The 922,746-nt window shown below is 68.5% G+C and carries 865 protein-coding genes, 4 tRNA genes, 7 pseudogenes and 2 riboswitches; of the genes and pseudogenes, 508 read left to right on the forward strand and 368 right to left on the reverse strand.

Translation table 11 applies throughout. The features are described 5' to 3' along the window. The first annotated feature begins 27 nt into the window (after positions 1-27). The 3 genes from GIY23_RS08130 to GIY23_RS08140 are packed head-to-tail and all read left to right on the forward strand — an operon-like array spanning position 28 to position 5,553. Positions 28-2,064, forward strand: coding sequence for an APC family permease (locus GIY23_RS08130; RefSeq protein WP_154076090.1), 2,037 nt, complete (start codon positions 28-30; stop codon positions 2,062-2,064). Then, a complete protein-coding gene (locus GIY23_RS08135) occupies positions 2,061-3,335 on the forward strand; it encodes a class I SAM-dependent RNA methyltransferase (protein WP_228717612.1) in 1,275 nt (424 codons plus the stop codon). Before GIY23_RS08130 ends, GIY23_RS08135 begins: the two co-directional genes overlap by 4 nt. A 46-nt stretch (positions 3,336-3,381) precedes the next feature. Beyond that, positions 3,382-5,553, forward strand: a complete 2,172-nt coding sequence (locus GIY23_RS08140) for a hypothetical protein (RefSeq protein WP_187352065.1) — start codon at positions 3,382-3,384, stop codon at positions 5,551-5,553. A gap of 92 nt (positions 5,554-5,645) precedes the next feature. Here the strand turns inward: GIY23_RS08140 and GIY23_RS08145 are convergent, their stop codons facing one another. The 3 genes and pseudogenes from GIY23_RS08145 to GIY23_RS08155 form a co-directional block, all read right to left on the reverse strand. Continuing rightward, positions 5,646-6,791, reverse strand: coding sequence for a WXG100 family type VII secretion target (locus GIY23_RS08145; protein WP_154076092.1), 1,146 nt, complete (start codon positions 6,789-6,791; stop codon positions 5,646-5,648). Positions 6,792-6,800: 9 nt separating this feature from the next. Next, the gene (locus GIY23_RS08150) at positions 6,801-7,103 is read right to left on the reverse strand and encodes a WXG100 family type VII secretion target (protein WP_228717706.1); all 303 of its coding nucleotides are present in this window, start codon (positions 7,101-7,103) and stop codon (positions 6,801-6,803) included. A gap of 5 nt (positions 7,104-7,108) precedes the next feature. Further along, positions 7,109-7,507 (reverse strand): annotated as a pseudogene (locus GIY23_RS08155) (YbaB/EbfC family nucleoid-associated protein); the annotation flags it as partial. A gap of 365 nt (positions 7,508-7,872) precedes the next feature. Here GIY23_RS08155 and dxs point away from each other — a divergent pair. Genes dxs through GIY23_RS08170 form a run of 3 tightly spaced genes read left to right on the forward strand, consistent with a single transcriptional unit; the run spans position 7,873 to position 11,717 of the window. Continuing rightward, positions 7,873-9,810, forward strand: coding sequence for a 1-deoxy-D-xylulose-5-phosphate synthase (gene dxs / locus GIY23_RS08160; RefSeq protein WP_154076095.1), 1,938 nt, complete (start codon positions 7,873-7,875; stop codon positions 9,808-9,810). 59 nt (positions 9,811-9,869) lie between these two features. Beyond that, positions 9,870-10,556, forward strand: coding sequence for a response regulator transcription factor (locus GIY23_RS08165; RefSeq protein ID WP_154076096.1), 687 nt, complete (start codon positions 9,870-9,872; stop codon positions 10,554-10,556). Positions 10,557-10,559: 3 nt separating this feature from the next. Beyond that, positions 10,560-11,717, forward strand: a complete 1,158-nt coding sequence (locus tag GIY23_RS08170; protein WP_228717613.1) for a sensor histidine kinase — start codon at positions 10,560-10,562, stop codon at positions 11,715-11,717. Positions 11,718-12,214: 497 nt separating this feature from the next. Here GIY23_RS08170 and GIY23_RS08175 read toward each other — a convergent pair whose 3' ends face one another. From GIY23_RS08175 to GIY23_RS08200, 6 genes are all read right to left on the reverse strand, one after another. Then, positions 12,215-12,796, reverse strand: coding sequence for a Uma2 family endonuclease (locus GIY23_RS08175; RefSeq protein WP_154076097.1), 582 nt, complete (start codon positions 12,794-12,796; stop codon positions 12,215-12,217). A gap of 182 nt (positions 12,797-12,978) precedes the next feature. Beyond that, positions 12,979-15,066, reverse strand: a complete 2,088-nt coding sequence (locus GIY23_RS08180) for a 3-hydroxyacyl-CoA dehydrogenase NAD-binding domain-containing protein (RefSeq protein WP_154076098.1) — start codon at positions 15,064-15,066, stop codon at positions 12,979-12,981. Continuing rightward, entirely contained in the window at positions 15,063-16,256 is a 1,194-nt protein-coding gene (locus GIY23_RS08185) for a thiolase family protein (protein WP_154078704.1), read from the reverse strand. Before GIY23_RS08185 ends, GIY23_RS08180 begins: the two co-directional genes overlap by 4 nt. 393 nt (positions 16,257-16,649) lie before the next feature. Then, positions 16,650-17,894, reverse strand: a complete 1,245-nt coding sequence (locus tag GIY23_RS08190; RefSeq protein ID WP_154076099.1) for an HRDC domain-containing protein — start codon at positions 17,892-17,894, stop codon at positions 16,650-16,652. Between the two features lie 124 nt (positions 17,895-18,018). Continuing rightward, positions 18,019-18,735, reverse strand: coding sequence for a response regulator (locus tag GIY23_RS08195; RefSeq protein WP_154076100.1), 717 nt, complete (start codon positions 18,733-18,735; stop codon positions 18,019-18,021). A gap of 350 nt (positions 18,736-19,085) precedes the next feature. Then, a complete protein-coding gene (locus GIY23_RS08200) occupies positions 19,086-19,664 on the reverse strand; it encodes a DUF3000 domain-containing protein (protein WP_154076101.1) in 579 nt (192 codons plus the stop codon). 127 nt (positions 19,665-19,791) lie between these two features. On the opposite strand from GIY23_RS08200, the gene hemE reads away from it, so the two are divergent. From hemE to GIY23_RS08230, 5 genes are all read left to right on the forward strand, one after another. Further along, complete coding sequence (hemE, locus tag GIY23_RS08210; RefSeq protein ID WP_154076102.1) at positions 19,792-20,880, forward strand: uroporphyrinogen decarboxylase; 1,089 nt, start codon at positions 19,792-19,794, stop codon at positions 20,878-20,880. A 5-nt stretch (positions 20,881-20,885) separates the two neighbouring features. Continuing rightward, positions 20,886-22,319 (forward strand): protoporphyrinogen oxidase, encoded by a 1,434-nt coding sequence (hemG, locus tag GIY23_RS08215; protein WP_154076103.1) that lies wholly within the window; start codon positions 20,886-20,888, stop codon positions 22,317-22,319. Positions 22,320-22,323: 4 nt separating this feature from the next. Then, complete coding sequence (gene hemQ / locus GIY23_RS08220; RefSeq protein ID WP_154076104.1) at positions 22,324-23,019, forward strand: hydrogen peroxide-dependent heme synthase; 696 nt, start codon at positions 22,324-22,326, stop codon at positions 23,017-23,019. A 154-nt stretch (positions 23,020-23,173) separates the two neighbouring features. After that, the gene (locus GIY23_RS23205) at positions 23,174-23,305 is read left to right on the forward strand and encodes a hypothetical protein (RefSeq protein ID WP_267313239.1); all 132 of its coding nucleotides are present in this window, start codon (positions 23,174-23,176) and stop codon (positions 23,303-23,305) included. Further along, positions 23,298-23,603 (forward strand): PIN domain-containing protein, encoded by a 306-nt coding sequence (locus tag GIY23_RS08230; RefSeq protein WP_154076106.1) that lies wholly within the window; start codon positions 23,298-23,300, stop codon positions 23,601-23,603. The genes GIY23_RS23205 and GIY23_RS08230 overlap by 8 nt, the downstream gene beginning before the upstream one ends. Before the next feature lie 152 nt (positions 23,604-23,755). Here GIY23_RS08230 and msrB read toward each other — a convergent pair whose 3' ends face one another. Together msrB and GIY23_RS08240 are read right to left on the reverse strand one after the other, a co-directional pair. Beyond that, the gene (gene msrB, locus GIY23_RS08235; protein ID WP_154076107.1) at positions 23,756-24,178 is read right to left on the reverse strand and encodes a peptide-methionine (R)-S-oxide reductase MsrB; all 423 of its coding nucleotides are present in this window, start codon (positions 24,176-24,178) and stop codon (positions 23,756-23,758) included. Between the two features lie 80 nt (positions 24,179-24,258). Then, positions 24,259-24,570: a hypothetical protein gene (locus GIY23_RS08240; protein ID WP_154076108.1), complete on the reverse strand. Its 312-nt coding sequence runs from the start codon at positions 24,568-24,570 to the stop codon at positions 24,259-24,261. 61 nt (positions 24,571-24,631) lie between these two features. On the opposite strand from GIY23_RS08240, the gene GIY23_RS08245 reads away from it, so the two are divergent. Continuing rightward, on the forward strand, positions 24,632-25,636 hold the full coding sequence (locus GIY23_RS08245; protein WP_154076109.1) for a DNA polymerase domain-containing protein: 1,005 nt from the start codon (positions 24,632-24,634) through the stop codon (positions 25,634-25,636). A 193-nt stretch (positions 25,637-25,829) separates the two neighbouring features. Here the strand turns inward: GIY23_RS08245 and GIY23_RS08250 are convergent, their stop codons facing one another. Then, on the reverse strand, positions 25,830-26,051 hold the full coding sequence (locus GIY23_RS08250; RefSeq protein WP_154076110.1) for a hypothetical protein: 222 nt from the start codon (positions 26,049-26,051) through the stop codon (positions 25,830-25,832). Continuing rightward, entirely contained in the window at positions 26,048-27,610 is a 1,563-nt protein-coding gene (locus tag GIY23_RS08255) for an alpha/beta hydrolase (RefSeq protein WP_187352067.1), read from the reverse strand. Before GIY23_RS08255 ends, GIY23_RS08250 begins: the two co-directional genes overlap by 4 nt. Positions 27,611-27,939: 329 nt before the next feature. On the opposite strand from GIY23_RS08255, the gene GIY23_RS08260 reads away from it, so the two are divergent. Beyond that, complete coding sequence (locus GIY23_RS08260; protein ID WP_154076112.1) at positions 27,940-28,560, forward strand: hypothetical protein; 621 nt, start codon at positions 27,940-27,942, stop codon at positions 28,558-28,560. After that, positions 28,557-29,111: a hypothetical protein gene (locus tag GIY23_RS08265; protein WP_154076113.1), complete on the forward strand. Its 555-nt coding sequence runs from the start codon at positions 28,557-28,559 to the stop codon at positions 29,109-29,111. Before GIY23_RS08260 ends, GIY23_RS08265 begins: the two co-directional genes overlap by 4 nt. Before the next feature lie 109 nt (positions 29,112-29,220). Here GIY23_RS08265 and GIY23_RS08270 read toward each other — a convergent pair whose 3' ends face one another. Next, positions 29,221-29,718 carry a histone deacetylase gene (locus GIY23_RS08270; protein ID WP_222850265.1) on the reverse strand — a complete coding sequence of 166 codons (498 nt, stop codon included), beginning with the start codon at positions 29,716-29,718 and terminating at the stop codon, positions 29,221-29,223. A gap of 475 nt (positions 29,719-30,193) precedes the next feature. On the opposite strand from GIY23_RS08270, the gene GIY23_RS08275 reads away from it, so the two are divergent. Both GIY23_RS08275 and GIY23_RS08280 read left to right on the forward strand, forming a co-directional pair. Then, entirely contained in the window at positions 30,194-31,090 is an 897-nt protein-coding gene (locus GIY23_RS08275) for an EamA family transporter (protein ID WP_228717614.1), read from the forward strand. 165 nt (positions 31,091-31,255) lie between these two features. Continuing rightward, positions 31,256-32,827 (forward strand): long-chain-fatty-acid--CoA ligase, encoded by a 1,572-nt coding sequence (locus GIY23_RS08280; RefSeq protein WP_154076115.1) that lies wholly within the window; start codon positions 31,256-31,258, stop codon positions 32,825-32,827. A gap of 169 nt (positions 32,828-32,996) precedes the next feature. Here the strand turns inward: GIY23_RS08280 and GIY23_RS08285 are convergent, their stop codons facing one another. The 12 genes from GIY23_RS08285 to GIY23_RS08340 form a co-directional block, all read right to left on the reverse strand. After that, a complete protein-coding gene (locus GIY23_RS08285; RefSeq protein ID WP_154076116.1) occupies positions 32,997-33,884 on the reverse strand; it encodes a 2-dehydropantoate 2-reductase in 888 nt (295 codons plus the stop codon). 22 nt (positions 33,885-33,906) lie between these two features. Next, positions 33,907-35,016, reverse strand: coding sequence for an ATP-dependent DNA ligase (locus GIY23_RS08290; RefSeq protein ID WP_154078707.1), 1,110 nt, complete (start codon positions 35,014-35,016; stop codon positions 33,907-33,909). Positions 35,017-35,099: 83 nt separating this feature from the next. Then, positions 35,100-35,735 (reverse strand): Asp23/Gls24 family envelope stress response protein, encoded by a 636-nt coding sequence (locus tag GIY23_RS08295; protein WP_154076117.1) that lies wholly within the window; start codon positions 35,733-35,735, stop codon positions 35,100-35,102. After that, complete coding sequence (locus GIY23_RS08300) at positions 35,732-36,268, reverse strand: DUF6286 domain-containing protein (RefSeq protein ID WP_154076118.1); 537 nt, start codon at positions 36,266-36,268, stop codon at positions 35,732-35,734. The genes GIY23_RS08295 and GIY23_RS08300 overlap by 4 nt, the downstream gene beginning before the upstream one ends. A 5-nt stretch (positions 36,269-36,273) precedes the next feature. Further along, on the reverse strand, positions 36,274-36,636 hold the full coding sequence (locus GIY23_RS08305; protein ID WP_154076119.1) for an Asp23/Gls24 family envelope stress response protein: 363 nt from the start codon (positions 36,634-36,636) through the stop codon (positions 36,274-36,276). Further along, complete coding sequence (locus tag GIY23_RS08310) at positions 36,633-36,812, reverse strand: hypothetical protein (protein WP_154076120.1); 180 nt, start codon at positions 36,810-36,812, stop codon at positions 36,633-36,635. Before GIY23_RS08310 ends, GIY23_RS08305 begins: the two co-directional genes overlap by 4 nt. A 49-nt stretch (positions 36,813-36,861) precedes the next feature. Beyond that, positions 36,862-37,137 carry a hypothetical protein gene (locus GIY23_RS08315; protein WP_154076121.1) on the reverse strand — a complete coding sequence of 92 codons (276 nt, stop codon included), beginning with the start codon at positions 37,135-37,137 and terminating at the stop codon, positions 36,862-36,864. Next, positions 37,134-37,457 (reverse strand): hypothetical protein, encoded by a 324-nt coding sequence (locus GIY23_RS08320; RefSeq protein ID WP_154076122.1) that lies wholly within the window; start codon positions 37,455-37,457, stop codon positions 37,134-37,136. Before GIY23_RS08320 ends, GIY23_RS08315 begins: the two co-directional genes overlap by 4 nt. A gap of 75 nt (positions 37,458-37,532) precedes the next feature. Then, the gene (locus tag GIY23_RS08325) at positions 37,533-38,024 is read right to left on the reverse strand and encodes an Asp23/Gls24 family envelope stress response protein (protein ID WP_154076123.1); all 492 of its coding nucleotides are present in this window, start codon (positions 38,022-38,024) and stop codon (positions 37,533-37,535) included. Positions 38,025-38,220: 196 nt separating this feature from the next. Further along, positions 38,221-38,784 carry an anti-sigma factor family protein gene (locus tag GIY23_RS08330; protein WP_154076124.1) on the reverse strand — a complete coding sequence of 188 codons (564 nt, stop codon included), beginning with the start codon at positions 38,782-38,784 and terminating at the stop codon, positions 38,221-38,223. After that, complete coding sequence (locus GIY23_RS08335; RefSeq protein ID WP_154076125.1) at positions 38,781-39,341, reverse strand: RNA polymerase sigma factor; 561 nt, start codon at positions 39,339-39,341, stop codon at positions 38,781-38,783. Before GIY23_RS08335 ends, GIY23_RS08330 begins: the two co-directional genes overlap by 4 nt. Beyond that, positions 39,338-40,099, reverse strand: a complete 762-nt coding sequence (locus tag GIY23_RS08340) for a pyrimidine reductase family protein (protein ID WP_154076126.1) — start codon at positions 40,097-40,099, stop codon at positions 39,338-39,340. The genes GIY23_RS08335 and GIY23_RS08340 overlap by 4 nt, the downstream gene beginning before the upstream one ends. Before the next feature lie 26 nt (positions 40,100-40,125). Between GIY23_RS08340 and zapE the strand changes: the two genes are divergently transcribed. Continuing rightward, positions 40,126-41,163, forward strand: a complete 1,038-nt coding sequence (gene zapE / locus GIY23_RS08345; RefSeq protein WP_154076127.1) for a cell division protein ZapE — start codon at positions 40,126-40,128, stop codon at positions 41,161-41,163. A 69-nt stretch (positions 41,164-41,232) separates the two neighbouring features. On the opposite strand, the gene rocD is transcribed toward zapE, so the two are convergent. Then, entirely contained in the window at positions 41,233-42,465 is a 1,233-nt protein-coding gene (rocD, locus tag GIY23_RS08350) for an ornithine--oxo-acid transaminase (protein WP_154076128.1), read from the reverse strand. Positions 42,466-42,614: 149 nt separating this feature from the next. Here rocD and GIY23_RS08355 point away from each other — a divergent pair, with 149 nt between their 5' ends. Further along, on the forward strand, positions 42,615-43,646 hold the full coding sequence (locus tag GIY23_RS08355; RefSeq protein ID WP_228717615.1) for a lactonase family protein: 1,032 nt from the start codon (positions 42,615-42,617) through the stop codon (positions 43,644-43,646). A gap of 113 nt (positions 43,647-43,759) precedes the next feature. On the opposite strand, the gene GIY23_RS08360 is transcribed toward GIY23_RS08355, so the two are convergent. Further along, the gene (locus tag GIY23_RS08360) at positions 43,760-45,409 is read right to left on the reverse strand and encodes a serine/threonine-protein kinase (RefSeq protein ID WP_154076130.1); all 1,650 of its coding nucleotides are present in this window, start codon (positions 45,407-45,409) and stop codon (positions 43,760-43,762) included. Between the two features lie 139 nt (positions 45,410-45,548). Between GIY23_RS08360 and GIY23_RS08365 the strand changes: the two genes are divergently transcribed. Beyond that, the gene (locus GIY23_RS08365; protein WP_154076131.1) at positions 45,549-45,851 is read left to right on the forward strand and encodes a hypothetical protein; all 303 of its coding nucleotides are present in this window, start codon (positions 45,549-45,551) and stop codon (positions 45,849-45,851) included. Here the strand turns inward: GIY23_RS08365 and GIY23_RS08370 are convergent. The 4 genes from GIY23_RS08370 to GIY23_RS08385 are packed head-to-tail and all read right to left on the reverse strand — an operon-like array spanning position 45,848 to position 48,328. Next, positions 45,848-46,477 carry a hypothetical protein gene (locus GIY23_RS08370; protein WP_154076132.1) on the reverse strand — a complete coding sequence of 210 codons (630 nt, stop codon included), beginning with the start codon at positions 46,475-46,477 and terminating at the stop codon, positions 45,848-45,850. The genes GIY23_RS08365 and GIY23_RS08370 overlap by 4 nt on opposite strands. Continuing rightward, positions 46,474-47,682, reverse strand: coding sequence for a hypothetical protein (locus tag GIY23_RS08375; RefSeq protein ID WP_154076133.1), 1,209 nt, complete (start codon positions 47,680-47,682; stop codon positions 46,474-46,476). The genes GIY23_RS08370 and GIY23_RS08375 overlap by 4 nt, the downstream gene beginning before the upstream one ends. Continuing rightward, on the reverse strand, positions 47,682-47,990 hold the full coding sequence (locus GIY23_RS08380; protein WP_154076134.1) for a hypothetical protein: 309 nt from the start codon (positions 47,988-47,990) through the stop codon (positions 47,682-47,684). Before GIY23_RS08380 ends, GIY23_RS08375 begins: the two co-directional genes overlap by 1 nt. Beyond that, positions 47,987-48,328: an SAV_915 family protein gene (locus GIY23_RS08385; RefSeq protein ID WP_154076135.1), complete on the reverse strand. Its 342-nt coding sequence runs from the start codon at positions 48,326-48,328 to the stop codon at positions 47,987-47,989. The genes GIY23_RS08380 and GIY23_RS08385 overlap by 4 nt, the downstream gene beginning before the upstream one ends. Positions 48,329-48,654: 326 nt before the next feature. Between GIY23_RS08385 and GIY23_RS08390 the strand changes: the two genes are divergently transcribed. From GIY23_RS08390 to GIY23_RS08400, 3 genes are read left to right on the forward strand one after another with little or no spacing between them, the layout of a single operon-like run. Next, entirely contained in the window at positions 48,655-50,184 is a 1,530-nt protein-coding gene (locus GIY23_RS08390) for a sugar ABC transporter ATP-binding protein (protein WP_228717616.1), read from the forward strand. After that, positions 50,177-51,208, forward strand: a complete 1,032-nt coding sequence (locus GIY23_RS08395) for an ABC transporter permease (RefSeq protein WP_154076136.1) — start codon at positions 50,177-50,179, stop codon at positions 51,206-51,208. Before GIY23_RS08390 ends, GIY23_RS08395 begins: the two co-directional genes overlap by 8 nt. Before the next feature lie 39 nt (positions 51,209-51,247). Further along, positions 51,248-52,276, forward strand: coding sequence for a substrate-binding domain-containing protein (locus tag GIY23_RS08400; RefSeq protein WP_154076137.1), 1,029 nt, complete (start codon positions 51,248-51,250; stop codon positions 52,274-52,276). 88 nt (positions 52,277-52,364) lie between these two features. On the opposite strand, the gene GIY23_RS08405 is transcribed toward GIY23_RS08400, so the two are convergent. Next, the gene (locus GIY23_RS08405; protein ID WP_154076138.1) at positions 52,365-52,820 is read right to left on the reverse strand and encodes a peroxiredoxin; all 456 of its coding nucleotides are present in this window, start codon (positions 52,818-52,820) and stop codon (positions 52,365-52,367) included. Positions 52,821-53,089: 269 nt separating this feature from the next. On the opposite strand from GIY23_RS08405, the gene GIY23_RS08410 reads away from it, so the two are divergent. The 6 genes from GIY23_RS08410 to GIY23_RS08435 all read left to right on the forward strand — a co-directional run bounded on the left by GIY23_RS08410 (position 53,090) and on the right by GIY23_RS08435 (position 57,869). Continuing rightward, on the forward strand, positions 53,090-53,419 hold the full coding sequence (locus tag GIY23_RS08410) for an STAS domain-containing protein (RefSeq protein ID WP_154076139.1): 330 nt from the start codon (positions 53,090-53,092) through the stop codon (positions 53,417-53,419). A 43-nt stretch (positions 53,420-53,462) separates the two neighbouring features. Next, complete coding sequence (locus GIY23_RS08415; protein ID WP_154076140.1) at positions 53,463-54,035, forward strand: type 1 glutamine amidotransferase domain-containing protein; 573 nt, start codon at positions 53,463-53,465, stop codon at positions 54,033-54,035. Between the two features lie 191 nt (positions 54,036-54,226). Continuing rightward, positions 54,227-54,760 carry a hypothetical protein gene (locus tag GIY23_RS08420; protein WP_187352068.1) on the forward strand — a complete coding sequence of 178 codons (534 nt, stop codon included), beginning with the start codon at positions 54,227-54,229 and terminating at the stop codon, positions 54,758-54,760. 13 nt (positions 54,761-54,773) lie between these two features. Further along, complete coding sequence (locus tag GIY23_RS08425; protein WP_228717617.1) at positions 54,774-55,403, forward strand: dienelactone hydrolase family protein; 630 nt, start codon at positions 54,774-54,776, stop codon at positions 55,401-55,403. 72 nt (positions 55,404-55,475) lie between these two features. Next, complete coding sequence (locus GIY23_RS08430) at positions 55,476-56,756, forward strand: alpha/beta fold hydrolase (RefSeq protein WP_154076141.1); 1,281 nt, start codon at positions 55,476-55,478, stop codon at positions 56,754-56,756. 252 nt (positions 56,757-57,008) lie between these two features. Then, positions 57,009-57,869, forward strand: a complete 861-nt coding sequence (locus GIY23_RS08435) for a 3-hydroxybutyryl-CoA dehydrogenase (RefSeq protein WP_154076142.1) — start codon at positions 57,009-57,011, stop codon at positions 57,867-57,869. Positions 57,870-58,107: 238 nt separating this feature from the next. Here GIY23_RS08435 and GIY23_RS08440 read toward each other — a convergent pair whose 3' ends face one another. Next, positions 58,108-58,848: a GntR family transcriptional regulator gene (locus GIY23_RS08440; RefSeq protein WP_154076143.1), complete on the reverse strand. Its 741-nt coding sequence runs from the start codon at positions 58,846-58,848 to the stop codon at positions 58,108-58,110. Between the two features lie 129 nt (positions 58,849-58,977). Between GIY23_RS08440 and GIY23_RS08445 the strand changes: the two genes are divergently transcribed. Both GIY23_RS08445 and GIY23_RS08450 read left to right on the forward strand, forming a co-directional pair. Further along, entirely contained in the window at positions 58,978-60,159 is a 1,182-nt protein-coding gene (locus GIY23_RS08445) for a CaiB/BaiF CoA transferase family protein (protein ID WP_154076144.1), read from the forward strand. A gap of 62 nt (positions 60,160-60,221) precedes the next feature. Continuing rightward, a complete protein-coding gene (locus GIY23_RS08450; protein WP_154076145.1) occupies positions 60,222-61,415 on the forward strand; it encodes an acyl-CoA dehydrogenase family protein in 1,194 nt (397 codons plus the stop codon). A gap of 122 nt (positions 61,416-61,537) precedes the next feature. Here GIY23_RS08450 and GIY23_RS08455 read toward each other — a convergent pair whose 3' ends face one another. Then, positions 61,538-63,046 carry an amidase gene (locus GIY23_RS08455; protein ID WP_228717618.1) on the reverse strand — a complete coding sequence of 503 codons (1,509 nt, stop codon included), beginning with the start codon at positions 63,044-63,046 and terminating at the stop codon, positions 61,538-61,540. A gap of 362 nt (positions 63,047-63,408) precedes the next feature. Here GIY23_RS08455 and GIY23_RS08460 point away from each other — a divergent pair, with 362 nt between their 5' ends. The 7 genes from GIY23_RS08460 to GIY23_RS08490 all read left to right on the forward strand — a co-directional run bounded on the left by GIY23_RS08460 (position 63,409) and on the right by GIY23_RS08490 (position 72,491). Further along, positions 63,409-64,494: an S-(hydroxymethyl)mycothiol dehydrogenase gene (locus tag GIY23_RS08460; protein ID WP_154076146.1), complete on the forward strand. Its 1,086-nt coding sequence runs from the start codon at positions 63,409-63,411 to the stop codon at positions 64,492-64,494. Beyond that, positions 64,494-65,117 carry an MBL fold metallo-hydrolase gene (locus GIY23_RS08465; RefSeq protein WP_154076147.1) on the forward strand — a complete coding sequence of 208 codons (624 nt, stop codon included), beginning with the start codon at positions 64,494-64,496 and terminating at the stop codon, positions 65,115-65,117. The genes GIY23_RS08460 and GIY23_RS08465 overlap by 1 nt, the downstream gene beginning before the upstream one ends. Before the next feature lie 479 nt (positions 65,118-65,596). Then, positions 65,597-66,847, forward strand: a complete 1,251-nt coding sequence (locus tag GIY23_RS08470) for a sensor histidine kinase (RefSeq protein WP_228717619.1) — start codon at positions 65,597-65,599, stop codon at positions 66,845-66,847. Positions 66,848-66,897: 50 nt separating this feature from the next. Further along, the gene (locus GIY23_RS08475; protein ID WP_154076149.1) at positions 66,898-67,578 is read left to right on the forward strand and encodes a response regulator; all 681 of its coding nucleotides are present in this window, start codon (positions 66,898-66,900) and stop codon (positions 67,576-67,578) included. Positions 67,579-67,866: 288 nt separating this feature from the next. Continuing rightward, entirely contained in the window at positions 67,867-68,934 is a 1,068-nt protein-coding gene (locus GIY23_RS08480) for a Gfo/Idh/MocA family oxidoreductase (RefSeq protein WP_154076150.1), read from the forward strand. A gap of 81 nt (positions 68,935-69,015) precedes the next feature. Then, on the forward strand, positions 69,016-71,409 hold the full coding sequence (locus tag GIY23_RS08485) for a phosphoketolase family protein (protein WP_154076151.1): 2,394 nt from the start codon (positions 69,016-69,018) through the stop codon (positions 71,407-71,409). Continuing rightward, positions 71,406-72,491 (forward strand): acetate/propionate family kinase, encoded by a 1,086-nt coding sequence (locus GIY23_RS08490; protein WP_154078711.1) that lies wholly within the window; start codon positions 71,406-71,408, stop codon positions 72,489-72,491. The genes GIY23_RS08485 and GIY23_RS08490 overlap by 4 nt, the downstream gene beginning before the upstream one ends. Before the next feature lie 12 nt (positions 72,492-72,503). Here the strand turns inward: GIY23_RS08490 and GIY23_RS08495 are convergent, their stop codons facing one another. The 5 genes from GIY23_RS08495 to GIY23_RS08515 form a co-directional block, all read right to left on the reverse strand. Beyond that, positions 72,504-73,328 carry an SDR family oxidoreductase gene (locus GIY23_RS08495; RefSeq protein WP_154076152.1) on the reverse strand — a complete coding sequence of 275 codons (825 nt, stop codon included), beginning with the start codon at positions 73,326-73,328 and terminating at the stop codon, positions 72,504-72,506. Positions 73,329-73,641: 313 nt separating this feature from the next. Continuing rightward, positions 73,642-74,358 (reverse strand): (2Fe-2S)-binding protein, encoded by a 717-nt coding sequence (locus GIY23_RS08500; RefSeq protein ID WP_154076153.1) that lies wholly within the window; start codon positions 74,356-74,358, stop codon positions 73,642-73,644. 67 nt (positions 74,359-74,425) lie between these two features. Beyond that, a complete protein-coding gene (locus tag GIY23_RS08505) occupies positions 74,426-76,708 on the reverse strand; it encodes a glycoside hydrolase family 2 protein (protein WP_154076154.1) in 2,283 nt (760 codons plus the stop codon). Positions 76,709-76,866: 158 nt separating this feature from the next. Continuing rightward, on the reverse strand, positions 76,867-77,376 hold the full coding sequence (locus tag GIY23_RS08510) for a hypothetical protein (RefSeq protein WP_154076155.1): 510 nt from the start codon (positions 77,374-77,376) through the stop codon (positions 76,867-76,869). Positions 77,377-78,186: 810 nt separating this feature from the next. Next, positions 78,187-78,951, reverse strand: a complete 765-nt coding sequence (locus tag GIY23_RS08515) for a cupin domain-containing protein (protein ID WP_228717620.1) — start codon at positions 78,949-78,951, stop codon at positions 78,187-78,189. Between the two features lie 55 nt (positions 78,952-79,006). Between GIY23_RS08515 and GIY23_RS08520 the strand changes: the two genes are divergently transcribed. After that, on the forward strand, positions 79,007-79,975 hold the full coding sequence (locus tag GIY23_RS08520) for a D-2-hydroxyacid dehydrogenase family protein (protein ID WP_222850338.1): 969 nt from the start codon (positions 79,007-79,009) through the stop codon (positions 79,973-79,975). Positions 79,976-80,017: 42 nt separating this feature from the next. Here GIY23_RS08520 and GIY23_RS08525 read toward each other — a convergent pair whose 3' ends face one another. Continuing rightward, positions 80,018-81,064, reverse strand: coding sequence for an LLM class F420-dependent oxidoreductase (locus GIY23_RS08525; RefSeq protein ID WP_154076158.1), 1,047 nt, complete (start codon positions 81,062-81,064; stop codon positions 80,018-80,020). Between the two features lie 276 nt (positions 81,065-81,340). Between GIY23_RS08525 and GIY23_RS08530 the strand changes: the two genes are divergently transcribed. The 3 genes from GIY23_RS08530 (at position 81,341) to GIY23_RS08540 (ending at position 83,931) form a co-directional block, all read left to right on the forward strand. Further along, positions 81,341-82,315: a Ppx/GppA phosphatase family protein gene (locus GIY23_RS08530; protein WP_154076159.1), complete on the forward strand. Its 975-nt coding sequence runs from the start codon at positions 81,341-81,343 to the stop codon at positions 82,313-82,315. Positions 82,316-82,435: 120 nt separating this feature from the next. Further along, a complete protein-coding gene (locus GIY23_RS08535) occupies positions 82,436-83,368 on the forward strand; it encodes an aldo/keto reductase (protein ID WP_222850339.1) in 933 nt (310 codons plus the stop codon). 170 nt (positions 83,369-83,538) lie between these two features. Beyond that, positions 83,539-83,931, forward strand: coding sequence for a phage holin family protein (locus tag GIY23_RS08540; protein ID WP_323847485.1), 393 nt, complete (start codon positions 83,539-83,541; stop codon positions 83,929-83,931). 71 nt (positions 83,932-84,002) lie between these two features. Here the strand turns inward: GIY23_RS08540 and GIY23_RS08545 are convergent, their stop codons facing one another. Next, positions 84,003-84,500, reverse strand: a complete 498-nt coding sequence (locus GIY23_RS08545; RefSeq protein WP_154076162.1) for a DUF1772 domain-containing protein — start codon at positions 84,498-84,500, stop codon at positions 84,003-84,005. A 65-nt stretch (positions 84,501-84,565) separates the two neighbouring features. Here GIY23_RS08545 and GIY23_RS08550 point away from each other — a divergent pair, with 65 nt between their 5' ends. Further along, positions 84,566-85,573: a 1-aminocyclopropane-1-carboxylate deaminase gene (locus tag GIY23_RS08550; protein ID WP_154076163.1), complete on the forward strand. Its 1,008-nt coding sequence runs from the start codon at positions 84,566-84,568 to the stop codon at positions 85,571-85,573. Between the two features lie 41 nt (positions 85,574-85,614). Here GIY23_RS08550 and GIY23_RS08555 read toward each other — a convergent pair whose 3' ends face one another. Then, on the reverse strand, positions 85,615-86,658 hold the full coding sequence (locus GIY23_RS08555) for an Lrp/AsnC family transcriptional regulator (protein ID WP_154076164.1): 1,044 nt from the start codon (positions 86,656-86,658) through the stop codon (positions 85,615-85,617). Between the two features lie 109 nt (positions 86,659-86,767). Between GIY23_RS08555 and GIY23_RS08560 the strand changes: the two genes are divergently transcribed. Both GIY23_RS08560 and GIY23_RS08565 read left to right on the forward strand, forming a co-directional pair. Next, positions 86,768-88,285: an AbgT family transporter gene (locus tag GIY23_RS08560; RefSeq protein WP_154076165.1), complete on the forward strand. Its 1,518-nt coding sequence runs from the start codon at positions 86,768-86,770 to the stop codon at positions 88,283-88,285. A 65-nt stretch (positions 88,286-88,350) separates the two neighbouring features. After that, a complete protein-coding gene (locus GIY23_RS08565; RefSeq protein WP_154076166.1) occupies positions 88,351-89,598 on the forward strand; it encodes a M20/M25/M40 family metallo-hydrolase in 1,248 nt (415 codons plus the stop codon). 153 nt (positions 89,599-89,751) lie between these two features. Here the strand turns inward: GIY23_RS08565 and GIY23_RS08570 are convergent, their stop codons facing one another. Beyond that, positions 89,752-90,990, reverse strand: coding sequence for an MFS transporter (locus tag GIY23_RS08570; RefSeq protein WP_154076167.1), 1,239 nt, complete (start codon positions 90,988-90,990; stop codon positions 89,752-89,754). Between the two features lie 149 nt (positions 90,991-91,139). On the opposite strand from GIY23_RS08570, the gene GIY23_RS08575 reads away from it, so the two are divergent. Together GIY23_RS08575 and GIY23_RS08580 are read left to right on the forward strand one after the other, a co-directional pair. After that, the gene (locus tag GIY23_RS08575; protein ID WP_154076168.1) at positions 91,140-91,712 is read left to right on the forward strand and encodes a TetR/AcrR family transcriptional regulator; all 573 of its coding nucleotides are present in this window, start codon (positions 91,140-91,142) and stop codon (positions 91,710-91,712) included. A 456-nt stretch (positions 91,713-92,168) separates the two neighbouring features. Then, positions 92,169-92,708, forward strand: a complete 540-nt coding sequence (locus tag GIY23_RS08580) for a pyridoxamine 5'-phosphate oxidase family protein (RefSeq protein WP_154076169.1) — start codon at positions 92,169-92,171, stop codon at positions 92,706-92,708. 421 nt (positions 92,709-93,129) lie between these two features. Here GIY23_RS08580 and GIY23_RS08590 read toward each other — a convergent pair. Beyond that, positions 93,130-93,201, reverse strand: a tRNA-Val gene (locus GIY23_RS08590). Positions 93,202-93,247: 46 nt separating this feature from the next. Beyond that, complete coding sequence (locus GIY23_RS08595) at positions 93,248-93,739, reverse strand: TIGR02611 family protein (protein WP_323847503.1); 492 nt, start codon at positions 93,737-93,739, stop codon at positions 93,248-93,250. 717 nt (positions 93,740-94,456) lie between these two features. Here GIY23_RS08595 and GIY23_RS08600 point away from each other — a divergent pair. The 4 genes from GIY23_RS08600 to GIY23_RS08615 all read left to right on the forward strand — a co-directional run bounded on the left by GIY23_RS08600 (position 94,457) and on the right by GIY23_RS08615 (position 95,330). Then, positions 94,457-94,882: an SsgA family sporulation/cell division regulator gene (locus GIY23_RS08600; protein ID WP_154076171.1), complete on the forward strand. Its 426-nt coding sequence runs from the start codon at positions 94,457-94,459 to the stop codon at positions 94,880-94,882. A gap of 157 nt (positions 94,883-95,039) precedes the next feature. After that, a tRNA-Gly gene (locus GIY23_RS08605) sits at positions 95,040-95,112 on the forward strand. 70 nt (positions 95,113-95,182) lie between these two features. Then, positions 95,183-95,254, forward strand: a tRNA-Cys gene (locus GIY23_RS08610). A gap of 1 nt (position 95,255) precedes the next feature. Beyond that, positions 95,256-95,330, forward strand: a tRNA-Val gene (locus tag GIY23_RS08615). Positions 95,331-95,506: 176 nt separating this feature from the next. Here the strand turns inward: GIY23_RS08615 and GIY23_RS08620 are convergent. From GIY23_RS08620 to GIY23_RS22985, 4 genes are all read right to left on the reverse strand, one after another. Then, complete coding sequence (locus tag GIY23_RS08620; protein WP_154076172.1) at positions 95,507-96,583, reverse strand: tyrosine-type recombinase/integrase; 1,077 nt, start codon at positions 96,581-96,583, stop codon at positions 95,507-95,509. A gap of 148 nt (positions 96,584-96,731) precedes the next feature. Further along, positions 96,732-96,989: a helix-turn-helix domain-containing protein gene (locus tag GIY23_RS08625; RefSeq protein ID WP_154076173.1), complete on the reverse strand. Its 258-nt coding sequence runs from the start codon at positions 96,987-96,989 to the stop codon at positions 96,732-96,734. Positions 96,990-97,055: 66 nt separating this feature from the next. After that, positions 97,056-97,940 carry a TRM11 family SAM-dependent methyltransferase gene (locus tag GIY23_RS08630; protein WP_154076174.1) on the reverse strand — a complete coding sequence of 295 codons (885 nt, stop codon included), beginning with the start codon at positions 97,938-97,940 and terminating at the stop codon, positions 97,056-97,058. A 44-nt stretch (positions 97,941-97,984) separates the two neighbouring features. Further along, a complete protein-coding gene (locus GIY23_RS22985) occupies positions 97,985-98,896 on the reverse strand; it encodes a hypothetical protein (protein WP_228717621.1) in 912 nt (303 codons plus the stop codon). Positions 98,897-99,401: 505 nt separating this feature from the next. On the opposite strand from GIY23_RS22985, the gene GIY23_RS08640 reads away from it, so the two are divergent. Both GIY23_RS08640 and GIY23_RS08645 read left to right on the forward strand, forming a co-directional pair. Beyond that, on the forward strand, positions 99,402-100,283 hold the full coding sequence (locus GIY23_RS08640) for a hypothetical protein (RefSeq protein WP_154076175.1): 882 nt from the start codon (positions 99,402-99,404) through the stop codon (positions 100,281-100,283). A 186-nt stretch (positions 100,284-100,469) separates the two neighbouring features. Further along, positions 100,470-100,748 (forward strand): pilin, encoded by a 279-nt coding sequence (locus GIY23_RS08645; RefSeq protein WP_323847486.1) that lies wholly within the window; start codon positions 100,470-100,472, stop codon positions 100,746-100,748. 779 nt (positions 100,749-101,527) lie between these two features. On the opposite strand, the gene GIY23_RS08650 is transcribed toward GIY23_RS08645, so the two are convergent. Beyond that, the gene (locus GIY23_RS08650; RefSeq protein ID WP_456061933.1) at positions 101,528-102,511 is read right to left on the reverse strand and encodes a GlxA family transcriptional regulator; all 984 of its coding nucleotides are present in this window, start codon (positions 102,509-102,511) and stop codon (positions 101,528-101,530) included. Between the two features lie 65 nt (positions 102,512-102,576). Between GIY23_RS08650 and GIY23_RS08655 the strand changes: the two genes are divergently transcribed. Together GIY23_RS08655 and GIY23_RS08660 are read left to right on the forward strand one after the other, a co-directional pair. Then, positions 102,577-102,888 carry a putative quinol monooxygenase gene (locus GIY23_RS08655; protein WP_154076176.1) on the forward strand — a complete coding sequence of 104 codons (312 nt, stop codon included), beginning with the start codon at positions 102,577-102,579 and terminating at the stop codon, positions 102,886-102,888. A gap of 828 nt (positions 102,889-103,716) precedes the next feature. Next, positions 103,717-105,041, forward strand: a pseudogene (locus GIY23_RS08660) (ISL3-like element ISPfr2 family transposase). Positions 105,042-105,146: 105 nt separating this feature from the next. On the opposite strand, the pseudogene GIY23_RS08665 reads toward GIY23_RS08660, so the two are convergent. Further along, positions 105,147-105,614, reverse strand: a pseudogene (locus tag GIY23_RS08665) (IS3 family transposase); the annotation flags it as partial. Between the two features lie 46 nt (positions 105,615-105,660). Between GIY23_RS08665 and GIY23_RS08670 the strand changes: the two are divergent. Together GIY23_RS08670 and GIY23_RS08675 are read left to right on the forward strand one after the other, a co-directional pair. Next, a protein-coding gene (locus GIY23_RS08670; protein WP_154075584.1) for an IS3 family transposase occupies positions 105,661-106,829 on the forward strand; the annotation gives its coding sequence in 2 pieces (ribosomal slippage) (positions 105,661-105,922 and positions 105,922-106,829; 1,170 coding nt in all). Between the two features lie 46 nt (positions 106,830-106,875). Next, positions 106,876-108,495, forward strand: coding sequence for a Na+/H+ antiporter NhaA (locus GIY23_RS08675; RefSeq protein WP_222850267.1), 1,620 nt, complete (start codon positions 106,876-106,878; stop codon positions 108,493-108,495). Positions 108,496-108,552: 57 nt separating this feature from the next. Here the strand turns inward: GIY23_RS08675 and GIY23_RS08680 are convergent, their stop codons facing one another. The 3 genes from GIY23_RS08680 to GIY23_RS08690 form a co-directional block, all read right to left on the reverse strand. Next, the gene (locus GIY23_RS08680) at positions 108,553-109,008 is read right to left on the reverse strand and encodes a DUF4186 domain-containing protein (protein ID WP_154076178.1); all 456 of its coding nucleotides are present in this window, start codon (positions 109,006-109,008) and stop codon (positions 108,553-108,555) included. Continuing rightward, the gene (locus tag GIY23_RS08685; RefSeq protein ID WP_222850268.1) at positions 109,005-110,018 is read right to left on the reverse strand and encodes a helix-turn-helix domain-containing protein; all 1,014 of its coding nucleotides are present in this window, start codon (positions 110,016-110,018) and stop codon (positions 109,005-109,007) included. The genes GIY23_RS08680 and GIY23_RS08685 overlap by 4 nt, the downstream gene beginning before the upstream one ends. Before the next feature lie 196 nt (positions 110,019-110,214). Further along, the gene (locus GIY23_RS08690; RefSeq protein ID WP_228717622.1) at positions 110,215-111,462 is read right to left on the reverse strand and encodes an alcohol dehydrogenase catalytic domain-containing protein; all 1,248 of its coding nucleotides are present in this window, start codon (positions 111,460-111,462) and stop codon (positions 110,215-110,217) included. A 167-nt stretch (positions 111,463-111,629) separates the two neighbouring features. On the opposite strand from GIY23_RS08690, the gene GIY23_RS08695 reads away from it, so the two are divergent. The 3 genes from GIY23_RS08695 to GIY23_RS08700 all read left to right on the forward strand — a co-directional run bounded on the left by GIY23_RS08695 (position 111,630) and on the right by GIY23_RS08700 (position 116,476). Next, complete coding sequence (locus tag GIY23_RS08695; RefSeq protein WP_222850269.1) at positions 111,630-113,705, forward strand: excinuclease ABC subunit UvrA; 2,076 nt, start codon at positions 111,630-111,632, stop codon at positions 113,703-113,705. Next, entirely contained in the window at positions 113,702-114,310 is a 609-nt protein-coding gene (locus GIY23_RS22800) for a hypothetical protein (protein ID WP_222850270.1), read from the forward strand. The genes GIY23_RS08695 and GIY23_RS22800 overlap by 4 nt, the downstream gene beginning before the upstream one ends. A gap of 1,131 nt (positions 114,311-115,441) precedes the next feature. Then, positions 115,442-116,476, forward strand: a complete 1,035-nt coding sequence (locus GIY23_RS08700; protein ID WP_154076179.1) for an alpha/beta hydrolase — start codon at positions 115,442-115,444, stop codon at positions 116,474-116,476. Between the two features lie 536 nt (positions 116,477-117,012). Here the strand turns inward: GIY23_RS08700 and GIY23_RS08705 are convergent. After that, a complete protein-coding gene (locus GIY23_RS08705) occupies positions 117,013-118,128 on the reverse strand; it encodes a diaminopropionate ammonia-lyase (RefSeq protein ID WP_154076180.1) in 1,116 nt (371 codons plus the stop codon). A 9-nt stretch (positions 118,129-118,137) separates the two neighbouring features. On the opposite strand from GIY23_RS08705, the gene GIY23_RS08710 reads away from it, so the two are divergent. The 3 genes from GIY23_RS08710 (at position 118,138) to crcB (GIY23_RS08720) (ending at position 119,494) form a co-directional block, all read left to right on the forward strand. Then, positions 118,138-118,362 carry a hypothetical protein gene (locus GIY23_RS08710; RefSeq protein ID WP_154076181.1) on the forward strand — a complete coding sequence of 75 codons (225 nt, stop codon included), beginning with the start codon at positions 118,138-118,140 and terminating at the stop codon, positions 118,360-118,362. 290 nt (positions 118,363-118,652) lie between these two features. After that, positions 118,653-119,132: a fluoride efflux transporter CrcB gene (gene crcB / locus GIY23_RS08715; RefSeq protein WP_323847487.1), complete on the forward strand. Its 480-nt coding sequence runs from the start codon at positions 118,653-118,655 to the stop codon at positions 119,130-119,132. Further along, positions 119,129-119,494 (forward strand): fluoride efflux transporter CrcB, encoded by a 366-nt coding sequence (crcB, locus tag GIY23_RS08720; RefSeq protein ID WP_154076182.1) that lies wholly within the window; start codon positions 119,129-119,131, stop codon positions 119,492-119,494. The genes crcB (GIY23_RS08715) and crcB (GIY23_RS08720) overlap by 4 nt, the downstream gene beginning before the upstream one ends. A 132-nt stretch (positions 119,495-119,626) precedes the next feature. Here the strand turns inward: crcB (GIY23_RS08720) and GIY23_RS08725 are convergent, their stop codons facing one another. The 4 genes from GIY23_RS08725 to GIY23_RS08740 form a co-directional block, all read right to left on the reverse strand. Then, positions 119,627-119,965 (reverse strand): hypothetical protein, encoded by a 339-nt coding sequence (locus GIY23_RS08725; RefSeq protein WP_154076183.1) that lies wholly within the window; start codon positions 119,963-119,965, stop codon positions 119,627-119,629. A gap of 35 nt (positions 119,966-120,000) precedes the next feature. Beyond that, the gene (locus GIY23_RS08730; protein ID WP_154076184.1) at positions 120,001-120,216 is read right to left on the reverse strand and encodes a hypothetical protein; all 216 of its coding nucleotides are present in this window, start codon (positions 120,214-120,216) and stop codon (positions 120,001-120,003) included. 196 nt (positions 120,217-120,412) lie between these two features. Beyond that, the gene (locus GIY23_RS08735) at positions 120,413-122,362 is read right to left on the reverse strand and encodes a YhgE/Pip domain-containing protein (RefSeq protein ID WP_154076185.1); all 1,950 of its coding nucleotides are present in this window, start codon (positions 122,360-122,362) and stop codon (positions 120,413-120,415) included. A gap of 18 nt (positions 122,363-122,380) precedes the next feature. Then, positions 122,381-125,104, reverse strand: a complete 2,724-nt coding sequence (locus tag GIY23_RS08740; protein ID WP_154076186.1) for an MMPL family transporter — start codon at positions 125,102-125,104, stop codon at positions 122,381-122,383. 186 nt (positions 125,105-125,290) lie between these two features. On the opposite strand from GIY23_RS08740, the gene GIY23_RS08745 reads away from it, so the two are divergent. The 3 genes from GIY23_RS08745 to GIY23_RS08755 all read left to right on the forward strand — a co-directional run bounded on the left by GIY23_RS08745 (position 125,291) and on the right by GIY23_RS08755 (position 127,232). Further along, positions 125,291-126,013 carry a TetR/AcrR family transcriptional regulator gene (locus GIY23_RS08745; protein ID WP_228717623.1) on the forward strand — a complete coding sequence of 241 codons (723 nt, stop codon included), beginning with the start codon at positions 125,291-125,293 and terminating at the stop codon, positions 126,011-126,013. Positions 126,014-126,111: 98 nt separating this feature from the next. Further along, complete coding sequence (locus GIY23_RS08750; protein WP_154076188.1) at positions 126,112-126,831, forward strand: DUF4383 domain-containing protein; 720 nt, start codon at positions 126,112-126,114, stop codon at positions 126,829-126,831. Positions 126,832-126,908: 77 nt separating this feature from the next. Then, a complete protein-coding gene (locus GIY23_RS08755; RefSeq protein ID WP_154076189.1) occupies positions 126,909-127,232 on the forward strand; it encodes a DUF2795 domain-containing protein in 324 nt (107 codons plus the stop codon). Between the two features lie 37 nt (positions 127,233-127,269). Here the strand turns inward: GIY23_RS08755 and GIY23_RS08760 are convergent, their stop codons facing one another. After that, a complete protein-coding gene (locus tag GIY23_RS08760; protein ID WP_222850271.1) occupies positions 127,270-127,725 on the reverse strand; it encodes a PaaI family thioesterase in 456 nt (151 codons plus the stop codon). A 254-nt stretch (positions 127,726-127,979) separates the two neighbouring features. After that, complete coding sequence (locus GIY23_RS08765) at positions 127,980-128,744, reverse strand: IclR family transcriptional regulator (RefSeq protein WP_154076191.1); 765 nt, start codon at positions 128,742-128,744, stop codon at positions 127,980-127,982. A 208-nt stretch (positions 128,745-128,952) separates the two neighbouring features. Here GIY23_RS08765 and GIY23_RS08770 point away from each other — a divergent pair, with 208 nt between their 5' ends. Further along, positions 128,953-130,050 (forward strand): LLM class flavin-dependent oxidoreductase, encoded by a 1,098-nt coding sequence (locus tag GIY23_RS08770; protein ID WP_154076192.1) that lies wholly within the window; start codon positions 128,953-128,955, stop codon positions 130,048-130,050. After that, the gene (locus GIY23_RS08775; protein ID WP_154076193.1) at positions 130,047-130,649 is read left to right on the forward strand and encodes an FMN reductase; all 603 of its coding nucleotides are present in this window, start codon (positions 130,047-130,049) and stop codon (positions 130,647-130,649) included. The genes GIY23_RS08770 and GIY23_RS08775 overlap by 4 nt, the downstream gene beginning before the upstream one ends. A gap of 6 nt (positions 130,650-130,655) precedes the next feature. On the opposite strand, the gene GIY23_RS08780 is transcribed toward GIY23_RS08775, so the two are convergent. Then, positions 130,656-131,333 carry an adenosylcobinamide amidohydrolase gene (locus tag GIY23_RS08780; RefSeq protein WP_154076194.1) on the reverse strand — a complete coding sequence of 226 codons (678 nt, stop codon included), beginning with the start codon at positions 131,331-131,333 and terminating at the stop codon, positions 130,656-130,658. A 142-nt stretch (positions 131,334-131,475) separates the two neighbouring features. Between GIY23_RS08780 and GIY23_RS08785 the strand changes: the two genes are divergently transcribed. Beyond that, the gene (locus GIY23_RS08785; protein WP_154076195.1) at positions 131,476-133,083 is read left to right on the forward strand and encodes an acyl-CoA synthetase; all 1,608 of its coding nucleotides are present in this window, start codon (positions 131,476-131,478) and stop codon (positions 133,081-133,083) included. Between the two features lie 18 nt (positions 133,084-133,101). Here GIY23_RS08785 and GIY23_RS08790 read toward each other — a convergent pair whose 3' ends face one another. Both GIY23_RS08790 and GIY23_RS08795 read right to left on the reverse strand, forming a co-directional pair. Continuing rightward, a complete protein-coding gene (locus GIY23_RS08790; protein ID WP_154076196.1) occupies positions 133,102-134,376 on the reverse strand; it encodes a saccharopine dehydrogenase family protein in 1,275 nt (424 codons plus the stop codon). 347 nt (positions 134,377-134,723) lie between these two features. Beyond that, complete coding sequence (locus GIY23_RS08795; protein WP_154076197.1) at positions 134,724-135,473, reverse strand: SDR family oxidoreductase; 750 nt, start codon at positions 135,471-135,473, stop codon at positions 134,724-134,726. A 145-nt stretch (positions 135,474-135,618) separates the two neighbouring features. On the opposite strand from GIY23_RS08795, the gene GIY23_RS08800 reads away from it, so the two are divergent. Together GIY23_RS08800 and GIY23_RS08805 are read left to right on the forward strand one after the other, a co-directional pair. Continuing rightward, positions 135,619-138,882: an arabinosyltransferase domain-containing protein gene (locus GIY23_RS08800; RefSeq protein ID WP_323847488.1), complete on the forward strand. Its 3,264-nt coding sequence runs from the start codon at positions 135,619-135,621 to the stop codon at positions 138,880-138,882. Positions 138,883-139,029: 147 nt separating this feature from the next. Then, positions 139,030-140,064, forward strand: coding sequence for a baeRF2 domain-containing protein (locus GIY23_RS08805; RefSeq protein ID WP_154076198.1), 1,035 nt, complete (start codon positions 139,030-139,032; stop codon positions 140,062-140,064). 1 nt (position 140,065) lies between these two features. Here GIY23_RS08805 and GIY23_RS08810 read toward each other — a convergent pair whose 3' ends face one another. The 3 genes from GIY23_RS08810 to GIY23_RS08820 all read right to left on the reverse strand — a co-directional run bounded on the left by GIY23_RS08810 (position 140,066) and on the right by GIY23_RS08820 (position 142,056). Then, on the reverse strand, positions 140,066-140,971 hold the full coding sequence (locus tag GIY23_RS08810) for a LysR family transcriptional regulator (RefSeq protein WP_228717624.1): 906 nt from the start codon (positions 140,969-140,971) through the stop codon (positions 140,066-140,068). 225 nt (positions 140,972-141,196) lie between these two features. Further along, positions 141,197-141,568, reverse strand: coding sequence for a hypothetical protein (locus GIY23_RS08815; protein ID WP_154076199.1), 372 nt, complete (start codon positions 141,566-141,568; stop codon positions 141,197-141,199). Next, positions 141,565-142,056, reverse strand: a complete 492-nt coding sequence (locus tag GIY23_RS08820; RefSeq protein ID WP_187352069.1) for an MmpS family transport accessory protein — start codon at positions 142,054-142,056, stop codon at positions 141,565-141,567. The genes GIY23_RS08815 and GIY23_RS08820 overlap by 4 nt, the downstream gene beginning before the upstream one ends. A gap of 305 nt (positions 142,057-142,361) precedes the next feature. Between GIY23_RS08820 and GIY23_RS08825 the strand changes: the two genes are divergently transcribed. Beyond that, on the forward strand, positions 142,362-142,862 hold the full coding sequence (locus tag GIY23_RS08825; protein ID WP_154076201.1) for a nuclear transport factor 2 family protein: 501 nt from the start codon (positions 142,362-142,364) through the stop codon (positions 142,860-142,862). A gap of 219 nt (positions 142,863-143,081) precedes the next feature. Here the strand turns inward: GIY23_RS08825 and GIY23_RS08830 are convergent, their stop codons facing one another. The 4 genes from GIY23_RS08830 to pruA form a co-directional block, all read right to left on the reverse strand. Continuing rightward, complete coding sequence (locus tag GIY23_RS08830) at positions 143,082-143,924, reverse strand: aldo/keto reductase (protein ID WP_323847489.1); 843 nt, start codon at positions 143,922-143,924, stop codon at positions 143,082-143,084. A gap of 156 nt (positions 143,925-144,080) precedes the next feature. Next, a complete protein-coding gene (locus GIY23_RS08835) occupies positions 144,081-144,836 on the reverse strand; it encodes a phytanoyl-CoA dioxygenase family protein (RefSeq protein ID WP_154076202.1) in 756 nt (251 codons plus the stop codon). 134 nt (positions 144,837-144,970) lie between these two features. Next, on the reverse strand, positions 144,971-145,900 hold the full coding sequence (locus tag GIY23_RS08840; protein ID WP_154076203.1) for a proline dehydrogenase family protein: 930 nt from the start codon (positions 145,898-145,900) through the stop codon (positions 144,971-144,973). Between the two features lie 89 nt (positions 145,901-145,989). Further along, positions 145,990-147,618 carry an L-glutamate gamma-semialdehyde dehydrogenase gene (pruA, locus tag GIY23_RS08845; RefSeq protein WP_154076204.1) on the reverse strand — a complete coding sequence of 543 codons (1,629 nt, stop codon included), beginning with the start codon at positions 147,616-147,618 and terminating at the stop codon, positions 145,990-145,992. A 125-nt stretch (positions 147,619-147,743) separates the two neighbouring features. Between pruA and GIY23_RS08850 the strand changes: the two genes are divergently transcribed. Then, positions 147,744-149,426 carry a helix-turn-helix domain-containing protein gene (locus tag GIY23_RS08850; protein ID WP_154076205.1) on the forward strand — a complete coding sequence of 561 codons (1,683 nt, stop codon included), beginning with the start codon at positions 147,744-147,746 and terminating at the stop codon, positions 149,424-149,426. Positions 149,427-149,516: 90 nt separating this feature from the next. Here the strand turns inward: GIY23_RS08850 and GIY23_RS08855 are convergent, their stop codons facing one another. Further along, positions 149,517-150,713: a S8 family peptidase gene (locus tag GIY23_RS08855; protein ID WP_154076206.1), complete on the reverse strand. Its 1,197-nt coding sequence runs from the start codon at positions 150,711-150,713 to the stop codon at positions 149,517-149,519. Positions 150,714-151,041: 328 nt separating this feature from the next. Here GIY23_RS08855 and GIY23_RS08860 point away from each other — a divergent pair, with 328 nt between their 5' ends. The 5 genes from GIY23_RS08860 to GIY23_RS08880 all read left to right on the forward strand — a co-directional run bounded on the left by GIY23_RS08860 (position 151,042) and on the right by GIY23_RS08880 (position 156,213). Further along, positions 151,042-151,494: a universal stress protein gene (locus GIY23_RS08860; protein WP_154076207.1), complete on the forward strand. Its 453-nt coding sequence runs from the start codon at positions 151,042-151,044 to the stop codon at positions 151,492-151,494. Further along, on the forward strand, positions 151,475-152,461 hold the full coding sequence (locus GIY23_RS08865; RefSeq protein ID WP_228717625.1) for an adenylate/guanylate cyclase domain-containing protein: 987 nt from the start codon (positions 151,475-151,477) through the stop codon (positions 152,459-152,461). The genes GIY23_RS08860 and GIY23_RS08865 overlap by 20 nt, the downstream gene beginning before the upstream one ends. A gap of 100 nt (positions 152,462-152,561) precedes the next feature. Continuing rightward, positions 152,562-153,944 (forward strand): FAD-binding oxidoreductase, encoded by a 1,383-nt coding sequence (locus tag GIY23_RS08870; protein WP_154076209.1) that lies wholly within the window; start codon positions 152,562-152,564, stop codon positions 153,942-153,944. Positions 153,945-153,968: 24 nt separating this feature from the next. After that, complete coding sequence (locus GIY23_RS08875) at positions 153,969-155,198, forward strand: class I SAM-dependent methyltransferase (protein ID WP_154076210.1); 1,230 nt, start codon at positions 153,969-153,971, stop codon at positions 155,196-155,198. Between the two features lie 166 nt (positions 155,199-155,364). Next, positions 155,365-156,213, forward strand: coding sequence for a putative RNA methyltransferase (locus tag GIY23_RS08880; RefSeq protein ID WP_154076211.1), 849 nt, complete (start codon positions 155,365-155,367; stop codon positions 156,211-156,213). 120 nt (positions 156,214-156,333) lie between these two features. On the opposite strand, the gene GIY23_RS08885 is transcribed toward GIY23_RS08880, so the two are convergent. Next, complete coding sequence (locus GIY23_RS08885) at positions 156,334-157,683, reverse strand: FAD-dependent oxidoreductase (protein ID WP_154076212.1); 1,350 nt, start codon at positions 157,681-157,683, stop codon at positions 156,334-156,336. A gap of 244 nt (positions 157,684-157,927) precedes the next feature. Here GIY23_RS08885 and GIY23_RS08890 point away from each other — a divergent pair, with 244 nt between their 5' ends. The 4 genes from GIY23_RS08890 to GIY23_RS08905 all read left to right on the forward strand — a co-directional run bounded on the left by GIY23_RS08890 (position 157,928) and on the right by GIY23_RS08905 (position 163,670). After that, on the forward strand, positions 157,928-158,767 hold the full coding sequence (locus GIY23_RS08890) for an SAM-dependent methyltransferase (RefSeq protein WP_228717626.1): 840 nt from the start codon (positions 157,928-157,930) through the stop codon (positions 158,765-158,767). Then, the gene (locus tag GIY23_RS08895; RefSeq protein WP_228717627.1) at positions 158,764-160,905 is read left to right on the forward strand and encodes a putative bifunctional diguanylate cyclase/phosphodiesterase; all 2,142 of its coding nucleotides are present in this window, start codon (positions 158,764-158,766) and stop codon (positions 160,903-160,905) included. The genes GIY23_RS08890 and GIY23_RS08895 overlap by 4 nt, the downstream gene beginning before the upstream one ends. A 156-nt stretch (positions 160,906-161,061) precedes the next feature. After that, positions 161,062-163,086, forward strand: coding sequence for a threonine--tRNA ligase (gene thrS / locus GIY23_RS08900; RefSeq protein WP_154078723.1), 2,025 nt, complete (start codon positions 161,062-161,064; stop codon positions 163,084-163,086). After that, complete coding sequence (locus GIY23_RS08905; protein ID WP_323847490.1) at positions 163,083-163,670, forward strand: HIT family protein; 588 nt, start codon at positions 163,083-163,085, stop codon at positions 163,668-163,670. The genes thrS (GIY23_RS08900) and GIY23_RS08905 overlap by 4 nt, the downstream gene beginning before the upstream one ends. 230 nt (positions 163,671-163,900) lie before the next feature. On the opposite strand, the gene GIY23_RS08910 is transcribed toward GIY23_RS08905, so the two are convergent. Beyond that, the gene (locus GIY23_RS08910; protein WP_154076213.1) at positions 163,901-164,440 is read right to left on the reverse strand and encodes a YceI family protein; all 540 of its coding nucleotides are present in this window, start codon (positions 164,438-164,440) and stop codon (positions 163,901-163,903) included. A gap of 258 nt (positions 164,441-164,698) precedes the next feature. Here GIY23_RS08910 and pgsA point away from each other — a divergent pair, with 258 nt between their 5' ends. Continuing rightward, positions 164,699-165,304 carry a phosphatidylinositol phosphate synthase gene (gene pgsA / locus GIY23_RS08915; RefSeq protein WP_154076214.1) on the forward strand — a complete coding sequence of 202 codons (606 nt, stop codon included), beginning with the start codon at positions 164,699-164,701 and terminating at the stop codon, positions 165,302-165,304. 220 nt (positions 165,305-165,524) lie between these two features. Here the strand turns inward: pgsA and GIY23_RS08920 are convergent, their stop codons facing one another. Continuing rightward, positions 165,525-167,636, reverse strand: a complete 2,112-nt coding sequence (locus GIY23_RS08920; protein WP_154076215.1) for an elongation factor G-like protein EF-G2 — start codon at positions 167,634-167,636, stop codon at positions 165,525-165,527. Positions 167,637-167,914: 278 nt separating this feature from the next. Here GIY23_RS08920 and pdxS point away from each other — a divergent pair, with 278 nt between their 5' ends. Together pdxS and GIY23_RS08930 are read left to right on the forward strand one after the other, a co-directional pair. Beyond that, the gene (gene pdxS / locus GIY23_RS08925) at positions 167,915-168,817 is read left to right on the forward strand and encodes a pyridoxal 5'-phosphate synthase lyase subunit PdxS (protein ID WP_154076216.1); all 903 of its coding nucleotides are present in this window, start codon (positions 167,915-167,917) and stop codon (positions 168,815-168,817) included. Between the two features lie 111 nt (positions 168,818-168,928). Then, positions 168,929-169,321, forward strand: a complete 393-nt coding sequence (locus GIY23_RS08930; RefSeq protein ID WP_154076217.1) for a VOC family protein — start codon at positions 168,929-168,931, stop codon at positions 169,319-169,321. 58 nt (positions 169,322-169,379) lie between these two features. Here the strand turns inward: GIY23_RS08930 and GIY23_RS08935 are convergent, their stop codons facing one another. Beyond that, on the reverse strand, positions 169,380-169,937 hold the full coding sequence (locus tag GIY23_RS08935; RefSeq protein WP_154076218.1) for a helix-turn-helix domain-containing protein: 558 nt from the start codon (positions 169,935-169,937) through the stop codon (positions 169,380-169,382). A 71-nt stretch (positions 169,938-170,008) separates the two neighbouring features. Here GIY23_RS08935 and GIY23_RS08940 point away from each other — a divergent pair, with 71 nt between their 5' ends. From GIY23_RS08940 to GIY23_RS09005, 14 genes are all read left to right on the forward strand, one after another. After that, complete coding sequence (locus tag GIY23_RS08940; RefSeq protein ID WP_154076219.1) at positions 170,009-170,743, forward strand: AzlC family ABC transporter permease; 735 nt, start codon at positions 170,009-170,011, stop codon at positions 170,741-170,743. Next, positions 170,740-171,048, forward strand: a complete 309-nt coding sequence (locus GIY23_RS08945) for an AzlD domain-containing protein (protein ID WP_154076220.1) — start codon at positions 170,740-170,742, stop codon at positions 171,046-171,048. The genes GIY23_RS08940 and GIY23_RS08945 overlap by 4 nt, the downstream gene beginning before the upstream one ends. A gap of 49 nt (positions 171,049-171,097) precedes the next feature. Next, entirely contained in the window at positions 171,098-171,757 is a 660-nt protein-coding gene (gene pdxT, locus GIY23_RS08950; protein ID WP_154076221.1) for a pyridoxal 5'-phosphate synthase glutaminase subunit PdxT, read from the forward strand. Positions 171,758-171,862: 105 nt separating this feature from the next. Next, positions 171,863-172,612 carry a YebC/PmpR family DNA-binding transcriptional regulator gene (locus GIY23_RS08955; RefSeq protein WP_154076222.1) on the forward strand — a complete coding sequence of 250 codons (750 nt, stop codon included), beginning with the start codon at positions 171,863-171,865 and terminating at the stop codon, positions 172,610-172,612. A 351-nt stretch (positions 172,613-172,963) separates the two neighbouring features. Further along, entirely contained in the window at positions 172,964-173,467 is a 504-nt protein-coding gene (locus GIY23_RS08960; RefSeq protein WP_154078725.1) for a DUF4262 domain-containing protein, read from the forward strand. Between the two features lie 112 nt (positions 173,468-173,579). Beyond that, positions 173,580-174,182, forward strand: coding sequence for a crossover junction endodeoxyribonuclease RuvC (ruvC, locus tag GIY23_RS08965; protein ID WP_154076223.1), 603 nt, complete (start codon positions 173,580-173,582; stop codon positions 174,180-174,182). Next, complete coding sequence (gene ruvA / locus GIY23_RS08970; RefSeq protein ID WP_154076224.1) at positions 174,179-174,778, forward strand: Holliday junction branch migration protein RuvA; 600 nt, start codon at positions 174,179-174,181, stop codon at positions 174,776-174,778. The genes ruvC and ruvA overlap by 4 nt, the downstream gene beginning before the upstream one ends. After that, positions 174,775-175,875, forward strand: a complete 1,101-nt coding sequence (gene ruvB, locus GIY23_RS08975; RefSeq protein ID WP_154076225.1) for a Holliday junction branch migration DNA helicase RuvB — start codon at positions 174,775-174,777, stop codon at positions 175,873-175,875. The genes ruvA and ruvB overlap by 4 nt, the downstream gene beginning before the upstream one ends. Before the next feature lie 129 nt (positions 175,876-176,004). After that, positions 176,005-176,394 (forward strand): preprotein translocase subunit YajC, encoded by a 390-nt coding sequence (gene yajC / locus GIY23_RS08980; RefSeq protein WP_154076226.1) that lies wholly within the window; start codon positions 176,005-176,007, stop codon positions 176,392-176,394. A 373-nt stretch (positions 176,395-176,767) separates the two neighbouring features. Next, entirely contained in the window at positions 176,768-178,438 is a 1,671-nt protein-coding gene (secD, locus tag GIY23_RS08985) for a protein translocase subunit SecD (RefSeq protein ID WP_154076227.1), read from the forward strand. Position 178,439: 1 nt separating this feature from the next. Continuing rightward, the gene (gene secF / locus GIY23_RS08990; protein ID WP_154076228.1) at positions 178,440-179,669 is read left to right on the forward strand and encodes a protein translocase subunit SecF; all 1,230 of its coding nucleotides are present in this window, start codon (positions 178,440-178,442) and stop codon (positions 179,667-179,669) included. After that, positions 179,666-180,214: an adenine phosphoribosyltransferase gene (locus GIY23_RS08995; RefSeq protein WP_154076229.1), complete on the forward strand. Its 549-nt coding sequence runs from the start codon at positions 179,666-179,668 to the stop codon at positions 180,212-180,214. The genes secF and GIY23_RS08995 overlap by 4 nt, the downstream gene beginning before the upstream one ends. Before the next feature lie 334 nt (positions 180,215-180,548). Then, a complete protein-coding gene (locus GIY23_RS09000; protein ID WP_154076230.1) occupies positions 180,549-180,833 on the forward strand; it encodes a hypothetical protein in 285 nt (94 codons plus the stop codon). Between the two features lie 220 nt (positions 180,834-181,053). Beyond that, entirely contained in the window at positions 181,054-183,369 is a 2,316-nt protein-coding gene (locus GIY23_RS09005; RefSeq protein WP_154076231.1) for a RelA/SpoT family protein, read from the forward strand. Between the two features lie 213 nt (positions 183,370-183,582). On the opposite strand, the gene GIY23_RS09010 is transcribed toward GIY23_RS09005, so the two are convergent. Beyond that, positions 183,583-184,437 carry a peptidylprolyl isomerase gene (locus GIY23_RS09010; protein ID WP_154076232.1) on the reverse strand — a complete coding sequence of 285 codons (855 nt, stop codon included), beginning with the start codon at positions 184,435-184,437 and terminating at the stop codon, positions 183,583-183,585. 154 nt (positions 184,438-184,591) lie between these two features. Between GIY23_RS09010 and GIY23_RS09015 the strand changes: the two genes are divergently transcribed. From GIY23_RS09015 to GIY23_RS09025, 3 genes are read left to right on the forward strand one after another with little or no spacing between them, the layout of a single operon-like run. After that, positions 184,592-185,278: an MBL fold metallo-hydrolase gene (locus GIY23_RS09015; RefSeq protein ID WP_154076233.1), complete on the forward strand. Its 687-nt coding sequence runs from the start codon at positions 184,592-184,594 to the stop codon at positions 185,276-185,278. Positions 185,279-185,303: 25 nt separating this feature from the next. Continuing rightward, on the forward strand, positions 185,304-186,569 hold the full coding sequence (hisS, locus tag GIY23_RS09020) for a histidine--tRNA ligase (protein WP_154076234.1): 1,266 nt from the start codon (positions 185,304-185,306) through the stop codon (positions 186,567-186,569). Beyond that, complete coding sequence (locus GIY23_RS09025) at positions 186,566-187,243, forward strand: hypothetical protein (protein ID WP_154076235.1); 678 nt, start codon at positions 186,566-186,568, stop codon at positions 187,241-187,243. Before hisS ends, GIY23_RS09025 begins: the two co-directional genes overlap by 4 nt. A gap of 25 nt (positions 187,244-187,268) precedes the next feature. Here GIY23_RS09025 and GIY23_RS09030 read toward each other — a convergent pair whose 3' ends face one another. From GIY23_RS09030 to GIY23_RS09040, 3 genes are all read right to left on the reverse strand, one after another. After that, entirely contained in the window at positions 187,269-187,832 is a 564-nt protein-coding gene (locus GIY23_RS09030) for a TetR/AcrR family transcriptional regulator (RefSeq protein ID WP_154076236.1), read from the reverse strand. Continuing rightward, on the reverse strand, positions 187,832-188,155 hold the full coding sequence (locus GIY23_RS09035; protein ID WP_154076237.1) for a DMT family transporter: 324 nt from the start codon (positions 188,153-188,155) through the stop codon (positions 187,832-187,834). Before GIY23_RS09035 ends, GIY23_RS09030 begins: the two co-directional genes overlap by 1 nt. Positions 188,156-188,223: 68 nt before the next feature. Further along, on the reverse strand, positions 188,224-189,645 hold the full coding sequence (locus GIY23_RS09040) for a YibE/F family protein (protein ID WP_228717628.1): 1,422 nt from the start codon (positions 189,643-189,645) through the stop codon (positions 188,224-188,226). 216 nt (positions 189,646-189,861) lie between these two features. Here GIY23_RS09040 and GIY23_RS09045 point away from each other — a divergent pair, with 216 nt between their 5' ends. Then, a complete protein-coding gene (locus tag GIY23_RS09045) occupies positions 189,862-190,995 on the forward strand; it encodes an Rv2578c family radical SAM protein (protein WP_154076238.1) in 1,134 nt (377 codons plus the stop codon). A gap of 11 nt (positions 190,996-191,006) precedes the next feature. Here GIY23_RS09045 and GIY23_RS09050 read toward each other — a convergent pair whose 3' ends face one another. The 4 genes from GIY23_RS09050 to GIY23_RS09065 form a co-directional block, all read right to left on the reverse strand. Then, positions 191,007-191,594: a GNAT family N-acetyltransferase gene (locus GIY23_RS09050; protein ID WP_154076239.1), complete on the reverse strand. Its 588-nt coding sequence runs from the start codon at positions 191,592-191,594 to the stop codon at positions 191,007-191,009. 36 nt (positions 191,595-191,630) lie between these two features. Continuing rightward, positions 191,631-193,076: an APC family permease gene (locus GIY23_RS09055; protein ID WP_222850272.1), complete on the reverse strand. Its 1,446-nt coding sequence runs from the start codon at positions 193,074-193,076 to the stop codon at positions 191,631-191,633. Positions 193,077-193,155: 79 nt separating this feature from the next. Next, entirely contained in the window at positions 193,156-193,797 is a 642-nt protein-coding gene (locus GIY23_RS09060; protein ID WP_187352070.1) for a GOLPH3/VPS74 family protein, read from the reverse strand. Between the two features lie 402 nt (positions 193,798-194,199). Continuing rightward, positions 194,200-195,279 (reverse strand): hypothetical protein, encoded by a 1,080-nt coding sequence (locus tag GIY23_RS09065; RefSeq protein ID WP_228717629.1) that lies wholly within the window; start codon positions 195,277-195,279, stop codon positions 194,200-194,202. Positions 195,280-195,718: 439 nt separating this feature from the next. On the opposite strand from GIY23_RS09065, the gene aspS reads away from it, so the two are divergent. The 13 genes from aspS to GIY23_RS09130 all read left to right on the forward strand — a co-directional run bounded on the left by aspS (position 195,719) and on the right by GIY23_RS09130 (position 211,032). Next, positions 195,719-197,509, forward strand: coding sequence for an aspartate--tRNA ligase (aspS, locus tag GIY23_RS09070; RefSeq protein WP_154076241.1), 1,791 nt, complete (start codon positions 195,719-195,721; stop codon positions 197,507-197,509). A 212-nt stretch (positions 197,510-197,721) separates the two neighbouring features. Further along, complete coding sequence (locus GIY23_RS09075) at positions 197,722-198,927, forward strand: hypothetical protein (protein ID WP_154076242.1); 1,206 nt, start codon at positions 197,722-197,724, stop codon at positions 198,925-198,927. 494 nt (positions 198,928-199,421) lie between these two features. After that, positions 199,422-199,793, forward strand: coding sequence for a hypothetical protein (locus GIY23_RS09080; RefSeq protein WP_154076243.1), 372 nt, complete (start codon positions 199,422-199,424; stop codon positions 199,791-199,793). A 90-nt stretch (positions 199,794-199,883) separates the two neighbouring features. After that, on the forward strand, positions 199,884-200,483 hold the full coding sequence (locus GIY23_RS09085; protein ID WP_154076244.1) for a carbonic anhydrase: 600 nt from the start codon (positions 199,884-199,886) through the stop codon (positions 200,481-200,483). A gap of 328 nt (positions 200,484-200,811) precedes the next feature. Next, positions 200,812-202,329 (forward strand): SulP family inorganic anion transporter, encoded by a 1,518-nt coding sequence (locus GIY23_RS09090; RefSeq protein ID WP_154076245.1) that lies wholly within the window; start codon positions 200,812-200,814, stop codon positions 202,327-202,329. Between the two features lie 46 nt (positions 202,330-202,375). Continuing rightward, complete coding sequence (locus tag GIY23_RS09095) at positions 202,376-203,743, forward strand: replication-associated recombination protein A (RefSeq protein WP_222850273.1); 1,368 nt, start codon at positions 202,376-202,378, stop codon at positions 203,741-203,743. 39 nt (positions 203,744-203,782) lie between these two features. Then, positions 203,783-204,742 (forward strand): 2-hydroxyacid dehydrogenase, encoded by a 960-nt coding sequence (locus GIY23_RS09100; protein ID WP_154076246.1) that lies wholly within the window; start codon positions 203,783-203,785, stop codon positions 204,740-204,742. Between the two features lie 211 nt (positions 204,743-204,953). After that, positions 204,954-205,361: a DUF948 domain-containing protein gene (locus GIY23_RS09105; RefSeq protein WP_154076247.1), complete on the forward strand. Its 408-nt coding sequence runs from the start codon at positions 204,954-204,956 to the stop codon at positions 205,359-205,361. Continuing rightward, on the forward strand, positions 205,358-205,696 hold the full coding sequence (locus GIY23_RS09110) for a hypothetical protein (RefSeq protein ID WP_154076248.1): 339 nt from the start codon (positions 205,358-205,360) through the stop codon (positions 205,694-205,696). The genes GIY23_RS09105 and GIY23_RS09110 overlap by 4 nt, the downstream gene beginning before the upstream one ends. 108 nt (positions 205,697-205,804) lie before the next feature. Then, the gene (alaS, locus tag GIY23_RS09115; RefSeq protein ID WP_154076249.1) at positions 205,805-208,477 is read left to right on the forward strand and encodes an alanine--tRNA ligase; all 2,673 of its coding nucleotides are present in this window, start codon (positions 205,805-205,807) and stop codon (positions 208,475-208,477) included. Positions 208,478-208,479: 2 nt separating this feature from the next. Further along, complete coding sequence (ruvX, locus tag GIY23_RS09120; RefSeq protein WP_154076250.1) at positions 208,480-208,974, forward strand: Holliday junction resolvase RuvX; 495 nt, start codon at positions 208,480-208,482, stop codon at positions 208,972-208,974. After that, complete coding sequence (gene mltG, locus GIY23_RS09125) at positions 208,971-210,191, forward strand: endolytic transglycosylase MltG (RefSeq protein ID WP_154076251.1); 1,221 nt, start codon at positions 208,971-208,973, stop codon at positions 210,189-210,191. Before ruvX ends, mltG begins: the two co-directional genes overlap by 4 nt. Then, positions 210,178-211,032, forward strand: coding sequence for a shikimate dehydrogenase (locus GIY23_RS09130; protein WP_154076252.1), 855 nt, complete (start codon positions 210,178-210,180; stop codon positions 211,030-211,032). Before mltG ends, GIY23_RS09130 begins: the two co-directional genes overlap by 14 nt. 13 nt (positions 211,033-211,045) lie before the next feature. Here the strand turns inward: GIY23_RS09130 and GIY23_RS09135 are convergent, their stop codons facing one another. Next, on the reverse strand, positions 211,046-211,315 hold the full coding sequence (locus tag GIY23_RS09135) for an HPr family phosphocarrier protein (RefSeq protein WP_154076253.1): 270 nt from the start codon (positions 211,313-211,315) through the stop codon (positions 211,046-211,048). A 59-nt stretch (positions 211,316-211,374) separates the two neighbouring features. Further along, complete coding sequence (locus tag GIY23_RS09140) at positions 211,375-212,685, reverse strand: PTS transporter subunit EIIC (RefSeq protein WP_154076254.1); 1,311 nt, start codon at positions 212,683-212,685, stop codon at positions 211,375-211,377. 256 nt (positions 212,686-212,941) lie between these two features. Here GIY23_RS09140 and GIY23_RS09145 point away from each other — a divergent pair, with 256 nt between their 5' ends. The 10 genes from GIY23_RS09145 to nusB all read left to right on the forward strand — a co-directional run bounded on the left by GIY23_RS09145 (position 212,942) and on the right by nusB (position 220,359). Next, positions 212,942-213,178, forward strand: coding sequence for a glucose PTS transporter subunit EIIB (locus tag GIY23_RS09145; RefSeq protein WP_154076255.1), 237 nt, complete (start codon positions 212,942-212,944; stop codon positions 213,176-213,178). Beyond that, a complete protein-coding gene (locus tag GIY23_RS09150) occupies positions 213,175-213,627 on the forward strand; it encodes a PTS sugar transporter subunit IIA (RefSeq protein WP_154076256.1) in 453 nt (150 codons plus the stop codon). The genes GIY23_RS09145 and GIY23_RS09150 overlap by 4 nt, the downstream gene beginning before the upstream one ends. A 209-nt stretch (positions 213,628-213,836) precedes the next feature. Continuing rightward, on the forward strand, positions 213,837-214,472 hold the full coding sequence (locus GIY23_RS09155) for a prepilin peptidase (RefSeq protein WP_154076257.1): 636 nt from the start codon (positions 213,837-213,839) through the stop codon (positions 214,470-214,472). 51 nt (positions 214,473-214,523) lie between these two features. Then, positions 214,524-215,732: a chorismate synthase gene (gene aroC / locus GIY23_RS09160; protein ID WP_154076258.1), complete on the forward strand. Its 1,209-nt coding sequence runs from the start codon at positions 214,524-214,526 to the stop codon at positions 215,730-215,732. Further along, positions 215,729-216,265: a shikimate kinase gene (locus GIY23_RS09165; RefSeq protein WP_154076259.1), complete on the forward strand. Its 537-nt coding sequence runs from the start codon at positions 215,729-215,731 to the stop codon at positions 216,263-216,265. The genes aroC and GIY23_RS09165 overlap by 4 nt, the downstream gene beginning before the upstream one ends. Positions 216,266-216,316: 51 nt before the next feature. Continuing rightward, entirely contained in the window at positions 216,317-217,432 is a 1,116-nt protein-coding gene (aroB, locus tag GIY23_RS09170) for a 3-dehydroquinate synthase (RefSeq protein ID WP_154076260.1), read from the forward strand. Further along, positions 217,429-217,854: a type II 3-dehydroquinate dehydratase gene (gene aroQ, locus GIY23_RS09175; protein ID WP_154076261.1), complete on the forward strand. Its 426-nt coding sequence runs from the start codon at positions 217,429-217,431 to the stop codon at positions 217,852-217,854. The genes aroB and aroQ overlap by 4 nt, the downstream gene beginning before the upstream one ends. A 240-nt stretch (positions 217,855-218,094) precedes the next feature. Next, on the forward strand, positions 218,095-219,204 hold the full coding sequence (locus GIY23_RS09180; RefSeq protein WP_154076262.1) for a M24 family metallopeptidase: 1,110 nt from the start codon (positions 218,095-218,097) through the stop codon (positions 219,202-219,204). 73 nt (positions 219,205-219,277) lie between these two features. Further along, positions 219,278-219,841, forward strand: coding sequence for an elongation factor P (gene efp / locus GIY23_RS09185; protein WP_154076263.1), 564 nt, complete (start codon positions 219,278-219,280; stop codon positions 219,839-219,841). A 59-nt stretch (positions 219,842-219,900) separates the two neighbouring features. Further along, on the forward strand, positions 219,901-220,359 hold the full coding sequence (nusB, locus tag GIY23_RS09190) for a transcription antitermination factor NusB (protein WP_154078729.1): 459 nt from the start codon (positions 219,901-219,903) through the stop codon (positions 220,357-220,359). A 125-nt stretch (positions 220,360-220,484) separates the two neighbouring features. On the opposite strand, the gene GIY23_RS09195 is transcribed toward nusB, so the two are convergent. Together GIY23_RS09195 and bldD are read right to left on the reverse strand one after the other, a co-directional pair. Continuing rightward, positions 220,485-222,107 (reverse strand): substrate-binding and VWA domain-containing protein, encoded by a 1,623-nt coding sequence (locus tag GIY23_RS09195; protein WP_154076264.1) that lies wholly within the window; start codon positions 222,105-222,107, stop codon positions 220,485-220,487. A 218-nt stretch (positions 222,108-222,325) separates the two neighbouring features. Then, positions 222,326-222,814, reverse strand: coding sequence for a transcriptional regulator BldD (bldD, locus tag GIY23_RS09200; protein ID WP_154076265.1), 489 nt, complete (start codon positions 222,812-222,814; stop codon positions 222,326-222,328). Positions 222,815-223,073: 259 nt separating this feature from the next. Here bldD and pyrR point away from each other — a divergent pair, with 259 nt between their 5' ends. The 21 genes from pyrR (at position 223,074) to metK (GIY23_RS09305) (ending at position 244,851) form a co-directional block, all read left to right on the forward strand. Next, entirely contained in the window at positions 223,074-223,661 is a 588-nt protein-coding gene (gene pyrR, locus GIY23_RS09205; RefSeq protein ID WP_154076266.1) for a bifunctional pyr operon transcriptional regulator/uracil phosphoribosyltransferase PyrR, read from the forward strand. Then, positions 223,661-224,590 (forward strand): aspartate carbamoyltransferase catalytic subunit, encoded by a 930-nt coding sequence (locus tag GIY23_RS09210; RefSeq protein WP_154076267.1) that lies wholly within the window; start codon positions 223,661-223,663, stop codon positions 224,588-224,590. Before pyrR ends, GIY23_RS09210 begins: the two co-directional genes overlap by 1 nt. A 135-nt stretch (positions 224,591-224,725) precedes the next feature. Next, a complete protein-coding gene (locus GIY23_RS09215) occupies positions 224,726-226,030 on the forward strand; it encodes a dihydroorotase (protein WP_154076268.1) in 1,305 nt (434 codons plus the stop codon). Beyond that, entirely contained in the window at positions 226,031-226,615 is a 585-nt protein-coding gene (locus GIY23_RS09220) for a PH-like domain-containing protein (protein ID WP_187352072.1), read from the forward strand. Beyond that, positions 226,612-227,733 (forward strand): glutamine-hydrolyzing carbamoyl-phosphate synthase small subunit, encoded by a 1,122-nt coding sequence (gene carA, locus GIY23_RS09225; protein WP_154076269.1) that lies wholly within the window; start codon positions 226,612-226,614, stop codon positions 227,731-227,733. Before GIY23_RS09220 ends, carA begins: the two co-directional genes overlap by 4 nt. Continuing rightward, positions 227,733-231,077, forward strand: a complete 3,345-nt coding sequence (carB, locus tag GIY23_RS09230) for a carbamoyl-phosphate synthase large subunit (RefSeq protein ID WP_154076270.1) — start codon at positions 227,733-227,735, stop codon at positions 231,075-231,077. Before carA ends, carB begins: the two co-directional genes overlap by 1 nt. Beyond that, positions 231,078-231,923: an orotidine-5'-phosphate decarboxylase gene (pyrF, locus tag GIY23_RS09235; protein WP_154076271.1), complete on the forward strand. Its 846-nt coding sequence runs from the start codon at positions 231,078-231,080 to the stop codon at positions 231,921-231,923. A gap of 298 nt (positions 231,924-232,221) precedes the next feature. Beyond that, on the forward strand, positions 232,222-232,944 hold the full coding sequence (locus GIY23_RS09240) for a hypothetical protein (protein WP_154076272.1): 723 nt from the start codon (positions 232,222-232,224) through the stop codon (positions 232,942-232,944). Between the two features lie 303 nt (positions 232,945-233,247). After that, entirely contained in the window at positions 233,248-233,847 is a 600-nt protein-coding gene (locus tag GIY23_RS09245) for an SseB family protein (protein WP_154076273.1), read from the forward strand. Then, a complete protein-coding gene (locus GIY23_RS09250; protein WP_154076274.1) occupies positions 233,837-234,322 on the forward strand; it encodes a hypothetical protein in 486 nt (161 codons plus the stop codon). The genes GIY23_RS09245 and GIY23_RS09250 overlap by 11 nt, the downstream gene beginning before the upstream one ends. Then, on the forward strand, positions 234,322-236,406 hold the full coding sequence (locus GIY23_RS09255) for a putative T7SS-secreted protein (protein ID WP_154076275.1): 2,085 nt from the start codon (positions 234,322-234,324) through the stop codon (positions 236,404-236,406). The genes GIY23_RS09250 and GIY23_RS09255 overlap by 1 nt, the downstream gene beginning before the upstream one ends. Positions 236,407-236,411: 5 nt before the next feature. Next, complete coding sequence (locus tag GIY23_RS09260; RefSeq protein ID WP_154076276.1) at positions 236,412-236,663, forward strand: hypothetical protein; 252 nt, start codon at positions 236,412-236,414, stop codon at positions 236,661-236,663. A 602-nt stretch (positions 236,664-237,265) separates the two neighbouring features. Continuing rightward, positions 237,266-237,802, forward strand: coding sequence for a hypothetical protein (locus GIY23_RS09265; protein ID WP_154076277.1), 537 nt, complete (start codon positions 237,266-237,268; stop codon positions 237,800-237,802). Continuing rightward, positions 237,768-238,340, forward strand: a complete 573-nt coding sequence (locus GIY23_RS09270; RefSeq protein ID WP_154076278.1) for a DUF3558 family protein — start codon at positions 237,768-237,770, stop codon at positions 238,338-238,340. Before GIY23_RS09265 ends, GIY23_RS09270 begins: the two co-directional genes overlap by 35 nt. After that, positions 238,340-239,734 (forward strand): PPE domain-containing protein, encoded by a 1,395-nt coding sequence (locus tag GIY23_RS23210; protein WP_154076279.1) that lies wholly within the window; start codon positions 238,340-238,342, stop codon positions 239,732-239,734. The genes GIY23_RS09270 and GIY23_RS23210 overlap by 1 nt, the downstream gene beginning before the upstream one ends. Positions 239,735-239,808: 74 nt before the next feature. Further along, positions 239,809-240,579 carry an ESX secretion-associated protein EspG gene (locus GIY23_RS09280; protein WP_154076280.1) on the forward strand — a complete coding sequence of 257 codons (771 nt, stop codon included), beginning with the start codon at positions 239,809-239,811 and terminating at the stop codon, positions 240,577-240,579. 372 nt (positions 240,580-240,951) lie between these two features. Continuing rightward, the gene (mihF, locus tag GIY23_RS09285) at positions 240,952-241,269 is read left to right on the forward strand and encodes an integration host factor, actinobacterial type (protein WP_154078730.1); all 318 of its coding nucleotides are present in this window, start codon (positions 240,952-240,954) and stop codon (positions 241,267-241,269) included. Further along, positions 241,266-241,868 carry a guanylate kinase gene (gmk, locus tag GIY23_RS09290; RefSeq protein ID WP_154076281.1) on the forward strand — a complete coding sequence of 201 codons (603 nt, stop codon included), beginning with the start codon at positions 241,266-241,268 and terminating at the stop codon, positions 241,866-241,868. Before mihF ends, gmk begins: the two co-directional genes overlap by 4 nt. Positions 241,869-242,016: 148 nt before the next feature. Further along, on the forward strand, positions 242,017-242,307 hold the full coding sequence (gene rpoZ, locus GIY23_RS09295) for a DNA-directed RNA polymerase subunit omega (protein ID WP_154076282.1): 291 nt from the start codon (positions 242,017-242,019) through the stop codon (positions 242,305-242,307). Then, the gene (gene coaBC / locus GIY23_RS09300) at positions 242,304-243,572 is read left to right on the forward strand and encodes a bifunctional phosphopantothenoylcysteine decarboxylase/phosphopantothenate--cysteine ligase CoaBC (protein WP_228717630.1); all 1,269 of its coding nucleotides are present in this window, start codon (positions 242,304-242,306) and stop codon (positions 243,570-243,572) included. Before rpoZ ends, coaBC begins: the two co-directional genes overlap by 4 nt. A gap of 100 nt (positions 243,573-243,672) precedes the next feature. After that, complete coding sequence (gene metK, locus GIY23_RS09305; protein ID WP_154078732.1) at positions 243,673-244,851, forward strand: methionine adenosyltransferase; 1,179 nt, start codon at positions 243,673-243,675, stop codon at positions 244,849-244,851. Positions 244,852-245,126: 275 nt separating this feature from the next. On the opposite strand, the gene GIY23_RS09310 is transcribed toward metK (GIY23_RS09305), so the two are convergent. Continuing rightward, on the reverse strand, positions 245,127-245,588 hold the full coding sequence (locus tag GIY23_RS09310; protein WP_154076283.1) for a tRNA (cytidine(34)-2'-O)-methyltransferase: 462 nt from the start codon (positions 245,586-245,588) through the stop codon (positions 245,127-245,129). A gap of 76 nt (positions 245,589-245,664) precedes the next feature. On the opposite strand from GIY23_RS09310, the gene GIY23_RS09315 reads away from it, so the two are divergent. The 14 genes from GIY23_RS09315 (at position 245,665) to GIY23_RS09380 (ending at position 260,345) form a co-directional block, all read left to right on the forward strand. Beyond that, complete coding sequence (locus GIY23_RS09315) at positions 245,665-247,680, forward strand: primosomal protein N' (protein ID WP_154076284.1); 2,016 nt, start codon at positions 245,665-245,667, stop codon at positions 247,678-247,680. A gap of 275 nt (positions 247,681-247,955) precedes the next feature. After that, entirely contained in the window at positions 247,956-249,752 is a 1,797-nt protein-coding gene (ggt, locus tag GIY23_RS09320; RefSeq protein WP_407646843.1) for a gamma-glutamyltransferase, read from the forward strand. Positions 249,753-249,889: 137 nt separating this feature from the next. Continuing rightward, complete coding sequence (gene def, locus GIY23_RS09325) at positions 249,890-250,435, forward strand: peptide deformylase (RefSeq protein WP_154076286.1); 546 nt, start codon at positions 249,890-249,892, stop codon at positions 250,433-250,435. After that, the gene (gene fmt, locus GIY23_RS09330; RefSeq protein WP_154076287.1) at positions 250,435-251,364 is read left to right on the forward strand and encodes a methionyl-tRNA formyltransferase; all 930 of its coding nucleotides are present in this window, start codon (positions 250,435-250,437) and stop codon (positions 251,362-251,364) included. Before def ends, fmt begins: the two co-directional genes overlap by 1 nt. Further along, entirely contained in the window at positions 251,361-252,782 is a 1,422-nt protein-coding gene (locus GIY23_RS09335) for an RsmB/NOP family class I SAM-dependent RNA methyltransferase (protein WP_154076288.1), read from the forward strand. Before fmt ends, GIY23_RS09335 begins: the two co-directional genes overlap by 4 nt. A 3-nt stretch (positions 252,783-252,785) precedes the next feature. After that, positions 252,786-253,247 (forward strand): nucleoside deaminase, encoded by a 462-nt coding sequence (locus GIY23_RS09340; RefSeq protein WP_154076289.1) that lies wholly within the window; start codon positions 252,786-252,788, stop codon positions 253,245-253,247. A gap of 253 nt (positions 253,248-253,500) precedes the next feature. Continuing rightward, entirely contained in the window at positions 253,501-253,956 is a 456-nt protein-coding gene (locus GIY23_RS09345; RefSeq protein ID WP_228717631.1) for an OsmC family protein, read from the forward strand. A 172-nt stretch (positions 253,957-254,128) separates the two neighbouring features. Continuing rightward, on the forward strand, positions 254,129-255,526 hold the full coding sequence (locus tag GIY23_RS09350; protein ID WP_154076290.1) for an amino acid permease: 1,398 nt from the start codon (positions 254,129-254,131) through the stop codon (positions 255,524-255,526). A 73-nt stretch (positions 255,527-255,599) separates the two neighbouring features. Next, the gene (rpe, locus tag GIY23_RS09355) at positions 255,600-256,280 is read left to right on the forward strand and encodes a ribulose-phosphate 3-epimerase (RefSeq protein ID WP_154076291.1); all 681 of its coding nucleotides are present in this window, start codon (positions 255,600-255,602) and stop codon (positions 256,278-256,280) included. Between the two features lie 64 nt (positions 256,281-256,344). Next, on the forward strand, positions 256,345-257,361 hold the full coding sequence (gene ribD / locus GIY23_RS09360; RefSeq protein WP_154078734.1) for a bifunctional diaminohydroxyphosphoribosylaminopyrimidine deaminase/5-amino-6-(5-phosphoribosylamino)uracil reductase RibD: 1,017 nt from the start codon (positions 256,345-256,347) through the stop codon (positions 257,359-257,361). Between the two features lie 34 nt (positions 257,362-257,395). Further along, positions 257,396-258,079, forward strand: a complete 684-nt coding sequence (locus GIY23_RS09365; RefSeq protein WP_154076292.1) for a riboflavin synthase — start codon at positions 257,396-257,398, stop codon at positions 258,077-258,079. A gap of 60 nt (positions 258,080-258,139) precedes the next feature. Continuing rightward, positions 258,140-259,408, forward strand: a complete 1,269-nt coding sequence (locus GIY23_RS09370) for a bifunctional 3,4-dihydroxy-2-butanone-4-phosphate synthase/GTP cyclohydrolase II (protein WP_228717632.1) — start codon at positions 258,140-258,142, stop codon at positions 259,406-259,408. Beyond that, positions 259,405-259,902, forward strand: a complete 498-nt coding sequence (ribH, locus tag GIY23_RS09375) for a 6,7-dimethyl-8-ribityllumazine synthase (protein WP_154076294.1) — start codon at positions 259,405-259,407, stop codon at positions 259,900-259,902. The genes GIY23_RS09370 and ribH overlap by 4 nt, the downstream gene beginning before the upstream one ends. After that, entirely contained in the window at positions 259,899-260,345 is a 447-nt protein-coding gene (locus tag GIY23_RS09380) for a PH domain-containing protein (RefSeq protein ID WP_228717633.1), read from the forward strand. Before ribH ends, GIY23_RS09380 begins: the two co-directional genes overlap by 4 nt. Before the next feature lie 361 nt (positions 260,346-260,706). Here GIY23_RS09380 and GIY23_RS09385 read toward each other — a convergent pair whose 3' ends face one another. After that, a complete protein-coding gene (locus tag GIY23_RS09385; RefSeq protein ID WP_154076295.1) occupies positions 260,707-261,708 on the reverse strand; it encodes a PHP domain-containing protein in 1,002 nt (333 codons plus the stop codon). A 72-nt stretch (positions 261,709-261,780) separates the two neighbouring features. Between GIY23_RS09385 and GIY23_RS09390 the strand changes: the two genes are divergently transcribed. The 34 genes from GIY23_RS09390 (at position 261,781) to hypB (ending at position 295,344) form a co-directional block, all read left to right on the forward strand. Continuing rightward, a complete protein-coding gene (locus GIY23_RS09390; protein WP_228717634.1) occupies positions 261,781-262,839 on the forward strand; it encodes a beta/alpha barrel domain-containing protein in 1,059 nt (352 codons plus the stop codon). 96 nt (positions 262,840-262,935) lie between these two features. Beyond that, positions 262,936-264,015 (forward strand): glycoside hydrolase family 172 protein, encoded by a 1,080-nt coding sequence (locus GIY23_RS09395; RefSeq protein ID WP_154076296.1) that lies wholly within the window; start codon positions 262,936-262,938, stop codon positions 264,013-264,015. Positions 264,016-264,119: 104 nt separating this feature from the next. After that, the gene (locus GIY23_RS09400) at positions 264,120-265,286 is read left to right on the forward strand and encodes a polymorphic toxin type 44 domain-containing protein (RefSeq protein WP_154076297.1); all 1,167 of its coding nucleotides are present in this window, start codon (positions 264,120-264,122) and stop codon (positions 265,284-265,286) included. 21 nt (positions 265,287-265,307) lie between these two features. Beyond that, the gene (locus tag GIY23_RS09405; RefSeq protein WP_187352076.1) at positions 265,308-265,859 is read left to right on the forward strand and encodes a hypothetical protein; all 552 of its coding nucleotides are present in this window, start codon (positions 265,308-265,310) and stop codon (positions 265,857-265,859) included. Positions 265,860-266,411: 552 nt separating this feature from the next. Then, entirely contained in the window at positions 266,412-267,698 is a 1,287-nt protein-coding gene (locus GIY23_RS09410) for a PucR family transcriptional regulator (RefSeq protein ID WP_187352077.1), read from the forward strand. Positions 267,699-267,844: 146 nt separating this feature from the next. Next, a complete protein-coding gene (locus tag GIY23_RS09415) occupies positions 267,845-269,428 on the forward strand; it encodes an FAD-binding oxidoreductase (RefSeq protein ID WP_187352078.1) in 1,584 nt (527 codons plus the stop codon). Beyond that, a complete protein-coding gene (locus tag GIY23_RS09420) occupies positions 269,425-270,954 on the forward strand; it encodes a carotenoid oxygenase family protein (protein ID WP_228717635.1) in 1,530 nt (509 codons plus the stop codon). The genes GIY23_RS09415 and GIY23_RS09420 overlap by 4 nt, the downstream gene beginning before the upstream one ends. Before the next feature lie 31 nt (positions 270,955-270,985). After that, entirely contained in the window at positions 270,986-272,458 is a 1,473-nt protein-coding gene (locus tag GIY23_RS09425) for an aldehyde dehydrogenase family protein (RefSeq protein ID WP_154076301.1), read from the forward strand. 318 nt (positions 272,459-272,776) lie between these two features. Further along, positions 272,777-274,858 (forward strand): excinuclease ABC subunit UvrC, encoded by a 2,082-nt coding sequence (gene uvrC / locus GIY23_RS09430; RefSeq protein WP_154076302.1) that lies wholly within the window; start codon positions 272,777-272,779, stop codon positions 274,856-274,858. Then, on the forward strand, positions 274,855-275,733 hold the full coding sequence (gene rapZ, locus GIY23_RS09435; protein WP_154076303.1) for an RNase adapter RapZ: 879 nt from the start codon (positions 274,855-274,857) through the stop codon (positions 275,731-275,733). The genes uvrC and rapZ overlap by 4 nt, the downstream gene beginning before the upstream one ends. Before the next feature lie 20 nt (positions 275,734-275,753). After that, entirely contained in the window at positions 275,754-276,710 is a 957-nt protein-coding gene (locus GIY23_RS09440; protein WP_154076304.1) for a gluconeogenesis factor YvcK family protein, read from the forward strand. After that, on the forward strand, positions 276,701-277,687 hold the full coding sequence (gene whiA / locus GIY23_RS09445) for a DNA-binding protein WhiA (protein ID WP_154078738.1): 987 nt from the start codon (positions 276,701-276,703) through the stop codon (positions 277,685-277,687). Before GIY23_RS09440 ends, whiA begins: the two co-directional genes overlap by 10 nt. 661 nt (positions 277,688-278,348) lie before the next feature. Then, positions 278,349-279,359, forward strand: a complete 1,011-nt coding sequence (gene gap / locus GIY23_RS09450) for a type I glyceraldehyde-3-phosphate dehydrogenase (RefSeq protein ID WP_154076305.1) — start codon at positions 278,349-278,351, stop codon at positions 279,357-279,359. A gap of 255 nt (positions 279,360-279,614) precedes the next feature. Beyond that, the gene (locus tag GIY23_RS09455) at positions 279,615-280,817 is read left to right on the forward strand and encodes a phosphoglycerate kinase (protein WP_228717636.1); all 1,203 of its coding nucleotides are present in this window, start codon (positions 279,615-279,617) and stop codon (positions 280,815-280,817) included. Beyond that, on the forward strand, positions 280,817-281,602 hold the full coding sequence (gene tpiA / locus GIY23_RS09460; RefSeq protein WP_154076307.1) for a triose-phosphate isomerase: 786 nt from the start codon (positions 280,817-280,819) through the stop codon (positions 281,600-281,602). The genes GIY23_RS09455 and tpiA overlap by 1 nt, the downstream gene beginning before the upstream one ends. Positions 281,603-281,722: 120 nt before the next feature. Beyond that, entirely contained in the window at positions 281,723-281,956 is a 234-nt protein-coding gene (secG, locus tag GIY23_RS09465; RefSeq protein ID WP_154076308.1) for a preprotein translocase subunit SecG, read from the forward strand. Between the two features lie 48 nt (positions 281,957-282,004). Continuing rightward, positions 282,005-282,346 (forward strand): RNA polymerase-binding protein RbpA, encoded by a 342-nt coding sequence (locus GIY23_RS09470; RefSeq protein WP_154076309.1) that lies wholly within the window; start codon positions 282,005-282,007, stop codon positions 282,344-282,346. A 189-nt stretch (positions 282,347-282,535) separates the two neighbouring features. Then, positions 282,536-283,171, forward strand: a complete 636-nt coding sequence (locus GIY23_RS09475) for a D-sedoheptulose-7-phosphate isomerase (protein WP_154076310.1) — start codon at positions 282,536-282,538, stop codon at positions 283,169-283,171. A 59-nt stretch (positions 283,172-283,230) separates the two neighbouring features. Beyond that, complete coding sequence (locus tag GIY23_RS09480; RefSeq protein ID WP_154076311.1) at positions 283,231-283,470, forward strand: HypC/HybG/HupF family hydrogenase formation chaperone; 240 nt, start codon at positions 283,231-283,233, stop codon at positions 283,468-283,470. A 6-nt stretch (positions 283,471-283,476) separates the two neighbouring features. Continuing rightward, on the forward strand, positions 283,477-284,199 hold the full coding sequence (locus GIY23_RS09485) for a D-sedoheptulose-7-phosphate isomerase (protein WP_154076312.1): 723 nt from the start codon (positions 283,477-283,479) through the stop codon (positions 284,197-284,199). Positions 284,200-284,226: 27 nt separating this feature from the next. After that, positions 284,227-285,294 carry an NADH-quinone oxidoreductase subunit B family protein gene (locus GIY23_RS09490; RefSeq protein ID WP_154078739.1) on the forward strand — a complete coding sequence of 356 codons (1,068 nt, stop codon included), beginning with the start codon at positions 284,227-284,229 and terminating at the stop codon, positions 285,292-285,294. Between the two features lie 42 nt (positions 285,295-285,336). After that, complete coding sequence (locus GIY23_RS09495; RefSeq protein WP_154076313.1) at positions 285,337-287,121, forward strand: nickel-dependent hydrogenase large subunit; 1,785 nt, start codon at positions 285,337-285,339, stop codon at positions 287,119-287,121. A gap of 12 nt (positions 287,122-287,133) precedes the next feature. Then, entirely contained in the window at positions 287,134-288,042 is a 909-nt protein-coding gene (locus GIY23_RS09500) for a NifU family protein (protein ID WP_154076314.1), read from the forward strand. 71 nt (positions 288,043-288,113) lie between these two features. Next, entirely contained in the window at positions 288,114-288,665 is a 552-nt protein-coding gene (locus GIY23_RS09505; protein WP_154078740.1) for a DUF5947 family protein, read from the forward strand. After that, the gene (locus GIY23_RS09510; RefSeq protein ID WP_154076315.1) at positions 288,658-289,299 is read left to right on the forward strand and encodes a DUF6084 family protein; all 642 of its coding nucleotides are present in this window, start codon (positions 288,658-288,660) and stop codon (positions 289,297-289,299) included. The genes GIY23_RS09505 and GIY23_RS09510 overlap by 8 nt, the downstream gene beginning before the upstream one ends. Continuing rightward, positions 289,296-290,771 (forward strand): hypothetical protein, encoded by a 1,476-nt coding sequence (locus GIY23_RS09515; protein ID WP_154076316.1) that lies wholly within the window; start codon positions 289,296-289,298, stop codon positions 290,769-290,771. The genes GIY23_RS09510 and GIY23_RS09515 overlap by 4 nt, the downstream gene beginning before the upstream one ends. Continuing rightward, positions 290,768-291,268, forward strand: coding sequence for a hydrogenase maturation protease (locus tag GIY23_RS09520; RefSeq protein WP_154076317.1), 501 nt, complete (start codon positions 290,768-290,770; stop codon positions 291,266-291,268). The genes GIY23_RS09515 and GIY23_RS09520 overlap by 4 nt, the downstream gene beginning before the upstream one ends. 1 nt (position 291,269) lies before the next feature. Next, on the forward strand, positions 291,270-291,377 hold the full coding sequence (locus tag GIY23_RS23385; protein ID WP_407646845.1) for a DUF6893 family small protein: 108 nt from the start codon (positions 291,270-291,272) through the stop codon (positions 291,375-291,377). Between the two features lie 38 nt (positions 291,378-291,415). Next, a complete protein-coding gene (locus GIY23_RS09525; RefSeq protein ID WP_154076318.1) occupies positions 291,416-291,688 on the forward strand; it encodes a HypC/HybG/HupF family hydrogenase formation chaperone in 273 nt (90 codons plus the stop codon). A 116-nt stretch (positions 291,689-291,804) separates the two neighbouring features. Then, on the forward strand, positions 291,805-292,932 hold the full coding sequence (hypD, locus tag GIY23_RS09530; RefSeq protein ID WP_154076319.1) for a hydrogenase formation protein HypD: 1,128 nt from the start codon (positions 291,805-291,807) through the stop codon (positions 292,930-292,932). Next, positions 292,929-294,062 (forward strand): hydrogenase expression/formation protein HypE, encoded by a 1,134-nt coding sequence (hypE, locus tag GIY23_RS09535; protein ID WP_154076320.1) that lies wholly within the window; start codon positions 292,929-292,931, stop codon positions 294,060-294,062. The genes hypD and hypE overlap by 4 nt, the downstream gene beginning before the upstream one ends. Positions 294,063-294,086: 24 nt before the next feature. Continuing rightward, a complete protein-coding gene (locus GIY23_RS09540; RefSeq protein WP_154076321.1) occupies positions 294,087-294,422 on the forward strand; it encodes a hydrogenase maturation nickel metallochaperone HypA/HybF in 336 nt (111 codons plus the stop codon). Continuing rightward, complete coding sequence (locus GIY23_RS22995; protein WP_228717637.1) at positions 294,419-294,601, forward strand: hypothetical protein; 183 nt, start codon at positions 294,419-294,421, stop codon at positions 294,599-294,601. The genes GIY23_RS09540 and GIY23_RS22995 overlap by 4 nt, the downstream gene beginning before the upstream one ends. Before the next feature lie 53 nt (positions 294,602-294,654). Beyond that, positions 294,655-295,344: a hydrogenase nickel incorporation protein HypB gene (gene hypB, locus GIY23_RS09545; protein ID WP_228717638.1), complete on the forward strand. Its 690-nt coding sequence runs from the start codon at positions 294,655-294,657 to the stop codon at positions 295,342-295,344. Here the strand turns inward: hypB and hypF are convergent. After that, a complete protein-coding gene (hypF, locus tag GIY23_RS09550; RefSeq protein ID WP_154076323.1) occupies positions 295,330-297,639 on the reverse strand; it encodes a carbamoyltransferase HypF in 2,310 nt (769 codons plus the stop codon). The genes hypB and hypF overlap by 15 nt on opposite strands. Before the next feature lie 89 nt (positions 297,640-297,728). On the opposite strand from hypF, the gene rraA reads away from it, so the two are divergent. After that, complete coding sequence (gene rraA, locus GIY23_RS09555; RefSeq protein WP_154076324.1) at positions 297,729-298,217, forward strand: ribonuclease E activity regulator RraA; 489 nt, start codon at positions 297,729-297,731, stop codon at positions 298,215-298,217. A gap of 257 nt (positions 298,218-298,474) precedes the next feature. Here rraA and pgl read toward each other — a convergent pair whose 3' ends face one another. From pgl to GIY23_RS09590, 7 genes are all read right to left on the reverse strand, one after another. After that, positions 298,475-299,227, reverse strand: a complete 753-nt coding sequence (gene pgl / locus GIY23_RS09560; protein WP_154076325.1) for a 6-phosphogluconolactonase — start codon at positions 299,225-299,227, stop codon at positions 298,475-298,477. Beyond that, positions 299,224-300,249 (reverse strand): glucose-6-phosphate dehydrogenase assembly protein OpcA, encoded by a 1,026-nt coding sequence (gene opcA / locus GIY23_RS09565; protein WP_154076326.1) that lies wholly within the window; start codon positions 300,247-300,249, stop codon positions 299,224-299,226. Before opcA ends, pgl begins: the two co-directional genes overlap by 4 nt. Next, a complete protein-coding gene (gene zwf / locus GIY23_RS09570) occupies positions 300,246-301,808 on the reverse strand; it encodes a glucose-6-phosphate dehydrogenase (protein WP_154076327.1) in 1,563 nt (520 codons plus the stop codon). Before zwf ends, opcA begins: the two co-directional genes overlap by 4 nt. Continuing rightward, positions 301,805-303,448 (reverse strand): glucose-6-phosphate isomerase, encoded by a 1,644-nt coding sequence (locus tag GIY23_RS09575; RefSeq protein WP_154076328.1) that lies wholly within the window; start codon positions 303,446-303,448, stop codon positions 301,805-301,807. Before GIY23_RS09575 ends, zwf begins: the two co-directional genes overlap by 4 nt. Before the next feature lie 89 nt (positions 303,449-303,537). Further along, positions 303,538-304,638, reverse strand: a complete 1,101-nt coding sequence (gene tal, locus GIY23_RS09580; RefSeq protein WP_154076329.1) for a transaldolase — start codon at positions 304,636-304,638, stop codon at positions 303,538-303,540. Between the two features lie 14 nt (positions 304,639-304,652). Then, the gene (gene tkt / locus GIY23_RS09585) at positions 304,653-306,752 is read right to left on the reverse strand and encodes a transketolase (RefSeq protein ID WP_222850274.1); all 2,100 of its coding nucleotides are present in this window, start codon (positions 306,750-306,752) and stop codon (positions 304,653-304,655) included. Between the two features lie 448 nt (positions 306,753-307,200). Continuing rightward, the gene (locus GIY23_RS09590; RefSeq protein ID WP_154076330.1) at positions 307,201-308,169 is read right to left on the reverse strand and encodes a quinone oxidoreductase family protein; all 969 of its coding nucleotides are present in this window, start codon (positions 308,167-308,169) and stop codon (positions 307,201-307,203) included. A gap of 176 nt (positions 308,170-308,345) precedes the next feature. Between GIY23_RS09590 and GIY23_RS09595 the strand changes: the two genes are divergently transcribed. Next, positions 308,346-308,657, forward strand: a complete 312-nt coding sequence (locus tag GIY23_RS09595; protein WP_154076331.1) for a hypothetical protein — start codon at positions 308,346-308,348, stop codon at positions 308,655-308,657. 114 nt (positions 308,658-308,771) lie between these two features. Continuing rightward, on the forward strand, positions 308,772-309,266 hold the full coding sequence (locus GIY23_RS09600) for a GbsR/MarR family transcriptional regulator (protein WP_154076332.1): 495 nt from the start codon (positions 308,772-308,774) through the stop codon (positions 309,264-309,266). Between the two features lie 7 nt (positions 309,267-309,273). Here GIY23_RS09600 and GIY23_RS09605 read toward each other — a convergent pair whose 3' ends face one another. The 5 genes from GIY23_RS09605 to mptB all read right to left on the reverse strand — a co-directional run bounded on the left by GIY23_RS09605 (position 309,274) and on the right by mptB (position 315,272). After that, on the reverse strand, positions 309,274-310,242 hold the full coding sequence (locus GIY23_RS09605; protein ID WP_154076333.1) for a COX15/CtaA family protein: 969 nt from the start codon (positions 310,240-310,242) through the stop codon (positions 309,274-309,276). 143 nt (positions 310,243-310,385) lie between these two features. Beyond that, positions 310,386-311,249: an SCO6745 family protein gene (locus GIY23_RS09610; RefSeq protein WP_154076334.1), complete on the reverse strand. Its 864-nt coding sequence runs from the start codon at positions 311,247-311,249 to the stop codon at positions 310,386-310,388. A 325-nt stretch (positions 311,250-311,574) separates the two neighbouring features. After that, positions 311,575-312,402 (reverse strand): ABC transporter permease, encoded by an 828-nt coding sequence (locus tag GIY23_RS09615; protein WP_407646846.1) that lies wholly within the window; start codon positions 312,400-312,402, stop codon positions 311,575-311,577. 132 nt (positions 312,403-312,534) lie between these two features. Next, a complete protein-coding gene (locus GIY23_RS09620) occupies positions 312,535-313,446 on the reverse strand; it encodes an ABC transporter ATP-binding protein (RefSeq protein WP_222850343.1) in 912 nt (303 codons plus the stop codon). 125 nt (positions 313,447-313,571) lie between these two features. After that, positions 313,572-315,272 carry a polyprenol phosphomannose-dependent alpha 1,6 mannosyltransferase MptB gene (mptB, locus tag GIY23_RS09625; protein WP_323847491.1) on the reverse strand — a complete coding sequence of 567 codons (1,701 nt, stop codon included), beginning with the start codon at positions 315,270-315,272 and terminating at the stop codon, positions 313,572-313,574. Between the two features lie 84 nt (positions 315,273-315,356). On the opposite strand from mptB, the gene GIY23_RS09630 reads away from it, so the two are divergent. The 7 genes from GIY23_RS09630 to GIY23_RS09660 all read left to right on the forward strand — a co-directional run bounded on the left by GIY23_RS09630 (position 315,357) and on the right by GIY23_RS09660 (position 321,904). Continuing rightward, positions 315,357-316,208: a helix-turn-helix transcriptional regulator gene (locus GIY23_RS09630; RefSeq protein WP_154076336.1), complete on the forward strand. Its 852-nt coding sequence runs from the start codon at positions 315,357-315,359 to the stop codon at positions 316,206-316,208. Further along, positions 316,205-317,659, forward strand: coding sequence for a Fe-S cluster assembly protein SufB (sufB, locus tag GIY23_RS09635; protein WP_154076337.1), 1,455 nt, complete (start codon positions 316,205-316,207; stop codon positions 317,657-317,659). The genes GIY23_RS09630 and sufB overlap by 4 nt, the downstream gene beginning before the upstream one ends. Position 317,660: 1 nt before the next feature. Beyond that, a complete protein-coding gene (sufD, locus tag GIY23_RS09640; protein WP_154076338.1) occupies positions 317,661-318,851 on the forward strand; it encodes a Fe-S cluster assembly protein SufD in 1,191 nt (396 codons plus the stop codon). A gap of 80 nt (positions 318,852-318,931) precedes the next feature. Beyond that, the gene (gene sufC, locus GIY23_RS09645; protein WP_154076339.1) at positions 318,932-319,705 is read left to right on the forward strand and encodes a Fe-S cluster assembly ATPase SufC; all 774 of its coding nucleotides are present in this window, start codon (positions 318,932-318,934) and stop codon (positions 319,703-319,705) included. Next, positions 319,702-321,012, forward strand: coding sequence for a cysteine desulfurase (locus tag GIY23_RS09650; protein WP_154076340.1), 1,311 nt, complete (start codon positions 319,702-319,704; stop codon positions 321,010-321,012). Before sufC ends, GIY23_RS09650 begins: the two co-directional genes overlap by 4 nt. A gap of 11 nt (positions 321,013-321,023) precedes the next feature. Next, entirely contained in the window at positions 321,024-321,485 is a 462-nt protein-coding gene (gene sufU, locus GIY23_RS09655) for a Fe-S cluster assembly sulfur transfer protein SufU (RefSeq protein ID WP_154076341.1), read from the forward strand. Next, positions 321,482-321,904 (forward strand): metal-sulfur cluster assembly factor, encoded by a 423-nt coding sequence (locus GIY23_RS09660; RefSeq protein WP_154076342.1) that lies wholly within the window; start codon positions 321,482-321,484, stop codon positions 321,902-321,904. The genes sufU and GIY23_RS09660 overlap by 4 nt, the downstream gene beginning before the upstream one ends. A 108-nt stretch (positions 321,905-322,012) precedes the next feature. Here the strand turns inward: GIY23_RS09660 and GIY23_RS09665 are convergent, their stop codons facing one another. The 3 genes from GIY23_RS09665 to GIY23_RS09675 all read right to left on the reverse strand — a co-directional run bounded on the left by GIY23_RS09665 (position 322,013) and on the right by GIY23_RS09675 (position 325,951). Continuing rightward, positions 322,013-322,549 (reverse strand): DUF1697 domain-containing protein, encoded by a 537-nt coding sequence (locus tag GIY23_RS09665; RefSeq protein ID WP_187352080.1) that lies wholly within the window; start codon positions 322,547-322,549, stop codon positions 322,013-322,015. 92 nt (positions 322,550-322,641) lie between these two features. Beyond that, positions 322,642-324,447 carry a GGDEF domain-containing protein gene (locus tag GIY23_RS09670; protein WP_154076344.1) on the reverse strand — a complete coding sequence of 602 codons (1,806 nt, stop codon included), beginning with the start codon at positions 324,445-324,447 and terminating at the stop codon, positions 322,642-322,644. 301 nt (positions 324,448-324,748) lie between these two features. Beyond that, positions 324,749-325,951 (reverse strand): lycopene cyclase family protein, encoded by a 1,203-nt coding sequence (locus tag GIY23_RS09675; RefSeq protein ID WP_154076345.1) that lies wholly within the window; start codon positions 325,949-325,951, stop codon positions 324,749-324,751. A 123-nt stretch (positions 325,952-326,074) separates the two neighbouring features. Between GIY23_RS09675 and GIY23_RS09680 the strand changes: the two genes are divergently transcribed. From GIY23_RS09680 to GIY23_RS09710, 7 genes are all read left to right on the forward strand, one after another. Further along, on the forward strand, positions 326,075-327,658 hold the full coding sequence (locus tag GIY23_RS09680; protein WP_154076346.1) for a deoxyguanosinetriphosphate triphosphohydrolase family protein: 1,584 nt from the start codon (positions 326,075-326,077) through the stop codon (positions 327,656-327,658). Beyond that, a complete protein-coding gene (locus tag GIY23_RS09685) occupies positions 327,655-328,323 on the forward strand; it encodes an acVLRF1 family peptidyl-tRNA hydrolase (protein WP_154076347.1) in 669 nt (222 codons plus the stop codon). Before GIY23_RS09680 ends, GIY23_RS09685 begins: the two co-directional genes overlap by 4 nt. 457 nt (positions 328,324-328,780) lie before the next feature. Continuing rightward, positions 328,781-330,409, forward strand: coding sequence for an ABC-F family ATP-binding cassette domain-containing protein (locus GIY23_RS09690; protein WP_154076348.1), 1,629 nt, complete (start codon positions 328,781-328,783; stop codon positions 330,407-330,409). Between the two features lie 204 nt (positions 330,410-330,613). Beyond that, positions 330,614-330,823, forward strand: a complete 210-nt coding sequence (locus GIY23_RS09695) for a helix-turn-helix domain-containing protein (RefSeq protein WP_009942935.1) — start codon at positions 330,614-330,616, stop codon at positions 330,821-330,823. Positions 330,824-331,041: 218 nt separating this feature from the next. Then, positions 331,042-331,845: an enoyl-CoA hydratase/isomerase family protein gene (locus GIY23_RS09700; protein ID WP_154076349.1), complete on the forward strand. Its 804-nt coding sequence runs from the start codon at positions 331,042-331,044 to the stop codon at positions 331,843-331,845. Between the two features lie 309 nt (positions 331,846-332,154). Further along, positions 332,155-332,772 carry a TetR/AcrR family transcriptional regulator gene (locus tag GIY23_RS09705; RefSeq protein ID WP_154076350.1) on the forward strand — a complete coding sequence of 206 codons (618 nt, stop codon included), beginning with the start codon at positions 332,155-332,157 and terminating at the stop codon, positions 332,770-332,772. Positions 332,773-332,935: 163 nt separating this feature from the next. Beyond that, positions 332,936-333,652 carry an Imm1 family immunity protein gene (locus tag GIY23_RS09710; RefSeq protein WP_154076351.1) on the forward strand — a complete coding sequence of 239 codons (717 nt, stop codon included), beginning with the start codon at positions 332,936-332,938 and terminating at the stop codon, positions 333,650-333,652. Here the strand turns inward: GIY23_RS09710 and GIY23_RS09715 are convergent. Beyond that, positions 333,643-334,470 (reverse strand): M55 family metallopeptidase, encoded by an 828-nt coding sequence (locus tag GIY23_RS09715; protein WP_154076352.1) that lies wholly within the window; start codon positions 334,468-334,470, stop codon positions 333,643-333,645. The genes GIY23_RS09710 and GIY23_RS09715 overlap by 10 nt on opposite strands. Before the next feature lie 206 nt (positions 334,471-334,676). On the opposite strand from GIY23_RS09715, the gene GIY23_RS09720 reads away from it, so the two are divergent. The 4 genes from GIY23_RS09720 to GIY23_RS09735 are packed head-to-tail and all read left to right on the forward strand — an operon-like array spanning position 334,677 to position 340,051. Then, positions 334,677-336,479, forward strand: coding sequence for an ABC transporter substrate-binding protein (locus tag GIY23_RS09720; RefSeq protein ID WP_228717639.1), 1,803 nt, complete (start codon positions 334,677-334,679; stop codon positions 336,477-336,479). Between the two features lie 16 nt (positions 336,480-336,495). Continuing rightward, positions 336,496-337,533 carry an ABC transporter permease gene (locus GIY23_RS09725; RefSeq protein WP_154078744.1) on the forward strand — a complete coding sequence of 346 codons (1,038 nt, stop codon included), beginning with the start codon at positions 336,496-336,498 and terminating at the stop codon, positions 337,531-337,533. Next, the gene (locus GIY23_RS09730; RefSeq protein ID WP_154076354.1) at positions 337,530-338,447 is read left to right on the forward strand and encodes an ABC transporter permease; all 918 of its coding nucleotides are present in this window, start codon (positions 337,530-337,532) and stop codon (positions 338,445-338,447) included. Before GIY23_RS09725 ends, GIY23_RS09730 begins: the two co-directional genes overlap by 4 nt. Beyond that, positions 338,444-340,051 (forward strand): dipeptide ABC transporter ATP-binding protein, encoded by a 1,608-nt coding sequence (locus GIY23_RS09735; RefSeq protein ID WP_154076355.1) that lies wholly within the window; start codon positions 338,444-338,446, stop codon positions 340,049-340,051. Before GIY23_RS09730 ends, GIY23_RS09735 begins: the two co-directional genes overlap by 4 nt. Before the next feature lie 257 nt (positions 340,052-340,308). Here the strand turns inward: GIY23_RS09735 and GIY23_RS09740 are convergent, their stop codons facing one another. The 3 genes from GIY23_RS09740 to GIY23_RS09750 are packed head-to-tail and all read right to left on the reverse strand — an operon-like array spanning position 340,309 to position 343,825. Beyond that, positions 340,309-340,935 carry a nucleoside/nucleotide kinase family protein gene (locus tag GIY23_RS09740; protein WP_154076356.1) on the reverse strand — a complete coding sequence of 209 codons (627 nt, stop codon included), beginning with the start codon at positions 340,933-340,935 and terminating at the stop codon, positions 340,309-340,311. Between the two features lie 5 nt (positions 340,936-340,940). Then, positions 340,941-341,873, reverse strand: coding sequence for a S66 peptidase family protein (locus GIY23_RS09745; protein WP_154076357.1), 933 nt, complete (start codon positions 341,871-341,873; stop codon positions 340,941-340,943). Beyond that, positions 341,870-343,825 (reverse strand): S9 family peptidase, encoded by a 1,956-nt coding sequence (locus GIY23_RS09750; protein ID WP_154076358.1) that lies wholly within the window; start codon positions 343,823-343,825, stop codon positions 341,870-341,872. The genes GIY23_RS09745 and GIY23_RS09750 overlap by 4 nt, the downstream gene beginning before the upstream one ends. Positions 343,826-344,015: 190 nt before the next feature. On the opposite strand from GIY23_RS09750, the gene GIY23_RS09755 reads away from it, so the two are divergent. Genes GIY23_RS09755 through GIY23_RS09765 form a run of 3 tightly spaced genes read left to right on the forward strand, consistent with a single transcriptional unit; the run spans position 344,016 to position 346,323 of the window. Continuing rightward, positions 344,016-344,582 carry a DUF3090 domain-containing protein gene (locus tag GIY23_RS09755; RefSeq protein WP_154076359.1) on the forward strand — a complete coding sequence of 189 codons (567 nt, stop codon included), beginning with the start codon at positions 344,016-344,018 and terminating at the stop codon, positions 344,580-344,582. Positions 344,583-344,587: 5 nt separating this feature from the next. Beyond that, the gene (locus GIY23_RS09760) at positions 344,588-345,382 is read left to right on the forward strand and encodes an SCO1664 family protein (RefSeq protein WP_228717640.1); all 795 of its coding nucleotides are present in this window, start codon (positions 344,588-344,590) and stop codon (positions 345,380-345,382) included. Further along, entirely contained in the window at positions 345,382-346,323 is a 942-nt protein-coding gene (locus tag GIY23_RS09765) for an MBL fold metallo-hydrolase (protein ID WP_154076361.1), read from the forward strand. Before GIY23_RS09760 ends, GIY23_RS09765 begins: the two co-directional genes overlap by 1 nt. Before the next feature lie 91 nt (positions 346,324-346,414). On the opposite strand, the gene GIY23_RS09770 is transcribed toward GIY23_RS09765, so the two are convergent. Then, positions 346,415-347,650 (reverse strand): serine hydrolase domain-containing protein, encoded by a 1,236-nt coding sequence (locus tag GIY23_RS09770; protein ID WP_154076362.1) that lies wholly within the window; start codon positions 347,648-347,650, stop codon positions 346,415-346,417. A gap of 190 nt (positions 347,651-347,840) precedes the next feature. On the opposite strand from GIY23_RS09770, the gene GIY23_RS09775 reads away from it, so the two are divergent. From GIY23_RS09775 to GIY23_RS09815, 9 genes are all read left to right on the forward strand, one after another. Then, entirely contained in the window at positions 347,841-349,244 is a 1,404-nt protein-coding gene (locus GIY23_RS09775; RefSeq protein ID WP_154076363.1) for an ATP-binding protein, read from the forward strand. Between the two features lie 30 nt (positions 349,245-349,274). Next, positions 349,275-351,242 (forward strand): vWA domain-containing protein, encoded by a 1,968-nt coding sequence (locus GIY23_RS09780; RefSeq protein WP_154078745.1) that lies wholly within the window; start codon positions 349,275-349,277, stop codon positions 351,240-351,242. A gap of 301 nt (positions 351,243-351,543) precedes the next feature. Then, a complete protein-coding gene (mshC, locus tag GIY23_RS09785; RefSeq protein ID WP_154076364.1) occupies positions 351,544-352,782 on the forward strand; it encodes a cysteine--1-D-myo-inosityl 2-amino-2-deoxy-alpha-D-glucopyranoside ligase in 1,239 nt (412 codons plus the stop codon). A 29-nt stretch (positions 352,783-352,811) separates the two neighbouring features. Beyond that, the gene (locus tag GIY23_RS09790) at positions 352,812-353,018 is read left to right on the forward strand and encodes a hypothetical protein (protein ID WP_154076365.1); all 207 of its coding nucleotides are present in this window, start codon (positions 352,812-352,814) and stop codon (positions 353,016-353,018) included. A gap of 269 nt (positions 353,019-353,287) precedes the next feature. Then, positions 353,288-354,544 (forward strand): sensor histidine kinase, encoded by a 1,257-nt coding sequence (locus tag GIY23_RS09795; RefSeq protein WP_154076366.1) that lies wholly within the window; start codon positions 353,288-353,290, stop codon positions 354,542-354,544. Beyond that, complete coding sequence (locus tag GIY23_RS09800) at positions 354,541-354,984, forward strand: roadblock/LC7 domain-containing protein (protein WP_154076367.1); 444 nt, start codon at positions 354,541-354,543, stop codon at positions 354,982-354,984. Before GIY23_RS09795 ends, GIY23_RS09800 begins: the two co-directional genes overlap by 4 nt. 17 nt (positions 354,985-355,001) lie before the next feature. Beyond that, positions 355,002-355,361, forward strand: a complete 360-nt coding sequence (locus GIY23_RS09805) for a DUF742 domain-containing protein (RefSeq protein ID WP_154076368.1) — start codon at positions 355,002-355,004, stop codon at positions 355,359-355,361. Continuing rightward, the gene (locus tag GIY23_RS09810; RefSeq protein WP_187352082.1) at positions 355,336-355,932 is read left to right on the forward strand and encodes a GTP-binding protein; all 597 of its coding nucleotides are present in this window, start codon (positions 355,336-355,338) and stop codon (positions 355,930-355,932) included. The genes GIY23_RS09805 and GIY23_RS09810 overlap by 26 nt, the downstream gene beginning before the upstream one ends. A 66-nt stretch (positions 355,933-355,998) precedes the next feature. Then, the gene (locus tag GIY23_RS09815) at positions 355,999-357,228 is read left to right on the forward strand and encodes a styrene monooxygenase/indole monooxygenase family protein (RefSeq protein WP_154076369.1); all 1,230 of its coding nucleotides are present in this window, start codon (positions 355,999-356,001) and stop codon (positions 357,226-357,228) included. Between the two features lie 221 nt (positions 357,229-357,449). Here GIY23_RS09815 and GIY23_RS09820 read toward each other — a convergent pair whose 3' ends face one another. Further along, positions 357,450-358,355, reverse strand: coding sequence for a PAC2 family protein (locus GIY23_RS09820; protein ID WP_407646849.1), 906 nt, complete (start codon positions 358,353-358,355; stop codon positions 357,450-357,452). 281 nt (positions 358,356-358,636) lie between these two features. Between GIY23_RS09820 and GIY23_RS09825 the strand changes: the two genes are divergently transcribed. From GIY23_RS09825 to GIY23_RS09845, 5 genes are all read left to right on the forward strand, one after another. Next, a complete protein-coding gene (locus GIY23_RS09825; RefSeq protein WP_267313240.1) occupies positions 358,637-359,320 on the forward strand; it encodes an HAD family hydrolase in 684 nt (227 codons plus the stop codon). Then, entirely contained in the window at positions 359,317-360,306 is a 990-nt protein-coding gene (locus GIY23_RS09830) for a homoserine dehydrogenase (RefSeq protein ID WP_187352212.1), read from the forward strand. The genes GIY23_RS09825 and GIY23_RS09830 overlap by 4 nt, the downstream gene beginning before the upstream one ends. A 104-nt stretch (positions 360,307-360,410) precedes the next feature. Further along, positions 360,411-360,674: a phosphoribosyl-ATP diphosphatase gene (locus tag GIY23_RS09835; RefSeq protein WP_154076371.1), complete on the forward strand. Its 264-nt coding sequence runs from the start codon at positions 360,411-360,413 to the stop codon at positions 360,672-360,674. Between the two features lie 45 nt (positions 360,675-360,719). Next, positions 360,720-361,565 carry an ATP phosphoribosyltransferase gene (gene hisG, locus GIY23_RS09840; RefSeq protein WP_154076372.1) on the forward strand — a complete coding sequence of 282 codons (846 nt, stop codon included), beginning with the start codon at positions 360,720-360,722 and terminating at the stop codon, positions 361,563-361,565. A gap of 202 nt (positions 361,566-361,767) precedes the next feature. Further along, on the forward strand, positions 361,768-362,610 hold the full coding sequence (locus tag GIY23_RS09845; RefSeq protein WP_154076373.1) for a VOC family protein: 843 nt from the start codon (positions 361,768-361,770) through the stop codon (positions 362,608-362,610). Between the two features lie 172 nt (positions 362,611-362,782). Here the strand turns inward: GIY23_RS09845 and GIY23_RS09850 are convergent, their stop codons facing one another. The 3 genes from GIY23_RS09850 to GIY23_RS09860 all read right to left on the reverse strand — a co-directional run bounded on the left by GIY23_RS09850 (position 362,783) and on the right by GIY23_RS09860 (position 364,575). Then, the gene (locus tag GIY23_RS09850; protein ID WP_154076374.1) at positions 362,783-363,292 is read right to left on the reverse strand and encodes a DinB family protein; all 510 of its coding nucleotides are present in this window, start codon (positions 363,290-363,292) and stop codon (positions 362,783-362,785) included. 173 nt (positions 363,293-363,465) lie between these two features. After that, positions 363,466-363,627, reverse strand: a complete 162-nt coding sequence (locus tag GIY23_RS09855) for a hypothetical protein (RefSeq protein ID WP_154076375.1) — start codon at positions 363,625-363,627, stop codon at positions 363,466-363,468. 24 nt (positions 363,628-363,651) lie between these two features. Then, on the reverse strand, positions 363,652-364,575 hold the full coding sequence (locus tag GIY23_RS09860; RefSeq protein WP_154076376.1) for a RecB family exonuclease: 924 nt from the start codon (positions 364,573-364,575) through the stop codon (positions 363,652-363,654). 122 nt (positions 364,576-364,697) lie between these two features. On the opposite strand from GIY23_RS09860, the gene GIY23_RS09865 reads away from it, so the two are divergent. Next, positions 364,698-365,837: a site-2 protease family protein gene (locus GIY23_RS09865; RefSeq protein ID WP_154076377.1), complete on the forward strand. Its 1,140-nt coding sequence runs from the start codon at positions 364,698-364,700 to the stop codon at positions 365,835-365,837. Positions 365,838-365,918: 81 nt separating this feature from the next. Beyond that, positions 365,919-366,746, forward strand: coding sequence for a tRNA (adenine-N1)-methyltransferase (locus tag GIY23_RS09870; RefSeq protein WP_154076378.1), 828 nt, complete (start codon positions 365,919-365,921; stop codon positions 366,744-366,746). Positions 366,747-366,800: 54 nt separating this feature from the next. On the opposite strand, the gene GIY23_RS09875 is transcribed toward GIY23_RS09870, so the two are convergent. The 3 genes from GIY23_RS09875 to GIY23_RS09885 all read right to left on the reverse strand — a co-directional run bounded on the left by GIY23_RS09875 (position 366,801) and on the right by GIY23_RS09885 (position 369,164). Further along, the gene (locus tag GIY23_RS09875) at positions 366,801-367,595 is read right to left on the reverse strand and encodes a hypothetical protein (protein ID WP_154076379.1); all 795 of its coding nucleotides are present in this window, start codon (positions 367,593-367,595) and stop codon (positions 366,801-366,803) included. Between the two features lie 67 nt (positions 367,596-367,662). Next, positions 367,663-368,448: a hypothetical protein gene (locus tag GIY23_RS09880; protein ID WP_154076380.1), complete on the reverse strand. Its 786-nt coding sequence runs from the start codon at positions 368,446-368,448 to the stop codon at positions 367,663-367,665. 77 nt (positions 368,449-368,525) lie between these two features. Then, on the reverse strand, positions 368,526-369,164 hold the full coding sequence (locus tag GIY23_RS09885; RefSeq protein ID WP_154076381.1) for an Rv0361 family membrane protein: 639 nt from the start codon (positions 369,162-369,164) through the stop codon (positions 368,526-368,528). A gap of 547 nt (positions 369,165-369,711) precedes the next feature. Between GIY23_RS09885 and arc the strand changes: the two genes are divergently transcribed. Then, entirely contained in the window at positions 369,712-371,505 is a 1,794-nt protein-coding gene (gene arc, locus GIY23_RS09890) for a proteasome ATPase (protein ID WP_154076382.1), read from the forward strand. A gap of 287 nt (positions 371,506-371,792) precedes the next feature. After that, a complete protein-coding gene (locus tag GIY23_RS09895) occupies positions 371,793-372,752 on the forward strand; it encodes an aldo/keto reductase (protein ID WP_154076383.1) in 960 nt (319 codons plus the stop codon). Positions 372,753-372,961: 209 nt separating this feature from the next. Here the strand turns inward: GIY23_RS09895 and GIY23_RS09900 are convergent, their stop codons facing one another. Beyond that, positions 372,962-373,480, reverse strand: a complete 519-nt coding sequence (locus tag GIY23_RS09900) for an NUDIX domain-containing protein (protein WP_154076384.1) — start codon at positions 373,478-373,480, stop codon at positions 372,962-372,964. 111 nt (positions 373,481-373,591) lie between these two features. Here GIY23_RS09900 and dop point away from each other — a divergent pair, with 111 nt between their 5' ends. The 4 genes from dop to prcA all read left to right on the forward strand — a co-directional run bounded on the left by dop (position 373,592) and on the right by prcA (position 377,436). Next, entirely contained in the window at positions 373,592-375,094 is a 1,503-nt protein-coding gene (gene dop, locus GIY23_RS09905) for a depupylase/deamidase Dop (RefSeq protein ID WP_154076385.1), read from the forward strand. Positions 375,095-375,291: 197 nt separating this feature from the next. Beyond that, positions 375,292-375,486, forward strand: coding sequence for a ubiquitin-like protein Pup (locus tag GIY23_RS09910; protein ID WP_154076386.1), 195 nt, complete (start codon positions 375,292-375,294; stop codon positions 375,484-375,486). Between the two features lie 269 nt (positions 375,487-375,755). Further along, positions 375,756-376,598, forward strand: a complete 843-nt coding sequence (prcB, locus tag GIY23_RS09915; protein ID WP_154076387.1) for a proteasome subunit beta — start codon at positions 375,756-375,758, stop codon at positions 376,596-376,598. Between the two features lie 79 nt (positions 376,599-376,677). Beyond that, on the forward strand, positions 376,678-377,436 hold the full coding sequence (prcA, locus tag GIY23_RS09920) for a proteasome subunit alpha (RefSeq protein ID WP_154076388.1): 759 nt from the start codon (positions 376,678-376,680) through the stop codon (positions 377,434-377,436). Between the two features lie 9 nt (positions 377,437-377,445). Here prcA and GIY23_RS09925 read toward each other — a convergent pair whose 3' ends face one another. After that, complete coding sequence (locus tag GIY23_RS09925) at positions 377,446-378,960, reverse strand: bifunctional phosphatase PAP2/diacylglycerol kinase family protein (protein ID WP_228717641.1); 1,515 nt, start codon at positions 378,958-378,960, stop codon at positions 377,446-377,448. A gap of 68 nt (positions 378,961-379,028) precedes the next feature. On the opposite strand from GIY23_RS09925, the gene pafA reads away from it, so the two are divergent. Then, positions 379,029-380,387, forward strand: coding sequence for a Pup--protein ligase (gene pafA, locus GIY23_RS09930; protein ID WP_154076390.1), 1,359 nt, complete (start codon positions 379,029-379,031; stop codon positions 380,385-380,387). Between the two features lie 92 nt (positions 380,388-380,479). Here pafA and GIY23_RS09935 read toward each other — a convergent pair whose 3' ends face one another. Further along, on the reverse strand, positions 380,480-381,178 hold the full coding sequence (locus GIY23_RS09935; protein WP_154076391.1) for an SDR family oxidoreductase: 699 nt from the start codon (positions 381,176-381,178) through the stop codon (positions 380,480-380,482). A 174-nt stretch (positions 381,179-381,352) separates the two neighbouring features. Here GIY23_RS09935 and GIY23_RS09940 point away from each other — a divergent pair, with 174 nt between their 5' ends. From GIY23_RS09940 to GIY23_RS09980, 9 genes are all read left to right on the forward strand, one after another. Next, entirely contained in the window at positions 381,353-382,828 is a 1,476-nt protein-coding gene (locus GIY23_RS09940; protein WP_154078749.1) for an amidase, read from the forward strand. Positions 382,829-383,119: 291 nt separating this feature from the next. Beyond that, on the forward strand, positions 383,120-384,106 hold the full coding sequence (locus GIY23_RS09945) for a helix-turn-helix transcriptional regulator (protein ID WP_154076392.1): 987 nt from the start codon (positions 383,120-383,122) through the stop codon (positions 384,104-384,106). Further along, positions 384,103-385,074, forward strand: coding sequence for a helix-turn-helix transcriptional regulator (locus GIY23_RS09950; RefSeq protein ID WP_154076393.1), 972 nt, complete (start codon positions 384,103-384,105; stop codon positions 385,072-385,074). Before GIY23_RS09945 ends, GIY23_RS09950 begins: the two co-directional genes overlap by 4 nt. An 18-nt stretch (positions 385,075-385,092) precedes the next feature. Next, entirely contained in the window at positions 385,093-385,335 is a 243-nt protein-coding gene (locus tag GIY23_RS09955; protein WP_228717642.1) for a bacteriophage holin, read from the forward strand. An 83-nt stretch (positions 385,336-385,418) separates the two neighbouring features. Then, positions 385,419-385,691 (forward strand): Sec-independent protein translocase subunit TatA, encoded by a 273-nt coding sequence (tatA, locus tag GIY23_RS09960; protein ID WP_154076394.1) that lies wholly within the window; start codon positions 385,419-385,421, stop codon positions 385,689-385,691. Positions 385,692-385,711: 20 nt separating this feature from the next. Continuing rightward, positions 385,712-386,695: a twin-arginine translocase subunit TatC gene (tatC, locus tag GIY23_RS09965; protein WP_154078751.1), complete on the forward strand. Its 984-nt coding sequence runs from the start codon at positions 385,712-385,714 to the stop codon at positions 386,693-386,695. Positions 386,696-386,891: 196 nt separating this feature from the next. Continuing rightward, positions 386,892-389,711 (forward strand): DEAD/DEAH box helicase, encoded by a 2,820-nt coding sequence (locus GIY23_RS09970; RefSeq protein ID WP_228717643.1) that lies wholly within the window; start codon positions 386,892-386,894, stop codon positions 389,709-389,711. 78 nt (positions 389,712-389,789) lie between these two features. Beyond that, positions 389,790-390,341: a DUF4333 domain-containing protein gene (locus tag GIY23_RS09975; RefSeq protein ID WP_187352083.1), complete on the forward strand. Its 552-nt coding sequence runs from the start codon at positions 389,790-389,792 to the stop codon at positions 390,339-390,341. A 213-nt stretch (positions 390,342-390,554) separates the two neighbouring features. Further along, on the forward strand, positions 390,555-391,751 hold the full coding sequence (locus tag GIY23_RS09980) for a GNAT family N-acetyltransferase (RefSeq protein ID WP_154076396.1): 1,197 nt from the start codon (positions 390,555-390,557) through the stop codon (positions 391,749-391,751). A 96-nt stretch (positions 391,752-391,847) separates the two neighbouring features. On the opposite strand, the gene GIY23_RS09985 is transcribed toward GIY23_RS09980, so the two are convergent. Beyond that, positions 391,848-392,798 carry an alpha/beta fold hydrolase gene (locus GIY23_RS09985; RefSeq protein ID WP_187352084.1) on the reverse strand — a complete coding sequence of 317 codons (951 nt, stop codon included), beginning with the start codon at positions 392,796-392,798 and terminating at the stop codon, positions 391,848-391,850. Positions 392,799-392,940: 142 nt separating this feature from the next. Between GIY23_RS09985 and GIY23_RS09990 the strand changes: the two genes are divergently transcribed. Beyond that, on the forward strand, positions 392,941-393,396 hold the full coding sequence (locus GIY23_RS09990; protein ID WP_154076398.1) for a helix-turn-helix domain-containing protein: 456 nt from the start codon (positions 392,941-392,943) through the stop codon (positions 393,394-393,396). Continuing rightward, positions 393,389-393,772: a DUF4180 domain-containing protein gene (locus GIY23_RS09995; protein WP_154076399.1), complete on the forward strand. Its 384-nt coding sequence runs from the start codon at positions 393,389-393,391 to the stop codon at positions 393,770-393,772. Before GIY23_RS09990 ends, GIY23_RS09995 begins: the two co-directional genes overlap by 8 nt. A gap of 53 nt (positions 393,773-393,825) precedes the next feature. Here GIY23_RS09995 and GIY23_RS10000 read toward each other — a convergent pair whose 3' ends face one another. Then, positions 393,826-394,782: a 5'-3' exonuclease gene (locus tag GIY23_RS10000; RefSeq protein WP_154078753.1), complete on the reverse strand. Its 957-nt coding sequence runs from the start codon at positions 394,780-394,782 to the stop codon at positions 393,826-393,828. Positions 394,783-394,849: 67 nt separating this feature from the next. After that, the gene (gene ptsP / locus GIY23_RS10005; RefSeq protein WP_154076400.1) at positions 394,850-396,502 is read right to left on the reverse strand and encodes a phosphoenolpyruvate--protein phosphotransferase; all 1,653 of its coding nucleotides are present in this window, start codon (positions 396,500-396,502) and stop codon (positions 394,850-394,852) included. Between the two features lie 167 nt (positions 396,503-396,669). On the opposite strand from ptsP, the gene GIY23_RS10010 reads away from it, so the two are divergent. From GIY23_RS10010 to GIY23_RS10045, 8 genes are all read left to right on the forward strand, one after another. Further along, positions 396,670-397,431: a DeoR/GlpR family DNA-binding transcription regulator gene (locus GIY23_RS10010; RefSeq protein WP_154076401.1), complete on the forward strand. Its 762-nt coding sequence runs from the start codon at positions 396,670-396,672 to the stop codon at positions 397,429-397,431. Continuing rightward, positions 397,428-398,372 (forward strand): 1-phosphofructokinase, encoded by a 945-nt coding sequence (gene pfkB / locus GIY23_RS10015; RefSeq protein WP_154076402.1) that lies wholly within the window; start codon positions 397,428-397,430, stop codon positions 398,370-398,372. The genes GIY23_RS10010 and pfkB overlap by 4 nt, the downstream gene beginning before the upstream one ends. Then, positions 398,369-398,821: a PTS sugar transporter subunit IIA gene (locus tag GIY23_RS10020; RefSeq protein WP_154076403.1), complete on the forward strand. Its 453-nt coding sequence runs from the start codon at positions 398,369-398,371 to the stop codon at positions 398,819-398,821. The genes pfkB and GIY23_RS10020 overlap by 4 nt, the downstream gene beginning before the upstream one ends. Continuing rightward, a complete protein-coding gene (locus tag GIY23_RS10025) occupies positions 398,818-400,299 on the forward strand; it encodes a PTS fructose transporter subunit IIC (RefSeq protein ID WP_154076404.1) in 1,482 nt (493 codons plus the stop codon). The genes GIY23_RS10020 and GIY23_RS10025 overlap by 4 nt, the downstream gene beginning before the upstream one ends. A gap of 80 nt (positions 400,300-400,379) precedes the next feature. After that, a complete protein-coding gene (locus GIY23_RS10030; protein ID WP_154076405.1) occupies positions 400,380-400,670 on the forward strand; it encodes an HPr family phosphocarrier protein in 291 nt (96 codons plus the stop codon). 24 nt (positions 400,671-400,694) lie between these two features. Continuing rightward, positions 400,695-402,266: a glycoside hydrolase family 32 protein gene (locus tag GIY23_RS10035; protein WP_154076406.1), complete on the forward strand. Its 1,572-nt coding sequence runs from the start codon at positions 400,695-400,697 to the stop codon at positions 402,264-402,266. A gap of 98 nt (positions 402,267-402,364) precedes the next feature. After that, positions 402,365-403,510: a M24 family metallopeptidase gene (locus GIY23_RS10040; protein WP_154076407.1), complete on the forward strand. Its 1,146-nt coding sequence runs from the start codon at positions 402,365-402,367 to the stop codon at positions 403,508-403,510. 17 nt (positions 403,511-403,527) lie between these two features. Continuing rightward, positions 403,528-403,968, forward strand: coding sequence for an Lrp/AsnC family transcriptional regulator (locus GIY23_RS10045; protein WP_407646870.1), 441 nt, complete (start codon positions 403,528-403,530; stop codon positions 403,966-403,968). 134 nt (positions 403,969-404,102) lie between these two features. Here the strand turns inward: GIY23_RS10045 and GIY23_RS10050 are convergent, their stop codons facing one another. Further along, the gene (locus GIY23_RS10050; RefSeq protein WP_154078754.1) at positions 404,103-405,197 is read right to left on the reverse strand and encodes an SGNH/GDSL hydrolase family protein; all 1,095 of its coding nucleotides are present in this window, start codon (positions 405,195-405,197) and stop codon (positions 404,103-404,105) included. A 245-nt stretch (positions 405,198-405,442) separates the two neighbouring features. On the opposite strand from GIY23_RS10050, the gene GIY23_RS10055 reads away from it, so the two are divergent. The 4 genes from GIY23_RS10055 (at position 405,443) to GIY23_RS10070 (ending at position 410,311) form a co-directional block, all read left to right on the forward strand. Continuing rightward, on the forward strand, positions 405,443-406,009 hold the full coding sequence (locus tag GIY23_RS10055; RefSeq protein WP_154076409.1) for an FxsA family protein: 567 nt from the start codon (positions 405,443-405,445) through the stop codon (positions 406,007-406,009). Positions 406,010-406,155: 146 nt separating this feature from the next. After that, positions 406,156-407,772: an amidohydrolase gene (locus GIY23_RS10060; protein ID WP_154076410.1), complete on the forward strand. Its 1,617-nt coding sequence runs from the start codon at positions 406,156-406,158 to the stop codon at positions 407,770-407,772. 151 nt (positions 407,773-407,923) lie between these two features. Next, entirely contained in the window at positions 407,924-409,489 is a 1,566-nt protein-coding gene (gene lnt, locus GIY23_RS10065; protein ID WP_228717644.1) for an apolipoprotein N-acyltransferase, read from the forward strand. A 45-nt stretch (positions 409,490-409,534) separates the two neighbouring features. Continuing rightward, on the forward strand, positions 409,535-410,311 hold the full coding sequence (locus GIY23_RS10070) for a polyprenol monophosphomannose synthase (protein ID WP_154076411.1): 777 nt from the start codon (positions 409,535-409,537) through the stop codon (positions 410,309-410,311). Positions 410,312-410,425: 114 nt separating this feature from the next. On the opposite strand, the gene GIY23_RS10075 is transcribed toward GIY23_RS10070, so the two are convergent. From GIY23_RS10075 to GIY23_RS10085, 3 genes are all read right to left on the reverse strand, one after another. Beyond that, complete coding sequence (locus tag GIY23_RS10075) at positions 410,426-410,767, reverse strand: RNA polymerase-binding protein RbpA (protein WP_154076412.1); 342 nt, start codon at positions 410,765-410,767, stop codon at positions 410,426-410,428. Between the two features lie 455 nt (positions 410,768-411,222). Beyond that, positions 411,223-412,626 carry an MFS transporter gene (locus GIY23_RS10080; RefSeq protein WP_154076413.1) on the reverse strand — a complete coding sequence of 468 codons (1,404 nt, stop codon included), beginning with the start codon at positions 412,624-412,626 and terminating at the stop codon, positions 411,223-411,225. 442 nt (positions 412,627-413,068) lie between these two features. Beyond that, positions 413,069-413,845: a glycerophosphodiester phosphodiesterase gene (locus tag GIY23_RS10085; protein WP_154076414.1), complete on the reverse strand. Its 777-nt coding sequence runs from the start codon at positions 413,843-413,845 to the stop codon at positions 413,069-413,071. 100 nt (positions 413,846-413,945) lie between these two features. Here GIY23_RS10085 and GIY23_RS10090 point away from each other — a divergent pair, with 100 nt between their 5' ends. Both GIY23_RS10090 and GIY23_RS10095 read left to right on the forward strand, forming a co-directional pair. After that, complete coding sequence (locus GIY23_RS10090) at positions 413,946-414,308, forward strand: hypothetical protein (RefSeq protein ID WP_407646871.1); 363 nt, start codon at positions 413,946-413,948, stop codon at positions 414,306-414,308. 129 nt (positions 414,309-414,437) lie between these two features. Then, a complete protein-coding gene (locus tag GIY23_RS10095) occupies positions 414,438-415,085 on the forward strand; it encodes a VOC family protein (protein WP_154076415.1) in 648 nt (215 codons plus the stop codon). Positions 415,086-415,207: 122 nt separating this feature from the next. Here GIY23_RS10095 and GIY23_RS10100 read toward each other — a convergent pair whose 3' ends face one another. Both GIY23_RS10100 and GIY23_RS10105 read right to left on the reverse strand, forming a co-directional pair. Further along, the gene (locus GIY23_RS10100) at positions 415,208-416,443 is read right to left on the reverse strand and encodes an MFS transporter (protein WP_187352085.1); all 1,236 of its coding nucleotides are present in this window, start codon (positions 416,441-416,443) and stop codon (positions 415,208-415,210) included. Beyond that, positions 416,440-417,045: an ArsR/SmtB family transcription factor gene (locus tag GIY23_RS10105; RefSeq protein WP_154076417.1), complete on the reverse strand. Its 606-nt coding sequence runs from the start codon at positions 417,043-417,045 to the stop codon at positions 416,440-416,442. The genes GIY23_RS10100 and GIY23_RS10105 overlap by 4 nt, the downstream gene beginning before the upstream one ends. A 191-nt stretch (positions 417,046-417,236) precedes the next feature. On the opposite strand from GIY23_RS10105, the gene GIY23_RS10110 reads away from it, so the two are divergent. Then, entirely contained in the window at positions 417,237-417,476 is a 240-nt protein-coding gene (locus GIY23_RS10110; protein ID WP_154076418.1) for a hypothetical protein, read from the forward strand. A 10-nt stretch (positions 417,477-417,486) separates the two neighbouring features. Here the strand turns inward: GIY23_RS10110 and GIY23_RS10115 are convergent, their stop codons facing one another. Beyond that, positions 417,487-418,320 carry an alpha/beta fold hydrolase gene (locus GIY23_RS10115; protein ID WP_154076419.1) on the reverse strand — a complete coding sequence of 278 codons (834 nt, stop codon included), beginning with the start codon at positions 418,318-418,320 and terminating at the stop codon, positions 417,487-417,489. 486 nt (positions 418,321-418,806) lie between these two features. Here GIY23_RS10115 and GIY23_RS10120 point away from each other — a divergent pair, with 486 nt between their 5' ends. From GIY23_RS10120 to GIY23_RS10150, 7 genes are all read left to right on the forward strand, one after another. Next, on the forward strand, positions 418,807-420,510 hold the full coding sequence (locus GIY23_RS10120) for an AMP-binding protein (RefSeq protein ID WP_154076420.1): 1,704 nt from the start codon (positions 418,807-418,809) through the stop codon (positions 420,508-420,510). 894 nt (positions 420,511-421,404) lie between these two features. After that, positions 421,405-423,111: a glycine/sarcosine N-methyltransferase gene (locus GIY23_RS10125; RefSeq protein ID WP_154076421.1), complete on the forward strand. Its 1,707-nt coding sequence runs from the start codon at positions 421,405-421,407 to the stop codon at positions 423,109-423,111. 102 nt (positions 423,112-423,213) lie between these two features. Beyond that, positions 423,214-424,416 carry a methionine adenosyltransferase gene (gene metK, locus GIY23_RS10130; protein ID WP_154076422.1) on the forward strand — a complete coding sequence of 401 codons (1,203 nt, stop codon included), beginning with the start codon at positions 423,214-423,216 and terminating at the stop codon, positions 424,414-424,416. Between the two features lie 155 nt (positions 424,417-424,571). Then, positions 424,572-425,546: a carbohydrate kinase family protein gene (locus GIY23_RS10135; RefSeq protein WP_154076423.1), complete on the forward strand. Its 975-nt coding sequence runs from the start codon at positions 424,572-424,574 to the stop codon at positions 425,544-425,546. A gap of 20 nt (positions 425,547-425,566) precedes the next feature. Further along, positions 425,567-429,172, forward strand: coding sequence for a methionine synthase (metH, locus tag GIY23_RS10140; RefSeq protein WP_154076424.1), 3,606 nt, complete (start codon positions 425,567-425,569; stop codon positions 429,170-429,172). Between the two features lie 64 nt (positions 429,173-429,236). Further along, positions 429,237-430,697 (forward strand): adenosylhomocysteinase, encoded by a 1,461-nt coding sequence (gene ahcY, locus GIY23_RS10145; RefSeq protein ID WP_154076425.1) that lies wholly within the window; start codon positions 429,237-429,239, stop codon positions 430,695-430,697. Between the two features lie 223 nt (positions 430,698-430,920). Continuing rightward, complete coding sequence (locus GIY23_RS10150; RefSeq protein WP_154076426.1) at positions 430,921-431,808, forward strand: mycobacterial-type methylenetetrahydrofolate reductase; 888 nt, start codon at positions 430,921-430,923, stop codon at positions 431,806-431,808. Between the two features lie 91 nt (positions 431,809-431,899). Here the strand turns inward: GIY23_RS10150 and GIY23_RS10155 are convergent, their stop codons facing one another. Together GIY23_RS10155 and GIY23_RS10160 are read right to left on the reverse strand one after the other, a co-directional pair. Continuing rightward, positions 431,900-432,517, reverse strand: coding sequence for a sortase domain-containing protein (locus GIY23_RS10155; RefSeq protein ID WP_154076427.1), 618 nt, complete (start codon positions 432,515-432,517; stop codon positions 431,900-431,902). A 56-nt stretch (positions 432,518-432,573) separates the two neighbouring features. Next, positions 432,574-433,290 (reverse strand): CHRD domain-containing protein, encoded by a 717-nt coding sequence (locus GIY23_RS10160; RefSeq protein ID WP_187352086.1) that lies wholly within the window; start codon positions 433,288-433,290, stop codon positions 432,574-432,576. 229 nt (positions 433,291-433,519) lie between these two features. Between GIY23_RS10160 and GIY23_RS10165 the strand changes: the two genes are divergently transcribed. The 4 genes from GIY23_RS10165 to GIY23_RS10180 all read left to right on the forward strand — a co-directional run bounded on the left by GIY23_RS10165 (position 433,520) and on the right by GIY23_RS10180 (position 436,824). Continuing rightward, positions 433,520-434,083: a sigma-70 family RNA polymerase sigma factor gene (locus GIY23_RS10165; protein WP_154076428.1), complete on the forward strand. Its 564-nt coding sequence runs from the start codon at positions 433,520-433,522 to the stop codon at positions 434,081-434,083. Further along, positions 434,080-434,736, forward strand: a complete 657-nt coding sequence (locus tag GIY23_RS10170; RefSeq protein ID WP_222850276.1) for an anti-sigma factor — start codon at positions 434,080-434,082, stop codon at positions 434,734-434,736. Before GIY23_RS10165 ends, GIY23_RS10170 begins: the two co-directional genes overlap by 4 nt. Positions 434,737-434,825: 89 nt before the next feature. Further along, positions 434,826-436,217: an FAD-binding oxidoreductase gene (locus GIY23_RS10175; protein WP_154076429.1), complete on the forward strand. Its 1,392-nt coding sequence runs from the start codon at positions 434,826-434,828 to the stop codon at positions 436,215-436,217. Positions 436,218-436,386: 169 nt separating this feature from the next. Continuing rightward, positions 436,387-436,824 carry a PPOX class F420-dependent oxidoreductase gene (locus GIY23_RS10180; protein ID WP_154076430.1) on the forward strand — a complete coding sequence of 146 codons (438 nt, stop codon included), beginning with the start codon at positions 436,387-436,389 and terminating at the stop codon, positions 436,822-436,824. A 217-nt stretch (positions 436,825-437,041) separates the two neighbouring features. On the opposite strand, the gene GIY23_RS10185 is transcribed toward GIY23_RS10180, so the two are convergent. From GIY23_RS10185 to GIY23_RS10205, 5 genes are read right to left on the reverse strand one after another with little or no spacing between them, the layout of a single operon-like run. Further along, complete coding sequence (locus GIY23_RS10185; RefSeq protein WP_228717645.1) at positions 437,042-439,255, reverse strand: thiamine pyrophosphate-dependent enzyme; 2,214 nt, start codon at positions 439,253-439,255, stop codon at positions 437,042-437,044. Further along, a complete protein-coding gene (locus GIY23_RS10190) occupies positions 439,252-440,199 on the reverse strand; it encodes a LysR family transcriptional regulator (RefSeq protein ID WP_154076431.1) in 948 nt (315 codons plus the stop codon). Before GIY23_RS10190 ends, GIY23_RS10185 begins: the two co-directional genes overlap by 4 nt. Before the next feature lie 7 nt (positions 440,200-440,206). Next, complete coding sequence (locus GIY23_RS10195; protein WP_222850277.1) at positions 440,207-441,409, reverse strand: Glu/Leu/Phe/Val family dehydrogenase; 1,203 nt, start codon at positions 441,407-441,409, stop codon at positions 440,207-440,209. Between the two features lie 40 nt (positions 441,410-441,449). Beyond that, on the reverse strand, positions 441,450-442,604 hold the full coding sequence (locus GIY23_RS10200; protein ID WP_154076433.1) for an NAD(P)/FAD-dependent oxidoreductase: 1,155 nt from the start codon (positions 442,602-442,604) through the stop codon (positions 441,450-441,452). A 3-nt stretch (positions 442,605-442,607) separates the two neighbouring features. Next, positions 442,608-444,179: an aldehyde dehydrogenase family protein gene (locus tag GIY23_RS10205; RefSeq protein ID WP_154076434.1), complete on the reverse strand. Its 1,572-nt coding sequence runs from the start codon at positions 444,177-444,179 to the stop codon at positions 442,608-442,610. A 248-nt stretch (positions 444,180-444,427) separates the two neighbouring features. Between GIY23_RS10205 and GIY23_RS10210 the strand changes: the two genes are divergently transcribed. Beyond that, positions 444,428-445,240, forward strand: coding sequence for a serine hydrolase (locus GIY23_RS10210; RefSeq protein WP_154076435.1), 813 nt, complete (start codon positions 444,428-444,430; stop codon positions 445,238-445,240). 231 nt (positions 445,241-445,471) lie between these two features. Here GIY23_RS10210 and GIY23_RS10215 read toward each other — a convergent pair whose 3' ends face one another. Together GIY23_RS10215 and GIY23_RS10220 are read right to left on the reverse strand one after the other, a co-directional pair. Continuing rightward, positions 445,472-447,106, reverse strand: coding sequence for an amidohydrolase (locus tag GIY23_RS10215; RefSeq protein ID WP_187352088.1), 1,635 nt, complete (start codon positions 447,104-447,106; stop codon positions 445,472-445,474). Between the two features lie 64 nt (positions 447,107-447,170). Beyond that, complete coding sequence (locus GIY23_RS10220) at positions 447,171-447,698, reverse strand: hypothetical protein (RefSeq protein WP_154076437.1); 528 nt, start codon at positions 447,696-447,698, stop codon at positions 447,171-447,173. A gap of 566 nt (positions 447,699-448,264) precedes the next feature. On the opposite strand from GIY23_RS10220, the gene GIY23_RS10225 reads away from it, so the two are divergent. The 3 genes from GIY23_RS10225 (at position 448,265) to GIY23_RS10235 (ending at position 451,076) form a co-directional block, all read left to right on the forward strand. Next, positions 448,265-449,431 carry a Glu/Leu/Phe/Val family dehydrogenase gene (locus GIY23_RS10225; RefSeq protein WP_187352152.1) on the forward strand — a complete coding sequence of 389 codons (1,167 nt, stop codon included), beginning with the start codon at positions 448,265-448,267 and terminating at the stop codon, positions 449,429-449,431. Positions 449,432-449,755: 324 nt separating this feature from the next. Continuing rightward, entirely contained in the window at positions 449,756-449,959 is a 204-nt protein-coding gene (locus GIY23_RS10230; RefSeq protein WP_154076439.1) for a cold-shock protein, read from the forward strand. A 139-nt stretch (positions 449,960-450,098) separates the two neighbouring features. Beyond that, entirely contained in the window at positions 450,099-451,076 is a 978-nt protein-coding gene (locus GIY23_RS10235) for an NAD-dependent epimerase/dehydratase family protein (RefSeq protein ID WP_222850278.1), read from the forward strand. A gap of 501 nt (positions 451,077-451,577) precedes the next feature. Here the strand turns inward: GIY23_RS10235 and GIY23_RS10240 are convergent. Continuing rightward, a complete protein-coding gene (locus GIY23_RS10240) occupies positions 451,578-452,066 on the reverse strand; it encodes a hypothetical protein (RefSeq protein WP_154076440.1) in 489 nt (162 codons plus the stop codon). 287 nt (positions 452,067-452,353) lie between these two features. Further along, positions 452,354-454,228: a propionyl-CoA synthetase gene (locus GIY23_RS10245; protein ID WP_154076441.1), complete on the reverse strand. Its 1,875-nt coding sequence runs from the start codon at positions 454,226-454,228 to the stop codon at positions 452,354-452,356. A gap of 432 nt (positions 454,229-454,660) precedes the next feature. On the opposite strand from GIY23_RS10245, the gene GIY23_RS10250 reads away from it, so the two are divergent. The 8 genes from GIY23_RS10250 (at position 454,661) to GIY23_RS10285 (ending at position 462,398) form a co-directional block, all read left to right on the forward strand. Then, positions 454,661-454,900 (forward strand): hypothetical protein, encoded by a 240-nt coding sequence (locus GIY23_RS10250; RefSeq protein ID WP_407646872.1) that lies wholly within the window; start codon positions 454,661-454,663, stop codon positions 454,898-454,900. Positions 454,901-455,053: 153 nt separating this feature from the next. Then, positions 455,054-455,737 carry a CDP-alcohol phosphatidyltransferase family protein gene (locus GIY23_RS10255; protein ID WP_154078761.1) on the forward strand — a complete coding sequence of 228 codons (684 nt, stop codon included), beginning with the start codon at positions 455,054-455,056 and terminating at the stop codon, positions 455,735-455,737. A gap of 149 nt (positions 455,738-455,886) precedes the next feature. Beyond that, positions 455,887-456,270, forward strand: a complete 384-nt coding sequence (gene gcvH / locus GIY23_RS10260) for a glycine cleavage system protein GcvH (protein ID WP_154076443.1) — start codon at positions 455,887-455,889, stop codon at positions 456,268-456,270. Positions 456,271-456,398: 128 nt separating this feature from the next. Then, entirely contained in the window at positions 456,399-456,863 is a 465-nt protein-coding gene (gene garA / locus GIY23_RS10265) for a glycogen accumulation regulator GarA (RefSeq protein WP_154076444.1), read from the forward strand. A 329-nt stretch (positions 456,864-457,192) separates the two neighbouring features. Next, on the forward strand, positions 457,193-457,669 hold the full coding sequence (locus GIY23_RS10270) for a bifunctional nuclease family protein (protein ID WP_154076445.1): 477 nt from the start codon (positions 457,193-457,195) through the stop codon (positions 457,667-457,669). Between the two features lie 594 nt (positions 457,670-458,263). Then, the gene (locus GIY23_RS10275; protein WP_154076446.1) at positions 458,264-458,830 is read left to right on the forward strand and encodes a MerR family transcriptional regulator; all 567 of its coding nucleotides are present in this window, start codon (positions 458,264-458,266) and stop codon (positions 458,828-458,830) included. A gap of 27 nt (positions 458,831-458,857) precedes the next feature. After that, positions 458,858-458,953: riboswitch (glycine riboswitch) on the forward strand. 172 nt (positions 458,954-459,125) lie between these two features. Then, the gene (gene gcvP / locus GIY23_RS10280) at positions 459,126-462,017 is read left to right on the forward strand and encodes an aminomethyl-transferring glycine dehydrogenase (protein WP_154076447.1); all 2,892 of its coding nucleotides are present in this window, start codon (positions 459,126-459,128) and stop codon (positions 462,015-462,017) included. A gap of 96 nt (positions 462,018-462,113) precedes the next feature. Then, positions 462,114-462,398 carry a HesB/YadR/YfhF-family protein gene (locus GIY23_RS10285; RefSeq protein WP_154076448.1) on the forward strand — a complete coding sequence of 95 codons (285 nt, stop codon included), beginning with the start codon at positions 462,114-462,116 and terminating at the stop codon, positions 462,396-462,398. Positions 462,399-463,046: 648 nt separating this feature from the next. Here the strand turns inward: GIY23_RS10285 and GIY23_RS10290 are convergent. The 4 genes from GIY23_RS10290 to GIY23_RS10305 all read right to left on the reverse strand — a co-directional run bounded on the left by GIY23_RS10290 (position 463,047) and on the right by GIY23_RS10305 (position 467,191). Then, a complete protein-coding gene (locus GIY23_RS10290) occupies positions 463,047-463,922 on the reverse strand; it encodes a 3-methyladenine DNA glycosylase (protein WP_187352089.1) in 876 nt (291 codons plus the stop codon). A gap of 51 nt (positions 463,923-463,973) precedes the next feature. Beyond that, positions 463,974-465,014, reverse strand: a complete 1,041-nt coding sequence (locus GIY23_RS10295; protein ID WP_154076449.1) for a hemolysin family protein — start codon at positions 465,012-465,014, stop codon at positions 463,974-463,976. Continuing rightward, complete coding sequence (locus GIY23_RS10300) at positions 465,011-466,372, reverse strand: hemolysin family protein (RefSeq protein ID WP_154076450.1); 1,362 nt, start codon at positions 466,370-466,372, stop codon at positions 465,011-465,013. Before GIY23_RS10300 ends, GIY23_RS10295 begins: the two co-directional genes overlap by 4 nt. 255 nt (positions 466,373-466,627) lie before the next feature. Beyond that, the gene (locus GIY23_RS10305) at positions 466,628-467,191 is read right to left on the reverse strand and encodes a TIGR03086 family metal-binding protein (protein ID WP_154076451.1); all 564 of its coding nucleotides are present in this window, start codon (positions 467,189-467,191) and stop codon (positions 466,628-466,630) included. Between the two features lie 250 nt (positions 467,192-467,441). On the opposite strand from GIY23_RS10305, the gene GIY23_RS10310 reads away from it, so the two are divergent. Next, complete coding sequence (locus tag GIY23_RS10310) at positions 467,442-468,926, forward strand: peptide MFS transporter (protein WP_154076452.1); 1,485 nt, start codon at positions 467,442-467,444, stop codon at positions 468,924-468,926. A 59-nt stretch (positions 468,927-468,985) separates the two neighbouring features. Here the strand turns inward: GIY23_RS10310 and GIY23_RS10315 are convergent, their stop codons facing one another. Further along, entirely contained in the window at positions 468,986-469,555 is a 570-nt protein-coding gene (locus tag GIY23_RS10315; protein ID WP_154076453.1) for a TetR/AcrR family transcriptional regulator, read from the reverse strand. A 182-nt stretch (positions 469,556-469,737) separates the two neighbouring features. Here GIY23_RS10315 and egtA point away from each other — a divergent pair, with 182 nt between their 5' ends. The 6 genes from egtA (at position 469,738) to GIY23_RS10345 (ending at position 475,394) form a co-directional block, all read left to right on the forward strand. Then, the gene (gene egtA / locus GIY23_RS10320; RefSeq protein WP_154076454.1) at positions 469,738-470,976 is read left to right on the forward strand and encodes an ergothioneine biosynthesis glutamate--cysteine ligase EgtA; all 1,239 of its coding nucleotides are present in this window, start codon (positions 469,738-469,740) and stop codon (positions 470,974-470,976) included. Continuing rightward, on the forward strand, positions 470,973-472,319 hold the full coding sequence (egtB, locus tag GIY23_RS10325) for an ergothioneine biosynthesis protein EgtB (RefSeq protein ID WP_154076455.1): 1,347 nt from the start codon (positions 470,973-470,975) through the stop codon (positions 472,317-472,319). Before egtA ends, egtB begins: the two co-directional genes overlap by 4 nt. After that, the gene (egtC, locus tag GIY23_RS10330; RefSeq protein ID WP_228717646.1) at positions 472,316-473,065 is read left to right on the forward strand and encodes an ergothioneine biosynthesis protein EgtC; all 750 of its coding nucleotides are present in this window, start codon (positions 472,316-472,318) and stop codon (positions 473,063-473,065) included. The genes egtB and egtC overlap by 4 nt, the downstream gene beginning before the upstream one ends. A gap of 50 nt (positions 473,066-473,115) precedes the next feature. Beyond that, positions 473,116-474,087 carry an L-histidine N(alpha)-methyltransferase gene (egtD, locus tag GIY23_RS10335; protein WP_154076456.1) on the forward strand — a complete coding sequence of 324 codons (972 nt, stop codon included), beginning with the start codon at positions 473,116-473,118 and terminating at the stop codon, positions 474,085-474,087. Positions 474,088-474,201: 114 nt separating this feature from the next. Next, the gene (locus tag GIY23_RS10340) at positions 474,202-474,792 is read left to right on the forward strand and encodes a hypothetical protein (RefSeq protein ID WP_154076457.1); all 591 of its coding nucleotides are present in this window, start codon (positions 474,202-474,204) and stop codon (positions 474,790-474,792) included. Between the two features lie 131 nt (positions 474,793-474,923). Beyond that, positions 474,924-475,394 carry a nitroreductase family deazaflavin-dependent oxidoreductase gene (locus GIY23_RS10345; protein ID WP_154076458.1) on the forward strand — a complete coding sequence of 157 codons (471 nt, stop codon included), beginning with the start codon at positions 474,924-474,926 and terminating at the stop codon, positions 475,392-475,394. Between the two features lie 4 nt (positions 475,395-475,398). On the opposite strand, the gene GIY23_RS10350 is transcribed toward GIY23_RS10345, so the two are convergent. Further along, positions 475,399-475,887, reverse strand: coding sequence for a GNAT family N-acetyltransferase (locus tag GIY23_RS10350; RefSeq protein ID WP_154076459.1), 489 nt, complete (start codon positions 475,885-475,887; stop codon positions 475,399-475,401). A gap of 235 nt (positions 475,888-476,122) precedes the next feature. On the opposite strand from GIY23_RS10350, the gene GIY23_RS10355 reads away from it, so the two are divergent. After that, the gene (locus GIY23_RS10355; protein ID WP_154076460.1) at positions 476,123-476,761 is read left to right on the forward strand and encodes a DJ-1/PfpI family protein; all 639 of its coding nucleotides are present in this window, start codon (positions 476,123-476,125) and stop codon (positions 476,759-476,761) included. Further along, positions 476,758-477,435, forward strand: coding sequence for a haloacid dehalogenase type II (locus GIY23_RS10360; RefSeq protein WP_154076461.1), 678 nt, complete (start codon positions 476,758-476,760; stop codon positions 477,433-477,435). Before GIY23_RS10355 ends, GIY23_RS10360 begins: the two co-directional genes overlap by 4 nt. A gap of 9 nt (positions 477,436-477,444) precedes the next feature. On the opposite strand, the gene GIY23_RS10365 is transcribed toward GIY23_RS10360, so the two are convergent. The 7 genes from GIY23_RS10365 to GIY23_RS10395 all read right to left on the reverse strand — a co-directional run bounded on the left by GIY23_RS10365 (position 477,445) and on the right by GIY23_RS10395 (position 486,781). Beyond that, positions 477,445-478,164, reverse strand: coding sequence for a sirohydrochlorin chelatase (locus GIY23_RS10365; protein ID WP_154076462.1), 720 nt, complete (start codon positions 478,162-478,164; stop codon positions 477,445-477,447). Beyond that, positions 478,161-478,484, reverse strand: a complete 324-nt coding sequence (gene nirD / locus GIY23_RS10370; protein WP_154076463.1) for a nitrite reductase small subunit NirD — start codon at positions 478,482-478,484, stop codon at positions 478,161-478,163. The genes GIY23_RS10365 and nirD overlap by 4 nt, the downstream gene beginning before the upstream one ends. Further along, positions 478,481-480,994 carry a nitrite reductase large subunit NirB gene (gene nirB, locus GIY23_RS10375; RefSeq protein WP_154076464.1) on the reverse strand — a complete coding sequence of 838 codons (2,514 nt, stop codon included), beginning with the start codon at positions 480,992-480,994 and terminating at the stop codon, positions 478,481-478,483. Before nirB ends, nirD begins: the two co-directional genes overlap by 4 nt. Next, complete coding sequence (locus GIY23_RS10380; RefSeq protein ID WP_154076465.1) at positions 480,991-482,430, reverse strand: FAD-dependent oxidoreductase; 1,440 nt, start codon at positions 482,428-482,430, stop codon at positions 480,991-480,993. The genes nirB and GIY23_RS10380 overlap by 4 nt, the downstream gene beginning before the upstream one ends. Beyond that, complete coding sequence (locus GIY23_RS10385; protein ID WP_222850352.1) at positions 482,427-484,565, reverse strand: molybdopterin oxidoreductase family protein; 2,139 nt, start codon at positions 484,563-484,565, stop codon at positions 482,427-482,429. Before GIY23_RS10385 ends, GIY23_RS10380 begins: the two co-directional genes overlap by 4 nt. 1 nt (position 484,566) lies before the next feature. Beyond that, positions 484,567-485,919 (reverse strand): MFS transporter, encoded by a 1,353-nt coding sequence (locus tag GIY23_RS10390; RefSeq protein WP_154076467.1) that lies wholly within the window; start codon positions 485,917-485,919, stop codon positions 484,567-484,569. A gap of 139 nt (positions 485,920-486,058) precedes the next feature. Beyond that, positions 486,059-486,781, reverse strand: coding sequence for a sulfite exporter TauE/SafE family protein (locus GIY23_RS10395; protein ID WP_187352090.1), 723 nt, complete (start codon positions 486,779-486,781; stop codon positions 486,059-486,061). A 110-nt stretch (positions 486,782-486,891) separates the two neighbouring features. Beyond that, positions 486,892-486,957: riboswitch (guanidine-III (ykkC-III) riboswitch) on the forward strand. A 32-nt stretch (positions 486,958-486,989) separates the two neighbouring features. On the opposite strand from GIY23_RS10395, the gene GIY23_RS10400 reads away from it, so the two are divergent. Continuing rightward, positions 486,990-487,304 carry a DMT family transporter gene (locus GIY23_RS10400; protein WP_154076468.1) on the forward strand — a complete coding sequence of 105 codons (315 nt, stop codon included), beginning with the start codon at positions 486,990-486,992 and terminating at the stop codon, positions 487,302-487,304. 54 nt (positions 487,305-487,358) lie between these two features. On the opposite strand, the gene acnA is transcribed toward GIY23_RS10400, so the two are convergent. Next, positions 487,359-490,163 (reverse strand): aconitate hydratase AcnA, encoded by a 2,805-nt coding sequence (gene acnA / locus GIY23_RS10405; protein WP_154076469.1) that lies wholly within the window; start codon positions 490,161-490,163, stop codon positions 487,359-487,361. Positions 490,164-490,500: 337 nt separating this feature from the next. Here acnA and GIY23_RS10410 point away from each other — a divergent pair, with 337 nt between their 5' ends. Continuing rightward, entirely contained in the window at positions 490,501-491,433 is a 933-nt protein-coding gene (locus tag GIY23_RS10410) for an EamA family transporter (protein ID WP_154076470.1), read from the forward strand. A gap of 298 nt (positions 491,434-491,731) precedes the next feature. Here the strand turns inward: GIY23_RS10410 and GIY23_RS10415 are convergent, their stop codons facing one another. After that, entirely contained in the window at positions 491,732-496,060 is a 4,329-nt protein-coding gene (locus GIY23_RS10415; RefSeq protein WP_154076471.1) for a cation-translocating P-type ATPase, read from the reverse strand. A gap of 59 nt (positions 496,061-496,119) precedes the next feature. Then, the gene (locus tag GIY23_RS23000) at positions 496,120-496,629 is read right to left on the reverse strand and encodes a hypothetical protein (RefSeq protein WP_228717647.1); all 510 of its coding nucleotides are present in this window, start codon (positions 496,627-496,629) and stop codon (positions 496,120-496,122) included. A gap of 239 nt (positions 496,630-496,868) precedes the next feature. Here GIY23_RS23000 and GIY23_RS10425 point away from each other — a divergent pair, with 239 nt between their 5' ends. From GIY23_RS10425 to GIY23_RS10470, 10 genes are all read left to right on the forward strand, one after another. Further along, the gene (locus GIY23_RS10425) at positions 496,869-497,705 is read left to right on the forward strand and encodes an SIR2 family NAD-dependent protein deacylase (RefSeq protein ID WP_154076472.1); all 837 of its coding nucleotides are present in this window, start codon (positions 496,869-496,871) and stop codon (positions 497,703-497,705) included. Positions 497,706-498,131: 426 nt separating this feature from the next. Further along, a complete protein-coding gene (locus GIY23_RS10430) occupies positions 498,132-499,457 on the forward strand; it encodes an NlpC/P60 family protein (RefSeq protein WP_187352091.1) in 1,326 nt (441 codons plus the stop codon). 48 nt (positions 499,458-499,505) lie between these two features. Continuing rightward, complete coding sequence (gene mobA / locus GIY23_RS10435) at positions 499,506-500,075, forward strand: molybdenum cofactor guanylyltransferase (RefSeq protein ID WP_187352092.1); 570 nt, start codon at positions 499,506-499,508, stop codon at positions 500,073-500,075. 13 nt (positions 500,076-500,088) lie between these two features. After that, positions 500,089-500,370 carry a hypothetical protein gene (locus GIY23_RS10440; protein WP_154076474.1) on the forward strand — a complete coding sequence of 94 codons (282 nt, stop codon included), beginning with the start codon at positions 500,089-500,091 and terminating at the stop codon, positions 500,368-500,370. Between the two features lie 17 nt (positions 500,371-500,387). After that, on the forward strand, positions 500,388-500,540 hold the full coding sequence (locus GIY23_RS10445) for a hypothetical protein (RefSeq protein ID WP_154076475.1): 153 nt from the start codon (positions 500,388-500,390) through the stop codon (positions 500,538-500,540). A 92-nt stretch (positions 500,541-500,632) separates the two neighbouring features. Then, on the forward strand, positions 500,633-501,187 hold the full coding sequence (locus GIY23_RS10450; protein ID WP_154076476.1) for a hypothetical protein: 555 nt from the start codon (positions 500,633-500,635) through the stop codon (positions 501,185-501,187). Positions 501,188-501,496: 309 nt separating this feature from the next. Beyond that, complete coding sequence (locus GIY23_RS10455; RefSeq protein WP_154076477.1) at positions 501,497-502,627, forward strand: AAA family ATPase; 1,131 nt, start codon at positions 501,497-501,499, stop codon at positions 502,625-502,627. A gap of 14 nt (positions 502,628-502,641) precedes the next feature. Continuing rightward, positions 502,642-503,595: a DUF58 domain-containing protein gene (locus GIY23_RS10460; protein ID WP_154076478.1), complete on the forward strand. Its 954-nt coding sequence runs from the start codon at positions 502,642-502,644 to the stop codon at positions 503,593-503,595. 4 nt (positions 503,596-503,599) lie between these two features. Then, the gene (locus GIY23_RS10465) at positions 503,600-504,580 is read left to right on the forward strand and encodes a VWA domain-containing protein (RefSeq protein ID WP_154076479.1); all 981 of its coding nucleotides are present in this window, start codon (positions 503,600-503,602) and stop codon (positions 504,578-504,580) included. Positions 504,581-504,670: 90 nt separating this feature from the next. Continuing rightward, on the forward strand, positions 504,671-505,252 hold the full coding sequence (locus GIY23_RS10470; protein WP_154076480.1) for a class I SAM-dependent methyltransferase: 582 nt from the start codon (positions 504,671-504,673) through the stop codon (positions 505,250-505,252). Positions 505,253-505,337: 85 nt separating this feature from the next. Here GIY23_RS10470 and GIY23_RS10475 read toward each other — a convergent pair whose 3' ends face one another. Beyond that, a complete protein-coding gene (locus tag GIY23_RS10475; RefSeq protein ID WP_154076481.1) occupies positions 505,338-508,220 on the reverse strand; it encodes an FAD-binding and (Fe-S)-binding domain-containing protein in 2,883 nt (960 codons plus the stop codon). 225 nt (positions 508,221-508,445) lie between these two features. On the opposite strand from GIY23_RS10475, the gene fabG reads away from it, so the two are divergent. The 3 genes from fabG to GIY23_RS10490 all read left to right on the forward strand — a co-directional run bounded on the left by fabG (position 508,446) and on the right by GIY23_RS10490 (position 511,049). Continuing rightward, positions 508,446-509,150, forward strand: a complete 705-nt coding sequence (gene fabG / locus GIY23_RS10480; protein WP_154076482.1) for a 3-oxoacyl-ACP reductase FabG — start codon at positions 508,446-508,448, stop codon at positions 509,148-509,150. A 44-nt stretch (positions 509,151-509,194) separates the two neighbouring features. Further along, positions 509,195-509,962: an enoyl-ACP reductase FabI gene (gene fabI, locus GIY23_RS10485; RefSeq protein ID WP_154076483.1), complete on the forward strand. Its 768-nt coding sequence runs from the start codon at positions 509,195-509,197 to the stop codon at positions 509,960-509,962. A 67-nt stretch (positions 509,963-510,029) separates the two neighbouring features. Beyond that, positions 510,030-511,049 (forward strand): ferrochelatase, encoded by a 1,020-nt coding sequence (locus GIY23_RS10490; protein ID WP_407646851.1) that lies wholly within the window; start codon positions 510,030-510,032, stop codon positions 511,047-511,049. 22 nt (positions 511,050-511,071) lie between these two features. Here GIY23_RS10490 and GIY23_RS10495 read toward each other — a convergent pair whose 3' ends face one another. After that, entirely contained in the window at positions 511,072-511,851 is a 780-nt protein-coding gene (locus GIY23_RS10495) for a hypothetical protein (RefSeq protein ID WP_187352154.1), read from the reverse strand. 125 nt (positions 511,852-511,976) lie between these two features. Between GIY23_RS10495 and GIY23_RS10500 the strand changes: the two genes are divergently transcribed. The 5 genes from GIY23_RS10500 (at position 511,977) to GIY23_RS10520 (ending at position 516,061) form a co-directional block, all read left to right on the forward strand. After that, positions 511,977-512,783: a DUF3097 domain-containing protein gene (locus tag GIY23_RS10500; protein WP_456061935.1), complete on the forward strand. Its 807-nt coding sequence runs from the start codon at positions 511,977-511,979 to the stop codon at positions 512,781-512,783. A 495-nt stretch (positions 512,784-513,278) separates the two neighbouring features. Beyond that, positions 513,279-513,677, forward strand: a complete 399-nt coding sequence (locus tag GIY23_RS10505) for an AfsR/SARP family transcriptional regulator (protein WP_154076486.1) — start codon at positions 513,279-513,281, stop codon at positions 513,675-513,677. A gap of 157 nt (positions 513,678-513,834) precedes the next feature. Continuing rightward, positions 513,835-514,263 carry an NfeD family protein gene (locus tag GIY23_RS10510; protein WP_154076487.1) on the forward strand — a complete coding sequence of 143 codons (429 nt, stop codon included), beginning with the start codon at positions 513,835-513,837 and terminating at the stop codon, positions 514,261-514,263. Positions 514,264-514,292: 29 nt separating this feature from the next. Next, entirely contained in the window at positions 514,293-515,507 is a 1,215-nt protein-coding gene (locus tag GIY23_RS10515) for an SPFH domain-containing protein (protein WP_407646873.1), read from the forward strand. A 227-nt stretch (positions 515,508-515,734) separates the two neighbouring features. Beyond that, entirely contained in the window at positions 515,735-516,061 is a 327-nt protein-coding gene (locus tag GIY23_RS10520) for a hypothetical protein (protein ID WP_154076489.1), read from the forward strand. 50 nt (positions 516,062-516,111) lie between these two features. Here GIY23_RS10520 and GIY23_RS10525 read toward each other — a convergent pair whose 3' ends face one another. From GIY23_RS10525 to GIY23_RS10545, 5 genes and pseudogenes are all read right to left on the reverse strand, one after another. Beyond that, positions 516,112-516,543 carry a type II toxin-antitoxin system VapC family toxin gene (locus GIY23_RS10525; protein ID WP_154076490.1) on the reverse strand — a complete coding sequence of 144 codons (432 nt, stop codon included), beginning with the start codon at positions 516,541-516,543 and terminating at the stop codon, positions 516,112-516,114. Further along, entirely contained in the window at positions 516,540-516,767 is a 228-nt protein-coding gene (locus GIY23_RS10530) for a FitA-like ribbon-helix-helix domain-containing protein (protein WP_154076491.1), read from the reverse strand. The genes GIY23_RS10525 and GIY23_RS10530 overlap by 4 nt, the downstream gene beginning before the upstream one ends. Positions 516,768-517,060: 293 nt before the next feature. Further along, positions 517,061-517,703 (reverse strand): annotated as a pseudogene (locus tag GIY23_RS10535) (SDR family oxidoreductase). A gap of 44 nt (positions 517,704-517,747) precedes the next feature. Continuing rightward, on the reverse strand, positions 517,748-518,539 hold the full coding sequence (locus tag GIY23_RS10540; protein ID WP_154076492.1) for an SDR family NAD(P)-dependent oxidoreductase: 792 nt from the start codon (positions 518,537-518,539) through the stop codon (positions 517,748-517,750). A 388-nt stretch (positions 518,540-518,927) separates the two neighbouring features. Beyond that, positions 518,928-519,605 (reverse strand): GntR family transcriptional regulator, encoded by a 678-nt coding sequence (locus GIY23_RS10545; RefSeq protein ID WP_154076493.1) that lies wholly within the window; start codon positions 519,603-519,605, stop codon positions 518,928-518,930. A gap of 60 nt (positions 519,606-519,665) precedes the next feature. Here GIY23_RS10545 and GIY23_RS10550 point away from each other — a divergent pair, with 60 nt between their 5' ends. From GIY23_RS10550 to GIY23_RS10560, 3 genes are all read left to right on the forward strand, one after another. Continuing rightward, a complete protein-coding gene (locus GIY23_RS10550) occupies positions 519,666-520,928 on the forward strand; it encodes an MFS transporter (RefSeq protein WP_154076494.1) in 1,263 nt (420 codons plus the stop codon). Positions 520,929-521,151: 223 nt separating this feature from the next. Beyond that, entirely contained in the window at positions 521,152-522,588 is a 1,437-nt protein-coding gene (locus GIY23_RS10555; RefSeq protein ID WP_228717649.1) for an aldehyde dehydrogenase family protein, read from the forward strand. Positions 522,589-522,757: 169 nt separating this feature from the next. Continuing rightward, positions 522,758-523,738, forward strand: coding sequence for a formylglycine-generating enzyme family protein (locus GIY23_RS10560; protein WP_228717650.1), 981 nt, complete (start codon positions 522,758-522,760; stop codon positions 523,736-523,738). A gap of 122 nt (positions 523,739-523,860) precedes the next feature. On the opposite strand, the gene GIY23_RS10565 is transcribed toward GIY23_RS10560, so the two are convergent. From GIY23_RS10565 to GIY23_RS10575, 3 genes are all read right to left on the reverse strand, one after another. Beyond that, positions 523,861-524,094 carry a hypothetical protein gene (locus GIY23_RS10565; protein ID WP_154076496.1) on the reverse strand — a complete coding sequence of 78 codons (234 nt, stop codon included), beginning with the start codon at positions 524,092-524,094 and terminating at the stop codon, positions 523,861-523,863. Between the two features lie 257 nt (positions 524,095-524,351). Continuing rightward, complete coding sequence (locus GIY23_RS10570; RefSeq protein WP_154076497.1) at positions 524,352-525,782, reverse strand: amidase; 1,431 nt, start codon at positions 525,780-525,782, stop codon at positions 524,352-524,354. Beyond that, entirely contained in the window at positions 525,782-526,768 is a 987-nt protein-coding gene (locus tag GIY23_RS10575; protein WP_154076498.1) for a D-2-hydroxyacid dehydrogenase, read from the reverse strand. The genes GIY23_RS10570 and GIY23_RS10575 overlap by 1 nt, the downstream gene beginning before the upstream one ends. A 204-nt stretch (positions 526,769-526,972) precedes the next feature. Between GIY23_RS10575 and GIY23_RS10580 the strand changes: the two genes are divergently transcribed. The 5 genes from GIY23_RS10580 (at position 526,973) to GIY23_RS10600 (ending at position 530,768) form a co-directional block, all read left to right on the forward strand. After that, positions 526,973-527,467 carry a DUF3830 family protein gene (locus GIY23_RS10580; RefSeq protein WP_154076499.1) on the forward strand — a complete coding sequence of 165 codons (495 nt, stop codon included), beginning with the start codon at positions 526,973-526,975 and terminating at the stop codon, positions 527,465-527,467. Between the two features lie 12 nt (positions 527,468-527,479). After that, positions 527,480-528,238 carry a maleate cis-trans isomerase family protein gene (locus GIY23_RS10585; protein ID WP_154076500.1) on the forward strand — a complete coding sequence of 253 codons (759 nt, stop codon included), beginning with the start codon at positions 527,480-527,482 and terminating at the stop codon, positions 528,236-528,238. Positions 528,239-528,407: 169 nt separating this feature from the next. After that, positions 528,408-529,193, forward strand: a complete 786-nt coding sequence (locus GIY23_RS10590) for a maleate cis-trans isomerase family protein (protein WP_154076501.1) — start codon at positions 528,408-528,410, stop codon at positions 529,191-529,193. Beyond that, positions 529,190-529,879: a GntR family transcriptional regulator gene (locus GIY23_RS10595; RefSeq protein ID WP_154076502.1), complete on the forward strand. Its 690-nt coding sequence runs from the start codon at positions 529,190-529,192 to the stop codon at positions 529,877-529,879. Before GIY23_RS10590 ends, GIY23_RS10595 begins: the two co-directional genes overlap by 4 nt. 145 nt (positions 529,880-530,024) lie before the next feature. Next, complete coding sequence (locus GIY23_RS10600) at positions 530,025-530,768, forward strand: Clp protease N-terminal domain-containing protein (RefSeq protein WP_228717651.1); 744 nt, start codon at positions 530,025-530,027, stop codon at positions 530,766-530,768. A gap of 45 nt (positions 530,769-530,813) precedes the next feature. Here GIY23_RS10600 and GIY23_RS10605 read toward each other — a convergent pair whose 3' ends face one another. Further along, complete coding sequence (locus tag GIY23_RS10605) at positions 530,814-532,292, reverse strand: NAD-dependent succinate-semialdehyde dehydrogenase (RefSeq protein WP_407646853.1); 1,479 nt, start codon at positions 532,290-532,292, stop codon at positions 530,814-530,816. 207 nt (positions 532,293-532,499) lie between these two features. Between GIY23_RS10605 and GIY23_RS10610 the strand changes: the two genes are divergently transcribed. Both GIY23_RS10610 and GIY23_RS10615 read left to right on the forward strand, forming a co-directional pair. Next, the gene (locus GIY23_RS10610; RefSeq protein ID WP_154076503.1) at positions 532,500-533,750 is read left to right on the forward strand and encodes an aspartate aminotransferase family protein; all 1,251 of its coding nucleotides are present in this window, start codon (positions 532,500-532,502) and stop codon (positions 533,748-533,750) included. 239 nt (positions 533,751-533,989) lie between these two features. Continuing rightward, the gene (locus tag GIY23_RS10615) at positions 533,990-535,135 is read left to right on the forward strand and encodes an LCP family protein (protein WP_154076504.1); all 1,146 of its coding nucleotides are present in this window, start codon (positions 533,990-533,992) and stop codon (positions 535,133-535,135) included. Between the two features lie 380 nt (positions 535,136-535,515). Here GIY23_RS10615 and GIY23_RS10620 read toward each other — a convergent pair whose 3' ends face one another. Then, complete coding sequence (locus GIY23_RS10620; protein WP_228717652.1) at positions 535,516-536,364, reverse strand: lysozyme; 849 nt, start codon at positions 536,362-536,364, stop codon at positions 535,516-535,518. Positions 536,365-536,757: 393 nt separating this feature from the next. Here GIY23_RS10620 and GIY23_RS10625 point away from each other — a divergent pair, with 393 nt between their 5' ends. The 3 genes from GIY23_RS10625 (at position 536,758) to GIY23_RS10635 (ending at position 539,664) form a co-directional block, all read left to right on the forward strand. Further along, positions 536,758-538,407 carry an ABC-ATPase domain-containing protein gene (locus GIY23_RS10625; RefSeq protein ID WP_228717719.1) on the forward strand — a complete coding sequence of 550 codons (1,650 nt, stop codon included), beginning with the start codon at positions 536,758-536,760 and terminating at the stop codon, positions 538,405-538,407. 83 nt (positions 538,408-538,490) lie between these two features. Next, the gene (locus GIY23_RS10630; RefSeq protein ID WP_154076507.1) at positions 538,491-539,144 is read left to right on the forward strand and encodes a phosphoribosyltransferase; all 654 of its coding nucleotides are present in this window, start codon (positions 538,491-538,493) and stop codon (positions 539,142-539,144) included. A 112-nt stretch (positions 539,145-539,256) separates the two neighbouring features. Then, a complete protein-coding gene (locus GIY23_RS10635; protein WP_154076508.1) occupies positions 539,257-539,664 on the forward strand; it encodes a hypothetical protein in 408 nt (135 codons plus the stop codon). A 49-nt stretch (positions 539,665-539,713) separates the two neighbouring features. On the opposite strand, the gene GIY23_RS10640 is transcribed toward GIY23_RS10635, so the two are convergent. After that, the gene (locus tag GIY23_RS10640) at positions 539,714-539,899 is read right to left on the reverse strand and encodes a hypothetical protein (protein WP_154076509.1); all 186 of its coding nucleotides are present in this window, start codon (positions 539,897-539,899) and stop codon (positions 539,714-539,716) included. A 140-nt stretch (positions 539,900-540,039) separates the two neighbouring features. On the opposite strand from GIY23_RS10640, the gene GIY23_RS10645 reads away from it, so the two are divergent. The 7 genes from GIY23_RS10645 to GIY23_RS10675 all read left to right on the forward strand — a co-directional run bounded on the left by GIY23_RS10645 (position 540,040) and on the right by GIY23_RS10675 (position 548,852). Further along, positions 540,040-542,439 carry an ATP-dependent Clp protease ATP-binding subunit gene (locus tag GIY23_RS10645; RefSeq protein ID WP_154076510.1) on the forward strand — a complete coding sequence of 800 codons (2,400 nt, stop codon included), beginning with the start codon at positions 540,040-540,042 and terminating at the stop codon, positions 542,437-542,439. A gap of 1 nt (position 542,440) precedes the next feature. After that, positions 542,441-543,274, forward strand: a complete 834-nt coding sequence (locus GIY23_RS10650) for an SAM hydrolase/SAM-dependent halogenase family protein (RefSeq protein ID WP_154076511.1) — start codon at positions 542,441-542,443, stop codon at positions 543,272-543,274. Positions 543,275-543,501: 227 nt separating this feature from the next. Continuing rightward, entirely contained in the window at positions 543,502-543,912 is a 411-nt protein-coding gene (locus tag GIY23_RS10655; protein ID WP_154076512.1) for a hypothetical protein, read from the forward strand. A gap of 93 nt (positions 543,913-544,005) precedes the next feature. After that, the gene (locus GIY23_RS10660) at positions 544,006-545,280 is read left to right on the forward strand and encodes a GAF domain-containing protein (protein ID WP_228717653.1); all 1,275 of its coding nucleotides are present in this window, start codon (positions 544,006-544,008) and stop codon (positions 545,278-545,280) included. Between the two features lie 70 nt (positions 545,281-545,350). Further along, positions 545,351-547,300 (forward strand): aconitate hydratase, encoded by a 1,950-nt coding sequence (locus tag GIY23_RS10665; RefSeq protein ID WP_154076513.1) that lies wholly within the window; start codon positions 545,351-545,353, stop codon positions 547,298-547,300. A gap of 113 nt (positions 547,301-547,413) precedes the next feature. Beyond that, on the forward strand, positions 547,414-547,878 hold the full coding sequence (locus GIY23_RS10670; RefSeq protein ID WP_154076514.1) for an STAS domain-containing protein: 465 nt from the start codon (positions 547,414-547,416) through the stop codon (positions 547,876-547,878). 341 nt (positions 547,879-548,219) lie between these two features. Next, positions 548,220-548,852 carry a TetR/AcrR family transcriptional regulator gene (locus GIY23_RS10675; RefSeq protein WP_154076515.1) on the forward strand — a complete coding sequence of 211 codons (633 nt, stop codon included), beginning with the start codon at positions 548,220-548,222 and terminating at the stop codon, positions 548,850-548,852. A gap of 23 nt (positions 548,853-548,875) precedes the next feature. Here GIY23_RS10675 and GIY23_RS10680 read toward each other — a convergent pair whose 3' ends face one another. Further along, positions 548,876-549,136, reverse strand: a complete 261-nt coding sequence (locus GIY23_RS10680; protein WP_154076516.1) for a Prokaryotic metallothionein — start codon at positions 549,134-549,136, stop codon at positions 548,876-548,878. An 89-nt stretch (positions 549,137-549,225) separates the two neighbouring features. Here GIY23_RS10680 and GIY23_RS10685 point away from each other — a divergent pair, with 89 nt between their 5' ends. Further along, entirely contained in the window at positions 549,226-552,246 is a 3,021-nt protein-coding gene (locus GIY23_RS10685) for an alpha-mannosidase (protein ID WP_154076517.1), read from the forward strand. Between the two features lie 4 nt (positions 552,247-552,250). Here the strand turns inward: GIY23_RS10685 and GIY23_RS10690 are convergent, their stop codons facing one another. Next, complete coding sequence (locus GIY23_RS10690; RefSeq protein ID WP_154076518.1) at positions 552,251-553,357, reverse strand: peptidoglycan recognition protein family protein; 1,107 nt, start codon at positions 553,355-553,357, stop codon at positions 552,251-552,253. A gap of 173 nt (positions 553,358-553,530) precedes the next feature. On the opposite strand from GIY23_RS10690, the gene GIY23_RS10695 reads away from it, so the two are divergent. Continuing rightward, positions 553,531-553,905 (forward strand): DUF6221 family protein, encoded by a 375-nt coding sequence (locus GIY23_RS10695; protein ID WP_228717654.1) that lies wholly within the window; start codon positions 553,531-553,533, stop codon positions 553,903-553,905. A gap of 222 nt (positions 553,906-554,127) precedes the next feature. On the opposite strand, the gene GIY23_RS10700 is transcribed toward GIY23_RS10695, so the two are convergent. Genes GIY23_RS10700 through GIY23_RS10710 form a run of 3 tightly spaced genes read right to left on the reverse strand, consistent with a single transcriptional unit; the run spans position 554,128 to position 556,864 of the window. Next, positions 554,128-555,006 carry a 5-oxoprolinase subunit C family protein gene (locus GIY23_RS10700; protein WP_154076519.1) on the reverse strand — a complete coding sequence of 293 codons (879 nt, stop codon included), beginning with the start codon at positions 555,004-555,006 and terminating at the stop codon, positions 554,128-554,130. Then, on the reverse strand, positions 555,003-555,617 hold the full coding sequence (locus GIY23_RS10705) for a 5-oxoprolinase subunit B family protein (protein WP_154076520.1): 615 nt from the start codon (positions 555,615-555,617) through the stop codon (positions 555,003-555,005). The genes GIY23_RS10700 and GIY23_RS10705 overlap by 4 nt, the downstream gene beginning before the upstream one ends. Before the next feature lie 38 nt (positions 555,618-555,655). Then, positions 555,656-556,864 carry an NRAMP family divalent metal transporter gene (locus tag GIY23_RS10710; protein ID WP_154076521.1) on the reverse strand — a complete coding sequence of 403 codons (1,209 nt, stop codon included), beginning with the start codon at positions 556,862-556,864 and terminating at the stop codon, positions 555,656-555,658. Positions 556,865-556,996: 132 nt separating this feature from the next. On the opposite strand from GIY23_RS10710, the gene GIY23_RS10715 reads away from it, so the two are divergent. Continuing rightward, entirely contained in the window at positions 556,997-557,695 is a 699-nt protein-coding gene (locus GIY23_RS10715) for a GntR family transcriptional regulator (RefSeq protein ID WP_154076522.1), read from the forward strand. Here GIY23_RS10715 and GIY23_RS10720 read toward each other — a convergent pair. The 5 genes from GIY23_RS10720 to GIY23_RS10740 form a co-directional block, all read right to left on the reverse strand. Then, positions 557,677-558,906, reverse strand: coding sequence for an MFS transporter (locus GIY23_RS10720; protein WP_154076523.1), 1,230 nt, complete (start codon positions 558,904-558,906; stop codon positions 557,677-557,679). The genes GIY23_RS10715 and GIY23_RS10720 overlap by 19 nt on opposite strands. 969 nt (positions 558,907-559,875) lie before the next feature. Next, positions 559,876-560,910, reverse strand: coding sequence for an NAD(P)-dependent alcohol dehydrogenase (locus GIY23_RS10725; RefSeq protein WP_154076524.1), 1,035 nt, complete (start codon positions 560,908-560,910; stop codon positions 559,876-559,878). A 3-nt stretch (positions 560,911-560,913) separates the two neighbouring features. Beyond that, positions 560,914-561,627: an iron-sulfur cluster assembly protein gene (locus GIY23_RS10730; RefSeq protein ID WP_154076525.1), complete on the reverse strand. Its 714-nt coding sequence runs from the start codon at positions 561,625-561,627 to the stop codon at positions 560,914-560,916. Then, complete coding sequence (locus tag GIY23_RS10735; protein ID WP_154076526.1) at positions 561,624-562,664, reverse strand: amidohydrolase family protein; 1,041 nt, start codon at positions 562,662-562,664, stop codon at positions 561,624-561,626. Before GIY23_RS10735 ends, GIY23_RS10730 begins: the two co-directional genes overlap by 4 nt. Before the next feature lie 244 nt (positions 562,665-562,908). Further along, positions 562,909-563,670, reverse strand: coding sequence for a putative protein N(5)-glutamine methyltransferase (locus GIY23_RS10740; protein ID WP_154076527.1), 762 nt, complete (start codon positions 563,668-563,670; stop codon positions 562,909-562,911). A gap of 97 nt (positions 563,671-563,767) precedes the next feature. On the opposite strand from GIY23_RS10740, the gene GIY23_RS10745 reads away from it, so the two are divergent. Further along, positions 563,768-564,256, forward strand: a complete 489-nt coding sequence (locus GIY23_RS10745) for a GNAT family N-acetyltransferase (protein WP_228717655.1) — start codon at positions 563,768-563,770, stop codon at positions 564,254-564,256. 19 nt (positions 564,257-564,275) lie between these two features. Continuing rightward, positions 564,276-564,950 carry an O-methyltransferase gene (locus GIY23_RS10750; protein ID WP_154076528.1) on the forward strand — a complete coding sequence of 225 codons (675 nt, stop codon included), beginning with the start codon at positions 564,276-564,278 and terminating at the stop codon, positions 564,948-564,950. Positions 564,951-564,982: 32 nt separating this feature from the next. Here the strand turns inward: GIY23_RS10750 and GIY23_RS10755 are convergent, their stop codons facing one another. After that, positions 564,983-565,690 carry a 3-keto-5-aminohexanoate cleavage protein gene (locus tag GIY23_RS10755; RefSeq protein WP_154076529.1) on the reverse strand — a complete coding sequence of 236 codons (708 nt, stop codon included), beginning with the start codon at positions 565,688-565,690 and terminating at the stop codon, positions 564,983-564,985. A 200-nt stretch (positions 565,691-565,890) separates the two neighbouring features. On the opposite strand from GIY23_RS10755, the gene GIY23_RS10760 reads away from it, so the two are divergent. Continuing rightward, the gene (locus GIY23_RS10760) at positions 565,891-566,481 is read left to right on the forward strand and encodes a hypothetical protein (RefSeq protein ID WP_187352094.1); all 591 of its coding nucleotides are present in this window, start codon (positions 565,891-565,893) and stop codon (positions 566,479-566,481) included. Here GIY23_RS10760 and GIY23_RS10765 read toward each other — a convergent pair. The 5 genes from GIY23_RS10765 to GIY23_RS10785 all read right to left on the reverse strand — a co-directional run bounded on the left by GIY23_RS10765 (position 566,457) and on the right by GIY23_RS10785 (position 570,942). Next, on the reverse strand, positions 566,457-567,674 hold the full coding sequence (locus tag GIY23_RS10765) for an NAD(P)H-binding protein (protein WP_154076530.1): 1,218 nt from the start codon (positions 567,672-567,674) through the stop codon (positions 566,457-566,459). The genes GIY23_RS10760 and GIY23_RS10765 overlap by 25 nt on opposite strands. Next, positions 567,671-568,141, reverse strand: a complete 471-nt coding sequence (locus tag GIY23_RS23390) for a nitroreductase/quinone reductase family protein (RefSeq protein WP_154076531.1) — start codon at positions 568,139-568,141, stop codon at positions 567,671-567,673. The genes GIY23_RS10765 and GIY23_RS23390 overlap by 4 nt, the downstream gene beginning before the upstream one ends. A 209-nt stretch (positions 568,142-568,350) precedes the next feature. Further along, entirely contained in the window at positions 568,351-569,037 is a 687-nt protein-coding gene (locus GIY23_RS10775) for a methyltransferase (protein WP_154076532.1), read from the reverse strand. Between the two features lie 76 nt (positions 569,038-569,113). Next, complete coding sequence (locus GIY23_RS10780) at positions 569,114-569,746, reverse strand: response regulator (protein ID WP_154076533.1); 633 nt, start codon at positions 569,744-569,746, stop codon at positions 569,114-569,116. Next, positions 569,743-570,942, reverse strand: coding sequence for a sensor histidine kinase (locus GIY23_RS10785; RefSeq protein WP_222850281.1), 1,200 nt, complete (start codon positions 570,940-570,942; stop codon positions 569,743-569,745). The genes GIY23_RS10780 and GIY23_RS10785 overlap by 4 nt, the downstream gene beginning before the upstream one ends. Before the next feature lie 253 nt (positions 570,943-571,195). On the opposite strand from GIY23_RS10785, the gene GIY23_RS10790 reads away from it, so the two are divergent. The 4 genes from GIY23_RS10790 (at position 571,196) to GIY23_RS10805 (ending at position 576,159) form a co-directional block, all read left to right on the forward strand. Then, positions 571,196-572,281: an ABC transporter permease gene (locus tag GIY23_RS10790; RefSeq protein WP_154076535.1), complete on the forward strand. Its 1,086-nt coding sequence runs from the start codon at positions 571,196-571,198 to the stop codon at positions 572,279-572,281. After that, on the forward strand, positions 572,278-572,967 hold the full coding sequence (locus tag GIY23_RS10795) for an ABC transporter ATP-binding protein (RefSeq protein WP_154076536.1): 690 nt from the start codon (positions 572,278-572,280) through the stop codon (positions 572,965-572,967). Before GIY23_RS10790 ends, GIY23_RS10795 begins: the two co-directional genes overlap by 4 nt. 315 nt (positions 572,968-573,282) lie before the next feature. Next, a complete protein-coding gene (locus GIY23_RS10800) occupies positions 573,283-574,902 on the forward strand; it encodes an ABC-F family ATP-binding cassette domain-containing protein (protein WP_154076537.1) in 1,620 nt (539 codons plus the stop codon). A gap of 12 nt (positions 574,903-574,914) precedes the next feature. Beyond that, positions 574,915-576,159, forward strand: coding sequence for an erythromycin esterase family protein (locus GIY23_RS10805; RefSeq protein ID WP_154076538.1), 1,245 nt, complete (start codon positions 574,915-574,917; stop codon positions 576,157-576,159). On the opposite strand, the gene GIY23_RS10810 is transcribed toward GIY23_RS10805, so the two are convergent. After that, positions 576,146-576,658, reverse strand: coding sequence for a methylated-DNA--[protein]-cysteine S-methyltransferase (locus GIY23_RS10810; protein ID WP_154076539.1), 513 nt, complete (start codon positions 576,656-576,658; stop codon positions 576,146-576,148). The two genes, GIY23_RS10805 and GIY23_RS10810, sit on opposite strands and share 14 nt — an antisense overlap. Positions 576,659-576,852: 194 nt before the next feature. Between GIY23_RS10810 and GIY23_RS10815 the strand changes: the two genes are divergently transcribed. Together GIY23_RS10815 and GIY23_RS10820 are read left to right on the forward strand one after the other, a co-directional pair. Then, positions 576,853-577,839 carry a malate dehydrogenase gene (locus GIY23_RS10815; protein WP_154076540.1) on the forward strand — a complete coding sequence of 329 codons (987 nt, stop codon included), beginning with the start codon at positions 576,853-576,855 and terminating at the stop codon, positions 577,837-577,839. Between the two features lie 185 nt (positions 577,840-578,024). Then, positions 578,025-578,612: a GrpB family protein gene (locus GIY23_RS10820; protein ID WP_154076541.1), complete on the forward strand. Its 588-nt coding sequence runs from the start codon at positions 578,025-578,027 to the stop codon at positions 578,610-578,612. Positions 578,613-578,619: 7 nt separating this feature from the next. On the opposite strand, the gene GIY23_RS10825 is transcribed toward GIY23_RS10820, so the two are convergent. The 4 genes from GIY23_RS10825 to GIY23_RS10840 form a co-directional block, all read right to left on the reverse strand. Continuing rightward, the gene (locus GIY23_RS10825) at positions 578,620-579,078 is read right to left on the reverse strand and encodes a GNAT family N-acetyltransferase (RefSeq protein ID WP_154076542.1); all 459 of its coding nucleotides are present in this window, start codon (positions 579,076-579,078) and stop codon (positions 578,620-578,622) included. 49 nt (positions 579,079-579,127) lie between these two features. Then, complete coding sequence (locus GIY23_RS10830) at positions 579,128-579,409, reverse strand: hypothetical protein (protein ID WP_154076543.1); 282 nt, start codon at positions 579,407-579,409, stop codon at positions 579,128-579,130. A 130-nt stretch (positions 579,410-579,539) separates the two neighbouring features. After that, a complete protein-coding gene (locus GIY23_RS10835) occupies positions 579,540-580,694 on the reverse strand; it encodes a coiled-coil domain-containing protein (protein ID WP_154076544.1) in 1,155 nt (384 codons plus the stop codon). Positions 580,695-580,728: 34 nt separating this feature from the next. Then, entirely contained in the window at positions 580,729-581,718 is a 990-nt protein-coding gene (locus GIY23_RS10840; RefSeq protein ID WP_228717657.1) for a tyrosine-type recombinase/integrase, read from the reverse strand. A gap of 162 nt (positions 581,719-581,880) precedes the next feature. Between GIY23_RS10840 and pip the strand changes: the two genes are divergently transcribed. Then, positions 581,881-582,825 (forward strand): prolyl aminopeptidase, encoded by a 945-nt coding sequence (gene pip / locus GIY23_RS10845; RefSeq protein ID WP_154076546.1) that lies wholly within the window; start codon positions 581,881-581,883, stop codon positions 582,823-582,825. 45 nt (positions 582,826-582,870) lie between these two features. Here the strand turns inward: pip and GIY23_RS10850 are convergent, their stop codons facing one another. Together GIY23_RS10850 and GIY23_RS10855 are read right to left on the reverse strand one after the other, a co-directional pair. After that, on the reverse strand, positions 582,871-585,162 hold the full coding sequence (locus tag GIY23_RS10850) for a M28 family peptidase (RefSeq protein WP_154076547.1): 2,292 nt from the start codon (positions 585,160-585,162) through the stop codon (positions 582,871-582,873). Between the two features lie 404 nt (positions 585,163-585,566). Beyond that, entirely contained in the window at positions 585,567-585,824 is a 258-nt protein-coding gene (locus GIY23_RS10855; protein WP_187352095.1) for a VOC family protein, read from the reverse strand. Between the two features lie 94 nt (positions 585,825-585,918). On the opposite strand from GIY23_RS10855, the gene GIY23_RS10860 reads away from it, so the two are divergent. Then, positions 585,919-588,993: a Tn3 family transposase gene (locus GIY23_RS10860; RefSeq protein WP_154076548.1), complete on the forward strand. Its 3,075-nt coding sequence runs from the start codon at positions 585,919-585,921 to the stop codon at positions 588,991-588,993. 40 nt (positions 588,994-589,033) lie between these two features. On the opposite strand, the gene GIY23_RS10865 is transcribed toward GIY23_RS10860, so the two are convergent. Further along, a complete protein-coding gene (locus GIY23_RS10865) occupies positions 589,034-589,495 on the reverse strand; it encodes a MerR family DNA-binding protein (RefSeq protein WP_154076549.1) in 462 nt (153 codons plus the stop codon). Between the two features lie 88 nt (positions 589,496-589,583). Between GIY23_RS10865 and GIY23_RS22635 the strand changes: the two genes are divergently transcribed. Continuing rightward, positions 589,584-589,730 (forward strand): hypothetical protein, encoded by a 147-nt coding sequence (locus GIY23_RS22635; RefSeq protein WP_187352096.1) that lies wholly within the window; start codon positions 589,584-589,586, stop codon positions 589,728-589,730. Positions 589,731-589,817: 87 nt separating this feature from the next. Here the strand turns inward: GIY23_RS22635 and GIY23_RS10870 are convergent, their stop codons facing one another. The 3 genes from GIY23_RS10870 to GIY23_RS10880 form a co-directional block, all read right to left on the reverse strand. Beyond that, a complete protein-coding gene (locus GIY23_RS10870; RefSeq protein ID WP_267313253.1) occupies positions 589,818-590,168 on the reverse strand; it encodes an arsenate reductase/protein-tyrosine-phosphatase family protein in 351 nt (116 codons plus the stop codon). Between the two features lie 89 nt (positions 590,169-590,257). Next, complete coding sequence (gene arsB / locus GIY23_RS10875) at positions 590,258-591,367, reverse strand: ACR3 family arsenite efflux transporter (RefSeq protein WP_154076551.1); 1,110 nt, start codon at positions 591,365-591,367, stop codon at positions 590,258-590,260. Beyond that, the gene (locus tag GIY23_RS10880) at positions 591,364-591,732 is read right to left on the reverse strand and encodes an ArsR/SmtB family transcription factor (RefSeq protein WP_154076552.1); all 369 of its coding nucleotides are present in this window, start codon (positions 591,730-591,732) and stop codon (positions 591,364-591,366) included. Before GIY23_RS10880 ends, arsB (GIY23_RS10875) begins: the two co-directional genes overlap by 4 nt. A gap of 112 nt (positions 591,733-591,844) precedes the next feature. On the opposite strand from GIY23_RS10880, the gene arsM reads away from it, so the two are divergent. From arsM to GIY23_RS10895, 3 genes are all read left to right on the forward strand, one after another. Beyond that, positions 591,845-592,600, forward strand: coding sequence for an arsenite methyltransferase (gene arsM, locus GIY23_RS10885; RefSeq protein ID WP_154076553.1), 756 nt, complete (start codon positions 591,845-591,847; stop codon positions 592,598-592,600). 68 nt (positions 592,601-592,668) lie between these two features. After that, entirely contained in the window at positions 592,669-592,929 is a 261-nt protein-coding gene (locus GIY23_RS10890) for an alkylmercury lyase (protein WP_154076554.1), read from the forward strand. A gap of 131 nt (positions 592,930-593,060) precedes the next feature. Next, complete coding sequence (locus GIY23_RS10895; protein ID WP_075850066.1) at positions 593,061-593,642, forward strand: recombinase family protein; 582 nt, start codon at positions 593,061-593,063, stop codon at positions 593,640-593,642. Between the two features lie 28 nt (positions 593,643-593,670). Here GIY23_RS10895 and GIY23_RS10900 read toward each other — a convergent pair whose 3' ends face one another. Then, positions 593,671-593,832 carry a hypothetical protein gene (locus GIY23_RS10900; RefSeq protein WP_154076555.1) on the reverse strand — a complete coding sequence of 54 codons (162 nt, stop codon included), beginning with the start codon at positions 593,830-593,832 and terminating at the stop codon, positions 593,671-593,673. A 133-nt stretch (positions 593,833-593,965) separates the two neighbouring features. Here GIY23_RS10900 and GIY23_RS23395 point away from each other — a divergent pair, with 133 nt between their 5' ends. Beyond that, the gene (locus GIY23_RS23395) at positions 593,966-594,151 is read left to right on the forward strand and encodes a leucine zipper domain-containing protein (RefSeq protein WP_369822278.1); all 186 of its coding nucleotides are present in this window, start codon (positions 593,966-593,968) and stop codon (positions 594,149-594,151) included. Here GIY23_RS23395 and GIY23_RS10910 read toward each other — a convergent pair. The 6 genes from GIY23_RS10910 to GIY23_RS10935 form a co-directional block, all read right to left on the reverse strand. Further along, positions 594,126-595,787, reverse strand: coding sequence for a multicopper oxidase family protein (locus GIY23_RS10910; RefSeq protein ID WP_154076556.1), 1,662 nt, complete (start codon positions 595,785-595,787; stop codon positions 594,126-594,128). The two genes, GIY23_RS23395 and GIY23_RS10910, sit on opposite strands and share 26 nt — an antisense overlap. A gap of 120 nt (positions 595,788-595,907) precedes the next feature. Further along, the gene (gene lnt, locus GIY23_RS10915) at positions 595,908-597,467 is read right to left on the reverse strand and encodes an apolipoprotein N-acyltransferase (RefSeq protein ID WP_075850065.1); all 1,560 of its coding nucleotides are present in this window, start codon (positions 597,465-597,467) and stop codon (positions 595,908-595,910) included. Between the two features lie 61 nt (positions 597,468-597,528). Beyond that, complete coding sequence (gene lspA, locus GIY23_RS10920) at positions 597,529-598,041, reverse strand: signal peptidase II (protein ID WP_228717522.1); 513 nt, start codon at positions 598,039-598,041, stop codon at positions 597,529-597,531. Next, positions 598,038-600,002, reverse strand: coding sequence for a heavy metal translocating P-type ATPase (locus GIY23_RS10925; RefSeq protein WP_154075341.1), 1,965 nt, complete (start codon positions 600,000-600,002; stop codon positions 598,038-598,040). The genes lspA and GIY23_RS10925 overlap by 4 nt, the downstream gene beginning before the upstream one ends. Continuing rightward, positions 599,999-600,397 carry an ArsR/SmtB family transcription factor gene (locus tag GIY23_RS10930; protein WP_075850064.1) on the reverse strand — a complete coding sequence of 133 codons (399 nt, stop codon included), beginning with the start codon at positions 600,395-600,397 and terminating at the stop codon, positions 599,999-600,001. The genes GIY23_RS10925 and GIY23_RS10930 overlap by 4 nt, the downstream gene beginning before the upstream one ends. A 179-nt stretch (positions 600,398-600,576) precedes the next feature. Beyond that, on the reverse strand, positions 600,577-601,164 hold the full coding sequence (locus tag GIY23_RS10935) for a recombinase family protein (RefSeq protein ID WP_075850063.1): 588 nt from the start codon (positions 601,162-601,164) through the stop codon (positions 600,577-600,579). 290 nt (positions 601,165-601,454) lie between these two features. On the opposite strand from GIY23_RS10935, the gene GIY23_RS10940 reads away from it, so the two are divergent. From GIY23_RS10940 to GIY23_RS10950, 3 genes are all read left to right on the forward strand, one after another. Beyond that, complete coding sequence (locus GIY23_RS10940) at positions 601,455-602,210, forward strand: GAF and ANTAR domain-containing protein (protein WP_154075340.1); 756 nt, start codon at positions 601,455-601,457, stop codon at positions 602,208-602,210. Between the two features lie 104 nt (positions 602,211-602,314). Then, on the forward strand, positions 602,315-603,064 hold the full coding sequence (locus GIY23_RS10945) for a GAF and ANTAR domain-containing protein (protein ID WP_154075339.1): 750 nt from the start codon (positions 602,315-602,317) through the stop codon (positions 603,062-603,064). 33 nt (positions 603,065-603,097) lie between these two features. After that, positions 603,098-603,862, forward strand: coding sequence for a GAF and ANTAR domain-containing protein (locus GIY23_RS10950; RefSeq protein ID WP_154075338.1), 765 nt, complete (start codon positions 603,098-603,100; stop codon positions 603,860-603,862). A 433-nt stretch (positions 603,863-604,295) separates the two neighbouring features. Here the strand turns inward: GIY23_RS10950 and GIY23_RS10955 are convergent, their stop codons facing one another. Both GIY23_RS10955 and GIY23_RS10960 read right to left on the reverse strand, forming a co-directional pair. Further along, positions 604,296-604,568: a hypothetical protein gene (locus GIY23_RS10955; protein ID WP_154076557.1), complete on the reverse strand. Its 273-nt coding sequence runs from the start codon at positions 604,566-604,568 to the stop codon at positions 604,296-604,298. A gap of 85 nt (positions 604,569-604,653) precedes the next feature. Beyond that, complete coding sequence (locus tag GIY23_RS10960; protein ID WP_154076558.1) at positions 604,654-604,956, reverse strand: hypothetical protein; 303 nt, start codon at positions 604,954-604,956, stop codon at positions 604,654-604,656. Positions 604,957-605,220: 264 nt separating this feature from the next. Between GIY23_RS10960 and GIY23_RS10965 the strand changes: the two genes are divergently transcribed. The 4 genes from GIY23_RS10965 (at position 605,221) to GIY23_RS22640 (ending at position 606,952) form a co-directional block, all read left to right on the forward strand. Then, positions 605,221-605,622 (forward strand): hypothetical protein, encoded by a 402-nt coding sequence (locus GIY23_RS10965; RefSeq protein ID WP_154076559.1) that lies wholly within the window; start codon positions 605,221-605,223, stop codon positions 605,620-605,622. 225 nt (positions 605,623-605,847) lie between these two features. After that, complete coding sequence (locus tag GIY23_RS10970; RefSeq protein WP_154075332.1) at positions 605,848-606,051, forward strand: cold-shock protein; 204 nt, start codon at positions 605,848-605,850, stop codon at positions 606,049-606,051. A gap of 347 nt (positions 606,052-606,398) precedes the next feature. Next, the gene (locus GIY23_RS10975; protein ID WP_154075333.1) at positions 606,399-606,776 is read left to right on the forward strand and encodes an STAS domain-containing protein; all 378 of its coding nucleotides are present in this window, start codon (positions 606,399-606,401) and stop codon (positions 606,774-606,776) included. After that, positions 606,776-606,952: a hypothetical protein gene (locus GIY23_RS22640; RefSeq protein ID WP_187352008.1), complete on the forward strand. Its 177-nt coding sequence runs from the start codon at positions 606,776-606,778 to the stop codon at positions 606,950-606,952. The genes GIY23_RS10975 and GIY23_RS22640 overlap by 1 nt, the downstream gene beginning before the upstream one ends. Before the next feature lie 181 nt (positions 606,953-607,133). Here GIY23_RS22640 and GIY23_RS23290 read toward each other — a convergent pair whose 3' ends face one another. Beyond that, positions 607,134-607,244 carry a VOC family protein gene (locus tag GIY23_RS23290; protein WP_323847493.1) on the reverse strand — a complete coding sequence of 37 codons (111 nt, stop codon included), beginning with the start codon at positions 607,242-607,244 and terminating at the stop codon, positions 607,134-607,136. 604 nt (positions 607,245-607,848) lie between these two features. Further along, the gene (locus tag GIY23_RS10985) at positions 607,849-608,493 is read right to left on the reverse strand and encodes a TetR/AcrR family transcriptional regulator (RefSeq protein WP_154076560.1); all 645 of its coding nucleotides are present in this window, start codon (positions 608,491-608,493) and stop codon (positions 607,849-607,851) included. 118 nt (positions 608,494-608,611) lie between these two features. Between GIY23_RS10985 and GIY23_RS10990 the strand changes: the two genes are divergently transcribed. Continuing rightward, positions 608,612-609,457: an SDR family oxidoreductase gene (locus tag GIY23_RS10990; RefSeq protein WP_222850282.1), complete on the forward strand. Its 846-nt coding sequence runs from the start codon at positions 608,612-608,614 to the stop codon at positions 609,455-609,457. Further along, complete coding sequence (locus GIY23_RS10995; RefSeq protein ID WP_154076562.1) at positions 609,454-610,563, forward strand: MBL fold metallo-hydrolase; 1,110 nt, start codon at positions 609,454-609,456, stop codon at positions 610,561-610,563. The genes GIY23_RS10990 and GIY23_RS10995 overlap by 4 nt, the downstream gene beginning before the upstream one ends. A 72-nt stretch (positions 610,564-610,635) precedes the next feature. Here the strand turns inward: GIY23_RS10995 and GIY23_RS11000 are convergent, their stop codons facing one another. Together GIY23_RS11000 and GIY23_RS11005 are read right to left on the reverse strand one after the other, a co-directional pair. Then, positions 610,636-611,034, reverse strand: coding sequence for a type II toxin-antitoxin system VapC family toxin (locus GIY23_RS11000; RefSeq protein WP_154076563.1), 399 nt, complete (start codon positions 611,032-611,034; stop codon positions 610,636-610,638). Continuing rightward, a complete protein-coding gene (locus GIY23_RS11005; protein WP_154076564.1) occupies positions 611,031-611,228 on the reverse strand; it encodes a type II toxin-antitoxin system VapB family antitoxin in 198 nt (65 codons plus the stop codon). Before GIY23_RS11005 ends, GIY23_RS11000 begins: the two co-directional genes overlap by 4 nt. 375 nt (positions 611,229-611,603) lie before the next feature. Here GIY23_RS11005 and GIY23_RS23215 point away from each other — a divergent pair, with 375 nt between their 5' ends. Beyond that, positions 611,604-612,071, forward strand: a complete 468-nt coding sequence (locus GIY23_RS23215; protein WP_267313241.1) for a pyridoxal-phosphate dependent enzyme — start codon at positions 611,604-611,606, stop codon at positions 612,069-612,071. After that, complete coding sequence (locus GIY23_RS23220) at positions 612,068-612,421, forward strand: pyridoxal-phosphate dependent enzyme (protein WP_267313242.1); 354 nt, start codon at positions 612,068-612,070, stop codon at positions 612,419-612,421. Before GIY23_RS23215 ends, GIY23_RS23220 begins: the two co-directional genes overlap by 4 nt. 36 nt (positions 612,422-612,457) lie before the next feature. Here the strand turns inward: GIY23_RS23220 and GIY23_RS11015 are convergent, their stop codons facing one another. From GIY23_RS11015 to GIY23_RS11025, 3 genes are all read right to left on the reverse strand, one after another. Next, entirely contained in the window at positions 612,458-612,673 is a 216-nt protein-coding gene (locus GIY23_RS11015; protein ID WP_267313243.1) for a Tn3 family transposase, read from the reverse strand. A gap of 264 nt (positions 612,674-612,937) precedes the next feature. Continuing rightward, positions 612,938-614,119: a macrolide family glycosyltransferase gene (locus GIY23_RS11020; RefSeq protein WP_154076565.1), complete on the reverse strand. Its 1,182-nt coding sequence runs from the start codon at positions 614,117-614,119 to the stop codon at positions 612,938-612,940. A gap of 110 nt (positions 614,120-614,229) precedes the next feature. After that, positions 614,230-615,858, reverse strand: a complete 1,629-nt coding sequence (locus GIY23_RS11025) for an MFS transporter (protein WP_228717658.1) — start codon at positions 615,856-615,858, stop codon at positions 614,230-614,232. Between the two features lie 230 nt (positions 615,859-616,088). Here GIY23_RS11025 and GIY23_RS11030 point away from each other — a divergent pair, with 230 nt between their 5' ends. The 3 genes from GIY23_RS11030 (at position 616,089) to GIY23_RS11040 (ending at position 617,760) form a co-directional block, all read left to right on the forward strand. Beyond that, the gene (locus tag GIY23_RS11030; protein WP_228717659.1) at positions 616,089-616,652 is read left to right on the forward strand and encodes a TetR/AcrR family transcriptional regulator; all 564 of its coding nucleotides are present in this window, start codon (positions 616,089-616,091) and stop codon (positions 616,650-616,652) included. A gap of 125 nt (positions 616,653-616,777) precedes the next feature. Further along, on the forward strand, positions 616,778-617,122 hold the full coding sequence (locus GIY23_RS11035; protein ID WP_154076567.1) for an ArsR/SmtB family transcription factor: 345 nt from the start codon (positions 616,778-616,780) through the stop codon (positions 617,120-617,122). After that, positions 617,119-617,760, forward strand: coding sequence for an SRPBCC family protein (locus GIY23_RS11040; protein WP_154076568.1), 642 nt, complete (start codon positions 617,119-617,121; stop codon positions 617,758-617,760). The genes GIY23_RS11035 and GIY23_RS11040 overlap by 4 nt, the downstream gene beginning before the upstream one ends. A gap of 378 nt (positions 617,761-618,138) precedes the next feature. Here the strand turns inward: GIY23_RS11040 and GIY23_RS11045 are convergent, their stop codons facing one another. Continuing rightward, entirely contained in the window at positions 618,139-618,981 is an 843-nt protein-coding gene (locus tag GIY23_RS11045) for a DUF899 domain-containing protein (protein ID WP_154076569.1), read from the reverse strand. 88 nt (positions 618,982-619,069) lie between these two features. Here GIY23_RS11045 and GIY23_RS11050 point away from each other — a divergent pair, with 88 nt between their 5' ends. Beyond that, positions 619,070-619,582, forward strand: coding sequence for a winged helix-turn-helix transcriptional regulator (locus GIY23_RS11050; protein ID WP_154076570.1), 513 nt, complete (start codon positions 619,070-619,072; stop codon positions 619,580-619,582). Positions 619,583-619,820: 238 nt separating this feature from the next. Here the strand turns inward: GIY23_RS11050 and GIY23_RS11055 are convergent, their stop codons facing one another. Next, positions 619,821-620,111: an EthD family reductase gene (locus GIY23_RS11055; protein ID WP_154076571.1), complete on the reverse strand. Its 291-nt coding sequence runs from the start codon at positions 620,109-620,111 to the stop codon at positions 619,821-619,823. Positions 620,112-620,794: 683 nt separating this feature from the next. Here GIY23_RS11055 and GIY23_RS11060 point away from each other — a divergent pair. From GIY23_RS11060 to thrS (GIY23_RS11070), 3 genes are all read left to right on the forward strand, one after another. Beyond that, positions 620,795-621,661: an NmrA family NAD(P)-binding protein gene (locus tag GIY23_RS11060; protein ID WP_154076572.1), complete on the forward strand. Its 867-nt coding sequence runs from the start codon at positions 620,795-620,797 to the stop codon at positions 621,659-621,661. A 130-nt stretch (positions 621,662-621,791) separates the two neighbouring features. Further along, positions 621,792-623,123: a YjiH family protein gene (locus GIY23_RS11065; protein WP_222850283.1), complete on the forward strand. Its 1,332-nt coding sequence runs from the start codon at positions 621,792-621,794 to the stop codon at positions 623,121-623,123. Between the two features lie 206 nt (positions 623,124-623,329). Then, positions 623,330-624,547, forward strand: a complete 1,218-nt coding sequence (gene thrS, locus GIY23_RS11070) for a threonine--tRNA ligase (protein WP_154076573.1) — start codon at positions 623,330-623,332, stop codon at positions 624,545-624,547. Between the two features lie 100 nt (positions 624,548-624,647). Here the strand turns inward: thrS (GIY23_RS11070) and GIY23_RS11075 are convergent, their stop codons facing one another. Together GIY23_RS11075 and GIY23_RS11080 are read right to left on the reverse strand one after the other, a co-directional pair. Then, on the reverse strand, positions 624,648-625,070 hold the full coding sequence (locus GIY23_RS11075) for an AAA family ATPase (protein WP_222850284.1): 423 nt from the start codon (positions 625,068-625,070) through the stop codon (positions 624,648-624,650). A 329-nt stretch (positions 625,071-625,399) separates the two neighbouring features. After that, a complete protein-coding gene (locus GIY23_RS11080) occupies positions 625,400-626,242 on the reverse strand; it encodes a PhzF family phenazine biosynthesis protein (protein ID WP_154076574.1) in 843 nt (280 codons plus the stop codon). Positions 626,243-626,415: 173 nt separating this feature from the next. On the opposite strand from GIY23_RS11080, the gene GIY23_RS23295 reads away from it, so the two are divergent. Together GIY23_RS23295 and GIY23_RS23300 are read left to right on the forward strand one after the other, a co-directional pair. Continuing rightward, a complete protein-coding gene (locus tag GIY23_RS23295; RefSeq protein ID WP_323847494.1) occupies positions 626,416-626,844 on the forward strand; it encodes a M20/M25/M40 family metallo-hydrolase in 429 nt (142 codons plus the stop codon). A 60-nt stretch (positions 626,845-626,904) separates the two neighbouring features. Further along, positions 626,905-627,657, forward strand: coding sequence for a peptidase dimerization domain-containing protein (locus tag GIY23_RS23300; RefSeq protein ID WP_323847495.1), 753 nt, complete (start codon positions 626,905-626,907; stop codon positions 627,655-627,657). 31 nt (positions 627,658-627,688) lie between these two features. Here the strand turns inward: GIY23_RS23300 and GIY23_RS11090 are convergent, their stop codons facing one another. Then, positions 627,689-628,561, reverse strand: coding sequence for an alpha/beta fold hydrolase (locus GIY23_RS11090; protein ID WP_187352097.1), 873 nt, complete (start codon positions 628,559-628,561; stop codon positions 627,689-627,691). A 142-nt stretch (positions 628,562-628,703) separates the two neighbouring features. On the opposite strand from GIY23_RS11090, the gene GIY23_RS11095 reads away from it, so the two are divergent. Then, positions 628,704-629,108: a nuclear transport factor 2 family protein gene (locus tag GIY23_RS11095; protein ID WP_187352098.1), complete on the forward strand. Its 405-nt coding sequence runs from the start codon at positions 628,704-628,706 to the stop codon at positions 629,106-629,108. Between the two features lie 81 nt (positions 629,109-629,189). Here GIY23_RS11095 and GIY23_RS11100 read toward each other — a convergent pair whose 3' ends face one another. Next, entirely contained in the window at positions 629,190-630,005 is an 816-nt protein-coding gene (locus GIY23_RS11100) for a TetR/AcrR family transcriptional regulator (RefSeq protein WP_154076577.1), read from the reverse strand. Between the two features lie 119 nt (positions 630,006-630,124). Between GIY23_RS11100 and GIY23_RS11105 the strand changes: the two genes are divergently transcribed. The 3 genes and pseudogenes from GIY23_RS11105 to GIY23_RS23400 form a co-directional block, all read left to right on the forward strand. Then, positions 630,125-632,899, forward strand: a complete 2,775-nt coding sequence (locus GIY23_RS11105) for a DEAD/DEAH box helicase (RefSeq protein ID WP_154076578.1) — start codon at positions 630,125-630,127, stop codon at positions 632,897-632,899. Beyond that, positions 632,896-634,071 carry an SWIM zinc finger family protein gene (locus GIY23_RS11110; protein ID WP_154076579.1) on the forward strand — a complete coding sequence of 392 codons (1,176 nt, stop codon included), beginning with the start codon at positions 632,896-632,898 and terminating at the stop codon, positions 634,069-634,071. The genes GIY23_RS11105 and GIY23_RS11110 overlap by 4 nt, the downstream gene beginning before the upstream one ends. 48 nt (positions 634,072-634,119) lie before the next feature. Further along, positions 634,120-634,365, forward strand: a pseudogene (locus tag GIY23_RS23400) (oxygenase MpaB family protein); the annotation flags it as partial. On the opposite strand, the gene GIY23_RS11120 reads toward GIY23_RS23400, so the two are convergent. The 3 genes from GIY23_RS11120 to GIY23_RS11130 all read right to left on the reverse strand — a co-directional run bounded on the left by GIY23_RS11120 (position 634,328) and on the right by GIY23_RS11130 (position 637,512). After that, a complete protein-coding gene (locus tag GIY23_RS11120; RefSeq protein WP_228717660.1) occupies positions 634,328-635,275 on the reverse strand; it encodes a tyrosine-type recombinase/integrase in 948 nt (315 codons plus the stop codon). The pseudogene GIY23_RS23400 and the gene GIY23_RS11120 sit on opposite strands and share 38 nt — an antisense overlap. A 227-nt stretch (positions 635,276-635,502) precedes the next feature. Continuing rightward, complete coding sequence (locus tag GIY23_RS11125) at positions 635,503-636,693, reverse strand: MFS transporter (protein ID WP_154076580.1); 1,191 nt, start codon at positions 636,691-636,693, stop codon at positions 635,503-635,505. A gap of 36 nt (positions 636,694-636,729) precedes the next feature. Further along, the gene (locus GIY23_RS11130; protein WP_154076581.1) at positions 636,730-637,512 is read right to left on the reverse strand and encodes an inositol monophosphatase family protein; all 783 of its coding nucleotides are present in this window, start codon (positions 637,510-637,512) and stop codon (positions 636,730-636,732) included. Positions 637,513-637,782: 270 nt separating this feature from the next. On the opposite strand from GIY23_RS11130, the gene GIY23_RS11135 reads away from it, so the two are divergent. The 10 genes from GIY23_RS11135 to GIY23_RS11175 all read left to right on the forward strand — a co-directional run bounded on the left by GIY23_RS11135 (position 637,783) and on the right by GIY23_RS11175 (position 645,419). Then, positions 637,783-639,057: an aminotransferase class III-fold pyridoxal phosphate-dependent enzyme gene (locus GIY23_RS11135; protein WP_187352099.1), complete on the forward strand. Its 1,275-nt coding sequence runs from the start codon at positions 637,783-637,785 to the stop codon at positions 639,055-639,057. Beyond that, the gene (locus GIY23_RS11140) at positions 639,054-640,067 is read left to right on the forward strand and encodes a Gfo/Idh/MocA family protein (RefSeq protein ID WP_228717661.1); all 1,014 of its coding nucleotides are present in this window, start codon (positions 639,054-639,056) and stop codon (positions 640,065-640,067) included. Before GIY23_RS11135 ends, GIY23_RS11140 begins: the two co-directional genes overlap by 4 nt. A 20-nt stretch (positions 640,068-640,087) precedes the next feature. Then, positions 640,088-640,585, forward strand: coding sequence for an NUDIX domain-containing protein (locus GIY23_RS11145; protein ID WP_154076584.1), 498 nt, complete (start codon positions 640,088-640,090; stop codon positions 640,583-640,585). 31 nt (positions 640,586-640,616) lie between these two features. After that, positions 640,617-641,402, forward strand: coding sequence for a TylF/MycF/NovP-related O-methyltransferase (locus tag GIY23_RS11150; protein WP_154076585.1), 786 nt, complete (start codon positions 640,617-640,619; stop codon positions 641,400-641,402). A 53-nt stretch (positions 641,403-641,455) separates the two neighbouring features. Next, positions 641,456-641,794 carry a hypothetical protein gene (locus tag GIY23_RS11155; protein WP_154076586.1) on the forward strand — a complete coding sequence of 113 codons (339 nt, stop codon included), beginning with the start codon at positions 641,456-641,458 and terminating at the stop codon, positions 641,792-641,794. Positions 641,795-641,805: 11 nt separating this feature from the next. Further along, positions 641,806-642,558, forward strand: a complete 753-nt coding sequence (locus GIY23_RS11160; RefSeq protein WP_154076587.1) for a phosphoribosylaminoimidazolesuccinocarboxamide synthase — start codon at positions 641,806-641,808, stop codon at positions 642,556-642,558. Between the two features lie 26 nt (positions 642,559-642,584). After that, complete coding sequence (locus tag GIY23_RS11165) at positions 642,585-643,265, forward strand: SDR family oxidoreductase (protein ID WP_187352100.1); 681 nt, start codon at positions 642,585-642,587, stop codon at positions 643,263-643,265. Beyond that, a complete protein-coding gene (locus tag GIY23_RS11170; protein WP_154076589.1) occupies positions 643,262-644,122 on the forward strand; it encodes a Cof-type HAD-IIB family hydrolase in 861 nt (286 codons plus the stop codon). Before GIY23_RS11165 ends, GIY23_RS11170 begins: the two co-directional genes overlap by 4 nt. An 84-nt stretch (positions 644,123-644,206) precedes the next feature. Then, complete coding sequence (locus tag GIY23_RS22645; RefSeq protein ID WP_187352101.1) at positions 644,207-644,626, forward strand: hypothetical protein; 420 nt, start codon at positions 644,207-644,209, stop codon at positions 644,624-644,626. Positions 644,627-644,642: 16 nt separating this feature from the next. After that, positions 644,643-645,419, forward strand: a complete 777-nt coding sequence (locus tag GIY23_RS11175) for an MFS transporter (RefSeq protein WP_187352102.1) — start codon at positions 644,643-644,645, stop codon at positions 645,417-645,419. Here GIY23_RS11175 and GIY23_RS23405 read toward each other — a convergent pair. Both GIY23_RS23405 and add read right to left on the reverse strand, forming a co-directional pair. After that, positions 645,343-645,762 (reverse strand): amidohydrolase family protein, encoded by a 420-nt coding sequence (locus GIY23_RS23405; RefSeq protein WP_222850286.1) that lies wholly within the window; start codon positions 645,760-645,762, stop codon positions 645,343-645,345. The two genes, GIY23_RS11175 and GIY23_RS23405, sit on opposite strands and share 77 nt — an antisense overlap. Before the next feature lie 87 nt (positions 645,763-645,849). Next, entirely contained in the window at positions 645,850-646,908 is a 1,059-nt protein-coding gene (add, locus tag GIY23_RS11185) for an adenosine deaminase (RefSeq protein ID WP_154076591.1), read from the reverse strand. A 420-nt stretch (positions 646,909-647,328) separates the two neighbouring features. Here add and GIY23_RS11190 point away from each other — a divergent pair, with 420 nt between their 5' ends. From GIY23_RS11190 to GIY23_RS11200, 3 genes are all read left to right on the forward strand, one after another. Beyond that, positions 647,329-647,790 (forward strand): hypothetical protein, encoded by a 462-nt coding sequence (locus tag GIY23_RS11190; RefSeq protein WP_154076592.1) that lies wholly within the window; start codon positions 647,329-647,331, stop codon positions 647,788-647,790. Between the two features lie 53 nt (positions 647,791-647,843). Further along, the gene (locus GIY23_RS11195) at positions 647,844-648,335 is read left to right on the forward strand and encodes a GNAT family N-acetyltransferase (protein WP_154076593.1); all 492 of its coding nucleotides are present in this window, start codon (positions 647,844-647,846) and stop codon (positions 648,333-648,335) included. Positions 648,336-648,538: 203 nt separating this feature from the next. Next, on the forward strand, positions 648,539-648,886 hold the full coding sequence (locus tag GIY23_RS11200) for a hypothetical protein (protein ID WP_222850287.1): 348 nt from the start codon (positions 648,539-648,541) through the stop codon (positions 648,884-648,886). A gap of 95 nt (positions 648,887-648,981) precedes the next feature. Here the strand turns inward: GIY23_RS11200 and GIY23_RS11205 are convergent, their stop codons facing one another. Then, on the reverse strand, positions 648,982-649,908 hold the full coding sequence (locus GIY23_RS11205) for an AEC family transporter (protein WP_154076595.1): 927 nt from the start codon (positions 649,906-649,908) through the stop codon (positions 648,982-648,984). Positions 649,909-650,002: 94 nt separating this feature from the next. Continuing rightward, a complete protein-coding gene (gene map / locus GIY23_RS11210; protein WP_154076596.1) occupies positions 650,003-650,770 on the reverse strand; it encodes a type I methionyl aminopeptidase in 768 nt (255 codons plus the stop codon). Positions 650,771-650,804: 34 nt separating this feature from the next. Between map and GIY23_RS11215 the strand changes: the two genes are divergently transcribed. From GIY23_RS11215 to GIY23_RS11225, 3 genes are all read left to right on the forward strand, one after another. Continuing rightward, positions 650,805-651,047 (forward strand): helix-turn-helix domain-containing protein, encoded by a 243-nt coding sequence (locus GIY23_RS11215; protein ID WP_154076597.1) that lies wholly within the window; start codon positions 650,805-650,807, stop codon positions 651,045-651,047. A 166-nt stretch (positions 651,048-651,213) separates the two neighbouring features. Next, positions 651,214-651,510 (forward strand): hypothetical protein, encoded by a 297-nt coding sequence (locus GIY23_RS11220; protein ID WP_154076598.1) that lies wholly within the window; start codon positions 651,214-651,216, stop codon positions 651,508-651,510. Then, positions 651,495-652,271 (forward strand): hypothetical protein, encoded by a 777-nt coding sequence (locus tag GIY23_RS11225; protein WP_154076599.1) that lies wholly within the window; start codon positions 651,495-651,497, stop codon positions 652,269-652,271. The genes GIY23_RS11220 and GIY23_RS11225 overlap by 16 nt, the downstream gene beginning before the upstream one ends. A gap of 82 nt (positions 652,272-652,353) precedes the next feature. On the opposite strand, the gene GIY23_RS11230 is transcribed toward GIY23_RS11225, so the two are convergent. From GIY23_RS11230 to GIY23_RS11240, 3 genes are all read right to left on the reverse strand, one after another. Further along, positions 652,354-652,833: a DUF6314 family protein gene (locus tag GIY23_RS11230; protein ID WP_228717662.1), complete on the reverse strand. Its 480-nt coding sequence runs from the start codon at positions 652,831-652,833 to the stop codon at positions 652,354-652,356. Continuing rightward, complete coding sequence (locus tag GIY23_RS11235; protein ID WP_154076600.1) at positions 652,826-653,536, reverse strand: histidine phosphatase family protein; 711 nt, start codon at positions 653,534-653,536, stop codon at positions 652,826-652,828. The genes GIY23_RS11230 and GIY23_RS11235 overlap by 8 nt, the downstream gene beginning before the upstream one ends. A 316-nt stretch (positions 653,537-653,852) precedes the next feature. Beyond that, positions 653,853-654,683: an undecaprenyl-diphosphate phosphatase gene (locus tag GIY23_RS11240; protein ID WP_154076601.1), complete on the reverse strand. Its 831-nt coding sequence runs from the start codon at positions 654,681-654,683 to the stop codon at positions 653,853-653,855. 276 nt (positions 654,684-654,959) lie between these two features. On the opposite strand from GIY23_RS11240, the gene GIY23_RS11245 reads away from it, so the two are divergent. From GIY23_RS11245 to GIY23_RS11255, 3 genes are all read left to right on the forward strand, one after another. Continuing rightward, complete coding sequence (locus tag GIY23_RS11245) at positions 654,960-655,946, forward strand: YncE family protein (protein ID WP_154076602.1); 987 nt, start codon at positions 654,960-654,962, stop codon at positions 655,944-655,946. Between the two features lie 5 nt (positions 655,947-655,951). After that, positions 655,952-656,161, forward strand: coding sequence for a DUF5703 family protein (locus GIY23_RS11250; RefSeq protein ID WP_187352156.1), 210 nt, complete (start codon positions 655,952-655,954; stop codon positions 656,159-656,161). 123 nt (positions 656,162-656,284) lie between these two features. Continuing rightward, positions 656,285-657,862 (forward strand): N-acyl-D-amino-acid deacylase family protein, encoded by a 1,578-nt coding sequence (locus GIY23_RS11255; protein ID WP_154076604.1) that lies wholly within the window; start codon positions 656,285-656,287, stop codon positions 657,860-657,862. Positions 657,863-657,994: 132 nt separating this feature from the next. Here GIY23_RS11255 and GIY23_RS11260 read toward each other — a convergent pair whose 3' ends face one another. Continuing rightward, positions 657,995-658,180, reverse strand: a complete 186-nt coding sequence (locus GIY23_RS11260; RefSeq protein WP_154076605.1) for a hypothetical protein — start codon at positions 658,178-658,180, stop codon at positions 657,995-657,997. An 89-nt stretch (positions 658,181-658,269) separates the two neighbouring features. Here GIY23_RS11260 and GIY23_RS11265 point away from each other — a divergent pair, with 89 nt between their 5' ends. The 3 genes from GIY23_RS11265 to GIY23_RS11275 all read left to right on the forward strand — a co-directional run bounded on the left by GIY23_RS11265 (position 658,270) and on the right by GIY23_RS11275 (position 662,661). Further along, entirely contained in the window at positions 658,270-661,194 is a 2,925-nt protein-coding gene (locus tag GIY23_RS11265) for a Tn3 family transposase (RefSeq protein WP_154076606.1), read from the forward strand. Between the two features lie 330 nt (positions 661,195-661,524). Then, positions 661,525-661,764, forward strand: coding sequence for a GNAT family N-acetyltransferase (locus tag GIY23_RS23010; RefSeq protein WP_267313244.1), 240 nt, complete (start codon positions 661,525-661,527; stop codon positions 661,762-661,764). 270 nt (positions 661,765-662,034) lie between these two features. Beyond that, the gene (locus tag GIY23_RS11275) at positions 662,035-662,661 is read left to right on the forward strand and encodes an ATP-dependent Clp protease proteolytic subunit (protein ID WP_154076607.1); all 627 of its coding nucleotides are present in this window, start codon (positions 662,035-662,037) and stop codon (positions 662,659-662,661) included. 87 nt (positions 662,662-662,748) lie between these two features. Here the strand turns inward: GIY23_RS11275 and GIY23_RS11280 are convergent, their stop codons facing one another. Next, positions 662,749-663,234, reverse strand: a complete 486-nt coding sequence (locus GIY23_RS11280) for a hypothetical protein (protein ID WP_154076608.1) — start codon at positions 663,232-663,234, stop codon at positions 662,749-662,751. 293 nt (positions 663,235-663,527) lie between these two features. Between GIY23_RS11280 and GIY23_RS11285 the strand changes: the two genes are divergently transcribed. After that, positions 663,528-664,166 carry an ASCH domain-containing protein gene (locus GIY23_RS11285; protein WP_228717663.1) on the forward strand — a complete coding sequence of 213 codons (639 nt, stop codon included), beginning with the start codon at positions 663,528-663,530 and terminating at the stop codon, positions 664,164-664,166. Positions 664,167-664,224: 58 nt separating this feature from the next. Here GIY23_RS11285 and GIY23_RS11290 read toward each other — a convergent pair whose 3' ends face one another. After that, on the reverse strand, positions 664,225-664,758 hold the full coding sequence (locus tag GIY23_RS11290) for a GNAT family N-acetyltransferase (RefSeq protein ID WP_187352103.1): 534 nt from the start codon (positions 664,756-664,758) through the stop codon (positions 664,225-664,227). A gap of 54 nt (positions 664,759-664,812) precedes the next feature. On the opposite strand from GIY23_RS11290, the gene GIY23_RS11295 reads away from it, so the two are divergent. From GIY23_RS11295 to GIY23_RS11315, 5 genes are all read left to right on the forward strand, one after another. Beyond that, positions 664,813-665,472, forward strand: coding sequence for a TetR/AcrR family transcriptional regulator (locus GIY23_RS11295; protein ID WP_154076611.1), 660 nt, complete (start codon positions 664,813-664,815; stop codon positions 665,470-665,472). 285 nt (positions 665,473-665,757) lie between these two features. Next, the gene (locus tag GIY23_RS11300) at positions 665,758-666,792 is read left to right on the forward strand and encodes a thymidylate synthase (RefSeq protein ID WP_154076612.1); all 1,035 of its coding nucleotides are present in this window, start codon (positions 665,758-665,760) and stop codon (positions 666,790-666,792) included. Further along, positions 666,789-667,523, forward strand: coding sequence for a class I SAM-dependent methyltransferase (locus GIY23_RS11305; RefSeq protein WP_187352104.1), 735 nt, complete (start codon positions 666,789-666,791; stop codon positions 667,521-667,523). The genes GIY23_RS11300 and GIY23_RS11305 overlap by 4 nt, the downstream gene beginning before the upstream one ends. Beyond that, complete coding sequence (locus GIY23_RS11310) at positions 667,520-668,080, forward strand: nucleoside 2-deoxyribosyltransferase (protein WP_222850288.1); 561 nt, start codon at positions 667,520-667,522, stop codon at positions 668,078-668,080. The genes GIY23_RS11305 and GIY23_RS11310 overlap by 4 nt, the downstream gene beginning before the upstream one ends. A gap of 108 nt (positions 668,081-668,188) precedes the next feature. Further along, positions 668,189-669,427, forward strand: a complete 1,239-nt coding sequence (locus GIY23_RS11315) for an HAD-IIA family hydrolase (protein WP_154076614.1) — start codon at positions 668,189-668,191, stop codon at positions 669,425-669,427. 73 nt (positions 669,428-669,500) lie between these two features. On the opposite strand, the gene GIY23_RS11320 is transcribed toward GIY23_RS11315, so the two are convergent. After that, complete coding sequence (locus GIY23_RS11320) at positions 669,501-670,076, reverse strand: diguanylate cyclase/phosphodiesterase (RefSeq protein ID WP_154076615.1); 576 nt, start codon at positions 670,074-670,076, stop codon at positions 669,501-669,503. 385 nt (positions 670,077-670,461) lie between these two features. Between GIY23_RS11320 and GIY23_RS11325 the strand changes: the two genes are divergently transcribed. The 8 genes from GIY23_RS11325 (at position 670,462) to ssuE (ending at position 678,855) form a co-directional block, all read left to right on the forward strand. Further along, positions 670,462-671,046, forward strand: coding sequence for a recombinase family protein (locus GIY23_RS11325; RefSeq protein ID WP_154076616.1), 585 nt, complete (start codon positions 670,462-670,464; stop codon positions 671,044-671,046). 613 nt (positions 671,047-671,659) lie between these two features. Then, complete coding sequence (locus tag GIY23_RS11330; RefSeq protein WP_154078782.1) at positions 671,660-672,583, forward strand: TauD/TfdA dioxygenase family protein; 924 nt, start codon at positions 671,660-671,662, stop codon at positions 672,581-672,583. A 397-nt stretch (positions 672,584-672,980) separates the two neighbouring features. Continuing rightward, positions 672,981-673,853 (forward strand): ABC transporter substrate-binding protein, encoded by an 873-nt coding sequence (locus GIY23_RS11335; RefSeq protein WP_323847498.1) that lies wholly within the window; start codon positions 672,981-672,983, stop codon positions 673,851-673,853. Between the two features lie 21 nt (positions 673,854-673,874). Then, a complete protein-coding gene (locus GIY23_RS11340; protein ID WP_154076617.1) occupies positions 673,875-674,729 on the forward strand; it encodes an ABC transporter ATP-binding protein in 855 nt (284 codons plus the stop codon). After that, positions 674,722-675,534: an ABC transporter permease gene (locus GIY23_RS11345; protein WP_154076618.1), complete on the forward strand. Its 813-nt coding sequence runs from the start codon at positions 674,722-674,724 to the stop codon at positions 675,532-675,534. Before GIY23_RS11340 ends, GIY23_RS11345 begins: the two co-directional genes overlap by 8 nt. Before the next feature lie 173 nt (positions 675,535-675,707). Beyond that, positions 675,708-677,033, forward strand: a complete 1,326-nt coding sequence (locus tag GIY23_RS11350) for an LLM class flavin-dependent oxidoreductase (protein ID WP_222850356.1) — start codon at positions 675,708-675,710, stop codon at positions 677,031-677,033. Between the two features lie 33 nt (positions 677,034-677,066). After that, positions 677,067-678,095: a 3,4-dihydroxy-2-butanone-4-phosphate synthase gene (locus GIY23_RS11355; RefSeq protein ID WP_154076620.1), complete on the forward strand. Its 1,029-nt coding sequence runs from the start codon at positions 677,067-677,069 to the stop codon at positions 678,093-678,095. Positions 678,096-678,306: 211 nt separating this feature from the next. Continuing rightward, a complete protein-coding gene (ssuE, locus tag GIY23_RS11360) occupies positions 678,307-678,855 on the forward strand; it encodes an NADPH-dependent FMN reductase (RefSeq protein ID WP_154076621.1) in 549 nt (182 codons plus the stop codon). Between the two features lies 1 nt (position 678,856). On the opposite strand, the gene GIY23_RS11365 is transcribed toward ssuE, so the two are convergent. Together GIY23_RS11365 and GIY23_RS11370 are read right to left on the reverse strand one after the other, a co-directional pair. After that, positions 678,857-680,314 (reverse strand): selenium-binding protein SBP56-related protein, encoded by a 1,458-nt coding sequence (locus tag GIY23_RS11365; RefSeq protein WP_154076622.1) that lies wholly within the window; start codon positions 680,312-680,314, stop codon positions 678,857-678,859. Between the two features lie 53 nt (positions 680,315-680,367). After that, positions 680,368-681,285, reverse strand: a complete 918-nt coding sequence (locus GIY23_RS11370) for a sulfite exporter TauE/SafE family protein (protein WP_154076623.1) — start codon at positions 681,283-681,285, stop codon at positions 680,368-680,370. Between the two features lie 62 nt (positions 681,286-681,347). On the opposite strand from GIY23_RS11370, the gene GIY23_RS11375 reads away from it, so the two are divergent. After that, complete coding sequence (locus GIY23_RS11375) at positions 681,348-681,854, forward strand: RrF2 family transcriptional regulator (RefSeq protein WP_222850289.1); 507 nt, start codon at positions 681,348-681,350, stop codon at positions 681,852-681,854. Between the two features lie 132 nt (positions 681,855-681,986). Here GIY23_RS11375 and GIY23_RS23410 read toward each other — a convergent pair whose 3' ends face one another. The 3 genes from GIY23_RS23410 to GIY23_RS11390 form a co-directional block, all read right to left on the reverse strand. Beyond that, a complete protein-coding gene (locus GIY23_RS23410; RefSeq protein ID WP_187352105.1) occupies positions 681,987-682,232 on the reverse strand; it encodes a transposase family protein in 246 nt (81 codons plus the stop codon). 361 nt (positions 682,233-682,593) lie between these two features. Continuing rightward, positions 682,594-683,928 (reverse strand): DUF4158 domain-containing protein, encoded by a 1,335-nt coding sequence (locus tag GIY23_RS11385; protein ID WP_228717664.1) that lies wholly within the window; start codon positions 683,926-683,928, stop codon positions 682,594-682,596. A 16-nt stretch (positions 683,929-683,944) separates the two neighbouring features. Continuing rightward, on the reverse strand, positions 683,945-684,334 hold the full coding sequence (locus GIY23_RS11390; RefSeq protein WP_154076624.1) for a DnaJ family domain-containing protein: 390 nt from the start codon (positions 684,332-684,334) through the stop codon (positions 683,945-683,947). A 52-nt stretch (positions 684,335-684,386) separates the two neighbouring features. Here GIY23_RS11390 and GIY23_RS11395 point away from each other — a divergent pair, with 52 nt between their 5' ends. Both GIY23_RS11395 and GIY23_RS11400 read left to right on the forward strand, forming a co-directional pair. After that, positions 684,387-684,917 carry an AAA family ATPase gene (locus GIY23_RS11395; protein ID WP_154076625.1) on the forward strand — a complete coding sequence of 177 codons (531 nt, stop codon included), beginning with the start codon at positions 684,387-684,389 and terminating at the stop codon, positions 684,915-684,917. Positions 684,918-685,132: 215 nt separating this feature from the next. Continuing rightward, on the forward strand, positions 685,133-685,345 hold the full coding sequence (locus tag GIY23_RS11400) for a hypothetical protein (RefSeq protein ID WP_154076626.1): 213 nt from the start codon (positions 685,133-685,135) through the stop codon (positions 685,343-685,345). 70 nt (positions 685,346-685,415) lie between these two features. On the opposite strand, the gene GIY23_RS11405 is transcribed toward GIY23_RS11400, so the two are convergent. Next, positions 685,416-686,150 (reverse strand): TetR family transcriptional regulator, encoded by a 735-nt coding sequence (locus tag GIY23_RS11405; protein ID WP_154076627.1) that lies wholly within the window; start codon positions 686,148-686,150, stop codon positions 685,416-685,418. Positions 686,151-686,304: 154 nt separating this feature from the next. On the opposite strand from GIY23_RS11405, the gene GIY23_RS11410 reads away from it, so the two are divergent. After that, a complete protein-coding gene (locus tag GIY23_RS11410) occupies positions 686,305-687,462 on the forward strand; it encodes an acyl-CoA dehydrogenase (protein WP_154076628.1) in 1,158 nt (385 codons plus the stop codon). Positions 687,463-687,469: 7 nt separating this feature from the next. Here the strand turns inward: GIY23_RS11410 and GIY23_RS11415 are convergent, their stop codons facing one another. After that, positions 687,470-687,697 carry a hypothetical protein gene (locus GIY23_RS11415; protein ID WP_154076629.1) on the reverse strand — a complete coding sequence of 76 codons (228 nt, stop codon included), beginning with the start codon at positions 687,695-687,697 and terminating at the stop codon, positions 687,470-687,472. A 109-nt stretch (positions 687,698-687,806) separates the two neighbouring features. Between GIY23_RS11415 and GIY23_RS11420 the strand changes: the two genes are divergently transcribed. Then, positions 687,807-688,157 (forward strand): metalloregulator ArsR/SmtB family transcription factor, encoded by a 351-nt coding sequence (locus tag GIY23_RS11420; protein ID WP_154076630.1) that lies wholly within the window; start codon positions 687,807-687,809, stop codon positions 688,155-688,157. 17 nt (positions 688,158-688,174) lie between these two features. Here GIY23_RS11420 and GIY23_RS11425 read toward each other — a convergent pair whose 3' ends face one another. From GIY23_RS11425 to GIY23_RS11435, 3 genes are all read right to left on the reverse strand, one after another. Beyond that, positions 688,175-688,636, reverse strand: a complete 462-nt coding sequence (locus tag GIY23_RS11425; RefSeq protein ID WP_228717665.1) for a YkvA family protein — start codon at positions 688,634-688,636, stop codon at positions 688,175-688,177. Between the two features lie 68 nt (positions 688,637-688,704). Beyond that, positions 688,705-689,247, reverse strand: coding sequence for a DinB family protein (locus GIY23_RS11430; protein ID WP_154076632.1), 543 nt, complete (start codon positions 689,245-689,247; stop codon positions 688,705-688,707). Between the two features lie 87 nt (positions 689,248-689,334). Beyond that, positions 689,335-689,748: a hypothetical protein gene (locus GIY23_RS11435; protein WP_154076633.1), complete on the reverse strand. Its 414-nt coding sequence runs from the start codon at positions 689,746-689,748 to the stop codon at positions 689,335-689,337. Positions 689,749-689,963: 215 nt separating this feature from the next. On the opposite strand from GIY23_RS11435, the gene murJ reads away from it, so the two are divergent. Beyond that, complete coding sequence (gene murJ / locus GIY23_RS11440; RefSeq protein WP_154076634.1) at positions 689,964-691,598, forward strand: murein biosynthesis integral membrane protein MurJ; 1,635 nt, start codon at positions 689,964-689,966, stop codon at positions 691,596-691,598. Between the two features lie 80 nt (positions 691,599-691,678). Here murJ and GIY23_RS11445 read toward each other — a convergent pair whose 3' ends face one another. The 12 genes from GIY23_RS11445 to GIY23_RS11500 all read right to left on the reverse strand — a co-directional run bounded on the left by GIY23_RS11445 (position 691,679) and on the right by GIY23_RS11500 (position 704,954). Beyond that, positions 691,679-692,398 (reverse strand): type 1 glutamine amidotransferase, encoded by a 720-nt coding sequence (locus tag GIY23_RS11445; protein WP_154076635.1) that lies wholly within the window; start codon positions 692,396-692,398, stop codon positions 691,679-691,681. After that, positions 692,395-693,711: a MurT ligase domain-containing protein gene (locus GIY23_RS11450; protein WP_154076636.1), complete on the reverse strand. Its 1,317-nt coding sequence runs from the start codon at positions 693,709-693,711 to the stop codon at positions 692,395-692,397. The genes GIY23_RS11445 and GIY23_RS11450 overlap by 4 nt, the downstream gene beginning before the upstream one ends. 68 nt (positions 693,712-693,779) lie before the next feature. Beyond that, positions 693,780-693,950, reverse strand: a complete 171-nt coding sequence (locus GIY23_RS11455; RefSeq protein WP_187352106.1) for a hypothetical protein — start codon at positions 693,948-693,950, stop codon at positions 693,780-693,782. A gap of 630 nt (positions 693,951-694,580) precedes the next feature. Beyond that, positions 694,581-695,228, reverse strand: coding sequence for a LysM peptidoglycan-binding domain-containing protein (locus GIY23_RS11460; RefSeq protein ID WP_154076638.1), 648 nt, complete (start codon positions 695,226-695,228; stop codon positions 694,581-694,583). Between the two features lie 340 nt (positions 695,229-695,568). Continuing rightward, entirely contained in the window at positions 695,569-696,459 is an 891-nt protein-coding gene (locus tag GIY23_RS11465) for a siderophore-interacting protein (protein WP_154076639.1), read from the reverse strand. A 208-nt stretch (positions 696,460-696,667) separates the two neighbouring features. Beyond that, positions 696,668-697,531, reverse strand: a complete 864-nt coding sequence (locus tag GIY23_RS11470) for a dimethylarginine dimethylaminohydrolase family protein (RefSeq protein ID WP_154076640.1) — start codon at positions 697,529-697,531, stop codon at positions 696,668-696,670. 89 nt (positions 697,532-697,620) lie between these two features. Beyond that, positions 697,621-698,715, reverse strand: a complete 1,095-nt coding sequence (locus GIY23_RS11475) for an ABC transporter ATP-binding protein (RefSeq protein ID WP_154076641.1) — start codon at positions 698,713-698,715, stop codon at positions 697,621-697,623. 44 nt (positions 698,716-698,759) lie between these two features. After that, positions 698,760-700,421, reverse strand: coding sequence for a glycoside hydrolase family 13 protein (locus GIY23_RS11480; protein ID WP_154076642.1), 1,662 nt, complete (start codon positions 700,419-700,421; stop codon positions 698,760-698,762). Between the two features lie 58 nt (positions 700,422-700,479). After that, positions 700,480-701,367: a carbohydrate ABC transporter permease gene (locus tag GIY23_RS11485; protein ID WP_154076643.1), complete on the reverse strand. Its 888-nt coding sequence runs from the start codon at positions 701,365-701,367 to the stop codon at positions 700,480-700,482. Then, complete coding sequence (locus GIY23_RS11490; protein WP_154076644.1) at positions 701,364-702,392, reverse strand: carbohydrate ABC transporter permease; 1,029 nt, start codon at positions 702,390-702,392, stop codon at positions 701,364-701,366. Before GIY23_RS11490 ends, GIY23_RS11485 begins: the two co-directional genes overlap by 4 nt. Positions 702,393-702,441: 49 nt before the next feature. Continuing rightward, the gene (locus GIY23_RS11495) at positions 702,442-703,710 is read right to left on the reverse strand and encodes an ABC transporter substrate-binding protein (RefSeq protein ID WP_154076645.1); all 1,269 of its coding nucleotides are present in this window, start codon (positions 703,708-703,710) and stop codon (positions 702,442-702,444) included. A gap of 131 nt (positions 703,711-703,841) precedes the next feature. Beyond that, positions 703,842-704,954, reverse strand: a complete 1,113-nt coding sequence (locus GIY23_RS11500; RefSeq protein ID WP_154076646.1) for a LacI family DNA-binding transcriptional regulator — start codon at positions 704,952-704,954, stop codon at positions 703,842-703,844. Positions 704,955-705,212: 258 nt separating this feature from the next. Here GIY23_RS11500 and ku point away from each other — a divergent pair, with 258 nt between their 5' ends. From ku to GIY23_RS11515, 3 genes are all read left to right on the forward strand, one after another. Further along, the gene (ku, locus tag GIY23_RS11505; protein WP_154076647.1) at positions 705,213-706,199 is read left to right on the forward strand and encodes a non-homologous end joining protein Ku; all 987 of its coding nucleotides are present in this window, start codon (positions 705,213-705,215) and stop codon (positions 706,197-706,199) included. A gap of 1 nt (position 706,200) precedes the next feature. Next, positions 706,201-707,112 carry a non-homologous end-joining DNA ligase gene (gene ligD / locus GIY23_RS11510; protein WP_154076648.1) on the forward strand — a complete coding sequence of 304 codons (912 nt, stop codon included), beginning with the start codon at positions 706,201-706,203 and terminating at the stop codon, positions 707,110-707,112. Between the two features lie 107 nt (positions 707,113-707,219). Continuing rightward, on the forward strand, positions 707,220-709,778 hold the full coding sequence (locus GIY23_RS11515) for an ATP-dependent Clp protease ATP-binding subunit (protein ID WP_154076649.1): 2,559 nt from the start codon (positions 707,220-707,222) through the stop codon (positions 709,776-709,778). Between the two features lie 154 nt (positions 709,779-709,932). On the opposite strand, the gene GIY23_RS11520 is transcribed toward GIY23_RS11515, so the two are convergent. The 8 genes from GIY23_RS11520 to paaZ all read right to left on the reverse strand — a co-directional run bounded on the left by GIY23_RS11520 (position 709,933) and on the right by paaZ (position 719,401). After that, on the reverse strand, positions 709,933-711,963 hold the full coding sequence (locus GIY23_RS11520; protein ID WP_154076650.1) for a hypothetical protein: 2,031 nt from the start codon (positions 711,961-711,963) through the stop codon (positions 709,933-709,935). 35 nt (positions 711,964-711,998) lie between these two features. Next, positions 711,999-713,240: an ATP-grasp domain-containing protein gene (locus GIY23_RS11525; RefSeq protein WP_154076651.1), complete on the reverse strand. Its 1,242-nt coding sequence runs from the start codon at positions 713,238-713,240 to the stop codon at positions 711,999-712,001. Between the two features lie 314 nt (positions 713,241-713,554). Further along, on the reverse strand, positions 713,555-714,643 hold the full coding sequence (paaE, locus tag GIY23_RS11530) for a 1,2-phenylacetyl-CoA epoxidase subunit PaaE (RefSeq protein WP_154076652.1): 1,089 nt from the start codon (positions 714,641-714,643) through the stop codon (positions 713,555-713,557). Position 714,644: 1 nt separating this feature from the next. Further along, the gene (paaD, locus tag GIY23_RS11535) at positions 714,645-715,157 is read right to left on the reverse strand and encodes a 1,2-phenylacetyl-CoA epoxidase subunit PaaD (protein WP_154076653.1); all 513 of its coding nucleotides are present in this window, start codon (positions 715,155-715,157) and stop codon (positions 714,645-714,647) included. Between the two features lie 5 nt (positions 715,158-715,162). Continuing rightward, on the reverse strand, positions 715,163-716,053 hold the full coding sequence (paaC, locus tag GIY23_RS11540; protein ID WP_154076654.1) for a 1,2-phenylacetyl-CoA epoxidase subunit PaaC: 891 nt from the start codon (positions 716,051-716,053) through the stop codon (positions 715,163-715,165). Positions 716,054-716,061: 8 nt separating this feature from the next. Further along, positions 716,062-716,379, reverse strand: coding sequence for a 1,2-phenylacetyl-CoA epoxidase subunit PaaB (paaB, locus tag GIY23_RS11545; protein ID WP_154076655.1), 318 nt, complete (start codon positions 716,377-716,379; stop codon positions 716,062-716,064). Then, the gene (paaA, locus tag GIY23_RS11550; RefSeq protein ID WP_154076656.1) at positions 716,376-717,350 is read right to left on the reverse strand and encodes a 1,2-phenylacetyl-CoA epoxidase subunit PaaA; all 975 of its coding nucleotides are present in this window, start codon (positions 717,348-717,350) and stop codon (positions 716,376-716,378) included. Before paaA ends, paaB begins: the two co-directional genes overlap by 4 nt. Beyond that, entirely contained in the window at positions 717,347-719,401 is a 2,055-nt protein-coding gene (gene paaZ, locus GIY23_RS11555; RefSeq protein WP_154076657.1) for a phenylacetic acid degradation bifunctional protein PaaZ, read from the reverse strand. The genes paaA and paaZ overlap by 4 nt, the downstream gene beginning before the upstream one ends. Before the next feature lie 282 nt (positions 719,402-719,683). Here paaZ and GIY23_RS11560 point away from each other — a divergent pair, with 282 nt between their 5' ends. From GIY23_RS11560 to GIY23_RS11585, 6 genes are all read left to right on the forward strand, one after another. Then, positions 719,684-720,442, forward strand: coding sequence for a hypothetical protein (locus GIY23_RS11560; RefSeq protein WP_154076658.1), 759 nt, complete (start codon positions 719,684-719,686; stop codon positions 720,440-720,442). 136 nt (positions 720,443-720,578) lie between these two features. Further along, complete coding sequence (locus tag GIY23_RS11565; RefSeq protein WP_154076659.1) at positions 720,579-722,153, forward strand: molybdopterin-dependent oxidoreductase; 1,575 nt, start codon at positions 720,579-720,581, stop codon at positions 722,151-722,153. 332 nt (positions 722,154-722,485) lie between these two features. Next, complete coding sequence (locus tag GIY23_RS11570) at positions 722,486-723,187, forward strand: fasciclin domain-containing protein (protein WP_154076660.1); 702 nt, start codon at positions 722,486-722,488, stop codon at positions 723,185-723,187. Positions 723,188-723,472: 285 nt separating this feature from the next. Next, positions 723,473-724,426: a phytoene/squalene synthase family protein gene (locus tag GIY23_RS11575; RefSeq protein ID WP_154076661.1), complete on the forward strand. Its 954-nt coding sequence runs from the start codon at positions 723,473-723,475 to the stop codon at positions 724,424-724,426. A gap of 69 nt (positions 724,427-724,495) precedes the next feature. After that, positions 724,496-725,212, forward strand: a complete 717-nt coding sequence (locus GIY23_RS11580; protein WP_154076662.1) for a class I SAM-dependent methyltransferase — start codon at positions 724,496-724,498, stop codon at positions 725,210-725,212. A gap of 70 nt (positions 725,213-725,282) precedes the next feature. After that, positions 725,283-726,851: an FAD-dependent oxidoreductase gene (locus tag GIY23_RS11585; protein WP_154076663.1), complete on the forward strand. Its 1,569-nt coding sequence runs from the start codon at positions 725,283-725,285 to the stop codon at positions 726,849-726,851. On the opposite strand, the gene GIY23_RS11590 is transcribed toward GIY23_RS11585, so the two are convergent. From GIY23_RS11590 to GIY23_RS11605, 4 genes are all read right to left on the reverse strand, one after another. Beyond that, positions 726,815-727,825, reverse strand: coding sequence for a DUF5914 domain-containing protein (locus GIY23_RS11590; protein ID WP_154076664.1), 1,011 nt, complete (start codon positions 727,823-727,825; stop codon positions 726,815-726,817). The two genes, GIY23_RS11585 and GIY23_RS11590, sit on opposite strands and share 37 nt — an antisense overlap. Positions 727,826-727,932: 107 nt before the next feature. Then, a complete protein-coding gene (locus tag GIY23_RS11595) occupies positions 727,933-728,265 on the reverse strand; it encodes a hypothetical protein (protein ID WP_154076665.1) in 333 nt (110 codons plus the stop codon). A 143-nt stretch (positions 728,266-728,408) separates the two neighbouring features. After that, complete coding sequence (locus GIY23_RS11600) at positions 728,409-728,651, reverse strand: ketohydroxyglutarate aldolase (protein WP_154076666.1); 243 nt, start codon at positions 728,649-728,651, stop codon at positions 728,409-728,411. Further along, positions 728,648-729,817: a S8 family peptidase gene (locus GIY23_RS11605; RefSeq protein WP_154076667.1), complete on the reverse strand. Its 1,170-nt coding sequence runs from the start codon at positions 729,815-729,817 to the stop codon at positions 728,648-728,650. Before GIY23_RS11605 ends, GIY23_RS11600 begins: the two co-directional genes overlap by 4 nt. A gap of 186 nt (positions 729,818-730,003) precedes the next feature. Here GIY23_RS11605 and GIY23_RS11610 point away from each other — a divergent pair, with 186 nt between their 5' ends. Further along, positions 730,004-730,435 carry a universal stress protein gene (locus tag GIY23_RS11610; RefSeq protein ID WP_154076668.1) on the forward strand — a complete coding sequence of 144 codons (432 nt, stop codon included), beginning with the start codon at positions 730,004-730,006 and terminating at the stop codon, positions 730,433-730,435. Here the strand turns inward: GIY23_RS11610 and GIY23_RS11615 are convergent. Genes GIY23_RS11615 through GIY23_RS11625 form a run of 3 tightly spaced genes read right to left on the reverse strand, consistent with a single transcriptional unit; the run spans position 730,419 to position 735,703 of the window. Beyond that, a complete protein-coding gene (locus GIY23_RS11615; protein ID WP_154076669.1) occupies positions 730,419-732,827 on the reverse strand; it encodes a bifunctional salicylyl-CoA 5-hydroxylase/oxidoreductase in 2,409 nt (802 codons plus the stop codon). The two genes, GIY23_RS11610 and GIY23_RS11615, sit on opposite strands and share 17 nt — an antisense overlap. 45 nt (positions 732,828-732,872) lie before the next feature. Next, on the reverse strand, positions 732,873-734,480 hold the full coding sequence (locus GIY23_RS11620) for an AMP-binding protein (RefSeq protein WP_154076670.1): 1,608 nt from the start codon (positions 734,478-734,480) through the stop codon (positions 732,873-732,875). 35 nt (positions 734,481-734,515) lie between these two features. Further along, positions 734,516-735,703, reverse strand: a complete 1,188-nt coding sequence (locus GIY23_RS11625; RefSeq protein WP_154076671.1) for an acyl-CoA dehydrogenase family protein — start codon at positions 735,701-735,703, stop codon at positions 734,516-734,518. 140 nt (positions 735,704-735,843) lie between these two features. Here GIY23_RS11625 and GIY23_RS11630 point away from each other — a divergent pair, with 140 nt between their 5' ends. Next, positions 735,844-736,710, forward strand: a complete 867-nt coding sequence (locus GIY23_RS11630; protein WP_187351850.1) for a PaaX family transcriptional regulator — start codon at positions 735,844-735,846, stop codon at positions 736,708-736,710. 9 nt (positions 736,711-736,719) lie between these two features. Here GIY23_RS11630 and GIY23_RS11635 read toward each other — a convergent pair whose 3' ends face one another. From GIY23_RS11635 to GIY23_RS23225, 7 genes are all read right to left on the reverse strand, one after another. Beyond that, positions 736,720-737,136, reverse strand: coding sequence for a RidA family protein (locus GIY23_RS11635; protein WP_228717235.1), 417 nt, complete (start codon positions 737,134-737,136; stop codon positions 736,720-736,722). 2 nt (positions 737,137-737,138) lie between these two features. Then, entirely contained in the window at positions 737,139-737,966 is an 828-nt protein-coding gene (locus GIY23_RS11640) for an enoyl-CoA hydratase family protein (RefSeq protein WP_154076672.1), read from the reverse strand. 287 nt (positions 737,967-738,253) lie between these two features. Further along, entirely contained in the window at positions 738,254-739,771 is a 1,518-nt protein-coding gene (locus GIY23_RS11645; protein WP_154076673.1) for an arylsulfotransferase family protein, read from the reverse strand. A gap of 32 nt (positions 739,772-739,803) precedes the next feature. Continuing rightward, complete coding sequence (locus GIY23_RS11650) at positions 739,804-740,472, reverse strand: sulfotransferase family protein (RefSeq protein WP_154076674.1); 669 nt, start codon at positions 740,470-740,472, stop codon at positions 739,804-739,806. Between the two features lie 48 nt (positions 740,473-740,520). Next, positions 740,521-741,294, reverse strand: a complete 774-nt coding sequence (locus tag GIY23_RS11655) for a 3'(2'),5'-bisphosphate nucleotidase CysQ (RefSeq protein WP_154076675.1) — start codon at positions 741,292-741,294, stop codon at positions 740,521-740,523. Positions 741,295-741,395: 101 nt separating this feature from the next. Next, the gene (cysC, locus tag GIY23_RS11660; RefSeq protein ID WP_228717236.1) at positions 741,396-742,877 is read right to left on the reverse strand and encodes an adenylyl-sulfate kinase; all 1,482 of its coding nucleotides are present in this window, start codon (positions 742,875-742,877) and stop codon (positions 741,396-741,398) included. Positions 742,878-742,972: 95 nt separating this feature from the next. Beyond that, the gene (locus GIY23_RS23225; RefSeq protein WP_267313221.1) at positions 742,973-743,107 is read right to left on the reverse strand and encodes a hypothetical protein; all 135 of its coding nucleotides are present in this window, start codon (positions 743,105-743,107) and stop codon (positions 742,973-742,975) included. Positions 743,108-743,507: 400 nt separating this feature from the next. On the opposite strand from GIY23_RS23225, the gene GIY23_RS11665 reads away from it, so the two are divergent. Together GIY23_RS11665 and GIY23_RS11670 are read left to right on the forward strand one after the other, a co-directional pair. Next, positions 743,508-744,419: a DUF3048 domain-containing protein gene (locus GIY23_RS11665; protein ID WP_154076677.1), complete on the forward strand. Its 912-nt coding sequence runs from the start codon at positions 743,508-743,510 to the stop codon at positions 744,417-744,419. A gap of 239 nt (positions 744,420-744,658) precedes the next feature. Further along, positions 744,659-745,174 carry a VOC family protein gene (locus GIY23_RS11670; protein ID WP_154076678.1) on the forward strand — a complete coding sequence of 172 codons (516 nt, stop codon included), beginning with the start codon at positions 744,659-744,661 and terminating at the stop codon, positions 745,172-745,174. A 119-nt stretch (positions 745,175-745,293) separates the two neighbouring features. Here GIY23_RS11670 and GIY23_RS11675 read toward each other — a convergent pair whose 3' ends face one another. Both GIY23_RS11675 and GIY23_RS11680 read right to left on the reverse strand, forming a co-directional pair. Then, complete coding sequence (locus GIY23_RS11675; RefSeq protein ID WP_154076679.1) at positions 745,294-746,298, reverse strand: hypothetical protein; 1,005 nt, start codon at positions 746,296-746,298, stop codon at positions 745,294-745,296. A gap of 377 nt (positions 746,299-746,675) precedes the next feature. Continuing rightward, a complete protein-coding gene (locus GIY23_RS11680; RefSeq protein WP_154076680.1) occupies positions 746,676-748,070 on the reverse strand; it encodes a glutamine synthetase family protein in 1,395 nt (464 codons plus the stop codon). 93 nt (positions 748,071-748,163) lie between these two features. Here GIY23_RS11680 and GIY23_RS11685 point away from each other — a divergent pair, with 93 nt between their 5' ends. The 3 genes from GIY23_RS11685 (at position 748,164) to GIY23_RS11695 (ending at position 751,929) form a co-directional block, all read left to right on the forward strand. Further along, positions 748,164-749,285, forward strand: a complete 1,122-nt coding sequence (locus GIY23_RS11685; protein WP_154076681.1) for an amidohydrolase family protein — start codon at positions 748,164-748,166, stop codon at positions 749,283-749,285. Between the two features lie 307 nt (positions 749,286-749,592). Further along, positions 749,593-751,491 (forward strand): ABC transporter ATP-binding protein, encoded by a 1,899-nt coding sequence (locus tag GIY23_RS11690; protein ID WP_154076682.1) that lies wholly within the window; start codon positions 749,593-749,595, stop codon positions 751,489-751,491. 135 nt (positions 751,492-751,626) lie between these two features. Continuing rightward, positions 751,627-751,929, forward strand: coding sequence for a putative quinol monooxygenase (locus GIY23_RS11695; RefSeq protein ID WP_154076683.1), 303 nt, complete (start codon positions 751,627-751,629; stop codon positions 751,927-751,929). A gap of 128 nt (positions 751,930-752,057) precedes the next feature. Here GIY23_RS11695 and GIY23_RS11700 read toward each other — a convergent pair whose 3' ends face one another. Genes GIY23_RS11700 through pdhA form a run of 3 tightly spaced genes read right to left on the reverse strand, consistent with a single transcriptional unit; the run spans position 752,058 to position 755,532 of the window. After that, positions 752,058-753,383, reverse strand: a complete 1,326-nt coding sequence (locus GIY23_RS11700; RefSeq protein ID WP_228717237.1) for a dihydrolipoamide acetyltransferase family protein — start codon at positions 753,381-753,383, stop codon at positions 752,058-752,060. Beyond that, a complete protein-coding gene (locus GIY23_RS11705) occupies positions 753,380-754,411 on the reverse strand; it encodes an alpha-ketoacid dehydrogenase subunit beta (RefSeq protein WP_154076684.1) in 1,032 nt (343 codons plus the stop codon). Before GIY23_RS11705 ends, GIY23_RS11700 begins: the two co-directional genes overlap by 4 nt. Next, on the reverse strand, positions 754,411-755,532 hold the full coding sequence (gene pdhA / locus GIY23_RS11710; protein ID WP_154076685.1) for a pyruvate dehydrogenase (acetyl-transferring) E1 component subunit alpha: 1,122 nt from the start codon (positions 755,530-755,532) through the stop codon (positions 754,411-754,413). The genes GIY23_RS11705 and pdhA overlap by 1 nt, the downstream gene beginning before the upstream one ends. Before the next feature lie 103 nt (positions 755,533-755,635). Between pdhA and GIY23_RS11715 the strand changes: the two genes are divergently transcribed. Further along, positions 755,636-756,145 (forward strand): Lrp/AsnC family transcriptional regulator, encoded by a 510-nt coding sequence (locus GIY23_RS11715; protein WP_154076686.1) that lies wholly within the window; start codon positions 755,636-755,638, stop codon positions 756,143-756,145. Between the two features lie 727 nt (positions 756,146-756,872). On the opposite strand, the gene GIY23_RS11720 is transcribed toward GIY23_RS11715, so the two are convergent. Continuing rightward, the gene (locus GIY23_RS11720; RefSeq protein ID WP_154076687.1) at positions 756,873-757,061 is read right to left on the reverse strand and encodes a hypothetical protein; all 189 of its coding nucleotides are present in this window, start codon (positions 757,059-757,061) and stop codon (positions 756,873-756,875) included. 164 nt (positions 757,062-757,225) lie between these two features. Between GIY23_RS11720 and GIY23_RS11725 the strand changes: the two genes are divergently transcribed. Together GIY23_RS11725 and GIY23_RS11730 are read left to right on the forward strand one after the other, a co-directional pair. Next, entirely contained in the window at positions 757,226-758,479 is a 1,254-nt protein-coding gene (locus GIY23_RS11725; RefSeq protein WP_154076688.1) for a DUF1015 domain-containing protein, read from the forward strand. A gap of 229 nt (positions 758,480-758,708) precedes the next feature. Continuing rightward, positions 758,709-759,989: a phenylacetate--CoA ligase family protein gene (locus tag GIY23_RS11730; protein ID WP_154076689.1), complete on the forward strand. Its 1,281-nt coding sequence runs from the start codon at positions 758,709-758,711 to the stop codon at positions 759,987-759,989. 260 nt (positions 759,990-760,249) lie between these two features. On the opposite strand, the gene GIY23_RS11735 is transcribed toward GIY23_RS11730, so the two are convergent. The 3 genes from GIY23_RS11735 to GIY23_RS11745 are packed head-to-tail and all read right to left on the reverse strand — an operon-like array spanning position 760,250 to position 765,080. Beyond that, entirely contained in the window at positions 760,250-762,769 is a 2,520-nt protein-coding gene (locus GIY23_RS11735; protein WP_222850136.1) for an acyl-CoA reductase, read from the reverse strand. Continuing rightward, entirely contained in the window at positions 762,766-763,938 is a 1,173-nt protein-coding gene (locus GIY23_RS11740; RefSeq protein WP_154076690.1) for a LuxE/PaaK family acyltransferase, read from the reverse strand. The genes GIY23_RS11735 and GIY23_RS11740 overlap by 4 nt, the downstream gene beginning before the upstream one ends. Continuing rightward, positions 763,935-765,080, reverse strand: coding sequence for a GNAT family N-acetyltransferase (locus tag GIY23_RS11745; RefSeq protein WP_154076691.1), 1,146 nt, complete (start codon positions 765,078-765,080; stop codon positions 763,935-763,937). The genes GIY23_RS11740 and GIY23_RS11745 overlap by 4 nt, the downstream gene beginning before the upstream one ends. A 410-nt stretch (positions 765,081-765,490) precedes the next feature. On the opposite strand from GIY23_RS11745, the gene GIY23_RS11750 reads away from it, so the two are divergent. Continuing rightward, positions 765,491-767,008, forward strand: coding sequence for a GGDEF domain-containing protein (locus tag GIY23_RS11750; RefSeq protein WP_228717238.1), 1,518 nt, complete (start codon positions 765,491-765,493; stop codon positions 767,006-767,008). A 137-nt stretch (positions 767,009-767,145) separates the two neighbouring features. Here the strand turns inward: GIY23_RS11750 and GIY23_RS11755 are convergent, their stop codons facing one another. Next, positions 767,146-767,511: a DUF488 domain-containing protein gene (locus GIY23_RS11755; protein WP_187351851.1), complete on the reverse strand. Its 366-nt coding sequence runs from the start codon at positions 767,509-767,511 to the stop codon at positions 767,146-767,148. A gap of 120 nt (positions 767,512-767,631) precedes the next feature. On the opposite strand from GIY23_RS11755, the gene GIY23_RS11760 reads away from it, so the two are divergent. Continuing rightward, positions 767,632-770,892, forward strand: coding sequence for an arabinosyltransferase domain-containing protein (locus GIY23_RS11760; RefSeq protein ID WP_228717239.1), 3,261 nt, complete (start codon positions 767,632-767,634; stop codon positions 770,890-770,892). Between the two features lie 211 nt (positions 770,893-771,103). On the opposite strand, the gene GIY23_RS11765 is transcribed toward GIY23_RS11760, so the two are convergent. After that, positions 771,104-772,087: a GlxA family transcriptional regulator gene (locus GIY23_RS11765; protein ID WP_154076695.1), complete on the reverse strand. Its 984-nt coding sequence runs from the start codon at positions 772,085-772,087 to the stop codon at positions 771,104-771,106. 108 nt (positions 772,088-772,195) lie between these two features. Here GIY23_RS11765 and GIY23_RS11770 point away from each other — a divergent pair, with 108 nt between their 5' ends. Together GIY23_RS11770 and GIY23_RS11775 are read left to right on the forward strand one after the other, a co-directional pair. Further along, complete coding sequence (locus GIY23_RS11770) at positions 772,196-772,333, forward strand: hypothetical protein (protein WP_154076696.1); 138 nt, start codon at positions 772,196-772,198, stop codon at positions 772,331-772,333. A gap of 181 nt (positions 772,334-772,514) precedes the next feature. Beyond that, the gene (locus GIY23_RS11775) at positions 772,515-773,741 is read left to right on the forward strand and encodes an FAD-binding protein (protein ID WP_154076697.1); all 1,227 of its coding nucleotides are present in this window, start codon (positions 772,515-772,517) and stop codon (positions 773,739-773,741) included. 21 nt (positions 773,742-773,762) lie between these two features. Here GIY23_RS11775 and GIY23_RS11780 read toward each other — a convergent pair whose 3' ends face one another. From GIY23_RS11780 to GIY23_RS11795, 4 genes are read right to left on the reverse strand one after another with little or no spacing between them, the layout of a single operon-like run. Then, entirely contained in the window at positions 773,763-775,535 is a 1,773-nt protein-coding gene (locus GIY23_RS11780) for an IucA/IucC family protein (protein ID WP_154076698.1), read from the reverse strand. A 32-nt stretch (positions 775,536-775,567) separates the two neighbouring features. After that, positions 775,568-776,887, reverse strand: a complete 1,320-nt coding sequence (locus GIY23_RS11785; protein ID WP_154076699.1) for a lysine N(6)-hydroxylase/L-ornithine N(5)-oxygenase family protein — start codon at positions 776,885-776,887, stop codon at positions 775,568-775,570. Beyond that, complete coding sequence (locus GIY23_RS11790; RefSeq protein ID WP_154076700.1) at positions 776,884-778,581, reverse strand: IucA/IucC family protein; 1,698 nt, start codon at positions 778,579-778,581, stop codon at positions 776,884-776,886. The genes GIY23_RS11785 and GIY23_RS11790 overlap by 4 nt, the downstream gene beginning before the upstream one ends. Then, positions 778,578-780,038: a pyridoxal phosphate-dependent decarboxylase family protein gene (locus tag GIY23_RS11795; protein WP_228717240.1), complete on the reverse strand. Its 1,461-nt coding sequence runs from the start codon at positions 780,036-780,038 to the stop codon at positions 778,578-778,580. The genes GIY23_RS11790 and GIY23_RS11795 overlap by 4 nt, the downstream gene beginning before the upstream one ends. 318 nt (positions 780,039-780,356) lie before the next feature. Here GIY23_RS11795 and GIY23_RS11800 point away from each other — a divergent pair, with 318 nt between their 5' ends. Then, positions 780,357-780,839, forward strand: coding sequence for an Lrp/AsnC family transcriptional regulator (locus GIY23_RS11800; RefSeq protein WP_154076701.1), 483 nt, complete (start codon positions 780,357-780,359; stop codon positions 780,837-780,839). A gap of 36 nt (positions 780,840-780,875) precedes the next feature. Here GIY23_RS11800 and helR read toward each other — a convergent pair whose 3' ends face one another. The 9 genes from helR to GIY23_RS11845 form a co-directional block, all read right to left on the reverse strand. Then, positions 780,876-783,092, reverse strand: coding sequence for an RNA polymerase recycling motor ATPase HelR (gene helR, locus GIY23_RS11805; protein WP_187351852.1), 2,217 nt, complete (start codon positions 783,090-783,092; stop codon positions 780,876-780,878). 137 nt (positions 783,093-783,229) lie between these two features. After that, positions 783,230-784,255: a pyridoxal-phosphate dependent enzyme gene (locus tag GIY23_RS11810; protein ID WP_154076702.1), complete on the reverse strand. Its 1,026-nt coding sequence runs from the start codon at positions 784,253-784,255 to the stop codon at positions 783,230-783,232. Then, the gene (locus GIY23_RS11815; RefSeq protein WP_154076703.1) at positions 784,236-785,222 is read right to left on the reverse strand and encodes a GHMP family kinase ATP-binding protein; all 987 of its coding nucleotides are present in this window, start codon (positions 785,220-785,222) and stop codon (positions 784,236-784,238) included. Before GIY23_RS11815 ends, GIY23_RS11810 begins: the two co-directional genes overlap by 20 nt. A gap of 68 nt (positions 785,223-785,290) precedes the next feature. Beyond that, positions 785,291-786,553 carry an MFS transporter gene (locus GIY23_RS11820; protein ID WP_154076704.1) on the reverse strand — a complete coding sequence of 421 codons (1,263 nt, stop codon included), beginning with the start codon at positions 786,551-786,553 and terminating at the stop codon, positions 785,291-785,293. Then, positions 786,550-787,362, reverse strand: a complete 813-nt coding sequence (locus GIY23_RS11825) for a Rossmann-like domain-containing protein (RefSeq protein ID WP_228717241.1) — start codon at positions 787,360-787,362, stop codon at positions 786,550-786,552. Before GIY23_RS11825 ends, GIY23_RS11820 begins: the two co-directional genes overlap by 4 nt. 105 nt (positions 787,363-787,467) lie before the next feature. Then, positions 787,468-788,469, reverse strand: coding sequence for an ABC transporter substrate-binding protein (locus GIY23_RS11830; protein WP_154076706.1), 1,002 nt, complete (start codon positions 788,467-788,469; stop codon positions 787,468-787,470). Then, entirely contained in the window at positions 788,466-789,260 is a 795-nt protein-coding gene (locus GIY23_RS11835; RefSeq protein ID WP_154076707.1) for an ABC transporter ATP-binding protein, read from the reverse strand. Before GIY23_RS11835 ends, GIY23_RS11830 begins: the two co-directional genes overlap by 4 nt. Then, positions 789,260-790,270 (reverse strand): FecCD family ABC transporter permease, encoded by a 1,011-nt coding sequence (locus GIY23_RS11840; RefSeq protein WP_154078792.1) that lies wholly within the window; start codon positions 790,268-790,270, stop codon positions 789,260-789,262. The genes GIY23_RS11835 and GIY23_RS11840 overlap by 1 nt, the downstream gene beginning before the upstream one ends. Positions 790,271-790,699: 429 nt before the next feature. Next, on the reverse strand, positions 790,700-792,253 hold the full coding sequence (locus GIY23_RS11845) for a PucR family transcriptional regulator (protein ID WP_187351853.1): 1,554 nt from the start codon (positions 792,251-792,253) through the stop codon (positions 790,700-790,702). A 149-nt stretch (positions 792,254-792,402) separates the two neighbouring features. Here GIY23_RS11845 and GIY23_RS11850 point away from each other — a divergent pair, with 149 nt between their 5' ends. The 7 genes from GIY23_RS11850 (at position 792,403) to GIY23_RS11880 (ending at position 801,115) form a co-directional block, all read left to right on the forward strand. Beyond that, a complete protein-coding gene (locus tag GIY23_RS11850; protein WP_154076709.1) occupies positions 792,403-793,284 on the forward strand; it encodes an FAD binding domain-containing protein in 882 nt (293 codons plus the stop codon). Continuing rightward, a complete protein-coding gene (locus tag GIY23_RS11855) occupies positions 793,275-793,754 on the forward strand; it encodes a (2Fe-2S)-binding protein (protein WP_154076710.1) in 480 nt (159 codons plus the stop codon). Before GIY23_RS11850 ends, GIY23_RS11855 begins: the two co-directional genes overlap by 10 nt. After that, positions 793,751-795,145, forward strand: a complete 1,395-nt coding sequence (locus GIY23_RS11860) for an 8-oxoguanine deaminase (protein ID WP_154076711.1) — start codon at positions 793,751-793,753, stop codon at positions 795,143-795,145. Before GIY23_RS11855 ends, GIY23_RS11860 begins: the two co-directional genes overlap by 4 nt. Next, positions 795,142-797,472: a xanthine dehydrogenase subunit D gene (pucD, locus tag GIY23_RS11865; RefSeq protein ID WP_154076712.1), complete on the forward strand. Its 2,331-nt coding sequence runs from the start codon at positions 795,142-795,144 to the stop codon at positions 797,470-797,472. The genes GIY23_RS11860 and pucD overlap by 4 nt, the downstream gene beginning before the upstream one ends. 82 nt (positions 797,473-797,554) lie before the next feature. Next, positions 797,555-798,007 (forward strand): nucleoside deaminase, encoded by a 453-nt coding sequence (locus GIY23_RS11870; protein WP_228717725.1) that lies wholly within the window; start codon positions 797,555-797,557, stop codon positions 798,005-798,007. A gap of 458 nt (positions 798,008-798,465) precedes the next feature. Continuing rightward, positions 798,466-799,929 (forward strand): NCS2 family permease, encoded by a 1,464-nt coding sequence (locus tag GIY23_RS11875; RefSeq protein WP_154076714.1) that lies wholly within the window; start codon positions 798,466-798,468, stop codon positions 799,927-799,929. Positions 799,930-799,960: 31 nt separating this feature from the next. Beyond that, complete coding sequence (locus tag GIY23_RS11880) at positions 799,961-801,115, forward strand: XdhC family protein (protein ID WP_154076715.1); 1,155 nt, start codon at positions 799,961-799,963, stop codon at positions 801,113-801,115. A 188-nt stretch (positions 801,116-801,303) separates the two neighbouring features. On the opposite strand, the gene GIY23_RS11885 is transcribed toward GIY23_RS11880, so the two are convergent. The 6 genes from GIY23_RS11885 to GIY23_RS11910 all read right to left on the reverse strand — a co-directional run bounded on the left by GIY23_RS11885 (position 801,304) and on the right by GIY23_RS11910 (position 808,311). Then, positions 801,304-801,684: an allophanate hydrolase-related protein gene (locus GIY23_RS11885; RefSeq protein WP_154076716.1), complete on the reverse strand. Its 381-nt coding sequence runs from the start codon at positions 801,682-801,684 to the stop codon at positions 801,304-801,306. Positions 801,685-801,785: 101 nt separating this feature from the next. Beyond that, complete coding sequence (allB, locus tag GIY23_RS11890; protein ID WP_154078793.1) at positions 801,786-803,132, reverse strand: allantoinase AllB; 1,347 nt, start codon at positions 803,130-803,132, stop codon at positions 801,786-801,788. A gap of 70 nt (positions 803,133-803,202) precedes the next feature. Next, positions 803,203-804,366, reverse strand: coding sequence for a glycerate kinase (locus GIY23_RS11895; RefSeq protein ID WP_154076717.1), 1,164 nt, complete (start codon positions 804,364-804,366; stop codon positions 803,203-803,205). A 52-nt stretch (positions 804,367-804,418) separates the two neighbouring features. Then, positions 804,419-806,119, reverse strand: coding sequence for a glyoxylate carboligase (gene gcl, locus GIY23_RS11900; RefSeq protein ID WP_154076718.1), 1,701 nt, complete (start codon positions 806,117-806,119; stop codon positions 804,419-804,421). Positions 806,120-806,388: 269 nt separating this feature from the next. Further along, entirely contained in the window at positions 806,389-807,267 is an 879-nt protein-coding gene (locus GIY23_RS11905) for a 2-hydroxy-3-oxopropionate reductase (protein WP_154076719.1), read from the reverse strand. 237 nt (positions 807,268-807,504) lie between these two features. Further along, positions 807,505-808,311, reverse strand: a complete 807-nt coding sequence (locus GIY23_RS11910; RefSeq protein WP_154076720.1) for a hydroxypyruvate isomerase family protein — start codon at positions 808,309-808,311, stop codon at positions 807,505-807,507. A 189-nt stretch (positions 808,312-808,500) separates the two neighbouring features. Between GIY23_RS11910 and GIY23_RS11915 the strand changes: the two genes are divergently transcribed. From GIY23_RS11915 to GIY23_RS11945, 7 genes are all read left to right on the forward strand, one after another. Continuing rightward, positions 808,501-808,761, forward strand: coding sequence for a hypothetical protein (locus tag GIY23_RS11915; RefSeq protein WP_154076721.1), 261 nt, complete (start codon positions 808,501-808,503; stop codon positions 808,759-808,761). 7 nt (positions 808,762-808,768) lie between these two features. Then, positions 808,769-809,137: a helix-turn-helix domain-containing protein gene (locus GIY23_RS11920; protein ID WP_154076722.1), complete on the forward strand. Its 369-nt coding sequence runs from the start codon at positions 808,769-808,771 to the stop codon at positions 809,135-809,137. A 222-nt stretch (positions 809,138-809,359) separates the two neighbouring features. Beyond that, positions 809,360-809,887: a 2-oxo-4-hydroxy-4-carboxy-5-ureidoimidazoline decarboxylase gene (gene uraD, locus GIY23_RS11925; RefSeq protein ID WP_154076723.1), complete on the forward strand. Its 528-nt coding sequence runs from the start codon at positions 809,360-809,362 to the stop codon at positions 809,885-809,887. Beyond that, positions 809,884-810,222 carry a hydroxyisourate hydrolase gene (gene uraH / locus GIY23_RS11930; RefSeq protein WP_154076724.1) on the forward strand — a complete coding sequence of 113 codons (339 nt, stop codon included), beginning with the start codon at positions 809,884-809,886 and terminating at the stop codon, positions 810,220-810,222. The genes uraD and uraH overlap by 4 nt, the downstream gene beginning before the upstream one ends. Before the next feature lie 7 nt (positions 810,223-810,229). Further along, positions 810,230-811,120 carry a factor-independent urate hydroxylase gene (pucL, locus tag GIY23_RS11935; RefSeq protein ID WP_154076725.1) on the forward strand — a complete coding sequence of 297 codons (891 nt, stop codon included), beginning with the start codon at positions 810,230-810,232 and terminating at the stop codon, positions 811,118-811,120. A 166-nt stretch (positions 811,121-811,286) separates the two neighbouring features. After that, complete coding sequence (locus tag GIY23_RS11940) at positions 811,287-812,723, forward strand: nucleobase:cation symporter-2 family protein (RefSeq protein ID WP_154076726.1); 1,437 nt, start codon at positions 811,287-811,289, stop codon at positions 812,721-812,723. A gap of 146 nt (positions 812,724-812,869) precedes the next feature. Continuing rightward, positions 812,870-813,691: a bifunctional allantoicase/(S)-ureidoglycine aminohydrolase gene (locus GIY23_RS11945; protein ID WP_154076727.1), complete on the forward strand. Its 822-nt coding sequence runs from the start codon at positions 812,870-812,872 to the stop codon at positions 813,689-813,691. Positions 813,692-813,730: 39 nt separating this feature from the next. Here the strand turns inward: GIY23_RS11945 and GIY23_RS11950 are convergent, their stop codons facing one another. Then, positions 813,731-814,003, reverse strand: a complete 273-nt coding sequence (locus tag GIY23_RS11950) for a DUF6343 family protein (RefSeq protein WP_228717242.1) — start codon at positions 814,001-814,003, stop codon at positions 813,731-813,733. 413 nt (positions 814,004-814,416) lie between these two features. Here GIY23_RS11950 and GIY23_RS11955 point away from each other — a divergent pair, with 413 nt between their 5' ends. The 3 genes from GIY23_RS11955 (at position 814,417) to GIY23_RS11965 (ending at position 818,120) form a co-directional block, all read left to right on the forward strand. Then, positions 814,417-814,851 carry a CBS domain-containing protein gene (locus tag GIY23_RS11955; protein WP_154076729.1) on the forward strand — a complete coding sequence of 145 codons (435 nt, stop codon included), beginning with the start codon at positions 814,417-814,419 and terminating at the stop codon, positions 814,849-814,851. Between the two features lie 277 nt (positions 814,852-815,128). Beyond that, positions 815,129-816,649, forward strand: a complete 1,521-nt coding sequence (locus tag GIY23_RS11960; RefSeq protein ID WP_154076730.1) for an acyl-CoA synthetase — start codon at positions 815,129-815,131, stop codon at positions 816,647-816,649. A gap of 160 nt (positions 816,650-816,809) precedes the next feature. Beyond that, a complete protein-coding gene (locus GIY23_RS11965) occupies positions 816,810-818,120 on the forward strand; it encodes an MFS transporter (protein WP_154076731.1) in 1,311 nt (436 codons plus the stop codon). A 50-nt stretch (positions 818,121-818,170) separates the two neighbouring features. Here GIY23_RS11965 and GIY23_RS11970 read toward each other — a convergent pair whose 3' ends face one another. Then, positions 818,171-818,632: a MarR family winged helix-turn-helix transcriptional regulator gene (locus tag GIY23_RS11970; protein ID WP_154076732.1), complete on the reverse strand. Its 462-nt coding sequence runs from the start codon at positions 818,630-818,632 to the stop codon at positions 818,171-818,173. Positions 818,633-818,748: 116 nt separating this feature from the next. Here GIY23_RS11970 and GIY23_RS11975 point away from each other — a divergent pair, with 116 nt between their 5' ends. Genes GIY23_RS11975 through GIY23_RS11985 form a run of 3 tightly spaced genes read left to right on the forward strand, consistent with a single transcriptional unit; the run spans position 818,749 to position 821,053 of the window. After that, positions 818,749-819,660: an SDR family NAD(P)-dependent oxidoreductase gene (locus GIY23_RS11975; RefSeq protein WP_154076733.1), complete on the forward strand. Its 912-nt coding sequence runs from the start codon at positions 818,749-818,751 to the stop codon at positions 819,658-819,660. Then, positions 819,657-820,544, forward strand: coding sequence for a 4-hydroxyphenyl-beta-ketoacyl-CoA hydrolase (gene couO / locus GIY23_RS11980; protein ID WP_154076734.1), 888 nt, complete (start codon positions 819,657-819,659; stop codon positions 820,542-820,544). Before GIY23_RS11975 ends, couO begins: the two co-directional genes overlap by 4 nt. A gap of 29 nt (positions 820,545-820,573) precedes the next feature. After that, entirely contained in the window at positions 820,574-821,053 is a 480-nt protein-coding gene (locus tag GIY23_RS11985) for a MaoC family dehydratase (RefSeq protein WP_154076735.1), read from the forward strand. 44 nt (positions 821,054-821,097) lie between these two features. On the opposite strand, the gene GIY23_RS11990 is transcribed toward GIY23_RS11985, so the two are convergent. After that, complete coding sequence (locus tag GIY23_RS11990; RefSeq protein WP_154076736.1) at positions 821,098-822,243, reverse strand: ROK family transcriptional regulator; 1,146 nt, start codon at positions 822,241-822,243, stop codon at positions 821,098-821,100. Positions 822,244-822,333: 90 nt separating this feature from the next. Here GIY23_RS11990 and GIY23_RS11995 point away from each other — a divergent pair, with 90 nt between their 5' ends. Next, positions 822,334-823,629 (forward strand): DUF1479 domain-containing protein, encoded by a 1,296-nt coding sequence (locus GIY23_RS11995; protein ID WP_154076737.1) that lies wholly within the window; start codon positions 822,334-822,336, stop codon positions 823,627-823,629. A gap of 91 nt (positions 823,630-823,720) precedes the next feature. On the opposite strand, the gene GIY23_RS12000 is transcribed toward GIY23_RS11995, so the two are convergent. Further along, entirely contained in the window at positions 823,721-824,245 is a 525-nt protein-coding gene (locus GIY23_RS12000) for an SRPBCC family protein (RefSeq protein WP_187351854.1), read from the reverse strand. A gap of 261 nt (positions 824,246-824,506) precedes the next feature. After that, positions 824,507-825,667: a beta-ketoacyl synthase N-terminal-like domain-containing protein gene (locus GIY23_RS12005; protein WP_154076739.1), complete on the reverse strand. Its 1,161-nt coding sequence runs from the start codon at positions 825,665-825,667 to the stop codon at positions 824,507-824,509. 242 nt (positions 825,668-825,909) lie between these two features. Between GIY23_RS12005 and GIY23_RS12010 the strand changes: the two genes are divergently transcribed. Further along, positions 825,910-828,612: a sensor domain-containing protein gene (locus GIY23_RS12010; RefSeq protein WP_228717243.1), complete on the forward strand. Its 2,703-nt coding sequence runs from the start codon at positions 825,910-825,912 to the stop codon at positions 828,610-828,612. Positions 828,613-828,693: 81 nt separating this feature from the next. Here GIY23_RS12010 and GIY23_RS12015 read toward each other — a convergent pair whose 3' ends face one another. Further along, complete coding sequence (locus GIY23_RS12015; protein WP_154076741.1) at positions 828,694-829,680, reverse strand: DUF4185 domain-containing protein; 987 nt, start codon at positions 829,678-829,680, stop codon at positions 828,694-828,696. A gap of 130 nt (positions 829,681-829,810) precedes the next feature. Further along, a complete protein-coding gene (locus GIY23_RS12020) occupies positions 829,811-830,587 on the reverse strand; it encodes a thioesterase family protein (protein WP_154076742.1) in 777 nt (258 codons plus the stop codon). Positions 830,588-830,758: 171 nt separating this feature from the next. On the opposite strand from GIY23_RS12020, the gene GIY23_RS12025 reads away from it, so the two are divergent. Continuing rightward, a complete protein-coding gene (locus GIY23_RS12025; RefSeq protein WP_228717244.1) occupies positions 830,759-831,283 on the forward strand; it encodes a helix-turn-helix domain-containing protein in 525 nt (174 codons plus the stop codon). Positions 831,284-831,447: 164 nt separating this feature from the next. Here the strand turns inward: GIY23_RS12025 and GIY23_RS12030 are convergent, their stop codons facing one another. Genes GIY23_RS12030 through GIY23_RS12040 form a run of 3 tightly spaced genes read right to left on the reverse strand, consistent with a single transcriptional unit; the run spans position 831,448 to position 833,674 of the window. Continuing rightward, on the reverse strand, positions 831,448-832,536 hold the full coding sequence (locus GIY23_RS12030; RefSeq protein WP_154076743.1) for an SRPBCC family protein: 1,089 nt from the start codon (positions 832,534-832,536) through the stop codon (positions 831,448-831,450). Positions 832,537-832,562: 26 nt separating this feature from the next. Then, positions 832,563-832,805, reverse strand: coding sequence for a hypothetical protein (locus GIY23_RS12035; protein ID WP_154076744.1), 243 nt, complete (start codon positions 832,803-832,805; stop codon positions 832,563-832,565). Next, positions 832,802-833,674, reverse strand: a complete 873-nt coding sequence (locus GIY23_RS12040) for a hypothetical protein (protein WP_154076745.1) — start codon at positions 833,672-833,674, stop codon at positions 832,802-832,804. Before GIY23_RS12040 ends, GIY23_RS12035 begins: the two co-directional genes overlap by 4 nt. A 274-nt stretch (positions 833,675-833,948) precedes the next feature. On the opposite strand from GIY23_RS12040, the gene GIY23_RS12045 reads away from it, so the two are divergent. Then, positions 833,949-835,943: an FAD-dependent monooxygenase gene (locus tag GIY23_RS12045; RefSeq protein ID WP_154076746.1), complete on the forward strand. Its 1,995-nt coding sequence runs from the start codon at positions 833,949-833,951 to the stop codon at positions 835,941-835,943. On the opposite strand, the gene GIY23_RS12050 is transcribed toward GIY23_RS12045, so the two are convergent. Continuing rightward, on the reverse strand, positions 835,921-836,826 hold the full coding sequence (locus tag GIY23_RS12050) for a GGDEF domain-containing protein (RefSeq protein ID WP_228717245.1): 906 nt from the start codon (positions 836,824-836,826) through the stop codon (positions 835,921-835,923). The genes GIY23_RS12045 and GIY23_RS12050 overlap by 23 nt on opposite strands. A 32-nt stretch (positions 836,827-836,858) precedes the next feature. After that, complete coding sequence (locus tag GIY23_RS23015; protein ID WP_228717246.1) at positions 836,859-837,104, reverse strand: PAS domain S-box protein; 246 nt, start codon at positions 837,102-837,104, stop codon at positions 836,859-836,861. 126 nt (positions 837,105-837,230) lie between these two features. Between GIY23_RS23015 and GIY23_RS12055 the strand changes: the two genes are divergently transcribed. Both GIY23_RS12055 and GIY23_RS12060 read left to right on the forward strand, forming a co-directional pair. Further along, positions 837,231-838,397, forward strand: a complete 1,167-nt coding sequence (locus GIY23_RS12055) for an MFS transporter (RefSeq protein ID WP_154076747.1) — start codon at positions 837,231-837,233, stop codon at positions 838,395-838,397. 130 nt (positions 838,398-838,527) lie between these two features. Beyond that, positions 838,528-839,628 carry a pyridoxal-phosphate-dependent aminotransferase family protein gene (locus GIY23_RS12060; RefSeq protein ID WP_154076748.1) on the forward strand — a complete coding sequence of 367 codons (1,101 nt, stop codon included), beginning with the start codon at positions 838,528-838,530 and terminating at the stop codon, positions 839,626-839,628. 131 nt (positions 839,629-839,759) lie between these two features. On the opposite strand, the gene GIY23_RS12065 is transcribed toward GIY23_RS12060, so the two are convergent. Beyond that, a complete protein-coding gene (locus GIY23_RS12065; protein WP_154076749.1) occupies positions 839,760-840,680 on the reverse strand; it encodes a cation diffusion facilitator family transporter in 921 nt (306 codons plus the stop codon). A 167-nt stretch (positions 840,681-840,847) separates the two neighbouring features. Next, positions 840,848-842,566 (reverse strand): carbon starvation CstA family protein, encoded by a 1,719-nt coding sequence (locus GIY23_RS12070; RefSeq protein WP_154076750.1) that lies wholly within the window; start codon positions 842,564-842,566, stop codon positions 840,848-840,850. Between the two features lie 135 nt (positions 842,567-842,701). Between GIY23_RS12070 and GIY23_RS12075 the strand changes: the two genes are divergently transcribed. Continuing rightward, positions 842,702-843,535, forward strand: a complete 834-nt coding sequence (locus tag GIY23_RS12075) for a hypothetical protein (protein WP_187351855.1) — start codon at positions 842,702-842,704, stop codon at positions 843,533-843,535. A 118-nt stretch (positions 843,536-843,653) separates the two neighbouring features. Beyond that, entirely contained in the window at positions 843,654-844,904 is a 1,251-nt protein-coding gene (fmdA, locus tag GIY23_RS12080; protein ID WP_154076751.1) for a formamidase, read from the forward strand. A gap of 113 nt (positions 844,905-845,017) precedes the next feature. On the opposite strand, the gene GIY23_RS12085 is transcribed toward fmdA, so the two are convergent. The 3 genes from GIY23_RS12085 to GIY23_RS12095 all read right to left on the reverse strand — a co-directional run bounded on the left by GIY23_RS12085 (position 845,018) and on the right by GIY23_RS12095 (position 847,770). After that, on the reverse strand, positions 845,018-845,869 hold the full coding sequence (locus GIY23_RS12085; RefSeq protein ID WP_187351856.1) for a sugar phosphate isomerase/epimerase family protein: 852 nt from the start codon (positions 845,867-845,869) through the stop codon (positions 845,018-845,020). Between the two features lie 63 nt (positions 845,870-845,932). Then, positions 845,933-846,946 (reverse strand): Gfo/Idh/MocA family protein, encoded by a 1,014-nt coding sequence (locus GIY23_RS12090; RefSeq protein ID WP_228717247.1) that lies wholly within the window; start codon positions 846,944-846,946, stop codon positions 845,933-845,935. Next, positions 846,943-847,770, reverse strand: coding sequence for a sugar phosphate isomerase/epimerase family protein (locus GIY23_RS12095; protein ID WP_154076753.1), 828 nt, complete (start codon positions 847,768-847,770; stop codon positions 846,943-846,945). Before GIY23_RS12095 ends, GIY23_RS12090 begins: the two co-directional genes overlap by 4 nt. 230 nt (positions 847,771-848,000) lie before the next feature. Here GIY23_RS12095 and GIY23_RS12100 point away from each other — a divergent pair, with 230 nt between their 5' ends. Next, on the forward strand, positions 848,001-849,182 hold the full coding sequence (locus GIY23_RS12100; RefSeq protein ID WP_154076754.1) for a Gfo/Idh/MocA family protein: 1,182 nt from the start codon (positions 848,001-848,003) through the stop codon (positions 849,180-849,182). A gap of 290 nt (positions 849,183-849,472) precedes the next feature. Further along, positions 849,473-850,825 (forward strand): MFS transporter, encoded by a 1,353-nt coding sequence (locus GIY23_RS12105; RefSeq protein ID WP_187351857.1) that lies wholly within the window; start codon positions 849,473-849,475, stop codon positions 850,823-850,825. A 130-nt stretch (positions 850,826-850,955) separates the two neighbouring features. Here the strand turns inward: GIY23_RS12105 and GIY23_RS12110 are convergent, their stop codons facing one another. From GIY23_RS12110 to GIY23_RS12140, 7 genes are all read right to left on the reverse strand, one after another. Beyond that, a complete protein-coding gene (locus GIY23_RS12110) occupies positions 850,956-851,843 on the reverse strand; it encodes a cytochrome c biogenesis CcdA family protein (protein ID WP_154076756.1) in 888 nt (295 codons plus the stop codon). Next, on the reverse strand, positions 851,840-852,547 hold the full coding sequence (locus GIY23_RS12115) for a DsbA family protein (RefSeq protein ID WP_228717248.1): 708 nt from the start codon (positions 852,545-852,547) through the stop codon (positions 851,840-851,842). The genes GIY23_RS12110 and GIY23_RS12115 overlap by 4 nt, the downstream gene beginning before the upstream one ends. A gap of 178 nt (positions 852,548-852,725) precedes the next feature. Beyond that, complete coding sequence (locus GIY23_RS12120) at positions 852,726-853,664, reverse strand: M56 family metallopeptidase (RefSeq protein WP_154076757.1); 939 nt, start codon at positions 853,662-853,664, stop codon at positions 852,726-852,728. After that, on the reverse strand, positions 853,661-854,023 hold the full coding sequence (locus GIY23_RS12125; protein WP_154076758.1) for a BlaI/MecI/CopY family transcriptional regulator: 363 nt from the start codon (positions 854,021-854,023) through the stop codon (positions 853,661-853,663). The genes GIY23_RS12120 and GIY23_RS12125 overlap by 4 nt, the downstream gene beginning before the upstream one ends. Before the next feature lie 164 nt (positions 854,024-854,187). Continuing rightward, a complete protein-coding gene (locus GIY23_RS12130) occupies positions 854,188-854,685 on the reverse strand; it encodes a hypothetical protein (RefSeq protein ID WP_222850137.1) in 498 nt (165 codons plus the stop codon). A 115-nt stretch (positions 854,686-854,800) separates the two neighbouring features. Further along, complete coding sequence (locus GIY23_RS12135) at positions 854,801-855,703, reverse strand: beta family protein (protein ID WP_154076759.1); 903 nt, start codon at positions 855,701-855,703, stop codon at positions 854,801-854,803. Between the two features lie 691 nt (positions 855,704-856,394). Continuing rightward, on the reverse strand, positions 856,395-856,577 hold the full coding sequence (locus GIY23_RS12140; protein WP_154076760.1) for a hypothetical protein: 183 nt from the start codon (positions 856,575-856,577) through the stop codon (positions 856,395-856,397). A 164-nt stretch (positions 856,578-856,741) separates the two neighbouring features. Here GIY23_RS12140 and GIY23_RS12145 point away from each other — a divergent pair, with 164 nt between their 5' ends. Together GIY23_RS12145 and GIY23_RS12150 are read left to right on the forward strand one after the other, a co-directional pair. Beyond that, on the forward strand, positions 856,742-857,431 hold the full coding sequence (locus GIY23_RS12145) for a hypothetical protein (RefSeq protein WP_154076761.1): 690 nt from the start codon (positions 856,742-856,744) through the stop codon (positions 857,429-857,431). Positions 857,432-857,633: 202 nt separating this feature from the next. Continuing rightward, on the forward strand, positions 857,634-857,810 hold the full coding sequence (locus GIY23_RS12150) for a hypothetical protein (RefSeq protein ID WP_154076762.1): 177 nt from the start codon (positions 857,634-857,636) through the stop codon (positions 857,808-857,810). Positions 857,811-858,083: 273 nt separating this feature from the next. Here GIY23_RS12150 and GIY23_RS12155 read toward each other — a convergent pair whose 3' ends face one another. The 4 genes from GIY23_RS12155 to GIY23_RS12175 all read right to left on the reverse strand — a co-directional run bounded on the left by GIY23_RS12155 (position 858,084) and on the right by GIY23_RS12175 (position 861,698). Then, a complete protein-coding gene (locus tag GIY23_RS12155) occupies positions 858,084-858,500 on the reverse strand; it encodes a (R)-mandelonitrile lyase (RefSeq protein WP_154076763.1) in 417 nt (138 codons plus the stop codon). Between the two features lie 83 nt (positions 858,501-858,583). Next, a complete protein-coding gene (locus GIY23_RS12160) occupies positions 858,584-859,555 on the reverse strand; it encodes an aldo/keto reductase (RefSeq protein WP_154076764.1) in 972 nt (323 codons plus the stop codon). Between the two features lie 257 nt (positions 859,556-859,812). Further along, positions 859,813-860,802 carry an aldo/keto reductase gene (locus tag GIY23_RS12170; RefSeq protein WP_154076765.1) on the reverse strand — a complete coding sequence of 330 codons (990 nt, stop codon included), beginning with the start codon at positions 860,800-860,802 and terminating at the stop codon, positions 859,813-859,815. Positions 860,803-860,813: 11 nt separating this feature from the next. After that, positions 860,814-861,698, reverse strand: a complete 885-nt coding sequence (locus GIY23_RS12175; RefSeq protein ID WP_154076766.1) for an aldo/keto reductase — start codon at positions 861,696-861,698, stop codon at positions 860,814-860,816. Positions 861,699-861,883: 185 nt separating this feature from the next. On the opposite strand from GIY23_RS12175, the pseudogene GIY23_RS12180 reads away from it, so the two are divergent. From GIY23_RS12180 to GIY23_RS12200, 5 genes and pseudogenes are all read left to right on the forward strand, one after another. Next, positions 861,884-862,779, forward strand: a pseudogene (locus tag GIY23_RS12180) (helix-turn-helix transcriptional regulator). A 184-nt stretch (positions 862,780-862,963) separates the two neighbouring features. Continuing rightward, complete coding sequence (locus GIY23_RS12185) at positions 862,964-863,155, forward strand: hypothetical protein (RefSeq protein WP_154076767.1); 192 nt, start codon at positions 862,964-862,966, stop codon at positions 863,153-863,155. 436 nt (positions 863,156-863,591) lie between these two features. Continuing rightward, on the forward strand, positions 863,592-863,825 hold the full coding sequence (locus GIY23_RS23420) for a type II toxin-antitoxin system Phd/YefM family antitoxin (RefSeq protein ID WP_407646874.1): 234 nt from the start codon (positions 863,592-863,594) through the stop codon (positions 863,823-863,825). Beyond that, a complete protein-coding gene (locus tag GIY23_RS12195) occupies positions 863,809-864,246 on the forward strand; it encodes a PIN domain-containing protein (protein WP_154076769.1) in 438 nt (145 codons plus the stop codon). Before GIY23_RS23420 ends, GIY23_RS12195 begins: the two co-directional genes overlap by 17 nt. Before the next feature lie 288 nt (positions 864,247-864,534). Beyond that, complete coding sequence (locus GIY23_RS12200; RefSeq protein WP_154076770.1) at positions 864,535-865,650, forward strand: hypothetical protein; 1,116 nt, start codon at positions 864,535-864,537, stop codon at positions 865,648-865,650. A 131-nt stretch (positions 865,651-865,781) separates the two neighbouring features. Here GIY23_RS12200 and brnA read toward each other — a convergent pair whose 3' ends face one another. The 7 genes from brnA to GIY23_RS12240 all read right to left on the reverse strand — a co-directional run bounded on the left by brnA (position 865,782) and on the right by GIY23_RS12240 (position 873,620). Further along, positions 865,782-866,015, reverse strand: a complete 234-nt coding sequence (gene brnA, locus GIY23_RS12205; protein WP_154076771.1) for a type II toxin-antitoxin system BrnA family antitoxin — start codon at positions 866,013-866,015, stop codon at positions 865,782-865,784. A 566-nt stretch (positions 866,016-866,581) separates the two neighbouring features. Further along, positions 866,582-868,210, reverse strand: coding sequence for a BCCT family transporter (locus GIY23_RS12215; RefSeq protein WP_154076772.1), 1,629 nt, complete (start codon positions 868,208-868,210; stop codon positions 866,582-866,584). Beyond that, positions 868,207-868,608, reverse strand: a complete 402-nt coding sequence (locus GIY23_RS12220; RefSeq protein ID WP_187351858.1) for a RidA family protein — start codon at positions 868,606-868,608, stop codon at positions 868,207-868,209. Before GIY23_RS12220 ends, GIY23_RS12215 begins: the two co-directional genes overlap by 4 nt. Before the next feature lie 2 nt (positions 868,609-868,610). After that, complete coding sequence (locus GIY23_RS12225; RefSeq protein ID WP_154076774.1) at positions 868,611-869,387, reverse strand: hypothetical protein; 777 nt, start codon at positions 869,385-869,387, stop codon at positions 868,611-868,613. Then, positions 869,384-870,376 carry a membrane dipeptidase gene (locus GIY23_RS12230; protein ID WP_154076775.1) on the reverse strand — a complete coding sequence of 331 codons (993 nt, stop codon included), beginning with the start codon at positions 870,374-870,376 and terminating at the stop codon, positions 869,384-869,386. Before GIY23_RS12230 ends, GIY23_RS12225 begins: the two co-directional genes overlap by 4 nt. Beyond that, complete coding sequence (locus GIY23_RS12235) at positions 870,373-872,139, reverse strand: hypothetical protein (protein ID WP_154076776.1); 1,767 nt, start codon at positions 872,137-872,139, stop codon at positions 870,373-870,375. Before GIY23_RS12235 ends, GIY23_RS12230 begins: the two co-directional genes overlap by 4 nt. After that, a complete protein-coding gene (locus tag GIY23_RS12240; RefSeq protein ID WP_154076777.1) occupies positions 872,136-873,620 on the reverse strand; it encodes an aldehyde dehydrogenase family protein in 1,485 nt (494 codons plus the stop codon). Before GIY23_RS12240 ends, GIY23_RS12235 begins: the two co-directional genes overlap by 4 nt. Positions 873,621-873,745: 125 nt before the next feature. Here GIY23_RS12240 and GIY23_RS12245 point away from each other — a divergent pair, with 125 nt between their 5' ends. Then, positions 873,746-874,672, forward strand: coding sequence for a LysR family transcriptional regulator (locus GIY23_RS12245; RefSeq protein ID WP_228717249.1), 927 nt, complete (start codon positions 873,746-873,748; stop codon positions 874,670-874,672). 95 nt (positions 874,673-874,767) lie between these two features. On the opposite strand, the gene GIY23_RS12250 is transcribed toward GIY23_RS12245, so the two are convergent. After that, entirely contained in the window at positions 874,768-875,022 is a 255-nt protein-coding gene (locus GIY23_RS12250) for an amidohydrolase family protein (RefSeq protein WP_154076778.1), read from the reverse strand. A 111-nt stretch (positions 875,023-875,133) separates the two neighbouring features. On the opposite strand from GIY23_RS12250, the gene GIY23_RS12255 reads away from it, so the two are divergent. After that, entirely contained in the window at positions 875,134-875,706 is a 573-nt protein-coding gene (locus GIY23_RS12255; RefSeq protein WP_228717727.1) for an alkaline phosphatase D family protein, read from the forward strand. A 62-nt stretch (positions 875,707-875,768) separates the two neighbouring features. On the opposite strand, the gene GIY23_RS12260 is transcribed toward GIY23_RS12255, so the two are convergent. The 4 genes from GIY23_RS12260 to GIY23_RS12275 all read right to left on the reverse strand — a co-directional run bounded on the left by GIY23_RS12260 (position 875,769) and on the right by GIY23_RS12275 (position 879,061). Then, a complete protein-coding gene (locus tag GIY23_RS12260; protein WP_154076780.1) occupies positions 875,769-875,912 on the reverse strand; it encodes a hypothetical protein in 144 nt (47 codons plus the stop codon). Positions 875,913-876,246: 334 nt separating this feature from the next. Then, complete coding sequence (locus tag GIY23_RS12265) at positions 876,247-877,218, reverse strand: ribokinase (RefSeq protein WP_154076781.1); 972 nt, start codon at positions 877,216-877,218, stop codon at positions 876,247-876,249. A 32-nt stretch (positions 877,219-877,250) separates the two neighbouring features. Then, a complete protein-coding gene (locus GIY23_RS12270; RefSeq protein ID WP_154076782.1) occupies positions 877,251-878,234 on the reverse strand; it encodes a nucleoside hydrolase in 984 nt (327 codons plus the stop codon). Positions 878,235-878,281: 47 nt separating this feature from the next. Then, positions 878,282-879,061: a GntR family transcriptional regulator gene (locus GIY23_RS12275; protein ID WP_228717250.1), complete on the reverse strand. Its 780-nt coding sequence runs from the start codon at positions 879,059-879,061 to the stop codon at positions 878,282-878,284. Between the two features lie 245 nt (positions 879,062-879,306). Between GIY23_RS12275 and GIY23_RS12280 the strand changes: the two genes are divergently transcribed. Together GIY23_RS12280 and GIY23_RS12285 are read left to right on the forward strand one after the other, a co-directional pair. After that, complete coding sequence (locus GIY23_RS12280) at positions 879,307-880,716, forward strand: MFS transporter (RefSeq protein ID WP_154076783.1); 1,410 nt, start codon at positions 879,307-879,309, stop codon at positions 880,714-880,716. 12 nt (positions 880,717-880,728) lie between these two features. Next, positions 880,729-881,862, forward strand: coding sequence for an adenosine deaminase (locus GIY23_RS12285; protein WP_154076784.1), 1,134 nt, complete (start codon positions 880,729-880,731; stop codon positions 881,860-881,862). A gap of 313 nt (positions 881,863-882,175) precedes the next feature. Here GIY23_RS12285 and GIY23_RS12290 read toward each other — a convergent pair. Then, positions 882,176-882,652, reverse strand: a pseudogene (locus tag GIY23_RS12290) (transposase); the annotation flags it as partial. A 9-nt stretch (positions 882,653-882,661) separates the two neighbouring features. Between GIY23_RS12290 and GIY23_RS12295 the strand changes: the two are divergent. Then, positions 882,662-882,994 (forward strand): hypothetical protein, encoded by a 333-nt coding sequence (locus GIY23_RS12295; protein WP_154076785.1) that lies wholly within the window; start codon positions 882,662-882,664, stop codon positions 882,992-882,994. Between the two features lie 362 nt (positions 882,995-883,356). Here the strand turns inward: GIY23_RS12295 and GIY23_RS12300 are convergent. Together GIY23_RS12300 and GIY23_RS12305 are read right to left on the reverse strand one after the other, a co-directional pair. After that, positions 883,357-884,171, reverse strand: a protein-coding gene (locus GIY23_RS12300; RefSeq protein ID WP_154076786.1) for an IS5 family transposase whose coding sequence is annotated in 2 segments (ribosomal slippage) — positions 883,357-883,823 and positions 883,823-884,171 — 816 coding nt in all. Because the reading frame shifts where the segments join, the coding sequence is not laid out codon by codon here. Between the two features lie 568 nt (positions 884,172-884,739). Continuing rightward, a complete protein-coding gene (locus GIY23_RS12305; RefSeq protein ID WP_154076787.1) occupies positions 884,740-885,204 on the reverse strand; it encodes an ArsI/CadI family heavy metal resistance metalloenzyme in 465 nt (154 codons plus the stop codon). A gap of 156 nt (positions 885,205-885,360) precedes the next feature. Here GIY23_RS12305 and arsD point away from each other — a divergent pair, with 156 nt between their 5' ends. The 6 genes from arsD to GIY23_RS12330 all read left to right on the forward strand — a co-directional run bounded on the left by arsD (position 885,361) and on the right by GIY23_RS12330 (position 889,868). Beyond that, complete coding sequence (gene arsD / locus GIY23_RS12310; RefSeq protein WP_154076788.1) at positions 885,361-885,741, forward strand: arsenite efflux transporter metallochaperone ArsD; 381 nt, start codon at positions 885,361-885,363, stop codon at positions 885,739-885,741. Positions 885,742-885,743: 2 nt separating this feature from the next. Continuing rightward, positions 885,744-886,154, forward strand: a complete 411-nt coding sequence (locus tag GIY23_RS23305) for an ArsA-related P-loop ATPase (RefSeq protein ID WP_323844891.1) — start codon at positions 885,744-885,746, stop codon at positions 886,152-886,154. Then, positions 886,115-887,539 carry an ArsA-related P-loop ATPase gene (locus GIY23_RS12315; RefSeq protein WP_323844893.1) on the forward strand — a complete coding sequence of 475 codons (1,425 nt, stop codon included), beginning with the start codon at positions 886,115-886,117 and terminating at the stop codon, positions 887,537-887,539. Before GIY23_RS23305 ends, GIY23_RS12315 begins: the two co-directional genes overlap by 40 nt. A 72-nt stretch (positions 887,540-887,611) precedes the next feature. After that, on the forward strand, positions 887,612-887,974 hold the full coding sequence (locus GIY23_RS12320; RefSeq protein ID WP_154076789.1) for an ArsR/SmtB family transcription factor: 363 nt from the start codon (positions 887,612-887,614) through the stop codon (positions 887,972-887,974). 151 nt (positions 887,975-888,125) lie between these two features. Beyond that, entirely contained in the window at positions 888,126-889,229 is a 1,104-nt protein-coding gene (gene arsB, locus GIY23_RS12325) for an ACR3 family arsenite efflux transporter (protein WP_228717251.1), read from the forward strand. A 96-nt stretch (positions 889,230-889,325) separates the two neighbouring features. Further along, entirely contained in the window at positions 889,326-889,868 is a 543-nt protein-coding gene (locus GIY23_RS12330; protein WP_228717252.1) for an arsenate reductase ArsC, read from the forward strand. A 217-nt stretch (positions 889,869-890,085) separates the two neighbouring features. Here GIY23_RS12330 and GIY23_RS12335 read toward each other — a convergent pair whose 3' ends face one another. Then, positions 890,086-890,268, reverse strand: coding sequence for a hypothetical protein (locus GIY23_RS12335; RefSeq protein WP_154076791.1), 183 nt, complete (start codon positions 890,266-890,268; stop codon positions 890,086-890,088). Between the two features lie 1,445 nt (positions 890,269-891,713). Here GIY23_RS12335 and sbnA (GIY23_RS12340) point away from each other — a divergent pair. The 5 genes from sbnA (GIY23_RS12340) to GIY23_RS12360 all read left to right on the forward strand — a co-directional run bounded on the left by sbnA (GIY23_RS12340) (position 891,714) and on the right by GIY23_RS12360 (position 898,565). Further along, positions 891,714-892,700, forward strand: coding sequence for a 2,3-diaminopropionate biosynthesis protein SbnA (gene sbnA / locus GIY23_RS12340; RefSeq protein WP_154076792.1), 987 nt, complete (start codon positions 891,714-891,716; stop codon positions 892,698-892,700). Continuing rightward, a complete protein-coding gene (locus GIY23_RS12345; protein ID WP_154076793.1) occupies positions 892,697-895,231 on the forward strand; it encodes an MFS transporter in 2,535 nt (844 codons plus the stop codon). Before sbnA (GIY23_RS12340) ends, GIY23_RS12345 begins: the two co-directional genes overlap by 4 nt. Before the next feature lie 440 nt (positions 895,232-895,671). Further along, the gene (locus GIY23_RS12350) at positions 895,672-896,964 is read left to right on the forward strand and encodes an aminotransferase class V-fold PLP-dependent enzyme (RefSeq protein WP_222850138.1); all 1,293 of its coding nucleotides are present in this window, start codon (positions 895,672-895,674) and stop codon (positions 896,962-896,964) included. 61 nt (positions 896,965-897,025) lie between these two features. Continuing rightward, entirely contained in the window at positions 897,026-897,388 is a 363-nt protein-coding gene (locus tag GIY23_RS12355; protein WP_154076795.1) for a hypothetical protein, read from the forward strand. Between the two features lie 100 nt (positions 897,389-897,488). Next, on the forward strand, positions 897,489-898,565 hold the full coding sequence (locus tag GIY23_RS12360) for a flavin-containing monooxygenase (RefSeq protein ID WP_154076796.1): 1,077 nt from the start codon (positions 897,489-897,491) through the stop codon (positions 898,563-898,565). Between the two features lie 311 nt (positions 898,566-898,876). Here GIY23_RS12360 and GIY23_RS12365 read toward each other — a convergent pair whose 3' ends face one another. The 9 genes from GIY23_RS12365 to GIY23_RS12405 all read right to left on the reverse strand — a co-directional run bounded on the left by GIY23_RS12365 (position 898,877) and on the right by GIY23_RS12405 (position 908,610). Further along, positions 898,877-899,587: a M23 family metallopeptidase gene (locus GIY23_RS12365; RefSeq protein ID WP_228717728.1), complete on the reverse strand. Its 711-nt coding sequence runs from the start codon at positions 899,585-899,587 to the stop codon at positions 898,877-898,879. Positions 899,588-900,445: 858 nt separating this feature from the next. Continuing rightward, positions 900,446-901,870, reverse strand: coding sequence for an NADH-quinone oxidoreductase subunit N (locus GIY23_RS12370; RefSeq protein ID WP_154076797.1), 1,425 nt, complete (start codon positions 901,868-901,870; stop codon positions 900,446-900,448). Continuing rightward, the gene (locus GIY23_RS12375; protein WP_154076798.1) at positions 901,867-903,372 is read right to left on the reverse strand and encodes a complex I subunit 4 family protein; all 1,506 of its coding nucleotides are present in this window, start codon (positions 903,370-903,372) and stop codon (positions 901,867-901,869) included. The genes GIY23_RS12370 and GIY23_RS12375 overlap by 4 nt, the downstream gene beginning before the upstream one ends. A gap of 3 nt (positions 903,373-903,375) precedes the next feature. Next, the gene (locus GIY23_RS12380) at positions 903,376-905,247 is read right to left on the reverse strand and encodes an NADH-quinone oxidoreductase subunit 5 family protein (RefSeq protein ID WP_154076799.1); all 1,872 of its coding nucleotides are present in this window, start codon (positions 905,245-905,247) and stop codon (positions 903,376-903,378) included. A 3-nt stretch (positions 905,248-905,250) separates the two neighbouring features. After that, positions 905,251-905,556 (reverse strand): NADH-quinone oxidoreductase subunit NuoK, encoded by a 306-nt coding sequence (nuoK, locus tag GIY23_RS12385; protein WP_154076800.1) that lies wholly within the window; start codon positions 905,554-905,556, stop codon positions 905,251-905,253. Further along, positions 905,553-906,116, reverse strand: a complete 564-nt coding sequence (locus GIY23_RS12390; RefSeq protein ID WP_154076801.1) for an NADH-quinone oxidoreductase subunit J — start codon at positions 906,114-906,116, stop codon at positions 905,553-905,555. The genes nuoK and GIY23_RS12390 overlap by 4 nt, the downstream gene beginning before the upstream one ends. Before the next feature lie 10 nt (positions 906,117-906,126). Further along, the gene (locus tag GIY23_RS12395; RefSeq protein WP_154076802.1) at positions 906,127-907,050 is read right to left on the reverse strand and encodes a complex I subunit 1 family protein; all 924 of its coding nucleotides are present in this window, start codon (positions 907,048-907,050) and stop codon (positions 906,127-906,129) included. After that, positions 907,043-907,816 carry a hypothetical protein gene (locus GIY23_RS23020; protein ID WP_228717253.1) on the reverse strand — a complete coding sequence of 258 codons (774 nt, stop codon included), beginning with the start codon at positions 907,814-907,816 and terminating at the stop codon, positions 907,043-907,045. Before GIY23_RS23020 ends, GIY23_RS12395 begins: the two co-directional genes overlap by 8 nt. A 443-nt stretch (positions 907,817-908,259) precedes the next feature. After that, positions 908,260-908,610, reverse strand: coding sequence for an NADH-quinone oxidoreductase subunit A (locus tag GIY23_RS12405; RefSeq protein WP_154076804.1), 351 nt, complete (start codon positions 908,608-908,610; stop codon positions 908,260-908,262). Positions 908,611-909,025: 415 nt separating this feature from the next. Here GIY23_RS12405 and GIY23_RS12410 point away from each other — a divergent pair, with 415 nt between their 5' ends. The 3 genes from GIY23_RS12410 (at position 909,026) to GIY23_RS12420 (ending at position 912,068) form a co-directional block, all read left to right on the forward strand. Further along, entirely contained in the window at positions 909,026-909,307 is a 282-nt protein-coding gene (locus GIY23_RS12410) for a metal-sensitive transcriptional regulator (protein ID WP_154076805.1), read from the forward strand. Positions 909,308-909,349: 42 nt separating this feature from the next. Beyond that, positions 909,350-909,559, forward strand: a complete 210-nt coding sequence (locus tag GIY23_RS12415; RefSeq protein ID WP_154076806.1) for a heavy-metal-associated domain-containing protein — start codon at positions 909,350-909,352, stop codon at positions 909,557-909,559. Between the two features lie 181 nt (positions 909,560-909,740). Beyond that, a complete protein-coding gene (locus GIY23_RS12420; protein WP_154076807.1) occupies positions 909,741-912,068 on the forward strand; it encodes a heavy metal translocating P-type ATPase in 2,328 nt (775 codons plus the stop codon). Between the two features lie 344 nt (positions 912,069-912,412). Here the strand turns inward: GIY23_RS12420 and GIY23_RS12425 are convergent, their stop codons facing one another. From GIY23_RS12425 to sbnA (GIY23_RS12450), 6 genes are all read right to left on the reverse strand, one after another. Further along, positions 912,413-912,883: a DUF305 domain-containing protein gene (locus tag GIY23_RS12425; RefSeq protein ID WP_323844909.1), complete on the reverse strand. Its 471-nt coding sequence runs from the start codon at positions 912,881-912,883 to the stop codon at positions 912,413-912,415. A 247-nt stretch (positions 912,884-913,130) separates the two neighbouring features. Then, positions 913,131-913,562 carry a hypothetical protein gene (locus tag GIY23_RS12430; protein ID WP_154076809.1) on the reverse strand — a complete coding sequence of 144 codons (432 nt, stop codon included), beginning with the start codon at positions 913,560-913,562 and terminating at the stop codon, positions 913,131-913,133. Positions 913,563-913,648: 86 nt separating this feature from the next. Beyond that, positions 913,649-914,554 carry an IS3 family transposase gene (locus GIY23_RS12435; RefSeq protein WP_222850139.1) on the reverse strand — a complete coding sequence of 302 codons (906 nt, stop codon included), beginning with the start codon at positions 914,552-914,554 and terminating at the stop codon, positions 913,649-913,651. Between the two features lie 2 nt (positions 914,555-914,556). Next, the gene (locus GIY23_RS12440; RefSeq protein WP_154076811.1) at positions 914,557-914,874 is read right to left on the reverse strand and encodes a transposase; all 318 of its coding nucleotides are present in this window, start codon (positions 914,872-914,874) and stop codon (positions 914,557-914,559) included. Positions 914,875-915,195: 321 nt separating this feature from the next. After that, on the reverse strand, positions 915,196-916,512 hold the full coding sequence (locus GIY23_RS12445) for an MFS transporter (RefSeq protein ID WP_154076812.1): 1,317 nt from the start codon (positions 916,510-916,512) through the stop codon (positions 915,196-915,198). After that, positions 916,509-917,492, reverse strand: coding sequence for a 2,3-diaminopropionate biosynthesis protein SbnA (gene sbnA / locus GIY23_RS12450; protein ID WP_154078803.1), 984 nt, complete (start codon positions 917,490-917,492; stop codon positions 916,509-916,511). Before sbnA (GIY23_RS12450) ends, GIY23_RS12445 begins: the two co-directional genes overlap by 4 nt. Positions 917,493-918,966: 1,474 nt before the next feature. On the opposite strand from sbnA (GIY23_RS12450), the gene GIY23_RS12455 reads away from it, so the two are divergent. From GIY23_RS12455 to GIY23_RS12470, 4 genes are all read left to right on the forward strand, one after another. After that, positions 918,967-920,007 carry a C40 family peptidase gene (locus GIY23_RS12455; protein WP_154076813.1) on the forward strand — a complete coding sequence of 347 codons (1,041 nt, stop codon included), beginning with the start codon at positions 918,967-918,969 and terminating at the stop codon, positions 920,005-920,007. A gap of 397 nt (positions 920,008-920,404) precedes the next feature. Continuing rightward, a complete protein-coding gene (locus tag GIY23_RS12460; RefSeq protein WP_154076814.1) occupies positions 920,405-921,322 on the forward strand; it encodes a F510_1955 family glycosylhydrolase in 918 nt (305 codons plus the stop codon). A gap of 76 nt (positions 921,323-921,398) precedes the next feature. Next, a complete protein-coding gene (locus tag GIY23_RS12465; protein WP_154076815.1) occupies positions 921,399-921,758 on the forward strand; it encodes a BlaI/MecI/CopY family transcriptional regulator in 360 nt (119 codons plus the stop codon). Then, on the forward strand, positions 921,755-922,711 hold the full coding sequence (locus tag GIY23_RS12470; protein ID WP_154076816.1) for a M56 family metallopeptidase: 957 nt from the start codon (positions 921,755-921,757) through the stop codon (positions 922,709-922,711). Before GIY23_RS12465 ends, GIY23_RS12470 begins: the two co-directional genes overlap by 4 nt. The last annotated feature ends 35 nt before the right edge of the window (positions 922,712-922,746 follow it).

Consider the following 922,746-nt stretch of genomic DNA (forward strand, 5'->3'; position numbering starts at 1 on the left):
CGGGTCCGTCCGGCTTAGGCTCCCCCCGTGTCGAAGCTCGCGACCGCAACGAAGCGCCTGCTCGTCGGGCGGCCGTTCCGCAGCGACCGATTGGCGCAGACACTGCTGCCCAAGCGGATCGCACTACCGGTGTTCGCCTCGGACCCGATGTCGTCGGTGGCGTACGCGCCGGAGCAGATCCTGCTGGCCCTCTCGATGGCCGGGGTCTCGGCCTACGCACTGAACCCGTGGGTCGGGCTCGTCGTGGCCTTGGTGATGGTGACGGTCATCGCCTCCTACAGGCAGAACGTGCAGGCCTACCCGTCCGGCGGCGGCGACTACGAGGTCACGACCGTCAACCACGGCCGCCGGTGGGGGTTGTTGGTCGCGAGCGCCCTGCTGGTCGACTACGTGTTGACCGTGGCGGTGTCGATCTCGTCGGCGGCGGCGAACATCGGGTCGCTCGTCCCGTTCGTCGCCGACCACGACGTGCTGTTCGCGGTCGGGGCGATCGCGCTGCTGACCGCGCTGAACTTGCGCGGCATCCGGGAATCGGGCGCACTCATCGCGATCCCGACCTACGCGTTCCTCGTCGGCATTCTGGGCATGATCGCGTTCGGGCTGGTGCGAGGCATCGTTCTCGATCAGCCGATGCGGGCGGAGAGTGCCGGGTTCGAGCTGGTCGAGCAACCGGGGGCCTTCGTCGGGGTGGGGTTCGCGTTCCTCGTGCTTCGTGCGTTCTCCTCGGGCAGCGCGGCCCTGACCGGCGTCGAGGCGATCAGTAACGGGGTGCCCGCGTTCCGGAAGCCGAAGTCTCGCAACGCGGCGACGACGTTGCTGCTCATGGGTGTGATCGCGGTCGCGATGTTTCTCGGCTTGCTCGTCCTCGCGGGGATGACCGGCGTGGTGATGGCCGAGGATCCGGCGCGGCAGCTCGTCGGGGTACCGGAGGGGTATCAGCAGAAGACTCTTGTCGCCCAGCTCGCCGGCGCCGTGTTCGCAGGCTTCGGCCCAGCGGTGATCTACGTCGTCGCGTTCACCGGCGTCGTGCTGATTTTCGCGGCGAACACGGCCTTCAGCGGATTTCCAGTGCTGGGTTCGATCCTGGCCCAGGACCGGTTCCTGCCTCGGCAGCTGCACACTCGCGGTGATCGGCTCGCCTTCTCCAACGGCATCGTGTTCCTGGCCGTGTTCGCGATCGTGCTCGTGGTCGCGTTCTCCGCGAACGTGACAGCCCTGATCCAGCTGTACCTGGTGGGTGTGTTCCTGTCCTTCGTGCTGAGCCAGAGCGGCATGCTGCGGCACTGGAACCGGTTGTTGCGAACCGAGACGGACGAGAACCAGCGGCGCAGGATGCGGCGCGCCCAGCTGACCAACGCGCTGGGGCTGACGATGACGTCGATCGTGTTGGTCATCGTGCTGGTGACCAAGTTCGTGCACGGTGCGTGGATCACGCTCGCGGCGATGGGCGTGATCTACGCGCTGATGACCGGGATCCGCAGGCATTACGATCACGTGGCCGAGGAGCTGGCGCAGACCGACCAGGCGGCGGTACTGCCGTCCCGGAACTACGCGATCGTGCTGGTCTCCCAGGTGCATCTGCCCACCTTGCGTGCGCTGGCCTACGCGCGGGCGACCCGGCCGGACACGTTGGAAGCGATCACGGTCGACGTCGACGAGCAAGGCACCCGGCAACTGCAAGAGGCATGGGACGCGGAGTCGTTGCCGGTGCCGTTGACGGTGCTGGACTCGCCGTACCGGGAGGTGACGCGACCATTGCTGGAGTACGTCAAGCGGGTTCGTCGCGAGAGCCCCCGGGACGTCGTGACGGTGTTCATTCCGGAGTACGTCGTCGGCCGCTGGTGGGAGCAGCTCCTGCACAATCAGAGTGCGCTGCGGATCAAGAGTCGGCTGTTGTTCCAGCCGGGTGTGATGGTGACCAGTGTTCCGTGGCAGCTGGTTTCCTCGAAGAAGGTGAGCAAGCGGCCCGTGGCACCGGTGCACGGGGCGCTGCGGCGAGGCCTCGGCGCGAACGGCGACGCGGGGCGGGCGCGAAACGGCGACAAGGAGAGCGAGGGCGGGTGACCCAGGAACGGGATCACGCCGGGCAGGCGGACAAGCTGGACTGGACGGGACGTCGGCTGGAGGTCGAGGTCGGTCCGGTGGCGCATGGCGGGCACTGCGTGGCGCGATACGAGGGGCGGGTCGTCTTCGTCCGGCACGCGCTGCCGGGTGAGGTCGTCTTCGCCGAGGTCACGGAGGATCCCGGTCGGGGGTTCTGCCGGGCCGACGCGGTCGAGGTGAAGTCGGCGGCGCCGGGACGGGTGCGGCCGCCGTGCCCGTTGGCGGCTCCGGAACTCGGCACCGCTCGCTGCGGAGGATGCGACTGGCAGCACGCGGACGAAACCACGCAGCGTGAGTTGAAAGGCGCTGTGGTCACCGAACAGTTGCAGCGCATCGCCGGTCTGAATCACCCGGTCACTGTGCAGGCGTTGCCGGGTGGTCCGTTGCGCTGGCGCGGCAGGGTGCGGCTCGCGGTGGGGCGCGACGGCCGCGTCGGTTTCCGGGCGCATCGCAGCCATCGGGTCGTCCCGGTGCAGGACTGCCCGATCACGGTTGAGGGGACACTCGACGCGGTGGTCGATCGCCGTTGGACGGCGACCTCCGAAGTGGAGGTCACCCGCGACGCCGACGAGCAGGTGCACGTCACCGCGCATCGCCGCGACCGGGATCGGCGGGGCGGTCGTGCGCCGCGCTCGAAACCGGTGCCGCACCGCATCGCCGGGGCCGACACGGCGCACGAGACGGCGGCCGGTCGAGCGTGGCGCGTGGCACCACACGGCTTCTGGCAGGTTCATCGGCACGCGGGCGATGTGTTCTCCGCCGTCGTGAACCGGATGGCGGCCGCACCCGAGGGTGGTGTCGCCTGGGACCTCTACGGCGGTGTCGGCTTGTTCGCGGCGGGGCTGGCCGAGCAGGTCGGTTCGGCTGGTTCGGTCCTGCTCGTCGAGTCTTCGCGACGGGCCGTGAAGGACGCGCAGGCCAACCTGGCGGACCTGCCGCAGGTCGAGTTCCGCGCGCAAACCGTGGAATCGGCACTGAGCACGCCGGGTGCACGACCGGACGTCGTGGTTCTCGATCCGCCGCGAAAGGGCGCAGGCCGTGAGGTGGTCGAAGCGATCGGAGTGCACCGACCGCAGCGGATCGTGCACGTCGCCTGCGACCCGGCCGCGCTCGCCCGCGATGTAGCCCTGTTCGCCGAACAGGGCTATCGGCTCGCGGATCTCGAAGCCTTCGACGCGTTCCCGATGACGCACCACGTGGAGTGCATTGCCCTCCTGGAACGGGACGAATGATCACCCTGATTGAATGTCCGGGCCGTCACGTCCAAGGAGGATCGTCGTGTGGCTTGGCGTGACTTCCGGGCGCGTCCCCGAGGCTTCGATTGCCGTGGTGTCCGCACGCTGGCGACGAGCGAAGTTCTGGTTGGGGACGTGTGTCGCGCTCCACCTAGCGCTGGCCGCCTTCGCGGTGGGCGCCACCGTGTGGCGCTACCGGCAGGGTGTCGAAGGGCTGCCGGACTTCGGGAGTAAGGCTTTGGGCGCGGGGGTCTACGAACTGGCCTTTCCCGCTGTACTCGCGGTTCTGTCGCTGGTGGTGGGAGTGTGGTTGGTTCGCAAGCCCCAGCTGACCCGGTCGCCGGACTCGTGGATTGCGATCCCACTAGCCACCGGCGTACTCATGGCAGCCGGAGTGGGCGGCGCGATGGTTCATGTGATGTCCGAGTCGGCCGGGAACGTCAACTTCGTCCTGATCCCGGGGGTGATCGCGTTCGCGATGTTGCCGGTATACCTGGCATTTCGTGCCCTGCTGCGCCCCCTCGTCGCTGAGCTCGGCGACAGCACGGTGCCCGTGATACTTCAGGTGCGTGCCGCATCGAAGAAGTGGTGGTATCAGGATTCGATCCGAGTCGATACCGAGTCTGTGCGGCTGGCCGTGCGCTCCGGCGACGGAAGACCCACCTGGGGCGAGTCGACGAAGGAAACTCCCCTACGCGATGTGGCCGCGGTGGGGGCTCGCTCCGCGACCGGGGACGAACCCCCGTGGGCTTGGCTGTCGGACGGTCGCGGCTTGTCCGTTCCGCCGGGTGAAGCTCTCGTCGTGGTCACCGCGACGGACGAACAGCTCGTGCCGGTGCACGATGCCGAGGTGCTCGCGGAGCTACTTCGGAGGCGAGTTCGGTTGGTGACGGGACGCATGCCGTCCACACTCGACACGGACGGCGCAGCGAGCCCGAACCCGGGTCCGGCGACGGAACCTGCTGAACCTGCGGACAGCGGTACCGAAAAGGCGGCGGGACACGTTCCGGAGGTGTTGCCCGCTCCACCGAGGACCGGGCAGCGAGTGACGGCGACGTCCAGCGGAACAGTGCCCCCGGCCGGGCCGGGCATGGTGTTTCGGGGTGTACTTTCAACGCTGCTCGGCGGGTTCGGCGTCATCGTTGCTCCGGTGGTGGGCGTACTGTTGACCCGTAGTCGTGCGGTCGTCGACCCAGAGGCCCCGTGGCTTTCTGAATGGGTGGCGGGATTTGGTGCGCTATGGCTCACGATCGGGTTCTTGCTCTGGGTGGTGAGCATTCGCGTTCCCCGTCGTTGGCCGTGGATCGGCCTTATCTCCTCGGTTCCGGTGGCGCTCGCGGCATGGTTCAGTGAGGACGGACTGGTGAACGACGCCGGAACCGTGATCGTTGTCGTGGCCTTGGTGGCGACGGTTTTGGCTCGCCTTGTGTGGACGCGTCGTCTGGGAACGGACCTGGCCGCGAGCGCGAGTGAGGTGCCGGTTCGGTTGAACGGACAGGGCATCGGACGGCTACTGATTCAGCGGGATCGGATCGTGTTCGATCGGAGGAAGACCGGCGCGGGCGGTCACGTGCGTCATGCACTCGCGCTCGCTGATCTGACCTTGGCGCAACCCGGCGAGACGGCTGGCGCAGAGGTACCAACGTGGCCGTTGCCAGGAGGCTCGATGCTTCGGTTACGACGGGGGCCAGCCCTTCGGCTGGTTGCCGGGTCTCAGCAGTGGATCGTACCCGTCCTGCAGCCCGACTTGATCGCCGAGATCGTGCGCGGACGTGCCGCCCGTGCGCGTCCGCTCGGGTATCGGGCGCCGACCGTCGAGGAATGGCACCGGTTGCGCCGATGGTCGGTGAGTGCGACCACGGCAGCGCGCGGTCGCGGGCTCGGTACGGCCCAGGCCATCGGAAATCGGCTATTGCTGATCGCGATGTTCCCGGCAGTGTTCGGGACGATGCTGCTCACTGTCGTCTTCGGCCGTGGACTGACTGGCATTGGCACGGAACTGTTCGTGATCATCGTTGCTTTGCTGCTCGCGGTTGCCTTGGTGGTGATCTGGTATCGGCGCCGCTCCGCGCTGATACTGGCCGAAGACAACCAGCTACCGCCAGGAAGTCCCTCGTGGGGAGACCCACGTCCCGATCGTGCACCCATACCGGCCTGGAGACCGTGGTCGGCGCCGACCGCAAGCAGCGAAGCGCGGGTCCTTACAGCGAAGTGAGCCTCAGCCAAGGGAGCCCGTTCGGACAAGTGCCCATGGGACGTGACCGGATCGCGCCAGTAGCGGTATCACCGATGGCGGTATCACCGATGTCAGTAGCTGGAGCCGTCGGGCAGATCGAGTTCCGACTGCTCGTCAACCGTTGCTTGGTCCGTCGTGTCGTGGCTGCCTGCTTCGACGTTCACCGAGTTCGGGCTGCCTCCGTCAGGTAGCCAGCCGATATTTCCCGAGTTGGGGCCACTGCTGTACGGAGAATCCACGTTCGCTCCGACGACGGCGCCCTCCTCGGTCTGGTATCTCCAGCCCTGAGTGTTGCCTCCCGAGACGTAGTCCGGTCCAGCACCGTCGTGATTCCACGTCTGGTCCAGGCCGGCATGACGCTCCTGCATCCCACCAAGGGCGCCACCTACAGCTCCCGTGACCGCACCGCTCGTGACGCTCTCGTCTGTGATCTCGCCGCCTTGGAGCTTGCTGTTGATCACGTTGCCCAGCGAGCCGGACAGCGCACCTTTTCCTGCTCCGTACGCGGCGGCCTCGGTGAAGCTGTTCGTTCCTTTCGGCAGCGCCGCTCCGCCGAGTCCGTCGACGACTCCGCTGGCGAGCCCAGCCGCTGCTCCCGATTTCGCCGCGGACCAAGTCTTGCCACCGTCCCATTCGGTCAGGGCACGATTGCCTTCCATGACCTGTGCGCCTTGGATCAGCGTGTCGACTCCGACATTGATGCCGACGTTCACAAGCACGTTCTGCGCAATCTTCGTCAACAGCTGCTGGAAGATCGTGCGCACGGTGACTTGCGTTGCGGCCTGGGCGATCGGGATCCCGGCGGTGCTCGCGCCGAACGTGGCGGCGGCGGAGGCGACCATGGCCGCGATCTGGGCCGCGAGAATGACCAGTGCTGCGATGATGCTGAGCTTGGTGTATTCGACCTCGAGGGCGGCGCTGTCACAGCCCTCGCCGAGTCCTTCGCACAGCTTCCGGAGTTGTTCGAGCGGCGAGGAATCGCCAGAGGTCAGGTCCTGACCGAACTTCGTGAAGGCGTCCGCCGTCTGCCCCTGCATGCAACCCAACGCGGCCTGGACAGCGGCGTCGGTGTCGTCCAGCACGGATTCGATATCAGATGCGGCAGTGGTCCATGCTTCGGCCATGCGGCGAAGCGCGTCCTCATCGCCCTCGGGCCAGTCGGTGCCGACGACGATCGGCACGAGCCACTGAACGGCCCCCGGAATCTCAATGGTCACGGCACTGCCTCACTTCAGCTGTCCGAGGTCCGCGGCCGAACCCTGGTCGTTGGAGTCCCAGGTCTGCGCTGTCGCGTCGAGTTCGCCGCGCACCTGCCCGAGCGTCTCGCTCACTGCCGAAAATCCCTGCTCGGCTTGTTCTGACGCGGGCTGGTAATCCTGGGCGAACGCGTGGCCCGCCTCGTCGCTGCCCCAGCAGTCACCTTCGGCTTGAAGAACGCCGTTGAGCTTGTCGAAGGCCGTGCGGATCGCGTCGGCGGCCGCATCGAACTGGGGTGACTTGCCGCGCAGCTTCTCCGGATCGACGTCCATGCCGGTCACTGACGGCCACCTCGAAGGCCGGAGAACGCGTCATCCTCGTCGTCCCAGTCGTCGCCTGTGTGGCGCGTGGGTGTGGCCGTGGAGGAGTCGGGAGTCGCCGGTGCCTCGGGGATGAGGGACTTCAGCGACGGCGCTTCGGGGAAGAGGTCCGGCAGGTCTGGGGTGTCCTGCTGTACGTCGGCCATCGCCTGGTCGGCCTCACCGCGAGCCACCCGGGCGGCGGCCTGAATGGTGAGAACGAGGGTTCGTGTCAGCTTCTCCGGCGTGCTGCGCTGGAACGCCTGCGGCGACATTTCGATGTCGGTGACAATGCCCATCGCGTTGACATGCACTGTGAGCAGGCCGTCCTCCGAGGTGGCGGACCCGGTGGCGGCGAAGGCTTCCTGCTGCGCGTCCTGGAGCTGCTGGGTCCCGTGTCAGGTTGTCCATCAACGACGTGACCTGTTCACGCATGGCGGCGTTGCGTGCCTCGAGTTCGGCGCGACGCCCCGTCGGGTCGTTCATCGGTGCCTGCCTGGGTGTCGGGTGCACGTCCGTGCGAGATCGTCGAGCAGACAGTAGCTGATCGTCTTCGGCTCGGGGCGGGAGTCACGGCAACGAGTTCGGCCGTCGCGGAGTGTGATGTGTGACAGGTGACGGTCGGCGCGGCGGCACCAGCCCCGGATGGCATCGGCCGGTCTCCGTAGACTGGTGCGTTGAAGTGGCGCGGTGGAACGAAGACGAGTGGGTGCCGGGGTCGGCACCGAAACGAGGTGGAGCGGTGACGCTGCTGGAGTCCGTGAGCGGTCCGGCCGACGTGAAGCGCTTGGAACACGCTGACCTGGTGCAATTGTCCTCCGAGATCAGGCAGTTCCTGATCGAGAAGGTCTCCCGCACGGGTGGTCACCTGGGCCCGAACCTCGGGGCCGTTGAGCTCACACTGGCGCTGCACAGGGTGTTCGACTCGCCACGGGACGCGGTGGTCTTCGACACCGGCCATCAGAGCTACGTGCACAAAATGATCACCGGCAGGCAGGACGGGTTCGACAAACTGCGCAAAAAGGACGGGCTGTCCGGCTATCCGTCCCGCGCCGAGAGCGAACACGACCTCGTCGAGAACAGCCACGCCTCTACCTCGCTGTCCTACGCCGACGGTCTCGCCAAGTCCTTCCAGGTCCGAGGACTGCCCCAGCACGCGGTCGCCGTGGTCGGCGACGGCGCACTCACCGGCGGCATGTGCTGGGAGGCGCTGAACAACATCGCCGCCGACCAGCAGCGTCCGCTGGTCATCGTCGTCAACGACAACGGTCGCTCGTACGCGCCGACGATCGGCGGGTTCGCCGAGCATCTCGCGGCACTGCGCCTGCTGCCCGGCTACGAACGCGCCCTGCGTAGCGGTCGCGACACCGTCCGCAGGCTGCCCGTGGTGGGACGCCCCCTCTACACCGGTCTGCACGCGGCCAAGCGCGGCCTCAAGGACGCCCTCGCGCCCCAGGTGATGTTCTCCGACCTGGGCATCAAGTACCTCGGCCCGGTCGACGGCCACGACCTGCGAGCGATGGAGCAGGCGCTGGCGATGGCGAAGTCGTTCGGCGGGCCCGTGATCGTGCACGCGGTGACCCGAAAAGGCAACGGCTTCGCACCGGCGGAGAACCACGAGGCCGACCAGATGCACCAGGTCAAGGTCATCGACCCGGAGACCGGCCTGCCGACGAAGCCGTTGCCGCGCAGCTGGACCGACGTGTTCTCCGAAGAACTCGTCAAGATCGGGTCCGAGCGCGAGGACGTGGTGGCCATCACCGCCGCGATGCTCGGGCCGACCGGGCTGGACAAGTTCGCCGAGGCGCACCCCGAGCGCTGCTACGACGTCGGCATCGCCGAACAGCACGGCATGACCTCGGCTGCCGGCCTCGCGATGGGCGGACTGCACCCGGTTTTCGCCGTGTACTCGACGTTCCTCAACCGGGCCTTCGACCAACTGCTCATGGACGTCGCCCTGCACAAGCAGCCGGTGACCGTGACCCTCGACCGGTCCGGCGTGACCGGTGACGACGGTGCGAGCCACAACGGCATGTGGGACTTCTCGATCCTCGGCATGATCCCCGGTATCCGGGTCGCCGCACCCCGCGACGCCGTGACGCTGCGGGAGGAACTCCGCGAGGCGGTCGCCGTGGACGACGGTCCGACCGTGGTGCGGTTCTCGAAGGGCTCGGTCGTGGACGAGGTGCCGGCCGTGCAACGCCGAGGCACCGTCGACGTTCTTCGTCGCCCCGGTGCGGGGGAGGGGCACGACGTGCTGCTTGTCGCGGTCGGCGCGTTCGCCGAGCTCGGCCTCGCCGCGGCTGAGCGGCTCGCCGCCCAGGGCATCGGCGTCACCGTGGTCGACCCTCGGTGGGTCACACCGGTGCCGGAGGAGGTCGTCGAGCTCACCGCGGAGCACTCGCTGGTCGTGAGTCTGGAGGACAGCGGCAGGCACGGCGGCTTCGGCTCGGCCCTGTCCGCCGCGTTGCGCGACGCGGACGTCGACGTGCCGTTGCGCGACCTCGCGGTGCCGAACCGGTTCCTCGACCACGCCTCCCGTGAACAGGTGCTCGCCGACCTGGGCCTGACCGATCAGGACATCGCCCGCCGTGTCACCGAGTGGGTCGCCAACCGGCTCGGCGACGCCCCCGACGAGGCTCCGGCCCGAGAGGAACCGAGGGCGGCGGGCGAGGCCTGACCTGCGATTCGGCGTGCCCGATGGCGTGTGAGCACGATCGTTGTGGCACGGTGGACGGCGTGCGGATCCTGGTGGTGGAGGACGAGCGACCGCTGGCCGATGCGGTTGCCCGCGGGTTGCGCCGAGAGGGCATGGCCGTCGACGTCGCCTACGACGGGGACAGCGGGCACGAGAAGGCCGCGATCACCCGCTACGACGTGATCGTCCTGGACAGGGACCTGCCCGGTGTGTCCGGCGACGAACTCTGCCGCGGGATCGTGGAGTCCGGCGAGCTGACCCGAGTGATCATGTTGACCGCCAGCGGAGCGGTGGAAGACCGGGTGGAGGGCCTGTCCCTCGGCGCCGACGACTACCTCGCCAAACCGTTCGCCTTTCCGGAGCTCGTGGCGCGGGTGCGGGCATTGGCGCGGCGCTCGACCCCGGCTCTACCACCGATGCTGACCGCCGAGGACCTGCATCTCGACCCTGCCCGCCGGGAGGTGCACCGCGCTGGTGACGAGGTCGAGCTCACCCGCAAGGAGTTCGGCGTGCTTGAGGTGTTGCTCGCGGCGGGCGGCGCCGTGGTGAGCTCGGAAGAACTGCTCGAACGCGTCTGGGACGAGAACGCGGACCCGTTTACCACGACGGTGCGGGTGACGGTGATGACGTTGCGCAAGAAACTCGGGGAACCCGTCGTGATCGAAACCGTCGTCGGTTCCGGATACCGCGTGCCGTCGGCAGGGCGCGCCGAAGCCCGCGGAGCCTGAGTCGTGGCGCGGTCGTGGCGGGCGTTCGAGCACGGCCACGTCCGGCGTGGGCCCGGGCTGCGGCTGCGCATCACGCTGCTTGCGACCGGCCTGGTCGCGTTGGTCGGTGCGACGCTGCTGTGGCTGGGCTGGATGCTCGTCGGCAATGTCGTCGCCGCGGTTCCGCGCCTGCCGGAGGGCAGCGTGGTGCGTGTCGAAGGCCAGGACGTTCCGGCTACCGGTGTCAGTGCCGCGCTGCGGGACAACGCACGGGAACAGGTCCTCACGATCGGCGTTCCGGCGTTCGTGGCGGTGGTGCTCGCGGCAGCGGTGCTGGCGTGGACGGTGACCGGGCGGGTGCTGCGCCCGTTGAAGGACGTCACCGACTCGGCCCGGCGCCTCTCGGCGGAATCGCTGGACGCACGGATCCGGTTGAGCGGCCCCCGCGACGAGGTCGCAGACCTCGCGGACACGTTCGACGCGATGCTGGACCGCCTGCAGGCGACGTTCGACTCACAGCGCCGGTTCGTGGCGAACGCCAGCCACGAGTTACGGACTCCACTGGCGGTCATCCGCACCGAACTCGACGTGACCACCTCGGACCCTGGAGCGGACTCGGCGGAGTTTCGCCGCATGGCCGGGGTGGTGCGTGAGGCGGCGAGCCGCTCGGAACGCCTCGTCGGCGCCTTGCTGCTGCTCGCCCGCACGGAGGGTGTCGAGCTCGCGGTGTGGGAACCGGTGGATCTCACCGAGCTCGTGCGGCGCTCGTGGCGGCCGTTGAGCGAGGAGGTGCAGCGACGGGAACTGCATGTCGACGGCTACGGTGAGCCCGCGTACGCAGTGGGGGATCCGGCGCTGCTGGAGCGGGTCGTCGGCAACCTGCTCGAGAACGCGGTGCGGCACAACGTCGACGGCGGGTGGGTCGAGGCGACGACGCGGCATGGTCCTCAGTGGACGAGCCTGTGCGTGCGGTCGTCCGGCACGGAGATCACCCTCGACCAGGTCGAGTCCCTCTTCGAGCCGTTCCACCGGGCAGGCGTGGCCCGGACCGCCCGAGCGGGTACCGGGCTCGGGTTGTCCATCGTGCGGGCCGCCGTGGCAGCACACGGGGGCCGTGTCCGCGCCGAGCCGGTCGGTGCCGGCGGGCTCTCGGTCACCGTCGACCTCCCGCGCGCGCAGTAGAGCCCCGCAACCCCACGACCTCATTTGGCCCCTCACGTCCCGGCCGGGTGGCAAATTCGCGCGAATTTGCCACCCGGCCGTCCACAGGGGAGGGAGTTGTCCCCACTGGGTTGGGGGATGTGCGGTGCGGTGGGCGTGCGGCGAGTTCGAGTGTGGCAAGTGCCGGGAGTTCCTCAGAGGGCGTCTGGCGCTGGCATGTGTGCCCGTAGGGCACGCCTCACAGGCGATCAGCCGCGGCACGGCGGCGGTACGGGAGCACCGACCCTGTTCCCAGATGCTCTCTCAGAGGGGCATTTTGGATCTTGGATGGGTGGTCCGGTACCGCCGCCCCAGTTCGCGCCTCGCGGCGTTGGGGACCTCTTGAGTACCAGGCCGTAAGCGGCGAGAACCCCTGCCTTGCGCGGCACGAACTGGAACGCCGGAGCCCCTCACCCTTCCGAGGCTGGTCACGTGTGACCGTGCCCTACGGGCACAAAAGCCAGTCCCAAAATGACCTCTCAGGGGCGAAGGGAGGCGAGGTCGATGTCGAGCGGGGCCGGGCACGCGGTGATCCGCACGACGCCCTCTCGGGCGTCCGCGCTGGACTCGACGTGGTAGCCGTCGTCGCCCAGCCGGTACGCGATGAGCTCGACCGGCCCATGCTCGTCCTGCTCGATGCTCCAGAAAAACTCGATACCGCCGTCGGCGTACGCGTCGTGCTTGGCGCGCCGTTCGCTGAAGGTGTTACCCGGTGACCAGATCTCACCGGCCAACAGCACATCCTCGGGCCGGAACGAGGTGGCGTCCGGCGGGCGGTTGAGGACCGCGAAGTCCGGAATGAGGGCGTGGCGGCCGCGTGTGCTGAGAGCGACGCCGATCCCTCCCAACACGTACAGATCGGACCGGCCTGAGGTCTCCATCGACTCCGTCAACGTTCGGATCAGCTTGGTGCTCGCCCACTGGTGTGGGCCGCCGGGCGGTGGTGACACGAGCCAGTGCCCTCCGAGCAGCTCCAGGCGCGTGCCGTCGCCCCGCTCGGGCAGCGCGTGCCAGTCGGCGACCGTGAACGGGCCCAGCTCGTCGTTAAGCAGAGCAGTCACCACGTACCGCCTCTCTGTGATCACTCGAAGTCTGCCGGAAACGGGACAGTCGCAACCGGGATTCAGCCCGATCGCTCTACCCACGATAGAGCGAAGCGGGGTTGGTGCGCACACGACGCACCAACCCCGCTTCGCGGTCGGCCCGGCCGCCCCGCCACGGTGTCGGCCGGGCACGGCTCGGGTCAGGCGGGAACCGAGGCGGCCCCCACCGGCAGGAAGCGCGTGCCGTTGACCCGCTCGGAGACACCCGCACGGTCCAGGTACGGGGTGATGCCGCCGAGCCAGAACGGCCAGCCGGCCCCGAGGATCATGCACAGGTCGAGATCCTGCGCCTCGGCGACCACGCCCTCGTCGAGCATGATCCGCGCCTCTTGGGCGAGTGCCTCCAGCGCGCGGTCCCGGACCTGCTCCTCGGTCGACGGTGAGTCGCCCGGCTGCCACAGGGCGTCGACCTCGGGATCGATCTTGCCGTCGGCGTCCCACACGGCCGTCTTGCCCGCGTCGACGAACCGCTGCAGGTTCTCGCTGAGCCCGTAGCGCTCGGGGTAGGCGGCGTGCATCGTCTCGTTGACGTGCTGGGCGACCGCCGGTCCGACGAGCTGCAACAACACCAGCGGGCTCATCGGCAGGCCCAGCGGCGTCAGTGCTCTGTCGGCCACGTCGAACGGCGTGCCCTCGTCGATCGCCGCGATGATCTCGCCCATGAACCGGGTCAGCAGCCGGTTCACCACGAACGCCGGGGCGTCCTTGACCAGCACGCAGGACTTCTTGAGCTTCTTGCCGACGCCGAAGGCGGTCGCCAGGGCCGCGTCGTCGGTGGCGCCACCGCGCACGATCTCCAACAGCGGCAACACGGCGACCGGGTTGAAGAAGTGGAACCCGACGACCCGCTCCGGGTGCCGCAGCTGCGAAGCCATCTCGGTGATCGACAGCGACGAGGTGTTCGTGGCCAGGATCGTCTCCGCGGCCACGTGCTGCTCGAGCTCGGCGAAGACCTTCTGCTTGACCGTCATCTCCTCGAACACGGCTTCGATGACGAAGTCCGCGTCCGCGAACGCGGCCTTGTCCAGCGAACCCGACACCAGCGCCTTGAGCCGGTTCGTCGCGTCCGGAGACAACCGGCCCTTCAGGGCCAGCTTGTCGATCTCGCCGTGGATGTACTCGACACCCTTGTCGATGCGGTCCTGGTCGATGTCGGTGATGACGACCGGGACCTCGAGCCTGCGCACGAACAGCAGCGCGAGCTGACCGGCCATGAGGCCCGCTCCGACCACGCCGACCTTCTTGACGTCGCGGGCCAGCGACTTGTCCGGTGCTCCCGCCGGACGCTTGGCGCGCTTCTGAGTGAGGTCGAACGAGTACAGGCCCGCCCGCAGCTCGTCGGTCATGATCGCGTCCGCCAGCGACTCGGTCTCGGCGGCGTAGCCGGCGTCGAGGTCGTTGTTGCGGGCCATGTCGATGAGCTCGACCGTGCGGGTGACCGCAGGAGAGGCGCCCTGGGTCTTGGAGGAGACCAGTTCCCGAGCACGGGCCACCGCGTCGTCCCAGCCCTGACCCCGGTCGATCTCCGGGCGCGGCACCTGCTGGCTGCCGCCGACGACGCGGGTCGCCCACCGTACCGACTCCTCGAGGAAGTCCGGCGACTCGAGCAGCACGTCGAAGACCCCGAGTTCGGTGGCCTTCGCCGGGTTGAGCATCTTGTTCTGGTTCAGCGCGTTCTCGACGATCACCGTCACCGCGGCGTCCGGGCCGATGAGGTTCGGCAGCAGCTGGGTGCCGCCCCACCCCGGGAACAACCCCAGGAAGCACTCGGGGAAGGCGATCGCGGCCGCGCCGGTGGACACCGTCCGGTAGTGGCAGGACAGCGCCAACTCCAGGCCACCGCCCATCGCCGCTCCGTTGACGAACGCGAACGTGGGGATCGTCGACTCGGTGAGCCGCCGGAACACGTCGTGGCCGGCCTGGGCGATCTCGTGCGCCTGGGCCCGCTCGGTGATCTGGCCGATGCCCGAGAGGTCGGCCCCGACGGCGAACACGAACGGCTTGCCGGTGACGGCGATCGCCGCAGGCTCGGCCGCGAAGGCCTGGTCCAGGGCGGCGTTCAGGCTGGCCAGACCACCCGGGCCGAACGTCGAGGGTCGGGTGTGGTCGTGGCCGTTGTCGAGTGTGATCAGCGCGAGCGTGCCCGTCAGGCCGGGGACGTCGATCAGGCGCGTGAACGCCTGGGTGACGACCTCGTCGGGGAACTGCGCGATGTCCTGGGTACTCACTTCGCGTCCCCTCCGTTCCCGGTGAAGTGCGGGTTCTCCCAGATCACGGTGCCGCCCATGCCGAAGCCGACGCACATCGTCGTGATGCCGTACCGCACGTCGGGGCGCTCGGCGAAGTGTCGCGAGAGCTGGGTCATGAGGCGGACACCGGACGACGCCAGCGGGTGGCCGCAGGCGATCGCACCGCCCCACGGGTTCACCCGCGGGTCGTCGTCGGCGATGCCGAAGTGTTCCAGGAAGGCCAGCACCTGCACCGCGAACGCCTCGTTGATCTCGAACAGACCGATGTCGTCGATGCTCAGGCCCGCGCGCTCCAGCGCCCGCTCGGTGGACGGAACCGGTCCGACACCCATCACCTCGGGCTCGACGCCGGCGAACGCGTAGCCGACGAGCCGCATCCCGACCGGCAGGCCCAGCTCGGCCGCGGTGTCCGCGTCGGCGATGAGGCAGCCGGTGGCTCCGTCGTTGAGACCCGCGGCGTTGCCCGGCGTCACGCGACCGTGTGGGCGGAACGGCGTCTTCAGGCCCGCGAGGTCGTCGGCGGTGGTACCCGGGCGCGGCGGCTCGTCCGCGGTCGCCAGGCCCCACCCCTGCTCGGCGGAACGGGTGGACACCGGGACGAGGTCCGGGCTGATCTTGCCCGCGGTGGCCGCGTCGTCGTAGCGCTGCTGGCTCAGCGCCGCGTAGGCGTCGGTGCGGTCCTTGGTCAGCGAGGGATAGCGGTCGTGCACGTTCTCCGCGGTGGAGCCCATGACGAGCGCGGAGGAGTCGACGATCTTGTCGGAGACGAAGCGCGGGTTCGGGTCGGCGCCCTCGCCCATCGGGTGGTTGCCCATGTGCTCGACGCCGCCTGCGATGGCGATGTCGTAGGCACCGAAGGCGATGCCGCTGGCCACCGTCGTCACCGCCGTCATCGCGCCCGCGCACATGCGGTCGATGGCGAAGCCGGGGACGGATTTCGGGAGCCCGGCCAGCAGCGCGGCGCTGCGGCCGATCGTCATGCCCTGGTCGCCGGTCTGGGTGGTGGCGGCCAGCGCGACCTCGTCGAGCCGCTCCGGCGGCAGGTCGGGGTTGCGGCGCAGCAGTTCGCGGATGACGTTGACGGCCATGTCGTCGGCGCGGGTCTCGGCGTACTGGCCCTTCGGACCGGCCTTGCCGAACGGCGTGCGGACGCCGTCGACGAAGACCACGTCCCGGACAGCCCGCGCGCTGGTGCCCGATCGGGCGCTCGTGTCGGCTGCTGCCGACGCGGGTGCGGCCACGGCGTGCTCCTCACTGAGTTGTGGACGACGGCCGGGTCTCGCTACCGGCCGGTAACCGCAACCTTAGCGGATATTACCGGTCGGTAACCACGGGGCTCACCGTGTCGAGTGCCTCACAACCACCCGCTCGATGAATGAGAGGTCGCGCGGGTTGGCCCCCGTCACCCCGTACGCATCACGACCATCGGCGGGTTCTCAGCGCCCTCCTCGCGAGGAGGGCGATTTCGTTGCGTAGGTGGCTACTCGAGAAAGCGATCCCGCAGCGAGGAGGGCGCTGAGAATCCGCTACCCGACCCACCCGGGAAACTTTCTGAGGAGTTCTTACGGGGCCTCGGCGTGCAGAGCCTTGCTGAGGGCGGGAGCGGTGAGCCCGATCTGCCACTCCCGGGCGCCCCGTTCGCGCAGGGCACGCTCGACGCCGGGTACGTCGATCTCCACCGGAGGCTCCCAGCACAGTCGGCGGAGGAGATCGGGGAGCAGGATGTTCTCGGTTGGAACCGCGTGCTGCTCGGCGATGTCGGCGAGCGCGCCGCGGGCAGCGGACAGTCGCGCCGCCGCTGCAGGATCGCGGTCCCCCCACCGGTTCGCCGGAGGCGGGCCCTCGTGCGTCGTTCCCACGTCGGGTAGTTCGTCGTTCGGGAGCCGGCGTGCGTCCTTGAGGGCCTTGGTCCACAGGCTCGCCCGGCGGCGTTGCTGCTTTCCGCCGAAGACCGGCAGCGCGGTGAGTTCGGCATCCGTCTTCGGGTCCGACTGCGCGGCCTGGACGATCGCCGAATCCGGCAGGACCCGCCCGGGCGCGGTGTCGCGTTCCCTGGCGAGCTCGTCACGGGCCTCCCACAAGGCGCGGACGGACGCGAGCTGACGTGGCTTGCGGATGCGGTGGATTCCCGATGTGCGCCGCCACGGCTCGGTGCGCGCCCGCGGGGGCGGTGCCAGGCGCACCGCCTCGAACTCTTCCTCGGCCCAGGCCAGCTTGCCCTGTTCGATCAGTTCCTCGCGCATCGCGTCCCGCAGGTCGACCAGCAGCTCGACGTCCAGTGCCGCGTAGACCAGCCAGGACTCCGGCAACGGGCGCCGGGACCAGTCGGCGGCGCTGTGCCCCTTCTCGAGGCGGTAGCCGAGCATGCGCTCGACCAGTGCGCCGAGCGACACGCGGTCGAATCCGGCGAGACGGCCCGCGAGTTCGGTGTCGAACAGTCGCTGTGGAATCAGGTCGAGCTCGGCCAGACACGGCAGGTCCTGCGAGGCGGCGTGCAGCACCCACTCGGTGTCCGCGACCGCCGTGACCAGCGGATCGAGCTGTCCGGCCAGGGCGATCGGATCGATGAGTGCCGTGCTCGTGCCGGTGCGACGCACCTGCACCAGGTAGGCGCGCTGCGAGTACCGATAGCCGGAGGCCCGCTCGGTGTCGACCGCGACAGGGCCGTTGCCTGCGGCCAGTTCCGCGGCGGCCTCCCGGAGCGCTTCCGGCGTGTCGACCACGGCCGGCACGCCATCGGGCGGCTCGGTCAACAGCACCGGTTCGGGATGATCGGGCCCGGCGGCCTCGGAGAATGCGGCGTCCACGGGTACCAGACCTTACGTGGTCGGATCGGTCCGTGGTGCCGACCGGCCGAGCTCGGCGAGCCGATCACGTGGACGTCGAGGCGGGTCCGGCGGGGCACGCACCCCGCCGGACCGCCTCAACGGATTACCGGATGACGCCCGCGCGCATGGCCAACGCGACCATCTGCGCCCGGTCTCCCGTACCCAGCTTTCGGCCGATCCGGGACAAGTGGCTCTTGACCGTGAGTGCGGAGAGGCTCAGTGCCTCACCGATCTCCTTGTTGGATCGACCATCGGCGACGAGTTGCAGTACTTCGACCTCGCGTCCGGACAGTTCGCGGGGCGTGTTGTCCGTCCCAGGGACCCTGGTTCCTGCGGCGAGGACCGGGGCCACGCTGGGATCGGCATACACGCCGCCGTCGAGTACGCGGCGCACGCCGTCGGTGACGACCATCGGCGAGGCCGACTTCAGCAGGTAGGCCTGGGCGCCTGCCTGGAAGGCGGCCCGTACCGCGTACGGGTCGTCGGACGACGCGAGCACCACCACTCGCGGCCAGCCCTGGGAACGGAGTTCCGTCACCAGGTCGATGCCGGTCCCGTCGGGGAGTCCGAGATCGAGAATGGCGAGGTCGCACGGACCGGTGGCCAGAGCGCGTGCTCTGGCCTCGGCCATGGATGCGGCCTCGTGCACCGTGCCGGCGCCCATCTGCAACATCCGGGCGGCGATGGCCTCCCGGAGCAACGGATGGTCGTCGACCACGAGCACCGTGAACAGCTCTTCCCGCGGATGCGGGACCATGTTGGCCGGCAAGGTGCCGGCTGGCGTGGTTCGAGCGGCCTGACCTAAGCCGACGGCAGCCACGTCACTACCTCCCTGGAGTCGGTCGTGCCCCCCGACCGGCACCGGGACTTTCGGCCAATCAGCCGCGCCACTGATCGACCGAAAGTGGTGTCGTCGGAAGGAGCGTAACCGCCCGAGCGGGTCAGTGGGACGATCAATCGGGTATCTGTTCCAAATGAGTTGTGATGAATCCTGGTCGAGATCACTCGAACGGGTGGCAATTGGCGTGGCCTGTAACGCAGGAGCGCACCGTGAACGACACACACCGTCACGATCTTCGATTCGCGTTGAAGTCTCGCGTTCGCGTGGGTGCCTGAGACGTGAGACAGCGCCTCCGGCGTCGCTCTGACGCTCGCGTCCCGGCATGACGGTCAGTCGCGTCGAGCGCTCTCGGCGGTCCGCTGCGGGATGATCGACACGCCCTCGGGTGGAAGCCCGGCCGCGCTGACGATCAGGTCGTGGAAGGCCGATGCGTGTGGCTCGAGTCCGTCGTCCAGCGGGGTCCACGAGCCACGCAGCTCCAGATCGTGGCTGCGCGGCGGTCCGCTGATCGCGCCGAACCGCGCCGACGACGTCAAGGTCACCGTCCCGCCCAGCGCCGTGTACGTCGCCTCTCGGTCCTCCAGGGCGTCGGTGAGCCACGACCAGCCCACGGGGGGCAGCAGCGGGTCGGCGGCCAGTTCCGGATCCAACTCGGCGCGCAGATAGACGACGAGGCGCAACGTCGACTGCCAGGTCTCTTCGCCGTCCGGGTCGTGCAGCAACACCAACCGCGCCGTGACCAGTTCTCCCGAGGGGCCTTCCGCCTCGGCGGCCTGGGCGAACGAGAAGGGGGCCAACCGCTTCGGTGCCTTGACCTCCGAGAGGTCGATCTCGGCACGCACGTCTGCAGACCTCAACGTGGCCACGGCCTGTTGGAACACCACGGGAGTTGCCGCCATGTCGGTCACGCCGTGACTGTAGGTCGCTGCCGGCGGGCAGTCCCGCAGGCACGCCGGGCTCCCTGTCGTATCGGCCCGTGGGGCTGATCGAGGTCGGCACCGGCGCCCACGGGCAGCGTGGGACGATGGCTCTGAGATGACGAAACCCGCACCGGTCTCGCCTCGTCGGGACCTCACCGATGCCCCTCTGCTCGTGGCCGCCCGCGGTGGCGTCCCGGAGCACACGCCCGTCTGGTTCATGCGTCAGGCGGGGCGGTCTCTTCCCGAGTACCGGGCGGCGCGGGAGGGCGTGCCGATGCTGCAGGCGTGCCTGACTCCGGAGCTCGTCTGCGAGGTCACCGCCCAACCGGTTCGCAGGCACGGGGTCGACGCGGCGATCCTGTTCAGCGACATCGTGCTCCCGCTGTACGCGGCCGGCGTCGGCCTGGACATCGTCGCGGGAACCGGTCCGGTCGTGGAGGACCCGGTGCGGTCGGCCGCCGAGGTCGCCGCGCTGCCCGAGCTGACACCGGAGCACGTCGCGAACGTCGGCGAGGCGATCCGGCTGCTGCTCACCGAACTCGGGAGCACTCCGCTGATCGGCTTCGCAGGCGCCCCGTTCACGCTCGCCTCGTATCTTGTGGAAGGCGGTCCGAGCCGCAATCACGAGCGGACCAAGGCGCTCATGCACGCCGAGCCGGAGACCTGGCACGCGCTGCTGGACAAGCTCGCAGGCACGGCGGTGACCTTCCTGCGGACGCAGATCGAGTCCGGAGTGGACGCGGTGCAGCTGTTCGACTCCTGGGCAGGTGCGTTGTCGTTGCGGGAGTACCGTGAATTCGTCGAGCCACACACGCGACGGATCTTCTCCGAGATCGCGCAGTCCGGCGGGCACGTGCCGAAGATCCACTTCGGGGTCGGCACCGGTGAGCTGCTCGGTGCGATGCGGACGACGGGAGCCGACGTGGTCGGCGTCGACTGGCGGGTGCCCCTCGACGTCGCCGCCGATCGGCTCGCGGCGGCAGCCCCGCACGCGCCTGCTCCGGTGGTCCAGGGCAACCTCGACCCGGCGGTGCTGTTCGCCGGTGAGGAAGCGGTGAGTCGTGAGGTGCGCCGGATCCTGGCTGAGGGCCGGGCGGCCGGAGGGCACCTGTTCAACCTCGGCCACGGAGTGCTGCCGACGACCGACCCCGGTGTGCTGACCCGCGTCGTCGAACTCGTGCACGCGGAGACCGCACGCCGGTGAGCCCGGTGCCACGCACGGTCGCCGTCGTCGGTGGGGGGCTTGCCGGTCTGAGCGCGGCCCATCGTCTCCGCAGGACGCTCGGTGCCGAGGCTCGGATCGTGCTGATCGAACAGACCGCTCAGCTCGGCGGCAAGGGACGGACTGTCGAGCTCGCGGGTGCTCCCTACGACATCGGGGCGGAGGCCTTCCTCGCACGCAGGCCGGAGGTGCTGAGGCTGGCTGACGAGCTCGGCATCGCCGACGAGGTGGTGGCTCCGAGCGGGGCTTCGGCGACGATCCGCGCGGGCGGCAGGACGTCGCCGCTGCCGGGCGGCACGTTCATGGGGGTTCCGTCGTCGGCGGAGTCAGTGGCACCGGTGCTCTCCGAGCAGGGGCTTGCGACGGTCCGTGCCGAGCAGGATCTGCCGCCAGTTCCGTGGTCGGCGGCCGACGTGTCGCTCGGACTGCTGCTGCGGGAGCGTATGGGCGACGAAGTCGTCGACCGCCTCGTCGACCCGCTGCTCGGCGGTGTCTACGCGGGAAGTGCCGACGGGCTGGGCCTGCGTGCGGTGGCGCCCGCGCTGGCTTCGGCGCTCGACGCCGGTGCGGGATCGGTTACCGAGGCCGCCCGCGCGAGCGTTTCGCCCGCGCAAGGGCAAGGGCCGAAGGCTCCGGTGTTCGGCGCGTTCCGGGGCGGGTACCGACGCCTGGCCGACGAGCTCGTGCGACAGGCGCGCCCGGAGGTCCGATGTGGCTGCCCGGTGCGCTCGCTGGTTCGGCGCGAGCTGGGGTGGCGGCTGGAGATCGGCTCGGCTCCGGCGCCCGACACACTCGAGACCGACGCCGTTGTGCTCGCGGTGCCGCCACCGTCGGCGCGCAAGCTGTTGACCGGGGTGGCCCCGGTCGCGGCCGAGGCGTTCGCGGAAGTCGACCTCGCCTCGATGGTGGTCCTGGGGCTCGCGTTGCCGCCGGAGACGACCTTGCCGGACTCGTCCGGGGTGCTGATCGCCCGTGGTGAGACGCGGGCCGACGGGACGCGTCTCACCGCCAAGGCGTTCACCTTCTCGAGCCGGAAGTGGCCGCACCTTCGCGGCGCCGGGGGAGAGGTCCTCGTTCGCGGTTCGGTGGGGCGCGCAGGCGAGGAGTCGGTGCTGCGCCTCGGCGACTCCGAACTGCTCGACGCCGTGATCGGTGATCTCGCCGACCTCACCGGAGTCCGTGCTCGGCCGGTCGAGACGGTCGTCGCGCGCTGGGGCGGTGGTCTGCCCCAGTACGGCGTCGGTCACGGGGAGAAGGTCGCCGAGATCGAACGCTGCGTGTCCGGGATCCCCGGTCTCGCCGTTGCCGGTGCGGCCCTGCACGGAGTCGGCGTGCCTGCGTGTCTCGCGACGGGTGAAGCCGCTGCGGCGGACATCACGGGGTACCTGCTGGGGTCCGGCCGCGACGCGGTGGGACCATGAGTCCATGGCGCGCTTGAACTACGCGGAACTGAACGACACCGTCCGCTACACCATGTGGTCGGTCTTCCGGATCGAGCAGGGTTCGCTGCCGGAGGACCGGGACAAGGCAGGCCAGGCGACCCAGGAGTTCCTGGAAGGACTGGAGGAATCCGGCGTCGAAGTCCGTGGTGTCTACGACGTGTCCGGGCTGCGCGCCGACGCCGACTACATGATCTGGTGGCTCGCCGAGGACATCGAGGCCGTGCAAGCGGCCTACACGGACTTCCGCCGCGCGACGCCGCTGGGGCAGAGCTCGGAGCCGGTGTGGAGCAACGTGGCCGTGCACCGTCCCGCCGAGTTCAACAAGAGCCACGTCCCGGCGTTCATGGCGGGCGAGGACCCCAAGCGCTACGTCTGCGTGTACCCGTTCGTGCGCTCGTACGAGTGGTACCTGCTGCCGGACGACGAGCGCCGCACGATGCTCGCCGACCACGGCAAGGCGGCCCGCGACTACCCGGACGTGCGCGCGAACACCGTTCCCGCCTTCGGACTCGGCGACTACGAGTGGGTGCTGGCTTTCGAGGCTGACGAGCTGCACCGGATCGTGGACCTGATGTGGAAGATGCGCTACACCGAGGCGCGGCTGCACGTGCGCGAGGAAGTTCCCTTCTACACCGGCCGCAGCGTGGACGTGGCCGACCTGGTCGCCCGCCTGCCCTGACGAGCGCCGTCGCGCCAAAATGGCGCATCTGCGCTAGCCATGGCATCCATGGCGACGATCCAGATCCGCGACATTCCGGAAGAGGACTACGAGAAGCTGCGGCGAGACGCGCGCTCACGGCCAGTCGCTCCAGTCGTACATGCGGGATGTCGCCATGTCGCGTGCGGCGTTCGTTGACAAGCCCGAGATCACGGCGGCGATGCGCGAGGTTGCTCGCAGCAATACAGGCACGGGTGTGACCATCGAGAACATTCTTGCGGCCAAGAACGAGGGTGTCCGTGACTGATCTGCTCGTGCTGGACGCCTCAGCGGCCGTGTACGCGTGCACCGACGTCTCCGAATGCGCGGACGAGCTGATGGATCGGTTGTCCCACGTTGAGTGCCACGCGCCGCATCTCGTGGATGCGGAAGTCGGCCACACCATGCGCAACCAGGTCATCCGGACGAGTGGACACCTGGTCGACCATCGATACCCGCACACTGCTCCGCTGGCGGAGGCGGCTTGGGCGTTGCGTGGTGTGCTCACATTCTCTGACGCACTGTGTAGGTCGCCTTGGCCGCACGGCTCGACGTTCCGCTGCTGACCGTGGACGCACGGCTCGCGCGTGCACCCGCGCTGCGGTGTGCCGTCGAGCTGGTCGCGTGACCCTTCGAGGGGCGCGGATCGATCTGCGTAGGCGGAGGGGAAACCGTCGGCGCAGTGGGCCCGACCGCACCCCTCGACCCACGCGAGCACTTACTCGGCCGGGATCAGACGCAGAGCGATCGAGTTGATGCAGTAGCGCTGGTCGGTCGGCGTGTCGTAACCCTCGCCCTCGAAGACGTGCCCGAGATGGCTGTGGCAGGTCGCGCACAGCACCTCGACGCGCACCATGCCGAGACTGCGGTCCTCACGCAGCAGGACCGCGTCGCTGTCCTTCGGGTCGAAGAACGACGGCCAGCCGCAGTGCGACTCGAACTTCTCGTCGCTGCGGAACAGCTCCGTCCCGCACGCCCGGCACTCGTACACGCCGGTGGTCTTGGTCTCGGTGTATTCACCGGTGTAGGCCGGTTCGGTTGCTCCGTTACGCAGCACCGAGTACTCATACGGATCGAGGTGCTGCTTCCATTCCTGGTCGGACTTCACGACCTTGGGGGTGGCGCCGACGATGGGTTCCATGCCACCAGCGTAGTCGTTGCCCGGGCAGGCAGCCGCACCCCGAGATCGACGAACCGCTGCGCCCGCGAGGAAGTGCTGCCTCACCCGAAGAAGGTGTCGAGCATGAAACCCACCGCTGAAACCACGGTGTAGGCGACACCGAAGAGCATGAGCCCGACAACGAGCACGGTGACGAGCCTGCGGTGTCCCTGCGTGCGATTGGCGCTTTGTGCGAAGTTCTCGACACCCTTGAGCATGCCTTCGACGGTGGCCTGCGAGTTCGGGTTCTCGATGCGGTCGAGGTGCTCGGCGAACGCCTGCGCCTGGGGGTCGTTCGGGTCGAGCCCGACGAGGTCGTCCGCGAAGCGCCCCGTGGGGCCGCCGGTGTCCTCGTGCTCGCCGGGGGAGCGCATGCGTTCACGGTAGCGCGAGCGGCAAGGCGCCGATGTCGGTGGCTGCTCGTAGGCTCACGGCGTGGTCGAATCGTGGGAGTTCGAGGTCGAGGGTCCGGGCGGAGTACGGCAACTGAGCCTGTCGAACCCGGAAAAGGTGTACTTCCCGGAACGAGGATTCACCAAGCGGCAGCTCGTGGAGTACTACCTGACGGTCGCCGAGCCACTGCTGGGTGCGGTGGGCGACCGCCCCACGACGCTGAAGCGCTATCCCGGCGGCGTGACGAGTGAGCCCTTCTACGCCAAGCGTGTTCCCAAGGGGGCACCCGAATGGGTGGGCACGGCCCGGGTGGCGTTCCCGTCCGGCCGGACGGCGTGGCAGGTCTGCCCGGGCGAGCCCGCTGTGCTGGCGTGGGCGGCCGGCCTGGGCACGCTCGACTTCCATCCCTGGCCGGTGCGCTCGGGCGACACCGATCACCCCGACGAGGTGCGCGTCGATCTGGATCCGCAGCCGGGCACCGATTTCACCGACGCCGTGCGGGTCGCGGGCGTGTTGCGGGAGGTCCTGGACGAGGCGGGCCTGGCCGGTTTCCCGAAGACCTCAGGTGGGCGCGGTGTGCACGTGCTGGTGCGGATCGCGCCGCGCTGGGACTTCATCCAGGTGCGCCGGGCAGTGATCGCGCTCGCACGAGAGGTGCAGCGCCGGATCCCGGAGCTGGCCACGGTGGAGTGGTGGAAGGTCGACCGGGGCGAGCGGGTGTTCCTCGACTTCAACCAGGCGGCCCGGGACCGGACGGTGGCCTCGGCGTGGTCGGTGCGGGGCACCCCGCGGGCGACGGTCTCCACCCCGGTGACCTGGGAGCAGCTCGGTGAGGTCGACCCGGACGACTTCGACCTGGCGACGGCGCCGCAGTGGCTCGCCGAGCACGGCGACGCGCACGCGACGTTGGACGACGTGGAACATTCCCTCGACGTGCTGCTCGACTGGTACGCCAGGGACGAGAGCGAGCGGGGGCTGGGGGAGATGCCGTACCCGCCCGACTACCCGAAGATGCCCGGCGAGCCCACCCGCTCTCGAAAGGCGTGAATCCCACCGAAGAGGGCATCTGGGAACTTGGGTGGGTGGTCCAGGACCGGCGCCCTGTCGAGGCTGATCACGTGTGACCGCGCCCTACGGGCACAAGTGCCAGTTTCCAGACGCCACCGAAGCCAACACGATCACGCATTGCGATGAATGCATGCATCCGGTTCCTTCGGCCGGGGCAGGCACGCTCGCTCGCTCAGCGGTTCCTCGAACGCGGCGGCTGCAGCACCATCGGCGTGGAAGTCCACATGATCCGGGAGGGCGCCATGGACCACAGCCACGAAACGACGGCACCGGCGGCTAGCGGCTGCAACTGCTGCTCGAACTGCTCGGGGCCCGGTTGCGGTTGCTGCGGTAGCTGTAGCTGACCGGAGGACGAGGTCGGCGGGGAGCAGTGCTCTTCGCCGACCTCACTCATGCGGGGCAGGCGGTACCTTCCGGTGGAACCTCGCCGTTGACGAAGAACCTGCTGATCGCGGAAGTCACGCACTCGGAGCGACCGACACCGCCGTGTCCGGCACCGAGCCAGTTCAACACGACCCCGGACGGCAGCTGCTCTGCCATGTGTCTGCTGCTCAACGCCGGCACGAGTGGATCGTGTGCGGTCGAGACCACCGGGATCGGCGGGAGTCCGGGGGCGCGCGGCGACGGCAAGGGTTGTTGCGGCACCGGCCATTGCCCGCACCACAGGAGGTACTGCGCGGACACGCCTCCGAACAAGGGGAACTTCTCCACCCAGTCTGCCGCGATGTCCGCAGTGCGTTCCGGCGGGATGCGCAGCGTCGTGTCGTTGCACGTCGTGATGAGTTCCGCGTCGATGCGAGGGGGGAAGGTGCCGCTCCCACGGGACAGCGGTGCCACGATCCGCGCCATCGGCGCACCGTCGCCGCGGTCGGCGGCCGCGAGCGCATTCGCGAGTTCCGGCCACCGGTCACGGTCGGAGAGGCCCAGCTTCATACCGCGCACCAGCGCGCCTGCGGTGACCTGAGCTTCCGGCGTCTCCAGCGGCGCGGTCCGGGTGCGCTCCACGAGATCGAGCACAGTCCTGCGGGGGTCGGGTCCGAGTGGGCAGTCGGGACGTGCCGCGCAGTCCGTGCTGAACGCGTCGAAGCTGTTCTCAGCGGCCTGCGCCTGTGCCTCGCCGCGACCACGCGCGTCGAGTTGGGGATCTGGCGCGCCGTCGAGCACCATCCGTCCCACGGTCGCGGGGTAGCGCTCCGAGTACGTGGTCAGCACCCGCGACCCCTCACCCCGGCCGAGCGCGTGCAACTTCGGTACCTGCAGCTCCCGGCGAAGTTCTTCGAGGTCGGCTGCGGTGCGCCAGGTGTCGTAGGCGGGGAGCCGGTCGTCGAGGTCGAGCAGGCACTCCTGACTGGACGAGCGCACCGACTCGAGCAGCCGGTCGAGGCTCGCCCGGTCTGTCGCCTTCGGGTCGAAACCGACGAGTGCCGACCGGTCGGCACTCGGCACGCAGTCCGCCGGATCGGACTGCCCGGTGCCGCGCCGGTCCATCCCGATGATCCGGTAGGTGGCGAGCATCTCCGGGGACATGCGGGTAGCGAGCTCGGCGGCGAACAGGGTCCCCGGCTGCCCACCCGCGTCGTTGACCACCACGAGTGGAACGCTGCCGGTTCCGGCGCTGAGCAGAGACAGTTGCGCCGTGCCCTGGGTCGGAAAGCCCGGCGGATCCAGGTCGGTGAGCAGCTGGGCACACTGCACCCGCAGCGCCGGATCCAGCGGGCTGCCCAGCGCCTCTTGCGTCGCCCCCGCACAGTCCTGCCACGCGAGCCTGTCCGATCCGGGCGGACCGAGTTCGGGCACCGGAGCGGGTTTCGGCGGCTGCGGCGCGGGGGCCACCTGTTGCTCCCCGTCGCGGTAGGCCACCGGAGGGCGTTGCGACGGTCCCGCCGAACACGCCGTGAGCACGATGAGCAGCGGCAGCAGGAGCACCCCGACGCGGGAACGCAAGCGCGGCACGGGTACTCCTCCGACTACGCCGACAGATGACGCGGGCCAGCATCGCATGATCTCCGTGAGACCACGGTGAGGGCTGGGCCCGCCCCGAACCGGTCGTGGCCCACCCGCGCACCGGCATGGCGAGCCCTGATGCCGACGCACTGCCGTACACGAGTTGACGCGTACTGCCTATGACGTGGCCCACAGCAACGGGCAGCGGGCTGGCCGCTGCCGCCGCGGCGAGTAGAAGTCGAGTGCGGATGGGCCGTCCTCGACGAATGCGAAGCACGGCTGGGCGAGCACGGCGCCCGCTACAAGCACGCTAGTGCCCCTGCGACGATGATCTAGTGATGCGGACTGCCAGCAGCACCGATACCCCGGATCCGCCGCCTGCATTCCGGGCTGCCGTTTCGCTGATCGTGCTGCTCGCCGGTGGCAGCGTGCTCGGGGCGCTGTATGGCACCGACGACCTCATGGCCCAGTTGCTCGCCGCGCTGCTGCTTCTGCCGTTCATGCTCTTCTACCTGGTCGGCAGTAGCCACCTCACATCGCAAAGCTGGACGGTGACCGTCCACTTCCTGGCGACCCTGGCGATTCCCTTCGCCGTCGTCGGTGTGCCCTCGTGGTGGCTGCTGCTCGCGGGCGACCGCCTGCCCGGCTGTCTGGTGCAATTTGTGATCGAAACCCAGGGCAACCGCGGTCTGAGCTACGACCACGAGGTCCTCTGCGAGGCCGAGAGGATGGACTACACCTCACGCGGCGATCCGATCGCCCAGGGCGGAGACCGGCTGGACATGCTGACCGACCCCACCGGGATCCTTGCGCCCGTGCCCAGCCCTGTCGTGCCGACGGGGTTCGGGTGGATCACGCTAGCTGTCGTGGCCGCCGCCCTGGCCGTGGCGGTCGTCGAAGTCGTGAGACAACACCGAACGGCGCCCTCCGGTACAGACAAGGAGGAGTACGCCCGATGACACGACCTCCCCAGCACGCCCGCTATGCGGTCCCGATGTCGCGACCGGCACGTCTGGCTGACCTGGTTCTTCGCGGATTGTGCGGAGCGGGCTTGCTCGCGGCTACCGTGGGTGTCGCGTTCGCTCCCATGCTGCTGGTCCCCGACGACGTGGTCAGCGATGATCTGAGTTCGGGGATGAGCTGTGCAGCGGGGGCGGCGGGGCTCGCACTGCTGCTGACCGTGCTACAGCGGTTTCCCAACGTGCCCGGGACAGCGCTGGTCGGGGTCGTGGCCGGAAAGCTGATCGCACTGATGATCCTGCTCGCGCCGGTCGGCATCCTCGGCGCGCTGGGCGGCGAAGAGGGAGCAATGTGGGGCATGCTCCTGGGATTTCTCGCTCTCGGTGGGCTGTTGGTGTACCACCTCCGGTCCCCACGGGCAGGCAACCGGCACGCCGCTGGTCACTCCGGCGGGGTCGCCGCAGGCTCGGGAGTCGTCGGCATCGCCGCAGGCGCAGACGCCGCGTGCGATGTCGGAGACTTCGGCGCAGGCGACGGCGGAGGCTGCTAGGCGCACACGACGCGTACGGCCGACCCGGATTCCACGAGCGACGCTCGCACCCGTTACCGCCCACTTGAGTCCTACCTTCCGTTGATCTCAATCGCACTCGTGCGGACGTTCAGGGGGCGCTGCGATCGTCGATGCATGCAGCGAGGATGGCCTCGGCGTTCCAGGTTCCGATGCCGGGACGGGACGCGAGGTAGTCCGCGGTCGCCTCCGGACTCCAGCCGTGGGCTTCCTGCAGACCGCCGACGAGCATGGCGAGGTAGGGCGCTGATGGAGGGACGGGATCGACGTCTCGGTGGCCGTGGTCGGCGGTGAAGGTCAGTTGGGGGTAGCCGTCCACGTCGCCGACGTACAGCAGCGTTTCGTAGCGTCCCGGTCCCATCGCTGCACGTCCGGTGCGGAGTACCTCGTCCAGGTCGAGGTCTTCTCCCGGCTCGCGGTACATCTCTTGCGCGGCGATGTCGGCGAATTGTTGCGGGGTGACCAGCCACGCTCGCGCGGCGGCCGTACCGGGAAGGTCCGGATCGAACAGGGCACGTCCGCCGTTCCAGACGGGGGAGTGCGTTGCGAAGTAGATGCCGCCTGTCAGCAGGGTTCCGCGCGAACGCACGGGTGGTGTGGTGTTTCGGCAACCCGGATAGGTGCGGGTTGCCCCAGCGGGACAGCCGCCTGCGATGTAGCAGCGGAGCCTTTCGGTGTGCATGTTGGAGCCGTAGCTGACGTACCAGAGGTGCGACATCGTGTTCCAGATGCTTCCGGGGGCAGAACCGTGATCACGGTAGCTTCGATCAGCGTCTGCCGACGAGACACAAGCCGCTCGTCAGTCGTCGTCTTCGTCGAGGTGCAGAGGCAGGGGCAGTTCTCCGCCATCAAGCGCGACCAGCCGCGCTTGATACGTCCCGGCAGCGGCAGGCAGCGTGCGCAGTCCACCGGGGTACTTACCGCGGCGGCGTGGGAAAGACGGTGGCGCGGCCGGGTAGCGTCCGTCGTGGCCGTACGGCGCTGACCGTCGACGTAGGGGGCGAAAGTGCTGTCGGTCGACGGACGAAGCGTGACTCGCGGACGAGCGGAGAGGACGGGCGGACGTGGCGTACACGGAGGGTGCCGGGCGGAGTGCGGCGATCGCCTCTCGGGCGCTCGGGGCCGTGCCGCCGCCGTTGCTCGTCGGCCTCGGCATGATCAGCCTCCAGGTCGGCGCCGCCTTCGCCAAGCAGCTGTTCGCGACCGCCGGCGCCTCCGGCGTGGTGCTGCTGCGGTTGTTCTTCGCGGCGCTGATCCTGGTGATCATCTGGCGGCCGACGTGGCGGATGGATCGCCACACCTTCGCCGTCGTCGCGGGTTACGGCGTGGTGCTGGCCGGCATGAACATCTGCATCTACCAGTCGTTCGCCCGCATCCCGCTGGGTATCGCCGTCACGATCGAGTTCCTCGGGCCGCTCGCGGTGGCGGTCTTCGGCTCGCGTCGCAAACTCGACCTCGTCTGGGCCGTGCTGGCCGCCCTCGGCGTCCTGCTGCTCTCCCGGGTGGAGGGCGGGCTCGACCCGGTCGGTGTGCTGTTCGCGCTCGCTGCGGCGGTGCTGTGGGCGAGCTACATCATCATGGGCGCCAAACTCGGCAGCCACACCACCGGCGGCGCCGGACTCGCGATGGGCATGGTGTTCGGCACGGCGGTGGCGCTGCCGTTCGGTCTGATCGAGACCGGAACCACCCTGCTGACGCCGGGCATCCTTGCGGTCGGTGTGCTCGTAGCGCTGATGTCGTCGGTGGTTCCGTATTCGCTGGAGCTGGAGGCGCTCCGTTCGATCCCGCCCCGCGTGTTCGGGGTGCTGATGAGTCTCGAACCGGCCGTCGCGGCCCTCGCCGGTCTCCTCGTTCTCGGCGAGTTGCTCGGCTGGACGCAATGGCTGGCGGTGGCGTGCGTCGTGGTCGCGTCCGTAGGCGCCACCCGAACCAGTCCGACCCGTGACACGGGAGCGAATTGAGCGGCACGAGCCGACCGGTCCGTCGGCCTGCTGAGTGGTCGCGCGGCTTGAGGGCGGCGTTCTACGCACCCTGCCTCGGCGCTCCGCCGACACAGAGCAACCCGCGCCTTCTCTCCGGGTTGTAACCTCGGATCTGAACTGTTGCCTGAGTCACAGGAGGCCGGGATGCATGTCGCGCTGTCACCGTTGGAGTTCGCCCGGCGCACACGACGGCTGTACCCGGACCGCGAGGCTGTCGTCGACGGCGAGTTCCGGGCGGACTACGAACAGTTCTTCCACCGCTGTGATCAGTGGTCCGCGGTGCTGCAGGAGCTGGGCGTCCGCAAGGGTGACCGGGTCGCCTACGTGGCCCCCAACACTCACGCCCAGCTCGAATCCTTCTATGCCGTACCGCAGATCGGAGCGGTGCTGGTCCCGATCAACTACCGGCTCTCTGCGGACGACATCGCCTACATCGTCGAGCACTCGGGAGCGCGCGTGCTGTGCGTGCACGCCGACCAGCTCGACACCGTCGACTCGGTCCGCGATCAGCTCACCGGCGTCGAGCGCTTCGTCGCACTCGAAGGTGCTCGGGACCGCTGGGAGGACTACGAGACGATGCTCGCCGCTTCGTCGGGTGAGTACGCAGCTCCCGAGATCGACGAGACCGACCTGCTGACGATCAACTACACCAGCGGCACGACGGCGCGCCCCAAAGGCGTGATGATCACGCATCGCAACGCCTACCTGAACAGCATCGGAACGTTGCTGCACGCGCCCATCGAGATCGGCCAGCGCTACCTGTGGACACTGCCGATGTTCCACGCGAACGGATGGACCTACACCTGGACGGTCACCGCGGCGGCGGCCACTCACGTCTGTGTGCGACAGGTCGACCCCGCTCTCGTCTTCGACCTGATCCGCACCGAGAGTGTGTCCTGGCTCTCGGCAGCGCCCACGGTCCTGATCGCGCTCGCCTCCGCCTCGCCCGAGGTCCGTGGCGAGGTCCGTCCCGGCGTGCGGGTCACGACCGCGGGAGCGGCGCCGGCAGCCGCCACGATCGAACGTCTCGAGGGCGAGTTCGGTTGGGACATCCTGCACGTCTACGGCCTCACCGAAACCGCACCGTTCATCACGGTGTGCGAACCGAGGCCGGAACACGCGTCCCTGCCGGAGAGCGAGCGGGCGACGGTCAAGGCTCGCCAAGGCGTGGAGCTCATCAGTTCCGGCGAGCTCAAGACGGTCGACGACAACGGCGGCGAGGTCCCCTGGGACGGGCAGACACTCGGTGAGCTCGTGGTCCGCGGCAACGTCGTGATGGAGGGCTACTACCGCGATCCGGAGGCGACGCAACAGGCGATCGGCGACGGCTGGTTCCACACCGGCGACGCCGCCGTGACGCATCCGGACGGATACGTGGAGATCCGCGACCGCATCAAGGACGTCATCATCAGCGGCGGCGAGAACATCTCCTCGATCGAGGTCGAAGGCGCGTTACTGCGGCACCCCGCGGTGCGGGAGTCCGCCGTGGTCGGGCTGCCGCACGAGAAGTGGGGTGAGACCCCGCACGCCTTCGTGGTGTGCGACGAAGGTGCCAGCGTGACCGAGGACGAGCTCATCGCCTTCGCCCGCGACCAGCTCACGCACTTCAAGGCGCCCCGGGGCGTCAGCTTCGTCGACGAACTCCCCAAGACCGCGACCGGGAAGTTGCAGAAGTACGTGCTGCGGAAAACCTCGTCCGCGGTCGCGCCGCAATAGCGATCGTCCGCCGCGCGGGGGAGCTAGCCGGGGTTGTCACCTCGTGGCCGGCGAGGACAGCGTCGACGCGGTGGAGGTGGCTACTTGATGTCGGCGATCCCGCAGTCGGCCGCGAGGTGAGGTTCCGCCGCGGAACAACCAACGCAGATCACCCCGCGCGACCGCTCAGCTACGGGCGCAACGCGCGCATGAGTGCGAGCAGGGTGCGGTTGTGCGGCGCCGGTATGCCGTGGTGCTCGGCCGCGGCGACCATCGGCGCGATGATGTGTTCGTGTTCGGTCGGCCTGCCAGCGAGACGGTCGTAGAGCATGGAGGTTCCCGCGTCGCGCGGGAACTGTTCCACACACGCGGCGAGCACCGATTCGGCCTCGTCGTCGTCGAGCTCCGCACCGTCCGCGCGACCGGCGGCGACCGCCTCGGTCAGCACGGCCAGTGCCAACTCGCGGATGCTGTCCTCGTCGAAGACCTCGAGCCGGCGGGAGGTCAACGCGGTGATCGGATTCGCGGCGAGGTTCGTCAGCAACTTCCGCCATGCGTCGGTGCGGAAGTTCTCGGTGAGCCGGACCGTCGGCCCGTCCGGTCCGAACAGGTCGGAGAACGCCGTGCCGTGCTCCGCCGCCGGGACGATCATGCTCGTGGGCGTGTGCTGCACGACATGGCCGGGGGAGACCCGCTCCGCCCCGACGTAGATCAACGCGGGCACCACGGGGCCGCGCAGGTCGAACGCCGCCACCGACTCGTCGTGCTCGATCCCGTTCTGTACCACGACGATCGGCGCCCGGCCGTTGTCCAGCGCCCGCAGCCACCTGGCGGCGCCCGGAACGTCCTGCACCTTCGTCGTCAGCAGGATCCAGTCGACCTCGCCGATCTCCCTCGGGTCGGTGGCGACCCGGACCGCGGGCTCGTCGGTGCCGCCGGGCCGGTCGATGACGAAGTGATCGAACGGAGTCCGGACGCACAGGGTCACTGCGTGCCCGGCGTCGTGCGCGGCGGCGGTGAGCACCCCGCCGATCGCACCGGCACCGATGACGGCGATGCGTGTCTGTCGTGAAGTCACGACAGGAGATTACGTCGCCGGTTCAGCCGGCCGGTACGGCCCTGACCTCGCCGCGCAGAACGGAGTCGAGGTCGTACCGTGCGGGTTCGGCGAGCTGGTCGTATCGGCACGATTCAGGCTCACGGTCCGGTCGTTCCCGCACGAACTGGGTGGTGTGCCGGAATCGGGACGGTGCACCACCTTCGGTGTGGTCATAGCTGACTTCCACGACACGTTCGGGTCGCAGCGGCACCCACGGCTGCTCGCTGCTGTTCCAGCGGTTCACCGAGCCCGGCAGCCTGCGGCCGTCCTCGGCGCCGGCGCCGAGCCACGGGTGCTCGCCGTCGGTGCGCAGCGGCGCGAACTCCTCGGCGAGTTCGCGCCGACGTGCTGCCGGAAACGCCCCGACGACACCGACGTGATGCAGCCTGCCCTCGTCGTCGTGCAGCCCCAGCAGCAGCGATCCGACGGCCGTACCCGGCTCGGTCTTGGCATGCCACCGCAACCCGGCGACGACGCAGTCCGCTGTGCGAGAGTGTTTGATCTTGAGCATGGTGCGCTTGCCCGGCTCGTACGGACGGTCGCCGTGCTTGCCGATGACGCCGTCCAGCCCGGCACCCTCGAACACGCGGAACCATTCGCGAGCCACGTCCGGGTCGTCGGTCACCGGTGTCGTGTGTAAGCCGAGGTCCGCGCTCAAGTCGAGACCGGCGAGCACCGCACGCCGAGCCGCGAACGGTTCCGCACACAGATCACGGTCGTCGACAGCGAGCAGGTCGAAGGCGATGAAGCGTGCCGGGGTCTTCTCGGCGAGCATCTCCACCCGGCTCTTTGCGGGGTGGATCCGTTCGCCGAGCGCGTCCCAGTCGAGCCGGTCACCGTCCGGGTCGCTGCTGGTCACCACGAGCTCCCCGTCCAACACCAGCGGCCGGTCCAGCGTGCGGACGTGTGCGACGACCTCGGGGAAGTACCGGTCGAGCGGTTTGCCGGTGCGGGACTGCAACGTCACCGGCTCGTCGGCCTGCGGGTCCAGGAACACCAGGCAGCGGTAGCCGTCCCATTTCGGCTCGAACAGCAGGCCGGGCGTGTCCGGGACGCCGTCGACGGGTCCGGCCAACATCGGTTTCACCGGTGGGTGCACCGCGAGCGCCACGGCGACCTCCTCGCGCAGGAAAGGACAGCAACGCTGTGAGTCTGCCACCGCGCAGTCCCGGGAGCAGTGCTCTCGCGTGCGTGTCAGCGCACCCGTCTGCCGGGCGCGCGGTCGAGCTCGAGGCGGATCGCCGTCGGCAGTACCTCCGTGCCCAGTGCTTCCCGTGCGCGACCGAGCACCTTGTCGTCGAGTTCTTCCCACACCTGCCGCACGTTCGTGCCTTCCTGCAGCGACAGCACGAGCCGCAGGTTCGGGCGTTGCGCCGTGCCCGCCATCCGCACCCGCGCACGGGTTACGCCGCTGACCGACTCCGCGTCGGTGCGAATCGCGTCGGTCAGCGCCGAACCCGACACGGTGAGGCCGCCGGTGGACAGCGTGCCGGGCTCCAAGCGCATGTCCGGACGGGCCTCCGGCCGCAGCGCGCGGCTGATCCACCACAGCCCCAGCGCGACCAGTAACACCCCTGCCGCGATGCCGACGAGCACGGTGATGCCGGGTGCGGCTCGGACCGCGTCGACGACCATCGGGTCGAGTACCGACCTGTCGGCGCGGAAGTCCCCGAGCCACCCGGCACCGACGATCAGCGCGAGCCCGCCTGTGAGCAGCGCGACCACGCCTGCCAGCACGGCCAGCCCCCGTTCGAACCGCAACGAGCGGCCGACCGCGGTCGAACTCGGACGTGGCTGCCTGTGCGAGGTCACCGTCGCCTCCCGAGTCATCGGTTCTGCTTCATCGGAGCCGCCGAGACCGACACCGACGGGCGGCTACGCAGCGGCAGTTCTCCGACGGCCTCCTCGGTGGTGGTCATGAGGCGGTCACGGAGGTCGCCGAGCGAGGAGTACTCCCCGGTGGCTTTCACCCGCACCCGCGAACGACTCGCCGTGACCGAGGCACTCGCGACTCCGTCCTGGCCGCGGACCTGATGCCCGACGAGCCGTGCCAGCGAGCGAGGGTCGGTCGTGACGGTGACCTCCGGGGCCGGGTCGTGCAGCCGGATGTCCTTGCGCCCGGCACGTGCGGCGACGAACAGCAGCACCAGCCCGAGCACGGCCAGGACTCCGGCGGCGATCATGACTCGCGGATCCGACCACGCCAGGCCGGCCAGCGGTGCTCGCCAGCCGCGCCACGGCACGGCGAGTCCAGCACTGGCGGGACGGAACCATGCCCACACCGCCTCGACGGCCAGCAACACGCCCAGCACGGTCGCCGCGAGGCCGAGCAGTGCCGCGAACAGTCGAACCAGCAGCCGCATCGCACTCACTCCACTCGTGCCGGCGCGTCGTCGGACACCAAGGCCGAGACGGTCACGTCCACGGACCGCACCGTGCAGCCCGCCAGCCGTTCCAGATCGGACTCGACCCGGTGCCGGACGGTGCGCACCGTCTCCCGCACCGGACTCGGATACCGCAGTGCCAGGTCCAGCGAGACGCGCAGTTCCGCGTCCGGACCGGACAGCCGTGCGTGGGAGCCGTGCTCGCCGAGGCCGACGCCGGCGATCCGTCTGCGCACCGGTCTGCTGTCCGGTACCCGGTCGGCGGCGTGTTCGGCGATCTTGCGCAGCACCGAGCGGTCGATGTCCAGCCGCCCGCGCTCCTCCGGCGCCGTCGCCTGCTCGCTCACCGGTCCCGTCCCCGGCCGAGGATGTCGCCGATCTCCATCTCGCCGTCGAGGATGCGCCCGACCAGCAGCCCGACCGCGCCCACCGCCAGTGCGATGAGGAAACCGACGAAACCTCCGACCGCCGCGGCGGTACCGAGGATCAGCCCGGCGAGAAGGCCGGTCTGCGTTGCGTTCATGGGAAGTCCCTCCTGGATGAGACCGACCACCGCGACGGCGCCCGGGTGTTCACCGAACGCGGGGTGGTTGCTTGCGCCGGGCGAGCCGCTCCCGGACGTCATGGACGAGTCCGCGCACACCGCTCGGTCGGTCGACGAACACCACCGGACCGTCGTAGCGGTCCACAGTAGACCAACGGGCCGGGTTCGCCCCCTCGCGCCAGCGGGCGAGTCCGGTAGCGAACGCCTGCGGATCCCCTCCTACGTCCGGATGATGCGCCCGGACGTAGGCACGGAACGCGGCCCGCTCGGTGGGAGCGAGCCGCCCCGTCGGACCCGTGGTCACGGTGGGCCCGCGCCGGGTTCGAGATCGCTGACGTGGACCGCGTCCGCGACGGCGATGTTCACCGGCACGTCGCCGGCGACCGCTACGACGCGCGCCCGCACCTCGTCGATCACTTCGGGTAGCGGCCGGTCGAGTCTGACCACGACGGCGACGTCGACCGGTTCACCCGGATCGTTCGCCCGGATCCCCTCGACCCGGCGCCCCGGCAGATAGGTCGCCACGAACGAGCGACCGTCGAGCCGCACCACGGACGGGTGCGCCTCGACCTCCCGCGCGAGACGGTCGGCGAGGCTGAACGAGTTCTCCGGGCTGTGCGCCATGCGTGCCCTTTCGTGGCGGCGTCGATGCGTGAGCCTTTTCGGTTGTCATAGCCACCACAAAGACTCACGCCTCTGTTACTCAACCCGCGACGACGCCTCGGACTCGCTGCTCTCGTCGTCGTCGGATGGCAGATGGATGTCGTTGACGGCGATGTTCACCTCGATGACCTCCAGACCGGTCATCCGCTCTACCGCCGTGATCACGTTGCGGCGCACCGCCCGGGCGAGGTCCACGATGGACGCGCCGTACTCGACGACGATGTCGAGGTCGACCGCGGTCTGCTTCTCGCCGACCTCCACCTGCACCCCGGAAGTCGACGAGGTGCCGCTGCCGCCCGGGATTCGCTCCCGCAGCGCGCCGAACGCGCGGGAGACACCCCCGCCCATCGAGTGCACCCCGGAGATCTCCCGAGCCGCGATCCCGGCGATCTTCTGCACCACCGAGGCCGCGATGCTCGTGCGCCCCTGTGAGGTCTCGTCCGAGAGCCGGTCGGGTGAGCCGCCGGTACGCGACTCCGGGACCGACGTCCCGGTCTGCGTCGACTGTGTCTCGTTCGCCTGGGCCATGATCGGCCCTCCCTTCACCTGACCGGCACCTGCCGGTTCTCCACTTGCCGGTTCTGTCGCCGACCGCTTGTCGCCGTAGCCTGCTCGGCCGCTGTGCTGTCCCGCGCTTTCGCCGGTACGACCGCGTCGGCCTCACAGATCAGATGCAGCATGGGAGCCGATCTTCCGGCCCGCCACAAAAGGTCACCCGATCGGATTACCCAGGCGGCGGGGTCACGTCGACGACCGCGACGTCGACGGGGGGAGCCAGCGGCCCGAGCGCGCGCCGCATCTCGCCTTCGACCTCGACCCGGACACTGTCCGCGACCTCGTGCGCGGGCAACGAGTAGCGCACCGCCAGCTCGATCCTCATCCCGTCCGGCCCTCCGTGGCACCGACGGAGATGCACTCCCGATCGGCTCGCCGCCGCGTCCCCGCCTGCCTGCCGCGCCAACGTCAGGGTGGCCCGTGAACTCACCGTCACCGTGCCACCCTCCTGCGGCAACGAGGCCGGCTGATGCCCGTCGACCGAGCGCATCCCGCGCACCGTTTCCATCGCCCGCTCCACCAGGCCGGTCGGCAGCTCCACCGGAGTCCGGGCGGCGGCTCGGACCGGCTGCCACGACCGCTGCATGGACTCCAACCGCCGCGAGCAGTACGGACAGTCCCGCACGTGCTCGGCGAGCTCGCGCGGCCCTTGGCCGTCGAGGTGAGCCAGCAGCATCGACTCCGTGCGTCCGCAGGGCAACGTGCGGTCGACGCCGATGCCGGAACCGCTCATCGCCCCTCCTCCAGCTTCGTGAGCAGAGCCATCCGCGCCCGGTGCAGACGCGACCGCAACGCGGCGACGTTCACGTTTAGCACGGCGGCGACCTCTTCGTAACTCAATCCTTCCAATTCGCGGAGGACCAGCGGCGCCCGTTGCGACGGTTCCAGCGACGCGATCGCGCGATGCACCCTTCGCACCTCTTCCGACCGCACCGCCTGCCGCTCGGGAGTGTCACCGCGCGGGTCGGAAAGCCATCGGCCGACCGTGTCGTCCGCGGTGTCCAGCGGCGTCGTGGGTCTGCGACGCCGCACCTGGGCCAGCGCGGAATTGGTGACGATGCGGTACAGCCAGGTGGACACCGCGGACTCGTTGCGGAAGGTGTCCAACGAACGCCACGCCGAGACCCAGGCGTCCTGCACCGCGTCCTCGGCCTCCACCGGATCTCCGAGGATTCGCAGTGCGACCCGGTACATCCGTTTCGTGTGATGACGGACGAGCACATCGAACGAGCATCCGTCGCCGCGACGGGCAGCGGCGACGAGTGCGTCGTCGGTGTCGCCGTCGGTCACTCCGGAAGTCTCCCGTACCTCAGCAGCAGCAGCGACTCCTCGGCACGCACCGCGGAGAGCAGCCGCATGCGCCGGGCCGCCGCGGCCACCGGGCCCGCGGCGATGCGTCCGGCGCCACTGCCTGCCAACTGCGGGGAGACCGTCAGACACAACTCGTCGACGAGGTCCTCCGCGACCAGGGCGCCGAACAACGTCGGCCCGCCTTCACAGCCCACGCGGCGCAAGCCCCGGCGGTCGAGTGCGGTGAGCGCGGCACGGAGATCGATCTCTCCGTCACCGGCGACGATGACGTCGGCCCCGAGGTCGGAGAGCGCGCGGGTGCGCTGTCCAGGCGCGGCATCGCACGTCACCACGATCGGCGGCACCACCGTGTCGGTGAGCAGCGGCGATTCCGCGTCGAGTGCGCACGTGCGGGTCACCACGGCGATCGGCGGCACCTTCGAGAGTCCGAACCGTGCGCGGCGCCGACTCCTGGCCTCGGTGTCGCGGATACCGGGATAGCCCTCGGCGACGGCCGTGCCGAGACCGACCAGGACGACGTCGGAGAGATCCCGGATGAGGGTGAGTACGCGTTGGTCGGCAGGGCTGGACAGCCCCCGCGAACTCCCGTTCACCGCGACCGCCCCGTCCAGGCTGGTCACGAAGTTCACCCGCAACCAGGTCCGGTCGAGTTCGGCCGGGTAGTCGTAGAGCGACTCGAGTTCCTCGTCCGCCGGGTGTGCGCCATCTAACGGCCAGAGCCTGTCCACGAAGACCATCTGACCATGCCTTATACAGTGCGGGCATGACGACCCCGCGCTTGGCCGATCACCGTCCCGAGCTCAGCCCGGGCGACCTGGTCGAGGCGATGACGCCGCCCCCGAGGTTCGACTCCGTGCGGTTCGAGACCTACGTCCCGAACCCGGAGGAACCCAGCCAGGCCGAGGCCGTCGACTCCTGCCGAGCCTTCGCCGAACGCGTGAACGCCGCCGCCGCAGGTTCGGGCTCACGTTGGTGGTCGCTGTTCGGCGGGAAACGCAAGACGGCGGTAGGCGACGAGAAGCTCGGTCTGTACCTCGACGGCGGTTTCGGTGTGGGCAAGACGCACCTGCTCGCCTCGATCTGGCATGCGGTGCGCGGTCCGAAGTCCTACGGCACGTTCGTGGAGCTGACGAATCTGGTCGGTGCGCTCGGGTTCGCCGAGACGGTCGACAGGCTCAGCACGCAGACACTGCTCGCGATCGACGAGTTCGAGCTCGACGACCCGGGCGACACGATGTTGGTGACCCAGCTGATCGCGAAACTCACCGACGCGGGCGTGCACGTGGCGGCGACGTCGAACACGCTGCCGGACAAGCTGGGGGAGGGGCGGTTCGCCGCCGTGGACTTCCTCCGCGAGATCCACGCCATGTCCGCTCGGTTCGGCGTGGTGCGCGTCGACGGACCGGACTACCGGCACCGTGGGCTGCCTGACCCGCCGGAGCCGATGAGCGAGGCCGACCTCCTCGCCGCCGCCGAGGAGACGCCCGGCGCGACGCTGGACGAGCTCGACGACCTGTGCGACTTCCTCGCCGGGATGCACCCGTCGCGCTACGGGGCACTCGTGGACGACGTGCGAGCGGTGCACGTGCGCAACGTCGGCCCGGTCTCCGGTCAGGACGTGGCGCTGCGACTGGTCGCGCTGGTCGACCGCCTCTACGACCGCGCGGTGCCGGTACGGGTCTCGGGCGAGCGGTTGTCGACGTTGTTTCCCGAGGACATGCTCCAGGGCGGGTACCGCAAGAAGTACCTCCGCGCTCTGTCTCGTCTCACTGCCCTCTCCCGCGACCTCGCCAAGTCGTAACCCGCCGCCGACGAGGCGAACGGCACTCTCGCCTCGTGTGGTGGGGCGAGAGTGCCGTTCGCTCGGTGCTCAGCGGCGGACGACCTCGGCGATGGCGTCGATGCCCCGGTCCAGCTCCGCACGGGAGATCACCAACGGCGGCGCGACACGCAACGTCGTGTCGTGAGTCTCCTTGCACAGCACGCCGCGCGCGGCGAGGGCCTTGCTCGCTTCCTTGCCGCTCGGCCCGCCTTCGGCGATCTGGACGCCGGCCCAGAGTCCCCGCCCGCGCACTTCGTGGACGCCGTGCCCGACGAGCTCGCCGAGGCGCCCGTGCAGGTGTTCGCCGAGTTGCCGCGAGCGTTCCTGGAACTCTCCGGTGGCGAGTAGCTTGATCACGGCACGGCCGACCGCGCAGGACAGCGGGTTACCGCCGAAGGTCGACCCGTGCTCGCCCGGCTTGAGCACCCCGAGTACCTCCTGGCGGCCGACCACCGCCGAGACCGGCATGATGCCGCCGCCGAGCGCCTTACCCAGCGTGTACAGGTCGGCGCGGATACCGTCGTGCTCGCTGGCGAGCAGTTCGCCGGTGCGGGCCAGCCCGGACTGGATCTCGTCGCAGATCAGCAGGACGTTGTTCTCGTCGCAGAGCCGCCGCAACTCACGCAGGTACCCCTTCGGGGGCACGACCACGCCGGCCTCACCCTGGATCGGCTCGACCAGCACGGCGGCGGTGTTCGGCGTGATCGCGGACTCCACGGCACTCGCGTCTCCGTACTCGGCGACGTGGAAGCCGGGAGTGAACGGGCCGAAGTCGGCGCGGGCGGTCTCGTCGGTGGAGAAGGACACGATCGTGGTGGTACGGCCGTGGAAGTTGGAGCCCGCGACGACGACCTCCGCGCGGTCCATCGGCACACCCTTGACCTGGTAGGCCCACTTGCGGGCCACCTTGACGGCGGACTCGACCGCCTCGGCCCCGGAGTTCATCGGCAGCGCCGTGTCGGTCCCGGTGAGTTCGGTGAGTTCCTTGCAGAACAGGCCGAACTGGTCGTGATGAAAGGCGCGGCTGGTCAGCGTGACCCGCTGCAGTTGCGCGGTCGTGGCGGCGATCAGGTCCGGGTGGCCGTGACCGAAGTTCAGTGCGGAGTACCCCGCGAGGAAGTCGAGGTAGTGGCGACCGTCGACGTCGGTCATCCAGGCACCCGAGGCTTCGGAGATCACGACGGGCAGCGGGGAGTAGTTGTGCGCGCTGTACTGCTCGTCGAGCGCGAGGAGCTGCGAAGCGTCGTAGGTCTGGTCGGTCGAGGTCGCGGCGGGAATCATGGCCATAGGCTATGTCGCGCGAGCGTTCGACTTCAGCCGGAACACGTTGCTTCTTTCGACAGTTTGTTGCGTGATTCGATGGGATGACGTTGGTATCTTGTGTACCAGGCGTGGATCGCGCGCGATCCGAGCGAAAGCAAGGAGACGGCGTGACCGCGAACACCTATCTCGGTACCTATACCAGCGCCGATTCGGCGGCCACGGGGATCGTCGCCGCCGAGATCGACGACTCCGGCCGACTCCGGCCGACAGGACGTCTCGCTCCGGCGACCGACCCGTCGTTCTTGGCCCTGGCCCCCGATCGGGCGACCGTCTACGCCGTGCGGGAGCAGCGGCAGGGCCGCGTCGTGGCGTTCCGGGTGCGGCCGGACGGGACGCTGACCGAGCTGAACTCGCAGCCCACGCAGGGTTCGGACCCGTGTCATCTCGCCGTGCACCCGAATGGACGGTTCCTGTTCGCCGCGAACTACGCGTCGGGGGACGTGGTGGTGTATCCCCTCGGCGAAGGCGGTGCCGTCCGGGAACCGTGTCATCAGGCTCACCACAGCGGCAGCGGACCGAACGCGCAGCGGCAGGCGGGGCCGCACGTCCATCAGGTGGTCGTCGACCCCAGCGGCGGACGGCTGCTCGCGGTGGATCTCGGCACCGACACGGTCTCGGTCTACGACATCGACCGCGACAGTGGTCACCTCGCGCTGCGCTCCGAGCTCGCCACTCATGCAGGCGCGGGACCGAGACACCTCGCCTTCCTGCCGTCCGGAACCAGGTTTCTGCTGATCAACGAGCTCGACTCGACGGTAACGGAGTGCGGATGGGATCCGGCGACTGCCACCGCGACGGCCTACCGGACTGTGTCGATCGTTCCCGAGTCGTTCACCGGCACGACGCTGGCGGCCGAGATCGTGGTCTCCCCGGACGGCAGGTACGCGTTCGCGTCGAACCGTGGGCACGACAGTCTCGCGGTACTCGACCTCCAGGAAGGGGTTGCTGTGCGCGAGATCGTGCCGGCTGGGGTCCGCGGTCCTCGGCACATGAGCCTCGCCCGTGGCGGGAGCGTTCTGGTGGTGGCGGGGGAAACGAGCCACACGGTGCAGTCGTTCGCGGTGGAGGCGGGGGCGTTGCGGGCCATCGGCGAGCCGGTCCCCACGCCGAGCCCCGTCTGCGTCCTGCCGGTGGAATGAGACGCCGGTCCAGGGTTGTCGCTGCGTACGTGTGCACTCGAGGCGGCCCGAACATCGCGGGGGCGAACTGGGGGCGGCGGTACTGGACTGCCTACCCAAGTTCCACGATGCCCTCAGAGCATCCTGGAGTCGTAGGCGCGCGGCGCGTACTGGTGCAAGGCCGTATGCATCCGGCGCGATTCTTGGCGTCGTTTCAGCACACCGCCGGTGATGCCGACGGGGAAAACGCGCACCCCGCCGTGGTAGCGACGAACCCAGTGCCACCACGAAGACGAGAGCTTCGGCGCGCCCTGCGTCGTCCATACCGCGACGCTCTGGCTCTTGCCGCGACCGACGACGCCCACGCGGTTCACGTGATGCCAGGGGATTTCCCTGGCGAGTCCGGGACGGCTGATCCGGATCCCGTCTCCGTTGATCTTGATGCGGAGTGCGGGAGTGAGCATTCTGGCCACCGACAGCGCCGCGCTCGTACCGAACAGCACACCCGCGACGCCCAGCAGCATGAGCGGCTGCCCGGACACGGCTCCGTCACGGGCGAACGCGAACACCGCGACCAGCATGAACAGCGCGAACAGTGCCCCCACCGCGTACCGCATCCGTCCCTTGGTGCGAAAGACCGGACCGGGGACGTCGGCGCGCACCCGGTCGGTCCGTTGCTGCGAGGTGTCGCGAGGGCGAGCGGGGGCGAGCGGCTCGCGCCGTTCGACCGCGCTCCAGTCCGGGCGGGTGACCTGATCGTCGGGGCCTGGGGGAGCCTGCACTGGCGCGGCCGCCGCGGCCACGCTCGAGGTGTACTGGGCAGTGCCCTGCTTCGCCGGACCCTGCTGCACCGGACCTTGTTGCACGGTCCCGACTCCGACGGCGTCCGGCTCGTCGTCGGCCGCCGCTGCCTGCTGCAGCTGCATCGTGTGCTCGGTGATGACGGCTGTGATGTCCGGCGGTAGCCAGTTGTCGCCCTGCGGGGACGGCTCGCCGATCTCGTCCAGGATCCGCGTGGGCGTGGGGCGCTGTTCCGGTTCCTTCGTCAGGCAGGCGGCGAGGATCGGGCGCAGGCCGTCAGGAACATGGGTGAGGTCGGCTTCGCTGTGCACGACCCGGTAGAGCATCGCCGCCGTGTGGTCGTCGCCGAACGGTCCGGCGCCGGTGGCGGCGAACACGAGGACCGCGCCGAGGGAGAACACGTCGCTGGGTGGGCCGACGCCCTCGCCGACGGTCTGTTCGGGGGAGAAGAAGCCGGGCGTGCCGAAGAACATCCCGGTCGCCGTCATCGCACTGGAGGTCAACGCGCGTGAGATCCCGAAGTCGATCACGCGCGGCCCGTCCGGGCCCAGCAGGACGTTGGCCGGCTTGAGGTCGCGGTGCACGAGCTCGGCCTTGTGCACCGCGGTGAGGGCTTCGGCGAGCCCGGCGGCCAGGCTCAGGACCGTCTGCTCCGGCAACGGCCCGTGGTCGGCAACCGCCTGGTGCAACGTGGGACCCGGCACGTACTCGGTCGCCAGCCACGGTTGGTCGGCCTCGGTGTCCGCGTCGACGACCGCGGCCGTCCAGAAACCACCGACCGAGCGCGCCATCGCGACCTCGCGCCGGAACCGCTCGCGGAATTCCTGATCCTCGGCGAGGTCCGGGCGTACCTGTTTGACCGCCACCGCACGGCCACCTCGTGAGCGCGCCAGGTAGACGCCGCCCATGGAGCCCTTGCCCAGGCGCGCGAGCAACCGGTAGTGCCCGACGGTCGCCGGCTCGCCGGCCAACAGCGGTCGCACGATTCTCCCCTCGTTTTACTCGGTGGGTGCAGGGCCTCTGACATTACCCTTCCATTCGAGATCGGAAGTGCTCGAAGTGCCCGCTGACCTGCACCAACGCAGTGGTTCTACTCACGAGTTGACTACTGTCCAGGTCGCGATGGTAGCCCGCCTGGCCGAGCTGTACGCGCAACGCGAAGAGATCGAGGCCGAGATGTCCGACCTCAAGTCCGAGTTGCGCGGGCCCGGGACCTGCTCCCGTCGCAGGAGTTCCGCCGTTGCCAGGCGCCGGCCGGACGGAACGTCGTCGTGCTGGCCAGGGATGGTCGTGATGCGCGTCGACGGTGCTGACGGACGGTTCCGGGATCTGATCGTCAACGCACAGACCGACGCCAGCGCCGATGAGATCATCCGTGCCGCTCGGTTCCAGGCCCGCGCCGCACGCAAGGGTGCCTACCGTTAGTCCCACTTTCGCAGGTGTGGTGGGATGTTCAGGCTCAGATACTCCTTGGCCATCCGGTTCACGTCCGCGCCGTTCTCGTACGTGGAGTGCAGGAGCCCCAAGTAAACGAGGTCCCAGAGTTCGCGGTTGAGTTGCAGCTCGTGAATTGGCACGTATTCGAGCCTGCCTCCGTGCGCGTCTTCCAGTATGAGCTGGTGCGCGACACCCCCCACGGTGACGTGGATCTTGGTCAGCTCGTACGTGCGGAGGGAGCTGTTGCCGTAGGCGAGCCAGTCGGCACCGGCCGCGATGCGTAGGTTTCGCTCCCTGGCAAGGAAGAACACCGGCAGCGGCAGGAAGAACAACCACAGCCACCAGGTGCCCATCCACGCCAGTCCCCCGTCCTTGAGGGTGAACACCCCGGCGACGACCACGACCGACAAGGCGATGAACGTCCACAGGCGACCGTGCGACGGGTGGAACCACTCCAACACCGGACCCGCAGCCGGTGGCGGCTGGGGCACCTTCGTTGCGCCGTTCCTGCTCTTGTCCTCGGACCGCCGCCAACCATTCTCCAGCGGTGCCCTCGGCGGCCGCGGTTGCCCCGTCTGTGGGTCCGGTTTCAACGGGAGGCCGGGAGTGGTCATCGGGTCATCTTCGGGTTGATCTCTTCGAGCTTCTCGCCGATCTGTACGGCCTTGTCGAAGGCATCGGGTCCCCATTCCTCGATCGCGAAGCCGACACCGACACCGACCGCTGCGGCACCGATCACGGCCCCGGTGACCGGGGTGCCCATCGCGAGCAACCACGAGGACGTGGCGGACCCGGCGAGATAGCTCCCGGCACCGCTGGCCACGGCGGTGGCCGGGTCCTTGCCCTGGCCGAGATCATAGCCCACACCGGAGGCCGTGATCGTGAGGCCGACGACGGGGAGTTTGCTCCCCACGCGGGTGGCTCCGCGGACGAAGCCGGTCGAGCTGCCAGCCGATGGTTTCGCCAGACTGGCTTGGAGAAACTCTTTGGTCCGCGGCGAGAGTTTGTCGACCCACCCGGCCACGCGGGAACCGAGAGCCTGACGGTTGGCCTCCCGCAACTCCTGGGTGCGCTCGATGTGAATCATGGCGGCCTTGGTCTGCCCGGCCAGCGACATCGACGGATTGTGCATCATTCGTTCGGTGATCTCGATGGACCCGGAAGCGGCCAGTTTCGTGGCCTTGGCACGGAGTTTCGCCGTTGCTCCCGCGTGGGCACCCGCGAGTCCGGTGAGGACGTCGGTGGCGTTGAACGGCGACTTCTCCACGAGACCACCGAGAAAGCGGTTCAGTGTGGCCACGGCGCCGTGTTCGGTCTTGCGCGCGGCTTGGACCAACGTGGAGCACCCGGCGTACGCCTCCGCCTGCTTGGCGAATGCTTCCACCGCGCGGGTTCCCTCTGCGTGGGCCTGCGTCTGCTCCGGTGTGGCCGGTTGGTCGCTCGGCAGCGGTGCCGGTGTCGGTGGCTCGGGTCCCGGCTCCATGATGAGGAAACCGCGGAGGTCTAAGCCTTCCTTGACCGCCAGCTCGCGGGCCTGCTCCATCCGCTTGGTGACCGTGTCGATCTGGTCAGCGTGCTCGCGCAACACGTTCGCGAAGTCGGTGAAGGCATTCGAGGTGTCCTCAATGCCCGGTTTCGTCTTGTGCGACATCTCGCGGAAGGAGTCCCCGGCGTGCGAGGGCCAGGCACCCTCGGACTCGCCACGGGTGCCGGTGACCACCCCGATGGCACCGTCGACCGCGGTTCCCGCACCGGCCATCCATTCCGCAGCCGTGCGCATCGTGGAAGGTTGCTTGTCCACCTCGGTATCAAGCGGCATCAGTTCTCCCCCGTGATCTCGCCGAGGCGGGACAGGTCTTTGATCGTCCCGGCGTCGGTGTCGTCGTAGACATCGCGTCCGTGCGCGACCGCGTCCCCCATGCCGTTCAGGATCTCGACGATCTCCGCGGCGGAGATCGTCAGCATGGCCATCGCACCGGCAATCGCTTCCGTCGACTCCCCAGCGACGGGTGCCGGTGGTGGTGCGGTCATGCTATCCAAGTCCTGTGCTCCGTTGCGGAGACGACTGGCGATACCGCTGAGTGCGTCCAGGTCTGCGTGGGTGCCGGTGAAGTCGCCGAGGCTCACCGCGAGACCTCCCCGCGCAGCTCGTCCGGCAGCGGCGGGTCCCAGAGCACGTCGTCGGCGCTGCTCTGCTGCTGCACCTCGGGGACCCTGTCCTGTGGCGTCGCGATCCACGGTTGCTGACCGCCGAGGGTGCCCACGAGCGCGTCCAGGCTGGTGAAGGCCGGGAGGACAGTGCGGCCGTCCGGGAGCCGTACGAGCTGGACCGTGATCTCGCTGTCTCCCTCGATGACCCGCTCGGTTGGCAGGTACACGGTGATGGGTTCCTGTCCGTGCTGCTCGGCGAGCCAGTCGGCCCCGATCACGGACGGAGCGGCCTCCGGGTGGTCTAGGTCACGCAACGTCTCTTCCCCTGGTCGTGGTGTGTGGGGGAAGCCTATCGAGCCGCCATGCGCGGGGTGAGCGGGTTTCGACTCATCACCTGATCGGCCTAGTGGATCATGAACTGGCTGAGATGATTCTGATCATGATCCACATTTGCGGGGCGCGTGCGGGCGGTTGTCCCCATCGTTCGGATCCGTCGGCAGCGGGCTTTCGTCCGGAGTGACGCCGAGTAATCGGTTACTCGGTTTCGTGGCAACCACTTCCGGTCGGTGGGTGTCGTCGGTATGATCCGGCCCACCCCGAGCCCGGGTCACTGGTCAGTGCCGATCGAGGAGGCGTTGCCGTGCCGTCGAGTGACCGATCCGAGCAGCCCGGTGCCGTGGCTGCCCTCGAGCTGCGCGGCGTCAGCAAACGATTTCCCGGTGTCGCGGCCGTCACCGAGGTCGACCTGGACGTTCTGCCGGGCGAAGTGCACGTTTTCGCAGGTGAGAACGGTGCGGGCAAGTCGACGCTGATGAAGCTCGTCGCCCAGGTCGAAGAGCCCAGCTCGGGCCGGGTGACGTTGCACGGCGAGCCGGTCACCTTCCAGGGCCCGGGAGCCGCGCGCAGACTCGGCATCTCGATGGTGCACCAGGAGTTCGCGCTGGCCCCGGACCTGTCGGTCGCGCAGAACCTGTTCATCGGGCACGAGCCGGGCCGGTACGGCTGGATCGCCCGTGGCGACGAACGCAAGGAGGCAGCGGCCCTGCTCCGGCGGGTCGGGCTCGACGTCGATCCACAACGGCGGGTCGCGCAACTGTCCACCGCCGAGCAGCAGCGCGTCGAGCTCGCCAAAGCGCTCGCCGTGGACTCCACCGTGCTGATCCTCGACGAGCCGACCGCCACGCTCACCGAACGCGAGGCCGAGGACCTGTTCGGCATCGTCAGGGAACTCACCGCCCAGGGCATCGCCGTGCTCTACATCTCGCACCGGCTCGACGAGATCTTCGAGATCGGGGATCGGGTCACCGTAATGCGAGACGGGGTCGTGGTCGACACGCAGCCGGTGTCCGAACTGGACGAATCACGCCTCGTGCAGCTCATGGTCGGCAGGGACGTGCAGAACCTGTATCCCCGCACGCACAGCGACGAGCCGGGCGAGATCCGGCTGCGGGTGGACAACCTCACCCGGACGGGTGCCGTGCACGACGTGTCGTTCGAGGTGCGCGCCGGTGAGATCGTCGGTATGGCCGGGCTGGTGGGCGCGGGTCGCACCGAACTCGCTCGCACGGTGTTCGGCGCCGAGCCGCCGGACTCCGGCACGGTCTCGCTGGACGGCCGGGTGCTCAAGATCCGCACGCCCGCCGACGCGATCGCCGCCGGGATCGGTTACCTCACGGAGAGCCGCAAGACCGACGGGCTCGCCATGCACCTCGGCGTGGACAAGAACGTCACGTTGGCGAACTTGCCGATGCGAGCAGGGTTCATCGATCTCGGTGCGGAGCGGCGGACGGCCGAGAAATCCCGCGAGGGCCTCGACATCCGGGGTGTGCCGTGGGTCGGGCGTCCCGTTCGGACGCTCTCCGGCGGCAACCAGCAGAAGGTCGTGCTGGCGCGCTGGTTGGAGACCGGCGCGGACGTGCTGCTGTTCGACGAACCCGGCCGGGGCATGGACGTCGGCGCGAAGTCCGAGATGTTCCAGGCGATGGACTCGTTGGCGGCAGAGGGCAAGGCGATCGTGTTCATCTCCAGTTATCTGCCGGAGCTGCTGAACATGTGCGACCGGATCCTCGTCATGCGTGCCGGGGGGATCGTGGGCGAGGTCGCGCGCACGGAATTCACCGAGGAGCGCGTGGTGGCGCTCGCGACCGGAGCGAAGGGCAATCATGAGTGAGCAGACCAAGGCGCCGCAGAGTTCCCAGAGCCCACCGCCGTCCGGGAAGCCGGGCTTGCTCGGCGCCCTGAGCGACCGGGCGTCGGGTGCGGTCTCCCAGCTGGCCGCGGCGGGGGCGTTGATCGTCGCGTTCGTCGTGCTCTCGATCGTGGCGCCGTCGTTCCTGACCGCCGACAACCTGTTCAACCTCGGGTCCCAGACCTCGGTGAACGCGGTGATGGCGGTCGGCGTGACGCTGGTGATCATCACCGGTGGCATCGACCTGTCCGTCGGCTCGGTGGCCGCACTGTCCGGTGTGCTCGGTGTGATCACGATGGCCTCGTTCGGGTTCAACCCGGTGCTGGGCATCCTCGCCGGAGTCGCGGTCGGGGCTGCGGCAGGACTGGTCAACGGCTTGCTCGTCTCGGTCGTGGGACTGCCGCCGTTCATCGCCACGCTGGGCATGCTCAGCGTGGGGCGCGGACTCGTGCTCATCGCCACCGGTGCCGTCGCCGTCTTCGGCGCTCCGGACTCGTTCCGGCTGCTCGGTCAAGGCGTGATCGGAGTACTTCCGATCCCGATCCTCGTCATCATCCTGGTCGCGGTCGCAGGCCACCTCGTACTCACTCGTACCCGACTCGGGCGGTACGCCTACGTGATGGGCTCGAACTCCGAAGCCGCGCGGCTCTCCGGTGTTCCGGTGCGCAAGTACACGACGGCGGTCTACGTGCTCTCCGGCGCCTTGGCCGGGCTCGGCGGCATGATCGCGGCATCGCGGATCGACTCCGGCCAGCCGAACTTCGGCGAGGGGCTCGAACTCGACGTCATCGCCGCCGTCGTCATCGGCGGGGCGAGCCTGTTCGGCGGTCGCGGCACGATTCTCGGCTCGCTGATCGGAGCGTTCCTCGTGGCGGTCATCCGCAACGGGGCGGTCCAGCTCGACATCAGCATCTTCTATCAGAACGTCCTCATCGGAGTGATCATCTGGCTGGCGGTCTGGTGGGACCGCTACCAGCGACGCAAGCTCAGCGGCGAGGTGGATTAGCCGCGGGAATCGGTCCGGGTTTCGGTGTCAGGAGTGCACATGCGGAAAACACAGGCAAGGTCCGGTGTCCGAGCGCTGACGGCGGTCGGTCTCGTGGTGGTGGCTGCCTCCGCCTCGGCGTGCAGCGTCGGCGTTCGGGAGTCCACTGGTGGCGGAGGTGCCGACGACGGGCAGATCCGCATCGACGTCGTTCCCAAGGCGATCGGGTTCGACTTCTGGGAACAGGTCCGGCTCGGGGCGGAGTGCGCCGGGTCTCAACGGGACAACGTCGAGATCAGCTGGGACGGCGTGAACGACGAGAGCGACGTCAGCGGGCAGCAGAGCCTGTTGCAGGACAAGCTCGCCCAAGGAAGCAACGACGCCCTCGTCTACGCCGCGACCGACGCGAAAGCGCTGAGCGCGGTCACCGACACGGCGCTCGGCCAGGGCACGACGGTGGTCAACATGGACTCGGGCACTGAGCCGCAACCGCCAGAGGTTCCGGTCTACGCGACGAACAACGTCGCGGCCGCCGAACAAGGGACGGACCTGCTCGCCGAGCAGCTCGGCGGTCAGGGCAAGGTGGCGTTGATCGAGTTCCAACCGGGGACGAGTACCAACGAGACGCGCGCCGAAGGGTTCGAGAAGAGCATGGCGCGGCACCCGGGCCTGAACCTGGTGGCGCGTCAGTCCAGCAACAGCGACTACAACACGGCCTTGCAGGTCACGCAGGACATTCTCACCGCCAACCCGGACCTGAACGGGATCTACGCGGCCAACGAACCGAGCGTGCTGGGTGCGGCCGCCGCGGTCCGGCAGGCGGGCAAGGCGGGGCAGATCAAGATCGTCGGGTGGGACACCTCGGACGAGCAGATCCAGGCGCTGCGTGAAGGGGTGATCTCGGGTCTGATCGCGCAGAACCCGTTCAAGATGGGCTTCACCTCGGTGCAGGCGGCTGTCGCGAAGGTCTCAGGCCAGCAGCCACCTGGCGAGACCGACACCGGGTCGAAGGTGATCACTCAGCAGAACATCGACTCACCCGAGGCGCAGCGGTTGCTCAATCCCAGTTGCGAGAACCCTCCCGAATGATGCGGTGAACGGCACTCTCGCCTCGTCACGCGAGGCGAGAGTGCCGTTCGCTCCTCCGACACGCCGGACGCGTCCGGAGTCGGGTCTGTCAGGAGACTGTGGTGCGCAGCGTCTCGAGCGCCTTGTCGGCGTGGATCGACATGCGGAACTCGCTGCGGATGACGTCGATGATCCGACGGTCGGTGCCGATGACGAAGGTGTGCCGCTTCACGGGTAGCGGGCCGAAACGACGCGCGACTCCGAACTGACGGGCGACCGCCGCGTGCGGGTCCGACAGGAGCGGGAATCCGAACGAGTGCGCCTCGTCGAACTCGCGTTGCTTGGTGACCGCGTCGGTGCTGATACCGACCGGTCGTGCCCCGACCTCCGCGAGCTCCCCGGTGAGGTCCCGGAAATGGCAGCTTTCGGCGGTGCAGCCGCCGGTCATGGCCGCAGGGTAGAAGAACAACACGATCGGTCCGTCCGCCAGGAGCGCACTCAGGCTGCGGTCGGTGCCGGTCTGATCGGTCAGAGTGAAGTCGTCGACGAGGTCGCCGGGGCGCATCGAAGGTCCTCCGAGTCGGGAGCGGGTGGTCCGGCCAACCTACCGACGGCCTGGCCGAGCTAGCGAGGTATTCGGAGCGAGGCACCGGGTGGTCGGGTCCGTGGCGCGCCGACTGCGCTCTCCGACCATCTCATTCGGGTGACGGTGCGACAGCTAGGAGGACCCTCCGCAGCATTGTCAGCTGCACGCGGTCGAGAACACGGCCGCCCGGTTGCACATCTCTGCCGTGATCGGCCCGTGGGCATCCGCCAGAAGTGTAGGAGTGGGCTGTGCGCACTTCTCCCTTGCGATCCCGAGGGTCGGCGGGTGATCTCGATTTCTCCACTGTGGAGTTGTTCAGCGCGCGGTGTGAGCGTGAGTTCGATTCCGACCTGGTCGTCGTCGAGCTGCGCACCGCGCACTTCGTCGCGCTGTGTGGCGCGCTCACGCTGGAAAACCTCGGGCGCCGGGCGCAAGCACACGGTAGTCGGTTCCGAATCGCGCTGGGTGGGGGAGTGACGTTCCGCGCCCTCGAGGTGGCGGGAACGACCGAGCGCTGCGTGTGTGTCACCCCGCGCCGAGCAGGCGCACCGCGTTTGAGAGCAGGCGTCGTCGGGTAGCACGAGGGTCGGAATCAGTCTTCACAGAGAAAGTGAGGTAGCCATGAGTGGCGACCTGACTGGCCGCAAGGTGGCGTTCCTGGTGGCCGCGGAAGGGATCGAGCAGGTCGAGCTGACCGAGCCATGGAAGGCCGTCACCGACGCAGGCGCGACTCCCGAACTCGTGTCGGTGCAGTCCGGGCAGGTTCAAGCATTCCATCACCTGGACAAGGCGGATCGCTTCGACGTCGATCGCGTGGTCGACGACGTGTCCGTGGACGACTACGACGGCTTGGTGCTTCCTGGCGGCGTGGCGAATCCCGATGCGCTCCGGCAGAACGCCACGGCCGTTCGCCTCGTCCACGACTTCTTTGGCCACCAGCGTCCGGTCGCGGCGATCTGCCACGCACCGTGGACGCTGGTCGAGGCCGACGTCGTCCGTGGCCGCACGCTCACCTCGTACCCGAGTTTGGCCACCGACCTGCGCAACGCGGGGGCCACCTGGGTTGACAAGGAGGTGGTCGTCGACTCCGGGCTCGTCACCAGCCGGAACCCGAACGACCTTCCCGCGTTCAACCGCAAGATGGTCGAGGAGATCGGCGAAGGGGCGCATCGGGCACAGGCCCGCAGCGCATGACGATCATCGTCCGGGGGCGGTGCGGCAATCGCACCGCCCCCGGAGCTGTTGGAGGGCCTGGCCTTTGGTGCCCGTAGGGCACGCCTCGCACGTGCGCTCTGACGGCAGGTAGCGACGTCTCCCGACGCCCGCGCGATTCGGCACAGGGTGCGGCGGGTACTCGGCAGGGCACGACGTGAGGAGGTGTGAGCATGTCGGATCCGTTCGAGGGTCGGACCCCGTCTGCGGACGAGGTGCCGCCGACGGAGGAGGACCCCGGGGACGCTGCGGGCCTGCAGTCCGCGGAGGACCTCGATGAGGACGAACTCGGTGTCGACCCGCTGGAGGAGGGGGTCGAACCGCCCGAGAACTGGTCGGTCGTGACACGTGATCGCCGGACGCCGTCCGAGGACCACGCGGGTGAGACGCTCGACGAGCGGCTCGCCGAGGAGCGCTCGGGCGGCGCCGACGACGTGGACAAGCCGCTAGCCGAAACGCGGATGTTCGAGCTGGACGAATCCGTCGATGAGCGTGCCGCCGCTGAGGTCACCGACGGTGGCGTGGACGAACCACCGGCGGGAGACCTCGACGCCGGAACGACCGAGTCCGGCGCGGTGTTGCGCGGCGGTGCGGAGGAACCCACTGGATACGCCTCGTCCACACGGGACGGCGTCGAGGTGGACGACAAGGCGGACACCGAAGGTCCCGAAGAGATCGCGGAACGGGTCGAAGACAGTGGGTGGTGAGCCTCGCGCGGAGGTGTCACTGCCTGCCGTCGGCGCCGATGTGGACGGTGAACTACTGGGGACGTGGTACCACGGCGAGGGCAGCATGGTCGTGTTCGCGCACGGTAGTGGGTCGTCGCGTCGGAGCACACGCAATGTCGCGGTCGCCGAGCATCTTCACCGCGCGGGATTCGCGACGTTGCTCGTCGACCTGTTGACCGTCGAGGAACAACGGGCCGACGACGAGACGAGGCAGTGGCGGTTCGACATCGAACTGCTCACACGCCGCGTGGTCGGTGCGTTGGACTGGCTCGGGGACCGCGAGTCGGCGGTGACGCGGGGACTGCTGGGTGCGAGCACCGGCGCTGCCGCCGCGCTGGGGGCGGCCGTGCGCAGGCCGGACGACGTCGGAGCAGTGGTGTCCCGGGGTGGGCGGCCGGACCTGAGTCCGGACGCTCTCGCCAGTGTGCGCGCTCCGACGGTGTTCATCGTCGGCGGCGCGGACGAGGAGGTACTCGCGCTGAATCAGCAGGCGGACCGTGCGCTCACCGTCGAGCACGAGCTCGCGATCGTGCCGGGTGCCACGCACCTGTTCGAGGAGCCGGGAGCGCTCGAGCAGGTGACGGACATCGCGACCGCCTGGTTCCGCTCGCATCTGCGCTGACCGCCTCGGTGACGCCGCGAGCGTGATATCAAGTGGTCACGTCCACTGCGAACACGGGAAGGCTCTCCCGCGATGATCACCGCCACGCAGCGACCGCCCGGCTTCGTTCTTCGTGACCACGTGTTCCGGGTTCCGTTGCGACACCACGACCCCGACTCACCGGAGATCGAGATCTTCGCGCGCGAAGTGGTCGCGCCCGGCACAGAAGGACTGGACCTGCCGTGGTTGGTCTACCTGCAAGGCGGGCCGGGTGGCAAGTCGCCGCGCATGCCGTTCCCGGCGTGGGTGCGGCAGGCGACGCAGGAGTTCCGGGTGCTGCTGCTCGACCAGCGGGGCACCGGGCGCAGCACTCCCGCGACGCGACAGACGCTGGCGACTCTCGACTCGGAGCACGAGCAGGCCGAGTATCTCGCGGAGTTCCGCGCCGACGCCATCGTGCGGGACGCGGAATTGATCCGCCGGGAACTCATGGGTGACCGCCCGTGGACGGTGCTCGGGCAGAGCTTCGGCGGATTCTGTGCGCTGACCTACCTGTCGTTCGCCCCCGAGGGGCTGCGCGAGGTGCTGATCACCGGGGGCGTTCCGCCGCTGTCCGAGGGTCCGGACGAAGTCTACCGAGCGTGTTACCCAGAGGTCCTGGCGCACAACGACGCGTACTACGCCCGCTACCCGGAGGATGTGGACACGGCACGCCGTGTCCGCGATCATCTCGCCGATCAGTGGGTGCTGCTGCCGACGGGCGCGGTGCTCACCCCCGAGTGTTTCCAGACGCTGGGGGACATGCTCGGACAGGCAAGCCGATTCGACGGGTTGCACGCGTTGCTCGAAGAAGCGTTCGTCGACGGACGACGCGGCCCGGAGCTGTCGGACACGTTCCTGCGTGGTGTGGACGGGGCGCTCTCGTTCGCGGGAAGCCCGCTCTACGCGGTGCTGCACGAGTCGATCTACTGCCAGCACGAGGCGTCGCAGTGGTCCGCCCACCGAGTGCGCTCGGAGTTCCCACAGTTCGACGGGTCCGGGCAACTCGTGGTGTTCACCGGCGAGATGATCTATCCCTGGATGTTCGAGCAGGACCCGGCGCTGGGCCCGTTGCGCGGGGCGGCGGAACTGCTGGCGAAGAAGGCCGACTGGCCGGCGCTCTACGACCTCGACCGGCTGGAGCGCAACGACGTCCCGGTGGCAGCGGCGGTCTTTCACGACGACATGTTCGTCAACCGGACGTTGAGCCTGCGTTCGGCCGAGCGGGTACGTGGCATGCGGACCTGGGTGACGAACGAGTTCGCCCACGACGGTCTGCGGGCGGACGCCGCTGTGCTGGAACGTGTTCTGGGTATGGCGCGAGGGCAGCTCTGAGACGCTGCCTTTGAGCGCATTTGGAACTCCCGGTGCCACGTTTCGAAACGACGGTGCTGGCGACGTCGGTCACGGACGGTTGATCGCGGGGCGGTCGGTCCCGCGAGGATGTGCCAGCGACAACGTCGCCGACGCCGTCCTCGACAGGGCACGGGGGCGTAGGCCACTGCGGCGTTGTGCTACCGGGCAGTAACCTCTGGGATGGCGCGGAGCGCGTCGGCCAGGCGGTTCGCCGAACGGAAAGGATCGGGTGTGACGGACATTCAACGTGTGGGTGTGATCGGTGGTGGCCTCATGGGCGCCGGGATCGCCGAGGTGAACGCGCGGGCCGGGCTCGACGTGATCGTCTCGGAGGTCTCCGACGACGCAGCGGACGCCGCGCGCGATCGGATCCACGGCTCGCTGGACCGTGGCGCGAAGAAGGGCAAACTCTCGGAGGACGACCGGGACGCGGCGAAGGCACACCTGCGGTTCACCACCGCGCTCGACGACCTCGCCGATCGTGACCTGGTCGTGGAGGCTGTCGCCGAGAACGCGGAGCTCAAGGCGAGCATCTTCGGTGAGCTCGACCGGGTGGTGCAGAGCCGCCAGGCGATCCTCGCGTCCAACACCTCGTCCATCCCCATCGCCAAGCTCGCCGCGGCCACCGACCGGCCGCAGCAGGTGCTCGGTGTCCACTTCTTCAATCCCGTCCCGGTGATGAAGCTCGTCGAGCTGGTGCCGTCCCTGGTCACCTCCGAGGAGACGGTCACACGGGCGCGGACCTTCGCGGCCGAGAAGCTCGGCAAGGAGACGATCCGGGCCCAGGATCGTGCCGGGTTCGTGGTCAACGCGCTTCTCGTGCCGTACCTGCTCTCCGGTGTCCGGATGTACGAGTCGGGCTTCGCCTCCGCCGAGGACATCGATCAGGGCATGGTGCTCGGGTGCGCGCATCCGATGGGGCCGCTGACGCTGGCCGACCTGGTCGGCCTGGACACGCTGAAGTCGATCGCCGACTCGATGTACGACGAGTACAAGGAGCCGCTGTACGCGGCACCGCCGTTGCTGCAGCGGATGGTCGACGCGGGCCTCATGGGCAAGAAGTCGGGTCACGGGTTCTACGACTACCGCTGAGGCCTCGGGGGTGCGGGCGCGCCCGCACCCCCACTCAGGGGCATGTGGGGACTTGGGTAGGTGGTCCGGTGCCGCCGCCCCATTCGCGCCTGCGTTGGGTCCTCTTGAGTACCAGGTGTCAGGGGTGGCTCCTCGGGAAATCGATCCCGGGGAGAGGTTGTCGCTGGGGGGCCGCTACGGAGCCATTAAGCTGGCTCAATCCGCGCACCCTCAGGGCAAACCTTCGGCAGGGAGTTCATCAGTCCACGTGGCCGACGGGGTCGTCCGGACGCGAGTGGGGCAGCAACCCGTCCCCGTCGAGTTCGAAGGTGACGTCTGCGACACCACCGTCGGTCGGATCGGCGATCGTGTCGCGTAGGGCGTCGACCGCGTGCTGACGATGTTCACCGAGCAGTGTCACGAGCCGGTCCGCGTCGGCATCGGCAGCGGCCTGCACGATCGCCTGGTGCTCGCGCTGCACGCGACCCCGGTTGACGTCCGAGTTGTAGTACACCGCACGGTAGGCGTCCGTGGCGTCCCAGAGTGTCCGCACGATGCGGACGAGCCGCGGCATCCGCGCGGGTTCGAGCAACGCGAAGTGGAACCGGCGGTTCGCCGCGATCATTCCGACGAGATCCCCGTTCCCCGCCGCCTCGTCGACGTCGGCGCAGGCGTCGGTGACCCGCGCCAGGTCGTGTTCGGTGAACCGCCGCGCCGCGATCCGGGCTCCCTCGGACTCCAGAATCTCCCGCAGGCGATACACCTCCAGTAGGTCGCCGAGGCGCAACTCGGCGACCGAATAGCCGCGGTGTGGTTGGTAGACGACCTGGCCCTCCGCCTCCAACGTCTTCAGCGCTTCGCGTAGCGGAACGCGACTGACCCCGAGCCGCGTGGCGATGGCCTCCTGCCGAATCGGCTGCCGGGGCGAGAGCTCGCCCGCCACGATCGCTCTGCGCAGCTCACCGAGCACGAATTCCTGCGTCGTCGGTGGTCGCCCCATCGTGTCCACTCCCCGTATCCGTGTTCCCGGTATCGGCGTGTCGGCCGGTTGACCCGCTGCCGCACAACTGTATATTGGATCCAATCTGATTCCAAGGAGTCGTTACCGGGACGCGGGAAGGTCGAGCCGATGCAGGAGACACGGGCCGGACAGAACCGTGCGCTGGAGGGTGTGGTCGTCGCGGACTTCAGCCGGGTTCTTGCCGGGCCTTACGCGACGATGCTGTTGGCCGACATGGGTGCGACCGTGGTGAAGGTGGAGCGCCCGGGATCGGGTGACGACACGCGGGCCTGGGGGCCACCGTGGACGGACATCGGTTCGTCCTACTTCGAGTCGCTGAACCGTTCCAAACGCAGCACCACCCTCGATCTCGGCGATCCCGACGACCAGCAGGCGGCACGGGAGCTCGTGCGCCGGGCCGACGTGATGGTGGAGAACTTCCGCGCGGGGTCCTTGGAACAGTTCCGGCTCGACCACGAGAGCGCGCTGGCGCTGAACCCGGGACTCGTCTATGCCTCGATCTCCGGGTTCGGCAGCGGCGCGGGAGCCGATCTCCCCGGGTACGACTTCGTGGTGCAGGCCGTGGGCGGGCTCATGAGCATCACCGGGGACGCCGACGGGCCGCCGACCAAGGCGGGTGTCGCACTGGTGGACGTACTCACCGGCAAGGACGCGGCAGTGGGCATCATGGCGGCGTTGCGGGAGCGTGACACGACAGGGCGGGGCCAACACGTCGAGGTGAACCTGCTCTCCAGCCTGCTCGGCTCGCTGGTCAACCAGGCCGGCGGCTACCTGGCGACCGGAACGTCGCCTGGCAGGATGGGCAACCGCCACCCGAGCATCGCCCCATACGAGACGCTGCAGTGCGAGGACGCCCCGCTCGCCGTGGCGATCGGTAACGACACGCAGTTCCGCGCGTTCGCCGAGGTTCTCGGCCTGCACGGTGTTCCCGACGATGCCCGTTTCGCCGCCAATGCCGATCGGGTGGCGCACCGGGACGAGCTGGTGGCCACGCTCGAAGGCGCGTTGAGCACACGATTCGCGCGCGACTGGCAACAGCGGTTGAGTGCCGCAGGAATCGCATGCGGTCCCGTCAACGATGTCGCGGGCGCCGTCGACTATGCCGAGTCCCTGGGGCTGCGCCCGGTCGATCGTCCCGTCGGGGGTGCGCCGCAGATGCGCACCCCGATCGAGTTCTCCGTGTCGGGCACCGCCGAGCCGGTCGCACCGCCGCGCCTGGGTGAACACACCAAGGAAGTCCTGGACTGGCTGAAGCAGCCCGACGCACCGCCGCTGCCGCCGGTGACGTGACACCCGAACCCGTTTCGACATCAACTGGATCCGCACGATCCCGTGCCGTGGAGGAGAGTCCGATGAGTTCGCAGTCCACCCGCCCGACGTTCGACCCGCACGATCCGCTCGGCATCGACGATCTGCTCAGCCCCGAGCAGGTCGCGATGCGCGAGAGCGTGCGCGCACTGTGTCGCGACCACGTCACCCCGTACGTGGGGGAATGGTTCGAGAAGGGCGAGATGCCCACCGTCCGCGAGTTGGCGCGCGAGCTCGGCAAGCTCGGTGTGCTCGGGATGCACCTCGACGGCTACGGCTGCGCGGGAATGTCCGCGGTGGACTACGGCGTGGCCTGCGAAGAGCTGGAAGCGTGCGACTCGGGACTGCGTTCGCTGGTCTCGGTGCAGGGATCGCTGGCGATGTTCGCCCTCTGGCGGTGGGGTTCGGAAGAGCAGAAGCAGCAGTGGCTGCCGCACATGGCCGCCGGTGAGGCGATCGGCTGCTTCGGTCTCACCGAACCCGATCAGGGCTCGGATCCCTCGTCGATGCGCACACACGCCCGCCGGGACGGGGACGACTGGGTCCTCAACGGCCGGAAGATGTGGATCACGAACGGCACGGTCGCCTCGGTGGCGATCGTGTGGGCCCAGACCGAGGACGGCGTGCGCGGTTTCGTCGTCCCGACGGACACGCCCGGCTTCTCCGCCCCGGAGATCAAGCAGAAGCTGTCGTTGCGCGCCTCGGTGACCTCCGAGCTCGTGCTCGACGACGTCCGGTTGCCAGCGGATGCTGTGTTTCCTGAGGTGACGGGCCTGAAGGGGCCGTTGAGCTGCCTGAACGAAGCGCGATACGGCATCGTGTGGGGGTCGAACGGCGCCGCGCGCAGCTGCCTCGAGTCCGCGCTGTCCTACACGAAGGAGCGTGAGCAGTTCGGCAAACCGATCGCAGGTTTCCAGCTCACCCAGTCCAAAATCGCCGACATGGCCGTCCGTGTCCACAACGGACGGTTGCTGGCGCTGCACTTGGGCAACCGCAAGGACGCAGGAACGCTCCTACCGCAGCAGGTCAGCTTCGGCAAGCTCGACAACGTCCGAGGTGCCCTCGAGGTCGCGCGGACCGCACGGACGATGCTCGGAGCGAACGGGATCTCCCTCGAGTACCCGGTGATCCGGCACATGACGAACCTCGAGTCGGTGCTCACCTACGAAGGCACCAGCGAGATGCACGCGCTCACCATCGGTCAGGCCATGACCGGTATCCCGGCCTTCCGCGGCTGAGCTTTCGCTGCTCGACCACCGAACAACACCTTCTGCAAGGAGTTCTCACAACTGCGCCGTGGGGCAGTGGACGGTTCACCGCTGCCCCACGGCGCGCCTCCGCACGCACCGTGTCCGTCGCCTCAGCGCAGGAGTGGCGGCAGGATGCGGTGGACCCAGTCGGTGGCCGTCTCGTAGGCGTGCCCGAGTCGGAGCAGGCCGAGTTCGTCGCGATGCCTGCCGATCAGCTGCACGCCCATCGGCAAACCAGCTGCCGTGAACCCGGCGGGCAGGTTCAGAACGGGGTTTCCGGACAGCGCCCACGGCGCCGTGGTCTCCATCCAACGGTGATACGTGTCCATCTCGCGGCCGGCGATCTCGGACGGCCATCGCTGCTCGGTGGGAAACGGGAACACCTGCGCGCTCGGCGCGAGCAGGTAGTCGTACCGCTCGAACAGCTCGCACACGGTGGCGTGCCACCGGTCCCGTCCTTCCCTGGCGCGCGCGATGTCCCGCACGCTCATCGCGCGGTAACGGTCCACTTCCCACCGGGCTTCCGGTTTCAGCCGTGCGTACACATCCGGGTCGTCGTGGACCGCGTGCAGTTTTTCTCCGACCATCCAGTGCCGCCACAGCAGGAACGTCTCCCACGCGTCGGTGAGCCCGCCGGGAATCCGGGCCTTCTCGACGGTGCAGCCGACGTCGTCGAACGCCGGGAACGTGCTCCGACACTGATCGAGCACGCCCTCTTCGACGGCGAGGTGCCCATCGAGATCACCGAGCCAACCGATACGCGTTCCGGCGTGGTCGATATCCAGCGACTCGGTGAAGCACGACGGGTCCTGATCCATGCTCAAGGGGCTACGTGGGTGGGGGCCTGCCATCGTGGACAGCAGCATCGCGACGTCTCGCACGGTCCGTCCCATCGGCCCCGCCACTCCCGGATCGGCGACGAAGCCGTTGGGTGGAACCCTGCCGAAACCGGGCCGAAGACCGAGGACGTTGCAGTAGGCGGCGGGATTGCGCAGCGAACCCATGAAATCGCTCCCGTCCGCCACCGGCACGAGCCGCATCGCCAGTGCGGCGGCCGCGCCGCCGCTGCTCCCACCCGCGGTTCTCGTCCGGTCGTACGGGTTCCGGGTCGCCCCAAAAACCGAGTTGAACGTGTGCGACCCGAGTCCGAACTCGGGGACGTTGGTCTTGCCGATCACGATCGCCCCGGCGGTTCGCATCCGGGCCACGGCAGGCGAGTCGGCTTCCGCGACCTGACCGACGAACAGGGGCGAGCCGTGGCTGGTCGGCAGCCCCCGGGCATCGGTGAGGTCCTTCACCGCGAGCGGGAAGCCGTGCATCCAGCCCACCGGCTCGCCCCGTTCGAGTGCCCGGTCGTGGGATCTCGCCTTGTGCAGGAGCAGGTCCGGGTCCACCAGGGACACCAGCGCCCCCACCAGCGGGTTGAACCGTTCGATGTGTTCGAGGTGCGCACGCATGAGTTCTACGCAACTGATCTCGCGTCGCCGGATCATCCAGGACGCCTCGACGGCGTCGAGTAACACCGGCTCGGGGGTCACCCGCGATGCCATCCCTGCACCCGCGGCGAGAACCGACGGCAGCGCTGACTCGTCGATCTCGGTCGATTCGGCGGGAGGCACCTGCTTCTCCTCGTCCGGTCCCGGCGACGGTGGACCCGTCGGTCCGTCGTCACTCGTTGATCAGGTTCGTGGCGGCCACTCTGCTGTCGACCCGCTCCGGCGTCAATGTCCGTCCTTCGGCCCGGGGCTCCAACTCGACCGAGGGAATCGGACAGGACGGGCAATCGTCCCTCGGATCCGTGCCGAAGTCAGAGATGCGGGGCCCTCGCCGCCATGGGCGGGTTCACCGGCGGCAGGGCCCCGCGCCCGCCGCCGCGTCCTCACGAGCTCGGGTGATCGAGCGATGTGTTCACCTTGATCCTCACGTAGCCTGACCATGCGTTCGCGCGCATGCGTGTCGAGACTCGGAACAGGAGGTGCTCATGGCGAGCGACGTACGTGCTGTGGTGTCCACCGGGAAGGGAGCCCCGGTCGAGGTCGCCACGATCCGCGTCCCCGATCCCGGGCCCGGCGAGGTCGTCGTGCGGGTCCAGGCGTGCGGGGTGTGCCACACCGACCTGCACTATCGCGAAGGCGGCATCAGCGACGACTACCCGTTCCTGCTCGGGCACGAGGCCGCAGGCGTGGTCGAGAGTGTCGGTGACGGCGTGACCCACGTCGAGGCCGGAGATTTCGTGGTGCTGAACTGGCGGGCGGTCTGCGGGCAGTGTCGGGCCTGCAAGCGCGGTCGTCCGCAGTACTGTTTCGACACCCACAACGCCGCGCAGCCGATGACGTTGACCGACGGAACACCGCTGGAGCCCGCGCTGGGGATCGGTGCCTTCGCCGAGAAGACGCTCGTGCACTCCGTCCAGTGCACGAAGGTCGACCCGCAAGCGCGCCCGGCCGTCGTCGGTCTCCTCGGCTGTGGCGTCATGGCCGGCATCGGCGCGGCCGTGAACACCGGCGGCGTCGGCCCTGGCGACACGATCGCCGTGATCGGCTGCGGTGGTGTCGGCAACGGGTCGATCGCCGGCGCGGCGATGGCCGGTGCCCGACGGATCATCGCCGTCGACAAGGACCCGAAGAAGCTCGACTGGGCGCAGCAGTTCGGCGCCACCCACACCGTCGACGCGTCGGCACGCGACACCGTCGAGGCGGTCCGGGAGTTGACCGACGGGTTCGGTGCGGACATCGTCGTCGACGCGGTCGGAGTGCCGGAGACCTATCAGCAGGCGTTCTACGCGCGCGACCTCGCGGGCACGCTCGTGTTGGTCGGCGTGCCGACACCCGAGATGCGCCTGGAGCTTCCGCTGCTCGACGTCTTCGGCCGTGGTGGTGCCCTGAAGTCGAGTTGGTACGGCGACTGCTTGCCGGAGCGGGACTTCCCGATGCTCACCGAGTTGTACCGGCAGGGGCGGCTGCCGCTGGAGAAGTTCGTCTCGGAGGAGATCACGTTGGACCAGGTGGAGCAGGCGTTCGATCGCATGCACCGGGGCGAGGTCCTGCGCTCGGTGGTGATGCTGTGATGGCCGAACGCGAGGGGATCCGTGTCGACCACACCACGACGTCCGGAACGTTCTCGCTGGACGGCCAGGTGCACGAGGTCGACAACAACGTGTGGGTCGTCGGTGACGATCACGACTGCGTGGTGGTCGACGCGCCGCACGACGTGGCCGAGATCCGCCGTCTGGTGGGCCGGCGACGGGTCGTGGCGATCTTGGCCACCCATGCTCACGACGACCATGTGCGCGTGGCGCCGGAACTCGCCGCCGCGGTCGGTGCGCCGGTGTTGGTGCATCCGGATGACACGGTCCTCTGGGAGATGACGCATCCCGGGGTCGAACCGGACGGCGCGCTCGCGGACGGTCAAATCGTGGAGGTCGCCGGGATCGCCCTGCACGTCCTGCACACGCCCGGTCACGCTCCGGGTGCGGTGTGTTTCCACGCGCCGGAACTCGGCGTGGTGTTCACCGGGGACACCCTGTTCGCGGGCGGCCCGGGAGCGACCGGCCGCTCCTATTCCGACCACGACGTGATCGTCGACTCGATCCGGCGGCGACTGCTCACGCTGCCTTCGGAGACGGTGGTGCACACCGGGCACGGCGAGAGCACCACGATCGGAGAGGCGTTGCCGCTGTTCGAGCACTGACACCGAATGAGAGGGTGCACGGGTTGAGCTGCGTGGTTGGTTGCGTGGCGAAACTTCACCTCGCGGCTGGCTACTGGAGCGTCGACATCAGGTAGCGCTTCTCCATCACGTCGACGCCGTCCTCGCGAGGAGTGCGCTGGGACGCCGCCGATGTTCATGTTGCGTCCGTGGTGACCGAACCGCCGACGCAGATCAGTTTGCGCACTGTCGCAGCCGGCGTGTCCGTTGACGGCTAGTGCGGTACGACTTTCGTCGGATGCGGCCTCCGAACGGGCGATCTAGCGTTCGGCGGTGACCGGGCCGACGGTGCCCGGTTCGACGTCGTTCCACGCGCAGAACGAAGGTCGACGTTCCAGTGCGGCGGAGGCCGTCCTCGTTGTCACGAGGCGGCCTCCCTCGCATGCCCGCTAGGGGAATCGATGTCAGACCGTGTCGTCCGGCACGCGTTCGCCGGCGCTGCGACCCGCATACTGCATGCCGTGTCGAAGCCGAACGTCTCGCGCGCCTTCCTCATCGACCTCGGCATCGTGGTCGGCATGGCGTCAACGCATGCGTTGTCGCTGTCGTTCACGCCGCCGCCGTGGGGGCCGTGGGGATGGCCGCTGATGATGAGCGTGCCCGCGCTGTGCACCCTGCTGGTCCGACGTCAGCTGCCCTGGGTCGGTCTCGTCGTTCTGCTCGCGACGACGATCGCGTTGATCTATCCCGATATCGACATCGGCCCGCTGAACCTGGCCATCCTGGTGTCGGTCTATTCGGTGACCTCGGTGAGAGGTCCCGTCGGCAGCATCGCGGCCGGCATCGTCGCGATGACGTACCCGGTGGCGCGGCTGTTGTTCTTCGAGTGGCCGTTCGGCGAGGGCGTGCTGATGATCATCGGCGCGTTGGTGAACCTGATCCTCGTGATCGGGTGGGGCTGGTCGATCCGCGAGGGCAAACAGCGGTCGGCGCAGCTGGAGCAGACGGTCGCGTTGCTGGACGAGGCGCGGGATCAGCTCGCCGCCGACGCCGCGGCGATCGAACGGGCGCGGATCGCACGGGAGTTCCACGACATCGTCTCGCACAACCTCGCCGTGGTCGTGCTTCGCGCGGGTGTCGCGCGGGCACTGGTCGACCGTGAGCCGGAACACGCGCGCGAGACGCTCGTCGAGCTCGAGCGCAGTTCACGGTCGGCACTCGGCGAGATGCGCAACCTGCTCGGAGCGTTGCGCGAGGGCAGGGACGAGGTCTCGGAGGCGGAGCCGGCACCGGAGGCCGAGGACGAGCTCCGGCGTCGCCCGGCACCGACGTTGGAACGGCTGGACGCGCTGGTCGACTCGGTGCGGGGCTCGGGGATGGAGTGGAAGGTCGAGCGGCGCGGACAGGTCCGTGAGCTCGGCCAGGGCGTCGAGATGACGGCCTACCGCATCGTGCAGGAGGCCGTGACGAACGTGCTCAAACACGCCGGCTTCGGCAGGGCGCGGGTGGTACTCGACTACGGCGACTCGACGCTGGGGGTCGAGATCACGAATACGCTCTCGGGTCCGGAGATCGAGCCGCTCGCGCCGCGGCGGGGGCAGGGAGTGCCTGTTTCGGCCGCTGCGCAGGCATATCCGTCTTCCGGGCACGGGTTGATCGGGCTGCGAGAGCGGGTGGCGGTCCTGGGCGGCACGCTCACCGCACACCCGGTTCCGAACGGATTTCATCTTGCGGCCGTGCTACCGTGCCCGGAATATTCGGACTCGGCCTGATCCGGAAGTACCGACTTCCGGGAGCTGGCCCCGATCGAGGAGGGCCGGTAGTGGACGCTCCGGTCACGACCGTGCTCATCGCAGACGACCAGGCGATGATCCGTGCGGGCTTGGTGGCGCTGTTATCCGCGGAACCGAACGTGCGGGTGCTGGCCGAAGCGGAGGACGGCCGGTCCGCGCTGGCGGCTGTGCAGCGACGACGGCCTGACGTCGTGCTGATGGACGTGCGAATGCCGGGGATGGACGGCATTACCGCCGCACAGGAGATCCTCGCCGCCACCGAAGGGCGGACGGCGGTGATCATGCTGACCGTCTACGACCTCGACGAGTACGTGTACTCGGCGTTGCGGGCCGGGGCGAGCGGCTTCCTGCTCAAGGACGCGCCGCCGGAGGAGCTCGTCAAGGCGGTGCACACGGTCGCCTCCGGGGAGGCGCTGCTCGCACCGAGCGTGACCAAGCGACTGCTCCAACGGTTCGCCTCGCTCGGGGTGCGTGACGCGGCGAGTGAACTCAACGAACTCACCGGCCGCGAGCGGGACGTGTTGCTGGAGGTCGCGCGCGGCGGCTCGAACGCCGAGATCGCCAAGAACCTCGGACTGGCGGAACTGACCGTGAAATCGCACCTCTACCACGTGATGCAAAAGCTGCACCTGAGTTCCCGGACCCAGCTGGTGATCACGGCGTACGAGACGGGGCTGGTGAGTCCGGGGCAGACGCAGATCCCCGGGTGAACCACGCCGGCGAGCCGGGCAATCAGTCCGAAGTAGGACGAGGTACTCGACCTTTGGCGGTCCTTCGACCGTGGTCATCCGCCTTACTCTCGGTATCGATCCTCCGGGGACGGCGTTCACCGACGTCTCGCGGGGGCGGCGGTGGTCCGCCTCGACCCCCCGACCGAGGTGGGCCACCGTCTCCAAGGGTGGCGGCGTGCGTAGGCAGCGGGAAAGCGTCGGCGTGCCGTTCCTGACCCGCCCCGCGGGCTCGGCGTGCGTCGGGAGATGCTTGGTCATAATGGCGGAATGACTTCCTCTGCCGCCGAACCGATCCGCGTCGGCCTCCTCGGCTACGGCGTGGCGGGAGCCGTGTTCCACGCGCCGCTGCTCGCAGCCGATCCCCGATTCCGTCTCGACGCGGTGGTGACGGCGAGTCCCAAACGCCAGCAGCAGGTTCGTGTCGAGCACCCGGACACCCGAGTGCTCGACACGCCCGAGCAACTGTGGGCGAGTGCGGGGGAGCTGGACCTCGCGGTCGTCGCGACGCCGAACCGCAGCCACGTCGAGCTGACCTCCGCGGCGCTCGACGTCGGACTCGGCGTCGTCGTGGACAAACCGTTCACCCCCACAGCGGCCGAAGGGCGAAACCTGATCGAACGAGCCCGATCGGCGGGCCGGTTGCTGACCGTGTTCCAGAATCGCCGATGGGACAACGACTTCCGGACACTGCGTGCCCTGCTCGAGCGGGACGCGCTGGGCGCGGTCCGCAGGTTCGAGTCGCGTTTCGAACGATGGGTGCCGACGGCGAAACCCGGCTGGCGGGAACGAGGAGGCCCGGACGAGGCGGGTGGGGTACTCAACGATCTCGGCAGCCACCTCGTCGACCAGGCGTTGACCCTGTTCGGCCCGGTCGCGTCCGTCTACGCCGAAAGCGATCGTCGGCGGTCGGGTGTCGAGGTCGACGACGACACGTTCGTCGCCCTCACACACGTGAACGGCGTTCGCAGTCACTTGTGGACCAGCAAGGTCGCGCCCCGGTTCGGACCGAGGATGCGGGTGCTCGGCGATCGTGCGGCCTTCACCAAGCACGGCCTCGATCCGCAGGAAGCGGCACTCCGCGCGGGCGGCCGTCCGGGTGACCTCGGGTGGGGCGAGGAACCCGGCGAGCTGTGGGGAACACTCGGCGCGGGCGACGAGGTCGAGACGATCGCCTCCGACCCCGGCTGCTACGAGGTGTTCTACGCCGAGCTCGCCGATGCGGTGCGTGCCGGGACACCACCACCGGTGGACCCGGAGGAGTCGGTCGCGGGCCTCGTCGTGTTGGAAGCGGCACGGCGCTCGGCCGAATCCGGTGAGGTCCAGCACCTGCGCTGAGTGCCGTCGCGGTCCTTTCGAGTTGCGAACCCGGCGGCACGCTCCAATCTGGAAGGTGTGCCGCGGAGGAGGGACACGCAGATGACCATGCAGACGTGGCCGACCGGTACCGGCGTCGCGGCGCACCTGACCTCCGACGAGGTGGACCGGCTACACCGTTGGTGGACGGCGGCGAACTATCTGTCGCTCGGGCAGATCTATCTGTTGGACAACCCGTTGTTGCGGGAACCGCTGCGTCCGGAACACATCAAGCCCCGACTGCTCGGTCACTGGGGCACCACGCCCGGTCTCACCTTTGTCTACGCGCATCTCAACCGGGCGATCGTCGAGCGCGATCTGGCCATGATGTTGGTGATCGGTCCCGGCCACGGTGGTCCGGCTCCGGTGGCGGCCGCGTGGCTGGAGGGCACCTTCAGCGAGGTGTACCCGGACGTCGCGCAGGACTACGAGGGGTTGCGCCGGCTGGTCGCTCAGTTCTCCTTCCCCGGCGGGATGCCCAGCCATGCCGCACCGGAGACGCCGGGGTCCATTCACGAGGGTGGCGAACTGGGGTACTCGTTGTCACACGCGTTCGGTGCGGCGCTGGACAATCCGCACCTCGTCGTCCCGTGCGTGGTCGGCGACGGAGAGGCCGAGACGGGACCGTCGGCGGCGAGCTGGCAGTCGACCGCGTTCCTCAACCCGGTCACCGACGGCGCCGTGTTGCCGATCCTGCATCTCAACGGATACAAGATCGCGAGTCCGGCGGTGTGGGCACGGATGCCCGAGGAGGAACTCCTCGCCTTGTTGCGGGGCCACGGCTACGAGCCGTACGTCGTGGCGGGGTCGGACCCGACCGTGATGCACCACCTTTTCGCGGCGACTCTGGACCGTTGTCTCGACGAGATCGCAGGGGTGCAGCGGCGCGCGCGCGAGTCGGGGCGTCCGGATCGGCCACGGTGGCCGATGATCGTGTTACGCAGCCCGAAGGGCTGGACGGCACCTGCGGAGCTCGACGGTGCGCAGTTGGAGGGCAGTACGCGCTCACACCAGGTTCCGATCTCGGATCCCCGCTCGAATCCGGACCACCTCCGGCTGCTGGAGGAGTGGATGCGCGCCTACGATCCGGCGTCGCTGTTCGACGACTCCGGTTCTCCGCGTGCGGTCGTTCGCCGGCACAGTCCGTCCGGGCCGCGCCGGATGAGTGCGAGCCCGCACGCCAACGGCGGCACCTTGCTGCGGCCGTTGCGGTTGCCCGACTTCCGGGACTACGCGGTCGAGGTGGACCCGCCCGGTGCCACGTGGGCAGCGGCGACCCGGAAGCTCGGCGAGTTGCTGCGGGACGTGCTGCGCCTCAACGAGCCGCACCGCAACTTCCGGTTGTTCTCCCCGGACGAGAACAACTCGAACCGGCTGGAGGCGGTGCTGGAGGCGACGCAGCGTACCTGGGTCGGGCCGGTCCACGGCGACGGCGAACGGCTCGACCCGGAGGGACGGCTCATGGAGGTCCTCTCCGAGCACACGTGCCAGGGTTGGCTGGAGGGCTACCTCTTGACCGGGCGTCACGGGATGTTCTCCTGCTACGAGGCGTTCGCGCACATCGTGGACTCGATGGTCAACCAGCACGCGAAGTGGCTGAAGACCAGCGGCGAGCTGGCGTGGCGACGCCCGATCGCCTCGTTGAACTATCTGCTCACCTCGCACGTGTGGCGCCAGGACCACAACGGGTTCACCCACCAGGACCCCGGCTTCATCGACCACGTGATGAACAAGAAGGCCGAACTGGTCCGCGTCTACCTTCCGCCGGACGCGAACACGCTCCTGGTCGTCGCCGACCACTGTTTGCGTAGCCGGAACTCCATCAACGTCGTGGTGGCGGGGAAGAACTCGGAACCGCAGTACCTGGGGATCGACGACGCCCTCGTGCACTGCACCAAGGGTGTCGGAATCTGGGAGTGGGCGAGCAACGACGTGGACCGCGAGCCGGACGTGGTGCTGGCCTGCGCGGGAGACGTACCGACGATGGAGACGCTGGCCGCCGTGTCGATGGTGCGCCGCGAGGTTCCGGAGCTGGCGCTGCGCGTGGTCAACGTCGTCGATCTCATGCGGTTGCAGCACGAGCGCGAGAATCCTCAGGGTCTGGCCGATGTGGACTTCGACGCGGTGTTCACCCGAGACCGCCCGGTGATCTTCGCATATCACGGTTATCCCTGGTTGATCCACCGCTTGGTGTACAAGAGACACAACCACGATCAGTTCCACGTGCACGGCTACCGCGAGGAGGGAACGACCACGACACCGTTCGACATGTGTGTGCTGAACAGGATCGACCGCTTCCACCTGGCGATCGACGTGCTGGACAGGGCGGGCGAGCCGGCCGCGCGGGCCGCGCGCGTGCGGGAGAAGTGGCGGAACAAGCTGATCGAGCACCATCACTACGTACGCAGGCACGGCGAGGACATGCCTGAGGCGCGGGAGTGGGAGTGGTCGGGATGATGCGGGTGCTCACGGTCAACGCAGGCTCGTCGAGTCTGAAGATCCGGGTCCTCGAAGGCAACCGGCTGCTCGGTACGCACGACGTCGACCGCTGGGACGGACAACCCGAGCCGATCCACGACGCGTTGGCGACGTACGCGGTGGACGCTGTGGGCCATCGGGTGGTGCACGGTGGCGGCGACGTGACCGAGGCGACCGTGGTCGATGACGAGGTGCTGCGCTACCTCGACTCGCTCGCCCCACTCGCCCCGCTGCATCAGCAGCGCGCCTTGGACGGGGTTCGCGCCGGTCTGCAGGCTTCGCCCGCCGGAACGAGGTCCGTCGTGTGCGTGGACACCTCCTTCCACCACACATTGCCTCCGGCCGCCAGGACTTACGCGCTACCGCGCGAATGGAACCGTGAATGGGGTCTGCGAAGGTTCGGCTTCCACGGTCTGTCGCACTCCTACGCGGTCCGGACGGCTGCCGAGATCGTCGGGGTCGATCTCGTCAGGTCGCGTGTCCTGTCCTGCCACCTGGGCGCGGGCGCGTCGATGGCGGCGGTTCGCGACGGTCGCTGCGTGGACACCACGATGGGGATGACGCCCGACGAAGGGTTGGTCATGCAGACCCGCTCGGGTTCGGTCGATCCGGGTCTCGTCGGGTGGTTGCTCACCGAACAGGGACTCACCGCCAAAGAGGTTTTCGACGCATTGCGGCACCGTTCCGGGGTGGCAGGGCTGTCCGGATCGTCCGGTGATCTCCGCGAACTGCTGCACGCGCGGGATCAGGGCGACCAGGAGGCGGCGCTGGCCTTCGACGTCTACCGGCATTCGTTGACTCGCCACGCGGGCGGCCTGGTCGCGACGATGGGTGGGTTGGATCTGCTCGTGTTCACGGGTGGGATCGGGGAGCACCAGGCGGCGGTGCGGGCCGCGTTGTGCCGGGACCTGGAGTTCCTCGGCGTGGCGTTGGACTCGGAGCGCAATGGAAGTTCGGGTGATGCGGACCTCAGCAGGCAAGGTGCCCGGGTCCGGACCGTCGTCGTGGAATCCCGGGAGGATCTGGAGATCGCGCGCCAGACCACCGAGCTGCTCACCTGAGCCGCTTCACGGTCAGCCTCGCGGCCGCCAGCGCCCGAATCCGCCTTCGGTGTTGAGTACCTGCCCGGTGATCCACCGTGCTTCGTCGGTGACGAGCCACGAGATGAGGCGTGCCGGGTCGTCGGGCTGGCCGAAGCGGCCGAAAGGAAACATGGGCGCGGTCTGGTGCCACATCTCCTCGGTGAGGTATCCGGTGTCGACAGGACCGGGATTGACGGTGTTGAGCCGGATCCCGCTGTCGGCGATCTCGTCGGCGAGGGTCGTCGTGATGCCGCCGAGCGCCGCCTTGGCCGCCGCATAGCACACTTCTCCGGGCATGGGTCCGAGACCTTGCCCCGAGGTCATGAACACCACCGCGCCACCGGCTCGACCGTCGTGTCGTGCGACGAAGGCCTGTGTCAGCAGGATGCTGGATCGCGTGTTCACGGCGAAGTGCCGGTCGAGTCCGGCGGCGGTCAGATCACCGAGGGTGCCGTCCTCGCCGCTGAGCGCGTGATTGCACACGAGGATGTCGATGTGCCCGAGAGTCGCGACTGCGTTGTCGAGAACCCGGTGCGGCGCATCGGGTTCGGTCAGGTCCGCGTGCAGATCGGCGAGAACGGCGTCGTCGATGAGATGGGATCGGACGGAGGACAGCACGGCATCCAGGTCGTCGACACCCCAGTCCTGATCGTGATCGTGCGGTGCGTAGTGGTGCACGAAGACGTGGGCTCCGAGCGCGGCCAACCTGCATGCGATGGCGTGGCCGATGCCGGCCCTGCGGCTCACGCCCGTGATCAAGGCGCCCCGCCCCCGCAACGGCAGCGGACCCCGCGACAGGTCGCCAGTTTCGTCCATATCGGGATCGTGGCAGTGCAGACGGAGGCGCTCAACCGAGTTTCCCAGGAGTTCAAGGGTCCCCCTGGGTTAGCCTCTCAGAGTGCATTTTGGAACTGGCTTGTGTGCCCGTAGGGCACGGTCATGCGTGTCCAGTCTCGGCAGGGTGAGGGGCTCCGGCGTTCGGAGTTCGTGCCTCGCAAGGCAGGGGTTCTCGCCGCGTACGGCTGGTACTCAAGAGGACCCAACGCCGCGGGCGCGAACTGGGGCGGCGGTACCGGACCACCCACCCAGGTTCCACAACGGCCCTCTCAGACTCAGTCCGCGCGTCCTTTTACTCCGATCGGCGTGAATGGGAGTTCCAGAGCACGCATTCGTCGCAGTAGCCACCGTCTGCGCGACGCCACCACTGGCAACACGTGCGCCGTCGCGCCCACGGTCCGGGCGGTTCGCGGTCGAGGTCGAGGAGTTTCACCAGCCCGGTGGCTTCGCGGAGTTCCGTCGCCGAATGCACCGCATCTCCGGGTAGTCCCGCACGCTGCAGCCGCCACAGCACGGTGCCGAGCAGACCGACTGGGTTTCCCCAGTATTCGTGGCTCGACGCCGGTGGACCACCCAGTGCGTGCAGCGACTCGGCGAGTGGGGTGAAGAAGGCGCGCATCTCCTTCCACCAGCGGTCCGCATCGGGGTCGACGGCGACCTCGGTGGTGGTGAGCGCGCGCAACCGCCCGTGTTCGTCGATCTGGGCGTCGAGTGTGGACAACGCCGGAACCCGTGCGGCGAAGTGGTACTCGGGGACACTGGCGCAACACGCGAGCCAGCCCGCGCGGAACGCCACGAGCACCAGGCCGGCTCGTCGATGCCGGAACCCACCGCGCTCCTGCCATTCCTCGACACAGCGTGGCAACCACGGTCCTGCCGTGTCGCAAAATTCCGTCCACGGCACGGTGGTCAGCGTCTCCGGCGGAGCCAGAGACGGCCGGGGCAGGAGCCGGTCGCACTCGCGTAGACGCCCGCGCAGCACTGCGTCCGAACAGGTGGGCGCGCGCATGGGTCTCCTCGGGTTGGGGGGGGGGCGCGACGACCCTATCCGCTCGCCGCCGATCGCGGTGTCGTCGTCAGGCCGAGGGGTCGACAGACAGCGAGGCCGTCGCCGTGCCGAGCGTCGGGTGTTGGCCGGTCAGCGTCACGATGCCGCTCTGCCGGAGGCGGCTCCGGATCCACACCGCACCCGCGCCTCCGGTCGCCTCCAACGGGAACGGGTTGTCGCCGACCAGCTCGGCAGGCCCGTCGAGATCGAGAGTGACGTCGCCGGTGACGTAGGGCCGCAGGGTTCCGTGCTCGTCGACGGCACGCAGCTCCGCGCGCGTCGCGTCCGCTCCGTCCGCGACGAGCGCCGGATCGTCGACGACGAGCGAGAGCCGGTCACGGCCGCGATCAGAGGACAGGTGCCGGGTGAGCACGAGCGTGTCCCCGAGGTAGCCGTCGATGCGCAGCCTGGGAGCGTCGGAACCGTCGATGGTGGACAGATCCGTCAGGAACGGCGGGTACGGCAGACGTGGGAACTCGTCGCGCGCCGGCCACAGCGTCGCGAACGGACTCCCGTCGACGGCCAGTTCGAGGCGGTCCAGGTTCGACCAGATCGCCGCGCGCCGCAACGCCGTCGCCGGGCTCGTCGGATCGAAGTCCCACGAGAACGAAGGCTCGATGACGACGCGTTCCTCCGGCGAGACCTGTGCGCGGTACACCGCGGCGCCGGGTTTCGGGATCCGGAACAGATCGAGGACTCCCGGCCACTTGATGCCGTCCGCGACGTTTCCGTGTCCCGACGGGTAGTCGAACCCGGCCCACGGGAGCACGCCGGTGTAGCGAGGGTCGGACAGCCCGAGGTCGTGCACTCGGGCGTGTGCGAACGCCTGCCCCTGCTGTACGTCCTGGGGATCGGTGCGGCGGTAGAACATCGCCGGCCCGGAGAGCGTGCCGACCGCTTCGCTCACGAGGTAGGGCCGATCGTCGCGGGGAGGGGCCAGTTCGGGCCTTGTGCGGCCGTCGGTGTCGCGGCTCGCCGAGTAGTCGTTGTAGCCGAACACGTCGTGCTGAAATCGCTCGGTCGCGTGGTCGGTGCCGAGGACAGCCCCGGTGGTCTGGCGCGAATCGTCCAGCGATTGCACCAGGTCCTGGGTGGCCGCGTAGAACTCGGGATGGTCGGCTGTCTCGTTGAGGCGTGCCGCCCAGACAATGACCGACGGGTGGTGTCGCGCACGCACGACCATGTCCCCGACATCGCGGTAGGCGCGGCGCAACCATTCGTCGTCGCCGAGGTACTGCCAGCTCGGCGGCTCGTCCCAGACGAGCAACCCGAGTTCGTCGCAGGCGTCGAGGAATGCCTCGTGCTGCGGGTAGTGCGAACAGCGGACCATGGTGCAGTTCAGTTCGCGCCGCAGAATCTCCGCGTCCCGTCGCTGCACCCGCGCAGGCATGGCGCCACCGGCGAAGGGATAAAGCTGGTGGCGATTGAGGCCGAAGAGCTGGAGACGTTCGCCGTTGAGGTAGAAGCCGTCCCGGCGGAACTCCGCGTCGCGGAAGCCGATGCGCCTACTGCGCCGGTCGAGGACGTGTCCGTCCCGCCGCAGTTCGACGTCGACGGTGTAGAGCTTCGGTGACCGAGTGCTCCACAGCGCGATGTCGTCCAGATCGCGTACGACGACGGTGACGATGTCCTCGTCGCATGCAGCCGAGGCCTCGGCGAGCACCCGGTCGTCGTCACGCACGGCCACACCGACCGTGACCCCGTCGCCTGCGGACTCGACCTCGCATCGCACTTCGAGTCGCCGCCGGTGGCCGAGGACGTCCCGGGCAACGGGATGGACATCGGCGAGGTGGTGCTCCGGTACAGCGACCAGGTGGACTTGCCGGTAGAGGCCCGCGGGTTGCCAGAAGTCGACCGCGCTGCTCGGCCGGTCCAAGCCGTGATTCGGTGGGACTTCGGGGAGGAACGCACCGTCGAGCTCCACGTCGAGCACGTGCGGTCCGGGGGCCTCGTCCAGAATCGAGGTGATCTCGCGACACCACGGCAGATACCCGCCGAGATGCGGTTCGAGCAGGTGCCCGTCGAGGTGCACGGTGGCTGCGGTGAGCGTCCCGTCGAACAGCAAGAACCATCGGTGCGTGCTCGCCGGGTCCACGCGGAACCGATGGCGGTACAGCCACCGCCGTTCCCAGCTCGCCGGATCCCACCGGCGCCACGAGAGCGGGACCACCGTGTGCGGAGGCACCACGGTCGACAGGGACTCGTCCGGAACCGAGGCCGGTTCCTGTCCGCTCGGCAACGGTCCGAACGACCACTCCTTGAGCGTGCGGCGCGCACGCCCGACGACGCGCGCGACGTCCGAAGCGGACATCCGTTCTCCCGAATCATCCGTGCCGATGGACGATGACCGAGGACGATTCGAGCACACCAGGCGCCCTCACCCTGCCGAGGCTGGTCACGTACGACCGTGCCCTACGGGCACATGCCAGTTCCCAACTGCGCTCTCACGGCCGTTGCCCGGATCCCGGGTCAGAACGAGCGGGTGGGACCGGTGTCGTCGATGATCCCGGTGCTCGCCTCGTCCGTTGCCTGCCCGCTGACCTGCCGGGTCGGGCCGGTGTTGTGCTCGCCGGGCTCGGCGGCGCGCGTCTGCGCGTCCGGGTCGACGGCCTCCATGTCCGGATTCGTGCCGGACGCTGCGCCTGCCGTGGGCCAGACCGCGGTGTGCTGGGGTGCGGACTGCGCCGGGGCGGCGCGCGGCTGCTCGACCCGCCGTGGCTGAGACGACTGCGGGGCCGGACGTGCGGGAGTCCGCGGGCTGGACCGTTCCTGCATGCGCCTGCGGTCGGTGGCGTCCTTGTTGTTGATGTAGAGGTTCTGCACCAGCAGCAGGACCAGACCGAAGACCAGCGCGGCCGCGCACAGCCCGAGCGCGGCCAGGTCACCGTCACGCCAGTAGAACGTGCCAGCCACCCCGATCGCGGCACCGAGCACGATCGCACCCAGGTGAAAAAGCAGGTGCGAGCCGAACTCCTTCACGATCCACTCCCTCCGTCGGTGCCGTGCACCTCTTCGGAACACGGGGCGCGTGGTGCGCGGGTTGTCCGGAGCGATCACCAGCCATGAACTCTCTGGTGACGATCTCCGCCGTTCGACCGGCAGGCACGCTGCCTCGATGGTAGCCGGGCGCGAGAGGAAGCCGTGTCACCGGACGTGTCGGGCGCGCGGTGTGAGGGGCGACACTGCGTAGTCCCCCCGATCGTGCCAGCAACGCCCCGCTGGCCTGCAGGGACCGCGGGGCGACACTACCGTGGTGCAAGCAGATCGGTGGACGCCCGAGAAGGTGATCGACGCGTCCCGACCAAACTTCCGGTGATCGACGAACGGGCCGTGCGGGGACGGTCCGTTGGACGGGGGTGGAGCCGGTGAACACCTTGGTCGTGTTCGCGGTCGCCGCGCCGGCGGCTTTCGGAGTGATCATGGGATCGCTCGTGGCGATGGCGTGGGTCGAGAAACGAATGATCGGAACCGTGCCGCTCGCGCGGCGCGCTCGAGCCGCGACGGCACACCGGGCACGACCACGTCTCGTGCGAATTCCTGCCACGGCGCGCCCGAGCGCACCACCTCCGCTGATCCGGGGATCCGGTGCGCTGCGAGGCAGGCCGCGTGCGGTGATGTCCGTGGCGGTCGGGTTGTTCGCGCTGGCCGTTCTTTCGGTCAGGCACGGACACGGCCCGGAGCCGATGCGCCGCGCCGCATCCGGACCCAGTCGCCGCGAGAAGGCGCGGTGGGAGGCTGCCCGCAACGGCATCCCGGCTCCTCGCGCCCACACCCACCCGCCTCGCACACTCAGGCCACGCGGAAGTCCGCGAAGTCGAACCCGGGTGACACCACGCAGCTGACCAGCGCTTCGACGCTCGCGCTCGCCCGCTGCCAGGTTCCGGCCGGCACGGTGAGCTGGATGTCGGCATCCGGGCCGAGCACCACGGTCTCGGGTGTGCCCGGCTGGTCGCCGGTGCCGCCGAGGGTCAGCTCCACCTCGCCCGCGTGCCAGAACCACAGCTCCTCGGACGCCACGGTATGCCAGCGCGAGACCTCACCGGCGTCGAGCGCGTAGTGGATGGCCGTGGCGGCCGGCCGCTGGGCGCCGTCCGACCGCTCGACGGTCGCGGAGCTCGCCCAGAACCGCCGGTACCAGCCGCCCTCCGGGTGCGGCAGCAGATCGAGCTCCTCGGCGCGGCCGCGGCGCGGCAGCAGCTCGAGATACCGGCCGTCAGGTGACCGACGGGCGTGATGGACCTCGATGATCGCCGAACGGTCGATTGCTGCGTACAGGTGCGGGAACAGCACGTCGGACGACACCCCGGCAGGCGGCGCGGGCGCGGCTGCCTCCCAACGCAGGTCCGCAGGCAGCGCGGCGCAGTCCAGCTCCAGCGCGACCATCGGTTCCGCCGAGTCCCGATACAGGGCGTCGGCGACGGCCAACGCCGTGGCCGCGTCCGGGGAGCAGTGCACGAACCCTTCGGTGCTCAGGCTCTCCGGAGCGATCGGCGCGGTCGGGTCGTCCCGGTAGGCGGACAGGGGCAGCAGATGCAGCACACTGGATCTCGTCACCACAGCAGTGTGTCCCGCGTCCCGGCGGGACCGTCACGGAGGTCGCGAGATGACAGTGCGTATCGCGGTGCTGGACGACTACCAGTCCGTCGCTCGCCGGTACGGCGACTGGGCACGCCTGCCGGTCGAGACCGAGGTCACCGTCTTCACCGACACGGTGACCGACCACGACGAGCTCGTCCGCCGGCTCGAACCGTTCGACGTCGTGGCCGCGATGCGGGAGCGGACCCCGTTCCCGCGTCGGCTGCTGGAGGCACTGCCGAACCTGCGCCTGCTCGTCACGACGGGTGAGCGCAACAAGGCGATCGATCTCGACGCGGCCACCGACTGCGGCGTCGTCGTGTCCGGAACCGGCAACGGCGAGGTTCCCGGCCGGCCCTGGGGACCCACGGCGGAGCTGGCGTGGGGTCTGATCCTCGCCGTGACCCGCAACATCCCTGCCGAGGACCGGAACGTGCGGGAGGGCGCTTGGCAACGGACCGTGGGTATCGAGCTCGCTCGCCGCACGCTCGGCGTGATCGGACTGGGACGGCTCGGCGGTCAGGTCGCGGGGGTCGGTCTGGCGTTCGGGATGAACGTCATCGCCTGGAGCGAGAACCTCACCGACGAGCGCGCGGCCGAGGCCGGGGTACGGCGGGTCGACAAGGACGAGCTGCTGCGCAGCGCCGACGTGGTCACCATCCACCAACTGCTCAGCAAGCGCACACGCGGACTCATCGGTGCCGGCGAACTCGATCTGATGAAGCCGACCGCGTACCTGGTCAACACCTCACGCGGGCCGATCGTCGACGAGGCGGCCTTGCAGGCCGTGTTGCGCGAGGGACGGATCGCCGGGGCCGGGATCGACGTGTACGGCGAGGAGCCGCTGCCCGCCGACGACCCGTGGCGCACGACGCCGCGCACGGTGCTCACGCCGCACATCGGCTACGTCACCGAGGGCACCTACGAGGCGTTCTTCGCCGACACGGTCGAGGACATCGCCGCTTTCCTCGACGGCCAGCCGGTGCGCGTGTTGAACGCGTGAGCCTTTTTGGTGGTTATGGCAACCAAAAAGGCTCACGCGCACTCAGAGGTCGTCGACGAGGCCGCGCATCGTCTCGATGAGCCGGGTCCGCTCGGCCGTGTCGTCGCCGAGCGGAGTCACGTTGAGCGTGCTCACGCCGGATTCCTTCAGCGCGGCGAGCCGTTCCTTGACGTGGCTCTCCGGGCCGATCAGCGTCGTCTTGACCAGCAGGTCCTCGGGAACCGCCGCGGCCGCTTCCTGCTTCTTGCCGTCGAGGTACAGGTCCTGGATCTTCTCGGCCGCCTCGCCGTAGCCGTAGCGGGTGGCGAGCTTGGTGTAGAAGTTCTGCCCTTTCGCGCCCATGCCACCGATGTAGAGGGCGAGTACATCGCGCATCATCTCGCGCTTGTGCGCCACGTCCTCGCCGATGGCCAGCGGTGCCTGGGCGACGACGTCGAGCGCGGGCAGGGAGGGGTCGCGTTTGGCCTTGCCCTCGGCGAGGGGCTCACCCCAGAGCTCGCCGGCCTTCTCCGGAACGTAGAAGATCGGCTCCCAGCCCTCGGCGAGCTCGGCGGTCATCGCCACGTTCTTCGGGCCGATCGAGGCGATGATGATCGGGATGCGTTCCCGGACCGGGTGGTTGATCAGCTTCAACGGTTTGCCCAGCCCGGTTCCCTGCTCTTCGGGCAACGGGATCGTGTAGTGCTTGCCGTCGTGGGCGAGTCGCTCGCGGCGCCACACCTTGCGGCAGATCTCGACGAGCTCACGGGTGCGGCCGATGGGCGCCTCGTACGGGACCCCGTGGAACCCTTCGATGACCTGCGGGCCGGAGGCGCCGATACCGAGCGTGAACCGGCCGTCCGAGACGAAGTCCATCCCGGCTGCGGTCATCGCGGTCAGGCTCGGGGTCCGCGTGTAGATCTGCAGGATGCCGGAGGCGATCTGCAGCCGTTCGGTGCGTGCGGCGATGAAGCCCATCTGGCTGACCGCGTCGTAGGAGTAGGCCTCGGGAACGAAGACCATGTCGAGCCCGGCCTTCTCGTAGGCGACGAGCTCGTCGACGGTCTCCTTGAAGCCACCGCTGTAGCCGAGCGGTATTCCGATGCGCATGGCGGTCCTCCCTCGTTCGGTCCGGTGCGGCGGATGTCACTCGGCATGTTACTGCCGCGTAGACCGTTCGCCCATGACCTCCACTGAAAGGCCTGTGAACAGCGGCAATGCTGCCGTTGTGCAAGCGGTGACGGTGGGTGAGACCGGCGTGGGGACCGTGGGCGACGAGGCCGAAGAGTGTGGAAGTTCCCGGATACGGGTAAACAGGACAGGGGTTCCGCAGCGGAACCGGATGATCACGGCGCGTTCACGCGCCCCGACCGTGGGGATCACTGGATGAGACTCGGGCTGCTCGACGTCGGCTCCTCGGCCGCTCGGCTGGACCTCGTGGACCTGAACGCGGGTCGGCCACGCGCGAACTGGAGCCACAAGGCCCGAACCCGCCTCGCCGAGCACACCGATCCGGACGGGGCCGTCAGTGCCGACGGCATTGAACGAACCGGGCTCGCGGTCGAGGAGTGCGTCAAGGCGGCGGGCACTGATCTGCCGCGCTTCGTCGTCGCCTACGGCACCTCGGCGGTGCGGGACGCGGCGAACAGTGCCGAGATCCGGCGCCGCATCAGCGACGCCGCCGGGGTGCAGACCGGGGTGTTCAGCCCGCGTTCGGAGGCGGCGTTGTCCTACCATGCCGCACGCCGCTGGGCGGGCCCATCCGAGGGACGTTTGACCACTGTGGACATCGGTGGCGGCACGGCCGACGTGGCGACCGGCAAGCAGGAATACCCGCGCAAGGTTCTGACGGTGCCGTTCGGTGCGGCCACTCTCTCCAGGGAACACGTTGTCAGTGATCCGCCGCGCGAGGAGGAGTTCCGGGCGCTCGTGGACGCGGTCGCGTCGACGGTGCCGGACGCGTTCGCGTCCGTGGCTGGCAGCGACCTCGGACGCCCGCTCGCCCTGTCCACTGTGTTTCGACAGCTCGCCGTACTCACCGAGTCCGGACACCGCAAACGGATTCGGCGTCCGGAGCGGCTGCACCGGCACAAGGTGGCGGCGTGGATCCCGCACCTGGCCGCGCTCGATCACGAGCAGCGCGTCGCGTTGCCGGGGATCTCGCGCACTCGGTCGTATCGTGCTCTTGCGGGTTCGGTCCTCGCCGAGGCCATGCTGCGCGTCCTCGATCTCGACACGGTGGAGATCTGTCCGTGGGGGTTGCGCGAGGGTCTGGTGCTCCGGTTCCTCGAAGCCTACGAGCAGGAGAGCAAACGGCCCCGCCGAGCGGTGCGTGCCGCCGCCGACCACATCCTTTCCTGACAGTCCGGCCGGCGCCCGTCGGTACCCGACACGACAACGCAAGGTCGAGGAAGGAGCACCCCCGTGCAGACTCGAGAACTCGGTCAGAATCTTCTCGTCAGCGCCCAGGGACTCGGGTGCATGGGAATGAACTTCGCCTACGGCGGTCAGGACGACTCGGAGTCCGTCGCGACGGTGCAGCGCGCCCTCGACCTCGGCATCACGTTCTTCGACACCGCCGACATGTACGGCCCGTGGAGCAACGAACAACTTCTCGGCCGGGCGCTGATCGGGCGCCGGGACGAGGTCGTGCTCGCCACCAAGTTCGGCAACGAGGTCGACGACAACGGTCAGCTCACCGGGCACGTCAACGGCCGTCCCGACTACCTCCGGCATGCGGTCGACGCCTCGTTGGGGCGCCTCGGCATCGACCATATCGACCTGTATTACCAGCACCGCGTCGACCCCGACGTGCCGGTCGGGGAGACGTTCGGGGCGCTGGCCGAACTCGTGCAGCAGGGCAAAGTCGGCTTTCTCGGGATCTCCGAGGCCGCTCCGGAGACGATTCGAGCAGCCCACGCCGCGCACCCGCTCACGGCGGTGCAGACGGAGTACTCGCTGTTCAGTCGTGACCCCGAGGACAACGACGTGCTGGCGACGGTCCGCGAACTCGGCATCGGGTTCGTCGCCTACAGCCCGCTCGGGCGTGGATTCCTCTCCGGGGAGATCCGCAGCCGCGAGGACCTGCCGGAGGACGACTGGCGCCGGAACAGCCCCCGGTTCCAGGACGAGAACTTCGATCGCAACCTGGCCGTCGTCGACGAGGTGCGCGCCATCGCCCAGCGCAAGGGCGTGACCGCCTCCCAGTTGGCGCTCGCCTGGGTTCTCGCGCAGGGCGAGGACATCGTCCCGATTCCCGGCACGAAACGGCGCACGTACCTGGAGGACAACGTGGCGGCCTCCGAGTTGTCGTTGACCGCCGACGAACTCTCCGCGATCGACGCGGTCGCGCCGCGGGGTGTGGCGGCCGGTGAGCGCTACCCGGCGGAGGCGATGAGCCAGATCCATCGCTGAGGTGGGTATCTGGGAACTGGAGACGCGCCGGAGCGTCTAACGGTGCTGCGGCTGGTCACGTGAGACGTGCCCTACGGGCACAGATGCCGGTTCCCACCTGCCTTCTGAGTTCGGCGGCCGGGTAGCGTCGTGGTCTCCGACGCCGACGAAAGGGCGCCACCGTGGGCCTCGTGTTGCACATCGCCATCACGGCCCTGGCCGTGTGGATCACCACCGCGTTGCCGGGCATCGACCTCGGCGGGGACGACACCGGAACCAAGATCGTGACGCTGCTGGCCGTGGCCGTGGTGTTCGGCGTGGTGAACGCGGTGCTCAAGCCGGTGGCGAAGACGCTGGGCTGCCTGTTCTACGTGCTCACGCTCGGGTTGTTCGGGCTGGTGGTCAACGCGCTGCTGTTCTGGCTCACCGGGTATCTCGCTCAGCAGCTCGACCTGCCGTTCTCGGTCGGCGGATTCTGGCCGGCGTTCTGGGGCGCGATCGTCGTGACGATCGCGAGCAGTGTGCTGCACGGCGCGACCCGGCGGCTGCGCGAGCCGCGCGAGCAGGAGTACTACCGCTACTGAAGCGCACACGGCCGTGTCGTGCCGCAGTGCGGGGCGGCCGCGGTGCGCGCCACGGCGCCTCGATCGACTCGTCACCTCGGGGGCAGCGACGACCACGGGTCCTGCCGGTGGATGACCGCGTGTGCCGCGAGCACCGCACCGGTGAGTGCGATGTTGCGGACATGGTTCAGAGCGTGCCAGCGCCGCAGGATCGCCTTCCGCTCACCGGGGGAGGGGACCGGCCGATCCCCGAGCAGCAGCGGCAGGTTCACGGTGCGCACCAGGTGGGCGGTCAGCGCCGTCGCGGTGGCCGAACACACCAGCGTCGTGAGGAGCGCGGGCCGGTCGGCCGGTTCGCGCCAGCCGAGCACCACAGCGGCGACGGTCGCGGGAGTGGTGAACGGAACCGCCGGCAGGTGCCTTCGGGCGGGACTGCCGGCCCCAAGCGGCCCGCGAGGACGTTGCTCCGGCGGGAGCGCCGCCAGCCGGTCGGGCAGCCGGGTGATCGCCTCGTAGAGATCGCCTACCAGCCCGTGCAGGTGCCCGGCCTGCGTCAAGCGAAGCATCCGGCGAACGCGTGATCGTGTCATCGTTTCACGGTGCATCAACTCGGTCGCGGCAACAACGCAAGCCTCCGCTGTTCGAAGGAGTAACTGTGTCCTTGGACGACTTCGAGCGTTACCCACTGTTGTTCGGGCCCAGTCCGGTCCATCCGCTGGACGATCTCGGTAACCATCTCGGCGGCGCCCGGATCTGGGCGAAGCGGGAAGACTGCAACAGCGCGCTGGCGTTCGGCGGGAACAAGACTCGCAAGCTCGAGTACTTGATCCCCGACGCGCTACGCCAGGGCGCGGACACTCTCGTCAGCATCGGAGGGGTGCAGTCGAATCACACTCGGCAGGTGGCCGCCGTCGCGGCCAAAGCGGGGTTGAAGGCCGTTCTCGTGCAGGAGAGTTGGGTCGATTGGCCGGACGCGGTCAACGACAAGGTCGGAAACATTTTGTTGTCCCGCATCATGGGCGCAGACGTGCGAATGGTCCGCGCGAACTTCGGGATCGGGTTCAAGGACAGCTGGCAGCGGACTCTCGACGAGGTGCGTGCGGACGGTGCTGTCCCGTACGCGATCCCGGCGGGAGCCTCGGATCATCCGCTCGGCGGTCTCGGGTTCGCCAACTGGGCCGACGAGGTCGAGCAACAGGAACGTGAGCTGGGTACCTTCTTCGACACGATCGTCGTGTGCAGCGTGACCGGCAGTACGCAGGCAGGCATGATCGCCGGCTTCGCCGGGCAGAGCCGGCCTCGGCGGGTGATCGGCATCGACGCGTCGGCCAAGGTCGGCGACACCCGCGCGCAGGTGGCCACGATCGCGCGCCGCACCGCCGAACTCATCGGACAGGGCCGAGATCTCGCCGACGACGAGATCAGTGTCCGGGAAGGCTGGGCAGGGCAATCCTACGGAGTACCCGTGAAGTCCACTGTGGATGCTATCCGGCTGGTCGCGAGCGTCGAGGGGATGATTCTCGATCCGGTTTACGAGGGCAAGTCCATGGCGGCACTGATCGACCTCGTCCGCAGCGGTGAGATTGCCGAGGACTCGAACGTCCTGTTCGCCCATCTCGGTGGCCAGCCCGCCCTCAACGCCTACAGCGCTGCGTTCGAGTAGTTCGGCGGTCGGTCTGTGGTGCGCAGTCGGCGGCGGTGCGGTCACCGGCCGGGGCCCGCTTGTGCCCACGGGTCGATCGGAACCGACTCGCGAGCCCTGCCGGTGTCGTCGACGATCCAGCCCTGGATCTTCGCTTTGCGCATCGCCACCTCACGCTCTCGCACCCGCAACTGCGGAGCCGCTTCGACCAGGCGTCGTTCGAGATCAAGTGCGTCCTCCACTCGGCCCAGCCATGCCCCGATCACGACGTTGTCCACGCCGGTCGTGGTCAGCAGCAGGCGGACCTGGGACAACGCGGCGATCCTCGGCAACGACTCGGACAGGACCGCGGCGTCGAGCGATCCGGACAGCCACAGGGTGACCGGGCAACCGACCGCTTCCTGCGTCACGTCGCACCGGATCGCCAGCAGCCCCGCACGACTCAGATCGAGAAGGCGGCGCTGCACCGTCGTCCGTGGCCAGCCGGTCGACCGGGCCAGCTCGGCCGCGCTCGCTCGCCCGTCCCGGCCGAGCGCATGCAGCAGCGGGCGTACTCGCTCCGGCGGAAGGTGAATCGGGCGAGACGTCCCCGTGGCGACGTGCAGCTCCTTCTGCTGAGCCGGGGTCAGGCCGTCCAGCCGCCACGTCCGCGCGTCCTGATGCGTGCCGGTCACCATGCGGACGTCGGTGTCGAGCACGCCCTGCAACGAAGCGATCTCGCGCGACCACGTGTCCAAATGAGACCGGTCCGTCACGATCACATGAGCCAACACGGAACCGCGTCCGGCCAGCCGGTAGACGGACTTCGTCCTCGGATCCCGCGCGAGCAGGCTGAGGACCTCGTCCACAGCCTCCTCTGCGACGTCTGCGCGCAGCAACGCGCCTGCCATCCCGAACCAGAGCTTCGGACTCCCGGAGCCCGTCACCCACGCCCACCCCTGCGATCGCAGCCGATTCCACCGCCGGGCGAGCGTCGTCCCGCTGTACTGCAACGCGGCCCCGAGGTCGGTCCACGACGCGCGGGGCGCGATCTGCAGCGCGTGTATCACCGCCCTGTCGAGCTCGTCGAGCACCGAGGTGGCGGATCCGGTCGGCGTGGTGGGCATTTTCCTCACCGAGGTACGGGTATCTGGGCGAAGATGACGAATTTCGGCGTCCGGGAAGCGCAATGGTGAGGCTGTCACGGTTCGCAACAGCTGAACAAGGGAGCGCGACGTGAGCGAGGCCAAGGAGAGGACCACCGACTCGCCCGGCTGGGTCACCACCGTCCTCGGTGGGATCGAACGCGTCGGAAACCGCTTACCGCACCCCGTGCTGTTGTTCTTGATCCTCTCGGTGGTGCTGGCGGTGGCGAGCCTCGTCATGGCAGCGATGGGGCTGTCGGCGACGTTGCCGGGGGACGACGAGTCGGTCGACGTCCGTAGTTTGATCAGCGCGGAGGGCATGCGGTTCGCGCTGACCGACGCGGTCGAGAACTTCGTGACCTTTCCCCCGTTGGGCACGATCGTGGCCGTGATGCTGGGCATCGCCGTCGCCGACCGCAGCGGTCTGCTCCCCACACTGCTCCGCGTGACCGTGCTCAAGGCACCTCGTTCGATGGTGACGTTGGCGCTCATGTTGGCCGGCGTCAGCGGCAGCATCGCTTCCGACGCCGCCTACATCGTCCTCATTCCCCTCGGCGCGATGGTGTTCCACAGCCTCGGCCGCAACCCGCTCGTCGGCGCGGTAGCCGCCTACGTCGCGGTGGGAGCCGGCTACGACGCGAGCATCTTCGTGACCGCCACCGACGCTCTGTTGCCGGGGATCACCACGGACGCCGCCGCCATCATCGACCCGTCCGTCGAGGTCAACGCCCTGTCCAATTACTGGTTCTCGGCCGTGTCGGCGATCGTGGTCGCCGTGGTCGGTGCCGTGGTCGTCGACAAGGTCGTCACGCCCAGGGCAGGCACCTACGAAGGACCTCCCGGCGAGGAACTGGAGAAGATCAGCGGCGACCAGATCCGGGGTCTGAAGGCGGCGGGGTGGACGACCCTCGTGTTCCTCGTCGTCTGCGCGATCGCGTGGCTTCCGCCCGGCTCACCGTGGCGTGACGCCGACACCGGTGAACTGGTTCCCTCACCGTTCATCGAAGGCATCGCGGTGGTGCTGCTCGTCGGGTTCACCGCTGCCGGGTACGCCTACGGCCGCGTGACCGGCTCCATCCGCCGTGCCGCCGACGTACCCGGGTTGATGCGCGGAGGGATGGAGGACATCGGCAACATCCTCGTGCTGTTCTTCGTCATCGCCCAGTTCCTCGCGTACTTCAAGTGGACCGGTATCGGGCAGTGGATCGCCGTGCACGGCGCGGAAGTGTTGGAGCGGCTGAACGCGCCGACGCCGATTCTCCTGCTGCTGTCGGTTTTCCTGGTGTTCGGGCTCGGGTTGGTCATCACCAGTGGCTCGGCGCAGTGGACCTTGCTTGCTCCGGTGCTCGTCCCGATGCTGATGCTCGTCGGCATCGACCCGGAGTCGACGCAGGCGGCGTTCCGTATCGGGGACTCGACTGCCAACGTGTTGACGCCGATGAGCCCCTACTTCGCCGTCGCGCTCGGTTTCCTCCAGCGCTATCGCAAGGACGCGGGCATCGGGACGTTGATGTCCATGACGTTGCCGATCGCCTTGTCGATGTTGGCCGTGTGGACCGTCCTGTTCTTGCTGTGGATCGTGTTGGGCATCCCGCTCGGTGTGGGGTAGTCCGCCGGTCCGTTCTGTTGTCACCCCGCTCGAGGCACCGACCGGTGCGACGCAAGGAGTGTGAGATGAGTAGTGTGGATCAGCCGCGCCCGGTGGTGTGCGCGGGTACACCCGCGCACACCGGCACGCTCGTGCGGCAACGCCTCGCCGCGCAGTCGGACGTTCTCAACGCGGACCTCGAACGTCTGGTGACGACGGAAACCCCCAGTACCGATCCGGGATCGCTCGGGCGAGGGGCCGACGTGCTCGCGCGGTGGGTTCGGCAACGGTGGCCGGGCGTGGAGGTCGAACAGGTCGTCGGCGACGCGACGGTGGCCGGTTCGCCGGAAGCCGCCACCGTGGTCCGAGCGGAGATTCCCGGGTCGTTGCCCGGGACCGTGGTGCTACTGGGACATCACGACACGGTTTTCGATACGGGAACGATCGAGCAGCGGCCTTTCTCCATCGCGGAACAGACGTGGGAGGGGCGAACACGACGTGTTGCGCACGGCCCGGGTGTCTTCGACATGAAAGCCGGCATCGTTCTCGGTGTGCACGCGATCGCTGCGTTGGACGCACAGGGAATTCCCCGTCCCACCGTGCGTTTGTTGATCAACGCGGACGAGGAGGTAGGCAGTCTCGGCTCCCGCGGTGTGCTGGTGAAGCAATCCGAACACGCGCTGGGCGCCTTGGTCCTCGAACCCGGGGGCTGCACCGGAACGCTCAAGTACGCGCGTAAAGGAGTCGGTCTGTGGGACGTGAACGCAACAGGAATCGCGTCGCATGCCGGACTCGATCCGGAACGCGGGGCCAGTGCGATCCACGCGCTTGCGGATCTGGCGTGTCACGCCGTGAGTCTGGCCGACCCTGCGGTGGGCACGACGGTGAACGTGGGCACCTTCTCCGGCGGTGGCCGTGCCAACGTCGTCGCGCCCGCAGCGCGCCTGGAACTCGATGTCCGGGCTCGAACCGTGCGCGAAGCCGAGCGGGTGGAGGGCGGCCTCCTCTCGTGGTCGCCTGCGGACCCGCGTGTGCGCGTGACGTTCGACGGTGGCTGGAACCGCCCGCCGTGGCAAGCCACCGACGCCACGCACGCGCTCATCCGGGTCGCCGAGCAGGCGGTCGCCGGGTGGGGCTTGTCGCTGGATCTCCGTGAGGTCGGCGGTGCCAGCGACGGAAACGTCCTCGCGGATGCGGGAATCACCGTCCTGGACGGAATGGGAGCGAGTGGCGACGGTGCGCACGCGGCACACGAGTACGCGGTCCTCGACGACATGCCGGAGCGAGCGGGGCTGCTCGCGGCCGTGGTCGCACACTGGCCGTGCGCTGGCTAGGGTGCGGGGACTGCGGTCGAAGGGCGTTGCTGGCCGAGCCGTGCTTTCGGCATGGATTTGTCGTTGGACATCAACGAACGCCGAAGCCGTGCGATCGGTGACTCCGCCGCGGAGTACGGACGTGTAGCGGAGCGGACCTCGTTGATGCCGCGGTCACGACGGCTCGTCACTGGCGGCCGGGGTGGTGTTGGGGACGCGCGAGCCGAGGGCCTGCATGGCGCGCGCGCCCATCACCGGGCCCGGCACGAGAAGCAGGAAGGCGTATTGCCATCCGACCGCGTTCGCCAGCAGCGGGACGAGTTGAATGCTGATCACTGTCAGCGCGAACCCGATGGCGGTCTGGGCGGTCAGCGCGGTCCCGACGTAGTGGGGGTCTGCGGTCTCGCTCAGCGACGTGGAGAACACGCCGGAGTCGGCGATCACCGAGGCTCCCCACACGGCGCAGAACAGCACGAGCAGCGCCGGTCCGGCGTGGAACGCCAAAGGAGAGAGCAGGCAGCATGTTCCGCTGACGGCCAGCGCGATCACGGCTGCTCGCGAGCGGCCGAATCGGTCGGCGCCCCATCCTCCGAGTAGGCATCCGGCGACCCCGAACAAGCCCATCGTGGCGAACACGACGAGTCCGACGGAGCCCGGCAGTTCCTGTGCGGTAGGGCTGGCCAGCAGGAAGATCGGGAGCCAGGTCCACAGGGCGTAGAGCTCCCACATATGGCCGAAGTAGCCGAGGTTCGTCAGCAGGGGACCGCGCTGGGTGAACATCGTGAGTGCGTAGCGGGGGTGAGGTGTGCCCGTCCCGCGCGCGAGGTGCGGGCCGGGGCGCACGAAGACAAGGGCGATCAGGGCGCCGAGCCCGCCCAGCGCGGAGGCGACGAGCAGGACAGTGGGCCAGGGGAGGTCGCCGAAGCCGTTGATCAGTTGAGGCAGGATGGACCCCAACGTCAGCGCCCCGATCAGTACTCCGAGCGCGAGGCCCCGACCCGTGCTGGGCGCCCAGGAAGCCATCAGCTTCATCCCGACCGGGTACACACCGGCCAGGCACACCCCGGTCAGGAACCGTAGTGGGAGCGCGGTGGCCATCCCGTCGGCGAACAGGGCCAGAACGACGGTGCACACGGCCGCCGATGCCGCACTCATCGCCAGCAGCACTTGGGCGGTGATCCGGTCGGCCAGGTTCAGCGCCGTGGACCCGACGGCGCCGACGACGAAACCCAGCTGGGTCGCGCCGGTCAGCCACACCGCGCCCGACGTACTGATCCCCCAGCTCTGGCGCAGGCTCGGAACGACGGCCGAAACCGAGAACCACACGGCGAGACCCAGCACCTGGACGAGGGCGATCGCGGCCCGCTGGCGGCGCGCCGTCGTCTGCCCACGTTCGACGTTCGTGTCGTCCATGCCGTCCCTTGTGGAAGTGGTCTCGATCGGATCGTGGGCTACCGTAGACAGATTGGTCTGCCCATACAAGTCCGTATACTCTCGCGTCGGGCTCTGCGGTCTTGAGCCGTGACACCCGTGACGGAGAGCCTCGAGCGGGAGGGGAGCGCATGGAGCGTCGAGTACGGCCCAACAAGCGAGACTTGATCGTCGACGAGGCGTCGAGGCTGTTCTACGAGCGCGGCACCGGACTCGGAGTGGACACCCTCGTCGACGAGATCGGCGTCGCGAAGATGACGCTCTACAAGCACTTTCCCACCAAGGACGAACTCATCGTCGCCTGCTTGCGCCACATCGACACCCGCTACCGCGCCAGGCTGCGCGGGGGACTCGCCGACGACGGCTCCGCGACCGACAAGGTGCTGGGGATCTTCGACTCGCTCCGGGAATGGTTCGCCACGCCGAGTTTTCGAGGGTGCGCGTTCGTCAACGCCACTGTGGAGCTCGCCGACCCGCAGCATCCCGCCCATGCGGCGATCCTGGAGTACAAGACCGACACTCGTGCGTGGATCGCCGAGTTGCTGACCGAGTGCGGCCTCGTCGCCCCGCAGTTCGTTGCACGGCAGATCGTCCAGCTCATGGAAGGCGCCATCACCACCGCGTTGCTCGAGCAGGATCCTGCTGCCGCCGCCGTCGCGCGAGCCTCAGCGGCCCAGATCCTGGCCGCCAACGGCGGGACGTGATCCCGGAGACGTACGCAGACGCAGACGGTAGGGGAGCGGTTTCGGCCCCGGTTCCCTGACCAAGTGCTGACGCCGACCACGGTAGAAACAGGAAAAGGCCAGGTCGGAGATGTCCTGACGGAATCTGCGGCCTGGCCGCTTTCGCGTGGGCGATACTGGGATCGAACCAGTGACCTCTTCGATGTGTAGGCGGCGACGCACGACCGGTCTGTGTCCTCTGGTGATGTCGAGTGCCCGCTGACCTGGCGTCCGTGCCGGGGCGTTGTGCGGTGTGGCGGCCGGTCCCTGCCCGTCCGCTCCGGATTCGCTCCGGCTCTTCAGCTCGCGGGAGGCCCGCGGTCCGGCCAATTCCCTTCGGCCTCCGAGACCGGCGCCACCTCCTACCGGCTCGCCCACGCGCGGTCGGCGACTGCACACTGAGCTGACGCTGTCGGTGGGAACTGATTGCCTAGCCGAATGTTCGAAACTCCCGACGAGCTCGACAGCCTCCAAGCCCTGCTCGACACGTCTTGGGCTGGCTCCAGCAGCCACCTCAAGTCGATCATCCGGCCGGGTGAAAGCACCTTGGGCGCCGAGCAGGTCGTCCGAGTCTGCCAAGGCATGTGCACTCTGGCCATCGCCACGGTCACCCGGCGCGGTGAGCCACGCATCAGCGGCGCCGACGGGCACCTCCTGCACGGCCGTTGGATCGTCGGCACCCACCGCCAGGCCGCTAAAGCCCGTCATCTCGCGGCGCGGCCCGGCATCAGCGCGACTTTCATGCGGGGCGAGCAGCTCGGCATCTTCACCCACGGACACGCCGTTCCGCTGAACCCCGAGGGAACGAACAGCGACCCGACTTGGCTGACCGTCCGCGACTACCTCGTCGACCACTACGACGACGACGGCCACAACCCGTTCTGGGAGGAAAACGTGTGGTATCGCATCGACCCCAGCTGGATGGTCGCCTACAGCGTCGACCCCGTCGGCCTGCTCGACCAACAACCATCGGTCTGATGCGAGTCCACTTCCCGCGGTCGTCCCGTGGGTAACCCCTTGACAGACACCAGCGATCGAGACCCCTGAGGACCGAGGCGGCGGCCGTGCACCACGTCGCACGCCACCAGGCCGGCGGCTTGCGCTTCTACGACCTGCGCCACGTGGCTCATCGACGACGGCGTGCCGCCCAACATGGTTCAGCGAGTGATGGGACATGAGCGGTCAGCCACGACACTGGATCTCTACACCCGACGCACCGATGACGGCGAACGCATCCTGCGTGCACTCGATGACGCGGCGGGAGATGAGGGTGGGGGAGCGGGGGACGCCGTCGGTTCGATGACCCGATGCTGCATATTTGCTGCATCTGAAACTCGGGGGCATGAAAAAGCCAGGTCGGAGATGTCCTTGCGGATCTCTGACCTGGCCTTGTGGTGTGTGGGCGATACTGGGATCGAACCAGTGACCTCTTCGGTGTGAACGAAGCGCTCTCCCCCTGAGCTAATCGCCCGTGAGTCCCCGTTCCCGGCGACACGATGAACACTACCGCACGATGGTCAGCTATCGAACAGGGGGGAACTCAACCAGTCCCACTCGACGCCGACCCAGCTTCCGGCCATGGCGAACAGGCCGAGCAGCCAGAGCGTGGTGAGTACGACGGCGCAGGTGAGCCCCATGGTGGCGAGCTTGACCGCGACGTTTTGTCTGCCGAGCCACCGGGTCCAGGCGTGGTAGTAGCGCTTGGCCCGGGTGTTGAGGTTGTGCGCCCAGGAGAACTCGGTCGCGAGGATGCCGAGCCCGGCGAACACGACGAGCCACCCCGGCCCCGGATACGGGACCATGAGAAGACCGGCGAGAAGCACGATGGTGCCGAGCGTGCCGAGCGCGATGCGGTAGCTGGTGTTGAGCGTCGAGTTGACCCGGATCCTCTCGCGCCGTTCGTGCAGGCGTCCGCGCAGAGTTGACCACCGGCTGTGCGGCTCGGTGTCCGACTGCTCGGATCGCTCGCTGGTGTGTGTGGGCCCGGGCCCGGCTGCGTTGCTCAGGATCCACCTGCCTTGGGCTGGTCGCGTCGTCCGCGATCATCGCTGCACGCTCGCCGGGGTCTGACGAACGAGTGTCTGCCGCCAGGATACGGGCCACTCTCGGTTGTTCGTGCCTGCCGGACGAGGCGGCACCTACACCACCTCGAGTGTGACGTGAGTCATCTCGTGTGACGGAGGCTGCGGAGCGTCGTACCGAGTTCACGATCTTCGATCCTCGTCACAGTGTGATGAACACCCCGTGAACGGAAGGAATCGTGCGGGGGCCCGCGATGGACGTCTGTTTCGGTTGGTCCGTTTCGGGGAACGCTGGTGGCGAGTCTCTCATGCACCCGCGTCTGTGGGGCTCGGACGGCGGATTCGTCGCCTATTCTGGGTCGGCGTCCCGAGGCGAGTTCCGGACTCCTCGCGAAAAGGGTGGGAGCGGCGTCGGGGCGGATGCGGCGATGCCGTCCCGCGTTCGGCGACGGCGTCGTTGGCGGACTCGTCGACGGGTGAGTCCGAGCCGCGAGGTTTCGCTCGGTAGCGACCTGGTTGCCGGGCGTTTCCGGTGATCAGGTGGAAACTGAACACGCTGTGCAGCGCGCTGGTAGCCCTGTGAAGTAGTTCTGCCCCGTACGGGTGATGTATCCGCGAGTTGCGAGCGTTTTCGGTCCTGTAACCGTCACAACTGGGGTGCTCGGCCGATATACGGACCGGGAGGGAGCACGAGAGGCGAGGACTATGCGTAACGATCATGTGGCACTTCGTTCGACGGCGGTCTTCGATCTGCTGGCGCCGCAGACGCCTGCGGTGCCGGTGCAGGTGGAGCTGCGCTACGACACCCGCGACCCCTACGCGGTCGTGGCCGCCTTCCGCACCGGCCGGGCCGGCTGGGTCGAATGGGTGTTCGCGCGCGACCTGCTGGCCGACGGGCTGATCGCGCACGCGGGCGAGGGCGACGTCAGCATCCGGCCTGCGGTCGACGACCCCGAGGTCGTCGTGATCGAGCTGAGCTCGCCGTCCGGCCACGCGGTCTTCGAGGCCTCGGCGCAGGAGCTGGCCGACTTCCTCGACCGCACCTACGACGTCGTCGTGCCGGGCAACGAGAACCTGTGGGTCGACGTCGACGAGGCTCTGACGCGCCTGCTGCCGCACGACCTGTCCTGATCCCGTTCGGTCGGCGGTCGAAGGATGCGCCGGTCACCGTGACGGAGCCGGGGCCTGAGGCCCCGGTTCGAAAGTGATCAGGGACGTGGGCTAGAGTTCCTCTTGCAGCGCGGCACACGGACGGATTCCCTCCCGGTCACCGTGAGTCGGCATGCATGCGGATGTAGCGCAGCTGGTAGCGCATCACCTTGCCAAGGTGAGGGTCGCGGGTTCGAGTCCCGTCATCCGCTCTGGGACGCCATCAGGTTCGTACGCTGTCCACCCGGTGGTCACCCAGTTCCGGTGTGCCAGCCGGAATCCGGCGGAGTGGCCGAGTGGCTTAGGCAAGGGCCTGCAAAGCCCTGTACGCGGGTTCGATTCCCGCCTCCGCCTCGCGCGATTAGCTCAGTGGGAGAGCGCTACCTTGACACGGTAGAGGTCACTGGTTCAATCCCAGTATCGCGCACCAGTACTTTACGCAGGTCAGAGCCCCTGCCGGTGATCTTCATCGGTGGGGGTTTTCGTGTGTTTGGGAGGGGACTGGGAGGCGTTGATCATGGCTTACCGGATTGGGGCGAAATGTGGTCACGCTGCCGGTCATCAGCGGGGGTCGCGGCAACCGGGGTCATTTGTGATATACGCCACTTATTTTCTAGGGCTGTGATCATGGTGTCGATCATCAGCTGGGGTGACGTGGGTGTAGATGCCGCGAACGCCGCTCATTTCGTGACCGAGACGATCGTGCTGGAGCACTTCGTGGATGCGGTCTTCGGAGAGCCAGCTCTTCTGGGTGTGGCGTAGTCCGTGGAAGTCCAACCCGGGCTGGAGGGGCCGCCACCCCCGGGAGGCTTGACCGGCGACGGCTGGGCGCCAGATTCGACGGTTGAAGTTCGATCGGCGGAGAAGGCCGTCTCGTGCGCCGGTGAAGACGTGGTCGTGGAACTGTGTGGTGGCGTGTTCGCGGAGCAGTTCGGCCAGAAACGGTGGCAGGTGGACCGTGCGGGCGCTGGCGGGGGTCTTGGGTGGTCCGAGTTCGAGGTGGCCTGCGGTCTCGTGGAGTGCTCCGACGTTCGGGTCTACGACGATGGCGGCGTGTGGGGAGCGGTCGAGGTGGACGTTGCGCCATTGCAGTCCGGCTAGCTCGCCCCAGCGCAGGCCGGTGTACGCGGCAACGATGATCATCGTCCGGTAGGGGCCGCAGCGGTCGGCGATGGGCAGCAAGCGCGTCGGCGTGACGATCTCCCTGCGGTCAGATGGGGCGAGCTTGAGGCCGAGGCGACGGCAGGGGTTCTTGGTGATGAGGTCTTCCTCGGCGGCTTCGGCGAGGATCGTGGAGAAGAGCGAGATGATTCCGGCGACGGTCGCCTCTTTCAGGTCTCGGCGAAGCTTTTTGGACCACGTTTTTACCGTGATGCGCTTGATTGGCCCGATTTCGGTGGTGCCGAAGCGTGGTTCGATGTGGTTACGAATATAGGAGTCATACTTCGACCACGTGTTGCTGCTCACCTCGTGTGCCTCGCGCCAGATTTCGATCCATTCGTTGAGAGTGGTCTGTGCTTTTCGTGGGTCGGTGAAGGTGCCACGCTTGGATTCGTAATTGATGTCGTCGGCGCGGCTTCGCGCATCGGTGGGGTTGGTGTAGCCGCTGTCGGTTCCGATGGTTCCGTCTGGGCGCTGGTAGCGGACGCGCCAGCCCGCGCCGTGTTGTTCGATCCAGGCCATTGGTATTCCTCCAACATGTGTGGGGTCCGCCCGGTCGATCCGGGCGGACCCCATTGACGCTCTATATCGGCTAGAGCGGAACCGGTATGTTGTCATTGGCCGAAGAAACTTCGACCAATGCCGAATTGTTCGGTGATCCGGTTCTGATTTATCTCCGCTGGCGGCTCGGGAACGATATGCGGGCAAGCTGGACTATGTCGCGCAGATCCTTCTCGGAGAAACGCAAATGCTTCCCGAGGAGAGTGCACGGAATCGCGCGGGCCCCCGCTTTGCGGCGGAGCCAGGACTCTTTGACCGCTAGCTTTTCGGCGGCTTCAGTAGGGGTATAGATTTCAGGTAAAGCTGTGTCGTCGACTGAATCAGGTTCTAGCCTGTTGTGGTCGAATCGGGTGTTCTTGCTTGCCATGATGGGCCTCGCGATGCTTGCCGATAGTACTAGAGTGGGGTCCGAGTGCGCATTTCATGACGCAATTCAGTCTTGATTCGGCGTTCGGAAAATAATGACGTCTTCGTGGGCGATGAGGTGTAGCGGGAGTCCGGTGTCGCGTTGTTTGCGGATGAAGTCGCGTTGGAAGAAGCTGCCGCGGGCGATGAGTTCGGTGTCGGTGGCTCGCGCGAGGAGTGCGACGCAGCGTTCGGTGGGGATGAGTCCGGCTTGTTGTCCGCAGGTGAGGATTTGGGTGGGCAGGTCGATGAGTTCGGAGTGTTCTCGCCAGGGCCGCAGGGTGATGGCGATGTGTCCGCCGGGTTTCAGGAATGCGCGTAGGGCGGTGAGGATGCGGGTGAATCCGGCGAGGAGTCGGTGGTGGCCGATGTTGGCGAGGTTGCCGCGGTCGAGGGTATTGCCGTAGCGGTGGTGGAACTTCTGGACGGTCTTGTTCGGTTTGGTGATGACTTGGCCGTGGACGGAGGGGCCGTAGGGCGGGCTGGTGACGGCGAGTGCGGCTTGGCCGGCGTACTCGACCGGCAGCAACGTCCGGAGTTGGCGGGCGTCTCCGGAGTAGACCTCGCCGAGGTGGGGGACGCCGTCGTCGGCGGCGAGGGCAACGTTGTCGCGGGCGACTTGGACCCAGTGGGGTTCGTATTCGACTCCGAGGGCTCGGCGTCCGGCGTGGAGGGCTTCGACGAGGGTGGTGCCGATGCCGCACATCGGGTCGATCACGAGGTCGCCGGGTTGGGTGTAGTGGGCGATGGCGTGGGCGGCCACGGCCGGGAGCATCTTCGCGGGGTGGCTGGTCGATTCAGGGGTGTAGCGGTGTTGGCGTTGGGAGGCGGGCGCGGACTGGGCCGTGGCCCACACCGACACCCCCGAGGATGAAGTGCTGCAGGTGGTGTCGGGGTGCTGGGGTTCGGGCATGGCGGGGGCCTTCCTGTCGTCGGGCTCGGCGCGTGGGTGCGGGGTCACGGGTGTGTGCCGTTCGCGTGGTCGGTGGGTTGGGCGAACACGAGCAGGTCGCAGTGGATCCGCCGGTGCGGTGCCACCCACCTGGCCCGGGGTGCTGTGGCGGTGTCGGTCGAGGTGGGTTCCGGCGGGGTGAGGGGGTGGCGGTGCAGGGGTGTGTGGAGGACGACGAGGTGCTGGAGGTAGAGCAGGTCGGCGTTCTGCCCGGCCGCCACAATCGAGCCGGTCGGGTCGACCAGCACCCCGTCGTGTTGGTGACTGTGGGTGAGTACGGCGAGGGTGTCGCCGGTGCGGAGGCGGCGTGCTGCGTGCAGGGCGACGAGATCGGTCACCGCGTCCCCGGAAGCCCGGGGATCGAGGCTCGTGATGATCAGCTCAAGATCCGCATCGGACTCGTCGGTAGCCAGGTCGCGCCCCGCATCCGCGTGGTCTGGGGTGAGGGCGGTGTGGTGGGCGTCGGGGGTGATGAGCCCGTCCCAGAACGGCCGCGACACCGCTCCCGCCGAAGCCGGGCCGGGGTTGGGGGCTGGGTCGAAGATGGCGACGCGGCCGGTTCGGTCGATCGCGGCCAGGGCGTCGTCGGCCTGCTCGTCGAGTTCGGGGGTGTGCTCGGCGGCGTTCGTGCGGGGCCAGGGCAGCAGGCCGACTCGGGCGCCGGGTTCGGTGAACGCGGTGGTGATCTGCCGGATGAGCGCGGGTGGCCAGGCCAGTGCCGGGTCGATGGGGGCGGTGGGTGCCCACACCGAGCTGGGGATCGCTGCGGCGGCCTTGCCGCGGGGGCTGTGTTCCCGGCGTCGCCGGGTGGCGGCGGGCCGGGCGTGGTGCGGGCGGGTGCGGTCCGGGGCGCCGGGGTACGGGCGGGGGTCGGAACCGCGCGGAGGCCGGTTGCCGGGGGTGTGGGGTCGAGGCATCGCAGGAGCCCTTTCTCGGGTCGGGTGATTGCCTGGGTTGCTGTGGCACCCCTGAACTCCGAAGAAACGCCCCCGATGGAACACGGTCACGCCGACTTTTTGGTTTTTCTTCCGATGCCCCGCTTTGAGTGAGGACGGCCCGGATGCGTTGTGTCCTCCGGATGCCGGTGTCCGGGGGTTGGGCATGGGCAGGTTTCCAAGATTCTTCACGAGAACTTGGAAAAATCTTGGTGAGCCGCTCGTGCGCGAGCGTGCGAGATTCGGTAAGGCGCCCGCGCGGAACCAGTAATGTCACTAACAACGCAGCGCATGCCGAGTACCGACGATCACCGGTGATCCAGCGCGTCAGAGGGCTGAGGGAGCGCGGTGTGATCTTGATACCTGGTGCGGTACTTGATCGGTACTAGTTCGGTAGGAGGCCGGTACTAGTTTAGTGAGAGTTCGGTACCACCTCATGTGGCCTTCTTGCGGGGCACCGCTCGTCCCATTCCCGCAGGAGGCCGCGATGAACGGCGACCACGTTGATCCCAGTTCGGATTACTTCGAGACAGGCGCGCTCGATACCGCCCGCAGCGCATTCGGTTTCCTGGTGTCCGGGCCGTATCCGCTGTGCCTGGATGGCCGAATGTTTCCGGGGTTGCCGTCCCGGTGGTTGCGGCTGGATGAGGTACGGGAGGCGGTGCTGCACCGCCGCTGTCCGCAGCAGGTGCGTGATCGGGTGTGGGCGCACTTGGTGGTGCGGTCGCGGGCCGAGGGCGGGGCGTGGACGGTGGCGTGCGCCGGAGTCGCATTGCCCGCGCTGACCACGATCGCCGCGCGCTTGTCGGCCCGCTTCGCCGCCGACCCCGCGGATCTGCATTCGGCGGTGCTGGCCGGGTTCCTCGCTGAGCTCGCGGAGATCGACCTGGACGCGCCGCGGATCATGAACCGCCTTCGCTGGGCCGCGTTCCGCGCCGGGCACGCGGCTCTGCGCGACGCCCTCGACACCCCGACGCCCGCCACCGGACGCCCCGCCCTCACCACTGGCCTGGCGGGTGCCGTCGAGGTGCAGAAGGGTCATCCGGACCTGGTACTGGCCCGCGCGGTCGCCGACGGTGCCCTCACTCCCGACGAGGCAGACTTGATCGCGGCCACCCGGCTCGACGGTCGCCCGTTGACCGAGCTGGCCGCCGAGCGTGCCCGTTCGTATCCGGCACTCAAACAGCAACGCCGCCGCGCCGAACACCGCCTCGCCGCTCACCTCAACCAGCCCCGTGACTACACCGCTCCCTGCATCGCCGAAACCGCCCAGCGGTCACACACGGTGACTTCGATTGAGGGTGGTTCGCCTTCGCTGACGCCATGCCCGCAGCCGCTGTGCGGACCGGCGTCGGGAGCCCAGGGATGACCCCGCCTCCCCGTTCTCGCCGCACGTCCTGCTTCCACCCCGCTCGCCATCGGAGGTGCCCTCATGCCCAACACCACCTCGCTGCACCCCTCGCCCCGACGCCGTCGAGTCCGCTGTCGCCCTGCTCGCCTGGATGCCCGGAGGGGGCTGTTCCTGGTTGTCCTGGTGCTCTGCGGGGTGCTGGCGGTGTCATGTCCGGCTCAGGCGGAGACCACGCACGTGGTCGCGCTGGTGGGTTCGCTGGAGGAGGTGCTGAACAACATCCGGGCGTGGGTCATGGGCATTCTCGCGCTGGTCGCGACGGTGTTCCTCACGATCGGCGGGGTCCGGTACCTGTTGGCCAACGGTGATCCCGGTGAGGTGGAGAAGGCCAAGAGCGCCTTCCGCAACGCCGCCTTCGGGTACCTGCTGGCCGCGTTGGCGCCGGTGGTTGTGGACATCCTGCGCGGCCTGGTCGGAGCCTGATGATGCGCGCTCCGACACCCTGCGCCGCCCGCCTGGCCCTCGTACTGCTGCTGATCGCACTCGGCTTCGTTGGCGGCCCCGTCGCCTCAGCGCAACCGCCCGTTCCCACGCCTGCCCAGGCGCCTGCGGATCCACCGGTACCGCTGCCACCGCGTCCCGATGCGTGTGGGCCGGGCACGGCGCTGCCGGTGTGCGAATTCCCGGCGCCACCGAGCAGGCCACCCCCGCCCCCGGAACCGACCACTCCAGAGCCGGTCGAGGCCGACCAGGAGTGCGGTTTCACCAACATTCCCGGTTGCGTTTCCGGTGCGATCGAAGCGTTTTTCAAGGATTTGGTCACCCCGGGGCTGAATGAGCTGCTGGGATTGTTGGCGGACTCGTTGCTGGCTCTTCCCAGATGAGGGTGTAGGTCGGCCGGGCGCGTCGGTCCGCAGATAGACGTCGAGGTCTCCCGACGATGGAGGTTCCTACGCCATCCATCCGAAAGACCTCGACGTGTCCGACGCTACCCCGCCGGCCGGGTTCGGCCGCCCTGACCTGACCGCCTTCGCGGCTCATCCCAATCGACCCTGATCGGGTCTGCTGATCCCCTCGACGAGAACGCAGCGACATCACAGCCACCCAACCCCGACCGTCCGGGAAGCCGGGGCACGTCACATGGCCTGTGCTGCGGGCGTGTCGAGTGGGTCGTCCAGGGGCGACGCAGGAGCGTCGACGCGACGTGCTGAGAGGTGGTTCCAACCGAGCGCTAGGACACCGGCTACAGGCATGGCGATAGGTCAGGAACGGCGTCGCTCCCTGCGCAGGAGGGAGCGCAGAGTCTCGGCGTTCGCGTAGCCGACCCGTCGCGCGATCTCGGCGGAGGTGAGGTCCGTGGTTGCTGAGAGGTGCCGAGCTCGTTCGATGCGAAGCCGTTGGACGAAGCCGAGCGGAGTGAGGTTGAGCGCCGCACGGACTCGTCGTTCGAGGGTGCGCCGGCTGGTGCCGAGCGACTGCGCGGCGAAGGCGACGTTGAACGGTTCGTCCAGGCGGGCGCGCACGAAGCGTTCGAACTCGACGACGATCGGGTCCTCGTGCCGGAGATGTTCGTAGGCGACGAAGGCCGCCTGCGACGGGCGCTCGTCGATGATGAGGAGCTTGGCGACATGTTGGGCCAGGTCGGGGCTGATCGATCGCACGAGTGAGAGCGCGAGGTCGATGTGGGCGAAGGCGGCGCCGGCGGTGACGAGGTTCCCGTCGACCACGACCATGGTGTCGAGATCGAGGGCGACGGTCGGATAGCGCTTCAGGAACTCCGGCCCCAGGAACCAGCTGGTCGTCGCCCGCCGATGATGCATCCGTCCGGTCTCGGCGACGGCGAACACGCCGGTGCACGCCGCGGCGATCCGGGTGGTCGCGTCGTCGAGGCGCCCGAGTGAGGCGATGACCGAACGAGCATCTCGGCTCTGGAGGGCGTCGTGGGTCGCGGCGGCCGTGAGGGTTCCAAGCGCAGGGACGACGACCACGTCGAACTCTCCGGACTCCGACAGCGGGTGGTCCACCGACAGGGTCATCGATGCCGTCGTGGTCACTCGCCGTTTCGGTCCGAGGATGGCGAGTTCGATCGGGTCGATCCGCGGGTCGACATCGCCGCGGGCTCCGTCGGCCACCCGCACGATGTCGATGACCGACGCGACCGCCGAACCGAAGCAGCCGTCGATCGCGATCAGTCCGATACGCATGGCGCGAACAATAGCAATACAGCCGTATACGCCACTCCCCACCGGCCCTCGCTCGTCATACGCTGAACTCGCCCCACGAAGAACCCCGACTTCAAGGAGAACCCCTCATGTCCACACCCGCATCACTTCCGTATGCCTTCGTCGCCAAGATCGTCGCGGCTGATGGACAGCACGACGCGCTCGCCGATCTGCTCGCCGGCGCTGTCGCACTCGCCAACGAAGAAGTAGGAACGATTGTCTGGTTCGCGGCTAGGACCCACGCCGACACCTTCTGGATCTTCGATGCATTCCCCGACGAGGCCGCTCGCGACGCCCACGCCAACGGCGCCATCGTCGCAGCCCTGATGGCCAACCAGCACCTCCTCGGCGCAGCACCCGAGATCCTGCCGGCCGACGTCCTCGCGTCCAAGCTCCCGTAGTCCGCCAACGCACGAGACGATCGCGCCCCGCCGAGCCGTCGGACCCGACCGCCTCGACACCCGCACCACGTTGACGATCCCCGACGGGCCGATCACGAGGAGGCCAGGCAACACCAGGCGCAAGCCTGGAGCGGCACTGTTTCACCGGTGGTCATCGAGAGAGCCAGCGCGGTTCCATGGCAGCGCAACTGTGTCAACTTGCCCTCCGTCCCGCGAGGCGCCGTGGGCGGGTCGTGGTTGCGATCCGTTGCCGTGACGGGAGACGCGTTGCGCGTCGCAGCGATGACGGGTCGTTGGCGTTCCGGGGCGTTGCGTTCGTGCGCGCCGCGCGTGCGGCATGGAGCATCTCGCTGCGCACACAACGATCGCTGCGCCGACGCACCGTTGACACCTCGCACGTCCAGGTCGCGACACAACGCCACGCTGCGTTGCCGAGCGGAGCGAGGCATATCGGCACACGGACAGGATGCCGGCCGCGAGCGCTCAGCCGGCGAGGGGTCCGTCGCAGAGGAGAGCGACGTCGGTGTCGGGCAGAGCCGTGAGGCCAGCGCATCGCGCGACCACCAGAACCGAACCGCCCCTGCCCTGCGTTTGCGCAGGTCAGGGGCTGTTCGCCGGAGCCGCCTGTCGGAATCGAACCGACGACCTAATCACGTCGGCTTTGCGTCTATCGCTTGATGCGCCCACTGGGCGAACGAGCCGCTGACCTGCGCAAACGGGCTCTTCCCAGATGAGGGTGTAGGTCGGCCGGGCGCGTCGGTCCGCAGATAGACGTCGAGGTCTCCCGACGATGGAGGTTCCTACGCCATCCATCCGAAAGACCTCGACGTGTCCGACGCTACCCCGCCGGCCGGCTTCGGCCGCCCTGACCTGACCGCCTTCGCTCGACTCGACGGCCTCGGTCTGAGCGTGACCGGGCAACGACTTGAACCGGATCGTGCGGTCCTCGCGTGCCGCGTGGTGGAACCAGATCAGTGGTGCCGACGGTGCGGCAGCGAAGGCGCTGCTCGTGACACCGTGATCCGGCGGTTGGCCCACGAGCCGCTGGGCTGGCGACCGACCGTGCTGGAAGTTGTAGTGCGCCGCTACCGCTGTGCCGACTGCGGACACGTGTGGCGCCAAGACACCAGCGCCGCGGCGGAGCCACGCGCGAAGCTCTCGCGCACCGGGTTGCGGTGGGCGCTGGAAGGGATCGTGGTCGCACACCTCACCGTCGCCCGTGTCGCCGAGGGACTCGGGGTCGCGTGGGACACCGCCAACAACGCGGTCCTGGCCGAAGGCAATCGGCTGCTGATCAACGACCCCACGCGGTTCGAGGGCGTGAAGGTCATTGGCGTCGATGAGCACGTCTGGCGCCACACCAGGCGTGGCGACAAGTACGTCACCGTGATCATCGACCTCACCCCGGTCCGCGATGGCGCCGGCCCAGCAAGGCTGCTGGACATGGTCGAGGGCCGGTCGAAGGCGGCGTTCAAGACCTGGCTCGCCGACCGCGACGACGCCTTCCGTGACGCGGTCGAGGTGGTCGCGATGGACGGCTTCACCGGGTTCAAGACCGCCGCTGCGGAGGAGATCCCGGACGCGGTCACGGTGATGGATCCCTTCCACGTCGTGCGCCTGGCCGGTGACGCCCTCGACAGGTGCCGGCGCCGGGTCCAACTCGCGATCCACGGGCACCGTGGGTTCAGGGACGACCCGCTCTACAAGTCGCGGCGCACGCTGCACACCGGCGCGGACCTGCTCACCGACAAGCAGAGCGACAGGCTACGCGCGCTGTTCGTTGATGACGCTCACGTCGAGGTCGAGGCGACCTGGGGTGTCTACCAGCGCATGATCGCCGCCTATCGCCACGAGGACCGGCAACGTGGCCGCGAGCTCATGGAGAAGCTGATCACCGACCTCAGCGCCGGCGTCCCCAAGGTGCTCACCGAGCTCACCACCCTGGGGCGGACCTGAAGAAGCGAGCCGCCGACGTGCTCGCCTACTTCGAACGACCCGGCACCAGCAACGGGCCGACCGAGGCGCTCAACGGACGGCTCGAACACCTGCGCGGCTCCGCACTCGGGTTCCGCAACCTGACCAACTACATCGCCCGAAGCCTGCTCGAGACCGGCGGCTTCAGACCCCAACTCCTACACCCCCGATTGGGATGAGCCACGTTGATGGGCCTGGACGCGCTTCACAGGGTGTTGTACTTGCCGGCTTTTACGCCATCGGGGGCTGCCCAGGGTTTGGTTGACACTCGGGGTTGAGTGTTTTCAGGCCGCGTGTGCGGCGGTATAGATGGTCTCAAACTCGACTGGGGTGAGTTTGCCGAGACGGCGTTGTCGCCGCCGGCGGTGGTATTTGGTCTCGATCCAGGACACGATCGCCAGCCGAAGTTCCTCTCTGGTTTGCCAGCGTTTTGTGTCGAGAATGTTCTTTTGCAGCAAGGAAAAGAAGGATTCCATGGCCGCGTTGTCGCCGCAGGCGCCGACCCGGCCCATGGATCCGGTCAGCCCGTTTCGGCGCAGCAGACGCCGGTAGCTCGTCGACCGGAACTGGCTGCCTCTGTCCGAGTGCACGATCACGCCCTCCGGATTGCGCAGGGCGATGGCGTTGCGCAAGGCCGCCACAGCCAGCGACGAGCGCATCCGCGGGCTGATCGAGTAACCGACGATACGGTTAAAGTAGCAGTCCTTGACCGCGCACAGATACAGCTTGCCCTCGGCCGTGGCATGTGAGGTGTATCAAGGATCTTGGACAGGGCCTCTCGACTGAGAGGATGCGTCCGTGCCGGAGAAGCGTCGGAAGTTCAGCCCGCAGTTCAAGGCCGAGGCGGTGCAGCTGGTAGTGAGCACCGGTCGGCCGGTGGTTGAGGTGGCCCGGGAGTTGCAGATCAACGAGGGGACCTTGGGCAACTGGGTCAACACCTGGCGGCGGGAGAACCCGGAACCCGAGCCCGAGATGAGTCCCGTGGAGCGTGCGCGGTTGAGCGAGTTGGAAGCCGAAGTGCAGCGGCTGCGGATGGAAAACGAGTTCCTGAAAAAAGCAGCGGCCTTCTTCGCCCGGACGCAGGACTGAGTCAGCGCTGCGCGCTGATCGAGGCGGAGAAGGCCAACTACAGCATTTCCTGGATGTGTCGCATGCTTGGCGTGGCTCGGTCGTCGTTCTACGCCTGGCGCCACCGCGCCGAGACCCCGACGACCGCCCGGCGGCGGGAGCTTGCCGGACACGTGCGCCGCGTGTTCGACCAGTCCCGCCGGACGTACGGGTGCCGCCGGGTCGCCGCCCAGCTGGCCCGGGACGGCATCGAGGCCAGCGTGGGCCTGGTCGCGGACCTGATGCGCGAGCAGGGTTTGGCCGCGGTGCAACCCCGCGCGTACAAGACCACCACCGTGCCCGGTGAGCAGCCGGTGACCAGCCCGGATCTCCTCGGGCGGGACTTCACCGCCGGCACGCCCGGAACGCGGCTGGTCGGCGACATCACCTACCTGCCCACCAGCGAGGGGTGGCTGTATCTGGCCACGGTCATCGACCTGGCCACCCGCATGGTCGTCGGCTGGGCCATGGCCGCCCACATGCGCACCAGCCTGGTCATCGACGCGCTGGCCATGGCCCGCACCCACGGGCACCTCACCGCCGGGGCGGTGTTCCACTCCGACCGCGGAGCCCAGTACACCTCGAAGGAGTTTTCCCGCTACTGCAAGAAAATCCGCGTCACCACCAGCCTCGGTGGCACCGGAGTCTGCTGGGACAACGCCGCCGCCGAATCGTTCTTCGCGAGCCTGAAAAACGAGTGCTACCACCTGCACCGACACACCACCCGCGCCCGCGCACGATTCGCCGTAGCCGACTACATCGAAGTCTTCTACAACCGCCAACGACTACACAGCAGCCTCGGCTACCGCACCCCCACCGAGGCCCTACACGACCACCACCCGGCCGCAGCAGCGGCCTGACCACAACAAACCAGAGGAACTGTCCAAGATCATTGACACAGCCCACGTGTTCTTCTTCGTCGTTGGGCTCGAGGTGCGTCAGGAGTTCGCCCACGGGGCGCTGAGGGACACCAGCCGTGCCCGTCTCGCCGTGATCGCCGGGGTCGCGAGTGTGGCTCTCCCCGCGCTGGTGTACGTCCTCGTCGTCGGTGCGGCCGGTGCCGAGGGCATCGAAGGCTGGGGAGCTGTGGTCGGCACCGACACCGCGTTCATGCTGGGCGCGCTCGCGATCGTCGGCCCTCGCCTGTCCGGTCAGCTGCGCGTCTTCCTCCTTACCCTGACGGTGGTCGACGACTTCCTCGCGGTGTCGATCATCGGCATCTTCTACAGCGAGGAGATCCGCATCGTCCCGCTGCTGGTCGCCCTCGCGTGCCTTCTCGCGCTGTGGCTGCTCGGACGCTCCCGCCAATGGAGCGCGGCTCCGTACGTGCTGATTGTCCTCGGGCTATGGCTGGCCACGCTCTCCTCAGGCGTCCACGCATCGCTCGCGGGGATGATCGCTGGCCTCCTCATCCCCGCGTACCCGACGCGGCGGCACAAGGTGGTCGCCGCCCGGCAGCTGTTCCGCGACTTCTGGCAATCGCCGAGCGCGTCTTCGGCCCGTGCCGTCGGCCGGGGGCTGTCTCGGGGCGTCTCGGTCAATGAGCGCCTGCACGAGTACCTCCGGCTGCCCACCGCGCTGCTGGCTGTGCCGATCTTCGCCCTGGCCAACGCAGGGGTGGACCTGCGGGGCGGGCTGCTCGTCGACTCGCTCGGCTCGCCGGTCACGTGGGGCGTCGTCGCGGGGCTCGTGCTCGGCAAGCTCTTGGGGATCGGGCTCGCGACGCTTTTGGCCGTCCGACTGGGTGCGGGGCGCCTGCCGGAAGGCGTCGGGATGGGCAGCGTGTTCGGGGGCGCGGCGCTGTCGGGCATTGGTTTCACCGTGTCACTGCTGATCATCGGGCTCGCCTTCGGCACCACCTCCGACCTCGGCCGTCAGGCGACTCTCGGCGTGTTCGTTGCTATGGTGCTCGCTTGCGTGCTGGGGTGGGCGATCTTCAAGGTCGCCGCCCGCAGGTGGGGCGAGGAGACCGCGGATCTGCCGATGACGCTGGAGCCGCCGGTGGATCCGGAGGTCGACCACATCCGCGGCCCGGAGGACGCCCAGCTCACGCTCGTGGAGTTCGTGGACTTCGAGTGCCCGTTCTGCGCGCACGCCACCGGCTCTTGGGAGGATCTGCACGAGCGCTTCGGCGACGACCTGCGCTACGTGGTGCGCCATCTTCCGCATCACCCGCACGGGCCGATCGCCGCCAGGGCGGCCGAGGCGGCGGCGAATCAAGGCATGTTCTGGCCGTGGCTCGACTTCGTGTTCACCCGCCAGCACGCCCTGGAGCGCGACAACCTCGTCGACTACGCCGTCGAGCTCGGCCTCGACGTCGAGACATTCACCGAGGACCTCGACAGCGCGGAGGTCGCCAAGCGAGTCGAGCGAGACGCCGCGAGCGCGGCGGACAGCGGCGCGCACGCCACTCCGACCTTCTTCGTGGAGGGCTGCCGCCTGCTGGGCAGCTACGACGCGCGCACCCTGACGGCGATGCTGGAGTCCAGCCGCCGTGGCACCCGCACCCAGGAGATCCCGGCCTGAGCGCCGGACGAGAGGGGACGACCTGCGCACCGCAGGTGGTCCCCTCACCGAAGGCTCTCAGAACAGGGTCGGAGGCGGTGGCGGGGCACGAGTCGAGCCCGCCTGACTCTCGAGCTCGATCCACCTGCAGATGACGTGGACGACGTATTCCCGCTCACGCTCGCTGAGCTCGTGCCCCCGGATGATCTCGTGGTTGATCTGCAAGCACTTCCTGCAGCAGGTCGCGGTGGCGTGCTGGGCGCGGAAGACGGGGTGTCCGCCCCAGGGGGTCTGTCTGCCGTCCTTCTGCGGGTGCGCCGGGGCGAGCCGCGCGTCGATGAGCTCCTTCGCGTGCCGAGCGATGGTCTCCGGTCCGCGCGACGCGGCATAGGCGAGCTCGGGAGGGCGCAGGTGGAACTTCGCGCGGAAGGGGATCCGGGCGATGCGCGCCAGCCGAGCGTCCAGCCGGTCCTGGTCAATGGCCGTGCCGACATGCTCCGAAGCGTCGCCGGGATCGTGCGCACCCTCGGTCATGAGCCAGGTTCCGAGGCGGCCTGGGCCGGCGTCCCTTCCAAAGCGGCGATCTCCCGGTACTCGCCTGGGGTCATCCCGGCCGTCGTGCGGAAGGCCCGGTAGAACTGCACGGGGCCGGAGAAGCCCAGCTCGAGCGCGATCGAGGAGATCGGCTTGTCCGGCTGCGCGCGGAGCATCACCCGCGCTCGCTCGAGTCGCAGCGAGCGCAGCTGGCCCATGACGGACTCCCCAGTCCCCTCGAAGAGGCGGAACAGGGTGCGCCGGGAGAGGTGTAGGCCGACGGCGATGCCCTGGGAGTCCAGATCGGGGTCGGCCAGGTGCGCGCGCATGTAGGCCAGCACCTGGCTGCGCCGTGCCGCATCGGGTGCGTCGGCGTGGGGGCGCGGAGGCGAGAGGAGGCCGATGAGCGATGCCCCCAGCGCGGGTGCCTGGGGCTCGAGGCGGTGCGCGCCGTGGGGGTCGCTGGCCTGGGTCCGCGCGAGGTTCACGAAGAATGCCGCCACTGAGCCCATCGCCCCGTCGCAGTCGAATGTCTTCGCGAGCAGGTAGTCGCTGCGGCTGACTCCGGCACGCGCGAATGCTTCGTCTGCGGGGAGCTCGAGGACGGCCTGCTCGTAGTACTCCTTGGTGCGCAGCGTGAAGGGGGTTGCGCTGTCGTAGATCACCAGAGAGCCGGGGGTTGCGAGCGCCGCGCGTCCGGCCTGCTCGACGAGCAGGTTCCCGCGGAGCTGGAACAGGAAGTACAGGTATTCCTGGTCATCGTGGCTCTGCGCGATGTCGCTCCTCGAGCGCTTGACCTCCTCGGCTCGAGCCCGTTTGGTGGATAGGCGGAAGTCGGTGTATTGCCCCAGACCGATCTCGCCGCCGAATCCGGTGTCGACGGGGTCGGTCCTGACCGAGACGTACGCCTCTCGCCGGGCCTGACGCCAGTAGTCGATCTCGTCGCCCCGTGGGGCACGCCCCGTCGAGAAGGACGTCAGGCGCGGCAGCGAGGTGGTCTCCTGTCCCATGATTACGCCCCTGCTTGCTGGTCTGCGCCGTGGCTCGCGCCCGCCCACCGCGTCCATCGCCAGCGTACGACGTGGGGCCCAATCCAGCTCGGCCGCCAGCACGTCTGTGAGGGGACCCGGGGGGCGCAGAGGTCCGGCCCGCGACGCCGCTCAGGCGGCGGTCGCGGGCCGGAGTATCGGTGTGAAGGGCCTGGGATCAGGCGGGAACGAGGCTGTGGGGGTCGATGATGAATTTGTCCGAGACGCCCGTGTCGAAGGTCGCGTAGGCGTCGGGGGTCTCGTCGAGGCTGATGATCTTGGTGTTGAGCATGTCGCTGAGGTAGGGCATGCGGTCCCACAGGATGGCCATCATCAGCTCGCGGTTGTAGTGCATGATCGGGGCCTGTCCGGCGGAGATCCTCGGCGACTTGATCCACGCCTTGCCGAAGTCGATCGGGAAGGTGCCCTCCTGCTCGGCCTTCGACTTCGCCAGCGGGTCAGGGCCGTAGACGCCGATGACTCCAGTGGCTCCGCCCGGGCGCGTGGCATCGATCACCTGGTTGAGGGCGTAGGCCGGGTTCATGTCCTCGGCTTCCCGGCCGATCCCGTGGGCTTCCAGGCCGACGTAGTCGACTGCGCAGTCGACCATGGGCTCGCCGAGGATGGCCTCGATCTGGTCGGTCAGCGGCACGTCCTGGCTGAGGTCGATGGTCTCGCAGCCGTTGTTCTTCATCAGGTCCAGACGGTCCTGGTAGTAGTCGCCGACAATGATGCAGGAGGCCCCCAGCAGGCGGGCCGCCGCTGCCCCGCAGCGACCGACCGGGCCCGCGCCGGCGATGTACACGGTCGATCCCGGCTTGGCCCCGGCCTCCATGAGCCCGTGGAACGCGGTGGGCAGGATGTCCGAAAGCAGCGCGAGGTCACGGATCTTCTCCATGGCCTGGTCCCGATCGGGGAAGCGCAGCAGCTGGAAGTCGGCGTAGGGGACAAACAGGTACTCGGCCTGGCCCCCGGTCCAGTCGCCCAGGTTGAACCCGTAGGCACCACAGGCTACCGCCGGGTTGACGTTCTCATTCTCGCAAATCTCGGTGTGGCGGGCTTTGCAGTTGCGGCATCGTCCGCAGGCGACGTTGAACGGAACCGAAACGAGGTCGCCGACCTTCACGCGCTCCACGTCCGTTCCGACTTCGATGACCTCGCCGGTCATTTCGTGTCCCATCACCATGCCCTGCGGCACTGGGAAGGACCCGCGGTAGATGTGCAGATCGCTGCCGCAGATGTTGGTGGCGACGATCCTGAGGATGACCCCGTGCGGGGCGCTCTTGCCGTTCGGCATCTCGAGCTTCGGGAAGGCGAGGGACTCGACGCGCATGTCCCTCGCGTTCTCGAACACGACGGCGCGGTTGTTGTCTGCCATGACGATCTCCTCTGGAGCGGATGGAAATCCCAGTCGCCCGAGCGCCATCCCGGCTGCTGGTGGCGTTGCGACCTCGGCTGTCTCTCAAGGTAGGCACGCAGGCATCTGCGTCTCTATTGCAATGCGTGCCACTACGGTCGCATGGCGTGCCGCCTCTCGCCCCGCCACGTCCATGACCGAGTGCTCTGCCGCCCCGTGCGATTAGCCTCAACACCATGTCCGAAGCAGCAGTCCCAGTGCCCTCCGGGATTCCGATCGTGCAGCCCGACGTGCGGGTGAGCGGCGCTCGCGAGCACAACCTGAAGGACGTGGACCTGACGGTGCCCCGCGACGCGACGGTGGTGTTCACCGGCGTGTCTGGGTCGGGTAAGTCCTCGCTGGCGTTCGGCACCCTGTACGCCGAGTCGCAGCGGCGCTACCTCGAGTCCGTCGCACCCTACGCCCGCCGGCTGATCGACCAGGCCGGCGTCCCTGACGTCGACTCGATCACGGGCATGCCGCCGGCCGTGGCCCTGCAGCAGCAGCGGGGAGGGCGCACCGCCCGGTCCTCGGTGGGCAGCATCACCACGCTCTCGTCCCTTGTGCGCATGCTCTACTCGCGCGCTGGCGATTACCCGGACGACCAGCCGATGCTCTACGCCGAGGATTTCTCGGCCAACACCGTCCAGGGCGCGTGTCAGCGGTGCCACGGAATCGGGCAGGTGTACGAGGTCACCGAGCAGAAGATGGTGCCGGACCCCTCCCTCACCATCCGCGAACGGGCGATCGCCTCGTGGCCGACGGCCTGGCACGGTCACCAGCTGCGCGACGTCCTCGTCGCGCTCGGATACGACGTCGACGTCCCCTGGCGGAAACTGCGCAAGAAAGACCGCGACTGGATCCTCTACACCGAGGAGACCCCCGTCGTCCCCGTCCATTCGACACTCACGCTCTCCGAGGCTCGCGCTGCGATCGAGGCGGGAGAGGAGTACAGCTACCAGGGCACGTTCGTGGGTGCGCGGCGCTACGTGCTCGACACCTTCGCCAACACCAAGAGCGCCTCGATGAAACGCCGCGTGGCCCAGTTCCTCGACGTGGCGCGCTGCCCGTCATGCCACGGCAAACGGCTGAAGCCCGAAGCCCTGACCGTGACCTTCGAGGGGCTCGACATCGCCGAGTTCTCGCAGTTGCCGATGCGGGAGCTGCTCTCACTGCTGGACGGGGTAGTCGCGGATACCGCCTCCGGCAATACGGGGACGGGCACTTCCGGCGAAGTCCTGGACGCGGCCTCGCGGCGCGAGGCCGTCGAGCAGAGAGTGGCGGCCGGCGGTTCCGCGCACTCGGCCGCCCCCGATGTGCGCCGCACTCCGAACCAGTCGGCGGAGAAGCGGGCCGCGGCGGCGCGGGTGGGCGCTGAGCTTATCGACCGCCTGCGCCCGATCATCGACCTCGGCCTGGGCTACCTGTCCCTGCATCGGACCACACCCACTCTCTCCGGTGGCGAGCTTCAACGCCTGCGGCTGGCCACGCAGCTGACCTCGGAGCTGTTCGGTGTCGTCTACGTGCTCGACGAGCCTTCGGCGGGCCTGCACCCGCAGGACGTGACCGCATTGCTCGGGATCCTCGACGGACTCAAGGGCCGTGGAAACAGCCTTTTCGTGGTCGAGCACTCGGTGGAAGTGATGCGCCACGCCGACTGGCTGGTCGACATCGGGCCGGATGCGGGCGAGCGCGGCGGCCGCATCGTCTACAGCGGGCCGACCCAAGGCCTCGCCCAGGTCGAAGAATCCGTGACGCGGGGCTACCTCTTCGGCGGGAGCGGACTGCCTCCGCACGTCCCTCGTGACCCTGTCGGTTGGCTCGAGATGAAGGGTGTCACCCGCAACAACCTGCAGGACGTGTCCGTGTCGATCCCCATGGGCGTGCTCTCCGCCGTGACGGGTGTGTCCGGATCGGGCAAGTCCAGCCTGGTCAGCCAGGCGCTGCCCGCGCTGCTCAGCCAGTGCTTGGGGCGCACCGTGCCCGTCGACGAGGCTCCCGAGGACGACGAGCTGCTACTGGCGGATTCCCCCAACCGGCTCGAGGGCACCCTGACGGGAGACCTGACCGGCGTGCGCCGCGTCGTCAGCATTGACAGCCCATTGGCCGCACGCCGCGCTCGAACGTGGCCACCTACACAGGCCTGTTCGACCGTGTGCGCAGCCGCTTCGCGCAGACTCCCGAGGCGCGTGCCCGCGGCTACAAGCCCGGCCGGTTCTCCTTCAACGTCACTGGCGGCCGCTGCCCGACCTGCGAGGGTGAGGGGTCGGTGATGGTCGAGTTGCTCTTCTTGCCGTCGGTCTACACCGAGTGCCCGGACTGCCAAGGCACCCGCTACAAGGACAGCACACTGCACATCACCTGGCGCGACAAGAACATCGCCGAGATCCTCGCGATGAGCGTCGAGGAAGCTCAGGCGTTCTTTGCCGGCGAGGAGGAGATCATGCGGTCCCTTACGGCCCTGATCGACGTCGGGCTGGGCTACCTGCGGCTCGGGCAGCCCGCCACCGAGCTCTCCGGCGGGGAGGCGCAGCGCGTCAAGCTCGCCAGTGAGCTGCAGCGCGCCCAGCGCGGCGACACCCTCTACGTGCTCGACGAGCCGACCTCGGGCCTGCATTGCGCCGACGCTGACCGCCTGGTCACGCATCTGCAGATCCTCGTAGCGGCGGGCAACACCGTTGTGATGGTAGAGCTGGACATGCGCGCCGTCGCCGCGGCCGACCACGTCATCGACCTCGGGCCAGGCGCGGGGGAGGACGGCGGCACCGTCGTCGCCTCTGGCAACCCGCAGGAGGTCGCCAAGGCAGGCGTTGGGGCGTCGGCGAAAGACCTCGGCCTTGCGCTGAAGGAGTCTGCGGCACTGGAGCGCTCCGCCTGACGGACCGCGCCATGCGCTCGAGCTGGGAAGGGATACTACGCGGCTCGTACCGTCGGGAGCGAGAGCTAAGGGCAAGCCGCGTACAAGGTGCGGCAAGGTGACCATCCTCCACGTTGGCCAAGATCGAATGGCGATTTCCTGGCGACGGGAACGCGCGGTAACGCGTCGCGTCTCATCGGAACGAGGAGGAACAAGGGCCGCTGACCTGCGGTGGGATGTGAAACCCCTGGTTACCAGGGGAAACTCACTACTCTCTTTTTGGCAATCGACGCCGCGGGTGCCTTGGCGCAGGTGGAGGGTGGCGGGATCGTCCTCGTCGCAAGACGCCTGCGGTGAACTGGAGTATCGGCACGCGGTGCTCTACGACGCGGCCCGTGACGGGTTCTGGCGGGCATGGCCCCGAACGGGTGCGCGCCCAAGGTCGGGGGAGGCGGGCCCTGGCCTCGCGTTTGCGGCTGAAGGTGCCCGCGGAGCGGGCGCGGCCGCCCAGGTCCCAGTAGTAGGCGGTGTAGCGAGCGTGGCCTTGCCGGTTGACGCGCTGCTTGCAGTAGCCCATAGCTTCTCCTCGGAGTCCGTGTTTGAGGACTCTCACTCCATCGGCTTCCAGCGTGCGGTGCAGAACCACGCAGCTCAGATTCCCGTCGCCGAGGCCGCAGGTTGATCAGTTGACGGCGCTGGGGGTCTCGTTCAGGGGATGTTCGGTGTTGCGTTCCCAGTTCTGGGGTGTTGACCCCAGGACTGCCCAGACTTCGGTTGACAAAGTGAAGCCTGGGTCAAGGTGTCATCCAACCCCTGGGCAGCCCCACCCGAGGTAGAGAACCCATCGGAATCGCACGTCACACCCGGGGTGTTCTGGGCGCGGCGTGTGGTCGGGTTACCCGAACCCGGCGCGGCGTTCGCTTGTGAGGCGTCGAGAACTCGCGATTTTCTCGCGAAATCATCGGCTGCACCCACGATCTGAAGGTAGTCATCGCGGCCAGCGGCTACCCGGGTACGGCGCGCCCCGAGACGGGCCCGGCGGGTATTTGAAAGCAAGAGGAAAGCCGCCGCGTGCATGGTCATCGGGGGAATGGCGCGAGCGGGCCGTCGCGGACTCATTCGCGTTTTGAACCGGTGAAAGGGAGCGTGACGATGAGAAACCGGCACCGCAAGAGGCTGGCAATCGCGACAGCGGCCGTACTGGCACTATCCACCAACGGCACTTCGTCCGCTGTGCAGGCTTCTGGCACGGACTCCGCAACCAACCCGGGCATCACGGCCGAGCAGCCGAGGATGCTGCTCGTACATGGTTACGGCAGCGCTAAGGACGGCAAAGACTGCAACAACAGCACCTGGGCCGATGCCCTGACGTACTACCAGTCCGCGGGCGGCCGGTCCCGCGAATCGATGGTGACGATCGGCTACTACAAGGGCAATACCGGCCAAGTGGGCGGGCAGAACAAGTGCGACTTCGTGATCGGGAACAAGAACGCGGACAACAGCACTTCGATCCGGGACATAGCCAGGGATCTCGCCAACTACATCCACGACAACTACAGCCCGGGTAATCCCGTCGACATCGTGGCGCATTCGATGGGAGGGCTGATCACGCGTGTCGCGGTGCTCGGCACTTACGAGCACTGGGAGGGGTTTCCGGAGAGCGTGTTCGTACAGGACATCGTGACACTCGGCACGCCGCACCAGGGCGTGCGAGGTGGGTGCCCGGAAGACAGTTGGGCCTCGGACGGTGATCCGTGCAGGCAGTGGAACCAAATGGTGCCCAGCGACGCCGGCGGCTCGGGGTTCATCGACAAGCTGCACGAGTCCGAGCCCGGTGCTGGTGACCGCGGCCTTGACGACGCGTGGGCATCTGGCATCGACTGGAGCTTGGTCGGCTCGGAGGAGGATCCCACGGTGTCCTACCGCTCGGCGATCGATCAGGGCTACTTCGCCAACCAGAAGTACGGCTACGACGAAGACCGCAACAACAACGGGAGCCAGGACTGCTGGTCACCGGAGGAAGTGGACCACCAAACGATCCGAGAGCTCGCCGGATCCGGAGGCTTCTGCCTGCGCTACTGGCACGACGGTAGCGACGGAGGTCCCTACACCACCGACAACGGGTGGTCTCCGCTGAAAACGGCCTTTAAGGCCGCTACCCACGATGGAGACGACTTGCCGAGATGACCTCACAGAAGGGGGGATGCCGCCGGTGGGCTCCCCCTTGGGTGTGGACACCCTGATTCTGGGTCCTGTGGGTCCTGTGGGTCCTGTGGGTCCTGTGGAGGAAGTGTCCTTGGTGGCACGGAAGTCGAAGTTTCGCGAGGAGTTCAAGCGGGACGCGGTGGCGATTCGGAGAACCTTGAGTCGATGGGCTCGTTGATCACTGAGGAGTAGGAACTGGGGGCCGAGCTTGCCGGACGGGCTGCGCGCGAGTTGTGCGCCCTGAAGCGATCTCCATTGTCGTGGGAGCAGAAATCTGGGAGGATTTTGGGAGGATAGATGTGCGTCGAACTGCACTCAACCGGATATGAGCGGTCGCAACAGCGTTGTTTCCACCTGCGGATTCTCGATTTTCGCAGGTCGGGCGGCTGCGGCTGTCTACCTTGACACGGTAGAGGTCGCTGGTTCAATCCCAGCATCGCGCACCAGTTGTCAGTGCACAGACCCCTGCAAGTGATTCTCACCGGCAGGGGTCTTGCTGCGGCGGGCGGCGCGCCGAATCATGCGTCCCGGTGTCCTTCGGTGCTGAGCAGCGCGACGGTCGACGTGTTGTCCAGTCCCAGCGTCGCACGGATCTGTTCCGCCTCATCGCTGAAGAGTGTGCGTACTGCTGCGAGCGCGGCTGCTCCGCACGGACCCGACGACACTCCGAGGCCGGCCAAATCTGTGACCGCAGCACGGGATTCACCGTCGGTGACCGTCATAGCGGCGTCCAGACCGTGGCGCAGGTACGGCCATGCGAGTGTCGACGGTGTTCCACAGTTCAGCCCGGCCATGATCGTGGCGCCGGTGCCGACGCTGGTGATCTCGGAGCGGGACAGGCTGTGCTGCACGCAGGCCGCGGTGTCCGGTTCTACGCCGATCAGCGCCGTCGGGATGCCGGTTCGGTTCTGACTTCGGTAGTGAGTGACGGCGGCTTGCGCCAGTGAACCGACGCCGACGGGCACGGCCAGTGCGTTCGGCCCGGTTTCGTCGACGGAGGCCAACTGAACGTCGATCTCCGCGAACAGCGTGGAGTAGCCGTCGACGATCCACTGTGGTGTCGTCTCGTAGCCGGGCCAGGACGTGTCTTGCACCAGCACCGCATCCGGTCTCGCGGCGTCCGCGGCAGCGTGCCGAACGGTTTCGTCGTAGTCCGCTTCCAGAACGGTGACGGAGGCACCTTCGTCGCGAATGGCATGTACGGCGGGCGCGTCCACGACTGCGGGGACGAAGATCTTCGCAGGAAGGCCGATCAACCGAGCCATTCTGGCGAGCGCGCGACCGTGGTTGCCGTCTGTCGCGGTGACCAACTCGAAGGAGCCCTCGGAGGCAACGCGGTGACGGAGTGCGTCGATGGTCGGAGGCGTGACCGCCCCACCCGTCCGTTCGGATACGACGCGGTAGATCGCGTAAAAGACGCCCAGCGCCTTGAACGCGGGGAGTCCCAGCCGCGTCGACTTGTCCTTGACGAACAGCCGTCGCACGCCGAGCTGATCGGCGACTCCGGGAAGCTCAACCAACGGCGTGGGGGACGAATCCGGCAGCCGTGCGTGAAAGGTCAGGACGTCTCCCGGTGGGGGAGGGCAACCCCAGAATCTGGCCGAGGAATTGACGTACGCACCGGCGGGCTGCATGACTCCACCGTGGCATCCGTTCGCCCGTTGAACGACGCGGGCATCGTCACCTGCCGGCCCGAGATCGCGACGTTCACCGATGAAGAAGGCGTTCGCTTCCGGACCGAGATGCTCGGCAGCGCCGTCACGGCCGGACGGCTCGCCAGCCGTACGAGTACTCGCCCCCGAGTGCCTTGCGCGCACGGCATCGACGTTCTCCCCAGCACCGTCCGCAGGCTGTCCGGCGAGCGCTGAGTCCGAACGGACTTCGTGCCAGCGGGTGCTGGTGTGCGTGTTCCGGAGGGCGGCAGTGGCGTTGCGAGCGCTCGACCGAACCAGGAGCAGCAACTCACGGTCCTGCGAAAGTGTCGTGCGCGTCGACGACGCCGGTGACGGGCGGGGCCACCGCGGTGGCGGCGGCCCGACCGCTACGCTGGAATCGCGGTGGAGGGGCTCGCCGTCCCGACAGGGGAGAACCGCGGCATCGATGCCGCCAACGGTCCCTACTTGGCCATGGTCGTAGCGGGCTCAAGTAGGAGGTATCGGTGATCAGGACGAGCCGCTCGGCGGGCGCGGTCGACCGCAGCGCCGCAGTCCGGCGACGCGTGGGCACCGGGACCGACGGTGCGGTCGTGATCGTCGTCGCCCTCGGTGGCGGTCTCGGCGCACTGGCGCGTTACGGGCTGTGGCACGTGCTGCCCCCACCTCCCGGCCACTTCCCGTTGGCCACGTTCACGGCCAACGTGCTCGGCTGTGTGCTCATCGGTGTGCTCATGGTCCTGATCACCGAAGTGTGGTCGGCGCACCGGCTGGTGCGTCCGTTCCTGGGGGTCGGAATCCTCGGCGGTTTCACCACGTTCTCGACCTACGCCGTCGAGTTCCACGAACTGCTGCGCTCCGGACTCGTGCTCGGCGCCGTCGGCTATCTGACGGTGACGCTGCTGTGCGCACTGGTCGCCGTGATCCTGGGTGTGTGGGGGACCCGCCTGGGTGCGAACCTCGTTCGGAAGAGCGAAGCGTCGTGACCGCGGTGCTGGTCTTTCTCGGCGCCGGGGCGGGCGCCGCGTTGCGGTATCTGACCGACCGGGTCGTACAGAGACGCCACTGCGGAGTTTTCCCCTGGGGCACACTCGCGGTCAACGTCGTCGGTTCCGCGCTCCTCGGAACCATTCTCGGTGCCGGGCACCTCATTCCGCCCGCCGTGACGGCGCTCGCGGGCATCGGGTTCTCCGGCGCCCTGACCACCTACAGCACGTTCAGCTACGAAACGTTCCGCCTGATCGAGGATCGCGCGTACTCCCTGGCTGTCCGGAACATCTTCGGGAGCGTGCTCGGTACCTGCGTAGCCGCCCTCGTCGCCTACACCGCGACGAGTGCCGTGGTGTAGGCGACGAGGGCACCGTGGCGCGTGAGTGGTCACGCGGCCTGTAGGTGGCTACTTGACATCGACCCGCCCGCAGCCGACCGCGAGGTGCGGTCCGCCACTCAAACCACCAGCCCAGATCAATCCGTGCACCCTCTACTGATGTTCCATGCCTTTGCCGGTGCTGCTGCGAGTGCCTTGCGGAGTCGGGCGTCCCGATTCTCGCGGGCCCTGCGGAGCGACGGGCGAGCTGCCGCGCTGGTGGTCGGGCGTGTCGACGGGTTCCTTTTCGGGCCCGGGTGAGGGCGTCGCGCCCTCATCGAGCTCGCTGCGGCGCTGCTGAAGGAGTTCGAGCACCGGAGTCCGGTTGGCGTGCGCGTGTTCGTGCTCGACGAGCTGGTCCAGTTCGTCGGTGGTCAGCGCCCGGATCCGATGCTGGAGCGCGCCCACCGGCAGCTCGTCGTAACCCGGTAGCGGAAGCGGCTGTTCGGTCATGACGAATCACGTCCCTTCGTACGCGGGGTGAGTGATCAGGCCTCCACCACAGGCGCGAGCCACCCGTCGTCGGCGGTGCTCCACGCCGCGCTCCGCGACCAGCCCGCCGCCCGCAGTTCGTCGTCGGCGGACGAGGAATCGGCGCCTGCGGGCAGCACGAGTTCGGTGATGGTCGCGCCTCGGTCGTCTCGCACGACGATCACCGGCTGCGCCCCTGCGGAGGCGTTCTGGATGTGCGCTGTGTTGGTCATCGCCTTCCCGTTCTCCAGCCGGTCTCGAGCCGGCTTGGTTCTTCGTCTGTGGGACGCGCTCCTAAGTGAGCACGCCCGGTGCTGCCGATGACGGTTACCCGCCCACGTGAGTGCCCAAACGTCACGGAGTGCACCGCGTCGACCGTCGGCGCGGTGCACTCCGGTGTGGGACGTAGTGTCTATTGTGGAGGGAAGATCAGGTGGTGGCGCCGCCGAATGCTCGAGGCGAGGACAGCTGGGTGGCATTGACGGTGCGGGCGCGTTCGACGACCAGACAGGTCACGACCAGTCCGCCGACGAGCCAGGCCAGCAACGCGGTGATCCCGCCGCCCGCCGGCGCGGTGTCCGCGAGCACGGCGCCGAAACCGTTCAGGGCCGGGCCGATGGGAAGCACCGACGTCAGTTGCCCGAGCAACGGTGGCACGGCGGTGATGAACCCGGTGGCGACGGCCATGAGCGCGACGAGCATCGACACGAACCTTCCCGCTCCACCGAACGCCGCGAGTGCCTGGTTGACCGCGGTGAACGCCACCGCGGTCACCACGGAGAGTCCCGCGACGCCGAACCACTGACCGATCGGCAGGTTCTGCGAGACGCCGAGCACGGCGCTGACCACGACACCCTGGGCGACGGCGACGGCAGTGGGCAACCCGAACTGGCGCAGCACCAACCTGGGCGTCGAGCGGGTCGATTCGAGCGTCCGCTCCGGCATCGCCCGCAACACCAGGAACGTCGCCAGCGCGCCGATCCACAGGGCGAGCGCCGCGTACAACGGCGGACCGGCCGAGCCGAACCCGAAGCCACGGCCCTCGCTGTCGGTGTTGATCGGGTCCGCGACCGCCTGGGACAGCGTGTCGCGTTCCTGTTCGCCGTACCGCGGTAGTTCCTCGACGGCGCGGTTCAATCCGTTGGAGAGCTCACCCGATCCGTTGCCGAGCTGATCGGCCCCACCGGCGAGTTCGCGGACGCCTCCTGCTAGCTGGTCGGCACCGTCGGCGAGCTCGTCGGCTCCACCCGTTGTCTGCGACAGGCCGTCGGAGAGTTGAGAAGCGCCGGAATCGAGCTGATCGGCCCCGTCGGCCAGCTGGTCGATACCCGACGTCAGTGCGGGCAGGCCGCCTCCGGATTCCGCCGTGCGTCCGGCGAGCGCGTCGAGCCCGGTGGAGATTCCGTCGCTGGCCTGCTGCACCTGCCCCGCACCCTCACTCAGCGCTTGGGACTTCGCGGCCTGGACGGCGATCTTGTTGCACATCGGCAGTGTGCCCGGTGGGCATTCCCTGGACATTTCGGCCAGTTCCTGCGACATGATCTGCAACTCGCTGTTGAGCTGCTGCACGCCTTCGGATTCCTGTGTGGACACGTCGGCCAATTGCCCGGCCTGGTCCGGAAGTTGTGCAGTCTGCTGCTGCAACTGCGTCAATCCGTCGGAGAGTCCGCCGGCGCCCTGCGTCAGTTGGGAGGCGCCCTCGTCGAGCTGTCCGAGGCCGTCGGCCAGGGTGCGGGATCCACCGGCGAGCTCGTCGGCTCCGTCGGCGAGCCTGCCCGTCCCGTCGGCCAGCTCCCGGGCCCCGTCGGCCAGCGACGTGGCGCCGTCGGAGGCCTGCCCGAGTTGGTCGCCGAGCGTGTTGAAGCCGACGTAGAGGTTGTCCAAGTAGGTGGTGGTGAGGTCGTTGCCGAGCAGCGCGGTGGCGGTGGAGGTGACCTCGCGGCTCACGGCCTCGTCGGCCGGTTTGCTGCGCTCACCGGTGGCGACGTCGATCGTGGCCTGCTGGGCCTGGGCGGGATCACCCGAGAACGAGGTCGCCGCCGCGGAGAAGTTCTCCGGAATGGTCACTACGGCCGCGTAGCTGCCGTCCTCGAGGCCTTGGGAAGCGGTTTCCGGTGTGGCGTACTCCCAGTCGTAGTTCCCGTCGATCTCGTCCCCGACGAGCTTCGCCGACAGTTGCCGGCCCAGGGGAGTGAGCTGGCCCTGCACCTCGACGGGCTCGTCGTTGTTGACGATCGCGGCCTTGACTCCGGCCAGCCGCTCGTCCGGCTGGCCCAACGACCAGCTGAGCACCCCCGCGACGGCCAGCGGAACCAGCAGCAGGCCGACCAGGGACAGGGCGATCCGCGTCCGGGATCGGTCGTGGAGCAACGAGCGCACAGCGATGACCTCTGCTTTCTAGCGGATCGCGCCGGTGAGGAAACGGGGGAGGGTGGGCCGCTCGTCGTGCAGTTCGGCGAACGTCACCGGGTCGGCGGGGGGCAGGACGTCGCGCACGTCGACTGCTCCTGTGGTGCCTGCGACCACCGGCGTCGGCGTGGCGGTGAGCGCCTGTCGGATCCGGCCGCGTTCGCCGCGATCGGCGATCCGGTCGGTTCCGTCGAGCACCAGCAGGCGGGGTTGTTCGGTCAACGCTTGCCGTACCGCCGCCGCGCCGTGCTCGCTCGCATCGACGTAGGCGACGCGCGAGCGCACTTCGGCACTGCGCGAGGGAAGCACGTGGCCGAGCACTTTCAGCTTGCCTGCGTCCGGTTTCAGGCGACCGGACACGGTCAGCAACAGCGCCGTGACCGCCGCGGGATCACCGCCGCGCACCACGTGGTTGCCTTGCTCGGGAAGCCGGAATCCGACGTCCTGGTACAGGAACCGACCGGACGACGGTTCGGCGAGCCGGAGCCCCTCGCAGGCGACCGTCTCGCGCGAACCGGGCTGCGGCCAGTCGCGCAGTTCGAGCTCGTCGCGCAGGTTCTCGCCTTCGACGTCGAAGGACGGCAGGATCCGGTCCAGCCACCGCGGCATCCACCACGCTCGGTCGCCGAGCAGCGTGAGCACTGCCGGGACCAGCGTCATGCGCACGATGAACGCGTCGACGAACACTCCGACGGCGAGCCCGAGTGCGATGGGTTTCAGGTTGGCGTCGCCTTCCGGTACGAACGCGACGAACACCGCGAACATGATGACCGCGGCCGCCGTCACGACCCGCGCCGACGAGACGAAACCGGTCGTGATCGCGCCGCGCGCGTCGCCGGTGTGTACGAACTCTTCGCGCATCCGCGACACGAGGAACACCTCGTAATCCATCGCGAGGCCGAACAGCACGCCCATCAGCACGATCGGCATGAAACTGATGATCGGGCCCGTGCTGGCGACGCTGAACACGTCGGCCAGCCAGCCGTCCTGGAACACCAGCGTGATGACGCCCATCGAGGCACCGATGCTGAGCAGGTACCCGAGCGTGGCCTTGATCGGGACCGCGATCGACCGGAACACCATCGTCAGCAGCACCAGCGACAGGCCCACGACCACGATCCCGAACGGCAGCAGCGAGGAGCCGAGCTTCTGCGACACGTCGATGCCCACTGCGGTCTGTCCGGTGACCGACACGTCGATGCCGTACGTGTCCTGGAAGTAGCCGTTCAGCGACCGGATCTCGGTGACGAGGTCGTTGGTCTCCTGCGAGTCCGGGGCACCTTCGGGAATCACCTGCACAATCCCGGTGTCGGCGGACGGATTCGGCGTGGCCAGCGGAACTTCGGCCACCCCGGGCAGGCGCTCGATCTCGCCTCGGAGGTCGTTCATCAGCCCGAGCGGGTCGGTGCTGGTGGTGATGTCGCCGGTGACGATCAGCGGGCCGTTGAACCCTTCCTCGAAGTGTTCGGAAACCAAGTCGTAGGTCACCCTGGCCGGCTTGTCCTCCGGCAGTGCTCCCGCGTCGGGCAGGGCCAGCCGCAGGCCGGCGGCAGGCAACGCCATCAGTCCGAGCGCGCCGACAACGGCCACCACGGTCACGACGGGGAATCGGGTCACCCCGCGCACCCATCCGGAGAAGAACCGGGTGCCGAAGGGTTGCTTCGCCGGACGGGATCGTTCGGCTCGCTGACGTGGGCGCAGCCGCCCGCCGGCGAATCCGAGCAGAGCCGGTATCAGTGTCAGCGACACCAGCACCGCGACGCCGACCGCTCCGGCGCCGGCCACGCCCATCGTCGTCAGGAACGGGATTCCGGAGACGCCGAGCCCGACCAGCGCGATCATCACCGTCAGCCCCGCGAAGATGACCGCGGACCCTGCTGTGGCGACCGAACGAGCGGCGGCTTCTCGCGGCTCCGTTCCGTCCGCGAGTTCCTGCTGGTGGCGGGAGACGATGAACAGTGCGTAGTCGATGCCCACGGCCAGACCGAGCATCAGCGACAGCAGCGGCGTGGTCGCGTTGATCGTGCCGAACGCGGTGGCGACCAGGATCAGCAACGTGGACACGGCGACGCCGATGAGCGCGTTGAGCAGCGGCATCCCGGCGGCGAGGAACGAGCCAAGGGTGATCAGCAGCACCACCATGGCCACGATCAGGCCCAGCACCTCGGTGATGCTCACGCCGGGGAACTCCTGCGCGTACAGCGGTCCGCCGTGCGAGGCCTGGGCTCCGGCGGGCAACCGCTCCTGCAGATCGGTGCTGATGCCCGCGATCCGGTCCTTGGTCGCGTCGCTGATCGAGGTGACCTCGCCGTCGAGCTGGAGCGCGATCAGACCTGCCTGGCCGTCGTCGCTGATCGACCCGCCGATGTCCGTGGCGTACGGCGAGACGACCTGTGAGGTCTCCTCCAACGTGTCGAGCTCGGCGACGGTGTCCTCGACCTCCTGCTGTATCGCGGGGTCGCGCACGTCGCCGCCGTCCGGGGCGACCACCACGATCTGCCCGGAGGCTCCGGCGGTTTCCGGGAACGTGACGGACAGGCGGTCGAGCGCCTCCTGCGACTCGGTGCCGGGGATGCTCACCGAGTTGTCCATGCCCTGGTGGAACATTCCGGCGGCACCGCCGACCACGGCGAGCAGGAGCAGCCACGCCACGAGCACGGTCTTGCGGGCGTCGAACGCCCTGCGGCCGAGTGTGTAGAGGAAAGAGGACACGCCAGTCTCCTTCTCGCCGGTAGCACCGGAGAGGTCGAGATCGTTGGATCACCGCGGACGAGCCGCGTGGATACGGAACTGTATTCGATACAGGACTGTATCCGATGCAGTATCGTATCCGATACGATGAGGTCTCGGACGGCAGGTGTGAGCCGGCTGACGATCAGCGGAGAGGACGATCTCGGCGTGAGCAACGACAGCAGCGCCACGACGACGGGCGCCCCGGCGCGGGAGACCGCACGCCGGGCCAAGACACGCGAACGGCTCCTCGACGCCGCGTACCGGCAGTTCTGTGCGCACGGGATCCACGGCACCTCGATCGAGGCGATCACCGACGACGCCGACTTCACCCGCGGGGCTTTCTACTCCAACTTCGCCAGCAAGGAGGAGCTGTTCCTGGCGCTGACCGAACGCGAACACCACGCTCGGCTGGAAGGGCTGCGCAGCCAGTTCACCGACGTGACCGCGCTACTCGGGCAGACGGGAGGCAAACCGGCACCGGAGACGATCGAGAACGCGATCGCGGACATCCTCGCCTCGCAGCCGAAGGGCAGGCAGTGGTGCGTGCTCGACGCCGAGTTCCGGCTGCTGGCGATGCGCGACCCACAGGTGGCCGGCCGTTACCTGCAGGCGTCGCAGGATTTTCGGCGACGGCTCGCCGAGCTGGTCGACACCGCGTTCGCGACGGTCGGACTGCGGTTCGTCATCGACTCGTTGCGACTGACCGGGGTGCTCGTCGACCAGTTCGAGTCCGCCATGCAGGAAGCCATCCTCTCCGGTGCCGAAGACGCCGAACAGGCTGCCCGCGACAACGTGATGCGACTCCTGCCGCAACTGGTGCACAGCTTGACCGAGGTCAGCGACGAGGCTGAACCGTCGGCTTCGCGTGAGGCCGACGCCCGGCAGTAGCCCTGGGGCGGCCTCCGATCTGCGGCTAATCCGCGTCCGGTGGTGAGAATCCAGTCGCCACCGGGTACCTCCCTCGTAGGGCTCGGAGGGAGGACGAGATGGCTTCGACCAAGGCCCGGCAGCCGTGGACGTTCGTCGTGCACCGGGTGGCGGCGGCGGTGCTCGGCCTCGGACTGTGGGTGTTCGCGGCACTCGGCTTCGTGAACGGACTTCCGTTCTTCTCCACGAGCGGCACGGCGGTGCTCGGGATGTCGGTGAACAGTGCGTTGTCCACGATCTCGGTGCTTGCGGGGCTGGTGCTGCTGTGCTCGGCGTGGTGGGGCGACCCGCTTGCCTCCACGACCATGATTGTGCTCGGAGTGCTGTTCGTCCTGTCCGGGCTGGTGCATCTGGCTCTGATCGACACTCAGTGGAACGTTCTGGCATTCGAGTTGTCGAACGTGTTCTTCAGCCTCGTGGCCGGTCTCGTCCTGGTGGTGCTGGGTTTCTACGGGCGGGTCTCCGGTGGGTTGCCGCCGGACAACCCGTATCGGCGTGCCCACCCGTTGCGCCGCACGCGACCCACGCCCGAAGAGCAGGAAGCGGCGTCCGAGGTCGACGAACGGGAACAACAGTTCCTCGAGGCCGAGATGGCGATGGGCGAGGGACATCCCACATCGCGACAGGAAGAACTGGTTCGAGGCGAGCTGCGCGAGCGGCAACGGCGCGAGCGTGCCCGAGCGTGGAGCAATGCGCTGCGGGACGACCTCGGATCCGCGCCGGGGCCGGGCCATTCTTCCCGGTCGTCACGTCAGGAGGGCACGTCGGCTCAGAGCTGAGACTGCTGCGCCAGGTTTGACGTCTGTCGGTTGCGGGAACACCGCAGCACACGACGACGTACCGAGAAGGGAGACCCATGAGCACCGACGCAGCCACGGTGCGCGCGAGCCTGTCGCAACTCGACTTCCCTGCCAGCAAGGAGGCGTTGGTCGAGTACGCCGAGAACAACGGCGCCGACAGCGAGACCGTGCGCGCGTTGCGCGCGCTTCCGCTCGGCGACTACGAGAGCATCGGCGACGTGACCACCGCGGTGCCCAAGGACCGCTCGGTCACGGAGGGTCAGTCCGATTCGGACAAGGCTAAGCAGGCCAGGAACGCCCGGGACAACGTCGCCGAACACGAGGTCGAAGTGTCCGAGAACCCGATCGTCGAGGAACTCGGCGAGAACCGCGGCAGCTGAGCGGGCGTCGGTCGCGACTCTGCGAGCAGAGAGTGGTTCAGTCCTCGGGCTGGATGATCAGGCAGGTGGTCGTCGCGTGTGCGATGAGCTTGCCCCGATCGTCCAGGACCCGCCCCTCGGCAGTGGCGGTACGACGACCGCCGTGAACGACCGTGCCTTCGGCGGTGAGGGTACGGCCGTCGGGCGGCGCGGCGCGCACGTAGTTCACCTTCAGCTCCAAGGTCGTGTAGGTGACTCCGGCGGGAAGAGTGGTGTGCACAGCGCAGCTCATCGCCGAATCGAGCAGGGTCGCCGCGATGCCGCCGTGGACGACACCGAGCGGGTTGGTGAAGTCCGCGCGGGTATCGAGCGAGATGACGAGCTTGCCGTGCTCGACCTCGTCGAACCGCATACCGAGCAGTGCACCGATGTTCGGCATGTCGGTCGGCTTCTCCGACTGCACCCAGCGCATGAGTTCCAAGCCGGACATGGCAGTGAAGTCTTCTGTGAACACGTCTTCTCCGTCGTCGGCGGATGAGCCCCTCATGTCCGGAACCCACTCGATACTACTCGACAGTAACTTGCAGGGTCCCGCCCTACGTCCGCCGCCCTCAACAACATCCCACCCCGATCGCCCTCATGTCTCGCCGCCTCCCGCGCCGCCGGGTGGCAAATTCGCGCGAATTTGCCACCTCGCTGTCCACAGGAGGAGAGGTTGTCCACAGGTTCGGGAGGGTGTGGGTGCGGTCGTGAGCACGATCGGGTGACTCAGGGCAAGGTCAGGGTTTGCACATCGGCTTCCGCTCGGGTGACCGCAGTTCGCATCTCACGCACCATGCCGGGGATCAAGTCCGTGCGGAACCGTGCCGACGGCGCTGCGATGGACAACGCGCCGAGAGCCTGACCGGTCCCGCCGTGCACGCACATGCCGAGTGCCGACACGCCGTCTTCGGTCTTCTCCTGGTTGAGCGCGTAGCCCGATTCGCGTATCGATTTCAGCTCGCGCAGCAGCGTCTTCCACTCCCGATCGGGCAGTGCCCGGTCCGAGTCCTCCGCCCGGTACAGCTGCTCCAGCTGGGAACGGTCCAGTTCCGCGAGCAGCGCCTTGCCGCCGGAGGACCGGTGCGCGGGCAGGATCGTGCCACGCCTGTCACCGACGTGCAGGACCTGCGTCGACTCGACCGTGGCGATGAACCGCGTCTGCGTGCCGACGCGCAGCATCAGGTTCACGGTCTCCTGCACGCGTTCGCACAGCGCGTCCATGTGCGGATACAGCAGCGTGCGCAGCTGTTGGTTGGGCTGCTCCGGTGCCTGTCCGGCCAGGGCTGGACCGGGGGCGTAGCTGCGTCGGTCATCCTGGATCGCGAAGTCCCGGTACACCAGCATCGACAACAGACGGTGTGCGGTGGAGCGGGCGATGCCGAGCTCCTCGGCGGCCTCACTGACCCGCACGGTGCCCTGGTCGCGAAGCATCAGCAGCAACAGGAGCGCGTTGTCGACGGAAGTCAACGCGTACGAGGGACGCTTCTTCATACAGGAACTCTATTCTGTTCTCGCGAACAACCGCAGGACGATCGACTCTCGGCTCGCGCGCCCGAATGGGGCGAACGGCACTGTCGCCTCGTCTGGTGGGGCGAACGTGCCGTTCGCCGCTCACTCGTCGGTGGGGCGGCGTCGGGAATAGCGTCCGGGTGGCCGATGTTCTCAAGCTAGTTGAATCGTGAACTAAACGGAGGGTGTCATGCAGTTCGGCGTCTTCACCATCGGTGACGTCACCCCGGACCCCACGACCGGCCGAGCGCCGACCGAGCACGAACGGATCCAGGCGATGGTTGCCATCGCGCGCAAGGCTGAGGAAGTCGGACTGGACGTCTTCGCCACCGGTGAGCATCACAACCCTCCGTTCGTGCCGTCCTCGCCGACCACCATGCTGGGGTTCGTCGCAGCGCAGACCGAACGTCTCATCATGTCCACCGCGACGACGCTGATCACCACGAACGACCCGGTCAAGATCGCCGAGGACTTCGCGATGTTGCAGCACCTCGCGCAAGGGCGCGCCGACGTGATGATGGGCCGGGGCAACACCGCCCCGGTGTATCCGTGGTTCGGCCAGGACATTCGCCAGGGGATCCCGCTGGCCGTGGAGAACTACGCACTGCTGCACCGGCTGTGGCGTGAGGACGTCGTCGACTGGGAAGGCAAGTTCCGTACGCCGCTGCGCGGGTTCACCTCGACGCCCCGCCCGCTGGACGGCGTGCCGCCGTTCGTCTGGCACGGCTCCATCCGCAGCCCGGAGATCGCGGAGCAGGCCGCGTACTACGGCGACGGCTTCTTCCACAACAACATCTTCTGGCCCAAGGAACACACCCAGCGCATGGTGCAGCTCTACCGGCAGCGCTTCGAGCACTACGGGCACGGAACCGCCGACCAGGCGATCGTGGGCCTCGGCGGCCAGGTGTTCATGCGACGCAACTCGCAGGACGCCGTGCGCGAGTTCCGGCCGTACTTCAACGACGCCCCGGTGTACGGCGGCGGGCCGTCGCTGGAGCAGTTCATGGCCGAGACGCCGCTGACCGTCGGCTCGCCGCAGCAGGTCGTCGACCGGACGCTGTCGTTCCGTGAGTACGTCGGCGACTACCAGCGCCAGTTGTTCCTGCTCGACCACGCGGGGCTGCCGTTGAAGTCGGTGCTCGAACAGCTCGACCTGCTCGGCGAGGAAGTCGTCCCGGTGCTGCGCAAGGAGTTCGCCGCCCGCAAGCCCGAGCACGTGCCGGACGCCCCCACGCACGCGTCGATGCTCGCCGCCCGGCAGCGGAACTCGGAGGTGACCTCGTCGTGACCCGCATCCTGGCGATCTCCGCCGGCTTGTCCGCCCCGTCGAGCAGCCGGTTGCTCGTCGATCGCCTCACCGCGGCCGCGCGCGAGGAGTTCGACAGCGGGGAACCGACGGTCACCACCGTCGAACTGCGCGACCACGCCCACGAGATCACCGACCATCTGCTCACCGGATTCCCCGGTCAGCGGCTGCGCGGTGTGCTCGACGAGGTCGCAGCCGCGGACGGTCTGATCCTGGTGACGCCGACGTTCATGGCTTCCTACAACGGCCTGTTCAAGTCGTTCATGGACGTCGTCGAACCCGAGTCGCTGGACGGGAAACCCGTGCTGATCGGCGCCACCGGCGGAACCGAACGACACTCGCTGGTGCTCGATCACGCGCTGCGTCCGTTGCTGGCGTACCTGCGTGCGACCGTGGTCCCCACGGGCGTCTACGCGGCGAACAGCGACTGGGGCAACGACACCGATCTCGATCGGCGGACGCAGCGAGCAGCGAGCGAGTTCGCCCGGCTGATCGAGTCTCGTCCCGCCCCTCGGCGGTCCGACCCGTTCGCCGAGCCAGTGCCCTTCGATCAGCTCCTGGAGGACGTCTCGCCTCGGTGAGGTCGGTCAGGTTCCTCTCGGGGCCGTGCCGAGCTGTCCGTCCACAGTGGCCGCCGTCTCGCCGCGGATTCCGGCGGCCACCGCGCCGTGCACGGCCCGGGCGAGCGGGGCGCCGATTCGCGACCGGGGGCCACCATAGGGCTCGGCGGGCCCGTCGGTCGGGCACAGCACGACTGTGGCGTCCGTGGGAGTCCCAGTCCCCGGGACCGCGGACTCGGCCAGTGCCTGAGCTTTGGCCTCGGCCACGGTGGCGACGGCGTTCACGAGTGCGGACTCGCTCAGGCGTACCGGCAACCACACCACGGCGTTGATCGTTCCCGTGCCCACGGCGAGTACGTCGTCGCCGGAGGCCGCCCACGTCGCGTGCGCTCCGATCCCCGTGGTGACCGAAGCCGTGACGCCGCAGTCGGTCACCGTGGCCCCGTTGCGTACGTCGACGGCCGTGAGCAGACCCGTGCCCGAGCCGGACAATCCGCACACAGCAGCGAGGTCGTCCACGTGCCCGGCAGGATCGTCACGGGAGTAGCCGTTGACGACCGTCGCGTTGAGCACCCAGTGGCGGAGTCCCAGGCCGCCGCCCCGGACACCGGACGAGATCGCCAACCACGGCAGGGGGCAACGCCACACGAGTAGCGGGAACTCGTCCACCACCCGAAGCTGCGGCGCCGGGCATGCGAGGCTCACCCGGCCACCCGGCCGGACGCGTCGTCGCTGTGCATGAGTGCCCCTTCCCGTACTGTGTCGCGCCCGGGAAGCCGTCCCGGCTTGTCCGAGCTTGCGGGGTTCGTCATGATCCCACTCTGAGCGGGGACGAGAGGAGCATGCGATGCCCGAGCCATCCGACCGTACCGTTGCCGACGCCGTTGCTCGGGCTCGCGGGCATTCCGTGGGTGACCTGCTGCACCGCACCGCGCGTCGCGACCCGCACAAGCTCGCGGTCGTCGACGGCGACCTGCGTGTCACGTACGCCGAGTTCGACGTGGCGGTGAACCGGGCCGCGCACGCGCTCGCCGAGCGAGGCGTCGCCAAGGGCGACCGGCTCGCGTTGCTCAGCCACAACTGCTGGCAGTTCGCCGTGACCGCGTACGCCACCGCGAAGCTCGGAGTCCTGCTGGTGCCGATCAACTTCATGCTCAACGCCGAGGAGATCGCCTACATCCTCGAACACTCCGGTGCGTCCGGGATCCTCGCCGAGGACTCGCTCGCCGACGTCGCCGAGCACGCGCTGGCGTCGGCCGGCATCGAGGGCGGTGTGCGAGGCTCGATCCCGCTCTCCGGTGGGCGGCCGCGCGACGGATGGGACGACGTCGACGACTGGTGGCGCTCGGGCCCGGAGCACGCGCCGGACGTCGCCGTCACCGACGACGACCCGCTGCGGCTCATGTACACCTCGGGGACCGAGTCACGCCCGAAGGGCGTGATGCTCTCCAGCCGTTCGCTGATCACCCAGTACATGAGCTGCGCGCTCGACGGCGAGATGCGCTCGAGCGACGTCGAGGTGCACTCGCTGCCGATGTATCACTGCGCGCAGCTCGACTGCTTCTTCTCCGTCGACGTCTACCTCGGCGCGACCAGCATCATCCTCCCGGGGCCGGACCCGGCGACACTGTTGGCCACGATCGAGCGGGAACGCGCGACGAAGCTGTTCTGCCCGCCGACGGTGTGGATCGGCCTGCTGCGGCATCCGGACTTCGCCTCGACGGACCTCTCCAGCCTGCGCACCGGCTATTACGGCGCCTCGCCGATGCCGGTCGAGGTGTTGCGCGAGCTGCGGGAGCGATTGCCCGACGTGCGCCTGTGGAACTTCTACGGCCAGACCGAGATGTCTCCGCTGGCGACGATCCTGCAACCGCACGAGCAGCTCGAACGCGCGGGCAGCGCGGGCCGCGCGGCGATCAACGTCGAGACCCGGCTCGTGGACGACGACGACCGGCCGGTGCCGCCCGGAGAGATCGGCGAGATCGTGCACCGCAGCCCGCACGCCACGCTCGGCTACTACCGGGACGAGGACAAGACCGCCGAGTCGTTCCGCAACGGCTGGTTCCACTCCGGCGACCTCGGAATCATGACCGAGGACGGCTATCTGTCGGTCGTGGACCGCAAGAAGGACATGATCAAAAGCGGTGGCGAGAACGTCGCAGGCCGCGAGGTCGAGGAAGCGCTGTATCTGCTCGACGGAGTCGCCGAGGCCGCGGTGTTCGGCCTCAACCACCCGTACTGGGTGGAGGCGGTGTGCGCGGTGGTGGTGCCGAAGGAGGGCGCCGTCCTGACCGAGCAGGACGTGCACACCCATGCGAAGTCCGCGCTGGCGGGTTTCAAGTGCCCCAAGTACGTGGTCTTCGCCGACGCACTGCCGAAGAACCCGAGCGGCAAGATCCTCAAGCGCGAACTCCGCAGGCGACACGCCTCCCTGGTCGAGACGGACCCGGCCTGATCGAGACTGGCCACGACGTCAGGCCCGCCGCGTCGAGATCTCCATCCCGGCGTCGCGCAGCCGAGTCGCGAGTGCGTCGCCGAGCGCGGTCGCGGGCGTGAGGACCCCGCCGCCGGAGTCCGGAAGCGCATCGCGGTCGACGACCAGCGTCAACGCCGACTCGGCGAGCATGAGCGCCGTCGCCTGGTAACCCGGGTCGCCCTTCGCCTTGACGCGTGCCTGGTATCGACCGCCGGTGCTCGTGCGGGTGAACACGTCGAGCGTGAAGTGGCCCTTCTCGCGTGTCTCCGCCTTCGGGCCTTGACCGGGCTTCGGCAGGACTTTGTCGAGCACGTACCTCGTCGGGGGCAGGCTCAGTCCGGCCATCAACGCGGTGACGCCGACGGTGACTCCACCGGCGACCACCGCCGACAGCGCGGAGCTACCGACGTTCATGACCTCGCGATAGCGGAACCGGCGGCCGTAGGCGTGGTCGCGCAGCGCATTGCTCCGCCGCACCACGCGGGTGTTGTAGGAGGCCATGAAGAACGGAGCCTTCCAACCCCGCAGGCTCGAATGGATGGCGTCGCCGCGCACCACGGCCAGGTCCGACTGCTTGCCGAAGTCCGGTTCGCGTGAGCGGTCCGGGCTCAGGGAGTAGGGGCTCGTGACGATGCGGCGCAGTCGCTTGTCCGCCTTCATCACGTCGATCTGCGTGCGGACCGTGTCGATCGTCCCGCCGCTGAGTCCGCCCCGCAGTGACGTCACGACCAGAGTCGTGTCGGTCAGCTCGCCCGCGTCGTCCGCCCTGGCCCGCTCGTGGAGGGAGTGGACACCGAGGTCGGACGGGATCGAGTCGAACCCGCACGAGTGCACGATCCGCGCGCCGGTCGAGCGTGCCAGCTCGTGGTTGACGTCCGCGCTGTCCCGGACGAACAGCACCTCACCGGTGAGGTCGACGTAGTCGGTGCCTGCCCGCGCGCAGGCCCGCACCAGGGACTTGCCGTACTTCTCGTACGGGCCGACCGTCGTGATCACGACGTCGGCCGACTCGGCGACGGTCGTCAGCGCGGCGGTGTCGTCGGCGTCGGCGAGCAGGATCGGCCACTGCTGAGCGCGCTCGCCGAGACGGGTGCGCACCGCTTCGAGCTTGCTGCGTGAACGCCCGGCCAACGCGATACGCACGCCTTCCGGTGCGGCGTTGGCCAGGTACTCGGCGACCAGCACGCCGACGAACCCGCTCGCCCCGTACAGGACGACGTCGACCTCCCGGGTGCCCCGCGCTCGGGACTCGCCGGTGTCCTCGCTGCTCATCGTGTGGGTCCCTTCTGCCTGCGGCGACCGGCACGGACACGCCGTGTGTCCGAGTGATCAAGGACCAGGCTACTGCCTCGGCTCCCGACTGAGCGCAGCCGCCGATCACAATGGAGCGAACGGCACGTTCGCCTCACGTAACGGTGCGAACGGCACTTTCGCCTCACGTAACGGTGCGAACGGCACGTTCGCCTCACGTAACGGTGCGAACGGCACTTTCGCCTCACGTAACGGTGTGAACGGCACTTTCGCCTCGCGAGACGGGGTGAGGGTGCCGTTCGCACCGACGTCGCTCCGGTGCGAACGGCACTTTCGCCCCGCGAGACGGGGTGAGGGTGCCGTTCGCCTCAGGTGATCTTGCGGAGAAGTGCGAGGGGGAGCACCTTCAGGACCGCCCCGATCGGCACCCACGGCCACGGCGGCACGTATGCCTTCACCTTGCGCTTCTCGATCGCGGAGACCATCGCCCGCACGCCCGTGCGGGTGTCGACCATGAACGGCGGCTTGGACGCGACCTGGTCGTTCATCTCCGAGGCGATGTATCCGGGGTACACCACCGAGACGTCGACGCCCGGCACCCGCTCGGAGCGAATCCCCTCGGCGAGCGCCGCGATTCCGGCCTTGCTCGCCGCGTAGGTCGTCATCGCCTTCCGCATGCCGCGCAGCGCCGACATCGACGAGATCATCACGAGGTGACCGCCGCCGCGGTCGCGGAACAGCTCCAAGGCCGCTTCGGTCTGCGCAAGCGCTCCGACGAAGTTCGTCATCGCCGTGGCCCGGTTCGCGTCGTGGCGCCCCGTACCGAGGGCGGCGCCCTTGCCGAGCCCCGCGTTGACGATCACCCGGTCCACGGTGCCGAGCTCGTCGGCGAACTCGCGGAAGACGGAGAAGACGGCCTTCTCGTCGGTCACGTCGAGAGCCTTCAGCTCCACTCGCCGATCCGGGTGTGTCCTCGTGATCTCCGTCCGCAGCGCCTCGAGCTTGTCGACCCTGCGGGCGCACAGGCCCAGGTCGTAGCCGAGGTCGGCGAACTGGCGAGCCATCTCCGCCCCGAGACCCGCGCTCGCGCCGGTGATCACGATGGTTGACGTGGCCATGGGGGTCCTTCCCGTCGGTCTTCCGGCATACACGACCAGGTGTGGCGGTCGAAGACAACCGACGCCCGTTCGCGGCGCGTCCGTCCGAGCGGCGTGCGGGTGTGCGCCGACCTTCGCTGATCACGGGTCATTTAGGATTCAGCTCGTGGGAACGGGGGAGAACTCCGGGCAGCAAGGGGCTGCACAGGATGACCGGGCGAGAACTCGACGCCTGACGACGCTGAAACTGCTCGCCGTCGTGGCGGGGGTGCTCGGCACGCTGTTGGCGCTGATCGTGCCGTTCCTGCCGGTGAACCACGACATCACCACGCTGAAGTGGCCCACCGCGCAGGGAACCCAAGCGGTGTCGGCGCCGCTGGTGAACTACACGCCGCTGAGCCTCGACGCCGAAGTCCCGTGCGCCACCGCCCGCGACCTCGACGCCCGTACGCCCGGCTCGGCAGTGTTGGTGAGCACGAATCCTCCGGACTCGAAGTACGGGACGCTGACCGGCCTGACGCTCCAGGTCGAGGACGGGCGGGCCACGCTCGTCGTGCGCGGTCAGCAACTGGGCAGCGCCGTCGTCGGCGGCGGCGAGTGCGCCATCAGCTTGCACGCCGACGGGGCGCGCACCACGGCGTCCCTGGGGGACCAGACGATCGCCGACGTCGAGTCCGACATCCGGCCACAGCTGACCGGCATCTTCTCCGACATCGATGCCACCACCGACGACGTGCGCGGCCTGTCGTTCGCGGCCGAGGTGGACGATCGATACCAGAGCTACGCGACCCCGGTGAAGCTCGCCGCGATCGGCCTCGTCGTGCTGGCGCTGGCGGGCTCTCTGGTGGCGTTGCGCCGAGTCGACACCTTGGTGGCGAGACGACCTCGCAAGTTCGCTCCGACGGGGTGGTGGCGGCTGACGAGCCGCGACGTGGCGGTGCTCGGCGCACTGGTCGTGTGGTGGCTGATCGGTGCCATGACCGCCGACGACGGCTACTTCCTCACCATGGCGCGGGTACGCGACGACCTCGGCTACGTCAGCGACTTCTACCGGTGGTTCGCCGTCGCGGTCGCCCCGATGGGCTGGTTCGTCGACGTGTACTCGTGGTGGGTCCAGGTGTCGACGGCGACACCGTGGGTGCGCCTGCCCGCGCTGGCGATGGGGGCGGGCAGCTGGCTGCTCATCAGCCGCGAGGTGTTGCCGCGGCTGGGTCCGCAGGTGCGGCGCAGCAGCGCCGCCGGCTGGGCGGCGGGCGCGGTGTTCCTCGCCTTCTGGCTGCCGTACAACAACGGTCTGCGACCGGAGCCGATCGTGGTGCTGCTGGCCTTGCTGGCGTGGTGCGCCGTCGAGCGCAGCGTCGCCGCGCAGCGCCTCGCACCGGCCGCGGTCGGACTCGTCGTCGCAGCATTGTCGATCGCGGCGAATCCGCACGGCGCCGTCGCGGTGTTGCCGTTCTTGGCCGCGATCAAACCACTGTCCCGGCTCGTGGCGAAACGCGCCCGCGAGTTCGGGTGGCTCCCGGTGCTCGCTCCGATCGCGGCGCACGGGTTCGCGATCCTCGCCCTGTCGTTCTCCGACCAGACGTGGCAGTCGGTGCGGGACGCGACGGCCTCGCGCCGTGAGATCGGCCCGAACCGGAGCTGGTTCGAGGAGCTCCACCGCTACACGATGCTGTTCAGCCAGATTCCGGACGGCTCGTTGACGCGCCGGTTCCCGGTGCTGCTCGTGGTGTTGTGCCTGGCGATGTGCCTGGCGGTCTTGCTGCGCCGAGGGAAGATCCAGGGCGCGGCTCTCGGGCCGAGCCGACGGCTGCTGGCGGTCACGGTGCTGTACTTCGTGGTGCTGGCGCTCACCCCGACCAAGCACACCCACCACTTCGGGGTTTTCGCGGCCGTCGGTGGTGCGTTGGCTGCGCTCACGGCGCTGGCGACGAGCAGCACGGTGCTGCGGTCCGCACGGAACCGCGCGGTCTTCTTCGCAGGACTGATGCTGGTGCTCGCGTTCGCGATGACCGGCACGAACGCGTGGTGGTACGTCTCGGGCTGGGGCGTTCCGTGGTTCGACACGCAGCCGACCCTGTTCGGCTATTCCGTCAGCACGCTGCTGCTCGGTGTGGCGGCGATCGCACTGGTCATCGGGTTCGTCGAGCACCTGCGGCTCGACGAGCACAATCCGAAGGTCCTCGACAAGGACGCGATGGAGGAACGCAGTCGCGCACTGCGCCGGGGCACCGTGCCGCTGTCGCTGGTGTGCGCACTGCTCATGGTCGGCGAACTCGCGACGTTCGCCAAGGTCATCCAGGAGCAGAAGGACAGCTACAGCCTCGGGATGGACAACATCCGGCAGTTGTTCGGCGACAGCTGCGGATTGTCGGACTACGTCTGGGTCGAGGGCGACCCGCGTGGCAACGTGCTGTCGCTCTCGCCGAACCAGCCGACGAAGGCCGCGCCCGGCTTCGAGGTGCCGGAGAGCGCGAAGGAAGAGACCCCCGACGAATACCTGCGGCCGGGGCGGCAAGGGTTCGTCCGCAACGGTGGGCTGCCGCCCGGCGACGGGTCGAGCCCTGGCGAGCAGGATTGGACCCCGCCGCACCAGTACGGCGGTGGCGACGCGCCGACGTGGGGCAGTTACGGCGTGCCGGAACCGGGCCGGGTCGAGCTGCGCACCCAGTGGTTCGACCTGCCCGAGTCGGCGCAACAGGGCGAGATGCCGGTCGTGCTCAGCGTCGCGGGATGGGAGCGAGCACCGAACTCGGTGTTCATGGAGTTCGGGCGCCAGACCCCGCAGGGATTCGAGATGACCCGCCGTCACCCCGTCGTCCATGGCTTCCCGCCTGCCTGGCGCGAGCAGCCGTTCCGGGTCGGCGGTGGGCCGGGCAGCGCGACGAAGGTGCGCGTGGTCGCCCGGGACCGGGGACTCGGCCCGCACGCCTGGATGGCGGTGAGCGCCCCTCGCGTCCCCGAGCTGGCGAAGATGAGCGAGGTCGTCGGCGACTCGCCGACGTTCGTCGAGTGGCCCGCGGCGTTGGTGCACCCGTGCGCCCGGATGACCAGTAACCGCAACGGAATCGCGCAGATGCCGAGGTTCCGGATCGCGGGCGGCGGCGAGGTACGCGAGGTCGGGCAGGCATGGTCCTCCCCGGACGCGGGCGGTCCGTTCGGCTGGCTCAGTGTGGCGACGAGCATGCAGGAACTGCCCACCTACCTGGAGGGCGACATCGGCCGCGACTGGGGCTCGTTGTACCGGGTGGACCCGTACGAGCCGGATGCGCTGCCCGCAGAGGCGGCGATGGAGGTGCGCACCGAGACGCACTGGGGAACATGGTCGCCGGGTCCGCTGCCGGAGCCGCTCCTGCTGCCCGGTGACGTGCCGAACTCGGACGATCGCACCGACATTCCCCTCAACGACGACTCCGACTCCGACAGCTGAACAGCGCCGCACGGCCCGGACGTCGGTGCCTTGTCGGAGTGTCCTCATCGGACTCTCGACGGGATCGTCGAACGGCAGGTTTGAGTCGCCTCCTGTCTGGGTACGGCCCCGGTTGAGAAGACCGCGACGAGACGACGGGAGGACACGATGGAGTTGTCCGTACTGAAGCCGGTCCAGCAGCACGAGGGCCCGTTCGCCACGGTCTACCTGGAAGGCCGGTCGCCCAGTGAGGACGCACCGAGCCAGCTGCGGTTGCGCTGGAAGGCGTTGCGGGAGCAGCTCGAAGCCGAGGACGCGCGGTCGGAGGCGGTCGAAGCGCTCGAATCGACACTACTGAGTGCTGAGTCGGGCGAGGGACAGGCGAACGGTCGCGTGGTAGTGGCCACGCCGGAGGGTGTCGTTCTCGACGAGCCCTGGGACGCCGCACTCGGTGCGGGGGACACGGCGTACTGGACCGTGCTTCCCGAACTCGGCGCGTATCTGCGTGAGGCCACCGCCGCGGTGCGCATGGTCGTGGTGGTCGCGGACCAGAATGGTGCGCAGGTGCGCACGGAGGTCGTGGCCGAGCAACACGAACCGCGGACCGTCGGTGAGTCCGCGGTCGAGGGCTCGTCCCTGGAGGGCCCGCACAAGCCCCGTGGCCAGGCGCTCTCGCACAGCCGGATCCAGCGTCGTGCCGACGAGGCGTTGCGACGCAACGCGAAGGACATCGCCGAGCACGTGCAGACGACCGCGTCGAAGGTCCGGCCCGACGTGGTGGTGCTCGCAGGCGAAGTCCAGGCACGGACCGCGGTGAAGGACGAGCTTCCGTCCGAGATCCACGACACGGCGGTGGAGACCGATCGCGGCGCGGGTGAGGACCAGAACTCCGAGGAGGCACTGACCGACGAGCTGCTGCGCATCGCAGGCGAGGTCGCACAGACCCGAATGCAGGAGCGTACCGGCAAGTTCCACGAGGCCACCGCGCACGGCACCGGCGCGCAGGGCGGCGATGCGGTGGCGAAGGCCGCCGAGATGGGTGCCGTGGGGACGCTGTTGTTCGAGCCCGGGCGTTCGGCGTCCCGGGAAGCCTTTCTGATCAAGACCTGCGCCGACATCAACAGTACGTTCCACCTGGTCGAGCCCGGGACGAACCTGCAGGACGGTGTCGGTGCCGTGCTGCGCTTCCCGGTGAACGCCTGACTCAGGCGAACTCCTCGACGGCCGTGTGAAGGTCGTCGAGGAGTTCGGTGATCACGGGCTCGCTCGCTCGGGAGTCACGCACCGCCAACGAGAGGCAGAGGCTCGGTTCCGGGCGCTGCACCGGGCGCACGGCCACCCCGTCGCCGCCGGCGATGCGCAGGGCGAGACGCGAGGCCAGCCGCACGCCGAAACCCGAGGCGACGAAACCCTGCGCGGTCAGGAAGTCGTCGGTGCGGACGGCGACGTTCGGTTCGAATCCCGCTGCCGAGCACGCGTCGAAGACCGCTTGTTCACACGCGTCCGGAACGGCGTGCGCTTGCATGGACACCCACGGCTCCTCGGCGAGCTGGGCGAGATCCAGGAGTTCGTGCTCGGCGAGCGCGTGGTCTGCGGGCAGCACCGCACGAAACGGGTCGTCGAGCAGCGGGAACAGGTGCAGCCCGGTGGGAGCCGGGTCGTTCGGGGCTGCGGCGAGGACGGCAAGGTCGGCCTCGCCGTCCTGTACTTCGCGTGCCGGTGCGGCACTGAGGCACGGTTCGATCCGCATCGACGGCCTGCGGGCGCGGTAGGCGGTGAGGGCGCGGGGGATGAGTGCGTCACCACCGCTGGCGCACCAGCGAATGCGGAGCCTGCCGGACGCGCCGGTGCGCAACGCCGCGAGTTCGGCCGTGGTGTCGGCGAGGATCTTCGCAATCGAACCGGCTTGTTCGGCGACCAGAACGCCCGCCTCGGTGGCGCGAACCCCCCGTCCGGCCTTCTCCAGCAGCGGTACGCCGGCTTCCCGTTCGAGCACCGCGAGCTGCTGACTGATCGCCGAGGGGGTGTAGCCGAGGTTGGTGGCGGCGGTGGTGACTGAACCACTGGTCACCACCGCTCGCAGGATCTGCATTCGTCGCGTGTCCAGCACGGACCAAACCGTACAGGAACGCTACATCCTGGCGTAGGTATCGTCACTTGTCCTACGTCGTGCGTCCCGGCAGCGTGGAGTCGTCAGCCACGGAACGGGCGGAGGTAGCGATGAGCGAAGGCACGATGCATGCGGAACGTGACGAGGCGGCACAGACGTGTGAGGCGCCCTCAGTCCCGTCCGAGTCACCTCGGAAAGCGCCGACACGCCGGTGGTCGTCATGGTTCAGCGAGGTCGGCCGTTGGCGCGCCGATCTTCTCCGTTGAGATCATGGTGGGGCTGGATGTTCACGGCGGACGACGCTTCGGGTTCGAGGGCGTCGAGGATCTGGTAGGCCGTGCGTCGGGACAGTCCGGAGTGCTCGATCAACACCGAACGGTTGATCGCAACGCCGTCGATCCGCAGCGCGCCGGCTGCGCGGAGGGCAGCCTTGAGCTCCTCGAGAATCGATGCGGCGGCCCGTTTGGCGGCGGCCCGTTGTTCACGCAACTCGTCGAGCCGGGCGAGTGCTTCGGATTCGGAGTCGAACACGGGGAATCCCTTCTTGGTGCGCGAGCCCGCGCCGGGCGACGGCGCGGGCTCGCGCACTGTCCTCATTCGAGCGTGCTGTGGCAGGACACGGTGGCGAACTCGCCGCCGGAGGAGTGGTTCTCGCTGATCACTTCGCCGTCGACCAGGATGGTGCAGCCGAGTGGTCCGGTGCCGCCCTGGTAGCTGCGGGTCGCGGAGACCGAGACGGGAGCGAAGAACGTGTCCTCCATGGTGATCTCGGTCGACCAGGGCAGGGACTCGGTCGACTGGGAGTGCGACATGTTGGAGTCGGTGGTGAAGGTGATCATGCCCTCGCCGCCGCCGGTAATCTCGTACCGGACGACGTGGCCGCCCGACGAGCTGGCGGCGACCGCCTCGGGGGCCGATCCGTTCCCTGCGGACGCGGAGGTCGAGCCACCGGCTCCGGCCGCGGCGGCGACGACGATCACAGCGAGCAGGCCGAGAGCGGGGATGACCACGAAGTTGCGGAACCGGTGCGTCTTTTCGATCTTGACGCGCTGCCCGGTGGTCGGGTCCGTGTAGTAGGAAGCCATGATCAGAGCCTTTCGAGAAGGCCCCGCGCCGCGCCGGTGCAGGTCTGGTCTGGGGCGTGCCATCGGCGGATCTCGCCGCTGTTTAGAAGTAAACAGGCAGGACACGTCGTTGTCTATCGGTAGACAGTGCGTGCAGCGTCACAGCTCGGGTCGGTAACGACGGGCCCGTCGCCGACGACACGAACGTCCGCTTTGCCCCCGCGGTGGTGCGCACGGTCGACACCGAGCGGTGCGTTGGTCGCGAGCGCCCCTACGCGGCGGTGACATGTCGTTGCCTCGCGCCGCACGGTCCGTACTGTCGAAGGATGCGACTGTCGTCCTCACTAGCCGTGGTCGCGGGAGGTGCGCTCGCCCTCGGGGCGCGCGCTGCGCTCCCGCATCTGATCGCGAGGAAGGTGCGATCGGACCTGGACAAGCTCAACGCGGGGGACCACCGACCGATGCTGGCAGCCTACGCCGACGACGCGATCCTGCGGTTTCCCGTCGGCGACCACCGGTGGTCCGGGGAACACCGCGGAAAGACGGCGATCGAGCGCTTCTTGCGGGAGTTTACGGCGGCCGGGCTGTTCGGCGAGATCACCGAGCTGCACGCGTCCGGCCCACCGTGGCGGATGACGTTGCTCGCCCGTTTCGACGACCATGCCCTCGGGCCGCGGGGCCAACGTCTCTACGACAACCGCGCGGTGCTCCTCGGGCGTCTCCGTTGGGGAAAGATCGTGGAGCACGAGGACTTCTTCGCCGACACCGGTCCTCTCGAGACCCTCGAGCGACGGCTCCGCGAACTGGATCGGCATCCGGTGACGTGACGTCCGTCAGAGGGCAGTGTGGAACTTGGGTGGGTGGTCCGGTACCGCCGCCAGTTCGTGCCTCGCGGCGTTGGGGTCCTCTTGAGTATCCGGGTGTACGCGGCGAGACCCCTTGCCTTGCCGGGCACGAACTCCGAACGCCGGAGCTCCTCGCCTTGCCGACGCTGATCGCGTATGTCCGTGCCCTACAGGCACAAACGCCAGTTCCCAATTGCACCCTCAGCGAATGTCGAGGGGGCGGGCCTCGGTCGGGGCGGGAAACGCTTCGTCGATGCGGTCGAAGTCCTGCTGGGACAGTTCCACGTCCCACGCCGCGGCATTGTCCCTGAGGTGATCCGCACTGCGCGCACTCGGGATGGCGCAGACGTTGTCGTGCCGCAGCAGCCAAGCCAGTGCGACGCACTGGATACCGACGCCGTGCCGTTCGGCGACCTCCTGCAGCACCGCCGAGTCGGGGATGCGTCCCTGCTCGATCGGCGAGTACGCCATGACCGGCAGACCTTGGCGGGCGCACCAGGGAAGCAGGTCGTACTCGATGCCGCGCCGGGTGAGGTTGTAGAGAACCTGGTTCGTCGCGACGCCCCGGCCATCGGGGGTGTCGCGGAGGTCGGTGAGGTCCGCCACGTCGAAGTTGCTCACGCCCCAGTGGCGGATGTCGCCGGCGTCGATGAGGTGGCCGAACGCCTCCACCGTGTCGACAAGCGGATACGAGCCTGGCCAGTGCAACAGGAACAGGTCGATGTGGTCGGTGCGCAGTCGCCGCAGACTGCGACGACAGGCGTCGATGGTGCCCTGCCTGCTGGCGTTGTGGGGGAGCACCTTGGTCACCACGAACGCCTCGTCCCGACGCGTCGACAATGCCTCGCCCACGAGCTCCTCGGAGGCGCCGTCGCCGTACATCTCGGCGGTGTCCACCAGTGTCATACCCAGGTCGAGCGCCGTGTTCACGGCGCGGACCTCCTCGTCGCGGCGGTCGGACTTCTCGCCCCACCCCCACGTGCCGAGCCCGAGTGCGGGCATCCTCGTCCCCGTGGGGAGGGAAACGGTGCGGTCGTCGGCCACGTACAACCTCCGTTGCAAGGCAAAACTGGACGGTAGTGGGATACCCGCTCGCGGGCGCCTTCAATCCGATGCCCGCGATCGTCGCATTCGGCACGCGTGCGGCTTCCGAGGCGTGAGCCTTTTTAGTGGTCATAGCAACCAAAAAGACTCACGCCTCTACAGGGCGTCGACGATCGGCCTGGTGACCGGGCTGGGGTGGTCGGCGTTCAGGTCGAGCGGCTCCGCTGCGTGCAGCGGAGGTTGCGCCATGAAACGGGGCACCGTCCCGTGGTGTGGTTGCGCGGCGTGCACCAGGAACGGGTGGCAGAGGTACACGTCGCCGAGCGAGCCGGTCGCGAGTGCCTCCGGGCGGTGTTCGGTGGCGGGTACGGCCTCCGAACACAGCGACATCCACTCGCGGCCGTCCTCACCGCCGGGTTCCAGAAACCGAGGCACGTCGTGGTGTGATCCGATTCGGACCCGGGTCGGAGCCTCGTCCGGGCCCACCTCGGAGAACAGGAACAGCACGAGCAACGCCCGATTCCGGGAGCGCAGGTTCAGCCGGTTCTCGCCCTGCGGCCCGGCGAAACTCGCCTCCACGTGCCAGCCGGCGTCGCCAGGGTCGTCCGGGCTCGGGAAGCGGACCGGAAACGTGCCCAGGCCGTCCATCGGAATCCAACGTCCCGCACCGACGAGTTGGTCGTACGCCTCGTGCAGAACGGGTGCTCGCGCGGCCTCGCGGAACGGCGCTGTGGAGTAGCCACCGAGCCGGACCACCGGCTGGGTCCACGTGGTGCGGTCGTCCGGATCGCAGCCGGTGGCTTCCCATAGCTCCGAGCGGCAGCGCTCGCCGACGTCGTCCGGGAAGGCGCCTTCGACCTTGACGAAACCCTCTGTGACGAAACGCTCGATCTCGTCCACGCTGAGCGCCATACGCCGTCCTTTCGTTCTCTGCGTAGGGTGCCGCAGTGATTCTCCGACGGGTGTCCACCCGTTTTCCGGGTAACAGCAGCGGATTCACAAGCCCGCACTGCGTGACGTGCAAGGTGCGTGTTCGGGACCGCCGGTCAGCCTCGGGTGAGCAGTGCGCGCGCGAAGAAGGCGAGATTGGCGGGGCGCTCGGCGAGGCGCCGCATGAAGTAGCCGTACCACTCGTCGCCGTACGGAAGGTACACCCGCATCCGGTTACCCTCGGAGACCAGCCGCTCCTGGGCGTCTGGGCGGATGCCGAAGAGCATCTGGTACTCGAAGTTCTCCGGTGTGCGTCCGGCGTTCGAGGCGAGTTCTCCGGCGACCTGCACCATTCGCGGGTCGTGCGTGGCGACCATCGGGTATCCGTCGCCCCGCATGAGGACCTTGAGGCATCGCACGTACGAACGGTCGACCTCGGAGGTGTCCTGGAACGCGACCGACTCCGGCTCCGCGTACGCGCCCTTGCACAGCCGAACCCGCGAGCCGGCGGTCGCCAGGTCACGGCAATCGCCCTCGGTGCGGCGCAGGTACGCCTGCACCACCGCACCGACCCACGGGTAGTCGACCCGCAGGTTCGACACGATGTCCAAAGTGGAATCCGTGGCGCTGTGGTCCTCCATGTCGATCGTGACGGTCGTTCCCGCCGCCGACGCTGCTTCGCAGATCTGGCGCGCATTGTCGAGCGCGATCTTGTCGCCGTCCGTCGAGAGGGTGTGGCCGATGGCCGAGAGCTTGACCGAGACCTCGGCGCGGTCGGCCAGCCCAGCTTCGTCCAATCCGGACAGTACTTCCCGGTAAGCCCGTGTCGTGGTCACCGCCTGGCCACGGTCGAGGGTGTCTTCCCCGAGATGGTCCAGCGTGATGTGCAGGCCCTGCTCGTGCAGGTTCCGAGTCGCTTCCAGCGCGTCCTGTGTGGTCACGCCCGCGACGAACCGGTTCACCACGGAGCGGGTGAGGGGATTGCCCTCCACGAGTCGCCGCATCGAGGTCGACCGGGCGGCGGCGAGCAACGGCAAGCGGAGCATGGAGCTCTCCTTGTAGAGGGTGTGCGGGCTGGTCTTCGTCGACGGTGCTACGAGCGGACCCGGAGCGTCCGATGTGGACGCTCCGGGTGTCAACCCATGTGGGGGTAGGTGTGCCGGGTGGGGGCGACGAAGGTTTCCTTGATCGCCCGCGGGCTGGTCCAGCGCACGATGTTGAACAGCGAGCCGGCCTTGTCGTTGGTGCCCGACGCGCGGCTGCCGCCGAAGGGCTGGCGGGAGACGATCGAGCCGGTCGGCTTGTCGTTGACGTAGAAGTTCCCGGCCGCGTGCCGCAACTTCTGGTGCGCCAGGTCGATCGCGGAGCGGTCGGCGGCGAAGACCGCACCGGTCAGCGCGTACGGGCTCGACGAGTCGACGACGTCGAGGATCTCCGAGTATTTGTCGTCGTCGTAGACGTGCACGGCGATGATCGGACCGAAGTACTCGGTGGTGAAGACCTCGTCGGTCGGGTCGCTGCCCACGAGCACCGTCGGCTCCACGAAATAGCCCACGGAGTCGTCGTAGCCGCCGCCGACGAGGACCTCCAGCGAGGTCTCGTGCTTGGCGCGCTCGAGTGCCTTCTTGTGCTTGGCGAACGCGCGGGAGTCGATGACCGCACCACCGAAGTAGGAGAAGTCGGTGACGTCGCCGAAGGTGATGCTGCGGGCCAGATCGGCCAGCTCCTCGCGGAACCCGGACTCCCAGATCGAGCGGGGCACGTAGGCACGCGAGGCCGCGGAGCACTTCTGGCCCTGGTATTCGAACGCACCACGCACGAACGCGGTCGGCAGTGCGCGCGCGTCCGCCGACGGGTGCACGACGATGAAGTCCTTGCCGCCGGACTCACCGACGATCCGCGGGTACGAGGTGTAGGTGTCGATGTTCTCGCCGACGGTCCGCCAGAGCTTCTTGAACGTCGCCGTGGAGCCGGTGAAGTGCAGCCCCGCCAGGCCCGGGTCGCGCAGCGCGACGTCGCTGACGGCCTGGCCGTCGCCGGTGACCATGTTGATCACGCCGGGCGGCATGCCCGCGGCCTCGAACATCCGCATCGTGTAGTGCGCCGCGAGCTGCTGCGACGGCGTCGGCTTCCAGACCACGGTGTTGCCCATCAACGCGGGCGCTGTGGGCAGGTTTCCCGCGATGGCGGTGAAGTTGAACGGCGTGATCGCGGTGACGAAGCCATCCAGCGGGCGGTACTCCATGCGATTCCACTCGCCGGCCACCGAGTTCGGCTGTTCGGCCATGATCTGCCGCGCGTAGGAGACGTTGAAGCGCAGGAAGTCGATGAACTCGCAGGCCGCGTCGATCTCGGCCTGCTGCACCGACTTCGACTGGCCCAGGATCGTGGCGCCGTTGATCGTGTCCCGCCATGGGCCGGCCAGCAGGTCGGCCGCACGCAGGATCACCGCCGCGCGCTCGTCGAACGGCGTGTTCGCCCACTGTTCGGCGGCGTCCTTGGCCGCCTGCACCGCGTCGGACACGTCTTGATGCGTGGCCTGTGCCGAGGTCCCCAGGACGTGCGCGTGCTTGTGCGGCTGGACGACGTCGAACGAATCGCCGCCGGCCATCCGCTCCTTGCCTGCGATCGTCGACGTCAACTCCGTGCGATCCGACTCGAGCTCGGCGATGCGCTTCTGCAGCGTCTCCCGCTCGGTGGAGCCTGGTACGTAGCCCTTGACCGGTTCGTTGTACGGGACCGGAACCGATGTGACGGCGTCCATGGGACTGATCGCCTCCCTCAGCGATGACCCGGCCGGTGGGGCGCGGGCGGTGTGCAACGGCGTACCTCGCAGAGTAAGAGCTGGTCACCCCCTGTGCGTTGTTCGATCGGATAGTGTGATCCCTGATGCATGGTGCGAACGAACAACGGTCCGGGTCCGCGTTCGAGGCGGATCCGGATGCGGTTCGCGGTCCGGACGTCCCACTGAGCCAGCTCCTCGTGGCCGTCGGTGAACCTCTGGTCGACGTGCTCGCGGCCCCGCGCGGTTTCGACGTCGCCGTGCGGGATGTCGTCATTGTCGACCCGGACGAGAGCCAGGGCACGCGCGCGGGCGACGTGGTCCTCGTGATCGGCGCTCGAGGGCGTGCGGCGGTGCCGCTGGTGCGCGCAGCGGCGGACAGTGGCGCGAGTGTCGTCGCCGTCAAGGTCGACAACGGCACAGCAGGCGGCGCCAGGGACACCGCGCTACTGCGCGATACCGCCCGCGACCACGGCATCGCGCTGCTCGGCGTCGGCCCGGACGTGCGGTGGGAGCGGCTCGAAGCGTTCGCCCGCGCGGCCGTCGGTAACGCACTCGCCACGGCCGGCGCCGACGACTCCGACGCGCCAGGGGATCTGTTCTCGCTCGCGCAGACCGTCGCGGCCATGACCGACGGAATCGTCACCATCGAGGACACGGCGGCCCGGGTGCTGGCGTACTCGCGCACCGACGACGAGGTCGACGAACTCCGCCGACTGTCGATTCTCGGACGCCGGGGCCCGGAGTCGTACCTGGAGAAGCTGCGCGAATGGGGTGTCTACGAACGACTCCGTGCCGGCGACGACGTCGTCGAAGTGGACGAGCGTCCCGAACTCGGCATACGGCGTCGGATGGCGGTCGGCATTCACGTCGGCGACCAGCCGCTCGGGGTCATCTGGGTGCAGGAGGGACGTTCTCCGCTGTCGGAACGTGGCGAACGTGCCCTGCTCGGGGCGGCCCGGGTGGCCGCGCTGCAGCTCATCCGACAGCGAACGGAGACCGGCGGCGTCCCGCGCTTCCGGGAGAACCTGCTCACCGGGCTGCTCGACGGCCGGGTGGACGCGGCGTCGGTGGCCGGGGACATCGGCGCGCACGCCGCACGGTCGTGTGCGGTGGTCGCGTTCACGCTGCGCCCCGGCGGCCCGGGCGAGCCGGACCGCTCGGAGATCGAGCTGTTGCGTTCGGAGATGACCGGGCTGATCTCGGTACACGCGGCGGCCTATCGGCGCAGTGCGCTCGTGACGACGATCGGCTCCCGCGTCTACGTGCTGTTGCCGGACCTGCCCGCGCGCGCGGCCGGATCGCCGGTGGTCGGGTGGACGCGCGAGATGGTCGACGCTGCGGGCCAGCATCTGCGCTCACGGGTGAAGGCGGGCGTCGGCTCACCGGTTCGGACGTTGGAGGACGCGGCGGACTCGCGCACCGAAGCGGACCGCATCCTCGACGTGCTCGACGACGAGACGACGGTGGCGACCATCGACGATGTGCGGTCCCAGGTGCTCGTCGGGGAGGTCCTCGGGCTGCTGCGGTCGCACGAGCGGATCCGGGATCCGCGGGTGCGTGCTCTCGTCGCACACGACCACGAGCACGGCACCGATCTCGGTGTCTCCCTGCTGGCGTTCCTGGAGGCGTTCGGCGACGTCCGGCAGGCGAGCGAGCGGCTGAACGTGCACCCGAACACCGTGCGACACCGCGTTCGCCGAGCCGGTGAGATCGGCGACCTGGACCTCACGGACCCCACCGAACGCCTCAGCCTCCACCTCCAACTCCGCCTCATCCTGCACCGCTGAGGTGGCAAATTCGCGCGAATTTGCCTTCACTAAGGCGAACGGTGCAGGTAGAGGGGGTGGTACACGAAAGGATGTTCTCTGGATGTGGGATCAGTGGGCCATGGCGTGGGCGTTGAGGAAGAGGTCGGGACTGCCCGGCTTCGCGTCCTGAACCGTGTCCTCGGTGGCGCGCTCGACGAGCGCGGCCTCCACCTCGGCCTGCTCGGCCTCCGGGTGCTCGGCCAGGTACAGGGCGACGGCGCCCGTCACGTGCGGGGCGGCCATCGAGGTGCCCTGCATCGTCGTGACCCCGTCGTCAGCCTCGTGCCCGGCGGAGTCGATTCGCACGCCGGGCGCGAACAGGTCGAGACACGGGCCCCAGTTGGAGAACTCGGCGCGACGGTCGTGCTCGTCGGTGGCGCCCACGGTGATCGCTTCCGGCAAGTGCGCCGGTCCGGACTCGCAGGCGTCGATATCGGCGTTGCCCGCCGCGACGACGAATGCCACGCCGGAGTCGATCACGCCCCGTACCGCCTTGTCGGCGACGTGCTTGGTGTCGGTGTAGATGCTGAAGTTCACCACCGCGGGTCGCTCCGAGGCCTCGGCTGCCACCCAGTCCAGCCCGGCGATGATCACCGAGTCGGGTGCGGCGTTGTCACAACCCAGCACCCGCACGGAGTGCAGCGCGGCGCCCTTCGCGACACCGAACGTCGTGCCCGCCGAGGTCCCGGCGGTGTGGGTCCCGTGCCCGTGACAGTCCACGCCGTCCTGTCCGTCGGCGACGAAGTCCGGTCCCATCACGATGCGGTCGGCGAAATCCCGATGGCTGGGGCGAATTCCGCTGTCGAGGTTGTAGATCGCGACGTCCTCGGCGGTGTTCTCGTACGTGTAGCGCGCGTCGAGGGGGAGATCCTCTTGGTCGACGCGGTCGAGGCCCCAGGACGGCGGGTTCTCCTGCACGCCGGTTCCGCGAGCGACCCCGTCCTGCGACACCGCGGCGACAGTCGGGTCCGCGGCGAGGCGTGCGGCAGCGTGCTCCGTCAGATCACGAACCGAGAAGCCACGCAGCGCCGACTCGTAGGTGAAGCCGACCTCGCCGCCGTAACGGGCGGCCAGATCTGCGGCAGCGGTCGCCACCGAGGGAACGGGGTCGTCGGCGAGCCGCACGATGTAGTTGCCCGGGATCGCCTCGGAGGCTTGTTCCACCGGAGCGGTCGTGGGCGACGTGGCGGCAGTGGTGAGCGTGATCGTGGCCGTCGCGGCGGCAACGGCCAGCACGCGGCGCACGGCATCTCCGCCGAGCTTCATGGGATGTCTCCCTCATCGGTGCCGGACAACCCGGCAGGTGTTCGTGAGGTTCGAAGCTAATCGGCGAGATCGGACGAATCGAGAGGACGGGACGCCGCACGCGGACGTTCCCATCTGCGAGTCTCTCGTTCCCGGTCGGTTCACACCGCGCGGTCGTCGCGGGTCACGCAGGGTGCACAGGTCCCAGGCTGGGCACGAACACGGCTCGATCCGTGACGAGCGGACGTCCCCGTCGTTAATGTTCACATCTCGCGGTTTCACCACGAGCGATGCCGGTGCAGCGATCTGGCATCGTGGTCGCCGCCCGATGTGGAGAGAGTGAGAGTCGATGTCGAGCTACCGCACCGTCGTCGTCGGAACCGACGGCTCGCCGCCGTCGTTCCGCGCCGTCGTCCGTGCCGCCGAGGTCGCGCGGGACGCTTCCGCACGGCTGCTCGTGGTCTGCGCGTACTACCCCAGTAACGACCGAGAGGTCCAGCAGGCCCAGGACCAGCTCGGGGACGAGGCGTTCCAGGTGATCGGCTCGGCTCCCGCGGAGCAGACGCTGCGCGAAGCGGCCGAGAAGGCCAGAGCCGTCGGCGCCACGGACATCGACACGACCTCGGTCGTCGGTGCGCCGATCAACGCGCTGACCGAGGCCGCCGAATCCGACCAGGCCGACCTGCTCGTGATCGGCAGTCGCGGGCTGAACACCATCAAGGGACGCATTCTCGGCTCGGTGCCCTCCGAAGTGTCCCGCCGCGCCGACTGCGATGTGCTCGTTGTCCGAACGGACCGATGACTCCGGGCGGACCCGGGCCGATCCCGGCGGGGTCCACCGAGTCCTGCTCGGTGACGCCCCGCGTTACACGAAGGCAGAGGTCGCCCGTGTTGCCGAAGTCGAGCTGAGCCGGGCCGAACAGCTGTGGCAGGCGATGGGGTTCGCCCATGTCGCCGACGACGAGGTGGCGTTCACCGACGCCGACGTGGACGCGCTACGGATGCTCGTACAGCTCGTCTCGGCGGAGGTCATCACCCCGGAGATGGAGACCGCGGTAGCGCGGTCGCTGGCGCGCACGATGGCGCGACTCGCGGACTGGCAGCTCGACATCTTCCGGTCGGTACTCGGCGAGACGTTCGCCACGGACCGGCAGACCACCGCCGAGTTCGCCGAAGCCGTCGTGCCGGTGATGGGCAGGCTGCAGGAGTACGTGTGGCGGCGTCACCTGGCCGCTGCCGCGTCCCGTGAGCTCACCCGAAACGATCCGCGCACGCAGGTGCACACCCAGGTGGTGGGGTTCGCCGACCTGGTCGGCTACACGCGGCTCATCCGGGACTTCAGCGAGATCGAACTCGGCAGGCTCATCGACGAGTTCGAGGACCTCGCCACCCGAGTCGTCGCGCAGAACCACGGGCAGATCGTCAAAACAGTGGGTGACGAGGTTTTGTTCGTCGCGCCCTCGGAGGCGGCGGCGGCCGAGATCGGTCTTCGGCTCCACGAGATGATCGCGGCGGCCACTGACGTGCCGCCGCTGCGGATCGGGATGGCGATGGGGCCGGTGCTGGGCCGTTTCGGTGACGTGTACGGCTCCACGGTCAACATCGCCAGCCGGCTGACGTCGCTGGCGAAACCGGCGACGGTGCTGGTCGACGCGGAGTTGGCGGCTCCGTTGCGGGAGGACGCCCGGTACGACCTGACTCCGATCGGCGCGACGAAGGTGCGGGGGTTCCGCGGTCTACGGGCGTGGGTGCTGCGGCGCTGCGAGTGACGCACGAACGAGGACCCTGCCCTCCGCGGGTGATCGAAAGAACACGACTTGCCCGACCGGACGACGTGCTCTCGCCACGAACCGGTTCTAGGGTCGAGACATGGGAATCGACCCGGCTGCGCTCGCAGGCGGTCGGCACACCGCCGAGGTGCGAGCCGTGCAGCAGCAGTATCGCCAGCTTCCGGCCACGGCCCCGGTCCGGCTGGCGAAGCCCACGTCGAATCTCTTCCGGTTCGGTCGCCCGGAACACGGCGCGGGGCTCGACGTCAGCGGATTCACCGGCGTTCTCGACGTGGACACCGGGTCCGGGCGTGCGCAGGTCGGCGGCATGGCGACGTACGAGACGGTGGTCGACACGCTGCTGCGTCACGGCCGCATGCCGTGGGTTGTTCCACAGCTCAAGACGATCACGCTCGGCGGTGCGGTCGCCGGTCTCGGCATCGAGTCCACGTCCTTCCGCAATGGACTCCCACACGAATCCGTGCGGGAGATGGAGATTCTCTCCGGCGACGGGTCGGTCGTGGTCGCCACAGAGGACAACGAGCACGCGGAGTTGTTCCGCGGCTTCCCGAATTCCTACGGCACGCTCGGTTACACGCTGCGGCTGGAGATCGAAACCGAACCGGTGCGGCCGTTCGTGCGGTTGCGGCACGTGCGGTTCTCGTCCGCCGAGGAGTGTGCCGCCGCGATCGCCGAGATCAGCGCTCGTGGCGAGTTCGAGGGCGCGACGGCGGATTTCCTGGACGGAACCGTCTTCGGGCCGGACGAGCTGTACCTGACCGTCGGGACGATGGTGGACGAGGCACCGACGACCAGCGATTACGTCGGTCGGCGGATCTACTACCGCTCGATCCAGGAGCTGGAGGTCGATCACCTCCGCATTCGCGACTACCTGTGGCGCTGGGACACCGACTGGTTCTGGTGCTCGCGTGCGTTGGGTGTGCAGCACCCGATGGTGCGGCCGCTGTGGCCCCGCCGGTACCGGCGTTCGGACGTCTACCGCAGGGTGGTGGCCTGGGACCGTCGGTTCGGCCTCACCGACCGCCTCGCGTCCTGGCGCGGACAGCCGCGCCAGGAACCCGTTGTGCAGGACGTCGAGGTGCCCGTCGATCGGGTCGCCGAATTCCTCGACTTCTTCCATCGCGAGATCGGGATCAGTCCCGTCTGGCTGTGCCCGGTGCGGTTGCGGGATCCGGCGGGGTGGCCGCTGTACCCGATGGATCCGGAGACGCTGTACGTCAACGTCGGCTTCTGGTCCAGCGCGCCGTTGCGCGCGGGGCAGGAATTCGGCCACTACAACCGGCTCATCGAACAACGGGTGTCCGAACTGGACGGCCACAAGTCGCTGTACTCGACGTCGTACTACGACGAGGACGAGTTCTGGCGGCTCTACAACAAGCCCGTGCAGGACGCGCTCAAGCAGCGCTACGACCCGGACAGGAGGCTGCCCGGCCTGTACGAGAAGTGCGTACAGCAGGGATGACGAATCGCGAGAGAGGTGCGGCTCATGGGGATCGCAGAGGTGTTCCCGCGGATTCTGGGTGAGGACGTCGACGTCGAGTTCACCGCCTACGACGGCAGCACGGCCGGGCGGCGCGGCTCCGATGTCCGGTTCGAGATCCGGTCACCGTTGGCGATGTCACATCTCGCGGCGGCCCCGGGAGAACTCGGTCTGGTGCGCGCGTACGTGACCGGCGCAGTGGAAGTGCACGGTGACATGCACACCGCCCTGTCCCGGTTCCCCGCGATCGCCCTGCACGACGTGCCCGTCAAGGCGCGCTGGCAGGTGGCCGCGCGCCTCGCCGCCTACCGGGCGTGGTGGCCGGTGACGCCTCCGGTGCACGAATACCGTCCGCACGGCTGGCGGCACTCGAAGAGCCGCGACAGCCACGCGGTCTCGTACCACTACGACGTGTCGAACCGCTTCTACGAGTGGGTGCTCGGACCGTCGATGGCCTACACCTGCGCGGTCTATCCGGAGGCGAGTTCGTCGCTGGAGGAAGCGCAGTACACCAAGCACGACCTGGTGGCCCGCAAACTCGGTCTGGGCAGCGGGATGCGGCTGCTCGACGTCGGCTGCGGCTGGGGCGGCATGGTGATGCACGCCGCGGAGCGCTACGGGGCGCGGGCTCTGGGAGTGACCTTGTCACGGCAACAGGCGCGGTGGGCGCAGAAGGCGATCGCCGAACGTGGCCTGGCCGACCTGGCCGAGGTGCGGTATCTCGACTACCGCGACGTCGAGGAGAGCGGGTTCGACGCGATCAGTTCGATCGGTCTCACCGAGCACATCGGACGCGCACACCTGCCGGAGTACTTCGGGTTCTTGCACGACCGGCTGCGTCCGGGCGGGCGGGTGCTCAACCACTGCATCACCCGGCCGGACGGGCTGCACGACGCCAAGGCGGGCAAGTTCATCAGCCGGTACGTGTTCCCGGACGGTGAGTTGCACGGGCCGGGCACGCTCGTGTCCGCCATGCACGACCACGGTCTCGAAGTGCGTCACGAGGAGAACCTGCGGGAGCACTACGGGATGACGTTGCGGGACTGGTGCGCGAACCTGGAGCACCACTGGGCCGACGCCGTCCGCGAGGTCGGTCTGGAACGGGCGCGGATCTGGCGGCTCTACATGGCCGCGTCGCGCCTCGGGTTCGAGCACAACGCGATCCAGTTGCACCAGGTGCTCGGCGTGCGCCCGGACGGCACGAACTCGGCGATGCCGCTGCGACCGACGTGGTGACGGTCGGAGTGTCGCGCGAACAGTAGACGGCGCGGGTCGAGGGTTTCGGTCAGGAACACGGCGCCGACCGTGGTGGCCGCTCACGCGGACCGGTCTCCGCCACGGAACCACCCACGCAGGTCAACCCGCGCACCCTCGTAGACTTTCCGGGTCGAGGGAGGATGCGGTGCTGCAAAGCGTGGTGGACGTGCTCGCGTGTCCACACTGCGGGCAGGGGCTCGCCGCGGCGGAGGGGTCACTGCGGTGCCCGGTGGGACATACCTTCGATCTCGCCAAGCAGGGGTACGTGAGCCTGTTGGCCGGTGCGGGCACCGGCATCGACGGGGACGACGCGGCGATGGTCGCCGCGCGTCACGAGGTGCTCGAGGCGGGCCACTACACGCCTGTCGGCGAACACGTGGCCCGCGAAGCGGCCCGGGTGACCCCGGCAGGCGGGGCGGTGCTCGATGTCGGCGCGGGTACCGGCTACTACCTCCGTGAGGCGTTGGCGGGGTGTCCGGACTCGCCGGGTGTGGCGCTCGACGTGTCCAAGTACGCGTGCCGTCGCGCGGCGAAGGCGGATCCGAGGATCGGTGCGGTGCTTGCGGACGCCTGGCGGGCGTTGCCGTTGCTCGACGGTTCGGTGTCGACCGTGCTCAACGTGTTCGCGCCGCGCCATGCGGCGGAAATGGCGCGGGTGCTGCGTCCGGGCGGGCACCTCGTGGTGGTGACGCCCGAGCCGAGACATCTCGTGTCGCTCGTCGACAGGCTCGGTCTGATCACTGTGGACGAGCGCAAACGGCAGCGACTCGACGAGCAGCTCGGCGACCGGTTCGAGCCGGTGACTTCGAGTGAGGTGACGTTCGGGCTCTCGTTGTCCTTGGGTGAGGCGGAGGCCGTCGCCGCGATGGGGCCGAGTGCTCGTCACGTCGCCGCCGCGGAACTGCGTGACCGCCTCGCCGAACTCCCCGAACCCGTCGAGACGACAGCCGCCGTCACGGCCACGACCTACCGTCTCCGCACCAGCATCGACTGAGGCGAACGGCACTTTCGCCTCGTCTCGTGGGGCGAACGTGCCGTTCGCCCCGTGTGCCCGTTGAGGTGAACGGCACTTTCGCCTCGTGTGGTGGGGTGAAAGTGCCGTTCACCTCCGGGCTCAGGACTCGCGGGAGATGCGGACCATGTCCTCGCGGGGGACCACCTTGACCCGTTCCCGACCCTGGGTTTCGCCGAGTGCCCGCTCGTGCGCGTCGAGGCGGTTCCAGCCGTCCCAGGTGGTGTATTCGACCCCGCGCTCGTCGAGTAGCTGCAGCACGCTCTCGCGGTCCGGTGCCTGCGCGGGGCGATCCGCGTCGACGTCGGCGAGCAGGTTGGTGATCGTCTCGAGCGCGTCGCCCTTGGTGTGACCGATGAGCCCCACCGGGCCACGTTTGATCCACCCGGTGGTGTACACGCCGGTCATGTGCTCGCCGTCGAGGTCGAGCACCCGGCCACCTTCGTGGGGCACCGTGCCGGTGCCGTGGTCGAACGGGATGTCGGGCAAGGGCGAACTGAGGTAGCCCACGGCGCGGTAGACGGACTGCACCGGGACCGTCTCGAACTCGCCGGTTCCCCGGACGTCGCCGTCGCCGGTGAGTTCCATGACCTCGGTGGTCAACCCGTCGACGCCGTCCTCGCCGTGGATCTGCACCGGCTTACGAAGGAAGTGGAAGTGCAGCCGTCGCGGCGTGTCGTGCTTCGGGTCCCGCAGCGCCCAGTCCTGCAGAGTTTTCACGATCGTCTTGACCTGGTTGGAGCCGCGGATCGCTTCCTCGCTGCCCTCGTCGAGCTCGAAACCCTCCGGGTGCACGATCAGTTCCACACCGGGCTGATGGTCGAGTTCACGCAGTTCCAGAGGCGTGAACTTCGACTGTGCCGGGCCGCGCCGCGCGAACAGATGCACGTCGGTGACGGTCGAGGACTTCAGCCCCTGGTGCACGTTGTCGGGGATCTCGGTGCTGAGCAGGTCGTCGGCCTGCTTGGCCAGGATGCGGGCGACGTCGAGCGCGACGTTGCCCGCGCCGATGACGGCCACCTGCTCGGACTCCAGCGGCCAGTCGCGCGGCGCTTCGGGGTGACCGTCGTACCAGTGCACGAAGTCCGCGGCGCCGTGGCTGCGTTCCAGGTCGACGCCCGGCACGTCCATCGCGCGGTCCTTGGTCGCGCCGGTGGAGAACACCACGGCGTCGTAGTGCTGGCGCAGGTCCTCGAGCTTGAGGTCGACGCCGTAGTCGACGTGCCCGAGGAACCGGATCTCCGGCTTGTCCATCACCCGGTGCAGTGCGTTGACGATGCCCTTGATGCGCGGATGGTCGGGAGCGACTCCGTAGCGGACAAGGCCATAGGGCGCGGGCATCCGGTCGAAGAGATCGATGTCGACCGCGGTCTCGGACTTGGTCAGGATGTCGGCCGCGTAGACGCCGGCCGGGCCTGCGCCGACAACGGCGACGCGCAACGGGCGGGTCACTGCATGTCCTCCTGGGCGTGGAAACAATCTCCTTTCAGCTTAGGCAGCCCTAACCCCCGGTCCCGGCATGCGGACAGTGAGGTTGTTCATACCCCGCAACCGTGGATACCCGTGTTGATCACCACGGAGTGATCGACAGCCACGGGTGGACGACACCGTCGGTAGATGACTGAATGCGCTCGGTCACGCTAAGGTCTGCGGCGATCAAGCGGCGCAGTCGTGACGCGGTCAGCGGACGCGCCGCATGCGCATCGCGACGAGCGAAGGGGCGAAGATGGTGGAACAGCCGAACTGGCTACCGAAGGGTGTCGACCTGGAGAAGCCGAGCGCGGCTCGCTGCTACGACTACTACCTCGGTGGCGCGCACAATTTCGCCGTGGATCGCGAGTTCGCCCGGCAGGTGCAACAGATCGCGCCGAACGTGGGTGAGCTGGCCCAGAACAACCGCGCGTTCCTGCGCAGGGCGGTGCGCTACTGCGTCGACAACGGCATCGATCAGTTCCTCGACCTCGGCTCCGGCATCCCGACGGTGGGTAACGTCCACGAGATCGCGCAGCGGGTCAACCCGAGCGCGAAGGTCGTCTACGTCGACAACGAGCCGGTCGCGGTCGCGCACAGCCAGACCATGCTCGCCGACAACCCGAACGCCGCGATGGTGCACGCGGACATGCTCGACGTGGACACGGTGTTCGCCGCGCCGCAGACGCGCGAGTTGCTCGACCTGACGAAACCCGTCGCGGTCATGATGGTCGCGGTCATGCATTTCGTCGGCGACGACAAGCAGCCGCAGGAGGTCGTGCGGCGCTACACCGAGCGGCTCGCGCCCGGCAGTTACCTCGGGTTCTCGCACGTCACCGGCGACCACTACCGGGACGAACTCGAGTCGGCGGTGTCGCTGTACGCGAACAGCACCAATCCGCTGACGTTGCGCTCGCGTGGCGAGGTCGAAGGCTTGTTGTCGGATCTCGACCTGATCGATCCGGGCGTGGTCTACGTGCCCCTGTGGCAACCGGAATCTCCCGAGGACGTGTGGGAGGACCCGAGCCGGTCCTGGATCTACGCCGCGGTGGGTCGTCTGCCGTGACCGGCGGGACGTTCGAGCGGCCTCGCCGGGAGGTCGCCGAAGCCTGGACGCGGGAGATCTTCGCGACGAGTTTCGTGCCGATGTCCCGCGTCGAGGTCGTCGACCTGTTGGACGCCGCGCTGGGCCGTCTCGTCGACGCGGTGGTCCTGCCGGTGTCCGCTCGCCGCGCAGGCGAGCAGCTCGGTAGCGATCTGGTGGGGTGGCATTTCCGCACTCCGGCCGCCCTGGAACGCAGCGTTCGGCTGCTCTCGGCGCGCCTGCCGGAGCTGATCGGCGAGTCGCCCGGCCGGGACAGCCGGATCGCGGACGTGCTCGCCACGGTGGCGGGCGGTTTCGCCACGGCCGTCCACGAGTCGACGTTGCACCAGCAGGACGTCATTCAGCAGGCGGTCCTGCGTGCCCGGGACGAGGCGGAACGGGAGCTCGGCGCCAGCGAGGCGCGGTTCCGTGCCGTGTTCAGCGACTCCGCACTGGGCATCGCCATCGGCGCGTTGGACGGCACCATCGAGGACGCCAACGACGCGATGGTGCGCATCTTTCGGACCACGCTCGACGACCTCGTGGGCCGGACCGTGTTCGACCTGCTGGACCCGGAGTGGGCGGCGGCGATCCGTCCGGCGTGCGCGGATCTTGCGCACGGCACGATCGACCGCCTCGGCGAAGTCACCCGCACCACGACCGAGGACGGCTCACACGTCTGGACCCAGCTCTCGGCGTCGCTGGTGCGCCGGTCGAGCGGACCGGACGAGGCCGACGGCCGCCGGGGCTCGGACTACGTGGTGATGCTCTGGGAGGACATCACCGAACGCCACATGCTCCAGGAGCAGCTGCGCAGGCAGGCGACTCACGACCCGCTCACCGGACTGGCCAACCGGACGCTGCTGACGCTGCGGTTGCAGGACGCGCTCACCGGCACTCACGACGAGCGCCGGGTCGGGCTCTGCTACTTCGACCTCGACGGTTTCAAGGCGATCAACGACAGCCTCGGGCACCCCATCGGCGACGACCTGCTGCGCGCGACTGCCCAACGGCTCCAGGCCACCGCCGCCGAGGTCGGCGCGCTCGCGGCGAGGATGGGCGGTGACGAGTTCGTGGTGCTCGTGCCGGACAGTGCCGGGCCGCCTGCGGTGCTCGAATTGGTCGAGACTCTGCTGCGGGAGGTGCTGAGCCCGGTACGCCTCGGCGGGCACGAACTCACCGTCTCGGCGAGCGTTGGCGTCGTCGAACGTCCCGTCGCCCGTACCGACGCAGGCGAGCTTCTCCGCGACGCCGACATCACGCTGTACCGCGCCAAGGGTGAGGGCAAGGCGCAGTGGGTGCTGTTCGAATCCGACGTCGACGAGGCTTCCCGTCGACGGTTCCGGCTGTCGGCGACGATGCCAGCGGCTCTCGACGACGACGAGTTCTACGTCGAGTACCGGCAGGCACGCCACCACCCGGGTGGCGAACTCGTGGCCGTCGAGGCGGACGTGCGCTGGGACCATCCGGAGCTCGGGGAACTGTGCTCGACGGAGTTCCTGCCGTTGGCACAGGAGACCGGACTCGTCGTCCGCCTCGGAAATTGGGCGCTGCGGCAGATCTGCACGCACGCCTTCGGGTGGCAGCAGCGGCTCGGGGACGAGGCGCCGACGGTGGCCGTCACGCTCTCGGAGCGACACTTCCGCGACCCGGGCCTGGTCGGTGGGCTGCGGTCCGTGCTCGCCGACACCGGACTCCGGCCGGACAAACTGTGCGTGGTGGTGCCGGAGTCGGTGCTCTTCGACGAGGACGACGACCCGGTCGACACGGTCGAGATCCTGCAGGGGCTCGGCATCACGCTCGTCGTCGACGGTTTTGGTGGCGACCTGCGCCGCTTGCCCCGGTTGCGGGAGCTGCGGATGAACGCGGTGAAGATTTCCGGGCCGTACGTGGCCGGCTATGCGGCCGAGCACGGGCCCGACCCGCTCGACGAACACGTCGTGCGCAGCCTCGTGCGCGCCGCAGAACTGCTCGGATTCTCGGTCGTGGCCGACGGCGTCGATGACGAGGCGCAGGCCGCTCGGCTGGCCTCGGACGGTGTGCGGATCGTGCAGGGCGAGGCCGCCGGGTCGCGCGTGTCCGCGATGGAGATCGAACTCGCCGTCGCTGCCGCGTGCTGAGAACACGTGCGGCCTGCGGTGGCCTGCGGGAAACGGGCTGCGGCGAGCCGATAGCATCGTGGCGCACACCCCGTGACGACCCGTGCCGGTGCCACCGGCACCACCTGAGGAGTGACCGTGTCCGTTCTGCCGCCCGAAGCCCAGCACGCCACCAGGCTGAAGGTTCCGGCGGGCACGACGGCCGGCGACGTCGTGCGTCAGGCGGAACTGCCCTCCCAGGGCGAGGACGCGATCGTGGTCGTGCGCGACGCCGACGGCGAGCTGCGCGATCTGGCCTGGGCCCCGGAGTCCGACACCGAGGTCGAGGCGGTCGCCGCAGGCACCGAAGCCGGGCGCAGCGTCATCCGGCACTCGGCGGCGCACTTGCTCGCCCAAGCAGTGCAGGACCTGTTCTCCGACGCCAAGCTCGGCATCGGCCCCCCGGTCAAGGACGGCTTCTACTACGACTTCGACGTCGAGCGCCCGTTCACCCCGGAGGATCTGCAGGCGCTGGAGAAGCGCATGAAGCAGCTCGCCAAATCCGGGCAGAAGTTCTCCCGCCGCACGCTGGACTCCATCGAGGCCGCCCGCGAAGAACTGGCAGACGAGCCCTACAAGCTGGAGCTGGTGGACCTCAAGTCGGACTCCGAGGAGGTCGACACGAGCGAGGTCATGGAGGTCGGCGCCGGCGACCTGACCGTCTACGACAACGTCGACCGGCACGGCGAGGTCGTGTGGGGGGACCTCTGCCGGGGACCGCACGTGCCGCACACCCGGTTCATCCCGGCGTTCAAGCTCACCCGCGTGGCCGCCGCCTACTGGCGGGGGGACCAGAACAACCAGCAGTTGCAGCGGGTCTACGGCACCGCGTGGGAGTCGAAGGACAAACTCGACGAGCACCTGGAGTGGCTCGCCGAGGCCGAACGTCGTGATCACCGCAGGCTCGGCGCCGAGCTGGACCTGTTCTCCTTCCCCGAGGAGGTCGGCTCCGGCCTGCCGGTGTTCCACCCCAAGGGCGGCATCATCCGCCGCGAGATGGAGGACTACTCGCGGCGCAGGCACGAGGAGGCGGGCTACGAGTTCGTCAACTCCCCGCACATCACCAAGTCCGCGCTGTTCGAGACCTCGGGTCACCTGAGCTGGTACAAGGACGGCATGTTCCCGGCGATGCACCTGGACGAGGAGCGCAACGCCGACGGGGAGATCACCAAACCGGGGCAGGACTACTACCTCAAGCCGATGAACTGCCCGTTCCACAACCTGATCTACCGTTCGCGCGGGAGGTCCTACCGGGAGCTGCCGCTGCGCTTGTTCGAGTTCGGTTCGGTGTACCGCTACGAGAAGTCCGGTGTGGTGCACGGGTTGACTCGGGTGCGGGGCATGACCCAGGACGACGCGCACATCTACTGCATGCCCGCGCAACTGCAGGACGAACTGAAATCGTTGCTGGAGTTCGTGCTGGACCTGCTGCGCGACTACGGCCTCGAAGACTTCTACCTCGAGCTCTCGACCCGCAACGACGAGAAGTACGTCGGCGACGACGAGAGCTGGCGGATTGCCACCGAGGCGCTGCGCGAGGCGGCCGAGTCCTCGGGGCTGGAACTGGTGCCGGACCCGGGCGGGGCGGCGTTCTACGGCCCGAAGGTCTCGGTGCAGGCCAAGGACGCCCTCGGGCGCAGCTGGCAGATGTCGACCATCCAGGTCGACTACCACCTGCCGGAGCTCTTCGACCTGGAGTTCACCGCCCCGGACGGCAGCAAGCAGCGGCCGATCAAGATCCACCGCGCGCTGTTCGGGTCGATCGAGCGGTTCTTCGGGGTCCTCACCGAGCACTACGCGGGCGCGTTCCCCGCGTGGCTCGCGCCGGTGCAGGTGGTCGGAATCCCGATCGCAGACGAGCACGTGCCGCACCTGCAGCAGGTGCAGAAAACCCTGCGCGGCAACGGCATTCGGATGGACGTCGACGTCAGCGACGACCGGATGCAGAAGAAGATCCGCAACCACACCACGCAGAAGGTCCCGTTCCTGCTGCTGGCGGGCGGTAAGGACGTGGAGGCCGGTGCGGTCTCGTTCCGCTTCCGCGACGGTACCCAGATCAACGGTGTCCCGGTCGAGAGTGCGGTGGGGGCGTTGCAGCGCTGGATCGGGCGGCGAGAGAACGCCTCGCCGACGGAGGAGAACGTACAGGCGGAACTCGCGTGACCTCGGAACCGCACACCGACCCGGCGCCCGTGCCGGAGCCGGAACTGACCGAGCAGGAAGGCGTCGGGGTCTCCGACGCCTTGCAACGGCTGTGGACGCCGCACCGGATGGCCTACATCCTCGGCGAGAACAAGCCGGACAGCGACAGCAGCGACGGGTGCCCGTTCTGCCGTGTTCTGGACTCCGAACAGGCCGACGAGGACACGCTCGTCGTGGCCCGTGGCGAGCTGGTCTTCGCGATCCTCAATCTGTATCCGTACAACCCTGGCCACCTGATGGTGCTGCCGTATCGGCATGTCGCCGACTACACGGAGCTCACGCCGGAGGAGACCGTCGCGGTCGCGGAGTTCACCCAGCAAGCGATGCGGGTGATCCGATCGGTCTCGGCGCCGCACGGTTTCAACATCGGCCTCAACCAGGGGCCGGTCGCGGGGGCAGGCATCGCCGCGCATCTGCACCAGCACATCGTGCCGCGCTGGGGCGGGGATTCGAACTTCATGCCGGTGATCGGCCACACGAAGGTGCTGCCGCAGCTGCTGGGGGACACCCGCTCCATGCTGGCCGAAGCCTGGACACGGACTTAGTAGAACTCCTGACAGGAGTCTTGCTTGGTGGGTCGGGTGGCGGAACCTCAGCGCCGTCCTCGCTGCGGGATCGATTTCTTGAGTAGCGACCTACGCGGCGAGAATCGCTGTCCTCGCGAGGACGGCGCTGAGAACCCGCGGGTGGTCGGGCTGCGTACGTGGTGTCCGCTGAGCGGCTCCGCCACGGACCCACCCACGCAAACCAACCCGCGCGATCCCCTACGTGTTGTTCAGCCGCGCAGGTGGGCTTCGATCTCCAGGACGAGCTTGACCTTCTCGCCCAGCATCGCGCCACCGTCCGGGCCGACGCCGAACTCGGTGCGGTCGAGGGTGGTCGTGGCGGACAGGCCGAGCATCGAGCCGCCGTTGCCGTTGTCGGCGATGCCGCCGAACTCGACGTCGAGCGAGACGGGGCGGGTCACGCCGTGCAGCGTCAGTTCCCCGTCGAGCACGTAGTCCTCGCCGCTGGGGCGCACCGCGGTGGAGCGGAACGTGGCGGTGGGGTGGGTGGCGACGTCGAGGAAGTCGGCCTGGCGCACGTGCTCGTCGCGGTCGCCGTTGCCGGTGTTGACCGACGCGGTGTCGATGGTGGCGGTCACCGAGGACTCGAGCGGGTCCGCGGCGGTGACGATCTCGCCCTGCAGACGGTCGAACCGCCCGCGCGAGCGCCCGACCCCGAGGTGACGCAGGGTGAACTCGAGGTGGGAGTGGACCGCGTCGATGTCCCAGGTGCCGGCGACATAGCCGGGGATCTCGGTGGCGGTGGTCAAGTCTACCTCCTGAACAGAACTCAGTTGACGATTCAACAACAGTGAGTGTGTCAGTCCGCATTCCCGGTACCGAGTGGGCCCCACCACTGATCGGGTCCGACAACGAGGTGGTCGGGTTGATCTGCGTGGTTGGATGGCGGGACTCACTTCACGGCCGGTCCGCGTAGGGCGCGGTGTGCCTGACCGCAGCCTCGATCCAGGCGCACTCTAAGCTGCAAGCACTGATGTGTCCGGGGCAGGAAGTGGACGGCCGAAGCGATGCTCAACTTCTTCACACGGGCTTCGGTGTCCCGGCTGGTCGATCCGATCGGCCACTGGCTCGTGCGTCGCGGGCTCTCGCCGAACGTGGTGACGGTGATCGGCACCGTCGCCACCGCCGCTGCCGCGCTGTGGTTCTACCCCCGGGGTGAGCTGTTCGTCGGCACGGTCGTGGTGACCGTGTTCCTGTTCTTCGACCTGCTCGACGGGGCGATGGCTCGCACCCTCAACCGCGCGACCAGCTTCGGTGCCGTGCTCGACGCCAGCTGCGACCGCATCGCCGACGCGGTGCTGTTCGGCTCGCTGGTGTGGTGGGCCCTGGTCGTGGACGACAATGAGTCGCGCGGGCTCGGGCTGCTCGTCTGCCTCGGCGGCGCGCAGGTGATCTCGTATGTGAAGGCCCGCGCGGAGGCCAACGGGCTGACCGCCGACGGCGGAGTGGCCGAGCGGGCGGAACGGTTCGTGGTGATCCTCGTCGCCGTCGGTCTGCACGGACTCGGCGTGCCCTACGTGCTCGACGCCGCGATCTGGCTGCTGGTGCTGCTGATCGTGCTCACCGTGGTGCAGCGGCTCGTGCGCGTGCACTCCCCAAGGGCCCGCACGTGACAGGGCATCTTGAAACCGGCGCAAGTGGTCCGGTACCACCCCGCCGGGTTCGTGCCTTGCGGCGTTGGGGCCTTCTTGAGTACCCGGTGTACGCGGCGAGAACCCCTTCCTTCAGTGGCACGGACTCCGAACGCCGGAGCCACTCACCTTGCCGCGGCTGGGCGCGTGTGAGGCGTGACCTACGAGCACGCATGTCAGTTCCCGAATGCCCTCTGAGCAGTCACGTCGGGGCCGGTTCGTAACTGCTGAAGTTGCGGGTGAAGGTCGCGCTGCCGGAGCTCAGCGACCGTACGTTGACCGAGTAGCGGACGAGTTCACTCGCGGGAACGTGCGCACGGACCACGGTCCAGCCCGTGTCCTCCGGCTCGGTGCCCACGACCTTGCCGCGCCTGCTGGAGAGGTCGCCGAGGATCGCGCCGAGGTGCTCGTCGGGCAGGCGCACCGCGACCTCGTCCACCGGTTCCAACGTGGTCAGTCCCGCCTGCTCGGCGGCGGCCTTCAGCGCCAGCGAACCGGCCGTCTGGAAAGCGGAGTCGGAGGAGTCGACGCTGTGCGCCTTGCCGTCCACGAGCGTCACGCGCAGGTCCACCAACGGCTGTCCCTCGGCGAGGCCCTTCTCGGCCTGGGCCCGGACGCCTTTCTCCACGCTGGGGATGAACTGGCGTGGGACCGCGCCGCCGACGACCTTGTCCAGGAACTCGAAGCCCGAGCCGCGCGGCAACGGCTCGACCTCGATGTCGCAGACGGCGTACTGGCCATGACCGCCGGACTGTTTGACGTGCTTGCCGTGGCCGTTGGCCGCTTGGGCGAAGGTCTGGCGGAAAGCCACCCGGATCGGCTCGGTCTCGATCTCGGCGCCGCCCTCGCGCAGGCGTTGTAGTGCCACGTCGGCGTGCGCCTCGCCCATGCACCACAGCACGAGCTGATGGGTCTCGGTGTCGCGGTCGAGCCGCAGCGTCGGGTCGGCGGCGATGAGCCGGTTGAGGTTGCGTGCCATGGCGTCCTCGTCGCTGCGGTTGCGCGCGACGACGGCGATCGGCAACAGCGGTTCCGGCATCGGCCACGGCGTGAGCAACAGCGGGTCCGACGGATCGGAGACGGTGTCCCCGGTCTCTGCCGAGCCGATCTTCGTCAGGGCGCACAGGTCGCCGGCCACACAGTGAGCCACGGCGCGCAAGGAAGCCCCGAGCGGGGAGTAGACGTGCGCGACCTTCTCGTCCTCGTCGTGGTCGGGATGACCGCGCTCGGCCATGCCGTGCCCGGAGACGTGGACGGAGCGTTCCGGCAGCAGCGTCCCGGAGAACACCCGCGCCAGTGAGACACGCCCCACGTACGAGTCCGCCGAGGTGTGCACGATCTCGGCGGCGAGCGGTCCGTCCGGATCCGGCGTGAGGCGCCGGGGCGAGCGTCCCTGCGGGTCGGTGAACTCGGCGATGGTGTGTTCCTTCGGGGACGGGAATCCGCGGGTGATGCCGTCGAGCAGCTCGGCGAGACCGACGCCGGACTCGGCACACACCGGCAGGACCGGATGCAATTCGCCTCGTGCGACCGCGGTCTCCAGGTCGGCGACGAGTGTGTCCTCGTCGATGTCCTCACCCGCGAGATAGCGATCCATCAGCGCCTCGTCCTCGCTCTCCGAGATGATCGCTTCGAGGAGCTCGCCCCGCTGCGGGCCGACGGCGGCCCGGGTCGCCTCGTCCGCGCGATCCACCACCGCCGTCGACCCGGTCGAGTAGTCGTAGATGTTCTCGGTGAGCACTCCGACGAGCCCGAGCAGTGTCCCGTCGGATGCGCGGTGCGGGAGATACAGCGGTACGACACCCGCCCCGAACGCTTCCTGACAGGCGGTCGTCGCGGCGTCGACGTCTGCCCGCGCGGCATCCAGCCGGGCGATCACCACCGCGCGCGGCATCCCGACGGTCGCGCATTCCTGCCACAGCGCGCGGGTCGCGGCGTCCACACCGTCCTGCGCTGCCACCACGAACAGCGCGGCGTCGGCGGCACGCAGTCCCGCCCGAACCTCACCGACGAAATCCGCGTACCCGGGAGTGTCGATCAGGTTGACCTTGCATTCGCCGTGCTCGACGGGAGCCACCGCCAGCCCGACCGAACGCTGCTGCTCGACCGAGGCGGCTTCGTGATCGCACACCGTGGTGCCGTCGGGGACCGAACCGGCCCTCGGTACTGTCCCGGTGAGCGCGAGCAGTGCCTCGATCAACGCGGTCTTGCCGGACGACGACGGCCCGACCAGCACGACGTTGCGCAGGGACGCGGGATCGGTCGGCGACGGTGCGGAAGCCGCCGGTGTCGTGCCGTTCTGCTTGTGTCCCATCACTGCTCCCTGACTCGCCACCGCTACACCGATCCTGTGTCCCCGATCACACACCCGGTCGGGGAGCCGTGCAAGGTCGACCAGCGGGAACCAACCGGAGGACGGTCCGCCGCGCCGGTGAAGTGGACTGGCCAGAAAGGCCACTAGTGGACCGGTCGAGAAGGCCGGTTCCCGCCTAGTGTCGAGGGCGATCCCGGATGCGTCGCGGGCAGCGACGCGTGTCCACCTCTGCCGCAGCCTGTAGGGGCGTGCGGCCACACCGAAACGGAAGGTCGAACGTGACCAGCACGGACTCCGCCCACACCACCGGAACCGACGGCGTCAAGCGCGGGATGGCCGAGATGCTCAAGGGCGGCGTGATCATGGACGTCGTCACCCCCGAGCAGGCCAAGATCGCCGAGGAGGCCGGCGCGGTCGCGGTGATGGCGCTGGAGCGGGTTCCCGCCGACATCCGCGTGCAGGGCGGCGTCGCCCGCATGTCCGACCCCGACATGATCGAGGGCATCGTCGACGCCGTGTCCATCCCCGTGATGGCCAAGGCGCGCATCGGACACTTCACCGAGGCCCAGGTGCTCCAGTCGCTCGGTGTCGACTACATCGACGAGTCCGAGGTGCTCACTCCGGCCGACGAGGCGCACCACATCGACAAGTGGGCGTTCACTGTCCCGTTCGTCTGCGGTGCCACCAACCTCGGCGAGGCGCTCCGTCGGATCTCCGAGGGTGCGGCGATGATCCGCTCCAAGGGCGAAGCGGGTACCGGCAACGTCGTCGAGGCCACCCGGCACATGCGTGACATCCGCGCCGAGATGCGCAAGCTCGCCACGCTCGACGACTCGGAACTGTTCGTCGCCGCCAAGGAACTGCGCGCTCCGGTCGAGGTGGTGCGGGAAGTCGCCCGTACCGGCAAGTTGCCCGTCGTGCTCTTCACCGCCGGTGGCATCGCCACTCCGGCAGATGCGGCGATGATGCGCGGACTCGGCGCCGAGGGTGTGTTCGTCGGCTCCGGCATCTTCAAGTCCGGCGACCCGCAGAAGCGCGCGGAAGCGATCGTGAAGGCCACCACGTTCTACGACGACCCGGATGTGATCGCGAAGGTCTCCCGCGGGCTCGGCGAGGCCATGGTGGGACGTCACGTCGAGGACCTGCCCGCCGATCAGCGCTACGCCCAGCGCGGTTGGTGATTCCGCTTCCCAGTCTGACCGTCCCGGACGCCCGACCCTGAGGTGCGAACGGCACTCTCGCCCCGTCTCATGAGGCGAGGGTGCCGTTCGCACCGTTGAGGGGAGGATCCGATGAGCCATCAGCCGAGCGTGGTGGCGGTTCTTCGCTACCAGGACGCGAAGCAGGCTTTGGAGTTCCTGCACGACGCCTTCGGGTTCCAGCAGACGATGGTCGTGCCGGGGGAGGGGAACACGATCGCGCACGCCGAGATGAGCTTCGGCAACGGGAAGGTCATGCTCGCTTCGGATTCATCGGAACCGGGTACGGGCGGCGCGGCGAACACCTATTCCGGGGTCTACGCCACGGTGACCGACCCCGACGAGCACTGTGCTCGCGCACGCACGGCGGGTGCGGAGATCACCATGGAGCCGACCGACATGGACTACGGGTCGCGTGAGTACGCGGCCCGCGATCTCGAGGGCCACCACTGGTACTTCGGTACCTATCAACCGTCGGTCTCGTAATCGCTGAGCTGAGAAGCCGTCTGTGGTGGTGGTCCTTACCGGCGTTGGAGCTTGCCGCTCAGACGTGTTCCATGACCAGGACGGCCTTCGTGTCGGCAGCGAGCGCTTCGTAGAGGTGCGGCCCGTCGGCGGCGAAGGACGCGTAGTCGCCCACGTCGAGGTCGAGCGGTGTCTCGGCCGGACCGACGCGCATGGCACCGGCGGTCACCACGACGTGTTCGATCGTGCCCGGCAGATGCCCGTCGGCGTGTCGGGCTTGGCCGGGATCCACGGTGAGCAGATGCAGGTCCCGGCGTGCCCCCGGTGGGCATGCGGAGAGCATCGCGGCGGCGAACGGTGAGGTCTCGGAGCGCACGAGGGGCGCGTGTCCGGCTCGGATGACTGTGAGCCGTGGTTGGGGCGGGTCGACGAGACGACTGAACGGGACGCCCAACGCGACCCCGAGTGCCCAGAGTGTCTCCACGCTCGGGTTGCCTGCCCCGGACTCCAGTTGCGACAACGTCGACTTCGCGACGCCGGCGCGTTTGGCGAGTTCGGTGAGGGAGAGCCCCGCGCGGGCGCGTTCGCGCCGGAGCGAGGCTGCGATGGTCTCCAACGGAGGTGATGCGTCGCTCATACCCACTGTTCGATCTGCCGTCGTTTTGTTCGTCTTGACGAACAAGTGTCCCAGTGGGCAGTATAACGAACATGGGTTCGGCAGGGCGAACGGACGCGAGGGCGCAACGGACGTCCGACGCGCAGTGGCGGGCGGCGTTGCACCGCAACGTGTTCTGGTTGTGCAGCGCGCTCGCCATCGTCGGAGCCTCCCTCGGCGCGATCGCGGTCACCCAGGGAGTCCCGATCTGGCTGGTCACGCTCATGGGGGTCGTCGTGTTCGCCGGCGGCTCGGAGTTCATGGCGATCGGGCTCATGACCGCTGGTGCCGCCCCCGCGACCGCCGTACTCGGCGGACTCATGCTCAACGCCCGGCATCTGCCCTTCGGGTTCGCCGTCGGTGAGGCCACCGGCTCGCGCTGGTGGTCGCGGATGATCGGCGCCCACCTGATGATCGACGAGGCGGTGGCTTTCGCGCTGGCCGAACAGGAGCCGCAGCGCCGTCGACGCGCGTACTGGACGTCCGGGGCGGCGCTGTTCTGCACGTGGGCGCCCTCGATCTTCGTCGGTGGCCTGCTCGGTCAGTGGGTGGGCGACCCCGAGGTGCTGGGGTTGGATGCCGCGTTGCCCGCCGCGCTGTTCGCGCTGATCACGCCGTCACTGCGCGACAACCCGACGCTGCGGGCGGTGGCGCTCGGCGCCGTGCTCGCCGTGGCCACCACGCCGGTGCTGCCGGAGGGCCTACCGATTCTCGTCGCGGTGCTCGCCGTCGCCCTAGCGTTGCCGCTGCCGTGGGAGCGCGACCGAAACGGAGGTGTCCCCGCGTGACAGTGCAGGTCGTCTTGCTGCTCGGGCTCGGAACCTACGCACTGCGTCTGCTCGGGCCGCTGCTCAAAGGGCGTATCCGGTTCTCGGACGAGGCCGAGCGGCTCATGTCGGTCGCGGCGATGGTGCTGCTCGGAGCGTTCGTGGCCACCAGCGCGGTGATCGAGGACGGAGGGTTCGCTGGCGTCGCCAGGTTCGCCGGAGTCGCCGTCGGCGGGCTCCTCGCCTGGTTCCGGGCTCCGTTCGTCGTCGTGGTCGTGGCAGCGGCGGGAATCACGGCAGCGGTGCGCGCGTTGGGCGTGGCGTGACCGGCCGGGACGCGCCCAGTCGTCCCGCCGGACCCGTGCCTTTGGGAGAATCGAGGTCGTGTCCAACGCTCAACCGGTGATCGGTGTCCTCGCCCTGCAGGGCGGTGTGGCCGAGCACCTCTCGGCACTCGAACGCAGCGGCGCGCACGCGCGGCCGGTCCGCAGGCCTGAGGAACTCGACGCCGTGCACGGCCTCGTGCTGCCCGGCGGGGAGTCGACGGCGATGACGCGGCTGCTCACGACGTTCGAGATGGCCGAGCCGCTCCGCTGCCGACTGCGGTCCGGGATGCCGGTGTACGGGTCCTGCGCGGGGATGGTGCTGCTGGCGACGAGCGTGCTGGACGACGACGGCTCCGCCTCGCCCGCGGTGAGCCCGTTCGGCGCGCTCGACGTGGTGGTGCGGCGCAATGCCTTCGGCAGGCAGACCGAGTCGTTCGAGGACGACCTCGACGTCGCCGGTATCGACGGCGGACCGGTGCATGCGGTCTTCATCCGCGCGCCATGGGTGGACAAGGTCGGCGCGGACGTGGAGGTCCTCGCGAGGTCCCGGCCGCCGACCGCGGCGGAGGTCACAGCGAGCGAGGACGGTCTCGGTAGGATCGTCGCGGTCCGGCAGGGGCCGGTGCTGGCGACCTCCTTCCACCCGGAACTGGTCCAGGGCGACGAGCGCGTCCATCGCCATTTCGTGGAGACGGTCCGCGCGGGGTGAGCGATCTGCCACCGGCGGGAAGCCGGTGCGGACACGAACCGGCGCGACGGACGAAGACGGACGGCGCCGCCGCGACGCGGCGCGATCGGACAAGACGGAGGAAAGATGAGCGGCCACTCCAAGTGGGCGACCACCAAGCACAAAAAGGCCGCCGTGGACGCCAAGCGTGGGAAGCTTTTCGCAAAGCTGGTCAAGAACATCGAGGTCGCGGCCCGAACCGGAGGGGGAGAGCCGGAGGCCAATCCCACGCTGTTCGACGCGATGCAGAAGGCACGCAAGAACTCCGTACCGCAGGACAACATCGAGCGGGCGCGTAAGCGGGGTGCCGGCGAGGAAGCCGGCGGCGCCGAGTGGCAGACGATCATGTACGAGGGGTATGGGCCGAGCGGCGTGGCCGTGCTCATCGAGTGCCTGACCGACAACCGCAACCGCGCGGCGGGCGACGTTCGGACGGCGATGACCCGCAACGGCGGCTCGATGGCCGATGCGGGGTCGGTGTCGTACCTGTTCTCGCGCCGGGGCGTGGTCCTGTTGCCCAAGGCGGGACTGTCCGAGGACGACGTGCTCGCCGCGGTCCTGGAGGCCGGGGCCGACGAGGTCAACGACCTCGGCGAGAGTTACGAGATCCTTTCCGAGCCGAGCGATGTGGTCGACGTCCGCAAGGCGTTGCAGGCCGAGGGCATCGAGTACGACTCGGCGGAGATGAACTTCCTGCCGTCGGTGCAGGTCCCGGTCGACGCCGAGGCCGCACGGAAGCTGTTCAAGATCGTCGACGCGCTCGAGGACTGCGACGACGTGCAGAACGTGTATTTCAACGCCGACATCTCGGACGACGTCATGGCCGAGGTCGGGTGACACACTCAGAGTGCATTGGGAACTGGCTTGTGTGCCCGTAGGGCACGGTCATACGTGATCAGCCGCAGCGCGAACTGGGGCGGCGGTACCGGACCACCCACCCAAGTTCCAAAACGCCCTCTCAGTGATCCGGTGCGAGCGGCACTTTCGCCTCACGGGACGAGGCGAGAGTGCCGTTCGCACCGAACAGCGGGTGAGGTGAACGGACCGTTCGCCCCACCGGACGAGGCGAGAGTGCCGCTCGCCTGTTCGAGACACGGTCGGTTGAACCCGCAGTCGGACACCGTCGGGTGAACCGATGTGCGCGGGCCGCTCGGGCGGCTCGCGGAGTCCTGTGCCGAAGGGATCGCGATGGCCTCGATCGACGAGGACGAGCGGCTGCGCCGCTGGATGATCAACACCGCGGACGAGCACGGTGCCGCCGTGATGCACGTGCGAGCCGGAGACCAGGAGGCGGCGTACGCGTTCACGGTCGGCGCCTGGCGGCGGTTCGGCAAGCCCGAGGCGGTGGTGATCGGCCTGCCGCGCGAGGTCGCGCACGCGGTGCTCAACACCTACGTGCGTCGCGCGTCGTCGGGGGAACGGTTCAAGCCGGGCGGGACCTACGACGGATTCCTGCAGGGCTGCCCGATGACGGTGGAACGGATCGCCAAGCAGCACTACGCGCAGTTCCTGGGCAGCGCGTTCCTGGTCTACCGCGACGACGACTTCCCGGCGGTGCAGTTGATCGCCGCGACGCCGCAGGGCGCGTTCCCGTGGCACGAGGACGCGCCGCGCGGGTTCGCCGAGTACCAGCCTGTGCTCACGGTCAGCGGGGTTCCGGAAAGCTGGACGCCGGGCGCGAACGGTCCCTGACCGGTTCCGCCGACGGTGCGCGTGTCGGGGTTCCGGCGACGGGGTGATCACCCGGTACAGTTCGAACGGATGTTCACCCGAGTCCTTCGGGCTCAGAAGCGGGGAGTGCGGCGTGCGTGTGCTGGGAGTCGACCCCGGGCTGACCCGGTGCGGGATCGGCGTGGTCGACGGTGAGCGTGGTCGTCGCGCCCGCTGTGTCGAGGTCGGTGTCGTCCGGACCCCGGCCGAGACGGAATTGCCACGGCGCCTGCAGGTGGTGGGCGAGGAGGTCGAGCGCTGGCTCGACCGGCATCGTCCGGAGGTCGTGGCCGTCGAGCGGGTGTTCAGTCAGCACAACGTCAGCACGGTGATGGGCACCGCGCAGGTCTCGGGCGTGGTGGCGTTGCTCGCTGCGCAGCGTGACGTGCCGGTCGCGTTCCACACGCCGAGCGAGGTCAAGGCGGCGATCAGTGGCTCGGGGCGCGCCGACAAGAAGCAGGTGGCGGCCATGGTCACGAAGATCCTCGGCTTGGACACGCCGCCGAAACCGGCGGACGCGGCCGACGCGCTCGCGCTCGCGGTCTGCCACGTGTGGCGTGGTCCGATGCTCGCGCGGATCGCCGAGGCTCAGACGCGAGCGGAGGCGCTGGCGAAGAACCATCGGAACCGGCTGCAGGAGGCGTCGCGGGCAGCGCGCCGGTCGGGCGAGAAGCCGTCGAAAGGACACAGGCGATGATCTCCTCCGTGCGGGGACCGGTGTTGTCGGTGGGCTTGGACCACGCGGTCGTCGAGGTCGGCGGCGTGGGGCTCGCCGTGTACGCGACGCCGGCGACGTTGGCCTCGTTGCGGCGCGGTGAGCAGGCCGCGCTGTCGACGGCGCTGGTCGTCCGGGAAGACTCCCTCACGCTGTACGGCTTCGCCGACGCGGAGGCGTGCGAGCTGTTCGGCCTGTTGCAGACGGTGTCCGGAGTGGGACCGCGGCTCGCGTTGGCGACGCTGGCGGTGCTCGACCCGGACCAGCTCTGCGGCGCGATCGGGGACGGCAACATCACCACTCTCACGCAGGTGCCCGGTGTGGGGAAGAAGAGCGCCGAACGTCTCGTGCTCGAACTGCGGGACAAGGTCGCCGCGTTCGCCGGGCCTTCGGCGACCCTTCAGCAGTCCGCGGGCGACGGCCGGGTGCGCACGGAGGTTGCCGAAGCGCTCGTGGGTCTCGGTTTCACCGCGAAACAGGCCGAGCAGAGCGTCGAGAAGGTGCTCGCCGCCAACGGTGCCGAGGCCGACACCTCCGCCGTGCTGCGCAAGGCGCTCGCGGTGCTGGGGCCGAAATGAGCGAGCCCGAGGAGCTGGACCCGACGTGGTCGGTGCACTCGTCGAACGGGCAGGTCGAACCGAACCGGGATCTCTCGGCGCGGGAGGCGTCGGCGGAGCACGACGTCGAGCGCAGCCTGCGCCCGCGCGAGCTCGAGGAGTTCGTCGGGCAACCGCGCGTACGCGAGCAGCTGCAACTCGTGCTGCGGGGCGCGCTCAACCGCGGCGACCAGCCGGACCACGTGTTGTTCTCGGGGCCGCCGGGACTGGGCAAGACGAGCCTCGCGATGATCATCGCCGCCGAGCTCGGCGCCGCGATCCGGGTCACGTCGGGCCCGGCGTTGGAACGGCCGGGGGACCTCGCAGCGATGCTGTCGAACCTCACCGAGGGCGACGTGCTGTTCATCGACGAGATCCATCGCATCGCCAGGCCGGCCGAGGAGATGCTCTATCTGGCGATGGAGGACTTCCGGGTCGACGTGGTCGTCGGCAAGGGGCCGGGAGCGACCAGCATCCCGTTGGAGATCGCACCGTTCACACTGGTCGGTGCGACGACGCGGTCGGGGGCGTTGACCGGACCGCTGCGCGACCGGTTCGGTTTCACCGCGCACATGGAGTTCTACTCGCCCTCCGAGCTGGAGCTGGTGCTGCGCCGCTCGTCGGAGATTCTGGGTGTGGATCTCCGCGAGGACGGCGCGCGCGAGATCGCCCGCCGTTCGCGGGGGACCCCTCGGATCGCCAACCGGCTGCTGCGCCGGGTCCGAGATTTCGCCGAGGTACGGGCCGACGGAGCGGTGACGGTCGAGGTCGCGCGAGCGGCGCTGGAGGTCTACGACGTGGACGAGTACGGGCTGGACCGGCTGGACCGTGCGGTGCTCGCGGCGCTGGTGAAGTCCTTCCACGGCGGACCTGTCGGAATCTCCACCCTGGCCGTGGCCGTCGGTGAGGAGTCGACGACCGTCGAGGAAGTGTGCGAGCCGTATCTGGTGCGCGCAGGCATGATCGCCCGGACGCCGCGTGGCCGGGTGGCGACGGCTGCCGCGTGGCAGCACGTGGGGGTGACTCCGCCGCCGCACGCTCCCGGCGAACAATTGCCCGGTTTGTTCGATGCGGAGTGACCCGGAGTAGGGTGCGCGCCACCGCCGGTGGGACTGGCACACTGGTACCGGACATCCGAACAATCCGGGCGCGCGGTTCGAGGACCGTGCCCACGAGGCCGTCCCCCGGCGCCCGCCGAACGGAGCACGATGGAATCCCTAATTTTCCCGCTGTTGATCGCGCTGCTCGCCGTGCCGCTGTTCCTGCAGGCACGCAAGCAGAAGAGGGCGATGCAGGAACAGCAGAAGCTGCAGAACTCGCTGGCCACCGGCGACCGGGTCATGACGACCTCGGGTCTGTTCGGCACCATCGTCGGCACCACCGACGACAGCATCGAGCTGGAGATCGCTCCGAACCTGGTGACCACCTGGGTGCGGGCCGCGATCCGCGAGAAGGTCGAGACCGAATCCGCCGACTCCGTGGCCGCTGACTCCGAGGTCGACGTTGCCTCGGACGGCGAGCTGACCCCGGCGACCGAGGTCAAGTCCGACGAGTCGCAGGGTGAGGTCGCGACCCCGATCGAGCAGCAGAAGAACTGACACTTTCGCGGGTGGTGTGAGCGCGGTCGGCCGGACATGCTTCGGCCGATCCCGCCGCTCCGGTGCGTAGAGGGTGTGCGGGTTGGTGTGCGTGGGTGGTTCGGTCGCGGAACCTCGCCTGGCGGCTGGCTGTGGAATCGTCGACATCAGGCAGCACGCCTGCTGTCCTCAGGGACTGTCGGCGCGATGTGCCTGACCACAGCATCAATCCGCGCGGCCCTGTAGCGCCGTCGGCCACCGTGGCCACCCGTGCGGCAGGATCGCACACCGTGCCTGCCACACTGGTGGGTGCACAGTCGCCGTGACCGTCGTGCACGGGCCGTGATCGCCCGTTGCTGACTCCGGCACGAACCTGGTACAGGAACGGACGATCGTGGCATCTCCTGACGGGCACATCAGCCCAAGGCGCTATCTCTCGATCTTCGCGTTGATCGTGGCCGCACTGTATTCACTGGTGTTCTTCACCGGTGACGGAAGCCTGGCCCCGAAGCTCGGAATCGACCTGCAGGGCGGTACGCGGGTCACGCTGACCGCGCGCACCACGGACGGTCAGCCGCCCAGCAACGAGCAGCTCACCCAGGCCCGCAACATCATCGAGACCCGTGTCAACGGAATGGGCGTGCAGGGCTCGGAAGTCACGCAGGACGGCTCGAACCTGGTCATCACCGTCCCCGGCGAGGGCGGCGAGGAGGCCAAGCAGCTCGGGCAGACCGCGCAGCTGAACTTCCGCAAGGTCGTGCCGAACATGACCATGCCCGCGAACCCGGGCGCCCAGCCGGGGCAAGCACCCGGCCCGGGACAGCAGCAGCCACCTGCGCCGGGCCAGCCCGCGCCCAGCGGTCAGGGGCCCGCAGGCACCGCGCCGCAGGACGCCCGCACCCAGCAGGACGACTCCGGCGACCAGTCCCGCGAGGACGCCCAGCGCCAGCAAGCCATCGCCCAGGCCAAGCAGACCCGCCAGAGCACGGATCCGGCCACGCAGATGCAGGCGCTGACGCAGCTCGACTGCAACGCCGAGGACCCGTTGCGCGGCAACGACGACCCGAGTCTCCCGCTGGTCACCTGTGGTCAGGACAAACAGGAGAAGTTCGTCCTCGAACCGGTGTTCCTCGAGGGCAGAGAGATCGCGAACGCCTCGGCCCAGCCGCCGAACCAGCAGAGCGGACAGTCGGGCTGGTCGGTGAACCTCGAGTTCAAGAGCGGCGGCGCGAGCACCTGGGCCGACTTCACCTCGGCAAACGTGAATCAGCGGGCCGCGTTCGTGCTCGACTCCCAGGTGGTGTCGGCGCCGAACATCAACGAGCCGCTGCTCGGCGGCAACGCCAACATCACCGGACAGTTCAACCAGCAAAGCGCGACGCAGCTCGCGGACGTGCTCAAGTACGGCTCGTTGCCGCTGGCCTTCGACCAGTCCGAGGCCGAGACGGTCTCGGCGTCGCTGGGACTGGCCTCGATGGAGGCGGGACTCATCGCAGGCGGTATCGGTCTGCTGCTGGTGGCCGTCTACTGCCTGTTCTACTACCGGATGCTGGGGATCCTGACGATCCTGTCGCTGATCCTTTCCGGCGCCATCGTCTACGGCGTGCTGATCCTGCTGGGCAGATGGATCGGCTTCACTCTCGACCTCGCGGGGATCGCAGGCTTCATCATCGCCATCGGGATCACCGCGGACTCGTTCATCATCTTCTTCGAGAGACTCAAGGACGAGATACGCGAGGGCCGCACGTTCCGTTCCTCCGTGCCACGCGCGTGGGTGCGGTCGCGCCGCACGATCCTGTCCGCGGACGCGGTGAGCTTCCTGGCCGCCGCCGTGCTGTACGTGCTCGCGGTCGGGCAGGTGAAGGGCTTCGCGTTCACCCTCGGGATGTCCACCGTGCTCGACCTCATCGTCGTGTTCCTGGTGACGCACCCGTTGGTGGTCTTGGCCTCGAAGAACAAGTTCCTGTCGAAACCGTCGGTGACGGGGTTGGGTGCGGTGCAGCGCATGGGTGCCGAGCAACGGGCGGCGCGCAAGCGTTCCGCTTCGACCGCGAAGGAGGCGTGAGATGACGACTCCGGAGACACCCGGCGCCACGGAACCCACGAGCGTGTGGCAGCGGCTGCACACCGGCACCGGCGCGTTCGACATCGTCGGCAACCGCAAACGGTTCTACGCCATGTTCGCGCTGCTCATCGCGGTGTGTGCCGGAACGATGGGGATCAAGGGCTTCAACTTCGGTATCGACTTCGTGGGCGGTACCAAGATTCAGATGCCCGCGGTCGGAGCCCAGGGGCCGATCACCACTGACCAGGTGGAGGATGCCTACCAGGACGCCCTTGGCCGGGGTCCCGAGACGGTGCAGCTCGTGGGTGCGGGCGACAGCGAGACGATCCAGATTCGGACGGAGTCGCTGAACACCCAGGACGTCAACGTCCTCAAGGAAGGCCTGTTCGACTCGCTGCAACCGGTCGGCGCCAACGGGCAGCCGACGCCCCAGGCCATCAGCGACAGTGCGGTGAGCGGCACGTGGGGCGGTGAGATCACCCAGCAGGCGGTGCTCGCGCTCGTCGTGTTCCTCGTGCTCGTGACCGTGTTCCTGGCCTTCTACTTCGAGAGATGGATGGCGGTCGCCGCGCTGGTGGCGTTGCTGCACGACATCGTGGTGACGATGGGCGTGTACGCGATCCTGGGCTTCGAGGTCACCCCGGCCACGGTGATCGGTCTGCTCACGATTCTCGGCTTCTCGCTGTACGACACCGTCGTCGTCTTCGACAAGGTCAAGGAGAACACCCGTGGCATCCTCGGACTGACGCGCAGGACGTACTCGGAAGCGGCGAACCTCGCCGTCAACCAGACGTTGATGCGGTCGATCAACACGTCGATCGTGGCACTGCTGCCGGTGCTGGGGCTGCTGGTGGTCGGCTCCGGGCTGCTCGGCGTCGGCGTGCTGCGGGACCTGGCTCTGGTGCAGCTGACGGGCATGCTCGCCGGTGTGGTCTCGTCCGTGCTGCTGGCGACGCCGCTGCTGGTGGACTTCAAGATGCGCGATCCCAAGTACCGCGCGCAGGAGGCGAAGGTGCAGCAGCGCCGTCGGCGTCGCGCGGCCCAGGAGGCGGGCGAGGAGCTGCCGGAGGAAGAGGAAATCTCGGTACGCGACGCCTCCAAGGACACCGTGTCCGCGCGTCGCGAGCGTGAGATGGCCGCGGCGTCGAGCCCCGCCGCCCGGACCGGCAAGGGGCCCGAGTCCCGCCCGCAGGGCAAGTCCGGCAGGCCGACCGGCAAGAAGCGCCGGTGACCGGGGCGGTCCGTGTCTCGGACTCCGGCACGGCCGGCCTCCGAGACGTGGCGGGGCTCGTCCGCGACGTTCCCGACTTCCCCCAGCCGGGCGTCCTGTTCCGGGACATCGGGCCGGTGCTCGCCGATCCGGAGGGCTTCGCCGCCGTCGTCGGCGCGCTGGCCGGTGCAGCCGAGTTCGACGTGGTGGCCGGTGTCGAGGCGCGGGGCTTCCTGCTCGGCGCGGCCGTCGCCCACGCTCGGGGTGTCGGCGTCGTCGGCCTGCGCAAGCCGGGCAAACTGCCGGTCGTGGCCGATCGGGTCGACTACGACCTGGAGTACGGCTCGGCGTCTCTGGAGTTGCCCGGCGGCGTCCTTCGCTCGGGTCAGCGGGTCCTCGTGGTGGACGACGTGCTGGCCACCGGTGGCACGCTCGCGGCTGCCTGCGAGCTCGTGACCAGGTCGGAAGCCAGCGTCGCTGAAGCGGCGGTGGTGTTGGAGATCGCGGCTCTGCCCGGCCGGGACGCCGTGCGCGAGTGGCCGTTGCGGTCGCTGCTCGTCGGCTAGTTGGACCGGCGGCCTAGTCCGGCGTAGCACCCGCTCGCCGCCAGGGTGGGATCGTCTTTGCGCCAGCGACGTGCCAGCACGATCCCGGGCTCGACGAGGGGGGGTCTGCGGATGGTGCCGGTGCGCGCTCTCGTGGACGTTGCCCCAGTGGGGATCCCGGAGTCAGATCGAGGAACTGGTCGATGCCGAGCGTGCCCAGGAAGGTGACCACACGGGAGACTCCCTTCGCTCAGGCAGTTTCTCGTCAGAAGGTCATGGTCGGCAGAGGAACATCGGAACGGCAGACAGCGCTGAGGCTGTCGATGCGGGTCAGCGCTCCCGGTATACTGGATCTGTGCGATGTCTCGAATGCGAACGGGACACGTCCCACGTCACCGACGGGCTGTGTCCCACCTGCGCGCTGCGGTCCGAACGTGGGGTCAACGAGCTCGTGGGAGACACGCCGGTCGAGTACTGCGAATTCAATGGCAAGGCCATGAAGATTTCCGGGCTGCCCGCGCACACTCACCTCGCTGACACGACGACCGAACACGCGGATTCGGCCGTACCCGGCTCCGTGCTCAACGCCCCGGACATCGACCGTGAGACCACGCTGCGCAATGCAGGCGGTGGCGCCTAGATGAACACGGAGCGCGCCGTTCGGGCCCGAGCGCGTGAGCGAGGGACCGGTGATCGGCCCGACCGAACGGCGAGGGGGCGTTCCTCGGTACGGACGGACCGTTCGTCGTGGCCGACGCGATCCCGGCACGGAGTGCCTCGGCAGTAGCGGTATCCTCGATACACGGGTCCTTGAGGACCGGACCTGGGACGAGTGACCATCGCGGCGCCCGGGAGCGTGTGTGAGCCAAGACCTCGAGCCGACCGCGTCGGCCGTCGGGCCGACCTCGCCGCGACCTGCGTCGAAGACGCGGCGGGTGCGGGCCCGGTTGGCGCGGCGGATCACAGCGCAACGGCCGGGGACCCTCAAGCAGGTGCTCGAGCCGCTGGCCGCGGTGCATCGTGACCTGCATCCGCAGGCCGACCTCGGACTGCTGCAGCGCGCCTACGACGTCGCCGAACACCAGCACAGCGAGCAGCGGCGCAAGTCCGGCGACCCGTACATCACCCATCCGCTCGCGGTGGCGACGATCCTCGGCGAGCTGGGAATGGACACGACCACGCTGGTCGCCGCGCTGCTGCACGACACGGTGGAGGACACGGCCTACTCGGTCGACGACCTGGCAGCGGACTTCGGCGACGAGGTCGCGCACTTGGTCGACGGGGTCACCAAGCTGGACAAGGTCAAGCTGGGGGCGGCGGCCGAGGCCGAGACCATCCGCAAGATGGTGATCGCGATGGCCCGCGACCCGCGGGTGCTGGTGATCAAGCTCGCGGATCGGCTGCACAACATGCGCACGATGCGGTTCCTGCCGCCGGAGAAGCAGGCCCGCAAGGCGCGCGAGACACTGGAGGTGCTGGCCCCGCTCGCGCACCGCCTCGGGATGGCGACCGTGAAGTGGGAGCTGGAGGACCTCGCGTTCGCGATCCTGCAGCCGAAGAAGTACGACGAGATCGTGCGCCTCGTCGCGAACCGCGCCCCGTCGCGGGACACCTACCTCAACAAGGTGGTCGAGGAGCTCTCCACGCATCTGAAGCCTGCCCGGTTGTCGGCGACGGTCGAGGGGCGTCCGAAGCACTACTACTCGATCCACCAGAAGATGATCGTCCGGGGTCGCGACTTCGACGACATCCACGACCTGGTGGGTGTGCGGATCCTCGTCGACGAGGTGCGGGACTGCTACGCGGCGATGGGCGTGGTGCACGCGCTGTGGCAGCCGATGCCCGGCCGGTTCAAGGACTACATCGCCCAGCCCCGGTTCGGCGTGTACCAGTCGTTGCACACCACGGTGATCGGCCCGGAGGGCAAACCGCTCGAGGTGCAGATCCGCACCCAGGAGATGCACCGTACGGCCGAGTACGGCATCGCGGCGCACTGGCGCTACAAGGAGACCAAGGGCCGCAACGGGCAGCAGGCCGGCGGCAAACAGGCCGTCGAGGTCGACGAGATGGCGTGGATGCGCCAACTGCTCGATTGGCAGCGAGAGGCCGCCGACCCCGGTGAGTTCCTCGAGTCCTTGCGCTACGACCTCCAGACTCGCGAGATCTTCGTGTTCACCCCGAAGGGCGACGTCATTACCTTGCCCTCCGGGTCGACGCCGGTGGATTTCGCCTACACAGTGCACACCGAGGTCGGCCACCGCTGCATCGGCGCGCGCGTCAACGGTCGGCTCGTCGCGCTCGAACGCAAGCTGGAGAACGGCGAGGTCATCGAGATCTTCACCTCGAAGGCCGAGGGCTCCGGGCCGAGCCGGGACTGGTTGTCGTTCGTTGCCTCGCCGCGGGCGAAGACGAAGATCAAGCAGTGGTTCGCCAAGGAACGGCGGGAGGAGGCGATCGACTCCGGCAAGGACGCGATCGCCAGGGAGATACGCCGCCTCGGGCTGCCGCTGCAACGCCTGGTCTCCGCCGAATCGATCGGCGCGGTCGCCAAGGAGTTGCACTACGTCGACATCACCGCCCTGTACGCGGCGGTGGGGGAGCGGCAGCTTTCCGCGCACCATCTCGTGCAGCGGCTCGTCGCACTGATCGGCGGTGAGGACCAGGCCGAGGACGAGATCGCCGAACGGTCGACGCCGTCGACGATCCAGCGCCGCAGCACCGGAGACTCCGGCGTCGTGGTCAAGGACGTCAGCGACGTGTGGACGAAGCTCGCGAAGTGCTGCACCCCGGTGCCGGGCGACGAGATCCTCGGGTTCGTCACCCGGGGCGGTGGGGTCAGTGTGCATCGCACCGACTGCACGAACGCCGACGACCTGCGCAAGGAACCGGAGCGGTTGGTCGAGGTGGAGTGGGCGCCGACGTCGTCGTCGCTGTTCCTGGTGGCGATCCAGGTCGAGGCGCTGGACCGGCACCGGCTGCTCTCCGACGTCACGAAGATCCTCGCCGACGAGCGGGTGAACATCCTCTCGGCGTCGGTGACCACGTCGAACGACCGGGTCGCGGTGAGTCGCTTCTCGTTCGAGATGGGCGACCCCAAGCATCTCGGGCACGTGCTCAAGGCGGTCCGCAACATCGAGGGCGTCTACGACGTCTACCGCATCACCTCGGCTACGTGAGGTCGGCGCACTGTGCGTGCGGTGCGGGTGGCGGAACCTCCGGGCGCCGTCTCGCTGCGGGCGCGCCTTCTTGGGTAGCGACCTACGCGGCGAAGGCACTGCCCTCGCGAGCCGACGCTCGGAGAACCCGCGGCGGTGCCGGTGGCGTACGTGGCGGAAGGCGCCTTGCGGCCCTTGCCCATGCCTGCACCCCGGCACCGCCGAGTGGATCGGTCAGGCTTGGACCTGGACGTCGTTGAAGGTGACGTCGAGGTTCGGCTTGCCGCCGCCGGGGCTGGGTTCGAAAGAGCCGTCGTGACCGGCCTTCGCGATCTCGTCGATGACCTTGAGGCCGTCGGCTGAGATCGTCCCGAACACCGTGTAGTCCGGGGGCAGCGGCGCCTCACCGAAGACCATGAAGAACTGGCTGCCGTTGGTGTCCGGCCCCGAGTTCGCCATCGCGAGGTAGCCCCGCCCGTACTGCAGCTCGGGGAACGTCTCGTCCGCGAACGAGTATCCGGGACCACCGCTGCCCTGTCCGGTCGGGTCGCCGCACTGCAGCATCTGCAAGCCTTCGGTCCCGATCCGGTGGCAGCTGGTGGCGTCGTAGAAGTCCTGCTGGGCGAGCGAGACGAAGCTGTTCACCGCGCACGGCGCCAGCGGGCGATCCAGCGTCAACGGGATGTCGCCCTGGCTGGACTTGATCGTCGCCTCGACGGTGCCCTTCGAGGACGTGTCGCCGCCTTCGGGCGGCTGCACCGGCTTCGACGCTTGTCCGTTCGCCGGGTACTCGCACTGCACCGGGTCGGGTAGCGGCTGCGGACGCTGCGGCGCTGGTGCGGGCTCAGTGGGAATGTTGACAGGCTGTGCCTGCTCGCCCTGTTGCCCCTGCTGGCCGCCCGGAGCCGCGGCGGGGTCCTCACCGCTGGTGCTACTGAAGTACGCGAAGCCCACGACGACCGCGACGACGACGGCGACCGTCGTTCCGATCGCGATCATCCGTTGCCGTTTGGCCTTCTGTTCGCGCGTGGCGATCTGGCGTTCGAGCTTGCGCTTGGCGGCCGCACGGCGCTGTTCGTTGCTGGGCACCCTGCTCCCTCCCGGTCCGTTGTGACCTGACGTCGGCACGCAGTTTATGCGGTGGCGGGTTCGGCGAAACCGCCCGAGGTGGGCCAGCTAGCCTGGGGAGGTCGCGTCGTGCGTGGCGCGGTGTCCTCCGTCGGTCGAACGAAAGGTGGCGCGCGTGCTTGTCGTCGGGTTCCCGGTCGGCGCGTTCCAGGCGAACTGCTACGTCCTCGCTCCGGGGCGAGGGCAGCATTGTGTCGTCGTCGACCCAGGTCAGGACGCCCTCGACGGGATCGCGGAGCAGCTGTCCGAACACGAGCTGACCCCGGCAGGCGTGCTGCTCACCCACGGACACTTCGACCACGTGTACTCGGCGGAACAGGTCTGCCGCGAGCACGGTGTCCCGGCGTGGATCCATCCAGACGACCGGTACATGCTCACCGACCCGGCTGCCGGAATCGGCCCGATGGGGCAGCAACTGCTCGGCGACCTGTCGGCCTGGCCCGCGCCGCCGGAGGTCCGGGAGATCGCCGACGGCGACGTCATCGAGGCGGCGGGCCTGCGATTCGACGTCACGCACAGCCCCGGCCACACCGGCGGATCGGTGCTCTTCGGTGCCGGTACCGACGAGGGCGGTCGCCTCGTGCTCGCGGGCGACACGCTGTTCGCCGGTGCCATCGGACGGACCGACATGCCCGGCGGCGACCACGGGCAGATGCTGCGCACCCTGGCCGAGCGCGTGCTGCCGATGGACGACGAGGTCGTCGTCCTGCCGGGCCACGGACCCACCACGACGATCGGGCGCGAACGCGCGGAGAACCCGTTCCTGCAGGGGCTGGCGACCCCGGACGGCTCCGCTTCGTGACCCAGGAGAACCGGAACAACCACGGATGACCACTTTCACCGCCCCCAAGGGCATTCCCGAATACTTCCCGCCGAACTCGGCGGCGTTCCTCGCCGTGCGGGACGCGCTCACCGACGCCGCGCGCCGGGCGGGCTACGGCTACGTCGAGCTACCGCTGTTCGAGGACACCACGCTGTTCGCGCGCGGCGTCGGCGAGTCGACCGACGTCGTCAGCAAGGAGATGTACACCTTCGCCGACCGTGGTGGTCGCTCGGTGACCCTGCGCCCCGAGGGCACCGCCGGCGTCATTCGTTCGGTCATCGAGAACGGACTGGACCGCGGCCAGTTGCCGGTCAAGCTCTACTACCACGGCGCGTTCTTCCGCTACGAACGTCCGCAGGCGGGCCGATACCGGCAGTTGCAGCAGGTCGGGGTCGAGGCGATCGGCGTGGACGATCCGGCGTTGGACGCCGAGGTCATCGCGATCGCAGACGAGGGATACCGGCGGCTCGGGCTCACCGGGCACCGTGTGGACCTCTCGTCCCTCGGCGACGACACGTGCCGCCCGCAGTATCGCGAGCGGCTGCTGGCGTTCCTGCGGTCGCTGTCGCTCGACGAGGACACACGTGAGCGCGCGGAGATCAACCCGATGCGTGTGCTCGACGACAAGCGTCCCGAGGTGCGCGAGCTCGTCGCCGACGCGCCGTTGATGGTCGACCACCTCACCGACTCGGCTCGCGAGCACTACGAGTCGGTCAAGCAGCACCTCCGTGACCTCGGAGTCGCGTTCAACGAGAACCCGCGACTGGTGCGAGGCCTGGATTACTACACGAAGACGACGTTCGAGTTCGTTCACGACGAACTGGGGTCCCAGTCCGGCATCGGAGGTGGCGGGCGCTACGACGGCTTGATGGCCGAACTGGGCGGGCAGGAGCTCTCCGGTGTCGGGTTCGGACTCGGCGTGGACCGCACCTTGCTGGCCTGCCGGGCGGAGGGACTCGACGTCGGCAGCGCGGCGCGGTGCGATCTCTACGGGGTCCCGCTCGGCGACGCGGCCAAGCGCCGGCTCGTCCGCGAGGCGGGAGCGTTGCGCGCGGCCGGCGTCCGGGTCGACCTCGCCTACGGCGGAAAGGGTCTCAAGGGCGCCATGAAGGCGGCCGATAGATCGGGGGCACGGTTCGCTCTCGTCCTCGGTGAGCGTGACCTCGAAGCGGGGGAGGCGCAGCTCAAGGACCTCAGTACGGGTGAGCAGCGTTCGATGCCATTGGACGGACTGGTCGACGAGGTGCTCAGCGCGGTGGCGAAGGCATGACCGACCCCGAGCCGTCGCCGTCGGCTTCACCCGGTGAGCCCGCGCCGGAACCGGAGACGGTTCCGCTCGACCTGCTCGACCGCAGCATGATCCGGAAGCGAGCACGCAACGTCGGCGTCGTGGCGATCGTGCTCGGATGTGCGTTCGGCGGACTCGTCGGGCTCGTCGCCGGGCCGACGGGGTTTTTCGTCGGTGCCGCCGTCGTGGCAGTGCCGGTGTTGCTGCTCGCGTGGAGCGAGGCCCGCAAGACCTACTGGCTGCGTGGCGGGCGGCTCGGGGTCCGGGCGTTCGGAACCCGGGTGGTCGACCTCGCCGACGCCGAGCGATTGGACGTGCTGGTCACCGACGTACGGGGAGCACGGACCGTGAGCCTGCTGGCCAGCGGGCCGCCGAAGGGCAAGACCCTCAACATCGCACTCGCGACCTACGCGGGTACGGGCGGGCGTGAACAGGGCGTCTACTCGCTGCGGCGGCTCGCCGACGCGCTCGCGGCAACAGGACATTCGCACGCGCTGGTGCTCTCCGAACTGCTCGTCGCCCAGCTGCGTTCCGAGGCCCGGGGCGACGCGGCACCGGAGCGGCCGTTGTATCGGCTCGCGTCGGCGGCGCCGCAGGGGCGGATGGCGCAGCGAGTGCCCGCCCAGGCGGTGTCCCGCTTCGTCGCATCCCTGTAGACGAGATCCGGCTCTGGAGGCGAGCTCAGCGGAGCAGGCTCGCCAGGGTTTCCCGCACCTGCTCGGGGGCGGTGGAATGTTGGCCGCAGAGACAGCGTAGGAACAGGCCGTCGACGGCGGCGGTAACACCGGCACGGGCTGTCGGCTCGGGCACGTAGCGCGCCATCAGCGCGTCGAGGGCCGCGGTCCACCGATCGAGTTCGGTGCGCAGCCGGTGGTTCCGCGCGGCGAGAAGGAACAGTTCGTACTCGGCGTGCAAACGCGCTCGGTTCTCACAGGCGTCACCGGAGATCTCCGCGGCGAGCAGCTCCAGCGCGCGGGATTCGCTCTCGGCACCGATCTGTTCGAGCCGTTCGATGTAGCGGTCGTTGCACGCGGTGAGCGTGGCGAGCAGCAGCGACTCGACCGTGGCGAAGTAGTACAGCACCGCACTGGGAGGCAGACCCGCCTCGCGGGCGACCGCGCGTTGGGTGACACCGGCTGCCCCGCTGTGCCCAAGCACCCGAATGGTCGCCTCGAGCAGCAGCCTGCGTCGGTGCTCGCCTTTGCGGCGGCGCCCGTCGGCCTCGGCGTCCACCGAGCGGTTCATCAGTGCTCGGCTCCCATCTCCAGTGCCATCACGCCGGCGATGACCAAGGCGATTCCGACGATCTGTATCCAGGTCATGCTCTCGCCCAGGAAGACGGCGCCGATCACCGCCAGCAGGGCGATGCCGAGCGCTGCCCACACGCCGTAGGCCACGCCGAGGCTCATTCCGCGCACGAGTGCGAGCGAGAGCAGGTAGAACGCGGCTCCGTAGCCGACGAGCACGATCGCGGACGGCACCAGCCGGGTGAAGCCCTCGGAGAACTTGAGCGCCGTCGTGGCGCTGACCTCGCACACGATCGCCAGGGTCAGAAAGATCCACGGCATGCGGCTACCTCCGAACAGCGAAAGAACCTGAGCGATTGCTCCAGATTCTACCGACGTCTCCTCGACCGTCAGTCGCGGTCCCGGCGAGGGGTGGTCGGTCGCCAGTGGGTGGCGGTCGTTGCGCTCGCCGACGCCGCTCGCGCGACCCGATCCGCCGGACCTGCGGAGGCGGCGTCCGACTCCCGCACCGCGACGAGCGCGGCGATCAGCGTCGTGATCGGCACGGCGGCGACGAGGCCGATGCTGCCGACGAGCGTGCGTACCACCTCCTGCGCGACCGACTGGGACGTGACGATCTCGGTGAAAGTGCGCCCGGACAGCGTGTAGGCCAACAGCAGCGGCAGCGCGGCGCCCGCGTAGGCGAGGACCAGGGTGTTCACTGCGGAAGCGACGTGATCGCGGCCGATGCGCACGCCCGCGGCGTAGAGCTCCCGCCACGACATCGACGGATTCGCGCGCCGCAGCTCCCACACCGCGCTGGTCTGCGTCACCGTGACGTCGTCGAGCACCCCGAGAGCGCCGATGACGATGCCGGCCAGCAGCAGTCCCCGAGGGTCGATGGAGGCGCCGAGCGCACCGATGAGCCCCGCGGTGTTCTCGTCGAGTCCGGTCAGCTGCGTCGTCGCGGAGAACAGGGCGCTGAGGCCGCCGATGAGACCGAGGCTCACCAGCGTGCCCAGCACGGCGGTGGAGGTGCGTGCCGAGAATCCGTGGGTCAGGTACAGGACCGCGAACATGATCACGCCGGAGCCGACGACCGCCACCGTGAGCGGATCGCGTCCCGCGAGAATGGCGGGAAGAATGAACCCGACGAGCACGATCAAGCTCAGTCCGAGCGCGATCAGCGACGACAGGCCCTTCCAGCGACCGAGCACGAGCACGGCCGCCGCGAAGACGAGTGCGACCACCAACAACGAACCGCTGCGCTGGAAGTCGACCAGCTGGAAGCTCGACTCGGCCCCGGGGTCGGTGCCGGAGTAGGCGAGGACCACCTCGTCACCGGCCGCGAAAGCGGGCGTTCCGGGTTCGCGCGGAACGGTCTGCTGGATCGTTTCCCCGGATGCCGGCCCGTCCTGCATCAGAACGTCGACGATGAGGCAGCCCGCCTCGCCGGGAGCCGGTGTGGTTCCGCCTTCCGTGCAAGATCCGACAGTGCTCGCGACGATCTCACCGTTGACCGGGTACTGGCCGAAGCCGAGGTCGGCGCCGGTGCGTTGGTCGTGGCCGAACGGGTAGAGCACGAGAACACCGATGATCGCGGCGGCGGCGAACGGGACGAGTGCCAGGGCGAGCAGGTGTTTCACCGGCCGAGAAGCCGGTGGCGTCGGCCCGTGCCCGTGCCCGTGCCCGCTGCTGCGCTGTCGCGAAGGCCCTGCTTCCGCAGGAGTGTTGCGGTGGATGTTCTGGTCGCCCAGTGCGGAGTTGCGCCCGGCACGACGGCCGCGTTCGTGCGAAGTGGGGGAGCGGCGCTCGAGATCGTCATCAGCCACCCCGGCATCGTATGGCGGTACCACGGTGGGCTCAGCGAGTAGTCGAAAACGCCGCCCGACGTCGAGCTACCCGGGATGAGGCGAGCGGCACTTTCACCTCGCGAGACGAGGCGAAAGTGCCGCTCGCCTCAGTGGGGAGGTGGAGTGGTTTCGCACGATCGAGGGGCGAGGTGGCGATCGGTCGACAGCGGTTCGAAACTGTGTTCGAATGTACCCATGCGATGGGAACAGCAGCGCGTGGACTTCGGGCAGTCGGTCGAGTCCCAGGACGCCGTCCGGGCGGAGACGGCGGCTCTCGACCTCGACCTCGGTGCACTCCCGGAACGACGCGGTGTCCCCGACGGTGGCGGTCGGGCGGGGCTGCGGCTGCCGGACCCTGTCCCCATCGAGTCCGGAACGGACGACGCGTTCGCGATCGAGATCCGCGCGAAGAGCATCATCAACCGCGTACCGAGTGCCTCGCAGGTCCCGTTCCGGTGGACGATCAACCCCTACCGGGGGTGTGGGCACGCCTGCCGATACTGCTTCGCGCGGAACACCCACACCTACCTCGACCTGGACTCCGGCCGCGACTTCGACAGCAAGATCGTCGTCAAGGTCAACGCCGCCGAGTTGGCCCGTCGCGAACTCGCTGACCCGAAGTGGCGCAGGGAACCGATCGCGATGGGGACCAACACCGATCCGTACCAGCGCGCCGACGGCGTGTATCGCTTGATGCCGGGGATTCTCGCTGCGCTGCGGGACCACGCGAACCCGTTCTCGGTGCTCACCAAGGGAACCCTCATCCTGCGGGATCTGGACCTGTATCGGCAGGCGGCTCAGGTCACCGACGTCTCGGTAGCGGTGTCGATCGGATCGCTCGACGAACAGCTGTGGCGCGTGGTGGAGCCGGGCACGCCGTCACCGCGACGACGGCTCGACGTGATCCGCAGGTTCGGGGAGATCGGAATCGGCTGCTCGGTTCTGATGGCACCGATCCTGCCCGGCCTCAGCGACTCCGACGAGCAGATCGACGAGACCGTCCACGGCCTGATGGACGCGGGCGCGACGAACGTGACCCCACTGGTGCTGCACCTGCGTTCCGGGGCTCGCGAGTGGTACCACCACTGGTTGCAGGACGAGCGTCCCGATCTTCTCCCGCTCTACGAACGCTTGTACCGCAGGGGTGCGTACCCGCCGAAGTCCTATCAGGACGATGTCGTGCATCGGGTTCGAGAGGCGCAACGCCGGTACGGTGGCCGTACGGTCGACGATCGGGAACAACCGGCTCGAGCCCACCGCGGAGCGCGGCCGCGGGCGGCGGTGCCATCGGCCGGCGGGGGCGCTGCACGGCAACTGAGCTTGCTGTGACGTCCGTCGGGTCAGGCAGGTGGCTTCATCATCGGCCACATCGACGGCCCGTCCGGAAGGTCGATCGTCGCGCCGGTGAGGGTGTAGCCCATGCGTTCGTAGAGAGCGCGATTGCGCGGCGCCGAGGCTTCGAGGTACCCGGGAACACCTTGCTCGTCGAGCGTCGCGTGATGATGCAGCAGCAGGTCCGTGCCGTGGCCCCGGCTCTGTACACCCGGTTCGACTGCGAGGAAGGCCAAGTGATGTACCCGATCCTCAGGATGCGCGGCGTGCATCCTGCTGTCGAGGGCTTCGAAGCGTGGATAGTACTCGCCGGTGATCGCGGCCATGCGTTCCTCGTACTCCGCGGGGCCCTCGTCGTCAGGCAACAACCACAGCGCGACGCCGTGTCCGTCGGCGGTCGCTTCCACCTGGCCGCGTTGCAGCGCGTGGTCTACGAAGACCCGGAAATACTCGTGGAACAGCCGGTCTCGGTCCACGTCGTCGGTCATGGTGGCGCCGAGCCAGCCGGTCACCGGGTTGTCCTGGAACGCCCGACGCACGACGCCGGTCACGTGTTCCGAGTCGGACGGGGTGCAACGAACGATCGTGCTGCTCATGGTGCGGTACTCCAAGGCATGGTCGGTGCGTGGGGGTCAGTCCCGGACAGGGCCGAGTTCGGCGAGGGCGCCGCGGCCGATGAGGGTGTACGCGTCGGGACTGCGGCGCCGCATACGCAGCCCCCACAGGACACCGACGGCCAACGCGACGACGTACAGGGCCGGAATCGCCCAGGTCACCGGAGTGCCAGGCGGAACGCCCAGCAGAACGTCCATGTTGGACAGGGCGAGGCCTACGCCGGTGCAGAGCAGCAGCGACGAGAGGACGGCCGCGATCATCGTCGGTATCGAGGCCCCGGCTGTTCGTCGTCGGGCGAAGAACACGACGACGCTGATGCTGGTGCCCGCGAGCAGCGTGAGCACCCCGAGGCCCCCGCCGGTGCCGAGGGTGAAGAACAGGTGCACCATCGGGTCGAGTCCCGTCGCGGCGAACAGCACCAGCACGACCAGCCCGATCGAGGACTGCACCACCGAACCCACCTTGGGCGAGCCGGACCGGCGGGAGGTCAGTCCCAGCACGGACGGCAGGACCTGTTCGCGGCCGAGGGCGAAGCTGTACCGGGCGACCGTGTTGTGGAACGAGAGCAGGCCGGCGAAGATGCTGGTGAGCAACAGAATGCGTGCGATGTCCCCCGCCGGCCCGCCGAGTTGGGCGGCGACGGCGTTGAACAGCAACTCGGGGCCCTGCTCCTGGGAGGCCGCGACGATTCCGTCCGGACCGAAGTTCACCGTCAGCGCCCAGGACGACAGTGCGTACAGCGCGGCGATCACGAGCAGCGCGGTGAAGGTCGCGAGCGGAACGGTGCGGCGCGGGTCGCGCGCTTCCTCGGCGTAGACCGTCGGTGCTTCGAAACCGACGAACGCCGTGGCGGTGACGACGATGGGTGCGCCGATCGCCAGCGTGGCGAGGTTCGACGGGGCGAGCGTTTCGAAGGAGACCGAACCGGACGCCGGGTTGGCGATCATGACGATGTCGGCCACCAGAATGATCGCGCACTCCGCGGCCAGCAGGAGGGTGAGCACCCGTCCGTTGATGTCGATGCGCAGCACCCCGAGCGCCGCGACGGCGGCCCAGGACACGAGCGCGAGTATCCACCAAGACACGGTGACGCCGAGGCGTGCGGCGATGAGCTCGCTGCCGATCACACCGAGTGCGCCGTAGAGGCCGACCTGCAGTCCGTTGTAGGCGATGAGTGCGATGAACGCGGCGCCGACGCCGACGGGTCGACCGAGGCCGTGCGTGACGTACGAGTAGAGGGCACCCGCATTGGTGACGTGTCGGGACATCGCGGTGTAGCCGACGGCGAAGAGCATCAGCACCGCACCGATCAGCAGGAACACCACCGGGATTCCGACGAACCCGGTGACCGCCCAGGCGGTACTCGTGAGTGCAGCCACGACCATCAACGGTGCGGCAGCCGCGCCGACGAAGCTGATCATCGTCGTACTGCCGACACGGCGCTCGGCCAGAGTGCGGCTCACGGCGCTTCGCTCGCCCGTCAGGGTCGGAGCGGACGGAAACTCGGACACGGTCACCAGCCACTTCGTGCGATCAGCATTGTCATCGGCGTTCGGACAGCACCGCGGCGCTCAGTGCGGCGCGGGTGTGCCTCAGCAACGATCGGATCATAGGGGGTAAACGATCAGTCACGGTAGGTATCGCGAGCCGGGCGGAGCGGCTGTCCTCGGCGCCCAGCACGTGTCCGAGGAGCCCGGTCGCGTCGGACAGGCAGCACAGCACCGAGTCGGTCACGCTCCACGGGCGACCGCCCATGACGAGCAGGCGCAGCGTGCTCTCCGGTTTACCCGCTGCGTTGAGGTCGGTCGGTGGCCACTTGGTGCTGCGTCGCAGCCGGGATCGGTGTTCGTGGACGAGTCCCTGGCCTTCCAAGTAGCGGCCGACGTCGTCGCGCGCGGTCCGGGACAGATACGACAGCCAGGTACCCAGTGGGAGCGGCGCGGGCTCGGTGAGCATCAGAGTGAAGACCTGGTCGGCGAGCGTGTTCGGCGGCGGAAGCGAACCGATCGGCACTACGAGGTCGTCGTCGAGCCGCACGTACTCGGCGATGGTCAGTTCCGCCAGGAGCGCCGACCCGATGCCGAGTCCGCATCGGGTCGCGGGCAGCAGGGCCTTGCCGGAATGATCGTCCTGGGAGAGCCAGAACAGATCGACAGCGAGGTTCCACGGTTCGGTCGCCGACACGCCGTCCTGCCTCACGTGTGCACGAGCGTGATCCGGAACGGATCACGGAACGTGGCGGAGCCCGCGCTGTCGGTGCCGATCATGGCCGCGAGCATAATGATTCGCTCGAGCGCTGTGTGGACACCCACCGATAAGCGTCGTCGACTCGTGTTCACCCGGGAAGCCACCGGTGAGCCGGACATCCCATGTTCCGAAGACCGTTCGAACTCACCGTGGAACGTCAACGACGATACGGCACGCAGGCGGGAAGAATCCCCTCGTTGGGAATCGGTGCGAGTCATGGATTCGGATGTGCTGTCGAATCTGTTCGTTCCTGATGAATTGTGTTCAGCGGCTGCCGATAAGGTGGTTCGGGTTCGTCCGGTCGTCGATGCTCAGGTTGCCGGAGTCGGGAAAGGGCGGTCAGCGAGCCGCCAGAGAGCTTGTCACCGCCGAAGCCGTCGTCAGCGGATCGTTGGCCGGGCAGTGTTGCGTCGCCGGCTCCGAGGGCGTCCACCGGACACCGAAAACACCCAACCCGAAGTCCAGTTTCACCGTGTGGGTGCGGCCGTGACGATCCAGTGCCAGCGACGTCGGTGTCTCCACCGCACGGCCGGACGGGTCGGTCACGAAGCTCTCGCACGACTCCGGGGGGTGCGCCGGATCGAACTGCATCTCCAGTACGTACTGCCGAACCGGCAACCGGAAAAGCCTGCAGTAGGTGTGTTCCTCGTGCTGCGGTCCCGCGGGTGGCTCGACCACCTCGTATTCCAGCATGATCGTCTCGCCCCGTTCGAGAGCGTGGTCGAAGAGCAGTTCGGCGACGACCAGATCCCGGGTGTGGTCGGTGAGGACCTGACCGAGGTGGCAGGAACGCACCGGCCGGATCACCGTCGGCGTGTCGTTCGAGGAGGCACCGTCGAAGACCATCACCCACCGGTCGGCGCCGTTGCATTCGGCCCGGACCAACTGGCGGACTCGGGCTTTGCGCTGCTCACCGGCCGCGTCGACGTGCACCACGTCGTGCTGGCTCAGTCGCGTGAGCTTGCCGTCGGGGCTGGTGTCGACCCGGTTGAGCAGTTCGACCGTGGAGCCGTCCGGGGACCACAGGGTGCTCAGCGGCGGAGCCTGGTTGGCAGCCTGGCGGGTGCGGCCACGGGGACGTGGCGGGCCGAGCAGTGCCGACAGCGCCCCGTCCGGCAGGCCGAGGACGTTTTCGAGCTGGTGCAGCGCCAGCAACGAGTCGGGGCGCTCGGGGCGGCGCCGCCCCGATTGCCAGTAGCTCAAGGCAGTGATGCTGACCGGTGTTCCGCGGGCGCGCAGGCGGTGTTGAATGCGTTCGAGGCTCAGGCGGCTCGCGCGGATGGCGGTCCGCAGTGCAGATTCGAACGGGCCGGTTCGCAGGAGTTCGGTCAGTTCCGGCGGAAGCGGGCGCTGCGTTTCCGTGCGGAGAGCATGGGGTGCCGTGGGCATCGAACGGGTCACGGTGTCCGGACCGGTCATGGTTACTCCTCGTGTCCTCAGCTTCCCGGATGACGCTAAGGAGGACCGTGGTCGTCGGCAACGACAGAAAGTCGGGAACCGATCTCACACTTATGGGTGTAGTGGTGTGGCTCGGGGTGACAGAAGTGGGGAATGGCCTGCTCCGTGGGCACGGGAGTCCTTCGGAATGGCCTTCTCCGTCCCCCGGTTTCCGGGCGCAGCTGACGACGATCCCGGGGTGAAGTCTGCCGTGCGTGAGCGCCGACCTGCTCGCCCGGTGCAGGATCCTCGCCCGTGCGAGCCGGCAGCGCCTGTTCCCGAAACCTGCTGGACGGGCGGACCGACCCGTTGGCTAGCCTGGTAGCCCGCGTGCGGACGGGGTTCCGTGCGTCGACGCCGGGAATTGCGCTGCCGACCGCGCCGGTGTCGGAACCGTTCCGGACGAAGGAGATCAGCACCCGTGATGCGCACGCACGAGGCCGGTTCGCTGCGAACCGGCCACGCCGGCCAGTCCGTGACCCTCACCGGCTGGGTCGCGCGTCGCCGTGATCACGGTGGAGTGATCTTCATCGACCTCCGCGACGCCTCCGGGGTCGCCCAGGTCGTGTTCCGCGAGGGCGAGATGGCCGACCGCGCGCACCGGCTGCGTGCCGAGTTCTGCGTCCGCGTCGTCGGCGAGGTCGTGCACCGCCCGGAGGGCAACGAGAACGCCGAGATCGGCACCGGCGACATCGAGGTCACCGCAACCGAGCTGGAGGTGCTCTCGGAGTCCGCGGCGCTGCCGTTCCCACTGGACGAGCACGTGGAAGCCGGCGAGGAGGTCCGCCTGCGCCACCGCTACCTCGACCTGCGCCGCAGCGGTCCGGCGAAAGCGGTGCGGCTGCGCAGCGAAGCGAACCGTATCGCCAGGAACGTGCTCGCCGACCGAGAGTTCGTCGAGGTCGAGACGCCTACGATGACGCGGTCCACCCCGGAGGGCGCACGGGACTTCCTCGTCCCGGCGCGGTTGCAGCCCGGCAACTGGTACGCGCTGCCGCAGTCCCCGCAGCTGTTCAAGCAGCTGCTGATGGTCGGTGGAATCGAGCGCTACTACCAGATCGCCCGGTGTTATCGGGACGAGGACTTCCGCGCCGACCGGCAGCCGGAGTTCACCCAGCTCGACATCGAGATGAGCTTCGTCGAGCAGGACGATGTCATCGAGGTCGGCGAACAGGTCGTGCGTGCCCTCTGGCGGGAGTTGGCCGATCACGACATCGCGGGCCCGATCCCGCGCATCACGTATCACGAGGCGATGGCCCGATACGGCACGGACAAGCCGGACCTGCGGTTCGGCGTCGAGCTCACCGAGTTGACGGACTACTTCAAGGACACGCCGTTCCGTGTGTTCCAGGCGCCCTACGTCGGTACGGTCGTGATGCCGGGAGGTGCCGACCAGCCCCGCAGGCAGTTGGATGCCTGGCAGGACTGGGCCAAGCAGCGCGGCGCGAAGGGCCTGGCGTACGTACTCGTCGGCGAGGACGGCACGTTCGGTGGTCCGGTCGCGAAGAACCTTTCGGATGCGGAGAAAGACGGCCTGCTGCAGGCCACCGGGGCATCGCCGGGTGACTGCGTGTTCTTCGGAGCGGGTGATCGTGCGTCGGCGCGGGCACTGCTCGGTGCGGCGCGACTGGAGATCGGACAGCGGTGCGCTCTCGTCGACCACGACGCGTGGTCATTCGTGTGGGTGGTGGACGCGCCCATGTTCGAGAACGTGGCCGACACCGACGACGTCGCGATGGGCCACAGCCGCTGGACCGCCGTGCACCACCCGTTCACCGCACCCAATGCGGAGTGGGCCGACAAGTTCGACAGCGACCCGGAGAACGCGCTGGCCTGGGCTTACGACCTGGTCTGCAACGGCAATGAGGTCGGCGGCGGGTCGATCCGTATTCACCGCTCCGACGTGCAGGAACGCGTGTTCGGCGTGTTGGGCATCACCGAGCAGGAGGCACAGGAGAAGTTCGGCTTCCTGCTCGAGGCGTTCCAGTACGGCGCACCCCCGCACGGTGGCATCGCCTTCGGCTGGGACCGGCTGTGCATGCTGTTGGCCGGGGCCGACTCGCTGCGCGACGTCATCGCGTTCCCGAAGAGCGGCGGCGGCTTCGACCCGTTGACCGGAGCGCCCGCGCCGATCACGACGCAGCAGCGCAAGGAGGCCGGAGTGGATACGCCGGCCAAGCGCGAGAAGCCCGAGGCTGGCGCGTCGAACTGACGGCGCCCTGGCTCCAACGGCACGTCGGCGGGTACCGGCGCACGGGTGAAATGACACAGGACGTGCAACCCCGCCACGGGGACGACGCGTCAGGGACAGGGGCAGGCACGATCGCGACGAGTCGTGGTCGCCGTCCTCCTGCGTGAATGCGCCGGGTCTTGACCGGTCAGGTCGCAGGGAGATCAGCGAGTTCCAGGTAGGCTCGGGAGACGATGAGCGTGGAGATCACCACCGGCCCGCCGGAGGTCCGTGTTCCCGCGAGTTCGGAGGTGTCCGACACCCTCCGCACCGCGGAAGCCGTGCTGAGCAAGCGCGCCGGTGCCTCGGTCCGGCTCGCCGATGCCGAGGACCTCGGCGGCAGCGAGAGGTCGGTCGTGATGCGGGTGCGCGTCGCGGAGACCCCGTTCGAGCTGCCGCGGACACTGGTCGTGAAGCACTACGGTGAGCACCCGGAGTGGGAGCGTTCGGATCCGTTCGCGCACGAGGCGGCGAGCTGCCAGCTGGCCACCGCGTTGCCGCCGGAGATCCGGGTGGGCCCGGAGCTGATCGCCCACGACGTGCAGGAACGCTTACTCGTGCTGGAGGATCTCGGCAAGGGCTCCACGCTCGCCGACGTGCTCTTCGCCGATGACCCGCGGGCCGCCGAGCGTGCGCTGCTGGGTTGGGCGCGTTCGCTGGGGCGGATGCACACGTCGCAAGCCGGGCGCGAGGCGGATTTCGAGGCGCTGATGCGCAGGCTCGGGGCGTCGTCGTGGCAGGATCCGGTCGCCGACGACATCCGGCGGGCCCTGGACGAACTGCCTGCGTTGTTCGACCAGCTGCTGTCGGTGCCGACCTCGGATCCGGTGCGGCAGCGCATGCACGGGGCCGCAGAGCTGCTCGGGTCGACCCGGTACCGCTCGTTCAGCCCGTCCGACATCTGCCCGGACAACAGTCTGGTGACCGGAAACGGTGTTCGGTTCCTCGACTTCGAGTGGGGGTGCGTGCGCGACATCGTGCTGGATGCGGCGTACCTGCAGTTCCCGTTCCCGTCCTCGTGGTGTTCCTACGCGATGCCGGAGAACCTCGGCGAGTCGCTGTTGGCGACCTGGCGCTCGGAGGTCGTGGAGGTGTGGCCGGATCTCGACGACGACGCGGTGCTGCTGCCGCGCCTGTTCGACGCGCACCTGCTGTGGGTGTGGGTGTCGACGTGGTGGTTCCTGCCGCGCACGGGTGAACTCGATTCACCGATCGACGTGCACATGCCCTCGCCGCGCCGGAGCACGGCACTCGTGGACCGCTGGCGACGCGTCCGGGAGGACGCCCAAGCCGCGGGAGCACCGGAGATCGCCGAGTACGCGGACCTGATCGTGGACGCGTTGGTGGACCGGTTCGGCTCCGGGGCGTTGGAGTTGTTGCCCTACCCGGCCTTTCGCTGAGCGAGGCGAACGACGGCGCGATCCGCCCGATCGAGGTGACCTCGACGGTGTCCCTCGCACGCGCCCAACCGAGCTGCGCGGCGCCTCCGTTGCTCGAGCGCGGCGCTCACCGGCTACGCCGCGCGCCCGTCACCCTGGATACGCCTTTCGGGCCGATGCGGTCGTTTTTCTTCCGTTCCACCCGATGGAATCCCTGTCGTGGACGGGCGGAAATTGCGTTGGGTGAGGAAATCCCTTCTCGCTCGATCGCTGTCGAGTGATGTGGTAACGCGGTCGGGTGTTTGCCGTGGTTGATGTGATCTTTGTTACCCGGCCGATCATGGTGAACGATTTCGGTGAATTGGCTATCCTGAGTTCACGAGCGCGTAACCCGCCGCTGCTAACGTTTCCACGTGATGGCGTCGAAGACGGTGATCCGCCGTCGGAGTCGTCGCAAACCCAGCGAGTTGTTCAGCTTTCGGAGGCCCCCGGTGCGCGGTGGAGGTCGATCGGCGATGCGTGTGGCGGCGAGCATCCTGCTCGTCGCCGTGTTCGCCGTGGTGTCTCCGTGGACGGTCTCGGCAAGCGTCGACTCGGGTATGTCCGGGGCCCGTCCGTGGGTCCATGAGACCCGGACGGAACCCGAACACCGGGAGCAGGACAAGCTCCGCGAGTCCGTGTCCGTCAACAGAACGGCTCGTGGCGAGAACCCCTCGAAGTTGCCGCTGCCGGGCGGCATCTCGGGATCGCACCCGGTCGATCTGTCCTTCGAGGACGAGGACGCGCGCATCCCGTCCGTGCTGTGCTCGTCGCGCCACCTGAGACCTCCTGCCGAGTCGCGCCACGCCAGACACGCCCCCGCCGCGCTGCAGGTCTTCCGACGCTGATCGTCGCCCGCGCTCAGCGTCGAGCGCATCCGGTACGGGGAAGTCTCGTACCGAGTGGCCCGTGACCTGCCACCTCCAGTGAGGCGAGCGATGAATTTTCAGCATTTGGTGCATCAAGCGCGGCGGCATTCCGGAGTTGTTCCGCGGGAACGCCGTCTCCAGTGGGCAGCGGGACAAGAACCCGAAGCCCTGTTCATCACCTGTTCCGATTCGCGGGTGATTCCCTCGGCCATCGCCGGTGCCGAACCCGGAAAGCTGTTCGAGTTGCGGACCGCAGGCAACATGGTTCCCGAATACCGTCCGGATTCGGCCTCGAGCGAGATGGCGACGATCGAGTACGCCGTCCTTCAGCTCGGTGTCCCCGAGATCGTCGTATGCGGACATTCGCATTGTGGCGCGGTGACCGCGTTGACCGCACGGGGTAGTGGGCTCGATCGGCTGCCTGCGATGCGCAACTGGCTCGGCGTTCCGGACAACGGCGAGGTCCGCACCGTGACCGATCCGGCGGTCCGTTCCGAGAGCCAGCAGCACGTGCGAGACCAGCTCGACGTGCTGGAGGGCTACCCGTTCGTCCGGGAGCGCGTGGCCGACGGACGCCTGCGTCTGCACGGCTGGTTCTTCGAGATCGACACCGGCAACGTGCTGCGGTGCCCGGACGAACGCACCGGAGCCGACTTCCTGCCGTTGTAAGCGGGTGCGCGTAGTGATCTGCGGCGGTGGTTCCGTGGCGGAACCTCGGCTCGCGGCCGGCTGCGGGATCGTCGACCTCGGGTGGCGCCTCTCCATCATGTCGATGCTGTCCTCGCCGGCCAACGAGGTGAGAATCCGCCGGTCTGCGTAGGAAGTGGAAACACTGTCGGCGCACCGTGCCTGATCACAGCCTCACTCCGCGCGGTCCATCAAGCTGTCCCGCCGCCGTCAGAGGCGGCCTCGTTCCAACACGACCGGCGTCCGTGTCGCGACAGCGGCATGGGCGATCCGGTGATCCCATGCTGCCCGAACTCCCTGGAGCTTCGTGATGACCTCAACTGACACGACCCGAGCGATCAGCGGCCGATCGCGAGGCGGAGTACCGAAATGGCCGCGCGAGTACCGGGGCGCCGATTTCGCCGCCTCGCTCGTGGTGTTCCTCGTCGCACTGCCGTTGTGCGTGGGCGTTGCCGTGGCCTCCGGCGTGCCCGCCGAGCTGGGCATCGTGACCGGCATCGTCGGCGGCATCGTCGTCGGCCTGCTGCCCGGAAGCACGATGCAGGTCAGCGGCCCTGCCGCGGGCCTGACGGTGCTCGTCGCCTCCGCCGTGGCCGACCACGGCCTGCAGATGCTCGGTGTGATCGTCCTCGGAGCCGGTGCGATCCAGCTGCTGTTGGGCCTGGGTGGGCTCGGCACATGGTTCCGGGCGATCTCCCCGGCGGTCGTGCAGGGCATGCTCGCCGGAATCGGGGCCGTGCTCATCCTCGGCCAGATCTACGTGGTGGCCGGTCTGGAGCAACCGGCCGAGACGAGTGCGAAGTTCGGCGGGCTCGGTGAGCTGGTGACCACCGCGTTCACCACGCCGCAGGGGCTCAGTGGTATCGGCGTCGCGGTGCTTGCCCTGCTCGTGGCTACCGGGTGGAAGAAGCTGCCGAAGCCGGTGAGCACGGTGCCGGGGCCGCTGGCCGCGGTCGTGGTGGCCGCAGGCGCCGCCGTGGCGCTCGATCTGCCGCTGGCGCGGATCGAGGTGGGGTCGCTGCTCTCGGCGATGACGCTGCCCACTGCCGAGACCGTCGGGGGAGCGTTCACTCCCGCCGTGCTGGGCGTGATGGTGACGTTCGCGCTCATCGCCTCCGCGGAGAGCCTGTTCAGCGCGGCGGCCGTCGACCGGATGCACGATGGGCCGAAGACCCAGTTCAACAAGGAACTCGTCGCGCAGGGCGCCGGGAACACGATCTGCGGTGTGCTCGGCGCGCTGCCCATGACTGCGGTGATCGTGCGGAGCTCGACGAACGTCAACGCCGGTGCGCGCACCAAGGCCTCCCGGATCATGCACGGCGTGTGGTTGCTGTTGTTCGTGGTCGCCATGCCCGGCCTGCTCGGGTTCATCCCGGTCGCGGTACTGGCCGCGTTGCTGCTGCAGGCGGGATGGAAGCTGTTCGAACTGCCGCAGATGGTCGCGCTGCTGCGCGAACAGCGGGCGGAGGGCGCCATCGTGTTGCTGACGGCGGGCATGATCGTGGCGACGGACCTGCTGCTGGGCACTCTCGTCGGACTGGCTGCCGCGGTGGTCAAGACCGCTTTCGAGGTCTCCCGGCTCTCGGTCGACCACGAGCACGACGACGACCACGTGCGGGTCCGCCTGGACGGCACGGCGACGTTCCTGCGCCTGCCCCGCCTGCTGGAGCAGCTCGATCGGGTTCCGATGGTGCGCAGCGTGCACGTCGACCTGAGCGCGTTGCGGCACCTCGACCGCGCGTGCCATCAGGCCGTCGAGACATGGGCGGCGCAGCGGCGAAAGAACGACTGCACCGTCGAGGTGGCCATGCCTGCGGGCGTGCGCTGATCGGGCGTGCACCGCGCCGTCGGCGGTGCCGGGTAGCGTCGATGCCGTGAGTGACGGCTTGTTCGAGGACGGTCTCTTCGGCGCCGAGGTCGACGACCGCGCGGGTGAGCGGATCGCCGAACACGCTCCGCTGGCGGTGCGGATGCGTCCCCGCTCGCTCGACGAGGTCGTCGGCCAACAGCACCTGCTCGGTTCGGGTGCGCCGTTGCGGCGTCTCGTCGAGGGAGCGGCACCGGCTTCGGTGCTGCTCCACGGCCCGCCCGGAACCGGCAAGACCACGTTGGCGAACCTGGTCTCGCAGGCCACCGGACGTCGTTTCGTGGCGTTGTCCGCGCTGTCCTCCGGGGTCAAGGAGGTCCGGGCGGTCATCGAGGAGGCGCGTAAACGACTCGGGCGCAGCGCCGAGGCGACCGTGCTGTTCATCGACGAGGTGCACCGGTTCTCGAAGACCCAGCAGGACGCCCTGCTTGGCGCGGTGGAAGACCGCACGGTGCTGCTGGTGGCGGCGACGACCGAGAACCCTTCGTTCTCGGTCGTCTCGCCGCTGCTGTCCCGGTCTCTCGTGCTGCAGTTGCACAGCCTGACCGACGAGGACGTGCGGGGACTCGTGCGGCGTGCCGTGGAGGAGGAGCGAGGACTCGGCGCAGCGTTCCGCCTGGACGAGGACGCCGAAGCGCACCTCGTGGCGCTCGCGGGCGGCGACGCCCGGCGCGCGCTGACGGCGCTGGAAGCCGCCGCGGAGTCCGTGGAGTCGACCGGTGCCGAGGTGATCGACCTCGGCACCGTCGAGGCCACCGTCGACAAGGCCGCGGTGCGCTACGACCGCGACGGCGACCAGCATTACGACGTGGTGAGTGCGTTCATCAAGTCGATCCGGGGTTCGGACGTCGACGCGGCACTGCACTATCTGGCCCGGATGGTCGAGGCGGGAGAGGATCCGCGGTTCATCGCCCGCAGGCTCGTGGTGCATGCCAGCGAGGACGTCGGGATGGCGGATCCGACGGCGTTGCAGGCGGCGGTCTCGGCCGCGCACGCGGTGCAGTTCATCGGCATGCCCGAAGGCAGGCTCGCACTGGCCCAGGCCACGATCCATCTCGCCACCGCGCCGAAGTCGAACGCCGTCATCGCCGCCATCGACGCCGCGATGGGCGACGTCCGCGAGGGCAAGGCCGGCATCGTTCCCCCGCATCTGCGCGACGGTCACTACGCGGGCGCGAAGAAGCTCGGCAACGCAGTGGGGTATCAGTATCCGCACGGGCGGTCGGAGGGTGTGCTCGAACAGCAGTACCCACCGGACGAACTCGTCGACACCGACTATTACGAACCGACCTCCCGGGGCGGCGAACGGCCGTTGGCCGATCGGGTGCCGAAACTGCGGGACATCGTCCGGGGGCGCGAACAGCGTCACGGGTAGCCTCGCCTCGTCGTGATCCGCTGCTCGTCAGGAGGTTGTGTGCCCCGCATCGTGGTGACCCGATCCATTCCCGAACCCGCGCTCGAACTCTTGCGCACCGCGGGTGAGGTGGACGAGTTCGGGGCGGAACGCGCGATGACGCCGGACGAACTGCGCGAGGCTGTCCGTGGGGCCGACGCGGTGGTCACGGCGATTCCCGACCGCATCGACGATGCCGTCGCCGAGGCTGCGGGTCCGCAGTTGCGGGTCGTGTCGACGATCGCGGTCGGCTACGACAACCTCGACGTCCCGGCGCTGGCCGCGCGTGGTGTGGAGGTGACGAACACGCCGGGTGTGCTGGTCGAGGCGACCGCCGACATCACGTGGGGTCTGCTGCTGTCGGTGACGCGCAGGCTCGGCGAGGGCGAGCGGCTGCTGCGCGCGCGCCAGCCCTGGGCATTCAGCTTGTCGTTCATGCTGGGGACCGGCCTGCAGGACAAGACACTCGGGATCGTTGGTCTCGGCCACATCGGGCAGGCCGTGGCGCGGCGGGGTCGCGCGTTCGGCATGGAGATCGCTTATTCCGGCCGGCGCCGGGTCGACGACGACGTGGAGTCCGAACTCGACGCGCGGTTCATGGAACTGCCGGAGCTGCTCGAGTACGCCGACGTCGTCTCGCTGCACTGCCCGTTGACACCCGAGACCCGGCACCTCATCGACGACGCCGCCCTGCGGCGGATGCGCTCGACCGCGATCCTGGTCAACACCAGCCGGGGGCCCGTTGTCGACGAGGACGCGCTGGCGAACGCACTGGGACGGGACGAGATCGCGGGTGCCGCGCTCGACGTCTTCGAGGACGAGCCGCGCGTGCACCCGGGGCTGCTGGACCGCGACGACGTGGCACTGGCTCCGCACCTCGGGTCGGCAACGGTCGAAACCCGCACGGAGATGGCGATGTTGGCTGCTCGTAACGTGGTGGGAGTGCTCGGCGGTGATGGGCCGGTGACCCCGATTCGGTGAGGCCGGTTCGGCCGGGTCGCTCGTCGCCGCAAGGTGTCGCACATGGATCTCGGCGGTAGGCCGGAACCCCTGGTGCGGGCGGTTCCCGGCGCGCCGGGCAGGTGGGCACGCTGTGCGTGCGACCACGGGGTAACCTGGCCGCGATCATTCCGCCGGAGGCGCTTCGGGCGTTGTCGGCGGCCGCCGCAAGATCCTGTGACCGGGAGGACACGTGACGCCCACGCAGATCGCCGCGCTGATCGCAGCAGGCGCCTTCGTGCTGCTGGTCGTGCTGCTGGCGATTCCGCTGGTCAAACTCGGGCGCACGCTCGACGAGACGACCACGGCGATCCGCAAGGCGCACGAGAATTCCGATCCGCTGTTCACCGGCGCCAACTCGACGCTGACGCACGTGAACACCCAGCTGGAGCGGGTGGACGGCATCACAGCCAACGCCAAGTCGGTCAGCGGGAACGTCTCGGCGATGTCGTCGCTGTTCACCGCTACACTGGGGGGCCCGTTGGTGAAGACGGCCGCCTTCTCCTACGGAGTGAGCAAGGCGTTGCGCGCACGGCGCAAACGCAAGGACGAGCCCGCAGGCAGGCACTCCCGCCGCAAGGGCAAGGGAGGTCTTCAGTGAGGCGTCTGTTCTGGTTCGGTGCCGGAGCCGCCGCTGGGATCGCCGCCTACCGCAAGGTCAACGAGACCACGCGGAAGGCGACGCCGAGCGGCATGGCCGAGCACCTCGGTGGCGCGGTGCGGGAACTGGCAGGCGCCGTCGGCTCCTTCGGTGCCGAGGTCCGTGCCGGAATGACCGAACGCGAGCGTGAACTGCACGAGGTGGTCGAGCGCACCACCGAGCCGACTCGGCAGCAGAGCCGCACGGTCGAGGCGACCGGGTGGAGTGCCGACCGCAACGCGGCGAACACGGGCGCCGGCGCGCCAGCGCGGCGAGCTCGCGGGGCGGGGCGCTGAGACCACCCGGCAGAACACCGGGCCCGACCCGGCCGGTGAGCTCACCCGCCGTTCCGCCCCGCCGTCGCCGCGACCGCACGACCGCACCTCGCTAAGGACATCACGACCGTGCAGACCCACGACATCAACCACCGATTCCTCGAACACTTCCGCGGCGCCGGCCATACGGTCGTGCCCAGCGCGTCGTTGATCCTCGACGACCCGACGCTGCTGTTCGTCAACGCGGGCATGGTGCAGTTCAAGCCGTACTTCCTCGGCGACGCCCCGGCTCCGTACCCGCGCGCGACGAGCATCCAGAAGTGCGTGCGCACCGGTGACATCGACGAGGTCGGCAAGACCACCCGCCACAACACGTTCTTCCAGATGGCGGGCAACTTCTCGTTCGGGGACTACTTCAAGGACGGCGCCATCGAGCTCGCCTGGGACTTGCTGACCAAGTCGCAGGCCGACGGCGGCTACGGGCTCGACCCGGCGCGGTTGTGGGCGACGGTCTACGAGCACGACGCCGAGGCGGCGGATCTGTGGAAGCGACTCACCGACATCCCGGCCGAGCGCATCCAGACCCGCGACGGCGAGGACAACTACTGGGACATGGGTGTGCCGGGCCCGGGCGGACCCTGCTCGGAGATCTACTACGACCGGGGCCCCGAGTACGGCCGCGACGGCGGCCCGATCGCGGACGAGGACCGCTACATCGAGATCTGGAATCTCGTGTTCATGCAGGACGTACGCGGCGAGCTGAGCCCGAAGAAGGGCCACGCGCCGATCGGGGAGCTGCCGACCAAGAACATCGACACCGGCCTGGGGATCGAGCGGCTCGCCTGCATCCTTCAAGGTGTGGAGAACGTCTACGAAACCGACCTCGTCCGTCCGGTGATCCAGAAGGCCGAGGAGCTCTCCGGCCGTAGCTACGGTGCCGACGAGACCGACGACGTGCGGTTCCGCGTCATCGCCGACCATGCCCGGTCCGGTCTGATGCTCATCGGCGACGGTGTCACCCCCGGCAACGACGGTCGCGGCTACGTGCTGCGGCGGCTGCTGCGGCGCATCGTGCGCTCGACGCGACTGCTCGGCGTGCAGGAGCCCGTGCTCGGCGAGTTCGCCGCGGTGGTGCGCGACGCGATGTCGCCGGGGTATCCGGAGCTGGCGGCCGAGTTCGACCGGATCGACTCGGTGATGCGCAACGAGGAAGAGGCGTTCCGCTCCACGCTGACCACCGGGTCGAAGATCTTCGACGTCGCGGTCACCGACACCAAGAAGTCCGGTGACACGCAGCTGCCGGGGTCCAAGGCGTTCCAGCTGCACGACACCTACGGGTTCCCGATCGACCTCACGCTGGAGATGGCCGCCGAGCAGGGTCTCTCGGTCGACGAGCAGGGCTTCCGCGAGCTCATGTCCGAGCAACGCGAACGTGCGAAGGAGGACGCACGGGCCCGCAAGTCCGGGCACGGTGACCTCTCGACGTACCGCAACTTCCTCGACGAGCACGGCACGACGGAGTTCTTGGGGTACACCGATCTGCAGGCCGAGAGCCGGGTGCTGGGCGTGCTCGTCGACGGCCGGTCGGTGTCGTCGGCGGGTGCGGGCAGCGAGGTCGAGTTGATTCTCGACCGCACCCCGTTCTACGCGGAAGGCGGCGGTCAGGTCGCCGACACCGGTGTGCTTGTCGGCCCGAGCGTGCGCGTCGAGGTGCACGACGTGCAGCGGGCGGTGCCGGGGCTGTTCGTGCACAGTGCCACGGTCGTCGCTGGTGAGCTCGGCGTGGACACCACGCTGGAGTCCGAAGTGGACCGGAACCGGCGGCATGCGATCGAGCGGTCGCACTCGGCGACGCATCTGGTGCACGCCGCGGTCAGGGGTGCCTACGGCAAGCGTGCCGCCCAGGCCGGTTCGTTGAACTCGCCCGGCCGGATGCGGTTCGACTTCACCGCGCCGAGCGCGATCTCCGCCGACGTCCTCGGTGGCGTCGAGGAAGAGGTCAACGCCTACCTGCAGAACGACGTCGAGGTCCAGTCGTACGACACGACGATGGACCGGGCGATGGAACTCGGCGCGGTCGCGCTGTTCGGGGAGAAGTACGGCGACCAGGTGCGAGTCGTGGACATGGGTGACTACTCCCGCGAGCTCTGCGGCGGCACGCACGTGAGCCGGATCGGGCAGCTCGGTGTCGTCAAGCTCGTCACCGACTCGTCGGTGGGCTCCGGGGTGCACCGCGTCGAAGCACTGGTCGGCATGGACGCCATGCGCCACATCAGCAAGGAGAGCCTGCTGGTCAACCAGCTCGCCGAACAGTTCAAGGTCCCCTCCGACCAGCTGCCCGAGCGGATCGCGGGCGTGGTGTCGAAGCTGCGCAGCGCCGAGAAGGAACTGGCTCAGCTGCGGGTCGCGCAGGTCCTGCAGTCGGCGGGAACGCTGGCCGACAAGGCCGTCGACGTGCGCGGTGTGTCCCTGGTCGCCGAGCAGGTACCGGACGGTGTCGACGGTGGCTCGTTGCGCGCGCTGGCCGGTGAGATCCGCGGACGGCTCGGTTCGCGCCCCGCCGTGGTCGCGTTGTTCTCCGTCGACTCCGAGGGCGGCAAGGTCGGCTTCCTGGTGGGCGTGAACGACGCGGCCCAGGACAAGGGCCTCGCCGCAGGCAAGCTGGTGCCTGCCTTCGCCGGCGAGGTCGACGGTCGCGGCGGCGGTAAGGCCGACACCGCCCAGGGCGGCGGTGCCAACCCGGCCGGGGTCACCGCCGCGGTCAACGCGCTACGTGCCGAGCTCGACCGGGTGGTGTCCTGAGCGTGTCGGACGAGCAGTCCGGGACCGGTGCCGAGTCCGTGCCGGATCCGGGCCCGGGCCGCAGGCTCGGTGTCGACGTCGGCGCGGTGCGGGTCGGCATCGCGATGAGCGATCCCGCTCCGATGCTCGCGACACCGCTCGTTACCCTCCAGCGTGACGAGGACGGCAAACAGGACCTGGTCCGCCTCGCCGAGCTCGTCTCCGAGCACGACGTCGTGGAGGTCGTGGTCGGACTGCCCAAGACCTTGGCCGGTCAGGACGGCACGGCGGCCGACCTCGCACGGGCGTACGCCGACGCGGTGGCCGAGCGCATCGCACCGGTTCCGGTGCGATTGCACGACGAGCGGCTCACGACGGTGACCGCGAGCCGGATGCTCAGCCAGCGTGGCGTGCGGGGTAAGCGCCAGCGTGCCGTCGTCGATCAGGCCGCCGCCGTGGAGATCCTGCAGGCGTGGCTGGAGGCCCGGGCGCGGACCGTACGAGAGGATCTTTCGTGAGCGACGATCTCGGCTTGTTTTCCGACGACGCGGGGGAGCGACCGTACGGTCGACGCAGTGCCCGGCACGACCGTCAACGGGTCCGTCGCCGCAGGCGGCGTCGCTGGGTGACCGCACTCGCGGGGTTGTTCGTGCTCGTCCTCGTCGGTGGCGGTGTCGTCTACGGCGCGAGCCAGTTGCTCAAGATCGGGTCCTTCGAGGACTACGAGGGTGCCGGCGAGGGCAGCGTTGTCATCGAAGTGAAGTCCGGCGACACCACCAGCGCCATCGGCAGCACGATGCGCCAGCAAGACGTCGTTGCCAGCACTAAGGCGTTCACACAGGCCGCGGAGCAGAGCAAGGACATCGCGAGCGTGCAGCCCGGCTTCTACCTGATGAAGTCGCGGATGTCCGGCGCCGCGGCCGTCGAGCGCATCCTTGACCCCTCGGCGAAGGTCGGCGCATTGGAGATCCGGGGCGGAATGCGCCTTGAGGACCAGGCAGCGCCGAACGGTGAACGCACGCCGGGGATCCTGTCGCTGCTCGCGGAGGCGAGCTGCGCGGAGATCGACGGCCAGGAACAGTGCGTGAGCTCCGAGGAGCTGCACCGGGTCGCCGAGACGGCCGATCTCGCCGCGCTCGGTGTTCCCGAGTGGGCGATCGGGCCCGCCTCCCAGGCGGAGCCGAAGCGCCGGCTCGAAGGGCTGCTCATGCCCGGTCTCTACGACGTGAAGCCGGGGGAGAACGCCGAGGAACTGCTGCGGTCGGTGGTGGAGTCCTCGGCGGCCCAACTCGAGGTCGCGGGGCTGCCCCAGGCTGCGGAGGGCACCGGGTTCACGCCGTACGAGGTGCTCACTATCGCGTCGTTGGCCCAGAGCGAAGGCATCGCCAAGGACTTCGAAAAGGTGACTCGGGTCGTCTACAACCGGGTCAACGAGGCGCAGATGCCGCTGCAGTTCGATTCCACGATCAACTACCCGCTGGACAAGCCGACGCTGCTGACCAACCGGGAGGACCGCGAACGGCCGGGTCCCTACAACTCGTATCAGAACCAGGGGCTGCCGCCGACGCCGATCTCGTCGGCGAGCAAGGAGGCGGTCACAGCCGCCGAGAAGCCTGCCGAGGGCTCGTGGGTGTACTTCGTGAAGTGCTACCAGGACGGGACGTCCTGCTTCTCGGACACGATGGAGCAGCACCAGGCCGCGATTCGTGAAGCGCGGGAACGTGGCGCTTTCTGACGTTCGCCGCGCCGCCGTTCTCGGCTCGCCGGTGGCGCATTCGCTCTCGCCGGTCCTGCACGGTGCCGCCTACCGCGCGCTCGGCCTCACGGGCTGGAGCTACGAGCGCGTCGAGTGCGACGCGGAGGCATTGCCCGGCTTCGTGGAGTCCTTGGACGAGGCGTGGGTGGGCTTGTCGGTGACGATGCCCGGTAAACGGGCCGCGTCCGCCTTCGCCGCCGAACGCACCGACCGTGCCGCGATCCTGGGCGCCGCGAACACGTTGGTGCGGTCGGGGTCCGGCTGGCGCGCAGACTGCACCGACGTCGACGGTGTCGTGGGTGCGCTGCGCGCGGCGGGCGGGGTGTCGTCACTCCGGTCGGCTGTGCTGCTCGGCGGGGGAGGTACGGCCGCGGCGGCACTCGCCGGGCTCGTCGATCTCGGTGCGCGGCAGGTCCGGCTGGTCGTGCGGGAACCCGCGCGCGCCACCGAGGTGAAATCGGCCGCCGAAGCGCTCGGCGTCGCGTTGCAGGTGGAGCGGTTCGACGAGGTGGATCTTCCGGTGGCAGTCGCCGACTCGGACGTCGTCGTCTCGACGCTGCCTGCCGGGGCCGTCGACGCCGACGCGGAGACACTCGCGGCCGCGCCGTGTGTGCTGGACGTCGTCTACCACCCGTGGCCGACGCCTCTCGCGGAGGCGGTGCGTGCCGAAGGTGCAGCGTTGGCGACGGGACTGGACATGCTGCTGCACCAGTCCTTCGGCCAGGTCGAGCAGTTCACCGGAGCGCCGGCTCCGCGCGAAGCGATGCGCGACGCACTCCGCGAGGCGACCCACGACCTCCTGCCCCTGCCGTTGACCTGACACGCCCGCGTGGTCAGGAGGCGTCGAGGTCCCGGGAGATCATCTCGGCGAGACTGTCGAGCGCGTCGTCGGCTCCCTCGCCGTCGGCGGAAATGACGACCTCGTCGCCGTGCGAGGCGCCGAGTGTCATGAGTCCGAGGATGCTGCCCGCGTCGACGGGGTCCCGGTCGTCCTTGCGGATCATGATGCTCACCGGCTGTGCCGCGGCCGCCTTGGCGACCAGTGCCGCGGGCCGAGCGTGCAGACCGACCTGGCTGGCGACGGTGACGTGTCGTTCGGGCATGGTGTGGTGTCCGTTCGTGCGAGCCGTCCGAGTGCTCGGAGTCGGCGGGTTCTCGGGAGTCAAGGATGCTCGGAGTCCTGCTTACCGGACGGCCCGCTGTCACCACCCGAGGGGGGCGAGTCACCGGACGACGTGGACTGGCTCGATCCGGTGGTCGCCGCTGGTTGGTCCGAGACTCCCTCGACGAGATCCGGGTCCTCGTCGCCGCGACCCGGCGTCGGCAGGTTCCACCACGTGATGATGACGCGGAAGAGCACGTAGTAGACCACCGCGTAACCGAGACCGATCGGGATCAGCCAGATCGAGTTCGTCGAGATGCCGAAGTTGAGCACGTAGTCGATCGCGCCTGCCGAGAACCCGAATCCCGCGTGGATGTCCAGCGCGTTCGTCAGTGCCATCGACGTGCCGGTCAGCAGCGCGTGCACGATCAGCAGCGGCCACGCGACGAAGATGAACGCGAACTCGAGCGGCTCGGTGATTCCGGTCAGGAACGAGGTGAGCGCGACCGAGAGCATCACGCCGCCGACGACCTTGCGCTGGTCTGGGCGGGCGCAATGGGTGATGGCCAGCGCGGCGGCGGGCAGCGCGAACATGAAGATCGGGAAGAAGCCGGTCTGGAAGGTGCCTGCGGTCGGGTCGCCCTCGAAGAACCGGTTGATGTCGCCCTGCACGCCGTTGTAGTCGCCGAACAGGAACCACACGATGGAGTTCGGGATGTGGTGCAGGCCGAACGGCAGGAGGAACCGGTTGACGACACCGTAGAGGCCACCGCCGACGACCGCGTTCGCGGTGACGATGTCGGTGAAGGACGTCAGTCCGGCGTCGAACAGCGGGAACAGGACACCGAGCACCGCGCCGATGACGAGCATGCTCACTGCGGTGACGATGGGCACGAAGCGCCTGCCGCCGAAGAATCCGAGGTACTGAGGCAGCTTGATCCGGTGATAGCGCTGCCACAACCACGCCGCCACGAGACCGGCGATGATGCCTCCCAGCACGCCGTAGGGCGACTGGTTGTACGACGTGCCTTCCTCGGTCCCGTCGATGGTTTGCAGCACGGACACGAGGACGAGGTAGCCGACCGCGGCGGACAACGCGGTGGTGCCGTCCGCTCGCTTGGCGAAGCCGATGGCCACACCGATGGCGAACAGCAGCGGAAGGTTGTCGAACAGCGCACCGCCGCCCGCACCGATCACGCCCGCGATGGTTTCGAAGCCGGGAATGGCACCGAGAAGGTCGTCCTCGCCGAGGCGTTGTAGCAGCGCGGCCGCGGGCAGCACGGCGATGGGCAGCATGAGGCTGCGGCCCAGCCGTTGCAGGAGCGCCAAGCCCTTGCCGCCGCCGGTCTCCTTGGTGGCGCTGGCACTCATGGGTACCTCCTGTGCGTGGACCGGTCGGCTCGCGGAGCCGGGGTTGGTGTCCATCCTGGTGATCCGGGTCGGCCGCGCAACAGCGCTGCTCCGATTGGTACCGTCCGGTCTGGACCAATCGCTGGGGAACGATCCGCCGCGAGCGGATCAGGTGTCAAGCCGGTGCGGTTTTCGTTGCCGATTCGACATCGGTGGCACACGATCGCAGGAGAGACTCGCGTCGGCCGGGATGCGGGCCAAGAGGAAGGACACACCTGTGGCTGACGACAAGGCCGCGGCGATCGTCGCCGCACTCGGCGGCGGCGACAACGTCGTGGAGATCGAGCCGTGCATCACGCGCCTGCGATGTGAGGTCGAGGACGGCGCGAAGGTCGACGAGCCTGCGTTGAAATCCGCAGGAGCGCACGGCGTGATGCGCTCCGGCACGATCGTGCAGGTCGTGGTCGGGCCGGAGGCGGACAACATCGCGGCCGACATCGAGGACCTGCTGTGAGCGTGGAGGTCGGCAGCCCGGTTCCCGGGATGGTCACACCGATGTCGGAGGTTCCGGACCCGGTGTTCGCCGAGTCGATGGTCGGCCCCGGTGTCGCCGTGACGCCGGATCTCGGTCGCCAGGACGCGGTCGCGCCGGTGTCGGGCACGGTGGTGACGTTGCACCCGCATGCGTTCGTGGTGGCCACAGAGTCCGGTGCGGGGGTGCTCGTGCACCTCGGGATCGACACGGTCAAGCTCCAGGGCGAGGGATTCTCGCTGCACGTCGCGAAAGGCGACCAGGTCGAACAGGGGCAGCCGCTGATCACGTGGGACCCGGAGGAAGTGCAGGGGCACGGCTACTCCGCCGTGTGCCCGGTCGTCGCGCTCGACACGGACGCCACGAGCCTGGATGACGTCCTCGATGACGGCACCGTCCGCGTCACCGACGTCCTGTTCCGCGTCGTCTGACTCGCCCCACGGCGCCCCGTCTGCGAAGTGTCGACGCGCGCCGGGGCGAGGCGTGAGCCTTTTTAGTTGCTATAGCCACCAAAAAGGCTCACGCCGCCCAGGGCGCGATTGCCGAACCTGGCCGTGATCGCCGGGCTTTCGATCCGACACGCGGTGGTTCGGAGGGTGGTTGCGCCCTCCGGCCGCTCGGGCCGCCGAGGCTGGAGCGCATGACTGCTCTGGTGTTGAGTTCGGTGGTGTCGGCCGTCGTCGGCGGTTCGGTCGGGCGGCTCGGCCGACGGTTGTTGGCGTGGTTGCGGCGTGGTGTCGCGGCCCCGGCCGGATGGTGTGAGTTCGGTGCGGCGCTGGTCGGTGTCGCGGTCGCGGTGCGGACGGCGGGTGGCCTGCCGTGGTGGTGGGTGCCGGTACCGCTGGCGTTCGGATGGTGGGCGATCCTTCTCGCGGTGTGCGACTGGCGTAGCCGTCGCCTCCCCGACGCGTTGACGCTGCCCGCGTACCCGGTCGTGGCCTTCGCGCTCGCGGTGGCCCTAGAGCATCCGCCGACGACCGGGACGGCGGCGAGTTCGCTGGCGGGTGCCGTCCTGTTCGCGGGATCGTACGCGCTGGTCCGCTGGTGGTCGCCGCACGGACTCGGCGCCGGCGACGTGAAGCTCGCCGGAGTCGTCGGCGCCGTGGTCGGCGCGGTCGCGGTGCCTGCCGTGCTCGTGGTGATGGCGTCGGCGGCGATCCTGACGGTGGTGGCGTCTGCCAGGACGGCGGGACCGGTCGCGCACGGCCCCGCGATCCTGGTCCCGGCGTGGCTGTGCACGCTGCTCGGTCCTGCGACGCAGCTCACCCCCTGGTGACTGGGTACCCGGACGCCGTGCGGTCGCGGCGATCGTGGCACGATTCCAGGTGTGCTGCGCTGGATGACCGCTGGAGAATCGCACGGCCCCGCCCTGGTGGCGGTGCTGGAGGGCATGGTGGCCGGGGTGGAGGTCACGACCTCGCAGATCGCCGCGGAGTTGGAGCGTCGCAAACTCGGCTTCGGGCGCAGTCCCCGGATGAACTTCGAGGCCGACGAGCTGGAGATCATCGGAGGGGTCCGGCACGGTCTGACGCAGGGCGGCCCGATCGCGGTCCGCATCGCCAACACCGAGTGGCCCAAGTGGGAGCAGGTGATGGCCGCCGACCCGGTGGAGGCGGACGTGCTGTCCTCGCTGTCTCGCAACGAGCCGCTCACGCGCCCCCGCCCGGGGCACGCGGACCTGCCCGGCATGCAGAAGTACGGCTTCGACGAGTCCCGGCCGGTGCTCGAGCGTGCGAGCGCCCGCGAGACCGCTTCGCGGGTGGCGCTGGGAACGGTGGCGCGACAGTTCCTCCGGCAGTTGCTCGGAGTCGAGATCGTCAGCCATGTCGTCGCGCTCGGCGGGGTCGAAGCCGGCGGGGACACCCTGCCGCAGCCCTCCGATCTCGCCGCGATCGACGAGAATCCGGTTCGTGCCTTCGGCGAGGCGACCACGGAGCGGATGAAGGCCGAGGTCGAGTCCGCGAAGAAGGACGGCGACACGCTCGGTGGTGTCGTGGAGGTGATCGCCTACGGCCTGCCGCCGGGAGTCGGCTCGCACGTCCACTGGGACCGCAAGCTCGACGCCCGGTTGTCCGGGGCGTTGATGAGCATCCAAGCGATCAAGGGTGTGGAGATCGGCGACGGGTTCGCCAACGCGCACCGGCGGGGCAGCCGGGCACACGACGAGATTCACCCGGCCGACGGCGTGAACTGGGTGAGCCGGTCCAGCAACCGCGCGGGCGGACTGGAGGGCGGCATCACCAACGGGGAACCGCTCGTCGTGCGCGCCGCGAAGAAACCGATCTCGAGCCTGCCGCGAGCACTGGCCACAGTGGATGTCGCCACGGGCGAGCCGGCGCAGGCGATGCACCAGCGTTCGGACGTGACCGCGGTGCCGCGGGCGGCGGTGGTGGCCGAGACGATGGTCGCGTTGGTGCTCGCGGAAGCGGTACTGGAGAAGTTCGGTGGCGATTCGCTGCCGGAGACCCGCCGCAACGTGGAGGGCTACCTGGAGACGCTGCGCGAACGTGCCGAGAAGCGGGCGGTGCACGAATGACGCCGCGTGCGGTGGTGATCGGCCCGCCGGGGGCGGGGAAGACGACGGTCGGTGAGCTGCTCGCGGAGGCTTGGCAGCTGCCGTTGCGGGACACCGACGTCGACGTGGAGCGCACGGCGGGGCGCAGCATCGCGGACCTGTTCACCACCGATGGCGAGCCCGTTTTCCGTGCTATGGAGGAGGAAGCGGTCGCGGCGGCGGTCGCCGAGCACGCGGGCGTGGTCGCGCTCGGCGGGGGAGCCGTGCTCTCCGAACGGACCCGGAGCGTGCTGCGCGAGGTTCCGGTGGTGTTCCTCTCGGTCGGGCTCGCGGAGGGTGCGCGACGCACCGGGTTGTCGACGGCCCGCCCGTTGCTGGCGGGGGTCAATCCGAGGGCCACGTTCAAAGCGCTGCTCGACGCCCGGTTGCCGCTGTACCGCGAGGTGGCGACGGTGGAGGTCGACACCGATCACCGCTCGCCCACGGAGGTCGTCGAGGCGGTGCGTGCCGCGCTGACCGGTTGGGGCGCCACGACCGGCAGTGATCATGATTAGTGCGGGGGTGCCCGTGTCCGGGGCTCTCGAGTGTCGTTCGAAGGGAGCGCGATGACGGAGCCGGTGCGGATCCGGGTCGAGACGGATCAGCCGTACGACGTCGTGGTCGGCCGGGGGCTGCTCGGCGAGCTCGTGGAGTTCCTGCGCGGCTCGTCGTCGGTGGCGCTGGTGCACCAGCCGACGCTGACCACGACCGTCGAGACGGTGCGCGACGAACTGCAAGCCGCCGGGGTGGACGCGCATCGGGTCGAGATCCCGGACGCTGAGGACGGCAAGACCCTCCAGGTGGCCGGGTTCTGCTGGGAGGTGCTCGGCCGGATCGGCATGGATCGCGACGGCGTGGTCGTGTCGTTCGGCGGAGGCGCGGTGACCGACATCGCCGGGTTCGTCGCCGCGACGTGGATGCGCGGGGTGCGGGTCGCGCACGTGCCGACGACGTTGTTGTCGATGGTCGACGCCGCGATCGGCGGCAAGACGGGGATCAACACCGACGCGGGCAAGAACCTCGTCGGCGCCTTCCACGAGCCGGCGACGGTGATCGTCGATCTCGCGCTGCTGGAGGGGCTGCCGGAGAACGAGCTGATCGCGGGCATGGCCGAGGTCGTCAAGGGCGGCTTCATCGGCGATCCGGAGATCCTGAACCTCATCGAGGCGGACCCGCACGCCGCGATCGACCCGACCGGTGAGGTGCTCACGGAGTTGGTCCGGCGCAAGATCCAGGTGAAGGCGGACGTGGTCTCGTCGGATCTGCGGGAGTCGCATCTGCGTGAGGTGCTCAACTACGGGCACACGCTGGCGCACGCCATCGAGCGCCGGGAGCGGTACCGCTGGCGGCACGGGGCGGCGGTGAGCGTCGGCCTGGTCTTCGCCGCCGAACTCGGCAGGCTCGCCGGGCGCCTGGACGACGAGACGGCCGACCGCCACAAGCGCGTGCTGGACCTGCTGCACCTGCCGACGACCTACGACCCGTCGGCGTTCGCGCAGCTGGTGGAGACGATGAAGGGCGACAAGAAGAGCCGTTCCGGGGTTCTTCGGTTCGTCGTGCTCGACGGCCTCGCGAAGCCGGGCCGTCTGGAGGGTCCGGACCCGTCGTTGCTGGCCGCCGCGTATTCGGCGGTGACGGGCGAGGAGGGCTCGGCCCGGTCCGGCACGGAGGTGCTGCTGTGAGCGTCCTGGTCCTCAACGGCCCGAACCTGGGCCGTCTCGGCACCCGGGAACCGAGCATCTACGGGCACACCACCTACGCCGACCTCCTCGAGCTGTGCGAGAAGACCGGCAGGGAGTGCGGGGTCGAGGTCGAGGTGCGCCAGACCGACCACGAGGGGGAGATGGTCGGCTGGCTGCACGAGGCGGCGGATCGCGGGTGTCGTGTGGTGCTCAACGCCGCGGCGTGGACGCACTACTCGGTCGCCGTCCGGGACGCGGCGTCGCAGCTGGAGCAGCCGTGGCTCGAGGTGCACCTGTCGAACGTGCACCGGCGGGAGGAGTTCCGGCACCGCAGCCTGCTCTCGGACGTGGCGACGGGCGTGGTCGCCGGTCTGGGAGTGCGCGGGTACGTACTCGCGCTGCGGTGGCTCGCCGAGGCGTGACCGGTGTGTCGCGCAGGCTCATGCTCCACTGTGGACTCGATGAGCAGCGGCGCGCACGGATGCCCATGCAGACGCGGTGCGTGGTCCAGCCGTCGATGAGTGGCCGCGCGGAGCGAGGCTGTGGTCAGGCACGGTGCGCCGAGGGTTTTCCGCCGGTCTGCGCAGAGTCCGTCGCTCCGGCAGGGGCGGGCACCGCTGATCGCGGACGTGACGGCAGGGACAGCGGTTAGGCTGCACCGCATGTCTGAATCCCACGGCCGCCGTCGGCACGCCCTCCGCGCACACCTCCGCGAGCGGGAACTCGACGCCATGTTGATCACCGATCTGCTCAACATCCGCTACCTCACCGGCTTCACCGGCTCGAACGCCGCCCTGGTGGTGCACGCCGGGGACGAGCCCGGTGCCGAACGTCGCACCGTGTTCTGCACCGACGGCCGCTATACCGAGCAGGCCGCTGGCCAGGTGCCGGATCTGGAGACCGTGGTGGAACGCTCCAGTGCACCGGCGCTCGCGGAGCGGCTCGGCGCCGACGCCGCCGCCCACCGCCGTACCGGATTCGAGAGTCACCACGTGACCGTCGACGGCCACGAGGCGCTCACCAGTGCGGCGGGCGAAGCCGAACTTGTGCGTGCCCCGCAGCTGGTGGAGACGCTGCGATTGGTGAAGGACGCCGACGAGCTCGCCGCACTCCACCGCGCCTGTGACGTCGGTGACCGGGCGCTGGCCGACCTCGTCGCCGCGGGGGGACTGCGCGCCGGGAGAACCGAGCGCGAGGTCGCACGGGATCTCGAATCGCGCATGCAGGACTACGGCGCCAGCGGTCCTTCGTTCGACACGATCATCGCTTCCGGTGCGAATTCAGCAGTGCCGCACCACCGGCCGGACGACACGGTGCTCGCCGAGGGTGACTTCGTGAAGATGGACTTCGGCGCACACCTGGACGGATACAACTCGGACATGACCCGCACCGTCGTGCTCGGTGCGCCCGCCGCCTGGCAGCGGGAGATCTACGATCTCGTCCTGGCCGCCCAGCGGGCCGGGTGCGAGGCGGTGCGTTCGGGCGCCGACGTCCGCGAGGTCGACTCGGTGGCGCGCAAGGTGATCGAGGACGCGGGACACGGCGAGCACTTCGTGCACGGCCTCGGGCACGGGATCGGGCTCGAGGTGCACGAGGCACCGTCGTTGTCCCAGCGGGGGGACGGTACTCTGGACGCCGGGATGGCGGTCACCGTCGAGCCCGGCGTTTACCTGCCGGGGCACGGCGGGGTCCGTATCGAGGACACGCTCGTCGTGCGTAGCGGCGCTGCGGAGCCCCTCACCATGACGACGAAGGAACTCGTTTCCGTCTGACGCCCCGCCTGCCTGCGGGAGCGCGGCGTGTCACGTGTTCGACGGCAAGCTGGCAACAGGAGAGACCTCAACCGTGGCGACCACGAACGACCTCAAGAACGGACTGGTGCTCAACCTCGACGGACAGTTGTGGTCCGTCGTGAACTTCCAGCACGTCAAGCCGGGCAAGGGCGCGGCCTTCGTGCGCACCACGCTGAAGAACGTGCTCTCCGGCAAGGTGGTCGACAAGACGTTCAACGCGGGCCTGAAGGTGGAGACCGCCAACGTCGACCGCCGCGAGATGACCTACCTCTACAACGACGGCACCGACTACGTGTTCATGGACCAGGACACCTACGACCAGGTCGGCGTGCCTGCCGATGTGGTTGGCGGGATGGCCGACTTCATGCTGGAGAACTCCAACGTGGTCGTCGCCCGGCACGACGACACCCCGCTGTACGTGGAACTGCCCACGTCGGTGGAGCTGGTCATCGAGCACACCGACCCGGGTGTGCAGGGCGACCGGTCCACCGGTGGCACCAAGCCCGCCTCGCTGGAGACCGGGGCCGAGGTCCAGGTCCCGCTGTTCCTCAACACCGGCGACAAGGTCAAGATCGACCCCCGCGACCGCCGCTACCTGGGGCGCGTCAACAAGTGACCTCACCGGTCGCGGGCGTGGCTCGCGGCGTGGAGGATCAGCCGGAAAGCGAGAGTGAGTTGGGCGGACGGAGCAAGGCCCGCAGGCGCGCGGTCGACGTTCTCTACGAGGCGGACGTGCGCGACCTGGACGCCGTCACACTGTTGACGGAGCGCGTCGGTTCGCCCGAGGTGGCACCGGTCAGCGACTACACGGTGTCCCTCGTCGAGGGGGTGCAGGCGAACCGGTCCCGGATCGACGAGTTGATCGTCGAACACGCCGAGGGCTGGGCGTTGCACCGGATGCCGCCGGTCGACCGTGCGGTGCTGCGGCTCGGGCTCTACGAGCTGTTGTGGAGCGACGACGTGCCGCCGGCCGTGGCCATCGACGAGGCCGTGGAGTTGGCGAAGGCGCTGTCGACGGACGACTCGCCGCGATTCGTCAACGGGGTGCTCGGCCGGATGGCCGGGATCAAGGACCGCCTGCGTCAGGCCGTCCGGACCCCCGAGCAGGGCGCGGACTCCTCGACTGCCGACTGAGCGCGCTCGTCCTGCGGGGCGCAGAAGTTGTCTGTGGGTCTTGTCCCGATGCCCGTCAGGGCATGGTCTCGCGTGCTCGGCCCGTGCAGGGTGAGCGACCACCACCGCAAAGCAAACACAGCTTCTCAGAGGATCTTGCTGAGCGCGGCGTAGAACACCTCGGAGATCTTCGTCGGGTCCGGGGTGGTGAACGACTCGCCGCCGGTGGTCTCGGAGATGACGCGCAGTTCCGACGGGTCGATGTCCGGGCCCACCCCGATGCCGATCACGGCGACCGGCTTGTCCGGGTCCTGGATCGCCCGGATCTCGTCGGACAACTCCTGCAGTGTCAGTGAGTTCGGGTCGTCGTTGGCGCCGTCGGTGAGCACGACGACGAGGTTGGCTTTGCCGGGGTCCCAGGTCCGCAGCTGGCTGCGGTAGGCGGCGAGCACGGAGTCGTACAGTCCGGTGCCGCCGCCGGGTTTCGGTTCGACGTCCTGTAGCGCCCCGACGGAGCCCTTCGCGAAGTGGTCGGCGACCGCGCGCATCGGCAGTAGCTCACGGTGGTCCCGGTCGCCGTCGAGCCGGGTGGAGAACGTCCAGACCCCGAGTTCGGTGGTCGGCTGGAACAGCCCCATCCCTTGCGTCGCGGCTTGCAGGGTGAGGTCCATGCGGGTCTTGTCGGTGCCCGGGACGTCGGCGTCCATCGAGCCGGAGACGTCGAGCAGCACCTGCACGCGGGAGCTGCGGTTGGCCCCCGCCCACGCCGTGAGCACCTCCTCGACGTTCGCTCGGTCCGGCAGCGGTTGGACCGGGCGCGGCTCGGGCCGGATGCCGCCGACGTCCGGCTGCGCGGCGATCAGTCGGCCGTCGGCGGAACGCAGTCCGGCTTCCCCGAAGAACCGGTCGGCTTCCGGTCCGGTCAGTGCCTGCTGGAACCGCTGCGCGGCGTCCCTGACCTCGTCATCGGCGTCGGGCAGGACGACCATCGGGTAGTCGAGGTTCGGCACCGGCACGTCCGGGTATGAGGCGAGGAAGGTCTCCGTGCCGGGCCGGGAGTTGTGGCGCACCACGGCGCCTTCGGTCGCCGGAAACGCGGCCAGTCCCTCACCGGCGCCGGAACGCTGGAACGCGTCCCCGGCGCCCGGAGTGGGATTGAGGGCGACTTTGCGCACCGAGGCGACGAACTGCGCCGGCGGGTTCTCCGTGTCCCGACTCAGCGACTCGAGGCCGAGCAGGGCGGCGGTGCCGATGGCGTTGCCGCTCGGGTCCGGGATGCCGAGCGGTGTCGCCGCCGGGTCGGCGTTGGCGATGTCCTCCCAGCTGGGCACGGTCTCCGGGGCGAGTTCACCGGCAGCCTGCTTGGAGACCGCCCACACGACCGGCGAGGTCGCCAACGAGCGGCCCTGCTCGGACACGTCCGCGCCCCGGTCCCGGGCCTGGCGCAGCCACAGCGTCGAGTCGGGAACCCACACGTCCGGTGTCGAGGATCGTGCGGAGCTCAGCGCGTCCGTGGTCTCCGCGGGGTCGACCGCCGAGACGGTGACCTCGTAGCAGTCCGACCCACTGTCGTCGGCGAGTTCGTCGGCGGCGTCGACCAAGGCGGGAGCGATGTCCGGCGCGGCGGCGACCTGGATCTGCGTGGGTGTGGAGCACGCGAGCGCGACGTTGTAGACGGTGATGCCGCCCGCAGCGACGAGCATCCCGACGAGCACCATGCTCAGCAGAATCCACGGCGAGCCGTAACGCGGGGAATGGTGCCGGCCCATCGGCGTTGACCTCCGTCGTCAGCGCGATCGACCGGGACGCGCGTCGGTTCACGACCGGCGCGCCGATACCCGAGCTGCGGGGGTCGTCGGCAGGCCGCTGCCGTGCGCCTACTCTACGTCGCCGGCGCACAGCTGCGGAAGCCCATTCTTCACACGTAGGTGTGACGGCCCCGCATCCGCTCGGTAGCGGGTGCGGGGCCGGGGAACAGCGGTTCCGGTCAGTCCTCCCGTGCGGGACGGGCCTCCGGGGGCAGCACCCCCCAGTCGATGAGCTGCTCGGTGAGCTCACCCGGGGTCATGTCGTAGATGATGGCGAGCGATCGCAGGTCCTCGGTGCGGATGGAGAGCACCTTGCCGTTGTAGTCGCCACGCTGGCTCTGGATGGTCGCCGCGTAGCGCGCGAGCGGTCCGACCTTCTCGGCGGGCAGCTGTTGGAGCCGTTCGAGGTTGATCACGACCTTCGTGGCGGGCTCCGCGCCGGAGGGGATGCGGCCCTCCGGGAGGAGTTCGGCCACCGGAACCCCGTAGAAGTCGGCGAGTTCGGCCAGCTTCTGCACGGTCACCGCGCGGTCGCCACGTTCATAGGACCCGACGACCACTGCCTTCCACCGACCGCCAGACTTCTGCTCGACGCCGTGCAGCGAGAGTCCCTGCTGCTGGCGGATAGCGCGGAGCTTGCCGCCCAGCGCCTTGGCGTAGTCGCCCATGTGGCGTTTCTCCGTTTCATTCGCCCCGTCGGCCCAGCGCGACCGGCGGGGAGGAAAGCTCAGATCGATACGGAGAGTAATGTTCGCTCGTGAGCGTCACCAGGTCAAGTTGGTCTTGGGTGCTCCGTGGGGCGAGTCCCGCCACACCACCCGGTCGATTGACCCGGGACCGCTGATAGCGTAGCCGACAGCTCGACCACCGTCGGGCTCTCGACGTCCTTTAAGGACCCGTCCGGTGAGGCGGGGAAGGAGGTCCACCGTGGCGTCACGCCGACCGGCGGACGCGGCGGACCCGGCCGGGCAGCGGGAGCTGCTCGCGGCCGGCGACGTCGCGCGCACGATCGCGAGAATCGCGCACCAGGTCATCGAGAAGACCGCCCTCGACAACGGCGGCGACGTCGTGCTCCTCGGCATTCCCCGGCGCGGTGCCCCGCTGGCGCATCGGCTCGGCGCGCGAATCGAGGACTTCAGCGGTGTGAGCGTGCCCACGGGGGCGTTGGACATCACGTTGTACCGCGACGACCTGCGCCAGCGCCCGAACCTGCCGTTGGAGCCGAGCGAGGTGCCCGCTCGGGGAGTGGACGACGCGCTGGTCGTGCTCGTCGACGACGTCCTGTACTCCGGCCGTACCGTGCGGGCCGCGCTCGACGCGCTGCGGGACCTGGGGCGCCCGCGCGCCGTTCAGCTGGCCGTTCTGGTCGATCGTGGCCACCGTGAGCTGCCACTGCGCGCCGACTACGTCGGCAAGAACGTGCCGACCTCCCGTTCCGAGGACGTCGCGGTGCTGCTGGAGGAGACCGACGGCGTGGACGGCGTGCTGCTGCGGCGTCCGGAAGGAGTCGAGTGATGCGCCACCTGCTCTCCACCGAGGCATTGGACGCCGACACGGCCACGGCCGTGCTCGACACCGCGGACACCCTCAAGTCGACCCTGTTGGGGCGTGAGGTGCGCAAGTTGCCCACGTTGCGCGGACGCACGGTCATCACCCTGTTCTACGAGAACTCGACGCGGACGCGGGTGTCGTTCGAAATCGCGGGCAAGTGGATGAGCGCGGACGTGATCAATGTGTCGGCGAGCAGTTCTTCGGTGAACAAGGGCGAGTCACTGCGTGACACCGCGCTGACCCTGTCGTCGGCCGGAGCGGACTGCGTGATCATGCGCCACCCGGCATCCGGGGCCTCGCACCGGCTGGCGCACTGGTTCGACGGCGCCGGAACGCGGGTCGTCAACGCCGGTGACGGGATGCACGAGCACCCGACGCAGGCGCTGCTGGACGCGGCGACGCTGCGGGACCGGCTCGGCGGCCTCGAGGGACGGCGGATCGGCATCGTCGGCGACGTGCTGCACAGCCGCGTCGCGCGCTCGAACGTGCACCTGCTGAGCACGCTCGGGGCAGAAGTCGTGCTCGTGGCGCCACCGACGCTGGTGCCCGCGGGCGTCGCGGACTGGGGCGCCCAGGTGCACCACGAGCTCGACCCGGTGCTGCCGACGCTGGACGCGGTGATGCTGCTGCGGGTGCAGGCCGAGCGGATGCACGGCGGGTTCTTTCCGTCACAGCGGGAGTATTCGATCTCGTACGGCCTCAACGACAAGCGGCTCGCCGCCCTGCCGGAGCACGCGGTGGTGCTGCACCCGGGCCCGATGCTGCGCGGGATGGAGATCGCGCACGCGGTCGCCGACTCGCCCCAGTCGGCCATCACCGAGCAGGTCAACAACGGCGTGCACGTCCGGATGGCCGTCCTCTACCACTTGTTGGCGGGGGAGGAGTCCGCGTGATGTCGGAGGTCCTGGTCGGCTTGCCGGGGTGGTCCGGTTGCATGGGTGGTGGAAGCGGCTCGCGCCGCTTGCCTGACGGCATGACGCCGTGCTGCGGCGCTCAGCTTGGTGGTCGTGTGGAACGGAGGCGGTGTGATGACTGAGCGGGTGCTGCTGAAAGAGGTCCGGCCTTACGGCGAGGGTGAGCCGGTGGACGTGCTCGTCGAGGACGGCATGATCGCCCGGGTTGGGGCGAGCATCGACGTCGACGCCGACGAGATCGTGCACGCCGACGGCGCGATCGCACTACCGGGCTTCGTCGATCTGCACACGCACCTGCGCGAACCGGGGCGCGAGGACGCGGAGACGATCGAGTCCGGCTCGGTCGCCGCGGCACTCGGCGGGTTCACGTCGGTGTTCGCGATGGCCAACACCGACCCCGTCGCCGACAACGCGGTGGTCGTCGAGCACGTGTGGCGGCGCGGCCGCGAGGTGGGGCTGGTCGACGTGCACCCGGTCGGCGCGGTGACTGTGGGCCTGAAGGGCGAGAAGCTCGCCGAGATGGGCACGATGGCGAAGTCCTCGGCGGGTGTGCGGGTGTTCTCCGACGACGGCCTCTGCGTGCACGATCCGCTGCTGATGCGGCGAGCCCTGGAGTACACCGGGGCGCTCGGAGGTGTCCTGGCCCAGCACGCCGAGGACCCGCGGCTGACGGTGGACGCGCAGGCTCACGAGGGGCCGAACGCGGCCCGGCTCGGCCTGACCGGCTGGCCCGCTCCCGCCGAGGAGTCGATCGTCGCCCGCGACTGCCTGCTCGCCGGACACACCGGCGGCTCGCTGCACGTGTGCCACGTCTCGACGCGGGGAACCGCGGACATCCTGCGCTGGTGGAAGTCCGGCGAGGATCGGGGCGGCACGGTCTCGGCCGAGGTCACGCCGCACCACCTGCTGCTCACCGACGAGCTGCTGGAGACCTACGACCCGGTGAACAAGGTCAATCCGCCGCTGCGCACCGACGCGGACGCGCAGGCGCTGCGGCAGGCGCTGGCCGACGGAACCGTCGACTGCGTGGCCACCGACCATGCCCCGCACGCGGCGCAGGACAAGTGCTGCGAGTGGTCGGCGGCACGTCCGGGAATGCTCGGTCTGCAGACCGCACTCGGCGTGGTGGCGAGCACAATGGTGGTGCCGGGGCTGCTCGACTGGCGTGGGGTGGCCCGGGTGATGAGCGAGAACCCGGCCCGGATCGCGAACCTGGGCGACCAGGGACGTCCGATCGCGGAGGGCGAGCCGGCGAACCTGGTTCTCGTCGACCCGGAGCACCGCTGGACGGTGCGGGGCGAGGAGCTGGCGAGCATCGCGGCGAACACTCCGTTCGAGGGGATGGAGTTGCCCGGTCGGGTGCTCACGACGATGTTGCGCGGCAGGATCACCGCGCACGAGGGCAAGGCGAGGCAGTAGATGGAACGCGCATTGTGGGTGCTGGCGCTGGTACTGCTGGCGGCGCTGGTGTTCTTCGGGATGTATCGGGGTTGGCGCAATCGCGCGCGGCGGCAGCAGGACGTCCCGGAGTTCCCGACGGCCCCGGGGGCGATGGTCGAGGACCTGCTCACTCCGGTGACCGGGCTCTACGTCGGCACGACACGTTCCGGCGACTGGCAGGACCGGATCGTTGTCGGCGACATCGGCCATCGCGCGAACGCGACCGCGCACGCGAGCGCGGACGGTGTGCTCCTGGACCGCGACGGAGCGAGTTCCGTGTGGATTCCGAAACAGTCCATCGTGGACGCCCGCGTGGATCACAAGCTGGCGAACAAGGTCGTTCCCGGCGCGGGACTACTGGTGGTGACCTGGCAGCTCGGGGCGCACACGCTCGACACCGGCTTCCGCAGCGACGACACCCCGAACCAGCGCGAGTGGGCGAACACGATCGCCGGACTCGCGCACCGAGAGGACGACGGTCACGACGGTGACCGCACCGAGAACGGCTCCACTGCGGTGTCGCAGAGCGAGTCCGCGAGCGCACGGCAGGAGGGCGAGGAATGAGCGCACACGTACCGGCGGCACTGGTGTTGGAAGACGGCCGGGTGTTCCGTGGCGAGTCGTACGGCCGGGTGGGCCGCACGCTCGGCGAGGTCGTGTTCTCGACCGGGATGACCGGCTACCAGGAGACGTTGACCGACCCCTCGTACCACAAGCAGATCGTTGTGCAGACCGCCCCGCAGATCGGCAACACCGGCTGGAACGACGAGGACGACGAGTCCGGGCAGATCTGGGTCGCGGGTTACGCGGTCCGCGATCCCGCGCGGGTGCCGTCGAACTGGCGCTCGCGCCGCTCGTTGCAGGACGAGCTGCGAGAGCAGGGAATCGTGGGGATCTCCGGCATCGACACCCGAACCGTGACACGCCACATCCGGGAACAGGGCGCGATGCGGGCCGGGATCTTCTCCGGCGAGGCGGTCGGCTCGGACGGGGACCTGGTCGCCGAGGTCCGGGCGAGTGCCGAGATGACCGGATCGGACCTGGCCGGGGACGTGACGACGAAACAGCCGTACGTGGTTCCCGCTCTGGGGGAGAAGAAGTTCACGGTGGCGGCGCTGGATCTGGGCATCAAGTCCAACACGCCGCGGATGATGTCCGAGCGGGGTATGGAGGTCCACGTCCTCCCGCTGACGTCCACTGTGGAGGATCTGCTCGCCGTGCGGCCGGACGGGGTGTTCCTGTCCAACGGTCCCGGCGACCCGGCGACCCAGGACCACGGCGTGGAACTGTGCCGGGAGATCCTGCAGCGGAAGATGCCGCTGTTCGGGATCTGCTTCGGCAACCAGTTGCTCGGGCGCGCGCTCGGTCGCGGCACGTTCAAGATGCGCTACGGGCACCGCGGCATCAACATCCCGGTGATCGACGTGGCGACCGGCAAGGTCGCGATCACCGCGCAGAACCACGGGTTCGCCGTGCAGGGCGAGCCGGGGGAGCGGTTCGACACCGACTTCGGCACGGCACAGATCAGCCACTACTGCCCGAACGACGACACCGTGGAGGGCGTGCGGCTGCTCGACGGTCCCGCGTTCAGCGTCCAGTACCACCCGGAGGCGGCGGCCGGTCCGCACGACGCCGCGCCGCTGTTCGACACGTTCGCAGACCTGATGAGCGAGGCCCGCTGATGCCCAAGCGCACTGACATCGAGCACGTCCTGGTGATCGGGTCGGGTCCGATCGTGATCGGGCAGGCGTGCGAGTTCGACTACTCCGGCACGCAAGCGTGCCGGGTGCTGCGGGAGGAGGGCATCCGGGTCAGCCTGGTGAACTCCAACCCCGCGACGATCATGACGGATCCAGAGTTCGCGGACGCGACCTACGTGGAGCCGATCACGCCGGAGTTCGTGGAGAAGGTCATCGCCGCCGAGCGGCCGGACGCCCTGCTGGCGACCCTGGGCGGTCAGACGGCGTTGAACACGGCGATGGCGCTGGACGAGGCGGGCGTGCTCGCGCGCTACGGCGTGGAACTGATCGGCGCGGACATCGAGGCGATTCAGCGCGGTGAGGACCGGCAGCGGTTCAAAGACATCGTGCGCTCCATCGGCGGCGAAGTGCCGGAGAGCGCGGTGTGCAAGTCGATGGAGGAGGTGCGTTCCTTCGTCGACAAGCACAGTCTGCCGGTGGTGATCCGTCCGAGTTTCACCATGGGCGGTTTGGGTTCGGGCATGGCGCACACCCAGGAAGACCTGGAGCGCATGGCCTCGCTGGGGTTGACGGAGTCCCCGGTGCACGAGGTGCTCATCGAGGAGAGCGTCCTCGGCTGGAAGGAATACGAACTGGAGCTGATGCGCGACCACGCCGACAACGTGGTGGTGATCTGTTCCATCGAGAACGTCGACCCGATGGGCGTGCACACCGGTGACTCGGTGACGGTAGCGCCCGCGATGACCTTGACCGACCGCGAGTACCAGAACATGCGCAACGTCGGCATCGACGTGCTGCGCGAGGTCGGCGTCGACACCGGCGGCTGCAACATCCAGTTCGCGATCCACCCCGAGACGGGGCGCATGGTCGTGATCGAGATGAACCCGCGGGTGTCGCGCTCGTCGGCGCTGGCCTCGAAGGCGACCGGTTTCCCGATCGCCAAGATCGCCGCGAAGCTCGCGGTCGGCTACCGGCTGGACGAGATCCGCAACGACATCACCGGTGAGACGCCGGCGAGTTTCGAGCCGACCCTGGACTACGTGGTGGTCAAGGTGCCTCGGTTCGCGTTCGAGAAGTTCCCGGGTGCGGACCCGGCGTTGACGACGACGATGAAGAGCGTCGGCGAGGCGATGTCGTTGGGCCGCAACTTCACCGAGGCGCTCAACAAGGCGCTGCGCTCGATGGAGACTCCGCGGGTGGGCTTCTGGACGAAGCCTGACCCGGAGAAAGCCACGCTCGAGTCCACTCTGGACGACCTGCGCACCGCGCACGACGGCAGGCTTTACACGATCGAGCGTGCACTGCGGTGGGGCGCGTCGATCGCGGACGTGCACGCGGCGTGCGCCGTCGATCCGTGGTTCCTGGACCAGATCGCGTCGCTGGTCGAGCTGCGCGAGGAGCTGGTGGACGCGGCCGTGCTCGACGCGGAATTGTTGCGTCGCGCGAAGCGGGCCGGTCTGTCGGACCGCCAGATCGCCGCGCTGCGGTCGGAGCTGGCAGGCGAGGACGGGGTGCGGTCGTTGCGGCACCGGCTGAACGTGCGGCCGGTGTTCAAGACGGTCGACACCTGTGCGGCGGAGTTCGAGGCGAAGACCCCGTACCACTACTCGGCCTACGAGCTCGATCCGGCGGCGGAGTCGGAGGTCACCGAGCAGCACGAGAAGCCGAAGGTGATCATTCTCGGTTCGGGCCCGAACCGGATCGGGCAGGGCATCGAGTTCGACTATTCGTGCGTGCACGCGGCGATGGCCTTGCGCAACGCCCCGGACAACGACGGTCGCGGCTACGAGACCGTGATGGTGAACTGCAACCCGGAGACGGTCTCCACGGACTACGACACCTCGGACCGGTTGTACTTCGAGCCGTTGACGTTCGAGGACGTACTGGAGGTCGTGCACTCCGAGCGGGCCTCCGGCACCGTCGCGGGTGTGATCGTGCAGCTCGGCGGGCAGACGCCGCTGGGCCTCGCGCAGCGGCTCTCCGAGGCGGGCGTGCCGATCGTGGGAACCGCACCCGAGGCGATCCATCTGGCAGAGGAGCGCGGCGCGTTCGGTGACGTGCTCACGAACGCCGGTCTGCCGGCGCCGAAGTACGGGACGGCGACGTCGTTCGAGGGTGCCAAACGGATCGCCGACGAGATCGGCTACCCGGTGCTGGTGCGTCCGTCCTATGTGCTCGGTGGGCGCGGGATGGAGATCGTCTACGACGAGGCGTCGCTGGAGAACTACATCGCCCGCGCCACCGAGGTGACGCCGGAACACCCGGTGCTGGTGGACAACTTCCTCGACGACGCGATCGAGATCGACGTCGACGCCCTGTGCGACGGCACCGACGTGTACCTGGGTGGCGTGATGGAACACATCGAGGAGGCCGGGATCCACTCCGGCGACTCGGCGTGCGCGCTGCCGCCGATCACGTTGGCACCGCAGGACATCGAGAAGGTGCGGCGCTCGACCGAGAGGATCGCGCGCGGCATCGGCGTGCACGGCCTGCTCAACGTGCAGTACGCACTCAAGGACGACGTGCTCTACGTCCTGGAAGCGAACCCGCGTGCCAGCCGCACGGTGCCGTTCGTGTCGAAGGCCACGGCCGCGTCGTTGGCGAAGGGGGCGTCGCGGGTGATGCTCGGCGCGAAGATCGCCGACCTGCGCGCGGAGGGCATCCTGCCGCCCACCGGTGACGGTGCGGATCTGCCGATCGATGCCCCGGTGGCGGTCAAGGAGGCGGTGCTGCCGTTCCACCGCTTCCGGACACCCGAGGGGCACGGCGTGGACTCGCTGCTCGGCCCGGAGATGAAGTCGACCGGCGAGGTCATGGGTATCGACACCTCGTTCGGCACCGCGTTCGCGAAGTCGCAAACCGGTTCGTACGGTTCGCTGCCGACCTCCGGACGGGTGTTCGTCTCGGTGGCGAACCGGGACAAGCGGTCGATGGTGTTCCCGGTGAAGCGACTTGCGGACCTGGGCTTCGAGATCCTCGCTACGGCAGGCACGGCGGGTGTGCTGGCACGAAACGGGATCCCGTGCACGGTGGTCGCCAAGCACACCGACCCGGAGTCGGAGGACGCCCGAGACGTCATCGACCTCATCCGGGCCGACGAGGTCGACATGGTGATCAACACCCCGTACGGCAATCCGGCTCCCCGGGTCGACGGCTACGAAATTCGCACTGCGGCCGTGTCGCGCGACATCCCGTGCATCACGACGGTGCAAGGTGCAGCTGCGGCAGTGCAGGGCATCGAAGCGGCGATCCGCGGCAACATCGGGGTCCGTCCGTTGCAGGCGTTGCAGGCCGCGCTGCGCACGAACCTCGATCAAGGAGCCTGAATGACGACGACCCGCCCCAACTTCGGCCAGCGCCTCGCCGACGCGGTCGCCGCGCGGGGAGCGCTCTGCGTGGGCATCGACCCGCATCCGGCTCTGATTCAGGCGTGGGGGCTCGACGAGTCGCCCGGGTCGTTGGAACGCTTCGCGATGACGGCGGTGGAGGCGTTGGCCGGGGAGGTCGCCGTCCTCAAACCGCAGTCGGCGTTCTTCGAGCTCTACGGCGCGGCCGGCATCGCCGTGTTGGAGCGGGTCATCGTCGAGGCTCGTGCGGCGGGTGCGCTCGTCATTCTCGACGCCAAGCGCGGCGACATCGGCTCCACGATGACCGCGTACGCGAACGCGTACCTGGCGGACACTTCGCCGTTGGCGGCGGACGCGCTGACGGTCTCTCCGTACCTCGGGTACGGCTCGCTCGCCCCGGCGATCGGCATCGCCGAGCAGACCGGCCGCGGCGTGTTCGTACTCGCACGGACGTCGAACCCGGAGGGCCAAGAGCTCCAGAAGTCTCGCGACGCGGTCTCCCGCCCGGTCGCACAGTCCATCGTGGACGCCGCTTCGGACACGAACGCGGGGGCGGAACCCATGGGTTACGTCGGGGTGGTCGCGGGCGCGACAATGAAGCCGGGTGAGCTTGACTTGTCCAAGCTCAACGGTCCGATCCTCGCGCCTGGTATCGGCGCACAGGGGGCGATGGTGCAGAGCCTGCGCGGCGTCTTCGGCCCGGCGCTGCCGAACGTCCTGCCTGCGACGGCCCGCGAGGTCCTCGGCAGCGGCCCCGGCATCGACGACCTCCGCTCCGCCGCCCGCCGCACCCGAGACGACCTCGCCACCGCCCTCGCGGTGTGAGGGGCGGAGGGTTCGCTGGATCTAACCGTCGCCGCTTTGGTGAGGTCGGAGTGTGTCGCGACGTCGGTGCAGAACGCTCAAATTCGAGCAAACTCGCCGTGCCGGCAGATCCCGCCCAGTACGATGCTCTCCGCCGTAATGTTGAGCGTTGGGGGATCCCGTGTCCGATCGGTCAGGGTGGAATGAGTCAGGCTCGCCGGGCAGGCCGCCAGAAGCAGGACATAGATGGGAGTGGGGAGCGCAGGCACGTCCGCTGTCGAGGAAACGGAAGAAGTGGCCGTTCATCGTCGTTCCGCTGGTGGGGCTGGCCGGGATTTTCTGCGTTCTCATGCTCGTTGGGATAGTCCGCGTCCTGATCGAGGACGACCAGCAGACGGCGCAGCCGACTCCGGCACCGATCCACACCACCAGTGACGAGCCACCACCCCCTGCGCCGCCGGGTGCACCCGTGCCGTGCGACCCCGACCGCCTGCAACAGATGCGGTGCTTTCCAGCGGATTACGATCCTGACTCGGTCATGGACAGCGTCGGCGCCGATGGATGGGAGTGCCTGCGGGAAGGTGAACGCGGTGACAACGGTTCCACCGTGCTCAAACCGCGACAGTGCGAAGCGAAAGACAACGTCAACCAGAACCACACGATTCGCGCGTCGATCAACTACGATACGTTCCTCTTCCAGCCGAGCGGCAAACTCCAATCGTTCACCCTCTACGCCAGCACCGCAGCTTCGGCAGGTAAGGGTGAGCAGACCACGGAGCAGGACGCGACCGACGCGGTGTTCATGGTTTTCGACATCACCGCAGAACACATCTGGCAGGGCAAGCCCGACAAACTACGGGAAGGAATCGAGGCCTCTGAGCGCCTCAAACCCCGGTGCGCGACCGCGCAGGGGAGGTCGATCACTGGGGTCACCGATACGACCCCATCCGGTTACGAGATCACTTGCAGCAGCCCCGGTCCGACGATCAAGTCCGGGGATACAGTGGTCTACGGTCAGAGGATCGAGATCGCCCCAGCGTGAACCGTGACAGCCGAAAGACCGCTGCGAACCGCAAAGGTGTGGCGCCCCGGGGCGTCCGGAGCTCATCGGTGTGCGAGCTCAGCGAGGGAATCGGCTCGGTGGTGGGCGTAGTCAACGTCCATCTCGAACCGCTTGCGCGGCGTCTTCGGCCTGGCGTCGGCGCACCCGCGACGACCTCGTGACCGCCCTCGTGGCGTGAGGGGACGGACGCGTGATAATGATCATGCCTAGTGTGATCGTGTGCGAATCGGTGCCAGCGTCAGTCATGGTTCCCTTGGGTGATGGCATCGCAAGGAAGGAACCGTGTTGCAGCGCCCCATCGCGACGGACGGCAGCATGGCTGAGCGGCCGCGCTTCGTCCGCTTCGAAGGCACGTTGAACTCGCTCGATTCGGCGTCCGTACCGGACGTGCCGACTACCCTGGGTTTACCGTCCGCATGGGACGAAGAGGCGCTCGACGAACACCCATCTCCTGAGTTGATTGCGGCGGTGCGTGAGGTACTGGGGGGCCACGACGTGATGGACCGCGTGATGAACTTGCTACAGAAGGCGCCGCTGTGGTTGGAAACCGAGGTGGCTTCCGGCGGCGGGGACCGTGTCGTGCGCACTCTGCGCGCTGAGGGTTTGCGCTGGCTACCGTTGTTCTCTTCCCGAACGTTGCTGGCTCGATTCGCTCAAGCCAGTGGACGTGGAAGCGCTGAGATCACCTACGGGTCGTTGACGGGTGCGGAGGTGCTCGACGAGCTGTTGCCGCAGCTGCCGCGCGGCACCGGGATCGTGCTCGATCCGGTCTCCGATCACGTGCTGGCCCTGCCGTCGAAGCTCGAGCCGGAACCGGGCCCGGACGTCAGCGCGAACTCCGACCGCCTCGCGCGCCCGGGGGCTGATCAGCGTGGGGCATGAGGCGTTCGGGGTGGATCTGGCCGCCCTGCAGCAGGCCGAGCAGGGTGTGCGTGATGCCGTCGCCGAGATCGGCGAAGAGGGCATGGGCATGAGAAAGCGCGTGTGGGAAGGCTCGATGTCGGTCGGGCACGACGGCCTGGCCGAGGCGCTGGGGGATTTCGGAGCCCGCTGGGAGTGGGGTGTGCGTTACCTCGTCGACGACGGTGTGGACACCGCCGACGCGCTCTCGGACACGCGTGCCTGGTATCAGAAGGTCGACGACGAGGCGATTGGTCTGCTCAAGGACGGGTTGCAGCTCTCGTTCGGTGACCCGACGGGTGAGATGGGGCAGTGGAGCGAGAAGTCGTGGTCGGAGATTCGCGACGCAACCACTCCGGACTACAGCGTGGAATCGTTCGTGGAGATGACCGAGCAGTCGGGTCAGCGCGTGGAACAGGTCACCGGTTGGGACGTGCCCTCGGTCGGTGATCGTTGATGGTCACCAACGATTCCTCGCTCGGCGAGGACTGGAACAACCTCGTCGAGTGGGGTCAGGACACACTCACCGATGCCGGCCAAGCCGTGGGCCTGATCGACGAGGACCTGGTGCCGGGTGATCCGGCCGCCACGGGCGAGCTGGCCGAGTTCCTGACCACGCTCGGGTCGGCGTTCGAGCGCGCCGCGCAGGGCTTCAAGAAGGTCGATACGGGTGGCTGGCACGGTCAGGCCGCCGACGCCGCTCACGACTATCTGAACGTGGCCGTGCCCAAGTGGTTCACCGCGGCCGACGCGTATGCGGATGCGGGCAAGGCCGTGGCCGATTACCAGAAGGTGCTGGCCGAGGCGAAGCCAAAGGCCCAGCGCGCCAAGGAGGATCTGGAACGGGCGGAGGCGGCCAGCGAGGCCGCCCGGGAGGCGCACGACGCCAAGGTCGAGGGCTATAACACCGCGGTCGCCTCGGCGAATGCCGGCGGACCACCCCCGGGCGCGGCCCCCGGATCGTTCACGGATCCCGCCGCCGGTGATCGAGCAGCGGCTCAGCAGACGATCGCCGATGCGCAAGCGGCGGCCGAAGATGCGGGTGAGCGGGCGGCGGCGGTCGTGCGCGCGGCCGCCGAACAGGCCCCACCCGAGCCCGGGCTGTTGACCCGGCTCAAAGAGAACCTCGTCGATGGCACCCAGAACCTCGCTCGGGGGGTGGGCTCGTTCTACGCCGGTGTCGGCGAATCGGTGCTCGGTATGGGGATGATGCTGCGGCAGAACCCGCTCGATCCCTACTATCTCCTGCACCCGGCGGAGTATGGCGAGGCGCAGACGACGATGGCGATGGGCTTGGTCAGCGCGGTTCAGGATCCTTACGCGGCGGCCAAGACCGTGGTCAACGTGGACGGGTGGCGCAACGACCCGGCGCGGGCAGCCGGGGCCATGGTGCCGGACGCGCTGCTGTCGCTGGCCGGTGGCGCCGGTGCGGCCTCCCGCCTCGGGCGGGGGGCGCACCAGCTCGCTGATGCGGCCAGTGATCTCGGCACCGCGGGTCGCCGTATGGACGATCTCCCGCCCCCATCCCGCACCGGCCCCGACGCACACACCCCGGCCCAGCAGCCGCAGCCGCCGTCGCCGTCGAATCCGCCTCCGGCACCGTGGGAAACCGGCGGGACCAAGCACTGGCAACCGACACCCCTGCACCACACACCCGACAACGGCATGGGCGCCGACCGCGGCCTCCCGGACGCCGGTGCGAACTCAGACCGCCTCGCACCCCCGGTCGAGCGCACCCCGGACCCGGGCCCGAGCCCCGATCACGGCGCAAACTCGGACCGGATCGCCCCGCAATCCGAACCACCGTCGTCGCCGAATGCGGGGGAGTCGAAGTATCCGGAGCACTCGCCCACGACCGCGCTCGACGAGCCCGCACAGCAGGGACTGGGTGACCGTGGCCCGGACGGTAACCCGGCTGCGGGCGAGCGTTCCGAGGTCTCGGCGGAGGATCGGCAGAGTTTCCGGGACCGGGTGGAGAACCGGATGCAAACACCGTGGGAAGAAAACGTGGCACGGGTGCGTGAGGAACATCCGGAGCTGGCGCACCTGGACGATGAGAAGGCCGTCTCGCTGCGCCGCTACGTCGGCGTGGACGCCAACACGCTGAACCACACGCTGCGCGAGGGGGACGCGTTCGACCAGAACTACATGAACCCCGAGGTCAACCTGCTGCGCGGCGCCCTCGACGACATGCCCCGCGTCAACACCGCCGACACCCCGGAAGCGTATCGGGACATGGCCGTCAGCGACGACGCTCTCGGACAGATATTGGAGCGCTACCGCCCCGGCGAGACCATCGAGGAACCCGGTTTCACCAGCGCCAGCAAGGAGCCGCCACCGGACTACTTCACCGAGCACGGCGCGGACAAACCCAACAAGGTCCGATTCACCATCGAAGACCCGCAGCACGCTCGAGACCTCGAATCACTGAACCCCACCGAACGTGAAGTGCTCTTCCAGAACGGCAACCGCTTCCAGGTCGAACAACTCAAGCAAGTCGGCGACGAGATCCACATCCACATGCGAGACAAAGGACAGTGACCAGCATGACTCCAGAAGAGCGGCAAGCACTGATCGACCAGTACATGACCAAGCCGGAAGACGTGAGTCCAGAAGTATGGGCCAGGGGGGAGGAATCGCAGCGTCGTATGAGGGAAAAGCGCGAGCGGGGCGAGGTGCTGACCTCGTGGAGCAAGGACAACACGCCGATCGGGCTCAACGACAACTTCGAGCCCTTCCCCCTCACTCGAAAGACACGCGACGACAACCCCCGAGATGCCGGAGAGCAGGAGCAGTAGAACGCCGTCCGCCGAAGGTCCGCTTGGCAGCACCCGCAGGGGACCTTCGGCCCGATCGTGAGCACGGTCTGTGTGCCGAATCGCCTGAAGATCGACAGGGTGGCGCATCCGCGCGCACTTCAAGCAGTTGCGTGACGAGGGACGACACATGACGAGGTGGGGAGCGGTGCGTCGTCTCCCACCACCGGGATGGCTCGCAACGACCAGGCGGCCCGAATCGGGCGCAATCCTCTGAATAGGACGAGCCGGTGGTCGGCGCGACCCGGAGTCCCTCGAGCGGTCTGCCCCGACGAGGTCACAAGCGTTCGTTGCGCTGAAATCGCAGTTCAGGGCTGGTGAGGGCGCTCTCGCTTGCCGCTCAGCGGTGGGAACTTCGGTCAGGATCTCGTTGCGCGGTAGGGGGACCGATGTGCGTTGGCGCGCGTCGTAGGGATACCGGTAGCCAGTCGGCGATGCGGTGTGGTGCAACTTACAGCGTGCCTGGCGGGTGGAAATTTGCGTGAACGTGCCCTGGGCCGGGTGGGGTGTGCGGTACGGTATCGCGCGGTTGATCGACTGAGCGTGCGCGCCAGGCGCGAAGGGACGAGCGAGGGGAGCCGTTGGTGGCTGAGCAGGGGGATCAGGAGCAGTCCTACGAGGTGGACTACTCCTCTGAGATGGCGGCGATGCAGGACGCTCAGCAGCAGTTGGCTTCCGGCCAGGCGATGAGCGCTACACCGCTGGCGAGTGTGGCGGCGCCCCTCGTGCAGTCCTCGGCAATGCAGAGCATGGCCGACGCCAAGGGCCGCATGGAGGCGAAGGCGCAGCTGGCTGAGGCAGTTGGTGCCGGAAACACGATGATGGTCGACCCGGATCAGGTCGACAAACTGGCAGGGTTCTTTGACAGCAAGGCACAGGAACTTCGTGATCGTCGGATGCAGGTCCGACTACTTGCCGATGTTCAGCCGCCTGGAACCGACCCGGTCAGCAGCGGCGCGGCTCGCGTTTATAGCAAGGTCGGCGAAGGTGACGAGCAAGCGTATTTGGATAACTACAGCAAGCTGATTCAGGTTTTTGAGGATGCTTCTGAAAACCTGAAATCGACCGCGCAACAGACGCGTTCCGATGAACAAGGAGCGAAGGACAGGTTCCGTGCGTAAAGCAATCGTTGCAGCTTCTCTCCTGCTGGTGGCAGGATGCTCCGGCGGCGCGACCACTGAGCCGCCCCCGTCGCCGCCACCCACCACGAATGAAGCTCCCGTCCGGTCCGCGCCTGCGAAATCGATCGAGGTGCCAGATCGGTGCTCAGTGGTGACGGAACCACAGTGGCGCCAATTGGGCGCGACGGACTCGCCGCGTGAACGGGAAGTCGGTGAGGGTGAGGGAATCGTAGGATGCGATTACAGTCGTCTCAACGAGACGGACGATTGGCAGGTTTTCGTGTCGGCAGTGCCCAAGCCATTGCCTGAGTTAGCTGAGCGAACCAGCTTGAGGGAGCCGCTCGACTTTTCGGGGTACCCGGCGATGAAGCGCAGTAGCGGCGACGTTGATTGCATTATCGCGTTCGACGTCGCCGATGGCGGCACGCTGTTGGTGCAGTCGCAGGTGTTGGAAGGGTCTGCGGATCCATGTCAGCTGACCTCGGGATTCGCCGAGGCGGCGTTGAGTAATCTTCCCGACGCTCCTGGGGGGCAGTGATGGGCAACGGTAGGTCGTTGGAGCCGAGCAACTTCGAGGGTGCGTCGCTCGAGCAGATGCGCGGCTGGGTTCAGTCCGGCGCTGGCGCCGAGAGTATGAACACTGCCTCCGAAGACTGGGCGAAAGAACACAAGTTCCTGATGGATCTCGCCCAGGAAGTGAAGGCCGAACTCGACGGGGCGAAGGTGTCGTTCCAGTCGCAGTCGGGTGAGGCGATGCAGAACGCGATGTCGCCGGTGGTGCTCTGGACGGAGGTTGCCGCCGAGAGCGCCAACGTGCAGTCGACGCAGATGAACGCGCAGGGCGAAGCGTTCAAGACCGTGGAAAGCTCTATCCCCGCCAAGTCGGAGGAGCAGGAGGTCCCGGACGACAACTTCTTCGAAGAAGGCTTCGACAGCATGTTCAACGGGGGGACTGACGCGGAGAAGGCCAACGCTGCGAACGAGAAGCTCCGGCAGGAGGGCGTCCGCGCCTTCGACGCGTACGGGTCCGCGTCCAGCGGCAATGTCGAGGGAAGCGCGACCTTCACCCCGCCGCCGGAGCAGGGGATGAACACCGCGATTAACCAGGGGTCGCACACCTCGGTCGGGCAGATGCAGACCGCGTCCGCCATGGGGGCTTCGGCGCCGGCTGCGTCGGGCAGTTCTTGGGCCGCTGGTGGCTCGTCCGGCGGCGGTTCGGTCGCTCCGATGGGCGGCGGTGCTGGCGGCGTCGGTGGTTCCGCCGGTGCTGGCGGAACCGGCGGTGTGACGCCCGGGCAGACGAACCCGAACTACGTGGGTACGGCACCGGGCGGCGGAGGACAGAGCGGTCCCGGCGCCAACGGTCCTGGGGGCTCCGGCTCGGGCCCTGGTCGCGGCGGTGGCGCCGGCGTTCTTCCCGGCGCTCCCGGCACCGGCGGTGGCAGCGGAGGCCGTGGCGGTAGCGGCGCCGGTGGTCGCGGCGGCGTCGGATCCGGGGGCCGGAGCGGTTCCGGCACCGGTGCGGGCCCTCGCGGCGGTGCCGGCTCTGGGAGCGGCACCGGAACCGGCGCTGGACGCGGCGGCTCGGGTGCCCTTGGCTCCGGCGGTCGCGGCGGCGTCGGCGGTTTCGGCTCCGGTGGCGGTACCGGCTCCGGTGGCGGACTCGGTGCGGGCGGTCAGTCCGGCGTCGGGCGCGGTGGCATGTCCGGCGTCGGAGGTAGCTCCGGCGTGGCCGGGCAGGGCGGTGCGACCGCTGCCGGTGGGCGTGGCGGTACGGTGGGTGCCATGGGCGGCGCCGGTGCGCGCGGTGCCCAGGGCGAGGAAGACGACGAGCACTACACGCCCGAGTTCCTCAAGGGCGACTACGGTTTCTTCGACGAAGACCTGCCGAAGGTCGCCCCGCCCGTGTTCGGCGATTGGGAGAACAAGTAAGGGACAGGCTCGACGTCGACGGCACCGGGAGAACCCCGGTGCCGCCCGACGTGCCGACAGGGGAAGGCCCACCTGTGAACATCGAACTGTCCGGCCAGGCGTTCCACGAGCTGTGGGAACACCTCGGGCTGGGCGTCAAACCGCTCGCGCTCAACGTGCTGCCCGACGGCATCCTCGAATCCGAGCGTCGCGAAGCCGAACACCACGCCGTCGACGAACTCCGCCGGTACGGCTACGGCGACCGGGACGGTGAAGACGACCTGCTCGGCGCGCTCCAACCGCTGCGGCGCTACGAACGGTCCTACGACATCGTCTACCGGTTCCGGGACGGCGACGAGCTACCCCGGCATACCGGAATCGTTGCCAACCAGGGAAATCAGGCAACCCTCGCCGTCTACACCGGACAGACTGTGCGAATCACCACGGTGGCGAACGAGGACATGTCCCGAGCGATCCTCAACGTCGTCCCGGAGATGAAACCGGGGCCCGGCAACGGTGTGTCCGTGCGTAGCGCGGTCCTCAAGGAAGCAGGAGCCGAAGCCGGATCCTCCCCCCGGGCCCTCGTGGACGCGCTCGCGCGCCGAGGTGTGCGCCGAGAGGAAGCGAACGCTCTCTCCGAGATGGTCGGCTCCAAGCGACTCCAGTACGCCCAGTTCGGCGCGGCCACCATGGACGGCCTCGGCAAGCGCACCCGCATGCCCATGGTGACCAACTGCTACTCCAACGCCGCCGGCTGGTTCCTCATGGAGGAGAACCCGCGCGGCGCCGAACCGTGGACGACGTTCGCGCCCATGGACAAGCAGCGCATGCGTCTCCGCGTGGAGGACCTGTTCAAGGGGCGCTGAGCCGCACGCTCCCCGGCACTGCACGCAGCGGGCGTGAGCCTTTGTGGTTGCTATAGCCACCAAAAAGGCTCACGCGACGCCGCTGTGAGCGTCCTGACCTGCGGTGACCCCTTCGGCGTCCCTCAACCGCCCGGAAATCGGACAGATCGGAAGAGTTTGTCCCAGGTTAGTGCACTTCAGCGCCGTTATTGGTAGACCTTGCAGCGGCCCGGTGCGCGTGCACGCCTCGTACGAACACCAACCGGACGGGCCAGTCGGCGCGACCCGGAACGAGACCGGTTCACAAAAGTCGGACCCGCGTGACAGGCGGTTCGAACGGCTCGGTACCGTCGCCGCACCGATCAAGCGAAACCCCACATCACGGAGGACATGGTGGCCCTTCCCCAGCTGACCGAGGAGCAGCGGGCAGCAGCTTTGGAAAAGGCGGCTGCCGCCCGTCGCGCCCGAGCTGAGCTCAAGGAGCGCCTCAAGCGCGGTGGAACCAGCCTCGCCGAGGTTCTGGACGACGCCGACAAGGACGAGGTCCTGGGCAAGATGAAGGTCTCCGCCCTGCTCGAGGCCCTTCCCGGCGTTGGCAAGGTGCGCGCTCAGCAGATCATGGAGCGCTTGGAGATCGCCAACAGCCGCAGGCTGCGCGGTCTGGGCGAGCGGCAGCGCAAGGCGCTGCTCGCCGAGTTCAGCGGCGAGTGATCGACGCGCGAACCGGCACCGAGCCGGGGACCGTCCGCGAGGGCGAGCCCCGGCTCACCGTCGTTTCCGGGCCCTCCGGGGTCGGGAAGTCCAGCGTGATCACCGAACTGCGCAAGCAGGCCCCGGAGATCTACTTCAGCGTGTCGGCCACGACCCGTGCCCCCCGGGCCGGTGAGGTCGAGGGCGAGCAGTACCACTTCGTCGACGACGCCGAGTTCCGGCGCATGGTCGACGAGGGCGAGATGCTCGAACACGCGCAGTACGCGGGCAACTACTACGGCACGCCGCGCGGCCCCGTGCAGCGTGCGCTCGCCGCCGGTCGGCCAGCGGTGCTGGAGATCGAACTCCAGGGTGCGCGGCAGGTGCGCCGCGCGATGCCGGAAGCGCAGCTGGTGATGTTGCTGCCGCCGAGTTGGGAAATGCTCGTGGACCGGCTCACCGGCCGCGGAACCGAACCCGACGACGTCGTGCAGCGCCGACTCGAGGTCGCCCGGAACGAACTCGCTGCCGAACCCGAGTTCGACACGGCCGTTGTCAACTCCGATGTGCAGGTCGCGGCGAGCGAGTTGGTACGCTTGATTGCTGGGTGTCGGTCCTGACGCCGTCCGCATCGATGACCGGTGCCGCACTCCACGCGGTCGACGGACAGGGCCGCCCGAAGACGACCGCCGCGATCGGCCCCCGAGCCGACCGGCCAGGGGTGAGTCCGGCCCCACCCGACGCACGAGAAGCACAGGAGCCACCCACGTGAGTACTCCCACCGCGCTGGCCGCGCTGAACAGCGCCCCCGCGAGCAGCACCGAGGGCATCACCAACCCGCCGATCGACGACCTGCTCGAACAGGTCAGCTCGAAGTACGCGCTGGTGATCTACTCGGCCAAGCGCGCCCGCCAGATCAACGACTACTACGCCCAGCTCGGCGAGGGCCTGCTGGAGTACGTAGGCCCGCTCGTCGAGCCCGGCCCGCGGGAGAAGCCGCTGTCGATCGCGCTGCGCGAGATCCACTCCGGCGTGCTCGAGCACACCGAGGGCGAGTGACCCGGAACCCGGACGAGGACCACCCGACGAGCAAGCCTCGGGTGGTCCTCGGTGTCAGTGGCGGCATCGCGGCCTTCAAGGCGTGTGAGGTGCTGCGGCGGCTGACCGAGTCCGGCCACGACGTGCGGGTCGTGCCCACCGAGTCCGCGCTGGAGTTCGTCGGCGCCGCCACGTTCGAGGCGCTGTCCGGGCATCCGGTGCGCACCGGTGTCTTCACCGACGTCGAGGAGGTTCCGCACGTCCGGCTCGGGCAGGAGGCGGACCTCGTCGTCGTCGCTCCCGCCACTGCCGACCTCATGGCCCGCGCCGCGCACGGCATGGCCGACGACCTGCTCGCCTCGACGCTGCTGACGGCCCGGTGCCCGGTGCTGCTGGTGCCCGCGATGCACACCGAGATGTGGGAGCACCCGGCCACCCGGGCCAACGTCTCCCGGCTCCGGGAGCACGGCGTGGTCGTCGCCGAACCCGCGCGCGGCCGCCTCACCGGCGCCGACAGCGGCAAGGGCCGTATGCCGGAGCCCGCCGAGATCGTCGACCTGTCCCGGCTGCTGCTGGCGGAGGGGGCGGCGTTGCCGCACGATCTGTCCGGCAAGCGAGTGGTGGTCACCGCTGGCGGCACGCGCGAACCGCTGGACCCGGTGCGCTACCTCGGAAACCGCTCGTCCGGGCGACAGGGCTACGCGTTGGCCCGTGTCGCCGCCCACCGGGGAGCCGAGGTCACGCTCGTGGCCGCGCACTCCGCCGACCTCGTCGAACCGGCCGGGGTCCGGATGGTGCACGTGGGCACTGCGGACCAGCTGCGGGACGCCGTGCTCGAAGCATCCGACGGGGCGAATGTGCTGGTCATGGCCGCTGCGGTCGCCGATTTCCGGCCAGTGAGCCACGTCGATCACAAGATCAAGAAGACCGACCGGGACCCGGACGCGCTCGAACTCACGCGCAATCCCGACATCCTCGCCGACGTCATCGAGCAGCGCCGCGCAGGCAAGCTGGACACCGACGTCGTCGTCGGCTTCGCCGCCGAGACCGGCGACCCGGACACCACCGTCCTCGAACACGGTCGCGCCAAGCTCGAGCGCAAAGGCTGCGACCTGCTCGTGGTGAACACCGTCGGTGACGGACGCGCGTTCGAGGTCGAGGACAACGACGGCTGGCTGCTGGCCGCCGACGGCGCCGAACTGCCCATCCCGCACGGGTCCAAGTCCCGGCTCGCGGCCAGGGTGTGGGACGCTGTCGCCGCGCGACTCGGCGGCAACGTAGGCTGAACGCGCAGGTCACTGCCCGAGTGCGGCGATGAGCGGCGTCGTCGCATCTCCCGGAGAGGACGTGGACCCAGTGAGCCAACAGGAACGCGGCGAGCGCAGACTGTTCACCAGTGAGTCGGTGACCGAGGGTCATCCCGACAAGATCTGCGACGCGATCAGCGACTCCGTGCTCGACGCCTTGCTCGCGGAGGACCCGCGGAGCCGTGTCGCCGTCGAGACGCTCGTGACGACCGGCCAGGTCCACGTCGCCGGTGAGGTCACCACCTCCGCCTACGCCGACATTCCCACGATCGTGCGGGAGAAGATCCTGCAGATCGGGTACGACTCCTCGGCGAAGGGCTTCGACGGCAACTCGTGCGGCGTCAACATCGCCATCGATGCACAGTCGCCGGACATCGCGCAAGGCGTCGACACCGGTTACGAGAGCCGCGTCGAAGGCGTGGACGACGAGATCGCCAAGCAGGGTGCCGGCGACCAAGGCTTGATGTTCGGCTACGCGTGCGACGACACCGACGAGCTCATGCCGCTGCCGATCGCGCTCGCGCACCGGCTGTCGCGGCGGCTGGCGACCGTCCGCAAGAACGAGGTGGTGCCGTACCTGCGACCGGACGGCAAGACTCAGGTCACCATCGAGTACGCGGGAGACCAAGCGGTGCGGCTGGACACCGTGGTCGTCTCCAGCCAGCACTCCGACGACGTCGACCTGGCGACGCTCGACACGGACATTCGCGAGAAGGTCGTCGGCCCGGAGGTCGACGTGCTCGGTATCGACGCCGCCGAACTGCGACTGCTGGTCAACCCCACCGGCCGGTTCGTGGTGGGCGGGCCGATGGGCGACGCGGGGCTGACCGGCAGGAAGATCATCGTCGACACCTACGGCGGCATGGCCCGGCACGGCGGCGGGGCGTTCTCGGGCAAGGACCCGTCGAAGGTCGACCGCTCGGCGGCCTACGCGGCGCGGTGGATCGCCAAGAACGTGGTCGCCGCGGGGCTCGCCTCCCGGATCGAGGTGCAGGTCGCCTATGCGATCGGCGCCGCTGCTCCGGTCGGGCTGTTCGTGGAGACCTTCGGGACCGAGAACGTCGACCCGGCGAAGATCCAGAAGGCGATCAACGAGGTGTTCGACCTGCGTCCCGCCGCGATCATCCGCGACCTGGACCTGCTGCGGCCCATCTACGCGCCGACGGCGGCCTACGGCCACTTCGGACGGTCCGATGTGGACCTTCCGTGGGAGCGCACCAACCGCGCCGACGCCCTCACCTCCGCCGCCAACCTCTGAGAACTCCTTTCAGAAGGTTTTGCTCGGTGGGTTGGGTGGCGGAACTTCAGTGCCCTCCTCGCCGCGCGATCGGTCTCTTGAGTAGCCACCTACGCGGCGGAACCGCTGTCCTCGCGAGGAGGGCGCTGAGAACCCGCCGGTGGTCGGGTCGCGTATGTGGTGATCGCTCAGCGGCTCCGCCACTGACACGACATTCCGCAGGGACCTATCAGAGGCGAACGGCACTTTCGCCTCGTGTGGTGGGGCGAACGTGCCGTTCGCCTCTGGGTGGGAGTTCAGGGGGTGGCGAAGCCTTGTTGGCGCCAGGCCTCGAAAGTGGCGATGGCCGCGCTGTTCGCGACGTTCATGGATCGCGGCCCCGGCACCATCGGGATGCGGACCTGAGTACTCACCTGCCCTGCGTCGAGCACGTCGGCCGGGAGCCCCACGGATTCCGGCCCGAACAGCAACACGTCGCCCGGGTGATAGTCGACGGTGTCGTAGCGTCGTTCGGCGGAGACGGTGAACGCGATCACCCGCTCGGGTCGAATCGCCTCCCACGCCGCGTGCAGGTTCGGATGCACCCGCAGCACCGCGAGATCGTGGTAGTCGAGCCCGGCGCGGCGAAGTTTCGCGTCCTCGAGGTCGAACCCCAACGGTTCGACGAGGTGCAGCGTGGCCCCCGCGCACGCCACCATCCGGACGGCATTGCCGGTGTTGCCGGGAATCTCCGGGTGGTAGAAGACGATGTGGAACACGCGCTCCTCCTGCTCTGCTCGCTCGGCGATGCTACCGACCGGCTCGCGCGGGGAACGTTCTGGTAGAGAAGGGGTCATGGCGAGCGGAACAGGCGCGAAGGCGGCACCGAAAGTCGCTGCCGCGTCGCTGCCGATCGCTCGGGTCGCGGTGGACGTCTCACCACCGCACCTGGACCGGCCGTTCGATTACCTGGTGCCCGAGCGTCTCGCCGAGCAGGCCGTGCCGGGCGTGCGGGTGCGGGTGCGGTTCAACGGCAAACTCACGGACGGGTTCCTGCTGGAACGCAGAGCCGAGTCGGACTTCACCGGGAGACTGGCCTGGCTCGAGCGGGTGGTCTCTTCGGAGCCGGTGCTCTGTCCGGAGCTGCTCGACCTGTCCCGTTCGGTCGCGGCGCGGTACGGCGGGACACTGAGCGACGTGCTGCGGCTGGTCATCCCACCGAGACACGCGCGTGCGGAGAAGCGTGCCACCGCCGCGAGCGCTGAACCACCGACGCGACCCCCGAGCAAGGCATGGGCGCGGTACCGGCACGGCGGGGCGCTGCTCGACGCCGTCCACGAAGAACGAGTCGCGCGGGCCGTGTGGCAGGCGCTGCCCGGAGAGCAGTGGCCGCATCGGCTCGCGGAAGCCGCTGCCGCCGCCGCGTCCGCGGGGCGCGGCGCACTGTTGGTCGTGCCCGATCACCGTGACGTTCAGCGCGTGCAGAGTGCCTGTGCGGAGGTGATGGGCGAAGAGCACGTCGTGGCGCTGTCGGCGGATCTCGGCCCGGAGGAGCGCTACCGGCGTTGGCTCGCGGTGTTCCGGGGAACCGTGCGCGTCGTCGTGGGCACTCGGGCCGCGATGTTCGCTCCGGTGCGCGATCTCGGGCTGGTCGCCGTGTGGGACGACGGCGACGAGCTGCACTCCTACCCGGTGGCGCCGTACCCGCACGCGCGTGACGTGCTCACCCACCGCGCGCACGCGACGGGCGCTTCGCTGCTGGTGGGCGGGTTCGTCCGAACCGCAGAGGCGGCACTGCTCGTCGAGTCCGGCTGGGCGCAGGAGGTCGTCGCTGCGCGGGAGACGGTGCGTGCCGCCGCGCCACGGGTGACAGCGATCGGTGAGGACGACGTCCAGCTGGCCCGGGACCCGGCCGCGCGTGCGGCCCGGTTGCCGTCGGTGGCGTTCGAGGCGGCCAGGGCGGCGCTCGGTGCGGGCGCACCGGTGCTCGTGCAGGTGCCGCGTCGCGGCTACGTCCCCGCGTTGGCCTGCGGCGACTGTCGGGAGCGGGCACGGTGCCGACGTTGCTCGGGGCCGCTCGCCCTTCCCGGAGCAACGAGCGAGGGTGGCGCACAACCGGCGGCCTGTCGGTGGTGTGGCGCTGCCGAAGCGGGCTTCCGTTGCCCCTCGTGCGGGTCACGCAGGCTCCGTGCGATCACGATCGGTGCCGCGCGGACCGCCGAGGAACTCGGGCGCTCGTTCCGTCAGGTACCCGTGCGCACCTCCGGCGGCGGGGACGTGCTCGCGTCCGTGCCGAGTGGCCCGTCCCTGGTCGTCTCCACTCCGGGTGCCGAGCCGACCGTCGACGGCGGATACGGCGCGGCGCTGCTGCTCGACGGTCGCACGCTGTTGGCGCGGCCGGAGCTCCGCGCCGCCGAGGAGGCACTGCGGTTGTGGTTCGCGGCAGCGTCGATGGTGCGCCCTGCTCAGGACGGTGGACGGGTCGTCGTCATGGCCGACTCGTCGCTGCAACCGGTGCAGGCGCTGGTCCGGTGGGATCCGGCCTGGTTCGGGGCGATGGAGCTCGCCGGTCGCGAGGAGCTCGGCTTTCCCCCGGCCAAGCGGGTCGCCGCGGTCGACGGTGCGCCGGATGCCGTGGACGGGTTTCTCGACGTGCTGCGACTGCCGGAGACTGGGGAGGTGCTGGGGCCCGTGCCGCTCGGCGAGGGGGACGACGAGGACGGCTCCGAGCGGGAACGGGCGTTGATCCGTTCCGACCGAGTCGAGGGCCGGGCGCTGGCTGCCGCGTTGCACGAGGCGGCAGCCGTGCGCGGCACCCGCAAGGAGACGGAGCGGGTGCGTGTCCGGGTGGATCCGCTCGACATGGTCTGAGCCGAGGGGGCATTCGGGAACTGGGCACGGTGAGGCTCCGGCGTTCGGAGTTCGTGTCCGGCAAGGCCGGGGGTTCTCGCCACGTACTCAAGAGGGGCCCAACGCCGCGAGGCGCGAACTGGGGGCGGCGGTACCGGACCACCTACCCAATTTCCACAGTGCCTTCTGACTCGTCGGGTCCGCGTTCACCCCGCACGTGTTGTCCCGAGAAGCCGATCAGGGCACGCTGTGCGGTATGCGCGAGCGGCACACGCTCGCAGAAGGTGGGGTGTGTCGTGGGCAAGCGGATCCGGTTCGCTGTCGCAGTGTTCGCGCCGATCGCGCTCATCGCGTCGACGGCACACGCGGCCGGCGCGGAGTCACCGCCGCCGAAAAAGGTGCCCGAGGCGATAGGTCTGGGCGGCGCCGTCTCCAGTGTGGACCTCGATGCGACGAACGCGGGGATCGAGGTGCTGCGACGCGGCGGGAACGCCACCGACGCGGCCGTCGCGGTCGCCGCCGCGCTGGGCGTCACGGAACCGTACTCCGGAGGCATCGGCGGCGGAGGCTACTTCGTCCACTACGACGCCCAGACCGGAGAAGTGTCCACACTCGACGGCCGCGAGACGGCACCGGCCTCCGCCGACCGGAGCCTGTTCCTCGACAACGGTGCGGAGATTCCGTTCGACGAAGCGGTCACCAGCGGGCTCAGCGTCGGCACGCCCGGGCTCCCGCGAACCTTCGAACAAGCACTCGACCGTTGGGGCACGCGCGAGCTCGACACCGTCCTCGAACCCGCGGTGGAGCTCGCCCGCGAGGGTTTCCGGGTGGACGAGCACTTCCGCGAGCAGACCGCGCAGAACGAGGAGCGGTTCGCCGCGTTCCCCGCGACTCGTGAGTTGTTTCTCCCCGGCGGGCAGCCGCCGGAGGTGGGATCGACGCTGCGCAACCCGGACCTCGCCGAGACCTACGAGACGCTCGGCGACAACGGCGTGGACGCGTTCTACCAGGACGAGATCGCCCGCGACGTGGTGGAGACGGTGCAGAACCCGCCCGTGGAACCGGAGTCGGACCTGCGAGTGCGGTCCGGGGACCTGCGCACCGAGGACCTCGAGAGCTACGAGGCGATCGAGCGGGAACCCACGCATGTGCGCTACCGCGGTCTCGACGTGTACGGGATGGCGCCGTCGAGCTCGGGTGGCACGACCGTCGGGCAGGCGCTGAACATGCTCGAGAACACCGATCTCTCGCAGGTGGACTCGGCCGAGTACCTGCACCGGTTCCTGGAGGCGAGCAAGGTCGGCTTCGCCGACCGCAACCGGTGGGTCGGCGACCCGGAGCAGGTCGACGTGCCCACCGAGGGGCTGCTGAGCCAGGAGTTCGCCGACTCACGGGAATGCCTGATCAAGCCGGACGCCACCCTGCCGACACCGGTCGCAGCGGGTGATCCGCGCGCTCCCGGCGGCGAGTGCGAGCCCGAAACTTCCGACGCGCGCACTCCACGAGAGGGTCCGCACACCACCCATCTCAACGTCGCCGACGCGACCGGGGACGTGGTGTCCTTCACGATCACCATCGAGCAGACCGGCGGCAGCGGCATGGTGGTGCCCGGCCGAGGGTTTCTGCTGAACAACGAGCTGACAGACTTCTCGTTCACCCCGACCACCCCGGGTGAGCCGGACCCGAACCTGCCGGGGCCGAGCAAGCGCCCGCGCAGCTCCATGAGTCCGACGCTCGTGCTCGACGGTGGCGAGCCGATGCTGTCGGTCGGTACGCCGGGTGGATCGACGATCATCACGACCGTGCTGCAGGTCCTCACCGCACGTCTGGACCGGGGCCTGCCGCTCGTGGACGCGATCGCCGAACCCCGAGCCTCGCAACGGAACACCGCGCAGACCCGGGCCGAGCCGGAGTTCACCGCACGACCGGAAACGGTTCGGTTGCAGGAACTCGGCCACGTCTTCGACACCGGCGACGGTGAGATCGGCAACGCCTCCGGCCTGGAGCGGCTCCCGGACGGGCGGTGGGTCGCCGCGGCCGAAACCACTCGCGGCGGGGGTGGCTCCGCGGCGGTGGTGATCCCGGCGGGGTGAGCCGACGCAGCGTGAGCCTTTTTGGTGCCTATGACCACCAAAAAGACTCACGCGGGCTTTGGGGCACTCCCGCCGTCGACACCGCTGCGCCCCCACTAGACTGGCCGCCGCACCACCGTCGCCACAGGGGAGAACGCGTGACCGTCCAGCCGATCAGACTGTTCGGCGATCCCGTGCTGCGGACACCCGCCACCGAGGTCGTCGACTTCGACAAGGAGCTGCGCACCCTGGTCTCCGACCTGTGGGACACCATGGAGCAGCAGGGCGGTGCCGGACTCGCCGCGCCGCAGCTCGGCGTGGGACTGCGCGTGTTCACGTATCACTGCGACGGTGTCGGCGGACACGTGGTGAACCCGACGTGGACGGTGATCGGCGACGAGACGCAGTACGGGCAGGAAGGCTGCCTGTCAATTCCGGGTGTCTCCCGAGACTGCACGCGTCACCGCAACGTCGTCGCGCGAGGCTGGAACATGCACGGTGAGCCGATCGAGATCGAAGGCAGCGACCTGCTCGCCCGCTGCATCCAGCACGAGACCGACCACCTCGACGGGGTGCTGTTCCTGGACCGGCTCGACGAACAGACCCGCAAGGACGCGATGCGGGAGATCCGCGGCGCCTCGTGGTTCGAGGGGGCCGCACCGGTGATCAAGCAGAACCCGCATCCGCTGTTCGGGGCGCGCTGATGCGGCTGGTCTTCGCAGGCACGCCCGAAGCGGCGGTGCCCACACTTCGAGCGTTGATCGATTCCGCCGACCACGAGGTCGTGGCGGTCGTGACCCGGCCGGACGCGCCGTCGGGTCGGGGCAGGACGGTGCATCGCTCGCCGGTGGCCGCGCTAGCCGACGAGCACGGCATCGAGGTGCTCACCCCACAACGCGCCACGGATGCGGACTTCGTGGAGCGTCTGAAGGAGCTGGAACCGGAGTGCTGCCCGGTGGTGGCATACGGCGCGCTGCTCACCCAGGACGTGCTCGACATCCCCGGGTACGGGTGGATCAACCTGCACTTCTCGCTACTGCCCGCGTGGCGGGGCGCCGCGCCGGTGCAGGCGGCGATCCAGCATGGCGACGAGATCACCGGAGCGAGCACGTTCCGGATCGTGCGTGAGCTCGACGCCGGACCGGTCTTCGGTGTCGTGACCGACGAGATTCGCGGCACCGACACCGCGGGTGAATTGTTGGAGCGGTTGGCCGTCTCCGGGGCCGAGCTGATGCTCGCCACGCTCGACGGCGTGCAGCACGGCACCGTGCACGCGGAACCGCAGCCTACGGACGGGGTGAGTTACGCGCCGAAGGTGTCCGTCGACGACGCCAAGGTCGATTTCGCGGTGTCCGCGCAGGCGGTCGACCGGCTGGTCCGAGCGACGACTCCCGATCCCGGAGCGTGGTCCTGGTTCCGGGAGGAACGGGTCAAGCTCGGCCCGGTCACGCCGGTCGTGGAGGCGGACCCGCTGGATCCGGGCGAGGTGCGTGTCGAGAAGCGCCGGGTGCTCGTCGGGACGGCCACCGTGCCGGTGCGGCTCGGTGACGTGCAGGCTCAGGGCAAGAAGCGGATGGCGGCGACCGACTGGGCGCGCGGCACCCGGATCGAGGCGGGGGAGCGAGTGCGATGAACGAGAGGCGAACGCGCAAGCCGTCGGGTGGCGGAAACCGACGCCCGCCACAAAAACGCAAGGGCCCGCAGCGTCCGCCCGCCGAGGACCCCGCGCGGATGGCGGCGTGGGACGTCCTGCGCGCTGTTCGGGAACGGGACGCCTACGCGAACCTGGCCTTGCCGTCACTGCTGTCGCAGCGGCGGATCACGGGACGAGACGCGGCGCTGGCGACCGAGCTCACCTACGGCACCTGCCGTGCGCGCGGACTGCTCGACGCGATCATCGGCGAGTGCAGCGATCGTGCTCTCTCCGACGTGGACCCCGACCTGCTCGACGTGTTGCGGCTCGGGGCGTATCAGATTCTGCGCACCCGAATTCCCCCGCACGCCTCTGTCGCCTCCACAGTAGACCTGGTGCGCGGAGAGGGCGGATCGCATCTCGCGGGCTTCGCGAACGCCGTGCTGCGACGGATCAGTGAACGCGACGAGCAGCAGTGGATCGAGAAGGTGGCGCCGCCCGTCGAGGACGACCCCGTGGGACATCTCGCGCTGCGTCACGCGCACCCGCGTTGGATCGCGCAGGCGTTCGCGGACGCACTCGGGTCCACTGGGGACGAACTCGCCGACGCGCTGGCCGCCGACGACGCGCGGCCGGACGTGCACCTTCTCGCACGACCGGGCGAGATCAGCGCGGACGAACTCGCCGCGATCACCGGCGGTGAGCCCGCGCCGTACTCGCCGTACGGGGTGCGTCTCGATCCCGGTACCGGGGATCCCGGCGAGCTCGAACCGGTGCGCGAGGGTTTCGCCGTCGTGCAGGACGAGGGCAGCCAACTCGCCGCGCTCGCCGTGACCCGGCCCCAGGTGGAGGGCTCGGATCTTCGATGGCTCGACCTGTGCGCCGGTCCCGGCGGCAAGGCGAACCTGCTCGGCGCACTGCTCACTGTGGACGGCGGCACGCTCGACGCCGTCGAACAGGCGCCGCACCGGGCCGATCTTGTGCGCCGTGCCACAGAGGGTCTGTCGGTTCGAGTGCGCGTCGACGACGGCAGGGAGCCCGACCTGGAGCCGGGATACGACCGCGTGCTCGTCGACGCTCCGTGCACCGGGCTCGGTGCGCTGCGCAGGCGCCCCGAAGCGCGCTGGCGGCGCCAGCCGTCCGATCTCGCCGAGCTCGGCCGTCTGCAACGCACCCTCCTGCTCTCGGCGGTGGAACTCACCCGCCCGGGCGGTGTCGTCGGGTATGTCGTGTGCTCGCCGCACGTGTCCGAGACCGAGGGCGTGGTCGCCGACGTCGTGCGCCGCACCGGGGTCCGGCAACTGGACGCGCGAGAGGCGTTCCCGGACGTTCCCGACCTCGGCGCCGGTCCCTCGGTGCAGCTGTGGCCGCACCGGCACGGCACCGACGCCATGTTCTGCGCGCTGTTCCGGGTGTAGTCGATGACCGCCCAGGAACGGAGCAGCATGCGCGACTGGCTCGCCGTCGCGTTGGAGCAGGCGCGGATCGGGCTCGCCGAAGGGGGAGTGCCGATCGGTGCCGCCCTCGTCGATGCAGACGGGACGATCCTCGGCAGGGGCCGAAACCGCCGGGTACAGGACGACGACCCGACCGGGCACGGCGAGACGGCGGCGTTCCGCGACGCCGGGCGGAAGCGCTCGTACGCGGGAACGACGATGGTGACGACGCTGTCACCGTGCTGGTACTGCAGCGGCCTCGTGCGGCAGTTCGGCATCGGGAGGCTCGTCGTCGGCGAAGCCAGGAACTTCTCCGGTGGGCACGAGTGGCTCGCCGAGCACGGGGTCGAGGTCACCGTGCTCGACGACCCCGAGTGCGTCGCCGTGATGCAGGAGTTCATCGCCACCCACCCGCATCTCTGGAACGAGGACATCGGCCGCGCCTGACCCCTTACCCCCCCCAGGGGTACGGCAAATTCGCGCGAATTTGCCACCTCGCTGTCCACAGGAGGGTGGAGTTGTCCCTACCTGACTGGGGTAGGGGCTCAGGGGTCGTTCGTGGGTGGGATCTCGATGATGGGCATCGGGTCACGAGGAACAATGGGGGCGTTCTGGAGGTTGAGGTCGGCGTGTCGGTGGGTCCGGCGCGAGTCCGTTGTGGAGTTCCCGGCCTGGTGGCCGGGTGTCGGGAGGAGGTCGCATGTCGTCCAGGTCGGAGCAGGACGCGCCCCGCACGGAGCAGGTGCCGGGCACGCCGGTTCAGGTCCGGCGCACCGGAGAGCACACGTTCGTCGCGACCAACGGTCGCGGCGGTGAGGTCACGATCGGGCGCGACGGGGTGGTCGACGGATTCACGCCTGGCGAACTGTTGCTCGCTGCGATCGCCGGATGCTCGGCCGTGACGGTCGAGAGCCTCGTGACGCGGCGACTCGGGGACGACGCCGAGATCACGTTCCACGCCGACCGCACCAAGGAGCCCGACGACCCGAACACCTTCTCCGCGGTGCAGGTCGCGGGCGAGATGGATCTGTCGTCGTTGGACGAGCAGGAGCGGTCCAAGCTCGCCGAGGCGGCGCACCGCGCCATCGAACGCGCCTGCACGGTGAGCCGCAGCGTGGAGCGGGGCACACCGATCAGCCTCGACCTGCCCGAGTAACGCTCGGCCTCGCCGTGCCGCTGCCATTAGGGTGACCGGTTCGTGCGTGTTGTCCGACTCCGCGCATCGGTTCGAGCACGCGTGAGCCCGGCCCGCTACCCAAGATCGAGCCTCCCTGCGCATAATGCCCTGCGCCGGTGTGCGCCGGCGCAGGACAACGGGAGGTCGACGGGTGGACCGGGCGGAGGCGACGACGAGTCAGCAGGAGGGCGGTCTGCGCCGCGACCTGAGCGGCAGGCAGGTCGGGATGATCGCCATCGGCGGCGCGATCGGCACCGGCCTGTTCCTCGGCTCCGGCCTGGCGATCAACATGGCGGGCCCGGCGGTGATCATCGCCTACGTCCTGGCCGCGTTCGCCGCACTCGGCCTCGCCTACGCGATGTGCGAAATGATCGTGGTGCATCCCGAGGCCGGTGGGTTCGGTGCCGTCGCGCACCGCTACCTCGGCAGCTTCGCCGGGTTCGTGCAGCGGTGGATCTACTGGTTCGCCCAGGTCGTCAACATCGGTAGCGAGGTCGTGGCAGCGGGGCTGTACATGCAGTTCTGGTACCCGCAGCTGCCGTTGTGGATCCCGGTGGTCGGGTTCTCGGTGATCATGCTCGCGGTCAACGCCGCGGCCGTGAAGTTCTTCGGTGAGTTCGAGTACTGGTTCGCGATGATCAAGGTCGTCACGATCATCGTGTTCATCGCGCTGGGCTTCACCTACATCTTCTTCGGCCTCCCCGGCCAGGAGGCGACCGGTTTCGGTGCGTTGACCGAATACGACGGCTTCCTGCCGAACGGGGTCGGCGCAGTGTGGCTGGCCATGACCGTCGTGACGTTTTCCTACCTGGGCACGGAGGCGATCGCGCTGACCGCGTCCGAGTCACGCGATCCACGCCGGGACGTGCCGCGCGCCGCGCGGGGCTTGGTGCTGCGGCTGGGCCTGTTCTACGTCCTGGGGATGCTCGCGGTCGTCTCGATCGTTCCGTGGAACCAGGTCTCGACCGAAGAGGACGTGATGCAGAGCCCCTTCGTGCGGCTCTTCGACACCGTCGGCATTCCCGCGGCGGCGGGCGTGATGAACTTCGTGATCCTCTCGGCGGCGCTCTCGGCGATGAACACGAACCTCTACATCACGTCCCGGATGACGTACTCGCTGGCCAAGGACGGATTCGCGCCGCGATGGTTCACCGTGCTCAGCGCGAACGGCACCCCGAGGCGGGCGTTGCTGATCTCGGCGCTCGGACTCGGGCTCGCGGCGGCGGTCGCCGTCGGGTCGCCGGACACGGCGTTCCCGATGCTGCTCGGCATCGCGCTGTTCGGCGCGCTGGTGACCTGGCTGATCATTCTCGCGAGCCATCTGGCGTTCCGTAGGACCCGCACCGCGCAAGGCTTGCCGGACTCGCCCGTCCGGCTTCCCGGCGCTCCCGTCACCACGGTGCTCGCGATGCTGTTCGTGGCGGCAGTGCTGCTGACGACGCCGTTCACCGAGCAGTTCAGCGTCGCGTGGCAGGCCGGCGTGCCGTTCCTGCTGCTCGTGTGCCTGGCGTACGTGCTGGTGATGCGCAGCCGGAGCCGTCGAAGCTGACCGTGTCGCCGCGGGCGGCGTCTGTGCCGCCCGCAGTGCGAGTGACGGGGCGCACGGATTTACACTCCGGACTGTGTCGAACCACCCGCTCATCGCGCCCTCGCTGCTCTCCGCCGACTTCGCCCGGCTCTCCGACGAGATGTCGGCCGTCAGCGACTCCGACTGGCTGCACGTCGACGTCATGGACGCGCATTTCGTGCCGAACCTGACGCTGGGGCTGCCGGTGGTGCAGTCGCTGCTCAAGGCCACCGACATCCCGATCGACTGCCATCTGATGATCGAGAACCCGGATCACTGGGCGATCGGGTACGCCGAGGCGGGCGCCTACAACGTCACCAGCCACGTGGAGGCCGCCGAGGACCCGGTGGCGCTGGCGAAGAACCTCCGCGCGGCCGGAGCGAAGGCGGGCCTGTCGGTGAAGCCGGGCACGCCGTTGCAGCCGTACCTGGACGTGCTCAAGCATTACGACACGTTGCTCGTGATGTCCGTCGAGCCCGGCTTCGGTGGGCAGAGCTTCATCACGGACGTGCTCAGCAAGGTTCGCGAGGCACGCAAGCTCGTCGAGACCGGACACCTCAACCTGGTCGTGGAGATCGACGGCGGGATCAACGCCGACACCATCGAGCAGGCAGCCGAGGCGGGCGTGGACTGCTTCGTCGCCGGCTCCGCTGTGTACGGGGCAGAGGACCCGAACAAGGCGGTCGAGGCGCTGCGCGCGCAGGCCGGGCGCGCCTCGGCCCACCTCGGCGTCTGATCGCGACGGGCCGGTGGTGAGCGCGAGCGGGGACGCGGCGACGCGGTCGCCGTGGGAGTCCGCGATGCGCGCCGCCCTGGCCGCCGCCGACGGTGTTCGCGGTCTCACGAGTCCGAACCCGCCGGTGGGCTGCGTGATCCTCGACGTGGAGGGGCGCACCGTCGCCGTGGGCGCCACGGAGCCGCCGGGAGGCCCGCACGCGGAGGTAGTGGCGCTGGCCGAAGCCGGTCCGGCGGCTCGTGGTGGCACCGCCGTCGTGACGCTCGAACCGTGCGGGCACGCCGGGCGGACCGGGCCGTGCGCGCAGGCGCTCCTGGACGCGGGAATCGCCCGGGTGGTGCACGCCGTGACCGACCCGAACCCGCGCGCCGCCGGTGGCTCGGAAACGCTGCGTGCCGGTGGGGTCGAGGTGCACGCCGGCTTGCTGGCCGACGAAGTCGCTTCGGGTTCGTTGCGCGCCTGGATGCACTTCGTCCGCACCGGACGGCCGCACGTCACCTGGAAGTACGCGGCCACTGTGGACGGCCGCTCCGCAGCGGTGGACGGGACCAGCAAGTGGATCAGCTCGGAGACCTCCCGGGCCGAGGTGCACCGCGTGCGCGCCGCGATGGACGCGATGATCGTCGGCACCGGCACGGTGCTCTCCGACGACCCGCAACTGACCGCGCGGACCCCCGACGGCGCACTCGCCGACCGGCAACCGCTGCGCGTGGTCGTGGGGGACACGTCGGTGCCTGCCCACGCACGAGTGCTCGACGACTCGGCGGACACGCTGCTGCTGGCACACGCCCCGCCGGAGGGGGTGCTCACCGACCTCGCTGCTCGCGGTGTCGTGGACGTCTTGCTGGAGGGTGGTCCGAGCCTGGCGGGCGCTTTCGTCGCGGCCGGGTGCGTCGATCGCGTCCTCGGCTACATCGCGCCCGCACTGCTGGGCACGGGCACGGCGGCGTTGGGTGACGCCGGGGTGGGAAGTATCTCGCAAGCGTGGTGGTTACGGATCGAGGAGACCACCATGAGCGGACCCGACGTGCGGATCAGCGCCGTCCCGGTCCGGGCCGACGACCCCTCCGCCGTGCGCTAGCGCACGGCGGGTCACGAGAACCTGGAGGCAGCACGTGTTCACCGGCATCGTCGAGGAACTCGGCACCGTCGCCGCGGTGGAGCCGCGTGACGACGGTGCCCGGCTGGTCGTCGACGGCACGCTGGTCACCTCGGACGCCCAGCACGGCGACTCGATCTCCGTGAACGGCGTCTGCCTGACCGTCGTCGATGTCGGCGACGGTCGCTTCGGGGTCGACGTGGTGGGCGAGACGCTGCGCCGGTCGACGCTCGGCGGGCTCACTGCCGGGGACCGGGTGAACCTGGAGCGCGCGATGAGCCTCGGGGACCGGCTCGGCGGTCACATCGTGCAAGGACACGTCGACGGCACGGCCGTCGTCCGGGGCGAGCGGGACGGCTTGACCGGCTTCGAGTTGCCCCCGCACCTGGCGCACTACCTGGTCGAGAAGGGCTCCGTCACCGTGGACGGGGTGTCGCTGACCGTCGCCGAACTCGCCGCCGACCGGTTCGGTGTCGCACTCGTGCCCACCACGCTGGAGCTCACGACGCTGGGGCGCCGGAGGCCGGGTGATCGGGTCAACATCGAGGTAGACGTGCTGGCCAAACATCTGGAACGGCTCGCCTCGGCCCAGCTGGGGCACCTGGGGGACTCCGGGCGGGGCCGAACGGGGGAGAATGGGACCACGGCGGGTTCGTCGCCGGACGAGCCTGCCCGCCGGGGCCACGCCGCGGACGGGTAGCCGACAGGTGGGCAGACACGGAGTGGACAGGCAGAGGTGGATCCGGAGGACACGGTCACGGTGAGCACGAACAAGTTCGACGACATCGAGCGCGCGCTGGCGGACATCGCCGCGGGGCGCCCGGTGGTCGTCGTCGACGACGAGGACCGCGAGAACGAGGGCGACCTCATTTTCGCGGCGGAGAAGGCGACCCCGGAGCTGGTGGCGTTCATGGTCCGCTACACCTCGGGGTACCTGTGCGTCGCGCTGAACGGGGAGGACTGTGACCGCCTCGACCTGCCGCCGATGTATCACTCCAATCAGGACCGCCGCGGCACCGCGTACACCGTGACCGTCGACGCCGCCAGCGGCATCGGGACCGGCATCTCCGCCTCCGACCGGGCCCGCACGTTCCAGGTCCTGGCCGATGCACGCTCCACCGCCTCCGACCTGAACCGGCCTGGCCACGTGGTGCCGCTACGGGCGCGGGAAGGCGGCGTGTTGCGCCGCCCGGGGCACACGGAGGCCTCGGTCGACCTGGCCAGACTGGCCGGGTTACGCGCGGCGGGCGCGCTCTGCGAGATCGTCAGCCAGAAGAGCGAGGGCGACATGGCCCAGCGCGACGAGCTGGAGGTCTTCGCCGACGAGCACGAGCTCGCGTTGATCACCATCGCGGACCTGATCTCGTACCGGCGGCGGTTCGAGAAGCAGGTGGAGCGGGTCGCCGAGGCCCGGATCCCCACCGCGCACGGCACGTTCACCACGGTCGGCTACGACAGCCTGCTCGACGGCATCGAACACATCGCCCTCGTCTACGGCGAGATCGGCGACGGCGAGGACATTCTCGTGCGGGTGCATTCGGAATGTCTCACCGGCGACGTGCTCGGCTCGCTGCGGTGCGACTGCGGACCGCAGCTGGAGGCCGCGATGCAGAAGGTCGCGGAGGCCGGGCGGGGCATCGTGCTCTACATGCGCGGTCACGAGGGCCGCGGCATCGGGCTCATGCACAAGCTGCAGGCCTACCAGTTGCAGGACGACGGCGCGGACACCGTCGACGCGAACGTCGCACTCGGGATGCCGGTGGACGGCCGGGACTACGGCCAGGGCGCGCAGATCCTCGTGGACCTGGGTGTGAAGTCGATGCGCCTGCTCACCAACAACCCCGCCAAGCGGGTCGGCCTCGAGGGCTACGGACTGCAGGTCGCCGGCCGGGAACCGTTGCCGATCCGGCCCAACCCGGAGAATCTGCACTACCTGCAGACCAAGCGGGACCGGATGGGACACGAGCTCTCCTACCTCGACGACGGCGAGGACTCCTCGATCACGGGCGACCCGGGGGTGACGGCGTGAGCGGCGAGGGCCGTCCGCGGGTGTCGGTTCCGGACGCGAGCGGGCTGCGGCTGGGCGTCGCCGCGATCCGCTGGCACGCCACGTTGACCGACCAGATGCTCCAGCGGGCGCTCACGGCCGCGAGCGACGCCGGGATCGGGGAGCCGACGGTCGTGCGGGTGCCGGGCTCGGTGGAGCTGCCGGTGGTCTGTCAACAACTGGCTCACCAGCACGACGCGGTCGTCGCACTCGGTGTCGTCATCAGGGGCGGCACCCCGCACTTCGAGTACGTGTGCGATGCGGTTACGGCCGGGCTGACGCGGGTGGCGCTGGACGAGTCGACCCCGGTGGGCAACGGGGTTCTGACCTGCGACACCGAGCAGCAGGCGCTGGATCGCGGCGGTTTCGCGGACTCTATCGAGGACAAGGGGTACGAAGCCGCCGCCGCGGCATTGGAGACGGCGCTGGTCCTGCGCGGCCTGCGCGGTACCGAGAACGGACGGGGATTCCTGTGAGTTCGGAGAGCACGTCGGTCGAGGCACGGCCGCAGAAGATCCGCCGCATCGCCATCCCGGCCGCGATCGTGCTGGTGATCGTGTTCACGTTCGTCGCGGTGCAGCTGAAGAACACGCCGACGGGCGCGTACTTCCGGGTCTCGGACCAGGTCGCGATGGTGGGGCTCGGGATCCTGCTCGCGCTCGGCGTGCTGCGGTTCACGTTCCCGCGGTTGTACGCCGACGCCGACAAGGTGGAGGTCCGCAACATCATCGGGACGACCCGGTACGAGTGGGACACGATCCAGGGTTTCAGCTTCCCGGACGGTGCGCCGTGGGCGCGGCTCGAACTGCCCGACGACGAGTACGCGCCGGTGATGGCGATCCAGGCCAACGACGGCGACTACGCCATCAAGGCGATGCGCGACCTGCGCGCTCTGCAGCGTTCCGTCGAAGCGGACTGATCCAACCGCAGAAGCCCACTCGACGTGTCTTGTCCGGGTCACCTTTCGTAACGGTGTTATGCAACATCGTTGCGGAGTGATGTCATGCCAAGGGAGTTGGCCCCGGCGACGAGGACGGTGGCAGGGGTCGTGCTGCTCACCGTCGTCACGATCACGGTCAGTGGAACGTCCCCACTGAAGATCGCGTCAGGCACCGTGCCCCTGACCGAATTCCAGAAGTCTGTCGCGCGCGTAGGTGGTGGGAGACCTCCGCGTCCTCTCGCCGCACGCGACCATCCTTCACTTCTTGGATGGTGCGAACGGCACTTTCGCCTCGTCTGGTGGGGCGAGAGTGCCGTTCGCCTCGCTGGTCGGGTGCGGATTAGCGGGCGGTCCAGGCCAGGAGGTCCTCGGCGGGCGAGGTGTTGACGATCGCGGCCGGGTCGAGCCGCGCGAGCTCGGCCCGCTCGCAGCCGTACGAGAGCCAGTCCAGCTGACCCGGCGCGTGGGCGTCGCTGTCGATGGCGAACCGGCAGTCGAGCCCGGCGGCCAGGTCGAGCAGCTCGCGCGGCGGGTCGAGCCGGTCCGGGCGCGAGTTGATCTCCACGGCGACATCGCGATCCCGGCACGCGGTGAACACCTTCTCGGCGTCGAACGACGACGGCGGCCGTTGCCTGCCTGTGACTCGCCGGCCGGTGCAGTGGCCGAGCACGTCGACATGCGGGTGGGACACGGCCGCGACCATCCGCGCCGTCATCTCCGTGGAGTCCATGGACAGTTTCGAGTGCACGCTGGCGACCACGAGGTCGAGCTCGGCCAGGAGATCGTCGTCCTGATCCAGGGTGCCGTCGTCGAGGATGTCGACCTCGATGCCGGTGAGGATGCGGAACGGCGCGAACTCCGCGTTCATCCGCTTCACGACGTCCAGTTGCCGTCGCAGGCGCGCAGCGTCGAGGCCGTTGGCGACGGTGAGCCGGGGGGAGTGGTCGGTGAGCACCATCCATTCGTGGCCGAGTTCGCGTGCGGTCTCGGCCATCTCCCGGATGGGGCTGCCGCCGTCGGACCAGTCCGAGTGGGTGTGGCAGTCGCCGCGCAGCGCCGAACGCAGCCGCCTGCCACCCGCTTCCGGCGCGAAGGTGCGTTCTTCGAGCGTGCGCAGGTATTTCGGTTCGCCGGTACTCGCCTCGGTGATGACCTCGGCGGTGCGTTTCCCGATGCCCGGCAGGTCGGTGAGCATTCCGTTGCGGGTGAGATCGGCCAGCTCGTCGGCGCCGAGCGAGTCGACGACCTCGGCGGCGCGCCGGAACGCCTGCACTCGATAGGTCGCCTCGTCGTCGCGTTCGAGCAGGAACGCGACGCGACGCAACGCCTGCAGAGGGTCCACGACTCGTGTCTACACCCTGTGCCGCTCGTGACGCAGGACGCGGGCGAGGCGCGGGCCGGTCGATAAGGGACAATGAAAGCGCAGATCGCGGCGAAGCAGGAGGACATCGTGAGCGTGGCCCAGGAGCGCAACCTTCGACTCGTCCGGGACGAACCTCGCCCCGGCCAGGTACGGCTCGGCGACATCACCCTGCGCAACCGGCTCGTCACCTCGTCGAGCCTGCTCGGCTACGGGGTGGCGAACGCGAAGGTCGCCGCGTACGGGATGAGCCCGATCTCGCAGTTCGTGCCGTTGGAGCGCTTCGGCGCCGTCACCACCCGCACCCTCACCGTCGAGCCTCGGGAAGGGCACTTCACCACCCGCGACCAGTGGGCGCTGCACGAGTTGCCCGGCCTGCTCAAGCGTTACGGGCGGGTCCTGCGACAGGTCGAAGGCGGGTGGCTCAACGCTTTCGGCTGGTGCAACGTCGGCATCGAGGCGTACCTGCGCGATTACTACCCGAGGACGCGGGAGCAGAACCGGATCATCTCGGTCGGTGGGTTCTCGGCCGAGGAGTTCGTGACGCTCGTGGACACGATCAACGCAGCGGTTCCTGCGGGCGAGATCGCGGCCGTCGAGTTCAACGTCTCCTGCCACAACGTCAACTTCGATTTCAACGCGATCATCGAGTCGGTGCTGAGCGAGGCGGTACCGCGCAGCAACCACCCGGTGATCCTCAAACTTTCGCCGGACTACGACTACCTCGCCCACGCTCGGTTGGCGGCGCGGCACGGCGTGTCGGCGCTGACCGCGATCAACACGGTGAAGGCGCTGCGGCTCGACCCGCAGACGGGGACGCCGCTGCTGCAGAACGGCTTCGGTGGCCTGTCCGGACGAGCGATCAAGCCGATCGGACTGCGGGTGGTCTCCGAGCTGCGTGACGCCGGGGTGCGGTTGCCGATCATCGCCACCGGGGGGATCCGCAGCTTCGACGACTGCCGTGAGTACTTCTGGGCGGGTGCGGACGCGGTGAGCCTCGGCAGCGCGAGCTGGTTCGCCAGTTACCCGGGTTATGCGCTCTCGCCGATTCACGCAGCGCGCATCCGTTCCGTGCTGCGGCGGATCGAGAGGTACCAGCCGCCGGCCCGCTGAGGCCCCCGTCCGATCGGATGACTTCCCTCGACAGCGGCTCCGGAAAGGATCTTGACTCGCGGGAGGGGCAACCGATCAGAGTGAAGGGGAGCCACGATGGCCGGGTACGGATCGTTCGGGAGCAGTCTCCGAGACTTGCCGAGATTGCGCAGCGTACGGCGCGGCCGGGCATCCAGCTGGGATCGGACCGGCGGCAACACCGACAACGTCCGGCTGTTGCCGGGCCAGACCCGCGAGCTCGCGAACATTCAAGGGCCCGGCGCGATCACCCACATCTGGTGCACGGTGGCGACGGAGAACGGGCCGCACCGCCCGGAAGTCGAGGGCGACTACCTGCGCCGGCTCGTGCTCAAGATCACGTGGGACGACGCGGCGCACCCGAGCGTGCTGGTGCCGCTCGGCGACTTCTTCGGCATGGGGCACGGGCGTACCGGCAACTTCTCCTCGGCGCCGCTGCAGATGAGCCCGCAGGACGGCAAGGGCTTCAACTGCTGGTTCGCGATGCCGTTCGGCGCGCGGGCGAAGATCGAGCTGATCAGCGAGATGTCGATCAAGCCGATCGTCTTCTACTACTACGTCGACTACGAGACCTACGCCGAGGCCGATCCCGAGCTCGGCTACTTCCACGCCCAGTGGCGGCGGGAGAACCCGACCGACGGCGCGGAGCAGGGCGAGCAGAGCAACGACGAGTACCTCTTCGGCGGCACCAACACCGACGACGCGGGCAACTACGTGATCCTCGAGGCGCAGGGGCGTGGGCACTACGTCGGCTCAGTGTTCAACGTGCACAACCTGCGGCACACCACGGACTGGAACTGGTACGGCGAAGGCGACGACATGATCGTCATCGACGGTGAGCCCTGGCCGCCGAGACTGCACGGCACCGGGACCGAGGACTACTTCAACACGGCGTGGTGTCCCAGCGAGGAGTACCACGCGCCGTACCACGGACTCACCATGCCGGGCGGCCCCAACTGGAGCGGTCAGATCTCGTACTACCGATTCCACGTGGAGGACCCGGTCGTCTTCGACCGCTCGATCACGGTGTCGATCGAGCACGGCCACGCGAACAAGCTCAACAACGACGTGTCCTCGGTGGCGTACTGGTATCAGACCCTGCCCTCGGCACCCTTCGAGCTGGCTCCGGTCGAGGAACGACTGCCGCGGCCGCTGTAAGGCGACGAGAGGACGTTGGCCTGCTGCGTGTGCGCGTCGAGGACGCCGCTGAATGAACCAACTTCCGCTTCCCGGCTGCGCTCATCGAGTGAACAATCGAGATTGTGCTGCGGATCAACTCGTGTGTTCGGCATCGTTTCGGACGTCAGCACCGATTCAAGGAGTCGAGAATGGCGAAGTCAATTCCGGAAGGGCCGGAAGCGGGTTCCGTCACTGGGGGTCCCGACCCTGAAGTGGCTCGTGTCGTATACGCTGTCGGAGAGGATATGGACGTCTCTGACAAGGTGCTGCTGGCTGCGTTCGAGGCAGCGCTCGTCGAGTCGGGGATGCGGAACCTCGATTACGGCGATCGTGATTCCGTCGGCGTATTCCAGCAGCGTCCGAGCCAGGGCTGGGGATCCGCGAGCGATTGCATGAAGGTGCCCTACGCATCGCGTCAGTTCTGCACGCGGGCGCAGGAGGCCGAGAAGGACGATCCGAAACTGTCCGCGGGCGAACTGGCACAGGTTGTCCAGCGGTCGGCGTACCCGGATCGTTACGGCAAGGTTGAAGACCGAGCGCGCGCACTCGTCGAGTATGCGAAGAAGACTTGTGCGACGGAGGCAACGCGCGCCCGCGACGACCGTGCACCGGATTGGGCGGAGCGCAGCGAGGGGCGGTTCACGCAGACTCTCGAGTACATGTACGACGAACTGAGAACGAACCAGAACGCGCCGCTGACATGGGCGATCTGGATGCTCAACAAGCCGTGGGCGCCGGATGTGGATCCTGCTGACATCGCGGCGCGGCTGTTCGACGGCGCGACATGGACGAAATGGTTGGAACTGTTGGACGACGCGGCCGATCGGCCGAGTGCGTTCGTGTTGTTCGGGGTCATGGTTGCGCCAGGCATGCCGTGGGACCACAAGCCGAAGATTCAGCGCATGTTCGATCTGAACTCCAACAATTCCGACGAGTTGTACTTCAAGATCCCGGACGATTCGGCCGGGCGCGAGGTTTTCTACGACATCTGGTCCAACATGCACTACGGCTACGTCGGACGAGCGGCTGGTTTCGATGAGGGACCGCTTCATGCGGCTCCGCAATTGCCTGGTACCGGCGAACACGACCCGGGCGACGTGATCACGATGCAAGCCGGAATGGACCTGTGGGACGAACACGGTGACGAGATGACGGTCGGCCAGTTCAGCGCCAAGGTGTACGCCACGATCGACGAACTGGACGCTGCCACTCCGAACCTCGACCAGGTCCGGAAATGGACGAAGCCCTAGATGTTTCGGCGAAAGACTTGGTTGGTCGTCACTGTGGGGGCGGTCGTGCTGCTGTGTGGTGCGGCCGTCCTCTGGTGGCTTCCGTTGGCGGGACAGCAGCGTGCGGAACGGCCTGTAGCGGAACTGATGAAGCCGGGCAACCCCGCGCTGCCCGGACCATGGTCACGGTCGGACACGGCGGCAGATTCGAGCGACTCCGAGGGCACACGTTCGTGGGTGGGGCCGGATCGCGCCGAGATCGACCAGACGATCCGGCGGTACGCCTCGCCGGTGTGGTCTTCGTGGGCGTTCTCTCGTGCCGACCCGGTCAGTGAGCACGGCGAGTATTTCGATGCGATCGTCGAACGTCGCCCGCCGCGCCCGTTGACTTCTGCCGAGCAGGAACGGTTCTTCTGTGGCCAGATCCACGGACGCCCGGGGGCGTGCGACAACTGGTGGGTGCAGTTGCGCTATGGGCAGTATGTCGTGAATATCCAGTCCATCGATGTCCCGTCCTCCGATGCCGGCGAGATCCCACCGTGGTTGGCGGAGTTCGTCCGTGAAGCCGATCGATCCATGGCCGAAGGCGGTTGACCGGCGCGTGCTCGGGAGCCTCGGATCGAGGGGTCTCCACACGTCAACGTCCCGTAGCGCCACGGGCGTAGCCGGTGCCGACGGTGATCCGGCACAAAGAGCAGTGCAGGAACGACTGCCTTGACCGCTGCAGAGCGGGACTGCTCGGAAACGTAGAGCGGTGGCCGAATCCTGCTCGTCAGGCCGAGGCGCGGAGCTCGTGTTCGACAGCGCGGCGGATCCACGACGACAGGGAGCCGTCGTCGTCTGCGGCTGCGCGGCGGGCGTCATCAAGCCGGTCTGGCGGCAGCCGCACCGGCACCGGTCCGACTGGGCACGCTTGCGTCGTCGCGCAGGGCCCTGCGGTTGCTGGTTCTCCGGATGGGCGTAGAACTCGTATTCCTGCGCGGGAGTCATGTGCTCGGTCATCGACCCCTCCGGTATCGAACCGACTACACACGACTACCCCTGGAGGGTGATCGCCTGCTCAGGTGCGGGTCGAGGGCGCCGCTGACTGAACCGGCTCCCCTCCTGGTGCGATCATCGAGGCTCGGGAGAGGAAGGTGGGCGCCGATGCGAGCCTGGATGGCCCTGCTGCGGCCTGCTACGGAGATCAGCGCCGTGAACAGTGGTCCTGCGAGTTCAGCAGCCACGGTCGCCGAAGCTGCGAGGATTCTGGGTGAGGACGCGGCGGCGTGGGCGGTAGAGACCGCCGCGACGATCACCGAAGAGGTGAAGACCGCCGCGCAGGAGGATGCGGACCTGGCGTTGACCGGGCTTGAGCGGCGGGCCTGCGAGGCGTGTCTGCTCACCGTGCTGGGTTCCCTGCGATCCGACGCGGAAGCGATGACCAGGGCGCCGCAGGAAGCTGTCGAGCAGGTGCGGCTGGCGGTGCGGCAGGGTACCGCGATCGACACTGTGCTGCGTGTGGTGTGGATGTGTCACACGGCGGTTCAGGACCGTTTGCTGACGGTGATCAGCGAAGCGGTGCCGCCGGGGGAGCTGGTGAACGAGGTCCGCGTGCTCAGCCGCCAGCTGCTCGCCTTTGTCGACCTGTTGGTGCGCGAGCTCTCGGCGGCCTATGAGGCCGAACGCGCCGTGTGGCAGAACCGGATCACCGCGGCCAGGAGGCAGGTCGTGGACGAGATCCTGCGCACCTCCCGTGCTTCGGACGGAGCCGAATCGGTGCTGGGGATTCGCTTGACGGGACAGCATCTCGCGGGCGTGTTGTGGACCGACGACGCGGTCTCCGACGGCGGAAAGAATACTCCCGTAGCACGGTATGTGAGCCAGGTAGCGTCGCGGGTCGGCGCGGCCGGGACGCTGGTGCTCGAGCTGCCGGACGGTTCGACCGGTGTCGTCTGGTCGTTGCCGGGCACCCGGATGGAAGGGCTGGTCGAAGCGGTACGAGTGATCGAGCGCCCCCGAGCCACGTCTCTGGCGCTGGGGCCGGTGGGCACGGGCGTGGCGGGATTTCGGCACACCGTGCTCGGTGCACGCCAGGCGGCGTCCGTCGGTCGGCGACAGGGGACCGTGGGGGCGTGGGCACACGACGACGTGGCACTGCTCGCGCTTCTGCTCGCCGATCCGGATGCTGCCGGGCGGTACGTGCTTGCCGTACTCGGTGACTTGACCGGTGCCGACGTCAAGTCGGCCGCTATCCGGGAGACCTTGGCCGCCTACCTTCGGCACGGTCGCAGCCGGACGGCGGCCGCGCAGGAACTCTCGCTGGCCGCGAACACGGTCGCCTACCGCGTTCGTCAGGCGGAGCAACTCCTCGGCCGCCCGGCCACGGAACGGGCGACCGACACCGTGATCGCGCTGTTGCTGACCCACGAGTTCACGGCCCTGCTGGAGTAACGGCCACTTCGGCACCTGCTGATTTGCGTCACGGCACCAAACGATCAGCGCGTTTCTATCGTCGACGAGCGAGAGTGGTGGGCACTCCGCAGTCGACCATGAGGGCACGGGGCACGACGCGGTGCCCACCGGCGCTGGAGCAGGTGATGACCGCAGAAGCACGAGTCGACCTACCCACGGCGAGCCTCGATGAGGCCTACGCGCGTGTGGTCCACGCACTCGGAGAGCAAGCCGTGTTGACGGATTCGGACTCGGTGCGCGAGTTCCACGACCCTTACGAGGGGGCGTCGGCCACGGAGTTCCAGCCGTCGTTCGTCGTACAGCCGGCCGGGGTCGAGGAGATTCGGCAGACCCTTCGGATCGCCGCCGAGTGCGAGGTCCCGGTGTGGACCTCGTCGACCGGCCGCAACTACGGCTACGGCGGGTCCGCACCGGTGGTCAACGGGTCCATCGTGCTCAATCTGCGTCGCATGAACCGGATTCTGGAGATCGACGAACAGGGAGCTTTCGCACTCGTCGAACCCGGAGTGCGGTTCTTCGATCTGTACTCGGAGCTGAAGCAACGTGGGCTGAGGCTGTGGATGTCGGTTCCGGATCTCGGTTGGGGCAGCATCGTCGGCAACACGCTCGAGCACGGTTACGGCTACACCGTGTACGGGGATCACGCCTCGGCCGTCTGCGGCATGGAGGTCGTTCTCGCCTCCGGCGAGATCGTGCGCACCGGACTGGGGGCGATGGACGACAGCCCCCTCTGGCAGCGGCACCCACGCGGGTTCGGTCCCGCACTCGACGGCATGTTCATGCAGTCGAACTTCGGCGTCGTGACCAAGATGGGTATCTGGTTGATGCCGGAACCCGAGACGTGCACGACGGGATCGGTCATCTGCCACCGCGACGAGGACATCGCGGACCTCGTCGACGCGCTGTCGCCGCTCGTTCTCGACGGCACCATCCAAGGACATCCACTCATCACCAGCTCACCGGAACCCGACGGGGGCCGAGCCACACCGGATCAGGACACCGACGGCCTGACCACACAGCAGAAGCTCTCGGCCACCCTGCCTCCGGGACGCTGGGACGCCCGCGTCGCCTTCTACGGGCGCGAGAACGTCGTGCGGGCGCAAGAGGAGGCGCTGCGCGAAGCCGTCGCGCACCTGCCGGAGGTGACCGTCGACCTGCGCAGCTACCCCGGCGACGTCGCCGCCGACGACGTCCACCCGTTGGATCTCGTGCCGGCCGGTATCCCGAACATGTACCTGCTGGAGCTGATGCAGAAACACTTCGGGGACCGCGTCGGCCACCTGGACTTCTCACCGGTCATCCCGTTCACCGGCGAGGCGGCCGCGAGGCACGAACGCATGGTGCAGCACATTCTCGCCGAGGAAGGCCTGGTCGGTGCCTTCGGTTGGATAGCCAACCCACGCAGTCTGGTGGGCGCGTGCATGGTGTTCTTCGACATCGACGACGAGCACGAGAGACGCGCCGCGCACCGGGCGGTGTACCGGATGTGCGATCGGGCAGCCGAATGGGGCTGGAGCGAGTACCGGGCGCATCCCGCGCTGGTGGACAAGGTCACCGCCAACTTCAGCTTCGGCGACCACGCCCTGTCCCGCGTGTACACCACCCTCAAGGACGCGCTCGACCCGGCCGGTGTCCTCTCTCCCGGGAACCACGGGATCTGGCCGTCCTCGCCCGCTCAGCACCAGGACTCGCGAAAGGGAACAGCATGAGCACGCCGACCCGGCGCGTCACGCCCACCGCTCCGATGTCGATCTCCACGGAACCCCGGACCGTGAGCGCGGACCAGAACTGGCCGACCGACAACAAGTTCCTCAACGGCCCGTTCGCGCCGTGGACTGAGGAAAGCGAAGGCTATGACCTGGAAGTCCACGGAGAAATTCCCGGGGACCTCGCAGGCGCGTTGTTCCGCATCTCCTCCAACCCCCGGTTCCAGCCGCGCAACACGGATCGCTATCACTGGTGGGAAGGCGACGGAATGGTCGCCGGAATCTACCTGCGCGACGGCAAGGCGTCGTTTCGCACCACCTGGGTGGCGACCGACTCGATGAAGGTCGAAGTCGACCAGGGTGAAGCCGTCTACAGCGGATTCGTCAACGGAGGCACCCCCGGACGCCTGCCTCAGGGAGCACCGCCGAGCAAGAACGTGGCCAACACCAACGTCGGCATCTTCGACGACCACCTGCTCGTGTACTACGAAGGCGGCCTTCCCCACGCGATGCACCCGCAGACGCTGGAAACCTACGGTACGTACGACTTCCACGGCGGGATCGACGTACTGTGCACCGCCCACTACAAAGTCGATCCGGATAGCGGGGACCTGCTTTTCTTCGCTGCGACCGGCCCGGTGGTCACGTGGTACCGCGCCGACGTCAAGACCGGCCGGATCATCGACTCGCACAGCGTCGACATCGGTGTGCCAGCGCTGCTGCACGACTTCGTCGTCAGCGACAACTACGCGATCTTCCTCGTCTCGCCCAGCCAGTTCCGTCCGGACCGCATCAAGGAGGGGCGGCCCGGCGTGGTCTGGGACGAGGACAGCCTGCCGCACGGCACCCAGATCGTCATGATGGACCGCCGCACCCACGAGGTGAGCGCCTACGAGGCCGGTGACGTCTTCGCCCCGACGCACTTCTACAACGCCTATGAAACCGGCGACGAGGTCGTCATCGACGTGCACCGGATCTCCCGTCTGGGCAACCCGGCCGAAGGGGGGAACACTCCGGCCAGTTCCCACGAATGGTTCCCGCCCGCCTACTCCTGGCAATGGCGGGTCGACACCCGCACCGGCGCAGTCGCCAACCGGATGATCTGTGGCGTCGCCGGAGAGTTCCCGAAGATCAACGACGAGTACGTCGGCAAGCCCTACCGGTACGGCTACTTCGCCGCCACCCGTGACCTGGCCACCGACACGATGACCGACGGCATGGCTCGCCACGACTTCGCCACCGACTCCACCGTGGTCGTCAACGGCCCGGGCCCGCTCACCAGCCCCAGTGAACCGGTGTTCGTCGCCCGTGAGAACGCACGCACCGAGGACGACGGATACCTTCTCGCGCTGTGGTGGAATCGCGAGACCGGACTCAGCGAACTGCTCATCCACGACGCCGCCGACCTGGTGACCGAACCGCTGGCCCGGGTGAAACTGCCCGTACGGGTGCCGTTCGGATTCCACGGAAGCTGGGCCGACCACAGTGTGTTGGACCAGAGTATCGCCACACTCGCAGCATCCGAGTGATCGACACCCTTCACAGCGACAGGAGACTTCCATGAACGCCTCCCTCAGCACCGATGCCGTTCGTCCGAAGTGGAGCGGCAAGGTCTTCGACGGCTCGTGGGTCGACGGCGCCGGTGGCACCGTCCCGGTCACGGCACCGGCGACCGGGAAGCAGATCGCGACGGTCGGGTACGCCTCGAGCGGCGACGTCGATCATGCCGTCGACGTCGCCGGAAAATCCCAACGTGCCTGGGCCGCCCTGACCTACGATCAGCGTGCCGCGGTGTTCCGCAGGGCAGCCGGCCTGCTCGCCGACGACCCCGGCCGCCTCGTGAACTGGCTGGTGCCGGAATCGGGCTCCGGGCAGGGCAAGGCGCAGTTCGAGGCCGGTCTGGTGGTCAGCGAACTCGAGGAGGCCGCTGCGCTGGCGTCGGAACCCTACGGGGAGCTGCTGCGCAGCACGAAGCCCCGGATGTCGTTCGCCCGCCGGATCCCGCACGGAGTGGTCGGCGTGATCTCGCCGTTCAACTTTCCGGCCATCCTTTCGACCCGGTCGGTGGCACCGGCACTGGCCGCGGGCAACGCGGTGGTGCTCAAGCCGGATCCCCGCACCCCGATCTCCGGCGGGTTGGCGCTGGCCGAACTGCTGGCCGAAGCGGGCCTGCCCGAAGGGCTGCTGCACGTGCTCCCCGGAGGGGCGGACGCCGGTGCGGCGCTGGTGGAACACCCCCGCGTTCCGTGCCTGTCCTTCACCGGATCCACGGCCGCAGGCCGCTCGATCGCCGCGGCGGCCGCGCCGCTGCTCAAGAAGGTGCACCTCGAACTCGGCGGCAACAACGCCCTGCTCGTGCTGCCCGACGCCGACCTCGACGACGCCGCGTCCGCAGGGGCGTGGGGCTCGTTCCTGCATCAGGGCCAGATCTGCATGACGGCAGGTCGCCACCTGGTACACACCTCGATGGCCGAGGCCTACGTGGCGAAGCTCGCCGCGAAGGCCGACGCCATCGCGGTCGGCGATCCCACCGATGCCGCCAACGCCCTGGGGCCGGTCATCGACGAACAACAGCGCGACAGGATCCACGATCTCGTCACCCGCACGGTCGAGCAGGGGGCGAGTCTGGCCGCAGGTGGCACCTACGACGGGCTGTTCTACCGGCCCACCGTGCTCGCCGACCTGGCCTACGATGCTCCTGCGTTCCAGGAGGAAGTCTTCGGCCCCGTCGCGCCCGTGATCACCTACGAGACCGTGGACGAGGCTCTCGAGATCATCAACTCCAGTGAGTACGGCCTGTCGGTGTCCATCCTCACCGAGGACACGTACCGCGCGATCGAACTCAGCGAGCAGATCGAGTCCGGAGCCGTGCACATCAACGACCAGACCGTCGACGACGAGAGCGTCGCTCCTTTCGGTGGGCTCAAAGCCTCGGGAACCGGTGGGCGCTTCGGCGGCAAGGCGAATCTCGACACCTTCAGCGACGTGCAGTGGGTGACCGCCCAGTCGCGCATTCAGCGGTACCCGTTCTGAGCTGAGAAGCTGTGTGTGATCCGCGGTTGTGGTCGCTGACCGGCGTCCCAGCTTGCCGCTCGCGGCGTTGGGATCGCCTCGAATACCAGCACGTACGCAGCGGCGACCCCGGCCTTGCGAGCGAAACCTCCGAACACCGGAGCCGGTCATCATGCTCGGGCTGAGCACGCGAGACCATGCCCTGACGGGCATCGGAACAAGATCACAGACCGGCACTGATCCGTGCTGATCGGGAGAGGCCGATCGCGATCGGGCCGTGGCCGAAGGCGGTTGACCGGCGCTGGTCGGGAGTGTCGGAGGCGGACGTAGGGTGGGGACGTGGCCGATCCGTCCGCCTACCGACCAGCACCGGGGACCGTCCCGGACGCCCCAGGCGTGTATCGCTTCATCGACGACGGCGGTCGTGTCATCTACGTCGGCAAGGCCAAGAGTCTGCGCAGCAGGCTCGCGTCGTACTTCGCCGACCTCTCCGGGTTGCACCCGCGCACCCGGCAGATGGTGACGTCGGCCGGCGCCGTGCGCTGGACCGTCGTCCGAACCGAGGTCGAGGCCCTGCAACTCGAGTACTCCTGGATCAAGGAGTACGACCCGCGTTTCAACGTCCGGTATCGCGACGACAAGTCGTACCCGGTGCTCGCCGTGACGCTGCACGAGGAGTTCCCGCGCTTGCACGTCTACCGAGGGCCGCGACGCAAGGGCGTGCGCTACTTCGGCCCGTACGCGCACGCGTGGGCGATCCGGGACACCCTCGACACGTTGCTGCGCGTGTTCCCCGCCCGCACGTGTTCGCACGGGGTGTTCAAGCGGCACTCGCAGATCGGCCGGCCGTGCCTGCTCGGCTACATCGGCAAGTGTTCCGCACCGTGCGTCGGCCGGGTCGACGCCGACGAGCACCGGGCGATCGTCGACGACTTCTGCGACTTCCTTGCGGGCAAGACCGACAGCCTCATGCGCAAGCTCGACCGCGAGATGCGCCAAGCCTCCGAGGGGCTCGAGTTCGAGCGGGCGGCGCGACTGCGCGACGACCTCGAAGCGTTGCGCCGCGCGATGGAACGTCAGGCCGTGGTGCTCGGCGACGGCACCGACGCGGACGTGGTCGCCTTCGCCGAGGACGACCTGGCCGCCGCCGTGCAGGTCTTCCACGTGCGCGGGGGACGGGTCCGCGGTCAGCGCGGCTGGGTGATCGACAAGGTCGAGGAGGTCGACACCGCACAGTTGACCGCCCAGTTCCTCTCACAGTTCTACGGTGAGCAGGCGGCGCTGGCCGAGCAAGCCGACTCGGGCGGCAGCCCCGTTCCACGCGAGGTCCTCGTGCCGCAGCTGCCCGAGGGCTCCGAGACGATCACCACGTGGCTCGGTGAGCTCCGCGGGTCGAAGGTGCAGCTGCGCGTCCCGCAACGCGGCGACAAGCGGACCCTGATGGACACCGTCGAGCGCAACGCGAAGGAAGCGTTCCAGCAGTACAAGCTGCGCCGCGCGGGCGACCTGACGGCACGCTCGGCGGCGCTGCAGGAACTGCAGGAGGCGCTCGCCCTCGACAGCGCCCCGTTGCGCGTCGAGTGCATCGACGTCAGCCACGTGCAGGGCACCGACGTGGTCGCCTCGCTCGTCGTCTTCGAGGACGGCGTTGCGCGCAAGTCCGAGTACCGGCGGTTCGCGGTGCGGCAAGGCGCCGATGGTGGCGACGTCGCGTCCATCGCGGAGGTCGTGCGGCGCCGGTTCGCCCGCTATCTCAAGGAAACCGAGTCCGCCACGCCTCTGGGCACGCAGCCGGACGCGACCGTCGCGACGGGGCAGGATCGTGCCGATGCCCAGCGCCCCGAGGCCGGGAACGCGGACGGTGAGCAGCCACCCGGCATCGACCCCGAGACCGGCAGGCCGCGCAAGTTCGCCTATCCGCCGAACCTGCTCGTCGTCGACGGCGGCGGACCGCAGGCCAACGCCGCCGCCGACACGCTCTCGGAACTCGGGATCACCGACGTCGCCGTGGTCGGGCTGGCCAAGCGGCTCGAAGAGGTGTGGCTGCCCGCCGAACCGGACCCGGTGATCCTCGGGCGCACCAGCGAAGCGCTCTACCTGCTGCAACGAGTCCGGGACGAAGCACACCGATTCGCCGTCGCCTACCACCGGCAGAAACGGTCGAAGTCCATGACGAACTCCACATTGGACTCGGTTCCCGGGCTCGGGTCCACGCGCAAGACCGCGCTGCTCAAGCACTTCGGCTCGTTGCGCAAGCTGCGCCGCGCGAGTATCGAGGAGATCATCGAGGTGCCCGGGGTGGGACGCCATACCGCCGAAGCGGTGCGCGCCGCCCTGGCATCGGGGGGCGGGAGCGCGAGCGTTCCCGCCCAGCCGCCCGCCGACGGCGAGGCGCAGGACGACGAAGGGGACGGGCAGTGAGTCAAGAACAGTCGGGCATCGAGGTCTCCGTGGTCAGCGGCCTGTCCGGCGCGGGTCGCAGCACGGCCGCGAAATGCCTCGAGGACCTCGGATGGTTCGTCGTGGACAACCTGCCGCCCGAGCTGATCTCCACCATGGTCGAACTCGGCGCGCGCTCCAGCGGCGCGATCACCAGGGTCGCGGTCGTCATGGATGTGCGCAGCCGCGCGTTCACCGAGGACCTCGGCTCGGTGATCAAGGACCTCGACGCTCGCGGCTACAAGCCGAAGGTGCTGTTCCTCGAGGCGACCGACGACGTGCTCATTCGACGGTTCGAGCAGGTCCGGCGCGGTCACCCGTTGCAGGGCGAGGGCCGCCTGGCCGACGGCATCGCCGCCGAACGTTCGCTGCTGTCCCGGCTGCGGGCCGAGGCCGACCTGGTCGTCGACACCACCGGGCTGTCCGTGCACCAGCTGCGGTCGAAGATCGAGGACGCGTTCGGCACCGAAGCCACCACCCGCACCCGCGTCACCGTGCTCTCCTTCGGCTACAAGTACGGGCTGCCGATGGACGCCGATCTGGTCATGGACTGCCGGTTCCTGCCGAACCCGTTCTGGATCCCCGAGCTCCGCGAGTTCAACGGACTCGACGACGAGGTCAGCAACTACGTGCTCGGTCAGGAGGGAGCCGAGGAGTTCCTGCAGAACTACCAGCAGCTGCTGCGCCTCGTCGGCGCCGGATACCACCGCGAGGGCAAGCGGTACCTGACGTTGGCGCTGGGCTGCACCGGCGGCAAGCACCGCAGCGTCGCGCTGGTCACGGAGCTGGCGAAGCGGCTCGCCGAGGAGGAAGGGATGACCACGCAGACCGTGCACCGCGACTTGGGGCGCGAGTGACGGCCGGGGCAGGCCCGCGTGTGGTCGCTCTCGGCGGCGGCCATGGGCTCCAGGCGACGCTGTCGGCCCTGCGCCGGGTGACCGACGACGTGACGGCCGTGGTCACGGTCGCCGACGACGGCGGCTCGTCGGGCAGGCTCCGGCGCGAACTCGGGATGCTGCCGCCCGGCGACCTGCGCAAGGCGCTCGCGGCGCTCGCGGGTGCCGACGACGACGGACGGATGTGGGCCGAGCTGGTCGAGCACCGCTTCGGCGGGGCGGGTGCGCTCGCCGGGCATGCCGTCGGCAACCTGCTGCTAGCGGGTCTGCTCGATGTGCTGGGGGATCCCGTAGCGGTGCTCGACCGGGTCAGTGCGCTGATGGGTGTCCGCGGGCGGGTGCTGCCGATGTGCACCGAACCGTTGGACATGGAGGCCGAGGTCGTCGGGATCGACCGGGATCCCGACGCGAGGAGCACGATCAGGGGCCAGGTCGCCATCGCAAGTACACCCGGTCGTGTGAAAAGAATCCATCTGTACGCGACGAACGGCGAGCGGAAGAAGCCCACCGCGTGCCCGGAGGCGGTCCGGGCCGTGCACGAGGCGGACGCGGTCGTACTCGGGCCCGGATCGTGGTTCACCAGCGTGTTGCCGCACGTGCTCGTGCCTGAGCTGCACGACGCGCTGCTCGCCACCGGCGCTCGGCGCGTGGTCGTGCTCAACCTCGTCCCGCAACCCGGCGAGACCGCGGGGTTCTCGCCCGAGCAGCACCTCGACGTACTCTCGCAGCACGCGCCCGGACTGCGGGTGGAGTCGGTGCTCGCCGACACCGATTCGGTGCCGACACCGGACCGGCTCCACGCCGCGGCCGAGGAGATGGGCGCGCGGGCACTGCTCGACCGGATCGCGCTCCACGAGCAACCCGGCAGGCACGACCCGGCAGCACTGGCCGCGAGCCTGATGGCCGCATGCGAGAGGAGGACGGACCGGTGGCGATGACCTCGGCGGTCAAGGACGAGTTGAGCAGGTTGTCGGTGACCAAGACCTGCTGCCGGCGATCCGAGGTGTCCTCGTTGCTGCGGTTCGCCGGTGGGCTCCACATCGTGGCCGGACGCGTGGTGGTCGAGGCCGAACTCGACAGTGGATCCACCGCCCGCCGCTTGCGCAAGGAGATCCACGACCTGTTCGGGCACCAGTCGGACGTGCACGTGATCACCTCCGGCGGCCTGCGCAAGGGAACGCGCTACGTGGTGCGGGTCGTCCGGGACGGCGAGGGTCTCGCACGGCAGACCGGGCTGCTCGACCAGCGCGGACGCCCCGTGCGTGGGTTGCCCGCCCACGTCGTCTCCGGCGGTTCCTGCGACTCCGAGTCCGCGTGGCGCGGCGCGTTCCTGGCTCACGGGTCGCTGACCGAACCGGGCCGCTCCTCATCGATGGAGGTCACCTGCCCCGGTCCCGAAGCGGCGCTCGCGCTGGTGGGAGCCGCACGCAGGCTCGGGGTGCAGGCGAAGTCGCGTGAGGTTCGCGGCGCCGACCGAGTCGTGATCCGGGATGGCGACGCGATCGGCGCGCTGCTGACCAAGCTCGGAGCCCACACCAGCGTGCTCTCCTGGGAAGAGCGCCGGATGCGCCGAGAGGTGCGGGCCACCGCCAACCGTCTCGCGAACTTCGACGACGCCAACCTGCGGCGCTCCGCCCGCGCCGCCGTCGCCTCCGCCGCACGGGTGGGCCGTGCGCTGGACCTGCTCGGCCCGACGGCACCCGAGCACCTGCTCGTCGCGGGCAGGCTGCGGCTCGAACACCGGCAGGCCTCGCTCGAAGAACTCGGTCAGCTCGCCGACCCGCCCATGACCAAGGACGCGGTCGCCGGGCGGATCCGGCGGTTGCTGGCCATGGCCGACAAGCGCGCCCGCGAACTCGATCTGCCGGACACCGAGGCGGCCGTGACCGACGAGATGCTCGAAGCCGAAAGCTAAGCGCATTTGGGCGCTTGGGTGGGTGGTCCGGTACCGCCGCCCCAGTTCGTGCCTCGCGGTGTTGGGGTCCTCTTGAGTACCACTCGTACGCGGCGAGAATCCCTGCCTTGCGAGGCACGAACTCCGAACGTCGGAGCCCCTCACCCTGCCGAGGCTGAGCACGTATGAGGCGTGCCCTACGGGCACACAAGCCAGTTCCAAAATGCCCGCTAAGAGGGTGTGCGGGGCGGTCTGCGTCGTGGTCCCGTGGCGGAACGTCAGCGCCCTCCTCGCTGCGGGATCGATTTCTCGAGTAGCGACCCGTGGCGCAATCGCTGTCCTCGCGAGGAGGGCGCTGAGAAGCATCCGCTGGTGGTCCGGCTGCGTAGACGGCGGGAGAGAGATGCCACGATGCCGAACCGGTGCAGAGATGCCGATCACGGACAGCGCGGTTGGCAAGGAGTCGGATCGGGGTGCGCAAGGCCTCCCCACCTGCGTCGGGAGTACCGCGCGAGTCCGGGGGAGCGCACCATCGGTCGGGCACGTCTCGCCATCCGGAAATGCGCAGGCACGGCAGGCGCCCACCCGAGTGAAGCGTGCCGCACGGCGATAGGGTTGAGGCGTTCCATCAACCGCTCACCCGCCGCCGGGTCGGCAGGGTCAGTCACGAGGAGAGATCGGCGTGACCGTTCGCGTAGGGATCAACGGCTTCGGCCGGATCGGCCGTAACTTCTGGCGGGCCGCGGTCGCCAGTGGCCACGACATCGAGATCGTGGCGGCCAACGACCTCGGCGACGTCGCCACGATGGCGCACCTGCTCAAGTACGACAGCGTCCTCGGCCGTGTCGACCACGAGGTGCAGGTCACCGACGACGGTATCCGGGTCGGCGACAAGACCGTCAAGATCCTCGCCGAGAAGGACCCGGGCAAGCTGCCGTGGTCGGACCTCGGAGTCGACGTCGTCGTGGAGTCGACCGGTTTCTTCACCAACGCCTCGGACGCACGCAAGCACGTCGACGAGGGCGGCGCGAAGAAGGTCATCGTCTCCGCGCCTGCCAAGGGTGAAGACCTCACGGTGGTGCTCGGCGTCAACGACGATCAGCTCGACGGCTCGCAGACCGTCATCTCGAACGCGTCGTGCACCACCAACTGCCTGGCCCCGGTCGCCAAGGTCCTCAACGACAACTTCGGCATCGAGCGTGGCTTGATGACGACGGTGCACGCCTACACCGCCGACCAGAACCTGCAGGACGGGCCGCACAAGGACCTGCGTCGCGCCCGCGCCGCGGCGCTCAACGTCGTGCCGACCGGTACCGGCGCGGCCAAGGCCATCGGCCTCGTGCTCCCCGAGCTCAACGGCAAGCTCGACGGCTACGCGCTGCGGGTGCCGGTGCCGACCGGCTCGACCACCGACCTCACCGTCACCGTCGGCCGCAACACCTCGGTGGAGGAGGTCAACGAGGCGTTCAAGGCCGCCGCGGGCGACGCGAAGCTCAAGGGCATCCTGCGTTACAGCGACGAGCCGATCGTGTCCACCGACATCGTCACCGACCCCGCCTCGGCGATCTACGACGCGCCGCTGACCAAGGTCATCGACAACCAGGTCAAGGTCGTCGCCTGGTACGACAACGAGTGGGGTTACTCCAACCGCCTCGTCGACCTCACTGCCTTGGTCGGTTCGAAGCTTTCCTGAGCTTCCGGCTTCTGGCGGCGGTGCCGGTAGCGCAACCTCCGGCGCCGCCTCGCTCCGGGAGGCCCGACATCATGTATCGCTCATACACCACGTCGGGCCGGCCCTCGCGAGGCGGCGCCGGAGAACCCGCGACGGTGCCGGTTGCCATGGTGCTCGAAAGCGGCTGCGCCGCTTGCCTGACGAGACTCGAGTGGCTCTCGTCGTGAATCGGAGTCGAAGAATCCGCTCGTGAGGCGGGGGTTGCTAGGAGTGAGCTTGAAGAATTTGGATGACCTGCTCGGTGAGGGGGTGCGCGGCCGGCGGGTGCTGGTGCGCGCCGACCTGAACGTGCCGCTCGACGGCGACACCATCACCGACGACGGACGGGTGCAGGCCTCGCTGCCCACGCTGCGCAAGCTCTCCGCAGCGGGCGCGCAGGTCGTCGTCACCGCGCACCTCGGCCGCCCGAAGGGCGAGCCGACCCCCGAGTTCTCGCTGGCGCCGGTCGCGCGCAGGCTCGGTGAGCTGCTCGATCGTGACGTCCCGATGGCCACCGACGTGGTCGGCGACTCAGCAGGCGCGGTCGTGGCCGGTCTCGGAGACGGCGACGTCGCCCTGCTGGAGAACGTGCGCTTCGACCCGCGCGAGACCAGCAAGGACGCAGCCGAGCGAGACGCACTGGCCGCCGAGCTGGCCGAGATCGTCGGAGACGCCGCCGCGTTCGTCTCGGACGGCTTCGGTGTGGTCCACCGCAAGCAGGCGTCGGTGTACGAGATCGCCCGCAAGCTACCCGGATACGCCGGTGGTCTGGTGCTCTCCGAGGTCGAGGTGCTGCGCACGCTCACCGGGGACCCGCAGCGTCCGTACGTCGTCGTGCTCGGCGGATCCAAAGTCTCGGACAAGTTCGGTGTCATCGAGGCACTGTTGCCGAAGGTCGACAAGCTCGTCATCGGCGGCGGCATGGCGTACACGTTCCTCGCCGCCCAGGGGTACTCCGTCGGTTCGTCGCTGCTGCAGAACGATCAGCTCGACGCGACCAGGGAACTGCTCGACAAGCACGGCGACACCCTGGTGCTGCCGGTGGACGTCGTCGTCGCGGACAAGTTCGCCGCCGACGCCCGGCGCGACGTCGTCGACGCCGACGCGATTCCCGAGGGCTGGATGGGCTTGGACATCGGCCCGCGCAGCGTCGAGGAGTTCAGCTCGATCCTCGCCGGAGCGCGCACCGTGTTCTGGAACGGCCCCGCCGGTGTCTTCGAGTTCGACGCGTTCGCGGCAGGTACCCGCGGCGTCGCGCAGGCCATCATCGACTCGGGCGCGTTCAGCGTCGTCGGTGGCGGAGACTCCGCGGCCGCCGTCCGGACCCTCGGCCTGCCCGAGGACGAGTTCTCGCACATCTCCACCGGAGGTGGCGCGTCGCTGGAATTCCTGGAGGGCAAGGACCTGCCCGGCGTGGCAGTACTGGAAGGGACCGACTGATGGCCAGGACACCGCTCATCGCGGGCAACTGGAAGATGAACCTCAACCACCTCGAGGCCATCGCCCTGGTGCAGAAGGTCGCCTTCGCCCTGCCCGAGAAGTACTTCTCGAAGGTCGAGGTGGCGGTCGTCCCGCCGTTCACCGACCTCCGCAGCGTGCAGACCCTCGTCGACGGGGACAAGCTGCTGCTCAAGTACGGGGCGCAGGACGTCTCCGAACACGAGTCGGGCGCCTACACCGGTGACGTGTCCGCGCCGATGCTGGCCAAACTCGGCTGCAGCTTCGTCGTCGTCGGCCACTCCGAACGCCGTGACCTCCACGCTGAGACCGACGAACTGGTCAACAAGAAGGTCAAGGCGGTGCTCAAGCACGGCATGACGCCGATCCTGTGCGTCGGCGAGCAGCTCGCCGTGCGGGAAGCGGGCGAGCACGTCGCGCACTGCACCTCGCAGGTGATCGACGGACTCAAGGGCCTGAAGGCCGAGCAGGCACGCGAGGTCGTCATCGCCTACGAGCCCGTGTGGGCCATCGGCACCGGCAAGGTCGCGACCTCCGACGACGCCCAAGAAGTGTGCGCCGCCGTGCGGGCTGCGCTCACCGAGAAGTACGGCTCCGACGTCGCCGAGGTCGTCCGCGTGCTCTACGGCGGCTCGGTGAAGTCCAGCAACATCGGCGAACTCATCGCGCAGAAGGACGTCGACGGCGCGCTCGTCGGCGGGGCGAGCCTCAACGGTGACGAGTTCACCAAGCTCAGCGCGATGGCTGCCGGGGGCCCACTGCCCTGACCGGTACCGGGCCGCCCTGCCGGTCGAACCGGCCGTCGCCGCGTTCGTGCGGACGGCGGTCTCACGACGAGTGGGCGGCCCGGTACGCTGTGCCTGTACCGCTGTGCGAACGAGGACCTGATGACTCTTTTCCTGCAGATCATGTTGATCGTGACGAGTGTGACGCTCGTCCTGCTGGTGCTGCTGCACAAGGCGAAAGGCGGCGGACTGACTTCGCTGTTCGGCGGCGGGATGCAGTCCAACCTCGCCGGTTCCAGCGTCGCGGAGAAGAACCTCGACCGGATGACCGTCTTCGTCATCGCGTTGTGGGTCATCTGCATCGTGGGCGTCGGATTGCTGATCAAGCTCGGTTGACCGGGCCTGCCGGAACGGTCGCCGGGGTCGGGACGTGGTGGAGGCGCAATGACGGGTGGGAACACGATCCGCGGGATGCGGATCGGTGGCGGGCCGACGGGCGAAGCGGAGCGCGGTGAGTCCGCACCGCGCAAACGGGTGGACTTCTGGTGCGCCCACGGGCACCACACCCGGCCGTCGCTGGCCGTCGACGCCGAGGTTCCGGACCGGTGGGACTGCCCTCGATGCGGGCTGCCCGCGGGGCCGGATGCGGACAATCCGCCGGAGCCCCGGCGCAACGAGCCGTACAAGAGTCACCTCGCGTACGTGCAGGAACGCCGCAGCGACGCCGAGGGGGTCGCGATCCTGGACGAGGCGTTGGCCAAGTTGAGAGAACGCAGGGGGCGCTGACGCGCGCGACTCACCTGATCAGGGGCGAACGGATCACTCCGTTCGCCCCTTGTTGCGTCCGGTGGAGATGAAGGTCATTCACTGTGGGTGGCGGTGTGATCACTGACGGGTGAAGGTCAAGTTGTGTGACGTGGATCGCACGACTTAGCTTTGTGGGCAACGCTCCCGCCACGTGAGGAAGTGGCCGCGATGATGTGGTCTTCCGCAAGCGCAGCTGCCGACGCTGTCGACGAGGTGTTCGGCCGGCGGGTCGAACCGGTCGAGCGTCTGCTGGATTGTTCCGACGACGTCGCCCGCGCCTGTCATGCGATGGCGCGGCGGTTCCACCGCGGCGGCAAGCTCATCGTCTTCGGCAACGGGGGGCCGAGCACGGACGCTCAACACGTCGCCGTCGAGTTCGTGCATCCGGTCATCGTCGGCAAGCGGGCGCTGCCCGCGCTGTCGCTGACCGCGGACGTCGCCACGGTCACCGGTGTCGCCAACGGCGAAGGCTGGGACGAGATCTTCGCCCACCAGGTGCGGCACCTGGCCGATCCGGTCGACATCGCGCTGGGGATCTCCACCGACGGACACTGCCTCAACGTGCGACGCGGTCTGGAAGCCGGCCGCGAACGCGGGTTGCTCACGATCGGATTGCTCGGCGGGGACGGAGGCACGATCGCGGTCTCCGGCCTCGATCACGTGCTGGTCGCGCGGTCCGACGACCCTCGGGTCGTCAAGGAAGTACACGTGACGATGTACCACATCCTCTGGGAGCTGGTGCACGTCTTCTTCGAACAACCCGGCGCGCTCCGGCCGCCGGAAGTTCCCAGCCAGACGCGATGACGGAAGGGGTCGCGTCCGTCGTCGCGTGCGGGTGATCCGCAACGAACACAGGAGTCGCGATGAGTGCACAGCCCTTGCCGGACCCGGTGGTGGCGGAAGCTGCTTGCACCGGGGACCACTGCGTCACGTGCTCGGACGAAGCGGTCGAGGTGACGATCGTGCGGGTACTAGCCGATCGGATGGCCGTGGTCGACACCGAGGCAGGCGAAGAAGAGATCAGTATCGCGCTCGTGCCCGCGCGGGCGGGTGACACGGTGCTCGTGCACGCGAGCGAAGCCATCGCGGTCGTTCGGAGGTGACCAGCCATGTCGGCCGAGCCCGTCGGAGGCGACGTGAACAGCATGTCGCTGTACCCTTTCCTGACTTCGTCCGAAGTGGATGTGGACGCGGTGCTGCGACAGGTGATGCGCTCCACTGAGGACAAAGCACGCGAGATCATCGCGTTGCGCGGGGAAGTGCTGGAACGAGACCGGTCGGAATTGATCGCGTGTTCGGCGTCGATGGCCGAGCGGTTCCGGCAAGGCGGCCGGTTGCTGACGTTCGGAAATGGGGGCAGCTCCACGGACGCTCAGGACATGGCCAGCATGTTCCTGCACCCGGGTCCGGACTCCACGGCGTTGCCCGCGTTCGGTCTCACCAGCGACATCGCCGTGGTCACGGCATTGTCCAACGACGTCGGGTTCGACGTCGTTTTCGCGCGTCAGATCGGCGCGTTCGGTCGCCGCGACGACATCGCGGCGGGACTGTCCACCAGCGGGAACTCGGCGAACCTGCTGAGCGCGTTCGACGAGGCGAAGCGGCGTGGTCTGCTGACGATCGGTATCGCAGGCGACCGGGGCGGGAAGATGGCCGAATCCGAATCCATCGACCACCTGTTCGTGGTGCCCTCATCCTCGGTGCACCGCATTCAGGAAGCCCAGACGACCTTGTACCACGCGTTGTGGGAGCTGACGGTGCTCGCGCTCGCGTCGAACGCGGATACCGAGAACGGATCGGCAGCGAGGAGTTTCCAGGAGGAGTTGGGGTGAGCAGTCGTGAGTCCAGCTACGAGGCACGTGCAGAGCGTTCCCGACGAGGAGTCCGAGCAACAGTCACCGCCGGGTCCGGTCCACATTCTCTGGATCAACGCGGGACTGAGTTGCGACGGTGACTCGGTCGCGTTGACCGCCGCCACGCAGCCGAGCATCGAAGAAATCGCGCTCGGTGCGTTGCCCGGCCTGCCCGAGGTTCAGGTGCACTGGCCGCTGATCGACTTCGAGTGCGGTCCGGAGCAGGGCGCGGACACGTTCATCGAGTGGTTCCACAAAGCTGATCGGGGCGAGCTGGAGCCGTTCGTGCTCGTCGTGGAGGGGTCCATCCCGAACGAGTCGATCAAGCAGGAAGGTTATTTCGCCGCGTTCGGCAACAACCCGGACACCGGTCAGCCGATGACGACCAGTGAGTGGCTCGACCGGTTGACGCCGAAGGCGCTGGGAGTGCTGGCGGTGGGAACCTGCGCCACCTACGGCGGGATCCACGCTATGGAGGGCAACCCGACCGGGGCAATGGGGGTTCCGGACTACCTGGGCTGGAACTGGACATCGAAGGCCGGTCTCCCGATCGTGTGTGTGCCCGGCTGCCCGATCCACCCGGACAACCTCTCCGAGACCATCCTGTACCTGCTCTACCAGGTCGCCGGGCAAGCTCCGATGATCCCGCTCGACGACCAACTCCGTCCACAGTGGTTGTTCGGCGCGACCGTCCACGAAGGATGCGACCGCGCCGGTTACTACGAGCAGGGCCAGTTCACCGATCACTACGGAGCCCCGGAGTGTCTGGTGAAGATCGGGTGCTGGGGTCCGGTGGTGCAGTGCAACGTGCCCAAGCGCGGTTGGATCAACGGCATCGGCGGGTGCCCGAACGTCGGAGGTATCTGCATCGGATGCACGATGCCCGGATTCCCGGACAAGTTCATGCCGTTCATGGACGAGCCGCCGGGGGCGCGGGTGTCGACCGCGGCGAGTGGTGTGTACGGCATGGCGATCCGGCGGTTGCGCGAGATCACTCGCAAGACCGCGGACAAGGAACCGTCCTGGCGGGGAAGGACCCGCGAACTACACACCGGGTACCGGCCCCCCTGGTGACCGCGTCGAGGGCCACGAGCATCCGAGACGGAAGGCAATGACATGACCAGCACCCAAGGGCGCAAGGGCAAGTCCGACCAGGACCTCATGGAGATGTCGTGGGACCCGATCACCCGTATCGTGGGCAGCCTCGGGATCTACACGAAGATCGACTGGTCGGCGAAGAAGGTCGTGGAGGCGTACTCGACCTCGTCGATCTTCCGCGGATACAGCATCTTCATGAAGGGAAAAGACCCCCGCGACGCGCACTTCATCACCAGCCGCATCTGCGGGATCTGCGGCGACAACCACGCGACGTGCTCGGTGTACGCGCAGAACATGGCCTACGGTGTCCGGCCGCCGCACCTCGGTGAGTGGATCATGAACCTGGGTGAGGCCGCGGAGTTCATGTTCGACCACAACATCTTCCAGGAGAACCTGGTCGGGGTGGACTACTGCGAGAAGATGGTTCGGGAGACCAACCCGGGTGTGCTGGAGTTGGCGGAGCGCACCGCAGCCTCGAACGCGGCGGAGCACGGTTATCGCACGATCGCCGACATCATGCGCTCGCTGAACCCGATGGAGGGCGAGTTCTACCGCGAGGCACTGCAGATCTCTCGCATGACGCGCGAGATGTTCTGCCTCATGGAGGGCCGTCACGTTCACCCGTCCACTTTGTACCCGGGCGGGGTCGGCACCGTCGCCACCGTGCAGTTGTTCACCGACTATCTGACCCGGCTCATGCGGTACGTGGAGTTCATGAAGCGCTGCGTTCCGATGCACGACGACCTGTTCGATTTCATCTACGAGGCACTGCCGGGCTACGAGGAGGTCGGCAGGCGACGAACCCTGTTGGCGTGCTGGGGCTGTCACATGGACCCTGATCACCCCGGATTCAACTATCGGGAGATGACCGACTGGGGTCGGAAGATGTTCGTGACCCCGGGAGTGATCGTCGACGGCAAGCTCGTCACCAACGATCTGGTCGACATCAACTTGGGTATCCGGATCCTGCTGGGCAGCTCGTACTACGAGGACTGGGAAGACCAAGAGATGTTCGTCGAGCGCGACCCGCTGGGCAACCCGGTGGATCGGCGTCACCCGTGGAACCAGCACACGATTCCACGGCCGAGCAAACGCGATTTCGACGACAAGTACTCGTGGGTGATGTCGCCGCGCTGGTTCGACGGCAACGAGCACCTCGCGTTGGACACCGGGGGCGGCCCGATCGCTCGCTTGTGGTCGACGGCGCTTTCCGGTCTGGTCGACGCCGGGTACGTGAAGGCGACGGGCCACAGCGTCCAGATCCACTTGCCGAAGTCGGCGACGAAGCCGGAGAAGACCTTCGAGTGGAAGATTCCCCAGTGGAGTAACGCGCTGGAGCGCAACCGCGCGCGAACCTATTACCAGGCTTACAGTGCGGCACTGGCACTGCATTTCGTGGAACGTGCCCTCGCGGAGGTGCGGGCCGGTCACACCAAGACCTGGGAGCCGTTCGAGGTGCCCGAGGACGGCATCGGCTGCGGCTTCACCGAGGCTGTGCGCGGAGTGCTTTCGCACCACATGGTGATTCGCGACGGCAAGATCGCCAACTATCACCCGTACCCACCGACACCGTGGAACGGCAGCGTGCGGGACAACTTCGGCACACCCGGACCGTACGAGGACGCGGTGCAGAACACACCGATCTTCGAGGAGAACACCAGGGAGAACTTCAAGGGGATCGACATCATGCGTGCGGTGCGCAGTTTCGACCCGTGCCTGCCGTGTGGTGTGCACATGTACACCGGCGACGGCAACGTGCTCGAGAAGGTGCATTCGCCGCACGCGTTCAACGGCACCACCTGACGGGCGGCGGCGATGACGCAGGCGAAGGACGGCGCGGACGCGCGGGAGGTCGCGGGCCGCATCGACGAGCTGCTCGGGCAGTTCGAGCGCTCGGGTGATCCGGCGGCGACCGAGCGGGCCGAGGAACTCGTGCGGACACTCGTGGAGTTCTACGGGGCGGGACTCGGCAGGATGGTGTGCATTCTGCAGGAGGAGGAAAATGTCGGCGGCGAGCTGTACCGGGAGCTCGCCGCTGACCCGCTCGTCGGTGCGCTGCTGACGTTGCACGACCTGCATCCGGAATCGGTCGGGGAGCGGGTCGCCGCGGCGCTGGACACGGTGCGCCCGTACCTCGGATCGCATTCGGGCGACGTCGAACTGTTCGGGGTGGGTGACGACGGTGTCGCCCATCTCCGGTTGACCGGCAGCTGCGACGGTTGCCCGTCGTCGTTGGTGACGGTGAAGCTGGCGATCGAGAACGCGATCCGGGAGGCCGCGCCCGAGGTCACCGAGATCGAGGTCGAGGGCGTCACCGGTCCCGGTACGTCCCCCGCAGGACCCGGTGGCAGGCCGTTGCTGCCCCTCGTGCCGGAACAGAGCTCGGGGCCAGCGGCAGAGCCCGAGTGGCGTGATCTCGACTGCGTCGACCGCCTCGCGCCGGGTGTGCTGCTGGCGACGGAGGTCGCGGGACGTCCGGTCACTCTGTGCACTGTAGACGATCAGCATTACGCCTACGCCGATCGATGCCCACGGTGTACGGGGCCGATCTCCGCGGGAACGCTCGACGGCGCCTCACTTCGTTGCGGGACGTGTGGTGAGCACTACGACGTACGCCTCGCCGGTCGCGGGCTCGACAACGTCTCTCTGCATCTGGAACCGCTTCCGCTGCTGGTCGACGACAGCACGGTGCGGGTGGCCGTGCCGATGGGGGTGACGGGGTGACGTCGGGTCTTCGTCGTTTCGTCCACCGGCCTGAGCCGCAAGCCCGGGAACAGGCCGGGCCGCGGTGCGAGATGTGTGCGGAGCCATTGTGGTCCGCCCACTCCCACGTGGCCAACGTCGAGTCCCGTTCGATCCTGTGCACGTGCCGACCCTGCTATTTGCTGTTCACCCACCCAGGGTCCGGCGGCGGCAAACACCGGGCCGTCCCGGAGCGGATCCGCTACGCCTCGGAGTTCTCCGCGGGCGAGCGGATATGGGAAGCCACCCAGATCCCGGTGGGCACCGCGTTCCTGTTCCACAGCACGGTGTCCGGTCCGGCTGCCTTCTACCCGAGTCCGGCAGGAGCCACCGAGTCCCTGCTGCCGGTGAGCGTGTGGGAGGACGCGATCGCGGGCTCGCCCCTCGGTGTGCTCGAGGACGACGTCGAAGCGCTGCTCGTCACCCGCCACAGTGGACGTTTCGAGTGCTTCGCCGTCCCCATCACCACGTGCTACGAGCTGGTCGGTCAAGTGCGGCTGCACTGGCGTGGGTTCGACGGCGGCAGCGAAGTGTGGGAGCGGATCGAGTCGTTCTTCGCCGATCTCCGCGACCGTGGCGAGCGGGTGGGGGACGACGATGGCTGACTTCGAGTTCACCTGCCTGGACGTGCACCCGGAGCGGTACGGAGCCGGCCCGACACTCGTATTCCGGCTACGCATCGACGAGCGGAGTGCTCAGCCGATCCACTCGATCGCGCTGCGCTGCCAGATCCGCATCGAACCGCAGCGCCGGGGCTACGACGAGCAGGAGGAGGAACTGCTCAGCTCGTTGTTCGGCAGCCGGAACCGGTGGGGCCAGACGCTGCACCCGATGCAGTTCGCCTACGTCTCGGTGATGGTGCCGAGCTTCACCGGCAGTACCGAGGTCGAGCTTCCGGTTCCGTGCACCTACGACATGGAGGTCGCCTCCGGGAAGTACTTCCACTCGCTCGAGTCGGGCGTCGTGCCGATGGTGCTGTTGTTCAGCGGCACGGTCTTCGGCAAGGGAGAACGGGGTTTCTGGGTCGAACAGGTGCCGTGGCACAAGCAGGCGAACCACGACATGCCGATCTCGGTGTGGCGCGACCTGATGGACCTGTACTTCCCGCAGGCGACCTGGGTGCGGTTCCACCACGACACCGTCGACGCCCTGATCCGGTACAAGGCGCGGCACGCGATCCCGACCTGGGACGAAGCCGTCGGCTCGCTGCTCGACAAGGCGGGGGAGGGGCAGCGATGACGTCCGCACCCGACGAGCCGGTCACCTTCGACGACGCGCGCGAGATCGCAGACGCGGTGCTCTACGAGGGATACCTGCTGTACCCGTACCGCGCCTCTGCGGCGAAAAACCAGGTCCGGTGGCAGTTCGGGGTGCTCGCACCGCCCGTGTTCGCCTCGGAGGAGGCGGGGGAATTCGCGACGGCGCGGACCGAGTGCGTCATGGACGCCCGGCCGGGCGCGACGGTGCGGATCCGGTTGCGGTTCCTGCACGTTCAGCAGCGACGCGTTGAAGACGAGTCCGGACGGTCGGTGGACTCCGTGACGGTCGAGGGTCGGGAGATCCGCCCGTGGACCGAAGCGGTCGAGGTCGAACACGACGTGACGGTCCCGCTCGACGAAGCTGCCGGCTCGGAACGCGGGTTCGACGTGGAGATTCCCGGAGTCGTGGATGTGGAGCCGGTGCAGGACGTCACCGCCACGACGGTCGGCAGGATCGTCCGCGATCGCCAGCCGGTGAGTGCGTGCCTCGTCGTCGGGGCCGAACCGCTGCGGAACCCGTTCGGCGGGTACCGGCTGCGGGTGGAGATCCGGAACACGACGAGCTGGCGGGAACCGGATCCGAATCGGGACGAGGCGCTGCGCCGGTCGTTGGTGGCCGCGCATCTGGTGCTCGGGGTGGGCCCGGGTCGGTTCGTCTCGTCGACGGATCCACCGGAGTGGGCGAAACCCTTCGTCGACGAGTGCGTCAACGAACGTACGTGGCCGGTGTTGATCGGCTCGGACGAACGCAGCGAGGTGATGCTCTCCGCGCCGATCATCCTCTACGACGACCCGGCCATCGCCCCGGAGAGTGCCCAGCCGTTGTTCGACGGGACGGAGATCGACGAGATCCTGACGTTGCGCACGCTCGCACTGACCGACGAGGAAAAGCGCGAAGCACGAATGACCGACGATCGCGCGAGGGAGCTGCTCGACGCCGTCGAGGACATGCCGGGCGCGGTGCTCGAACGGTTGCACGGGACGATGCGCTACTTCCGGGACGCCACCGCCTCCCGGCCGGATTCGGGCGCGACGGACGAGGGCGCCCCCATCGCGGCTCCGGGGATGGAACCGGACGTTCCGCGACCGACGGCGCCGTGGTGGGACCCCGGTGTGGACGCCTCGGTGGATCCCGACACCGATTCCGTGCACATCGCAGGCGAAGACGTCGCCAAGGGCAGCAGCGTCACGCTCACGCCGGGGATCCGCACGACCGACGCACAGGACATGTTCCTGTGGGGCAGGAAAGCCACAGTGCAGGCGGTTTTCCTGGACGTCGACGACGAGACGTATCTGGCGGTCACGCTCGACGACGACCCGGTCTCGGACATGCAGGGCAGGCACGGACGGTTCCTGTACTTCCGTCCGGACGAGGTGCGGCCGGTGAACGAGACCGGCTCCGCTGCGTACGACACCAGTGACCCGGCAGGCACGACGGGAGCCGCGCCGTGACACCGCGCATTCTTGTGGCCGGTGTCGGCAACATCTTCCTCGGCGACGACGCGTTCGGCGTCGAGGCGGTGCGCGCGTTGTCGTCCGAGGAGCTTCCCGAGCGGGTCCGCGTCGCCGACTACGGCACCAGCGGAATGCATCTGGCTTTCGACCTGCTCGACGGCTTCGAGGCACTCATCCTCGTCGACGCGACACCGCGCGGGGAGGAACCGGGCACGGTGAGCCTGCTCGACCTCGGCGACGGCACGGGAGTGACCGGGTCGGTTCCCGCTGCTCTCGACGCCCACGGCATGCAGCCGGACGCGGTCCTGCGGCTGCTCGGCGAGCTCGGCGGACGGGTCGAGAAGGTGTTCGTGGTCGGGTGCGAACCGTCCGATGTGGAGCATCGCACAGGGTTGAGCGACCCGGTGCGGGAGGCGATACCGGAAGCGTTGCGTGTGGTCCGCACGCTCGTTCGGGAACTGGCCGTGACCACCGCCACCACCGAGGAGGTGTGAGATGTTCCGCCGATTTCTGATGCTGTCCGCGACCGTTGCGCTGGTCGTGTTCATGGTGCGCATGGTCGGACCCGATGTCCGGCGCTACATCAAGATCAGCCGGATGTGACCCGGCCGAGCACTCCGACGACGAGAGGTGGTGAGCAGATGTGCCTCGGAATTCCCGGTGAGGTCATCGAGGTACTCGACGACAAGCCGGACCTGGCCAAGGTGGACGTCAGCGGAGTTCGCCGCAACATCAACATCGGTCTGCTCGGTGAGGACCGGCCGGTCCCCGGCGAGTGGATCCTCATCCACGTCGGGTTCGCACTGTCCAAGATCGACGAGCAGGAGGCGCAGGACGCGCTCGCCTTCCTGGAAGGGATCGGGCAGGCTTACGCCGACGAGATCGAAGCACTCAAGGAATCCCGAATCGAGTAGCGCGGGTCGGCCGCACGTGCGCGGGAACGCCGCACGCGCGACGGTGTCGTATCACCATCGCCCGGCACGGTCGGTCGACATCCGTTCCACTCGTCACCACGCGAAGGGGGAGCATCGTGCGTTTCGTCGACGAGTTCCGCGACGCCGAGAAGGCGCGGGCGCTGTCCGCGAAGATCGCCGACCTGTGCGAGCCGGGACGCGAGTACAAGTTCATGGAGGTCTGCGGCGGACACACGCACACGATCTACAAGCACGGATTGGAGGACTACCTGCCCGAGAACATCACGCTCGTGCACGGACCGGGCTGCCCGGTGTGCGTGATCCCGATGGGCAGGGTGGACGACTCGATCCACATCGCCAGGCAGCCGGACGTGCTCATGACGTCGTTCGGGGACATGATGCGTGTTCCCGGCAGCGGAGGGTCGTTCTTCGACTCCAACGCCGAGGGCACCAACATCCGCATGGTGTACTCCCCGCTGGACTCACTGAAGATCGCACGCCAGAACCCGGACCAGCAGGTCGTGTTCATGGCGATCGGATTCGAGACGACGGCGCCGTCCACGGCGATGACGCTGCTGCGTGCCGAGGCCGAAGGTCTGGAGAACTTCTCGGTCTTCTGCAACCACGTCACGATCATCCCCGCGATCAAGGCGATCCTCGACTCGCCGGACCTGCGCCTCGACGGGTTCCTCGGGCCCGGCCACGTGTCCACTGTGATCGGATGCCGTCCGTACGAGTTCATCGCACGCGACTACGAGAAACCGATCGTCGTGTCCGGCTTCGAACCGCTGGACATCCTGCAGTCGATCTACATGCTCATGGTCCAGTTGCGGGAGGAACGCTGTGAGGTCGAGAACCAGTACGGGCGCGTCGTGCCGTGGAACGGCAATCTCACCGCCCTGAAGGTGATCGGCGAGACGATGCGCCTGCGCCCCTACTTCGAATGGCGCGGTCTCGGGTTCATCTCGCACTCGGCGACCGAGTTGACCGACCGCTTCGCGAAGTTCGACGCCGAGCGCCGCTTCGAGCTGCCGGGCGTGCGCGTCGCCGACCCCAAGGCGTGCCAGTGCGGTGAAGTCCTCAAGGGCGTGCTGAAACCGTGGGAGTGCAAGGTCTTCGGCACCGCGTGCACGCCGGAGACACCGATCGGCACATGCATGGTCTCGCCCGAGGGTGCGTGCGCCGCGTACTACAACTTCGGCCGGTTCAGCCGGGAACGCGTGAAGGAGGCGAGCCGGGCATGAGGGTCGATCACGACCACGACGAGGCACCGGCGGGCACCGCCCGCCCGGGCAGCGAGTACGTCGACCGCGAGCAGCAGGTGCTCGACCGCATCGAGAAGGCCCGTAAACGCAAACCGAAGATCAAGGAGGAACGGATCACCTCCTCGCACGGGGCGGGCGGCAAGGCCACCCAGACGCTGGTGGAGGCGCTGTTCCTCGACCGGTTCCGGAATCCGCTGCTGGAGAAGTTGGAGGACGGTGCGGAACTGTCGGTCGGACAGTCGAGGCTGGCGTTCACGACGGACTCGTTCGTGGTCTCGCCGCTGTTCTTCCCCGGTGGAGACATCGGGGATCTCGCCGTCAACGGCACCGTCAACGACCTCGCCGTCTCCGGTGCGACGCCGCTGTACCTCTCGGCCGGGTTCATCATCGAGGAAGGGTTTCCGGTGGCCGACCTCACGCGGATCGTCGAGTCGATGTCCGCGGCCGCGGAGACCGCGGGTGTGCAGATCGTCACCGGCGACACCAAGGTCGTGCAGAAGGGGAAGGCCGACGGGTGTTATGTGAACACGGCGGGTGTCGGACTGCGGGAAACCGACCACCAGCTCGGCATCGACACCGCTCGTCCGGGCGATGCGATTCTGGTGTCCGGACCGATCGGTGACCACGGCGTGACGGTGATGCTGGAGCGCGGCGAACTCGACATCGACTCGGACGTCGAGTCCGACACGGCCGCCGTGCACGGGCTCGTGCGTGACGTGCTCGCGGGTTCGACCGGCGTGCGTGCGATGCGGGACGCCACCCGGGGCGGCGTGGCGACGATCCTCAACGAGGTTGCCCGGGCAGCGGGGGTGTCCGTCGTGGTCGACGAGGAGACGGTGCCGGTGCGCCACGAGGTGCGCGGTGCCTCGGAGTTGCTCGGCATCGACCCGCTGTACGTGGCGTGTGAGGGGCGGATCGTCGTGGTGGTCGACGGCGCCGAGTCCGAGGCGACGCTGGCCACGATGCGTGCCCACCCGCTCGGTTCCGAGTCGGCGATCATCGGCCGGATAGGGGAGGATCCACCCGGGCTGGTGCTGCTGAACACGACGTTCGGCGGTACCAGGATCGTGGACCTGCTCGTCGGTGACCCGCTCCCGCGGATCTGTTGACGCAGGCCGGAGTCGGGGGAGGTGATGGCCGTTCACGAACTGGGCATCACACAGAGTGTCGTCGAGACGGTACTGGAGACCGTCGAGTCGCCCCGCATCACGGGCCTGCAGCTGGAGATCGGGCGGATCTCGGGACTGGTTCCCGACTCGGTCCGGTTCTGCTTCGATCTCGTTGCCGAGGGCACGGCACTGGAGGGCGCCCGCCTCGAGATCATCGAGCCGCCGGGGCGGGTTCGCTGCCGCACGTGCGACGCGGAGTTCGACGTGGTCGAAATGGTCGCGCTCTGCGAGTGCGGCAGCGTCGATCTCGACGTCGTGTCGGGCAGGCAGCTGCGGATCAGATCAGTGGAGGTGCAATGACATGTGCGCAACGTGCGGATGCTCGGGCAACGGGGTACGGATCACCGGCCCCGCTGCGCACGGACACGACGATCACGAGCCCCACGGGCACGGCCACGAGCACGGTCATGGGCACGGCCACGAACACGGACATGGACAGAGCCACGGGCACGGTCGTCGTGACCACCACGGCGGAGTAGGTCACGTCCCGCGACAGGGTGGGGCACCGCAGCCGGAGAACACTCCGCAGTCCGTGCGCAAACCGACGGCCCGCAGCCGCACCATCGCGCTCGAACAGCAGGTTCTCGCCAAGAACGACCGTCTCGCCGAACGCAACCGCAGGTGGATGGCCGATCGCGGCATCGTCGCCCTCAATCTCATGAGTTCCCCCGGTTCCGGGAAGACGACGCTGCTCGAACGTACCCTGCGCGAACTCGGCAAGGACAGCCCGATGGGCGTGCTGGAGGGTGACCAGGAGACGCTGCTCGACGCCGACCGCATCCGGGCCACGGGGGTGCCCGTGGTGCAGGTCAACACCGGGTCGGGCTGCCACCTCGACGCCGAGATGATGGCGCGCGGCCTGCATTCCTTGCAGCCCGAACCCGGAGCCGTCGTGGTGATCGAGAACGTCGGCAACCTGGTGTGTCCGGCACTGTTCGACCTGGGCGAGCAGGCCCGCGTCGTGGTCGCCTCGGTGACCGAAGGCGAGGACAAGCCGCTGAAGTACCCGAACATGTTCCGCACCGCAGACCTGGTGTTGCTGAACAAGGTGGATCTGTTGCCGCATCTGGACTTCGACGTGGAGGCGTTCGTCGCGCACTGTCGCTCGGTGGCGGTCGACGCGGACGTGCTGGGCGTCTCCGCGCGCACCGGCGAGAACCTGGCGGCCTGGTACGAGTGGGTGCGCCGGTGTTCGGCCGTGTCGCTGTCAGTGCCTCGGTGATCTCTGTTCGCGATCCAGTGCGCCTGCGACGGCCGCCTGGCCGAGGCTGATCCCTCCGTCGTTGGGGGGAACTCGCGAGTGCGTCAACACGCGCAGGCCGTGTTCCGTCAGTGCGGACGAGGTCCGTTCGGCGAGCAGCATGTTCTGGAACACACCGCCGGAGAGGGCGACCGTCGAGACTCCGGTCTCGTCCCGCAGCCGCAGGCACATGCGCGTCACGGCGGCGACGAGGCCATTGTGGAATCGGGCGGCCGCCACCGGCGTGGAGGCGCCCCGTGCCGCGTCCGCGCACACGGCTCGCACCAGCGCGGGGCCGTCGAGCTGCGGCGGTCGTCCGTCCAGGATCGGCACGTCGTAAGCCCCCGGCTCGACGCGATCGGCGAGCTGTTCGAGTTCGATGGCCGCCTGGCCTTCGAAGGTCACCCGGTCCCGAACGTCGAGGGCCGCGGCGACGGCGTCGAACAGCCGGCCCGCGCTCGAAGTCCACTGTGTGTCACCGGACTCGGCGAGTCTCGCCACCGCACGCCAGCGCTCGTTGCGCCGGAACAGGCCGAGGTCCGGCAGCTGCCCGCCGCCGACGAGATACGCGACGGCCATCCGCCAGGGTTGCCGAATCGCGGTCGGGCCGCCAGGCAGCGGCACCGGACGCAGGTGTGCCAGCCTGTGGAACCCGGTGAGCCCGGCGAGCAGGAACTCGCCGCCCCACAGCTGCGCGTCACAGCCGAACCCGAGCCCGTCGAAGGCGACACCCAGCACCGGGCCGGCGTCGCCGTTGTCGGCCAGGCACGAGGCGATGTGGGCGTGGTGGTGCTGGACACCGACCAGTTCGACGTCGTCGAGTTCCCACGCGTACTTGGTCGACAGGTATTCCGGGTGCAGGTCGTGGGCGACGACCACGGGATCCGTGTCGAAAAGCCTGCGGTAGTGCTCGACGCCGGTCGTGAACGACGTCAGTGTTTCGAAGTTCTCCAGGTCGCCGATGTGGTGCGAGACGAACACGTGCTTGTGTTTGGCGACGGCGAAGGTGTTCTTCAACTCCGCGCCGCACGCCAGAACCGGGCGCGGGAACTCCCACGGCACCGTCACGGGTTCCGGGGCATAGCCGCGGGACCGGCGCAGCAGCAGCGGGCCGCCGCGCGAGACCCGGACCACCGAGTCGTCGGTGCGCACGTGGATCGGGCGATCGTGGCCGAGGAACGCGTCGGCGATCCCGGCGAGCCGCCGTGCGGCGTCGTCGTCCTCGTGGGCGATCGGCTCGTCGGAGAGGTTGCCGCTGGTGAGCACGATGGGACCGTCGTAGGAGGCGACCAGCAGATGGTGCAGCGGGGTGTAGGGCAGCATGAGGCCGAGCTGCCGGTTCCCCGGGGCGACCGCCTCGGCCACCGGGGCGCCGTCGAGCCGGTCCATGAGCACGATCGGTCGGCGCCGCGACCGCAGTAACTCGGCCTCGACGTCACCGACCCGGCACAGCCGAGCGGCAGCGTCCACATCGGAGACCATGACAGCGAACGGCTTGTCCTCACGGTGTTTGCGCTTGCGCAAGGTCGCCGCCGCGTCGTGGTGTCCGGCGGCGACCGCGAGATGGAACCCGCCGAGGCCTTTCACGGCTACGACCTCGCCGCGGTCCAACGCCGCCGCAGCAGCGGTGAGTGGGTCGCCGGCAACGTCCCGGCCGGAAGCGGTGGTGAATCGCAGCCGTGGTCCGCACCGTGGGCAACACACCGGCTGCGCGTGGAACCGGCGGTCGGTCGGCTCGTCGTACTCGGCGCGACACTCGGCGCACATCGGGAACCCGGCCATCGTCGTCAGTGGCCGGTCGTAGGGGACGTCTCGGACGATGGTGAAGCGAGGGCCGCAGTTCGTGCAGTTCACGAACGCGTAGCCGAAGCGGCGGTCCGCAGGGTCCCGCATCTCGCGCAGGCAGTCCGCACAGGTCGCGCTGTCGGCGGAAACCAGCGTGTCGCGGACCCCGCCGCCGGTGCTCTCGGAGATCGTGAACGACGTGGTGCCCTGCGGAGTCAGTGGTTCGGTTCGGACCTGCTCGACCACGGCGAGCGGAGGTGCCTCGTCACGCAGGCCGGTGAGGAAGCGGTCGACCATCTCGAGTGAGGCTTCGACCTCGATGAAAACGCCGTGGACGTCGTTGCCGACGTGTCCGGTGAGGCCCAGTCGGGTCGCGAGGGAGTGCACGAACGGGCGAAAGCCCACTCCCTGCACGACTCCTTCGACGCGCACGAGGTACCGCACCGACGTGACCACCCGCACAGTGTCCTGCCCGCCCTGGAACTCGGCCATCCGAGGTGACCTCGGTCGCGACCGGTCGGCAGCAGAGGTTACCGAACGGTAGGGTGAGCCGATCCCGCGTGAGAGGTTCAGGAGGATCCATGCCGCTGGCCACCGCCGACATCGCCGACCAGGAGGGCGCCGAGACCCGCAGCTGCGACGTCCAGTTCCGCCAGTACGGCGGCACGCGTGCCTTCGGCGGGCGCATCCGGACCGTCACCTGCTTCCAGGACAACGCGCTGCTGAAGAAGACCCTCTCCGAGCCCGGCGACGGCCAGGTGCTCGTGATCGACGGTTCCGGCTCCGTGCACACCGCACTCGTGGGAGACCTCATCGCCGAGCTCGGACGCTCGAACGGCTGGACCGGCGTGGTGGTGCACGGCGCCATCCGCGACTCGGCGGTGATCGGCGAGATGGACTTCGGGGTGAAGGCACTCGGCACCAACCCGCGGAAGAGTTCCAAGACCGGTGACGGCACGGTGGACGAGATCGTCGAACTCGGTGGCGTTCGGTTCGTCCCGGGGGAGTACCTCGTCGCCGACGACGACGGCATCGTCGTCCTCGACCCGACCCGACTCCCTGCCGAATAGCGCTTTACACGAGGCGAACGGCACTCTCGCCTCGCGAGACGGGGCGAACGTGCCGTTCGCACCAGAATGGGTCCGGCGTGAACGGCACTTTCGCCTCGTGTGGTGGGGTGAAGGTGCCGTTCGCCTCGGTGGGGTGGTGGTTCGAGGCGAACGGCACTCTCGCCTCACAAGACGGGGCGAACGTGCCGTTCGCACCGGAGTGGGGTGGAGCGAACGGCACTTTCGCCTCGTGTGGCGGGGCGAGAGTGCCGTTCGCCTCAGTGGAGGCGGGCGGCGGCGGCGCTGTCGAGGAGCCAGAGGGTGCGCGTGCGCCCGGTGGCACCCGCGACCGGGACCTCGACCGGGTCGGCGCCGGAGAGTGCCGCGGCGACCGGCTCCGCCTTCTTCTCCCCCGTGGTGAGCAACCACACCTCGGAGCCCGTGCGCAGCGCCGGCAGCGTCAGCGACACACGGGTGGGCGGCGGCTTGGGGCAGTCCCGAACGCCGACGACGCTGCGTTCGGACTCCCGCACCGCCGGGGTCTCCGGGAACAGCGACGCGGTGTGCCCTTCCTCGCCGACGCCGAGCATGACCACGTCGAACGTCGGCACCGGAAAGTCGGTGACGGACTCCGAGCGCTGCGCCAGCAACTCCGCGTAGTGCGCCGCCGCCCGATCCACGTCGTCCCCGAGCACGCCGTCCGAGGCGGGCATGGGGTGCACCCGTCCCGGGTCGACGGGGACGTGGTCGAGCAGCGCCTTTCGAGCCTGGGTCTCGTTGCGCTCCGGGTCGCCGGAGGGCAGGAACCGCTCGTCACCCCAGTACACCTCGAGCGCGTCCCACCGCACCGCGTCCCGCGCAGGCGAGCGGTAGACGTGTTCCAGCACCGCCGTTCCAGTACGACCGCCCGTCAACACCACCGAGGCGGCGCCTCGGGCGGCCTGCGCGTCGACGATCCGGGTGAGCAGGCGAGCGGCGGCCGCGGCGGCGAGCAGATCGTCCCCGTCGTGCACGACGACCTCGGCGCTCATGCCTGCTCCTCCCGGGTCGCGGCCGAATCGGTATCGGACTGCTTTGCGGCGGCCTCCTGTTGCCCGGTGGCAGCCTGTGTCGCGGAGGCGGCCTGTGTCGCGGACTCGTGCACGACGCCGGGCAGACCCTCCAGGGTGAACTGGTATATCTCGTCCGGGTCGAGCCGACGCAACTCCTCGGTCAGGCAGTCCCGCACCTCGCGGCGCTGTAGCGCGACCCGCCGTTCCGGCTGGCCGGGCTGGGTCAGGGTCCCGACCTTGCCGTCGGGGCGCACGAGCTCCACGGCGCCCGACGGCCGTTCCAGCACCGCCGAGTACATGCCGTCGATCCGGGGCTGATCCACCCGGCGCACGGGGATCTCGAGGTAGGTCGACAGCCACGCGGCCAACAGGTCGGTCGACGGCGAGTCGGCCGCACCCGAGACCGCGGCGGCCGTGACGCGCTCGTACGGCGGCAGGTCGAGCGCGGCCGCGAGCACCGCGCGCCACGACGTCAGGCGAGTCCACGCCAGGTCGGTGTCGCCCTCCACGTAGCTGCGTACCCGGGTCTGCAGCGTGGCGATCGGATCGTCCTCGGCCGCCGAGTCGGTGATGCGCCGGTGCGCCAACGCCCCGATCGGGTCTTTCGCGGGGACCTCAGGGGCGTCGGTGGGCCACCAGACGACGATGGGTGCGTCCGGCAGCAGCAGCGGCACCACCGCGCCGGCGCCCTCGTCGACCAGCTCGCCGTAGAGGCGCAGCACGATGACCTCGGAGGCTCCAGCGTCGCCGCCTACGCGGATCTGCGCGTCCAGTCGCGGGGCGGCCTCTCGCGCACCCTTGGCGACCACGATCACCCGGGCCGGGTGCTCCCGGCTCGCCAGGTTCGCCGCCTCGATCGCCTCTTCGGTGCCGGTCACCTCGTCGGTGACGATGACCAGCGTGAGCACCCGGCCGAGCGCAACGGCACCACCGGACTCGCGCAGGTCCACCAGCTTCTTGTTGACCTTCGAGGTCGTGGTGGACGGAAGGTCGATGATCACGGGCGCCTCCAGACGCGTCCGGTCCGGGCCAGCATCGTCTCCGCCGAGTCGGGCCCCCATGTTCCCGCCTTGTAACTTTCCGGCCGTCCGTGCGCGGCCCAGTGCTCCAGCACGGGATCGAGGATCTTCCAGGACTGCTCCACCTCGTCGTTGACGGGGAACAGCGAGGGCTCGCCGAGCAGCACGTCGAGGATCAGCCGTTCGTAGGCCTCCGGCGAGGACTCGGTGAAGGCGTGGCCGTAACCGAAGTCCATCGTGACGTCCCGGACCTCCATCGACGTGCCCGGCACCTTGGAGCCGAACCGCATCGTCACGCCCTCGTCCGGCTGCACCCGGATCACCAGCGCGTTCTGGCCCAGTTCCTCGGTCATCGTGTCGTCGAACGGCAGGTGCGGAGCCCGCTTGAACACCACGGCGATCTCGGTGACCCGGCGTCCGAGTCGTTTGCCGGTGCGCAGGTAGAACGGCACGCCCGCCCAGCGACGGCTCTCCACCTCGAGGGTGATCGCCGCGAAGGTCTCGGTCGTGGAGTCGTCGGCGAACCCGCCTTCCTCCTGCAGGCCGGGCACCAGCGAGCCGCCCTGCCAGCCGCCTTCGTACTGGCCGCGCGCCGTCGTCTCGTCGAACGGTCCGACCGGCTTCGTCGCCTCCAGTACCTTGAGCTTCTCGGCGCGCAGATCACGCGGCGAGAACGAGACCGGCTCCTCCATCGCCGTCAGCGCCATCAGCTGCAGCAGGTGGTTCTGGATGACGTCGCGCGCCGCGCCGATGCCGTCGTAATAACCAGCGCGCCCGCCGAGACCGATGTCCTCGGCCATCGTGATCTGCACGTGGTCGACGTAGTGGGCGTTCCAGACCGGGTCGAAGAGCTGGTTGGCGAACCGCAGCGCCAGGATGTTCTGCACGGTCTCCTTGCCGAGATAGTGGTCGATGCGAAACACCGACTCCTCGGGGAAGACGTCGTTGACGATGTCGTTGAGTTCCTGCGCACTGGACAGGTCGTGTCCGAACGGCTTCTCGATCACCACCCGGCGCCAGGCGTCGTCCTTCTGGTCGGTGAGTCCGCACCGCGCGAGCTGCTGAAGCACCGTGGGGAACGCCGACGGTGGCACCGACAGGTAGAAGGCGTGGTTGCCGCCGGTACCGCGTTCGGTGTCCAGCTCCTTGATCGTCTCGGCGAGCTGGTCGAACGCCTCCGGGTCGTCGAAGGAACCGGGCACGAAGCGGATGCCCTCGGCGAGCCGGTCCCACACGGTCTGGTGGAACGGGGTACGTGCGTTCTCCTTGACCGCGTCGTAGACGACCTGCATGAAGTCCTGGTTGGCCCAGTCGCGCCGGGCGAAGCCCGTCAGCGCGAAGCCGGGCGGCAGCAGACCCCGGTTCGCCAGGTCGTAGATCGCGGGCATGAGCTTCTTGCGGGACAGGTCACCGGTCACGCCGAAGATCGTGAGACCGGAGGGTCCGGCGATCCGGGGTAGCCGCTTGTCCCTGGGATCACGCAGTGGGTTCGTCCACTGTGGGCTCGTCTGCCGGTTCGCGCCGTGTGCTTGCGCACTCACGCCGAGTCCTCCCGTGCCTCGTGGTGGCCGAGCCGCTGCACGGCCTGGACCAGTTCGACCAGGCCTGCGGCCCGGTCCGTCAGGTGCAGCCGCAGCACCGGCCGGTGTTGCTGGGCGAGGACCTGACCGTCACCGAGGGCCTGGGCCCGTTGCAGTTCGCCGAGCGAGTACGGGCGCTCCGGCACGTCGAGGTCGGTCTCGGACGCGCCGGTGATCTGCAAGTACACGCCGTTGTGGTGACCACCCTTGTGGTACTGCCCGGTCGAGTGCAGGAACCGGGGCCCCCACCCGAACGTCGTCTGCGCGCCGGTGCGGCGCGCCAGCTCCGGCCGCAGAACGGCCGCGGAGGCGTCGTCGAGCCGGTCCAGATAGGCCTGCACCGACAGATAGCCGTGGTCCGGCATCGCGGCGACGAACGCCCGCAACACCTCGGAGATCGTGCCTGCACCGGGCGAAAGCCAGGCGCCCTGGGCGTGCACTTCGACGGAACCGTCGACGAGGGTCGGGCTCGCCACCGGCCCGCCTGCCCCGCCGTCGAGGAGCGTGCGCGCGGCCTTCTTCGCGGCTTCCACGTCGGGCTGGTCGAACGGGTTGATCCCGAGCACGCGGCCGAGTAGCGCGGTGGCGTGCTCCCAGAGCAGGAACAGACCGCCGAGGCCGCCGGACGTGGCGATCTGCGCCGAGCCGTGCGGGGGTCCGACGGCGACGGTCGTCGCGTCGTCACCGCGGTCGGTGAAGCCGGGGGAGTCGGCGCTCTCGACGACGACCGACAGCACACCGGTGCCGTTCTTGCCGGTGGACTCGGCGATCAGCTGCTCGACCCAGTCGCCGAAGCCGGAGATGCCGGAGCCGGTGTCGGCGAAGACGGCCTTCTCCGCGCCGTGGGTGTGAGCCGCGGCCAGTGCGGCGGCCAACCGCACCGCCGGGTTCTCCGGCGAGTCCACCCGCACCTGCTCGTGTGCGGCGGCGGCGTCGTCGAGCAGGCTCGCGATGTCGGCCCCCGCCAGCCCGGCCGGGACCAGGCCGAACGCCGTCAGCGCCGAGTAGCGTCCGCCGACGTGCGGATCCGCGGTGAAGACCTTGCGGTATCCGGCTTCCTCCGCGGTCCTCTGCAGTGGTGACCCAGGGTCAGTGACCACTACCATCCGCGTTGCCGGATCGATTCCGTCTTGTGCGAAAGCGCGTTCGAAGATCCTGCGATGGCTGTCGGTCTCGACCGTCGAACCCGACTTCGACGACACCACCAGCACCGTGCGGCTGAGCTCGCCCTCGAGCGCGTCGGCCACCTGACCGGGGTCGGTGGTGTCGAGGACCGTCAACGCCACCCCGTCGGTCGCGGTGATGACTTCCGGCGCCAGCGACGAGCCGCCCATGCCCGTGAGCACGATCCGGTCGAGTCCCTCCGCGTGCAGCTCCGCGCGCAGTGCGTCGATCTCGGCAGGCAGCGACCGCGACGTCTCGTGCAGCGTCGTCCACGCCAGGCGGATCGACGCCTCGCTCTCCGCGTCCGGACCCCACAACGTCGGGTCCGCGGCGGCGAGCTTGCCGGGGACGCCCTCGGCCACCAGCGATTCGACCTGGCCCCCGGCGTCGGCGGCCAGTGCCTCGTCGCAGATCTCGACTGAAGTCCCGTTCGCCATGCAACTCCTTCAGTTCGGTGATCGACGGTTCCGGCGGGGACACGGCAGCGCTGCCGTGTCCCCGCCGGAGACCGGTGGGCTCGCGGCCCTTACTTCGCCTGCTGCAACTGCTCGGAGACGGTCTCCAGCAGCTCGTCCCAGGACTTCTCGAACTTCTCCACGCCCTCGCGCTCGAGGACCGCGAACACGTCGTCGAGGTCGATCCCGACGGCCGAGAGCGCGTCGAAGACCTTCTGCGACTCGGCGGCCGTTCCGGTCACCGTGTCACCCACGATCTCGGCGTGGTCGGCGGTGGCCTCCAACGTCGCCTCCGGCATGGTGTTCACCGTGTTCGGGGCGACGAGTTCGTCGACGTAGCGGGTGTCCGAGTACGCGGGGTCCTTCACCCCGGTGGAGGCCCACAGCGGACGCTGCGGCTTCGCGCCGTCGGCCTGCAGGGCCGCCCACCGCTCGGAGGAGAACACCCGCTCGTAGGCGGCATAGGCCAGCCGGGCGTTGGCGATCGCCGCCTTGCCCTTGAGGTCCTGACCGCCGTCGACGGTGTCCAGCCGCTTGTCGATCTCGGCGTCCACACGGGAGACGAAGAACGACGCGACCGAGGCGATACCGGCGAGTGGGTGCCCGTTGGCCTTGGCCCGCTCGAGACCGGCGAGGTAGGCGTCCATGACCTCCCGGTAGCGCTCCACGGAGAAGATGAGCGTCACGTTCACGCTCACGCCCTCCGCTAGCGCACGGGTGATCGCGGGCAGGCCCTCGACGGTGGCCGGGATTTTGACCATCAGGTTCGGCCGGTCCACCGCCTTCCACAGCTCCAGGGCCTCGGCGACGGTGCGCTCGGTGTCGTGCGCCAGCCGCGGGTCGACCTCCAGCGAGACCCGGCCGTCGTGCCCGGACTCGTAGACGTTGCGGAACACGTCGGCCGCGTCCCGTACGTCCGCGGTCGTGATCTCCCGGACCGTGTCGTCCACGCTCGCGCCCCGGGCCGCCAGGGTGCGGATCTGATCGTTGTAGTCGGCGGCGTTGGACAGCGCCTTCGCGAAGATCGTCGGATTCGAGGTGACTCCCACGACGGCCTTCTGCTCGATCAGCTCGGCGAGGTTGCCGGAGGTGATCCGATCGCGGGAGAGGTCGTCGAGCCAGATGGAGACGCCCGCCTCGCTCAGCGCCTTGAGGTTGGTGTTGGTCGTCACTGCATTCCCTCCGCTCACGCGTCGCTGCGTGCGTTGGACAGGCTGCGCCGGGCGGCGTCGACCACGGCGTCCGTGGTGATGCCGAACTTCTCGAACAGCGTCTTGTAGTCGGCCGACGCGCCGAAGTGCTCGAGCGAGACCGACTCCCCGGCGTCCCCGACGAACCGGTGCCAGCTCATCGCCACACCGGCCTCGACCGAGACCCGTGCCTTCACCGCCGGTGGCAACACCTGCTCGCGGTAGCTCTTGTCCTGCTGGTCGAACCACTCGACACAGGGCATCGAGACCACACGAGTGGCAACGCCCGAGTCCTCGAGGATCTTCCTGGCCTCCACGGCCAGCTGCACCTCGGACCCGGTCGCGATGAGCAGCAGCTCCGGGGTGTCCTTCGAGGCTTCCGCGAGCACGTATCCGCCCTTGGCGACGCCGTCGGCGTCGGTGCCCTCCAGCGTCGGCACACCCTGGCGGGTCAGCGCCAGCCCGGACGGGCCGGAGGTGTCCTCCAGCACGGCGCGCCACGCGTGCGCTGTCTCGTTGGCGTCGGCCGGGCGGACGACGTTGAGACCCGGGATCGCACGGAGCGAGCTGAGCTGCTCGATCGGCTGGTGCGTGGGGCCGTCCTCGCCGAGCCCGATCGAGTCGTGCGTCCACACGTAGACGACCGGGGCGTTCATCAGCGCCGCGAGCCGCACCGCGGGGCGCATGTAGTCGCTGAAGATGAGGAACGTCCCACCGTACGGGCGGGTTCCGCCGTGCAGCGCGATGCCGTTGAGGATCGAGCCCATCGCGTGCTCACGCACACCGAAGTGCAGGGTCCGGCCGTAGGGCTGGGCCGGGAACATCTCGGTGGAGATCTCGGTGGGGCCGAACGAGTCGACGCCCTTCATCGAGGTGTTGTTGCTCTCGGCGAGGTCGGCCGAACCGCCCCAGAGTTCCGGCAGCACGTCGGCCAGGGCGGCGAGTACCTCACCGGAGGCCTTCCGGGTGGCGACGCCCTTGGCGTCCGGCTCGAACGTCGGCAGCTTCTCCGCCCAGCCTGCGGGCAGCTCCCGCGTGCGCATGCGCTTCAACAGCGCGTTGCGCTCCGGGTTCGCCGCCGCCCACGCGTCGAAGGAGACCTGCCACTCGTTCCGGGAAGCCTGACCCCGGTCCAGCACCTTGCGGGCGTGGGTGAGCACGTCGTCGGAGATCGCGAAGTGCTGCTCCGGGTCGAAGCCGAGCTCCTTTTTGATCTCGGCGACCTCGTCGCCGCCCAGCGCGGCACCGTGGGCCTTGCCGGTGTTCATCTTCGTCGGCGCCGGGTAGCCGATGACGGTGCGCAGCACGATCATCGTCGGACGTTCGGTCTCCGCCCGCGCGGCCTCGAACGCGTCCATGATGCCGACGACGTCCTCGCCGCCGTGGACGGTCACCACGTGCCAGCCGTAGGCTTCGTAACGCTTCGCAGTGTCCTCGGACAGCGCGATGTTCGTGTCGTCCTCGATCGAGATCTCGTTGGCGTCGTAGACGACCGTGAGGTTGCCCAGTCGCTGGGTACCTGCCAACGACGACGCCTCGGAGGTCACGCCCTCCTCGATGTCACCGTCGGAGGCGATCACGTAGACCTGGTGATCGAAGGGGCTCTGCCCCTGCGTGGCCTCCGGGTCGAGCAGTCCGCGCTCGCGGCGTGCGGCCATCGCCATGCCGACCGCGTTCGCGAGCCCCTGACCGAGCGGGCCGGTGGTGGTCTCGACGCCGGGCGTGTGCCAGTACTCCGGATGCCCTGGCGTCCGCGACTCCCAGGTGCGCAGCGACTTGATGTCGTCGAGTTCCAGCCCGTAACCGGACAGGAACAGCTGCAGGTACAGGGTCAGGCTCGAGTGCCCGGCCGACAGTACGAACCGGTCGCGACCGATCCAGGAGGCGTCGGTCGGGTCATGCCGCATCACGCGCTGGAACAGCGCGTACGCGGCCGGGGCCAGGCTCATGGCGGTGCCTGGGTGACCGCTCCCGCACTTCTCGACCGCATCGGCGGCCAGCACCCGGACGGTGTCCACAGCGCGCTGGTCGAGTTCGGTCCAATCTGCGGGGAGTCGCTTGGTTGTCAAGCGGTCAAGATCGTCGGTGACGGACACGGACGCAGCTCCAGTTTCCTTCACGCGGTGGATGCGGTCTGGACCGATCCCATCCGCTGTTATCCCTCGTCCGAGATCCAGCCTAGTCGTGTCCGACTCGTGCTCGCTCACCCGTCCGGACCGGCCACTCGACCGAGGGTCGCGGCCGGGATACGCCTACGCTTCGTCGCTACCCCGCTCGGCTGCCCGCCCCTGTGGCCGCGTCCGCTCGCGACGTCCTGACCTGCGGACTCAGAGCGCATTGTGGAGCTTGGTCGGGTGGTCCGTGACCGGCGTCCCAGTTCGCGCCTCGCGGTGCTGGGGTCCTGTTGAGTGCCGACGTGTACGCGGCGAGAACCCCTGCCTCGCGAGGCACGAACTCCGAACGCCGGAGCCCCTCACGGGCTGATCACGTGTGACCGTGCCCTACGGGCACAAGGCCAGGTCCCCAATGCTCTCTCACGTCCTGTCAGGGCAGCAGGAGCAGGCTTCCTGTCGTGCGGCGGGCCTCGAGGTCCTCGTGGGCGCGTGCGGCCTCGGCGAGCGGGTAGGTACCGCCCACACGAATGCGCAGGACCCCGCTCGCGATCGCGGAGAACAGGTCGCCGGAACGCCAGTCCAGTTCCTCCCGCGAGAGCAGATGGTGCGCCAGCGTCGGCCGGGTGAGAAAGACCGAGCCCGCCGAGTTCAGCCGTTGCGGGTCCAGTGGCGGCACCGGGCCGCTGGCCGCGCCGTACAACGCGAGGGTTCCGCGCGGACGCAAGGAAGCCAGGCTCGCGTCGAAGGTGTCCTTGCCGACACCGTCGTAGACCACGTCCACGCCGCGCCCGTCGGTGAGGTCGCGGACCTGGTCGGCGACGTCGTCGCGGTCGTAGCGGATGATCTCGTCGGCGCCCGCCTCGGTGGCGAGCTTCGCTTTCTCGTCGGTGGAGACGGTCCCGACGACGATGCCGCCTTTGGCCTTGATCCACTGGGTCAGCAACAGCCCCATGCCGCCTGCGGCGGCGTGCACCAACGCGGTGTTGCCGGTGGCGACCGGGAACGTGGAATTCACCAGGTAGTGCGCGGTCATGCCTTGCAGCATCGACGCGGCCGCGGTCTGGTCGTCGATGCCACCGGGAAGCCGGACGAGCTTGTCCGCGGGCACCAGCGCCTGTTCGGCGTAGCTGCCGGGCACCATCGACCAGCCCACGCGGTCACCGACCGCGACCCCGTCGACGCCGTCGCCGACGGCCACGACCGTCCCCGCGCCTTCCGAACCCGGCGTGAACGGTGTCGGCATCTCGTAGAGCCCACTGCGCTGGTAGGTGTCGATGAAGTTCACCCCGCTGGCGGCGACGCGGACGAGGACCTCGCCGCCGCTGGGGGACGGGTCGTCGAGCTCGACGCTGTGGAGGGCCTCGGGGCCGCCCGGTTGCCGCACCTGGATCGCGCGCATGCGCAGGCACCTTCCTGTCCGGATCGTGATCGTTCCCGCGAGCCTCCCGCCGCGCGCGGGCCTGTCGCAACATCGTCTCGCCCCGTGGCCGTTCGCGCCCTTCCGGGCCCGGCTGGGGTGGAGGTGTGTGCCACGTTGCGGCGCGAGCGTGGGGCGACTGTGTCTAGGATCTCGGCGTGGCTGACGAGAAGACTGACCAGCAGACAGCAGCGCCGGCGAAGGCCGTGGCGCGCGCGAAGGCGTTCGTCGACGAGCACGGCGGCGAGGGCCGCGCCGTGGTGCAGAACCTCGGCCGGACGGGCGCTCGCATCGTGCTGATCGGCGCCGACGGCGCGTTCGGCGACGTGGTCGTCGCGGACGTGGCGACCGGTGAGTCCGTGATCGAGGCGGTCGAGAACCTGACCGCGTCGGAATGGGACGCCCAGACCACCGCGGCGTTGACCATCGGGCCCGCCCACCGCAAGAAGATGGCAGGCATGAACGGCTGACGAGCGGCCACGGCCGCGACACGCGCGGCGCCGCCTGTTGGCCCCGCACTTCGTTGTCGTCTACCTTTTCAGCATCGCCCGAAGTTGATCACTCCGGAGAGCTGAGGAGGCACGGTGGCCGACTACGCGCCCCGCACCGACCGTCCCGCGATGTCGGAATGGATCGAACAGATGGCGGCGCACTTCGAAGCCAGCGAAGGCATGCCGCTCATCGCGGGCCGGATCCTGTCGTTCCTGCTGATCTGCGATCCGCCGGAACGGACCGCCGCCGAGCTCTCGCACGCGTTGGCCGCCAGCACCGGCTCGGTCAGTACCAACGTACGGCTGCTGCTGCGGCTCGGGGTGATCTCCAGGACCACCCGCCAGGGCCGGGAGGCCGCGCTCTACCGGGTCGAGGAAGACCACTGGTCGCAGTTCGTGCGCCAACGCATGGAGCGGGTCACCGAACTCGAACAGCTCACCGCCGAGGGCCTGCGCATGTTCAGCGGGCAAGGCGAACGGGCGCGACGGCTGCGCACGGTGCACGAGTTCTACGCCTGGCTCAGCGAGCAGATGCCCGAACTGTGGCGGCGGTGGGAACGCGAGGGCGCCACCCGGTTGCGGTTCTGAGGCGCGTTCAGGCGCCGACCGGTTCCTTCTCCGCGTCGCCAGTGATGGTCGGCACCGGTCCACGGTAGCGGGATTCGCCCCACAGCAGCGCGGTCAGCGCGATCACGACCGTCGCGCCGAACACGTGCAACACCACCATCGCCTCAGGAACGCCGAGCAGGTACTGAACCGAACCGAGCGCGCCCTGCGCGAGCACGACGACGCAGGTCGTCCCGTAGACGCGCAACAGTGACTTCGTCGGACGGGTGTAGCGCAGCCACACCCCGAACACGGCGAGAAGGCACACGTACGCCATCACCAACAGCGCGTGCACCTGTGTGAGCAGCGGCACGGCGACCCCGAGGCGCGGGGTGTCGGCGTCACCGGCGTGCGGACCTGCGGCCGTGACGAGGGTGCCTGCGAGCAGCATCGCGAAGGTCGTCGCGGTCACGGCGACCAGCAGACGCCGCATCGGCACCGTCACCAGCAGCGCCGGTTCCCGGTCGCCTTCGCCTGCGGCGTGGAACAAGTGCGCGGCCACCCAGATCAGCACCGCCGACGCCATGAAGTGCAGCGAGACACTCCACCAGCTCAGGTCCACCAGCACGGTGATCCCGCCGAGCACGGCCTGCACCAGCACGCCAACGGGCATGACCAGTGCCAGGCGCACGAGGCGGCGCCGGTACGGACGAGTCCGCCACGCCGCCAGCAGACAGGCCAGTGCCACGAAGCCGACCAAGCCGGTGAGCAGCCGGTTGCCGAATTCGATGACCTGGTGCAGGGTCGCGACCTCCGCGTGCGAGACCGGCACCATGCTGCCGGGGAAGCACTGCGGCCAGGTCGGGCATCCGAGCCCGGAGCCGGTCACCCGCACCGTCGCACCGGTCACCGCGATGAGCAGCTGGGTCACCAGCACCGCGAGCGCCAGCCCGCGCAGCAGACGCGTGGGCGGGTGCGACAGGAACGAAAGGCGGGACAGCGCGGACGAACTCGACACGCCTTCATGCTATGTCCAGCGGTGTCCGATCCCGCGCCCGGGCTCGGCAGGGCAGTGCCGAAGAGTTTCCCCCACGGACGCGACCGGACCGCCCGCTGAGGTTCCGCCGGCCGCCCCGCCGAGCAGGACCTTCAGTGAGGCGCTCAACCCGAGGTCTTGCGGGCGAAGAGCTTTTGGGGGAGCCCGCCGTTCTTGAGCACCTGGTGGCTGAGTTCGGCACCGTGCCGGGTGAGCCGCTCGATCTTCTCGGCGCCGATCCGCATCCACGGGGCCATCGACTGTGAGTCCGTCGCCGTCTCGACGTCCTCGCGCAGCTTGGTGCCCTCTTCGGTGATCGTGCCCTGCTCGTCCAGCAGGCCCTGCTCGCGCAGTTCGTGCTGGGTGGCCGTCCACTGCTCGTCCGACCATGCCCTGGTCGCCTTGGCGGCGGACTCGGTGAACGCCTTGCCGGTCGACACGTGCAGCACCAGAGCCTGGAGCCCGGACAAGCCTGCGGTGTGCAGGGCGGCGACGTGTGCGTCCCCGCGGAACTCGCGGAGCAGCGTGACGCCGTGCCAGAGCCGCAGGTGCGGTGCTTGCGGCCACTCCAGGTCGGCGTGCCCGGCGTAGAGCGGTTTGCCGTCCGGTGTGCAGGCCTCGGCGGCCTCCTTGGCGACCGCGGCGGACTCGGCGACCTCGGTGGAGTCCGCGATCTCGTCGCCGAGCAGGCGGCGGAGCGCGCGGTCCACGGCCCGGTAGCGCGCGGCGATGACGTCGTCGGGGGAGCTGAGGGTCCAGGCGTGGGGAATGACGGTCGCGACGGCAGCCGGATTGAAGTTGAAGAACGTCGCGGCGACCACGCCCCCCGGAACCGGCCCCATCGCCGCGGCGCGTCCCGCGCAGTAGGCCATCAACCCTTTCTCGAGACCGAGGGCGGTGAACTCCTCCTCGGACTCCGGCGCGAAGTAGATCATGGCGTGCAGCGGGTCCAGCGAGGCTTGGGACAGGCGGGCGATCTCAGTGGTCATGAACGCACCCTATCGATCGCACAAGGGGGTGCGCGGGGTTGAGCTGCGTGGGTGGTCGGGTGGCGGAACCTCAGCGCCCTCCTCGCTGCGGGAACGGTTTCTCGAGTAGCCCACCTACGCAGCGAAACCGCTGTCCTCGCGAGGAGGGCGCTGAGAACCCGCGGGTGGTCCGGCTGCGTCCGTGGTGATTGCTCAGCGGCTCCGCCGCTGCCACGACACGACGACCTCGTTTCCCGTCGCATTCGCACACCGGCGAGCCGCGAGCTGAGGTTCCACGGCACCACACACGCAGATCAAACTGCGCGACCAGTGGGGTCGGCGCTGCTCAGGTCAGTCGAGTCGTGCGCAGGGCCAACGCTCCGGCCGCGCACCCCCAAGCGGCCAGCACCGCGACCGGCACCCAGCCTGGCCCCGCTCCGAGACGCAGCGTCCCTTCCAGCGCCTCGGCCAGCGCACCCGAGGGCAGCAGCCGCGCGATCTGCTCGAGCGGCCCGGGCAGCTCGGACGCGGGCAGTGCCAGTCCGCCCGCCAGCAGCAGGACGAACCAGATCGCGTTCGCGAGCGCGAGCACGATCTCGGCCCGCAGGGCACCCCCCACCAGAACACCGGCAGCGCCGAATGCCAGCGTACCGAGCACGAGCACCGGCGCAGCCGTGAGCACGTCCACCGGTTGCGGCGACCAGCCGAGGGCGAGCGCCGTGAGGCCGAGCACCACGACCTGCAGGACGACGACGAGCAGGGTCGCCAGCACCCGGCCCGAGATCAGCGTCCACGTCGGCAACGCGGTCGCCAACAGGCGTTTGAGCACCCCGTACCGGCGGTCGAATCCGAGGGCGATCGCCTGTCCGGTGAAGGCCGTTGACATCACCCCGAGCGCCAGTACGCGCGGCATCACCGAGTCCACCCGGGGCTCGGGAACGTCGCCGATCGGTAGCGTGCTCAGGCCGACGAGCAGCGCCAGCGGGATGATCAGCGTGAGAAGTGCCTGCTCGCCGTGCCGGAGAATGAGCAGGGCCTCGACCTTGGTGTGCGCGGCGAGCATTCGCAGCGGGCGGCCACGGCCGGGGGCCGGCGAGAACGTGCCCGCCGGAAATCCGTCGTTGCCGCCGTTCTCGGTCGACAGCGCGGCGTCGCTGGTGGGGCCGGTGCTCACCTCGGCACCGCCGACGGCACGGCGCCGCTCGCTCGTGGACGGCGGAAGAACGGTGCGGAAACGGCGGATCGGCGCATGAGGTCTCCAGTGTCCCACCGCGACCGTGCGCGCCGGGAGCCAGGTGCGCACCCGTCAGGAGCGGAGCCGGCGTCCGGTCAGTTCGAGAAAGACGTCCTCGAGGCTGCGCCGGGAGACCCGCAACTCCTGGGCGAGTACGCCGTGGCGTGCGCACCACGCGGTGACCGTCGAGACGACCTGCGGGTCGATGTCACCGCGCACCACGTACTCACCGGGACGGAGCTCGGTGGATTCGCAGCCTTCGGGCAGTGCGGTGACCAGCAGTTCGAGATCCAGCGCTGGGTCGGCGCGGAACCGCAGCTCGTTGTTCGCGCCGTTCGACGCCGTCAGTTCCGCGGGCGTCCCGTTCGCCACCGCCCTGCCGTGATCGACGATGACGACATGATCGGCGAGCGACTCGGCCTCGTCCATGAGGTGCGTGGTGAGCACGACTGCCACCCCGTCCCGGCGCAGCGCCGACACGAGGTCCCACACCAGCCGCCGAGCCTGCGGGTCCATACCGGCGGTCGGCTCGTCGAGGAACACCAGCTCGGGCCTGCCGACGAGTGCGCACGCCAAGGACAGGCGCTGTTGCTGGCCGCCGGAGAGCCGCTTGTACGGGGTGCGCCCCACCGCACCCAGCCCGAGGACCTCCAGCAGCCACGCAGGATCCAACGGATCGGCTGTGCACGTGGCGACCAGCCGGAGCATTTCCTCGGCGTGCACCCCCGGGTACGCACCGCCGCCCTGCGGCATCACCCCGATGCGGGGGCGCAGCCTCGCGGCGTCGGTGGTCGGATCGAGCCCGAGTACCCGGACCTCGCCGGCGTCGGGGCGCAGGAATCCCTCGCAGACCTCCACGGTGGTCGTCTTGCCCGCTCCGTTCGGTCCCAGCAGGGCGAGTACCGAGCCGTGGGGCATCGCGAGGTCGAGACCGGAGACCGCCACGGTGCTGCCGTAGCGCTTCACCAGCCCACGCACGCTCAGCGCGACGTCCTCGGCAGTCACCGTGGACACTCCGCGCGGCCGTCGCGGGTGTGGTGTGGCGCAGGCATCGTGCCGACGAACTCCTAGACTCCCGGATGCTCCGGCGAACGCCGGGCGTTCTCAGCCTAGGACGTGAGCGCGCTCGCCCCGCTCCGGGGCGGCCACAGCGACGGCACCTTGCCGCGCACCAACAGCAGGGTCAGCGCGAACGCGATGAGCGCGGCGGTGACGGAGAGCGGGAGCACGAACGCACGGAGCTCGAAGCCCGCCCCGGTCGGTTGCACCGACAGCGCGAGTACGGCACTGATCGCCACCGCGCCGAGCCGGAACCGGGTGTCGTGCACCGACAGCGCCAGCGGCACCAGCGCCCACAGCAGGTACCAGGGGTGCAGGACCGGGCCGAAGAGGGCGAGCGCGCCGAGCGTGATGCCCAGGCCGCGCATCGGGTCGATTCGGCCGTGGAAGGACGTCCACAGCAGGCGTAGGCAGATCCCGCCGATGAGGGCATAGCCGATCACCTTGGTGATGTTCAGCAACTGCTCGGTGTGGTTGCCCAGCCCGAACAGCATCCCGATCCCGCCGCCCGCGCCGGCGAGTCCGGTCAGCGGCGCCACCCACGTCTTGAGGCGGTTGGGCACGTCGAAAGTCTCCACCCAGCCGAGTCCCCATCCGCTGGTGACGGTGATGATCGTCATTCCCGCGAGGAAGACCGCGGTCAGGATCGCCGCGACCGTGAACAGGTCGCGATAGCGAGCGCCCCACAAGCGCGCCACGTAGATCCCGAAGAATCCGAGCGCGATGAACCCGGGCGGTTTGATCGCGCCTCCGATCACGAGCAGGGTCCCCGCCCCTATCAGCCCCCAGACGTTCGGGTAGCGCAGCCCGAGTTCGATGCCTGCCAGCATCACACCGACCAGCAGCGCTTCGTTGTGCATGCCGCTGACCACGTGGAAGAACACGAGCGGGTTCGCGGCACTGAGCCACAGCGCCGCGACGGGGTGCACTCCGCATCGCTCGGCGAGTCGGGGGATGGCCCAGATTGCGAGCCCGAGCCCGATGATCATGACGACCCGCCACAGCAGCACACCGAAGACGATGTTGTCCCCGACGATCGTGGCGATGCCGCGGCCGAACATCAGGAACAGCGGACCGTACGGGGCGGGTGTGTCCCGCCAGATGTTCGGGACGTTGCCAGTGAACGGATTGTCGACGCCGAGCGCGAAGGCGGGACCGAGCACGTAGGGGTCCAGGCCCCGCGCGGCGACCTCGCTCTGGGCGAGGTAGGCGTACATGTCGCGGCTGAACAGGGGAGGGGCGATCGCGAACGGGATCGCCCACATGATCACGGTGCGGTCGAGCTGAGAGCGCGAGACCATCCTCGCCCTGCCCGGCCAGGACAGGGAGCCGAGCCACAGCCAGGCGATGACGATCATGAGCATGCCGAGCCAGGCGCAGGCCATCGCCACGGTCGGGATGCGGGCGGGCAAGCCGATCAGGCGGATGCCGGACAGCGGATTGTCGACCGGCGCGGCGCCCGCCCCGATGGCGCCGACACCGAGCATCAGCGCGCCGGTGGTCCCGAACCGGCGCACCACGTCGAGCTGGCGGCGTTCTCGGTGATCGAGTGGGCCGGGCTCGGGCGCGGTTCCCGCCGTGTCGTCGATGCGGCCGGCCGGTCCCGCTTCCCCGTGTCGGGTGACGGCTGTCGCCGCGCTCGACCCCTCGGACTCCTGCCGTGCGCCGTCGCGTCGTTCCTTGCCGGTCCCCTGGATCGGGGGCTGCGCTGTGCGTTCCCCGTCGCCGACCGTGTCACCACCTGCCGCCACCCCGGTCAGCGTAATCGGGTGACTCAGGTCTCCTCCGGGGCCCGCACCTAGGCGCTGTCGGACCAAATAGGTAACATCAGTGTTGTGAAAAACGTCGGGACGTCGACACCGGCCGGGGCGGCCACCGAGGGTGCCCCGGTCAGTGACCCTGCGCTGCAGCAGGGTTCCGCCCCCGCGCCGGTACCGGGCGGTGGCGGTGACGGACGTACCCGGCGGGCGGTGGCACGGTTGCTCCTGGAGCAGGGACCGATCACCGCGGCGGCGGTCGCCGACGAACTCGGAGTGAGTCCCACCGCGGTGCGCAGGCACCTGGACGCGCTGGTGTCCGAAGGTGAGGCCTGCACTCGGGAGGCGTCGACGCGGGCCCGTCGCGGACGTGGCCGACCCGCCAAGCTGTTCCTGCTCACCGAGGCGGGCCGGGCGCGGTTCGGGCACGCCTACGACGACCTCGCGGTCGCCGCACTGCGCTACCTCGCCGAGAACGCGGGCGAGGACGCCGTCCGTTCGTTCGCCGAGCGGCGGATGACCGCCCTCGTCGAGCACCACAAGGAGGCACTGGAGGCGGCCACCACGACCGTCGACCGTGCCGAGGTGCTCGCGCAGGCCCTCTCGCGGGAGGGCTACGCTGCCTCGACGAGGACGGTCGGCAGTGGCGAGCAGCTCTGCCAGCACCACTGCCCGGTGGCACACGTCGCTGCGGACTTCCCGCAGCTGTGTGAGGCCGAGACGGCGGCGTTCGCCGAAGTTCTCGGCACCCACGTGCAGCGGCTGGCCACGATCGCCAACGGTGACGCGGCCTGCACCACGCACGTGCCTCTCGCCCGGTCCGAAGGACCGGCGGGCAACCGTTCGACACACCACCAGAACTCTGGAGGTCCGGACCCGACGGACCGACAGGAGACCGCCCCGATTCCTGATGGAGGGGAGCCCGTATGACTGCCGCTGCCGAGCAGCGACCCACCACGGCGCCCGACGGCCAGCTGACCCAGGAAGAAACCCTGGCGTCACTGGGCAACTACGAGTACGGCTGGGCCGACCCGGACGTCGCCGGTGCGAGCGCTCGCCGAGGCCTCAACGAGGACGTTGTCCGGGAGATCTCGGAGAAGAAGGGCGAGCCCGAGTGGATGCTCGAACAGCGTCTGAAGGCGCTGCGGTTGTTCGAGCGCAAGCCGATGCCCAACTGGGGTGCCGACCTGTCGGGGATCGACTTCGACAACATCAAGTACTTCGTCCGTTCCACCGAGGAGCAGGCCCAGACCTGGGACGACCTGCCGGAGGACATCAAGAACACCTACGACAAGCTGGGCATCCCGGAGGCGGAGAAGCAGCGCCTCGTCGCGGGCGTGGCCGCCCAGTACGAGTCGGAGGTCGTCTACCACCAGATCCGTGAGGACCTCGAGGAGCAGGGTGTCCAGTTCCTGGACACCGACACGGCCCTGCGGGAGCACCCGGAGATCTTCAAGGAGTACTTCGGGTCGGTCATTCCGGCCGGGGACAACAAGTTCTCCGCGCTGAACACCTCGGTCTGGTCGGGCGGGTCGTTCATCTACGTCCCCAAGGGCGTGCACGTCGACATCCCGCTGCAGGCCTACTTCCGCATCAACACCGAGAACATGGGCCAGTTCGAGCGCACGCTCATCGTCGTCGACGAGGGTGCCTACGTGCACTACGTCGAGGGCTGCACGGCTCCGATCTACTCCAGCGACTCGCTGCACTCGGCGGTCGTGGAGATCGTGGTCAAGAAGAACGCGCGCTGCCGCTACACGACGATCCAGAACTGGTCGAACAACGTCTACAACCTGGTCACCAAACGCGCCAAGGCCGAAGAGGGCGCCACCATGGAGTGGGTCGACGGCAACCTCGGCTCCAAGGTGACCATGAAGTACCCGTCGGTGTTCCTCATGGGCGAGCACGCCAAGGGCGAGGTGCTCTCGGTGGCCTTCGCCGGTGAGGGCCAGCACCAGGACGCCGGCGCGAAGATGGAGCACATGGCTCCCCACACCTCCTCGACGATCACGTCGAAGTCGATCGCCCGGGGTGGTGGCCGCACGTCCTACCGCGGTCTGGTCAAGGTCGCCAAGCGCGCCAACCACTCGTCCTCCTCGGTCGTGTGCGACGCGTTGCTGGTCGACAACGTGAGCCGTTCGGACACATACCCGTACGTCGACATTCGTGTGGACGACGTGTCCATGGGTCACGAGGCCACCGTGTCCAAGGTCAGCGAGGACCAGCTGTTCTACCTGATGCAGCGTGGTCTGACCGAGGAAGAGGCCATGTCGATGGTCGTCCGCGGGTTCGTCGAGCCCATCGCGCGCGAACTCCCGATGGAGTACGCGCTGGAACTGAATCGCCTGATCGAGCTGCAGATGGAAGGGTCCGTTGGCTGAGATGACGGAGTCGACACTCGAAACGTCCGGCCAGCACGGCCTCGACGAGCACTCCCACGGGGGGACCGCGGTCCCGCAGTCCTCCCGTGGGCAGCGCTTCACCTCCTACGACGTGGACGCCTTCGAGGTGCCCGGCGGCCGGGAGGAGGACTGGCGTTTCACGCCGATGAAGCGCCTGCACGATCTGCACACCGGCGACGCCTCGGCGACCGGTTCGATCACGGTCGAGGTCGACGCGGGTACGGAGACCACGGTCGAGACCGTGGGGCGCGACGACGCGCGACTCGGCGACGGTGGCGTGCCGTCCGACCGCATCGGCGCGCAGGCGTGGAGTTCGTTCACCGAGGCCACGGTCGTCACGGTCGGCAAGGACACCCGGCCGGAGAACCCGATCAGCGTCACGGTGCACGGCCCGGGTGAGGGCCAGCTCGCCTACGGCCACCTGCAGATCCGTGCGGAGATGTTCGCCGAGGCGACGGTCGTCGTGGACTACCGCGGTACCGGCGTGCTGGCCGACAACATCGAGCTCGTCGCCGAGGACAACGCGCGGCTGTCGGTGGTGTCCGTGCACGACTGGCAGGACAGCGCCACCCAGGTCTCCGCCGAGCACTGCTCGGTCGGCAGGGACGCGGTGTTCCGCCACCTGGCGGTCACCCTCGGCGGTGACCTGGTGCGGGTGAACACGACGCTGAACTACCGGGACAAGGGCGGTGACGCCGAACTGCTCGGCGTGTACTTCGCCGACTCCGGCCAGCACCTCGAGCACCGGATGCTCGCCGACCACTCGCAGCCGAACTGCCGCAGCAACGTGACCTACAAGGGCGCGCTGCAGGGAGCCTCGGCGCACACGGTGTGGATCGGTGACGTGCTGATTCGCGCCGCGGCCGAGGGCACCGAGACCTTCGAGCTGAACCGGAACCTGGTGCTGACCGAGGGCGCGCGCGCCGACTCGGTGCCGAACCTCGAGATCGAGACCGGCGAGATCGCCGGCGCCGGTCACGCCAGCGCCACCGGCCGGTTCGACGACGAGCAGCTGTTCTACCTGCAGGCGCGGGGAATCCCGGAGGACCAGGCCCGGCGTCTGGTCGTACGCGGCTTCTTCGGCGAGATCCTGCAGAAGATCACCGTGCCCGAGGTGCGGGAGCGCCTCGAGAACGCGATCGAAGAGGAACTGAACGCGATCGGCGCCTGAGCGCCTGCATCCCGCCGCCGGCCCATGGCCGCAAGGCGGCACCCGAGCTTTCACCGAACACCAGGAGAACGAGACAGACGATGGCCACCCTGGAGATCAAGGACCTGCACGTTTCGGTCCTCACCGACGACGCCCCGAAGGAGATTCTCAAGGGCGTCAACCTGACCGTGCGCTCCGGCGAGACGCACGCGATCATGGGCCCGAACGGGTCCGGCAAGTCCACGCTCGCCTACGCGATCGCCGGACACCCCAAGTACCAGGTCACCTCGGGCTCGGTGCAGCTCGACGGTGAGGAAGTGCTGGAGATGAGCGTGGACGAGCGTGCCCGCGCGGGCCTGTTCCTCGCCATGCAGTACCCGGTCGAGGTGCCGGGCGTGTCCATGTCGAACTTCCTGCGCAGCGCGGCCACCTCGGTCCGGGGCGAGGCTCCGCAGGTGCGGCACTGGGTCAAGGAAGTCAAGCAGGCCATGTCGAACCTCGACATCGAGCCGGGCTTCGCCGAGCGCAGCGTGAACGAGGGCTTCTCCGGTGGTGAGAAGAAGCGGCACGAGATCCTGCAACTCGATTTGCTCAAGCCGCGGTTCGCGATCCTCGACGAGACCGACTCCGGCCTCGACGTCGACGCGCTGCGGGTGGTCTCCGACGGCGTGAACCGCTACACCGAGCCTGGCGACAAGGGCGTCCTGCTCATCACGCACTACACCCGGGTGCTCAACCACATCCGCCCGGACCACGTGCACGTCTTCGCCGACGGCCGTGTGGTCGAGTCCGGCGGCCCGGAGCTGGCCGACGAGCTCGAGTCCTCCGGCTACGTGCGCTTCACCGGTAAGAAGGAGGCGGCCGCCCAGTCATGACCGTTCAGCCTCCCGGTGCCCCCGAGCAGGTGGGCACGCTCGCCACGCCGCTGGACACCGCGGCGATCCGTGCGGACTTCCCGATCCTGGGCCGCACGGTGCGCGAGAACCGGCCGTTGGTGTACCTGGACTCGGGCGCGACTTCGCAGCGTCCCCGCCAGGTGCTCGACGCCGAGCGCGCGTTCCTGGAGACGTCCAACGCGGCGGTGCACCGCGGCGCGCACCAGCTCGCCGAGGAGGCCACGGACGCGTTCGAGCATGCTCGTGCCACGATCGCCCGGTTCGTCGGTGTCGGCGTGGACGAGGTGGTCTTCACCAAGAACGCCACCGAGGGCGTCAACCTGGTGGCGTACGCGATGAGCAACGCAGGCACGGCGGGCCCGGAGGCGGAACGGTTCCGGCTGGGTCCGGGTGACGAGGTCGTGGTGACCGAGATGGAACACCACGCGAACCTGGTGCCGTGGCAGCAGTTGTGCGAGCGAACCGGCGCCACGCTGCGCTGGTTCGGCGTGACCGCGGACGGCAGGCTCGATCTCTCGGACGTGGACTCGGTCATCACGGAGAACGCGAAGCTCGTCGCGTTCGTCCACCAGTCCAACGTGCTCGGCACGGTGAACCCGACCGAGCCGCTGGTGCGCCGCGCGCAACAGGTGGGGGCGCTCACCGTGCTCGACGCGTGCCAGTCGGTGCCGCACACTCCGGTGGACTTCCGCGAGCTGGACGTGGACTTCGCGGTGTTCTCCGGGCACAAGATGCTCGGCCCGTCCGGGATCGGCGTACTCTATGGCCGCACCGAGCTGCTGAAGGCCATGCCGCCGTTCCTCACCGGCGGGTCGATGATCGAGATGGTGCACATCGACCGTTCGACGTTCGCGGCGCCGCCGCAGCGGTTCGAGGCGGGTGTGCCCATGACGTCGCAGGCGGTCGGGCTCGGCGCGGCGGTCGACTACCTGTCCTCGCTCGGCATGGAGCGCGTCGCCGCCCACGAGCACCAGCTTGCCGAACGTGCGCTGCGGGAACTCTCCGAGATCGACGGAGTGCGGATCATCGGTCCGGAGAGTTCGGAATCCCGCGGGGCGACGGTGTCGTTCGTGCTGGACGGGGTGCATCCGCACGATGCGGGCCAGGTCCTCGACAGCCACGGCGTCGAGGTCCGCGTGGGGCACCACTGCGCGTGGCCGCTGCATCGGACGGTGGGTGTGCCCGCGACCATCCGGGCGAGCTTCTATCTGTACAACGAACCGGAGGAAGTCACGGTGCTCGCGGACGCGGTGCGTGACGCTCAGCGGTTCTTCGGCGTGGCCTGAGAGGAGGGGCGATGCAGCTCGAGCAGATGTATCAGGAAATCATCCTCGATCACTACCGCAATCCGCACCTGCGCGGGCTGCGGGACCCGTTCGACGCGGAGTCGTTCCAGGTCAACCCGACCTGCGGGGACGAGGTCACGCTTCGGGTCCGGCTGGAGGGCTCCGGCATGGACGCCGTGGTGCAGGATGTCTCCTACGACGGGCAGGGCTGCTCGATCAGCCAGGCGGCGACGTCGGTGCTCACCGATCTCGTCGTCGGCCGGTCCGTCAAGGAGGCGCTGACGACGCAGGCCGCGTTCACCGAGCTGATGCACGGCCGCGGCCAGGTCGAACCCGACGAGGATGTCTTGGACGACGGCATCGCCTTTGCCGGGGTCGCGAAGTACCCGATGCGGGTGAAGTGTGCTCTGCTGGGGTGGATGGCTTTCAAGGACGCCCTGTCCCGAGTTGTCGACGAGGTGGAAACTTCATGAGCAGTCAGGACCAGACTCAGGTGGCGGAGCAGGACGAGTCCGAGGACGTGCAGCGGGGCGCCGCCGGCATGCCCGAGGTCGCGCCGAGCGCCGAGACCGCGTCCGTGGAGGACGTGGAGGAAGCGATGCGGGACGTCGTCGACCCCGAGCTGGGGATCAATGTCGTGGACCTCGGCTTGGTGTACGGCGTGCACGTGGAGCAGGACAACACGGCGACGATCGACATGACGTTGACGTCGGCGGCCTGCCCACTCACCGACGTGATCGAGGAGCAGGCGCGCAGCGCCCTGTGCGGCGGCCCCGGTGGCGGGCTCGTCGGCGACATGCGCATCAACTGGGTGTGGATGCCGCCGTGGGGCCCGGAGAAGATCACCGACGACGGTCGCGAGCAACTACGCGCTCTCGGCTTCACCGTCTGAGAACTCCTTCAGTAGGTTTTGCGCGGTGGTCCGTGGCGGAACTGCGTACGTCGTGAGTGTCAGCGGCTTCGCCGCTGACACTCACGACGACAGCTCATCCTGCGGGGCTCAGTCCGCGGTGAGGGCGTGGAGCTTGTGGACGGTGCGCCAGTTGCGTGCCGTGGCCACGACTCCGAGGCGGGCGAGGAACGACGTTCCGAGCTTCGTCCGGGCGGAACCGTTCGGATAATGCAGGTACATCTCCCGCCCCACGACGGCGAAACGTGCTGATTCGCCCGATGGCACGTTCAACGCGTCCACGACGTCGGGTGCTGGCTCCTTCCCGAGAAACGCCACGTGGAGTTTCGCCGGGTCGTGCTCGTCGTACATGAACGGGTTGGCGCGCAGCACCGCTTCGAGGTCCGAGTGGCTGCGGACGATGACGGCCGAGGTGACTCCGAGGTCTCGTTCGATCCGCGCCTGCGACTCCCGCGCGATCTCGTCGAGGTCAGCACGATCCGAGCGGAACACCACGTTGCCGCTGCGAATGTAGGTGCTGACCTCCTGGTGCCCGAGCGCGGTGAACACGGTACGCAGCTCGGCCATGTCGACCTTGTTCGCCGGACCGAGATTGATCCCGCGCAGCAGCGCGACACAACACGACACGCCCCGAGTCTCGCACGGCCCCCGACAGAACGAGGCGAACGGCACTTTCGCCTCGTGTGGTGGGGCGAGAGTGCCGTTCGCCCCAAGGTCGTTCAGCTTGCGCGGACGCTGCTCGAGCCCGGCGGATGTGGGGAGGGGGCGTCGGGGTGACCCGGGTCAGGGTCCTGCGTGGGAAAACCCGGCGGTGGCACCCGCCCGTGTTGCCCCTCGCCGCGCAGCACGTCGACCTTGTCGGAACCGGGCCGGGACATGACCCAGCTGGCGCCGTCGATCTCCTTGGCCTGCGTCTTCAGCGGCGCCAGCAGCCGGGACGCCTCGTCGTAGGTCGTGACGGCGCTCTGCGTGCACACCAGCGTCGCCAGCGACAGCGTGACGTCGACGTCCTGCACCTGGCGTGCGGGGTCGAGCAGCATCTCCGACAGCGGCACCAGGTCGTCGAGGTCGGAGACGATGAGAAAGTCGTCCCCGCCGACGTGCCCGACCTGGACCGAGGCCAGCGCGGTCGCGGCGTCGGTGAGGCTGCGGCCGATGGTCTTGATGAGGTCGTCCCCCGCAGAGAAGCCCACGGTGTCGTTGATGTACTTGAAGCCGTCGACGTCGAGCCAGCTCACCGAGAACACGTCGCCGGCGGCGACGCGCCGGGCCACGTCCCTGGCGACGCTGTCGCTGCCGGGCAGGCGGGTGAGTGGGTTGAGCGCGGCGGCCTCTTCGACCTTGAGTTCGGCCATGCCGCGAATGAGATGCCCCGCGCGGACTGAGCCGAGACACCGCCCGGACTCGTCGACCACGACCGCGTCGTCGTACATCCGGTACTGGTCGGAACCGGTGACCAGCGTGAGCGCTTCCATCGCGGTGGTGGCTGTGGTGACCACGCGCGGCTCGTCCGCCAGCCGGGACGCCTGCCGCTTCGCGTGCAGCGCGTGCCCGTACGGTCCGGTGACGGCGAGCAGGAAACGGTTCCGGTCGATGGTCCACTGCGGACGGTTCTGCTCGTCGACGAGGACGACGCCGCTGATCTCGGAGTGGTCGGCCAGCACTTCGCGCACCTTGTCGGCCGTGGTGTCGGCGGGAAGCATCGTGGTGGGCGAGAGGAATTCGGTGACACGGGGGCCCGCAGCCGTGGTGGGCGCGACCCGCCCGCCCGGGTCGGTGACCTCGGCCGCGACTCCCGGCACCGTGATCGTCGTCGGTGGCCGGCGCGCGGCAGGGGCGAACAGGTTTCCCTGCACCAGTCGCACGCCGTTGCGGCGCAACGCGGACAGTTGCCGCTCGCTCTCGACGCCCTCGGCGACCAGGCTGCTGTCGGTGGCGTCGCAGAGGTGGCGGACGGACTCGACGATCGCGGCACGTCCGGTGTCGTCGGGCAGGGCCTGCACGACGCTACGGTCGAGTTTGACCATGCTCGGCTGCAGGTCGGGGAGGAACGTGAGCGGGACGTCCCCGTCGCCGACCCCGTCGAGTGCGACGTGGAAGCCCTGGTCACGCAGTTGGGCCACGTTCGCGGCGAGGTGCTTCGGGTCCAGCCGCGCGAACGGCGGAGCCACCTCCAGGGTGACCTCGTGTTCCCGTCTGCCTGCTGCGGCGAGTGCCTCTCTGAGTTCGTCGATGCGGTGCAAGTCGTGCACGGCGGTGCCGCCGAAGAGGTTGAGGTGCAGGGGGAGCAGGGTTTCGTGCTCGGCAGCGGTCCGCACTGCGGAGACCGCCAACTGGACGTCGAGTTCGGCGAGGCGGCGGCGTCGTGCGGCCTCGCGGAAGAGATCCTGGATTCCGGTACCGGTGGGACGAGCGAGCGCTTCGACCGCCACGATGGCACCGGTCTTGACGTTGATCAGTGGCTGGAACGCGAACCGAACACCGTCCACCAGTGCAAGCACAGAATCGATCTTGCTCGCACTCATGCCTGCCCCTCGACCTTGTTCACCACTTGTTCACCGACATCTCGTCTTCCCCTCGTGCGCACGGCGCGGGCACGCCACCGAGCGTCGTGCGCACGAGGTCTCGCCATCGTCCAAACTAGCGCGGTCGCGTGAGGGCTCAGCCCTGTTCCACGCACAAGGTGTGGTCACTGACACAGCCCTCCGGGGTGACGCCGTCACCCCGGGTAGCGCGGCACGGCGAAGTACGGTCGATTCGACGACAGTGCGTACAACCGGACATTTCGGGGCGATTCGTTCGCACTGCCGCATGTCGTTCGACCGATCACAGGCCGCCCAGGCCATGATGCGCTTCCGAACGGCGCGGCGCCACGACTCCGGTGATCAACTGGCTGCGCAGGGTCCACGAGGCGTCGCGGAACATCGAGGCCATCGCCGTCACGGTGCTCGACGGATCCGGGACGGGGCTGAGGAACGCGCGCCGGTGCCGTTCGTCGAGCCCGAAGAACTGCTCGAAGAACTCCGGAACTTCGTCCGGCGGCAACGCGAGCAGCGCACGCAGCGCGCGTCGGCGCATCTCGTGCGTCGCCAGCGACGACGGGGGCCAGAGGATCGACCACGCGGCTCGGGCGGCGGCCGAGGGACCCGCGGGCAGTCCGGCCGCGATCGCACCTGCGATCCATGGTGCGAGACGCAACGACGCGGCCACGCTGAACCCGCTGGCCGGATGGATCAAACCGGCGGTCGCGCCGAACGGGATCACGCGGGACGGTTTCGGCAACGGGTCGTCCACCGGAAACCGGACCCGTTCCTCGAACGCGTCGTCCGGGACCTCGACACCGGCTTCCTGGAGTCTGCCGTGCAGTCGCCGACGGAGTTGTGCCAGTGGCAGCGCCGGTCGCCGAGCGAGCGAGGTCTCCTCGAGCAAGACCTGTCCCGGGGACACCGGAACGCCGTAGAGGAACGTCGGCCACCCACCCCGAGTGTCGGGGGCTTGGCGCCAGTTCATGAACACCGCGGTGCCGCGAGGGCGCAACGGTTCCGCGTCGACGTCGCGCACGATCACCCCGACCGCGGTCTGGTGTGCGGGAGTGCGCGCCGGTCGACCACCGGAGAGCGCCCGCGTCGGGCCGGACGCGTCCACGATCGCCGCGGTGGCCAGTCGGCGACCGTCGGTGAGCACCACCGTCGAGCCGGTGTCGGCGTGTTCGGCGGTGGCGACCTTGCCGATGACCTCCTCGACGTCGGGGCGCCACAGGTGCTGCCAGAGCGCGGTGTTGTCGAGTACGGCGTACGGGCGGTGCCATGCGTGCTCGGTGGTGCCGATCGCGACCACGCGGTCCGCGCGGGTGGCGACGGTGTGCCGCGCGGGCTCGGGGGGCAGCTCGTCGTGCCAGGCCGCGTAGGTGTTCGCCCACACTCGCCGGGGGGCGGGCGCGACCAGCACGACGTGCAGACCCGCGTCCGCGCAGGCGGCCGAGACCGCGCGCCCCGCGGGACCGGATCCGACGACCACCACATCCGCCACACGAACATTCGATCACGCCGACCCGCACCTGTGCCGCCGGACGCTCCGTGGTCCTCCCGCGGTAACGCTCGCCACCCGTGCCATTCGTTCGAACACGGCACGGACTGCCGATAGCGTGGGGCCATGTCCACCGTCGATCACCGGTCCGCCGCGACCGATCACCTGGATGCACGCAGCGCTCGCCGGTCGGGACGCACCCGCCATCCGTCCGACCTGGCCGCGAGCCCGTTCCGTGCCGACCGGGACCGGATCTCCAGCTCGGCGTTCTTCTCGCGGCTCGGCGGGGTGACCCAGGTCGTGAGCCCGAGCGGCTCCGGGTTGATGCTGCACAACCGGCTCACCCACAGCCTCAAGGTCGCTCAGGCGGCGCGGGCGATCGCGGAGTCGCTCGCCGCCAGGACCGGCCGGTCCGACCTGGTCGACGAACTCGGCGGGTGCGATCTCGACGTGGTGGAGGCGGCGGGACTCGCCCACGACCTCGGTCACCCTCCGTTCGGTCACCAGGGCGAGACGGTGCTCGACCGGCTCGCGCGGGAGCGGTTCGGGCTCGTCGACGGCTTCGAGGGCAACGCCCAGTCGTTCCGCATCGTGAGCAGCATCGACGTGCACGGTGCCGACGGCGACGGGCTCGACCTGACGGCCGCGGTGCGCGCGGCACTGCTGAAGTATCCGTGGACGCGCTGGTCGCGGCCCGACCCCCACCCGCGTCACCTACCGGTGCCGCCGCGCGGGGCCTCCGAGCCGGAAGGTGCCCCGCGCACCGGCTCGGCGAAGTTCTCCGCCTACGTCACCGAGATCGACGACATGCAGGACTGCCGTGCTCCGTTCGCCGACCGGCTGCAACCGTGGCAGCAGACGGTGGAGGCGTCGGTGATGGACACCGCCGACGACATCGCCTACGCCATCCACGACCTCGAAGACTTTCACCGGGTCGGGATCCTGCAGCACACGACGGTCTCGTACGAGCTCACCGAGTGGCTCGGACACGCGGTCCGGCTGGCCGGTCTCTCCGACGACCAGCTGGCGGCCGAGTCCTCACGTCCCGGCCGCGACCTGGAACGCCTGCGCAGGCGGTTGCACACCAAGGACGGGTGGATCGCCGACGACGATGCGTTCGTCAACGCCGTCAAGAGGGTGCTCTCGGACCTTGTCGGCAAGCTGCTGGAGATGCCGTTCGACCGGTCGAAACAGGCCGAGCAGGCAGTCGCCGCGTTCTCCGGCGAATGGACGCAGCGACTCGCGGGGGGCGTACGACTGATCGAGCATCCCGGCACCCGGACGGGGCACGTCGGGCTGGCGACCGAGCAGTGGCACGAGGTCCAGGTCCTCAAGTTCGTGCATCGCCGGTTCGTGCTGCAGCGGCCGGATCTGGCCCTGCACCAGCGCGGGCAGGACCGGTTGTTGAGCAAGCTGGTGGAGGCGCTGGACTCGTGGCTCATCGACCGCTCGGAGGCCGCGCGGTTGCCGTACCGGCTGCGCGACCTCTTCGACCACGCGCGCCTGGAGTTCCGCGGCCTCGTCCGCGACGCGCCCGAGTTGCTCGTCGTGCCGGGGGAGTCCACGGACGGCGAGACCGTCGAGCGATTGGCTCGCGGCCGGGCGGTGCTGGATTTCGTCGCGTCCTTGACCGACAACCAGGCCGCCTCCCTGCTGGAGGCACTGTCCGGTCGGACCACGCAGCTGTGGTCCGACACGTTCGTATTGTGAGCCGGGGACGACAACTGCCCGGTGGGGGCCGGGGGGTGGAGGTCGGCGCCGACCGGCTGCAGGGCTGGTTCGACCGCTTCGCCGGGCGGCACGGTGGAGTGGCGAGCACGGTGCTCGGCCCACGGCGCGTCGAGGTCCGGGCCGCCGACGATGCCGTGGCGGCGGTGCAGGTGCCGTTCGAGGAACTCGGCGAACCGCACGAGCAGCGGGAGGGACTCGACGTCGAGCCCCTGGTGCGGCACGTGCGGCGGTCGCGGCGGATCGGGCTCGTTCTCGTTCGCCTCGGCGCGCACAGCGTCGGCGTGTGTCGCGACGGCGTGGTCGAGCGGTCGTCGACCGACCGGCATCTCGTGCACGGGCGGAACAAGGCGGGCGGTCAGTCTCAGCAGCGGTTCGCCCGACGGCGCGAGGGACAGGCCCGGCGATCGTTGGAGTCCGCGGCGGCCGATGTGGCGCGGGTGCTGCTGCCGGAGAGGGCGACGCTGGACGCAATGGTGCTCGGCGGGGACCGCAAGGCACTGGACGAGCTGCGAGCGGATCCGCGTCTGGCCGAGTTGCTCGGCCGCGCCGAGCCCCGCGTGCTGGACCTGCCGGAGCCGCGCAAGTCCGTGCTCGACGAGGCGGCGCGCAGGACTCTGGCGGTCGAGGTGGAGATTTTCGACTGAGAGGGCAGTGTGGAACTGGGGGAGGTCGTCCGGTCCCGCCGCCCCAGTTCGCGCCGCACGGCACGAACTCCGAATGCCGGAGCGTCTCAGCTTGCCGCGGCAGAGCACGTGTGAGGCGTGCCCTACGGGGCGCACATGCCAGTCCCCGAATGCCCTCTGAGCAGGGTGGCCTGGGGTCTCGGGTGGGTGAGCCGTCCGAGGCGGGAGCGCTCACAGCCGACGCACCCACAATCGGGGTGCGTCCGTCGGTACACTGGCACTCGTGGTCGAGAACTCCCCCGTGCCGCAGGCGCGCGACGACACCGCACGGCCCGTGCGGCGGCTCGTGCTGGTCGCGGCAGGTGCGGTCACCGCGTCGGTGACCCGCGTGCGCGTGGCATAGCCGCCCCGACGGCGCGTCCTCGGACGCTGCGCCTGTGACCTCGAACCCGCTCGACCCGATCTCCGGAGTCTTTTCGTGATTTCTGCTACCGGCCTTCAGCTGCGCGCCGGATCCCGCATTCTGCTCTCCGACACGACCCTGCGCGTCCAGCCCGGCGACCGGATCGGCCTCGTCGGCCGCAACGGCGCCGGCAAGACCACCAGCCTCAAGGTCCTGGCCGGCGAGGACGAACCGTACGCGGGAGAGATCACCCGCAGTGGCGACACCGGGTACCTGCCGCAGGACCCCCGCGAAGGCGACCTCTCGGTCAGCGCGAAGGACCGGGTGCTCTCCGCCCGCGGTCTGGACAAGACCCTGCGCGACATGGAGAAGGCGCAGGCCGAGATGGCCGAACTGGTCGACGACAAGCAGCGGGACAAGGCGATCAACCGCTACGGCAAGCTCGAGGAGCGCTTCGCCGCCCGCGGCGGGTACGCCGCCGAGAGCGAGGCGGCGCGGATCTGCGGCAACCTCGGGCTCGAGGATCGGATCCTGCACCAGCCGTTGCAGACGCTCTCCGGCGGGCAACGCCGTCGTGTCGAACTGGCGCGCATTCTCTTCGCCGCCTCCGAAGCCGGTCCCGGTGGTCATTCCTCGACGACGCTGCTGCTCGACGAGCCCACCAACCACCTCGACGCCGACTCGATCGCCTGGCTGCGGGAGTTCCTCCGCGCCCACGACGGGGGCCTCGTGGTCATCAGCCACGACGTGGAACTGCTCGCCGCCGTGGTGAACAAGGTGTGGTTCCTCGACGCGGTGCGCGGTGAGGCGGACGTCTACAACATGGACTGGGACCGCTACCAGGAGGCGCGGGCCCTCGACGAGAAGCGCCGGAAGCGGGAACGCGCCAACGCCGAGAAGAAGTCCTCGGCGTTGATGGCGCAGGCCGACAAGATGCGGGCCAAGGCCACCAAGGCGGTCGCGGCGCAGAACATGGCCAAGCGGGCACAGAAGATGATGGCCGAGCTGGAACCGGAGCAGGCCGCCGACAAGGTCGCCCGGATCAAGTTCCCCGAACCGGCCTCGTGCGGGCGGACGCCGATGACCGCCCAGGGCCTGTCGAAGTCGTACGGGTCGCTGGAGATCTTCACCGGTGTCGATCTGGCGATCGACCGCGGGTCCAAGGTCGTCGTGCTCGGGCTCAACGGTGCGGGCAAGACCACCCTGCTGCGCTTGCTCGGCGACAGGGAGCCCGCCGACGCCGGTGCGGTCGTCGCCGGTCACGGGCTCCGCGTCGGCTACTACGCGCAGGAGCACGAGACGCTCGACCACGATGCGACCGTGTGGCAGAACGTGCGTGGTGCCGCGCCCGACACGCCGGAGCAGGAGCTGCGGACCCTGCTCGGGACGTTCCTGTTCAGTGGCGAGCAGCTCGAGCAGCCGGCGGGCACGCTCTCCGGCGGCGAGAAGACCCGGCTCGCGTTGGCCGGTCTGGTCTCCAGCCGTGCCAACGTGCTGTTGCTCGACGAGCCGACGAACAACCTCGATCCGGCGAGCCGTGAGCAGGTCCTCGACGCGCTGCGCAGTTTCAGCGGGGCGGTCGTGCTGGTGACACACGACCCGGGCGCGGTCGAGGCATTGGAACCGGAACGAGTGATCCTGCTGCCGGACGGAACCGAGGACCACTGGTCGGACGAGTACTCCGAACTCGTCCAGTTGGCCTGATCGTCCAGGCACGCGCCACGCCGTTTTCCTCCCCCGGCGCAACACCACGTTACGGCATTCGGAGCACAACTCTGGCGCTGACGGCCCAACGACCTGCGATCTTTTTTTCATGATCGCCTGGCGTTCCCGGCTTTCCTGTTCGATCATTGCGGGCGACAGGGGTCGCGAGCGGCCCGACCTGTTCGGAGGGAAGGCGGGGACACTGTGGCTGACCTGAAGAAAGGTGCGCGAATTACCGGAAGCGCACGGGACAAGCTTGCCAGTGACCTGAAGAAGAAATACGAGAAAGGTGCCAGCATTCGCGCCCTGGCGGAGGCGACAGGCCGTTCGTACGGTTTCGTCCACCGCGTTCTCAGCGAGTCGGGTGTGCAGTTGCGGGGCCGTGGGGGCGCGACCCGCACGAAGAAGAAGTGAGCGGGAGTCGTTCGATTCGAACGACAACCGCGCGTGCCCGTTCGAACACGGAGTGCCGCCCGTTCCGCGGGTGAGGTGTTCGTTCGTAACAGGGGGGCGGCCGTCGTCTCGCGGATCGTGAGGGCGCTCGAATCCGCCGTGATCGACGGCCACACCTCTGCACGATCGACCGGGTACCGTGTGCCCGGTCCGGTCACCAAGAACAACGGAGGCGCGCGGTGGCGCAGTCGATAGTGGACGCCGACCTGCTCGACCGCGGAGGTGTCGTCCTGGACGTGGACGGGGCCCGCGCCACCGTCACCCTCGATCGTCCGGACAAGCTCAACGTGCAGACGCCGCACACGTGGCGTGCGCTGCGTGAGATCGGCGCGAACCTGCCGAGTGAGGTCCGGGTCGTCGTCGTGCGTGGTCGCGGGCGGTCGTTCTCGGCGGGCCTGGATCGCACCCTGTTCGGGTTCGACGAGGTCGACGGCGTCCGCGGGGTGCTGGCGCTCTCCCGAGAGACGACCGAGCGCGCCGACGCGGAGATCTCGTCGTTCCAACAGGGATTCCACTGGCTCCGCGACCCCGATCGGGTGACGATCGCCGCGGTGCAGGGACACGCGATCGGCGGCGGGTTCCAGCTGGCGTTGGCGTGTGATCTGCGGATCCTCACGACCGACGCGACACTGCGGATGGCCGAGACGAGCTTGGGCATCGTGCCGGACCTCGGCGGGACGTTGCCGCTGGTGCGCACCGTGGGATACGCGCGGGCCGTGGAAATCTGTGTGACGGGCCGCGATGTCCCGGCACAGGAGGCCGCCTCGATGGGACTCGCGAACCTGGTGGTCCCGCCGGAGGAGCTCGACGCGGCGGTGGACCGCACGGTGGCGGCCGTGACGCGCGCGCCCGAGGCTGCCGTCCGCGAAACCCTCGCGTTGCTGGCGCAGGCCGACGAGGCCGTCGACCCCGAACAGCAACTCGCCGCCGAGCGTGCCGCGCAACTGCGCAGGATCACCGCGCTCGCTCACGGCGACGGCTGAGAACTCCTGTTGCTCGGTGGGTCGGGTGGCGGAACCTCAGCGTCCTCCTCGCTGCGGGATCGATTTCTCGAGTAGCCACCTACGCAACGAGAATCGCTGTCCTCGCGAGGACGACGCTGAGAGCCCGCCGGTGGTCGGTCTGCGTACGTGGTGAGCGCTGAGCGTCTTGGGCGCCGGCGTGACACGACGACAGCTCGCGGCTTTGGGGTGAAGGGGCGGGGCTGCGGCGCACCCCGTCCACCACGCCTGTGGTGTCCCCTCTAGGGTGTCCCGGGAAGATCAACACCGACGGGACTCAGCAGGATGGACATGCCCAACCGAGGGAACCGCCGTGAGCTGCTCGCCGATGCCGCGATCGAGGTCCTGGCCCGAGAGGGCGGTCGCGGCCTGACGCATCGTGCGGTCGACCGCGAGGCCGAGGTCCCGCAAGGCACCACGAAGAACTACTGGCCCAACCGGGAGTCCGTGTTCGTGGCCGTGGCGCACCGGGTCTCGCAGCAGCACGTCGAGGCGATGGATCTCGTGCGCGAACACGCCCCCGAAGGGCTGGCCGTGGAGCACGTCGCGTCCTGGTACGCCGCGATGTTGCGTCGTACCGGTTCGGCAGGCCGGGCGCACTTCCTTGCCTTGTTCGAACTGCACCTCGAAGGCGTGCGGCGGCCGGAGATCCGCGACGCGCTCGGGGAGATGGTCCTCGCCAACACCGCCTCCGCCCGATACCTGCACGACGCGGTCGGCGTCGAGTTGTCCCACCGGGGGGCCGGCCTGCTCGACGCGGGGATGCTCGGGGCCGCCATGTCGATGTTGAGCCTGCCCGAGTCCGTGCTCGACGAGATCGGTTTCGACGACCCCGACGCGGTGAGTGCCGCCCTGCTCGATGCGGCCACCGGGACTGCCGCCGGATCGGCGGCGCGCTGCGCGGGGTGAACCGCACCCCACCGCAGCGAGATGATCACGGACGGTAGTCTGGCACGGTCGTCCCGCCGGGATCCGGGGTGTTCATCGGATGTCGCGGCGTCGGTCGTAAGGTTCCGGATGCCTGCGGCGGGTCGGCCGCGGGGAGTGCGAACGCCAGGAGGTCCGGCAGCGAATGCCCGAGCCGTCACGGCACGACGAGTCCGGCACGGTCGAGACGCGTGCGGAGATCTTCGCGCGGCTCGCCGACGTCCCGCTGGACGAGGTCGACAAGGTCATCGGGCGCACCGAGGACGCCTATGCCGACCTCAACGGCGTGCGCGGGCACGACTACTGGGGCGATCTCGTGCTGCGGCAGGGCGCGGCTGTCCGTGCGCTGCGGGAGGCTCGCGAGGCACTGGCGGCGCTGCAGGCCGAGGCGGTCGGCGCCCGCAACGCCGAGCTGGGCGTCCTCGTCGCCACGGGCGTGCTCGACGGGCAGCGGCGCTACGCCCACGACGACACCTCGAAAGCCGAGCTGGTCGACTGGTTGTTGTCCGCGGAGGGCGGCCGGGCGAGCGTCCTCCACGTGTGGGACCGGCCGCACGTGGACGACGAGTCGGCGGGTCCGTACCTACAGATCCGCGCGGTCGTGGACGCCGAGACCCGGTGCGGCGCGCTCGTGTTCACCGAGGAGGGCGACGACGGCGAGCTCACCTCGTGGCACACGCACGCCCCGCTGCCGCTGCCGAGCAGCCCCGAGCTGCGTTTCGACGCGGGCAGTGCCTTGATCTTCCCCGGGAACGCGGTCGTGTCCTGGGAAGCCGTGCGGAGCGGTCTGGCGGAGTTCGCCCGCACCGGTGCCTGCCCCGAGAGCGTGTCGTGGCAGGCGGCCCGCTGGAGTCAGCCGTAGACGTCCTGCATGGCCCGCCCGGCGATCGTCGTCACGATCTTGAACGCCTTCATGGCCTCGGTCATGTCGGGTGCGTCGTAGCCGACGCGACGGAGGTCGAGCTGCTCCACGGTGGGGATCACCGCGGCGGCGGCGGCGAGGTGCGCGGCGGCGAACTCGACCTCGACGCGGTGTGCTCCGGCGGTGCCTTCGGTGCGTCCGCACAGCGCGGTCGCGAGCGCTGATTCGTCCCGGATCGCCGTGGCGGTGCGCTGCGGTGGCAGGCACACGGCGGCGTAGCGGCTCACGCATTCCTTGACCGCGACCGTGTGTGCCGACGGCGCGTACTCGCGGGCGTCCGCGCACGTACGGTCGTCGCCGGTGACCAGCACCACCGGGACACCGTGCTCGGCGGCCAGTGCGGCGTTGAGCCGTCCTTCGCTCGCCCGGACGCCGTCGAGCCAGACGCCCGTCATGGAGGTCTCCATGTACGTGTGCGACAGCACGCCTTCGGTGCCCGCGCCGGTGTGGTAGCCGAGGAACACCACACCGTCCACACCGGAGTCGACGCCCTGCATCATCGACAGCGGCTTGTGCCTGCCGGTGAGCATCCGCGCCCGCGGGTCGAGGTCCTCCAGCACGAGGTTGCGCTGCGAGGAGTGGGCCTCGTTGACGAGCACGTCGGTGGCACCGGATTCGTGGAGACCGTCGATGCAGGCGTTGACGTCGCCGGTGAACAGCTTCCGGAACCGTTGAAAGGGTTCGGTACCGGGAACGACGTCGTCGGTGTGGGTGACGCCGGTGGCGCCTTCCATGTCCGCTGAGATCAGAATCCGCACGCTCGACAGGCTACGGTCCGTGTCCTGCCCCGCACAGGTGATCGACATCGGCGCGGTATCACGGTTCAATAGCGACTCGCTCGCATGCGGGCGGAGACCGCCGTGAAGTGTTGACTGAGTGGGTGTCCTGGTGGTTGATTTTTCGCACCTGCGATGAAGGGGTGGTTCGCGTGGGTGGACGGTCGCTTCGACGGCGGAGCGCGGTGGTGGGTGCGGTGCTCGTGGCACTGCTGGTGCCCGGACTCGCGTTCGCGGCGAGCCCTGTCTCGCAGCAGCAGAACGGGGACGCACCGCCGCCCGTGGAGGGCGCGACGATGCGAGTCGGATTGCAGCAGCAGATCGACTCGCTGAACCCGTTTCTCGGCTACACGCTCGCCTCCACCGACATTTTCCGCTCGATCTACCCGACGTTGACGACCTACGCGGCCGACGACTTCTCCGTCGAGCCCGAGCTCGCCGAGAGTTGGGAGTCGTCACCGGACCGTCTGACGTGGACCTTCCGGATCCGCGACGGCGCCACGTGGTCCGACGGCGAGCCGATCACCGCCCAGGACGCGGCGTTCACCTACAACCTCATGATGACCGACTCCGCGGCGTCCTCCGCGAACGGCACGTTCGTGGAGAACTTCGAGTCGGTCGAGGCTCCCGACGATGGCACGCTGGTGATCCGCACCAAGACGCCGCAGTCGACGATGCTGGCCATCGACGCGCCGATCGTGCCGGAGCACGTGTGGTCCGGCGTCGACGACATCGCGAACTTCACCAACGACGAGATGCCCGTCGTCAGCGGCGGACCGTTCACGCTCACCGAGTACGAGCCCGAGCAGTACGTGACGCTGGAAGCCAACGAGCAGTACTGGCGCGGGCCCCCGAAGATCGACGAGCTGCAGTTCGTCCAGTTCAAGAACAGCGACGCGGCGGTGCAGGCGCTGCGCAAGGGCGAGATCGACGTGGTGCAGAAGCTCACGCCCGCACAGTTCGACGCTCTCGCCGACGAGGAGAACATCGAGCAGGTCCGCGGTCAGGGGCGCCGGTTCTACGAGATCATCCTCAACCCGGGCGCCACCAACAGCGAGAACCAGCCGATCGGCAGCGGGCATCCGGCGTTGACGGACGTGCGGGTGCGCCAGGCGATCGACCACGCGATCGACCGCGAGGCGATCGTCGAGCGCGTGCTCGGCGGCTACGGGGAGCAGGGTGGCGGCTATCTGCCGCCGATCTTCGCCGACTACCACTGGTCGCCGCCGCCGGAGCAGCGACGCGGCTTCGACATCGGGGAGGCCAACCGCATCCTCGACGAAGCCGGGTACCAGCGTGGTGAGGGCGGAATCCGGCGGACCCCGCAGGGCGAGCCGTTGAACTTCGACTTCGTCCTGCACGGCGACGAGTCCAGCGACACTCAGGTGGGGGAGTTCGTCAAGCAGTGGCTGCGCGACATCGGCATCGCCGTGGAGCTGCAGCCGGTCTCCGACAGTCAGCTGGGGGACCGCACCACCGCGGGCGACTTCGACATGGTGATCAGCGGCTGGTCGGCCAACCCGGACCCGGACTACGTGCTCAAGCTGCAGACCTGCGGTGCGCGACCCAGCCCGGACGGCGGCGGCCTTCCGGACACGTTCCTGTGCGACCGGCAGTACGACGAGCTCTACGACCGGCAACTGGCCGAGTTCGACCCTGCGGCACGGCAGGATCTCGTCAAGCAGGCCCAGCAACGGTTCTACGAGCAGGCGACCGGACTGGTGCTGTACTACCAGAACTCGCTGGAGGCCTACCGTTCCGACCGGTTCAGCGGATTCACGACACAGCCTGCGGACAACGGTGTGGTGACCGCGCAGCAGGGATTCTGGGGCTACTACGGCGCCGTTCCCACCGAGGCGGCGGCCACCACCGGATCCGGGCAGGGGTACGGCACCGTGGCGATGGCGCTCGGTGGCGCGGTCGTGGTCCTCGGCGCCGTCGGAGGTGTCGTGCTGCTACGGCGCAGGGCGACCGCGGACACCCGGGAGTGAGCACGTGTCCGAGCTGGTGACTGGGCCCGCCGAGACCCCCGAGGCAGCAGAGTCCGAGGAGCGCGAACCGTCCCGATGGGGCCGGTTCCTCGCCGGAAAGCTCGGCGGCGCGGCGGTGAGCCTGGTGCTCGTGGCGATCCTCGGGTTCTTCCTGTTCCGGGTGCTGCCCGGTGACCCGGCGCGGGCCATGACCCAGGGGGCACCGGTCAGCGGCGAGCAGCTCGCCGAGCTGCGGTCGCGGCTCGGGCTCGACCAGCCACTGTGGAAACAGTTCGTCGACTACATGGTGGGGCTCGTCGGCGGCGACCTCGGCACCTCCTACACCTACAGCAGGCCGGTCACCGAGCTGATCGGTGAACGGCTGGGGCCGACGGTGCTGCTGGTCGGCACCGCCACCGGACTGGCCGTCCTGCTCGGGTTGTGGATGGGCACCCGCGCGGCATGGCGGCACGGTTCGGCCTTCGACAAGTCGGCCACGTCGGTCGCGTTGACGTTGTGGTCGGTGCCGACGTTCTGGCTCGGCCTGATCCTGCTCATGGTCTTCGGCGTGGGTGCCGGGCCGATCCCCGGGCTGTTCCCGGTGGGCGGCATGACCTCGTCGAGCCCGCCGGACGGGCTGCTGCCGCAGATCCTCGACGTCGCCCATCACCTGGTGCTGCCGTCGCTGACGATGGTCGCGGTGATCTACGCGCAGTACCTCATGGTGATGCGCTCGTCGCTGCTGGAGGAGATGGGCGCCGAGTACCTCACCACGGCCCGCGCGAAGGGACTCCGAGAGGACCTGGTCCGGCGCCGACACGCGGTGCCGAACGCGTTGCTGCCGACGGTGACGCTGATCTTCCTGCATCTGGGACTCGTGGCGGCCGGGGCGATCACCGTCGAGACGGTGTTCTCGTGGCCCGGCTTGGGTCTGCTGCTGTTCGAGGCTCTGCGGGTGCCGGATCTGCCGGTGGTGCAGGGCGTCTTCCTGGTGATGTCGGCGAGCGTGATCGTGATGAACCTGCTCGCCGACCTGGTGTACCGGTTCCTCGACCCTCGGGTGCGTGAGTCATGACAGAGGTGGCCGGACCGAAAGCACTCGCGCGGGCGCGGAGGAGAGCGGCCGCGGGCGAGGCCTGGCGGCTCTATCGCCGGGATCGCGGTGGTCTCGTCGGGCTGGTGCTGTTGGTCTCGATCGCGGGCCTGGCATTGCTGGCGCCGGTACTGACCGACGCGGGAGGCCTGGACGTCACGCAGGCGGGCGGCGGAGCACTGGAGCCCCCGAGCGGAGCGTACTGGCTCGGCACGGACGAGTCCGGGCGCTCGGTGTTGTTGCTGACCTGGTGGGGTGCACGGGTCTCACTCGTGGTGGGGCTCGCGGCGACCCTGTTGTCCGTGGTGATCGGCACGGTCGTCGGTGTACTGGCGGCGCACTTCGGTGGCTGGTTCTCGACGATCCTCATGCGGTGCACCGACTTCTTCCTCGTGTTGCCGTCGCTGGTACTGGCCATCGCGCTGTCCACGGTGCTGCAACGCGGGCTGTTGACGATCGTGCTGGCGATCGGGGTGACCGCGTGGCCGACGACGGCGCGGCTGGTGCGGGCGCAGACGCTGACGGTGCAGACCCGCCCCTACATCGAGCGCGCGGAAGCGTTGGGGGCCGGGCACGCGCACGTGATCGGCAAGCACGTGATGCCGGCGGTGCTGCCGCTGGTGTTCGCGAACACCACGCTGGCGGTGGCCAGCGCGATCATCGCCGAGTCCACCCTGTCGTTCCTCGGCCTCGGTGACCCCGGCCTGGTCTCGTGGGGATCGATGCTCAAGTCCGCGATGGACACGGGAGCGGTGACCAACGGGGCGTGGTGGTACCTGCTGCCGCCCGGCCTGGGCATCGTCGCCGTGGTGCTGAGCTTCACCCTGTGTGGCAGGGCGTTGGAGGTCGTGTTCAACCCCCGGTTGCGCGGACCCGATTCGAGGAGGGGCGCGTGAGTCCGATCCTGGAGTTCCGGGGCGCGTCGGTGGCGTACGGGTTCGGCCCGGACCGCACGGAGGCGGTGCGGGACGTCTCGCTGGCGGTGGAGTCCGGAGACACGCTCGGCCTCGCCGGCGAGTCCGGTTGCGGGAAGACGACCCTGGCGATGTCGGTGCTGCGCCTGCTGCCGCGGTCCGCGCAGGTCACCGGCGAGGTGCTGCTCGACGGCCGGGACGTGAGCACCCTGTCGTTCGGCGAGTTGCGCGCGGCGCGGTGGGCGAGCGCCTCGGTCGTGTTCCAAGGCGCGATGCACGCGTTGAACCCGGTGCAGACGATCGGCGCGCAGATCGCCGAACCTCTCAAGCTGCACGCCGGCAAGTCGGCTCCCTCGGCGACGGCGTTGCGGCGGCGGGTGGAGGAACTGCTCGCACAGGTGGAGTTGCCGACCGCACGGGCCGATGCCTATCCGCACGAACTCTCGGGCGGGCAGAAACAGCGCGTGATGATCGCGATGGCGCTGGCCTGCGACCCCCGCCTGATCATCGCCGACGAGCCGACGACCGCGCTGGACGTGGTGGTGCAGGCGCAGATCCTGGCGTTGCTCGGCCGGTTGGTCTCCGAACGCGGGATCGCGCTGGTGATGATCAGCCACGACCTGTCGGTGCTGGCGGCGGCCTGCGAACGGATCGTCGTGATGTACGAGGGCAACCTCGTGGAGGAAGGGCCGTCGAAGCAGGTCATGGCGCAGCCACACCACGCGCACACGCGGGCGCTGGCGGAGGCTTTCCCGGTCGTGGGGGACCGATCGTTCCGGTACGCCGAGCCGCATACGCCTGTCGGTGAGCCGTTGCTGTCGGCCCACGAACTGGCGGTGACGTTCTCCGACCGTTCCGGCAGGCAGGTCCGAGCGGTACGAGGCGTCGATCTCGAGGTGGGCCGGGACGAGATCGTGGCGCTGGTCGGCCAGTCGGGTTCGGGGAAGACGACGTTGGCCAGGAGCCTGCTCGGGCTGCAGAAGCCGACGAGCGGCGTGGCGCGATTCGGCGGCGTGGCGTTGCCGACCTCCCGCGCCGAGTTGCGTGCGTACCGGCGGAAGGTCCAACTGATCTTGCAGGACCCGACCGGGGCGCTCAATCCGCGGCACTCGGTGTACGAGGCTGTGGCCGAGGGTCTGCGGATTCACGGTGTCGCCGACGACGAGCGAGGGCGGGTACTGGCGGCGTTGGAGGCGGCCGAGCTGCGTCCGGCGGAGAAGTTCGTCGCGCGGTTGCCGCACGAACTCTCCGGTGGGCAGCGGCAGCGCGTCGTGATCGCCGGTGCGTTGGTGCTGGAGCCGGAGGTGCTCGTCGCCGACGAACCCGTCGCGTCCCTGGACGCCACCGTGCGGGGCGAGATCCTGGCTCTGCTGTTGCGCCTGCGGGTGCAGCGTGGACTCTCGACGCTCGTGATCACCCACGATCTCGGGCTGGCGTGGAACATCGCCGACCGGGTCGCCGTGATGTACCGCGGCGAACTCGTGGAGGTCGGCACGGTCGAACAGGTCCTGCTCGACCCGCGGCACGACTACACCAAGACCCTCTTGTCGTCGGTCCCCTCCCTGGACCGCCGCGCTACTTCCTGAAACTCCTGACAGTAGGTGTTGCTCGGTGCGTACCCGCGGGTGGTCGGGCGGCGTGCGTGGTTGCGGCTCAGCGGCTCCGCCGCTGACAAGACACGACAGCTCGTGAGAGGGCGCTGATTGACGGTTGCGGTCAGGCACACCGTGTCGCCGGTATTCCCGCCGACGCTGACCGGCCACTCGCAGGTTCTTACCAGCCAGCCGCGAGGTGAGGTTCCGCTACGAACCACCCACGAAACCAACCCCGGACACCCATTGCGTCACAGTGCGTCGACGATGGCGGGGTGGCCCGGCCGGTCGGTGCGGACTGTGTGGTCGGCGAGCGCCTCGGGGCGGACTTCCTCGGTGTAGCGGGAGAAGGCGGGCAGCGTCCAGTGCAGGTCTTCCGGAACGCGACGGGCGAGTGCGCCGCCCGGCAGCCACAGGTGGACGGTGAGGTCGAAGTCGAGTCCGGATCCGAGCATCAACGGGCCGTCCACGAGCGCGACTCCTCCGCGCTGCAACCGCACGCGTTCGAGTCTCGGTGATCTGTCCAGTGTGGAATCCCACAGCGCAGGAACCACCGAACCGGAGCCGCCGGAAGTCAACGGACGTAACACCTCGCGTGTCAGTCCGTTGTGGTCGAACCACGTCGTGTAATACGACTCGGGATCGTGGTGGCCGAACTCGAGCCGCACCGACGCCGCCCGGACGTAGTCGTCCATGCGCACGCGGACCGTGTCCCGACCCCGCACTCGCAGGGCTTCGGCCAGCGCGTCGGCGGTCGCGACGGTCCCGGAACCCGGAGCCCCGTCCACAGCCACCCGGGCCCACGGGGCCTGAACGGCTTCCACCGCGTCGGCGAGTTCCTCGGTCAAGGCCGCCGGTGTCGTCGGTCGTACCCGCATCGGCCTCAGCGCAACGCAGCCTGCGGCAGGCTGAGCCGCTGCGCGTCGGTGTCCAGTTCCGCGAGCACCCCGAGCGGCACGGTGCGCTGCGCCTCGCAATGCCCGAAGCCCAACTCCCACAGCATGGGCACGCCGAGCCCGGCGAGCCGATCGTGCAGCACGTTCCACACCTCGTCGACCGTTCCGCATTCCTTCCACGAGCCGAGCACGATCCCGGTCGCACCGTCGAACCAGCCCGCCCGCAGCAACTGTGTCAGGTAGCCGTCGAGCCGGTACGGCTTCTCGGTGACGTCCTCCAGCAACGCGATCCCGCGCGACGGTGGGCGCAGTGCGTCGGGAGATCCGAGCGTGGCCGCCGCGATGCTGAGGTTGCCGCCGTAGGTGATGCCGCGCGCCCGCCCGCGGACCATCGCCTGCGCCGACCGCCGGGTCAGGATCGCGGCCGACTCCGGCTCGAACAGGGTGCGGTGCAGGTGCGCACGAGCCGATGCGTCGTGCACGAACGCGGTGGTGCCCACCATCGGGCCGAAGATCGTGGCGAGTCCGAGGTGCCTGGCGAACGCCTCGTGCAGGGCCGTGATGTCGCTGGAACCGACGAACACCTTCGGCGACGCGGCGGCCATCGCCGTCCAGTCGAGGTGCTCGAGCATCCGCGTGCTGCCGTAACCGCCCCTGCCGCAGAACACCGCCGAGACCTCGGGGTCGCACCACGCGTCCTGGAGGTCGCGCGCGCGGTCGGCGTCGGGTCCGGCGAGGTAGTCGAGCCGGGCGTGCCGTTGCCGGGTGTGCTTACCGAGGCGCACGTCCAGGCCCCACTCCCGCAAGAGCTCCACGCCGGAGTCGAGCAGGTCGTCGGGTGGCGGGCCTGCCGGGCACACCACGGCCACGGTGTCGCCCGGCCGAAGGCGGAGGGGGCGGGTGCGCTGCGCGGCGGTCACGATCGGAGTTCCAGGCCCGGTGTGTCCGGCGGGTCGAACCCGAGGATCCGGCCGTAGAACGCCAACTCGGTCTCGAGCGCGCGGGTGATCGTCTCCGCACGGCGGAACCCGTGCTGCTCACCCTCGAACGCGACGTAGGCGTGCCGGGTGCCGGAACCCGCAAGCGCGGCGACGAAGCGTTCCACCTGGGCGGGGGGACAGATCTCGTCCTCCAGCCCTTGGAGGAACAGCACCGGACCGGCGATGTCCTCGACGTGGTTGAGCGGGGAGCGGTCGCGGTAGCGTTGCGCCGTCTCCGGGTAGGGGCCGACGAGACTGTGCAGGTAGTGGGACTCGAAGTCGTGCGTCTCACCGCCCTCGCCGGTCCAGCCCGCGAGATCGAGGATCGGGAACATCGACGTGCCGCAGCGGTAGGTCGTCACGCCGGTCAGCGAGGCGGCGGTGGTCCAGCCGCCCGCGCTGCCACCGCGGATCGCGAGCCGTCGCGGGTCGGCGACGCCTTCGGCGCCGAGAGCCTCGGCGACGGCGGCACAGTCGCCGACGTCGACCACTCCCCAGTTCTCCACGAGCCGTTCGCGGTAGCGGCGACCGTAGCCGGTGGACCCGCCGTAGTTGACGTCGACGACCCCGATGCCCCGAGACGTGAAGAAGGCGATCCCGAGCTGCAGGACCGGCGAGGACACTCCCGTGGGTCCTCCGTGCACGTGCACCAGGTACGGCGGGAACTCGCCGTCGGGGGCGGTGAAATCGGGGTTGGTCGGCGGGTAGACGAACGCCGGAACCCGCTCGCCCTCGGGCGTGGGAAAGGTACGTGTCTCCGGGACCGGCAGGTACTCGACGTCGGGCAACCCTGCCGAACGCTGAGTCAGCGCGGTGGTGGCACCGGTGGCGAAGCCGACTTCGAGGACGGTCGCCGGGGCGTGCGGCCCGGCCGCGATACCGAAGAAGCGGTCTCCGGAGACGGCGAGCCGGGGTGTCCACACCGGCCACCCCGTGTCGAGGTCCTGGAACGCACCGGTCGTCTCGTTGAGGATCGCGGGCTTGCCGGAGCGCAGCACGAGCAGGCGCCGGGCACCGAGCGGGGCGAACCACGTCGAGCCGAGCACCCACAGCGGACCGCCGATCTCCTCCTCGATCTCGATCACGGGCTCGCGGCTGCCGTCGAGACCGATGCGGTGCGGGTTCCACCAGCCGTTCGGATCGGTCAGCGCGTACAGCTCGCCGTCCGGGGACCATTCGACCTGGCAGACGGATTCGCGAGGACCGCCCGCCAGGACCCGGTGCTCGCCGGCCGATCCGTCGGCGGAGAGCTCGGCGACGCACAGTTCGGTGCCGTCCCAGGGCATCGCCGGGTGGTTCCAGCCGATCCACGCCAGCCGGGTGCCGTCGGGGGAGGGTTTCGGGGCGGTGAGGAAATGGTGACTGCTCGCGAGGATCCGCACCGCAGTCGGGGCGTCGCTCGCGGCGCCGGACAACGGCACCGCGACGAGATCGCGCCGGACGTCGGTGGGGCGATCGCCCGTCACGGTCTCGCGGACGCACCACACCGTGTCATCGCTGCCGAGGACGAGCTCGCTGTAGCGATGCCCTTGCGGTCGGTCGGGTTCCGGACTCACCGGCGTGGGCGGCGCATCGCGGTCCGGATCGAACACGTAGAGGCGCTGATCGTCCCAGTGTGTGAAGACCACCCGGCCGTCAGGGACGAGCGCGAACGGCTTGCCCCCGTACTCGTGGACCCGGTTGCGCACGTTCCAGGGCGCGGGCAGAACCTCGTGCGCTCCGTCCGGGGTGTGGCGTACGAGAGTGACGCGTCCGCCTTCGGAGGGGCGGGTCTCGGTCCACCAGCATGTGCCGTCGCGGACGTCGATCCACTGCGGGCTCGCTCCGGCCCTCGCCACGTCCGCGGCCTCGATCGGCGAGGTCCAGGTTCCGTATGCTGCGATCTTCACCACGTCGCCGAGCCTATCCGCCGAGGACGACCCGCAGCGACCGTGATGTTCGCGGTCGGCGAACACGGCGTCGGTCCAGGGCACCCGGGCGCGCTGACCACTGCGCACGCCGCCGACCGGGGCGTGCGGGGCCTCGCGGAAACCGGGGGAGCCTGCGTCGTGCCTCCGTGGGTGGCTTAGTGTCGGCAGTGTCATGGCTCGCGTCATCCACGTCTTCCGTCAGCCCGACCGCTTCATCGCCGGAACGGTCGGGGAACCCGGTGAGCGCACCTTCTACCTCCAGGCCAGCGAGGACGTGCGCACGGTCAGCGTTCAGCTGGAGAAACAGCAGGTCTCGGTGCTCGCCGAGCGGATCGGCGCGCTGCTGGACGAGGTGCAGCGCCGGTTCGACGCCGAGTTGCCCGAGGAGGCCACCGAGGATCTCGTCGACACCGAACCGCTGACGGTGCCGGTCGACGAGGAGTTTCGCGTGGGCACCATGGGTCTGGGATGGGACGCCGAGACGGAAGCCGTGGTCATCGAGCTCCTCGCGGTCACCGAGGAGGAGATCGACGAGTCGGTGGTCCTCGACGACACCGACGAGGGCCCGGACGCCGTCCGGGTGTTCCTCTCTCCCCAGCGCGCGCGGGCGTTCGCCGAGCGTGCCGACCGGGTGATCAACGCCGGCCGCAAGCCATGTCCGTTGTGTGCGGAGCCGCTCGACCCGGAGGGGCACATCTGTCCCCGGCAGAACGGGTACCGGCGCACGGACGAGGAGTAGGTCGCGTGCTGCCCGGCGACGAGGACGCCGTGGAGTTCCTGCGGCACGGCTCGCTGGAGGTCCAGGGGCGCCTGGTGGAGGCCTCGAACGCGACCCTGCTCTGCGACATCCGGCACGACGGGGTCGAGGCGGAGTGCGTGTACAAGCCGGTGCGGGGGGAGCGGCCGCTGTGGGACTTCCCGGACGGCACCCTCGCGGGCCGCGAGGTCGCGAGTTTCCTGCTCGCGGAGGCGATGGGCTGGCACGTCGTGCCGCCGACCGTGTTGCGGGACGGCCCGTTCGGTCCGGGCATGGTCCAGCTGTGGGTGGACACCGAGGAGGGCTCCGAACTGGTCGACCTGGTGCCGCCGTCGTCGGTTCCGGAGGGGTGGTGTCCGGTGCTGCGTGCTCAAGACCATCGCGGTGAGTCCGTGGTGCTCGCCCACGCCGACCACGCCGACCTGCGCAAGCTCGCCGTTCTCGACGTCGTGATCAACAACGCCGACCGCAAGGGCGGGCACATCCTGCACACACCGCGCGGTGAGGTGCTCGGAGTGGACCACGGCGTGAGTCTGAACTGCGAGGACAAGCTGCGGACGGTGCTGTGGGGCTGGATCGGGCGCTCGCTCGACGCCGAGGAGACCGACCGGCTCGGGGCGCTGCGGGCGGCGCTCGAAGGCTCGGTGGCCGCGGAGCTGGCCGAGCACATCTCCGCGAAGGAGGTCGGAGCGGTCGCCTCTCGGGTCGAGCGGTTGCTCGGCGACGGTGCCCTGCCCGCGCCGTCCGCGGAGTGGCCTGCGATTCCCTGGCCCGCCTTCTGATGACCACGGCATCGCCCCCGCGTTCGTACGCGGACCGGTTGTCGGCTCCGCTGCCGGGTTTCGGCGACCTGATGCGTCTGATGTGGACGGGTGGGTTCCGGGCGAACGTCGCCGACGTGCACCGGATCCCGGTTGTCCGCAGCGGGCTCCCGGACGCGGAGCCGAACACGACCGCGCTCACCTGGGTGGGCCATGCGAGCTACGTGATCCGGCTCGGCGGCGCGACGATGCTCACCGATCCCGTGTGGTCCCACCGGATCCCGGGTGTGCCGCGCAGGCTCACGCCGCCCGGCGTCGGCTTCGACGAGCTGCCCACTGTGGACGGTGTGCTCGTCAGCCACAACCACTACGACCACCTGGACGCGCCGACGATCCGCCGGATGCCGCGCGGGACGCCGATGTTGGTGCCCGCCGGTCTCGGACGCTGGTTCCGGCGTCGCGGGTTCACGGACGTCCGCGAACTCGACTGGTGGGACTCCACCGAGGTCGCCGGGCACCGTGTCGACTTCGTGCCGTCGCATCATTGGAGCCGACGCAGCGCATGGGACGCGTGCCGGAGCCTGTGGGGCGGCTGGGTGATCACCGGCGAGAGCGGGGTCCGGGTCTACCACGCGGGCGACAGCGGCTACGGCGACCGATTCGCCGAGATCGGCGAGCGGTTTCCCGGCATCGACGTGGCCATGCTGCCGATCGGAGCGTACGCGCCGCGCTGGTTCATGCGTTCCGTGCACGTCGATCCGCCCGAGGCGGTGCGCGCGATGCGCGACGTCGGTGCCCGGCGGCTCGCGACGATGCACTGGGGCACCTTCGCGCTGAGCCGTGAACCGGTGCTGGAACCACTGGACTGGGTTCGCCAGGCGTGGCAAGAGGCCGGGCTGCCGCGACGGGACCTGTGGGACCTCGCCGTCGGCGAGACTCGCACCCTCTCCGACGGCGACTGAGGCCGGTTCTTCCCCGGCGGGAGACTCAGAGTGCATGTGGGCGGTACCGGAGCACCGACCCGAGTTCCACACATGTCCTCTCAGTCTCAGCTCAGATCAACGCCTGATAGACGAGGGCGCGCAGGCGAGGACGAATCGGCAGCGGGTGTGCCGGGATGAGCTGCGTCATGAACACCACGGACAGGTCCTCGGCCGGGTCGACCCAGAACGCCGTGCTCGCCAGACCACCCCACGACAGCTCTCCGGGCGTGGAGACGACCTTCGCGTCGGCGGGGTCCTCGACGACGGCGAACCCGAGCCCGAAGCCCTTACCCGCCTGGGCGTCCTCGGAGAACGAGCCGAGCCCGATCCGGTCGATGTGTTCGTGGCCGGGAAGATGGTTGCGCGTCATGTAGCGGAACGTGCGGCTGCCCAGCAGGCGCACGCCGTCGAGCGTGCCTTCGCCTTGCAGCATCCGCAGAAAGCGAAGGTAGTCGTGCGCGGTGGACACCAGTCCACCACCACCGGAAGGAGCCGTGGGCGGCACGAGCGCCCCGCGCGCGAGCTTGCTCGGTGCGAACGTCCCGTCCAGGCCGGCGGCGTAGAGCGAGGCCAACCGGTCCTGGTGTTCGGGCGGGACGTGGAAGCCGGTGTCGTGCATCCCGAGCGGATCCAGGATGCGGTTGCGGAAGAACTCGTCCAGCGACTGACCGGAGACCACTTCGATGACCCGCCCCAGCACGTCGGTGGCGATCCCGTAGCTGAACGCCGTGCCCGGCTCGGCGATCAGCGGCAGTCTCGCCCACTGTGCGCACGACTCGGCCAGGGTGGCGCCGTGCGGGGTCGGCATCTCGAAGCCGTGCGCCCGGTAGAGCTCGTCCACCGGGTGCAGGCGGTTGAATCCGTAGGTCAGTCCGGCGGTGTGGGTGAGCAAATGCCAGATCCGCATCGGTTCCGATGCCGGCCGGGTCTGAGGGATCCGCGCCGAGCCCCCGACGAAGACCTCCGGCTTCGCGAATTCGGGGAGGTAGTCCGACACCGGATCCGTGAGTTCGAGCTGGCCCTCTTCGTAGAGCATCATCGCCGCGACGGAGGTGATCGGTTTCGTCATCGAGTAGATACGGAAGAGGGTGTCGTTCTCCACCGGATCGGACGCCTCGACGTTGCGCATGCCGTAGGTCGACAAGTGCGCGACCTTGCCGTGCCGCGCGACGAGCACGAGCCATCCGGGCAGCGTGCCGTCGTCGACGAAGCGAGCGAGGCCTTTGTCGAGCCGCGCGAGACGGTCCGAGTCGAGTCCGACCGACTCCGGGTCCACCTGGCCGATTCCGCTGTGCGCCGTGCTCATCCGTGTCCTCCTCGTCGCGGTCCGCCCTGACTTCATACCGTCGCGCCCCACGCCGAGGCCAGCACGTGAGCCTTTTTGGTGGCTATGGGCACCAAAAAGGCTCACGCGCTCTTTCTACTGGACGGATCGCGCCGGTGCCGCGCACGGTTCCGGACGGCGAGCACCCGAACGCGGCGGTAGCGTCGGGCGAGTGACGGCTCATCCAGCGCCACCGCCGGGACTTCCCACGACGGCAGGCGAATTGCGATCGCACGGATACCCACCGCGCAGCGTCAGGACCGAAGTCCGGCAGAACCTGCTGACCGCACTACGGTGCGGGGGCGAGTTGTGGGACGGCATGGTCGGGTTCGACCGCACGGTGCTGCCGCAGCTGGAACGGGCTCTGCTCGCCGGGCACGACGTCGTCCTGCTCGGCGAGCGCGGCCAGGGCAAGACCCGGCTGTTGCGGAGTCTGACCGAGCTGCTCGACGAATGGACGCCGGTGATCGAGGGCGCCGAACTCGACGAGCATCCGCTGCAACCGATCACCCCCGTCTCGCTGCGGCGCGCGCGAGAACTCGGGGACGATCTCCCGGTGCAGTGGCGGCACCGCGAGGATCGTTACGTCGAGAAGCTCGCGACACCGGACACCGCGGTCGGCGACCTCATCGGCGACGTCGACCCGGTGAAGGTGGCCGAGGGTCGCTCGCTCGGCGACCCGGAGACCATCCATTTCGGACTGGTTCCGCGAGCGCACCGGGGGATCGTCACCCTCAACGAACTGCCCGACCTCGCCGAGCGCATCCAGGTCGCGTTGCTCAACGTCATGGAGGAACGCGACATCCAGGTGCGCGGGTACAGTCTGCGGCTGCCGCTGGACGTGTTGCTGGTCGCCACGGCCAACCCCGAGGACTACACGAACCGGGGCCGGATCATCACCCCGCTCAAGGACCGGTTCGGCGCGGAGATCCGCACCCACTATCCGACGGACCTCGATGACGAGATCGCGCTGGTGCGCCAGGAAGCCGAGCTGGAAGCCGAGGTGGGCGACCACCTGGTCGAGGTCCTCGCCCGCTTCGTCGCGCACCTCCGCGAATCCTCGTCCGTCGACCAGCGTTCCGGCGTCTCGGCCCGGTTCGCCATAGCGGCCGCGGAAACGGTGTCGGCCGCCGCAATCCACCGTGCGGCGATCACCGGCGAGGACCCGGCGGTGGCGCGGCCGATCGACCTCGACGCCGTCGCCCCGGTGCTGCGCGGCAAGCTGGAGTTCGAGGCAGGGGAGGAGGGGCGCGAGGACGAGGTCCTCGGCTACCTGCTGCGACGCTCGATCGCCGACACCGCGCGGCATCACCTCGCCGGACTGGACTTGCAGTCCCTCGCCGACGTCGTCGCCGAAGGCCACCCCGTCGCGACCGGCGAAGGAATTCCGGCGCCCGAGGTACTGGGCGCGCTGCCGGAGGTACCTGTGCTGCACGAGGTGGCGGAGCGGCTCGACGTCCGCCCCGACGACCCGCCGGGCCACATCGCCTCCGCCGTCGAACTGGCCTTGGAATCGCTGTACCTGACGAGGAAACTGGGCAAGGACGTCGACCAGGAACGGTCCGTCTACGGCTGACGTCGACCCCGGTCGGGGAGGGGGCCTGTGGTGAACCCTGGATCACGTCGCTACCGGTACGGCGCGTGGCACGGCGGAGCCGACCCGCTGGCTCCGCCGGTGGATCTGCGCGCCGCCGTCGACGAGATCGGCCGCGAAGTGATGGAAGGGGCCTCGCCCCGATCGGCTCTCGACGAGGTGCTGCGCACCGGCACCGGCGACACGACCGGGCTCGACGAGCTGACCCGACGCCTGTGGCAGCGTCGCAGTGAGTTGCAACGCCGGCATCGGCTCGACGGCACGCTGCAGCAGGTGCGGGAGTTGCTCGACCGTGCGGTGGAACAGGAACGCGTGGCGCTCGCGGCCGAGGACGGCGACGACGCCCGGTTCCGCGAGCTGCAGATGGACGCACTCCCGACGGACACCGCCGGTGCCGTGGACGAACTCGGGAACTACGACTGGCACTCGCCCGAGGCCCGCCGGACGTTCGAGGAGATCCAGCGGCTGATGGGGTCGCAACTCGTGCAGCAGCGCTTCGAGGGCATGAAGGACGCGCTGCGCGAGGCCACGCCGGAGGATGCCGAGCAGGTTCGCAGGATGCTCGACGACCTCAACGACCTGCTGGCCGCCCACGCGCGCGGTGACGAGGACGTCACGGAGCGGTTCGAGAACTTCATGGCCGAACACGGCGAGTTCTTTCCCGAGAACCCGCGCGACGTCGACGAGCTGATCGACGTGCTCGCGGCGCGTTCCGCTGCCGCACAACGGGTTCTCAACTCGATGTCCGACGAGCAGCGTGGCGAGCTCGCCTCGTTGTCGCAGCAGGCTTTCGGGGATCCACGGATCTCGGAGGCCATGCAGCGGATGGACGAGCAACTCCGGGGGCTTCGTCCGGGGGAGGATTGGTCCGGGCGCGGCCGGTTCCGTGGCGAGCAGCCGATGGGACTGGCCGAGGCGACCGGGGCGATGCGGGAACTCGGGGAGATGGACCGGCTCGCCGAACAGCTCGCCCAGGGGTATCCCGGTGCACACCTGGAGGACATCGACCTGGAGGCGCTGGAGCGGCAACTCGGCGAGCGAGCCGTGACCGACGCACGCCGATTGCGGGAGTTGGAGGAGCAACTCCGGCGTCAGGGGATGATCGAACGCACGCCGGACGGGTCGCTGCGGCTGAGTCCCCGCGCGTTGCGCAGGCTCGGGGAGACGGCGCTGCGTTCGGCGCTGGGGCGCAGCTCACGGCTCGGTGAACGAGCGACCGACCGCGCCGGGGCCGCAGGGGAGCGAACCGGCAGCACCCGGCCGTGGAACTTCGGGGACAGCGAACCGTGGGAGGCCACGAGCACCGTTCGCAACGCGATCCTGCGTCGGGCGGGAGAGCATGCGGCGGGGCTGCCGTCCTCGACGCTCGAGCTGGAGGACCTCGAAGTCGCCGAGACCGAGCACCGTTCCCGGGCTGCGGTGGCGTTGTGTGTGGACACCTCGTGGTCGATGGTGCAGGACGGCCGGTGGGTGCCGATGAAGCGCACCGCGCTCGCGCTGCACCACCTCATCAGTACCCGGTACCGTTCGGATTCGCTGCAACTCGTCACCTTCGGCCGCTACGCCTCCACAGTGGAGCTCGGGGATCTCGCGGCACTCGAAGGAACCTGGGAGCAGGGCACCAATCTGCACCATGCCTTGCTGCTCGCCGGCAGGCACCTGCGTCGCGAGTCCGACGCGCAGCCGGTCGTGCTGGTGGTCACCGACGGCGAACCGACGGCGCATCTGGATCCGGAGGGCACGGCCGCCTTTCACTATCCACCGAGCCAGCGCACTCTACGCGTCACCCTGTCCGAAGTGGACGCGTTGGCTGGGTTGGGGACGGCGTTGAGCGTGTTCATGCTCGGCGACGACGAGCGTCTCGCCGCGTTCGTCGACATCCTCGCCCGGCGCGGCGGGGGACGGGTGATCGCTCCCAGCGCGGACGGACTCGACACCGCCGTCGTCAGCGACTACCTGAGGTCCCGGCATTCCCGGTGACGCCTACGCTTTTCGGTAACGGAAACTCGACATTCCGATGCCGAGGCGGGAAACACCAGGAGAATCGTCGGGTTTCGCTTCGTCGGTCGTGCGATTGAAGAATTGACGGAGTCTCGGTTCCGGTCGGCTGAACAGCGACGAACGGAGTTCTCCTGCGATTCCGGATCTCGCGCGAAATTGTCGCCTCGACCGTGTGCGCGAGCGTTCGGATTCTCACGGCGGCGGACCGGAGGCTTCGGAGGCGGTGTCGCTGTCCTCACCTCGCGGCGCCGCCGGTCCGGGGACGTCTAAAGTCGGGTGCATGCAGCCCTGGTTGTCCACCCCGGTTCCGAAGGTGCCCGGCACAGCACACCCGCTCCGCATGCTCGACACCGCGACCGGCGAGACCCGCCCGACCGCGAGCGCGCAGCAGGCTCGGATGTACGTGTGCGGCATCACCCCGTACGACGCGACCCACCTCGGTCATGCCGCCACCTACGTGGCGTTCGACCTGGTGTACCGGATCTGGCTGGACAACGGCCACGACGTCGAATATGTGCAGAACGTCACCGACATCGACGATCCGCTGCTGGAGCGGGCGGAACGCGACGGTGAGGACTGGCAGGTCCTCGCCGAACGCGAGGTCGCGCTCTTCCGGGACGACATGCAGGCGTTGCGAGTCTTGCCGCCGACGTACTTCGTGGGTGCCGTCGAGGCGATGGATGCCATCTCGGCGGCCGTGGTGCGGCTCTTGGAGTCGGGAGCGGCTTACCGGCTCGACGACGAGTACCCGGACGTCTACTTCCGGCACGACGCCACCGGCCGGTTCGGCTACGAGTCGAACTACGACGCCGAGACGATGCACGCCTTTTTCGCCGAGCGTGGTGGCGATCCGGAGCGGCAGGGCAAGGAACACCCGCTCGACGCGCTGCTGTGGCGCAGCGCTCGGGAGGGCGAGCCCTCGTGGGAGTCGCCGCTGGGCAGGGGCAGGCCAGGATGGCACCTCGAGTGCTCGGTCATCGCGCTCGACCGGCTCGGTAGCGGGTTCGACCTCCAGGGCGGCGGCTCGGATCTGATCTTCCCGCACCACGAGTTCAGTGCGGCGCACGGTGAGGCGCTGACCGGTGAGTACCCCTTCGCCCGGAACTACGTGCACGCGGGCATGATCGGCCTCGACGGCGAGAAGATGTCGAAGTCGAAGGGCAACCTGGTCATCGTCTCGCAACTGCGGGCGGACCGGGTCGACCCGATGGCGGTGCGGCTCGGGCTGCTGGACGGGCACTACCGCACCGACCGGTCCTGGACGGCCGACGTGCTCACCACCGGTGCGGCTCGCTTGGCGCGCTGGAGCGAAGCGGTCGCCCTCGACTCCGGCCCGGACCCCGCCGACACGCTCGCTCGGATCCGGGAGCGCCTCTCCGACGACCTCGACTCGGCGGGCGCGTTGCGCGCGGTGGACGACTGGGTCGAGCGGGCATTGCGCGGCGAGGGCGACGACTGGGAAGCGCCGAGCGCGGTCCGGGCCGCCGTGGACGCGTTGCTGGGGGTCTCGCTCAAATAGCCGAGGCCCTCTTTCCTTACTCGCGTCGAGTGTTCGCAGGCCGAACTGACTCGGACTCGGAGTCGGGTTCGGGCGAGTTCGCGCGGGGCAGTGCCGAAATGGCCGGGGTGTTCTTCGTCCTGCGGAACGCGCCCTCGATGATCGTGATCCTGCGCACTGGCGACCGTGCGTTGACGCCGGGACACCCGATCGGAGGGGTCGTACCCACGGTGCTACGCTTCGTGTTGATCAACTAGATCAGCGCAGGTGCGGCAACGCCATGAGGTGATCCTTCGGCCGAGTGAGCCGTCGTCCGGTCACTGTCTGCTCAATGCTTTTCGGGCGTTCCGTCCGAGCACGGAGGAACGGGTTCGCGGGTACCGCTGAATGGGCATTCGGTACGCAGTGTCGAATGTGTCGTTTCCGCTCCTGCGTCTCATGGACTTTCCCCGGGTGGTCTGGTTTGATCCCGGGCCATGACTCCGCACGAACCCCGAAACAACGTGCGCGCGAATGCTGAGGTGACATGGTGACGCGTGTCCGGGAGATGCTCGAACGCTCCCGCAGATCCCTGCTGGAAGGACCCGCACGACAACGGTGGGAAGGCCCCGCCAGACAGCTGTTCGAACGGTCCCGCGCCACGGTCGCTCAGCTGGTCGGTACGTCCGCGACCGCACCGACGCCGTCCCAGGACGTGCTCTCCGGTGTCTGTTCCAGTGTGTCGCTGCGTGACCTCAACCTCGTCGACTCGCTGCTGGAGCAGCTGGAGTCGATGGAAGCAAACGAGGACGACCCCGACGCCCTCGCCCAGCTCTACAAACTGGACCACCTCGCCACCCGGCTGCGCCGCAACGCCGAAAACCTCCGTGTGCTCGCCGGCCGGGAAGCGGGCGGTGGCGCCGGCGAGACCTCCACCCTCGTCGACGTGATCCGCGCAGGCATGTCGTCCATCGAGCACTACTCCCGTGTGCAGCTCGGGCGTACCGCCACACTCGGCGTGGTCGGTTTCGCCGCCGACGACGTGAGCCGGATGCTCTCGGAGCTGCTGGACAACGCCACCACGCACTCGCCGCCGACATCGCAGGTCACCGTCAGCGCACATCTGACCGAGCAGGGCAGCGTGATGGTGCGCATCGAGGATTCCGGGATCGGGCTGCCCGCCGCGCGCCTGTCCGCGCTCAACGAGCGGCTCGCCAGCGCGCCGGTGCTCGACCGCAACGCGGTGCAACACATGGGCCTGGCCGTGGTGCGCAGGCTCGCCCACCGTCACGGTGTCCGGGTGTGGCTCGCGCGCAGAGCTCCGCACGGCACCACCGCCTCCGTCCTGCTGCCACCGGCACTGGTCCACGACGCACCTGCCGTGAACCGGCCCCGCCGCGGCGAACCGGAGGCCGCCGAGAAGTCCTCCGCCGCGAGCGCCGAGACCCCACTGCCGCGCCGTGAGCGCACACCCGCGAGCACCAACGGTTCCGGTCACATCGTGGAAGGGGGGCCGAACCGCAAGGGCACGGTGTTCATCGACCCCAGCACGCTGCAAGACGGTGAGCAGCCGCCGGCGACCACGCCGAACGGACTACCCCGCCGTGTTCCGCGCAGCCTCAAGGAATCCGCACCCGCCTGGCCGCCCGCCACGCCCGAGACGGCCGAGCGCACCGAGGAACAGGTCCACGAAGGACACGAGCAGCTCCTCGACGACCTGGACGCGTTCGCCGAGGGCGAGCAAGCTGCCCAGCAGCAATCCGGAGCCGACGACCACCCCACGTCCGAAGGGCATCAACAGTGACGGCCGCCCGAGACATCGAAGGTCCGCAGAATTTCGACTGGCTCGTCGACGACTTCGTCGGACGGGTCCACGGCGTCACCCACGCCTTGATCCTCTCCGCCGACGGCCTGCCGCTGGCGGGGTCGTCGACGGTGAGCACCGACGAGGGCGAGCAGCTCGCCGCGATCTCCAGCGGCGTGCTCAGCCTCGCCCACAACGGTGCGGCGATGTTCGAGAAGGGCACCTGTGAGCAGATCATCATCCGCCTGACCGAGGGCTACTTCCTGTTCATGGGCATCGGCACCGGTGCCGGTCTGGCGGTGCTCACTTCGTCGGAAGCCCAGATGCGGGTGGTCGCCTACGAGATGACGCAGTTCGTGGAGAACGTCGGTCACGCCTTGACGCCCGAGGTCCGTGCCGATCTCCGACGGGTCGTCACCGCGCAACGGCCCCGTGACTAACCGGTGAAGGAACCCCTATGGCTGCACAGATCGAGACCAGGAGCCTCCGGGTCCGCCCGTACGCAATCACGGGCGGGCGCACCCGGGCGCGGTACCAGCTCCTGGTGGAGACGATGATCTCGGTGCCGCGGTACGACCCGGAGTTCAGCGCGACGCTGCTGCCCGAGTCGCACGCACTGTACGAGCACGCCCGCAGGCCGGTGTCGCTGGCCGAGCTCTCGGCGCTGCTGAACATCCCGCTCGGTGTGATCCGTGTCCTCGTCAGCGACCTCGCCGGGGACGAACGCATCTTCGTTCACCCGACCGGGCACTCGTACAGATACGACAACACCATCCTCGAGAGGATTCTCGATGGGCTCAACAAGCTCTCCGCGTGAGGCCGCCGAGCTGATGCTCTCGGCCAAGATCGTCGTCGCGGGAGGGTTCGGCGTCGGCAAGACCACGTTCGTCTCCTCGGTGTCGGAAATCCCGCCGCTGAACACCGAAGCGTGGATGACCGAGGCCGGCGAAGGTATCGACCATCCCGCCCCCGACGGACAGAAGACGACGACCACGGTCGCGATGGACTTCGGCCGGGTCGAACTGCATTCGGACCTGATGCTGTACCTGTTCGGCACGCCCGGACAGTCGCGGTTCTGGTTCCTGTGGGACGACCTCGCCCGCGGTGCGCTCGGGGCGGTGATCCTCGTCGACACCCGGCGCATCCAGGAGTCCTTCGCGGCGATCAACTACTTCGAGCGGGACTCCGACCTGCCCTTCGTGGTGGCGTTGAACCTGTTCGAGGGCGAGCTGACCCACGACCTCGACGAGGTGCGTGAGGCGTTGGCACTGAGTCCCGACGTCCCACTGACGACCTGCGACGCGCGCGACACGATATCCACTGTGGACACTTTGAGGTCGTTGGTGACACACACGATGCGGCTGAGCGTGAGTCAGAGCGCGGTGTGAGACGGCAGGCGGGCACGCCCGCCTCCGCGAGACAATCGTCCAGCACGAAGAAAGGTGGTAGCGAAGATGAGGAAGGTCCTCATCGTCGGTGCGGGGCAGGCCGGGCTGCAACTGGCGTTGACGCTGCGGGAGCACTCCTACGACGTGACCGTCATGTCCGCGCGCACACCCGAGGAGATCCGCAACGGCCGGGTCACCTCGACGCAGTGCATGTTCCACACGGCACTGCAGTACGAGCGCGACTACGGACTCAACCTCTGGGAAGCGGAAACGCCGAAGGTGGAGGGACTCGGACTGTCGATCGCGGCGCCCGACAACTCACGGGCGTTGGACTGGATGGGTCCGCTCGACCGCTACGCGCAGTCGGTCGACCAACGCGTCAAGATGGCCGCGTGGCTCGAACTGCTCGAGGACAAGGGCGGCAAGGTCATCTATCACGGGGTGACCACCTCCGACGTGGACTCGCTGACCAAGCACTACGACCTCGTGCTCATCGCCGCGGGCAAGGGCGAACTGGTGCAGTTGTTCGACCGTGACCCCGAGCGGTCCCCGTACACCAGCAAGCAGCGTGCGCTCGCCGTGTCCTATGTGCACGGTGCCCCGCGGCGTCCCGAACACCCGGACACCTACGCGGTGCGGTTCAACGTCCAGCCCGGTGTCGGCGAGCTGTTCGTCATTCCCGGCTACACTTTCAGCGGCCCCTGTGAGATTCCGTTCTTCGAAGCCATCCCGGGCGGGCCGCTCGACGCGTTCTCCGACCAGCCGCCTGCAGCCGAGCACTGGTCGCGGATGCTCGGGCTCATGCGGGAACACTTCCCCTGGGAGTACGAGCGTTTCCAGCACGCCGAGGTCACCGACGGGCAGGCCACGCTCGCCGGCGGCTACACCCCGGTGGTGCGTCAACCGGTCGGGAACCTGCCATCCGGCGGCGCCGTGCTCGGTATGGCCGACGTGGTCGTCGCCAACGACCCGATCACCGGCCAGGGCTCGAACAACGCGTCCAAGTGCGCCGCGTTCTACGCACAGAGCATCCGGGAGCGGGGAGACCGGCCGTTCGACCGCGAGTGGATGCGGGAGACCTTCGAGCGGTACTGGGAAGACGCCCGCCACGTCACCGACTGGACCAACGCGATGCTCCAGCCGCCGCCCGAGCACGTCATGAACCTCTTCGGCGCCGCCCAGACGAACGAGACCATCCGGCGGCGCTTCGTCAACGGGTTCGACGACCCGTCGGACTTCAAGAAGTGGTTCCTGCCGCCAGACCTGGCCGAGGAATACCTGGCGTCGGTCTCCTGAGTCCAGACCCGCCTCCCTCGGAGGCGGCCACTCAGGAGACCGAGCGAGGGCAGGCGGAGCTGCGTCTGACGGACGCTGCGGCCTGCGTGCGGAGCGGTGGGCTGAGGGGGCTGGGCGCGAAACGTAGCGTGAGTCTTTTTGGTGGCTATAGCCACTAAAAAGGCTCACGCTGCCGCGGGCGTGCTCGGCGCTGGTTCGGACGTCGGCCGGGGCCGGGGGAGTCAGCCGGGGCCGGGGCCGAGGGGGCCGCGGCCTCCGGGGCCCCGGCGGCGCAGGTACCGCTCGAACTCCGCGGCGATGGCGTCGCCGCTGGTCTCGGTGAGGCGTACTTCGGCGTCACCGCGTTCCTCGAGCGCACGGACGTAGTTTCGGACGTCCTCGTCCTCCTCCGCCATCTCGCTGACGGTGCCTTCCCACTCCTCCGACTGCTCCGGGAGATTGCCGAGAGGCACCTCCATGTCGAGTGCCTCCTCGACGCGGTGCAGCAGCGCGAGCGTCGCCTTCGGCGAGGGCGGCTGGGACACGTAGTGCGGAACGGCCGCCCAGAACGAGATCGCCGGAATCCCGGCTTGCACACACGAGTCCTGCAGGATGCCGACGATGCCGGTGGGCCCTTCGTACCGGGAGCGTTCGAGGCCGTAGCGGGCGGCGGCTTCCGCGTCGTAGGCGGTCCCGGTGACTGGGACCGGGCGCGTGTGCGGAGCGTCGGCGAGCAGTGCGCCGAGAGTGACCACCGTGGTGGCGCCGACGCTTTCGATGTGGCCGAGCAGTTCGGTGCAGAACGCACGCCAGCGCATGTTCGGTTCGATGCCGTGCACGAGGACGACGTCGTGCTCCGAGCCGGGCGGGCGGCACACCGACAGGCGGGTGGTGGGCCAGGTGACCTCGCGCGTGATGCCGTCGGTGAGGCGTACCGTCGGCCGGGAGACCTGGAAGTCGTAGTACGGATCCGGATCGAGTTCGGCGAGCGGTGTCGCGTCCCAGGTGAGCTGCAGGTGTTCGATCGCAGTGCTCGCCGCGTCGCCGGCGTCGTTCCACCCTTCGAAGGCGCAGATCACCATCGGGTCGGTGAGGTCGGGCGGGCCCGGTGACGGCTGGTCCGTGGGGCGTGTGTCGCGGTCGGTCACCGCGCAAGCCTACGACGTGTGGCCAGGCGTTGTGGAACAGTCCCTCGCTCTGTGTCGAGCACGCGCGACGACCAGGATCCGCCAGCCAGCACGAGCCGGACAAAAGTGAGCAATCGGGCGTGGCCGTGGTGGTCCTGTGATCCGTGTGGGCGAACGCTCGGGTGGGGCGGGTCACGGCGGAGGGAGGCCGGAGCCCGCGCCTCGTAGGCTGGGTGCGTACACGGCCCGGGCGGTTCCAGCGACCGCCAAGACCGGCGTTGATCGAGACTGAGAGGTGAAGCGTGGCGGAGCCGAGCGAGCTGCCTGCGGCGGTGTTGTTCGACATGGACGGCACGCTCATCGACTCCGAGAAGCTGTGGACGATCTCCATGGACGACTACGCGGCCTTTCGTGGCGGCGCGCTCTCGGAGGCGACTCGCGCGTCCATGGTCGGGTCGAACATGAACCGCAGCATGCACCTGCTGCTCACCGACCTCGGCCTGGCGACCGGCGCCGATGAGGTCGCCGACGCCGCCGACTGGGTCGCCGGGCGCACCGCTGAGCTGTTCGCGAGCGGTCTGACCTGGCGCCCCGGCGCACAGGAACTGCTGCACGCGGTGCGCGCGGCGGGTGTTCCGACGGCTCTCGTGACCTCGACGATCCGGTCCTTGGGTGAGATCGCGCTGGACACCATGGGGCGAGAGAACTTCGACGTCACCGTGTGCGGCGACGAGGTCGACGGGCGGAACAAGCCGGACCCGGAGCCGTACGCGAAGGGCGCGCGGCTGCTCGGGGTCGATCCGGCGCGGACGGTGGCCGTGGAGGACTCGCCGTCGGGGCTCGCATCGGCGGAAGGCGCCGGATGCCTCGTGCTCGCCGTGCCGTGCGAGGTGCCGCTGGAGCCGGGGCGTCGGCGCGTGCTGCGGGCCTCGCTCGAAGGTGTGGACGTCGACGAGCTGGTCGCGTTGTCGGCTGCGCTCGCGTGATCGACGTTCCGGTCGTGCTGGCCGGTGCCGGACCGGTGGGTCGTGCCTACCTGGACCTGGTGGCGGCTCGCTCGCGACGGTGGCGCGCACGCTACGGCGTGAACGTGCGCGTGAGTGCGGTGCGAGGACGGCGCGGCCAAGCGGTTCCCGAGGGCGGCTCGCTGCCTCACGGGTCGTGGTCTCCGCTGACGGACTTGGCCGCGGTCCTGCGTGAGCATCGGGCGCGGGTTTTCGTGCAGGCGGTGCCGTCGAGTGCCGAAGCGCTCCCGCGCGCGGCCGCGGAGCTCCACACCGCGCTCGAGCAAGGGGTGCACGTCGCCACCGCCACCAAGACGCCGTTGCTCACGGCGTGGCACGACCTCGACCGCGCAGCCACCGATGCCGGGTGCGCCGTACGGATCTCCGGGGCGACCGGTGCGGCGCTCCCCGCCGGCGACCTCGCGCGGTCGGTGCTGCGCGGATTCGACGTCGAAGCGGTCGAGGGCTGTCCGAACGGCACCGCGACGTTCGTTCTCGATCGACTCGCCGACGGGATCGAGCTGCCGGAGGCGATCGCCGCGGCGCAACGCTTGGGGATCGCCGAGGCCGACCCGACGGCCGATCTCTCCGGTGACGATGCCGCCACCAAGCTCCGATTGCTCGCGGGCCTGCTGTGGGCAGCGGACGTGCCGTCGATGCGGGTCAGCGCCTCGCCGATCACCGAAGCGACGGCCGAGGAGGCCCGTTCGGCCGCAGCGCGGGGGCGGCGCCTGCGTCACGTGGCCGTCGCCGATTCACCCGAGTCCGTGCGGGTGGACCTGCGCGCCGAGGCTGCCACGAGCCCGCTGGGAGGTCTCGAAGGGCCCGACAAGGCCGTGACCTTCCACTGCGGCGACGCCGGTGCGATCACCGTCCGCGGAGGGCGGTCGAGTCCGCACGGCGCGGCGCTGGCACTGGCCAAGGACACGCTGGCCACCGCCCTCGACCCGGCCGTCGGGCTGCGTTGAGCCACCTGGCCGTGCGCGTACGTGCGGATGCCGGGGGTGATGTGGCGCGCACCTGGGTGGTCCGCTGTCGAGCCGCGCCCGGCGGGATGCAAGGATCGGGGCCCGTGAAGACCTTCGACGAGCTCTACGACGAGCTGCTCGACCGCGCCCGCACCCGTCCCGAGGGCTCGTCGACGGTGGCCGCCCTCGACGCGGGGATCCACGCGCAAGGCAAGAAGATCATCGAGGAAGCGGGCGAGGTGTGGCTGGCCGCCGAGCACGAGTCCGACGACGAGCTGTCCGAAGAGATCTCGCAGCTGCTCTACCGACTGCAGGTGGTCATGGTCGCGCGCGGACTCACGCCGCAGGACGTGTACCGGTACCTGTGACACCCGAGGCGGCCGAGCGGATGCGAACCGAGGGAGACTGAGCCGATGTTGCGTGTAGCGGTGCCCAACAAGGGGACGCTGGCCGACCCCTCGTCCGAGATGCTCGCCGAGGCCGGGTACCGGCAGCGGCACGAACGCCGCGACCTCACGGTCCTCGACGCCGTCAACGACGTCGAGTTCTTCTTCCTGCGCCCGAAGGACATCTCGATCTACGTCGGCTCCGGCGAGCTCGATCTCGGCATCACCGGCCGCGACCTGGTGATGGACTCGAACGCGCCGGTCGCCGAGCGGCTGTCGCTGGGCTTCGGCGGGTCCACGTTCCGTTACGCCGCGCCGACCGGCCGGGACTGGACGGTGCCGGACCTCGCGGGCAAGCGCATCGCGACCTCGTACCCCAACCTGGTGCGCAACGATCTCGCGCGCTACGAGGTCGAGGCCGAGGTGATCCGCCTCGACGGCGCGGTGGAGATCTCCATCCAGCTCGGCGTCGCCGACGCCATCGCCGACGTCGTCGGCTCCGGAAGGACGCTGCGTCAGCACGACCTGGTCGCGTTCGGCGACCCGATCTGCCGGTCCGAGTGCGTCGTGATCGAACGGAAGGGCTCGGACGAGGAGCAGGCAAAGGACCAGCTCGTCGCCCGCATGCAGGGTGTGGTGTTCGCCCAGCAGTACGTCATGCTCGACTACAACTGCCCGCGCGAACTGCTCGACGCGGCGATGAAGATGACGCCCGGCCTGGAATCGCCCACGATGGCGCCGTTGGCCGACGAGCGGTGGGTCGCGGTGCGGGCGATGGTCTCTCGCAAGCACGCGCCTGCGATCATGGACAGGCTCGCGGCGTTCGGCGCGAAGGCGATCCTCTCGTCCGACATCCGCTCCTGCCGCCTCTGAACCCGCTGCGGCGGTGCCGCTCCGAGACCGCTGCGGCGGTGTCCGTGCGGTGAAACGGTTCGGGAGAGCGAGCCGATTGTGATATGCGTGGATGATCCGCCGTCGGAGAGCGCTCGGCACGGCCTACCGATCAGGGGAGTACCGACCATCGGCCCCCATCATCGGAGCACTCTCCGATTTCGCCGAGAGGGTGGGGAACGGTATGGGTGTCGTGAAACCCGGCGTAGCACCGCCGCGGTGGGAGCTGTACGCGGGAATGCCGTGCTGGATCGAGCTGATCAGTCCCGAGCCGCAGCGGGCCGCCGAGTTCTACGCCGGGCTGTTCGGGTGGACCTTCGCCGAGCACACCGCACCGGATGCCGGTGAGCATCTGATCGCGCACCGCCAGGGCTTCGCGGTCGCGAGCATCCGCAGTTGCCCGCCGGGTAAAGCCGCCCGGTGGCGCCTGTTCCTCGCGACAGGCGACCTCGCCGAGACAGTCGCGCGCGCCGAGGCGCACGGCGCCACCACCACCGTGCCGCCGGTGGCCGTCAGCGGCGTCGGCACCAAGACCGTGCTCATGTCACCGGCCGACGCCGAGTTCGGGCTGCTGGAGCCCGAGCCGAGCTGGGAGTTCGACGTGGGTCTTCCTGGCACGCTGATGTGGCCGGAACTCGTGGCGATCAAGGCGCAGACCGCCGACGTGTTCTTCCACGACCTCTTCGACTACGAGGCCGAGGAGTTCGGCAGCCAGCAGGGCTATTCGGTGTGGTTCCTCGGCGAAGAGTCCGTGATGGCGCGGGTGAGCATGGTGCGCGAGCACATCGGGCCGGAGACCCGGCCGCACTGGTTGATCTACCTGGGAGCCGACCCGGAGGTCGGGGTGGACGAGCTGGTGCGGCGCGCGGTCGGGCTGGACGGCCGGGTGCGGGTCGTGCCGTACGACTCGAGCCTCGGGCGGGTGGCCGTGTTGCGTGATCCCACCGGAGCGCGGTTCGCGCTCGTCGACCACACCCAGGCGGGTGAGGCCGGCACTGCCGCGAACTACGACCCGTACGAGGACTGACAGGACGTCCCCAGTTCGGGCCTCGCAACTTTGGGTTGAGTACACGCGTACGCACCGAGAACCCCGCCCCTGCGAGGCACGAACTCCGAACGCAGGAGCGTCTCACCGTGCCGCGGCTGATCACGTGTGCGGCGTGCCCGACGGGCACACATGCCGGATCCCGGACACCCCCTCACACGCCGCAGGTCCCGTCGACCGATTCGCGCAGCAGGTCCGCGTGGCCGTTGTGTCGCGCGTACTCCTCGACCATGTGCAGCAGGATCCACCGCAGCGAGACCGGATTGCCCCGCTTCTCCCGCCTGCCGAGCTCGTCGAGCGTCGTGGCGCTCGCGGCGACCCGGCGCGCGTGGGCGCACTCGTCCTGCCACGTGAGGAAGACCTGCTCCACCGGCGTGCTGTCGAGATCGTCGATGTCGTCGTCCGGCCGCTGGTCGGAAACGTAGATCCCGGGCACGTCCTCACCGGCGAAGACGTGGCGGAACCAGTCCCGCTCGACCTCGGCCATGTGCCGCACGAGCCCCAGCAAAGACAGGCGCGACGGTGCCACCGCCCGTTCCTTGAGCTGCTCCTCGCTCAGCCCGGCGCACTTCTTCGCGAGTGTGGAGCGGTGGAACTCCAGCCACGACAACAACATCGGGATCTCGTTGGCGCTCATCGGTGGTTCGACACGCGTGGTGGTCATGCGTGGAGTCTGCCTGCGGAAACAAGGGAAGGCGAGTGGTTTCGCCGACCAGTCGCACTACGCGTCCGGATGATCGACACCCGGTGACGACGCCGGGTCGCCGAGAAGGCACGCGCGGAGGCGCACGAGACGAGAGGAGGCGGGCCGAGTTGCCGTGTGCCAGCCGAGCACGGTCACACGACGTAGGTCGACGTCGGAACGCGGTGCTCGTCGAATCGTCCGGAGGACTTGCTGTCCGGTGTGGACGCCTCGGCCCGGTGTCGGAGGGCGTTCGGGAACCGGATTCGGGCCCGTAGAGCATGCCGCAGCACGGTGGAACGCCGGTACCGGACCATCTACCCACGTTCCACGATGCTCTCTCAGTCCGCGCGATCGAGTGCCGTTTCCACACCGGGGTCCGGCTCGGGCCACCCCGGGTAGGGCGGGGGAGTGCCGCCGAACTCGGGGCACCGTTGCTGGTGGTCGCACCACTGGCACAACTTGCCGGGACTCGCGCGGAAATCGCCGGTGTTTCCGGCACGCTGAATCGCCTGCCAGATCGCCTCCAATGTGCGCTCGAACCGCCGCAGCTCCGCTTCGTCCGGTGTGTACGCGAGGGACTGCCCGTCGCGTAGGTACATCAGCAGCAGCTGCCGGGGAATCTCACCTCGTGTCCGCCACAGCACCAGGGCGTAGAACTTCATCTGGAACAGGGCCTTGGCCTCGCCGACCTCACGCGGCGCCGCGCCGGTCTTGTAGTCGACGAGCCGCACCTCACCGGTGGGTGCGACGTCCACGCGGTCGATGAACCCACGCAGCAGAACTCCGGACTCGAGCTCGGTCTCCACCCGCAGCTCGCACGACTCCGGTTCGAGTCGCTGCGGGTCCTCCAGCGCGAAATACGAGTCGAGCAGACCCGAAGCCGACTCCAGCCACGAGTCGAGCTGGGGATCGTCCGCGCCGTCGAAGAGCTCGCCCAGTTCGGGTTGCTCGGCGACCAGGCCCCGCCACGTCGGGGCGAGAAGCTCGTGCGCGCGCTCCCGTACCCGCTCGGCCGCGGGCAGCGCGAACAGCTGTTCCAGCACGGAATGCACGACGGTCCCCCGCACCTGGGCCTTCGAAGGAGCCTCCGGAATCCGGTCGACGGCGCGGAAGCGGTACAGCAGCGGGCACTGCTTGAAATCGCTCGCGCGGGACGGTGACAGCGCGGGTCGGCGGCTGGTGCTCGTCGTCGCGGTACCGGTCGTCGCGGTGCTCGGGCCGGGCTGGCCGGGGGTGCGGGTAGAGGGGGGCGTGTCCGCCATGGACACGACCCTAGGACACGGCCCCGACAGCGATCAGCACCCCGACCGGACCGCATGTCGCGAGATCACGATCCGGGCATGGGCCAACGGTGCTCACACGAGCAGGGTTCTACCCTGCCCGCATGGCCACCACGGCGCGGCACGGCCGCGGACTGTTCCGGGACGGCGGGCTCCTGCTCGGGCGGGTCGCCGGTGTTCCCGTGCTGCTGTCCGTCTCGTGGTGGATCGGCGCGGTGCTCATCGTGTTGCTGTACACGCCACTGGTGTCCCGGCTCGTCCCCGAGATCGACCTTTGGACCAGCGCGTTCGTCGCCGCGGTGTTCACCGTCCTGCTCGCGGCCTCCGTCCTCCTGCACGAACTCGGTCACTGCGTGACGGCACTGCGGCTCGGGCTACCTGTGCAGCGGGTACGCCTGTACCTGCTGGGCGGCCTGACCGAGATCACGCGCACGCCACCGCGACCCCGGCAGGAGGGACTCATCGCGGGCGCGGGCCCGGCGGTGTCGTTGGCGCTGGCCGCGCTGTTCGGGCTGTGCTGGCTGCTCGTCACCCCGGGCGGAGTGGTTTGGCTGCTGGTCGCGCAGACGTGCGTCGCCAACCTCGCGGTGGGGGTGTTCAACCTGCTGCCCGGGTTGCCGCTCGACGGCGGACGGATGTTGCGTGCGGCGACTTGGGCGACCACCGGCAAGCGCACGAGCGGCACGACGGCGGGCGTGATCGGCGCGGCGGCGGTCGCGGTCGCGCTCATCGTGTGGGCCCTGTCCGGGATGATCAACGACGCCCAGGACCAATGGCTACGCCTGGGCGTGTGTGTGCTCATGGCGTGGTTCGTCGTGGCAGGCGCGGGCGCCGAGCACGCCGCCGAACAACGAACCCGCTGGCCCGACGACCTCGAACTGAGCGAGCTGATCCGCCCGGTGCTGCAACTGCCCGCGGAGAGCCCGGTCGCGGACGCGCTGCTCGCCGCGGCGGGTCGGGGAGTGGTGCTGGTGCGCGCCGACGGCATCGCGGTCGGCCTGCTCGACCAGCACGCCGCGGAACGGCTCGCCACGCGCGCACCCCACGAACCCGCCGAGCGGGCCGCCGAGCCCGTCGGCCCGGAGACGATCGTGCTCGACACCGACCCCGCCGATTCCGTGCTCGAGCGAGTCCAGACGGTGTTGGCGTGGCAGTTCCTCGTCGTGGACGCCGAAGGCAGGCCGAGCGGGGTGCTGCGCCGCGAGGACGTCCGGCGTGCGCTCTCCGGCGGAGACCGCGACTGACCGGGTTTTCCACGCCTCTGCGACGATGGGCCGTCGCCGGAGCCACCGGCCGCTCGTCCACTTCCCGGAGGTAGCACGCACGTGAGCACCGTCAGCGGTGAGTTCCAGCCCGGCGACCGGGTGCAGTTGACCGACCCGAAAGGACGGCGCTACACCCTCGTGCTCAAGGAAGGCGGCGAGTACCACACGCATCGGGGCGCCCTGCTGCACGACGCACTCATCGGCCAACCCGAAGGCTCGCTCGTCACGTCCGGAGGGGGGACTCCGTACCTCGCGTTGCGGCCGTTGCTCGCGGACTACGTGCTGTCCATGCCGCGCGGCGCGCAGGTGATCTATCCGAAGGACGCGGCGCAGATCCTGATGTGGGGCGACATCCGTCCCGGTGCGCGGGTACTCGAGGCGGGCGCGGGATCGGGCGCGTTGAGTTGTTCGCTGCTGCGCGCCGTGGGCCCGGAAGGCAGTGTGGTGTCCTACGAGGTCCGGGAGGATCACGCCGAGCACGCCGAGCGCAACGTGGAGCGCTTCTTCGGCGAACGTCCGGACAACTGGGAACTGCGGGTCGCCGACATCGCCGAGCACGAGGGCAAGGTCGACCGAATCGTCCTCGACATGCTCTCGCCGTGGGACGCGCTCGACACCGTCGCGAACACCCTCGTGCCCGGCGGCGTGCTCGTCAGCTACGTCGCCACCACCACCCAGCTGTCCCGGGTCACCGAGGCACTTCGGGAGCAGCAGTGCTGGACCGAACCGCAGGCGTGGGAGTCGATGGTGCGGCCATGGCACGTGGTCGGTCTCGCTGTCCGGCCCGAGCACCGGATGGTCGCGCACACCGCGTTCCTCCTGGTCACGCGCAGACTGGCGGACGGAGTGACGCCGCCGCGCCAGCAGCGCCGCCCCAGCCGCGGCTGATCTCGGCACCCACCACCGGACGGTCCGGCGGTGGGCCCGAAGACCGCGTACGGATCAGAAGCCGTACGTCTCGCAGTACTTCCACTCGCCGTCCTCGAGCGTGAACGGCACGTCCCGCTCGGGGTTGGACAGCTGCTCCATCTGCTCGGCGACCTCGGGCGGCATGTTCTCGGCCACCTCCGGGTCGAGCTGGCTCTGCATGCCGGGGATCCTCGTCTCGACGGTGACCATGGCCTCGGTCTCCGAGATCTGGGTCGAGCCCTTGACGACGAACTCGACCTCCGGAAGTCCCTCGGGGTTCGGCGGTGGGGGCGGCATCGGTACGTCGCCGGTGATCTCCGGGGCCGGCATGTTCTTGAGGTCACTGCACATCATGTTCAGGAGGTCGCCGCTTCCGTTGTTGAGCGCGGCGTAGTACTCGTTGGCGGCCTCCTCCGGGGTGTTGGACGGCGTGTTCGTCCCGGAGTCGTCGGTGCCACCGGGCTCGCTCGCCTCCGTGGTCTCGGCGCCGGAAGCGGTGGAGTCCTCTTCGCCGCCGCTGAAGGCGGTGCCGACCGCGAGCAGCAGGACGAGGAGCATGACACCGCCCGCGGCGAGACCGACGATCAAGCCCGTCTTGTTCTTCTGCGGCGGTGGCGCGCCGGGGCCGCCGAAACCGGGCCGGCCGTACCCCTGCTGGTGTCCGTAGCCGGGCTGCTGCCCGTAACCCGGGTGCTGTGGCTGACCAGGATGCTGGCCGTAACCCTGCTGCGGATAGCCGCCGGACTGGGGGTAGCCGCCCTGCGGTTGCCCGTACGGGCCCTGCTGGCCGTAGCCGCCCTGGCCGGGCTGCTGCGGTGGGTAGTTCATCGGTGCTGCTCCTCGTGGATTCTGTTGTCTTCTCGACGGCATGGCCAGGGCCCCGACGGGGGCCGGATCACGGACCGAGCGATGCGGGGTTCGGGTGGGTGCAGACCTTCCAGTCCCCGTCCTCGGTGTTGAGATAGAGCTCGAGCGTGTCGTCCGGCGGTTCGTCGGGCGTGGTGACGCGTAGCGGCACGAAAGCCTGGTCGCCGTCTCGGCGGACCTCGCGGATCGTGAACTCCGCATTCGCCATCTGCCGCTTCTGGGCTTCGGGGAGGCTCTCCCTGGCCGCCTTCTGCACCTTCGGATCGAGCTGGGGACGCATCCGGTCCAGCTCGCGTTCGCACACGATCGGGGCAAACTCCTGCTCGCTGACGAAGCGGCCGTCGCGCACCTGCTGGGTGAGCAGCGCGAGATAGTCCTCGGCGACGGGTTTCGGCCCGCCGGAGAACAGGAAGTAACCGCCGAGCACGAGGCCGCCGAGCAGAACGACACCGCCGGCCGCGAGGCCGACGACGAGCCCGGTCTTTTTCTTCTTCGGTGGGCCGTCGTAGGGCCCTGGCTGGCCGAAGCCCTGCTGCGGTTGCCCGTAGCCGGGCTGGGGCGGCGCGCCGTACCCCTGCGGGCCGTAACCCGGTTGCTGCCCATAGGCCGGGTGGCCGTATCCCTGGTTGCCATGGCCTGGGTAGCCCTGCGGTGGTCCGGAGCCGGGCTGCGGACCGCTCGGCGGGTAATGGCCACCGGGCTGCTGCGGTGGTTGCTGGCCGTGACCGCCCTGACCGGGGCCGTACTGACCCGGCTGCCCGGGACCCTGCCCCGGGTACGGCGGCCCGTGACCGGGCGGCGGTGGGTACGTCATGCTGTTCACCTCGGAATCGGTGTCGTGGCGTGGTGCGCTTGCTGGTGGGGGGCGGGCGTCGGATTGGGCTTGCCGGATCACTCGAGAAGGCGGCAGAGCTTCCAGCTCCCGTTCTCTGCGACGAAACCGATGGTCTGGTCGACGGGATAGGACGTGCCGTCGAGCTCGAAGGTTCCCGAAACCCGTGCGGTCGCGACCCGCCCGTCGCCCTCGGTTCCGGCGACCCGGAGGTCGAAGCGGCCACGCGCGAGCTCCCGGAGCTGACCCTGCAACGTCGGCCGCTCGGCCGTGCACAGCAGGGACTCGACCGAGGCGGTCTCGTCCGCGTTCAGGTGGTGAGCCACCGTCCTGGCGACCGGCTGTGGGTCGCCAGGCCCCCGGTTGAGCGCGTACCAGACGCCTGCGCCGAGCGCGCCGAGCACGAGCAGCAACACGCCCACCGCGAGGACCCGGCCTGTTCTCCTGACCGGGCCGGGTGGTTCCCGCAGGTAGTCCTCGGGCGCCTGATCGGGGCCGTTTCGGCCGGTCACGCCCGACCACCCCGGCGCCACCGGGAACTGCGGCCCGGATTCCGGCGGCGCGCTGCGTTCGTTGTCGTCGAGTCCGCTCGCCTGGTTGCCGTACCACGCGGGCTGCTGTTGCGGAGCCTTCGCCGGTGCCCCAGTGACCGGGCGGTCCCCACCTTCCCGCTCGGGTCGTGACGGCGGGTCGGTCATGGCGTCCTCCCTCGGCACACCGCGTGGTGATGATCGTGATCGTGCTCGGCGCGCCTAGTAGACCAGAGCCGACACGCGCGGGTGGGCGAAGTGGATATTTTGGGTCTCCGGCCCATGCCGTCACTGCGCGTACGCGGTCCCGGTCCCGGAAGAAAAGGCGGCGCCGGAGGCGTTGCTCAGGAGGGACACCCGAGCAGGTTGTTCCAAATGATGGGAGAAGTTCCGGAGTCCGTGACGTGCGCCACCCGGTTGCCGGAGTGGTCCGCTTCATTGCCGCCGCGTGGCCGAGATCTGGCTGTGCGTGACGACGAGGTGCCGGTCAGCGGGGTCGGTGCCCTGAAGGTGACCGTATGCGCAAGAACCGAACGGGCGACACGATCCCGACCTTGCGTACACGGCCGCGGCGCGCTCGGGGCGGCGAACTCCGCGTCATTGATGGGGAATCGCCGCGAGGTGTGGCAGTCTGGGCCGTCCGGTGGGCAATCGCCGCCGAATGTCGGTGATCGCCGGTACCGTCGAGGTACGAGTACGGGAGGAGGGTGCCGACATGCAGCACGATCGTCCCAGCAGCCGGCCCGAGGAGGGCGGCGAGCAGCAGACTGGGCGCAGCGCCGAGCACAACAGCCAGATTCGTCTCCTGGAGGACGAGGTGGCCTCGCTGCGACAGAAGCTCAACGAGTCCCCCCAACAGGCCCGAGTGCTGGAAGACCGTCTGGCCGAGGCATCCGAAAGAGTGAGCCAGCTCACCGAACGGAACGCCAAACTCACCGAGACTTTGAAGGAAGCGCGGGGCCAGCTGACCGCGCTGCGTGAAGAGGTGGACCGTCTCGCCCAGCCCCCGAGCGGGTACGGCGTGTTCCTCGCCCGGTTCGAGGACGGCACGGTGGACGTGTTCACCTCCGGACGCCGGATGCGGGTGGCGGTCTCGCCCAACGTCGAGACCGAGCAGTTGCAGCTGGGGCAGTCGGTCCGGCTCAACGAGGCGCTCACCGTGGTCGAGGCCGGCTCGTTCGAGGCGACCGGGGAAGTCTGCACCTTCCGTGAGCTGCTGCCTGCCACCGAGGTGGGGCACGGGCCGCGTGCGCTGGTGCTCGGCCACACCGACGAGGAACGGGTCGTGTGGTTGACCGACCACCTGGTTGACGGCGGACTCAAGTCCGGCGACTCAGTGCTGGTGGACAGCAAGGCGGGCTACGCCTACGACGTCGTGCCGAAGGCCGAGGTCGAGGACCTCACGCTGGAAGAGGTGCCGGACGTCGGCTACCTCGACATCGGTGGTCTGGGCGGTCAGATCGAGGAGATCCGCGACGCAGTCGAGCTGCCGTTCCTGCACTCGGAGCTGTACGTGCAGTATCAGCTGCGCCCGCCGAAGGGCGTGCTGCTCTACGGCCCGCCGGGGTGCGGTAAGACGCTCATCGCGAAAGCGGTGGCGAACTCCCTGGCCAAGAAGGTCGCCGCGGCCCGAGGGGACGACGACGGCCAGGCCAAGTCGTACTTCCTCAACATCAAGGGCCCGGAGCTGCTCAACAAGTTCGTCGGTGAGACCGAGCGACACATCCGCATGATCTTCCAGCGGGCGCGGGAGAAGGCCTCCGAGGGCACGCCGGTGATCGTGTTCTTCGACGAGATGGATTCCATCTTCCGGACCCGGGGCAGCGGGGTCTCCTCCGACGTGGAGACCACGATCGTGCCGCAGCTGCTCAGTGAGATCGACGGCGTCGAGGGACTCGAGAACGTCATCGTCATCGGTGCTTCCAACCGTGAGGACATGATCGACCCGGCGATCCTGCGCCCCGGCAGGCTCGACGTGAAGATCAAGATCGAGCGCCCGGACGCCGAGTCGGCGAAGGACATCTTCTCCAAGTACCTGACCAAGCAACTGCCGATTCACGAGGAGGATCTGCGGGAGTTCGGCGGCGACCAGGAAGCCTGCGTCGACGCGATGATCCAGACCACTGTGGAGCGGATGTACTCGGAGACCGACGACAACCGATTCCTGGAGGTCACCTACGCCAACGGGGACAAGGACGTCCTGTACTTCAAGGACTTCAACTCCGGCGCGATGATCCAGAACATCGTGGACCGGGCGAAGAAGTCGGCGATCAAGGCGGCCTTGGACACCGGCCAGGGCGGACTGCGGGTCCAGCACCTGCAGGACGCGATCATCGACGAGTTCTCCGAGAACGAGGATCTGCCCAACACCACCAACCCGGACGACTGGGCGAGGATCTCCGGCAAGAAGGGCGAACGGATCGTCTACATCCGCACCCTGGTCAGCGGCAAGAACCAGGAATCGGGCCGGGCGATCGACACAGCCACCAACACCGGCCAGTACCTCTGAGAGCGCATCGGGGAACTTGGGGAGGTGGTCCGGTACCGCCGCCCCAGTTCGCGCCTCGCGGCCTCGTCGCTGCGGGATCGATTTCTCGAGTAGCGACCTACGCAGCGAGATCGCTGTCCTGGCGAGGAGGGCACTGGGATCCCGCGGGTGATCGGGCTGCGTCGGTGGTGAAACACCCGTCGGCGCACGAGAGGCGACGTACGCCGCCCGGCGTGCGGTCCTGCGAGGCCGCCACGCCGGGCGGCGTTCGGCTGTCGGATGCCGGTCGGGCCGGATAGGTTCGGCGCATGACAGCGCACCGCGTCGAGCGTCCCGCCATCGAACGGATCGGCGTCGGGCTGGCCGCGCTGGGCAGGCCCGCCTATCTCAACGTCGGAGCCCCGGCATTGTCGCCGCAACACCGCACGGTGGACGCGATGCGGGATCTCACGGCCGTCGTGCTCGATTCCGCGTACGCCAACGGGGTGCGATGGGTGGATGCGGCCCGTTCGTACGGCAGTGCCGAGGAGTTCCTCTCCAGCTGGCTCCACCGGCGCGGTCACGGCGACGTCACGGTCTCCAGCAAGTGGGGCTACGCGTACGTGGCCGAGTGGCGGCAGGAGACCGAGGTCCACGAGGTCAAGGAACACTCGGTGGAGCGGCTGCACACGCAGTGGGACGAGACGCGAGCGCTGCTCGGCGACCGTGTGTCGTTGTACCAGGTGCACTCGCTGACCACCGACAGCCCGCTGTTCGAGGACCTCGCCCTGCAGCACCGTCTCGCGAACCTGCGTGACGAGGGCGTGCGGGTCGGCTTCTCGACCTCCGGTGCACGACAGGCCGACACGGTGGAGCGGGCCTGGGATCTGGAGGTCGGTGGCGCGCAGCTGTTCAGCGCCGTCCAGTCGACATGGAACGCGTTGGAGCCGTCCGTGGGCAACGCGCTCGCCGAGGTTCACCACGGGGGCTGGACCGTGTTGGTCAAGGAGTCCTTGGCCAACGGTCGCCTGGCAGTGGATCCGCCGCAGCTGGTCAGCGCCCTGGCGGAGTCCTACGGCGTGGGCTCGGACGCGGTCGCTCTCGCCTACGTGCTCGACCAGCCGTGGGTCGACGTGGTCCTCGTGGGCCCGTCCAGCGTGAGCCAACTCGAGTCGAACCTGACGTCGACGACGGTGCGGTTGTCGGCCACCGATCGGGACGTGCTGGCGGCCGTGGCGACCGATCCGGCGACGTACTGGGGCACGCGGGCATCCCTTCCGTGGGACTGAGAACACCTGTCAGGCGGTGTTGCTCGGTGGCTCGGATGGCGGAACCTCAGCGTTCTCTTCGCTGCGGGATCGGTCTCGAGCAGCCACCTACGCGACGAGTCCGGCTCCGGGGCGGCGGTACCGGACCACCCACCCCAGTTCCACAATGCGCTCTGCGTGCGCTGAGACCTACGTGGGTGCTCGATGAGCGGACCCGCTGACGACGCTCCTCAGTCGCCCAGCCGGCGGGAGAACCATTCCTCGATGAACTGGCGGCCGTCCGGAACGAACGAGAAGCCGGGGTCGCCCAGCTTGGCCCGGAGTTCGTCCAGCGGCATCCAGCCACCGTCGGCTACTTCATCCGGTTGATGGACGATCGAGCCGCTCCAGCGAGTCTCGTAGACGAACGCGTGGAACCGCACTGTCGCCAGCTCGTGGACAGTACGGAACCGCCACCGCACAGCGCTGCCCGTGACGCCGAGTTCCTCGGCCAGTTCCCGGCGTGCGGCGGCGTCGGGATCCTCGCCCGCCGCGACGACACCACCGGCCCAGCAGTCGTACATCCCCGGGTACACCTCTTTGGAGTCGGTTCTGCGGTGCACGTACACCGAACGGCCGTCTTGGGAGCGGACGAGTACGGCCGTGGCCGCGTGCCAGAGCCCTTCTCGGCGCATCCGCGCGCGGGAGGCGGCGCCGACCACGGCTCCCGCCGCGTCGTAGACCGCGATCTGCTCGTCCCGCACGCTCATCGTCCGATCGTGTCAGCTCGGCGTTCGCGACCGTCGCGCGGCACGGCGGTCGCCGTGTCGTTCCCGCGCTGTGATCCCCCGTGCCGGTGCACAACCCGTACGCTGCGGGGTATGCGGCGGATCATGGGAACCGAGGTCGAGTACGGCATCGTGGTGCCGGGTGACGCGACGGCGAACCCGGTGCTGACCTCCACACACATCGTCCTGGCGTACGCGGCGGCCGCGGACATACCGCGCTCCAAGCGGGCACGCTGGGACTACGAGGTCGAGTCGCCGCTGCGGGACGCCCGCGGATTCGACCTCGGCGCCACGGTCGCGCAGAACGACGGCGGGGACAACGACGACCTCGGCGCGGCGAACGTCATCCTCACCAACGGGGCTCGCCTCTACGTCGACCACGCGCACCCCGAGTACTCCGCGCCGGAAGTCACCAACCCTCGTGATGCGGTCGTGTGGGACAAGGCGGGCGAACGGGTCATGGAGGAGGCAGCTTTCCGTGCCGCCAGCGTGCCCGGCACGCCGTCGATGCAGCTCTACAAGAACAACGTCGACGGCAAGGGCGCCAGCTACGGAACCCACGAGAACTACCTCATGGCCCGCAAGACGCCGTTCACGGCCGCCATCGCGGGTCTCACGCCGTTCTTCGTCTCGCGCCAGGTGACGTGCGGCTCCGGGCGGGTCGGACTCGGACAGGCCGGTGAGAAGCCGGGATTCCAGCTTTCCCAGCGTTCCGACTATATCGAGGTCGAGGTCGGTCTGGAGACCACGCTCAAACGCGGCATCATCAACACGCGGGACGAACCGCACGCCGACGCCGACAAGTACCGCAGACTCCACGTCATCATCGGCGACGCGAATCTCGCGGAGACCTCCACGTTCCTCAAGGTCGGCAGCACCGCACTGGTGCTCGACATGATCGAAGCGGGAGTGCGTTTCGACGACCTCAAGCTCGCCGACGCCGTGCAGGCCGTACACCTCATCAGTCACGATCCGTATCTGAACCAGAAGGTCGAGCTCGCGGACGGACGCAAGTTCACCGGCCTGGACCTGCAACGGGCCTATCACGAGCGCGCGGCCCGGCATCTGGACGGCGGCGAGGACGGGTCCCCGGCAGCACGCGAGGTGCTCGACACCTGGGGCGAGGTGCTCGATCTGCTCGCCGACGACCCGATGAACTGCGCGGACCGCCTGGATTGGCCCGCGAAGTGGAAGTTGCTGGAGAGCTACCGCACGCGCGACAACCTGGGCTGGGCATCGCCCCGGCTGCACATGATCGACCTGCAGTACTCCGACGTTCGCCTCGGTAAAGGTCTGTACAACCGGCTGGTCGCGCGCGGGTCGATGAAGCGTCTCGTCAGCGAGGACGACGTGCGCGCCGCGGTGGACCACCCACCGGAGGACACGCGCGCGTACTTCCGCGGGCGCTGCCTGGAGCAGTATCCGGCGTCGGTGGCGGCCGCATCGTGGGATTCGGTCATCTTCGACCTGGGTCGCGACTCGTTGGTGCGCATCCCCACCCTCGAACCGCTGCGCGGAACGCGTGCCCACGTGGGAGAACTCCTCGACGCCGCGGCCAGTGCCGAGGAACTCGTCGATTCCCTGACCAGAGGGTGAGACGAGCTGCGCGAGGTCACGATCGTCGGTTGCGGAGCGTGTCCACAACGGCCTGGTCAAGATCCGCGTGACGCCCGCTCGGCTGTGGGCGAAGGGCCTGCGCGCTAGGTAGTGTTCACAGCAGGAGACCGGAAGGTCACGGGGAATCCCGGGGCCGCCGGACCGGCTCTCCGCGAGGGCAACCACCGGGAGGCGAGATGTCCCAGGACAAGGTGCAGCGGCAAGGTGGCGGCGACGACGGCGACGAAGACACTGCCGTCGAGACCGGCGGTCAGGAACGTCGCGAGAATCTCGGCGAGGACGTCGACGCCATCCTGGACGAGATCGACGACGTCCTGGAGGAGAACGCCGAGGATTTCGTGCGCGCCTACGTACAGAAGGGTGGCCAGTGAGTCGTGCCGTGCCCACGGCGGGGTTCGTCGTCGACGCGCCTGCGGCACGGTGCCTCGTCGACGTGCCTCCGGCACGGTGATCCGTTAACGTGCCCCGGGCACGGTGATCATCCGGCCCCGCGCGAGACGGCACCTGTCGTGGCGCGCCGGGGTCGCACGGTCCCCGAAATCCGGACGGTCCGGGTCTATCCCCGTGTCGGCCCGGGCCCTGCCGGGTCGGTGCCGTCCCGTCCAGTCCCCGTCACTTCGAGCAGGAGACGATGTCGCCGATGGACTCCAGCACGGCCGGCTTCCCCGGTCAGGCCCTGCCCCCCGCTTACCTCACCCCGGGATCGTCGTCGTTCACCGACTTCCTCCGCAGCGCGGCTCCCGAACTGATGCCCGGGCACCGTGGCGTCCCGGAGGGGCTCGAAGCCCCGCACGGCACCACGATCGTCGCGCTGACGTTCCGGGGTGGCGTGCTGCTGGCAGGCGACCGCAGGGCGACCATGGGCAACCTCATCGCGCAGCGGGACATGGAAAAGCTCTACGTCACCGACGACTACTCCGCCGTCGGGATCGCGGGCACCGCCGGTATCGCCCTCGAAATGGTGCGGCTGTACGCCATCGAGTTGGAGCACTACGAGAAACTCGAGGGCGTGCCGCTGTCCCTGGACGGCAAGACGAACAAGCTCGCCACGATGCTGCGCGGCAACCTCCAGGGTGCGATCGCGGGTCTCGCGGTGCTGCCGTTGTTCGCGGGTTTCGACGTCGACGCCGACAACCCGGAACGGGCGGGCCGCATCGTCTCCTACGACATCACCGGTGGGCGCTACAACGAGGTCGGCGGCTACGATGCGGTCGGCTCCGGCTCGCTGTTCGCCAAGTCCGCGCTGAAGAAGCGTCACGACGCGGACGCTGACGTGGACTCGGCGGTCCGCAACGCCGTCGAGGCGCTCTACGACGCCGCCGACGACGACACGGCCACCGGCGGTCCGGACATGTCGCGGCGGATCTACCCCTCGGTGATCACGATCACCGGCTCCGAAGGGGCGGTGCGGTTGACCGAGGAGCAGACGTCGGAGGTCGCCCGCGAGGTCGTCGACGGCCGCCAGGAGAATCCGGGCGGCTGAGCCGCCGGACCGCAGCACACGCCAAGCCACCAGTGCCGCCGCCCGAGGGCGACCCGATTCGAGCCAGGAGTGCACAGCCGTGACGATGCCGTTCTACACCTCGCCCGAGCAGTTGATGCGGGAGCGCTCCGAGCTGGCCCGCAAGGGCATCGCTCGGGGACGCAGCGTGGTGGTGCTCAAACACGCGGGCGGTGTGCTGTTCGTGGCGGAGAACCCGTCGACGACGCTGCACAAGGTCTCGGAGATCTACGACCGCATCGGATTCGCCGCGGTAGGGCGCTACAGCGAGTTCGAGAACCTCCGGATGGCCGGCATCCGGATGGCCGACGTGCGCGGTTACTCCTACGACCGGCGCGACGTGACGGGCCGAGCGCTGGCCAACGCCTACGCGCAAACGCTCGGCGCGATCTTCACCGAGCAGGTCAAACCGTTCGAGGTCGAGATCTGCGTGGCCGAGGTCGGGTCCAGTTCGGAGTCGGACCAGCTGTACCGGCTGACCTACGACGGGTCCATCGTGGACGAACCGCAGTTCGTCGTGATGGGCGGCCAGGCCGAGGTCATCACCGGCAACCTCAAGGAGTCCTATTCGGACGGTATGTCGCTCGAGGACGCCGTCCGGGTCGCGACGAACGCGTTGCAGGCCGGTGGCGAGAACAACCGTGAGATCGAAGTGGGGCAGCTGGAAGTCGCGGTGCTCGATCGGGTGCGTCCGCACCGGACGTTCCGCCGCATCACCGGTGCGGCGTTGCGCGCGCTGCTTCCGGCCTCGGCCGCCGATGCCGACTCGGCCGAGGCCGAGTCACCTGCGGAAGGGGACGGCGCCGACCCGGGGTCGTAGACCGACGGGTCACCCCGCGCGCCGGGAGAGTTCGGCGGCCGTCGAGCCGGCAGGACGGTAGAGGTGTAGTGCCTTGTCGTGGGCAGCGAAGGTGAAGCGGTTGCCGCCAGGGCGGATTTCTCCGTCCGTGGCGATCGCGACGGGAGCCCCGTGCACGTGCACGTCCAACCTCGGCCGGTCGGCCTGCACGTACGTACGACTGCGGTGCAGCGCCCCGGTGGCGGCGGCGAGCACGAACCGGACGCGTGAGAACGACACGTCGGCCCTCGCGTAGCGCACGTCGAGCAGGCCGTTGTCCAGTCGTGGCCGCCGGGTGGGCGCGAAACCCTTCGGCCGGTACGAGCCGTTACCGACGAACAGCAACCACACCTTGACGCGCTCGCCGTCGAGGTCGATCTCCAGCGGCCGCGATGCGTAGAGCACACGGGCGAGCGCGGCGGCGGCCGCCGGCCACTTGCCCCACCGTTTCTGCCACTTCTCGCGGAACCGCACCATGTCCGGGTAGCCCCCCAGGCTCGCCGTGTTGAGGAAACACCGGGCGGGGTCGCCGTCGACGGTGACCCCGCTGAGGTCGACCGCGACGACGGTGCCGCGACGGGCTCCTTCGACAGTGGTCGCCGGATTGTCGACGCCCACGTCCTTGGCGAAGTGGTTGAGGGTCCCGGACGCGAGCACGGCCAGCGGCAGACCGCGCCGGGTGGCCAGCGAAGCGATCGCGGCGACGCTGCCGTCACCGCCTGCGACCCCGAGTGCGGTGACCGGCCGCGGGTGGCGGTCGACGGCGGATTCCAGCTGCGGGACGAGGTCGAAGCCGGGTTCCGGCACGACCACTTCCGCCGCCGGCCAGTGGCGCCGTACCCACGCGGGGACGTCCGGATCCGCGTTACCCGATTCCGGGTTCACCAGCACGACCATGCCCTCGCCGCGCACGAGCGACTGCGTGGACGTCGACACCGGTGCCGCTGCGGGCTCCTCCTGGGGCAGGGGCCACCAGCGGGTGGTCGCATAGGCCATGCCCGCTCCGATGGCCGCGCCGCAGACGACGTCGCTGGGCCAGTGCACGCCGGTGTGCACGCGCGAGTAGGCGACGCCTGCGGCCAGTGGCGCGACCGCGAGCCCCGCGGCCGGTGACTCCATGGCGGTGGCCGCCGCGAACGCGGCCGCTGACGCTGCGTGTCCGGACGGGAACGACGAGGATCTCGGATGCGCGGAAAGCCTGCGGTGCTCGGGCACCAGTTCGGCGGCGGGTCGTCGACGTGGGAACAGTGACTTCGCCAGCAGGTTCGTCGTCGCACTGGCGCCCGCGATGGCAGCGAGCCCACGGCACGCGCCACGCCGGGTGGGACCTTTCCTGCTCGCCAGGACAGCGGCGGCCGCCAGCCACAGCGCGCTGCGGTTGGCCGCGGTACTCGCGCCTTTCAGAGCCGGATCGGCGGCGCTGGCAGGCAGCTGGGCGCTGCACCTGGCCAGGTCCCTGTCGGCCTCGTCGACCTGCTTCGCGGCCGTTCGCAACCACTCCAACACCTGCGGCACGGTACCGGTAAACCTTCGGCGTACCGCGCGATCCCGCCGATGGCGCTTACTGTGGAGGGATGCAGCGGAGGATCTTCGGCATTGAGACCGAGTTCGGGGTCACGTGCACCTTCCACGGGCAGCGTCGACTGTCCCCGGACGAGGTCGCCCGGTACCTGTTCCGACGGGTCGTGTCGTGGGGGCGTTCCTCGAACGTCTTCCTGCGCAACGGAGCCCGTCTCTACCTCGACGTGGGCTCGCACCCCGAGTACGCGACGGCCGAATGTGACGACCTGACCCAATTGGTGACCCACGACAAGGCAGGCGAGCGGATCCTCGAGGACCTGCTCATCGACGCCGAGCGTCGTCTCTCGGACGAGGGCATCGGCGGGGACATCTTCCTGTTCAAGAACAACACGGACTCGGCGGGCAACTCCTACGGCTGCCACGAGAACTACCTGGTGGGCCGGTCGGGCGAGTTCTCCCGCATCGCGGACGTGCTGCTGCCGTTCCTGGTGACCCGCCAGCTGATCTGCGGGGCGGGCAAGGTGCTGCAGACCCCGCGCGGTGCCGTGTACTGCCTGTCGCAGCGCGCCGAGCACATCTGGGAGGGTGTCTCGAGCGCGACGACGCGCTCCCGGCCGATCATCAACACCCGCGACGAACCGCACGCGGACGCCGAGCGCTACCGCAGGCTGCACGTCATCGTCGGCGACTCGAACATGTCCGAGGTGACGACGCTGCTCAAGGTGGGCACGGCGAACCTGGTGCTGGAGATGGTCGAGCAGGGCGTGCAGTTCCGGGACTTCACGCTGGACAATCCGATCCGGGCGATCCGCGAGATCAGCCACGACATCACCGGCAGGCGTACAGTGCGACTCGCCGGTGGGCGTGAGGCGTCGGCTCTGGACATCCAGCGTGAGTACTACAGCCGCGCGGTCGACCACGTCGCCAAGCGGGGGTCGGATCCGATGACCGACCGGCTGCTGGACCTGTGGGGCCGTGCCCTGGACGCGGTGGAGACCGGTGACCACTCGCTGGTGGACCGCGAGGTGGACTGGGCGATCAAGAAGCGACTGTTGGAGCGCTACCAGTCCAAGCACGGCTTCGACCTGTCGAATCCTCGGGTCGCCCAGCTCGATCTCGCCTATCACGACATCCGTCGGGGACGGGGCCTCTTCGACATGTTGCAACGCAAGGACCTGGTGGATCGGGCGTGCGAGGACGGCGAGATCGAGGCCGCCAAGGACACGCCGCCGCAGAGCACCAGGGCCAAGCTGCGGGGGGACTTCATCGCCGCCGCGCAGGGAGCCAACCGGGACTTCACGGTCGACTGGGTTCATCTCAAGCTCAACGACCAGGCGCAGCGCACAGTGCTGTGCAAGGACCCGTTTCGGGCTGTCGACGAGCGGGTGGAGCGGCTGATCAACTCGCTGTGATCGGGTGTGAGAGCGTGCGTGGTTGATGTGCGTGGGTGGTTCCGTGGCGGAACCGCACCTCGCGCAGCCCTCGACCCGCCTGCCCACTCCGCTCAGCGCAGCGGGTGTTGCCCGGTGGGGCGGACGACGATCTCGTTGACGTCGACCCGCGCGGGTTGCGACACCGCGTACAGGACGGCTTCGGCGACGTCGGACGCCTCCAGCTGAGGCCGGGAGCGTTGCTCGTCGGTGATCATGTCGGTGTCCACCAGCCCGGGTTGGACGATGCTCACGCGGACGCCGGTGTCGACGCACTCCGCCCGGATGTTCTGGGCGAGCGCGGTGACGGCGTGCTTGGTCGCCGAGTAGAGGTTGCCGACGCGGATCCCCCGTCCGGCGACCGACCCGGTGAACAGCAGGTGCCCGCGAGTGCGGACGAGCGCGGGTAGGGCCGCGCGGGCGGTGATGGCCGCGCCGTAGACGTTGGTGAGGACCATGTCGCGCCACTGTTCCGGCGGCGCTTCGTCGTCGCCGAGGAACGAGGTGTGGGTGACGACGCCTGCGTTGGCGAACACGGCGTCGATCCCGCCGAGTTCGGTCTCCGCGCGTTCGAGCGCGGCGGTGAGCTGCTCCCAGTCGGTGACGTCGCAGGGCACCGTGAGCGTGTCCGGGCCGAGTTCGGCGGCGAGCGCCGACAGCGGCTCGGCTGAGCGGGCGAGCAGTACCGGTCGCCATCCGGCAGCGGCGGCGGCGCGTGCGGTGGCCGCACCGATGCCGTGCGAGGCGCCGGTGATCAACATCGTCTTGGTCATCTCGCCACTGTCGCAGCGACCGTCCGAGCGACAGGGCCGCAACGGTAAACACGATAACGTCAGTGACGAGTGAAACAATGCGTCACCGTTTCGGAATTGCGTCGGCAGCGGCGAACCGATGAGATCAGCAGGGAGCCGAGGCCGACGGCCTCTTCACGGCGAGAGGGAGTGGCAGTGCACTACGGGGAGTACCGCAAGCACGACGGCGTGGCGCTCGCCGAGCTCGTCCGGCAGGGCGAGGCCTCGCCGGGCGAGTTGGTCGAAGCCGCGATCAGTCGCGCCGCGGCGGTCAACGGCAGGATCAACGCGATCACGGCGACCGTCCACGACCACGCCCGCGATCGCGCGCAGCAGTCCCTGGCCGGCCCGCTCGCCGGCGTCCCGTTCCTGCTCAAGGATCTGAATCAGGAGTGGGCCACACTGCCGCCCTCCGGCGGCTCCCGGTCCGGGGCAGGCCGCCGTTCGCACACCACTTCGGTGGTGACGCAGCGATGGCTGGAGGCAGGTCTCGTCGTCTTCGGCCGGACGAACAGCCCCGAGTTCGGGGCCAAACCCATCACCGAACCGGCCGCTTTCGGGTCGAGTCGCAACCCCTGGGACCCCACGCGCACTCCCGGCGGCTCGTCCGGCGGAGCGGCCGCGGCGGTGGCCGCCGGGATCGTCCCGGTCGCCGCGGCCAGCGACGGCGGTGGGTCGATCCGCATCCCGGCCGCCAACTGCGGCCTGTTCGGACTCAAGGTCGGCCGGGGACTCACGCCTGCGGGCCCGGAGCGCGGCGAATCCTGGCACGGCGCGGCAGTCGACGGGGTCGTCTCGCGTTCGGTACGGGACACCGCGGTGGCGCTCGACGCGATCATGGGCGCCGACCCGGCGGGTCCGTACGTGTGCGCTCCGCCGGAACGGCCGCTGGCCCACGAGGTCGAGCGTGAACCGGGACGGCTGCGGATCGGATTCACCGCCGAGTCCGCCCTCGGCGCCCCGCACCCGTCCGCCGTCGAGGCCATGCACGACGCGGTCGAACTGCTCAGAGCACAGGGGCACGACGTGGAGCCGGTGCCTTCGCCTGTGGACCTCGCACAGCTCGCACAGGACTTCCTGCAGGGCTGGTCGGTGAAGCTCGCCGCCTCGATCGACGAGATGGTCGCGGCCACCGGAGCCACCCAGGAACGCTTCGAACTCGACACCCGGCTGTTGGCGGCGGTGGGGCGCAGCATCAGCGGTCCCGAGTACCTCGCCACGATCGAACGGTGGCACCGATTCACACGCGCGCTCGCCGCCTTCCACGACCGTTATGACCTGCTCCTGACGCCGTCGCTGGCGAGCCCGCCGCTGAAGATCGGTGAGCTGGAGACACCCCCCGCGCTGCGCAGGGCGGGGCAGGTCGCGTTGGCCCTGCGTGCGGGCGGGCTGCTGCGACGGTCCGGCGTGACCGACCGGGTCGCGCGGGAGAACCTCCGGCACGTCCCGTACACGCAGCTGGCGAATCTGACCGGCCGGCCCGCGATGTCGGTACCGCTGTACTGGACTCCCGACGGTCTTCCGCTGGGTGTGCAGCTCGTCGGCCCGCTCGCGGGCGAAGGCCTGCTCGTGCGGCTCGCCGCGCAGCTCGAACGGGCGCGTCCGTGGGCGGATCGCGAACCGCCGCTGTGACGGGGCGTGTGGGAACTGGCGTTTGTGCCCGTAGGGCACGGCCTGACGTGCTCAGCCTGAGCAGGGTGAGACGCTCCGGCGTTCGGAGGTCGTGCCTTGCAAGGCGGGGTTCTCGCCGCGTACTTCGTGGTGCTCAAGAGGACCCCGACGCGGCGAGGCGCGAACTGGGGCGGCGGTACTCGACCACTGACCCAATGCGCTCTGAGTCCTCGGGTGCCGGTGTCGAGTCCGATTCGCGCAACGTCGCGCGTCCGGGCACAACATGCCGCGTCGGCGAGCTAGAGTGCCGTCGTGGCCACTGCACGTGCTGAACGCCTGGTGAACCTGGTGTTGTGTCTGTTGTCCACTCGCCAGTACCTCACGGCGGAACGGATTCGGGGAATCGTCCCCGGTTATGCCGACGCACCCAGCGACGAGGCGTTTTTCCGGACGTTCGAACGGGACAAGTCGGAACTGCGCGATCTCGGGGTGCCGCTGGAGACCGGACGCAACTCCGCGTTCGATTCCGCCGACGGCTACCGCATCGCGCGCCGCGACTACGAGCTCGGCGACATCGATCTGGAACCGGACGAAGCGGCGGCGGTCGCACTCGCGGTGCGCCTGTGGGACTCGCCGGAGTTCACCGGGGCGGCCCGAGGTGCCCTGCTGAAACTGCGTGCGGCAGGCGTCGAGGTCGACGGCGGCGCGAGCCCGGTGGTCGAGCCCAAGGTGCGCACCACCGAACCGTCGTTCCCGCAACTGCTGACGGCTGTACAGTCCGGCCGGGCGGCGACCTTCGACTACCGGCGCCCCAGCGACGCCTCCGGTGCACGGCGCACGATCGAGCCCTGGGGCGTCGTGTCCTGGCGTGGCCGTTGGTACGTCGTCGGGTACGACCGGGACCGGGGGGCCGCGCGGTGCTTCCGGTTGTCGCGGATCGTCGGGGACGCCACGCCCATCGGCCCGTCCGGGGCGGTGCACCGCCCCGACGGAGTGGATCTGCTCGGCCTCGTCGTCGGCGACGCACAGGAGCCACCCGCCAGCACGCCGACCCGGCTGTGGGTGGCCGCAGGGTGTGCACAGGGGCTGCGGCGCAAGTCCGAAGTGATCGCGGAGTCGACCGTCGACGGCGTGCCGGGCGACGTGGTGCGGCTCGACCTGTCCTTCCCGGAGTCGGCGGCGTCCTGGATCGCCGGATACGGCCCGGACGTGGTCGTACTCGAGCCGGACACGCTGCGTAAGGCCGTCACCGAGGTGCATCTGGGTGTGCTCGACCCGGATCGGGAGGCCGCGCGATGAGCAGTGCCACCGAACGGCTGCCGCGGCTGTTGGCCCTGGTCCCGTACCTGCTGAGCCGTCCGGGCGTGCCCGTCGCGGACGTGGCCGCCGACTTCGGCGTGACCGAGCAGCAGCTGCGCAAGGATCTCGAACTGCTGTGGATGTGCGGGCTCCCGGGCTACGGTCCCGGCGATCTCATCGATCTGTCCTTCGACAGCGACGCGGTCACCGTCACCTACGACGCCGGGATGCGGCGCCCGCTGCGCCTCACCGCGTCGGAGGCGACGTCGCTGCTGGTGGCGTTGCGCGCGCTGGCGGACACGCCCGGCATCACCGACACCGACGCGGTCCAGCGCGCGCTGGCGAAGGTCGAGGACGCGGTCGGGCAGGCGCAGCCCACCGGCGTCGTCGTCGGTCTCGCCGGGCGTGAGGGGGCGGTGCGGCCGGGAGTGCGCGAGACGGTGCAGCAGGCGCTGAGTCGAGGACGGGCGGTGTGGATGCGCTACTACACGGCCTCGCGGGACCGGGTCGGCGACCGCACGGTCGACCCGATGCGCCTCGTCCTCGTGGAGGGACGCAGTTACCTCGAAGGGTGGTGCCGGTCGGCGGAGAGCGTCCGGCTGTTCCGGCTCGACCGCATCGACGAGATCGACCTGCTCGACGAGCCCGCGTCCGCTCCGGAACAGGCCGAGCCGCGGGATCTCGCGGCGGGGCTGTTCACCCCGTTGCCGGACCAGCCGGTCGCGGTGCTCGACCTCGAGCCCGACGCCCGCTGGATCGCCGAGTACTACCCCGTGGACGAGCTCGCCGAACTCGACGACGGGCGGGCGCGGATCCGGATGCGATACACGGACCGGTCCTGGATGGTGCGCCTGGTGGTCGGCCAGGGCGGGCGGGCGAGCGTGCACGAGCCGCAGGATCTGGCCGACGACGTGCGCCGACACGCCGAAGCCGCAGTGTCACGGGCACGTCACGCGTCCGCTACCTGAACACGCTACGGTGATCGCGTGCCTGAACTGTTGACCCCGGGAGTGCTCGTCGCAGCACTCGTGGTTGTCGGTGTCCTGCTGCTGGCGGTGCTCGCGGTGCTCACGCTGCGCAACCTGCGGCGCTTCTCGCGCGTGCGAGCGGCGGTGACCGAAGACGTCCAGGACCGGATGGGGCATCTCAAGGCTCGGAGCGCGGCGCTGAAGGTCGGGCTGGCACGGCGGCGTCACGGTGCTGTCGAGTGGCCCGGCTCTGTCGAGTGACGACGGTGCCCGCGTAGCATGGCTTGTGCGTATGACCGGGAACACGGTCCGGTCATCGCCGTACGACGGAAGGGACCGGACTGATGGGCATTCCTGGCGGTTGGGAACTCGTCCTCATCCTCGCTGTGCTCGTGCTCCTGTTCGGAGCGACGAAGCTGCCGCAGATGGCGCGTTCGCTGGGCCAGTCGGCACGGGTGTTCAAGGCCGAAACCCGCGGGATGAAGGACGACGAAGAGGCTGCGAAGCGCACGAAGGACACGCAGTCCGAGCCGCAGCAGCTCCCTTCGGGTGAGGCGCCCCAAGCCGAGACCGCGAAGCCGGTCGAGGACACGCAGCGCAACGACACCCAGAACTGAGCAGGAACGGAGACTCCGTGGTGGAAACTCCACTGCGCCGCTTCAACCCGTTCCGTGGTGATCGCCGTCGGTGGGGCCGCAGGCACAATCCCGACGGCACGATGACACTGATCGACCACCTCTACGAGCTGCGCTACCGGCTCGGCGTGGCGCTGCTGTGGATCATGCTCGGTGCGGTGTTCGGGTTCTGGTGGTTCGCGAACACCGCCTTCGGCGCGCCGACGCTGGGTGACGTGATCACCGGACCGTATTGCGGGCTGCCGGAATCGATGCGCTTCAGCCCGAACGACGGTGAGTGCCAGCTGCTGCAAACCAAACCGTTCGAGGTCTTCATGATCCGGCTCAAGGTCGGTGTCGCGGTCGGTGCGGTGCTGTTCTCGCCGGTGTGGCTGTATCAGCTCTGGTCGTTCATCACGCCCGGACTGCACACGAACGAGCGCAGGTTCGCCGGAACTTTTGTCGCGTTCGCAAGTGTGCTGTTCGTGGCGGGCGCCGTGCTCGCCTACTTCGTGGTGCCCGAGGGCCTGCAGTTCATGGTCGGATTCGGCGGTGAGGCGTTCTTCACCGCGCTGACCGGTGGCGAGTACATCAACTTCGTGCTGCTGATGCTCATCATCTTCGGGGTGAGTTTCGAGCTGCCGCTGATCCTGGTGATGCTCAACCGGGCCGGGGTCGTCAGCTACGCGAAACTGGTGAACTGGTGGCGGGGCATCCTGTTCGGCCTGTTCGTCTTCGCGGCGGTCGCCACGCCCGGCCAGGACCCGATCTCGATGCTGGCGCTGGCGGCTGCGCTGGCCGTGCTGTTCTCCGTGGCGATGCTGATCTGCCGCGCGCAGGATCGTCGCCGCGCGCGGAAACTCGGTGAGCAGGGCTTGACCGGTGCCGGGCTGGACGAGGCCTCGGATCTCGACACGGACCCGTCCTCGTTGGACGTGCAGCCCACCGGGACGTCCTCGTCGTCGGGGAACGGTTCGGCTCCGAAGGGAACCGACGACGTCACCTGAGGTTTCGTCCGATTCAGAGCTCTTGCCGCCACGAGTGACGGGCCCGCTCGCTGCGTTCTGACGCGCCTACAGCGACGGAGAATCGCAGTTCGGCATGGGTGTGGCGAGCAGTTCGGGCTGTGCCTCGGCCCGCTGTGACCACGCGCTGTGCGTGGCGTGGGCGACGGCTGTCCGGGTGATGTGAAAACCTGGTGTCGTGGCCGTCAGTCCTACCAACCCCGACCAGTCCGCCGGCCCCGACGGCGTGGCGCCGTCCCCGGCCGAGTCGTACTCCGCGCACCGTCGACGCACCGCGCATCCCCGGCTCGCGGAGTTCGTCGGGACGATGACGTTCGCCCTCGACCCGTTCCAACGCACCGCGTGCCAGGCACTGGAGTCCGGACACGGCGTGCTGGTGTGCGCGCCGACGGGTGCGGGCAAGACGGTCGTCGGCGAGTTCGCGGTCCATCTGGCGCTGGCCGAGGGCCGCAAGTGTTTCTACACGACGCCGATCAAGGCGCTGTCCAACCAGAAGTACGCCGACCTGTGCGAGCGGCACGGTTCGGACGCGGTCGGCCTGCTCACCGGGGACACCTCGATCAACGGGGACGCGCAGGTGGTAGTGATGACCACCGAGGTGCTGCGCAATATGCTCTACGCGGGGTCGTCGACGATCGACCAACTCGGCTACGTCGTCATGGACGAGGTCCACTATCTCGCCGACCGTTTCCGCGGCGCGGTGTGGGAGGAAGTGATCCTGCACCTGCCGGAGTACGTCCAGGTGGCGAGCCTGTCGGCGACGGTGAGCAACGCCGAGGAGTTCGGCGAATGGCTCGTCGCGGTGCGTGGCGACACCACCGTGGTCGTCGACGAGCACCGTCCGGTGCCGTTGTGGCAGCACATGCTCGTCGGTACGCGAATGTTCGACCTCTTCGGCGGGGAGACGAAAGACCGCGAGCTGCGGATCGACCCGCATCTGCTCCGGCACACCCAGGAGCTGCAGCGCAGGCATGTGCCGGGCGGTCGCCGTGGTGGGCCGCCGGGGCGTCGCAGGAACGGGCCGCCGGGGAGCCGCGATCGCGGACCGCGGGGGCCGAAGTTCGTCCCCCCGTCGCGCGTGGACGTACTCCACCAGCTGGACGCGGCGGGCCTGCTTCCCGCGATCGCGTTCATCTTCAGCCGCGCCGGATGCGACGCCGCCGTGAAGCAGTGTGTGCGGGCGGGGCTGCGGCTGACCACCGACGATGAACTCGACGAGATCCGCGACGTCATCGACGAGCGCACCCGTTCGCTGCCCGAGTCGGACCTCGAAGTGCTCGGGTTCTGGGAGTGGCGCGAGGCGTTGGAGCGCGGTGTCGCCGCGCACCACGCGGGTCTGCTGCCCGCGTTCAAGGAAACCGTCGAGGAACTGTTCGTCCGTGGCCTGGTCAAGGCCGTGTTCGCGACCGAGACGCTGGCGCTGGGTATCAACATGCCCGCGCGCACCGTGGTTCTCGAACGGCTGGTGAAGTTCAACGGCGAGGCGCACGTGGACCTCACGCCGGGCGAATACACCCAGCTGACCGGCCGCGCAGGCAGGCGCGGCATCGACGTCGAGGGCCACGCCGTCGTGCTCTGGCAGCCGGGAGTGGATCCGAAACAGGTCGCCGGTCTCGCCTCGACCCGGACGTACCCACTGCGGTCGTCGTTCCGGCCGGGTTACAACATGGCGGTGAACCTGGTTCAGCGCGTCGGCACGACGGAGGCGCGGGAACTGCTGGAACAGTCCTTCGCCCAGTTCCAGGCCGACCGTTCGGTGGTGGGGGTCTCGCGCCGGGTCGACCGCAACACCGAAGCGCTGGAGGGCTATGCCGAGTCGATGCAGTGTCACCTCGGCGATTTCGCCGAGTATTTCGACCTGCGCCGACGCATCTCCGAGCGCGAGAAACAGCTCTCGCGACAGAATCGTGCCTCGCGGCGAGCGGAGGCCGCGAAGTCGCTGGAGAGGCTGCGCAAGGGCGACGTCATCGTGATCTCCTCGGGCCGGCGCGCGGGACTGGCCCTCGTCGTCGACCCGGGCGTGGAGGCGATGGGGGAGCCGCGACCGCTGGTGGTGACCGAGGACCGCTGGTCGGGCCGGTTGTCGGTGGCGGACTTCTCCTCACCCGTCGAGGCGCTGGGTCGGGTGAAGCTGCCCAAGCACGTCGACACCCGTTCGCCGAAGTCCCGGCGCGACCTCGCCTCGACGTTGCGCGACACGGGAATCACCGCGCCGAACGGGCGGGACCGGAAGCGCTCGGACGCCGCGGACGACGCCGAACTCGCCGCACTGCGGCGTGCGATGAAGGCGCACCCGTGCCACGGCTGTGATGATCGCGAGGCGCACGCCCGCTGGGCGGAGCGGCACGAGCGGCTGCGTTCGGACACGGAACAGTTGCGCCGCAAGGTCTCCGCAACGACGCACTCGTTGGCGCGTTCGTTCGACCGGATCACAGCGCTGCTCGCGGAGCGGGACTACCTCTCCGGCGACGAACAGCAGCCGCTGACCGAGAACGGCAGGCGCCTGACCCGGCTGTACAGCGAGTCGGACCTGCTGGTCGCGGAGTGCTTGCGTGCCGAGGTGTGGCGGGGTCTCGGTGCGCCGGAGCTGGCGGCGGTCGTCTCGGCGCTCGTGTTCGAGTCCCGGAAGGAGGGTGCCCCGCCTGCGGTTCCGTCGGGAGCGGTGACCGACGCGTTGCAGAAGACGTGGTCGCTGTGGGGTGAACTCGAGGACGACGAGCGGCGGCACAAGCTCGAACGCACCCGCGAACCGGACCCCGGTTTCGCGTGGCCGGTGTTCCGCTGGGCGCGAGGCGAGACCCTGGAGCGGGTGCTCACGGCCGGGGAGTCGGCGGGCGTCGAGCTCTCGGCCGGTGACTTCGTGCGGTGGTGCCGCCAGGTGATCGACCTGCTCGACCAGGTCCGCGTCGTGGTCGGTAAGAACGACCCCGTGGGGGCCTCGGCGGAAAAGGCGGTTCAGGCGATTCGTCGGGGAGTCGTGGCCGCCGGGGCCGTGTGATCCGGACGCGGACACCGGTGACCGTCGGGTGTGGTTGGATCGTGTGCCGTCGGTGACCATGGTGCCCGGAGGAAGCAGTTGAGCAACCCGTACGGCCCGCAGTGGCCACAGCAGTCTCCGGGTGGACCGAAGCGGGGCGGGTATCCCTCGGGGCAGCCCGGCGCACCCGCGCAGCAAGGCTGGGGACACGCCGGGCTCACCCGACCCGTACCCGCCAACCGGCCACCCGGACCGTCGTACGGTCCACCGCAGGTCGGCCAGCCCTGGCCCGGTCACGACACCGAGACCGGTTTCACGGTTCCGCCGCCGCAGAAACGCTCGCCCTGGCCGTGGATCCTGTGCGTCGCCGGGGCACTCGTCGTCGTGGTGCTCCTCGTGACGGGATTCGTGGCGCCTGGGTTCTTCGTGCGGACGACGTTCGACGCCCAGGCGGTGCAGCAAGGCGTTCGACAGACTTTCGAAGGCGCGTACGGGATCTCGGGCGTGGAGTCGGTGACCTGCCCGTCCGGACAGCGTGTCGAGCCGGGGGCGACGTTCGACTGTGAGGCCACGGTCGCGGGCAGCACGCTGACCGTGACGATCACCGTCAAGGATCGCGACGGAACCTACGAAGTAGGCCATCCACGCTGATATGAATTCCTCGCAGAAGGTTTTGCTTGGTGGGTCGGGTGGCGGAACCTCTCCCGCCCTCCTCGTTGCGGGATCGATTTCTTGAGTAGCGGCCCACCTTCTGTGGTCGCGCGCGTGGAGGGCTGCGGTGCGGCACACCACGAGTTCACCAACGCACCCCCAGCGTCCTTAAATCCGGTCGACCTCTCTGCCGACGGCGGGCAGGATCGAGGCGTGGGTGTCGATGTGAGGGCGTTGGATCCGGCGGAGTACCGGGCGGCGCAAGACGTGTTCATGGCCGCGTTGATGCGGCCGCCGACGACGGACGAGCAGTGGCGGGTTCGTGAGGGCACGATCCGGCAAGGTGACGTGCTCGGCGGGTTCCACGACGGGACGTTGGCCGGGACGACGAGGTTGTTCGGGTCCACGCTGCGTGTGCCGGGAGGCGCGGCGGTGCCCGCGGGGGCCGTCACGGCCGTCGGCGTGCGTGCGGACAAGACTCGACGCGGGGTTCTGACGGCGTTGATGCGCGCCCAGCTCACCGACGCCAAGAACCGTGGTCACGTCGTGGCGATGTTGCACGCCTCCGAGGCGGCGATCTACGGCCGTTTCGGGTACGGGGCCGCGACCAGAGCACGCCAGGTCCGGTTGACGATCGCGTCGGTCAAGTGGCGCGACGACATGCCGCGCGGCGGTGCTGTGCGGCTGGTTGATCGCGCAGACGCGGAGAAGCTGCTCCCGGAGCTCTACCGCAGGATCGGGACGGCCCGCCCCGGGATGATGGAGCGCTCGGACGGCTGGTGGCGGGTCGGGTTCTCACGCCACGAGCAACGGTCGCTCTACGGCTACGCCGTGCATTCCGACGAGCACGGCGACGACGACGGTTACGCCCTTTACCACGCCGTGCCGTTGGGGGGCGACGACATCAAGCTGCAGGTGCACGACCTGGTCGCGGCCACGTCGACGGCCGCTGCCGAGCTGTGGCGGTTCCTGACCGGGATCGACCTCGCCACCGAGATCGAAGCCGCGCGGCCGGTGGACGAGCCGTTGGAGTGGTGGTTGCAGGACGCACGCCAGTGCCGGACGGTCGACGTCTTCGACGATCTGTGGGTGCGTCTCGTCGACGTTCCGGCCGCGCTGCACGCGCGGACGTTCGGTGGCTCGACACCGGTGGTGATCGAGGTGCGGGACAGGATTCTGCCGCAGAACGACGGGGTCTATCGGATCGGCAGCGACGGGGCGGAACGCTCCGAGCGCAGCCCGCAGCTGGTGATGGACGTCGAGTCCTTGGGAGCCCTGTACTTGGGTGACGTGTCGGTGTCCACTGTGGCCGCGGCCAACCGCGTCGAGGTTCGCGACCCGGCTGCCCTCGAGGATGCGGATGCCGTGTTCACCACGCCGCGCCAACCGTGGTGTGGCACGCACTTCTGAGTGGGCGTGGGGGAATTGGCAGTGGTGCCCGTGGGCCGGTCAAGGACCACTGACCCAAGTTCCACAATGCGCTCCGAATGCGTCACGTCTGGCCGCTCAACCGAGGAACCGGCGCAGCACCTCGGCGAAGGCGTCCGGATTTTGTTCCGGTGCGTAGTGCCCGGCGTCCGGAATCGCTTCGGCCCGAACCGACGTGCCTGCCCGCTGCAGACTGGTCGCTACGCTCTCCGGCATTCCGGATGCACCGTCGACGGCCAGCCCCGGCATCGGCACCCTTGCGGCACGTCGGTTCGCCGCCGCGTCCGCAGGCAACGTCCGGTAGAGCCGCAGCGCGGCGGCCGTGCGCTCGGGTTGCGAGTAGACGCGCACGTAGTCCTCGAATGCCGGGGACGACAACACTTCCGGCGTGGCGATGAACCGCGTGAGGAACCCACGCGGATCGGAGGTGATCGCCCGCTGTGCCTGTTCGGGCCGCGTCATGAACCAGCGCAGATGCGGGAGCCCGTTCTGGCCGGGTGGCGGGTCGATCAGTGTCTGCAAGCCGTACCCGGGTAAGAGCGCGCCTGCGACGGCCAGGTGGGACGTCTCCTGCGGGAAGGTGCGCGCATAGGCGTAGGCGACCATGCCGCCCATGTCGTGCCCGGTCATGGCCACCGGGCCGAGGTTCAGCTGCCGGACGAGACCGTGGACGGTGCGCGCGAGGCTGGTCTTGTCCATGCCCCGCTGTCCAGTTCCTGCGGTACTGGACGAACAGCCCATCGCCGGTAGGTCCACGGCGAGAACCCGGTGTTCGGCGCGCAAGGCGGCCATCACACCGCGCCATGCCTGCCATGTCTCGGGGAAGCCGTGCAGCAGCACGACCGGCGGGCCCTCTCCGCCGACGACGTAGTGCAACCGGTCTTCGCCCACCTGCGCGTGGGCGTGTTCGAAACCGTCCGGTGCCACACCGCAGCCCGGTTCCTCCTCGGCGGGTGGGGCGGCGCACGCTGCGACCGCCAGCAGGATCACGAGGATCGCTGCCGGCACGGGCAGACGTCGAGGAACCACGCCTCCAGGGTCCACTCGATGCGGGCGCGGTGCTCGCGCGCGACTCGATCAATCGAGGTCACCGAGGGAGAGCACGAGAGTGGCTCTAAAATTCCGTAAATGGAGTTCGTACGGAAGAATACGGACTGATACGGTAATACACATGCGCGACGACATGCTCTCCGTCGAGGATGTTGCCGGCCGACTGGGGCTGCACGTGCGGACGGTGCGCACCTACGTGCGGGACGGGCGACTGAAGGCCGTCCGCATCGGCAAGCAGTATCGAATCGCGGAGTCGGATCTCGACGCGTTCCTCGGGAAAACCGGCGACGCGAGCGCCGAGCACTCCGCGACCCGTCGGCGTCACGTCGACGTCTCCAGTGTCGTGGACGTCGACGGCGTCGACGCCCACGACGCAGGGCGGTTGAGCAGATTGCTCGCCAGTGCGATCGCCCATCGGCGGGACGGGGACGAGCCGTTGCGGCTGGAGACCGTGTACGACGAGCACCGCTCGCGGCTCAAGATCGTCATCGTCGGTGGAGCGGACACGACCAGGGAGGTGCTCGGTCTGATCAGTGCGATGATCGACAGCACGGGACAGGAGAAGCAGGATGCTTGAGACGCTTCACGGTGTGGCCGTTTACCACTGCTCGCCCGAAGGCGAGGCGCTGGCGACCGAACGCGACGCGACCGACGTGCTCGGCGAGGTGTACCTGGACAATCCCGACCTGCTCGCGATCCCGGCCGCGCGATTGACGGGCGATTTCTTCCGGCTGGAGAGCGGGGTCGCCGGGGCGCTCACGCAGAAGTTCGTGCAGTACGGCCTGCGGGTGGCTGTTCTCGGCGACGTCTCCGCGCACCTTGAGGCGAGTGAGGCGTTCGCGGCCTACGTCCGGGAGTGCAACCGGGGACGGCAGGTGTGGTTCCTCGCCGACCGTGCCGAACTCGTCCGCAAGCTCGGCGACACCACCGGCACCGCGCGCCCGACCGGCTGACGCCAGCGGCGGGGAGAACTGGCGCAGACCGGCCACGAAACCACCAACGCAGATCACTCCGCGCACCCTCTCGTGACCGTGACGGTCGTCAACGCGGTCACCAGACGGTCGATGGTGCCCCCGAGCCCCCACTCGTCCTGGAGCCGGTGCACCCGGTCCAGGTCAGGGGAGTGGGGAACGCTGTCGCCGTCGCGGTCGAGGACGACGGGCGCGTCGCGGACGACTTCGACCACCGACGGCGCCACGGCCAGGTAGTCCTGTGCGGACAGCAGGTTCGCGCGCGCTTTCGGTGCGATGTGGCGCGTGTCGAGCCGCGCGGCTTCCCGAAGTGCGGGCAGTGAGCCGAACTGCGTGATGAGCTTCGCGGCTGTCTTCTCCCCGATGCCGGCCACGCCGGGCAAACCGTCCGACGGGTCGCCACGCAGGATGGCCATCTCGGCATAGGCAGCGCCCGCGCGACTCGCGTCGAGGGCGTACTTCTCGGCGAGCTCGACGGTGCCGAAGTCCTGCATCTTGGCGATGCCCGCGCCGACGTAGAGCACGCGTGTCGTCGTCGGCTCGTCGCGAACCAGCTGGAAGAGGTCGCGATCGCCGGTCACGACCTCGACAGGATCACGTCGCTCCCGGTCGGCGAGCGTGCCGATCACGTCGTCGGCCTCGAACCCCTCCGCCTCGGCCGTGGTGACGCCGAGCGCGTCGAGTAAGTCGAGCACGATCGGAATCTGGGGGCTGAGCGTGTCCGGGACCTCTTCGGCGTCCGGATCGCCTTCGGGGTTCTCCTCGGCGACCCGGTGCGCCTTGTACGAGGGAAGGGCGTCGACCCGGAACTGCGGGCGCCAGTCGTTGTCCAGGCACGCCACGATGCGGCTCGGACGTCGGTCGGTGACGAGCTTCGCGAGCATGTCGCAGAAACCCCGCACCGCGTTCACCGGCGTCCCGTCCGGCGCCGTCAGAGAGTCGGGCAGGGCGAAGTACGAGCGGAACCACAGTCCGGCGGAGTCGATCAGCATCACAGGTCCGGTCACGGCTGTACAGCCTGTCATGTCGCACCGACATCCGCGCGGACGTGGCCGTTCGTCAGCCGAGTGCTGCCCGCGCGGCCTCACGCGCCTGCTCGGCGCCGGGCGTCGAGATCGCACTCCGCGCCGCGTGTTCCCATTCGTGCCGGGCGTGCTGGGTGATCCGGCTACCCACGGCCGGGATCGCCGAGGCCGCCATGGACACGCTCGTGACGCCGAGCCCGACCAGGACACCCGCCAGCACGGGATCGGCCGCGGCCTCCCCGCAGACGCCCACCGGCTTGCCCGTGTCGCGCCCGGCTTTGCCGAGCATCTCGACGAGCCGGAGCAGCGCGGGCTGCCACGGGTCGTTGAGAGTGGCGAGGGCGCCGAGCATGCGGTCGGCGGCGAAGGTGTACTGCGCAAGATCGTTGGTGCCGACGCTGACGAAGTCGACAGCGTCGAGGATCTCTCGCGCGTGCAACGCGGCGGCAGGGACCTCGATCATCACTCCGGCGCGGTTCAGCCCGGCGGCGCGCGCCCGTTCGGCGAACGACGCGGCTTCGTCCGGTGTGGCGACCATGGGTGCCATCACCGAGACCTGCGCGCCGGTGTCGGACGCGGCCGCGGCGATGGCGTCGAGTTGCCTGCCCAGCAGGTGCGGGTGCTCGCCGGCCACCCGCAGGCCCCGGACGCCGAGCGCGGGGTTCGGTTCAAATCCGGCGTGCAGGAACGGCATCGGCTTGTCGGCGCCCGCGTCGAGCGTCCGCACCACGACGGGCAGCGCCGTTAGCGGACCCAGAACCGCCGCGTACGCGGCACGTTGCGCTTCGACCGTCGGTTCGTGGGCCGTGTCGAGGAAGCAGAACTCGGTCCGGAACAATCCCACACCGCCTGCACCTGCCGCGACGGCCGACGTCGCGTCGCCCGGGGAGCCGACGTTCGCCAGGACACCGACCGAGTGCCCGTCGGCCGTCCTGCCGACGCAGTCCCACTCCGCTGGGCGCTCGCGCACGGCCACGACGGTTGGCAGTGGTTCCGCGGAGGTGACGACCTCGCCGCTGTCGCCGTCCACCTCGACGGCCTGCGGGTCGGCGGCGAGCACGCCACGCGCGGCCACGATGGCGGGGATCCCGAGCGATCGCGCGAGAATCGCGGTGTGGCTGGTCGGCCCACCGTCCTCGGTGACCAGGGCGAGCACGAGCGCCGGGTCGAGGTCGGCGGTATCGGCAGGCGCGAGATCCCTGGCGATGAGAACACTCGGTTCCCGCAACACCGGCACACCGGGAACCGGTTGTCCGGTCAGCTCCGCGACGATCCGGTCGCGCACGTCCTCCACGTCTTTCACGCGCTCGGCGAGGTATCCGCCGGTCGCGCGCAGAGTCTCGCTGAAGCCGCTGGCCGCCTCGTGCACCGCGCTTTCGGCCGAGAGGGACTGCCAGTGCACGAGTTCTTCGGCCTGAGCCAGCAACGCCGGATCGGCCGCCATCGCCGCCGTCGTCTCCAGCACGGCACGGGACTCGCCGGTGACCGATTCTGCCCGGTTCAGCAAGGCGCCGGACACCGCTTCGGCGGCTGGCCCGATCCGCGCGGCTTCCACCGCCGCGTCGGCGGGCGAGGTGGTCACCGACGGTGTCGCTGGTACCTCGACTGCGCGCGCGACGGGCCCCGAGGCCCGTCCCGAACTGACCCCGACGCCGTGCAGAACGGTCGTGGCCTGGGCCTGAGACATGTGAACTCCTCACTCGTGGATGCACTGGCCGCACGGGACCTCCCGCGTCGGCGGTGGCGGGGCAGAGGTCGTCGTCCGGCGTTTCCCGCGTCGTCACTCGCTCTTGACAATATGGCAACGAAGAGCAGAATCAGGCAATACCAAACACGAACCGGAGGCAAACAGGCATGTACGGCGCCGAACGTCAACAACTCCTCGCGCAGCAGGCGCGACGGGACGGCCGTGTCGACGTCATGGCCGCGTCGGTCGAGTTCGAGGTCGCGCCCGAGACGATCCGCCGCGACCTCGGCGTCCTCGAACGGCAGGGAGTTCTCCGGCGCGTCTACGGGGGAGCGATCCCCGTGGAGCGGCTCGATTTCGAACCGGGCGTGCCGCAGCGGGACCAGATCCACGCCGAGGCCAAGGAACGCATCGCGAAGGCGGCACTGGATCTGTTGCCCACGCACGGCACCGTGCTGCTCGACGCGGGGACGACCACGAGCAGGTTCGCGAGCCTGCTGCCGACCGACCGGGAGTACACCGTCGTCACCAACTCGTTGCCGGCCGCGAGCATGCTCGCTCCGCGCGGCAACGTCACGGTTCACCTGCTCGGAGGGCGAGTCCGGGCGACGACACTCGCGGCGGTCGAGTCCTGGGCGCTCGACGTCCTCGACGGGCTCACTGTCGACATCGGATTCTTCGGCGCCAACGGCTATTCCGGCGAACGAGGATGCACCACCCCGGACGCCGCGGAAGCGGCGGTCAAGCGTGCGATGGTCCGGGCCTGCCGCCAGCGGGTGGTGCTCGCCGACCACAGCAAGTACGGCGACGACCAGTTCAGCCGCTTCGCCGCACTGTCCGAACTCGACGCACTCGTCACCGACGACGGCCTCGACCCGCAAGTGGCGGAGCTGCTCGGTGGCGGCGACATGGAACTGGTCCTCGCGTGATCCTCACCGTGACCCCGAACCCGAGCCTGGACCGCACCATCTTGGTCGACGGGCTCGTCCCGGGTGCCGTGCACCGGACACGGCGCGCCCGCGTCGATCCGGGAGGCAAAGGCGTCAACGTGGCGCGGGCGGTGACCGCCGCCGGGGGTCGGACACTCGCCCTGCTCCCGGCGGGTGGCGCGGACGGCGAACGCCTCGCGGAGCTGCTCGCGGCGGAATCCGTGCCCGCCACGGAGGTCGAGACCGCGCAGCCGACCCGCAGCAACCTCGCGGTCGTCGAGGCAGACGGCACGACCAGCAAGTTCAACGATCCGGGCCCGGAACTGACGGCCACCGAACTCGCCGCCCTGAGCAGCAGGGTCACCGAACTCGCCACCGCGTCGGACTGGGTCGTGCTCTGCGGGAGCCTGCCGAGCGGATGCCCGGACGGCCTGCACGCCGACCTCGTCCTCGCGGCGCGCGAGGGCGGTGCGCGGGTGGCGGTCGACGCATCGGGGGCACCACTCGCGGCGGCATGCCGGAACACGCCCGACGTGGTGAAGCCGAACCTGGCCGAACTGGGCGAATGGGCTGGCCGGCGCCTCGACAGCCTCGGCGATGTCCGTGACGCGGGTCAGGACCTGCGGTCCGCTGGGCCGCGATCGGTGCTGGTGAGTCTCGGCGAGCACGGTGCCCTGCTGCTCGACGACGCCGGTGCCTGGCACGCCACCAGTGACGTCGACACCGTGCGCAGCACGGTCGGCGCAGGGGACGCGATGCTCGCCGGATTCCTACTCGGCGGCGGCACCGGATTGGCGGCGTTGCGTACGGCCGTCGCGTACGGGGCGGCGGCGGTGGGTCTGCCGGGCAGCCGGATGCCCTGGCCCGAACATCTGCGCACCGAGACCGTGCGCCTCAACGAACTGGACGAATCACTGAACCTGACGGGAGTCGCGGCATGAGCAGCGCACTGATCACCGCCGAACTGGTCGACCTCGACCTCGCCGCCGACGACAAGGACGCCGCCGTGCGTTCACTGGCCGAGCGGGTCGCCGGGGCCGGCCGGGTCACCGACCTGGAGCAGTTCCTGACGGACGTGGCGGCGCGTGAGGAGCAGATGGCCACCGGCCTCGAGGGCGGTATCGGCATCCCGCACTGCCGCTCGGCGGCGGTCACCGAGCCGACCCTGGCCTTCGGTCGCAGCCGTACGGGAGTCGACTTCGGCGCCGAGGACGGTCCGGCGAAGCTGATCTTCCTCATCGCGGCACCCGAAGGCGGTGGCAGTGAGCACATGACCGTGCTCGCGGCACTCGCTCGCCGACTGGTCCGCGCCGACTTCAAGCAGACGTTGCTCGACGCCACCAGTTCGGCCGCCGTCGCCGACTACGTACACGAGGAGGTCGCGCCATGAAGTTCGTTGCCGTGACCGCGTGCCCCACCGGCATCGCGCACACCTACATGGCCGCCGAGGCTCTGGAGCAGGCGGCGAAGGACGCCGGGGACGAGATCTCCGTCGAAACCCAAGGTTCCGCGGGGTCGAACGCGCTGTCGGCCGCCGAGATCGCCGCCGCCGACGCGGTCGTCTTCGCCGCCGACGTCGGTGTCAGCGGGCGAGAACGGTTCGCGGGCAAACCGGTCGTCGACGCCACGGTGAAACAAGCCATCAACGACGCGGCAGGACTCGTCGAACAGGCTCGGGGCAAGGCAGGAACCGAACCGTCCACATCCGACGACGCTGATGAGCCTGCGCACGAATCGGGGCCCGAACTGGCCACGAAAGTCGCCGCGGGCACGGGAGCAGGTACCCGGTTGCGTCAATGGCTGATGACCGGCGTCAGCTACGTGATCCCGTTCGTGGCCGCGGGTGGCCTGCTCATCGCGCTGAGCTTCGCGCTCGGCGGTTTCCAGGTCACCGAGGCGCCGGACGTCACCGAACAGTTCGACCCGATGACCGTGGCGAGCTGGGCGGCACTGGCCAACCAGATCGGCTCCGCGGCCTTCGAGTTCCTGGTCCCGGTGCTCGCGGGATTCATCGCCTTCGCGATGGCCGACCGTCCCGCCATCGCGCCCGGCTTCGTCGGCGGCGCGGCTGCGGTCACCGTCGGTGCCGGGTTCCTCGGCGGTCTCGTCGCGGGCCTGCTCGCCGGTGCGGTCGTCGCGGCGCTGCGCCGGATCAAGGTGCCGCGCGCGGTGGCCGGGATCATGCCGGTGGTGGTGCTGCCGCTGGTCGGTTCGCTGGTCACGGGCGCACTGATGCTGGTCGCGATCGGCAAACCGATCGCGGTCGCGATGGACGGCCTCACCAACTGGCTCAACGGGCTCACCGGGGCGCACGCCGCGCTGCTCGGGCTCGTCCTCGGCGCGATGATCGCCTTCGACGTGGGTGGTCCGGTGAACAAGGTCGCCTACACCTTCGCCGTGGGTGGGCTCACGACCGGGAGCGACACCGCACTCGAGATCATGGCCGCGGTGATGGCCGCAGGAATGGTGCCGCCGCTGGCGCTCGCACTGGCCGCGACCGTGCGGCGTTCGTTGTTCAGCGCCGCGGAACGGGACAGTTCCCGGACCGCGTGGCTGCTCGGCGCCTCGTTCATCACCGAGGGCGCGATCCCGTTCGCGGCCGTCGATCCACTGCGCGTGATTCCGTCCATTGTGGCGGGTTCCGCGGTGACCGGTGCGCTGTCGATGACCTTCGGCGCGACGCTGCGCGCCCCGCACGGTGGACTGTTCGTGCTGCCGCTGGTCGGTCAGCCACTGCTCTACGGACTGGCGATTCTCGTCGGAGTGGCGGTGAGCGCGGTCGCAGTGGTGGCCGCGAAACACGCCACCCGCAGAGACTCCACAGTGGATGAGAAACGAGAAGCGCCCGCTGCTGCGGTCGCTGCCTGAAGACAGGGAAAAGAACTCGCCGCAGAACCCAACGCAGATCAACCCGCGCACCTGTGAGAACGGACCCCGAAGGAGGAGTCGTGGAACATCGTCGCGCCGTCATCGCCTCGACGGTCGGCTTGCACGCCCGCCCCGCGGCGGTGCTCGCCAGGACTGCCGGGAATCAGCCGGTGGCCGTGCACATCGCGAAGGTCGCCGACGGCGCCGCGGGGGACCCGGTGGACGCCTCCAGCGTGCTGGGCCTCATGGCACTCGGCGTCCGGCACGGCGAAGTCGTGGAGTTGTCCGCCGACGGCACCGAGGCCGCTGCCGTGCTGGACACGCTCGTCGAGCTGCTCGAAGAGAACCTGGACCAGCCTCAACCCGCCTGAACGCGACACCGGGAAGGAAGTTCGATGACCGACTCCGTTGCGGACCACACCGAGCACCGACTCCACGGACGACGCCGATTCCTGGCGGGAGCGGCCACCCTGGCGGGCGCGGGCCTGTTCCTGCCGACCGCTCTGGCGAGCACGACGCCGACTCGCGCGGCCCGCGCCGCCGCAGGCACGCCGCAGTGGCGGCCCACTGTGCACTTCACGCCCGCCGAGAACTGGATGAACGACCCCAACGGTCTGGTGTTCCACGAGGGCGAATACCACCTGTTCTTCCAGCACAATCCGTACAGCACCGAGCACGCGAACCTCAGCTGGGGACACGCGGTGAGCACCGACCTCGTGCGGTGGGACGAGCTCGACGTCGCCCTCGAGCCGGACGAGCTCGGCGAGATCTACTCCGGCAGTGCCGTCGTGGACCACCGAAACACCAGTGGATTCTTCGACGGGGTCGAACCCGGGCTGGTCGCGTTCTACACCAGCGCGGGCGAGACCCAGCAGCAGAGCATCGCCTACAGCCGGGATCGGGGCCGGACGTGGACGAAGTTCGACGGCAACCCCGTCATTGCGAACCCGGGCATCGAGGACTTCCGCGACCCCAAGGTGATCTGGGACGAACCGAGCGGACAGTGGGTGCTGTTGCTCGCCGTCGACGACCACATCGCCTTCTACCGCTCACCGAACCTCCGCGACTGGGACCTGGTCAGCGAGTTCGGTGCGGGCCGGGGTGCGCACGGCGGGGTGTGGGAATGCCCGGACCTGTTCGAACTTCCGGTGGCGGGTACGGAGGAAAGCCGGTGGGTGCTCATCGTGAGCATCAACCCGGGCGGTCCGGCCGGGGGCTCGGCGACCCAGTACTTCCTCGGCGACTTCGATGGCACGACGTTCGTCCCGCACGACGAGCCGGACACGGTGCTGTGGGCGGAACTGGGCGCAGACTTCTACGCGGCGCAGTCGTGGTCGGACATTCCCGCATCGGACGGCCGCAGGCTCTGGATCGGGTGGCTGAGCAACTGGGACTACACCAAGCAAGTGCCCACCGAACCGTGGCGCGGGGCGATGACCGTGCCGCGCGAGGTCGGACTGGTCGACACCGACGAAGGCCCGCGGCTCACGCAGCGGCCGGTCCAGGAACTGGAGTCGGCGCGTGGTCCGGTGCGACGTTGGAGCGGAACGGTCTCCGACGAGGGCTCGGTTGTCGAGTACTCGGGCGCCGCGCTCGACGTGGTCGCCGACTTCACTGTGGACAGTGCCGCGATGTTCGGGATCGACGTGTTCGTCGGTGAGCGTTCGCGGACGCGCGTCGGCTACGACGTGCGAGCCGGTGAGTTGTTCGTCGACCGGACCGGGGCGGGTTCCGCCGATCCCGGTTCCGGCTACCGCGCCCGGCACGCGGCACCACTGGACACCGAGGACGGCGTGCTGCGGCTCCGGTTGCTGATCGACCGCTCCACGGTCGAAGTCTTCGCAGCCGACGGGCGGGTCGTCCTCACGGATCTCGTGTTGCGCGACGGCGGCGACATCCTGCGCCCGTTCGCCGAGGACGGCCGGGTGCAGCTGAACTCGCTCGAGGTGTACCCGATAGAAGCGTGAGGCCTCGAAAGAAGCGTGAGCCTTTTTGGTGGTCATGAGCACCAAAAAGGCTCACGCCCACTCGTGGCGTACGTCGCCGGGCGGATTAGGCTGGGCCCATGGCCACCAACGTCATGCAGAACCAGGACCCAGCCGTACTGTCCGACCGGCTCGGACGACTCGCCGACCTCGCCGCCGATCGTGGCGTGGACGCGACACTGCTCACGCCCGGTGCGGACACCCGCTACCTGCTCGGGGCCGGCGGTGACTCGTTCGAACGGCTGAGCTGCTTGGTCGTGCCCTCCGACCGGTCCGCGGCGCCCACCTTCGTGGTGCCGAAGCTGGAACAACCCGCCTACGAGGCGGTCCCCGCGCAGGCGATCGGTCTGGAGTTCCTCACCTGGGTCGACGGTCAGGACCCGTACACCATGGTGGCCGACCTGTTGCGGCGCGGCGGGCGGACCGCACAGGTGGCGGTGGCCGACACGATGCCGATGCGGCACGCACTTCCGCTGCGCGAACGGCACCAAGCCCCACAGGTGCTCGCGAGCACCGTCACTCGCGAGCTGCGGATGCGCAAGGACGCCGCCGAGATCCAAGCACTGCGCGAGGTCGGGGCGGCCATCGACCGGGTGCACGCCCGCGTCCCCGAGTTCCTCAAAGCCGGACGCACCGAGGCCGAGGTCGGTGCCGACATCAACGCGGCCATGCTCGAAGAGGGGCACACCGAGGCGGCGTTCATCATCGTCGGCTCCGGCCCGAACGGTGCGAGCCCGCACCACTCCGTCTCCGAGCGGGTGATCCGCGACGGCGACGTAGTCGTGATCGACATCGGCGGCCCGAGCGCGCTCGGCTACAACTCGGACTGCACCCGCACCTACGCCGTCGGCGACCCCGGCAGGGACGTGCTGGACACCTATGCGTGGCTCCAAGCGGCGCAGAACGCGGCCGTGCGGGCGGTGCGGCCCGGCGTGACCGCCGAGAGCATCGACCGCGCCGCGCGGACGCCGCTCGCCGCAGCCGGGCTCGGTGAGTTCTTCATCCACCGCACGGGCCACGGCATCGGGATCGACGTGCACGAGGAGCCGTGGATCGTGGAGGGCAGCGACACCGTGCTCGAACCCGGCATGGCCTTCAGCGTCGAACCCGGTATCTACCAGACGGGCAAGTGGGGAGCGCGGATCGAGGACATCGTCGTGGTCACCGACGAGGGCGTGGAGAGCCTGAACAACCAGCCGCACTCGCTGACGGTGTTGCCCGCGTGAGCGCCGCACCGAACGAGCTGGAGAGCACCGACCGGGCGATCCTGCGTGAACTGGCACACGACGGCCGCTGCAGCTTCACCGATCTCGCCGAACGGGTCGGCTTGAGCGTCTCGGCGGTGCACCAGCGGGTCCGCAGGCTCGAACAGCGCGGGGCCCTGCGCGGGTATGCCGCCACAGTGGACAGTGACCAGATCGGGCTGCCGCTGACCGCGTTCATCTCGCTGACGCCGATCGACCCGGCCGCGCCGGACGACTACCCGCAGCGGCTCGAACACCTCCCGCAGATCGAGTCGTGCTACTCGGTCGCCGGGGACGAGTCCTACATCCTGCAGGTACGGGTGGAGTCACCGCTGGGCCTGGAGGAACTGCTTCGCCAGATTCGGGAGGCCGCGAAGGTCTCCACCCGCACGACGGTGGTGCTCTCGACACCGTTCGAGAAGCGCCCCCCGGAGATCTAGCGCCTGTCCTTGATCTTGTTCTGATGCCGTCACGGCTTCGATTGCGTGCTCGGCCCATGCGCGGTGAGGGCTTCGGCGTTTCAGGTTGTCGCTCGCAAGGCCGGGTCGTGCCGGTACTCGAGGCGGAACACGCCTCAGGGGTTCGGCGGGCGGATGTCGGCGAGCTCCTCGGGGATCGGCTGAAGATCGCCCTCGGCGTCGGGAAGGCACACCGCCGTCTGCTCGCGGCCGGCGAGGAACTCGCCGAGGCAGCGGCCGAACTGGGCGTGTCCCGTCGCGTTGGCGTGGAACGACTCCTGCATCGCGTGCGGGGCGCGGTCCTCGTACTTCAGCGCCTCCCAGTCCACGGTGAGTCGGTTGAACCACTCGTCGGTCGGCTGGCCAGGAGGAACCTTGCCGTCCGTGCAGGCCTCGTGGCCGGTCCCGGCCCGCGACAGGTCCAGGAACCGCGCGTCGACCTGTGCCGCCGCGGAGCGCAGGCCTTCCGACAGGCGCGGCACCGCCGTCTCCCGCACCCACCGCATGTCGTCGGTCTGGTACGGGCAGCCGGAGAGGTTCTGCGATTCCGGCGGGACGTCCGGGCCGACCGGCGAGGCGTAGGACTGCACCGTGAGCGTGTAGTCCTCCGGTGCGTAACGCGCCTGGGACATGACGGTGCGGACGTCGCGCAATGCGTCGACGACCTTGGGCGTCATCCGGTCCACCCGCTCGTCCCACTCGTCGCGCAGCTGGTCGGCGCAGCCTTGCGGCGCTCGCTCGGCCCAGGCGCTGATGCAGCGGTTCATGGTCGCGGCGAAGTTGGGGTCGTCGTTGGCGCCGACCTGCACGACAATGTCGGTGACGCGATAGCGATCGGCGACCGAGGCCAGTTGTTCCGCCTGGGAGCCTTCCGGGTGCGCGGGGTCTCCCCCCAGACCCACCAGCGGCGCCTTCACCCCCGAGCACGCCAGGTTGATCCGCTCGACCTCCGGCGGCAGCGGCAGCTGATGCACGGGGGCAGCGGGGGAGCGGTGGCACCAGTTGCCGCCCTCGCCGTTGGTGCCGGGTTCGTAGTCCCCGCCGCCTTCTCCGGCCAGCGTGCTGTCGCCCATGGTCACCACCGCGGCGGGAACCGGCGTGGGTGGCCGGGGCTCGTCGGTGGCCTGCTCGCCGTCGCTGACCACGATCGCCAGCACGACCGCGCATGCGGCGAGCATGACCAGGAGGATCTTGGCGCCGTGGGCTCGCATCACCTCCGCAGTGTATGAGGGAGCGCGCCCGATCAGCCGCCCGTCGGCCCGTGGTGACCTTCACAGCCCGACACGGCCCGGGCCTGACCTGCTGCGTCGAGCGTGGCCGCGGCGTATTCGCGGCGCCCGATCGGGGGAGGTGTGCACTCGATTCTCCGGTGCGGGAGCATTTCGGGCGATTCACGCGTTGGACGGGGTGAGCCGTCGTCCGTCCCGTGGCGCGGCAACCGGAGGTGTGAGACCCAGTGCCCGTACTCGTGCTGCTGTTGCTCGGTGTGGCCCTCGAGATCACCGTGCTGGTGCTCGTCGGCCAAGCCGTGGGTGTCCTGGGCACGCTCGGCCTGCTGCTGGGCGCAGGCCTGCTCGGCGTGTGGCTGCTGCGCCGTGAGGGGCGACGGACCCTGCGGGAGTTCAGCGAAGCGACCCGGCAGCGGCGGCCCCCGACGCGGGAGCTCTCCGACAGCGTGCTCGTCGCCGCCGGTGGCGTCCTCATCCTGTTGCCCGGTTTCGTCAGCGACGTCGCGGGCCTGCTCGTCCTGTTCCCACCGCTGCGAGCGGTGGTCCGCCGCCGGATGCAGCGTTCCGCCGAGCGGAGAGCGCGGCATTTCGAGGCACAGGTGCGCGCCGCGCAGGCTGCTCAGGCCGCCGGTCGCGACCCGCGCCGTGCCGCCGACGACGTCGTCGACGGTGAGGTCCTCGACGCCGAGGTGGTCGCAGAGGAGGACGAACCGGACACCGATCCCGAGGCTCCGCGCGAGATCAGCGGTGAGATCATCGACCGCGGTGCGGGTTCGCGTCGCACGGAGTGGTGAGTGTCGGTAGAGCCGGTTCGAGCGGATCGAGGCTGCGGGTAGGCTGCTCCGGACGATCGAGCCCGGGAGGAGCCGATCACCCCACCGTGCGTCGTTCGTCAGGCGCACGAGAAGCCGGAATCCGCTGAACACGGGACGAAAGACCGATGTCCGACACGACTTTGCTGCTGGGCGGCAGGATCCACACGCCGGCCGGAGCCGGTGCCACTGCGATGGCGGTCACCGGCGGGGTCGTGGCCTGGGTGGGTGACGACCGCGTCGGTCGGGCTCTGCACCCCGACGCGAACGTGGTCGACCTCGGCGGGGCATGGGTCGCGCCGGCGTTCGTCGACGCCCACGTGCATGCGACCGCGACCGGGTTGCTGCTCAACGGGCTCGACCTCACCGGCTGCGCCTCGCTGACCGAGTTCCTGCACGCCTTGCGCGATCACGTCGCCGAGAATCCGGGCATGCTGGTCTGGGGCCACGGCTGGGACGAGACCTGGTGGCCGGAACGGCGGCCGCCGACACGCGAGGAGATCGACCGGGCGTGCGCGGGTGCTCAGGTGTATCTGTCGCGGATCGACGTGCACTCCGCGCTGGTCTCCACCGCCCTGGTCGAGCGGACACCGTTGGCCCGCGGCGCCGAGGGCTGGGACGCCGACGGGCCGTTGACGCGCGTCGCGCACCACCACGTGCGCCGCGCCGCACGGGACTCGTTGAGCACCCAGCAGCGGCGGTCCGCCCAGCTGGCGTTCCTGCAGCACGCCGCGTCACAGGGGATCGCCGCGGTGCACGAGTGCGCGGGGCCGGACATCTCCGGCTCCGACGACCTCGCCGCGTTGCTGGACCTCGCCGCCGGTGGCGGTGTGCCCGACGTCGTCGGCTACTGGGGTGAGCTCGGCGCCCTGCGCACCGCGAAGGAACTCGGGGTCCGGGGCCTGGCAGGCGATCTGTTCGTCGACGGTGCGCTCGGCTCCCGCACCGCCGCGTTGCACGAGCCCTACACCGACGACCCGATGACCTCCGGAGCTCTCTACCTCGACGCCGAGGCGGTGGCCGAGCATCTCGTCGAGTGCACCCGCAACGGCTTGCAGGCCGGGTTCCACGTGATCGGGGACGCGGGCGTCGCGGAGGTCCTCGCCGGGTTCCGGTCCGCGGCCGAGACACTCGGCGTCCCGGCGCTCGCGGCGGCGAAACACCGTCTGGAACACCTGGAGATGGTCGACGCCGAGCAGGCCGCCGAGTTCGGCCGCTACGGCGTCGCCGCCTCGGTGCAGCCGTTGTTCGACGCCGCCTGGGGCGGTCCGTCCGCGATGTACGCGCAGCGGCTGGGCCTCGAGCGCGGCACGGCGCTGAACCCGTTCTCGGCGTTGGCCGCCGAGGGTGTGCTGCTCGCGTTCGGCTCGGACGCGCCGGTCACCTCCGTCGACCCGTGGAGCAGTGTCCGGGCCGCGGTCCACCATCGAACCGAGGGTTTCGGAGTCTCACCGCGTGCCGCGTTCACCGCGCACACTCGAGGTGGCTGGCGTGCGGCAGGGGTCGACGACGGCTCCACCGGCACGCTCGTCCCGGGCGCGCCCGCGACGTACGCGGTGTGGGAAACCGGGGAACTCGTCACCGGTACGCCCGACGCCCGGGTACAACGGTGGTCGACCGATCCGCGCTCCGGCGTGCCGGGACTGCCGAACCTCAGCGACGAGTCGGTGCCTCCTCGATGCGTGCGTACCGTGTTGCGCGGCGAGACGTTGTACCGGGCGGACAGCGGCGACGACTCCCTCTGAACCGCTGACACCGCCGATCGGCCCGGAGGGCACCCGGGCGCGTGGGCGGGCATCCATCGTCCACTCCGAGCCCGATGCATGCTCGAGGTGGACGGACACACCGTTGCGGACGGCTACGTCCGGGACCGGACGCGGCAAGTAGGTTGGACCTGTGGCAGCCCCCACCGTGAAGGAGCAGCACACCGACTCGCGGACACGGCGGGTGGCGGTGCGTGCCGTGCGTTCGTGGTGGCGGATACCCGTCGCCGTCCTTGCCGGTTCCGCGATCTTCGTGGCCTCACCGCCACGGAACCTGTGGTGGCTGGTTCCTTTCGCGGTCGCCGCGCTGGCCCTCGTGGTGCGGGGGCGGCGTGCCGGCGCCGGGTTCGGTCACGGACTTCTGTTCGGCTTCGCCGCGATGCTGCCGATGCTCGGATGGCTGCAGGACTTTCTTTCCGACCAGTTCGGCCCGTGGCCGTGGCTGGGCGTCGCTCTGGTCCAGGCGGCGTTCTTCGGTCTCGCAGGCGCCGGGATGGCCCGGGTGAGCGTGCTGCGCGGCGCGCCGGTGTGGATGGCGGCAGTGTTCCTCGTCGCGGAGATGCTGCGCAGTGCGATCCCCTTCGGTGGCTTTCCCTGGGGCAGGCTCGCGTTCACCCAGCCCGAGGGGGCGATGACGCCGTGGGCAGCCGTCGGCGGCGCCGGACTGGTGACGTTCCTCGTCGCGGTGGTGGGCACGGCGATCGGTGAGTTCGTCGCCCGGATTGCCGGAGGCCGGCGCCGACTCGCAGCACCGGCGGTGCTCGCGATCGCACCGGTGGCGCTCGGGCTCGCGATGTGGCCGCTGGTCGGCACGGAGGCTCAGGAGGGGACGGCGAAGGTCGCGGTGGTTCAGGGCAACGCGCCCGACGTGGGCCTCGATCTGCTCTACGAGGACGACGTGTTGCGGGACAACCACATGCGCGCGTTGCGTGACCTGGCTGATGACGTCCGTGCGGGCCAGGTGCAGCGTCCCGACGTCGTCGTGCTGCCGGAACAGGTCGGGTCGTGGGGCCCGCAGCGAAGCGACCCGGAACTCGCCGCGGCGACGGCGGACCTGGGCGTGCCGGTCGTGGTGGGTGGGCTCGGCCGCGACGCCGACGGAGAGATCCGCAACCGGATTCTCGCGTGGGAACCGGAGCGCGGGCCGACCCAGGACTACGTCAAGCGGCATCTCGTCCCGTTCGCCGAGGCGATCCCGCTGCGTCCGCTGGCCAGCATGGTCACGCCGTTCGTCGACCGGTTCCCGCAGGACATGGTCGCCGGCGACCGGCCGGGTGTGTTCGACGTGGGCGGAGCGAAGATCGGGCTCGGGCTGTGTTTCGACGTCGCCTACGACGACGTGTTCCTCGGTGCGGCCCGGGAGGGCGCCACGATGTTCGCCGTGCCGACCAACAACGCCTGGTACGGCCGCTCGGAGATGAGCTACCAGCACTTGGCGATGTCGCAGTTCCGGGCCGTGGAGCACGGCAGGGCGGTGGTGGTCGCGGCGACCAGCGGCGTGAGCGCGATCATCGACCCGGACGGCACCCTGCGGCAGCAGACGCGGCAGTTCACCCCGGACGTGCTCGTCGCCGACGTCCCGCTGCGGTCCTCGACCACACCAGCCACGGTGGTCGGCAGCGTTCCCGCGTACGTGCTGGCCACGATCGGAGTCGCCGCACTGCTGTGGACCTTCCGCCGCCGCACCGCGGCGAACTGAGCCCCGAGCAGACGGCCGGTCGTGGGATCGGCGAGGAGGAACCTGATGAGCGACGGTCCCGGACCGATCGACCACGACCGTGTGCTCGTGGTGATCCCGACCTATCAGGAGCGGGAGAACCTGGGCCTGGTCGTGCGGCGGGTGCGGGCCGCGGCCGCGGGAGTGCACGTCCTCGTCGTCGACGACGGGAGCCCGGACGGCACCGGCGAGGTGGCCGAAGAGCTCGCCTCCTCTGACGCCCATGTGCACGTCCTGCATCGCACCGACAAGGCCGGACTCGGTGCCGCTTACGTCGCCGGCTTCGACTGGGCGCGGGACCGTGACTACGAGGTCGTCGTGGAAATGGACGCCGACGGGTCACACCCTCCCGAAGACTTGCCCCGGATGCTGGCGATGCTCGGCTCGCACGGGGCGGGTGCCGACGTCGTGCTCGGGTCGCGGTACGTGCCCGGCGGACGAGTGGTGAACTGGCCGCGACGGCGGGAGTTCCTCTCCCGCGGCGGCAACGTGTACTGCCGCCTGGCGCTCGGGGTCGGCGTCCGCGACATCACGTCCGGCTATCGCGCCTACCGGCGCACCGTGTTGGACACCGTGCGGCTGGACACCGTCGCCTCGCAGGGCTACTGCTTCCAGGTCGACCTCGCCTACCGCTCCATCGAGGCGGGGTTCGTGGTGGTCGAGGTGCCGATCACCTTCACCGAGCGTGAGTTCGGCGACTCGAAGATGAGCGGTTCGATCGTGCGCGAAGCGCTGGTCCGGGTGACGAAATGGGGGCTGCGCCGACGGTGGCGGCAAGCGAGGACGGCGCTGCGCGGCGGCTGAGGGCACGCCTCACACGTGGTCAGCCGCGCACGCTCCGGCAGATGCCGTCGGAAACACGCGCGACGCCCGGGACTCGCAGTGCGGATCCCGGGCGTCGGGGTGCTGGGGAGGCCCTCAGGCGCGGCCGCGCCGGACCTTGAGGTCTTCCAAACGCTCGTTGAGCAGTTCCTCGAGCTCCGGAATGCTGCGGCGTTCCAGCAGCATGTCCCAGTGCGTTCGCGGCGGCTTCGCCTTCTTCTGCTCCGGTTCGGCACCGTCGATGATCTTCGACTCGGAGCCGTGCAGCCGGCACTCCCACGTGGGCGGAACTTCCGCGTCGTCGGAGAACGGGACCTCGAACTCGTGATCCTTCGGGCAGGCGTAACGCACCGTCCGGCGCGGGGCGAGGTCGTGGTTGCGGTCGGTCTCGTAGCTCACAGCTCCGAGCCGACTGCCACGCAGAACCCGATCGGCCATGACGGTTCCTTTCACTTCGGCCCGGAGTGCGCCCCCCGGGCGGTTGTGCTCACCGAGTGCAACGACGGCCGGGCCGTGCGCTGTTCCCGATGCAGGGCAATCTGGTTGCCGTCGGTGACGTCTTTCACTCGTCAACGAAGGACCCTCCCCAGAGATGCAGTCGCTTCGCATTCGTGACGCGTTAGCAGCCCCATCATCTCCAGGTGCGTTCGAACGGGTGATAGTGCCAGATCGTTCGTCACGGACGCGACGGCACGTCCCGACTCACTGTGCAGGTGCGACCCGGATCACGCTGAGCTGGGCCCGTTCCCACCTCAAACTGGTAACTGATCGTAGTCAGATCGTTTTCGGAGGTGACACACGCTGTGTACTGGCATATGCCGATCATGCCCGCCGCACCGGGATGACCGCACACCGGACGGAGCAATCCGGCGTCCTCGAGCCCGGCCGTCGGCTCACAGCACCTTCGGCGGAGTGTTGCCCACCGCCTCGATCGCCCGCTTCGCCGGGACGAACGCCATGAGCACCAACCCGACGAGGAAGAAGATCACCAGCGAGATGATCGCCAGCCGGAACGAGCCCGTCGCCTGCCCCACACCGGCGAACAACAACGGTCCCAACCACGAGGTCGAGCGCTCGCCGACCTCGTAAAGCGAGAAGTACTGCGCTTCCTTGCCCGCCGGGACCATCTGGCTGAACAGCGAGCGGGACAGTGCGTTCGTCCCGCCCAGAACCAGGCCGATCCCCACCGCGAGTCCGTAGAACTGCAGCTCCTGCCCGGCCTGGACGAAGTAGGCCGCGGTGAGCACGCCCACCCAGACCGTCAGGCTGACCATGATCGCTTTCTTCGCGCCGATGTGGCGGGCGAGCACGCCGTGCAGGATGCCCCCGACGAACGCGATGAACTGGACGATCAGGATCGTGACGATCAACGCTTCCTGTGGCAGTCCGAGTTCGAGGCTGCCGTACTGGGCCGAGACGTTGGCGACCGTGGCGATCCCGTCGGTGTAGATCATGTAGGTCAGCAGGAATCCCAGCGTCAGCGGGAACATCCGGGCCTCGCGGATCGTGGTCAGCAACTGGCGGAACCCTGCCGAGATCGGCGACCCCGTCGCCTCGACCGCCTGCGACGGACGCGTGCGCAGTCCCGCGAGCGGCAGCACGGTGAACACCGCCCACCACAGGCCCGAGGTGAAGAACACGAGCCGGACCGCGCCGTCGGCGTCGAGCCCCACCGACTCGTGGCCGAGGTAGATCACCAGGTGCAACGCCAGTGCGCATCCGCCGCCGAGGTAGCCGAACGCCCAACCACGCGCCGAGACCGCGTCGCGCTCGTCGGCGTCGGCGATGTCGGGCAGGAACGAGTAGTAGACGACGACCGACGCTCCGAAACACACGTTCGCCGCGATGAAGAACACGACGCCCAGTTGCCAGTTCGTCCCACCCATGAGGCTCAGCAGCGCGACGGAGGTGGCCCCGCCGAAGGCGAACACGCCGAGCCACGTTCTCTTGTTCCGCGCCCGGTCGGCGAAGGAACCCACGATCGGGAGAACGACGACCTGGATGACGGTGGCGAACGAGAGCAGGTAGCCCCACAGCGCACCGGCCGGGAACTGCAGCCCCAGCAGCGAGATGTCGCAGCTGACCAACGCGTTACCGGCGGGGCACGGCTCGGCACCGTTGCGGGCGGTGTCGGCCTCGGCGGCACGGGTGGCGACCGTGGTCAGGTACAGCGACAGGAACACGGTCGTCACCGACGTGGGAAAGACCGAGTTGGCCCAGTCGTACCAGCACCACCCCCGCTGTTCGCGGCGCCGGTCGGCGGCGTCCGGTGCGGCTTCGTGGTCGGTCACGCTCATCGGTCCCCGTTCTCGAGTGGTGCTCGTCCGTTCACGGTGGTCGGACTGTACTGACAGCACGGCGTCTGCGAGCCGCAGCGTCCCCGGCCAGCCGCGGAGTCCCTGAGAGCGCATTGGGGAACTTGGGGAGGTGGTCCGGTACCGCCGCCCCAGTTCGCGCCTCGCGGCGTTGGGGTCCTCTTGAGTACCGCACGTACGCGGCGAGAACCCCTGCCTTGCGAGGCACGAACTCCGAACGCCGGAGCTCCTCACCCTGCCGAGGCTGATCACGCATGACCGTGCCCTACGGGCACACAAGCCAGTTCCCAAATGCCCTCTGAATCGCGGCTCTACCGACAGGCGCTGCCGTACTGCCAGTCCGCAGCGTCGTGGGCGCGAGGCGTCAGCGCAATGAGTAGTTGTGCCCATCTCTGTGACCGGAGCGTGTCCCGCAGCCGGGAGTTCAGCGTCGCGTGTGCGGGCCGCGAGAGCGCAGGACGTCGGCGAGCAGATCGGGTCGGTCGGTGACGAGGCCGTCGACTCCCAGGTCGAGGAGTCTGCGCATCCGGTTCGGTTCGTCGATCGTCCAGACATGGACCTCCAGGCCCCACTGATGCGCGGTTCGCAGGAACCGTTCGTCGACCACCCGCAGCCGCCCGTAGTACTCCGGAACCTGTGCCATCCGCCCGTGGACGAACCGGCGGAGCAGGCCGCGGACCGTGCGGGAAGCCAGCCACAGCAGAAACGCCGAGCGCATGCTCATCGACGTCAGCAGGCGCGCGCCGCTCGCGCGTCGCAACGCGCGAAGCCGCTTCTCACTGAACGACGCGAGGCAGACTCGGTCCCAGGCGTCGAGCTCGGAGAGCAACCGCACGGTCGGCCGCACCGCGGCGTCGGCTTTGACGTCGATGTTGAAGAAGGTGTCCGGAAGCGCACGCAGCACTCCCTCGAGCGAGCACACGGGTTCTCGCCCGTCGACACGAGCCCGGCGCACCTGTTCCCACGGGAGATCGCGGATGAGGCCGGTGGCGTCCGTGGTGCGATCGAGTTCGTCGTCGTGTTGCACGACGACGACGCCGTCGGCGGTCGCGTGCACGTCGGTCTCGACGTAGCGATAGCCCTCGGTGACCGCGCGGCGGAACGCGCTCAAGGAGTTCTCCATGCCGTCGAGGTCGTCGAGGTGCCAGCCCCGGTGGGCCAGAGCACGCGGAAGGGGTTCGTCAAGGAAGGGATGGTGCACGTCTCCACTGTGCCGATCCGGGACAGCCTCGGCACCGCGACCCACTCGTAGGCACGTGCCCGGCGTGGCACTCGGCACCGTCGTCGCCTCGGCGGCTACCGTGATCGACGTGGACACGCTGCACGATCCCGTACCGACAACCCGTGCGAAGACGCGGCACTGCGTGTGGTGCGGCCGCCGGCTGGCTGCCGCCGGGCAGGGCCGCCCTCGAACGTACTGCGCGCAGTCGTGCAGGCAGCGTGCTTACGAACGGCGCTCGGCGGTGCAGCGCGGCGGGTTGCCCGACGACGCCGTGGTGCTCTCCGCCACCGAGCTCGCCGATCTCCGGGACCGGTTGTTCCAGCTGCGGTGCGCCGCCGAGGACGTGGTGACCGCGGCGGGCGACGGAGCCGACCCGGACGAGATGCATCGGATGGCAACGGTGGTTCTCGGTGTGGCCGACGATCTCGACCGGCTCCGCTGACGAGTGCGGCGCACGGGCGCCGTGGTGCGGCCGAACGGAGCATTGTCGAGGACTTCCGTTGCCACGAGGATGAAGCACCACTGGCCGCCATCGCCCGTGGCGGACGCTCAACGACGACCGAGGAACCGAGTGCCGTCCCATCCCCCGGTGCGTGGCCTGCGCTGCGCCGAGCTGACCACGTCCGAGTTCGACAGTGCCGTTCGGTTCCACGAGCGACTTTTCGGGTGGACGGTGTTACAGACCGAGTCGGGTGTGGACTGCTGGGTGGGCGAGCGCCGTAGTGCACGGATCCGCTCGGCGAAGTCGGGCGAGGCACGAGGGTGGCGCCTGGTGTTCGCGGGCGCGGACCAGGATGTCACGCTCGCCGGACCCGACGACACCACCGCGTGGATGGCGCGTGGCCGCGCACAGCACGGCCCGTGGGCGCCGGCACCGCGCGACGGTGAGCCGTGCTGGCTCGACCTCGCGGCGGACGAGGTCGAGCGGGCGGATTCGTTCTGGACGGAGACGCTGAACTGGCGGGTCGAGAACGACACGTACACGGTGGCTGGGCGCGCGGTGGCGGGCCGGGCGCCCAGCGGTACGACGGTGGACGCGGGATGGGTGTGCTACGTCGGTGTCCGCGACCTTGACGCGACCGTCGGTCGGGTGGAGGAGCTCGGCGGTCGCGTCCTCGACAAGCTCGAGCATCCCGTCCTCGGGTCTGCGGTGGTGTTCGCCGACCCCTCGGGCGCGGTGCTGGGGCTCACCGCCACGACCAAGTCCTGGGGAAGCTGACGCGCGAACCGTCGTCAGGGGGCCTTGCAGAAGGTCTTGCTGGGTGGTCGGGTTGTGTCCGTGGTTGCCGCTCAGCGGCTCCGCCGCCGACGAGACACGACGACAGCTCATTCTGCAAAGCCCTATGCGCGGGACCCGGCTTGGTCGAGAATCTTCGTCCCCTCTGGACGGTCCATCTCCTTCCAAGCTGGGAAGACCAAGGGGCACAACGACATCACGGCCGACAGTGCGGTGAACACGGCGATGCTCGGCATCAGTCCGATGTAGTCACTGAGCACTCCGGCGGCGAAGACGCCGACCGGCATGCCGAGCATCGCTGCCGCCGCGATGGCGCCGAACACCCGAGCGCGATACGCAGGTGGAGTTCGTTCCGCCTTCACCGCACCGAGGGTCGGGTTCAGTGGCCCGAAGGCGAGCATCGTGAGTCCGCTGACGATCACCAACACCGTGAGGCCCGGCTCGAGCAGGAAGATCCCGGACCGGGGACCCAGTACGATCAGGTAGCAGACGACCACCACCGGCCAGCGTCGCCGGCTCACCCCGAGCCACGCGAACAGCAGTGAACCGGTGATGATGCCGACACCGGACGCCGCGAAGATCAGTCCTACGTGGACCGACGAGTTCAGTATCTCTTGGCCGTAGGTGGGAACCAGCACGCTGAAAAGCCCGCTGTTGAGGCCGTTGGTCACCGCGATCATGCACAGGATCGTGAACAGTAGACGATCGTGGCGCAGGAATCGGAAGCCCTCGGCCAGACTGTGCAGGTAACCCTCGTGGCGCTGTTCGAGAGTCGCCGCTTCGGCGACGGTGAAGCGCAGAATGAGGCCGGCAAGTATCAGGCACAGGGCGTTGATGGCGAGTGCGGCCGGGGCGCCGACCGCTGCGATGACGACACCCGCGACCGGCGCCCCCAGTGTCCTCGCGCCCTGGCTTGGAGCGTCGTAGGCTGTGGTCACTCGTTCCAAGGCGACGCCGGTCCGTTGCGCGATGTCCGGCAGCAGGACCTGCCGCGCCGCGTCACCGGGAGACCGGGAGAGCCCGAGAAGCAATCCGATGGTGCTCAGTAGCCACAGCGGCAGCCGATCCATGTGGTGCAGGACAGGGATCAAAACGACCATCGCGGCGGCGGCGAAATCGAACAACAGCGCCGCATGCCGGGGCCGCAGCCGATCGATCCACGGTCCGCCCGAGGCCGACCCCAGCAACAGCCCCGTGGCTTCGGCCGCGACGACGAGTCCGGTGTCCACACCCTGACCGGTCGACTCCAGCACGAACCACGGGATCGCCAGCATGGTCATTCCGGTGCCGAGGCTGGAGATCGTCGTGGACAGGACGACTCCGGCCAGCGGCGCCTTCATCGCGGATCCGCTTCGTCGTCGGGGCGACGCCGAACCGGGAACGCGTGCCATTGGGTGGAGACCTCGACGTCGCCTGCACGTGGTTCCCGCCAGTATTCGTCGACCAACGCTTCGATCCGCCTGTTGAGTTCCGAGAGCTCGGACGCCGACAAGGACAGCCGGTAGTCCGACAGCTCCGCCGCCTCGCGCCACTCCTGGGGCCACTCGTGCATCGTTGCCAGATAGGTACTCGCCATGTCGTGGTGGATCGTGTTGATCGAATGCAGGTAGGTCGACAGCGAGCCTGCGAGATCGGGGTCGTCGCTCATGTCGGCGAGGGAACTCTGGTCGAGCTCGGTGCGGTCCTGCGCGGCCTGCCACCAGCGCTCGCGACGATTGCCGCGGCTGGTGTCCTCGGCGACCAGTCCGGCGTCGGCGAGTTGCCGCAGATGCCAGCTCGTGTTCGCCGAGTTCTCGCCGAGTCGCGCTCCCAATGCTGTGGCTGTCGCGGGTCCGTCGAGCCGGAGCGCACCGAGCAAGCGCACGCGGAGCGGATGCGCGAGCGCGCGCAGCCGCTTGGCGTCCAGGGTGACTTTGTCGACTGCCCGTCCGTACTCGGTCATGCGGAGAAACTACGACCGCAAAGAATCATTTGCAAATACTTGTTTGCGGTCTGGTCGCGCTCTGCGACCACGCCGATGACGCTGAGCGCACGTGCATCGCCCGATGGATTGAAAAACGCTCATGTGGGCGCAACATCGGGCGGAAGGATGCCGAAGGCACAGGGACCGGTTTCAGCTGGGAGGAGGCAGCCGTGACGGTGATACCGGAGAAGTCGACGAACGAGCGCGTCCACGCGGGCACTCCCGCAGTCTGGCGCGATCTGGAGCACGGGCTGGAGATCCTCGGCTCCCTGCAACGCGGGCTCGCTCGGGAGGACCTGTCCACGCACGCTCGGGCGTCGCTGGTCCTGATGGATCTCGAGGTGCAGCGGCTGCGGGCACTGGTGGACGAACAGCGGCCGCAACCCCCGCAGCCTCGTTCGCAGAACTGACGGCGCGCGCCTACGGGTGGGCGATCAGGTGTTCGAGGACGAGCTTGCTCACCACCTCGGGTGCCTCGTCGCTCATCCAGTGCGAGACGTCCTCGATCATCTCGAAGCGGTACGGGCCGGTGACGTACTGCTCGCAGTCCAGCGCGGCCGTCGAGCCGACCGCCACGTCCTCCGTGCTCCACACGTAGAGCGTGGGGACCTCGACCGGATCGACGGCGCCGGAGTACTTCATCGCGCGATACCAGTTCAACGCCGCCGTCAGCGCGCCCGGCTCGCTGAGCCGCGCGACGTAGTCGTCGACGTGGGGCGCGGACACCTTGCCCTGATAGATCGCCCTCAACTTCGCGGCGTCGTCGGCGAGCAGCGTCTTCTCCGCCGAGGACGACCGGAAGACCTGCATGTAGGCGGAGCGTTGGGCCTGATCCTCGTCCTCGGCGACCGCACGGGCGAATCCGGTCGGGTGTGGCACGGACAGCGCGGTCAGCGTGCGCAGCCGGTCCGGGTGCGCGGCCGCGACGGCCCACGCGACCACCGCTCCCCAGTCGTGGCCGACGAGGTCGAAGCGGTGCCAGCCGAGCTGATCGGCGATCGCGATCACGTCCGCGACGAGCAGCTCGAGCCGGTACTCCGACACCTGCTCGGGCCGGACGCCGGGGGAGTAGCCACGCTGGTCGACGGCGATCGCGCGGCACTGTGCGCCGGCGAGCGTGTCCAGCTGCGACGTCCACTGGATCGCTGCCTCCGGGAAGCCGTGCAGAAGCATGACCGCGCGCCCGTCCTCGGGGCCGGCGGCCAACGCGTCGAAGCGGCCCGCGTCGGTCACGATGTCGATGTAGTCAGCCACGCCGCCACCTTACGATCCCCGCACGGCGTCGCGCACCCACTCCGATCAGTAGGGCGAACGGGCCGTTCACCCCGTCTCGTGAGGTGAACGGCCCGTTCACCCCGTCTCGTGAGGTGAACGGCCCGTTCACCCCGTCTCGTGAGGTGAACGGCCCGTTCGCCTCACCGCCCACGTGCCGCGACTCTGTCCACAGTGGGCGAATGGGCCGCGGGTGGACAGTCCAACGGGGTCGGAGCACCCGCGCCCGGGAGTGGTGTTGGCCAGTAAGCCCACGGGTGAGGCACCAACCGAGGGCGCGGAACCGGACGAGCTGGGCCGAACGGGTGACGGGTGGTGCGCCGAACGGCTGGGTGCGCTGTGCTGCGCGGAGATCGTCGGCGCTATTACAGTGCCGCCATCGTCGAGCCTCGCCACGTCGTCGTACGTCACGACATCGGCGGGTCCGGCTCACCGTCGTCCGAGGAACTCATCGCTGGAGGTCGTGTCATGACAGGGACCCAGGATCCCGCGGCCGAATTTCGCGCCGCACGAGACTTTCTGCTGCAGCATCGCGAGGACTACCTGAAGGCGCGCGACGGGTTCCGCTGGCCGGCGCCGTCGGAGTTCAACTGGGCGTTGGATTGGTTCGACGGCATCGGCGAGCGGCACGACCGCACGGCGTTGTGGCTGGTGCACGAGGACGGTGCCGAACAGAAGGTGACGTTCTCGGAGATGACCCGCCGCTCCAACCAGGTGGCGAACCGGCTGCGGGGCCACGGCGTCCGGCGCGGCGATCGGCTCATCCTCATGCTCGGCAATCAGGTCGAGTTGTGGGAGACGATTCTGGCCACGATGAAGCTCGGTGCGGTGATCATCCCGGCGACGCCGATGCTCGGAGCCGCCGACCTGCGCGACCGGGTCGATCGCGGCCAGGCACGGCACGTGGTGACGACCTCCGGCGACACCGGAAAGTTCGAGGACGTCCCCGGTGACTACACGCGCATCGCCGTCGGCGATCCCGTTGCCGGTTGGCACTCGTACGGGGATTCGGCCTCGGAATCGGAGGAGTTCGCTCCGGACGGCGTGACGCGAGCCGACGACACACTCCTGCTGTACTTCACCTCGGGCACCACCGCGCAACCGAAACTCGTCGAACACACCCACGTTTCCTACCCGATCGGACATCTGTCCACAATGTATTGGATCGGGCTCGAGCCTGGCGACGTGCACCTGAACATCTCGTCGCCGGGGTGGGCGAAACACGCGTGGAGCAATGTCTTCGCGCCCTGGAACGCCGAGGCGACGGTGTTCCTCTACACCTACAGCCGCTTCGACCCCTCCGCGTTGCTGGAACAGATGCAGCGCTGCGGGGTGACCAGTTTCTGCGCGCCGCCGACGGTGTGGCGGATGCTCATTCAAGGTGATCTCGCCGCACTGCGGACGCCACCGCGCAAGGTCGTCGGCGCGGGGGAGCCGTTGAACCCGGAGATCATCGAACAGGTGCGACGCGCGTGGTCGGTCACCATCCGGGACGGTTTCGGGCAGACCGAGACCAGCGTGCTGGTGGCCAACACGCCGGGCCAGGAGGTCGTGCCTGGCTCGATGGGACGACCGTTGCCCGGGTTCGACGTCGAGCTCGTCGATCCGCTCAGCGGCGAGATCGCCTCCGAGGGCGAGATCTGCCTGCGCCTGGATCCACGACCGGTCGGGCTGATGACCGGCTACGCCGACGACGCCGAACGCAACGCCGAGGTCATGCGGGACGGCTTCTACCACACCGGCGACGTCGGTTCGCGGGACGACACCGGGGCCATCACGTACGTGGGACGCACCGACGACGTCTTCAAGGCCTCGGACTACCGGATCTCGCCGTTCGAGTTGGAGAGTGCGCTGCTTGAGCATCCGGCGGTCGCGGAGGCGGCGGTCGTACCGTCGCCGGACCCGATCCGGCTGGCGGTTCCGAAGGCCTATGTCGTGCTGGCCGCCGGCCACGAGCCGGGGCGGGTCACCGCGGGGGAGATCCTCGGCTTCGCGCGGGAGCATCTCGCGCCGTACAAGCGGATCCGCAGACTGGAGTTCGCGGAGCTGCCGAAAACGATCTCCGGCAAAATCCGGCGCGTCGAGTTGCGCGGCCGGGAGCAGCAGGCCCGCGACGACGGCGGGTCGCCCGACGAGTACCGGGACGACGATTTCCCGGAATTGCGGGCCTAGATCGACGCGAGAGTCGGACACGAGGATTGTCGACAATGGGACGCGTTCGGAAGGCGAACGACATCACATCTGCTCGGGACCACGATGACCCGCGGTGACCATTCGCCACCCCGGGTGGTCACCGATGATCGTTTCGCGACGCGGACGAAGATCACATGATGCGAATTCACGAGATCGTTGTAGCGACCTCGTTCGTGAGCCGGAATCAGTGATCGTCGTTCCGGTCGTACCGCGCCTCGAGGAATGATCGACTGCGCAGAGAAGTCCCGTGACCTGGAACGAAGAGCCTCGTGTCGAACGTCGGTGGCGGGCGAATGTGCGAGATCACACCGCCGTCCAAGAAGCCTCTGACGATTCGGCTGAGGCGAAAAAGAGAATAACAATTCCGCCTCGAGCGGGTCCGGCGAATTGTGCGGCACCCTGCTCGCGGTTGTCTTCGTTGCAGTTGTCGTGGTACGGGGCCGAGCAAGTCGCACCCTACACCACCGCGAGCGACAATGCGAATGCCGGATCGTGACACGGCCGCTGAATTGGTAGGATTTTCCCAGGTGGGAGCGGATATTTTCACCCTGGGTAACGGATTAAATCGCGCATCCATCCCATTCGTATGATGGATATCACACGTTCATACGCTTGATTTGGGGCTCTTTTCGCCTAGATTGGTTACTCGACGCACGGATTTCGCGTCGCAACTGATCGGTAAAGGCGCCGATCGTGTGCGATGACTGGCGTCCAGGGAGCGGCTTGAGCACGATCTCGGCCGCCCGCGCCGGTCGCCGGTAGTTGCCCTGTGAGTGGCGACCCGGCACGACCGTGAGGCTGGTTCGCGACGGGCGGATACGCGTGCCCGAGCGAGCCGTGGCGCACGATGAACGCGAGTGGTGGGAGCGAAGAATGGCCAAGAGCGTGGATGATCTTGCCCGCAACGACGCAGCGGATGCGGGCGACGGAGGGGCCGAGGCGGTGAACCTGCAGGAGCAGGTGTTCGGTGAGAACCCCTTGGAGGTCCGCGACACTGACCATTACACGCATGAGTACGTGGGCGGTTTCGTCGACAAGTGGGACGACCTGATCGACTGGAAGAAGCGCTACGAGAGTGAGGGCACCTTCTTCGTCGACCAGCTCAGGGCCCGGGGCGTCAAGAACGTCCTCGACGCCGCTACCGGCACCGGGTTCCACTCGGTGCGACTGCTCGAGGAAGGTTTCGAGACGGTCAGCGCCGACGGCAGCGCCCAGATGCTGGCCAAGGCGTTCAGCAACGGTCTGGCCTACGGCGGGCACATTCTGCGCGTGGTCAACGCCGACTGGCGCTGGCTGAACCGGGACGTGCACGGCGAGTACGACGCCATCATCTGCCTCGGGAACTCGTTCACGCACCTGTTCTCCGAGCGCGATCGGCGCAAGACGCTGGCCGAGTTCTACGCGATGCTCAAGCACGACGGCGTGTTGATCATCGACCAGCGCAACTATGACTCCATTTTGGACAGTGGCTTCTCCAGCAAGCACACGTACTACTACGCCGGTGACGACGTGCAGGCCGAGCCGGACCACGTCGACGAGGGCCTGGCCCGGTTCAAGTACACGTTCCCGGACAAGTCCGAGTTCTACTTGAACATGTACCCGCTGCGGAAGAACTACATGCGGCGGCTCATGCGTGAGGTCGGCTTCCAGCGGATCGACACCTACGGTGACTTCCAGGAGACCTACGCCGACGACGAGCCGGACTTCTTCATCCACGTCGCGGAGAAGAACTACCGGACCGAGGACCAGCTCTCGGACGTGTACTCGAACGCGGTGCACACCGCGCGGGACTACTACAACTCCGAGGACGCGGACAACTTCTACTACCGCGTCTGGGGTGGCAACGACATCCACGTCGGGCTCTACCAGACCCCGGACGAGGACATCGACGCCGCGTCGCGCCGCACCGTCGAGCGTATGGCGGCGAAGGCCGAGATCACTCCGGAGACCCGCATTCTCGACATCGGCGCCGGCTACGGCGGTGCCGCGCGGTACCTGGCCCGCACCTACGGATGCAAGGTGGCCTGCCTGAACCTCAGCGAGGTCGAGAACGCTCGCAACGTCGAGTTCAACCGCCAGGAGGGTCTCGACGGGCTCATCGAGGTCAAGGACGGGTCGTTCGAGGACATCCCGTACCAGGACAACGCCTTCGACCTGGTCTGGTCGCAGGACGCGATCCTGCACAGCGGCGACCGCGAGCGCGTCCTCGAAGAGGTCGTGCGCGTGCTCACCCCGCGCGGGCTGTTCGTGTTCACGGACCCGATGGCCGCCGACACGGCCGAGAAGCGCGACCTCGGGCCGATCCTGGACCGGTTGCACCTGGACTCGCTCGGTTCGCCGGCCTTCTACCGCAGGCACCTCAACCGCCTGGGACTGCAGACGATCGACTTCGACGACCTCAGCGACTACCTGCCGGTCCACTACGGCCGCGTGCTGGAGGTACTGCAGTCGCGGGAGAACGAGCTCTCCGAGTTCATCGGTGAGGAATACCGCACCCGGATGAAGACCGGATTGCGCAACTGGGTGACCGCAGGCGACGGCGGGAACCTCGCGTGGGGCATCTTCACGGCCCGTACCTGACGCCGTCGGCCGGCAGGTGGCGGCCCCACCTGCCGGCTGCCCACGCCATCAACGAAGAATCACGACGAAGCCACCGAAGAGCAGTAGAGGTGAGGAGCCGCAGTGAGTGAGATCAACCGTAGGTTGTTCACGAGTGAGTCGGTGACCGAGGGTCACCCGGACAAGATGGCCGACGCGATCAGTGACTCCATTCTGGATGCGCTGCTGGCGCAGGACCCCCGGTCCCGCGTCGCCGCGGAGACCATGATCACCACCGGTCAGGTGCACATCGCCGGTGAGATCACGACCGAAGCGTACGTCGACTTCCAGCAGCTCGTCCGCGACAAGGTCCTGGAGATCGGCTACGACTCCTCGGACAAGGGTTTCGACGGCAACTCCTGCGGTGTCAACGTCGCCATCGACGCCCAGTCCCCGGACATCGGCCAGGGCGTCGACACCGCGCACGAGAACCGCGTCGAGGGCGTCATCGACGAGATCGCCAAGCAGGGTGCGGGCGACCAGGGTCTGATGTTCGGTTACGCCTGCGACGACACCGACGAGCTCATGCCGCTGCCGATCGCGCTCGCGCACCGCATGTCGCGTCGCCTGACCCGGGTCCGCAAGGACGGCACGCTGCCGTACCTGCGCGCCGACGGCAAGACCCAGGTGACCATCGAGTACGCGGGTGACCAGCCGGTCCGTCTGGACACCGCGGTGCTGTCGACGCAGCACGCCGAGGACGTCGACCTCGACAAGACGCTGTCCAAGGACATCCGCGAGAAGGTCATCAACCCGGAGGTCGAGCGGGTCGGCCTCGACACCACGGACCTACGGACGCTGGTCAACCCGACCGGTCGGTTCGTCGTCGGTGGCCCGATGGGTGACTGCGGCCTGACCGGCCGGAAGATCATCGTCGACACCTACGGCGGCATGGCCCGTCACGGCGGCGGCGCCTTCTCCGGTAAGGACCCGTCGAAGGTGGACCGCTCGGCGGCCTACGCCGCGCGCTGGATCGCCAAGAACGCGGTGGCGGCCGGTCTGGCCAGCCGCATCGAGGTGCAGGTCGCCTACGCGATCGGCAAGGCCGCCCCGGTCGGGCTGTTCGTGGAGACCTTCGGCACCGAGAACGTCGACCCGGTCAAGATCCAGGCCGCCGTCAACGAGGTCTTCGACCTCCGTCCGGCCGCGATCATCCGCGACCTGGACCTGCTGCGGCCGATCTACGCGCCGACCGCGGCCTACGGCCACTTCGGTCGCAGCGACGTCGACCTGCCGTGGGAGCGCACCGACCGGGTGGAGGCCCTGAAGAGCGCAGCAGGGCTCTGACAACTCGAAAAACCGTGCATTCGCGCGCATGCTGCGGGGCGTGGAGTTCTCCGCGTCCCGCAGCATGACGGGCGCACCCGGACACGACCGTCCCAGCTAACCGCCGGCCGGTGGCAGGCATCACCCGACATCGGCCCTGGTGAAGGAGTTTCGCAGTGCAGATCGCGGTGACCGGCTCGATCGCCACCGACCACCTCATGTCCTACTCCGGCAAGATCGCCGAGCAGCTGATCGCCGACCAGCTCGAGCAGGTGTCCCTGTCGTTCCTCGTCGACGGACTCCAGGTCCGCCGGGGCGGTATCGCCGCCAACATCACCTTCGGCCTCGGCAAACTGGGGGTCAGCTCGCTGCTGGTGGACGCGGTCGGCGAGGACTTCGCCGAGTACCGCGCGTGGCTGGAGCGTCACGGCGTGGACACGACCCACGTGCACACCTCGTCCACCGCGCACACCGCGCGTTTCACCTGCACCACCGACCAGGACCAGAACCAGATCGCCTCGTTCTACCCGGGCGCCATGTCGGAGGCCCGTGAGATCGAGATCAAGCCGATCGCCGACAAGGTCGGTGGCGTCGACCTTGTGACGATCTCGGCCGGTGACCCCGAGGCGATGCTGCGTCACACCCAGGAGTGCCGCGACCGCGGTTACCCCTTCCTGGCCGACCCGAGCCAGCAGCTGGCCCTCATGGACGGCGAGCAGATCCGTAAGCTGGTGGACGGTGCCAAGTACCTGTTCACCAACGAGTACGAGCACAGCCTGCTCCTGCAGAAGACCGGCTGGTCCGACGACGAGGTGCTGGGCAAGGTCGGCATGTGGGTCACCACCCTGGGCGATCAAGGCGTGCGCATCGAGTCCAAGACGGCCGAGACGATCGAGGTTTCCGCGGTCAAGCCGAAGCAGATCGGCGACCCGACCGGTGCGGGCGACGCGGTGCGCGCGGGCTTTCTGGCCGGACAGGCCAAGGGCTTGGACCTGGAGCGGTCGATCCAGCTCGGCTGCGCCTTGGCGACCACGTCGCTGGAAACCGACGGCCCGCAGGAGTACGACGTCGAGAAGGGCTCCTTCGTGGCTCGATTCGCAGAGGCATACGGCGACACGGCTGCGGCCGACGTCGACTCGGTGCTTCGCTGAAAGCGGGAGAAAGCAACGTCATGACTGAACAAGCGACATCGGGCCGGCAGGCCAACGACCCGAGCGGCTTCCTGTCGGCCATCGCCGAACGCGTGCTCGTCGGGGACGGCGGCATGGGTACGGCGTTGCAGGAGTACGACCTCTCGGTCGAGGAGGACTTCCAGAACCTCGAGGGCTGTAACGAGATCCTCAACGATACGCGCCCGGACGTGGTGCGCTCGATCTACACGGGGTTCCTGGCCAACGGCTCCGACGCCATCGAGTCGAACACCTTCGGTTGCAACCTGCCCAACCTCGGTGATTACGGTATCGAGGACCGCATCCGTGAGCTCGCGGAGACGGGTGTCCGGCTGGCCAAGGAGTGCTGTGCCGAGTACTCGACGCCGGACAAGCCCCGCTTCGTGCTCGGATCGATGGGCCCGGGCACCAAGCTGCCCACACTGGGTCACGCGCCCTACGCGGACCTTCGGGACGCGTACCACAAGCAGGTCCTGGGCATGCTCGACGGCGGCGTCGACGTGGTGCTGGTCGAGACCTCGCAGGACCTGCTGCAGACCAAGGCGTCGATCGTCGCGGCGAAGCGCGCCATGGCCGAGCACGGCAGGCACGTGCCGATCATCGCCCACGTCACCGTCGAGCAGACCGGCACGATGCTGGTCGGCTCGGAGATCGGGGCGGCCCTGACGGCGCTGGAGCCGCTGGGCATCGACATGATCGGCATGAACTGCGCGACCGGGCCCGCCGAGATGAGCGAGCACCTGCGCGTGCTCGCCGAGCACGCGACCGTGCCGATCTCGGTGATGCCCAACGCCGGCCTGCCCGAACTGGGCGACAACGGAGCGGTCTACCCGCTGCAGCCGCACGAGCTGGCCGAGGCGCTGGTCGGATTCGCCAACAACTTCGGTGCCCGCCTGGTCGGCGGTTGCTGTGGTGTGACCGGCGAGCACGTGCGCCAGGTCGCCGAAGCCGTCGACGGCCTCAACCCGGCGCAGCGCACGCCCAACGTGGTGCCGTCGATCTCGTCGGTGTACCAGGCGATCCCGTTCAAGCAGGACGCCTCGATCCTCAACGTCGGTGAGCGCACCAACGCCAACGGGTCCAAGGCGTTCCGCGAGGCGATGCTCGAGGAGCGCTACGAGGACTGCGTCGAGATCGCCAAGACGCAGACCCGCGAGGGCGCGCACATGCTCGACCTGTGCGTGGACTACGTCGGCCGGGACGGCACCTACGACATGCGGGAGCTTGCCTCGCGGCTCGCGACCGCCTCCACGCTGCCGGTCATGGTCGACTCCACCGAGGCCGAGGTGATCGAGGTCGGGCTGGAGCACCTCGGTGGCCGGTGCGCGATCAACTCGATCAACTACGAGGACGGCACCGAAGAGGGCGGACGGTACGACCGGGTCATGACGATGGCCGTCGAGCACGGTGCCGCCGTGGTGTGCACCTGCATCGACGAGGAGGGCCAGGCCAGGACCGCGGAGTGGAAGCTGCGCGTGGCCGAGCGCCTCATCGAAGACCTCACCCAGAACTGGGGCCTCGACGAGTCCGCGGTCATCATCGACACCCTGGTCTTCCCGATCACCACCGGTCAGGAAGAGGTCCGCCAGGACGGCATCGAGACGATCAACGCCATCCGCGAGCTCAAGAAGCGTCACCCGCGGGTGCAGACCACGCTGGGTCTGTCGAACGTGTCGTTCGGGCTCAACCCGGCGGCCCGCCAGGTGCTCAACTCGGTGTTCCTCAACGAGTGCCGTGAGGCCGGGCTGGACAGTGCCATCGTGCACGCGTCCAAGATCCTGCCCATGAACAAGATCGACGAGGAGGCCCGCCAGGTCGCGCTCGACCTCGTCTACGACCGGCGCCGCGCCGCCACCGACGACGAGCGGGCCTACGACCCGCTGCAGACGCTCATGGCGCTCTTCGAGGGTCAGAGCGCGCAGTCCACCGGAGCCTCCAAGGCCGAGGAACTGGCGGCGATGCCGCTGTTCGAGCGTCTGCAGCAACGCATCATCGACGGCGAGATGAACGGCCTGGGAGCCGACCTCGACGAGGCGATGCAGGAGAAGAAGCCGCTGCAGATCGTCAACGAGGATCTGCTCGGCGGCATGAAGGTCGTCGGTGACCTGTTCGGCTCCGGGCAGATGCAGCTGCCGTTCGTGCTGCAGTCCGCGGAGTGCATGAAGACCGCGGTGGCCCACCTCGAGCCGCACATGGACAAGGACGACTCGGGCGGCAAGGGCAAGCTGCTGCTGGCCACGGTCAAGGGCGATGTCCACGACATCGGCAAGAACCTGGTCGACATCATCGTGTCCAACAACGGCTACGACGTGGTCAACATCGGCATCAAGCAGTCGATCAACACGATCCTGGACGAGGCCGAGAAGAACGAGGTCGACGCGATCGGCATGTCCGGCCTGCTGGTCAAGTCCACGGTGATCATGAAGGACAACCTGGAGGAGATGAACTCCAGGAAGCTCGCCGAGAAGTACCCGGTGATGCTCGGTGGTGCGGCGCTGACCCGGACCTACGTGGAGAACCAGCTCGAGGAGACCTTCGACGGTGACGTCCGCTACGCCAAGGACGCGTTCGAGGGGCTGACCCTCATGGACCGCATCATGTCCTCCAAGCGGGGCGACAACCCCGAGGAGGACGAGAAGGAAGCGGCCAAGAAGGCCGAGCGGAAGGCTCGCCACGAGCGGTCCCAGCGCATCGCCGAGAAACGCAAGGCCGAGCAGGGTGAGCTTCCGAGCCTCGACGACACGACCAAGTCGGACGTCGACCCGAATCCGGGTGTCCCGACACCTCCGTTCTGGGGCTCGAAGGTCGTCAAGGGCGTCCCGGTCAACGACTACCTGTCGCTGCTGGACGAGCGGGCCACCTTCTTCGGGCAGTGGGGTCTGCGCGGCTCGAAGAAGGGTCAGGGCCCGTCGTACGAGGAGCTGGTCGAGTCCGACGGGCGCCCGCGGCTGCGGGCCTGGATGGACGAGCTCGCCACCAAGGGCATCCTGCAGCACGCGGCGGTGGTCTACGGCTACTTCCCGTGCGTGTCCGAGGGCAACGACCTCGTCGTGCTCGACAAGGAGGAGCCGGACGCCCAGGAGCGGCACCGCTTCCACTTCCCTCGGCAGCAGCGGGAGCGCCGTCTGTGCCTGGCGGACTTCTACCGGTCCCGGGAGCGGGCCGAGGAGCTCGGCCAGGTCGACGTCCTGCCGATCCAGTTGGTCACGATGGGTACGCCGATCGCGGACTACGCCAACGAGCTGTTCGCGAAGAACTCCTACCGGGACTACCTGGAGATCCACGGTCTGGGTGTGCAGCTGACCGAGGCCCTGGCGGAGTACTGGCACCGCAGGGTCCGCCAGGAGCTGCTGTGGTCGCCGGGCAAGTCGGTGTCCGAGGAGGACCCCGAAGAGGTCGAGCAGTTCTTCAAGCTCGGCTACCGCGGCGCCCGGTACTCGTTCGGGTACGGCGCGTGCCCCGAGATCGAGGACCGGGAGAAGCTCGTGGACCTGCTCGACAGCGAGCGCATCGGCGTGGTGCTCTCGGAGGGATACCAGCTGCATCCGGAGCAGTCCACGGACGCGATCGTCAGCCACCACCCGGAAGCCAAGTACTTCAACGTGTGACGCGGGCCTTCTCAGGCCGCGAGTGTCAACAGTGCCCTGGAAAGGGAAACGAAGAAAGGAAACCATGAGCCCGAAGCTCGAGAAGGTCAACGGTATCGAGTTCGCCATCGCGGACCCGAAGCTGGCCGACAGCGGCCGTCACCAGATCCGCCTGGCGGAGCACGAGATGCCGGGCCTGATGGCTACTCGCAAGGAGTACTCCGCGAGCAAGCCGCTCAAGGGTGCTCGCATCGCGGGTTCGCTGCACATGACCGTGCAGACCGCGGTGCTCATCGAGACCCTGGTGGAGCTCGGCGCCGAGGTTCGCTGGGTGTCCTGCAACATCTTCTCCACCCAGGACGAGGCCGCCGCGGCGGTCGTCGTCGGGAACGGCACCCCGGACAAGCCGGAAGGCACCCCGGTGTTCGCCTGGAAGGGCGAGACGCTGGAAGAGTACTGGTGGTGCACCGACCAGCTCTGGCAGAACTTCGCCGGCGACCAGGGTCCGAACATGATCCTGGACGACGGCGGCGACGCGACCATGCTGGTCCAGAAGGGTGTCGAGTTCGAGAAGGCCGGCGCTGTTCCGCAGCCGACCGACGAGGACCCGGAGGAGTTCAAGGTCGTCCTGGCGACCCTGCGCAAGAGCCTCGAGGCCGACAAGCAGCGGTTCACCAAGACGGCCAAGGAGATCAAGGGCGTCACCGAGGAGACCACGACCGGCGTGCACAAGCTCGTCGAGCTGGTCAAGTCCGGCGACCTGCTGTTCCCGGCGATCAACGTCAACGACTCGGTCACCAAGTCGAAGTTCGACAACAAGTACGGCTGCCGCCACTCGCTGGTCGACGGCATCAACCGTGGCACCGACGTGCTCATCGGTGGCAAGACGGCCGTGATCTGCGGCTTCGGCGACGTCGGTAAGGGTTCGGCGGAGTCGCTGCGCGGCCAGGGTGCCCGCGTCATCGTCACCGAGATCGACCCGATCTGCGCGCTGCAGGCGGCGATGGAGGGCTACGAGGTCAAGACGATGGAGGACGTCGTCGAGACCGCGGACATCTTCATCACGACCACCGGCAACTTCAACATCATCACCGCCGAGCACATGTCGCAGATGAAGCACAACGCCATCGTCGGCAACGTCGGTCACTTCGACAACGAGATCGACATGGCGAACCTGGAGAAGACTCCCGGCATCAAGAAGGTCGAGATCAAGCCCCAGGTGCACGAGTTCACCTTCCAGGACGGGCACGCGATCATCGTGCTCTCCGAGGGTCGTCTGCTGAACCTGGGCAACGCCACCGGGCACCCGAGCTTCGTGATGTCGAACTCGTTCACCAACCAGACGCTCGCGCAGATCGAGCTCTGGACCAAGCCGGGCGAGTACGCCAAGGACGTCTACGTGCTGCCGAAGCACCTCGACGAGAAGGTCGCGCGGCTGCACCTCGACGCTCTCGGTGTGAAGCTCACCAAGCTCACCAAGGATCAGGCCGAGTACATCGGTGTCGACGTCGAGGGCCCGTACAAGCCCGAGCACTACCGCTACTGATCGGATGATCGGTCGCCGGCACCGCCCTGGTGTTCCTGCCACCGTCCACACCGGACGGTGGCAGGGCGCCGCGGAGGGCGGTGGCGGCACCGTCATCGGATTGTTCGTAGCTCGTTCGGTCGCTGCCGCCGAAGCAGCATCGCACCCGCGGTGCTGCCTAGGCGGGGCACATCGCACCCGCGGTGCGACGGCCGACGTCGACGGAGGGAAACCTGAGGCCGACATGCAGACCATCGCACTCGAACTGGTTCCGCCGAACCTCGAAGGCGGCGAGGAAACCGCGCTGGCTGAAGCCCGCAAGGTCGTGGACAACGGCCGCGCCACCGGATTCGGTGAGCACCTGCGGCACGTGATGATTCCCGGGATCATCGCCGAGGACGAGGATCGTCCGGTAGCGATGAAGCCGAAGATGGACGTCATCGACTTCTGGAAGACCGTGCGCCCGGAGTTGGCAGGCGTCAAGGGCCTGTGCACCCAGGTGACGGCTTTCCACGAGAAGGAACAGCTCACCGAACGGCTCCGTGAGCTGCGGGACTCCGGCATGGACGGGGTGACGTTCGTCGGTGTGCCGCGCACGATGGCCGACGGCGAAGGACCGGGAATGGCGCCGACGGACGCGCTGACCCAGTTCCAGGACGTGGTCGACAACCGCGGCTCGATCCTCATCCCGACCCGGGAGGGCGAGCAGGGCCGGTTCAACTTCAAGTGTGATCGCGGCGCCACGTTCGGCATGACCCAATTGCTGTACTCGGACGCGATCGTCGGGTTCCTGCGGCAGTTCGCGACGGAGACCGAGCACCGGCCGGAGGTCCTGCTCTCGTTCGGGTTCGTTCCGGGTATGGAGTCCGGCAAGAAGCTCATCGACTGGCTGATCCAGGACCCGGGTAATCCCGCGGTGGAGGCCGAGCAGCGGTGGGTGGCCGAGATCGCGCAGCTCTCGTTCGCCGAGCGCAAGCAGAAGCTCGTCGACCTCTACAAGCGGGTCGTCGACGGTGCGGGCGAGCTCGGGTTCCCGTTGAGCATCCACCTGGAGGCCCCGTACGGGAATTCCAAGCCCGCGTTCGAGACGTTCGTGGAGATGCTCGACCACTGGGCACCGCAGGGCGACTAGTCGCCTCTTCCTGACATCAACGGCCCCGCCCACCGGAGCACGGTGGGCGGGGCCGTTGTGTGTCTCCGGATCCGCGTTGGCTCCCGGGTCGTCAGGTTCCCGGGGCCTCGGGTCGCAGCGAGGCGAAGACGATGACGTTGTCGCGATAGCTCTGCTCCCGGTCGTCGAACGCGCCGCCACACGTGATCAGACGAAGTTCGCGGTCCGGGGTGGGGAGCCAGACGGCTTCGGTGGGAAACGAGTCCTTGGGGTGCTGTTCGACCTTTCGTACGACGAACTCGAGGGTCTGTCCCGCGGCCGAGTCGACAAAGATCTCGTCGCCGGGGGAGAGCTCGTCCAGTCGGTAGAACACGTCGGGCCCGGAACGCGAGTCGACGTGGCCGAGGATCGCGGCGGGGCCACTCGCACCCGGAGTGACTCCGTCCTCGAACCAGCTCATCTCGCCGAACTCGGGAACCTCCAGCGTGTTGTCGTCGGTGAGGCCGGTGCGGGCCAGGCCTCCGGTGAGGTCGAGCGCGGGAATCGTCAGCGCGACCGGGGCCGACGTCTCGGCTTCGGAGACGACGGCGGGAGGGCGCTCGACCGTGGCGGGTTCAGCCCGGTGCGTGCCGGAAGTCGGTGAGGTGCATGCACCGAGCGTCATGACGGCCACGGCCGCGACGATGGTGTTGATCCGACGCTGCATCGGGGCTTTCCGGGGGGTAGTCACCGGCCGGGTGCTACCGCGCGTGGCGGGCCTCCCGGCCGGTGGTCCGGGCGAGGTGATTATCGGTCCGACTGCGTCGTGCGGTTGCGCGCGACGACGATCAGACCCGCTCCGAGGGCGGTGGCGGCCAACGCTCCGAGGGGAAGCAATGCTCCCGGCTCGTCCTGGGCGGTGGCACCGCCACCGGTCTCTGCTCCACCCATCGGGACCATGCTCAGCTGTCCCCGTACCGCCCCGTCGGTGAACTGCGAGGTGTGGGTGTCGGCGAAGAACTGCTCCGGTGCGGCCTCGAGCTGCGCGAGGCTGAACCCTTCGCCGGTGTCGGTCACGTCGTCGTCACCGGTGAGACCGGTCGTGAACGGCCCTTGCATGCATCCTTCGCTGCGCAGGGTCCCGTCGCCGGCGTCCTCCGGGTCGGGGAAGACCAGCCGTGGTGGTCCCGAGGTCCCCGCGGCCGCCTCGTGGATGTGCGTGGCGGTTCGTGCGGGGCTGTCGTACGGCGGAGTCACGCCGTTGAGGACGATGTCGTAGCAGATGATCTCGTCGTCGCTGTTGATTCGGAAGGTGAAGGTTCCCGACGCTCCCGGCTCTCCGGGAGACGGTTGGTCGTCCGAGTTCACGACCATGTCCGGCGTGGCCATCGTGGTGAGCATGCTGGTGAACTCGGCGGGTTCCGGGACCTCGTCGTCGGCGTGCGCCAGCCCTGCGGGCAGCACCGCCAGCAGGGCTGCCGAGATCCCTGCCACCCCGGTTCGAGCCAGTGCGATCTTGCGCATGTGCGTCTCCGTTCCTCCGTGACCGCCCGCAGGGTCGTCCCCGCGTGCGACCGTCCGACCTCGGATGTTGATATGTACGAGTTGTCGGAACTATCCGTTCACCGGCGTTCGCGCCCGAACCGGGTGAACCCTGTGGTTGCCGTCCGTGGTCGAACGCCGAGGCACGCAGTCGTGGTTGAACGCAGCGCGCCGTCGCGGCGTACACAGCTGTCGAAGGGGAGGTGGATGGATGCGCCGTTCGCGACAGAGCCGGAGGAACGACTGGCCGGGCGAGTTCGATCTCCGGTCCGAACACGGCGTCCGCGCGGCCTACGCCATGCACGGCCCCGAGCTGTACCGCTTCGCCCTGCGGCAGCTCGGCGACGAAGGACGGGCGCGCGACGTCGTCCAGGAAGTGTTCCTGCGGGCGTGGCGCGCGGCGGAGTCGTTCGACGCCGAAGTCGGCAGCCTGCGCGTCTGGCTGTTCGCGATCGCCAGGAACGCGGTGGTCGACGAGGTGCGCCGGGTACGCGCCCGGCCGGTGCGGCTGGTCGACGACCGGGCGCTCGCCACGCTCGCCCACGGCGACCTCGCGCACGACGAGTCGGTGATGACGTCGTGGCTCGTCGAGGAGGCGATGCGGCGCATCACTCCGGAACACCGCGCCGCGCTCGTGGAGACGTATCTTCGTGGCCGTCCGTATCCCGAGGTCGCGCACGAGCAGGAAATCCCGGTCGGCACTCTCCGGAGCAGAGTGTTCTACGGCTTGAAGGCCCTTCGGCTGGCGATGGACGAGATGGGGGTGGAACCGTGAGCGACGAGCACCGCACCGTGGTCGAGATGCTCGGGGCGTTCGCGCTCGACCAGCTCGACGACCACGAACGCACTCGTGTCCTCGCACACCTGGACTCGTGCACCCGTTGCCGCGCGGAACTGGACGACATCGCACCGCTGGCGCAACCGTTGCGGCAGGTCGACCCTCACACGCTGACGAGTACACCGGCTCCGCCGCCTGGACTCGACGACAGCATCGTGCACGAGATCCGGTCTCAGCAGGCTCGTACTGGACAGGTACGTCCACGCTGGGTCGTGCCGGTCGTCGCAGCGGCGCTGACAGCGATCGTCGCCCTGCCCCTCGGTTATCTGGCGGCACCGAGCCCCCCGGACCAGCCCGTGGAGCCGGTGGTGGTGGCGATCGAGGACCGCGACGTGGAGGCCGGCGCCGAAGTCATTCCGCACACCTGGGGAATGGAGATCACTCTCGCCGCGAGCGGCTTCGAGGCCGACGAGACGTACCGGGTCGTGGTCACCTCCGACGACGGTCGCCGGGTGAGCGCGGGCGAGTTCATCGGAACCGGCGACCAGGAGATGACGTGCAATCTCAACTCGTCGGTCCTGCGGGAGGACGCGGCGGGATTCGAGGTGCGCTCCGAGGCCGGTGAGCTCGTGTTGACGTCGTCGCTGTGAGTCCGTGCGCGGACGTGGTGTGGTCGAAGCTCCCACGGATACCGTGGGGGCCGTTCCACGGCAGTGCCGTCATCGCGACAGGAGGCGACATGGTTCACGGCGTGGTGGAGGCGCTGCGCGCGGTGCTCGACGAGTCCCGGCTGGTGACCGACCCGGACTCGATCGGCCGCTACGCCCACGACGAGGCCGAATGGGCCCCGTTCGGTACGCCGGCGGCCGTGGTTCGCCCGGCGAGCACCGCCGACGTGGCCACTGTGGTCGCGACGTGCGCCGAGCACGGTGTCCCCGTGGTGCCGCGTGGGGCAGGCACCGGCCTGTCCGGCGGTGCCAACGCACTCGAGGGATGCGTGTTGCTCTCGTTCGAGGCCATGGACCGGATCCTGGAGATCGACCCCCGCGAGCAGCTCGCCGTCGTGCAACCGGGCGTCGTCAACGACGACCTCCGCGCAGCGTGCCGCGAACAGGGCGCCTGGTACCCGCCCGACCCGGCGAGCGCGCCGTGGTCGACACTCGGCGGCAACGTCGCCACCAACGCGGGCGGGCTCTGCTGCGTGAAGTACGGCGTCACGCGGGACTACGTGCTCGGCATCGAAGCTGTCGTCGGCGACGGCGAGGTCGTGCGGCTCGGCAGGCGCACCGCCAAGGGCGTCGCGGGCTACGACCTGTGCGGCTTGTTCGTCGGTTCCGAAGGCACGCTCGGGATCATCACCGAGATCACCGTCCGGCTCCTGCCCGGTGTACGGGCTCCGGAACGGACGGTCGTGGGCTACTTCGACTCGCTGGTCGCGGCGGGGGAGGCCGTGGCGGCTGTGACGGCCGCCGGGGTCGTGCCCTCGGCGCTGGAACTGCTCGACCGCAGCTGTCTCGAAGCCGTCGACGCGTGGAAGAACATGGGCCTGAGCGCGGAAGCAGACGTGCTTCTGCTCGGCCGTTCGGACACGCCGGGCGCGGCGGGGGAGGACGAGGTCGACACGCTGGTGCGCTGTTTCGACGAGGCAGGCGCGACGTGGAGCGCGCGGTCGACCGACGAACACGAGGCCGACGCGCTCTTTGCGGCACGTCGACTGGCCTATCCGGCGTTCGAACGACTAGGCCCGTTGCTGACCGAGGACATCTGCGTTCCTCGGGCGTCGGTGCCGGACATGCTGCAACGAATCGAGAAGGCCGCGAAGGCGCACGACACCCGCATCGCGAACATCGCTCACGCCGGCGACGGCAACCTGCACCCGTTGATCATCGTCCCGGCGGGTGACGACGAGGCTCGGACTCGAGCGAAGCAGGCGTTCGAGGAGATCATCGAGGACGCGCTCGCGCTCGGCGGGACCGTCACCGGCGAGCACGGCGTGGGGTTGCTCAAGCGTCGCGGTGTGCACGCCGAACTCGGGCCGACGGTGATCGGGATGCACCACTCGGTGAAGAACGCACTCGACCCTGCCGGGATCTTCAACCCCGGCAAGGTATTCGGCGACCCGGACGCCTGACAGGGGCATTGTGGTAGTGAGGTAGGTGGGCCGGTACCGGAGCCCCTCGCCGTGCCCCGGCTGGCCACGCGTGGTGTGACTGCGAATTGGGCTCGCGTGATTGACGGAACCGCCGCCGGGGAACCCGTCGGGCAGCAGGGAGCACACGGGTGAGAGCGGGAGTGCAGTCATGGCGGCGAACACGTCGAACGGGCCGGAACTGATGACGATGACCGAGGAGCTGGCGGCCGGGCCGAACTTCGCCGCCGTGTCCACGGTGTTCCCGAGCGGAAAGATCCAGACGCAGATGATCTGGGTCGGGATGCTCGACGGGACGATGGTGCTCAACACCGAGACGCATCGGGCCAAGACACGCAACGTCGGTCAGGACGAGCGGATCACCGTACTCGTCCGCGACGAGGCAGACCCGTACCGATACGCGGAGGTCCGCGGGCGCGTCACCGAGACCACGACGGGGGCTCGGGCACGCAGTCATCTCGACCAGCTCGCCCAGAAGTACACCGGCCACGACTACCCGGAGGAGAACATCAAGTCCGAACGCGTCATCCTCTGGATCGAACCCGAACGGCAGACCCTGGTCGACCAGAAACGCGGCGTCGGTGAGTAAGAACTCCTCATGAATCAGAAGGTTGTGATCGGCGGGTCGGGTGGCGGGTTCTCAGCGCCCTCCTCGCTGCGGGATCGGTTTACTGAGTCGGCCTACGCGGCGAAAACCGCTGTCCGCGCGAGGAGGGCGCTGAGAACCCGCCGGTGGTGCGTACGTGGTGACCGCTCCAGCATGAGAGGGGCAGTCCGCACACCGGGAAGTATCCGCGTCCGCGGGGTCAGCGCTTGGTGAGGTTGAGTGCCGCCTTCTCGATGGTGGCTTCGTCCAGCAGGACGTGATTGGCCGCCTCGCCGAGGGGGATGAACGAGTCCTCGCTGCACACCCGCCCGAGGTCGCCGCGAAACCCGTTGTCCACCAAGGTCGTGACGACCGCCTCCGAGATGCCGCCGGAGCGGCGGGTCTCGTCGACCACGAGCACCCGGCCGGTGGCATTCGCCGAGTGCAGCAGATCCGAAACCGGAAGCGGCGCGAGCCACCGCAGATCCAGCACCCGGACACCCACACCGCGTTCCCGTAGTCGTGCCGCCACGCGCAGGCTCATCGGGAGTCCGTTGCCGAAGGTCACCATCGTCAGGTCCTCGCCGTCGCCGTGTTCGCGCGCGCTGCCGATGGGCACGTGACCGGCGTCGAATCCGGGGTACGGCGCGAGCCATTCGTTGTCGCCCGTCTCGTGCAGATCCCGCGTGTGGTAGAGCGCGATCGGTTCGAGGAACACGCACACGCGGCCGTCCTCGTGCGCCGCGGCCACGCAGGTCCGCAGCATCTGCGCCGCGTCGTCCGGACGCGAGGGCGCGGCCAGCACCACACCCGGCAGATCGCGCAGCGCGGCCACGCTGTTGTCGTTGTGGAAGTGCCCGCCGAAGCCCTTCTGGTACCCGAGACCGGCGATCCGGACCACCATCGGATTGTGGTACTGCCCGTCGGAGAAGAAGCTCAGCGTGCTCGCCTCGCCCCGGAGCTGGTCCGAGGCGTTGTGCAGGTACGCCAGATACTGGATCTCCGGGATCGGCACGAGCCCGGCGAGGCCGGAGCCGAGCGCCGTGCCGAGGATGCTCTGCTCGTCGAGCAGCGTGTCGAACACGCGCGTCGCACCGAATCGCTTGCGCAGCCCACGTGTCACCCCGTACACGCCGCCCTTACGTGCGACGTCCTCACCGAAGACCGTCACCCGCTCGTCGCGGACGAGCTCGTCAGCGAGTGACCGGTTGATCGCTTGCGCGAGGGTCAACGGCCCTTCGTCTTCCGGAAGTTTTCCGAGACCGGCACGTCGGTGTTCGGGATCGACGTGGACCGCGCGGCGCCGGACCTGTTCGGGCCGGGTGGGCGCGATCGCCTCCATCACGGCCGCGCTGCCTGCCAGTTTGGGGCGCCCCACGACCTCGTCGGCGAGCGCCGCGACCTCCGTGCGCTTCTCTTCGTAGCGGCGGAGTACTTCTTCCGGCGTGAGCGTGCGGTGTTCCACGAGGGAGCGAGCGGTGGCCAGCAGGGGGTCGTGTTCGTAGTCGGCGAGAATCTCGTTGCGTGCCCGGTATCCCGACTCCACGTCGGATCCCGCGTGTCCCATGAGACGGACAGTGCGCAGGTGCAGGAATGCGGGCTTGCGGTGTCGCCGCACCCAGGCGGCCGCCTCGCGCGAGACGGCAAGGCAATGCTCCGGATCGTGACCGTCCACAGTGAAGTACCGCAGTCCGCGACGCTGCGCGTACGTCGTCTCGATCCAGCCGTGCGGGGTGCGGACACTGATCCCGATCCCGTTGTCCTCACACACGAACAACAGCGGCATCGCAACGCCCTGATGTGCGGTGTGCAGCGCGGAGTTGATCGCGCCGGTGGCCGTGGAGTGGTTCGCCGAAGCGTCCCCGAAACTGCACACCACGACCGCGTCGGGTCCCCAGCTATGGCACCCTCCGAGCTTGTCCGCCCGGGACAATGCGAAGGAGAGTCCGACCGCTCGGGGCAGGTGGGAGGCGATGGTGGAGGTCTGCGGGATGATCCCGAGATCGGGGTGGCCGAACACCTTGTGCCTGCCCGCCGAGATCGGTTCGTCTGCCGAAGCGACGATGCCGAGCAGGACGTCACGCAGGGCGTCGTGCCCGGGTACTTGGTTGGCGCGCGCGAGGTAGAAGCCCCCGGACCGGTAGTGCAACAGGGCCGGGTCGGTGGGGCGTAGTGCGGCCGCGACGGCGGCGTTCGACTCGTGCCCCGACGAGCCGATGCTGTAAAAACCTTCCCGGCGGGCGCCGAGCTTCCTCGCCACGAGGTCGAGGTGCCTGCTGCCCAGCTGCGCGTCGAAGAGGTCGAGCAGGTCGACGCCGGACGCGGGGCTGCCGGTGACCACCTTCGCGCCGGGATCGACGGGCTCGCGGTGATGCAGTGCGGCGACGGCGTCGAGGAAGTGGGCGTCGATCGGTTCGTGTTCAGGCATGGTCATGGTGTCGCGGTCTCCGCTCGTCGATCGCGGTCGGTGGCCTGCCAACCCTCGGCGAACTTCGCGCACGAGCGCGCGAGCTGGTCGAGGGCGATCGGCAGCAGCGGGTTGGTGTTCTGTTTGCGGTAGAGCGTTTTCACGCGTCGGTGAGGTTGCCTGCCGAGGATCGGCTTGGTGCGCACGCCGTCGTCGGCGAGGGCGAGGCCGGGCAGGGCGGCCACCCCCAAGCCGCGCGAAACCAGGTCACGGACGACCGAGTAGTCGTTGCTGCGGAACACGATCCGGGGAACGAAATCCGCGGCGGCGGCGAGCCGGACCAGCGACCGAGCACCCGCGGTGTCGCGACGGGTACAGATCCACGGATCGCCGGCGAGCTCACTCAGGTCGATTTCGTCCCGAGCGGCGAGCCGGTGCCCCTCCGGCAAGGCGATCCACAGCGGCTCGGCCATGAGTTCGTCGACGCACAACTCGAGTGGCCACTGCCGCGGGTCGAGGTCGTACTCGAAGACCACCGCCGCGTCGACGTGGCCGTCGACGACGCCGCTGATGACCTCGTCGGGCTCGCCTTCGTCGAGTTGGACCTCGGCGTTCGGGCGTTGCGCCACCACCGCCGCCAACGCCTCCGGCAGGATCCGCGCGTTCGCGGTGGCAAAACTGGCCAACCGGAGGCTTCCCTCGTCGCCGGCGACCATCGCCTGCACTTCCCGGTGCAGAGCGTCGAGCGCGCCGAGGGCGTCCCGGCTGCGTTCGGCCAGTCGTATCGCCAAGCCCGTGCTGCGCGCCGAACGCGCCGTGCGTTCGAACAGCGGCGCACCGATGGCGCGTTCCAACAGCATCATCTGTTGGGACACGGCCGAGGCCGTGTAGCCGAGAGCACGGCCCGCCTCGGCGAACGACCCGGTGCGCACGCACTCCTGCAGGGTGCGGAGGTGGATCGGGTTCAGCACGGCGACATCACCGGTCCGGTCTCACCGGCTCGGGGTACCGAGCGGCGGCGGAAGCGGGAGCCCGCAGGCGCCCGCGCAACCCCATCGCGGTGCGCACCCGCTCGCGCGCGAGGGACAGCGCAGCCTCGTGTGGCAGCACCCCGTCGGTACGCGACCGCTCGAGTACCAGGGTGGTGTTGGATCGGGACTTCTCCGTGACGGTGTCGAGAATCGTGGCCGCCTCCGGACGGAAAGCCGAGTACCGGGCGTCCATGGCGAAGCCCGCGGCGATCACGCCACCCGCGTTGGCGATGAAGTCGGGTACCACCACGACGTCCCTGCCGGCCAGGATTTCCCGTGCCGACGGAGTCGTCGGAAGGTTCGCGCCCTCCACGACGACGGGCGCCTTGATGTGTCGAGCCGTCCGGTCGTCGATGACGTCCTGGCTCGCCGCGGGGACGAGGACGTCGCAGTCGACGAGCAGCTCGGATCCCGGACTCAGCTGGTGCGACGCCGGCGCGGTCGCGACGCAGGCGTCCCCGAGCTCGGACCGGGCTTCGAGCCAGCCCGGGACGTCGAGTCCGTCGGGGTCGTGTACCGAGCCGTCCATCGTGGACAACGCCACGACGTGGGCCCCGCGCGCGTGCAGACGACGTGCGGCGGCGCTGCCCACCGCCCCGAAACCCTGGAAGGCGATACGAGCCCCCTGCACGCCGCGCCCCCGGTGCGCCAGTGCGGCCTCGACACTCTCGGCCACCCCGTGACCGGTCACTCCGAGCTGGTCGTAGGGCACGCCGCCCAGTTCCTCGGGCACCCCGACGGCGGTGCCCCTGTCGCCCAGCTCGTCCTGGATGATCGCCGCGTCCCGTTCCGACATGCCCATGTCGAGTCCGGCGACATAGCTGGCGGGGATCTGATCGGCGAGTTTCCGCGCGAACGCGCGGACGATGCGCTCCTTGTCCGGAGAGCTCGGGTCCGCGTTGATACCCGCCTTCGCTCCACCGTGGAACAGGTCCACGGCCGCCCACTTCCAGGTCATCACCCGGGCCAAGCGGGCGATCTCGGTGACGGTCACCGACGGGCTCATGCGAGTGCCGCCCTTCCCGGTGCCGCGGGCGGTGTTGTCGATGACGAGCACACCGCGCATGCCGGTCCGGGAGTCCGCCACGCACACGATCTTCTCGGGGCCGAACTCGTCGATGTCCTGCAACAGATCCGTCACCGCAACCATCCTTGTCCCTCGATGCGTCCCGTTCGCGGACGCCTAGTGCTCAGATGCAGTTGTGCTCGGGGCGCACGGCCGCGTGCGCGAATCGGTCGGCGTGCAACGCCGAGACGTCCACCACGGGCTCCCGTTCGAGCACCAGGTCGCGCAGCACTTCGCCGACCGCCGGTCCCTGGAGGAAGCCGTGCCCGGAGAAGCCCGTCGCGTACAGGAAGCGCCCGGGGCGGTCGGACTCGCCGACCAGTGCGTTGCGGTCCGGCGTGACCTCGTACAGGCCGGCCCAGCCGTGACCCACGCCGAGGTCCGCCAGCCGGGGCGCCCGCCGCGCGATGGCGTCCGTGAGCCGGCCCAACCACCGATCGTCGGTGTCGGTGCGGAAACCGAACTCCTCGTCGGGGTCGGACATGCCGATCAGCAGGCCCTGGCCTTCCGTGTGGAAGTAGAAGCTCGAGTCGAAATCGATCGTGAACGGCAGTGTCCGCGGCAGATCGGGGACCGCTTCGGACACCAGGATCTGGCGGCGCAACGGCCGCACGTCGAGTTCCACGCCGACCAGGGAGCCGATCGCCGCCGACCACGCCCCGGCGGCACAGACCACGATCGACGTGGCGACGTCACCGTGGTCGGTCCGCACCGCGGTGATCTCCGCGCCACTGGTGGTGATCCCGGTGACCGCGCAGTGCCGCCGGACCACGCCACCGTGTCGCCGCGTCGCCTGCGCGTACCCCTGCACCACCGCCTCCGGCGTGCAGTGTCCGTCCGCCGGGGAGAACGCGGCCCCGACCAGACCGTCCGGCACGACGTACGGCGAGAGCGCACACGCCTCGTCGACCGTGAGGATGCGGCTGGGCACCCCCATGGAGTTCTGCAGCTCGACGTTGCGCTCGAAGACCGCGAGATCGTCGCCGTTCGACAGCAGGAACAAGTAGCCGTGCTGCTTGAGGTCGATCTCGGCGCCGGGGCGCGAACCGAAGTTCTCGAAGGCACGGAGACTGCGCTGCCCGAGTGCGATGTTCACTGAGTCCGAGAACTGCGCCCGCACCCCGCCCGCTGCCCGGCAGGTGCTGCCCGCACCGAGTTCGTCGCGTTCGAGCAGCAGAACGTCGACGCCGGCCTCGGCGAGGTGAAAGGCCGTGCTGGTCCCGATCACCCCGCCGCCGACGACGACGACCTCCGCGTGCTCGGGAAGCGCGGAGGTCATCGCTCACTCACCGCCCAGCTCCGGCGGCAACCGGTAGTCCATGTCCGGTTCGACGGTGGCGACGTCCATCTGTGCCTTCTGCAACTGCCCGGAGAAGTCCCAGTTCAGCGACTGCCACCGGGTGAACTGGTCGAGCACCCAGATTCCGGACTGACGGCTGCCGTTGCCGGACTTGCCGTTGCCGCCGAACGGCAGGTGCGCCTCCGCTCCGGACGTCGAGTTGTTCACGCTGAGCATGCCCGCGCCGATTCCCTCCCGGAACCGGAACGCGTTGGCCGGGTCGGTCGTGTAGATCGCGGCCGACAAGCCGTACCCGGGCTTGTCGGCGATCTCGATCGCCTCATCGAGGTTCTCGAACGTGGTGACCCCGACGATCGGCCCGAAGGTCTCCTGCATGAACAGTTCGTCGTCCGGGCGTACCCCGTCCACCAGCACCGGGTGGTAGAACAGGCCGGCCTCGGGATCGCCGTCGAAACCCGCACGCGGCGTCGAGCCGGTGATGCGACCGGTGGTCTCGGAGCCGAGCACGGTGTGATGCGGCTGGATCCAGCCGAGGATCTTCTCGAAGTTGTCGGCGAACTTCTGGTCCAGCAGCGGGCCGAACAGTGCGCCCCCGGTGGGGTCGCCGACCGTGGCCCCGCGCAGGGCGGTGTCGAGCCTGCGGACGAACTCGTCGTGGATGTCACGGTGCACGACGAGGTTGCCGAGCGAGGTGCAGCGCTGCCCGGCCGTGCCCCACCCGGAGAACAGCGCACCTTCGACGGCGAGATCCAGGTCGGCGTCGTCGCAGACGATCATGGGGTTCTTGCCGCCGAGCTCCAGGCACGGGCTCTGCGTGTAGCGTCCGGTGAGTTCGCCGACCTTCGAACCGACGGCGCTGGACCCGGTGAACCCGACCTTGTTGACGTTGCCGTCATGCAACGCGCCCTCGAGGCCCTCGTAGGTCGACTCGCCGTCCGCGTAGACGACGTTGAGCACACCGCGCGGCACGCCCGCGCGCCAGAACATCTCGGCGAACGCACGCGCGGAGGCCGCCGCGTACTCGGCGGGTTTCCAGACCACGGAGTTCCCGCACAGCAACGCGGGGACGAGGTACCAGGAGGGCACCGCCACCGGGAAGTTGCCCGCGGTGATCACCGTGGCGACGCCGACCGGCATCCGGAACGTGAACAGCTGCTTGTCCGGCATCTCCGACGGCACCGTCTGGCCGTAGAGACGTCGTCCCTCGCCGAGGAAGTAGTCGCACGTGTCGATGATCTCCTGGACCTCACCGAGGGCTTCCGCGTAGGGCTTGCCGATCTCACGGGTGACCAGGCGGGACAGTGATTCTTTGTTGGCCTCCACGATCCGGCCCAGAGAGGCGACGACCCGGCCGCGCACCGGCGCCGGGACCTTGGCCCACTCACGCTGGGCAGCGCGTGCGTCCTTGGCGGCGGCACGCAGTGCGTCCGGGCCGCCGAGCTGCACACGAGCCACCACGTCGTCCAGTCGCGCCGGATTGCGCGACAGGTACTCCTGACCGGACTCGAAGGTCCCGCCGCCCGAACCGATCACGGAGTTGATCGTCGACTCCACCGACACGCACCTGCTTTCGTCTGCCGCGCCGGGCGTTCGCCCGGCTGCTCCGCCTGCGTCGCACCCGCGCCGGGGTCGTCCGGCCGGTGACCGCCTCCGTCGAGCACGAGAGACTCTTGCGCTCGATGTCGTCACCGTAAACGTTCATGTGGCCCGAAGCCGAGGTTCGACAGAGTGACGTCTGCTCGCTCTGAGCGAAAGCCACGCTGATGCCGAGCCGTCGGAGAACACTGTGATTGGGTGGCGGGATGCGTTCGTTCGCTGAGCGACTCCGAGCTCGGCTTCCGGGTGACTGTCCTGGCCGGCTCGGATTCGCCGCCTGGCACCTCGACGAGAACGAGCCGGTGCTGATCGGGCAGACCCGGCAGGTGGACGCCGCGAGCACGATCAAAGTCCTGGTGATGATCACGGCGCTGCGAGCCGTGCAGGACGGCACGATGCGATGGGACTCCTGCTTGCCACTGCCGGAACCCGGCGATCGGGTCGGAGGGACCGGCGTGCTGCGCGAACTGCACGGCCTCCGGAGCATGGAGCTGACCGACCTGATCACGCTCATGATCGTGATCAGCGACAATGTCGCCACCAACACGGTGATCGACGCGGTCGGCTGCGATGCCGTCACCGACACGGCCGTGTCGCTGGGATGCCCGGACACGCAGCTACAGCGCCACCTCAACGACATGAGGGCGCAGGCGGCGGGCCTGGACAACGTAACCACCGCGGTGGATCAAGCGAGGATTCTGGCGGCACTCGCGTCCGGGCACGCGCTCGACCCAGGCACCACGAGACATGCGTTGGGCGTGTTGGCGCGCCAGCAAGTGCGGGACCGGCTCCCCGCCCGGCTGCCGTGGGATGCGCGCTGTTGGAACAAGACCGGTGAGGAGTCCTGCTTGCGCCACGACGTCGGACTCATCGGCACCGGCGACCGTCCCGAAGCGGTGGTCGCCGTCCTGATCGACGACCTCACCGACTCCCGTTCCCTCGGAATTCGCGGCGGTCCCGCCGTCGACTACATCGCCCGCTGCGGCGAAGCCGTTCACTCCGCCTTGTGGTCGACATGACACGCGAGCGCGTCGAACTCAGCGTGCGTTCGGGAACTGGCTTTTGCGTCCGTAGGGCACGCCTCACCGTGCCCAGCCGGGGCACGGTAGAGGCTCCGGCGTTCGGAGTTCGTGCCTCACAAGTAAAGGGCTCTCCCCGCGTACTTCTGGTACTCAAGAGGACCCCAACGCAACGAGGCGCGAACCGGTGCGGCGGTACCCGACCACCTAACCAAGATCCGAAATGCCCCCTCAGCGGCGGTTCTCCCGGGAGTGGACGAGGCGGCCTTCGACGAAGGTGTGATCGACCCGCGCGCGGGCGATCTCGTCGACCGGTATCCGGAAGATGTCCCGGTCGAGCACCGCGAGGTCGGCGTCCTTGCCGAGTTCCAGCGAGCCGGTCCGATGGTCGACGTGGTTGACCCAGGCGCTGCCGATCGTCGCTGCGGCGACCGCGTCCGTCAGGGGCAGCGACTCGGCGGGCAGCAGTGGGTCGGTCTCACCCGGTTCGGTGCGCGTCGCGGCGATCTGCAGCGCGAGGAGCGGATCCGCCTCCGAGACGGGCCAGTCGCTGCCCACCGCGAGCACGGTGCCCGCCTGACGGAGGGAACCGAACGGGTACTGCCACTCGGACCGGCGGTCGCCGAGGTACGGCAGCGTCAACTCGGTCATCGCCGCGTCCCGCACGGCCCATCGAGGTTGGATGGTCGCGGCCACCCCGAGGTCGCGGAACCGCTCGACGTCGTCCGGGTCGACGACCTGCACGTGTGCGATCTGGTGGCGCAGGTCGGACCGTCCGTTGGTCCGGCGGGCGTGCGCGCACGCGTCGAGCGCGTCCCGGACCGCGCGGTCGCCGACGGCGTGGAAGTGCACCTGGAACCCGTCCGCGTCCAGCAGCCGCACGACGTCAGCCACAGTGGACGAATCCAGGTGGGACAGCCCCGATGTCCGGGAGCCGAGGTAGGGAAGCCTCATCGCCGCGGTGAGGTTCTCGCACACCCCGTCCAGCATGATCTTGACGGTTTCCGCGCGCATGCGTGCGCGGCCGCGTGTCTTCTCCCGCCGCGCGCGCAGGTCGGCCAGCTGGGCGTCGTCGCCGTCTCGTCGCCACCACAGCGCGCCCCGGACCTTGCCGGTGAGCAGCCCGGCCTCGTCGAGTTCCAGATAAGTGGGCAGCGGGTCGTCGTAGCCCGCGTACGGTCCGATGATCGCGTCGTGCCATGACGTGACGCCGCACGAGTGCAGGTGCCGCTGACCCTCGAGCAGCCCCGCACGGCGGTCGGCGGCGCCGGCGCGGGGGAGGACCGGTGTCACCAGTTCCGTCGCGCCTTCGTGCAGCACCCCTGCCGGTGAGCCGTCGGAGGCGCGTTCGATCCATCCGTCCGGCGGATCCGGGGTCTGCCGGTCGAGTCCCGCGATGCGCAGCGCCGCGCTGTTCACCCACGCCGCGTGATGATCCCGGCTGAGTAGGTAGGCGGGCCGCTCGTCGGTGACCGCGTCGAGCGTCTCCCGGGTCGGTGTGCCACCCGGGAAGTGCGCGGACTCCCACCCGCCGCCGAGGAGCCATCCGGTGCCGCGTTCGGCGGCGTGCTCGATCCGCCGCAAGCACCCCGGCGCGCTGTCCGTGGCCGAAAGGTCGCAGCGCAACCGTTCCAGGCCGCCGTAGAGAGGATGGACGTGCGCGTCGTGGAACCCGGGCAGGAGCAGCCGTCCGTCGAGATCGACGATCTCGGTGAGCGGACCGATGGTGTCCTCGACGGCGGCGGAGCCGAGCGCCACGATGCGTCCGTTCCGGACCGCACAGGCGTCCGTCGTGGAGCGCACGGCGTCCATTGTGGCCACTGGGCCGCCCACGAAGACCTTCTCGGCCCGGTCTCCCTCGTCCATCGGTGACCTCATCCGCCCCGGCTCCCGTTCGCGCGCCGACACCGACCGTATGCCCGCTCCGGGATCAGTACCGCTCGCGCTCCAGCGCCCGTTCGCCTGAGTTGTCCCGGCCCGTCTGGGCCTGGTGCGGTGCGGGGCCGTTGTGCGACGGGTCCGTCGGGGGTGCGAGCCAGGCGGGCGTGTTCTGCACCGCGCGCGGGAACCGGCGCAGCTCGTCGTGGTACTGATCCGGAGTCGGCGGGTGGGTCCACGCGGGTTCGAGCTCGCCGTTGAAGTCGACGCTGTAGCTTCCCGGCCGTCGCAGGCGGTAGGCGGCGCTGACCCAGGTGCCCCGTTCCGGGCGATACATCCCGTCGCGCAGGCGAGTGAACAGTGCCTCCGAGTCCGGGGGAGCGGCCAGTGGAACGGTGACACCGTTCGCGGTGATCAACAGGGCGGCGCTTTCGACATGGGTGCCGAGTGCGCGGTACTCGAGCAGGGCCTCGTTCCAGCGGGGCGGCAGCGATCCGGCGAGGCTGCGGCCGATCTGCTGGATCAACCGTTGTTGCTCGGTCTCCTCGAGCGCCGCCCGCGGGGGCTCCGGTGCGGTCATGGCTGCATCCTCGCAGGTTCAGACCCGACGGTCGGTGGGTTTCGGCAGAAAGATCGCCGACAGGCGAGTGATCGTCGACAAGCCGTCCGGCGCGCGCCGTGCAGCGACACCCCAAAGGGCAATGAAAAGCCATGTGACCTGCGGAAACATAAATCTGTCACGGTTGGGTCGCCTGATTGTTGACAATAAATCACGACGCGTCTTACCTTCGAGTCATCGCCAGCCGACCGGGAGGTGACCATGCGTCGAGTGACCGTGCAAGGCCCTCAACGTCAGGTCCGCTGGCTGTCTTCTTCTTCTCTCTGGCTGCGACATTCGTGACACACATCGGGGTATGCCCCGATGTGTACCGCTGAGCAGCGTGCGGCCGATTCAGCCAGTTTCGCCCGAGAACGCCTGACTCACTTCCTTCGATCTCGGTCCAGTCCCGCTCGCCCACTGCCTCGTGGCGGTGGCGAGCCCTCTTCTCTTCAGAACACGGTGGGTGCAGCCGCTGCTGCGCCCACCGGACGCTCCGCACCCGGAAGGAGGTACGGCCGGTGGCATTCGTGGACGGCGACCCGCTGATGAGGGTGACGTGGAACGACCCGGTGACGGGTCGACGTGGATACCTGGTCGTGCACAGCCTTGTGTCCGGTCTCGCCACGGGCGGGACACGGATGCGGGCCGGCTGCACGTTGGCCGAGGTCGAGGACCTGGCACGCGGTATGGCACGCAAGACCGCCGTGTTCGACCTCCCCGTGGGTGGTGCGAAGGGCGGTATCGACTGCGACCCGAAGTCGCCGGAGGCGCACGGCGTCCTGCGGCGGTTCGTCGAGGCGATGCGTCCCTGGATCGACGCGCACTGGGTCACAGCCGAGGATCTCGGGGTGCCGCAGCAGCTCATCGACGAGGTCTTCGAGGAGACCGGGCTCGAGCAGTCGTACCACGCGGCGATTCGCCGGGCTCCGGACGTCGAGCACACGCTGCGCCGGGTGCGGGCCGGGCTCAACGCCCCGGTGCCGGGCGGTCTGCTGCTGGGGGACGTGGTCGGTGGCTACGGCGTCGCGCAGTCCTGCCTCGGTGTCGTGCACGCCCGGGCGTGGGAACCGGCGCAGACGACGGTCGCCGTGCAGGGCGTCGGCACCATGGGCGGCGGCGCCGCCTGGTACCTGCACCAGGCGGGACTCAAGATCGTGACCGTGGCGGACGCCGTCGGCGCGGTGCACCACCCGGACGGCCTCGACGTTCCGGCGTTGCTGGATTCCCGGGACCGCTACGGGGAGATCGACCGCACTCTGCTGCCCGACGACGTCGTACAACTGCCGCGGGACGCGGTCCTCACGACCGAGGTCGACGTCCTCATCCCGGCAGCGGTGTCGTACGCGATCACGCCGGACCGGGTCGGCGACATCAACGCCGGCGTCGTCATCGAGGCGGCGAACACCCCGGTGACTGAGGAGGCCGAGCACCTGTTGGCGGCCAAGGGGATTCCGGTGATCCCGGACTTCGTCGCCAACGCGGGTGCCGTGGCGTGGGCGTGGTGGTTGTTACTCGGCCGCGTCGACGCCGATCCCGTGTTGTCGTTCAGCGTCCTGCGCGAGGAGATGCTCGCGAAGATCCCGCCGCTGATGGCTGCATGGGACGCGGACGGGACCACGCCCCGAGTGGCCGCGCTGAACCTGGCGGACCGGCAGACCGAACGTGCTCGTGCCGCCGAGGCCGAAGGGCGGGTGCTGGCGAGCATTCCGTGACGTCCTGGAGGCGGAGGTGCCGTCGTGGAGGGTGCGTCGACCGTTCGTCGGTCGGCGCACCTGGCGTGTCGGCGACACCCGGTGAACAGGCACGGGAGAGACCACGACTTCGGGTGATTGTCATGTGACAACCCCGTGACGGGGTGCTAGCGTAGCCGCAGTTGCAGTTTTGGTTCCCCAAGAAGTACTTGAGAGTGCCTGCGAGCCCGTATGTGACGCAGGCACTTTGCTGTGCCGAGGCCATTCGCGGCCAGGGCGATCATCTCCGCGACGTGGGGTTGGCGAAGTGTCGACCCCGAGCCATGAGAAGTAGGAGACAGAAGAATGGCTACCGGTACCGTCAAGTGGTTCAACGCTGAAAAGGGTTTCGGGTTCATCACCCCGGACGGGGGCGGCGCTGACGTGTTCGCCCACTACTCGGCGATTGACGCCACTGGGTTCCGCACGCTGGACGAGAACCAGCGCGTGGAGTTCGAGATCGCTCAGGGCCCGAAGGGCCCGCAGGCCGCGCAGATCCGCTCGATCTGATTCAGCCTGAGACAACAGAACGCCCACACCGGATCTTCGGTGTGGGCGTTCTGCTGTTCGGGGAGAGCGCGGCGGAGGGACAGTAGCTCACTCCCCGTGATTCACCCGAAACGACCACAATCGCCGCGGGTAGGCTTCCGTGGCTGTTGTTGTCCATCGTTGCTGCGAGGTTCGGGTGCCGCTGCGGGTTTTCGTCGCCGGTGCGACCGGCGTGGTCGGAAGGCACCTTCTGCCGGAGTTGCGCAGAGCCGGTCACCACGTGACTGCGCTCGCCCGGCGGGAGGACACCGCCGCAGGCCTGCGCGGTGTCGACGGGGTCGTGGTGGCGGACATGATGGATCCGGGCGCCCTGCGCCGTGTCGTCACCGAAGCGGCCCCCGACGTGGTCGTGCACCAGGCTTCCGCATTCAGTGACACGGACGCCAACGCCGGTATGCAGCGCACCGCCCGGCTCCGGGAGACCGGCAGCCGCCACCTCGTCGAGGCGGCGATCGAAGCAGGTGCCCGGCGCGTCGTCGTGCAGAGCATGGCCGACGCCTACGTCCCGAACGGTCACGACGTCCTCGACGAGGAAGCGCCACTGTGGACGGAGGCACCGGGCTACTGGGGTGAACTCGTGCGATCCGTCGCCGCGATGGAGGAAACGGTCCTCACGCACGCGGAGATCGACGGGGTCGCCCTGCGGTACGGCGCGCTCTACGGTCCGGGTACCGAGTACGCCTCGGACGGCTCGATGCATCGGCGCGTGTGCGGCAGCGCGCTGCCGCTCGTCGAGGACGGCATCGGCTTGATGTCGTTCACCCACGTCGACGACGCGGCAGGCGCGGTGCTCGAGGTCCTGGACGGTGTCGAACCGGGCGCCTACAACGTCGTCGACAACGAACCGGCCGAATCGTCGGAATGGTTGCCGACCTACGCACGGATGGGTGGTGGTCCGGCGCCGCTGACGTTGACACCGGAGCAGGCGCGGGCGCAGCTCGACTGGCTCACCGTGCACCAGCTGACTGAGCAGCGCGGAGCGACCAACTTCCGGTTCCGGGAGACCGCAGGCTGGCGCCCGGTCTGGCCGAGCTGGCGCGAGGGATTCGCCGCGTTGTTCGACCTCTGGCCGGGCTGAGTCTGAGAACTCCCGTCAGAAGGTCTCGTTCGGTGGGCCGGGTAGCCGTCGGGAACGCGGGCGTGGCCGTGCATCTCGATTTCACAGGTGGCGGCGTGGCGTTGAGCCAGCAGTCGCTCCTCATGCTCGGCCCGCCTGGGGGCCGTGATGACGCTGCTCCCAGGCCGACTTGTCCACGAGGTACACGGGGTCAGCGCCACGCCCCGTCGAGGTTGGCATCGGAGAGGTCGAAGTCGACGGCGCGGAAGGCAGCAAGGGACTCACGGGTCTGTCGTTCTTCGACAATGTGACGTAGCGCGGCGTCGATCGTTTCGCTCGGGCTCTCGGTGCCCAGCTCAGCGGCGGCCAGGTCCTGATGCTACCGCGGTGCCTCATGTGGCTACATCGCTCCGGCGTAGTGGCGGGCAGGTAAGAGGCGACATGCGACCGCCGGGATGCCTCTCCCGGGTTGGCAAGCCACTGCGGACTTGCCTCACGTGTAGCGGGACGAACCACTGATGCTCAGCCGAGGAACGGTACGTGCCGGACGAGTTCCGGTGCACCCGCGACGATGAGGAAGTGCGCGGTTCGGCCGACGAAGCTCACCGCGAGCCAGCTCAGGAAACGTAATCCCGCCGCGCCCGCGACGAAGCACATCAGCGTGAACGGCGGCAGGCCCGTGACCGCACCGCAGAACAGCACGGCCAGCCCCCACCAGGGGCGCTGCTCGGTCGCGGTGTGGATGCGTTCCATCCAGGTCGCGATCCGACTTCCTGCTGGGGCCCGGACGCGCTTACCGAGGCGTGAGCCGAGGGTGAAACTGCCCTGACCGGCGAAGAAGAACAGCGACTTCGTCGCGAGCTGGCCGACGGTGGCGGCGAGCGCGAGCGCCCACCACGACGCTGTCTCCACGGTGGCGACCACGCCGATGAGGTACAGCTCGATGTTGACCACGGGAAACACGCTGCCGAGGGCCGCCGTTCCCAGGGTGGCGAGCAGCCAGCCGATCATCCAGACCCGCCCGGTGTGCGGCGCTGCACGGGGGGGTGGGTTGTGGTCATCGGGTGCTCACTCGAGAAGAGGGGTCGGCGCTCACCGGCGGCGCTGTCCGAGCACCGAGGCGACCGCCGAGCCTACCGGTGCGGCTCGCGCGTCTTCGGTCACCGTCGCGTCGCGCGCACCCGGAGAAACGGCACTCCCGTCGCTCGCCGCCGACGCCAGCCAGTTGCCAGCGAGTTCGCGGCTAGCGAGGACGGTGCCGAGGTGCTGTCGAGCGCTATCCGGCGCCCACGGTCGGCTCAGGCGCGCAGGGTGGCGCGCAGCGTGTCCAGGATGTCCGGATCCTCGATCGTCGAGGGCACGACGGTGTCACCGCTGTCGGCGATTTCGCGCATCGACTTGCGCAGGATCTTGCCCGAACGCGTCTTCGGCAGCCCCGCGACGACGTCCACCCGGTTCAGCGCGGCGACCGGGCCGATCTGGTCGCGGACCGCGGCCACGAGTTCGTCCTGCAGTACGTCCGGGTCGGTGTCGACCCCGGACTTGAGGACGACGAATCCGCGCGGAACCTGTCCCTTCAGTTCGTCGTGGACACCGATCACCGCACACTCCGCGACCGCAGGGTGCCCGGCCAGTACCGCCTCCATCGAGCCCGTGGACAACCGGTGCCCGGCGACGTTGATCACGTCGTCGGTGCGACCCATGACGAACAGGTAGCCATCCTCGTCGAGGTGGCCGCTGTCCCCGGTGCGGTAATAGCCGGGATACCGCGACAGGTACGACTCGCGGAACCGCTCGTCGTCACCCCACAACGTCGTCAGGTTCCCCGGCGGCAGCGGCAGTTTCAGGCAGATGGCGCCCTCGTGGCCCGCCGCGACCGGGTGTCCTGACTGGTCGAGGACCTCCACCTGGTACCCGGGGGCGGGCACGGTCGGGGAGCCGGGTTTCACCGGCATCGGCTCCAGGCCTCGCAGGTTCGCGCAGATCGGCCACCCTGTCTCGGTCTGCCACCAGTGGTCGATCACCGGGATCCGCAGCGTGTCGACCGCCCACTGGTAGGTCTCCGGGTCCAGTCGCTCGCCCGCCAGGAACAGCGTCTGCAGGCTCGACACGTCGTGGTCGGCGAGTTTGGTGGCGTCCGGGTCCACACGCTTGATCGCGCGGAACGCCGTCGGCGCCGTGAACAGCGACTTGACTCCGTGATCGGCCGCCACGCGCCAGAACGCGCCCGCGTCCGGAGTGCCGACCGGTTTGCCCTCGTACATCACGGTCGTGGCTCCGGCCAGCAACGGCGCGTAGACGATGTAGGAGTGCCCGACCACCCATCCGACGTCGGAGGCGGTCCAGAACACGTCGCCGGGGCCGATGTCGTAGATGTTGCCGATCGACCAGCGCAAGGCCACCGCGTGTCCGCCGTTGTCGCGGACCACGCCTTTGGGCTTGCCGGTGGTACCGGAGGTGTAGAGCACGTACAGCGGGTGGGTGGCCGCCACCGGCACGCACTCCGCCGCTTTCGCGGTCTCCATGGCGGTGGCCCAGTCGACGTCACCGGGCCCGAGTTCGGCGACCGCTTGATCGCGCTGCAGCACGATCACCCCTTGCGGCTGGTGGGTCGACAGCCGCAGCGCCTCGTCGACGATCGGCTTGTACTCGACGACCCGGTTCGGTTCGAGCCCGCAGGAGGCGGCGACCACCGCGACCGGCTCGGCGTCGTCGATGCGTGCGGCGAGCTCCTTGGGTGCGAACCCGCCGAAGACGACGGAGTGGATCGCGCCGATCCGCGCGCACCCGAGCATCGCCACCACCGCCTCGGGCACCATCGGCATGTAGATCACGACGCGGTCGCCGGTCGAGACGCCCTGGTCCCGCAGCACTCCGGCGAACCGTGCGACTCGATCCTGCAGCTGCCGGTACGTCCAGCGTTGCACCGACCCGGTCATCGCCGAGTCCCAGATCAGGGCCTCCTGCTCGCCGCGTCCGTCCCGGACGTGTCGGTCGACGGCGTTGAAGCACGTGTTCAGCATTCCGTCCGGGAACCAGCGGTAGAACGGTGCGTCCGAGTCGTCCAGGGCGCGGGTGGGCGTTCGATCCCAGTCGAGCGCTTCCGCCGCGGCGAGCCAGAAGCCTTCGCGGTCGTCGATGCTGCGCCGATACTGCTCGGCGTACGTGCTCATCGGCGTTCGCCCTTTCCGTAGCGGTGTCGAACCTCGGCCCACCCTGGCCCATTCCGATCTTCGGCGCCAGAGTTGTGCGGGCTGAGAACGAAGACTTTTCTCGGTCCTGCCGAGAATGCGTCGATGCGGACTCGAACGGATCTCGGCGGTTCGATTTTGGTGCGACGCGACGGGTGGCACTCGGGTCCGTTGCCGCGGGGTCTGTGAGGGCGTTGACGTGGCATTCTGCGACGAGCGGTCGAGATCGTTCGGTCCGGCGGATCGGTCCCGGGCTGGTTTTCGAGTAATCCGGCGCGCGATCTTCGCCTTCCGGCGACGCACTGTCTCGGAAACAAGACAATGTCGATGAGCTGTTCCACAATCATCGCAGTGGGTTAACGCTGTGGGTGGACGTGCCGACAAGCGGGAACGGGAGGTGCATCCACGATGACGATCGGAACGAGCGCGAGTACGAGCGGTCCGGCGGCGGAGGAGCGTGCCGACGGGGAGTGCGACGAACGCGAGCCGTTGCCGACCGCGCCGAGCAGCGTGGTCTGGAGCGGCGGACACGCCTACGTACTCGAAGGAGTAGGCGGCCGCTCGATGTGGGCGGGTGTCGACGACCGGGGCCGCCCGCGTTTCCTCACCGACGCCGACTTGCGTCGCCGAGGCTGGAGCCACACCCGCGCCTGAGGGCTCCCGGTGTGGCCCGCGTGGTCGACGCCACGCGGGCGCCCTGCAGCCGTTCACCAGCGCGTTGACGACCGTGTGGCAGGCTGAGAGCGGCGGGTGCCGACGCAGTGCCCGCGTGAGCAGCGGGCCGGTGTCGGCGAGCAGGGGAGGATCGTGGTGCAGGACGCGGAAGGCGCCACGACGGGTTCCCGATCCGGGGCGGAACCGCCGAAACCCGACGCACCGGGACTCGACGGGATCAAGCAAGCCGCCGCAGGGGTGTGGAGCGACCCGTGGTGGACGGTCCCGAACCTGCTGAGCGTCATCCGGCTCGCGGGTGTTCCCCTGTTCTTGTGGTTGCTGCTCGGGCCTCAGAACGACTTGCTCGCATTGCTGGTCCTCGTCGTCAGCGGGGTCACCGACTGGCTCGACGGCAAGCTCGCCCGCTGGCTGGACCAGTACAGTCGCGTCGGCGAGCTGCTCGATCCCGCCGCCGACCGGCTCTACATCATCGCCACTCTCGTCGCGTTCGTCCTGCGGGACGTCGTGCCCTGGTGGGTGGCCGCCGTGCTCATCGGGCGGGACGTGGTCCTCACCCTGTGCCTGCCCGTCCTCCGGTTCCACGGCTACGAGCCGCCGGAGGTGCACTACCTCGGCAAAGCCGCCACCTTCTGCCTCATGTACGCGTTTCCACTGCTGCTGCTCGTCGAGGCCGACTTCGTCGGTGACGAAGTGGTACGCCCCATCGCCTACGCGCTGACCTGCTGGGGCGGCGTGCTCTACGTGTGGGCGGGGTTGCTCTACCTGGTTCAGGTCGCCGCGGCCGTCCGCGTCTCACGTCGAGGAGTCCCCGGCTGAGGTGGTCCGCGATCGGGTGCCTTGCGGCGGTCCGGAGACGGAAATACCCTCGCTGCGTCCGCGCGCGATCAGTTCGTGCGCAGACGCAGGAAGAACCAGGACACACCGGCCAGAGGCCGAGTGCGTCCCGACGAGGAAGGCGGAGCCGCGTGGCCCCGGAAGGCATCAGGTACACCGAGGAGCACGAGTGGGTTCTGCCCACCGGTGACGGAAAGGCGCGGATCGGCATCACCGACTACGCGCAGCAGCAGCTGGGTGACGTGGTCTACGTTCAGCTCCCCGACGTCGGTGACAGTCTCGACTCGAAGGCGACGATGGGTGAGGTCGAGTCGACCAAGAGCGTCTCGGACCTCTACGCTCCGATCGCCGGCGAGATCACCGCCGTCAACGAGCAGCTCGACGATCAGCCCGAGCTGGTGAACTCGGACCCCTACGGCGACGGCTGGATGGTGGTCCTCACTCTCGCGGACGCCTCCGCGTTGGACGAGCTCCTCGACGAGGACGGTTACCAGAACCTGATCGACCAGGGTTGATCGTCGATCTCGGCGGCGGGTGAAAACGATGTTGGGAACCGCGCGTCGAAGCCGGTGACCGGCACGGTACGTTGGGTGTATTCGCCCACGATTCATCAGCCATTCCCATCCGCAGGAGGAGAGCTCAGGTGAGCACGAACGACGGGCCCGGCGGCACCCCGCCGGAGAAGTCTCCGGAGACCACCTCGGTCTTCAGGCCCTTCCTCTCGGAGCCCGAGACCGAGAGCGCTCCGCCAGCGGAGGGGGCTGGCGCTTCCGGTGTCGACTCGCTCCCAGCCGGCTCGGCCCTGCTGGTGGTCAAGCGCGGTCCGAACGCGGGTTCGCGGTTCCTGCTGGACCGCGAGGTGACCAGCTCGGGTCGTCACCCGGACAGTGACATCTTCCTCGACGACGTCACCGTTTCGCGCAGGCACGCGGAATTCCGTCGTGAGGGCAACGACTTCGTCGTGGTGGACGTCGGCAGCCTCAACGGCACGTACGTCAACCGCGAGCCGGTGGACACCTCGGTGCTCGCCAACGGTGACGAGGTGCAGATCGGCAAGTTCCGGCTGGTGTTCCTCACCGGACCCCTGGAAGGTGGCCAGGGCCGCTGAGGCAGACGATCCGGCAACGGGGCGGCATCGTACGGTGCCGCCCCGTTGTCCATTCGTCGGTGGCCGGTTTGCCCTGTGTGGCCGCCGAAATCCCCGGCTGCGGTGCCGTCGGTGAACCCGCGTTGACGCGGGATGGGCCGGTGTATCGTGCTGGGTACTGCTCGAACGTGGAGTGGCGCGCGTTTCGGTCTGTGACGGGCGGGAACGGTGCGAGAGAACGGGTCCGATGGTGGGCGTGTCCGCGGCGTCGCGGGTAGCGTCGACGTCGTCGGTGCGCGACCCTCGACGAGGAAGTCACGCTTCGGCGCGCTGGAGGAGGCGATGTGACGATGAGCAGCGAGATGCGCGTCGTCGGCGTGCGAGTGGAACTACCAGCCAACCAGCCGATCCTGCTGCTGCGCGAGAACGAGGGTGAGCGGTACCTGCCGATCTGGATCGGATCGGTGGAGGCGACCGCCATCGCCCTCGAACAGCAGGGTGTGCGGCCTGCGCGGCCGTTGACCCACGACCTGCTCAAGGACGTCGTCGGCGCTCTCGGACGCGACCTGGAACAGGTGCGCATCACCGACCTGCAGGAAGGCACTTTCTTCGCCGAACTCGTCTTCGACGGCGACGTACGGGTCTCCGCCCGTCCGAGCGACTCGGTGGCGCTGGCGCTGCGGGTCGGGGTGCCGATTCACGCCGACGAGTCGGTGCTCGACGAGGCGGGCCTGATCATCCCGGACGAGCAGGAGGACGAGGTCGAGAAGTTCCGCGAGTTCCTCGACTCGGTCTCCCCGGAGGATTTCCGCGGCGCGGACACCTGACCTGTGCACACACGCACACACGCGCGGTCCCCGGTGCCTTCGAGGCGCCGGGGACCGCTGCATTCGGGCGGGGGCACTCGGACGGCTCTTGAGAGGGCTTCTGGGGACTTGGGTGGGTGGACCGATACCGCCGCCAGCCACGAGGTGAGAACCCGCAGGTGGCCGGCCTGCGTAGACGGGCGGGACTCGTCGGCGGCACCGTGGCTGACCATAGCCTCGAGCCGCCCACCGCCAAGTAAGGGCGTCTGGAAACTGGCATTTGTGCCCGTAGGGCACGCCTCACAAGTGACCAGCCGCGGCAAAGTGGGACGCTCCCGCGTCTTCGATGTCGGCGATCCCGCAGCCGGCCGCGAGCTGAGGTTCCGCCACGGAACCACCTACGCAGATCACTCCGCGCACCCTCTTGCCGCGCTTCGAGCGGTGCAGGGCCCGCACGTGCCCGCGCGTCGCGTTGACCGGTGGTGACGGCAGGCCTACCGTCGAGCTATCGCGAATCTCGCTGGTGTGATTCTTCGTCGGCGGATCTCGTGGACCCGGGGACGCCCGTCCCGGGCCCAGCGTCGCCGGCGTGGTGCCGGTCGAGGGGAGGCAGGCGTGGTCGAGCGAGCGCCCGGCGAGCAGGCCGGCGTGGAACAGGGAACGTTGTTCCCCGACGCGTCGCTGCCGGACGAACTGGTCGGGTATCGGGGTCCCGCAGCCTGTCAGATCGCGGGAATCACCTATCGGCAGCTGGACTACTGGGCGCGGACGAAGCTGGTGAAGCCGACGATCCGGGTCGCCTCCGGCTCGGGGTCGCAGCGGCTGTACTCGTTCAAGGACATCCTGGTCCTCAAGGTCGTCAAGCGGCTGCTGGACACGGGTGTCTCATTGCACAACATCCGGGTGGCGGTCGACCACCTGCGCAACCGCGGGGTCGAGGACCTCGCGCGCATCACCCTGTTCAGCGACGGCACGACTGTCTACGAATGCACCTCCGCCGAGGAGGTCGTGGACCTTCTCCAGGGTGGTCAGGGCGTCTTCGGGATCGCCGTGAGTGGGGCGATGCGGGAGATCAGCGGCACGATCCACGAGTTCCCCGCCGAGCGTGCGGAAGGCGCCGAAGAGGTACCGGCGGTCGACGACGAGCTGTCCCGTCGCCGTCGGGATCGCCAAACCGGCTGATCCATCGGGTATCATTCGCGGCATCGCAGACCCCGTGCGGGAGAGTCCGTGCCCTCGTGGTGCGGCGCCGAAGGAGCAACTCTCCCCGTCAACCTCTCAGGCCAGCTGGACCGCGCGGGCGAGATACCTCTGGAAAGAGGGTCACCACGGGAGTGGTGGCCCCGCCGACGGTGCAAGCCCGGTGTCGGCCGGGTGAAGCTCTCAGGCGTTCGCGTCGCGGACACGGACAGAGGGGGAGACGGCGACCCGGGTGGTCGCCGTGGTCCTCATGCGCCGTGATCTTGGAGGTAGGGCGATGACCGACGTGAATCATGACCATGTCCCGCTGGCCGCGCTGGAGCACGGCACGCCGTTCGCCGACCGGCATGTCGGTCCGGCGCCTGCGGAGCTCGCTCGGATGCTCGACGTCATCGGTGTCGGGTCGTTGGAGGAGCTGGGCGAGCAGGCGTTCCCGAAGGGGATCCGTGAGCAGGACCTGCGGATGGCGCTGCCGGACCCGGCCACCGAGTCGGAGGCTCTGGACGAGCTGCGCGCGCTTGCCGAGCAGTGCACCACCAACGTCGAGATGATCGGTCTGGGTTACCACGGCACGGTCACGCCGCCGGTGATCCGCCGCAACGTCGTGGAAAGCCCCGCCTGGTACACGGCCTACACCCCGTACCAGCCGGAGATTTCGCAGGGCAGGCTGGAAGCGCTGCTGAACTTCCAGACGCTGGTGGCGGACCTCACCGGGGTCGAGGTCTCGAACTCGTCGATGCTGGACGAGTCGACCGCCGCTGCCGAGGGCATGACGCTGGTGCGCCGCGCGGGCAAGGCAAAGTCACCGCGGTTCGTGGTGGACGCCGACGTCCTGCCGCAGACCCTGTCGGTGGTGCAGACGCGTGCGGAACCGTTGGGCATCGAGATCGTCGTGGCGGACCTCAGCGACGGCGTCGACGGCTTGCCGGACGGTGAGTTCTTCGGGGCGTTGCTGTCGTACCCGAACGCCTCGGGCGCGGTGCGGGACCTCGAACCGGTCATCGCGGCGGTGCACGAGCGCGGGGCGAAGGCGGTCGTGGCGGCCGACCTGCTGTCGCTGACGCTGCTGCGGGCTCCCGGTGAAATGGGCGCCGACGTGGTCGTCGGCAACACCCAGCGGTTCGGTGTTCCGATGGGCTTCGGTGGTCCGCACGCGGGCTACATGGCCGTCGCGAAGGGTTTCGAGCGGCAGTTGCCCGGCCGTCTGGTGGGCGTGAGCGTCGACGCCGACGGCGAGCAGGCCTATCGGCTCGCGCTGCAGACCCGTGAGCAGCACATCCGCCGGGAGAAGGCCACGAGCAACATCTGCACCGCGCAGGTGCTGCTGGCGGTCGTCGCCTCGATGTACGCCGTCTACCACGGCCCCGAGGGCCTCAAGGCGATCGCGACGCGCACGCACCGGATGGCCACGGTGCTGGCCGAGGGGCTGCGCCGCGGCGGTGTCGAGGTCGTGCACGACGAGTTCTTCGACACCGTGCTGGCGAACGTTCCCGGCCGGGCCGACGAGGTCGTCCGCGCTGCCCGTGAACGGGGTGTGAACCTGCGCCGCGCCGACGCCGACCACGTCGGCGTGAGCTGCGACGAGACGACGACCCGGGCGCACCTCGCGCTCGTGTGGGGCGCGTTCGGTGTCGAGGCCGACGCGGACGCTGTGGATGGCTCGGTCGACGAGGCCCTGCCTGCGGCCCTGCTGCGGGAGTCCGAGTACCTGACCCACCCGGTGTTCCACCAGCACCGCTCGGAGACGTCGTTGCTGCGCTACCTGCGCAAGCTCTCGGACACCGACGTGGCGTTGGATCGCAGCATGATCCCGCTGGGCTCGTGCACGATGAAGCTCAACGCGACGGCGGAGATGGAACCGATCACCTGGCCGTCGTTCGCCAACCTGCACCCGTTCGCGCCCGCCGAGGACGCGAAGGGCCTGCTGCAGGTCGTCTCCGACCTGGAGTCCTGGCTCGCGGAGATCACCGGGTACGACGCGGTGAGCCTGCAGCCGAACGCGGGCAGCCAGGGTGAGTTCGCCGGTCTGCTGGCGATCCGCGCCTACCACCACAGCCGTGGTGAAGCGGCTCGTGACATCTGCGTCATCCCGTCGAGCGCGCACGGAACGAACGCGGCGAGCGCGGTGATGGCCGGGTTGCGCGTGGTCGTGGTGCGGTGCGACGACGACGGCAACATCGAGATGGACCACTTGCGGGAGGTGCTCGACGCCCACCGCGACGACCTCGCCGCGATCATGGTCACGTACCCGTCCACGCACGGCGTCTACGAGGACACCGTGCAGGACGTGTGCGCGATGGTGCACGAGGCAGGCGGGCAGGTCTACGTCGACGGTGCGAACCTCAACGCGCTCATCGGCCTGGCCCGGATGGGCAAGTTCGGCTCGGATGTCTCGCATCTGAACCTGCACAAGACGTTCTGCATCCCGCACGGCGGCGGCGGTCCCGGCGTCGGCCCGATCGGTGTGCGCGAGCACCTGGCGCCGTTCCTGCCGAACCACCCGTTGCAGCCCGCGGCGGGGCCGGAGACGGGAGTCGGCCCGATCAGTGCGGCGCCGTGGGGCAGCGCGTCGATCCTGCCGATCTCGTGGGCGTACGTGCGCATGATGGGCCCGGAGGGGTTGCGGCGGGCGACGCTGACCGCGGTCGCGGCGGCGAACTACGTGGCCAAGCGGCTCGACGCGCACTTCCCGGTGCTCTACACCGGCGAAGGCGGCTACGTCGCCCACGAGTGCATCCTCGACCTGCGCCAGATCACCAAGGACAGCGGCGTCACGGTGGACGACGTGGCCAAGCGGCTCGCCGACTACGGTCTGCACGCGCCCACGATGTCGTTCCCGGTGGCGGGCACCCTGATGGTGGAACCGACGGAGAGCGAGAACCTCGCCGAACTCGACCGGTTCTGCGAGGCGATGATCGCGATCCGCGCCGAGATCGACAAGGTCACCGCAGGTCAGTGGCCCGTCGACGACAACCCGCTCTGCGACTCGCCGTTCACGACGGCATCGCTGGCTGGGGAGTGGAACCACGCGTACAGCCGGGAGGAGGCCGCGTACCCGCTGGGTCGGTCGATGCCGAAGATCTGGCCCGCGGTGCGTCGCATCGACGGCGCGAAGGGTGACCGCAACCTCGTCTGCTCGTGCCCTCCGCTGGAGGCCTACCAGGCCTGACGTGCGTGCCGACCGGTACGCCCCGGCCGATGCCGGGGTGTACCGAATGCACTACGGTGGGCGACTCCATGTGACCGAACCCGGGAGGAGCACAACATGCTCACCATCAGTGAGAGCGCGGCGGAGGTCATCAAGGTGGTGCTCGCCGGAGGTGAGTCCGGGGAAGACTCGGGCTTGCGCATCGCGGCGACCAGTGTGAACGGCTCGGAAACGGAGCTGCAGGCGTCCGTGGCGCCTGCTCCGGAGGGCGACGACCAGGTCGTCGAGTCGTCCGGGGCGCGGGTGTTCCTGGACCAGCAGGCCGCCTCGGTGCTCGACGACAAGACGCTGGATGCCGAGCGGGACGACAACGGCGAGTTGGGTCTCGCAGTGCGCGAGTGACGCCGTCAGGGGCCGTTGCGCCCCGTCAGGCCGTAAGCGAGGCCCCCCTGGTGCGGTTCGAGCCGCCCAGGGGCCTCGTCGCGTCTCGGGCCGCAGTTCCCGCTCGGTGCGCCTGCCGGGTACCCAGGCGTCTTAGCGTAGATCCATGGGTGGAGGCGAGTGGTTCGCCTGGACAGCCTCGACGAGCGGACTGTCGTCATCCGAGTGGTGGCCCCTCGGAGCGCGTATCGACCTCGGCCGACGAGACGTGGAGCTGCTGGCGCTGCCCGGACTCCGTCGGGTTGCTCGACCGCGGACGAGGTTCCGTGTTGGTCGGGGACATGCTCTACCACGCACCGAGCGTGACCGACGGTCTGATCCTGGCCGGGGCGATCCCGTCGGCCAGCGTGCCCGACTATGTGCGCAGCGCGCTGCGGCTCCGCTCGATCCGCGACGGCGAGCGCATCCTGTCCGGTCACTTCAGACCCGAGGTCGGTCCGAGGAGGGTCGACGAACTCGTCGGTGCTCTGGAGGGAGCCCTCGACTCACGCTGGGCAAGGCACGATAACCGGCGCGCACCCCTGTTCGCGCCTTACCGGGTGTGGCGAGACGACCCTGATCGCAGGCAAACGAGCACGACGCCGAGCCGAACACGGGGCCGAGCCGTGATCACTCCGCGCGAGCGGGTTCGCAGTTCAGGAGTGTCCGGCACACTTCCGAGAGCCGCTTCCGCAGGACTGCGGACTCGTCGGCGAACTCCCGCTGCGCCCGGACGTAGTCGGCTCGCCCCTCGGATGTCTCGATCGCCACCGGCGCATAGCCGAGCGCGGTCAGGTCGTACGGGCTGGCGCGCATGTCCAGTTCCCGGACGCGCGCGGCGAGGTCGAAACAGTCCGCGACCAACTCCGCGGGCACGTACGGGTCGAGCTTGTAACTCCACTTGAACAGATCCATGTTCGCGTGCAGGCAGCCTGGCTGTTCCATGCGGACCTGGTCGGTGCGGGCGGGCTGGTGGTGGTTCAGCGGCCGTGCGTCCTCGGTGAAGAACCGGAACGCGTCGTGGTGGGTGCAGCGAACCGGCATCGATTCCACGACCTCGTCGGTGCCGTCGTGCCCGAGGCGCAGCGGCCACCCCGCGTGGCGCACGTCGTCCGGCCCGGTGCGATACAGCATCGCCCACTCGTGCAGGCCGAAACAGCCCAACTTCGCCGTCCGGGACGCGGTGGCCTCCAACAGCGTGAGCACGAACTCTGCGGTGTCCCGGCGCTTCGCGGGCGGCTCGTCCGAGACGACACCGTCCGGGCACCGGGTGAAGCCTGTTCGCCGCAGGAACTCGTCACCGTTCTCCAACGCGACACCGGGACCGGGTTGCCACCGTTCGAGCTTGGCGGGTTTGAACGAGTAGTAGGTGAACAGGAAGTCCATCACCGGGTGCTTCTCGCCGCGCTGCCGCCGTTGCCGGTGCGGGAGGGTCCATTCCCGGACCCGCGCCAGATGCGCGGCCTCGCGCGCACGCCACTCGCTCTCGGTCAGCACGGAAACCACACGTCAAGGGTAGTAGCGGTCCCGCGACGACTGGGCCGGGACCGCTACTGCTCAGGTCACGTGGGTGCCGTCGCGGACGGTGCCGACGTACTCCTCGACGAGGTCCTCCAGGGCGACCACGCCGAGCGAGGTGCCTGCCGTGTCCACGGCCATCGCGAGGTGACTGCGCGAGCGCTGCAACGAGGTCAACGCCTCGTCCAGACGGGAGTCCGCGCGCAGCGTCGGCAGCCGTCGCACCCGTGTGGGCGGAACCGGGCTCGACGGCTCGTCTCCCGCCTGGTCGAGAACGTCCTTCACATGCAGGTAGCCGAGGATCCGGCCGTCGTCGGCAAGCACCGGGAACCGGGAGAAGCCGGTCGAGGAGACGGCGTGTTCCACGTCCTCCAGAGTCGGAGCCGCGGGCAGCGTCTTCAGGTCGTCCAGGCGCACCAGGACGTCGGCGACGGTGGTCCCCACCGAGGACAGCGTCTGCGCGAGCCTGCGGTGTTCGGACTGCTCCAGCAAGCCCTCCCGCCGGGACTCGACGAGTAGCTCGGCGAGCTCCGAGGACGAGTAAGCCGTTTCCAGCTCGTCCTTCGGCTGCACCTTGAGCAGCCGCAGCACGGCGTTGGCCATCGCGTTGAACAGGGCGATGACCGGGCGGGCGAGCTTGACGAAGCCCACCAGCGCCGGAACCAGCCACAGCGCGAGCCGTTCCGGCTCGGCGATGGCGAGGTTCTTGGGCACCATCTCGCCGACGAGCACGTGCAGCAGCACCACGAGTGCCAGCGCGATGGCGAACGCGACCGCGTGCAGCACCGCGTCCGGGATCGGCAGGAACCCGACGGCGCGTTCGAGCTGGTGGGCGACGGCGGGCTCACCGAGGCGGCCGAGCCCCAGGGAACACAACGTGATCCCGAGCTGTGCGCTCGCCAGCATCAGCGAACCGTGCTCGGTCGCTCTGATCACGACGCGGGCACGGCCCACGCCCTGTTCGAGCAGGGCCTCCAGCCGATCCCGGCGGGACGAGAGCAGCGAGAACTCGGCACCGACGAAGAACGCGTTCAACGCCAACAGCAGTACTGCCAGCGCGATGGCCATACTGTCGCTCATCGGCTCGCCTCCGTGCTGCCGCCGGTGGTGATCTCCTGCTGCGCGGGGGGATCGTCCGCGGTGAGCCGGAGCTCGGCGATGCGGTGCCGGTCCATCCGATTCACCGTGAGACTCCACCCGTCGTGGTCGACATGGTCGCCCGGAGTGGGGATGCGGCCGAGTGAACTGAGCACGAAGCCGGCCACGGTTTCGTAGTCCCCGTCCGGGATCTCGAACCCGGTGGCCTCTTCGAGCTCGTCGGCGCGCAGCAGGCCGGACACGACCCAGCGCTGCCGTCCCAGGGGACGCACCGCGGCCGTCTCGCGGCGATCGTGCTCGTCGCGGACATCACCGATGATCTCCTCGACGACGTCCTCCAACGTGACGATTCCCGCCGTTCCGCCGTACTCGTCGACCACGAGCGCCAGTTGCAGGCCCGAGCCGCGCAACCGGTTGAGCAGCGCGTCGCCGTCGAGTGTTTCCGGCACCGTCGGGACCGGGCGCACGAGCGACCCGACGCGGGTGCCTTCACGTTGGTCGACCGGAACACCGAACGCCTGTTTGACGTGGATGACGCCGTGGACGTTGTCGAGGTCGTCGTCGTGCACCGGGAATCGGGAGAACCCGGTGCGGCGGGCGATGTCGAGCAGGTCGAGCACCGAGGCGTCCGTCTCGAGCGATTCGACCCGTACCCGCGGCGTCATGAGCTCGTCGGCACTGCGGTCACCGAACCGCAGCGACTTGTCCATGAGCGTGGCGGTGGCCTCGTCGAGCGTTCCGTGCTCGGCGCTGGATCGCACGATCGAGCCCAGTTCGTCGGGGGAGCGGGCGGACCGCAGTTCCTCCTGCGGCTCGACCCCGAGCCTGCGCACGGCCCAGTTGGCACTGTTGTTGGTGACGTTGATCAACCACCGGAACACGTGCGAGAACCCCGAGTGGTAGCCCGAGACCGCACGTGCGGTCGGTAGCGGCCGTGCGATGGCGAGGTTCTTCGGCACCATCTCGCCGAAGACCATCGACAAGGTCGTGGCGAGCAGGATCGCGATGGTCAGCGACAGTGCCGCCGCGACACCGTCACCGATCCCCGCCGCGAGAAAGAGCGGGCGCACCAGGTCACCGATGAGCGGTTCGGCCACGTAGCCGGTGACCAGGGTGGTGAGCGTGATCGCCACCTGCGCGCCGGAGAGCTGGAACGACAGTGTGCGGTGTGCGCGCTGGACAGCCTTCGCCCGCCGGTCGCCGACCTCGGCGACGTGGGCGTCGATGGTGCTGCGTTCCAGCGAGGTCAGGGAGAACTCGGCCGCCACCGCGAGACCGGTTCCCAGCGTGAGGACGGCGACGAACACCAGACCGAGCACGGACAGCAGGACTTCCGTCATCGGCGATCCCCGACCCCTCGGCCGAGTCGCCCGGCGGGGCTGGGGAATGAAATGCCGGGTCTTCGACCCGGCTCGGTACTGCCGTCAGGGGAGGGTGCCGGAGGCACTGACGTTCTCAACTCCTCGAGAAAGGGGTGTACGCGGTTCCCACGAGTATATCGCTCGTCTCGTTCGTCTCCTGCCGGGTGGCGCATCCGAATTGCCCGACCGGCCCGTGAGCGCGGTCACGTGGACCGTGCAGAGTGTGTCGCGCGGTCAGCGCTGCCTGCCGAGCAGGGAGAGCAGTCGCGTCTGGAGATCCGCCTGGTCGCTGACCGAAACGGGATCCGCGAAGATTCCTATTCCTTGCATGGCCGGGATCTGCGGAGCGAATACCTGGTGCACCACCTCGACGAGATCGGGGTCGAGCGTGTCGTCCGCGCCGATGCCCCGCGCGAGGTCCCAGGCGTGCACGGTGAGGTCCATCGTCATCTGCCAGCCGTAGTCTTCGGCGGGGATGACCCCGCCGGTCACGAACACTTCGCCCGTGGTCGCGCCCTGCTTCAGCCACGCCGTTCGGGCGGCCCCGGCGGCGGCGTCCCAGCTCAGCACGGGGTCGTCGCCGAGCTGGTCGCCGTCGAAACGGTCGCCGACGTCCTCCAGCCGCGCTCCGGCGAGCAGCTCCGGCGTCCACAACTGCTCGTTGACGAGATGGTTGACGAGGTCGTGCACCGACCACTCGGTGCACGGGGTGGAAGCGCTCCACTGGTCGTCGGCCACGGCACGCACCCGCGCGTCGAACTCGGCCATCGCGCGATGGTGGGCCTGCAACAGATCCATTATCCGATTCCTCCGATAACACGGTATGTATCCGACAGCGTGCGTCGCGTGCTTGTCTTCTTACCGGAATCACCAGATGTGTCGCATTCGCAGTAGCCCGGCAACGTTCTTTGCCGAGGTGTGACCTGTTTTTCCCGCCAGGGGGTGGTCCATGACACTCCGATGAGGAGTACGGTGCCGCACGTTGCTCCGCGCCCGGTGCGGGAGCAGGACGTTTGCGGCACTGCCGCTTCCATCACAACGAGAGGACGTGATCGTGGCTACCGGCGCGGTTGCGGATGCACCACAGCGGGGCTTCTTCGGGCACCCTCGCGGACTGTCCACGCTGTTCTTCACCGAAATGTGGGAGCGATTCTCCTACTACGGCATGCGGGCCATCCTGCTGCTGTACTTGTACTACGCCGTGACCGAAGGCGGTCTCGGGATCGAGGAGTCGAGCGCGGCTTCGCTGGTCGGGGCCTACGGCGCTTCGGTGTACCTGACCAGTGTCGCGGGCGGATGGCTGGCCGACCGGATCCTGGGCGCCCGGCAGTCCGTGTTCTACGGCGGCTTGCTGATCATGTTCGGGCACATCTGCATGGCGCTGCCCGGCGGCGTGCCGACGACGATCGTCGGCATCGCCCTGATCGTCGTGGGGTCGGGCTTCCTCAAGCCCAACATCTCCAAGATGGTCGGTGACCTGTACACCGAACAGGACGACAGGCGGGACGCAGGCTTCACGATCTTCTACATGGGGATCAACATCGGCGCGTTCGTCGGCCAGATCATCACCGGCTACCTGCAGGTAGAGATGGGCTTCCACTGGGGCTTCGGCGCGGCCGCCGTCGGTATGGCTCTGGGACTCACGCAATACGTCCTCGGGGGGCGAAACCTCGGACAGGCCGGATTGAAGCCGCAGAATCCGTTGCCCGCTGACGCCAAGGGCTCCGTGATCGCCAGGGTCGTGGGCATCACCGCCGCGATCCTGGTTGTGCTGGGAGGTTCGTTCGGACTCGGCCTGATCGGCATCGACGGTCTTGTGAACATGATCACGGCGATCGCCATCATCATGCCGATCGTCTACTTCACCGTGATGCTCAGAAGCACGCAGATCACGAATGTCGAACGTGACCGGCTGATCGCCTACATTCCGCTGTTTCTCGCCACCGCACTCTTCTTCCTGCTCTTCGAGCAGCAGGCTACGTCGTTGGTGCTGGTGGCCGATCAGCAGACCGACACCACCGTGCTGGGTTACGAGTTTCCGGTGGCCTGGTTCCAGTCCCTCAACCCGCTGGCCATCATCATTATGGCCCCGATGTTCGCGGCACTGTGGTTGAAGCTGGGCGCACGTCAGCCCAGCACGCCCATGAAGTTCGTCGGCGGTCTCGTTCTGATCGCCGCCAGCTTCTTCTGGATCGTGCTGTCCGGATTCCTCCAGAACAGCGAGGGACAGCATTTCGCGCTCATGATCGCCATGGTTTTCGTGATCATGACGGCCGGCGAGTTGATGCTTTCGCCCGTCGGATTGTCCGCGACGACGAAGCTGGCTCCCAAGGCCTTCGCCTCGCAGACGCTGGGCTTGTACTTCCTCGCTCCGGCGCTGGGGCAGGCCCTGGGCGCGCAGATCGTGAAGCTGTACACGGCCGAGCAAGAGGGCTTGTACTTCGGGCTGATCGCCTTGGCCACGTTGGCCTTCGCCGGCTTGCTCGCGATCGGAGTCAAGAGGATCAATCCCTACATGCACGGCGTGAACTGACACGTCGGCGGGCGTGAGCCTTTTTGGTTGCTATAGCCACCAAAAAGGCTCACGCCGCTTCAGCGGCGGACGCTTTCCTCGACGAGGTCGAGTACCGGGCCGAGGTCGTCGGCGGGCAGGCCCATCGCCAGGTGCGAGACGAGGCCTTCGAGGACCAGTTCGAGGTAGGCGGCGAGCACGTCGATGTCGACGTCGTCGCGGAGGTTTCCCGAATCGCGCTGCCATTTCAGCCGCGCCTTGGTCGCCGCCGTGAGGTGTTCCGAGCGCTGGGCCCAGCGCTCCCGGAAGTCACGATCGGTGCGGAGCCGCCGGGAGACCTCGAGTCGAGTACCCAGCCACTCGACCCCGGTGCTCGGCCCTTCGTGATGCAACAGATCCCGCATCACTTGGACGAGACCCTGATCGGCGACCACGTCCGCCATCCGCGCCGCGTCGTCCTCGGCCAGCGCGAGGAACAACGATTCCTTGTCCTTGAAATGATGGAAGATCGCGCCCCGAGAGAGTCCGGTGGCCTCTTCCAGCCTGCGGACCGTGGCGCCCTCGTAGCCGTGCCGGGCGAAGCAGCTCCGCGCGCCGGCGAGTATCTGACGCCGCCGCGTATCGAGGTGGTCCTGGCTGACCCGAGGCATCCGTTGATCGTCCCAGGTCGACCTATCCCGGTGCAATCCGTACGTACGTATTGTTGTCGGTCATGTCGTCGACGGGGTTGCGGACGTTCGAGTGGATCCGTCCGCGCCGCTGCGACGAAGGGTGCGGTTGTCATGGCACGCCGGTAGCGTCGGAACCCGACCTGCGACGAGAGGCAGTTCCGATGACGAAGGTTCTCGACGCAAGCGCTGCCGACGTTCCGGCTTCCCGACTGCGGACCCGCGCGGAAGCGGAAGCTTACGTGGAGTCGGTGTGCTTCAAACACGGCCCTCCCCGGTTACTCGGGATCGAGCTCGAATGGACCGTCCACCACCGTGACGACCCGCGCAGGCCCCTCGATTCCGAGACATTGCTCGACGCACTCGGCCCGCACGCACCCCGCTCCCTGGCCCCGCACAGCCCGCAGCAGGCGCTTCCGCGCGGTTCGGCACTCACTCTCGAACCCGGCGGCCAGGTCGAGGTCTCGAGTCTTCCCGCCGATTCGATGCGGACACTGTTCGACGCCGCCTCGGCGGATGCCCGTTATGTCGCGAATCTGCTCGCGGGCCACGGTTTGATCCTGGGGGAGCAGGGCACCGACCCCTGGCGCGAACCACGCCGGATCCTCGACGTTCCGCGGTACGCGGCGATGGAATGCGCCTTCGACCGGATCGGCCTCGACGGCAGGCTGATGATGTGCAGTACGGCAGGCGTGCAGGTGTGCCTGGACATGGGCGAGCCGCACCGTGTCGCGGCGCGTTGGGCCGCGTTGCACGCGCTCGGACCGGTCATGATGGCCACCTTCGCGAACTCTCCGTCCCTGTTCGGCGCCGCCACCGGCTGGTCGTCGACACGGACGCGCGCGCTCATGCGCACCGACCCGCCGCGCATGCGTCCCGGTCCGATCACCGCCGATCCCGCGGCGAGCTGGGCGCGCCGCGTGCTGGACACGAGTCTGGTCTGCGTGCGACGCGAGCAGGGGGATTGGACCGCGCCGAACGGGCTCACGTTCGCGGAATGGATCGAGGGCGGTGAGCCGAGGCCACCGACGCGGGACGATCTCGACTATCACCTCACCACGATGTTTCCCCCGGTGCGCCCGCGCGGCTACTTCGAGGTCCGGTATCTCGACAGCCAGATCGGGGACACCTGGCGCCTTCCGGCCGCCGCGCTCATCGCCCTGTTCCGCGATGAGTCCACAGTGGATGAACTCCTGGAGCGGACGTCGCCGGTCGTGGGGCGATGGATGCATGCCGCGCGCCACGGCTTGAACGACGCTGTGCTCGCGCGAGCAGCGCGCGCCGTTTTCGACCTCGCGTGCCGGAATCTGGAGCACACGGACGCTCCGGACGGCATCGCTGCGGAACTCGACACGACCGTCGAGCGCACACTCGCCGAGCAGCAGAAGGGGGTCGGGGCATGACCGCCGAAACCGCTCATCCGTGGGCCGTGCAAGGGGACGACGCCTTGCGTGCGCACGTCGCCGAGGAACTGAGCCGAACCAGGCAGCGCAGTGCGCAGCTCACCGACGCGGTCGACGACGAGGATCTGGAACGTCAACATTCGCCGTTGATGTCGCCGTTGGTCTGGGACCTCGCGCACATCGGCAGCCAGGAAGAGCTCTGGCTGGTGCGTGACGTCGGTGGGCGGGAGGCGGTGCGCCCGGACATCGACGACCTTTACGACGCGTTCCAGCATCCGCGCTCGGACCGTCCACAGCTGCCGTTGCTCGGGCCGACCGAGGCGCGTGAGTACGTCGGAACGGTTCGTACCAAGGTGTTCGACCTGCTCGACGGGGTTCCGTTGCAGGGACGGAGGCTGGTCGACAACGCCTTCGCCTTCGGCATGATCGTGCAGCACGAGCAACAACACGACGAGACGATGCTCGCCACCCACCAGCTTCGACGCGGCGAGCCCGCCCTGCACGCCGAACCGCCACCGCCTGCGGACGATCGCGCGTTGCCCGCGGAGATCGTCGTGCCCGCCGGTCCGTTCACCATGGGCACCTCGACGGAACCGTGGGCCCTGGACAACGAACGACCCGCCCACGACGTGCGCGTCGAGGCGTTCGCCCTCGACACCACGCCGGTCACCAACGGCCAGTTCCAGCGGTTCATCGACGCCGGGGGATACCGGCAGCAACAGTGGTGGAGCCCGGACGGCTGGGCGTTCGTGCAGCGCGCCGAGTTGGAGGCGCCGCGGTTCTGGTTCCGCGACGGAGACCGGTGGATGCGGCGGCGTTTCGGCCACGTGGAGCCGGTTCCGGCAAACGAGCCGGTCATGCACGTCAGCTACCACGAAGCCGCCGCCTTCTCGGCATGGGCGGGCAAACGCCTGCCGACCGAGCGGGAATGGGAGAAGGCGGCGCGGTTCGACCCGTCCAGCGGGCGATCGCGCCGGTACCCGTGGGGCGACGACGATCCCGGCCCGGACCACGCGAACCTGGGGCAACGCCACCTGCGACCCGCACCTGCGGGTGCTTATCCGCACGGCGAGGCGCCGTGCGGCGCTCGTCAGCTCATCGGTGACGTCTGGGAGTGGACCTCGTCGGACTTCCGCCCGTACCCGGGCTTCACCGCGTTTCCGTACCGGGAGTACTCGGAGGTCTTCTTCGGACCGGACCATCAGGTGTTGCGCGGCGGCTCGTTCGGCACCGACCGTGCGGCGTGCCGGGGCACCTTCCGCAACTGGGACTACCCGATCCGGCGGCAGATCTTCACCGGGTTCCGCTGCGCGCGGAGCCTCTCCCGCGACGAGATCGGGTGATCGGCGTGTGTCGACACCTGGGCTACCTCGGCCCGCCCGTCGCCCTGGACGAGTTGTTGCTGCGTCCGGAACACGCGCTGCTCGAACAGACCTGGGCTCCGAACGACATGCGGGGCAGCGGCACGGTCAACGTCGACGGTTTCGGCGCGGGCTGGTACGCGTCGGACTCCACGGTCCCGGAACGGTACCGTCGTTCCGTTCCGATGTGGACGGACACGAATTTCGCCGAACTCGCGGCGCGGACGACCAGCGGTGCGGTCGTGGCTGCCGTGCGGTCGGCGACCGCAGGCATGCCGGTCACCGAGCCCGCGTGCGCGCCGTTCACCGACGGCCGGGTGCTGTTCAGTCACAACGGCTCCGTCAGCGGATGGCCGGATTCGCTGGCGCCGCTGGCCGCCGGACTCGACGCCGTCGACCTGATGACCGTGGACGCGCCGGTGGATTCCGCCGTGGTCTGGGCGCTGGTGCAGCAACGTCTGTCCAAAGGTGACTCCCCGGAGAACGTACTGGGCGGACTGGTCACCGAGATCGCCACACTCGCGCCGGACTCGCGGCTGAACTTCTTGTTCTCCGACGGCGACACCGTGGTCGCCACGACATGGACGCACGCGCTGTCCGTGCGCCGCACACCCGGCAAGGTCACCGTCGCGTCCGAACCCTTCGGTGCTCCCGACGAGTGGGAACCCGTTCCTGACCGTCACCTCGTCGTCGCCACGCTCGACGACGTGCGCGTCCAGGCACTCTGATACCCCGGCGCACCGAGATCCGGGACGCCGACATCACAGGTAGGAGCTTCATGAACAAGCCCGAACTGCTCGTGCACTTCACCGACCAGGACGCCGCCCGCGCGCTGCGCGCCGACGCGCGCGCAGGACTCACCGACACCCCGAAGTGGCTCTCCCCGAAGTGGCTCTACGACGCGGTGGGCAGCGAACTGTTCGAACGGATCACCGCGCTGCCTGAGTACTACCAGACCCGCGCCGAGCAGCAGATCCTGCAGCAGCATGCACTCGGGATCGCCGAACTCAGCGACGCGGGCTCCCTGGTGGAGCTCGGATCGGGGTCCTCGGAGAAGACCCGGCTCCTGCTCGACGCGCTGCGCAAGAACGAGACGCTGCGCCAGTTCCTGCCACTGGACGTCTCCGAGTCGGCGCTGGGAGCGGCATGCGAGGCGATCGCGGTCGACTATCCCGAACTCGACGTGCGCGGGATCGTCGGGGACTTCACCACCGGGATGACCGGTGTTCCCGCCGAGCACCGACGCCTCGTCGCCTTCCTCGGCGGCACCATCGGCAACCTGCTCCCCAACGAGCGCGCGGAGTTCCTGACTTCCGTCCGCGGGGCGCTGACGACGGGGGAGTGCCTGCTCGTGGGGACGGACCTCGTCAAGTCCCAGGATCGCCTCGTCCGTGCCTACGACGATGCGGCCGGGGTGACCGCGGAGTTCAACCGCAACGTCCTCGCGGTGCTCAACCGTGAGCTCGACGCCGATTTCCCCGTGGAGAACTTCACGCACCGGGCCGTGTGGAACGCCGAACAGGAATGGATCGAGATGCGGCTGCGCGCCGAGGCCGCGGTGTCGGTTCGGGTTCGGGAGCTCGGTCTCACGGTCGAGTTCGCCGAGGGCGAGGAACTCCGTACCGAGGTGTCCGCGAAGTTCCGGCGCGACCGGGTTCGTGACGAGCTGTCCGTCGCGGGCTTCGAACTCCGCCGATGGTGGACCGACGAAGCGGGCGAGTTCGCACTGTCGCTGGCGCAGGCACGCTGAACGACGTTTCCCTCGGGGGTCACGGTCCGTGAGCGGTAACGGGAAACGTGGTCAACGCGGTGGCCAGATGTAGCGTCCGCGACCGGCGTGGGCGACTGGCCATCGGGGAACGCCATGTGGACCGTACGTCTCTTCCTCACCGCCGGGCTCGCACTGGTGTTGAGTGCTTGTGCTGCCGGTGTGGACACGCCACCCGCACCGCCGCCGCAACCTCCGGCGACGATCACGGCCAGCCAGCCGGGCCCGCCGACGACCGCACCGGCGGACTGCGATCTCGCCGAGGCCGACATGGACGACGTGACCAAGTCCCGGTGCGGGATTTCGCTGGAGCCCCACGGCCCCAGCGTGGTCACGCCGACCGCGGCTCTGGGGCCGTACGAGAACTGCAGGTGGGATCCCAGCATCGGCTGGTTCTGCCGCTATTCGATCGAGGGCGGATACTTCGACGTGCCGGACGACGATCCCGGACTCGGTACGTGTGCGGGCCGGACATATGACGAATGCACCGAGAAAACGCTGGGCCCCACCTCGGGTTCGACGCTCACCCCGCCCGCCGAGGACTCGACGACGGCTACCCCGGAGTCCACGACGGAGACCCTGGACAGCACGACGGACACGCAGGAAAGCACGACCGAGACACAGGAGAGCACGAGCGAGCAGGACGTCACGACGGACTCGGACGAGGCGCCGACCGACGGGCCCTGAAAGGGCATCTCGGAACTTGGGTAAGTGGTCAAGTTCCGCCGCCCCAGTGCCCTCTGAGTCAGGGAGTGCTGAGCAGAGCGAGTCCTCCGACTCGGCATCGGCGGTCCCGGTGTCTCGGGCAGGATGGGGCCATGGAAGCGGTGCGAAACGTCGCGAGGTCACTCGGCAAGCACGAATGGTTCGCCTGGGTCGGTCGTCAGGCGGTGCCCGTGGATCTCGCAATGCAACGGCGCACCCGGGGCCGGGTGAGTTTCCTGCGAGTGCTCGGTCTGCCGTATCTCCTGCTCACCGCGACAGGCCGCAAGAGCGGTGAGCCTCGTTCCGTACCGCTGCTGTACGCGCCCCACGGCGCCGCGCTGATCGTGGTCGGGTCGAATTGGGGGCAGCGTCACCATCCCGCGTGGTCGGCGAACCTGCTGGCGAACCCGGACGCCACCGTCACCGAACGCGGCGTACGCAAGCAGGTGCGGGCACGCCTCGTGACGGGTGCGGAGCGCGACGAGGTGTGGCGCCACTGCCTCGATACCTGGCCGGCCTACGACACCTACGCCCGACGAGCCTCGGACCGGGAGTTGCGCGTGTTCGCGCTGGAACCGCGGTAGGTGATCAGAGGAAGCGGTGCATGATGTGCAGCCCCACGAACCCGTACTCCGGGTGCTGGAACCCCTGCGGCACGGTGCCGATGATGTCGAACCCGAGGGACTTCCACAGTGCGACGGCCCGCGTGTTCGACTCGACCACCGCGTTGAACTGCATCGCCAGGTAGCCGTCTGTGCGCGCGCGGTCCAGCACGTGCTCGCCCAGCGCCCGGCCGAGACCCTTGCGCCCGGAAGCAGGATCGACCATGAAACTCGCGGTCGACACGTGGGCGGAACCGCCGCCGTGATTGGGCCCCATCTTCGCGGTACCGAGCACCGTGCCGTCGTCGTCCACGGCGACGACGGTCGTGGCCGGGGGTGCGCCGAACCAGATCGCGCGCAGCGCATCGGAGTCGAGGTCGCGCGGGTAGGCATAGGTTTCACCCGCCGCGACGATGCCCCGCATGAACTCCCACATGTCCGGCCAGTCGTCGACGGTCGCGTCACGGATCAGCATGCTCCGAGCATTCCGGAATCGGAGCGCGCACGCCACCGTCCTCGTCGCGCGTCACAGCGGGCCGGGGCGGTACGTGGCGACGAGGACCGACCAGCCCGTCCGGCCATGTTCGCCCTGTGGCGGAGTGGTCGGGTTCTGGATGTCGTGGTCGCCTTGTCTACGCCCGAGTTTCGGGCGACTGTCGGTGCACCGTGCGACAGTGGCTCGGCCAATGAGAACGCGGGACGGGGGAGCGATGTCGAAGGAGACGGTGCACCTCGCGGTGTACGACACGCTGGCCGACTGGGAGTACGGGCACGCGGCCGCTCACATCAACGACCCGCGGTTTCAACGCGAGCCGGGGCGCTACAAGATCGTGACGGTGGCGCCGACGCTGAATCCGGTGACCACGGCAGCGGGTGTCCGGATGGTGCCGGATCTGGCGGTGACGGAACTGCGTCCCCGCGACAGTGCCCTGTTCCTGCTACCAGGAGCGACTGCGTGGGACGCCGGTGAGCTCGGGGAGTTCGCGGACAAGGCCGGGGAGTTCCTCGACCACGGTGTTCCGGTCGCCGCGATCTGCGGCGCGACGATGGGCCTGGCTCGGGCCGGGCTCCTCGACGACCGGGCGCACACCAGCAGCGCCGCCGGTTACCTGGCCTGGTCGGGGTACGCAGGAGCGAGTCGGTACCTGGACGAGGCTGTCGTCGACGATGGCCTGCTCATCACTGCCGGACCGCAGTCCCCTGTCGATTTCGCGACGGCGATCTTTCGCCGCCTGGACCTCTACGAGCAGGATTTCCTCGACGCCTGGTACGGCTTCCACCAGCATCAGGATGCAGGCCTGTTCGAAACGATGATGACCCGAGCGACGCAGGAGGAATCGTCCGCATGACGACGCGGAGCGGGCCCGAATGGGTCCTGTTCGACATGAACGGAACCTTGCTGGACCCGTCCACGCTCAGCGCACACCTCCCGAGTCCGCTCGACACCGAGTCGGCGGCGTTGGGTCTGCTGGACGAGTCGATCGGGCAATCGATGGTGGACACCCTCGTCGGCCGTCCCAGACGGTTCGGTGAGTACCTCGCCGCGGCGACCGCGCGGCGGTTGCGGCTGGCCGGAATGGACGCAACTCAGGAGCTGGTGGACGAAACCGTGGCCGCGGTCCGGCAGATGCCCGCGTTCGACGAGGTGCCCGCTGCGCTCGACCGGCTGCGGGACGCCGGCCTGCGGCTGGGGGTGATCACCAACAGCGCCACCGCGGTCGCCGAGGACGCGTTGTTGTACGCCGGCATTCGGGACCGCTTCGAGGGTGTGGTCGGCAGCGACGTGCCGGGGGTGTTCAAGCCCGACCCGCGCGTCTACCGGGTCGGCGTGGAACGTCTGGGCGCGAGACCGGAACAGGCGTTCTTCGTCGCGGCGCACGGCTGGGACACCCACGGCGCCCGCGCCGTCGGGTTGCGCACCGCGTGGGTGAGTCGCAAGGAGCGGATCCTGCTCGACTCGTACGCGGACCCGGAGGTGTCCGGGTACGACGTCGACGAGGTCGCACAAGCGATCCTCGAGTGAGCGTGGGGCTCACATGGGCCCGCACGTGGTACGTCGTTCACTGTGAGGGGGACGCGTCGCCGTAGCTGTGAGGTAGCGACGGACGATGAGATCGATCACCGCGGGGTGGTCACCGAGTGGCTCGGCGACGACTCGGACGGGAAGGTCGCGTAGCCGCTGATGGAACAGGCCGGGAGCCAACAGGTACGGCGCGATGGCGACTCCGCCGGGGTTTCCTCCGGCGCCGGCGGCGGCGCTGAGGCGATCACGGGTGCGGGGCTCAGTCGTGACGTAGGTCGGGTTCAGCGCCCGACCGAGAAGGGAGCCGAGGTGCTCTGCCGCGGTCCGAACATCCGCGAGCGCCTGCGCGTCGGACGACCCGGCAGCGGAGAACACGACCGACTCACCAGGTCCCGAGCCCGCTTCGCTGAGCCGGTCCCGCATCGCGACCCCGAGTTCCGGGGCGGGGCCGAGAGCGTCGGCCACGACCACGCGCTCGTGTGAGAACAGTTGGCTGGGGAGATCAGTGCGAACGTGGTAGCCACGGGCGAGAAGGGCGGGTACCACGACCGCGTACCCGCCGACCCGGTCGACGACGTCCCCGATCGTCGGCTCCACCACGTCGACGTATCCCAGGTGCACCTCCGCTTCCACACTCCGGGCAACCCGGTGGGTGAGCCGTTCAAGAAGCCGTAGCCCTTGGCGATCTCGGGTTCCGTGGGCTGCGAGCACGAGCGCGCGTTGCCTCATCGCAGGGCCACCTCGATCAGATTCTCGCGCCGCCGAACGTCGTAGGTGGGCAGGGCGGCGTCCGGGTCGTCCAGGCACGAGCCGGTGCGTAGTGAGAACACTTGTTTAAGCATCGGTGAGGCCACCGTCGGCTCCCCGGCACGGTCGCCGACGATCCCACGAGCGATCACTCCGGCACCGGAGAAAGGGTCGACGTCGCCGACGGCGAACAGCTCGTCGTCGGCGGTGCGGAAGACCGCGACCGGTTGACCGTCGACAAGCGCCGACACACCGTTGGCGGGTACGAGGAACGTGTAGGAACACACCGGGTGCCAGGTCATGCGGATACCTCCGTGCTGCGGACTGTCGGGGTGGGCAAGCTGACCGGGGCCGGTCGGATCTGGCCGCGTTCTTCGGTGAATCCGATCGTCGGGTCGGGTGAGTCGGGCGCGTTGACGAACGAGACGAAGCGGGCCAGCTTGTCCGGGTCGTCGAGGACTGCCGCCCATTCGTCGGTGTACGCCTCGACATGTCGAGCCATGGACGTTTCCAGCTCCCCGGCGATCCCGAGCGCGTCGTCCACGACGACTGCGCGGAGGTGGTCGAGACCCCCGTCGAGGTCCTCGAGCCAGGCGGCGGTGCGCTGCAGCCGGTCCGCTGTACGTACGTAGAACATGAGGAACCGGTCCAACGTCCGGATGAGTCCGTCGTCGTCGAGATCCGCGACGAGCAGCTGGGCGTGCCGAGGGGAGAATCCACCGTTGCCGCCGACGTAGAGGTTCCAGCCCGATTCGGTCGCGATGACCCCGAAGTCCTTCGACCTGGCTTCGGCGCATTCGCGGGCGCAGCCGGAGACGCCGCCTTTGAGCTTGTGCGGTGAGCGTAGGCCCCGGTAGCGGAGCTCGAGCCGGATCGCCATGCTCACCGAATCCTGCACTCCGTATCGGCACCAGTCGGTTCCCACACAGGACTTGACGGTGCGCAGGGCCTTACCGTAGGCATGCCCTGATTCGAAGCCCGCGTCCACGAGTCGCTGCCATATCCGGGGGAGTTGCTCCACGCGAGCTCCGAAAAGGTCGATGCGTTGACCACCGGTGATCTTCGTGTAGAGAGCGAACTCGCGGGCGACCTCACCCAGCACGATGAGCTTGTCGGGCGTGATCTCTCCGCCAGGAACACGGGGCACCACCGAGTAGGTGCCGTTGCGTTGCATGTTGGCGAGGAAGCGGTCGTTGGTGTCCTGGAGCCCGGCGTGTTCGCCCTCCAACACGTGTCCCCGGTTCAGGCCGGCGAGGATCGACGCGACGGCGGGCTTGCACAGGTCGCAGCCCGCACCCCGGCCGTAGCGGGCGATGAGTTCGGAGAAGGTGTCGATACCGGTGCCACGGACGATCTCGAAGAGTTCCGGCCGCGAGTGGTCGAAGTGTTCACACAGCGCGTTCGAGGTTTCCACGCCGCACTCGGTGAGCAGGGTCTTGAGCATCGGCACGCACGATCCGCACGAGGTCCCGGCCCGGGTGCAGTTCTTTACTCCGGCGATGTCGTCGGCTCCGCCGGCTCGCACGGCATCGGTGATGTTCTGTTTCGACACGTTGTTGCAGGAACAGATCACGGTGTCCGACGGCAGCGCTGCCGAATCGAACTCCGCTCCGGCCGGGAGCAGCAGCTGCTCCGGCGGAGCAGGCAGTTCCCGGTCGACGAGCGGACGGAGTGTCGCGTAGGCGGTGGCGTCGCCGACGAGCACTCCGCCTCGCAGAGTCCGCGCGTCGTCGCTGACCACCAGTTTGGCGTAGGTACCCGCAGCGTTGTTGGCGTAGACGACCTCCAGTGCGCCGTCGGCGGTGGCGTGGGCATCGCCGAAGCTCGCGACGTCGACGCCGAGCAGTTTGAGTTTCGTCGACATGTCAGCGCCCGGGAACGGCGTGGGGTCGAGATCGAGTAGCTGTCCGGCCACGACCTCGGCCATCGCGTACCCGGGGGCCACGAGCCCGTACGAGGTGCCGCGCACGGCGGCACACTCACCGATGGCGAAGACACGCTCGTCACCGGTTCGGCACCAGTCGTCGACGAGGATCCCACCCCGTTCTCCGGTTTCGAAGCCCGCCGCGCGAGCGAGGTCGTCGCGAGGCCGGATCCCTGCCGAGAACACCACCATGTCGGCGGAAATGCGAACTCCGTCGGTGAGTACGACCTCGTTCGCCAGCCCGTCGCAACCCCCGATCCGTTGCACTCCGGCGCCACAGTGGACGTCGACGTCGAGCCCGCGCACCAGACCGTCGAGTACCTGGCCGCCACCATCGTCGACCTGCAACGGCATCAGTCGAGGTGCCATCTCGACCACGTGGGGACTCATTCCCAGAAGTCGCAGAGCATTCGCGGCTTCGAGACCGAGCAGCCCACCGCCGACGACGACGCCCTCACCCTCGGTCGCCGCCGCTCGGATCGCGTCCAGGTCGTCCACTGTCCGGTACACGAAGCAGTTGCCGAGGTCGTGTCCCGGCACCGGCGGGACGAACGGAGACGAACCGGTCGCGAGTACGAGAGCGTCGTAGGGGACGGACCGACCGTCGGACAACGTGACGTGCCGGCCGACTCGGTCGATCTCGGTCGCCTCGCAGCCGAGAAGAAGGTCGATGTGCGGGTCGGTGAACAGCTCGGGGGAGACGAGCGTCAGGTCTTCTGCAGTAGACCCATCCATGTAGGACGACAGCGCGACGCGATCGTAGGCGGGAAGACGTTCCTCGCCGATGACGACGATCTTCCAGGAACCGGACTCGTCTTTGGCGCGGAGTTCCTCGATCAGCCGGTGGCCGACCATTCCGTGACCGATGACGACAACGGTGCGGGTCATGCTGCACCTTCCTCTCCTGTGTTCTGTTCCGGGAAAGCACCGTCGGCGACCCACGCACGGCACAGCGCACGGATGTCGTCGGCGCAGCCGCCGCATCCTGTGGTGGCACGTGTCGCCTCGGCCAATGTCGCGACGTCACGGGAACCCGCCTGCCATGCGTCGGCGAGTGCGCGTTTGGAGACGGTGTTGCAGCGGCAGACGACGCTGTCCTGTGCGAGATCCGCAGGCTCGGTTCTCGCCGGTCCACCGGTGCCGAGGACCAGCCCCAGCCGGTCCCACGGCACGGTCCTGCGTTCGTCGTGCAGCCGGGAGATCGTGGCGATCGCGTCGGGAAAGCCGATGAGCACGGCGCCGTCGACGCGTTCGTCGCGCAGCGTGAGAGTCGCGTATCTGCCCCGTGCCGGATCGGACATCGTGACCCGCTCGATGTCGGGATCGGCGCACGGGGTGGCCGCGCCGATCGAGACGAGGTCGATCCCACGCGCTTTGAGCCTGGTCACGGTGCTGGCGGGTACGTAGCGAGCGGTCGCGTCCGCCCCGGTGAGGACGCGGGCCAGCACGTCGGCCTGGTCCCAGGCGGGCGCGATGAGACCGGGGACCTGTCCACCGTGCTCGACGCAGTCACCGATCGCGTGCACGTGCGGGTCGTCCGTGCGCATATGATCGTCGACGACGACACCGCGGTTCACGGCGAGTCCCGCCTGGTCGGCGAGTTCGGTGGCGGGGGTGACACCCGTGCACAGCACGAGCGCCTCCGTGTCGAGACACTCACCGTCGTCGAGACGGACCGAGCCTTCGGTGTAGTTCGTGACGCCGCGTCCGAGACGGAGATCGATGCCGATGGCCCGGAGATGGTCGGCGAGCAGTCGGCCCCCTGCAACATCGAGTTGGCGATCCATCGGGTGAGTGCCGGGATGCACGAGCGTGACGGCGTTGCCGTCGGCCGCGAGGCCGTACGCCGCTTCGACACCGAGCACTCCGCCACCGAGGACGACCGCGTGCCCGCCACCGGTCAGTTGATGGGACAGCCGATCGCAGTCGTGCAGGGTGCGCAGCGCCGTGACTCCTCGCGGCAGGTGTCCGTACTCGTCGGCAAGGCCGGGAACCGGAGGAACACGAGTGGTGGCGCCGGTAGCGAGCACCAGGTCGTCGTAGCTGTGCACCACTCCGTCGTCACCCCGCACGAGGCGTCGTTGGCGGTCGATCTCGGTGACGGTGACGCCGAGTCGGATCCGGACGTCACGAGGGGCGTCGGGCAGGGTGACCGCGTCGGCATCGAGAGTGCGATCGAGCACGGAGGACAACAGGACCCGGTTGTAGGCCGGGAGTGTCTCCGCACCGAGAACGGTGATCTGGCCGCGATGTCCGTGGTGGCGTAGCCGCTCGACGAGCCGGTGCGAGGCCGGACCGTTGCCGACAACGAGGACGTGACTCATCCGTACACCTCCGTCTGACCGGTGGAGTCCACAGGGGACGAGCCTGCTGTTGTGGATTTCGGGCCGGCCAACGCGGACAGCGCGTCCAGTCGCACGGCGGCGACCTTGAATTCGGGCATGCGGCTTCGGGGATCCAGTGCCGCGGGTGTGATGAGGTTCGCGCTCCCGTCGGCGGGAAAATGGAACGGTAGGAAGACGGTGTCGGTTCGCATCGAGGGTTCGACCCGGACCCGTGCGATCGTGCTCCCGCGGGCCGAGGTCACCCGAGCGAGCTGTCCGTCACGGACTCCCGCACGTTCGGCCGTGTCCGGGTGCACCTCGACGAACGGCTCCGGGTTCGCCGCATGGAGGTCGGGAACCCGCCGGGTCTGCGCACCGGACTGATACTGGGTGAGCACGCGGCCGGTCGTCGCCCACAACGGAAGGTGGTGGGTCGCGGCGTCGTGCGGGGGACGGTGTTCCACAGGCACGAAACGTGCTCGCCCGTCGGTGTGCGCGAACCAGTCGAGGAACAGACGCGGAGTGCCGGGATGATGCCCCCGGCTGATCCTGGGGCACGGCCAGTGCAGCGCCTCTCCGGAGTCCAGCCGCGTATAGCTGATTCCCGAGTAGTCGGCGATCCCGCCCCGGGAGGCGCTGCGCAACTCTTCGAAGACCTCTCGAGCACCGGTAGGAAAGCGATGCCCCGGCTGGCCGAGCCGGGTGGCGAGTCCGTGCAGCACCTCGAGATCCGAGCGCGCGTGCGAAGGGGGGACCCGTAGCCGCCGGCGTCGCAGGACGCGTCCTTCGAGGTTCGTCACGGTGCCCTCTTCTTCGGCCCACTGCGTCACCGGCAGCACCACGTCGGCCAACTGTGCCGTCTCGGACGGCACGAAGTCGGCCACTACGAGTAGATCCAGTGCCCGCAAGCGTTCAACGACGTGCTGGGAGTCCGGTGCGGACACCACCGGGTTCGAGCCGAACACAAGCAGGGCGCGGGGACCGTCCTCTTGGCCGAGCGATGCGAACAGTTCCGCTGCACTGCGCCCCGGGCCGGGCAGGGAGGCCACGTCGACGCCCCACTGATCGGCGATGTGTTGGCGTGCCGCCGGATCGGTGATGGAACGGTAGCCCGGAAGCTGGTCGGCCTTCTGACCGTGCTCTCGTCCGCCTTGACCGTTGCCCTGGCCGGTGAGACACCCGTACCCGCTGCCGTCGATGCCCGGAAGTCCCAAGGCCAAGGCGAGGTTGATGAATCCGGACACGGTGTCCGTGCCCTTGCTGTGCTGCTCCACGCCTCGCCCGGTCAGGATGTAGGCGCGTTCGCCCTCGGCGAGCATTCGCACCGCGGCGCGGAGGTCTGCGACCGGGACACCCGTCTCGCGCTCGACGCGTTCCGGCCACCAGGTCATCGCGCGCTTCCAGGCCTCGTCGAATCCGGACGTGCGGGATCGGACGTAGCCGGTGTCGCAGAATCCGTCGACGACGGCGATGTGCAGCAGTCCGAGGACCAGAGCGAGATCCGTGCCGGGCGCCGGTTGCAGGTGAAGCGCGGCGCGCTGCGCGGTGGCCGAGACCCTGGGATCGAGCACGATCAGCGACGGTCGCGTCAGGTGCTGCATGAGGGGTGGCATCGTTTCGGCCACGTTCGCGCCTGCGAGCATCACGACGTCGGCGCGGCCGAGGTCGGTCACCGGGAACGGGAGTCCTCGATCGAGTCCGAACGCCGCCGACCCCGCCGCGGCGGCGGAGGACATGCAGAAACGTCCGTTGTAGTCGATCTGACGGGTGCCCAGAGCGACTCGCGCGAACTTCCCGAGCAGGTAGGCCTTTTCGTTCGTCAGGCCGCCGCCGCCGAACACGGCGGCGGCGTCGGCGCCGTGTTCCCGTTGCGCGGCACGAAGTCCGATCGCCACGACATTGAGGGCCGCGTCCCACGAGCACGCCCGCAACTCGCCGTCGTTCCCGCGCACGAGCGGGTGTTTGAGGCGGTCCGGCGTGTCGAGCAGCGTCGGGGCGGTCCAGCCCTTCTGACACAAACCGCCTTGATTGACAGGGAAGTCCGACGGCCGGACGACTACTCCGGTGCGCTCACGCGTCAGGATCGTCCCGCATTGCAACGCGCAGTAGGGGCAATGCGTGGTGACGGTGCGGATGTCAGGCACGGGTGGGCTCTCCTCTCACCGCGGCGGGTTCGGCTTGTGCGTACAGCAACCACGTCACCGCGAGACACACGGCGTAGTAGACGAGGAACGACAGGAACGCGGCGTCACCTGTGCCCGTTTCGCGGTAGGACACGAGGAAGGCGAGGTTGATGACCACACCACCGAGCCCACCGACGGCGCCCGCGATTCCGACAACGGATCCGGTGAGCTTCTTGGCTCCAGGAAGTGAGCCGGTGTCGGCGCCGTCGTTGTGGGCCTGGTTGTGGAACACCGCCGGAATCAGCTTGTAGACCGAACCGTTTCCGATACCGGTCAGCACGAACAGGACCGTGAAGGCGACGAGAAACGTCGGCAACGACTTGAGGGTGGATGCCGCGAGCAAGGCACCGGTCCCGCCCGCCATCCCGACGAACGTCCACAACGTCACGCTCGCGCCGCCCCAGCGGTCCGCGAGCCATCCGCCGACGGGACGGGACAGCGAGCCCAGCAGTGGACCGAGGAAGGTGACGCCGGCGGCGTCGAGCGGGCTCGCGTCGAACTGGTTCCGCAGCACCAGACCGAACGCGACGCTGAAGCCGATGAACGACCCGAAGGTGCCGAGGTAGAGCATCGACAGCGTCCACGTGTGGGGCTCCCGGACCGCGGCACGCAGGGTTCCGGCGGAGGTACGCACCGCGTCGATATTGTCCATCCAGCAGGCGGCCCCGACAGCTGCGAGGACGATCAGGGGGAGGTACGTGCCTGCGACGACTGCGGGGTTCGTGCGGCCGATCGTGGCGATCACCAGCAGGCCGACGACATGCACGACCGCGACGCCCAGATTGCCGCCGCCAGCGTTGAGTCCGAGAGCCCAGCCTTGGTGGCGTTGCGGGAAAAACTCGGCGATGTTCGTCGTCGACGAGGCGAAGTTTCCGCCGCCGAGCCCGGTCAACCCCGCGATGAGCAGGAACACCCACAGTGGCGTCTCCGGCTGCTGCACGCAGTACCAGGCCAGAGATGCGGGCACGAGCAGCACCGCCGTGCTGAGGACGGTCCAGTTCCGTCCGCCGAACCGGGTCACAGCCCAGCTGTATGGCAACCTCAGCACTGATCCGACCAGCGTGGGCGTGGCGACGAGAACGAACTTCTCGCCGACGGTGAAGTCGAAACCGATCTCCGGTGAGAGGAACAGCACGAGCACCGACCAGATGCTCCACACGGAGAATCCGACGTGTTCGGCGACGACGGACATCGCCAGGTTCCGTCGGGCGGTCCTGTTGCCTTGTTGCTGCCAGAACTCTTTGTTCTCCGGATCCCACCCCTCGATCCAGCCGCGTCGGGCTGCGGGACTAGCGGTCGTCGTCAACGCGAGGTCCTCTCGTCGGTGTCGGTTCCGACGCTAGGTATCGCGCGTTTCCGGCCGAGGTGTCGTGTGTTTCCGGTGTGAAACGAACACAGCGGGCACGTTTCGGGCGGATGTAGTGAGAGTGACCCCGACCACCGGTTCAGGCCATCATGCCTCGCAGCACGAGCACCAGCGCGCTCCCGGCGGAGACCACGAGCACGGCGGGCCGCATCCTTGCACCGTCGACGAACCGACGCAGCGGCGAGGACACCGCGAAGCCGAGGGCGGTGAACGGGAGCAGTCCCACCCCCGCCAAGACTCCCGAGAGGGTGACCTGACCGCCGACGAACAGGAACAGCAAGGAGACGATGGTCCCGAGCACGCTGACCGCCGCCAACGTCGCTCGCAATCGCGGTCCGCCCGCGTACTGGTAGAGCAGCGCCACCGGCGGCCCGCCGATGGAGGATGCGGTTCCGGCAACACCGCTGGCGACACCGGCGGTGACGAGCGAACCGGTCGTGGGGCGTGGCTGCCACGAGGTCATGGACAACGCGACGAAGCAGAACACCAGCACTCCGATCGCAATGCCGAACTCCCGCGCGGGCAGCAGGGCGACCATCGCGACTCCGATCAGGGAGCCCGGGATCCGTCCAGCGCTGAGGTAGCCGACGCCACGCCAGTGGACGTGCTCGTGCTCGCGCGCCCAGGTGAGTGTTCCCAGCACGGCGAGCGGGATCAGCAGCGGGACAGGCACGTAGCTGGGATCCACGAGGGTGACCAGCGGAGCGGCGACAAGGTTCATCCCCATTCCGATGCTGCCCTGCACGACGGAACCGAGGAAGATCGCCGCAGCCGCGATCGCGAACACCACCAGCGGTGACACCCAGGCTCCTCCGACTCGTCCCGACCCCACGAGACTATCGCGTGAGTCTTTTTGGTGGTCCCAGCCACCAAAAAGGCTCACGCGCTGCGCACCGTGCTAGCGTCGGCTCAGTCACGACGCGCGGTTGTGTTCTCCGGACGAGGGTGCCGTACCCGGTCACGTCAAGACGGCACTGCACCGAAATTCTCGTCGTCCGTGGAGGTCTACCGTGGCGTGGATCGTGCTCGTCATCTCCGGAGTGTTCGAGGCCGTGTGGGCGGCCGCGCTCTCCCGATCGGAAGGACTCACCCGGCTGGTCCCGAGCCTGGTGTTCGTCGTCACCCTCGCCGTGAGTATGGGCGGGCTCGGCTACGCACTGCGCACCCTGCCGCTGGGTACCGGCTACGCCGTATGGGTCGGCATCGGCACCGTCGGCGCCGCCCTCTACGGCATGGCCGTGCAGGGCGACCCTGTCACGGCGGCGCGGGTGAGCTGCCTGGTCCTGATCGTGGCCGGAGTCATCGGCCTCAAGGTGCTGCACTGACAGAGGCGTGAGCCTTTTTGGTGGCTATGACCACCAAAAAGGCTCACGCGCTCGTTACGACCGGACCATGGTGCGCAGCACGTACTGCAGGATGCCGCCGTTGCGGTAGTAGTCCGCCTCACCGGGAGTGTCGATGCGCACGGTCGCGTCGAATTCCACCGTGGACCCGTCGGATTTGGTGGCGGTGACCTTCACGGTGCTCGGGGTTTCGCCGTTGTTCAGCGCGGTGATCCCGGCGATGTCGAAGGTCTCGGTCCCGTCGAGACCCAGCGACTGCGCGGATTCACCGTCCGGGAACTGCAGCGGAATGACGCCCATGCCGATGAGGTTCGAGCGGTGGATCCGCTCGAACGACTCGGTGATGACGGCCTGGACGCCGAGCAGGCGGGTGCCCTTGGCCGCCCAGTCGCGGGAAGAACCGGAGCCGTACTCCTTGCCACCGAGGACCACCAGCGGGGTGTTCTGCGCGGCGTAGTTCTGCGCGGCGTCGTAGATCGTCGTCTGCGGACCGCCGTCCTGCGTGAAGTCGCGGGTGTAGCCGCCCTGCACGTCGTCCAGCAGGAGGTTGCGCAGCCGGATGTTGGCGAAGGTGCCCCGGATCATCACCTCGTGGTTGCCGCGTCGGGAACCGTAGGAGTTGAAGTCCTTGCGCTCGACACCGTGCTCGCTGAGGTACTTGCCCGCAGGCGAGTCGGCCTTGATCGCACCGGCAGGAGAGATGTGGTCGGTGGTCACCGAGTCGCCGAGCAGCGCCAGCACCCGCGCGCCGGAGACGTCCTGGACCGGAGCCGGGTCCATGCCCATGCCCTCGAAGTACGGGGGCTTGCGCACGTAGGTGGACTGCTGGTCCCACTCGAAGGTCTCGCCCTCCGGGGTGGGCAGCGCCCGCCAGCGCTCGTCGCCCTTGAACACGTCGGCGTAGTCCGTGGTGAACATCTCCTGCGTGATCGCGGAGTCCATCGTGGACTGCACTTCCTGCGGCGACGGCCAGATGTCGCGCAGGAACACCGGCTTGCCCTCGGTGTCGTGGCCCAACGGGTCGGCTTCGAAGTCGAAGTCCATCGTCCCGGCCAGCGCGTAGGCGATCACCAGCGGCGGCGAGGCGAGGTAGTTCATCTTCACGTCGGGGTTGATCCGGCCCTCGAAGTTGCGGTTACCGGACAGCACCGACGTGACGGCCAGGTCGTTCTTCTGCACCGCCGCGGAAATCTCCTCCGGCAGCGGCCCGGAGTTGCCGATGCAGGTGGTGCAGCCGTAGCCGACGAGGTGGTAACCGAGCTTCTCCAGGTACGGCCACAGGCCGGCCTTCTCGTAGTAGTCGGTGACGACCTGCGAGCCGGGTGCCATGGAGGTCTTGACCCAGGGCTTGCGGGAGAGGCCCTTGTCGACGGCGTTGCGGGCCAGCAGCGCGGCACCGAGCATCACCGAAGGGTTCGAGGTGTTGGTGCACGAGGTGATCGAGGCGATCACGACCGCACCGTGGTCGAGCTCGAAGTCGCCGTACTCGTCGGTGTGGACCGTGATCGGGTTGCTCGACCGGCCCGAGGCGCCGTCGGCGGCCGAGACCAGACGCGGCTTCTCCTCGTGGTGGGTCACCGACACCGGGTCGCTGGCCGGGAACGACTCCTCGCCCGCCTCGTCGAGTGCGGCGTCGTCCGGGCTCTGGACCTCGACGTAGTCGGTGAGGGACTTGCGGAACGACGGCTTGGCGTCCGAGACCTCGATGCGGTCCTGCGGGCGCTTGGGTCCGGCGATCGACGGCACGACCGTCGACAGATCCAACTCGAGGTACTCGGAGTACTCCGGCTCGGCGCTGGGGTCGTGCCAGAGGCCCTGCTCCTTGGCGTAGGCCTCGACGAGGTCGACCTGCTCCTGCGGACGGCCGGTGAGCTTCAGGTAGCGCAGCGTCTCCTCGTCGATCGGGAAGATCGCGGCGGTGGAGCCGAACTCGGGGCTCATGTTGCCGATCGTGGCGCGGTTGGCCAGCGGCACCGAGGCCACACCGGAGCCGTAGAACTCGACGAACTTGCCGACCGCGCCGTGCTTGCGCAGCATCTCGGTGATCGTGAGCACCACGTCGGTCGCGGTCGCACCGGGCGGGATCTCGCCGGTGAGTTTGAAGCCGACGACCTTCGGGATGAGCATCGAGACCGGCTGGCCGAGCATCGCCGCCTCGGCTTCGATGCCGCCGACGCCCCAGCCGAGCACGCCGAGGCCGTTGACCATCGTGGTGTGCGAGTCGGTGCCCACGCAGGTGTCCGGGTAGGCCTGGCCGTTGCGGGACATGATCGAACGCGCCAGGTGCTCGATGTTGACCTGGTGGACGATGCCGGTGCCGGGCGGGACGACCTTGAACTCGTCGAAGGCGTCCTGACCCCAGCGAAGGAACTGGTAGCGCTCCTTGTTGCGCCCGTACTCGAACTCGACGTTGCGCTCGAAGGCGTCCGGTTTGCCGAACACGTCGATGACGACCGAGTGGTCGATGACCAGCTCCGCCGGGGCGAGCGGGTTGACCTTGGAGGTCTCGCCGCCGAGGTCCTTGACGGCCTCACGCATGGTGGCGAGGTCGACCACGCAGGGCACACCGGTGAAGTCCTGCATGATCACGCGGGCGGGCGTGAACTGGATCTCGGTGTCCGGCTCCGCGTTCGGGTCCCAACCGGCGAGCGCGCGCACGTGGTCGGCGGTGATGTTCGCACCGTCCTCGGTGCGCAGCAGGTTCTCCAGCAGGATCTTGAGGCTGTACGGCAGGCGCTGCGCCCCGTCGACCGCGTTGAGCCGGAACACCTCGTAGGAGGCGTCACCGACCTTCAGCGTTCCACGGGCGCCGAAGCTGTCCTTGCTCGCTGGTGCAGTCACGTTAGCTCCATCTCGCGACTCGGGTGGGCGCACACGTTCGGGTATGGCCGGGAGTCTCGCGCACGTCAGCTGAGCGTGCGCGTGAACCCGGCTTCACGGTTAACAGTACGTGCGTTCTGTATTCCGCGTCGAGGCGGGTGCGGAAAGATCCGCCCGAACGTGCACGTCTGAAGAACTTTCGCGCTTCTTTCCTCGGAAACGTCGGTTCACCACGGAGCGAACGGCACTTTCGCCTCGTCCTGTGGGGCGAAAGTGCCGTTCGCCCCACTGCGGCGGGCGCTCCCGCCCGGTGGGAAAAGACATCGGGTGCGGGAGGAGTGCGTGATGGGATGTGCGCGTGAGTTTGTCGCTTCACCATCCCCGAACCACCGGCCTGCTGTTCGCCATCGCCTCCGCGATCTGCTTCGGCGGCTCCGGCCCCGCCGCGAAACCACTGATCACCGCCGGGCTCAGTCCGGTGCAGGTGGCATGGCTGCGCTTGGCCGGGGGCGCGTTGATCATGCTCCCGTTCGCGCTGCGTCATCTTGACCTCGTGCGCCGCGAGCCGAGACTGCTGCTGGGGTACGGGCTGTTCGCCATCGCGGGCGTCCAGGTCTTCTACTTCGCAGCGATCGCCACCGTTCCGGTCGGAGTCGCCCTGCTGATCGAGTTCCTCGGGCCGGTGCTCGTGCTCGGCTGGATCCGCTTCGTGCAGCGCCGTCCGGTGAGCCGTTCCGCCGCGATCGGCGTGGTGCTGGCCGTCGTCGGTCTCGCGTTCGTGGTGGAGATCTGGGCCGGGCTGGGCTTCGATCCGGTCGGGTTGCTGCTCGCGCTCGGCGCCGCCGGGTGCCAAGCCGCCTACTTCCTGCTTTCCGACCGGGGATCACAGGTCGAACCGCAGGCGCTGGCCGCCTTCGGGCTCCTGCTGGGTGCCGTGGTGGTCACGTTCATCGCCTGGCCGTGGCGGATGGACTGGTCGATCCTCGCCGGATCCGTCGAGTTCGCCGGAACACCACTTCCGGCGATCCTGGCTCTCGGATGGGTCGTGGTGGTCAGCACCGTGCTCGCCTACCTGACCGGCATCGTCGCGGTCCGGCGGCTCTCGCCGCCGGTCGCAGGGGGAGTGGCGTTCCTGGAGCCGGTCGTAGCGACCGTGCTCGCGTGGCTGCTGCTGTCCGAAGAGCTCGGTCCGTTGCAGCTGCTCGGTGGCGCCGTCGTGCTGGCCGGCGCCTACATCGCCCAGCGCGCGGCGCCGAGCAACGTGCGCGACCACGAACTCGTCGGTATCTGAGGACCATTCACGAGTGCCCGTGACGCATGCGACGCGCCACGGGCACTCCGGCGAACCCGAATTGCTCGGGTGGGCTTCAGGCGACCCGCACGCGGGCGAAGGCCGACTTCGCCAGTTGCACGATCGCGGCCTCGAGGAGGGCCACGGCCAGGCCGGTGAGGATCGACGTCACAACGGTGGGCATGATCTCGCGCTTTCTGCCGTTCGTGCGTTCGGACGGTCCGACTATGACGGTCCCGGATGAGTGCCGAGTGGGATGCACGTGACACGCGAGTGAACCGGCCGAGAACATCGCTGGTCAGGGCTCGATTGCCGGGGCGAAACGCTGCCAGAGCAGCATCGCCACGGCGGCCAGTACCGCGGTGGCCACCGCGATCGCCCACTGGTGCGGCAGCAGCGGGCGGCTGCCGAAAAAGTGGCTCAGACCCGGCACCTGCACCACCGTACCCAGGATGCACAGCGACCCGAGCCCGGCTGCCAGGACGAGTGGTGTCCGCCCGCGCACCGCCAGCGTCTGGGTCATCTGCGCTGCCACCAGAGCCACCAGGCCGGTGGTCCGTGCCTGCCCAACCGTCGCGATCGGTCTCGCGGCCACCCACGCGACGCCCGCCGCGGCGGAAGTCACCGCCGCGCGCGCGTAAACGTCCCGGGTCAGCGACCTGCCCAGTGATACGTCGGGGCCCTCGGAAAGCAGCTTCTCCGGCGTGGCGTCCGGAGGGGGGCGGACCGCGATCGCGATCGCGGGCAGCACGTCGGTGAGCATGTTGACCAGCAGGAGTTGGCGGGTGTTGAGCGCGGCGCCCGCACCGAACAACCCCGCACCGACCGAGTATCCGATCTCGCCGAGGTTGCCACCGAGCAGAACCGACAACGCATCGTGAACCGACATCCACATGCCGCGGCCCTCGACGATGCCGTCGGTGAGGGTTTCGATCGTGTCGTCGGCGACCACGAGGTCGGCTGCTTCGCGGGCCGCCGAGGTCGCACGCGAGCCGAAGGCGATGCCCACATGCGCGAGACCGATCGCGGGGACGTCGTTGGCGCCGTCGCCGGTCATCGCCACGGTCCTGTCGCCGGCGCGCAGCCGCGTGACGATTCGCGCCTTCTGCGCGGGACTGACCCTGGCGAAAACCGCGATCTTGCCCAGTTCGCCGTCGAGCTGGTCGTCGTCGAGGTCGTCGAGCTCGCCGCCGACCATGACCCGCTTGCCGCGGAGCATGTCCAGCTCGGAGGCGATCGCCTCCGCGGTGCTCGGATGATCACCCGTGATCATCACGACGTCGACGCCGGAACGCTGCAGTCGACCGACGGCATCCGCGGCCGTGGGATGCACCGGGTCGGCGAGCCCGAGCAGGCCGATGAAGTCGAGATCGTCGACGTCGTCCTCCTCGAGTTCGGCACGGTCGCTGGCGCTGCGTTCGGCCACCGCCAACACGCGGTAGCCCAGCAGCGCCAGTCGCTCGATCTCGGCTTCCACCGCGGCTCTGCCGTGCGCGTCGAACGCTGTCACACCGTTCTCGTCCCGCCACCCGGTGCACCGGTCCAACAGCACCTCGGGTGCCCCTTTGACATTCAGGTGCTGGTCACTGCGGGCAGCGTGGAAACCTCGGGACGGTTCGAACGGCAGCTCCGCGTGCAGCTCGCTGCCGTTCGCCCCGAGACCCAGTTCTTCGGCTCCGTCGAGGACCGCGCGGTCGGTCAGGTGCGGCACCGGCTCGCCGTTGGGGCGCGGGCTGGCCCGGGCCGCGGTGGTCACGACCCGCCGGTGCCAGTCGTGGAGGCCGTCGAGGCGGCGGCTCGATCGGCCGTCGGAAACCTCGTGCAGCGTGATCCTGCCCTGAGTGAGAGTGCCGGTCTTGTCGAAGCACAGCGCGTCCACCCGACCGAGAGCCTCGATCGTGGACGGGCTGCGCACCAGGACACCGCGTCGGGAGAGTCTCCGAGCTGCCGCGAGTTCGGCCAGCGTCGCCACGAACGGCAGTCCTTCCGGGACCGCCGCCACGGCAAGACCCACCGCTCGGCCGATCGTCTCGCCCACCGGGTTGCGCCGCAGCAGGTCCACTCCGAACAGGACAGTGCCCGCGCCCACGGAGATCGGCAAGAGCTGCTTGGTCAGCTCGCTCATCCGAGCCTCGACACCGCCGTTGCCGCCCGAGGAGGATTGCGCTTCCTGCGTGGTCCGGCCGAGTTCGGTGCTCGCTCCGGTGGCCACCACGACGGCGGTCGCCGTCCCGGAAGCCACCGCGGTGCCCTGATAGAGCATGCTGGTGCGATCCCCCGGCGTCGAAGCAGTCGTCGCGTCCACCGACTTCGACACGAGCCGCGACTCGCCGGTCAGGCTCGACTCGTCCAACTCGAGTCGATCCGCCGCCAGCACCCGGCAGTCGGCGGGAACGCCGTCACCGGCCTGGAACTCCACGATGTCGCCGGGCACGAGCTGGTCGGCGGGCACGGTGGAGACCTCGTCGTTCCGGCGCAGGCGCACCGGCAACTGGCCCGCGTCGAGCAGGTGAGCCAGTTCGCGGTCGGTGGCGATGCGTTGGACGCCGTCGACGGTCGCGCTGACCGCCAGCACCCCGGTGATGAGCACGGCGTCGAGTGCCGAGCCGAGAGCCGCGGAGACGGCAGCCCCCGCCGCGAGCACCGGCGTCATCGGGTTGATCAAGCCTTCGACGGTGGCGCTGACGATTCCGGTGCGCGGGGCGTTCTCGTTCCTCGGCGTCGTCCGATCGGCCGAAGCGGAGGCACTGAGTCCGCGCTCGGAGGTGCTGAGCACGTTCAGCACAGTCTCCGGCGGCATCGCGTGCCAGGGGGTGCGTTGCTGGGGCACTGGTGGCGGTTGCCTGCTGGTTTGCATGCCGATCCACGTACCCGCGCCGAGCGCACCCAGCGTGGCGCACTGGACGGGGACGGAGGCACGGGCGGGGGCGCCCGCCGACGGCCCGAACGCCGCGAAGAGTGCGGCAACCGATGATCCGGCCGTCGACAGCCCGGCGGCCTGCCTGCTAGCGCTCCGTGCACCCTGCACGGACGAGAGCAGCAGATGCGTGCTCGCCCCGTCGGGGCACACCACGTCGGCTGACCATGGCGGGGTGGCCCGCTGCACTCCGATGCCGACGTCGGATGCGGTCAGCGCGGCGGCCGACCTCGTGGACACCACCGCGACGGTACGACCCTCGGCCTGCAAATCCCGGACGGAACTGGCCAAATGCGTGCCACCGGCGACCAGCCTCTCGACCCGCAGTCGTCGGTCGAGCTTGCTGGACACGCCCCCGACGACCACCTCCGCCGACGAGCGGGCGGCTTCCACCCACGCTTCGGCGAGCGGGTCGAGCTCGGCCGCCACGGTGACGAGCGCGATCGGTGTCGACTCGAAGCCGAGCACGGCGACGTCGGCGCCTCGTGCCCGCTGCTGGTGCGCCAGGTCCCGGACGTCCTCTGGCAGGGGGTAATCCGACAGCGGGCCGGTCGTCCACCCGTCACGCTCGTGCCGTCGGGTCGGGTGCAGCGGATCGACCAGCGCCGTGGCGCGGTCGAACAGCTCGGACTCGTCGGCGGAAGTGTTGATCAACGTGACCGAGTCGATGGAGCGCCCACCGGTGACCAGCACGTCGGAGTCGATCACCACGGTGTCGACTCGATCCAGCCTGCGCAGCGCCTCGGGGTCGAGGACCAGTGCGTCCCGATTGGACAGCGTGACCGACATCTGTGCGCTGAACGCTTCTCGCCCGGCCTTCGCGGGACGAGGGATGCCCGCGAGCAGCGCGGCGAGCGCGCGCTGTGGGTCCCGGGTGCTGGCCAGCACCGCCGCGTACCCGGCCAACGCCGCACCGCCCGCGAAGTTGGAGACCCGTTCGACCGGTCCGTCCGCAAGCACTGTTGGCCGAGGCTCGGTCGAGACCGGTTCGGACCGATGATGTCCGGGAGCCGCGGTCGCGTCCCACCGTTGCCACGCCTGATGCCGGGCGATCGCTTCGCGGGATGCGGACCACCGACCACAGGCGTCGACGAAGACTCCGAGCGGACTTCCGGCGAGGCTTTGCGTCGCGGCGCCGCCCAGGGTGAGGGCTGTGTCGGTGACGGTCGGCCCGAGCCTGTCGCGACATTGCGTGCGTAGCCAGGGCACCGAGTCCACGAGGGAGGTCACGGCCGGGACGAGCGGCGAGACCCCGGGCACGGGCAGGACAGCGCCGATCGAGGCGTATCCGAGCCCGACAAGGCTGGTCCCCAGTGCGCCGACCTCGCGCAGCAGAGTGTCGGCGTTGGCCGGGTGCGCCGCACTGCCCGGGGCGGGCCCGTGCTGGTCAAGCCCGTACTCGGCCTCGACCTCCGCGACGATCCCGGCAAGCTGATCCACGTCGACCAGCTGCGAATCGTGATCGACGACGACACGGCCGAGGACGGCGTTGACTTCGGCGGCGTGCACGCCGGCGCGGTCGTTCAACCGATTCTCGACGGCTCGTGCGATGTCCGTTCCGGACTCCTGCGTGCCCCGGAGTTCCAGGTGGACCCGTTCCTCGCTCCGGTACATCCGCCGCTGTGACGGGGAGGCGAGGAGGGTGTCGACCGCGTGCGCGACGGGGGCTGCCATGTCCGAGGCACGTGACAGCAGCCAGCCGAGCGGCATCGATGCTCCTTTCGTACCCCGGATGCACAGCGCGTCCGCGACGCCCGGCTTGTGTCGCGCTACTCCTGGTTCGCGTCGGATCGCTGGTGGGAGACCAGCTCGGTGGCGACGCCGATGGCCACGGCGACGGGCCATTCGATGACGCTGAACACCGTGCCCGCGGCGAGTGCGCCGTAGAACACCGCGCGGTCCCGCGCCGGCAGCTGGGCGCGGACCGTGTCCATGGCGCTGTTGACGTCCTCGCGGCTCGGCATCATGTCCTGGACGTCGGGCAGGCTTGGCAGCCGCAGGTCGGTCCGGTGGAACTCCGCGGTGACGTACGGCAGCGTGATCGTGGGGCCGGTCGGTTTCGCCTGCGCCGTGGTTCCGCTGCCGGTCGGTGAACCCGTGTTCGCCTGTGACGTCGTGGTTCGGCTGCTGGTCGACGAGCGCTGCTGCGCGGCGGAGGTGGATCTGCTCGTGCTACTCGCCGTGGACGTGCTCTTGCCGGCGCTCGATCCGGAGTTCTTCCGGCCGGTCTGTCCGGAACTTCGTTGGGTGCTGGGACGCGCCCGCGTTTTCGTGGCCATGACTGCTCCTCTCCTGGGAGTCGCAAGACTTTTCAGAGTACTCCGGTGCGCCGAGTTCACAATTCGCTCGTGACCCGATCCGGGCACGTTGGTGATTTCCCGTGGCCTGAAGGAGTGTTGAGTTCTCTCGCTTTCGTCCCTGGGCGGGGTGATCTTCAGCTTTTGGGCGGGAGCAGCCGTGCACGTCGGCATCGGGCGCGTCTCGCGAGGACGAATTGCGACATGGGAGGGTGACAGCCGTGGCAGAACAGCCCGTCGGCGAGCAACCGCACGATCAGTGGGCGCGTGCGCGTGAGGTTTTCGCGTCCGCGCGGCGCGTCACCGCTCTGACCGGTGCCGGCGTCTCCACTGCCTCCGGCATTCCGGACTTTCGGGGCCCACAAGGAATGTGGACACGGAATCCCGAGTCACAGCGCCTCACCGACATCTCGGCCTACGTCGCCGACCCGGAGGTGCGCACGCTCGCGTGGCAGCGGCGACTGACGCACCCGGCCTGGGACGCGGTGCCCGGCTCGGCGCATCGAGCGCTGGCCGATCTCGACCACGCCGGGCGCCTCGGCGCGCTGATCACGCAGAACATCGACGAGCTGCACCAGCAGTCCGGTGTCGACGCGTCCCGGATCATCGAACTGCACGGCACGTTGTTCGCGACGATCTGCCTGGACTGTGGTGCTACCGGAAGCATGCACGCCTCCCTGGCGCGGGTCCGCGACGGCGAGGGCGATCCACCGTGCCGGGCGTGCGGGGGAATCCTCAAGTCCCGCACCGTCTCGTTCGGCGAATCCCTCGACCCGGCAGTACTGCGGGCGGCCCAGCGGGCTGCGTTGAACTGCGACGTCTTCCTCGCGGCGGGCACGTCGTTGACCGTCGCACCCGCCGCCGGGCTCGCCGAACTGTCCGTGCGGGCGGGCGCTCGCCTGATCATCTGCAACGCGGAACCGACGCCGTACGACGCCCTCGCCACCGCCGTGCTCGGCGGTGCGCTCGAGGACGTGTTGCCCGCGCTCGTCGCGGAGCCGTTCGATCCTGCCGACGCGCCACTGCGCACGTACGGCGACCCCGGCACCTGGGCCTGATCCGACTGGGCCTGATGTGACCCGCTCGCCTGCGAGGGCATTGTGGAACTGCCGTGGGTGCTCCGGTACCGCCGCCGCAGTTCCTGCCTCGCGGGGTTGGGGTGAGCGGGTGGTCGGTCTGCGTTAGGCAGAGGAGAGGCTGTCGGCGCACCTTGCCTCACAACAGTCTTCAATCCGCACCCTCTTACCCGGCCGAGTGACCTTTCCTGTTCACCCGTGTGACGCATGCGTCGGCGTGTTGCGCACGGTGCCGCCGGGACACGAGTGGCACGGTGGCCGATCATCGGTGACACTTCTTCCGGGTTGTTCTTGATCCGGACGTTGTCCCATGGCATCCGCGGTCCCACGGCGTCCGCGCAGACGTAACCGCAGGAGGTGGCGGTCGTGCTCCGACCCAGGTGTCCCCGGGCCGGCGAAGGTGCGGCAGTGAGGTCCGTGACCTCCCTGATCGTCGCCACGGTTCTCGCGCTCGTGCTCCCCGGCACGAGCGCGAGCGCGCCGCCGGCACCTCCGAACCCGAGCGACGAGGAGATCCAGTCCGGCCGCGCGGAATCGCAGAGCGCGGCGGGTCGGGTCGGAACGCTGGCCACCCACCTCGCCGAGGCGGAGGGGCAGCTGGTCAACCTCAACGCCCGGGTCGAAGTGAAAATGGAGGACGCCAACAAGGCACGGGTCGACCTGCAACGAGCACAGGACGATCATGCCGAGGCTCTCCAGATCGCCGAGTCGGCCGCCGCCGAGTCTCGCGCCGCCGCAGACCGCATCGAGGATCAACGACAGCGGCTCGACCAGTTCGCGGCAGGCAGCTACCGGCAGGGCAGCGCTCTGGGCTCCGCTTCCGCCTTCGTCGGGGCGGACAGCCCGAAGGAGGTTCTCGACCGAGCGGAGATGCTCGACGCGGTCAGTGCCTCGCAGGGTGAGGTCCTCGACGGCCTGCACCGAGCCAGGACGCACCAGGCCAACAAGGATTCGGTGGCGCGCGAGGCTCTCCAGGAGGCGGCGGCCAAGCGGTCCGCGGCAGACGACGCCCGCGCGACGGCCGAAGAGGCCGAGAACGCGGCCGTAGCGGCCCAGTCCGATCAGGTCGCCGAGAACGCTCGCCTCGAAAGCGAAAAGGACCGGCTGAACCGGGAGCTTCAGCAGGCGCGGTCGAACGTCGCGGGCCTGGAAGCGCAACGCGGCCGCTACGAGGACTGGCTGGCGGCCAAGGAACGAGAGGAACAAGCGGCGGCAGCGGCCGCCGCTGCGGCCGCAGAGGAGCAGAGCAGTGACTCGTCCGGCGACTCCGGCTCGTCCTCCGGCTCGACGGGTGAGGTCGGCGCCCCGGCAGGGGACTCCGTGGAGGTCGCGGTCGACCGAGCGTTGTCGCAGCTCGGCGTCACCTACGCATGGGGTGGCGGCAACGCGAACGGCCCGACCAAGGGGATCCGCGACGGAGGAGTCGCCGACTCCTACGGCGACTACCAGAAGGTCGGATTCGACTGTTCGGGCTTGATGATCTACGCCTTCGCCGGAGTCGGGGTCGAGTTGGCGCACTACAGCGGCTACCAATACGACTCAGGGACGAAGGTGCCGCTCTCACAGATGCAGCGTGGCGACATGCTGTTCTGGGAGGACGGCGGGCGCACGCACCACGTGGCGATGTACCTGGGCGACGGGCAGATGGTCGAAGCGCCGTACTCGGGCTCGCAGGTGCGGGTGACGTCGGTGCGTTACAGCGGCATCGCACCGTACGCGGTGCGCTTGCTCTGACGTGCGGCCGGCGCGGCGATCTCGAACCCGTGATGTGAGGATCGCGCCGTGGCATGGAACGGCGACCTGGCGGCGGTGGTGCTCGCAGGAGGCGCGGCGACTCGGCTCGGCGGCGTCGACAAGGCACGTGTGGAGGTGCACGGCCGGACGCTGTTGCAGCACACGCTCGCGGCCGTCGGTGAGGCGTCTCCGCTCGTCGTCGTGGGCCCGCCGCGCGAGACCGACCGCCCGGTGCGGTGGACACTCGAGAGCCCGGCGGGCGGGGGGCCGCTGGCCGCGATCGACGCGGGCCTGCGCGCCATGCCGGAGTGTCGCGGGCCGGTGGCTGTGGTCGCCGTCGACCATCCGTGCGTGACGGACGAGACGGTGTGCCGGTTGCTGACGGCGCTGCGTGCCGAGCCGGGCGCGACCGGCGCCGTGCTCGACGACGGCCGAATGCAGTGGTTGCTCGGCGTGTGGCAAAGCGAAACCTTGCGCGCCGTGATGCCGGAGCAGGTCAGTGGGCGATCGGTGCGCGCGGTGCTGTCGGAGCTGAGGCCGACGCGGGTTCCCGCGAAGGGCGCTGAAGCATCCGATGTGGACACACCCGGCGACGCACGGAGCTTCGACGCACGCTGACTGCGATTCGATCATGACTGCCGACAACAAGGCTTCCGGGCATGGCTGGTGGGAGACCGGTGACCCGGTTCTTCTCGGCAAGATGGCCACGGTGGTGGTGGAGCTGCAGTACCGGACACCGCAGGGGTGGAAGACCGTCGCGGTCGGGCCGTCGCGCAGCGGTGTCCGGTCGAATCAGACCGAGAAGCGCGCCAATGCCCGCCATGGGTGCTCGGCGGTCGCGCCCTTGGGAACTGGCGCAACGTTGTCGACGTCGACATCGAAGGTGAGATCGACTCACCAAACAAGGCTGTAAAGGAACAACTCGATCTCATGCCACCCCTCACTGGTCTGGCTGCCAACCCCGCGTTCATCGCCGGGGTTGGCGGCCGTCTGTCGATGCATCCCTCCATCGCGGCTCTGTGGGGGCGCGGCGAGTTCGAAATGGACATGTACTCGCTGTTGTTCCAGCGGGTGTCGCGCTGAGCTTCACCGACTTCTCCGTTCCCAGCCTCCCCGAGCTGCCCGTCCATTGGGACCAGCACGAAGCGCGCGGTGATTGGGAACAGGATGGCGCGGTGCGGGAGTTGGCCTGGCTGCTGGCCGGGCTGCCGCGGCCGGGTTCGCGGATTCCCGTCTGGCAGGCGATGACGTGCCTGAACGACGCGCTGCACCGGCTCGGTCACCTCGACGTGACCTACACGCAGGCGCTGCTTCCGCTGGGCGTCGACGTCGCGGCGAACAACCACTTCACGGCCACGCACCAGTGGTTCAAACTCACCCAACACGACGCGCCGCAGGAGATCAGCGTCTCGGCGCACTTCTCCGCCAGTGCTGTACGACCCGATCCCACCGCGTTCGCCGAGATCCTGGCGCAGAAGTCCCTGGGTGTGATCGAGGCCGCTGGTGCCGACGAGGCTCCTGCCGAAGCACCCGATCCCGGAGCGTTCGCCGGGGTCCTGCTCGCCGACGACGAGCTCGGCGCCCTGCACCTGCGCTGCACGGCGCCGGAGTGGTCGCTGGATCTTGCCGCCTACACGACCGACCTTGTCGCGGACGCCGCGCTGGCCTTCGCCCTTCGCGTCCCGGTGTCGGTCTCCGTCCTACACGCCGGAACCATCACTGGACACTGACGGACAGGAGCACTGGTCGCTCGCCCGTCAGGTTCGACTGTTCAACCATGTTCATCTATAACCATCGCTTCAGTGAAGGGTGAAATTAGCTCACCGTGTCGCCCTCCTGCATGCCGTCAGCACTCCCGAGAACCGCAATCAAGGACCAGTCGCTTCACAGCGCTCATACCGGGGATGGGTTTAGCTCGGCGTGGTCCGGTGCCCCCGGAGTGGGCGAACGCGATCACGTGTCAGGATCAGGGTGATCCGCAGCGCTCGCCGCCCCGGCCGCGACCGGACCGTGCGAGCCGGTTCGACAGGAGGATGCACGTGACCGAACCCGGGCAGGGCGAGAGCGGGAACGGCAGCGCGACCGGCGCTGAGCAACCGATCGCGCCCGCGCGCGACGCTCAGCTGCTGGAACGCACCGTCTTCGAGGTCAAGCGGGTGATCGTCGGCCAGGACAGGCTGGTCGAACGGATGTTGACGGGTCTGCTGGCCAAGGGCCACATCCTGCTCGAAGGCGTCCCCGGCGTGGCGAAGACGCTGGCCGTGGAGACCTTCTCCACGGTGGTCGGCGGCTCGTTCTCCCGTCTGCAGTTCACCCCCGACCTGGTTCCGGCCGACCTGCTCGGCACCCGGATCTACCGCCAGGGCACGGAGACCTTCGACGTCGAACTCGGCCCGGTGCTGGCGAACTTCGTGCTCGCCGACGAGATCAACCGTGCCCCGGCGAAGGTGCAGTCCGCGCTGCTGGAGGTCATGGCCGAACGGCACGTCTCCATCGGCGGCGAGAGCTTTCCGATGCCGGACCCGTTCCTGGTGCTCGCCACGCAGAACCCGATCGAGAACGAGGGCGTGTACCCGCTGCCCGAGGCGCAACGCGACCGGTTCCTGTTCAAGCTGCAGGTCGACTACCCGACGGCGGAGGAAGAGCGCGAGATCGTCTACCGGATGGGGGTGGACGCGCCGGAACCGCAGGCGGTACTCACGCCGGGGGATCTGACGCGTCTGCAGGGCGTGGCGTCGAACATCTTCGTCCATCACGCACTGGTCGACTACGTGGTGCGCCTGGTGCTGGCCACTCGGTCCCCGAACGAACACGGTCTCTCCGACGTGGCCGGCTGGGTCTCCTACGGGGCTTCGCCGCGTGCGTCGCTGGGCGTCGTCGCGGCCGCGCGGGCGTTGGCGCTCGTGCGCGGGCGGGACTACGTGCTGCCTCAGGACGTGGTGGACGTGGTGCCGGACGTGCTGCGGCATCGGCTGGTGCTGTCCTACGACGCGTTGGCCGACGGCGTACCTGTGGATCACATCGTGAACCGGGTACTGCAGACGGTGCCGCTGCCGCAGGTGTCCGCCCGGCCGCAGGGCGGCGCGCAGCAGCCTCCGCAGGGCCCGCCGCCTCCGCAGGGGCCGCCGGTCCAGTACGGTCAGGCGCCGCTCGGTAACCCGCAGCAGTGACGGCGGGAGCTGCAGTGTCGACCGCGTCCGAGCACTACGGGGACCGACGGCCGTCGTGGGCGCCGCCCGCGTTGGACGAGGGCCGTCTGAGCGTCGCGCTGCGCACGCTGGAGTTGTCGGTGCGGGGACGCCTCGACGGGTTGTTGCAGGGTAACCATCTCGGCCTGGTTCCGGGACCCGGCTCGGAGCCCGGTGAGGCGCGGATCTACCAGCCCGGCGACGACGTGCGGCGCATGGACTGGGCGGTGACCGCGCGGACGACGGAGCCGCACATCCGGCAGACGATCGCCGATCGCGAGCTGGAGACGTGGGTGGCGATGGATCTCTCGCCCAGCCTCGACTTCGGTAGCGGTGCGTGCGACAAGCGTGAACTGGCGGTCGCGGCTCTCGCCGCCGTCACGCACTTGACCAGTGGCGGTGGCAACCGCATCGGAGCGGTGGTGAGCACCGGCGAAGGGCTGCGTCGCTTGCCCGCACGCGGTGGTTTGGCGCATTCGCGAGCGCTGCTGCGGCAGGTTGCGCAGATACCTCGTGCCCCGGAGGGAACCCGGGGCGATCTCGCGGAACTTCTCGAGTCGCTGCGACGTCCACCGCGAAGGCGTGGGCTCGCGGTCGTGATCTCCGACTTCCTCGGGGACATCGACTGGCAACGGGTCCTGCGCGGACTCGGGGCGCGCCATTCACTACTGGCGATCGAACTGGTCGACCCGCGCGACGTGGAGTTGCCTGCGGTCGGCACGGTGTTGTTGTCCGACCCGGAGACAGGTAAGCAGCGCGAGGTGCAGACGACTCCGGTGCTGCGTAAGGAGTTCGCGGCCGCTGCTGCCGCGCACCGTGACGACGTGGCCGCGACGTTGCGGCGGGCGGGATGCGCGCAGCTGACGTTGCGGACGGATTCGGACTGGATCGCCGACGTGGTGCGCTTCGTGGTGGCGCGCAAACGCGGTTGGTCCGGGGGAACGGCGTGATGCGATGAGTCTGGGCGGGTTCACCTCACCGTGGTGGTTCCTGTTGCTGCTGGTGCTGGCTGCACTGGTGGTGGGGTATCTGTGGGCGCAGCGGGTGCGTCGCCGGGACACGCTGCGGTTCAGCAACCTGCAGGTGCTGGAGCGCGTCACGCCGAAACGACAGGGTTGGATGCGGCACGGGCCGATCGCACTGCTCGGTGTCGCGTTGGTGCTGCTGACGGTCGGCCTCGCAGGACCGACCTCGGAGCAGAAGATCCCACGCAACCGGGCGACGGTGATGCTGACGATCGACGTGTCGTTGTCGATGATGGCCAAGGACGTGGACCCGAACCGGTTGGACGCTGCGAAGCTGGCGGCGAAGGAGTTCGCCGACAAGTTGACACCCGGGATCAACCTGGGGCTGGTGTCGTTCGCCGGTACGGCGACGGTGATGGTGATGCCGACGACGGATCGCGGCGCGGTCAAGCAAGCGATCAACGGGCTGACACTGTCGGAGGCGACGGCGACCGGGGACGGCATCAACGCGTCGATGCAGGCGATCGACTCGTTCGGGAAGATGATCGGTGGTGCGGAGGGCCCGCCGCCGTCGCGCATCGTGCTCATGGCCGACGGCGGTCAGACGATCCCACGCGAGCCGGACGCGCCGCGGGGCGCGTTCACCAAGGCCAAGGAAGCCAAGAACGCGAACGTGCCGATCTCGACGATTTCGTTCGGCACCGAGCACGGCACCATCGACATCGAGGGCGAGCCGCAGGAGGTCGAGGTCGACGACGCGGCGATGGAGGAGATCGCGCAACTCTCCGGCGGCGAGTTCCACAAGGCGGCCAGCACCGAGCAGCTGCGCTCGGTCTACAACACGTTGGGCGAACAGATCGGGTACGAGATCAAGCGCACGGATGCGAGCAAACCGTGGCTGGCGCTCGGTACGCTCGCCGTGATCGTCGCGGTCGGCGCGGCGCTCGTCGTGGGGCAGCGTCTGCCGTAGTGCGGGCTGTGACCCCGGTCGGCGTGCGGATCTGCCGTGCTGGACGAATTCGAGCGGCCGGATGACGGTCGGCGCGTGCGAGGGGAGTCGATGGGCACGGTGACGGGCTTCGTTCGTGAGTTCGTGAAGTCGCCGACGACGACGGCGGCGGTGGGGCCGAGTTCGCGTCAACTGGCGCGCCGCATGGTCGAACCGGTTCCGATCGCCGGTGATCCCGTGATCGTGGAGCTGGGCCCGGGGACAGGTGCGTTCACCCGGGAGATTCAGCGGCGCCTGCACGGTCGGGGGCGACATCTGGCGGTGGAACTCAACGAGCGGTGGGCGCGCGAGCTGGGGGAGCGGTTCCCGGCGGTGGAATCGGTGTGCGCGGACGCGCATGTGCTGCCCGGCCTGCTCGCCGATCGTGACGTGCGGGCGGACGTGGTGGTGAGCGGGCTCCCGTGGGCCGCGCACGTGGAGCGGGACGGCCGCTCGCTGGTCGAGGTGATCGCCGAGTCGATGGCGCCGGACGGTGCTTTCACCCAGTTCGCCTACACGTGGACGCGGTGGGCGGCGCCGGCCCGCAGGCTACGGACTCAGGTGGACGAAGCGTTCGCAGAGGTCGAGGTGAGTCCGACCGTGTGGCGAAACGTGCCTCCCGCAGTCGCGTACGTAGCGCGCCGGCCGCGATGATCGCGGCACATGGATGAGGCGAACGGCACTTTCGCCTCGTGTGACGGGGCGAAAGTGCCGTTCGCTCGGTAATCGACGGGCTCGCTCAGCGTCGGCGGAGGGCGCGGGCGACGAGGGTGGCGAGATGGACGGGCGCGGAGCCGGATTCGGCCTGCCGGATCTGGGTGCGGCAGCTGAAACCGTCCGCGACCACTTCGGTGCCGTCGTCGCGTGAGCGCACGGCGGGGAGCAGTGCCTGTTCGGCGCAGGCCATCGACACGTCGTAGTGGTCGCGTTCGAAACCGAAGTTGCCCGCGAGACCACAGCATCCGGAGTCGAGTACGGTCGCGTCCACTCCGGCCGCGTCCAACGTGGAGCGGTCGGCTTCGAAGCCGAGTTCGGCGTACTGATGACAGTGCATCTGCACGATCGCCTTGCTGTCGGAATCGTTGCGCTGCCAGTGCTGCTTGCTCGGTTCCACCTGTTCGGCGAACGTGCGTGTGGCGCGCGCGAGGGCCTGCACGTTCGGGTCGTTCGGTGCGAGTTCGAGCGCGTCGTTGCGCAGGAACGCGGTGCAGCTCGGTTCGAGACCGACGACCGGCGCGCCGTCGTCGACCTGACGGCGCAACAGCTTCGCCGTCCGCTGGATCACCCGGCGTGCGATGCCGAGCTGCCCGGTCGACATCCACGTGAGACCGCAGCACACCTGCCCGGGCGGCAGCTCCACGTCGTGGCCGAGCCCTTCCAGTGCCTCGACGGCGTCCTGCCCGACGGTGGGATCGAAGTGATTCGTGAATGTGTCGGGAAACAGCACCACTCGCGAACCCGAACGCGGCCTGCGCGCACGATTCTTCCACCACGAGCGCAAGCTGCGCGGAGCCAGCTCGGGGATCGCTCGCTGTTCCGCGATTCCGCCGAGCTTCTTCACCACCGTCGACAAAGGACCGGACAGGGTGCGGTTCGCCAGCCCCGGCACGAGCTGGCCCGCTTTGAGGGACAGGGGGAGAAAGCCCATCGAGTAGTGCGAGGCAGGACGCAGCTTGCGCTTGTAGTGCCGGTGCAGGAACTCCGCCTTGTAGGCGGCCATGTCCACGCCCACCGGGCAGTCGGTCTTACAACCCTTGCACGACAGGCACAGGTCGAGCGATTCCTCGACCTCCTTCGAGCGCCAGCCGTCCGGGATCACCTTGCCTGCGAGCATCTCGAAGAGCAGATGTGCCCGCCCCCGCGTGGAGTGCTTCTCGTCCTTCGTCGCGCGGTAGCTCGGGCACATCACGCCGCCGGTGGTGTTCAAACACTTGCCGACGCCGACGCAACGGCGCGTGGCGGGTGCGAGGTCGCCGTCGTCGTCGTGGAGCGCGAGGCTCGCGCGGGTCGGCAACGTCGGCGGCGCCACCAGCAGACGGAGATCCTCGTCGAGTGGGCGGGGCCGGGCGATCAGGCCCGGGTTGAGCAGCCCGTCGGGGTCGAAGGCGTCCTTGAACCGTTCGAATCCGCGCAGGATCTCCGGGGGATACATGCGGCTCAACAACTCCGACCGCGCCTGCCCGTCGCCGTGCTCGCCGGAGACCGAACCGCCGTGCGAGACGACCAGATCGGCCGCTCGCTCGAGGAACTCCCGGTAGCGCGCCGCGCCCCAGCCGGACAGCAGGTCGAAGTCGACGCGGACGTGAATGCAGCCGTCACCGTAGTGCCCGTAGGTCACACCGCGCCGGCCGAACCGTTCGAGCAGGCCGTCGAACTCCCGCAGGTAGGCACCGAGTCGTTCCGGCGGCACGGCAGCGTCCTCCCAGCCGGACCAGCGCTCGGAGCCGTCGGCCATCCGCGTGGAGTAGCCCGACCCTTCTTCCCGGATCTTCCACAACGCCTTGATCGCGGTCGGGTCGGTGTGCACCACGGACTCGGCCTTGTCGCCCATCGCGGCCACGATCCGTTTCGCGGCGGCGTCGGCCTCACCCGCTTCGTGGCCGCCGACTTCGACCAGCAGCCAGCTTCGGCCCGGCGGGAGCAGCCGCAGGGCAGGCGACTCCGGGTTGCGTTGGGTGACGACCTCGACCAGTTCCGGGCTGAGTCCTTCGATGGCGAGCGCGTCGAGCCCACGCAGGCGCGTCACCTCGTCGGCAGCGGCGTAGGTGTCGGCGAACCCGAGCACGATCAGCGCCCGCGCCGCCGGTGCCTGCGCGAGGTCGACGGTCGCGCCGAGCACCGTCGCGCACCCGCCTTCAGTGCCGACGAGCGCCCGCGCGAGATGGAAGCCGTTCTCCGGCAGCAGCTGGTCCAGGTTGTAGCCGGACACGCGACGGGTCAGGTCCGGGAACCCGCGACGCACGTCGTCGCCCACGTCGGAGGCGAGGTCCCGCAGCTGCCTGTACAAGGCCCCGACGCGATCCTGCCGTGAGCACAGCGCCGCCAGTTCTTCGGGCGGAGTTTTCCCGACCTCCATGCGGGTGCCGTCGGAGAGCAGGACGTCGAGCGAGCGCACGTTGTCGACGGTTTTGCCCCACGCGACCGAATGCGTGCCGCACGAGTTGTTCCCGATCATTCCGCCGAGGGTGCAGCGACTGTGTGTCGACGGGTCCGGCCCGAACAGCAGGCCGTGCGGGGCGGCCGCGGCTTGCAACGAGTCGAGCACCACTCCGGGCTGCACGCGGGCTGTCCGGGCCTCGGGGTCGATGTCGAGGATCTGGTTGAGGTGCCGGGAGAAATCGAGCACCAGCCCCTGACCGATGGCGTTGCCCGCGATGCTGGTGCCCGCGCCGCGCCCGGTCACCGGCAGCCCGTGCTCACGAGCGACGGCCACGGTCGCGACCACGTCCTGTTCGCTGCGGGGGAACACCACACCTGTCGGCACCTGCCGGTAGTTCGACGCGTCCGTGGCGTAGAGCGCGCGAGTCCCGGGGTCGAACCGCGCTCGCCCCGCGATCGAGGCCCGCAGCTGCGCGGCCACGGCCTCCGAAAGCGACGACGGTGCGGGGGAGGTGGCGGTCATCTGGGCTCCTGCCAGCGCGTCGGGACCGGATCACGGGTCCGGCCAGTGTCGGCACCCGCGAGTCTGACGTCCACCGCGCGCGGAGTGACGCGCGACACGGCAGGCGGGACAAGATCGGATCGGATGCGGGAGTACCCGGCGGTAGCCGATACTCTCCGGCGCGTCGGGGTGCCGAGACCCCGGCGACGAACGATCGAGCCGCGTGCAGCGGAGAGGAGAGCGACTGTGGGACGGTCCGTGCTGGTGACCGGAGGCAACCGGGGAATCGGATTGGCGATCGCCAGGGCCTTCCGGGACGCCGGGGACGACGTGGCGGTCACGCACCGGGGTTCCGGCGCACCCGAGGACATGCTGGGGGTGCAGTGTGACGTCACCGATGCCGACCAGGTCGAAGCCGCGTTCAACGAGGTCGAGTCCCAGCACGGCAAGGTGGAGGTGCTCGTGGCGAACGCGGGCATCAACGACGACGGGTTGCTGCTGCGGATGGGGGAGGAGCAGTTCGGCCGGGTCGTCGACGCCAACCTCACCGGTTCCTACCGGGTCGCCAAGCGCGCCGCGAGCAGCATGCTGCGGCTGCGCAAGGGACGCATGATCTTCATCTCCTCCGTGGTCGGTCTCTCCGGGGGCGCCGGTCAGGCCAATTACGCCGCCAGCAAGGCCGGGCTGGTCGGACTCGCCCGTTCCGTCGCGCGTGAGCTGGGTTCACGCAGCATCACGGCGAACGTGATCGCCCCCGGATTCGTGACCACGGACATGACCGACGCGCTCACCGAGGACCGAAAGAAGGAGATCCTCGGCCAGATCCCGCTGGCGCGGTTCGCCGCTACCGAGGAGGTCGCGGGCACCACTCGGTGGCTGGCCTCGGAAGAGGCCGGATACATCACCGGCGCGGTCATCCCCGTCGATGGCGGCCTCGGCATGGGCCACTGAGCCCCATCATCAATCCCGACACTCGACCACCGCGGAGGAAGCACGTGACCGGCCTGCTCGACGGAAAGAAGATCCTGATCACCGGCGTCATCACCGACGCCTCCATCGCGTTCCACGCGGCCCGCGCCGCCCAGGAACAGGGCGCCGAGGTCGTGCTCACCGGCTACGGACGGATGCGCCTGGTGGAGCGCATCGCAGGACGGCTGCCCAAGCCCGCGCCGGTCATCGAACTCGACGTCACCAACGACGAGCACCTCGACGGGCTCGCCGAGAAGGTGCGCGAGCACGTCGACGGTCTCGACGGGGTGCTGCACTCCATCGGTTTCGCCCCGGCCTCGTGTCTCGGCGGTGACTTCCTGGAAGCGCCGTGGGAGGACGTCTCCAGTGCGATGCAGATCTCGGCGTACTCGTTGAAGTCGCTGAGCACGGCCTGCCTGCCGCTGATGGGCCCGGGCGGTTCGATCGTCGGGATGGACTTCGACGCGCGCGTCGCATGGCCCGCCTACGACTGGATGGGCGTCGCGAAGGCGGCGCTGGAATCCACGTCCCGCTACCTCGCGCGCGAACTCGGGCCGAAGGGCATTCGGGTGAACCTCGTCTCCGCCGGGCCCGTCCGCACCATGGCCGCGAAGTCGATTCCCGGCTTCCAGGGCCTGGAGGACACCTGGAGCGAGCGGGCCCCGCTGGGGTGGGACGTCGAGGACCCGGAGCCGGTCGCGCAGTCGATCTGCGGGATGCTCTCCGACTGGTTCCCGAAGACCACAGGATCGATGATCATGGTCGACGGCGGGTTCCACGCACTCGGAGCCTGAGCGTGGGGGTGGCCGCGGTCGACCCCCGCTCACGCGGCCACCCGCTCGCACGGCGAGAATGGCCCGCGTGAGCGAGTCCGAGTTCGACGCGGTGCTGTTGTTGTCTTTCGGCGGGCCGGAGGGCCACGACGACGTCCGGCCGTTCCTTGAGAACGTCACCCGAGGCAGGGGAGTGCCGCCGGAACGGCTCGACGAGGTCGCCGAGCACTACCACCACTTCGGTGGTGTCTCGCCGATCAACCGGCTCAACCGGGACCTCATCGCCGCGCTGGAGGCCGAACTCGCCGAGCAGAGCCGTGACCTTCCCGTGTACTTCGGCAACCGCAACTGGCACCCGCTGCTCGAGGACACCGTCGCGCGGATGGCCGACGAGGGGGTGCGGCGGGCGCTGGTGTTCCCGACGTCGGCGTGGGGCGGCTACTCCGGCTGTCGCCAGTACCACGAGGACATCGCCCGCGCTCGCGAGGCGGTCGGCGACCGCGCACCGGAACTGATCAAGCTCCGGCAGTTCTTCGACCACCCCCTGTTCGTCGACGCCAACGCCGACGCCGTGTGCCGCGCCCGGGACGAGCTCGACGGCGACGCCCGAGTCGTGTTCACCGCGCACTCGATCCCGATGCGTGCCGACGAACGTCCCGGCCCGGACGGCGACCCGCACTGGTACTCGCGCCAGGTTCACGAGGCCGCACGGCTGGTCGCCGAGGCCGCCGGTGTTCGCGACTACGACGTGACGTGGCAGTCCCGATCCGGGCCGCCGCACGTGCCGTGGCTCGAACCGGACGTCTGTGATCACCTCGAGGCGCTGCACGCCGACGGCGTGAACGCGGTGATCGTCAGCCCGCTCGGATTCGTCTCCGACCACTTGGAGGTCGTCTGGGACCTCGACAACGAAGCCGCGGACAAGGCCACCGAACTCGGCATGAGCCTCGCCCGCGCGGCGACCGCGGGCACTGACCCCCGGTTCGTCACGATGATCATCGAGCTGGTCTCCGAACACCTCGACGGGTGGCAACGTCGCAAGGAGTCGCCGCTGGTCGCCGCGGGCTGCACGGTGAACGGTCGGCTCTGCGCCGTGCCGTGCTGCTGACCACGAGGCCGGGGACCGACGGTCAGGACTGCTGAGCCTGGTCCGCCAGGATCCGCACCATCTCGGCGACCGCCGAGCGGCGCGCGAGCCGCACCGAGTCGAACAGCGGTTTGAGCGCGTCCACGCGGGCGCGGGTCGCGGAGGCGGACAGGGCGCCGCCGGGTGCGTCGTCGGTGGCGACCCACAAGATCGCCTCCACCTCCGAAGCCCGTTGGAGCACGCGCAACGACCGCTGCGGCACCGTCTCCGGCCACGACGAGGCGGGTCGGTTGGAGACCGTCTCGGCGATTTCGGCCCGTACCCCGGGCCGGTGCTTGGCGATGTCGAGGTCGATCAGCGTACTCGCGGCCTCCCGCATCGCCGAGGACATGCCGTGCTCGGCCTCACCGATCGGCAGGTGCTCGGCAGGCGGCATCTCGCCGAGCTCGAAGACCGTCCACCGCACCACTCCGTCGGCGACGGTGTGCGGGACGAGTCCGAGCCCGGCGCTGCGCAGGACGACCGCCTCGCCGTGGCGCAGGGCGGCCCGTCCGAAGTCGCCCGCGCCGCCGGTCCCGCGCACGTCACCGGCGACGGGCAGGATCAGCTCGCCGTCCCAGACACCTGCCTTGCGCAGCGCGGGAAGCAGTAGCGCGAGGCCGACCGGGGTGTCCTGCGGGCCCGGCCCGGGCAGGTCGAGGCGAGCGGCCAGGTCGTCGTCGGCGGCGCGCACGTCGTGGGCCTCGGCCCACGCGCCGAGCGCGTCGAGGAAATCGTCGGAGGCCGCAGCTCCGTTGAGCCACGCAGCGGCCCACACGACCATCGTTGCACTGGGGCATGGCACGGTTCCCGAGGTTACGTGCCCGCGTCCGACCAGTGCGGTCCGGGTCGCACGCGGGCGGCGTGGCGACCGCGTGCGACACGATCGGACGACTACCGTGCCGTCTCGTGCGTTCAATGGGTTATGGCAACGACATTCTCTCCGGCAAGCGCCGTCGCCCGGTGCCGGAACTGGCCGCAGAAGCGGGCCTGGTCGTCGAGGACGCGGAAGGCGGGTTCTGCGGCGCCGTCCTGCGGTGTGAGAAGGACGCGGTGGTGCTGGAAGACCGGCACGGAGCGCAACGACTGTTCCCGCTACGGCCTGCCGGATTCCTGCACGAGGGCACACTGGTGACGTTGGTCCGGCCCCGCGTCACCGCACCGAAGGCGAGCCGTTCGGCATCGGGCTCCACGAAAGTGGACGGCCTGCGCGCGCGCACGGCGCGCGCGAGTCGACTCTGGGTGGAGGGACTGCACGACGCGGAGTTCGTCGAGCGGATCTGGGGCCACGACCTGCGGGTCGAAGGCGTCGTGGTCGAGCCGCTGCACGGCGTCGACGACCTGCCGGGGTTGCTCGAGGAGTTCGGTCCCGGGCCGCAACGTCGGGTCGGAGTGCTCGTCGACCATCTCGTCGAGGGCAGCAAGGAGTCGCGGCTCGTCACGGGTATCGACGACCCCGACGTCCTCGTCACCGGGCACCCCTACGTCGACATCTGGCAGGCCGTGAAACCCACGGTGCTCGGCATCGACTCGTGGCCGCGGATCCCGCGCGGCACCGACTGGAAGACCGGCGTGTGCGCCGAGCTCGGGTGGGGTGAACCGGCGGCCGGCTGGCGGCACGTGCTGTCGCGGGTGAGTAGTTTCCGCGACGTCGAGACACCGTTGATCTCTGCGGTGGAGCAGTTGATCGACTTCGTGACCACCGAGCCCGACTGATCATCGAGGACTCGCGGGGACCCGGGAAGTAGGGCGATGAATCACGAGTGTCCCGCCGGATTCGCGAATCGTTCACCTCGGCGCGGGAACCTCACTCGGGTTCGCAACGTCAGCACCGTTGTGCGGGCACGGCGACCCGCTCGATCGACGGAGGTGACCCGTAATGAGCACTGCGGAGGGTTCAGCCGACTTAGCGGGCCCCCGGTTCCGTCTGCTCGGCCCGACCGAGCTCCACGGCGACTGGGGGCCGGTCGAACTCGGTGCGCCGCAACAGCGCTGCGTGCTCGTGGTGCTGATGCTGGAGGCCGGTCGGGTCGTGGCGGTCGACCGGCTCATCGACGCCGTGTGGCCGGTCCACCCGCCGGCCAGCGGCGCGCAAGGCGATCCAGGTCTACGTCTCCCAGCTGCGGCGTGCGTTGGGCGAGGTGTCTGGGGCGGAGTTGGTGACGAGACGACCCGGTTACACGCTCGTTGTCGACCGGAACGACGTCCGACGTGCACCGGTTTCGTCAACTCGTCGAGCGGTCCCGGATGGAGGAGCCGGCGACGGCGGGGGAGTCGTTGGCCCGAGCTCTCGAGCTGTGGCAGGGGCCCGCTGTGGCCGACTTCGTCGACGAGGGCCTGCGGGAGCTGCTCGCCGCCGGTCTGGAAGAGGAACGACTCGCGGCCGTGGAAGCACGGTTCCGTTGCGATCTTCGCTCGGGGCGCGCGGAGGTCGCCGTCCCGGGACTGACCGAGCACGTCGCGGCGCATCCGTTGCGGGAACGCGGTTATCGGTTGCTGATGGGCGCCCTCCGGGACTGTGGACGCAGGGCCGAGGCGTTGGCCGTGTTCCAGAACGCGCGCCAGACGCTCGCGGAGGCGCTGGGGACCGACCCGGGCCCGGAGCTATGAAAACTGCACGCGGCGCTGTTACGAGACGAGCAGAGCTCGCAAAGCGGTCCGACGTCGAGTCCGCGCCTGCAGGAACGAGCATGAACGCAGGTCACACCTTGATCACGCGATGTGCTGACGCTCACCTCACTGGCGATGACCTGGCACAATGGACGTCATGTTGCCCGCGTTGCTCTGGTTGATCGCAGGGTTGCTCCTCGTCGTGGGAGAGGCCCTGTCCGGAGATTTCGTGCTGGTGATGCTGGGGGCCGCGGCGCTGGGGGCCGCGGGCGCGTCGGCGCTGGGCGTCCCGCTGGGGCTGGATGCGGTGGTCTTCGCCGCGCTGTCGTTCGGCCTGTTGATGCTCGCCCGCCCCGCCCTGAAGCGACGGATGTCGATCCGGGAGCTTCGGACGAACACGGAGGCGCTCATCGGTAAGCACGTCCTCGTCGAGTCCACGGTGGACGCCCACGGCGGGCGGGTCAGCATCGACGGTGACGTGTGGTCGGCGAAGGCGTTCGACGAGACGCAAGTGATGGAAGCCGGTTCGACGGTGACGGTGATGGACATCTCCGGGGCCACGGCCGTCGTGTGGGCCGAACCGTAGGAGGTGGGTAAGTGCCGGTCGAATTGATCGTGCTGGTGGTGGTCGCGATTCTGGTGATCACCATCGTGGCGAAATCGGTCCTGGTGATTCCGCAGGCGACGGCTGCGGTGGTCGAGCGGCTCGGGAGGTTCCGCACCACCGCCGAGCCCGGGCTGAACTTCCTGGTGCCGTTCCTGGACAAGGTGCGCGCCAAGATCGACCTGAGGGAACAGGTCGTCTCGTTCCCGCCGCAACCGGTGATCACCCAGGACAACCTGACGGTGTCCATCGACACGGTGGTGTATTTCCAGGTGACGGACTCCCGTTCGGCGGTCTACGAGATCTCGAACTACATCGTCGGTGTGGAGCAGTTGACCACCACGACGCTGCGCAACGTCGTCGGTGGCATGAGCCTCGAGGAGACGCTGACTTCGCGGGACCAGATCAACACCTCGCTGCGCGGAGAACTGGACAAGGCGACCGGCAAGTGGGGCTTGCGGGTCTCCCGGGTCGAGCTCAAGGCGATCGACCCGCCGCCGTCCATTCAGGACTCCATGGAGAAGCAGATGCGCGCGGACCGTGAGAAGCGTGCGATGATCCTCAACGCCGAAGGTGAACGCGAGTCGGCGATCAAGACGGCCGAAGGCCAGAAGCAGTCGCAGATCCTCGCCGCGGAGGGCGCCAAGCAGGCCGCGATCCTCGGCGCCGAGGGTGATCGGCAGTCGAGCATTCTGCGCTCGCAGGGTGAGCGGGCGAGCCGCTACCTGCAGGCGCAGGGTCAGGCCAAGGCGATCGAGAAGGTCTTCGCCGCCGTCAAGCAGGGCAAGCCGACGCCGGAGCTGCTGGCCTACCAGTACCTGCAGACCCTGCCGCAGATGGCGCAGGGGGACGCGAACAAGGTCTGGGTGGTGCCGAGCGACTTCAACAAGTCCCTCGAGGGCTTCGCGAAGATGCTCGGTGCACCGGGCGACGACGGCGTGTTCCGGTACGAGCCGCCGAAGGAGGAGCCGCCGGACACCCGGCCGGAGGAGGACGAGGACTCGATCTCGTCGTGGTTCGACACCTCCACCAACCCGGAGGTGGCCGAGGCGGTGCGCGCGGCGGAAGCCGTCGCACGCAAGGAGGTCCCGAGCGCGATGAACCCCTCCCCGCAGATGTCGGAGCCGCTGGGTGGTGGCACGCCGAACGCGCCGCAGGCCTCGCCGCTGCCTCCGCAGCCGGAGCCCGGTCAGTTGGGCTCGGGGGAGCAGTCCGAACAGGAGTGATCCAACGCGGACGTGTCGCCCCCAGGCGCAGAGCGGCAGCGTGAGCCTTTTTGGTGCCTATAGCCCCCAAAAAGGCTCACGCCTGCGGAGCTTGTCGATGTCCAGCGACCACCGCAGAGACCTCGCGCCCCCGGGGGCGCCGTCTGCTAGCTAGAGTGGACCGACCTACCTGATCCGCAGGGGAGTCACCGCGCTTGCGCGCGGCCCAGCGAAGGAGGTCGAGGTCCATGATCACTTCCAGCCGCAACGATACGGCCGCGCCCGAGGTGCTGTGGGACATGCTCGACGGCCTCATGCCGCGCGGCCTGCTCGGAAATGGTGACCCGGACGTCCACGTCATCGACGGCCGCTGGACGATGTTTCTGGGTGGCTTCTCGACCAGTTTCCGCGACCGCCTCTACCGCGCCACGCTTGCCGACGGGGCGGAACTGAGTAGCGGACGCTGGTCGCTGTTGAGACGCGCATGTAGCCGATCTCCATGCGTCGAGAACTATCCGATCATCGGGTTTGCCGACGTTATTTCCCGACGCGAGTTGTCGACACGATCGACCTGAGGAAACGCCTGTGCCCCGAAGGTGTCGGCAGACGATCCCGTTAAGGACGCTCACGACCTTGTACGCGCGGCCTGATTCCATGGGTTGTGGCAGTGAACGCCGAGGGGTTCGAAGTGTTTGGTGTTTCTCGTCGCGACGGCCATTTCTGTCGCCTGCGCAATGGCGGCGATGAGGGCGTCGTCCAACGGTGCGTGCTCGGGAACCCGAAAGGTGGCAAGGATCCGCGCGGCCGGCAGGTCGAACGGCAGTACGCGGTCGGCGAAGGTCGGCAAGACGCGCTCTTCGAGCCATCGGCGCAGGACCTCGCCTTGTGCCGCGTCGACTCGTTCCTTGGCAACGACACCGCGTTCGATCTCTGCGATCGTCGTGACAGTGACGAACTGGTCAGTTGCCGGAATCGACGCCGCCCAGACCTCGACCGATGGATTCCGTCCGCGGACTCGCAGTGAGGAGACCACGTTGGTGTCGAGGACGTACCTCACAGTTCAGAACTCCGGGCGGTCAGGCCAAGCCGCTGGGGCTCGAACTCGATGTCGGCGCCTTCGTCCATGCTCAACAGGTCGACGATCGTGGCGGGCTCGCGCTCGAGGGCGTCGGCGAGAATCTGGCGCGCCTCCGCCTCGACGGATCGGTGGTGGTACTCGGCTCGCGCACGCAGCGCTGCCTTGGTCCCCGCGGGCAGGCTGCGGATCAGGATCTGTTCCACTACGACCACCTCCGATATCAACCTCACGATATCATTTCGTACAGTCATCGCAACAGGGCCTCACCCCCGCCCCGATAGCCGATCGCGCTACGTATGCTCCCTTGGTCCGACAAGTCCACCCGCTTCCTCCCAGGACATGCCCGGTTGATCGCGCGAACTACATCAACAGATGAGCCGGGTTCCGGGTCAGGCGACTCGGCTGGTCCGGTTGACCCCCGAACTCATGAGAGCTCGGGACTTGTCCTTTGCCCCGGCAGCTAACGACCGCTAGTTTCGCAGGCTCGACTCCGGGGTCAGCGGTGTTGCTCGGTTGGTAGGAGCAGTAGCTCGTTGATCGCGGAGTGGCTCGGCCTGGTGACCATGTAGAGGACGGCGTCGGCGACGTCGTCGGCAGCCAGCACACCGTGGTCGCTGTCCGGAATGGTGGGGCTGGGCGGGTTGGTTCGTTCGGTGAGTTCGCTGCGCACCAGGCCGGGCTCGACGAGGCCGACGCGCACGTGCCGGGAGGCGAACTCTTGCCGCAGCGCTTCGCTGAACGCGCCGACGGCGTGTTTGGTCGCGGCGTAGACGTTCGACTCCGGCGTGGTGATGTTGCGTCCGCCCACGGAACTCACGATGACGACATCGGCGATGCCGCGACGATCGGCTGCCGTCGTCAGGCGCGGCAACGCGACGTGTGTCGCAGCCGGCACACCGGACGTTGACGTCGACGACCTCGTCGACGGCGCGACGCACCGCATCGCGATCGCTGACGTCGGCGCCGTGCACACTCTCGGCGGGCCCGTGATCATCGGCGAGTTCCGTGAGCTTCCTGTGCCGTCGAGCCAACAACGCGACGGCCGCTCCCTCTCCGGCGAGGGCTCGTGCGGTGGCCGCGCCGATGCCACTCGACGCACCGGTCACAACGGCGACCAACCCCTTCGAACGTCCGGGCACGGCAACACCTCTGATTCTCGCCGGGGTGCGCGGGCTCTTGCTGATCAGCGACGTGGCTTGGCCTTCCGGGCGTGGTGGGCGGCCTTGAGTGGTTCGGGCAGGAGGCGGTTGACCAGGGCGGTGCGTTTCGTCGTCCGATCTCCCGCCACCACCTCGGCCTTTCCCGTCAGCAGGGCGTCGAACCCTTGCCGAGCGATTTCGGCCTTGTCGTTCTTGCCTTCGTTCGGGCCGAACGCGGTGTCGTTCATCCCTGCCCGCGCGTGGAAGTCGCTGTTCGTCGCACCCGGCATGAGCGTGGTCACGGTGACACCAGTGCCGCGCAGCTCCTCGCGGAGGCTCAGGGCGAACATGCGGGTGAACGCCCGCGAGGGGCCGTACACGGTTTCGTACGGTGTCGGCAGCGTCGCTGAGATCGACGACGTGATCAGGATGCGCCCGCGCCCCCGGTGCGCCATGGCATCGGCGAGATACTTGGTCAGTCGCACGACGGAGCTGATGTTGATTTCGATCAGCTGTAGCTGCTCATCGAGATCGTTGTCCAGGAAGGCGCCACCGAGCCCGATGCCCGCGTTGAGGGCGCCAGCCTCCACCGGTTTTGCGTGGTCGTGTACTGCTTTCCACAGCGTCTCCGTTCCCTCAGCGGTGCTCAGGTCGGCTTGCACCGTGGTGACGTTGGCGCCGACGCTGCTGAAGTCTGCTTCGACCGCGTGGATGGTGGTGCTACGTCCGGTTGCGAGCAGGTCGAATCCGCCGCGCGCGAACGCCAGCGCCAGTTCGTAACCGATGCCGTTGGATGCTCCCGTGACGAGCGCGAGTGGCCTGTTTCTGCTGCTCATGCGCGAATCCTGCCGGGCGAGGCGGTAATGGTGCGGGCACACCGGACAACCGTGCCGTCAGCCGGACAGGGTGCGCCGGTGTGGTGAACGGTTCTGCGGATGCCGCACCTTCCGGACTACCCGCGCCACTGCATCTTCTACACCGCTCGTGGCCTGGGGATGTCGTGGTGACCAGGCGTGAGCCCTTTTGGTGCCTATGGCAACTAAAAAGGCTCACGCCCGCCGGGCACTCCGCAAGCAGTGAGCTCGTGCCGAGCGACGGAACGTGGTCGTGTGTTAAAAAGTATCCATAGTTTCAGTGTGGGTCGAAATTAACGATCGCGACTCACTCTCATCTCTTCACCTCGCCCAGAAAGCAGCACAGACGCACGGCGCTGCGTGAGCGCCGTCAGTCCCGAGGTTGCAGATAGGTGCCGGGGGCGATGTCGAGGTCGCGAACGGTGTCGAGGAGGTGTTGTCGCAGGCGGGTGCGGGCCAGGTCGATGTCGCCGTCTCGGAGCGCTTCGGCGACCTGCGAGTGCTGATGGGTGATGCGCGGTCGCCGCAGGTGGGTACGCGCGGTGGCGGTGATGCGCATCTGACGGTCGCGCAAGGCGTTGTAGAGGTCGGTGACGACCGGGTTGCCGGAGGCGGCGACGAGCTGGGCGTGAAAGTCCCGGTCGGCGTTGTGCATCTGCGCGTCGGTGAGATCGGAGGGGTCGCAGGCCGGGTGTTCGGCGAGGTCCTTGCCGACGGCGGTGATGGAGTCCACGCCGTCGAGAGCGAGCTTGTCGAGGGCGAAGGTCTCCAGTGCGAGCCGGGCCTCCATGAGGGACCGGGCTTCGGTGGGCGTGACGGGGACGACGAGTGCTCCCCGCTTGGGGTAGAGCTGCAGGAATCCTTCCCCCTGCAGGCGCAGGAACGCCTCTCGCACGGGCGTGCGGGACATGCTCAGCGCGGTCGCGATCTCACCCTCGGACAGCAGGTGGCCGTCCGGATAGGTGCCCTCGAGCAGGCTCGTCTTGACGTGCTCGTAGGCACGGTCGGCTGCGGGGGTCTCGGGAGTGGGTGATGTTGCGCTCGACACGTGACCATCGTATCCGGCACTGCTTGTATCTAAGCTGTATGCAAGCTGAGGAGGTGTCGAGTGTCGACGAGCGTGTCCGTGCAGCGCCCGTCCCCGCCGGTCGAGCCGAACAAGAGGTCGAGTCGCCGTGCGTGGTGGGTCTGGGGTGTGGGCGTCTCCGCCTACGTGGCCGCGTTGTTCCACCGCGCGAGCCTCGGAGTCGCCGCTCCGGACGCGGCGCAGCGTTTCGACGTGGGGCCGGGCGTGTTGGCGCTGTTCTCGGTTGTCCAGCTCGGCGTGTATGTCTTGCTGCAGGTGCCCAGCGGGGTCGTCGCCGACCGGTGGGGGCCGCGGCGGGTGATCGCTGCGGGGGCGGTGGCACTGGCCGTGGGGTCGGCGGTGTTCGCGATCAGTGGTTCGCTGCTCGGCGGCATCACCGGGCGGCTGCTCATCGGGGTCGGCGACGCCTTCATGTTCATCAACGTATTGCGGCTGGCCGCTCAGTGGTTCCCACCGGAGCGATACGGCAAGGTCGCGGCGTTGACCGGGCTCGCGGGTGGGGCCGGGCAGCTGGTGGCGACGATGCCGTTGACCACGGCGCTGCACTCGTGGGGCTGGGTGGCCACGTTCCTGTCCGCTGCCCTGGTGACCGGTGTGATCACGGTCCTGGTGTGGGGTGCCGTGCGCGACCGGCCGGCCGGAGCTCCGGTGGAGACCGGGCCTGACGAGTCGGTGAACGGGATGCTGTGGGAGGTGGTGCGCCGCAGGGGGACCGGACACTCCTTCTGGGTGCACGCGGTGTTCATGTCGCAGTTCGTCGTGGTGACGACGCTATGGGGCGCTCCATGGTTGACCGAGGCCCAGGGGTTCGATGCCGACGGTGCCGGGGCGCTGCTCATGGTGTGCGTGGCGGCGTTCGTGGTGAGTGCGTGGTGCTGCGGCCAGTGGGTCGCGGGGCGCCCGCGGCGGCGTGAGCTGTTCTCCGCCGGCCTGGGAGCGGTCGTGCTCGGCGCGTGGGTGTCGCTGGTGGCCTGGCCAGGGGTGTTGCCGACGACGGTGTTGGTGACGCTGCTCGTCGTGATCGGGGCCGGCGGCGGTGCGGCGATGTTGGCGTTCGACGGTGCCCGCCTCGCCAACCCGGTGCATCGGTCGGGCACGGCGTCCGGTGTCGTCAACATGGGCGGCTTCGTCGGCGCCGTGCTGATGCAGGTGGGTGTCGGTGCGGTGTTGCAGGTGACGGCGGAGTTGCCCGCCGTCGAGGCGTATCGGTGGGGCTTCTTGCCGGTCGTGGTCCTGCTGGCGGTCAGTGTCGGCGTGCAGTGGCGGTTGCGGACGCGCTGGTGATCGTGCGACCGGTGGCTTCCTCGCCCGGATAGGGTCGCGCGGGTGTGAGAGTGCTTTTGGAACTGGCATGTGTGTCCGTAGGACACGCCTCATACGTGACCAGCCGTGGCACGGTGAGGGGCTCCGGCGAAACTGGGGCGGCGGCCCCGGACCGTTCACCCAAGTTCCAAAATGCCCTCTGAGCCAACGCGTGACCCCGGGATTCCGGGCTTGGAGGTGTGGCGTGACCACGGCGCTTCAGCTGGAGAACGTCGTCGGCGGTGTCCGGACGGGCACCTTGGCCGGGGAGGTGTTGCCGCTCGTCGACCCGAGTACCGGGGAGGAGTTCGGTACGTCGCCGGTGACACGGTGGATGGACGTCGATGCCGCGATGCACGTGGCGGCGGGTGCGTGCGAGTCGTGGGCGTCGACGACGCCGCAGGATCGGCAGCGTGCACTGTTGGCCTTGGCCGAGGCGATGGAGTCGCGCGCCGAGGATTTGGTCTCCGCCGAGTGTCGGGTGACCGGCAAGCAGCGTTCGCATGTGGCCGAGGTCGAGTTGCCGCTGGCGGTGGACGCGGTGCGCTTCTACGCCTCTGCCGCGCGCCTGCTGGAGGGCGGTGCGGCCGGTGAGTACGTGGCGGGCAGTACGTCGTTCGCGCGGCGGGAGCCGATCGGGGTGGTCGCGCAGGTGACGTCGTGGACGCATCCGTTGCTGTTGGCGGCCTCGAAGATCGCGCCTGCGGTGGCGGCGGGCAACACGGTGGTGATCAAGCCAGCGGAGACGACACCGTTGTCGACGTTGTTGCTGGTGGAGCTGGCCGCGGAGCATTTTCCGCCGGGTGTGGTCAACGTGATCTGCGGGGATCGTGACTCGGGCCGGGCGATGGTGGCGCACGCGGTGCCGGGCATGTTCTCGATCACCGGGACGGTGCGGTCGGGGATGGAGGTCGCCGGCGCGGTGGCGGCCGATCTCAAGCGTGCGCACCTGCAGTTGGGAGGTAAGGCGCCTGCGCTGGTGTTCGAGGACGCCGACGTGGAGGCAGCCGCGGATCGGTTGTGCGCGGCGGCGTTCGGGAACGCCGGTCAGAGTTGTACCGCGTCGAGTCGGGTGTTGGTGGCCGACGAGGTCTACGACGAGATGGTGGACGCGGTGGCCCGGCGGGCGCGCTGGATGCGCCCCGGCCCGCCGGAGGACATCGATGCGGCGTTCGGTCCGTTGAACAGTGCTGGTCAGCGCGATGTGGTCGAGTCCCATCTGGACCGGCTGCCCGCGCACGCCCGCGTCGTGGCGGGTGGTCGTCGGCTGGACCGGCCGGGCTTCTTCCACGAGGCGACGGTGGTGGCCGATATGGAGCAGGAGGACGAGCTGGTGCAGCACGAGGTCCTGGGCCCGGTCATGTCGCTGCAACGGTTCTCGGGGGAGCAGCAGGCGTTGGAGTGGGCGAACGGTGTCCGCTACGGGCTGGTCGCGAGCGTGTGGACGCGCGATCACGCGCGGGCGATGCGGCTGTCTCGGCAGGTGCAGGCGGGCACGGTGTGGATCAACACGCACGATCAAGTGGTGGCCGAGATGCCGCACAGCGGGTTCAAGCATTCGGCTTCCGCTCGCGATTTCGGACGTTTCGGGTTGGAGGAGTACAGCCGAGTCAAGCATGTGCTCTCGCACTGGGGCGAGTGAGTGCGGTCGGCGAACGTTGTCGTGTGCGGGGCCATTCCGCCGCGTGGGTGCGGCGGGCCACTGTGGAGCGTGCTGAAGATCGGCAGGTCACAAAGGCTGTGCCACCCGACTGAGTGAAGGATCTGGTGTCGGGGAGCAGGGCGGCGGAGCCGTGCTTAGCGTCGGTGAGGTGAAGCCCAGCCGGAACGACGCGGTGACCGACATCGCCACGCGCGGCGCGGTCCGGGACGACGCCGAGATGGTGTTGGTGCCCGCCGGGAATTTCATGATGGGCTCCGATGATCACTATGTGGAGGAGGCTCCGGCGCATCCGGTTCAGGTCGAGTCGTTCCGGATCGACCGGTACCCGGTGACCAATGATCAGTTCGCGCGGTTCGTGGCGGCCACGGACTACGTGACGGTCGCCGAGCGCACGCCGGGACCCGTGGGTCTGTCGCCGGGCTCGTTGGTGTTCGGAGCAGGGGTGCCCGGCGCGATAGTGGGCGCCGACCCGGTGCAGTGGTGGTCGTACGTTCAGGGGGCGTGCTGGTGGCGGCCGCAGGGTCCGGGCAGTGGCCTGGAGGCTCGCGGTGATCACCCGGTGGTGCAGGTGTGTTTCGAGGACGCGGCGGCGTATGCGGCGTGGGCGGGCAAGGAGTTGCCGACCGAGGCCGAGTGGGAGTACGCGGCGCGTGGGGGACTCGACGGGGCGACGTTCTGCTGGGGTCACACGGAGTGTCCGGGTGGGGAGTTGATGGCCAACACTTGGCAGGGTGAGTTTCCGTGGGTGAACCGCACCGCCGCCGGCTGGGAGGGGACCTCGCCGGTGGGGGCGTTTCCGCCGAACGGATACGGGCTCTACGACCTGGCGGGCAACGTGTGGGAGTGGACGATGGACTTCTGGCGTCCGGTCCACAGCGGATCGGCATGCTGCACGGTGCGGAATCCGCAGGTGACGGCGCCGGATCCGTCGGTGTCGTTGGAGGACGCCGCGGCGTTGGAGTTTCCGCAGCGGGTACTCAAGGGTGGTTCGCACCTGTGCTCGGGGGAGCAGTGCTTCCGGTATCGGCCCGCCGCGCGGCAGGGGGAGAACGTGGACACGGCCACGACGCACGTCGGCTTCCGGTGCGTCTACCGGCCGGGACCTTCGGGCGCGTTCTTGGACGCCTGAAAGGGCATTCGGGAACTGGCATGTGTGCCCCTCACACGCGATCAGCCGCGGCAGGGTGAGGGGCTCTGGCGTTGCCCGTTCGTGCCCACCCACCCAAGTCCCCAGATGGCTTCTGAGGTGGTTCAGTTCTGGGTGCGGGCTCCGACGTAGAGGTAGTGCCAGGTTCCGTCGGGGAGTTGTTCGCGGCGTTCGTAGACGAGCACGGGCGGGCGTTGTCCTGGGCGTGGGCAGCTGCCAGGGGTCGAGCGTGCTGGTTGGGTGTGCCGGGCGGTGGGGTGGCCGGTCGAGTCGAGGGCGACGCGCAGGGTGCGGCCGTGTTCGGGGCCGCCTTGGGCGACGGCGGGCACGGTGGTCATCCGGTGGCTCTTCTTCCGGTTACGCGGGGTGTCTCACCGGTGAGACGGCGAGGCGCGACTGCGGCGTTCCCGTGTTCCGTCGATCGTGTGACAGGGCGTGGGGAATCTGGCAGTTGTGCCCGTCGGGCCGCCTCTCACGTGCTCAGCCTGAGCAGGGTTAGGGGCTCCGGACGTCGGTCTTGGACCACTTACCCAAGTCCCACGAATGCGCTCTGAGCCACCGGCCACCGGGTGGGGTGTCGCGCCCGCCGTTGCGATCAGAGCGTGGGGCGGTGCCAGGGGCGGGCCCGTTCGAACGCGCGGGAGGCGCGGAGCACGAGCGGGTCCTGATGGCGTGCGGCCACGACCTGCAGTCCGATCGGTAGTCCGTCGGAGTCGTGTCCACAGGGGACGCTGGCGGCGGGCTGCTGGGTCATGTTGAACGGGTAGGTCAGTGGGGTCCATCCCGTCCAGCGCCGGTAGGGCGCCCCGTCGGGGACCTCGCGGCCTGCTTCGAACGGGGAGACCGGGACGGTGGCGGTGAGCAGCAGGTCGTAGGTCTGGTGGAACCGGCCGAAGTGTTCGCCGAGGGCCATTCGTACCCGCATCGCTTCGAGGTAGTCCTGCGCCGAGTAGCGGTTGCCTTCGTCGACGATCTCACGCAGTCCGGGGTCGAGGAGTGCGCGCTGGGCATCGGTGAGGTGTTCGGTGGACTTGGCGGCTCCGCTGAACCAGAGGGTGTGGAACTCCTCGACGCAGTCGCCGATGCCGGGGTCGACGGGCTCGACGTGCGCGCCGAGTTCGGCGAACGTCTCGGCGGCGCGGGTGACGGCGGCGGCGATCTCGGGGTCGACGTGGGCGTAGCCGAGGCCGGGGCTGACGGCGATCCGCAGGCCGCGCACGCCGTCCTCGAGACCGTCGAGGTGGGAGGCGGCGGGTGGCTGCAGACTCGACCAGTCGCGTGGGTCGAAGCGGGTGATGACGTCCATGAGCAGGGCTGTTTCGCTGACCGTGGTCGTCATCGGCCCGGCGTGTGCGAGGGTGCCGTACGGGCTGGCCGGCCAGTGAGGGATGCGCCCGTAGGTGGGTTTGATGGTGTAGATCCCGCAGAAGGACGCGGGGATGCGGACCGAGCCGCCGCCGTCGGTGCCGATCGACAGCGGCGCCATGCCCGCGGCGACGGCGGCGGAGGCGCCGCCGCTGGAGCCGCCGGGGGTGCGGCTGGTGTTCCACGGGTTGCGGGTGATGCCGGTGAGCGGGTTGTCGGTGACGCCCTTCCATGCCAGCTCGGGCGTGGTGGTCTTGCCGACGAACACGGCGTTGTGCTCGCGCATGCGCGCGACCGGGGGACCGTCGGTGGCCCAGGTCTGGTTCGGGTCGACGGTGCGTGAGCCGCGGAGGGTGGGCCAGTCGCGGGTGAGGAAGATGTCCTTGATCGACACCGGGACGCCGTCGATGAGCCCGTCGGGCCGGCCCTGGTGCCAGCGTTGCTCGCTGGCGCGGGCCTGCTCGCGGGCGCGGTCGGCGTCGACGAGGCAGAAGGCGTTGAGGTCGCCGTCGTGGGCGTCGATGCGGTCGAGGACCGCGTCGGTGGCCTCGACCGGGGACAGGGTGCCGTCGCGGTAGGCGGTGAGCAACGCGGTGGCGGTCAGGTCGGCCGGGCTCTCGGCCGGTGCCGCGTCGGTGCCGGTGCTGGTCGGTTGGGCCATCAGTGCTGCTCCGATCCGCTGGTGCTGACGTATCCGCGCTTCTTGTCGACGACGTTGTGCAGCGTCTCGTCCGCGAGGTAGCGGCGGAGGTTGGTGGTGAACAGGTCGGCGAGTTCGTCGGTCCAGCCGACCGTGTCGCCGGACATGTGGGGCGAGACGAGCACGTTCGGCATCTCCCACAGCGGTGAGGTTCCCGGGAGCGGTTCGGTGTCGAAGACGTCGAGGGCGGCGCCTGCGATGGTGCCCGCGGTGAGTGCTTCGACGAGGTCCTCCTGCACGGCGAGGTCGCCACGGCCGACGTTGATCAGGCGTGCGCTGGGCTTGAACCGGGCGAGGGTCTCGGCGTTGATCATGTGCCGGGTCTGTTCGGTCAGCGGAGCGGCGAGCACGACGTAGTCCTGGTCGCCGAGGACGTCGCCGAGCTGGTCGGAGGCGTAGACGTCGCCGAAGTCGGGGTCGTCGACGCGACCGACCCGGCCTGCTCCGGTCACGGACAGCCCGGCGGCGGTGAGCTGCTGGGCGATGGCCCGTCCGATGGGGCCGGTGCCGACGACGAGGGCGCGCTTGTCGTGGATGCGTTCGGTTTCCCGGTGCTGCCAGCGTTTCTCGTCCTGAAGCCGGACGCTGGTGTGCAGGTCCTTGGCGAAGGTGAGGACGGTGCCCAGGACGTACTCGGCCATCGGCCGGTCGAAGACGCCGCGGGAGTTGGTGAGGGTGGCAGGCGAGTCGAGAAGTCCGTCGAAAAGCAGCTTGTCGACGCCGGCGCTGGCGACGTGGACCCAGCGCAGGCAGTCCTGTGCGGGCCAGGCGTCGGCGACGGCCTCGGAGAGGAAGTGCCAGACGAAGAGCACGTCGGCCCCGGGCAGGGCGTCGGCGAGTTCGTTCTCGGTGGCGTAGCGGACCTCGGCGAGCTGTTCGATCTCGGCGCTGGTCGAGGGGTGGGTGCCGTCGTGGAGGACGACGACGGTGGGGTGCGTGGGGCTCATGTCCTGCCTTCGGTTCCGGTGGTCGGACGGTGTCGATGCTGTCAAAACCGGCGCCTGCCAGGGCGTTTGACACGCTAGAAAGCGCTCGTAGGATTGTCAACAATCCGTGCGTTCGCCGAGGTGGCGGACCGCCAGCGGAGGTCGACCCGTCCCCGGTGATTCCCGCCCGGGGTGATCCCGACGTTCGAACAGGGTGCGTGTGTGATGCCCAGGTACATGTCGATCACGCTGGAGAAGCGTGGTGTCTCCTGTGTCGCGGAGTTGCTCGACAAGGATGCGCCGCGCACGTGTGAGGCGGTGTGGCAGGCACTGCCGCAGGTGGGGCCCGTGCATCACGCGAAGTACGCGCGCAACGAGGTCTACACGATGGTCCCGCGGTTCGCCGGCACCGAGCCCGGCCAGGAGAACCCGACGGTCACGCCGATCCCCGGTGACGTCGTGTACTTCTCGTTCGACGGCGGCATGCTCGACCGCGAGTTCAAGGAGGAGAAGCAGCTCGACGAGCTGCCTGGTGTGATCGATCTGGCGATCTTCTACGGGCGCAACAACCTGCTGCTCAACGGGGACGTGGGCTGGGTTCCCGGCAACGTCTACGGCTCGATCGTAGAAAATCTCGGGCCGTTCGCGGAGGCGTGCAACGACGTGTGGCGCTCGGGCAGTGTCGGCGAGACGCTGCGCTACGAGCGGCACTCCGGGTAGCGGGCCGGCGTCGTGGCGACCGAGTGGTTGACCTCGGTCGACGGCCCCGCGCCGCAACGCGGGATCGGGGTGGTCGCCCCGTTCGATCTCGCGCTCGACCGCGAGTTGTGGCGGTGGACGCCTCCCGAGGTGTCGCTGTATCTGACGCGGACGGCGTTCGTGCCGGTGCCGGTGTCGGTGGAGATGGCTTCGATGGTCAGTGACGAGGCCGCGGTGCACAGCGCCACGCGTGACCTGCTGTCCCCGGAGCCGGAGGTGGTGGCGTACTGCTGTTCGTCGGGCAGTTTCGTGCACGGTTCGTCGGGTGAGCGGGCGTTGACGGAGGTGATGGTCGGGGCCGGGGCGCCGAGCGCGGTGACCGCGTCGGGCGCGCTGGTGGAGGCGTTGCAACTGCTGGACGTGCGGCGGTTGGCGATCGCGACGCCGTACGTGGAGAGCGTGACCGAGTTGCTGCACGCGTATCTCGACGAGTACGGCGTGGAGGTGGTGCGCAGCGTCGGGTTGGGCTTGTCCGGGCGGATCTGGACGGTCGACTACCGGCGGGTGGTGGAGATCGTGCGTTCGGCGGACTCGCCGGAGGCCGACGCGATGTTCATCAGCTGCACGAACCTGCCGACCTACGACATCATCGGTCCGCTCGAGCAGGAGCTGGGCAAGCCGGTGCTGACGGCGAACCAGGTGACGATCTGGGCGGCGCTGCGGCGGATGGGGCTGACGGCCCTCGCGCCAGATCAGCGGTTGATGCAGGCGGTGACGGCGTCGGCGGCGTGAGTTCGCTCGACCGGGATCTGCGTCGATCCAGTTACGAAGCAATTTCACTCCGCGTGGGCAGGGCCGTGCGATGCGGTAAGATTGTCGACAATTCACCGCAGTTCGGTGCTGTCCGCGTTTTCGACGAACCCGTCGCGGCTGCGTGGCGGGTCTGGCCTGACGACCAAGGATGGAGCGCCCGGTGTCACACACCGCTGGAATCCTGTACCCCGGGTACAGCGCCGAAGACGATTACCCCACGCTGGAGCGGCTGCTGGGCGGTGGTCTGCGTCTGCCGCTGGTGCACACGCTGATGCGTGAGGACGCCCACCGGGTCGACGCGCTGCTCGACGTCGGTTCGGCCGACGTGCTCGCCGACGGGGCACGCGAGCTGCTCGCCCACGACGTCGAGTCGGTCGTGTGGGCGTGTACTTCCGGCAGCTTCGTGTTCGGCTGGGACGGTGCGCGGGAGCAGGTCGACACGCTCGCGGCCGTGACCGGCCTGCCGACGTCGTCGACGTCGTTCGCGTTCGTCCACGCGGCCCGCCATCTGGGTCTGCGCCGGCTGGCGGTGGCCGCGACCTATCCGGCCGACGTGGCCGACCGGTTCCGGGAGTTCCTCACCGTTGCAGGGTTCGAGGTCCTCGGGCTGGCCAGCAGGGGGATCGTCACCGCCGCCGAGGTCGGCACACTGCCGCGCGAGCAGGTGTTGGAGTTCGCCGCGGCCCATGACGTCGCCGGTGCCGACGCCGTGCTGATGCCGGACACCGCGCTGCACAGCGTGGCCTGGTTGGACGAGCTCGAGCAGCGGGTGGGCAAGCCGGTGCTCACGGCCAACCAGGTCAGCGCGTGGGAGGGGCTGCGGCTGACCGGGCACGACGACCGCCACGAAGGACTGGGAACCCTGTTCCGCCGGGGCTTCGCGCCCGACGAGGTCACGACGGGAACCGCGCAGCGAGAGAGAGGTGTCGGGTGATCGGTGTCGAGGAGTACAACCAGCCCGGTGAGCTGGAGCGGGTGCAGCGCAAGTCCACGGCCGCGATCGTCGCCGACCAGTTGCGGTCGGCGATCATGCACGGGTCGCTCGAGCCGGGCAGTCAGCTCGGCGAGGCCGATCTCGCCCAGCGGCTCGGAGTGAGCCGGGGTCCGCTGCGGGAGGCGATGCAACGACTGGTGCAGGAAGGGTTGCTCACCAGCGAACCCCATCGGGGCGTGTTCGTGACGTCGTTGGACGCCGACGACGTCTACGACATCTACACCGCGCGGCTGGCGGTGGAACGCGCGGCGTGCGAGCAGATCCTGCGGTATCACCGGGTGGAGGCCGTCGCCGAGTTGACGGCGGCGCACGGCCGGATGGTCACGGCCGCCGAGGGCGGTGACCCGTTCGAGATCGCCGACGCCGATCAGGAGTTCCACGAGACGCTGGTGCGCGTGTCCGCCAGCCCCCGGCTGCAGCGGATGGCGCGGACGCTGTTGGTGGAGAAGCGGATGTGTCTGAACGCGTTGCAGGACAAGTATCCGCAGCACGACGGCCGTGGTCTGGTGGAGGAGCACGGTGGCCTCGTCGACGCGATCGAAGCCGGCGACCGGGACCTGCTGTTGACTCGGCTCGAGGCGCACATGACCGATGCGTTGAAACGACTGAACGCCTCGTTCGAGTAAGGGCGCCTGTCTTCAGGCCTTGCTCGGTGGGTCGGGTGGCGGAACCACCGGTCGGTGCAGTTTCCTGACCGCAGCCCGCGCGACGAAGGTGGCTGCCCGTCAACTGTAGGTTGACGAAACCGAACCGTCAACCTACAGTTGACGCATGGCAGGCGAAACCGAGGAGCCCACGCCGGTCGAGATGACCGGGACGGTGCGGCTGGACACGCTCATCAACGGCATCGAAGAAAGCACCACCGGCGTGCTCGACCGGCTCGGCAACGCGGTGCTCGCCGCAGACCACCTCGGCGAGCTCGCCGACCACCTCGTGGGGCACTTCGTCGATCAGGCTCGTCGCGCCGGGGTGTCCTGGACCGACATCGGGGCCGGTCTCGGCGTGAGCAAACAGGCCGCGCAGAAGCGGTTCCACATCAAGGGCGGCAGTGACGACCCCGGACCCGAGGAAGGTGGGTTCCACCGGTTCACCCCGCGCGCCCGCAACGTGGTCGTGGCAGCGCAGAACGAGGCCCGCGCCAGCGGACACGGCACGATCGCCGCCGAACACCTCGTACTCGGGCTGCTGGCCGAGCCGGAGTCGATGGCCGTCAAGGTGCTGGCGGACGAAGGCGTGGCTCCGGAACGGCTGCGCAGCGCCGCGCTCGACGCCCTGCCGGAGGGGCAAGGACAGCCGCCGGAACTCGTCCCGTTCTCGTCGCAGGCGAAAAAGGCGCTCGAACTCACGGTCCGGGAAGCCCTGCGGATCGGGCACAACTTCGTCGGTACCGAGCACGTTCTGCTCGCGCTGCTCGAACTCGAGGACGGCAGCGGTGTGCTCGCCGCGTCCGGCGCCCGCAAGGAGGCGATCGAATCGCGGATCGTGGCAGCGATCCCCGGCATCGGCACCACGTGAGTGGTGGGGGTTCGCCGACGACCGGCGAACCCCCACCGCACCGGCTCACAGACCGCCGATGGCGACGTACTTGGTCTCCAGGAACTCGTCGATGCCGACCTTGCCGCCTTCACGGCCCAGGCCGGAGGCCTTCACTCCGCCGAACGGGGCCGCGGGGTTGGAGACCATGCCCTGGTTGAGGCCGATCATGCCGGTCTGCAGCTGCTCACAGACCCGCAACGACCGTGTGAGGTCCTGGGTGTAGACGTAGGTGACCAGGCCGTACTCGGTGTCGTTGGCGTCGGCGACGACCTGCTGTTCGTCGGTGAACGTGCTGATCGGCGCGACCGGGCCGAAGATCTCCTCGGACCGCATCCGCGCGGCCTCGGGCACGTTCTTGAGCACCGTCGGCGGATAGAAGTACCCGTCGCTGTCGTGGGCCTCGCCGCCGAGCACCACCTCGGCGCCCTGGCCGACCGCGTCCTGCACGAGTTCGGTGACCTTGCCGAGCTGACTGGAGTCGATGAGCGGACCGACCTCGATCTCGTCGGTGACCCCGCGGCCGACCCGCAGCGCACCCATGCGCTCGGCCATGCGGCGGGAGAACTCGTCGGCGACGTCGGCGTGCACGTAGAAGCGGTTGGCCGCCGTGCACGCCTCACCGATGTTGCGCATCTTGGCCATCATCGCCCCGTCGACCGCCGCGTCGAGGTCGGCGTCGTCGAAGACGATGAACGGGGCGTTGCCGCCCAGCTCCAGCGACACCTTCAGCACCTGCTCGGCGGACTGTTCGATGAGCTTGCGGCCCACGGCGGTCGACCCGGTGAACGAGAGCTTGCGGGCACGCGGATCGCGGATCATCGGTTCCATGACACGGCCCGCGCCCTCGGCGGTGACGATGTTGAGCACCCCGTCGGGCAACCCGGCCTCGAGGAGGATCTCCCCGAGCGCCAACATCGACAGCGGGGTCTGGTGCGCGGGTTTGATCACCATCGTGCAGCCGGCGGCGATGGCCGGGCCGATCTTGCGGGTGCCCATCGCCAGTGGGAAGTTCCACGGCGTGATGAGCACCGCGGGGCCGACCGGCTGGCGCATCACCAGGAACCGGCCCTTGCCGTTCGGCGCGACCGCGTAGTCCCCGTCGATGCGGACGGCTTCCTCGGCGAACCAGCGGAAGAACTCCGCGGCGTAGGTGATCTCCGCGCGGGACTCGACCAGCGGCTTGCCCATTTCCAGGGTCATCAGCAGCGAGAGGTCCTCGTGGCGCTGCATGACGAGTTCGTACGCGCGGCGCAGGATCTCGCCGCGTTCGCGGGGCGGGTGCTGGGCCCAGCTCGACTGCGCCTCGTCGGCGGCGGCCAACGCCGCCAGGCCGTCCAGCGGGGTGGCGTCGGCGACCGAGCACAGTCCCCGGCCGGTCGAGGGGTCCTCGACCTCGTAGCTCGCGTCCGCGGTCGCCGGCCGCCATTTGCCGCCGATGAGCAGGTGCTTCGGTGCGGCGTCGACGACGCGGGACTCGTGCGGGTGGGTGATGGTGTCGTTCACGGCGAACGGGCCCCTTCGGTGTCTGCGACGGCTACGTGGCGCCCAGCCCGGTGACCGGTCCGCGTTCCTCGGCCGTGACGGTGGACAGGACGCAGTCGTGATGGTTGCATGTCAGGCAAGATTGTCAACAATCCTACAGGCGTGACGTGGGGGTGTCGTCCGCGCGCCACGCCGTATCCGCACGTTCCGACCGATCTGGAGTCGATCATGGCTGAGCTCTCGCCGGTGCTGAAGCAGGCGACGCCCGTACTGGCCTCCCGCGGGGACGGTGTTCACGTCTACGACGAGGACGATCGCCAGTACCTCGACTTCACCGCCGGGATCGGTGTCACCAGCACCGGACACTGCCACCCGCGGGTCGTCGAGGCCGCCCAGAAGCAGGTGGGCACCCTCATCCACGGCCAGTACACGACGATCATGCACCGTCCGCTGCTCGATCTCACGCAGCGACTCGGGGAGGTGCTGCCGACCGGGCTCGACCGGCTGTTCTACGTCAACTCCGGCAGCGAGGCCGTGGAGGCGTCGGTGCGGCTGGCGCGGCAAGCGACCGGGCGGCAGAACGTCATCGCCTTCCACGGCGGTTTCCACGGCCGCACCATGGGCGCGGGCGCGCTGACCACCTCGGGAACCAAGATCCGCGCCGGGATCGGCCCGATGATGCCCGGGACGGTGTTCGCCCCGTTCCCGGAGGCCTACCGGCAGGGTTGGTCGGAGGAGCAGGCGGTGCGGTTCGCGCTGCGTGAGCTCGACCATGTGTTGGCCACCGTGTCGGCACCGCAGGACACCGCCGCGCTGCTCGTCGAGCCGGTGCTCGGTGAGGGCGGCTACATCCCGGCGCCCGCCGCGTTCCTGCAGGGACTGCGGGAACGTGCGGACAAGCTCGGTGCGGTGCTCATTCTGGACGAGGTGCAGACCGGTGTGGGTCGTACCGGCACGTTCTGGGGTCACGAGCCATCCGGCATCCACCCGGACGTCGTCATCACCGCCAAGGGCCTGGCCAGCGGGTTCCCGATCTCCGGGATCGCCGCCGGCGAGGAACTCATGGGCAAGGCGTGGCCGGGCTCGCAGGGCGGCACCTACGGCGGCAACGCGGTCGCGGCCGCCGCCGCGCTGGCCACCCTCGACGTGGTGCGCGACGAGAACCTGGTGGCCAACGCCGCCGAGCAGGGTGACCGGCTCATGGAGGGACTCCGCAAGGTCGCCGCCGAGCACCCGGTGATCGGTGACGTGCGCGGCCGCGGTCTGATGATCGGCAACGAGTTCACCACCGCCGACGGGGAACCCGACGGCGCGAGCGCGGCGCGCGCGCACGCGGCGGCCGCCGAGCGCGGTCTGCTGCTGCTGACCTGTGGGCCGCACGGCAACGTGGTGCGGATGATCCCGCCGCTGATCGTGACCGCCGAGCAGGTCGACAACGCGGTGGGGCTGTGGTCGGAGTCCGTCGCCGCTGCAGCCTGACGAGATCGTGACGGTGCCGGGCGGGTCGTGACCCGCCCGGCACCGTCGTGTACGGACAGAGATCGGGACTGGTCACCGTGCCCCTTTCGGGCAGTTCGGTGAGCGAAAGGGTGGCCGCCGGAGGGATGATGCAACCCGAGGTCGCCGGGGTGCGTGGTCGGTCGTGTGGCATCTGGGATGCTGCACGGTCAAAGGCCGACACGGGCGTGTCGGTGACCCGACTTCTCCAGGTGAAGGTCATGAGTGATTGGTCGGCAGGACCGCCTGGGGGCGGACGTGCCCGCCCCCAGGGGCAGGGTGGCTACGATTACTACCGGGGGTTCCACCAGGGCCCGCGCCGCGAGGCGCCTCCTCCGCCCCCGCGCAACGGGCCGCCCCGTGACCGGCCACCGCAGCGGCCGAGCGGGCCGCCGCCGAAGCCGCGCCGTCGCAGGGGTGGCTGGGGCCGTCGCCTCGGGATCGCCTTGTTCGTCGTGGTGCTGCTGCTGGCTGGCCTGGTGATCTACGTCGACAGCACCTTGCAGCGCACCCCGGCGTTGGCCGACTACCCCGGTCGGGTCGCGGACACGCCCGGCACGAACTGGCTGCTGGTGGGCACCGACAGTCGTGAGGGGCTCGACGAGGGCCGTCGTGAGGAACTCTCCGCCGGTGACGCGGCCGGTCGGCGCACCGACACGATGATGCTCATGCACGTGCCCGCCGGAGGCGGTCAGCCCGCGTTGATCAGCCTGCCGCGGGACTCCTACGTGCCGATCGGCGACCAGGGCCGCGGCAAGCTCAACTCGGCGTTCAATTCCGGCGGACCCGAACTGCTCGCCCAGACCGTGGAGAAGACCTCCGGCGTGCGGGTCGACCACTACGCCGAGATCGGGTTCGGTGGGTTCGCCGATCTCGTCGATGCCGTCGGCGGCGTGGACATGTGTCTGGACGAGCCGATGCAGGACCCGATGGCCGGCATCGACCTGCAGGCCGGGTGTCAGGAACTCGACGGCGGTCAAGCGCTCGGGTTCGTACGCTCCCGGAACTTCTCCGAGGGCGACCTCGAACGGGTCGCCAACCAGCGCAAGCTGCTCGGCGCGATCGTGGACAAGGCCACCAGCCCGGCGACGTTGCTCAACCCGTTCCGGCTGGTGCCGCTGGCCTCGTCGGCGGGCAAGACGTTCCTGGTCAACGACAGCGACCACGTGTGGCATCTGGCGGCGCTGGCGTGGGCGATGGGCCGGGTCAGCGGCGGCGACGGCGTCACCACCACGGTCCCGATCGGCGGGTTCGGCTCGGACGAGAACGGCGGGTCGGTCGTGCTGTGGGACAAGTCGAGCGCTTCGGCGATGTTCGAGGCGATCGCCAACGACCAGCCGATCCCGCCCGAGGTGCTACCGAACTGACCGCTGCGGTACCTCACCTCGCGGCTGGCCGTGCGGTGAGGTACCCGGGTGTCCGGTCCGCGTAGGCGGCGGGCATTCCTCGGCGCGAGGGTGCCTGGCCACCGCCCTCAACCAGTGCGTCCCCACAGGTGGCCACTCGAGAAGGCGATCCCGCGCAGAAGAGGGTGGTTCCGCCGCCCGACCCACGTCTGCAAGGTCCGGTACCGCCACCCCAGTTCGTGCCTCACGGCGTTGGGGTCCTCTCGAGTACCCACACGGACGCGGCGACGACCCTGCCTTGCCAGGCACGAACTCCGGACACCGGAGCCCCTCGCCCTGCCCCGGCTGGTCACTCGCGAGGCGTGCCCTACGGGCACAAACGCCAGTTCCCGAGGACCCTCTCAACCCGCGAACCGTCCGAGCTGAGCGACGTCGCCGTTGAAGACGTTCTGGTCGCCGGGGAAGACGCCCTCGTCGTCGAACTGCCAGATCGTCTCGTAGGTCCATCCCGCGGGCAGCGGGTCGACCTGCTCGGAGTACCGGGCGATCCACAGTGGGTTGTTCGGGGCGAAGTCCGGGTTCCCGCCGGTGCACTGGTTCCACCAGTCGGTCGTGGTGTAGATCGCGGGGAACCGGCCGGTGCGGTCGCGGTAGGTGTTGGAGAACTCCGCCAGCCAGTCCGACATCTCCGCGGGACCGAGGCCGTAGCACGTCTCGCCGTACGGGTTGTACTCGATGTCGAGCGCGCCCGGCAGGGTGCGGCCGTCAGGAGTCCAGCCGCCGCCGTGGTCGACGAAGTAGTGCGCCTGTTCGGCGCCGCTGGAGCGGTCGGGCAGCGCGTAGTGGTAGGCGCCGCGCGTCATGCCGACGTCGTAGGAGCCGTTGTACTGCTGGGCGAAGTGCGGATTGACGTAGCCGGTGCCCTCGGTGGCCTTGACGTAGGTGAACCGGGCGCCGTCGGCCCACGCCCGTTGCCAGTCGACGTCACCCTGCCATCCGCTGACGTCCATTCCCGCCACGGAGCCGCCTGCGACGTCCGGGACCGAGGTGGTGATGCGCGGCGCCTGATCGTCTTCGAGGCTGTGCCCGGCCCACGCGCCGTGTTCCGAGCCGGGTTCGGGCGAGGGAGGGTTCGGTTCGTCGGCGGTGGCGACGCCGGGCGCCAACAACGCGGCCGTGACGGCCAGCAGTAGCGCGGCCGCGCCGTGACGGATGCGGTTGGGGATCTGCCGGGAACGTGGTGGGGTCACGTCGAGTCGCCTCCTCGGGGCCGGTGCCGTCGGGGTCCGGGTCGCCGGACGTGAGGGATCATTCATACGGAGCGGAGGCTAACGTCGCGGAGACGATCTCGCCGGGTGGAGCGCGAAACAGTTCACCCGTCCGTCCTAGTCGGACCGGCATCGCTGCTGGCCTGGGAGGACGTCGTCGGCCATACTGGTCCACAGTGGCCTTGATCACGCGAGCGGACGGCGGTTCGCCGGGACCCGGTGTGCATGCATCCAGTGGTCTCGGGTAGTTCTCAGGGTATGGCTCAACGACCAGGAGGACCGCGGTCCGGCCGCGGGCAGAAACGTCCCCACGGCGGGCGCCCGCATGGCGGGTCCGACGCGCCGGCGGAGAGGGGCCCGCGAGACGCCTCGAACCTGAGCGGGCAGCTGCGTGACATGCACGGCTCCGGCTACGGCCGGTACAAGTCGCTGATGGGGGTGTGGCGCTTCGACGGTTTCGACCTCGAGGTGCAGAAGATCCAGCCCGACCCGTTCGCACCGGCGAGCCGCTGCGAGGTCCGCGTGCATCCCGAGCACGCCGCGATCGACCGGCACTGGTGGTCGAACTCGGTGCGGGCCCGCGCACTGGCGGGGTTTCTGGTGCGCGCCGCCGACCGCGTGTTGCGGGACAGCCGTCTGCGGGTCGATCCCGGACGTCAGGAGGTGCTCGACCGGGCCGCGTGTCAGATCGTCGACGGCCAGGTGCGGCTGCGGCTGGGGATCGACATGCCCGGCAAGGGACGCAGCATCGACGGCCGGGCCGCCGAGCAGGCGCTGTGCCGGGATCTGCCGAACATGGTGCAGGCGGCGCTGCGGTGGGAGACCGCCGACCAGGACAGGTTGCAGGAGTTCGTCGACTCGGTCGAGGACACCGACGCGCTGCGCCGCGTCCTCGACGAGCGAGGCTGGGTGGCGTTCGTGGCCGACGGGGCCATCCTGCCGCGGCGCAGCGGAGTCGACGAGCGCCCGCTCTCGGACGCGGTGCCGTTCCGGTCGCCGGAGTCACTGCGGGGTGAGGTCGACCTGCCGCACCGTGGGCGTGTGTCGGGGATGGGCGTGCCGGAAGGCATCACGCTCGTCGTCGGTGGTGGTTTCCACGGCAAGTCGACGCTGTTGCGGGCGTTGGAGGACGGCATCTACGACCACGTGCCCGGTGACGGGCGCGAGTTGGTCGTCAGCCGCCCGGACACGGTCAAGGTGCGCGCCGAGGACGGCAGGCGCGTGCATCGGGTCGATGTCGGGGCGTTCGTGGACCACCTGCCGACCGGAGCCGACACGACGGATTTCTCCACCGACAACGCCTCGGGTTCGACCTCGCAGGCGGCGGGGCTGGTGGAGTCCGTGGAAGCCGGGGCGAAGCTGCTGCTGCTCGACGAGGACACCGCGGCGACGAACCTGATGATCCGCGACGCCCGGATGCAGACCCTGGTGCACAAGGATTCCGAGCCGCTGACGCCGTTCGTCGATCTCATCCGGCCGCTCTACGAGCAGCGTGGGGTCTCGACCGTGCTGGTGATGGGTGGCTCGGGGGACTACATGGACGTGGCCGACCGGGTGCTGATGATGGACGCCTACGCCGCGGTCGAGGTCACCGACCGGGCGCGGGAGATCGCGGGCACCCCCACCGGCCGCAGCCGGGAGGCCAGCGAGTTCCCCGCGACCCGGCACCGCGTCGTGGATCCGCGGTCGATCCCGACCGAGAAGCCGAAGGTGCGGTCGCGGGGCGTCGACGCCCTCACCCTCGGCGAGTCCACCGTGGAGTTGCGGGCGGTGGAGCAGATCGTCGATCCCGGCCAGGTCACCGGGATCGGGCTCGCGTTGGTCACGTGCGCGCGCTCCGGGCTGATCGACGGCACCCGCACGGTCGCCGAGATCCTCGACGCCTTCGACGGAGAGGTCGCCGAACGCGGCATCCACGCCGTCGACGCCCGTTATGCGGGCGAGTTCGTGGTGCCGAGGCGGTTCGAGCTGGCAGCGGCGCTCAACCGATTGCGGACGCTGCGGGTGGCGCGGCTGCAGCGGTGACCGCTGTCGCGCGCGGGTGACGACGCGCATGATGGGTGCAGGGAACGGCCCCGCACACCGTGCCTCGTCGACAGGAGGTGTCGATGCCGGTGATCCGCTATCCGGGAGGGACGGCGCAGCACTACGAGGACCGGCAGCACGCCGGGCAGGTTCTCGCGAGCGAACTCGCCGCCCGTGTGGTCCACGATCCCGTCGTGCTCGGGCTGGCCCGCGGCGGGGTTCCGGTGGCCGCGGAGGTCGCCACGGCGATGCGGGCTCCGCTGCGGGTGTGCGTGGCCCGCAAGATCGGAGCGCCCGGACAGCCCGAACTCGCGCTGGGGGCGGTGACCGCCGACGGGCCCGCGACCTACGATCCGCGTCTGCTGCGTGCCTTTCACACCGACGAGGAGCAGTTGCGGCCCGAATGCGAGCGCGAACGCGAGGAGGCCCGGCGTCGGGAGGAGCGGTACCAGCGTGCGGACACGTCCCTGCGTGAGCGCGACGTGATCCTCGTCGACGACGGCATTGCGACCGGCGCGACCGCACGCGCGGCCGTGCGGATGGTGCGTGCTTCCGTGCCGCACAGCATCGTCTTCGCCGTCCCGGTCGGGGCGCCGGAGGCAGTGCAGTCGATGGAGGCGGAGGCCGACACGGTCGTGTGCCCGTTGCAGCCGTCCGAGTTCAGCGCGGTCGGGCAGTGGTACCGGGACTTCGGGGCGACCACCGACGACGAGATCGTGACGTTACTGGCACGGTGAGTGACGCGCTGCAGGTCAGGCCACCAGGGTGTGCCGGAGGGGCGGGCGTGGCCGTGACGGATCGGCGCGTCGGTCTGGAACCCTGCGCGATTTTGCGGTTTGCTGGGGGACTATGAGTCCGGCACAACCCCCTTCTTCGACCGCGCGGGCGCGCGGTGGCCCACCCTCGGCGGCCGGTGGCAGGTCCGCGACCAGACGCGGAGGAACGGGGGAGCCGGTCGCCGCCGCCGAGGTCGCCGCCGAACTCGGTGAGGCTGCGGCCGCGCTGGGCAGGCAACTGCGGGACCCGGCGGTGGCCCGGACCGTGGAGGAGTTCGAGCAGATCAGCCGGGGCTTCGCCGCGACCACCGAAGGCATGGCCGACGGGATCAACGGGATGACCGAATGGCTGCGTGCCGCCGGGCACACCGGAACCGTGACCGGCAACACCAGTGTCGTCGCCGACCGGCTCGCCCACATCGGCAACGAACTCACCCGGCTCTGCGAGGTACTCAGACAGGCCGAGCAGCAGGCTGACTGAACCGGGCCCGGGGTGTGAGCGGGCATCGTGGAACTGGGGACGCCGGGCCTCAGTCCGGTGCGTCACCGGATTTCGGCGGTTCCGGTCGCAGCAGCGCCGGGTCGTCGTCGGCGGGAGGTTCGGCGTCGAGCGCTTCCTCTGCACGTGTCGGATGGTTGCCCTGCACGAGCCCACGAACCTCTTGCTCGAGGTCGTCGTCCTGCCGCGGCCCGTGTTTGTCGCTTCCTCGCTGCATGTGCCCTCCTTTCGCGTTGTCCGGGGCGTACCCGGGTGCCGGGGTGGGGAAACGCGGCCGAGGACGCGGCGGTGGGTGCGTCGTCGGCGTCAGTATCGTGGTCGGAGCTGATCACGACGGCAGCTGTTCGGGAGGTGTGCGTGAACCGGGGCACTGGGGAGGACACGGGTGCCTTCGACTCGCTGCTCAGCCAGTGGTTCGACTCCGCGCACGGCGCCGCGAGCGCACCGGCGGTCACGGAGTGGTCCACGGGCGTGGGAACGGTGTTGGACGCGACGGTGCACGAGGTGCTCGCGCACGCTGTGCGAGCGACGGTGCAGTGGCGCAGCGGGGAGCTCGACAGCACGCACATGCTGTGGGCGATGACCCGGGTTCCTGCCACGGCGGCGTTGCTGACCGAGTCCGGTGTGGTGGTCTCCGACCTCGCCGCGGCATTGTCGTCGACCGCCGAGTCCGATGTCTCGTTCACCCCGTGGAGCGTGGGGCGAGAGCCGAGGCTCTCGGCGGCGGCACGGCGCGCCCTGGTCGGCGCGCATCGTCAGGCGCAGGAGGAACGCGTCGGCACCGTCGCGGCTCGGCACCTGCTGCTCGGGGTGGCCACCGACGCCGAGTCGGTCGCGGGCCGCGCGTTGGCGCGCGCGATCGAGAACAGCGACCCGTCGGGGCAGCATCACGTGGCGGTGGCGTGGAGTGGCGAGCACGGCACCAGCGCCACGCCACGGCTCGACGAGTTCGGGCTGGATCTCACCGAGTTGGCCAGAGCAGGCGAACTCGACCCCGTGGTGGGCCGCGACGAGGAGATGGACCAGGCACTCGAGGTGCTGGGACGGCGCGGCAAGAACAACCCCGTCTTCGTCGGCGACCCCGGCGTCGGCAAGACCGCGATCGTGGAAGGGCTCGCGCAGCGCATCGTCGACGGCTCGGTCGGCCCGCTGGCCGGCCGGCGGCTGGTGTCGCTGGACCTGGCGGGCATGGTCGCCGGGGCGAAGTTCCGCGGCGAGTTCGAGCAGCGGTTCCGGGAGGTGCTCGCCGAGGCCCGCCGGGGCCGCGACGAGATCGTGCTCTTCCTCGACGAGATCCACAGCCTCGTCGGCGCCGGGGCGGGGGAGAGTTCGATGGACGCGGCCACTCTCCTCAAACCGGCGTTGGCACGCGGTGAAATCTGCCTGCTCGGTGCGACCACGCAGGAGGAGTACCGGCGGTACGTCGAGAAGGATCCGGCGTTGGCACGGCGGTTCCAGACGATCGCCGTCCCGGAACCGTCGGTGGAGGACACGGTGCCGGTGTTGCGCCGTGCCCGCGTCGGTTTCGAGCGCCACCACAGGGTGCGGGTCGCCGACGAGGCGGTCCGTGCGGCCGCCGAACTCTCCGACCGGTACGTCACCGACCGGTTCCTGCCGGACAAGGCCGTGGACCTGCTGGACCAGGCGTGTTCGCGGGTGCGGCTGCGGCAAACGGGGACCGAATCCGAAGAGGGGTCGCCGCCGCCGGTCAGTGGTGAGGACGTCGCCGAGGTCGTCTCTCGCCGCACCGGGATCCCGGTGGCCGATCTGACCGTCACCGAACGCGTCCGGCTGTTGAAACTGGAACGGGAGTTGCAGACCTCGGTGATCGGTCAGGACGCCGCGGTGCGCTCGGTGGCCGAAGCCGTGCGCCGTGCCCGCGCCGGGCTCGGCGATCCCGAACGTCCGATCGGCAGCTTCCTGTTCCTCGGCCCGACCGGTGTCGGCAAGACCGAACTCGCCCGCGCGCTGGCACGGTCCTTGTTCGGTGACACCGACCGGATGATCCGGTTCGACATGGGCGAGTTCCAGGACAAGCACACGGTCTCCCGGCTCGTCGGTGCCCCGCCCGGCTACGTCGGCTACGAGGAGGCCGGACAGCTCACCGAGCGGGTCCGGCGCACGCCGTACTCGGTGCTGTTGTTCGACGAGGTCGAGAAGGCGCACCCGGACGTCTTCCACACCCTGCTGCAGGTCCTCGACGCCGGCCGGTTGACCGACGCCCAGGGCAGACACGTCGACTTCAGCAACACCGTCGTGATCATGACCTCCAACCTCGGCGCCTCCCAGCTGGCACGGCCGGGACTGTCCACGGCGGAGGCGACGATGGCGGTCTGGGAGGAGCTGCGGGGGTTCTTCCGCCCGGAGTTCCTCAACCGCATCGACGACGTGACCGTCTTCCGCGCCCTGCAACTCCCGGAGTTGGTGGAGATCACCGGGCTGCTGCTGGAACGCACCGCCGCCGCACTGCTGGCCAAAGGGGTGCGCATGGACGTCGGCGAGCGGGCGGTGGAGTGGCTGGCCGAACGCGGGCACGACCCCGAGTTCGGCGCCCGCCCGCTGCGCCGCGTCATCCAACGGGAACTGGACAACCGGCTCGCCGCGCTCGTGCTCGAGGGCTCCCTGGTCGCCGGACACACCGCCCACATCGAGGTTCACGGCGACGAGCTGACCGTCCGGGTCTCCTCGGTGTGGGAACCCGCACCCGCAGGAAGGCACGCGGCCCACGAGCGGGCGACGACCGAGGCGGTGCACTGACATGACCGGCCCCGCACACGAGGCGCACGGACCGCAGCTGGTGTCGTTCACCACCGACTACGGGTTGGCGGACGGGTTCGTCGCCGCCTGTCACGGCGTCGTTGCCCGGCTAGCACCGCGCGTGCGGGTCCTCGACGTCTCTCACGAGATCCCGCCGCAGGCCGTCCGCGCCGGGGCGGAAGTGCTCGCCCAGACCGCGCCGTACCTGCCGGAAGCCGTGCATCTCGTCGTCGTCGATCCCGGCGTCGGCACGCGGCGGCGCGGCGTGGTCGTCGTCGCAGGGCGCGGATTTCTCGTCGGACCGGACAACGGGGTGCTGCTGCCCGCAGCGGAGGCGCTCGGCGGAGTCCGCGGGGCGGTCGCGCTCACCGACCCGACGTGGTGGCTGCCGGAGGTGTCGAGCACGTTCCACGGCCGGGACGTCTTCGCCCCCGTTGCCGCGCACCTCGCCGCCGGTGTGTCTGCCGAGCGCGTGGGCGAGCCCGTCGAGCCGAGCGGTCTCGTCCGGCTGCCCGAGCCGATCTGCGAGGTCGACGACACCGGGCTGCGGGCAGAAGTCCTCACCGTCGACCGATTCGGCTCGGTGCAGCTGGCCGCTCATGCCGCACAACTCCCGTGGTCACCGGGCACCGCGGTCACCGTCCACGAGCAGCCTGCCACGGTGGCCACGACCTTCGCCGACGTCGCCGTGGGCGAGCTTGCCGTGCTCGTCGACTCGGCAGGCCACGTGGCCGTCGCGGTCAACCAGGGTTCGGCCGCCGATCGGCTCGCCGCAGGGCACGGCAGCGTCCTCGACGTCAGGGTCGCCACGGACCGGTCACCGCCTCGGGGCTGAGGTCACGGAGACGGTGCCGTGCCGTCGCCTGCCACCACACCCGTCGCGGACGTCCGCTGTCTCTCGGCAGGATCGACCCTGGCCACGCCACGATCACCACGGTTGTGGTGGCGAGGAAACCGGTGCGCCCTCCGGGGAGCCCCTCCGGTGCACGACGGCCGCGTTCCGGGCCGATGCCGGGGTTTGTCCGGAGCCGCGCGTCCACAGTGACCGGCGATGCTCGTACCATGAGAAACGACATCGAGCACCTGCCTTGGCGACTGATCACGGCCTTGGGGGCGTTCGCCTTGCTGCGACCGTTGGCGAGCATCCTCGGGCTCAGCGACACGTGGGGGAAACCAGCGACTCCGCTGCTGCTCACCGGCGTGATCACGGCGGTCTGGGTCGGCGTCGTCGTCGCTCGCCGGGTGCCGCGACCACTGCTGACCCTGAGCCTGGCCGGAGCCGTCTACGCGGTCTTGCTGATCCCGCTGAGCGCCGTGTTGTCGCTGCTGTTGAGTGGGCAGCTGCAAGGACCCCTCGCCACACCGGTGGCGATCGTCCCGCTGGTGATCACCAACGTGCTCTGGGGTGCCGTCGCAGGGGCGATCGCCCTGGCAATGCAGCAACTCAGCCCAGGCACGACCCGCACCCGCTGACCGTCGCGTGAGCCCCGCCGACGTAGCGACGTCTTTGCGCGTGCCGGTGCCCTGGATCACACTGGCAGGGCGTGAAAGGCAGGTGCGGATAGCGTGCGCAGCGACGACCAGCTCGAAGCCGCCGTGCCGCCGGGCGTGGACCCGCGGGCGCGGGCCCGGGAACTCGCCCGCGTCCACGACGAGGCGATCAGCAGCGGACGCCCGCACGCCGCGCCCCGCCCGATCATCGGCGACTCCTGGCGCCGGCTGCTCGGGCACGGCATGGACCCGGACCACGGTGGGACCGCATCCGTCCTCGGTGACGACCAGGTCGAACAGCGTCGGTCGCGATCCCGGATGAGCGGGCTGCTGCCGACGCTGCGCACCGGGCTGGGTGAGGTCGCCGATCACGACGCCAACATCATGGTCGTCACCGACGCCGACGGCCGCGTGTTGTGGCGGGAAGGGTCTCGACGCGGCGGGCGTGGGGCGGATCGGTTGGGATTCGTGCCCGGCTCGTGTTGGAGCGAAGACGTCGTCGGCACGAACGCGATCGGCACCGCCCTGGTCGTGGGAGCTCCGATGCAGGTCTATTCGGCCGAACACTTCGTGCGCAGCCATCACCCCTGGACTTGCTCGGCCGCGCCGGTCCGCGACCCGCGGGAGGGCAGCGTGCTCGGCGCGGTCGACCTCAGCGGCCCCGCGTCCTCGGTGCATCCCACGACACTGGCGTTGATTCGGGCCGTCGCGCGACTGGCCGAATCCGAACTCCGCGCCCGCCACCGCGACGAGCTCGACCGGCTGCGGGCGGTCGCCGCACCGCTGCTGGCCGGGCCCGGCGAACCGGCCGTGGTCACCGACCGGCACGGCTGGGTCGCCGGAGTGCGCGGGCTCGCCCCACTCGACACAGTGATGCTGCCTGAGCAGATGGGCCAGCGGGTGTGGCTGCCCGCGTTCGGCGACTGCGCGGTCGACCCGGTCCCGGGAGGATGGCTGATCCGCACGCGGCCCAGCGACCCTCCCCGCCCGGGCACGGCGGAACTGGATCTCGGTGATCCGCACCACGCCCGGCTGCGGCTGACCGGCGACGGCGGGAGCTGGGAGCACCCGCTCACTCCGCGCCACGCCGAGATCCTTTACGTGCTCGCCCGGAGGCCCGAGGGGCGCACCGCCGCGGAACTGGCCGTCGACCTCTTCGGCGACCCGAGGCGACAGGTTTCCGTGCGCGCCGAGATGTCCCGTCTGCGCAGGCATCTCGCCGGCGTGCTCGACCACCGGCCGTACCGGTTCACCGGCACCGTCCGCGTCACGACGTACACCCCGAGCGGTGGCGTACCGCTGCCGTACTCGCAGGCACCCGGCGTGCGGGCACTGCGAGGTGGGAACTGATCGTTTCGACGTCCGCGCCCGCGGGTACTCGGCGACGCGGAGGAGCCGCCACGGAGGAGGTTGAACGCTGATGCCGCGCACCCTGGCCCACCAGCTGCTGGCCGAGCACCTCGTCGAGGGGGAACTCGTCGCCGGCTCGCAGATCGCGATCCGCATCGACCAGACACTGACCCAGGACGCCACCGGCACGCTGGTGATGCAGGAGCTGCAGGCGCTGGGGCTGGACCGGGCGCGCACCGAATGCAGCGTGCAGTACGTCGACCACAACCTGCTGCACACCGACGAACGCAACGCCGAGGACCACGCGTTCCTGCGGTCGGCCGCGCAACGATTCGGGTTGTGGTTCTCCAAACCCGGCAACGGCGTCTCCCACCCGACCCACATGCAACGCTTCGGCATCCCCGGCAAGACCCTGGCCGGGTCGGACTCGCACACCTGCGCCGCCGGATCGTTGGGCATGCTCGCCATCGGCGTCGGCGGCCTGGACGTGGCTCAGGCGATCGCGGGGGAGCCGCTGCGGCTGCGGATGCCCGAGATCTGGGGAGTGCGGCTGACCGGTGCCCTGCCCGCGTGGGTTTCGGCGAAGGACGTGGTGCTGGAGATGCTGCGGCGGCACACCGTCTCCGGTGGTCGCGGCCGCATCATCGAGTACCACGGTCCCGGGCTCGACGGACTCTCGGCGATGGATCGGCACGTCATCGCGAACATGGGTGCCGAACTTGGGGCCACCACGACCGTTTTCCCGGCTGACGAGGCGGTTCGCGAGTTCCTGCGCGGCGAAGGGCGGGAGTCCGACTTCCGCGCGCTGGCCGCCGAGGACGGTGCGAACTACGACGTCACCGACGAGATCGACCTGTCCACGCTGGAGCCGCTGATCGCTCGCCCGAGCGCCCCCGACAAGGTGGTGCCGGTGCGCGAGGTCGCGGGCGAAGAGATCAGCCAGGTCGTCATCGGCTCGTCGGCCAACCCCGGGCTGCGGGACTTCGCGATCGCGGCGGCGATGGTGCGCGGTAGGCAGACCCGGGACGAGGTCTCCTTCGACGTGAACCCGAGCTCACGGCAGATTCTGCGCGACCTCACCCGGATCGGCGGCACCACCGACCTCATCACCGCCGGTGCGCGGCTGCACCAATCGGGGTGCCTGGGCTGCATCGGCATGGGCCAGGCACCCGCGGTGGGGCAGAACTCGCTGCGGACGTTCCCGCGCAACTTCCCGGGCCGGTCGGGCACCAAGGAGGACTCCGTCTGGCTGTGCTCTCCGGAGACCGCCGCGGCGTCCGCGTTGGCCGGGGTGATCACCGACCCCCGCGATCTCGCCGAAGACTGGGGCATGGACGTGCCGATGCTGGATCTGCCCGCGGACGCGTCGGTGAACACGGCGATGCTGACCGAGCCGCCGCCCGCCGACGACGCCGCGAAGGTCGAGTTGATCACAGGGCCGAACATCTCCGCGCTGCCCGAGCTGGACCCGCTGCCGGACAGCGTGCAGGCGCCGGTGCTGCTCTCGGTCGGTGACGACGTCTCCACCGACGAGATCTCGCCCGCGGGTGCCCGGGCACTGCCGTTGCGCTCGAACATTCCGGCACTGGCCGAGTTCACCTTCACCCGCCTCGACGAGACCTACCCACAGCGAGCGCGCGAAACCGGTGGTGACCACGCGGTCGTGGGCGGCGACAACTACGGGCAGGGTTCGTCCCGCGAGCACGCCGCGATCACCCCGCGCCATCTCGGCCTGCGGCTGGTGCTCGCGAAGTCGTTCGCCCGGATCCACTTCGACAACCTCGCCAACTTCGGGATCCTGCCGGTGCGGTTCACCGACCCCGGCGATCACGACCGGATCGGACTCGGCGACGTGCTGAGCCTGACCGGCCTGCGGGACGCGCTCGCGGCCGGTACGGAACTGACGGTGCACAACACCACTCGCGGCGAGGACTACCGGGTACGTCACGATCTCTCGCCGCGACAGGTGCAGGCAGTGCTGCATGGGGGAGTGGTTCCGCTGTTGGCCGCCGAACGCTGATCATCAGCCGACGAGCGGGGGATCATCCGAAGGTGTTCCTAGTTGTCGGTGCCCGCGTGCGCTCCTAACGTGGCTGCTGAGGCCAGTCGACCGACGAGAGCACGGGAGCACGAGTGAGCCGTCCGCAGCCCGCGACCAGCGACCGCGACCGCGGAACCGGCCGGCTCGGCGACGGTGCCGTCATCGCACCCCGCCACGGCGTAGCCTCGCCCGCGACCCGCCGTCAGCAGCACCTCCTGACACTGAGCATCGACCGGCCCGCCCGTGGAGTCGTGGTCGTGACGATCCACGGCGAGATCGACCTCGCCTCGGTGCCTCGACTCACCGAGTTGATCCGCCAACGCATGACGGCCGCGAACCTGCGAGCGGTGGTGCTGGACCTCTCGGCGGTGCAGTTCGTCAACAGCTTCGGGATCGAACTGCTCGTCCACGCCCAGAGCCGCGCCGAACAGCGCGGGATCGACCTGCGGTTGGTGCTCGGCGACGGCCCCATGCGGCGGCTCTTGGCTCTGACCCGACTGACCGACCGCTTCACGCACCACGGCACCGTCGACGAAGCACTCGCCCGCGTCGGCTGACCCGGCAGCCGAGCATGACAAGCGGGCCGCGTCCCCCGTGGGGTCGCGGCCCGCTGTTGCCAAAGCCGTGGTGATCCATCCGGCCGGGATCGACGTCCTGGTCTGGTTGGCTCACCCGTGCGATGTGCCTGCGCCGGATTCAGCGACGAACGCGGCGCTGCGTGGATGTGACGCCACTCGACTGCGGGTGGCGCATCTCGCGACGCCCCCGCTCCATCTCACGGGCCACATTGCCAAGCCAACGAACCAGTGCCATGCCGAGCCCTCCTTCAATCGACTAGATAGACTGGTCTATCCACACCGCCACGAGACTACGGACCGGACGGGATAGCATCAAAGGGATGCCATCGACTGAGACACAGGACACAAAGCGCACGGATGACGAACGGAACGTGCCGGACATCGACGGCCTGACCGACGCCGCGCGGCGCATCCTCGACGCCGCCTCCGAAGCCTTCTACTGGGAAGGCATCCAGGCGGTCGGCATCGACACCATCATCGACCGCGCGGGAGTCGCGCGAGGAACGCTCTACAACAACTTCGGGTCGAAGGACGAACTGATCGCCGCCTACCTGCAAGGCAGGCACGAGACCTGGCTGCGGTTCCTCTCCGAGGTCAGCGAGCGCGGCCAGCATCCGCAGGACCGGCTCCTGGCCGCGTTCGACGCCTACGGCGAGTACCTGATCACAGACGGGTTCCGCGGGTGTGCGTTCACCAACGCGATGGCCGAACTGCCCGACTGGGACCACCCGGCCCAGGTAGTGGCCCGCCGCCACAAGGAAAGCATCCGCGAACAGTTCTCCACCGCCGCCGCCGAGGCCGGGTTCCTCCACCCGGACACGGTCGCGGCTCGGCTGCACCTGCTCGTCGAGGGCGCCTGGGTCACCGCGATCACCCAGCGCAGCGGTGGACCGCTCGCGGACGCTCGCGCGCTCGCCGAGCAACTGCTCGACACCGAGACACAGCACGACTGAGTGCCGACACGCTCGGCGCGCAGTCAGCCGGGATGGGCTCCCACCGCGTCGCGCACCTCACCCGCGCCCTCGCCACCGGAGACGCGCGCACAGTGGGCACAACAGTAGAACCGGCCGTCGACCTCCACACCGTGGCCGAGGATCCGGCACTCGCAGTGCTCACAGCTCGGTGCCAGACGTTGTGCTGCGCATTCGAATGAATCGAACACGTGCACGTTGCCGCCCACGGTGTGAATCTCGAAGCTCATCCAGTAGTCGTTGCCGCAGACCTCACACACGGCCATGAGCGACCTCCCGGGGATCGTCAGCGAACCCCCAGGATGAGTGGCCCTACGCAGGTCGGCAACCGGACCCGAGGACGCCGGGAGGGGCCATGCACGACCGCCGCCGCACCGTGGAGGACCGCATCCACCGCACCCTCGTCGAGCGGCTCCGCCCGGCCGAGCACCGCCGCCGCACACCCTGCCGCGTCTCGGCATGGCAGGTTCCGGGCGAACCCGTCCCGTTCGCCGAGGCCGTGCGCGCCCCCTACGCCCACGTCGACCTCGGCGCTCACTGGGGCCCGCCGTGGACGACGACCTGGTTCCGGCTCGACGTCACCGTTCCGGACGACGTCGCGGGTGAGGACACCGAGATCGTCTTCGATCCCGGCTTCACCGACGCGCAACCCGGGTTCCAGTGTGAAGGGCTCGCCCACCTGCCCGACGGCACGATCCTGACCGGTCTGCACCCCCGCCGCCGACAGATCCCCCTGCACACCACCCCCGGGCAACACCTGCGCGTCTACGTCGAGACCGCGGCCAACCCCACCGTGCTGCGCAGCGACGGGTTCCTGCCGACCCTCGACGGCGACCCGCACACCGCCGGACACGCGCCCCGGTACCGGTTGCGCCGCGCCGACCTCGCGGTTTTCGACGCCACCGCCCACCGCCTCAACCACGACATCGACGTGCTCGACCAACTCATGCACGAGCTGCCCGTCGACTCGCCTCGTCGCGGTCAGATCCGACACGCGCTCGAAGCCGCCCTCGACCGACTCGACCTGCACGACATCCACGGCACCGCCGCCGACGCCCGAGCCGAACTGGCCGACGTTCTGGCCGCCCCGGCCCAGCACAGCGCGCACCGCCTGCACGCCGTCGGCCACGCCCACATCGACAGCGCCTGGCTGTGGCCGGTCCGCGAAACCCGACGCAAGGTCACCCGCACCCTCGCGGGCGTCGCCGCACTCGCCGAGACACACCCGCAGCTGCGTTTCGCCATGTCCCAGCCGCAACAACTCGAGTGGCTCCGCGAGGACCAGCCGCGGCTGTTCGAGCGGATCCGCGCCCTGGCCGCCGAGGGCGTGTTCGTCCCGATGGGCGGCATGTGGGTCGAACCCGACGCGATGCTCGCCGGCGGTGAGGCCATGGCGCGGCAACTGGTGCACGGCAAACGCTTCCACCTCGAGCACTTCGGCGTCGAAACCGAAGAGGTGTGGCTGCCGGACTCGTTCGGCTGCAGCGCCGGACTCCCGCAGCTCATCGCCCAGGCCCGCAGCCGCTGGTTTCTCACCCAGAAGCTGTCCTGGAACCGGACCAACCGGCTGCCGCACCACACGTTCTGGTGGGAAGGCATCGACGGCACCCGGATCTTCACCCACTGTCCCCCCGCCGACACCTACAACGCCGAGATCACCGGCCGCGAGCTCGGCCACGCGCAACGCACCTTCGCCGAGCACGGCCGCGCGACCCGATCCCTGCTGCCGTACGGGCACGGCGACGGCGGGGGAGGACCCACCCGCGACATGCTCGCCCGCGCCGCGCGGACCGCCGACCTCGAAGGCTCACCACGCGTCGAGCACTCCACCCCGGCCGAGTTCTTCGCCGCCGCCCACGCCGAGTACCCCGACGCGCCGGTGTGGGCAGGGGAGTTGTACCTCGAAGCCCACCGCGGCGCCGCCACCACCCAACTCAAGACCAAACAGGGCAACCGGCGCTGCGAGCACCTGCTGCGCGAAGCCGAACTGTGGTGTGCCACCGCCGCAGCCCGCGACCTGCTCGACTACCCCTACGGCACCCTCGACCGGCTGTGGAAGTCGGTGCTGCTGCACCAGTTCCACGACATCCTGCCCGGAACGTCGATCGTGTGGGTGCACCGCGACGCCGAGATCACCTACGCCCACCTCACCGCGGAACTCGACGCCCTCGTCGAACACGCACTCGCCGCGCTCACCGGCGGGCCCGGACCATTGCGGCTGGTGTTCAACGCCGCACCGCACGACCGCGCCGGCATTCCCGCCCTCGGCGCCGCACCGATCCGGGTGAGCCGCCCGGACGCCGTGCGCCGCGAAGGCCACGACCTCGTCCTCGACAACGGGCTCGTACGAGCCACAGTGGACCGTCACGGGCTGCTCAGCTCCGTGCGGGACCTCGTCGCCGACCGCGAGACGCTCGCGCCCGGCGCCTCCGGCAACCTGCTGCAGCTGCACCCGGACCATCCCAACGCGTGGGATGCCTGGGACCTCGACGACTTCTACCGGAACACCGGTCGCGACCTCGACGGTACCGGCGGCGACGAACACTGCACCGTCGACGCGGACGGCGACACCGTCCACATCGTGCGGACCCTGCCCCGCCTCCGGCTCACCCAGCGGCTGCGGCTGGCCCCGGACACACCCCGCCTCGACGTCGACACCACGATCGACTGGCAGGAGGACGAGAAGATCCTCAAAGCCGCGTTCCCACTCGACGTCCACACCGACCGGTCGGCCAGTGAGACCCACTTCGGACACGTGCACCGCCCCGCCCACACCAACACCAGCTGGGACGCCGCGAAGTTCGAGAGCGCCGCGCACCGGTGGATCCACGTCGGCGAACCCGGCTACGGCATCGCCCTGATCAACGACTCCACCCACGGTCACGACGTCACCCGCCATCCCCGCGCAGGCGGCGGCACGACGACGACGGTGCGGCTGTCGCTGCTGCGGGCGCCCCGGTTCCCGGATCCCACCGCCGACCGCGGGGAACACAGCCTGCGCTACAGCCTGCTCGTCGGTGCCGACATAGGCGACGCCGTCCGCGAGGGCTACCGGCTGAACCTGCCGCTGCGGGTCCACGACGGACAGACCCGCGTCGAGCCGATCGTGCACGTCGACAACCCGGCGGTGATCGTCGAGGCCGTCAAGCTCGCCGACGACCGCTCCGGCGACCTCGTCGTCCGGCTGTACGAATCACGAGGTGGTCGTGCGCGCGCCACGCTCACGACCACACTCGACGCGAGCACCGTCACCCGCACCGACCTGCTGGAACGCACCTGGGACGGCGAACGGCCGCAGACCTTCGATCCCGACACGGGGTTCAGCGTCGACCTGCGGCCCTTCGAGATCCGCACCGTGCGGCTGGCCACCACGTGAGCGCTCAGCCGAGCAGACGCTGCCAGGTCGGATGGTCCACCACACCGGTAGTGGGAAGGCCCTGCCTGGCCTGGAAGCGGCGCACCGCGTCGACCGTGCGCGCGCCGAACCCGTCCTCACCGCTGGCGTGGTGACCACGAGAGGTCAGCACGGCCTGGGCAGCCCGGACCGCGTCGCCGGTGGCGCGTTCGGAGAGGACCGGCGCCAGCGACGTCCACGCCGTCCCGCCGAAGAGGTCACGCTCCGGAGTGCGGGTCGCCGAACACTCCACCCGGTGTGGGCGGTGCGCATCGAGAAAGACCTGCGCCGCTCGCCGAGTATCCACATCGAACACCCCGTTGACCGGGACCCGTCCGCCGTGCGAACGCAACAGCAACTGTGCGGCGGTGACCCGCGGTCCGCGAGCCTCCGGCGTGAGCAGCGGCCACACCGCGGGCGTCACCGGCTCGGATTGTGCGGTAGCCAGCGCGACTTCGGTCCGCAATTCCGGAAGCCGCTGGTACAACACGTCCCCGGGGCACGCCGTCGACATGTAGTCCCGATGCCCGTAGATCGCACTGGCGTCGATGCCGTACTGCGAGATCATGTACGAGCACAGTTCCACGAGCGCGTTCCACAGTGCCGAGGGCACCGACGCCTCGGTGTAGGTGCCCTCGTTCTCGATGCCCAATGCCACCGAGTTCTGCTCGCCGGCGTGGGCACCCAGCACGTGTTGACTGCCGCCCTCGAGTGCGTTGAGGCTCTTGTGCCTGCCCTCCATGAGATGTCCGCCGCGGCTGTTGGTGAAGTTCTGACCTGTGTCGAGCCAGCCGTTGGAATCCATGTGGTAGTTCTGGATACTGCGGCATAACGCGAAAGCGTGCGATTGCGAGGTGTCGTCGCTGTTCGGTGTCGCCGTGTGATGCACGATGATCTTGTTCGGCTTGCTGTCGAGAACGTCGACCGAGCTGCTCGGGTCGCGGGCCTCCCAGTCGGACGTCGTCGAGATCGACGGAGCCGCGGTCGCCCGCTGAGCCGCCGATGCCGGAATTCCCACCGCGCCCACGGCGGTGACCGCCAGTCCGCTCGCCAGCAGGGTGCGCCGTGCCATGTGCAGGTCGTGCAAGGACATAGGGGGCCTCCATGTCGCTCGTGATCGGATGTCGGGTTACCTGCACACTCAGGCATGTGATCGCGAATTGCCAGAAAAAGACGAAAACACGTCAACTTCGGTAAACGACTGACCGCCGCCGTGTCCTGGACAGCCGCCTGCCCGCCACCGGCACTCGGTACGGTGGTGTGATCGTGCCCAGCACGGACGCCGCCCCCGACGAGTTCGAGCCCATGTGTCAGCACAGCCCGCCCGGTTCCGACCGCTTCGGCCGCTTCCTCCGGGAACAGATCGACCGTGAGCTGGACTCCCTGCGCACCGTGCGGGAGAACACCGAGTCCGGTTCCGGCGACGTCCTGCCCCACCTGTCGTTGTTCCGCGGGTTCCGGGAATGCGAGCTGAAGTCACGCCTGCTGCGGATGCACCTGCGCTGCGGGACAGGCGAGGGGCCCTGCGACACGATCGGTGCGGTCTTCCCGCCGGAGGACGAACGCGGCTGCCTCACCCGTGCGCTGCTCGGCCTGCCCTATTCGGACCGTCCCGGATACCTACCACGCTGGCGCCCCTGAACACACGCGCGTCCCCGAAGGCCAGTGGTGCGAACGGCACCTTCGCCTCACCACACGAGGCGAACGTGCCGTTCACCCCAAGTTTTGCCACCAACGTCGATGGTGCGAACGGCACTTTCGCCCCACCACACGAGGCGAACGTGCCGTTCACCCCAAGTTTTGCCACCAACGTCGATGGCGCGAACGGCACTTTCGCCCCACCACACGAGGCGAACGTGCCGTTCACCCCGGTGCCGGTCGCCGGGGCCACCGGAACCGCACCTGTTGGCCCGGCCGTAGCTGCGCGACCCGGTCGACGTCGTGGTCGCGCACGACTCCGACGACCGGATACCCACCAGTCAGCGGATGGTCGGCGAGGAACACCGTCGGCCGTCCGGACGGCGGCACCTGCACCGCACCCGGCACCATCCCCTCGCTGGGCAGCTCCCCGGGCTCGCTGCGGCACAACCCTGGACCCGACAGGCGTATCCCGATCCGGTTGCTGTCCGCGGTGACCTCGTACGACTCGTGCACCAACGTCCTCAACGCCTCGGTCGTGAACCATGCGTCACGCGGTCCCGGCACGACCTCCAACACCACGTCGCCGTCCGCGGGCGGCGGAACCGGCGCCACCTCGACCGCCGGGAACTCCTCGGTCTCGTCACCGACCGGCAACACCGCACCCGGCGCCAGTGCCGCCGGACCGAGTCCGGAAAGCAAATCCGTGCTCCGCGACCCCAGCACCGGCTCGACCGCGATCCCTCCACGCACCGCGACGTAGCCGCGCAGCCCGCTCACCGGCGCGTCGACCCGGAACTCGGCACCGTCCGGGACCCGCAGCAGCGTGTTCACCGCTTCGTGGCGCCCCTGGACCTGGATCGGACACGGCGCGCCCGTCACCGCGACCCACAGGTCCCCGCGCGCCACGAGCACGAGCCCACCCAGCGTCGTCTCGACGACAGCCGCCGACCGCGCGTTGCCGACGAGCCGATTCGCCAACCGGCACGCCGCCCGGTCCGCCGCGCCCGACGGCCCCACCCCCAGATCGGCCAGTCCAGGGCGTCCCAGATCCTGCACCGTTGCCAGTGGACCCGAGGCCACGACCTCCCAGGCCCGCCTCATGAGCGCACCTCGTCGAACCGGACCCGCACCCCGGGCCGCAGCAACGCGGGAGGGTTCCGGTCGGCCTGCCAGATCTCGGTGTCGGTGTGTCCGATCAGCTGCCAACCACCCGGCGACTCCCGCGGATAGATCCCACTGAACTCGCCCGCCAGTCCCACCGCGCCGGTAGGCACCCGCGTCCGGGACTCCTGCCGCCGCGGCACCACCAAGCGACGGTCTCCGCCGGCGAGGTAGCCGAAACCCGGCGCGAACCCGCCGAAGGCCACCGTCCACTCCGTCCCGACATGGGCCTCGACGACCTCCCGCTCGGACAACCCGGTCAACCGCGCCACCTCCGCGAGATCGTCCCCGTCGTAGACCACCGGAACCCGCACCGTGCCGTGGTCACCCGTCTCGGGCTCGACCGCAGGAAGACCCCGCACCGCCTGTTCCACCGCACTCGCCGTGGTCCGCTCCCGGTCGAAGTGCAGCAACACCGTCCGTGCAGCAGGCACCACCTCGACCACTGCCGTCGGGGTATGTGCCCGTACCGCGCGGTACAGCGCGAGGACCGCGTCGAGATCGGCGACCTCGACGAGTACGGCCGCATCACCACAGGCCAGGAACCGCATCCTCACCCCTCGAACCACAGGCCGGTCATCGTCGTAGGTCATCCGAACAGTGCCGCGATCCCGCTCAGCGAGTTCGCCCCCAGGTAGACGGTCAGCACCCACGCGAGCGCCCCGACGACGAGCAGCCCAGCAGGGTAGCGGTACCCGCCGAGCAGGTCGCGGCGTCGCCAGCCGACCCAGAGCAGCACGCCGAACCCGACCGGCAGGATCAGCCCGTTGAGGGCACCAGCCAACACCAGAAGCGTCGTCGGCGCCTCGTCGACCAGCAGGAACACCGTCGCCGACAGGCCGATGAACCCGACCACCAGCCAGTTCCGTGCGCGTTCCAGAGCAGGGGAGAAGGTCACCAGGAACGACACCGACGTGTAGGCCGCACCGATGACCGACGTGATGCCGGCCGCCCAGAGGATCAACCCGAACAGGCGCAACCCCACCTGACCCGCGGCGGCCTCGAACGCCGACGCCGTCGGGTTGTCTCCGGCCAGGCTCGCCCCGCCCGCCACGACACCGAGCACCGCGAGAAACAACACCACCCGCATCACGCCGGTGACCAGCAACGAGGTGATCGCGCTGCGCCCGATCGCACCGACCTGGCCGGGCCCGCTCACTCCGGCGTCGACGAGCCGGTGCGCACCGGCGTAGGTGATGTAGCCGCCGACCGTACCCCCGACCAGCGTGGTGATGGCCAGGAAGCTGACCTGCTCCGGCAACACCGCCTGCCGCATCGCGTCCCCGACGGGGGGAGCGGAGACGACGGCGACGTAGACCGTGACGGCGATCATCAACACGCCGAGCGCGACCACGATGCGGTCCATCGCCACGCCGGCCCGCCTGCTCGCGAAGATGCCGACCGCGATCAGCGCCGAGACCAGCCCGCCGATCTTCACGTCGAGCCCCAGCAGCGCGTCGAGCCCCAGGGAGGTTCCCGCCACGTTGCCGACGTTGAACACGAACCCGCCGAAGACGACCAACGCGGCCATGACGTACCCGAGACCGGGCAGCACCTTGTTTCCGAGGTCTTGGGCACGCATCCCCGAGACACCCACGACTCGCCACACGTTGAGCTGCACCGCCGCGTCCACCAGCAGGGACACCACGATGGCGAACGCGAACGCGGCACCGAGCTGGACGGTGAACTCGGTGGTCTGGGTGATGAATCCCGGCCCGACCGCGCTGGTCGCCATCAGGAACACCGCACCCAGCAGCGTGCCCCGGCGCACCGGCTTCGTCGTCGTCTCGTCGCTCATGATCCGCTCCGTTCGGCGGTCGCAGCTTCTCGGATCGCCGGACAGTATCGAATTGTTCAACAATTCAGCAATAGCTTAGGATGAGGTTTCTCGCGCACGGACCACGTACGGCGATCACGGGAACGGGTGTCGATGACGAGCGCAGCGCAGCCCTGGGTCGATTCGCTGGCGGCCGAGAAAGCCCTGCTCGACCGCACCAGCACCGCCGAACGCGTCGCCGACCTGCTGCGCAGGCACATCGTTGAGGGAACGCTGGCCCCCGGCACCCGGCTGTCCGAGGCGAGCGTGGGCCGTGCCCTGTCGGTCTCCCGCAACACCCTGCGCGAAGCGTTCCGCCTGCTGGCACACGAGCGACTGCTCGTCTACGCGTTCCACCGCGGCGTGTTCGTCCGCGAACTGACCGCGGACGACGTCGCGGACCTCTACCGAACCCGCCGCATGATCGAAACCGCGGCGCTGCGCACGGTGGCGGCAGCCACTCCCGCGGCGCTGCAAGCGGTCCACGATGCGGTTTCCGACGGCGAACGCGCTGCGGACGACGAACGCTGGCACGACGTCGGTACCGCGAACATGAGCTTCCACCAGGCTGTCGCGGACCTCGCGAGCAGCGAGCGATCGACCGAGATCATGCGGCGACTCCTGGCCGAACTTCGCCTGGCGTTCCACGCGATGCCCGCGCTTCGTGAGTTCCACGAGCCGTACCTCGCTGACAACCGGGCCATCGCCGACCTGCTCGCGGCAGGCGATGTGGAACAGGCCTCCCAGCGGCTCACCCGGTACTTCGACACCGCCGAAGGACAACTCCTCGACGCCTATCGCGACACGGAGTGAGCCGCTTCGTCCGCGATGACACGTGAGGACACCCGGTGGGCCACGTGCCGCAGCAACGCCAGCCCACTGAGCACCGCCAGCAACCCGCACACCCCGAGCCAGCCCAGGTGGGCGTAGCAGCGCGCACCCGCCCACGACCCGAGAGCGCCGCCCAGATAAGCACAGGTCATGTACGCGGTGTTCATCCGGCTCCGCGACTCGGGCCGCACCGCGAAAATCCGCGCCACGTTGGCGACCATCCCGCTCTGCATCGTCACGTCGAGCAGCAATGTCCCCACCAACAGCGCGACCAGACCCGGCGCGCCCCCCACAGCGCCAACCGCGAGAATCGCCGCCGAGCCGAGCACGCCCAACACGCAGACGAACGTGACTCGATCCGGACCTCGGCGATCCACCATCCTGCCCGCGACCGGTGCCGCGACCATCGTGGCTGCTCCGACCAGCGCCAACAGTCCGACGACGCGGGCGTCGAGACCATAGATCGGGCCGGTCACCACCAAGGCGATACCTGTCCACACCGCGGAGAAACCGCCGAAGACACTCGCCTGGTAGAAGCACGACCGCCGCAGCTCCGGCTCTTCCCGGAGTACGCGCAGGACGCCGACAAGCAGTGCCGGGTAGCGCTGTGTCGACGTCGGCCGCGTTCGCGGCACCGTGACCATCAACGCGACCGCAACCAGAACCACCGCGGCAGCGGCCACAATGTACGGTGCGCGCCATCCCAGCCACTCGCCGACTGTCCCTCCGAACGCTCGGGACAGCAGCATTCCCCCGGTGGAGCCACTGAGCAGGATGCCGGTCACCTCGCCGCGCCGATCGTCGGCGACCAGACCGACCGTCATCGCGGCGATCAGCGGCGCGACGACCGTGGTGACGCCAACCAGCACACCGGCACCGAACAACGTTGACAGCCCGGGCGCCATGCCCGCGGCGACGAGCCCGCCGGCTGTGAGCATCAACAACGTGACGATCAGATTCCGGTTCGGCACCCGGTCGCCGAGCGGCACGAGCAGAAAGATTCCCGCCCCGTAGCCGAGCTGGACGGAAGTGACCACCAGTGCCGCCGACGCGGGCGGCACACCCAAACCCGAACTGATCAGCGGACTGATCGCTTGCGGGAAGTACACGTTACCGACCGCGACACCACTGGCCACGGCCAGCAACAGAAGGACGCCGCGTTCCAGACGCGGTCGTTCGGTCGGCACAGTCATCTCAGGAGCTCGCGCGGGGAGTGGTCGACGGCTACGGGGGTCACGGGGGGACAGCGTTGCGGAGCCGAGCACCGCTGCGCAATCGGTTTTGTACGCGGAAGGGGAGAAGTGTCCATTATGGACCGCTGCCGCCGCATTATCCGTTCGGCTGCGAGGGCGCCCCGCAGCCGAACGGACACCCGGACCGGCGTAGTCGCCTTTCCGTTTTGATGACCCGGCTCAGAGGAAGGGCTCTCTGGGTCACCTCTTTTGCGTCACTGTGACGGAAAAGCCCCTCAGGGGCCTTGGTTCGCGCGGATTCCGGTCGGTGGGGCAGAAGCGCGAGGCTCTGTCGGGAAGCGCGATCGTCCCGGCCTGTGCGAGCGAGCGCATCGGGGATGTTGCCACATTCGCCTCCCCAGGAACGGCACTGCCGGCAGGCGCTGAGTGTGCCTCCTGCCGAACGTCGGCTCCGCGGCGGCGCGATCTCGCCGGCAAGTCCCTGCCTCGCGACCCCTGATGCATGTCTTCTTTGCGTCACTGTGACGAATTCAAGGGAAGGGACGTGGCCCGCGCCGCAAGGAGGGGTGCGAGCTTCGTACGTGCGACCGCGCAGTCGGCGTGTGAGCCAGGCGCCCCCACCTTTTGCAGCCAGCGTCATGCCCCCGGAGGTCGAGGTTCTCGCCGCTTTGGCGACCGCGTTCGCGTCCTGGACTTGTCGTCGCCCGTGAAACCCTCGCAAGCCCGTCTGCCCAGACTATCAATAAGCCGATAATCTACATTATGTTAAGTAATTGACTCCGCCGATCCCCTTGCGACGATCATCGCGGTCGCCCCCGGAAGCTCACCGGGTGCCACAGCACGGCCTGTGACGACCGTTCCGGTTACGACGGATGGCTCGGCTCACCGCCGTGGACATCCGTGAGTCGAGCCTTCCGTCGTCCTTCTCGCCGAGAATCGGCACACCTCGCTCCCCCTCGCGGGAGCTGTTCAGGCGTTGTCCGGGACGAGGATCGCTCGGCCGCGCACTCGCCCGGCGTCGAGGTCCGCGAGAGCCTCGAGTGCCTTGCTCAGCGGATATTTCTTGGTGTGCAGGGTGACCTTGCCTGCTTCGGCGAGCACCATGAGCTCCACAAGGTCGTTGTAGGTACCAACCAGATTCCCGATGACGTTGCGCTCCGTGGAGATGATGTCGATGGTGGGGACGTCGATGTTGCTGCCGTAGCCGATGACGTAGTGCGAGCCGCCCTGCCGCGTCATCGCGAACGCGTCCTGCTGGGCTCCTTGTTCGGCGACGAAGTCGAGCACCACCTCGGCGCCGTTGCCGCCGGTGAGGTCGAGCACCGTTTGGACGTGGTCGCCGTCGGCGAGCACGGTGTGGTCGGCGCCGAGTTCGCCTGCCAACTCCAGTGCCTCGGCACTCCGGTCCACGACGACGCTCGTGGTGGCGCTCATCGCGGCGAGGGTCTGGATGCCGATGTGGCCGAGCCCGCCCGCTCCGTTGACCACGCAGACCGTGCCGGGAGGCAGCTGTGGCGCGGCCTTACGTACGGCGTGATACGCGGTGATTCCGGCGTCCGCCAGCGCGGCGACGTCGTCGGGTCGAGTGCCGGGGTCGAGTTTGATGCACGCGCGGGCCGAGGTCAGCAGGTACTCGGCCATCCCCCCGTCCGAGTCGATACCGGGGAACCGCCGGTCGGCGCAGTGCATGTCGTCGCCGGCGCGGCAGGCGTGGCAGAGCTCGCAGGTGGGCGTGGGGTGGAGGATCACCGTGTCGCCGACGGCGACGTTGGTGACCGCGGAGCCGACCTCGTGGACCCAGCCCGCGTTCTCGTGGCCGATGGTGTACGGCAGTTGCACGCCGGACTTCTCGGCCCACTGTTCCTCGATCACGTGCAGATCGGTGCGGCAGACCCCAGCGCCGCCGATCTTGACGACCACGTCCAGCGGGCCGGAAACCGTGGGCTGTTCGACTTCCTCGATGACGGGTTGCTCATGGTAGTTGTGCAGCCGCACGGCTTTCATCGGTTATTCCTCCTGAGGGGTCTGGGGATACCGCGCCTGGAGCATGCCGCGGCACATCCCCGCGTTCGCTTCTTGCCCTGTCCTGGTCAGGCGGGCACGCGCCAGATACATCTTGGAGTGGTCGGCGCCGACGGCGGCGCCGGATTCGGGATCGACCAGCAGTGGAGTGTCGTCGTCGCACGGCAGGTCGAGTTCTCGCCTGCGTTCCCGCAATCGTTCCTTGTCCGTGCCTTCCGGGGCGTCGCCGAGCCGGTGCTCGACCAGCCGTTGCGGATCGGCCCCTGCCGACACCATCGCGCGGCAGACCCGGTCCGTGCCAGCCAGTACGGCTTTGCGCAGGAAGTTCGCCCGCAGCTCGTCGAGCTCGTCGGTGGCCTCGCCGGTGAAGCTGGCGGCGAAACCCGACCGCTGCGCTACCCCGCGGTTGATCGCCTCGGCCGAGAAGTGATCCTCCAACCGGACGTCGACGCGCCGCACGCCGGGCACCGCGGCCACGGCGTCGTGGGCGTCGGCGACCATCAGGAACGCGAAGTTGGGGGCGCAGAAGTACGTCGGCAGTCTCAGCCGCACGGTCGCCTCGCCGTCCGGGCTCACCGAACATCGCGAGACGAACCCGAGGTCGGTCAACGGTTCGGCCAGTTCGGGATCCTGAACCGTGCCCAGTGCGGACCGGGCCGCCGCGGTGATGTCGGCGGCCCGGTCGAGCGAGACCGTCATGTCTGCTCCACGAGCACCGCGTCGTCCTGACTGGCTGCCTCTTCCTTGAGGCGGCAGTCCTGCGGCACGTCGATGTCGTAGAGCTTGGCGGCGTTGAGCCCGAGGATCTTCTTCTTGCCCTCGGTGCCGAGCCGTGGGTAGTCGGAGAAGGTCTCGTCCGGGTAGTCCCAGTCGACCAGTCCCTCGATCTGCCACTTCGGCTCCCAGATCGCGTAATCCGAACCGAAGGTCATCTTGTCCTCGCCGACCCAGTACAGCAACTCGCCCATGACCTTGGAGAAGAACCTCGGCCTGCTGTACATCTCGGCGCCGGTAACCACCGACAACCCGGCGTAGACGTTGGGCTCCTGGGTCGCCATGTAGCAGAAGTCCTCGATGCGCGGCAGGCCGACATGCTCGACGATGAAGTTCAGTCCCTGGAACCGTGTGGCCGCGTGGTCCACGTCGGCGACGTCGAAGGCGTCCTTGTCCAACGGCCAGATCGTGGGTCCTTTGTGGACGTGGACGTTGGTGACGCCGAGTTCCTCGCACTTTTCCAGGTAGCGCCACGCCATCGGGTCCTTGAGCGTCCAGCCGCGGGAGCCGTCCCGCCACTCCGCGGTGTAGAGCTTCACGCCCTTGCTGCCGTAGCGTTTCACCCGCTCTTCGAACGGGCGGAGCCCTTCTGCGCCGTCCCGAGGGTCGAAGTTGGTGTTCAGGATGAACTTGTCCGGGTACTTCTCTTTCAGCTCTGCGTTCTGTTCGGTGGTGTTGAAACCGTTGGTGTACCAGTACTTGAGGTCGGTCGGCTGGAAGATCGCGACGTCGACGTGTCCGTCCTCGAACACGTCGCGCATGAGGTCGGCTTCCGTGTATTCCTGGAACTTCTCGATCGACCAGTGCGTCTCCGGCGGGCCGAGGCTCTGATAGGCGTGGAAACACTCGATCCAGCCCTTGGCCAAGTCCTCCCGCCCGGGGACCCTGTTGGCGGGACCGGCGTTCCAGAAGTGCATGTGGCTGTCGACGACGAAGTACTTCTCGCCCGCTTTCTCGTACACGAGGACCTCCTCGGTCGGCTCGGGTGCGGACCGTCAATGATCCCTCGATGTGACCGTGTACGCAGGTCGAAGAAGGGCGAAGGTGGTCACCGACGGGCGGCGTCGAACGTGAGTCGCTCGAGGGTCTCCTCACCGCGTGTGCGGCCACGCTCACTGAGCCAGCACGGAACGTGTCCGGACGCTGTACGAGATCGGACGGGACGTGCTTGCCGCGAAGTCGATGCCCGGTGCGTGTCGGACACGGCTACCCGGCGTGGCCGACGACGACAGCGGTGTCCTCGTCGGTGAACACGTGTGCCGTCAGACCGTGCCGCTCGAAAACGCGGGCGGTCGTCGACGACTGGTCGATGCTCGACTCGACCAGCACACGAGCTCCCGGGGCCAGCCATCGTCGGGCTCGGGCGGCCAGCCGGCGCTGCACGTCGAGGCCGTCGGTTCCACCGTCGAGCGCGAGACCGGGTTCGTGCTCCCGAGCCTCCGGTGGCATGTGTGCGATCTCCGCCGTCGGCACGTACGGCGTGTTCGCGACCAGGACGTCGACCCGGCCTCGCAGTGTGCTGGGCAGAGCATCGTCGAGGTCTCCCCGGTGCACACTCCCCTTCTGGCCGAGATTCGTGCGAGCACAACGGACGGCCGCAGGATCGAGGTCGGCAGCGTGGATCTCGATACCCGGGACCTCGGCGACGAGCGCGGCCGCGACGGCTCCGCACCCGCAGCAGAGGTCGACGGCGACGTTGCCCGCGACCAGGCCGTCGGCGGCACGATCGACGAGGAACTCGGTGCGACGACGCGGAACGAACACCCCGGGCGCGACCACGAGGCGCAGCCCGCGGAACTCCGCCCACCCCAGCACGTGCTCCAACGGCTCCCCCGCCAGTCGCCGCGTCATCATCGACTGGACCTCGCCCGCTGTCCGAGCCGTGGACAGGATCAGCGCTGCCTCGTCCTCGGCGAAAACGCAGCCTGCCGCGCGCAACCGACTCGTGAGTTCCGCAGTATCGCGCATGGAATCCTTTCGGAGTCCTGGACGAGACTGCCTCAGCGCTCACCACACCCTGCTGATCCGGTGGTGAGGCAGTCGACGTGTGGTGAAGGATGTGCTGGTGCAGGAGACGTGGAGTACCGAGGTCGTGCCGGTTCAAGGGTCGCAGGCGGCCGAGCTGTTGTGGGAGTACCTCGACGAGATGGTCAGCCGCTACCACGGCCGCGCTGCGACGGACGCCGAGATCCGGCACGAAGTCGAGGAAACGTCGAGTGAGTCGCTGGAACCGCCGCGTGGGGCCTTGCTGGTCGCCAGTTTCCAGGGTCAACTGGCCGGGTGTGTCGGTGTGCGCCTCATCGACGACGACGTCGCGGAGATGAAGCGGGTGTACCTGCGTGAACGGCTACGCGGACGCGGCGGCGGTGCTGTGCTGGCCGAAGCCGCCGAACGGATCGCCCGCACGTGGGGAGCGCGCGTGATGCGCCTGGACACCCGGTCGGATCTGATCGAGGCCCGGGCGTTGTACGTGCGGCTCGGGTACGAAGAGATCCCCGCGTACTCGCGGAGTCCGTATGCCGAGCACTGGTTCGAGAAGTCCTTGGTCGCATGATCGTGGTGGAGTGGGTGTGATGGACAAGCAACAGTGGACGGCCGTCGAGGACTATTTCGTCTCGACGGTCGTGGGTAGGGACGAGGCGCTCGACGCGGCGGCGGCGGACGCGCAACGGGCGGGGATGCCCGCGATCGCCGTCCCGCCCAATCACGGCAAGTTCCTGCAGCTGTTGGCGTTGATGCAGGGTGCCCAACGGATCCTCGAGGTCGGCACGCTCGGGGGGCTCAGCGCCATCTGGATGGCGCGCGCACTGCCGGACAACGGCCGGTTGGTGACCTTGGAGTACAACGAGGCGTACGCCGACGTCGCGCGCACCAGCATCGCGCGCGCCGGTCTCGCGGACCGTATCGAGGTGCGGGTGGGTGCGGCGTTGGAGACGCTGCCGGTGCTCGCTCGGGAGGGCGCTGGGCCGTTCGACCTCGCGTTCCTCGACGCGGACAAGGAGAACAACCCGGCCTATTTCGAGTGGGCACTGGAGATGGCGCGGCCGGGATCGGTCATCGTGGTCGACAATGTCGTGCGCGGCGGTCGCGTGTTGGAGGCCGACTCCGACGATGCGATGGTGCAGGGCGTCCGGCGTCTGCACACGATGGTGGCCGCCGAGCCGCGGGTGCGGGCGACGTCGCTGCAGACCGTCGACAGCAAGGAGTACGACGGCTTCCTGATGGCCTACGTTGACAAGAGCGCGTGAGTCTTTTTGGTGGCTATAGCAACCAAAAAGACTCACGCGATCTTTGTGGCGGCGGCGACGAGGGTCGCGTTGTCGGGGGCGATGTCACCGTCGGGTAGTTGCAGGACGTCTTCGAGGCCGATCCGGGTGTCGAGTCCGCGCTGGGCCGCGAGTGCGAGTACCGGCCATGCTCCGGCGGACTCCCCGTGCAGCAGGATCGGTGCCGTGACGTGCCGGAGGCGTTGCAGGAGGGCCTCGGCGGTGGTGGGTGCCCCTCGCGCGGTGCGGTCGGTGACTTCGGCGAGCACGCGCTGGACCCTGTCGCGCACGGGTGATCGGGTGAAGCGCTCGTCGCCGTCGGTGCCGGACCAGATGCCCGCCTCGACGGCGATTCCTCGGTCGAGCAGTGTGGCGGCGACGTCGTCGGCGCCGGGTTCGTGCCAGTTCACCGAGGCGTGATCCGGGAGCACGGTCCAGGCGCTGATCGCCGCGATCCGGTGCTGCGGCTCGGTGAGGGTCCACGCTCCGGTGGTGACGCCGACCGCGACGCCGGGAACCGCCGCGCGGACGGCGCGGACGGTGGGGCCGACGACGCGTGCGTCGAGGCTGTCGGCCCCGTCGGGTGTCTTCGGGTGCAGGTGAATGTCCTGGGCTCCCGCTTCGACGGCGGCAGCGGCGGCCGCGGCGAGCTCTTCGGGACGGACCGGCAGGTGGAAGTGTTCGCGGGGACTTCGAGCGCCGTTGAGGCAGGCCTGCAACATGAGGTGATTCTGCTCGATCCGTGCGCCGCAATCCATGCCGAGGCACTCGTTCGTGTTGACCTTGACTGCGGAACGTGATCAGAACGGCTCGCTGAGAGGGCGCGCGGATTGAGGCTGTGGTCAGCGACATCGCGCCGATGGTTGGTTCGCTACGGAACCGTCCACGCAGATCAATCCGCGCACCGTCGTAGCCTGATGGGGTGTTGTTGAGCAGGTGGGTACTGGACGGAGTCGTCGCTGGTGAGATCACGTGCGCGTTCCGGCGTTGGGCGAGTCCCCATGCTCGGTCCGGCACGCGGATGCGCACCCAGGTCGGTGTCGTCGTCGTCACCGAGGTGACCGAGGTCCAACCGCAGGACATCACCGAGGACCAGGCTGCGGCGGCCGGGTACCGCTCCCGATCCGGCCTGCTGTCCTCCTTGGACAAGTACGGTTCCGGGTCGGTGTGGCGGGTCGGACTCCGCCATGTCGGCGAGGATCCGAGGGAGGTGTTGCGTCAGCGCCCCGAGCTCGACGCCGAGGAACGCGCGGACCTCGACCGCCGGCTGGCGAGAATGGACGCCTCCTCCCGGCACGGCCCCTGGACCCGGCACCTGTTGCGCCTGATCCGGGACCGTCCCGGCGTTCGGGCGGCCGAGCTCGCCGAGTCACAGAACCGGCCGGTCGCGCGGTTCAAGTCCGACGTGTGGAAACTCAAGGAGCTCGGCCTGACCGAAAGCCTGCGAGTCGGCTACCGCCTCTCGCCACGCGGCGAGGCCTACCTCGCTCACTGCGGCTCCGGTGCGTCGTAGTACACCTCTTCTCGAGTGATCCGGCCGTTGCCGACCGTGTACAGCGACAGCTTCGTGGTCCGGCGCCGGGCTCCGGTCGCACGTGAGGTGGTGTCGAGGGAGAACCGCACCGCGAAGCGGTCGCCGCCGACGTACGGGCCTTGGATGTCGACGGAGTGGATGTCGACCTCCGCGCCGAAGTCCTGGCTGCGTTCGTGGACGGCGCTGTTTCCGACGATTTCCAGGCCGTCTTCCACCCGCACGTGATCGTCGGGAAAGAAGTGGTCGATGGCGCCGCTGAAATCTCCCGCCCGGCACATCGCGACATACGTCGACGCGACACTGTGCACGTCGAGCGGGTCACCGCCGAAGTCGCGGGCGTGCTCGTGCGCCCAGCGCACGAAACTTCGCGCGGGGCTGCCGGTCAGCTCCTCCACGGTGTCGGTCACCGGTTCCGGCGTGCGCTGCATTCGTTCATAGGCGGCGAGGACGGGGTCGATGACCGTGTCCGGCCAGCCCGCGTCGAGCATCTGGCGGCGCTCACGATCCGGACTGATCGTCTCGAACGAGACCGGCCCGCCGCGCGCGGTTCCGATCGCGTGTGCCTGTTCGGTGTTGGTGAGGTGCTGCGGCCCGGTGAGGACATATCGTTGCCCTGCGTGACCGTTCTCCGTGAGCGTGCGCGCCGCGACTGCGGCGATGTCGGCTTCGTGAATCAGTGGCCGCGCCAGATCGGGGAACGCGTGTCGCACCGAGTCGTGAGTGGCGACGTCCTGTGCCCAGCCGAGCGCGTTCGAAGCGAACCCGACGGGCCTGAGGAAGGTCCACTGTGTTCTGTGCTGTTCGAGGTGGTCTTCAATGAAGCTGTGGCTGTTGGTGATCGGGTCGCCTTGGTCGTCGACGTCACGGATGCCCTCGGACGAGAGGTACACCAGCTGTGGCACGTCGGCCAGTGCCGCGACAACCGCGTCGAGTCCGTCGGTGCTCATCAGTGGCCACAGCAGGAACACCGCATCGGCGCCTTTGGCGGCACGCGCGACGCTGTCCGGATCGGTCAGGTCACCGCGCACCAGTTCGACGTGCTCCGGCAGGTTCGCGGTCTCTGGTTCGCGTACGAGCGCCCGTACCTGCGCCCGTCCGTGCAGTTCGCGGACGAGGTGGCGGCCGATGTGGCCGGTGGCGCCGGTGACGAGGATCAGTTGGTCGGTGTTCACGGTGGTCTCCCCCAGTTCGTTGTCGGTGTTCGGGGTCGTTGCCGATGTTCTGACCCGACGTTAGAACTTCGACTAAGCTCGAAGTCAACGCATCTTCGTTCGAAGGCAGGGATGAGATGTTGTTCCTCGTAGGCCAGGTGCATGTCGAGCTCGTCGATGAGCCGGTCGACTCCGGCGAGCACGGTGGCAGTGGCCTCGTAGCGGAACGTTCCGTCCTCGACGGTCACGCGTGGCTGAGCGACAAGGTTGTGGAACCAGTCGGGGTGCGTGGGCCCGCCGGCTGCGGACGCGATGACCAGCATTCGGTTTCCGTCGGGCAGATAGCCGACGGGCGTGGTGTGCGCACGTCCGGTGCGCGCTCCGACGGTGGTCAGTAACAGCAGCCGTGCGTTCTCGAACGGGCCGCCGACGTGTCCGTTGTTGGCGCGGAACTCGTCGATCACCGAGGTGTTGAAGTCGACAGGCATGGGGCGTCCTTCTCCAGGGGAAGTCGAGGGATTCGGGCGCGCTTGGGCGCGCGAGAACGATCGTTCGGGATCGGAGAAGGACAGCGGCGGGTCTCTCGCCCGCCCGGCCGTCACGCCTGGGCCGGGAACCTCACTCGTGCGTGGCTCATGGCCGACCCGGCAGTCACGGCGCGAACATTAACCTCGACGGCTTCGCGCCGCAATGCAATTCACGGTGTCGTGAGTCGGTAGACGACGTAGTCGACGCTGGTGTCCGCCCGGTGCAGCGTTTCGGTGGCGACGGTCTCGCGCCTCAGGCTCGTCTCGTCGATGAGGTGATCGAGATAGCCGAGGTCACCGGAGGTGCCGAAGAACAGCAGCACTCGCCCGCCCGGCGCGAGATGCGCTCCCACCTCGCCCGCGAACCGCCGCATCGTTGCGTAGTCCTCGTCCGTCGTGGCGCGTTCGAGCATGTCCCGCGCGGGAAACCACCGGAAAGGCGGGTCGAAGACGACGAGATCGAAACGCCCGTCGGCGCCGTCGAACAGGTCGGATTGCCGGAACCGGGCGGCGAGCCCGTTGCGTTCGGCGTTGGCGCGTGCGCAGTCCACGGCATCCGGGTTGACGTCGACACCGAGGACGTCGTCCGAGATCGAGGCGGCGAGGACGGCGTTGACGCCGCTGCCGGTGCCGAGGTCCAGAACCCGGTCCGTGGCACGCGTCTCCGCGAGAACCGAACGGCCGAGCAGGTGCGAGACGGGTTGCGGCGGGAACACCGTGGGCGGCACGACGAACTCGAAGTCGAAGTAGGACACCGTCTCGGTGTCGCGGGCGCGGAGTTCGGCGTAGGCGGCCTCGTGCCAGCGCCGGATCGCCTCCTGCTCCTGCGGTGTTCCGGTCGGTTGGTAGCTCCGCACTCGTTCCTCCCCATCGGGTCGTGAGCCCGCAGCGTACGACTCGGGCCGGTGCCGAGTGAACGAGTTTTTGGTCGGCTCAGCGGGTGCGGATGATCCCGTGGTCGAGGGCGGCGGCGATGGCGGCGGTGCGGTTGTCGACGCCGAGCTTGTCGTAGATGTGCACCAGGTGAGTCTTGACGGTCGCTTCGCTGATGAACAGTTCCTTCGACAGTGCCCGGTTGGACAATCCGCGCGCGAGCAGCCGCAGGATCTCCACCTCACGGTTGCTCAGCGCCGGTTTCGGGGTGCGCAGCCGCCCCAGCAGGCGCGCGGCCACGTCCGGTGCCAGGGCGGTCTGACCACGTGCTGCCGCCCGGACCGCGTCGCAGAGCTGCTCGGGCGGGGCGTCCTTGAGCATGTAGCCGGTGGCGCCCGCTTCGACGGCGGCGAGGATGTCGGCGTCGGTGTCGTAGGTGGTGAGCACCAGCACCTGCGGCGAATCCGGCAGTTCGGTGATGCGACGGGTCGCGGTCACCCCGTCCATGCCCGCGCCCATCTGCAGGTCCATCAGCACCAGGTCCACTGTGGTCTCGGAGAGGACGTCGAGCGCTTGCTGTCCGTCGGCGGCCTCGGCCACGACGGTCATGTCATCGCGATCGTCGAACATCGCACGCAGTCCTCGTCGGACGACGGGATGATCGTCGACGAGCAGGAGCCGTACCGTGGTCATCGGTGCTCCTCGGCCGTCAGCGGCAACCGGATCCCGATCACCGTGCCCTCCCCTGCTGAACTCTCGACCTCCAGCGTGCCACTCAGCGCGGTGATCCGTTCCCGCAGCGCGGTGAGTCCGTAACCGCTGCCGTCCGAGCGGGACTCCAGGGTGTCGCGGTCGAAACCGACTCCGTCGTCGTAAATGTCCAGCGTGACCTCGTCGTCGAGAAAACCCAGCGTCACCACCGAGTTCTCGGCACCGGAATGCTGGACGACGTTGGCGAGACTCGCCTGCGCCGCGCGCAGCAACGCCACCTCGAATCCGGAGCTCATCCCGGAGACGTCCCCGTCGATGCGCAGCGAGCACCGAATCCCCGACTCGCGCTCGGTGCGTTCGCACAGGCGACCCAGTGCCTCCGGCAGCGTTCCCGCACTCAGCGACGGTGGTGCGAGGTCACGGACGAAACGGCGGGCCTCGGCGAGCCCGTCGGCGGCGGTCTCTTGCGCCTCGCTGATCCGTCCCGCGACTCGTTCGGGATCCTCCGGCAGTGACGCCTGTGCCGACCGCAGCAGCAGCACCACACTCGAAAAACCCTGCGCGAGCGTGTCGTGGATCTCGCGTGCGAGGCGTTCACGTTCGGCGAGCACGCCGGCCCGGTGTTGGGACGTGGCGAGCTCTTCGCGGGTGCGGGTGAGGTCGTCGATGAGCAGCCGCCGCTGCTCGCTCTCAGCCGCGATCGCCGCATACCCCCAGGCCATGACGATCGCGAACACCGCTCCGAGTGCGGGACCGAGCACCATGCCCACGCTCCAGCCCTGGGCGTGGGCGATCTGGGCGAGCACGACCAGCCCGGTGATCGCCACCACGGCCGCGACCGCGTGCCAGCGCGCGAGCAGCGCCAGATGCAGAAAGAACAGCGGGAACGCGACCCACGAGAAGTCCGGGCTCGCCGCCAGCAGCAGCGCCCACTCGGTCGTGATCGCCGCCAGCCACACGAGGTCCAGCCAGCGGTGCCGCCGACTCCACATCAACCCCGCCGCGTACAACGCCGCGAGGACCACCGCCCCGCACAACGCCGCGTAGCTGTGCACGCCGGCGTCGCGGGTGACGAACAGGCGCACGGTGGCGATGGCCAGTAGCACGAAGAACGACGCGTGCAGGGCGAGCCGCAGGACGCGCAGGATCGTCGTCCCTGCCGGGGCCGGTGTGTGCACGCCTGGTCCTGTTCCTCGTGGTCGATCTTCGCGGCCGCTCCGCGCGTCGGTCGTCTCGGGCCGTGCTCGCAGCCTAGAGCCCCACCACCAGCCTGAACCGCAAGCACGCCGGTCGGCATCAACCGTTCGATGGATCCGCGCGTACCCCCTTCGACGCGCCGGAATCGACCGTCGCAGCGATGGAATCGTGCGCGCCGACGACGAACCTGGTTCTTGCACCCCGCCCCTGCGCGGGGCGAGGAAGGAGAAACCCGTGTTCGTCGCCATCCGCGACATCCGCGCCGCCCGAGGGCGATTCGCACTGATGGGCTCGGTCGTGCTGCTCATCACGCTGCTCATCGTGCTGCTGTCCGGGCTGACCGCCGGGCTGGCCGGTGAGTCGACCTCGGGCATCGCGAAGTTGCCCGCCACTCACATCTCGTTCGGCTCCGGCAACGAGGAGGCTCCCGAACAGTCGTTCGCCGACAGCACCGTCACCGCCGAACAACTCGACACCTGGTCCGGCGCCGACGGGGTCCAGTGGGCCGCGCCGTTGGGCATCACCCAGACCCGCCTGGACGCAGCCGACGGCACCAGCGCCTCGGCGTCGGTGTTCGGTGTCCGCCCGAGTGACCCGGTCGGTCCCGAGGGCGTCGCCGACAACTCGCTGGTCGTCAGCCAGCAGCTCGCTGACGAGGACAACCTGCGGGTCGGTGATCGCGTCACTGCAGGCACCACCGAACTGACCGTCTCCGCGATCGCCCCGGACGCCCACTACAGCCACACCCCGGTCGCGTGGACGTCCCTGGACACCTGGTCGCAGGTCAACGGTCCACGAGGCGGGGAACAACCGCCGGTCGCCACGGTGGTCGCCGCGAAGCTCGATGACAACGCCGACCCGGCCGCGATCGACGCGCAGGCGGGCACCTCCACCGCGACGCGCTCGGGGAGTCTGGCCGCGATCGGATCGTACTCGTCGGAGAACGGGTCGCTGCTGATGATGCAAGGCTTCCTGTACGCGATCTCGGCGCTGGTGATCGGCGCGTTCCTGACCGTCTGGACGATTCAACGCACTGGCGACATCGCGATCCTCAAGGCACTCGGCGGCTCGACCGGCTACCTGCTGCGAGACGCGCTCGTGCAGTCGCTGGTAGTGCTGCTCATCGGTGCCGGACTCGGTGGTGCGGCCGGGATCGGGCTGGGCGCGTTGGCCGTGAACGCCGTGCCGTTCGAACTCACCGTCACCACCACGGTGCTGCCGGTGCTGGGCATGATTGTGCTCGGCATGGCCGGTGCCGCCCTCGCCGTTCGCCGCATCACCTCCGTCGACCCGCTGACCGCGTTGGGAGCCGTCCGATGAGCCTGCACCTGTCCGACGTCCGCCTCACCTACCCCGACGGTGACAGCACCGTCACCGCACTCGACGGTGTCTCCGTCGAGGTCGACGCCGGCGACATGCTCGCCGTCATCGGGCCGTCCGGTTCCGGCAAGTCGAGCCTGCTCGCCGTGGCCGCCACTCTGCAACGCCCCGACTCCGGTGCCGTTCGGGTGGCCGGCCAGGACACCGCCGGGCTCTCGGGCAAGCAGCTGAGCAGGCTGCGGCTGGAGGAGATCGGCATCGTCTTCCAACAGCCGAACCTCATCAGCTCGCTGACGACCGCGGAGCAGTTGCTCGTCACCCAGCACATGCGCGGGCGTTCACCGCGCCAACACCGGGAACGGGTGCGGGAGCTGTTGGCCACGGTCGGACTCGACGGCAAACAGCACCGCAAGCCGCACCAGCTCTCCGGCGGGGAACGGCAGCGCGTCAACATCGCCCGCGCGCTGACCGGCAAACCCTCGGTACTGCTGGTCGACGAGCCGACCGCCGCGCTCGACCATGACCGGGGGACGCGGATCGTGGAGCTGCTCGCCGAGGTCACTCGCGAGTTCCGGCTGGCCACGATCATGGTCACCCACGACACCGAGTACCTCGGACAGGTCGACAGGATCGCGGCCATGCGTGACGGAGCGCTCAGCCACGACACCGCGGCCGCTCCCGTGTGATCCCGGGGTTCCCGGCCCGCGTTCGGGGGCGGGCCGGGCACCAACGCTACGTGAGCCTTTTTGGTGGTCATAGCCACCAAAAAGGCTCACGCCTCCCAGCCCGCAGCGGCTGTCCCGGTCGGCCAACGTGGTTCGCCGCGAGAAATTCGGTGGCGCACGGTGCGAGCAGGTCGCTATGCTCGTCGCATCATGAAGAACTGACATCAGCCGTGCCCGCGTCCGAGGCCCCGCACGAGTCCGCCGCCATCGACGGGCGACCGTGCGCATCATGCCCGGCGGGCGTCACCCCACCTTCTTCTCGGCTGGTGTCGCTTGATGTCTCCTGCTCCCCTGCTCGTCTCCGACCTCACCAAGACCTACGAGGCGCGCCGCGTCCTCGACGGGGTCAGTCTCACCGCCGCGCCCGGCACCCGCCTCGGCCTGGTCGGCGACAACGGCGTCGGCAAGTCCACGCTGCTGCGGCTACTCGCCGGACTGGAGGCTGTCGACTCCGGCGAGATCAGCGGCCCGGCCGAGATCGGATACCTGCACCAAGAACTGCCCTTCAGCGCCAAGTCCACGGTCACGACCGTGATCGACGACGCGCTGGCGGACCTGCGCGCCGCCGAAACTCGGCTGAGCACCCTTGCCGAGCAGCTCGCCGACAATCCGCACGATGCGCTCCTGCTCGACGAGTACGGGCAGGTGTGGGAGTGGGCGCAGCACCACGAACTGTGGGACGCCGATCGGCGCGCCGAACTCGTCCTCGACGGACTCGGACTCGCCGGAGTCACGCACGACCGTCGTCTCGACAGGCTCTCGGGCGGGCAGCGTTCCCGGCTCGGGCTCGCCGCGCTGCTGGTGCGGCGGCCCGCGACGCTGCTGCTCGACGAGCCGACCAACCATCTCGACGACGACGCGCTCGAATTCCTGGAACAACACTTGCCGAGCCTGCCCGGCGCGGTGATCCTCGCCAGCCACGACCGAGTGTTCCTCGACGCGGTGTGCACCGACATCGTCGACCTCGACCCGAGCGTCAACGGGACCACCCGGTACGGCGGCACGTTCTCCGACTACGTGGAAGCAAAACGCGCCGAACGGGCCCGCTGGGAACAGCGCCACCGGGACGAGCAGGCCGAACTCGCCGCGCTGCGGCACTCGGTCGACGTCACCGCGCGTCAGGTGTCGAACAACAAGGAACGCGGCAACACCAGCAAACTCGCCTACGATTACAAGGGTGCGCGGGTGCAGAAGCAGGTGTCGCGCCGCGTCCGCAACGCCCAGCAACGTCTCGACGAGCTCACCCGCACCCAGGTGCGCAAACCTCCGAAGCCGCTGTCGTTCTCGGCGTCGTTGACCAGTGACGCCGTCGACGGCGAGGTGGCCGTGCAGCTTCGTGACACCACCGTCGTCGGTCGGCTGCACGTCGCCGAGCTCGACATCGCCGGAGCCGACCAGCTTCTCGTGACCGGCCCCAACGGTGCCGGAAAGTCGACACTGCTGCACCTGCTCGCCGGTACTCTCCCGCCACAGCGGGGAGGTCTGCACCGCCGCAGCGGTCTCAGCGTCGGAATGTTGGAACAGGACGTCGTGTTTGCCGACGACACCGTGTCTCCGCGTCATCTCTACGCCGAAGCGGTCGCCGATCACTCCGACGCTCCGGCGCTTCACGAGCTCGGGCTGCTCGCCGGTCGCGACCTGGATCGGCCCGTCGGGGTGCTCTCGGTCGGCCAGCGCCGCCGTGTCGCGCTGGCGAGACTGTTGGCACGCCCGCCGCAGGTGCTGCTGCTCGACGAACCGACCAACCACCTTTCGCTGGCCCTGGCCGGCGAGTTGGAGGACGCCTTGCACTCCGCGCCCGGCGCGACCGTCGTCGCCACCCACGACCGGTGGCTGCGCCGCCGGTGGGACGGGCGTGCCCTGGAACTGCGCAACGGACACCTGCACTCCGACTGAAGGAGAGCCTCGATGAGTTCCTCCACTGTGCCCACACATCCGCTGCGTGACGTCGGTCCGTCCGATCCGCTGGACGATCTCGCGCCGTTCCTCGACATCGTCGGAGACGCACGCGTGGTCGCTGTCGGCGAGAACAACCACCACGTTCGAGAGTTCACTCGCGTGCGGCATCGGCTCACACGAGCGTTGGTCGAACATGCGGGATTCACCCATTTCGGCCTGGAATCCGGGTTCCCGGAAGGGTTCACCGTCGAACGCTGGTTGCGTGACGGCGTCGGCGATCTCGCGGAGGTCGCCGACGCGGGAACGACATTTCTGCACGGTCGTGCCACCGAACTCCGCGACATGCTGACGTGGATGCGCGAGGCCGGTGTGCACTTCACCGGGCTGGACCTGCCGTCCTCGGCCGGCTCGGCCGCACCGGCGATCGACGCCGTCCGCCGCTACCTCAACGCCATCGAGCCGGAGGCCGTCGGGCTGGCCGACGCGGCACTGGCTGCCACCGACGTGTACGCCGCAGGCAGCAACGCGCTCTCTCCCGTCCGCTATGCGGACCTGTCCGAGCAGATGCGCGACGCGGCGACCGCAGCCGTGAGTCGACTGCTGGCGCACATGGAATCCTTGCGTCCCTTGCATTCCGCCCGCTCCGGTCCGTGCGCCCAGGCGGTCGCCGAACACCACGCCCGTGGTGCTTGGTGGCTCGACCAGCATCAACGTGAGCTTCACGCGATGACCGCCGCACCACGGCACACGGGGCCGCTGTCCTCACGGGACACCTACATGACGCGCACGGTGCGACTGCTGCTCGACAGCGACCCGTCCGCCAAGATCGTCCTCGGGTTGCACAACGGACACCTGCAACGCACGCCGTTCACCCCGCACGGCGAGGCCGTGGTGATCCCCGTCGGTCAGCAGCTGGCGGCAGCACTCGGGACGGAGTATGTGGCCGTCGGTGTCACCGCGCACGGCGGCACCACGACGGGAATCACCGTGGACGGGTCCGGCGACTTCGGCGCGACCCTGCACGAAGCCGCGTTGCCGGCACCGGAAACCCAGAGCATCGAACACGCACTCGGCGCAACCGGCCCTGTGCTGCTCGATCTTCGCCGGGCCGAACACGCGGACGAGACGCCGAGCAGTCTGCGTCACGTCGACTTCTTCGCGCCCACCCCGGTCTTCGACGCCTTCGACGCCCTGGTGCACCTGCCCACCATTCAGCCCTCGTCGTTCGTCACCGAACCGGTCACCACAACGTGAGCGCGTCCGCGCTGCGTTCGAGGTCCAGCAGGATGCGTTTGCGGTCGGTGCCGCCGCCGTATCCGCCGAGACCGCCGTCGGCGGCCACGACCCGGTGGCACGGCACGACGATGCTGATCGGGTTGTGGTGGTTGGCCATGCCCACCGCGCGCGAGGCGCCGGGTTGCCCGACAGCGGCGGCGATGTCGCCGTAGGAGGCCGTAGCGCCGTAGGGAATCTCCCGCAACGCCTGCCATACCCGCTGCTGGAAATCGGTGCCGTCGGCCCGCAGCGGCAGATCGAAGACGGTGAGGGTCCCCGCGAAGTACGCGGCGAGCTGAGCCTGCGCCTCCGCCAGCAGGCCCGCCTCGGCGCCCTCCCACGGTTCGGGCCGCCGGCAGACGTCGACCATGTGCAGCTGCTCGACCGCCCCGTCGGCGGCCACCACCGTCAACGGGCCGAGCGGGCTGGACACCAGCCGGTAAGACCGTTCGTCGACCTCGTCGCACTCCCCAGCCATGACCGTCATCGTAGTGGTCACCGGTTACGGCGCCACGGTGTGTCGGACGAGCTGAATCGGTCCGGGGCGCGCGACCCAGGCCCACCGGGTGTGATCCGTGCCGGGGTCGGGTTCCGCCCGCGCACTGGCCGATAGCATCGCCTGCGGCAAACGACCAGCGAGGCAACCACCAGGCGAGCAGGAGAAGAACTTCGATGACCCAGTCTCCCGTCACTGTCACCGTCACCGGCGCGGCAGGTCAGATCGGCTACGCGCTGCTGTTCCGGATCGCCTCCGGGCAGCTCATCGACTCCCGGACGCCGGTGAAGCTGCGCCTGCTGGAGATCCCGCAGGCCGTCAAGGCCGCCGAGGGCACCGCCATGGAGCTCGACGACTGCGCCTTCCCGCTGCTGGAGAGCATCGAGGTCACCGACGACGCCACGAAGGCGTTCGACGGCACCAACGTCGGCCTGCTCGTCGGCGCGCGTCCCCGCGCGCAGGGCATGGAACGCGGTGACCTGCTCGAAGCGAACGGCGGCATCTTCAAGCCGCAGGGTGAAGCCCTCAACGCCGGCGCCGCCGACGACGTGCGGGTGCTCGTGGTCGGCAACCCCGCGAACACCAACGCACTGATCGCCCAGGCCCACGCCCCGGACGTGCCCGCCGAGCGGTTCACCGCCATGACCCGGCTCGACCACAACCGTGCGCTGAGCCAGCTCGCGCACAAGCTCGGTGTCTCGGTCACCGACATCAAGAAGATGACGATCTGGGGCAACCACTCCGCCACCCAGTACCCCGACCTGTTCCACACCGAGGTCGGCGGCAAGATCGCCGCCGAGCAGGTCGAGCAGTCGTGGCTGGCCGACGAGTTCATCCCCACCGTCGCCAAGCGGGGCGCGGCGATCATCGAGGCCCGCGGTGCGTCCTCGGCGGCCTCGGCGGCCAACGCGGCCGTCGACCACGTCCACACCTGGGTGAACGGCACCGCCGACGGCGACTGGACCTCGATGGGCATCCCGTCGGACGGCTCGTACGGCGTGCCGGAGGGCCTGATCTCTTCGTTCCCGGTCACCTGCTCGAACGGCAAGTACGAGATCGTGCAGGGCTTGGAAATCGACGAGTTCTCCCGTCAGCGCATCGACGCCTCCGTCAACGAACTCGCTGAGGAGCGGGACACGGTCCGCCAGCTCGGGCTGGTCTGAGCCACCGCTGCCGAGTTCAGCAGTCCGGGGCCGCCGTCAACCGGCGGTTCCGGACTGCCTGTGCCCGATCAACCGGGCGCATCCAGCGGGTGTGAGAACTCGTAGTGGCCGAACCGAACAGCGAATCGCACGCCGAGTATCGGCATCGATGGCCTCCGCAAGTCGTGGTGGCTAGTGTCGGGTCGGTGTCCACATTCGACGAGGTCACTCGGCACCACGATCCCGGCCCGGACGAGAACCCCTGGGTCGAGGGCCCGCCCCCGCCGGAGCCCGTCGAGATCGTCGAGTACGACCCACATTGGCCGCAGCGCTACGTCGCCCTGGCCGCCGACATCCGCCGGGTACTCGGCCCCAACGTCCTCGATCTCGATCACGTCGGCTCGACCGCCGTGGAGGGTTTGGCCGCCAAGGACATCGTCGACATCGACCTCACCGTGGCCGACCCGCGCCACGAGGCCGCCTACGTTCCGGCGCTGCGCGAACTCGGCTATGTGCACGTCGTTCGGGAACCCTCGTTCCACGAGCATCGGATGCTGTCGCTGGCCGAGCCACGCGTGAACCTGCACGTGTGGGGGCCGGACTGTCCTGAGGTGATCCGGCACCGCATGTTCCGCGACTGGCTACGCGGCAACACCGACGACCGCGAACGCTACGAACACGCGAAACGGGCAGCGGTGCCGGGTGGTGGTCACGTCATGGACTACAACGAGCGCAAGCAGGACACGATCCGGGCGATCTACGACCGGGCGTTCCGCGCCGCCGGAATGCTCTGAGCGGCGTTCAGCAGTCGAGCAGCAGGTGCGGACGCTGCCAGGTGATCGATCCCCCGCCGGGCACCGTGCCGACCCGGCGGGCTCCGTACCGCAGGTAGAACGCCTCCGCGGGCGGATGCGAGACGATGTGCACGCGACTGACGTCCGCGGCGCGTGCCTCGGTGCAGAGGTCATCGAGGAGCAACGAGCCGATGCCGTGGCCCTGAACGTCGTCGGCGACGAACAGGTAGTCGAGTTCCCACTCTCCTGGCTCGCCCCGGCCGGGCACAAGCACGCCGGTGAAGCCCGCGATCCCTCCGGCGTCGGTGCGCGCCACACGCACCCGGTTCGCCTCCAGGTACCGAGTGGTGATCGTGTCGTCGGCGACCATCGCCTGGTACCCACCCGCGTAGGCCGCACTCGTCCGCACGATGCGCGTGAGGGCGTCGGCGTCACGATGCTGGGCGGGCTGCACGGTCGCGGACATACGCCCGAGGGAATCATGCCGCACCGGTGTCGCCACGTCGGGGCGGCGCTCAGCTCTGGATCGGACGACTGAAGGCCACCGAGTGATGTCCACGCGCCGCGAACACGGCTGCGCCCACGAGCGCCGCGGCGTGACCGGCCATCGCCAGGAAGACGCCGCTGCCGGTCGCTACGTCGACGATCGATCCGGCGAGGGCACCGAGCGCGAAACCCAACCAGGCGCCCAGGACGCCACCCAGCATGGTCTGGCCCGGCGCTCCGGGGGTGGTCATCATGATCAGGGCGGCGACGACGAGACCGATGAGGCTCACGGACAGCGTTGGCATCAGCATGCGTCCACGATGCGCCGGATTCGGGCCACGGAGATCAGGGAAGCTCCCGAGAGCCACCCCGAGAACCCGACTCCGGAACCTGAGGGACCACCCGCACCGGTGGCTGAGGCGCGCGGGTTCCCCACGCGCTTCACGCCTGGGATTCGCTGTCGGCCGGGGTGGGCTCGACACGGTCGCGGAGTGCGCGGAGCTCGGCGAGGGTGGTGTCGAGCTGAGTCTCGGCCCGCTGCGCCCGCGCGACGGCTTCGGCGCGCGATTGCTCCACAGTGGTCAGACGCTGCGTGGCGTCCTCTTCGCTGCGGCGCAGCGTCTCGGCCGACTCCGCCCGTACGGAGGCGAGTTCTGCGGCGTGTCGTTCGCGGAGGTTTCCGATCTCGTCCAGCCGGGTCCGGAGTTCCGCGCGTGCATCGGTAAACTCGGTGCGGACGTCGGCGAGGTCCTTCTTGGTGTCGGCGAGCGTCTCGGTCGCGTGCTGAGCGGTCTGTTCCGCACGCGCCGCGCGCTGTTCGGCGTCCGTTCGTGCGGTTTCGTGCTCGGCGACGAGCCGACGCGATTCTTCCCGTGCCGCAGCGACTTTGCGCTCCGCATCCGAGGTCGCCTGGTCGGCGTGCCGCTGCGCCTGCTGGATCTGCTCGTCCGCGTCGCGGCGGGCGGCAGCCAGGGCCACCTCGTACTCGTTGCGGGCTGCCTCTATCTCGTTCTCGGCCCGGGTGCCGGCCTCATTCGCCTTCTCGACGGCGGCGTCGCGAGTCGATTCGGCGTCCTGCGCGCGACGTTCCGCCTGTTCGGCGGTCTCCCCTGCATCCTCGGCGGCCGAATCGGCGGCCTCACGTGCGTCCTCTGCGTCCCGGCGCTGCTGCTGGGCGGTCGCCAAGGCCTGCTCGGCGGCGGCGACCCGGTGTGCGGCGTCGGCCTGCGCCGCCTGGACCTGCGCCTCCGCGACGCTCGGGTCGGACAACGACCGCAACTCCCCGATCGCGTTCGACAGGTTCCGAGACAGCTGCTCGGACAAGCTCCGGTACTGGCGCAGAAGCTCGTCGGCGCGCATCCGGGCCGATGACACCGGCCCCTCCCATTCCGTCACGGTGACCGAATCCGTGGCGGTGTCGTCGTGGCGGCGCTGGCGTTCCTTCCATGCTCGCCACCGAGTGTGTTCCGGCAGGTCACAGTACTCCGGAGGACGCCCAGGAGCGCCGGTCCGCGGAACCGGGCGCTCACACCCGGGGAACTTGCAGCTCCCGTCGCCGCGGGGCTCCTCAACCTCGGTGACGGTCTGCTCGGTCATGGCCGGAACCGTACTAGAGCCCGGTCCGCGCCGATCAGTCCGACGCACGCCCGGTCGCGGCCGCCACCAGGTGTGCCGGATCGCCCGTCAAGGACAGCGCCACGTGGTCGTAGAGCTGAGTGATCGCCGCCGAGGAGTGACCGAGCGCGTCGCGACGATCCTCTAGCGCCGCTCCCCGCTGCCGGGCGATGGTGTTGAACGTGTGTCGCATCGAGTGCGGCGTGATCGTCTGCGGCATCTCCACCCCCGCCTGCGCTGCGGCGCGCTGCACGAGCCGCGAGACCTGGTGCCGGGAGATCCGCGCGCCCACACGGGTCGTCACCAGCGGCTCGTCCCGTCCGGCGTCGCGCTCGGTGAGGTGGGCATCCACGAGTGACGCCACCGGTGCGGGCAGCGGGCGGGTGCGGACCTTGCCGCCCTTCATCCGCACCGTCAGCACCCGCATTCCGTCCCGCTGCCCCAGATCCGCGACCTCTGCGGCGCACAGTTCGGACACGCGGATCCCGAGGTCGATGAGCAGCGCCAACGTCAACGCGACGGCGCTGGGTTCCAGGGTGCGGTGTTCGGAACCGCCCGCCGACGCCAGCATCGCCCCGGCCTGGCCCTCGGTGACACTCGTGGTCGGCGAATGTCCGCGGTCGTAGCGGGGGCGGGCGGCGTCGCGGGCCGGGTTCGCGTCGGTCGCCCCCGCCCGGACGAGGAACGTGTACCAGCTCGACACCGCGGCCATTTTCCGCGCGCGGGTGGAGGCCGCGAACTCCTTGCCGGTGCGGGGATTCGTCGCCGCCGCCAGCTCCGCGCCGTACATCTGCACCTCGGGCAGACGCACCGACAGCGGGTCGAGGCCCCGTCGCACGCACCAGTCCAGGTACTCGCCGAGGTCCCGGGAGTAGGCGGACCGGGTGTGTCCGGACTCGGAGAACGACCCGAGCCACGCGGCGACCAGCGAGCCGACACTGTGGCCGGTCGAGGCGGTGGCCGCCAGCGTTCCGGTACGCGACGCGGGCGAGGAGACGACATCCACGATGATCACCGTAGCCGCCGGTGACCACGGTCAGCCAACATGCAGGCGTTCGTGCTCGGTGGTCTCGTCCTCGTGGTCGAGCTCGTCCGGCGATACTCTGTTGGACCGTCGCGACCGTGACCGGCGTTGTGGAACCGGCATCCGAAACTGAGGGGAAGTCGAATGGTGGAGTTGCATCCGGAGACCGAGCCGCACGCGTCGGGAATGCTCGATGTCGGTGACGGCCACTCGATGTACTGGGAAGTGCGGGGTAATCCCGACGGCAAACCCGCGGTGATCGTCCACGGTGGACCGGGGTCGGGAATGAACCCGCAGGGTGCGCGACTGTTCGACCCGAGCCGCTACCGCATCGTCCTGTTCGACCAGCGCGGCAGCGGACGCAGCACCCCGCACGCCGCCGACGTCACGAGCTCGCTGGAGCACAACACCACCTGGCATCTCGTCGCCGACATGGAGCTGTTACGTGACCATCTCGGCGTCGACACCTGGCTGCTCAACGGAGGATCCTGGGGTTCCACCCTGGCCCTCGCCTACGCGGAACGGCACCCCGAGTGCGTCTCGGAGATCGTCCTCGCCGCCGTGACCACGACCCGGCGAAGTGAGATCGACTGGCTGTATCGGGGTGTCGGCCGGTTCTTCCCCGAACAATGGGCCCGGTTCCGGGACGGCGCGGGCTCCGACGAGGTCGTCGCCGCGTACGCCGAGCTGGTGAACGACCCGGACCCGGCGGTGCGCGACAAGGCGACCGCGGACTGGTGCAAGTGGGAAGACACCGTGCTCTCGGGCGAGATCGGCGGCGACGAGGGGCCCTACCAAGGACGCCCGGACGCTGCCCGCGCCGCGCTGGTGCGGATCTGCGCACACTACTTCGCCCATGGTGCCTGGCTGGACGAAGGCGCTCTCATCCGCGACGCGGGACGGCTCGCCGGGATCCCGGGCGTACTCGTCCACGGCCGCTTCGACCTCGGCGGCCCCCTGGAGACCGCGTGGGAACTCGCCCAACGCTGGCCCGACGCCGAACTCACCGTTGTCAACGAAGCAGGCCATCTCGGCAACGACACCACCCGTTCCCACGTCCTCGCGGCACTGACCCGTTTCCAGGCGTGAGCCCTTGTGGTGCCTATGACCACTGAAAAGGCTCACGCCCGCCGGTCACAGTGTCTGTGTTCGGGTCACGGCGCTGATCGGGCGTACCAGCACGAGACCGTCCGGCGGGGTGAACCCAGGAACTTGGGTCAGGTCGTGACCGCGGTCGGCGATGCGCACGGGCAGCGTATCGGCGTGTTGCGTGAGTACCAGCTGCACTTCAATGCCTTCGGATGGCGCGCCGTGAAAGACGAATCCGAAGTCCTCACCCTGCTCGGTGCCGGTCACTGACCGGCCGGCGACCGTCGCGGAGCGGACCGTGGCCTGCTCGGCGTCGACCCACAAGCCGAGCGCGGCCGCTTCTCGCGGAGAGGACAGCCGGAGCGTGAGTTCCCGAGTGCCTGCCGGGTCCCCCCGGTCGGCGACGACTTCGAGTCGGGGTCCGGGCTGCGCCGCGATCGGTGCCGGCCCGTGCGCGAGCGGCTCGCCGTCCACCCACGGAAAGGCGTCGTCGAGCACGGCAGGCTGCTCCGGCAGTAGCGAGCGGCTCCAGTCCGAGTCCGGAGTGTCCGATGTCGCCCAGTACGCGGTATCGGCATCGGCATCGATCGAGTACAGCAGCTGCTGCTGTCGAGGCGGGGTGGCGCCGGGGCGATTCGCCACGAGCCCGGTCGCGATGAGCGCGGCCACGAGCGTCAGCCCCAGAGCTGGAAGCGCTGCGCTGCGCCACCAGGACCGACGAGCGTCCGAGGACCAGAGGTTCTCGAAGACCGGCAGGGCCAGCCACACGGCGATCGCGAACAGCACCGTGCCGAGCACCCCACCCAGCGCCAGGTCGACTTCGAAAGCGCTCACCGCGCCCGGCGCCAGCAGCACCGCCGCGGGCACCAGGGCGAGCAGCGTCACGACCACGCGTCCCACGGTGTGCTTACGCGGCATCACTGCGGTGATCAGTGCACCGAGCACCACCGGAAAGGTGGGCGGCACCAAGAGCGAGGAGAGACCCGGCAACGTCAACGTCGCCAACACCGCCAACAGCGCGAACGTGAGAAGCCCACCCGCGGCGAGTGCCTCGGCGCCGAGCCGGCGACGCAGCAGCGCGTACGTCCCCACCAACACGCCGAAACCGGCCAGCAGCATCGCGACCTGATACGGACCCGGGGTGTAGGGAACCCCGACCACGGCGGAGGCTTGACCGGGTTCGACGGTGGACGCGACCTGCCACACCGCGAACGCCGCGAGCCCTGCGGCGGCCAGTGCAACGAGGGTGACCACAGCGGAAATCACCGTGCGCGGCAACGTGAGCGCGCGACGCCAGCGCGCCAGTCCCACCACCGCTGCCGCCAGCGCGAGCATCACCCAGGCCAGTGGCGCTTCTGCGGCCTGCGGGTATCGGGCCTGTCCCCACGGCAACGTGGTCACGAGATCGTTTCCCGCACGAGGCACCGTCGCGAGATCCCGGCCGGCGAGATCCCGGGTCATCGTCAGACTGGCGATCCCCATCTGTTGCAACGAACCGTCGCTGAGGTTTTCCGGCGTGTCGAGGGGCGAGTGGTAGTACGCTCCGCCACCGGTGATCGCCGTGTCGTAGGAGTGCAGGCCGCCTTCGGTGAATCGTGTGACGTCGGTGTCGTTGGGCAGCGCCTCGAACACGGCCTCGAACGCGGAGTCCGCGACGGTTCCCGGAGCGAGCGAGAGCACCTCCAGTAGCACCGCGTTGGGCGAGGTTGTGCGGAACGTCGTGGGAACTCCTTCGTTCCCCCGGGCCTCGTGGTTGAGGAGCACGGTGGTGCCGAGCTGGTCGGCGCGGTCGCGCACGAACGCTTCCGCTCCGAGTAGGCCGAGTTCCTCGGCGTCGGTGATCAGAATGGTGACGTTGTTGCGTGGTGCCGTTTCCGTCGCACTCAACGCTCGCGCGGTTTCCAGCAGGGTGCCCATGCCGATGCCGTCGTCGGCGGCCCCCGGCGAGGCGGCCACCGAGTCGTAGTGGGCCGCGAGCACCACCGTGCCCGTCGGGTCGGTGCCGGGAAGCGTGGCCAGGACGTTGGACACGGCCGCGAGTTGCCGCGTTCCCTCGTCGGGGTTGGTGGCCCCAACGGACCGGTGCACCTCGGTGTTCCAGCCCCACGTCTCGAGTTGTTCGAGCAGATACCGGCGCGTCTCGGCGTGTTGGGTCGATCCCAGAGTGCGGGGTTCCGCGGCGACGCGTTCGATGTGCTCCATCGCGCGTTCGCCGCTGAACTGCTGAGACGGTGCGTCCGCTGCCCGTGTGGCTGGTTGCTGAACGAATGCACTGAGCGCACCGAGCAGCAGCAGACCGAGGAGTCCGATGGTCGACAACCACCGGGTCCGTCCCATGCGAGCTGACCGTGGCACTGGCGTCGAAGCGCTCATGATCCAGACTGTAGCCGCACGAGCCCGTACCGCAGCACCGCGAACCGCATGAACCGGTCTCCGATATGTGGTCGGAAAGTCTCCCTCGGTGGCTGCCTCGCCCTGGAGTGGCGTTGATTCGCCACCGGATGGATCCGCTCCATCCGAATACGCAGTCCGCTCGCGTCTCGGGCGAGGGACGGCCGCAACAAGATCTGTCGGCTCCGACGACGACGTCGGCATGTGGTCGTGGATGCGTGGACGCAGGCGGTGGGTACTGGCAGATCTGTTTCCCGACCCCCGCACGTTGATCGGGAGCCGGTTACTTCTGGGCCTGGCAGTGGGCGGCGCGACTTAAGTCCATTCCGACCTACATCGCCGCGTTGCGGCTACGGGAGCTGCTGCAACGCCCACGAATTCCCGTCCGGGTCACTGAAGGTCACAAACGACCCCCAAGGCTGGACGTCGACGTCGCTGACCGGGACGCCCCGACCGGACAGCTGCTGACGAACGGCCTCGGCGTCGTTCACGACCATCTGCAGGCCTTGCTGCGATCCCGGCGCCATCTCGGTGATCCCGGTACCCAGAACGATCGAACACGCTGAGCCCGGGGGCGTGAGCTGCACGAACCGCAACGTGTCGTGCACTTGGTGATGGGGTGTGAGTAGCAGCGGTACAGGATCCTCCGGTAACGCGAGGCCCTGATCTTGTGGCTGTGGCTGATGGGGTTGAATGCCGGTCGTGCCGGTGGAGTTTTTGACCGATGAGCAGGTAGCCCGGTTCGGCTGCTTCGGTGAGGCACCGTCGCAGGCGGAGCTGGAGCGGTTCTTCTTCCTCGATGACGCCGACCGGGCGCTGGTCGGGCGGCACCGCGGCGAGCACAACCGCCTGGGGTTTGCCCTGCAGCTGGCCACGGTGCGGTATTTGGGGATGTTCCTGGCGGATCCGCTGGAGGTGCCCACTGCGGTGGTGGACTTCCTCGCGTCGCAGTTGGAGACCACTGACCCGTCGCGAGTGAAGACGTATGCCCAGCGGCAAGCCACGCAGTGGGAGCATGCCGCAGAGATTCGCCGCGAGTGCGGCTATCGCGACTTCGGAGACGCCTCCGCCGAGGTGGATGAGTTCGTGGCCGCGCGGGCGTGGACGCGGGTGGAGACCGCGAAAGCGCTGTTCGACGCCACCGTGGCGTGGCTGCGCTCGAACCGGGTGCTGCTGCCCGGCGCCAGCGTGCTGGCCCGGCTGGTGGCCGGGCACCGGGATCAGACCACAGAGCAGATGCACGCCAGCCTGCACCAGGCGGCCATCGCCGCGGATCCCGAGCTGCCGGGAAGACTCACGGAGTTGCTGGCGGTGCCCGAGGATTCCCGCATTTCGGAGTTGGAGCGGCTGCGGCGCGGGCCGACGCGGGTGTCCGGCCGGAGCATGACCGAGGCGCTGCACCGGGCCTCGGAGTTGGCCGGGCTGGGCACGAACGCGGTGGATGTTGCTGCGGTGCCGGTGAACCGGCTGGAAGCCCTGGCCCGGGACGGGTTGTCGGCCAAGGCCCAGGCCATCGAGCGTCGCGAGCCGCGGCGGCGCACGGCCACGCTGGTCGCGGCGGTGCGCAGCCTGTCGAGTACGGCGGTGGATGACGCGTTGGATGTGTTTGCCGCGTTGATGGCGGACAAGCTCATCAAGGCCGCTGAGCGCACCAGCAGGGATGCGAAGTTGGCCAGTCTGCCGCGCTTGAACAGGGCCTCGAGCACGCTGGCTTCGGTGGGCAGGGTGCTGCAGAACCTCAGCGAGTCCGCCGAGTCCGACACCCTGGCTTTCAGTCAGGTTTGGGCGGCGATCGAGGAAGTCGTGGATCGCCGGCGCCTGGCTGCCGCGGTGGATACGGTCGACGAGCTCGCTCCGGTGCAGGTCGATGATGATGCCGCGTGGCGAGCCGAGCTGGTCTCGCGGTGGGCGGTGGTGCGACCGTTTCTGCCGCTGCTGGCCGAGGTCATCCCGTTCGGCGCGAGTCCGGCCGGGCAATCGGTGTTGGACGCCGTTATCGAGCTGCCCGAGCTGATCGGTCGCAAGAAGGTCCGAGCTTCGGAGATCCGCGATGATCTGGTCGTCGGGTCGTGGCGCAAGCTCGTGGCCGGCGGTCCGGAGCTGGATCCGGGGTGCGTGGACAAGCACGCCTACGCGCTGTGCGTGCTGGAAGCGCTGCACAAGGCGCTGCGGCACCGCGAGGTCTACGCCCGCGACTCGAAACGCTGGGGTGACCCGCGCGCCCGGCTGCTGGAAGGCGAAGCGTGGGAACGGATCCGCCCGCAGGTGCTGACGGGGCTGAAACTCACTGAGGACGCCCAGGCCCACCTCGACGAGCAGGCCACGGGGCTGGATGCGGCCTGGCGCCACTTCGGCGCCCGGATCGACACCGACACTGGCGACGGCCGCGTGCGGGTCGAAACCGGCCGCGACGGGCGCGCCCAGATTCGGGTGGACGCGCTGGAAAAGCTCGACGAACCGCCGTCGCTGCTGGCGTTGCGGGAGCGGGTCGAGCAGATGATGCCGCAGGTCGACCTGCCCGAGTTGCTGCTGGAGGTCCACGCCCGCACCGGCTACCTCGCGGAGTTCACCCACGCCTCCGGCGGCGAATCCCGCATGGATGAGGCCGAGCTGTCGCTGGCGGCCGTGCTCGTGGCTGAGGCGACCAACGTCGGCTACAAACCCGTCGCCCGGCCCCGGCACCGGGCGCTGAATCGGGCACGCCTGTCGCACGTCGAGCAGAACTACCTGCGCGCCGAGACACTGCGCGCGGCCAACGCCCGGTTGATCGAGGCCCAGGCCGATCTTCCGCTGGCCCAGCTGTGGGGCGGTGGGATGGTCGCTTCGGTCGACGGGATGCGCTTCGTCGTTCCCACCCAGACCGTCTACGCCGGGCACAACCCGCGTTACTTCGGCCGTAAACGCGGCGCCACCTGGCTCAACGCCATCAACGATCAGGTGGCCGGCATCGGCGCCACGGTCGTACCGGGCACCCAGCGGGACTCGCTGTACCAGCTCGATGTGCTGCTCAACCCCGACCACGGGCGCCGGCCCGAGCTGGTCACCTCGGACACCGCCGGGTATTCGGACATGGTCTTCGGGCTGTACCGGATCTGCGGCATGGCCTACGCACCCCGGCTGGCAAACCTGGCCGACACCCGGTTCTGGCGCATCGACCCCGCCGCGGATTACGGCGCCGTGAACGATCTGGCCCGGCACCGGATCCAGCTGGGCCGGATCAGTCCGCACTGGCCGGAAATGCTGCGCATCGCCGGATCACTGGTCACCGGCACCGTGCGCGCCTACGACCTGATCCGCTCGCTGGGCCGCGACGGCAACCCGACCCCGCTGGGCCAAGCGCTCGCCGAATACGGCCGCATCGCCAAGACCCAGCACCTGCTGGCCGTGGCGGACCCGGACGACGACACCTACCAGCGCTCGCTGAACGCCCAGCTCAACACCACCGAATCCCGCCACCGCCTGGCCCGCAAGCTCTGCTTCGGCCACCGCGGCGAACTCCGCCAGAGCTATCAGGAAGGTATGGAAGACCAGCTCGGCGCGCTCGGACTCGTGCTCAACGCCGTGGTGCTGTGGAACACCACCTACCTGGGCGCCGCCGTAGAACAGCTCCGCGCCCAGGGCTACCCGGTCTCCGACGCCGACGCCGCCCGGCTATCGCCGCTGATCGACACGCACCTCAACGTCCACGGGGCCTACACGTTCTTCCTGCCGCAGTTGGCCGGTCTGCGCCCGCTGCGAGATCCACAGGCCGGCTCTGACGAGGACGAAAGCTCATGAACGAAAGCAGGCGAGCAGAGCCCGACGGTGCCCGCAGCGGCTACCGGCCTCTACCCGGCGGCGCCGCATCGTCAACACCTGGCTGGCAGCCGGAGGCGGTGCGCTCGACGAGCGAGCACACCGCCTCCGGCTCGGAAGCTTCCTGTGCTGGCTCGGTGTCGCGGGCACGGGTGAGGCTGGCCCGCAGGGCGGTGAGGTCGGCGATCGCGGTGTCGATCTCAGTAATGCGCTGATCGAGCAGGTGGCGCACCGACGGGCACGGGGTGGCGCCGTCGCGGTGCAGGGTGAGGATCTCGGCGATGTCGTCCAGGCGCAGCCCGAGGGTGCGGGCCTGGCGCACGAATCCCAGTGTGGCCACGTCCTCGGCGGTGAACAGCCGGTACCCGGCCGGACTGCGCCGCGGTTCGCCCACGAGCCCCTTGGCCTCGTAGACCCGCATCGCCTTGCGGGACAGGCCAGCCTGACGGGCAGCCTGCCCGGCGGTGAACGTAGGCGAGCTCATGACACCTCCTGCGCGAGCTTGACGTGGCCCCAGGGGCCAGCTTCTACCGTGCCGGGGTAAACACGCATACGCCAAGGAGGGATACGTCATGCCGTTGCGCGAAGGAGAGATCTATCGCTGCCCGCTGCCGGACTGTGGCTGCGAGGTCACGGTGACCAAGAGCGCCCCGGCCGACTGCTCGGGCCAGCAGTCGCCGACCTGCTGCTGCGGACAGACGATGGTCAAAGCTAGCTGAGTTCCACGACGTCCCAGTCCCTGACTGAACGGAACGCGCAGGCCGGACGGGGTGGAACGCCCTGCCCGGCCTGCGCGCAGGCCGGTATCAGGTGGTGGGGACCAACTCGGCGAGCAGGCTGCGCACGCGGGTGTCGATGTCGTCGCGGATGGGGCGGATGGCCTCAGCGGACTGGCCGGCGGGGTCGTCAAGTTGCCAGTCGAGGTAGCGCTTGCCCGGGAACACCGGACACGCGTCTCCGCAGCCCATGGTGATGACCACGTCGGAGGCCTCGACCGATTCGGTGGTCAGCTTCTTCGGGAATTCCTGGGAGACGTCGATGCCCAACTCGTTCATGACCTCGACGACGGCGGGGTTGACCTCACTGGCGGGGGTGGATCCGGCCGAGCGCACGGCCACGCGACCTTGGGCGTGGTGGGCCAGCAGGGCGGCGGCCATCTGGGAGCGTCCGGCGTTGTGCACGCAGACGAACAGCACCTCGGGAGTGGAAGACACGGAATGCTCCTTGGCACGCTTGATCGTGGAGGTTACTGCCGCTCGGACACGCTGGCAGCGGTCACTGACGTGCTGGGGTTGGGCGCGAACCAGCGGCGTGCGGCCAGCGACACGTAGACCAGTCCGACGAGTACCGGAACCTCGATGAGCGGGCCGACCACGCCGGCCAGGGCTTGGCCACTGGTGACGCCGAAGGTGGCGATCGCGACGGCGATGGCCAGTTCGAAGTTGTTGCCGGCGGCGGTGAACGCCAAGGTGGTCGAGCGCTCGTAGGACATCCGCAGGCCCTTGCCCAGAGCGAACGTGCCCGCCCACATGATCACGAAGTAGGCCAGCAGCGGCAGCGCGATGCGGGCGACGTCGAGGGGCTGGCTGGTGATCGCGTCTCCTTGCAGGGAGAACAGCACGACGATGGTGAACAGCAGCCCGTACGGTGCGATCGGGCCGATCTTGGGCAGGAACCGCGTCTCGTACCACTGGCGGCCCTTGGCGCGCTCCCCGAACCGGCGGGATAGGTAGCCGGCGATCAGGGGGATGCCGAGGAAGATCAGCACGGATTGGGCGATCTGCCAGGCGGAGACGTCGAGGCCGACCTGGGCCAATCCGAGCCAGCCGGGTAGGACGTTGAGGTAGAACCAGCCGAGTCCGGCGAAGGCCAGGACTTGGAAGACCGAGTTCAGCGCCACGAGCACGGCAGCGGCCTCGCGGTCGCCGCAGGCGAGGTCGTTCCAGATGATGACCATGGCGATGCAGCGGGCCAGCCCGACGATGATCAGTCCCGTGCGGTACTCGGGAAGGTCGGGCAGGAAAGTCCAGGCCAGCGCGAACATCACCGCCGGGCCGGCGATCCAGTTGACCAGCAGTGAGGACACCAGCAGTCGTTTGTCGCTGGTGACGGTATCCAGCCGGTCGTAGCGGACCTTGGCCAGCACCGGATACATCATCACCAGCAACCCGATGAAGATCGGCAGCGATACCCCGGAGACCACGTGCAGCGAGTTCAACGCGGTGTTCAGCCCGGGGATGAACCGCCCGGCCAGCAGACCGAGCACCATGGCCGCCCCGATCCAGACCGGCAGGAATCGGTCGAACCGGGACATGTTCGCCGCAACAGCTCGTTCCGCGGGTGCTGTCTGCGTCATGCCGGCACCACCCCGTGCTCGGCCGGTACGAGTAGTTCGGACAGTACGGTCAGCATCTCGGTGCGCACCCGGTAGTAGATCCACGTGCCGCGGCGGTCGCCGGTGATGACGCCGGCTTCGCGCAGCACCTTGAGGTGGTGCGAGATCGTCGGTCCGGACAGCTCGAACGCGTCGGTCAGGTCGCACACGCAGGCCTCGCCGCCGGCGTGCGAGGCGATCAGCGACAGCAGGCGCAGCCGCACCGGCTCACCAATCGCCTTGAACACCCGCGCCAACTCAACCGACTGGTCCTCGCTCAAGGGTTGGCGCATCACCGGCGAGCAGCACAACACCTGCTCCCGATCTTCTTCCTGCTGTTTCGACATACCTCTATGTTGACAAGCATCGATCCAAGGCGCAACCTTGTCTCGACAGGAATCAATACAGCCGGGTCAGCGCCTCGGCGAGCTGCCCTGGATGAGATCGAGGGATGCGATCATGAGTGACCAATCCGCTAACCTGCGCGAGACCGTGCGGGCCAGCTACGCCGCCGCGGCCACCGCCGTCACCGACGGCGAATCCGCCAGCTGCTGTTCCGACCAGCCGGTCGAGATCGACGAGAACTTCGGCGCCGGCCTCTACGCGGAGACCGAGCGTGCCGACCTACCGGCCGAGGCCACCGCGGCCTCCCTCGGGTGCGGCAACCCCACCGCCGTGGCCGAACTGAACGCCGGAGAACGGGTGCTCGACCTCGGTTCCGGTGGCGGGATCGACGTGCTGCTCTCCGCCCGCCGCGTCGGGCCCACCGGCAAGGCCTACGGCCTGGACATGACCGAGGAAATGCTCGCCCTCGCCCTGGACAACGCCGCCCAGGCCGGCGTTTCCCACGTCGAATTTCTCAAGGGCAGCATCGAAGCCATCCCCCTGCCAGCGAACACCATCGACGTGGTCATCTCCAACTGCGTGATCAACCTGTCCGTGGACAAACCCACGGTGTTCGCCGAAACCGCCCGCGTGCTCACCCCCGGTGGACGCATCGGCATCAGCGACATCATCGCCGACAACGAGCTCACCCCCGCCCAACGCGCCGAACGCGGCAACTACGTCGGCTGCATCGCCGGCGCCCTCTCGTTCACCGAATACCGCGAGGGCCTGCGTGCCGCCGGGTTCACCGACATCGACATCACCCCGACCCACACGGTCGCCGACCGGATGCACTCCGCCATCATCCGCGCCCACACTCCGGCCACATAGCGCCCCGCACCACCCGCAGGTCCCCTCGCCAGCCGTTCCCCGACCGGCACGTCAGGAAGGCAGGCGCCGTGAATGACACCGTCACCATCGAGCTCCGGTACGTGCCGGACTGCCCCCTCGTTGGCCAGGCCCGCGCAACACTGCGGTCCGCACTTGCTCGGGCCGAAACCACCGCCCACGTGGAGGAACGCGTGGGTGACTATCCCTCGCCGACACTGGCCATCAACGGCCGCGACGCGCTGGGGCACCCGCTGGAAACCCACGAGTGTTGCCGCCTCGACCTACCGACCGAGCCCCAGATCCTCGACGCGCTGCAACCACCCCAGTAGATCCGAGATCTCACAAACGAACGTTCACGAGACATTGCAAGCCGTCGAGTGTTTTCGCAGGTCGGGTCTGTAACGCAACCCGTGTCCGCGCCACCGTCACGCTGTCGGGCCTTCGCAATACGGTCCGGGCCATGCGGATCGGCTACGGACGAGTCTCCACCCGCGACCAGCACCCCGAAGCCCAGCACGACGTGCTGACTGCGGCAGGCTGCGACGAGGTCTTCGTCGACAAGGCCTCCGGCACGCTCGCGCGCCGACCGGAACTGGAGAAAGCGCTACTGGCGGCCAACCGCACCGGCGACCAGCTCGTGGTCACCAAGCTCGACCGACTCGGCCGGTCGCTGGAGCACCTCATCGAGCTGTCCAACCAGCTGCAAGCCAAGCACGTCGATCTGGTCGTGCTCAACCAGGGCATCGACACCTCCACCGCCATCGGCCGCATATTCTTCCAGATCCTCGGGTCCATCGCCGAGTTCGAGCACGCCCTGATGTCCGAACGCACCATCGACGGACTCTCGGCAGCACGGGCGCGGGGCCGCACCGGCGGACAGAAACCCAAGCTCGGCCCTCGGCAGGTCAAGCTGACCCGCCAGATGTACGACGAAACCGACGACGACGGCAAACGCCGCTACACCGTCGCCCAGATCGCCGCCGAGTTCGGCGTCACCCGCCCCACCATCTACCGCCACCTCGGCAGCAACGCAGACAGCTGATCCGCTAACGGAGGATCCTGTACCACTGCTACTCAGACCCCATGAACAGGTGGATCACCAGTGACGCGGCGCTGGCACCCGAGGGCGACAACCGGTGCCCGGTGTGGCCGGTGCGACGCCACAGGACGAGGGTGCGCACAGCAACGGCGAGAATGGACGCCCCGAACAAGCACAGCACTGCCACGGGCATGGGGCTCACTCCTGCTGAATCGCGTCGAGGGTCTGGTGACCGCAGCGTGGCGATGACAGTGAGCGTGCCGCCGCAGGTAATGGAGGCGTCGGCGAGGTTGAAGGTGGGCCACCGGCCGGTGTGCAGGTAGTCGGTGCCCGTCCCGTCGACGCTGCGTCGATGTGCTTCGAAGTGGGCCCATCGCTACCGCCGGCATGGCGAACTTGGCTTGATCGAGCGGTCGTCGACGCCGCACCGGCACCCTGTGGGCCTCGCTTTCGTCGAACTCCGGCAAGTACGACACGCCCCCGTGCTCAGGGATTGTCCATGTAGGACATGATCCCGGCCATGCCGGTGGCGAGGTGGTAGGCCATGTGGCAGTGGACGAGCCATTGGCCGGGGTTGTCGGCGGTGAAGTCCATGCTGACGCGTTGGCCGGGGGCGACGACGAGGGTGTCTTTGCGGGTGCCGTTGCGGATCGGGGTGTGTGGGGGGTTGGGGTGGCGCTGGCTGCGGATACCTCCGGTGGCGCGGACCGTGCCGGTGTGGCCGTGCAGGTGCATGGGGTGATACATCGGGGTCGGGTTGACCATGGTCATGCGCACCCGTTGCCCTTCGCGGATCGGCATGGGGGTGACGTCGGCGAAGGGCTTGCGGTGGTTGTAGGTCTCGCCGTTGATGCGCCAGTGGAACCCGCGCATCGAGCCGATGAGCTGCAGGGGGTGGGTCACCTCCGGACTGCGGTCGTCGGCCTGGGCTGCGGGCGCGGCGTGCAGGTCGGAGAGCTTGAGCAGGCGGCCGGCCAGTTCGGTGGGGGTCGCATCGGGTGCCGGGGTGGGTCCGCTTCCGGTGCGGACAACTCCGAGTGCCTGAGCTCCGTGACCTTCGGCGACAGCGGCCAGGGGGAAGGCGCCGTCGTCAAGGTCGACAAGGAGGTCGTAGCGCTCGCCGGAGGCGATGTGCAGGGTGTCGACGGTGACCGGCTGGACGGGGAAACCATCGGTGTGGGTCACGGTCAGCCTATGGCCGCCGAGGGCGAGCCGGAACACCGAGGTGCCGCCGGCGTTGATCACCCGGATGCGGGCGCGCTGGCCCGGTTTGGCGCGAAACGTCTGCGGCGCAGTGGGCAACCTGCCGTTGAGCAGATAGAAGGGGAACTGCACGCTGGCGGCCATCAACGACGCCGGGGACATGGGAGGGGCCTCGGGCGGTAGGTCGGTCAGCCCAGGCGGAACTTGGTACTGCCACGCCTCCGAGACGTCCGAGATCTGCCCGGCTTGTACGGGAGTCCGGTATTTCGGGGTCATACCACCCTTGCGCAGGGTGGACAGGACTTTGTCGGGACTGGCGGCGACGTCATTGAGCCAGTCGTCGAGCACCACGACGAACTCGACGTCGTAGTCACCGGGCTCACGGGGATCATCAATGATCAGCGGCGCGTACAGGCCGCGTTCCCGCTGCAGACCCACGTGGGGGTGCAGCCAGTAGGTGCCGGGATCCGGCGCGGTGAAGGTGTAGCGCATGCGCTGCCCGGCCGGGATGGGCTCCTGAGTGAGGTTGGGGACCCCGTCCATGTCGTTGCGCAGCCGCAACCCGTGCCAGTGCACCGTGGTGCGCTCGGGCAGCCGGTTACTGACCTCGACGGCGAGCTGCTCACCGGCGGTGCAGCGGATGACCGGCCCCGGGATCTGCCCGTTGTAGGCCCACGTACGCACTATGCGCCCACCGAGGTCCACCTCGGTGGGCTCGGCGGTCAACGAAGCCCGGACGGTGCGACCGGATCCCGCCGCACGCCGGGCCTGCTCGCGACGCTGCACCGCCTCCGAGGAGGCCGATATCCGCGCCGGCGTCGGTACCGAGGCCGGCGTGCCCGAGGCCAACGCCAGCCACCCCACCCCGCCGGTCGAGGCCGCAGCGCCTACCAAACCGGCCGCACCCAGCAGCAGGTTGCGGCGGCTCGTCTCGTTGGGCACCATCCTTGCGTCTCCTTGTCTCACGAGGAGGCAGGGCGCACGACTGGCAGGCACCGCCGCTGGCGGCGTGGTCCTGTGTTCGAGTGCGCCTGCCGGGTGCTGATCACTGTGTGCCGGCTGTGCTCAGTTCTCGGCGTCGGGGTTGTGGTGGGGGTTGTGTCGACGTCGTTCGGGGCGGCGCAGCGTGGCGAGGAGTGCGGCGGCCCCGAGACTGGTGGTGATCCATTTCGGTAGGGAGCCGAGCCTTGTGGCCGGGGTGGTGGTTGAGCGCAGCGGCATTTGTTGGATGAGCAGGTCGGCGGTGTACTGCCGGCTTTGCTCGGCAACAGTGCCGTCGGGACGGATGATCGCACTGACCCCGCTGGTGGAGGCGACAACGACCGAGCGACTGTGCTCGACAGCACGCAGCCGAGCCATGGCCAGCTGCTGATAGGTCATCTCGCTGCGCCCGAACCACGCGTTGTTCGTGGGCACGGCCAGCAGTTCGGCACCGCCGCGCACGCCTTCGGTCAGCACCGAGTCGTAGGCGACCTCGTAGCAGATCGCGAAGCCCACTCGCGTCGTGCCCATGTCGAAGAGGCCCGGGCTCGTCCCCGGGGTCATGTCTCGCGAGAACTGTTTGACGAATGGGGTGACGGCCGAGGCGAGCTCGCGTAGAGGGATGGTCTCGGAGAACGGGACGAGGTGCTGCTTGACGTACTCGTCGGTGGCGCCCAGAGCCGGGTCCCAGCGGATCACGCGGTTGCTGATGGCGCCGTTGGCCTCACGGGTGATACCGCCGACCGCTATGGGCCCGCCGAGTTGGTCGGCGATCCGATCCAGCGCGGGGTCGCTGCGTGAGGGGCCCCAGACGTTCGAGGATTCGGGAAAGATGACGAGGTCCGGTCGGGGGAGCCGCCCGGAGCGCACCCCTTGGACCAGCTTGGTGGCCTGCTGGATGTGGTTGGCGCGGAGCAGCTCGTTCTTGCCCATCAGGCCGATGCCGATGTTGGGAGCGCCGCCCTGGACGATGGCGACGGTGGCTGTTCCCGCACTGGGTGCGGTATCGAGGGTGGACATGCTCGCCAGCCCGGCGGTGATCGGCAACGCGGTGAGGGTGGCTGCCGATACCGCCGGCCACGGCCTCTCCCGGATCCCGTCCCGCAGGTGTCGCGTCAGCGCGGCCAGTCCGCACCCGGACAGCATCACCCCGAAGGTCACCAGCGCGGCCCCGCCGAAAGAAGCCAGCGGCCCGAACGCGCCTTCCGGTTGGGTGAAGGCCAGCCGTCCCCAGGGGAATCCGCCGTAGGGGGCGTGCGAGCGCAGGGTTTCAGTCGCGACCAGGACCGCGGCCATCCAGATCGCAGCGCCGGGCAGGCGGCTGACACGGGCCATGCCCGCGCCGGCGAGACCGAAGAACACTGCTTCGATGGTGACCACGCCGAACCACGGCCACACCCCGAATTCCTCGCCGACGGTGTCGTAGAGCCAGCTCAGCAGGGGCAGCAGGTAGGCGAGGCCGAACAGGAAGCCATACCCGAAGCCACCTCGGGCACGCCGGTGGTGCAGCGCGAGCGCGAACAGGGCCACACCCAGCGGTGCCAGCCACCACAGGTGGTGTGGAGGAGCACTGGCGTAGACGGTCAGGCCACCGGCGATCGCACCCAGCGCCCTCAGACCGGTGGCGGCACATGATGGGCGCAACCGCCGGGTGTGTTTGTCTGCCCGAGAAGGCTCTGGAAGGGGGTGCGGAGCGCTGCGCGGATCACGACGCACCGGATTCACTCCTGTCTGGCGATGGGGACGTGGTGCGCAGCGAGGCAAGGACCAGCAACGCCCCACCACCGGTGATGAATACATCGGCGAGGTTGAAGGTGGGAAACCAGCCGGTGTGCAGGTAGTCGGTGACCGCGCCGTCGACGCCGCGGTCGATGAGGTTGGCGACGGCTCCGGCCGGCACCGCGGCCAGACCGAGCCGCATGATCAGGCTCCCGGTGCGGGCCGCCCGCCAGGCGTAGACCGCGAGGGCTGCGGTGATCAGTGCAGTGGCGGTGAACACGATCCAGGCGGGCAGGGTCGCGCCGAGGCTGAAGGCCACGCCGGGGTTGTAGGCCAGCCGCAGCTGCAGCAGTCCGATATCGATCGAGTGGCCGTCGGTCAACGCTTGGGCGGCCCACGTTTTGATCCCCAGGTCCCCGCCAGCCAGCAGCACGGCCCCGGTGGCCAGGGTGGCCCGGCGCCGGGCCACCCTCACCACCGGGGTTTCGGTGCGGGTCACGCCGAGGCTCCCACTGTCGTAGTAGGCCGCACTGCCGCGGGCTTCCCGCCGGGCAGCGGCTTGGCGCGGCCGGCCCGGACGCCGTTGGCGATGACCACGACCTCGGCCACCTCGTGCACCAGCACCACCGCCGCCAGCCCGAGGATGCCGAACAGGGCCAGGGGCATCAGCACCGTGATGATCGCCAGGGACAGTCCGACGTTTTGCAGCATGATCCGCCGGGCGCGTCGGGCGTGGTCGAGGGTGTGCGGCAGGTGCCGCAGGTCCTCGCCCATGAGCGCGACATCAGCGGTTTCGATGGCCACGTCGGTGCCCATCGCGCCCATGGCGATGCCCAGGTCGGCGGTGGCCAGGGCCGGGGCGTCGTTGACACCGTCACCGACCATCGCCATCGATCGCTGGTGGCCCAGCTCGCCGACGATGCGGGCCTTGTCCTCCGGCCGCAGTTCGGCATGCACCGAGTCGATGCCCGCCTCGGCGGCCAGTGCGGCGGCGGTGGCCTGGTTGTCGCCGGTGAGCATGGCGACGTGATAGCCACCCGAGTGCAGCCGGGTGATCACCTCGCGCGCTTCGGGGCGGAGTTCGTCGCGCACGGCGATGGCGCCGATCACCTGTCCGTCGTCCTCGACGAGCACCGCGGTGGCCCCGCTGTGCTGCATCCGCTCGACGTCGCCAGCCAACGGGCTGGAGTCCAGCCAGCCCGGGCGCCCGAGCCGCGCGGTGCGTCCGTCGACCTGCCCGGTCAGCCCGGCGCCGGTGACGGCCTCGACGTCGGTCGCCGAGGCGATGTCGCCGTCGACGGCGGCGAGGATCGCTCGTGCGAGGGGGTGTTCGCTGCGGGCTTCCAGCGCCGCGGCCAGTCCCAGCACCCGCTCCCGCGAAATCCCGTCGGTGGTGGCGACGTCGACCACGCTCGGCTGGTTGCGGGTCAGCGTGCCGGTCTTGTCCAGCGCCACCCCCCGCACACGTCCCAGTCCTTCCAGCGCGGCACCGCCCTTGACCAGCACGCCAATCTTGCTGGCCGCGCCGATGGCAGCGACCACCGTCACGGGGATGGAGATCGCCAGCGCGCAGGGCGAGGCGGCCACGAGCACCACCAGGGCGCGTTCGATCCACGTCGCCGGGTCGCCGAGCAGGCTGCCGATGCCGGCGATGAGGGCGCCGGCGATCATGACGCCGGGCACCAGGGGTTTGGCGATGCGGTCGGCCAGGCGCTGGCTGGCGCCCTTGCGGGACTGCTCGGCCTCCACGATCCGCACGATCCGCGCCAGAGAGTTGTCCTCGGCAGTCGTGGTGACCTCGATTTCGAGCACCCCGGTGCCGTTGATCGACCCAGCGAACACCTCGCTGCCGGGACCGGCCTCGACGGGCACGGACTCGCCGGTGATCGCGGAGGTGTCCAGCGCGGTGCGGCCGGTGCGGATGACGCCGTCGGTGGCGATGCGTTCGCCGGGCTTGACCACCATCCGGTCTCCGACGCGGAGCTCGGACGGGGCCACCACGACCTCGCTGCCGTCGCGCAGCACGGTGGCCTCATCGGGCACCAGCGACAACAACGCGCGCAGGCCCCGGCGGGTCCGCGCGAGGGAGTATTCCTCCAGGCCCTCGCTGATGGAGTACAGGAAGGCCAGCATCGCGGCCTCGCCGACCTCACCCAGGATGACCGCGCCGATGGCCGCGATCGTCATCAGCGTGCCGACACCGATCTTGCCCTTGGCCAGCCGCTTCAGTGTGGAGGGCACGAACGTGTAGGCACCGGCGACCAGAGCCAAGGACTTGAGGATCAGCGCCAGCATCGGCGCCGCGCCTGCCCACTCCGTCGCGTATCCGGCGATCAGCAGCACCCCGGCGACGGCCGCGGCGCGCAGTTCGGTGACTTGCCAGAGCCGTTCCGGCTCGTGTTCTTCGGCTTCCTCGCCGGTGCGGGGCTCGTCGCTGCCGCAGCCGCAAGCATCGCTCATCGCACGATCTCCTCGTTCTGGGGCTCGCCGGTGGTGTCGGTGCCGTAGTTCGGGCACAACGAAACCGCGTTGCCGGTCGCGGCCAGCAGCGTCTCGGCAGAGGCCAGTAGGTCCAGCAACTCCGGGCGGGTCAGGCTGTAGAACACCTGCCGCCCTTGCGGGCGGCCCACGACCAGCCCGCAGTCACGCAGGCACGCCACGTGGGCTGACACCGTCGACTGCGCCAGTCCCAGTTCGGCGACCAAGTCCGCGACGCGGGCCTCACCGGAGGCCAGACGCTGCACGATCGCCACCCGCGCGGCATCGGACAGGCTGTGGAACAACGCCACCGCCGGATCCAGGTTCGCGCCCGGCGGGTTCGACGCCAGGCACCTCTCCGTGCTATTCATCGTCATATCCCGATGATAGCAGTTCCGTGCGATGCAATCGAGGTGTTGCGATGTTGATGAACCGGGTCGAGACCGCGCTGATCAACTCCCCGCCGCGGCGGTGGCTGCAGCGCTACTAGGGGTAGCCGTAGTACTCGCCGAAAATCGGGCGGATATGAGGTCTGGGCTGCTGATCGGGCATGGCTTCACTCCGCCTGGGACGACTGGCCGCGCTGGAGTGTGCGGTAGACGGTCGGCCGGGAGACGGAGAACAGCTCGGTGAGGTCGGTGATCGTGTAGTCGCCACTGTCATGCATGCGCCTCAGTTCGGTCTGCTGCTTCGGCGAGAGCTTGGGTTGCTTGCCGCGCAGCTTTCCCTTCGCCTTCGCCACGGCCATGCCTTCGCGGGTGCGCATGCGTAGGAGGTCGACTTCGAATTCGGCGAAGGTGGCCAGGATGTTGAAGAACATCTTGCCCATGGGGTCGGCCGGGTCGTAGACCTGTCCGCCCAACGACAGCGCGACGCCGCGCTCGGCGAGGTCGTCGCCGATGGCGCGGGCGTCCGGCACCGACCGGGCCAGCCGATCGAGCTTGGGCACCACGAGGGTGTCGCCAGTTCGGACGGCGGCCAGGGCCTGATCGAGCCCGGGCCGCGTTCTCTTGGTGCCGGTGAGTCCGTGGTCGAGATAGATCCGGTCGGCGTCCACGCCGAGTTCGGCCAGGCGCTGGCGTTGGGCGGTGAGGTCTTGCTCGTCGGTGGAGCAGCGGGCGTAGCCAACCAGGGTGCCGGACATGATCGGCAGTGTAACGGTTAGCCACCCCTCAGTGAGAGTTTCACCGTACCAGGTATCTGAGACAACCCTGGTCAGCGGAACGCCAGCTCGTGGCTTCGTCTCGCGTCAGTATCGGCCGGGCGGTGCTGTCTCAGTGGGGGTTCCGCTTGCGTACGTAAGCACCGCATCCCGGCGGGAGCTTGCGGCTCTGGGCACTACAGCGAGGTTTGACACAATTGGGGGTAGGAAGCTGGTGCAGTGCGTTCAGCAGGGTGCGGACGAACCAGACGTAGCGAGAGTGAGGTCTGGTGATGGTGCACGGCCAGGAGGATCCGGCGGGCGCGCCGGATTTGGTGCAAGTGCTGTCGGCGGCGGCCCAGCAGATGACGGGTTCGCAGGAGGCGAGTGAGGCCGAGACGGTGGCGTGGATCGTGGCCGCGGCCGTGGGCACGGTGCCTGGCGCCGAGTACGCGGGGGTCTCGCTGCTGCAATCCGATGGGGAGATCATCTCGCAGGCGGTCAGCCACGACACCGTGTCGGCTATCGACCAGGCGCAGGCGAGCTATCGGGAGGGCCCGTGCGTGACGGCGTTGTGGGACGAGCACACCGTCGCCGTTGACGATATGGCCTCTGCGGCCGAGCGGTGGCCGTGGTTCGGTCCGGCCGCGGTCGAGGCCGGGGTGGGCAGCATGCTCTCGTTCCAGCTGTTCGCGCGGGAGAACTCGTTGGGCGCGTTGAACCTGTATGCCAGCAGCCCGCACGGCTTCAGCGACGATTCCCGGGTGCTGGGTGGGTTGTTCGCGACGCATGCATCCTCCGCGTTGGGGCAGGCCCAGCACACGGGTCAGCTGAATCAAGCCCTGGCCAGCCGGGATGTGATCGGGCAGGCCAAGGGCATACTCATGGAACGATTCGGTCTTGATGCCGAGCAGGCCTTTGCGATGTTGGTGCAGTCCTCGCAGCAGACAAACCTGAAACTGCTCGCCGTGGCACAGTGGTTGACCGGCAGTAATCCCGGACCCAATCCGGAGCATGACAGCCCCGCTCCCGGGGAACACACACAGTAGGTCGCCTGCGTTCCCGGGAGCGTGGACCGGCCGAGGTTGTGCCCGTTCAGACCCAGGTGCGGGCACAACCGCCCGCACCGAGCGCTCGAGGAGTGGAGCAGAGGATGAGTGAGCAGCGGCGCCAGGCGCTCGAGGCGCTGCTGGCCACCGACGCCGAGCAGCAGCCCGGGGCCTCGCGGATGAGTCTGCTCTGCGGGCGGTGTGTCTCCGAGCTGGGCGTTTCCGGGGCCGGGGCCACGGTGTTGACCCACCTCAGCGACGGCGACGGCGACGGGGATGGGCAGGCCACCCGCCGCGGGTTGGTCCACGCGAGCAACGACGTCAGCGCCGGATTGGAAGATCTGCAGCTGACCGTGGGTGAGGGCCCGTGTCTGGACACGTTCACCACCGGGGGACCGGTGCTCGTCGACGACCTGGCCCAGGCGCACCAGCGGTGGCCGGCCTTCGCCGAGCAGGCCCACACGTTGGGGGCTGCGGCGGTGTTCTCCTTCCCACTGCAGGTCGGGGTGATCCGGCTGGGATCGCTGGACTGCTACCGCGACGCCACGGGCCCGTTGGGTCAGGCGGCGATCACTGATGCGTTGATCCTGGCGGATCTGGCCACCCACACGATCATGACCGAACTGGACGGGCACGCCACCGACGACGTGAGCTGGCTGGCCGACCCGCACGCCGAGATCCACCAAGCCTCGGGCATGGTCCGGATCCAACTCGGGTCGAGCACCGAGGCGGCGCTGCTGCGGATGCGCGCCCACGCCTACACCCACGAACTCGCCCTGACCGACGTCGCCCGCCACATCGTGGCCCGCGAACTGCGGTTTTCCGCCGACACCGACCCGGACCCGCTGTCCTGAGCAGCGCGAGCACGAGCGAAAGGCCCCCGTGTGATGAGCACCGAAGAACAGCAGCACCTCGCCGACACCTTCGTGTCCCTGGCCGACACGCTCGTCGACGACTTCGACCTGCTGGACTTCCTCGGTCTCCTGGCCGAGAAGGCCAGCCAGCACCTCAACGTCGCCGCGGCCGGAGTGATCCTGTCCGACCAGCGCGGCGGCTGGCACCCCACCGCCACCTCACACGAGACACCCGAGCTCGTGGCGCTGTTCACCGCCCAAACCTATGCCGGGCCGTGCCAGGAATGCGTCCGCACCGGCAGCACGGTCGCCATCCCGAACCTGGCCGACCACGGCCAACGCTGGCCCGCCTTCGCCGAGCACGCCACCCAGGCCGGCTACCAGGCCGCCGCCGCGGTGCCGATGCGGTCCCACCGCAAGATCATCGGCAGCCTGACCCTACTCAACACCACCCCCGACGGGGTGGACGAGGCAAGCCTGCAACTGGGCCAATCCCTAGCTGACATGGCCACCATCGGACTGCTGCAACAACCCGCCCTCCACCGCGGCGACCTGCTGGCCGAACAACTCCAAGCCGTCCTGCACCACCGCGTCGTGCTCGAACAAGCCAAAGGCACCCTGGCCGAACACGGCCAACTCCCCCCACACACCGCCTACGTGCTGCTGCGCGACTACGCCCGCGGCCAGGGCCAACACCTGTCCGCACTCGCCCGCCACATCGCCACCACCACCAACATGGACGCACTCGAGGCGATCCTGGCCCAACCCCACACCCCGCACACCAGCCCCGACGCCTGAACCCACCCCGTCGACCGGCGTACCACTGCGGCGGATCCCCTTTCGGACGTTCGGCGAGGCTTCGTCTGCGGCCACGTGGTTCGGCTCAGCACAGATAGTGGACGATGCGTGGCGCTCGCCGTCGACTCGACACCGCGACCGGAGGCACCTTCATCGCTCGGAATCGGCTTCGCCACCCAACGCTGACCCGGCACAAGGCCCGTGTCACAGCAGGATCCTTCGTGAGACGACTGGCGGATCGAGGACGGCAAAGCTCCGCGAGTGAAGGGTCGCTGACCAAAGCGACGGCCGTGCACACGAGTTCGAGCAGCTCGGCTGTCCGAACTCCTCTGCACTCACGGGCGAAACCCCAGGTCGCTCGTGCAGTCGACTTCGGAAACTGACAGACGACGCAAGGTGTCTGCAAACGACCAATTCCAGACGTCAGTCGGAGTCAGCCGGTGACGCAGTCGGCGAATCCCTCGCGTGCGGCCAGCGCAGCGAACGCCGCGGGGTCGCCGTCGAGATGGTGCACGGTGGCCAGGTCCGCGTTCAGCTCGTCGGCGAGCACGTCGAGCTGATCGCGCACCGCGCGCACCGCCTCATGCGCATCGCCGCCGGTGACCGTGCAAGCGAGCCGATCATCGCCAGACTCGCCCACCTCGACGGTCACGGTGGCCTGCCACAACCCCAGCGGCGATTGCGTGTACTCAGCGGTGACCGCCACCGGCGTGCCGGTCGCGATCGCACAGGGAGAACCACGAGGGCAGCGGCAGCGGCGTCATGGAGCCGTCAGTCCTGATCGCAGTGCGTCACTGGGGCGGCGAGAGTCTCGGCGGTGGCAAGCATGTGCCGGCCGGCGGGTTGCAGGTCGAGCTGGGGGCCAGCAGGCCGGTGGCCACGCGTTCGAGCACTCCCCATTCCCAGATGGCCGTGGCATCACAGCCGGTGCGTGCAGCGAGCCACTGGGCACGGGCGTGGGGATCACCCTGCAGCAACGCGACGGGGTCTTCGCGCATGAGGACGCCCAGGTCGTATTCGGGCTCGGCGAGCAGCCCTTCTGGATCGATGAGTTTGAACCCACCTGCGGGTCGGGTGTTTGGTGCAGGTTCCACTGCTGCACATCGCCGTGCACGAGGGTGCCCAAGATGGTCGGCCCCGGCCGATGCGTGATCTCTCCGGCGCTCTCAGGGCGTTTGTCGATCATGAAGAAGCCGAGACAGAACCGCATGCTTGGTGAAACTATCGTTTCACCAAAGAATGGTGTTTTTCCTGGTGACCGTGACGGTAGGCTGACGTCGCTGGGTTCGTTGTGTCGTGCTGGCTGTGTTTGTGCTGGTCACGGGGCTGTGGTGGTGCTTTCGCGGAGAGGGGTGGGGATGCCGGAGCCGTTTCGGGTCACGCGGGAGCGGTTGCGTCGGCTGTTGGGCGAGGTCGAGGGTGCCGCCCCGGAGCAGGGTGTGGCGGCGGAGCGGTTGGCGGTGGTGCGTCAGGTCCGCGAGGGGCTGGACCTGTTCGAGGCGGATGCGTTGGTGGCCGCGCGGCAGGCGGGGCTGGACTGGGCCGAGATCGGGGCCGCGTTGGGCATGAGCGGGCAGGCCGCCGGTAAGCGGGCGCGGCAGCGCTATCAGCTCACCGATCCCCGCACCGACCGGGACACCGGTCGGCCCCGCACCCGGGGCACATACCGTCCCCGCACACCCCGCAACGCCGACGGCGACATCACCGCCAACCGACTGACCCTGCCCATCCGGCCGATCCAAGGTTCTGAGCTGCGGTGACGGCAAAACTTACATTTTTGACATATCTTGCTCTGCCGCACGGTGTAGAGTGCATGGTGGTCGTTGTATTTCTGGGTTCGTGTTTTGCGCATGCTCGCAGGATGTTGATGCGGGCGAGCTTCTTTCTTTGGTTGCAGCTGGAGTGGAGTCGCCGTCTGAAGACTCGGCCCGGGCTTCCGCACGGTGTGGTTGCCCGTCATTCCCCAGCTCCCGAAGGAGACAGACATGACCAACGGAACCGTGAAGTGGTTCAACTCGGAAAAGGGCTTCGGCTTCATCGCCCCGAACGAGGGCGGCCCGGACGTGTTCGTGCACTACTCGGCCATTGACGCCTCCGGCTTCCGCACCCTCGAGGAGGACCAGCAGGTGGCCTACGACGTCAGCCAGGGCCCCAAGGGCCTGCAGGCCGACACCGTGCGCGCGGTCTGAGACTCCGCTGAGTTTCTTCCCGGGCCGCACCGCGTGGTGCGGGCCGGGGACGGCGGTTTCACCCCGGCATAGCTCCCGTACTCGCCACTTTGCGGTGCGGTTGAGGCAGGCCGAACCGATCTAGTCCCGCAGCACGCTCGTCGCCGTGACGACGCTGCCCGCCACTGGGCGCGCAACGAAGCGGCTGGCTGCAGCCTGCTGCAACACCAGTTCCTCTCTCTTCCGGTTGAGCCGAGCGCGTTTCCACGGGCCGGGTTCCCGGAACCCTTGTTTCTGCCTGCGGCCTGCAGCGGCAACTCTCTGCGTTGCGCCAGTCCACAGGATCCTTCGACGTGCATTGGAGCCCGATGCGGGTTAACTACAGCCTGATCACGACCCTGCCCACAGTGTTCACAGTGGATGGTGACCTCGCCGGCGAGGGAGTCGCCCTGCTGGCGGAGCGGCTCTGGCCGCATGTGCTGACCGGACCACCGGCAACGCTCGTGGACCTGGCCCTGGCCACCACCATCGATGCCGCCGGGCTCGACCTCCTGGTCGCCGCACACGCCTACACGGCCCATCGCCGCATCCCTCTTCGCATCGTCAACGCGGCGCCCCGAGTGCTCCGCGTGCTGCATGCGGCCGGAGTGAGCGCGCTCCCGGCCCACAACCCCCGCGCTGAGTTCGCGACCACCACGGCCACGACCCCGGCACTGCAGCAGAACGCCGCGGTGGTGTCGGCTTGATGCGGCACTGCCGCCACGTCGCGCGGACGTTGTCCGATGATGCTTGGCAGATCACCGATGCCGAAGGCCAGCACACGGCGCGCATCGCCGGCACCGAACACGATGCGATCGCCCGCGCCCACCACCAGCTCGCCGCCTACGGCGGAGGACACGTGTCCCTCACCGACGCCGACTGACCACCGCCCCCAACCACTGGCCGCACACGTGAAGCCCACGGGTGCGACCGAGGGCATCAGACCTCCCGAAAGGACCTTCCTGTGAACCTCTCCACCTCCCTCCGCCCGGCATTCAACCCCATCAGCCACGGCAACAAGATCCGGGCCGGATCACTAACGGAGGATCCTGTTCCGCTGCTACTCAGACCCCGTGATCATGGTCGGCGACGAATCCCAACTGGTCCACGTAGAACGCCTTCGCACGGTCGACATCGGTGACCGGCACGGCGACAAGCTCAAGCTTCATGTCCATGGATGGACTGTAGGACCAGGGTCCGACACCCCGACGCCTCAGCGCTCGGTCTCGGGGCGTGTCGCAGCGCTGTGTCACCGATCAAGGTCAGCGACACGGCTGCGTCCTACGAGCGCGCATAAGCGGGATTATGCGCGGTAATCGATGGTCCGGTTTGTCTGGATCTACGCCGTAAGGTTTGGTGTCAAACGTTAAAACGTGACGATACGAAATTCTGGTTTCGGAACATCGACGGCCGCGGAACTATGTCGTGACCGCCGAACCGATGTGGATCACTCAACACGGGCCGCCGGAGTACTCCTCGAAATCGGCGGATGCGGGGAAGCTGGGCTGATGACCGGGCAGAGTGTCACTCCCCCGTGGCGACTGGCCGCGCTGGACGGTGCGTGCGGTAAGGGGGTTGGGCGGGATGCAGAGAACAGCTCGGTGAAGTCAGTGATCGTGTAGTCGCCGCTGGCGTGTATGCGCCGCACGTCGGTCTGCTGCTCGGGGCTGGGCTGGGCTGTTGCCGCGCAGCTTGCCCTCGGCCTTCGGGACGGCCACGCCGTGCGGTTGGGGTTCTCCGTGAGATCGTGCTCGGCTCGCCTGTTCGACAGGTCGAGGTCTACTCGGTTGGCGGGGTGAGGCGGTGTCTGGCTCCGGTGAACAGGGTGACGCACGCCTGCACGAGCTCAGCCGGCTGCCGGGTCGTTCCGTCGAGCAGCCAGTCGACCAGCACATGGTTGACGCCGCCGACGAGTGCGACCGCGGTGAGCCGCTGCTGCGATGTGGGTTCGCTGTGGCCCAACCACACGCCTGTCACGAGGTCGGCGAAGTCGTGGAGCACGGTGTGTCTGCGGGTTTCCAGTTGCGGTGAGACTCCGACGACCTCGATGAGCACGATTTGGGCGCGTCGGGTGTCGGTGGTGAGGAAGCCGACGAACGCCGACAGTCCCCGTTCGATGACGACGTCAAGATCGTCGGGATCTGGTGCTGCCTCGATCGCCGCGAGCGTTTCGGCCCGCATCTGTGCCGCGAGCTCGTCGTAGGTGGCCAGCAGGGCGGCTTCTCTGTCCGGGAAGGATTCGTAGAAGTACCGCTGGGTCAGCCCCGCCTTGTCGCAGATCTGTTTGACGGAGGTGTTGCGGTAGCCGGAACCCGCGAACAGGTCCGTCGCCGCTTCGAGTATGACAGCGCGACGCTGGCGTACCCGCTCGTCCGGGGCGAGGCCGGCGTACCGCCGCCCCTCGTTGGCGTTCGCTTGCGTCACAGGTTGCCCTTTCGTTGCCCCGCGAGGTGCTCTATCGTCCCATCTGACACGACTTCGTGTCACTTGGAGTGTTGAGTCGACGAGGAGTCCGGTGCCGAAACCACCAGCGGGACAGGTCGTGGCCGTGACCGGCGGCGCACACGGGATCGGCCGCGAGATTGCGAGGCAGCTCGCGGCAGCGGGCGCGCGTGTCGCCATCGGTGACCGCGACCTCGATGCAGCCCTCACCACCGCCGAAGAGCTGACTGGCGAGCGGCATGACGACGTCGCAGCGTTCGAACTCGACGTCACCGACACGACCGCGTTCTCGGCCTTCCTTGCCGCGGTCGAGCACCGGTGGGGACCGATCGACGTGCTGGTCAACAACGCTGGGGTGATGTGGGTCGGCCCGTTCGAGGCCGAGTCGGATACGGCTGCTCAGCGCCAGGTCGACGTCAACCTGCACGGGGTGATCCGGGGCGTGAAGCTGATGGCACCGGCCATGCGCGAGCGCGGCCACGGGCAGATCATCACGATGGCTTCCGGCGCGTCCAAGCTCGCGCCGGCGGGCGAAGCTACCTACGCGGCCACCAAGCACGCCGTGTACGGCTACCTCAACGCGGTGCGCACCGAGTTGCACGGCAGCGGGGTCCGCCTGTCGGTGATCATGCCAGCAGTGGTGGAGACCGAGCTCGCGGTGGGTACCGCAACCGGCCCAGTGCGCAGGCTCGTGGCCGCCGACGTGGCCAAGGCCGTGCTCGACGTCGTCCGACGACCGCGTTTCGAGGTGACCGTGCCCTATCGGGTGGGGCTGGTCGCCCGGCTTGCAGCAGTGCTGCCCGATCCGGCGCGGTTCCGCCTCCTGCGCGCGGTCGTGCCCAACCAGGTTACCGGTGTCACGGACAGAGCTATCCGCGCGACCTATGAGAACCGTTCCCTGACCGACCCCAGTCCGACCGTCGAGCAGCGAGGAGCCCCAGAATGACCGCCACCGCACAACCGACAGCGCAGGCCGTCCGGCCGATTCCGGAGTTCGCGGGCGTGCACGACGTATGGCCGCGCGGCAAGCGGCTGGAAGCGGTGCGCTCGGCCGCCGAGACCTACCGCGAGCGGTTCGTCACCCAGGGCACCGTCAACGCGATCAAGAGCGTCGACATCGCGGCTGCTCCCTACCCGTCGCGCTACGCCTTCCAGAACTTCAACCTCTCGGTCAACCCGATGATCTCCATCATCAACCGGATGTTCGTGATCCAGTTCGAGGGTTTCGACGGGCAGCTCAAGACACTGGTGTGGGAGCCGACGGTGGCGGCCGGTTCGGCCGAGGCACCGTTCTACGCCCAGCTGCAGAAGATGGCCGGAGAGTTCCTCACCAACAAGGTCTTCGCCAAGTACTACAACGACCCGGACCACGTACTGCCGAACCTGGGACTGGCCAACGCCGACGTCGACTACCTCAGCTTCGATCACCTCCACGTGCAGGACGTGCGCATGATCATGGGCAGCGACACGGTCATCCCCGGCGAACGGACTCCGCGCGAGCCGCTGTTCGCCAACTCCAGGTTGCTGGTGCACCGCAAGGAGCTCGGCACGCTGGAGTCGATGCACCCGATGCAGTGGGCCTGGTACGTCGACGGCGGCCTCGACGGTGTCCCCGCCGACCGGCTGGAGGTCTTCGACGGCGACGTCGAGCTCGGTGTCGGCGTGAGTCTGCTGTGGACACCGGGCCACACCGACGGGAACCATTCGCTGGTGGTCAACACCCCCGATGGCGTGTGGGTGTCCTCGGAGAACGGCATGGCCGCAGACAGCTGGCAGCCCGAACTGTCCACCATCCCCGGCGTCAAGCAGCAGGCGCGCTTCTTCGGCCAGGAAGTCGTGCTCAACGCCAACACGCTCGAGGACTCGCTGGACCAGTACGACTCGATGGTCAAGGAAAAGACCATGGCGTCTCGCTCGCCACGCGACAGCCGCTGGCTGCAGATCATCCCGTCGTCTGAATGTGCCGCGTGGAAGCGACAGTGGCCCGTCGTGCCGACCTTCACCCACGGAGGCCTGAACTACGGCACCATCACCACACCCCCGCGCCACTGAGGCCGCCCAGTGCCCGCCGACGGGGTCAGCTGGCGACGGCGTCCGTAAGCGGATCCGTATGCCTACGATCGCTCAGTGGGTTTCCGGGTCCGAGAGTTGGTGAGAAGAGGGCTGGAAGTCCAGCTCCATGCGTGCTGTGACGTTCAACAGACGCTTGTCCCTGGTCCACAACCTCGCGTCAGGGGTCAGCCTGCTTGCGGCGAGAAGCTGGGCATCGACGTAGCCGATTCCTGCGCCATACAGCGCTTCTCGATCGATCAGCTTCAGCACCTCGTCCTCGTCGGCCACCGAGGCCCGCGGGAGACCGCGCAGTAGCCCGATGACCTCGTCACGGTGACGCAGGTTGCCCAACCCGATTTCTCCGGTGACCCACGGGTGCCCCAGTATCGCGTTGTTATCGAGCAGCCGTGACAGTTCTGCGTCTCCGGAGCGAAAGTGGTCGATCCAGATGGAGGTGTCGACCAGGATCACTGCGGCTGAGTCCGACGGCGGGGTACGTCAGCGAGCGAAGGCTCGGTGCCGCCTAGTCGCGCCAACCGGCGGGCGCTTTCTCGTTCGATCAGAGCACGCAGCGCCTCGCGCACCAGGGCGGTCTTCTCTGATGTGCCGGTAAGACGCTGCGCCTCCGTCAGAAGGTCGTCGTCCAGGGCAAGGGTTGTACGCATGAATGTCTCCTTTCAAGCATCAGTATAGCCATCAAATGATGCTTCTGGAGATGCCACGCGAACGACATGCGGACCCGGTTACGTACGTAAGGCATTCGGGCTGAGCCGTTCCCTCTCGGCACCCGCGCAGATGAGCGTACCGGCGCTGACAGCGACCGCCGTGCGTTGCCTCAACTGCCGCATTGCTGCCTGTTAGGCTGCGCCGTCGTGCCAGAGACGCGCCTCGACACTGCTCGGATTCGGCAGCTCGCCAGGTCATCGACCCAGTGTTCCTCGACACCCCGCTGTACCGCTGCGAGATGCTGGAGCCCGAACTCGGGTGCATGGTGAGTATCAAGCTCGAAACAGCGAACCCGGTCCGCAGCTTCAAGGGTCGTGGCACTGAGCTGGTCGCGGACCAAGCTCGCCGCCAACGGCTCGCACGCCGTGGTCTGTGCGAGCGCGGGTAACCTCGGCCAAGCCCTCGCATGGTCCGGTCGCTGCCGGGGACTCGACGTCACCGTGTGGGCCTCCCGCTTCGCGCCCGAGAGCAAGCTGGAGCGGATTCGCCACTTCGGCGCCAGGGTCGAGCTGGTGGACGCCGACTTCGACACGGCTCGAGAGCGGGCCGCAGCCGCTGCACACGCTGACGGCATCCGGCTCGTCGAGGACAGCCTGGACATCGAGACCTGCGAAGGAGCGGCGACCATCGGCCTGGAACTGGTCGAGGGTGCACGGTCGCTCGACGTCGTCCTGATCGCGCTCGGCGGCGGAGCGATGGCCACCGGAGTGGGGCATGTGGTGAAGGCCCTGGCGCCCGAAGTCGAGGTGATCTGCGCCCACCGGCGGGTGCGCCAGCGATGACGCGCTCGTACCGTCAGCGGCACGTCGTCACGACCGACTCGGCCCACACCATCGCCGACGGCGTCGCGGGCCGTCGGCCAATCCCGGCCGCCCTCAACGACCTCCTGCTGGTCGCCGACGACGCCGTCCTGGTCCAAGAGTCCTCGATTCTCGCCGGCATGCGAATGCTGCTCCACCACGCTGGCGTCGTCGTCGAACCCTCGGCCGCGCTGGGTATCGCGGCGATCCTTGAAGACCGCGACCGTTTCGCCGGCCGTCACGTCGCCATCATGTGCGGCAGCAACGTCAACATGGACGCCTACCACCACTGGATAGGCGCGACGCCCACCGGCGGTGAGGGTCTCGCGTGACGATCCGCTTGCGGACGGGTCTTTGCGGTCTGGCGCTCAGCAGAGGGTGTCGCCTTCGCGCAGCGGTCGGTAGCCGGTGGGGCCGAGTTGGGCGAGCTCGCCGTCGACGGCGCCGAAGAAGTTGATGTTTTCGATGTGCGCTGGGGAAATTTTGGCCAGGACCTCGTCGCCGATGCGGCGTCCGGAGCGGCGCATCGAGGCCACCGCCAGGCCGTAGTACTCAGTCGTCCAGGTCGAGACGGCGTTGGTCACCAGTGTCAGACACCAAGCTTGCTCGGTCTGCTGCTCGAGATTGCGGGGGATGGTGTCCTCGTGCGCGTAGAGCAGGTCCCGCTTTCAAGGCGTGCAATGACTCGCCCTCGTCGAACTGCTGGGAGATCTTGCACCGGTGCTGGGTCGGACAGTAGCTAGCGTAGATCGTTCTGCGTCGTGCTCCGTACTCCTCGAGTGCTGCGACCGGGTCGGGTTCGATGCGAGAGCTTGCGACCAGAAGCGAGGTGGGTGCTGCGTGGACGGTCAGGCCAGGGACGTCTCGAGGGCGTCAGCCCCGGCGACGGCACCTCCCTGGGCGCGCACGGTGTCGCGCATCGCCGCGACACTGGAGCGGATGTGCTCGTCAGCACCGACGTCGTCGACGAACTTGCGCAGTACGCCGGCGTCTACGTCGTCCGGAACGCGCCGGCCCAGCCCCAGTTCCTCGACACGGCGGGCGTTGGCCTCCTGCTCAGGCATTTGCGGGACCGTGACCAGCGGCACGCCGTGGTACAGCGACTCCATGGTGGAGTTCATGCCCGCGTGCGAGAGGAACACGCTCGCCCGTTCCAGCACCGCCAGCTGCGGAAAGTACTGCCGCACCTCGACATTCGTCGGGATCTCGCCGAGATCGGACGGAGCAACCGACTGTCCGACACTGATCGCCACCTGCCACGGGCTGTCGGCGAAAGCTTCGAAGCACATCCGGTAGAACTCCGGGCGGTCGTTGAACAGCGTTCCCAGCGAGATGTACAGCAGAGGGGACTCCGCTTCCGCGGGCTGCCAGGATTCGGAACGACGCCGGCTGCCGAAGGCGGGGCCGAGGAACCGGAACCGGTGGTCGAAGGTCTCGGCGGCGATCTGGAACCGCTCGGGAATGAACACCAGGTTCAACGATGCCGGTGGGGGCGGAAACATCTGCTGTGTCTGGTTCAGCCCGTAACTGGCGGTGAAACGCCGCATCTCGCCCAGGATCTCGGTCAGTGCCGGGTGTTGGAAGTCGAAGGAGGTCGGCAGTAGCTGCTCGTGCAGCGAGAACCGTTCGTTGGCGGCGAAGCTCGGCAGCAGCGCCACATCGGGGACGTCGAGCGATTCGGCCAACATCCGGCCCGCCAGGGCCAGCATGTCGGCACAGACCGCGTCGGGCAGGTCCGCCGTGAACTGCGTGAGCAGGGTGGGCAGGCTCGTCCGGGCGTCGGTGAGCTGCTTGCGCATCATCTCCGCGAAGTGCTCGGCGGAGATCTGCCCGGCGGCGGACCGTCCCGGAGGCGGCTCCATCGGGAGTGTCACACCAGTGGCACCGGCGGCTTCGACGGTCGGGATCAAGGCCGCACCGGTGGCGTAGCTGACCCGATGGCCGCGTCGAGTCAGTTCCTCGACCAGCGGCAGAGTCGGATTGACGTGCCCGTGAGCGGGTGGGGCGACGAAGGCGAAATGCCGGTGCATGGATCCTCCACTGACGGATTTCTCGGGTACGTCCGGGCATCTTCGCGTCCGGTCGTGTCCGTTGTGGACGATGGTTCCGGCCGCTACCGCGGTAACCTGCTGCAGGTGATCTATTCCTCGCGTCTGTCCGAGCCCGCGCTGCTCACGGCCTGCGGAGTCCCGTGGGGCAGGAAGAGCCAGGTGACAGCGGCGGCGACCAAGATCAGTGCCGCGCCGGCCAAGTAGGCGATCTGGGAGCCGTGCATCCAGGCATTCGCCACTTCCCGAGCGAGAGCGTCACCGCGCTCGCCCTGCCCGGCGGCCACTTGCATCCCCCCGGGCAGGGACGCGGTCGCAGCCTCTCGCGCCGCCGCGGGCAGCCCCACCAGAGAATCGTGCAGCTCAGCAGCGTAGCTGCTGCTGAGTACGCTTCCGAGGATGGCCACTCCCAGCGAGGCGCCCACCTCTCGGGTGACGTCGTTGGTGGCCGAGCCCATTCCGGCGCGCTCGCGCGGCACATTGGCCATGAGCTGGTCGGTGGCCGGTGCCATCGCCAGCGACATGCCTGTCGACGTGGCGACCAGCGGGACCAGCAGATGCCAATAGCCGGACTCCACGTCCAGAGTGCTCAGCCCCGCCAGCCCCAGGCCTGCGAGGAGCAGGCCTGTCGAGATCGTGGCGCGTGGACCGAACCGCCCCACGATGCGGGCCACCTGCGGGGCCACGAGCATCATCATGATCGACATCGGCAGCATCGCCGCGGCGGCCTGCAACGGGGTGTAGCCGTAGACGATCTGGATCGTCTGGCTCAGCGCGAAGAACACGCCGATCATCGCGAAGAACACCAGTGTCAGCGCCAGCGCCGAGGCGGAGAAACCGCTGCTGCGGAACAGCCGCACGTCCAGCATCGGGTCGGCGGCTCGCCGCTCCCAGACGACGAAAACGGCCGTCACCAGCAACCCGACGGCGACCATGATCAGCGTGCGCGGGGCGGTCCAACCGACGTGCTGGGCCGAGATCAGCGCGTAAACCACGAGCGTGATTCCCGCGGTCGACAGCAGGGCCCCGGGTATGTCGAGGCCGCCGTGTCCGTCTCGGCGACCGACGTGCGCGGGAACGTAGCGGATTCCGGCCACTACTGCCAGCACCGCGACGGGCACGTTGATGGCGAACACGGATTCCCAGGAGAAGTACTGAAGGAGCACCCCGGCGATCACCGGGCCGAGTGCGCTGCCCGCACCGGAGACCGCCGCCCAGATTCCCACCGCTCGAGTGCGTTCCCCGCTGGGGAAGACCGTGGTGAGGATGGACAGCGTCACCGGCATGATCATCGCACCGCCGAGGCCGAGCAGGCCGCGGGCGGCGATGAGCTCGGCACTGGAGCTCACGAACAGCCACACGTACAGCGAGACGGACCCGAACAGCACAAGCCCGGCCTGCAGCATGCGTTTTCGACCGTAGCGGTCGGCCAGTGCCGAAGTCGTGAACAGCAGCCCGGCGAACACCAGAGCGTAAGCGTTGGAGAACCACTGCTGATCCGCGGTGGAGGCTCCGAGGTCCCGGGAGAGGAACGGTAGCGAGACGCTGAGCGAGGTGTTGGCCAGCATGGTGACCAACAGCGCCAGGCACAGCACCAGCAGCGTCATCCACCGTCGCCGGTAGACCACCGCCTCGATTCCTTCGGCCAGGGCACCGCGCTCCCCAGTGGTCGGCTGCCGCGCTTGCCCCTCGGTCGGTGACTCCGCTCGGCCTCCGGGCACGTTTCCTCCTCGCAAATCGCCGCCCGACCATAGTGGCAGTCCTGCCGAATTGACACTACTGCCACGATGGCATCGTGGCAGATGACACAGTCGACCCGCGCCCACGGCGAAACGAACGTGGCGAAGCTGGCCGCCGAGAAACCGGAGCGGAGCACGCCGGCGCCGCGAACACAGCAGTGTCAGGTCGGCGCGAACGCCGGGCCGCCCGAACACGAGCAGACATCGAGGAGGTGGCCCTGAGTCTGTTCACCGAGCACGGGTTCGAGGCCACCACGGTGGAGCGGATCGCCGAAGCCGCCGACATCTCCCCTCGGACGTTCTTCCGGCACTTTCCGAGCAAGGAAGCGGTCCTGTTCGGTGATCTCCGCCGCGAGATGGCACGGGTGCGGGAGATCCTTGGTTCACGCCCGCCGGACGAACACCCGTTGCGGTCGCTGACCGTGGCGACACTCGACGTGACAGACCGGATGGAACCGGACCGAGCGCAGCACCGGATGCGTGCCGAGTTGCTGAACGCGCGACACAACAGCGTCGACTATGAGCTCCACCTGCTGCGGCAGCAGTGGGTGCAGGAGCTTGCGGAGCTGGTCGCCGAACGCCTCGACGTGGACGCGGCGACCGACGCCCGCCCGAATGCCTGGTCAATGACCCTCGGATGCTGTTTCGGGTCGGCCATGCACGCCTGGCTGACCCGCACCGACGGCACTCCGTTGCGAGAGCTGTTCACGGAGATGCTCGACGAGACCGCGCGCGGCTTGGGTCAGGCAGCTCAGGTGGCCGTCTCCGCCCGGTGAACCGCTCCCCCGGCGCCGGGACTCGCCGCACGACACGGTCGGGCACGCGGTCCGGGTCCCTGTGTCGAGCCTTGGCGAGAAAATCAGTATTGACTTATATAAGCCGAGCATGAAATATAGCCGGTGTGCATGCGCTCGACGTTCTTGGCGATCCCGTCCGGCGGCGGCTTCTCGAGCTGCTCGCTGACGGGGAGCAGCCGGCCGGGGCTCTCGGGGTGACGGTGAGCGCTGAGTTCGGCATCTCCCAGCCCGGGGTTTCCCAGCACCTCAAAGTGTTGCGCGAGCAAGGCTTCGTTGCCGCTCGGTCCGAGGGCACCCGGCGTGTGTATGCGGTGCGGACCGCGCCCCTGCGCGAGGCCGACGAATGGTTCGCGCGCTTCCGCGCGTTCTGGGAGCCCCATTTCGACGCACTGGCCACCGAGATCGCACGCGGGAAACGTGACCGGCGCCACGAACAGGAGGAATCATGATGGACATCCCCCGTGAGATCGGCGCGACGCACCGCGCTCTCGGCACGCGGACGCTCCACAGCGATGTCGTGCACACAGTCACGCTGGCGCGCACGTACCCGACCGACGTCGACGACCTGTGGGCGGCGTGCACCGAGCGGGAGCGGTTGCAACGGTGGTTCCTCCCGGTCCACGGCAACCTCCATGTCGGTGGGAACTACCAGATCGAGGGCCAGGCAGGCGGGACGATCACGGCGTGCCGGCCTCCGCACGCCCTCGACGCGACGTGGGAGTACGGCGGCGAGACCAGCTGGATCGAGCTTCGCCTGCGGCCCGAAGGGGAGCACGCGCGCCTGGAGCTCACGCACCTTTTCCACACCGACGACGACATCTGGCCGCGCTACGGGCCGGCCGCGACGGGCCTCGGGTGGGACTTGGGATTGATCGGGTTGGCCTGGCATCTCGACGACGGCGGGAGCCCTCACGGGGAGGCTGACGAGTGGGCCGCTTCCGCCGAAGGAGTCGCTTTCCTCACTGCTGCCGGAGACGCGTGGGTGCCCGTCACTATCGCGGCCGGATTCGACACGGACGACGCGCGTGCGCGTGCCGGCCGAACGGTCGCCTTCTTCACCGGCGCCGAGGAAGCCTCGGACGCCTGAAGGGTTGTGCCCGGGGCATGACCTGCACTGCGCGGCGCCGCCGCGCTCGTGATCAGACGGGCGTGAGTTCGTAATGCAGCCGGACGACGGGAGCGGACCAGAGCCGCACGACGCGGTCGGTTCTGGGCACGTGCTCGCTGTCGAGGTCAAGGTGAAAGGACTCGCGGGGCGCGTTCGCGGCCGGTCACGGTCACGTAAGCGCCGTCGTCACCGAAGTCACCGCCTGGAGAACTCAACCGCAGGGAGCCGTCGGATTCCGCGCTCGTCTCCCGAAAGACCTGAACGTTTCCTGCGTGCAGAGGAAACGCCACGTGCACGCTGGGCTGCCGCGTTCCGCCGTCGTCGCGGTGGTGTCGTTCGGCGAAACGCTCTCGCAGTTCATGGACTGCGTCGAGGACCGCCTGCCGCCGACTTGTGTTGGCAGTGACAGGTGTCGTACTCGTCGGGCAGGCGCATCGCCGGGCCGCCGACCTGCAGTCCGAGCGGGGCCGCGCGTCCCGTGGGCTCCTCCCATGCCTCTTGGCGGCCGAGCGCGGTCAGGTCGAGGTAGGGGTTTCCGTTGTGGAACTGCTCGATGCCGCGGCCGAACGTGGAGTAGGTGTGATACACCTCGTCCTCGACCTGAAGGAACGCACTGATGCCCGGATAGTCGCCACGCATCTCCTCGCTCCACGGCATTCCCGCGTCGGCCAACTCGCCCTCATTGCGGTAAAACGCCTGCACCGGTGCGACCCGGTCGTCCACTGTGGCATGGAAGTCGTAGTTGAAGTCGCTACCAGTCGAGGAATACCAGGGAAATGTCCAGCCCATCCGCTGCTGGTAGGTCGCGAGCTTGTCGTACGGCGCCCGCGTCACGGCGACGAGCGTGGTGCCGCGCACGTGCAACTGTCGCAGCTTGCCGATCCCGTCGGCGCCGGAAGAACAGCTTGAGCAGCCGGTGTCGCGAGGATGCTCGACCCCGCCGGCGTCGACGTCGTAGGTCCACATGAAGTGATGCATCACCAGCTGGGGCCTGCCCTCGAACAGGTCGAGGAGACCGACCTCCCCGTCGGGACCCTCGAACCGGTACTCCTTGTCCACCCGAACCATCGGTAACCGGCGTCGGGCGGCGTTGACCCGGTCCCGCGCGCGGGTCAGTTCCTTCTCCTCGGCCAGCAGCTGCTTGCGGGCCGCCAACCACTCCTCGCGGGAGACCACCTCGGGCAGGTTGTTCGTACTCATCGCCACTCCAAACCGATGCACTTTTGCAAGTAGACAGAAGCTAAGGCATACTGGTCTTAGTATGCAACCGGTTTGGAGGTGAGGGCGGATGCGGAAGGACTCGCGGTCGCAGTGCCCGATCAACCTGTCGCTGGAGATCCTCGGCGACCGCTGGACCCTGCTGGTCCTGCGCGACATCATCTTTACCGGCGCCCGGCACTTCCGCGAACTGCTCGACGGACCCGAGCGGATCTCGTCGAACATCCTCGCCGACCGGCTCGACTCACTCGTCGAGCACGGCATGCTCACCAAGGCCAGCGACCCCTCGCACAAGCAAAAGATCACCTACAGCCTCACCGAGCAAGCGATAGACCTGGTGCCCGTTCTGGTCCAACTCGGCTACTGGGGCACCCGCTACCTCCCCGTCACCGAGGCGTACACAGCCCGCGGGGAAGTCCTTGCCACCGGCGGTGATCCGCTGGTGCAGACCTTGATGGACGAACTCCGCGAGAACCACCTCGGGCCACACGCGCGCCACGCACCAGTACCGGACGGCCCCACCGTGCTCGCGCAAATGCAGAACGCCTACCAAGCTGCACTCGACCGCACAGCCGGCACCTGACGCGGATTTCCACGCAGCTGATTCGGGGCAAACGGCTCAGGCGAGTTCGTAGCGGATGGTGCGGTTTCCCCACCAGGGCACGGTGGTGTCGGCTGGTAGGTCGGCTCGGCGGAGCACGGGGACGCGCCGGTCGAGACGGACGGTGTCGGTGCCCGGGTCATGAGCGAGGTTGGGGCAGGTCGGCAGGAGGGGCCTCTGCCCGTTTGCCGCGAGCCGGAGCTCCGCGCATTCCTCGCCCCTATCTGACAACGTCTCCCATGACCACGTCGGGGCGCACGTTGGTGTAATTGGCGACATCAGCCCTGATCTCGGCGCCCTTCTCGGCCATCGCCGCGCCGAACGCTTCGGCGCTAGACACGAGCGCCCACCCGATCGACTCGTACGGGCCGCTGGTGATCCGGTCGGCACCCCAGCCCTGACAGTCGTCGCCGAGCGCGGCGGCGAGCATCGGCATGTGCGTCGACGTGTAGTAGTCCATGTCAAATGTCGACTCGTCGGTCTTCGGATAGAGGAACGTCACCCGGATCATTCGCAGAGTGTCGCATGCTGATCGGGCTGGCCGTTACCCGAATTCCGCCCTATAGGCCCAAAGGCGCCAAGCCCCAACCTCCCCGCAGCTCTGGAGCAATCCGCCCTGGTCGGCTCTGGCACCCGGCAGGGCTCCCACGCCTCGTTAGCTGGCGTCGTCGGTCACGGCGCGGAGCGGTTTCGCTCCGAGAGTCGTTGTCGGCGCTTGTCGTCAACCCGCTCACCGAGGTCGCCCAGGTTGACCGGCGAGACGACTGTGTGGCCCCTACCGGTCACCCCAGGGCAGCGGCTCACCCTCGACGAAGTGACCGCGGCGCGCGAGGCATCGTGAGCTTGGCATGATCGACCCTTTCGTCCTACCCACCGCCTACGCCCCCGACGGTCCAACCCGTGACGTGGTCGCGGCGCGCCTGGCCACCGGCGATGCCTTATTCGCTCCTGCCCACGCGGAGGGTCGTGTCCGGGTTGCGCGGGGCATGGCCCGACGCCGCACGCTGCCGTACCCGCCGGCGAGTCGAACGGCGGGACTCGAGTGCTCGACCCAGGCGAAAATCGCTCGTCCCCGCCATCGTGACGGTGCCATTCATCCAGGCATGGCCCTCACGGCGCGCGGGTTCGCCGCTGCTCTGTCGGTCCCCCGGCGCACACTCTCCTCCTGAGTGCTGCGGGTGTCAGGAGGATCGAATGATCGTGGTTACCACTCCCACCGGACGAGTGGGGTCGCGAGTGGTCCGGCTGCTGGTGCAAGCCGGGGTGCGCCCGAGAGTGCTACTGCGAGACCCGAACACACTTGACGCGGCGATCAGAGCCGAAGTCGATGTCGTGCAGAGCGATCTCACCGACGCCGAATCCGTGGTGCGCGGTACGCGCGGCGCCGACAGTCTGTTCTGGGTGAATCCGGCTACGCAGGACGACGACCCGGTGGCCGCACACGCACACCTGGGAGCCAACGCGGCGCGGGCCGTGGTCGACAACGGCATTCCCCGAACCGTGTTCCTGAGCAGTCTCGGGGCGGAGAAGCGATCTGGAGCCGGGGACATCGACGGCCTCGGCCGCACCGAGGAATTGCTGGACGCCACCGGTGCGAGTGTGGTGCATCTGCGCTGCGGCTACTTCTTCTCGAACTTGCTCATGGAACTGGATGGGCTGCGTGCGGGAGTCCTGGGTACGCCGTGGCCGCTGGACCATGCGATGCCGTGGGTCGATCCGCGCGATATCGGCGACGTCGCGGCCGCGCGACTCCTCGCGGATCGCTGGACGGGGCGCGTCGTCCAGGCCGTGCACGGGCCTGCCGATCTCACCTTTCGCCAGGTCGCCGCGATTCTCACGCGCGTGCTCGATCGCAGCGTGACGCCCGCCCACCTGGCGCAGCACGAGTTTCGGGCGGGGCTGCACGGCGCCGGCCTGAGTGCGAAGCAGGTCGAGGCGGTTGCGGGCATGTCCGAAGGACTGAGCGGCGGATTCGTGCCGGAGAACAAGCGCAGTGTGCGAACGACGACTCCGACCACGCTGGCCGCTTGGGCGCAGACGGAACTCGCACCGGTGTTGTGAAGCCCGGCAGACGAACCGACGGCTCATCGTCTGGGATACGAGACAGTTCCGGCGTGTGATGCGTTCCACCGGTACCGCGCGGCGTGCCACGGTCTGCGGACCTCGACGCACCCGGAGAGCGGAGGACACGGTGACGGAGCGCCAACAGGACCTTGAGACGTCCACGCACGGCTCGATCGCGGCCCCCATGTGGAAGTTCGTGGTCTACAGCGCGATCGGCGCGTTCGTGTTCTTCGTGCCGATCGAGATCGGTGGCGAGAGTTCGATCCTGCTGGATCACATGGTCACCGGGCTGCAGGCGGTGGTTCCTGGCCTGCTCCCCTACTACGCGCTCGCGTTGATCCTGGCAGGGGCCCTGCATCCGATGGTCACGGGCACATGGCGGCGTTCGCGCGTGGATCTCGTGTTCTCGGCGTTCAAGCTCGTCGGGCTCGTCGTGGGTGTGATGCTCGTTTTCGGCGTCGGGCCGGGGTGGCTGTTCGCGCCGGACATGGGTCCGTTCCTGTTGAACAAGCTGGTCGTTCCGGTGGCGGTGCTGGTGCCGCTGGGGGCGGTGTTTCTGGCCCTGTTGGTGGGTTACGGACTGCTCGAGTTCATCGGCGTGCTGGTGCAGGGTGTGATGCGTCCGGTGTGGAGGACGCCGGGTCGTTCGGCCATCGACGCGGTCGCCTCGTTCGTGGGCAGCTACTCGCTCGGGCTGCTCATCACGAACCGGGTGTATCAGGAGGGCAAGTACACCGGTCGTGAGGCGGCCATCATCGCGACGGGGTTCTCCACGGTGTCGGCGACGTTCATGGTGGTCGTCGCGACGACGCTGGACATGATGCAGTTCTGGAACCTGTACTTCTGGACCGCGTTGGCGGTGACGTTCGTCGTGACAGCGGTGACCGTGCGGATGTGGCCGCTGTCGTCCATTGCCGACCGCTACGTGGACGGCACGGTCCCGCAGCGACAGGAGCCGCTGCGACGCGGACGGGTCCGGCTGGCGTGGCAGGAGGCTCGCCGCACGGTGGCGGGCGCTCCGTCGCTGGTCCGCAACGTGGGTGCCAGCGTGCGCGACGGTGTGCTCATGACGATCGCGATCGTGCCGTCGATCCTGTCGATCGGGCTGCTGGGTCTGGTGCTGGCGACCTACACGCCGGTGTTCGAGTGGCTCGGCTACGTGTTCTACCCGGTGACGTGGGCGCTGCAGTCGCCGGAGCCGATGCTGCTCGCGCAGGCCACCGCGGTCGGGATCGTGGAGATGTTCCTGCCGTCGCTGCTGGCGGCCGGTGCGCCAATGGCCGTGAAGTTCGTCGTCGCGGTGGTGTCGGTGTCCCAGATCGTGTTCTTCTCCGCCTTGGTGCCGTGTATCGCGGCCACCCGCATTCCCATCTCGATCACACAGCTCGTGGTGATCTGGTTCGAGCGGGTCGTGCTGTCGCTGATCCTGACGATCCCACTGGCGTTGTGGCTGTTCTGACCCGGACACGCATCCAGAGGCGGGAAAAATCAGCGGACACGGTGCGGGGCGGCTTGCTACGGTCCGGGCATGCAGCGTGCTGTGGAGACGACGACGCCGGAGACGGTCCCGGCGCGCTGACGCTTGTCTGATTCACCTGAGCCCGGGGCGAGTGCCCCGGGTTCCTCTCGTGTCGTGCCTCGCTCCCCTGCTGGAAGGAGCGTGTGATGCACGACCACCGCAAGCTCGGCCGCGAGCTCGAGTTGTTCGGCACCGACCCGCAGATCGGTGCCGGTCTGCCGTACTGGCTGCCGGCCGGTGACGACCTCAAACGTGCCGTGGAGGAGTTCGTCCGGGACCGCGAACGACAGGCGGGCTATCGGCACGTGTCGTCGCCAGTGCTGGGCAAACGCGCACTCTACGAGCGGTCGGGGCACGAGCAGCACTACCGCGACGACATGTTCCCGCCCATGCGGGTCGGGGGCGAGGAGCTGGTGTTGCGGCCGAGTCTGTGCCCGCATCACGCGGTGCTCTACCGCTCACGGTCGCGTAGCTACCGCGAACTGCCGGTGCGGTTCGCGGAGTTGGGCGCCATGTTCCGCGCGGAACGTTCCGGTGTCGTGAGTGGATTGAGGCGGGTGCGGGCGATGCAGCTCAACGACGGCCACGTGTTCTGCGCGCTCGACCAGGTCGCCGGTGAGGTGCGGGCGTGTCTGGGGCTGATCCGGGAGGCTTACGCGGCGATGGGCATCGAAGCCGCGGCCTATCGGTTGTCGCTGCCGGATGCGAGCGGCAAGTTCGTCGCGGACGCCGCGATGTGGCAGCGGGCGAACGCCGTGCTGCGCGACGCCCTCGTCGAGTCCGGTGTGGACTTCGAGGTGGCCGAGGGCGAGGCGGCGTTCTACGGGCCGAAGATCGACGTGCAGGTTCGGGACAGTGCGGGGCGGGAATGGACCTTGTCCACCGTGCAGGTCGATTTTCACCAGCCACGCCGTTTCGACCTGCACTACGTCGGTGCCGATGGGGCACGTCACCGGCCGGTGATGGTGCATCGTGCGATCGTCGGCAGCATCGAGCGCATGGTGGCGCACCTGCTGGAAGTGCATGGTGGGGCGTTGCCGCCGTGGTTGGCGCCGGTGCAGGTGTTGGCGCTGCCGGTCTCCGAGTCGGAAGCGTCGGCGGCGTACCGGTTCGCGGATCGCTGCGTGCGGGCCGGGCTGCGGGCCGAGGTCTCGGAACAGGGCAGCCTCGGCGCGAGAATCCGCACGGCGCGTCTCGTGCCGTATCAGGCCGTGATCGGCCCGAAAGAGGCCGTCGCTGAGTCCGTGGCGGTGCGGCTACGAGACGGCCGGAAACTCGATCCGATGCCTGCCGGGGCCTTCGTGCACGCTGCGGCCTCCCTCACCGCCGAGCACGAGATCCGGTTGTGGCCGACAGGGGCGTGAGTCTTTTTGGTTGCTATAGCCACCAAAGAGGCTCACGCGTTCTGTATCCGGGAGTGAACGCCGCGCTCGTCTTGGTGGAGCGCAGGCATCGCGTCCGTGCTCATGTTTCCGTGGCTGCCCGGAGGTGCTGTACGGCGTCGTCGGGGTCGAGGGTGGCGGTATCGATGACGACCCGGTCCCGAGTCCAGGGTGTGTAGTCGCGGCTGGTGATCTGTTCCCAGGTCGGCTTGGTGAGCCCGGGAACGTCAACCGTCCGTTCCTCGGCTCGCCGACGATGTTCGGCCACGTCGGAGCAGAGGATCTCGACCTCGACGACACGGGCGCCGGTGCGAAGTCCTGCGTCGCGCCACGCATCGCGACTCTCCTGGAGGGGGTTCACCGACTCCGCCACCACGTCGAGGCCGTTGCGCAACTGGTCGCTCGCCACGCCGTAGCCGACTTCGTACCCGGGCGGCGAATCCCAACCGTTGGACGGTTCCGCCGCCCCTTCCGCGCGGCGGATCGCGGTTTCGATGCTGTCCACGCGCACCTAGGCGGCGCGCAGGTCCCGGGTCAACCTCTGGGCGATCGTGGTCTTGCCGGCAGCAGGAAGACCGCCGATGACGATCAGGCCCGCTGGACCGGGTCGTTCATGGAAGACATCCCGGGAGGCTACCGGGATCGCGACACACCGTCCGGCCCTTGTCCGGCCATGACCGCTGGTTACAGGAGCGAGAGAAGCATCACCACCTCGTCGCGCACGCTGCGGTCTTACTCGCCGAGGACCACGAGGCCGGTTGTGGCCGACAGGGCGTGAGCCTTTTTGGTGCCTATAGCCACCAAAAAGGCTCACGCGCTGGTGACGTGGCTGGGTCAGGCAGGGATTGGGCGGGCGGCTCCGGTGACGCTGACCCGATCATCCGGGGCGAGCTGCACGAGAAGCTCGGACGCGGCACCCATGTCCTCGCCCTGCCACACGGTGAGGCGCTCGGCTTCGGTCAGGTCGCCGAGTTCACGCAGGTAGGCACCGAACGCCGCGGCGGCCGCCCCGGTGGCGGGGTCCTCGCGCACCCCACCAGGCGGGAAGGGGTCGCGAGCGCGCCAGCGGTGCGAGGTGTCCTCGCAGACGATCTGCACGGTCGTCCACGCGTGCTGGGCCATCAGCGTGTCCAACAGGTCGTAGTTGTAGTCGAGCTCGGCGAGGGCGCGGCGCTCGGCGAGGACGAGCACCGGGTGGTCGTTACCGGCGTTGGCCACTCGCGGCGGCCACGCTGGATCGAGGTCGGCGGGCGTCAGCCGCAAGGCGGTCAGCAGCCGGGTGAGGTCGTCCCCGGGCAGAGGCCGGACGGTCGTGGGGACGCTGGTGAGCGTCGCACGCAGCACACCGTCGTCACCGGTGTTCGTGGTGACGTCGATGGCACCGGCGGGTGTGCGGAAGGTGAGTGTTCCGGTGCCGACGCGTTCGGCGCGCGCGACGGCCGTGGCGATCGTGGCGTGCCCGCAGAAGGCGACCTCGGCTTTCGGGCTGAAGTACCGCAGCGGCAACGCCCCGTCCGGGTCCGGTATCGGCGTGAGGAACGCCGTCTCGGAATACCCGATCTGGGCGGCGGCCGCCAGCATCGCGGCGTCGTCGAGGTCGGCGGCGTCCAGCACGATCCCTGCCGGATTGCCGCCGTGGCCGTCGCGGGTGAACGCCGCGTACCGCAGGATCTCCATCCGGCTGCCTCTCGTGTGATTCGGTGTCCTCCCGAACGGTATGTCGCGAGTTCCGCTTTCGGCAGGTCCCGTCGCGCTGCAGTGCGGGACGCCACGATCAGACGCACCATGGCTCTCGGCCCGGCTCGGCCACCGACCGGGTCCGCACGGTTCGACCGTTCGACGGGAGAAGAATGCAGGGCGATTCGCGTGCGTCGGCCGTGCTGGCCGACCTGGACGGCATCCGAGACTGGCAGGAGCAGTTCTACCGGGACCTGCACTCTCATCCGGAGCTCTCGCACCAGGAACACCGCACCGCCTCGGCCGTCTCGCGGCGACTCGACGAATGTGGCTACCAGGTCCACGAGGGCGTGGGCGGCACCGGCGTCGTCGGTGTCCTGCACAACGGAGACGGGCCGACGGTGCTGTTGCGTGCGGACATGGACGCACTGCCCGTCCGCGAAACGAGCGGGCTGTCCTACGCCAGCACCGTCGTCACCGACGAGACACCGGTCATGCACGCGTGTGGGCACGACGTGCACGTCACGTGCCTTCTCGGGGCCGCACAACTGTTGGCCGCGAGCACCGGGCAGTGGACCGGCACGGTGCTCGCGGTGTTCTAGCCGGCGGAGGAAGTCGCCGACGGCGCCCGGACAATGGTCGACGACGGTCTGACTGAACTCGTGCCGCGACCGGACGTCGCACTCGGCCAGCACGTCCTGCCGATGGCGGCCGGTCGGGTCGCCACCCAATCCGGTCCGACGTTGGCGGCCGCCGACAGCACGCGCATCGTCGTGTACGGACGCGGGGCTCACGGGTCGATGCCGCAGTCGGCGATCGATCCCGTCGTGCTCGCCGCCATGATCGTCGTCCGGCTGCAGACCGTGGTGGCCCGCGAGATCGCACCCGGCGAGCCGAGCGTGCTCACCGTCGGCAGCATCCAATCGGGAACCAAGAGCAACATCATCCCCGATCAGGCCGAGATCCAGCTCAACCTGCGCACGTACAGCGATCAGACCCGTGCGTCCGCGCTCGAAGCGATCGAACGAATCACCCGCGCCGAATGCCAGGCGTCGAACTCGCCCCGGGAACCGTCCTTCGAGCTCTTCGAGCGGTTCCCGGTCACCGACAACGACCCGGCCGCCACCCGGCGGGTCGCCGAGGCCTTCACCGGCTTCTTCGGCGACCGCGCGGGCGCATTGGGCCAGTGGGCCGCCAGCGAGGACTTCAGCGAGCTCGCCGACGCATTCGCCGTCGCCTACACGTACTGGGGCATCGGAGGTATCGATCCGGACGTGTTCGACCGCGCCGCGGCGGCGGGGCTTGTGGACCAGGAGATCCCGGCCAACCACTCGGGCGACTTCGCACCGGTGATCCAACCGACCCTGACCACCGGGACCGAGGCCCTGGTCGTCGCCGCTCTCGCGTGGCTCTAGCTGCGCCGGGCCGTTGGGACGCTCGCGGCGTTCAGGGGGTCACGTCGCGGACGAGTGCGGCGAGGTCGTCACGCACGAGCGCGCCGAGGCTGTGGCCCTCGCCGTCGACGAAACGCGTGTCGACGTGCGGCAACGCGTCACGCATGGCCTCGGCCACTGCGATGGGCACGTTCGCGTCCTCGGTGCCGTGCCACAGGTGCACGGGTGTCGCGACGTCGGCGAGGTCGAATCCCCATGGCCGTGTGAACATCACGAGTTCGTCGGCGGCGCTGCGCCCTCCGTCCTGCAGTGCCTCGCGGGCCGCCGGGACCAGCAGGTGTGCGACCAGCGGCCATGCCCGCTGGTCCGGGTCGGGCAGACGACCGCGCATCGACTCTGCCCAGCGCTGCGGACGCGTGCGCACCTGGCGGGCAAGCATCCGCATCTGCAGCCGCAGAAGCCACGGGGCCCGTTGCGCGAGGGTGATGAGCACGCGGTTGTCCCGTTTCATCCCGGCGCGCACGCTCGGATCTTGGGCCGGTCCCAGTCCCGCGACCACGACTGTTGCGTGGAGCCGGTCGGGAATGCAATGGGCCACGGCGAGGGTGTGCGGGCCGCCGCCGGACTCCCCTGCCGCGACGACCCGCTCGAACCCGAGGTGGTCGAGCAGTTCGGCGATGTCGGCGGCGTAGCCGGGAAGGCTGCGGTGCGGGTCCCGGTCGGAGTGACCGCAGCCGGGCTTGTCCACGGAGATCCACCGCACGTCGGCTTCCCGCGCTGGTGCGTGGTAGAGGCCTCCGGCGAGCCCTGAGGCGGGTGTGCCCGGGGTGTAGACACAGGGCACCCCGTCGGGTGCGCCGAACTCGTGCCAGGCCAACCGACGTCCGTCCTGCAGTGTGATGCTGTCCCGCTGTGCGCGCGCCATGGACCGATGGTGCGCGCGCATGAGCCTCGGTTCAACGGGCTTTGCCGTGGGCGAACGTTCCACTGTGGAGGCGCTCAGGCGCGGATAGACTCGCGGCCGGTACCGGACGGGACACAGCTCGTGGGGTCCCACTCTCGACGACGTGCGGGGTTCGACCATGCTCACTGCCGACGACCACATCGCGATCCACCAGACGCTCGCCGACTACGGGCACGTCGTCGACGATCACGATTGGGACCGCGCCGAGGACGTGTTCACCACCGATGTGGTGTTCGAGACCGGCGGGTCCGACGGCAGGGTGTTGCACGGTGTCGCCGACATCGTGGCGACGTTCAAAGGGCGCAACATGTACGCGCACGTCACCACCAACACGACGCTGCGGGAGGAAGCCGACGGGCTCGTGCACGCGCACAGCAAGTTCGTCGGTTTCCCGAACGAGGGCCCGCCGGTCACGGGCGACTACCACGACGAGATCGTCCGCACGGCCGCCGGTTGGCGGCTGCGGTATCGGCGCGCCGAGGTCCGGGCCCGCAAGTTCTTCGACTGAGACTCCCGCAACCGATGGGGCGAACGGCACTTTCGCCCCACGAGACGAGGCGAACGTGCCGTTCGCTCGGAGGAGAGCGGTCTAGCGACGGGAGTGCAGGAGCGTCTCGACTCCGTCGAGGATGCGGTGCAGCCCGAACTCGAAGGCGTACGCGGCGCTCTGTGCCGCGCCGTGGGCTTCGCCGACAGCCTGTCCGACGCGAGCGGCCACCGGATAGCGCGCGCTGTCGAAGAACGTCTCCAGCAGGGGAGCACGCGCGTCCCACCACTGCGCGTCGCTTTCGCCGCTGCTGGTCACCGACTGCCGGGCGTCGAGATCGACGCGCGCGACGCTCTGGACGTGGCCGAGGACGAGGGTCAGTACCGCGTCCATCTCGACGTCGGTGAGCCCGATGCCGTCCAGGCCGCGGATCTCGTGGTCGTACTTGGCGAGCTCACCCGGCCCGAGCACAGGCCGGCCGGTGACCAGCCGCAGCACCCACGGATGCCGCTGGTACAGGGCGAGGTTCTCGCGGGCCACGTCCTCGAGGTGTGCGCGCCATCCGCCGTCGGCTCGCTCGGGCCCGGCGGTCTCGGCGTAGGCAGCGTCGAGCATCGCTTCGAGTAGCTCGTCCTTGCCGGGCACGTAGGTGTAGAGCGACATGGTGCCGACGCCGAGTTCGGTGGCCACGCGGCGCATCGACAGCGCGTCGAGGCCGTGGGCGTCGGCCAGGGCGATGCCGGTGCCCACGATGCGATCGACGTGCAGTTCCGGCTTGTTCTTGCGGCTGGCGCGTTCGTCGGTGCGCCAGAGCACCCGCAGTGCGCGTTCGGGGTCGCCGCTGCGTCCGGCGGGCGGTGCGGGGGCGGCAGGGGCCCCGGGGGCGTTCCCGCTCCGGGGGTGTGAGTCCGCTGTCATCGTGGACGTGACCGTACCAAGTAGCACTTTCGTACACCGTACGGTACGCTGGTCGGCCGGTCGACGCAGCCGGTGATCGACCGTTTCCGGCCTCAAACACGAAGGAGTGCCGCCCGCCCATGACGGTGCTGTCCCCGGTGAACACGGATCGCTTGCTCGGCTGTGCGGCACTGTTTGCCTCCGCTGCTCCCCCGCGTCACGGCCGTGTCGCCTTCACAGATCCCCCCTCGGACGTGGGCCACACCGCGACACTGCCGCGGGTGACCGCCACCGACCACGGAGTCGGCGTCCAGGACGTCGCGGTGGCGTGGCTGCCGATCGCGCAGGCCTTGCCGGTGCTGCTGCGCGCCCGCCACGAGGCTCGAGCGCATCCGGCCGCGGCCTTCTGGGGTGCCGTGGCCGCCGCCGCGCTGCACATGGCCGCGCGCGGACGTCTGCGCCCCGGAGTGTCCAACGAGGACGTCGACGTGTGGCGACCGGGACCGTGGGACGCCGAAGACCTCGAACGGATCGACGCGCTCGCGGCCGCCATGCCTGCCGAGGCACGGGCGATCCCGGTGACCCGGGAACCGCTACGGGTGCCGCGCGCACGCACGTTGGTGCTCGAGTTCGTCGACGCCGTGATCGACACGCTGCCCCGTACCCCGGCCGCGGAGCTGCTCACCGGCACCGCCGCGTTCGCCTGCTCGGAGGCCACACCGGTTCCGCAGCTGCGGGAGTGGGCGCAGGCGATGGAGCCGGAATCCGGCGTGCGGGTGTCCGTGCGGCTGGAGATCCCCGGTGGTGTCCACGAGTGGGCCGACGATCCGAGCACACCGTGGCGGGCCGCGCCGCAGGTGCAGTCCCTTGCCGATCCCACTCAACTCGCCGAGGCCGCCGAGGTCTACTACGACGCCGACGGCCGGTGGACCGCGCAGGACCGGATCGAGACCATGCGGGCACTGCAACGCGCCGCACGCGCATGGGATCCGCTGCGGCGGGCACTGCGGGCCGCGGCCCCGGAACCGGTCACCGCGGACCCGGACGAGGTCGAGGACCTGTTCACCGGTGCAGCCGACCGGCTCGGCCAGGCGGGCGTCGAGGTGCACTGGCCGCGTGAACTCACCGCGTCGGTCACGGCCGGGGTGCGGCTGTCCACACCGACCGATGTGCACGGGTCGTTGCGAGCCGACGAGTCCGTGACGGCGAGTTGGCACCTGCGGATCGACGACCACGACCTCACCGCCAACGAACTGGACACGCTCGCCGCCACGCATCAACGCGTGGTGCGGCTCCGTGACCAGTGGGTCCTCGTGGACCCGGACATCGCGGCCAAAGCCGCGCACCGCACCCTCGCGCCGCTGTCCCCCGCACAGGCCGTCGCCGCGGCGTTGACCGGCACCGTGCACGTGGCGGGCGCTGCCGAACCCCTCGCGGGCAGTGACTGGCGAGAACGGGTGCGCGAACGACTGGCCGAGTCCGCCGATCGGGAACCGGTCGACCAGCCGCCGGAGCTGACGGCGGACCTGCGCGACTACCAGCTGCACGGGCTTCGTTGGTTGGTGCGGATGACCGACCTCGGATTGGGGTGCTGCCTGGCCGACGACATGGGCCTCGGAAAGACGATCACGCTCGTCGCCCTGTATTTGCACCGCCGCCGCCAGGCGGGCGGGCCGATGTTGGTCGTGTGCCCGGCCTCGGTGCTGGGAAACTGGGAACGCGAACTGCACCGCTTCGCACCCGGCACGCCGGTGCGCCGGTTCCACGGTCCCCACCGCAGCGTCGACGATGTCGAGGACGGGGTGGTGCTCACCACCTACGGCACGATGCGCCTCGACGCCGACTCACTCGCACGAGTGCCATGGGATCTCGTCGTCGCGGACGAGGCACAGCACGCCAAGAACCCCGCAGCGGCCACCGCGCGCGCCCTGCGGCGAATCCCCGCCGCCGCCCGGGTGGCGTTGACCGGCACGCCGGTGGAGAACAACCTCACCGAACTCTGGGCGCTGCTGGACTGGGCCACCCCCGGTCTGCTCGGCACACTCGCGCAGTTCCGCGCCCGCTACATCGAGCCCGTCGAGGTCGACCGAGACCCGGAGGTCACCCGTCGGCTCACCCAGCTGACCGGTCCGTTCCTGCTGCGGCGACGCAAGACCGACCCGGGCATCGCCCCGGAACTGCCACCCAAGACCGAAACCGACCATCCGTTGGCGCTCACGCCCGAACAGATCGGACTCTACGAGGCGGTGGTGCGCGAGACGATGCAGCAGATCCGCGCCTCCGACGGCATGGCCCGTCGCGGCTTGGTGATGAAGCTGTTCACCGCGCTCAAACAGATCTGCAATCACCCGGCGCAGTACCTCGGCGACGACCGCGAGCTGCGGGGGCGTTCCGGCAAGCTCGACCTGCTCGACGAGCTCGTCGACACCGTCGTCGCCGAGGACGGCGCCATGCTCGTGTTCACCCAGTACGTCACGATGGCGCGTCTGCTCCGCCGCCACCTGCAGGCTCGCGGACACACCACCGAGCTCCTGCACGGCGGCACGCCCCTCGCCCGGCGTGAGGCGATGGTGCGCCGGTTCCAAGCCGGACAGATCCCGGTTTTCCTGCTGTCGTTGAAGGCGGCAGGCACCGGACTCAACCTCACCCGCGCCGACCACGTCGTGCACCTCGACCGATGGTGGAACCCCGCCGTGGAGGACCAGGCCACCGACCGGGCACACCGGATCGGTCAGGACCGTCCCGTGCAGGTGCACCGACTGATCGCAGAGGGAACCGTGGAGGACCACATCGACGAGATGCTGCGCGGCAAACGAGACCTCGCCGAAGCCGTCCTCTCCGGTGGCGAGGCGGCCCTGACCGAACTCTCCGACGATCAACTGGCCGAACTCGTCGACCTGCGAGGTGCCGTGTGAGCGACGACGCGCAAGTGTTCACCCCATTCGCCCCGGTGCGTTCGCGCAGCAAGAACCTCGCGCGGACCTGGTGGGGCCGCGACTGGATCGACTCGCTGGAACAGGCTTCGCTCGATCAACAGGAGCTGACGGCCGGACGCCGTATCGCCCGCAGTGGAACAGTCGGCCCGATCGCCGTCGGTCCGGGTCACGCGGCAGCCACTGTGGACGCTCCGGACGGTACTTTTCGTGCTGTGCTGCGGTGGGCGCCCCTTCTCGACCGGGACTGGACGCGTGTGCACGACGTCGTGGCTCGGTCGGCCGGACATGTCGCGGCGCTACTCGACGGCGAACTGCCGGCCGAACTAGTCGACTCCGCCCGCGACGCAGGTCCCGCGCTGATGCCGGAGATCGGCGACCTCGACCCGGACTGCGACTGCCCGGGCTGGGAACACCCGTGCCGGCACGCCGCCGCACTGGCCTATCAGGTGGCGTGGCTGCTCGATGCCGACCCGTTCGTGCTGTTGCTGATACGCGGCCGCGCACGCACGGAGCTACTCCGGCAGTGGCAGCACACCCCGCGCGCCTCCGAACCGGCGACCGCCGCACGTGACGACGACGCCGCGGAGGCGTTCTCCGCCGACACCGACGTGCTCCCACCCGATCCCGTCGCTCCTGCCGAACCGGCGCACCCGCTGGTCGTCTACGACACCGCCACCATCGAAGCGGCAGCTCTGCGCCGCTTGGCCACCCACGCCGCGCACCGAGCACGGGAACTGCTCGCCGACCCCGCCGACGTCGACCGTGACGGCGACCTGGTGCGCCTTGCCGCGCAGTTCCCGGACGATTTGGGCCGATGGCAGGCCGCGGCCCGGAACGAATGCGATCTGCCCAGAGCGGTGCGCGCATGGGAACTCGGCGGTGAGGGTGGACTCGACGTCCTGGAGGACACCTGGACACCACAAGCACCATGGTGGGTGCGGGCCTGCACCGAGTTGGCGGACGCGGCCATCGAGGACGGGCTCGCCGATCCGAGGGTTCAGGACAACCAGTGGACCTCGGAGACCGTGCAGCTGCGATGCCACCGCGACGGCCGCTGGTTCGGATACCGGTGGCAGGAGAACCAGTGGTGGCCCGTGACGCGGCCGGATCGCGACCCCGTCACCGCGTTGGCGGCCACGATGCAGCAGTGACCACCTCGACGAGCGTGGCGACTTCGAGGACCCGCTCGACGACATCGCCGAGCGCTGCCCCACGCGCGACGCGACGCGATCTACACCTCGGCCGCGCCACTGGGGACGACGTTGCCGGTTCCACGGTCACTGTGGCCGGCCGACGTGCAAGCCTTCGACCGGTACTGGAACGAGACGCTCGGCACCGTCCGTCTCGGGGGACGGCCGGAATACGACAGAAAGGGGCCGCGCGCCCGCATAAACGCTGGTAGAAGCCCTACCCGCGACGGCGGGGACTGGACAGGGTTTCGGTAGCTTGGTGGACGGCGGCGAGGCCGGGTTTGACGTAGCGCTGCACCGAACGCAGGCTCTTGTACCCGGTCTTGGCCATGATGACGTTGGCCTCGCCGAGGTGAGTGGCCGAGGAGTGGCGAAGTTGGTGCAGCCGCAGCCCGTCGCCGTAGTGGGCGAGCAGGACGCGGGCGCGGTCGTAGCCGAGGCGGACACGACCGGTTTCGGGGCAGATGTCGCGCAGGTCGGTGGTGGCGCGGCGGTACGAGCCGGGCCGGTGTTCGGACAGGAACAACGGGCCGCGCTCGCGGCCAGCGATGAGCCTGGGAAGCAGGTGCGCGGTGTCGGTGCCCCAGGTGATCCACATGATGTCCCCACCCTTGGTGGTGATCTTGGCCTGCTTATTGGGCAGGCCCAGATCCTGGATGTTCAGCGCGAGCACCGCGCTGGTACGGGAGGCGGACTCGTAGCGCATTCGCCACAGCGTCTTTTCCCGCAGCGGCACGTCCCGCCGACGGCAGAGCCGGTCGATCCGGGACCGCGAGACGGCCTGGGTGTCGTCGTTGTTCTCTCGCTGCCGCTCCACTGTTGCCGGCAGTGCCGGGGTGGCCCAGTTCTTCTTGTCGGCACACCAGGCCAGCCAGGAGCCGACCGCAGCGCGGTTGCGGTTCCAGGTTGCCGGTTTGATCTTGCCCCACAGTTCCGTGAGCGCATTGTCGATCTCGGTGTCGGCGACCTCGGCCAGGGCGCGGTCTGTACCGAGCTGATCGGCAACTCGGTCGAGTACGCCTGCGTAGGCGCGCAGCGTGTTCGGGTTGTCCTTGATCTTCGGGGTGTCGAGGAAGGCGTCGATGGCGGCGCCGACGGTCGGCCCGCCCACCGCCTTCTTGATCGCTGTACCGCGGTGTCGACTCTCCAGGCTTGTGACGGTCACCGCCATCACCACATCCGTCCCGATCGACCTACCGGATAACGTGCACGAGTCGCGCTGTCGGCGGTGCGGCTTCCGCGCTGGTCACCGATCCTCGTTGTGGAGCAGTCTACCGGATAATCGGCCATTATCCGGTAGACAAAACTCCTTGATCGAGGCCACTGACAAACGGGAACGCAGAGTGCTGCGGGGGTCACGGGCGGTACGCCAGATTGGGCGTGGTTGACCTGTCAACGGTCGCGCACGAGTCCCGACGTGTTCTCGGAGCGCACGGTCAGGGAGATGACAAGTCCTGTTATAGCCGCGGCCAAGGGTAGGGCGAAGACGGCTGTCAGCCCGGCGCTCTGAACTGCACCGCTGGTTGCAGAGCCGAGCGAGTTGCCGATAAGGGTGATCGTGACAACCCAGGCGAACGCTTCGGTTTTGGTTCCTTCGGGCGCCACCTCGCCGATGATCACGAATCCGCAGGCCAGCACGGGTGAGAGGAAGAGCCCGGCCATGCCCATGAACACGATCATGAGTGCGGGAGCGGGCACTGTCAGCAGAGGTAGGTAGCAGAAGGCCAAGCCGGCGAAAAGTACCGGCAGTTGCGCTCCGGGGCTAGCAGGCCACGTCCGAGAGCCATAGATGAGCCCTCCGATGAGCGCGCCCGCAGCGTGGGCCCCCAGAAACAGCCCCGACATGTTTCCGGAGGCTGCGTTCGCTTCGGCGACCATCACGGTGGCAAGGCTGAAGACCCCCAGGGCGAATCCGACGCCCCCGAGACTGAGCAGGGTCTTGCGCAGTTCCCCCGAACGCAGCGGGCCGACCCAGGAACGGGCTTCGACGTGGCTGGGCTGCCACTGTCGAACCGGACGTGCGCGCACGAACAACAGGGTGCCGACGAGCGTGGCACCGCTCACGCACCACAAGGCCAGGGCCGGCGAGGTGGCCGCCGCGATCACCACCACGAGCAGGGGCCCGACGACGTACACGATCTGCTGCAAGGAGGCGTCCAGCGAGTATGCGGCGGCGACGAGCCGTTGCTGTCCAAGTAGTTTTTCCCACAGGCTCCGCAGGCAAGGCTCGAGCGGTGGCGTCAACGATCCGGCCAGGATGACGGCGCCGGCCGCGAGGAGCGGGGAGGCCGATCCCAGTGTTAGGAACACGAATCCAGCTGCTGACCCGAACGCCGATGCGATCAACACGCTGGTCTGACCATGCTTGTCCACCAGGCGGCCCAAGAGGGGCCCGCCGATGGCGGTGGCGACGGCGAACAGGCCCACCAGTAGCCCGACCTGTGCATACGGCAGGTGCTCGCTGCGCAGGAACAAGGCGATCGACAACGGTCCCATCCCGTTCTGAAGCCGCCCGAGGAGGTTCGTCGCAAGCAGGTATTTCGTGTGGGGTTGTGCGAAGCAGTCGCGGTAGGGATGCCCCATGTGGATCCTAATCTTGTGTCGTGGCGGGTGTGGTGTTCACCGCGCGAGCAGCCTCAGAGCCGACTCGTGGAGCAGTGCGTTCGACGACAGCGCGTTGCCGCCATCAATGGTGTTCGACCCGGACAGGTCCGTGAACCGGCCGCCCGCTTCTTCCACGATGATCTTCAGTGGGGCCACGTCCCAGGCATTGACAATCGGGTCGGCTGCAAGGTCGAGCGCTCCCTCGGCGACCAGGCAGTGTGACCAGAAATCGCCATAGGCACGGTCCTCCCAGCACGCATCGACCAGCGCGAGGTAAGACTCTCGGTTGTGGAATTCGGGCCAGGTGCCCAGGTGCGAGCTTGACACGATGGCATCGTCCAACTGCGACACCGCCGAGACCGTCATCTGGCTGTCCCGGTTGTCCTGACCACGAACGTAGGCACCGTGTCCACGCCCGGCCCACCACCGTCGGCCCAGCATGGGAGCACTCACCGCTCCTGCTACCGGCTGACCTCTGTCGAGCAGGGCCACCAGGGTTGCCCAGACTGGCAGCCCGCGCAGGAACGCTTTCGTTCCGTCGATCGGGTCGATCATCCAGGTGCGTCCCGTCGTGACGGCACCACCGCCTTCCTCCCCGACGACGGTGTCGTCGGGGCGTTCCCGCGCCAGAATCGTCCGTATCTCGTCCTCGACGGCGATGTCGGCATCACTGACCGGAGTCCGGTCGGGTTTGCGCTCGACACGAAGGTTCTCGGTACCTACGCGGGAGGTCGTGATCGTGTCAGCGGCGTCCGCAAGCAGCGCCACGAGCTTCATATCGGAGGAGTCGACATTCATGACTACTCACGTTGCCATATTCGCCGCTGCGGGTCATCCAGTAATCAGCTAAACGAACATCACGTTAACAGCAGGGCAAGTCTTCACAGTTTCCCAGCGGTAGGCAGCTCAACAGGCAAAATCACCCGCGGTGATCATCCCGGGTTAGCGTGGCACACGATCGGAGGTTGGGTTCGTTAATGAGCGACACCTACGTTTGTGATGTACGAACTACTGGGTCTGGGTGATGGCGTCCGTGATTTTACGGACAATCGAGACAAGAGGAGAAGCGTGGCCCCGTCAGGACATACGAGCGAAAAGCGAACCGTTCATTCAAAGATTACCAAGAAATTCAAAACCGAGAGTGGTCAGCTTGTCTTCCATCATGGTCACGGTGGCGAAGTTCAGGCGACCGACGGTACGACGTATCTCGACTTCGTCATGGGGTACGGACCGGTCGTCCTCGGACACAACACGACGTCGTTCACCCGGGCGGTGGCCGAGTCGCTGACCAACGGCGTGATGATGCCGGGCTACACCTCTTTCCACGAGGAGTACCTCGACCGTTTGCTGGCCGACCAGCCCGGTAGGCGCGGGGCCTTTTTCAAGACCGCCTCCGAGGCTGTCACTGCCGCACTGCGTCTCGCTGCGATCGAAACGGAGCGGCGTGGCGTCATCCGCTGCGGTTTCATCGGATGGCACGACGCGCAGATCGCCGACTCGTTGAAGTGGCACGATCCATTGGCCTCGCCGCTGCGGTACAAGCAGAAATACACCGAGAACATGCGAGGTGTGGGCGACAGCGAGCCGGTGTTGAACTGGCACGATCTGTCGCTGGAGACGCTGGAAGAGCTCATCGACACTCACCGTTCGACGGTGGGCTGCCTGGTCATCGACGCTTACCAGGCGTCGATGACCACGCCGGAGCTGATGCGCCGTGCGGTCGACCTCGCCCGCAATGCCGGTCTGCTCACCGTGTTCGACGAAACGAAAACCGGGGGGCGGATCTCCCGCCTGGGCTACGCGGCCGACCACGGCATCGACACGGATCTCATCGTCATCGGCAAGGCGCTGGCCAACGGCGCTCCGTTGAGCATGCTCGTCGGATCCACCGAACACCTGGCGACCGCTGAGAAATCCAGGCTCAGTGGAACGTTTTCCAAGGAGATGCTGGCGGTGTATGCCGCCCTGGCCACGCTCGACGAGCTCGAAACCCCGCGCGGAGAGTTCGCCGACGGCTGGGCCGAGTTGGGCGCGGTCGGTTCCCAGGTGGCGTCGTGCATCGCGGCCGCGGCGCGAGAAGCTGGTGCGGAAACGCTCGTGTCGGCTCAGCCGGTGATGGGCGGCGCGATGTTCGAGCTGACCTACGCCGAACGGCTGTTGGGCGACCGTGCGAGCCGCGACGCCTTGCTGGACTCGTTCACTGACGCCGGAATCCTGTTGCTCGAGGGGCATCCGTCGTTCGTGTGCGGTGCTCACCGCGACAACGACTGGGACGAGCTCACCCGGCGTTCGGCGAAGGCATTCACGCAGTGGTTGACGACAACAGGAGGGATAGGGAAGTGACACTGCCGCTACGACTGGCCCTGATCGGTTGCGGGAAGCAGATGCAGAAGAACCTTCTGCCGTTCCTGCAGCGCGGATCGCGTGACTATCAACCCGTGGTCTGCGTCGACCCCGACGCCGAGCAGGCCTGCTACGTGCAGGCCTTGACCGGCGCGCACGCCACTGCCTCCACCATTGAGGACGTCGACCTGGCTGCGATCGATGCTGCGATCGTCGCCGTGCCTCCCGAGCCGTCGGCCGAGATCGCCGAGCAACTCCTCCAGCACAGGATCCACTGCTTCGTTGAGAAGCCCGCGGGTCCCTCGACCCCAAGCTTGCGCCGGTTGTCCGAGGTCGCCGGCAAGATGCCGGATGTGCACCTGCAGGTCGGGTTCAATTTCCGGTACGCGGCGGCGCTGCGCCAGTTGCATGAGGCCACCGTCTCCGCACGCGAGTCCCCCTGCTGGCTGCAGATCGAATTCTGCAGTCGACATCCCTCCGCACCGCAGTGGGGTGTGGATACCACGGTCGAGTCGTGGATACGGCAGAACGGCGTGCACGCTTTCGACCTCGCCCAGTGGTTCATCCCCAGCCCGGTGGAACGGGTCGACGGGCACTCCCTTCCGACCAGTGACCCCGATCGATTCCTGGCCGTGGTCGGACTGCACCACGCTGACGGTTCGCACTCGATGCTACGCGTGGGCAACCAGACCCAGCGCTTCCAGGTCAACGCCGCGGTGCATGCCAGTGACGGAAGTGTTTACGCCGCACCGTCGTTGGAGAGCGTGGTACTCTCCCGCGATGCCGGTATGCCGGCCGGGACGCAGCTGTTCGGGCAAAAGCCCCTCGACCACGGCTGGGATCGAAGCGGGTTCGGCCCCGAGCTCGAAGCGTTCGTGGCCACGTGCCTGGACCGAAGCTCGGCACAGTTTCCGGGAATCACCGATGCGCTCACCGGCTCACAGCTGTGCGATCAAGCACTCAGTGAGCTCAAGCCGTCGTCGGCCTCCGCGGCCACCTCGGTGGCCTGACCCCAGGGGAGCGGTAGGGCATGACTGAGTTTGCTCGGGAGCAGGTTCCGCCAGCAGTGTTGTCCGAGCAATCCCGGGATCCGCGGCTGCAGTATGTCGTTGGCGCCGTGATCCTCGACGGGAAAGGGCGGGCGTACATCCAGCAGCGCAGCTGGCATGTACGCCACTTCCCCGGGTGCTGGGACATCGTCGGCGGGCACGTTGAACCCGGTGAGACGCTGCACCAGGCGCTCGCGCGCGAGGTCGAAGAAGAAACCGGCTGGGACCTGACGCGGGTCCATCGGGCCGTCTCGCATTTTGACTGGTGCGGCAACGACGGCATCACACGCCGTGAGATCGACGTGGTCGCCGAAGCAGCAGGTGACCTGAGCCGCCCTGTCCTGGAGCGTGACAAGTTCATTAACTGGGCCTGGGCCGATGAGAACACACTGCGACGACTGGCGCGCTTGGGCACATCTGAGGAATCAGTGATGATCCGAATGTGCTTGAATGTTATCGCCACAGCCAACAAACAATAGCCGAGAGATGGTATTGTTCCAGAATTGACGTATGGCCTCCCGGAGAGGTGTATCCATGTCATCGACAACGGATCACGCAAAGGACGCGCCGCCTGAGGGGATTGGCACAGAATCGCCGGACTACGTCGAGGATCCGATTCGTGGTCAGCGGCTCTACGATGACGCGTTTCGGCGGGTATTCGAGTTTTTGTACTCGAACCACATCGCCGGTGACATCCTCGAGTTCGGTACCTACAAGGGGTTCAGCGCAGCACTTCTGGCCCGGCTGCTGAGAGACTTCGGGAACCGTCCCCGTTTCAGGGTAGTACCCTCGAGGCGATTATGGTGCTTCGACTCGTTCGAGGCGTTCCCGACGAGCCCCTCGGCTGTGGATCATACCAGCTACGAGGTCACCTATACCGGTACCTGGGCGCCCGGCGCCGGGTCTCCTCCGCCAGGCACCGCAGCGGCGGTGCACGAGATGCTCACCGGCATGCTCGGTTCCGAGAGAGCGAGAGTGATCACCGGCTTCTACGAGCAGACCTTACCGAAGTCACTGCCGCGCGATCCCATCGCTCTCGTACACCTCGACTGCGATCTGTACGCCTCGAGTCGGTATGCACTGGAGACGGTTCTGACCACCTGCGACGTGGCCGAGGGATGCGTCCTGTTGTGCGACGACTACAACTGCAACCGCGCCGACGAGAATTTCGGCCAACGACGAGCGATCCGCGAAGTCATCGATGACGGCGGGCAGTTCACCCGGACCGACTTCTTCTCCTACGGGTGGAACGCCCGCGCGTTCATCCTGCACCGGCGTAAGGCCGGGGCGCTGTGACCGGACTGCTGTCCTCGACTCGGGTGCAGCACCACCTGAAGAGGCAAACACCGGTGGGCCCGGTCGCTGAGCTCACGTTCCTGGCCCACGCGTGCGTGCTACTCGGTACTGCTGGTGCGGTGCACGCCCTGGACGTCTTCGTCCTTCCCTGGGCTCTGGCACGACGCATCCCGAGCTGCGGTCCTCCCGTCGGATACCGGTCGCCCCAGGCGGTAGAACTGGGCACACCGGTACTCGACATCGACCAGTGCTGGCTGTGGCTGCCCCTGCGACATGACCCAGGCCTGATGCAGATCACGGGACCGGCTGAGGTCACCGCCCGCGTCGACGACGAAAAACTGCTCGCCCTCGATGTCCAGATCCGCCCCGAGTACGGCGCACAACGACAATGAGGAAGACGACCATGAACCAGACCAGCGACCACGGAACCGACACCGTCGAGCGGCTGTCGCCGGAAACCCTGTCCCAGCTCGTCCAACAGTCTCCCGACGTCGAAGGGCGCAGTAAGAAGCTCTGGATGGTCGGAGAATCACGATGCGTCACCGAGCTTGTTCCGAGCCTGCGCAGCTACACCTACGAGCGTGACGAGCTCGTGGACGGCACCGCCGAGCTGCGCTTGGACTTCTACGAGACCGTAGCCGACTGGATCGAAGCTGCCGGGGTGCGCACGGCCTTCGTACGACGCCTGGACAAGCTGCGTTACCTGGCCGAATACCGACCGGCATCCCCGTTCGAGGTCATCGTCAAGAACGTGGCCACCGGATCCACGACGAAGAAGTACCCTGGCCTCTTCGACGAAGGCCACCGGTTTTCGCGCCCGGTGGTGAAGTTCGACTATCGGATCGATCCCGAAGACCAACCGATCGGCGAGGACTACCTCGCCGAACTCGGTGTGCCGGTCGTCGAGCTGAAAGACATCGCCCTACGCTGCAACACAGTGCTCACCGAACGGCTGGCTCCGCTGGACCTCTGGGACTTCTGTCTGGTCATCGGCCAGGACGCGGGCGGCTACTCGATCATCTCCGAGATCTCGCCCGACTGCATGCGCCTGAAAGGCCCCGACGGGCACTCGTGGGACAAGGACCTGTTCCGACACGGCGCGGACGGCGCCCAGATCCGGCAGGCTTGGCAACAGCTGATCGAGCGTGTCTCATGACCGGGGGATACTGCGACGACCGACCTGTGGCAGTCGTGACCGGCGCGAACCGCGGCGTGGGACAGGCCATCGCAACCATACTCGCCGACTCCGGTTACACCGTGGTGGCCATGAGCCGGCAGCCATGCCCGGACTCACGGGTACGACACGTTGAGTGCCACCTGGACGATCACGATAGCGTCGAGAAGGCCTGCTCCGCACTGCTAGAGGAGTTCGACCGCATCGATGCCGTCGTTGCCAACTCTGCGGTCCGCAGCCTCGGACAGGTGGCCGACCTGCCACCGCAGGACTGGCGTGAAGCGGTGGAAGTCAACCTGTGTTCAACGTTCACCCTGATCCAGCGGACCCTACCTCTGCTGCGCTGCTGTGCGGGCAGGATCGCCGTCATCGGCAGTCATGCCGCCACGTACTTCTTCGAAGGCGGCGCGGCCTACTGTACGACCAAGGCTGCACTCAAGGCGTTAGTCGAGGTGCTGCTTTTGGAAGAACGGCCCCGAGGTGTGCGGACCACGCTGCTCAACCCCGGGGGCATCGCCAACCTCCCCGAGGATAACTCGACAACCAAGCTGACCACCCAGTCTGTGGCCGAGGCGGTGCTATGGGTACTGCAAAGCCCGCCGGATCTCGTGGTCGGTGAACTCGAGATTCGTCCGTCCCGGCTGCCGAACATGCCCGTGACCGGCTTCGACCGGCTCAAAGCCGTATGAGACTGCGATGCGCAGTTCCCGACGAGATCCCGGGAATAGACCTCATCGGGATCGATCTCGACGGGACCTCACTCAACAGCCAGCGCCAAATGACCGCAACAACGCAGGCGGCGATCGATCTGACCACCCAGATCGGTGTCGACGTCGTCATCATCACCGGCCGGCCTGTTCGGGAATGCCGCGATCTTGCCCGCCAATACAACCTCGATATCGAACTCGTCGCCTCCAATGGCGCCGCAACCTGGGATGCCCACACCGGCACCGTGCTCCGTCGCGACGGCTTTACGCCTGCCTGGGCGCACCAACTCGTGTCGAAACTGCGCCGCTGCAGCAGCGGCCTGCGCCTCGGTGTTGTCGACGACGACGTGTGTGCCCTTGACGTGGACTTTCCCGAGGATCTGGCCCGGTCCTGGCACATGGAACCCACAGGCTGTGTCGAGCAGGCAGTAGCCCGCCACAGGACATCCGATCCTGTGCAGAAAATCGTGGCCTGGCACCCCGACGGCCGCGATTACGCGATCACTATTATCAGTCAAGCCGGAGTGTCGGCTGAGCTATCCTATTCCGGATCGGAATTCGTCGAACTCACCGCCCCCGGAGTGCACAAGGGCTCAGCTTTGCAAACCGCAGCCGCCGGCCGCGGATACAGTCTCGGCCGGTGCGCCGCGATCGGAGACATGCCCAACGACATCCCCATGCTGCAGGCCGCAGGCGTACCCCTAGCTATGGGCAATGCCCACCCCACGGTCTTTGCTCACGCCACGTACGTGCTGCCCTCCCAGGACAGCCACGGTGTCGCGGCCGCCCTGCACGCCATCATTCGGGGAGCCAAACGCCCACAGCACAACGGCCAATGATCACTAGAATGATCAGCCTTACCGGCAGCCGGATCGAGTGACCTAAGCTGCCGCTGCCCGAGTCGACCCGCTGGAGGAACCATCGTGGCCACGATCTCGTCGCGGCTTGCGCCCATCCGCGAGATCTTGACCAGCCCCTACGTGCCCCGCCTGCTATCGGCATCGTTAGTGGGCCGGCTACCCACCGGCATGGCCGCACTGGCGATCCTGCTGACCGTGCGCGCCCACGGCGGCACCTACACCCTCGCCGGGGTCCTCTCGGCGATCTATGCGGCCAGCTCCGCCATAGGCGGCCCACTGCTGGGACGCCTGATCGACCGCACCCGACAACCCCCCAACCCTCATCGCCTCTGGCCTGATCTCGGCGGCAGCCTTCGTCGCGATCGCAATGATCGATCCAGTGGCAGCGCCGATCACGACCACGGTCCTGACCACCGTAGCCGGCGCGGCCACCCCACAGTTGGAACCTTGCCTGCGCGTGCTGTGGTCGCCCATGCTGCGTGACGATCACGCTGTGCGAGTGGCCTACTCCCTCGACGCCGCCACGCAAGAACTGATCTTCGTCGCCGGCCCGCTCGTGGTTCTGATCGCCACTACTGTGGCAGACCCCGCCGCCGGACTCGTGACCGCAGGCATTCTGGGACTGACCGGCAGCCTATGGTTTGCCACCGCCGCCCCCGCACGTCGGTGGCGCGGTACTGCCACGGTCACCCACTGGGTCGGCCCGCTGCGCTCGGCGCCGCTCGCGCGGCTTTTGATCGCCCTGCTGTTCGTCGGCGCAACCATCGGCGCCTTCACCGTCGCGATCACCGCCTACGCCGAGCAACTCGGCACTCCCAGCGTCGCTAGCTGGCTGATTGCCGCCAACGCACTCGGCGCCCTGGCAGGCGGCCTCGCCTACACCACCGCCTCGGCCGCCGCCAACCATCACCGCCGGCTCCAGCTCTTGCTATGCGCGCTGGCGCTGGGCTATGCCCCGCTGATGATCCAAACCAGTACCCCAGGCACCATGCTGCTGGCCATCCTCAGCGGCCTCGCGCTGCCCCCTGTCCTGGCCTGTTCGTTCACCCTCATCGCTCAGCTGGCCCCGGAAGGCACCATCACCGAAGCCCACGCCTGGATGATCACGGCGTTCGGTGCCGGAAACGCCACCGGATCCGCCCTAGCTGGTCTCGCCGCCGATACTGCTTCCAGCCGCCTCGCACTGGCCACCAGCGTCATCATGGCACTGCTCGCACTCCTGGCAACAGCACCGCCGCTCGTGCGCGCCATTCCCCGCAGGGCCTCGCAACAGTAGTAACAACGGTCCAGTGCGTGCCTTCCGTCAAAGTGCGGTGCGTGCTGCGTGATTGCCATAGCTCGTCGGACCGCAGCTCCAGATAGTCGAGCCCATCCGCGGCGGCGTCCTCGACGGCTTCTCGGCCGATGCGTTGCCAATCGGCCAGCCGGGATGCGGCGGCAATCCCATTGTCGATCTTGTCAAGATACGGAAGCAGTCCAGGGAGCCGGCCGTTGGCGGTCAACTCGCTCTCGGCGTACTCATGCCGGGCAAGCCAGTGGCCGTCTCGGCGCGCACAGTCCAGGACAGTTGCCGGACGGAGTGAGCCCTCAAGATGCCTGTGCAGATCGATCAACAACACGACGTGTTCCTTCCGAAAATCAGGCCACAGCGCCGTGGAGGCGGAACTGCGTAGGGTCCTGTGCGGACGCAGGAAGCAGCTGTGGGGTCATGGCACGTCAGCGTTTCCTGGCCCCGCCGCTGCATCGTGCTGGGCCAGGGTGGTGCCGATCTCGGCGACGAGCGCGGTTTTGCGTGCTGGTACGGCAAAGCCGGCGTGCACGCCGTTGCGGGCGAGCTGGGCCAGGGTCGCGCGGTCGAGTCCCATCCGCGCTGCGGTGCGGTATTCGCCAGTGAGGTCGGTGCCGAACATCGGCGGGTCGTCGGAGTTGAGGGTGACCAGCAGCCCGGCGTCGAGCATGTACGGCAGCGGATGCTCCTCCAGCGAGCTCACCGAGCGGGTGCACAGGTTGGAGGTCGGCGACACGTCCAAAGGCAGCTGCTGCTCGCGCAGGTAGTCGACCAGAGCCGGGTCGCGCATGCTGCCGATCCCATGCCCGATGCGGTCCGCACCAAGGGCGTGGATCGCCGACCACACGCGGTCGGGCCCTTCGGTTTCGCCGGCGTGCGGCAGGCTGCGCAAGCCGTGCGCGCGGGCGCGGGAGAAGAGATCCCCGAACGGTTCGCGCTCGACCTCCAGCCCGCCGACGCTGAAGCCCAGCACGCTGGCCGGCCCGTGCGCCAGCACCGCCTCCAGCGTGGCCTGACCGGCGGCGACACCGAAGTCGCCTGCGAAGTCCGGCACCCATCGGATCGTGATGTCGTGCTCGGCCTCGACCTGCTCACGTCCTCGCTCGAGCCCGGCGAAGACGACATCGGCGGGGATACCGCGTTTGAGATGATCGCTGAGGCTGAAGTTCACCTCGGCGTAGCGCACGTTCTGCCGCGCCAGGGCGCGGATAACCTCGACGGCCAGCAGCGCGAAGTCGTCGTCGTCCCGCAGCACGTCGACCGCTTGCCGGTACACCTCGAGGAAATGGTCGAAGTCGCGGAACTCGTACCAGGAGCGGATCTCGGCCAGCGAGCGTTGCAGGTCGCTGATCCGGTGCTTGTCGGCCAGGGCCAGCAGCGTGGCCGGCTGCATGGACCCTTCCAGGTGCACGTGCAGCTCGACCTTGGGAAGCGCAGCGAGGAAGTCTTCGAACGAAGGGGGCGTGGTCGCGGTCATGACTGCTTCTCCAGCGGTCAGCTCGCACCGCGCGCCCGCTGTGCTCGGGCGCGCGGCAACGGACGGGAACGAGGTGTCTCCAGCCCGTTTACCAGTCGAGATCGCCGCGTTCGTGATCTTGACCGTAAAGAGGAAGCGCGGGCACCACCCACCCCACAACGCTGTTGGAAGGCGCCTGCGTCAACACACCGGCATGCTAGATCATGGCTCGACCCGCGTCGACTCCGCCGATTCGGGGTCAGATGCAGAACTCGTTGCCCTCGGCACTTCTGAGATCGACGCCGACTACGTCGACACTTACGGCGCCAGCGTCGTCGGTTTCGCCTTCCCCGAGCTCCTCGGCTGCCTACCGAGGCTGAAGAGCATCGGGCCGCACTGATCGTTTAGGATCTCCGCACTCGACGGCCGACGGGAGAGCGTGTGCGCAACCACTCCACCGGTAGCGGGCGCGACCGCCCGCACCGGGTCCGGCGCTGGTGGTGGGCGACGAGCCTGCGGCTGCGGCTCGTCCCGGTGACCGCGCTCGTCGCTCTTGCCGTACTCGGTGGCGTGAGTGTCCTGATGTCCGGCAGCCGACAGCCGGTGCAGGCACAGCCCCCGCCACCGCCACCCTCCACGACGACGACCGTGGCACCGCCGCCCCCACCACCGGAGCCCGAACCGACTCCGCTGCCACCCGAACCGACGACCACGACCCCGCCGACGACCACCCCGCCACCTCCGCCGGTGACGACGACCACGGAAGCGCCGCCACCCCCGCGGGAGAGGACCGTGTTCTTCGGGCAGCGCTGCGAAATCCAGGGCGAGCGCGCACGGCATTACGACGGCACGCCGATGGTGTGTGACTACCTCTTCGACACCTTGCGGTTCGTACCCGAGTGAGGACCGCGAGAAACGGCTCGCACCCGGAATGCGCCTACGGGCACGATGACGACGTGCATGTTCGTTCCGCCCGCTCCGACGATCTCCGGCTGCTTCCCGCTGTCGAGGCCGCCGCCGACACCGTGTTCGTGCCGTGGGGCATCACCGATCTCCCCCCACCCGCCGGACCGGACGAACTCGCCACCGCACGGAAAGTCCTCGTCGCAGGCGACCCACCGGCGGGTTTCCTGCGGCTGGAGGAGATCGACGGCCGCGCCCACGTCGAACAGCTCTCGGTGCATCCCGACCACATGCGACGCGGCCTCGGCGGTGCCTTGCTGCAGGCGGCGCTCGGGTGGGCCGCCGACAGTGGATTCGCGGAAACGACTCTGGTGACTTACGCCGACATTCCGTGGAACGCGCCGTTCTACCGCAAGCACGGCTTTGTGCCGTTACCGCAGTTGAGCACGGGGCTGATCGCGTTACGTGACAAGGAGATCACCCTGGGGCTCGACGAGCACGGCACACGGGTGGTGTTTTACCGGACCGTGACCGGTAGGGTCTGATCCGCCGACGGGGCGACCCGACGGCATGGTCGTTGCCGCCTGCAGAGTCGATACGGATGACACTTCAAGACGATCGAGCTCGACATTGGTTCCAGCCCGCCGTCCCGCACGACCGGGAAGAGCGCACCGCTGCCCCCCGGGCGGAGGCCGACTCTCGTTCGGGGCCCGACCCCAGATCCGCGCCCGACTCCGGATCCGGCACTGTGACGACGCGGTTCACCGGCGAGCTGCCGTTGGACGCGGTGCACACGCCCGCCCGTCCCGAGCCGTCGTTGCTCGAGGTGACTCAGCCTTTCATGCCCGCCATCCGCGGCCAGGCCCCCGAGTTCGCCAAGCGCCTCTCCCCTGGCGAGCCGACACCAGCGGCGGGGCCCGGCTCCCGGCAGCTGCCCACCGAACCACCGGCGCCGACCAGAGTCGACCCGGCCGAAACCACGTCGCCGACACAGCCGCCCGCAGCGCCGCAGCCGAAACGACGCAGCCTCGCCCGCCGGGTGGTGCGCAGCATCCTCGGTCCCGACCTGCTCCGGAAAGACCCCAAACGTCGCTGAACGCCACTTTGCCGATGGTGCCCGGCCGCCTGGTCGCACCACGGCTGTGGTGCTGACGGTCGAGCTTGCTGAGGTCACCGACCGCGGAGACGGGACTACGGGCCGAACAGCCACGTGATGCAGGCCAGGGTGCCCATCGAGAGCAGGGTCGTGACGAACACCGTGTCGCGCACGAACGACGACACCAGGCGGAAATGGTGAGAGTAGACGAACACGTTCTGCGCGGTCGGCAGCCCGGAGCACAGCACGAGCGCCAACAACGCCGGCCCGCTCACCCCGAGCACCGTGCCGACGGCAACGGCGATGGCGGGCTGCACGAGCAGCTTCATCACGGTGACGGTAACGATCTCTCCAGGACGGGAGGGCTCGTTCCCGCTGCCCACTCCCCGGTAGAGCGCCATACCGAGCACGAACAGCCCGGCGGGTACCGCGGCTCTGCCCAGCATCTCGACCGGCCGCAACACCACCTCCGGCAGCTGCACCCCCGAGAGCAGCACCACCAGTCCGGCCAGCGAACCCACGACGATCGGGTTGCGGAACGGAGCCCTCAGCATCGGGAGCAAACCACGCCCCGCCCGGCCGGACGAGTACTCCACCAGTAGCAGGCACAGCGGCGTGAGCAGCACCGTCTGCAGCAGAATCACCGCGATGATGAACTCGGTGTTTCCCAGCACCTGCACGGCGACCGGGATCCCCAGATTGCCGGCGTTGACGTAGCCTCCGGCCATGCCGGTGAGGACCTGTTCCCCGCCGCGACGCTGCCACCACAGCCACGACACCAGCCCACCGGCGAGAAGCGTGATCACGCTGGTCACCACGAAGCCGGCGACCGCGGGCTGGAACACTCCGCGTGGGCTACTGGTCGCCAAGGTGGAGAACACCAGCGACGGGGCGGCGAAGGTGAACACGAACGCTGTCAGCGCCTGGCCCGCCCTGGCGTCCAGCACACCGGTCCTGCGCGCGAGGAACCCGACTGCCGCCAGTGCCCAGATCGGGACGAAACTCGGCAGCACGGTCAGCATCCACGCAGCCTTTCACGCGGCCCGCATCCCGCTCCGCAACCGGGTTCCTGCACGACGGAACCCGGTGGATCACGTCACGTCGACTCTGGGCACCTCAGTCCACGGTGAGCACGACAGGCCCGTCATCGGTGATCGCCACCGTGTGCTCCACATGAGCAGCACACTCCCCGTCCGCGGCGAGCACCGACCAGCCGTCCGCGCCGGTGTCGATCGCATCGCGGCCGCCGGTCACGAACATCGGCTCGATCGCCAAGACCAGCCCCGGACGCAGCGGCATCCCCCGGCCAGGAGCACCGTCGTTCGGAACGAACGGCGACTCGTGCCACTGTCTGCCGACACCGTGGCCGCCCAACCGGCCCGGAATGCCGAACCCGGCGCTGCGTCCGACGATCCCGATCGCGTGAGAGATGTCGCCGATTCGGACCCCCGGGTGGGCGGCGTCGATGCCGTCCCACAACGCCTGCTCCGTCGTGGCGACGAGCTCACCGGCGATCGTGCCGCCCCGCCCCACGACGACGCTGATCGCCGCGTCCGCGCACCACCCGTCGACCGAGGCGCCGCAGTCGATGCTCAACAGATCACCGTCGCCCAGCCGTGCGGGCCCTGGCGGCCCGTGCACGATGACCTCGTTCACCGACGTGCAGATCGCCCCGGGAAACGGCGACGGCGCCCACGAAGGCCGGTAACCGAGGAACAGCGGCTCGGCACCGGCGTCGGAGATGACCGATCTCGCAACGGCGTCCAGCTCGTCGAGACGGACACCGATCGCGGCGTATTCGCGGGTCGCGGCCAGGGCCCGAGCGACCACCCGTCCCGCCTCACGCATCGCCGCCAGCTCACCCCGGGACTTGAGTTCGATCACGCATGATAACTATACCGGTATTAGAATCACGAACATGGTGCGCGTCCCCCTGACTCGACACGAACGCGACCGCGGCCTGCGCCTCGGCGCCCTGCTCCGCGACGCCCGCGGCACCCGCAGCATCGTCGACGTCGCCGCCCATTCCGGCATCAGCGCCGAGACACTCCGCAAGATCGAGACCGGACGGATCCCCACCCCCGCCCTGTTCACGGTCGCCGCCCTCGCCCACACCCTCGACCAATCCCTCGACGCCCTCGTCGAAGCCGCTGGTGCGTGAGCCTTTTTGGTTGCTATAGCCACCAAAAAGGCTCACGCGAGCACCCGGCTGGCGTGCGTCAGGCTCCAACGGGAATGGCAACGAGCGCCGAACCATCCCGCACCGCGCACCCGTTCGCTACGATCAAGCACCACAGGCACGGCGAACCAAGGTGGGAGTGTTCCTGGTGTCTCCAGGCCGCCCCGGGCAACTACGGCAATGGTGGTGGCGCACGGCCGGCGTCGTGCGCATTCTCCCCGCACTCGCCACGATCGCCCTCGCCGCCGGTGCGGTCACCCACACCGTCGTCGACGTGCCCACCGACAGCCCGTCTCCGGCCAGCGGCGCCGCCGGCCCCACCGGCACCCACACCACCCACGACGGCACCCCATGCCGATGGCACGGCACCCTGACCCCCGACACCACCGGCGCACTGCTCACCTGCACCTACCAGCACGGGATCCTGCGATGGACCCTTTCGTGAACAACCGCGACACCACCCTGCTCGCGGAACTCGAACACCGGGCACCACCGTGTCCACGCGGACACGGACCCCTCACCCCGACTCCCGACGCCACAGCCGACACCGGCATGAGCCTGACCTGTCACACCTGCGGCGCCCGACGAGCCCTCGACGTCGCACTGCTCCGCGGCCTCCTCGGGTCCGACGAACCGTCTCCCCCTCCTGCTCATCGAGAGGAGCCGACAACCGTCCTGCCGGTCGTCACCACACCCGAACCACCCACGGCGACCGAACGCACGACGATCCTGACCCCCGTTCGCGACACGACGACGGCGCTGCCCGAAGCCACCGAACCGAAACCGGCCACCGCACGCGGACTCCGCCCCGACGGCACCATCCGCACGACCGGCTGGTTCCAGGTCGGCACCGTCGCCATCAGCTCCGGCGTCTGGGCCGCCCTCCTCGGCCTCGCCGCAGCCTGCCTGCTCCTCCCGCACCAGCCGTTGCTGTCCCCGATCGTCGCCGTGTGCGGCTGGACGCTCTGGAAAGTCACCACCGTCTGGATCCGGCCGGCCTCCACCGCGATCAACCGCGACACGGTCGCCGCCGCCGACCTCACCCCCGGCACGTGCCTGCGGATCTACGGGTCGATCGGCCCTGTCGGCGTCCTCCACGGCATCTCCCCCGGCCGCCGCGGCCGCGTCCGCCTGCACTTCGGTCGCGACACCTACCGCTACGTGCCCGCCGACACGCCCTGCCACCGCGTCGAGATCCGCACCTGACGCCGAGCGGGTTGGTCTGCGTCAGCGGCAGGGAGAAGCTGCGTCGCCTTGTGCCTGGCGCAGCCTCAAGCCGCGCGAGCGCTCACCGGCGCAGGAAGCGGGTCGTCAGCACGTGATTTTTCGTCGGGCCCGCCACCGACCAGCGCTGCCACCACTCGTCGCGGCCGCACACGACGAACTCGCCCCGATACAGGTCGTCCCGACACGGGTGCTGCGCCTGCCACCGGCCCGACGACAGATCCAGATCGTGAAAGAAGTCCCCGTAGTCGAAGTGCACCCGGGCGCGCGCGCCGCCGTCGAGCCGGAAATGCAGCGTCCGATGGGCCGGAGCCCGGTGCACCCCCAACACCAACGTGCCCCACTCGTGAAAAACGAGCTCTCCTTCGCCCCTAGTGAAGGCCGCTTCCCCCGAGAACGCGCCCAACGACGAGCCCGCCTCGTCGGCGATATCTCGCTCCAAGCCCCATTGCCCGACGAAGAACTCCTCCAAATCGCGCAGCGGGAACATCCCACCGGCCGACACCTGCGGCCACCGCACGATCAGCGAACCGGCCTCACGCACCGGTCGACCCGCCCACCACGGCATCCGACTCCGCACCGCCGGACTCGCCGTCCTTCGCGGACTCCTCCGCAGGCGGCAACAACCCGGACACGTCCGAACCGGTGTCGTTGACCTTCACCACGAACGGCCGCACCTCCGTGTAGCGCACCACGCTCACCGAACACGGATCCACCACGATCCGCTGAAACGCGTCCAGGTGCGTGCCCACCGCGTCCGCCACGATCGACTTGATCACGTCACCGTGGCTGCACGCCACCCACAACGCGTTCGGCCCGTGCTGCTCGGTGATCCGAGCATCGTGCTCACGCACCGCCGCCACCGCGCGCGCCTGCACCTGCGCCAACCCCTCACCACCGGGAAACACCGCCGCCGACGGGTGCTGCTGCACCACCTTCCACAGCGACTCCTCCGTCAACTCCTTGACCGCCCGACCCGTCCAGTCCCCGTAGTCGACCTCGGTCAGCCGCGGCTCCACCACCGGCGTCAGCCCCCGCGAGGCCGCCACCTCGGAGACCGTCTCCGCACACCGCTGCAACGGCGAGACCACGAACTCCGCCACCGGCAACGCCCCCAGACGCTCGGCCAGCCCCGCAGCCTGAGCACGCCCCGAGTCGTCCAACCCCACCCCAGGGGACCGTCCCGCCAACGTTCCGGAACCGTTCGCCGTCGAGCGCGCATGCCGCAGCAGGATGAGAGTCGCCACGGCGCCGACTCTAGGTGCCACGACACGGCCACCGCACCAACCCCCACCCACGCACGTGGGCCCCCGCCGCGCCACGCGGCAGGGGCCCACCACACGCTCGGCTCAGAGGGCGTTGTGGAACTGAGGTCGGTGGTCCGGTACCGCCGCCCCAGTTCGCGCCTCGCGGCGTTGGGGTCCTCTTGAGTACCAGGCGTACGCGGCGAGAACCCCTGCCTTGCGAGGCACGAACTCCGAACGACGGAGCCCCTCACCCTGCCGAGGCTGATCACGTGTGACCGTGCCCTACGGGCACCAACGACAGTTCCCAAAAGCCCTCTCAGGGCGCCATCACACCGAACCCGAGCAGCGCATACACCAGCAGCCCCAACGCGATCCGATACCACACGAAGACGTACACGCTGTGCTGCTGGACGAACCGCAGCAACCACGCGATCGCCGCGTACCCGACGAGACCGGCGATCACCGTGGCCACCACCATCTGCGCCCCGCTCGGCTGCAGACCGGGACCACCCGCCTCGAACACGTGCGGGATCTCCGAGATCCCCGCCGCCATCACCGCCGGAATCGCCAGCAGGAACGAGAACCGCACCGCCGTCGGACGATCCAGGCCCAGCGTCAACCCCGCCGTGATCGTCCCACCGGACCGCGACACACCCGGAACCAGCGCCAACGACTGAGCGAAACCCATCACCACGCCGTCGCGCAGCGTCAACCCCGACATCGGCCGCTCCTGACGCCCGAACCGCTCCGCGAGTCCCATCAACACGCCGAACAGGATCAGCATCGTCGCCGTGATCCACAAACTCCGGAACGCACCCCGGATCGCGTCCTGGAACAACAGCCCCAACACGCCGATCGGAATGCTGCCGATGATCACGTACCACGCCAACCGGTAGTCCTGCGTCTGCCGAACCTCGGCGTCGCGGAACCCCCGCAGCCACGTCCACACCAGCCGAACGATGTCCTTGGCGAAGTAGAGCACCACCGCCAACTCGGTACCGATCTGCGTCACCGCCGTGAACGACGCTCCCGCGTCATCCCCGAAGAACAACTCCGAAACGATCCGCAGATGCCCCGACGAGGAGATCGGCAGGAACTCCGTCAGACCCTGGACCACCGCCAACACCATGGCCTGCAACCACGACAACGAAAACCACTCCAGCGCACATCGACGAACCCGACACCCGCGCCCCTCCGCGGAACCACCCCTCCGCAGAATCTTCCAGCATCACCCACACGGTCGATCAACCGCCCCGACGCACACACCCGACGTCCGGCGCAGCCCTACCCGCGTGGAGCCTGTCGCCGACCGGCCCGACGTGCCAGGCTGAGCGCAAGACCACACGTGACCACGCCGCGACCGTCGGGGATGCTGGAGAAGCGAAGCGCCCCACCGAGGCGTCAACCACGAGGAGGTCGTCGCTTGCGTCGCCTGGTAGCCACCTGTCTGACCGCCGCCGTGCTCACCGGCTGCGCCACCAGCAACGCAACCGACCCACTGCAGGTCACCGACGACCTCCGCGCCGCCGAACCCGCGCGCTCCCCCGCACCCGGCCAAGCCCCGGCAGGACGGGTGCTGCCCGCTGCAGCCGCGCAGCACACCAGCTACGACCCGGCCACCGGCACCCTCACCGTCGCCACCGGACGCACCCTCGCGCTCTACGACACCGCCGCACTCGGCACACCACCCCGCACCCTCGAACTCCCCGGCGAGCCCGCGACGCTGAGCCCCAGCAGCCGCGACGGCCACCTCCTCGCCCCCGTCCCCGACGCCGACACCCTCGCCACCGTCGACCTCCGCACCGGACGTGTCGACACCCGACCCGCACCAGGCGGGCCCGTCGATGCCGACGACACCGGCGGCGCACTGACCCTCGCCCTCCGCGACGCCCGCACCGTCACCACCACCAAGGACGGACAGACCACGACCGTCCCCGGCTTCACCAGCCCCCACGAGATCCTCACCACCGGCGAAGGCAAAGCCGTCCTCGACGACCACACCACCTCACTCACGGCACTCGACCCCGGCAGCACCGACAAAGGTGAAGCACTCCGCGCAGGCGAAGGCGCCACCCACGCCGTCACCGACCGCTACCAGCGGATCCTCACCACCGACACTCGAGGCAACGAACTGCTCGCCTTCTCCACCGACCCCCTCATCCTCAAACAGCGCTACCCCGTCCCCGGAGCCCCCTACGCCCTCGCCTACGACCCGCAACGGGACCTGGCGTGGATCACCCTGACCGAAACCAACGAACTCGTCGGCTACGACATCGCAGGCGGTGAACCGGTCGAACGGCACCGGTTCCCCACCGTGCGGCAACCGAACGCCGCCACGGTGGACCCGGCCACCGGCACCGTCTACGTCACCTCCGCGACCGGCGACGGAATTCAGGTGGTGGCCCTGTGAGCGAGATGAGCGAGAACACCGACCCCGACTGGGAGTACCGGCCGCTGCGCCTGCCACCCGGGATCACCCGGATCAGCGCGGCGACCCAACTCACGATCCACGCCGAATTCTCCGGCTGGGAACTCTCCCGCGTGCTCCTCTACTCCGACGGCAGCCGCAAGGTCTGGCTGCGCCGCAAACGCAGCACCCCCGGCATCCGCGAACTACGCACCTGAACTTCTCGCACCGACGTCCGAGGGGTGTTGCGCTCAGCGACACTGCACCGACAGTCTTCGCACCGCCGACGCAGCTCGACCCGAGCGACCCTCAAGCGCATCCACCTGCGACGAAGGGAAGTCGTGGACTCCACCCTGCTCACCGGCGCCACCCTCGCCGACGGCACCGGCCGCCCCCTCCGCCCCGCAGAGGTCCTGCTCACCGGCGACCGCATCACCGCCGTCGAAGACCCGGGCGTGCTCCCCCGCGACCGGCCCGTCCGCGACCTCAACGGTCTCGTCCTCGCCCCCGGCTTCATCGACACCCACTCCCACGCCGACAACGCCCCGCTGCTGCCCGACGACGACACCACCAAGGTCCGTCAAGGAGTCACCACCGAGGTCGTCGGCAACTGCGGATTCAGCCTCGCCCCGCGCAGCCGGGACCACGGCTCCGAGCTCGACGCGTTCACCCGCCGCCTCTTTCCGCCGATCGAGTTCACCTGGTCCACCTTCGGCGAACTCACCGCCGCGCTCGACGACGCCGGCTACGTGACCCACCACTGCCCGCTCGTCGGGCACGGCACCCTCCGCATCGCCGCCACCGGCATGACCGACGCCGCGCCGGACGAACACGACCTCCGCCGGATGCGCCACGCACTCGAGGAGGCGATGCACGCCGGAGCGTTCGGCCTCTCCAGCGGACTCGTCTACCCGCCCGCCGTGTTCTCCGAGACCGCCGAACTGCTCCTGCTCGCTGAGGTCCTCGGCGGCCACGGCCTCTACGCCACTCACATGCGCGACGAAGGCGCCGGCCTGTTCGACGCCCTCGACGAGGCGCTCCGCATCGGCGCCGTCGCGGGCCGGACGCATGTGTCCCACCTCAAAGCAGCCGGTGACGCGAACTGGGGCAAAATACCCAGGGCACTCGCCCTGTTGCGCGGGGCCCGCGAGCGCGGCGCAGCCGTGACCCAGGACGTCTATCCGTACACGGCGTCGTCGACGATGCTCACCTCGACGCTGCCGTCCGCGTATCTCGCCGGTGGAACGCAGGACGTGCTGCACCGGCTTCGCGACCATCGAGAACGCCTCACCGAAATCCTCGGCGGGGAGCTTCCCGGCAAGGACCCGGACCGCATCCTCATCGCGGGAACCGCCAGCCACCGACACGAAGGTCAGACGCTCCAGGAGATCGCGCGAGCGACCGACAGCCGCCCGATCGACGCGCTCCTCGACATCCTGATCGCCGAGGAGCTGCAGGCCACCATGGTCCTGTTCTCGATGCACGAGGACGACCTGCTGACCGCACTCGGCGACGAGAACACCATGATCGGATCGGACGGCCTCCCCCCGGGCACCGGCGGCAAGCCCCACCCCAGACTGTTCGGCACCTTCCCCCGCATGCTCAGCCGTTACACGCAAGCCGGACTGCACGAACAGCCCGGCACTGCCGCACCGCTCGACCTGCCCGAGGCCGTCCGCCGCATGACGTCGCTGCCCGCGGCGACCTTCCGCATCCCCGACCGGGGTGTCGTGGCCCCAGGCCACATCGCGGACCTCGTTGCCTTCGATCCCGAGAACGTCACCGACGTCGGTGACTACCGCGATCCGGTGCACTCCCCACTCGGCATCGACTGGGTGTGTCTCGCCGGGCGCACCGTCGTCCATCACGGCCAGTACATCGGCGGACGCCACGGCAAACGCCTCCAGCCAGCCCAGTGACCTCGGTGCTGGTTTTTGGGAAGCGCAAGGGATGAAATAATGCCGATGGAGTAATTTTGGTCGACACTGAAACAATAGATACACTTAAAGTGTTTGGGCACACGCCAGTTCGCCCCTGCAAGGAGGCTCTGCTCAGCCGCGCCACCACCGCAGGCGATGCCACCATCGCACCGACGAGGTCGGTGTCCTCTCACTGACACCGACCGATACCGTGTTGCGCGCCGGGAGCTCAGGACGGTCGGCGCGCCACTGTTCCACCACGCGGTCGACGTTCAGCGGAGCCAACGGCACCTGCGGGCCGTCAGCAGGCTTGCGCAACGAGGCCCTGTACTCCCGAAGCTGTCCTGAGCCGCAAAGTAGCGGAGGCTCCATCCAGGGCTGTGCTCGATGATCGATAGCGTGACGTTGTGCAGCGCGAGTGGCAGCCGGATGAGCTGGTGGAGTCGTGGACTCTGGTGGGCGATGACTGGCGTCTGGTGGGCAACAAGTCCGGGTCGACGCGGCTCGGGTTCGCGTTGTTGCTGAAGTTCTTCGAGATCGAGGCGCGGTTCCCGCGGTATGCCGAGGAGGTCCCGTCGCAGGCGGTCGGCTACGTCGCTGAGCAGGTTGGCGTGCCTGCCGAGGAGTTCGGCCGCTACTCGTGGCGCTCTCGCTCGATCGAGTATCACCGCGCCCAGATCCGGACCGCGTTCGGTTTCCGGGAGTTCTCCCGGGGTGATGAGGACAAGCTGGCCGGGTGGTTGGCCGAGGAGGTCTGCCCGGTTGAGCTGCGTGAGGATCGGTTGCGGCAGGCGGTGCTGGTGCGGTGTCGCGCCGACGGGATCGAGCCACCCGGACGGCTGGACCGCATAATCGGTTCGGCCCGCTCGACGTTCGAGCAGCGGTTTTGCCACCGCACGGTCGAGCGGTTGCCCGAGGCGAGTGTGGCCGCGCTGGAGGTGCTGATCGCCGAGGACGACTCCGCAGGCCGGGGGCTGTTGGCGGAGCTGAAAGCCGATCCCGGTCAGATCGGGTTGGAGACGGTGCTGGCCGAGATCGACAAGCTGACGGCAGTGTGGCAACTGGGGCTGCCGGAGGGGTTGTTCACCGACACCTCGGAGAGGCTGGTGGTCGCCTGGCGGGCGCGAGCGATGCGTTCGTACCCATCCGATCTGCGTGAATCGCCCCGCGAGGTGCGGCTGACGTTGTTGGCGGCGCTGTGCTGGATGCGGCAAACCGAGATCACTGATGCGTTGGTCGACCTGCTGATCGGCCTGATTCACAAGATCAACACGAAGGCGGACCGGAAGGTCGAGCGCGAGCTCACCGACGATCTGCGCCGGGTGCGGGGCAAGGACGGCATCTTGTTTCGGATGGCCGAGACGGCGCTGGAACACCCGGACGAGCAGGTGCGCACCGCCCTGTACCCGGTGGTGGGTGAGACCACGCTGCACGATCTAGTCAAGGAAGCCAAAGCCAACCAGCAGGCTTTTCAAGCTCGGGTGCGTACGGTGTTGCGAGCCTCGTATTCGAACCACTATCGGCGGATGCTGCCGCCGCTGTTGGCCGCGTTGGATTTTCGGTGTAACAACACGGCCTACCGGCCGATCATGCACGCCCTGGAGCTGCTGCAACGCTATCGCGACGTCGACGGCAAGGTGCGTTTCTACGCCAGCGAGGAATCAGTGCCGGTCGACGGGGTGGTGCCGAAAGCCTGGCGGGAGGCGGTGATCGACGAGCGAGGTCGGATCGAGCGCATCCCGTACGAGCTGTGCGTGCTGGTGTCGTTGCGGGAGGCGCTGCGGCGCCGCGAGGTCTACGTGGCCGGGGCCAACCGGTGGCGCAACCCCGAGGACGATCTCCCGGCCGACTTCGAATCCACCCGGGACGTGCACTACGAGGCGCTGCGCAAGCCCCGCGAGGCCGAGACCTTCATCGCCGACCTTAAACAGCGCATGACCGCGGCGCTGGACCGCTACGACGCCGCTATGGACCAGGGAAGCACCGGCGGTGTGAGGATCACGCGACGCCGCGGCGAACCGTGGACCACGGTGCCCAAGCTGGAACCCTTGCCGGAGCCCCGGATGCTGACCGCGGTCAAGGACGAGGTGATCCGTCGGTGGGGCACGATGGACCTGCTGGATGTGCTCAAGGACGCCGACTTCCTCACCGAGTTCACCGGCGAGTTCTCCTCGGTGGCCTCCCGCGAAAACCTCGATCGGGACACTCTGCGGCGTCGGCTGCTTCTGGTGTTGTTCGCACTGGGCACCAACATCGGTATCCGCAAGCTCGTGGCCACCGGCGAACACGAGGAGACCGAGCGCGAGTTGCGGCACGTGCGTCGGCACTTCATCACTCGCGACAACCTGCGGGCGGCGGTGGCCAAGTTGGTCAACGCCACGTTCGCGGCCCGTGATCCACGGTGGTGGGGCGAAGGGACCGCGTGTGCCAGCGACAGCAAGAAGTTCGGCTCGTGGGAGTCGAATCTGATGACCGAATGGCACCAGCGCTACGGCGGGCCCGGAGTGATGATCTACTGGCACGTCGAGCGCCAGCACACCTGCATCTACTCCCAGCTCAAATCCTGCTCATCGTCGGAGGTCGCGGCGATGATCGAAGGTTTGCTGCGGCACTGCACCAACGCTGACATCGAGGCGAACTACGTCGATACCCACGGCGCCAGCGTGGTCGGGTTCGCCTTCACCGAACTGCTCGGCTTCCGCCTGCTGCCCCGGTTGAAAAACATCGGCTCGATTCGGCTGTACCGGCCCGACGACGGCGGCAGCTGGGCGCATCTCGGACCGGTACTGACCAGACCGATTAACTGGGAGCTCATCGCCCAGCAGTACGACCAAATGGTCAAATACGCCACCGCTCTGCGGTTGGGCACGGCCGAGTCGGAGTCGATCCTGCGCCGGTTCACCCGCGGCGGGCCCAAGCACCCCACTTACCAGGCCCTGGAAGAACTCGGTCGCGCAGTGCGCACGATCTTCGTCTGCGACTACCTCGCCGACCCCGAATTGCGCCGCGAGATTCACGGTGGGCTGCAGGTCGTGGAGAACTGGAACTCCGGCAACGGCGTCATCTTCTACGGCAAGAACAGCGAACTCACCGGCCCCGACCGCGAGACTGCTGAAGTTTCCATGCTCGCCCTGCACCTCCTCCAGTCGGCACTGGTGCACGTCAATACCCTGCTGCTGCAAAACGTCCTGGATAGCCCCGGCTGGGACGAACTCCTCGGACCCGATGAACGCCGGGCGCTGAGCCCGCTGTTCTGGTCCAACATCAATCCCTACGGGCGCTTCCGCCTGGACATGACCACGCGCCTCGACCTCCCAGTCCCGTCTCACTGATCGATCCCGTTGCGGACGGAATCGAAGCTCTCGATCGAAACGGCGTGCCAGCGGAGTTCTCTGGGCTGGCAGGATTTGTCATGTGGAGTGCCTGGTCGAACTGCAGCCCGACGACGCGGGGGAGGTGCTAACGCTGCAGCGGGCCGCGTACGTCACTGAGGCGCAGACGTATAGAGATCCGTGTCTTCCGCCGCTGCTGGAGTCGCTTAATCAGGTCAGTGCCGAGCTCGCCGAGTCGGAGGTGATCGGGTTCGGCTGGCGCGAGTCGAACGGTCGGCTGGTGTCCGCAGTCCGGCTCGGGTCGGTAGGGCAGACCCGAGCCGTGCAGAGGTGTGCCGTCTGGCCGTCGCGCCGGATTGGCAGGGTCGGCAGCTCGCCAGCAGCTTGCTTCGAGGTATCGAGGAACGGTTGCCCAACGAGGTAACCGAGCTACGGCTGTTCACCGGCGAACACAGTGCTGGCAACCTCCAGTTGTACGGGCGGCTTGGCTATACCGAGACGTGTCGAGAATCCACTCTGGACGGCTACGCGCTCGTACACCTCCGAAAATCTCGTACCGGCGCGAGCTGAGCACGCCGCGCATCAGCAGCTGTCACAAGCTGTCCGCAGCGGGATCCCTTATGAAAGCGGCCGAGGGGCGGGCGGGCGCATCCGCGTCTCGTTCGTGTCGGGGGATGTTTCCAGCGGCGATTTCGCCGGTGGCGATCAGCGCTCGACCGATGTCGTATCCGGGGTCAGGATGAGGTCGACGCGCCCGATGCGGCCTCGCCTGCGATCGCCGACCGCACAGTCTCGAGCGTGTGACCGCACCCCGATTCGCACCAGACCAGAGGAGTCGCCTTGAGCTCTGTGCACCGTCCGCACGCCCGCCGCGTGCTGCCCTCGTTTGTCGAGCGCACGCCCTACGGAACGCAGGAGTCCGACCCGTACAACAAACTGTTCAGCGAACGCATCGTCTTCCTCGGTGTGCCCGTCGACGACGTCTCGGCCAACGACATCATGGCCCAGCTGCTGTATCTGGAATCCGACGATCCCGACCGCGGCATCGATGTCTACATCAACTCACCCGGTGGTTCGTTCACCGCACTGATGGCCATCTACGACACCATGCAGTACCTGCGGCCCGAGATCAGCACCGTCTGCCTGGGCCAGGCAGCCTCGGCCGCGGCGGTGCTGCTCGCCGCGGGCACACCGGGCAAGCGCATCGCTTTGCCGAACTCGCGAATACTGATCCACCAGCCCTCCATCGAGGGCATCTACGGACAAGTCTCCGACCTGGAAATCCAGGCAGGCGAGGTGGAACGCATGCGCGGGCTTCTCGAATCGACCCTGGCCACCCACACCGGCAACACTCAACAGCAGGTCCGCGCGGACATCGAACGAGAAAAGATGCTCACCGGCGAGCAGGCCAAGGACTACGGCATCGTCGACGAGATCATGCCCTACCGCAAACTCGCCAAGACGTGACGGATCTCGGTCTCACAGCGGGATCCCGGGTTCATGCGGTGAGCGACGGGTCTCAGCTCTTGCTTCACTGCTTCGCCCGTTGGGCCGCTACGTGACCCTGCGGAAGACCTCACGAATGTCGGTCTCCCATTGACCGTCGGGTGTCTTATGTACCCAATGGCCGGTGATCGTGTTGCCGTCCTCACTGATCGTCGCGGTGAAGCGCTGCGGGAACGGCTCACCCTCTCGCCAGAGCTTCCACTCGCGTTCGTCGATGCTCATCTGATAGACGCGGCAGATGCCGCGCTCGTCGGAGTGAAGTCGTACGTAGGTGTCGTTCGCCGCGTCACAGCCCATGATCGAGATGGCGTTGCCGGATGACGGCGGCGCCGTGTCGCCGCCGTCACCACCGGGCGATTCCGGCATGTCGACTGTGGATCGCTCGATCAGGTGCGCGCCGGAGTCGTGCCACTCGATCGTGGCGCGTGCGTTACCCGGCCATGGAAGACCGTCCGGTCCACTAGCTTCTAGGCTCCACTCGCCGACGAGCGGTTCGAGCCTCCTCAGGGCCTCCTCGGCGGTCGGCTGGTCCATTGATCAGGCTCCTTCCTCGGCTGGGGTGCTTGCCATACGACAAGTGGCATCACGAGTAGAGACCACCGAGCAGCTCGAAACTCATCGCTCATACTGACTATCTGTCCGCAGGGGATCGGCTCGCGGACGTGAGAGGTTCTGTCGGCGGCTGCGTGAGGCGCGAGAAAAAGGGGGCGCTCGGTCGTGTGCACGGTGTCACTACGATCATGAGCATGTTGTCTGCTGATCACCGCGATCTCGTTCGTGCGGCTGTGGCCCACGCGGAGTCCGTCAACGATGACGGTGACCACACGGTGGCGGCTGCGCTGCGGTTGCAGAGCGGCGCAGTTGTCCTCGGAGTCAACACCTACCACTTCCTTGGTGGACCCTGCGGCGAGATCAGCGCCCTGTCCAATCGCGCCGCTACCCGCCCCGACGACTCGATTATCGCGGTCGCCGCTGTGTATGGCCCGACCGGAGATGTCCTCCCACCGTGCGGGAAGTGCCGCCAGATCTTGCTCGACATCGCCCCCACCATCCGCTGCGTTGTCCGCGACGCCAACGGGCTCACCGCTGTCCCGGTGCGTGACCTGCTCCCCCATGCCTTCGACTGGCGAGCCGCCGAGCAACCCCAGCGGCTCTACATGTGGGAAGGCTACGAAGACAGTATCCGCGACGGCAGCAAGCGCCAGACGATCCGTGTCGACGACCCGTTCCGCCCTGGCGAGGCCCGGATCGTCTTCGAGAAGGATTCCGGCGACGTGGTGGAAATCCCGGCCGACATCGCCTCGGTCAACACTGCAGCACGCGCAGCACTCACCGAGCAGGACGCACAGCATGACGGCTTCACCGACCTCGCGGAACTCCACGCCGCACTCGACCAGCACTACCCCGGGCTCGGGCCTGAAGATCCCATCGACATCGTGTCGTTCACGCTCCACACCGACAAATAGCGCCTTCTGATGAGGATCGACAACCGGGACGATCAGCCAGTCTGACTGGTCTGTGTGCTCAGAGGCTGCGGGTGTAATGCTGCAGGAGGGCTTGCTCACCGGAAGGTGCGGTTCCTATTTCTGCGTTCCCGTGAGGAGCGAAGTCTGCATTGGTCAGCGTGCGCACAGAGGTCGTGTTGTCGTTGACGGTCCGGGCATGCAGCTCGCGAAGTCCCATGCGGGTGCCGAGTTCGGCCACACATTCCACAGCCTGGTGCGCAGCTCCGCGGCCACGTGCCGCTGCGGCGAGCCAGAATCCGATCTCGGCGCGGTTGTCGGCGATGTCGAAGAGTACGACGCTGCCCAGGAACTGGTCCGAGCTGTTGTCGGCGATGGCCAGTACAGCGAGGTTGCCCGCGATGAGGCCGGGCGTGATGATCGAGTCGATCTGCTCGCTGACCAGAGCCGGGGTGTAGTGCGGTTCGGGAAGATGCGCGAACCGACGCACGTCCGTGTCGTGGCTACCGTTGGCGTACGCGGCGGCGTCGCTGTGAGTTAACGGTCTGATCTTCACGCCTGCCTGTGTGACGGGCAACAGCGTCCGGATGTTCACCCAACCTCCTAAAGTGATTACCGTTCACTTAACAGATTAGCAGGTGAGGTAGTGATGTCGTACTGGTTGCAGGAGCGGCAGACGCCGCAGCGCAACCGCGCGCTGTCCCCGCAGACGATCGCGGAAGCCGCGCTGGCGCTCCTGAATTCCGAGGGCGATGACCAGTTGAGCGTGCGCACACTGGCGCAACGGCTGGAGGTTGTGCCGTCGAGCCTGTATCGCCATGTCCGTAACCGCGACGACATCCTAGATCTGACGCTGGATGCAGCACTGGTCTCCGACCAGCAGGTCGCGGAGGCGATTACCAGTGAAGATCTCGTCGGACTGTTGCTGGTGTGGCGATCCCACCTACTCCGGCATCCCTGGGCAATCACCCACGTGATGCGGCGTCCCCCGCTCGGGCCTGGCTACCTCGCTCTGTCCGACCGATTGTGCGCGCTGTTGTACGAACGCGGTGTGCCCGACGAGGAGTTGCTGAACACGTCATACGCAATGAGCGATTTCGTGCTCGGGTGCGTCCTAGCACAACGCCATGCCGAAACGACACGCCATCAGTGGCCAACATCACTGGTCAACGACAACCACCCCTATCTGCACCATGCCGTGTCCGCACACCAGCCAAGCTGGCAAGCAGTCATTCGACGCGGACTCGAGCGCCTTGCAGGGAACTGTCCACAATGCCACCACAGCACTCGCGACGCGGCCTCGCACTGAGGAACCCCCTGCGTACGTACGGCAGGGGATCGACAAATGAAACAGTGCTTTGCTTCGGGTCCAGCCGCGAGTCTAGTTGTCACCGACGCGCGGATCCCGGTCGTCACAGCCTTCGCGAGGTAGTGATCTTCGGGAACGAAGGGTTCGGGCAGAGCTGTTGGCTCGTGGTCCACGGAGAGGATACGGTTTGCCAGTACACGGGAGCTCGCGCCGAGCGGGCTGAGAGGACGGCTAGGGCCGTCGACCGCTGAACCTGCTCCGGATAATTCCGGCGAAGGGAGCACGGTGACTGCGACCAATCGGCTGCAGTTCGAGGACAGCCCGTCGGGAAGCTACGACAGCTTCCATCACGCTTATGTCGAGCAGCTGCGTCGGGTGTTCTGCTCGCCGAGGTACCGCAACGCTCCTCGAGGGTTTGCCAGCCGGGAGCGGCTCGCTGCACAGTTTGACCTGACCGATCCTCGGCAGCGGGTGCCGTTCCTGCCTGCCCGGCGAACCAATATCGTGTTCAATTTCGCTGAAGCACTATGGTACCTCGCCGCCCGTGACGATCTGGACTTCATTGGCTACTACGCCCCGCGCATGCACCGGTACTCCATGGATGGGCGGTCGCTGACCGGCACCGCGTACGGGAAAAAGATCCTCGGTGGGCAACCAGGTCGTGATCAGTGGCGCATGGTGGTCGATCAGCTGGTTGAGGACGCCGATAGCAAGCGCGCGGTGTTGCAGATCTTTGACGGGACTGAGTTGCGGGTGCCGGATAACCTCGATGTCTCCTGCACGTTGGGTCTGCAGTTCCTGTTGCGTGAGGGCACGCTGCACGCCATCGCCTACATGCGCGCCAACGATGCCTACCGGGGCCTGAGCAGCGATCTGTTTTCCTTCACTTTCCTGCAGGAGTTCCTGGCTACTCAACTCGGTGTCGCGCTGGGCAACTACACGCACACGGCTGGGTCGTTGCACATATACGCCCCGGATGACGACAACGTGCAGGCGGTGCTGACCGACCCCGCCGGGGCTGCTAGCCCGCCGTTTACCTTCCCTGCCATGCCAGCTCAGGACAATTGGGCGGCGCTCGGTGAGGTCTTGGAGGTGGAGGAAGCCCTGCGCACCAACCGACATGGGCTTTCCGCTGATCTCGGCGGGCTGGGACTACCGCACTACTGGGCCCAAGTGTTGGGGCTCTTTGAGGTGTATCGCCGACTCCGCCACGACGAGCCGGCGCCTGGGGAGATGCTCACCGCGCTCGACCCGATCTATCAGCATCTTCTTCTACAGCGTTGGGGTCCTCGGCTCCGGACGGCAGAGGTGAGCGGGTGAGCACCTCCTGGGAAGCTGACGAGATCGCCGCGGGCTTCGAGGCCTATGACGACCTGCCCGAGCGCATCCTGGGCTATCCGTGCGTGTTCGACGCCCTCCGGCTCGACGACGCCACTCGGGTGCTCGACTACGGCTGTGGACCGGGCAAGGTCGCAGAACGAATCGTGGGTGACTACGGCTGTGCTGTGGTCGCGGTGGACTCATCGCCGGCGATGCTCACGATCGCCCAACGGGAGCGTGCCCACCCTCGCATCGACTATCACCACGTCAGCGGGGAACAGCTTTCCTTCCTGGCCGACGGCAGCATCGACGCGGCCATGGCTTGCTACGTATGCATCAACATCGGCTCCTTGGACCGCATCAAGAGCATCGTCGCCGAGATGTACCGCGTCTTGCGCCCTGGCGGGCGCTACGCGGTACTCGACACCAACCCCAACACGACCGGTGTGCAGTTCTCGACTTTCCGTAGCGGTGAGCCCGGTCGCCGCTACAGCACCGGTCAGCAGCGCCGGGTTCTGCTCCGTCGACCCGATGGCCAGGGACTCGAACTGATCGACTACCACTGGCCCTCGCGCACGTACCGGGAAGTACTGGCCGGTGCCGGTTTCCGCGACATCACCCTGCATGAGCCGGTATCGGGCGAAGGCGAGCGTCCGTCCAAGCCCCATGGGCCCGCGTGGGGCAACGAGACCACCCGGCCGCCGTTTCTGATTGTGGTGGGAGAGAAGTGAGCAGCGACCATGCCAGCGACAGGGGCACCCCGCCGGTGGCCAGCCCAACGTCGGTGTTTCTCGCCGGCCCGTTCAAGGCGCTGGTCGACCCCGAGGCTGGCCAGCTCCGTTCGTTCGTGCGATCCCGTTACGAAGCCCTCATCGACCACCTGGAATCGGGCGGCTATACCGTCCACAACGCCCATAAGCGGGAAGGGTGGGGCGCTGATTTCCTCCAGCCGGAGGACTGCAGCCGCCTGGACTATGAGCAGATCCGGGGTTGCAGCCTGTTCGTGGCCTTCCCCGGTGATCCCGCTTCGCCTGGCACCCATATCGAAATCGGCTGGGCGGCCGCCCTGGGCAAACCGATCATCTTGCTCCTCGAGGACGGGCACACCTACGCCTTCCTCGTGCGTGGATTGCACACCATCGCCGACGTCACCTATGTAGCCATGCCAGCCGACGAGATCGGCCTCGAAGGCTTCGCCACAGCGCTCGCTGCGCTCGAAGACCGTCTCGAGCTTTCCACAGTGGAGCACCCTCGCGAGACCTCCGAGCCACGGACAGGCCCTCGGTGAGTGTCCCCACGGTGCTCGACGAGGTGCGCGCCACCCACTGTCGGAGCAGCCAACCTGCGGGCCTTTTCCAGCAACAGAGCCATACCTGGCAGGGAGGTGGAGTCAGTCGTGCTGGCCGAGCAGTTCGACACGTTCTTGATAGACCTTGACGGAGTTGTCTACCTCGACAATTTCGCTCTGCCGGGCGCCGTTCAGGCACTGGCTCAGCTGCGCGCGCAAGGCAAGAGGGTGCGCTTTTTGACCAATGATCCACGCCCGGCACGAGACGAAGTCCTGCAGCTGCTCGCCGAGATCGGGATCGAGGCCACACTTGAGGAGATCGTCACCTGCGGCTGGGCGACAGCCCTGCACCTGCGCGAGCAAGGATGGAACCGGGTCTATGTTGTCGGCAGCGTGAGCCTGGCCTCCGAATTGCGTCGCGCCGGATGTGAGATCACCGAGACAGAGCAACCGCAGGCTGTCGTCATCGGTTGCGATCAGCACGTGTCGTATCCGCATCTCGACCACGCAGCCACCCAAATCACCTCCGGGGCCCGATTCGTGGCCACCAACGCCGATGAGTCGTTTCCCAGTTCCACCGGGCCCCGCCCTGCCACTGGAGCACTCGTGGCCGCCGTGCAGACGGCCACGGGCCAGCGCCCGCTCATCATCGGCAAACCGTACCCATCGATGTTTCGTGCCGCCCTGGAAGGAGTGCCGCCTGACGCCCGCGCCGTGGTGGTCGGCGATAGCCCACATACCGACATCCTCGGCGCCCACCAACACGGACTACCCGCCATCCTGATCTCACCGACCCCCACAGTGTTCGCCTCCCCGCGGGACTTCCGCGCCCCCGACGCCACACTGTCGAACCTCACCGAGCTATTCACCCCAGGAACCCATCACCGACAGTGGAGCACCCCCTCCTTTCCGTGGCCTGAGGCAGTCAAGGCAGGGGTCGCCGCCGTCGTGTTCAACCACTCCGGGCACGTACTACTACAACGACGCGCCGACAACGGCCAATGGGGACTGCCCTCCGGACACGTAGAACCCGGTGAGACCGTCAACGAAGCCATCACCCGCGAGGTAGCCGAGGAAACCGGACTGCAAGTGCAGGTCTCGCACCTCATCGGTGTCTACTCCCACCCCAGCTCCCAAAGCTTCGCCTACCCCTCCGGGCAGGTCAGCCAATTCATCACCTCATGTTTCCGCTGCCAGACCGTGCAGGAAGAGCTGCATTGGGATGGAGTCGAAACGCTCGAGGCCGCATTCTTCTCTCCCGACAACCTGCCAGCCGACCTACTGCCCATGCACCCGCAGTGGCTCGCTGACGCCCTCGCCAACCACCCCACCGCCTACATCCGATAGAACTCACTCATCCCACGTCCGCAGCGGAACCCCTTACGTACGTCCGGAAGAGGATTGCTATTCTGATCCGCTTTCAGCGCGCGGCCTTGAGGCACCGCATCAGCTCGTTGCCGTAGGGCAGCACGATGGCCCCGCCGATGGCCACGCCGATCGAGGCGAGATAGCTGGTCGGCAGGCGGTGCTGCTTGAGTCGCAGCCTCCAGGCCTGTGGCTGCCTGGCGTCATGCAGCAACGCCTGGACTTGCTCCCAGTGCAGGCACAGCAGGGCCGAGGTGGTCATAAACGGCATCGCCTCCAGGAAGCTGTGGATGTGCTGCTCCCACGGACGCACCTCCCGCCCGCTTTCCACCGCGGTGCTGACATCCCACAGGGCGGTCGCCTCGTGCGCGGCGATCGCTACCGCGATCAGGACCAGCACCAGCGGGTTGATCTCGAAAGCGATCGCCACAAGGACCGGCAGCCCAACCTCGCTCATCATGAGCGCATGAATGAGCGACTCCCGGGTGCCGGCGGTGTGCTCGATATCGGTCCGCCGATGCTGGTACCAGTCCAGCAGGGCCGGGATGAACCAGGCCGGAAGCAGCCCGTAGAGCAGGTAACGCAGCGTCGCGGTCTCGACATCGACGGCGCGTTTCGGAACCCGCAACATCGGGCGTGCACCGACGGCCCTTCGCAGACGTACCATCGGGCCCCGCCGCATCTTCCACCCCTTCCGCGTGAGTGATGTCCCTTCGCCGTCACTGTCGCGCAAACAGACCCGTGCCGCATGTCCAGACCGAGCCAGCTGACTCTTCAGCGCGCCGACCCGGAACCGGGAAGTCACCGGAGAACGGGACTGTCGCCTCGCTTGCCGTACGGGCTCCAGCACACTCACCGAGTGACTGAAACCAAGATCAGAATGTTGCAGTTGACGAACCCCAACCGCACATGATCCACATCATGCACTGACCGTGTCCGACCACAACCTGCGGCGTTGCACATACCCCGTGCGGAATTTTTCGCAGCTGTCGGGGCCTATTCGTACGCTTCCGATCATGAACGCCCAGCTGATCGGCTACGCCCGCTGTTCCACCGACGAACAAGACCTCACTGCCCAACGCGACCGGTTGGCCGAGCTCGGCGTCGCCGCCGATCGGATCTATCTCGATCACGGCCTGACCGGAACCACACGTGCCCGGCCCGGACTCGATCAAGCTCTCGCGGCCGTGCGAGAAGGCGACACCCTGATCGTGACCAAACTCGATCGCCTCGCCAGAAGCGTGCCCGATGCACGCGCCATTGGTGACTCACTGGCCGAGCGCGGCATTAAGCTGTCCCTCGGTGGACAGGTCTACGATCCCACCGACCCGATGGGCAAGATGTTCTATTCGATCTTGGCTATCTTCGCCGAGTTCGAGGTCGACCTGCTGCGGGCGCGAACGAAAGAGGGCATGGCCGTCGCCCGCGCGAAGGGCAAGCTACGCGGCCGTGCGCCGAAGCTCTCAGCCAAGCAACAGCGCGAACTCGTGCGCATGTACGGCACTGGCGAGTACACCGTCGCCGATCTCGCCGACGTGTTCACCGTCTCCCGCGCCACGGTGTACCGCACTCTGCACCGCCGCAACGCTGCACAGCAGTGATGTGGGTTTGCTCGCCGACCTGGTGACAGTCCCCGATCGTTACCAGCCAGCCCTTACTTTGCGGCTCAGGACAGCTTCGGGAGTACAGGGCCTAATCGGGCTGTTCCTACCTGGTGGAACGCTCTAGGCGGCGAGCGACAACAAGTGTAAATTCTCTACCAACTTAGTTTAGTTTTCCCCACGGGATGCTTCCCGGCGCGCGAGAGGGGGTGCGGCATGCCGAAGCTGAGCTCAGCGTGGCAGGTCCCGACTGCAGCATGGTCGACCGCTTCACGGGTGCCTGTTGGTGTGCGTGCTGTCGTTGCGCTGTCGAAAAGGCGGCGGGAGGAGACCGCGGCTGGAGGAGAACCCGGCGGCCGGGTGCCCGAGCGGTTTTCCGTGCGCGCTCCTCGCGGTCTCAGCGGCGTTCTGCTCACGACCCGCGTGTGCGTCGATCTGGTGAGGATGGCCAGCGCACTGTGTCGCTGGTGCTGAGGCGTTTTGCCCGCGTTCGCCTGTCCGTCGGTTTTCGTCGGGCTTCGGCTGGAACGCGCACCAATGGTTCCGAGTCCGGCCTTGCCCTGGGGGCATAGCCGTGGCGGGGCTGGCCAGCACGATCGACGAGGAGATCAGCATGACTGTTACTGAAAGTTCCACAATCAATATTCAGCCTGTGGCAGGTTCCCTGGGCGCTGTCGTGTCCGGTGTTCGGCTGGAGCCGGATTTGCCGGAGGACGTTGTCGCGCGCATCCGGGCTGCGGTGCTAGAACACAAAGTTATCTACCTGCGCGGTCAAGACCATCTCGACGACGATGCCCAGGCCGTGTTCGCACGCCGGCTCGGCGATCTGACCACGGCTCATCCGACGGTGTCCGGTGTGCAGGACCAGGCCAGCGTGCTTCCCATCGATGCAGAGCGGGGACGTGCCAACAGCTGGCACACCGATGTGACGTTCGTGGACCGTCCGCCCTCGTTCTCCCTGCTGCGCGCGGTCGTGTTGCCGCCCTATGGCGGCGATACGGTCTGGGCCAACACGGTCGCGGCGTACCAGAAGTTGCCGCATCAGCTGCGCGAACTCGCCGAAGGCTTGTGGGCACGGCACACCAACGACTACGACTACGCCGCCTCGCACGGTTCCGCCCCGGAGACTGAAGCCGCCGTGGAACACCGCAAGGCGTTCACCTCGACCGTCTATCAGACCGAGCACCCCGTGGTCCGGGTGCATCCGGAGACCGGTGAGCGTGCGCTGCTGCTCGGGCATTTCGCCCAGTCGTTTACGGGGTTGCCGAAGTCGGACTTTGGCGCGTTGTTCGCTTTGTTGCAGAGCTATGTGACCGAGCTGGAGAACACGGTGCGGTGGCAGTGGGCTCCCGGCGACCTCGCAATCTGGGATAATCGGAGCACGCAGCATTATGCGGTGTCGGACTATGCCCAGGACGTGCCGCGGCGGCTGCATCGGGTCACGGTGGCCGGGGAGATCCCGGTCGGTGTGAACGGGCAGCACAGTGTTGCCAAACGGGGCGACGCTGCCGCCTACTCCTCGCCCGCAGCCAGCTGACACCGTTCGCGGGTAAACCACTTTCATCCGAGGGTTTGAAAGAACCGGGATGCGGATTCGATAGCGGGTTCCGGCGAGGATCCGTTCGTGTCTTTGCCAGGAATCGCGGCGCAAGACGTCACGGTTCTTGCGAGAGCACCTCGGAAATAACGGTGGTAGTGCGCAGCAGGAGGCCATAGCGCCATTCGCCGCGAAACCGAAACACCCATGATCGCATCGAGAGAATTCGAGCGCACACGTGAGTATTTCACATCTGCGGCCGGTGAGTAGACGAAAAGTGCTGCGATCCGGCCTCTCAATGATCGCCGCCGGTACCGTTCTCGGTGGATGCTCAGCCGGTGCCACCGGATCCGACCGCTCGGGAAAGGTGGTGCGCTACCAGGGATGGTCGGGGGACGTGACCTGGCCAGAGCTTGCCCAGGATCTGGGCCTGTTAGGCGATATTCGGCTGGAGTGGATCGGTAATACCATCAGCGGACCGCAGGATGTCCAGGCCACAGTGACCGGTGATGTCGACATCGGCGGTGCGTTCAATGGGGCGATCCTGCGTCTCGCGGCCGCGGGCGCGCCGGTTACGGCCGTTTTGGGGTATTACGGGTCGGACCGGGGCAGCTACGCGGGCTATTACGTGCCCGAGGACAGCCCGATCCGATCCCCCCGGGATTTCGTCGACAAGAAGGTGGGAGTCAATACCCTCGGGGCCCATCACGAGGACACGCTGTCGATCTACCTGGAACGCGGCGGGCTCACGCCGGAGGAAATTCGTTCCGTCCAACTGGTCGTCGTACCCCCGGTGAGCGCGGAGCAGGCATTGCGCTCGGGTCAGCTCGACGTCGCTGTATTGTCCGATTTCAAGCGGGAGAAAGCCGTCGCGCGCGGCGGGATCCGGCCGGTGTTCACCGATGTGGAACTGCTCGGGGCGTTCACCGGGGGCTGCTATGTCATGCGCGACGATTTCGTGGCGACGAACCCGGACACGACCAGAACGCTGGTGGAGGGGAGCGCCCGGGCTTTGCGCTGGGCGCAAACACGCCCCCGCGACGAGGTCGTCGACCGGTTCGTGAGCCTGATCCGGCGGCGCGGGCGCAACGAGAACGCGGAGACCATACGTTTCTGGCGTAGCACCGGGGTGGCCGGTGTGGGCGGTTTGATCGCCGAGCGTGAATTCACCATATGGCTGGACCACCTCATCGCCGACGGACGGGTCGAACCCGGCCAGATCGCTCCGCAACAGCTCTACACCAACGAATTCAACCCGTTCCGACGGTAGCCAGACCCAATAGAGGAGATCATGACCATCATCGATTTTCACGGGGTATCCAAAAGTTTCCGGGTGCGTCCGGACAAAGGGGAACAGGACGCCGAGCTCAGCGTGCTCGAGGACGTCGACCTGCGCATCAATTCCGGCGAGCTGGCCGTGATTGTCGGGCCCAGCGGCTCCGGCAAGTCGACCATGCTCGACCTGCTGGCCGGACTGACCGAGCCGACCCGAGGCGAGATCCGGTTGGACGGCACACCGATCACCGGCCCCGGGCTCGACCGGGGAGTGGTGTTTCAGCAGTACGCATTGCTGCCCTGGCGAACGGCGCACGGAAACATCGAGTTCGGGCTCGAGGCCAAGAAAGTCCCCACTCAGCAGCGCCGCGAGCGTGCACTGGAGTATTTGGAGCTGGTCGGGCTCGCCGGTTTCGAGGACCGCTATCCGCACGAGCTCTCCGGAGGTATGAAACAGCGCGTCGCGATCGCGCGGAGTCTGGCCTTCGATCCGGAAGTGCTGCTGATGGACGAACCGTTCGCCGCGCTGGATGCTCAGACCCGCGAGATTCTCCAGGAGGAGCTCCTCAACATTTGGCACCGCACCGGCAAAACGATCGTGTTCATCACCCACGGTATCGACGAGGCCGTGTACTTGGGGCAGCGAGTCGCCGTACTCAGCGCCCGGCCGGGACGGATCAAGCAGGTCGTCGATATCGAGTTGCGCGACCGCACGGAGCACGACGACATCCGTTCGGAGCCCGAGTTCGCCCACTACCGACACCAGGTCTGGAGCCTGGTCCGATCTGAAGTCGAGGCCGGCAACGGGCCGGCAGCGACAACCGGGGACACCGACGCGAAGAGCGAGAAGGAGGCGTTCCCCGTTGGCTGAGGCAGTACTGGAGCGTCAGCGCAGTTCCGCTGCCGCACCAGTGACAGTGATCCGCGCCCACCTCATAAGGGCGTTCAAGTTATCGGTGGCGCTGGTCGCGTTCCTGCTGCTGTGGGAAACGGTGCCGCGCATCGGCTTAGTCGAAAAGATCTTCCTGCCGCCGTTCAGCACAGTCGTGGCCACCTGGTTCGAGCTGCTGGTCAACGGGCAGCTACTGGCAAACCTCGGCGCGAGCCTGGCGCGGTCGCTGGCCGGATTCCTGATCGCGATCACGGTCGCGGTCCCGCTGGGCGTGGTAATCGGCTGGTACCGGATAGCCGACGAACTGCTCAACCCACTGCTCGAGGTGTTCCGCAACACCGCGGCCCTGGCACTACTACCGGTGTTCGTGCTGCTGCTGGGCCTGGGCGAGACCTCAAAGGTGTCGTTGATCGTGTTCGCCTGCACGTGGCCGATCCTGCTGAACACGATCAGTGCCGTGCGGACAGTGGACCCACTGTTGATCAAGTCCGCACGCTCCCTGGGATTCACACCGCTCCCACTATTCGGCAAGGTCGTGCTTCCCGCAGCGGTGCCGATGATTTTCACCGGGATCCGGCTAGCCGGGGCGAACTCGATCCTGGTCCTGGTGGCAGCGGAGATGGTCGGCGCCAAAGCCGGGCTCGGATACCTGATCAACATGTCCCAGTACAACTTCCAAGTGCCGCAAATGTATGCCGGGATCGTCACGATCTCGCTGCTCGGACTCGCCTTCAACGCGGTGCTCGTCGGAATCGAACGCAGGTTGTCCCGCTGGCGGACATAGGCGCCCGCCGGTCATTGACGTATGCCCACCCGGACAGCGGCGAGATACCGACGGCCTCGGCGGGGATGAGCGTTCATCACGATCGCCCCCCGTCGGGGCCGGTTCCCCGGGACGATCACGGAACCTCGCCTCCATTGACACGAAAGGTCTCAAGCATGACCACGGCGCGTTTCATGCATCTCAATGCGTTTTTGATGACCACCGGCCACCACGAGGCCTCGTGGCGGCTGCCTGAATCCGACCCACACGCGGGAACCGACCTCGCCCACTTCACCCACCTGGCGCGGCTGGCCGAGACGGGCCGAATGGACTCGGTGTTCTTCGCCGACAGCCCCGGTCTTCAGGGTGATGTGGGACGGCGCCCCTCCGGGATCCTGGACCCGACGATGCTGCTGGCCGCTTTGGCCGCGGCCACTGAGCATATCGGGTTGATCGCGACTGCCTCGACGACCTACAACGACCCGTTCAACCTGGCCCGCCGCTTCGCCTCCCTGGATCACCTCAGCGGTGGACGGGCCGGGTGGAACATCGTCACCACTGCCAACGTCGAGGCGGCCCGAAACTTCGGTCTCGAGACCCAGCCCACCCATCACGATCGCTATGAGCGCGCGGCCGAGTTCGTCGACGTGACCCGCAAACTGTGGGACAGCTGGACCGACGACGCCGTGCTCGGCGACAAACAGGCTGGCGTCTGGGCCGAGTCCTCCCGGGTACGTCCCATCAACCACCACGGCTGGCACTACCGCATCGGCGGGCCCCTCAACACCCCGCGGCCGCCGCAGGGGCACCCCGTGTTGGTGCAAGCGGGCTCGTCGACAGAAGGCAAGGACTTCGCCGCAGACCACGCAGAGGCCATCTTCACTGCCCAACAAACGCTGTCGCATGCGCAGACCTTCTACAGCGACGTCAAAACCCGCATTTCCCATACAGGTCGTGATCCCGAACGGGTCAAGATCCTTCCCGGCGTGGTGCCGGTGATCGGCAGCACGGAAGCCGAGGCACGACAGGTCGCTGAGCAGCTCGACGAACTTATCGTCACCAAACACGCCCACACGCAGCTCGCCCGGACGCTGCGGCGGCATCCCGATGAGCTGCCGCTGGACCGGCCGCTGCCCGCCGATTTACCCACCGAGGACGACATCGAAGGGGCCAAGAGCCGCTACAGCCTCATCGTCACGCTCGCCCGCGAGGAGAACCTAACCGTGCGGGAACTCATCGGCCGCCTCGGCGGCGGACGCGGGCACCGCACCTTCACCGGCACCCCCGAACAGGTCGCCGACACGCTGCAGCACTGGTTCACCACGGGCGCCGCCGACGGGTTCAACATCATGCCCGCCGTACTGCCCTCCGGCCTGCAGGCCTTCGTCGAACACGTCATCCCACTGCTGCAGCAGCGCGGCCTGTTCCGCACCGACTACACCGGCACCACCCTGCGCGAGCACTACGACCTGTCCCAGCCGGGCAACCAGTACGAACACGAGCACGCCGCGATTGCCTGATCCGCAGGAGCACAAACCCCTTCGGAGACTCCCATGACCACCCACACCAACGGCCACACCACCGCGACCGCCGTGCATCGCGCCCTGGACGCACTGACCGCCGGGCGACCGATCGTGGTCGAGGCCGCAGGCACCAACAGCATTTTCCTCGTGCTCGCCGCCAGCCTGGCTCAGGGTGAGCAACTCGGCTGGATGGTGCGGCACACGAGTGGCTTCGTGCTTGCGGCGACCACCGCCGACCGGCTCGACACCCTCGACATCCCACCCATGATTAACCGACACGGGCCCGCATACGGAGGTTTCTCCGTGTCGGTCGACGCCGGTGTCGGCATCACCACCGGCATCAGCGGCCACGACCGAGCCTGCACGCTGCGTGTGTTGGCCTCGCCCGAATCTCATGCGGATGATCTGATCCGGCCCGGCCACATCATGCCGATACGCACCGACACCGACGGGGTCCTCGCGCACGCCGACGCCCCCGAGGCCGCTGTGGACCTCATGTGCCTGGCCGGCCTCGCGCCCGTCGCCGCGGTGTCTGCTCTCGTCAGCGAGCACGGAGATCTCCTCGGCTCGGCAGCAACCGCCCGGTTCGCCACCCAACACACCCTGGAGCGCGTACGTGTCACCGACGTGATTACCCACCGGCGGTACGGCGAACGGGCTACAACACGGCACCGGTTGCCCACTCGATTCCACCCGCACGGCACCTTCGCCACACACCGCTACCGCGACACCCGTACCGGCGCCGAATACCTCGCGTTCCACCACCAGCCGGCGACGGCGCCGGAAGAGCCGATAGCGCTGTCACAGCATGCTTGGTCCGACGTGCTCACAGGCACCTGGGGCGGGCATGAACTCGACCGGGCACTGGCAACCGTCGCCACACGCGGCGGTGCGCTCGTCTGCCCGTGTCACGGGGACTCTCCTGCCGGGCCAGAGGTCGGTCGGGTCGCTAGGGCCGTGATGCACGACCTCGGGTGGACACGGTCCACGTGCACGGTGGCCAGAACCGACCAGACGGTACTCGCAACGTCGGAACGATCCTCCTGTTCGAGCAGGTAAGTCACGCAACCTTCACCCCCGGCAGCACCGCCACGGCCTGAGCAGTGCGCCTACCACACCCCCAGCGAACACACGCCGAGCATGTTGCGCGGGGGACCTCGTAAGCACGTTGTTCGGTCCGGTGCGCTGGAAGATCCAGCGCACCGGCCGCTCCAGACTCACTGCCCCCCGCCACCCAACAACGGTCACATCCAAGTCCTGGAGGTTGCTCATGTCCTCGATCATGCTGCTGTCCGGAAGCCCGTCACCGACCTCACGCACAGCGGCGGTCCTCGACCGGCTCGGCGCGCATTTTCGCTCGCAGGACCACGAGGTCCACCAGGTCGGGGTACGAGACCTGCCGCCCGAGGCGCTGCTGGCCGCCCAAGCCCAGCACCCCCGTATTGCCGAGGCCACGGATTTGCTGGCAGAAAGCGATGGCCTCGTCATCGCCACCCCGGTCTACAAGGCCGCCTATTCCGGACTGCTCAAGGCGTTCCTGGACCTGCTGCCGCAATACGCGCTGGCTGGCAAGACCATCCTGCCGCTGGCGACCGGCGGTAGCACCGCCCATGTGCTGGCCATCGACTACGCCCTGCGGCCGGTGCTGACCTCCATGGGCGCCGCCCACGTGCTACCCGGCTATTTCCTTCTCGACCAGGCGATCACCCGCACTGAGCACGGCGCGGACCTCGACCCCGACACCGAAACGCCCCTGATGTCGGTGGTGGCGGCATTCACCGACGCACTACGCGACCGAGACCGCGTGGGCGTGCGGTAAGTCAGCGGTAGCAGTAGGAGTCGGAGGAGGCATCGCCGCCTTCGACTCGGATCTGGTGCACGCGGCGACCGCGAAAGTCCTGCCCGTGGGGGAAGAACTGCGGGTCGATCGTCAGTCCGCCGGCGGGGTCGGCGTGGAGTGTGGCCATCCATGCTCCGACGCCGTCGGGGTAGAACTGGTCGTCCCAGGCACCGTAGAGCGAGTTGGTGACGTAGACGCGGTTCCCGTCACGGCTGGTCTCGACCATCTGCGGCCCCCCGGCGAGTGCTTCGCCGGGCGCGGCGGGATGCGGCGTGCGGGAGACCACGCCGCCGAGGCGCACCGAACCGGTCTCGCGCGGGCTGGCGGGGTCGGTGACGTCGAACTGTTTGAGTTCGCCCGTGCCGTAGCAGGACACGTACAGCATCCGATCATCGACCGACAAGCTAATGTCAGTCACAAGCGGAGGAACGGCACCGAAGGGCCGCAGCACCGGCGGCAGTAGCTCAGCGGCGGCCGGTTCGGCCGGAATCGTGATGACCTTGTCGGCGACCCAGCGTTCACCGTCATGGTGCCAGTGCCACACCGAGGCGGACAGATCCTCGGTCGAGACGACCACCCCGGCGAAGCCCCAGGTGGCTTCTGGATCGTGGGCCGGACGTAGTTCGAGCACCATCTGGTGCTGTTCGCCGAGGTCCACCCGTTGAATGTGCCGGCCCTCGGCGAGGTCCCAGAAGTGCAGCGCGTGCCCGTACTGGTTCGCCAGCAACAACTCAGGGTCCAGCCCGTTCTCGATCATCGAAGGGGTGCCCCATTCGCTGGTGATCGCGGTGTTGCGCTGCAGGTGCCACCAAGCGTCGTAGGCCAGATACTGCGGCCCACGCTCAGTCTCCCACGCCCGCAGCACCTCGAAGCTGTCGTGGTCCAGCAGCGCGATCCCGCCCGGCCCCTCGGATCCGTTCGCACCGCCCAGGCAGGACAGGAAAATCCCATCCGGACCGCAGTGCAGCGTGTGCGGGCGGGAATACCCTGCCTTATCGGCCAACTCGTCGGCGCCGATGGTTTTCACCAGCCGCGGCTCCGTCGGATCGGGCTGGGTGTCGTAGATGTGGATAGTTGAGCTGCGAATACCGGGCAACAGCAGATACCGGCGCGCCAACCCGTGCATGTCGTGGCCCTCGTGCATCAGGGCACTGCTGCAGGCGTTCCACCCGAAGTGATGCAGCTCGTCGCCATAGGTGGACAACTCGGCCCACCCAATCACGCGCCCGTAGGAGGCCGAGTCCGAGTCGACATTGACCACAGCTAGGGCATCCGGCGACCGTCCGCTCCGGTCGAACGCGGCCACATAGGCCAACCGCTCGGCCGGGGCCGCTGCCGCCTCGGCCGGGCTACGGTAGAATGTCGGATCAGCGAATTCGGTCATGGCTACTCCGTTCCTACGTGGTCGGCACGACCAGTCGTGCCGCTGAACGGTCATCGTCTTCTCACTGATGCTGTGGATGGTCCTCTCACTGATGCTGTGGCTGAGAGTTACGACCCTGCTGCGGTAGCCGCGTCCTCAGCCTCCACAGCAGGCTTGGTGCCCTGCTGGCGATCCAGCCGGGTGGCGCGGATGGCGAGGATGATCGCGGTGAGCCAGCCTGCAATCAACACGGCGTACAGGGGGACGCTGAGTAGGGTCTCGAAGCCGATCGCTTGCAAGAAGGTGCGCAGGTTAGTCAGCACGATTACCCCGCCGACCAGAGTGCCCAGCAGTCGGGCGTTGAGAAATCGCACCACCCAGGCCGCGATCGGCGCGGCGATGACGCCGCCGACCAGCAGCGCAGCCACCACGCGGAACGGGATCTCCGAGGCGGACAGGCCGAACAGGAACCCGAGGCTGGCTCCGATGGTGACGATGAATTCGCTGGCAGCGATGGTGCCCACGACTTTGCGCGGCTCCATGCGGCGCGACGCCAGCAGCGTCGAGGAGCCCACCGGTCCCCAGCCTCCGCCGCCGACGGCGTCCATGAACCCTGCTACCACCGCCAGCGGAGTCAAGAACCGGCGCGGCACTGAACGCACCCGCACCACCGGGCCGGACCGATCGACCGCGAACTGCAACAGGATGTAAATCCCTACACCGAACAAGATCACCGCGACCACGGGCTCGGCCGCCGCAGCCGGGATCGATGTCAAAAACGTCGCCCCCACGAACGCGGAGATCCCGCCCGGTACGGCTAACCAGCCGATCTTGGGCCAGTCGACGTTGCCGAACCGCCAGTGCGATAAGCCCGAAGCCAGCGTCGTGCCCACTTCGGCCAGATGCGTGCTCGCCGAGGCCATCGCCGGGGCGATCCCCGCCGCCAGCAACACTGTGGTCGAGGTCACGCCGAACGCCATTCCCAGCGCCCCATCAACCAGCTGGCCGGCCAGCCCCGCCAACGCCAGCAACACGAAGCTACCCATCAAACGCCTCCGAAAAGTATACCAAAAAAGTCTAGATAGTAGCGTTGCTGATGGGAGTCCTCATGTCACGCGATACCACCATGTGGACCACCTGCTTCAGAAAGGATCATGACGGCGTGCGCATCTCCACCCGAACCGACTACGGCGTGCGCGCTCTGATCGAACTCGCTCGCGCGAACAGGTTGCTCAGCGCGGAGCAGATCGCGACCGCCCAGCACATCTCGCAGCCATTCCTGCTGACCCTGCTGGCAGAACTCCGCCGTGCCGGACTGGTCACCAGCCAACGCGGGAAGAACGGTGGTTGGTCGCTGGCACGTCCGGCGCAGGCCATCACAATCGCTGATGTGATCCGTGCCGTCGACGGTCCCCTCATCAACGTTCACGGATCACGACCAGAAGACATCGACTACGGCAGCGCCGGACACGGCCTGCAACTCGTCTGGATCGCGCTGCGCAGTTCCCTCCGTGAAGTCCTTGAACATGTCACGATCACCGACGTCGCGGACGGAACACTGCCCCCATCAATCCACAGCCGCACCCAAGACGACGAGGTATGGCACAGCCGCTGACCCTCAGCGGCTGCCGATCCGTTCGTCATGGTGCCCGCACGCGGACCGTCACCACGACCGGCTCCGCTCAGGCGTGGCTTAAGTGAGCACGACGACTCTGTATGGACGACCGGCCGCCAGCGCGCATTCGGGTTAGAAGCCGCCCACGCGGAATGTATGGGTGCGGAAGGTGTGGCGGGGCTCTCTGATTAACGGTTCTGGCCCATTTTCGGTGGTGACGATCCGTCGTGCCCAAACCCGGACCACGACCCGCCGCCCGTCCACCGGTACATCAGCGAGTCCGCGTTCGGCATAACCATGGACTCGCCCGGCCTCCACGCCGCATCCCGGGCAGGTCACCGGCCCCGGCGGCGTCGACGCCCGGACGACGAGCACCACGGTCGCATCCTCGACCCCTCGATGACCAGGTATGACAACCCGGAGAGCACCAACGTCAGAAGTCGATCACCATCGCACCAGCGTCACCTGTCACAACCCGCCGTGACCGCCCGAAGCGGGCCGTCACCATCGAAAACGGGGCCAGAGCTATCTCGAGGACGCTTGAGTGCTTCAACCATCCGTTGAATCGACTGCGCGGGTCGTGGCTCGGCTCAGTCAGTCGGGGTCACCGCGTTCACCGAACCAGTGTGCGAGTCTGCCGCGGCGGCTGACCGCGCGAAGTCGGCGTTCTGCAGCCTCGCGTTGTGTCTGCGTCGTCACGATGAGCAGTTCGTCTCCCACTCTGAGTCCCGTATTGGCTTCAGGAACAAAGGCCTGACCTTCGCGGACGACGAGCGTGATCACGCCAGGCTTTCGGCACCACCCCGTCGACCGGCACTGATTCCTCGCTGGCGTAGAAACGCACCTTGCCGTCGACGTCGCGATAGCGTTGCAGCAGCTCCAGGGCGTGCATGATCGGCCGGTAGGCCGTGTTGTTACACCGAAAATCCAACGCGGCCAACAGCGGCGGCAGCATCCGCCGATAGTGGTTCGAATACGAGGCTCGCAACACCGTACGCACCCGAGCTTGAAAAGCCTGCTGGTTGGCTTTGGCTTCCTTGACTAGATCGTGCAGCGTGGTCTCACCCACCACCGGGTACAGGGCGGTGCGCACCTGCTCGTCCGGGTGTTCCAGCGCCGTCTCGGCCATCCGAAACAAGATGCCGTCCTTGCCCCGCACCCGGCGCAGATCGTCGGTGAGCTCGCGCTCGACCTTCCGGTCCGCCTTCGTGTTGATCTTGTGAATCAGGCCGATCAGCAGGTCGACCAACGCATCAGTGATCTCGGTTTGCCGCATCCAGCACAGCGCCGCCAACAACGTCAGCCGCACCTCGCGGGGCGATTCACGCAGATCGGATGGGTACGAACGCATCGCTCGCGCCCGCCAGGCGACCACCAGCCTCTCCGAGGTGTCGGTGAACAACCCCTCCGGCAGCCCCAGTTGCCACACTGCCGTCAGCTTGTCGATCTCGGCCAGCACCGTCTCCAACCCGATCTGACCGGGATCGGCTTTCAGCTCCGCCAACAGCCCCCGGCCTGCGGAGTCGTCCTCGGCGATCAGCACCTCCAGCGCGGCCACACTCGCCTCGGGCAACCGCTCGACCGTGCGGTGGCAAAACCGCTGCTCGAACGTCGAGCGGGCCGAACCGATTATGCGGTCCAGCCGTCCGGGTGGCTCGATCCCGTCGGCGCGACACCGCACCAGCACCGCCTGCCGCAACCGATCCTCACGCAGCTCAACCGGGCAGACCTCCTCGGCCAACCACCCGGCCAGCTTGTCCTCATCACCCCGGGAGAACTCCCGGAAACCGAACGCGGTCCGGATCTGGGCGCGGTGATACTCGATCGAGCGAGAGCGCCACGAGTAGCGGCCGAACTCCTCGGCAGGCACGCCAACCTGCTCAGCGACGTAGCCGACCGCCTGCGACGGGACCTCCTCGGCATACCGCGGGAACCGCGCCTCGATCTCGAAGAACTTCAGCAACAACGCGAACCCGAGCCGCGTCGACCCGGACTTGTTGCCCACCAGACGCCAGTCATCGCCCACCAGAGTCCACGACTCCACCAGCTCATCCGGCTGCCACTCGCGCTGCACAACGTCACGCTATCGATCATCGAGCACAGCCCTGGATGGAGCCTCCGCTACTTTGCGGCTCAGGACAGCTTCGGGAGTACAGGGCCAACGACGCCACGATCCGCTGATTGAGCAGCTCCACCAGCTCCCGCACCGAACCCTCTTCGCGCAGATCACGCAGCGTTTCCGGGAGCCGGTCCACTTCCTTGCGCAGCCGCACGCCCTCCGGCAGCAGTGAGTCGCTCGACAAGCCTTCCTTGTCCAGCCGCGTCTTCACCCACGCCAGCGCAGTGTCCGAACCGCGATCGGGCGGAATCGGCTTGCCTGCACCCGGCAGGTCGTCCAGCTCGCCCCGTTCCTGCGCGGTCCGAATCTGCCGGTCGATCCACGACTCGTAGGACATCCCCGCAGGCTTGCGCTCCGTCATGACTCCGATTCTGCCGCACACACCCCGGAAACCGCACCGACAAGGAGACCGTATGCGTTCGACAGGCAGTCGTCTCATCGTCCTCACAGGAGGCCCCGGGACAGGCAAGACGACCGTTCTCACCCTCCTTGCCGACGCGGGGTTTCCGGTGATGCCTGAGTCAGCACGCGCGATCTTGCGCGCCCACCACGGAACTCCGTCGCCGGAGGAGTTCGCCCTTCTGATGTTGCGACGAGACCGCATGCAACACCGCCTCGCGTCCCGATCCCGGTCCACAGTGTTCTTCGACCGCGGACTCGGTGACATCCTCGGCCACCTGCGCCTGCACGGGCGTCCCGTCCCGCACGAACTTCGCCACGCCGCGCGGACGCTGCGCTACGACCACGTCGTCGTCGCTGCCCCCTGGCCCGAGATCTACACCGCCGACACCGAACGCACTCAGACGTTCGACGAGGCCGTCGAAAGCAGCCGTGCCGTCACCTCGGCGTACGAGGAGCTGGGGTACCGCCCCTGTGCCTTGCCTCACGCCGACGTCGCCACGCGGGCTCGATTCCTCCTGCGCTGGGAGGGCGAGAACGACTGAGAAGCACGCAGCTACTGAGCCCGAAGTGGACTTGTTCTCCGGATCTCGGCAGTGATTTGTTCCGGAACACCGTCGGTGGTGAGGGGTGGAGGGTAATGTAATTTCGTTCATTACTGAAATTATCGTGGCAGAGAAATCTACTTCTCGGTCGGGCGAATCCGACAACCACCACGGCGCGCCGAGCGTGCGAGGTGCAGTACAGCCAAGGACTATCGATGCACAAGCGCCGAGGAGAGGAGACCGCCGTGCCGTCTCGTGATCTGGACTCCGTGTCCACCGTGTCGCCGCTCTCCCCGGTCGCCACACGCCACTCGCCGGTGCGCGCCCCGAGACATCTTGATCCGGCACCGGACAGTCCGCTGGTGCCGGCGCAGACCGCGCTGGGCGACGACGTCGGCGAGGAACACTTGATCCGCGGATACGACTGAGCCTCGCCGCTGCCCGGAACGTCGCCACTCCGTCAGATGGACGGCACTGAGTGCCAGGTGCTCACGGGCGTCAGCTCAAGTCTCGGAGCGCGTGTTCCATCCGCTCCCGTACCACCGCGACCTCGGCGCTCGTCCGCACGACTCCGACCACCACGTCGTGGGGCGTCACGTCTGTCGGAGAGGGTCCGTCCTCCCAACCGGAACGCACCACGTCGAGCGCACTCCGCAGCCGTCCGGAGGCGTCGACCGTTCCGCGACTGCGCAACCAGTCCCGGAGCACCTGATTGTGCGCGGCCACCACTCCCCCGGCGACGATCGCGGCATGCAAGTCGCCCTCCGCACGGTCCCGGAACCGCTCGCGCAAGAAGCGGGCGAACACCCGCTGGTAGCGATCGACACTGGCCACTTCCTTGTCGCGGAGCGATTCGACCTGGCGTGAGAGGTCGAATCGCTTGAGCGAGAGCTCGGGTTCTGCCAGGTACATGTCGAGTACCACCTCGGCGGTGCGGCACACGACCAGCACCGGCGAACGGGAGGGATCGGCCGTCCGCAGCAGGTCGACGACCTGCGCGAGCCGCTCGTCATGGTCCGGGAACACGACGTCGTCCTTCGAGCGGAAGTAACGGAAGAACGTTCGTCGCCCGACACCGGCCGCCTCCGCGATCTGGTCGACGGTGGTGGCCTCGAAGCCGTGTTCGGCGAAGAGGTCGAGCGCCGTGACGGCCAGCTGCGACCGGAGCCTCCTGCGCCCCGAGGCCGTCCGCCCCGCGCGTGAGGCGCCCACCGGCTGCACAGACTCCGCCATGCCCGCAACGTACCGCATCACGTTGTCCTGTGGCACTCGGTGCCGTTAGCATGGGTGTCCCGTGACCGTGTTTCACGGCGCGCGAGAAGACCCCCGAGAGGGTCTGCCCCAGCACCCGAGGCGCGCAGTGGCGCCGGAACCCAGGAGGCGTGTGGTGAACACCGGCTTCGAGACCTACCAGCTGGCCGAGGAGCACGAGGCCCTCCGCGAAGCCGTGCGCGCGCTCTCCGAGAAGGAGATCGCCCCGCACGCCGCCGAGGTCGACGAGCAGGAGCGCTACCCGTACGAAGCGCTGGACGCGCTCGTGCGGTCCGGCTTCTCCGCGGTTCACGTGCCGGAGGAGTACGGCGGCCAGGGAGCCGACTCGGTGGCCACCTGCATCGTCATCGAGGAAGTCGCGCGGGTGTGCGCGTCCTCGTCGCTCATTCCGGCGGTGAACAAGCTCGGCACCATGCCGATCCTGTTGTCGGCCTCCGAAGACCTCAAGCAGCAGGTGATGCCCGCGATCGCCTCGGGCGAGGCAACCGCGTCCTACGCGCTCTCCGAGCGCGAAGCGGGCTCGGACGCGGCGTCGATGAAGACCCGCGCGAAGCGCGACGGCGACAACTGGGTCCTCAACGGGACGAAGTGCTGGATCACCAACGGCAGTGAGTCGACCTGGTTCACCGTCATGGCCGTGACCGACCCCGACAAGGGCTCCAACGGCATCAGCGCGTTCGCCGTGCACAAGGACGACCCCGGCTTCGTGGTGGGGCCGAAGGAGAAGAAGCTCGGCATCAAGGGCTCCCCCACCGTGGAGCTCTACTTCGAGGACTGCACCATTCCCGGCGACCGGATCATCGGCGACGAAGGCACCGGCTTCAAGACCGCGCTGCGCACCCTCGACCACACCCGCCCGACGATCGGCGCGCAAGCGCTGGGCATCGCGCAGGGGGCACTCGACGCGTCGGTCGAGTACGTCAAGGACCGCAAGCAGTTCGGCCAGGCCGTCGCCGACTTCCAGGGCGTGCAGTTCATGCTCGCGGACATGGCGATGAAGATCGAAGCCGCCCGCCACATGGTGTACGTGTCGGCGGCACGCGCCGAGCGGGGCGAAGGCAACCTCGGCTTCATCTCGGCGGCGGCGAAGTGCTACGCCTCCGACGTCGCCATGGAGGTCACCACCGACGCGGTACAGCTCTTCGGCGGCGCCGGATACACCCGCGACTTCCCCGTCGAGCGGATGATGCGCGACGCCAAGATCACCCAGATCTACGAGGGCACCAACCAGATCCAGCGCATGGTCATGGCGAGGTCCCTGCTCAAGGGCTGACGGCGGTTCACGGGCGGCTCGGCACCAGGCCGAGCCGTCCGTCTCGTCCTCCCCGGTGCCGTGCCTGCGTCGTGGTTCGGCCTCCGAGACGGCTGCCCCGGGTGCTCACGCCGCGGCTCAGCCCCCTGCGGTAGACGATGTCGAAGTCGGTTTCCCAGGTCTCGCCGTCTGGTGCCTTCTCCCAGCGACCCGCGACCGTGTTGCCGTCCACACCGACGGGCCGGTCAGTGTTCACGATGTCCTGAAACACCAACTGTTCACGATGTCCTGAACCGAGACACGACTGTTCTCCCGACACCGTCGCTCACACAGTGGATGCGTAACCCATCGTTTACACTTTCCGCGTGGACCTCGCCGAGGCAATCGCAGGTCCGGTGCGTCGGCAGATCCTTGAGTTGCTGCGCGACGCACGACTCACGGCCGGGGAGATCGCGGGGCACTTCCCGGTCAGCAGACCGGCGATCAGCAGGCACCTCCGAGTGTTGCGTGAGGCCCACCTGGTGCGGGATGTGCCGGAAGGACGTCAGCGGCGTTACGTGCTCGACTCGGCGCCGCTGGCCGAGCTCGCGGACTGGCTCGCGCAGTTCGACCCGGCGAGGACGTGGGCACAGCACCTGGAAACCGAAGTGCACCGCACTCGCCGGGAACGTCGCACTCGACCAGCCCCTTCGGAGCAGAAGGAGAACACGGCATGACGCCCACCCCAAGCGCGTCAGTCGCGGGCATCGAGCTCGCGGTCCGAGCTGTCCCGTTTGGCGACGTAATGCCCGGACTCGACGTACAGGGTACTCAGCAGCCAGGCACCCACGCCGAGGTCGTCGGAGATCCCCAGCAGCGGCAACAACTCCGGGATCAGGTCCACCGGCGAGACCAGGTACACCAGCGCGACCAACCACACGAGCGTCCGGCCGCGCGTGACCTCTGAGTACCGGCCCCGCCATGCGTCTCGCAGCAGAGCAGGCAGCGCGCGGATCCTGCGGACCGGCCCCCCTTCCGGACCGCGCGCGCCCTTCCACGCCGAGCGTGCCGCCCGCAGCACGAATAGTCGGCGGCGGAACGCCCACGCCAGCGCCACGAACAACACGAGCGTGGCGCCCACCACCACGAGCACAAGCACCCACCAGCCGCCGAAACCACCCGGGTCGCCCGCCTGCGCCAGATCGATCGCGCTCACCGCACCTCCCACTCACGGATACTCCGCCGTCACGTTCCCACAGCGGAGTACCCGCGCCCGGGCGAGGCTCACGCCATCGTCTTCGCCCCGTCCAGGGACTCGCGGATGATGTCCGCGTGCCCGGAGTGCTGGGCGGTCTCGGCGATCAGGTGGTACAGCACGCGGCGGGCCGACCAGGCCGCGCCGGGCTCGAACCACGGGGCCTCCGGCAGCGGCCACGCCGCGCCGAGGTCCGCGACTTCGGCGACGGCCTCCTCCGTACGCCGCGCCACCGCGTCGTACTCGCCGAGCAGGCCCTGGACGGTCTCGCCCTCGACCATGCGGAAGCCGTCGGCCCAGTCCTCGCCGGCCTCCTCGTCGAACATCGCTTCGGCACCGCCGACCACGAACTTCACCCACTGCGCCTCGGTCGCCGCGACGTGCTTGACGAGGCCGCCGAGGGTCAACTCGCTGACGGTGGTGCGCTGCGCGGCTTGGTCGTCGGTCAGTCCGCGGATCGTGTAGCGCAGGAATCCGCGATGCAACGCCAACGTCGCCAGCAGGTCCGACCGCTCGTCCCCCGTCACACCGCCCACCTGCGGTGTCGTCTCAGGCTGCTTGCTCGTGGTCATGATGTCCCCCGCCCCTTCGCCCGGTGCGCTCCGTCGTGATGCGGACAGCGTCGTGCCGATAGTAGGAGCGACCACCGACACCGGCGTTCACGGCGAGCGCGGTTCCGGGACGCCACCCAGGATCTCGTCGACGAAGGTCTCGACATCGTCGCGGAGGTGCTGCATCGCCCACGTGTGACCGGCGGTGTCCCATCCGACCAGTTCGGGCGAGGCCGCGGTGACGACGCGGGAGAGCGCTTCCGACGACCAGTACTGCGTCGCGTCCTCGGCCGGGATCGCCACCCACTCCCCCAGGTTGTCGGGATCCACGGCGTGCTGCTCCTCGGGTGACAACGCCGGAGACGGCACCTTGCCGCTCCAGCCGTGGCTGAACTCCCCCACTCGCGCCAAGCCGTAGAACAGCCTGCCGACCGAGGCGACCGCACACTCGACGTCGCGATACGTCCACCGATCCAGCGCTCGCATTCCCGGCGGAAACTCCGCACGTACCACGTCGTCCATCACCCGCGTCCCTCCGTCACACCCCAGTGACCGAAACTCCTGATCACAGCACCGATATCGGCGTGCAGGGCTCGGCCGTTGCGAGTGTGCGGCGCGCATCCCCGCTTCGCACGCCGATCACGACCGCGGCCGCGGGCGGTCATCGCGCCAGCGGGCTCCGCCACGGCCGGTTACGGTCGATCCGACTCCGCACTCCACTGCGCAACGAGGTGGCCGTGGTCGACCAGCGAGACACGTCGACGGACCCCGACCGCACGCCCTCGCTGGCGAGGGCCAGCGGCACCATGGCGATCGCCACCGTTGTCAGCCGCGTGACCGGCCTCGTCTCGAAGGTCTTCCTCACCGCCGTCGTCGGACTCGGCGTCGTCAACGACTCCTACACTGTGGCCAACACCCTGCCCACGGTTGTCAACGAACTGCTGCTCGGGGGCGTGCTCACCAGCATCGCCGTGCCGCTGCTCGTCCGCGCCCACCAGCAGGGCCGGGACGAGGGCGAACAGTACGCACAGTGGATGATCACCATGGGTGCCGTGCTGCTCGCCGCGGCGACCGTGCTGTCGGTGGCGGCAGCCCCACTGCTGACCTACCTCTATCTCGGCCCCGACACCCGGGCCAACGCCGAACTCACCACCGCGTTCGCGTACCTGCTGCTGCCGGGCATCGTCTTCTACGGCCTGTCAGCGTTGCTGGCGGCGATTCTCAACACTCGCGAACGTTTCGCCGCCCCCGCGTGGGCCCCGGTGATGAACAACTGCGTCGTGATCACCGCGATCGCCGTGTACGCGATGGTGCCCGGCGAGATCTCGATCGACCCCGTCCGCATGGGCGACACGAAACTCCTGATCCTCGCCGTCGGCACAGTGCTCGGCATCGCCTGCCAGAGTCTCGTCATCGTCGCGGCGCTGCGCCGCGCCGGGTTCCGTTTCCGCTGGCGATGGGGCTGGGACCACCGGCTCAGCGAGTTCGGTTCGCTGGCGTTCTGGGTCGTGTTCTACACCGTGATCAGCCAGATCGGGATGATCGTCGCCATCCGGGTCACCGGCCAAGGCACGGAGGGCAGCGTCGCGACCTTCACCTACGCGTGGCTGCTCTCGCAGGTGCCCTACGGCGTCCTCGGCTTCTCGCTGCTCACCGCACTGATGCCCCGGATCAGCCGCGCGGCTGGCTCCGGGGACACGCCGCAGTTCATCGCGCACCTGTCGCTGGGAACCCGGATGAGCGGCGTGATGCTGCTGCCACTGAGCGCGCTCATGGTCATCGCGGGCGGGCCGATCGGGATCGCGCTGTTCTCGCTCGGCGAGACCAGCGTCTCCGCCGCCGACCGGCTGGGCACCACCCTCGCGTACTCCGCACTCGGCATCGTGCCCTTCGCGATCACGATGCTCCAGCTCCGCGCCTTCTACGCCATGAAGGACGCCCACACGCCCACGATCATCAACGCCATCATGGTCGTCGTCCGCGCGGCGCTGTGTTACGTCGCGCTCGCGGTCCTGGCTCCCGAGGACGTGGTCGCGGGCGTCGCGTTCGCGATGTCGCTGAGCTTCGTGCTCGGCGCGATCGTCGGGCAGGTGTGGCTGCACGTACGGGTGGGCCCGCAACGGACCCGGCACACGCTCGTCAGTCTCGCGCGGGGACTGCTGGCCACCGGGATCGCGTGCCTCGTCGCGGTGCCCGCTGCACACGGCGCGGTCGCCGTGCTCGGTCCGTTCGGGCCGACCGGGACCGCGTGGCTCATGCTGACCATCGAGTCGATCATCGTCCTCGGCGGCTCGTTCGGGCTCCTGGCGTTGCTGCGTGCCCCCGAACTCGTACCCGCCACCGAACGACTGCGGGGCGTCCTGCGTCGATGAGGCGCCTGAGAACTGGGATGGGTGGTCCAGTACCGGCGTGCCCTGCGGTGCACGAAAGCCAGTTGCCAGCGCCCTCTGAGTCACTTCCGCACGCGGGCGGGGCTCATCCGTTCGGCGCGCAGCGCAGTCAACTCCGGGAACTCCGGGAGCTGCTGCAGCGGCGCGCCGAGAGCCCACTCCAGCATCACGTCCGCCAGCGCGGGGTTCCTGGCGAGGACGGGGCCGTGCAGATAAGTGCACACAACGTGCCCGCAGACCGCCCCCTCGAGCTGCTCGTGACCGTTGCCGATCCCGCGCACGACGCGTCCCAGCGCTTGCGAATCGGGTCCCACGCGGGTGCGCCCGAGGTGGTTCTCGAATCCGGTCAGTGCGCCGAGCCCGCCCAGGAGGCCGTCCGTGGTGATCTCCCCGATCGCGCGGCCGGTCCCCGGCTCGGTGCTCACGTCGATCAGGCCGAGTCCCTCGTGTCGCGAGCCGTCGCCGAGCACGAACGAGGTGCCGAGTACCTGCAGCCCGCCACAGATGCCCAGGACCGGCGCGCCGCCCGCCGCGGCCCGCTGCAACCCCGGCCCGCGCTGCAGGAACCGCACTGCGGACTGCTGCGCCACGTCCTCACCACCACCGATGAGGTAGAAGTCGCACGAGTCCGGCACGGCAGCCGCCGACGAGTCGACGGTCACGATCTCGCTGTCCACGCCGCGCCATCGCAGTCTGCGTTCGAGCACGAGCGCGTTGCCCCGGTCCCCGTAGGTTCCGAGCAGGTCGGGCAGCACCACCGCGATCCGCAGGCCGTCGCTCATGCGCGCACGCTCCTCGCATACAGGTCCCGGAAGGCCGTGTAGTTGGCGATCACGTCCGGCGGCTCTCCGGTCTCGGTGGCCACCGCTTCGTCGACAGAGGGCACCACTTCGCAGCGCACGCCGGCGTAACGCAAGCGGACGGCCAGATCCAGTGCCCGGTCCCCCGCCACGCGCACTCTGCGCCCCTGCAACGACTCGAAGTCGATGTCCCAGAGCCAGGACACGTCCGCCCCGTCGGCCTCCCTGCTGTTGACCGAGAGCACCAGCGCACGGTCGTGGCCGGAGACGAGGTCGAGCATCTCCAGCCAGCTCGCCGGGTTCTTCGCCAGTAGCAGTCGAACCCGGTGTCCGCCGAGGATGACGGTGCCGTACCGACCCTGGGTCTGCTCGATGCTCTCGATCCGTTCGAGTGCCGCGCTCGGCGCGCAGCCGAGGACGGTGGCCGTGGCGAGTGCGAAACACGCGTTGATCCGGTTCACGTGCCCCGGCAGGTGCAAGGCGAGCGGATACACCATCGCGTCCGGACCGACCAGCCCTTCCTCGGTGATCGTCCAGTCCGCCTTCGGCCGAGCGAGCCCGCACTCGCAGTGCCAGTCCCGGTCGGCGGCCGCGATCGAGCGTCCGCAACGCGGACAGTTCATCGCGTCGTTCTGCCACCGCGCACCGCCGGAAACCCAGGTCACGTGGGGGTGGTCGGCAGCGGCGGAGACGATGTTCGGATCGTCGCGGTTGGCCACGACGTGTGCCCCCGGGGCCCGTCGTAGCGCGTCGCGGATGCTGCGTTCCACGGTGCGGATCTCGCCGACCCGGTCGAGCTGGTCGCGGCTGAGGTTGAGCAGCACCATCACACTCGGCTCGAACTGGCGGGTCGCCTGCATCAGGTGCAGCTCGTCGACCTCGAGTGCGGCGAACGGCGCGTTCGGATCGGCCATCAACGCCGCGACGTGCCCGTCGAGCATGTTCGCGCCGGTGGCGTTGTGCACGGTTGCGCCTCGGGAGCGCAACGCCTCGGCCACCATTTGTGTGGTGGTCGTCTTGCCGTTCGTTCCGGTCACCATCACCACGTCACGGCCCTGCACCAGGTGACTCAGCGCCCGTGGTTGCAGCGCGAGGGCGAGGCGGCCGCCGATCATGCCGCCACTGCCGAGTCCGAGGCGCCGGGAGAGCCCGGAGGCGAACCGCCCCACGTCGACGGCCACGGTGGTGCGCAGGTCCCGCTGCCGCCCCATGCGGCGCACCGGCCCGCCCGGGCCGGGGACGACGCGCCACTGCTGGTCCGAGGTCGGCCGGCCCCGTCGCCTGGTCTCCGCCATCGGTGGCTCCCCCTTTCCGACGACGGCATCGCCGTGCGCCGGACGGGAACCCCGCCACGTTCAGGGAGTCACTCGTCCGCCAACCGCCGTCGTCTCCCCAGTGTGGTTCGTCTGCGACGAATCAGCGCGACGACGGCCAGCGCCAGACCTGCGAAGATCGCGAACAGGCCGACCCATCCGTGCTCGGTCGGGAGCTGGTGGGCGTCCGCGAGGACGACCGGCAACAACATCGGTGACACTGGTCTCTCGCCTCTCTCCCTCCCACGTGGATGCCGAGGTCGACGGCGGTGCGAAGATCCGATGCCGGCAGCGACGGCGATCGTCCGGTCGGATCTGCGACCACGGGCCCGACGGTGCGCCGCTGATCGCCTTCCACTTCGGACGCCACGCCGAAACATCACACGTTCGTGTTGCGTCCTCACCGATGACACGCACAGACACCGGATCGCGTTGCCGGCGTAGTCGATCGCGCGCAGTACCACGGCGCAGACAGCAGGGCGTCCCGCGACTGTCCCAGCCGGAGGGGATCAGTCCTCGAACCACGACGCCGGGGACACCGACCCCGAAGTCGGCATCCCCGGCGGGAGGGAAAAAGGGAACGGCGGTGCCCGTGGACTCTGTCTCGGCACGAGCACCGCCGTGATCACGGCAGCGTCACTCAGGTTTTGGAACTGGCTTGTGTGCCCGCAGGGCACGGTCATACGTGCCCAGCCGGGGCACGGTGAGGGGCTCCGGCGTTTCAGTTCGTGCCTCGCAAGGCAGGGGTTCTCGCCGCGTACGCGTGGTACTCAAGAGGACCCCAACGCCGCTAGGCGCGAACTGGGGCGGCGGTACCGCACCACCCGCACAATTCCACAATGCCTTTCAGCTCAGACCGCGAGCTGCTGCCCCGGGAAGATCAGGTTCCGGTCCTGCAGCTGGTCCGAGTTCTGCTCGAACAACTGCTGCGGGCTCGTGCCCTGCTGCGCGGCGATGGTGCCGAGCGTGTCGCCGGGACGGACGGTGTACTCACCGCCGCCGGAGGGCGCCTGCTCGGACTGTCCGCCCGCCGAGGCCTCACCGGAGGATTCCGAGCCGGACGTCTGGGCCGATCCGGAACCCCCGGCCGCGGGGTCCTGGTTCTCCAAACCGCCCTTCGTGAGGCCGGCTTCCTTGGAGCACACCGGCCACGCGCCCGGGCCCTGCTCCTGGAGCACGCGCTCGGCCACGGCGATCTGCTGTTCGCGGGTGGCGGCCTTCGCGTTGGAGGCGTATTCGGTGCCGCCGAAACCGCTCCAGGTCGAGGAGCTGAACTGCAGGCCACCGGTGTAGCCGTTCCCGGTGTCGATGTGCCAGTCACCGCCGCTCTCGCACTCCGCCACCTGGTCCCAGGTGTCCATCGAGGCCGCGTTCGCCGGAGCGGCGAATGCGAACGGTGCGGCGACCACGGCACCGGTCAGGGCGGTGCCGGTGAGCACGGAACGGGTGCTGCGCCGACGCGCGGAAATCCTGCGGTGCTTGCCGAACTGTCGAGACATGACGAGGTCTCCTTCAGCGCCGACGACCGTCTCGGCCGACCCGCCCGTCGTTGCTCCGTCGGGGTTCCGGGAGCCCGGCCCGGGCGGGGCGGCGCGGCCGGGCTCCTCGTGGTTCGCCGGTTCGGGGGGGACCGGCTGACGGAAACGCTAAGTAGTCACGAAGTTGATATCAAACCGTGTCTTCATGGCTCTTGTCACAGAAACAAAACCAAGATCGTCTGCGACGTGATCGTCCATGCTGGGCAGGAAACCGATCGTCGGCGTCAGGCCCTCTCGAGATCGGGCACCGGCCGGTACCCCGGTTCCGGACATTTCAGACGCGTGGCGCCGGGGCGACTCGCTAGGCGTGGGTCGCGATCGCCGGGTTCGCTCGTGCCGCGTCCTCGGTGGCGCCGCAGCGCCAGTAGCCGAGGAACGTGATGCGCCTTCGGTCCACGCCGAACTCGTCGACCAACGTGCGCCGCACCGAGGTGACCGTTCTCGATTCGCCCGCGATCCAGACGTACGGGTCCGCGAGGTCGAGCGCCCGGACCTCGCGCAGCAGCACCTCTCCGCGCGGCCGATCCCCTCGCGCGAGCCATCGAATCTCGCCGGAGACGCCGGAGCGCAGATAGTGCGTGTCGACGACCTCCGGTACCTCGACCAGCGCGCGGACGCGCACGTCGGCGGGCACTTCGTCGAGGATGCTGGCCATCGCGGGCAGCGCCGTCTCGTCGCCGACCAGCACGACGTCGTCGACGACCCGCTCGGTCCGGAACTCCACTCCGGACAACCGTTCGGGGTGGGGATGGTCGACATGCGGAACGAACACCGCGAGACGATCACCGGGTCGCGCGTACCGGGCGAACGACGAGCCCGGACCGGCGTCGCCGTGCAGCACGACGTCCACGTCGAACTCGCGCTGCTGCGGCCGGTGGGCGCGCACCGTGTAGGTCCGCACGTGCGGACGCTGCTCCTCCGGCATCAGCCGCAGCGCCGGGTAACCGCGGTCGGCAGGCAGGACCGGTTCGTCCTGCCCCGACCGCGGAAACAGCAGCTTGATGCGCTGGTCGAGGCCGCCGTTGGTCATCCACGCGAGCTCCTCGCCTCCGAGGGTCAGCCGGACCATGTCCGGGGCGGGCTTGCGGACTGCGGTCACGGTCGCACGCAGAATCGCGAAAGCGGGGGCTGCGTCGGTACGCGCCGCGGGAGCGGACTCCCGGTGTGCGGGCGCCGTGGTCGTCGTGCGCATGCATGAGCTCCGTGGACGGCTTCGTCTCGGTCGGGCCGAATCGTATCCGGCAAGCTAAGCCTAGCCTTAGTCACCGCGCCCGGTGCACCCCCCGCCGCCACTCAAAAGTGAGACCGCCGTCACTCATCAAGAGTGGTGGGGTGGGGCTGCGGGGAGGACACGGTGCGCCGACTGTTTCCCCGCCTACGCGGATCGCCCACAGGCCCTCCTACCCACACAACAGGGGCAGGGTGAGGCAAGTCGGTCCTCCGTCGCCCTTCAGCGAGATCTCCGACCCGTCGTAGGTGTGCACCACACAGCCGCGTTCCCGCAAGGCCGCCTCGGTGCGCGGGTTGCCCTGGAGCATGACGACCTCGCGGGGCCGGACAGCGAGCACGTTGCACGCCATTGCCCGGTACTCCTCGTCGTCGACCGCGACGAGCTCCACGCCTCGCTCACGCAGCAGCTGCAGAAGCCGGACCGGCGCCAACGGCGGGTACACCACGGCCAGGTCCGGTGCGACCGGGGAGAGCACCGACATCAGGTGCAGGACGTGCTCTGGTCCGCGATCGTGCGGAAGGTCGACGGCCTCCACTCGCGCACCTTCGTCGGCCAGTAGTGCGGACAGCTGCCGGATGCCTTCGTCGTTGGTGCGGTAACTGCGCCCGACGAGCAGGGTGTTCTCGTCCAGCCACACCATGTCCCCGCCTTCGGCACGTGCCGCACCGCTCAACCGGCCGAGTACGGGAATCCCGTTCGCGGCGAACCAGGAACCGAGCAACTCGGGTTCACCGCGCCGGGACGACTTGCCCATGTCGAACAGGATTGCTCCGCCGGAGGTGACCATCGCCGGGTCGCGCACGTAACAGGCGTCGACCAACCCGTCGGCGGGTTCGGCGACCTCGACGACGCACCCGGCAGCAGCCAACACCTCGACGAATCGAGAGTGTTGGTCCGCGAGCAGGGCGGGGTCCGGCGAACGCCACTGCGCAGCCGTGAAGTCTCCGCTCACGGCCGGCCTGCGCAGCAGCACCCGTCGCAGGGGCGCGGTCGTCGAACGGACACCGAAGGTGGCGGACTCAGTGGAAGACATGCCCGGCAACCTAGAAATCGCCGGGCACACCGTCAACCGCCGATCCCACCGGCCGGTTCGACGCGCGTGTCGAACCGGCGCCCGCTTCCTCACCCCGTCAGGCGTTCTCCGGTCCGGACGGAGAACACGTGTTCCTGCCCCTCCTGCACTCGGAAGGTGACGCGTTGTCCGGTCCGCGGGACCGCACGAGGGTCGACCCGCGCGACGATCTCGCGGCTGCCACCCGCTTCGACGTCGACCGAGCAGTACGCGTACGCGTCGGCGCCGAGTTCTTCCACGAGGTCGACGGTCGCCTCGAACACGCCGGGTTCGCCGGAGACGGCCTGCTCCAACGCCTGGGGCCGGAAACCGAGCGTCACCGTCGTCTCGTCGCCTGCTGATCGGAGCACCTCACGACGCACCGGGACGACGGCCCCGCCGAACTCGACGCCGCCGTCGGTCACCGAGCAGTCGGTGAGGTTCATCGCGGGCGATCCGATGAATCCCGCGACGAACGCGTTCGCCGGAGTCTCGTAGAGCTCGCGCGGGCTCGCGCACTGCTGGAGAATCCCCGCGTCCAGCACGGCCACCCGGTCGCCCATCGTCATGGCCTCGACCTGGTCGTGCGTGACGTAGACGGTGGTGACCCCGAGACGCCGTTGCAGCGCGGCGATCTGCGTCCGGGTGGACACGCGTAGCTTCGCGTCCAAGTTGGACAGGGGTTCGTCCATGAGGAACACCTGCGGCTCACGGACGATGGCCCGCCCCATCGCGACCCGCTGGCGCTGACCGCCGGAGAGCACCTTGGGTTTGCGGTCCAGGTACTCCTCGAGGTCGAGCAGCACGGCCGCTTCCTGCACGCGCGTCGCGATGCGTTCCTTGGACTCCCCTGCGATCTTCAGCGCGAAGCCCATGTTCTGTCCCACCGTCATGTGCGGGTACAGAGCATAGTTCTGGAACACCATCGCGATGTCCCGGTCCTTGGGCGTGAGGTCCGTGACGTCGTGGCCGCCGATGGTGATGGCGCCGTCGTCGACGTCCTCCAGCCCCGCCAGCATCCGCAGGCTCGTGGACTTGCCGCAGCCGGACGGGCCGACGAGGACGAGAAACTCGCCGTCGACCACGTCGAGGTCGAGCGCGTCCACCGCGGGCCGGTCGGTTCCGGGGTACCGCCGGGTGGTCTTGTCGAAGGTGATCGTCGCCATGACTCACCCTCCGTTCTGGTCGCTTCGGATGGAGTTCACGGGTCTCACGCCGCCAGCCAGACAGCGGTCTCGGGCGGCAGGGCCGCCCGGTCGAGCGGACCGCTCTGGTGCAGGATCTCGCTGTGCTCCGGCAGTGCGTACGGCTCGGCCGAGAGGTTCACCACGCACACGAATCCCGGCTCGCGGGCGAAGGCCAACACGCCGTCCGGCGCGTCGAGCCACCGCAGGGTGCCCGCACCGAGCGCCGGGAGCTGACGCCGCAGCCACAGTGCACGCCGATAGAGCTCGAGCATCGAGCGGGAGTCGCCCTCCTGGTCCTCGACCGTGTGGTCCTTCCAGTGCTCCGGCTGCGGCAGCCACGGCTCGCGGGACCCGTCGGGGCTGAAGCCGAACGGGGTGACCTCGCCGGACCACGGGATCGGCACCCGACACCCGTCACGGCCACGAACCGTGTTGCCGGACCGTTCCCAGGTCGGATCCTGAAGCACGTTCTCGGGCAGGTCCTCCACTTCGGACAGACCGAGTTCCTCGCCCTGGTAGATGTAGGCGCCTCCGGGCAACGCCAACGTGAGCAGCGCGGCGGCGCGGCTCCTGCGCAGGCCCAGCTCGACGTCCAGCCGGCCGTTCGGCTGGTACTGCTCCCCCGGCTTCCAGTCCTGCGCGGGCCGTCCGTAGCGGCTCAGGTGGCGGGTGACGTCGTGGTTCGACAGCACCCAGGTGGCCGGAGCACCCACCGCGTTCAAGGCCGCCGTCGTCCGGTCGATCGACTTGCGCATTTCCCCTGCGTCCCACGGAGTCTGAAGGAAATCGAAGTTGAACGCCGTGTGCAGACCGCCGGGTGCCACGTACCGTGCCAGCCGCTCCGGGGTTTCCGCCCACGCCTCGGCGACGAACGTGCGATCACCGTCGTAGGAGTCCGCGATCTCCCGCCAGCGCCGGTAGATCTCGTGCACCTCGTCCCGGTCCCAGTGCGGATGGGAGCCGTCACCGACCCGCACGTGTTCCGGAACGTCCGGCAGCTCCGGATCCTTGATCAGTCCGTGCGCGACGTCGATGCGGAACCCGTCGATGCCACGGTCGAACCAGAACCGCAGCACATCCTCGAACTCCCGCCGGACCTCCGGGTGCTGCCAGTTCAGGTCGGGCTGCTCGGGCGCGAACAGGTGCAGGTACCACTGCCCCGGCGCGCCGTCCGGCTCCGTGACGCGCGTCCACGCGTCGCCGCCGAACACCGCCTGCCAGTTGTTCGGCGGCAGTTCACCGTGCTCGCCCCGCCCCTCGCGGAACAGGTAGCGCTCCCGTTGCGGGCTGCCCCGCCCCGCCGCGAGCGCTTCCTGGAACCAGCGATGCTGATCGGAGGTGTGGTTCGGCACCAGGTCCGGGATCACCCGCAGGCCGTGCTCGTGTGCCTCGGCGACAAGCCGTTCCGCCTCGGCCACAGTGCCGAACATCGGGTCGATCTCCCGGAAATCCGCGACGTCGTAGCCCGCGTCGGCCATCGGGGACAGATACCACGGGTTGATCCAGAGCGCGTCGACGCCGAGGTCGCGCAGGTACGGCAGCTTCGCCCGGATTCCCGCGATGTCCCCGACGCCGTCGCCGTTGCCGTCCGCGAAACTGCGGATGTAGACCTGGTAGATCGCCGCGTCGCGCCACCAGGCGGCGGCACGGGTCGAGGTCGCCGGGCTGAGAACGTTCTCGGTCATCGTGCTCCTTTTCAGGGGTGTGCGGGTTCGTGTGCGTCGATGGTTCCGTCGCCGAGGCTCATTTCACTCCGCCGGTGGTGAGGCCGGCGATGATGCGACGCTGGAAGACCAGCACCGCGAGTACCAGCGGAACGGTCACCACCACGCCAGCGGCCATCTGAGTACCGAAAGGCTGCTCGAAGCCCTGGGCTCCGGTGAACTTCGAGATCGCGACGGTGACGGTCTGCATGGATTCCTTGTTCACCATCGACAGCGCGATGATGAACTCGTTCCACGCCACGATGAACGTGAGGATGGCGGTGGTGAACACGCCCGGCGCCGCCAGCGGAACGATCACCTTCCGGAACGCCTGTGCGGGAGTGCACCCGTCCACCATCGCGGCCTGTTCCAGTTCCACCGGCATCTGCCGGAAGAACATCGTCAGGTTCCACACCGCCAGCGGCAGCGCGAACGACAGGCTGGGCAACACCATCGCCTGGTAGGTGTTGATCCAGCCGAACGAGCTGAACAGCTTGAGCAACGGCACGATCAGCGAAATGCCGGGGAACATGCTGGTCGCGATCACCAGTCCCAGCACGACGTTCTTGCCCCGGAACTCCAAGCGTGCCAGTGCGTAGGCGGTCAGCGAGGCGACGATGAGAGTGAGCACGGTGGTCGTGGTCGCCACGACCACGCTGTTGAGCAACGCCCGATGGAAGCCGACCGACGGATCGAAGACCGCCGCGAAGTTCTCCAGCGACCACACGCGCGGCAGCAACGTGTTGTCGAACTGGTCCTCGGGGCGACGGAACGCGGTCACCACCATCCAGTAGAACGGCGCCAGGCAGTAACCGACGATCACCACCAGTCCGACCATCGGCAGCGCGTCACTCCACTGCCGTGGGCGACGCCGCTTCGCGGGGGCGGTCTCGGTGGCGTGGGTTCTCGTTGTGGTCGCGGCGGTCATCGGGCCGCCTCCTTTCCGGCCGGGGCCGACCGTTTACGGCGCACCGAGGTCCGTGCATCGCCGATGACGTCGGCGCCGAGCATCTTGACGAAGGCGAAGGCCACCAGCGCGACGTAGGCGAACATGATCGTGGCGTAGGCGGCAGCCGGTCCGAACTGGATGTTCGTGGCCTCCGTCCACGCCAGCATCGACAGGGTCTCGACAGAGTCCTTCTGCTGACCGATGAGCACGAACGGCAGGTCGAACATCCGCAGCGCGTCGAGCATCCGGAACAGCACGGCGACGAGCAGCGCGGGTTTGATCAGCGGCAGGGTGATCCGCCAGAACCGCGACCATCCGGAAGCGCCGTCGACCCGCGCGGCCTCGTGCACCTCCTGCGGGATGAGCTGCAGACCGGCCAGCACCAGCAGCCCGACGAACGGCGCCGTCTTCCAGACCTCCGCGGTGATGACCGCGACCTTCGCGGCCACCGCGTCGGCCGACCACAGGATCTGCCTACCGAGCGCCAGGTTCGCGATGCCGTCCGGCGCGAAGATCCACCGCCACATCAGTGCCGACACCGCCGTCGGCACGGCCCAGGGAACGAGGATGCTGGCCCGCACGAACGCACGGCCGCGCAGCGCGCGGTGCATCACCAGCGCCATCGCGACGCCGAGAACGGTTTCGAGCGCGACGGTCGTGACCGTGAAGAAGGTCGTGTTCCAGAAGGCGTTCCAGAACCGCTCCGCCTCGGGGCCGAACAGAATGTCCGTGAAGTTCCGAGCCCCGACGAAGACGTCGCCCTCGATCACGAAACCCTGCGCGTCCAGATCGTCGCGCGCACGGAACAACGACTCGTGCAGCGCCGACAGGATCGGGTACGCCACCACCAGACCGAGCACGATCAGGGTGGGTGAAACCAGGATCGCCGCCAGGCGCCCGGTTCCCTTCTTCACGGATCGGCGGCGCCGCGTTCCGGTCGACGGCGCGCTGGAACTCTCGGGATCGTCGGTTCCGGGCGGTCTGCCGGTGACCTCCACGCTCATGGTCGAACCTCCACGGGGTGAGTCGAGAAGCTGGCCCTGCGGTGCGTGCTCACTGCTGCACCAACCTCTCCAGCCGTCGTTGGAGCTCCTCCAACGCCTCCTTGGTGCTGATTTCTCCGGTCATCGCCGCGTAACTGGTGTCCTGGATGGCAGCCGTCACCTCGGGGTAACGCACGACCTGAGGGCGCGGCTCGGCCCCGAGGATCGATTGCCGCAATACAGGCAGGTACGGCGCTTCTTGCCGTAGCGCGGGATCGTCGTAGAGCCGGGTGTAGGTGGGTGCTTTCGACCCGACCAGGGTGTTCTGGCGCTGTTGCCGTTCCGAGGTCGCGAACCCGATGAAGTCCCGTGCGGTGGCCTTGTTCTTGCCGAACTTCGACACCGCGAGGTTGTGGCCACCCAACGAGGAGGTTCCGGGACCGTCGCGGCCGGGCAGCGGTGCCACCGCGAATTTTCCCTTCATGGACGGGTCTTCGGCCAATGTGGACCACTGGTATGGCCACTGGCGATGGAAGAGTAGCTTGCCGTCGACGAACGCCCGGCGGCCTTCTTCCTCCTTGAAGGTCAGTGCCTCGCGCGGAATGAGCCCTTCCCGGAACCCGTCGACGAGAAAACCCAAGCCCGACCGGGCCTGCGGGCTGTTCACCCGCGGTTGACCGTTGTCGTCGATGATCTCTCCGCCCGCGCTGTTGATCACCTCGGCGACGTTGGCGGTGCCGCCCTCTGTTTTCTCCAGCTGTCCCGCGTAGCAGCCGATGTCGGCGTTGGCAGGAATGTCACGCACCTGGGCACAGATCCGCTTCAGCTCGTCCCACGTCGTCGGAGGTGCCGCCCCGACCTTGTCGAGCAGGTCCTTGCGGTAGAACAGCAGCGCCCCGTCCGACGAGTTCGGTACCGAGTACAGGCGACCGCGATACATTCCCGTTTCGACGGTGGTCGGGAGCATCTCGTCGAGGTTGTAGCGCTCTGCGGGCAGCTCGTCGATCCAGCGATGTGCCGCGAACTCGGCGTTCCACACCACGTCGAGGTCGAGCACGGTGAACGCGTCCGATTTCAGCTGCGCGTTCTGCACCATGGCCTGACGTTGCATGTCGGGCGACTCGGGTAGTTCGATCAGGTCGACGGGCTGGTCCGGATGTTGGCGGTTCCACTCCGCGACGATGCCGGGCATCACGCCGCTGGGATCCTTGCCTTGGGCCAACGTGATCGGCCCGCGCCCGTTCTCCTCGCTGCCGTCGGCGGCGGCGCCTCCGCAGCCTGCGACCAACACAGTGGCCAGCAGTGCGGACAGCAGTGCCGTGACACGCCTCGGTCTCATCCGTTCCCTCGAATCCGTCGCACCAGCCCAGCGGACTGGATCGGTCCAGTTCTCATACGTCGACCATGCGGATGTTGATCGACTTCAGGCACAGTCCGGCCGGGTCGAAGCCGGATGCGCTGCGGTGTGGCCTACGGTGCGACCGGCGGTCGCCGGTGCGGGTCGCTGACCACGGACGTCGTCGACAGGGAGCCCGAGGAGGCGCCCGGTTCCTGTTCCCGCACTCCGGTGCGCGTACCGCGCGGCGGCGCGGTGCTCGCCCGGATCACCAGCTCCGTCGGCATCGTGACCTGCGACGGCGAGCGCCCGTCCGCCGTCTCCAGCGCGTCCAGGACCAGCAAGGCCGCCTGGTTCCCCTGTTCCGGCACCGGCTGACGCACGGTGGTCAACCCGAACACCTCGGCCATGTCCTGATCGTCGAAGCCGATCACCGACACGTCCTCCGGCACCCGCAGGCCGGCGCTGCGCAGCGTTCGCAGCGCACCGAACGCCATCTCGTCGCACTCCACGGCCACCGCCGTCGGCAGCTCCCGCCCCGACAGCAGCCACCCCATCGCCCGGGCTCCCCCGTCCACGCCGAAGCGGTCGTGCGCCTCGAGGTGCTCGTCGACCTCCAGGCCGCGTTCGGCCAAGGCCTGCCGGTAGCCGCGCGAGCGGTCGTCCGGGAAATGGTCGTTCGCGCCCCCGTGATGACCGATGCGCAGCAGACCGACCCGCTCGTGGCCGAGGTTGAGCAGATGACGCATCGCCATCGCACCACTGGTCACGTCGTCGATGCAGACACTGCCGAACCCGGGAGCCTGCACGCCGACCATCGCGACCGGAACGTCGAGTTCCTTCAACGCCCGGACTTCGTGCTCGGCCAGCGGCAGGCACAACGCGATCACCGCATCCACCCGGCCACGCAGCGACGGCCGCTCGAAGAAGCGCTTACGCCCCTCGGCGTCACCGAGGTCGCAGAGCAGCAGGTCGTACCCCGCCTCCCGAAGGACGGCCGCCGCCCCCGCGATGACCTGCGAGAAGAACCAACGGTTCACCAGCGGAGCGACCACGCCCACCGTCCTGGTGCGTCCGGAGGCCAGGCGCGAGGCGCTCGGCGAGACGGTGTAGCCGAGCTCGGCGGCGATGAGACGGACACGGTCACGGGTGCTCTCCGAGACCCCCGACAGGCCTCGCAGCGCACGCGAGACGGTCGAGACGGACACCCCCGCCCGCTGCGCGACGTCTTCGACACTCACCGACATGGATAAGGACGGTAAGTGACGGGCAACACACAACGCAAGCGTTTGCGTATCTTTCGCTTGTCTTTCGCCTGTACATGTATTTTTCGCAGCTCATGCCACTAGACACCGATTGCGCAAATCGGTCATCCGGTGTGCGTCACCACTCGTCGGGGGACGCTCGACGAGTCTGTGACGACCGCTCAGCGCTTGGCACCGCCACCGCCGCGCGCTCATGCTGACAGCGACACCGCAGCGTGGAACACGCGGCGAGGAGGCGTCATGGCACAGAAGATCTGGACGGGGTCGATCAACTTCGGGCTCGTGTCGATACCGGTCGGTCTCTACGCCGCGACCGAGGACCACTCGATCCCGTTCCACCAGTACGAGCGCGGCACCACCGACCGCGTCCGGTACCGCCGGGTCAACGAACGCACCGGTGACGAGGTCTCCTACGGCGACATCGTCAAAGGCCGGGAGGTCGGCGACACGCTGGTCACCGTCGAGCCCTCCGAGCTGGAGGAGATCGCACCCCGCCGATCGCGCACCATCGACATCACCAGCTTCGTCGACCTGGACGAGATCGATCCGGTGTACTTCCAGAAGACCTACTGGCTCGCTCCCACCAGCAAGGACAACGCACGCCCGTACAGCCTGCTGCTGCGGGCGATGCGGGAGGCGAACCGCGTCGGAGTCGCCACTTTCGTCATGCGCGGCAAGGAATACCTCACCGCCATCCGAGCGGACCGGGACGCACTCGCGCTCGACACCCTGTATTTCGCCGACGAGATCCGGGACGCGAACGCCATGGTCGGCGAACTCGCCGCGCTCGACGGCAAGAGCAAGAACGCCGACCGCGAACTGTCCATGGCCACCGACATCATCGAGTCGATGACCGAGAAGTGGGACCCCGAGCAGTTCGAGGACACCTACACCGCGCGGGTCGAGCAGCTGCTGCAGGACAAGGCTGCGGGCAAGGAGCCGACGGTCGAGGAGACCGCCGAGCGCGACGAAGGTGTCATCGACCTCACCGAAGCACTGCGTCGCAGTGTCGACGCGGCCAAGCAGCGCCGGACGGGCGCCAAGTCCGGGACCAGCGCCGGAGCGGAGGCTCCCGACCGCGACGTCGGTGAGATGACCAAGAGCGAACTCGACGGACTCGCCCGCGAACACGAGATCAAAGGCCGCTCCAAGATGAGCCGTGGTCGGCTCGAGGATGCGGTCGCCCAGGCGCTCGGCACGCCGCGCCGGACGAAGAAGGCCTCGTGACATGGCCACCCGGACCAAGGTCACCGCGCAGGTCGAGGGACGCGAGCTCACGCTGTCCAACCTGGACAAGGTGCTGTATCCGACGCCGGGCTTCACCAAGCGGGACGTGCTCGAGTACTACCGCCGCATCTCCGCCGTGCTGCTACCGCACGTCAGCGACCGGGCCGCCACGTTGATCCGCTTTCCCGACGGCGTCGGCAAGGGCTCGTTCTACGAGAAGAACGTCTCTCGGCACGCGCCCGACTGGGTACGCACCGCCGCGCTGGTCAGCGGGGCACGCGGCCAGGGTCTGTCGACCAATCACCACGTCGTGGTCAACGACGTGCCGACCCTGATGTGGACCGCGAACCTGGCGGCACTCGAACTCCACGTGCCACAGTGGACCGTCGGTCCGGACGCCGAACGACACACCCCGGACCTTCTGGTATTCGATCTCGATCCCGGACCTCCCGCGTCCATCGTGGAATGCTGCCGCGTCGCGTTGCGGTTGCGAGATGTCCTCGCCGACGAGGGATTCCGGCCGTATCCGAAGACGAGCGGCTCCAAGGGGATGCAGCTGTACTGCCCGGTCAGCACCACGGAACACGAGGCGACCTCCCGCTACGCCAAGAAGCTCGCGCGGCAGCTCGAACAGCAGTACCCGGACGAGATCATCGCGACGATGACCAAAGCGGCCAGAGCGGGAAAGATCTTCATCGACTGGAGCCAGAACAACCCGGCCAAGACCACCGTCGCGCCGTACTCGCTGCGTGCACGGGAGATGCCCACGGTGAGCACCCCGATCACCTGGCGTGAGGTGCACGCCTGTCGGAGCCCGGAGGACCTCGTGTTCCGCAGCGAGGACGTCCTCGCTCGGGTCGACGAGCACGGCGACTTCTTCGCCGACCTGCACGACTCCCCTCGCGCACTGTGACGTGGACCAAGCCGAGGGAATGTCCGCCCCTCCCGGCATGTTCAGACGGTGAGACCGCCGGGTACCCCACCGGCGAGAAGCACCTCGCGTGAACGGGAGAGGCACACATGACCAGCTTCTTCGGACCGGGTGGACAAGGGTCCAGCCCCTTCGACGACTTCCTCGCACGATTCCTCGGCGCGAGTGGCACCTCCCGACCGGTGCAACGCGTCGACATCACGCAGCTCATGACGCCGCCCGCGCAGGAACTGGTGGCGGGCGCCGTCCGCTTCGCCGTCGAGCGCGGCGCACGCGACCTGGACGCGCACCACTTGCTGTGGGCGGCGACCCAGCAAGACGGCACGCGCACGATGCTCGAACGCGCGGGTGCCGACGCGTCCCGTCTGGCGGAGACCATCGACGAGAACGTGCCGCGCCGCGAGGCAACCGAGGAGCCGCCGGTGCTGGCCCCCGCCGCCAAACGCGCGTTGCTCGACGCGCACCAGATCGCCCGTACGCTGGGCTCCTCCTACATCGATCCCGACCATTTGCTGCTCGCGCTCGCCGCGAACGACGAGTCCGTGGCAGGCAGGCTGCTGGCGTCCGCGAACATCACGCCGCAGGCCCTGCAGCAGACCGGTGGCGGCGCACAGCGCAGGTCCACTCCGCGGGGAGAGGAAACACAGCAGCAGAGCCAGACACCGACACTCGACGAGTACGGCCAGGACCTCACCGCCCGGGCACGCAACGGCGAGCTCGACCCGGTGATCGGACGCGCCGACGAGATCGAGCAGACGATCGAGGTCCTCTCTCGCCGCACCAAGAACAACCCCGTGCTGGTGGGCGAGGCCGGCGTCGGCAAGACCTCCGTGGTGGAAGGCATCGCGCAGCGGATCGTCGACAACGACGTCCCGGACGTGCTGACGAACAAGCGTATCGTGCAGCTCGACCTGTCCGGAGTCGTCGCGGGCACCCGCTACCGCGGTGACTTCGAAGAGCGGATGAACAAGATCATCGAGGAGATCGCCCAGAACGACGACCTCATCATCTTCATCGACGAGCTGCACACCGTGGTGGGCGCCGGCGGCTCGGAAGGCGCGGTCGACGCGGGCAACATGCTCAAGCCCAAGCTCGCGCGGGGCGAACTGCACGTCGTCGGTGCGACCACGCTCGACGAGTACCGCAAGAACATCGAGAAGGACGCCGCACTGGAACGCCGCTTCCAGCCCATCACCGTGCCGGAACCGTCCGTCGAGGACACCGTGCAGATCCTGTGGGGCCTGCGGGACCGCTACGAGGCACACCACCAGGTTCGGTTCGGCGAGGACGCGATCCGCACCGCGGCCGACCTCTCGGACCGCTACGTCACCGACCGTCAGCTGCCCGACAAGGCGATCGACCTCATCGACCAGGCCGGGGCACGCAAGCGGTTGCGTACCGGGACCCCGAACACCGACGTCCGGGCGCTGGAACAGCAAGTGGACAAGCTGACCAGGGACAAGGATCAGGCGGTCTCCTCCGAGGACTACGAACGGGCCTCCAGTCTTCGCGACGAGATCAGCCAGCTGCAGCAGCGGATCCAGCAGGAAAGGCACGGCCCGAGTGGCATCCCGGAGGTCACCACCGAGGACATCGCCGAGGTCGTCTCGCGTGCCACCGGGATTCCCGCCACGCAGCTCACCGAGCAGGAGAAGACCCGGCTGAGCAACCTCGAGGAACAGCTGCACGAGCGGGTCGTCGGCCAGGACGAAGCGGTTACGGCCATCGCCAGGGCGGTTCGACGTTCCCGGACCGGCATGGGCGACCCCAACCGTCCGGTCGGCACCTTCCTGTTCCTCGGCCCGACCGGGGTCGGCAAGACCGAACTCGTCCGCGCACTGGCCGGATCGCTGTTCGGCGACGAGTCGGCGATGATCCGACTGGACATGAGCGAGTACCAGGAGAGCCACACCTCCGCCCGGATGGTGGGTGCTCCTCCCGGCTACGTCGGCTACGGCGAGGCGGGCCAGCTCACCGAACAGGTGCGCCGCCGTCCGTACTCGGTGGTGCTGCTCGACGAGATCGAGAAGGCCCATCCGGACGTGTTCAACGTGCTGTTGCAGGTGTTGGAGGACGGCAGGCTCACCGACGGGCAGGGCCGCACGGTCGACTTCCGCAACACCGTGCTCATCATGACGAGCAACCTGGGCTCGGACATCGTCTCTCAGCGCTCCGGCGTGCTCGGCTTCTCCAGCCGCACCGACGAGCAGACCGACGAGCCGGCGCGGGAACGTCTGATGGGTCGGCTGAAGGACTCGTTCCGTCCCGAGTTCCTCAATCGCATCGACGAGATCGTCGTCTTCCGCAGGCTCACCCAGGAGCAGCTGCACCGCATCACCGAGCTGATGCTCGACGACACCCGCCGCCGTGTGCGGGCGATGGACATCGGGATCGAGTTCACCGAGTCGGCGCTGCAGTGGCTCACCGAGCACGGCCACCAGCCGGAGTTCGGCGCCCGGCCGTTGCGTCGCACCATTCAGCGTGAGGTCGACGACGCGCTGTCGGACATGCTGCTGGAGGGCTCGATCGCCGAGGGCCAATCGGTGCTGGTGGACGCCACGGACCCGTCCGGCGGGCTCACGTTCTCGGTCCGCCCGGGCGGCGCGGACGTCGGCGCCGAACACGCCACTCCCGGCCAGTCAGGCTGATCGACGACAGCGGTGCAGCCACTCTCACGAGCGGAGTGGCTGCACCGTTCGTCCGTGTGGCCGTTCTCGGCGCGTACGGCCTGCTACCCCCAACGCAGCGAAGCGAACCAGAGCGGCGGTACCGGACAATCCACCCAAGTCCCCGGACGCCCTCTCAGCGACGCGGATCCTGCGCGGCCTGGAGGTTGCCTGCGGGGAGCCGATCGGCACCCCAGCTCCGTTCCAGGTATCCGATGATCCGGGCGATGTCCTCGTCGGGCACCCGGTCCGGCTCGCCCCGTTCGAGGGGGTCGAGATGGAAGATGTAGAGCCGTGAGGCGAACTGGTCGAACGGCAGCGAGGCCTCCCCGAACCGCTCGCCGTTGCCTGCGGTGGAGACGACGACGCCGTCTCCCCAGTTCTGCCCGCTGTCGTTGTTCGGGTTGAAAAAGTACACCCGCACGACGTCCTGCGGGTCGGGTGCGACCCGCAGGATCGTGATCGCGTGCCAGCCGACGTACCGGCCGGCGCTGTCCGTGACGGCGACACCGGCGGGCTGCGGGTGGATCAGCGGCTGCTCGCCGTTGTAGGCGGGGTGGTAGCTCGCGTGGAACTGGCGGAGGAAGTCGTCGAGGTCGACCAGGTTCCCGGTCGCGACCTCGACGTTGATCCGGAACCCGCGAGCAGCCCACCAGCCGTGGAACTCGGGATTGACCCACCGGTGGGGGTCGCCCTCCCTACCGACGCAACGTCGGCCCATCTCGGCGTAGATCCGGTCGAGGTGCGGCACCACGACCAACGAGACGGGGTCCAGGTCCATCGGCAGTGTGCTCGCGACACCGGTCGCACTGTCCTGCGACGAGATCGGCTGCCCTTCGAAATGCATGATGACCTCGTCGTCGCGGGCCGCCCACACCACCATCTGCAGCAGGTAGTCCGGGTCGTTGTAGGCCCACATCGACAACGCCCGGGCCGCCTGACAGGTGGGGTTGTCGCCCTGTCCGACGCCGAGCGGCTGGCCCAGCATCGACAACACGCCCGCGAGCAGGCGTGCCTCCGGTGCCGGGTCTTCGCCGTACACCGTCGCCAGCCGTTCCCTGGCGACCGGAGACAGTCGCAATGCCACCTGGCGCCACAACCCCGGCACCACCGGCGGCTCGTAGAGGATGCCGCGGTCGAGCAGCAGCGCGAGTCCGTAAATGCATTGCGCGGTCTGCGGGTGCACCGCTTCCTCGACGAGCCGGTGCACCAGGTCCCGGTAGCGCAGCAGGCAGTTCCGGCCGGTGTCGGACAACCCGAGCGCCTCACCGACGAGATAGTCGCTCTCCTGCAGCAGGTAGCGCAGCAGCTCAGCGTGGTACGGCGACACCAGGCCGGTGTCGTGCATGGCGCGGGCGAACCCGGTGGCCTCGTATTGCAGGTCACCGGTGTCCATCGTCTCCAGCCGGGACCGGTACACCTCGACGCCCGGGTCCTCGCGGCACGCCTCCGTGGTGCCGAAGAGGCTGCTGACGAGCCGGTCGATGCCCTGACCGCCGCCGGGACCGCCCAGATCGACGTCCGGATCGCCCCGGTACGCAGCGACCCGGGTGATCAGCGACTGCACGTGATCGACCTGGATCGGGCGCTGGCGCAACATCCGCCAGATCTCGTCGACCAGCTTGTCGAGCACGCTGTCGTAGCCGATCTCGTCGGCCAGGTGCCGCAGCAGGTCCCGGACGAGTTGCGCCGTCCGGCCCTGGCGGACGCGTTCCGCCTCGCCGGGCGGGCTGAACAGCAACTCGAGGTTCGTCGCCAGCACCTGCGTGAGGAACTGGTGGGCCTGCTCGGCCGAGAGCGTCGGGTGCTCGAACTCGCCGCGGGCCACCGCCAGCATCCGCAGCTCGCTGGTCGCCTCCATCACGACGGTGTCGGTGTCCGCGCTGCTCAGCCCCGGGCCGACCAGTGCGGGGACCAGGATCTCCGGTGAGGCCCAGTCCGTGTCCTGGAACAGGCCTGCTTCCTCGAGCGCCTGTGCCCTGGCCTGCACCGACGCCGCCCCGCCCGGCTGCAGCAGCACTCGCCGCAATGCCTCCAGCACCCGGCGCAGCTTGGTGTGCTTGCCGAAGTCGCGGGTCTCGGCCATGGCCTGGACGGCCTCGTCGAGCGAGACCACACGTTTGTCCAACGTCGTGGTCCCGCCCGTGTCGTCGGCGGTCGGATTCACGGATGTCCCTCGGGTCGGTCTCCTGCGTCGGGTCCTCAGACGTAGAAGTCGAGCTCTTCCTGATTCTTCAACAGATCGCGCATGCGGTACGGGTCGTCGCCGAAGAAGTACACGAGGCCCCAGTGCGTGCCGAACGCGGTCCGCTTCGTGACCGTCTCCTCCAGCGGCGCCGACAGGTCGTGCGACTCATAGTAGTCGTCGTCCTCGGTCTTCTCCGGGATCGCCAGGTCGCTGACGACCCGGCGGCGGGGATAGACACCGAAGCACCCGGCGACGCCGTGGGCGTCGACGACCTCGCTCGGGAAGAAGGCGTCGATCTCCTCCTCCGTCGTCTTCGGGTCGAAGGCCAGCACCAAGCCCTGGTAGGCATTGAAGCCGTAGGCCCGCTCGAGCAGCTCGAAGACCTTGAACCCCGGCGGCCGGTAGGCGACCTCGCCGAAGTACATCTCGCCGTCGTTGGTGACGAAGTACTCCGGGTGCACGAACCCGAACTCGATGTCGAAGGTCTTGATGAGCTTCTCGATCTGTTCCGTGATCTGCGCACGGTAGCGCTCCAGCTCCGGCGTCGCCGGAACGAACACCGAGTAGCCGAGCGTGACGTACTCGGAGATGTTCAGGAACTTGATCTTCCCGTTGTGGATCCACGCCTCGACGGCGAACTCCCAGCCGTCGAGATGCGATTCCATGAGCAGTGGGAACTCTTCGTCCGGGATCGTGTCGATCTCGTCAGGGGTGCGGATGACCCGGTGTCCGAGGCAACCGGCTTTGTCGAAGGCCTTGATGTGGATGGGGTCGTTCGGGTCGCCGTCGAGCTTGAGCAGCGTCTGGTTGACCCGCTTGAGGAAGCGGATCACGTCGTCGCGATCGTGGGCCTCCTCGAAGATCCCGACCCGGATGCCGCCGAGCTGCGCGCGGCGCTTCATCAGCGCCTTGTCCCGCAGCAGCGTGGCCTGGCCGAACAGACGCGGGTTGTCCAGCAGGACGGCGTTGATCGCCCCGGCCCACTCCACGGTCTCCTCGTACAGCGGGATCGCGACGTCGACGCCCTCCTGCTTGAGGGTCTCGGCGATCTCCATCGAACGGTCGTTGAGCCGCTCGAAACTCCAGGGCACGTACGGGATGTCGTGTTCGGCGCAGTACTCCTCCGCCCAGTCCGGCGCCACGACGACGTAGCGACGATCGAAACGGTCGAGAGCCTCCACCGCGTTGAGACTCCAGCCGAGAAGCGCTACGTATCCCTTGTCCGGGTTCTTGGCAACCGGTTCGGCCTGGGGCATGGACCGTTCCTCCGTCCGATCTCTACAACGCGGCGGGCACACAGTACCCCGCGAGATCCCGAGACGTAACGAAGGCACGGCGGCTTCCCACGGCACCGGCGAAGTTCCGGCCGCCGGTACCGACTTGTGCCCGTCGGGCACGGTCACACGTGATCAGCCGGGGCACGGTGAGGGGCTCCGGCGTTCGGAGTTCGTGGCTCGCAAGGCAGGGCGTCTCGCCGCGTACGCTTGGTACTCAACAGGACCCCAACGCCGCGAGCGCGAACTGGGGCGGTGGTACCGGACCACCTCCCCAGGTTCCCAAATGCCCTCTCTCAGGCGTCGTAGTCGACGGTGACGGCGTCGGTGACCGGTAACGACTGGCAGGTGAGGACGAACCCGTCGTCGACCTCGGACCGCTCCAGGGCGAAGTTCCGGCGCATCCGCACCTCGCCGTCGGTGACCTTCGCCCGGCAGGTGCCGCACACGCCGCCCTTGCAGGCGAACGGCAGGTCCGGCCGCACCTTCTGGGCCGAGTCGAGCACCGGAGCGTCCTGAGGCAGCGTCAGCGCGCTCGTGCGCCCGTCGAGGACGAGGGTGACCTCGCTGCTCGGCCCCTCGACGCCCGCCTCCTCATGCCGCACCGGCTCCGGCGGCACGTCCACGTAGAACAGCTCCTGGTGCACCCGGGAGTCCGCGACCCCGTGATCGGCGAGCACCTCCTGAGCGTCGGTCACCATGCCGTGGGGGCCGCAGAGCCACCACTGGTCGACGCCCGCGGGGTCGATGACCGTGGACAACAAGGCCCGGATCTTGTCGCCGTCGAGCCTGCCGGTGAACAGCTCCGATTCGCGCGGTTCCCTGGAGAGTACGTGGACCAGCTCGAGCCGGTCGCGGTGCACGTCCTTCAGGTCTGCCAGCTCGTCGGCGAACATGACGGTCGCGCTGCTGCGGTTGCCGTAGACGACGGTCACGTCGGCGTTGGTCTCGCGCAGCACCGAGGCCGCGATCGAGAGCACCGGCGTGATTCCCGAGCCCGCCGCGAGCAGGACGTGACGCTCGTGGACGTCCAGGTCCGGACTGAATGAGCCGTTCGGCGGCATCACGTCGACCTCGTCGCCCGGCTTCACCTCGTTGACCAGCCAGGAGGAGAACAGTCCGCCGGGCACGAGGCGCACGCCGACGCGCGGCGCCGAGCCGTACGCCGCGCAGATGGAGTACGAGCGGCGTTCTTCGCGGCCGTCGACGTGGCGTCGCAAGGTCAGCGACTGGCCGGGCCGGAATGCGAAGTCCTCGCGCACTGAGTCGGGAACGTCGAAGGTGACCGCGACGGCGTCGTCGCACAGCCGCTCGACGTCCTGAACCCGCAGCGAGTGGAACGCGCGGCTCCGCGAGCGGGAGGAGGTGGTCTCGGCGCTGGTCACGTCAGATCTCCTTGAAGTGTTCGAACGGTTCGGAGCAACTGCGGCAGCGGCGCAACGCTTTGCACGCCGTCGAGCTGAACTCGGACAGTTCTTCGGTCTCCGGCGAGCCGCACTGCGGGCACGCCGCGTGCCTGCGGGTGGGGCCGAGGTTCAGCGGAACCGGTCCGGCAGCCTTCGGCGGGGCCTGACCGGGCGGAGCGACGCCGTACTCGGCGAGTGTGCGGCGACCGCTCTCGCTGATCCAATCCGTCGTCCACGGTGGGTCGAGCACGGTGCGCACCTCGACCTCGGTGTAGCCGGCGCGGTCGAGCGCGTGCGCGAGGTCGTCGCGCATCGTCGCCATGGCCGGGCATCCCGAGTACGTCGGGGTGATGTCGACGATCACTCCCCCGTCGTCCGTGGTCGACACCGACCGCAGGACACCGAGTTCTTCGAGGGTGACCATGGGAAGTTCGGGGTCGGTGACCCGCGCGGCCACCTGCCGTGCCGGTTCCCGTGTCGAAGGTCGGCCCATCGTCGTCACCACACCGCGTCCGGGTGGGCGCGGGCGAGGGTCTGCATCTCGGCGAGCAGGAACCCGAGGTGCTCGGTGTGCACGCCGTCGCGTCCGGCGAGTCCGGCCACCGCTCCGAGTGCGGGCCGATCCGGTGTGGACAGATCACCGGCGGGAAGAACCTGTGCGAGCACCGTGTCGAATTCGTCGCGCACAGCGGAGGATTCGACCGTGACGTCCACGCGCGCGAGCCGCGACTCCACTTCGTGGGTCGTGAACAGTTCGGCGACCAGCGGCCATACCGCGTCGAGTCCGGCCTGCATGCGCTCGGCGGAATACGCCGTTCCGTCGCCGAGGCGGACGGCCCACTTCGCGGCGTACTCGCGATGGTAGGTCAGCTCCTTCACGCCCTTGGCGGCGATCGCCGCGAGCACCGGGTCGACCGAATCGGTGAGTCGTGACAAGACCGCGAGCCGCCACGTGGAGAACACCAGCAGCCGCGCGATCGTCTCCGCGAAGTCCCCGTTCGGACACTCCACGAGACGGACGTTGCGGAACTGCCGGTCGTCCCGCCAGTACGCGAGATCGTCCTCGCTCCGGTCGGAGCCGTCGGACTGGCCGGCGCGGGCCAGCAGCAGCCGCGCTTGGCCCAGCAGGTCGAGAGCGATGTTGGCGAGCGCGACCTCGTCCTCCAGCTCCGGCGCGCCGGTGACCCACTCCGTCAACCGCTGCGAGAGCACCAGCGCGTCATCGCCGAGCATCACGCAGTAGGCCGCCAGATCCTGTGCGTCCACTGTGGAAGGAATCGTGGTGTCTACCCCGGCCAACGGGTCGTCGAAACCGGTGCCGAAAGCCCAGCGGGACTCGTCGCCGCCGTGGTCCTCGGCCAACGCTTCGTAGGCGTTGTCGAACGACATCAGGGACCTCACATGTGCGGTACGGACTCGGGAATGTCGTAGAACGTCGGGTGCCGGTACACCTTGTCCCCGCTCGGAGCGAAGAACGGGTCCTTCTCGTCCGGGCTGGACGCGGTGATCGCGTCCGCGCGCACCACCCAGATGCTCACACCCTCGTTGCGCCGGGTGTAGAGGTTTCTGGCGTTGTGCAGCGCCATTTCCTCGTCCGGCGCGTGCAGGGAACCGACGTGCACGTGGTTGAGCCCCCGCTTGCCGCGGACGAACACCTCGAACAGCGGCCACGCCGAGCGCGGCACCGGGCTCTCGGACTGTCCGTTCTCGCTCATGCGAGCGCCTCCGTTTGTTGCCGGGCGGCCTGTTTCACCGCGTGGGCGGCCGCGGCGTCGCGCACCCACTGACCGTCTTCGTGGGCTCGCCGCCTGCGCTCAACCCGCTCCGCGTTACAGGGCCCGTTGCCCTTGAGGACGTTCTTGAACTCGTCCCAGTCCGGCGTGCCGAAATCGTGGCGCTCGCTCTCGGAGTTCCACACCAATTCCGGGTCCGGCAGTGTCACGCCGAGTGCCTCGGCCTGCGGAACCGTCATGTCCACGAACTTCTGCCGCAGCTCGTCGTTGGTGTGACGCTTGATCCGCCACGCCATCGACTGCTGGGTGTTCGGCGAGTCGCCGTCCGGCGGACCGAACATCATCAGCGACGGCCACCACCAGCGGTTCGTGGCCTCCTGCACCATCTCCTGCTGCGCCGCCGTGCCGCGCATCATCGTCATGAGCAGCTCGTAACCCTGTCGCTGGTGGAAGGACTCCTCCTTGCACACGCGCACCATCGCCCGCGCGTACGGCCCGTACGAGCTGCGGCACAGTGGAACCTGGTTGCAGATCGCCGCGCCGTCGACGAGCCATCCGATGACGCCGATGTCGGCGAAGTTCAACGTCGGGTAGTTGAAGATCGAGGAGTACTTCTGGCGGCTGCTGATGAGCTTGGTCGTCAGATCCTCGCGATCCGCGCCGAGCGTTTCCGCCGCCGAGTACAGGTAGAGCCCGTGGCCCGCCTCGTCCTGCACCTTCGCCAACAGGATCGCCTTGCGCCGCAGGCTCGGCGCGCGCGTCAGCCAGTTGCCCTCCGGCTGCATCCCGATGATCTCGGAGTGCGCGTGCTGGGAGATCTGGCGGACCAGCGTCTTGCGGTAGCCGTCGGGCATCCAGTCGCGGGGCTCGATGCGCTGGTCGTTCGCGACCCGGCCCTCGAAGTGGTCTTCGAGCTGCTGATCGGTCGGTGTGTCGGTGAGCTGCTGGGTCATGCCTGCACCGCCTCGTCGGATTCGGTCTCACGCTTGGCGACGAGCGTGAGCACGTCGTACTTCGCCACCGAGTCGCCGGCGGCGTTGGTCACGTCGGCGTCCCAGCGCACCTCGCCGTAGTCGGCGCCGTGGCGAGGAGTCAGACGCTTGGCAGTCAAGGTCACGGTCAGCTCGTCACCCGGATAGGTCGGGGTGAGGAACCGCAGGTTCTCCAGCCCGTAGTTCGCCAGCACGGGGCCGGGCGCGGGTTCGACGAACAGACCCGCCGCCAGCGACACCACGAGGTAACCGTGGGCGACGAGGCCTTCGAAGAACGGGTTGGCGCGCGCGGCCTCTTCGTCGGTGTGGGCGTAAAAGGTGTCGCCGGTGAACTCGGCGAAGTGCTCGACGTCCTCGGCCGTGACCGTCCGGGGACCGGCGACGACGGTGTCGCCGACGCGCAACTCTTCGAGATGCTTGCGGAACGGGTGCTCGTCGGTCTCGGTGCGCGCGGCCCCGGTGACCCACTGGCCCGTGACGGCGGTGAGCACGTCCGGAGTGCCCTGTACTGCGGTGCGCTGCATGTGGTGCAGGATGCCTCGCACACCGCCCATTTCTTCGCCGCCGCCCGCGCGGCCCGGTCCGCCGTGGACGAGCTGCGGCATCGGCGAACCGTGCCCGGTGGACTCCTTGGCGTCGTGGCGGTTGAGCACCAGCAGGCGACCGTGCCGGGAAGCGGCGCCGAGCACGACGGTGCGCGCGAAGTCCGTGTCGTCGGTGACGACCGAGCCCGCCAGCGAGCCGAGACCGCGCCGCGCGAGGTCGACGGCCTGCTCGGCGGTCTCGTAGGGCATCACGGTGCTCACCGGCCCGAACGCTTCGACTTCGTGCGGCTGCGGCTGCTCCGGGTCGTCGCAGCGCACCAGCATCGGTGAGACGAACGCGCCCTTCTCGGCCTCGGCGTCGACCAGCTCGACCTGCTCGGGATCGCCGTACGCGAGCGTGCCCGCCTCCAGTAGCGCCTTCAGCGACCGGCGCACCTCCTCACGCTGTTCGAGGCTGGCGAGCGCACCCATCCGGACGTCGGAGTTCGGGTGTCCGACCGTGACCTTGGACAGGCGGGCGCTCGCGGCCTCGATCACGTCGTCCATCGAGGACTTCGGCACGATGGCGCGGCGGATCGCGGTGCACTTCTGGCCCGCCTTGACCGTCATCTCGGTGACCAGCTGCTTGACGAACAGGTCGAACTCGTCAGTGCCCTTGACCGCGTCCGGGCCGAGGATCGAGCAGTTCAGTGAGTCGGCCTCCACGCCGAAACGCACCGAGTTCGCGACCACGGCCGGGTGGGCGCGCAGCCGCTGCCCGGTGGAAGCGGAGCCGGTGAACGCGACCACGTCCTGGTCGGTGAGGTGGTCGAGCAGGTCGCCGCTGCTGCCGCAGACCAGCTGCAGCGATCCTTCCGGCAGCAACCCGGACCCGACCATGAGCTCGACCAGCCGATGCGTGAGGTACGCGGTCTGGCTCGCGGGCTTGATCAGCGTGGGCATCCCGGCGATGAACGCGGGCGCGAACTTCTCCAGCGGCCCCCACACCGGGAAGTTGAACGCGTTGATCTGCACGGCCACGCCCTGCATCGGGGTGCAGATGTGCTGACCGAGGAACGTCCCTTCCCTGCTGAGGGCTTCGGTGCCGCCGTCGACGTAGACGTGTCCGGCGGGCATCTCGCGGCGGCCCTTGCTGGAGTAGGCGAACAGCACGCCGATCCCGCCGTCGATGTCGAACTTCGAGTCGCCGAGCGTGGAGCCGGTCCTGGCCGAGAGCGCGTACAGCTCCTCGCGGTGCTCGCGGAGGTACGACGCGAGCGTCTTGAGCAACGCGGCCCGCTGATGGAAGGTCAGCTCCCCCAGCGCCGGGCCACCGACCGCGCGTCCGTAGTCGAGCACTGAGGCCATGTCGATGCCTGCCGAGGACACAGCGGCGACCTCGTCGCCGGTGACGGCGTCGTGCAGCGGGACGCCGCTCTCCGTCGGGACGTGCCACTCGCCGTTGACGTAGCTCCGCAGGGCTGCCATGCGCGCCCGACCTCCTCCACACAGGGTTCACGGTCCGGCCGGTGCCGTGTCCGCATATTTACCGACCGTTCGTTCAGTACGGTACACCCGGACGCGGCACCGGGGAACACCCCGACCTCCGTCGACTCACACTTTCGGGGACACGGCGCGCGCACGGGCCTTCCCTCTCGGTCCGCCTCGGCGCTTAATGAGGGCCGCGAACGGCGAGACCGCACCGGCGCGACGCCCCGCTCCCGCACGAGACGGGAACCATCGACGCGGGGACCAAGGAGGGCGGCGATCGTGTCCCGACCCGACGACGTCACCCGCGCCTTCCTCCGCTTCCTCTACGTGAATCCCCGGTTCCGGCCCTCCATCGACGGTTTCCTGCGGGGCGCAGACGCGACCGTCGACGGGGTCGTCGTCACCGGCGACGAACTGCATCGGGTCCTCACACGGCTGCTCGGGCATAACCTGGTCGCCACGAGCGGCACCGTCGTCGACGGGTTGCCCGAACGCGTCGGCCTCACCGGAGCCGGCCTGATCTGCGCCGGTCAATTCGACGGCGACGTCCGGGCCTGGCAGGAGCACGCGTCCATGCGCGTCACAGTGCTCGACAGCGCCGGAGCGCTCGGACCGCCGGTGCTCGGGCCGGCCCCGCCCGCCGTTCGCATTCCCGTACCCCGCACGGAGCCGCCCACCGCCGGGCTCGCTCGCGTCGCGCGGGTCCTGCTGCTCACCCTGCCCAGTGTTCGTCGTGATCAGGAACAGTGCGCACCACTGCGCACCCTCGCCGAGCGCCTACTCGCCACCATCGAAGCGGGCGGGCCGACGAGTGAGATTCGAACGCGCGCGAACCGATTCCGGATCGAACTGGTCAGCGGGCCCGTCGCCGAGACCCTGGGTGTCGTGCTCGTGGACGGCCTCGACGAGGCAATCGCGGAGTGGGAACGGCCGTGCCCTGCGCTCACGCCGGTGCCGTCACCGACGACACCGGCGCACGCGGTGCTCCGCACGCCGGACCGAGCCGCCAACCGCCCACCCGACGGTTCTTCCGCCTGACGGTCGTCCTGCCTGAGGAACTGGCATGTGCCCGCGAACTGGGCGACGGCCCTGGACCACCCACCCCAGTTCCCAGGTGTTTTCTGACGTCGTGGTGGCCACCCGTCGCCAGGGTCGTCCGCTCCGAATACCCGGTATGAACGACACGCCCGCAGGTCCAGTGCTCCGGCGCAGTGTGGCCGGTCTGATCGGGCTGCTCGCGGCGGCATTCGCGCTGGCCGTCGGCCACCTTGTCGCAGCCTTGATCCAGCCGAACTCCTCGCCGTATCTCGCCGTCGGCAACACCGCGATCGACTTCACGCCCGAACCCGTCAAGGCGTTCGCCATCCGCACCTTCGGCGAGTCCGACAAGGTCGCGCTGCTGGTCGGCATGGCGGTCGTCATCGCGCTCGTCGCCGTGCTCGCCGGACTCCTCTCCCGGCGCAGCCCACGACCCGGAACCGTCGTCATCGGCTTGTTCGGTGTCATCGGCGTGGCCGCCGCCCTCTGGCGTCCCGATCTCGGCGTGCTCGGCGTGCTGCCGTCCGCCGTCGCCGCGTTCGCCGGTGCAGGGGCCTTCTCCTGGCTGCACTCCGTGGCATTGCGCGCCACCGCCGCACCGAACGGCGCCGACTCCGGCCCGGACGCCGGGGAGGACTCCACTCACCAGGGGCGGCGACGGGTCCTCGTCTCCACGGCGGCCGTAGCCGCCGGAGCGGGAGTCGCCGGGCTCGGTGGCCAGCTCCTCTCCCGGCAGGGTGGCGTCGAGGCGTCCCGGCAGGCACTGGCACCGCCGCGCAACGCGCGTCCCGCCCCGAAGATCCCGCAGGGCGCGGATTTCGCCCGTGTCGGCACCCCGACCTTCATCACGCCCAACGCGGACTTCTACCGCATCGACACGGCGTTGAGTGTTCCGCAGATCCGTCCCGAGGACTGGCAGTTGCGGGTGCACGGGATGGTCGACCGCGAACTCACGCTCGGCTACGAGGACCTCAAGGCTCGCAACGTCGTCGAACGCACCATCACCATGACGTGTGTGTCCAACGAAGTCGGTGGCCCCTACATCTCCACCGCGAACTTCGTCGGCGTGCCGATCCGCGACGTTCTGGCCGAGGCGGGTGTCCGCGCGGGCGCCGAGCAGGTGTTCAGCACCAGCGAGGACGGCTACACGGCAGGCACGCCTGTCGAGGTGCTCACCGACCCGAACCGGGACGCGCTGCTGGCCATCGGGATGAACGACGAACCCTTGCCCGCACAGCACGGGTTTCCCGTACGAATGGTCGTGCCCGGTCTCTACGGGTTCGTCTCGGCGACGAAGTGGGTCGTGGATCTCGAGCTGACGACTTTCGACAAGCAGACCTACTGGGAGGAACGCGGCTGGGCGGAGCGTGCGCCGATCAAGACCCAGTCGCGGATCGACAGTCCGGGCGGATTCGATCAGCTTCCCGCAGGGCGCACCACCGTCGCGGGAATCGCATGGGCCCAGCACACCGGCATCGACCGCGTCGAGGTCCGTGCCGACGGTGGGCCCTGGCAGCAGGCGCAACTGTCCACTGAGGTCAATACGGACACGTGGCGGATGTGGCGGGTCGAACTCGACCTCGCTCCGGGCGGGCACACGCTGGAATGCCGTGCCACGGACCGCAGCGGCTACACCCAGACACCGGAGCGTGTCGGTGTGATTCCCGACGGAGCCACCGGCTGGCACTCCGTGTTCGTGACCGCGACCTGAGTCTCAGAGCGCTTTTCGGAACTGGGGTCGGTGGCCCGGTACCGCCGCCCCAGTTCGCGCCTCGCGGCGTTGGGGTCCTCTTGAGTACCACGCGTACGCGGCGAGAACCCCTGCCTTGCGAGGCACGAACTCCGAACGCCGGAGCCCCTCACTGTGCAGCGGCTGGGCACGTATGAGGCGTGCCCTGGGGGCACCAAGGACAGTTCCCCAATGCACTCTGAGTCGCCAATTCCGGCCTCATCTCCCAAAACTTCGCATTTCCGACCAATCACCCAAATGATCGTCACCGAATATCCGGTGTCTGCACGGCAATGCAAGCGAGAGGAACACCGATGAGGACCTATCGACGTCGCGTCACCGCCATCGCCTCGGCGGCGACGCTCGGGCTGCTGCTGTCCGCGTGCGGCGGCGCCCAGGAGGACGCTGCGCCGGCCCAGGAAGACGCGGCCGCCCAGGAGCAGGCGCCCGCCTCCGAGCAGCAGAACGAGCAGCAGGCTCCACCCGAGCAGGGCGACATGGCCCCCGGTGGCGGCGTCACCACGGCCGAGGACGTCTACGGCCCTGGCTGCGCTCAGGTCCCCACGGACGGTGAGGGCTCGGTGCAAGGCATGATCGACGACCCGGTGGGCACCGCCGCGGGCAACAACCCGCTGCTGACGAAGCTCACCGCGGCGGTCGGCGCGGCCGGTCTCGGCGACACGTTGAACCAGACCGACGCCGAGTACACCGTTTTCGCACCTGCCGACCCCGCGTTCGACGAGCTCCCGCCGGAACAGCTCGACGCACTGCTCAACGACCCGGCCCAGCAGCAACAACTCTCCGACGTTCTCACCTACCACGTCGTGCCGAAGCGGATGACCGCCGAGGAAGTCGCCCAGGCCGGCAGCCTCGAGACCGTCCAGGGTGGACAGCTGATGGCCGAGGGCGAAGGCGAGGCAATGACCGTCAACGGCGCGAACGTGCTGTGCGGCAACGTGCCGACCGCCAACGCCACGGTTTTCGTCATCGACCAGGTGCTGATGCCGGAAATGTGAGCGAACACCGCGGTGCACCCACTCGTGCATCGGGCTCCCGGACAGCGGGGCGGGGCGTATGACGTCCCGCCCCGCTTCCTTGTCGCACGAGGATCACGGGCGTGTCCGGCACAGATCGGGTTTCCGCCTTGGACTCACCAGCGGGTCCTCATCTCGCGGCCGGCGAGACAGGGTCGACGTGGCGAAGGTCGCGACCTGAGATCGGCCGCCTCTGGTAGCGGGTGGCGTCGAGGACGAGGATGGTGGGTGTGTCGGGATTGCCGTGCCCCGACCGGGAGCCTGAGGATGCCGTTCGACACCGACACGAGCCGGACCGCAGAACAGAACCGCGACCCGGCGTTGAGTGAGGCCTACCGGCGCTGCCGGGACCTGCATGCCGCTCACGGCAAGACCTACTATCTCGCCAGTAAACTCCTCACGCCCGCACAGCGTCCCGGGATCCACGCCCTGTACGGCTTCGCGCGGTGGGTCGACGACATCGTCGACGACCTCGACCCTCGACGCAGCACGGGTTCCAGGGCCGCCGAGATCGACGCGCTGGAGCGTGTGTTGCTCACCGGCCTGCGTGCGGGCCTGGTGCGTCATCCAGTGCTGAGTGCCGTCGTCGACACGGCGCGCCGGTACGACCTGAAAGAGCGCCTGTTCCGGGCGTTCCTCGCCTCCATGCGGATGGACCTGCACACCACGGATTACCCGACGCGTGCCGAGCTGGAGTCCTACGTGCACGGTTCGGCCGAGGTCATCGGCCTGCAGGTGTTACCGGTGCTCGGCACGTCGGTTCCCGACGAGGAAGCGGCCCCGTACGCAGCAGCGCTCGGCCGAGCCTTCCAGCTGACCAACTTCCTCCGCGACGTGGGCGAGGACCTGCAACGCGGCCGGGTGTACTTTCCCTCCGACGAACTCGCCGCGTTCGACGTCGACCGCGAGCGTCTGCTCTGGTGCCACCGGCGCGGCGCACCCGATCGCGCGGTGCGACGGGCACTCGCCGACCAAACCGCCCGCATTCGCGCCGTGTACCGCGCGGCCGAGCCCGGAGTGGCGTTGCTCGCCCCGGTCTCGCGACCCTGTGTGCACACGGCACTGATCCTGTACGGCGAGATCGTCGACCGCGTGGTGGAGTCGGGCTACGACGTCTTCCGGCGCCGCGTCTCGGTCCCGACGGCGCGTCGGTCCGAAGTGGCCTTGCGGGGCGCGACTTCGGCCGCCACAGCACGGGCACGTGCGCGCCTACGCGGGTGACCGCTCCTGCACCGGTGTGACCATGCACCCGTGTGACAGTGTCCCGACGAGAAACCGGGAAGGAACCCGATGCCGCACGATCGCACGCGCGTGCTCACCGAATTCGACGCCACCGCCCGCGCATACGACCGTTTGACCAGTGTCAATCCCGGTTACCACCGTCATCTCGCGCTCTCGGCACGCCGGCTCGGTCTGCCGGACGGCGGACGCGGGCTCCGGCTGCTCGACGCCGGGTGCGGCACCGGCGCCTCCACCCGCGCGCTGCTCGAGGTCGCGCCCGCCGCGGAGATCGTCGCCTTCGACGCCTCGGCCGAGATGCTCGCCCGCGCCCGGCGTAAGTCGTGGCCGTCGACGGTCCGGTTCGTGCAGTGCTCGTTCGATGAGCTCGACAGTGCCGAGGGTCACTGTCCGGTCGAGGGTGACTTCGACGGCGTCTTGGCCGCCTACCTCGTGCGCAACCTCGACGACGTGGACGAGGCGCTCGGGACGCTGCGGTCCCGCCTCCGGCCGGGCGCTCCCCTGGTCGTGCACGAATACTCGCTGCAGAACCGGTGGGCGCGGACGGTGTGGACGATCGTGTGTGCGGCCGTGATCGTCCCCGCCGCCACGATCGCGACCCGACGCCCGGAGCTGTTCCGGTACCTGCGGCGCAGCGTCCTCGACTTCGACCCCCCGAGCACGCTGCGAAGCCGCCTGCGCCACGCGGGGTTCAAGCAGGTCCGATCGGAATCGGTTCGCGGCTGGCAACATGGCATCGTGCACAGCTTCTTCGGCCGTCGCGCGTGACGCTGTGGCCGTGAGGTTCGGCCAGCGCGACGTCGGGTGACCGTGGAGGTGCCGTGATCGTGGGATTCCGGTGAGCGCGGCCCGCGGCGTGACCGCACGCCCGGGACGGGACCGTCGCGCCGTGCTGCACCGCGCGCGGCCGGGGCATCTGAGCACCGACCATCTGCCGCGTCGTCCGCACGTGGCGGTCGTCGGCGCGGGCATCGCGGGACTCTCCGCGGCGACCGGGCTGGCCGAACGTGGCGTGCGAGTGACGTTGCTCGAGCGCGAGAGCCAGGTCGGCGGCCGGCTCGCCGGGTGGGACACGACGCTGCGCGACGGCTCGACCGTGTCCATGAACCGCGGGTTCCACGCGTTCTTCCGGCAGTACTACACGCTGCGCGACCTACTCCGGCGTGGCGATCCCGAGCTCACCGCGCTGGACCCGCTCGGTGACTACCCGCTCCAACACCGTGACGGCCACCGGGACACGTTCGCGGGCCTGCCGCGCACACCCCCATGGAACGCCTTCGCGTTCGCTGCGCGCAGCCCCACCTTCGGATCCGGGGACGTCGCGCGGCTCGACCATCGCGCCGCGCTGCCGCTCGCGCAGGTGAGCGTTCCGGAGATCTATCACCGGCTGGACGCTGTCGACGCCCGCGAGTTCCTGGACGGGATCCGTTTTCCCGACGCGGCGAAGCGCCTCGCCTTCTCCGTGTTCTCCCGCAGCTTCTTCGCCGCACCACAGGATCTGTCAGCGGCCGAGCTGGCGACGATGTTCCACCTGTACTTCGTCGGTTCCAGCGAAGGACTCCTGTTCGACGTCCCCCGGGAGAGCTTTCCTGTCTCACTGTGGCAGCCGTTGCTCGACCACCTTGCGCTGCACGACGTCGAGTTGCGGACCGGCAGCGCCGTGATGGCCGTGCAGCGCCATCAGCGCCGATTCACGGTGCACTGCACCGATCACCGGCTCGACGTCGACGGGGTGGTGCTGGCATGCGAGGTCGACGGGCTCCGTCAGATCGTCCGCCACTCCCCCGTTCTCGGCGACACCGGGTGGCGCTCACGGGTCGAGGCGCTGCCGAAGGCACCGGAGTTCCTCGTCGCACGGTGGTGGCTCGATCGGCCGGTCCGGCCCGACCGTGCGCCCTTCCTCGCGACCGGCGGCTACCCGCTCGTCGACAACGTCAGCGTCCTGGACCGGTTCGACGGCGGCGCGGCGCGCTGGTCCGCACGCACCGGCGGCTCCGTTGTGGAAGCACACGCCTATGCCCTGGACCCGAGCGAAGACCGCGACACACTCGTCGCTCGCCTGTTCCAGGACGTCCGGCGTGTCTATCCCGAAGTCGCCGAGTCCTCGATCGTGGACCAGCGGCACGTGCTCGCCTCGGACTGTCCCCTTTTCCCGCCCGGAGGTTTCGCCGGTCGTCCGTCGGTGCGCACGCCGGTACCGGGGCTCGCGCTCGCCGGCGACCACGTGCGCATCGACCTGCCCGTCGCACTCATGGAACGTGCCGCCGCGACCGGCATGCACGCCGCCACCACGGTGCTCGGACGGTGGGGTATCCAGGGCCACGACCTGTGGACCGTGCCGGTGAGCGGTCGATTCCCGATCCTGCGTTCTCAGCGGTGGCGCAACGAGTACCGGCGTTCGGCGTAGGCGAGATCGTCTCGCCACAACCGCCGCGCGGCCCAGCGCATCACCGGCCGCACCGCCGGAGCCACGGCGGTCGAGGCACGGAATCCCGGACGGTCCGAGTGCGCCACGGTCGCCTCGATCACCGCGGTCAGGGCTCGCCCGTGCCGATCCCGGCCGAGCGGGGTGGCGTGGGTTTCCACCACGCTGCCCGCACCTTCGCCGTCGAGGATGTGCATCGCGACCGTCCGCGGCTCCGGGGCGGTGAATCGCGCGCGCACCGGGACACCGACACTTCCGGCGAGCCGGAACGTGACGTCCACGTCGAAGTGATCGTCGTCCTCGCTCGCCACCACCGACGGCGCGTCGGCCACTCGCAGGTTCATGAACGAATACGGGTGGAACCACGAGCCGTGCCACGGGTCGAGCCGGTTGGCCACCACGTCCTGCGGCTCGCACCGGCCGGGCATGCTCGCCACGGCCGCGATGCTCTCGTCCAACGGTGGTCGCGGGGGCAGCACCGGTCGTTGTCGGGGTGACTCCCCACCCACGCGATCGAGCCGGACCCACGCCAGCACCCCGTCGTCGTGCGCGGGGAAGGGCGCCCAGCGGCCGCGGGTCGTCTCGTCCAAGCGCATCCCGTGCCACCGGCACACGAGCTGCCCGCACTGCACCCTGGCCTGCGCGAGCGGCGCTCCGAGGTGCGGACACGCGCCGGGCCCGACTCGCAGAACGCCCTCACTGTTGCGCCAGGCGACCAGTTCGACCCCGGCGACGGTGCGGCCGAACGGCCGCTCGCGGGGGATCTCGCTGCTGGCGGCCAGGACGAACCAGTTCCCGGACGGCCGCGCCGTGGCACGGCGCAGCGCCGCGTCGATGAGGTCCGGTGAGGCTTCCCGCCAGGTGCCGGGCTGGTCGGCCCATCGCGGTCGGCGGACACGACGCACCGGCAGGCCGCGTCGGAGGGGTCGCCCTGCGGGGGACTCCGAACTCCGCACCAAGACCTCCCTGACGATGCTGATATTGGCCAGGCGAGCATACCGTCCCAGCGTGAGTCTTTTTGGTTGCTATGACCACCAAAAAGGCTCACGCGCTCTTCTCGCGCTCAGTCGAGGTCGACGATGGCGTGCGCGGCCACCCGCGTGCAGGAACCGAGGTCCTCGGCAGCGGCGGCGGCCTGGTCGAGCGCGACGTGCGACGCGCTCGGGACCGGTCCGGGACGGGCGTACTCGACGGCCAGGGCGTCCAGCAACCGGGCGAGTCGGTGGCTCGCCGAGGTCAGAGCCAGCAGCGCGTCCCGGGCGGCCTCGAGCTCCTCGGTCTCGGGGTGCCGGCTCCGCTGCGGCTCCAGCGCCTCGACACTGCGTGCCTCCTGGGCGATGATCTCGGCGGCTCCGGTGATGTGCTGCCACGCGGACGCGACGCGTGTGCCGTCCATGTGCTCCCCAATCCCCTCCGACCGCCTCTGCTCGTGCGGCATCGCGGGCTGCCGGACGCAGCCCTCACCAGAAGAGAGGGGCCGACGGCGCCGAGTCTTACGGCGCTGCCCGGGACCGGAAAGCCCCGGGCAGCGCCGACGGCCTACTGCACGTCGGCATCGGGAGGCGGCACACCCGGAGTCCGCTGCTGTTCCACCGCGGCGACGCCGGGTATCGACTCGAGCGAGCGCACGGAGGCGCGCGCGACCGTGCCGGTCACCGTTCCCAGGTCGTGCTGGACACGCTCGGTGACGAACCCGGCCGAGGCCAGCTGCTCGACGACGTCCGTCTCGGCGCCGAGGTGGTCGTCGTCGAGCACCACGACGACCGCGACGTCGTCGGTCACGGCGCGAACACCATTCCCCCACCGACATCCGTGGAGGGCAGTGGCATCCGGTGGGACGACTGTGCGAGCCGCGCCCAGAGTCCCCACGCCCGCGCCTGGTGACGTTCGGCGACCAGCGCGGCCACACCGGCGACGTGCGGCGTCGCCATGCTGGTGCCGCTGAGGGTCCGGTGGCCGCCGCCCGGCCAGCTGGAGTGCACGTCGACACCGGGGGCGGCGAGGTCGACCTGCCCGATCCGGTCGACGGTGCCGCTGGAGAAGTCGGCGACGCCGCCGGACTCGTCGACCGCAGCGATCGCCATGATCGACGGGCAGTTCGCCGGGTGCCCGACCGGGGCGATGCTGCCCGCATCGCGGCTGCTCTCGTTCCCCGCCGCCGCCACGATCAGCGTGCCGCGCGCCATCGCACGGGCCGCGACCCGCTCGAATGCTTGCGAGAACGGCTGGCCGGGCTGGGTCGCCGCGCCCAGCGACATCGACACGACCGGGCACTGCTGGGTGATCGCCCACTGGATCCCTTCCAGGATGCCGCTGTCGGTTCCGGAGCCCTCGTTGCCGAGGACCTTCCCCGCGTAGATCGCCGCGCCCGTCGCGACGCCGTACCCGGGGCCGCCTGCGGCCGGGTCTCTGGGCCCACACGCGGTGCCGATGCAGTGCGTGCCGTGGCCGTGTCCGTCCTGGGCGTCCTCACCGTCGACGAAGGAGGCCGTGACCACCTCGCGGCCGGCGAAGTCCGGGTGGCCCGCGTCGAAGCCGGTGTCCAGTACCGCCACGCGGACACCTGTTCCTGTCGCGTCACTCTGGTCGGCGCCCACGGCCCGCAGTCCCCAGGTGAGTTGCCCGGCGCCAGGATCGGGCGCCGGTTCGGCGGCGAGGGCGTACACCGTGCGGTCGGGCTCGAAGGCCGCGATCGGCCCGCCCGCGAGCGCCACGTCGGTGAGGCTGCGGGCCTGGTCCGGGCCGGCGTTGATCATCGCGAGCCCGAGTTCGTGCAGCACGACGCCGTCGGACGACGCGAACATCTCGGCGACCGAGGCACCGCCCGCGTCGCGCGTGCTGGCCGCGCGGATCCCGGTGAGTCTGGTGAGTTCGTCGATTCCGTCCTGCTCGGCGTCGTCGTCGAAGAGCACGAGGTAGCGTCCGATGTCCTGGCCGGGTCCGGTCATGATGGCTGTCCCCCTCGATCGCGCGCCATCTCGGCGCTATGGTGTGAACACCTCAGGTGTAACGTCCGTCACACTCGGGGAACAAGCGACCGCGCGGGTGGTGATCGCGAATCACCCGGAGTGCGCAACACGCTCGCGCGGGAGCGCACGAGGACGGGCGACCCCGTCGAGACGGGAGGGGCAGCCATGGCGGCACCGCAGAACACCATCGTCGTCGGCGTCGACGGTTCGCCCTCGTCGCGATCCGCGCTCTCGTGGGCACTCGGTCAGGCCTCGTTGACCGGAGCCTCCGTGACCGCGGTGATCGCCTGGGAGTTCCCGGCGTTCTACAGCTGGGAAGGCGGCACGATGCCGCCCGAGGAGTTCGAGGACGCCGCGCACGAGAACCTGCACCGCGCCGTCGACGAGACCGTCACCGACGAGCACCGCCACATCACCGTGCACCGCGAGGTACGACACGGGCACGCCGCACAGGTGATGCTGGAAGCGTGCAAGGGTGCGGAACTGCTGGTGCTCGGCAGCCGGGGCCACGGCGGTTTCGTCGGCGCCCTGCTCGGCTCGGTGAGTCACAAGTGCGTTCACCACGCGGGCTGCCCGGTGGTCATCCTCCGGGGCTGACTCCCGGACGCCACCGCTCGTGCCGGGTTGTGCTCGCTCCCTCGCGGACCAGTTCCAATCGTGGCCGGGTCTCGTCCGTACGGCCGGTCCGTGGTGGTCGGCTGCCCGCCTGGAACGGCTCCGGCCAGCGCACACCACGCCCGTGGTGGTCCTGGTCGGCGGCGGCGTGCAGTGTCCACTGCGGATCGTGCAGATGCGGGCGCCCGAGCGCGCACAGGTCCGCGCGACCGGCCAGCAGGATCGAGTTCACGTCGTCGTAGGAAGAGATCGCCCCGACCGCGACCGTCGCGATCCCGACCTCGTTGCGGATCCGGTCCGCGAACGGGGTCTGGTAGCTGCGGCCGAACGCGGGATGCTCGTCGGCCACCACCTGTCCGGTGGAGACGTCGAGCGCGTCCGCGCCGTGCGCGGCGAAGGCCGCCGCGATGTGCACGGCGTCGTCGCCGGTGATGCCCCCGTCGGCCCAGTCGGTTGCCGAGACCCGCACCGTCATCGGCTTGTGCTCTGGCCACACCTCGCGCACCGCGTCGAAGACCTCCAGCGGGAACCGCAACCGGTTCTCCGGAGAGCCTCCGTAGGCGTCGTCACGCCGGTTCGTCAACGGTGAGAGAAAGCTCGACAGCAGGTAGCCGTGCGCGCAGTGCAGTTCCAGGAGGTCGAATCCCGCCGCTTCGGCGCGACCCGCCGCGGTGACGAACTGTTCCCGGATCGCCGTGAGGTCACGTCGAGTCACTTCCCGGGGCACCTGATTCACCCCGACCCGGTACGGCACCGGCGACGGGGCGACCACCGGCCAGTTCCCGTCCTCCAGCGGCTGGTCGATCCCTTCCCACATGAGTTTCGTCGAGCCCTTGCGCCCCGCGTGGCCCAGTTGCACGCCGATCTTCGCATCCGACCAGGCGTGGACGAAGTCGGTCACGCGCCGCCACGCGTCGGCCTGACCACCGGTGTAGAGACCGGCACAGCCCGGCGTGATCCGCGCGTCCTCTGCGACGCAGACCATCTCGGTCATCACCAGTCCGGCACCGCCGAGCGCCTTGCCGCCGAGGTGCACGAGGTGAAAGTCGCCGGGTACGCCGTCCTCGGAGGAGTACATGTCCATCGCGGAGACCACGACCCGGTTGACCAGCTCGGTCTCCCGCAGGCGGAATCCCGTGAACATCGGAGGCACCGGCGCCGGTCCGCTGTCCCGCGCGTCTTCCCCGGGTAGCGGGCTGACTCCCCGCCGATGCTCGTGCTCGGCGAACCGTTCGTCCACCCACGCCGAGAACTCCGGGTCCCGCATCCGGAGATTGTCGTGGGTGACCCTCCTGCTGCGGGTGAGGAGGTTGAACGCGAACTGCCACGGTTCCTGGTCGACGTACCGGCCGAGATCCTCGAACCATTCGAGGCTGGCCTGTGCGGCGCGCTGGGTGCTCGCGACCACCGGGCCACGTTCGTCCTCGTAAGATGCCAGCGCTCGTGGCACGTCAGGCTGCTCGTGCAAGCACGCTGCGAGCGCGAGGGCGTCCTCCATCGCCAGCTTCGTCCCCGAACCCACGGAGAAGTGCGCGGTGTGCGCGGCGTCGCCGAGCAGCACGACGTTGCCATGGGTCCAATGCTCGTTGCGAACCGCGGTGAAGTTGATCCACCGCGAATTGTTCGGCAGGAGGTCGTGCCCGCGGAGGATGTCCGCGAACAGATCCTGGCAGACCGCGATGCTCTTGAGGTCGCTCTCGCCCGGTCGCGTCGCCGACTCGGCGAGCGTGTCGAAACCCGCGGCGCACCAGACGTCCTCGTGCATCTCGACGATGAACGTGCTGTACCGATCGTTGTACGGATAGCCGTGGATCTGCATCACTCCGTACGGCGTGGGCACGACGTAGAACTTGAACGCGTCGAAGACCAGGTCGGTACCCAGCCACATGAACTTGCACCGACGCACGTCGAGCTCCGGCGCGAAGTGCTCGGCGAACGCTCGACGGATCCCGCTGTTGACCCCGTCAGCGGCCACCACCAGGTCGTGGTCCGCCGACAACGTCGTGACGTCGGGCGCCTCGTGTCCGAAGTGGACTTCGACGCCGAGTTCGGCACAGCGTCGCTGCAGGATCCGCAACAGCCGTCGACGGTCCATGGCGGCGAACCCGTGACCGCCAGAGGTCACGACCTCGCCGCGGTAGTGGACGTCGATGTCGTCCCATCGCGCGAACTCGGCCGACATCGCCCGATGGATCTGCTCGTCGGCGTGTTCGATGCCGCCGAGGGTCTCGTCGGAAAACACCACACCGAAACCGAAGGTGTCGTCGGCGGCGTTGCGTTCCCACACGGTGATCTCGTGGCGGGGGTCGAGCTGCCGCATCAGTGCGGCGAAGTACAACCCGCCCGGCCCCCCACCGACGCATGCGATGCGCATCCGGTTCCTTCCTCTCCGGCGACGACTGGGTGCCGGCGCGTGTGCTCAGCCCTGGTCGCGGAGCTTGAACCGCTGCACCTTGCCCGTCGGGGTACGCGGGAGAGCAGCGATGAACTCCACGACGCGCGGCGCCTTGTAGGGGGCGATGCGGCTCCGGACGAATTCCTGCAGCTCCGCTTCGGTCTCGCCGGTCACCGGGACCGTGTCGTCCAGCACCACGAAGGCTTTGACCGCCTGTCCGCGGACGGGATCCGGTACGCCGACGACCGCCGTCTCGGCGACGCCCGGCCAGTGCAGAACCGCCTCTTCGACCTCGGCGGCGGCGATGTTGTAGCCGGCCGAGACGATCAGGTCGTCGGCGCGGGAGCGGAACCAGAAGTAGCCGTCGCCGTCGCGAACGTAGGTGTCGCCGGTCAGGTTCCACCCGTTCCGCACGTAGTCGCGCTGGCGTTCGTCGGCGAGGTACCTGCATCCGACGGGACCACGCACCGCGAGCAACCCCGGTTCGCCGTCCGGCACGGCCGCACCGGTGACGTCCACGATCGACGCCGTGAAGCCGGGAACCGGTACGCCGGTGGCTCCGGGACGGACGTACTCGTCGGCGGCGGAGATGAAGATGTGCAACATCTCGGTCGCGCCGATCCCGTCGATCAGCCCGATGCCCGTCGCCCGATGCCATGCCCGCCAGGTGTCCGGGTCCAGGTGCTCACCGGCGGAGACGCATCGCCGTAGCGACGAGATGTCGGCGTGGTCGAGCGCGCCGAGCAGCCCGCGATACGCGGTGGGGGCGGTGAACAGCACGCTGACCCGATGCTCGCGGATCGCGCCCAGCAACGCGTCTCCGGTCGCCTTCTCCAGCAGGACACTCGCGGCACCCACACGCATCGGGAACACCACGAGCGCCCCGAGCCCGAACGTGAAAGCCAACGGCGGGCTGCCCGCGAACACGTCGTCCGGACCCGGCCGCAACACGTGCCGGGAGAACGTGTCCGCGATGGCGAGCACGTCGCGATGGAAGTGCATGCATCCCTTCGGGCGTCCGGTTGTCCCGGACGTGAAGGCGATGAGGCTCACGTCGTCGGCTGCCGTCTCCACCGCCGGGAATCCGGTTTCCTTCGCCGCAGAGCGGGTTTCGAGGTCGCCCGCCGCACCGCCGTAGGTCACGGTGCGCAGACCCTCGACCTCGGCGGCGTTGAGATCCTCGACGAACCGCGCGTCGCACACCGCGTGCGACACTCGTGCCAGCTCGGCGACGGTCGCGAGTTCTCCGCTGCGCAGAGCCGGAAGCACGGTCACCACGACGCCGCCCGCTTTCAGGATCGCCAGCCAGCACACCACGAGGTACGGCGAGTTCGGCCCGCGCAACAGCACCCGATTCCCCGGCACCACACCGAAGTCCTCGACGAGCACCCGGGCCACCCGGTCGACCTCGTCCTGCACCTCGCCGTACGTCCAGGATCCGCCCGTTCCGACGAGGCAGCGTCGCTGTCTGCCGAGACGTTCGACCGTGTGGTCCAGCAACTCCACCGCACAGTTCACCTTCTGCGGGTACCTCAGCTCCGGCAGCGTCGCCGTCAACTCCGGCCACTGATCCACCGGCGGCAGGTTGTCCCGCGCGAAGGTGTCCACGTACGCCGACGGCGACAGGTCCATGTCTCAACCTCCTGCGTCCCGCACTCGGCGGAGTGTCACGCCACTCCGGCCGCGGTGCTCCGGTGTCCTCTCGTGCGGTACAGCTCCTTCGCGATGATCGAGCGCTGGACCTCGGTCGCACCCTCGTAGATCCGTGGCGCGCGGACTTCGCGGTACAGGTGTTCGAGCAGGTGCCCACGCTGCAGCGCCCGCGCACCGTGGATCTGGATCGCCGAGTCGACGGCGAACTGGGCGGTCTCGGTCGCCAGCATTTTCGCCATCGCCGACCGGGCCGCGATGTCCGGCTCGCCGTCGTCGTAAGCGTGAGCGGCGGAGTACACGAGCAGCCGAGCCGCCTCGATCCGCGTGGCCATCTCCGCGAGCGGATGCGAGACGGCCTGCATGTCCTTGAGTGGTGCGCCGAACGCGTGGCGGCCGCACGCGTGTTCGACCGCCACATCGAGAGCCGCTCGGGCCATGCCCACGGCGAATGCCCCGACACTCGGGCGGAAGAGGTCCAGTGTGCGCATGGCGACCCGGAAGCCGTGCTCCTGCTCGCCGAGCAGCTCGTCCCGGCGGACGGGCACACCATCGAACGTCAGCCGGCCGATCGGGTGCGGCGAGACCATGTCGAGGTGTTCACCGCCGAGTCCGGGCCGGTCGGCTGGGACCACGAACGCGCTCACCCCACGTGCGCCGGGCGCATCGGAGGTGCGCGCGAACACGGAGTAGAAGTCGGCCTCCGGCGCGTTCGAGATCCACAGCTTTTCCCCCGACAGCCGCCACCCGTCACCGTCGGCCTCCGCGGCGAGCCGCACGTTGGCCGCATCCGACCCTGCGTCCGGTTCGGTCAGCGCGAACCCCGCGACCGCCTCCCCCGTCGCGACCGCAGGGACCCATCGGTCCCGTTGCTCGCGGGAGCCCGCTTGCAGAACCGGGTACGTGCCGAGCCCCTGCAGCGCCAGCGCCGTCTCGGCTTCGGTGCTCACCCGGGCGAGGGATTCGCGGAGCAGACAGAGTTCGACGGAGGACGTTTCGACCGAAGCTGGCCTGCCGGTCACCCGAGGGGGCTCGACGCCGGGGAACAGTCGCGCGAGATAGCCGAGATCGCCGAGAGCCTTCACCAGATCCCGGTTGACCTGGCCGTCCGTCCCGGCCTGCACGAGCGGCAACAGGACCTGAGTGGCACGTTCGCGCACCTCGGCGGCGAACGTCTGCTGCTCGGCTTCGGACGTGCGACCCATCCGGTTCCCTCCCGGGCTGCTGCCTACTCGACTCACTGTAGCGCTTCCGTGACGGGCGCAACAGAAGCAATACGCGCTGCAGAACTCCGCGTCCCGCGACCGACCCGCCACCCGGCCGGCCTGTTCGATATCGTGCGGCCGTGACCACCACCGACGACCCGACGACAAGCGAGCAGGCGATCGGGGACGAGCGAGCAGGAGGACCGCGTCCGCGCTCGCTGATCGTCACGTTCTTCGGCTCCCACGCCCGAGAACTCGACGGCTGGATCTCGGTGGCCGACCTCGTGCGGCTCATGAGCGAACTCGACGTGGACTCCCCCGCCGTACGCTCGGCGGTCTCGCGCTTGAAGCGACGCGGGCTGCTCGAGGCGCGCCGCGTCGGCGGCGCAGCCGGATACACGCTCTCCGAGCACGCCAGGGGCGTCCTCGCCGAGGGGGACCGGCGCATCTTCAGCCGCCGAGTCGCGGCCCCCACCGACGAGTGGGTGACGGTCGTGTTCTCCGTGCCGGAATCCGAGCGACACAAGCGCCACCAGCTACGATCCCGCCTGACCTGGCTCGGGTTCGGGACCATCGCGCCGGGCGTGTGGATCGCGCCCGCCCACCTGACCGACGACGTGCGCGCCACGCTCGAACGGCTCGAGGTCACCGAGTACGTGACGCTCTTTCACTCGACCCACCTCGGATGCGGCGACACGCCCAGCGCAGTCGCACAGTGGTGGGACCTCGACGGTCTGCGGGAGCTCTACGACTCATTCCTCGAGGTGCACGAGCCGGTGCTCACCCGATGGAAACGCCGCCGTGCGGAGGCCGACGACCTCGCGTTCGCCGACCACCTGCGTGCCGTCGACGCTTGGCGCCGGATGCCCTATCTCGACCCGGGCCTGCCCACCGAGCTCCTGCCTCGGGGATGGCGCGGTAGCCGCGCGGCGAGCGTGTTCTTCGAGCTGCACGCGCGCTTGCGCGAACCGGCGCTGCGCCACGTGCGCGCCGTGGTCACCGGCTGAGCCACGAGTTCAGGCGTCAGACACGCGATCCTGCGGGATCACGGCGGTGCCGACCAGCTCCACGAGCGCGTCCGGGTCGAACAGTCCCGCCACCTCGAACAGCGCCATCGCCGGATAGTGCTTGCCGAGGTACCGGCGATACTCGGCGCCGAGTGCGCGGAGATTCTGCCGGTACTGCTCGGCGTCGGTGGTGTAGACGACCAGGTGCACGAGGTCGTCCGTCGTCGCCCCGCACGCGGTCAACGTGACCGACAGGTTGCGTAACGCCACCCCGAACTGTTCGACGAGCGTGGTGCCCTCGATCGAACCGTCGGGTCGTTGCGCGGTCTGCCCACCCAGGTACACGGTGCGCCCGTGCGCGGCGACGACAGCGTGCGCGAAACCGGTCGCCGGGCTCAGCTCCGGCGGGTTCACGATCCGGTGCACGGTCAGCGTCCTTTCCACTGTGGAGCGCGGTGGCCGGTGAAAGCGGCATGGAACTCTGCGTAGTCCTCGCCCCGCATCAGCAGCGCCTGCGTCATGGCGTCGAGCTCTACGGCAGCGTTGAGCCCCATGTCGAGCTCACGCGTCAGCAACGCCTTGGTCTGTGCGTACGCACGGGCCGGACCGTCGGCGAGGCGGCTCGCCAACGCCGCGATCGCCGCGTCGAGCCCGTCGTCGTCCACCAGCTCACTCACCAGGCCGTAGCGTTCGGCGTCCACAGCGGACAACGAATCCCCCAGCATCAGCAGCTGGGTCGCTCGCCCCAAGCCGACCATCCGGGGCAACAGGTACGCCGCTCCCATGTCCGCACCGGCGAGGCCGACCTTGGTGAACAGGAAGGCGAACTTTGCCGACCGGGTCACGATCCGGAAGTCCGAGGCCAGCGCCAGCACCGCTCCCGCTCCGGCAGCGGTGCCGTGGACCCCCGCCACGACCGGGATCGGGCACTCCCGCATCGCCTGGATGACCTCGCCGGTCATCCGCGTGAAATCCGTGAGCTGGTCCGGCCGCATCGCCAAGGTCGCGCCGATGATCTCGTTGACGTCGCCACCGGAGCAGAACGACTTCCCCTCTCCACGCAGCACCAGCACCCGGGTGTCGTCCCGGTGCGGGAGTTCGTGCAGGAGGTCCCGCAGGTCCGCGTACGCCTCGAAGGTGAGGGCGTTGAGCTTGTCCGGCCGGTCGAAGGTCAGCGTCGCGACGCCGTCCTCGTGTTCGAGCCGGAAGTGCTTCCAGTCGGCGGTGAACGGCACCGACCCACGAAACGGACTCACCGCAGGATCCCTCCTCCGCCGAAGGCGACGCCTCCGATGGACGCCGCGGCCGCACGTCGCGAAGTTATCACGACGCCGTGACCACAGTCAGGATCCCGAGATACCCCGATCGGACCGCCGACGACCACACAGCCGGGTCCCCCGATTCCCAGCGGGCTGCTGAGTGATCACCACGGACGCAGCCCGACCACCGGCGGGTTCTCAGCGCCCTCCTCGCGAGGACAGCGATTCTCGTCGCGTAGGTGTCGCAGCGAGGAGGGCGCTGAGGTTCCGCTACGAGGGCGTTGCTACTCGACAGCGACCGCTGGTGACACGCCCAGTACAGCACTGTCGGCGTCCAACGCCTCGACCGCGACGAAGCGGTGCACCCCCTGGACGTCCACCCGCGTCTCGAAACCGTTCCGCGCCGCATCCTGAACCGGTGCGAGCTCGTCCTCGTTGGGCCCGGCCAGCACGCGCCAGGTCACCACGCGGGTCGCCCCGTTCCAGCTCGCGAACACGGTGGTCACCTCTTCGGGAGCGACCCTGCCCGCCGCCGCGGGAGTGTCCGGAGGCGCACCGTCCCAGGCGAACCGGAACGCTCGGTAGGAGGCGACTCCGTCGTCGAAACGGCCGTGCATCACACATCGGTCCTCGGCGTCGAACTCCGAGTAGAACGGGACACCGCCCCAGCCGATGACGCAGTGACCTTCCGGGAGCACGTGGTTGTTGCCCATGTTCGGTGCGAGCAAGCCTTCGGGGCTGAAGGTCTCCCGAACGAGTTCCGCCGTCAGGGCATCCTCGTCCACGGCGAGGATCACGCCTCGGGAACGGTCTCCACCCCCGGCGCCGGCGTTGTCGTACAGGCTGATCGTCCCGTCGGGAAGCCTGCGGGCGTCGTGCTGCCACACGAACGGCGTCCCCGCCCCCATCCCGAAGTCGCTGCTACTCCCGTTGAGCCGCCAGTACACCTCCCCCGTACCACGGTCCATCCGGTAGATCGCGTGCGTGTTGCGCGCCGAGACGAGGACCGCGCCGGCACCGTCGGGATGAACCGAGTTGATGTGGAAGTAGTCCCACGGCGCCGCCGGATCCTCCGGCAGCGGCAGGAAGGACTCGGTGATGTCGACGTGCTCGGCACAACTCCACTCGGCGAGGACCTCACCGGTGGCGATGTCGACCTCCTGCACCACACAGTCGATCAGCTTGCCGTCCGCGGGTCCGCCCACCGGTGTGAGGTCGTAGTCGATCGTCACGTACGCCATGAGCAGCGCCGTGTCCCCCGCCGTGATGATCATGTCGTGCAGGTCGGCCTGCAGGTCGTTGCCCATCCGCACGGTCGCGATCGTCTCGTACGACGTGTTCGCGAGCACGAACTCACCGTTGCCGTAGCCGGGTGGCACCGTGACCGCGCCCTGCCACCAGGTCAGCACCGGTTCGCCCCGGTACCGCTGCACCTGAAGGGTGGTCGCCACCTGCCCCTGCGGTGTCGGGGCGAACCACACGGGCGCACCGTTGTTGTCGACGATCAACGGTCCGGCCTCCACCGGCTCGCGCGGCGCCGGGGCCTTCGCGTTCATCGATGCGGTCGGCATCGGCGTGAGGAACACGTGACCGGGCAGCGCGCCGTCGCCGGGCACCAGCATCTCCACCATCGCGGGGTGCAGGTCAGGGCGTGTCACGAAGCTGTGGCCGCCGAAGGCGCGTGGCGCTGCCTGTGCCGCCGGTACGGGGAGTCCACTCAGCGCACCGGGCACCAGAGTGCCCGCAGCCGCTGCACCGGTGACGGCGAGGAATCCTCTGCGGTTCATACGCATGCCGGGCATGGTCGATCTCCTCTTCGGTGGAGTGCGGGCGATCAGGTGTTCACGGCGAACGGATCGGGCACGCGGCCGTCGGCACGCACCTTCGCCACGATGTCCGCGAGCGAGGCGGAGTCGTTGACGTGCGGGAAATCCTCGTCGGGCACGTCGACGTCCAGGAAATCGCACAACGGCTCCCACCCGTCGCCGACCCGGTACACGAGAAGGCGGTCCGAGGGGACGCCGTCGATCACGGCGGCGTTGTGTCGTTCGTAGACCGAGATCGCGAAGTCGCGGTCCTCGAAGCGGCCGTCGAACGTTCCCGGCGCGTCCCAGATCATCCGGCGGATCGTCGGCAGCAGCTCGGCCAGTTCCGGGTCCGGCGACTCGCTCTCGCGCACGGCGACCTGATAGATGGAGTTGTACACGCTCTCGTACCACTTCTGCGAGTCCCGGACCGTCAACAGCACCTTCGCGTCCGGGTAGTACTCGGCGAGCTCCCGCCAGTGGGTACAGCCAGGCCAGTCCACGGTGGACTCGTAGCCGTCGAAAATCCCTTCCCAGTCGGGAGTGTTGCCGTCGAGGATGTCCGCCCATCGCGATGCACGGTGGGGCTGCGCGATCACCTCGAACATGTGGTACGTCGGGCCGTACCCGAGATGCTCCAGGGCTGCTTTCATCGAGGTCGTTCCCGTTCGGCCGAAGCCGGCACCGATCACCTTCATCGTCGCGTCTCCTTCGTCGCGCTCATGTCGTTCTGTGGAGCGTCACCGCTAAGGGGCGAACTCGGTCAGCCGCCGCAGCAACGTTTCGGCCAGGTCCGGACGGCAGACCACGAGGTCCGGCAACCACGGATCGGGCCGGTTGTAGCGCAGCACGCCGCCGTCGATGCGCGAGGTGTGCAGGCCCGCCGCGCGCGCCACGGCGACCGGTGCGGCCGAGTCCCACTCGTACTGGCCACCGGCATGCACGTAGGCGTCCGCCGCACCCAGCACCACGGACGCGATCTTGGCACCTGCCGAGCCCATCGGCACGGTGTCCGCCCCGATGTCGTCGGCAACCGCTGTCAGGAACGCGGGCGGACGGCTCCGACTGACCACGAGCTGCGGCCGGCGAGTGCCGGGATCGAGGCGCACGGGCGGTTTCGCTGTGCTGAGTACGACATCGCGAGCGGGCAGTGCGACGGCCCCGGCGACCACGTCCTCGCCCTCGGCGAGCGCGACGTGCACTGCCCAGTCGTCTCGGCCCGGTTCGCCGAACTCCCGCGTGCCGTCCAGCGGATCGATGATCCACACGCGACCGTGCGAGCGGCCGACAGTTCCCGCCCCGTCCTGGTCGGACAACCCCACCGTGCCGTGTTCGGACAACACCGCGTCGTCCGGACGACGCCGGGCGAGCTCGGCCAGCAGCAGCTCGTGACCGGTACGGTCACCTTCCTCCCGCAAGTGCTGCGGTTCGAGGTGACCACTGGACTCCCGAAGCTCCACCAAACGCCGACCGGCGGTGGCGGCGAGTTGCTCGGCGAGCGCATGGTCGTCGACGGTCATCGGGTCGTTCCTCCGATCAGTGCTCTCCGGCGCCCGGCCGGTCGCGTTCACGTCGTGCGGTCAAGGCACTCGTCGTGCCGGCACCGGGATTCCCCGTGCAGTCATCGGCGATCGCCCCACGCGTCGATCCACCCGCGCTCGCGCAACAGGTCCAGCACGCGGTCGACCGCCTGCCCGGATGTCGTCTCGGACGTGTCGAGCACCAGATCCGCGTCCTGCGGGCTCTCGTAGGGAGCCGTGACTCCGGTGAACTCCCGCAGGTCTCCGCACCGTGCGCGAAGATAGAGTCCTTTGCGGTCCCGCCGTTCGCACTCCTGCAGCGGGGTCGCCACGTGCACGAGCACGAAGCCGCCGTAGACCTCGACCATCTCCCGCACTGCTTGCCGATCGGCGGCGTACGGGGCGATGGGCGCGCAGATCGCGGCTCCGCCGTGCCGCGCCACTTCGGCGGCGACCCACCCGATGCGGCGTACGTTGCGGCTGCGGTCCTCGGCGGAGAACCCGAGGCCCTCGCACAGGAATCGCCGCACGACGTCCCCGTCGAGGAGGCTGACCGCCCGCCGGTCGTGCCGGGCGAGCTCGTCTCGCACGCCGCGCGCGAGCGTGGACTTACCTGCACCGGACAAGCCGGTGAACAGCAGCGTGAATCCCTGGTTGCGCAAGGGGGGATGCAGTCTGGCCTGCTGCTCGGCCACTGCGGGTGTGGTGAACCAGCTCGGCAACGAGGCGCCGGTGTCGAGCAGGTCGGTGAGCTCGCGGTCGGTGAGGTCGCCGCGTCGCTGCTCGGGCGGCACTGTCTCCGCAGGCAGCCATCGGTTTCGGGCGTCTCGCGCGAGTTCCGGCGGGTGTACCACCGGAATCGGTGACTGCTCCAGCTCGCCGCCGGAGAGAACGTGGGTCGCACCGTAGGCGGCGGCGACGTGAGCGCACAGCGTCTCGTCACACGCGTGCGAGGAGTTCTCCCGCAGTGGCACGGGAACGACGACCGTCTCGGACGGCAACTCGGGCTCGGCGGCGAGCACCGCTTCGACGAGCGTCTCCGCGCGGGGACCGAGCATTCGGGGCAGCACCAGCACGGCCGCCCCGAGCGATTCGGCGACATGGCGGATCTCTGCGATCCGTCTGGAATGCAACGGACTCCGCACCACCAGACCGAGGACCGGCCTGCCGGTGAGGCGGCGGCGCGACGCCGCAGCGGACGGACGCAGCGCACGCAGCGTGCCCCCTCGGTCCGGCCCTGCCGGGCGCACCGGCCCCGCGACGTACGTGCGGCCCCACGCCGACCACGGCGCCCGGTTCTCGACCACACCGACCGGGGCGCCTTCCGCATCGTGCAGCTCGAGCGAGGCGTGTGCGGCGTCCTCCGCAGGCACCGACAAGGTCACCGGCACGGGCCACGGGCTGCCGTCGAGAAGGCGTCCCGAGCGACGCACCGCCGCCGCGTCCTCGGCGCCCAGGTACCCGTTCAGCGGGCCGAACGCCCCGTCGAGCAACAGCTCCAGATCGGCGAGTTCTCCGCGGTCGAGCACCCGAATCGGTGGCCGCACCTCGGTTGCCGAGGTGGTCGTCGTCTCCGCGCTCACGTTCACTCCTCGCGACCGGCTGGATATCCGGACCCGCCACGACGCCGCTCCGATAGTCACCGGGATGCACCGAACGATGTGTGGGCTCGTCGCCCTCATTCGGAGAATGCGGCGAGATCGTGCGGTGGAGCGTGCCCAGCCTCGATCAGGTTGTCAAGCGCGGTCGGGAATGTGGCGCGCGGGAACCGGGAAGAAAACGCGAAGAAGTGGCGACGGGTCGTCACGGTCATTCACGGTCGTTCCCTTCACCGCTCCGGAAGATCTCGTACGCCATTGTCACCACACCGCGAGAATCACCGCGAGCCGAACGGCTCACGTGCACTGTCGCAGCGACGCGAAGACGCCGTCGAAAGTCATGCGAAAGGGCCTCACGCTGACGCTTGCGCATCCATTCGCGCGCGGCCCTTGCACACTTCTCGAACGCTTTTCGCACCCTCGCGATCCAGCCTTACAGCGGCCGAGTTCACACACCCATCACGAGAGAACGGGAAACCCGGCAAACGAGAGATGCCCGGACCGCCTCGCTCCGGGAACCGGGCTCCGCCCACGTCGGGGAGCACCCGAACGGCCGACCCTGCGCGCGTGTCCGACCGGCGTAACCTTGTGCTCGGGTAGGGCGGGGGAGGTCTCATGGAACCCGGACGTACGCGCCGCCTCGCCACCGCAGTGGTGGCCCTGTTCGCGCTGTCGGCATGCACTGCCTCGGCGCCACCCCAACCCGCCCCACCACCTTCACCCGAGGGCGTCCTGGCGATCAAAGTGGACAACACCGTTCCCGGTCGACCACCAGTCGGGGTCGAAGCCGCCGACGTCGTCTACATCGAACCGGTCGAAGGCGGTCTGAGCCGGATGCTCGCGCTCTACGAGTCCCGATTGCCGCCCCGGGTCGGACCCGTTCGCAGCGCCCGTGAGACCGATCTGGAACTCCTGCCCCAGTTCGGACGCCCCACGCTCGCCTACTCGGGCGCGGCGCCGGAGCTGGTCGAAGCCATCACACAAGCCCCGATCGAGCCCGTCACGGACAAGATCGCGCCGGAGGGCTTCACGCGTGACGACGCCCGGAAGATCCCGTACAACCTGTTCGTCCGCCCGGAAGCTCTGCCGCGCGGTGCACCGTGGCCGGAGCAAGCGCGCTTCCCGAGGGGTCCGGCTCCTGAAGACGGAACACCCGCGCCCTCGCAGGAAACCTCCTACGAAGCCGCGCGCATCACCTTCGACTGGTCCGAACCGGACGGCAGGTGGGTACTGTCGATGGACGGTCGTCCGGTGAACAGCGCCGCGGGGACGCCGCTCGGCGGCCCCACCGTCGTCTTCCAGGAAGTGCCGATCACGATGTCGGGCATCAGCGACACGGCAGGAACCGTGTCCCCGGTCGCCGCCAGTACCGGTGAGGGCGCAGCCACGATGTTCCGGGACGGCAAGGCCTACGAGGGCCGGTGGTCCCGACCGTCCCCGCAGGACCCGACACGCTTCACGGGGCCAGACGGACAGCCGCTCCCCTTCGCCGACGGGCAGGTCTGGATCGTGCTCGTCGGGGCGTGAGAGGGCGTCCGGAAACGGGCATTTGTGTCCGTAGTCGGAGTTCGTGCCTCGCAAGGCGGGGGTTATCGCCGTGTACACCCGGTACTCACGAGGGCCCCAACGCCGCGAGGTACGAACCGGACGCCGGTACTGGACCACCTACCCAAGTTCCCTGATACCCGCTGAGCGCCGCGCGATTGCCGGGCCGCCCCACCCGCAGTAGCGTCTGCCTCCTTCCCACCCCGGAAGCGGAGGTCCCGATGGCCATCACCCGCCTGAACCATGCCGTGCTGTTCGTGGCCGACCTCGCACGCAGCACCACGTTCTATCGCGAGGTCCTCGGGTTCACACCGGTCGACATGACCCCCGAAGGCTTCTCGGGTGCGGCGTTCCTGCGGGCTCCGGACTCGGACAACGACCACGACCTCGGCCTGTTCGAAGTGGGCGGCTCGGCGGGGCCGTCGGAGGCAGGCAGGAGCACGGTCGGCCTCTACCACCTCGCTTGGGAGGTGGACACGCTGACCGAACTCGAACGTCTGCGCACCACGCTCGACACGGCCGGGGCGTTGGTCGGCACCAGCGACCACGGCACCACCAAAAGCCTCTACGGCAAGGACCCCGACGGCCTCGAGTTCGAGATCGCGTGGCTCGTACCGTATGACCGGCTCGACCAGGAGACCCTCGAGGCCAGGAAGACGATCGTCGCGCTCGATCTCGGGCGTGAGAAGGAGCGCTATGGTGCCGACACCATCGGCGGCCACACTGGCCCGGCGTAGCGCGTCCTAGGGGGCGTCGTGGAACTTGGGGAGGTGGCCCGGTACCGCCGCGCCAGTTCGCGCCTCGCTGCGTTGGGGGCAGACAGAACCGGTCGGCACCACTGCCGATTCCGGCCGAGTCAGGCGTCGCCGGAAGCACCGTGTGGTCCGGTCCTCTTGCGCAGGCGCAGGCCGAAGACACCGGCACCGAGCAACGCCACTCCGGCCAGCAGCACGACCAACGGACCGCCGAGCGCCCCGCCGGTGAGGTCCCAGACCGCCTCCGGCACCGAGACGGTCACACCCACGATCCCGGCCACCAGCAGCGGAAGATCCTGCCACCGCACGTACAAGCCGAAGAACACGACGGCCAGCGCCAGCGTCGCGCCGTAGCCCCACGCCGTCGAGTCCAGTCCCAGGGCCCACTGTGCCCCGAGAAGCGCGATGAACGCACCGCCGGTGAGACCCACGGTGCGTTCAGCCAGCCACTCCGCCAGGGACAACGCGATCCACACCCCGCCCAGTGCGACCAGAAGCGCCGCCGTCAGCATGGTCGCGCCGGGCCACCAGTCGCCGGTCGCCGCATACACCACGCCGACGCTGAAGGCACCCATCGCCAGCATCCCGGGAACGGACGGCAGGGCCAGATAGCCGACGACGGCCACGACGAGACCCGCCGTCGCGGTCGGCACCGCCCACTCGTTCTGCGACCCGGTGGATACCGCCATCGCGACCAGCGGCGCAGCCAGCACGAACAACGCCGCCACGATCCGCCTGCGGGGCGTGGATGCGGGCCGCAGCGACCGGACCCGGCTCGGACCGCCCGCGACGAGCACGCCTGCCGCCGTCACGAGCGCGGCCAGGGCGAGCAGGATCGACACCCGCGCCACCTGACCGAGGTCCTCCCAGGACATGTGCAACAGCAGGGCGGCGCCACCGAACACGAGAGCGGCACCGGCGTATCCCAACACTTCCCACAAGCCGCCGCGGCGCTGTCCCGGTGAGTTCGCCGTGCCGGACGCGCTCGGCACGCTCGCCGCGGCGAGCTCGGTGAGGACGACGTCAGCCTGGTCCGGCGACAGCACTCCGCGTTCCACCAGCCCCCGCACCGCCGCGCGCTGCCGCGGTGTCAGTTCCCCGGTCATGCCCGCCACCTCCGTGTCCGTCGCCGGACACAGCAGCCTGACAGACCGCCCGATGCGGCCATCGAACCGCACCCTCCCCCGCGATGCCTCAAGAGGTGAACGGCACTCTCGCCCCACCACACGAGGCGAAAGTGCCGTTCACCTCACACCCCACACCCGAACCGCGTGGTGCGAACGGCACGTTCACCCCACGAGACGAGGCGAAAGTGCCGTTCACCCCACGACACGAGGCGAAAGTGCCGTTCACCCCACGAAACGAGGCGAAAGTGCCGTTCGCCCCACGAGGCGAGGCGAAAGTGCCGTTCGCCTCACGAGACGGGGTGAAAGTGCCGTTCGCCTCGCCGGTGGTCGTGGGTGTCCACTGCGGATTCGGAGTGTCAGTAGGCCCAGCGGAGTTCGGCGGCGACCTCTTCCTGAGTGCGACCGGCGAAGCGAGCGATCTCCCCGCGGCGGATGTTGCCGATCGTCGCGGCCAACGGCTCGCCCAGCGCGCCGGTCAACACCGGGTCGGCCTCGAACGCGGCCAACGCCTCGTCCAGTGACTCGGGCAGTCGTACGATGCCCCGTCGCGCGCGTTCGTCCTCCTCGAGCGACGCCGGATCCACCTCGACCGGTTCGGGTAACCGCGCGCGATCGGCCAGCCCGGCGAGCCCGGCGAAGATCACGCCCGCCACCACCAGATACGGGTTGGCCGCCAGGTCGAAGCACTTGATCTCCATGTTCGCACTGCGATGTCGACTTCCGGTCGGGCCGGGCACGAGACGCAGCGCCGTCTCGCGGTTCTCCTGCCCCCACGCCGCGAACGCCCCGGCCCAGTGCTGCGGCACCAACCGCAGGTAGCTCGCCACCGAGGGCGCCCCGAGCACCAGCAGCCCCGGCAGGTGCGCGAGCACGCCCGCGCTGAACGCTTCGCCGGTCGAGTCCAACCCGCACGGGCCGTCTCCGCCCGCGAAGGTGTTCTGCCCTTCCCGGTGCCACACGCTGAAATGAACGTGCCCACCGTTGCCGACCCCGTCGGCGACGACCTTCGGCGAGAACGACGGCCGCAGACCGTGGCTCAGGCTTACCGCGCGGATCGTCTCGCGCACCAGGACCATGTCGTCGGCCGCCGCGACGGGATCGGTCGCTGCGACCGAGACCTCGAACTGTCCCTCCGCGTACTCGGGGTGCACCTGCACCACAGCGATGTCCTGGGCTGTGAGCGCGGAGACCACGTCACGCACGTAGTCGGAACGCTCCACCAGGCGAGCTTGACCGTACGACGGACCGCGTGCGGCGGAGACGAAGGCGTCCGGGTCGGCGCCCGGAGCGGGGTCGGCTCCGACGACCCACTCCACCTCGAACGCCGCCCGCATCTCCAGGCCTTCGGCGGCCAGCCCCGCTACCGCTGCGCGCGCGGCACTGCGCTGGTCGATCGGGTGGACGCCGCCTTCCTGGTCGTAGCGGTCGACCGGCGCCCACGCCCAACCGGGCTGTGCCGCCAGCGGCGTCAACCGGTCGAGGTCGGGATGCAGCCGCAAGTCGCCGATGACACCGGGCGCGTGCGGCCCGGTGACGGGCGATCCATCGTAGAGGAACGAGTCGAACACCGGCGAGGCCCCGACGCCCCAGGCCGCCGCGTTCTCCAGGGCCGCGACGGGCACCGCTTTGACCCGGGTGATCCCTCCGTTGTCCACGAAGGTCGCTGCCACGACCTCCACGCCTCGCGCCACCAGTCCGGCCTGGGCGCGGCGTGCCTGTTCGGCGCGTTCCCGGCGCTCCCGCTCGTCCATACTTCGCTCCCGTTCCTCGGTCGCCCGGCTTGCGGATGTGATCAAGACTAGCCTTCACGACACGACAGCACAGATCAGCAACGGGAGACAGCCATGGCAGCGAGTGTCCGGGACGAGTCGACAGCCGCCCCGCTCGTGGACCACCACTGTCACGGCCTGCTTCGGGAGAACCCCGATCCGGCGATGTTCGAACGACATCTCGGCGAAGGGGACGGCCCCGGCCTGCACGGCGCCACGCCGTGGAACGCGATGCTCGGTATGGGGCTTCGGCGCTGGTGTCCGCCGGTACTGGACCTGCCGGCGCACAGTGAACCGGCCGAGTACCTGCACCGCCGGGTCGAGTTGGGTGCCGACGAGGTCAACCGACGGTTCCTGCGGGCGAGCGGCATCACCCGGTTCCTCGTCGACACGGGCCTGCTTCCCGACACCATCACCTCCCCTGCCGAGCTGGCCGCGCTCTCCGGCGAACGGGCCGACGAGGTGGTGCGCCTGGAGCAGGTCGCCGAGGAGGTCGTCCGCTCCGGGACCAGCGCCGAACGGTTCGCCGAGCAGGTCGAGGACGCGCTGGCGCAGCGACTGCGCGGCGCCGTCGGGGTGAAGTCGATCGCCGCGTACCGGATCGGCCTCGACTTCGACCCCAGACCGCCGAGTCGCGCCGCGGTCCGCGCCGCGGCGGACACGTGGCTGCACAGCGGCGGCAGGTTGGCTCACCCGGCGATCCACCGCTTCCTGCTGTGGCGTGCCGTCGAATGGGGGTTGCCGATCCAGTTCCACATCGGACTCGGCGACACCGACCTCGACCTGCACCGTTGCGACCCGCTCCTGCTCACCGAGTTCCTGCGCGCCACGCGAAGCTCAGGCACGCCGGTCGTGCTGCTGCACAACTACCCCTACCACCGGCACGTGGGGTATCTCGCGCACGTTTTCGAGCACGTGTTCGTCGACATCGGCCTCGCCGCCCACCATGTGGGCAGCCGCGCGGGCGCGGTACTGGCCGAGACGACGGAACTCGCCCCGTTCGGTAAGCTCCTGTTCGCCACCGACGCGTTCGGGCTGGCCGAGCTGTACCTGCTCGGCAGCACGACGTTCCTACGGGCGTTGGACAGGTTCCTCGACGCCGGCGTCGCGGAGAACGACTGGACTGTCGGCGACGCGGCACGGATCCGCGAGGACATCACCGGCGGCACCGCCCGGCGGCTCTACGCCCTGGACTGAGAGAGCATGTGGGAACTGGCATGTGTGCCCGTAGGGCACGCCTCACACGTGACCAGCCGGAGCACGGTGAGCCGCTCCGGCGTTCGGAGTTCGTGCCTCGCAAGGCAGGGGTCCTCGCCGCGTACGCGTGGTACTCAACAGGACGCAGCGAGCCGCGAACTGTGGCGACGGAACCGGACCACCTACCCAAGATCCACAATGCCCTCCGAGGCCGGGACCGTGCAGGGACCCGGCCGTGTTGACCTCGACCTAGCTCGAAGTTCCACACTGGGCCGGTCCGCACGAGACGAGGAAACGAGAGCACGCCATGACTCCCAACGTCAGTTGGCAGACCATGCAGTCCTTCGCCAGCGACAGTTCGGTGACCCGGCAGAAGCTGGCTCCCGGTCTCGGCAGGCGCATCGTCGGCTACGCCCGCCCGTACGTGGCCGACATCGTGCCGTTCCTCGTGCTGGTGGCGGTCGCGGCGGTACTCGGGATCGTCACGCCGTTGCTGTTCAAGGCGATCATCGACAACGGCATCGTGCCGCGTGACATGGCGGTCGTGGGATGGCTGGCGGGAGCCGTCGCCGCCGTCGCGGTGCTCGAGGCCGTCTTCTCCCTGATGCAGCGCTGGTACTCGGCGAAACTCGGCGAGGGTCTCATCTACGACCTGCGGCGCGAGGTGTTCGCGCACGTCCAGCGGATGCCGGTGGCGTTCTTCGTGCGGGCCCAGACCGGCTCGTTGGTGAGCAGGCTCAACACCGACGTCATCGGCGCGCAACGGGCCCTGACGAGCACGCTGTCCTCGGTCGTGTCGAACGTGCTCAGCCTCGTGCTGGTGCTCGGCGCGATGTTCGCCCTGTCCTGGCAGATCACGCTCATCGCGCTGGCGCTGCTGCCGTTGTTCCTGCTGCCGGTGCGGTGGGTCGGCTCGCGGTTGCAGCGCGTGACCCGCGAGCAGATGCGCACCGACGCCGAGATGAGCTCGCTCATGACCGAGCGGTTCGGCGTCGCCGGGGCGATGCTCACCAAGCTCTACGGCCGGGCCGACGACGAGCGCGACGGCTTCTCGCGGCGCGCCTCGCGGGTGCGCGACCTCGGCGTCATCTCGGCCATGTACACGCGCGTGTTCACGGTGGCCCTGACGCTGCTGGCCGCCCTGGCCACGGCCGTGGTGTACGGGCTCGGCGGCGTGCTCGTCATCTCCGACGCCTTCGAACTAGGCACGCTGGTCGCACTCGCCGCGCTGCTGAGCAGGCTCTACGGCCCGCTGACGGCCCTGTCGAACGTGCACGTCGACATCATGACCGCGCTGGTCAGCTTCGACCGGGTGTTCGAGGTGCTCGACCTCGAGCCGCAGGTGCGGGACGCCCCGGACGCCAAGGATCTGCCCGCCGACACCGCGACCGTCGAGTTCGACTCGGTGTCGTTCCAGTACCCGGGCTCCGACGAGATCTCGCTCGCGTCGCTGGAATCGGTCGCGCGCAGCGAGAACACCCCGCCGAACCCGGTGTTGCACGACGTCTCCTTCACCGCCGGGCGCGGTGAGATGATCGCACTGGTCGGCCCGTCGGGTGCGGGCAAGACCACGATCACCCATCTCGCCGGGCGGCTCTACGACGCCACGTCGGGCACCGTCCGCATCGGCGGCGAAGATGTCCGCGACGTCCGGCTCACCTCGCTCTACGACCACGTCGGGGTCGTCACCCAGGAGCCGCACCTGTTCCACGACTCGATCCGCGACAACCTCCGCTACGCCAGGCCGGAGGCCACCGACGCCGACCTCGTGGAGGCGCTGCGGACCGCCCAGCTCGGCCACCTGCTCGACGAGCTGCCCGACGGCCTCGGCACCGTGGTCGGCGACCGCGGCTACCGACTCTCCGGCGGCGAGAAGCAGCGGCTCGCGATCGCACGGCTGTTGTTGAAGGCACCGCCGATCGTGGTGCTCGACGAGGCCACCGCGCACCTGGACTCGGAGTCCGAGGTCGCCGTGCAGCGGGCGCTGCGCACCGCGTTGTCCGGAAGGACATCCCTGGTCATCGCGCACCGGTTGTCCACGATTCGCGAAGCCGACCGCATCCTCGTGGTCTCCGGTGGCGGGATCGCAGAGCAGGGCACGCATCAGGAGCTGCTGCTGCGCGACGGGGTGTACGCCGAGCTGTACCGCACCCAGTTCGCCTGGCAGCCGGAGACGCCCGGCGACGGTCAGCTCGCCACACGCTGACTCGGGTGTGCGATCTGCGTGGATGGTCGCGTGGCAGCCGCTAGCCGATGAACGAGTCACCGGATCCGGCGCTCGCGTGTGGCGCCGACGCCCCGCACAGTGGAACGACGACACTCGTGCGAGGAGGGAGCGTCGATGGTCACCGTGGGCCTGATGGTGCGGGTGGAAGCCAAGCCGGGGATGGAATCGGAGGTGGAGAGTTTCCTGCGGGACGCGCTGCCGCTGGCCGAGGAGGAACCCGACACGGTCGCCTGGTTCGCCACCCGGCTCGGCCAGTCCACGTTCGGGATCTTCGACGTCTTCCCCGACGACGAAGGACGGCGTACCCACTTGGCGGGGCCGATCGCGGAAGCACTCAGTGAACGCACCGACGACCTGCTGGCCGAGCCGCCGACGATCGAACACCTCGACGTCCTCGCCCACAAGCTGCCGGGATGACGACCGTGCCTGCGGGTCAGCAGGGACTCTCGCCGCGTACGTGTGGTACTCACGAGGACCCCGACGCAGCGAGGCCCGAACGGGGGCGGGCGGTACCGGGCCACCCACCCCAGTTCCCCAACGCGCTGTCAGAGGCCGCTGAGCAGGGTGATCGGATTCTCGATGCAGTCGCCGACGTAGCGCAGGAAGCCGCCGGCGACGCCGCCGTCGCAGACCCGGTGGTCGAAGCTCAGCGACGCCTGCGTGACCTTTCGCAGCGCGAGTTCGCCGCGGTGGGCCCACGGCTTGTCGACGATGCGACCGATCCCGAGCAGCGCCGCCTCCGGGTGGTTGATGATCGGCGTCGACCCGTCCACCCCGAACACGCCGTAGTTGTTCAGCGTAAACGTGCCACCGGAGAGCTGCTCCGGAGCCAGGGCCCCGCTGCGGGCGAGGTCGGTGAGTTCGCGGATCGCGACGGCGAGCTGCTCGGTGGTCATGTCGTGGGCGTCGCGGATGACGGGGACGAGCAGGCCGCGGTCGGTTTGCGCGGCGAAGCCCAGGTTGACGTGCCCGTAGCGGACGATCTCGTTACGCTCGACGTCGACCGTCGAGTTCAGTTCGGGGAACCGACGCAGCCCTGCGACGCAGATCCGGGCGAACAACGCGAGCAGGCCGACGTCGGCACCGGCCTCACGCATCGCCGTCCGCGCCTCCAGCAGCGCGGTCGCGTCGAGATCGACCCAGGTGGTGGCGTCGGGAATCTCGCGGCGGCTGCGCGAGAGCTTCTCGGCGACGGCGCCGCGCATCCCTCGCAGCGGTGTGCGGGTCTCACCCGGCGTGCTCGCGGTTGCGGACCGCACGCTCGTGGCCTCGGCGATCGCTCGCTCCACGTCCGCACGCACGATCACCCCGCCAGGACCGCTCGCCCGCACCGTCGCGAGGTCGACGTCGTGGTGCCGCGCGAGCTTGCGCACCACCGGCGAGAGCACGCGCGGCTGCCCGGCGGTGGCCGGCGCCGTTGTCGCAGCGGGGTAGCTGGCCGAGTCCGTCCCCTGCGTGGGCACTGGCTGCGCGGTCGGTGCGGAACCCACCCGCGCCCGTCGCCGACGCGGACCACCGTGCCCGGTGCCGTACCCGATCAGGACGTTGCCGGAGCCCGCCTTCTCTTCCTCACGATGCTGCCCATGCTGCGAACTCCTCGGCTCCGGGGTCGAGCTCGACTCCGCCGCGATCGTGATCAGCGGCTTGCCGACCTCCAGCAATGTCCCCGCCTCGGCGTGCAACGCGGTCACCTCACCCGCGTACGGACAAGGCACCTCCACTGCGGCTTTCGCGGTCTCCACCTCGACGACGTGCTGGTCGACGGTGACCCGGTCCCCCACCGAGACCTTCCACACCAGAACCTCGGCCTCGGTCAATCCCTCTCCCAGGTCGGGAAGCAGGAACACCTGATCGGTCGCCACCCCGGTCACGCCTTGCCTCCCGCGAGTTCGCGCTGCTCAGGGACCCACGTCGTGTCCGGCGCGTCGTCCCATTGCAACCGAGCGATCGCGTCCAGCACACGGTCCACGCCCGGCAGGTGCACGTGCTCGGCCTTCGGCGGCGGATAGGGCACGTCAAAGCCGGAGACCCGGAGCACCGGCGCGTGCAGCGAGTGAAAACACCGTTCCTGTACCCGCGAGGCGATCTCGGCGCCGACTCCGGCGAACCCCTGCGCTTCCTGCAGCACCACGCAACGACCCGTGCGGCGCACCGAGGCGGTCATCGTTTCGTCGTCGAGCGGCACGAGGGTGCGCAGGTCGACGACCTCGACGTCCCAGCCTTCCGACGCGGCGGCAGCGGCGGACTCCATCGCCACCGGAACCGACGGGCCGTACGCCAGCAACGTCGCGTCCCGGCCGCTGCGACGCACGACCGCCCGGCCGAACCCCTCGGTGCTCGCGGGCAGCGTGAGCTCCTCCTTGGTCCAGTACAGCTTCTTCGGCTCCAGGAACACGACCGGGTCGGGGTCGTCGATCGCCTCGCGCAGCAGGGAGTACGCGTCGGAGGCGCTCGACGGTGTGACCACCTTGAGACCGGGGGTGTGCGCGAAGAACGCCTCACTCGCGTCGCAGTGGTGCTCCACGCCGCCGATCCCGCCCGCGAACGGGATACGGATGACCATGGGCAGCGTCACCGCGCCACGCGTGCGGTTCCGCGTCTTCGCCACGTGCGAGACGATCTGCTCGAGCGCCGGGTACGAGAACGCGTCGAACTGCATCTCCACGACCGGCCGGTAGCCGGCCATCGCCATCCCGACAGCGAAGCCGACGATCCCCGCCTCCGCCAGCGGCGTGTCGAAACACCGGTCCTCGCCGAACGAACTCGCCAGCCCGTCGGTCACCCGGAACACGCCGCCGAGCTCCCCGACGTCCTCACCGAACACGACGACTCCGTCGTCGGCGCCGATCGCGTCGCGCAGCGCCTGGTTGAGTGCGTGCGCCATGCTCACCGCAGGCATCAGCGGTCCTCCTCGCTCATGGCCTCGGCGGCCTGCTCGGCCACCACCTGCGCCCGCTGCTCCTGCAGCTGCGGCGTCAACTCACCGAACACGTGCTCGAAGATCTCCAGCGGAGCCACTTCCGGCTCCTGCTGCATCCGCGCCCGTACCGAACCCGCGAACTCCTCGGCCTCCTCGGCGAACCCGCGCACGTCCTCGTCGCCGAGACACCCCCGCGCTCGGAGGTAGCGTTCGGCACGCTCCAGCGGGTCGCGTCCTCGCCACTGCTCGACCTCGGTGTCCTCTCGGTACCGGGTGGCGTCGTCGGCGTTGGTGTGCGCCTCCAGCCGGTAGGTGTGCGCCTCGATCAGGAACGGACCGCCACCGGACCGGGCATGTTCGACTGCGGTGTCCAGCACTGACGTCATCGCCGCGACGTCGTTGCCGTCGACCTGTTCGGCAGGCACGCCGTAGCCGACGCCCTTGTGCGCGAGGGTCGGCGCTGCGCTCTGCTTGGCCAGCGGCACGCTGATCGCCCACCCGTTGTTCTGCACCAGGAACACGACCGGCGCCCGGAAGACCGCGGCGAAGTTCAGCGCCTCGTGGAAGTCGCCCTCGCTCGTCGCACCGTCCCCGAGCATCGCCAACGCGACCGAGTCCCGTCCCTTGCGGGCCTGCCCGTGTGCGAGTCCGACGGCGTGCAACGACTGGGTCGCCAGCGGGGTGCACTGCGGAGCGGTCTTCGTCGCCTGTGAGTCGTATCCGCAGTGCCAGGTCCCGCGGAGCAACGTCAGTACCTCGATCGGATCCAGACCTCGCGAGACGAGCGACATCGTGTCGCGGTAGGTCGGGAACAGCCAGTCGTCGTCCCGCAGGCTCGCGGCGGCGGCGATCTGGCACGCCTCCTGACCACGCGAGGACGGATAGACCGCGAGCTTGCCCTGCTTCGTCAGCGCCGTGGCCTGGGTGTCGAACCGTCGTCCGATCACCATCGCCCGATACGCACTTCGCAGCCGCTGCTCCGACGGCATCGCGTAGTCCCGCGCGTAGCCCGCGGGCGTCGCGTCGTCCAGCAACCGCACGGGGGACGCCGAGGGGAGCAACCGATCCGCCACCGCGGCCGCGGACACCTGGGTCGACATGAACGCACCTCCGACAGACGTGTGACCTCCGATGGTCCGAGCCGCCTACACTTCGCACAAGACAGACCCGAAAGAGCGCGACACATGGCTTCCAGGAGGACTCATGGCGATCCGTTCGTCCGGCCGAGGCGGTTCCGGCCAGGACCGCGCCGGACGTCCGGCACCCGGACGTGACGAGCTCGACAACACGATCATCGAGGAACTCACCCGGGACGGACGTCAGTCGGTCCGCGCCCTCGCAGGCAGGCTCAACCTCTCCCGCAGCAGCGTCCACGCCCGGGTCGAACGGCTCGTCCAGGACGGTGTCGTCGCCGGGTTCAGTGCCCGCATCGACCCCGCCGCGGCCGGACTCGGCACCTCGGCCTTCGTCGGGCTCTCCATCGAGCAGAACGCGTGGCGGGAGGTATCGGCCCGACTCGCGGCCATGCGCCACGTCGAGCACGTCACGCTGATCTCCGGCGAGTTCGACGTCCTCGTGCTGGTCCGGACCGAGGACAACGCGTCACTGCGCGACCTCGTCTTCCACGACATCCAGTCGCTGCCCGGTGTCACCGCCAGCCGCACCTGGCTGATCTTCGACGAGTTCGACATGACGCACCCGCCCCTGCACTGAGAGCGCATTTGGGAACTGGCCGGGTGCGGGGCTCGGCGTTCGGAGTCCGTGCCGGGCAAGGCTGGGGTTGTCGCCGCGTACGGCGTGGTGCTCGAGAGGACCCCAACGCCGCGAGACGCGAACTGGGGCGGCGCCACCGAACCGCCCATTCCGATCACAGCACAACCCGAGCTGTCCCGGGTGTGGAGGAGGGTCCCGGCGGCACGGCGCGAACGGACCCTCCTCCACCGGGCCGGACGTGACTCCCCTCGCGGGCCGCGTCCGGCATCGGAGGACGGCGGGGGCATCGCACGTCCACCGACGTCACAACCGGTGTCCGGCGGTCGGCTCTCACAGCGAGTCTGGCCGAGCCGGCCCGGTCCACGGGCGAAGTCCACTCGAAGGAGTTGCAGGACCTTGCTACGCAGCGACAAAGGGCCGCCAGCCGTGGTGCCACCGCGCACCGACCGGAACAGGCGTGGTGCAGGTGCTTCTCGGCGGCGGTGTGCTGCGCAATCATGGCAGCGGGAAACGGGCATCGAAGGCAGGGGCAGTCCAGGCCTGTGCACCGTGTCCCGCCGCCTCCGCCCACCCCCCTCGTGTGGGCGGGGGCCCTCCCCTCTTGGAGGGCCTTGTGGAACTTGGGGGGTACCGCGTGCCCTACGGGCACACATGCCAGTTCCCCAGTGCACTCTTCCGGCGGCGCAGCGCCCGGCGACGCGGGCTCGCCGCTCGTCCGGGCCGGAGTTCACCAGGTCTGGCGCTCCTGCTGACGCAAGTACAGCACCCCGCCCAGTTGCACGACCGTTGCGGCACCGGTGAGCACCACAGCCGTGGTCGTCAACGTCGACCAGCCGGTGAGCACCGCGAAGACCACCGCGACGGCGAACACCGCAGCCGTCCTGATCAACAGGAACGTCAGCCTGCTCGCGTCCATCCGGCGGCCTCCCCTCGCGTCCTACCCGGCCACCATACCGGCCACGGTAGGCCCCACGACGACTGCGGTTCCGTCGCGATCTAGGGTCGACCCGCGGCCGGTGCCCGGACCCATCCCGCGCCCGGCGCGCGACCCGCCTCCGCCCTGCACGGGAGAACGCCGCGATGAGGTTCACGCTCCGCCGCCGCAAGAGGGTCGCCGACGCGGTCGGCGACCTGCCCAGGGCGCGCACGTCGCCGGAGCAGCTCGGCCACGCAGGTGTCGAGATCCAGTCCTTCCGCGGCTGGCACATCGCCCCGAACCGCGTCCAGGACCTCACCGCGCGCTACGCGACACCCTGGAACCAGCACGCCGCGCCGGGCGAGAACAGCGCCGCTGAGACCGCGAACGTCCTGCGCGCATGGCAACGCAGCGGCACGCTCGTCCCGGATCGCGAGCCCGCGATGTACGTCTACCAGCAGACCGGTCCGCGCGGTGCGCAACGGGGACTGCTCACGGCCGCGCACCTCGACAGCCGCATCCTCCCGCACGAGACCGTCCGCCCCGAACGGGTCGAAGGCATCACCAACCTGATGCGGATCGGCCGGTGCAACCTCGATCCACTCCTGCTCGGCTACTCCGGTGGACGCCGCACCACTGTCACACTCAGCGCGGTGGTGCGGGAACAACGGCCGATCGTCGACGTGCTCGCCTCGGACGGGCAGCGGCACGGCCTGTGGCGGCTCGACGACCGCGCCGCCCAGCTCGAGATCGCGTCCGAACTGCGCTCGCTGAGCGCCTTCCTCGCCGACGGCCACCATCGGCGACTCGCCGCACGCCAATACCGGCGAGAGCTCTACGCCGCCGGGTACGGCCCGGGGCCGTGGGACTCCGTCTCGGCGCTGTTGGTCGACGTGCGGCAGAGCCCGCTCACACTCGGTCCCGTGCACCGAGTGCTGCCCTACGTCGACTCGCGTACGGCGTTGTCCCGGGCGGCGCGGTGGTTCCACGTCGCCCAACTCACCGGCCCGATCACGCACTGGGTCCGTGCGTTGCACGAGTCCGTCCCGTACGGTCCGGCCTACCTCGTCGTCACCCCGCGCGAGGTGTTCCTGCTGACCGAGCCGGACCCGGCGTTGCGCGAGGCCGCGCTCGGGCACGTCGCCGGACCGCTGCGGTCGATGCACGCGACGATTCTGGACAACGCCGTGATGCGCAGCCTCTGGGACGTCGACGACGCCGAGGTCGACTACGAGCCGAGCGCCACGCGGGCCGTGCGACAGGTGCGTGAACAGGGCGGTGTGGCGGTGCTGCTCGCCGCACCGGGGCAAACCGAGATCCACCGCGCCTCCTCGGCGGGACTGCAACTGCCGCATCGGACGGCCGCGTTCGGACCGAAGCCGCACCCGGCGATGCTGCTGCGCACCATCGAGCGGTGACGACGGCGATCTCGCGCCGTGCCGCGGAACGCACGGCGACCTGTGTTGGTAGTGGCGTGGCGGAACCGTTGACACGTGCCGCGAAGCAGGTCCCGTTCGTTCCCAGTTTCCCCGGAACTCACTCGACAGTTCGTGTCCGTAGCCACAATCCCCGTGCTACGAGGGAGTTGCGGTGGTGTTCCGGGATATCGTGCGACGTCCTACTCTCCACAAGGGAGGTTCCTCCGCGGTGACCGGACTCGACACGGCATCCCAACCCGACACCCACTCGCAGGTCGGCGAGCTCGTCCGCTACGTCCGCGCGCATTCCCCGTTCTACCGGCGCCTGTACGCCGCAGTCCCGGACCACGCGAAGCTGACGGACCTGCCGGTCGTCCCGCACTCCGAGTACTGGCAGGCGAACACGGTGCAGGACAACGCACTACTGACCGGCGCGCACAACGACGGCGTCGTGTTCAAGTCCGGTGGCACCACCGCCGCACCGAAAGTGTCCTTCTACACCCGCGACGAATGGCGAGAGATGAGCACCACCTTCGCGACCGGGCTGCCTGCAGCCGGCGTCGTCGACGGGGACCGCGTCGCGAACCTGTTCTACGCGGGCGAGCTGTACTCGAGTTTCGTGTTCACGCTGAACACCTTGCAGCAGGCCCCTGTCGACACGGTGCAACTCGCCGTCGGCGGCGCGGCATCGGCCGACTTCGTGCTCTCAGCGGTGCGGGACTTCTCGGCGACGGTCCTGGCTGGTCTGCCGACCTCGCTGTGCCAGCTGGCACACCACGTACGGGAGTCCGTCGGGTCGCTGCCGGACGTGCGGTTGCTGTTGTTCAGCGGGGAAGCCTTCTACGGTGACCAGCGGCGGCTCATCTCGTCGGCGTTCCCGAACGCGCGCTTGCGTTCACTCGGGTACGCCTCGGTCGACGGCGGCATCGTCGGCTCCCCCGTCGCAGACAGCGACGACACCCGGCTGCACCGCGTCTTTCCCGGGCGTGTGCTGGAGATCCTCTGTCCCGAAACCGGGGCGCCGGTGACCAAACCGGGTCGTGCGGGCCGCATCGTCCTCACGGACCTGCGTCGCAGGCTGCAGCCGGTCGTCCGCTACCCCACCGGAGATCTCGCGGAGTGGGTCGATTCGGAGCAGGGCGCGTTCCGGTTGCTCGGCCGCTCGGACGAGGGCGCTCGCGTGGGGCCCGTGACCGTCTATCTGGACGACCTGCGCGGCGTCGTCGAACAGGCCTGCGCCGGGCGGCTGGTGACTGGAGTGCAGGTCGTGCTGCGGCGCCACGCCGGCAAGGACGAACTCGTGCTGCGCGTGGCCGGCGAGCTCGGCGACAGGGAGGTTTTCGCCGAGCGCGTGCGGTCCGGAGTGGACACGATTCGTCCGATGTTCGCCCACCACGTGCAGCGTGGACTGGTGCATCCGTTGCGGGTCGAGGACGTCGAGGTTGCGGACCTCGCCGTCAATGCCCGCTCGGGCAAGCTCGTTCGGCTCGTCGACGAGCGGGCGGACTAGGAGGGGCGCTGATTGATCTGCGTTTGGTGATTCCGTAGCGGAACCTCACCCCGACGCTGTCCTCCCCAGCCATGAGATGAGAACCCGCCAGTAGCCGGCCTGCATAGCCAGCGGAAGCGCCGCGGGGCGCGCACTGGGGCGGCGAAACCGGACCACCTACCCCGGTTCAGCCAAGCGTTCTCACGACCTACGACAGTGCCCTGACCACGCTGGCCCTCGCCCACTCCGCCGTCTGCGGGGCCGGGCGAGGCCAGGTCGCCTCATCGGCTGCGATCCCGGTGATCCAGCACCGTGACCAGCTTGCCGCTGGTCTCGGTCCGGACGAACTCCCCCGGCGCGCACAACTCCACGTCGGCGGTCACCATCCGGTCCCGCTCGGCCGTGATCCACAGTTCCGGATACCGCTGCAGGAAATCCGCGAGAACGTCGTGATTCTCGAGTCCACGATCCCGTTCCAGGCGGATCGTCAGGCGTTCCCGGTCGTTCTGCTCGTCGAGCACGATCTGCACCTGGCCCGCGTAGCCGTACAGCTCGTCGGCCACCAGGCCGAACCGCCGATAGTTGAGGAAGTGCGCGCCGCTGCGGAACACGTCCCCGCTGCGTCCCAGCAGCTCGAATCGAGGCGTGCGCCGTCCGCACGGGCACGCTGGGTCCGTCCACCGCCCGAGATCACCGATCTCGTACCGTTCCAGCCGCTGGCCACGCCGAGTGTGCGCGGTGAACACCAACCGCCCCACCTCTCCCCGTTCCACCGGGATGTCGTGCTCGGGATGCACGATCTCGAGGGTCTGCACACCGGTGAACAGATGATGGACCCGCATCGGTGCCTCGCCGCACTGATAGCCCATCGGGCCGGAATCGACGCTGCCGTACGCCGCGGACCGGACGACCTCGACGCCGAACTCCTCGGCCAGCCACCGGCGTTGAGCCTCACCGAAGTGTTCGCCACCGAAGAAGATCTTGCGTACGCCGCCGTAGGACCACAGTGTCTCGCCGGCCTCGACGAACAGCCGGACCAGGTAGGTCGGCATCCCCAGCAATGTGTCGACCCGATTGTCGACAATGGACTGCGCGACCATGTCGTAGCGGTTCTGCTGGCCCGCCATCGGGTACTGGACCGCTTCGAGCTTGTCCAGCACGGAGAAGAAGCTCGCGAAACCACCGTAGAGTTGCCCGCCGAAGAACAGGTTCATCGTGCGGTCGGTCGACGGGTCGAACCCCGCGGCCAGCAGACCTTCGGCGCCGTAGCGCATGTGCTCGTGGTAGTCCGCCCAGCTGAACGCCGAGAGCTTCGGAGCGCCGGTGGTCCCTCCGGTACGGAAGAAGACCTCGGCGCGACTCAGATCGGATTGCAGGGTGGCGAACTCGGATTTCGACGTGATCTCACGCTGGGGCGGCGGCAGCTGCACGGTCTCGGTCAGCTCGTCCAGGCAGGCGTAGCTACGGAAGGCGGCGTCGAGTTGGACGTCCACCCTGCGGCTGTAGCGTTGCAGCGCGTACGTACCGTCGTGCGGCTCACCGTCGTAGCTGCCGAGCATTCCTCCAGGAAGACTGATCCGCTGCGCTCCCGCGGCCAGCATGGTGCGCGAGAGCGCGGCGACGTCCTGTCGCTGCGCGCCGAGTCCCACCGTTTGCAGGTACCGCCGCATGGGACGCAGTACCGACAGGATCTCTCGACGTGGCAACGGTTTGATCCACACCGTGCGGTGCAGTGGCGAGGCGCGCAGCGCGGGACGCGTGTCCACGATGATCCTCCGACGACGCTCCTCGTCGGTATGGACGGCCGTCAATCCCAGTAGCTCCTCGTGCTCGGCGACCAGCACCGTGTTGGTGATCTCGGCCCACTCCTGGTCGTCGGGCGAGGCGACGTCGTCGGGGATCGCTTCGTCCAGGAACGACGCGAACCGTCGCGCGAACGCGTGGACGTGTCCGGCGTCGGCGGTGTCCAGGTAGACGACCTGCGGGCTGGAACACGCCTGCTGGTTCATCGCGCAGACGTCGTGGGCGAGGCCCCGGAGTACCTGCTCGTCGTCCCAGTAGTCCTCGGTGAGATAGGCGAACGAGAGTTTCGGCCCCCAGTCCACGACCCGGCACCCGGGACGCACCAGCGCGGCGACCCCGGCAACGGCCTCCTCGCCGCCCCAGACGGCCACCGCGTCGACCGCCGCACACAGGGTTTCGAGCCAGTCGGTGTCGCCGGACGAGAAGTGCAGCACCACGAGCCTGCGTGCGATCTCGCCGCTCGGGTCGCAGGCGGCAAGGGCCGCCAGCACGTGGGCGGTGAACGCGGTGTCGCCGCCGCTGGTCTTGAGCACGTTCACATTACCCGCGAGCAGTCCTTCCACGGCACTGAGCACACCCGCGGTCGGCGCGTTTCCCGGAACGACGTGGGCGAGCAGCCCCACCGGCACCCACGCCTCGAACACGTCGTCCTTCAACCGCGGCCGGGCCAATCGTGCCGGGTCGGTGCCGCCGAGTTCCCGGACGACCTTACGCTCCAAGGACTCGCGCCGGAGTGCGGCGCCGAGCCCCAGGACGGCTCGGTCGATCTCGGGTTCCGGTACGCCCTGCTCGGCCAGCAGTCCGCGCGCCCGTACGGTCACCTCGTCGTCCGGATTCCGCAGGACCGCGGCCAGTTTGTCGCCCGCCCGCATCACGACCAGCGGACTCATCGGCGCGGCGGCGAGCACCTGCTCGGCCACCGCGTCCAGGTCGTCGAGACGGGCGCGCGCTTCGTCCCGCCCGACCCAGGTCCCCTGCCAGTAATGCACGCCGTTCACCGTGTTCCCTTCCTCGTCAACAGTTCGGCGGCCGCGACCGCGCAACTGCGGTTCTTGCTCAACCCGGCACGTCCGCGCACTTGGAACCAGGGCGTGGGTATGTCGCACCCGGACGCCCCCTGCGGATGCAAGGAGGCCAAGTCGCTCATCAGCACACTGTGCGCAGGCACCGAAGTGATGAACGGCGAGACGAACTGCAGGTATCCGATTTCGCCGTACGGCAGCGGTTCCAGCGTCCGGACCGACCGCACGAGCACTCGTGACCAGCTCGGCACGTGCAAGTGGTGGTGGCCGCATTCCAGGTACGGCACCGAATGCTCGACCGACCCGAAGCCGTCGCGAATCCGGTGGGCCGGGATGCCGAGCTGCTCGGTGATGCGGGCGTAAAACTGGGATTTGGGCAACTGCCGGTCCGCGTGACCCTTCCAGCCGCCACCGAAGACGATCAGTGAACGTTCGTCCAGTTGCAACGGTGGTACCCCGAGATCACGCATCCGGTCCAGCGTGAACATCAGGAAAGCGGGGAAGCCGAGGATGCGTACCGGCACACCGTCGTCGGCGGAACGCACCAGAGCGCGCACGGCGCCGAACGGGTCGAACTCGTGCCCGGTACCGGTGTGGGGCAGTCCGTAGTGGATCGACCGGGCCGGGGCGAACGAACACATGTAGTTGTTCGTGAACGCCGTTCCGACGGACAGTCCCGGCGCGGGCTGGTAGTTGAACAACAGGTAGTCGACGGAACTCGTGTCGTCGATCCAGCCGTGGTGGTCGTAGATCCGGGCCAGCATGCGCTGCCCGGTGCGCACCGTCCAGTGATCGAAGAACATCTGCGACCGTTGGCCGGACGTACCCGACGACGTCAGATGCACCGTGATGTCGGACTCGGGAACGGACCGGATCTCGTGCATCTTGAAGAAGTGCGCGTGCACGAACGGTTGCCGCTGGAGATCGGCGGCGTCGCGGTGCACAAGCCCGGCGCCTTCGCGCTTCCACAGTGCGCCGAAGAACTCGCTGCGGTCCGCGTGCCACGTGTTCGCCTCGTTCATCGCCGCGGCGAACACCGCGTCCACGTGCGGACCCGCCTCGTACGGCGGCACAGCGCAGAGTTCGCGGACCGACGCCAACGCGCTCGGGTCGGGAACCTCCACGGGTTCGAGGTACTCGTTCACCGAAACACCTCCCGGGTGTTGAGGTACTTGCGGGTCCAGAGGTCGATGTACTGCTCGGTGAACGCGCGGAAGGCGGCGTCGAGCGCGAGCCCCCGGAAGTCCAGCGGCTGCATCGTGCGCGCCAGCACGACGTAGTCGTGGAAGCGGCCACCGTCCGCCCGCATGGCGGGATACACGGCCGCGGGCAGGAATCCGTACGCGACCAGGGTGGACAGTTCTTCGAAGGAGTTCATCGGAACCAGCACCTCGACGTAGTAGGCACCGAAGTCGTTGAGCTGCGCGATGATCTGATCCATGTGCCGGACCACCGCGAGCGGATCCGGAGCCGCCCCGATGAGCGTGCAGTAGCCGTCGCTACGGCTCAGGTGCGCGTAGACCTCGTACACACCGTCCGGACCGGCGAGCAGTACGTTCGGGGTGTGGAACGGGTAGAACCGGCGGACCGGGTCGGTGACCACTTCGTCGAAACGACGCAGCACGAACTGCGGCGCACTGATCAGCTCGACCTCTCCGCTCGGCGACGCACCGTCCGACGGTTTCTGTGGTTCCGGGTCGGCCACCAGCTCAGGACGCAACGGCAGGCCGACGGCAGCATCGACCGCGTCGACCAACGGACCCAGACTCTCCGGCAGGCGCAGTACCGGGTACCGCCGTTCCAGCACCCCGTCGGCGTGGCGTGCGAGCAGAACCATGGTCTCGTGCCGTGCTGCCTTGCGGAGATTGGGGAAAATGCCCAGGGCGCGAAACCCGCTACGCAAGCAAATGCGCTGCGGCGCGATGGAGGTCGTGCGCGCGGTCGAGTAGACCGAGTCGACCCGATCGTCGGCGAGCAAGTGGTCGCTCAGAGTGCGAACGGCGTCCTGCGCCAGACCCGAACCGCGACTGTCCGGATGCACCACCAGTCCCTGCATCTTGGCCATGCGGTCGGATTCGGCCACCGTGGCGACGATCGACGCGACGATCGGGCCTCCGCCACGTCCGCGCGCGACGAGCCATGTGGTCTGCTCCGCGCTGATCTCCCGTGCCATGACCGCCGGGTCGGTGCCCAGAGGTAGCGCGTACCCGCGCCCGTACACCCGGCGATAGAGCCGTAGGAGCTCGTCGACGTCGTCGAGCCGCGCGGGCTCGAGTTCCGCACTCACCTGATTCCCCCAGGAGAATGGCGAGCGCGTCGCGAGGCGTGACTCGCGAGCTTCGGACGCGCTCGGGTTCTCGGCCGTGTCCGGCCGAACTCGGTCGCGAACAGCCTGCCACACGGCCTTTCGTTTTCTCGGATTTCCCACATGGAACGAAACGTGGCCGAACAGCAGAAACAGCACGCCGCGGCGACGAGCGTCACAAGACACGACGCCCGTTCGTCGGAGTACTGGGAATCAACCGGCAACAATGCGGAACGGCTTCGACCAAAGCCGGGAACGGGGGCAGACGGCGCAGCACGCACGACGTTACAGTTCCCCTTCCGATTTTTTCGGTATCCTCCCCGGTACGCCCCGGCCATGTATCCAGTGGCTTCGAAGTACGGGACAGGAAAGTGCGAGACAGGGGTGAGAACGTGGACGAGTCGCGGACCGCGCCCGGTTTCGACTTCGAGTCGCGCGTCGTCCAGGTGCGAGACCTCATCCGCAGCGGTGACAACGAGGGAACGCTGCGGGTCGCCGCCGAGCTCGAACAGGTCGCCGACACACCAGAGCGGTCCGGTCGCGCGCTGATCGCGCAGGTAGGCGCACTGGTCAACCTCGGTCGAGCACGGGAGTGTCCCGAACTCCTGGATCGCGCCTTCCACCGACTCGACGGCACCGGCGAACACGCCTCGATCGCCAACGTGCACGCGGTCGCGGCCATCGTCGCCGCACCCGATTCCCACGAACGCGCGATCCGACACCTGGTGCAGGCCACCTGCTCGCTCGAACTCATCGAACAACCGACGGCGGCGGCTGCGGGTGCCTGGCACGACATCGCGGTCTCGTACTCCTACCTGGGCTTCCACCGCCAGTCGCTGGTCGCCTCCGAGCGGTCGTACTCGACGGCCCGCGCGGCCGGCCTCGGGCCCGGCGACCACGCCTTGCCCGAGATCGCGGTTCGCGCGGCGGTGGCAGCTGACCATCTCGGAGATAGCCGGTCCTGTGTGCACGGACTCCGCGACGTCCTCGCCACCTGGGCCAAGCGGTGCGCCCCGGACCAGCTGTGGACCCCCGAGAGGCTGTACCACAGCTACGCCTCGGCCCGGCTGCGTGCGCTCGGCGAGACCGTCGACCTCGACACGCCACCGCCGACCCCGGACTCGACGTCGTGGGAGATCGACGACTTGCACGTCCTTACCGTCGCGTGCGAGCACATTGCGCGAGGCCAGACCGACGCGGCGCTACGTCGGCTCGACGGGCACGACATCACCGATCACACGCTCGGTGCGGCCGAAGTGCCCCGGCTGCGCGCGCTCGCCCACCAGAGGGCCGGCGACTACCGCGCGGCGCTGACCGTCGAGCGGGAAGTGGTGCGCTTGGCGACCGGTGAGCTCCCCGCCCTGCGGGACCGGATCACCCAGGCGGCGCGGACGCAGCTCGACCACGAGGCATTGCGCAGGCTCGTTGCGCAATACGCCTCACAGGCATTGACCGACCCCCTCACCGGGCTGCCCAACCGCAGGCACTTCGAGCGAGAGTTCCACCGTCTCGCGGGCACGTCCCGCCGAACCACCCTCGGCATGATCGACGTGGACGGGTTCAAGGCGGTCAACTCCGCGCACGGTCACCTCGGCGGCGACCTCGTCCTGCAGCGGGTGGCCGCGATCCTCGCCCGCACTGTTCGGCAGGGTGACTTCATCGCCCGTTACGGGGGCGACGAGTTCGTCGTGGTGCTTCCCGACACCGACGCCGCGACCGCAGACGACCTCGACGAACGCCTGCGGCGCGCCGTGGACGGCGGCGGCTGGGACGCGTTGGTGCCGGGTACCCCGGTGTCGGTGACGCTCGGCTGGGCGGGTCTCGAGGAGTGCGGGAATCTGGCGCACGCGCTCGAAACGGCCGATCGCGCGATGCTGGCCCGCAAGTCCCGACTCTCCGGCGCGGTCTGAGCCGTTCAGAAGAATCCGCCGGTGGTCCGGCCGCGGCGGTGGTGACTGCTCAGCGGCTCCGCCGCTTGCACGACGGCAGCTCGTCCTGCAAGGGCCCCTGAGCCGGCGCTGCCGACCGCGCCACCCGGTCACGTGGGTCAGCCCGTGTTGCCGAGCACGTCGGCCAGCACGGCGGCCGCGCTGTGATCCACGTCTTTCGTGGCCGTGAGCAGGGTCAAGCCCCGCTTCTGTGCCTGAGCCCGCAGCCGTACGACCGCGTCGCGGTGGTCGTCGTCGTCGAGCTCCGCCAGGTAACGGCGCCGGAACTCGGCGAACCGATCGGGATCGTGCTTGTACCACTTGCGCAGCTCGGTCGACGGCGCCACCTCTTTGCACCATTCGTCCCATCCTGCGTCGGCCTTCGCGACACCACGCGGCCAGATCCGGTCCACGAGGACCCGATGTCCCCCGGAGGTCTCCTCGGTCTCGTACACCCGCCGTACACGGACTTGTCCCGTCTTCACATTCCCACCCTTCTCGAGTGTTGCCGATCAGAGCACCGTCGCTTCCCCTGTGAGGTTGCCCCGCAGCCCGACCGCACACACGGCGACGCCTCCCCCGTTCGTGGCTATTACGCTCTCTGCGTGCGCTACGCGGAGCACCACCCCTCCGGCCCGTCGAACGAGACGACCCCCTCCTTCGCCGGGGCGCGCCGACTCCGTCGAGTGCGGCTTTTCGCCCTCCTCGTCGGTCTGCTCGGTACCGCCCTGTCCCTGGCCGTCCCGTTCCTGCCCGTCACCCACGACGCCACGAGCCTGCGGTGGCCGACTGCCGAAGGCACTCGCGACGTCTCCGCTCCGCTGGTGATCTACTCCCCGACCAGGCTGCACGCCGAGATCCCGTGCGAGACGGCCCGGTCGCTGGACTCCCGCACCACCGCTCGCGGCCACCTGATCGACACCAACCCGAAGGAATCGAAGTACGGCAACCTCACCGGCCTCACCGTCGCGGTCGACGACGGCGCCGTCTCCGTGCACTCCCGAGGTCAGAACCTGGGGAGCCGGCCGCTGCCTGCAGGCCCCTGCACCGTCGTGGTGCACTCGGACGCCGGACGCACCAACGCCACCGTCGACGGCGTGACACTCGCCGACGTGCGCGGCGACCAACGGCCGCAGCTCACCGGCATCTACTCCGATCTGGACGGCGAACTGGACGACGTCCGGGGGTTGAGTGTCGAGGCGCGCGTCGACAATCGGTTCGACAGCGTCGCGACGCCGCTCAAACTCGTCGCGATGGGGCTCGCGGTGCTGGCGTTCCTCGGCTCCGTCGTCGCGTTGCGCCGACTCGACGCCCACGCCGGTCGAGGCGCCCCGAAACTCGCCCCGCGCGGATGGTGGCATCCCCGGCTCAAGGACGTCGCGGTCGTCGGGTCTCTCGCGCTGTGGTGGCTCATCGGCGCGTTCACCTCCGACGACGGCTACACCGCGGCGATCGCGCAGGCGCGCGACGACGCCGGGTACGTGAGCAACTACTACCGATGGTTCGCCAATCCGGAAGCGCCGTTCGGATGGTTCTACGAGTTCTACGCGCTCTGGACGGACGTCTCGACGTCGGTGCCGTGGATGCGATTGCCCGCGCTGCTCATGGGTGTCGCCAGTTGGCTGCTCATCAGCCGGGAGGTCCTCCCCCGCCTCGGGCAGCAAGTACGCCGCAGCAGCGCGGCCGGATGGGCTGCCGCAGCGGTGTTCCTCGCGTTCTGGTTGCCGTTCAACAACGGCTTGCGGGCCGAACCGGTCGTGGTGCTGTTCTCGCTGCTGGCGTTGTGCGCGGTCGAGCGGGCGGTGGCCACCGCCCGGCTCACACCGGCCGCGCTCGGGCTCCTCGGCGCGGCGCTGTCCCTCGGCGCCGCGCCGCACGGCATCGTCGCCGTCCTGCCCTACGTCGCGGCGGCGAAACCGCTGCTGATTCTCGTGTACCGACGCGCCACGAAGTTCGGCTGGTTGCCGATCCTGTCTCCGATCGCGGCGTCCGGCTTCGTCGTACTCGTGCTCCTGTTCTCCGATCAGACGTACCAGACGGTCTCGGACGGACTGGAACTCAAGACGGCGTTCGGTCCGAACGAACAGTGGTACGAGGAACTCAATCGCTACACCCTGTTGTTCGGTCAGAGCCCGGACGGCGCGCTGGCGCGGAGATTCCCCGTGTTGCTGGTGATTCTGTGTCTGTTGACCTGTGCGGCCGTGTGGTTGCGCCGTGGCCGGATCCGCGGCGCAGCGCTCGGACCCACCCAGCGGTTGTTGGCCGTGACGGCACTGTCCTTCGTGGTCCTCATGCTCACCCGCACGAAGTGGTCGCATCACTTCGGGCTGTTCGCGGCGGTGGGCGGAGCGCTCGCGGCTCTCACGGCGTTGGCCGCTGGAAGTACGGTGTTGCGTTCGCGGCGGAACCGGGCCGCGTTCTTCTCCGGACTCATGATCATCGCGGCGCTGGCTTCGGCGGGCACCAACGGCTTCTGGTACGTCTCGAGCTGGGGCGTGCCGTGGTTCGACCAGCCGCCTTCGTTCCAGGGCTACATCGCGAGCAACGTGCTGCTGGTCGTGGCGGCCGTGGCCGGACTCGTCGCAGTGTTCGAGCACGTCCGCGCGCAACGGCGACTCGCACCCGCCGGTCTCGAGAAACGCAGCAGCACGCTCGCGCGGGGTACCGCGCCGCTGGCGATCGTGTGCGCCTTGCTCGTCGTCGGCGAGCTCGCCGTGTTCGCCAGGGCGGTGGACAAACAGGCCGACAGCTACAGCATCGGCCGAGACAACGCGTTGCAGCTCGCCGGACAGAGCTGCGGAATGTCCGACTACGTGCAGGTCGAAACGGACCCTGTCGCGGGCGTGCTGCCGGTGTCGGCTGGGCAACCCACGAACGCGGCACCGGGCGCCGACGTCCCGGAACGGCTGCGTACGGAGTCGGCCGACGCCTATCTCGCGGAACGGACGGAGGGATTCACCCGCGACGGCTATCCGGAGGCCGACGGTTCGCAACCCGGGGAGCTCGATTTCCGCCCACGGCACGGGTTCGGCGGCGACGACGCACCGGTGTGGGGTAGCCACCTGCCCGGTGGGGTCAACACCGGCGAACTCCGCACCCCGTGGTACGACCTTCCCGAACGCGCTCGCACCGGAGACTCCCCCGTCGTACTGGGGATGGCGGGTCTCGAGGTCGCCCCGAGCTCGCTGACGATCGAGTTCGGACGCGACACCGAGCAGGGATTCGAGATACTGCACAGCTATCCGGTACGGCAGGGGCCGGGACCGAGCTGGCGGGAGCACCGCGTCCCGATCGGCGGAAAGTCCACGCAGGCCACCAAGATGCGCGTGGTCGCCGTCGACGACGGTCTCGGCGGCGGAAACTGGCTCGCCGTCACTGCACCGCGCGTCCCGAGACTGACGACGATGACCGACCTGGTCGGCGACTCACCCGTGTTCATCGACTGGGTCGCCGCGTTCCTGCACCCGTGTCTGCGCACCACCCGGCTCCGGGACGGGGTCGCCGAGATGCCCGCGTTCCGCGTCACGGCAGGCGAAGTACTGCGCGACGACGGTGAGAACTGGTCGGCGCCGCAATTCGGCGGGCCGTACGGCTGGATGAGCGTCACGTCCAGCGTGCGCGAGTTGCCGACCTACCTCGACGGCGCGGTCACCAGGGACTGGGGTTCGCTGTTCGTCGTCGAGCCGTCCGCGCCGGACGCGTTGCCCGCGTCCGCGGCGTTGCATGTCGAATCGGAGACGCACTGGGGAACCTGGTCACCCGGCCCGGTCGGTCGGCACGTCGAACTGCCCGGCAAGATCCCGAGATCGTCGGAGAGCTCGGCGCCGCCGCGCTCCGTCGGCAGCGAGGGCGGATCGGGCCGCTGATGGGCGGTTGGGTACATGTGTGTCCGTGGGGCACGGTCGCAAGTGACCAGCCGCGGCAGAGTGCGGGGCTCCGGCGTTCGGAGTTCGTGCCTCGCAAAGCAGGGGTTCTCGCGCGTACGCCTGGTACTCAAGAGCACCCCAACGCACCGAGGCGCGAACTGGGGCGGCGGTACCGGATCGCCGAGCCCGGTTCCACACATGCCCTCTGCGCTCACTGATCGGTCTCGACACCACGGAAGGTGCGGCGGTACGCCCGAGGCGAGACGCCTAGTGCGGCCTTCATGTGCTGGCGCAGTGACGTGCCCGTACCGAATCCGGCGTCGGTCGCGATTCGGTCGACGGGCCGGTCGGTGTTCTCGAGCAGGTCCAACGCACGCTCGAGGCGTTGCTGCGCGAGCCACTGCCCGGCCGACGTCCCGACCTCGTCGCGGAATCGCCGGGTGAAGGTCCGCGGGCTCATCGACTCGACGGCGGCCAGCCGCCCCACCGACAACGGTTGCTCGAGTCGCTCCAACGCCCACGCACGTGCGCGGGCTGTGGACGACGTCCGTGGTTCGGGTACCGGCCGCCGGATGAATTGCGCCTGGCCACCCGCTCGGTGCGGAGGGACGACCATCATCCGCGCCACCCGGTTGGCGACCGCGGCACCGTGGTCGGTGCGGATCAGATGCAGGCACAGGTCGATTCCCGAGGCTTCCCCCGCAGAGGTGAGAATCCTGCCTTCGTCGACGTAGAGCACGTCGGGGTCCAGCGACACGGCCGGGAACAGGCTCCGGAAGCGGTCGGTGGCGTGCCAGTGGGTGGTCGCCCGTTTCCCGTCGAGCAGCCCGGCGGCGGCCAGGACGAACGCTCCCGTACAGATCGAGGCGAGCCTCGTTCGCACTCCGATCCGGTCGACGGTGGCCTGCAACGCCGGGTGCAGCGTGCCGGAGTTTTCGGGCTCGCCGGCACCGTACGAGGCGAGCACGACGACCGTGTCCGCGCGATCGAGCAGCTCCGGTCCGTGCTCGACGGAGACGGCGAAATCGGCGCTCGTGGACACCGTCCCGGGCTCGGGCGCGCAACTCACCACCTCGTACAACGGCTCACCGCCGTCGGACACCGCACCGGCGAAGAGTTGGTGGACCAGCCCCAGCTCCATCGTATTCACACCGGGGCGGACCAGGACGGCCACCACATGCCGACGACGAGTCATGGCTCGATTCTTTCACAAGGTGTCCATCAGGTCACTCGTTCGCTCGGTGCGCACCCGGCATCGTCGGAGGAGTCGGAACCACACGACCGAGAACACGGGGAGACTCCGATGATCGAGATTTGGGCCGCAATGCTCGTCACCGCCGTCGTCGCTTTCGTGATCGCCGCAGTGGCGACCCGCCGCGAACGCCTGCGCATGCACCACCACGACCGACGGGGCGAACGGCACTCTCACCTCGTCTCGTGAGGCGAAAGTGCCGTTCGCCTCAACGTGGACACTGGGGCGAACGGCACTTTCGCCTCGTCTGAAGGGGCGAAAGTGCCGTTCGCCTCATGATTCGATGGAGACTCCGGCGTCCGACGACACCTCGAAGTCACTCTCGTGCGAGAGACTCCAGGGCACGACGGGAACGAGGAGGCGGACGACGATGGGTGCCTGCGCTGCTCCGGAACCGAACGATGCGTGGCCGGCGGTGGGCGGCTCACTGGACGAGGACGAACACTCACTCGACTGGGCCGCTACCGACTGGGGTGGCCTGCTCCACCGTCGCCCACGCGCGGTGCTGCGTCCGAACGCGACGTCGGACATCGCGCGGCTCGCGTCGTTCTGCCGAGAACGCGGTCTCACGCTGCGGCCGCGCGGGCAGGGGCATTCGCTCCAAGGCCGCGCACAAGCGCACGACGGCGTCGTGGTCGACATGCGTGCGACAGCTGCGATCGGGGAGATCCATTCCGATCGCGTCGAGGTCGAGGCGGGAGCCCTGTGGAGCGACGTGCTCGCGGCGACACTCCCGCACGGACTCGCGCCGCCGGTGTTCACCGACTACATCGAACTCACGGTCGGCGGGACGTTGTCGGTCGGCGGCATCGGCGGCGCTACCCACCGGCACGGAATGCAGACCGACAACGTCCTCGCGATGCAGGTCATGACCCACGACGGCGAGACCCGCCCCTGTTCACCCGAGCGGAACGCGGCTCTGTTCGACGCGGTGCGGGCAGGTTACGGCCGCCACGGCACGATCCTCCGGGCGACGTTGCGGCTGACAGAGGCATTCGAGCACACCCGGGTCCACACGGTTCGCTACCAGGATCGTTCCGTGTTCCTCCAGGACCAGCGGATGCTCGTCGCCTCCGGCGCGTTCGACCACGTGCAGGGTCACGTGCTCCCGGACGAGGACGGCTGGAGCTTCTTCCTCGTCGCCGCGCAGTACGGGACGTCTGCGTCATCTTCGCCCGGGCCGCTGCTCGACTCGTTGCGCTCGGACAACCGCGAGGTCGACGACCTCCCACACGGCGAGTTCCTGCACCGATTGCGCCCGCAGGAACAGTTCCTCCGCGCGACCGGGGCGTGGCACCGAGCCCACCCGTGGCTCGACCTGTTCCTCCCGGACTCGGCGGCCGACGGCTTCCTCGACGAAGTCATGGACGGGCTCCGCCCGGACGACCTCGGCGAGGGTGGTCTCGTGCTGCTGTATCCGTTCCCGACACGGGTCGTTCGGACACCGGCCCTCATGCTGCCGCGAGAGCCGACGACCTACCTCGTCTCACTGCTGCGCACCGCTCCGGCGGACGGTGCGGCCATCCAACACATGCTGGACGAGAACGCGCGGCTCCGGTCGATCGCCCTCGAACGGGGCGCGACGCTCTACCTGTGACGGTCCGGCCGGCGCTGTCGGTCAGCTTCCGTGCAACGGATTCGGCACGGTTCCGTGGACGGCGGCGTGCGGACGCTCCGGGCGGTCCCGGTACGCGTCGAGCAGCAACCGGTTCCGGTTCAGGCACAACCGTTCGATCTCGGCGGTGAACAGGTCGAACATCGCGAACCGCTCGGACAGTTCCGGGAACCGCTTGTGGTGGGCGAGGATCTCGTCCCGCAGCAGCGACCAGAACGTCTCCTCCGGAACCCCGAGTTGCTCCTCGACCAGCGGCGCGAGATACCGGAAGTGTCCGACGAACAGTCCGGTCTGGATGAACTGGCGCAGGAACTCCGGCGGTTCCCGCAGCAACGCGGCGTCGACCTCCGGTGGCAGGTCCGCCAACTCCGGAATCCCGGTGCCGCTGATGTTGACGTCGTCGACGAAGTCCTTCACCGCCAGGCGGGTCGGTACGTCGTGGTCGTCGAAGAGGACGATGGTGTTCTCGCCATGTGGAGAGAACACGACTCCGTACTGGTACAGGAACCGAAGCAGGCCCGGCATCAAGGCGCCGAACAGCTTTTCCAGCCATACCTCGGCGTCGAGCCCGGAACGCTCGGCGAGCTCGGCCACGAACGCGCGCCCGTCGGCGTCGACGTGCAACAGCGACGCCAGCGTGCGCGCCTTCTCGCCCGGGTCGAGCTTGCCACTCAACGGCTCACGCCAGATCGCACCGAGCAGTTCCTTGTACTGGTACGGAACGCCTTCGATCTCCTCGAGCATCCGGTGGCGCACGGTGACGGAGGCGACCTCACCGAGCAACACCGCCCGCGCCTCGTCCCGCAGGAACTCGTCGTTCTCGGCGATCGAGAGCACCCACGACGTCACGGCGGGTGCGGCGACCGTCCGCTCGGTCGGCAATCCCCGCCACACCAGCGTGTTGAGGATGGACAGTGGCAGCTTCACGTAGTGGCGCCGCGGGTTGTCGACGTTGGCGAACGTGCGGATGGACTGCTGTGCGACGTAGCGGTCCGCCGCCTCGCCGAGCGCCACGATCCGCTTCGCGGCGACGTCCGGGGCGAAGACGGGGACCACGATCTCGTCCCACTGCCACGGATGCACCGGCACCCACACGTAGTCCGCGGGATCGAGACCGCGGTCGGTGAGCACCTGGGTGAAGCGCGCCCGGTCGGCGTCGTCGAGTTCCCCGGCGATCAGTGTTTCGTCGGTCAAGCCTGCGACCGCACGGTAGTCGGCGAGGGTGTGATGCACCGCCATCCACGGCAAGCGATGCCGGTTGCGGGATTCCGGGGCGTATGTGGCCGCGTCCGCGGCGGAGAAGCCCATGCGGCCCTTGTTCGGAATCAGCCAGGGGTGTCCGGACTGATGCCCTTCCAGCTCCACGTAGGACAGGTCGGCCAGTTCCGCCGACGACACGCCGGTGGCGTCGAGTTTCGCATCGGCGGCGAGCGTCGCGCTGAGTTCCCGGAGCAGATGGCCGGTGGTGTCGCCGGACATGCCGAGGGACTCGGACGCGTCCAGGAAGAACCGCAGTGGGTCGGAGGCAGGGTTCTCTCGGCCGTCGACGCCCCGGACGATCGAATCGGGATCCACGCGCCAGTCGGTGAACGCCCCGCGTCGGGCGGTGAACGTGTAGGACACGTCGGGAAGATCCACCCGGTACCGGCCCTCGCCGAGGTCGACCGGGTCGAGCAACAACTCGTAGGACAGTTCGCCCAGGGTTTTGGCCAGCAGTCGACGACCGGCACGGTCCCAGTGGTGTGCGGTGAGTTCGGTGGGCACGGACAGGCTCATGGAAGATCGCTCCAGCGGAAACGAGGACGGGTTCAGGGCGTGACGCCGAAAGTGGTGAACGCGCTCCGCGTCGGGAGCGTGAACGGGGCGCGGTCGCGACCGGCCACCGCGTTGAGGATCGTGGCCGCGCGGTGCGCGCCCAGCGTGAGGTCGGGCGCGCCGACCCCGTGGGTGTGCATCTCCGCGTTCTGTGCGTACAGACCGCCGGTGACGCCGTCGTCCAGCGCGACCCGGTGATCCCCGTCGATGCGGTAACGCCCCAGTTCGTCCAGGTCGACGAGCTCGGCCAACGGTTCCAGGCAGCTCGGTCTGCTGGGCGCGTAGCCGGTGGCGAGCACGACCCGGTCGGTGCGGACGTCGAAGTCGCGGTCCTGCTCGACGTGGTGACAGGACAATTCCACACCGTGCTCGGAGTGGCGCGCCTCGGTGACGGCGACGTTGGGCATCATGGTCACGTCGGGGCGGCGGCCGCCGAGACTCCGTTCGTAGAGTACGTCGTGGATCTCGGCGAGAGTGTCCGCGCTGCTGGCCTTGTACAGCTGCCACTGTTCCGGCACGACACGATCCCGTGTCCGTTGCGGTAACGACCGGAAGTACTCGGTGTAGTCCGGGGTGAAGTGTTCGAGACCGAGTTTCGAGTACTCCATCGGCGCGAAGGCCCGCGACCGGGTCAGCCAGCGCAGTCGCCCGCCGGTGTGCTGCTGGGTCCGCAACAGGTCGAGGAACACCTCGGCACCGGACTGTCCCGAGCCGATCACCGTAATGTCCTCGGCTTCCCGAAGCGAGTCCACATGGTCCAAATAGGACGCACTGTGGAAGACCTCCTTGCCGAGAACTCCCCGTAGCGGTTCCGGGACCGTGGGGGCCGTACCGACTCCGAGTACGACGTTGCGACCGAACGTCACCTCCCGTGTGGCCGTGCGGACGTCCTCGGACTCGACGCGGAACGCCTCCCGTCCTTCGTCCCATCGCACCGCCGTGACCCGGCGTCCGAACACGCACGACGGCAGCGAATGCGCCACCCACGCACAGTAGTCACTGTACTCACGGCGGGAGATGTGGAACTTCTCGGCGAAGAAGAACGGGAACAACCGCTCGTGGGCCTTGAGGTACGACAGGAACGACCACCTGCTCGACGGCTCGACGAGCGTGACCAGGTCGGCGAGGAACGGCACCTGCAGCGTCGTCCCTTCGATGAGCAGCCCCGGATGCCAGGAGAACTCGGGGTTCTCGTCCAGGAACGCCACGGAGAGATCGTCCAGCTCGTCGGCGAGCGCGGCGACGGAGAGGTTGAACGGCCCGACGCCGACCCCGACGAGATCGTGCACCGTGCCTTCTCGGGTACCGGTCATCGTCGATCACCTGCCTGTGCGATCGGGTTCGGAATGGTGCAGTACACCGACTGCGTCTCCAGCGGGCCGACGAGTTCGTCGAGCCCGTCGACCCGGGTGAGCAGGTTCGCCTTGCACCGCAACGACGGTTCGTCCGCCAACGTTCGTGCCAGCGGCAGATCCGAGAACGCGGCGAGGCGCTGACCGAGCACCGCCAACAACCGCTGCTCGTCGGCGAGCCCCTGCGATCCGAATGCGCCGACGACACCGAGCAGGTTGTTGATGCCGATGTAGTACCCGAGGCGTTCGTCGATCACCCTGTCGTCGCACCGGTTGTCTCCCGCGAGCCCGACACCGGGCAGGAACCGTTCCAACTCCGCGACGCGCTTCTCGGAGATGTAGAAGCCTTGGTTGTCCCGGTACCACCCACCGCACGGCCAACCGTGCTCGTCGAGCACGACGACCGAGTTCTGCTGGTGCGATTCGAGACCGAGACCGTACGCGCGATACAGCCAGAGCACCGGCGCGATCATTGCGTCGAAGTAGCGGCCGACCCATTGCTCGGCGACCGCGTCTGTGTCGGTTCCGTGCGCCGCGGCGAGCTCGGTGACGATCCGACTCAGCTGCGAGCCGTCCCGGTCCGGCCGCTCGGCGAGCAGGCCTGCCACGCAGGCCACGGAATCGTCGGCACCGAATGGGTTCGCGCGGATGTCGAGCTCCAGCCCGCTCTCGTCGTCGCCGTCCACGTCGACCGTCAGCCATGCAGGGTCACGGACGATGCCGAAACCAGGATGCTCGCGCGCGAGTTCGGCGGCGAGGCCTGCACCGAGCAACCGGTCCATCTCGAGCCCGCGCCGGAGTTCCTTGCGCAGGTTCTCCCGTTTGGAGTTGGTGATCGCCACGCCCAGCGAGAACTTGAGCATGACGGGCGAATGCGGGTGATACAGCGTGCGCACCGAAGCCGTGGGATACCAGTGCTCGCCCGACTCGCCGAGGTCGACGAGCACGCCCTCGTCCAGCAACCGCCGGATTCCCGGCCGAGAAGCCACTTCTCGCGCCTGCCACGGATGCGCGGGCACCGGGATCATGCCGTCCGGCACCTCGGGAGCGAGACAGGTGAGCAGATCCGGCCCGTCGCCGGAGACCACGGAGGGGTCCGCGGCGAACCAGTGCAACGGGAAGCTCCCCCGCAGCTCCGGCGAGAACCGCTGGTCCTCCGCGTCGCTGAGCCCGGAACGGCTCTTCGGTGTCGGGTGCAGCGGGTGGCCGAGGACCAATGCCTGCTCTGCCGCCAAGAACGGGGTGGTGCCCTCCGGGTCGCGGGGGCGCGCCGAGCGCTGGCCCACGTAGTTCGCGACACGCAGCGCGGAGTCGGCGACCCGGCCGACAAGGTCGGTCACAGCGCCGGGCTGCGTGCCGCGCCCGGAGGCGGCTTCCATCGCCAGCAGGGACGCGAGCGTCACTGCGGCCACCCGTGCCCCGCCGGCCAATCGCACCTCAGCGAACCGATGGTGGCCGGTCGCCGACCGGTGAACGATGTGCGCACGAATCGTCACTCCGGCTGCGTGCAGCGGGAGTTCGAACACGTCCCCGTCGGGGAGCAACAGACCGTTCTCACGCACCCAGCACCGCATCAGGCCATCGACGGCGGCCGCGTCGGCGATCCGATCCGCGTCGGGCCTGGCCAACGCGGTTCGTTCCAGGGTCTCGGTCATGACGCCGGGGTCTCCTTGTCTCCGGCGGCGACGACGTCGTCGAGCACCGCGTCGATCTCAGCCTCGGTCGCATGCGGGTTGAGCAGCGTGAGTTTCAGTTGGACGCCGCCGTCGAACTCGGTCCGCCCGATGACGGCACGTCCGTCACCGAGCAACGACCGGCGCAGGCTCGCGTTCACGGCGTTCGCGTCGCCACGCACCGGCAGGTATCGGAACACCACTGTGGACAGCACCGGATCCCGGTGGAGTTCGAGATTCGGATGTCCCGCCACGCGGTTCGCCGCATGGCGCGCGAGGTCGTGGCAGCTGTCGACGAGTGCGCCCATCCCCCGGCTGCCGAGTGCGCGCAAGGTCACCGCCATCTTCAGCGCGTCCGCGCGGCGGGTCGTACGCAACGAACGACCGAGCAGACTGCGGTAGCCCGCGTCCTCGTCGTCCTCGGTGTTGAGGTAGGCCACGCGGCGTTCCAAGGGTTCGAACAGCTCCTCGGAGCGCACGAGCAGCACTCCGGCAGCGACCGGCTGCCAGCCGAGTTTGTGCATGTCCAGCGCGACGGAGTCCGCCTGCGCGAGTCCGTTCAGCAACGGCGCGAGCCGCTCGGAGAACAGCGCACCACCGCCGTAGGCGGCGTCGACGTGCATCCAGACTCCGTGCCGTGCGGCGACCTCCGCGATCCTCGGCAACGGGTCGATGACCCCGAGGTCGGTGGTCCCCGCCGTCGCGACCACGGCGACGGGTTTGTCTCCCGCCGCGACCGCCTCCGCGATCAGCGAGTCCAGCGCCTGCGGGTCCATTCGGTGCTGGTCGTCGACGGGCACCGTGGTGACCGCGTCCTCGCCGATGCCGAGAACCCCGGCGCTGCGCGCGACAGAGAAATGCGCCTCGGCCGAGCAGAACACGCGCGGCGCGGTCTGATTCCGCATTCCCGCCTTCGCTGGGCTCGCAGGCCGCAGCGCGTGGTCGCGCGCGAGCAGGAGTCCGGTCAGATTCGACTCGGTCGCCCCCGACGTGACGCATCCGCTCGCTCGCGTCGGGTGGTAGCCGACCAACCGCGCGAAGGCCTGCAGCACCTCGTTCTCCACCGCGATGCCGGACGGCGCCTGGTCCCAGGAGTCCAGCGAGGAGTTGAGGGTGCTCGCGACCAGGTCGGCGACGACCGACACGGCCAACGGCGGGGCGTGCAGGTGCGCCGCGCACGACGGGTCGGCGGGGTCGACGGCGCCCGCACTGAAGACGTGGGTGAGTTCGGCGAGCGCTTGCTGTGCGCCGACGCCGTCCACGGGCAGCACGTCACCGACGCCGGTCACGAGCTCGGTGACGGCAGCGGGCCCGCCCGCCGGAAGTGGTCCGCTGCGTTCCACCGCGCCCTTGCCCAGCCCGTCGAGAGCTGTCGACAGCAAGGGCCTCATGTTCTCCGGGCCGGTGGCGCCGCCCGCGAGCCCGGTACTGACCGTCACGCGTCTGTCACCTCGTTCTCGTGCCGTATAAGAAAGTTCAGCCCGGCTGTGGACGGCAGGCACCGCCCCGGCAACCGCGTACCGAGCTGACGAGTGGGGTGGGCTCCCGGAACTCGCGGCCCGGTCCGCCCGGTTGATTAGGATTGCCTTCTTTAGGATTGCCTTACCTCGGTTCGCACCGTAGCGTTCCCTCCGAATCACCACAAGTCCGGGGGTGACGACTTCCACAGCACCGAGCTTCGGCGCGGTCGATGCGCGGGAATGCGTACAGTTGATCTGCGAGCCGCGAGCCCCGCCGCACAGCCCTCGGGAGTCACGATGACCACCGAACGCTCGGACGACGTCCTCGACGCACTGGACGCCCGTCTCCTGCTCCTGCTCACCGACGAGCCCCGGCTGAGCGTGCTGGAGTGCTCGCGCCGACTCGACGTCGCACGCGGCACCGTGCAGGCACGGTTGAACAAGCTCAGCGAACGCGGAGTGCTCACCGGCTTCCCGCCCGCCCTCGACCTCGCGGCGATGGGCTACGAGCTGACCGCGTTCGCCTCCGTGGAGATCGCACAAGGGCGACGCAGCGAGGTGATCGCGGGTCTGGAAGCGATCAACGAGGTGTGCGAGGTCCACGCCACCACAGGCGGGGGTGACCTGTTGGTGCGCATGGTCGCCCGGTCCAACGCCGACCTCCAGCGCGTCACCGACGAGCTCGTCGACGTCGCCGGTGTCCAGCGCGTGTCGTCGTCGATCGCGCTGTCGACCCCGATCCCCCCGCGCATCCGTCCGCTGCTCGAACAATTGCTGTAGTCGTCCACGCGGGGCGGTGTCGGCGCTGTGGCTCGCCTATGGCGACCGTGGACTCTCTGCCACGGCAGGGCTCTCGGTGTCGGTGAGTCCGCTCAGCGCGGATGGCAACGGGTCCCGGTGCACGACCCCGAGGCGTTGAGTCGCGCGAGTGAGAGCGACGTAGAGGTCAGCGGCGCCACGGGGTCCCTCGTCGAGGATCCGCTCCGGTTCCACGACCAGGACCGCGTCGAACTCCAAGCCTTTCGTCGCCGACGGCGCCACCGCACCGGGGACCTCGGATGGGCCGATCACGACGCTGGTGCCGTCGCGACCGGCTTCGGTGCGCACGAACTCCTCGATGGCGGCGGACAATGCACCCTCGTCGACGCGCCTCGACCACGGCTGGACCCCGCACGCGCGCACCGACTCGGGCGGTTGAATCCCGGGCGCGAACTCCGCGAGCACGCCGGCGGCGACGGTCATGATCTCCGCCGGAGTCCGGTAGTTCACCGACAGCGGCCGGTAGACCCAGCGACCGGGCACGTACGGTTCCAGCATCGTCTCCCACGACCTCGCTCCGGCCTCCGAACGGCGCTGGGCTAGATCGCCGACGATTGTGAACGCCCGGGCAGGACAGCGCCGCATCAGCACCCGCCAGTCCATTTCGGACAACTCCTGCGCTTCGTCGACCACCACGTGCCGGTACGTCCAGTCCCGGTCTGCGGAGGCGCGCTCGGCGAGTTCGCGAGTGTCGTGCTCGACGAACCGGTCCGCCAGGTCCTCGGTCTCGACGAGATCCTGGGCGAGCAGATGGTCTTCGTCGTCCATCAGGTCCTGGCGGTCCGTCCGGAGAATCTCCAGCACGCCCGCGGCGTAGTCGGCCTGGGCCTTGCGCTCCCTGGCGGCGGACGCCGCCGCGGCCCGGTCGGCCGCCTTGTCCCGGCCCAGCAGATCGACCAGTTCGTCGAGCAACGGCACGTCCGAGACCGTCCAGGCATCGCCCTCGGCCCGCGCCAACGCCTCGTCGGCACCGGCAGCGCGCAGCCGTTCCGGGGCCGTGTAGAGCGATGCCAGCAGCGATTCCGGGGTCAGCACAGGCCAGAGTTCGTCGATCGCCGCCGTGAACGCGTCGTTCTCCGCGAGCTCTGCGAGCACGTCCGCCCGCACGTCCGCCCACGCCTCGCGATCCTGCCGGGTCAGCCAGCCTCTTCCGATGCGGGCGACCGCGCGCTCGGCGAGCACGTACGTGACGATCTCGACGAACACCGCGCGGGCCTCGTTGTGCGGCTGTCCGCTCGCGCGCGCCTCGTCCCTGGCCCACTCTGTGGTTTCCTCGTCGATCCACACCGCGACATCGGAGAGCTCGATCGGGAGTGGCTGGTCCGGCAGCCGTTGCCGATCGCCCACCGCCGCCGCAAGCACGTCCAGGATCGTCAGAGAACCTTTCAGCCGGGCCACATGCGCAGGGTCCTCCGCGACGACGTGCATGCCGGGAACGAGGTCGCCGGGCGTCATGAAAACCACGTCCGACTCACCCAACGACGGCAGGACACGCTCGATGTGGTTCAAGAACGCCGGATTGGGCCCGACCACGAGTACGCCGTGGCGTTCTACGCGCTCCCGCTGGGTGTAGAGGACGTACGCCACGCGATGCAGCGCCACCACTGTCTTGCCCGTCCCCGGGCCACCTTCGATCACGAGCACACCCGGATGATCGAGGCGAATGATCTCGTCCTGTTCGGACTGGATGGTCGCCACGATGTCCCGCATCCCGTCGCCACGCGGGGCGTTCACCGCCGCGAGCAGCGCAGCGTCCCCTCGACCGCCGGCGTCGGGGCGACCGAACTCCTCGTCGGTGAAGTCGACCACGTGCCGTCCGCGGGTGTGGAACCGACGGCGTCGGCGCATGTTCTCCGGACTGACAGCGGTGGCGACGTAGAACGCGCGCGCCGCTGGCGCCCGCCAGTCGAGCAATACCGGCTCGTAGTCGTTCTCCTCGTCGACGAGGCCGATCCGGCCGATGTAGACCCGGTCCCCGTCCTGCGCGTCCAACCGTCCGAAACACAGTCCGTTGTCCGCCACGTGCAGCCGCCGCGTCTGCGCGGTGAGTGCTCGCACCTGCACGTCTCGTTCGACGGGAGTGTCCTCATTTCCCCGCAGCGCCGCGTCGTAGGCCTCCTGCACTCGTGCGCGCTCGGCGTCGAGCCGGTCGTAGAGCGCAGCCACGTAGTGACGCTCGGCCACCAGTTCTCCGTCGTACTCCTCAGTTGACACATGCCCCTCACAGCGGATAAAGTGAACCCAGAGTCGGCACGTTTCCGTTGTTTATCGGAGAACGAGCCGACTTTCTAGTATTCACCTCGTGTCAAGCGTCCGACTACAGTCTTTCTTCGCGACGACGGGCACACTGCTCACCGCCGAGGGGCGCACTCGTCGAACTGCGCGCCGTGCGGAGCAGCCGAGCCGTTCCACGCCATTCGGCACCACGGCAGTCGCAACGCCTCCGTCGTCGTGACGTCGTGCGGCGCAAGTTCCTCGACGTCGGCTGCGTCCCGGTACGGCGCGAACACGGAGTCCACATAGCGGTGCCCGGTGTCGGCTGCGACGAACACCACCGTCCGTTCCGGGGCCAGGCGCCGTTCCCACCGTGCGGCGAGGTATCCCGCTCCGGACGAGAGTCCCGCGAAGATCCCGAATCTGCGGAGGAGTTCCACGCTCCCGGGAACCGCGGCGTCGAACGAGATCCAGTGCACGGTGTCGTAGAGCTTGTGCCGGACGTTGCCGAACGGGATGGAACTGCCGAGTCCCGCGATGAGGATCGCCGGGTCGACGACGTGATCGCTGCCGAAGGTCACGCTGCCGAACGGCTGTACTCCCGCGACGTCGACCGAACCGTGGCGCCGAAGGTATGTGGCGAGCGCACCGGTCGAGGCTCCCGACCCGACGCCGCCGACCAGGGTGATCTCACCGCGCACCTCGCGCGCGATGCGGTCGGCGACCTCGCGGTAGCCGAGGTAGTGAACCTCGTCGTGGTACTGCCGCATCCAATGATGTCGCGGATTCTCGCTCAAGATCTCCCGCACCCGGCTCACCCGGAGGTTCTGGTCGAGCTTGAGATCCTCCGACGGACGCACTTGTTCCACGGTCGCGCCCATGATCTCCATCTGCACTCGCGCAATGGTGTCCACAGTGGTCGATCCGACGATGTGGCAGCCGAGCCCGTGGCGGTGGCAGGCCAGGGCCAACGCGTAGGCATAGATGCCGCTGGAGGAGTCCACCAGAGTGTCGCCGCGCCGTACCCTCCCGTCGGCCAGCAGACGGCTCACCGCCGCGTTCGCGGAAATCACCTTCATCGTCTCGAACCGCACGCAGACCAGCCCGTCCGTCAGGCGCACCAGCGCAGGTGCGCTCACCGCCTCAGCGATGTGGTCGTACACCGGCTCCCACTCCTTCCCGCCGCACAGCACGTGCGGAGTTCGACGCGACACACGTCCCGGACTGCGGGTTCCCGCCCGCGCGGAAGACGACCGTCGCCGTCATGTCGTACTGAGCCAGTAGCGTCGTGCCCCACTCGAGGCACCGCGCCAGATCCGGGGAACGCGCGTCCAGGAGGATTCCTGCGACGTTGCCGCTGTGTGCCACCTGGACCCCGGCAGCGCCGCATCGACGGGCGATGTCCTCCAGTGCCTCGAACTCCTTCTTGGGCAAGAGCGACTGGTTCAGTCGTGCGCTGTGCGTGCATGCCTTTCCAAGCAAGCCAACGTCCCCTGTCGCGACCGCACGCCGGACGTCGGTCCGAAGGCGCTCGTAGTCCTCGACCGCTGCGACGGGGACGTCCGGCAGGGACACGGTGTCGACGGCGGCGGCGTTACCGGTGGTGCACCCGAGAACGACCATCGGAGGCAGGTTCGGGCCCAGCACCTCCAGCGCGCGCCCGTTCCGCGGACCGAACAGCACGGGACGCTCGTCCAACATCAACGGGTCGCACGCGGTCTCGGCCTCCACCGCGAGGCTTACCGTGGTCTCCGGGGGGAGTCGGACATCGAACGCGGAGGCCACCGCCCGGATCGTGGCCAGCACGTCGCTGGTGGACGATCCCATCCCGATCCCCACCGGGACGTCGCTGTCGAGGACCAACCGGCCACCACTGCCCCGCACACCCGCGAGCTGGGCACACCGACGGGCCGTGATCTCCGCCGCTCGGCGGGCCTTCGCACGGTCGGCGTTCACTACTGCGATGTCACCGAGGCCGCTGTCCGGAATCCGGGTGAAGTGGGCGGAAGTGCCGTGCTCGGTCATCGGCAGCGTCACCAGTGCGCGGCACACCGCGCCGCCGTCCGAGCGGAACACGCCCTGGATCAGCTCACCGAAATGACACGGCGCGTGACCGAATCCTCGCAACATCGGGGCACCGTCAGCGCGAACCCTGTCTGGTGCGGACCGAACCGCATCTCGGCTCTTCACCGATTTCGTCATGCCGCAGTCACCTCGGCACGACGCGTCAGCAGCAGCGACGCCACCACGGCGCCTCCGGTCAAGACGCCGAAAACCACGGCCATTCCGGCGAACCCGGCGAGAGCCAGACCGACTCCGCCCGCGGCCGAGCCGACGAACACTCCAAGGCTCATGCCCGCCGCGTTGAGGCTCAGCGCCGAACCACGCAGGCTCCCGCAGCGACGGACCAGCAACGTGGTCACACACGCCGCCACCGTCGCGTGGCCGAGCCCGAGCACGGACGTGCACACCAGGGCCACAGCGAGGCCTGGGCTGAAGTAGAACCCGACGACAGCACACAAGGCTGCCACGGTGCCCGCGAGGAGCATCCGTTCCGGAGCCACGCGAGAGTGTCCACTGTTCACCACGCGCCCGATGACCAGGTTGCCGACGAAGAACGACGCACCGGACAACGTCCACACGAACGCGAACACCGTCGGCGTCAAGGCGAACCTCTGCTCGTAGAACGCGGCCAGGTAGGCGAGATAGCCCATGAAAGCCGCCGTCCGGAGGAACGCGACGAGCAGCAGCGGGAACACACCGCTGATGGAACTCAGCGCTCGGAACGACGCCCGGTAGCCGAGTGCGGACTTCCCGCCACCCGGTGCCGACGGTGAGGTTCGGCCACGCCGCACGAGAATGACTGCCAGCAGGATTCCGATCGCCGCGACGGCGACCAAATCGCCGCGCCAGCCCCACACCAAGGCGGGTAGTGAGATCAGCGGCGCCGCGAGCATCGCGGTCAGCGATTGCGTGGCCGTCATGAGGGTCGCCGCCCGGCCCGCCGCCTGCTGCGAGGTGTAGTGGTCGGCCGCCGCGGTCATCAAGGCCGGAGTGAGCATCGCCGTCGCCGCTCCGATCAGCAGGCAGAACCCGGCCAGTGCGAGCAACTCCCCCATTGCGGCCAGTAACGACGACGCCGCCAGCAGGAGCAAGGACCCGGCCGCGACGCTCGTCGTGGAGACACGGTCGAGCAACGGCGCGAGAGCGGTGCCGACCAGCAGCGCGGCAAGGCCGCCGAGACCACGCAGCCCGCCCATCACCGCGACGCTCGTGCCGGCGTCCTCGGAGATCGGGACCAGAAACGTGCTGAACACCGTGAAGGGCACCAGTCCGAGCGCGGAAGCCAGCATCAGCGGCCACAGCGTGGCGCTCATCCGCAGGTCTCCAGGAACCGCGTCGTCGACCGCGCCCGGTGCCTCCGCGTCGCGCGCCGCCGTGGTTGAGCCTCCTGTGCTCATGCGCTCACCCCGGCGCGGGCGTCGGCGCGGTACCGGTACAGCGAGGTGGGTTGCGCACTGAACTGCGAGAACGGGAACGGCTCCGCCGAAACCGCGCTCACCCCGTGCCCGACGAAGGCGCGAGCGACCGCGCTCGCCGATTGGGCGTACACCACGAGCGGGATGTCCCGTTGTCGGCATCGCCGCAGGATCTCGTCGAACGAGCCGTTGCCCACCGTCATCCCGGTCGCGACGATCGCGTCGGCTTCGTCGAGTACGCCGCTCATGGACCGAGCGACCGGGTCGCCCCAGTGCGTCTCCCGCAGTGTGAGGTCGCACGGAAGGCACTCCGCGCCGCGGGACCGGATGGCGGCCACGAGTGGATTCACCACACCGATCAGCCCGACCTTCTTCCCGGGGTCGACCTCGAGGATTTCGGCGATCGCCGCGTCTCGTGCACTCGCACGCACCTCCGGCGTCCCGGCGGGCAGCAACACCTCTTCGGCCTCGCCCACCGCGTGATGCGGCCTCAGATGTGCGAGGTAGGCGTCCAGCGCGGCGGTCCGCAGTGGCGACGACTCCGACTTCAGCAGCGTCTGCAGCGTCGATCCGGACGCCGAATGGCAGACCGACGGATCGAGTTCGCCCGATTCGAACGCGCACGCACCGAACACCTCGCCCACGCGCACGAGGACGTACTGGTTGAGGTACGTGACCCCGCCACCTCGCAGCCGGGTTCCGTGGTGCAGCCAGAACACGCTGGTCGCGACGAGCCTACTCGGTTCGGGCCCGAGTCGTCCCGTAAGCACGTTCTCGCTCAGCTCCGCCACCGACGCTCCAGGTTCGGCGCTGTGCTCCCGACCGTCCCTGAGGTACAGCATGCTTTCCTTTCGTCGTGTGTTTTTGCCTGCCGCCGGCTGCGCTTCGTCCCGCACTCAGCGCCCGACCGAACGCAGATAGGCAGCCAGATCCTCTGCGGCATCGAGGTTGCGCGGACCGCTGACGGCCTCGCCGTAATCGAGTACGTGGAATCGGTTCTCGCGCACCGCGGGCGTTCTTGCGAGCGGCGGGAACGACTTCAGGAACTCGATCTTGTCCCGCACCGGCTGGTCTCCGTAATCGACCACGGTGATTACGTCCGGCTGCGCGGCGACGACGCTCTCCCAACCGACGTTCGTCCACCGCTCGTGCAGATCCCGTGGCACGTGCTCGCCGCCGGCGAGGTCGATGATCGCGCTCGGCGCCGCCTGTGTCCCCGAAGTGAACGGCTGATCGGTCCCCGAGTCGTAGACGAACACGTTCGCCGGATCTCCTTCGGGGCGGTCACTGCGCAACGCCTGCGCGCGCCGTTGCAGGTCGGCCACCACCTTCGCGGCACGGTCGGGCACGCGGAAGATCGTCCCGATCTGCCGCAGGTCCGTGTAGAGCGCCTCAAGCGGAGGCACCCGCACCGGCTCAGCGCCATAGTTGAAGCAGCTTTCGGTGAACAGATAGCTCTGGATACCGACCTGTTCCAGCAATGCGGGCGTGATGCCGCGTTCCTGACTGAACCCGGAGTTCCAGCCCGCCAGAACCCAGTCTGCCTTCGCCTCGACCACGACCTCACGGCTGAGCACGTCGGTGCCGAGTACGTCGACGGACTCGTAGTCCTTCCGGAAGGGCGATCGCGAGGCGGGTGCTTCGGCGGTGGACGGCAGAACGATCCCCCGTAGCTGATCCGCCAGCCCCAGCGCGAACATCTTCTCGGTGGCACTCATGTCGTAGGCCACAGGCCGTTCCGGGAGCGGGTAGGTGACGTCTTTGCCGCAGTTGTTCACCGTCACCGGCGGCGGCCCGGCTTCCGACTCCGGTTGCACCTGTGCGCCGCATCCGGTCGCCAGCAGGCAGCTCGCGAGCGCGGCAGCGGCATACGCCCTATTCGTCTCATGGTGGTTCATGATGTCGCCTCTTCCGATGTGGACGGTCGGCTCAGCGCGTAGAGGACCTGCGGGTCGCCGGTCGCCGGATGCGTGATCGACGTGGCCTCCACGCCGAAGACCGTGCGAATGAGTTCGGTCCGCAGCGCAAGCCCCGGCTCGGCGAACTCGCGAAGCATTCCGTCTCCGAGCACCGCGACGCGATCACACGTCGCCGCGGCCAGGTTCAGGTCGTGGAGCGCCACGACGACGGTGCGCCCGCATCCGCGCAGATACGACAGCAACGCGATCTGGTGCCGCACGTCGAGGTGGTTGGTCGGTTCGTCCAGGACGAGAACCTCCGGCTCCTGCGCGAGTGCGCGGGCGAGGAACACGCGCTGTCGCTCACCACCGGAGAGACCGACCACGCTGCGTTCGGTGAGCGCCAGCAGGTCCATCGCGCGCAACGCGTCCTTGCACACTTCTGTCTCACGCGCCGTGAGGCGCCGGTTCCCGCGCAGGTGCGGGTATCGGCCGAGTTCGACGATCTCGCGCACCGTGAAGTCGAGTTCGGTGCGGCTTTCCTGAGTCAGGGCCGCGACCCGGCGCGCGTTGTCCCGCAACGAGACCGAGGCGACGTCCGCACCGCCGACCCGGACGACTCCGGACGTCGGACGCAACGCGCCGAACAGGCACCGCAGCGCCGTCGATTTCCCACTCCCGTTGGGCCCGACGAGGCCGACGACCTCACCGCTCCGGACGTCGAGGGTCAGCCGGTCGACGACGGTGCGTCCGGCCATCCGCACCGTCACGGCATCGAATTCCACCCGCATCAACGACCTCCGAACAAGTAACCGCGACGACGCATCAGCGTGATGAAGACCGGAACTCCCACCAGCGCAGTGATCGCACCCAGTGGCAGCTCCCGCGGTGCGACGACCGTGCGGGCGAGCAGATCCACCCACACCAGGAAGATTCCGCCTGCCAGCGGAGCGATCATCAGGACCCGGCCGTGCTCGGAGCCGACCACGATGCGCACGACGTGCGGCAGCACCAGGCCGACGAAGCCGACCGCACCGCTGACGGCCACCAGCGCTCCGGTCACCACCGCCGTGATCAGGAACAACGTCCGCCGCAGAGACGACGTGTCGACGCCGAGACTGGCCGCGGTTTCGTCACCCAACGACAGCACGTCCAGCGATCGGCTCCGGCCGAGCAGCAGCACGATCGCCACCGCGACCGCGAGTGCAGCGATCGGCAGTGACCCCCACGTTGCCGCTCCCAGACTGCCCAACAGCCAGAACAGAACCGTGCGCGCGGCGTCGCCGTGCGGCGAGAAGAACACCATCACGCTCATCACGGCTTGGAACCCGTACGCCAGAGCGACACCCACCAGCACCAGACGCAGCGGGCTCAGTTCTCCGCGCGTCCTGGCGGCGAGGTAGACCAACACCGACGCGGCGAGCGCGCCGAGGAATGCCGCCAACGACAAGGCGTAGACCCCCAACGAGGCGAAGACGCCGAAGGCGACCACCGTCGTCGCGCCCACCGAAGCGCCGGACGAGACCCCCAGGATGAACGGGTCGGCGAGCGCGTTGCGCACCATCGCCTGGACCGCGACGCCGATCACGCTCAGTCCGGCACCGACGACCACGGCGAGCAACACGCGGGGCGCGCGGACCTCCCAGACGATCGAATAGGTGGCGACCTCGTCGGAGCCGATCCGATCACCGGTGAGCGCCGCGAACACGTAGCGCAGTGTCTCCGGCAGCGCGACCGAGGTAGGGCCCGACGCGACGGCGACGAGCACGGACAGTGCCAGGACGACGACCAGCACGAGCATCGTGCCGCGCAACCTGGCCGGTGAGTCGAGCAACCGTCCGGTTTCGCCGTGCTCCACGGTGGACTCGGTCACGAGTTCCACCACCGTTCTCGGCACGCGTTTTCTCCACGCCGGTCCATGGCGTCCTCCAGATCACTTCGACATCGCCGACCACGAATACCGCGTGGACGGCGTCGTTCATTCGTTACCGAACCCCCGGGAAGAGCATTCTATACACACTCAAAGAAATATCAAGACTCGTGTTCACCAGCGAAAACAAACAAAAGAATGCGCATGGCTCGATCTATCGCAAATCCCGCGAAAATCTATTCGCATACGGCGATACGAGCATGAATTCAGAGCGGCACTGCGCACCGGCGTGAGCCTTTTTGGTGGCCAGAGCCACCAAAAAGGCTCACGCCGCCACGGGCCCCGAGCAGCGCGTGCCGATCATCCGAGTTCGAGCGCGAGGTAGAGGTCGACCCGGTCGCCGAACCGGCCGAGGTCACGCCCGGTGATCTCCTCCACCCGCTTGATCCGGTAGCGCAGGGTGTTCACGTGCACGTGCAGCCGGGAGGCCGCACGCGACCACGAACACGCCGTCTCCAGGAACACCGCGAGCGTGTTGATCAGGTCCGACTGATGTTCGGCGTCGTAGTCCTGCAAGTCCCGCAGCAGCCGCCTCCGGAACGACTCCTGCACGGTGTCCGGGACCGCCGCCAGCAGGAGCTGATGCGTGGCGATCTCCGAACCGTCGACGACGCACGCACTCCGCGAACCGCTGTCCGTCGAGCGCGCGCCACGGTCCAACCGATGCCGTGCCAGCAGCCGCGCGTGCCGTGCTTCCTCGATCGCGCCGCGTAATGCGTTCACCGGGACCGCGGCGCTCACTCCCATACTCACCGTGGCATTCCCCAGCGCGGGGTCGAGTGCCTGCACGCGGCGGCGCAGCTCGGTGAGCACCGCGACCGGGTCGTCCGGGGCGCGCAGCACTGCGAACACCTCGTCGTCGGTGCGCCCGGTGATCGCCGGGAGGTCGAGCGCGGCGGCGAGTTCGGCCAGCATCCGCTCGGTGAGCGCCGGGCCGTCGCTCACCTCGGCCGCCACGACCCATGCGGGACGGGCCGTGTCGTGGCCCAACGCCGCCAATTGAGCGTTGATCTCCGGCTGGGTACCGTTTCCCTCCGTGACGAGGCGCAGGACCGTCCCGACGGCTTGTGCGGCCACGCGTCGCCCTTCGTCGAGACGGGACCGCACTAGTGCCAGCGCCGTGCCCAGTTCGGCCACCATCGCGCTGTCGACTTCGTGGGCGCCCGGAATCGCGACGAACCAGTCGGCGACGCGGGCCTCGTCCGCGTTCCCGACTCCGAAGACCGTCATCGCAGACTCGGATTCCGGCTCCACGAACACCGGCGCACGGGAAGCACGTAAATAGGCATCGATCATCATCCGGCGGGCGGGGGCGGTGAGCTCTTCTGTCATCCCCGCCTCGGCGACGAGTCTGTCCATCGTGGACATGATCAGGCATCCGGTGCCCCATTCCGATGCCACCAGACGCGCGAGGTCGCCGGTGTCGGCCCCGTCGGCCACCGCCGACACGAGCGGACCGCGTCCGCGGCTCGGGGTGGACCGCTCGGCCACCACGTCGAGGATCACCCGGTCCGAGACCGAGTTGAAGCTGACCGTCACCGGCAGTTCCAGCAACGGAACCCGCCTCCGGCGACACGCGTTCACGAGATCACGCGGCGTACTGCCGAGCCGCGCGGTTCCGGCGACCAGCGCCGCAACCCCGGCCTCGGCGAGTGCAGCGACGAACGCGTCGGAATCCTCGGGCCCGTCCCGCCACATCAAACCGGACAGCACCAGCTCACCGCCGGTCAGATAGCGCCGTGGGTCCCGCAGATCCGTGGTGTAGACCCAGCGGATCTCACGGTCGAGCTCCTCTCGCCCGGCCAAGAGCCGCAGACCCAGCTCGGGGTCGTCGAACAGGGTGCGAAGCCGCACGGCGCTCCTCTCGACGGCCGGTTGTAGGAAACCACAATAACGGCGTCCGGCGTTCCCGGTGTTTTCGTGCGTTCCGCCGCTATCGCGCGTTCCCGCACGACCTGTGTACTGCATCACACGCCCGCACCACCGACTCCGAGGACGGTTCCGTGGACTTCCTCCGGCCCACCAGCTGGGCAGACGCGCTCGCCGCGAAGGCCGAGCATCCCGACGCGCTCGTGATCGCAGGCGGCACCGACGTGATGGTCGAGCTCAACTTCGACCAGCGTCGACCGCCCGCTTTGCTCGATCTCGGCGGCGTGGTCGACCTGACGGGATGGGATGTCCACGACGGGCGGATCCGGCTGGGCGCCGCCGTCCCGTACGCCCGCGTCATCACCGAGCTCGGTGACCGGCTGCCCGGGCTGGCGATCGCGTCGCGCACCGTCGGTTCACCGCAGATCCGCAACCGAGGCACCGTCGGCGGCAACCTCGGCTCGGCTTCCCCCGCAGGCGACGCCCACCCTCCGCTGCTGGCCTGCGGAGCCGATGTGGAGGTGTGCTCGGTCCGGGGCACTCGGACCGTGTCGATCAGCGAGTTCTTCACCGGGGTCAAGCGCAATGCCCTCGAACCCGACGAACTGGTCGCTGCGGTCCACCTCGACGCCGCGTCGGGGCCACAACAGTTCTCCAAGGTCGGCACCCGCAACGCGATGGTGATCGCCGTGTGCACGTTCGCTCTCGCCCTGCATCCGCGGGAGCGGACCGTGGGAACCGGCCTCGGCTCGGCGGCGCCGACTCCGCGGAGAGCCACCGAGGCGGAGCAGTTCCTCGCCGAGGAGCTCGCCGACACCGGGCGCTGGGACGTGCCGACAGCGCTGCCGGACAGCGTGAACGGCAAGTTCGGCGATCTGGCCGCTGCCGCCGCCGCACCGATCGACGACGTGCGCGGCAGCTCCGACTATCGCAAGCACGCGATCCGGGTGCTGGCTCGCCGAACCCTCGGATGGACATGGAACGACTACTGCGCCGGGAGGCAGCAATGCGCGTGAACGTCACCGTCAACGGACGCAGCCACCAGGCCGACGACGTGTGGGAGGGCGAGAGCCTGCTGTACATGTTGCGCGAACGCCTGGGTCTGCCGGGATCGAAGAACGCGTGTGAACAAGGCGAGTGCGGCTCCTGCACGGTCTACCTCGACGGCGTTCCCGCGTGTGCGTGTCTCGTCGCTGCAGGGCAAGCCGAAGGCCGCGACGTCGGGACCGTGGAAGGTCTCGCCGACGGCGCCCAGCTCGACCCCGTGCAGGAGGCGTTCGTCGAGACCGGTGCCGTCCAGTGTGGATTCTGCACGCCCGGGCTCCTCGTCGCGGCGCACGATCTGCTGGAACGCGACCCTCGACCGTCCGACACGGACGTGCGCGAAGCGCTGGCGGGCAACCTGTGTCGCTGTACCGGGTACGAGAAGATCCTCGACGCCGTCCGGCTCGCGTCCGATCGGCGTGCGGAGAGGTCGCAAGCATGACCGCGACGGCACGTGTCGTGCTCACCGGCGCCGCGATCGCCACCGTCGACGCGGCCGGTACCGAGTACGACGAAGGTCACGTCATCGTCGAAGGCGACCGCGTCGTCGCGGTCGCACCCGGCGAACCCGAGTTCGACCCGTCCGCGCGGACCGTCGACGCGAGCGGGTGTCTCATCACCCCGGGGCTGGTCAACACGCACCATCATCTGTACCAGTGGCTCACCCGCGGGCGGGCGCAGCAGTCACCGCTGTTCGACTGGCTCACCGAGCTGTACCCGGCGTGGACTGCGCTCGACGAGGAGAACACCCTGGCGGCCGCCACCGCCGGGCTGGCCCAGCTGGCACTGTCCGGGTGCACCACCGCCGCCGACCACCACTACGTCTTCCCCCGCCACGGCGGCGACGTCGCGGGGTCGGTCGTCGCCGCCGCGGACCGGGTGGGCACCCGGTTGCATCTGGTCCGTGGCTCGATGGACCGCGGGAGGGCGCACGGTGGACTCCCGCCCGAGTCCCTCGTCGAGGACACCGACGAGGCGCTGGCGGGCACCGAGGCGGCGATCGATCGGTTCCACGACCCCGCACCGAATGCCGCGGTGCGCGTGGCCGTCGGTCCGTGCTCGCCGTTCTCGGTGTCCGACCGGTTGATGCGCGAGAGCGCGTCGCTCGCCCGGCGTCGCGGCGTGCGTCTGCACACGCATCTCGCCGAAACGACCGAGGAGCATCACCGCTGCCTTGCCGAGTTCGCCCGCACCCCGGTCGAGTACGCCGACGAGCTCGGCTGGCTCGGCCCCGACGTGTGGCTGGCGCACGGTGTGCACCTCTCCCCTGCCGCCGTCGCTCGGCTTGCCGCGACCGGCACCGGCGTCGCGCACTGTCCCAGCTCCAACGCACGGCTCGCCGCCGGCACGGCCCCGGTCCGCGATCTGCTCGCCGCCGACGCGTCCGTGGGACTCGGAGTCGACGGCGCCGCCTCCAACGAACACGGTGGACTCGGCGACGAGATCCGGCAGGCGATGCTCGTCGCACGGCTGCGGGATGGCGCGCAGGCGCTCACCGCGCGCGAGGCGTTGTGGCTGGCCACGGCCGGCGGCGCGCGGTGCCTCGGCAGGCAGCACGAACTCGGTTCGGTGGAGGTCGGCAAGCTCGCCGATCTGGCGGTCTGGCGCGTCGACGGCATCGGCCACGCCGGAATCGCCGACCCCGTCGCGGCGCTGGCGTTCGGCGCGTCGCCGCCGCTCGAACTCCTCATACAAGGCGGGCGCACGCTGGTCGAGGCAGGCGAACTGACAACGGTTCCGGCCGGCGAGGTCGCTCGAGATCTCGCCGCCGCCAGCGCGGCGTTCGCCCCGACCAGCGCCACAGGCACAGCCCCCAAGGAGGTCCTTCGATGAGCACGCGCACCACACCCACCCGCACGCCGCAGGATCTCGACGACACGATCGCGGGTGAGATCGGCGACTCGCCACGCCGCCCGGACGGCACCCTCAAAGTGCGCGGTGAGTACGCCTACGCCTCGGACCTGTGGGCGGAGAACATGCTCTGGGGAGCGACCCTGCGCAGTCCCCATCCCCACGCTCGTATCGTGTCCGTGAACACGGCACCCGCGCTGGCCCACCCCGGGGTGTACGCGGTGCTCACCCACGAGGACGTCCCGGGGCGCAACCTGTTCGGACTCAAGACCGTGGACCAACCCGTCCTCGCCGAGGACGTCGTCCGATATCGCGGCGAGGCGGTGGCGCTGGTGGCCGCCGACCATCCCGAGACGGCACGGCGCGCGCTCGACCTCGTCGAGGTGGAGTACGAGGTTCTCGAGCCGGTGCTCGATCCCGAAAGCGCCGCACACGACGACGACGTGCCGCTGCTGCACCCCGATTCGGGCGACGACCGCAACATCGTGCGCTACCAGCCGATCGTCTCCGGCGACCCCGACGCGACCGCCGATGTCGTCGTCGCCGAGACCTACACCGTCGGGATGCAGGACCAGGCATTTCTCGGCCCGGAAGCGGGGCTGGCCGTGCCCGGCGACGACGGCGGGGTCGACCTCTACCTCGCCACGCAGGACCTGCACTCCGACCTCCGGCAGACCGCCGCGGCGTTGGATCTGCCGCAGAACAAGGTCCGGATGACGTTGTCGGGAGTCGGTGGCGCCTTCGGCGGCCGCGAGGACCTGTCCATCCAGATCCACGTCTGCATGCTCGCGTTGCGCACGGGCCGTCCGGTCAAACTCGTCTACGACCGCGAGGAATCGTTCTTCGGCCACGTGCACCGGCACCCGGCCACGATGTACTACGAGCACGGTGCGACCCACGACGGCGATCTCGTGTACATGCGCGCGAAACTGTACTTCGACGGCGGTGCCTACGCCTCGAAGACACCCGTCGTCGTCGGGAACGGTACGAGCCTCGGGACCGGCCCCTACGTGATTCCGAACGTGCGGATCGAAGGGTGGGGCCTGTACACGAACAACCCGCCGTGCGGCGCGATGCGCGGTCTCGGGGCCGTGCAACCGGCGTTCGCCTACGAGTCCCAGATGGACAAACTCGCCGACGCGCTCGGCATGGACCCGGTGGAATTCCGTGCCCGCAACGCAGTGCGGCGCGGCTCGGTTCTGCACACCGGACAGATCCTCGACTATCCGGCTCCGGTCGCCGAACTCCTGGACCGCGTGCGGAACTTGCCGATGCCGACCGAGGATTCGCTCGACTCCGATGTCCGCTCCCTGCCGGGGGGCGCGTCGAACACGACCCGGCGCGAGAACGTGGTGCGTGGTGTCGGGTACTCGGTCATCATCAAGAACGTCTCCTACGCCGAGGGCGCCGACGACTACTCGACTGCTCGGGTCCGCCTCGAGATCGTCGGCGGCGAACCGATGGCGATGGTGCACACCGCGGCCGCCGAGGTCGGGCAGGGACTGCTCACCGTCCAGCAGCAGATCGCACGCAGCGAGCTGGGACTGGAGAAAGTGACTCTGCACCCCAACGACACCAGCGTGGGCGAGGCCGGATCCAGTTCGGCCTCCCGTCAGACCTACGTCACCGGTGGGGCGGTGCGGAACGCGTGTGCGGCCGTGCAGGAGCGAGTGTTCGCCCGCGTCGTCGAGCGTTTCGGCCCGGGCCTCGGCGAACTGTCGCTCTCCGGCGGAAAAATCGTGTCCACTACGGACGGAGTTCTCGTCGATCTCGTGGACCTCCTCGGCTCCGACTCCGTGGACGAGACCCGGGAGTACCACCACCGCCGCACGTTCCCGATGGACCCGACCACGGGACAGAGCGCGCTCGTGCACGTCCAGCACGCGTTCTCCGCGCACCGGGCGGTCGTCGACGTCGACACCGAGCTCGGTCTCATGAAGGTCGTCCAGCTGGACTGCGCCCAGGACGTCGGCAAAGCGATCAACCCGGAGGCCGTCGTCGGGCAGATCCACGGCGGCTCCGCCCAGGGACTGGGACTCGCCGTGATGGAGGAGATCCACGTCCGGGACGGCTCGATCCGCAATCCGTCGTTCACCGACTACCTCATCCCCACCATGGTCGACATGCCCTCGATGCAGGTCGACGTCCTCGAACACGCCGACCCGCACGCGCCGTACGGCGTGCGCGGCGTCGGCGAACCGCCGACGATCTCGGCCACGCCGGCCATCGTCGCGGCCATTCGCGCCGCGACCGGCCGCCGCCTGACGCATGTTCCGGTCACGCCCGGCCACATCACCGGCATCGCGTGAGAACCAGCACCACACTTCTGAGGAGACTTTCGTGAACACCTCCGTACAGCCCACTGCCGCACCCGCTACCGAACGGCAGTGGATGGACCGAGCGATCGACCTGGCGACGACCAGCGTCGCCGGAGGTGGCGGGCCGTTCGGCGCCCTCGTCCTCCGCGGCGGGGAGCTCGTCGGTACCGGCAACAACCAGGTCACCACCCTGCTCGACCCGACCGCCCACGCCGAGGTGACCGCGATGCGGCACGCTTGCCGCGAGCTGGACACGTTCTCGCTCGACGGATGCGTCCTGGTCACCTCGTGCGAACCCTGCCCGATGTGCCTGTCCTCCGCGCTGTGGGCACGGATGGACCGCATCCTGTTCTCGGCGAGCCGGGACGACGCCGCGTACGGCGGGTTCGACGACCGGAAGTTCTACGACCTGTTCGAAACGAAACCTCGCGCCGTCTGGCCGATGCAGGTCGAGCAGGTCGACGTGCCGCACCGCACCCGGCCGTTCGAGGCGTGGCTCGCCAAAGACGACCGAATCGACTACTGATCCGCTGAGAGCGGCATTGTCGAGCTTGGGTGGGTGGTCCGGTACCGGAGCCCTCACCTTGCTGCGGCTCGTCACGTACGAGGCGTGCCCCACGGGCACAACTGCCAGTTTCCCAACTGAACTCTGAGTGCGCGGAGTGATCTGCGTTCGCGGTTCCGCTGCTGTCCGGCGCGCATAGACGACCGGGCCAGTTCCCGACCGCAACACGAAACCCGCGCGACCACTCACCAGGGGCGGTCACCGTCCCACCGTCCTCATCCAGGACAGAACACGCCGCGGGCCGACGACCGGGTCGTCCCGCGGCCCATCGGACGTGCGTGCCACGTGCACGGAAGACGTCCCCGGCCACGCACGGCGGGAACCCGTACGCCGGAGCGCGGTTCTGGCACCAACGCCCCGACAGGTCCGCCCGCCACACGGCTCGGGCGGGGGCGCCCACCGGCACGGGAGGACTCACCATGACTCACACCGACAGCACCAGCAGACAACCGGACCATCCGGATCCGACTCTCCCCGCGGCATCGTGGGTCGATCGGTTCTTCCGCATCACCGAGCGCGGGTCCAGCGTGGCCCGCGAGCTCCGGGGCGGGCTCACGACCTTCGTGGCCATGGCCTACATCGTGATCCTCAACCCGATCATCCTCGGCTCGTCATCGGACGTCACCGGCCGTGTGCTCACGAACGCCGAACTCACCACCGCCACCGCGTTCACGGCGGCCTTCGCGACCGTCCTCATGGGACTCGTGGGCAACGCGCCACTGGCGATGGCCTCCGGACTGGGGGTGAACGCGATCGTGGCGTTCACGATCGCTCCGGTGATGACCTGGCAACAGGCTTTCGGACTCGTCGTCCTGGAGGGCCTGTGCATCATCGTGCTCGCCGTCAGCGGACTGCGACAGAAGATCATCGAGGCGATTCCCGACGCCCTGAAGATCGCGCTCACCGTGGGCATCGGCGTCTACATCGCCTTGATCGGCCTGGTTCAGGCGGGCTTCGTCAGTCGCGTCCCGGACGCGGCGGAGACCACAGTTCCCGTTCAGATGGGCGAGCAGGGACATCTGCAGGGGGCACCCATCGCGCTGTTCTGCGCGACGCTGCTACTGATGATCGTGCTCATGGCCCGTCAGGTGCGCGGCGCCATGCTCATCAGCATCGGAGTCGGGACCGTGGGCGCCGTCGTGATGAACTCCGCGCTCGGGCTCTCCGAGGACAACTGGGGACTGATCCAGCCCACCCTGCCGGACAGTCTGATCGCCGCACCGGACTTCGGCCTGTTCGGGCAGATCGACCTCGTCGGCGGGTTCGCCGCGGCCGGCGGCGTCACCGCCACCGTGTTCCTGTTCACCCTCGTGCTGTCCGGGTTCTTCGACGCGATGGGGACGATCACCAGCGTCGCGAACCAGGCCGGGCTCACCCGCAACGGAAAGGTCGAGGGGATGGGCCGCATCCTGACCGTCGACGGCGTCGCCGCCGCAGCGGGCGGAGTGACCGGATCCTCACCGAACACGGTGTTCCTGGAATCGGCCGCCGGCGTCGGCGAGGGAGCGCGCACCGGTCTCGCGAGCGTGCTGTGCGGCGGGCTGTTCGGCGTGGCACTGTTGTTCACGCCGATCGTGTCTATCGTACCCACCCAGGCAGCCGCGCCCGCATTGGTCGTCGTCGGCGCCATGATGATGACCCAGTGCCGCAACCTGCCCTGGGACGACAGCGACTACGTCATTCCGATCTTCTTGACGGTCACGCTCATCCCGTTCACGTACATGATCACCAACGGCATCGGTGCGGGCATCGTCGCGTTCACCGTGATCAAACTCGCGAAAGGCCGGGCTCGCGACCTCAACTGGTTCGTCGTCGTGCTGGCGGTCGTGTTCGGCCTGTACTTCGGCATCGAGGGAATCGAAGCGCTGTTCGCGGGACAGTGAGCACGTCAGTCCGAAATGGAGTGTGAAGGCCGTGCACGACATCGCAGCGACGCTCCGGGAGTGGGCGCGGGACGGACACGAGTACGCCTTGGCGACCGTCGTGTCCACTGTCGGCAGTGCTCCCCGCGGCGTGGGCAGCAGCATGGCCGTCCGCGGCGACAGTGTCGTCGCGGGAAGTCTTACCGGCGGATGCGTCGAGGCCGCCGTGCACGACACGGCGCTCGACGTACTCCGTACCGGCACACCTCGGCGGGAGCGGTTCGGTTACTCCGACGGGGACGGCCTCGCGGTCGGACTCACCTGCGGCGGCGAAATCGACGTGTTCGTCCAGCCGGTTCCGGTGGACGATGCCGCCGTGGGCACCGTTCTCACCGCGCTCAGTGAGCAACGCCCGGTCGCGTTGGCCAGCGTGACTGACGGAGGCCGAGTTGCTCCCGGCAGGCGCTACGCGGTCGATGCGGCGACCCGCGAACCCGACGACGACCTCACCGCCACGATCGTTTCCGAGGCGGCCGGAATGCTGGAACTCGGCCGCAGCGGCGTCCGTACCGTGTGTGCCTCCGAGGACGCCCGGGAGATCGAGATGTTCGTGCAGACGTGGGCGCGAGCGCCCCGGATGCTCGTCTTCGGCGCCACCGACTTCGCGCGCGCACTCAGCGATCTCGGCACGTTCCTCGGCTACCGGGTGACGGTGTGTGACGCACGGAAGACCTTCACCTCGCGGGCTCGATTCCCCGCAGCGGACGAGGTCGTCGTCGACTGGCCCCACCGCTACCTCGCACAGGCCGAGACGGACGCACGCACGGTCGTGTGCGTACTGACGCACGAAGCCAAGTTCGACGTGCCGGTGCTCGTCGAGGCATTGCGGCGCGACCTCGGATTCGTCGGTGCGATGGGTTCGCGCCGCACGCACCGGGATCGGCTGCGGCGGCTGCGGGAAGCGGGTGTCTCCGAGGACGAGATCGCACGGTTGCGCTCGCCGATCGGCCTCGATCTCGGCGGCAGAACACCGGAAGAGACCGCGCTGTCGTTCGCGGCCGAGATCACGGCTCGTCGTCGGGGCGGTAGCGGAGCGCCGCTGACGGAGTCCCACGGTGCGCTGCACCACGAAGCGCACGGTGCGCAGCGAGGCGAACGGCACTCTCGCCCCACGAGACGAGGCGAACGTGCCGTTCGCTCGGTGTAGCGGATGGGGCGAACGGCACTCTCGCCCCACTGGACGAGGCGAACGTGCCGTTCACCTCGTCCTCGGGAACTCCTCAGAGAAGCGAGCTGGCGTCGTGTCGTGTCAGACGCCAAGCGGCTGAGCGGTCACCACGTACGCGATCGCGACCAACCGCACCCAGCAAGACGCTCCGACGGGAGTTACTCACGTCAGCTGTCGAGACCGAGATGGGCGCGCCACGATGCGACGTGCGAGATGTCGGTGAGCCCCTCGGCGCCGGACCAGTTCCCACGCAGCACGGTCGCCAGCGACGAAGCACCGTCGGCGAGCTCGATGAGACCGAGCTCCAGTTCCGCGGGCTCGGCGGGCATCAACTGGGTGCGCAGCATCTCCAGCGGCAGATCGTAGAGTTCCCCCTGCACGGACACGCCGCCGTCGCCGACGTACTCCACGGCCGGGAACTGGTCGGCCACCGAGTACATCCGGTACCGCGGTGCCGTTCTGGCCGGTCCGACGAAGGGCGCACCCTCGATCCGGTGGTGCAGCTTTCCGCCGCGCATCCCACCACCGCTGAGAAACATCAAGGCCACGATTGCCGTCCTTTCCGAGCTGACTCGTTGGGTGTGAACACAGGAAGACAGGCACCGGCGAGGCGCCCCGGGGTCCGGGACGCCTCGCCGGTCGGCCGGGGTCAGCGAACGGCGTCGCGGTCGAGCAACTGCCCGCGCTGTCCGGGGCTGTCGATGTCCGGTCCGACGATCCGTTCTCCCCGCAACCAGGTGCCGCGGACGACTCCTGCCAGGGCACGTCCGTCGTAGGCGGAGACTGGGTTGCGGTGGCGCAGCCGTGCGGCGTCCACCACGTAGGCGTCGTCCGGCGCGAACACGCACAGGTCCGCGTCGCGGCCGACCTCGATCGCTCCCTTCTGCCGCAGCCCGGCGAGGTCCGCGGTGCGGTGCGCCATCCAGTCGACGACGTCGGTCAGGGCGTAGCCGCGCAGCCGGGCCTGCGTCCAGACCGCGGACAACCCGAGCTGCAGGCTCGAGACACCACCCCAGGCGACGCCGAAGTCGCCGATGTCCATCTTTTTGAGTTCCGCCGTACAGGGCGAGTGGTCGCTGACGATGCAGTCGATCGTCCCGTCGGCGAGCCCCTGCCAGAGGCGTTCCCTGTTCCCTGCCTCGCGGATCGGCGGGCAACACTTGTACGGCGTCGCCCCGTCCGGGATCTCCTCGGCGGTGAAGCACAGGTAGTGCGGGCAGGTCTCCACCGTGATGCGGACCCCGTCGGCCTTTGCCGAGGCGATCATCGGCAACGCGTCCGACGAGGACAGGTGCAGGATGTGCACCCGGGCGTCGTAGCGCCTGGCGAGTTCGATGACCTGGGCGATCGCGAGGTTCTCGGCTCCTCGTGGCCGGGAGGCCAGGAAGCGGCCGTACTCCTCACCGTGTGCGACCGGCGCGTGCTCGATGGAGTCGGAATCCTCGGCGTGCACGATCATCATCGCGCCGAACCCCGTGAGCACGGACAGCGCCTTCTCGAGTTCGGCGGGATCGAGTGGCGGAAACTCGTCGACGCCCGAGTGCAGCAGGAAGCACTTGAATCCGAACACGCCGTCGTCGTGGAGCTCGCGCAGCGAGTCGAGGTTGCCGCTGATCGCCCCGCCCCAGAAGCCCACGTCGACGTGGACCTTCTCGCGCGCAGTCTTGCGTTTGACCTCCAACGCCTCCGCGTCCACGGTCGGCGGCAGGCTGTTGAGCGGCATGTCGACGATCGTGGTGATGCCGCCTTCGGCGGCGGCGCGCGTCGCGGTCTCGAACCCTTCCCACTCGGAACGGCCGGGGTCGTTGACGTGCACGTGGGTGTCGACGAGTCCGGGAAGCAGCACTTCGTCGGTCCCGAGTTCGATCACCTCGTCCGCCTCGAGCGGCCGGTCGAAGGGTTCGACGGCGACGATGCGCCCGTTGCGAACCCCGACCCAGCCCGAGGTCTCGCCTTGCTCGCCGATCAGGCGCGGCGCGCGGAACGCGCGGTCCAGCCGGTCTTCGGTCACCGGGTCCTCCCACCTCGTCGTTTCAACAAAATGTTGAGCCTGTTCGGCTCTCGGGTCAAGAGTCTGCGGCGAGCACTTCCGTCACGCCCTCGGCTTCGGGCAGCCAGTCGTGCGCGAGTGCGGCACCGAGCCTGTCCAGCAACCGCGCCGCGTCGCGCAGGCACCGTTGCGGGTCTTGCTCGAGCTCGGCGAGCACGTAGGCGGCGTCGAAACCGGCCTCGGAGAGCCGCGCCCGGGGTAGTGAGCACTGGCCGGCGACCGCCACGACCGGCACGCCGGACTCGCGCGCACAGCGCGCGACGCCGGCGGGTGCCTTCCCGTGCACGGTCTGCTCGTCGACGGCCCCTTCACCGGTCACGACGAGTCGCGCACCGTCGAGCGCGTCCCGGAACCGGACGAGTTCCAGCACCACGTCCACGCCGGGACGTTGCGTCGCTCCCAGCACCGCGAGCGCCGCGTATCCGACGCCCCCTGCGGCACCAGCGCCGGCACTGTCGGCGGTGTCCCGTCCGCCGGCGCGCGACACGGCGTCCGACCACGAGCCGAGCCCGGCTTGCAGCGCCTGCACATCTTCCGGACTCGCGCCCTTCTGCGGCCCGTAGACTCGAGCCGCTCCGCGCGGACCGAGCAGTGGGTTGTCCACATCGGACGCCAAAATCACCGTAGTGTCCGCGAGCCTGGGGTCGAGCCCGGCCAGCTCGACGGTGGACACGTCGGACAGGGAGCCGCCGCCCGGCGGAAGGACCCGGCCGGACGCGTCGAGTACCCCTGCCCCGAGTGCGCCGAGCATGCCCGCACCACCGTCGGTACAGGCACTGCCGCCGACACCGAGGACCACGGTCCGGGCTCCCGCGTCGAGCGCCGCGCGGATGAGCTCGCCGGTTCCCGCGCTCGAGGACGTCAGCGGCGCCGACGTCCCTGCAGGCAACTGCTGCAACCCCGACGCGGACGCGAGCTCGACGAGCGCCGTGTCACCGTCGATCGCGAACTCGGTGTGCAACGGGGCGCCGAGCGGTCCTCCGACCAGCACCGGAACCCGGCGCCATCCGCACGCGACTGCCGCCTGCACGGTGCCTTCGCCTCCGTCGGCGACGGGGAGGCAGCGGATGTCGGCCGCCGGCCGCACCCGCCGCACTCCCCCGGCCACCGCCTCGGCAACCTCGGACGCCGACAGCGATCCCTTGAACTTGTCCGGAGCGATGAGCACTCGGCCGGACATCGAACCTCCTGTTGTCACCGGGTCGCCGCCGCGCCCGCGTCGTGCCGGGACCTCACGCGTTCGGCACCGCTTCCGGCTCGATCATCGCGTCGATGCTCGCGCCTCGCGGCGTGTTCGCCTCACGCTCGATCATCACCTCGACGAGCACCGGACGGCTGGTGGCCACGGCTTCCTTACGTGCCCACTCGATCGTCTCCGTGAGATCCGCGGGATCGAAGACCCGGCGCCCGGAACCTCCGAACGCCTCGGCGACCTTCACGTTGTCCGTGCCGTACTCGTCGTGGTGGATGTCCACCTCGGTGTTCATCGAGTACTCCAGCTCCGCCTGGCGGATGAGGCCCAGGTATTCGTTGTTGAGCATGATGATCACGAACGGAACGTCGTACTGTGCCGCGACGGCCAGTTCCTCGACGAGGAACTGGAAACCGTAGTCGCCGACCACCGCGACGACTTCCGCGTCCGGTTCGGCGGACTTCACGCCGATCGCGGCCGGGATCTCCCAGCCGAGCGGGCCCGCCTGGCCGCAGACCTGGTAGTGCCGGGGGCGGTGCGTGGTCTGGAACTGACCCGACCAGATCTGGTACAGCCCGATCGCCGTGACGAAGTACGTTTCCGGACCGAACACGGCGTTGATGTCCCGGAACACACGCGGCGCCTTGATCGGGACCGAGTCGTAGTCGTCCGGCCGCGTCAGCGTCGTCTTCAGCTCACCCACCTCGCGGACCCACGTGCCGTAGTCGGTGTCGGCCGCACGGCGCCGTGCCGCGTCGAGGAGTGCGTCGAGGAACAACCGAGTGTCCGAGACGATCCCGAGGTCCGGCCCGAAGACCTTACCGAGCTGCGTCGGTTCGATGTCGACGTGGATGAACCGCCGCTGCCCCCGGTAGACGTCGAGTGCCCCGGTGTGCCGGTCGCCGAATCGCGATCCCAGCGCCAGCACCAGATCCGACCGCAGGAACGACTCGTTGCCGTAACGCTGACTGGTCTGGATCCCGGTCATGCCTGCGAACAGCTCGTGATCCTCAGGGAAGGTCCCCTTGCCCATCAACGTCACCTGCACCGGGATGCCGAGCAGTTCGGCCAGTTCGCGCACCTGCTCGTGCGCCTCGCCGGTGATCACGCCGCCACCGGCGAGAATCAACGGCCGCTCGGCCTCCAGCAGCATGTCGAGTGCCTTCTCGACGCGCGGCAGGTGCGGCTCGACCGCCTTGACCGGCAGTGGTGCGTCGATGGCCGGGTCCCACTCGATCTCCTGCTTCTGCACGTCCAGCGGGAGGTCGATGAGCACCGGCCCCGGCCGTCCCGACTTCGCGATGCGGAACGCCTCGCGGAAGATCCACGGTGCCTGCGCCGCCTCTTTGACCTGCACCGACCACTTCGTGACCGGTTTGGCGATCTCCACGATGTCGACCGCCTGGAAGGCCTCCTGGTGCAGCTTGCTCGACACCGCCTGGCCGGTGATGCACACCATCGGAATGGAGTCTGCGTGCGCGGTGTAGAGGCCGGTGATCATGTTCGTGCCCGCGGGGCCGGAGGTGCCGATGGCGACGCCGACCTTGCCGTTGGTCCGCGCCCACCCGTCGGCCATGTGCGTGGCGCCTTCCTCGTGCCGCACGATGAGGTGACGGATGTCGCGGTGTTCCATCGCGGCGTACAGCGGCAGGATCGCGGCGCCGGGGCAGCCGAACGACACGTCGACGCCCTCGGACTCCAGCACGTCGACGACGGCCTGCATAGCGGGAACTGTGGGCATGGGTACACACCTTTCGGATGCGGGAGGCGGGCAACGACTCGAGTGAGCGGTTCTTGCGGAACGAGTTGTCGTCGTGTCGTGTCAGTGGCGGAGCCGCACCTTCTGAAAGAGTTCTCAGCCGCTGTGCCTCGCCGAAGGAAGTTGTGACGGCCTCGCGCGGACTCCCCCGCGTCCCAGCGGTCGGACGCGTCCGCGCGAGGCCTCCGCCACGCTGCGCCCGGCGACCCGGAGGTGGGCGGATCGTCGGCACGCGCTCAGCGACGCGGCGCTCAGTCGCGGCCGCTGAGCTGCGCCAGCTGGCGGAAGAGTCCCGAGTGGTCCAGGCTGCCGTCACCCTGTGCCTTGGCTGCGGCGACGACCTGGGTGACCAGTGCGCCGATCGGCAGCGCCAGCCCGGCCTGTCGGGCGGAGACCTCGAGGTTGCCGAGGTCCTTGTCGTGCAGCTCGATGCGGAAGCCGGGGTTGAACTCGCGGGACCGCATCTTCTCGGCCTTGGCGTCCAACACGGCGCTGCCTGCCAGACCGCCACCGAGCGCGCGCATTCCGGCCTCGGTGTCCACGCCGTGGGCTTCGAGGTACAGCAGCGCTTCGGCCAGCAGACCGATGTTGCCCGCGACGATCAGCTGATTGGCGATCTTGACGGTCTGACCCGAGCCTGCCGGACCGACGTGGACGATGGTGCTGCCGACCGTTTCGAGGAACTCGCGGCCGGCCTCGAACGTCTCGGGCTCACCGCCGACCATGAGCGAGAGCGTGCCGTCGATCGCCTTGGGCTCCCCGCCACTGACCGGCGCGTCGAGGGTGCGCACCCCCTTGCTCGCCGCAGCATCGGCGACGGCGCGGGAGGTGTCCGGGCGGATGCTGCTGCAATCGATGTAGAGCGCGCCCTGCCTGGCGTGGGCGAGGATGCCCTCGTCGCCGAGTGCGGCCGCCTCGACGTCGGGCGAATCCGGCAGCATCGTGATGACGACGTCGGCGTCCTTGACGGCCTCCGCGATGCTGTCGGCTCCCCTGCCGCCCTGCTCCACGAGCCAGTCGATCTTCGGCCGGGACAGGTTGGTACCGACGACGAAGTATCCCGCCTTCACCAGGTTCGCGGCCATCGGGCCGCCCATGATGCCCAGTCCGACGAATCCGATCGTGGTCATGTCGCGTCCTCCAGTCTCGTCTTGCGTTTCTCGTAGGGATTGAGGGCTGCGGTCAGCCACATCGCGGCGACGGTGTCCCGCCGGCAATCTGCGGGCTGTCACCTCGTGGCCGCCGAGGACAGCGTCGACTTGACGGCCGCGATCCAACCTCGATGCCCCCGCAGCCGGCCGCGAGGCGAGGTTCGGCCACCGACCCCGCCCACGCAGGGCAACCAGCACACCCTCTGGACGTCGTGCTCAGCCGATCTTCTCGATCCAGCCGAAGCTGTCGGCGCTGGCGCCGCTGGGCTTGTACTCCAGGCCGATGTGGCCGCGGTAGCCGGCGGCGGTGAGTGCGCTGAAGTAGTGGACGAAGTCGAGGTTGCCGGTGCCGGGCTCGTTGCGTCCGGGAGCGTCGGCGATCTGTACGTGCCCGATGGAGCGCGCATAGCGGTCGAGGGCGGCGTCGGGGTCGTCGCCGTTGGCGACCAGGTGGTAGAGGTCGAACAGCAGCCGCAGGTTGTCCACGTCGGACTCTCGATGTGTGCGGTCGATGACGCCCATCGCGTCCTCGGCGGTCTGCAGCGGGTAGGCAGCCACACCACTGACCGGCTCCACGAGCACGGTGCCACCGATCCGGCTGCTCGCCTTCGCGGCACGGGCCAGGTTCTGCACGGCGACCTCGTCCTGCGCGGACGGATCCTGCCCGTCGAGCCGGTTGCCGTAGAGCGCGTTGAACGCCCGGCAGCCCAGCCGTTCACCCAGGCCGACGGCGATCTGGACGCTGTCGGTGAACTCCGACTCCCGGTCAGGGTGGGAGAGCACGCCGCGGTCGCCGGACGGCATGTCGCCGGCGAAGAAGTTCAGGCCGACGAGCTCGACACCGGCCTGCTCGATCGCCTCGGCGAACGCGTCCACCTCGCGATCGGCCGGTGCGGCCGAGGCGAACGGCCACCAGAACTCCACGGCGTCGAATCCCGCGGCTTTCGCGGCCGCGGGCCGCTCGAGCAGGTCGAGCTCCGTGTACAGGATCGACAGGTTGACGTCGTAGCGGTCGCGTCCCACAGGAACCTCGCAGTTTCGCGATACGGAATCATTATTTCGTACAGCGATACCATAGCGAGGACGGGGCAGAGCGTCAACATTTTGTTGAACACGTGCGCCGTCGGTCGTGGCGCCGCTGACTAGAGTGGGTCGGCACCGGGGCCCGCCCCGCCTGCCGCATCGGGCGATACTGTGCCGTCGGAGGACGCGATGATCCTGAGAGCCGAATTCACCACCGAGCCGTTCGAAACCGAGGGCGAACCACCGAGCCACGCGCTCGCCGCACGCGACTGCCTCGAGAAAACCGGCCTGCGCGCGGACTTCGGCCCGCTCGGCACGTCCACGACCGGCGAGCAGGCGACCGTGGTCTCCGCGCTGTCCTCGGTCATCGACACCGCGCTAGCCCACGGCGCGCACCAGATCACGCTCCAGGTCACGGTCGAGGGCGCGACCGCCGGCGACGAAGCCTGAGGATCCTGTGCACCCGCTCGCCTCCGCCATCGCACCGCTGCTCGACACGATCGGTGCCACCGCACATCCCGCCGAGAACAGCGAACCGGGCGACATAGTGCTGCACTGGGACGGTGCGCCCGCTGTAGCCGTCCGGCTGCCGGGAGCGGAACTCACGAGCGCACTCGACCGCCTGATTCACCAGGTCGAGGCGGAACTCGGCGCGCCGCTGCCCGAGCTCGGCCGTCCGGACAAGCAACGCGCCGTCCGGCTGCTGGAGGAGCGCGGAGCGTTCACCCTGCGCAAGTCGGTCGAGTCGGTGGCTCAGGCCCTCGGCGTCAGCCGGTTCACGGTCTACAACTACCTGAATCGCGAGAACACCCGCTCGCAGGACTGACGCCGACCTTCGATCCACTCCGGAATCGTTCACCCGGTCGTCGGGCCCGCGCCCACCCCGCTCCACACCAACTTCAACAAACTGTTGACATGGTCTGCGCGCGGTCGTAGCTTCATCTCCCATCACGGCATCCGCCGATGCCGCCCATTTCCGAAGCATGATCGGACTTTCCGGTGCACGCACCGGATCCGGCACCGACCGATCTCTCGTGGGGACCCCTTCATGTCCACACCTCGCACCCGTGATCGCGGGCAGACGCCGCATCAGCTCAACGCGATGCCGCGCACAGACCTGCTCGCCCACTTGCTCGCCTGTCTCGACGTCCCGCGGTGGGCGGAGGCCGTCGCCGACAGCAGACCCTTCCCCGACCGGACAGCCGTCCACGACGCGGCCGAGCGAGCAGCCCGACCGCTGTCCGCCGAAGAGATACACCGCGCGCTCGCCGCACATCCGCGCATCGGAGAGCGAGTCGAGGGCAGCGGCACCTCGGCGTCGTTCTCCCGCGGCGAGCAGGGCGGTGTCGACGCCGGCGACGCCGACCTCACCCGCGCACTGCACGACGGCAACGCCGAATACGAACGCCGGTTCGGGCACGTCTATCTGGTGTGCGCGAGCGGTCGCAGCGGCACGGAACTCCTGGAGATCTTGCACGCCCGGCTGGACAACGACCACGACACCGAGCTAGCCGTGGTCGCCGACGAACTCCGCGCCATCGCAACGCTCAGGTTGGACAAGGTGATCGCAGCATGACCAGCGCAGTCACGACCCACGTCCTCGACGCAGCCAGAGGTGCCCCCGCCACCGACATCACGGTCCACCTCGAAGCCGCCGACGGCGACAAGTGGGTGTCGATGGCCGAGGCGGCAACCGACAGCGACGGCCGGGTGCGCGAGCTCGGCCCACAGCAGGTCGATCCCGGCACCTACCGGCTCACCTTCGAGACCGGCGAGTACTTCCGCCGCAACGAGGTCGACACCTTCTACCCGCAGGTTCAGATCACGTTCGCCATCCGGGACGCCGCGCAGCACTACCACGTGCCGCTGCTGCTGAGCCCGTTCGCCTACTCCACCTACCGAGGGAGCTGATCACCGCATGGGCATCGTCATGGGCCCGAACCAGTACGGCAAGGCCGAAGTGCGCATCGTCTCGGTCGCCAAGAACACCGAGCGGCACCGCATCAAGGACCTCAACGTCAGCACCTCGCTGCGCGGAGACTTCGAGCAGACGCACCTCACCGGCGACAACGCGAACGTTCTGCCGACCGACACGCAGAAGAACACCGTCTACGCCTTCGCCAAGCACGCACCGATCGGCGAGATCGAGGACTTCGCGCTGCGGCTCGGCCACCACTTCGTCGACACCCAGGACCCGGTGCGGGGCGCACGGATTCTCATCGACGAATACGCGTGGGACCGCATTCCGGTCGGCGGCACCGGCCACGACCACTCCTTCCACCGGACCTCCGAGGAGAAACGGACGACGGCGGTGACCATCGACGACGGCAAGGCGCACGTCGTCTCGGGGCTCACGGATCTCGTCGTCCTCAAGTCCACCGGATCCGAGTTCTGGGGCTACCCCAAGGACGAGTACACGACGCTGCAGGAGACCGAAGACCGGGTGCTGGCCACGGCCGTCACGGCGCGGTGGCGCTATCTGCGCGACGACCTCGACTTCGGCAAGACCTTCAGCGCGGTCCGCGAGACACTGCTGGAAGCCTTCGCGACCACGCACAGTTACGCCCTGCAGCAGACGCTCTACGAGATGGGCCGGAAGGTGCTGGAGGAACACGGTGACGTGGCCGAGGTCCGGCTGTCCCTGCCGAACAAGCACCACTTCACCGTGGACCTCTCGTACTGCGGTCTGGACAACGACAACGAGGTCTTCTTCGCCGCCGACCGCCCCTACGGACTGATCGAGGGCATGGTCACCCGCGACGACGTCGAGCAGGCGCCGAACGCCTGGTTCAGCCTGCCCGAGTTCTGAGTTTCCGGCCGCCGCCGTACGACGCGGTGGCGGCCGCCCTGCCTTCTCCCATCACTCTGCTCCGGCACTGTCTCCAGAGTGGACTGTGCCGTTGTCTTCGAGCGGCGATCGCGAGCTCCACCGATCGGCGCGAGCAGAGTTCACCCTGCGGCACCCAGGAGTACCGATGGCCCTGTTCAGAAGACGCCAGCCCGAACGCTCCTCCGGCACCGAGGTCCATCCCGTCGACGCGGTCCTTCCGCCCGGCAAGATGCTCGCCTTCGGGATCCAGCACGTCGCGGCGATGTACGCCGGCGTGGTGGCGCCACCCCTGATCATCGGGCAGGCGTTGGATCTCGACGCCGTCCAACTCACTCTTCTCATCGGCGCCAGCCTGTTCACCGCCGGGATCGCCACGGTCCTGCAGTCCGTCGGTGTCTGGCGCATCGGCGCCCGGCTCCCGTTCGTCAATGGTGTCACGTTCGGCTCCGTGGCCCCGATCCTGGCCATTGTCGCGCAGAGCAATGAGGAGAACCCACTCTCGGCGGTCTACGGGGCGGTGCTCGTAGCGGGTGTGCTCGCCTTCTTCGCGGCACCCTACTTCTCCCGCATGATCAGATTCTTCCCTCCTGTGGTCAACGGCACGGTCATCACGTTGATCGGTCTGTCCTTGATGCCCGTAGGCATCCAGTGGATCACCGGGCAGGACGAGTCCGCAGCGGACTACGCCTCACCGCAGCGGATCGCGCTCGGTGCGACCACCCTCGTGTTGGTCTTGCTGTGCAACCGATTCCTCAAGGGATTCTGGAACCGCATCGCACTGCTCATCGGTCTCGTGGTCGGCACCCTCATCGCCTGGCCGCTCGGTGCGATCGACACCTCGACGTTCGAGCAGGCGCCACTGTTCAACCTGCCCACACCGTTCGACCTCGGCTCCCCGTCGTTCAGCTTCACGGCGACGCTCTCGCTGTGCGTGGTGATGCTGGTGGCCATGATGGAGAGCACCGCGGACATGTTGGCGCTCGGTGAGATCGTCGACCGTCCCGCCGACGAGTCCACCATCGCCGCCGGTCTGCGCGCCGACGGCGCTGGCAGTGCGCTCAGTGCCGTGTTCGGCGGTTTCACCTGCAGTGCCTTCGCGCAGAACATCGGACTGGTCGCGCTGACCCGGGTCCGGAGCCGCTACGTCGTGGCCACTGGTGGGGTCGTCCTCATCGCACTGGGGCTGTTCCCGGTGATCGGCGCGGTCGTGTCGCTGGTGCCGGAACCGGTGCTGGGCGGCGCGGCTCTGGTGCTGTTCAGTTCGGTGACCACCAGCGGAATGCGCACGCTCGGCAAGACCGACATCGGCGACCCGTTCACCTCGCTGATCGTGGCAGGCTCGCTGAGCGTCGGCATGATCCCGGTGGTCTCCCCCGACTTCTACGAGCACTTCCCCGCCGCCATGCGCACCGTGCTCGATTCCGGGATCAGCACCGGCTGTCTGGCGGCCATCGCACTGAACCTGCTGTTCGGTTCGACCCGGCGGGACAAGGGCGACGTTCCCTCCCAACGCGACCCGGACGACGATGCCGCCCACAACACCCAGGACGATGCTCCGAGCCGCCCGGCCGAACACACCTGAGGCTCCGGCGCGTGCCTCGGAACACCGGCCCTGTGGAACACGGGCGGGTTCCGAGGCATGCTCGGGACCGGCAGCGGTGCCGGACCGGTCCTCCCGGGGGCGGTCTCGCACGACGATCCGGACGGCACGTAAAACGGGAGTAGGACTTGACTGAACCGACGTACTACGCCGCCGAAGGCGGGCTGCCGCCGCAGACGACGTTGCTGACCGACCGCGCCGTGGTCAAGCAGGCCTACACGGTGATTCCGCGTGGCGTGCTCCGCGACATCGTCACGAGCAACCTGCCCGGCTGGACCCGCACCCGAGCGTGGATCCTGGCTCGACCGGTCGAGGGTTTCGCGACCACCTTCGCCCAGTACCACGTCGAAGTCTCCCCTGGCGGTGGCAGCACAGAGCCCGAGCCGGAACGCGGCGTGGAGTCGGTCCTGTTCCTGCTCTCCGGTGCGCTCACGCTCGTCGTCGACGGCGAGTCACACGCCCTGATGCCGGGAGGCTACGCATATCTGCCCGCGGGTTCGACGTGGTCGCTGAGCAACGACTCGGACTCTTCCGCCGGTTTCCAGTGGATCCGGAAGGCTTACGAGCCGCTGGACGATCACTCCACTCCGAAGGCGTTCGCCGTGCAGGAACAAGACGTCGAGCCGAAGCCGATGCCGGACACCGACGGCGCCTGGGCCACCACACGGTTCGTGGACCCCGACGACCTCGCGCACGACATGCACGTCAACATCGTGACGTTCGAGCCGGGCGCCGTCATTCCGTTCGCCGAGACCCATGTGATGGAACACGGCATCTACATCCTCGAAGGCAAGGCCGTGTACCGCCTCAACGACGACTGGGTCGAGGTCGAGGCCGGAGATTTCCTGTGGCTGCGCGCGTTCTGCCCCCAGGCGTGCTACGCGGGTGGCCCCGGCAAGTTCCGTTATCTGCTCTACAAGGACGTCAACCGTCAGATCAAGCTGACCTGACCCGAACGCCGTTCGGCCCGGCGAGGCCGGTCTTCGAACTCAACCGGGTTCGCCGCGCCGCTTCCTGTGGGCCACCCAGCCGAAGTCGACGGCCGCCACGACCGCGAGCACGACGAGCACCCACGCGAACCAGGCGAGCCCGGGGACGAACACGAAGAGCAGGGCGGCCGACAGCCCGCAGAACACCAGCCCGAATCCGGCCAGCCACAGCCGCAGCGTCAGCGCACTGAGCGCCGACGGCGCGTCCATCGTCTGCGACAGGATGTCGTGATATCCCGGCAGTCCTTGGGAGTAGTCGCGGTTCTGGGACACCGTGGGACCTCCTTCGAGCATCGAAGAAGTAGCTGTGAACGTGGGTGGTGGTCCGGTACCGCCCCGGTGCGCGCGTCGCTGCGTGGCGGGCCTCTTGAGTACCCGGTTGTACGCGGCGGGAACCTCTGCCTGGCACGGCACGAACTCCGAACGCCGGAGCGTCTCACCCTGCTCAGGCTGAGCAGGGTGAGACCGTGCCCTACGGGCACATGTGCCCGTTCCCAACGCCCTGTCAGACGCATCCTTGCGGCGAAGCCGGCTGCGTTGCTGAAGCTGGTGCCGCTCACGGTTGGGGCCACCGCCTTCGTCCTGCCGCCACGTTTACACCCTCGGCGCTGCGGGTAATCGAGAATCGCCGTTCACCACAGGGTGGATGGGTTCGTAATACCCGCGCAGAAGAGAGGGATCGCCACATGACGACGACGCACGGTGTCCCGGCCGCACGGGAGATCATGACTGCGGGTGTCGACTGTGTCCGCACGGATCAATCGGCTGCCGATGCGGCACGGCTCATGACCGACCGCGGCGTGGGTGCCGTCCCCATCTGCGGGCCGGACAACAAGATCAAGGGCGTGATCACCGACCGCGATCTTGTCGTCAAGGTCGTCGGTCAGGGACGCGACGCGGGAACCTTTCCCGCAGGGGACCTCAACCAGAACGAGGCAGTGACCGTCGGTGCGGACGACTCTGCCGAGCACATTCTCGAGACGATGCGCCAACACCGGGTCAAGCGACTGCCGGTGATCGACCAGCAACGACTCGTCGGGATGGTCGCCGTGGCGGACGTGGCCCGGGCATTGCCGCAGCCTCGGGTGGGCGAACTCGTCGAAGCACTTTCCTACGAGTGACCCGAAGTCCACAACAGACCCGAGCGGGGCGGCCCAGCCGCCCCGCTCTTTTTTTACCGCGTCAAGCTCCCGCCCCACTTTACTGCCGGCTCACTCACCGCTCCATGAGCTTCGGCGCGGACGAGCCCCTCGCCGGGCGCCAGTGCCGCCTCGTTCATTGACAGTATCAACGGTTGGTGTTTTCCTGTGATCTGCGACATGCGCGGCCGGTACGTTCACCGCCGTCGCGGCCAGACCAGCAGGAACCAGTCCGCTCATGGCACGAGGAGACGCGCCCATGCGCAACGAAGGTGTGGGGTCCTGGCCCTACCGCAGGGCCCGGTCCGTTCCCGACGCGATCGCTGTCACGTTCCGCGGCGAGAACCTGAGCTACGCCCGACTCGACGAGCGCGTGACCCGACTCGCCCACGCACTGCGCGAACTCGGCGTGGACCAGGGCGACAGAGTGGCCCTGCTCAGCCGAAACCACCCGTCCTACCTCGAAACACTGTTCGCGGCGGGACTGTTGGGCGCGGTGTTCGTCCCGCTCAACGCGCGGTTGACCGCGCCGGAAGTCGCGTACTGCTTGCAGGATTCCGGAACCTCGGTGTTCATCCACTCCGCGGAGCTCACCGACGTCGGTATCGCCGCCGCCGAGCAAGCCGGATGCGGCCGGCGCGTGGTCGTCGACGGCGACCCCGACGTAGACTCCGTGGGCTACGAGGACATCGTCGCCACCGCCGACACCCGGCGGGTCGATCTGCCGGTCACACACGACGACGCCTGCTTCATCATGTACACCTCGGGCACCACCGGACGCCCCAAAGGGGTCGTGCTCACTCATCGCAACATCGTGTTCTCGGCGATGAACGCGGTCATCGACCTGGACCTGCTCAGCGACGAGGTGTCGCTGGTGTGCGCGCCGCTGTTCCACACCGCAGCGCTGGACTTCGTCGCGCTGCCCACCCTGCTCAAGGGCGGCACGGTGCGGATCGAGGAAGGCTTCGACGCCGAACGAGTCCTCGACGCCATCGAAGAGTCGGGTGTCACCTACATGTTCGGCGCCCCGACGATGTGCGACGCGTTGAGTGCACACCCGGACTGGGCGAGCACCGACCTGTCGTCGATCCGCCGAATGATCGTCGCGGCCGCACCGGTTCCGCCGCGGACGCTGCACACCTTCGCCGAACGGGGCGTCAAACTGTGCCAGGCGTACGGCTTGACCGAAACGGGCCCCGGAGCGCTCATCCTCACCCCGGACAAACTGCAGGACAAGCTCGGCACCGCCGGCGTCCCGCACTTCTTCACCGACGTCAGCCTCGCCGACGCCGAAGGTGAACCGGTCGCCGCCGGTGAGCGGGGCGAGATCCGGATCTCCGGTCCCAATGTCATGCGCGAGTACTGGAACCAGCCGGACGCCACCACGGACTCCTTCGCCGACGATTGGTTCCGCTCGGGCGATCTCGGCGTGGCCGACGACGACGGGTTCGTCACCGTGGTGGACCGGATGAAGGACATGATCATTTCCGGTGGTGAGAACATCTACCCGGCGGAGGTCGAGGCGACGTTGCTCGAGCTTGCCGGGGTGGCCGAGTGTGCGGTCTTCGGCGTTCCGGACGAGAGATGGGGCGAAGTCGGCCGCGCCGCAGTGACCGTCGAGGACGGCACTCGTCTGTCCGAACAGGACATGCGCGAGTTCCTGCTTCCACGACTGGCGAAGTTCAAGATCCCCGCGTCCTTCGTCGTTGTCGACGCGATTCCGCGCAACGCCAGCGGAAAAATCCGCAAGGACCAACTCCGCGAGCGTGAAGCCGGATAGCACTTCCGGCTCCGGCGCCGATCGCCGACCGACGTCGGCCACGGTTCTTCCAGTCGTCTCCGAACGGGTGAACGGCACGTTCGTCTCGTCTCGTGCCGCGAGAGTGCCGTTCGCCTCGTGGGGCCGGCTGCCCACCCGCATCCTCGTCCCAGGAGGCCCGATGACGGCCGCAGATATCGCCGCCGCGCAGGACAGACAGCAGATTCGCAAGGTCCTGCTCTCGAGCTACCTCGGCAGCACGATCGAGTTCTACGACTTCCTGCTGTACTCCACCGCGGCCTCGTTGGTCTTCGGGCCGGTGTTCTTCTCCGGTCTCGATCCCCTCGCCGCCACCGTCGCCTCTTTCGGGACTTTCGCCGCCGGATACGTGGCGCGTCCGCTCGGTGGCCTCGTGATGGGACATTTCGGTGACCGCCTCGGACGCAAGCGGATGCTCGTCTGGTCTATGACCATCATGGGGTTGGCGTCGTTCCTCATCGGACTCATCCCGCCGGCGTCGGTCCTCGGGTCCTCGGCGGCGATCATCCTGGTGCTGCTCCGGATCGCACAGGGAGTGGCCGTGGGCGGCGAATGGGGTGGTGCCGCGTTGATGGCGTTGGAGCACTCCGGGGCGACACGACGTGGGTTCGCCACCTCGTTCACCAATGCCGGAGCACCCAGCGGAACGGTGCTCGGCACCCTGATGATGGGCCTGTTCTCCGCGTTGCCGCGGGAAGAGTTCCTGGCCTGGGGCTGGCGCATCCCGTTCCTGTTCTCGGCGCTGCTGCTCCTGCTCGGTCTGTTCGTCCGTGCTCGGGTGTCCGAGAGCCCGATCTTCCAGGCGGCCATGGCGAAGCAGGCTACGACGAAGCCCACCGTGCCGATCGTGCAAGTCCTGCGCAGGCCCAAGAACGTGCTGCTGACGGCCTTCGGGAGTTGTGCCATGTTCGCCCTGCAGGTCACCATGGCGACCTTCGCGATCACCTATGCCGTCGATCAAGGCGCCGACCAGCAGACGGTGCTGTTCTGCTTCGCCTTCGCCTCGTTCACCCAGATCTTCACCGTGCTCGGTTGCGGACGACTGTCCGACAGCCTCGGACGGCGGCCCGTGATGATCAGCGGAATCGTGCTGTTCATCGCTCTGCTGTACCCGATGATGCAATGGTGGGCTTCCGGCGACGGTCTTCTCGTCCTGCTCGCATTCGTCGTGGGAACGACGATGCTGAGCCTGGTCTACGGCCCGATGGCCGCGTTCATCTCCGAACAGTTCGGCACCACCGCCCGTTACACGGGCGCGTCGCTCGGCTATCAGCTGGCGACGCTGCTCGGCGCGGGCCTGACGCCGCTGATCCTCACCTCGTTGTACGCGGCAGGGGGACGTGACGTCGCCCCCGTCATGTGGTTCCTCGGTTTCGTCGGCCTGATCAGCGTGGTGGCCATCGCCTGCACCAGGGAGAGCAAGGACAACGAGCTCACCCGCGAATCCGACTGAGAGGGCATTGTGGAACTCCGGTCGCCCGGTTCGAGCCTCGCAGCACGTGGTCAGTGCGAGGCGCTTCGCGTCGCGGCAGCCTGCCCGGGGAACGCGATCTGCCTGAGCAGGCCGCGAAGCCGGTCGAGATCCGGTGGGGCGAGCTCCTGGAGGGGTTCGCCCTCCGCCTCGGCGATGCGCGCGCGGGCATCCTGACGAACCCGTTGCCCGGCTTCGGTGGTCACGATCAGTTTGTTGCGCCGATCGGTCGGGTCGGCGGCACGCATCACGAGGCCGCGACGTTCCAGGTCGTCGACGAGCGAGACGATCTGACTCGGATCCAGGCCCATCGTCGCCGCCAGCCGGCGTTGCGTCACCCCGTGTTCGTCCTCGCCCGCGAGGTCCAGCAGCGAGTACGAGCGAACTCGCAGCCCCAACGGCGCCAGGGCCTCGCTGGCGGAGCGCGCCAGCACACCGCTCGCACGGGACAGCAGGAAGCCGAGGTCCTCGGCCAGCGGGCGGTTCGCGCTCATCACACGTCCTCTCGTTCGCAGCTCGCACAGCCTACCATCGTCCACAATTATTGACTTTATCAATGATCGATGATGCCATCGACTTGGCACTACAGACACACAAGGAGCCCTCTTCGATGGATCTCAGCAACAGCGTCGCGATCGTCACCGGGAGCGGCCAGGGACTCGGTCTCGCCTACGCGCGGGAACTCGCCCGCTGCGGCGCCTCCGTCGTCGTCAACGACGTCGATGAGCAGACGGCGGACTCGGCAGTCGCTTCGATCACCGCGGAAGGCGGCAAGGCCTGCGCCGTCGTGGGCGCCGTCGGGAGTACGGAAACCGCTCAACGGCTCGTCGACGGCGCCGTCGACGCGTTCGGACGACTGGACATTCTCGTGACGAACGCCGGCATCCTGCGGGACAAGGTCGTGTGGAAGATGACCGACGAAGACTTCGACCAGGTCCTCGACGTGCACATGCGCGGCACGTTCACCTGCGTGCGGGCCGCGGCGACCAGGATGCGCGAGCAGGGCGAGGGGGGCCGCATCATCTGCGTCGGCTCGCCCGCCGGACAACGCGGCAACTTCGGCCAGACCAACTACTCTGGCGCGAAAGCGGGCATCGTCGGCATGGTCCGCACCTGGGCGATGGAACTCGCTCGGGCGAGCATCACCGTCAACGCGGTCGTCCCCGTCGCGGCCACCGCGATGACCGAGACCGTACCGTTCCTCAAGCCCTACGTCGACGCGATGCACAACGACGAGCCACTGCCCGGCTTCGCGCGCCGCGAGCTCGGATTCGGCCCGCCCGAGGACGCCGCGGGCATCGTCGCCTTCCTCGCCGGAGAGGAGGCTTCCGGGGTCACCGGACAAGCTGTAGGCGTCGGGGGCGACCGCCTCGCCCTGTGGTCGCACCCCGAGATGACGGCGACCGCGTACCACGACGGCGGATGGAGTCCCGACGCGATCGCCACCGAGTGGCCACACACCTTCGCCGAACGACTCGAACTGGTCGGCGAGCAGCTTCCCGAGGAGGCATCCACATCATGAGCCGCTACAGCTACGGTGTCGACTTCGACCGCATCACCGCGCTCGACATGCACACGCACGTCGAGATCGACGGCTGCGGGCACAAGTCGCTCGACGACGACCTGATCGCGGCGTCCGAGAAGTACTTCAAGTCCGGGCAGGAGCGCACGCCGAGCATCGAGACGATGGCCGAGCACTACCGCGAACGGAACATGGCCGCGGTCGTGTTCACAGTGGACTCCGGCTCGGCAACCGGGCACCCGGCGAATTCCGTCGAGGAGATCGCCGAGAAGGCCGCCGGGCACAACGACGTGCTCATCCCGTTCGGTTCGGTGGATCCGTGGCAGGGCCGGGCGGCCGTCAACCGGGTGCGGAGACTGGTCGACGACTACGGGGTGAAGGGTTTCAAGTTCCACCCCAGCCTGCAGGGGTTCGAACCGAACGACCGGCGATTCTACCCGCTCTACGAGACCATCGCCGAGTGCGGCGTTCCGGCGTTGTTCCACACCGGACAGACCGGAATCGGTGCCGGCTTGCCCGGTGGCCACGGGATCAAACTGCGCTACTCCGACCCCATGCTGCTCGACGACGTCGCCGCGGACTTCCCCGGCCTGACGATCGTCATGGCGCATCCGTCGGTGCCCTGGCAGGACGCCGCCATCTCCAGCGCATCCCACAAGACCAACGTTTACATCGACCTCTCCGGCTGGTCCCCGAAGTACTTCCCGCCCCAACTGGTGAAGGCCGCGAACTCGTTCCTGCGTCACAAGGTGGTGTTCGGGTCGGACTTCCCCGTCATTCAGCCCGACCGCTGGATGCGTGACTTCGAAACGCTCGAGCTCAAGGAGGAAGTGCGTCCGTTGATCTTCAAGGAGAACGCGCTGACGGTCCTCGGCTTGCGCTGACCGACTTTTCTGAATCCCAGGAGGAAACCATGCCCACCAACACCGGCACGGCCACCACAGTGGACACTCTGGCGGAGCTCGCGGACCACCAGGGTCACTCCCTCGGTGAGAGCTCGTGGTTCACCGTCGACCAGGACCGCATCGCCACGTTCGCCGATGCCACCGACGACCACCAGTGGATTCACACCGACCCCGAACGAGCGCGCGCCGAGAGCCCCTTCGGAGGGGCGATCGCGCACGGTTTTCTCACGTTGTCGCTGGTGATCCCCATGTGGGAGGAACTGCTCTCCGTGAACAGCGTGACCACCAAGGTCAACTACGGACTCAACAAGGTTCGTTTCACCGCACCGGTGCCTGCTGGCTCCCGCGTGCGACTGGCCGCGACACTCGCGCAGTACGAGGAACTCCCGGGCGGCGGTGCCCAAGTGACGGTCGACACGACTGTCGAGGTGGAAGGCGCCGAACGCCCCGCCTGTGTGGCCCAGGTGCTCTTCCGCATGTTCGAGTGACGGTGCGGGGTGCCGGCGACCTGGTTCCGGCACCCCGCTGCAGCCTATTCGCGTCGGGGCTCGCTTCGGGACTCCGTGACGATGAGTTCGCGCAGCTGCTCGACGGCGCGTGTACGGGCGCCGGACAGCTCCGGTTCGGCCACCTGCGCCACCGCGATCGGAACGTGGCGCGGAGCCCGCGAAAATCGATCGGCGATCGCCCGCACCATCGACGGATCGCTGCCCCACGAACCGCCGAGGACGACCAGCCGGGGGTCGGCCATGGCCACGGCGGCCGACAGCACCCCGCCGACGGCGCGCGCGAGCACCTCCCGGACCCACGTTCCGGACGCGTCGTCCGTGCGGATCGAGCTCCGCAGCGCCTCGACGTCGATGGCCGTCGATCGTGCGCGCCGGAGCCCGAGGAGTTCGAACACCTCCGTGAACGGGCTCGCCGTCCCGTCCGGTCCCGCAGTGCACACGTGCGCGATCTCGCCGGCGAGCCCGCCGCTCCCCCGGCGGACCTCGCCGTCGGTGACCACGGCACAGCCGAGACCTTCGCCCAGGTGCAGATACACGAAGTCGTCCACTCCGGACGCGCCACCTTCGTCGCGTTCCGCACGCGCCGACCAGTTGACGTCGTTGTCGACAAGGACCGTCTCCCCCACGTACGGGGCGAGCACGGCGACCGGGTCGAGCTCGCCGACGAGGAAAGGCTCGTCCGGCACGCGCACGAGGCGTCCGGTCTCTCTGTCCACGGGGTCGGCGGCGCTCACCACAGCGCAGCGCAGCCCACCGGGCGCTGCGGCCGCCAGTTCACCCGCGACTTTCTCGAGCGCCACAGCGGCCACGTCCGGACCGGCCGATCGGTCGAGATCCGCGTGCGTCCGCGCGAGAACTCGACCGAACGCGTCCACCGCTTCGGCCGCCACACCGTTCGGGGCGATCCCGGCGACCAGCGCGGCGCCGCAGTCCTCGGCCAACGAGTAGTACGACCCTGCCCGGCCACGTCCGGTCGTCCGCTCCCCCGTGTCCACCAGCACTCCGGCATCGCTGAGCCGCCGCACACTCTCGGAGATCGTCGGCTTGGACAGGCCCGTCAGTGTGGCGATCTCACTTCGGGTCAGCCGCCCGCGGTGCATGATCACGCGGAGGACGTGCTCCTCGGTCAACGAACGCAACAGTCCCAGCGACGGCTTGGTGGACGACATGGCCCCAGTTTAGTCAGGACTCTTGCCCAAAGTGGGAGGCGCGGCTACCTTGGAACTACTAGTAAGGAGTCCTGACTAAAGGAGTTCGGCGTGACCACCGCACCGCACCGACCGCCCACCGCGCCCGAGCTGCCGCACTGGGAAACGATGCCCCACGACCTGTCGGCAGCCATCCGGGAGATCAAACCCGCCCTGCGCGCCCGCATCGAGTCGTCGGGACGGACCGTCGACGAAGTCTTCGCCGTGGTCGAGCGTCGGATCGCCGCCCGCATCGCCGAGATCAAGGCCGATCGGGAGAGAGGCGACAGCGTCTGGCCGATCATCGACTACTCGGACATCGCCAACGACACCGTCGGCGCCGACCAGCTCGACAAGGTCACCCGGCGCGGATGTCTCATCGTCCGGGGACACTTCGACCGCGAACAAGCGGAGTCCTGGGACGCCGACATCGTCGACTACGTCGAACGCAACGAGTTCTTCGAGAACTACACAGGTCCGATCGACGACTTCTTCGGCACCGTCGGCTCGAAACCCGAGATCTACCCGATCTACTGGTCCCCGGCCCAGATGCAGGCGCGCCAGAGCGACCGCATGGCGCGCGTGCAGTCGTTCCTCAACTCCTTCTGGAACCACCAGTCCGACGGCGTGCAGTGGTTCGACCCGGACCGCGACGCCCTCTACCCGGACCGCATCCGCCGTCGCCCCCCGGGCGCCGACTCGGCCGGACTCGGCACGCACTGCGACCCGGGCAACCTCGACCTGTGGATGACGCAGGGGTACCAACAGGCGTTCCGCCACCTCTTCGACGGCACGATCGAGCAGTACGACCCCTGGGACGCCGCGCACCGCACGGACGGCAACCAGTACCCCGGCGACACCATGTGCTCGGCGTTCCGCACCTTCCAGGGCTGGACCGCACTGTCCGACATGGATCACGACCAGGGTGTTCTGCACACGGTCCCGATCCCCGAGGCGATGGCGTTCCTGATGCTGCGCCCACTGCTCTCGGACGTGCCCGACGACGAGATGTGCGGGGTGACCACCAATCAGGTCTTCCCGGCCGACCACAAGTGGCACTCGGAGCTACTCGAGGCGCTCACCGGCATTCCGGACGTCAAGGCAGGCGACTCCGTGTGGTGGCACTGCGACATGATCCACAGCGTCGCGCCGGTCGCCGAACAGAAGGGCTGGGGCAACGTCATGTACATTCCGGCCGCCCCGTGGTGCCCGCGTAACGAGAACTACGCCGCCAGCGTCCGCGAAGCATTCCTTGCCGGGAACAGCCCGAGTGATTTTCCGGCCGAGCACTACGAGCGGAACTGGAACGGCCGGTTCACGGTCGACCAGCTCAACGAGACCGGCCGACGCGGCCTCGGCTTCGAGTGACGGAGACCCCCAGCCCTCACGGTGACAGGGTCCTCTGGCGCCGAAGGGGCCTGTCACCGTGGCGGAGTCAGCCGGTCACGGGACTCTGGCGCTACTCAGGTGATCGCGCAGAGCCCAACAGTGCGCTCATTCGATTCTGCCGGTGAGTGAAGAGCTGTTGTAGTTCGCGCCGCATCAGCACCGAGTCGACCCACCGTCCCCAGCCGGTCGCGAACTCCACCTGGTCTCGGTACCGCGTGCCGTCCGCATGCGGCTCGCAGACATGAGTATGCCGGAAATAGCGGAACAGCCCCCTGGTTTGCAGGTCGACGAACCGATGTGGACGGTCCATCTCTTCCAGATACGCCACCCACCGGACGGGGAACACGTGCTTGAACCGGACTCTGAACGCGATAGCCATCTTCGCTTCGAGCTGCGCGGACGAGTAGCCGATCACGTCCACCCGGTACGGCATGATGAAGCTGTAGCCGTCGACACTGAGGCAGAAGTCGAAGACCTCCTCGGGTGATGCGGCCAGCACCACCTCGCGTCGCACAGTCGTGGTGTGCTCGGGACGTTCGTGGACCTTCCTCCCGCTGAGTAGCCCACGCTCCTGGTGGTACGAACTCGTCGTCACGGCACGTCTCCCCCGCAGTCGGCGCACGGATGAACGCAGGACGCGATCATGGCCACGATCGTGCTCACGATCCGGTGACGTCGTGGCAAGACCGCGGATCACCCGGAGCTGTCGCGGTCCTCCCATCACATGGTGTGCACCGCGCCCTGCGCAGTTCGGGATGCGTCTGTCACTCGGATCGCGTATCCCGACGACACTGCCTCAGTCGGCGACCCCAAGAGGCCGCCATCTCCGTGTCGCCGGGTCGCTGCGGCACCAGGTTCAGTCGGCTGACGAGAGCAGGACGACCGAGTTGTGCCCGCCCATGCCAAGGGAGGACTTGACGGTGACTCCCCGGCGGACCGATGTGGGGCCGTCGAGCAGCCGCGCATGGCCCTGCGCCACCTTCGGTGCGGCAGGCACGACGCCGCGGTCGTAGCCGAGCGCCGTCGCGGCGATCTCCACCGCCGACGCCGCACCCTGGCAATGGCCGACGAGCGGCTTCACCGAGTACAGCTCCGCGTCGGCCGGGAACAGAGTGTCGAACACGCCTGCTTCGGCCTTGTCACACTGTTGGGTGCCCGGCCCGTGGGCGTTGAGGTAGCGGAGGTCGGAGCTCTCCACGCCGGAGTTCTCGAACGCCTCTTCGAAACACCGGGTGACCTCGGTCAGCGCCGGGTCGATCGAGGTGACGTGGTGCGCGTCGTGCGACATCGCGCCCCCGAGCAGGTTCGCGTACGGTGTACCGCCCCCACGCGACAAGACCATGGCCACCGACGCTTCTCCGGCGGGGAATCCACGGCTGCCCTCCTGGAACGGCCGGCACACGTCGAGGGGTTCCGCATCGGTGACGGCGACTCCGAGACGCTCGAAGTGCAGGACGTTCTCCCTGGTCGCGGACAGGTCGGTGGCGACGAAGACGACGTCCTCGACGATGCCGGCGTCCAGCCACGCCTTCGCGGTGAGCAGACCGGCGTTGCCCGAGGCGCACATCGCCGAGACGTTCATCGCGGGCCCGTGGAAACCGAACTCCTTCATCAGCGTCGACGTGGGCGTCGACGGCATGAGCGGCAGGTAGTCGCGTGCCGCACGGTTGCCCTGGTGCTGGAGGTAGAAGTCCCGCCACAGCTCCACCTCGCCGAGCACGACGGCATGGAGCAGGCCGACCCGCCGACCCTCGCGCCAACCGCGTGCGCGTGCGTCGGTCACGGCCTCACGGACGGCGCCGCGCATGGCGCGGGAGAACCTGCTGGGACCGTCGATCTCGTCGCCGCCGGCAGGCACGTTGGCGACCCAGGCGGCCCGGTCGCCGTCCTCACCGTGGCCGTCGACGAGGGAGGCGGCGTGCTTGCCTGCGGTCATTCCCTTCCAGAACGGCTCGACCCCCCATCCGTAGCCGGTCACGGCACCAAGACCACGAATACCTAAATGGGTTTCCATCATCATCCTTTCTCTGCGATCTCGACTTCGCGGGAAACCGAGAGGCGACGGGAAAACGGTGTTGTCACACGCTCGGGGGTAACCCTGACCCCATCGCGGCTGTCCGTTCGTGTCCGGAACGAAGACGCTGGATACTCCGGTGCGCAGAACTTCTGCCGTCGAAGCGGGAGACCATGGCGGACGTCCCGGACACCGGCCGCGGGGCCGATCGATATCGGGTTCAACCCGAGCTCGTGGATATCGCGTTGTCTTTGCACGATGTCGTCGTCTGGTCCTACGACCTGGCCGGCACCGAACTCCGCTTCTCGCCCGGGATGGACGCGCTGCTAGGTCTGGCCGGCGCCACGGACGAGTACGTCCGCGACCGGGTGTCGTCGCTGCTCACGCCCCTCACGCAGGCCGCGCACACGGCCCCGGTCTGGGACGATCTCGAGCTCGACGAGTGGTACGAGCGCGACGACGGCGACCGGCGCCTGCTCCGCTTCCGTGCTCGCAAATACGCGTCGGGCACCGAAGGCGGATTGGTCGGAGTCGCCACCGACATCACTCGGACGGCTGAAGATCAGCAATCCCTGCGGGACCTGGCCGACCGTTACCGTCTGCTTGTCGAGCTTAGCCCAGACGCCATCTGTGTTCACCAAGATGGGGTGGTTGTTTATGTGAATCCCGCTACCGTACGTATGGGTGGATTGGCTTCCAGCTCACAGATCATCGGCCGCCCGATCACCGACTTCGTCGCCGCCGAATCGCTCGACGAGATGTACGAACGGTTGGCCAGCCTCACCGCTCCGGGGACGGCGTCCGAACCCGCTCAGGCACGCATCGGCACCCGTGAAGGGGACATGTTGCTCGTCGAGGCGGTCTCCGTCCGGACCAGCTGGGAAGGGCGCCCTGCCTATCAAGTGATCATGCGGGACATCACGGCCCAGAAGGAGGCCGAGGCGGCTCTGCACAACCGCGCGGCACTCGTGCAGCACGTCAGCAACGCGGTCATCGCCACCACCGCCGAAGGTGTGGTCACCAGTTGGAACCCCGCAGCCGAGACCATCTACGGCCGCACGGCCGACGCTGTGGTCGGCGAGCCCATCAGCAGGGTCGTCGGAGCCGAACTCGACCCCGCGAGGGTCCTCCAGCACGGAGTGACCGACGCCGTCCATCGGCACGCCGACGGCAGCGCCCTCACGATCCGTGTCTCGGTCGCCTCGATGGACAGCGGGTTCGTCCTCGTATGCGCCGACGAGACCGCTCGCAGACGCGCCGAGCAGCACTACGCCACCGTCATCACGGCCCTCAACGACGGTGTCGTCGTGGTCGACCCGCGCGGCGTCATCGCGACAGCGAATCCCGCCGCCGCGCGCATCCTCGGAACCACACAGGCGGAACTCACCGGCTCCCGCGCCGGTTCCTGGACGTTCCACGACGAACAGGGCGCCCCGGTCGAGGGGGACCCGGTGACGTGGACGCAACGTTCCGGTTCCCAGCGCAACTCGCTCGTGCTGAGCACCCGCCGTCCCGACGGCACCGAAGTGTGGCTGGCGATGGCGACCCGCGCGCTCGACCACGGGGGCAGTGCACCGTACGCCGTACTGGTCTCCTTCACCGACGTCACCGAGTCGCGCGCCATCCGGGCGCAACTCGAACGGGCCGCCACCCAGGACCCACTGACGACGCTCGCGAACCGGACCGAGATTCTCAAGTTCATCACCGAGTCCGTGCACGGCGACTCCGCGGCGGCGACGACCGGTGTCCTGTTCGTGGACCTGGACAAGTTCAAGGTCATCAACGACTCTCTCGGCCACGCGGTCGGTGACGAGGTGCTCCGGGTGATCGGGCAACGGTTTCTGCGGCAGGCACGGCCGCGCGACGTCGTCGGGCGGCTCGGAGGCGACGAGTTCGTGGTCATCACGCGCGACGACCCGACCCCGGAAGCGCTCGTCGAGATCGCGGACCGCCTCCGGGCCGATCTCACACAGCCGATCGCCTTACAGCACCGCCAGCTGCGGGTGGACGCCAGCGTGGGCGTCGTGCTCGTCCACCGCCGCGACCCGCGTCTCGCGGAGGACATTCTGCGCGACGCCGACGTCGCCATGTATCAGGCCAAGGTACTCGGCGGCAGACGATGCGCGATCTTCGACGTCGACCTCCGGCGACGGATGCAACGCCAGCTCGATCTGGAGCAGGAGCTGCGCGGCGCGGCCGACGCGGGCCTGCTGCACGCGGTGTACCAGCCGATCATCGACATTCCGACCGGTGAGATCGTGGCCGTCGAAGCTCTGTTGCGGTGGAATCACCCAGAGTTCGGAAAGGTCTCCCCCGCCGAGTTCATTCCCATCGCGGAGGAAAGCGGACTCATCAACGACATCGGCGCCCGCGCCCTGCGCACCGTGAGCCGGGAATTCATGGAGCATCTCCCGACGTCCGGGTGGCGCCTCAACGTCAACCTTTCGGCGCGCCAGCTCGACGACGCGCACCTCCCCGACATCGTTCGGGATGCCGTCAGCTCCTCGGGCCTTCCCGCCTCGCGGTTGTGCCTGGAGATCACGGAAAGTGCGCTGATGCAGGATCTGCACAACGCCGGTGACGTGCTCGCGAAGCTGCGCGAACCGGGCGTCTCCCTGGCCATCGACGACTTCGGGACCGGGTACTCGTCTCTGGCGCAACTGCACCGGATGCCGACGGACTCGCTCAAGATCGACCGGTCGTTCGTCCTCGACATCGGCAAGACCACCGACACCGACATCATCGTCTCCAGCATTATCGCGATGGCGCACACCCTGAATCTGGCCGTCGTCGCCGAAGGCGTCGAGACCGAGGAACAGTTGACCATGCTGCGCGACCTCGGCTGCGACCAGGCGCAGGGGTTTCTGCTCGGCAAGCCGGTGCCGATCGATGCCCTCGAGGGCGAGATCGCGAGATGCCGTCAGCAGCGCTACGCCGACGGTCATTGACCAGCGGGCTCCCGCGCGCAACCAGCTGCGAGGTGAGGTTCCGCGACGGAACCACCAACACAGATCAATCCGCGCACCCGCTTACCGTGCGGCGGGCGCTCTGCCTACGAACTGCATCGCACGGTACGGCCAGTTCGTCTCGGTGTTCCACTGGCTCACCACCAGATGCAGATCGTCCACAGTGGACCCAGGAACGATGTAGCCGCCGTAGAGCTGCGCCACTCGCCCTCGCTCGTGGTTCTCAGCTGCCCACGACGTCCCGCCCAGTGCGGTGGCGCGCGGCGCCTCGTAGAGGTTCGCGGTCGGCACGTCCAGGTTCATCACGTCGATCCGGTAGTTCCCGGCGTCGAAGAACGACAACAGCCACCTGCCTCCGATCGGACGCAGACACAATTCGCCGTACGCACCGGTGAGCGCCACGGTCGGCGGGTTGCCCCACGCCCAGGCCCCGTCCCGGAAACCCCACCCTTCCCACGCTGTCGGATCGGCAAGACGCCGCGCGGGCACACGATGCAGCATCAGGCCTTGGTCGCGGCGGAACCCGGTGGTGAACGCATACACCCAGCCGTCGTCGCCGAGCCCCCACGTCAGCATCTGGAACAGCCCTCCGTGCAGGTCTCCCGGCCACGTCGTGCCGGTGTGCTGCCAGGACTCACCGTTGTCGGTGGACCGATGGAGCTCGGTCCAATGCACGTTGCCGATTCCTTCGCACACCATCACGTGCAGGTACATGTCGTCGCCGATGGTGATCAGGTCGGTCGGGATCACGGTACTCACCCGGCGACCGTGAATGATCGAGTCGTGGTGGTACGGCAACGCCTGTTCCGCGTAGGCCTTCCCGCCGAGCGAACCGGTCCAGCCGATCCCCGCCGTGGCGGTCGAGGGGTCCGCGAACAGCACGACCGGCGAGCGCCAGCCCGGCCCGCCGATCCCGGCGCGTTCGAAGGTGTCGCCGAAGACCGACACCAGACGTCCGTCCGGCGCTGGGGCCATCACACCCAGATCGGTGCCCCCGACTCCGAACCGGTCGGTGATCCCCGGACCTGTGAGATCCTTTACCTTACGCACCGACGCGCACTCCTTCCCCAGGCGAGAAACCAGTTCCCAACACCGCGAAGCGCGAACTGGGCGACGGTGCTGGTCCACCTATCCAAGTTCCAAGATTGCCTCTTATCACGGCACGTTACCGACCGCGAGGTCAGCGTGAGCGCACCAGCAATGCCTGCGCACTGTTCGCCGTGTGGCCCTGCTGATCGTGCACAGTGGACAATGCTGTGCCCATTCCTTCCGGGCCGATCGCCGTCCGCGCGTCGAGGCCGACCCACTCGCCGACGGGTGCGCGGTGCAAGTGAACGGTGAGCTCGGTGTTGATGAACAGCCACTTGCTCGGATCCAGCCAACTGGAGACGCCGCTGGCGGAGTCGACGACGGTCATCACGCGCTGCAGCGGCGTCGGCTCCTCACCTGCCACGAGCGGAATGCGCTGCCGGACCCACACCGTCGCCGGCCCTTCCTCGCCGAGCGATCCCTGGAGGCTGATCCATTCCATCGCGTCGATGTAGCCGGGCCCCCAGCCGTCTGGGCGGCCGAACTCCACGCCGTCCTCGACCGGGGCCAGCGGCGGTTCGACTCCCACGTGTTGGCTCGCGGTCTCCGAACGCGCGAGACGCCATGCGCTCGCCCTGGCGACGGGTCGCTCCTCGGTGCGCAGAGTGGCGGTGAGCAGCTGCACCGACTTGCCGGGCCGGTCCACCTCGGCGGAGACCCACAGGTCCGTGATCGGGACCGGTCCCAGGATCTCGACCGTGATCCGCCCCAGCACCACGTCGCCGTCGGCTCGGCAGGATTCGAGTGCTCTGGCGAGCAGACCGGCGGGCGGCCCGAAGTGCTGACTGTCCGGGGACCACGGACCCGCCGTGCTCGTGGTCGACACGAAGTGGTCGCCGCCCCGATGCTCGTAAAACGCCTCGTCCACCGCTGCTCCCTCTCAACCGCTCGCTGACCCGGCGATGGTCGCTCGCCGCTTGCACACCTTCCCCCACCCTGGCACACGGCAGCGGGCGTGAGCCTTTTCGGTGGCTATGGCAACTAAAGAGACTCACGCCTGCTTGCGACGGTGGGTGCCGACCGGGATACCTTTCTCGTTGTGGCCAAGGATGAGTCGGCGAGCCCGGTAACCGGTGTGGGCGTCCTGGATCGGGCTGTCGCGATCCTCGACGCGGTGGAGCGCGCTCCGATGGGCGGCAGTGAGCTCGCACGGCATCTGGGGCTGGCGGTGCCCACCACGCACCGACTGGTCGCGGCGATGGTCGAGCACGGGTTGCTGCGCCGCGACAGCCACGGCCACCACCCCGGGTGGCGATTCACCTCGTCCACACTGGTCACCGTCGCCTATCCCGTCGTGGAGGCGTTGCGTCGCGAGACGGGGGAATCCGCGCAGGTGTGGGTCCGGCGCGGCGAACAACGGCTGTGCGGGACAAGAATCTCGACCTCCAGGAAAAGCGCACCTCAGCCCGAGCACGGTGAGAAGCTCCGGCGTTCCAGCTTGTCGCACGCAAGGCCGGGGCCGCCGCTGCGTACGTGCAGGTACTCGAGGCGACCCCAACGCCGCGAGCGACAAGCTGGGACGCCGGTCAGCGACCACCACCGCAGATCGAAGACAGCTTCCTGAGAGGGCATTGTGGAACTTGGGTAAGTGGACCGGTACCCGCCGCCCCAGTTCGCGCCTCGCCGCGTTGGGTCCTGATACGCGGCCGTCGCGGTCGGGGCACACCTCTTGACCGCGACGGCGCAGGGTTTACCGAAGTTCCGGCGAAAGCGGCCAAGCGTCGGAGATCAGCCGCGGGAGGGTTGGCGACGTCGTGGTCTCCTCGGAGCGGTCGGCTTGCGACGTTGCCCCGGGATCGACCGATCGTCGCGCTCGGTTTCCTCCCGGTCTTCGTCTTCGTCGTCCTCGTCTCGCTCCTCGTCGTCCTCGTCGCGCTCGTCGTCGGACTCGTCCTCATCCTCGTCACGGTCTTCATAGTCGCCGTCGTCCGCGTCGAGACGTTCGTAGCCGGACTCGTCACCGTCGCTTTCGCGTCGGTCGGATTCTTCCTGCTCTGCCTGCACGACTTCATCGTGACTGCGCACCACTTCACCGTCGCGGACCTCGCCGCGCCATCCTTCGTCGGACGCCGCGCCGTTCATCATGATGTGGCGCCGGAAGTGCTTGAGATCCAGACGTGCCCGGCGAGAGGCCGCCCACCACAGGTTCGCGGTCTTTTCGAAGAAGCCCGCCGGGAAGTACTCGATGACCACGAGCACCTGGGTGAGGTTGTGGTCGAGTTCGTGGAACGTCACCACGCCCCGGGTACTGCCCTTGGATCCGTTGGAGACCCAGACGATGCGCTCGTCCGGCACCTGTTCCACCACTGTCGCCGTCCAACTGCGGTTCGACTTGGCGACCTTGACCTTCCAGTTCGTGGTCACCTCGTCCTCGGCATCGACGCCGACGACGCCACGCATCATCTCGGCGAACTCCGGGTAGAGCGTCCACTGGTTGTAGACCTGACGCAGCCCGACGCCGATCTTGACGTCCTCGACGATGTTGGTCAGCTTCGACCCGGTCGTCGCGCCGCCGGACGAACCCTGGCCACCGCCGGACGAACCCCGGTCGCTGTCGGGTGAACTCCGGTCATCGGATTCGGCTTCGTCGGCGTCCTTCACGGCACCGTCGCCATCGCGCTGCGCGGCACCGGGCCCGGTCCGAGACGCGGAGACCGGCCGTGGGTCCTCGAGCCTGGCCGCCACCTCCTCGAGCTTGTGGCCAGCTCCGGTGATCGTACGACGCACTTGGAACCGCAGGTACTTCTCGACCGCAGTGCGCAATTCCTCCCCCGGGGTCAGGTCGCCGTGCGGGTCACTGAACGGGTGCTGTGCCATCGCCTTCTCCTTCGACGCCGCGAGGCTCACTCGAACTCCGGCGCGTCGACGAGCCTCGACCGGATCCGGTAGTCGACTCGGACGTGCCGGTAGGTGACGTTGTTCTCGACGCTGTCGGGCAGGCCACGCCGAACGCTGCCCGACGCGGCCTCCCGCTCAGGATTCCCGGAGAATTCCACATGCGACTCCGGAGCCTCGGAGAAGCGCAGGTGCCCGGCGTCGACCCGTGCGACGAAGTCGATGTCCGGTCGCTTGGAGTGCGCGTTCATCGGGGTTGCTCCCTGCGCGAGGATCGCGGCCGCTGCGTCCGTTCCCCGGTACCCGGTCGCTTCTTGCGTTCACTCGCCCGTTCTTCGGACTGAGCGGCGCCACGGGGCGCCTTGCCTGCCGTGCTGCGTGCGGTGTCGCCGACGTCCTCGGCAACCTTGCGCGCCCCGCCAGCGGCGTCCTCGGTCGCACTCGCTGCGCCTTCACCTACATCGCCTGCCGCACTGCCCGCGCCCTCGCCGACGCTTTCAGTCGCACTGCCGGCGCCCTCGCCGACGCTCTCGGTCGCACTTCCGGCACCGCGACCCACGCTTTCCGTCGCGCTTCCGGCGCCCGACCCCACCTCGCGGACCGCGCTCCCTGCGCCCTCACCCAGACTTTCGGCGGCCTCCCCCGCGCCCGAACCGACCTCGCGAACAGCGCCCCCGGCACCCTCGCCGACCTCACGTGCCGCCGTTCCGAGACCGTGCGTCAGGTTCTCGAGGATCTGCGGGTTCCGGTCGATGGTCTTGAGGACGCGTTCCAGGATCCCGGCAACGTTGTCGAGGCGGACCTTCAGCAGGGCCTGCGCCTCGACACCCTTGATCTCCAACGCGACCCGACCGAGATGGACGTCCGCTCCGACGTTGAGCTTGACCAGGTCCAACACCTCGGCCTGCAACGACACCTTCGCCCGCAGGTCCTCGACTTCCAGGTTGATCTCGTCGACCCGCAGGTCGGGCACGTCGAGCAGGACGTCCGGCTCCGCGCTGTTCTTGACGGCGGTGTCGGTCGCGTCGGCGGTGCCCGCGTCGTCCGAACCGGCGCCGTCGTCGAGGTACTCCCCCGACCGACCTTCGTCGTCGCGGTCGAACTCCGTCGCGTCGGCCATAGCTCCCCCCTTCGCCTGGTCCCACTCCGCGCGTCGGCAGTGGCCACAGACGGATTCCAGGAGAACACAGGCCGGCAGGCACCGCACGGCTTTCCGACGTAGCACCTTTCAGCTGCGAATTCGCGCTCGGTTGACGAATCGCACCCTGCATGTCGTTCCGTAGAGAAGAACACTCTGTCCCTCAGGGCGTAACTGGCGCACGATGGGGCGTACATCCGGTAGCCCGTGGTCACGTCCGCCGGCCCACAGCCGACGCCCCCGAGGAGCCAGACTCGTGCAGTTCTATCTCAACGGTTACAAGCCCGGTGACCCGTTCGTCGCGGATCCTCACCCCGGCCTGGCCGAGCGTTCGACCGGCCTGCCTGACACGGCCGACGTGGTGATCGTCGGGTGCGGCCCTGCGGGGCTCGTGTTGGCTGCCCAGCTCGCCGAGTTCCCCGAGCTGCGCACCGTGATCGTCGACCGCCGCGACGGACCGCTCGAGGTCGGCCAGGCCGACGGGGTCGCGTGCCGCACGGTCGAGATGTTCGAGGCGTTCGGCCTGGCCGAGAAGCTCATCCACGAGGGCTACCAGGTCAACGAGGTGACCTTCTGGCGACCGGATCCCGCCGACCACGCCTCGATCGTGCGCACCGGACGCATCAACGACGTCGAGGACGACCTCTCCGAGATGCCGCACATGATCGTCAACCAGGCGCGGATGCTCACCTACCTGCGGGACCACATGAGCCGCTCCGCCGCCCGTGCCGAGCCCTACTACGGGCTGCACGCCGCCGACGTTCAGGTCGACCCCGACCCCGGCGCAGAGCATCCGGTCACGGTCACGCTGGAGCACCTCGAGAACTTCGAACCGACCGGCGAGACCTCGACCGTCCGAGCCCGCTACGTCGTCGGCTGCGACGGCGCGCGCAGCGGAACTCGGCAGGCCATCGGCCGCAGCCTCGAAGGCGACGCGACCAACCAGTCGTGGGGCGTGCTGGACGTCCTCGCGGTCACCGACTTCCCCGACATCCGGCTCAAGTCCGCCGTCACCTCCGAGCACGGCAGCATCCTGATCATCCCGCGCGAAGGCGGGTACCTCGTGCGGCTCTACATCGAGCTGGACAACGAACGCGACGCCGAGATGCTTCGCGACCGCAGCGTGACCCCGGAGAAGCTCGCGGAGGTCGCCAACCGGATCCTGCACCCGTACAGCATCGACGTGAAGCACGTCGGCTGGTGGGCGGTCTACTCGGTCGGGCAGCGTCTCTGTGCCCGCTTCGACGACGTGCCCGACGACGAAGCCGACACCCGCCTGCCCCGGGTGTTCATCGCAGGCGACGCCTGCCACACGCACAGCGCGAAAGCCGGGCAGGGCATGAACGTCTCGATGGCCGACGCCTGGAACCTCGGGTGGAAACTCGGCACCGTGCTCCGCGGGATCTCGCGGCCGGAGGTCCTGCGCACCTACTCGGCGGAGCGCCAGGAGGTCGCCCGTGAACTCATCGACTTCGACCGCGAGTTCGCGGCGCTGTTCAGCGCGCGGCCGGACGACGAGCAGGACACCGACCCGACGCGGTTCCAGCGCTACTTCCGCGACCAGGGCCGGTTCACCGCCGGGGTCGCCGTCCGCTACGAATCCTCGATTCTCACCGCGAAACCGACACATCAGCAGCTGGCGGAGGGCTTGCCGGTCGGGATGCGCTTCCACTCCGCGCCGGTCATCCGATTGGCCGACGCGAAGCCGATGCAGCTCGGCCACGTGGCTCGCGCCGACGGAGCATGGCGCCTTTACGCGTTCGCCGACCCTGCCCACCCGGGTGCACGGGAGTCCCGACTGCGGCAACTGGCCGATTTCCTGGCCTCGGAGGACTCCCCGATGGCCAGGTTCACCCCGCCCGGCGCCGATCCCGACTCGGTGATCGATGTCCGGGCCGTGCTGCAGCAGGGACACCGCGACGTCACCGTCGATGAACTGCCGCCGGTTCTTCTCCCTCGTAAGGGGCCGTTCGAGCTCGTTGACTACGAGAAGACCTTCTGCCCGGACCCGGCGACCGACATCTTCGACCTGCGGGGCGTGAACCGGGAACACGGAGCCCTCGTGGTCGTGCGGCCGGACCAGTACGTCGCCCACGTGCTCCCCCTCGACGCGCACCAAGAGCTCGTCGAATTCCTCCACCAGTCACTGGTCGAGGTCAGGGCCACCGCGCCCAGGAGGGAGCGAGCCGACGCGCCGCTGCGGGCCGGTGAACAGCCGGCTCCGACGGTCACGCGCGGACGCGCTGTTTGACGACGTACATCTGCTGGTCCGCCCGGTCGAGCAGGAAATGGCTCGGTGTCTTGGGATTCTGCGTCGTAGCGAGGCCGACGCTCGCCGTCATCGTCAACGACAGCCCCGAGACGACCGTGCTGCCGTCGAGCCGCCGGACCACGCGATCACGTAACGCCTCGGCTTCAGCGAAGTCGGGCACCCACGCGGCGACGACGAACTCGTCACCGCCGAGGCGTGCGACCGTATCCGTCGCCCGAACGGCGCTGATCAATTCCTGAGCCACGGCGGTGAGCAGCTGGTCGCCCACCACGTGCCCGTGCCGGTCGTTGACCGGTTTGAACCGGTCGAGATCGATCATCAGTACTGCGAGCACACCGCCCCGTTCCCCGAGCTCGGCCAACTCCTGCTCGACACGGTCACTCAGCAGCGTGCGATTGGCCAGACCGGTCAACGGGTCGTGCAAGGCCATCCTGGTGAGCCGTTCGAAGCGTTCCTCGCTCAACCGCACTCCCGAGCCCAGCGGCTCGTACTGGCCCACCAAGTACACCGGCCGATCGTCGGCGCCGGGTACCATGCTCAGCCGGATCAGGAGCCAGAACGGAGCGCCGTCCTGGTGGCGGAAACGCACCTCCAGGGTCGCCGAGGTCTCCCGGCTCTCGCACAGTGCGGCGAACGCGGCACCGTGCGCATTCCGATCGTCGAGATCATCGATCAACATCGCGCCGGAACTGCCGATCAGCTCCTGCCGGTCGTAGCCGACGAGTTCGCACAGCTTCTCGTTGACCTCGGTCCAGTGACCGTCGAGATCCAACAGCGCCATCCCGATCGGAGCGTTGCTCACCGTCTGGCGCCACAACAGCTGCAGTTCCCGGTACCTGCTGATGTCGTGGAACTGGCACACGACACACGCGGCCGTCCCCCGGGAGTCTCTGATCAAGGAGGTCTGGACGAGCACCCAGTGACGAGCTTGTCGACGTTCTCCTGCCCGATCGGTTCGTCCCCGGGGTGGATCACATCGCGAGGAGCACGCTTGAGCAACTCGTCCCGCTCATAGCCGAGCATGCCGCACATCGCCGGATTCACGTCGACGTGGCGGGCTTGCAGGTCGAGCACCGCGACGGGTCCCACGACCTGCTGCCACATCGCGTCCAACGGAAGCCGGGACGGACCGCCGCTCATCCCGAAACCATACGTCGCGACCAGGTGAAGCCGACAGCAACAGCTACCGGCACACCGGAGGTGTCCTTCCTGGACGGCTGGCAGGGCCCTCGGCGAGTTCGCCACGCCGGTTGCCAGAGTGGTCCCATGCCGGGCTTCCGTTCTTCTCCCGCTTTTCGGCTGTTGCTCGCCGCCACCGCCTTGGGTTTCGGCAGTTACGCGCTGCTCCTACCGGTGCTGCCGCTGTGGGTCGCCACGGGCGGCGCGGGTGAGTTCGGCGCGGGACTCACCACCGGGGTCTTCATGGCGGGCACGGTCGTGACGCAGCTCGGGGTCCCGCGGTTGCTGCGCGCGATAGGCCACCGCACGGTGCTGCTGATCGGTTTCCTGCTGCTCGGACTCCCGTCACCGCTGCTGGCGCTCACCACCGACCTGGCTCCGGCCGTCGGTGTGTCGGCGGTGCGCGGCATCGGGTTCGGGATGGTGACCGTCGCGGGCAGCGCCTCGGTCGCAGAACTGGTCACGCCCTCGTCGCACGGTCGAGCCTCCGCGCGGTACGGGTACGCGGTCGCCTTCCCGCAGTTGCTGTTCCTTCCGGCCGGTGTCGCCGTGACCGACGTACTCGGGTTCACCGGCGTCTTCGTTCTGGCCGGAGTCACTCCGCTGATCGCCGCCGCGGTGTGCCTCTTCCTTCGAGTCCCTGCCCCGCGGCGCCCCGAATCGGCGGCGCCGAGCCGTTCCCGCGGTCGGCGAGGCGGTGTCCTCTCGGCACTGCGGGCGGGGCCCGTCGTGGCACTCACGGCGTGCGCGGTGGCTCAGGCCGGGGTGATCACGTTCGGTCCGCTGCTCGCGCCCGACGCTCGCCGAGCGGTCCTCGCGACGTTGTTCGTCCTGCCGCTCGGCATGCTCGTCGGACGCGCGATCTCCGGGACGCTCACCGACCGGTCACAACGACCAGGCGGGCTCCTCGGAACGGGCACGCTGCTGACGGCGGCCGGCATGCTCGCGGTGGTCGCCTCGACGGCAGCGCCGCTCCTGCTTCCCCTCGGCGGCGCGCTCGTCGGGCTCGGGTTCGGCATGGTGCAGAACGACGCGATGGTCGCCCTGTTCGCCGCCGGTCCGGCGCACTACAGCACGGCCAGCGCGGCGTGGAACATCGGCTACGACGCCGGGACCGGCCTCGGCGCGACCGCGTTGGGTGCTCTCGCGGAGCCGTTCGGCATCGGACTCGCGTTCACCGGATCCGTGGTGCTGCTGCTCGTCGTCACCCCGTTCGTCCGCGTTTCCCGGCATGAACACCGCTCACCCGTGTGACCTTCCCCACCGGTGCGCTCCACTTTCGATGAAAGTGTGGTTCCGCATTCCGGAAACGTCCGGCTCAGGCTGCGGTGGAGCTTCCCCGCTACCCTGAGGTGCGCTGGGGCGAAGCACCTAGTGTGTCCGTATGGCTTTGGTTGAACGTTCTTTGCTCGGTCCGGGTCCCACGAACGCCTATCCCGAGGCGACGGCCGGGTTGGCCGCTCCGATGCTGGGTCACCTGGATCCGGAGTTCCTGGCGATGCTGGACGAGACGGGCAGGCGCCTGCGCACGGTCTGGGGCACCGGGAACCTCCGGACGCTCCCACTGTCCGGCACCGGCTCGATCGGGATGGAAGCTGCCTTCGTCAACTTCGTGCACCCGGGAGACGTCGTCGTGGTCGCCGTGAACGGCCTGTTCGGCGAGCGGATGTGCGACGTCGCCTCCCGCTACGGTGCCGAAGTCGTCCGCGTGGACCACACCTGGGGGCAGCCGGTCGACGTCGAGCGTGTCCTGGCCGCGCACCCCAGCCCGTCCATCGTCGCCGCCGTTCACGCCGAAACCTCGACAGGTGTCCGCAGCGACATCGAGCACCTCGGAGCCGCGCTGCGCGAACGCGACGAGCGCACCCTGCTGCTGGCCGACTGCGTCACCTCCATCGGAGGGGAACAGATCGACCTGGACGGCTGGAACGTGGACATCGCCTACGCCGGAACGCAGAAGTGCCTCGGCGTGCCACCCGGCCTCGCCCCGTTCACCGTCTCGGAGCGCGCTTGGCACCGGCGCGTCGAGAAGCCGACGACCTGGTACCTCGACCTCGGCCTCATCGGTAACTACGTCACCGGAGGCGGTTCCGGTGGCCGCGCCTACCACCACACCGCGCCCACCGCCATGGTGGCGTCACTGCACGCCGCACTCGGGCGTCTCCTGGAAGAGGGCATCGCCGCCGCAGCCGAACGTCACCGCGAAGCCGGGGAGGCACTGCAGACCGGCCTCCAGGAGATGGGCCTGGATCTGTTCGCGGCCGAAGGCAACCGGCTGCACCAGCTCACGAGTGTCGTCGTGCCCGACCACGTGGACTCCGCGGACGTGCGCAAGCGCCTGCTCAACGACTACGGCATCGAGATCGGCGGCGGCGTCGGCCAGTACGCCAACACCGTGTGGCGCATCGGCCTCATGGGCCCCAACGCAGGCCTCGACCGCGTCGAGCTCCTGCTCGGCAGCCTCCGCCGAATTCTCGGCCGCTGACCGTGCCCTGCCGTGGCCCGGCCGCCGCAACCGGCGGCCGGGCGGCGGCGGAACCAGCCTGGTGACGGCCGCCGCACAAGCTTGATCCACACGCGTTTACGGGCACAAACGCCAGCTCCGAAAAATGCACTCTACGGATTCTCCCGGCGGGTCGTGAAGGACACGGTGATCCAGTTGTCCGGCTCGGCACCGCCGAGACGCTCGCTGATGTCGGCGCGGATCCGGTCCCAGTCTTCCAACGATCGCGGCGGCAACCCGGTCGGGACGAGGAAGACCATTTCGATCTGCTTCGCTCGGCCGAGCTGTGCGACGTACACGCGGTGACCGTCGAAACCCTCGGCCTCGACGACCGCCTCCGCCGTCCGCTCGGCCTCGTCCTGCAGCTCGGGAGGCGCGACCAACGCGATGTCGGCGACGGCCTTACGCAGCGTCGGCACGGGGACCGGCAGCAGCACCAGCGCCACCACCATCAGCACCGCTGGATCGACGTACGGCCGCATCCACTCGAACCGAGTGCCCACGAGAGCAAATCCGATGACGAAGGCGACCAGCAACGCCGCGGTGACGGATCCCGCGACGAGCCACCCCTTGACGTCCATGGCGACCAGCGCCGAGCGGAGCCTGCGGTTCGCACGATGCTCCAGGAAGCCGACCGTCGCCGACAACACCACGACGATCACGGCGTAGACGATCGCCGGTCCGAACTCGACGTCCCTGCCGCCGCTGAGCAGCGTCGAGACGGACTGAATCACGGCGTAGGCCGACACCGAGATCAGCACCAGCGCGTTGACGGCGAGGACCATGGGTTCGAAGTGCCAGAACCCCATCGTGAAACGCCTGGCCATGCCGGGCGAGAGGTCGTTGACGGCGGAGCGGGCGATGAGCCCGGCGACGACGATCGAAACCACCGACATCACCGCGTCGACCAGCGAGACGACGCCGTCGAAGATGATCGCGATCGAGCCCGTGACGAGGCCGAATCCGATCCCGAGAGCCGCGAACGTCAGGATCGCACCGAGCGAGACCTTCAGCGCTTGCTGCTCGGTGCGCACCGATCCTCCTGAACGCACGACACGGACTCCGGCCCGAACAAGGCGAGTCGGAGCCTACGGCGGCGCCCGATGTCCCGCCGCCGACGCACGCCAGCCGACTGCGAGGTGAGGTCCACTACGGAACCACCAACGCAGACCAACCCACGCGAGGTCTGATGCAACGACCGCTACGACTGCTCGGTCGGGCTGACGACCGACTCGTCTCGACTGCGCTCTCGCCAGGCACGACGGAAGGCAATCGCGGCCTCGACCACCATCCACAGCGCCAGCACGAAGATCACCATGTCCAGCGGCGCGAGGAAGAACATCTGCATTGGATCATTCGACGCGACGAACTCCCCGAACTGCACGATCAGCGCCCACGAGGTCATCACCACGAGGAACGCCCACGGCACGAGGACCGCGATCGGGTTGCGGTTGCTCTTGGTCACCCACACCGCGATCACGGCCAACGCCAGGCCGGCGGTGAGCTGGTTGGTGGTGCCGAACAGCTGCCACAACGTTCCGAAGGCGAAGTCACCGGGCAGCAGCGCGATCGACAGCGGGATCAGGATGGCGACCACGGTCGCGGCGGTCAGGTTGCGGGCCAGCGGCTTGAACCGGACGAGTTCGGCGATGTCCTGGACGATGTAGCGCTGCAATCGCACCGCTGTGTCCAGACTGGTCGCCGCGAAGCTGATCACCACCAGCGAAGCGAAGATGGTCCCGATACCGGCAGGTACGCCGAGATTGCCTGCGAACTGGGCAACGCCGTCGACGAAATAGCCGGTGGCGCTGTCGGAGGCCATGTCGAAGTCGCTGTAGAGGCTGTTCCAATCCGCTGTCGTGGCGGCCACGCCCGCCGTGCAGGCGAGGATGGCACACAGGGCGAGCAGTCCTTCACCGGAGGAGGCGAGGTAGCCGACGTAGCGCGCGTCGGTCTCCTTGTCCAACTGCTTCGCGGTGGTGCCGGAGCCGACGAGGCTGTGGAACCCGGACACCGCACCACAGGCGATGGTGACGAACAGCAGCGGGAACCACGGTGGTGAGTCCGGGGGCACGTCGTTCACGGCTGGAGCGACGATGGTGTTCCACCCGATGACGATCCCGAGGATGATGACCGCCAGTGCCACCACCATCTGCATCTGGTTGATGTAGTCACGCGGCTGCAACAGCATCCACACCGGCAGTCGCGAGGTGAAGAACGTGTAGACGAAGATCAACAGGATCCACAGGGTCTCGGCGTCGAGACCGATCGCGTTCGCCACCGGGTCCACCGTGATGGGCCACGCCTGCCCGACCGGGATGCTCACGTAGACCAGCGCCATGGCGACCATCGCAGGCACGAGCGCCGTGGTGCGCTTGCGGTAGACGTACTGCCCCAACCCGATCGCGAACGGGATGGTGAGCAGCACCGGCAGCACCGCCTCGGGGTTCTCCGTGAACAGCTGTGCGATGACCACGGCGAACACGGCGTTGACCATCGTCAACAGGAAGAAGATGATCAGTAGGAACAGGGTGCGCGCGCGAGTCGTGATGATGTCGCTGGTCAGCGTGCCGATGCTGCGGGCCTTGTGGCGTACCGAGATCGCCAGTGAGCCGAAGTCGTGCACCCCGGCAGCGAAGATCGTGCCGAGCACCACCCACAACAGCGCTGGTCCCCACCCCCAGAACACCGCGGTCGCCGGGCCGACGATCGGCGCGGCGCCCGCCACCGAGATGAAGTGATGGCTGAAGACGATGTGCTTGTTCGTGGGCACGTAGTCCACACCGTCGTTGTACGTGTGGGCCGGAGTGACGAAGTCCGGGTCGAGCGCGTAGACGCGCTTGGCCAAATACGCCGAGTAGTAGCGGTAGGCCAGCGCGAGTGCCGCGATCGCGACTGCCAGCACGACGGCTGCGGGCATGGAATCCCTCGTGTCCCATTGCTGTGACCGAACCCCGGTTCGGCCTTCGGGGCATTGGGCCCTGCACAGCCGCAACGAGGGTCGGCTAAAGTTCGCCTGCGAACATAGCAACTCACGGCGCCGATACATAGGGTCATGCGGGACGAGATGATCACGGCTTGGTCGCGAGCCGTCACGGCCGAGATTCTGTGGCACACGGTGCGCGGTCCGCGCGGTATGCCCGTGGTGCCGCTGACCTGGCCGCAGGACCGCACACCGTGCGCTGCCGTCCCGCTGTCGCATCTCGACGACGTGGATTCCCTCCCCCACCGCGCCGCGTTCACGGTCCACACCGGCCACGGGCACCCGAAGACCCTGGTGGCCACCGGCCGCGTGGACCTCCACTGGGATCTCAGCGGTGCGGAGTTCGTCGACCACCTGCTCCCGCAGGAGCTGGCCAAGCACCCACCCACGCGGCTGCGCGCGGACAGTCTCATGGCCCGCCGGGAGAACTGGTGGTGGATTCCCCGGGCACTGGTCACCCTCCGCGACATCACCCGGGTCGACACCCTTCCTGCGCGCACGCACCCCGGCGACGCTCTGCTCGTACGTCAGCCGCACAGCGACGATCCGGAGGAACCGCGGACCACCGTGGTCACTGCTGCGCGCTGGCCCGAGCCGGGGCAGCAATCCGTAGAGCTCTGGCCCCGCGACGGTGCCGCACTCGCAGGCGAAGGTGAGGCCGCTTTCGTGCTGGGACATCGGTACAGCCCGGATTTCGAACGCTGGGAACGCTGGTACCGCAGCGGAACGGTCGACGGCGAGATCCTGCACGTCTGGTCCGGTGACGGCGCACCGCAACCGGGAGACGAGCACCCCGGAACCGCCGCACCGCTGAGTCTGCTCGACCGGTTGTCGCACCACCGCCGCGTGGCGAAAGCGTGCAAGGCCGGAATCACCACGGTGGAACGGCGGGAAAGCCGCTCGTAGACGCGACTCGTCTCGTCCCGGTGGCCGGGTCTGTCGACAGGCGGGAAGGTGTCCTCAGGTCGTCTCGGGCGCGAGCGGTCAGCACGCCGCGCACACCCACGAGCCAGGAGCGAACACCATGCCAGAGACCGTGTTCCGTGTGGATCAGTCCCAGTCGATGCGCGAGCAGGAGGTTCCCGGACACAACCGGTGGCATCCCGACATTCCGGCAGCCGTCTCGGTCCGGCCCGGCGACGTCTTCCGCATCGAATGCAAGGACTGGACCGACGGCCAGGTCGTCAACGACGACTCGGCGAACGACATCCGCGACATGGTCCTCGACCACAACCACATGCTCTCCGGGCCGATCCACGTCGAGGGCGCCGAGCCCGGTGACCTGCTGGTCGTGGACTACCTCGACCTCGGGGCCGCCCACAGCGGCGCCTCCGGTGTGGGTGACGAGCCCGGCGAGGGCTGGGGTTACACGGGAATCTTCGCCCAAAGCAACGGCGGCGGGTTCCTCACCGACCACTACCCCTCCGCAGGCAAGGCCGTCTGGGACTTCCACGGCAAGTACGCGACCTCTCGGCACCTGCCCGGCGTCAGGATCGCCTCCAACGTGCACGCGGGCCTGGCGGGCTGCGCCCCGTCGGCGGAACTGCTGGCCAAGTGGAATCGCCGAGAACAAGCACTGATCGACACCGACCCGCAGCGCGTGCCGCCACTGGCTCTGCCGCCGCTGGAGGACCACGCGCTGCTGGGCACCCTGAGCGGCGGCGAGCTCCAGCGCGCCGCCCGCGAAGCCGCGCGCACCGTGCCCCCGCGCGAGCACGGCGGCAATGTCGACATCAAGAATCTCTCCATCGGCTCCCGGGTGCTCTACCCGGTGTACGTCCCGGGTGCGAAGTTCTCGATCGGCGATCTGCACTTCGCGCAGGGCGACGGCGAGATCAGCTTCTGCGGCGCGGTCGAGATGGGCGGTTACGTCGACGTCCACGTGGACCTGATCAAAGACGGCGTGAACAAGTACAAGGCCACCACGCCGATCTTCCAGCCGGGCAGGCACGAGCCGCGCTACGACGAGTTCGTGTCGTTCATCGGCATCTCGGTCGACGAGGCGGGCGACCAGCACTACATGAACGCGACCGTCGCCTACAAACGCGCCTGCCTGCACGCGATCGACTACCTGACCCAGTTCGGCTACACCGGCGAACAGGCCTATCTCATCCTCTGCGCCGCGCCGATCGAGGGACGGGTCAGCGGCATCGTCGACATTCCCAACGCCTGCTGCTCGCTGTACCTGCCCACCGGCATCTTCGACGTCGACATCCGCCCGACCGGGGACGGGCCCACCACCGTCGACCGTGGACAGTGCGCCACGGCGAGCTGAACGCGAGCCCACCCTGAGCCGTTGGGCGGTCAACGAGGCTTTCGGCGGCACCGGAGCTCTTCGCGTGGGTGCGTGCCACGGGCAGTCCGGCCCGGATTGTCCGGCCGAGTCGGTCAGAACAGGTTCTCGTACCCGAGTGTCACGAGGTTGTCGCGGGAGGTCTTCAGGCAGTCGTACGGGTCCCGGCCGTACTGCTGGTCCTGCTCGATGAACAGGTACTCGGCGCCGGAAGCCAGTGACTCATCGACGATCTCGGTCCAGTCGAGGTTGCCCTCGCCGACCTCACCGAACTGCACCACCCCGGTGAAAGCCTGCATGAACGCGGCGCGGTCCCCGTTCTGCAGCGCCTCGAACGCGGCCGGTTCCAGCTCACCAACGCGGTAGTCCTTGAGATGCACGAGGTCCACCAGGCCCGCGTATCTCTGCAAGGTGCGGACGGGGTCCTTCCCGCCGCGCTGCACCCAGTGCACGTCGATCTCGAGGCGCATCGTGGGTGCTTCGGTCCGGATGATGTCGAGCAGGGTGCTGCCCCCGCGCTTCGCGAACTCGATGTGATGGTTGTGGTAATAGAGCGTGATGTCCTCGTCGGCGAGACGGGTGGAGACGTCCTCCGCCTGGCGACAGAACTCCAACAGCGCCTCGTGCGAGGCCATCGCCGGGAACGGCATCATGCCGATACGCAGCCGGGAGGAACCCAACTCCTTGGCGTCCTTGACGATCTTGCCGAAGTCCTCCAAGAGGGAATCGTTCGGCCCGCCACCCAGTCCGGCGGACAAGGCGCCGAAGTCGGTGCCGAGTTCGTCCTTGGCGCGGCGCATTTCGGCCACGTTCTCCGGGGTCATCGCGATCTGCGAGACCTCGACGGCGGAGAATCCCGAGTCCCGGAGGCGCCGGAGGACCTCGTACGGCCCTGTCTGCTCGACCTTGTCCTTCAGCATCATCATCTGGACACCGATCTTGGGCATGGGTACTCCTTTGTCCTCAGTAGAGGGTTCTCCCGGCCGGACGGGACAGTTCGTCGTGTCGTGTCAGCCGACGGTGGTCAGCCGGTTCTGGACGAGGTCGCTCTGGATGTAGACGTCTTTGAGGACGCGCAGCGACTTCATTGCTTCGCGCGGACTGATCCAGAACGACTCCTCATCGCCCAGCCGGGCGTAGAAGTCCCGGATGAGAACCTCGTGCGAGACGCCCCAGTAGGCGCGTCCGGTCGACGAGGCCCGGCGTTCCTTGACCGTCTCCACACGACCGTCGGCGTACGTGGTGGTGAGATCTCCCCGAATCGAGAGGGTGCCCCGCTCGGCGGTGATCTCGATCGTGACGGGAGCGTGCACCACGTTGGCGAGTGAGCCGTAGACGACGCTGCGAGACCCGCCTTCGTGGGCCAGCAGCATCTCGGCAGTGTCTTCGACCTCGATGAGGTCGCCGTACAGGCGTGTGGAGGCGTTGCCCTTGACGTCGACGACACCGCCGACGAGCCACTGCACCAGGTCGAGGGTGTGGATGACCTGGTTGATGAGCAGCCCACCGCCGGCGGTCTCCCACTTCCCCCGCCACGGTTTGCGCCGGTAGTAGTCGGGGGTGCGGGTCCACATCACCGTGGCGCTCGCGCCGAGCACGGCGCCCACCTCGCCGGAGTCGAGCAGCTGGCGGGCGGCCTGCGAGGTGGCGTTGTAGCGGTTCTGGAAGCACACACCGATGCGGGTGTCGGTGCGCTCAGCGGCCTCGACGAGACGCTCGGCCTCGCCGACGGTGTGCGCGAGCGGCTTCTCGACGAGCACGTGCACACCGGCGTCGAGGAGGTCCAGTGCCACGGGCACGTGCTGGTGGTGCGGGGTACAGACGTGGGCGACGTCGGGGCGGAGCTGCGACAGGAGGGTGCGGTGGTCGCCGAACCCGGGGACGCCGTACCGCTCGACGGCCGCCGCGAGAGCTGCCGGGTCGGTGTCGCACACGGCGATGAGTTCGCTGTCCTCCACCGCTCGGATGGCCGCGGCGTGGACACCCGAGACGTCACCGCATCCAATGATCGCTGCTGTCGTCACCGGTACTCCATCCCCTCGGACTTCAGGAGGTCGGTGAACGCCTGCCATGCCTCGGTGAACAGGTCCGGGCCGGAGAAGCCTCCGAGGCTGTGCGCCTTCGACAGGTGCGGTTCGAGTGAGAAATACCCGTCGAAACCGTCCCGGTGCAGCGCGCGGACGGTTTCCGCGATCTCGCCGTCACCACGGCCTGCGGCACACACCTCGCCGTCGGCCAGGTGGGCGTCCTTGATCTGGACGTATTCGAGGTGCGGACGAATGCTCGCGTAGCCCTCGGTGAAGGGCCGCACGCCTACCTGGACGAAGTTGGCGGCGTCCCACGCCGCGCGGAGGTTCGGTGACCCGACCGAGTCGAGGATGTCGACGCACCGGCGCGGGACGTCGCCGTAGATCTCCTTCTCGTTCTCGTGCAACAGGATCACCCCGCCCTCCTCCGCCACGTCGGCCACGGCGCGCATCCGGCGCAGCACCTCGTCGCGGTGGTCGTCCGGGTCGTCGCCGGGCCGGATGAAGAAGGAGAAGACACGGATGTACGGGGCGCCGAAGTGATGGGCGACGTCGACAGCGTGGCGGGCGCGGTCGAGGTGGACTGCGAAGTCCTCGTCGACGAAGATCTTCCCGATCGGGGACCCGATACTCGACACCGCCAGGCCGTGAGCGTCGAGGATCTCCTTCGCCCGGGAGAGCTGCTCGGCGTCCAGGTCGAGCACAGTGGTCTCCCATGCGCTGCGGAACTCGACGGAGGACATCCCGAGCTTCTCGACGAGGGCAGCCTGCTCGTCGAGGTCGGGGGAGATCTCGTCGGAGAATCCCGACAGTGTCCACATAGGGGTGCTCCTCACTCGGCCAGATCGACGGATCGTTCCGCCACCATGAGCGGTGAGCGACCGGTCGGACCATCGGTTGCCGTTTGTTGCCGCACCTGTGACAGCCGCGCCGGGTGCGGCAACATCTGGCAACCCGTGGTCGACCTCGAGACGCGCCCGCACAGTGAACAGCGCAACGGTGCCGCACGGCGGGCCCGTCCGCCCGTCCACGATGCGAAGGAGAACCGCCCATGTCCGGAAAGGTCAGGCTCGGGATCATCGGGTTCGGGGCCCAGGGGTCCATGTACGCCAAGTTCATCAAGGACGGCATGGTCCCGAACATGGAGATCGGCGCCATCGCCGAGATCGACTCCGAGACGCGGGCGGCGGCCACCGCGGAGTACGGCGTGCCCGTGCACGAGGACTACCAGTCCCTGCTGGCGAGCGGCGACGTGGATGCGGTCGTGACGACGGTGCCGCACTACCTGCACCCGGAGATCGGGATCGCCGCGCTGAACAGGGGCGTGCACGCGTTGGTGGAGAAACCGGCTGGGGTCTACACCAAGCAGGTCACCGAGCTCAACGAGTTCGCCGCCCAGCACCCCGAGCTGACGTTCGCGATCATGTTCAATCAGCGCAACAATCCGCTGTACCAGCGGATCAAACAGATCGTGGACGCCGGCGAGATCGGCAGGATCCGCCGGACGAACTGGATCATCACCACCTGGTGGCGTCCGCAGGGCTACTACGAGCAGTCCGCGTGGCGGGCCACCTGGGGCGGTGAGGGTGGCGGCGTGCTGGTCAACCAGGCGCCGCACCAGCTCGACCTGTGGCAGTGGATCTGCGGCGTCCCGAAGTCGGTCTACTCCAAAGTGGCGTACGGCTTTCGCCGGGACATCGCCGTGGAGGACGAGGTCACCGCCGTCGTCGACTACGGCGACGGCGCCACCGGCACGTTCGTCACCGCGGTCCACGACCTGACGGGAACCGACCGGCTGGAGATTCTGGGCGATGCGGGCAAGATCGTCGTCGACGGCTCCAAGTCCGCCACGGTCACCCGCTTGGTGAAGGACGAGCGGGAACTCTCGGACGGCATGGGCATGAGCGACGTGCGCAAGCTGTTCAAGGGCGAGATGGATCCGACCGCGCTCTACTCACAGGAGGTCGTCGAGTTCGACTCGGTCTGGGGTGCGCAGCATTCGGGCGTGCTCGAGAACTTCGCGGCGAACATCCTCGACGGCACCCCGCTGCTGGCGCCGGGCAGCGACGGCGTCAACGGCGTGCGGCTGGCCAACGCGATTCACTTGTCCAGCTGGCTCGGCCACGAGGTCCCGCTCGACTTCGACGAGAACGTCTACCTGGCCGAACTCAACAAGCGGATCCGCTCCGAGGGGACGTTTCCCGAGCGTGAGGCGATGCCCGGCGCCCGCTGACGTCGGTCACGACGCCCCGGCATCGCCCCACGCGGGCGGCGCCGGGGAATCGTGCGCGCGGACACCGAATCGGAACGAGGGAGTTCCGTTGGCACGTCGCGCGGCGCATGACGGCAAATGCGCGAAAGTCCTTTGAGGGCAACAAATGGCAACCGCTTCTCTCGCGACGTGGCACCTGTCACACATGATGACGCCCCGATTCGACTGAGGGGCGGCACCCGCCGGCACCGTTTCGTCCGTTCCCACACACCGGCGGCCGCGCAATGCAGAGCGGTGAAAGGGAAACCCCCATGAGCACGAACCACTTCGCGGATTCAGATTCCGGCACGACAAGCACCGGCAACGTCACGGTGGCCCCCGACGACGACAGCACCGCACCTCCCAAGGGCCGCGGCAAGGCAGTCGGGACGCTCGCGGTGGCGTACTCGGTCGACAACACCGAGAACAGTCTGATCAACACCTTTTTTCCGCTGATCCGCGACGCCTTCGGGCTCAGCCTCGGCGCCCTGGGAATTCTGGCCAGCCTCTCGCGCTTCGCCCGCATGATCGCCGGGCCTGCATGGGCCATGGCCGCCGACCGATTCGGTCGCAAGAAGGTGCTTTTCCTCGTCACCGGACTCTGGGGACTGTGGACCGCATCGGCCGGTCTCGCGCAGAACTTCACGATGCTGCTGGTCCTCTACGGCATCGGCGTCCTCGGCACCGTCGCTTCCGAGCCGATCATCTACGGCCTGCTCGGTGATCTCTTCCGGGACGAGCAACGTGGCCGTGCCTTCGGCACCGTCCGCGGTGTGGGAGCGCTCATCGCCATGGGCCTGGGGCCGGCGATCGCACTGTTCGCCAACGACCCCAACGGATGGCGTTACGGCATGTTCGTCATGGGCGGTCTGAGTGTGCTGTCCGGCTTCGGCATTCTGGCGTTCGTCCAGGAGCCGGAGCGCACCACCGCTGTCTCCGACGATCCGGATGTCGGTCGGTTCCGGATCGGGGATGCCGTCAAGCTGTTCAAGATCCCCACGATCGCCCTGCTCGCGGGAATGCTCCCGCTCGTGACCAGCCTCGTGCTGTACACGTTTCTCGTCACCTTCTTCGTCGACGCCCGTGGTTGGGAAGTCCCGTCCGCTGCGCTGCTGTTCGCCGTGTTCTCCGGCGGTATGGCGCTGTCCTCCATCGTCGGCGGATTCCTCGGCGACTGGTTCGTCCGGTGCTTCGGGCTCAAGGGCCGCGTCATGCTCATGCAGCTCTACCTGGTCGCAGCCGCCGTGGCCTCTGTCGTGGCACTGCAGATCGACTGGGGCCAAGGCTTGGTCGCCTACGTCGTGATGTTCCTCTTCGGCCTTGTCATGTCGATCGGTTTCTCCGCCTGCGTGTTCCCGATGGTCTCCACCGTGGCACCCAAGCAGCTTTCCGCCACGGCATTCGGCGTGCTGTTCTCGCTGATTCAGGGCGGACTGGCCGGTCTGATGACGCTGGCGATGGGCTACCTCGGCGAGGCGCTCGGTCTGACCCAGGTGATGTTCTACTTCGTGACCGTGCCCTACCTGCTCAACGCGGTGTACTGGTTCGTCTTCTACCGGACCTACCCCCAGGACGCCGCCAAACAGGACGAGCGCACGGCCGCCATCGACACGGGCACGTTCTGACCGACCTGTCGGCAGCACACGACGTCGCCGATCTGCATTCGGCCTGCTCGGCACACGGGGCTCAGCCGCTGCCCAGCCACCGTCCGGGAGTCCGGCACACCAACGGCCGGACCGCCGGACGGTGGATCCATCAACGCCGACCCCTGTCGTCCTCGGCGACGCTGGTCTCGTCGGACGCGTTGCCGGGCCCGTCGCGTTCAGCTCGGCGGATCCGTGCGATTTTCCATAGCACCACCACGAGAGCGGTGACCATGAGCACCAGCAGAACGGCGGTGTTCGACACTTCCGCGACGATCTGCTGCAGCCACGCCTGCATCGCGAACTGGCTGTCGACGTCACCGAGGCCACCCAGGTTCGCAGTCCCCTCGGTGAGCACGAACATCAGTCCGATCGCGACGAACACAAGGCCGGAGACGAGGTTGGTGGTGTGCAGGCGCAGCGGCCCGATGGCGACCTCCCGCCCGCGCAGCCACGCCCGTTTGCCGAGCTGGAACCGTTCCCAGAGCAGGGCCAGCAGGAACAGCGGAAAGGCCATCCCGAACGCGAACAGGGCGAGCAGGATCGCGCCGTAGAGCGGCTCGCCTCCGGCGGCCGACACGGTGAGCACGCTGCCGAGCAGCGGTCCGGCGCAGAACCCGGCCAACCCGTAGACCGTGCCGAGTGCGTACACCGACAGGCCGGAAGAGATCCGAATGCGGCCGGTCATCCGCTGCGCCGCGGCGAATCCGAAGCCCTTGCCGGAGATCTGCAGTAGCCCCAGGCCGATCAGCACCGCGCCGCTGACCAGGGTCACCGTTGTGCGGTGTTGGGTCAGCAGCGCGCCGAAGAGCCCGGCCGCGGCCCCGAGCGGGACCAGCGTGCTCGCCAGTCCGAGGTAGAAGACGGCGGTGCGGGCGACCAGCTTGCCGAGACCGTCGAAGGCGTAGGCGAAAAAGGACGGCAGCAGCATCGCCGCGCACGGGCTGAGCAGGGTCAGTAGTCCGCCGAGGAATGCGCCGAGCAGTCCGATCTCGTTCATTGCGCCGCGGCCTTGGCCTGCTCGATGGCGTTGACGAACTGGTCGAGTGGCTGGGCTCCGAGAATCGGATCGCCGTTGACCAGGAACGTCGGTGTGCTCGACACGCCGATCTGCGAGCCTTCCGTCGCGTCCGTGCGGATGGCCGACATCGTGGCGGGATTGTTCATGTCGGCCTCGAACTCGGCGAGGTCGGTGATCCCGACCTGCTGCGCGTAGTCGACGAGTTTCTCGCGCGGCAGCGACGGGTGCCCGCGTTCCGGCGCGTCTTGGTGGATCGCACCGAGGTAGTCCCAGAACTTGCCTTGCGCCGCCGCCGCGCGCCCGGCCTTGGCGGCTTCGAGCGACTCCTCGCCGAAGATCGGGAAGTCTCGCCACTCGATACGCAGGACCCCGGCGTCCACATAGCGTTGGATCAGTTCGGGCTCGATGTCGCGGGAGAACTTCGCGCAGTACGGGCACCGGAAGTCGGAGTAATTGAGCATGACGACCGGGGCGTCCGGCTTCCCGAGCGCCATCGGGTCGTCGGGCACGCGACGCGCCAGCTGCGCCAGCGGGTTCTCCTGCTGCGTCTCGGCCTGCTGCTGCGCCGCCTGGTTCGACCCGCCCTGTGCGGCCATCATGTATCCCAGCAGGAACACGACCGCGACGACGAGCACTCCCGCCATCACACTCAGCCATTTCTTCTGCACGCCCGTGCCGTCCACCGGTCACCACTCCTTCGCTCGGCCGCCACGAGCGTAACTACTACGATGCATAGTAGTCGACTGGGGCCCGAGAAGGTTGGTGAGATCTAGCCTGGGTAGCGCACCGGCCACCGGCGCGGGCGGTTCGCGCATGTGCAGGGACCGAGAATCGGGGCGGATCAGGTCTGCGAGGGCACGGTCACAGAACCTTGAGGGCGAAGCAGTACAGCAGAACCAAGCATGCTGCGGCACCGACCGCGACGATCGCAGGCGTGGCGGAAGCGAGTACGGCGGCCACGTATCTCGCCCGGTGCCGACCGAACGCAGGCGCGGCCTGCAGCCAGTGCAGCCGCAGCCGCACCGACTCCCGCGACATCGCCAGCGAGGTGGCCGGCGTCGCCTCACCGGTCACCGCGCACAGCGCCGCGCACACCGACCCCGCACCACAGTGCCGGGCTGCCCTGGCGTCCGCGGCGAGCTCGACGAGCAGCCGCACCGCAGGGGACGCGGCCCGAAACAGTGGCACAAACGGCAACGCCTTGGCGAGCGCCGTCACGAACAGGACCAGACCGTGGTGCCGTCCGGACAGGTGGGCGCGTTCGTGCGCGAGAACCGCGTCACGGACCTCGCCGTCGAGACGATCCACCCCGGTGGTCGCCACGATCGCGCCGCGTCGGCCGCCCATGCTGTAGGCCACCGGCACCGCCTGGTCCAGCCACAACACCGCCGAGTCCGGGTCCGCACGGGACAGCAGCCGCACCGAGGTCAGGTGGCGACGGCGTGTCGCAACGTCTTTCCGCACGAGCCCGACCGTCACGGTCAGCACCCGCAGCGCCGCCCCCGCCACGAGCGCCGCGCCGCACAACCGGGCGAGATACTCCCACGCCGCCGTGTCACCGTGCACCACGTTGATGCAGCTCTGCGCCATGCCGATGAGACCGTCGACGGACTCGTTGTGCGGGACCAGCAGCAACGACGCACCGGCGACCGCGGCCCCGATCGCCACCAACGGAGACGCAACCCATCCGGCCAGCGCGATACCGGGACGCACCCGTGGGTGCAGCAACGCCCGCAGATACACGGGACCGAACACGGCGACCACCATCGCTCCGACCAGCAACCCGATCGCGATCGTCATGGCGTTTCGTGTCCGTTCTCGAGAGCTCGCCGGAGAAGCTCCGACTCACGTTCGGACACCGAGGCGGCGAAGTGCAGCAGGACGGACTCGGCATCGCCGGACGAGTCGAGCACCTCGCGAAGCACGTGCGCCCCCGCCTCTTCCCGCGAGCGCACGGGCCAGTAACTGTAGGCACGTCCGGTGCGAGTGCGCCGCACCCAGCCCTTGTCGTGCAGGTGGTCGAGCACCGTCATGATCGTGGTGTAGGCGAACGCCCGCTCGCCGGCGAGTCGACCGAGCACGTCACGCACGCGGAGCTGCTCGTCAGCCGCCCACAGGACGTCCATCACCTTGAGTTCCAGCTCACCGAGCCCGAGCATCACACCTCCACCGCCCGCCAGCGTAGAAGAGAGTGCGCGGAGTGATCTGCGTTGGTGGTTCCGTGGATCTCGCCGAGGTGTTTCGGGAGCACCGGGGAGCAAACCTTCCGAGGGCCACACTCGCGGCACGAAGGCTGATGCCGGTGTGTGCGGTTCGCAGCGGATCACGCACCATCAGTGCCCCGCACTCCCCCGGAGTCAAGAACCGAAACGGAGCTGTTCGGGACGGGACAACTTTCGGCGTTGCGCAAGCGGCTCCGCAGCGCGAGACCGAGTAGCACCAACGACAGCACCGCGAGCACCGGCTGCAGCGGCTGGAACCAGGTCACCGCCCCACTCGCGCCCAGCGCCAGCACCACGAGCATGTTGCAAGTCGGACACCCGACCGCGAACCAGGCGAGCAAGACTGCCCCCAGAGTGGGCCGATGCTGCGCCGAGTCGGACCGCTTCACCTGCCCCCGCGGTGTCACGTACGTGCCGACGATCAACCCGAGCAGCACCGCCGAAGTGATCCACACCAGGTAGGCCCACCACGGGGTCGGGATCATCCGGACGAACACCGGATTGTCGATGATCGCGGTCGCCATCCCCATCAGCAGAGCCGTGCCGATCGCCGCCACGCCCGCTGCGCCCCACTGCCGCACCGTCCATGCGCGCACCACGCACCGCCCTTCTTCGCCCAGCAGACGCCGAAACAGCGTCCCGAAGCAGTTATATACTACGCGCTTTAGTAGTCATCATCGAGTCACGCCCGGACAGGGCTTGGGCGTGCGTGCATTACCTCGCCGACGCGGGTCCGGATGGCGCGTCGCGGCGCCGGGACAGGTGCGCGAGGTGGTGGGAGGTCGCCATCGAAATCCACTTGCTGGACGTGCCGACAGCAGGTGTCGGCGACGAACGGCAGTTGTGGATGTATCGGTCGCCCCAGGAGAAGTCGGCACCAGCGAACTCGGGGTGGTGTACGAGCTCATCCGCAACCTCGAGGAAGTGCTGCTCGGCCGCGCCGATCGGCGGTCTTCCACCTCGTCCTCGTCCCAGGATCCTGCGGGCGATGGACAACGTCCCGTCCGGGATCGTGTAGTGGAGGTACGGGTTCGGCCAGCCGTACCCCTTCGTGTCGGGTGGCGGCTCCGGGTGCACGACACCATAGTCCCCGTACCCGAGCTCGCGATCACAACCGTCGTTGACAGCTCGCCACAGGTGCACCTCAGGCCGTTCCCGTACGTGCGTCTCGTAGTTGACCCGCGTCGGCGGAGTCGATCCCGACAACACGCTGCCGGAGGCGAGTTCGTGGTGCTCGCCCACGGTGAGCGCCACGTCCACCAACTCCCCGACACGTCGCCCGTCGACATGGTCGACGAAACCTTCGTCGAGGACCAGGTGCACGTCTTGAGTACTGATGCGCAGGACGCTGGCGATTCGCTCAAGCTGACCGGTCAGGTGCCGCGCACGTTGCCTTGACGCCCTGCGGAACCGCACGGCGACGCGCCGCGGCTTGTGTTCGAGAAGCATCCGGACCCTGAACAACTCCCGCTCATCAGCCGCCGCGGCAACAACCGGGATGACAGTCGCACCGTCCGCCGCGGAGAAGATCTCGTTCTCGAGTTCCGCCTCGATCCTCTCCTCGAAGTGCTCCAGCGGTCCACGCGGAAGCTCGCCGAGTGAACTCGACGCACTCAGCCACGTCGTGTCGAGCTAGAGGGATCGCCCCGCACGAACAGCCTGAACCCCTGCCTGCACGACCTTCGCTGCTGTCGACCCCCCGGCTCTTGCACTGTTGAGTAGCTCAATCATCACGACAACATCGCCACCGGTGAACGGCGTGTTGAGCACGGCGTTCAACTCACCCAGCTTGCTCTTCACTGCCACGAGCGGCTGCGTCGCCGTCTCCCTCACCACCGAGCCCCCTCCAGCCGACCGCATTGGACGACATCATCGAGTGACGAGCGCTCCATCCGGGCGACGAGTCGGACCCGATCCCCGGGGGCACGCGCAACTTCTGGAGATTCCCAGCCCCGGAGCCGCATGATCCAGCAGCCGAACGGGTGTCCTTCGAGGACGGCCCGAACAACCCTGTTTCGTTCTCTCTCACTCCAGGGGTCAAGCCGCTATCGGGAGGACACGACGCGGTCTGGTCGATGGATGGTGTCCACGGCGGGTCACCATCCATCGACCGGCTCACCGATCTCCCATCCCGCTTTCGTCCATTCACTGCGACGTGGGAGTGGGACCCGTTTCACACCCGGAAGAATCTCCGCGATCGGCGTGACGTGGGCGGGCTGCTCGCTGATCCGGAGCGCATCAGCCGTCCTCGGCTGCCCAGCCGAGAATGCCGACGACGCGAAGCACCAGGAGACGGGTGAAGGGCTGATCACGGTACTGGGAGTTCCAGGGGACCCGCGAGCAAGTACTCGACGACCTCGCTGGTCTGCGCGCGCAGGGCGTGACCGAGGTCTTCTTGGACCTGAACTTCTCGCACCAAGTGGTTTCCCACAACGTCGGCGTGGCCCTCACGTACGCCGAGCGCGTGCTCGACGCGTTCGCCCCCACTCACACGCCTGGTGGTGTGTCCGCGTAGGGCGTGACCGTGGTGCTCGCGATGCGGGCCGGCCCACCCGAGCATTCGCGTCGACTGACGGCAGAAACACACCATCGCCGTCAGGGCACCTGCCAAACCGTGGTCGTGCCCGGTCCTCGCCTTTGGCAGGATGTTCGTTCGTGAGAGCGGTCGAGGCAACCGGTGGTGAGGGCGAACCCGTTTGGGAGCGCTACCTCGAGCCGTTCGTGCTCGTCGCGGCGGTGGCGTCGGTACCCGCTGTGTTCCTCGCTACGTTCGACGGCCCTTTCGCCGTCGTGGGCGTGGTACTGAACTGGCTGTCGATGATCGTGTTGACCGCGGAGTCAGCACTGCTGTTGTGGTCCAGTGCAGACAGGATGCGTTGGCTGCGGTCCCACTGGTGGCTGGTGGTCATCACGGTGGTGACGATCCCGGCGGTGATCTTCGCCATCGGCCCGGTGCAGGTACTGCGGCTGGTGCGCGTCGTCGCGGCGATTCAGCTGGTCCGGGTGACACGACTGGTCACGGTGGCGCGTGTGCTGCGCCGCCGACTACATCTCTACGGTCCGCGGTGGCACGCGGTTCGAGCCGGTTTGCTGTTGCTGGCGGTCGTGTTCCTGTCCGTGCTGCTCTCGGACCCGACCAGCACGAGTCGGAGGTTGCTCGGGTCGGCGATCGAGTCGATCGGTCCAGTCACCGTCGCGACGATCGGCCTCATCACCGTGCTGGTTCCCGTGATGACCTGGCTGCTGGTGCGCACGCTCCAGCGCCGTACGGACTACCGTTGCCCACGCCACGAGCACGGCCCAGCGGATGACGTTCCCCTCGAGGGCACGGATGAGCGGAAGTAGACGGCACGCCCGTCGCCGACCTCGCTGTCCCGCCTGCACCCGAGGCTCCGGCGCCTCGCCGGGGTATCCCCATCCGTCTCGTCTGAACAAGCCCTTCCATTCCGCAGCGCAGCATGATCACCATGGGCACTGCTGCCACAGTGCTGGCAGTGGATTTCCCAGACGTAGAGCGCGCTCGGCCACCGCCCAGCCCCGGCATGCCATGAGCGGCAACAGCAATCCGCTGGTTCACAGCACGAGGGCAGTCACGAGAGCACGGGTCGGCGCACCTCGCGGCAGTACGCCGGACGGCCATGTGCTCGACCACGGCAACCGCATCCGGATCGGGCTGTCCCGCCGCGTCACCCGGGCACTCACCGGCATCTGTGTCGGTGAGTGATCCAGTGCCGGATCACCTGCGGGTTGAACGGGCCGCGGGTTGCGGATAAGGCGTACTGTCGGCTCGCATGATCAGCATGATCGCGGGTAGGAACATGCTGCGCACTCACGCCCGAAGGCACTGGTGCTCCAAACGCTGCGGGGACCGCGTACGCGCCGCGCGCTCATACGCCCGCCGCAACCACGAGGGCTCCTGACGCGGACCGTCAGCGCTCGGCCGCGGCGACACGGCCTCTCGGCGTCGCCGCTGCCGTCGTGACGCCGAGACCGTTCGTCAGTCGGTGCTGGTCGGTGGGGTGCCGTACTCCTCGTCGGTGACGTGTCGGCCCCAGGTCACGGGCTTGCCTGACTCGTCGGTCTGTTGGATGGCGATGTGGACCATGAACCGGTTCGGTGCTGCGCCGTGCCAGTGGTGTTCCTCGGGCTCGAAGAACACGCGGTCGCCGGGGCGGATGATCTCGACCGGGCCGCCCTCCCGCTGACACAGACCCATGCCTTCGGTGACGAAGATCGTCTGCCCGTGTGGGTGGGTGTGCCAGGCGGTGCGTGCGCCGGGGCTGAAGTGCACGGCAGCGGCGGCGAAGGTCGAAGTACCGGCGGGAGCGGCGACCGCATCGATGTAGACATCGCCGGTGAAGTAGTCGGCGGGGCCCTTCTGAGTGTCGGTGCTGCTGCTTCGGGTGATCTGCATGAGGTACTCCCCTTTCGTCTGCCTGGACACCGGCCGGGCCGAGCGGGACCTCGCGGGCGTTGGCTGGGTAGGTCGCTCGCGTGTCAGTTGAGGGTCTTGAGTGTGGCGATGTCCTCGTCGGTGCGGTTGCCGTGGATCTCGATCGTGGAGAGTTCGGACTCGATCCTGTCGAACTCGTCGTCGGTCAGCTCCACGTCGGCGGCTGCGAGGTTCTCCTGGATGCGGTCGAGTGTGCGTGAGCCGGGGATGGGGACGATGAAGTCGTTCTTGTGCAGCATCCAGGCCAGGGAGATCTGCGCCGCGGTGGCGCCCTTTTCGCGCGCGACGGCGGTGAGCAGGTCCAGCAGCGGCTGGTTGGCGCGGATGTTGTCACTGTCGAAGCGGGTGATGACCCGGCGGACGTCGTCTCCGGTGTAGGAGTCTTCGGCGGTGACCGTGCCGGCCAGGAAGCCGCTGGCGAGCGGACTGAACGGCACGAAGCCGATGCCGAGTTCCGCGCAAGTGGGAATCACGTCGGCTTCGAACATGCGCTCCATGATCGAATACTCGCTCTGGACCGCGGCCAGCGGTGTGACCTCGTGTGCGCGGCGAATCTGCTCGGCGGTGGCCTGGGACTGTCCCCAGCCGAGGATCTTGCCTTCGGAGATCAATTCGTTCATCACACCGGCGACGTCCTCCACGGGAACCGAGTCGGAGACCCGGTGCTGGTAGTACAGCTCCACGTGGTCGGTTCCGAGGCGCGACAAGGATGCGTCGAGTTTGCCGCGAATCTCCTTGGCCGCCTCCGCGGGGGTTCTGGCGTCGCCGTGGTGGAATTTCGTGGCGATGACGACCCGATCGCGGACAGGGGCGAGCGCCCGGCCGACCAACTCCTCGTTGGCGCCTGCGCCGTAGGCCTCGGCGGTGTCGAAGAAGGTGCACCCGAGGTCGTAGGCCGTGTGCATCAGGTCGACGGCGTCGTCACCGGTGGCACCGGGACCGTAGCCGTGGCTGAAGCCCATCGCGCCCAGACCGACGGCGGAGACCTCGAGCGACCCGATGATCCTGGTCTTCATGGGTGATTCCTTTCTGACGCCGAGGTCACCCGCCCGGTGTGGCGACCTCGTGTGTGGTGCGGGACAAACCACGTGGCTGTCCCTGGTCGCCACAGGTCAGGGGGTCAGCAGGGCCTTGATCGCGCGGCGTTCGTCCATGGCCCGATAGGCCTCGGCCGTCTGTTCCAGGGGCAGGGTGAGGTCGAAGACCTTGCCGGGGTTGATCTCGCGGCGTGACAGAATTCATTTCTGGCCCCAGCATTGTCGGCAGCGCGAGCTCAGAGGCCGACCATCGCCATCCCGGCGGCGTTGTAGCGGTCGCCTTGAACACCGACGCGGGAAGCGAGCAGATCGAGGTCGGCGACCTCGTCGGCGGTCAACGGGACCTGGGTCGCGTCGGCGTTCTCGTCGATGCGACCGCGACGGCGGGTTCCGGGGATCGGAACGATCCACGGCTGCTGGGCCAGCAGCCAGGCCAATGCGATCTGGCTAGGCGTGCTCCCTTTTGCTTCGGCGAGGCTGCGAACGTAGCTCACCAATGCTTCGTTGACGTCGATGTTGTCCGCCGCGAACCGTGGGATCGTGTTGCGGATGTCACCGTCGGCGAACTCGGTCGACGTGCTCACGGTGCCGGTGAGGAATCCCTTACCGAGCGGGCTGAACGGCACGAAGCCGACCCCTAGCTCCGCGCAGGTCGGCAACACTTCCGGTTCGGGATCGCGAGTCCACAGTGAATACTCACTCTGCACAGCGGTTACCGGGTGGACGGCGTGAGCGCGGCGGATCGTTCCGGCACCGGCTTCGGAAAGCCCGAAGTGACGGACCTTGCCCGCGTCGACCAGCTCGCCCACCGCCCCGGCGACGTCCTCGATCGGGACCTCCGGGTCCACACGGTGCTGGTAGAACAGGTCGATCGTGTCGATCCGCAGCCTCAGCAGGGATTCGTCGGCCACGCGCCGGATCTGGTCGGGCCGCGAGTTGGTGCCGTTCATCCGGCCGTCCTCGATGTTCCAGCCGAACTTGGTGGCGATCACGACCTGATCCCGCACCGACGCGAGTGCTTCGCCGACGAGTTCCTCGTTGACGTAAGGTCCGTAGACCTCCGCGGTGTCGAAGAAAGTGATACCCGCTTGTTCGACCGCGTAGCGAATGACGCTGAGCATGTCGTCGCGGTCGCCGGGGTTGGGTCCGTAACTCTGCGACATGCCCATGCAGCCGAGACCGACCGCGGAGACCTCGAGTCCTTGACCGAGTGTGCGCTTGTGCATAGAAGTTCTCCTCATGCTTCGGGAATGTCGATGGCGAAGTTCGCGCGGGTGATGTCCTCCGGTTCCGGACCACCACGGATCCCGGTATCCAACGAGTCGATCGAAGCGAGCTGGTCGACGGTCAGGTCGAAGTCGAAAACCTGGAAGTTCTCCGCGATGCGCGCAGGCGTGACCGACTTCGGGATCACCTGCCGACCCTGCTGCAGATGCCAGCGCAGCATCACCTGCGCCGGGGTTTTTCCGTGCGCGGCCGCGATGTCGCCGATCACCGGGTCTTGCAGCGTGGAACCCTTCGAACCGTCACCGTAGAACGTGATGCCGCCGATCGGCGACCATGCCTGGTTGAGAATGCCGCGCTCGACGTCGTAGGCCATCAGCTCCGACTGGCGGAAGTACGGGTGCACCTCGATCTGGTCGACCGCAGGCACGAGTTCGGTCTCGGCCAACAGCCGGTCGAGGTGCTCGGGCATGAAGTTCGAGACCCCGACCGCGCGGACCTTGCCGTCGGCGTAAAGCTTCTCCAGCGCCCGATACGCCTGAACGGTCAGGGCGAACTCGCCCGGCAGTGCCTGGTGCAGGATCAACAGGTCGAGCTGCTCGACGCCGAGCTTGCCGACGGCCTTGTCGAAAGCGTGCAGCGTCTTCTCGTAGCCGTAGTCGGTGATCCAGACCTTGGTCTCCAAGAACACCTCGTCGCGAGACAGTCCCGACCGACGCAACGCCTCGCCGACCTCCCGCTCGTTGCCGTACGCCGCCGCAGTGTCGACGTGCCGATAGCCAACCCGCAGCGCTTCCTCCACCGCCGACGCCGTCGCCTCCGGCGCGGTCTGGAAGACGCCGAACCCGACCGCCGGCATCACCACATCGTTGTTCAGCGTGAACGTCGGAATCGTCATGACATCGACGCTAAGCGAGTGCCGACCCCTGTGGGAGTGCCTTCGGAGCCGGGTACTCCCATTCCCCCCAAGCGGGCGACGTTCTGTCGTGCCCGGGGTCCTCCGCTCCACAGTGCCCCGTACTCCTCGCACCCGGGGTACTGACCGTCCCTCCCACCTTCGCGTGCACGGCCTAGCCTGGAGGTATGGGCCAGAGCGACCACCGCACCGTAGTCCGCGAATTCCTCAGCTCGCGCCGGGCACGCATCACGCCCGAGCAGGCCGGGCTTCCTGCCTACGGCGGCAAGCGACGGGTCAAGGGGCTGCGCCGCGAAGAGGTCGCGATGCTCGCCGGTGTCTCCGTCGACTACTACGTGCGCATGGAACGCGGGAACCTCGCCGGGGCCTCCGAACCCGTGCTCGACGCCCTCTGTCGTGCCTTGCAGCTGAACGAGGCCGAACGTGACCACCTGTTCGATCTCGCCAGGGCTTCCGGGGAAGGCCCCAAGCGTCGTCGCACCCCGCCGACCAGTGTGCGCCCCACCGTGCAGCACGTACTCGACGCGATCACCGAGGCCCCTGCCTGGGTGCGCAACGCACGGCACGACATCGTCGCCATGAACCACCTCGCTCGGGCCCTGTACTCCCCTGTGCTCGAAGACCCGCGCCGCCCGGCCAACACCGCGCGGTTCGTCTACCTGAATCCGGCCGCCCAGAACTTCTTCGTTGACTGGAACAAGGTCGCCAACGACGCCGCGGCGATGCTGCGCCTGGAAGCCGGGCGCAGCCCGCACGACCAAGCCCTCATCGAACTCGTCGGCGAACTGTCCACCCAAAGCGACATCTTCCGCCAGCGTTGGGCCTCACACGACGTGCAATTCCACCGCAGCGGCCAAAACGCCTGCGCCACCCCGTCGTCGGCCAGCTCGACCTCAACTACGAGTCGATGGAACTGCCCTCCGAACCCGGCCTGGCACTCAACGTCTACACCGCACCCCCGGACAGCCCCACCGCCGACGCACTGAAGATGCTCGCCAGCTGGTCAGCCACCCAAGACCTGACCGAGAACACCCCGGCCTCACCTGCCAACGACGACAGCTGACCAGGTCTTGCTGCTGCGAGCCCCCACCGTTCGGGGCATGGGGTGGTGCTGGATGTGGTGACGGCGGAGTGGGGGCGGGCGCATGAGCGGACCGCGGGGCGGTTCGTGCGTTCGGAGCCGCGTGCGCGGGAGTACTGGGTGACCTCTTCTCGCCGGACAACATCGACAGCACCGGCAGGCGCTGGTGACATCCCAAGAGAACAACCTCAAGAGCGGGCAGCACGAGCCGGTCAAGAAGCGCACGGCGGACGAAGCGAGGCTTCGCAAGTTTCAGGACGCTATCGCGACTGGGATGGATCCAGCGGCGCTGGTCGAAGCGATCAACGAAGCCCGCTGCGGCCACGGCCGAGCTGGACGAAACTCCCGCATCGCCTGAGCTTACCGACGCCGATGTCTACGCCATGCGTGACTCACTCGGTGACATCGGACAAGCGCTGAACGGGGCCGACCAGTCGAGGCTGGAAGAACGCTATGCGGCCCTGCGGCTCGACATGGTCTACGAACCTGAAGCGCGGGCCGTGGAAGTCGAGGCAGGCTGGGTAAGGGTCGTAAGTGCATCCGAGGGGCGAGTTGCGCACTAACCACCCGGTTGCGGTTGTCGGGGCCGCGGTCGTGGGTTGACCGCTTTGGTGATCGGCAGTGACCGGCTTTGTGGGTGCCGGGACGAGCAGTCAGGGTTCGTACCCAGCGGTTGAAGAAACAGCCGGTGGGGTCCGGCTGGCCTCGTAGGCGGAGCCCTCTCTGTGCAGCACGAGACTGAAGGATAATGTTACTACATTTGTGGTAACATTATCGGTATGGATTCGGTTGGGATGCGGGAGTTGAGCCACCACACGAGTCGGTACATGGCCAGGGTCAAGGCCGGTCGGACTCTGGAGATCACCGAGCGTGGCAGGGTGGTTGCGGTGGTGAGCCCGGCGGGTCGTGTTGAAGAGCCTCGTGCGCCGCGGCCTCGAATCGGCGGGTATCGCAGCGGAGGAGCGCTCACTGCTGAGGAGATTGACACGGAGTTGGCCGAAGGATTCGGCGATGATGCTCGTCGTTGACACCAGTGGGGTGCTGGCGTCCAAGGATGAGGACCATCCGCAGCACTCCGCGGTCGCTGAGGTGTTACGCAGCGGCGGGGATGAGTTGTTGCTGTCCCCGTTTGTGTTGGCCGAATGTGACTACATGTTGGCAACTCGCCTTGGTGATGCGGCCGCGCGTGAGTTCCTCGGCGAGGTCGCCGACGGTGCCTTTGAACTTGCGGACTTCGACCCGGGCGATGTCGCCACAGCCAATGGTGTGATCGATCGTTACCAGGATCTGTCCATTGGGGCGGCGGATGCGTCGCTGGTCGTGATTGCCGCGCGCTATGAGACCACCCGCGTGCTGACCTTCGACCAGCGCCATTTCCGTGCGGTGGCGCCACTGTGGGGTGCCGCCAGCTTTACGATCCTTCCGTCTGACGACGAGCACGCGAGCTGAGGCGACTGCCTGCGCCGTTGCCGCACACACCGCGCCGTTTCCCTACCTGAGTGGGGCTTGTCGCCTACCGTGCTCAATCCGGCCGTTTCGGTTGTGAGTCGCGTCGCCACCTCGGCGGGCGAGCGTGGTCTGGGATCGGAGTCGGGCTGATTGAATGACGACATGGTCAGCGCCGAGGTGGAGCGGGTTCGCCGGTTGATCGATGGGTTGCGGCGGGATCGCCGTGCTCATCCACGGTACGGCCGCAGGGAGTATTCACAGCTGGCTCGAGAGGTCCATGCTGCGTGTGTGCAGCTGCTGGCTGTCGAACCAACAGCCGTGCCTGCGCTGAGCAGACGCGCGGTGGAGCGGGTCACCACGGCGTTAACCCATATGGATGACTCCTCCGGCGGTGTCGGTGCTGATTTGCATGCGTTGATGGAGGTGCACGCACAGGCGTGTTCCCTGGCTCCGCCCGATACGAAACGCCTCGCGGCCTGGCTGGCCAAGATTCGGCTTGATGGGCCGGGCTGGCCGGACTTTGAGCTGCGCGATTACGCGACCGCGCTGGGCGAGAACGGCCGTGCCGAGCTCGGCCACATCGTCGAGGAACGCGCGGCCACGGCCGAGGCGGATGTGTTCGGCAGCACGCCGTTCGAGATCCGTATCTTGCGTGAGCAGTTGGCCGAGGTGTCCGGCGACGTCGACTACTACGTCTCCGTCGTCGCTGCGGATCTGCGTACGGCCCGGCAGTTCCTCAAGATCGTCAACGCGTTGCGCGATGCCGACCGTGCCTGCGAGGCGGAACAATGGGCCTGTCGCGGGCTTGGCCAGCTTGGCAATCCGATCGAGATGGACCGGCTCCGGGACGTTTACGTCGAATTGCTGCTGGATCGTGGCGCCGAGGCGGAGGCGCTCGCCCTGCGGCAGCAGCTGTTCGACGAGCATCCAGTGCAGTCGCGGTACTTCGCGCTGCGTCGCACGGCCGAGCGCACCGACGACTGGCCGGGACTGCGTGCGGAGGCGCTGCAACGATTGCGTGATGCCGTTGCTGCCCGGTCGGCCTTTGTCGAGGAGTTGCTCGGCGTGCTGTTGGATGAACACGAGCACGCCGAGGCGTGGCAGGTCGCGGTTGCTCACGATGACGTGGTGAGCGAGTCACGTTGGAAACAGCTGATCGAATTGCGTCAGCCAATGCATCCCGCGGATGTCATCGAGCCCTGGAAGCGGTTGATCGAGCAGCGGCTGGCCATGACAAGCGACAAGTACCGCTACCGTCGCGCCATCACGATGCTCCGGCGGCTGTCCGAGGCGTACCGGGCCAGCGGCAATGACACCGGCTTCCAGCTCTACCTCGCGGATTTGCGACACCGGCACAAGCGCAAGACTTCGTTGCTGGCCAAGCTCGACAACGTCGAGCGCTGAGTACCACCGACGGTGAACGCCCCCCGTTCACCGTCGGCGTCCAGGGAGTTCGTGCCGTCACTCAGCGATCAAGGATGCCAGCCGCTAGCTAGGCGGCGGCGTGCCGGGTCCTCGCCGGTGAGGTGGCTGGGTCAGCCGGCGGGTGTGTGGTGTTCGAGGCGTTCGGCGAGCCAGACTTTGATCACGGATTGGCGGGTGACGCCGAGTCGGCGGGCTTCGCGATCGAGGGCGGCGATCATCCAGACAGGGAAGTCGACGTTGACGCGTCGTTGTTCCTCGCCCAGCCGGTGGACTTTCGCGACGTCGAGTGCTCCGGTGCCGTCCTCGCCGCGGTCGAACTTGTCGTCGAACTCGTCAGCCTTCATAGATGGCTACCTCCTCGACTCGGGAGCGGCGGACGGAGATGATCCGGATGATGTTGTCCTCACATGTGGTGATCACGGCTGACCAGTGCTTGCCGTCGATGAGGCCAATGACCAACCATGGGGCTCGTCAACAATTCGGGCAAAGATCTCCACCCGGGCGGAGTCCTGCCACAGCTGCTGAGCTTCGACGAAGTCGATGACTCGAACCCCCACACGCGAAATCGCTGATCAGCCCAATGAACACTCACAGTAACTGACCTTGCTCACTAAAATCCCCAGGTCAGAAGCTTGACCTGGGGTTCGTGATGTGTCCGAGGGGGGACTTGACCAATACGCCCACGCCTTCGACCAGCGTAAACTCCTCGCTCTCGAAGACTCCCCCGCCATTGACCAGCACCCAGACAAGACACTCGCGCTCTTCGAAGGAAAGTCTGTGGATGCCGACAGGACCGGCGGTGATCGTCGATGACCGCCGCCCAACAGGCCGTCCAACGGACGGTCACGGTCATCATGGCGTCACGCACGGGTGGGCCAACAGGGTGTCGGCCACTTCGTCCGGCGTGCCGTCACTCAATGCGGGCCGAGGCGCTGTCCTTCTCGCCCTCGCCGTCCGGCAGGCAAATCTCGTTGACCGCGATGTTGACCTCGAGGCCGGACGTCTTGCGCTGTTCGGGCAGCACCCCTTGTTCGATCGCCATTTGCCTGGCGATGCGTGGTGCGGTCCAGAGGGTGGGCAGCATGACGAATCCGACGGGGACGGCGGTGACGACGATGAAGTACTGCAGGGCGGTGATGCCCCCGTCGCCGATGACGATCAGCACTGCTGCTGCGGCGCCCATCAGCACGCCCCAGAACGCTCGCACTGCGATTGCGGGTTCTCCGTGCCGGGTTGTGGCGGCGGCGATGCTGTAGGACATCGAATCGGCGGTGGTGGCAACGAAAGTGACCGTCAACAGCAGCAAGACGATCGCGATCAGCCCGCCGAAAGGGAGTTGTTCGGAGATGGAGATGACCGCGGCGTCCATGCCGGAGTTGGCCAGCGGTTGTGAGAGCAGGCCGGGTTGGCGCTGTTCGAACAGGATGCCGGTGCCGCCGAACACGGTGAACCACAGCGTGGTCGCGATCGGGGGCACGATCGCTGTGCTGACCACGAGGTCACGCAGGGTGCGACCTCGGGAGATGCGTGCGACGAAGATGGCCATCAGCGGTCCGTAGCCGAGGAACCAGCCGAAGAAGAACACCGTCCAAGAGCCCAGCCACTGCTGGTCGCCTCGGTACAGGGCCATCGGCACGAAGTCGCGCACGTACTGGGCGAATCCTCCGAGGAAGGAATCCAGCACGAAGCCGGCGGATCCGAGTACGAGGAAGGCCAGCATGAGCAGGACCGCCAGCCAGATGTTGAGTCGGCTCAGGAACTGGATACCGCGGTCGATGCCGCTGATCACCGACAGCACCGCGATCGCGGTCAACCCGACGATGACGGTGAGCTGGACCGGGTAGGTGTCGGGGGTGCCGAACACTCGCGACAGCCCGTAGGAGACCTGCAATCCGAGGAATCCGATCGGTCCGACGGTGCCGGCTACCACGGCGATGATGCAGGTGACGTCGACTGCGGTTCCTAGTCGGGAGTGACGGATGCGCTCGCCCAGCAGTGGGTAGAGCAGCGTGCGCGGGCGAAGGGGCATTCCGTGTTGCAGGCCCCGCATCATCACGATCGAGCCGAGGGAGCCGAGGACGGCCCAGGCCAGGAAGCCCCAGTGCGTGAAGCTTTGTGCCAGTGCCGAGTTGACGGCTTCCTGAGAGCCGGGGCGGACGTCTGCGTACAGCGGCGGTGGGGAGACGAAGTGCTCGAGCGGTTCGGCAGCGGCGAAGAAGACACCGCCACCGGCCAGCAACGTGCACATGATCATCGCGATCCACTTGAACCGGCTGTATTCGGGTCGGTTCCGGTCACCCATGCGCACGCTGCCGCATCGCGAGCACGCCAATGCGACGGCCACGGCGAACGTCGCCAGCAGCAGGACCTGCCACAGCGCACCAAACCCTCGGGATGCCAGATCAAACCCGGCGGTCACGGCATGACCAGTCGCCGTGGGTGCGGCCAGGGCCGCGATGACGAACACGACCAGCAGCCCGCCGCTGATCGCCAGCACCGTGACGTCGGTGCGCCGACCGTGCATGCGCGGGGTGGTCATGGCTGGCTCCTCTCATCACTGCCGGTGGGCGCTACTGCGCCGATGGCGTCGATCTCGATCCGCGTGGCTCCCCGGAAAGCTGCGACCTGGATCGTCGTTCGGGGAGGTAGCGGTATGCCTTCCAGTCGCGTGAGGTAGGCGTTGTTGTATGTGTCGAAGTCGGCCAGATCCGCCAGGTACACGGTCAGTTTGAGTAGATGGTGCAGATCACCGCCCGCCTCATGGAGCACTGCGGCGAGATTGTCCAGTGCGACGACGACCTGTTCGGACAGATCGTCAGGTGTGGTCCCGTCCGGTCTGCGCGGGAGTTGTCCGCACGCGTAAACCACTCCCTGGTGCACCGCAGCAGCGGCGTACGGGCGATGCGCAGCATCAGGATGGGTGTACAGGGTCGGCATACTCATCCTTGATCTGTGGACGTGTTGGCCTGTTCGGGAACGAGGAATCGGCGGGCGGCGCGGTGCACCGACGCCCAGACGTCGCCGGGCACCTCCAGTCCGTCGCGCATCGCCTCCGCGCGGCGGTCCATTCGTTCCTCCGGTGTCGAGATGACGGGCCATTCACTGTGTTGTGTTACGTGTGAAGGAAAATGGGCGATAGACAGACCACCGTGAAGTCCAGTGACACCGGAGCGCGTCGTGCTGTGCACCACGTGGGTGAACCCGGCGGGGTCGTCGGAGACGTGGACACGGCCGTAGCTGTCGCAGGCCAACGCGCATGTCGTAGCGCTGGTTCCGTCGACCCCGGCGAGCACGGTCATCCCCTGCGCGCGCTTGGCATGTTCCACTGCGAAGAACAACAGTGCGCGATCAAAGCCGAGCCCGTGCACGAACACGCGGCCGGACACTTTCCGGGCTGCTTGTGCTGCCACGACATCGAACACCGAGCGACCGAGTAACAAGGCGCCTCGGCGTGCTGGGTCGTCCACAACGAACCCGCCGTTGGTATCACCATGCACTGGCGCAGGAACCTGTCCCGGAAGGGTGTCGATCTCGTGCAGCAGAGCGTGGAGGCCGCCCCATCCCTGGATCTCGGCTTCCAACACGGCCGTCGCGGCAGCGGCAGCCTCTCCCGAGGACACGCCTGCGGCGCGCACTGCGCGGAACGCGTTCTCGTGCACTTCGCGTGTGCTCACGTGCTCGGTCGTGCGGGTTCCGGTGGCCGAAGATCCGTTCATCGTGGCACCTCCGGGACGAGCACCTCAGCGAACAGCCGCATCCAGTTCTCTCCCAGCACACCGCGCACGGTCTTCTCGTCGAGTCCGGCCTGATCGAGTCCGTCCGCGAGAACGGGGAAATCGGCGGGCCCGGTGAACCACTGCGGCCAGGCAGGCCACGTCGGAGGTGTCGGATTGGCCTCAGGGGGTTGCCACCGGCCATTGCGGAGCCAGGCCACGAAACTCTCGGACCAGTTCTGCGTGCAGTCGCTGCCCACCGCGACATGGTCGGGGCCGATCTCGTCGACCAGCCTGGCGATCATGGTGCAGAACTGCTCGCGGGTGGTGTGTTCACCCCCGAGCACGTTGGGGTACAGGCAGCAACCGATGACGCCACCGCGGTCGGCGAGCGCACAGATCACCTCGGCAGGCTTGTTCCTCGGAGTGTCGAAGAACCAGGTGGGGTTGGAATGAGTGATCGACACCGGCACAGCGGAGGCGTCGATGCCGTCCCGGCAGGTGCGGTTTCCCACGTGGGAGAGGTCGATCATCATGCCGACCCGGTTCATCTCGGACACGACGTGGCGACCGAAGCGGGTCAGGCCCGAGTCGTCCGGGTCGTAGCAGGCGCCGCCGACCAGGTTCTGGATGTTGTAGGTCAGTTGCGCGATCTGGACGCCGAGCCTTCGGAAGACCTCGACCATCCGGTAGTCGTCCCCGAAAGGAGAGGTGTTCTGGAACCCGAGCAAGACGGCGACCCTGCCTGTTTCCCGGGCACGGCGGATCTCGTCCACACCGTCAGCGAGGACCACCAGATCAGGGTTCTGCGCGGCTAACTGGCACCAGGCGCCCACCGCACGAAGCGTTTCCTCTGGCCCTTCCCAGACCGCGCAGGTCGCGTTCACCGCGTCGATGCCGCCGGTGCGCAGCTGTTCCAGCAGGCCCCGGTCCCAGTTGTTGATCTGCAAACCGTCGACGACGAGCCCGTCGTGCTGCTGCAACGCGGTCACGTGTGCTCTCCTTCCGGTTTCCGGGTGAACAGCCAGTCGTCGTCGTTGACACCCGCTGCGATGTCAGCCGCCCGCGGGGCGCCCGAAAACAACGTGACGCGCAGCCAGTCGGTCGACTGGGGGCTGTAGTTGTCCATGCCGTACACCGCGAGCTGGAACCGCTGCAGGTGCAGCGGCAGGAAGTCGCGAGCGAGCAGGTTGGCCTGTGTCTCCGCCCACGGCACGGTGGCCAGCGACTGCACGCGGCAGACAGCACCGCGATGCCACGGTGCGCTGAGCAGGAACTCCGCGACGCTCGTGGCCCGGTCGGCGGCACGGAGATCGCGGCGTAGTGCCGAGACGGCACGGGCGATGTCCACGGGTTGCTCGACCTGCTCCCCGGGGTCGTGGCCTCGTCGACCGCGCCGGGGCTCTTCGCTGTTCGCCGAGACGAACCAAAAGTAGTACGACTGCTCCGGATCGTCGAAGTCGAAGTGGTCGACCCAGGCATAGCCTGACTCGATGAGCTCCAACAGTGCCTGGCAGCTCTGCTCTGCTCGCAGACCGAGGGACTCGTCGCAGCGCAGCATCAGTTCGATGTCGTCGTCGAGCTCGTCGTAGAGCTCAACCAACAGGGACTCCAGCACTCCGCGTGCCTCGGGATGGACATGGTCGGCGGCATCGTGCAGTGCGCGCCACGCGAATGTCGTGCTGTGCCCGGCAATCTGACCCGAGTCCTGGTACTGCTCCAGCAAGCCCCGCAAGGTCGCGAGATGGTCGGCCAGGTCGGGGCCGGACAGATACGGATCCGTGGCCAATCCTCCTCGTTCGGCGAAGTAGTGGCGGGCCCTGGACAGCAAGCCGGCCAGCCGGGACACGCGCCCGTCATCGGGTTCGGTCGACTGCGCGAGCGCGTAGGCCAGCGGCAGTTCTCTCAACGCGCACCAGGCATCCAGCACGCGGGGATGGTTGACGATGTAGGGCACCATGCCCAGCCCGGTGGCGTTGCCCAGACCGAGGAAACGCCGCCACTGCCCGGACAACGCGACCGCGTGGGTACTCCGTTGCCGGGCGCAGTGCTCGACGAGGTCGTAGCTGAGTTCACGCAGCAACCAGGCCGCCAGCATCTGCGCGCGGTACGGGACCGCCAGCGGGTGTTGCACCGGCAATCCCTCGAAGTCACGCAGACCGAACTTTCCGTTGCTGTAGAACGCGGTGCTGCGCAGGATGTAGGCGGCATCACCCAGCACCTCTGGCTCCGGTTGCAGGCCGGCGGCAAGCCGGTCGACGGTGTAGTCGAAGAACCGCTGGCTGCGGTTGGCGCGAGTCCACACCAGACTCCCCACGTCGGCGCGGCCCGTCTCCTGGCCGGGCACGTTCTCCCGCAGGAATGCCATTCGTTCGTCCGGGAGGTCGCCCTCGATCAACGCGGCGGTGACGTCCCAGGACGCCGCGATCACGCGGTCGGTGCGCTGATCGTCGCCGATGGTGGTCGAGAAGATCACGAAACGGAGCTGGATTCCTTCAGCGTCGACGCGATACACCGCTTCCCCGCGCCCCCCGACGTCCATCTCCCAACGCTCGCGGGTGACCTGCCACCGCCGGTCGCCGGCGTGCCGCAGCATCGACCGGGCGAAGCTGTGCCGGGTGAGCCGGCAGGTGCCCATGACCTCCGGCGACGCGACGACACCGGCGCTGCGCGCGCGCTCCTGCGCCCAACGCAGCCTCTCGGTCGGGCGCCAGAGCACGGTGTCCGTGCTCCGGCGCTCGTGGACGGCGGTCATGACCGGTCCCCGCGAGGCGTCGCGGTCCGCAGATAGGCGGTCTTGCTCCAGGTGAAGAAGTCGGCGCTGCTGTCGCCGTTCTGCTCACGCGGAGCCGGAAACGTCGAATCCTTGAGCCCGCCGAAAGGTGCGTGCAGCTCCGAGCCGGTATTGGGCGAGTTCACCTTGATCAGACCGGCGTCGAGTTCAGCCAGACCCTGCCGCACGGCGCGCTCGTCGGTGGTGAACAGGGCCGCGGTGAGGCCGTAGCGGGTGTCGTTGGCGATCGAGATCGCCTCGTCGAGGTCGTCGGCCCGCAGCACGGTGACCACCGGTCCGAACACCTCTTCCCGGCAGATGGTGAGTTCGGGCGTTCCCGCCAGCACGGTCGGGGCGACGAAGTGGCCATCCGTGGGCAGCCGAGCGGCCGATCGCGCCACGACCTCGGCGCCCTCGCGCACCGCCTGCTCCACCGCGTGGTCGATCTCAGCTCGGGCACGCTCGTTGATCACAGGCCCGACCTGGGAGTCGGCGAGGCTGCCGTCCCCCACTTTCAGTGCCTCGAACCGCTTGGCCAGTTCCGGCAGCAGCTCGTCGTAGGCGGTACCGACCGCGATGACCCGACGGGTCGCGGTGCATTTCTGTCCCGTGGCACCGACAACCGCACCGACCAGCACCTCAGCGGCCTCCGCCGGGTCGACGTCGGGCAGCACGATCGCGGCGTTGTGGCCGCCAAGTTCCATCTGCAGCTTCGCCCCGCGAGGCACCACGGCCTCCCGGATGAGCCTGCCCACCGCGTCGGAACCCGTGAACGTGACCCCCGCGACCTCGTCCCTGGCCACCAGGGCAGAACCCAGCGCACCCGGCCCGAGCACGAGGTTGACCGCACCGGCCGGCACACCCGCGTCGTGCAACACCTCGGCGAACGCGGCGGCTACGGCCGGAGTGTCACTGGCAGGCTTCCACACCACCGCGTTGCCCCACAGCAGCGCCGGGGCTAGCTTCCAGACCGGGATCTGCAGCGGGAAGTTCCACGGGGTGATCGCCGCGACCACGCCCAGCGGGCGACGCACAGTGCGCACAACCTCGTCGGGGTGGCCCGACGGGTAGGTCGAACCGTCGGCAGCACGAGCGCGAGAAGCGTGGTAGTGCAAGGTCTCGACGCTGCCCGCGACCTCGCCCCGCGACTCCGGGAGTGTCTTGCCGTGCTCGCGGGTCATCAGCACCGCGATGTCCTCACTGCGCTCGGCCAGCAGTTCGGCGGCTCGCCGCAGGATGCGGCCACGCTGGATCAGACCCAGGTCCTGCCAGCATCGCTGCGCCACCTCGGCGGCCCGCACGGCCTGGTCGAGCTCCTCGGAACCAGCCATCCGGTAGGACGCGACGACCACGTCGGGGTGAGCGGGATCGGCGCTGTGGGCCGGTTCGCCGCTGCCGTCGATCCACCGCCCACCGACGAGATGGCGGAGTGGAACCGAGCTCGAGTTCTGAATCGTTGTCACGTACTGCTCCCAAGAGGCGGGGACACGCGCGCCGGTGTGATCTGGACAACCGGCGCCTTGTGCACGCAACGCTAAGCGCGGCAAAGCCGCAGGTGAAGGACGTATTGCGGAACGCTTGATAAGCGATGAGTATCAGTGGGGTGGAGATTCGTCAGCTTCGATACTTCGTGGCCGTTGCCGAGGAGAAGAACTTCCGCCGCGCCGCCGAGCGCCTCCATGTCGCACAGCCCGCACTGAGCCAGCAGATCCGCAAGCTGGAACAGCAGCTGAAGACAACGCTGCTGGAGCGCACGACCCGGCGGGTGGAACTGACCGACGCGGGGACCGTGCTGCTGGAGACCGGGCGTCGGGTGCTGGCCGAAGCCGAGCACGCCGAGACCGCGGTCAGGCACACCGCGCTGGGGGAGATCGGCACCCTCCGCATCGGGTTCGTCAGCTCGGCCGCACTCACCCTCGTGCCCAGGATCGTGCATGCACTCCGCGCCAAGCGCCCAGGACTGCACGTGGACCTCACAGAGCGCACCACCGACCGTCAACTCGACGCGATCGACGACGGTTCGCTCGACGTGGGAATCGTGCGCGAAGTCGGCTCCCCCACCGGACTGAACATCCACGAACTCGCGCGCGAACCCCTACTCGTCGCACTCCCGCAGACCCACCCACTGGCCGAACGCGAGTCGATCCGGCTCAGCGAGCTCGCCGACGAGGACTTCGTGGTCTTCCCTCGCGGCCAGGTGTCCCGGCTCTACGACCACATCGCCGCACTGTGCCACCACGCCGGATTCCGCATGCGCCCCTCCCAGCAAGCCGTCCAGTTCCCCACGATCCTGGGCCTGGTCGCAGCGGGAACCGGTATCGCCGTCGTCCCGGACTCCCTGCGACACCTCCAACTTCCCGGACTCGTCTACGCGCGGTTGGACGATCCCGAGGCCGTGTCACACCTCGCCGTCGTCTGCCGACCCGACCGTGCTGACCACCCGCCCGTCAGCACGCTTGTCGAACTGTGCGACCAAGACCTGTCCGGCCACGAACCCGGCAGCCTCAACACGTGACCACCCCAGCACAGCAGCCAGACGGACGGTATCCACTTCGACAGCGTCATCACGTGGATGCGGATCAGCGCAACGATGTTGTCCCGTCCCCGGCGTCAGGGCGCCACGGCCCACTTACCATCCACCATCACCGCCGACACCGCCGCGTCGCGAAGTCCTTCCGGCCCGAGGATGTCGAAGTCGCGGTCCAGCGCGACGAGGTCGGCGCGCTGGCCCACGGCCAGCGTTCCGGCCTGCCGGTGGTCCCCGACCAACCAGTGGCTGTCCTGTATTGCGCGTTGCGGGTTGGTCCGCTGGTGTGTGCCCAGGACCTGGCCGTCGTGGGTGCGACGGCTGGTCGCCGACCACATGGTCCGTGGACCCGTACTGGGTGCGCAACACGTCGATGTCGCCGTACCGCGCGTACAGCGTCCAGGGAACGGCGTCACACCAGCCGGCCATCGCCGGGTTGCCGGGTGGCAATGGGACAGTGGCTCACCGACGGCCTCCGCAGCTCCCCGGCACGCTGGGACCTACTCAGCCAGCAGGTGTTCTTCTCCCAGGTCGACCTGGCACTTGGCGGAGAACAAGCCTTCAACCCCGATGCGTGGGACGACTACGTCGCCAACCGCGACCGGATCGCCACCACCTTGTCCACACCGCGCAACGCCGTCGTGCTCACCGGCGACGAGCACAAACACTGGGCAGCAGAAGTGGAGGCGAATTGGGCCGACCCCGGCTCGAAGACGGTCTCCCCCGAGTTCGTCACGACCTCGATCACGAGTTGTGGTGTCGGCTCAGACGATCCCGATGACCAAGCGCTGGCCGAGAACCCGCATCTGAAGTTCTACCGGGATCGGGAACTCCGCGCCGACCACCGAACCCTGACCTACGTGTCCAACCGGACGCTCCGGCGGAGACCGCGCATAGTTTCGCGGTCGGGATGGCGAACCCCGCCTCAACCCGCTGTGAGGTCACCCCCGACACATCGTGCACCTTTCCCGTCGTCCAACCCATTGAAGCCGGTCGAAGATCCGGGATGCCCAGCCCGCTAGCTACGACCGGCATCCCGCCACCGCCATCTAGGCGGGAAGTCCGCGCCCACGGACGCCATGAATCAGAGCGGGGTGCCCGTTCCAAGCGAGAACACCTGGCCGTCGGCGACGGCGGTGATCTGGCCGCCGAAGTCGACTCGGACCGGCGCGGCCCGCTGTTGGTCGCTGGCCAGGCCCGCCGGGTGGCGGAGCACGACGTGGCTCATGAGTTCCTGTCGCCCACAGGGCACTGGCTCGGTGGCGGCCGGTGGCCTGGTTCCGACGCCGGCTGCGTTCAGGTGCAGGAACAGCCAGTGGCTGCTCGCTGCCCTGAACTCGGTCTTGTACGGCCGTTTCCGTTACGTCGAGAGGTACATGTAATCCGGCCGAGCCCGGCGTTGGCCCGTGGGGACGCACCCAAGCAGCTTGAGGATCCCCTCGGTGCGCGCAAGCCGAGCTCCGCGAACGGCCGCGACCTTTGCCCACCTCGTCGCCTGCGCCGGGACCAGCACCCGCGGCGCGGCGCACGAGCTGAAAGGCTGTAGGCCACCGGGCGTTAGTTCATCGCAAGACTCGTTCTTTGCGGGCATTTCCGGGAAGGGTCCGGGATCCGGCGGGTTCGGGCAGGGCATGGAGCATGGGGTAGGACGGTTGCGCGCCTGGGTGTTGCACGCTGTGTGCGCTCACGCGCGTGGCCCATCGGGCTGCGTCGGGAAGGGCGTCGCCTTGGCTGAGGCGCCAGGCCACTGTCGCAGCGAAGGCGTCACCGGCGCCGGTGGTGTCGACCGCCTCAACGACCACGCCGGGAATGTGTTCGGTGTGGTCGCCCTCGGCCACGGCGGCGCCGTCGCCGCCAAGCGTCACCACGGCCGATCGCGCTCCGAGGCCGCGGAGTGCCACGGCGTCGCCTGTTCCAGATGGACCCGTGGGCGGGGTACCGCTGCGGTGGAGGATTTCCCGTGCTTCGTGCTCGTTGACGATCAAAGGATCCGCGAGTGCCAGCACGTCCTCCGGAAGGTCGAGCACCGGTGAGAGGTTCAGCACGACCCGAGCTGCGGCGGAGCGCGCGGCGCGGCTGGCCGCCACCACGGTGTCGACCGGGATCTCGAGAACCAGGGAGACTACGCGCGCCGAACCGATCAAGGAATGGGCGTCGGCGATGTCTTCGGGGGACAACCGCGCGTTGGCCGCTGCCGAGACGACGATGCTGTTCTCGCCTGTGTTCGCGACTGTGATCAGCGCGGTTCCTGTGGGTGTGTCGCTGTCGTGGACGGTGTGCGTGGTGTCCACGCCGTCGGTCCGCAGCGCCTCCAGCAGGGTGTCCGCGTGCGCGTCTGTGCCGACTCGGCCGATCATGGCGGTGCGGGCTCCCAGCCGGGCAGCGGCGACCGCCTGGTTGGCACCCTTGCCGCCCGCGCAGGTGGTCAGTTCAGCCGCCCGCACCGTCTCACCCGGCATCGGGTGCCGAGCCACGCGCGCGGTCAGATCAACGTTCAGCGAGCCCACAACGACCAGGTCCACAGTGGATACCATGGGACAGCAAGTCCTTCCTCGGTCGACAGTGGCTACGCGACGTGACGAGAACCAGCGCCGGGCGAGCCGCACAACTGCTCGGCCAACCTCCCGGGAAATGTCCGTTCGGTCGCGAGCACGACTCGCACGCTGGCCCCCTCCTGGGCCGGAAAACCCCGGTACTTCCCGCGAGTGTCGGCGATGGTGACGCCGCGGGCCGGACCGTCACCGGTTTCCACCTCGACCGCAACGATCGGCCCCAGCACGACGGGAACATCGCCCACCGCAATCGCCGCTGCGAGGGGGTCGTGGCACGCGGCTCGCCGAACGCCGAAAACATCCTGCTCGTAGAAGTCGAGGTAGTGCTCCAGGATCGTCGCCGCGAAGGTGGCGACCGGCGAATCCGCCGCGCCGAGCCGGTTCTTGACCTCTTCGGTGAGGACTTCGGCCATCGTGACGTCCAGCGGCACGAGGGTGACGTTCCATCCGGCCTGGAGCACCATCCCGGCGGCCTCGGGATCGTTGTGGATGTTCGCTTCGGCCGCAGGGGTGGCATTGCCCGGGTGGTGGATCGCACCGCCCATGACGGTGACATGCTTCACGAGATCGGGCAGCTTCGGCTCCAGCAGCAACGCCGTCGCCAGGTTCGTCAGGGGACCGATCGCGAGTAGATGCAACTCTCCGGGGGACTCCCGTGCGAGCCGTACGATCAGTTCCGCGGCGGGCTCCGAAATCGGTGTCGACCTCGGTGCGGGCAGGCCCGTGTCGCCCAGCCCGTCATCCCCGTGCACGGACGGTGCCGGAGAGAAGGTCCCGCGCCAATTGCTGCGGGCACCGACGGCCACAGGGATGTGCTGCCGCCCCACGAGTTCGAGCACGCGCAGCGAGTTGTCCGCAGCCGTGTCGGCGTCGGTGTTGCCGAAAACCGTCGTCACCGCACGGATGTCGACGTCCGGATCGTGGAGGAGGTAGAGCAACGCCAGCGCATCATCGATGCCGGTGTCGCAATCGACGATCAACGTTTCCTTCGGCGCCATCGGTTGCCTTGCCTTTCTCCTTGACAGCGGATCGGTGACGCGATGCCTCATCGCGACTGCCGCACGGCGATGCCCGGTGCCCCACTGGGCAACACGTACTTGGTCGCCAGCAAGGGCATGCGGTCGACGGAGACGACCTGGGTGATCAGGACGACGGGCGTGTCCGGCGAGCGCTCGAACGTCAACCCGCGCCGACGGCCCAGCACGGTCGCGGTGACAGTACTGGCCCCGCTCAGCGGCAGGCCGGGATCTGCGGACGCGAGCGCGTGCAACATCGTGTGCGGCTGCGCTGTCCCGTCCTCCAGTGCCTGGACCAACGCGGGATCAACCGCGGCGAGCGCCTCGTCGTGGACGGACCACTCCTCCACCAGGCACACCGCAACGCCCTCGACGTCGACGACGCTCTCCCAGAAACGCACTTCGCAGCTAGCCGGGACCGGCAAGTGCTGCATCACGAGGTCGGTCGGCTCCTCGATGTCGCGCACAAGAGGCCGAACCTTGGCGGTGTCGACACCCAGCAGGCTCTCGATCGGCTGCAACCGCTCGAAACCACGACGGGCGGGTCCGTCGCTGACGGTCCTGCCCACGCCGCGCCGAACGGTGATCACGCCGTCCTCCTGCAGCAGGATCAGCGCCTCCCGGAGTGCCGGCCTACTCACACCGAGCGACGAGGCGAGCTCGGGCTCGGACGGCAGCGTCGAACCCGCCGGATAGGTCCCCACACGAATCGCGTCGACGATTCGTTCGTAAAGCTCCACGACTGGACGCCGCTGCGGTCGTCTGCCCGCCACGGTGCGCACCCCCTGAGTACGGTTGCTGTCAGACAAGTAAAGAACCCATCCTGACTTCCGTCAAGACTTCGGAGCGATGCGTTCAGGAAGTAAACGGGCAGGAAGTCACCAGCACCCGGACCCTTGACTCCTCGAGCGTGAAGCGGTAAACCCTTCCCTCAACCGAGTCACTTGTCTGACAAGTCGGCCCCGTCACACACGAAGACCGTTACTGCTCCACGTCGCCGCCCACCAGTACGCGGCCGACCTCCGCACCCGACCTCTCAAGGTGGAGGTTCCTCATGACGACGGTCCATGACCAGTCGTTCGCCACGGCGTCACCAGCACGCCACGCCAGCCTGCTGACGGCCCTGGTGCTCGCGGTCGCCGGTTACCAGATCAACGCCACCATGCTCGCACCCGCGCTGCCCGACGTGATGGAGCGACTGCACACAAGCAGCGGGCCGGCCGGACTCGCCCAGACCCTGTTCTTCCTGTTCGCCGCCATCGGACAGATCACGATTGCACGGCTCAGCGACTACCTGGGCCGACGGCGAATGCTGCTCACGACGTTACTGTTCCTGATCCTTGGCGAGGCGGTATGCGCGCTCGCCCCGAACATCGAGATCTTCATCGTGGGCCGGATGCTGCAAGGCCTGTCCGCTGCGACGTTCGCCCTCTCTTACCTGATTTTGCACGAGTTGCTGTCGCCCGGGAAGTTCGGGCGTGCGCTCGGCATCATCACCGCGGTCAACGGCGGTATCGCCGGCGTGGACGCGATCGTCGGCGGCACGGTGGCCGACACCGTCGGGTTCCGCGGCATCTTCCTGCTCAGCCTGCTGCTCACGCTGGTCGCTATCGGCGTCGTGTACTTCTCGGTTCCTGCCACGAACGTGCCGCGCCCGGGCACGATGGACTGGAAGGGAGCCAGCCTGCTGGCTGTCGGCCTCACCGGCGTCCTGCTCGCTCTCAACGAGGGCGGGAACTCGGGCTGGGTCTCTCCCGGCCCTCTCGTCCTCCTGGTCGGCGGGCTGCTCTGCCTCGTGCTGTTCCCCCGCGTGGAGAGAGGGAATCCCGACGCTCTCATCGACACCTCGGCCCTGGCGTCCCGCCGAGTCTGGCCCCTGCTGCTGACGACCGTGTTCACGCTGGCCGGGGTGTTCGGGATGCTCAACTTCACCATTCCGCTGCTCACCCAGACCCCAGACGCCGGGTACGGGATGTCGGCCACCACCTCGGCCGTCCTGTTCCTCGCCCCGGCGTCCGCCCTCGGTGTCATCGCGGCTCCCCTAGCCGGGCAGTTCGCACCTCGCATCGGCTGGCGACGTTCGGTGCTGATCGGTGTCATCGGCACGGCCGCCGCTTTCGTTCCGCTCGTGCTCTTCCCCGGAGCCCCTTGGGCCGTATTCGCCGCACTGGCTGTCCTCGGCATCACCTACACCGGATACAGCCTGACCGCGCTGACCGGCCTGGCCGTCGAGTCCGCCCCCGCGGACAAGCCCGGCTCCGTGCCCGGCCTCAACGGAGCGTGCTTCGGCATCGGCGCCTCCCTGGGCATCGCCGTCGCCGCCAGCGTCGTGGACGCCGTCACCGGTGGTGGCCCACCGACGTCCGGTGCTTTCCACGCCGCGCTCTGGTCGTCCGCCGCCTTCGTGGCCCTCGCTCTGATCACCGCCTTTCTCATCAAACCCGCATCACAACCGAACGAATAGGAGGTAACCGTCGTGCACGATGTGCCGACCCCCGACCAGATCCAGCGTGCCCCGAAGGTGCTACTCCACGACCACCTCGACGGTGGAGTACGCCCGAAGACAGTGGCGGAGCTGGCAGAACTGACCGGATACGACGCGCTGCCAACGTCCGATGTGGACGGCCTCACGAAGTGGTTCGCTGCGGCGACCGAAGCCGGGTCGCTGGAGGAGTACCTGGAACGATTCGTGCACACGGTCGGGATCATGCAAACCGCTGCCGCGATCAGCCGGGTGGCCGCGGAATGCGCGGAGGACCTCGCGGCCGACGGCGTCGTGTACGCCGAAGTGCGTTACGCGCCCGAGCTGAGCACCCACAAGGGGCTGTCGCTCGACGAGGTAGTCGAAGCGATCCTCGACGGTTTCCGCCAAGGCACCGCCCGTGCGGGTCACTCCGGACACCATATCCGCGTCGGTGTGCTGTTGTGCGCGATGCGCCAGGAGTCCCGGGCGAAGGAGATCGCCGAGCTCGCGGTGAAGTACCGCGACCACGGTGTCGTCGGCTTCGACATCGCCGGGCCGGAAGCGGGTTTCCCACCCACCCGGTCACTCGACGCCTTCGAGTACCTGCGGCGGGAGAACTGCCACTTCACCATTCACGCCGGGGAAGGCTTCGGCTTGCCGTCCATCTGGGAGGCCATCCAGTGGTGCGGCGCCGCGCGCCTCGGCCACGGAGTCCGCATCGTCGAGGACATCGCTGTGGCTGAGGACGGCAGCACCCGGCTCGGACGGCTGGCGTCCTTCGTGCGGGACCGGCGCATCCCGTTGGAGATGTGCCCCCGGTCGAACGTCCACACGGGCACTGTCAGCTCGCTCGCGGACCACCCGATCGCCCTGTTGCGACAGCTGAACTTCCGGGTCACGGTCAACACCGACAACCGGTTGATGAGCCAGACTTCGATGACCCGCGAGTTCGCCGAACTGGCCGAGCACTTCGGCTACGGACTCGACGATCTCCAGTGGTTCACGATCAACGCGATGAAATCCGCCTTCATCCCGTTCGACCAGCGCCTCGCGCTGATCGACGAGGTCATCAAACCCGGTTACGCCGCACTGCGATCGGAGTTCGTGTTCGACTCGGTGGCTCAGTACACCGCCGCGCGGCGCTGAGCCGACGAGATCGGCGTGGGTGTGCCTCGCTCGGCCAAGCCCGGCACACCCACGCTCGAACACCTACCTGTTCACCGTGGAGGGCCGTCGTGTTCCGTTCCACGCCCAACCAACCCTTCGACGTCGCCTTCGCCACGTGGCTGACCAGCGGATCCTTCCGCTGTACGGGGTGATACGAACTCGCGCGAGGTGATCAGATCCTGCATTGGCCCCATTGCCGATGTCAGTTCTTGGCAGATCGAACGAGAGCGCAGCCATTGACCCTAAACGCTGTCTTCTAATTGATCTTCTGGTGGTGTGGTGGGGCTTGCGGTCAGCCGGTGAGGGCGAGGTTGCGGAGGTAGGCGATTCCGGAGGCGGTGTCGGCGAGGGTGTGGGCGGCGCGTCGGTAGTCACGCAGGCTCTTCCAGGTCTTCATGCCTACCAGGGCGTGTTCGACGCGGGCTCGGACTCGTCGGTGGGTGGCATTGAGATCTTCTTGCCACTCGCTGCCGTCGGCGATCACCGGCCGTCCGACAAGGGTCTGTTCGATGCCGGATTCCCGATAGACGGTGCAGGAGTTGCGGTTACCCGGCTGCTAGTCACCGGTGGCAACCACGAGGCGGCTGTCGGCGTCGATAGCGACCTGCAGGTTGGTCGAGTACCGATCGTCTTTCGACGGCGCAGCCAATCGATGGTCCCGCGTGGGCACCAGCGTGCCGTCCACGATCGCGACCTGATCTGTACAGCGTTTGCGCACCGGGGCCAAAGCCAGCAGCGGACCGAGCGTGTCCACCGTTGCGCGGCGTGCGAACGGAAGATGGAAGGCAGCCCTCGCGCACACGGCATGTACTACCGCTGCCCTGCCCGCACGCTGGCACCCGGCTCGGCGGTCCTGGCATCCCATCCCCCGGCGGTATATCTCCGCGAGGACCTCATTCGCGACGCTGTCAACGGTTGGCTCGGATACCTCTTCCACCCGGACAACGTGGACGGCACCGTGGCGGCGTTGGTCACTTTCCAGGACGAGCCGTCCGCGTGTCCCAAGGATCACGAGAAGCTGAAGAAGCGGGTCGCCGATACCGAGGCTCGGCTACGGCGCTGCCAAGCCGCTATCGAGTCAGGAGTAGACCCGCCGCGTTGGTCGAGGTGATCAACGATGCCCAAGCGCAGCGCGCAGCCGCGAAAGCCGAACTGGAGAGCGCGCCCGCACCGAACGCCCTCGGTCACGCCGAGGTACACGCGATGATCGATTCTCTCTCGGCGACGTAGGCGAGGCGCTGTCCCGAGAGAAACCGGACAGCTTGGCGAACCTCTACACGGCCGTTGGCCTGCAAGTTCGCTACGAGAGCGAGGCTCGTACTGCGAATGTGACTATCCAACCAGTAAGCCGGGTGAATAGTGTGCGTGTCCGAGGGGGACTTGAACCCCCACCAGTGGGAGCGATCCCCGAACCGGGGATTCATCTCCATGCCACAGACACTAAGGGACACCGCCCAGACCTAAGACGATGTCTCATTTGGTCTTCTGGAGGCGTTTGAAGCAGACGAGCATTGCGGCCAGGGCGAGGAAGGCTTTGAAGGTGTCGGCGCGGCGTTCGTAGCGCAGGGTCAGGCGGCGGTAGCCGGACAACCAGGAAAAAGAACGTTCGACGACCCAACGGTGCCGACCGAGCCTTTCGCTGGACTCGACGCCTTTGCGGGCCAGACGAGGACGAATGCCGTGGTCACGGAGCCAGCGGCGGCGATCCGCGCTGTTGTAGGCCTTGTCTCCGTGCAGCTTGGCGGGTTTCCGGCGACGCGGCCCGCGCCGGCACCGGATCGCCGGGAGCGCGTTGACCAGCGGAATCATCGCGTACCCGTCGGCGGTGTTAGCCGCCGAGATCCCGGTCGACAACGGCAGCCCGCTCACGTCGGTCAGGACGTGGAGTTTCGAGCCGGGTTTCGCCCGGTCAACCGGACTCGGTCCGGTCATGCCGCCCCTTTTTTGGCCCTCACGGCGGCGGCGTCGACCACGGCACGGGACCAGTCGACCAGGCCCTGGCTGCCTAACTCGTCGAGGACGGCGTGATGAATCCGGGCCCACAGCCCGGCTTCGGTCCAGCGCACGAACCACCGGTGCGCGGTCGGGACCGTCACCCCGAACGACGGCGGCAGATACCGCCACGCACACCCGCTGGTCACTACGTACACGATCGCGGTGAACACCTTCCGCGAATCCACCGCAGCCCGACCACCGCCCTGCGGACGGCCCTTGACCTCGGGAATCAACGGCTCCACCAGCTCCCACAGCTCGTCAGGAACAAGCCTTCGCGACAACGCATCCACAATGGATGATCATCCCCTATCAGCACCCAAGATCCAAACGAGACATCGTCTAAGCAAGCATCCTCGATTCGCCCGTGTTGACTCGGCCAGGAGGAAGCCGTCCCTCCCAGCGCTGCTCCTCAATCGGCGCTGTCGACGACCATCCAACACGTCCACCCGGGCTGCTCCGGACGCACCAAAGGTCACGAACACAACGCTCGTCGCGATCCCGTCCGGATCCACCAACCGGTCCTGTGAGAGCGGCCGGCGGGATTTGACCCCTTGACTGCCAGAGCAGTCCACACAGGACGGTGACCTGCGCAGACGGAGAATCCCCAGGTAGCGGCTATTCACCTGGGTGCAGCTTGGCGCAGTACAACCCACCGCGCGACAACTACGTCCTCCCACTTTCCTCCCACCGCCAGCGACAAAGACGTGTTGACGCGACCTGCTCGGAGCCACACCAACGCGCGCAAGCGCTGCCCGCTCCTGTCCTCCACCATCCGATCGCGCCGAGACGACCGCGCGACGTGCGGTGTTCGTGGTCAATGCTGTCGGGGCCCCGGCACGGGTTGGGACACCGACGGGCAGCTCAGGCGCTGGCTGCTGCCGAGGTGGTCTCGGTGGTGCAGCACTCCGACCCGCAGCACTCTGCCGGTTCGGTGGCAAGGCTGTCCTGGCCGAACTCTGCTGAGTCGGCCTTGACAACGTAGACCTCCCACGGCTCGCGACCGGGCCCGTGTACCCAGACCTTGTCCTGGGTGGCGTAGCAACACGTGGTGTCGTCTTCGACCTGAGTGAACAGGCCGAGCTCCGACAACCGCTGAGTGGCGTCGTGGACGGTGTCGCTGTCGGCGACCTCGACACCGAGGTGGTCCATCACCGTGTCCTGACCGGACTCGCCTTCCAGGAGGACGAGCTTCAGCGGCGGCTCGGCCACGGCGAAGTTGGCGTAGCCCGGCCGGAGCTTGACCGGCTCGGTGCCGAACAACTTGCTGTAGAACTCGATCGACCCCTGCAGGTCACCGACCCGCAGAGCCAGCTGGATCCGGGACATCGCTACTCCTTGATTAGATGCTTCTCGAACCAATACTTGTAGTTTGCTCCCTGCCTCGACAGCTGTCAACATAGAGACCTGTCGAAATAAGGTGCGGCGTGGCTGTGGTCGCTGACCGCCGCCCGCGCCTGTGTCCGCGTCAAGGGAGCCTGAAGGATGTCTGTGGTCGAGGTGTATGACCCGGCGATGTGTTGTTCCACCGGTGTGTGCGGTCCGTCGGTGGATCCGGCGTTGACCCAGTTCGCTGCCGACATGGATTGGCTCGGTGGGGCTGGAGTGACCGTGCAGCGTTTCGGTTTGGCGTCCGAGCCCGGCAAGTTCACCGAGAACACGGCGGTCAGCACGTTGCTCACCGAACAGGGCGAGAAGGCACTGCCGGCGGTGCTGGTCGACGGCACGCTGCAGTGTTCCGGTCGGTATCCGACCCGGGTGGAGCTGGCCGTCTGGACCGGTATGGCCACCGAGCGGCCCAGTGTGCCCATCGTTGAGCAGTCCGGCGCTGACGGTGGCTGCGGCTGCGGGCCTGGGGAGTGCTGAAGATGCCAGGAGCGGACATCGGCCGGGTGCTCGGTGGCTTGCTCGATGCCGCCACCCCGTTCGTGTTCTTCACGGGCAAAGGGGGCGTGGGCAAGACCTCGACGGCTGCGGCGACGGCGATCGGGTTGGCCGATGCGGGTCGCCGGGTCCTGCTAGTCAGCACCGATCCGGCGTCCAACCTCGACGAGGTCCTGGGGATGCAGGCGGGGCAGTCTCCGGTGCCGGTGTCCGAGGTGGCCGGGCTGCGGGCGATGAACATCGACCCGGAGACTGCGGCGGCCCAGTACCGGGAGAAGGTCATCGGGCCGTATCGGAGAGTCTGCCGGCCTCGGCGATCAGGCAGATCGAAGAGCAGCTTTCCGGGGCCTGCACGGTGGAGATCGCCGCGTTCAACGAGTTCGTTGCTCTGCTGACCGATCCGGACATCACCGCACGGTTCGATCACGTCGTGTTCGACACGGCCCCGACCGGGCACACGCTGCGGTTGCTCAGCCTGCCCAGCGCGTGGTCGGACTTCCTGGTCACCAACCCCGGCGGCGATTCCTGCCTCGGACCGCTGTCGGAACTGGGTGCCCAGCAGCAGCGCTACGCCGAGGCCATGGGGGTGTTGGCCACGCCGGCACGGACCACCATCGCGCTAGTCACCCGGCCCGAGACCGGCGCTCTGTCCGAAGCCGCCCGGGCCGCCGCGGAACTGCGGGCACTGGGCATCACCGAGCAGCGGCTGGTCGTCAACGGCGAGTTCACCGCACTGAGCCTGGATGATCCGCTGGCTGCCGCATGGCAACAGCGCGCCCAGGATGCGCTGGCGAACATGCCCACCGACCTCGCCGAGATCGCCGACGTCGACCGCGTGCCGCTGCTGCCGAGCCTGCCGATGGGCATCTCGGGTCTGCGCGACATGCTCGATCCGCCACTGCTGGCCGAGCCCAACACGGGGGAGGTCAACCCGGTGGTGGACGGTGACAGCACGGGATTGGCGGAGCAGGTCGACGAGATCGCAGCAAGCGGTCGCGGCTTGGTCATGACCATGGGCAAGGGCGGGGTCGGCAAGACCACCGTCGCCGCGGCCCTCGCCGTCGCGCTGGCTCGCCGAGGCCATCCGGTCACGCTGACCACCACCGACCCGGCCGCCCACGTGGCGTCGGCGATCGGCCCGGAGGTCGAGAACCTGGAGATCACCCGGATCGATCCGGCCGCCGAGACGGCCGCCTACACCGACTCGGTGCTGGCCGAGGCCGGGGCCCACCTCGACGACGAGGGGCGACGGCTGCTCCTCGAGGACCTGCGGTCCCCCTGCACGGAGGAGATCGCGGTCTTTCATGCCTTCGCCCGCACTGTGGCCGCAGCCGCCGACCGGTTCGTCGTCGTCGACACCGCTCCGACCGGGCATACGCTGCTGCTGCTGGACGCCTCCCGCAGCTACCAACGGCAATTGGCACAGCAAACCAGGCAGGAACCACCAGCCGAGGCCGTCGAACTACTCAACCGGCTGACCGACCCAGACTTCACCCGCATTCTGCTGGTGACCCTGCCGGAGGCCACGCCGGTGCACGAGGCGGCGGCTCTGCAAGCCGATCTGGCCCGCGCCGGCATCAAGCCCTACGGGTGGGTGGTCAACCAGAGCCTGACCGCTGCCGGCCCGACAGACCCGTTGCTGGTGGCTCGGGTCGGTTCTGAACGGCGCTACCTCACCGAGGTGGCCACCGAACACGCCCCACGCACCGCCGTGCTGCCCTTCACCGCCACAGCCCCGGTCGGCGTGGAGCAGCTGAGCGCGCTCGTCACCGGCGGATGATGCCCCGCCGGTGACCTGTGCCCCGCCGCACGGCGAGTTGCCCACTGCATTGATGACTGTCAAGATAGAGCTATGTCGAATCAAGCGCAGGGCCCGCAGCGGTGGTGCTGCTCGCCGACGACGGGGGAGCCGCTGTCGGCCGAGCAGGCCGGGGACCTGTCGGCGGTGTTCAAAGCTTTGGGTGATCCGGTGCGGCTGCGGCTGCTGTCGTTGATCGCCGCCCACGCCGGCGGGGAGGCGTGCGTGTGCGATCTGACCGGGGCTTTTGAGCTGTCCGGGCCGACGATCTCGCATCATCTCAAGGTGCTGCGTGAGGCCGGGATCATCACCGGTGAGCGGCGCGGTACCTGGATCTACTACCGGGTGCTGCCGGAAACGTTGCAGCAGTTGACGTCGGTGCTGGGCCCCGCCCCGGTCACGCCCATGACGGCCTGACCGGCGATCTTCGTTGCGGTGATCTGCCATGACGCTGGCACCGCCGGATCGCAGTACAACGTCGGGCACGGCGCGAGTTGACTTGCAAGAAGTAACGGCGAGCGGAGTGTGTCCGCCTCGCCGATAACGACCACGAGTGAAAGGTGCCGCAGTGACCAACACGGTGGAAGAACCGGCAACCACAGTGGTCCAGCGCCTGTCGGTGCTGGACCGGTTCTTGCCGGTGTGGATCGGGGCGGCCATGGTGCTCGGGCTGCTGGCGGGCCGGTTCATCCCCGGGCTGAACACCGCGTTGAACTCGCTGCACGTGGTCTCCGGAGTGTCACTGCCGATCTTCATCGGGCTGCTGGTGATGATGTATCCGGTCCTTGCCAAGGTCCGCTACGACCGGCTGGACACCGTCACCAGCGACAAACGCCTGCTGGTGTCCTCACTGCTGATCAACTGGATCGCCGGCCCGGCGGTCATGTTCGCACTGGCCTGGACCTTCCTGCCCGACCTGCCGGAGTACCGCACCGGGCTGATCATCGTCGGGCTGGCCCGCTGCATTGCCATGGTCATCATCTGGAACGACCTGGCCTGCGGCGACCGTGAGGCCGCCGCCGTGCTCGTGGCACTGAACTCCGTGTTCCAGGTCCTGGCCTTCGCCGGGCTGGGCTGGTTCTACCTCAACGTGCTCCCCGGCTGGCTCGGCCTGCCCCAAGTCGGACTCGACGTCTCCGCGTGGCAGATCGCCCAATCCGTGCTGATCTTCCTCGGCATCCCCCTGATCGCAGGCTATCTGTCCCGCCGGTTCGGCGAGCGCGCCAAGGGCCGCCAATGGTACGAGACGCGGTTCCTGCCCAAGATCGGCCCGATCGCGCCGTACGGGCTGCTGTTCACCATCGTCGTGCTGTTCTCCCTGCAGGGCGAGGCGATCACCAGCCAGCCTCTCGACGTGGCCCGTATCGCGCTGCCGCTGCTGATCTACTTCGTGATCATGTGGGCGGGCACCTTCGCCCTCGGCAAGGGCCTACGGATGTCGTACGAGCGGTCGACAACGCTGGCATTCACCGCCGCCGGCAACAACTTCGAACTGGCCATCGCCGTGGCCGTCGCCACCTTCGGCGTCACCAGCGGCCAAGCCCTCGCCGGCGTCGTCGGCCCCCTCATCGAGGTCCCCGTCCTCGTCGGGCTCGTCTACGTGTCTCTGGCCGCCCGCCGCTGGTTCACCCCCACCTCCTCGGAGGCCGACCATGCCCGACCAACCACCTAGCCACCGCCACGACACCGAGGAACATCGGCTGAGGAATCCCCAGTTAGCCGAACTCCTCAACCGAACCGCCGCCGATCTACACCCAATATCCGCGCCGTGGTCACCGAGTCCTACACCACGCTCAACGCCACGGCGCGGGTGCATACCTACCTCGCCACACTCGCGACACGCTTGGCCCATGAGCGGCTGACCGCCACCGCGAAGAACCAAGGAGACCTCGTGTCCGCTGCCCCCGAAGTTCTGTTCGTCTGCGTGCACAACGCCGGACGCTCGCAAATGGCCGCCGCGCTGCTGGCCCACCGTGCCCAAGGCACAGTCACCGTCCGCTCCGCCGGCTCCGCACCGGCCGAGACCATCAACCCAGCGGTGGTCACCGCCATGGACGAAATCGGCCTGGACCTCACCGAGGAGTTCCCCAAGCCCCTGACCTACGAGTCAGTCGAAGCCGCCGATGTCGTCATCACCATGGGCTGCGGCGACGCATGCCCGGTCTTTCCCGGCAAGCGCTACCTCGACTGGCACCTCGACGATCCCGCCGGTCAGCCCCTCAAGACCGTCCGCGTCATCCGCGACGACATCGACACGCGCGTGCAACAGCTCCTGACCGAGCTCGTGGGCGGAAAGGAAACCACCCAGTGACCGGCGACGACGTCCGAAACGTGATCATCGTGGGCTCCGGCCCCGCCGGCTACACCCGAGGACGTCCACTCCCTCGACCTGAACGGCGATGTGAAGTCCGTCTTAGCGAACGCCGAGGCCGGGGAGCACCCCACATCCACGAGCGCAAGGCCACTCAACCACGTCTCTGAACTGGCAAAACAGAGCTGAGCGTTGACTTTTCGGCGTGTACTACCGGTTACCCCGTGCCGGCCAGCGTGTCGGCCACGCGTCGGTAGTCGCGCAGGATCTTCCAGCGCTTCATTCCGGCCAAGGCGTGTTTGTCCCGTGCCCGAACTGTGCGGTGGGTGATGCGCTCTTCCTGCCAGGCGGTCAGAGGCCGTCGGCACGCCGGTGTTGCCTGGTTGCCGCTGTCGGCCATTACCGATCGTCCGGCCAGGGCACGCTCGGTGCCGGACTCGCGATAGACGGTGCAGTCGTTGCCGTTGCCGGGTTGCGGGCCTCAGCGGCGACCACGAGGCGGGTGTCGACGTTCGATGGCGCCCTGCAGGTTGGTCAAGTACCGGTAGCAGGGCAACCTCGACGCGCGACCTGATCATCCGTCGCGTGCGCACCGGCGCCAGCAACGGTGGGAGCTTCAATCACCCGGTGCGCCGCGGAGTGGCGCACCGTCAGGTTAGTCCGCCGGTACACCGCCACAGCAGAACCCGATCCTCCAGACGCAGCGCCGCCACTGCCGACCAGGACGACCATAGCGCTGCCGAGATGACCTGCATCCATTCATGATCCACCTCAGCTACCGAACCCAATGTCCCTATCGACGATAATAGTCCTGTAATGAGAGTCACTCGTACCCGCCCCGATCGATAGTCGGTCCAGCTACTAGAGTGGCTAGTACAGGTCAATCGAGGTCTACACAGGAACGGCCATACCACCGTGCCAAGGCTACTCAAACGGACGTTCACGTTCCCGACGCGTTACGTTTCGTCGACCGTCCGCAGCGACCATCCGATGGCGTGAGACGGCAACAGATGCGTTCGCTTGTCCTCGCATTCACGTATAGCATGTTGCTCGTGCAGAAAGCGATCGCGCGACCATGCCGGAGATGGGGGCTGGTCGCGCTACCTTTCTTGCTGCTTGGTTTCGTTTTCGTCCATTTTGGCCTGCTCTCGAGCGTGATCCAGCCGGCCTACACGGCGACCGTGTCCCGTATTGCGGTCGAGGACACGGGCGTCAGTGCCCAGCCTCAGGCGCCGAGCGCCCCACCCGAGGCAGCAGTCCCCGAGTCTCAGCCGAGCGAGCCCGCACACGATCGCCATGACGGAACTCCGCTCTGCGAGGTGGACTCCCATGGGGCGTGCGTCGCGCCTAACCGGACGGCCGCGGAGGAGCTAGCGGATCTGAGTTCCTGGCTCGCGCTGACCTTGGCCGTCGCACCACTGATCGGCGCCGTTCTTGTACTGCGCCGACACGCGGCTCCGGCTGGACCGTGGTCCTCACGACCACACTGGCGGCCATCGGGAACCGTTCTCCTATCACTCCACCGCGTATGGCTGACGTGATTCATGTCGAAGTCGGGATCGCCGGATCGGCAACTTTCGGTACGGTTTCCTACGGAACCAACCTGAGAAATCAGCTAGAGCAGCCTGAGTAAGAGCTGAGAATCTGAAGGGCTGTCTTAGTCGGTAGGCGCCCTATGTGCCCGAGCTTCTCGAGCACATCCGACAGATTTCTGGTTGATGCCACGGTCTTGTTCGCAAAGATCCCGTTCGGATCACCCAATCCGCGGTTGTCACTCGCTGTTCGTTCACCATTCAGCTACCCGTTGCGTCATCGACGTATCGGGCGGCCTCAGGAGGCCCCGAAGTGATCCATGATTCGGTCGTCAGTTGTGTCGGCGCTACCCCGATGGTCCGGCTCGACCGCTGTTTCCCTGAATCCGATGCCGAAGTGATCGCCAAGCTGGAGATGCTCAATCCTGGCGGCAGTATGAAGGATCGGCCCGCCCGGTTCATCGTCGAGCAAGGTCTGCACGAGGGCACGCTGCGTCCGGGTACGCGGCTCGTAGAGAGCACGTCCGGCAACCTCGGCATCGCCCTCGCGATGGCGGCCGGCCTGTACGGGCTCTCGTTCACCGCAGTCGTCGACCCCAAGACGTCGCCAATCAACCTGCGGCTGCTGCGGCTGTTCGGTGCTGACGTCGAGATGGTCGACGAGCCGGACGAGTCGGGCGGCTACCTGCACACTCGTGTCCGGCGGGCACGAGAACTGGTCAACTCGATGCCCAATGCGGTCCTCGTGAACCAGTACGCGAACGACCTCAACTGGCGCTCATACCACGACACTGCCGGTGAGGAGATCCTCGAAGCCGTCGACGGGCCCGTCGACTACCTGGTCGCTGCTGTGTCGACGACCGGGTCGATCCAAGGCATCGCTCGTCGACTACGGCAAGAGTACCCACATCTCAAGGTCATCGCGGTCGATGCGGTGGGGTCAGTGATCTTCGGCGCACCTCCGGCACCTCGGCAGCTTCCTGGTTTCGGAGCGAGCCGGGTCCCCGAGATCCTCGATCGCTCCGCGATCGACGACATCGTGTACGTCGCCGATGCCGAGTCAGCAGCAGGCTGTCGCCGCCTGCTCGATACAGAAAAGATCTTCGCTGGCGGCTCGTCGGGCGCAGTAGTCGCGGGAATCGAGCACCTTGTTTCACGACTCGATCGCCCGTCTCGCATCGTGACCTTGCTGCCCGACCGTGGTGAGCGCTACCTCGACCTCGTCTACGACGACAACTGGGTGGCCAGCTTGAGCGAGCCGTGGCAGAACCAGGAAGTCGCCGACACGGTGACATCGTGACGCGGACGTTGCAGCGGGAACCCCGGCCACCCGCAGCTTCGCAACACCGCAGGCGACGGCCTGACGCCCATAGCAGGAACCTGCTCCTGCTATGGGCCGGCCAGTTCGTCAACACCGCCGGCCTGATGATGCTGGTGCCGATCATGCCTTTCTACCTCGAGGACATGGGCACCCGCGGAACAACCGAAACCCAGACCTGGGCCGGGGTGGCCATCGCCGCCCCGGCACTGGCCCTGACCGTCGCGACCCCGCTATGGGGCAGACTTGGTGACCGCGTCGGACGTAAGTGGATGGTCGTCCGGGCTCTGTTCGGCCTCGTCGCGGCTATGGTGGTGATGGCCGCCGCGACCACACCGGTGCTCTTGGTCGTCGGTCGGTTGTTGCAGGGCAGTCTCGGCGGCGTGGTTGAGGCCGCCGCAGCATTCGCGGGCTCAGCCGGAGCCGACAAGAAGCGGGGCTCATCGCTGGGAAAGTCGTTCAGTGCCACCGCAGCAGGCGCGCTAGCCGGACCGATCGCGGGAGGACTGTTCGTCGGAGCAGGCGGACTACGCCAGCTCATGCTGGTCATCGCGGCGGCAGCAGCGGTCATCGCGGTGGCGTGTGCGATTGGTTTGGAAGAGCCCGAACGCGGCCGTCCGAGAAACAAGGCATCCGATACGCGCCACCGAACACGAGAGCGTCGCTCCTCAGCACTGCACGTTCCCAGCGCCCTGGTATTGGCGCTCGCCGCGATCGGAGCCTACTTCGGTTCGTACGGCCTCATTCCTGTCTTCGCCGAACAGGTCAAGGACGTTGTTGCCGAACCGGACACAGCAAGCCTGTGGGCGGGTGTGCTGCACTCAGTGATGTGGGGCGCAACCTTGGTCGGCTCGTTCTGGTGGGGCAAGCACAACGACCGAACCAACCGCCCGCTACGCACGTTTGCGATCGCCGCTGCCGGAATCTCCGCAAGCATCGCCGTGCTCAGCCTTCCGCTGGGACCAATCGCCTACATCCCCCTCCGGCTCGTGCAGGGATTCTGTTTCGCTGCCCTCGCACAGTCACTCTTCCTGCACTTCAGCCACCACGCTCCTGACGACCACAAGAGCTCCTACGTCGGCACCGCCAACAGCTTTCTGCTCATCGGTCAGTCAGCCGGTCCCCTGCTCGCCGGATCTCTGGTTGCAGTCATGCCCGTGTCCTCAGCGGTCCTGACCATGGCCGCTGCCAGCGGGCTCGGATGTCTGCTAGCGCTGGTTGCCACACGACGCGAGAAGCGAACGCTGGAGAGCTCTGACGAAGCAGACGAGGACGAAACCATAGTCCTGCCAACGATCAGTACTTCCGATGCACACGCTAAGGTATCCAGCACCCCGGCCCGCACCCGCGAGCCTGCCAGAGTCCAACTTCAACCATTCCGAGGGTGGCTCCTCGCCCCGCACCGACTCCAGGACCTCGGCTCACGGTATGCCACTCCGTGGGACCACTATGCCGGAAGCTGTGCCCCGGCCGAAGCTGGAAACGCCCTGCGTGCTTGGCAACGCAGCGGCACCCTCGTCCAAGACCGGCAGCACGCATTCTACGTCTACGAGCAGACCGGTCCGCGGGGTTCTCAACGCGGCGTCATTGCCGGGGTGCATCTGGACAGCCATCTGCTCCCTCACCAAGAAGTCAGTCCCGACCGTGCGAACAACCTCCTGGATACCGTTCGCGCCGGACAGATGAACCTCGACCCAGTCCTCCTCGGCTACACGGGCAACAGCCGGGTGACCACGCAGCTGAACGCAGCTGCTCGCCAGTCCCCTGTTTCGGAGACCCTCACGGCGGAGGGCCAACGACATCGTCTGTGGCGCATCACCGAGTCCGAAGCACTTAACGATATTGCCAGGGAGCTCGCGACAGCGTCGACGTTCATCGCCGATGGGCACCACCGCCACGTCGCCGCCCGCCAGTACCGCCGCGAGCTGCACTCCGCCGCATACGGGCCGGGGCCTTGGGACTACCTCACCGGGTACTTCGTCGACCTTGAGCAGAACCCGTTGCATCTAGCGCCGATTCACCGTGTGTTGCCTGGCGTCGACGCCCACGCAGCTCTGAATCAGGCGGCAACGCGGTACCGAATCCTGCCGCTTGGCGGCGAGCTTGCAGGCTGGCTACGAACACTCAAGCAATACACACTGCATGGCCCCGCCTTCGTCATCGTAAGCCCGCAGGGCGCGTTCCTGTTGAGCGCACCAGATCGTGCCTTCCTAGCCTGCGAGCTGCAGCACCTACCAGAACCACTACACACAATGGACGTCGCGGTACTGCACACCGGCCTGATTCAGGCACTTTGGCGCGTACGCGAAGGACATATCCATTACGAAGCCAACGCAGCCACAGCAGTCCAGCAGGTCCGTCAGCGGGGAGGCCTGGCGGTGTTGCTCGCACCGCCGCGGCAGGAGGAAGTCAAGCGTGCGCTCGCAGCAGGCGTGCGGATCCCCCGAAAAGCCTTAGCATTTGGCCCCAAACCCCACCCAGGGCTTGTGCTCCGTACCTTCGACGAAGACTGAGCGGAGTGGCCCGCCAACGTCTTTGCATGAGTTCACTTTGACGTCTTGACCCTCGATAGGCTCAGTTACTGTGAGTTTGGCATGGCCACGTACATGATCGCTTCCACCATGCGAAATAAGCGACCCTGGGTCCAGATTCCGCTCCGCCGCAGACAACTCATCCACCACAAGAGAGAGCTTGACAGCAGGTCAGCCAAGATCCAAACTGTTCAGACCCTTAGTAACAGTTCCACTAAGGTCCGGTCATTGGTAGCCTGTCTCGTGGATGAACGAACTAATCTATGGCATAGTTTTCACGTCGTCATCCGTCCTTTGCATTTATCCGAGGTGACCCGGCTAGCGGCGACGCTTTTCGCGTCATCAAGGTTGGGAAGTTCTTGTCGCTCATCCACTGACTCTATCGAACCGGAGGGTCCCCGATGGTCCTATCTCGCCGCAGCATGGTCGCCAGCCTCGGTGCTCTGGCCCCGGCGCTCACCGCGGCACGCGCGCAAGCCAGCCCACCTGCGCTGCGGACGCCTAACCCACCAGACGGAAAAAGCCCCACCGAGGTTGCACGGGACGAGCCATACTGGCGCAAGATCGCGGCCCAGTACACCGTCAGCGACGAGTTCGTCAACCTCGAGCACGGCTACTACGGAATCATGTCCGATCCCGTTCGTCGCACGTTCCACGACAACATAGACCGACTGAACGAGCAGAATTCGCACCTTCTCAGGGGCGCGTATAAGAAAGAATCAGAAGCAATCAGGCAGGAGGTCGCGACTCAGCTCGGTGCGCGTACTGAAGAGATCGCTCTGACACAAAGTGGCACCGAAGCCCTCCAGAACTTGATTAGTGGGTACCACGATCTTGGCCCTGGCGATGCGGTTATGTATGCCGATCTCGACTACCCGGACATGACCGATACCATGGACTGGCTAGGTGACCGCCGAGGCGTCGACGTTGTCACTTTCTCGATCCCTGAACCCGCCACGCGGCAAGCTGTTCTCGATACCTATGCGTCTGCTTTTCGTGATCACCCGCGGGTCAAGCTTCTGCTGCTCAGTCACGTGAACAACCGTACCGGCTTGGCCACACCAGTCCGCGAGATCGTCGCCATGGCTCGGGAGCACGAGATTGATGTCATCGTTGACGCCGCGCACTCGTGGGGCCAGCTGAATTTCACGATTGACGAGTTGGGCGCTGACTTCGTGGGCTTCTCCTTGCACAAATGGATAGGCGCTCCACTGGGTACCGGGTTCCTGTACATTCGCCAGAACAGGCTTAGCGCCATCGATGTAACTTACGCCGATGAATCACATCCGCCGAGCGATATCCGGTCCAGAGTGGTGTCGGGAACCCGTGACGTCGCGTGTGTCCTGTCGGTACCTTCCGCGCTTGACTTTCACAATTCGATCGGCATCGAAAACAAGCAGGCCCGACTGCAATACCTACGCGATCGCTGGGTCAATGCGGTGAAAGACGTCGACAATATCGAGATCCTCACTCCGGACGAGCCCTCTATGTACGGGGCCATCACAAGTTTCCGAGTCACCGGCCGCACAACCGAGGAGGACAACGCTGCGATCGCAAAGTACCTTTTCGATCGCTACCGGGTCTTCACGGTGGAGCGGGATGGACCGGTGAAGGGCAGTTGCGTCCGTGTCACTCCCGCGCTGTTCACGCCACTCGAACACGTCGACCGACTGGCACTGGCCCTGCGAGATGTCGCCGCACGTTTTCGAGTCTGATGAGGCGTACAGATCGATCCAGAGGTAGACGGCCCACTGGTGGTTGACGTAGTCGCCAGTGGTGGACCGCTTTTCGGTTGAGCCGCTTCGCAAGGACCAGTACAAGCCAGTGTCCGGTGACCAGCTCGTCGGACAGGGCTTTGCCCAGGAAGCGGGAGAACGATCGCGGCTCCCTCACACCTCGATGTGGGCGCCTTCCGCTCGGATCTGCGCGGACTCTGGCAGCGGCGTGATCTACGGCAAAACAGCCAACTCACCGGCCCCGCCCGCAAGTCCGCTGAAGTCTCCACGCTGGCCGTGCGCCTGGCTCCAGCCGGCATTGGCGCACGTCAACACCCTGCTGTTCTGGTCCAACATCGATCCCTACGGACTCTTCGGCCTGGATATGAACAAGCGCCTCGACCTTCCGAGCTCGTCTCGCTGAGCCGTTTGCTTGCGAGACACAACGGCCTGATGTTCGGCTGGGCGTGGCCGGTTCGACACCACCGGTAGTGGTGCAGATTTGGGTTGCCTAGTATGAATCGATGGCTGATCCCGACGCCGCGAGCCAGCGGTATGACGTTGTGGTGGTTGGTGCCGGGCAGGCCGGTCTGGCGCTGGGTTATCAGCTGCGTGCGGCGGGGCTGCGGTTCGTACTCGTTGAAGCTGGTGACCGTATTGGCCGCACGTGGGCTTCGCGGTGGGATTCGCTGCGTCTGTTCACTCCGGCGCAGTACTGCTCGCTGCCGGAAACTCCGTTTCCCGCCCCGCCGGATACCTATCCGGCTAAGGATCAGGTCGCGGATTATCTGGCCGAGTACGCGCGCCGCCACGAGTTACCGGTTCGGCTTAACACCAGGGTGCAGCGTGTCGTCGCTGACGACAAAGTCGCCGGTTATGTACTCGAAACCGAGGCAGGGCGGTTACATGCCCACCAGGTTGTCCTGGCGACTGGCCCGTTCCAGGTGCCGTACATCCCATCTGTGGCCTCCGGCTTGGACGCGAGGGTGACCCAGCTGCACAGCTGCCAGTATCAGAGCCCAACTGCCTTGCCAGCAGGGCGGATTCTCGTCGTCGGCGGGGGCAACTCCGGATATCAAATCGCCGCCGAACTCGCAGCCACTCATCCAGTCGACCTGGCGGTGGGCAGGCATAACGTATCGGTGCCGCAGCGGCCATTGGGCCGCGATATCTTCTGGTGGCAGGTCGTCACCCGGCTGATCAACGTCAAGGCCGACTCCGGGCTGGGACGGCGTATGCGCGAAAACGACCAGACCGTCATCGGGATCTCTCCCAAGCAGCTACGCGAGCTTGAGGTGACCTTTCGCCCACGGGTCGTTGCTGCCACTGGCCGCACGGTGCAGTTCGCTGATGACACGTCGCTCGATGTCGACACCGTGCTCTGGGCGACCGGGTTCTGGCAGGACCACTCGTGGGTCGACATCCCTGCCGCCAAGGACGACGCCACAGGCCGGTTACGCCACCAGCGTGGCGTGACACCGGCACCTGGCCTGTACGTGCTCGGGCTGCCGTGGCTGCACACTACCGGTTCGGCGCTGCTCGGCTTCGTCAAGAACGACGCCGCTTACCTCGCCGACCAGATCACCGCACGCACGCGTTAATCAAAGACGCTCCGCCACGCACCGCTCACGCAGCGTCCCGTGCGAACTGGCGACACCCTCGTCGTGCCCAATGGCCCTGTACTTCCGAAGCTGTCCTGATCCGCAAGGGAGCCGAGGGGCGACTGGTCACTGCCGAGACGCCCGGAAATGATCACCACGCCGTTGTCGACAGTGCCCAACAGCTTCTTCTTCACGGCTATGGAGTCAGCTACCCGACCATCCAGGTCGAACCCGCCGCCCATCACCATTGCTCGGAAGCCGAATGGTGAGCTCAGCCACCGACGGCCGACCGTGAGCCTCGCGTAGCTGTCCTACCGTGACGGACTTGCCCCGTTTCTCTGCAACCAGGCCAGCGGATTGACCTTGCGACTATCGCCGTCCCACACCTCGAAGTGCAGGTGCGGGCCGGTCGATTGGCCGCGGTTGCCCACTTCCGCGATGGTGTCGCCGGCTTCGACGCGCTCGCCTTCGCTCACCAGCGCTTGGTTGATGTGGCCATAGACAGTGATCGTGCCATCCTCGTGCTGAACTCGGACCCACAAACCGAAGCCGCTAGCAGGACCGGCCTCGATAACGACGCCACGCTTGACCGCCTGGATCGGCGTCCCGATGCTGTTCGCGATATCGAGACCGTAGTGGGTCGTACCCCACCGGGAACCCGGCTTCGACGTCACCAGCCCTTCGACCGGCCACACCACTCGATTGCGCCGGGCTTCCCGCTCCTCAGCTTCCCGCCGGGCCGCTTCGGCGTCTGCCGCCGCTCGCTGTTCCTTGATCCGCACACTCTTGTTGAGCTCGACAAGCTCCGGTGACGCATTTCCACCAGTTGCGGTCTCTGCAGGCAGCAGCCTCGACCGGGCTGATTCCGCGCCCGCTTGGCTTTGCTGGTCGAACGCGATGTGGCTTATGGATGCGACGAGTGTCACGCTCTCCTTGTCGAGAGTGTCGGGATGCTCCGCTTGCGCTTCGTGGCTCGTCGCCAGGCCCGCAGCAGTCGCTGCTCCGCCCACCACGGCCAGCATCGTCACGTAAGCCCCCGCAGTACTGGACGGCCGGACCGGCCTTCGCCGACTCTCGATCAACTTCGGCGGTTGATCCGCCGTCCGGTCACTGGAGCGACCCATAGTCATGCTGGACATTGAGTTGGCATGATTCTGCTGGTGGGGTCTCACGTATGGCCTTCCGGAGGGAACGTGCGGAGGAGCTGCAGAGCCAGGCGCCGCCACTGCAACGCAACGGATTCCGGGCACCCAGATCCCACACCGAGCGGCCACTGCGCTGCCTTTGCTCGCTGGTCCCCCCGGACGCCGAATGACCCGTCGCTTCGCCGCGGACGTCGCCCACACGACAGCGCTGGTGACCGCGAGCCCTGCACGCAAGTACCCTGTTCTGCTGCTATCGCGGATGCTGCGCGGGCGTCCGAATGGTTACCTTTTGTCACATAACCGGCCTGCTCTAGTGGCATGGGTCACTCCAACGGCCCCCGAACCGTTACCGACAGCGACCCATGAAGGTCGCGGCAAGGCTACGACAACGCCAACCACTTGTCTACGATCCCCCCTAGTTTCCCTATGCCGTCCACTATGGACCGCGACTCAACAAGCAGACCCCTAGATGTTGCGTCTAGGGGCGGACTGTTGCTGCGCCCCCGAGTCGACCTAGCACGCCGCAAGGTTGACCGAACGCGGGATCAACCAACCGCATCAACCGATTCGCCATGAGACACACCTGACCACACACGGCGATCGGCATCCGGCGGCGTCCCGGATACTCGCCCTAGATAAGCAGGACATTCTCGATCGGGGTGCCGGAAGTCTGGTCGGCGGCCGTTGCTTCCTGCGGTGTTGAGGTTCCGAATCCGACCGAGCGTGCAGTTTCCGCTACGGCAGCAACGAGCCGGAGATCAGGGGGAGTACGAGGCCCCCTGCGACTCCGAGGGCGAGGGAGGCGATTCCGGCCGTGTAGGCACCGAGCGCGGCGAACCGTCCGGCCGGAACCAACGCGTTCTGCTCCCGGTCGGGAGCGGCGAGGAAGGTGGAGGCGATCCAGCGAAGGTAGTAAAAGAGGCTCGCGACGGTGTTCACCACCGCAATGACCGCCAGCCACGTCAGGTCGCCGTCAATCGATGCAGCGAAGACTTCGAGTTTGCCGAGGAACACTGCGGTGGGCGGGGTTCCGACCAGGCCGAGCAGGCAGACGATCAGGACCGCCGCCAGTCCCGGATGTCGCCGGGCGAGACCGCGGTAGTCGGTGATCCGGAGCGCGTGTGGCAGTTCTGCGACGACGGCGAAGGCGCCCAGGTTGGTCACGGCGTAGGCGGCCAAGTAGAACAGCAGCGCGGGCAGCGCGAGATCGCTGCGGGTGGCGACCGCGACGGCCATGAGGACGTAGCCGACTTGGCTGATCGTGGAGTAGGCCAGCAGGCGGCGGACGTTGTCCTGGAAGAACGCGGCAAGATTGCCCAGTGTCATGGACGGGGTCGCCAGGATCGCGATCAGCAGTGGCCAGTCGAGGCTGACCGCGGGCAGTGCCTCGGCGACGAGCCGGTAGGCGGCGGCGAGGGCACCGATCTTGGGCACTGTGGTGACGAACGCGGCGACCGGTGTCGTGGCACCTTCGGTGACGTCGGGGACCCAGAAGTGCGCGGGCACCCCGCCGATCTTGAACAGCAGCCCCGCGAGGACGGCGAGCACGCCAATGGCGACCGCGGCGTGCGAGGCGCCAGGCAGCGTGCGGGCCAGCGTGGCGTAGTCCGTGGCCCCGCCGGCGCCGTAGAGGACGGTGACGCCGGTGAGCATGAAGACCCCGAACAAGGCCCCCATAAGGTAGTACTTCAGCGATGCCTCGGTGCCCCGCGCGTTCTTGGCGAACCCGGCGAGCGCGTACAGCGGCAGGGAGGCGAGCAGGTAGGCCGCGACGAGCAGCAGCAGGTCGAGTGCGCCGACGAGCATGATCGTGCCGAGTGCGCCGAGTTGCACGAGGACGTAGAACTCGGTTTCCCGGTGATGGGAGTCGACTGTGTCGATCGACAGGCACAGCACCAGCAGCGTGGCGGCCAGCACGATGAACCGGACCGCGTTGGTCGCCGTGTCCACGGCGAAACTGCCACCGAACACCGTCTCGGGGACTGCGCGCATCGCGACGGCGGTGGCAGCCAGGCCGACGGCACAGGCGATGGTCGCGAGCACGCGCACCCACCATTGCCGGTGCCGTGGCAGCCAGGAGCCCAGCAACAGTCCGAGCACGGCTCCGGCGACCAGCGCGAGTTCGGGGATCAGCGCGGCGGGGTTTTCGTTCATGTTCATCGGCTGACCAGTCCGATCAGCGTCGTCGAGGCGGGTTCGATCACCTCGAGCAGGAAGCGTGGCAGCACACCGATGACGATGGCCAGTCCCAGCAGTGGCAGGATCGCGGTGGCCTCGCTGGGACGCAGGTCGGTGAACCCGCTGGCCGCACCGGGAGCATCGGGTACCTGGAGTTCTCCGAGGAAAACTCGATGCAGGACCCGCAGGAACAGTCCGGCTGTGATCAGGATGCCCAGCAGCGCCAGTGCGGTGGCCACGGTGGCTGAGGCGAGGCTTCCGGTGAAGATCTGGAACTCGGCGATGAACCCGGAGAATCCGGGCAGGCCGAAGGAGGCGAAGGCGACCAGCGCCGTGGTCCCCGCGAAGACCGGCGCCGGACCGGCCAACCCGGAGTAGGCGCCCATGTCGTAGGTGCGGCGCCGGTCGTAGAAGATCCCGGCGAGCAGGAACAGCGCGGCGGTGAGCAGGCCGTGGCTGACCATCTGAGTCACCGCCCCGGTCACGGCCAACGAACGCGCTTGCGCATCACTACCGGCGAGGATGCCCGCGGCGCCGACGGCGAGGACGATGTAGCCCATGTGGCTGACCGAGGTGTAGGCGACCATCCGTTTGAAGTCCTCCTGGGCCAACGCCACGAGCGCGCTGTAAAGCACCGAGACGACACCGATGATGACGATGACGACCGCGTAGTGGCGCCATGTGTCGGGAAGCAGTGGCATCGCGATGCGGACGAAGCCGTAGGTGCCCATCTTCAGCAGAACCCCGGCCAGGATCGCCGATCCGGCGGCTGGGGCGTCGGTGTGCGCGGGCGGCAACCAGGTGTGGAACGGCACGGTCGGGGTCTTGACCGCGAGTCCGACGCCGATCGCGAGCAGCACCAGCGCACCGTAGGAGCCGCTGCCCGCCAGCGGGTTCGCCCGGGCGAGTTCGACGATGTCGAACGTGTGGGGCTCGGCAGCCAGGTACAGCCCGATGAACCCAAGTAGCAACGCCAGTGAGCCGATGAAGGTGTAGAGGAAGAACTTCAGCGCCGACTGGCGTGCGTTCCCGTGTCCCCACCCTGCGATCACGAAGTACATGCCCACAATGGACAGATCGAAGTAGACGAAGAACAGGATCAAATCGAGTGCGGTGAACAGCCCCAGGCTCACGGTCTGCAGGAACAGGAACAGCAGCACGAAGCTCTTGATTCGCTGCGTGTTCGGCAGCGAGTAGACCGCGCAAGCGAGGAACAGCAGCGCGGTCATCGCGACCAGCGGCAGCGAAAGACCGTCGAGACCGATGTGGTAGCCGACTCCGGCGCTGGGTATCCACCGCAGGTTCTGCTCATACGCCAGTCCGGTTCCGGCGTCATAGCCGATCCAGGCCGCCACGACCAGGGCGAAATCGGCTGCCGTGATCGCGATCCAGCTCCACACGAACACGCGACGTCCTGCCGATGTCGGCACCGCGACCAGGGCGACCGCAGCGGCCAGCGGGAGGAAGACGATCAGTGACAGCACGGGCTACCTCACGAGAATGATCAACAGGGCAAGTACGGCCAGCACTGCGACGGCTTGGGCGTAGTACTGGTGCAGCTGCCCCGTTTGCGGGCGACGGGCGAGCGTTCCGAGCCACCCGGCACCGCGGGCCAGGCCGTGCACGAGACCGTCGACAGGGATTTCGGTGCGCCGGTCGGCCAGCTTGGCCAGCCGCAGACCCAGTGCGGGCACGGCCATCACCGCCCGGTCGAGGATTCGATCGTCGAAGGCCGCAAGGGCGCGAGCGAGCGCCATCGTCGGTCGCACGACGAGCACCGTGGCGGCGCGCTCGAACCCGAACCACGCTGCGAGCCACCGCCGTGCGGCTGCGCCGACTGGCACCGGCCGGTCTCCCCACCACCAGGCGAGCGCTGACGCACCGACGGCGAGCATCGCCGACAGCGCAAGCTCCCACGCCATGGGTGTGGCGCCAGGTCCGGCACCGAGCAGTCCTCGCACGCTGTCGCCCACTGCGGGGATGCCGAGCACACCTAGTACCGCCGCCAATCCGGCCAGAACGGCCAGTATCGGCCAGGCAAACGTAGACACCGCGCGGGCGCCGGGCTGCTCGGTGTCCCAACCGGTCTCGGCACCGGGAGGTTCCGGCTGCCAGACGAACCAGATCGCTTTGATGCTGTACACGGCGGAGACCACCGCGGCGGCCAGTCCGACCACGTACAGGACGGGCGCGCGTTCCACCGCCGCGGCCAGCACTGCATCCTTGGTCACCCACAACGACAGCGGGGGCAGCCCGGCCAGCGACGCGGCGGCGACGGTGAAGGTCACGCCCACCACCGGGTAGCGCCGCGCGGCACCCCGCAAGGAGGGCAGTGCCTTCGTACCGAGCGCGGTCAACCACGCCCCGGCCGCCAGGAACAGCGCCGACTTCGTCGCCGCGTGCGCGACCAGCTGCATCGTGCCCGCGGTGATTCCACCGATACCCGCGGCGAGCACCATGAACCCGATCTGCGCACAGGTCGAGGCGGCGAGCAGCTGCTTGAGGTCGTTTTGGGCGACCGCAACCAGGCCGAGCACCAGCGCGGTGCCCGCACCGAACCAGGCCACCAGAGGCCCACCCCAGCCCGAGACCGCCAGCAACGGGTGCAGCCGCAGCAGCAGATACGCGCCAGCGGCGACCATGGTCGCCGAGTGCAGCAACGCCGAGACCGGGCTCGGGCCCTCCATGGCGCGCGAGAGCCAGAAGTGGAACGGCACCTGCGCCGACTTGCCCAGCGCGGCCAGCACGATGCCCACGGTGAGCACGGTCAGCCACGGAGACGTCGCCGCAGGAAGCTCCGCGAGCGCGAGCGTGCCGACACCGCCGGCAACCGCCGCCCCGGCCGCGAGGTAGAGGCCGAGATCCGCAGCCCGGGTGGTCAGAAACGCCACGTTGGCCGCGTGCACCCGGCGAGGCTCGCGCCACCAGAACCCGATCAGCGCCCAGCTCGTCGCACCCATGACCTCCCAGCCCATGAGCAGCAGGGCGAGTCCGGTGGCGGTGACCGTGACGAGCATGGCTCCGGCGAACAGCAACATCAGCCCGGTAAACCGAGCCCGCGACTCGTCCGGACCGAACTCGCCCGCAGCGAAAACCAGCACCGCCAAGGTCACCACCGCGACCGTGACCACCAGGACCGCAGAGAGCCCGTCCACCGCCACGCCCGCGTCAATCCCCCGCAGGAACCCCGCGGTCGCGACCGGGCGCACCACCGATGCCAGCACGGCCAGCACGACCGTGAGCCCGGCGGCGGCGATCCCGACCACCGCCGCGATCCGATCGCCTCGTCTCCCGGTGCACGCCAGCACCGCCCCGGTGCCCAGCGGGACCGCGATCAGCAGCCATGCGAGCGCGCCCATCGGCTACTCCTTGAGATCCGCGGCCATGTCGGTCATATCCACATCCCGAGCGCGGAAAATCGCCGTCACCACGGCGAAACCGACCGCCATCTCCACCGCCATCGCGGTGATCACCACAATGATCAGCACCTGACCGTCCGCATTGGACGGAGCAACGTAGTGCCAGAACGCCGCCGCCGCGACGATAACGCCGTTGAGCATCAGCTCCAAGCCCATCATCAGCATCACGATCGACTGCTGCGACAGCGCACCGAACAGACCGATGGCGAACAGCCCGGCACCGAGCAACAGGAACACCTCCAGACTCATCGACCGATCCCCCCGCCCACCGGATCGTCGGCCCGCGTGGCGCGCAGGTCGTCCCCGAGCCGGTCGTAGCGTCCCCGGTGGGTGGCGAGCACGACGGTGGCCACGATTGTGGCGAACAGCGCCACCCCGAGGGTCATCATGGTCAGCATGTGCGGGCCCATCAGTGCTTGTCCGAGTGCGAACGTCGGGTCCGGCGGCGGTGCCCCGGTGCGCTGTGGCCAGTCGACGAGGACGATGCCCGCCGCGAGCGCCACGAAGGTGCCCACCGACAGCGCCATGGCTCCGGTCTTGTTGTGATACATCGCCATCGGCATCAGCCCGGCGGGATTCATCATGTACATGATCATGAACACGACCATGATCACCATTTCCATGACCATCATCAGCACGATCACCACACCGAGGTAGGCCAGCCCCAGCAGGATCACTTCGGCGGCGACGAACACGAATGAGGCCAGTAGCGCGAAGGTCACCCGGGCCATCGAGTCCAACCAGAACACCAGGAACCCGGATACCAGGGCGCCGACCGCGAACAGCCAGAACAAGGCGACCGTCACCACGCACTCCTCCTCACCGGATCAACACGACCAACGCGACGACCAACGCCTGCAGAATCGTCAGCGGGATCAGCACCACCCAGGCAAGCTCGGCGAACCGCTCCATCCGCACCGTGGGAAACCGGCGACCAAACCACACGACCACGCCCAACACCGCGGCCGTCTTGAGCACCGTCCACACCCAGCCCGGCAGCCATGGACCACTGCCTCCTCCGAGGAACAGCGGCACCGACATCGCCACCGCGACCACCAGCAGCAACCACCGCCCGCCGAGGAACACCAGCCGGTCCACCCCGGACAACTCCCCCGCCGCTCCCCCGGCGAGATCCCGTCCCAGCGGCGCGTCGAACGGGCCCCAGAACGCCATCGCCATCGCACTGAGCAGGTAGACGACGAAAGCGACCGGCATCCACACCACGAACCACAAACCGGACTGAGCCTCGACGATCCCGCCCACCCGCAACGTGCCCGCCGCAGTGGCTGCCGTGATCAGCGCGAACATGTGCGGCAACTCGTAGGCCAACCCCTGGGCCACGAACCGGTAACCACCGACCAGGGACAGCGCCGCATTCGGGCCCCAGCCGGCCATCCACACCGCCGCCCACGCCAGGATCTCCATCGCGTTGAACCACACGACCCCGACCGCGAGATCCGCCACGGCCACCCCGCCCAGTGGCAACACCAGCCCGGCCAGCACCGCAAGGACCGGAACGAGGACCACACCGGTGCGCCACAGCACGACGTCGGCTGCCGTGGTCGCGCGCCGTTGCGTGATCAGCAGCCGCACCACCGCGCGCAGCGGCGCAATCACCGACACCGACACCGGCCGCCCAGCCGCACGCACGTGAAGGGCCGCGTCGAAGGCCACCGCCGCGAACGCGCCCACCCCCAGCAGCGCGGGCAGCACGACCACACTCCACACAGGAGCCTCACCCATCAGCCGCCTCCACAACCGCGTGGTCGAGCTCGGCGAGGTCGGGGTCCAAGCTGGCCACGATCAACCTGGCCCCGGCCAGCTCGGCCCCCTCGACCAGTTCAGGAAGCACCTCCAGCAGCGCCGCCGACCCGCCAGCAGCGCCTACTCGGCCTCGTGGCCCGGCATCGAGGACAGCCCATGGCGCTGTGTCGTCGATGCCGAGCACCGATTGCTCGACCTCGTCCAGCCATGCCTGCCACCGCGCGCGCACATCACCCCCAGCACGACACGCCATCAGCGCAGGCCCAGTCACTCCGGCGGCCTCGGCCACTGCTGCCGGGAGGATGCCGAGCCCGTCGGTGAGCCACCGCAGTGTCCGAGACCGGCGCAGCCGCCGAGCCAACCGATGCACCTGACGAGCGGTCACCTCGGTAGGCGAGCCCGCGAGAACCTCGTCGCGGGTTCGTCGCGCACGCAGCGCCGCGTCCTCCCAGCCCGCTACGGCGAGCAATCTGGCGAGGCTGTCCAGGTGCGCCGCCACGCGGCGCCGAGCGGCCTCGCCTACGGTGACGGACTCGCCTGCCGCCGCCCGACGCCACGGCTCGTTCCAGAAGTCCGCCACGTAGCCGTGTTCACGAACCACCTCGACACGAGCTTCCTGAAGCACGTCGCCCTGCAGCGTGGTGTGCAGCACCAGACCAGCGGGCCAGTCCGGCAACACCGGGCCGAGCGGGACATGGAGCTGATCGAGCATGAGCCCGTCCCGGTCCGGCCCACGATCAGCCATCGGCACACCCCCCGGCATGTCCATACCGCCGCCACCGTGCTCGTGCCCCTGAGACTGGTCACCGGAGTGACCCTGCTCTGTGTGACCCCCACCTGCCCGCGCACGCTGACTCGGACCTTCACCTCCGGGGCGAATTCGCTCGCCCTCATCAGCTAAGAGACCCACCGCCCGTTCCAACGCAGCCGCGGCATCGTCGGCGTCCTTGACGTGCGCGCGAGCCCGTGGACGCGGGACCTGGTCCCACAACTGATCGGCAAAGCTCGTCCACTGCGGCCCCGCGGGCCCGACGACGGCCAGAACATCAGCATCGGCCGGACCAAGAGCCTCCACCCACCCCCACTGGCGCAGCAGCTGCTCGACCGCCATCCGCGCAGCCGTCCCCCCGGGGACCTCAGCAATCAGCACATGAGGCATCCCTGCCGAAAAACGCCGCAAGGCGGCGCTTATGCCCATCGCAGCGCTCCCTCCCGCCACGCATAGGCCACACCGGCCAGCAAAATCCCCAGGAACACGAACATCTCGACGACCGCACTCGTCCCCACCGAGGAGACGACGAGAGTCCACGGATACATGAACAACATTTCCATCTCGAACGCCAGGTAGACCATCGTCAGCACATACCACCGCACGTGAAAGCGCGAAAAGGCGTGCTCGGATGGTGCATTGCCGGACAGGAACGGCACCGTGACCGCGCTGCCGGGCGCCACCTGCACAAGCCAGGCGACCCCGTACACGACCCCGACCACCCCCACGGCGACGACAAGCAGCAGCAGGGCCGCCACGAATCCGCTCATGATCCACACCGGAGGAACAGCGCCGAGACCACAAACACTGCAGCTCGCCCTTCTGAGGCCAGCGCGTGACCCATCTCTACCTCCCTGGTCGAGATCACGAGTCTTCCTAGCGTGACTGACTACCCGCCAGAACGCGCGCTCACGCCGCCCAGCACAGAGACCTGGTCGAGGGCACCAGGTAGCCAACCCGGCTCCAGGGCCGATCCACTGATCTGACCTGATGTCGATCACCAACGGACCGATGACCAGCAGGGTAAGGGAATGTGCACAGATGGAGGCCCGTCAATCGCCGATTGGAATACCCTTAGGGGGTATGGGTGTTAGGGTGAGTGTTGGCTCCGGCCGATGCGACCCACCTAGCCCCAGGCAAGACAAGCCTTGATCCACCCACGAAGAAAGCTGGGGGGACGACACGATGCACGGATACACCCACGACAAGGACAAGTACGCCAAGCGGCTACGCCGGATCGAAGGCCAGGTCCGCGGGCTGGCGAAGATGATCGAAGGCGATCAGGACTGCATCGACGTGCTCACACAGGTCAGCGCAACGACCAAAGCGCTGCAGTCGGTGGCGCTGGGCTTGATGGACGAGCACCTCAAGCACTGCGTCGCCGAAGCGCTCACCGAAGGCGGCGACGCCGCCGACGAAAAGGTCCGCGAAGCCAGCGACGCGATCGCTCGCCTGGTGCGCTCCTGATCACCCAGCAGAACACCGCGACAAACCACGAAGGGATGCTCCATGACCGAGACGACCTACACCGTGACCGGTATGACCTGCGAACACTGCGCCCGGTCGGTGACCGAAGAACTCAACGAGATCAACACCGTCTCCGACGTCGCAGTCGACGTGGACACCGGCGCAGTAACCGTGACCAGCGCTGAACCACTCAGCGACGCGGACGTGCGCGCCGCGGTCGAAGAAGCCGGCTACCAGCTAGCAGCCCAGTAGCGGACACCGCTGCTCGCCAGCCGTCGATTCCACTTCTGCCGTGCACACCTCCGCGTGCACCGGAGGCCACGGACCCGACTTCTGGACGAGCGACACAGGCCGGGGTACCGAAGGCGAGCTTTTCAGGGCTGGCCTCGTCAGTCCGGCACCGGCTGACCACGGACATGCACAGGAGGGCTCCATGAGTACCACCACTGATCGCTCCACCAGCTCGCCTAGCCAGGAGGTCGAGCTGGCCATTGGGGGCATGACCTGCGCCTCGTGCGCCGTCCGGGTCGAGAAGAAGCTGGGCAAGCTCGACGGAGTCACCGCCACGGTCAACTACGCGACCGAGAAGGCCAAGGTGACCTACCCGGAGGGCACGGACCCACAACAGCTCGTCGACCAGGTCGAAGCCGCTGGCTACACCGCCACATTCCCCCACCCCGCCGACGACGACGCAGCCGCCACGAACGAGGGCCAAGCCGACGACCCGACCAGGTCACTACGGGAACGGTTCATCATTTCCGCGGTGCTGTCGGTTCCTGTCATCGCTCTGGCGATGGTTCCTGTGTTGCAGTTCACCTACTGGCAGTGGATCTCGCTCACGCTGGCAGCTCCCGTCGTGGTGTGGGGCGCGTGGCCGTTCCACCGGGCAGCGTGGACGAATCTGCGTCACGGCGCGGCCACTATGGACACACTGATCTCGATGGGGACCCTGGCCGCGTTCGCCTGGTCGCTGTACGCGCTGCTGTTCGGCACGGCCGGAATGCCGGGAATGACGCACCCGTTCGAGCTGACCGTCCAATCGGGAAGCGGCGACGGGAACATTTACCTCGAAGTCGCCGCCGGGGTAACGACGTTCATCCTCGCCGGCCGGTACTTCGAAGCCCGGTCCAAGCGACGCGCCGGCGCGGCTCTGCGCGCCCTACTGGAACTCGGCGCCAAGGACGTCGCGGTCCTGCGCGACGGCCGCGAACAGCGCATCTCCACTGATCAGCTCGCGGTCGGGGACCACTTCGTTGTCCGCCCTGGCGAGAAGATCCCCACCGACGGCGTGATCGAGGTGGGCAGCTCCGCGGTTGATGCCAGCATGCTTACCGGCGAATCCATCCCCGTCGAGGTCGGCCAGGGTGACTCCGTGACCGGTGCGACGGTCAACGCCGGCGGGCGCCTTGTCGTGCGCGCCACCCGGGTCGGTTCGGACACCCAGCTGGCCCAGATGGCCAAGCTCGTCGAAGACGCACAGACCGGCAAGGCGGCCGTCCAGCGACTCGCCGACCGCATCTCCTCGGTCTTCGTCCCGATCGTGATCGCACTGGCCCTCGGTACGCTCGCGTTCTGGCTGTTCAGCGGCGCCGGTGCCGCGGCCGCGTTCACGGCCGCCGTCGCGGTGCTGATCATCGCCTGCCCCTGCGCACTCGGCCTGGCCACCCCGACCGCGCTACTCGTTGGCACGGGCCGGGGCGCCCAGATGGGCATCTTAATCAAGGGACCCGAGGTGCTGGAGTCCACCCGGCGCATCGACACGGTCGTGCTCGACAAGACCGGCACGGTCACCAGCGGGCAGATGTCGCTGATCGCGGTGCACGCCGCTGACGGCGTGGACGAAAGCGAAGCGCTCTGGTTGGCCGGTGCCGCCGAGCACGCCTCCGAACACCCGCTCGCGCGAGCGATCGCACGCGGTGCCGCCGATCGAGTCGGGCAACTCCCCGCTGTGGAGGAGTTCACCAACGTCGAAGGCCTCGGAGTGCAGGCAGTCGTCAGCGGCCACGCCGTCCTGGTCGGGCGACCCGCGCTGCTGGAACAGTGGAGCCAACCGCTCCCGGACGACCTCGCAGCCGCGCAGACCACCGCCGAGAATCAGGGTCACACAGCGGTCGTCGTGGCCTGGGACGGTCGAGCCTGCGCGGTTCTCGAAGTCGCCGACGCAGTGAAGCCGACCTCCGCCGAGGCCATCGCGCAACTGCGCACACTCGGCCTGCAACCGGTGCTGCTCACCGGAGACAACGACACAGTGGCCCGCACCGTGGCCACCGAGGTCGGTATCGACGAGGTCATCGCCGAGGTACTCCCCCAGGACAAGGTCGACGTGGTCACACGGTTGCAGCGGGAAGGTCGCGTGGTGGCGATGGTCGGCGACGGCATCAACGACGCCGCCGCACTGGCGCAGGCCGACCTCGGACTCGCCATGGGCACCGGCACCGACGTCGCCATCGAAGCCTCCGACCTCACCCTGGTCCGCGGCGACCTCCGTGCCGCGGTCGACGCGATCCGGCTCGCGCGACGCACTCTCGGCACGATCAAGGGCAATCTGTTCTGGGCTTTCGCCTACAACGTCGCTGCCCTGCCGCTGGCCGCCGCCGGACTGCTCAACCCCATGATCGCCGGGGCGGCAATGGGCTTCTCCAGCGTCTTCGTCGTCGCCAACAGCCTGCGCTTGCGCCGATTCCGCAGCACCATCACCGACACACCAGAAACGAGGACCAGCAGCGCCTCCCCTCAGTTGGTCACCACGACAGGCTCCTGACAAACACAAACGTGAGCGGACAGGGGCCGTGCTTCAAACATGGCTCGACCGCGTCGATACGGAGGACCCAGATGAGCCGTTCACCGCTGACATGGTCTCGGCAACGGCGTGTGCGCGGCTGGTTGTTGATCCTCGAGATCACCATTGGCTTGTGTTCCCGGGTACTGATGCCCAGTCTGCGCGCACAGGTCAATCGCACCAACGCTCTCGGTACGCTCAGCGCCGAACTCCGGGTCAGTCCACCCTCGCACTGCGGCAATAGGTAAGCGGTTCTCTTCATTCCCCACCGGACCGCGGCGTGACGGTGCCGCTCGCCTCATCGGCGAGTGGCACCGTCGGCCGTGTCAGCCTTGCTTCAGCAAGTCCTGCATGGTCGTGATCTCGGCCTGCTGACTACTGATGATCTGCTCAGCCATCCGTTGGGCTTCGGGGAACTGGCCTTGAGCCAGCTCGGTCTGAGCCATGCCGACCGCGCCCTCGTGGTGTTCGATCATCATCGTCAGGAACATGCGGTCGAACTCGGCACCCTTGGCCTGCCGGAGTTTCTGCATGTCCTCCGGAGCCATCATGCCCTGCATACCCTCGTGTTCCATGCCTGGCATCGAACCGTGGTCCATGCCAGGCATTTCGCTCTGCGGTGCCGGGGCTCCCCACCGTTGTAGCCAACCGGTCAGCATGTCGATCTCCGGTCCCTGGGCCGCCTCGATCTGGCGCGCGAGGTCCTTCACCTGCTCGGACTGCGCCCGCTCCGGTGCCAGTTGCGACATCTCGATCGCTTGAGTGTGGTGGGGCACCATGCCCTGCGCGAAGGCCACATCAGCCTCGTTGTGCTGGCCAGCGCTAGCAGGCGGCTGCGAAGCACTCGGCGGAGTGCCCTGATTCATACCGGACATGCCTTGGTCCGAGCCGCTACACCCAGCCAGCAGGGCCGCGGCTGCCACTGCGACCGAAGCACCCGCTACGCGAATACTGTTCATTTTGAAGTTCCTCCGTCGTGCGTGTTCATGGCCGTTCAATGTGAGGGCGCGTCCGCAACAGTCGTGCGTTGCGGGCGGCGGATGCTCACAGTCGAAGCACGCACAACACGGCGAGCCTGCGAGGAACAGGCAGCGGAGGTCGAGCGGGACCGATCCCCGTAGGCATCGACGATCGGTGCGAGGCAGTGTCGGGTCCGATCCACAGTGTCAGCCAGGCGAGCACGACAGCGGCGGCTCCCACCAGAACCGCCAGGCACAGGTGCAGTAGGCCGTGGCCCATGCCCGGCTCGTCGCTGCCTGCGGACACGAGAGACATGGCGATTGCCGCCGCGCCAACGTGGGTGGTGGGCAGGGGCTGGTTCGCGCCCTCGGAATGGTGTGCGGCGCTGACCGCAGACGGCATATCCGGTAGCGAGGACCCGTTGGCGTGCGTCATCGGCGCGTGGTGCATGGCCACCACAGCGAACGCAACTAACACCAGCAGCCACCACGGGCCGAACGCCGACCGGTCTCGCACACGCTCCATCCTAAGGCTCAGCCTCGTCCTTGTTGTGTTCGACGGGCACTGGGCGATGTCAATCCCCTTGAATCGTGGAGACGGTGTTATGCCACTTCGGATGTGACCTGGGGTGTTGCGGTGGCTCGTGCTTGTGCCATCTGGTGCTCGAACGGGATCGGGGCGATGCCGTCGTTCGCGCTGTGTCGGCGGGTGGTGTTGTAGAAGTCCGCGATCCAGGTCGCGATCTTCAGGCGTGCTTCGGCGCGGGTGGCGAAGTGGTGCCGGTGGACGAACTCGACCTTCACGGTGCTGTTGAACGCCTCGGCGGCGGCGTTGTCCAGCGCTGATCCGACCCGACCCATCGATCGCGTGATACCCAGCGCCCGGCAGGTCCTGCCGGTGGCCGCGGCGGTGTACTCGGATCCGCGATCAGAATGGAAGATCACCCCGTCGACATCGCCACCGCGGGTGGTGGCGGCCATCCGCAGGGAGGCTGTCACCAGCGCTGAGTCGTGGTGGGCCGACATCGCATAGCCCAGCATCCGCCGCGAGAACAGGTCCTCGGTCGTGGCGAGGTAGAGCGGTCCCTCATCGGTGTCGATCTGGGTGACGTCACCGCACCACAGCACATCCGGAGCCACGGCGGTGAACTTCCGGCGCACCAGATCCTTTGCCACGGGCCGTTTTCCGGACCGGGTCAACGACCGACGCCGCTTCACCGGGCGGCCGGCCAGGCCGAATTCGGACATCCGTGCCGCCACGGTGTTCTCCGAAACCTTCCAGCCGGCTTCCCGAAGATCATCGGTGACCCGAGGGCTGCCGTAGGTGCCGCCCGAGGCGGTGAACAGCGTCTGGATCTGCTCATCCAGCTGTGCGCGCCGCTGCTCACGCCGGGTGGGCTTACGGTTGATCCACTTGTAGAACCAGGACTGCGAGACTCCCAAGGCCCGGCAGGCGATCGCGTGCGGAACGCCGAAACCGGTCCTCTGGGATGCGATGAACTCCGCCACGATCACTGGTTCATCGCATCCTTGACCCACAGGACCACGGAGCGCTTGAGGACATCACGCTCCATCTCCAACTCCGTTTTCTCCTTGTCCCATGCGGCTTTCTCTGCCCGCAACCGCGTCAGCTCCGCGCGCTCGGCTTCATCCAGCTCACCCTGCTCCCTCTCGGCGCGGCCACGATCAGCCTTCACCCAGTTATGCAGCGTGTACGAGCTAACGCCCAACTCCCGCGCAACCTGCGCGACCGGCTTCCCGGTCTCCGCCACGATCCGCACCGCGCCCGCCCGGAACTCCGGATCGAACCGACGCCTCTTGTTTCCCACGACCTGATCATCTCTTCCAGTTCAGGTCTCCACGCTACGAGGGGAAGCACAGCGACGTCGCCAACGGCGCTCGGTTTCGTTCTCGGCCTGCTGGGGTGTCGAGTGTGCGCAGGACCAAAGAGGGATGCGGCTTCGGCCCAAAGGTGGTTGCTTTGCGAGCCAAACGGCTGCCCGCCGCCGCAGTGGCGTGCAGATCCCGTTGGGTCGGGGGCATGACAAGGCCATGCAAACGCTCGGGTGCGAGCATCCAGGCACCGAAGGGGTGCGCGTCGACGCCCGAGCGGATCGAATTCCTCGCCTCCCCTGCGGTGCTGTGTGCGTTCACGATCGTGGGCTCGACAGCGAAAGCTGAGTCGTCTCTTCCGTCTCCGCGTGATCGTGACCAGCGCTGTCAGCGACGGCGTGTTTCTCCGCGCGGGCCGGACCGAGTGCGAGCACGCAGGCCAGGCCGGAGGCGGCGGCCATCACGAGCACAGCACCACTGACAGGCATGGCCAGTACCAACGGTCCGGCCAACAACGGCCCGGCGGACTGCCCGATCAGCAGGAAGCTGTTGGCCGTGCTGACCAACGAACTCTTCCGTTCCTCCGGCGCGTGACGGCTGAAGTGCAGGAACAGCGACTGAGCGAGCGCGGCGAAGCAGAAGCCCTGCACCAGCCGCAGCGGGATCAATGCCAGCGGCCCCAACGGAAGCACGACCGCCGCGATGCTGACAGCGCAACCCCCCGCAGCCAAGGCAAAGGCACGCACCGGACGGCCGGTGACGTCGTTGCGCTGACCCCACCAGAACGAGCCCAGCAGCGTGGCACCCCACATCACCGAATGCAGCACACCCACCCACAGGCTCGCGGAGTCTGGTGCCGTGACGATTCCGCTGACGTGCTCGGCGAAAACAGGGATCAGCCCGTAGACACCGAAGTAAGCTCCGACAGCGGCCAGCGAAAGCGGCACAGCGCCGGGAACTCGCATCGCGCCACGACTAGCTCCCCGAGACGCCTGAAACCCGTTGGAACGTGACCGTTCCGGTTCCTGGAGGCCGACGGCGGATCCCACCGCGAGAACGACCGCAGCAATGGCGATCACGAACATGAGCTGCCGCAAACCACCTGCACCGACGAACACTCCCCCGGCGATCGGACCGACCAACGCACCGGCTGCGGTCGCGCTGAACGACTTGCCCAGCGACGAGCCCCGCTTGTTGTCCGAACCGGCCGACCCCGCGAACGCCGCCGCTGCCTCGACAACTCCACCCAGCGCACCTTGCAGCAAGCGGCCCGCAACCAACACCAGTGGGCTGAAAGCCAGGGCCATGACCACCATCGCCAGCGCCAGCCCCAGCAGAGCGCGGACGACCATCCACTTGCGACCGATCCGGTCACCGAGCCGACCCCACAGCGGAGTGGCCACAGTCAAGGCCAGCGCCGGGGCAGCGATGGCCACCCCGGCCCACGTCTGCGTTGCCGCGACCCCCTGGATGCCCATGTCCTTGAGGTAGAAGGGCATGATCGGCACCAGCATCATCAACCCGGCGGTGTTGACGAACTGCCCCGCCCACAGCAACATCAGGTTCTTGCTGTCCGCCTCCACGGGGCCGCGCCGCCGCGGCCCGATGGAGGTCTGGAGCTCTCGCCGGGTCATGATGCGACCGCGTCGACCGCTTCCGGTTCCCACTGCGCGTCCGGCAGGCCAGCGACCCACGTGTCGTCGTAGACCAGGTCGAGGTAGCGCTCCCCGCGGTCGGGAAGCATCGTGACCACCCGGGCTCCAGGCTCCAGCTGTGGGAGCAGCTTGTCGATACCAGCCACGACAGCTCCGGAGGAGCCGCCCGCGAAGATCTTTTCCGTCTCCAGCAGACGGTGACACCCCGCCACGGAGTCCGCATCGCCGACGTGCAGCACCTGGTCGATCTCCTGTTGGTTCAGGATTTCCGGTACTCGGCTGGCTCCGAAACCGGGCAACTGCCGCGGTCCGGCGGGTGCTCCGAAGATGACCGAGCCGACGGCATCCACCGCCACGACCTTCATGTTCGGGTGCTGCTGCCGCAGTCGGCGGGCCATGCCTAGGATCGAGCCGGTAGTGGAGACCGCGGCCACGAGGTAATCGATCGACCCGGCCACGGTCTGCAGAATCTCCTGCCCGGCCGTTTCGTGATAGGCCCGCCAGTTCAGGTCGTTGGCATACTGATTCACCATCACCGCGCCAGGCGCAGCGGCCAGCTCCCGCGCGCGCCGCACACGCGTGTGCAGGTAACCACCCGCCTCGTCCAGTTCGGTCACCATCTCGACATCGGCACCATAGAGCGCGAGCAGGCGCAGGTTCGTCGTCGAGGTCTTGGGGTCGACGACCGCGGTGAACGACAGGCCGTGCAGGCTGGCCGCCATGGCCAGAGCGATACCGAGATTGCCCGAGGTGCTCTCGACCAGACGCATACCCGGATGCAGGGTCCCGTCCCGCAGGCCCTGCTCGACGATGAAGCGAGCGGGCCGATCCTTCATGCTGCCGCCGGGGTTGAGCATTTCCAGTTTGGCGATCACTTCGGTATCGGGCTCGGGAAAACAGCGGTCGAGACGAACCATCGGGGTTGATCCGACACAGCTGAGAACAGAATCGTGAATCACTGCGAACCTCCTGCAATGCGGCGCGTTCGGGGCGCAGCCGCACTCGGCTGAAAAAGACAAAAAGTCAGGTAACAGCAGGCAGCATCGCGAGGATCCACAAACAACCCGGCAACCGGACCACTGAGCCCATACCGCAGCACGGCCCGGGTCAGGGTCAGGGCACGCAGACACCTGTCCCGGAAGCGACAGGACTCAGCAGGGCGCCTCAACAGGGCGCGAGGGTCGCCGGGAACTTCACGAATCGTGCACGCGACGCTGCGAGGTAAATCAGGTTCGCGCGATACACACGCGTGTCAGAAGATCCACCCCGGACGGTCTCCATGGTGGGCGGGAACACCAGCGGTCGGAATGCGGCGGTGGCCTCGGCGCCGACAGCAGGGCGGCCAGCATCCCAGCGGCGGTTACCGCAAGCAGGACACCCAAACCCAGCTTCGCGAGATCGTCCTCCCACGAGCGTCCAGGCACCATGTCTGCGTAATGCGGACCGGCGGCATGGCACACCGGCCCATCGCTCTTCCCATGATCATGGCCAGCCTGCTTGGCGTGATCATGGCTCCCAGAAGCGTTCTGGGCCAGATGCTCGCCAGCAGGGATATCAGCCGAAGCCGCGGGCGAAGACATCACTGCCTCATGCGCCGGCATCCCAGCCGCAGGCAGCACAACGAGCTGGATCAGGAGAAGCCCCAACAGTGCCACCGGAAGCAAGACCAAGCCCTTCCGGTGCCGTCTCCCGGCGATCCACTCCTTCACGAACCCCACCGTAGCGACTGGGAACCCGAGGCCCCAACCATCTTGCGATGTCTCACACCAGCTTGCCGTTCGATTCGACGTTGCCGTTCGCCCTGCAACATCTTGTGGAAGCCACCAGCCACGGCGGGGCTGGTGGGGCGGGTACGAGCTCGGTCGGCCGTGCCGACCTCACCGTTGGGCCTGTGACGATCCGTCGAGCGTGGCCCTGACAGCCGAAACGTGAAACCGTTGCGCAGCCAGCCAGAAGGTACGGTTTAGGCCTTCGAGCACCCGTTGTGCCTTGCGACGGAAGGTGCTCGAGCCACGATGCGCGCGAGCCACCAGCGGCCCCGTAGCGCGGTCACGGCGCTCTGACCTTCCGGGTAACAACGGTGCGTGTGACTCGCTCTCGAGGCGCCGTCTCATGTGCGGGCAGTGCAGCTCGAACGCGGCGGGTCGGTTGAATTCGGGGCGGGGCAGGGAAATTGTGCCGTAGCGGCGACACGGCGTTGCCCACTCGATCCGCCGGCCGGTGAGCCTGGGAACCAGGATACTCAACGAACAGTGACAACATGATTCCCGTACGTATCTACGATTGGCAATAGTAGACATTCATGCACGTCTCGAGTAAGTTCCGCGTCCGGGCCGCGGGGAGCCCCGAGACAGCACGCAGACGTGGTTGATCGCATCTGGATCGTCGTCGCGCTCCGGGCTGATACCACCAGGACAGAGGAGACTTCCCAACGTGGCGTCACACCGGCTCAAGCGGTCGATGAAAGTGGCTCTCGCGGCTTCGGCCATCGCTATGATGGCAGGAACGGTCGCGATACCTGCCGGAGCGCAGCCCTCAGACCCGGTTGAGGAGTACCAGGAACTGGGTGCGGAGGCGGCCAACGCCGAGGAGGACCTCGCCGACGCGGAAATGGCCCTGGATACCAACGAGGCCGAGCTGGCCAAGGCCAAGTCCTCGGTCGCCCAGGCGAGGCAGCTCGAGGACCAGGCGCGACGCGATCAGGAACGACTTCGCGGTGAAGTCGACCACCTCACCGGCGCCGCCTACCGCGGCGCCCGCTTCAACCAACTCACCACTGCGCTGTCCAGCAAGAGCGCGGACGACTTCCTTGACCAAGCGACACTTCTCGAGTCACTGGCCGCAGACAACAGGCAGGTGCTGAACGACTTCAACGACGCGGCCGAGCGCGCCAAGGGCGCTCGTGAGCAAGCCCAGGAGTCCGAACTCCGCGCGCAGCAAGCGACCGACGCAGCCGCAAAACTTGTCTCCGACGTCCAAGGACGCAAGACGGATCTCGACGGCCGCATCGAGCAGGTCCGCCAAGCGCTGAACGATCTCAACGACTCCGACCGGGAGCGCCTGCAGGGTCCCGTCGACACCGGCTCCTACCTCGGGCCTCCGGGTGCTGCCAACGCCGCCTTGCAGGCGGCCCTGTCCAAGCGCGGCTCCGACTACGAGTGGGGATCGAAGGGACCGACGACCTTCGACTGCTCGGGCCTGACCCAGTGGGCCTACAAGCAGGCCGGTATCTCCATCCCGCCGAGCAGCCGCACCCAGTGGACGGCCGGCAAGCCGGTGTCCAAGGACCAGCTCCAACCCGGCGACCTCGTCTTCTACGACGACGGCAGCGGCGACCCCTCCCAGATCCACCATGTCGGCATGTACGTCGGCGGCGGAAAGATGGTCGATGCCCCGACCGAGGGACAACTCGTCGACGTCCGTTCCATCAAGGGCGACGGCCACTACATCGGCGCCCGCCGCATCGTCGGCTGAGGTCCACTCTCTCGCGCGCTGCTCACGTCTCAGGTGCGTGCCCAGCGCGCGAGGGTCTGCACGAGTACCCGCCGAACTCAGCGGGATGGGCCAGCCAGGTAACCAAGGTCTCCGCCGACCAGTTCAATCACGTCCGTCGGAGCTTCTCAGCCAGTTCAGTGGTGACCTGGCTGGCAGGGAATCCTCTGCCGGGCAACGGGCGCGATCCGATCGGCGTGCGCGCTCAGAGCGTCGGGGCGAGAGCCACGGGTGGGTACTGCGCAACTCGCCCTCGAACCAGTAGGTGGCGGACAAGTCCAAGTAAGCCGATCAACGTTCCCAGACGAGGTACTAGAATCGCTAGTACCCGAGTCATCCTGGCGCTACCAACGTCAGTCCTCGAGAAATTCAGGATCCCATGACACCGAACCGACTACTGCCGTCGTCCACCGACCAGCGAGCCAAGACGCGTGTCACCGTGCTGACGATCACAGCACTGTTGCTGATCGCGGGAGCCGTCGTTGCGATCTGGGCAGGCAACCGCAGTAGCAACGACGGCGGAACGGGAGGAGGGACTGCGGACCAAGCGATGACCCACGTGCACGGGCTGGGAGTCGACCCCGCAGACGGCATGCTCTACGCGGCTACCCACAACGGTCTGTTCCGGCTTCCGCAGGGCGGGCCCCCGCAGAGGGTGAGCGAGCTGCAGCAGGACACGATGGGATTCACCATCGCCGGGCCCAAGCACTTCCTCGGCAGCGGACATCCCGACCCTCAGCTCGCCGACGCTCCGGCGAATCTCGGGCTGATTGAAAGTACCGACGGTGGTCGCAGCTGGCGGCCGCTCTCGTTGTCCGGGCAGGTCGACTTCCACAGCCTGGAGGCCAAGCACGGCCGGGTGTACGGCTACAGCAGCACCACAGGTGAGTTCATGGTGAGCACGGACCGCGTGTCGTGGCAAAAGCGCGCACCCGTGGTCATGGCCGATTTCTCGGTGAGTCCGGCGTTGGCGAACGAGTTGCTCGCCACCACCGAGCAGGGCCCGGTTCGCAGCTCTGACGGAGGAATGACCTTCACCCTGATCCCCGGCGCACCCCTGCTGTATTTCCTCGATTGGGTCGACCACGCCACCGTGTACGCGGTAGACCCACAGGGACGCGCCTTCGTGAGCCCGGACGGCGGAAAGACGTGGGAGGCGCGCGCCCAGTTGGACAGCACGCCGCAGGCCACGGCGGTGGCTGGAGGTCGCTGGTATGTCGCGACCCAGACCGGAGTCATGGTCTCAACCAACGGTGGCCAGACGTTCCAGGTTCGAACGCCCTTGGCTGATCGGTGAGGCGTCTTGTGATTCGGAGGGCTTCGTTCCCAAACACCGACGAAGCCGTATCCTCGTTGTACTAGCAGGAGGTGACATGCAAGGTCTGGGCGATCTCGAAGGCGCCGTGATGGACGTGCTGTGGCGCGCGTACGGCCCGATGTCAGTTCGCGAGGTGTTGAGCGAACTCAACACGACTCGCGATCTCGCGTACACGACTGTCATGACGGTCATGGACAACCTTCACCGCAAGGGCTGGGTCGAGCGCGAGATGCACAACCGCGCCTACCAGTACACCCCGGCCGAAGGACGCGAAGAAGCAGCTGCTCGGACGCTGCGTGAGCTTCTGGATGCCAGCGGCTCCCCCCAAGCGGTTCTGCTGCACTTCGCGAAGTCGGTGTCCGAGGACGAGTCCGCGGCCCTGCGACGTGGCCTGAGGCGTCGGTCGAAGCAATGATCCTCGCGCTCGCTCTCCTCGTCGGTGTCGTCGCGGTTGCCTGTTCTGGCCCTGCTGTCCTCGACCGAATGGTCCGGCGCAAGGTCGATCCGCAGGCGGTGCTGGTGACATGGATCGTCCTGGTGGGTGCGACGTTCATGACTGTGATCGCCACGCTGGCGGTCATCCTGTTGCCGACCCATGGGCCGGCTCCAGTGCTCATCCAGCTCATCCACCATTGCTGGGTCGCCGTTCGTCACGGTGCGGTACCTCGCACTCACGAAATGGCAGCTTTGGCGCTATTCGTGGTCGCCTTCCTCACGGCCGCACAGGTCGGTCGTGGGCTCCTGCGGTACGGACGCCACAAGCGACAACTGCACCACAAGCACCTGCAGTTGCTCAGGATCACCGCTCACAGCGAACCGGGTCCGTTCACCACCATGTGGTTGCCTCACCCGGCACCACTGGCATACAGCGTGGCGGGTAGCCCAGCGTTCGTCGTGGCGACTGAGGGCGTCCGAGACGAGCTGGGAAAAGTCAACGCTGCTGCGGTGCTTGAGCACGAACGTGCCCATCTCCGTGGCCGCCACCACCTGCTGGTCGGCTTCGCCGAAGCGCTGGCCAAGTCGGTGCCCTGGGTGCCGCTGACCCGGCGCTCGCCCGACTTGGTGCGCACCGCGATCGAGCTGGCAGCCGACCTTGAAGCAGCCCGAAAGCACGGTACTAACGCTGTGCAGTCAGCGCTGCGCACGATGTCCAAAACCGGCGGCCCCTCAACACCTCAGCATGCTCTCGGAATGGCTGACAGTGGCGTTGCTCTCCGGTTGGAACATCTCGACCGACTCTCGGAGAACACCACCGCGGCAAGGCGCCTCCTCGTTTCCGGCACCGTCGGGGTGATGGCTGCGTCCGCCCCGGCCCTGACAGGCATCGGAATTCTGACGGCTGTCGGGATTCTTACCTGCCTGCTGTAACCGGCCCTTCGTTGACTCGCAACACGGCCACCGAG

The sequence above is a fragment of the Allosaccharopolyspora coralli genome (assembly GCF_009664835.1).
Classification (GTDB): Bacteria; Actinomycetota; Actinomycetes; order Mycobacteriales; family Pseudonocardiaceae; genus Allosaccharopolyspora; species Allosaccharopolyspora coralli.

Coding starts and splice junctions, on each gene's coding strand:
- GIY23_RS08150 (WP_228717706.1), bottom strand. CDS start 7,103: ATGGACGTCGATCCGGAGAAGCTGCGCGGCAAGTCACCCCAGTTCGAT.
- hemE (WP_154076102.1), top strand. CDS start 19,792: ATGACGAAACCCGCACCGGTCTCGCCTCGTCGGGACCTCACCGATGCC.
- hemQ (WP_154076104.1), top strand. CDS start 22,324: ATGGCGCGCTTGAACTACGCGGAACTGAACGACACCGTCCGCTACACC.
- GIY23_RS23205 (WP_267313239.1), top strand. CDS start 23,174: ATGTCGCGTGCGGCGTTCGTTGACAAGCCCGAGATCACGGCGGCGATG.
- msrB (WP_154076107.1), bottom strand. CDS start 24,178: ATGGAACCCATCGTCGGCGCCACCCCCAAGGTCGTGAAGTCCGACCAG.
- GIY23_RS08240 (WP_154076108.1), bottom strand. CDS start 24,570: ATGCGCTCCCCCGGCGAGCACGAGGACACCGGCGGCCCCACGGGGCGC.
- GIY23_RS08250 (WP_154076110.1), bottom strand. CDS start 26,051: ATGAGTGAGGTCGGCGAAGAGCACTGCTCCCCGCCGACCTCGTCCTCC.
- GIY23_RS08260 (WP_154076112.1), top strand. CDS start 27,940: ATGCGGACTGCCAGCAGCACCGATACCCCGGATCCGCCGCCTGCATTC.
- GIY23_RS08265 (WP_154076113.1), top strand. CDS start 28,557: ATGACACGACCTCCCCAGCACGCCCGCTATGCGGTCCCGATGTCGCGA.
- GIY23_RS08280 (WP_154076115.1), top strand. CDS start 31,256: ATGCATGTCGCGCTGTCACCGTTGGAGTTCGCCCGGCGCACACGACGG.
- GIY23_RS08295 (WP_154076117.1), bottom strand. CDS start 35,735: ATGACTCGGGAGGCGACGGTGACCTCGCACAGGCAGCCACGTCCGAGT.
- GIY23_RS08300 (WP_154076118.1), bottom strand. CDS start 36,268: ATGCGGCTGCTGGTTCGACTGTTCGCGGCACTGCTCGGCCTCGCGGCG.
- GIY23_RS08310 (WP_154076120.1), bottom strand. CDS start 36,812: ATGAACGCAACGCAGACCGGCCTTCTCGCCGGGCTGATCCTCGGTACC.
- GIY23_RS08320 (WP_154076122.1), bottom strand. CDS start 37,457: ATGGCGCACAGCCCGGAGAACTCGTTCAGCCTCGCCGACCGTCTCGCG.
- GIY23_RS08325 (WP_154076123.1), bottom strand. CDS start 38,024: ATGGCCCAGGCGAACGAGACACAGTCGACGCAGACCGGGACGTCGGTC.
- GIY23_RS08330 (WP_154076124.1), bottom strand. CDS start 38,784: ATGAGCGGTTCCGGCATCGGCGTCGACCGCACGTTGCCCTGCGGACGC.
- GIY23_RS08340 (WP_154076126.1), bottom strand. CDS start 40,099: ATGGTCTTCGTGGACAGGCTCTGGCCGTTAGATGGCGCACACCCGGCG.
- zapE (WP_154076127.1), top strand. CDS start 40,126: ATGACGACCCCGCGCTTGGCCGATCACCGTCCCGAGCTCAGCCCGGGC.
- rocD (WP_154076128.1), bottom strand. CDS start 42,465: ATGATTCCCGCCGCGACCTCGACCGACCAGACCTACGACGCTTCGCAG.
- GIY23_RS08365 (WP_154076131.1), top strand. CDS start 45,549: ATGGTAGCCCGCCTGGCCGAGCTGTACGCGCAACGCGAAGAGATCGAG.
- GIY23_RS08370 (WP_154076132.1), bottom strand. CDS start 46,477: ATGACCACTCCCGGCCTCCCGTTGAAACCGGACCCACAGACGGGGCAA.
- GIY23_RS08375 (WP_154076133.1), bottom strand. CDS start 47,682: ATGCCGCTTGATACCGAGGTGGACAAGCAACCTTCCACGATGCGCACG.
- GIY23_RS08395 (WP_154076136.1), top strand. CDS start 50,177: ATGAGTGAGCAGACCAAGGCGCCGCAGAGTTCCCAGAGCCCACCGCCG.
- GIY23_RS08400 (WP_154076137.1), top strand. CDS start 51,248: ATGCGGAAAACACAGGCAAGGTCCGGTGTCCGAGCGCTGACGGCGGTC.
- GIY23_RS08405 (WP_154076138.1), bottom strand. CDS start 52,820: ATGCGCCCCGGCGACCTCGTCGACGACTTCACTCTGACCGATCAGACC.
- GIY23_RS08415 (WP_154076140.1), top strand. CDS start 53,463: ATGAGTGGCGACCTGACTGGCCGCAAGGTGGCGTTCCTGGTGGCCGCG.
- GIY23_RS08420 (WP_187352068.1), top strand. CDS start 54,227: ATGTCGGATCCGTTCGAGGGTCGGACCCCGTCTGCGGACGAGGTGCCG.
- GIY23_RS08430 (WP_154076141.1), top strand. CDS start 55,476: ATGATCACCGCCACGCAGCGACCGCCCGGCTTCGTTCTTCGTGACCAC.
- GIY23_RS08440 (WP_154076143.1), bottom strand. CDS start 58,848: ATGGGGCGACCACCGACGACGCAGGAATTCGTGCTCGGTGAGCTGCGC.
- GIY23_RS08445 (WP_154076144.1), top strand. CDS start 58,978: ATGCAGGAGACACGGGCCGGACAGAACCGTGCGCTGGAGGGTGTGGTC.
- GIY23_RS08450 (WP_154076145.1), top strand. CDS start 60,222: ATGAGTTCGCAGTCCACCCGCCCGACGTTCGACCCGCACGATCCGCTC.
- GIY23_RS08460 (WP_154076146.1), top strand. CDS start 63,409: ATGGCGAGCGACGTACGTGCTGTGGTGTCCACCGGGAAGGGAGCCCCG.
- GIY23_RS08465 (WP_154076147.1), top strand. CDS start 64,494: ATGGCCGAACGCGAGGGGATCCGTGTCGACCACACCACGACGTCCGGA.
- GIY23_RS08480 (WP_154076150.1), top strand. CDS start 67,867: ATGACTTCCTCTGCCGCCGAACCGATCCGCGTCGGCCTCCTCGGCTAC.
- GIY23_RS08485 (WP_154076151.1), top strand. CDS start 69,016: ATGACCATGCAGACGTGGCCGACCGGTACCGGCGTCGCGGCGCACCTG.
- GIY23_RS08490 (WP_154078711.1), top strand. CDS start 71,406: ATGATGCGGGTGCTCACGGTCAACGCAGGCTCGTCGAGTCTGAAGATC.
- GIY23_RS08495 (WP_154076152.1), bottom strand. CDS start 73,328: ATGGACGAAACTGGCGACCTGTCGCGGGGTCCGCTGCCGTTGCGGGGG.
- GIY23_RS08500 (WP_154076153.1), bottom strand. CDS start 74,358: ATGCGCGCGCCCACCTGTTCGGACGCAGTGCTGCGCGGGCGTCTACGC.
- GIY23_RS08505 (WP_154076154.1), bottom strand. CDS start 76,708: ATGTCCGCTTCGGACGTCGCGCGCGTCGTCGGGCGTGCGCGCCGCACG.
- GIY23_RS08525 (WP_154076158.1), bottom strand. CDS start 81,064: ATGCGCATCGGAATACCGCTCGGCTACAGCGGTGGCTTCAAGGAGACC.
- GIY23_RS08530 (WP_154076159.1), top strand. CDS start 81,341: ATGAGACTCGGGCTGCTCGACGTCGGCTCCTCGGCCGCTCGGCTGGAC.
- GIY23_RS08535 (WP_222850339.1), top strand. CDS start 82,436: ATGGGAATGAACTTCGCCTACGGCGGTCAGGACGACTCGGAGTCCGTC.
- GIY23_RS08545 (WP_154076162.1), bottom strand. CDS start 84,500: ATGACACGATCACGCGTTCGCCGGATGCTTCGCTTGACGCAGGCCGGG.
- GIY23_RS08555 (WP_154076164.1), bottom strand. CDS start 86,658: ATGCCCACCACGCCGACCGGATCCGCCACCTCGGTGCTCGACGAGCTC.
- GIY23_RS08565 (WP_154076166.1), top strand. CDS start 88,351: ATGAGTAGTGTGGATCAGCCGCGCCCGGTGGTGTGCGCGGGTACACCC.
- GIY23_RS08570 (WP_154076167.1), bottom strand. CDS start 90,990: ATGGACGACACGAACGTCGAACGTGGGCAGACGACGGCGCGCCGCCAG.
- GIY23_RS08575 (WP_154076168.1), top strand. CDS start 91,140: ATGGAGCGTCGAGTACGGCCCAACAAGCGAGACTTGATCGTCGACGAG.
- GIY23_RS08580 (WP_154076169.1), top strand. CDS start 92,169: ATGTTCGAAACTCCCGACGAGCTCGACAGCCTCCAAGCCCTGCTCGAC.
- GIY23_RS08600 (WP_154076171.1), top strand. CDS start 94,457: ATGCGTAACGATCATGTGGCACTTCGTTCGACGGCGGTCTTCGATCTG.
- GIY23_RS08620 (WP_154076172.1), bottom strand. CDS start 96,583: ATGGCCTGGATCGAACAACACGGCGCGGGCTGGCGCGTCCGCTACCAG.
- GIY23_RS08625 (WP_154076173.1), bottom strand. CDS start 96,989: ATGGCAAGCAAGAACACCCGATTCGACCACAACAGGCTAGAACCTGAT.
- GIY23_RS08630 (WP_154076174.1), bottom strand. CDS start 97,940: ATGCCCGAACCCCAGCACCCCGACACCACCTGCAGCACTTCATCCTCG.
- GIY23_RS22985 (WP_228717621.1), bottom strand. CDS start 98,896: ATGCCTCGACCCCACACCCCCGGCAACCGGCCTCCGCGCGGTTCCGAC.
- GIY23_RS08640 (WP_154076175.1), top strand. CDS start 99,402: ATGAACGGCGACCACGTTGATCCCAGTTCGGATTACTTCGAGACAGGC.
- GIY23_RS08655 (WP_154076176.1), top strand. CDS start 102,577: ATGTCCACACCCGCATCACTTCCGTATGCCTTCGTCGCCAAGATCGTC.
- GIY23_RS08680 (WP_154076178.1), bottom strand. CDS start 109,008: ATGACCGAGGGTGCGCACGATCCCGGCGACGCTTCGGAGCATGTCGGC.
- GIY23_RS08685 (WP_222850268.1), bottom strand. CDS start 110,018: ATGGGACAGGAGACCACCTCGCTGCCGCGCCTGACGTCCTTCTCGACG.
- GIY23_RS08690 (WP_228717622.1), bottom strand. CDS start 111,462: ATGGCGCTCGGGCGACTGGGATTTCCATCCGCTCCAGAGGAGATCGTC.
- GIY23_RS08695 (WP_222850269.1), top strand. CDS start 111,630: ATGTCCGAAGCAGCAGTCCCAGTGCCCTCCGGGATTCCGATCGTGCAG.
- GIY23_RS08700 (WP_154076179.1), top strand. CDS start 115,442: ATGAGAAACCGGCACCGCAAGAGGCTGGCAATCGCGACAGCGGCCGTA.
- GIY23_RS08705 (WP_154076180.1), bottom strand. CDS start 118,128: ATGCAGCCCGCCGGTGCGTACGTCAATTCCTCGGCCAGATTCTGGGGT.
- GIY23_RS08725 (WP_154076183.1), bottom strand. CDS start 119,965: ATGACCGAACAGCCGCTTCCGCTACCGGGTTACGACGAGCTGCCGGTG.
- GIY23_RS08730 (WP_154076184.1), bottom strand. CDS start 120,216: ATGACCAACACAGCGCACATCCAGAACGCCTCCGCAGGGGCGCAGCCG.
- GIY23_RS08750 (WP_154076188.1), top strand. CDS start 126,112: ATGGCTTCGACCAAGGCCCGGCAGCCGTGGACGTTCGTCGTGCACCGG.
- GIY23_RS08755 (WP_154076189.1), top strand. CDS start 126,909: ATGAGCACCGACGCAGCCACGGTGCGCGCGAGCCTGTCGCAACTCGAC.
- GIY23_RS08765 (WP_154076191.1), bottom strand. CDS start 128,744: ATGAAGAAGCGTCCCTCGTACGCGTTGACTTCCGTCGACAACGCGCTC.
- GIY23_RS08770 (WP_154076192.1), top strand. CDS start 128,953: ATGCAGTTCGGCGTCTTCACCATCGGTGACGTCACCCCGGACCCCACG.
- GIY23_RS08785 (WP_154076195.1), top strand. CDS start 131,476: ATGCCCGAGCCATCCGACCGTACCGTTGCCGACGCCGTTGCTCGGGCT.
- GIY23_RS08790 (WP_154076196.1), bottom strand. CDS start 134,376: ATGAGCAGCGAGGACACCGGCGAGTCCCGAGCGCGGGGCACCCGGGAG.
- GIY23_RS08795 (WP_154076197.1), bottom strand. CDS start 135,473: ATGGCCACGTCAACCATCGTGATCACCGGCGCGAGCGCGGGTCTCGGG.
- GIY23_RS08805 (WP_154076198.1), top strand. CDS start 139,030: ATGGAGTTGTCCGTACTGAAGCCGGTCCAGCAGCACGAGGGCCCGTTC.
- GIY23_RS08815 (WP_154076199.1), bottom strand. CDS start 141,568: ATGAGGACAGTGCGCGAGCCCGCGCCGTCGCCCGGCGCGGGCTCGCGC.
- GIY23_RS08820 (WP_187352069.1), bottom strand. CDS start 142,056: ATGGCTTCCTACTACACGGACCCGACCACCGGGCAGCGCGTCAAGATC.
- GIY23_RS08825 (WP_154076201.1), top strand. CDS start 142,362: ATGCGACTGTCGTCCTCACTAGCCGTGGTCGCGGGAGGTGCGCTCGCC.
- GIY23_RS08835 (WP_154076202.1), bottom strand. CDS start 144,836: ATGGCGCTCAGCGTGGACGAGATCGAGCGTTTCGTCACAGAGGGTTTC.
- GIY23_RS08840 (WP_154076203.1), bottom strand. CDS start 145,900: ATGCTCCGCTTGCCGTTGCTCGCCGCCGCCCGGTCGACCTCGATGCGG.
- pruA (WP_154076204.1), bottom strand. CDS start 147,618: ATGGACGCCGTCACATCGGTTCCGGTCCCGTACAACGAACCGGTCAAG.
- GIY23_RS08850 (WP_154076205.1), top strand. CDS start 147,744: ATGCATGGTGCGAACGAACAACGGTCCGGGTCCGCGTTCGAGGCGGAT.
- GIY23_RS08855 (WP_154076206.1), bottom strand. CDS start 150,713: ATGAAGCTCGGCGGAGATGCCGTGCGCCGCGTGCTGGCCGTTGCCGCC.
- GIY23_RS08860 (WP_154076207.1), top strand. CDS start 151,042: ATGTCGAGCTACCGCACCGTCGTCGTCGGAACCGACGGCTCGCCGCCG.
- GIY23_RS08870 (WP_154076209.1), top strand. CDS start 152,562: ATGGGAATCGACCCGGCTGCGCTCGCAGGCGGTCGGCACACCGCCGAG.
- GIY23_RS08875 (WP_154076210.1), top strand. CDS start 153,969: ATGGGGATCGCAGAGGTGTTCCCGCGGATTCTGGGTGAGGACGTCGAC.
- GIY23_RS08890 (WP_228717626.1), top strand. CDS start 157,928: ATGCGCATCGCGACGAGCGAAGGGGCGAAGATGGTGGAACAGCCGAAC.
- pgsA (WP_154076214.1), top strand. CDS start 164,699: ATGCTCAACTTCTTCACACGGGCTTCGGTGTCCCGGCTGGTCGATCCG.
- GIY23_RS08920 (WP_154076215.1), bottom strand. CDS start 167,636: ATGGGACACAAGCAGAACGGCACGACACCGGCGGCTTCCGCACCGTCG.
- GIY23_RS08930 (WP_154076217.1), top strand. CDS start 168,929: ATGAGCCATCAGCCGAGCGTGGTGGCGGTTCTTCGCTACCAGGACGCG.
- GIY23_RS08935 (WP_154076218.1), bottom strand. CDS start 169,937: ATGAGCGACGCATCACCTCCGTTGGAGACCATCGCAGCCTCGCTCCGG.
- GIY23_RS08940 (WP_154076219.1), top strand. CDS start 170,009: ATGGGTTCGGCAGGGCGAACGGACGCGAGGGCGCAACGGACGTCCGAC.
- GIY23_RS08955 (WP_154076222.1), top strand. CDS start 171,863: ATGAGCGGCCACTCCAAGTGGGCGACCACCAAGCACAAAAAGGCCGCC.
- GIY23_RS08960 (WP_154078725.1), top strand. CDS start 172,964: ATGGCCTCGATCGACGAGGACGAGCGGCTGCGCCGCTGGATGATCAAC.
- ruvA (WP_154076224.1), top strand. CDS start 174,179: ATGATCTCCTCCGTGCGGGGACCGGTGTTGTCGGTGGGCTTGGACCAC.
- ruvB (WP_154076225.1), top strand. CDS start 174,775: ATGAGCGAGCCCGAGGAGCTGGACCCGACGTGGTCGGTGCACTCGTCG.
- yajC (WP_154076226.1), top strand. CDS start 176,005: ATGGAATCCCTAATTTTCCCGCTGTTGATCGCGCTGCTCGCCGTGCCG.
- secF (WP_154076228.1), top strand. CDS start 178,440: ATGACGACTCCGGAGACACCCGGCGCCACGGAACCCACGAGCGTGTGG.
- hisS (WP_154076234.1), top strand. CDS start 185,304: ATGACCACTTTCACCGCCCCCAAGGGCATTCCCGAATACTTCCCGCCG.
- GIY23_RS09025 (WP_154076235.1), top strand. CDS start 186,566: ATGACCGACCCCGAGCCGTCGCCGTCGGCTTCACCCGGTGAGCCCGCG.
- GIY23_RS09030 (WP_154076236.1), bottom strand. CDS start 187,832: ATGAACCGCTCGGTGGACGCCGAGGCCGACGGGCGCCGCCGCAAAGGC.
- GIY23_RS09035 (WP_154076237.1), bottom strand. CDS start 188,155: ATGCCGTGGATCTTTCTGACCCTGGCGATCGTGTGCGAGGTCAGCGCC.
- GIY23_RS09045 (WP_154076238.1), top strand. CDS start 189,862: ATGCGATGGGAACAGCAGCGCGTGGACTTCGGGCAGTCGGTCGAGTCC.
- GIY23_RS09050 (WP_154076239.1), bottom strand. CDS start 191,594: ATGAGCAGCACGATCGTTCGTTGCACCCCGTCCGACTCGGAACACGTG.
- GIY23_RS09065 (WP_228717629.1), bottom strand. CDS start 195,279: ATGACCGGTCCGGACACCGTGACCCGTTCGATGCCCACGGCACCCCAT.
- GIY23_RS09075 (WP_154076242.1), top strand. CDS start 197,722: ATGAGCGTGGAGATCACCACCGGCCCGCCGGAGGTCCGTGTTCCCGCG.
- GIY23_RS09080 (WP_154076243.1), top strand. CDS start 199,422: ATGCGTGTGGCGGCGAGCATCCTGCTCGTCGCCGTGTTCGCCGTGGTG.
- GIY23_RS09085 (WP_154076244.1), top strand. CDS start 199,884: ATGAATTTTCAGCATTTGGTGCATCAAGCGCGGCGGCATTCCGGAGTT.
- GIY23_RS09090 (WP_154076245.1), top strand. CDS start 200,812: ATGACCTCAACTGACACGACCCGAGCGATCAGCGGCCGATCGCGAGGC.
- GIY23_RS09135 (WP_154076253.1), bottom strand. CDS start 211,315: ATGCCCGAACGACACGTCACCGTCGCCAGCCAGGTCGGTCTGCACGCT.
- GIY23_RS09140 (WP_154076254.1), bottom strand. CDS start 212,685: ATGAGTGCCAGCGCCACCAAGGAGACCGGCGGCGGCAAGGGCTTGGCG.
- GIY23_RS09155 (WP_154076257.1), top strand. CDS start 213,837: ATGACTGCTCTGGTGTTGAGTTCGGTGGTGTCGGCCGTCGTCGGCGGT.
- GIY23_RS09165 (WP_154076259.1), top strand. CDS start 215,729: ATGACGCCGCGTGCGGTGGTGATCGGCCCGCCGGGGGCGGGGAAGACG.
- aroB (WP_154076260.1), top strand. CDS start 216,317: ATGACGGAGCCGGTGCGGATCCGGGTCGAGACGGATCAGCCGTACGAC.
- GIY23_RS09180 (WP_154076262.1), top strand. CDS start 218,095: ATGTCTGAATCCCACGGCCGCCGTCGGCACGCCCTCCGCGCACACCTC.
- GIY23_RS09195 (WP_154076264.1), bottom strand. CDS start 222,107: ATGGGCCGGCACCATTCCCCGCGTTACGGCTCGCCGTGGATTCTGCTG.
- bldD (WP_154076265.1), bottom strand. CDS start 222,814: ATGGGCGACTACGCCAAGGCGCTGGGCGGCAAGCTCCGCGCTATCCGC.
- GIY23_RS09210 (WP_154076267.1), top strand. CDS start 223,661: ATGCGCCACCTGCTCTCCACCGAGGCATTGGACGCCGACACGGCCACG.
- GIY23_RS09215 (WP_154076268.1), top strand. CDS start 224,726: ATGACTGAGCGGGTGCTGCTGAAAGAGGTCCGGCCTTACGGCGAGGGT.
- GIY23_RS09220 (WP_187352072.1), top strand. CDS start 226,031: ATGGAACGCGCATTGTGGGTGCTGGCGCTGGTACTGCTGGCGGCGCTG.
- carA (WP_154076269.1), top strand. CDS start 226,612: ATGAGCGCACACGTACCGGCGGCACTGGTGTTGGAAGACGGCCGGGTG.
- carB (WP_154076270.1), top strand. CDS start 227,733: ATGCCCAAGCGCACTGACATCGAGCACGTCCTGGTGATCGGGTCGGGT.
- pyrF (WP_154076271.1), top strand. CDS start 231,078: ATGACGACGACCCGCCCCAACTTCGGCCAGCGCCTCGCCGACGCGGTC.
- GIY23_RS09255 (WP_154076275.1), top strand. CDS start 234,322: ATGGTCACCAACGATTCCTCGCTCGGCGAGGACTGGAACAACCTCGTC.
- GIY23_RS09260 (WP_154076276.1), top strand. CDS start 236,412: ATGACTCCAGAAGAGCGGCAAGCACTGATCGACCAGTACATGACCAAG.
- GIY23_RS09270 (WP_154076278.1), top strand. CDS start 237,768: ATGAACAAGGAGCGAAGGACAGGTTCCGTGCGTAAAGCAATCGTTGCA.
- GIY23_RS23210 (WP_154076279.1), top strand. CDS start 238,340: ATGGGCAACGGTAGGTCGTTGGAGCCGAGCAACTTCGAGGGTGCGTCG.
- GIY23_RS09315 (WP_154076284.1), top strand. CDS start 245,665: ATGGCGAGCGGAACAGGCGCGAAGGCGGCACCGAAAGTCGCTGCCGCG.
- fmt (WP_154076287.1), top strand. CDS start 250,435: ATGCGGCTGGTCTTCGCAGGCACGCCCGAAGCGGCGGTGCCCACACTT.
- GIY23_RS09335 (WP_154076288.1), top strand. CDS start 251,361: ATGAACGAGAGGCGAACGCGCAAGCCGTCGGGTGGCGGAAACCGACGC.
- GIY23_RS09340 (WP_154076289.1), top strand. CDS start 252,786: ATGACCGCCCAGGAACGGAGCAGCATGCGCGACTGGCTCGCCGTCGCG.
- GIY23_RS09345 (WP_228717631.1), top strand. CDS start 253,501: ATGTCGTCCAGGTCGGAGCAGGACGCGCCCCGCACGGAGCAGGTGCCG.
- ribD (WP_154078734.1), top strand. CDS start 256,345: ATGCGCGCCGCCCTGGCCGCCGCCGACGGTGTTCGCGGTCTCACGAGT.
- GIY23_RS09390 (WP_228717634.1), top strand. CDS start 261,781: ATGAAAGCGCAGATCGCGGCGAAGCAGGAGGACATCGTGAGCGTGGCC.
- GIY23_RS09395 (WP_154076296.1), top strand. CDS start 262,936: ATGGCCGGGTACGGATCGTTCGGGAGCAGTCTCCGAGACTTGCCGAGA.
- GIY23_RS09410 (WP_187352077.1), top strand. CDS start 266,412: ATGCGAGCCTGGATGGCCCTGCTGCGGCCTGCTACGGAGATCAGCGCC.
- GIY23_RS09415 (WP_187352078.1), top strand. CDS start 267,845: ATGACCGCAGAAGCACGAGTCGACCTACCCACGGCGAGCCTCGATGAG.
- GIY23_RS09420 (WP_228717635.1), top strand. CDS start 269,425: ATGAGCACGCCGACCCGGCGCGTCACGCCCACCGCTCCGATGTCGATC.
- GIY23_RS09425 (WP_154076301.1), top strand. CDS start 270,986: ATGAACGCCTCCCTCAGCACCGATGCCGTTCGTCCGAAGTGGAGCGGC.
- tpiA (WP_154076307.1), top strand. CDS start 280,817: ATGGCCAGGACACCGCTCATCGCGGGCAACTGGAAGATGAACCTCAAC.
- secG (WP_154076308.1), top strand. CDS start 281,723: ATGACTCTTTTCCTGCAGATCATGTTGATCGTGACGAGTGTGACGCTC.
- GIY23_RS09470 (WP_154076309.1), top strand. CDS start 282,005: ATGACGGGTGGGAACACGATCCGCGGGATGCGGATCGGTGGCGGGCCG.
- GIY23_RS09475 (WP_154076310.1), top strand. CDS start 282,536: ATGATGTGGTCTTCCGCAAGCGCAGCTGCCGACGCTGTCGACGAGGTG.
- GIY23_RS09480 (WP_154076311.1), top strand. CDS start 283,231: ATGAGTGCACAGCCCTTGCCGGACCCGGTGGTGGCGGAAGCTGCTTGC.
- GIY23_RS09485 (WP_154076312.1), top strand. CDS start 283,477: ATGTCGGCCGAGCCCGTCGGAGGCGACGTGAACAGCATGTCGCTGTAC.
- GIY23_RS09495 (WP_154076313.1), top strand. CDS start 285,337: ATGACCAGCACCCAAGGGCGCAAGGGCAAGTCCGACCAGGACCTCATG.
- GIY23_RS09500 (WP_154076314.1), top strand. CDS start 287,134: ATGACGCAGGCGAAGGACGGCGCGGACGCGCGGGAGGTCGCGGGCCGC.
- GIY23_RS09505 (WP_154078740.1), top strand. CDS start 288,114: ATGTGTGCGGAGCCATTGTGGTCCGCCCACTCCCACGTGGCCAACGTC.
- GIY23_RS09510 (WP_154076315.1), top strand. CDS start 288,658: ATGGCTGACTTCGAGTTCACCTGCCTGGACGTGCACCCGGAGCGGTAC.
- GIY23_RS09515 (WP_154076316.1), top strand. CDS start 289,296: ATGACGTCCGCACCCGACGAGCCGGTCACCTTCGACGACGCGCGCGAG.
- GIY23_RS23385 (WP_407646845.1), top strand. CDS start 291,270: ATGTTCCGCCGATTTCTGATGCTGTCCGCGACCGTTGCGCTGGTCGTG.
- GIY23_RS09525 (WP_154076318.1), top strand. CDS start 291,416: ATGTGCCTCGGAATTCCCGGTGAGGTCATCGAGGTACTCGACGACAAG.
- hypE (WP_154076320.1), top strand. CDS start 292,929: ATGAGGGTCGATCACGACCACGACGAGGCACCGGCGGGCACCGCCCGC.
- GIY23_RS09540 (WP_154076321.1), top strand. CDS start 294,087: ATGGCCGTTCACGAACTGGGCATCACACAGAGTGTCGTCGAGACGGTA.
- GIY23_RS22995 (WP_228717637.1), top strand. CDS start 294,419: ATGACATGTGCGCAACGTGCGGATGCTCGGGCAACGGGGTACGGATCA.
- hypF (WP_154076323.1), bottom strand. CDS start 297,639: ATGGCCGAGTTCCAGGGCGGGCAGGACACTGTGCGGGTGGTCACGTCG.
- rraA (WP_154076324.1), top strand. CDS start 297,729: ATGCCGCTGGCCACCGCCGACATCGCCGACCAGGAGGGCGCCGAGACC.
- pgl (WP_154076325.1), bottom strand. CDS start 299,227: ATGAGCGCCGAGGTCGTCGTGCACGACGGGGACGATCTGCTCGCCGCC.
- GIY23_RS09575 (WP_154076328.1), bottom strand. CDS start 303,448: ATGGCGAACGGGACTTCAGTCGAGATCTGCGACGAGGCACTGGCCGCC.
- GIY23_RS09590 (WP_154076330.1), bottom strand. CDS start 308,169: ATGCGCGCGATCCAGGTGCGGCAACCGGGCGGCCCCGAGGCCCTCCAC.
- GIY23_RS09610 (WP_154076334.1), bottom strand. CDS start 311,249: ATGACCACTGAGATCGCCCGCCTGTCCCAAGCCTCGCTGGACCCGCTG.
- sufB (WP_154076337.1), top strand. CDS start 316,205: ATGACTGCCGCTGCCGAGCAGCGACCCACCACGGCGCCCGACGGCCAG.
- sufD (WP_154076338.1), top strand. CDS start 317,661: ATGACGGAGTCGACACTCGAAACGTCCGGCCAGCACGGCCTCGACGAG.
- sufC (WP_154076339.1), top strand. CDS start 318,932: ATGGCCACCCTGGAGATCAAGGACCTGCACGTTTCGGTCCTCACCGAC.
- GIY23_RS09650 (WP_154076340.1), top strand. CDS start 319,702: ATGACCGTTCAGCCTCCCGGTGCCCCCGAGCAGGTGGGCACGCTCGCC.
- sufU (WP_154076341.1), top strand. CDS start 321,024: ATGCAGCTCGAGCAGATGTATCAGGAAATCATCCTCGATCACTACCGC.
- GIY23_RS09660 (WP_154076342.1), top strand. CDS start 321,482: ATGAGCAGTCAGGACCAGACTCAGGTGGCGGAGCAGGACGAGTCCGAG.
- GIY23_RS09670 (WP_154076344.1), bottom strand. CDS start 324,447: ATGAGTGCGAGCAAGATCGATTCTGTGCTTGCACTGGTGGACGGTGTT.
- GIY23_RS09680 (WP_154076346.1), top strand. CDS start 326,075: ATGTCCACCGTCGATCACCGGTCCGCCGCGACCGATCACCTGGATGCA.
- GIY23_RS09705 (WP_154076350.1), top strand. CDS start 332,155: ATGCCCAACCGAGGGAACCGCCGTGAGCTGCTCGCCGATGCCGCGATC.
- GIY23_RS09710 (WP_154076351.1), top strand. CDS start 332,936: ATGCCCGAGCCGTCACGGCACGACGAGTCCGGCACGGTCGAGACGCGT.
- GIY23_RS09730 (WP_154076354.1), top strand. CDS start 337,530: ATGACAGAGGTGGCCGGACCGAAAGCACTCGCGCGGGCGCGGAGGAGA.
- GIY23_RS09740 (WP_154076356.1), bottom strand. CDS start 340,935: ATGCGGGTACGACCGACGACACCGGCGGCCTTGACCGAGGAACTCGCC.
- GIY23_RS09755 (WP_154076359.1), top strand. CDS start 344,016: ATGGCTCGCGTCATCCACGTCTTCCGTCAGCCCGACCGCTTCATCGCC.
- GIY23_RS09765 (WP_154076361.1), top strand. CDS start 345,382: ATGACCACGGCATCGCCCCCGCGTTCGTACGCGGACCGGTTGTCGGCT.
- GIY23_RS09770 (WP_154076362.1), bottom strand. CDS start 347,650: ATGAGCACGGCGCACAGCGGAATCGGCCAGGTGGACCCGGAGTCGGTC.
- mshC (WP_154076364.1), top strand. CDS start 351,544: ATGCAGCCCTGGTTGTCCACCCCGGTTCCGAAGGTGCCCGGCACAGCA.
- GIY23_RS09795 (WP_154076366.1), top strand. CDS start 353,288: ATGGTGACGCGTGTCCGGGAGATGCTCGAACGCTCCCGCAGATCCCTG.
- GIY23_RS09805 (WP_154076368.1), top strand. CDS start 355,002: ATGGCTGCACAGATCGAGACCAGGAGCCTCCGGGTCCGCCCGTACGCA.
- GIY23_RS09810 (WP_187352082.1), top strand. CDS start 355,336: ATGGGCTCAACAAGCTCTCCGCGTGAGGCCGCCGAGCTGATGCTCTCG.
- GIY23_RS09815 (WP_154076369.1), top strand. CDS start 355,999: ATGAGGAAGGTCCTCATCGTCGGTGCGGGGCAGGCCGGGCTGCAACTG.
- hisG (WP_154076372.1), top strand. CDS start 360,720: ATGTTGCGTGTAGCGGTGCCCAACAAGGGGACGCTGGCCGACCCCTCG.
- GIY23_RS09845 (WP_154076373.1), top strand. CDS start 361,768: ATGGGTGTCGTGAAACCCGGCGTAGCACCGCCGCGGTGGGAGCTGTAC.
- GIY23_RS09850 (WP_154076374.1), bottom strand. CDS start 363,292: ATGACCACCACGCGTGTCGAACCACCGATGAGCGCCAACGAGATCCCG.
- GIY23_RS09855 (WP_154076375.1), bottom strand. CDS start 363,627: ATGGTCCGGTACCGGCGTTCCACCGTGCTGCGGCATGCTCTACGGGCC.
- GIY23_RS09860 (WP_154076376.1), bottom strand. CDS start 364,575: ATGGCGGACACGCCCCCCTCTACCCGCACCCCCGGCCAGCCCGGCCCG.
- GIY23_RS09865 (WP_154076377.1), top strand. CDS start 364,698: ATGGCCACCACGGCGCGGCACGGCCGCGGACTGTTCCGGGACGGCGGG.
- GIY23_RS09875 (WP_154076379.1), bottom strand. CDS start 367,595: ATGAACTACCCACCGCAGCAGCCCGGCCAGGGCGGCTACGGCCAGCAG.
- GIY23_RS09880 (WP_154076380.1), bottom strand. CDS start 368,448: ATGACGTACCCACCGCCGCCCGGTCACGGGCCGCCGTACCCGGGGCAG.
- GIY23_RS09885 (WP_154076381.1), bottom strand. CDS start 369,164: ATGACCGACCCGCCGTCACGACCCGAGCGGGAAGGTGGGGACCGCCCG.
- arc (WP_154076382.1), top strand. CDS start 369,712: ATGCAGCACGATCGTCCCAGCAGCCGGCCCGAGGAGGGCGGCGAGCAG.
- GIY23_RS09895 (WP_154076383.1), top strand. CDS start 371,793: ATGACAGCGCACCGCGTCGAGCGTCCCGCCATCGAACGGATCGGCGTC.
- GIY23_RS09900 (WP_154076384.1), bottom strand. CDS start 373,480: ATGAGCGTGCGGGACGAGCAGATCGCGGTCTACGACGCGGCGGGAGCC.
- dop (WP_154076385.1), top strand. CDS start 373,592: ATGCGGCGGATCATGGGAACCGAGGTCGAGTACGGCATCGTGGTGCCG.
- GIY23_RS09910 (WP_154076386.1), top strand. CDS start 375,292: ATGTCCCAGGACAAGGTGCAGCGGCAAGGTGGCGGCGACGACGGCGAC.
- prcB (WP_154076387.1), top strand. CDS start 375,756: ATGGACTCCAGCACGGCCGGCTTCCCCGGTCAGGCCCTGCCCCCCGCT.
- pafA (WP_154076390.1), top strand. CDS start 379,029: ATGCAGCGGAGGATCTTCGGCATTGAGACCGAGTTCGGGGTCACGTGC.
- GIY23_RS09935 (WP_154076391.1), bottom strand. CDS start 381,178: ATGACCAAGACGATGTTGATCACCGGCGCCTCGCACGGCATCGGTGCG.
- GIY23_RS09950 (WP_154076393.1), top strand. CDS start 384,103: ATGAGCAGTGCCACCGAACGGCTGCCGCGGCTGTTGGCCCTGGTCCCG.
- tatA (WP_154076394.1), top strand. CDS start 385,419: ATGGGCATTCCTGGCGGTTGGGAACTCGTCCTCATCCTCGCTGTGCTC.
- GIY23_RS09990 (WP_154076398.1), top strand. CDS start 392,941: ATGCGCGACGACATGCTCTCCGTCGAGGATGTTGCCGGCCGACTGGGG.
- GIY23_RS09995 (WP_154076399.1), top strand. CDS start 393,389: ATGCTTGAGACGCTTCACGGTGTGGCCGTTTACCACTGCTCGCCCGAA.
- GIY23_RS10000 (WP_154078753.1), bottom strand. CDS start 394,782: ATGCTGATCGACTCCGCCGGACTGTGGTTCCGCTCGTACTTCGCCCTG.
- ptsP (WP_154076400.1), bottom strand. CDS start 396,502: ATGTCTCAGGCCCAGGCCACGACCGTTCTGCACGGCGTCGGGGTCAGT.
- GIY23_RS10010 (WP_154076401.1), top strand. CDS start 396,670: ATGTACGGCGCCGAACGTCAACAACTCCTCGCGCAGCAGGCGCGACGG.
- GIY23_RS10020 (WP_154076403.1), top strand. CDS start 398,369: ATGAGCAGCGCACTGATCACCGCCGAACTGGTCGACCTCGACCTCGCC.
- GIY23_RS10025 (WP_154076404.1), top strand. CDS start 398,818: ATGAAGTTCGTTGCCGTGACCGCGTGCCCCACCGGCATCGCGCACACC.
- GIY23_RS10035 (WP_154076406.1), top strand. CDS start 400,695: ATGACCGACTCCGTTGCGGACCACACCGAGCACCGACTCCACGGACGA.
- GIY23_RS10040 (WP_154076407.1), top strand. CDS start 402,365: ATGGCCACCAACGTCATGCAGAACCAGGACCCAGCCGTACTGTCCGAC.
- GIY23_RS10050 (WP_154078754.1), bottom strand. CDS start 405,197: ATGCGAGCCCACGGCGCCAAGATCCTCCTGGTCATGCTCGCCGCATGC.
- GIY23_RS10060 (WP_154076410.1), top strand. CDS start 406,156: ATGTCCGACACGACTTTGCTGCTGGGCGGCAGGATCCACACGCCGGCC.
- GIY23_RS10070 (WP_154076411.1), top strand. CDS start 409,535: ATGAGCGACGGTCCCGGACCGATCGACCACGACCGTGTGCTCGTGGTG.
- GIY23_RS10075 (WP_154076412.1), bottom strand. CDS start 410,767: ATGGCCGATCGGGTTCTGCGTGGCAGTCGGCTCGGAGCTGTGAGCTAC.
- GIY23_RS10080 (WP_154076413.1), bottom strand. CDS start 412,626: ATGAGCGTGACCGACCACGAAGCCGCACCGGACGCCGCCGACCGGCGC.
- GIY23_RS10100 (WP_187352085.1), bottom strand. CDS start 416,443: ATGAAGGCGCCGCTGGCCGGAGTCGTCCTGTCCACGACGATCTCCAGC.
- GIY23_RS10105 (WP_154076417.1), bottom strand. CDS start 417,045: ATGACCGAGTACGGACGGGCAGTCGACAAAGTCACCCTGGACGCCAAG.
- GIY23_RS10120 (WP_154076420.1), top strand. CDS start 418,807: ATGACAGGGACCCAGGATCCCGCGGCCGAATTTCGCGCCGCACGAGAC.
- GIY23_RS10125 (WP_154076421.1), top strand. CDS start 421,405: ATGGCCAAGAGCGTGGATGATCTTGCCCGCAACGACGCAGCGGATGCG.
- metH (WP_154076424.1), top strand. CDS start 425,567: ATGACTGAACAAGCGACATCGGGCCGGCAGGCCAACGACCCGAGCGGC.
- ahcY (WP_154076425.1), top strand. CDS start 429,237: ATGAGCCCGAAGCTCGAGAAGGTCAACGGTATCGAGTTCGCCATCGCG.
- GIY23_RS10150 (WP_154076426.1), top strand. CDS start 430,921: ATGCAGACCATCGCACTCGAACTGGTTCCGCCGAACCTCGAAGGCGGC.
- GIY23_RS10160 (WP_187352086.1), bottom strand. CDS start 433,290: ATGCGCAAGATCGCACTGGCTCGAACCGGGGTGGCAGGGATCTCGGCA.
- GIY23_RS10165 (WP_154076428.1), top strand. CDS start 433,520: ATGCGCCGTTCGCGACAGAGCCGGAGGAACGACTGGCCGGGCGAGTTC.
- GIY23_RS10175 (WP_154076429.1), top strand. CDS start 434,826: ATGGTTCACGGCGTGGTGGAGGCGCTGCGCGCGGTGCTCGACGAGTCC.
- GIY23_RS10180 (WP_154076430.1), top strand. CDS start 436,387: ATGGCGGCGAACACGTCGAACGGGCCGGAACTGATGACGATGACCGAG.
- GIY23_RS10185 (WP_228717645.1), bottom strand. CDS start 439,255: ATGACCATGCCTGAACACGAACCGATCGACGCCCACTTCCTCGACGCC.
- GIY23_RS10195 (WP_222850277.1), bottom strand. CDS start 441,409: ATGGTTGCGGTGACGGATCTGTTGCAGGACATCGACGAGTTCGGCCCC.
- GIY23_RS10200 (WP_154076433.1), bottom strand. CDS start 442,604: ATGACCTCCGCGCTTCCCGAGCACGCGGAGGTCGTCGTCGTCGGCGGC.
- GIY23_RS10210 (WP_154076435.1), top strand. CDS start 444,428: ATGCGTTCGTTCGCTGAGCGACTCCGAGCTCGGCTTCCGGGTGACTGT.
- GIY23_RS10215 (WP_187352088.1), bottom strand. CDS start 447,106: ATGGACGAGGGAGACCGGGCCGAGAAGGTCTTCGTGGGCGGCCCAGTG.
- GIY23_RS10220 (WP_154076437.1), bottom strand. CDS start 447,698: ATGACCGCACCGGAGCCCCCGCGGGCGGCGCTCGAGGAGACCGAGCAA.
- GIY23_RS10225 (WP_187352152.1), top strand. CDS start 448,265: ATGAGGGTGACGTGGAACGACCCGGTGACGGGTCGACGTGGATACCTG.
- GIY23_RS10230 (WP_154076439.1), top strand. CDS start 449,756: ATGGCTACCGGTACCGTCAAGTGGTTCAACGCTGAAAAGGGTTTCGGG.
- GIY23_RS10240 (WP_154076440.1), bottom strand. CDS start 452,066: ATGATCGGCTGGCTGCTCGCCACCCTGGGAACGGCGGCCCTCGGCAGC.
- GIY23_RS10245 (WP_154076441.1), bottom strand. CDS start 454,228: ATGAGCACGTACGCCGAGCAGTATCGGCGCAGCATCGACGACCGCGAA.
- GIY23_RS10270 (WP_154076445.1), top strand. CDS start 457,193: ATGAGCAGCGAGATGCGCGTCGTCGGCGTGCGAGTGGAACTACCAGCC.
- gcvP (WP_154076447.1), top strand. CDS start 459,126: ATGACCGACGTGAATCATGACCATGTCCCGCTGGCCGCGCTGGAGCAC.
- GIY23_RS10285 (WP_154076448.1), top strand. CDS start 462,114: ATGCTCACCATCAGTGAGAGCGCGGCGGAGGTCATCAAGGTGGTGCTC.
- GIY23_RS10295 (WP_154076449.1), bottom strand. CDS start 465,014: ATGAGCGACAGTATGGCCATCGCGCTGGCAGTACTGCTGTTGGCGTTG.
- GIY23_RS10300 (WP_154076450.1), bottom strand. CDS start 466,372: ATGACGGAAGTCCTGCTGTCCGTGCTCGGTCTGGTGTTCGTCGCCGTC.
- GIY23_RS10305 (WP_154076451.1), bottom strand. CDS start 467,191: ATGGATCTGTTGCAGGCCCACCATCGCGCGATGGCCGAGTTCGACGCG.
- GIY23_RS10315 (WP_154076453.1), bottom strand. CDS start 469,555: ATGCCTCGGGTCAGCCAGGACCACCTCGATACGCGGCGGCGTCAGATA.
- egtA (WP_154076454.1), top strand. CDS start 469,738: ATGACGAAGGTTCTCGACGCAAGCGCTGCCGACGTTCCGGCTTCCCGA.
- egtB (WP_154076455.1), top strand. CDS start 470,973: ATGACCGCCGAAACCGCTCATCCGTGGGCCGTGCAAGGGGACGACGCC.
- egtD (WP_154076456.1), top strand. CDS start 473,116: ATGAACAAGCCCGAACTGCTCGTGCACTTCACCGACCAGGACGCCGCC.
- GIY23_RS10340 (WP_154076457.1), top strand. CDS start 474,202: ATGTGGACCGTACGTCTCTTCCTCACCGCCGGGCTCGCACTGGTGTTG.
- GIY23_RS10345 (WP_154076458.1), top strand. CDS start 474,924: ATGGAAGCGGTGCGAAACGTCGCGAGGTCACTCGGCAAGCACGAATGG.
- GIY23_RS10350 (WP_154076459.1), bottom strand. CDS start 475,887: ATGCTGATCCGTGACGCGACCGTCGACGACTGGCCGGACATGTGGGAG.
- GIY23_RS10355 (WP_154076460.1), top strand. CDS start 476,123: ATGTCGAAGGAGACGGTGCACCTCGCGGTGTACGACACGCTGGCCGAC.
- GIY23_RS10360 (WP_154076461.1), top strand. CDS start 476,758: ATGACGACGCGGAGCGGGCCCGAATGGGTCCTGTTCGACATGAACGGA.
- GIY23_RS10365 (WP_154076462.1), bottom strand. CDS start 478,164: ATGAGGCAACGCGCGCTCGTGCTCGCAGCCCACGGAACCCGAGATCGC.
- nirD (WP_154076463.1), bottom strand. CDS start 478,484: ATGACCTGGCACCCGGTGTGTTCCTACACGTTCCTCGTACCCGCCAAC.
- nirB (WP_154076464.1), bottom strand. CDS start 480,994: ATGACCCGCACCGTTGTCGTCATCGGTCACGGAATGGTCGGCCACCGG.
- GIY23_RS10380 (WP_154076465.1), bottom strand. CDS start 482,430: ATGAGTCACGTCCTCGTTGTCGGCAACGGTCCGGCCTCGCACCGGCTC.
- GIY23_RS10415 (WP_154076471.1), bottom strand. CDS start 496,060: ATGCCGCTCGGCTGGCTGCTGTCACGTGCCTCGGACATGGCAGCCCCC.
- GIY23_RS23000 (WP_228717647.1), bottom strand. CDS start 496,629: ATGGCCACGAAAACGCGGGCGCGTCCCAGCACCCAACGAAGTTCCGGA.
- GIY23_RS10440 (WP_154076474.1), top strand. CDS start 500,089: ATGACTGCCGACAACAAGGCTTCCGGGCATGGCTGGTGGGAGACCGGT.
- GIY23_RS10445 (WP_154076475.1), top strand. CDS start 500,388: ATGCCACCCCTCACTGGTCTGGCTGCCAACCCCGCGTTCATCGCCGGG.
- GIY23_RS10465 (WP_154076479.1), top strand. CDS start 503,600: ATGAGTCTGGGCGGGTTCACCTCACCGTGGTGGTTCCTGTTGCTGCTG.
- GIY23_RS10470 (WP_154076480.1), top strand. CDS start 504,671: ATGGGCACGGTGACGGGCTTCGTTCGTGAGTTCGTGAAGTCGCCGACG.
- GIY23_RS10475 (WP_154076481.1), bottom strand. CDS start 508,220: ATGACCGCCACCTCCCCCGCACCGTCGTCGCTTTCGGAGGCCGTGGCC.
- GIY23_RS10495 (WP_187352154.1), bottom strand. CDS start 511,851: ATGGTCGTGTGGGCCGCTGCGTGGCTCAACGGAGCTGCGGCCTCCGAC.
- GIY23_RS10510 (WP_154076487.1), top strand. CDS start 513,835: ATGTTGCCCGCGTTGCTCTGGTTGATCGCAGGGTTGCTCCTCGTCGTG.
- GIY23_RS10520 (WP_154076489.1), top strand. CDS start 515,735: ATGATCACTTCCAGCCGCAACGATACGGCCGCGCCCGAGGTGCTGTGG.
- GIY23_RS10540 (WP_154076492.1), bottom strand. CDS start 518,539: ATGAGCAGCAGAAACAGGCCACTCGCGCTCGTCACGGGAGCATCCAAC.
- GIY23_RS10565 (WP_154076496.1), bottom strand. CDS start 524,094: ATGACCACCGTGCCCGCCGTCGCCCAAGGCGGCCCCGAACACGGCCGC.
- GIY23_RS10570 (WP_154076497.1), bottom strand. CDS start 525,782: ATGGCCCAACCGACCAGCACCGGCACCGACGCGGCACCGGCCGAGAGC.
- GIY23_RS10575 (WP_154076498.1), bottom strand. CDS start 526,768: ATGAGCCCCACGCACCCCACCGTCGTCGTCCTCCACGACGGCACCCAC.
- GIY23_RS10580 (WP_154076499.1), top strand. CDS start 526,973: ATGCCCAGGTACATGTCGATCACGCTGGAGAAGCGTGGTGTCTCCTGT.
- GIY23_RS10590 (WP_154076501.1), top strand. CDS start 528,408: ATGGAGCGCCCGGTGTCACACACCGCTGGAATCCTGTACCCCGGGTAC.
- GIY23_RS10600 (WP_228717651.1), top strand. CDS start 530,025: ATGGCAGGCGAAACCGAGGAGCCCACGCCGGTCGAGATGACCGGGACG.
- GIY23_RS10610 (WP_154076503.1), top strand. CDS start 532,500: ATGGCTGAGCTCTCGCCGGTGCTGAAGCAGGCGACGCCCGTACTGGCC.
- GIY23_RS10615 (WP_154076504.1), top strand. CDS start 533,990: ATGAGTGATTGGTCGGCAGGACCGCCTGGGGGCGGACGTGCCCGCCCC.
- GIY23_RS10630 (WP_154076507.1), top strand. CDS start 538,491: ATGCCGGTGATCCGCTATCCGGGAGGGACGGCGCAGCACTACGAGGAC.
- GIY23_RS10635 (WP_154076508.1), top strand. CDS start 539,257: ATGAGTCCGGCACAACCCCCTTCTTCGACCGCGCGGGCGCGCGGTGGC.
- GIY23_RS10640 (WP_154076509.1), bottom strand. CDS start 539,899: ATGCAGCGAGGAAGCGACAAACACGGGCCGCGGCAGGACGACGACCTC.
- GIY23_RS10650 (WP_154076511.1), top strand. CDS start 542,441: ATGACCGGCCCCGCACACGAGGCGCACGGACCGCAGCTGGTGTCGTTC.
- GIY23_RS10655 (WP_154076512.1), top strand. CDS start 543,502: ATGAGAAACGACATCGAGCACCTGCCTTGGCGACTGATCACGGCCTTG.
- GIY23_RS10665 (WP_154076513.1), top strand. CDS start 545,351: ATGCCGCGCACCCTGGCCCACCAGCTGCTGGCCGAGCACCTCGTCGAG.
- GIY23_RS10675 (WP_154076515.1), top strand. CDS start 548,220: ATGCCATCGACTGAGACACAGGACACAAAGCGCACGGATGACGAACGG.
- GIY23_RS10680 (WP_154076516.1), bottom strand. CDS start 549,136: ATGGCCGTGTGTGAGGTCTGCGGCAACGACTACTGGATGAGCTTCGAG.
- GIY23_RS10685 (WP_154076517.1), top strand. CDS start 549,226: ATGCACGACCGCCGCCGCACCGTGGAGGACCGCATCCACCGCACCCTC.
- GIY23_RS10690 (WP_154076518.1), bottom strand. CDS start 553,357: ATGTCCTTGCACGACCTGCACATGGCACGGCGCACCCTGCTGGCGAGC.
- GIY23_RS10700 (WP_154076519.1), bottom strand. CDS start 555,006: ATGAGGCGGGCCTGGGAGGTCGTGGCCTCGGGTCCACTGGCAACGGTG.
- GIY23_RS10705 (WP_154076520.1), bottom strand. CDS start 555,617: ATGCGGTTCCTGGCCTGTGGTGATGCGGCCGTACTCGTCGAGGTCGCC.
- GIY23_RS10710 (WP_154076521.1), bottom strand. CDS start 556,864: ATGAGCGACGAGACGACGACGAAGCCGGTGCGCCGGGGCACGCTGCTG.
- GIY23_RS10715 (WP_154076522.1), top strand. CDS start 556,997: ATGACGAGCGCAGCGCAGCCCTGGGTCGATTCGCTGGCGGCCGAGAAA.
- GIY23_RS10720 (WP_154076523.1), bottom strand. CDS start 558,906: ATGACTGTGCCGACCGAACGACCGCGTCTGGAACGCGGCGTCCTTCTG.
- GIY23_RS10725 (WP_154076524.1), bottom strand. CDS start 560,910: ATGAAAGCCGTGCGGCTGCACAACTACCATGAGCAACCCGTCATCGAG.
- GIY23_RS10730 (WP_154076525.1), bottom strand. CDS start 561,627: ATGACGGTCTCGCTCGACCGGGCCGCCGACATCACCGCGGCGGCCCGG.
- GIY23_RS10740 (WP_154076527.1), bottom strand. CDS start 563,670: ATGCGCGATACTGCGGAACTCACGAGTCGGTTGCGCGCGGCAGGCTGC.
- GIY23_RS10750 (WP_154076528.1), top strand. CDS start 564,276: ATGGACAAGCAACAGTGGACGGCCGTCGAGGACTATTTCGTCTCGACG.
- GIY23_RS10755 (WP_154076529.1), bottom strand. CDS start 565,690: ATGTTGCAGGCCTGCCTCAACGGCGCTCGAAGTCCCCGCGAACACTTC.
- GIY23_RS23390 (WP_154076531.1), bottom strand. CDS start 568,141: ATGCCTGTCGACTTCAACACCTCGGTGATCGACGAGTTCCGCGCCAAC.
- GIY23_RS10780 (WP_154076533.1), bottom strand. CDS start 569,746: ATGACCACGGTACGGCTCCTGCTCGTCGACGATCATCCCGTCGTCCGA.
- GIY23_RS10795 (WP_154076536.1), top strand. CDS start 572,278: ATGAGCCTGCACCTGTCCGACGTCCGCCTCACCTACCCCGACGGTGAC.
- GIY23_RS10800 (WP_154076537.1), top strand. CDS start 573,283: ATGTCTCCTGCTCCCCTGCTCGTCTCCGACCTCACCAAGACCTACGAG.
- GIY23_RS10805 (WP_154076538.1), top strand. CDS start 574,915: ATGAGTTCCTCCACTGTGCCCACACATCCGCTGCGTGACGTCGGTCCG.
- GIY23_RS10810 (WP_154076539.1), bottom strand. CDS start 576,658: ATGGCTGGGGAGTGCGACGAGGTCGACGAACGGTCTTACCGGCTGGTG.
- GIY23_RS10815 (WP_154076540.1), top strand. CDS start 576,853: ATGACCCAGTCTCCCGTCACTGTCACCGTCACCGGCGCGGCAGGTCAG.
- GIY23_RS10825 (WP_154076542.1), bottom strand. CDS start 579,078: ATGTCCGCGACCGTGCAGCCCGCCCAGCATCGTGACGCCGACGCCCTC.
- GIY23_RS10830 (WP_154076543.1), bottom strand. CDS start 579,409: ATGCTGATGCCAACGCTGTCCGTGAGCCTCATCGGTCTCGTCGTCGCC.
- GIY23_RS10835 (WP_154076544.1), bottom strand. CDS start 580,694: ATGACCGAGCAGACCGTCACCGAGGTTGAGGAGCCCCGCGGCGACGGG.
- pip (WP_154076546.1), top strand. CDS start 581,881: ATGGTGGAGTTGCATCCGGAGACCGAGCCGCACGCGTCGGGAATGCTC.
- GIY23_RS10850 (WP_154076547.1), bottom strand. CDS start 585,162: ATGGGACGGACCCGGTGGTTGTCGACCATCGGACTCCTCGGTCTGCTG.
- GIY23_RS10865 (WP_154076549.1), bottom strand. CDS start 589,495: ATGAGCTCGCCTACGTTCACCGCCGGGCAGGCTGCCCGTCAGGCTGGC.
- GIY23_RS22635 (WP_187352096.1), top strand. CDS start 589,584: ATGCCGTTGCGCGAAGGAGAGATCTATCGCTGCCCGCTGCCGGACTGT.
- GIY23_RS10870 (WP_267313253.1), bottom strand. CDS start 590,168: ATGGCCGCCGCCCTGCTGGCCCACCACGCCCAAGGTCGCGTGGCCGTG.
- arsB (WP_154076551.1), bottom strand. CDS start 591,367: ATGACGCAGACAGCACCCGCGGAACGAGCTGTTGCGGCGAACATGTCC.
- GIY23_RS10880 (WP_154076552.1), bottom strand. CDS start 591,732: ATGTCGAAACAGCAGGAAGAAGATCGGGAGCAGGTGTTGTGCTGCTCG.
- arsM (WP_154076553.1), top strand. CDS start 591,845: ATGAGTGACCAATCCGCTAACCTGCGCGAGACCGTGCGGGCCAGCTAC.
- GIY23_RS10895 (WP_075850066.1), top strand. CDS start 593,061: ATGCGGATCGGCTACGGACGAGTCTCCACCCGCGACCAGCACCCCGAA.
- GIY23_RS10900 (WP_154076555.1), bottom strand. CDS start 593,832: ATGCCCGTGGCAGTGCTGTGCTTGTTCGGGGCGTCCATTCTCGCCGTT.
- GIY23_RS10910 (WP_154076556.1), bottom strand. CDS start 595,787: ATGGTGCCCAACGAGACGAGCCGCCGCAACCTGCTGCTGGGTGCGGCC.
- GIY23_RS10925 (WP_154075341.1), bottom strand. CDS start 600,002: ATGAGCGATGCTTGCGGCTGCGGCAGCGACGAGCCCCGCACCGGCGAG.
- GIY23_RS10930 (WP_075850064.1), bottom strand. CDS start 600,397: ATGACGATGAATAGCACGGAGAGGTGCCTGGCGTCGAACCCGCCGGGC.
- GIY23_RS10935 (WP_075850063.1), bottom strand. CDS start 601,164: ATGTCCGGCACCCTGGTTGGCTACGCCCGCTGCTCCACCGACGAGCAA.
- GIY23_RS10940 (WP_154075340.1), top strand. CDS start 601,455: ATGGTGCACGGCCAGGAGGATCCGGCGGGCGCGCCGGATTTGGTGCAA.
- GIY23_RS10945 (WP_154075339.1), top strand. CDS start 602,315: ATGAGTGAGCAGCGGCGCCAGGCGCTCGAGGCGCTGCTGGCCACCGAC.
- GIY23_RS10950 (WP_154075338.1), top strand. CDS start 603,098: ATGAGCACCGAAGAACAGCAGCACCTCGCCGACACCTTCGTGTCCCTG.
- GIY23_RS10965 (WP_154076559.1), top strand. CDS start 605,221: ATGCCGGAGCCGTTTCGGGTCACGCGGGAGCGGTTGCGTCGGCTGTTG.
- GIY23_RS10970 (WP_154075332.1), top strand. CDS start 605,848: ATGACCAACGGAACCGTGAAGTGGTTCAACTCGGAAAAGGGCTTCGGC.
- GIY23_RS10975 (WP_154075333.1), top strand. CDS start 606,399: ATGCGGGTTAACTACAGCCTGATCACGACCCTGCCCACAGTGTTCACA.
- GIY23_RS22640 (WP_187352008.1), top strand. CDS start 606,776: ATGCGGCACTGCCGCCACGTCGCGCGGACGTTGTCCGATGATGCTTGG.
- GIY23_RS23290 (WP_323847493.1), bottom strand. CDS start 607,244: ATGGACATGAAGCTTGAGCTTGTCGCCGTGCCGGTCACCGATGTCGAC.
- GIY23_RS10995 (WP_154076562.1), top strand. CDS start 609,454: ATGACCGCCACCGCACAACCGACAGCGCAGGCCGTCCGGCCGATTCCG.
- GIY23_RS11005 (WP_154076564.1), bottom strand. CDS start 611,228: ATGCGTACAACCCTTGCCCTGGACGACGACCTTCTGACGGAGGCGCAG.
- GIY23_RS23220 (WP_267313242.1), top strand. CDS start 612,068: ATGACGCGCTCGTACCGTCAGCGGCACGTCGTCACGACCGACTCGGCC.
- GIY23_RS11020 (WP_154076565.1), bottom strand. CDS start 614,119: ATGCACCGGCATTTCGCCTTCGTCGCCCCACCCGCTCACGGGCACGTC.
- GIY23_RS11040 (WP_154076568.1), top strand. CDS start 617,119: ATGATGGACATCCCCCGTGAGATCGGCGCGACGCACCGCGCTCTCGGC.
- GIY23_RS11045 (WP_154076569.1), bottom strand. CDS start 618,981: ATGAGTACGAACAACCTGCCCGAGGTGGTCTCCCGCGAGGAGTGGTTG.
- GIY23_RS11050 (WP_154076570.1), top strand. CDS start 619,070: ATGCGGAAGGACTCGCGGTCGCAGTGCCCGATCAACCTGTCGCTGGAG.
- GIY23_RS11055 (WP_154076571.1), bottom strand. CDS start 620,111: ATGATCCGGGTGACGTTCCTCTATCCGAAGACCGACGAGTCGACATTT.
- GIY23_RS11060 (WP_154076572.1), top strand. CDS start 620,795: ATGATCGTGGTTACCACTCCCACCGGACGAGTGGGGTCGCGAGTGGTC.
- thrS (WP_154076573.1), top strand. CDS start 623,330: ATGCACGACCACCGCAAGCTCGGCCGCGAGCTCGAGTTGTTCGGCACC.
- GIY23_RS11080 (WP_154076574.1), bottom strand. CDS start 626,242: ATGGAGATCCTGCGGTACGCGGCGTTCACCCGCGACGGCCACGGCGGC.
- GIY23_RS23295 (WP_323847494.1), top strand. CDS start 626,416: ATGCAGGGCGATTCGCGTGCGTCGGCCGTGCTGGCCGACCTGGACGGC.
- GIY23_RS11090 (WP_187352097.1), bottom strand. CDS start 628,561: ATGGCGCGCGCACAGCGGGACAGCATCACACTGCAGGACGGACGTCGG.
- GIY23_RS11100 (WP_154076577.1), bottom strand. CDS start 630,005: ATGACAGCGGACTCACACCCCCGGAGCGGGAACGCCCCCGGGGCCCCT.
- GIY23_RS11105 (WP_154076578.1), top strand. CDS start 630,125: ATGACGGTGCTGTCCCCGGTGAACACGGATCGCTTGCTCGGCTGTGCG.
- GIY23_RS11125 (WP_154076580.1), bottom strand. CDS start 636,693: ATGGGGCATCCCTACCGCGACTGCTTCGCACAACCCCACACGAAATAC.
- GIY23_RS11130 (WP_154076581.1), bottom strand. CDS start 637,512: ATGAATGTCGACTCCTCCGATATGAAGCTCGTGGCGCTGCTTGCGGAC.
- GIY23_RS11145 (WP_154076584.1), top strand. CDS start 640,088: ATGACTGAGTTTGCTCGGGAGCAGGTTCCGCCAGCAGTGTTGTCCGAG.
- GIY23_RS11150 (WP_154076585.1), top strand. CDS start 640,617: ATGGCCTCCCGGAGAGGTGTATCCATGTCATCGACAACGGATCACGCA.
- GIY23_RS11160 (WP_154076587.1), top strand. CDS start 641,806: ATGAACCAGACCAGCGACCACGGAACCGACACCGTCGAGCGGCTGTCG.
- GIY23_RS11170 (WP_154076589.1), top strand. CDS start 643,262: ATGAGACTGCGATGCGCAGTTCCCGACGAGATCCCGGGAATAGACCTC.
- add (WP_154076591.1), bottom strand. CDS start 646,908: ATGACCGCGACCACGCCCCCTTCGTTCGAAGACTTCCTCGCTGCGCTT.
- GIY23_RS11205 (WP_154076595.1), bottom strand. CDS start 649,908: ATGCTGACCGTGCTGCCGAGTTTCGTCCCGATCTGGGCACTGGCGGCA.
- GIY23_RS11215 (WP_154076597.1), top strand. CDS start 650,805: ATGGTGCGCGTCCCCCTGACTCGACACGAACGCGACCGCGGCCTGCGC.
- GIY23_RS11225 (WP_154076599.1), top strand. CDS start 651,495: ATGGACCCTTTCGTGAACAACCGCGACACCACCCTGCTCGCGGAACTC.
- GIY23_RS11250 (WP_187352156.1), top strand. CDS start 655,952: ATGAGCGAGAACACCGACCCCGACTGGGAGTACCGGCCGCTGCGCCTG.
- GIY23_RS11280 (WP_154076608.1), bottom strand. CDS start 663,234: ATGGACCAGCCGACCGCCGAGGAGGCCCTGAGGAGGCTCGAACCGCTC.
- GIY23_RS11295 (WP_154076611.1), top strand. CDS start 664,813: ATGTCGTACTGGTTGCAGGAGCGGCAGACGCCGCAGCGCAACCGCGCG.
- GIY23_RS11320 (WP_154076615.1), bottom strand. CDS start 670,076: ATGTTGCGGGTTCCGAAACGCGCCGTCGATGTCGAGACCGCGACGCTG.
- GIY23_RS11325 (WP_154076616.1), top strand. CDS start 670,462: ATGAACGCCCAGCTGATCGGCTACGCCCGCTGTTCCACCGACGAACAA.
- GIY23_RS11330 (WP_154078782.1), top strand. CDS start 671,660: ATGACTGTTACTGAAAGTTCCACAATCAATATTCAGCCTGTGGCAGGT.
- GIY23_RS11340 (WP_154076617.1), top strand. CDS start 673,875: ATGACCATCATCGATTTTCACGGGGTATCCAAAAGTTTCCGGGTGCGT.
- GIY23_RS11350 (WP_222850356.1), top strand. CDS start 675,708: ATGCATCTCAATGCGTTTTTGATGACCACCGGCCACCACGAGGCCTCG.
- GIY23_RS11355 (WP_154076620.1), top strand. CDS start 677,067: ATGACCACCCACACCAACGGCCACACCACCGCGACCGCCGTGCATCGC.
- ssuE (WP_154076621.1), top strand. CDS start 678,307: ATGTCCTCGATCATGCTGCTGTCCGGAAGCCCGTCACCGACCTCACGC.
- GIY23_RS11365 (WP_154076622.1), bottom strand. CDS start 680,314: ATGACCGTTCAGCGGCACGACTGGTCGTGCCGACCACGTAGGAACGGA.
- GIY23_RS11370 (WP_154076623.1), bottom strand. CDS start 681,285: ATGGGTAGCTTCGTGTTGCTGGCGTTGGCGGGGCTGGCCGGCCAGCTG.
- GIY23_RS11375 (WP_222850289.1), top strand. CDS start 681,348: ATGTCACGCGATACCACCATGTGGACCACCTGCTTCAGAAAGGATCAT.
- GIY23_RS11390 (WP_154076624.1), bottom strand. CDS start 684,334: ATGACGGAGCGCAAGCCTGCGGGGATGTCCTACGAGTCGTGGATCGAC.
- GIY23_RS11395 (WP_154076625.1), top strand. CDS start 684,387: ATGCGTTCGACAGGCAGTCGTCTCATCGTCCTCACAGGAGGCCCCGGG.
- GIY23_RS11400 (WP_154076626.1), top strand. CDS start 685,133: ATGCACAAGCGCCGAGGAGAGGAGACCGCCGTGCCGTCTCGTGATCTG.
- GIY23_RS11405 (WP_154076627.1), bottom strand. CDS start 686,150: ATGGCGGAGTCTGTGCAGCCGGTGGGCGCCTCACGCGCGGGGCGGACG.
- GIY23_RS11430 (WP_154076632.1), bottom strand. CDS start 689,247: ATGACCACGAGCAAGCAGCCTGAGACGACACCGCAGGTGGGCGGTGTG.
- GIY23_RS11435 (WP_154076633.1), bottom strand. CDS start 689,748: ATGGACGACGTGGTACGTGCGGAGTTTCCGCCGGGAATGCGAGCGCTG.
- GIY23_RS11445 (WP_154076635.1), bottom strand. CDS start 692,398: ATGAGCGACGGCCTGCGGATCGCGGTGGTGCTGCCCGACCTGCTCGGA.
- GIY23_RS11450 (WP_154076636.1), bottom strand. CDS start 693,711: ATGGCGGAGACCAGGCGACGGGGCCGGCCGACCTCGGACCAGCAGTGG.
- GIY23_RS11460 (WP_154076638.1), bottom strand. CDS start 695,228: ATGTCTCGACAGTTCGGCAAGCACCGCAGGATTTCCGCGCGTCGGCGC.
- GIY23_RS11465 (WP_154076639.1), bottom strand. CDS start 696,459: ATGCGCACGACGACCACGGCGCCCGCACACCGGGAGTCCGCTCCCGCG.
- GIY23_RS11470 (WP_154076640.1), bottom strand. CDS start 697,531: ATGTCTTCCACTGAGTCCGCCACCTTCGGTGTCCGTTCGACGACCGCG.
- GIY23_RS11475 (WP_154076641.1), bottom strand. CDS start 698,715: ATGGCGACGATCACCTTCGACAAGACCACCCGGCGGTACCCCGGAACC.
- GIY23_RS11480 (WP_154076642.1), bottom strand. CDS start 700,421: ATGACCGAGAACGTTCTCAGCCCGGCGACCTCGACCCGTGCCGCCGCC.
- GIY23_RS11485 (WP_154076643.1), bottom strand. CDS start 701,367: ATGACCGCCGCGACCACAACGAGAACCCACGCCACCGAGACCGCCCCC.
- GIY23_RS11490 (WP_154076644.1), bottom strand. CDS start 702,392: ATGAGCGTGGAGGTCACCGGCAGACCGCCCGGAACCGACGATCCCGAG.
- GIY23_RS11495 (WP_154076645.1), bottom strand. CDS start 703,710: ATGAGACCGAGGCGTGTCACGGCACTGCTGTCCGCACTGCTGGCCACT.
- GIY23_RS11500 (WP_154076646.1), bottom strand. CDS start 704,954: ATGTCGGTGAGTGTCGAAGACGTCGCGCAGCGGGCGGGGGTGTCCGTC.
- ku (WP_154076647.1), top strand. CDS start 705,213: ATGGCACAGAAGATCTGGACGGGGTCGATCAACTTCGGGCTCGTGTCG.
- ligD (WP_154076648.1), top strand. CDS start 706,201: ATGGCCACCCGGACCAAGGTCACCGCGCAGGTCGAGGGACGCGAGCTC.
- GIY23_RS11515 (WP_154076649.1), top strand. CDS start 707,220: ATGACCAGCTTCTTCGGACCGGGTGGACAAGGGTCCAGCCCCTTCGAC.
- GIY23_RS11525 (WP_154076651.1), bottom strand. CDS start 713,240: ATGCCCCAGGCCGAACCGGTTGCCAAGAACCCGGACAAGGGATACGTA.
- paaD (WP_154076653.1), bottom strand. CDS start 715,157: ATGGGCCGACCTTCGACACGGGAACCGGCACGGCAGGTGGCCGCGCGG.
- paaC (WP_154076654.1), bottom strand. CDS start 716,053: ATGTCGTTCGACAACGCCTACGAAGCGTTGGCCGAGGACCACGGCGGC.
- paaB (WP_154076655.1), bottom strand. CDS start 716,379: ATGAGCGAGAACGGACAGTCCGAGAGCCCGGTGCCGCGCTCGGCGTGG.
- paaA (WP_154076656.1), bottom strand. CDS start 717,350: ATGACCCAGCAGCTCACCGACACACCGACCGATCAGCAGCTCGAAGAC.
- paaZ (WP_154076657.1), bottom strand. CDS start 719,401: ATGGCAGCCCTGCGGAGCTACGTCAACGGCGAGTGGCACGTCCCGACG.
- GIY23_RS11565 (WP_154076659.1), top strand. CDS start 720,579: ATGAACGACACGCCCGCAGGTCCAGTGCTCCGGCGCAGTGTGGCCGGT.
- GIY23_RS11570 (WP_154076660.1), top strand. CDS start 722,486: ATGAGGACCTATCGACGTCGCGTCACCGCCATCGCCTCGGCGGCGACG.
- GIY23_RS11575 (WP_154076661.1), top strand. CDS start 723,473: ATGCCGTTCGACACCGACACGAGCCGGACCGCAGAACAGAACCGCGAC.
- GIY23_RS11580 (WP_154076662.1), top strand. CDS start 724,496: ATGCCGCACGATCGCACGCGCGTGCTCACCGAATTCGACGCCACCGCC.
- GIY23_RS11595 (WP_154076665.1), bottom strand. CDS start 728,265: ATGGACGGCACACGCGTCGCGTCCGCGTGGCAGCACATCACCGGAGCC.
- GIY23_RS11605 (WP_154076667.1), bottom strand. CDS start 729,817: ATGACCGGACCCGGCCAGGACATCGGACGCTACCTCGTGCTCTTCGAC.
- GIY23_RS11610 (WP_154076668.1), top strand. CDS start 730,004: ATGGCGGCACCGCAGAACACCATCGTCGTCGGCGTCGACGGTTCGCCC.
- GIY23_RS11615 (WP_154076669.1), bottom strand. CDS start 732,827: ATGCGCATCGCATGCGTCGGTGGGGGGCCGGGCGGGTTGTACTTCGCC.
- GIY23_RS11620 (WP_154076670.1), bottom strand. CDS start 734,480: ATGGACCTGTCGCCGTCGGCGTACGTGGACACCTTCGCGCGGGACAAC.
- GIY23_RS11625 (WP_154076671.1), bottom strand. CDS start 735,703: ATGGGTCGCACGTCCGAAGCCGAGCAGCAGACGTTCGCCGCCGAGGTG.
- GIY23_RS11645 (WP_154076673.1), bottom strand. CDS start 739,771: ATGCCCGGCATGCGTATGAACCGCAGAGGATTCCTCGCCGTCACCGGT.
- GIY23_RS11650 (WP_154076674.1), bottom strand. CDS start 740,472: ATGAAGGTGATCGGTGCCGGCTTCGGCCGAACGGGAACGACCTCGATG.
- GIY23_RS11655 (WP_154076675.1), bottom strand. CDS start 741,294: ATGACCGTCGACGACCATGCGCTCGCCGAGCAACTCGCCGCCACCGCC.
- GIY23_RS23225 (WP_267313221.1), bottom strand. CDS start 743,107: ATGACCGTGACGACCCGTCGCCACTTCTTCGCGTTTTCTTCCCGGTTC.
- GIY23_RS11665 (WP_154076677.1), top strand. CDS start 743,508: ATGGAACCCGGACGTACGCGCCGCCTCGCCACCGCAGTGGTGGCCCTG.
- GIY23_RS11670 (WP_154076678.1), top strand. CDS start 744,659: ATGGCCATCACCCGCCTGAACCATGCCGTGCTGTTCGTGGCCGACCTC.
- GIY23_RS11675 (WP_154076679.1), bottom strand. CDS start 746,298: ATGACCGGGGAACTGACACCGCGGCAGCGCGCGGCGGTGCGGGGGCTG.
- GIY23_RS11680 (WP_154076680.1), bottom strand. CDS start 748,070: ATGGACGAGCGGGAGCGCCGGGAACGCGCCGAACAGGCACGCCGCGCC.
- GIY23_RS11685 (WP_154076681.1), top strand. CDS start 748,164: ATGGCAGCGAGTGTCCGGGACGAGTCGACAGCCGCCCCGCTCGTGGAC.
- GIY23_RS11690 (WP_154076682.1), top strand. CDS start 749,593: ATGACTCCCAACGTCAGTTGGCAGACCATGCAGTCCTTCGCCAGCGAC.
- GIY23_RS11695 (WP_154076683.1), top strand. CDS start 751,627: ATGGTCACCGTGGGCCTGATGGTGCGGGTGGAAGCCAAGCCGGGGATG.
- GIY23_RS11705 (WP_154076684.1), bottom strand. CDS start 754,411: ATGCCTGCGGTGAGCATGGCGCACGCACTCAACCAGGCGCTGCGCGAC.
- pdhA (WP_154076685.1), bottom strand. CDS start 755,532: ATGTCGACCCAGGTGTCCGCGGCCGCGGTGGCGGATCGGTTGCTCCCC.
- GIY23_RS11715 (WP_154076686.1), top strand. CDS start 755,636: ATGGCGATCCGTTCGTCCGGCCGAGGCGGTTCCGGCCAGGACCGCGCC.
- GIY23_RS11720 (WP_154076687.1), bottom strand. CDS start 757,061: ATGGACGCGAGCAGGCTGACGTTCCTGTTGATCAGGACGGCTGCGGTG.
- GIY23_RS11725 (WP_154076688.1), top strand. CDS start 757,226: ATGAGGTTCACGCTCCGCCGCCGCAAGAGGGTCGCCGACGCGGTCGGC.
- GIY23_RS11765 (WP_154076695.1), bottom strand. CDS start 772,087: ATGACTCGTCGTCGGCATGTGGTGGCCGTCCTGGTCCGCCCCGGTGTG.
- GIY23_RS11770 (WP_154076696.1), top strand. CDS start 772,196: ATGATCGAGATTTGGGCCGCAATGCTCGTCACCGCCGTCGTCGCTTTC.
- GIY23_RS11775 (WP_154076697.1), top strand. CDS start 772,515: ATGGGTGCCTGCGCTGCTCCGGAACCGAACGATGCGTGGCCGGCGGTG.
- GIY23_RS11780 (WP_154076698.1), bottom strand. CDS start 775,535: ATGAGCCTGTCCGTGCCCACCGAACTCACCGCACACCACTGGGACCGT.
- GIY23_RS11785 (WP_154076699.1), bottom strand. CDS start 776,887: ATGACCGGTACCCGAGAAGGCACGGTGCACGATCTCGTCGGGGTCGGC.
- GIY23_RS11790 (WP_154076700.1), bottom strand. CDS start 778,581: ATGACCGAGACCCTGGAACGAACCGCGTTGGCCAGGCCCGACGCGGAT.
- GIY23_RS11800 (WP_154076701.1), top strand. CDS start 780,357: ATGACCACCGAACGCTCGGACGACGTCCTCGACGCACTGGACGCCCGT.
- GIY23_RS11815 (WP_154076703.1), bottom strand. CDS start 785,222: ATGTTGCGAGGATTCGGTCACGCGCCGTGTCATTTCGGTGAGCTGATC.
- GIY23_RS11820 (WP_154076704.1), bottom strand. CDS start 786,553: ATGAGCACAGGAGGCTCAACCACGGCGGCGCGCGACGCGGAGGCACCG.
- GIY23_RS11830 (WP_154076706.1), bottom strand. CDS start 788,469: ATGAACCACCATGAGACGAATAGGGCGTATGCCGCTGCCGCGCTCGCG.
- GIY23_RS11835 (WP_154076707.1), bottom strand. CDS start 789,260: ATGCGGGTGGAATTCGATGCCGTGACGGTGCGGATGGCCGGACGCACC.
- GIY23_RS11840 (WP_154078792.1), bottom strand. CDS start 790,270: ATGCTCGTGCTGGTCGTCGTCCTGGCACTGTCCGTGCTCGTCGCCGTC.
- GIY23_RS11855 (WP_154076710.1), top strand. CDS start 793,275: ATGCGCGTGAACGTCACCGTCAACGGACGCAGCCACCAGGCCGACGAC.
- GIY23_RS11860 (WP_154076711.1), top strand. CDS start 793,751: ATGACCGCGACGGCACGTGTCGTGCTCACCGGCGCCGCGATCGCCACC.
- pucD (WP_154076712.1), top strand. CDS start 795,142: ATGAGCACGCGCACCACACCCACCCGCACGCCGCAGGATCTCGACGAC.
- GIY23_RS11870 (WP_228717725.1), top strand. CDS start 797,555: ATGGACCGAGCGATCGACCTGGCGACGACCAGCGTCGCCGGAGGTGGC.
- GIY23_RS11875 (WP_154076714.1), top strand. CDS start 798,466: ATGACTCACACCGACAGCACCAGCAGACAACCGGACCATCCGGATCCG.
- GIY23_RS11895 (WP_154076717.1), bottom strand. CDS start 804,366: ATGTCCGGCCGAGTGCTCATCGCTCCGGACAAGTTCAAGGGATCGCTG.
- gcl (WP_154076718.1), bottom strand. CDS start 806,119: ATGCCCACAGTTCCCGCTATGCAGGCCGTCGTCGACGTGCTGGAGTCC.
- GIY23_RS11905 (WP_154076719.1), bottom strand. CDS start 807,267: ATGACCACGATCGGATTCGTCGGACTGGGCATCATGGGCGGCCCGATG.
- GIY23_RS11915 (WP_154076721.1), top strand. CDS start 808,501: ATGATCCTGAGAGCCGAATTCACCACCGAGCCGTTCGAAACCGAGGGC.
- uraD (WP_154076723.1), top strand. CDS start 809,360: ATGTCCACACCTCGCACCCGTGATCGCGGGCAGACGCCGCATCAGCTC.
- uraH (WP_154076724.1), top strand. CDS start 809,884: ATGACCAGCGCAGTCACGACCCACGTCCTCGACGCAGCCAGAGGTGCC.
- pucL (WP_154076725.1), top strand. CDS start 810,230: ATGGGCATCGTCATGGGCCCGAACCAGTACGGCAAGGCCGAAGTGCGC.
- GIY23_RS11940 (WP_154076726.1), top strand. CDS start 811,287: ATGGCCCTGTTCAGAAGACGCCAGCCCGAACGCTCCTCCGGCACCGAG.
- GIY23_RS11955 (WP_154076729.1), top strand. CDS start 814,417: ATGACGACGACGCACGGTGTCCCGGCCGCACGGGAGATCATGACTGCG.
- GIY23_RS11960 (WP_154076730.1), top strand. CDS start 815,129: ATGCGCAACGAAGGTGTGGGGTCCTGGCCCTACCGCAGGGCCCGGTCC.
- GIY23_RS11965 (WP_154076731.1), top strand. CDS start 816,810: ATGACGGCCGCAGATATCGCCGCCGCGCAGGACAGACAGCAGATTCGC.
- GIY23_RS11970 (WP_154076732.1), bottom strand. CDS start 818,632: ATGAGCGCGAACCGCCCGCTGGCCGAGGACCTCGGCTTCCTGCTGTCC.
- GIY23_RS11975 (WP_154076733.1), top strand. CDS start 818,749: ATGGATCTCAGCAACAGCGTCGCGATCGTCACCGGGAGCGGCCAGGGA.
- couO (WP_154076734.1), top strand. CDS start 819,657: ATGAGCCGCTACAGCTACGGTGTCGACTTCGACCGCATCACCGCGCTC.
- GIY23_RS11985 (WP_154076735.1), top strand. CDS start 820,574: ATGCCCACCAACACCGGCACGGCCACCACAGTGGACACTCTGGCGGAG.
- GIY23_RS11990 (WP_154076736.1), bottom strand. CDS start 822,243: ATGTCGTCCACCAAGCCGTCGCTGGGACTGTTGCGTTCGTTGACCGAG.
- GIY23_RS12005 (WP_154076739.1), bottom strand. CDS start 825,667: ATGATGGAAACCCATTTAGGTATTCGTGGTCTTGGTGCCGTGACCGGC.
- GIY23_RS12030 (WP_154076743.1), bottom strand. CDS start 832,536: ATGGCACAGCACCCGTTCAGTGACCCGCACGGCGACCTGACCCCGGGG.
- GIY23_RS12035 (WP_154076744.1), bottom strand. CDS start 832,805: ATGAACGCGCACTCCAAGCGACCGGACATCGACTTCGTCGCACGGGTC.
- GIY23_RS12040 (WP_154076745.1), bottom strand. CDS start 833,674: ATGGCCGACGCGACGGAGTTCGACCGCGACGACGAAGGTCGGTCGGGG.
- GIY23_RS23015 (WP_228717246.1), bottom strand. CDS start 837,104: ATGAGCGGCGGTCCGTCCCGGCTTCCGTTGGACGCGATGTGGCAGCAG.
- GIY23_RS12055 (WP_154076747.1), top strand. CDS start 837,231: ATGCCGGGCTTCCGTTCTTCTCCCGCTTTTCGGCTGTTGCTCGCCGCC.
- GIY23_RS12060 (WP_154076748.1), top strand. CDS start 838,528: ATGGCTTTGGTTGAACGTTCTTTGCTCGGTCCGGGTCCCACGAACGCC.
- GIY23_RS12070 (WP_154076750.1), bottom strand. CDS start 842,566: ATGCCCGCAGCCGTCGTGCTGGCAGTCGCGATCGCGGCACTCGCGCTG.
- GIY23_RS12075 (WP_187351855.1), top strand. CDS start 842,702: ATGCGGGACGAGATGATCACGGCTTGGTCGCGAGCCGTCACGGCCGAG.
- fmdA (WP_154076751.1), top strand. CDS start 843,654: ATGCCAGAGACCGTGTTCCGTGTGGATCAGTCCCAGTCGATGCGCGAG.
- GIY23_RS12085 (WP_187351856.1), bottom strand. CDS start 845,869: ATGCCCAAGATCGGTGTCCAGATGATGATGCTGAAGGACAAGGTCGAG.
- GIY23_RS12095 (WP_154076753.1), bottom strand. CDS start 847,770: ATGTGGACACTGTCGGGATTCTCCGACGAGATCTCCCCCGACCTCGAC.
- GIY23_RS12100 (WP_154076754.1), top strand. CDS start 848,001: ATGTCCGGAAAGGTCAGGCTCGGGATCATCGGGTTCGGGGCCCAGGGG.
- GIY23_RS12105 (WP_187351857.1), top strand. CDS start 849,473: ATGAGCACGAACCACTTCGCGGATTCAGATTCCGGCACGACAAGCACC.
- GIY23_RS12110 (WP_154076756.1), bottom strand. CDS start 851,843: ATGAACGAGATCGGACTGCTCGGCGCATTCCTCGGCGGACTACTGACC.
- GIY23_RS12120 (WP_154076757.1), bottom strand. CDS start 853,664: ATGACGATCGCGATCGGGTTGCTGGTCGGAGCGATGGTGGTCGCCGTG.
- GIY23_RS12125 (WP_154076758.1), bottom strand. CDS start 854,023: ATGCTCGGGCTCGGTGAGCTGGAACTCAAGGTGATGGACGTCCTGTGG.
- GIY23_RS12150 (WP_154076762.1), top strand. CDS start 857,634: ATGAGCGGCAACAGCAATCCGCTGGTTCACAGCACGAGGGCAGTCACG.
- GIY23_RS12155 (WP_154076763.1), bottom strand. CDS start 858,500: ATGCAGATCACCCGAAGCAGCAGCACCGACACTCAGAAGGGCCCCGCC.
- GIY23_RS12160 (WP_154076764.1), bottom strand. CDS start 859,555: ATGAAGACCAGGATCATCGGGTCGCTCGAGGTCTCCGCCGTCGGTCTG.
- GIY23_RS12170 (WP_154076765.1), bottom strand. CDS start 860,802: ATGCACAAGCGCACACTCGGTCAAGGACTCGAGGTCTCCGCGGTCGGT.
- GIY23_RS12175 (WP_154076766.1), bottom strand. CDS start 861,698: ATGACGATTCCGACGTTCACGCTGAACAACGATGTGGTGATGCCGGCG.
- GIY23_RS23420 (WP_407646874.1), top strand. CDS start 863,592: ATGCGGGAGTTGAGCCACCACACGAGTCGGTACATGGCCAGGGTCAAG.
- GIY23_RS12195 (WP_154076769.1), top strand. CDS start 863,809: ATGATGCTCGTCGTTGACACCAGTGGGGTGCTGGCGTCCAAGGATGAG.
- brnA (WP_154076771.1), bottom strand. CDS start 866,015: ATGAAGGCTGACGAGTTCGACGACAAGTTCGACCGCGGCGAGGACGGC.
- GIY23_RS12215 (WP_154076772.1), bottom strand. CDS start 868,210: ATGACCACCCCGCGCATGCACGGTCGGCGCACCGACGTCACGGTGCTG.
- GIY23_RS12220 (WP_187351858.1), bottom strand. CDS start 868,608: ATGCCGACCCTGTACACCCATCCTGATGCTGCGCATCGCCCGTACGCC.
- GIY23_RS12225 (WP_154076774.1), bottom strand. CDS start 869,387: ATGAACGGATCTTCGGCCACCGGAACCCGCACGACCGAGCACGTGAGC.
- GIY23_RS12235 (WP_154076776.1), bottom strand. CDS start 872,139: ATGACCGCCGTCCACGAGCGCCGGAGCACGGACACCGTGCTCTGGCGC.
- GIY23_RS12245 (WP_228717249.1), top strand. CDS start 873,746: ATGAGTATCAGTGGGGTGGAGATTCGTCAGCTTCGATACTTCGTGGCC.
- GIY23_RS12250 (WP_154076778.1), bottom strand. CDS start 875,022: ATGTGGTCGGCGACCAGCCGTCGCACCCACGACGGCCAGGTCCTGGGC.
- GIY23_RS12255 (WP_228717727.1), top strand. CDS start 875,134: ATGGGACAGTGGCTCACCGACGGCCTCCGCAGCTCCCCGGCACGCTGG.
- GIY23_RS12260 (WP_154076780.1), bottom strand. CDS start 875,912: ATGAGCCACGTCGTGCTCCGCCACCCGGCGGGCCTGGCCAGCGACCAA.
- GIY23_RS12265 (WP_154076781.1), bottom strand. CDS start 877,218: ATGGTATCCACTGTGGACCTGGTCGTTGTGGGCTCGCTGAACGTTGAT.
- GIY23_RS12270 (WP_154076782.1), bottom strand. CDS start 878,234: ATGGCGCCGAAGGAAACGTTGATCGTCGATTGCGACACCGGCATCGAT.
- GIY23_RS12280 (WP_154076783.1), top strand. CDS start 879,307: ATGACGACGGTCCATGACCAGTCGTTCGCCACGGCGTCACCAGCACGC.
- GIY23_RS12295 (WP_154076785.1), top strand. CDS start 882,662: ATGGAAGGCAGCCCTCGCGCACACGGCATGTACTACCGCTGCCCTGCC.
- GIY23_RS12305 (WP_154076787.1), bottom strand. CDS start 885,204: ATGTCCCGGATCCAGCTGGCTCTGCGGGTCGGTGACCTGCAGGGGTCG.
- arsD (WP_154076788.1), top strand. CDS start 885,361: ATGTCTGTGGTCGAGGTGTATGACCCGGCGATGTGTTGTTCCACCGGT.
- GIY23_RS23305 (WP_323844891.1), top strand. CDS start 885,744: ATGCCAGGAGCGGACATCGGCCGGGTGCTCGGTGGCTTGCTCGATGCC.
- GIY23_RS12320 (WP_154076789.1), top strand. CDS start 887,612: ATGTCGAATCAAGCGCAGGGCCCGCAGCGGTGGTGCTGCTCGCCGACG.
- GIY23_RS12335 (WP_154076791.1), bottom strand. CDS start 890,268: ATGGCCGACAGCGGCAACCAGGCAACACCGGCGTGCCGACGGCCTCTG.
- GIY23_RS12350 (WP_222850138.1), top strand. CDS start 895,672: ATGGTCGCCAGCCTCGGTGCTCTGGCCCCGGCGCTCACCGCGGCACGC.
- GIY23_RS12360 (WP_154076796.1), top strand. CDS start 897,489: ATGGCTGATCCCGACGCCGCGAGCCAGCGGTATGACGTTGTGGTGGTT.
- GIY23_RS12365 (WP_228717728.1), bottom strand. CDS start 899,587: ATGCTGGCCGTGGTGGGCGGAGCAGCGACTGCTGCGGGCCTGGCGACG.
- GIY23_RS12370 (WP_154076797.1), bottom strand. CDS start 901,870: ATGAACATGAACGAAAACCCCGCCGCGCTGATCCCCGAACTCGCGCTG.
- GIY23_RS12380 (WP_154076799.1), bottom strand. CDS start 905,247: ATGGGCGCGCTCGCATGGCTGCTGATCGCGGTCCCGCTGGGCACCGGG.
- nuoK (WP_154076800.1), bottom strand. CDS start 905,556: ATGAGTCTGGAGGTGTTCCTGTTGCTCGGTGCCGGGCTGTTCGCCATC.
- GIY23_RS12395 (WP_154076802.1), bottom strand. CDS start 907,050: ATGGGTGAGGCTCCTGTGTGGAGTGTGGTCGTGCTGCCCGCGCTGCTG.
- GIY23_RS23020 (WP_228717253.1), bottom strand. CDS start 907,816: ATGGCTGATCGTGGGCCGGACCGGGACGGGCTCATGCTCGATCAGCTC.
- GIY23_RS12405 (WP_154076804.1), bottom strand. CDS start 908,610: ATGAGCGGATTCGTGGCGGCCCTGCTGCTGCTTGTCGTCGCCGTGGGG.
- GIY23_RS12410 (WP_154076805.1), top strand. CDS start 909,026: ATGCACGGATACACCCACGACAAGGACAAGTACGCCAAGCGGCTACGC.
- GIY23_RS12415 (WP_154076806.1), top strand. CDS start 909,350: ATGACCGAGACGACCTACACCGTGACCGGTATGACCTGCGAACACTGC.
- GIY23_RS12420 (WP_154076807.1), top strand. CDS start 909,741: ATGAGTACCACCACTGATCGCTCCACCAGCTCGCCTAGCCAGGAGGTC.
- GIY23_RS12445 (WP_154076812.1), bottom strand. CDS start 916,512: ATGACCCGGCGAGAGCTCCAGACCTCCATCGGGCCGCGGCGGCGCGGC.
- GIY23_RS12460 (WP_154076814.1), top strand. CDS start 920,405: ATGACACCGAACCGACTACTGCCGTCGTCCACCGACCAGCGAGCCAAG.
- GIY23_RS12465 (WP_154076815.1), top strand. CDS start 921,399: ATGCAAGGTCTGGGCGATCTCGAAGGCGCCGTGATGGACGTGCTGTGG.
- GIY23_RS12470 (WP_154076816.1), top strand. CDS start 921,755: ATGATCCTCGCGCTCGCTCTCCTCGTCGGTGTCGTCGCGGTTGCCTGT.